This is a genomic window from Thauera sp. SDU_THAU2 (genome assembly GCF_038260575.1).
Lineage (GTDB): Bacteria > Pseudomonadota > Gammaproteobacteria > Burkholderiales > Rhodocyclaceae > Thauera.
In genome coordinates this window covers 573,022-1,479,480 of the sequence record NZ_JBBWUN010000003.1, presented here as the reverse complement: position 1 = coordinate 1,479,480, position 906,459 = coordinate 573,022, and the positions used below count along the sequence as shown (strand labels likewise).

Genomic DNA, 906,459 nt, shown 5'->3' with positions numbered 1-906,459 from the left:
TCGGCGGCATCGGCCAGGTCTTCGAACTCCTGGCGGACCGACTCCGGATCGTCACGCAGCATCGCGATGCGATGGCTGGTCTCCGACCAGGCCTGCAGCAGCTCGACGCGGCTGGCGGCGAACACCAGCTTGGCGCTGCGGCGCAGGCGATCTCGTCCATCGCGTTCGGCTCGCCGATGAAGTGGTAGGCGAGCCCTGCCGAGCGCAGCACTTCGGTGATACGCGAGCGGTCGTCGCGGCGGATCTGCACCACCGCGCCGAGCTCCTCGGCGAACAGGCCGGCGAACAGGCGATCGTCGAAACGGCCCTTGAGCGTGTCGGGCTTCTTCTCCAGCCCATCGACGTCGTTCATGTAGGGGTCGTAGCAGACGGTGTCGAGCACCAGCGACAGGCCGCACCTGGCCGCGAAAGCCATTTCGCAGACGGCAGCGAACAGCCCGCCATCGGAGCGGTCGTGGTAGGCCAGCAGCAGATCGTCCGCGCGCAGGCGCTGGATGGCATCGAAGAAGGCCTTGAGCTGCACCGGATCGACGTCCGGCGCATGCTCGCCGACCGAACCGTAGGCCTGGGCGAAAGCCGAGCCGCCGAGGCGGTTCAGGCCGTTGCCGAGGTCGATCAGCAGCAGTTCGGTATCGACGCCTTCGGGCAGTTGCAGCTGCGGCGTGAGCGTGCTGCGGATGTCGCGCACCGGCGCGAAGGCGGTGGCGATCAGCGACAGCGGTGCGACCACCTGCTTGTCCCGACCTTCGTCCTGCCAGGCGGTGCGCATCGACAGCGAATCCTTGCCGACCGGAATCGACAGCCCTGCCGTGATGCAGAAATCGGACACGGCCTTAACCGTGTCGTAGAGCCTGGCATCCTCGCCGCGATGACCGGCCGCCGCCATCCAGTTGGCCGACAGCTTGACGTCGCCGAGCTTGCCGATGTCGGCGGCGGCGATGTTGGTGATGGCCTCGCCGATCGCCATGCGGCCCGAGGCCGGCGCATCGACGCAGGCCAGCGGCGTGCGCTCGCCCATCGCGAAGGCTTCGCCGCGATAGCCCTGGAAGCTCATCGCGGTGACTGCCACGTCGGCCACCGGCACCTGCCAGGGGCCGACGAACTGGTCGCGCGCGGTCAGACCGCCGACCGAGCGGTCGCCGATGGTGATCAGGAAGCTCTTGCTGGCGACCGCCGGCATCCGCAGCACGCGCAGGCCGGCTTCCTTCAGGTCGAAGCCGGTGGTGTCGAAAGGCGGCAGATGGACGGCGCGGCGCGACACCTTGCGCGTCATCTTCGGCGGCTTGCCGAGCAGCACCTTCATGTCCATATCGACCGGCTTGTTGCCGAAATGGCGATCGGAGACGGTGAGATGGCCATCGGCTGTCGCCGTGCCGAGCACCGCGAAGGGGCAGCGCTCGCGTTCGCAGAAGGCCTGGAACATCGGCAGGCTTTCGGGCGCGATCGCCAGCACGTAGCGTTCCTGGGATTCGTTCGACCAGATCTCGCGCGGGCTCATGCCCGGCTCCTCGATATGCACTTCGCGCAGCTCGAAGTGCGCGCCGAGGCCGGCATGGTCGGCCAGTTCCGGCATCGCGTTCGACAGGCCGCCGGCGCCGACGTCATGGATGGCGATGATCGGGTTGTTGTCGCCCTGCTGCCAGCAGGCGTCGATCACTTCCTGGCAGCGGCGCTGGATCTCCGGGTTGCCGCGCTGCACCGAGGCGAAATCGAGATCGGCGGTGTTGGTGCCGGTCGCCATCGACGATGCGGCACCGCCGCCGAGGCCGATCAGCATGCCTGGGCCGCCGAGCTGGATCAGCAGGGTGCCGGGCGGGAAAGTCGGCTTTTCCGACTGCCGGGCCTGGATGCTGCCGAGGCCGCCCGCGATCATGATCGGCTTGTGGTAGCCGCGCACCTCGCCTTCGACTTCCTGCTCGAAGGTGCGGAAATAGCCCGCCAGGTTCGGGCGGCCGAATTCGTTGTTGAAGGCGGCGGCGCCGATCGGCCCTTCGATCATGATGTCGAGCGCCGATGCGATGCGGTCGGGCTTGCCGTAGGCCTTTTCCCAGGGCTGGCCGAAATCCGGGATGTTCAGGTTGGACACGGTGAAGCCCGCCAGCCCGGCTTTGGGCCGCGAGCCGCGCCCGGTCGCACCTTCGTCACGGATCTCGCCCCCGGCACCGGTCGCCGCTCCGGGAAAGGGCGAAATCGCCGTCGGGTGGTTGTGCGTCTCGACCTTGGCAAGGATGTGGGTTTCTTCCTCGTGGTAGCGGAAGGCCTTGTCCGCATCCGGATACAGTCGCGCGATGCGGGCGCCCTCGATGATCGAGGCATTGTCCGAATAGGCGACCACCGTGCCTTCGGGATGGGCCTTGTGCGTATCCTTGATCATGCCGAACAGGGACTTGTCCATCGGCCGCGCGTCGATCACCCAGTCGGCGTTGAAGATCTTGTGCCGGCAGTGCTCCGAGTTGGCCTGCGCGAACATCATCAGCTCGACGTCGGTCGGGTTGCGTCCCATGCGGCCGAAGTTGTCGACGAGGTAGTCGATCTCGTCCTCGGACAGCGCGAGCCCGAGCTCCCCGTTCGCCTTCTCCAGCGCCTCGCGCCCGCCGGCAAGAATATCGACCGAGGTCAGCGGCTGCGGCTCGTAATGGTGGAACAGGGCTTCAGCCTCATCGACGGCGTTCAGCACCGACTCGGTCATGCGGTCGTGCAGCAGCGGCAGCAGTGCGGCATTGTCTTCCGCGCCGCGGGCATCGATCGTGTAGGCGATGCCGCGCTCGATCCGCACGATCTGGCTGAAGCCGCACTGGTGGGCGATGTCGGTCGCTTTCGAGGACCAGGGCGAAATCGTGCCCAGCCGCGGCACGACCAGCTTCAGGGCCCCCGCCGGCAACACCGCTGTCGCGGGACGCGCATCGAGCAGATCGGCCAGGCGTTCCTGTTCCTCAATCGACAGCGGCGCCGATATCTCGACGAAATACCAGTGCTCCGCAGCAAGGGCCTTGAGCCTGGGCTGAAGCTCGGCGACAGCCCTAGAAAGACGTTCCAGACGGGAAGAGGACAGCGCCAGGGCACCGCGTAGCTTGAGAATCGAAGTCATGTTCTTCATGGAGAGGAAGCGTGGACGAACGGCAGGCAGCCGCTCGATATCGAGCCCCGGATTATACCCGAGGCACCGAAGCTCTCCGGACTGCAAGTGCCCTTCGCGCGCAAGCCCCGCGGCAGGATGCTTCATTCATGCCCTGGGCAATCAGATCGGCTATATTGACGCCTCCCGGCGTCACCCACCTGGACGCCGCGATCATTTCAACAGGAACCGAAACATGAGCGACAACACCCGGAATTTCGACGAACTGTACGGCTACCGCTTCGAGGATCTCACGCTCGGCCAGTCCGCCTCGATGTCCCGTACCGTATCGGAAGCGGACATTCTGCTGTTTGCCGGCGTGTCGGGCGACACGAACCCCGTCCATCTGGACGAGGAATTCGCTTCGAGCACGATGTTCGGCGGCCGCATCGCGCACGGCATGCTTTCCGCCGGCCTGATCTCCGCCGTCTTCGGCACCCGTCTGCCCGGCCCCGGCTGCATCTACCTGTCGCAGAACCTCAAGTTCAAGGCACCGGTGAAGATCGGCCAGACCGTCGTTGCCCGTGTGACGGTGAAGGAGCTCAAGGCGGAAAAGCGCCGGGCCGTGTTTTCGACGGTCTGCACCTGCGGCGACACCGTCGTCATCGACGGCGAAGCGGAATTGCTGATTCCCGCCCGCAGCTGACACAGCAGCATTGAAAACAATGCCCAAGCGCGCAGTTTGCGCGCTTTTTTGCATCGAACGGCTGTTGAACGTGAGGCTATAGACGTAAAAAAGCCCGACCACAGGTGTGTTGGTCGGGCATTTTTACGGAGTAGTTAGTCTGACGATGACCTACTTTCACGAGGGCGGACCTCACTATCATCGGCGCGTTTGTGTTTCACGGTCCTGTTCGGGATGGGAAGGGGTGGTTCCACAAAGCTGTGGTCGTCAGACTGTGACTTGTTCCCTGGGAGGCGTTGTGGCCTTTCAGGGCAAAGTAGGAAGAAGTGTGCGTGTTGTGTGATTGGTGCGCGTGTTGCGCACTTTTTTCGAGTTCTAGTGTGTGTATCCAAGGTTATAGGATCAAGCCACACGGGCAATTAGTATCGGTTAGCTCAACGTGTTGCCACGCTTCCACACCCGACCTATCAACGTTGTGGTCTTCAACGACCCTTCAGGGGGCTCGAGGCCCCGGGGAAGTCTCATCTTGAGGCGAGTTTCCCGCTTAGATGCTTTCAGCGGTTATCTCTTCCGCACATAGCTACCCGGCGATGCGACTGGCGTCACAACCGGTACACCAGGGGTGCGTCCACTCCGGTCCTCTCGTACTAGGAGCAGGCCCTCTCAAACTTCCAGCGCCCACGGCAGATAGGGACCAAACTGTCTCACGACGTTTTAAACCCAGCTCACGTACCACTTTAAATGGCGAACAGCCATACCCTTGGGACCGACTACAGCCCCAGGATGTGATGAGCCGACATCGAGGTGCCAAACTCCGCCGTCGATGTGAACTCTTGGGCGGAATCAGCCTGTTATCCCCAGAGTACCTTTTATCCGTTGAGCGATGGCCCTTCCATACAGAACCACCGGATCACTATGACCTGCTTTCGCACCTGCTCGACGTGTGGGTCTCGCAGTCAAGCCACCTTTTGCCATTGCACTATCAGTACGATGTCCGACCGTACCTAGGTGACCTTCGTACTCCTCCGTTACCTTTTGGGAGGAGACCGCCCCAGTCAAACTGCCCACCATGCACGGTCCCCGACCTGGATTCACAGGCCTGGGTTAGAACCTCGACGACACCAGGGTGGTATTTCAAGGTTGGCTCCACCGGAACTGGCGTCCCGGTTTCATAGCCTCCCACCTATCCTACACAAGTCCCGTCAAAGTCCAATGCAAAGCTACAGTAAAGGTTCATGGGGTCTTTCCGTCTAGCCGCGGGGAGATTGCATCTTCACAAACATTTCAACTTCGCTGAGTCTCAGGAGGAGACAGTGTGGCCATCGTTACGCCATTCGTGCAGGTCGGAACTTACCCGACAAGGAATTTCGCTACCTTAGGACCGTTATAGTTACGGCCGCCGTTTACCGGGGCTTCGATCAAGAGCTTGCACCCCATCACTTAACCTTCCGGCACCGGGCAGGCGTCACACCGTATACGTCCACTTTCGTGTTTGCACAGTGCTGTGTTTTTAATAAACAGTCGCAGCCACCGATTCTCTGCGGCCCCTTCGCCCTTCGGATGTACTCCTACAAGCTAACGGGGCATACCTTCTCCCGAAGTTACGGTATCAATTTGCCGAGTTCCTTCTCCTGAGTTCTCTCAAGCGCCTGGGTATTCTCTACCAGCCCACCTGTGTCGGTTTGCGGTACGGTCAGTTCTAGACTGAAGCTTAGAGGCTTTTCCTGGAAGCAGGGTATCAGTTGCTTCGGACCCGAGGGTCCTCGTTATCACGCCTCAGCTCAGCCCGGCGGATTTGCCTACCGGGCACGCCTACACGCTTGAACCACCTATTCCAACAGATGGCCAACCTAACCTTCTCCGTCCCCCCATCGCATCTAGAACCGGTACAGGAATATTGACCTGTTTCCCATCGACTACGCATTTCTGCCTCGCCTTAGGGGCCGACTCACCCTGCGCCGATGAACGTTGCGCAGGAAACCTTGGGCTTACGGCGAGGGTGCTTTTCACACCCTTTATCGCTACTCATGTCAGCATTCGCACTTCCGATACCTCCAGCATCCCTTACGAGACACCTTCGCAGGCCTACGGAACGCTCCCCTACCACGTGTCAAAGACACATCCGCAGCTTCGGTTCATGGCTTGAGCCCCGTTACATCTTCCGCGCAGGACGACTCGACTAGTGAGCTATTACGCTTTCTTTAAAGGATGGCTGCTTCTAAGCCAACCTCCTAGCTGTCTGTGCCTTCCCACCTCGTTTGCCACTTAGCCATGCATTTGGGACCTTAGCTGGCGGTCTGGGTTGTTTCCCTCTTGACACCGGACGTTAGCACCCGATGTCTGTCTGCCGTATATCACTTTGCGGTATTCGGAGTTTGCTATCGCGGGGTAGATCGCAGTGACCCCCCCAACGATTACAGTGCTCTACCCCCGCAAGTGTCCGTACGACGCACTACCTAAATAGTTTTCGGGGAGAACCAGCTATTTCCGGATTTGTTTAGCCTTTCACCCCTATCCACAGCTCATCCCCTAACTTTTCAACGTTAGTGGGTTCGGACCTCCAGTGCGTGTTACCGCACCTTCATCCTGGCCATGGATAGATCATCCGGTTTCGGGTCTACGCCCAGCAACTACGACGCCCTTATCAGACTCGCTTTCGCTACGCCTCCCCTATTCGGTTAAGCTCGCTACTGAACGTAAGTCGCTGACCCATTATACAAAAGGTACGCAGTCACCCCTCAACAACCCTCCGGGTTTTTTTTCCTCCCCAACTTTTTCCCCTTTGTTCTTTTGACTCGGCTCACGCCTCGTCCAAAGAACCCCAAAAGGCTTTTTGCAGGGGCTCCCACTGTTTGTATGCATGCGGTTTCAGGATCTATTTCACTCCCCTCCCGGGGTTCTTTTCGCCTTTCCCTCACGGTACTGGTTCACTATCGGTCGATCACGAGTATTTAGCCTTGGAGGATGGTCCCCCCATCTTCAGACAGGATTACACGTGTCCCGCCCTACTTGTCGCACGCCCAGACCCGCCACCGGCTTTTCGCATACGGGACTATCACCCTGTATCGTCGGACTTTCCAGACCGTTTTGCTAAGCTGATGGTTTAGTCGTGCAGGCTCTTCCGTGTTCGCTCGCCACTACTTACGGAATCTCGGTTGATTTCTGTTCCTGCGGCTACTTAGATGTTTCAGTTCGCCGCGTTCGCCTCCTCTGGCCTATGTATTGAGCCAGGGATGACCCTTGCGGGCCGGGTTTCCCCATTCGGACATCGTGGGATCAAAGCTCTATTGCCAGCTCCCCCACGCTTTTCGCAGGCTTACACGTCCTTCATCGCCTGTGATCGCCAAGGCATCCACCACATGCACTTAGTCGCTTGATCCTATAACCTTGGTGCCTCCACAGAAGCACCCCTGTCACAGGTCGAACTCGTTTGTGCGGCCCAAACTGTGCTGACAACGCAGTTTGAGCCAATGCAATCACACAACTGCAGTACGCACCGGCTCGATGCGTACTACACTTCTTCCACTTTGTTAAAGAGCAAACCTCAAACCGGTATCGCTACCGATCAAGAAGTCAGAGATGGTGTCTATCTAAAACACCATCTCTGACTTCCCGAAACGCGCATGACCTGGTGGAGCTGGTCGGGATCGAACCGACGACCTACGGCTTGCAAAGCCGCCGCTCTCCCAGCTGAGCTACAGCCCCCTTGTCTTCAGCAACCAAGGCTTCAAGCAACCCTAAATCCTGGTGGGTCTGGTTGGGTTCGAACCAACGACCCCCGCCTTATCAAGACGGTGCTCTAACCAGCTGAGCTACAGACCCTCTTCTCATGCACCTTCGAGGCTCTTCGCCTGAACAACCGATAAGTTGTGGATACTTGGCAACCATGACCTCTTTTCTCTTGAAAGGAGGTGATCCAGCCGCACCTTCCGATACGGCTACCTTGTTACGACTTCACCCCAGTCATGAATCTCACCGTGGTAAGCGCCCTCCCGAAGGTTAAGCTACCTACTTCTGGTGAAACCCACTCCCATGGTGTGACGGGCGGTGTGTACAAGACCCGGGAACGTATTCACCGCAGCATGCTGATCTGCGATTACTAGCGATTCCGACTTCACGTAGTCGAGTTGCAGACTACGATCCGGACTACGATCGGCTTTAAGGGATTGGCTCCACCTCGCGGCTTGGCAACCCTCTGTACCGACCATTGTATGACGTGTGAAGCCCTACCCATAAGGGCCATGAGGACTTGACGTCATCCCCACCTTCCTCCGGTTTGTCACCGGCAGTCTCACTAGAGTGCCCAACCTAATGATGGCAACTAGTGACAAGGGTTGCGCTCGTTGCGGGACTTAACCCAACATCTCACGACACGAGCTGACGACAGCCATGCAGCACCTGTGTTCTGGCTCCCGAAGGCACTCTCGGCTCTCACCAAGATTCCAGACATGTCAAGGGTAGGTAAGGTTTTTCGCGTTGCATCGAATTAATCCACATCATCCACCGCTTGTGCGGGTCCCCGTCAATTCCTTTGAGTTTTAACCTTGCGGCCGTACTCCCCAGGCGGTCGACTTCACGCGTTAGCTGCGTCACTCAGTGCATTGCTGCTCCGAACGACTAGTCGACATCGTTTAGGGCGTGGACTACCAGGGTATCTAATCCTGTTTGCTCCCCACGCTTTCGTGCATGAGCGTCAGTACAGGCCCAGGGGGCTGCCTTCGCCATCGGTGTTCCTCCACATCTCTACGCATTTCACTGCTACACGTGGAATTCCACCCCCCTCTGCCGTACTCTAGCCTGCCAGTCACAAGCGCAGTTCCCAGGTTAAGCCCGGGGATTTCACGCCTGTCTTGGCAAACCGCCTGCGCACGCTTTACGCCCAGTAATTCCGATTAACGCTCGCACCCTACGTATTACCGCGGCTGCTGGCACGTAGTTAGCCGGTGCTTCTTAGTCCGGTACCGTCATCCACACCCTCTATTAAAGAGCGCGATTTCTTCCCGGCCGAAAGAGCTTTACAACCCGAAGGCCTTCTTCACTCACGCGGCATGGCTGGATCAGGGTTGCCCCCATTGTCCAAAATTCCCCACTGCTGCCTCCCGTAGGAGTCTGGGCCGTGTCTCAGTCCCAGTGTGGCGGATCATCCTCTCAGACCCGCTACAGATCGTCGCCTAGGTGGGCCTTTACCCCACCTACTAGCTAATCTGACATCGGCCGCTCCAATCGCGCGAGGCCCGAAGGTCCCCCCGCTTTCTCCCTCAGGACGTATGCGGTATTAGCACATCTTTCGATGTGTTATCCCCCACGACTGGGTACGTTCCGATGCATTACTCACCCGTTCGCCACTCGCCGCCAGGCCGAAGCCCGCGCTGCCGTTCGACTTGCATGTGTAAAGCATGCCGCCAGCGTTCAATCTGAGCCAGGATCAAACTCTTAAGTTCAATCCTACAAAGTACTCAAAATACTGACTTGCAGTATGAGCACCTAATCATTGTGAAACCGCAGCCGAAGCTGCCGAGACCACAACCACCAAGCACCCACACTTATCGGTTGTTCAAGTTGTTAAAGATCCGTGCCGGTCAGCACAGAAGCGAGATTATGACCAACAGACAACTCCCTGTCAACCACCCCGAACCGCCTTCCTGAAAAACAAAAACCAGAAAAACAACCCGGAAAACCCCGCCTCCAAACCCACCCGGAAGCCCCGCATCACCCCGAAATCAAACCTGGGCGCCGCGAGAAAGATCGGCATTATAGACACCAAAAATAAAAGCGCAAGCACAAAGTGAAACGCATCCAAATTTTCCCTGCACACCGCCAATGCAGCGCACTCCTCCGGCCCGGGACTGTACTGCCAAGCACCGAGAAAAGGCATTCACGATCGCGCCATCAACGCGAGTCATGCTGTTCACGATATGCCGCGATGTGCTATCTTGCGCGCGACACGCGGGAGAGAACTCCCGACACGGAGTCGCCGAAGGCGCAACCCCCCGGAACCGCTCAGGCAAAAGGACCGCGTGCGAAGTGCAAGTCTGGAGAGCGGTGCGAACGCCCGACGGCGTGACGCACCCACCGAAGGGGCACCGTCCGGGTCTTTGCCGCGCTCAGCGTTCAGGAACATCTATCTATATATAGATACGCTTGACGCAGCGGCTCAGGGCGAAATCTCTCAGGTACAAGGGACAGATGGGGCGAATCCGGCAAACTGGCCGCGTTCGCCCTTTTTCGTTCACGACTACCGGAGCCGCAACGATGAGCACCTCTTCCAGGCACACCCCGCTCCACGCAACCCATGTCGCCGCTGGCGCACGCATGGTCGACTTCGCCGGCTGGGACATGCCGGTCAACTACGGCTCACAGATCGAGGAGCACCACGCGGTGCGCCGCGATGCGGGCATGTTCGACGTATCGCACATGCTGGCGCTCGATCTGACGGGCCCGGATGCAACGCCCTTCCTGCGCGGCTTGCTTGCCAACGACGTCGCCAAGCTGAGCGACTCGGGCAAAGCGCTCTATTCCTGCATGCTCAATGAACAGGGCGGCGTCATCGACGACCTGATCGTTTATCGCTTCGGTGCCGACGACTATCGCATCGTCGTCAACGCCGGCACGGCCGACAAGGACGTCGCCTGGATGCGCACACGCATCGCCGGCACGGGCGCCAACGTGACGCTAGCCAGCAGGCGCGACCTGGCGATGATCGCAATCCAGGGCCCGCAGGCGATCGAACGCGCCCGCACTGCGATTCCCGAATTGTCCACACAGGACCTCCCCTCACCGTTCAGTGCCGTTCGCGCCGGCGAACTGCTGATTGCGCGCACCGGTTACACCGGCGAAGACGGTCTCGAGATCACCCTGCCGGCGAACCGCGCGGAAAGCATGTGGCAGGCGCTTGATGCCGCCGGCGTGGAGCCCTGCGGCCTGGGCGCGCGGGACACGCTGCGCCTGGAAGCCGGCATGAATCTCTATGGGCAGGACATGGACGAGAGCGTTTCGCCGCTGGATTCCGGCCTGTCCTGGACCGTCGATCTGAAGGACGAAAACCGCGACTTCGTCGGCCGCGCCGCGCTGGAAGCCACACCTGCCAGCCGCCGTCTGCTCGGCCTGATCCTCGAGGACAAGGGCGTGTTGCGCGCCCACATGAAGGTCTTCACGGCTGCCGGCGAAGGCGAAACCACCAGCGGCAGCTTCTCGCCGACGCTCGAACGTTCCATCGGCTTCGTCCGCGTCCCGCTTGCGACGCAGGCAGGCGAAGACGTCGAAGTCGAGATCCGCGGCAAGCGGCTGAAGGCCCGTACGGTCAAGCTTCCCTTCGTTCGCAACGGCAAGCCGCTCGTCTGAGCGTACACGCACCATTCCACGGGATCGGTCGCCAGACAGCCGGTCCCTTCATTCGATCCAGTCCGGAGAACCTCTCATGAGCAACATCCCCAACGAACTGAAGTACCTCAAGTCCCACGAATGGATCCGCGTCGAAGACGACGGCAGCCTGACCATCGGCGTCACCGACCACGCCCAGGAGGCGCTGGGTGACGTCGTCTTCCTCGAACTGCCCGAAGCCGGCCGCAGCGTCAGCGCCGGTGAAGCATGTGCCGTGATCGAATCCGTCAAGGCCGCATCCGACATCTACGCGCCCGTCGCCGGCGAAATCATTGCCGCCAACCAGGACGTGGCCGACGCCCCCGAAAGCGTCAATGCCGACGCCTACGCCAACTGGCTGTTCAAGCTCGAGCCGGCCAATGCCGCCGATGTCGATGCCCTGATGGACGCCGCCGGCTACGCCGCCGAAATCGCCCAGGCCTGAACACCCACGCCCGAGTTTTCCGACCGACCATGACCGACTCCCTGCTTTCTGCTCCGCTCGCCCGGCTGGAGCAGCGCGATGCCTTCATCCATCGCCACCTCGGACCGAACGCCGACGAGGTCGCACGCATGTGCGCGACACTCGGCGTCGGCAATCTCGACACCCTGATCGAGCAGACCGTACCCGCGGGCATCCGCCTCGAAGCGCCGCTGCCGCTCGCCGCGGCGACGCCGGAACACGAGGCGCTCGCCAGGCTGAAGGCCATCGCCGGCCGCAACGTCGTCAACAAGTCCATGATCGGCATGGGCTATTACGGCACGCACACACCGGCGGTGATCCTGCGCAACGTCATGGAAAACCCGGGCTGGTACACCGCCTACACCCCCTACCAGGCCGAAATCTCGCAAGGCCGCCTCGAAGCGCTGCTGACCTACCAGCAGATGGTGATCGACCTCACCGGCCTGGAACTCGCCAATGCTTCGCTGCTGGACGAAGCCACCGCTGCCGCCGAGGCGATGACGATGGCGCGCCGGGTGTCGAAGTCCAAATCGAACGCCTTCTTCATCGACGAAGCCTGCTTCCCGCAGACGATCGACGTGGTCCGCACCCGCGCCCACTACTTCGGCTATGAGCTGGTGTTCGGCAAGGCGGAGGATGCCGCCCTGCACGAGGTGTTCGGCGCGCTGCTGCAATACCCGAACGCCCGCGGCGAAGTCACGGACCTGAGCGAAACCATCGCTGCGGCCAAGGCCAAGGGCACCGTCGTCGCCGTCGCCTCGGACCTGATGGCGCTGGTGCTGCTCAAGAGCCCGGGCGCCATGGGCGCGGACATCGCGCTCGGCTCGGCGCAGCGCTTCGGCGTGCCGATGGGCTTCGGCGGCCCGCACGCCGCCTTCTTCGCCACCCGCGAAGCCCATGTGCGCTCGATGCCGGGCCGCATCATCGGCGTCTCGAAGGACGCCCGCGGCAAGACCGCGCTGCGCATGGCGCTGCAGACGCGCGAACAGCACATCCGCCGCGAGAAGGCGAACTCCAACATCTGCACCTCCCAGGTGCTGCTCGCCAACATGGCCGGCTTCTACGCCGTCTATCACGGCCCGCAGGGGCTGCGCACCATTGCCGCGCGCATCCACCGCTTCGCCGCGATGCTCGCCGCCGGGCTGCGCGACGCCGGCTTCGACGCCGGCAGCGATGCCTTCTTCGACACTATCGAAGTCGACACCGGCCCGCGCACCACTGCCATTGCCGACGCAGCCCTCGCCGCCGGCTACAACCTGCGCCGGGTGTCGGACAGCCGCCTCGGCCTGTCGGTCGATGAAACCACCACCCGCGAGGACATCGCTGTCGTGCTGGGCTGCTTCGGCGCCACTACCGATGTCGATGCGCTCGATACGCGCGTGGCCCAGGCCGGCGGCCGACTCCCGCCGGCGCTGCTGCGCGGCGACGCGATCCTGTCGCACCCGGTGTTCAACACCCACCACACCGAGCACGAGATGCTGCGCTATCTGAAGAAGCTGCAGAACCGCGACCTCGCGCTCGACCATTCGATGATCTCGCTCGGCTCTGTGCACGATGAAGCTCAACGCCACCAGCGAGATGATCCCGGTGACCTGGCCCGAGTTCGCCAACCTGCACCCCTTGCGCCGCGCGAGCAGGCTGCGGGCTATCTCGAGATGATCGAAGGCCTGGCCGACCATCTGCGCGCAATCACCGGCCTCCTGGCGGTCTGCATGCAGCCCAACTCCGGCGCCCAGGGCGAATACGCCGGTCTGGTGGCGATTGCGCGCTACCACGCCAGCCGCGGCGATACCCAGCGCACGGTCTGCCTGATCCCGCGCTCGGCCCACGGCACCAACCCCGCCACCGCGCAGATGTGCGGCATGCAGGTCGTCGTCGTCGATTGCGACGACAACGGCAACGTCGATGTCGCCGACCTGAAGGCGAAGGCGGAGCAGCACGCCGACAGGCTCGCCGCGCTGATGATCACCTACCCCTCGACCCACGGCGTGTTCGAGGAGTCGATCCGCGAAATCTGCGCGATCGTCCATGCCCACGGCGGCCAGGTCTACATGGACGGCGCCAACCTCAACGCCCAGGTCGGGCTGACCTCGCCCGCCACGATCGGCGCCGACGTCACCCACATGAACCTGCACAAGACCTTCTGCATCCCGCACGGCGGCGGCGGACCGGGCATGGGGCCGATCGCGCTGGCGGCGCACCTCGCGCCCTTCATGGCCGACCACGTCGTGCAGCCGACCGGCGACGCCGGACGGGCCAACCTCGGCCAGGGCGCCGTTTCCGCCGCGCCCTTCGGCTCGGCCAGCATCCTGCCGATCTCGTGGATGTACATCACGATGATGGGCGGCGAAGGGCTGAAGCGTGCCACCGAGGTAGCGATCCTCAACGCCAACTATCTCGCCGCGCGGCTGCAGCAGCACTACCCGGTGCTCTACACCGGCAGCCAGGGCCGCGTCGCCCACGAGTGCATCCTCGACATCCGCCCGATCAAGGCGGCGACCGGCATCAGCGAGGTCGACATCGCCAAGCGCCTGATGGACTACGGCTTCCACGCGCCGACGATGTCCTTCCCGGTGGCCGGCACCATCATGGTCGAGCCGACCGAGTCGGAAGACCTGCACGAACTGGAGCGCTTCGCCGACGCGATGATCGCGATCCGCGAGGAAATCCGCCAGATCGAGAATGGCGCCTGGCCGGCGGACGACAATCCGCTGAAGAACGCGCCGCACACCCAGGCCGATTTCATCGGCGAATGGTCGCGCCCGTACTCGCGCGAGCAGGCAGTGTTCCCGCTGCCCTGGGTGGCGGGAAACAAGTTCTGGCCCAGCGTCAATCGCATCGACGACGTCTATGGCGACCGCAACCTGTTCTGCGCCTGCGTGCCGATGAGCGACTACGAAAGCTGAGTCCGGTAGAATCCGCACCTGTCACACCGAAGCCACGCCTCGCCTGGGGCGTGGCTTCTTTTTCCCCTACGGCCTCATCTCCACCGCCCGCCTCTGCAGACCGATCCACCATGCCGAAGCTCCACGATGACCGCAAGCCCCTCTGGCTCGCCCTGCTGCTTTGCCACCTGGCCCTGCTCGCCGGCCTGCTCGCATGGGTCGGCTGGCAGACCCGCCCGGTGCCCATGCACGATCTTCGCCTGGCCGACGGCGAAAAGCTGAAGTGCGTCTCCTACGCTCCCTACCACCGCCCCGGGCAGACCCCCTTCGATCCGGACCTGCGCATTTCCCGCGAGCAGATCCACGCCGACCTCAGCGCCCTGGCCGGGATCACCGATTGCGTACGCCTGTATTCGGTCAATCAGGGACTGGAGCAGGTGCCCGAAATCGCGCGCGAAGTCGGCGTCCAGGTGCTGCTCGGCGCCTGGATCGGCTACGACCGGGAAATGAACGCCGCCGAGCTCGAGCGTGCGATCGGACTCGCCAACGACAATGCCGACGTCGTCCGCGCCCTGATCGTCGGCAATGAAGTGCTGCTGCGGCGCGAGCGCAGCGAAGACGAAATGCGCGCGCTGATCCGCGAAGCCAAGGCGCGCGCCAAGGTGCCGGTCACCTACGCCGACGTCTGGGAATTCTGGACACGGCATGACAGCCTGGCGCAGGAAGTCGATTTCGTCACCGTCCACATCCTGCCCTTCTGGGAGGACGAACCGGTCGACATCGCCGATGCGCTCGAACACGTCGCCGCAACCCGCAGGCACGTCGGCGAACACTTCGCCGGCAAGCACGTCCTGATCGGCGAAACCGGCTGGCCGAGCCAGGGGCGCCAGCGCGAGGAGTCGCGTCCGTCGCAGGTCAACCAGGCGCGATATGTAAGGGAATTCGTCCACCAGGCCCATGCGCAGGGCTGGGACTACAACCTGATCGAAGCCATCGACCAGCCCTGGAAACGCCGGCTCGAAGGCACGGTGGGCGGCTTCTGGGGCATGCTCGACGCCTCGACGCTGGAGCCGAAGTTTCCGTTCGCCGGCCCGGTGGCCGAGCGTTCGGGGCTGGGCAGCGTCATCGCCGGCCTCGCCGCCGGCGCGGCGGCAGGTTTGCTGCTCGGCCTCGGTAGCAGCTGGGGCGGCGTCCTGCGACGGGCGGCGCTGACCGTCCTCGGCGCCACCACCGGCCTGATCGCCGTGCTCCATGCCGAACATGCGCGCCTCGCCTACCGGGATGTGCTCGAATGGACGGTGCTCGGCGCTGTCGCGCTGCTCGGCATCCTGCTCGCCGCAGGCTTCGCCGCATGGCGCGGCGCCACCATTCCCAGCGCCGAACAGGCATGGCGGACACTGCGCCGGACCTCCGCCGGCTGCTGGCCGGATGGCGCGCTCGGCCTGCTGCGCGGCCTGCTGCTGTTCGCCGCCGCCATCGCCGCGCTGCTGCTGTTCGTCGATCCCCGCTATCGCGACTTCCCGACCCTGCTCTATCTCGCTCCCGCAGCCTTGCTCGGCGCGCTCGGCTGGACACAGGCTGCGCACGGCCGCGCCGAGCGCATCTGCGCGGCAATCATCGCAATCTCGGTGATCGGGCGCTGGTCAAGCGAGCCGGCCAACCCCCAGGCCATCGCCTGGCTGGCCACCGGCCTCGTCCTTGCCATCCCCCTTCTCGCCCGCTCGCTGCCCGGGACGGGCAAGCACCAGCAGGACAGCAGGCTGCCAACGGCGGCCGGCTCATAGCTGTACAGCACCAGCCCGGCCAGTCCGCTCAGCCAGCCGACCCAGGCCAGCCAGCGCCGGCCCAGCACGAAGGCCAGGCCGCCGCAGGCGAGGCTGAACCAGCCCATGCGCTGATGCAGGAAACTCTCCACCAGAGCCGTCTTGAACAGGCACAGGCCGCCGTGCGCATCGGGCAGGGTGCAATCGCGCGGCAGCACCCCGTTTTCCAACAGGCCATGACGCACGCCCCAGGCCGAGGCCAGCACCAGCAGCGCCGAAAGCAGGATTGCTGCAACACCATATTTGCCCGAATTATTCCACCTCATCCCGCCTTTTCCTTGTAAATCAGACCTTCGGCAACGATATCGCACGATGTTGCAAATTGGCACTGGATGTGGCTCGTAAGCAGCTGAAAGCGTGCATAGAATGCCGGCACCGTGCATCTGCGACAGAATCGTCGATTGTCTGCCAAAAACGTTTGTGCAACGCAGCAACGTCCGCACAATCGCACAGGCTTTTCCGTTTTGTCAGCGTTTTACCCGTTTTTCGGCGTCATCTCCACGCCGCTCAGGATTCGAACATGAAACAGGCCGCCTCGCTCCTCTATCGCATCGCGATCGCACTCGCCATCGCCGCGGGCGTCGCCTTCCTCCAGCACTGGATCTGGCAGCAGTTCAACCGCGGCGCCGAGTTCATCAGCACCAATCAGAGCATCAAGGGCTTCGCCTACAACGGCTTCCAGCGCGATCAAAGCCCGCTGAAGGGCACTTATCCGACAACGGAAGAACTCACCGCCGACCTCGACCTGCTCGCCCGCACATCCGACGGCCTGCGCACCTACGGCGTCACCGACATGCCGGTCCTGCTGACGCTCGCCGGCGAGCGCGACATGAACGTCACCGCCGGCGCCTGGCTGGACCCCGACCTGGAAAAGAACGAACGCGAGATCACGGCGCTGATCGACGCTTCACGCAAGATGCGCCACGTCGAGCGCCTGATGGTCGGCAACGAATCCATCCTTCGCGGCGACCTCAAGCCCGACGACGTCATCGGCTACCTCGACCGCGTCCGCAAGGCCGTGCGCAAGCCGGTGTCGACCGCCGAACCCTGGCACGTCTGGCTACGCTATCCGGAACTGGTCGAGCACGTCGATTACATCACCGTCCACCTGCTGCCCTACCACGAAGGCGTGCCGGTGGAGGCCGCCGTCGACTACGCTTTCGAACGCTACGACGAACTGGCCAGGACCTTCCCGCGCAAGAAGATCGTGGTCGGTGAAATCGGCTGGCCGAGCAAGGGGCCGACGCTGGGCGCCGCCATTCCCTCGCTCGACAACCAGGCGCGCTTCATCCGCGAATTCCTCGCCCACCCCCGCACCGCGCGCATCGACTACTTCCTGATGGAAGCGATCGATCAGCCCTGGAAAGTCGACGTCGAAGGCTGGGCCGGCCCCTACTGGGGCATGTACAACGCCGACCGCGAGCAGAAATTCGCCCTCGAAGGCATCGTCGAACGCGATCCGCACTGGTCGAAGAAGGCCATGAACGCTGCGGCGCTCGCCTTCCTGCCGATGTTCCTGGTCGCCTTCTTCCTGTCCGACTGGAACGTCTTCGGCCGCGTCTTCCTCGCCGGCCTGATCCAGGCCTGCGTATCGACGCTGATCGTCGGCCTCAACGTGCCGGTCGACTACTACCTCACGCAGCGCGACCTCGTCGGCCTCGGCCTGCTGATCGGCGCCACCATCCTGACCGCCGCGGTGCTGCTGTCGCACGGCTTCGAGTTCGGCGAGATGCTGTTCAAGAAGCAGTGGCAGCGCCGCTTCATGCCGCTGCCGCCGCACGCCCCGGACCAGCAGCCCTTCGTCTCGGTGCACCTGGCCTGTTACAACGAACCGCCCGAGATGGTGATCGCCACCCTCGACAGCCTGGCCAAGCTGAACTACCAGAACTTCGAAGTGCTGGTGCTGGACAACAACACCCGCGACGAAGCGCTGTGGAAGCCGCTGGAAAAGCGTTGCGCCGAGCTCGGTCCGCGCTTCCGCTTCTTCCATCTCGCCAACTGGCCCGGCTTCAAGGCCGGGGCGCTGAACTACGGCCTCAAGGTCACCGACCCGCGCGCCGAAGTGGTCGGCGTCGTCGATGCCGACTACGTCGTCGATCCGGACTGGCTGGCCAGCCTGATCCCGCACTTCGACAAGCCCGACGTCGCCGTCGTGCAGGCGCCCCAGGCCCACCGCGACTGGGAAGGCCAGCCGTTCAAGCGCATGTGCAACTGGGAATTCGACGGCTTCTTCCGCATCGGCATGCACCACCGCAACGAGCGCAACGCGCTGATCCAGCACGGCACCATGACCCTGGTGCGCCGCCTTGCGCTCGAGGAAGTCGGCGGCTGGTCGGAATGGTGCATCTGCGAGGACACCGAGCTCGGCCTGCGCCTGATCGAAAAGGGCTACGACACCCGCTACGTGGACCACGTCCTCGGCCGCGGCCTGACGCCCTCGGGTTTTGCCGCGATCAAGAGCCAGCGCTTCCGCTGGGCCTTCGGCGCGATGCAGATCCTCAAGGCCCACCTGCCGCACATGATCGGCCGCAGCAACCTCAACCTGGCCCAGCGCTACCACTTCCTGACCGGCTGGTTCGCCTGGCTGGGCGATGCGCTGCAACTGGTGTTCGCCTTCGGCAGCCTGGCGTGGACGCTCGGCATCCTGCTGTTCCCGAAGTCCTTCGGCCTGCCGGTGACGGCGCTGGCGCTGCCCATCCTCGGCTTCATGGCCTTCAAGGCCGCACTCGGCCCGATCCTGTACCGCCGCACCATGGACTGCCCCTGGAAGGACATCCTCGGCGCCTCGATCCTGTCGGTGGGCCTCGCCCATGCCATCGCCCGCGGCGTGTTCGCCGGCCTGGTCAAGAAGAAGGGCGTGTTCGTCGTCACCCCCAAGGGCTGGCGCGGCGGCGGCGCGCTCGCCTTCTTCAATCCGATCCGCGAAGAGATCGGCATGCTGGTGGCGCTGCTGCTCGGCGCCGCCACGCTGGTCGCCCAGCGCGGTGCCGACAACCTCGAGACCCAGCTGTGGGTCGGCATCCTGTGCCTGCAGTGCATCCCCTACGTCGCTGCGATCCTGTGCCAGATCGCGGCCTACATGCCGGAGCGCCCGGTGGCGGACGCCAAGCCCGACGCACTGCCCGCCGGCGCCTGAACGCCCGCCTCCGGATTGCCCAGCGGGCGCCGGAAACAGGCGCGGACCGGCGTGGCGACTACGCCTGCCAGGGCGGCAGCCGCCGCGCGACGGGCGGCAAGGCGAGCGTGCCGTAATCGGGCAGGCCACCTGCGGTGGGCTGCGGCACCTCGCCCTCGATCAGCGGCCGGATGTAGTCGCAGGCCGCCGCGGTGACGTGCAGGCCGTCGGCGCGCACGAAGGCCGCCGGCAACGTGCGCTCCAGGTTGGCGATGGCGGCGGCATCCTCGGTGCCGACGTCCCAGCGGTACGGCGCTTCGCCGAGCCGCCGGATCGCCGGAAGGCAGCCATTGCGCCCGTCGAGCGCCAGCTCGACCGCTGCCCGCCCGACCGCCAGCGCCTGCTCGCGATCCACCGCCGACAGCCAGTGTCCGCCGGCGCGCTGCAGATAGTCGGGAATCGCCCAGTGGAACTTGTAGCCCAGGCGCTCATGGATCATGCGCGCAACGGCCGAGCCCGCGCCGCCGAGCTGGACGTAGCCGCGCGAGTCGCGCGATTTCTCCATGATCAGGCTGCCGTCGGCGTTGCGGATGCCTTCGGCGACCGTGATCGCGCAATAGCCCAGGCGCTCGGTGATACGCCGGACTTCGACCAGGAACGCCGCCTCGTCGAAGCCCGCTTCCGGCACCAGCACGATATGCGGCGGCGCATCGGCGTCGCCGCCGGCGGCCAGCGCGGTCGCCGCCGCGAGCCAGCCGGTATTGCGCCCCATCACTTCCATCACGAACACGCTGCCCCGGCTGCCGACCATGGAGCGGATGTCCAGCCCGGCCTCCAGCATCGAGGTCGCCAGATACTTCGCCGCCGAGCCGAAGCCCGGGCAGCAGTCGGTACCGACGATGTCGTTATCCACCGTCTTCGGCGCACCGATGCAGACCAGCGGATAGCCGCGCTCCCGCGCCGCGTCACGCAGGCGCCCGACCACGTCCATCGAGCCGTTGCCGCCGTTGTAGATGAAATGGCCGATATCGTGCGCGGCGAAGACTTCGAACAACCTGTCCATCACCCGCCTGCCGTCCGCCGTATCGGTCTGCGGCAGATCGAAACGGCAGGAGCCGAATACCCCGCCCGGACGCAGCGACAAGCGCTGCAGCGCCGCGTCGTCGAGCGCAGCGGTATCGATCAGGTCTTCCGCCAGCACGCCGAGAATGCCGCGATGGGCGGCCAGGACCTTGCCGATGCGTCCTGGATGGGCACGTGCAGCACCGATCACCGCACTGGCCGTGGCGTTGATGACGGCGGTGACGCCGCCGGAGTGAGCGTAGAGAAGATTCGATCGCGCCATGATGGAAGCCGCCAGGCCTGAATCAGCAAACGAAACGGCCGGTCCCACTACGGGAGCCGGCCGTCAGGAACGTGGATTGCGCGCTTACTTCAGCGCTTCGAACGCGCGCGCGGTGATGTCCTCGACCGCGCCCAGGCCTTCGATCTTGCGCACCTTGGGCGCCTTGGCGTCGCCGGAAGCGGCCCACTTGCCGTAGTACTCGACCAGCGGCTTGGTCTGGGCGTGGTAGACATCGAGACGCTTCTTGACCGTCTCTTCCTTGTCGTCGTCGCGCTGCACCAGGTCTTCGCCGGTGACGTCGTCCTTGCCTTCGACCTTGGGCGGGTTGTACTTGACGTGGTAGGTACGGCCCGAGGCCAGGTGGGCGCGGCGCCCGCTCATACGCTCGACGATCTCGCTGTCCGGAACGTCGATCTCGAGCACGAAATCGATCGGCACGCCGGCGTCCTTCATCGCATCGGCCTGCGGAATGGTGCGCGGGAAGCCGTCGAACATGTAGCCGGCCTGACAGTCGGGCTGCTGCAGGCGATCCTTGACCAGGCCGATGATGATGTCGTCCGACACCAGGCCGCCCGCATCCATCACCTTCTTGGCCTCGATGCCGAGCGGCGTGCCGGCCTTGACCGCGGCGCGCAGCATGTCACCGGTCGAAATCTGCGGAATGCCGAACTTCTCCTTGATGAAGTTGGCCTGCGTACCCTTGCCCGCTCCCGGCGGCCCCAACAGAATCAGTCGCATACACCCTCCCGATGAAAAGAATATCGGCCGTGCGGCACGGCCGCTTGTTTGTACTTTTATGCGAAACCCTGCGAAATTAACCGACACATGGCCGTCGGTCAAACCCCTTCGATGCGAAACGACTGCCTGACGCGCGCCAGATCCTCCGCCGTATCGACGCCGGCGGCCGGTGCCGCCGCCAGCTCGAGCACGCGGATGCGGTAGCCGTGCCACAGCGCGCGCAGTTGTTCCAGCGCCTCCCAATGCTCGATCGGCGAAGGCGCCAGATCGGCATAGCGGCGCAGGAAACCCACCCGGTAGGCATACAGGCCGACGTGGCGCAGCATCGGCAGGCCCTCAGGCAAGTCCCGAGGGAAGGCATCGCGCCCTGCGGCAAAGGCGTCACGCGCCCAGGGAATCGGCGCGCGGGAAAAATACAGCGCACGGCCGGCGGCGTCGCACACCACCTTGACCACGTTGGGGTTGAAAGCCTCGTCCACCCCGGCCAGCGCATGCGCCGCGGTGGCGATCGCGGCGTCGGCGTCGTCGGCCAGCGCGACGGCCACCGCCGACACGATGGCCGGGTCGATCAGCGGCTCGTCGCCCTGCACATTGACGACGATGTCCTCGTCGCCCCAGCCGCGCTGCATCGCCACTTCGGCCAGGCGGTCGGTGCCGCTGGGATGATCGGCGCGCGTCATCACCACCTCGCCGCCGGCGGCCAGCACGGCGTCGCGGACACCCTCATGATCGGTCGCCACCAGGACTTCCTGCGCACCCGCCGCGCGCACGCGTTCGAGCACGCGCACGATCATCGGCTTGCCGCAGATGTCCGCCAGCGGCTTGCCCGGCAAGCGGGTCGACGCATGGCGCGCCGGAATGACGATACGGAAAGGCGTGCTCACCGCGGGCGCCCCCGTCACGCGCGCAGGGCGTCGACTTCCTCGGCGCTCATCGCGCGCGCTTCCTCGTCGAGCATCACCGGGATGCCGTCGCGGATCGGAAAGGCGAGCCGGTCGCCCTTGCACACCAGTTCCTGCCTGTCCTTCAGGTAGTCCAGCGGGCCCTTGCACAGCGGGCAGACGAGGATTTCAAGCAGACGTGCGTCCATGCTCCAGTTTCTCCAGAATGCGTTCGGCGGCGCCCGAACCGATCTGCGCCTCGACCGGGAACTCCCAGCAGTCGTCGGGCGCGAAAGCCCGGCATTTTACCGCATCCTTGGCCGTCATCAGGATCGGCAAGGTTTCGGCGAAAGCCAGATCCGGCGGGGTGAAAGCATGGTGATCGGGGAAGGGATGCCTCAGCACCACCAGGCCGGCAGCTTCGAGCTGCTCGAAGAAGCGCTGCGGCCGGCCGATGCCCGCCACCGCATGCACGCGGCGGCCGCGCAGCGCTTCCAGTTCGAGGGTTCGCTGCGGCGCCCCGAGTGCACGCAGGGCGCCGCCCCGCAACTGCATCGGGAAGATCGGCACGCCGCCGAGGGCCGCGACCAGCACCGGCGGCAGCGCGCCGTGGGCGATCACGGCGTCGACTTCCGCCAGGCGCCCGAGCGGCTCGCGCAGCGGCCCGGCCGGCAGCAGCAGGCCATTGCCCAGGGTGGCAGGGTCGACCACGGCGATCTCGACGTCGCGCCCGAGACGATAGTGCTGCATGCCGTCGTCGGCCACGATCACGTCGCACTCGGGATGCAGGCGCAGCAGTTCGCGCGCCGCCGCCGGCCGGTCGCGGCCGACGACCAGCGGGCAGGCGCAGCTGGCGGCGAGCAGCACCGGTTCGTCGCCATAGACGGCGGGATCGCCATCGGCCGGCACGGCGGCGACGCCTTCGATCCGGCCGCCGTGTCCGCGGCTGACGATGCCGGGCCGACGGCCCGCCGCGCTCAGTTGCGCCACCAGCCACTGCACCACCGGCGTCTTGCCGCTGCCGCCGACGGCGATGTTGCCGACGACGATCACCGGTACCGGCAGCCTCTCCGGCCGTGTCGTCCGGCGACGGCGCTGCGCCAGCGCGCCGAACAGCCAGGACAGCGGCTGCAGCAGCCGGGCCGGCAGGCCGCGCCTGCGCCAGAAGGCCGGAGCCTGGGCCGCCATCGTCCGCGCCCCTCAGCGGCTCACTGCGCCGGCGCCTGGGTGGCGAAGGTCACGTGGCTAAAGCCGGCGCGCTGGGCCGCCTGCATCACGTCGATGACGCTCTGGTGCGCCGCCTTGGCATCGGCATTGATCACGATCACCGGCTCGCCACCGTCTCCCGGCGCGGCCTTGCCCAGCGCCGCGGCCAGCGACTCCACGCTCGGCTCGGCGACCGGCTGGCGGTTGACCAGCACTTCGCCGGCCGCAGTCACGGCGACGAGGATCTCGTTGGGCACCGTATCCACGCCCTCCGCTTCGGCCGACGGCAGGTTGATCTCGAGCCCCGACACCTTGGAGAAGGTCGTCGTCAGCATCAGGAAGATGATGATGACGAGCACCACGTCGATCAGCGGGATCAGGTTGATCTCGGGCTCTTCGTTGCGGCTGCCGCGGCGGAAGTTCATGCCGGCCCCTCAGTCGCGCCGCTCGCCATGCGCCACTTCGACCAGCTTCACCGCCTGCTGCTCCATGTCGATGACGAAGCTGTCGACGAGGGCGCGGAAGTGGCGCCAGAAGATCATCGCCGGAATGGCGATGATCAGGCCGAGTCCGGTGGTGTACAGCGCGATCGAGATGCCCTGGGCGAGCTGGGCAGGATTGGCGCCGCTGACGCCCTGCGAGGCGAAGATGTCGATCATGCCGATGATGGTGCCGAACAGCCCCAGCAGCGGGCTGATCGCGGCGATGGTGCCGAGCGTGGTCAGGTAGCGTTCGAGTTCGTGCGCGACCGCACGGCCGGTTTCCTCGATCGATTCCTTCATGATCTCGCGCGAACTGCTGACGTTGCGCAGGCCCGCCGCCAGCACGCGGCCGAGCGGAGAGTGCGCGTTGACGCGCTCGATCATCGCATCGGACACGCCCTGCTTGCGCAGATCGTCGAGCACGTTCTGCAGCAGGCCCGGCGGCACCACGCGCGAGCGCCGCAGGCTGAGCGAACGCTCGATGATCAGCGCCAGCGCCACGACCGAAGCCAGAATCAACGGCCAGATCGGCCAGCCCACTTCCTGGATGATCGCGAACACGCTGGCTGCTCCCCTATTGCGCAAAGGCGGAACTTTAGCGCCCGCAAGCCGGCGGCGACAAGCAAGATGCGTATCGAGACGTGGAATATGCCCAACCCGGACCCCGCCCGGGCTTCCACGCGGGATATGCCAAACCGGCGACGCCCGCGTTACCCCCAGGACCCGGACCAAGCCGGCGAGCAATCCACAGAAGCTGTGGATAAGTTTGTGGGTTTTTTCTGGATGTGAGCCTCAAAGCCCGTCACTGCAAGCATTCGGACACTCCGATGAAAATTTGTGCAATATATTATTTTCAATGAAAACAAATACTTATTTTCTCACCCCTTGTAGATCAAGGACTTGCCGCAAGACCCTTGACAGCCTGGCGGAGCTGTGGATTCCGCTACAATCCGCGCTTCTCCCGACTTCTCGCGCGCCCCTGGCGATGCCCCTCGCATGACTGGAATGCTGTCCGCCCCGATACTTACGGTATCCGCGCTCAACCGCCTCGCCCGCCAAGCGCTGGAGGCCGCCCTGCCGCTGATGTGGGTGGGCGGCGAAATCTCCAATCTCACCCGGGCAGCTTCCGGCCATCTCTACTTCACCCTCAAGGACAGCGATGCGCAGGTGCGCTGCGCGATGTGGCGCAACCGCGCCCAACTCCTGCCCTTCCGCCCCGAGAACGGCATGCGGGTCGAAGTGCGCGCGCTGGCGACGCTGTACGAAGCGCGCGGCGACTACCAGCTCAATATAGAAAGCGTCCGCCAGGCCGGCATCGGCAACCTGTTCGAGGCTTTCAACCAGCTCAAGGACAGGCTTGCCGCCGAAGGCCTGTTCGATGCCGGCAACAAGCGTGTCCTGCCGCGCTTTCCGCGCGGCATCGGCCTCGTCACCTCGCCTGCCGCCGCCGCGCTGCGCGATGTGCTGGTGACGCTGGCCCGGCGCGCGCCGCATCTGCCGCTGGTGCTTTATCCGGCGCCCGTGCAGGGCGCCGACGCGGCGCCGCGCCTTGCACAGGCCATCGCCACAGCAGGCAGACGCGCCGACCGGGACGGCATCGACGTGCTGCTGCTGGTGCGCGGCGGCGGCAGTCTGGAAGATCTGTGGCCCTTCAACGACGAAGCGCTTGCCCGCGCGCTGCGCGCCTGTCCGCTGCCCGTCGTCAGCGGCGTCGGCCACGAGACCGATTTCACCATCGCCGACTTTGCCGCCGACCTTCGGGCACCGACGCCGACCGGCGCAGCCGAACTGGCCAGCGCGGGCTGGCATGCAGCGCACCAGGAGATCGCCACACTCGGCCCGCGGCTCGAGCGCGGCATCGAACGCCAGCTCGAAACCCTGGCCCAGCGGCTGGACAGGGCTTCGCTGCGCCTGGTCCATCCAAGCGAGCGCCTGCGCCAGACCAGGGCCGACATCGATGCCCGTGCCGGCAGGCTGGCACGGGCCATGAAGCACCGGCTCGAACAGGCGCGCTTCCGTCAGGCCGCGCTCGGCCTGCGCCTGGCCCGGCTGCAGCCGGAACTGTCCGGCACCCGGCGGCTCGTCGCGCAGCTCGGCCACGAGCTGCAGCGCGCCGCACAGGCAAGCCTGCGGCAGCGCCGGGAACGGCTCGAAACCCTGGCCTCCCATCTGCAGCACCTCTGCCCGGAATCCGTGCTCGCGCGCGGCTACGCCATCGCCCGCGACAGCCGGGGCCGCGTGCTGCGCTCGGTCGGCGAGGCCGGTGCCGGCATGGCAGTCGACGTACAGCTGGCCGACGGCACGCTGCATACGCGCGTGACCGGGGCCGGGCCGGACGAAGCCGGACAAAAGGACTGAACCAGGCCTTTGCAGCGTCGATCCCGACGGGAAGGGTGGGCCGCTTGGGAGCCCTGCCAGGAGGCCCCCCAGGGAACCCGTCCAGCGCTGCCCGCCGGGAGCTTCACTCTCGACAACACCACCGCTGGAAGCTGACAGGCGCCCGCTCGTGCGCCTATGATGTCGGCCGCGAGCGTTTTCGCCGGACGCGAATCCCGACCGGACTCGTCGGGCTTCGCAAGAGTTTTCAGAACACCTTAACAAGGAGAGATACGCATGGAACACACCCTGCCCGCCCTGCCCTACGCAAAGGACGCCCTGGCCCCGCACATTTCGGCCGAGACCCTGGAATTCCACTACGGCAAGCACCACCAGGCCTATGTCACCAACCTGAACAACCTGATCAAGGGCACCGAGTACGAGAACCTCGAACTCGAAGCCATCATCAAGAAGGCGCCGGCCGGCGGCATCTACAACAACTCCGCCCAGGTCTGGAACCACACCTTCTTCTGGAACAGCATGAAGCCCAACGGCGGCGGCGAGCCGACCGGCGCGCTGGCCGATGCGATCAAGGCCAAGTGGGGCTCCTTCGACGACTTCAAGAAGGCCTTCCAGGCTTCCGCGGTCGGCAACTTCGGTTCGGGCTGGACCTGGCTGGTCAAGAAGGCCGACGGTTCGGTCGACATCGTCAACATGGGCGCCGCCGGCACTCCGCTGACCACCGCCGACAAGGCCATCCTCTGTATCGACGTGTGGGAACACGCCTACTACATCGACTACCGCAACCGCCGTCCGGACTTCGTCGCCACCTTCCTCGACAAGCTGGCCAACTGGGACTTCGCGGCGCAGAACTTCGCCTGATGCACCCCGGCCCGGCCTCGGCCGGGCAAGGCAGACATACGAAAGCGGCCCTTCGCGGCCGCTTTCTTTCGCAGCGCCCCGCCTGCGGGGCGCTGCGAGTCCGACAGCCCATGCTCGACATCCTGTATCGCGACGAATGGCTCGTCGCCATCGACAAACCCTCCGGCCTGCTCGTACACCGCAGCCCGATCGCCGCGCACGAGGAACGCTTCGCCGTGCAACTGCTGCGCGACCAGATCGGCCAGCGTGTCCATCCCGCCCACCGGCTCGACCGCGGCACCTCGGGTGTGCTGCTGTTCGCGCTCGACCGCGAAGTCGCCGCCGCGCTCGGCAGGCAGTTCGAGGCCCATGCGGTCGACAAGCGCTACGTCGCCATCGTGCGCGGCCATCCGCCCGAAGAAGGCATCATCGACCATCCGCTGGTACGCCGCCTGGACCCGATCGAACGCAGGCAGGGCTACGGCGCCGGCCGGCGGGACGGCCTGCCGGAAGACGAGGAAACGGACCCGGACGGCCCCGCCGGATCGGCAGGCGGCGAAATCGCCCTGCCCGCGCTGACGCGCTTTCGCCGCCTGGCGACGGCCGAACTGCCACATGCGGTCGACCGCTATCCGAGCAGCCGCTACGCCCTGGTCGAGCTGCTGCCGGAAACCGGCCGGCGGCATCAGTTGCGCCGCCACCTGAAGCACATCTCGCATCCGATCATCGGCGACGCCAGCTACGGCAAGGGCCGGCACAACCGCCTGTTCCAGACCCTGTTCGGCAGCCGTCGCCTGCTGCTGGCCTGCACCTGGCTGGGCCTGCGACATCCCGTCAGCGATGCAAGGCTGAACCTGCAGTGCCGCCCCGGTGATGACTTCAAGGCCGTCAGCCGGGCGCTGGGCTGGGACGACACGCTGCTGGGCTGAGCCCTCAGCCTCCCCCGCGCGGCGATTTCAGGGCACAATCGGTTTCTTCCCGGCAATGCTCTGCTGCACAGGATGCAGGCATCTCCGATCACCATGCACACTCCAGGTACATCGATGAACCCGCTGCTCCAGGTACGCCAGCACGGCCAGCAGATCTGGCTCGACAACCTTTCCCGCACCCTGCTCAACGACGGCCATCTCGCGCGCTTCATCGCCGACGACGGCATCGCCGGAGTCACCACCAACCCGGCGATCTTCCACAAGGCGATCGCGGATGGACGCTATTACGAAGACGACCTGGCCGCCCTGAAAGCACAGCCGCTGAGTGCCGAAGCGCGCTACGAAGCGCTGGTGATTCCCGACGTGCAGCGGGCCTGCGACCTGCTGGCGGCGCTGCACCGCGACAGCGGCGGCGATGCCGGCTACGTCAGCCTGGAAGTCTCGCCCGCGCTGGCCCACGACGCCGCCGGCACGCTCGCCGCCGGCCTGCGCCTGAAAGCCGCGGTGGACCGCCCCAACCTGCTGATCAAGGTGCCGGCGACGCCGGCCGGCATCGACGCCATCGAGCAGTTGATCGGTGCCGGCGTCAGCGTCAACGTCACGCTGATGTTCTCGCTCGCCCACGTCGAAGCCGTCGCCCAGGCCTATCTGCGCGGCCTCGAACGCCTGCTGGCGGCTGGCGGCGACGTGACGCCCGTCATGTCAGTGGCGAGCCTGTTCCTGTCGCGGGTCGACACCCTGATCGACAAGCAGCTCGAGGAACTGGGCGGCGCGGCGCTGGCCCTGCGCGGCAAGAGCGCGGTGGCCACTGCCAGGCTCGCCTACCTGCGCTACCGCGAACGCTTCAACGGACCCGATTTCGCCGCGCTGCGCGCAGCCGGCGCACGGCCGCAGCGGATGCTGTGGGCGAGCACCGGCACCAAGAACCCGGCCTACAGCGATCTGCTCTACGTCGAACCGCTGATCGGCGCCGAAACCATCAACACCCTGCCCGACGCCACGCTGGACGCACTGCGCGACCACGGCAAGGTGACGGCCGACACCGTGGGCCAGGACATCGAGGATGCAGCGGCACAGTACGCTGCGCTGGAGCGGCACGGCATCGACCTGAACCAGGCCGGCGAGCGCCTGCAGCAGGAAGGCCTGCGGCAGTTCGAACAGGCGTTTGCCGCGCTGCTCGAACTCACCGCCTGAACACACTGCCCACAAAATGAAGCCGGGCCTTTCGCGTGCTGAACGCGAAAGGCCCGGCTCCGGTTTTACGGCCGCTCAGGAAGCCAGTGCCAGCGCTTCCCGGCTGCGCATCAGCGCCGCGCGCGGCACGCCGCGATGGTCGCCGGCAGTACCGAGCAGCTCCTTCATGTCGAGGATCAGCACGATCTGGCCGTTCGACAAGGTGGTCACGCCGGCGACCCCCTTCGGCCGGAAATCGTCGAGCGACTTGATCACCGCGTCTTCACGGCCGGCAAAGCTGTCGATCGCCAGGATGAAGGACAGTTCGGCGGCCTGCATCAGCACGCCGTACTGCGGCGCCCGCTCCTGCGGCCAGCCGAGCAGCGAGGACAGCGGCAGGATCTGCAGCACTTCGCCGCGCACCACCATCGTCGCCTTGCCGCCGACGTCCTGGACCATGGCCGGGTCGATCGGCAGGATCTCGCGCACCATCGCCAGCGGCACGGCGAAAGGCTGCTCGCCGAGGCGCACCAGCAGCACCGGGAGGATCGCGAGCGTCAGCGGCAGGCTGATGATCAGGGTCGTGCCCTTGCCCTGCTGCGAACGGATCTCGATGCTGCCGTTGAGCTTCTGGATGTTGGTGCGCACCACGTCCATGCCCACGCCGCGGCCCGACACGTCCGACACCTGCTCCGCCATCGAGAAGCCGGGCAGGAAGATCAGGTTGTAGCTCTGGCGCTCGTCCATGGTGCTGGCCTCCTCATCGGTGATGAGGCCCTTGGCCAGCGCCTTGCTGCGCAGGCGCTCGGCATCCATGCCGCGGCCGTCGTCGGCGACCAGAATGACGATGTGGTCGCCTTCCTGGCGCGCCTCGAGGCGGACGATCGATTTCTCCGGCTTGCCGGCGGCGATGCGGCCGGCGCGGTCTTCGACGCCATGATCCACCGCATTGCGGACCAGGTGGATGATGGGATCGGACAGATCCTCGATCATCGTCTTGTCGATCTCGGTCTCCTCGCCGACCAGCACCAGTTCCACATCCTTGCCGAGGTTGCGGGCCAAGTCACGGGCGATGCGCGGATACTTCTGGAACAGCCGGCCGATCGGCTGCATGCGGGTCTTCATCACCGCGTTCTGCAGGTCGGAGACCAGCAGGTCGAGCTGGCTGACGGCGAGATCGAGCGCATGCAACGTTTCGGAATCATTGCGGCCGCTGAGGATGTCGCTGCGCAGCGCGTTGAGCCGGTTCTTGGTCAGGCCGATCTCGCCGGACAGGTTCAGCACCTGATCGAGGCGCGCGGTATCGACACGGATCGAGTTGTCGCGCTGGCGCTCGCTGTCGCGCCGGCCGACCGGCCCGGAAACGCCCGGCTTGTCGGTGGCGCGCCGCCCGATCGCCGCCTTGATGATCTCTTCGGCAGGAGCTGGCACAGCGGCCGGCACGACGGACGACGGCGCCGCGGCCTCTGCCGCAGGCCTGCCGGCCACGGCCGCGTACAGCAGATCCCATGCCGGCTCGCCCGGCAGCGGCAGGCCGACACCTTCCGCCGCAGGCTGTGCGGCCGCGACCGACTCGCCCGCCAGCGTGGCTTTCAGACGCGCCATCAGATCGGGGTCTGCCGGCGGCGGCTGGGTCCCGCTTTCGAGGAAACCGAACATTTCGCGCACCGCGGAGGTGGCGGCCAGGATCACGTCCATCGCTTCGGGCGTGATCGACAGCTCGCCGTTGCGCAGCTTGTCGAACAGGTTCTCGGTCAGGTGGCACAGGCTCACGAGCTCGGCCGCATTCAGGAAGCCGGCGCCGCCCTTGATCGTGTGAAAGCCGCGGAAGATGTCGTTGAGCAGGCCACGATCCTCGGGCGAGCGCTCCAGATCGACCAGCTTGTTGTCGACCCCGGACAGCAGGTCCCCGGCCTCGATGAGGAAGTCCTGCAACAGGTCTTCCATTCCGGCAAAATCACTCATGTTCTTCTCGCTCCACTCTTTCCACTGCGGACATGCGGTCTTCCCGGTCCGTCCTCATGCAAGGCCCACTCATCGACCGGCATGCCCGGCTCAGAAGCCCAGGCTTTCGAGCAGGTCGTCGACCTGCTCCTGGTTCGTCACGATGCCATCGGCCGCCTTGCCGTCGATGACCGGCCCGTTCATCAGGCTGCCCGCGCACTCGACCTTCACCGCCGCCGGCGCGGTCTCGAGCAGCACCTCCAGCAACTGCGACTCGAGCGCCCGGGCGGTCTGCAGCACGCGCTTGATGACCTGGCCGGTCAGGTCCTGGAAGTCCTGCGCCATCATGATGTCCAGCAACTGCGCACCGGTCGCCGTGCTGTCGGCTTCGGCCTCGCCGAGAAAATCGCGCGTCTCGATGCTCAGCAAACGAAAGTCCTCGGGCGACACCTTGCCGGCGAACACCTCGTCCCAGCGCGCACGCAGGACCGCCGACTTCTGCTGGATCCTGTCCTGCAGGGGACGGGCGATGTCCGTGGCGTTGAGCACGCGGCTCGCCGCCTGCTCGGTCATCTGGGCGATGTAGTCCAGCCGCTGGCGGGCATCGGGAATCGCCTGCGCCGCCTCCTGCAGGCTGGCATCCAGGCCGAGCTCGCGCAGCGCATCGTGGAGCTGGCGAGTCATGTGCCCGAGGCGGTTGAAAACCGCATGATCGCCGTCGGCGTCCTGCTGTTCCCCGCCCGCATGCTCGACCGGCGGCGCTTCGGCGATGCCGGTCTCCGCCGACACTGCGTCGAACAAGGCCTGCAATTCATCGCTGTCTCCGGCTCCGTCAGCAGCGGCCGCCATCGGCGCGGTCTGCGGCGCCGCAGCGGCCGGGACAAGCTCGGCAGGTTGCGCGGCGATGCTGTCGAACAGTGCCTGAAGGTCGTCCGAGTCGCCCGACTCGTCGAATTTAGGCCGTTTTACTCATGTCCAGACTCCATGCTCGGGATACGCAAGCGTTCAGGTGGTGTGCCCTCGGTCGGGTGCCCCTACGCCGGGCGCCCCTATGCCGGGCCTCCCTATGCCGGGCGCCCCATCTTTTCGAAGATCTTCTGCAGTTTTTCCGCCAGCGTCGCCGCGGTGAACGGCTTCACGACGTAGCCGCTGGCACCGGCCTGGGCCGCGGCGATGATGTTTTCCTTCTTCGCCTCGGCGGTGATCATCAGCACCGGAAGGTGCTTGAGCTGCGGCGTGCGGCGGATCGTCTGCAGCAGCGTCAGCCCGTCCATGTTCGGCATGTTCCAGTCGGTGACGACGAAGTCGAACTGCCCCGAAGTCAGCTTCTGCAGCGCGATCGCACCATCCTCGGCTTCATCGACGTTGGTGTAGCCCAGCTCCTTGAGCAGGTTGCGGACGATCCGCCGCATGGTCGAGAAATCATCGACGACGAGAAATTTGAGTTTGGGGTCGGACATTCCAGGTTCTCCATTCATTCCGGCTCGGCTCAGGCTGCCCGGCGCGCACGCGCGAGCAGCGGCCTCAGGGTTTCGGCAAGTACGTCAGCGTCGAATTTTGCCACGTACGCATCCACCCCTACCCGCTTGCCCATCGCCCGGTTGGCCTCGGACGACAGCGAGGAATGCATCACCACCGGAATTCCGCCGAAGCGCGAGTCGGCCTTGATGTTGCGCGTCAGCACGTAGCCGTCCATCTCGGGCATTTCGGCATCGACCATGATGAGGTCGATCTCCTCGGCCACCGGGCGGCCCGCATGCTCGGCGTGATCGGCGATGCTGACCAGGCGCGTCCATGCCTCGAGGCCGTTCTGCGCGTGCTTGTGGCGCACGCCGAGCTTGTCGAGCACTTCGGTGATCTTGCGCCGCGCCACGCTCGAGTCATCGACGAAGAAGACGTTGACCTCGTGGCCGTTGCCGATCGGCTCGATGTTGCCGACCACCGCATCGCCGAAGGTGTTGGCCAGGATGCTCTCGACGTCGAGGATCGACACCAGGCGCCCGTCCGGCAGCTCGGTGATCGCGGTGATGTAGGCATGGCTGCCGCCCGACACGTTCTCCGGCGTACGCACCTTCTCCCAATCGACGCGGATGATGCGATCGACTTCCTCGACCAGGAAACCGAGCGTGCGTTTGCTGTACTCGGTGACCATCATCGCGCCTTCGTTCAGCGTTCCGGGCTGGGCGACGCCGAGGATGCCGGCCAGCGACAGCACCGGAATGACGTTGCCGCGCAGGGAAATCAAGCCTTCCACGCCGGTCGGCATGTTGGGCGTGCGGGTGATGAAAGGCGTCTTCGAGACTTCGCGCACCTTGAACACGTTGATGCCGAAATGCTCGGTGGTGCCGAGCGAGAACAACAGGATCTCCATGCAGTTGGAGCCTGCGAGCTGGGTGCGGCTGACGACCGAGTCGAGCAGCGCGGATTCTTCCTGGGCAAGGTTCAGCATGGCGGCTCCTCAATCCTGCGCCTGCGGCGCGACGCCTTCGACCAGCAGGCGGCTCAGGGTCTGCGCCAGGCGCTGCGGCTCGAACTTGGGCACGTATTCATCCACTCCCACCGACATCCCCAGTTGCTGGTTGGAGTTGCCCGACAGCGACGAATGCATGATCACCGGAATGCCCGCGAAGCGGCGGTCGGACTTGATCTGCTTGGTCAGGATGTAGCCGTCCATCTCGGGCATCTCGACGTCGGTCAGCACCAGGCTGACGAGATCGCCGATCTTGCGCCCGCTGGTTTCCGCATGGGCTGCGGCACGATTCAGCTCCTCCCACAGCTGCCGGCCATTGACCGCCGAGACGTGGCGCACGCCCATGGCGTCGAGCGTCTGCTGGATCTGGCGCCGCGCCACCGAGGAATCGTCGGCGAAATACACCACACGGCCATCGCCATCGGGCAACTGGACGATGTCCTTGAAGATGTATTCGTTGTCGTAGCGGGTCGTCTCGGACAGCACTTTCTCGACGTCGAGCATCATCACCAGCTTGTTGCCCGGCAGTTCGGTGACGGCGGTGACGAGACCGCCCATGTTGGCCGTCAGCATCTCGGGCGGCACCCGCATCTGCGACCAGTCGAGACGCAGGATGGTATCGACGGCCTCGACCAGGAAACCCTGGGTGTGGCCGTTGTATTCGGTGACGATCATGATCTCGCGCGGCGTCTCGACGCTCATGCCGATGTAGCGCGCCAGATCGACCACCGGCACCAGCGTGCCGCGCAGGCTCACCATGCCTTCGACCGAAGCTGGCATCTCGGGCGCGGCGGTAATGCTCGGCGTGCGCATCACTTCGCGCACCTTGAACACGTTGATGCCGAAGGTCTCGCGCCGTCCGGTGCGGCCATCGGTGCCGAGGGTAAACAACAGGATTTCGAGCTTGTTCGTCCCGGCCAGCCGGGTACGCGCGTCGATGTTCTTCAGAAGGTCGGACATGTTCCCCCCGTCTGGGGCAAGAATCGGTTATCGCATTTGCGACGGTATGGATTCGATATCGGCCGGATTCGCCAGGACTTGAGCCCGCCGGCTCAACTCGGCGGCGGTGGAAGCCCCTGGATCAGGCTGCCTCGCGGCCCGCCCGGCGGCGGCACCGGGACGCTGCTGTCGATCTGCCCGCCGATCGATTCGCGGTCGTCGCCGGCGCCGACATCGACGCCGGCCGTGCTGGTCTGGCTGCGAATCGCATCTTCGGTCGATTTGTTCAGCACGATGATGCTGATGCGCCGGTTGATCGGGTCGTGAGGATCGGCGCGGTTGAGCGGAATAGTGTCGGCCAGGCCGACGACGCGGACCATCTTGCCGGCTTCGAGCCCGCCCGCGACCAGTTCGCGGCGCGATGCGGTTGGCACGATTCGACGACAGCTCCCAGTTCGAGAAACCCCGCTCGCCGCCGGCGTACTGGGACGCATCGGTGTGCCCCGACAGGCTGATGCGATGATCGACGTCGTTCAGCGCACCGGCGATCGTGCGCAGCAGGTCGCGCGTATAAGGCCTCAGTTCGGCACTCGAGGAGGTGAACATCGGCCGGTTCTGCTCATCGACCAACTGGATTCGCAGGCCTTCGGTGGTGATGTCCATCAGGATCTGGTTCTTGAACTGGCGCAGCGAGGCATTGGCCTCGATGATCGCGTCGAGGCGGCCCTTGAGGTCGATCAGGCGTGCGCGCTCCCGCCGCTCGGCCAGCTTCTCGGCGCTGATCTCGGCCTCGCTCTTGCGCTTGCCGCCCGCCGCATCCATGTTGATCGAGCGGGTGCTCTCGACGTCGCCGCGCCTGACCTGGCCCACCGAGCGCGTCAGGTCCTCGCCACCGCCCGGAATCACGCTCGAGCTGTCGCCCGTGCCGTCGCCCCCTCCATCGACATCCTGATCGGATTCTGGAAATAATCGGCGATGCCTTCGAGGTCGCCCTGGGCGGTGGAGCCCAGCAGCCACATCAGCAGGAAGAAGGCCATCATCGCCGTCACGAAGTCGGCATAGGCGATCTTCCACGCGCCGCCGTGCGCCGCGCCGCCGCCCTTCCTGATCCGTTTGACGACGATGGGCTGCTGGGTATCGTCGCTCACGCCGCGCTCCCTTCACGTCCCTGGCCGATCTGCGCGCGCATCGCTCAACCCTTGCGGCTCTTGAGTTCCTGCTCGAGCTCGACGAAGCCGGGCCGGTCGGTGGAATACAGCACCTTGCGGCCGAATTCGACCGCGATCTGCGGCGCATAACCATTCATGCTGGCAAGCAGCACGACCTTGATGACCTGGTAGATCTTGCCGCCTTCCTCGACCTTCTGTTCGAGCTGGCTGGCGATCGGCGCGACGAAACCGTAGGACAGCAGAATGCCGAGGAAGGTACCGACCAGCGCGCCGCCGATCATCTTGCCCAGCACCGCCGGCGGCTGGCCCACCGAACCCATCACGTTCACCACCCCCATCACCGCGACGACGATGCCGAAGGCCGGCAGCGCGTCGGCCACCTTGGCCATGATGTGGGGCGCCTGGTGTGCTTCGGTGTGGTGCGTTTCGATCTCCATGTCCATCAGGTTCTCGATCTCGAACGCATTGAGGTTGCCGCCCACCATCATGCGCAGGTAGTCGGTCAGGAATTCGATCGCATGATGATCGGCGGTGACGCTCGGATACTTGGAAAAGATCGGGCTGGACTCCGGATTCTCGATGTCCCCTTCGATCGACATCAGGCCTTCCTTGCGGACCTTGGCGAGCAGTTCGTAGAGCAGTGCCAGCAGGTCCACATACATGGCCTTGTTGTACCCCGAGCCCTTGAACACCGAGGGCAGCGCACCGATCGTGGCCTTGATCGCCTTGACACCGTTGCTCGCGACGAAGCCGCCGATCATCAGGCCGACGATGGCGAGATACTCCATCGGCACCCACAGCGCGGCAAGGCTTCCATGCACCGCATAGGTGCCGAGCGATGCGGCCAGGACGATGACGTAGCCGATGATCAGGAACACAACTCACTCCAAGATGAAGACGCCGCGGCACAGCCTAACCGCAACGGAATCCAGAACCCGTGACTTTTATCGTCAGGCACCGGAAAAACTTGAATCCGGCTGCATGGAGCTCGCCGAACGGCCCGAAAAACAGCCCACACGCTCCCATACTGCATGTGGTCGCGGCGCGCGGCGCGGCGATGAAAAAGGGCTGCCCCGGCCTGCGGGCAGCCCCTTTCTCCGTGCCGCCCGGACGGGCGGCGAACTCTGCTTCAGGCCGTCTCGGCAACCGCCCGATTCACGGGCTTGCGCTTGGCCACCGCCTTCGGCTTGGCCGTGCGCGTCCTGGTCGAACCGGACTTGCCTGCGCGCGACGGCATGTTGCACAAGCCGCATACGTAATCGTGCACCGGGTCGTGGGCATGGGCGACGAAGCTGCCGCCGCACGATTTGCACGAGGCCATCTGCAGCAGATCGGCATCGAAGAACCGGACCAGGGTCCAGGCACGCGTCAGGCTCAGCGCCGGCTCCAGCGTGCTGGCTTCGAGATGGTCGAGATAAAGATGGTAGGCCTTGATGATCGCATCGAGGCCGCCCAGCGCGGCGCGCTCGACATAGAAGCGGTACAGCCCCATGAACAGCGACGAATGCACGTTCGGCTGCCAGGTCATGAACCAGTCGGTCGAGAACGGCAGCATCCCTTTCGGCGGCGAGACGCCGCGCACTTCCTTGTAGATGCGCAACAGCTTCTCGCGGCTCAGCCTGGTCTCGACTTCGAGCATCTGCATGCGCGCGCCGAGCTGCACCATTTCCACCGCACGGCGGATGTCGTCCGCCTCGTCGAGCACGCTCTTGTTCTTCATGTCTGCTCCTCAGGCCGCACCTTCGGCCGCCTTGCCTGCGGCGATGATCGCGGCATGCAGGCCGGCGCTCACCGCATCACGTCCCTCGCCCGCCATCAGTCGGGCAAGCTGGGCATCATCGAAGCGGAAGCACGGCACCAGCATCTGGCTTCCCGCCATTCTCACCAGCTTGGCCGCGCTCATCGTCGCGATCAGCTCGGCCAGTTCGTCGCCGATGCCGAGCCGGAACATCGCCGTCGCCCGATCGCTGCGCAGCATCTGCTGCGCAAGCATCAGGTAAGCGAGGTTCAGTTCACGAATTTCGGCCTGGAAGTCGGGTCGGTCCATAAATTTCCAATCCCTTTCGGGGACGAGCGGCGTCAAAGCTAGAGCAAATCATTCGTATCAGCAAGTTACAAAGTCACGCTGGCGCGTAATCGGATAGCATCGGCGTTGTCCCGAAACAACAAAAACGCATACAACCCGCAACTCAGGGAAGCAGACCAGCCGACTGCGGCGCCACGACGCAGTTGCGCCCGCGCGCCTTGGCGAGGAAAGCCCCCCGGTCGGCAAGCTTGATCAGCGCCTTCATCGCCGGCATCGATTCGTCGCGCGTCGCCACGCCGATGCTGACCGAAAGACGCAACTGCGGACCGCCCGTTTCGATCTCCAGATTGGCCGCCGCCGCCCGCAGGCGCTCCGCGCAGGCAAGCGCCGCATTCAGATCGGCATCCGGGCAGATGACGAGAAACTCGTCTCCGCCCATGCGGCAGAGGACATCCTGCGCACGCAGCTCGCCGCGCAGCACCTCCGATACCTGGCGCAAGGCGATGTCGCCGACGTCGTGCCCGTGCGCGTCATTGATTTCCTTGAAACCGTCCAGGTCCGCGACCATCACCGTCAGGGGACGATGGTGGCGGGCGCATGCAGCCCATTCCATGTACAGGCGATCGATGGCATACCGCCGGTTCGGCACGCCGGTCAGCACATCGGTCATCGCCGCCTCCTGCAGGCGCCGGTTCGAGATTGCCAGCTCGGCGGCGAAATGCCGAAGCTCCTCGCGCTCCTGTTCGAGCCGAAGCTGCAGCAGGATCATACGGCGCCCTGCCTGCATCCGCAGCGCCAACGCGCTCGGGCAGACCGGCCGCACGAGAAAATCGTCAGCCCCCGCGTCGGCGGCCTTCTTGAGGGTTTCCTCGTCCAACTCGTCGAGCAGCACCAGCAGGTACAGCGAAGCGCCGAAACGGGTGTCGCGCAAGGCCCGGATCCAGTCGGCCCAACGGCCTGCATGCCCCCAATCGACGACCATCAGTTGCGGCTGGATGTCGATCGCCCGCTCGATTCCCTGGTCGTAATCGTCCTCTTCGGTGATCAGGAAGGACTCCGAATCCAGCGTCGAACGCATGCATGCGCGTTCGTCCTCGTTGGCGCCGATCACGAGCACGCGAACCGCTTCGTCATCCATGAGTTCATCGCCCGCCGCGCCCGGGCGCTGAGCCGAATCGCCCCGGGAACGCCGGGCGGCTTCGGCAGTGGACGGTTCCTGCGTGGACGACAGCAGGGAAAACTCGGGCGCCTGCCTGGTCTCGAGCAGCAGCAACTTGCCCCACTCTCCCCATTCACGCCCGACGTTCTCGCACAATGCGATGAAATCGCTGTGCGATATCCCGAGCCGGCTCGCCAGCCGCAGCATCGGCGGCATCAGGTTCGCATGCTCGGACTCGGGCGAGAGGCACAGCCGGGCGATTGCCCGCGAGAGCACCAGGCATTGCAGCAGGCCGGCTTCCCGGCTGGCCTCGGCGAAGCAGACCTGCTCCGGCGTTTCGTAACACCGCATCGGCGCGACCATGACTTCGGGCAGCCCCCAGTCCGTCAGCATCGCGGCACCGAGTTCGCTATGCGTCATGGCGAAGGCCTTTTCTTCCAGCTCGAGCTGGTGCAGAGTCGGCGTCGCCGCGATTTCGCGCAGCACGCGGCCGAACTCGGCCGGATACAGTGTCGCCAGGGCCAGTTCACCGACGCGTGCAAGCAGGCCGAGACTGAAGGCCTCGTCCGCGGCAAGCACGCGCACGCGCAGCGCCAGCGCCTGCATCGACAGCGCCATCACCAGCGAAGAGGACCAGAATTGCTCATAGTCGAAAGCCTCGCAGGCACCCTTGCGATAGTTCGACAACAGGGAAAAGCCCAGCGCCATCGTGCGCACGGAGGGCAGGCCGAGCACCATCAGTGCATCCTGCACCGATACCACCGCGCGCTTGCCCGCGCTCAGCGAGGAGTTGGCCGCCTTGATCAGGCGTCCGACGAAAGCCGGGTCGCCCTTGATCGCCCGCGCCAGCTCGGCCGCCGACACGTTCGGAGACTGGGTGAGCCGAATGATCGCGATCGCCACGCCACGCGGCGACGGAAGGTCGCCTGCCGCCTTGATCTGTTCGAAACGCTTCATGTCAATCGGCTGCAGCATGGAATCCTCGAATCATGTCCGGCTTCCGGTCCGGTTACGTAAAAAAATTCGACCAAGTTTGTAATTCTATGCCAAATGTTATTCCCGAGCCGTGCGAAAAAGCACGCTAGAATCGACAACGAAAAGAACGCCCCCTGCCTCCGCTCCTGACTCCACCTTCCCCATGAACTTCTGCTCGAACTGCGGCGCCCCGGTCGAAATCCGCATCCCCGCCGGCGACAGCCATCTGCGCCACGTCTGTCCGCAGTGCGGCACGATCCACTACCAGAACCCCAAGCTGGTAGTCGGCGCGCTGGCCGAATGGGAAGACCGGATCCTGCTCTGCCGCCGCGCGATCGAACCGCGCCACGGCTACTGGACGCTGCCCGCCGGCTTCATGGAAAACGAGGAGACGACCGCCGAGGCGGCCGCGCGCGAAACCGCCGAAGAGGCCTGTGCGCGCATCGCGGTGGGCGAACTGTATACGCTGATCGACGTGCCGCACATCAGCCAGGTCCATCTGATCTACCGCGCCCGCCTGCTCGACCTGGACTTCCGCGCCGGCGAGGAATCGCTCGAGGTGGCGCTGTTCCGCGAAGAAGACATCCCCTGGGACCGGATCGCCTTTCGCAGCATCGGCCTGACGCTGCGCCACTTCTTCGACGACCGCCGCCGCGGCCACTGGTCCTTCCACAGCGCCAGCCTGGCACCCCCGCCGTCCGTCTGAGCGCCCGGCCGGCGCCCCGAGGCTTGAAGCACCTTCGCCCCACGGGCGATAATCGGCCGTTTATTTTCCCCGGCGGATCATGGCCAGCTACATCTTCATCGTCATCGGCGCCGTGCTGGTCAACAACGTCGTCCTCGTCCGCATCCTCGGCCTGTGCCCCTTCATGGGCGTGTCGAGGAAGCTCGACACCGCGATCGGCATGGGTGCGGCGACCACTTTCGTGCTCACGCTCGGCTCGGGCTCGAGCTACCTGATCGACCATTACCTGCTGCAGCCCTTCGATCTCGGCTACCTGCGCACGCTCTCCTTCATCGTCGTCATCGCCGCGATCGTCCAGCTCACCGAACTGGTGGTCCAGAAGACCAGCCCGCTGCTGCACCAGGTGCTCGGCATCTACCTGCCGCTGATCACCACCAACTGCGCGGTGCTCGGCGTGCCGCTGCTCAACGTCGGCCTGAACCACGACCTGCTCGAATCGCTGCTGTTCGGCTTCGGCTCCTCGGTCGGCTTCACGCTGGCGCTGGTGCTGTTCGCCGGCATCCGCGAACGCCTCGACGGCGCCGACGTGCCGGTGCCGTTCAAGGGCACGGCGATCGCGATGATCACCGCCGGCCTGATGAGCCTGGCCTTCATGGGCTTCGCCGGCCTGGATCGCTTCCAGTGACGGAAAGGCACGACCGATGCTGACCGCCATTCTCGCCATGACAGCCCTCGCCCTCGTGCTCGGCGCCGCACTCGGCTACGCCGCGGTGCGCTTCAAGGTCGAAGGCGACCCGCTGGTCGACAAGATCGATGCCGTGCTGCCGCAGACGCAATGCGGCCAGTGCGGCTACCCCGGCTGCAAGCCCTACGCCCAGGCCATCGCCGGCGGCGAGGCCGACATCAACCAGTGCCCACCGGGCGGCGAGGAAGGCATCCGCAAGCTGGCCGACCTGCTCGGCCGCGAATTCAAGCCGCTGTCCGAAGAGCACGGCGTCGAAAAACCCAAGGCCGTCGCCCTCATCGACGAGCAGACCTGCATCGGCTGTACGCTGTGCATCCAGGCCTGCCCGGTCGACGCCATCGTCGGCGCGGCCAAGCAGATGCACACCGTGGTCGCGCCGCTATGCACCGGCTGCGAGCTGTGCCTGCCACCCTGCCCGGTCGACTGCATCAGCATGGAACCGGTCGCCGAGACCGTCCAGAACTGGAAATGGAAGTACCCGGTGATCGACATCAGGAAAGCCGCATGATCACCCGCCTGTTCAAGTTCCACGGCGGCGTCGCCCCCGAAGGCCACAAGGACGAATCCGCCGGCACGCCGATCCGCCGCGCGCCGCTGCCGTCGCGCCTGATCGTGCCGCTGCGCCAGAGCACGCGCACGACCGCGCGCTGCTGCGTCGAAGTCGGCCAGAAAGTGCTCAAGGGCCAGCGCATCGGCGAGCCGGAAGGCAGCTTCGGCACCGCGGTGCATGCGCCGACCTCCGGCACCGTGGTCGATTTCGGCCCCTACCCGATGGCCCACCCGTCCGGCCTGCCGACACGCTGCGTCGTCATCGAACCCGACGGCGAGGAGCGCTGGGTCGAGCGTACGCCCTTCGACATCGACGCCGCCGGCCGCGATGCGGCGCTGGCCTGGCTGCGCGACTGCGGCGTCGTCGGCCTCGGCGGCGCGGCCTTTCCCAGCCACATCAAGCTCGGCAGCGGCGGCGGCGTCGATACGCTGATCCTCAACGGCGGCGAATGCGAGCCCTGGATCACCTGCGACGACCGCCTGATGCGCGAGCGCGCCGCCGAAGTGCTGGCCGGCGCCCGCATCCTGTTCCGCCTGATCGGCGCGCGCCAGTTGCTGATCGGCATCGAGGACAACAAGCCCGAAGCCATCGAAGCGATGCGCGCCGCCGCCCGCGATGCCGGCGACGAAGTGCGCATCCTGCCGGTGCCCGCGCTCTACCCGATGGGCGGCGAAAAGCAGCTCATCCGCACCCTGACCGGCATCGAGATTCCCTTCGGCCGCTTCGGCGCCGAATTCGGCGTGCAATGCTTCAACGTCGGCACCGCCTACGCCGCGTACCGCGCCATCGTGCACGGCGAGCCGCTGGTGGATCGCATCGTCACCCTCACCGGCAACGTCGCCCATGCCGGCAACTGGGAAGTCCTGATCGGCACCCCGATCGACGAACTGCTGGCGCTCGCCGCCCCGGCAGCCGACACCGACCGCTGGCTGATGGGCGGGCCGATGATGGGCTTCGCCCTGCCGCGGCTCGACGTGCCGGTGATCAAGGCCTGCAACTGCATCATCGCCGCCTCGCCGACGCTGATGCCGCCGCCGCCGCCCGAACAGCCCTGCATCCGCTGCGGTGAATGCGCCCGCGCCTGCCCGGCCGAACTCCAGCCTTTCGAACTGTACTGGTTCAGCCGCGCACGCAACTTCGACAAGGCGAAGGCCTATCACCTGTTCGATTGCATCGAATGCGGCTGCTGTGCCTACGTGTGCCCGTCACATATTCCGCTGGTCGATTACTACCGCTTCGCCAAGGGCGAGATCGCCGCGAGCGAGCGCGAAAAGAACGCCGCCGACCAGGCCCGCGAACGCTTCGAGTTCCGCAATTTCCGCCAGGAACGGGAGAAGGACGAGAAGGCCGCCCGCTTCGCCGCCAAGGCAGCCGAAACCCGCGCTCGTGCCACCAGTGAAACTGCCGCAGAAACATCCACGCCCGCAGCGCCGGCAACAGCGGAATCGACCGGAGAGAGCCCGGCCGCCGGAGCGCCGGCCGCCAAAACTTCCGATGTTGCCAAGCTGGCCGACAACGCAACGACCAGCGCCCCGACTGACGATATTACGGCAGGCGATCCTGCGGCAGGCGCTCCCGCGGCGGGCGACCCCTCAGCCAAGAAGAAAGCCCTGATCGCCGCTGCGCTCGCCCGCGCCCAGGCCCGGAAAGCCGAGGCAGCGCCCCGCAACACCGAAGACCTCAGCCCCGCTGTCCAGGCCGAGATCGCCGCCATCGACGCCCGCCGTCAACACGCCGGAACCGAGACCGGAGCCGATACAGCGCCGGCAGCGCTGAAAGCCGATGACGCCGCTGCCGAAGACGAGGCCCGCTGACCCCGCCATGATCCACGCCCCCTACATCCGCAAACCGGCCAGCGTCCAGCGCGTCATGGGCCTGGTGCTGCTGGCGCTGCTGCCCGGCATCGCCGCCTACGTCTACACCGTGGGTGCCGGCATCCTGGTCAATCTCGCCATCGCCACCTGCACCGCGCTCACCGCCGAGGCGCTGGTGCTGGCCTTGCGCAAGCGGCCGGTGGCGATCGCGCTGAGCGACCTGTCGGCGGTGCTGACCGCCTGGCTGGTGGTGCTGTGCTTTCCGCCGATCGCCCCCTGGTGGCTGACGATGATCGGCGTGGCGGTCGCGATCGTGATCGCCAAGCAGTTGTACGGCGGCCTCGGCCAGAACCCCTTCAACCCGGCGATGGTGGCCTACTGCACGGCGATCGTCGCCTATCCGGCGCTGATGTCGCAGTGGCCGCCGGCCGGCGGCATGGACTTCGCCACCCAGCTCGGCCTGATCCTCGGCGGCGCGCGCGACATCGACGGCCTCACCGGCGCCACCGCGCTCGACGCCCTGCGCACCGGCCTGCATGCCGGCGCCGGCCCGGTGGACGTGCTCAGGCAGGGGCCGGCCTTCGGCTTTCTCGGCGGCAGCGGCTGGGAATGGATCGCGCTCGGCTACCTCGCCGGCGGCCTCTTCCTGCTCGCCGCGCGGGTCATCACCTGGCACATGCCGGTCGCCTTCATCGCCACCCTGAGCCTGGTGTCCGGCTTGTTCTGGCTGGCCGATCCGGCAAGCTTCGCCTCGCCGCTGTTCCATCTCGCCAGCGGCGGCGCGATGCTCGCCGCCTTCTTCATCGTCACCGACCCGGTGTCCGGCGCCACCACGCCGCGCGGCAAGTTGATCTTCGCCGCCGGCGTCGCCCTGATCGCCTGGCTGATCCGCAACTTCGGCGCCTATCCCGAAGGCATCGCCTTCGGCGTGCTGCTGATGAACCTGTGCGTGCCGCTGATCGACATGAAGACCCAGCCGCGCGTCTTCGGCCATCGCGGAGAGCGGCGATGAGCACGGCCAATAACGCCCTGCGCACCTCGCTGCGCACCGCCGGCATCATGCTGGCCTTCTCCGTGGCCTTCACCGCGCTGATGGCCTTCACCTACGACCGCACCCGACCGGCGATCGAAGCTTCGGCGCAGGAAGCGCAGATGCGCCTGATCGACGAGGTGCTGCCGCCGGACAGTTACGACAACGCCCTGCTCGACGATTACGTGCACCTCGGCCCCACGCCCGCGCTCGGCCTCGACAAGGACGGCAGGGCCTGGCGCGCGCGCAAGGCCGGCGAGCCGGTCGCGCTGATCGTCGAGGCCACCGCTCCGGACGGCTACGCCGGCCGCATCTCCTTGATCGTCGCGATCAACACCAACGGCCTGCTGTCGGGCGTGCGTGTCACCACGCACAAGGAAACCCCCGGCCTGGGCGACTACATCGACCCGAAGAAGGATCGTCGCAAGGACATGCCCTGGATCGGCCAGTTCGCCGTGACCTCCTGGCAGGACGCCGACCCGGCGAACTGGGCGGTGCGCAAGGACGGCGGAACCTTCGGCTACCGCACCGGCGCCACGATCAGCGCCCGCGCGGTGGTCGGCGCCGTCGGCCGCGCCACCGCCTGGGCCACGGCCCGCCAGCACGATCTCTTCACCGCCCCCGCCGGCAGCACTTTCGGAGCGCAGCCATGAACATCCAGCAATTCCGCGAGCTCGCCCACAACGGCCTGTGGAAGCAGAATGCAGGTCTCGCCCAATTGCTCGGCCTGTGCCCCATCCTCGCCGTCAGCACCAGCATGGTGAACGCGGTCAGCCTCGGCCTCGCCACCATCCTGGTGATGACGCTGGCCAACCTCGCCGTCTCGGCGCTGCGCAGCCACATTCCCTACGAAATCCGCATTCCGGTCTTCATCCTGATCATCGCCGCGCTGACGACGGTGGTCGATCTGAGCTTCAATGCGTATTTCCACGATCTCTACCTGGTGCTCGGCATCTTCATCCCGCTGATCGTCACCAACTGCATCGTGCTGGCGCGCGTCGAAGCCTACGCGGCCAAGAACGACCCGCTGACCTCCACCGTCGACGGCCTCCTGATGGGTCTCGGCCTGGTGTGGGTGCTCGGCCTGCTCGGCGGCATCCGCGAACTGCTCGGCGCCGGCACGCTGTTCTCCGGCATCGAGATGATCGTTCCCTCGCTGTCGGCCTGGAACGTGTTCGGCGACGACTACCCCGGCTTCCTGGTCGCGATGCTGCCGCCCGGCGCCTTCATCACGCTCGGCTGCCTGATCGCCGCCTTCAATGCGATCAACGCCAGGCTGGCCGAACGCGCACGCAGGCGCCCACCGGCAGCGCCTGTTGTGCAGAACGCCGCGCAAGACGCTGCGGATGCCGAGCCGGCGGCGGCGAACTGAAATCATGGCCCTGATGAAACGCGAGGCGATCCGCGAATTCTTCCGCCGCCTGCACGATGCCAACCCGAGCCCGCAGACCGAGCTGGAATACGCTTCGCCCTACCAGTTGCTGGTGGCGGTGGTGCTGTCGGCCCAGGCCACCGACCGCAGCGTCAACATCGCCACCCGCAAGCTGTTCGCCGACGCGCCGACGCCCGAGGCGATGGTGTCGCTCGGCGAAGCCGGCATTGCCGAGCACATCAAGACCATCGGCCTGTTCCGCAACAAGGCCAAGAACACCCTGGCGCTGTCGCGCCTGCTGCTCGAACGCCACGGCGGCGAAGTGCCGGCCGACCGCGACGCGCTCGAAGCCCTGCCCGGCGTCGGCCGCAAGACCGCCAACGTCGTGCTCAACACCGTGTTCCGACAGCCGGTGATGGCCGTGAACACCCACATCTTCCGCCTCTCCAACCGCAGCGGCCTGGCCCCCGGCAAGGACGTCGTGGAAGTGGAAAAGGCTCTGATGCGCCGCGTGCCCAAGGACTACCTGCTCGACGCCCACCACTGGCTGATCCTGCACGGCCGCTACGTCTGTACCGCGCGCAGCCCGAAATGCGGCCAGTGCATCGTGCGCGACCTGTGCCTGTTCCGCGACAAGACCGGCTGACGGCATCGCCAGTCCAAACGAACCGAAGCCGGCAAGCAGGATCGAAGCCTGTTGCCCCCTCCCCCAGAGCACCTCCCGGAGCCCCCATGTTCAACCCCAGCCGCGACCAGGTCCGCAACTTCTTCATCGAAAGCTGGCGCAAGCACCAGGCGCGCGAGGTGCTGACGCCGATGGAAACCATCGCCGCCGACATCATCGGCCATCACCCCGAATACCATGCCATCGTCGAAGACCCGGACGCCATCGACCGCGACTTCACCCCCGAGGACGGCGGCATCAACCCCTTCCTGCATCTGTCGCTGCACCTGGCGATCGAGGAACAACTCTCCATCGACCAGCCGCCCGGCATCCGTGCCGCCTTCGAAGCCGCCTGTGTCCGCCACGGCAACCGCCACGATGCGATGCACGACGCGCTCGAAAGCCTCGGCGAAATGCTGTTCAACGCCCAGCGCAACGGCACCCCGCCCGACGCCGCGGCCTACCTCGCCAGCCTGCGGAAGAAGGCCGGCCTCATCTGAACGCCGCCCGCCTGCCCGGCTGGGTCGCCACGCGCCGGCATTTCATGCGTTAGCATGAAAAAACAAACCAGCATTTCATCGTTCCGCCCCATGGGCCGGCAACGGACAATCGGGGCACATACAGTGCCCTCATTTGCCAGGAGAACCCACCCATGCCGCAGCACGCCTCCGTTTCCCGTCGTCCTTCCCTGCTGACCCGCCTGCTGCTCGGCGCCGCCATGGCCGGCGCGCTGCTGCCCGCCTGGGCCGCCGACCTGCGCATCGGCCTGTCGTCCGACGTCACCTCGCTTGACCCGCATTTCGTCAACATCGCGCCGAACATCGCCTTTTCCGACCACATCTTCGACACCCTGGTGAAATCCGACGCCAGCGGCAAGCTGGTCCCGGGGCTGGCGGAAAGCTGGCGCGCGGTATCGCCGACCACCTGGGAGTTCAAGCTGCGCCAGGACGTCGTCTTCTCCGACGGCACGCCGCTCACCGCCGAGGACGTGGTGTTCTCGCTCGACCGCCCCGGCACGATCAAGAACAGCCCCGGCCCCTTCACCAGCTACACCAACCAGATCGTCCGCAAGGAAATCATCGATGCCCACACCGTGCACCTGCACACCGCGTCGGCCTACGGCCCGCTGCCGCTCGACCTGATCTCGATCTACGTGGTGTCGAAGAAGGCCGCTGAAAACGCCGGTACCGAGGACTTCAACACCGGCAAGGCGCTGATCGGCACCGGCCCGTTCAAGTTCGCCGCCTTCCGCAAGGGCGAAAGCATCGAGGTCACGCGCAACGAGCGCTACTGGGGCAGCAAGCCCGAATGGGACAAGGTGGTGTTCCGCATCCTCGCCTCCGACGCGCCGCGCCTGTCGGCGCTGCTGGCCGGCGACGTCGATGTGATCGAGAACGTGCCCGCCGCCGACCTCGCCCGGCTCAAGACCAACCCGCAGGTCACGCTCGCCCAGCACACCACCTGGCGCACGCTGTTCTGGCAGCTCGACCAGTTCCGCGACCAGAGCCCCTTCGTCGCCGACAAGGACGGCAAGCCGCTCGCCAGGAACCCGCTCAAGGATCTGCGCGTGCGCCAAGCGATTTCCAAGGCGATCAACCGCCAGGCGCTGGTCGAACGCACGCTCGAAGGCCTGGCCGAGCCGGCTTCCAACATCAACGCCCCGGGCATCTTCGGCTACAGCGAGCAGATCCCGCTCGAAACCTACGACCCCGAGGGCGCCAAGAAGCTGCTCGCCGAAGCCGGTTATCCCGACGGCTTCTCGCTGACCATCCACGGCACCAACAACCGCTACATCAACGACGAGCAGGTGGTGCAGACGGTCGCCCAGTTCCTCAACCGCATCGGCATCAAGACACGGGTCAAGACCCAGCCGGTCGCCACCTACTTCGGCAAGGCACGCGCGCACGAATACAGCTTCGCGCTGCTGGGCTGGGGCTCGCTCGCCACCGACTTCACGCTGCGCTCCATCGTCGGCACCATCGATCCCGACACCGGCTGGGGAAGCTGGAACTGGGGCAAGTACAGCAACCCGAAGGTCGATGAACTGGTGGCCGGCGCGCTGGCCGCGGTCGAGCCGGCCGAGCGCGAACGCCTCGCCCGCGAAGCCGCCGGCGTCGCGCTGGGCGACCTGGCGGTGATCCCCTCGCACCACCAGCTCGCCACCTGGGGGCTGCGCAAGGGCTTCGCCTACGACGGCCGCATCGACGAGTTCACGTTTGCGCATGAAATTCGCAGAGTCCGTTAGGAAAGGCCTGAACGTAGGATGGGTAGAGCCGAAGGCGAAACCCATCAACGCTCGGGCGCGCCATGGCCGATGGGTTTCGCTTCGCTCTACCCATCCTACGATTGGTCGTGACGTTTACGCAGGACGGGGCGGACCGTGCGCGGCAGCCATGGTTCGCCTCGGATTTGATGGGTTTCAGCTGCGCGGCGCGACCCCATCCTGCAGCTCCACACTGCCGCCGGCCTGCCATGACGGAGCCGGCCCATGATCCTGTTCCTGCTGCGCCGCCTGCTGCAGACCGCCCAGGTGCTGTTCATCATGTCGCTGCTGGTGTTCGTCGGCGTCTACGCCGTCGGCAACCCGCTCGACATGCTGGTCGATCCGCAGGCCACCGCGGCCGACACCGCCCGCGTGGCCGCGGCGCTGGGGCTGGACCAGCCGCTGTGGGTGCAGTACTGGCGTTTCCTTGGCAACGCGCTGCAGGGCGACCTCGGCAACTCCTTCCTGCACGGCACGCCGGCGCTGCAACTGATCGTGCAGCGCCTGCCGGCGACGCTGGAGCTGGCCGTCAGCGCGCTGCTGATCGCGGTGCTGCTCGGCATTCCGCTCGGCCTGTGGGCCGGGCTGCGGCCGGACGGATTCGGCGGACGCACGATCATGGCCGGCTCGATCCTGGGCTTTTCGCTGCCGACCTTCTGGGTCGGGCTGATGCTGATCATGGTGTTCTCGGTACATCTCGGCTGGCTGCCGTCCGGCGGGCGCGGGCCGACGCGCGAATTCCTCGGCCTTGAATGGTCGCTGCTGGCACCCGATGGCTGGCGCTACCTGCTGCTGCCGGCGCTCAACCTGGCGCTGTTCAAACTCGCGCTGGTGATCCGCCTGACCCAGAGCGGCACCCGCGAGGCGCTGCTGCAGGACTACGTGCGCTTCGCCCGCGCCAAGGGCCTGCCGCCGCGCCGCGTGGTCGGCGTGCATGTGCTGAAGAACATCATGATCCCGGTCGTCACCGTGATCGGGCTGGAATTCGGCACCCTGATCGCCTTCTCGGTCGTCACCGAATCCATCTTCGCCTGGCCCGGCATCGGCAAGCTGCTGCTGGACTCCATCAACCAGCTCGACCGGCCGGTGGTGGTCGCCTACCTGCTGCTGATCGTGTTCATCTACACGCTGATCAGCCTGGTGGTCGACCTGCTCTACGCCGCGCTCGACCCGCGGGTACGCCTGACCGGCGGACAGACGGCGTGAGATTCAGCCGATGACGGCCTCTGCTTCTTCCGCCATCTCAGCCTCCCACCCGGGCGCAGGCGGTTGGCGCACGCTGGTCCGCGCCTACGCGACCAGCCCGCTGGCGCTCGCCGGGCTGGTCCTGCTGCTGGTGATCGCCGCCGCGGCGCTGGCCGCGCCCTGGATCGCGCCGCAGGACCCTCACGACCTGTCGCAGCTCGACATCATGGATTCGCGCCTGCCGCCGGGCAGCACCAGCGCCGACGGCAGCCTGCACTACCTGCTCGGCACCGACGGCCAGGGCCGCGACATGCTGTCGGCGATCCTCTACGGCCTGCGCATCAGCGTCGCCGTCGGTTTCAGCGCTACGCTGCTGGCGCTGGCACTGGGCATGTCGCTCGGGCTGGTGGCGGGTTATGCCGGCGGGCGCATCGATGCCTTCGTGATGCGCGCGGTGGACATCCAGATGTCCTTCCCGGCGATCCTCACCGCGATGATCCTGCTGGCGCTGTTCGGCCAGGGCACGGACAAGATCATCATCGCCCTGGTCGCCTCGCAGTGGGCCTACTACGTCCGCACCACGCGCAGCGCGGCGCTGGTCGAAGGCCGGCGCGAATACATCGAAGCCGCCCGCCTGCTCGGGCTGTCCACGCCGCGCATCCTGTTCCGCCACCTGCTGCCCAACTGCCTGCCGCCGCTGATCGTCGTCGCCGCGCTGCAGGTGGCGGCGGCGATCGCACTCGAAGCCACGCTGTCCTTCCTCGGCCTCGGCCTGCCGGTCACCGAACCTTCGCTCGGCCTGCTGATCTCCAACGGCTTCCAGTACCTGTATTCCGGCCGCTACTGGATGAGCGTGTTTCCCGGCGTGGCGCTGCTGCTGACCATCGTCGCCCTCAACCTGGTCGCCGACCGCCTGCGCGAGATCCTCAACCCGCGCCTGCAAACGCAATGATGTCGATCCCGCCCTCCACCACCCACGGCACCGAGCCGCTGCTGTGCGTCCGACACCTCAGCACCCGCTTCCGCAGCCGCGATAGCGATAGCAATAGCGAAGTGACGGCGGTCGACGACATCAGCTTCGAACTGGCGGCTGGGGAAGTGCTGGGCCTGGTCGGCGAATCCGGCTGCGGCAAGTCGATGACCGGCTACTCGCTGATCGACCTCGTCGATCCGCCCGGCTATGTCGCCGGCGGCTCGGTGCGGCTGAACGGCCGCGAGCTGCGCGGCCTGCCGGCCAAAGCCTGGCGCGCACTGCGCGGCGACCGCATCGCGATGATCTTCCAGGACCCGATGCTGACGCTGAACCCGGTGCTGCGCATCGACACCCAGATGGTCGAGACCGTGCTCGCCCACCGCCGTATATCCCGCGCCGAAGCGCTGGCCCGTGCGCTCGACGCCCTCGAACGGGTCGGCATCCCGGCCGCCGCCGAGCGCCTGCGCAGCTACCCGCACCAGCTCTCCGGCGGCATGCGCCAGCGTGTGGCGATCGCCATCGCCCTGCTCAACCAGCCCGACCTGATCATCGCCGACGAACCCACCACCGCGCTCGACGTCACCATCCAGGCGCAGATCCTGTACGAGATGCAGACCCTGTGCCGCGAGGCCGGCACCGGCCTGATCTGGATCACCCACGACCTCTCCGTGGTCGCCGGCCTGGCCGACCGCGTCTGCGTGATGTACGCCGGCCGCATCGTCGAGCAGGGCAGCACCGCCCAGGTGCTGGAACGCCCCGCCCACCCCTACACCCGCGGCCTGCTCGACGCCACCCCCGCCGCCGCACTGGCGCGCGGCCACCACCGCGGCGAGCCGCTGCGCCAGATTCCCGGCAGCGCGCCGCCGTTGTCGGCATTGCCGGCCGGCTGCGCCTTCCGCCCGCGCTGCCCGCGCGCGGACGAAGCCTGTCTGCAAGTGCCGCCCAGAGTCGAAGTGGCAGGCGGCCAGGAAGTGCTGTGCTGGCACCCGCTGTCTCCGGGCGAAGCCCTGCCCGAGGCGAGCACCGACGTCGGAGCGCAATCATGAACGCCCCGCCGCTGCTCGCCCTCCACGGCATCCACAAGCACTTCGGCCCCCGGCCGGACTGGCTGGAAAGCCTCGGCATCCGCCTCGGCTGGCTGCCGCCGCCGGCCCGCGTGCACGCACTGGACGGCATCGACGTCGACCTCGCCGCCGGCGAAGTGCTCGGCCTGGTCGGCGAATCCGGCAGCGGCAAATCCACCCTCGGCCGCGTCGCCGCCGGCCTGCTGTCGCCCGACCGGGGCACGCGCCTGTGGCACGGCAAGGAAATCGAAGCCACGCCGATCGCGGCCAACGGCATCCAGATGGTCTTCCAGGATCCGTCCGCTTCGCTGAACCCGCGCATGCGGGTGGCCGAACTGATCGCCGAAGCACCGCGCACCCATGGCCTGGTCACCCGCAGCGAACAGGCGGACTACGTCGCCGAGCTGCTGCGCCAGGTCGGCCTCGACCCCGGCGCGGCGAGCCGCTTCCCGCACCAGTTCTCCGGCGGCCAGCGCGCCCGCATCGGCATCGCCCGCGCGCTGGCGGTGAAACCCGAACTGCTGATCTGCGACGAGCCGGTCGCGGCGCTCGACGTCTCGGTGCAGGCCCAGGTGCTGAACCTGTTCGGTGAACTGCGCAGCCGCCTCGGCCTGACCTACCTGTTCATCAGCCACGACCTCGGCGTCGTGCGCCACCTGTGCGAACGCGTCGCCATCCTCTACCTGGGCCGCATCGTCGAAAGCGCGCCGGCGGACGTACTGTTCACCGCGCCGGCCCACCCCTACACCCAGGCCCTGATCGCCGACGCGCCGACACTTAAGGCCGAGAAGAAACGCTTCGTCGCCATCCGTGGCGAGTTGCCCTCGCCGCTATCGCCGCCATCAGGCTGCCACTTCCACCCGCGCTGCCCGCATGCCTTCGGCCGCTGCCGCGAGGAACGGCCGGTGTTGCGCGAGATTGCGCCTGGCCATCGGGCTGCCTGTCATTTGCACGACGGTCCCTTTGCCCCGTCCCTGCTGCCACCCTGACCCCAGGCTCCAGGCAGCCTGCATCGAGCAAGAAAGTAAAAACGACACCCTCAAACAGGTGCCGTTTCTTCCAGCTCAGCCCCTCAGGTTTCACTTCTCACTGAATACATCCTCCAAGGTTCGCGCATCCAGGATGTTCTCAGCCCATTGTTCCAGCTCTACCGATTTTGCCTTGCGCAAGCGCTCATCCGTCACCGGATCAAGCGGACCGAAACGGCGTGTAAGCTGCCGGATCAACACGGCGAGTTCACCTTGTTGCACACCCTCGCTGCGGACGCGTTCGCTCCAGGTCATCATGGTCTGCTTCTCCTGCGGGTACTGTTCGGCAAAAAGCTCACGCTCATTATCGTTAAGCCGGCTGTAGATGTCGATGAAGTCCATGTATTTGAGGCGCTTTTCCATATCCGGTTCCAGTTCCAGCAGACCTCGGAAAGCCCAGGCGAAGACATCGACCGCAGCCTGTCTCACATAAGCCATGTTGGGCAGATTGAGCCGGGCGACGATGTTGTCACTGTCGCGGAACTGCTCGGCTGACATCTCGTTCAGAATGCAGAACAGGTAGCGGAACGACAGGAAAGCATGATTCTCACTCCCCAGTTCCAGCCGCTTGCGGATACGCGCGTCTCCGCGCAAGAAAACCACCACGGGCACCACGCGATCGGTCTTGCACAGTTCGGCCAGATCGAGGCAGTAATGGCCGAGCCGGTGGATGGAGAAGCGTGCCGGATCACTTTCCTCTTCCAGCACGAACAGCAACGCCTCCCTGCGACCGTCGGGCCACTCCACCAGCAAAGGCACGTCCAGCTCGTGAAAGCGGTCGCCGAGGCGGTTCTTCAGTTGCTCCTGCCGGATCGGCGTAATCCGCACCGATTCGTCGATATGCACCGCTTCGCCCGGAGCAAAGAACTCCAGCGCCTGACGCGGATAGTCGAGGATCAGATTCTTGAAGTTCTGGTCGTGACTGTTGGGAGCAGACATGGCGGCACTCCGGCTAGCGATGCCAGGATCATCATCACGCACCCGTTCAATGTCAATATCATTATTGGACGTATACCCCACAGTGCCTTCGTCTCACCTTCGGCTACAATCGACCGTTTCCGGCAGGCTCCCACCTGCCGCCCGCCCGATGGAAACATCCGGCCCCCGCAAACAAAACTGGAGATCACCCATGCCCGGACTGCTGCCCAACGTCGACCCCGATGGCCTGCTCGAATACTCGGTGGTGTTCACCGACCGTTCGCTGAACCACATGTCCAAGGCCTTCCAGGGCGTGATGCGCGACATCTCGGCGACGCTGAAGAAGGTCTACAACGCCAGCGCGGTCGCGCTCGTGCCCGGCGGCGGCTCGTTCGGCATGGAAGCGGTAGCGCGCCAGTTCGCCACCGGCAAGAAGACCCTGGTGATCCGCAACGGCTGGTTCAGCTTCCGCTGGACGCAGATTTTCGAGATGGGCGGCATCCCGTCCGAATCGATCGTCCTCAAGGCCCGCCCGACTGGCAGCGGCCCGCAGGCGCCTTTCGCGCCGGCGCCGATCGACGAAGTCGTCGCCGCCATCCGCCAGCACCGCCCCGACCTGGTCTTTGCGCCGCACGTCGAAACCGCCGCCGGCATGATCCTGCCCGACGACTACCTGCGCGCAGTGGCCGACGCGGTACATGAACACGGCGGCCTGTTCGTGCTCGACAGCATCGCCTCCGGCGCCGTATGGGTGGACATGCAGGCCTGCGGCGTCGACATCCTGATCAGCGCACCGCAAAAGGGCTGGAGCAGCTCGCCCTGCGCCGCAATGGTGATGCTCAATACCACCGCGCGCGAACGCATCGACGCCACCACCAGCACCAGCTTCGCCGCCGACCTGAAGAAGTGGCTGCAGATCATGGAAGCCTACGAGGCCGGCGGCCACGCCTACCACGCCACGCTGCCGACCGACGCGCTCGCCGCCATGCGCGACATGATGAAGGAAACCGAAGCCTTCGGTTTCGACAAGGCCAGGGACGCGCAATGGGAGCTCGGCCGCCGCGTGCGCGCACTGCTGCAATCGCGCGGCATCCGCAGCGTTGCCGCCGAAGGCTTCCGGGCCCCGGGCGTGGTCGTCAGCTACACCGAGGACGACGGCATCAAGAGCGGTGCCAAGTTCATCGCCGCCGGCCTGCAGACCGCAGCAGGCGTGCCGCTGCAATGCGACGAGCCGGCGGACTTCAAGACTTTCCGCATCGGCCTGTTCGGCCTCGACAAGCTGGGCAACATCGACCGCGCCGTGGGTAATCTGGAGCGGGCGCTCGACGCGCTGGGTTGAATCCGGGCATATCGCGGCCAAGGGCAAGCCAAGGCCGTGCTCACGAGAGGCCTGCCGTTCAGGCAGATCTCTTTACGGCGTGTGTATCTTGGCACCCGGCCACTGCTTGCCGGCACGCTTGATGAAGCGCGCATCGAAGGTGGCAAAACCTTCTTCGCAGGTGGCGTTGACAGCACATTGCAGGTGCAGGGCATCGGCGAAATCCATGCCCTGCGCGAGTGCCTCAATGGCACGCGTCACCGCCGGGGCCGCATCGCAAACAACATTGGGCAGGCGGGTCAGGCCATCGAATGCCTGAGCAATCTCGCTGGCCTGGAAACCGAAAGCGCTACGCAAGACCCACTCGCTTTCCAGCAGTACGGTGCGGGAGAGCCAGATGCTGTGCCCTCGAAACAGGGCTACGGCACGCCTGTGCTGCGCGGCATCGTCAGCCACCAGAAAGCGGACGAGGACATTAGTATCGACCGCGAGCATGGCGCTTGGCAGCTTCTTCGGCGACGGCGGCATTCATTTCGTCGAGACTGACACGCGCCCGACGAGGCTTGAGGCAACCCGCCACATCCTCGATGCGACTGGCCGCACCTTGCGGAGCAAGTGGCTTGAGCAGTACCCCTTCCGGCGTTTCCTCCACTACGAATTCAGTGCCGGGCAGCCACTGACGGGCATTGCGGATGCTACCAGGCAGGACGACCTGCCCTTTGCTGGAAAGCCGCGTGGTTTCGGTTCTAGTCGGCATCACAGGGTTCCAAGTAAGACACCAGTAAGACAGATTCTAGTCTTGCCCTCACGTGCAATCAATCAACAAGTTCCAACGCTCCGCACCTTCCGCAGCTCCCGCTGCTTCGCCAACACAAACAACACCGGAATCACCGCCAGCGTCAGCACCGTCGATGACACCATGCCGCCCACCATCGGCGCGGCGATCCGACGCATGACCTCGCTGCCCACCCCGGTGCCCCACATCACCGGCAGCAGGCCGACGACGATGGTCAGTACCGTCATCATCTTCGGCCGCACGCGGCCTGCCGCGCCTTCCATCACCGCGGCGTGCAGTTCGGCGGCGGTGGGTTGGCGGCCTTCGGAGGCGCAGGTGGCGCACACGCGCTGCCATGCGTGGTCGAGATAGATCAGCATGATCACGCCGGTTTCAGCAGCGACGCCGGCCAGGGCGATGAAGCCGACCGCCACCGCGACGCTCATCTGATAGTCCAGCCACCACATCAGCCAGACACCGCCGATCAGCGCGAAGGGCACCGACAGCATCACGATCAGGGTTTCGGTCAGGCGGCGGAAGTTGAGGTACAGCAGCACGAAGATCAACGCCAGCGTCACCGGGCCGACGATGGCGAGCCGTTCGCCGGCGCGCTCCATGTTCTCGAACTGGCCGCTCCAGGTGGCGTAGTAGCCCGGCGGGAACTGGACCTGCTCGGCCACCGCCTGGCGGGCGCGGGCGACGAAGGCGCCGAGGTCGCTCTCGCGGGTGTCCACATAGACGTAGGCGGCCAGCATCGCGTTTTCGGTGCGCACCGACGCGGCGCCGCGGACGATGCGTACGTCGGCAAGCTGGCCGAGCGGCACCGCGCCGTTGGCCGTCGGCACCAGCACGCTGGCGGCGACGCGCTGAGGGTCCTCGCGCAGCGCGCGCGGGTAGCGCACGCTGACGTCGTAGCGCTCCAGCCCTTCCACCGTCGTCGTCACCCGCTCGCCGCCGAGCGCGGTGGCGAGCGCCTCCTGCAGGCGGTCGATGGTCAGGCCGTGGCGCGCCAGTTGGTCGCGGCGCGGTTCGATGTCGACGTAGTAGCCGCCGGCGACGCGTTCGGCGTAGGCGCTGCTGGTGCCGGGCAATGCGCGCACCACGGCTTCGACATCCTTCGCCACCCGTTCCAGGGTTTCCAGATCCTTGCCGAACACCTTGACGCCCACCGGCGTGCGGATGCCGGTCGACAGCATGTCGATGCGGGCCTTGATCGGCATCGTCCATGAATTGGCCAGGCCGGGGAATTTCAGCGCCGCATCCATCTCGGCGATCAGCACATCCACCGTCATGCCCGGGCGCCATTCGGATTCGGGCTTGAGGTTGATGACGGTCTCGAACATCTCCAGCGGCGCCGGGTCGGTCGCGGTGTTGGCGCGGCCGGCCTTGCCGTACACCGATTCGACTTCGGGGAAGGTCTTGATGATGCGGTTGGTGGTGGCGAGCAGCCGCCCGGCTTCGGTCACCGACATGCCGGGTAGCGCCGCCGGCATGTAGAAGATCGCGCCTTCGTTCAGCGTCGGCATGAACTCGCTGCCGATCTGGCGCGCGGGGATCAGCGTCACGCCCATCGCCACCAGCGCCAGCACCAGGGTCGTCAGCCTGAAGCGCATCACCAGCGCGATCAGCGGCCGGTAGGCCGCCACCAGCACGCGGTTGATCGGGTTGCGGTCCTCCGGCACGATGCGCCCGCGCACGAAAAACAGCATCAGCACCGGCACCAGCGTCACCGACAGCAGCGCCGCGCCGGCCATCGCCAGCGTCTTGGTCCACGCCAGCGGCGCGAACAGCCGGCCCTCCTGGCCTTCGAGCGTGAACACCGGCAGGAAGGACACGGTGATGATCAGCAGCGAGAAGAACAGCGCCGGGCCCACTTCGCGGCAGGCGCCGATCAGCGTCGCCCGGCGTTGTGCTTCGCTGGCGTCCGCGCCCAGCATTTCCAGCCGCTTGTGGGCATTCTCGATCATGACGATGGAGGCATCGACCATTGCGCCGATGGCGATCGCGATGCCGCCCAGGCTCATGATGTTGGAGCCGATGCCGAGCGCCTTCATGCCGATGAAGGCCACCAGGATGCCCAGCGGCAGGGTCACGATCGCCACCAGCGCGCTGCGCACATGCAGCAGGAAGACGATGCAGACTGCGGCGACGATCAGGCTTTCTTCGAACAGCGTCCAGCTCAGGGTGTCGATCGCGCGCCCGATCAGGGTCGAGCGGTCGTAGACCGGCACGATTTCCGCGCCTTCCGGCAGGCCGGCCTGGATTTCGGTGATCTTGGCCTTGACCGCGTCGATCACGTCCAGCGCATTCTCGCCGAAGCGCGCCATGACGATGCCGGATGCCACTTCGCCTTCGCCGTTCAGCTCCGCCAGGCCGCGCCGTTCGGCCGGCACCTGCTCGACGCGGCCGACGTCGGCGATGCGCACCGGCGTGCCGTTCCCGGTCTTCAGCACGATGCCGCCGATGTCCTCGATGCCGCGCAGGTAGCCGCGGCCGCGCACCATGTATTCCTTCTCGGCCAGTTCGATGATACGGCCGCCGACGTCGCGGTTCGATTCGCGGATCGCGCGCGTGACGTCGTCGAGGGCGATGCCGTAGCCCGCCAGCCGGAAAGGATCGACCGTGACCTGGTATTCGCGCACGAAGCCGCCGACGCTCGCCACCTCGGCCACGCCCTCGGCCTGGGTCAATTGGTAGCGCAGATACCAGTCCTGCAGGCTGCGCGTGTCGGCCAGCGACATGTCCTTGCCGGTGACGGCGTACTGATAGACCCAGCCCACGCCGGTCGCATCCGGCCCGATCTGCGGCGCCACGCCCTGCGGCAGCCGCGCCGCCGCGGTGCTCAGGTATTCCAGCACCCGCGAGCGCGCCCAGTAGATGTCGGTGCCGTCCTCGAAGATCACATAGACGTAGGACGCGCCGAACATCGAGAAGCCGCGCACCACCCGCGCGCGCGGCACTGCCAGCAGCGAAGTCGTCAGCGGATAGGTGACCTGGTCTTCCACCACCTGCGGCGCCTGGCCGGGGAAGTCGGTATAAACGATGACCTGCACGTCGGACAGGTCGGGCAAGGCATCGAGCGGCGTGTGCTTGATCGCGTACAATCCGCCGCCGATCAGGAACAGCGTCGCCAACAGCACCAGGAAGACGTTGCGCGCCGAGGCCTCGATCAGGCGGCCCAGCAGACCGCCTTCCGCCCGGTGGAGTTCTTCCTCCGCTCGGCGGCCTCCTTCCGTACCGCCACCGACTTCCAGACGGCTACCGGCGGAATCCCGTGCCGAATCAGTCATGGCGATGCTCCGCCGCACCCTGCGCCGGCGAGGCGCCGACCGGCTCGATGCGGGTGACGACATACTCGCCCGGCCCGCGCTCCTCGAAACGGAAGCGGATCGGCGTGCCCGATACCAGGCCATGCACGAGATCGGGTGATTCGAGGCCGAACTCCATCGTCATCGACGGCCATTTCAGCGCCGGAATCGCTTCGTGGCTCAGCATGACGCTGCCGGTCTCGGCGTCGAAATCCTCGAAGCTGCCTTCGGTGTCGTAGGCAGGCGGTGAGCCGGCCTCGCCTTCCTCAGCATCGGCGAGATTCGACAGCGCCGCGCGCAACTGGCTCTCGGAATCGATCAGGAAACTGGCGGAGACCACGACCCGTTCGCCGTCTTCCACGCCGTCGAGCACTTCGGCGAAATCGCTGCCGCGCATACCCAGGCGCACCGGCCGCGGCGCGAAGCGCCCTTCGCCGAGCGCGACCAGCACCACCTGGCGGTCGCCGTCGTCGATGATCGCCGATGCCGGCACCGCGACACGCGGCGCATCGCTGCCGGTCGAGACTTCGACGCGGGCGAACATGCCGGGCCGCAGCGCGCCGTCGGGGTTGTCCAGCTCCAGCCGCACCTGCGTGCTGCGCGTGGCCGCATCCAGCGTCGGGTACAGATAGGCGACCCGCGCCTCGAAGCTGCGGTCGGGAAAGGCGTCGAGCACGAGCTGCGCCGGCTGGCCGACCCGCAGTTGCGCAAGATCGCGCTCGAACACGTCGGCGATCACCCACACCTTGGACAGATCCGCGATGCGGAACAGCGCCTCGCCGGCGGCGAAGCGCGCGCCTTCGACTGCAGTCTTCTCGAGCACGATGCCGTTGATCGGCGCATGCAGGGTCTGGCGCACCCCTGCCTGACCGGCCACCTGCAGGTTGCGCAGGCGTGAGCGCGTCGCTTCGGCCAGGCGCGCGGCAGCTTCGGCCGCCTGCGGATCGGCGGCGCTTTCACGCTGCAGGCGCTCGGCGATGCGCAGTTCCTCGCCCGCCGACTGCAATTCTGGGCTGTAGGTGGAAAACAGCGGCTGGCCGCGGCGCACCACGTCGCCGGTCGCCCTGACGTGCAGGCGCTCGATCCAGCCGTCGAAGCGTGGCGCGACGACCGCCTGGGCGCGCTCATCGACTTCGATACGGCCGCTCGCACGCACCGGCTGCGACAGCGGCCGCCGCTCGACCATCGCGGTCTTCACCCCCAGCGTCTGCACCCGCGCCGGGCTGACTTTCACCACGCCTTCGTCGCCCGGCTCCTCGCCCGCATAGACCGGGATGTAGTCCATGCCCATCGAATCCTTCTTGGGCACCGGCGAGGTGTCAGGCAGGCCCATCGGGTTGCGGTAGTACAGGATCTGGCGCCCCTGGCCGTCCACCTGCGTTCCTGCCGCCCCACTATCGTGGTTCGTATGCCCGGCACCCTCATGCACGACCTGCCGGCTCCCCGCCCAGTAGCCGCCGCCCGCCGCCAGCGCGCCGAGCACCACCAGCGCGGCAAGCCATCCCGTCCTGTTCACTTGATCTCTCCCGACAATCTCTCGATTTCGCTCAGCGCCAGGCGGGCTTCGACTTCGGCCTGCAGCACCTGCTCGCGCACGGCGATCAACTGCCGCTCGGCCTCGAGCACGCTGTCGAAGTCCACCTGCCCGCCGGCCAGCGCGCTGCGCGCCGCGTCGCGGGTGGCGGCAGCCTGCGGCACCAAGCTGTCACGCAGCAGGCGCAAACCGTCCCGTCCGCCGGTATAGGACGCCCAGGCCGCGCCCAGCCGGCCGGCGGCTTCGTCGGCTGCCGCGTCACGCCGCGCCTCGGCGGCGGCGAGCAAACGTTCGGCTTCGTATTCGCGGGCACGCCGGCTGCCCTGCTGCAAGGGAATCGTCACCTCGAACATCAGATCCCAGGACGAACGCCCTTCGTCCGGCCGGTTGTGGGTCAGGCCGATGCCGAAGTCCGGCAGGCGGTCGCGACGGGTACGATCCCGCTCGGCATGGGCGAGGCCGACGCCTTCCGCTGCGGCCATCACAGCCGGATTGAGGCTGCGCGCACGCTCGAAGCGGTCGGCAGCGTCGCGCAGATCGGGCAAGGGGCCAGGTTCGACCGGCGCGACCAGCGGCGCGTCGGGCCGGCGCGACAGCAGGCCGTTCAGCGCCGCTACCGCGCCACTGCGGGCACGTTCGCGCGCCAGCAGCAGCAAGCGCTGCTCGGTGATCTCGCGCTGCGCGCGCAGCACCGCCTGCTGCGGCAGCAGGCCGAGGCGGTAGCGCGCCAACGCCAGGGTTTCCAGTTCCTGCATCAGCGCCAGGGCATGACGCGCCAGCCCGAGTTCGCGGTCGGCTGCGTAATAACGCAGCCAGGCCGCCTCGATCGCGGCCACGCGCTCGCTCCAGCCGGCATCGCGCGCCGCACCGGCCTGCCGTGCTCTCGCCTCGGCCGCCTTCACGTCCAGCTCGCGCTTGCCCCAGGCCGGCAGCGGCTGCACCACGCGGTAACGCGTCTCACCGACGCGCTCCGGCAGCAGCGAAGCCGAACGGCCGTTCATGGTGTTGGTGAAGTCCATCAGTTCGAGTTCGAAGCGCGGATCGGGCAAGGCCGCGGCCGCCCCGATGCGCGCCTGCGCTGCCTCGACTTCGGCGCGGTCGGCCGCATAGGCCGGGCTGTGCTCACGCGCATAGTCGATGAGCCCGCGCGGCTCCGCACCCAGGCCAGCTTCGTTTCCCGCGCCAGTGTCTGCACTCAGCGCCGCCCCCGGCAGCACAAGCACCGTCACGGCCAGGCAGGCTGTGGCGCCGGCACGCAGGCCGGCCAGGACACGGGTAAACGCAGGCTTGCGAGGCCGGTTCATTGCAGGCTCCGAACATGTTGAGCGCGGGCAGCCGGGCCGCGAGAGTCCAGGCCGCAAGGGAGCGGACAGTGCTGCAGCTCGAGCATCTGGATGAAGTCGAACCCGGACATGGCGAAACCTCAGCGCAAGGGCTCCAGCTCGATCACGACGAGCTTGCCGTCGACCTTGTCGGCGATGAAGCGCACGCGATCGCCCGCCTTCAGGCCTTCGAGCATTGCGGCATCGGTGACACCGAACACCATCGTCATCGACTGCATGTCCAGCCGCGGCAGAGGGCCGTGGGCAATCGTGATCCTGCCGCCGGAGGCATCCACCTTGCGCACCGTGCCTTCGGAATGGTCGTCTGCCTGCTCGGCGGCTGCCGCGCCGTGGCTGCCGTGGTGGTCGTGCCCGCTCTGGGCCAGCGCGACGGCGGGCGCGGCCAGGATCAGCGCCGAGGCCAGCAGGGAAATTCGAAGCGAAGGGATGCGAAGCGCCTTGTCCATGTCTCTCTCCGTTGGATTGGGGATGAGCCGATGGTGCCCCGCCGCCCCCGTCGACAAACTGACGCCAGGATTACATCTCTGTAATCTGCGGCCCGCGCGGCGCCGCACAGGGCACAATGCGCTTCAGTTCCAGCAACACGGCAAGCCCGGCTCCACCCTGACCCGATGAAGATCCTGATCGTCGAAGACGAACCCAAGACCGGCGACTACCTGCGCCAAGGTTTGGCCGAAGCAGGCTTCGTCGTCGACCTCGCACGCAACGGGCCGGATGGCCTGCACCTGGCGCTCAGCGGCGACTACGACCTGATCGTGCTCGACGTCATGCTGCCGGGGCTGGACGGCTGGGGCGTGCTGCAGACGCTGCGCAGCGGTGGGCGCGAGATGCCGGTGCTGTTCCTGACCGCGCGCGACAGCGTCGAAGACCGCGTGCGCGGCCTCGAGCTCGGCGCCGACGACTACCTGGTCAAGCCCTTCGCCTTTTCCGAACTGCTCGCCCGCGTGCGCACCCTGCTGCGCCGCAGCCGCGGCAAGGAGCCCGAAGTGCTGCGCGCCGCCGATCTCGAACTCGACCTGCTGCGCCGCCGCGCCCAGCGCGCCGGCCAGCGCATCGAGCTGACCGCCAAGGAATTCGCCCTGCTCGAACTGCTGCTGCGCCGCCGCGGCGAGGTGCTGCCGCGCTCGCTGATCGCCTCGCAGGTGTGGGACATGAACTTCGACAGCGACACCAACGTCGTCGAAGTCGCGGTACGCCGCCTGCGCGCCAAAGTGGACGACGCCTTCGAACCGAAGCTGATCCGCACCGTGCGCGGCATGGGCTACTTCTGTGACGCGGGCGACGCGGGCGAGGCCGGCGATGCGGGCACCCCGGCGGAGCGCTGAACGATGCCGCTGTCGCTGACCGCCCGCCTCGCCCTGCTGTTCGCGCTGCTCACCGCCGGCCTGCTGATCGTGGTCGGCATCCTGCTCGGGCGCGCGGTCGAACACCATTTCGACGAACTCGACGCCCACGAACTGGCGGCCAAGCTGACTCTCGTCGGCAACCTGATCCGCGAAGCCGGCACCGAGCCGGAACAACACCTCGATGCCGCCTTCGCCGGCCAGGACACCGTCGGCCTGCTGCTGCGGGCGGCCGACGGCAGCGTGCTGCACGCGATCCAGCCTCGGGCCTTCACCGACGCACAACGCGCAGGCGCCTCGCTGAACGCGCGCGGCGAAACCTGGCACGAAGCCGGACGGGAATTCATCGGCCGCGAGATCGAGCTGGCACCGGCCGACACCGGCGGCGAACCGCTGCGCGTCGCGGTGGCGCTGGACATCTCCCACCATGCGCACTTCCTCGACGACGTACGACGCGGATTGTGGCTCGGCATCTCGGCCGCGGCACTGGTCGCCGCGCTGCTCGGCTGGCTGGCCGCCCACCGCGGCCTGGCGCCGCTGCGGCGGGTGACGGGCACCGCCCGCCGGCTGTCGGCCGACGGCCTGTCGCTGCGGCTGGACGAAGCCGGCGCGCCGGCCGAAGTGCGCGACTTCGTCGACGCCTTCAACGGCATGCTGGCACGGCTCGAAGCCTCCTTCACCCGGCTGTCGGACTTCTCCGCCGACATCGCCCACGAACTGCGCACGCCGATCTCCAACCTGATGACGCAGACCGAAGTGGCGCTGTCGCGCACGCGCAGCAGCGAGGCCTACCGCGAAGTGCTGGCCTCGAACCTGGAAGAGTTCGAGCGCATCGCCCGCATGGTCGGCGACATGCTGTTCCTCGCCCAGGCCGAGAACGGCCGCCTGCCGCGCCCGGTCGAGACCGTGCAGCTCGACGACGAGGCGCGCGCACTGATCGAGTTCTACGAAGCGCTGGCCGAAGACCGCGGCGTGAACATCACGCTGGCCGGCCAGGCGCGTGTCACCGGCGACAGGCTGATGCTGCGGCGCGCACTGTCCAACCTGCTGTCGAATGCGCTGCGTCACACGCCGGCCGGCAGCAGCATCGCCATCGACATCGCTACCGACATCGGCGACACGAACGAAGCCCCCGATGGCATGGTCACGCTGTCCGTCTCCAACCCCGGCGAAACCATCCCGCCCGACCAGTTGGAGCGCATTTTCGACCGCTTCCACCGCGCCAATAGCGAACATACCCGCAAGGGCGAAGGCGCCGGCCTCGGGCTGGCGATCACCCGCTCCATCGTGCTCGCCCACGGCGGTGACATCCGCGCCGCCTCGGCCGACGGCCGGACCCGTTTCACCCTCACGCTGCCGCGCGCCACCGCGGCGGGCGGCGTCTCCCCCTCTCACACAGGAGTTGCAACATGAACCCCGTCCGTTCCTCCCTGATCGCCCTGATCGGCGCCGCCGTACTCGGCCTGGGCGCCACCGGCATCGCTGCCGCAGCCGACGACGAAGTCACGATGTTCAAGGACCCGTACTGCGGCTGTTGCGGCAAGTGGGCCGAGCACATGCGCGAACACGGCTTCAAGGTGAAGGAAGTCATCTCGCAGGAGATGGACCAGATCAAGCACCAGGCTGGCGTGCCGCGCGCGCTGGGCTCCTGCCACACCGCCAAGGTCGGCAACTACGTCGTCGAAGGCCACGTGCCGGCCGCCGACGTCAAGCGCATGCTGAGCGAAAAACCCGCCATCACCGGCATCTCGGCACCGGGCATGCCGCTGGGCTCGCCCGGCATGGAAGGCCCCTACCCGGCCGACCGTTATGATGTGGTGAGCTTCGATGCCGAGGGCAAGACGGCTGTGTTTGCCAGCCACTGAGTTCGATCACCTGCGCAGCGCGGCGGGCAATCAGGACACCAGGCCTTCCTCATCCAGGGCCTTTTCCGCCGCCGCACCCGCATGGATCGCCGTGGTGTCGAACAGCGGAACCGTCGCGTCCTGTGCTCCCACCAGCAGCGAGATCTCGGTACATCCCAGGATGATGCCTTGTGCACCGCGTTCGACGAGGCGTTCCATCACGCCCTGGTACGCCTTCCGCGAAGCGTCTTCGATACGGCCAAGGCAAAGCTCCTCGTAGATCACGCGATGCACGACGTCGACGTCATCCTGCGCGGGAATGAGCACTTCGATGCCATGGCGCTCCTCCAGGCGGCCGCGATAAAAGGCCTGCTCCATCGTGAAGCGAGTGCCGAGCAGGCCGATGCGGGACAGGCCGGCCTTGCGGATCGCCGCTGCCGTCGGGTCGGCAATGTGCAGCAGCGGAATCCTCACCGCGGCCTCGATGGCGGGGGCGACCTTGTGCATGGTGTTGGTACATAACACGATGAAATCCGCGCCGGCGCGCTCCAGTGCCTGTGCGGCATCGGCAAGCACGGCAGCGGCCGAGTCCCAGTCGCCGCCGTGCTGCAGGCGCTCGACCTCGGCGAAGTCGACGCTATACAGCACGATCTTCGCCGAGTGCAGCCCGCCCAGTCGGGCCTTCACGGCCTCGTTGATCTGGCGGTAGTAGGGAACGGTGGATTCCCAGCTCATGCCACCGAGCAGGCCGATGGTTTTCATCGGGATGGGACGGCACATGATTTCATGGCGATCGTGGCCGTGCGTATATGAACTCGATGCAGAGCTAGGCTGCTTTGCGCTGTTCGGTTGCCAGCCGGACAGCCAGTCCCGCAAGCACCGTCCCCATGACGTATCGTTGAGCAGCCAGCCAGCGAGGGCTGCGGGCGAACCATAAGGCCAGCCTGGCAGCGGACAGCGCGATGCACAGATTGACGGTGAAGCTGATGACGATCTGGGTGAGCCCCAGTTGGACACTCTGCGCCAATACCGAGCCGTGCTCCGGCGAAACGAACTGAGGGAAGATCGAAAGATAGAAGACGGCGATCTTCGGATTCAGGAGATTGGTGATGAATCCCATCAGAAACAGCTTTCTCGGCGGATCCAGCGGAAGATCACGAGCCTCGAACGGCGAGCGTGCGCCCGGCCTGACAGCTTGCCAGGCGAGATAAAGAAGATATGCCGCCCCTGCCCATTTGAGCGCTTCGTATGCGAACGGAACAGCCACGAAGAGGGCCGTCACGCCGATGGCGGCAGCAAACATGTGCACCAGGAAACCGGCAATGACGCCGAACAGTGACAACACCCCGGCCCGCTTGCCCTGACAGATGGAGCGAGAGACAAGGTAGATCATATTGGGTCCCGGCGTCAGAACCATCAGCAAGGCTGCACCGCCGAACAACAGCAGGTCGTTCAATGGAACCATGATCGTCTTTCCGTGGGTTGCGTCGCAACGATCTTACAGGGAGCGGCTGCCGCAGGCACTCCCGTTCGCCGCCGATACGTGGGGATCAAGACCGAGACCGGTTCAGCCCCCCGCCGCCGCCGTCCACAGATGCGCCGCAACCAGCGCACGCCACGGTGAGAATGCCTCCAGCCATTGCCGCGTTTCCGCCTCGCCGACCGCATCCTCCCGGCCGAGCAGCCGCCGCAGGCCACGGCGGACCGCGACGTCGCCGTGCAGCGAAGCGTCGAGCCAGCCGAAGCCGCGCAGCAAGGCGTAGTTGATCGTCCAGGGGCCGATGCCGCGGATCGTGAGCAGGCCGGCGCGGATGTCCTCGACCGGCAGGGTCCGCAGCCATTCGTCAAGCGGCAGCCGCTGTTCCAGCTCTGCGCGGGCGAGGCCGAGCAGCGCATCGGCCTTGGTCTGCGAGCAGCCTGCGGCGCGCAGCGTGGCGGCATCGAGCTGCAGCAGGCTAGCCGCGTCCGGGTAGCAGATCAGCCCCGAGGAATGGCGTCGGTCCGCTGCCTGGATCAGTCTGCGGCGCAGCGCGACCGCGGCGACCAGGCTGATCTGCTGGCCGAGGATGGCCCAACTGAGCGCTTCGAAGGGCGTCGCCACCTGTGGAATGCGCAGGCCGGCATTGCGCCGGATCAGCGGCCCCAGTTCCGGATGGCCGGCGTGGGCATGCTCGAAAGCCTCGATCGGCTGGTCGAGGCCGAGCATGTGGCGCACCAGGTCTTCGAATGCTGCCTGATCCGGATCGCCCTCCCCCATGGCTCCGCCCGTCGTGCCGGATGCGTCGTCGATGAGGCACTCGACCCGCACATGGCCGCTCCGGAGCGCCCCGCCTTCCGTGACCTCGCCCTCGAAGCGGAAGGCCATGCAGGCCGGACGCCCGGCCCAGACGAAGGCCTTGTCGAGCCCGAGTTCCGGCCCTTCGTCCAGGATGCGCTCGGCGATCTGCTGCGGGTCGCGGCGGTGAAACGCGAGCACATCCACCGTGCGGAAGCCCGCGGGCAGCGGCAGGTGGACGTTCAGCCGGGTCATGCTTCGACCCTCAGCTTGCTTATCCGCTGCTCGCGTGCAGCGAAGCCGATCCTGATCTCGCGCGCCCGCAGTTGTCCGCAGCCGGCATCCACGTCCTGCCCGGCGGAGCGCCGCAGCTTGGTCAGGATGCGGTGCTGGTGCAGCCAGCGGGCGATCCCGGCGGCCTTTTCCCAGCTCGGCCGCCGGAAATTCAGGCCTTCCACGGCATTGAACGGGATCATGTTCATCACCGCGTACTTGCCTTGCAGCAGGCGGACGATGCCTTCGAGTTCCTCGGCGCCGTCATTGATGCCGTCGATCAGCGTCCATTGGTACTGGATCGGGTAACCGGTGGCGCGTGCATAGGCTTCGCCACGCTCGACCAGTTCTTCCGGCGTCATGCGCGGCGCGCGCGGCAGCAGGCTGGTCCGCAGCTCGGCGCGGGTGGTGTGCAGCGACAGTGCCAGCGCGGGCTTGACCCGCATCTGCGGCAGGCGCTCGAACATGCGCGGATCGCCGACGGTGGAGAACACCAGGTTCTTGTGCGGGATCGCGCCGTCGGTGCCCAGGGCCTCGATCGCCTCGACGACGTTGTCGAGGTTGTGGGCCGGCTCGCCCATGCCCATGAACACCACTTTGTGCACCCGGCGCAGGCTGCGTGCCAGCGCCACCTGGGCGACGATCTCGGCGCTGCCGAGCTGGCGCAGCAGGCCGTCCTTGCCGGTCATGCAGAACACACAGCCCACCGCACAGCCGACCTGGGTGGACACGCACAGCCCGTCGCGCGGCAGCAGCACGCTTTCCACGGTCTGGCCGTCGGCCAGTTCGACCAGCAGGCGCGAGGAGCCGTCCTCGCCCGGATGCTGTGGACGCAGGTGCGCCAGGCTTGCGAGCCTGGCGGCGATGTCCGGCAAGGCCTGGCGCACGGCCAGCGGCAGGAAGTGTTCGGGCGGACACGGGCCGCCGTCGAGCGGCTGGCCTTGCAGCCAGGCCCGCATCAGGCGGTCTTCGTGGCAGGGTTTGGCGCCCAGCTCCCGCAGGCTGGCGCGAAGGTCTTCGATACGCATGGAGCCGGCATGCTAGCACCGGCAGGCAGCGCCGTCAGCGCTTCGTATATAGCCCCTGCTGGGCGCCGAACCAGGCGGCGAGATCGGCCATGTCCTGCTTCGACAGGGCTTCGACCTGCACGGCCATGATCGGGTCCTTGCGCCGGCCCGCCTTGTAGTCGAGCAGCGCCTGCAGCAGATACTCGGGATGCTGCCCGCCGATGCGCGGGAAGGTCGGCAACGGGCTGTTGCCGTCGGGGCCGTGACAGGCGGCGCAGACCTCCGCCTTTTCCTTGCCGCGTTGCGGGCTGCCGCTCACCTGCGCCGGCGCGGCGGCGGATTCGGCAGGCATCGCGCCGTAGTAGGCGGCGAGGTCGGCCATGTCCTGCTCGGACAGGCCGCCGGCAATGCTCTGCATCGTGGGGTGGCTGCGATCACCCGACTTGTACACCTGCAATGCGGCCATGATGTATTCCGGATGCTGGCCGCCCAGTTTGGGGACCGGATATACCGTGGGGAAAGCGGTGCGGTAGCCGTCGATGCCATGACAGCCGATGCACATGGAGATCTTGCCCTTGGCCGCCTCTGCATCGCCTTCGACCGCCGCTGCAGGCACGGCACCGAGCGCGAACGCCAGGCCGCAAACCAGATATCGTCTCCGCATGTCGAGCCCTCCGTCGGGGTGCTGCACAAGCCGTTTCCGGTCGTCCCCATCCAATCCTGCATGGTGCCTGCAGGACTGGAATGCGGCCCGGGGGAGAAACACACCCCGGGGCTGCGGACGCGCCGCCGGTTTTTCGTAACGCTAGTCTTATAATCGCCAGGGAATAATCAGAGGAATCCCGCATGTCCACGTTGCGCTTCGAAGGTACCCGCGATTACGTCGCCACGCCCGACCTGATGCTGGCGGTCAACGCCGCCATCCGCCTGCAACGGCCGCTGCTGATCAAGGGCGAGCCCGGCACCGGCAAGACCATGCTGGCAGAGGAAGTCGCCGCCGCGCTCGGGCTGCCGCTGCTGCAGTGGCACATCAAATCCACCACCAAGGCCCAGCAGGGCTTGTACGAATACGATGCGGTGTCGCGCCTGCGCGACTCGCAGTTGGGCGACGACCGCGTCAAGGACATCGCCAACTACATCGTCAAGGGCGTGCTGTGGCAGGCCTTCGAGGCCGAGCAGCAGACCGTGGTGCTGATCGACGAGATCGACAAGGCCGACATCGAATTCCCCAACGATCTGCTGCGCGAGCTCGATCGCATGGAGTTTCATGTGTACGAAACGCGGCAGACGGTGCGTGCGCGCAACCGCCCCATCGTCTTCATCACCTCGAACAACGAGAAGGAACTGCCCGACGCCTTCCTGCGCCGCTGCTTCTTCCACTACATCCGCTTCCCCGACCGCGACACGATGCAGCGCATCGTCGATGTGCATTTCCCCGCCCTCCGCAAGCAGTTGCTGAGCGAGGCGCTGGAAGTCTTCTTCGGCCTGCGCGACATTCCCGGGCTGAAGAAGAAGCCCTCGACCTCCGAGCTGATCGACTGGCTCAAGCTGCTCGTTGCCGAGGACATCCCGCCCGAAGCCCTGCGCAGCCAGGACGGCAAGACCGTGGTGCCGCCGCTGCATGGCGCGCTGCTGAAGAACGAGCAGGACATGCACCTGTTCGAGCGCCTGGTGATGATGGCGCGCAACAACCGCTGACATCGCATGTTCAAGGCCCTCCTCGACTGGCTGTTCGGACGCCGTCCCACCGCCGCCCGGAGCACCGCGCCGGCGGCCGCGCGGCAGGACTTCGAGCAGCTCAACCGCAACGCGCCGCTGCGCGAAGCGGCCGGCGGCGACGCCCACGGCGAGGACGGCACCGCCACCGTGACCTACCTGTGCCGCGAAGCGGTACTGGGGCGCGACCAGCGCATCGCCGGCTACCAGTTCATGCTGCACGAAGGCACGCGCAACCGCATCCGCCACAGCAGCCGGCGGATACACCACCTCTACGCCGAGGTGCTGGTACGCAACCTCGTCACTGCCGACATCGGCCGGCTGCTGGGCCACCGCCTGGCCTTCATCGAGCTACCCGACTCCTTCCTGTCCCACCCCTGCCTGGCCGAGCTGCCGGCACGGAACATCGTCCTCATCCCGATGCCCCACGCCGAAGCCGGCGGTCCCGCAGTCGACACGCTGGGCAGCGCGATGGCGCAACTGCACCAGGCGGGTTTCCGCTTCGGCCTGCCCGACCCGATGATCTTCAGCGAGTTCGTGCCGCTGCTGCCGCAGGCGGACGTGATCGTGCTGCGCGCGCCCACCCTGGACGCACGCCGCGGCCTGCAGCTCGGCCAGATGCTCGCCGACGCCGCGCCACAGGCACGCCTGCTGGTCCGCGACCTGCCTTCGCTGGAGGATTTCCGCTTTGCCTTCAAGCTGGGCGCGAACCTGTTCCAGGGGCCGTTCATCACCAGCCGCGAAGACTGGAGCGAGCACGAACTCGGGCCGAACACCGCACGCATCGCCGCGCTGATCGGCCGCCTGCGCCTGGACGGCGACACCCGCGAGATCGCCGCGATGCTCAAGCAGGACGGCGCCCTGTCGCTGCGCCTGCTGCGCTACGTCAATTCGGTGGCCGGCCCCCACGTCGAACCCATCTCCTCGATCGAGCACACCCTGGTGATGCTCGGCCACGACCGCCTGTATCGCTGGCTGGTGCTGCTCGCCTGCAGCACCGACGGCAGCCAGGGCCGCGCCGCCGCCGCGCTCGAAACCGCGCTGGTGCGCGCGCGCATGATGGAGCTGCTGGCCGAGAACCAGCCGGTGGCACAGCGCGAATCGCTCTTCCTGGTCGGCCTGCTGTCGCTCGCCGACGTGATCATGCAGGTGCCGCTGGAGAAAGCCTTGGCGCCGCTGGCGCTGGCGCCCGAAGTGGAGGCGGCGCTGCGCGACGGTCAAGGGCCGCTGCACCCGCTGCTCGAGCTCGCGATCGCCTGCGAGCACGGCAACGCCGACAACGAAGGGCTCCAGGCCGTCGCCGAACGCTGCGGCATCACGCCCAGGCAGGCCTCCCGCTGCCACATCCAGGCCTTGCTGTGGGCGATGGACATCCAGCAGTGAACAGGACGCGACGATGCTGATCGACTTCTTCCTGCACCTGAAGGCACACAAGCTGCCCGTCTCCACGCGCGAGTTCCTGACCCTGCTCGAAGGCCTGCGCGACCACGTCTGCGGCCCCTCGATCGACGATTTCTACGTCTTCTCGCGCGCCTGCCTGATCAAGGACGAATCGCTCTACGACCGCTTCGACCAGGCTTTCGGCGCCTACTTCAAGGGCGTCAGCGAAATTCCCGGCCTGGAAGCCGAGCTGCCCGAGGAATGGCTGCGCGCGATGGCGAAGAAGCACCTGACGCCCGCAGAGCGCGCCCGGCTCGAAAAGCTCGGCTGGGACAAGCTGATGGACGAGTTCCGCAAGCGCCTGGCCGAACAGAAAGGCCGCCACCAGGGCGGCAGCAAGTGGGTCGGCACCGGCGGCAGCTCGCCCTTCGGCAACAGCGGCACCCACCCCGAAGGCATCCGCGTCGGCGGCGAATCCGCCGGCAACCGCACCGCGGTCAAGGTGTGGGACAAGCGTGAATTCCGCAACCTCGACGACTCGGTCGAACTGGGCACGCGCAACATCAAGGTCGCGCTGCGCCGGCTGCGCCGCTTCGCCCGCGAAGGCGCGGCCGAAGAGCTCGACCTCGGCGGCACCATCGCCGCCACCGCGCGCAACGCCGGCTGGCTCGACCTGCTGATGCGCCCCGAGCGCCACAACGCGGTCAAGGTGCTGCTCTTCCTCGACGTCGGCGGCTCGATGGACGACCACGTCAAGGTCTGCGAGGAACTCTTCTCCGCCTGCCGGCTGGAATTCAAGCACCTCGAGTACTTCTACTTCCACAACTGCGTGTATGAAGGCGTGTGGCGCGACAACCGCCGCCGCTTCAGCGAGCGCACCCAGCTGCTCGACCTCATCCACAAGTACGGCCCGGACTACAAGCTGATCTTCGTCGGCGACGCCACCATGAGCCCCTACGAGATCCTGCACCCGCACGGCTCGATCGAGCACATGAACAGCGAAGCCGGCGCCACCTGGCTGCGCCGCCTGCTCGACGCCTACCCCGCCGCCGCCTGGCTCAACCCGGAGCCGGAGCGCCTGTGGGAATACCGCCAGTCGATCGGCATCGTGCGCCAGATCATGGGCGAGCGCATGTACCCGTTGACGCTGGATGGCCTGGCGCGCGCGATGCAGGGGCTGTCGCGCAAGACCTAGGCCGGCTGGGGATCAGCGCAATGGCGCTCACCACCGACGACATCGAATCGCCCGCACTGCAAGTGCCTCCTCGCCTGCGGCCCCCAAGCGGGCTGGCTTTGAATTCGTTATATACAAGCGTATATTTCAATTCTTGACAGAATGTTGCGAAAGCCGGCAGCCAGCCGCTTTCATGCAGCCGGTATCGGCCGTGGATCGTTAACCTGCCCGCGGCCCGGTACGAAGCGCCGCCATGAGCGCCATTTTTTTGCCAATCGTTATATACGGTTGAATATTTCGATTCATCAGGGGAGAGTCCGGGTCATGAGAAAAAAGCTGTTGTGCTGTTCGATCGCGATGTGTTTCCCACTGGCCGTTCCCAGCGCCGTGCAGGCCGCGCAGGACGAGAGCGTGTTCACGCTGGGCCAGATCACCGTCACCGGGCGCGCCGATGACGCCAGCCAGGCGGTCGGTACCAGCACCATCGGCCGCGAGCAGATGGACGAGTTCGGCCGCGAGGACCTGCTCGGCGCCCTCGACCTGCTGCCGGGCGTCAGCACCTCGCCGGGCAGCGGCTCGCGCAACGAAGGCAACTTCCGCATCCGCGGCTACGACGCCTGGCGCGTGCCGCTGATGATGGACGGCATCCGGCTCTACCTGCCCTACGACAACCGCATCGACATCAGCCGCTTCCTGACGCCGGATCTGTCCGAGATCCAGGTCTCGAAAGGCTATGTCTCGGTGCTGAACGGGCCGGGCGGCATGGGCGGTGCGATCAACCTGGTGACGCGCAAGCCGGTGAAGTCCTTCGAAGCCGAAGGCCGGGTGTCGATGCTGATGGGCGAAGGCGGCCAGCGCGGCGGCATGACCTACTACGCCAACGTCGGCGGCAAACAGCAGGACTGGTACTGGCAGGCCAGCTTCGAGCAGCGCGACATCGACCATTGGCGCATGTCGCGCGACTACAAGTCGACCAGCATGGAAAACGGCGGCAACCGCAACCGTTCCGACTCGGACGACAAGCGCTTGAACCTGAAGCTGGGCTACACCCCCAATGCCACCGACGAATACTCGATCAACTTCGTCAAGCAGGAAGGCGAGAAGACCGCGATCCTGAGCACCCGCCCGGGCAACCGCGACCGCGACTGGGACTGGCCGAAGTGGGACGTCTGGAGCCTGTACTGGTTGTCGCACACCCAGCTGTCCGACACCACCTACCTGAAGACCAAGGCGTATTACAACCAGTTCGACAACGAACTGATGATGCACAACTTCGATACGCTCAGCACCTACGATGACACCTCGTACGGCATCTCGCTGGAAGCCGGCACGACCTACTTCGCCCGCAACACGCTGAAGGCCGCGGTGCATTACCGCAACGACAAGCACACCGGCTGGAACAAGGAATACTCGCCCTTCTTCGTCGAGCCCAAGCAGGACGCCGAGGAGGAAACCTGGTCCTTCGGTCTGGAAAACACCTTCCACGCCACCTCCCGGCTCGACCTGATCGCCGGTATCAGCTACGACACCCGCGATACCAAGAAGGTGGAGCAATTCAGCAAGGGCCAGAACCCGGAGTTCTTCGAGTACGACACCAAGGACAAGTCGGCCTGGAACTACCAGGGCGCGGTGGTCTACCGCTACAGCGACACCGGCAAGCTGAATTTCTCGGCCTCGCGCCGAGTCAGCATGCCGACGATGTTCCACCGCTTCAGCTCTCGCTTCGGCGGCGCCACCTCGAACCCCGGCCTGAAGCCGGAGAAGGCGATGAACTTCGAACTGGCACTGTCCGACAAGATCGGCGACAACTGGTTTGGCGAGATCGCCTTCTTCCACAACAAGATCGACGACCTGATGCAAGGCGTGGACGTCGAATTTCCGGCAGGCTCGGGCCGCTTCTACTCGCAGAACCAGAACGTCGGCAAGGGCACCTTCAAGGGCGTCGAACTGTCGCTCAACGGCTTCATCAACCCGACCCTGGAAGTCGGTGGCAACTACACCTACACCCACAGCGACATCGACCTGGCGCAGACGGCAAGCAGCAGCACGCTGACCCGCAACGAGATTCCGCGCCATGCCGGCATGGTGTATGCCAAGTGGACGCCGACGGCCAAGCTCAGCGTGATGCCCTACATCGAGTCGGCAAGCAGCCGCTGGTCGCCCAACATCATGAGCGGCAACCCGGACGTGAGGACGGGCTCCTATACGCTGGCGAACCTCAGGGTCGGCTACCAGGTGACGTCCGATCTCGACGTGTCGCTGACCGCACGCAATCTGTTCGACAAGAACTACGAGCTGAAGCACAGCTACCCGGAAGAAGGCCGCAACTTCATGCTGACCGCGCGCATCCGCTACTGATGGCTTCCGGGCGGCCCGGCTTCGATGCCTGGCTGCCCGGCTGCCTGCGAGGACATCCCATGACAGCCTCCACGACTCCCACTTCAGGCGCACGCCGGCCCGCTCCGCTGGCGGCGGCGATCGTCCACAAGCGCGGCGACCGGGCCGACGAGTTGCTGGCGCGTTTTGCGCTCGATCTGCGCGACTCGGGCTGGCGGGTACATGGCATCGTCCAGCGCAGTTGCGGGTCGCGCAAGGCACATGCCGCGCTGGTCGAGCTCGACACCGGCCTGCACATTCCGCTTTACCACCACACCGGCCGCTGGCCGCTGCCGTGCAGCCCCGAACCGGACGGCATCACCGCCGCCAGCCTCGCGCTCCGCACTGCACGCGAAGCTGAAAGCGACCTCGCGGTGGCCAACCGCTTCGGCACGCTGGAAGCGCTCGGCGGCGGGCTTGCACCCGAGATGCTGGCGCTGATGAACTCGAGGCAGCCCTTGCTGACGGTGGTCAGCAAGACCTACCTGACCGACTGGCGGGAGTTCACCGGCGGACAGGCAGCCGAACTGCCCCCACCCGCGCTGCGCTGGACGAATGGTTCGTCGGCATCGCCTATGCGAGGCGCGCAGCCTGAGCTTGCGGATGGCCGGTCGATGAAACGCAGATCCTTCCTGGCGCTCGCCGCCAGCGCCCCTTTCCTGCCGCTCGGCGCACTGCTGCCGGGCACCGCCGCGGCACGCCCGGCTGCGGTCGACGGCATCTACGTTTTCGGCGAGCCGCCCGCGCCCGAGCGCATCCGCAAAGTGTTCGTTGCCGGACGCCCGGCCTCGGTGCTCGTCCATACCCTGGTGCCGGACAAGCAGATGGGCTGGCCCGGGACGATGTCCGAGCAGGCACTCGCCCTGCTCGCCCCGCAATACCGCACACTGCCGGCGCTGGGCCAATTGACCGGACGCGGCAGCACGGTGCCGATCGAGCGGCTGGTGGCACTGGCGCCGGACGTCATCGTCGATGCCGGCATGGTGAACGAGCACATCCTTTCGCTCGCCGAACGCGTCCATCAGCAGACCGGCATCCCCTACATGCTGGTCGACGGACGGCTGCGCGACAGCGCCCGCCAACTGCGCCACACGGGCCGGCTGCTCGGCGCCGGCGAACGCGCAGAAACGCTCGCCCGCCATGCCGAAGCGGTGCTGACCGCCTGCCCGCCGGCCGGCATGCAGGACAGCCCCAAGGTCTATATGGCGCGCGGCAACGACGGCCTGGAGACGCCGCTGCCCGGCTCGGTCAACGGCGAGATCATCGAAGCAGCCTGCGCGGTGAATGCCGCCAACGACGGCAACACCCGCAGCGGCAACCTCGCACGGGTGTCGCTGGAACAACTGCTGGCCTGGAAGCCCGACTTCATCGTCACCCAGTTCACCGAATTCGCCGCCCTGGCCCGCCGCGACCCCACCTGGAACACCCTGCCGGCCGTGCGCGAGGGCCGCCTGTTCCTCGCCCCCGGCCAGCCCTTCGGCTGGCTGGACGTCCCACCCAGCGTCAACCGCCTGCTCGGCGTGCGCTGGCTGCGCGAAGTGCTGCGCAACGGCGGGCCGACGACGGACTGGATCGATGAAGCCGAGGAATTCCACCGCCTGTTCTACGGCCACGTGCCTCCGCGCGAACTGCTCGAGCGCGCCATCGCCCCCGCATGAGCGCTCGCGACCTGCACCCGCTGGTACTGATCCTGCCAGTGCTGCTGGTGACGATGGTCGCGCTGGTGTCCGGCGCCTATCCGCTTGCCCTGGCCGATGCACTCGCGGCACTGCTGGCCGGTCCGGCGGGCGGCGATGAAGCCGGCATCGTAGTCTGGAATCTGCGCATGCCGCGCATCCTCGCCGGGCTGCTGGTCGGCATGGCGCTGTCGGTGGCGGGCGCCGCCTATCAGGGCATGTTCCGCAATCCGCTGGTGTCGCCGGACATTCTCGGCGTGTCGGCCGGCGCCGGCGCCGGCGCATCCATCGGCATCCTGCTCGGCCTGCCGATCATCGCGGTGCAGGCAGCGGCCTTCGGTGGTGGTCTGCTGGCGGTCGGCAGCGTCTATGCCGTGGCCAGCCGCATCCGCTACCGCGACCCGGTGCTCGTGCTGGTACTGGCGGGCGTCGCCGTGGGCACGCTGTTCGGCGCCGCGATCTCGCTCACCAAGGTACTGGCCGACCCGAGCACCGAACTGGCTTCGATCACCTTCTGGCTGCTGGGCGGGCTGAACGCGGTGAGCACCGACGACCTCGCCGTCGTCGCACCGCTGATCCTGTGCGGCCTGGTGCCGATGTGGCTGCTGCGCTGGCGCATCAACCTGCTGACACTGAGCGACGACGAATCGGCCAGCATGGGCATCAACGTCGTCCGCCTGCGCCTCGCGCTGATCGCCTGCGCCACGCTGATGACCGCGGCGGCGGTGTCCATCGCCGGCATCATCGGCTGGATCGGCCTCGTCGTGCCGCACGCCGCACGGCTGCTGGTCGGCCCCGAATTCTCCCGCCTGCTGCCCGCCACCGCGCTGCTCGGCGGCGCCTTCCTGGTCGCGGCGGACACGCTCGCACGCTCGGCCGCCAGCATCGAGCTGCCGCTCGGCATCCTCACCGCGCTGGTCGGCGCGCCGGTGTTCCTGTGGCTGCTGGCACGAAGCGGCAGGCAGGCATGAGCGGCACGGCATTCGGCGCCATGACGGCGGATCGGCACCCGCAAGACAATGGACCGGTGCTGGAGGCTCGCGGCCTCGCCATCGGCCATCACCGCAAGCGCATCGGCGAGGACATCGAGCTGCAGCTTCACCGCGGCGAAGTGCTGTGCCTGCTCGGCCCCAACGGCAGCGGCAAGACCACGCTGTTCCGCACCCTGCTCGGCCTGCTGCCGGCACTGGACGGCAGCGTCCTCATCGGCGGCAAACCGCTGCCCGACTGGCCGCGCAAGGCACTGGCGCGCTTGATCGCCTACGTGCCGCAGAGCCAGGCCGTGCCCTTCCCCTTCACCGTGGCGCAGATGGTGCTGATGGGACGCACGGTGCATATCAGCCCCTTCGCCCAGCCCTCGGCGCACGATCGCCACGTCGCCGCCGACGCACTCGAGGCGCTCGGCATCGCCCATCTGTCGGCACGCTCCTGCATGGAGGTGTCCGGCGGCGAACGCCAGCTCGCGCTGGTGGCGCGTGCGCTGGCGCAGGAAGCCCGGGTGCTGATCCTCGACGAACCGACTTCCAGCCTCGATTTCGGCAACCAGTTGCGCGTGCTGGAGCGCATCGCAGCGCTCGGCGAGCGCGGCATCGCGGTGCTGATGTCGACCCACCAGCCCGAACATGCGCTGCGCGTCGCCGACCGCGTCGCCTTCCTGAAAGCCGGCCGCATCGTGCGCAGCGGCGGGCGCGAGATCATCGATGCCGGCTCGCTGGCGGAGCTTTACGGCGTCGATGAGCGCCTGATCGCCGCGGGCTCCGCCTAGCCTGTCCGCACTGCAGCCGGTATGCTTCGCCCGTTTCGAACACGAAGAGGCGATGCCGGCGCATGAAAACCGACAACAAGGGCATCGAGCTGCAGGGCGCGATCTGGATGACGGTCGACGGCGCCAATCTCGGCGGCCCTGGCCGCATCGAGCTGCTATCGAAGATCGCCGAGTGCGGCTCCATCACCGGCGCGGCCAAGGCCATCGGCATGAGCTACAAGGCCGCCTGGGACGCCATCGACGCGATGAACAACCTCGCCGGCGAGCCGCTGGTCGAGCGCCAGACCGGTGGCAAGGGCGGCGGCGGCACCAGATTGACCCGCCGCGCCGAACAACTGGTGGCGAACTTCCGCCTCATCGCCCAGGAGCATCGCCGCTTCGTCGAACAACTCAGCCGGCAGGCCGAAGGCATTGCCGACGATTACCTATTGATCAGGAGAATGAACATGAAGACCAGCGCACGCAACGAATTCCTCGGCACCGTCCGCGAACTGAAGCGCGGCGCGGTGAATGACGAGATCGAACTCGAAGTGACCGGGGGCCACCGCCTCGTCGCCATCGTCACCCACGAGAGCAGCGAAAACCTGGGCCTCAAGCCGGGCGCGGAAGCCTTCGCGCTGATCAAGGCCTCGTCGATCATCGTCGTCACCGATGAAGCCGGCGCCCGCTTCTCGGCCCGCAACCGCCTCGCCGGCACGGTGTCGCGCGTGCAGCCGGGCGCGGTCAACACCGAAGTCGTCATCGATTTGCCCGGCGGCGGCAGTGTCGCCGCCATCGTCACCAACGAGAGCGCCACCAATCTCGGCCTCGCCACCGGCAAGCCGGCCACGGCGATCTTCAAGGCATCGAGCGTGATCGTCGGCGTGCCTGCGTAGGCGACTCAGCGCAGTCTGGCCTTGATCCGCGCCATCAGATCCATCCGTTCATGCAGGATGGCGAGGATCAAGGCCGGATGATCTCCACGCCATATACCGAAGATGTAATGGCTTCCCACCGCCTTGACGCGCAAGCCGTCCAGCACCTCACCCCAATCCTTGAACGGGCCTTGACCTGCGGCAAGAGCAGCTACCGCATCGTCGATCTGCCGGGCATAGGCCCGGGCCTGAGCCGCACCCCATTGCCGGGTGGTGTAGTTCAGGATTTGTCGCAGGTCAGTTGCTGCTTCCTGCGAGTAAATATAAGGGCGCGTCACACCTCACCGATTTCGCGAATGACTTCTTCGGCAATTTCAACGGCATTCAAGGTCGTGACTTCGCCTTTCTCGGCCGCGGCCAAGCGTTTTCGCAACATGGCCTGGAGTTCCTGCATGGCCAGTTCCTCATCCGAGGGAAAAAGTCTTTCAAGCGCATATTGCTTGATGGTTTTGCCTTCCAGCGCAGCCATGGCCTTGAGCGCCTGGTGCTGCTGTTCGGTGACGTCGATGGTAAGGCGGCTCATGGTCCCAGCTCCACGTAGATGGATTCAGGTCTGAAGTTTTGCACAAATGTGGGTTTGTGGGGAGCAGATCGATGAATGGGTGCGCTTGCTTCGCCCTCAAGCCGTGCTGCCGCGCCCGCGCAGCAGCAAGGCCCACATCGCCAGGCTGAACAGCATGCCGCCCGCCACCGTCAGCGCCAGCGGCGTTGCGCTGGCCTGCACGCTGTGGCCGACGATCATGCCGGCGCCGGCGCCCAGCCCCATCTGCGCGAAACCCATCATCGACGCCGCCGCACCCGCCATCTTCGGGTAGCCCGCCAGGGCCAGCGCGGTGGCGTTCGGCAGCAGCAGGCCGACCGCCATCGTCACGCCCCACATCGGCCCCATCACCGCCGCCGGATGATGCACGCCGGCCAGCGCCAGCCCGGCCAGCAGCAGGCCGCTGGCCGCACCCAGGTAGACGCCGCTGCGGATCAGCCAGTCCGCACCCAACCGCCGCGTCAGGCGCGCCGACAGCACGCTGCCGACGATGAAGCCGGTGACGTTGGCGCCGAAGGCCAGGCCCATCTGCTGCGGCGACATGCCGTACAGATCGATATAAACGAAAGGCGAACCGGAGATGAAGGCGAACAGCGCCGCGAAGGCGCCGCAGCCGGTCAGCAGCGCGCCGCGATAGGTACGGTCGGCCAGCAGCACGCCGTAGTTCGACAACATGCGCGAGGGGCGGATCGCGTGCGGGTCGGGATGGCGGTTGGTCTCCTTCAGCACCGACCACACCATGAAGCCGAGCGCCAGCCCGTACAGCGTCAGCACGACGAAAGTCGAGCGCCAGCCGAGATGGGCACTGAGCCAGCCGCCGAAGATCGGCGCCACCAGCGGCGCCAGCGCCGTCGCCGTCGACACGTGCGACAGCACCCGCGCCGCCTCGTGCGGACCATAGACGTCACGCACCACCGCGCGCCCCAGCACCGGGCCGACGCAGGCGCCGAAAGCCTGTGCCAGCCGCGCCAGGATCAGGGTCTCGATCGTCGGCGCCAGCGCGCAGGCCGCCGACGACAACACGAACGCCGCCGAGCCCCACAGCATCACCGGCCGCCGGCCGAAGCGGTCCGACAACGGGCCGATCAGCAACTGCCCCAGACCGAAACCGAGCAGATAGACCGACAGCGTCAATTGCGCGCCGGCGGTGTCCGTGCCCAGCGCACGCGCGATCGCGGGCAGGGCCGGCAGGTAGAAATCGGTCGACAAGGGGCCGACCGAGGTCAGCGCGACGATCAGGACGGCAAGCAGGACGCTATGTTGTACGGGCATCGAGACACCAAAAATGAAACGCCGGCCCGAGGGCCGGCGCTTCCGGATTATACGGACGGCAATGCCGCCCGCCACTCCGTTCAGGCTGTGGCTTTCGCCTTGAACACCTGGCGGTAGTGATGCAGCAGCGGCTCGGTGTAGCCGCTGGGCTGGGCGCGGCCGTCGAAGATCAGCGCACGGGCAGCCTGGTAGGCGATCGAGTCGTCGACGTTCGGCGCCATCGGACGGTAGGCCGGATCGCCCGCGTTCTGGCCGTCCACCACCGCGGCCATGCGGCGCAGCGTGGCATCGACCTGCTCGGCGCTGACGATGCCGTGGCGCAGCCAGTTGGCGATGTGCTGGCTGGAGATGCGCAGCGTGGCGCGGTCTTCCATCAGGCCGACGTTGTTGATGTCCGGCACCTTCGAGCAGCCGACGCCCTGCTCCACCCAGCGCACCACGTAGCCGAGGATGCCCTGGCAGTTGTTGTCCAGTTCCTGCTGGCGCTCCTCGGCGCTCCAGTCGGCCTTGGCGGCAACCGGCACGGTCAGCAGGCCGGTCAGCAGCGCATCGCGTTCGGCGGCGAGGTCGATCTTCTCCATGTCCTGCTGGATCGCGGCGACGTCGACCTGGTGGTAGTGCAACGCGTGCAGCGTCGCGCCGGTCGGCGACGGCACCCAGGCGGTGTTGGCACCGGCCTTCGGATGGGCGATCTTCTGTTCCAGCATCGCCGCCATCAGGTCGGGCATGGCCCACATGCCCTTGCCGATCTGGGCCTTGCCGCGCAGGCCGGCGGTCAGGCCGACCAGCACGTTGTTGCGCTCGTAGGCCTGGATCCAGGTGCTGGTCTTCATGTCGCCCTTGCGGATCATCGGGCCGGCTTCCATCGCGGTGTGCATCTCGTCGCCGGTGCGGTCGAGGAAGCCGGTGTTGATGAAGGCGACGCGGCTCTTGGCGGCGGCGATGCAGGCCATCAGGTTGACCGAGGTACGACGCTCCTCGTCCATGATGCCCATCTTCATGGTGTGGCGCGGCAGGCCGAGCAAGTTTTCGATGCGGCTGAACAGTTCGTCGGCGAAGGCGACTTCGGCCGGGCCGTGCATCTTCGGCTTGACGATGTACATGCTGCCGGTGCGCGAGTTGCCCTTGCGCGCGAGGTCGTGCATCGAGATCAGCGTGGTGACGACACCGTCCAGGATGCCTTCGGGAATCTCGTGGCCTTCGCCGTCGATGATCGCCGGGTTGGTCATCAGGTGGCCGACGTTGCGGATGAACAGCAGCGAGCGGCCGTGCAGGCGCAGGCTGCCGCCGGCCACGGCAGTGTATTCGCGGTCGGCGTTGAGGCGGCGGGTGATGGTCTTGTCGCCCTTCTGCACTTCCTCGGTCAGCGTGCCCTGCATCAGGCCCAGCCAGTTGCGATAGACGACGACCTTGTCGTCGGCATCGACCGCGGCGATGGAATCTTCACAGTCCATGATGGTGGACACCGCGGCTTCCACGACCAGGTCGTTGATGCCGGCGGCATCGGTCTTGCCGATGGCGCCCTTGCGGTCGATCTGGACGTCGATGTGCAGGCCGTGGTTCTTCAGCAGCACCGCGCTCGGCGCGGCGGCGTCGCCCTGGAAGCCGACGAACTTCTCCGGCTGCTGCAGGCCGACGGTGGAACCATTGGCGAGCGTGACGGCGAGCTTGCCATCGACCACGGCGTAGGCGGTCGAATCGGCGTGCGAGCCGCCAGCCAGCGGTGCGGCTTGGTCGAGCACCTTGCGGGCGAAGGCGATCACCCTGGCGCCGCGAACGGGGTTGTAGCCCTTGGTGATTTCGGCGCCGTCGGTCTGCGGGATGGCATCGGTGCCGTACAGCGCGTCGTACAGCGAGCCCCAGCGGGCATTGGCGGCATTCAGCGCATAGCGGGCATTCATGACCGGCACCACCAACTGCGGGCCGGCCTGCGAGGACAGTTCGCTATCGACGTTGGGGGTATCCACCTTGACGCCGGTCGGCTGCGGCAGCAGGTAGCCGATCGATTCGAGGAAGGCACGGAAAGCGGCCATGTCGGTGATCGGGCCGGGATTGGCGCGATGCCAGTTGTCCAGCTCGGTCTGCAGGCGGTCGCGCTCGGCGAGCAGTGCGCGGTTCTTCGGAGCGAGATCGTGCTACCAGCGCATCGAAGCCTTTCCAGAAGGCGGCGGCATCCACGCCCGTGCCCGGCAGGGCTTCTTCTTCGATGAAACGCTTCAGATTCGCAGCCACCTGAAGGCGATGGCAGTTCACTCTCTCGGTCATGTTGTACGCACTCTCTGGCATGATTCATGGGAACCCGGGCGCAGCACTCATGCAACGCGGGCGACCGCGAGGATGCGACCGATTTACGCTCTGGTCAAGGCCAACGCGCAAAAGTCCTCTATAAGACCTGAGATATACCTGCCCGGTCGACCCCATCGCCAGGAGGCGCCGAAGCTCATCGACACGCATGCGCTTCACCTGGCGGACACCGGGAGACGAATCGATTGGAGAAACAGGGAATGCCCAGTCCGACACTCACCAGGCACCAGACGCTGGTGTTGAATGCGCTGCAGCGTGCCAAGGAGCCGACCAGCGCGTATGCGCTGCTCGAGCAACTCCGCGACGAGGGAATCAAGGCTCCACCGCAGGTCTATCGGGCACTGGACAAACTGGTCGGTTGCGGACTCGCCCACAAGCTGGACAGCCTCAACGCCTTCGTCGCCTGTGCGCATCCGCACGAACACGCACATGGCTTGATCGCCTTTGCCATCTGCGGCCGCTGCGGCTCGGTGCAGGAATTTTCCGATCAGACCATCGAGCAGCACCTGAAGGACTTGTCGCAGGCCCACGCATTCAGGATGGAAAGCACCATCGTCGAAATCCGCGGTACCTGCGGAAACTGCCTGACGGCCTGAGGGCCGACTTCCACACCCTGCTGCTGGCGAAGCCTCCGCCTGGAGGCATGCACGCTCGTTGAAGCGTCTTTTGTTATGTTATAACATAACGAATCGTGCTTTTACTGTTTACTGAATCGACGAGCAATGAACGCAGACCTTTCCCAGCCGCAGCAGAAGAAACTGCCGGTGACCGTGCTCTCGGGCTTCCTCGGCGCCGGCAAGACCACCTTGCTGAACCACATCCTGCACAACCGCGAAGGCCGCAGGGTCGCGGTCATCGTCAACGACATGTCCGAGGTCAATATCGACGCTGCGCTGGTTCGCAACGGTGGCGCCGAGCTGTCCCGCACCGACGAGAAGCTGGTCGAGATGAGCAACGGCTGCATCTGCTGCACCCTGCGCGAAGACCTGCTGGTCGAAGTCGAACGCCTCGCCCGCGACGGGCGCTTCGACCAGTTGGTGATCGAATCCACCGGCATCTCCGAACCCTTGCCGGTCGCCGAGACCTTCACCTTCGAAGGCGAGGACGGACGCTGCCTCAACGACCTGGCGCAGCTGGACACGATGGTCACGGTGGTCGACGCCTGCAACTTCCTGCGCGACTACGGCTCGCGCGACAGCCTGCAGACGCGCGGCGAGTCGCTCGGCGAGGAGGACCGCCGCACCGTGGTCGATCTGCTGATCGAACAGGTCGAGTTCTGCGACGTCATCGTGCTCAACAAGATCGATCTGGTCGGCACCGAGGAGCGCGAGCGCCTGATGGCGATCCTGCGCGGCCTGAACCCGCGCGCCCGCATCGAAGTCGCCGAGTTCGGCAAGGTGGCGTTGGATCGTGTGCTGGACACCGGCCTGTTCGACTTCACCGCCGCCGCCCAGGCGCCAGGCTGGCTGCAGGAAATGCGCGGCACGCACGTACCCGAGACCGAGGAATACGGCATCGGCAGCTTCGTCCCCGCGCCCGCCGCCCCTTCCACCCCGAACGCTTCTTCGCCTGGATCGAGGACGAGTGGCCCGGCGTGGTGCGCTCCAAAGGCTTCTTCTGGCTCGCCAGCCACCCGACGATGGTTGGCTCCTGGTCGCAGGCAGGCGCAGTGGCCCGCCATGGCGTGGCCGGCTACTGGTGGGCCTCGGCACCGCCGGAGCACTGGCCGCAAGACCCCGAAGCCGTGGCCGCGATCAAGCAGTACTGGGACGAGGAAGTCGGCGATGCCCGCCAGGAAATCGTGCTGATCGGCATGGACATGGACGAGGCAGCACTGCGCACGCGCTTCGACTCCTGTTTGCTGACCGACGAAGAGATGGCACTGGGGCCGCAGGCGTGGACAGGCTGGCACAACCCCTTTCCAGACTGGCCCTGAACGTACCTCCGTAGCGCCCAAAGCAGGCCATGCGCGTGCACGGCGCGGGCCTCCCTTCGCCGGCAACAAGACTCCGATCCGTTCCATTCAATCCATCCAGCAGGAAGGAGGTTGTCCCATGCAAGTGCTGTCATCCCTCAAGGAAGCCAAGAACCGTCACCGCGACTGCCAGATCGTCCGCCGCCGCGGCCGCATCTATGTGATCTGCAAGAGCAACCCGCGCTTCAAGGCGCGCCAGGGCTGCGCGAAGAACAAGCACAAGGGCTGAACCCCGGACAAGCGCCGGCAGCCGTCGGATCAAGTCGAAACAAGGAAAGGATGTCGAAGATGGATGTGAATCGTGAAGTCGCCAGGGCCTGCCTGCTCGCGCTGGCGGCATGGGGCAGCAATGCCTGGGCCCAGGCACCGGATGCCGCGCACAACAGCGCCGACAGGCGTGAAACAGTCGCGGCTCTGCCATCCATCGTCGTCACCGCCACCACCTCGGCACGGGAGGTGGCCGATGCGCCCGCCAGCGTTGCCGTAATCGACGGTGAATCGCTTCGCCAGCGTCCCGTCAATGACCTCGCCGATGCCGTGCGCAACTCGCCCGGCATCGGCCTGGACGACCTCGGCATGGGACGGCGCGGCATTTCGATCCGCGGCATGAGCTCCGAACACACCCTGATGCTGATCGACGGCCAACGCATCAACTCGTCCGGATCGGCCATCGCCCATTCGGACTTCGAACTCGGCTGGGTGCCGACGGAAGCCATCGAGCGCGTGGAAGTGGTACGCGGGCCGATCTCCTCGCTGTACGGCTCCGAGGCGCTCGGCGGCGTGGTCAACATCATCACCCGCTCCGCCACCGACCGCTGGCGCGGTTCGGTCAGCACCCAGGCACTGATCAACGACCACAGCCTGGACGGCAATCAGTACAAGGGCGGTTTCTACGTCAGCGGACCGCTGCTGCCGGGCACCCTGGGGTTCTCGGCCTGGGGCGAATACCGTCACCGCGACGCCTTGCGCGACGAGGCCAATACCACGCTGACCGCACTCGACGACCAGCGCGCGAAGACGGGACATGTCGGGCTGAGCTGGACGCCGGACGATCGCCAGCGCATCGACCTCGCGGTCGATGCCGGCAACGAGGAACTGGACGGCGTGCGCGGCGCTTCGGGAAGAGCGATCTACCGCAGCAAAAACGAAGTCCAGCGCCGCCGCTACGCCCTCACCCATGCCGGTAACTGGAGCTGGGGCGACAGCCAGCTCCGGCTGTACCGCAGCACGCTCGAGCGCAAGGCCTGGCGCAGCGACGGTGCCGACGCCACCGGTCCGAACCGCTTCGTCGATACCGTGCTCGACGGCCGGGTCGGTTTCATCGCGGGCGAAGTCCACAAGCTCACCTTCGGACTCGAAACCCGGCGCGAGAGCCTGGAAGACCCGAGCGTCAACCGCTCCGGCAAGAAGGCGCTGAACCATCATGCGCTCTTCGCCCAGGACGAGATCCTGCTGGGCGAGCGTTGGGAGCTGGTGCTGGGCAGCCGCTTCGACCACCACGAGGACTTCGGCTGGGAAACCAGCCCGCGCGCCTATCTGCTGTTCCGCCCCGACGACGCGCTGACCTTGAAGGCTGGCGTCGGCCGCGGCTTCAAGGCGCCCACGCTGAAGCAGCTCTCGCCCGAATTCGAGTCCCGCGCCGCCATGGGCGGGCGCGGCATCATCCGCGGCAACCCTGAGCTGGAGCCGGAAACCAACCGCTCGTTCGAACTCGGCGCGACCTACGAGCTCGGCCGCTGGTCGGCCAGCGCGACGGTGTTCCGCAACGACGTCCGCAACCTGATCGAAACCGTGCGGCAGCCCACCTGCTCCGAACGCGGGCGCGTCTGCCTGAACTACGAGAACGTCTCCCGCGTGCGGCTGCAAGGCCTGGAGCTGACGGCAGCGGCGGATCTGACTGCCCAATGGCGGCTGGACGCCAACTACACCTGGCTGGACGCGCGCGACCGCAGCAGTGACGAGCGCCTCGCCGACCGTTCCCGCCACCGTGCCAACCTCACGCTGGCCTGGGCACCGCAGGATCGGCTCGCCACCCGCGTGCGGGCGGAATACGTCGGCTCGCAGTACCGTTCGGCCACCCTCGGTGAACGCCCGGGCTACACCCTGGTGCACTGGTATGTGGACTATGAACTGAAGTCCGGCCTCAGCCTGCACGCCGGCATCGAGAACCTGAGCGACAAGCGCCTGGCCAACGACGATGCCGATCTCTACGGCCGGGCGGACGAAGGGCGGCGTTACTTCGCCGGCCTGAGCGCGAGCTTCTGATGCCGGCACTGCGTCTGTTTCGGGCGCTGTGCTGCTGCCTGGTACTGGGTCTGTCCGGCCCTGCGGCCGCAGCACAGCCGGAGGTGCTGGTATTGCACAACGGCTTCGTCTCGGCCGAGAAATTCCAGCGCCTGCAGCCGTTTGCCGCGCAGGAAGGTGTCGAGCTGCGCCATCTGAACGTCGACGACAGCCCGGCGGCGAGCCTGCGGGAAGCCGCGGCGGCGGCTGCACTCGTCGTGCTGGACGTGCCGAGGCCCAATGATCGCGCAACGGTCACGCAGCGGCTCGAACAATCGTCTGAGAGTGAGCGGCCGGTTGGAAACCTGCGGAGCCTGACCGTCGGCGGCGGCCGGCCCGCATGGGCAAACCTGCCGCCGCAATACGGCGGCGCCCTGGCCGCGCTGTATGCCGCGGGCGGCGAGGACGGCTTCCGCCGCTTCTTCGCGCTGGTCAAGGCCATCCACGAGGAACGCCAGCCGGACGCGAGCCTGCTCGCACCACCAGCGCTGCTGCCTGCCACCGGCTTCTACCATCCCGAGGCACCGCAGGTCTTCACCAGTCTCGACGCCTATCTGGACTGGCATGCAGCCCGCCCGCAAGCCGCGCCAGCCAAGGGCCGTGTTGCCTTCCTCGCCCACTCCGGCGCGGTCTCGGACATGCTGACCCGCGAGCTCGACGAACTGATCGCACGCAGCGAGGCAGCCGGCATCGTGCCGGTGGTGTTCTGGTTCGATGCCTCGGCGCCGGACGGGCTGGCCGGTCTGCTCGCCGGCGGCAGCATCGACGTGCTGGTCAACCTCACCCACATGCAGAACGGCGCCGCCCGCAGCCGCGACTTCCTCGCCCTCGACATCCCCGTCATCCAGACCCTGCGTTTCCGCGAAGGCGAAGCCGCCGACTGGCCGACTGCGCCCAGCGGCGTGGCGGCCAGGACAACGGCCGTGTTCCTCGCCGGCCCCGAGGGCTGGGGCCTCAGCGACCCGATCGTGCTGTCCGCCAGCACCGCCGGTATCGAAGCGCTGCTGCCCGAACAGGCCGATGCACTGATCGGCAAGCTGGGCAAACTCATCGCCTTGCGCCACACGCCGCCCGCCGACAAGAAGCTGGCGCTGATGTTCTGGAACTACCCGGCCGGCGAGAAGAACCTCGGCGCCTCGAACCTGAACATCCCGCGCAGCATCGTCTCGATCCAGGCCGCGCTGGCGGAACAGGGCTACGCGGTCGGCGAGCCGGTCAGCGAAGACCAGGTCATCGCAGCCGGCCAGCGCCTGCTCGGCGCGCTGTACGGCAGCGTGCCGCTGGACGATCTGCTGGCCGAAAACATGGCCGGCCTCTACCCGCTGGCCGCCTACGAACGCTGGCTGGCCACCCTGCCCCCGCAACGGCAGCAGGAACTGCGCCAGGCCGGCGATCCGGCCAAGCATCACGCAGTGCGCCAGATCGACGGTCAGCGCTACTTCGTGATCCCGCGCTGGCGGCTCGGCAAGCTGCTGGTGATGCCGCAGATGCCGCGCCATGCCGACGCCCATCGCCACTACCACGACACGGCCAGCGCCCCCGATCCGCTCTACATGGCGGCCTATCTGTACCTGCAACAGCAGGAAGCCGCCCATGCGCTGATCCATCTCGGCACCCACGGCACCCAGGAATGGCTGCCCGGCAAGGACAGAGGCCTCGCCGCCAGCGACTACCCCTGGCTGGCCGTGGGCGATCTGCCGGTGCTCTACCCCTACATCCAGGACAACGTCGGCGAAGCCATCCAGGCCAAGCGCCGCGGCCGCGCGCTGATCATCAGCCACCAGACCCCGCCTTTCGCCCCGGCCGGGCTGTACGACCAGTTGCGCGACCTGCACCACCTGATCCACGAATACGAACAGCTCGACGAAGGCATGGTGCGCGAGCGCGTCGCCGGGCAGATCCGCGAAGCCGCCATCGCCGCCAGCCTGCATGCCGACATCGGCTGGACAGCCGAGGCAGCCGAGCGGAATTTCCCCGCCTTCCTGCAGGCGGTGCACGATCAGCTGCACGAACTCGCCCGCAGCGCGATGCCGCTGGGTCTGCACACCTTCGGCCAGCCGGCGGATCAGGCGCACCGCATCAGCACCATCATGCAGCAGCTCGGCAAGCCCTTCTACGCTGCGCTCGGCATCGACCAGGCCGAACTGTTCGTCGCCGATCATTCGGCGCTGCAGAACAGCCCGGCCTGGCGCGCGGTCGAGCAACTGCTCGATCCACAAGCCACCGATACCCTGCCCGCGGCTGTAGCCACCTTCGCCGAACGGGCACGCGAACTCGAGCAACGCCTGCACGACACGCAGGAGAACGAAGCGCTGCTGGCCGGGCTGGCCGGCCGCTTCGTTCAACCCGGCGCCGGCGGCGATCCGGTACGCAATCCCGAGGTGAGCAGCGGCCGCAACCTGTACGCTTTCGAGGCCGACAAGATTCCCGCCCGCGCCGCCTACGAATCCGCCGCCACGGCCTACGCGCAACTGGTGGACGCCTTCCGCGCCGAGAACAAGGGCGAATGGCCGCAAAAGATCGCCTTCAGCCTGTGGTCGTCCGAAGCCATCCGCCACCTCGGCATCACCGAGGCGCAGATCCTGCATGCACTCGGCCTGCGCCCGGTGTGGGATGCCGGCGGCCGCGTCATCGCACTGGAGATCATTCCCGCCGCGGAACTGGGCCGGCCGCGCAGCGACGTGGTGGTGCAGGTTACCGGCGTCTATCGCGACCAGTTCGACGGCTTCATGCGCCTGCTCGACGACGCCTTGACCCGCCTGGCCGAACTGGACGAAGTGGACAATCCGATCGCCGCCAACAACCGCCGCATCGCAGCAGCCCTGCACCAACAGGGCATGAGCGCCGACGGGGCCATCGCGGCTGCCCGCTACCGCATCTTCGGCAACGCCCCGGGTGAGTACGGCACCGGCGTGCCGCACCTGGCGCTGGCATCGACCGAATGGGACGACGATGCCGCACTGGCCGAACAATTCCTCTCCAGCAGCCGCCACGCCTACGGCAGCCAGGGCTGGGGTACGGCGGCGGCACAAGGCAATCTGCTCGCCGAACAATTGCGCGGCACCCAGCTCGCGGTGATGTCGCGCTCGTCGAACCTGCACGGCGTGCTCTCCACCGACCATCCCTTCGAGTTCCTCGGTGGACTGTCGGCGGCCGTCCGGCACCTGGACGGCCGCCCGCCCCAGTTGCTGATTTCCGATCTGCGCAGCAGCGAGGTGCGCACCGCCGGGCTGTCCCGCTTCCTCGCCGACGAGCTGCGGACACGCTATCTCAATCCGCAGTGGATCGCAGCGATGCAACACGAAGGTTATGCCGGCACGCTGCAGGTGCTGAACGCCACCAACAACCTGTTCGGCTGGCAGGCGATGGATGCCTCCACCGTGCGCGACGACCAGTGGCAGGCGATGTTCGACACCTATGTGACGGACAGCCGCGGACTCGGCACGCGTCAATGGTTCGAGCAGCACAACCCGACCGCCCAGGCGCAGATGCTGGAACGCATGGCCGAGGCGATCCGCAAGGGCTACTGGAACGCATCCGAAGACACCCGGCGGGCGCTGGCCCAGCGCTGGCAGGAACTCGAACAGCAGTTCGACGTGGACACCGGTGCCGCAAAGACCCGGCGCTTCATCGCCGAGATGGCCCAGCCGGATATGGCCCAGGCCGACATGGCCCAAGGCTTCGGCCTGAGCGCCACGCCCGCCCCGGATACAGCCTCAGCCACTGCTGCCGAACAGCCCGTCCCGGAGAGCGCCGAAGCAGCACCCGAAAGCGTGCAAGGCCAGGTGCTGGAGCCGGTCGAACCATCCCCACAGCACGACTCGCGCCAGCACTGGGTGCTGGCCCTGATGCTGCTGCTGATCGGCGCCGGCGCGCTGCGGCAGCTCATCGACACCCGCAAGAACGAAACCCTTCCCTGAGGAAACATGACCGCATTCGCCGCAATCGAAACCCTGCTCTACGACGTCTCGCGCCTCTTCCTCGCGCCGGTGATGCTGCTGATCGGCATCGCCCTGGCCTACGCGCTGGTGATGCTCGGCGCCTTTGCCGTCGAAGCCTGGCAGCGCAACAGCAACACCCATCCGAAGGCGCTGTTCATCCACGCCCGGCAAGGCACGACCGGACAGACGCCGATGGCGAGTGACGACCTGGAACTGTGGATCATGAAGCGGCTGGAATGGCTGCGCATCGTCTCGCGCACCGCGCCGATGCTCGGCCTGATCGCCACCATGATCCCGATGGGCCCGGCGCTGCTGGCGCTGGGCAGCGGCAATGCGGCGGAGGTGGGCCGCAACATGGTGGCGGCCTTTTCCGCAGTGATCCTGGCGCTGCTGGCCGCCAGCATCTGCTTCTTCATCCTCGGCATCCGCCGGCGCTGGCTGCTGCAGGACCTGCGCGAACTGGAACGGCAACGGGAGGTACTAGGCTGATGCGCTTCCTCGACGAAGACGACAACGACCCGATGCTGTCGGTCGTCAACCTGATCGACCTGTTCCTCGTCATCATCGGCACGTTGATGGTGGTCATTGCCCAGAACCCGCTCAACCCCTTCACCCAGAACCGGGTGGTGGTGGTCGAGAACCCGGGCGAAGCCGACATGCGCATCACCATCAAGGACGGCCAGGAACTGACGCGCTACGAATCCAGCGGCGAAATGGGCAAGGGACAAGGCTCGCGCGCCGGCATTACCTACCGCCTCGATGACGGGCGGATGATCTACGTGCCGGAGGATTGAACTAGCCCGGAACACCTGCTGCCGCACGCCTGGACGACTCCAGCGGGGAAACTGACGGCAGCCGCTAGCCCGGCAGCAGCTCGAAAGACGTTCGCCCGAGCACCTGGCCGTTGACCAGAATCTCCATTGCATGATGGCCCGGATAATGAACCCGGGTCGTGAAGTTTGCGATGGTCTGCCGCTTGCGGACCCGCTCGACGGCATTCCCGGCCAATTCCAGGACCTTCAGTTTGAAGACCTTGGGCGCGACGCTCCCCGATTTCTTCACGTAATGGATTGCGTAATCGACCACCAGGCGCTGCGTCTCGTTCGTCGTCGAGGACAGCACGAACTCGAGCTCGATCGATTGCCCCAGCCTGATAACCGGCGGTGAGAGGCCCAAGTCCGTGAGCTTTACCTGTGGCTCACCACCTGCGCCGATCACTGCCAGGGCACGGGGCTCCCCTTTCTTGATCAGACTCCGCAGCGCGTGCTTTGCGATCCATGCGGTGCCGGCATCGCCAAGCGGCCAGCGCTCGATGCGATCGAGCGCCCAGGCAGGGTTGTCCTTTGCGATGTCGTTCAGATTGTTGGCAACCGACCGCCGAACATAGAGGCTTGGGTCGTCCTTGAGAGCATCGAGTATCGGCACGAGCGGTGACGGGTCGAGCATCAGCGGCTTGATTCGGAACGACCACGGCAAGCGCGGCCGGCTGCCTTCGCTGGCCAGGCGGCGCACATGCTCGTTGTCATCGCGAGCCCACGCCTCCATGACCTTGAGCGTGCGCGGGAGATCGCGCCGCAGAAAGTGGCGCACCGCAAACTCCGAGCTTCCGAAATTCGTGAAAAACTTGAGCGCGTCCATCGACGTCTCGAAATCGTCCGTTCCATAAAACGCGACGTATTCGGGCAGAACCAGGGTGATGAACCTGTTGTTCAGACGCGGTGCCAGCTCGCGTAGCGTTGCGACATTCGAACGGAAATCTCCGGGCAGTGCTACATGCAGGCCTTCTGCCACGCGCTTCACACGGGCCATCAGGGAGAGTCGATCGAGGTCGCCGAAGCAGGCGAGGAAAGATTGCCGGTCGAATGCCGAAGAAACCTGCCCGGCCTCGTCCGCGAAGTGCTGAATGCACTGTTCGTCGAATATTTCCTTCAACGCCGGCGCTGCGTCTGCTGCCTGTCCGACCATCTGCATCCCTCATCGAATAACGAAACATATGGGACACCTTCACACCGTCAGGATTCATGATCTGTTCCCGCGGCATCAGGAAGGCAAAGCATGTGGAAGCAATCGATCAATCTTCCGCACGGGACAGGGACCGAATCACCGCGTTGACGCGAGCAGGCTCGGTGATCTCCATCCATTGCAGATGAGAAAACCCGGGATCGTCACGCAGCGCCGAGAATTTGATTCTGTTCCTGGAGAAGGTCGTGAATGACCAAAGCAGTACCGACTCCCTGGACAGGAAAGCCATGCGCAGTGACTCACGATTGCCGTTGAACAGCTCCGTGCGCCTGATGCCACGGCTTAGCGTGCGCCAGAACACCCGTGAGAACACTGTAGCGCGGCCGAAGTTGAGCCAGACGACGTGCGTGGCACGCGACCACAACAGTTCGCGTACTGCGCTGTAGTTTCCGTCGGCCACCCAACGCTCACCCGCGGTGGCCTCACACACGGCGCGCCTGAACTCTTCAGGCGGCACGGCAACCCAGTCCGGCCCCCAATAGAGCCGATCGAGCTCGATGCATGGGCAGCTCATGGCCTTCGACAAGGCATTGGCGAAGGTGGTCTTCCCCGATCCGCTTGTGCCGACAACGATGAAGCGCATGTTTCCTGGAACTCGGTGATCAAACCATGAGGCGTGCTTTTGAGGGTTCTTCGCATAGAGCGGTCAGGACAAGCAGCGTCCGGAACGCCTGCACAGCCCCAACGAAAAACGGCGGCACGAAACGTACCGCCGTCCGGGATACCGATGGGCCTGGCTTTCGCCGCAAGCTGCCGGCCCACCGGCAGATTCTGGAGCCCCCTCAAACAGGCATGTTCATGATGTCCTGGTACGCGGTGACCAGCCGGTTGCGCACCTGCACCATCTGCTGGAAGGACAGATTGGCCTTCTGAAGGTTGACCATCACGTCCTGAAGATTGACGTTGGGGTCGCCGGCGGAAAATTCCTGCGCCATCTGGCGCGCTTCGGACTGGGCCGCGCTGACGTCCTTGAGGGCGTTGTCGAGCACGTCGGCGAAGTTGGCGCCGCCCGCCACGGGCCCAGCCGGCTCCACAGGCTTGTTCTGTGCAGCCTGGGATACCGAGCGCAGTTCGCTCAACATCTGGTCGATTCCACGGGTGTCCATGCTTGCTCTCCGGTCCAGGTCTTCGGCCTTGTGATCTGTCTGCCGATCTTCGGTTCCCCGGCCTGTGTCGCTCTTTGTGTCGCTGTTGACGTCAGTCTAGCAGAGCAAAGCCCGTGCCACCGCTGTCGAGTCCGCCCGCCGGCTAGACGTCGTAGCCTTCGTCGCGGTACTGCTGCAGCTTGTAACGCAAGGTTCGTTCCGAAATCCCCAGCTTTTCGACGGTTTTCTTGCGCGATCCGCCCAGTTCGCGCAGCGTGCCGAGGATGTGCTCGCGTTCGAGATCCTTCATGTTCGCCGGGCGGGTGGCCTGGGCTGCTGCGGCGACGGCCTCGGTCTGCGGTGGCAACGACTGGCTGGCGGCAAACATTGCCGCCGGCGCGGCAGGCGCCTTGCTTGGCGCTGCGGCAAAATCTGCCGCCGGAGCGATCTGCACCGCCGGCGCCGCTGCGGCGCCGTCCCAGTGCGGCAGGCACAAGCGCAGCGTCTCGGCGCCGACGGTGTCACCGGGCGTCAGGATCAGCGCGCGCTGCAAGGTGTTCTCCAGTTCCCGCACGTTGCCCGGCCAGCCGTAGCTGGGCAGCAGGCTCTCGGCCTCGGCCGCCAGACGGGCCTGGCGCTTGAGCCGCGCAGCGTGCTGGCCGAGGAAATGGCGTGCCAGCGGCACGATGTCGCCCGGCCGCTCGCGCAGCGCGGGAATCGCGATCGGAAACACGTTGAGCCGGTAGTACAAATCCTCGCGGAAACGGCCCGCGGCGATTTCCTTCTGCATGTCGCGGTTGCTGGTGGCCAGCACCCGGATGTCGAGCGCCACCGGCTTCTTGCCGCCGACACGCTCGACTTCGCGCTCCTGCAGCACCCGCAGCAGCTTGGCCTGCAGGCCGAGCGGCATTTCGGAGATCTCGTCGAGCAGGATGGTGCCGCCCTGGGCCTGCTCGAACTTGCCCGGCTGCGCAGCCTGCGCGCCGGTGAAAGCGCCCTTCTCGTAGCCGAACAGCGTGGCTTCGAGCAGGTTCTCGGGAATCGCCGCACAGTTGATCGCGATGAAAGGGCCGCTGCTACGCGGCGAATGGCTGTGGATGTAGCGCGCGAAGACTTCCTTGCCGGTGCCGGACTCGCCCGACAGCAGCACCGTGGCGTCGGTCTCGGCCACGCGCGCGGCCAGTGCCAGCAGGTTGCAGGTATGGGGGTCTTCGGCGACGGTGTCCTCGGCGGCGGGCGACAGCGCCGCGTAGCGCCGCACGTTCTCCAGCAGCACTTCGGGTTCGAAGGGTTTCATCAGGAAATCGCAGGCGCCGCCGCGCATCGCCGCCACCGCCTTGTCGACGTCGCCGTAGGCGGTCATCAGCAGCACCGGCAACTGCGGCTGGCGCAGGCGGATCTCGTGCAGCAGTTCGAGGCCGTCCATCGGCTGCATGCGCAGGTCGGTGACGACGAGGTTGAAGCGCTGGCGTTCGAGTTCGGCCAGCGCCGCCGGTCCGCCATCGACGCCGGTGACGCCGTGGCGGGCCATCTCCAGCGTGAAGCACACGGCGTCGCGCAGCGCGGCATCGTCCTCGACGACGAGAATGTTCAGGTGTTCGATCATGGCGGTGACGGCGAAGAAGTCGTGTCTGCCGGCAGCTCGAGCGACATCGGCAGACTGAGGATGAAGGTGGAACCCTGGCCGGGCGCCGAACGCAGCAGAATGTCGCCGCCGTGGCCGCGCGCCACGCCGCGCGCGATGGCGAGGCCGAGGCCGGTGCCTTCGGCGCGCGTGGTGAAGAAGGGCTCGAACAGGCGCTCCTGCAGCTCGGCCGGAATGCCCCGGCCTTCGTCGCTGACGGCGAAGCGCACCGCGGCCACGCCCAGGCCGCTGTCGGCGGCCGGCACGCTTGCGACTTCGAAGCGCACGCAGCCGCCCGCCTCGCTGGCCTGGATGGCGTTTTCGAGCAGATTCGTCAACGCGCCGCCCAGTGCCTTGCGGTCACCAAGGAGTTCGGTGTCGCCGCAGCCGCAGTGTGCGTCGAACTCGATCTGCTTCGCCTTCGCCAGCGGCTCCAGCGTATGGGCGAGTTCCGCTGCGAGCTCGCAGACGTGGAAGCGCTGCCGCCCCAGGCTGTCGCCGCGGGCGAACAGCAGCATGTCGCGGATCAGGCGTTCCAGGTAGCGCAGGCGCTCCAGCGCGCGGTCGGCGACGTGGCTGCGCTGCGCGGCGTCGAGCTCGGGCTGGCGCAGGTTGCCGGTGTAGAGCAGCGCGGCGGCCAGCGGCGTGCGCAGCTGGTGCGCCAGGCCCGCGACCATCTCGCCCATCGCCGCGAGCCGTTCGTTGCGCTCGGAAGCGAGGCGCATGCGGTGGGTTTCGGTGATGTCGTGCAGCAGCACGATGCGCTCGTCGCCCGATTCGAGCGCGGATTCGGACAGCGACAGCCGCCGCGGCTCGTCCGCGCTGCCGCCCTCGCCCGGCGCTGCGAAGCTGAACTCGCCCGGCGTCTCGGTGGCCTGCAGGCGCGCCCACGCGGCGCGCCAGGCGGTGCCGACCAGTGCGCCGCCGAACAAGGCCTCGGCCGCACGATTGACCTGGACGACGAGGCCCGCGCGATCGACGACGACCACCGCTGCCGGCAGCGCGCCCATCAGCACCGACAGCCGCTCGGTCAGTTGCCCGACCTGCGCCTGCAGCGCGTTGTAGGCGGTCGACAGTTCCTCGGAAGCGCGGTTGAACAGCGCAAACGCCTCGGCCAGCTGCGCCGCGTCGAGAGGGGCGGCCGGCGTTCCGGCGGCCGGCGACCCGGCAACCGGCGCTCCGGTGCCCTGCAGTCCGGCAGCCGCCGCTCCGGCAGAAGAATGGCTGGGTTCCGTATTCACGCCCTGCACTCTAATCATGGTGGGCACTATCTTAGCCGGCAAACAGGCGGCAAAAAATGCCGCTATTCGCATGACCACCCTTGCCAGGGCCGCGTGACAATGCGTCCATCCGAAAAAGTGGACCGCCATCATGGCCGCTGCCGAGAACACTGCCGAGATGCCCATTGGAGGCATACCCGCCGGGGGCATACCCGCTGGCGGCGAACCCGCCGCCGAGCCTACTCGCCTGCAGCAGGCGCTGCAGAACGTCAAGGCGCTGACGCAGCAGCAGAAGATCGCCGCTGCCGCCGCGCTCGCGCTGACGATCGCGCTGATCGCAGCCCTGCTGATGTGGAACCGCCCGCCCGACTACGCGGTGCTGTACTCCAACCTCGACGAGCGCGACGGCGGCCAGGTCATCGCCACGCTGCAGCAGCAGAACGTGCCCTACCGGATGTCGGCCACCGGCAATGCGATCCTGGTGCCCAGCGCGCAGGTGCACGAAACCCGCCTGCGCCTGGCCGCGGCCGGCCTGCCCAAGGGCGGGCTGGCCGGCTTCGAGCTGATGGACGGCCAGAAGCTGGGCATCTCGCAATTCAACGAACAGGTCAATTACCAGCGCGCGCTCGAAGGCGAGCTGTCGCGCACCGTGCAGTCGATCTCGGCGGTCGACAGCGCCCGCGTGCACCTGGCGATGCCCAAGCAGACCGCCTTCCTGCGCGACGACCAGAAGCCGACCGCGTCGGTGATGGTGAACCTGCGCCCGGGACGCATCCTGGACGAGAACCAGGTCGCCGGCATCGTGCACCTGGTGTCGTCCAGCGTGCCGCGCATGACCGCCGAAGGCGTCAAGATCATCGACCAGAGCGGCAAGCTGCTGACCGAACGGGCCGACCCGCTGATGCGCGCCGGCCTCAACGCCAACCAGCTGCAGTACGTGCGCATGGTCGAGGAAGGCCTGATCGAGCGCATCGACAACATCCTGGTGCCGCTGTTCGGCAAGGACAACTTCCGCGCCCAGGTCACCGCCGCCGTCGATTTCAACCAGGTCGAGCAGACCGCCGAGACCTACAAACCCAACCCTTCGCCCGACCAGGCGATCCGCAGCCAGCAGACCACCGAGACCATCAACCCGCTGCAGGGGCCGCAAGGCATTCCCGGCGCGCTCACCAACCAGCCGCCGGTGCCGGCCACCGCGCCACTCAGCGTGCCGCCGGTCGGCGAAGGCCAGCAGGGCTCGCAGGGCGTGATCAGCAGCAACCGCAGCGCGGTGCTCAACTACGAAGTCGACCGCAGCATCCAGCACATCAAGCAGGCGGTCGGCCAGATCAAGCGCCTGTCGGTGGCGGTGGTGGTCAACAATCGCACCGTTCCCGGCCCGGAAGGCAAGCCGACCCGGGTGCCGCTGACCGACGAGGAAATCGCCCGCATCACCAACGTCGTGCGCGAAGCCGTCGGCTACAACGCCGACCGGGGGATTCGATCAACGTCGCCAACAACGCCTTCGCCCGCGACCCGGACGACGCCGCGCCGCCGCTGTGGAAGGATCCGGAAATGGTCGAGCTCGGCCGCGAAGGGCTGAACTGGCTGCTGATCCTGATCGCGATCCTGCTCGCCTACTTCGGCGTGCTGCGCCCGCTGCTGCGCACGGTGATCCCGCCGAAGGAAAAGCCGGCCAGGGACGCTCAGGGCGAGCCGGGCCTGGGCGGCGAAGCCGGCGACGAGGACGAGGACGGCGTGGTCGTGTCGCTGTCGGGCGGAGACGAAGCCGACAGCTACGAAAGCCGCCTCGCCCGCGCCCGCGAGCTGGCCCGCGACGATCCCAAGACCGTCGCCAACCTGATCAAGGAATGGCTGGGCGTGGCCGAGGAGGGCCGCAAGTGACGACACCCGAAGAAGGCCTGGAAAAGTCCGCGCTGCTGCTGATGACGCTCGGCGCCGACGAAGCGGCCGAAGTGCTGAAGCACCTCGGCCCGCGCGAAGTGCAGCGCCTCGGCATGAAGATGGCGAGCATGCCGCCGCAGTCGCGCAGCAAGGTCGGGCCGCTGCTGGACGAGATGATCGAGCATTTCGCCAAGGGCGCGCTGATCGAATCCGACGAGGAACAACTGCGCCTGATGCTGACCAAGGCGCTGGGCGACGAGCGCGCCAGCCACCTGCTCGCGCGCATGATCCAGGGTTCGGACACCGCCGGCATCGAAAGCCTGAAGTGGATGGATGCCGGTACCGCCGCCGACCTGATCAAGAACGAGCATCCGCAGATCATCGCCACCATCCTGGTCCACCTCGAATTCGACCAGGCCGGCGAGATCCTCACCCATTTCAGCGAGCGCCTGCGCAACGACGTGGTGCTGCGCATCGCCACGCTCGACGGCGTGCAGCCTGCCGCGCTGCGCGAACTGAACGACTCGCTGACGCGCATGCTGGCCGGCGCATCGACGGTCAAGAAGGCCTCGATGGGCGGCGTGCACCATGCCGCGGAGATCCTCAACTTCGTCGGCTCGACGTACGAGACCAGCATCATCGACAACGTACGCGAATACGATCCCGAACTGGCGCAGAAGATTCTCGACGAGATGTTCGTGTTCGAGAACCTGCTCGACATCGACGACCGCGGCATCCAGACCGTACTGCGCGAAGTCCAGTCCGACTCGCTGATCGTCGCCCTCAAGGGCGCGCAGCCGGAGCTGCGCGAGAAGATCTTCAAGAACATGTCGAGCCGCGCGGCCGAGATGCTGCGCGAGGATCTCGAATCCCGCGGCCCGGTCCGGCTGTCCGAAGTCGAGGCCGAACAGAAGGAAATCCTCAAGATCGTCCGCCGCCTGGCGGAGGAAGGCCAGGTCATGATGGCGGGCAAGGGAGGCGACGATGGCTTCGTCTAAGCTGCCGGGATCCAGGAGCGCTTCGTGAGCATTTCCCGCCACCAGGCCGTGGGCGCCTATCGGCGCTGGACACCGGAGGATTTCGACGCGCGGGACGAACCCCCTCCCCCGGCAGGCGCCGACGCCCTTGCCCCGGCCGAACCCGAAGCCGTTCCCGACGCGCCCGAGCCCGTCTACAGCCTGCCGCCCGATCTGAAGCTGCCCACGGCGGAGGAAATCGAGCGCATGCACGAGGAAGTCCGCAATGCCGCGCGCGAGGAAGGCTGGCGCGAAGGCCACGAAGCCGGGCTGGCGGAAGGCATGGCCGAAGGCGAACGCAAGGCCTACGAGGAAGGCAAGGCGAGGACCGAAGCCGAAGCCGCGCGCGTGCTGGCGCTGGCCGATCGGCTCGAGCAGTCGCTGGCCGAAATCGATCGCGAAGTCGCCGAGGAGTTGATGGCGCTCGCCATCGAACTGGCCCGGCAGATGGTCCACCACACCCTGCACCTCCACCCCGAGACCGTGCTCGACACCATCCGCAACGCCCTGCAGCAGTTGCCACAGGGCAATGCGCAGATCCGGCTGCATCCGGACGACCTGGCGCTGGTGCGCGAGAACCTGGGCGAACAGCTCGCGCAAGCCGGCCACCGCCTGCAGGAGGATTTCGACCTGCAGCGCGGCGAATGCCGCATCGACACCCAGGGCGCCCAGCTCGACGCCACGCTGGAGACCCGCTGGCGGCGCGTGCTCGAATCGCTCGGGCGCGACCACATGCGCTTCTCCGCCGCCGATCCGGAGCAGCCGGCAACAGGCACTGCAACATGAAACACGGCAGCGAGCTGTGGCGCGACTTCCTCGCCGACGGCCGCCGGCTGGTCAGGGACGCCAGCGCCTTCGAGATTTCGGGCCGGCTGACCCGCATCAACGGCCTCGTCATGGAAGCGGCCGGGCTCAAGCTGCCGCTGGGTTCCGGCTGCCGGATCCTGATCCCGGGCGGTGGCTCGGTCGAGGCCGAAGTCGTCGGCTTCAGCGGCGAAAAGCTGTTCATGATGCCGACCGACGACATCTTCGGCCTGGCCCCCGGCGCCCGCGTGCTGCCGATGGAAATGGGCGTGCCGCGGCTGGTGCCGGGCAAGCGCATCGGTCCGCGCCGCCGCGCCGCCGACCGCGCCAAGCACCTGCCGGTGGGCGACGCCCTGCTCGGCCGCGTCATCGATGGCGCCGGCCGGCCGCTCGACGGCGCCGGCCCGCTGACCACGCAGGAAACGCGCTCGCTGCAAGGGCGCGCGATCAACCCGCTGTCGCGCGCACCGATCCAGCAGCCGCTGGACGTCGGCATCCGTGCGATCAACGCCCTGCTGACCGTCGGCCGCGGCCAGCGCCTGGGCCTGTTCGCCGGCTCCGGCGTCGGCAAGTCGGTGCTGATCGGCATGATGGCGCGCTACACCTCGGCGGACATCATCGTCGTCGGCCTGATCGGCGAACGGGGCCGCGAAGTCAAGGAGTTCATCGACCAGAGCCTCGGCCCGGAAGGCCTGGCGCGCTCGGTGGTGGTGGCCGCACCGGCCGACACCAGCCCGCTGATGCGGATGCAGGGCGCGGCCTACGCAACCACGGTGGCGGAATATTTCCGCGACCAGGGCAAGCAGGTGCTGCTGATCATGGACTCGCTGACGCGCTACGCGATGGCGCAGCGCGAGATCGCGCTGGCGATCGGCGAACCGCCGGTCACCCGCGGCTACCCGCCGAGCGTGTTCGCCCGCCTGCCGGCGCTGGTCGAGCGCGCCGGCAACGGCCCCGAAGGCGGCGGCTCGATCACCGCCTTCTACACCGTGCTGGCCGAAGGCGACGACCAGCAGGATCCCATCGCCGATTCCGCCCGCGCCATCCTCGACGGCCACTTCGTGCTGTCGCGCAGCCTCGCCGACCAGGGCCACTACCCCGCGATCGACATCGAACAGTCGATCTCGCGCGCAATGCACGGCCTGGTCGGCGACGATCACTTCGCCGTCGTACGCCAGTTCAAGCAGTTCTTCTCGCGCTATCAGCGTTCGCGCGACCTGATCGCGGTCGGCGCCTACCAGCCGGGCGGCGACCCGGTGCTGGACACGGCAGTGCAGCTCTACCCCAGGCTGGAAGCTTTCCTGCAGCAAGGCATCCACGAGCGCGAAGCCTACGACGGCGCCCTGCAGAAGCTGGCACAGGTATTTTCCGCCTGAGTGTGACATTTTGCACGGGCGACCGCAGAATGTACGGCACGCCTGCGGCATATGACGATTAGAATTTGGCGCCCATCTCTCCGTCGCCGGGGCACCCGAACGACGCGCCGCCACCTCCATGAGTCCTCGCTTCCACCTCCAGCCCCTGCTCGACCTCGCCCAGACCCGCACCGACGATGCCGCCCGCCAGTTGGGCGAGCTGGTGGCGGCCGAACGCGACGTGGCGCAGAAGCTGCAGATGCTCGAGGACTACCGGCGCGAATACAACGACCGCTTCGTCGAAGCCGCGCGCGAAGGCCTCAGCCCGGACGCCTGGCGCAATTACGGCGCTTTCATCGCCCGCCTGGATGAAGCCATCCTCGCCCAGCGCAAGCTGGCGGAGCAGTCGCAGCAGTTGACCGCGCAGGGGCAGCAGCACTGGCTCGCCCAGCGCAACAAGCTCAAGGCTTTCGACACCCTGTCGCAGCGCCACCAGGCGGGCCTGGCCCGCGTCGAGGCCCGCCAGGAGCAGAAGATGGCCGACGAGCACGCCGCACGCCTCGGCCGCGCCCACCGCGACGGCGGCAGCGACACTCCGGATTGAGCGGTCGATGGCTTGCCGATCCATCTGCCGCCACATCTCGCCGGCATGGCATACCTCTTGCATCGAGAGCCCTGCTCATCCTGTTCCAGAGGCGCCAGACCATGCCCGCAACCGTTCCATCTTCCAGCCTGGCTCAAAGCCTGCAAGGCAAGACGACCCACAAGTGGTCCAATCAGACGACGCTCGCCGGGCTGATCGGCCCCGGCAACCAGTCCTCGCCCTCCTTCTCCCGCACGCTGCAGAACCAGTTGCGCGAATCGCCTGCCCAGTCGGCCCAGCCTCCGCGGGCGAACGCTGCTCCGGCGCACATGCGCGACGCCGAACGCAGCCAGCAGCGCAGTACCGCCCGCGAACCGGAACCCTCGCGGGCGCAGCCTGCCGACCCGGCGGCCGAATCCCGCGGCAGCGAAAGCGCCGCGCGGCCGGACGAAGCCGCCCGGGGCAGCGAAACCCGACGCGAGCATGGCAAGGCTTCACCGCATGAAGAGCAGGCGGCAACGGCCGAGGCACCGGCAGAGACGCCCGTCGATGCGGCCGCGATTGCCGGCCTGCCGGCAGCGATTGCCGCCATGCAGGCCGACGACGCTGAAGCTGCCGCGGATGACAGCGTCGGCAAGGGACTTCCAGAATGCCGAGCTGCTGTCGAAAGGCGGCTCGAAGTCGGCAGACGCCGGTACGCATGCCAGCCAGGGGGCGCAAGGACGATTGCCGGTCGCGGCATTCATCGCCGACAAGGCGGCGGCTGCGGCGCAGCCCCTGAAGGCCGGGGGCGAGGACACCGCGGTCCAGCAAACTGCTCAGCCCGGCGGGCACCACGGCACCAACCTGCTCGGCGTGCTGCGCCATGCGCCAGGGCCGGCGCCGACGCCGCAGTTGCCCGTCCAGACGCCGACCAACCGGCAGACCTGGGCCGAAGACGTCGGCAACCAGGTGCGCTGGATGATCGGACGTGCCGAAAGCAAGGCCGAACTGGTGCTGACGCCACCCAACATCGGCAAGCTCGAAGTGTCGATCTCGCTCAGCGGCGACCAGACCACGGCGCAGTTCGTCGCCTCGAGTCAGGCCGCGCGTGACGCACTCGAGCAGGCATTGCCCCGCTTGCGGGAGATACTCCAGCAATCCGGCATCAACCTGGGACAAGCCGATGTCAGCACCTCCGAGGATCGCGGCACGGGCAGCGAGGGAAGCGGCAAGGGCAGCGGCGGACAGGGCCGGCACTCCGGCGGCGAGGCGATCGCAGGCCCGGCCGGCAGCAGCCAGCCCGCGGCATGGCTGCGACAACACGACGGATTGGTCGACACTTTCGTCTGAAGCGCATGAATTGGGGCCGCTCTGCCCCACTTTTCGGCGCTTCGCGGCGTGCGATCTTCCGCAATAATTCAGGCAAGGCATCAGGAGATTTGCATGGCCAAGGCGCCAACCAGACCGGAAGCAGCTGCAGAAGCCGCTCCCAAGGGCAAGAGCAAGCTGCTCATGATCATCGTCATCGTGCTGCTGCTCGTGCTGATCATCGTCGCCGGCGGCGTCGGCGCGCTGCTGTTGCTGAAGAACAAGGGCGGCAGCGACGACGGCGGCGCCACGCCTGCCGCCACCGCACCGTCCGCCTCGCCGCCGGCGCCGGTGGTCGATCTGTCCAAGCCGCCCACTTTCGTGCCGCTGGACCCCTTCACCGTCAACCTGCGCCGCGAAGAAGGCGACCACTACCTGCAGACCGTGATCGTGCTGCGCGTCGCCGACGCCAAGACCGGCGAAGGGCTCAAGGCCTTCATGCCGGAGATCCGCCACCGCATCAACCTGCTGCTGTCGAGCCGGCTGCCTTCCGAGCTGTTCACCACCGAAGGCCGCGAACTGCTGGCGACCAGCATCGTCGATGAGGCCAATGCCGCGCTCGGCTTCCCGGTCCAGACCGACGCCCGCGGCCGCACGACCTCCACCGGTCCGATCCAGGCCGTGCTGTTCAACTCCTTCATCATCCAGTAGCGGACGCGCACGCCATGTCCTCGGATTTTCTCTCCCAGGAAGAAGTCGACGCCCTGCTGCGGGGCGTGACCGGAGAATCCGACGAACCCGAAGTTGAGGAGCAGTCGACCGAGGGCGTGCGCCCCTACAACCTGGGCACGCAGGAACGCATCGTGCGTGGGCGCATGCCCACGATGGAGCTGATCAACGAACGCTTCGCGCGCTACCTGCGGATCGGCTTCTTCAACTACCTGCATCGCAACACCGAGGTTTCCGTCGGCCCGATCAAGGTGCAGAAATACGCCGAGTTCGTGCGCAACCTGGTGGTGCCGACCAACCTCAACCTGGTCACGGCCAAGCCGATGCGCGGCACCGGGCTGGTGGTGTTCGACCCCAACCTGGTCTTCCTCGTCGTCGACAACATGTTCGGCGGCGACGGCCGCTTCCACACCCGCGTCGAAGGCCGCGACTTCACGCCGACCGAGCAGCGCATCATCCACGGCATGCTCGAAGTGGTGTTCACCGAATACGCCAAGGCCTGGGCGCCGGTGTTCAAGCTCGAGTTCGAGTACGTGCGCTCGGAGATGAACTCGCAGTTCGCCAACATCGCCACCCCTTCCGAGATCGTCATTTCGACGACCTTCTCGCTGGAGATCGGCGGCGCCCAGGCCGAGATGCACGTCTGCTTCCCGTACTCGATGCTGGAGCCGATCCGCGACCTGCTGTATTCGACGATGCAGAGCGACCACATCACCTCGGACCGGCGCTGGATCAAGCTGCTGTCGCACCAGCTGCGCTCGGCCGACGTCGAGCTGTACTGCAATCTCGGCAGCGCGCGCGTCACGCTGCGCGACATCGTCGACATGCGGGTCGGCGACGTGATTCCGCTGAACGTGCCCGAGCTGCTGCAGGCCGAGATCGACGGCGTGCCGGTGCTCGAATGCAGGCAGGGCACCAAGAACGGGCAATACGCCATCCGGGTGGAGCGCTTCCTCGCGCAGGAAGAAGAGCCTTCACCCTTGTTAGCTGGAGGCCAGAATGGCTGACGACAACCAGATTACCGACGACGATTGGGCCGCCGCGATGCAGGAACAGGCCGCAACCGAAGCCAGCCAGTCCGGCGACAGCGAGGCCGACCGCGTCGCCGCCGAACTCGCCGCTGCGGCGATGGCGGACTCGCCCTACCAGGCCCGTCCGGCCAGCCAGATCTTCGAGGATTTCGGCGCCGGCAGCCCCGGCAAGAGCTCACTCAACGACTTCGACATGATCCTCGACATCCCGGTGCAGATCACCGTGGAGCTGGGGCGCACCAAGCTGACGATCCGCAACCTGCTGCAGCTCGCCCACGGCTCGGTGGTCGAACTCGACGGTCTCGCCGGTGAGCCGATGGACGTGCTGGTCAACGGCACGCTGATCGCGCAAGGCGAAGTCGTCGTCGTCAATGACAAGTTCGGCATCCGCCTGACGGACATCATCAGTCCGGCCGAGCGCATGCGCAAGATCCGCCACTGAACGTCGCAGCACCGTGCATCGATTCACCGTCCTACGTCTTCTGCCGCTCCCGCTGACCGCCCTTGCAGCCGATGCACTGGCGCAGGCGCCGGTCGCAGGCAGCGACCCCACCGAGCTGGCCGGCAGCCTGTTCCAGATGCTGGGCGGCCTGGCCGTGGTCATCGCCCTGCTGCTCGCCAGCCTGTGGCTGGTCCGTCGCCTCGCCGCGCCGCGCGGCAGCGCCGCCGCCGCGATCGAGGTGCTGGGCGCCGCCGCGGTCGGGCCGCGCGAGCGGGTGGTGCTGGTGCGCCTGGGCGAACAGCTGCTGGTGCTCGGCGTGGCGCCGGGCAGCGTCACCCGGCTGCACGAAATGAAGGCCGAGGAACTGCCGCTCGCAGCACGGCAGAACGCGCATCCATCGTCATCCGGCTCGGCGCGGAATTTCTCGGCCTGGCTGGGACAGGCCATGAAGCGGCAGACGGCAGAGCGGCAAGCGGCGGAGCGCAGCGATGCACGCTGAGCGCTCTTCGCTGCTGCGCACACGCCTGGCGCCGGCGCTGTCGCTGGCTGCAGTGCTGACGCTGCTGCTGGTGCTTGCCGGCCTGCCGCTGCCCGCACAGGCCCAGGCCCTGCCCGCCGTCACCAGTTCGACCGCGGCGGACGGCGGCACCACCTACAGCCTGACCATCCAGACGCTGTTGCTGATGACGCTGCTGAGCTTCATCCCGGCAATGGTGCTGATGATGACCAGCTTCACCCGCATCATCATCGTGCTCTCGCTGCTGCGCCAGGCGATGGGCACGCAGACCGCGCCGCCCAACCAGGTCTTGCTGGGCCTGGCGCTGTTCCTGAGCTTCTTCGTCATGGCGCCGGTCGCCGAGCGGGTCTACACCGAAGCCTACCTGCCGATGTCGGAAGGCCAGATCCAGTTCGACGAAGCCCTGCAGCGCGCCTCGGTGCCGATGCGTACATTCATGCTGGCACAGGTGCGCGAGCCCGACCTCGACCTGTTCGCCGGCCTGGCCAAGGTGCCGCCGGTGGAAAAAGCCGAAGACCTGCCGATGCGCGTGATCATCCCGGCCTTCGTCACCTCGGAGATCAAGACCGCCTTCCAGATCGGCTTCATCGTCTTCATCCCCTTCATCATCATCGACATGGTGGTCGCCTCGGTGCTGATGTCGATGGGCATGATGATGATGTCGCCGGTGATCGTGTCGCTGCCGTTCAAGATCATGCTGTTCGTGCTGGTCGACGGCTGGACGCTGCTGATCGGCTCGCTGGTGCAGAGCTTCGCGGTCTGATGCAAACAAGCGGGAGAAAGCGGCCATGACCCCCACCACCGTCATCGAACTCGGCCGCCAGGCCGTCGAAGTCACCCTGATGGTGTCGGCGCCGCTGTTCCTCGCCGCGCTCGTCACCGGCCTGATCATCAGCATCTTCCAGGCCGCGACCCAGATCAACGAGATGACGCTGACCTTCGTGCCCAAGCTCGTCGCCATCTTCGTCACCCTGGTGCTGGCCGGGCCGTGGATGATCACGCTGCTGACCGATTTCATGCGCCGGCTGTTCGAATCCATCCCGGCGATGATCGGCTGAAGCCGCAAGCCGGCCCCGCCCGATGCTCAGCGTAACGGCCGCCCAGCTCGATGCCTGGCTCGCCGCCGCGGCCTTCCCGCTGGCACGGCTGCTCGGCCTGTTCGCCACCGCACCGATCTTCTCCAACCGCGGCATGCCGGCCCGCGTCCGCCTCGCCGCCGGCTTGGCCATCGGCATCGCGCTGCTGCCGGCGATGCCGCCGATGCCCGAGGTGGCGCCGAACTCGGGCATCGGGCTGGCGATCTTCGGCCAGCAGATCTTCATCGGCGTCGCCGTGGGTTTCATGATGCGGCTGGTGTTCGCCGCGGTGGATACCGCGGGTGCGCTGATCGGCATGCAGATGGGCCTGTCCTTCGCCATCTTCTTCGACCCCGACGCCGGCGGCCAGACCGCAGTGCTGTCCGACTTCCTCAGCCTGGTCGCCACGCTGCTGTTCCTCGCCGTCAATGGCCACCTGCTGATGGTCGAGGTACTGGTGCGCAGCTTCGAATGGCTGCCGGTCGGCGCCGAAGTCGTGCGGGCCCAGGGCTGGGGCTACATCGCCCGCGCCGGTGCCGCCGTCTTCGCCACCGGCCTGCTGCTGTCGCTGCCGGTGCTCGGCATCCTGCTGGTGGCCAACATCTCGCTCGGCGTGCTGACGCGCGCGGCGCCGCAGCTCAACCTGTTCGCGGTGGGCTTCCCGGTCACGCTCACCGCCGGTTTCGTCGGCGTGCTGCTGTTCATGACCAACTTCGCGCCGGTGCTGCAAAGCCTGTTCGAACGCGGCTTCGACGAAATCGGCCTCATGCTGGAACTGCTCGCTCCGCTGCCGCCGCCCTGAGCCGGCACCGACGGGCGGATGGCGCCATCGCGCTCCGTGCCGTGCTCACAAGGCCGGGAAGATGTTCGACCTCAGCAGCCGGATCTCGGCATTGGCATAGCGGTGCGCGAACGGCCGCGTCGATTCGACGCCTTCCTCGTAATGCACGATCTCGTAGCCGGCGAAGCCGCCCGCCTCGACCATCTCGCGCGCATTGCGCAGGAACACCTGGCGCGCTTCGCCGTCGCCGCCGGTGATCAGCGATTTCATGCGCAGCGCCATCCGCACGCGGCCGGCGCCGGATTCGCGCACGTCGATCCGCCAGGTCGGCGCCAACGGATCGTAGATCGCGAAAGCCACCAGGGCACCGGCCAGGTACTCGACCTTCAGCATCTTCAAGTCGTGCAGCATCAGCAGCCCGCCGGCGATCGCCGCCACCGGGGCACCCTGATCTCCCGCCCATTGCCCGGCCTGCTCCAGCGTGCGCGACAGCTCGCTCGGGGCATCGGATTCGGACTGCAGCCGTTCCTGCTGCACCTGCTCCGGCGAAGAGGCGCAGCCCGCGAGGACGAGGACGGCCGCGACGGCGGCAAGCACGGGAGCGGCGGCAGCGGAAAAGGCAGGCATGGCAGGCTCAGTTGAGGAAGTTGAACAGCGACAGGCCCGATACCCGCATGAAGGACTGCTGCGCCGCTTCCAGGTAGGTGCGCTGCTGCGTCAACCGCGACAAGGCCTCGACCCAGTCCTCGCTCGTCAGGCCGGTCAGGCCGGTGATCACTTCGGTGTACTGGAGGTTCAGGTCGGTGCCGAGCGACTGGAGGCTGTCCGCCTCGATGAGCTGGGAGCCGATCTGGGCGCGGACCTTGAGGATGTTCTCGTTGGCGTGGTCGATGTTCTCCAGTCCGAACGCCACCGCGCCGGCGGCCATGCCCGCCGGCCCCGGACGCTCCATCGCATCGATCACGATGCCGAGGTTGTCGAACATGTTGGTCGAGGCGGAAAACACCTCGAAGCGGTCGCCGTCGGCCGGCGGCCCGTCGCTGACGTCGAAGTCGAGGCCGATGAAGTCGGGCGAAGCCGGATCGCCGAGGCTGCTCAGATCGGCCAGGCCGGTCGCCACGGTGATCTTCTGCGCCACCCCCGGCCGGTACTCATAGACGTCGTAGGCGCCGCCGTTGTAGGCAATCTCGAAGCGGCGCCCCTGCCCTTCGGTATGGGCAACGCCGGTGGCCGGGTCGACGCTCACGCTGCCGCTGATCGCAGCCGTACCGGTATTCTGGCTGCCATTGCCGACATGGACGGAGTCGGCCAGCGTGCGGGTGCGGGCGAACACGTCCGAGCCGGGCAGGCTGACCGGCATGAAGCGCGAGGCCGACACCTGCACCGTCTGCGTGCCTTCGTCGCCGTGGTAATCGACGCCGGCCAGGTCGCCGCTGAACGGCTGCTGGTTGGAGCGATAGCCGGAAAAGATGTAGTCGCCCATGCCGTCCTGGGTGTTGCCCAGCGCCAGCAAGGCGTCGAACTGGGCGCGCAGGTCGGTGGCGAGGTAGCGCAGGTCTTCTTCCTTGAAACCCGCATTGCCGGCCTCCACCGTCTTCTGCCGCATGTACTGCAGGATGCCCCCCACGCTGTCGAGCTGGCTGTCGAGCAGCTTGAGCTTGTCCTCGGCATAGCCGGTGTTGGTCATGAACTGGCTGTTGACGCCTCGCGACTGCCCGATTTCGAGCGCACGGGCCGAGGCGATCGGATCGTCGGCCGGCGTCAGCACGCGGCGGCCGGTGGACAGTTGCTGCTGGGTGTGCAGCAGGCTGCCCCATTGCTGCTGGATCGATCCGACGCCCTTGTCGTAGATCATGTTGGTCGAGATGCGCATGACGTTCTCCTGAATCTCAGCGCGCGATCGAAAGAACCGCGTCGAACAGCGTCTGGGCCACGGACATCACCCTGGCCGAGGCCTGGTAGGCCTGCTGGTAGCGGATCAGGTTGGCGGCTTCCTCGTCGAGGTTGACGCCCGAGATCGAATCCCGCGCATCGGTGGCTTGGTCCAGCAGCGCCTTCTGCGCCTTCTCGCCGACCTGCACCTCGCGGGTCTTGTTGCCCACCGCGGTCACCAGCTTCGCATACGTCGCCTGGAAGGTCGCGGTCGGCTCGCCGCTGCCATCGGCGAGCATCACCTTGGAAGTCTGCAAGGCGCCGAGCGCAACCGCGTTGCGGTTGTCGGCGACGCCGGCTTCGGTCGGGCTGAAGCCCACCCTCGTCGCTGCCGTCCATTCGCCCTTGGCGGTGAACTCGAAGGCGAAGTGTTCGAGCGCGTCATTGCCGCGCGTCGCATCGGCCGGGTTCGACAGCGCCCGGTAGCGCGCGCCGGCATTGTCCTGCGCCACCTCGTAGGTGGCCGGCGACACCCAGCTGTCGGTGGCCGGGTCGTAGCGCTGAACCAGGTAGCCGCCCATCTCCAGCTCGCCCGCGGCGTTCAGCACCAGTTCGCCGGCGGCGAAGTTCGGTACGCCGGCGGCATCGGTGCTGCTGCCGTCGATGTGCAGCGTCCTGACGCCGGTGACGAAGTCCGACACGCCGCGATCGCCCAGGCCGACCGTCAGCGCGGCGCTGACCGGATCACCGGCGGCGACCTTGCGCGGATCGGAAATGCTCACCGAAATGTCGCGCGCAGCGTAGCGCGTCGGCTGGATCAACAGCCCCTGGCCCGGGATGTCGGCGAGCGAGGGCACGGTGATCTGCACGCCATCCACGGTGAACATCGGTTCGCCGCTGAGCGGATGCGTGCCCTGGGTCCACGACACCGGATTGCCGCTCTGCGTCCTGATCTGCGGCGCGCCGGTTGTGTCGAGATACAGCACGTAGTCTTCGGCGCTCATCTTCGACTGGTCGACGATCTCGGCCGTGGCGCCGGGAATGGCCGGCATCATCGCCGGCGTCGGCAGCTTGAAGAAGCCCTGCCCCAGCGCGCCGTTCAGGTCGATGCCGAGCGCGTGCTGGTCGTTGAAGGCCTTGGCGATCCCGGCGGCGATCAGGCCCAGGTTGTTCTGCGCCATGTCCAGCGATTCGCGGCGGAAGGACAGCAGGCCGCCGAGCACGCCGCCTGTCAGAACACGCTCAGGCAGGATGTTGGGCACGCCGGCCGCGGACATCAGCGCCACCGCCTTGCGCTGCGGGTCGTTCGGGTCCTGCACCGCGCCGAGTTCGGTCACCGTGCCGCCGACCACGATGCCCTGCCCGGAGCCGACGAAGACGCTGATCGAGCCGTTGTCTTCCTCGACCGTCGACACTTTCACCAGCGTGTTCAGCTCGGCGATGAGCTGGTCGCGCTGGTCGTGCAGGTCGTTCGCCGCCACCGATGGGCCGCCGACCTGGGCCAGCATGATGCGCTGGTTCATGTCGGCGATCGCGCTGGAATACATGTTGATCTGCGCGACGGTCGATTCGATTTCACCCTCGACGCCCTGGCGGACTTCGGTCAGCCGCGCATCCAGAGCCTGGAAGCGCGACACCATCGCTTCGGCCGACGAAATCAGCGATTGCCGCGCGGCGACGCTGGTCGGATTCGAGGCGACTTCCTGCACGCCGGCAAAAAAGCCCTCGATCACCGGCGACAGCCCGGCGGTCGAATCGGCGAGCAGGTTGTTGATCTGGTTGATCTGCGCGTTGTAGGCGGCGTATTCGGCCACCCGCGTGCTGCTGGCGAGAATGCGGCCTTCGAGGAAGCGGTCGTAGGAACGGGTGACGTCGGCGATGCGCGTGCCCTGGCCGAAGAAGCCGGCGCCGGTATATTGCGGCGTGGCGTTGCTCTGGATCACCGTCTGGCGGTGATAGCCCGCAACCCCGGCATTGGTGACGTTATGGCCGGTCGTGAGCAACTGGGCCTGCGCGGCATTGAGGCCCGTCATTCCGATGTTCAGTAAGCCCGCCATGATGCCCTTCCTGATCTGCGATTGTCCTGTACCGGATCAGCAAGAAGGGTGCCAGCCCGAAACCGGCAATCCTGCGGCAGAATCAGCCGATGCCGGCCAACACGGTGCGCAGCGTCGTGCCGCCGATGATGCGGGTCAGCTTGTCGGCGTACTGCGGATCGGTGGCATAGCCGGCATCCTGCAGGCCGCGCGCGAAGCTGCCGGCGTCGGTCTGGCCGAGCACGCCGGCATAGCGCGGGCTGCGCGTCATCAGTTCGGCGTAGTCGCGGAAGGACTCCGCATAGGACGAATACGAGCGAAAGCGCGCTGCCTCGGTATAGGCGCGGCCATCGGCATATTCGGTGACGGCGCGATCGACGGTCCGGCCGCTCCAGCCCGAGCCGGCCTTGATGTTGAACAGGTTGCGGCTGGGACTGCCGTCGGCATGGCGCAGCTGTTTCTCGCCCCAGCCCGTTTCCAGCGCCGCCTGCGCCACCATGAAGGCCGGCGGGATGCCGGTGCGCTTGCTGGCTTCGACCGCATGCGGCCAGACCTCGGCGACGAAGCCCCGTACCTTGTCCGATACCGCGCCGCCGGCCTCGCGCACACGCTCGAGCGCTTCCTTGAAGCGGGCTTCGAGCACGACACTGCCGGCTGCGGGCGCGTCGTCGGCGGTGGCCGGAGCAGCGGCCCGGTCCGGCGCCGCGCGCCGCGCGGCGGCAGATCTTGCCGCTCCGCGGATGACACCGGCAAGGGACTCGCCATCCTTGCCGCCCTGCCCCGTTCGCGCGAGTGCCGCCAGCGCGTCCACGCCGCCGGCCGCAGCCGCGCCTTCATCCTTGCCGCCCAGTTGGCGGAACAGCGTGTCCGCCAGGCCGGTGCCGCGCCCCTGCGACAGGTTCAGCGCAAGCTGCTGGTCGAGCATGCTCTGGTACATGCGGGTCTGGTCGCTGTCGAGCAGGCTGTTCGACGGCGTGGCGTCGCGCATCGACTTCAGCAGCATCTGCATGAACAGCGCCTCGAACTGCTTCGAGGCCGCGCGCAGCGCCTCGTTCGACTGGCCCTCGCTGCGGGCGAGGCGCTTCAGTTCGCCCAGTGCATTCGGGTCGAGCGCGTTGAGCTGGACGCCGGCGTTCATCTCAGATCACTCGAGTTCGGCGCGCAGCGCGCCGGCGGCCTTCATCGCCTGCAGGATGCTGACCAGATCCATCGGCTTGGCGCCCAGCGCATTGAGCGCCTTGACCACGTCGGCGAGGTTGCCGCTGGCGCGCACGTTGTGGATGCTGCCGCCGTCCTGGCGAATGTCGACCTGACCCTGGTTCTGCGCCGCCACCGTCTCGCCGCGCGAGAACGGCGCCGGCTGGCTGACTTCGACTTCGCTATTGACGGTGACGGTGAGGTTGCCGTGCGACACCGCGACGTTCTGCAGCGTCACGCGCTGGTTCATGACCACCGAGCCGGTGCGCGAATTGACGATGACCTTGGCGATCTGCTCGCCCGGCGCCACCCGCAGGTTCTCGATCCGGCCGAGAAAGGCCACCCGGCGCGACACGTCCTGCGGCGCCGCGACCTGGATGCTGCGGCCGTCCAGCGCATAGGCCGAGCCCGGCGCGATCGCGTTGATCGCATCGACCACCTTGCCGGCGGTGTGGAAGTCGGCCTCGTTGAGCTCGACCATGACAAACTCGCCCTGGCCGACCGAGGCGGCCACGCTGCGCTCCACCGTGGCGCCGCCGGGAATCCGCCCCGCCGCCAGATGGTTGATGGTCTGGGCCGCACCGCCCGCCGCGCCGCCCGCGCCGCCGACGGCGAGATTGCCCTGGGCCACGGCATACACCTGGCCGTCCGCGCCCTTCAGCGGCGTCATCACCAGCGTGCCGCCGCGCAGGCTCTTGGCATTGCCGATCGACGACACGGTGACGTCGATCGCCTGGCCGGGCCGGGCGAAGGGCGGCAGGCTGGCCGTCACCATCACCGCGGCGACGTTCTTCAACTGCATGTTGGTGCCCTGCGGCACGGTGACGCCCATGTTGCCCAACATGTTGACGATGCTCTGCTTGGTGAAGGGCGTCTGCGTGGTCTGGTCGCCGCTGCCGTCGAGGCCGACCACCAGGCCGTAGCCGACGAGCTGGTTCTCGCGCACGCCGGCGATGGTGGCCAGGTCCTTGATGCGCTCGGGCGCGGCCTCGGCCGCCGATGCGAAGAAGATGCCGGCGGCCACGGCCACCACCAGTGCGCGCGTCAGCAGGGATTCGAAGGCGTTCATGTCTGGCCCCGGTCAGAAAGGCAGGATGGCGAGGAAGAAGCGCTGCAGCCAGCCCATGGTGTTGGACTGGTCGATGACGCCGGTGCCGCGATACTCGATGCGCGCATCGGCGACCTGGATCGACTGCACGGTATTGGTCGAAGTCACGGTGTTGGGGTCGATCACGCCGGAAAAGCGGATGAATTCGTTGCCCTGGTTGATGGCGAGCATCTTCTCGCCCGACACCAGCAGGTTGCCGTTCGGATAGACGTCGATGACCGTCACCGTGATCGTGCCGTTGAAGGCGTTGTTGGCACGGGCGGAGCCGGCGCCGTTGAAGCCGGAGTCGACGCCGGCCTCGACGTTCAGGCCATTGAGCCCGCCCAGCGGCAGGCGCGACGAGGCAGTGATGCCGCCCGTCATTTCGGAACTGCGCGTCGCGCTGGTGTTGGCGCTCTTGGTCGCGGTGTTGCGCTCGACCAGGTTGATCGTGATGATGTCGCCGACATGGCGCGCGCGCCTGTCCTCGAACAGCGGCCGCGCCAGCGCCGCCTGGTAGATGGCGCCGTTGGCGGGCGGCATGCCGGCATGGCCGTCCGGGCGCACGCTCATCGGCTGATGCACGGCGGTCGGCGGCACGGTTTCGATGGCGGCGCAGCCCGACAGCAGCGCCAGCACGGCAGCGAGCCAGAATGCGGACAGCGATCTCATGGCCGCGCGCTCACAGCTGGGTGAGCCGGCCCAGCATCTGGTCGGACGTGGAGATGGCGCGCGAATTCAGCTCGTAGGCGCGCTGGGTGATGATCATGCTGACCAGTTCCTCGGCGACGTTGACGTTCGAGGCTTCGACGTAGCGCTGGTTGATGACGCCGGCGCCGTTGGTGCCCGGCTCGGTCGGTGTCGCCTCGCCGCTGGAGCCGGTCTCGTAGAACAGGTTTTCGCCGGCGCTCTGCAAGCCGCCCGGGTTGATGAAGGTGGCGAGCTGGATCTGGCCGACCGGCTGCATCTCGACCTGGTTGGGCAGCCTGACGGTGACGGTGCCGTCCTTGCCGATCGAGATGTCCAGCGCATCGGCCGGAATCTGGATCGCGTCCAGCAGCGGATAGCCGCTGGGGGTGATGACGTTGCCCTGGTTGTCGAGCTGCAGCGCGCCGTCGCGGGTGTAGGCGGTGCTGCCGTCGGGCATCTCGATCTGCAGGAAGCCGTTGCCCTGGATCGCCAGGTCGAGCGAGCCGCCGGTCTGCTGCAGGCTGCCCTGGGTGAAGATGCGTTCGGTCGCCACCGGCCGCACGCCGGTGCCGATCTGCAGGCCGCTGGAGACCTGGGTCTGCTGCGTGGTCTGCGCACCCGGCTGGCGCATCGTCTGGTACAGCAGATCCTCGAACACCGCGCGCTGGCGCTTGAAGCCGTTGGTCGAGACGTTGGCCAGGTTGTTGGAGATCACGTCCAGCGAAGTCTGCTGGGCGTCGAGCCCGGTGCGGGCGGTCCACAGTGAGCGGATCATGATGAAGTCCTCGGTTCTGCGTTGCCGTGTCGGCAGTCCTTGCCGGCACGCGGCGGCGATTGCCGCTTTTGCCTGGGATCAGTCTAGGTCTTTGCCGGCCGTGGCCGTCCCGGGATAAACAACGCAAAAACCGTGCTAATCCGGTACCGGGCGCGGCGGCCCGATGACGGCGACCCCGGCCTCAGCGCGCCGCCAGCACCTGGGCGGCGGCGCGGTCGTTGGTTTCGGCCGTCTGCAGCATGCGCACCTGCATCTCGAACTGGCGGGCGAGCGAGATCATCTGCACCATCTGGTCGGCGACATTGACGTTGCTGCCTTCGAGGTAGCCGCCGGCCACCTGCACATTGCCGTCGGCCGGCGCGGGCACGCCGCTGGCCAGCCGGAACAGGCCGTCGTCGCCGCGCACCAGTTCGGCCTCGGGCGGATTCACCAGCTTGAGCTGGGCGACGATATTGACGATGTTGCCGTTGGGATCGATCGACGACACCGAGCCGTCGCGGCCGATGACGATCTCGGTATCGGGCGGCAGCGCGATCGGCCCGCCGCCGTCGCCGACCACCGGCAGCCCGTCGCGGGTCTGCAGGATGCCGGCCGGGCTCAGCGCCAGGCTGCCGTTGCGGGTATAGCCCTCGCTGCCGTCGGGCAAGCGCACGGACAGCCAGCCCTTGCCCTCCACCGCGACGTCGTAGGGCCGGCCGGTGTATTGGATCGGCCCCGGCGTGAAGTCGTTGGCGATGCTGGCGTCGACCGCGAACGAACGGCTGCGGAAGGCTTCGGTCTGGATTTCCACGCCGCGCAGCTTGTGCATCTGGGCGCGGAAGCCGGTGGACGAGGCGTTGGCGATGTTGTTCGACACCGCCGCCTGCTGGTTCATCGTGCCGGTGGCGCCGGTCATCGCGGTGTAGATCAGGCGATCCATGCTTTATTCTCCCCCGCCCTCGTCAGCGCAGGTTGACCAGCGTCTGCAGGATCTGGTCCTGCGTGCGGATCGACTGGGCGTTGGCCTGGTAGTTGCGCTGCTGGATGATCATCTGCACCAGCTCCTGGGTGAGATCGACGTTCGATTCCTCGATCTGGCTCGAGGTCACCATGCCGAGTGCGCCGGTGCCGGGCGCGCCGACCGCCGGCTGGCCCGAATCCCAGGACTCGGCCCACAGGTTGTTGCCCAGCGAAGTCAGCCCCTGCGGCGAGGCGAACTCGGCCAGCGCGAGCTTGCCGATGGCCCTGGACAGGCCGTTGGAGTAGGTGCCCAGCAGCACCCCTTCGGCACTGACCGACACCCCGCTCAGGCGTCCGGTGGTATAGCCGTCCTGGCGCGGCTGGGTGGTGACGCCGAAGGCGCTGTTCCATTGCGTGGACCGGGTCAGGTCGAGGTCGAAGCTCATGGCGTCGGCTCCGGTGCCGAGCTGGGCGCCGGTACGCTGCATGATGTTGGTGAACACGCCGTTCGCCGGGTTCGAGGTGTCGAGCACGCCCATCGTCGTGGAACCGGATCGTGCCCAGGTTGGTCAGCGGCGTTCCCAGCGACAGCGCCGGGTTCGCCGGGTCCGGTACGACGTCGCCGTCCAGCCGCGCATAGACTTCCCAGTCGTTGGTCGGCGAGCCGCCGGCGGACTGGCGCACGAAGAACAGGCTCATCATGTGCTCGTTGCCCAGGCTGTCGAACACCTTCATCGAAGTCGTGTTGTTGTAGCTGTCGACCGGGATATTGACCGCGTTCAGGAAGTTGCCGATGTCGACCGGCGGCATCGCGTCGCGCGGGTTCAGCGAATTCGAATCCAGGTTGACACCCAGCGACGCCTGGTTCGTCTCCCGCGGGCTGATGTAGCTCGTGTCGATGTACAGCGGCGACGGCTCTCCGGCGAAAACCGGCGGGGATACGGTGGCATCGAGCACGCCGAAGCCGGTCAGCTTGTCGCGGCCGGCATTGATCACGTAGCCGTCCTTGTCGACGTCGAACTGCCCGTTGCGCGTATAGGCGATGCTGCCGTCGCTGAGCTGCATGCGGAAGAAGCCGTTGCCGTTGATCGCCATGTCGAGCGAATTGCTGGTCGGCGTCAGGTTGCCCTGGTTGAAGGACTGGGCAACCGCCGCCACCCGGCTGCCGATGCCGATCTGCAGACCGGACGAGCCGCCGACCATCGCCGAAGCGTACATGTCGGCGAAGATCGTGTTGCCCGCCTTGAAGCCCACGGTGCTGGCGTTAGCGACGTTGTTGGAAACGACGTCGAGTGCCTTCGAGGAAGAGTTCAGGCCGCTGAGGCCTTGCTGGAATGCCATGATCGCTGCTCCGGATCAGAGAATCTGCTTGATGTCGTCGAACTTGAACAGGCCGAGGTCGCCCACCTGCAGGTCGGACCCCGTGGGGCCGCGCACGACGCTGGTGACCGGCCCGAACTGCAGGGTACGGCCCTGGACTTTGTCGCCGCCGCGGGTGGCGGACACGGACAAGGTGTAGATGCCGTCGGCCACGCGCGAACCGTCTTCCGCGGTGCCGTCCCAGACGAAGTTGTGGCTGCCGGCCTCGATGCCGTCGAAGACCATCTCCTTGACCGGCAGGCCCGAACCGTCGGTGACCGTCAGCGTCACCCGGTCGGCAGGCCCGTCGATCTCGAAGCCGCCGATGGCGCCCGCCTCGGTCAGCGCGATCTGCTTGCCTTCGACCAGCACGCCGCGCCCGATCAGGGCCGCGGCGTTGAGGCCGTCGGTCGAGGCCTGGGCATCGAAGAAGGACTGGACCAGCTTGTTGAGGCGCTCGATGCCATCGACCGTGCTCATCTGCGCGAGCTGGGAGGTCATCTCCGCGTTTTCCATCGGGTTCATCGGGTCCTGGTTGCGAAGCTGGGTGGTCAGCAGCTTGAGGAAACGCCCCTGCATGTCCTCTTCCGCTTTCTGCACAGGTTCGCTGCGCCCCAGCCTGGACAGGATGTCTTCCGCTGTGGTGTTGTTGGAGACGGTGGTGCTCATGGTTCTCTCCTGCTCACGGCATCATTTGCCGGACAGTGCCTACTGTCCGATCTGCAAGGTACGCTGTAGCAACGTCCGTGCCGTGTTCATGATTTCGGCGTTGTTCTGGTACGAGCGCGACGCCGAGATCATGTTCACCATCTCTTCGGCCACGTTCACATTGGGCATTTCGACGTAGCCTTCGGCATTGGCCGCCGGGTTGTTCGGCTCATACACCATCCGCATCGGCGCGGCGCTGTCGACGATCTGCGTCACCTGCACGCCGACCGCCGCCGGCCCGGCCATCTGGCGGGCGGCAAAAACGACCTGCTTGGCGCGGTAAGGCTCGCCGGTCTCGGTGGTGACGCTGTCGGCGTTGGCGAGGTTGGAAGCGGTGGTGTTGAGCCGCAGCGACTGGGCGTTGAGCGCCGAGCCGGCGATCTGGAAGACGTTGAGCATGCTCATGGTGGGATTCCTTACTGGCCGGTGAGCGCGGTGTTCATCGAGCGCAGCATGCCGTTGATGAAAGTCAGGCTCGCTTCGTAACGCAGCGCGTTCTCGGCAAAGGCCGCGCGCTCGACGTCCATGTTGACGGTGTTGCCATCGACCGCGGACTGCAGTTCGGTGCGATATTTGGCGAAGGCGTCGGCGCCGAGCGTCGCGCCGCCGACGATATGGGCCTGATGCGTGACGTCGAGCGCGACGCCCTGCAGGCTGCCACCCGGCGCCTTGCCCAGCGCGTTGTCGAGCGCCGCGCGGAAATCGATGTCGCGCGCCTTGTAGTGCGGCGTGTCGGCGTTGGCGATGTTCGACGCCAGCAGCTCCTGCCGGTGGGCCTGGAGATTGAGCGCCACCTGATGGAAGCGCATCTGGTTGTCCAGCAGGGTCTTCATCGTCTTACCTCTCGAATTCGGCCGGCACGCCCCTCGCTGGAGAGGCGACATCCTTGGCCACGATCATTGGCCAGCAAATACGCAGCTTTCATGCCAGCGATGCTAAGCCCCGCCTCGCAGCCTCCCTCGCCCGATAAGGCGGCGGAAAACCGTCCAAATCTGCCGCTTGCCGGCCCCGCCGGCAAAACCTGCCGTGGGCGCTTGCCGGCCGCCATCCTTGCCGTCGGCTTGCCTCCACACCGGAGGCATGCTGCAATCCGCCCATGAACCGTCCGCTCCACGGCCCGACCGCTCCCCACAGCATCAACCCGTCTCCTCAGCTTCGCGCAGGTCTGCTGTCGCTGGCGCTGCTCGTATCCTTCGGCCCTTCCGCTGCCGCCGCCCAGCAGCCGCCCGAGGCCGTCGAGGCAGCGGTACGCAATCTGCTGGAACGGGAAACCCTGGGGCAGCCCGGCGAAGTCCGGATCGGCGTGCGCGCCTTCGACCCGGCCAACCAGCTGCCGCCCTGCGCGGCGCTCGAAGCTTTCCTGCAGCCCGGCACGCGGCCCTGGGGGCAGATCACCGTCGGCGTCCGCTGCGGCGCCCCCACCGCGTGGACGGCGTGGGCGCAGGCCACGGTGCAGGTCTTCGGCCCCTATCTCGTCACCACCCGTGCGCTGCGCTCGGCCGAAGTGATCCGCGAAGCCGACGTCGAAGTCCGTGAAGGCGAACTCAGCGCCCTGCCCGACAACGTGCTGTCCGCGCCCGAACAGGCCGTCGGCCACGTCACGCGCTTCGCGCAGGCGGCAGGTGCGCCGCTGCGCGCGGGCAGCCTGCGCCAGGCCGACGCCGTGCGCCGTGGGCAGACGGTGCTGGTGACGACGCGCGGCCCCGGCTTCGCGGTGTCGGGCGAAGGCCAGGCCCTGAACGCCGCCGCCGCCGGCGAGCGCGTCCGCATCCGGCTCGGCAACGGCCAGATCGTGCAAGGCCTGGTACGGCCGGACGGCACGGTCGATGTCGACTTCTAGATCACAAGCCCTTGTGGCAAGGCGTGAAATAAATCACTAAAGTTTCACGAAACGCTGCCGATTACCCATTCGTGTCGATGCGTTTCCGGAGAACATCATGAAAATCGAGAGCACGGGCAAGGCCTATATCCCGTCGCAGGTGCAGGATGCCCGCACGCCTGCGCAGCGCAGCAATACCCCGGTCCAGTCCGGCGGCGACAGCGTGCAGCTTTCCCCGCTGGCCACGCTGATGAAGAAGGCGGAAAGCGCGATTTCCGAATCGCCCGAGATCGATCAGAAGCGCGTGGATGAAATCCGCCAGGCCATTTCCGAAGGCCGCTTCAAGGTCGACGCCAGCCGCATCGCCGACGGCCTGATCGCCAGCGTCAGGGACATGCTGGGCTCGCGCGGCTGATCCACCGCGCGGCAACGGGGGTTAAGATTCGGCTCCACACGCACCGAAGCCAGGCGACACCATGAACCAGCCCGTCCCGCCCGCCCCCAGCGCCGATCAGCAGCGCCTCGCCCTGCTGATCGAGGCCGAATCGATGCAGCTCGGCGAATTCCTCGCCATCCTCGAACGCGAGGAAAACCTGCTCGTGGCAGGCGACATCGACGCGCTGGTCAGCATCGCCAACGACAAGAACGAACGCTACCGCCAGCTCCAGCGCCTGCACGACGAACGCACGCGGCTGCTGGCGCGCATGGGCTACGGCATCTCCGACGCCGCCATCCGCACGGTCTGCGCCAATCTCCCACGCGTGCTCGCGCGCTGGGACGAAGTCATCGCCCGCGCACGCCAGGCGCGCGACCGCAACGCGCTGAACGGCCAGCTCATCCTCGAACGCATGTCCGGCAACCAGGCCGCGCTGACGGTGCTGCTGTCGGCCGCCAACCATCCCCAGCTCTACGACGCCGACGGCCTCGCCAAGCCCACCGGCGGCGGCCGCATCCTCGGCAGCGCCTGAACATTCATCCAGTATCGGGCTCTGCTATCCTTGCGCCCTTCGTGAAACCCGACGGGTCCGCAGCATGGCTGGCAAGCAAGACACTCCCAAGAAGCAATACGACGAATCCTCCTTCCGCGTCCTGAAAGGGCTGGAGCCGGTGCGCGAGCGCCCCGGCATGTACACCCGCACCGACAGCCCGGCGCACATCATCCAGGAAGTCATCGACAACGCCGCCGACGAGGCGCTGGCCGGCTTCGCGAAGAAGATCCACGTCAGCCTGCACCTGGACGGCTCGGTCACCGTCGCCGACGACGGCCGCGGCATCCCGGTCGGCCTGCACCCGGAGGAAGGCGTGCCGGTGGTGGTGCTGGCCTATACCCGGCTGCACGCTGGCGGCAAGTTCGACAAGCGCGAAGGCAACTCGGCCTACGCCTTCTCGGGCGGCCTGCACGGCGTCGGCGTCTCGGTCACCAACGCGCTGTCGACACGCATCGAAGTCGAGATCAAGCGCGACGGCAAGCTCCACCGCATCGACTTCGCCAACGGCGGCGAGGACATCGGCGCCGTCCGCATCGAGGGCGACTGCGGCCGCCAGACCGGCACCCGCGTGCGCGTGTGGCCGGACGCGAAATACTTCGAATCGCCGCGCGTGCCGATGCACGAACTCGAACGCCTGCTGCGTTCCAAGGCCGTGCTGCTGTCCGGCGTATCGGTACGGCTCGACGTCGAGCAGGCCGGCGGCGGCGTGCAGACCAAGACCTGGAGCTATCCCGACGGCCTGGCCGGCTACCTGAAGGAGCTCGCCGGCGACGTCGAGGCCGTGGCGCCGATCTTCACCGCGGAAAAATACGCCGGCAAGGACGACAGCAGCTTCGCCCCCGGCGAAGGCGCGGCCTGGGCGCTGGCCTGGTTCGAATCCACCGTGCCGAGCGAGTCCTACGTCAACCTGATCCCGACGGTCAATGGCGGCACCCATGAATCCGGCCTGCGCGCCGGCGTGTTCGAGGCGATGAAATCCTTCATCGACCATCACACGCTGCTGCCGCGCGGCGTCAAGCTCCAGCAGGAAGACGTCTGCGGGCGCATGAGCTTCGTGCTGTCGGCCCGCCTGCTCGACCCGCAGTTCCAGGGCCAGGTGAAGGAAAAGCTCAACTCGCGCGAAGCGGTCAAGCTCGTCTCCAGCCAGTTGCGCGATCCTTTCGAAATCTGGCTCAACAACCACGTCGACGCCGGCAAGGCCATCGCCGAACTGTCGATCAAGCAGGCCCTGGCGCGGCAGAAGAGCGCACAGAAGGTCGAGAAGAAGAAGACCTCGGGCGTCGCCGTGCTGCCGGGCAAGCTGTCGGACTGCGAATCCGAGGACATCGCCGACAACGAGCTCTTCCTGGTCGAAGGCGACTCCGCCGGCGGTTCGGCCAAGATGGCGCGCAACAAGGAGACCCAGGCCATCCTGCCGCTGCGCGGCAAGGTGCAGAACTCGTGGGAAATCGATCCCGACCGCCTGTTCGCCAATGCCGAGATCCACGACATCGCCGTCGCGCTGGGCGTGGACGCACACAAGGCCGACAGCGTGGTCGACCTTTCCGGCCTGCGCTACGGCAAGGTCGTCATCATGTCCGACGCCGACGTCGACGGCGCCCACATCCAGACCCTGCTGCTGACCCTGTTCTTCCGCCACTTCCCCAAACTGATCGAAAGCGGCCACGTCCGCTCGTGGCGCAGCCGCCGCTGTACCGCGTCGACGTCCCCGCCCAGGGCAAGAAGCGCCCGCCGCGCCGGCTGTACGCGCTGGACGAAGGCGAGCTCACCGCCATCCGCGACCGCCTGGAGCAGGAAGGCTTCCGCCCCGACGCGATCGAGATCGGCCGCTTCAAGGGCCTGGGCGAAATGAACCCCGATCAACTGCGCGAAACCACCATGGACCCCGCCACCCGCCGCGTGCTGCCGGTCAAGGTTCGCGGCGGCGCACTGCAGGACACGCTGAAGATGTTCACGCTGCTGATGGGCAAGGGCGAAGCCTCGGGCCGGCGGGCGTGGATGGAGGAAAAGGGCGACAGCGTCGAAGCGGACATCTGAATCCCGCCTCCGCCCGGAGGCGAATCTTGCCTGCCCGGATCGATGGTATATACTCATGATATCCATCAGACTCCGGCAGGAAAAAGACCATGGACACCGCCAAGCTCTTCATCAACGGCCGCAGCCAGGCCGTTCGCCTGCCCAAGGAATACCGTTTCGACGGCGATGAAGTGATGATCAAGCGCGTCGGCGACGCCGTCGTGCTGCTGCCGCGCCACGGCTGGCGCACCCTGTTCGACGCGCTCGACCAATTCGAGCCCGGTTTCGAACTGGTGCGCGAGCAGCCTCAGCAACAGCAACGCGAGACGATCGCGCCATGAAGTACATGCTCGATACCAACATCTGCATCTACCTCATCAACCACCGCCCTGCCCACGTCCGCCACTGCTTCGAAGCCCACGCGGTCGGCGACATCGGCATCTCCGTCGTCACCGCCTGCGAACTTGCCTATGGCGTCGCCCAAAGCGGTTCCGCGCGCAACCGCACCGCCCTGGAAAGCTTCCTGCTGCCGCTCGACATCGCCCCTTTCGACGAAGCAGCGGTCTGGAAATACGCCGCGCTGCGCGCCGAACTCGAACGCAGCGGCGCACCCATCGGCCCGCTCGACACCCAGATCGCCGCCCACGCCCTCGCGCTGGACTGCATCCTGATCACCGACAACACCCGCGAATTCGCCCGCGTCGGCGGACTCGCGACCGAGAACTGGGCCGAACCGCTACTGCACGAGCCAGCAGCACCGTGGCCTGCCTCATCATCCTGACTGCCTGACGGCCAGCAAAGCCCGATGCTTTTCGGCCGGCGAAATCACACAGCCGGCAGGCGCTCCGTTTCGAGCGTCACGTGGGACAACTCATGGATATGGGCAAGCATCGCCTTGTAGGCCTGCACGTCCTTCGGCGCCACCGAGGCAAGCGAGACGATCGCCGCGAAATGCCCTGGCCCGACCTGCCAGACGTGGATGTCGGTGATCCTGTCGCCGGTGGGAGCGAGCGCTTCCCGGATCTCCTCGCGCACCTCCTCCCCTTCGGGCACCGCGTCCAGCAGCACGCTGCCCGCGTCGCGGATCAGACCCCATGACCAGCGGCCGATGACCAACGCACCGACCACGCCCATCAGCGGATCGGCCCAGAGCCAGCCATAGCTGCGGCCGAGCAGCAGCGCGACGATGGCCAGCACCGAGGTCAGCGCATCGGCCAGCACGTGCATGTAGGCCGCACGCAGATTGTTGTCGGGCGTATGGCCGTGGTGGTGATGGCCATGCCCGTCGTCATGGTGGTGCGCATGCCCATGATGGTGATGATGCGCGTGATCGTCCTTGAGCAGCCAGGCCGACGCCAGATTGACGGCCAAGCCAAGCACCGCGACCAGGATCGCCTGGTTGAAGCTGATGGGAACCGGATCAGCCAGCCGTAACAGGCTCTCCCAGCCAACCAGCAGCGCGACCAGGGCCAGCACCACCGCGCTGGCGAAGCCGGCAAGGTCGCCCAGCTTGCCGGTGCCGAAAGTGAAGCGGGCATTGCGCGCATGGCGCCTGGCGTAGGAATAAGCCAGCGCGGTGATCAGCAAGGCGCCAGCATGGGTGGACATGTGCCAGCCATCGGCAACCAGGGCCATCGAGCCATAAATGGTCCCGGCCACGATCTCCGCCACCATCATGACGGCCGTCAGTGCAATCACCAGCCACACCCGGCGTTCATTGCGATGATGGTCATGGCCAAGGAAGACGTGCTCATGGGACGGCTGGAAATTCCCCGCCGCCGCTGCATTCGGATGCGCGCTCATTTCAGGTAGGTCCGGATGACGTCGATCATTTCCTGTCCGCCCACGCGGCGTTCATCCTCGCTCGACGGCTCGATGACGTGCTCCTGCAGGTGGCCTTCCATCAGCTCCGCAGTCAGCCCGGTCAGCGCACCGCGCGCCGATGCGAGTTGCCGCAGGACTTCACCGCACGAGGCCTCCGCCTCCAGCGCCCGCTCGACGCCATCGAGTTGCCCCTTGATCCGCCGGATGCGGGCGATCAGTTTTTCCTTCTGGCGGATGGTGTGCGACATGGCCGGCTCCGGCTGAAATATAGTGTAGGGGGCTATACTACAGAACACGGCCGTCTGCCGCCAGACGGGCGAACGGCTCATGTGTCCAGACCACCACTCCTTGCCCGTTCGGCCTCGTCGATGTCCTGTGCACCGAAATCCAAACTCCCGCCAAACCTGCCCGGCGATTCGCATCCAGTCACGCGCTCGGGGTAAGATCACCCCCTTTTCGCAGCATCAGCGCCCCGGCATCCGGGGCCGCCTGGATCGATGAGCAACGACACTTCCGACCTGTTCGGCACCCCTGAACCGTCTGCCGACGCCAATGCAGCAACAGCCAAGCCCGATACTCCCGCAGCTTTGCCGCCGGTTGACGTACCAGCCGGTGCCGGCCTGACGCCCCCCTGCCCCGCCCGCCGCGCCTGAACCGGCAGAAGAGGACGACGGCACGCTGGCGCTCGACCGCTATGCCGAGCGCGCCTACCTCGCCTACGCCATGAGCGTGGTGAAGTCGCGCGCGCTGCCGCAGGTGGAGGACGGCCTGAAACCGGTGCAGCGCCGCATCCTGTACGCGATGAACGAGATGCGGCTGTCGCCCGGCTCCAAGCACGTGAAGTCGGCGCGCGTGGTCGGCGACGTGATCGGCAAATACCACCCGCACGGCGACAGCAGCGTCCCTACGACGCGATGGTGCGGGTGGCGCAGGATTTCTCGCTGCGTTATCCGCTGGTCGACGGCCAGGGCAACTTCGGCTCGCGCGACGGCGACTCCGCCGCGGCGATGCGCTACACCGAATGCCGCCTGACGCCGATCGCCGAGCTGCTGCTGTCCGAGATCGACCGCGGCACGGTGGATTTCGTCCCCAACTACGACGGTGCCTTCGAGGAGCCGAAGCTGCTGCCGGCCCGCCTGCCCTTCGTGCTACTCAACGGCGCCTCCGGCATCGCCGTCGGCATGGCGACCGAGATCCCGCCGCACAACCTGCGCGAAGTGGCCGACGCCGCCTGCCACCTGATCCGCAACCCGGAAGCGACGCTCGACGAGGTGCTCGGCATCATCCCCGGCCCGGACTTCCCCGGCGGCGGCCAGCTCATTTCCTCGCCCGAGGCGATCCGCGACGCCTACGCTTCCGGTCGCGGCAGCCTGCGGCTGCGCGCGCGCTGGAAGATCGAGGAGCTGGCCCGCAACCAGTGGCGGGTGATCGTCGAGGAGCTGCCGCACGGCGTGTCGGCCGCGCAGGTGCTGTCCGAGATCGAGACCCTGACCAACCCGCAGCCGCGCGCCGGCAAGAAGGACGTCACCCAGGAACAGAAGAACCTCAAGCAGCTCGTGCTCGGCGTGCTCGACACCGTGCGCGACGAATCCAGCGACAAGGCGCCGGTGCGCATCGTGCTGGAGCCCAAGTCCAGCCGCCAGAACCGCGACGAGTTCATGGCGGTGCTGCTGGCCCATACCAGCCTGGAGACTTCGGCCTCGGTCAACATGACGATGATCGGCCGCGATGGCCGGCCGCAGCAGAAGAACCTGGTGCAGGTCCTGCAGGAATGGATCGACTTCCGCTACGTCACCGTCGAACGCCGCACCCGCCACCGCCTGGACGAGGTCGACCGCCGCATCCACATCCTCGAAGGCCGCATGATCGCCTTCCTGCACATCGAGGAAGTGATCCGCGTGATCCGCGAGTCGGACGAACCCAAGCCGGCGTTGATCGCCGCCTTCGGCCTGTCCGAGATCCAGGCCGAGGACATCCTGGAAATCCGCCTGCGCCAGCTCGCGCGGCTGGAAGGTTTCAAGATCGAGAAGGAACTGGCCGAACTGCGCGACGAGCGCGACGGCCTGCAGCACATCCTCGACAGCCGCGCGGCGATGACCCGCCTGATCCTGAAGGAAATCCAGGCCGACGCGAAGAAATACGGCGACGACCGCCGCACCCTCGTCGAAGCCGTCGCCGCCGTGGCGCCGGCCGAGATCTCGGTGCCCGACGAGCCCGTCACCGTCATCGTGTCGAAGAACGGCTGGGTGCGCTCGCGCCAGGGCCACGGCATCGAACCCGCCGGCATCAGCTACAAGGCCGGCGACTTCGGCTTCGTCGTGATCGAGACGCGCACCACCTGGCCGCTGATCGTCATCGACAGCAACGGCCGCGCCTACACCGTCAAGGTGTCCGATCTGCCCGGCGGGCGCGGCGACGGCGTGCCGATCACCACCCTGGTCGAGTTCCAGGACGGCGGCAAGCTGGCCCAGGTCGTCAGCGACGCGCCGGACACGATCTGGCTGTTCGCCAACAGCGGCGGCTACGGCTTCCTGTGCAGCGTCGGCGACGCCACCAGCCGCCAACGCGCCGGCAAGGCCTTCATGAGCCTGGAAAAGGGCGAGAAGGTGCTGACGCCGGCCAAGGCATACGGCGACTGGATTGCTGCGGCGTCGGAAAACGGTCGCCTGCTGGTCTTCCCCCGCCCGGAGATGAAGACCCAGAGCGGCGGCCGCGGTGTGATCGTGATGGCACTGGACGAGGGCGAGGCGCTGGCCGCCGTCGCCGTGCCGGCCGACGACGCGGTGCTGACCGTCGAAGGCATCGGCCGCGGCGGCAAGGCCGTCACCATCGAACTGAAGCCCGCCCAGCGCGAACCGCTGCGCCACCGCCGCGCACGCAAGGGCGCGCCGCTGACGCCGAAGGTGAAGCCGGAACGGATGCGCTGAGCCTCATTCCTGGGCATGCGGAACAGACGACACAAGAAGCAGCCGACATGTTCAATGTCGCCCGTCCGCAGCTGGTCAAGCTACTCGACAGCGGAAGCATTCCCTTCCGCAAGGCAGGCGCGCATCGCCGGGCTATTACCAGGATCGGATGAACTACAAGAACTGGGTCGATGTGGGTCGAATCAAGGCACTGGATGTGCTGGAATCGCAATGGCATAATCAGCCGACTCAATGACGTTGTACTTCCATGTCCGCCCTCTCACACGACAGCGTGTACAAGGACCTGTTCTCCCATCCGGCGATGGTCGAAGCGCTGCTGCGCGGCTTCGTGCATGAGGACTGGGTCGAACACCTGGACTTCAGCACGCTGAAAAAACAGAACAGCCACTACGTCAGCAACACGCAGAAACAGCGCAGCGCCGACATCGTCTGGCGCGTGCAGTTGAAGCTGCCCGACGGCAGCCAGGAATGGCTCTACCTGTTCGTGCTGATCGAGTTCCAGAGCAAGACCGACCCCTGGATGGCACTGCGCATACTCACCTACGTCTGCCTGCTCTATCAGGACTTGATCAAGCGCGAAAAAGTGAAACCGGGAAAACTGCCACCCGTCTTCCCGATCGTGATCTACAACGGCAAGGACACTTGGCAGGCGTCGCTGGAAGTCGCCAAGCTGATCGGCGCATCGGACAGCCTCCGACGCTGGACGCCGAGCTTCCGTTACCACATGCTCGATGAAGGGCGCGTACCGACGGAAGAACTGAAGCACCTGGCCGACAACCTGATGGCGCTGCTGATCAAACTCGAAACCCACCTGCCCAACGATCCGGCCATCCTCGAAACGACGCGGGCATTGATCGGACTCCTCAAAGGCCCCGGTTTCGACTCCCTGCGCCGCATCTTTACGACCTTTTACCACCACACTATCCTGTCGAAACTGAATCCGGGGCAAACGATCCAACTGCCCGAGACATTGCAGGAGATCGACACCATGCTTGCCGAGCGTATCGACGAATGGATTGAGGGCCTTCGCCAGGAAGGGGAACAGAAAGGCTTGCTCAAAGGCCGCAAGGAAGGCAAGCAGAGCACCTTGCAGACGACCTTGAGCCGCCAACTCCGCCTGCGCTTCGGCCCCTTGCCCGCATGGGCCGAGACCCGCCTCGCCGAAGCCCCGGTCGAACAGCTCGAAAGCTGGGTTGATGCGGTGCTGACGGCGGAAAACCTGGAAGGCGTGATCGGGCCGGAGCGCTAAAACGCCGCTAGAGCGGAGACATGCGGGCAACCGCATGATTGGTCAAATCCGGCACGATTGTGCAGTTTCCATCCCCCTGCCGACACCCCGGCACCTGCTTCACCATTTCGTGGCACCACAACTGCAATCCAGCATGTTTGGCAAGGTGGACCGAACATGTCGGCGGCTTCATACCAAGAGGGCATCGGCGCGGCAAGGGTGGAAACACGCTGGACGTCGCGCAGCTGACTCTACGCCGATGAAACGGCGAACATGTTGCCGGCGCGGACGAGAAGCAAAGTGCAGCACTTCACTGCGCAATGCCGTTTCGCTTCATTCATCCTTCTTCTCCTGTTCGGCCAGCTTCCGCTCCAATTCTTCCAGACGGAATTCAAGTTCGCCGGCAGTGCCATACTCGTGCAGTAGCTCCGGAAAACGCTCGTACTCGCTTAGAGCTTTCCTATATTCGGCCAATGCCTCCGCAGTACGCCCTTGCTTGTCCAGCAACCAACTGATCGTCCTGTGCAGACTGGCACTGTGCTCCGGGTAAGCGGCCAGGTCCGCACGCGCTTCCGCCAGCGCCTCATCGTGGCGGTCATTCGCCATCAGCCATTGGCGCTTGAGCGCACTGGCGGCGATATCGGGCTCGACGGTGTAGCCGTAGATACGCGAAAGCCGGTCGTAGTGAGCGGTGACGCGCCGCTCGAATTCGGCGTATGGCACCTTCTTGAAATTGTCGTAGCGCTTCCGGTCGTACGAATCCAGATCGAAATCCATGTCTCCCAACGAACGCCAGCCCTTGTACAGCCACTGCAAACCCTCGTACAGCGTCCGCAGGGGCGTGGTGAGATGTTCGTCGCCTGCGTAGTAGCGCGAAGTCCATTTCAGCCTGCCGAACTCCTGCCGCTCCATCCAGCCCACCAGTTTCTGCGCGGAATCGCGGATATCGTTTTCACCATCGCCCCAAGAGAAGTAGAGCCAGTGCCTGCCGGGCAGGTTGCCGATCCGCTCCTTCGCCTGCTGCACCCAGTATTCCTTGTCCCACCATAGCGACGGACTGGGTACGATATGTGCTTGGAAGGCATCCGGCCGTTCCAGCAATGCATAGAAGTTGAACAAGCCACCCAGCGAGTGGCCGCTGAGGATGCGGAAGGGCTCGGTGCGGTAATGCCCGTCCACCCAGGGGGCCAGTTCGTCGGCCAGGAAACGGAGAAAATCGGCACTTCCTCCAAGCTTGACATAGGGCTCCCGATCCCTGTGTTCTTCATCCCGCTTCAACGGCATGGTCAGATCGCGGCCGCGTTGTTGCATCGACGGCACCGCAACCACGATCAATTGCGGTGCCCGACCTGCGCGCGCAAGGAAATCGACCAAGGCTGAGGCATAGTCGAAATGCTCGTTGCCATCCAGGATGAACAGCACCGGATAACGCTGGCGCGAGCGCCCGTAATCCTTCGGCAGATGGATCAGCAGCTTGCGATCCTCGCCAAGCACTTCGGATCTCATGCTGAAGCGCTGGCCGATGGTGACGGCGGATTCGGCCGCCACCCTGGCAGCCTGTGCCGGAAGGCACAGCAGCATCCCCACCGCCATCAGGAAAGAAAGAATCAGATCGCGCATCGAAATGGTGATGGAGTTCATGGTTTCTCCAGCACAAGCCGGGCGCGAACGATCTGGCCCTGCTCATTGAATACCGGGGACATCCGCAACGTACCGTTGGCGCATCGATTGAGGTAGGTGCGTGAAAGCTGGTCGCCATTGGGCTTTTCCGACACCAGTTCCATCGGCGCTGGGCAAGTGCCGGCTTCTTTCAGCGTGCTGCTCATCACCTCGAGCATGCGCTCGCGCCACTCTGGCGGCAGCGCGCCCAGCATCGGATGATCGGCAGTCTTGCCGTCGGACACGGCTTGCAGTGCATCGGCCAGACTGCGAGTCAGTGCCGGACGCTTGTCCTCGATCAGCACTTCGGGGGCCGGCTTGTAGCGGCTGTCGAAGCGCTCGGCAATGCCTTCCAGCATCGCCCCCACGCTGGCCCGGTCGGTGTTGGCCAGTACCACGAAGCTCACGCCATCCTCGTCATAACGGCGGTAATCCGATCGAAAGCCCTGCCAAGCACCGCTGTGGCCGATGTAGCGCGGCGCTGTCGCATCCGACAGGAACCAGCCGAAACCATAGTCGTAGGTGCTGCCGTTGTTCAGCGGCGCGGGTTTGAGCATCTGCTGCCAGCTTTCGCCCTTCAGTACCCCACGGCTGGCCACCGCGCCATCCCAGCGGGCGAAGTCCAGCACGGACATTTGCAGCGAGCCGTCGGCAGTGCTGTTCAGCGTCACCGACACCCAATCCTGGTTCTTCAGCACGAGGGGCGCATCCTTGCCCTCGCCTTCGCGCACCAGTTCGTAACCCGCAGCACGGTCGGACACGAGGTCGATGTGGCTGAGCCGTCTGGCGCTGTTCATGCCGCTGGGCTTGAACACGCGCTCTTGCAGCAGCTCGCTGTAATGCTGGCCGCTGACCTTGCCGACGATGATGCCGGCTGTCATGTAGCCGGGGTTGCTGTACGACCAGCGCTGGCCGGGAGCGAAATCGGGCTTGGCCGCGTAGATGAGCTTGAGCAATTCGTCATCGCTGTAGTCCTTCTTGTAGTCCAGCGCCGGGTAGCCGATGCCCGAGGTGTGGTTGAGCAGATGCCGCAAGCTGATCGCCCGCCAGCTTTCCGGAGCATCCGGCAGGTAGCTGGTCAGCGGTGCGTCCAGTTCGAGCTTGCCGTCTTCCACCAGCAGCATCACTGCCGTGGCAGTGAACATTTTTCCGATCGAGGCAGTTTGGAACATCGTTTCGGGCTTGACCGGCACCCGATGCTCGACATTCGCAAGGCCGTAGCCTTGGGCGCGAAGTACCTCGCCATTTTTGAAGATGCCGATCGCAACACCGGGGATGTTCTGGCGCGCCATTTCTGCCTGAACATAGTCGTCGATGGTATCGGCGTGAGCCGAACCCAGCCCGATGCATGCAAGCGCAATGGCTGCAAGGCTGCGGCTGCATCGCGGACGAGCCGCACGCAGGGAAATAAAACGAAGTTTCTTCATGGAATAGCGGTTCTTTGTTGAGACGAATGGGCGCAACTTGCACACGCCGGAATGACGTAGGCCATTCCGGCCAAGAAGAACTCAGAACCGGTACTTCAACGTCGCGTGAATATTCCGCTCCGGGCCATAGGTATGCCCGCCCGTGTCCACCCGGTAGTTCTTGTTGAATGCGTTGTTCAGGTTGACCGTGAGACTCAAGTGGTCGTTGAAGGCATAGCGTCCCATCAGATTGACGAGGGTATATCCCTTGACAGTGAACACATCACGTAGACCGTATGCGTCGTAGTTCGTAGAGTAATTTTTGCTTTGCCAGTACAGGCCGCCGCCCACGGTCAATTTGGGAAGCGAGGCAGGCGTATAGCTGCTGAACAGTTTGAACTGGTGAATGGGCGTATGGGTGTTCAGCCTGCCGCCCTTGCTATCCCGTATCGTCGCTCTCGAATAACCCGCCTGCATCGACCAGCCGCGGCTCAGTTCGCCCGCCACTTCCAGTTCCCAGCCCCGGGTTTTGGTGTGGTCTTCTGCACGGTAGGCGTAACCGCCGGAAGGGTTCAGATTGCCGTCATCCAGCACGGGAAGATTGTCCTGGCGGAGTTCGAACACCGCCGCGCTGGCATTGAGTCGGCCGTCGAACCACTCTCCTTTCAGCCCTATTTCGTAGTTCTTTCCTGCTAATGGATCCAACTGGTTGCCATTGACATCATCCCGATATTGGGGTTTGAAGATTTCCGTGTAGCTGGTGTATGCGGAAAGGTTGGGCGTCAGGTCATACACTACGCCTCCATAGGGCACGAAGGAATTTTCCTTGCGGTCGATATAAGGAATTCCGTCGTCATAATAGGGAGATCCCGGAAGGTCAACCGATTTTATTTTCCAACTGCTCCAGCGCCCACCAACGATCAGGGACAGGCGGTCTGTGGCTTTAAATTGGGTGGCCAGGTACGTACCCCACTGCGTGACGGTCGTCTTGGATGGACCCTGATTGGTCACTGCGGCCCAGTCGGGCTCCATCGTCCACCGGACACTGCTATCGCCCATCCAGGCTGCTGCGTCTGCCACACTGACGCGGCGTTGCTCAAAAAGCTCGGACTTGAGACGAGACCCATTGAAGCCTGCCACCAATTGATGCTGCCTGCCCCACAATGAGTAGCGTCCATTCAAACGGATATCCAATCCGTCCACATTCTCTTCGCGGTCAGTGATCTGGCCTGTGCCACCGATAGGGGCGGACATGTCGGAACTGAAATTGTAGATATAGCTGCGTTTCGCATAGCTGTCGCGTTTGGTATGGCCGTATCTGAGCTTGACGTTCCAATCGTCGTTGAACGCATGTTCAAGCGCTGCGGAAAACGCGGTATCCTGCTTTTTCCAACGAGCCCAGTCCGCGGCATTGTTGTCATGCCGGTCAAAAGGCGTCAGCGTGCCGTCCGTGAATATCAGCGGCATGCCCGACTGGGCCCACGGAGTCGCCTTGGATTTTTCTTGCGAGCGTTCAAGCGACAGCGACAGTACCGTCCTGTCCCCGAGGTCGGCATCGAGTACGCCGTAGAACACATGGTTATCGCCCTTGTAGCGATCCACCCAGGACTTAGCCTCGTCGTAACCGGCCACAACGCGCCCTCGCAGGGTGCCCGCCGTATTCAAGGGACCGCCCACATCAGCAACCAAGCGGCGCTTATCCCAACGGCCCAGCCCGGCCTCGACGGACCCCTGGAATTCGCTGGTCGGCCTTTTGCGCACCACATTAACGCTCGCCCCCGGATCGCCGGCCCCGATCAGCAGGCCGGTGGCGCCACGCACCACCGCCACGGAGTCATAGATGGCGCTGTTGAGAATGGCGCCGGAATTGTCATCAAGCGTTGAAGTGAGACGGCAAGAGCAGGCCATCCACCTGAAGCCTTTCGATGACGAAGCCGCGCGAATACCAGGCGGACCGACCGCCAATGCCCGCTCCGTTATTTTCGACAAACACCCCGGTGGTCTGGTTGATGACGTCGCGCAGCGAGTGGAGCTCTTGCTGATCCATGCGCTCGCGCGTGACGATCGACACCGACTGCGGTGTTTCGCGCAAGGTCAGATTCAGACCGTAGCGTAGTTGGATGGGGCGCTGGTCGTGAAGGAGTCTGTGCCTTCGGTGAAGGCGCCGTCTTCGATTGCTGCCGTTACCGCCACCGGGGCCAGCATCGTCGCACCTCCCTGCAGTTGCGGCGCCTGGATCAGCCGATAGCTGCCGTTGGCCGTGCGCTGCGCCTGCAGGCCGTGCTCGCGAAGCAGTTCGTCGAAGCCGTCTTCGACCGAGTAGCGGCCGGCAAGGCCTCGGCTGTTGCGGCCTTCGAGCAGATCGCTGTCGACGGTCAGCTCGATGCCGGCGGCGGCGGCAAAAGCGTTGAGCGTCTGGCCGAGGGGAGCCGCCGGTACGTTGAAGCTGTGGCGGGTATCCGCGGCCTGCGCGGCAGCCTGGGCGAAAGCCGCGGGTGCGGCGATGCCGGCGCCGCCCAGCGCCATGCCGAGCAGCAGCACGGTGCGCACGGCGGCGGTGCTGCGCTTTAGGGGGAGTACCGGCCGGGTAGCCTCGGCTGGCCGGGCGGCGGCTTGCGGGTTGCTGGCGAAGCTGACGGCGCGGGCTGGACTGGCGGAGCTGGCTTGATTGACGGAGTTCGGGCGACGCTTGGGCATCTCGGTTTCCTTTCGGCTCGGAAGATGAGGTGGGGTTTCATCCTGTATTCCGAACGAGAAGGAAAATCCCTCAATCGAAAGGCGAAGAAAATTGTAACAACAGCATCGGCGGCAAACGGCACAGCCTTGGCGGCGGGCGCGGGTTCAGCCGGCGGCCTTCACCGTGCCCCACCAGCGGGTGCGCCAGACGACTTCCAGCGGCAGGCCGAGGGTGAGGTTTTCGAGCGCGCGGTCAGTGTCGCGCAGCGAGAACACACCGGTGACCTTGAGGTGGGCGACGGCGGGGTCGCAGCGCAATACGCCGGGCCGGTAGCGGGCGAGTTCGGCGACGAGTTCGTCCAGGCGCATGCCGTCCGCCACCAGCATGCCGCGCGTCCAGGCGTCGGCTGTTTGCGGGACGGCGACGGCCGGTTGGATATGCTCGGCACTGAAACTGGCGCTGTGGCCGCTGTCGATGCGGGCAAGCGTTGCGGGAGCATGGGCGGGGCGGATTTCGACCGCGCCTTCGAACACGGCGACGTGCGCGCCGTCGTTATCCTGCCTGACGGTGAAGCGGGTGCCGAGCGCCTGCACGCTGCCGTGACGGCTGTGGACGCGGAAAGGCCGGTGCACGGGCGAGGGGTCGGGCGCGGTGGCGACAAGGATTTCGCCGGCGCGCAGGATGAGCAGGCGTTGGTCGGCGTCGAAGTGCAGGTCGATGGCGGACGCGGATGCGAGCACGACGTGGCTGCCGTCGGGCAAGGTGAGCTCGCGAATCTCGCCGGTGCCGGTGCTGTGGCCAGCGGCGGCGATCTGCCAGCTTTCGCTGCGGCGGACGAGGTAGCCGGCGCCGCCGATGCTGACGAACAGCCCAAGCAGGCCGAGTGCGCGCCTGCGCCCCTGCCAGGCGGCCGGGGCGGGTTCACGCAGGGCGTGGCGGGCAACTTCGCGCGGCACGCTGTGGAGCAGCTTGTGCTCGAAGGCTTGCAGGCGGTTCCAGGCGAGTTCGTGCTGCGGGTGTTCGGCACGCCAGCGGGCAAAGGCGGCGCGATCCGCGTCGCTGGCATCGTCGGCCCACAGGCGGGCCATCCATTCGGCAGCGCGCTGGACGATGGCGGGGTCGATCGCTGCGCCACTGGCTGAAGAAGCCTCTTGTGTACTGCCCTTGCCGTGCCCGGGCGAGGTGGCGGAAGCGTCGAGCATGACAGCTTCAGCACACCGGGCCGTGCACGGCCTGATAGCAGGCGAGCAGGCCGGCGGCGATATATTTCTCGACGGACGACACCGAGACTTGCAGCTCGGCGGCGATATCGCGGTAGCTCATGCCGTCCAGCTTGCACAGCAGCAGCGCCCTGCGGGCCTTGGCCGGCAGGCCGTGCAGCGCCGCGTCGATCTCGACCAGGGTTTCGATGGCAAGGGCGCGGTCTTCTTCGGACGGGGCCAGCGGCTCGGGCAACAGGGCCAGGGCTTCGAGGTAGGCGGCCTCGATCTGGCGGCGGCGGTAGAGGTCGATGACCAGGCCGTTGGCAATCCGGGTGAGGTGGCGGCGGGATTGGTCGGACGGCGGCACCCTGCCCGTCCTCAGCAACTGAAGGTGGACATCGTGCGCGAGGTCTGCAGCGTCGAAGGCATTGCCGAGCTTGCGGCGCAGCAGGCCGCGCAGCCAACCGTGGTGATCGGTGTAGAGGTTTTCGACCTGACGCTGAAACGTGAATTCGGTGCTGCTCACAGTACCCTTCCGGCGCCCGATGAGCCGGCTTGTCGGCAGAGAACGGGCAAATGAGAACTGTTTACAGTCTATGAGAAACTCGGGCGGAACGCGATAAGCCAGGCCAGGGGCGAGACGACGAAGACCGAGTCCTATGACGGATCGGTATCAGCCGAAGCGGCCGTGGCATCGGCCGGAGCGGTGCTGGCCTCGTCCCCCGGCAGGATCGAGCGGATCGGGTCGTCGGGCGACATGCGCGTCGGCCCGACCGGCGTCGGTTCGACGTCGCGCGCTTCCAGCAGGATCGTGACGCGGCGGTTGCGGCCCCTGCCCTCTTCGCTGGCGTTGTCCGCCACCGGGCGCTGGTCGGCATAGCCAGCGACGCTCAGGCGGCCGGGCAGCACGCCGCTGTCGACGAACAGGCGCGCGACGCTCGAAGCCCGCACTGCCGACAGCTCCCAGTTCGACGGGAAGCGCGCGGAGGCGATCGGCGCGCTGTCGGTGTGGCCTTCGATGGTGATCGGGAAGATCGAGGCCGTCAGCACTTGTGCCACCGCACGCAGCGCCTCGACTGCAGGCGCGCTCAGGGCCGCATCGCCCGACGCGAACAGCAGCGCGGCATTGATGTCGATGCTGATGCCGAAAGCGCCGTCGGACACATTGACTTCGCCGGTCTTCGACAGCCCGCCCAGCGCGCGGCGGATCTCGTCGGCCATGCCGCGCATCTGCGCGGTGGTCTGCCTGCGGCGGGCTTCGCTGGCTTCCTGCAGTTCCGAACTTGCCGGCGGCGCGGGGCGCACGACCGGCGCCATCGCCACCGGCGGCACGATGAACTGCTCGCCCCGCTCGGTGATGCTGAGATTGCGGAAAGCCTGGACGATCGAGTCCGACACGACGCGGTACTTGCCCTCGTTGATCGAGGACAGCGAATACATCACGACGAAGAAGGCGAACAGCAGCGTGATGAAGTCGGCGTAGGACACGAGCCAGCGCTCGTGGTTGTCGTGCTCTTCCGCCCGCCTGCGTCTGCGCGCCATGGCCTGCGGCTAGACCACGTAGCCCTGCATGCGGCTGGCGATGATGCGCGGGTTCTCGCCGTTGGCGATGCCGACGATGCCATCGACGAACATCTCGCGCTGCGTCACCAGCACGCCGATCTGCGCCGACAGCTTCTTGGCGATCGGCAGGAACACCAGGTTGGCGAAGCCCACGCCGTAGATGGTGGCGACGAAGGCGACGGCGATGCCCGCGCCCAGCCGCGACGGATCGGACAGGTTCTCCATGACGTGGATCAGCCCCATCACCGCACCGAGGATGCCGATGGTGGGCGCATAACCGCCGGCCGCTTCCCAGATCCTGGTCGATTGCCGCATCCGGGCTTCCCAGGCGTCGATCTCGACTTCGAGCACTTCGCGCAGGCGCACCGGATCGACGCCATCGACCAGCAGTTGCAGGCCCTTGCGCATGAACGGGTCCGGCAGGCTGCCGATATGGTTCTCGAGCACCAGCAGGCCGTCCTTGCGTGCAATCTGGCTCCAGCCGGCAACCTGGTCGATCATGCGCGACGGGTTGGTCACCGGCGGCACGAACACCCAGCGTGCCATGCGCACGCCGTCGACGAAGGTGCGCAGCGGGCTCTGCAGCATCACCGCGCCCAGCGTGCCGCCGATGACGATGAAGAAGGCCGTCGGCTGCAGCAGCGAGGACACATGCCCGCCTTCGAGCACCTGCCCGCCGACGATCGCGGCAAACCCCAGCACGAGGCCGAAGACGCTGATCCTATCCATGACGCAGTCCGGGCGCTGTCATCAGCTCTGCTGCTTCTTGGGCGGCCGGCCGCGCCGCGCGGTCGCCGGCGCGTCGCCGCCGAACACCGACGAGCGCAGCCGCGCCACCGCCTGGCTGTGGAGCTGGCAGACCCGCGACTCGGTGACGCCGAGCACGGCGCCGATCTCGCGCAGGTTCAGTTCCTCGTCGTAATAAAGCGCCATCACCAGTTGCTCGCGCTCGGGCAGCACCTCGATCGCCGACACCAGCCGCCGACGCATGTCGGCGTCCTCCAGCAGATCCAGCGGATTGGCATCCTGCTGCACCAGATGGCGTTCGAGGAAATCGTCGTCCTGGTCGTGGCCGAAGTCCTCGAAATACACCAGTTGGTGCCCGCGCGCTTCCTGCAGCATGTGCTGGTACTCGGCCAGCGGCACACCGAGCGATTCCGCCAGTTCGCTTTCGCTCGGCGCCCGCCCGTATTCCTGCTCCAGCCTGTGGATGGCGGATTCGATGCGCCGCATGTCGCGCCGCAGGCTGCGCGGCAGCCAGTCGGCTTCGCGCAGGCCATCGAGCATGGCACCGCGGATGCGCTGCACGGCATAGGTCTCGAACTGCGCGCCGAGCCCATCCTCGTAGCGGCCGATGGCATCGAGCAGGCCCATCATGCCGTTCTGGATCAGGTCGTCGACTTCGACGCTGGCCGGCAACCTGGCCATGAGCTGGTAGGCGATGCGCTTGACCAGCGGCGCATAAGTTTCGACCAGATGGGCCTTGTCGAGATTACCTTGGGCGTCGTACATCCATTGGGCCTGTATTTTCCTGCGGCGCGATCCGGCCGGCATACCTGGACTGGGAGGGGACTGCCTGCATTCTCCCGCACTGTCACAGGCATTACCAGCGGGATACATCACACCGCCTCCCATGATCAGGCATTCCGCACGGACTTCGCCCGGCCCGCCGCCTCGATGCCGCGCATGAAGGCGGCACTGGCCGCACGCGTCGCCGCGGCGGCATCGAAACGCGACAGCGTGGCAGTCAGGTCGTCATGCTCGACCTCGCCCAGCCATTCCAGCGGCAGGCCGACGTGGCGCCGGACCAGGGTGCTCAGACCGGCGAAGAAGCGCGCGGCATCGTCGCGGTCGCGTGCACGGCAGACCGCGACATGGGCGGAGCCCGCGCCGGCGGCGGCCAATGCCTTGATCGTGCGATAGGCCTCGGTGGCCCCGCTCGCGCTCGCCTCGACCACCAGCAGGCGGCGCGGCGCGGCAGCGACGAAGGGAGAGGGCTCGGCCGCCGTTTCACCATCGGCATGCACCAGCACGAAGCTGGCATGGCGGTGCAGGATGCGCAGCGCCTCCACCAGGCAGGCGCGGCGTGCGTCGTCCAGCAAGGGCAGCGCCAGCGCGGCGGCCACCGCCGGCACCCGGCCGAGCAGGCCCGGCGAGGGCTGCAGCACGTCGGCCAGCGTGCTGCGGCCGTCGAGCAGTTGCAGCAGGTCCGGTCCGGGCGCCTGGCGCAGCACTTCGCCCAGCCCGGCTTGGCCCTCGGCCTCGTCCAGGATCAGCACCTGCTCGGCATGGCCGGCGATGCGATGCGCCGCCAGCACCGCGTTGTGCGCGCGGCGGCGGCCGCAGGCATAAAGCGCCAGCACCTGGGGCGGCACGCGGCGGAACAGGCGCCTCAGCCCTGCCGCCTGGTCTTCGCGTCGGTCCATCATCTCAGCTACCTCCGGCTGCGGCCAGCATCATTCCCGTCTCGTCGCCGTTCAGATGCCAGGGCGATTCGGCGCCCTGCCCGCGCAGCGCGCGATGCAGCAGATAGGCCCGGTTGGGCAGGTGCAGGTCTTCCGGCACCCGCTGGCCGTTGGTCAGGTAGCGGATCCCGAGCCGGTGGCGCACGGCGACGTCGAGTGCCGGTGCCAGGGAGGCGGCCTCGTCCACCTTGGTGAAGATGCAGCCTGCCAGATCGTCCCCGGCATAGGCGCGCACCACGTCGTCCAGCGTGTCGCCGCGCGCGGTGGCGTTCAGCAGGAGCAGGCGGCGGACGTCGCCGGCGCCGCTCAGCATCGCCGCCTGTTCGGCCACCATGCGGTCGCGCTGGCTCATGCCCATGGTGTCGATCAGCACCATGTGCTTGTTGCGCAGGCCGGCCAGCGTCTGGCGCAGGTCCGCGGCATCGCGCACCGAGAACACCGGCACCCCCAGGATGCGGCCATAGATGCGCAACTGCTCCTGCGCGCCGATGCGGTAGCCGTCGGTGGTGATCATCGCCAGCCGGCTGGCGCCGTGGCGCACCACGCAGCGCGCGGCGAGCTTGGCCGTCGTGGTGGTCTTGCCGACACCGGTCGGCCCGACCAGCGCGAACACGCCGCCCTGGTCGATCACGTCCTCGTCCGAGGCGTGGGCGCGCATCATGCGGTCGAGCATCGCGCTCGCCGCCTCGCGCGCCTCGCCCCGGCTCGCCGCCTCGGGCACGGCTTCGGCCAGCTTGCGCGCCGTGGCGGCGGAAAAACCGGCCTCGAGCAGTTCGCCCACCAGCGCCGCACGGGCCGGTGCCTGGCGCCGGGTTTCGCCCCAGGCGAAGCCGGCGAGCTGGCGCTCGATCATGCCGCGGATGCCGGACAGCTCTGCCATCAGCCGGGCATTGGTTTCCTGCAGCTCGCGCACGCGGGCACTGCCGGAATCGTCGGCCGGCGCGGGCGCGGATGCCGGCGCGGGCCGGCTACGCATGGCGAAGTCGGCCGTTTCGATGCGCGGCGGCGAGAACGGCCGGATGACGGGCTGCGGAGGAGCTGCCGGGGCCGGACGCGCCGCATTGCGCGCTGCATTCGCCGCCAGTGCGGACAGGCTGACGTGGAAATCGTCCTCGGCCGCTTCGGGCGCAAGCGCGCCGGGCTGGGCGAAAGGCTCGGGCGCTACCGCCCGTGCAGCCGGCTTTGCCGCAACCGCCGTCTTCTCCGCAGCGGCGGTGCGCCGGGCCGCCTGCAGCGCGCCGACGGCCTCGCCCGGCAGCGCCAGGATCTCCACGCCACCATCGACGGCACGGTTCGACAGCACGATCGCATCGGGGCCGAGCTCTTCCTTCAGCTCGCGGAGCGCTTCACGGGCAGTGGGAGCAAAGTAGCGTTTGACGTTCATGGCGTTTCTCCAGGCAGCCGGACTTTGGCCGCAGCTTGAGGAGGATTATCCCGAGTGGAACGCGCATTCCTTGGGCCGAATAAACCGCGTTTCACCCGCTTATTCGATGCTCTGGGTAGAACTTGATGGGTGGGTTTCGCCTTCGGCCCGACCTACGCGGCCCGACCTACGCGGCCCGACCCACGCGGCCCGACCCATCCCACGTCGATGCCATGGGCAGGATGAACCCATCAATCATGCCGATCATCCGTTCTGCCCGATCATCGCCGTGACACGGATGGTGCGGGACTCGGGCACTTCGCTGTTGGAGATCACCTTCAGCGAAGGTACGGCGCGGCGCAGGAAGCGCGACAGCAGCATGCGCAGTTGCGAAGGCACCAGCAGCACCGGCGGCAGGCCGATTTCTTCCTGGCGCTGGGCGATCTGCGCGGTCTGGCGCAGCAGCGTATCGGCCAGGCCCGGCTCGATCGCACCGCCCTCGCCGCCGGCGCTCATGGCCTGCATCAGGATGCGTTCCAGGCCGGGTTCCAGCGCCATGACATTGACTTCGGCGTTGCCGGGGAACAGGCCCTGGATGATCGCGCGGCCCAGCGCCTCGCGCACCTTGAGCGTGAGCTGCACCGGATCCTGCGTGCGCGGCGCCTGCTCGGCCAGCACCTCGATGATGCTGCGCATGTCGCGGATGTTGACGCCTTCTTCCAGCAGGTTCTGCAGCACGCGCTGCACGGTGCCGACCGGCAGCAGCTTGGGCACCAGGTCCTCGATGAGCTTGGGCGAATCCTTGCCGACGTGGTCGAGCAGCGCCTGCGTTTCCTGGCGGCCGAGCAGTTCGGCGGCGTGATTGAGGATGACGTGGTTGAGGTGGGTGGCGACCACGGTGCTGGCATCGACCACGGTGTAGCCCAGCGCATGCGCCTGCTCGCGCGTGCCCGAGTCGATCCAGAACGCCGGCAGGCCGAAGGCCGGGTCGGTCGTTTCGCGCCCCTGGACCGGACCGGATACGTGGCCGGGGTTGATCGCCAGCAACTGCCCCGGATAGGCCTCGCCCGCACCGACTTCGACGCCCTTCAGCGCGATGCGGTAGGCATTGGGCTTGAGCTCCAGGTTGTCGCGGATATGCACCGGCGAGGACAGGAAACCGACTTCCTGGGCGAACTTCTTGCGCAGGCCGCGGATGCGCTTCAGCAGTTCGCCGTCCTGGCCCTTGTCGACCATCGGGATCAGCCGGTAGCCGACCTCCAGGCCGAGCACATCGACCTGCGACACGTCGTTCCAGCTCGCTTCCAGGGATTCGGGCTGCGGCATCGCCGCCTGCGCCGCCGCTGCCTCGGGTGCGGCCGCCACGGCCGCGTCCTCGGCGATGCGCTTGCGCCGCATCCAGGCCAGAGCACCGAGCGTGCCGGCCAGCAGCAGGAAAACGAGGTTGGGCATGCCGGGGATCAGGCCCAGCACGCCGATGATGCCCGCCGCCAGCGTCATCACCTGCGGATTGGAGAACAACTGGCCGATCACCAGGCCGCCGATGTCGCCGTCGTCGCCGACCCGCGACACCACCAGGCCCGCGGCCACGGAGATGATCAGCGCCGGAATCTGCGCCACCAGACCGTCGCCGATGGTCAGCAGGATATAGCTCTGGGCCGCCTCGCCTATCGCCATGTCGTGCTGCATGACGCCGACGAACAGGCCGCCGATGATGTTGATGACGAGAATGATGATGCCGGCGATGGCATCGCCGCGCACGAACTTGGAGGCGCCATCCATCGCGCCGTAGAAATCCGACTCCTGCGCGATCTCCTTGCGCCTGGCCTTGGCCGTCTTCTCGTCGATCAGGCCGGCGTTGAGGTCGGCGTCGATCGCCATCTGCTTGCCGGGCATCGCGTCCAGGGTGAAGCGCGCCGACACTTCGGCGATGCGGCCGGCGCCCTTGGTGATGACGACGAAGTTGATGATCGTGAGGATCACGAAGACGACGATGCCGACCGCGGTGTTGCCGCCGACCAGGAAGCTGCTGAAGGCCTCGATGACCTTGCCTGCGGCATCCGGCCCGCCATGGCCCTCCAGCAGCACGACCCGCGTCGACGCCACGTTCAGCGACAGCCGCAGCAGCGTCGTCACCAGCAGCACGGTGGGGAAGACCGAGAAATCCAGCGGCTTTCTCGAATACATCGCCACCAGCATCACCATGATCGAAATCGCGATGTTGAAGGTGAAGAAGACGTCGAGCAGGAAGACCGGCAGCGGCAGCACCATCATGGCCAGCACCATGATGATCAGGATCGGCGCCGCCAGCGGCCGCAGGTTGGCCGGGGTCAGTAGCGCGCGCAGGTTCAGGGTGGTGTTCAGGGCCATCGCTCAGTGACTTATTCCGATGTTCATTCTTCGGCAGCGCCGGGGTCCATGCCCTCGGGCACCTGCAGGTCGGCGGGCGCCTCGGGCTGCAGGCCGCCCTGCTTCATCCAGGCGTCGAGCTGGTAGGACATAGGCCATGACCTCGGCCACGGCGGTGTACAGCGCGGCGGGAATCGCCTGCTCCAGCTCGCAGTGCCTGTACAGCGCACGCGCCAGCGGCGGCGCCTCCAGCAGCGGCACCTCGTTGTCGCGGGCGATCTCGCGGATCTTCAGCGCCAGCTCGCCTCGGCCCTTGGCCACCACCACCGGCGCGCCCATGCGCTCGGCGTCGTATTTCAGCGCCACCGAGAAATGCGTCGGGTTGGTCACCACGACGTCGGCATTGGGCACTTCGGACATCATGCGGCGGCGCGCCATCTCGCGCTGCATGGCGCGGATGCGGCCCTTGATCTGCGGGTCGCCCTCCTGCTCCTTGCTCTCGCGCTTGACCTCTTCCTTGCTCATGCGCAATTTCTTGTGGTACTGCCAGAGCTGGAACGGCACGTCCATCAGCGCCAGCAGCCCGAGACTGGCGGCGATCAGCACCGCGGCGAAGATCACCGTACCGGCAAAATCGGCCATGCCGGCCTCGACCGGCGTCACCATCAGGTCGAGCAGATGGTCCTTGTTCGACCACAACACCATCGACGCCACGCCGCCGATGATCAGCGACTTCAGGATCGCCTTGACCATCTCCATCAGGCCGTGCGCCGAGAACATTCGTCCCAGGCCCTTGATCGGGTTCATGCGGCCGAAGTTCGGCCCCAGCGCCTTGGGCGCGAAGTTCAAGCCGCCCAGCACGACCGGCGCCACGACCGCAGCAATCAGCAGCGTCAGGAACAGCGGCATCAGCATCAGCAGCGCGCCGCTCAACTGGCCGCGCAGCACGTCGAGCATCAGCGCGACATCGAACACCGTCTCGCGCTCGAAGGCGAAGCCGGTGCGCACCACCGCGAGCATGCGCTCGGCCATCCAGCCGCCGAGCAGCCACAGCGCCAGCACGCCGGTGATGGTGACGAGGAAAGTCGACAGCTCCCGCGATTGCGGGACCTGGCCTTCCTCGCGCGCCTGTTCCAGCCGTCGCGGTGAGGGGGCTTCTGTTTTCTCGAGATCGCTTTCTTCGGCCACGGCCGGCTCCATGTCCGCCCCGCCGCGCGGCAAAGGGCGCGGGCGCGAGGCGACGTGTGCGGATTATCGGCCGCGGCCGGCAAGATCCGCCGGCCGAAAAAAGGCGGTAAAGGGCCGCTATTCGGCCCTTTCCGTTCGGGGGATCAACTTCCCGAGGGCAGGCGGTCGAAGCCGCGCAGGGTGTCGCCGGGCTTGATGCCGCGTTCGCGGAACCAGCCCTGGTTCATCTCCAGCGCAAAGCGCGCGGGGGCGGCGGCGCAATGGTTGTCCTCGGAGTGCGGCTGCATGTCCTCGATGTTGATGATCCTGCCCTGCGCATCGACGAAAGCCACCGACAGCGGCAGGAAGGTATTCTTCATCCACATGCAGTGCGTCGCATCCTGGGTGAACACGAACACCATGCCGTGCTGCACCGGCATGGCCTTGCGGTTCATCAGCCCGAGCTGGCGCGTCTGCGGCGTGTGGGCGACCTCGGCCTGGATCCGGTACATGCCGGCACCCAGCTCCGCCAGCGGCATCGCCACGTCCGCCAGCACGGCGCCCGACGACAAAGCCATACCGGCTGCCAGCGCAACCTTCCCGAAAACCGCCATCCGCATCATCCCTTCGCTCCTTTGCCTGGACCCTTCTCAGCGCGACGCATCTTACCCGCGCCAGCACCGGGCTGGGAACGCGCATCCGCCGTGCGCATCGTTCCACCACCCCGTCCGGCCGGCCTCGCACGCCCGCTGACAACGGGCTTCCCAGCAGTTCGGCCCGCCCTGCCCGCTTTATCCGCAGCGGGCAGACCCGGCACCTCCACCTCCCGCCATTCCCCCGGCTGCAGGCCGTCCAGCCGCCACGGCCCGATCGCCACGCGGATCAGCCGCAAGGTCGGAAAGCCAACCTTCGCCGTCATCCGCCGCACCTGCCGATTCTTGCCTTCACGCAGCACGATCTCCAGCCAGGACGTCGGCACCGTCTTGCGAAAGCGCACCGGCGGGTTGCGCGGCCACAGCCACTCCGGTTCGGCCACCCGGCGCACATCGCAGGGCCGGGTATGGAAATCGCCCAGATCCAGCCCGGTACGCAAGCGTGCCAGTGCCGCCTCGTCCGGCTCGCCCTCGACCTGCACCAGATAGGTCTTGGGCTGCTTGTGGCGCGGATCGGCGATGCGGTGCTGCAAGGCGCCGTCGTCGGTCAACAGCAGCAAGCCCTCGCTGTCGGCGTCGAGCCGGCCGGCGGCATAGACGCCCGGCACCGGTACGTGGTCTTTCAGCGTGGCCTGCCCGGCCTCGCCGGAGAACTGGCACAGCACGCCATAGGGTTTGTTGAGGAGGATCAGGCGGGGCATGGGCGGGATGATACCTGCCGAATCGGCCCGAACTCGACCACGACAGACCGCTGCGTCGCCGGGCCTCTCATCGCCTGGCATTGGCACAGTCCATGTTCAAAGTGATCCACCTTACTCCAGGCTGCTTCTCAACCACGATCTGCCCGCCCTCCAGCCGATAGGTCAACAGGCAATTGTGCCTGGGATTGGAAAGCACGTCTGGATTGAAGATGGCCACGTTCTCTCCGGCAGGCCGGCGAACCGATCGGGTGAGAAGGCCGGGGTGTCCCTCCCGGTGAATCCTCGCGCCCACCGACTGGCAAAACGCATAGTCCGACGGATGCAAGAGGTCCGGGTATTCGTCGGCTGCCTTGCGGAAGTCCAGCAAGGCTGCGCCGCATGCCACCGAATACACCTTGCGCTCGGCAACGACCGTCATCCGCTCAAACCCTGCATCACCGAGCAAACCCCGGTACCAGTGGTAAGAGGACTCATGGACCGTGGTCTCGACCGACTCCGATCCGTACCAGACGCCGTGGCTGCCATCGGAAAACCGGCTGGACTGCCAATGCTTGAACGGCCAGATGATGGCGTTGAACCATTCGGCATCCTCGAACGGGCGATCGACGACCGGCGTGCCGGACCGGTATGGCGGCGGCTTGACTTCGTCTTCCACCTTCTGCGCCAGCTGCCACTCGGCGGGATCGTCCGTCAGGTCATCGAACAGATCCTGCGACTGGCGCAGAGACACGATGTTTCGGACTACGTCCCGGTGAACGTCGGCCAGCGTGAGCCGATCAAACACCACGGGCCCGGTCCAGGTAGCCGCGCACCATCAGCAGGCCCGCAAAACCCCACTCCTTGATCACCTCCACGGGGGTCAGGTTGTCAAAGGCCTTGTTGCGGGTGCTCATCCAGCGGTAGGCCAATTCCCGGTTCTGCGGGAACAGCAGGCGCAGGTTCTTGTGGATACCCAGCAAGTGGCCCACGCGCTCATACTGGTCGCGGCTGGTGCCGATCGGTTTGCCGCTGCGATAGTTCGACAGGGCAGCGCGGTTGCTGGCGGCGATACCCAGCAGTGCAGCCTGATCCTCGGTGCTCAGCTTCCAGTGGTCGAACAAGGCCATGACCATCTTGGCCAGAGCGCCACGGTCTTGTGACGCGGTCACTTCGCGCTGGGCTAGGGCACCCATGCCTGACTCCTTGTGCGTGATTGCTCAGTGGCTCGAGTATAGGATGGTGTTTTAAATAACACAAATACTGTTTTGAATGAAACAATCACCGCACCCACAGCCAGTATGTCGGCAGCGTGCGAGCAGCATCCCCAGCACCGCGCAGCCGACAGCAGATCAGTACCCCCTCATGACGAGCACGCCTTCGTCGTCGAACCATTGCCACCCCGCCACAACCACAGCGCGGAAGCCGCCAGCAATACGGTCGCCGCTGCGCTGGCCCAACTCAGGGCATCCAACCCGGCGATCTGCGAATCACCGATGAGTCGTACCAGCAGCGGACCGGCGATCTGACCAGCCGCGAAACCGGCGGTCATGCGTGCCAGAAGAGCCGTCGGGTTCTCCGGCATCCGCTCGCGAGCCAATTGAAGGCCTGCCATGGTGGTGATCATGAACGTGCCACCCACCAGCACCGCCGAGCCCGCCAACACCCACAGCGACTGTTGCAGCAGCGGTAGAAAAGTCCCTACGGCCATCACGCCCTGCCCAATCGCCCAGACCCTCCGACGCGACCAAGCATGCAGCCAGCGCGAGGCGAAAGCGACCGACAACGCTGCTGCCGTGCCGAAAATCGGCCAGGTAAGCCCGAAGACGAGTGGATCAGACACCAGTTGCCGCGCCATCGTCGGCAGGAAAGTCGCGGGGATGATGTAACCGAATCCGAACGCGCTGTAGCAGAGCACCACGCCCAGGTTTCCTCGCCCGACTTTCGGCTGCGCCGGCTTGGGCGGAGCGGCGGTGCCGGCTGGAGATACGGTAGCGGGGGTACTCGGTAATTGCCATAGAACATACGCTGCACCGACGACCGCGAGCAAACCGAGCTCCACCCAGAGCAGAATGGCACTTTGCCCTCCGCCCAGCCAGGTCAACACACCCGTTGATGCGATACCGAGGCCCACCCCGGTGTGAGACCCATCCCCCAAGCGAAGTCGCATGTCGCCGAGCCAGCTCGGGCAGGCACCAGCCGCTGGCGCAGATCATCACCCAGGCACTGAAAACGCCAGCACTGAACCGAAGCGCCATACCGAGCCATTGCACCGCGGCATCGCCCCAGACCATTCCCAGCGTCGTGACGGCAACTCCAAGCAATCCGATCCGGAGCCCTCGCCGCGGATTGCCCGCGAACCACGACGCACTCAGCGCCCCCAGCAGATAGCCGAAATAATTGGCCGTTGCCCACTCGGTGCCAGTCACGGCATCGAGGCTTCCGTCACGGAGCATCAACGGCATCATCGGCGTGAACGCAAATCGACCAACGCCCATCGCAATGGCCAGCGCAACCAAGCCGATGAGGATGATCACCTGCGGCGACGGTGCAAGCGCATCCCCCGAGGCTTCCTTGCATGCAGCCTTCATTGCTGATACCGAATCGCCAGCATTTCTCCCGTAGCGCAGACCTCGTCACCTGCCGACAAGCTCAGGTCCACCCACACCTTTCGAGCTTCGATGCTGCGAAGCCTGCCCTTGATGACGAGTTCGATGCCCATCGGCGTGGGCCGGCGGAAATCGACCTTCAGCGATGCAGTCACATACCGGATGGGCTCGCCTTCCGATCCCATTTCACGGTTCTCGGCCCGGTAAGTGAATGCGGCTGCAGATGCAGCGCCGTGACAATCGAAAAGGGATGCAATCAGACCGCCATAGACGTGATGTGGAACACCACCGCTGTATTCCTCGCTCGGAGAAAACCTGGCGACAGTGTCATCGCCTTCCCAATAACTCTTGAGGTGGTGCCCTGCCGGGTTGTTCTTGCCACACCCGTAGCAATGACTGTATTTCTCGGCATAGAAATCCTGGAACGCAACACTCATTTCATTTCCTCTGGCATAAGGCGAGCGGGTCAGCACTTCGATCAATCCCACGGATGGCTCAGGTTTGAATGTTGATGCCACATCCATCGGATCATGGTTCAGGCCCACCCGGACACAATAGACCGATCGTCTCAAAAAATCAAGAAAATAAGCAGGCCTACCAACAAGGCTCTCTCCCGCCCAGAGCAAGCACTCAAGACTGAATTCGATTTCATTTGTGAATTTGAGCCACAAGTGCTGTGAGATGTTTTCCCAACGGAGAACCCCTGCTCGTCACTACACTTTCCCAAGGCAGTCGGGAAGGCGCCATCGCCAGCCGACTGCTGCCTCACACAAAGAGCCATGCCGCTTCGGCGGGGTTCGATCGTACTTAGCCTAAGGAGTTGAAATGGCGTCCAGCAAATCGGACAACGAAGTAATGCAGGTCATCGCCACCAATCAGGCGCCCGGGGCAATCGGCCCGTATTCACAGGCCATGGCCATGGATCGGCTGGTTTTCACATCGGGCCAGATCCCCCTTCGTGCCGACGGTACGGTCGTCGAAGGTGACATCAAGGATCAGACTCGGCAGGTAATCGCCAACCTCCAGGCAGTGCTCGAAGCCGCAGGCGCAGGCCTGGAAACGGTCCTCAAAACTACCGTGTTCGTGCAGGACATGGATGAGTTCGCACAACTCAACGAGGTGTACGCAAGCTGCTTCGGCAAGCACAAGCCAGCACGCTCGACAGTGGAAGTGGCACGCCTTCCCCGCGATGTGCGCGTGGAAATCGAAGCAATTGCATTGCGCAAGAACACCTGAGCCAACGACCGGAGAAAAACAACAACAGTCCGGCGACAACACCAGCCAGAGCAGGACGAGGCAAGGAGACAACAATGAACTCATCCGGAAGCGCCGTTTCAAAGGCGCCGAGCACGAATACATCCGAAGGCGCAATCGGAAAAGTACCTTTCACCCGCTACGACGCAGGCTGGGTCGTACTATGCATCGGCATGGCAATCGGCGCGGGCATCGTCTTTCTTCCAGTACAGGTAGGCATCACTGGCCTGTGGGTATTCGCGGCTTCCGTAGTGCTTGCGTATCCCGCACTCTACATGATGCAAACGCTGTACCTGCAATCACTTTCCGAAAGCCCCGAGGCCGACAGCTACGCCAACATCATCTCGCATTACCTTGGCAAGAACTGGGGAATCTTCCTCGGTGTGGTGTATTTCCTCATGCTGCTCAAGGGCATGCTCACCTACTCGCTGGCAGTAACTTTCGACACCGCCAAGTATCTTCAGACTTTCGGTGTCACCACCGGGCTTCTCTCGGACAACCCGTTGTTCTCGCTGGCCATTCTGTGCATTCTCGTGGCGATCGCAGCGCAAGGCGAGAAGTTGCTCTTCAAGGTTTCCGGTCCGCTGGTGATCTTCAAGCTTGCCGTCGTGGTGGTGCTGGGCCTGGTCATGATCCCGTTCTGGGACATTCGCGCCAACCTCCCGCCGATGCCTACGTCCTCCGATTTCAAGAAATTCGTCATCGACACCATCCTCACCGTGCCGTTCACGCTTTTCTCGATTCTGTTCGTGCAGATTCTGAGCCCCATGAACATTGCGTTCCGGAAGGTGGAAGCAGACGCCCGTATTGCGACCTACCGGGCCATTCGCGCCAATCGGATCGCCTACGTGATCCTGGCCGTCTCGGTGCTGTTCTTTGCAACATCGTTCTCGTTTGCACTCTCCCACGAGCAGGCACTCATGGCCAAGGCGCAGAACATCTCTGCACTTGCCCTCGCAGGTTCAGTCATTCCCGGCAACGTCGTACTCTTCATGACCACGGCACTGAACGTGTTCGCGATTCTCACGGCGTTCCTGGGCATCTACCTGGGTATCGAGGAAGCCGTCTCTGGAATGGTCATGAACGTTCTCACGCGTTTCGTACCGGAAGAAAGGATCAACAGACGCTTCGTATCCCTGTTCGTATGCGTGTTCATCGTGATAGGCCTATGGCTCTGGGTCCAGACGCAGTTCTCCATCCTGCTTCTGCAACAGCTTGCATCGCCAATCTACGGCATTGCGTCCTTCATCATTCCATGCCTGCTGATCTACAAGGTTCCGGTGCTCAGAAAATACATATCGCCCAAGGTCTGGTACGTCTTCGTATTCGGCGTCATCGTCTGCCTCTCGCCCATCCTCAAGGGCATGGGTTACTGATGGCCAATGGCGAACAAAGTGAAAAGAACCCGATACAAAGGATCGCAACATGACAACCGAAACATCATTCGACTTCGACACCGTCGTGGATCGCGCCGGCAGCAACTCCATGAAATGGGCTCCGGAAGTGTCGCTCACGCCACGGCAGGCTGCTGCTTATCCGCTACCGATGTGGGTTGCGGACATGGACTTCAAATCACCACCCGCCGTGATCGACGCACTGCACGAAGCCGTGTCGCATGGCGTCTATGGATACCCCATCGGGCCCACGAAAGATTATCGGGACGCCGTTGCCGGATGGCAGCGCGATCGCTTCGGCTGGGATGCCTCCAGCGACTGGATCGTCCCGATCGCCAGCGTCATTGCCGCACTCAAGACCATCATTCAGGCCTTTTCGCGCCCCGGCGACTCGGTGCTGATCCAACCCCCGGTGTATGTACACTTCCATCAGGACGTGCTGATCAACGGGCGCCACGTCGCAGCCGCGCCGCTGCAATACGACGGCAAGCGGTACCGCTTCGATGCCAAGGTTTTCGAAGACGCAATCCGCGATGACACCAAGATCTTCATCCTCTGCAACCCGCACAACCCCACAGGGAACGTATGGAGCAAGGAAGATCTTCAGGCCATGGGTGAAATATGCCTGCGCCACGGCATCCTGGTGATTGCCGACGAAATCCACTGCGATTTCGTGTTCGCCGAAGGCCAGCGGCACACTCCGTTTGCATCACTCGATCCGCGCTTTGCGCTCAACAGCATCACCTGCACATCTGCAAGCAAAACCTTCAACCTCGCAGGCATGCAGTGCGGCAACATGTTCATACCCGACAAGGCGAAGTGTGCCGAAATCGTGCGCACCCTGGATCGCAACTACAATACGCGCGTGAACCTGCTGGGCATGGTAGCAACCGAGGCAGCATTCACCCACGGCGGACCATGGGCCGATGCGATGCTGGCCTACGTGGCGGAGAACCAACGCCATTTTGCCGAGCGGATCAACGCACTCGACCTGGGCGTCAGGGTAGTCGAAATGGACTCGCTCTATCTCGCCTGGATGGATTGTCGTGCACTCGACATGTCGCCTGATGAGCTCGAAGATTTCATGCTCATGCAGGCGCGGGTATGGCTGGACAAGGGCCCCAAGTTCGGCGTGGAAGGCCACGGCTTCATGCGCGCCAACCTGGGCTGCCCGCGGAGAACGGTGGATCGGGCCATTGACAGAATCACCGTTGCGCTTACCCAGCGTTGAGCATTGATGTGAAGTCAGGCGGCGTGCCTTGTTTCCCAGGGCACGCCGCTCTCGAATTTCTCACCAAGAAAATCGACGAAGGCCCGCACCGTGGGATTGCTGTAGCGAGTCTTGAAGTACAAGACATAGAGTGAATGGCGCGGTGATGGAGAATACTGCGGCAACACATGCTGCAGGCTTCCATCATCCAGATAACGCCGTGCCACATAGGTAGGCAAGCAGACGACACCACAGTGATCTATCGCCATTTCCGCAAGCGCCAGGCTGGAATTGGAAACGGCGACGCATCTCACCTTCAACGACTCTTCTTCACCATTGCACGCAAAGCTCCACTGACCATGCTCCGTCATCGCAGGATAAAGCAGGCAGGCATGGTGCTCGAGATCCATCGGTGTGCGGATGGGAGAGTGCCTATTCAGATACTTCGGCGATGCCGCATACACCCAGTGGATCTGTGCAAGCTTTCGCCCCGGGTACTCCCAGTCATCCCGCGAGGAAATGCGTAGCGCCACATCGTGACCTTCCGCTGCAAGGTCCTCCATCCGGTCGTCAAGATTGAGCGCAACCTCGATTTCGGGGTATTTCTCCGTGAATTCGCGTACCAGCCTCGATACCTGGGTACAGCCAAATGCCACGGAAGACGAAACCTGCAAAACGCCTGAAGGCTTGCGGAACCGGAGCGCCGCAGAAAGTGCAAGATCGGCATCGCGCAGAATGGCCGTTGCGCGCTCATACATCATCGCGCCGCATTCGGTGAGGGCGATATGCCGCGTAGTGCGCTTGATAAGGGTGGTTCCGAGCTGGTCCTCCAGTTGAGCGAGCGCTTTGCTCACCGCCGACGGAGTCAAGCAAAGTGCGCGTGCGGCCTTGGACAGGCTGCCGCATTCAACAACCTTGACGAAAAGCTCCAGCTTGGAAAGAGAATTCGACAGGCGCATTTTCTAGGCACCGTAGCACGCACGCAGTCTTTCGACTGCCACTGGAGGCAGCAAGCCACAATCCAGAGGTGAATACGCCAATGAAGTCAGAAGAGCCATGAGCTCACCACATGCCATTCATCGAGTCCTGCTGAAATGGCTTGTATAAAGACCGCCAGCCGGATCAGGCGAGGATCCACTCCGCGCCGATCCGGCTGGCCTTCAGCAACTGAACCAGCTTGCCTCGCTGATCAGCGCCCCATCGAGTAGAACTCTGCATTGGGCCGCATGCTGGTGACGTTGGCGATGCGGTTGGACATGCCGAAGAAAGCCGCGATACCCGCGATGTCCCAGATATCGTCGTCGGTGAAGCCGTGCGCCTTCAAGGCCTCGAAGTCGGCCTCGCCCACCTGCTGGGCCGCCTGCGACACCTTCATGCCGAAGTCGAGCATCGCCTTCTGCCGCTCGCTGATGTCGGCCTTGCGGTAGTTGGTGGCAACCTGGTCGGCGATCAGCGGGTTCTTCGCACGGACACGCAGGATGGCGCCGTGCGCGATCACGCAGTACTGGCACTGGTTCACCGCGCTGGTCGCCACCACGATCATTTCCCGCTCGGCCTTGCTCAGGTTGCCGGGCTTTTCCATCAAGGCATCGTGGTAGGCGAAGAAAGCGCGGAACTCGTCCGGGCGGTGGGCCAGCGTCAGGAACACGTTGGGAACGAAACCGGCTTTTTCCTGGACGGCAACGATCCGCTCGCGGATGTCCTCGGGCATGTCCTCCAGTGCGGGGACCGGGAAACGGCTCACGGCGGCCTGTTGTGCTTGAGTCATGTTCTTCTCCTTCGAGTGATGAGGCAGCTTTCGGGCGCTGCAGGTTTTTATCGATTGACGTCCACGACGACGCGGCCGCGCACTTCGCCCTTCAGGATGCTGGCGGCCAGCGGGATCGCTTCGGCCAGGCCGACTTCACGGCTGATCCGGCCGAGCTTGCTCACGTCCAGGTCGCTGCCCAGGCGCTGCCATGCCACCAGGCGGTCGGCACGCGGGCACATCACGCTGTCGACGCCCGCCAGGGTCACGCCGCGCAGGATGAAGGGCGCGACGCTCGCCGGCAGGTCCATGCCCGCCGCCAGGCCGCAGGCCGCCACCACACCGCGGTACTTCGTCGTCGCGCAGACGTTGGCCAGCACATGGCTGCCGGCAACGTCGACCGCGCCGGCCCAGCGCTCGCGGCCCAGCGGCTTGCCGGGCGCGGCATAGTCGGCCCGATCGATCACCTCGCTTGCACCGAGCGCCTTCAGGTAGTCGGCATCGTTCGGCCGGCCGGTCATCGCCACCACCGTGTAGCCCAGCTTCGCCAGCACCGCGACGGCGACGCTGCCGACGCCGCCCGCCGCGCCGGTGACGAGGATCTCGCCGTCCGCCGGCTTCACGCCGTGCCGCTCCAGCGCCAGCACGCACAGCATCGCGGTATAACCCGCAGTGCCGATCGCCATCGCCTGCTGCGGCGTGAAGGCCGCGGGCAGCGGCACCAGCCAGTCGCCGTTCAGCCGCGCCTTCTGCGCCAGCCCGCCCCAGTGCGTTTCACCGACCCCCCAGCCATTGAGCACCACCGCATCGCCGGCCTGGTAGTCCGGGTGGCGGCTGTCCTCGACCACGCCGGCCAGGTCGATGCCCGGCACCATCGGGAACTTGCGCACCACCGGCCCCTTGCCGGTGATCGCCAGGCCGTCCTTGTAGTTGATCGTCGAATGGCTGACCCGCACCGTGACGTTGCCTTCGGGCAGCTGCGCTTCGTCGATGTCCTTCACGCCGGCGCGGTAACCGGCTTCGTCCCGCTCGATCAAGATGCCTTTGAACATGTCATCCTCCTCCATTTAGACCGACTGTCTAGTGATGGTCAAAAAAATCAGCCTGCTGCCAGGCGTGTGCTGCTCGACATCCATGCAGCCATATTAAACCGATCGTCTCGTAAAATCAAGCCTGAAGCATCATCGCGCCCGCAAGCTGCGCCTTCTCCATTGGTTTACATGGATGAAATGGATCAACACCTTGCGCAAGCTCCAGGCTGCCTGGATTTTCCTTCAAGAAGCCGCTTCGGAATGCATCTTGCTCCGCATCCTTTCAATGAGCCACTCAGATATCGGGGAAAGCGTCCTTCCTGAAAGAGAAACGATGCCGAGCTCCGAAAAAAGCTCTTGATCGGCATGATATTCTCCAATGGAACAATCTCTCCCGCTGAAATCCTCTCCTGAAAACTGGAGAAAGCACAATACATCACGGCGTCTGAATCCAGGCATATGGCTTCAAGCAGCCTTGGACTATCGCTCACAACAGCACATTTGACGTGATCGACTCCAGAAAGCTCGAAAAACTCGCACATCCAATCGCGAGTTACACCGCGCATGCGAATGGCTATCAGTGGGTACTCGAGAATCTCGGCCGCCCGCTCTATTGAAGTTCTCTGGGCAAGCGGATGGCCCGCCCTCACCATGAATCCAGCAGGCTGGCACCCCAACGAGCTGATCGTGATTCGCTCATCTGGCTGTATCGCCCTTATATCCGCGACAAAGAATTCGATTCTATCTTCCAGCAAACGCTCCAGAAGATACTGCCAGTTATTGATCTCGACATCCACCCGAACATGCGGCCTCTCGCTGATCAATTGGGCAAGTATTTCCGGCAAATGAGAAGTAGCCATGAACGGCCCCGTCCCGAATGCCAAATCACCGGCCTCGCCCCGCGCGAACAAGCGAACATCCTGGTTCAGGCTATTGAGATCAACGAGCAGCTTCCTCGCACGCCCAAGTATCACCTTGCCGATGTTCGTCAGCTCGACGCCGTCCTTGCCGCGCTCGAACAGACGCACACCAAGGTCGTTCTCCAACGACTGGATGCTCCTGCTCAGAGCGGGCTGCGTCAAATGCACGAGCCTGGCTGCCTGAGAGAAATTCTTCTCATCGGCGAGAACAGCCATATGACGGAGTTTACGTAGATCCATATGTCTCCTGATGGATATTGCCCGGAGTTCCCGAACGTACCTTACCAGAAACATCCATCACGGCTTCGGCTATCCGTTGCTACATTGGATAACAGCCCCTTTGATGGAGTTCAAGGTCACTGCCGCAAGCTGTGCCAGCCCCTGATAGAACGGATGCTCCGTTGCCGCGGCCAAACGAGCCAAATAGATATCGGCCCAGGTCAGGAAGTACTCTTCCAGGAGAAACGCCAAAGCATCAATACGGGACTCCTCTGCCAGGAGCGCCAAGGCCCAGAACATCAAGCCGATATGGTCCCCCGGTTCTTCCTGCCCGGTGTTGAGCGCAATGCCTTCCTTGGCAAGAAAATCATGGAGAGATCGGGTTGAATCGCCGAACAGCAACCCCTCCTCCTCCAGATAAACCGATCCCCAAGGCGGAGCATCCAGCGGATCCGGGCCAATGAACAGGCGTTGGAACTCCATCCCGACACTCTCCCTGCCCGAGTCCGAGCGCAGGCCTTGCGCCATCCTGGCGATCGCCTCCTCTCCTCGCGCATTCGCGGGAAGGCGCCAGACTGATGTCAGCCCCTCCGCTTCGATCACATCGAGAACTGGTTTCACACTGGGATGGGCTGGCGGATGATAAAACAGCGCTCCCAGTATCCTGCAGCTCTCGGAAATCTCCACCAGCGCTCCGGCGATTTCGCAGTCAGGCATCGAGTCGCCTCCATCGAGGCGCTGAACTTCGTTCTCAGCCATCAGCGGAGCCCCACCGTCATGTGAAGATTATAGAAAACGCCACGTCCGACAATCTCGCCAATGATCAGCAAGGCCACACAGAGAACTCCACCCTGAAGGGACAAAGTGCTTCCATTACGTGTCTGCCGGAACCAGAGTGCCAGTGTCGAGAACAGGATCACGAAACGCAGCGCCATGAGTGCGGCGTAGTTCGGCGTCAGTTCAGCGGCCTGCTTTATCGACGAATTGATGGAAGCCAGCCCGTTGCTCTGGGCTATGGTCACCAGCAATGCTGCAACCACTGCAACGACCGCCAGCCGCACGGGACCGTCGCGGAAGAATCCATGGCTGACCCCCGCCCGCGAGAACAGCGTCGCTGCAACAGCACTTCCTCCAATGATGGCCGTCAGGATATAAGCCATTGGCGTCAGCGGCGTGTTCCATGTAGGCACCGTCGGCATCAGATAAAATGAGGACATGCCGAACAGGAAACCAGCGGAAAACAGCAATGTGAGCCAGTACATGAGCTTACGGTTCGCAACCGTCCCGATCCCGCGCCATGCCATATACCAGGTTGCAAGCCCCGCAGCCGCAAACGCACTCCCAAACACCACCTCGTTGGAGAATGCCGCAACGCCGAAGCGGAAGCTGGCATTGATGAACCGGAAAGGCTCTCCCAGGTGGAAGGCGGCAAATGCGAAACCAAGGCCGACCAGGCACCAGACCGCAATCATGGATTTCTCCAGGCGCAGCCTGCTCTCACCATCGAGGCCTCCAAACATGAGAGCGCCGAAGCACCACCAGAACGCCCCCATCGCCGATTGGGCAATGACGGTAAACAGAATCAACGGCCATTCATGCCATCCCATGATTACACCTCTTTCGGATTGCCAAGGGAGCCAGTGCGGTCACCCGCAGGGCGCGAATTTGGATTGGGTTTGATGACGATGTTCGGGTGGGTATACTTCCCATCCGGCAATGGTGCTACGGATGACAGTTCGCCGTATTTTTCCCGCAGCTCATCGATCGGACCGAAATCGAGAGCCCTGAGCGGGCACGACTCGACGCAGATCGGCTTTTTCCCGACAGCCAAGCGTTCCGCACAGCCATTGCACTTGGTCATGTGACCTTTACGCTCATCGTACTGCGGCGCATCGTAAGGGCAGGCCATCCGGCAGGACTTGCATCCGATGCACACGTTCTCATTCACTGCCACCAGCCCATCGACCTCACGCTTGTGCATCGCGCCGGTCGGACATACGCGGACACAGGCGGGATCAGCGCAGTGATTGCATGAAATCGACAGATAGTAGGCAAATACGTTGTTGCGCCAGGTGTTGTCGATGTCCGTCTGCCAGTTTCCGCCGGTGTACTCATAGACGCGCCGGAAGTTCACATCGGCAGAAAGGTCCTTGTAATCCTTGCAGGCGAGCTGGCAGGTCTTGCATCCGGTACATTTTTCCGAATCGATATAGAAACCGTATTGCATGACGATATCTCCTCAGACCTTTTCAATTTGCACGAGGTTGGTGTGCTGCGGATTTCCCTTGGCCAGTGGCGACGGGCGCATGGAAGTCAGCACATTCACACTGCCTTCGGTTTCCCGGCCCTGCGCATCCATCTTGAACCATATGCCCTGCTCCATCGATGCCACCCCCGGCATGATGCGCGGCGTCACCTTGGCCTGAATTTTGGTTTCGCCCCGCAAGCTGCTTACCCGAACCATGTCTCCATTGCGTATCCCACGCATTTCGGCATCGATGGGGTTCATCCAGACCGCATCGGTAATAGCCGCCCTCAGCACGTCGAGGTTGTGGTAGGTCGAGTGGACACGCCCCTTCGGATGCCGGCCATAAAGCTGCAGAGGAAACTTTTTCTTGAGTTCGAAATCTTCATACCCTTCCCAGGTGGCTACATATTGGGGCAGCGGGGTAATCACATCGCCTTCGGGAAGCTTCCATGTGCTGGCGATTTCCGCCAGGCGCTCGGAATAGATTTCAATCTTGCCCGACGGGGTTTTCAGCGGATTCGCAGCGGGGTCTTCCCTGAACTTCGCCAGCCCGATGCCGCCAGAGGCAGGAGCCCGGCGTTTTATCATGCCCATCTTCCGGGCAGTCTCCAGGCTGTCAGGAAGATCAGGGTCTTTCTCTTTCATCGTGACATACGCCTCTTGCAACCGCTGCTCGAACGATTTGCCCTCGGTATAGTCCTGCTCCATGCCCAGGTGACGAGCCAGCAAGGTACAGATCTCATAGGCCGATTTGCACTCGAACAACGGTTTGATTGCCGGAGAAAGGAAGATCGGGCCACCCAACTCGCCGACAGCATAACCATTGGAGATGATGTCGCTTCCTTCAAAATTGGTAATGTCCGGCAGCAGAACATCGGCATAGCGCGCACTGGGCGTCATGTGGTTTTCAATGACCAGTATGAATTCGCACAGCGACTCATCCTGCAAAATCTCATGCGTCCTTTTGATGTCCGAGTGCTGGTTGATCAGCGTATTGCTCGAGTAATTCCACATGAACTTGAGCGGCTGCTCCAGGCGATCTGCGCCTTGAACACCGTCCGTCAATGCAGTCATCTCCTTGCCGCGGGTGATGGCATCGGTCCAGAGGAAGCACGGTATCTTGGCCTTGACCTGATTGGGCGGTATGGGCAGCTTGGGGACCGGGTAGCTGTAATTACCAGGCTCTTCCCCGATGTTGGTGCCCGGCAAGCCGATGTTGCCCGTCAAGATGGGCAGCATGCAAATCGCCCTTGCAGCCTGTTCGCCGTTCGCGTGCCGTTGCAGGCTCCAGCCCTGAGCGACGAACGCAGGCTTGGCCGTTCCAATTTCGCGGGCCAGCTTGACAATGCGCTCCTCGGGAATGCCCGTGATGCGTGCGGCCCATTGTGGCGTTTTCACCGTCCCGTCAGGCCCCTTGCCCAGGATATAGGACTTGTACGAAGCATTTTCAGGTGCCGACGCAGGCAGCGTGTTTTCGTCATAACCTACACAGTAGGTATCAAGGAATTCCTGGTCTCACGAGATTTTCCTGAATCAATACGTAAGCGATCGCATTGACCAAGGCCGCATCGGTGCCGGGGCGAATCGGAATCCATTCGTCTTCCTTGCCCAGCATGCTGTCGGTATAGCGGGGATCGACAATGATGGTGCGCACGTTGTTGCGCCTGCGCCACTCGCTGAACTGATAGGTTTCCGAGCCGCCGCTCATACGCAGTTCGGACGGGTTGTAGCCGAAAAAGACGCACAGGCGGGCGTTTCCGATTTCCCGGCTCAGGCTTCGATGGGTGCCGGCATAGCCTGTACCATAGGTGTACGGCAGAGCAAAGCGAATCTGGGCAGTACTGTAAGTGTTGTAAAAATCCAGATAGCCGCCGATCACACTGAGAAAGCGATGGCATGAACTGCGTCCGGCCATGTTGTATCCGGTGCTTCCGGAACCATAGTTATAGTAGATGGCCTGGTTGCCATAGGTATCGATCGTATATTTGAGCTGGTCGCCGACGATGCGAATGGCCTCGTCCCAGGAGATGCGTTCGAACTTTCCTTCACCGCGCTTGCCGACACGCTTCATCGGGTATTTCAGCCGGTCGGGGCTGTAGGGACGCGGCGCCGCGCAGAGCGGCCACGCAAACAGGCCCTAACCTGATGGTGGCCAAATTCGTCATCGTTCGTGCCATTGTTGTCTTCCTGGGAAATCCAGCGAATGACTCCATCCACCACATGGCATTTCAAAGGGCAGCGGCTGCCGCAGTTGACCAGACAGGCATTCCAGACGATATCCCCTTCCGGAGGCCCGATCTGCTCCAGACCCTTGGCTATCGTCGTTTTCATGAAGGGAAGCCCAATGCCTGCGCCAAGCGCCCCCAAGCCGGCGACTGCCATGCCTTTCAAAAGGGCTCTGCGCGTCATCCTCACGCCAGACTGGGTTTCCACAGCCACCTTGCCTTCTTGATGCTCGTCCATTTCCATCTCCTTGCCTGATTCACCGCAGAAGTGCGCGAAGCTCAGCACCTCTGGCTATGAAGCCGATTACATACCCGGCAAGGTGGCTGAAACTAGACCTAGATCAAATTCAGGGCACGAATAACCATGAGACTTTGTGGCACTGCCCATGACTTTTTGTCATAGGCTCGCACAGAGTTATTGATTGAACGAGGGAAGAACGTCTGCAGCCGCGTAGGCAGCGCGGTAGCGCCTGCCTCGAAACGTCCTAGGCTCTCACGATTGAAAAAATTAAAAGGCCTGCGGCAAAGCGCAGACCCCCTGCGTGCAGCTGAAGCATCGATATGAATCGACGCGGACGCGCCTCGACACTGTTAAAAGCTCTAATCATGAAGCGACCGTGACCCGTTCATTATCAGCCGGGCTCACCAGACTCTCCCCGAGGCTGTCGCCAGCATCTCGGAACTCAAACGCGACCCGATGGGGACGGTCGCCTCAGGTGGAGGTTTTCCCGCCGCCATCCTGAACAAGAACGAACCCGCCTTCTACTGCGTTCCTGCACCTGCCTTCGAGGCCATGATGGAACGCCAGGAAGATCTGGAGTTGAACGCCATTGCCGACGCACACGCCGGTCAGCGGAAGATCAAGATCGGGCTCGATGAACTATGAGCTGGAATTCCCCGAGGAGGCCCTGGCCGGACAGCTCACCTCACCCGCAGCCAGCGCGTCGGCAGCGTGGCGAACAGCATCCCCAGCACGGCGACGCCGAGTGCAAGCAACTGCGTAGCGTTGAGCGTTTCACCCAGCGCCAGCACGCCGACCAGGGCGGCGGAAATCGGCAGCATCACGGTGAAGACACCGCTCTGCGCGGCGGGAATGGTCTTCAGCCCGGTCATCCACAGCCATACCGTCCACATGCAGGCGGCCAGCGCGTAGAACAGCAGCAGCACCCAGACATCGGCCGTAACGGCACCGAAGTCGAAGCCCAGCGCAAAATAAAGGCCGAACGGCGTCGTCAGCACGAAACCCCACAGGTTGATCAGCGAAGTGATGCGCTTGGCGCTGAGCTTGCCGGTGAGCTTCTTGCCGATCACCGCGTAGGAGGCTTCGCAGACCACGGCCGCCAGCAGCAATACCTTGCCCAGCAGGGCCCGGCTGCTGCCCTCATCGCTCACTGCTGCGTTCGCCTCGCCGCTGTGCCCTGCCACCGCCAGCAAGGCGATCCCCAGCACCGCGCAGCCGATTGCCAGCCAGGTGCGCAGGCCGATGCGCTCCTTCAGGAAACCCCAGCTCATCAGCGCGATGACGGCGGGGATCGAGGCCATCACCACGCCGGCAGTCAGGGCATCGGTCAGGCTGACGCCGGTGATCATGCAGAGGGTGAACAGGAAGTTGCCGAGGAAGGACTCCAGGAACAGCAGGCGGCGGGTCTGTCCGCTCATCGGTTCCTCGTCCGCCGGGCGCTTCAGCCAGCCCAGCATCGCGACCCCGCCGATGCCGAAGCGCAGCCAGGCCAGCAGCAGGACCGGGAAAGTGGCCGCCAGCGGCTTGCTCAGCGCGACGTAGCTGCCGACGAGCGCCATGCTCGATGCCAGGCAGAGCATGGCGACGGGACGGGATGAGGTGATCGATGACATGAAGAAAAAGGGAAAGTGCCGGAATGGAGCATGCCCGGCGGGCGAAGCCAGCATTCTGCCATCACGGCCCTACCCGCGGCAGCGCCGGCGCTGCCGGCCCTGCCCTGCCGCCCTCTGCGCGCGCCGCCGCCGACACCAGGTTCGCGGAGCCGCCGCGGTGATGCATCATGTCGGACAGGATTCTTGAAGGGAGCGGCCTCTTCGATGGCAGGCAGACAGGATGTGGCGCGATTCATCGCCAACTACCGCGACGAAACCGACAGCGCGGCCCTGTACCGGGCGATGGCGGATGCCGAACCCCAGCCGGAGATCGCCGAAGTCTATCGGCGGCTGGCGCGGGTCGAGGAAACCCACGCGGAATTCTGGCGGCGGCGGATCGAGCAGGCCGGCGGCCAGTTGCCCGAGGGCCTCGGCTGGCGCACCCGGGTGCTGATCTGGGCCAGCCGCCGTTTCGGCGCCCAGAGCGTGCTGCCGCTGGTGGCCGACGACGAGGCGCGCAACCGCACGATGTACGACAGGCAGCAGGAAGCCGCGGGCACTTCGCTGCCGGCGCAGGAGCGCTCGCACGCGCGCATGCTGTCGCTGCTGGCGAGCCGTTCCAGCCGCGGCTGGAACGGTGCGGTCTATTCCCGCCTGGAGGGCCGCCACGGCGCGGGCGCCGCCAACAACCTGAGGGCGATGGTGCTCGGTGCCAACGACGGGCTGGTGTCGACCTTCTGCCTGCTGATGGGCGTGGCCGGCTCGGCCGCCAGCGTGCAGACCCTGCTCGCCACCGCGCTGGCCGGCATGCTGGCCGGTGCCTGTTCGATGGCGATGGGGGAATGGATCTCGGTGCAGAGCGCACGCGAACTGCAGGAAAGGCAGATCGCCAGCGAGGCCGAGGAACTCGCCGAAGTCCCCGCCGAGGAGCAGGAAGAGCTGACCCTGATCTACCAGGCCAAGGGCTTCAGCGCCGAGGAAGCGCGCCAGATCGCCGAGCGGGTGATCAAGGACAAGGACTCGGCGCTGGAAACCCTGGTGCGCGAGGAGCTGGGCATCAACCCGGACGACCTCGGCGGCTCGCCGACGGCCGCCGCGATGTCGTCCTTCCTGGTGTTCATCGTCGGCGCGCTGATCCCGGCGCTGCCGATGTTCCTGGTCGGCGACGACTATCTCGTGCTCGCCAGCCTGATCGCCTCGGCCACCGGCCTGTTTGCGCTGGGCGCGGCGATCGCGGTCTTCACCGGCAAGCACCCGCTGTTCTCCGGCCTGCGCCAACTGGCCATCGGCCTGGGTGCAGCCGGCGTCACCTACGGCATCGGCCACCTGTTCGGCGTTGCGGTGGGCGGCTGAGCGCGGTCCTCGCGCTACAGCGAACGCAGGAAGGCCAGCAGGGCTTCCCGCTCGCTCGTCGCCAGGGCGCGCACCGCCTCCCGCGCGGCGGCGGCCTCGCCGCCGTGCCACAGGATCGCCTCCAGCAGGCTGCGGGCACGGCCGTCGTGCAGATACACCGCGCCGTCGCCGACGATCTCGGCGAGCCCGATCCCCCACAGCGGCGCGGTGCGCCAGTGCCTCGGCCCCGCTTCGAAATCCGGCCGGCCGTCGGCCAGTTCGTCGCCCATGTCGTGCAGCAGCAGATCGGTGTACGGGTGGATGGTTTGCTCCGCAAGCACGGGGAAGGCGGGAGCCGAACCGGCCGGCAATGGCCCGGTCCGCAGCTCCGGCACGTGGCAGCTCGCACAGCCGGCCGCGGCGAACACTGCTTCGCCCCGCCGCACCTCAGGGTCGTCGATGTCGCGGCGCGCCGGCACGCCCAGCGCGAAGTGGTAGGCGGTCATTGCATCCAGCGAGGCCGTCGACACTTCCGGATGCTCGCCGGCCACCGCCGCGCACGCGGTCTGTGCCGGCGGACAATCGTGCTCGGGAAACACGTCGGTGGTGATGCCCATGTCGCCGATCAGGGCCGCGGCGATCTGCTGGCGCACCGTCGGCTGGTTGGCCTTCCAGCCGAAACGACCCAGCACGGTCCGACCGGCCCGGTGATCGAACACCCGGTTCGGCACCCCGGCCACGCCGGCACCGGCCACACGCTGTGCCTCGGCGAGCGCAAGGATGTCGCCTTCCGGCACCGCCTCCAGCAGGCCCAGCCCGATCAGCGGGGAAGCGATCCGCAGCGAATGCATGGTTTCCAAATGCAGCGGCCCGAACGCGAGGTCGCGGAAATGCAGCACGGGCCGGCGCAGTTCCACCTGTTCGCCGTCGGCCAGCGTTTCGACGTGCGTTTCCCAGCTCAGTCCTGCCACGCCTTCGCCCGGCACCCCCGGCACGCCGAACTCGTTGAATTGTTCGCCATACGAGGGTTCGGGCTTCGGCCCGCCATGCACGTCACGGCCGGGGATCGACAGCCGCACGAGCATCGAGCGCATCGGTTCCAGCGCCGACGACGGTGGCTCGCCGCGGCCATTGCGCGGATGACAGGACAGGCACGACGGCCGGTTGTAGGTCGGCCCCAGGCCGATCGCCAGCACGTCGTCCGACGGAGCGATCACCCAGGTCTGGCGCACCAGCCGCCGGCCGGACGACACTTCGGGCCAGTCGGCTTCCGGCAGCTGCGACCACTGGATGTGCTCAAAGGCATCCCGCCCGCGCTCCTTGCTCGTCATCGAACCACCTGACGACGGCGACGCGAGCACGGACGGAACGAAAAGCAGTGCAACCGCCGCGGTCACGACCGGCAGGCTTCGCCTCACGGCTGCACCTGGGCCAACAGCTCCCGCGCCTGGGCGATGCGCTTGCGCGCATCATCCGCCCAGACTGCGATCAGGGCGGCACGCTCCGCAGCGCCGTCGGACGCCGCGAACAGCGCGCGCAGTTGCGCATCGGCCTGCCCCGCGGCATCCACCGGCACACGCTCCAGCAGCCGGCGAGCCTCGCCGATCCGGGCATCGCCGGAAGCTTGCCGCTCGGCCGCGTGCAGCGCCTGCCATGCCTCGCTCAGCGCAGCATGCGGCACCGTCAGCACGGCGTCGAACAATTCGGCCACCAGCCCCCTGCGCGCTTCGGTCAGCACGCTGTCGTAGGCCAGCGCATCGGCCGCGAACGGTTTTGCCGTGGTCTCGGGATGCGCCTCGTAGGACGAAGCGCGTACCGGAAGACGGCGCACGTCGGTATGCCACAGCAAGGCCTGCCCGGCCGGCGACAGCACGAAATCGACGAAGCGGCGCGCCGCCTCCGGACGCGGCGCCTCGGCCATGACGGCGACGTGCGCCGGACTGTAGGCGGTCTTCGGCGGATAGACGAAGCTCACCGCCTCACCCGAGTTGCGGGCAAAGAAATCGATCGACATGCGGGCGGCGATGCGTCCCATCGACAAGGGGTCCGGCCCGTCGGCCACCACGCTGTCCAACTGCGCATTGCCCGCGATGGCACTCAACAAGGCCCAGCCGCGCTCCCAGCCACGGGCCTGCAGCACGGCCTCGATCAGCGAGGATGCGAAGCCGGTGCGCGCCGGCGTCGGCAGGTGCACACGTCCCGCATACGCCGGCGCAGCCAGGTCCGCCCAGTCCCTGGGCGGCTCCAGCCCGAGTTCGCGCACGGCCTCGCGATGGTAGGCAATGCCGAAACCGGCCAGTTCGAAAGCGGCGAAATACCCTTCCGGATCGCCCAGCGGCACACCGCCGACCTTGCCCGGCAGGTCGGGGGCGTTCGACTCCAGCTTCGCCAGGCGGCCCTCATCGCGCAAGCGGGTGAAGTTGCCGGGCGACGGCGTCCAATACACGTCCACCTCGCGGTAGCCGCCTTCGCGCAGGTAGGCCAGCCCGTCGCGCGACTGCCGCCACAGCAGCTCCACGCGCATGCCGGGATGGGCGGCCTCGAAGGCGCGCTCGAACTTGACCGTGAGGGCTTCGGGATAACTCGTCAGCACGACGACGCGGTCGTCGGCCTGGGCGTTGGTGAACAGACCGGTGGCAGCCAGCGCCAGCGCGGTCGCCCGGAGCAAGCGCTGCGGCATGTGCTTCAACTTCGTCGGCATCATTTTCCTCGTGGATCGAGCGGCGCCGACCGGTGGCGCCGTCCTCATGTTTCTCGATGAAAAATGGTGCGCACTGAAGCAGAAGCAGTCAACTTCCGGGCCTAGAAGTAGTAGCCGATATTGGCGTAGAAGACCTTCTTCCAGCGATCGTCGCCGCCGGCCGCGGCGCCGTTGGTGTAGTCGCCGGTATAGGGATCGTTCCTGCCCCAGCGCATCTCCGTATAGATGTACAACGGACCGGCGCTGAAATGCGCGCCGGCGATCACGCGCTGCGAATCCTTGAAGCCGGACCTGTCCTTGGTGAAGACGCTGTAGTTCAGGTAGGGCGTGATGCCGCTGACCGGGCCGTAGCTGCCGGGCAAGGTGTAGCTGAGCTCGCCCGAGTAGAAGTTGCCTTTCGCCGCGACATTGAACGAGCCGTCGTAGGCACCGAAGGTAATGGTGTCGTTGCCGGTCGCCGACGGGTTGCGCGGCGTCATCTTCTGCCGGCCTGCTTCGGCCAGCACGCGCAAGGCACCGTAGCTGCCGCCGTAGTGCAGTGCGTAGGCCTTGCGGCGGCCGTCGCGGCCGGTGTCGTAGTTGTGCAGCGTCGAGTGCAGCGCCGAGATGCCCAGCTCCGACTTCGCCTCCTCGCCATGCTGCAGCGTGTAGGCCAGCCGGCCGACCACCATGTTGCGCTCGTCGTTGCTGCTGCCGCCTGTCACCGAGTCGTCGGCGCGCACCACGTTGACCGAGTAGCGGTTGGCGTCCCGCGAGGTGCCGCTCCAGTTGCCGCCATCGGTGGGGTAGAAACCCAGCTGCACGTCCAGCGGGCCGGCGGTGTGCTGCAGCTTGATACCGAGGTTGTGCACGTCCTCCAGGCCGATGGCGTTGATCATGGTCTGGTAGAAGGTGCTGCTGACGTAGGGCAGCACGCCGAAGGGAATCTGGTTGATGCCGGCGACGACGCGGGTGTCGTCGCCGAGCTTGTAGCCGACCCAGGCCCACTCGGGGAAGTTGATGCGCCCGATCCTGCTGGTGTAGTCGTAGGGATAGGCGCTGCCGTAGAAGCGGTACTGGGCCGAGCCGTAGAAGGTGGGCGAGTCGTAGTTGAGGGTGATGCGGAAGGTGTCGAAGCTGAGCTTGCTGATGTCGTCCTCGTAGTCGAAGCTGTAGTCGTAGCGGGCGCGCAGCGCGCCGCCGATGGTGAACTTGCCTTCGGCCGCCGCCGTCTCTTCGGCGGCCCGTGCCGGCGCGCCGGCTGCGACGAGTACGCTGCCCGCGAGCATTGCTGCGCCGATGGCCGACAGGCGGTACGGCATGCGGGCCGTCTTGGCTGTGTATTTCTCGTTCATGGTTTCTCCTCCTTGTTTCAGGTTGATGCAGTAATTATCCGGGCGTGCGAAAGCCCCCGCCCGGCCCCGCTGTCAGGGGCGGGCGTTGCGGAACAGGCGGCCGGAATGCTTATGGAATGGGTGTGCCAGTCGGGCCGGCGCACGCCCCTGGCGCCGTGAAGCTGCGAATCGAAGGGCTGGGCGCTAGGCGCTCTCTCCCGCCTTCTCTGCAACCGGCGCCGAAGCCTTGCTGCGCGTTGCCAGCCAGCACAGGATCGAGCCGATGCAGACCATCGCCGCGCCTTGCCAGAAGGCGAACGAAAGCGGCGCGCTGAGCAGCGCGGCGGCGAGCGCGGCGGACAGCACCGGGATGAAATAGGACGTGCCGGCCAGGATCGTGACGTTGCCGTGCAGGATGCCGACGTTCCAGGCCGCGTAGCCGAAGCCCATCGCACACGCGGCCAGCACCAGATAGATGATCGAGCGCAGGTTGAAATCCATCTCGCCGCCGCCCATCAGCAGGTATTTGACCCACAGCACCACCGCGACGAGGATGAAGAACAGCGTCACGCAGTTGTGCCCTTGTGCGATGCGCGCGGTCACGGTGCAGTAGGCGGCCCAGATCAGCGCGCCCGAAAAGGCCAGCCCGTAGCTCAGCGGGTTGTCCTGGACGTTGGCGATCATGCTGGCGATGTCCAGCCCCTGGTCGCCGCCCAGCACCCAGCAGATGCCCGCCATCGACAGCAGGAAACCCGGCACCACCAGGAAGTTCGCCTTCTGCTTGTTGAACAGGATCGCCGACATCAGCGTGAAGGTCGGCCAGAGGTAATTGACCATGCCGACTTCGATCGCCTGCCGGCCGGTGTTGGCATAGCCGATCGACAGCGCGAGGCACAGCTCGTAGGACACGAACAGCAGGCTGCCCCACAGCAGGTATTTCGGCGGCACCTTGCTCAGCTTGGTGAAACCGACGCTGAAGACCAGGAACACCGCCGCGACGGTATAGATCAGCGCCGCGCCGCCGGTGGCGCCGAAGCTCTCGCTGACGCCGCGGATCAGGCCCACGATCGACGCCCACAACAGGATCGCGATGAAACCGATGAGCGTTGCCTTGTTCTTGCTGTTCATGCTGCCTTGTCCATGGTCAGGAATGTCACGAATTCTGCCCGGTAAAAGAGCCGCGGCCTCGGGGCCGGGAGGCCGCCTGAGCGCCGGACCGCGAAAAAACCGGGGATTATGGAGCCGACTGCCCCGCCCCAGCACGACCGGCAGAACACCGGCCATGCCCGGGCGGAGCGTGTCATGCATCAGCCGGCACTGGGCACGTCGATCCAGATCGTCTTGAGCTCGGTGTATTGGTCGTGAGCCCAGATCGACTTGTCGCGGCCACCGAAACCCGACTCCTTGTAACCGCCGAACGGCGTGGTGATGTCACCTTCGCCGAAGCAGTTCACGGTCACCACGCCCGCGCGGATCGCGCGCGAGACACGGATCGCGTTGTTCAGGCTGCTGGTGTAGACCGAGGCCGCCAGACCGTAGACCGAGTCGTTGGCCAGCGCGATCGCTTCATCGACATCCTTGAAAGTCGTGACCGACAGGATCGGGCCGAAGATTTCCTCGATGAACAGCTGGCTGTCCGGGCCGACGCCGTCCACCACCGTCGGCTCGACGAAGTTGCCTTCGCGGGTGCCGCCGCCGAAGACCACGCGCAGCTTTTCCGCCGCGGCCTGGTCGAGGTAGGAACGGACCTTGTCGAAGTGGGACTTGCTGACGAGCGAACCCAGCCGGTGCTCGGGATCGAGCGGGTCACCCATCTTCCACTCCTTGACCGCCACGGCCATGCGTTCGAGCAGCGCGTCCTTGATGTCGGCATGGACGATCAGGCGCGACGAGGCCGAGCAGTTCTCGCCCATGTTCCAGAACGCGCCGGCAACCACCTGTTGCGCGACCACATCGAGGTCTTCGACGTCCTTCAACACCACGGCGGGGTTCTTGCCGCCGCACTCCAGCACCACGCGCTTCAGGTTCGACTCGGCCGCGTACTGCAGGAACAGCCGGCCGGTGTCGGTCGAGCCGGTGAAGCTGACCATGGTGACGTCGTTGTGCTTGCCCAGCGGCTCACCGACTTCGCGGCCGCCGCCCGGCAGCACGTTGAACACGCCGGCGGGCACGCCGGCCTGGTGGGCGAGTTCGGCCACGCGCAGCGCGGTCAGCGTCGTTTCCTTGGCCGGCTTGACCACGATCGAGCAGCCTGCAGCCAGCGAGGGGCCGATCTTCCATGCCAGCATCAGCAGCGGGAAGTTCCACGGCAGCACCAGGCCGACCACGCCGATCGGTTCGCGCACCACCAGCGCCAGGGTGTTCGAACCCACGGGCGCGGTGTTGTCGTAGATCTTGTCGATCAGTTCGGCGTGCCAGCGGATGGTGTGGATCGCTTCCGGCACGTCGGCAGTCTGGCACTCGCGCACCGGCTTGCCGCTGTCCAGGCTTTCCATCACCGCCAGTTCGTGCGCATGCGCTTCCAGCAGCTCGGCGAAGCGCACCAGCACGGTCTTGCGCTGCGACGGCGGCAGGCGCTGCCAGCGGCCGTCGTCGAACGCGGCCTTGGCGTTGGCCACCGCCAGATCGACGTCCTGCGCGTTGCAGGCGGTGATCTCGGCCAGTACCTCGCCGGTGGCCGGATTGGTGGTGATGAAGGTCTTGCCCGACAGCGAGTCGCGGAAAGCGCCGTCGATGAAGGCTTTCGTCGGGAAGCTGATGTTCTTGGCGATCGCGGCGTATTCCGCGGCAGTCAGCAGTTCGGCCATCAGGCTTGCCCTCCGACGACTTCGGCAACCTCGCGCTTCAATTCGGCGACGATCGCCTTCAGCGCCTGCTTCTCGTTGTCGTCGAGGCCTTGCAGCGGCGCGCGCACGCCGCCCGGGCGCAGGCCCGCCAGTTCGCAACCGTACTTGATCGACTGCACGAACTTGCCGCACTCGAGGAAATCCATCAGCGGCATCATCGCCGACATGATGCGGCGGCCCTTGCCGAAGTCCTTCTCGACCACGCACGCCTGGTAGAGGGCGACGTGCTCGCGCGGCACGAAGTTCGAACCGGCGCACACCCAGCTGCGCGCGCCCCAGGCGAAGAATTCCAGCGCCTGGTCGTCCCAGCCGCAAGAAACGTCGATGCCGGGGAACTCGCGCGCCAGCATGTGCAGCTGGCCGGTCTGGCCCGAGCTCTCCTTGATCGCGACGAAGTTCTTCGACGCCGCGGTGACGGTGCGGAAATATTCCCGGCCCATCGACACGCCCATGCGGCCCGGGTAGTTGTAGAGCATGATCGGCAGGCCCGCGGCCTTGTCGATCGCCAGCGCGTGGGCGGCATTCTCCGCCTCGGTGGGCAGCGCATAGGGGGCGAGCCGACCAGGATCGCATCGGCGCCGATTTCCTTCGCCGACGCGGCGTAGCCGACCGACTCCTCGGTGCGCACCGCGCCGGTGCCGACGATCAGCGGCACGCGCGTGCCGATCACCTGCTTGGCGTAGGTGGCGAGGTCGATGCGCTCCTGCACGGAGTGCGCATAGTACTCACCGGTCGAGCCGCCGATGATGATGCCGTGCACGCCGCCTTCGATCAGCGATTCCAGCACCTCGGCGAACGCGGTCTTGTCGATCTGGCCGTCTGCCGACAGAGGGGTGATGGCCGGGGTGTAGATACCTTCGAATTTCATGATGGTTCTCCATTGGTGTGGGAAGGGTGTTCCCGGTGAAAGCGTGCCGCCGCTCCGGCAGCGACACGCGAATGAGGTTGAACGGGTTCAGGGAAAATCCGGGATTCAGCGCTTCAGCGAAGCGGCGTCTTCCAGCGTCATGCCGCGGGTTTCCGGCGCCAGCCACACCGACACGGCGAGGCCGACGAAGGACACCGCGGCGGCGGCGTACATGGTGTTGCCGATGCCGATGCTCACCAGCGAGATCGGGACCAGCCAGGTGCCGATGGCCGCGCCGATGCGCGAGATCGAGGCGCCGATGCCCACGCCTGCAGCCCGGATGTCGGTCGGGAAGATCTCGTTCGGATACACCAGTTGCAGCACCTGCGCGCCGCCGATGAACAAGGCGTAGAGGCCGAAGAAGGTCAGCACCACCCATTCCGCGCTGTTCGAGAAACTGCCCAGCCCCAGCAGTGCCAGCGCCGACAGCAGGAAGCTCCAGATCACCAGCGGACGGCGGCCGATGATGTTCACCAGCGGCGTGGCGACGATGCAGCCCACCACGAACAGCAGCGTGATCGCGATCGAGCCATAGGCTGCCCAGTCGCCGGTCAGGTTCAGCGCTGCCAGCACCTTGGGCACGAAGGCATACACGGCAAACACCGGAATCACCGAGCAGGCCCAGAACACGCCGACGAACAGCAGGCGCTTGCCGTAGCCGGACTGGATCAGCGTACCGAGCGAGACCTTCTTGTCGGCAGGCGCTTCCGGCATGTTGGCCAGCGAGAACGTCGGGCCGTAGACCTTCTTGATGACACGATCGGCCTCGGCGCTGCGCCCCTTGCTGAGCAGCCAGCGTGCCGACTCCGGCGTCCCCAGGCGCACCAGGAACAGCATCACGCCGAGCACCGCCGGGCTGGCCAGCACCCAGTGCCAGGCTTCCGGACCTGCCGCACTCAGGATGGCGTTGCCGACGATGTAGGCCAGCGCCGCACCGGCGAACCAGAGAATCGTCAGCGCCGCCAACCGGGGGCCGCGGTTCTTGCTGGGCAGGAACTCCACCAGCAGCGAGCTGGCCACCGGATATTCGATGCCCACGCCGACGCCGATCAGGAAGCGCAGCATGAAGATGGCGACGGCGGAATCCACCCACAGATGCGCCAGCGAGCACAGCGTGAACAGGATGGGCGGGACGAAATACAGTTTCTGCCGTCCCAGCTTGTCGGTGAGCCAGCCGCCGAAGAAGCCCGCGAAGAAAATGCCGATCAGTGCCGAGGCCGCGATCATGCCTTCCCAGAAACTGTCCAGGCTCAATTCGGCCGACAACTGCATCAGGGCGACACCGATGATGCTGAGGATGTAGCCGTCCATCACCCAGCCGCCGCCCGAACGCACGGTCAGCAATTGGTGGAAACCATTGATGGGAACATCCTCGATGGAAACGGCGCGGCCTGTTCCCTTTGAGTAAGTTTGATTCATTTTGCCTCCTGCATCCTTGTTTGGGTATCAATTAAATCCGGCGGTTCATTTCCTTTTCCGGACGATCGCCTGACGTCCCATTCGGGGAAATTGCCCTGCGGATGGACGAACGCCACCCGGCGCCATCTGCAGGCCGCCAATCGAGCGCTGCGCCATCAGCAATGGCGCGCGCGGATCACTTCAGGCGATTACATTTCCTTGCCGGCTTTCATCTGCCCCCACCAGAGGGTGGCATTCACGCCGATCGACAGGAATGGTTCGGGAGGTACCTTGTTCGGCCCGGAAGTGGCCAGCAGGAAATCGATCTGCTCATTGCGCTGGCCGGCGATCCAGTCCGCCAGCAGCGTTCCGGTCACGGTGCCGCGGGTCACGCCCAGGCCGTTGCAGCACAATGCGCCATAGACATTGGGCGCAAGCTGGCCGAAAAAGCCCTTGTGGTTCTGCGACAGCGCCAGCGAGCCGCTCCAGGTGTATTCGAAATCGACGTCCGGCAGCATCGGAAAACGCCGCTCGAAGGACTGGCGATGATTGCGGACGAAACGCTCCAGGCAATGCGGCTTCGGCTGCTGATTCGGGTTGAAGCTGAAGCTGTTGCGAATCAGGACGCGGTTGTCGGGCGTGCGGCGCACCGTGCTGCCGAACGGATCGGCGGGAATCACGCCCCAGAACGGCTTGCCGCCCAATTGCGCCTGCTCGGCCGCGGTCAGCGGCCGGGTCAGGCTGGCGTACAGGAACATCGGCAGCATCGTCCGCTGCAGGAAGCCGAAGCGCATGCCGAAGGCGTTGTTGGCCAGTACCAGCTTGTCCGCCGTGATGCGGCCGTTGCGATGCCCCAGCACTACCTTGTCGCCGTATTCGAAATCGGTGATCGGGGTGTTCTCGTACAGCGTGACATTGGACGGCAGGCTGTCAGCCAGCCCTTTCACCAGGGCCGAAGGCTGGATCAGGATGGTGCCGGGCGTGAATAGCGCCTTGCGGTAGAACGAGGTACCGATGTGATCCGGCAGATCCTTGCCTTCGATCACTTCGTAGGGCTGGCCGAGCTTGTCCAGGCCGCTGCGATAGGCATCGAGCACGGCCACGCCGCGGTCCTCGATGGCGCCCTGATATTTCCCGCAGGCGTGCATCTGGCAATCGATACCGTGCTGCTCCACCAGCGAGCGCAGAATGGACTGCCCCAGCAGATTGAGCTTGAGCGTGCTCTGCGCGATATTGATGTCGCCGATGTAATCCTTGGCGCCGATGTCGTGCGGCAGATCGATCGCGAATCCGGCATTTCTGCCCGAAGTGCCGAAACCCACTTCCTGGGCCTCGATCAGCACGACTTCCTCGTCCGGGAAATTCAAGGCCAATTGCCGCGCCGCCGCCAGGCCGGTGAATCCGGCACCGATCACTGCCCAGCGGGTTTTCTTTTCGCCGGAATGACTTTCTTTTGCCCGGCGAGGCGCACTGGTGTGATACCAGCCGCATGCCGCATCATCCGCAGGCAGTGAAGCAACTCTTGTCATTTCATGGTCTCCGTCTTATCGTCTGATCAATTTATTTTTTGCAGAGTCTAGAGACGCAGCCATTTCTGGACAAACAACCTTTTTTCCGGACTATCGATAACCTCATGTTATGAACAAACGCACAGCGCCCGGCCAATTGCTGCTCAAGATGCCCTCCCTGCGGGCAGTGAGATGTTTCGTCGTCGCAGCCCGCCACCGCAGCTTCACCCGCGCTGCCGAAACGCTGTGCGTCACCCAGGCTGCGATCAGCCGCCAGATCAAGGAACTCGAAGAGCATCTGGGTACGGCGCTGTTCACGCGCACCGGGCGTTCGGTCGAACTGACCGCGGCCGGCTCCACCTTCTTCGATGCCGCGCAGTTGTCCTTCATCAACATCGCCCAGGCGGCGATACGCATCCGGCAGGGCCACGGCAGCAGCAGCAGGCGCACCCTGAGCCTGTGCTGCTCGCCGGCCTTCTCGGCACTGTGGATGGCACACCGGCTGCCCAGCTTCTTCAGCGCGAATCCGGACATCGACGTCGACCTGGTGTCGACCCAGAACTTCCTGTCCATGGCTCCCGACATCCAGCCGGACGTTTTCATCACCAAGCTTTCATCGATACGGGACGGCTACATCAGCGAACCGCTGTTCCACGACCGGATCTATCCGGTCTGCTCGCCTGCCTATCTGGAGGCGCACCCGGAAATACGGAACATCGAGGGACTGATGCAGGGCGTCTTGCTCGACCTGAGCCCCTATGAGCGCTCGGGGATCGCCGAGCACGTCGACTGGGGCGTATGGCTGGCCATTCACCACCTGGACATCGAAGACCGCCTCCGCAGGGATCGGCACTACTTCAACGCCAACGACTACAACCTGCTGATCCAGATGGCGCTCAACGGCCAGGGCCTATCCCTGGGCTGGGACCACCTGGTGGCCCCCCTGATCCAGCAGGGCCGCCTGGTCAGGCCGGTCGAACATGAAGTGGAACTGGAAGAGACGCGCCATTACCTCGCCTACCGCGAGGACAAGGCCGACGACGAGGCATTGGGCCGCTTCCGCGACTGGTTCCTGGCCGAGTGCGGCCTGGCGGCAGGATGATCCCGGGCGGCTGAACTCGCCCCGGCCGGCTACGCTCCGGGGAGCTGTCCGGCGGCCAGACGCCCGACCTGGCTCAGCAGACCTTGAAATATGGGCTCGCTCACACCCGCCGGGAAGCTTGCGGGCAGGATGCGTGACACGGCTTCGACGACTTCCGGCGCTCGCCGAATGAAATCCTCGATGACCGGCTCGAAATCGGGACCAAGCGCGTTCGCGCGCGCTACGGTGCTCCAGTGCCGGCGTTGAAGATCGTGCATCCGGTAATGGATGTTTTTCGAGCGTACGGCCATGGCGAGCTTCACCTTCTGCCACGGGAACTGGCACGCGCCCGAGCCGATGATGGGCCAGGCGGACATGATGTCGTAGAGCGGAGTGAGTCGGAACCGGCTGCCCGGCAGCAGGAAGATGCTGAAGTTCTTGGCATGCCCGTCGGGTGCCGCGAGAAGCCAGAACAACAGTTGTGCCGCGAGGAATCGGGCCGGTCCTCCTTCGGCCCGTCGCTGCCGCGCAGGACACGCAGGATGTCCGCCATGCCTGGTCCCCCATGCTCTTCGTATTTCCTTTCAGCCGGCACCCCGAGGGCCTGGCAGAAGTCCTCCTGCGGGCGCCGGGCCCACCAGCCTTCGAGCAGCACGCGATCAAAGCGCGCCACCGAGAGTACCTTGTGGTGTCCGAATCGGAGAATTTCGCACTCCGCCACCGCAAAGCCGAACTCGCGCGCAATCTGGGCGCACAGCCACTCGTTCTCTACCGAGGTGGAAAAATCGGCCCGCACATGGCCGACTTCACCCATGGGGAGCTTGAGGATATGCGTCGTGGGCGTGGCACCCAGCGGCCGGCACCAACGCCCCTCATGCTGCAGCAACGCCGTTTTCTCCTGCGCGCCGGCGATGGAAATCCTCAGCCCTTCCTCGTCACCGAGGCCGAGCGGAGCATTCGAGATGGTGGCGTCGAGCAATGCTTCCACCTGGCCGTCCGTCAACGGCTCGGCATCGATGCGGCGCACGCCGGTGGGCTCCACGTCCAGTGGGAGCAACTGCACGGCTCCCACGCAATCCCGGCCGATATGGGCCAGGAGATCGAAGGTCGAGGCGGATGTCCCGAACTTCTGCGCGATACGCTTTCGAATCGCGATGCTCTCAGGCAAAAGGTTCTCGAAGTAGGTCTCGACCCGGTCACCGGCGAAGGGTCTGGTGCCCTGCTCCAACGGCATGGACAGCGAAATCGCGCGCGCCGACGGTGAGCCGAGCCAGGCCTCCAGGTACGAACCGGTGACCGTCGGGAGCGAGGGTCCAGTGCCCCACCGCCTCGCCATTCATCCATACGGCGAGTGTCCTGCGTTTCGACGGCCGCCCCGCCATTACCAGGCGTCCTCGCGCGGACCTGCAGCCGCCGCACCGCCTTGCGGCCTGGGTCGGATGGCGAGCTCGGCGTCGAACAGCATCAGCAGGGTGAGGAGCTGATCGACAGTCACGTTCGCTGGATTGTCCAGGAGCCTCGAGATGCGCGCCTGGGATAACCCCATGGCCTCGCCCAACTGGGCCTGCGTGAGCTTGCGGGAAGCCCTCATGCCTTGAAGCACGGAAGCAAGCTGCTCGACGGTCCGTATCGTGTGCATGGTCAATATGCGCTAGAGGAATATCTCCAATTTATGCGTTAATGCGCATAAATACAAGATATGCACCCCAAGAATAAAAATTGGGGGAGCGTGACGCTTTCCATTGACGCAGCAGGATGACCCCGACAAGGGGTCTGCGAGGCTAGGTTTTGGCTTGTTCCATGTCGTTGCTCCTGTGCGGGTTGAAATGCGCACATTGCAAGACAGGTCTCCGAGAAGCGGCAACGACTTCTTGGACGCAATCGCGCGCGTCAATTGCAGCCGCTACAGGCGATTCAAAGCGCGAGTCCGTAGGGTAGTGGCGGGATGATGACCACAGCGGCCTGTGTCAGCGGCTACGCGGCCCAGCGTCCGAGAGACGCAAAGGCGACGTTCGGCGCGGTACCTTCGTGCTTGTATTGAGTCTGATGAAACCAGCCTGTAGGCGTGATTAGGCCGATTTGCGGGCGTGCCGAAACTATCAAGCTCTGCTGCCAACTGCTCTAGCCGTAGATTCGCTTGTAGGCTCCGCTGGCGAATTCGATTATGGCGACGTTGTTTTTCTTGAGGCTTTCGCGGATGTCGTTCGGGTCGATGCCCATCACGCCCTTCAGAGTGCCGAGCATTTCAGGACGCTCCCAGTTCCACGTTGGTGATCCAATGACGGCTGTGAATGCTTCTATCCGGTCAAAATGCCACGTCAGTTCCGTAACAGCGTTCTGGCATTTCGCATAGTTGTCAAACTTGAATACCTGCCCCTTCGTTGCCAGCGACCTGAGCTTGATCGTTGTCGGCTGGACAGCTTCCAGTACGTCCAGCAGTCGCTTTGCGTCTTGCTCGCCGCTCTTCTGGATGTAGGCAATCGCACCCTTGACCGTCTTGTCTGCATCGTCACCGCTTTCCCACGTTGGCGCGTGGCTTTCCATGCCGACCTTTGCCATCTCCAAGAGCGTGATGGGCTTAGGCATCTCGGCGATGTAGGTGTGGGTAGCTTCAATCAGGGAATCGAGAAATTCCGCTTCTCGCTTGGCTTTGTCCTGTCGCTGCCAGTTCCTCAAGGCAACGAATGCAATGATGGCTGTAGCTACAGGAGCGAGCGCCTTGATGACCTCAAGCCAACTGACGCTTGTTATCGCATCAAAGGACCACACAAGGGCGTCGCACATCTGCTTTCTCGTTATTGTGATGGCGGTGGGTCAGGGATTCGAACCCTGGAAGGACTTACATCCTTGCTAGTTTTCAAGACTAGTGCATTCAACCGCTCTGCCAACCCACCTAATCCTGTGACGTGCTAAGAATCTGCTAAACGGCACCAACACTGCCGCCGGGAGAATCCTTGTAACGCATTGTTTTTACAATATTTTCTTTTGTTATCTTGCGGTCTGAACGTAAGTTTTCAAGACCGTTGCATTCAACCGCTCTGCCACGCCTCCGCAAGAGGGCGCGATTATAGCACCGGGCAGACGGCACGCCGACTCAAGTCGACGAGACCATCGCGGGCGCCGGCCGATACCCTTCCTGCATATCGAATTCAGCCACTTCACCCCCCGCTGCTGTATCGGCGCAGCGCACCGGCAGGCGCAGCAGGCCGCGCAGCGCGGCATTGCCGTTCCACGGCGGCTCGGCATCGGCCAAGCGCAGATCGGGCCAACGGCGCATCAGCGCGCGCAGCGTGATGTCGGCTTCGAGCATCGACAGGCCTGCACCGATGCAGACGTGCGGGCCGCTGCCGAAGGCGAGATGGCTGCCTTCGCCGCGGGTAATGTCGAAGCGCTCGGGGTCGGTATAGCGGGCAGGATCACGGTTGGCCGAGCCGATCAGGGCGATGAGCAGTTCGCCTCTGCGCAGGGTGCGGCCGTGCAACTCGATTTCCCGGCTGACGCGGCGGCCGGTGTATTGCACCGGGCTGTCGTAGCGCAGGATTTCGCGCACGGCGGCACCGATGCCGTCCGGCTGCGCGCACAGCGCGGCCCACTGGCCGGGGTGCGACAGCAGCGTGAACAGGCCGTTGCCGAGCAGGTTGCGCGTCGTCTCGTGGCCGGCGAACAGCAGCATCGCGCATTGCGCGAGCAGTTCGCCGTCGGCGCGCACCAGGCCTTGCTGCTCGGCCTGCACCAGGCGGCTGACCAGGTCGGTACCGGGCACGCGGCGGCGGGCTTCGATCAGAGCATCGAAATAGCGCACCAGTTGCAGCAGGCTGCGCTGGGCGCGCTGCAGTTGCTCGACCTCGGGTCGAACGGCGCCGATGAAGACCGCGAGTTCTTCCGACCAGGCGATGAATTGCGCCTCGTCGGCGCGGTCGATGCCGAGCATCAGGCCGATGACGCGCGAAGGCAGCGGCCGGGCGACGGCTTCGATGAAGTCGAAGCCCTGCCCGCCATCGAGCCCGTCGAGGATCCCGTCGGCCAGGCGCTCGATCTCGGGCGCGAGGGCGCGGATCGTCGCCGGATGGAAGCCGCCCAGCATCGCCCGGCGCAGCCGGGTGTGGTCGGGCGCATCGAGGAACACCATCGCCCGCGAGAACAGGCGCTGGAAGCGGTCCAGGCCGCCCTGCGCGCGCGCCGCCGCATAGGCCCCGCCGTGCGCCGCGTCCAGCCCCTCGGCGCGTTTCACCCAGCCGCCGGTGCGCTGCGACGAGAAGCGCGGGTCGCGCAGCACGCGTTCGACGTCCGCGTGCCGCGTCACCAGCCACGCGCCCTGGAAGAAATCCTCGCACCAGTGCAGCGGCCCCGCTTCACGCAGGGCACGGTAGGCCGGATAGGGGTCGCGCAGGAAGCCGGCGTCGAAGGCCGGCAGGCCGGCGCTGGCCGCCCGGGTCACCGCGCGCCGCTCTCGTCGCTGCGCGACGTAGGGCCGGCTTTGCACAGCCGGCCCGCTCCGCAGGCGCGCAGCATTGCCGCGCGAAACCCCTGCTTCGCCCTCCCCGCGGGAGGCTGAGCGCCCGCTTCGGACGGCCCGGCGGAGGCGTTCATGCGGCGTCCTGCCCCTCGATGCGCATGTCGAGCCGCTCGAGCAGGCTGCGGTCGCGGCCGGTGCCGGGATTGGGGGTGGTCAGCAGGTGGTCGCCGTAGAAGATGGAGTTGGCGCCCGCCATCAAACACAGCGCCTGCAGGGCTTCGTCCATTTCCTGGCGCCCGGCCGACAGGCGGACGTAGCTGGTCGGCATCGTGATGCGCGCCACCGCGATGGTGCGTACGAACTCGAAGGGGTCGATCGGATCGACGTCGGCCAGCGGCGTGCCGGGGATCGGCACGAGGTTGTTGATCGGCACCGATTCGGGCGGCGGTTCGAGGTTTGCGAGCTGGGCGATCAGGCCGGCGCGGTGGGCGCGCGTCTCGCCCATGCCGACGATGCCGCCGCTGCAGACGTTGATGCCGGCCGCGCGCACGTTGCCGAGGGTGTCGAGGCGGTCCTGGTAGGTGCGGGTGCCGATGACCTTGCCGTAGTACTCCGGCGCGGTGTCGAGGTTGTGGTTGTAGTAGTCGAGGCCGGCGTCCTTCAGCGACTGGGCCTGGCCTTCGTCCAGCATGCCCAGCGTCATGCAGGTTTCCAGCCCGAGCGCCTTCACTTCGCGCACCATCGTCGTCACCCGCTCCATGTCGCGCGGCTTGGGCGAGCGCCACGCGGCACCCATGCAGAAGCGGCTGGCGCCCTGGGCCTTGGCGGCGCGGGCGGCTTCCAGCACCTCGTCGACCGGCATCAGCTTCTCGGCTTTCAGGCCGGTGTCGAAATGGGCGGACTGCGAGCAGTAGCCGCAGTCCTCGGCGCAGCCGCCGGTCTTGATCGACAGCAGCGTCGAGAGCTGGATCTCGCTCGGATCGAAATGCTGGCGATGGACCTGCTGGGCGCGGAACACCAGTTCCATGAAAGGCAGCGCGAACAGGGCTTCGATCTCTTCGACGCGCCAGGCGCCGGTGGCCGCCGGGACGGGCTGGGGCGCGGTGCGGCGCAGGGCGTCGGGCGACACGGTAGCGACAGTGGTCATGGGTTCTCCTTGAGGACGGAATCGGAATCGAACAATCGGTGCAACGCAGGCACGTTCAGGTATGGGGCGATGGCTTCGGGCGACGGTGCCGGCAGCCGCGGCACCAGGCCCAGGCAGGGCGCGTTGCCCAGGCCGGCGGCCAGCGCGTCGAGCGTCGCCGAAGCCTGGGCCATCGCCGGGTCGATGGTGTTGGCCACCCAGCCGCACAAGCGCAGCCCGCGCGCACGGACGGCTTCGGCGGTGAGCAGCGCATGGTTGATCGCGCCCAGGCGCAGGCCGACCACCATCAGCACCGGCAGATCCAGGTCACGCGCCAGGTCGGCGCTATCCCAGCCGCCGGCGGTATCCAAGGGCACGCGGAAACCGCCGACGCCTTCGATCACCACCCTGTCGCAGCGCGCCGCCGCGGCCCGGATGGACGCCAGTATAGGGCCACGCTCGATGCTGCGGCCTTCGAGCGCGGCGGCGACGTGCGGCGCGCAGGCGGCCTCGAACTGGAAAGGCGCGATCTCGTCGGCGCTCAGCGCCACGTTGCTGGCTGCACGCAGTGCATGGACGTCTTCGTTGATGCGTTCGCCGTCGATCACGCCGATGCCGGCAGCGACCGGCTTCAGCCCGGCGACGCGCAGCCCGGTCTTGGCCAGCAGGCCGACGATGGCGGCGGCGACGGTGGTCTTGCCGATCTCGGTGTCGGTGCCGGTGACGAAACAGGCGTGGGCCATTACGGCTCCTCCGGTAATTCGGTGAAAGCGCCGAAGCCTGGACGATCGCGCCGGGATGGGTTCATGGCTTCTTCATCCGGGCTTTCATCGACTCTTGTACAGAACGGCATGGACCACCTGGTAGGTGGCCGGCAGGCCCTCGGCCGTGCGCAAGCCCTCGTAGGCGGCGGCCAGGGCGCGGATCCGCGCCGGGCCGGTGAGCCCGCCCGGCCGGCCGGGGTTGAGATTGTGCGCGCCCAGCTCCTTGAGCGAGCGGGCCAGCGCGCGCAGATCGGGAAAATGCAGCGTCCGCGCCTGGCGTTCGAGCACCAGCACCAGCAGGCCGCTGTCCGCGCACAAGGCCTCGTAGTCACCGAAGGCGCGGAAGCGATTGACGTGGGTGAAGCCGTCCACCGCCTGCCAGCTGTCGCGCAATTCTCCCAGGGTGCCGGCACACAGGCTGCTGAAGGCCAGCACCCCGCCCGGCCTCAGCACCCGCTGCGCCTCGCCCAGCACGGCGGCGAAATCGCCGCACCATTGCACCGCCAGGTTGGAATAGATCAGGTCGAGACTGCCGTCGCGCAGCGGCAGGGCTTCGGCATCGCCGGCGATGAAGTGCCGCGCGCCGCCCTGCGGCCGGGCATGGCGCAGCATGCCTTCGGCCAGGTCCAGGGCGACGCCGGCATCGGCACCGAAGCGCTCAGCCAGCGATCGGGTGAAGTGTCCGGTGCCGCATCCCAGATCGAGCCAGCGGCCGAACGCCAGGGACGGCAGGCGCGCCAGCAGCCGCGCACCCACTTCGCGCTGCAGCGATGCGGCAGCATCGTAGCTGCCCGCAGCACGGGAGAAGGAAGCAGCCACCTGGCGCTTGTCCGGCACGATAAGCAGGTGTTCAGGCATTGCCGGCCTCGCCGATGAAAGCCAGCATCGCCGCCGCCACCTCGTGGGGCCGCTCCAGCGGGAAGGCGTGGCTTGCGTCCTCGATCAGCCCGACCGCGATGTCCGGCTGCAATGCCAGCAGCTCGCCGGCCACCTCGGCCGGCACCAGGGCGTCGGCGCCGGCAAGCAGATGCAGTTGCGGCCCGCCGAAGTCTCGCAGTGCGCCGCGCCCGTCGCAACTGCCGAGCACTTCCAGCCCGGCCAGCCGCACCTGCGCCGCGGTGCGGGGCGCCGCAGCCTGCAACTGGCGCGCCAGGCTGCGGGCTGCGGCCGCGCCCTGCGCGCAGAGCAGGCTGAAACGCCTGAGGGTGGCGTCGGGATCGGCACGGCAGCCATCGACGAAGGCGTCGAAGCTCGCCTCGTCCATGCCGTGCGGCCAGTCGCTGCCGGCCACGAAGCGGGGATTGCTGGCCAGCGTCAGCAGGCCGCGGCAGCCTTCGCCGCGCAGCGCCGCCAGTCCGCTGGCGAGCAGGCCGCCGAGCGACCAGCCGCCCAGCCAGGTATCCGGCGGCAGGCGCGCGTCCAGCTCCAGCAGCCAGTCGCGCGCTTCGCCGCTGGCCAGTTCGGGCAGCGGCTCGATGTCCACCCGCAGCATCGGCTCGAGCCCGCGCAGGGTTTCGGCCAGGCCCTCCAGCGGCAGGCTGCCCAGGCCCCAGCCCGGCAGCAGGATCAGATGTTCACGCATGGCGGTTCACCCCGGATCCGCAGTCGGCCAGTGCGTCGCACAAGCGCTCGACGTCGTCCAGCGTATGTGCCGCGCTCAGCGTGATGCGCAGCCGCGCGGTATTGGCCGGCACCGTGGGCGGGCGGATGGCCGGCACCCACAGCCCTGCGGCGTCGAGCGCCGAAGCCAGTGCCAGCGCGGCGGCGTTGTCGCCGACGATCAGCGGCTGGATCGGCGTGGCGGAATCGGCCAGTTGCCAGCCGCGACCGGGATGGCGGGCGATCAGGGCGGACAGGCGCTCGCGCAGCGCGGTCGTCAGCGTGGCGAGCCTTTGCCGCCGCGCCGCGCCCTCCTCGCCCGTGATCAGCTTCAGGCTGGCGCTCAGGGCGTTGGCCAGCGCAGGCGGCATCGCGGTGGTGTAGATGTAGCTGCGGCCGCCCTGCACCAGCGCATCGACGACCGCCGGATGGGCGGCGACGAAAGCGCCCGCCACGCCGGCGGCCTTGCCGAGCGTGCCCATGTAGATCAGGCGCTCGCTGCGCAGGCCGAAATGCGCCAGCGCGCCCTCGCCGTTCGGACCGAGCACGCCGAAACCGTGGGCGTCGTCGATGATCAGCCAGGCGTCGTGGCGTTCGGCCAATGCCAGCAGTTCGGGCAGCGACGCGACGTCGCCGTCCATGCTGAACACCGCGTCGGTGACGATCAGCCGGATCGGCTGCTCGCAGTCGCGCAGCATGGCGTCGAGCAGATCGAGGCGGCCATGCGGATAGCGCCGCATCCTTGCCGCCGCGAGCAGGCCGCCATCGACCAGCGATGCGTGGTTGAGCTTGTCGGCGAAGATCGCCGCCTGCTCGGCGCCGAGCGTGGTCAGCAGCGCCAGGTTGGCCATGAAGCCGCTGCAGAACAGCAGCGCCGCCGCATCCGGCACCCAGGGCGACAGCAGTTGCGCCAGTTCGCCTTCGAGCCGGGCATGGGCCTGGCTGTGGCCGGTGACCAGGTGCGAGGCGCCGCTGCCCGCCCCCCAGCGCTGCGCGCCTTCGGCCAGCGCGGCGGCGACGTCCGGATGGCTGGCGAGGCCGAGGTAGTCGTTGCTGCCGAAGTTCAGCAACTGGCGCGTGCCGCTCTCGCCACTTTCGACGGTCTGCAGGGGCGCACAGGGCGAAGCGGCGATTCGGCGGCGGCGCAGCAGCGCCGCGGCCTCGCGCTCAAGCCGTCGCCGGGTCAGATGCGCCAGCAGCATCGCTACTCCGGGTGGGGGTGCCATCTGCCAGCACGTCGTCGAGCGTCGCCCGCACCCGTGCCGCCAGCCAGGCGGACAGCTCGTCGTCGAGCACGTAGGGCGGCATCAGGTACACCGTGCGGCCGATCGGGCGGATCAGCAGTTCGTGGCGGCGCCCGGCGAGATGGAAACGTTCGGCGAAGCGCTCGCCGGCCCATTCTTCACGCACGTCGAAAGCCCAGATCATGCCGCGCCGGCGCAGGTGCTCGATGCGCGGATCCTCGGCCAGCGGCGCCAGCGCAGCCGTCAGCGCCTCGGCGCTGGCCCGGTTGCGGACCAGCACGTCTTCCTGTTCGAAGCGATCGAGCACCGCCAGCGCCGCGCGGCAGGCGAGCGCGTTGCCGGTGTAGGAATGCGAGTGCAGGAAACCGCGCGCGACCTCGTCGTCGAGGAAGGCTTCGTAGATCTCGTTCCGGCTCAGCACCAGCGACAGCGGCAGGTAGCCGCCGCTGATGCCTTTCGACAGGCAGACGAAGTCCGGCCACAACGGCGCTTCGCCCTCGCCCGCCGCCTGCTCGAACGCAAAGAAGCTGCCGCTGCGGCCGCAGCCGACGGCGATCTCGTCGGCGATCAGATGGACGTCGTAGCGCTCGCACAGCGCGCGCAGGCCGCGCAGGTAGGCCGGGTCGTACATCGCCATGCCGGCGGCGCACTGCACCAACGGCTCGACGATGAAGGCGGCGATGTGTTCGTGGCGGGTTTCGAACAAGGCCCGCACCTCTTCCAGCGCGCGCTCGGCGACGTCGGCCGCGGTCTCGCCGGGGCCGGCCTGGCGGGCGTCGGGCGAGGCGACGAGGTGGGCCTGCAGCAGCAGCGGCGCGTAGGCGTCGCGGAACACCGTGACGTCGGTCATCGCCAGCGCGCCCAGGGTTTCGCCGTGGTAGCCATGGCGCACGCAGACGAATTCGCGCTTGCTGTCGCGGCCCCGGTTGCGCCAGCAGTGAAAGCTCATCTTCAGCGCGATCTCGACCGCCGAGGCGCCGTCGCTGGCGAAGAAAGCATGGCCGAGCACGCCATCGGTCAGCGCCGACAGGCGCTCGGCCAGTTCCACCGCCGGCGCATGGGTGCAGCCGGCCAGCATCACGTGCGGCAAGGTGCCGAGCTGTTCGCGCAGCGCGGCGTTGATGCGCACATCGGCGTGGCCGAAGAGATTCACCCACCACGAACTGTTGGCGTCGAAATAGCGCCCGCCGGCGTAGTCGTACAGCCACGGCCCCTGACCGCGCGCGATCGGCAGCGGCGGCACCGCCTGCAGGCGCTGCATCTGGGTGCAGGGATGCCACACCTGGGCGATGCTGCGCCGCTGCCAGGCGGCCTGCTCGTCACGCACGGGGCCGCTACCGGAAGCGGTGCTGCCACGGGCCGGGAAATCGGGGTCAGGGGAACGGGACGCCATGCCCTCTTCGTCCATAATTATGAATCACAGAACCGTGATTGTTTCAGTTGCAGGCCAAAATGAAAAGCCTTCAGCCCTGTTCGCCCAGCTCGAAAAGCGCAATCGACTCGACGTGCGAGGTCTGCGGGAACATGTTGGCGATGCCGGCGCCGCGCAGCACATAGCCTTTTTCATGCACCAGCACCGCTGCGTCGCGTGCCAACGTCGCCGGGTTGCATGATACGTAAACGATGCGCGGCGGGCGCTGCAACGAGTTGATCGCCTTGACCACCGCGATCGCGCCCTCGCGCGGCGGGTCGATCAGCAGCTTGTCGAGCGGCCCGAGCGCAGCCAGGCTGTCCTCGGTGGCTTCGAACAGGTTGGCTGCATGGAATTCGCAGCGTTCCGCCAGGCCGTTGGCCGCGGCATTGGCCAGGGCGCGCTCGACCAGCGCCTCGCTGCCCTCCACGCCGACCATCGTCGCGCCGCGCCGCGCGATCGGCAGGCTGAAGTTGCCCAGGCCGCAGAACAGGTCGGCGATGCGCTCGCCCGGCTGCGGATCGAGCAGTTGTATTGCGCGCCGGATCAGCAGGCGGTTGATGTGGACATTGACCTGGGTGAAATCGGTGGGGCGGAAGTCCATCCGCACGTCGAACTCGGGCAAGGTGTAGGCCAAGCCGGGGCCGCCCTGCGGATGCAGCGGCGCGGCGGTGTCCGGGCCGCCGGGCTGCGCCCAGGCCTGGATGCCGTGGGCGTCGGCGAAAGCGGCCAGCGCACGCCGGTCACCTTCGCTGAAGGGCAGCAGGTGGCGGAACACGAAGGCGGTCGCGGTATCGCTGACGGCGATCTCGATCTGCGGCACGCGGTCGGCGATCGACAGCCTGGCGATCAGGCGGTGCAGCTCCGGCACCAGCGCGGAAATCGCCGGCGGCAGCACCGGACAGGACTGCATGTCGGCGATGTGGCTCGAGCGCTTCTGGTGGAAGCCGACCAGCACCCCGCCCTTGCTCGGCACCACGCGTACGGTCAGCCGCGCACGGTAGCGGTAGCCCCAGGCCGGGCCGTGGATCGCCGGGTAGATCACCTGCGGCTCGACCTTGCCGATGTGCCACAGCGCGTCTTCCAGGATGCGCTGCTTGGCCGCGGCCTGCGCCAGCGGGTCGAGATGCTGCATCGAACAGCCGCCGCAGGTGCCGAAATGCGCGCAGCGCGGCTCGACCCGCTGCGCACTCGCCTTCAGCACCCGCGCCGTTTCGGCCTGGGCATAACGCGGCCGCTCGCGCAGCACGGTGTATTCCACCCGCTCGCCGGGCAGCGCGCCTTCGATGAAGACGGCCTTGCCGTCGACATGGGCGATGCCGCGGCCTTCGTGGTCCAGCGATTCGATGACTGCTGCCGACATGGGGATTCCGCCGAGAAAAGTGGCGCGATTCTACCGCGTCCGTCCCCCTGCTTCTTGCGTCACTTCCACCATCCGCCGCGGCCACCCCCGCACCGGCACCAGCGTCCGGCCCCCGCCCGGGCCTATAATCCGCGCCATGAATCTGCCTACTCATTTGCCAACTCATTTGCCGACATTCGAAACCCTGCTCGGCGGCCTGTCGGCGCGCGAGTTCCTTGCCGAATACTGGCAAAAGAAACCCCTGCTGATCCGCCAGGCCGTGCCCGGCTTCACGGGCGTGCTGGAGCACGACGAACTGTTCGAGCTCGCCTGCGACGCCGACGTCGAATCGCGCTACATCCGCCTGCCTGCCGACGGCCTCGAGGGCGAATGGACGCTCGAGCACGGCCCGCAGAGCCGCGGCCGCCTGCGCGGCAGGAAGCAGCCCTGGACCGTGCTGGTGCAGGGCCTGAACCTGTGGGTGCCCGACGGCGACCGCCTGCTGCACTGCTTCGACTTCATCCCGCAGGCGCGGCTGGACGACCTGATGGTGAGCTACGCCGTCGATGGCGGCGGCGTCGGCCCGCACTTCGACAACTACGACGTGTTCCTGCTGCAAGGCACGGGCAAGCGCCGCTGGCAGATTTCCGATCAGGCCGACCGCACGCTGATCGAAGGCGCACCGCTGCGCATCCTGAAGAACTTCCAGCCCACCGAGGACTGGGTGCTGGAGCCCGGCGACATGCTCTACCTGCCGCCGCACTGGGCGCACAACGGCATCGCCATCGGCGAATGCACCACCTACTCCATCGGTTTCCGCTCGCCCACCGCGCAGGAGCTCGGCAGCGAATTCCTCGGCTGGCTGCAGGAGCGCATCCGACTCGACGGCATCTATACCGACCCGGATCTGGAGCTGCAGCAGAACTCGGCCGAGATCGGCAGCCGCATGGTCGACCAGATCGCAGGCATGCTGTCGGGCATCCGCTGGAGCCGCGCGGACATCGAGGAGTTCGTCGGCGCCTATCTCACGGAGCCGAAAGCCCACGTCTTCTTCGAGCCGCCCGAACAGACACTGAGCCGCAAGGCCTTCGAGCGCGCCGTGCGCGCGCACGGCTTCGCGCTGGATGCCCGCAGCCTGCTGCTGTTCTCGGCCGCGGGTTTCCATCTGAACGGCGAGCTGCTGGAATTCGAACCCGCCCTGCACGGCGTCGTGGCGAGGCTCGCCCACCAGCGCAGCTTGCCGGCCGCGGATTTCGCGGCTTGCCCGACCGAGTTGCTGGACATGCTGCACGACTGGTACGAAAGCGGTTTCGGGCGCCCCTGCAACTGATCGAAGGGCAACAGCAGGAATCATGTCTTCGGCTGCCGACGAAATCATCGGGCTGTACGAGCGGCACGCAGAGGCCTGGGATCGCGCTCGATCCGGGGACCTGATCCTCGAGCAGGCCTGGATCGAGCGCTTCATCAGGCTGCTTCCTCCCGGCGGCTCGGTGCTGGACCTGGGCTGCGGCTCGGGACGGCCGATTGCCCGCCATCTGATCGTGCGCGGCTTCTCCGTCCTCGGCGCGGATTCATCGCCGGCACTCATCTCGAAATGCCGGAGCCGCTTTCCGCAGGCGGAATGGATCGTGGCCGACATGCGCAGGCTGTCGCTCGGCCGCCGGTTCAACGGCTTGATCGCCTGGGACAGCTTCTTCCATCTCGGACACGACGAGCAGCGCAGGATGTTTTCCGTCTTCCGCGAGCATGCGGCCCCGGGCGCCGCGCTGCTGTTCACCACAGGCCCCGGGCACGGCGAGGCTATCGGTTCCTTCGAGGGCGAAGCGCTGTATCACGCCAGTTTGTCTCCGGCTGAATACGAGGCGCTGCTCGACGCCCATGGCTTCACGGTGTCGAAGCATGTCGCCGAAGATCCTGAATGCGGGCGCCACACGATATGGCTCGCGCAGTACCAGGCGCAGAAACCCTGACCGGACGGCCATCGGCGCAGACGGAATGAGCCCGCATGCGCTGCTCGGCCAGGGAATTTCGGTGCCATGCAGCAAGGCATCCAGGACGGGTAACGGCCGGTTTTGACGGAAAAATACGCTCACATTTTGCAGTGCAGCATCCACGCCGGTTTTTCCTCGCCTGCATGCTAGACTTGCCGCGTTTCAAGCCGTGATTGCATTACCCATGCCACTGGCTGCCCGGCAGCCGGCGGCATTCAACTCGAAAAAGGAAAACAGCAATGAAACAATCCCTTCTCGTCGCCGCCCTCGTTGCCATCGCCGTGTCCGCTTGCAGCAAGCAGGAAGAAGCGCCGCCGCCGGTGTCGACGCCCGCCCCCACCGTTCAGGAACAGGCTCAGGAAGCTGCCGAACAGGCCGTGGAAGCGGCGAAGGAAAGCGCCGAGGCTGCGAAGGAGAGCGCCTCCGAAGCTGTCGACGCCGCCAAGGAAGGCGCCGCCGATGCAGTCGAAGCAGCCAAGGAGCATACTGACGCCGCTGTCGAAGCCGCCAAGGAAGGCGCGGAAGCGACCAAGGAAGCCGCTGGCGAAGCCGTCGATGCTGCCAAGGAAGCCGCCGAAGCCGCCGTCGAAAAGGCCAAGGAAGCCGCCAACTGATTTCCGCTGTGGCATGACGCAAAAAAGCCGGCTGATGCCGGCTTTTTTCATTTAACCATGACTCCAGCACTGAACTTTGCTGGACTACGCCAAAGCCCAGTACAACATTTTTATCAATAACTTAAGTACGAAATTACCCCATCCGACCGCAAGGTGTTCGTGCTCCAATATCGGACGAACGCCAGCGAGCGCCGCAAGCCTGCCTTGGGCTTGTATGGGGAATCGATCGTAGAACAGGCCCACTCGCTGGCGCAGGTGATGCGCTGCAACGCCCCACAGCCGGGGAAGTCCCACATGACAGCATGCCCACCGATGAAGTAGATCGCGTCGAACTCCACCGGATCGATCTCATCCGGTCGCGCGGTGGATGACAGCAGCGCCACCCGCGCAGGGTCGGCCAGCCAGTCCTTCACGGACGCATCGGCGAGTGGCCATTTCAGCAAGCGAGGCTCCAGCGGCGAGATGAACTCTAACGTTGAATACAACTTCAATGTCAAGCGGCACATGCACCTTGGTGCGATGCCCCTCTAATGGCGGCGACGGGCCTTCCTGGTGGTCGGGGCACCGTCCGCCTCTACCAACCGCATCTCCGACAGAACGCGCCGGGCGTTGGCGGCGCAATCCATGTCCTGCGGCTTGGCTTCGATCTGCGCCATCAGTTCAACCAGATGGGCCTTGCTTTGCGCGAGCTGTGCTTGCAGGGCCTCGATGTCCTGCACCTTGCGGCGCAGCGTGTCGATCAGAGTGCCGTGATCCCAGCTAGCGAGATCGCTGGGGAGCAATGTGCGCAACTCATCCAGGCTGAAGCCCGCACGCTGCCCGGTCGCGATGAGCTTGAGCGCCAATACCGCGTCGTCGGGGTAGCTGCGGTAGCCGTTTTCCTGGCGCTCGACCGCCTTGAGCAGGCCGATGCGTTCGTAGAAGCGGATGCGCGAAGGCGCCAGGCCCGTGCGCTGCGCGAGTTCTCCAATTTTCATGATCGAGGTGCTCCGAGTGACCACAGGGTTTGACATTAAACATTACTTCAAAGTTAACCTTGAGGCCATCGCACGACCAGGTGCAAATCATGAAGGCGGACTGAATGCAGACGATATTGGGGGCGAACGGCCAGATCGCCGTGGAACTGGCGCGGGAGCTACAGCGCAAATACACGAACGACGTGCGGCTCGTAAGCCGCAATCCACGCAAGGTCAACGACACCGACAGTCTGGTGTCCGCCAACCTGCTCGATGCGAAGCAGACCCTGGATGCGGTCAAGGGAAGCAGCATCGTCTACTTCACGGCCGGCCTTCCGCCAGACACGGCGCTATGGGAAGCGCAGTTCCCCGCGATGCTGAAGAATGCCCTGAATGCCTGCCGCGTGACTGGCGCGAGCTTCGCCTATTTCGACAACACCTACATGTATCCGCAGGATGCGCGGTTGCAGACCGAGCAAACGCCCTTCGCGCCGGTGGGCCGCAAGGGCAAAGTGCGCGCCGCGATGGCTTCGATGGTGCTCGAGGAAATGGCGCGCGGTGAAATCCCCGTGTTCATTGGCCGCGCCCCGGAATTCTATGGGCCGGGCAAGACGCAGAGTTTCACCAATGCGCTGGTCATCGAAAAACTCCAGGCCGGCAACAAGCCGCGCGTGCCGGTGCGCGACGACACGCGGCGCACGCTCATCTGGACGCCCGACGCGAGCCGCGCCCTCGCGGCCCTGGGCAATGCACCCGATGCGTTCGGCCAGACCTGGCATCTGCCGTGCTGCGACGACCGGCCGACGTACAAGGAGTTCGTCGCGATGGCCAGCCAGGTCTTCGGGCGCAAGCCTTCCTATTCGGTCATCGGCAAGTGGGCGCTGACCGCAGCCGGGCTGTTCTCGAAGCAGGTACGCGAGATCGGGGAACTGCTGCCTCGCTACGAGCAGGACAACCTCTTCGATTCCACGAAGTTCAAGCGCCGGTTCTCCGAGTTCGAGGTGACGACCTATCGGGAGGGCCTGGAGCTGATCCGGCGGGAGTGGTCAGGCAAATAGGTGCTATCGCAAAGTGTCCGGCTGTTCTCCTTCTCCCCTGGCAGGAGAGGGCCGGGGAGAGGGGAGCCACTTTGTAAACACTTGACAGAAGTTCTCCCGGCGCTTTCCTGATAGTCACTTCAGGTCGATTCGACCATCCACCTGGACGATCCGTAGAGGCCCTGACCCGGGCAGGCGCGTCACCAGATCGGCACCCACCAGCCTGGCCGGCGTGTAGGCGCCACCAGCAGGTTGGGCTGTCATCAGGTATTCGACCACGGCCAGCGAGCCGGTGATGGTCAGACTGTAGCCGTTGGCGGCGCGGATGCGTGCGGTCTTTTTCTCTCCGTGCGCATTGGTGGCCTCGCCCCAGACGAAGGTGGGCATCTGCGCACGCTTTTCCTCGCTGGGGCCCTTCACCGTCCTGGCGATGCGCGCCTTGATCAGCTTCTGCACCCACAGCAGCCCCAGCAGCGGCCGGACATGGTTGGCGCGCCTGGCGCTGGCGATCATGCGGGGCGAGCCCGGAATGAACACCTGAATGTTCGGAATACCGGTGGTGTACTAGGCGGTGGATACGTCGCCCCAGGGAATCGTCATCGCCTCCTTCTCGCCGTCGCCGAAGTCGATGCGGCGCACCTCCCAGGCCAGCGGCACGGTGACGATCTTCCCGTCGCGGCGCACCTTGCCGCCCTGGGCCAGCCCCTCTACCGAGGTCTTGGCGGTGCCGGGCGAGAAGCCCGAGCGCGAGTCGAAGCCCAGCGCGAGATGCGTCGCATCCGGCAGCGCCTCTTTCAGCGCGGCGGCCACGCAGTCGGTGGGGATGACGTCGAAGCCCACGCCAGGACACAGCACCACACCGGCGTCCCGCGCGCGGGCATCGAGCGACTGCGCGTGCTCGAACACGGCAATCTCGCCGGTGATGTCCAGGTAATGCGCGCGAGCGCGCAGGCAGGCTTCCATCATCGGCGCGGCGGTGGCCGAGAACGGGCCGGCGCAGTTCAGCACCAGCCCCAGCGCCTGATCCTCGCCCTGGATCTGCCCGGTCAGCGCCAACACGTCATCGAGGCCGAAAGCACGCGCCTCCAGCCCCAGCGTGCGCGCCAGCGCCTCGACGCTTTCGCGCCTGCGGCCCGCCAGCACGGGCTTGAGCCCGCGCCGCACCGCTTCGCGGGCGATCAGTTCCCCGGTGTAACCATTCGCGCCATAGATCATCCAGCGCATGCGCCCGGGACTACCGCTTTGCTTGCTCATTGCATCGCTCCTGTCTGGGAGATGGATCTCTGATCTCCCTGGCGACGATTCCTTGGTTTTCCCAGCATGAGCGAGATGGCCATGTCGGCGAGCTTGCCGAAGGGCGCATGCAGCAGGCCGGGGAAGTTCCAGCGGCCCTGCACGAAGACGCCCTTGGCATGGCTCATCGCACGGAAGCCCTCGATGCCGTGGTAGGTCCCCATGCCGCTCGGGCCGACGCCGCCAAAGGGCAGATCGTCCTGCGCCACGTGCATCAAGGTGTTGTTGATGCCCACGTTGCCGGAGGTGGTGCGCGCCAGCAGCCGGGCGCAGTCGCCGCCCTCGGCACCGAAGTAGTAGAGCGCAAGCGGGCGGGGCCGCGCGTTCACATAGGCGATGGCCTCGTCGATGCTGCGGTAGGTGCGCACAGGCAGGATGGGGCCGAAGATTTCCTCCTGCATGAGGAGCGCTTCGTCGCCCGCGTTGACGACGAGCGTCGGCACCAAGGTGCGCTCGCACCCAGGCATGTGTGCAGGGTGTTCTCCCACCTCGATCACACGGGCGCCATTGCGGCGCGCGTCATCGACGAGCCCGCGCAGCCGGTCGTAGTGGCGATCGCTGACGATGCTCGTGTAGTCGCGGCTGGCCGGGCCGTCCGGGTAGAAGCGATGTACCGTGGCGACGTATTGGGCGATGAATGCCTCCAGGTCGTCCTCGTGCACCAAGGCGTAGTCCGGCGCCACGCAGGTCTGGCCGGCGTTGGACAGCTTGCCGTACACCAGGCTTTGCACGGTGCTGACGCTGGCGTGGCCGCGCGCCACGATGGCCGGACTCTTGCCGCCCAGCTCCAGGGTCACGGGCACCAGGTTGTCGCTGGCGGCGCGCATCACCTTGCGGCCGACCTGCGTGCTGCCCGTGAACAGCAGGTGGTCGAATGGCAGTGCGCTGAACGCGGCACCGACCTCGGGGCCGCCCAGCACCACGGCCACCTCATCCTCCGCGAAAGCCTCGACCAGCACATGCCGCAGCGCCTCGCTGGTGCGCGGGGTCAGTTCCGAAGGCTTGAGCATCGCACGGTTGCCCGCAGCCAGCGCGGTGGCGAGCGGCACCAGCGTGAGGGAGATGGGGTAGTTCCACGGCGCCATCACGCCCACGACGCCCAGCGGCTGGTATTCGATGTAGGCGCGCGCCGCGCGGTAGAAGAAATGCACGTGACGACGCTCGCGCTTCATGAAGCGGCGCAAGTGGCTGGAGAGGTAGTCGATGGCCTGGATGACGCAGGCCAGTTCCATGATGTCGGTCTCGTGGCGCGAACGGTTGCCGAAATCGGCGCTGACCGCATCCTTGAGCGCTTCGCGATGCGCGAGCACGGCGGCGCGCAGCCGGGCGAGCCGGGCCTTGCGCAGTGACAGGCCCGGCGGGCCGTCGTGGAGGAATGCGTTGCGCTGCCGGCTCAGCAGGTCGGCCATGCGGGTGCTGTCTTCAGTCATGCGGTCTCTCCCGGTTTCCGGACGGCTGCTGTCAATGCTTGGCGTCGGACTCGAGCGGCTTGGGTGCGTACAGCGCCGCCTGGAAGTCGGGGACATACTCGTACTTGAACATCTTTCCCAGCTTCAGCGACTCGATGAAGCGCGAGAGGCTGCCGTCCGTCAGCGTCAGCTTCACCGCGTCCACGCTGGACGTGCTGGCGTGGCGCAACTGGCGGGAGGTGGTGTAGCCGGTGGTCAGTTGCCCTTGCTGGTCGATGTTCGTGAAGCTGTTCGTCACCAGGCTTTCCTTGCTGGAAGAAACGTCGAGCTTTTGCGTCTCCAGCGTCACGTCCAGCTTCTGGGTTTCGCTGTCGAAGATTTCGACGACGACGTTGTTCTCGCCCTCGCGGTAGTCGATGCGCGTCAGCCACTTGGGCAGGTTGTAGCCGACCACGCCGCGCACCTTGGCCAATTCGGTATCGACAGGCAGCTTCAGCACGTAGCCCCAGAAGTCATCGGAAAATGACTGGCCCATCAAGGAGAACGGCCCCCAGTTCGACGAACCTGGTTTGTTGGTGACGACGGACAGGCCGATCTCGTTGTAACTGTCGTTGTCGCAGTAGTGGTAAGCGTAGGCGGTCAGCGCGACAACGCCCCTGCCCGGCCACACTTGCAGCGGCTGCACCTGCTCCAGCACCTCGGGCGGCATCAGTTCCCGCAGCCGCGCCAGGTCGGCGGTGAAGATGGCCGTCACCCGGCTGTTCTTGTAATAGAAGTTCGGCGAATGGCTTTCGAAGCCAATATCGACCTTTTCCTTGGTGATCCCCTTGAACCAGCTCAGGTCGGTGCCCGGCGACTCGGCGGCGATGACGGAAAGCGGCGGGTTGGAGCGGAAGCGGTCGTACAGGCCGCCTTTCACCACGGGTACATCGTGGTCACCGATCTTGATGACGGTGGTTTCGGTCGCTTGCGCGAATGCAGCCGCAGCCGGCAGGCATGCACCAAAGAGGGCGGCCAGGGAAGTGGTTTTCACGGTGTTGCCTCGGAGATGAAATGACATCACCGCAAAGCATAAGTATTAAGTTGACTTCAAGGTCAACCCCATCGTGTCAGCTCACGCCCAATGGAACATTCCGCCTCGACGAGCCGCTGCCTCTGCGACCTGATGATGGCGCGGGCATCAGCCGGCTTCGCGCTTGGGATTGGCAGGCGGTGCGCACATTGCGGCCAGCCGTGAGTTCGGCGTCGTAGCCCGACCGCTGGCTCCGCGCGTGCCGCCGCTCACGACCTATCTGCTGCAGCTCGACGGAGATCCGTTCGACTAGCTGGCGCGGGTTCATTGAGCGCGTACAGGCCATCGAGTTGCCGGAAACCCCCAGGCCCATACGGGGCCGCAATCCCGGTCACCCGGAGGAGCTGACGCCATGAAGAAGATCGTCCCGTTCTTGCTGATGGCCGCATTGACTACCTGCGGCCAGTCCGAGGCACCACGGAAGGCCACGGATTCCGCAGCCAGCACCCCAACAGTAGCAGAACTGGCGGCCAACCCGGAACGGCCCAAAGAACTGCGCCAGCAGTGCAAGACCGAGCGGCCCGGGCTGGGTGAAGTGCTGTGCAACCGCGTTGCCGAAGCTACGAGCAAGAGGCAATCCGCTGCGAATGATATCGGCTGCCCGCCGGGTGGCCGATATCGAGTCAGTTCTCGATCTGATCGCGCATATCCCCTTCAAGGCGCTGATTGCCGACAAGGGTTACGGTGCCAACGCGTTGGTCAAGGCTGTAGGAAAATAGCTCCCATGCGGTCATTCCGCCTCGATCGAACCGGCGATCTTTGCGTACATACGACCGAAAACTGTACCGCCATCGGAATCTGATCGAACTTTTTCTCATGCTCGGTGCGTACCGCGGCAGCCTGCCGCGATACGCACGACCGATCAACGCAGTTCGTTGTGCAGCAGGCCGAGGATGCGCCTGGCGGTGTCGGAGGTGTCGGCGCCGCCCTCGCGGGTCAGCACCCTGACCTGCGAATCGCTGCCCTGCCCCTGCACGTGCAGGCGGTATTCGCTGCCGCCCTGCGCCGGCTTGTCGTTGCTGCGCCAGAAGGCCAGCTTGGACAGGAAGCCCTTGTCCTCGGTCTTGTTGTCGGCGTCGGGGTCGACATAGCGCACGAAGTACAGGCCCTGGGCGCGGTCGCGGTCTTCGACGGTGAAGCCGATACGATCCAGCGCCAGGCCGACGCGGCGCCAGGCGCGGTCGAAGGACTCTTCCATGATCAGGCTGGCCTGGCCGTCGCTGCCGGAGGCGATGCGCGCACGCTCCTCGGTCGGCGCACTGGTCAGCGCGGCTTCGGCACGCACTTCTTCGGCGCCGAGGTGCACCATCAGCCGGCGCAGCATTTCGGCTTCCAGCTCGGGGTCGGCCGGGCGCGGCTGCCAGATCGTCGAGTCCTTGGCTTCGTTCGGATAGATTTCCATCATGCCGCGGTGGCTGACGTAGATCTCGACCGTGCCCCCATCCTTGCCCTGCTCCAGGCGGGTGCGGAACTTGTCGCGCTCGGGCGTGGAGAACAGGCCGTCGAACACCTTGCCGATCGTCGAGCGCAGGAAATCCTGTGGGATCTTGGCGCGGTCTTCGGCCCAGTCGGTTTCCATGACGCCGATGTCCGGGCTGTCGATGTTCAGGATGAAGCCGAGTTCGAGCCAGAAATCCTTGATCTGCGGCCACAGTTCGTCCGGCGTGCCGGCAACCACCAGCCAGCGCTGGCTGCCGGCGCGCTCGATGCGCATCGTCTCCGGCGCGGCGAGCACTTCCGGGCCGGTGGACGCAGCCGGCTGGTCGGCACGGTCCGCGCTGTAGGCGGAATAGGTCGCCACGCCGCGCGGCGTGACGTCGGGTACGGCGAAGCGGTCGTCGCGCGTGGGCGCGGTGAGATCCGGCGGGATCTCGAGCGGGCGCTCCATTCGCTTCGCACCCTTGTAGTCGATGCGTTTGGATTCGAGCAGGGAGGTCGAGCAACCGGCAAGCGCCACGGACAGCGCGATCAGGGAAACGGGGGTGCGCATGGAGCGATTCATGGAGTTCCTGCGGAAGAGAAATTCGGATCAGACCTGGATGCCGGCCTTGCGCATCGCCTTCAGCACGCGCTCGTGGCAGGGCTCGGTCAGTTGCGTCAGCGGCAGGCGGATGCCGTCACCGATCAGCCCCATGCGGGCGACCGCCCACTTGACCGGAATCGGATTGGCTTCGCAGAACAGGTCACGGTGCAGACCCGTCAGCGCGGCATTGGTTTCGCGCAGCGTGCGCAGATCGCCCGCGGCGGCAGCGGCGCACAGTTCGTGCATCGCCCGCGGCGCGACGTTGGCCGTCACCGAAATGACGCCGTGGCCGCCGAGCATCAGGAAGGCGGCCGAGGACATGTCGTCGCCGCTGTACAGGGCGAAGCCTTCGGGAGCGCGCTCGATCAGATCGCAGGCGCCGCCGAGGTTGCCGGTAGCATCCTTGATGCCGACGATGTTCGGCACTTCGGCCAGGCGCAGCGTGGTGTCGTTGGCGAGGTCGGCGACGGTGCGGCCCGGCACGTTGTAGAGGATCAGCGGCAGATCGACCGATTCGGCGATGGTGCGGAAATGGCGGTAGAGGCCTTCCTGGGTCGGGCGGTTGTAGTACGGCACGACCGACAGGTGGGCCACGGCGCCCGCCTGCTTGGCGAACTGCGCCAGTTCGACCGCCTCGACGGTGGAATTGGCGCCGGTGCCGGCGACGACGGGGATGCGGCCGGCGGCATGCTCGACCGTGACACGAATGAGTTCGCAGTGTTCTTCGACATCGACGGTGGGCGACTCACCGGTGGTGCCGACGATGACGATGCCGTCGGTGCCCTCGTTGATGTGCCAATCGATGAGGTTGCGCAGACGGGGATAATCGAGGCTCCCATCGTCGAGCATGGGCGTGACGATTGCGACAAGCGATCCGGTAATCATGGCGTTGGCCAGAGCGTTAAAAAGTTGATTCTAACCGATCGTCGCGCCACGGCCAGCGCGGCACGCATTTTTGCGTGCACGCGCCGGGAACGGGAATGTTTGCGGATATTACCGGCTCACAGATCGGCCAGCGCCTTGACGTGCGCGACGACCGAACGCGCCAGCGAGGACAGCGAATAGCCGCCTTCCAGCAGGGACACGATGCGCGTGTGGCCGCAGGCCTTGGCGACGTCCTTGATCTGCTCGGTGGCCCAGATGTAATCCGCCTCGAGCAGCCCCATCGAGCCCATGTCGTCCTCGTAGTGGGCGTCGAAGCCGGCGGAGATGAAGATCATCTGCGGCTCGTGGGCGCGCAGCGCGGGCACGACCTTCTCGCCGAAAGCCTCGCGGAAGACATCGCCGCGGGTGCCGGCCGGCAGCGGTACGTTGCACATGTGGGCGGGCGGATTGTCAGCGCCCGAGTAAGGATAGAAGGGATGCTGGAAGATGCCGCCCATCATCACGCGCGGATCGTCGCGGAAGATGTCCTCGGTGCCGTTGCCGTGATGCACGTCGAAGTCCACGATGGCGACCCGCTCCAGGCCGTGCGCCTCGAGCGCATGGCGGGCGGCGATGGCGACGTTGTTCATGAAGCAGAAACCCATCGCCTTGGCGCGTTCGGCATGGTGGCCGGGCGGACGCACGGCACAGAAGGCATTCTCGATCTCGCCGGCGATCACCATGTCGGTCGCCATCACCCCGGCGCCGGCCGAGCGCAATGCGGCCTTCATGGTGCCGGGGCTCATCGCGGTGTCGGGGTCGAGGTGGCGGATGCCGTGCTCGGGGACGCTGCCGAGCAGTTCGTCCAGATAATTCTCGGGATGGACCCGGATGATCTGCTCACGCGTGGCGATGGGCGCATCGTAGAAGGAGACGTACATGTCCAGCCCCGACGCGATCAGGCGGTCGTTGATCGCACCGAGTCGATCGGGGCATTCGGGGTGCATCGCCCCCATGTCGTGCAGCCAGCAGTCGCGATGCGTGATGAACGCCGTTGTCGTCATACTCTCCCCTTCTCCAGCATTGAACGTCGTGTCCGCCCCTCGGTCGGAGGCGGCTCTGCTTGTCAGCCGTTTTTTCTGCTCGGCCCGACTCGGCGCGAACCGTGAAATGGCTCCGCCGGTCGATGTGCTTTTGTCACCTATTATCACCGCTTCGCAGTCAATTTCACAGTGCCTCCGAGATGCCCAATTTCCATGTCGAACGCTTGCTGGAGGCCGCCAGCCAGATCATTCTCGGCAAGGGGCACGAGCTTCGCCTCGCCGTCGCCTGCCTGATCGCACGCGGCCACCTGCTGATCGAGGACGTTCCGGGCGTGGGCAAGACCACGCTGGCCCATACCCTCGCCCAACTGACGGGCCTGCAGCTCCAGCGCATCCAGTTCACCAGCGATCTGCTGCCGGCCGACATCCTCGGCGCCTCGATCTTCGACCGCGACACCGGTGCTTTCCGCTTCCACCCCGGCCCGGTGTTCGCGCAGGTGGTGCTGGCCGACGAGATCAACCGCGCCACGCCGAAGACCCAGAGCGCCCTGCTCGAAGCGATGGAAGAGCGCCAGATCACCGCGGACGGCCACAGCTTCGAGCTACCGGAGCCCTTCTTCGTCATCGCCACGCAGAACCCGACACACCAGATCGGCACCTTTGTGCTGCCCGAAAGCCAGCTCGACCGCTTCCTGCTTCGCATCCGGCTCGGTTATCCCGACCCGATGGCCGAACGCGCCCTGCTGATGGGAGAGGACCGGCGCAGCGTGCTCGAACGGCGCACGCCGGTGATCGGGCCGGCGGAACTGGTGGAGCTGCAGCGCGCCGCCCAGGCCCTGCACGTCGCCGACCGCCTGATCGACTACGTGCAGGCACTGCTCAGCGCCACCCGGCACGATGCGGAGCTGGCCGCCGGGCTCAGCCCGCGCGCCGGACTCGGCCTGCTGTCGGCGGCCCGCGCCTGGGCCTTGATCGACGGCCGCGACCATGTGCTGCCGGAAGACGTGCAGACGCTGTTCCCGCACGTCGCCGCCCATCGGCTGCATCTGGCCGGCGACGCCCGCCCCGTCCCCGCGGCCACGCTCGCACGCCTGATCCAGTCGGTGGCGCTGCCCTGAGCGACATGCCTGCAGCCGGCACGCCCTCTCCACCCACTTTGTTCCGCCGCTGGCTGCTGCGCCGGCCGGACAGGCCCGAAACGGCGCCGATCGAACTGCGCAGCCGCCGCATCTACGTGCTGCCGACCGCCGGCGGCCTGAGCTTTGCCATCGCCATGCTGGCGATGCTGCTGGCGTCGATCAACTACGGCCTGAGCCTCGGCTACGGCCTGGTCTTCGCGCTGGCCGGAGCGGCGCTGGCCAGCATCGTGCACGCCTGGCGCAACCTCGCCGGACTGCGCATCCGGCCAGGACGCAGCGAAGCGGTGTTCGCCGGCGAAACGGCTACGCTCCATTTCATCATCGACAACCCGCGCAAAGCCCGACGTCCTGCCCTGCGGCTGAAACTGCGCGGCGCTGAAACCGCCTTCGAGCTCGGCCCGCTGCAGACGTGCGCGATCGGGATCGCCTGCGCCGCCGAACACCGCGGCCGGCTGCAGGCCGGGCGCACGGTCATCGAAACCCGCTGGCCGCTGGGGCTGATCCGGGCCTGGAGCGTTTTCGTCGCCGACGTCGGCTGCGTCGTCCACCCGGCGCCGGAGAAGAACGCGCCTCCCCTGCCCGAAAGCCCGGCGGAACAGGGTGGCGGCGCGCCTTCGCCGCAGGCCGGCGACGACGACTTCGCCGGCCTGCGCCCGCACCAGCGGGCCGACTCTCCACGCCACATCGCCTGGAAAGTACTCGCGCGCGGCGGCCCGCTGATGACCAAGCAGTTCGCCGGGCAGCAGGGGCAGGAACTGTCGCTGGCCTGGGCCGATCTGCCGCCCGGGCTCGACGCCGAGCGGCGCCTGTCGCGCCTGAGCGCCTGGCTGCTGGAAGCCGAACGCAGCGGCCGCCCCTGGTCGCTGGCGCTGCCCGGTACGAGCGTGCCGCGCGGCAGCGGCCGCAGCCATCTGCTCCGCTGCCTGGACGAGCTGGCGTATCACGGGGAGCCCGACAGGGCGGACGGCACATGATCGGCGGCTGGCTGAAGCAGCGCGCAACAAGACGCCGGTCGGCAAGCGCCGGCAGCGCGCTCGACCGCCGCCAGGGCACCTGGCTGCTCGGCGCCGCAGCGCTGACGATGGCACCGCACGCGAGCTGGCTGCCGCCCTGGATCAGCGGGCTGTGCGCCGCGCTGCTGGCCTGGCGGGGCCTGTTGCTGTGGCATGGGCGCCGGGCGCCGTCGCCGTGGCTGCTGCTGGCGCTGACCGCGGCCGCAGCAGCCGGCGTGCGCGCCGAGTTCGGCCACTTCTTCGGCAAGGACCCGGGCGTGGCGCTGCTGGCCCTGCTGCTCGGCCTCAAGCTGCTCGAAATCCGCGCCGCCTGCGACGTCCGGGCGGCGGTGATGCTGTGCTTCTTCCTGCAACTGGCGATCTTCTTCGAAGACCAGAGCTTTCCGGTCGCCGCGCTCGCGCTGTGCGCCAGCCTGCTCGGCCTCGCAGCGCTGGTCGCCCAGGCCGACCCTAACGGCCGCAGCGGCGAACAGCTGCGCGTGGCCGGCACCCTGATGGCGCAGGGCCTGCCGTTCATGCTGATCCTGTTCGTTCTGTTCCCGCGTATCGACGGCCCTTTGTGGGGCCTGCCGGCCGATGCCTTCAGCGCCCGTACCGGCTTGTCGGAGTCGATGAGCCCCGGCTCGATCAGCGCGCTGAGCCAGTCGGGCGAAATCGCCTTCAGGGCCAGTTTCGCCGGCGAAGTCCCCGCCCGCCGGCAGCGCTACTGGCGCGGCCCGGTGCTGACCCGCTTCGATGGCCGCAACTGGCAGGCCGAGCATGCGCAGGAAGCGGCGGTACCCTTCCATGCAGCCGACGGCAAGCGCATCGACTACACGCTGACCCTGGAAGCCCACGGCAAGCGCTGGCTGCTGGCACTCGACTTTCCCGGCGCCACGGACGCAGCGCTGCGGCACACCAGCGATTTCCAGCTGCTCGCGCCCCGGCCGATCCGGTCGCGGGTGCGGCACGAACTGAGCGCCCATCCGGAAGCCGCCGTCGGGCTGGCGGAGACGGCGGCGACGCTGGCCGCGGCGCGCCGGCTCCCGCCCGGCTTCAATCCGCGCACGCAGGCGCTGGCGGCACGGCTCGCCGCCGGCGCGGAGTCGCACGCGCAGATCCTGCAAAGCGCCGTTTCGCATCTCCGGGACGCCGGGCTGCTCTACACGCTCCGGCCGCCGCTGCTCGGCCGCGACAGCGTCGACGAATTCCTTTTCGACAGCCGGCGCGGCTTCTGCGAGCACTTCGCCTCCGCCTTCACCGTGCTGATGCGGGCCGCGGGCGTGCCGGCGCGCGTCGTTACCGGCTACCAGGGCGGCGAGATCAACCCGGTGGACGGCAATCTCGTCGTCCGCCAGCTCGACGCCCATGCCTGGAGCGAAGTCTGGCTCGCCGGCCGGGGCTGGGTGCGCGTCGATCCGACCTATCTCGCCGCGCCCCGCCGCATCGACGACGGCCTTGCTGCCGCCCTGCCCGCCGGCGAAGCCCTGCCTTTCACCCTGCGCGCCCAGCACGACTGGCTGCGAAACATGCGCTTGCGCTGGGAAGCGCTGTCGAATACGTGGAACCAGCGCGTTCTTGGCTACAATCCGGAACGCCAGCGCGAACTGCTGTCCCGCCTGGGCCTGGCCCCCGGCGATGCGTGGCGCCTCGCCGGCATGCTGGCCGCCGCCATCGGCGTGCCGTTCCTGTGCCTGCTCCTGTGGGCCGGCCGCAGGCGACGCCGCAGCGACCCGCTCGACCGGGCCTGGCAGGCGCTGAGCACGAAGCTGGCTGCCCGCGGGCTGGCGCGCCAGCCCTGGGAAGGGCCGCATGACTACACGCAGCGGGTTGCGTCGGCCATTCCCGAACTCGCAGCCGCAGTACGGGCAATCGGCGTGGATTACACCAGCCTGCGCTACGGCCCCCATTCCGACAGCGCGCGCCTTGCCGCGCTCAGAAAGAAGATCGACGCTCTCCGATTGCCATGAAACTGCCCCGATTCCGCCTGCCCCCGTCCATCCGCCGCAAACCCGCCGCCAGCAAGACGAGGCACAGGATTCTGCCCGCCCTGGTCGGCGCCGGCCTGTCGCTGCTGGCAGCGCTGCCGGCCACCCCGGCACTGGCTTCCTATGCCGAGCGCGACGATGTCCGCGCCTTCGCCGACGAGCTTGCGGCACGCCATGGCTTCGACCGGGACACCGTGGCGGCGACGCTGGCACTGGCCCGGCACGAAGCCGGCGTGATCCGCCTGATCACGCCGCCGGCGCGCAAGGGCGCGCGCTCGTGGCAGAACTATCGTGCCCGCTTCCTGGACCGCAGCCGCATCGAGGGCGGCGTCGCGTTCTGGAAAGCGCATGAAGTGGATCTCGAACGCGCCTCGAAGCAGTTCGGCGTGCCGCCGGAAATCATCGTCGCGATCATCGGCGTCGAGACCCTGTACGGGCGCCATACCGGCAATTTCGAGACCCTGTCCGCGCTCACCACGCTCGCCTTCGACTACCCGCCGCGCGCGGACCTGTTCCGCCGCGAACTCGAGGCCCTGTTCCTGCTCGCCCGCGAACAAGGCCGCATACCGACGGATTACTACGGCTCCTTCGCCGGTGCCATCGGCTATCCCCAGTTCCTGCCCAGCAGCGTGCGCGCCTATGCGGTCGACTTCGACGGCAACGGCCGGATCGACTTCGATTCCGACCCGCTCGATGCGATCGGCAGCGTCGCCAACTACCTGCACATGCACGGCTGGCAGCCTGGCGCCCCGATCGCCGAACCCGCGCTGCTGGCAGCCGACACCGACGCCGCGGCGCTGGTCGCGGCAGGCATCGAGCCGGCGCTGGAACCCGAGGCCCTGACCCGGGCCGGCGTGAAGCCGCTGCACGGCGATGCCGCCGCCGGCCCCGCCACCCTGGTCGACCTCGAAACCCCCGGCACAGCGACGGAATACTGGCTCGGCTACCGCAACTTCTACGTGATCACGCGCTACAACCGCAGCAGCTTCTATGCGATGTCGGTGTTCGAACTGGCCGAGGCGCTGAGCCAGCGCCGCCTCGTCGAACGCATCAGGGCCGAAAACCGAAACTGATCCAGATCAAGGCATGACACGGCGATTCCTCGTGAACTAGGCGGCCCACAGTATCCCGCCCGCAGACACGTGACCTCGACGCCACTGAAGCCCGCCGCAGTCCGCCTTTCCGACATCTCCGCGGCAATGTCCACCGGCTGGCGGCAGTTCTGCGCCATGCCCGCCCTCAGCACCGGCTATGCGGCGGTTTTCGTCGTCCTCGGCGCAATCCTGTTCTGGGCGCTGGAATCGATGTCGATCGCGCCGATCAGCCTGTCCTTCGCCGGCGGCTTCATGCTGATCGGCCCGGCGCTGCTGGCGGGCTTCTTCGCGCTGTCGGACAGCCTGCGCGCCGGCCGGCGGCCCGTCGCCGCCGACATCGGCCGGGGATTCGCCCGCATGCCGCGCGGCGGCTGGGTGGTCTCCTTCGTCTGCGCGCTGCTGTTCCTGATCTGGATCACCGACGCCGGCACGCTCTACGGCTTCATGGTCGGCCGCGAACCCGCCCAGCTGGCCCACCTGCTGCAGGGCGACGCGGCCATACACCGTTTCGTGTTCTTCAGCTCGATCATGGGGGCGGTGCTGGCCTTCATCCTGTTCGCAGTCTCGGCCTTCTCGATCCCGCTGATCTACGATCACCGCGCCAACCTCGTCTCCGGCGTCGTCGCCAGCGTCAGGGCGGTGTTCGGGCGCTTCGGCGTCGTCATGGCCTGGGCCTGCCTGCTGGCCGCGGTGATCATCGTCAGCGCGGTGCTGCTGCCGCTGCTGCTGGTCACGCTGCCGGTGATGGCCTACGCCAGCCGCGAACTGTATTTCAGGGTCTATCCGGTGGACGGCGCGCCGGCCTGATCACCGCCGCAGCCGGCGCCTGCACTCACAGCAGCGCATCGCGCGAAATACCGTAGCGCTTGAGGATGCGGCGCAGCTGGCTGAGCGCTTCGAGCTGGATCTGGCGTACGCGCTCGCGGGTCAGGTCCAGGCGCAGCGCCAGCTCTTCCAGCGTCAGCAGCTCGCATTCGTCGATGCCGTAGCGGTGGCGGATGACGAGCCGCTGCTTGTCCGACAGCATCTTGATCCATTCGCGCACCAGACGCTCGAGCTCGGCGAAATGGATCTGCAGGTCCGGTGCCAGCACCTGCTCATCGGCCAGCGACTCGCCGATCGACAGGTTCGGATCGATGTCGAGCGGCGCATCCAGCGAAGCCGTGTGTTCGCTGAGCTGCAGGATTTCCCGCACCTCATCGACGGTCTTGCCGAGCCTGCGTGCAACCGCGTCCAGCGAAGGCTCGCCGATGGTGCCGTCGTTGCAGCGCTGGGCGCGCAGCACCTGGTTCAGTTCCTTCACCACATGCACCGGCAAGCGGATCGTGCGCGACTGGTTCATGATCGCGCGCTCGATGTTCTGGCGTATCCACCAGGTCGCATAGGTGGAAAAACGGAAACCCCGCTCGGGGTCGAACTTCTCGAGCGCGTGCATCAGCCCGAGATTCCCCTCCTCGACCAGATCGAGCAGGGGAATGCCACGGTTGAGATAGTGCTTGGCGATATTGACGACGAGCCTGAGATTGCGCTCGATCATCGTCTGCCGGGCGTCGAAGTTGCCCGTACGCACCAGGCGTGCCAGCCTGAGCTCTTCTTCGGCGGTCAGCAGCGGGTTGGCGCCGATCTCGTTGAGGTAAAGCTGGGTGACGTCGCTGAAGAAGTCGCTCTCCTTCGCCTGCACGACGGCAGTGGCGAAGACCTCGACCTCGGGGGGAAGATCCGGTTCATGGCTTTCGAGATCATCGAGGCTTACCGGTTCTTCCATGCTTCCCCCTGTCGTCAGCGTGCGGGCAGGTACTTCGTCGGGTCGATTGCCTTGCCCTGCTTGCGGATCTCGAAATGCAGCTTGGGGCGATCGGTTTCGGAGCTGCCCAGTTCGGCGATCTTCTGCCCGCGGGCAACCTGGTCGTCTTCCTTCACGAGCAGCTTGTCATTGTGCGCATAGACCGAGTTGTACTCCTGGTTATGCTTGATGACAACAAGCTTGCCGTAGCCGCGTAGCCCGCTCCCGGCATAGACGACCTTGCCCGCCGCAGCCGCATAGACCGGATCGCCGACGTTGCCGCCGATGTCGACCCCCTTGTTCGACGCTTCGTTGTAGGCCGCGATCACCCTGCCGGCCGCGGGCCACTGCCAGTCGCCGGCCACGGCCGCTGCCGGCGTCTCGGGCGCGGGCGCCGGCTGCTCGGGTGCCGGCACCGCCGGCGGCGGCGCAGCACCCGCTCCGGGATCCTGGGAATACGGCACCGGCCCGCCCAGCGGCCCCTGCTTCAGCGGCAGCGCAGCGGGCTCGGTGCCACCGGGCATCGGCACCGGCATCGCCACCGCGCCGTCGCCGATCGGGATGGCGGTGGCGCCGCCGTCCTGCGCCATGTCGGGCGGCCCGACGCGCAGGCTCTGGCCGACCTGGATCTGGTCGGGATTGGTCAGATCGTTCCAGCGCACCAGATCCGGCAGCGTCACGTTGTACTGGCGCGCGATGCCGAGCAGGGTGTCCCCCTGCCTGACCACATGCATGCCAGCCGGTGCCGCCGGCACCGAACCCGTGACAGGCGGCGCACCGTTGCCGTCGCGCACCGGCGCCTCACCCGACGAGGCGCACCCCGCCAATATCACGCTTGCCAGCAAGGCCGGCATCAAACCAAAACGAGTCTGCATGTGAATAGCGAATTTCATTCCGTACCTGCGAGCAGCGGCACGAAGCGTACGGCCTCATGCCAGCTTTCCCGAAAAACATTACCTTGCCGCTCGACCAGCAGCAATCGCTGGTCGGCCCCTCCCACCGGCACGATCAGGCGCCCGCCCGGCGCGAGCTGTGCCTTGAGCGCCGGCGGTAAAACCGATGGCCGCGGCCGCGACGATGATGCTGTCGAACGGAGCCGCCTCGGGAAGACCCAAACTACCGTCCGCAAGTTTCAATCTGACATTGGGCAGGCGCAGCGGACGCAGGTTCGCCCGCGCCCGATCGAGCAGCGGACGGATGCGCTCGACCGCATAGACCTCGGTCGCCAACTGGCTCAGTACCGCTGCCTGGTAGCCACAGCCTGCCCCGACTTCGAGCGTCCGCCCCAGCTCGCGGCCGGCACGCAGCAGCTCGATCATGCGCGCGACGACGAAGGGCTGCGAGATCGTCTGCTGGAAGCCGATCGGCAGCGGCGTGTCGTCGTAGGCACTGTAGCCCAGCCCTTCCTCGACGAACATGTGGCGCGGCACGCTCTGCATCGCCGCCAGCACCCGCTCGTCGCGAATGCCCTGGGTACGGAGGCGCTCGACCATGCGCACGCGTGCGCGCATCGCCTGCCCTGCATCGGCGCTGCGCACGTTCACCGCTTCAGCCAGTCGAAGACCGGCGCGATCTGGCCGGTGTGGGTGAGATCGATCTGCAGCGGCGTGACCGACACGTAGCCGTTGGCCACGGCGTGGAAATCCGTGCCTTCGCCCGCATCGGCCGCGCCGCCCGCCGCGCCGACCCAATACACCGTCTCGTTGCGCGGCGTCACGCTGCGCACCACCGGCTCGGCCTTGTGGCGCCGGCCCAGGCGCGTCACCTTGACGCCCTGCAGGCGCTCGTAGGCGACGTCGGGGACGTTGACGTTGAGCAGCACCGGCTGCGGGAAAGGGGCGCGCATGAAGCGTTCGGCCAGGTCTCGGGCGACGCGCGCGGCAGCGCTGAAATCGGCCGCCGACTTGCTGACCAGCGACACCGCGATCGACGGTACGCCGAGCAGGAAGCCTTCGGTCGCTGCCGCGACGGTACCGGAATACACCGTGTCGTCGCCCATGTTGGCGCCGTGGTTGACACCGGACACCACCATGTCGGGCAGATGGTCGAGCATGCCGGTCACCGCGAGGTGCACGCAGTCGGTCGGTGTGCCATTGACATGATAGAAGCCGTTCGCGGTGCGGCGCAGCGACAGCGGACGATCCAGCGTCAGCGAGTTGCTGGCGCCGCTGCGGTCGCGCTCGGGTGCGACCACCGTGACTTCGCCGATGGTGCCGAGCGCCTCGGCGAGCGCCGCGATTCCGGGAGCGAAGTAGCCGTCGTCGTTACTGACCAGAATGCGCATCTGAAACCCATGGAAAGCGCCGCGGGCGCGGCCTGAAGACGCGGAATTCTAGCACAGCGCCAAGTCGCGGGCGGTCCGCCCGCCACCGGCGCCGGACGATGAAAGGCCGTGCGCGGCGGAGGAGCGCCACGCACGGCCTTTCGCTGCAGCCGGAGGCTGCGTTGCTTTTACTTCAGGGTCTTGGGCGTATCGCTGCCCAGCTTGTAAGCCTGCTGCGACGGCACGAAGACGCCCTTGTTGTCGTCACGCCCCTGCAGCAGGTAGCGTGCATCCGGCTTGCCGTAGCTTTCGGCCGCGAGCTTGGACATCTTGCCGATGTCGTTGCCGCGCAGGCGGTTGATGATGAGGCCGACCTTCATGTCGTCGAAGTCCTGCATCATGTTCTGGTCGCCTTCGCTGTCGCCGGCGATGAACACCGGGCCGTAGCCGTACTTGGGCACCAGGAACTGCTTGATCGTCTCGGTCTTGCCCGGCCCCTGCGTCTGCGCGTAGCCCTGGCGGAACTGCGTCCGGATCGCGCCATTGGCATCGCGTTCGAGTTCCATCGCGTAGACGTTGTCCACCGCGTTGGCGTAGCCGAACTCGGGGTTCGACGACACTTCGCGGATCACGTCGCGGAACGAGGCCGAGCACACATAGACGTCGAAACCGCTGGCGCGCAGCTTCTTGTACAGATCCTGCATTTCCGGCACCGGGCGCAGGCCGTTCTTCCAGGTGATGCTGACCACCCCCGCCTTGCCCGGCAGCGCCGCCGGACTCGTCCATTTGACCGCCTCGACCGGCTGGGTCTGCTGCCAGCGGAAGGTTTCGGCAGCCAGCGCACGCACGTCCTTCTCGGTCATGCCGGTGAAGTGGTAGGTGATCCACGGGTAGGAGACGGCATGGTCGAAGGTGTTGCCGATGGCTTCGTACAGGAAGCGCATCTTGACGATGAAGTCCTGATACTGCGGCGCCTGCTTGACCTGGGCCAGGGTCTGCTTGCCCCTGAGGCCCTGGTAGTTGTCGTACAGCCAGGCATAGCTGGAGACGATGTCCTGCGCGATCTTGTCGATGTTGATCGCCTGGCCGGCTGCGTTGCGGCTGTCGTCGTCGAAGTTCGTGGTCGGAATGTCCTTGCGGATCGCGTTGTCGAGCTGCGCCGGCGTCATCGCGAAACGCAGGTTCTCCAACTGGTAGACCAGCAGCGCTTCCTGGATGTCGAGGAAGATCGAAGTGTTGTCCCAGTCGAACACCACGTAGGGCGGCTTGGCCGGATCGTAGTTCGGGCTGGACTTGCCGTAGGTGGCGAGCATCTTGTCCAGTTGCACGCGGTTGAAGTCGTCCCAGTTGCCCTTTTCCAGCTTCTGCGCCTGCAGAGCCTGCGCTACCTGCGAGGCCGTCTGCGACACCACCTCGGACGTGGTCTGGCACCCCGTCAGCAGCACCGCCGACAGCAGTGCCGCGGCAACAGCAGACATCCTGAACTTCATCTCCATGACTTTCCCCTTGAGTGTGAACACAAAATTGCCATGCTGCCGCTGGCGCACTACAGCAGGGCATCGACCAGTTGCGGATGCGGCCGCGGCAGGATGGTGTATTGCACCAGCAGCCCTTTCGCGCCCGCCAGGTCGGCGCCTGTCCTGACCGCTGCCGTGATGTCGGCGACATCGCCGTTCAGCACGTAGTAGCACTTGCCGCCGATGCCGAAGGCCAGGTGGGTGCGGATCGGCACCACGCTGGCGGCCTTGACCGCGGCGTCGGCCGATTCGATACAGGCGCCCACGCTGTAGGTCTCGACCACGCCGATCGCCTGCACCTGGTCGATCGGCGTCACACCGCTGATCGACGGCAGGATGGAGGCGTGGATGTTGGGGATGGTGAATTGGTCCACCAGCGTGTGCGCGGCGACCTCGGTGCCGACGTCCACCGCCCGTGCCGTCGCCGCGACGTCGCCGCCGACCATGACGATGTACTTGCCGGGGCAGATGGTCTTGGCCACCAGCAGCGACACTTCGGCGGCCTTCAGCATCGCATCGCCGGCTTCGATGCCCTTGGCGATGCTGTTCAATTCGATCAAACCGATGGCGTGCAGCACCTTACGCCCTCCTGATGACAATGGCGTCGTCGCCGATCGTTTCCACCACGCCGTCGATGCTGGCGTGGATCGGTGCGCCCATCGCCTTGGCCGGGATGTCGGCGATGCGCTGTCCGCAGCGGACGGCATCGCCGACGCGGATACAGGGCTCGGCGGCGACGCCGATGTGCTGGCGCAGGCGAATCCACACCCGTTCCGGCGCATGCACGACGTCCGACCACGGCGCCTTGCGGTTGTAGCGCGTCAAGCCGATGCGGGCCACCAGCCGGCTCGTCGGCAGCAGGCGCCCTTCGATCATCGGATCGGCCTTGCGCAGCTCGCCTTCGTAGCGCGCGCCTTCCTGGCGGAACTGCGCCTTCAGCGCCTGGTTCAGGCGCATCGGCGAGATCTCCACCGGACAGGCATAGGCTTCGCAGATCGCGCACTCCGAGCAGGTCAGCGCCGACAGCAGCACCGACGGCTTGGCTACGTGGTTGTAGTTCACCGAACGCACGATCAGGTGCGGCGGCAGTTCGTGGCCGATCAGATGGCGCGGGCAGAGTTCGGTACACAGCAGGCATTGCTCGCACACCGTGCGCGCCATGCTGATGACGCTGCGCATGTCGGCGCGCCGGCGCTGGATCAGCAGGTGGTCGGCAGGCAGCGCGATCAGGCCGCCGGTGGTCCGGGTGACCGGGACGTCGAGCGATTCGAGCAGGCCACCCATCATCGGCCCGCCATCGATGAAGGCCGCGTCGGTCGCGGGAATGCTGAGCCCGCCGGCCAGCGCCAGCGTCTCGCGCAGCGGCGTGCCGATCGGCACCGTCACGGTCACCGGTTCATTGACCGCGCCGGTGACCGTCAGGCAGCGGTGGGTCACGGGCAGTCCTTCATCCACCGCGCGGGCGACGTTGATCAGCGTGTTCACATTGTTGACCACCACACCGATGCTCAGCGGAATGTCGCCCGGCGGCACGCGCCGGCCGGTCGCCATCCAGATCGTGATCACCTCGTCGCCGGCCGGATACACGTCCTGCAGGATGTGGATGCGCATGTTCTCATGCAGCAGCGGCGTGATCGCGTCGATCGCCTCGGCGTACTTGGCCTTCAGCGCGACGATGCCTTCGCGTGCGCCCACCGCCTGCATCGCCAGCGCCAGGCCGCGCACCATTTCCTTCGCCTGGCGCACCGCCAGTTGCTGGTCGACCTTCAGCAGCGGCTCGCATTCGGCGCCATTGACCAGCACGATCTCGGCCTTCGCGCCCAGCTTGACGTGGGTCGGAAAGCCCGCGCCGCCGGCGCCGACGACGCCGGCCTCGTATACCTTGCGGACGATGTCCTGGGTTTCCATGTGCCTCTATCTCCCGCTCGCAATCCGCACCGTCATGGCGCCCTCACTGCACCACTACGCGGTAGCGGGCCCCGGCTTTGCGCAGCCGGCCCGCAGCCACCAGCGCATCCAGCCGCACACGGTCCACCGCCGGGCCGAAGTGCGCCGCCAGCTCGGCCAGCGAGCGGCCGCGCGCAGAGGCGGCGATGAAGGCCAGCAGCGCCGCATCGTCCGGCGCAGCGACGGCCGGCGTATCGACGCCCGATGCGACGGTGCCCGAGGTATCGACGCCCTCATCTGCTGCCGGCGCCGCAGGAGTTGGCGTCGCGGGAGTCGGGGCATCACCAGCCGGCGCGACCCCGGCGGCGGCCGGCAAGGCCGCAGCAGCGTTTTCTCCCGCGGCCGGCCTGGCCTTCGGCGCTTCACCCTTCGAGCGATCCACCAGCTCCAGCACCATGGCTTCGGTATCGTTGTCTGGCCGGCCGATCTCCAGCCGGCTGACGACTTCGCCCAGCCGCGACGCCGCCGCCTTGCCGGCATCGACGGCGGCGCGGCAGGCGGCCAGGTCACCCTCGACCACCAGCGTGAAGAAGCGCGGATCGACCTGGTGCGAGCGGATCAGCTTGACGTCCGCCGCCTTCAGCATGGCGTCGGCCGCCTCGATCGCCGCGACCAGGCCGCGGACTTCCAGAAAACCCAGCGCGTCGATCTTCATGCGGAAACCTCGAAGGAAAGGGCCTGAGCGTTCATCTGCCGGTCATCCGCTCAGAAGCGGATGTTGTTGCGCCCGACTTCGAGCACCGCTTCGGTGAAGGCGCCGCAGGCCGCCTTGCACGCCGCCTGGCTGCCGCTCAGGAAGGCGCCGCCGTAGTTGGTCTCGGACGGCGGCCCGATGTAGGTCGCCAGCCTGACGTCGGCGGCCTTGATCGCCGCATCGATGCCGTACATCGCTTCCAGCGGCGGCGCGATCAGGTAGGCCATCGCATCGCCGAGCGGAATCTTCGCCAGCCCCGACAGATAGCTGCCGGTGCGCGACACCAGGTGGGCGAGGAAGGCGGCGGTATGCGCATCGTCGGCCCACTGGAAGGCCGGCCCGCTCTCGATCGTCGCCACCATCGCGTCCAGCCCGGCCTTGACCTCGGCCGGCGTCGGACCGCCGAGCATGATGATCACTTCGCCCGCGGTGGGCGACGAACTGTGCGCCGCGCCGGCATACAGCGAGCGGCCATAGACGACTTCGACCTGGGCCTGCTTCGTCGCCTCGTCGGCGGCGATGTAGGTGACGTCGTCCGAATCCGCCGTCAGCAGGCCGATGCTGTTCATGTGCGCCGGCAGGCCGAGTTCTTCCTTGTAGTCCTTCGCCACCGAGGCGATCAGGCGGACGGCCTTGACGCTGGGCTTGATGGGTTCGAGTGCGGACATGACTTATCTCTCCACGGAATCCGGATGGCTCACTTGTTCAGCGCGATGCCCGAAGCCTTCTGCTCCAGCATGCGCTTGGCCAGATCGACGATGACGGCTGCCGCCTCGACCGGCGGCGTGCCGGCGCGGTGGATGTTGGAAATGCAGGTGCGGTCGGCCTCGACCGTCTGCGAAGTGGGGCTGTAGGGACCATGTAGCAGGACAGGCTCTCGGACTGCCCCAGGCCGGGCCGCTCGCCGACCAGCAAGATCACCACCTTGGCGCCGAGCAGTTCACCGATCTGGTCCTCGACCTTGACGCGGCCGTAACGCACGAAGAACGGCGTGCCGACGTCCAGCCCGGCGCTCTCCAGCCCTTTCAGCAGCGGCGGCAGGATCTCGTCGTAGTTGGAGGTGATCGCGTCGGTAGGACAGGCCGTCGGACACCACCACCTGTACCTGCGGCGACTGCTTGCACTTCGACTTCAGGATCTGCACCGCTTCGGCCGACAGCCGCCGGCCGAGGTCCGGCCGGGTCAGGTACTGGTCCTTGTCCTTGATCTCGCTATGCACTTCGAGCAGACCGGTCTTTTCCAGCCAGGCAGCCGGCACGTCCTGCAGCACCGTGTCCTTGGAGCGCGAATGGTCGGCGAGGAAGCGCAGCAGCGAGGTGGTGCGCGGGCGGGTGCCGACGCGGCCCGAGCACACCCGCGAGCCGCTGTTGCGCTTGAGCTCCTGCAGCACTTCGAGGCTCTTCGGATTGCGCACGCCGATCCAGTTCTTGACGCTGGCGTCGCCGAGGTCCGGCAGGCAACCGCCATCGGCCCCGGCCGGCGTCGCGGCAGCGGACGAAGTGCTCGCAGGCGCGGGTGCCGCTGCGCCGCCGATCTGCCCCAGCACCGCGCGGACGATGCTCTCGATCTCTTTCTGGTCCATGATCAACACGCCCCCAAAGTCAGAAGAACCACGACGCGTCGCCCGCATTGCGGGTCAGGCGGCCGTTTTCCATCAGCCCCATCTTTTCCAGCCACTGCTCGAACTCGGGCGCTGGCCTGCGGTTCAGCACCTTGCGCAGCGTGGCGGTGTCGTGGAAGGCGCTGGTCTGGTAATTGAGCATGATGTCGTCGCCCAGCGGCATGCCCATGATGAAGTTCCACCCCGGCCGAGCCCAGCAGCACCATCAGGTTCTCGTTGGAGTTCTGGTCCGCTTCGGCGTGGTTGGTGTAGCAGGTGTCGCAGCCCATCGACACGCCGGACAGCTTGCCCATGAAGTGGTCCTCGAGGCCGGCGCGGATGATCTGGCGGTCGTTGTAGAGGTATTCCGGGCCGATGAAGCCGACCACGGTATTGACCAGCATCGGGTCATAGTGCCGCGCCAGGCCGTAGTTGCGCGCCTCCATCGTCACCTGGTCGGCGCCGTAGTGCGCGCCGGCCGACAGCGCCGAACCCCTGGCCGGTCTCGAAATACAGGCAGTTCGGCCCGGCCAGGCGGTTGTGGGTGCGGCCGACCTCGGCCGCCTCGTCGAGCATCGCGATCTCGACGCCGAACTCCTTCAGCCCCTTCTCGCTGCCGCAGATGCTCTGGAAGATCAGGCCGCCGGGCGCGCCGCGGCGGATCGCCGCGATCTGGGTGGTGATGTGCGCCAGCACGCAGCCCTGGGTGGGAATCTGGTACTTGTCGACGATCTCGTAGATGGTGTCGAGGATGCGGTGGATGTTCTCGACGTTGTCGGTCACCGGATTGACCCCGATCACCGCGTCGCCCGCGCCGTAGGACAGGCCTTCGAAGATCTGCGCGCGGATGCTTTCCAGGTTGTCGCGGGTGTCGTTGGGCTGCAGCCGCGCCGAGATCCGGCCCGGCAGGCCGATCGTGGTATTGGCCTTCTTCACCACCGGCATCTTCGCCGCGCCGTAGATCAGGTCCGAGTTGGAGCAGATCTTGGCCACGCCGGCGATCATCTCGACGTCAGTCCCTTGCGGACGAAAGCGATGTCGTCATTGCTGGTATCGTCGTCGAGGATCCATTCGCGCAGTTCGCCGACGGTCCAGTTCTTCACCTTCTCGTAGGCCGCGGAATTGATGTCGTCCTGGATGATGCGGGTGACGCAGTCCTCTTCGTAGGGCACCACCGGGTTGTTGCGCAGATCCGCCAGCGTCAGCTCGGACAGCACGTATTTCGCCGCCACCCGCTCGCGTGTGCTCTGCGCCGCCACGCCCGCCAGAACGTCGCCCGAGCGGAGATCGTTCGCCTTGGCCAGCACGTCCTTGACGTCCTTGAACTGGTAGGTCTGGCCGAACAACTGAGCCTTGAGTTTCATGTGCGCTCCATCCACAAAGCCAAAGAGGAAACGATCCGCCACGCTCCACGCACCCGCACCTGCATCCCGAACGGCCGAAGCCGACGGCCGGCGGCCCAAGGTCGGGCCACGTCATTCCACGCAGCGATGCTACGCCCGGCGTTTTTTGGGCCGCTAACAAAAATCGGCAAGTTTCGCGCGACGCAATTGACGCCCCGAACCGGCACGGGCTAAGGTCCGCTCATCCCCTTCCGCTGTATGGTCATTCGGCGGCAGGCGGTGCGGGATCGAAGCGGAGCGCCGGGGCCCCTCCTCCGGAATTCAGTTTTTCCATGCAGCGGAGAGCCATGAAAGCCGAGATCATGACGACCACGGAGCAGGGAATCATCCTGCCGCTGGGCGACACCAAGGGGTGCATCCGGGTATCGGACGTACACGATGCCGACGAACAGGCGGCCAACATCACCGCCTGGTATCAGGAATACGATCAGATCGGCGCCGGCCGATTCTTCGGCTCGATCACCGAGGTCTGGCTCGGCCAGATGCAGTTCTTCCTCGAAACCACCAGCCACGCGCTGCGCCAGACCTGCATCGTCTGGCCCGGCGCCTTCTGGTTCGGCCTGCCGCGCTGCGACAGCGCCGACGGCCTGATCAACGCTTCGCCGCTCGGCCGCAACACCATCGCCGTGCGCCCCGGCGGCAAGGATTTCGAACTGCTCACGCCGGATGCCTACCAGATCCTCGGCATCGTCATCGACGAAGCGCTGCTCGAACGCCACGCCCGTGCCGCCGAGCGCCCCCAGCTGGTCGAACTGCTGCGCAGGGGTGAATCGTTTCCGCTGCCGGCGCGGCAGAAGGCGATCTTCTGGGAACGCGTGTCGCGCACGCTGCTGCAGGCCGCCGGCCTGGGCCTGAAGCGCCTGCCCCGCACGGTGTGCGACACCCTGACCGAGGAACTGATGACCGGCCTGTTCGAGCTGTTCGGCGAACACATCGCGCCGGTCAAGCTGCGCCACAGCAATCTCAGCTACCGCCGGCTGGTCTCCGGCGCGCGCGAATACGTGCTGTCCCAGCCCGACCGCGTCATCTCGGTGACCGACCTGTGCGAAGCGCTCTACGTCAGCCGCCGTACGCTGCAGAACGCTTTCCGCGCGGTACTCGGCATCTGCCCGGTGAATTACCTCAAGGCCCTGCGCCTGAACGCGGTGCGCCGCACGCTGCGCGACCGCGACTCCGGCTTCAGGACGGTGCAGGACGTCGCCGCCCGCTGGGGCTTCTGGCACATGAGCCAGTTCGCCGCCGACTATTTCGCGATGTTCGCCGAACACCCGTCCGACACCCTGAAAGCCGGCGGCGGCGAGCACGTCTGCTTCCGCTACCCTTCCAGCATCCGTTCCAGAGCGGAAAAAGTCCCGCTCGTCATGCTTGCCTGAAGCCGGGCACGCCCGCCTCGGGCAGCTTCCGCGCCATGCCCCCGACCTCCCGTTCTGCGGCAACTGCCCGAGCGCGCGCAGCCGTGCCCCGCGCACGGGCGCAGCACCGTCAAACTTGCCGATTTTTGTTAGCGGCCGCAAAAACGCCGGGGCTACCATCAGACCGAACTCCTCGCCATCACGGCCGCGGCCGGCAGGCCCGGGCCGCAGCAGCCATGTAGTGCGAAGTGTTCAGCCGACGTTCCTGGAGCGGCCCCCTTCGCCGGGGCGCCGCCCGCTGCGATAACGGAGCAGGCCGACGGAAGCCATGAAATTCGACGACAAAGAACGCATCATCCAGGAGTTCGTGCCCGGCAAGCAGGTCACGCTGGCACACCTGATCGCGCATCCCACCGAAGAACTGGCGCACAAGATCGGCGTCTCCGGCGCCGAGGCGATCGGCATCCTGACCCTGACCCCGGGCGAGACCGCGATCATCGCCGGCGACATCGCCACCAAGGCGGCGGCGGTCCATATCGGCTTTCTCGACCGCTTCAGCGGCGCCTTGGTGATCTGCGGCTCGGTTGGCGCCGTCGGCGAGGCGCTGCAGGAAACCCTCGGCGTGCTGCAGCGCGTGCTCGACTACGCCGTCTGCAGCATCACCCGGACCTGAGGCGCATGATGACCCGTCCGCCTTCACCACCCCCTTCCCCCTACGATCCCAGCCGCTTCGTGCTGGTCGGCCCGGTCGCGGCAGGCAAGACCACGCTGTTCAATGCGCTGATCGGCCGCGGAGGCGCGGCGATGAAGACGCAGGCGCTCGACTACGAGAACGGCATCGTCGATACGCCGGGCGAGTTCTTCAGCCACCCGCGCCTGCACCACGCGCTGATCAACACCGTCTCCGACGCCCGCAGCGTCGTCTATGTGCATGGCGCAACCGATTTCGACTACCGGCTGCCGCCCGGCCTGCTCGAAGTCAATGCCGACAAGCGCCTGATGGCGGCGATCACCAAGATCGACCTGCCCGACGCCGATCCGCAGCGCGTCGAGGCCCTGCTGCGCGCCGGCGGCTTCAGCGCACCGATCTTCCGGGTCTCGGTGTTCAGGCCCGAAACCCTCGTGCCCTTCAAACGCCATCTGTTCGAACAGGAAAGGCAGGACGATCATGAAGCAACTCATTAGTGCCGAAGTGGTGCGCAGTGAGCACGCCGCCGGGAAGCGCGAGATCACCGTGACGCGCAATGGACATATCGTCACGCCCGAAGCACGGACGGTCGCCGAGGCGCTGGGCGTTCTGATCCGCGAGGGCGAAGCGAAAGCCGACGCCGCACCGCACTGCGGCGCCCCGCCGACGCCAGCCATGCCTGCGGCGGCCGCAGCCAAGCCGGCTGCAGCCGCCGCCCTGCCGGCGGAAGCGCTCGCCGAGATCCGCAAGGCGGTGCAGGCCCGTCTGCCGGCAGGCCTGGTGCCCGACGGCGTGGTCGACCAGCTGGTCAGCAAGGTCGCGCAGGAGCAGCAGGCGCGCCAGGCCGCCACGCTCGCGGTCAATGCGCCGCCCAAGCCCGCCCCCTCTGCGCAGGACGCAGCGCTGCCCTACGAGTCCCGCACCATTGCCGGGGGCATCAAGGCGGTGAAGGGCGATTCGGTGCGCATGGGCCTGTTCGATGGCGCCGGCGAGGACAGCCATGTCGGCATCGCCGACGTCGTCACCAGCGCCGACGGCAGCTCGATGGCCGCCGGCTTCATGAGCTGGAACCGCTGCTTCTTCCCATGGACGCTGAACTACGACGAGGTCGATCTGGTGCTCGAAGGCGAGCTTCACATCCGCTGCAACGGCCAGACCGTGGTCGGCAAGCCCGGCGACGTGATCTTCATTCCCAAGGGTTCGGCGATCGAGTTCGGCACGCCCACCGAAGTGCGCTTCCTGTACGTCGCCCATCCGGCCAACTGGTCGGAGCTCTGAAGCGGAGCACGGCGGGTCGTCATCATGGCAACCTACATCACCGAAACCTGGCTGCGCGAGCGCAACACCCTGGCCGACGGCACCGAGCTGCATCTGCCGGCGGGCGCCTGCCTGACGCCGGCGGCGCAATCGCTGATCAGCGAGCGCCATCTGCGGGTGAAGTACGTCGATGCCTCCGGCCAGGTCTTCGTCAATGATCCCACGGCGGCCCGCGGCAAAGGCAGCGCCGACGAACGCAGGCGGGTGCACCCGCTGACCGGCAGCGACCATGCCCACGCCATGCACTGCGTGCTGTGCCGGCAGGCGGTCGACAAGAAACCGGATACGCTGACCCACCTGAACGCCGACACCCTGGTGTCGAAGAACGACCCGCGCATCCACCTGCGCGGCCAGATCGACGATGCGATCGCCTGCGCGGTGTGGATCCAGGCCGAGCTGGCCGGCAGCGACAAGCCCTCGCGCCGCATCACGCCCTGGCTGGCCGACGTCCGCTCCGGCCTCGGCAACGTGCTGCGCGCCGAAGCCACCGGCGACGCCCTGCACCCGGTGCACATGGGCGACTTCGACGCCGAAGCCATCCACCGCATGTCGCACGCGCCGCTCAAGCACCTCGGCTACGACCACATCGTGCCCGACGTCGAGCACGGCCTCACCGCCGCACGCCTGAACATGCTGCGCACCGCGATCCGCAAGGTCGAACTGGTCGCCGCGCGCCTGTACATCGGCGGCGACTTCAGCATCGCCCGCCCGGACATCCTCGAAGGGCTGAACCGCCTCAGCAGCGCGGTGTATGTGCTGATGATCGTCGCCCTGATGCTCGATCGCGGCCTCGCGGTGAAGGAGGCGGCATGGAGCTGATGCGCCGCTGTGCGGAAGCCGCCCGGCAACGGCCGCCGCGCGTCGTCTTCCCCGATGCGCTGGATGCGCGCGCCATCGAAGCCGCCCGCCACCTGCAGGCGCGCGGCTGGGCCAGGCCGACGCTGCTCGCCAACCCCTTCGAGCTGCGCGCACTGTGCCTGGAGAAAGGCCTCGGCCAGGGTTCGCTGTCGCTGCTCGACCCGGCGCGCGCCGGCGTGCGCCACGCCTATGCCGAACTGCTGCAGGCGCGCATGCCCAAGGCTTCGCAGGAAGAAATCGCCGCCCGCCTGTCCGAGCCGCTGTGGTTCGCCGCCGCGATGCTGGCGAGCGGCGACGCCGAGCTGTGCATCGGCGGCAACCTGTCCTCCACCGCCAGCGTGCTGCGCGCTGCGATCCGCGTGCTCGGCCTGGCGCCGGGCAATACCACGGTGTCGTCGATCTTCTTCATGATCCCGCCGGCCGAAGCCTGCGGCAGCGACAGCCGCATCCTCGGCTTTGCCGACTGCGGCGTGGTGCCGCAACCCGAGCCGACACAACTGGCCGACATCGCCATCGCCTCGGCGGCGAGCTACGAGAACGTCACCGGCGAACGCGCCGCGGTCGCCATGCTGTCCTTCTCCAGCCACGGCAGCGCCCGCCATCCGGCGGTCGACGCGGTGCGCGAAGCCACCGCGCTGGTACGCCAGCGCCAGCCCGAATTGCTGATCGACGGCGACCTGCAGTTCGACGCCGCCATCGTGCCCGCCGTCGCGGCGCTGAAGGTACCGGACAGCCCGCTGCAGGGCCGCGCCAACGTACTGGTGTTCCCGTCGCTGGAGGCCGGCAACATCGGCTACAAGATCGCCCAGCGCCTGGGCGGCTACAGCGCGCTCGGGCCGATGCTGCAAGGCCTCGCCCAGCCCATGCACGACCTGTCGCGCGGCTGCAGCAGCGAGGACATCGTCGAAACCTGCCTGCTGGCCGCGATGATGGCCGGCGGCAATGCCGTACCGGCCGCTACGCCATCGGCGCCGCGCGCCGTCACCGTCTCACCATGATTCCCCAGGAGGGGACTTTTTAAGGAGTAGTCAAAATGGAAGCCCTGGGACTGATCGAAACGAAAGGCCTGGTTGCCCTGATCGAAGCCTCCGACGCGATGGTCAAGGCCGCGCGCGTCAAGCTGGTCGGCGTCAAGCAGATCGGCGGCGGTTTCGTCACCGCGATGGTGCGCGGCGACGTCGCCGCCTGCAAGGCAGCGACCGACGCCGGCGCGGCCGCTGCGCAACGCATCGGCGAGCTCGTCTCGGTGCACGTCATTCCGCGCCCGCACGGCGATCTGGAAGAAGTCTTCCCGATCAAGATGGAAAGCGGGCTGGACTGAGCGGCCGGACGGTTCGGCTCGACTCGACCGGACGGCCCGGCCGCCCTGCCCCGCGTGGGCTGGCGGCCGGTGACCGATCCCTGCAGGACATGCGACGGCTGCGGCGCCACGGCACCGGCACGCCCGCGCAATGAAGAAAATGGCCCCGACGCTGAACAGACACGGCGGTGAACACATGGAACTGGCAATCGTACTCGGACAAGTGGTTTCGACGGTGAAGCACGCCGGCTTCGAACAGCAGCGCCTGCTGCTGGTGGACTTCATCGGCCCCGAAGGCGAGCGCAAGGGCAGCCCCTGTGTCGCCACCGACAGCATCGGCGCCGGCGACGGCGAATGGGTGCTGGTGGTCCAGGGCAGTTCGGCGCGCAAGACGATTTCCAACGACGCGCCGACCGACCTGAGCGTGGTCGGCATCGTCGATGAAGTGGTGCTGAGCGGCAAGCTCACCTTCCACAAATAGGCAGGCCGGAACACGAACGAAGCCGCGCAGCCGGCATGGCGGCGCGACATGGATGAAAACGGGAGCGCACGGTGGATATCAACCTGAAAGACGTGGAACAGATCGTTCGCACGGTACTGGCATCCATGCAGACACAGACCCAGGCGGCGCCGGCCGCCGCGCGCCGCGTCGCGCCGGGCGTGTTCGCCGAACTGGACGACGCGGTGGCCGAAGCCAGCCTGGCGCAGAAAGGCATCCGCACGCTGGCGGTGCGCACCCGGGTCATCGAGGCGATCCGCAAGGTCTGCGAGGAGCATGCGCGCGAACTGGCCGAACTGGCGGTGGCCGAGACCGGCATGGGCCGGGTCGAGGACAAGATCGCCAAGAACATCTCCCAGGCACGACACACGCCGGGCGTCGAATGCCTGTCGCCGATGGTGCTGACCGGCGACCGCGGCCTGACCCTGATCGAGAATGCCGCCTGGGGCGTGATCGCCTCGGTGACGCCTTCGACCAACCCCGCGGCGACCGTCATCAACAACGCTATCAGCATGATCGCCGCCGGCAACGCGGTGGTCTTCGCCCCCCACCCGGCGGCGAAGAAAGTCTCGCAGCGCGCGGTGTCGCTGATCAACGAAGCCTCGGTCGCCGCCGGCGGCCCGGACAACATCGTCACCACCGTGCTCGAGCCCGACATCGCCACCGCGCAGCGGCTGTTCAGCTACCCGGGCATCAACCTGCTGACCGTGACCGGCGGCGAGGCGGTGGTCGAGGCCGCGCGCAAGCACACCGACAAGCGCCTGATCGCCGCCGGCGCCGGCAATCCGCCGGTGGTGGTGGACGAAACCGCCGACATCGCCCGCGCCGCGCGCGACATCGTCTGGGGGCGTCCTTCGACAACAACATCATCTGCGCCGACGAGAAGGAGATCATCGTCGTCGATCGCGTCTGCGACGCGCTGAAGACCGAGATGGCGCGCCACAAGGCGGTGGAGCTGACGCCCGACCAGGCCGGGCGCCTGGTCGACATCCTGCTCACCAAGGTCGGCCCGGACGGACGCGGCAGCGTCAGCCGCGACTGGGTGGGCCGCGACGCGGCCAAGATCGCCGCCGCCATCGGCCTCGACGTGCCGGCCGACACCCGCCTGCTGTTCGTCGAAACCGATGCCGACCACCCCTTCGCCGTCACCGAGCTGATGATGCCGGTGATTCCGGTCATCCGCGCGCCGGACGTCGATGCCGCGATCGACCTCGCAGGAAGCTCGAAGGCAATTGCCGCCACACCGCGGCGATGCACTCGCGCAACATCGACGCGCTCGACCGCATGGCCAACGCCATCAACACCAGCATCTTCGTCAAGAACGGCCCCTGCCTGGCCGGCCTCGGCTTCGGCGGTGAAGGCTGGACGACGATGACGATCTCCACCCCGACCGGCGAAGGCGTGACCAGCGCACGCACCTTCGTGCGCCTGCGCCGCTGCGTGATGGTGGATCACTTCCGCATCATCTGAGGCCCATCATGCGCAGCATCGCCGACTGGCTCGAACCCCGCCTCGCCCAGGCCGCCGCACTGGCGGCCAGCGGTGCCGCGGCCGCCGGCCTGGCGCCGGATGCGCCGCTGCACCTCGGCATCGACCTCGGCACCAGTTGCGTGGTGACGATGGTGCTCGACGGCGAGGGCCGGCCCGTGGCCGCGCGGCTGGACTGGGCCGACGTGGTGCGCGACGGCGTGGTGTGGGATTTCTTCGGCGCGGTGCAGATCGTGCGCCGGCAGCTCGAATCGCTCGGCACGCTGTTCGGCGAGCGGCTGCCGAAGCAGGCCACCACCTCCTACCCGCCCGGCACCGACCCGCGCATTTCGGTGAACGTCATCGAAGCCGCGGGGCTGGAAGTCTCCGGCGTCATCGACGAACCGTCGGCGGTCGCCGCGCTGCTGCGGCTCGACAAGGCCGCGGTGGTCGACATCGGCGGCGGCACCACCGGCGTGGCGGTGGTGCGCGACGGGCGCATCGTCTATTCCGGCGACGAGCCGACCGGCGGCCATCACGTCAGCCTGACCCTGGCCGGTTCGCGCAATCTGCCGCTGGCCGAAGCCGAGATGCTCAAGCGCGGCAAAGACAACGCCACGCTGTGGCCCATCGTGCGGCCGGTGTTCGACAAGATGGCCCACATCGTCGACACCCACCTGCAAGGCTGGCAAGTCGATACCCTCTACCTGTCCGGCGGCTCATGCGCCATGCCCGGCGTGCGCGAATTGTTCGCCCAGCGCTTTCCGCAGCTGGAGGTGATCCTGCCGCAGCCGCCGCTGTTCCTCACTCCGCTCGCCATCGCCGCCCACGGCCTGGCCGGCGCGTACGCCGAGGTCCAGGCATGAACCACGAAGACGTCAGCACCGTCGTCTATCAGGCCATCGACCTGATCAACGCCCGCTCGGTACGCGAATTCTCGGTACCGCCGAGCACCTTCATCGGCCCCGGCAGCATCGCCCGCATCGGCCAGGCCATTGCCGCGCGCGGCATGAGCCGGGTCTTCATCGCCATCGACGAGAGCCTGGAAAAGCTCGGCCTCGCCGACGGCATGTACCGCTCGCTGCAAGCTTGCGGACTGGAGCACATCGTCTATCGCCAGGCACCGCGCGAGCCGGACACCACGCTGGTCGAAGCCATGGCCGAGGCGATGCGCGAGACCCGCTTCGACGGCGTCATCGCCTTCGGCGGCGGCTCCATCCTCGACGCCGCCAAGGCCGCGGTGGTGCTGGCCGCCAACCCCGGCCTCAGCGTGCGCGCGATGGCCGACGAGCCGGCGCGCATCGCCGTCCGCCGCGCGCCGCTGATCGCGGTACCGACCACCGCCGGCACCGGCTCCGAGGCGACCAATGCCACCGTCGTCACCGATACGGACGGCGGCGAACACGTCAAGCACCTCATCATCCACCCGGACATGATTCCGGACCTGGCGGTGATCGACGCCTGCCTGACGCTGGGCACACCGCCGCACTTCACCGCCGCCGTCGGCGTCGACGCCCTCACCCACGCCATCGAGGCCTATGTCGCCATCCACGCCACGCCGCTGACCAAGGCGCTCGCCTACCGCGCGATGACGCTGATCGGCGAGGCGCTGCCGATCGCGGTGGGCCAGGGCCAGAACATCGAGGCACGCGAATCGATGATGCTGGCGTCCTACATGGCCGGCGTCTCCTTCTCCAATGCCGGCCTGGGGCTGTGCCATGCGATGGCGCACCAGATCGGCCCCGCCTACGGCATCCCGCACGGCATCGCCAACGCCATCCTGCTGCCGTCGGTGATGGGCTTCAACCAGTTGGTGTGCAAGCGCGACCTCGCCGAGATCGGCCACGCCCTCAGCGGCCGCCTGCTGGATGCGGCGCAGACCATCGAGCACGTGCAGCAGTTGATCGCGGAACTGGGGCTGCCGCTCAACCTGCGCGAGGCCGGCGGCCGGGACGGGGACTACGAGCGTTTCGCCGACGCCGCGCTGCTCGACCCCAGCCTGGTCACCAATCCGCGCAGCGTGTCGCGCGCGCAGGTGGTGGAGGTCTATCGCCATGCCCACGCCCGCCAGTGCGCCACCGACTGGCGCACGAGCCAGCCGGCCGGCTGACGGAAAACGATAAACAGCGGAGCACCGGGCACGCGCTGGCGCGGTGATTCGACGAGCATCTGGCGCAAGAGGAAACGAGCATCATGGACAAGATCAACGTCATCATCATGTGGATCATGATGAGCTTCATGGCGATCGCCGCACTGGACCGGATGATGGATCAGTTCGACGGCGCCGAGAAAGTGCTGGGCAAGATCGGCCTCGGCGGCCTGGGCCGTTCCATCAGCGGCTCGGGCAAGCAGTTCGAGGAAGGCTTCATGGCGATGGGCGCGCTCGGCCTGGCGATGGTCGGGGTGATGGCACTGGCGCCGGTGCTGGCACGGATGCTCGGCCCCATCGTGATTCCGCTGTACGAGGCGCTCGGCGCCAACCCGGCGATGTTCGCCACCACGCTGCTGGCGCTGGACATGGGCGGCTTTCCGCTGGCGCGCGAGCTGTCCGGCGGCGACACCGCGGCCTGGATGTACGCCGGTGTGATCCTCGGCTCGATGATGGGGCCGACCATCGTGTTCTCGATCCCGGTCGGACTGGGCATCATCGACAAGGAAGACCGCCGCTTCCTCGCCATGGGCGTGCTCGCCGGCATCGTCGCGATCCCGCTCGGCTGCATCGCCGGCGGCTTGGTGGCGATGGCCTCCAACGTGATCATCGACGGACAGCAGGTGGATTTCACCTTCGGCATGATCCTGTCCAACCTGACGCCGGTGACCCTGTTCGCGGTGGCGGTGGCGCTGGGCCTGAAGTTCATTCCCGAGAAGATGATCGCCGGCTTCCAGGTCTTCGCCAAGATCCTGGTCGCGGTCATCACGCTGGGGCTGGCCGCCGCGGTACTGCAGGACCAGATCGGCCTGACCCTGATTCCCGGCATGGACCCGATCTTCATGGTGCCGGGCGACGTGCCGGGCGAGGACCTGCGCGGCATCGAGACCATCGGCAAGATCGCCGCGGTGCTGCTCGGCGCCTACCCGATGGTGTTCCTGCTGACGCGCTGGTTCGGCAGCTCGCTGGCCAAGGTGGGCAGCCTGCTGAAGATGAACGACACCGCCGCCGCCGGCATGGTGGCGACGCTGGCCAACAACATCCCGATGTTCGTGATGCTCAACAAGATGGACGACCGCGGCAAGGTGCTCAACATCGCCTTCGCGGTATCCGCTGCCTTCGCCCTCGGCGACCACCTCGGCTTCGTCGCCGCCGTGGCCTCGCCGATGATCTTCCCGATGATCGTCGGCAAGCTGGTCGGCGGCGTCGCCGCGGTGTTCGTCGCGATGATGATCGCGCCCAAGCCGAGCGTCGCCCCCGCCGTCGCCGCCAAGGCGACTGCATGAAGCTTCCGTCTGCTGCTGTGCCCGCGAAGCGCCCCCGCTCCCCGGCCCTCGGCCGGCCCTCCCTCCCGGGGAGCGGGGGCACAAGCACAGGGGATCCGCGTCATGGCTGAATCCTGGCAGATCCACAGCGTCGGCATCGACATCGGCACGACGACGTCGCAGGTGATCTTCTCGCGCCTCGAAGTGGTCAACCGCGCCGCCGCCTCGCAGGTGCCGAACTACGAGTTCTCGCGCCGCGACATCCTCTACGTCAGCCCGGCGATCCCCACGCCGATCGACTTCGAAGGCCATGTGCATGAGGACACGCTGCGCCGCTTCATCATGTCGCAGTACGCCGCCGCCGGGCTCGACACCGAGCAGGTCAAGTCCGGCGCCATCATCATCACCGGCGAAACCTCCAAGGCGCGCAACGCCCGCCAGGCGGTGATGGGGCTGGCCGAACAGCTCGGCGACTTCATCGTCGCCACCGCCGGCCCGCATCTGGAATCGGTGATCGCCGGCCAGGGCTCGGGCGCCGCCGAACATTCGCGCACCAACACCTGCCGCGTGCTCAACATCGACATCGGCGGCGGCACCTCCAACTACGCGGTGTTCGAAGCCGGCCGCGTCGTCGACACCGCCTGCCTCAACGTCGGCGGCCACTTGCTCGAACTCGAAAGCGACGGCCGCCTGCGCCACCTGCACGCGCCGGCCCGGCCGATCTGCACCGAACTGGGACTGTCGCCGCTGCCGGAAGCCGGCCAGCCGGTCAGCGACGGCACCGTCACCCGCATCGCCGACCGCATGGCCGGCCTGATCCATGAAATCTGCGTCGGCCAGCCCTCGCCGCTGGCGCAGCAGCTGCTGATGACCGACTGCCTGCGCCCCGGCCATCGCTACGACGCGGTCTATCTGTCCGGCGGCGTCGGCGCCTGCTACTACGACCCGCAGAGCATCGCCTCCGCCCGCGCCTTCGGCGACATCGGCCCCGCCCTCGCCGAAGCCCTGCACCGCCACGCCGGCATGCAGGCGCTGCCGCTGCGCGAACCGCGCCACACCCTGCGCGCCACCGTGATCGGCGCCGGCGCCTACAGCCTGTCGCTGTCGGGCAGCACCATCTGGGTGGACGAGCAGCACCTGCCGGTGCGCAACCTGCCGGTGGTCCACGCCGCCCGGCCGTGGCCCGGCTGCACCGCCGTGCAACTGGCCGAGGACTGGGATAGCGCGATGAAGCGCATGGACATCGACCCCGCCAAGGACGGCTATGCGCTGGGCCTGCCCGACGACCTGCCGGTGGCCTACGCCGACGTCGAGCGCGTCGTCGACGCCCTGGTGCATTTCGCCGACGCCCATCCCGACCCCGCACGGGCACTGTTCGTCGTCGCCCGCCAGGACCTCGGCAAAGTGCTCGGCATGCTGCTGCAGCCCCGCCTGCACGGCCGCAAGCTCGCCGTCATCGACGAGATCCAGACCCGCCCCGGCGACTACATCGACGTCGGCAAGCCCTTCATGGGCGGCGACATCGTGCCGATCACGGTGAAATCGCTGGCGTTCCCGGGCTGAATCAGGGGGCAATTCGAGGCGCCCCGCCAACTTCCCCCTTAGCGGCAGCTCAAGGGCAGGAAATCGAGCCTGCAGTTCGCGCCGACATCGAGTCGTGGTCGAACGGACAACGAACCGCTTTTCCCTTCATGTTCCGCCCTGGTCCAACTCAGCGTCACCAGCTCCGGGGCCTGCTCGGGCCGCGTGGCGTGCGTTCGAAGACCGAGAGGGGTGCGATACGAGTACTGCAGCGAAGCACTGGTGAGATCCTTCAAAAGGATGAGCCGTGGCGGCGGGCTCGAAGTGACGGCTCCCAGCCCCCGTTGCTCGAATGCCACCACGAACCCACCTGCACTTGCCGGCTCGATCAGAATTCTTGCCCTCACCGTCCCCGCGTGGACCTGGCTGTCGACCGGAATCGCGGCAAACTCGAAGACTGACCCGGTCGCGACGATCCGATGTCGCTCATCGGTATCAGAGGCAGGTGGAACAAGGTTCGATATTGCCGCTTTCATCACCGCGATCGCGCGCTGCTCCGCCATCACCTGCCCCGCCGCCTCCCCGGATTGCTCCACACCTCGCTGGACCAGCAACAACACCTCGGTAGCCATGTAAACAAGCCCGCTGCCGATGACCATGGCGATGAGCAGTTCCAGAAGCGTGAAGCCTCCAACTGCGCTGCGCATGCGTCGCGCGCTCAACGAACCACTCCGACACGGTAAGTTTCAAGCGACACCAAGGGCACACGCCCTTGAGCGAAGACGTCGACCTGCACCCGACGAAGCGCATAGGGCTTCACGGTATCGACCGCACTGGCTGCCGTTCCAGCCTGTTCGACCGTCGCCCTCCATGACAAGGCGCCTTCGCTGCCCTCGAAGCGTCCCTCCGTATCGGCGGCGATGACGACATGGGCCTCGAGCTGATTGGCTGCGACCAACAAGGCCTCAGCCCTCAGGGCGTCCGCTTCGATGCGTTCCAGGTTCGTCACGATCGGCGGCAGCAGCACGCCAAAGAAGAGCGCCACCACGGCAAGGGCGATCAGGGTTTCGAGAGGACTGAATCCGTCTTGTCGACGCATGGTGCTACTCGAACGCCAGGCTGCCAGTCAGCGCGTCGACACGGATCCGGGTACGCGTCCTTCCGGACATGAATTCGATCGCCTCCCCGCTGGAAGATCCATCGGGAAAGAAGGTGATGCCCCGCTCCCGTCCCGCCCCGCTCATGCAGGACACCGTGAAGCCGGTATCACGGTCAGCCTTGGCGGCCTCCCCTCGCCTCGAACTTGCCATGGACTCACACGGAACGAACACAGCGACACCGCTTCTCATCGCACTCAACCTGGCCTTCCTGAGACGGTGCTCGACACGTTCCGAGACACCTTGCAGGCGCCGGTCATCGCCCGGGACCGCCTGGGCGCCGATGGCGGCAAGCAAACCGAGCAGCACGATCACCACCAGCAACTCGAGCAGCGTCATGCCACGCTCATTGCCTGTCCCAATTGCCGATGTCGGTGTCTTCGCCACTGCCGCCTTCCTTGTCGTCCGCACCCAGCGAGAAGACATCCGCCGGTCCATGCTTGCCCGGCATCCGGTAGCGGTACGGACGCCCCCACGGATCGGTCAGGTGCTGCTGCTTTCGCACATAGGGCCCACGCCACTTGGCCGCGCCCGGCGGGGCTTCCCAAAGGGCGCGCAGCCCATGTTCCATCTCCGGATAAGTCCCCATGTCGACCCGGTAGTAATTGAGCGCGGTGGTCAGCGTTTCCACCTGGAGCGCCGCCGTATCCGACTTTGCGCCGGAGAACATGTTCATCACCTGCGGCGTGACCACGGCGGTCAGCAAACCCATGATGACGAGCACGACCAGAAGTTCGAGCAGTGTGAAGCCCCTACTTGTCCCCATGTGCCGGCGTGCCGAAAGATGAAGGTGTTCGGTCATGATCTCAATGCAAGTTGGTTGATGCTGAGTATTCCCAGCATGACGCCGCCGACCACGAGGCCGACGACGATACCCAGGAACGCGATCGCGAGCGGATTGACCAGCGCGAGCGTCCGTTCGAGTTGTTCGGACGCATCCCGCTCCAGCAACTGGGCGGCGCGCAGCGTTGCAGTACCAAGTGCGCCGGTGTGTTCTCCCACCTCGATCAAGGCGCAGGTCTCGTCGGGAATCGACCCGATGGATTCGAGGGCCGCACCGATCGTGCTGCCCTCGCGAAGCTGTCGCGACGCACCTTCCAGTGCGACACGAAGACGCCGCGAGCCGGCAGCCTGTGCCGTCAGCAGCACGGCTTCCGAAGCTTCCACGCCGCTCTGAAAGAGCATTCCGAGCACGCCGAGCATACGCGAAACATTCAGTCTTTCCATGAGACGAACAGGCGGAAGCCGTCGTGCTGCTGCGCCGAGCCAGGTGTCGAACCATGGAGAACGGCGATACAGCACGAACCCTGCCGCGACGAACCCGAGGCTCCACAGCAGCGCTGCCAGGGCGTGGTTCAGTACCATGTCCGACAGCCACAGCACGAAACGCGTCATACCCGGCAAGCGATGCTCTTCGCCGGCGAAGATCGGTTCGAACCCCGGGATCACCACGGTCAGCACCACCACCAGCGCAAGCAGAACGGTCGCGAGCACGATGGCAGGATAGGTGAGCGCATTGCCGATCTCCGCCCGTGTGCCGGCCTGGCGCTGCAGGTGGCGCCCTGCTGCCTCCAGCCCATCGGCCAGGTCCCCGCCACTCTCCGCTGCCCGGATCATCGGCGGCAGGTATTGCGGCATGCCGGGTTCGGCGCCCAAGGCAGCCGACAGGGGTGCTCCGGCCTGGATGCGAGGCAGCAGGCTGCGCGCCAGGCGCGCCGACGGACGCTTGCCCGCCTGGCGCGAGACCACGCGCAGCGCCTGTTCGACGGTCAGACCGGAGGCGAGCATCGCACCGATCTGTTCGCAAAACAGCGCGACGTCACGAAGCGGCATGCGCTGGTTCAGCATCACCGGTCGACTGAGCAGATCGGTGATGCTGCCGTCCTGCTCCGTGATCCGGAGCGGCGTCAGGTTTTCGCCGATCAGCTCCAGGGCAAGGCCCTCCGCATCCTTCGCCTCACGTATCAGGATGCGGTTTTCGCCATCGACAGTCAGCGCACGCACGGTGAACCGTCTCACAGCCGCCCGTCCTCGATGACGCCCAGCACTTCATCGAGCGTCGTCTCTCCCGCCAGCACCCTGCGCAATCCGATGGACAGCAAGGCCGGGATGTCCTTTTCCCGAGCCAATCGCTGCAGCACCTCTTCCGCATGCGCCTGCCGGATCGCCCCTCGCTCTTCCGTTCCGATGGCCAGCGCCTCGAAGAGCGGAATACGCCCGCTGTAGCCGCGCCCCCGGCAGGTCGGGCAGCCTGTCGCCATGGACAGCCGGTAGGATCCGGCATCGTCTCCCGCAACCACAGCCATCGCCGCGTGCTCCTCCGGCGTCGGTAAACGCGTTGTGACGCACGCCGGACATAGTCGGCGAACCAGGCGCTGTGCGCCGGCAAACACCAGCGTCGATGCCAGCAGATAGTCCGCCACCCCCAGGTCCAACAGGCGCGTCACGGCACCTGCGGCGGTATTGGTATGCAGCGTCGCAAGCACCAAGTGCCCGGTCAGTGCCGAGCGAATGGCGATATCGGCAGTCTCGCTGTCCCGGATCTCACCGATCATGATCACGTCCGGATCGTTGCGGAGCACCGAACGCAGCGCAGCGCCGTAAGTCAGTCCGATCTCGGGTTTCACCTGCAGCTGCGCCACGCCGGGCAGGGTGTACTCGATGGGATCCTCCACCGTGACGATCTTGAGCTCGGGGCTGCGGATCGCATTCAGCGCGGCATAGAGGGTCGTCGTCTTGCCGCTACCGGTCGGGCCGGTGATCAGCACGATGCCATGGGGCCGCTCGAGCGCTGTCCGAAGTGCACTCAGGCTGAAGGGGTCGAGTTCGAGCCGCTCCAGTTCAGGCGAAACCGAGTGCTGCCCGAGCAAACGCAGCACCATCGACTCGCCATGCAACGTGGGAAAAGTCGCGACGCGCAGATCGAGGCTCACGCCCCGTGTCGTGAAGCGGATGCGCCCATCCTGCGGCAGGCGTTTTTCGGCAATGTCGAGCCGCGCCATCAGCTTGAGCCGCGAGATCAGGGCTTGCGACCAGCGGCCGGACAAGGTCTCGGCTTCCTGCAGAATGCCATCGATCCGGTAGCGCACCACCAACGCATCGGCCGAGGGTTCGAGATGGATATCCGATGCATGCATGTCCATCGCCTGCGTCAACAGACGTTGCGCCAGTCGTATGGCAGGCGCGTCCGAATCATGATCGGACAGCCGGTCGATATCGTCCCCACTGCCCGCTGCTTCGCCCTGCCCTGCATGAGCATCCGAATGCAGACTGTCCTCGCGGGCGTTGGCCTGCAACTGTTCCTCGATGTCCGACTCCAGCGCCGCCAGCCGCTCCACCGGCTTGCCCAGCGCAAAGCGCACTCCATCGACCGCCACCTCGTCCATCGGATTGGCCATGGCCAGCCGGGCCCGTCCTTCGGACTCGCCGATCGGGCACACGCCGTGCCGACGCAGGAAGACAGGGTTCAGCGCGGCCGGGATCGCCAGCGGACGCGGATAGTCGGATCGAGCAAGGACATCGATGCCGAGGAGTTCGCCGAACAGCCCCGCCATGTCCCGCTCGGACACGACACCCAGACGCGTGGCAGCTCGGGAAAACGCCAGGCCACGAGCGAGCGCCGCCGCACGCACCCGCTCGACGCCCTCGACCGTAATGAGCTGATGATGCTGAAGCGCCTCAACGAGTCGGGTCTCGTCCGATATGCCCTCGGATTGACTGGACAAGCCCAGGATGGATGGCCTGCTCATCTTGGTCCACATCGCTCTGCCTGCATCTGAAGCGCGTATTGCCATGTCGTTGCTCGAACCGTGAGCATAGCTGTTTACGGCTCAGCATGCATGCCATTCGTCTATGACGAAAGAAACCACAGAACGGGGGAAAACTCCGCCAAGCATGAACAAAGGTATACCACCGACCTTCTCCCCACACCCGCCCCCACGCTGTCATGTCTCACTGCAGTCACAGGGAAACCGCGGAACTTCAAATCCGATTGCACACCCAATGTATCATGCGCATATTATGCGCACTGGAGGTAACCATGAAATCCACAGGAGCCGCTGCACAAGCGACGAAACGCCCGGTCAACTTGACCTTGAGCGAAAGCACCGTCGAGCAAGCCCGCCGCTACACGAACAACCTGTCGGCCACGGTCGATGGCTTGCTGGCTGAATTCATTGCCAGGGAAGCTCAGGCTCGCGAAGAAAAGCGCCAACTCTATGCAAAGGTCTCTGAAGCCTGGAACCGGTTCGATGAACGCTATGGCACGTTCGGTTCGGAGCACTCCCCTTTATGAGCCAGTTCGACGTTCATCGGAACCCCGGCAAGAATGCCGCTGCAATCCCGTTCGTCGTCGTGGTGCAGTCCGCGGCGTTCGATGAGCGGAAAAGCCGAATCGTCATTCCCCTGGCCAGAACCGAGAAAGCCTCTGCCAACGTGGGCATGGTGGCATCGCGGGTGAACCCAATTTTCGAAATCGATGGCATCCAGGTGACATTACATACACTGCAAGTGGTGTCGGTACCAATCGATTCGCTGGGTAAGAAGGTGGGGTCGTTGGCACACGAAGCAGACGCCATCATCGATGCCATGGACGAAGTTTTCTCCAGGGCCTATGGCTGACGTTCACTTTTTATACATCGTCGAGTAGAACCGCGCCTTGTAGCAGTACAGATTCAGCCCGCCCAGGAACTGCTGCCCCGTGTAGCGGAAGCACACCCCGGTGGTCGTGCTCGGCTCGCCGTACGGTCCGTAGCTGTAGACCGCCGTGCCTGTGCCCGCGCTGTTGGCCGCCGCCATGACGCTGCCCAGGTGATCGGCATACAGCCACGTCTTGTTGGTCGTCGTCGTGCCCTCGTACACCACCAGCGGCTCATCGACCCCCGGACCATGCACGTAGCGGCGCTGCAACGTACCCGCGCTGTCGTACTCGGCCGCCAGGTCCACACCGTCGTACATCAGGTCGGTGATCGTGCCCGCCAGCGTCGTGCGGCGCAGCCGACCTTCCGCATCGTAGGCCAGCGTCGCCGCGTAGCCGCTCTTGTTCGCCGTCTTGAGCTTGTTGTCCACATCGTAGATGTAGGTCCACACCCCGTCACCCGTCAGGTTGCCCCGGTTGTCATGGGTGATCGTCGCACCCGCGGCCACGGTGTACTGGTTCAGCCCGTTGCTGGTGTAGCTCTTGGTGCCGTTGACGTAGCCCATCCATTGATACAGGTCGTGCGTCCAGCTCTGGCCCACGATCTCCTGCACCTGGTTGCGGGTGTAGGTGTAAGTCTGATCCTGCGCCGTACCCGCCAGGTTGTGCGCCAGGCTCGACAGATCTCCCCGAGTAAGGGACACATACCTCCATCACACAGCCGCCGCATCTACGCTGCCTTGGTCACGAGAGCTTCGCGGTTCCTGGCCCGCTCGCCCTGCTTGGCACCGCCTTGTATGCAGTTCTTGTTCATCGGCTCATGATTTACGTTCCACGCTTCCTCCCCACACTCGGTCGCCCTCATGCAGTTGCGCTTCACTTCGTTCGTCGTGACCAACTTACGGCGGGACTTGCACCCGCAGGTATGCGCCCATGTCGGGCACACCAGGAGTGCGCCCATGCTGGGCGCAATCGAGTAGGGGACGGGGTCACCCCCGTCGCCCTCTCACACCACCGTACGTGCGGTTCCGCATACGGCGGTTCATGAAAGACACTGGAGTCGTCGCGTCGTATCGAGCAGTGACACCAGTCCCAAGCGATCAAAGAAGACTTTCGGAAAGGCCGCGTTCATGTGGCTGGCGCCACTGTTCCACCACGGCCCGCGCTGGTTGAACGCGGAGCGAAACGCCCGCTCCTCCTTCAGCCCCGCCTTCATCAGGTTCCTGGCGCGAGTAGGCCGGGCGCTTCCACTGCCGCCACAGGATGCAGCGCAGCTTGCGCCTGAGCCAACCGTCGATCTCTTCCAGTGCCCGCTTGGCCTCGGTCAGCCTGAAGTACGCTGCCCAACCCCGTAGCACCGGGTTCAGTTCTTCGATCGTGGCGCCTACACTGCGCCCCCTCGCACCTTTGAGCACTTCACGAATCTTGTCCTCCAGCCGTTGCAGGCTGGCTGGCGCAATCCGCAGTTTCGGCGCTTTGTGCCAACTCAGGCTGTAGCCCAGAAACTTCCGCTCCCACGGTCGTGCGACTACGCTCTTGGCCTCATTGACCGTGAGCCTGAGTCGCTCGGATAGGAACTGGCTGATACCGGCCAGGACACGCTCGCCTGCCGCCTGGCTTCGGACGTAGATGTTGCAGTCGTCCGCGTAGCGACAGAACGCATGGCCACGGCGCTCCAGTTCCCGATCCAATTCCGTCAGCAGGATGTTCGACAGCAGCGGACTGAGCGGGCCACCTTGCGGTGTACCCTGCGTCCTCGGGCTCACGACACCCTCCGCCATCATCCCCGCTTCCAGATACCGTCGGATCAGCTTCAGTACCCGCCCATCCCCAATCTTCTTCGCCAACTTCGCCATCACAATGTCGTGATTGACCCGGTCGAAGAATTTCTCCAGATCCATGTCCACCACGACACGCCGGCCTTGGGCAACATACTGCTTCGCCGCCTTGACCGCCTGATGGGCAGACCGCCCCGCTCGGAAGCCGTAGCTCGACTCGGAGAAATCCACCTCGAAGATCGGTGAGAGCACCTGATGCAACGCTTGCTGGATCAGTCGATCCGTCAGCGTCGGAATGCCGAGCGTCCTCACCCCGCCTTGCGGCTTCGGAATGTCCACCCGACGCACTGCTTGCGGGATGTACGTCCCCGCCAGCAGTTTGGCCTTGATCGCCGGCCAGTGTTGCTGCAAGTGACCCTTGAACTCCGACACCCCGATGTCATCGACACCGGGCGCACCCTTGTTGCGGGTCACCCGCTCGTACGCAAGCCACAGGTTGCCGCGCTCACACACGACTTCCATCAGCCCGCTCGTCCGCTCCAACTCCGCTTTCGTCCGCTCAACGTCCGCCGACTCCACCTCGACACGCAGCCCAGCCCCTTCCGGATACCGTCCAGAGTCCTCTGCCTGCGCCCCCTCTGACCGACGGGCTTCTGTCTTCATCGGCTTCATCGAGAAACGTTCGCCTACTCACGTTCTTCCCTGTTCGGCCCTTCGCCCCATCCCGGCAGCTACTATGGCCTCGGCTGACTTCCTCACGTGCATCCCAACGCCTCGCGACCTCAGTAGCACCATGGCACCCGTGAGGATCTCCCCGGGTATGACGCACCCACCTTCACGCTTATACCTGTCGGATCTACGCCACAGCCTTCCGTGCAAGTTTCGGGCTTGGGCGATATTGGCCGCCTCACCCCACTGCAACGCCTCATATCCGCTTCCTGTTCGTCAGGCCAGCGCTTTGCCTTCAGCTTCCTCCAGATTCGCAGTTACCCGCGACACCCTTGCCGTTCGGCTAACTCTTCCCCTTGCCGGGCGAGTAGAGGACTTACACCTCCAAGTGGGTGCGCCCTGCCGGGCGCACCAAAAAAAGACACCGGCTCGGGGCCGGTGTCAGGTGAATACTTGATCTGTACATCCTGTCTGCGAACGCGCCACCCTTGCTGAACATAGGACCGAAGGTCTTCTATCAGCCAAAGTCGTACTCGCACCCTCTGATAACCGTTATTTAGCTTTGATCTTCATCTCCGCAGAACACTAAGAGACACACCCCTCTGTTTTTCTTCACCAAACTGATCGGTCTTCGAGTTTCCCCATCGTCGATTGAAATTTTGACCTCGAGACTCTGATCCTCAAATGACTTCAACTCCTCGATTAGCTGACTAATTGATTTTCCGCGAGTCACCCAGTCTGGTTGCAACTTTCCACTAGCACTCATATCAATCACCAATACGATTTAAATTAACATCAAATGTTCCATCACGGCCGGTTTTGGATTTCAGCTTATCCACAGATTCAGCCATCTTCCACGCCCCACCGTTGTGACCAGTGGCATCTCTCGTAATGTAGGAGTTACCTTTTTTATACACTGCCTCCCCATGTACTGTTTCTGAAATCTTCTTGTACCCAAGAGCCTTCGCGGCAGCCGTCGCCTCCTTCGTTGTTTTACAGATCGGCCCCGGCATTAGACGAGCCGCATTTTTTGTAGCCAGTACACTGAAAAGTGCTCCAGCCCCTTTAGCCGTGGCACCCCCACCGGGCCAACCTTGGAGGATTTTATCAACTGAGTCTTCAAGCGTCGCGCTCTGGAACCCTGCAACCGAACTATCCCACCACCTATCGATACTGCCGCCGACCTTTCCGGCAAAGAGTTCCAGCTCCTTCGCCGCCAACCCGGTCGGATCATTGAAGTTGATCGGATTGTTGCCCACGTAGGCATACAGGTTCAGATCATCCGCCGTACCGATCGGATCGGTCTGCAGGAAGCGGCCGATCGCCGGCGAGTAGAACCGCGCCTTGTAGTAGTACAGGTTCAGCCCATCCAGGAGCTGCTGCCCCGTGTACCTGAGTCGACCACCACCGTCTGCGGAACGTACTTGTTGGCCGCGTTGTAGGCGGTCGTCGTCACCACCGTGCTGCTGCCCGTGATCTTGCTCGTCTGCGAGATCTGCAGGTAGAAGCTCGGGTAGCTGGCACACCACGGTCAAATGATTCCTCCAGACCGTGGTGCGCCCCCTATTTACTCCCTTGGTCCTCCTAGGGTCCCCTCAGCTTGGTCGCGCTGGTTGCCGGCCAGGGTCTCGGCAATGACAGCATCTGCCTTGGTTAGGCCCTTTGCGGCAAGGGACTACCGATCTTTGACGGCGAGGGCTTTGCCCTCCTCCAAAAGAGCCAAGAATTGATCCCAGTCGATTACCTTGCCCCCAATTTCCGGATTGAAAGCAACTTCGAAAACGCCCTCATCAGTGAAGCCGACATCTAATACGGGTGCTTCACCATCAAGCAACTCAAATAGCGCATGTTCGCGATTGATGTCTGTTGTCTTCCGCCACCGATAGCTCTTTAAAGTTGTCATAGTCAAACCTTTACGGATTAATAAAGCCGACGAAGCTGCCGTCAGATGCCCAACGAGCACCAAATCCTCCCGGGATTTGAGTTTGGGTCACAGCTCCATATCGACCGAGCGTCGGCGTCGTCATAACCCCATTACGCATGATGTTGTGAAGCGCAGCGTGTGCCGCATCGTTGATCGCGCCATCACTGCGCAACGATTGGCGTAACGTATCTTTTGTTTGCCCAATCACTTCAGGGTGCTTAGTCAAAGCCCTACCTGCGTTTGACAAGTCAGTAGCCTTGAATTGCTGGACTGCAGCCTTATAGAGCGAGTTTTGGTTCCCTAACAGGCTGATGCAGAACCTAGTGAACGATCCTGCGAGTCGATAGTCCTAGACTCGTTCCTCAACCCCTTGTTCTGACAGCGATGCGCGGCCAACTCGATCCCCAGTCCTCGATGTTTCATTATTTCTCGCCGGACTCGCGTGTACCGGCCGATCATCCCCTGCGAAGGGTGAAGCAATTGGCCGATCGGGCGCTGAGTGCCATTTCGGCGGATCTGGATGCGTTGTACTCGAGTACCGGCCGCCCGTCGATTCCGCCTGAGCGCCTGCTCAAGGGGCAATTGCTGATCGCGCTGTACTCGATCCGGTCTGACCGGCAGTTCTGCGAACAACTGGACTACAACATCCTCTTTCGCTGGTTCCTCGACATGGACCTGGAGAGCGCGGGCCTGGACCAGTCGAATTTCAGCCGCCTGCGCGAACGCCTGGTGGCGACTGATATCGCCCGCCGCTTCTTTGACGAGGTGGTGAGCCTGGCGCGCCGGCAACATTTGCTGTCCTCGGATCACTTCACTGTCGACGGCACGCTCATCGAAGCCTGGGCCTCGTTCAAGAGTTTCAAGCGCAAGGACGGCGAGCCGCCGAAAGACGGTGGGGATGGCACGGGGATGGTCGATTTCAAAGGTGAGAAGCGTTCGAACGCCACACACCAGAGCAGCACTGATCCTGACGCACGGCTCATGCGAAAGGGTAACGGCCAGCCTGCCAGGCTCAGCTACGGCGGGCATGTGCTCATGGAGAACCGTCATGGCCTGTGTGTCGACATCCTGATCACGGAATCGACGCAGGCCGAGCACCGTGCTGCACGCACGATGCTCACCCGCGCCCGCCGGCGGCGTATCCACCCCAAGAGTCTGGCGGCCGACAAGGGTTACCACATCAAGGATTTCGTAGCGCACCTGCGCGCGCATCGTATCCGGCCGCACATTGCTCGAATCGACCATCGCTGCACGCCTGGACTCGATGGGCGCACGACGCGAACCGAGGGCTATCGGATCAGCCAACGCAAGCGAAAGCGGGTGGAGGAAATCTTCGGCTGGCTCAAGACGGTCGGTGGGTTGCGCAAGACGCGATTCATCGGGCAGGCGAAGACGCAGATGGCGGCCTTCATTTCTGGCGCAGCCTACAACTTGTTGAGAATCGCGAAATTGGGAAGCGCGGGAGGAACGGCGTGAGCCGGGCAAACGGAAGAGGGGCTGATCAGTCTCGGAGCGGGCACGCCGGCAATGTGGGCCGAATTGAAAAAACCATTCTCTCGACGAAGTCGCTGTGAAGATCAATTTAAACCCCTTGGCCGACGTAGTGTTCAGCTCTTTTGCATCAGCCTGCTAACCCCTTTGCCGCCAGCCCCGAGAGCTTGGTAACACCCAGACCAATCCCAGTGATCCCGGCGCCCATCGCCGGGTTGAGCCCCTGAATGGACTTTTCGATCGTATCGCCTAACGTCCCCAAGGGACTTCCCGTCAACCTCTTTTTGCAGACCGGCCGCAGGCCGATCGGTCCGTTGATCATGCACTCATCTTCTTCTCCTGCTGACCACGGTCGAGCGTGATCACTTTGTGACTGGCGCCATCGCAATGGACAAGGACAGAACAGACTGCCTTTCCCCAATCGGCCTTGTTCGGCACGGTCGTGCCGGGGCCATGCGACTCACCGCTCCGGCTGGCCTCAATCACTCGTCGGCGCGACCGAGGCGCGGGGATCAGCCGCGACACCCTCATTGGTCGGCCACCAGGTTAGCCAGGCTCTTGTATCTTTAAACCAGACCCGCGCGGTAGAGTTTGACTGCCGTATAGGCAGTCAGACCGGCCGGTGCAGCTTGATTGGCTCTGGGGTGATTGAGCCCGTGACTGAGTAGAGAGCGCACGGTCGCCGCGCGGGTCTTCGTGAAGCCCGAACGGTTACGTGCGCCTTCAATCAGCGCGCATGCACAAGAAAGGGATCTGAAGATCATGTCTGCTTCCTCAGTGACGGTAGGCATCGACGTGGCCAAGGCGCACGTGGATGTCTGTGTGCTGGGCGCCCAAAGCGACGCCCAGCGATTGGACAACAATGCCGAAGGCCATTCGGTGTTGGCAGCAGCCTTGCAGCCTTTTGGTGTCGGCCTGGTGGTGATGGAGGCGACTGGTGGCTACGAGGCGGCGCTGGCCTGTGCGCTGCAGGCAGCGGGCCTGCCCGTGGCGGTGGTCAATCCACGCCAGGCGCGCGACTTTGCCAAGTCGATGGGCCGCCTGGCCAAGACGGACGCGGTCGATGCACGCATGCTCGCTGAACTGGCGGCTGTGCTGGTGCGCCGTGAGGACCTCGATCGCTTCCTGCGTCCGCTGGCCGACGAGCGCCAGCAGTGGCTGGCAGCGCTGGTCACGCGCCGGCGTCAGTTGCTGACCATGCTGCATTCGGAGCGCCAGCGGCTGCAAATCACGCCCAAGAAACTGCACGCCAGCATCGAGGCCATCGTGGCCGCGATCAAGGCTCAGCTCGACGAGATCGAGGCGCAGATGGTCAGCCATGTGCATGAGCACTTCGGCGAGTTGGATCAGCTGTTGCAATCGGCTGCAGGAATTGGCCCGGTTGCCAGCGCCACACTGATTGCCGAACTGCCTGAGCTGGGCCGGCTGAACCGCCGCGAGATCGCTGCGCTGGTGGGCGTGGCCCCTATGGCCCATGACTCGGGCAGCAGCAAGGGCAGACGACGCGTGCAGGGCGGACGCTTCGAGCTCCGGCGCGTGCTCTACATGGCGACCTTGACCGCAACCCGCTACAACCCGGCCATCAAGGCTTTCTACGAACGACTCAAGGCCGCTGGCAAGCTCCCCAAGGTCGCCTTGGTGGCGTGCATGCGCAAGCTGCTGACCACGCTCAACGCCATGGTCCGCACAGGCAAACATTGGGACAAATCGCTTCACGATGCTTGACTTCTAAGACGGTTACTCAGCCGGTCGGTCTGACCTGTTTTGCCTATCGCTTGCGCGCAGTCATGGTGGCTTCACTCTGGAATGCGGTGCTTCAGCTTGCTGCTTGCCCGGACGTCAGGCCCCATTGGCGCCAGGCATCCGGATCGTAGTGTTCTCCCTTGGCCAGCACGGCCCACAACTGGCGCGCGTGTTTGTTGGCAATGGCGACCAGGGTCTTGTGATATCCGACCCGTGCATTCAAGCCCACGATCCACTGTTGCAACCGGGTGAGCGTCTCCGGACTGCTGCGTGCCTTGCGCAAGGTGGCCGCGAACACGCTGCGCGCGCCTTGTACGAGCAGACTTCGCAGGTAAGCATCGCCGCGGCGGGTGATGCGTCCCAGCTTCGGTTTGCCGCCGCTGGAATACTGGCTCGGCGTCAGCCCCAGCCAAGCGGCAAACTGCCGGCCGTTCTTGAACATCCGCGCGTCGCCCACACTGGCAGTGACCGCATCGGCCGTCAGATTGCCAACGCCGGGCAATTCGCCCACCCGCCGGACAGCCGCATCCTCGGCCTGCTGTGCGGCAATCTGCCGGTCACACTCGGCCAGGCGTTGATCGAGCGCATCGAGCTGATCGCGCACGCTCTGGATCAGATGACGCAGGATCATCGGCTGGGCGGTGTCGAACTCATGTTCGGCCAACCAGCGGCGCAGCCGCGTAGCCCCCGCTTCGATCACCAGACCGAACTCGGCGAACACGCCACGAATACGGTTGAGCAGCGCCGTTCTCTCCTCGATCCAGCCCAGGCGCAGGCTGTGCCATGCCAATCGTTGTTGTTGGGCTTCGGTCTTGACCGGGATGAAGCGCATGCCCGGCGCGTGCAGCGCGGCCAGGATCGCCGCGGCATCGGCCCGGTCGTTCTTGACCGACTGGCGCTTGCGGTAAGCGCGCACGAAATCGGCTGCCATCAGCCGTGGCTCCAGGCCCAGGGCCGCCGCCGTGCGGCCCCAGCAGTGCGCGCCGCTGCACGCTTCCATCGCGACGACCGTACCCGGCGCCAGCGTCGCAAGCCACGCCAGAAAGCCCGCACGGTTGAACTCGCGCGTCTCGATCATCCGCCCCGTGCCGTCGCCTACGCAGGCCACGAACACATTCTTTGCCAGATCCACCCCGATCGTCGTAGCATTCATTTGGACTTCCCCTTTCGCGTCTTCAGATTGAATGTCAGCAATTCAATCTTGGCACTTCGATGCCGGGCCGAACAGGCCAGCGGCGGAAGTGGGAAGTCCCTTTGTAGTCGCTCTGGAAGCCTGCGACCGAACTATCCCACCACCTATCGATACTGCCGCCGACCTTTCCGGCAAAGAGTTCCAGCTCCTTCGCCGCCAATACGGTCGGATCATTGAAGTTGATCGGATTGTTGCCCACGTAGGCATACAGGTTCAGATCGTCCGCCGTGCCGATCGGATCGGTCTGCAGGAAGCGGCCAATCGCCAGCGAGTAGAACCGTGCCTTGTAGTAGAGCTATAGGTGACGTCCTGGGCCGTGCCCGCCAGGTTGTGCGCCAGGCTCGACAGCGTGCCCTGCGCTCCGTAGCCGTAGGTGCTCGTGGTGCCATTGCCCAGTGTCACCGTGGTGCGCCGGCTCAGGTCGTCGTGGGCGTAAATGGCCAGGTTGACCGTGCCGGTTTCCTTGACCGCCGTCGGGCGGTTCAGCGCGTCGTAGGTGGTGGTGACGTAGAACGCCGTCTCCGGCCACGTGGTGCGCGTGCGGTTGCCCGCAGGGTCGTACATGCTAGCGTTGATCTCGTTGGTCTGCGAGGTCTGCAGGTAGAAGCTCGGGTAGCCGCTGGCGACAGCATAGCGGGCGCTCCACGGTTGAGCTATGCCTGCAAACCGTGGTGCGTCCCCCAATTTCGTTATCCGGCTCTCAATAGATCAGAGCGTCCCTAACAGGCTGATGCAAAAGAGCTGAACACTACGTCGGCCAAGGGGTTTAAATTGATCTTCACAGCGACTTCGTCGAGAGAATGGTTTTTTCAATTCGGCCCACATTGCCGGCGTGCCCGCTCCGAGACTGATCAGCCCCTCTTCCGTTTGCCCGGCTCACGCCGTTCCTCCCGCGCTTCCCAATTTCGCGATTCTCAACAAGTTGTAGGCTGCGCCAGAAATGAAGGCCGCCATCTGCGTCTTCGCCTGCCCGATGAATCGCGTCTTGCGCAACCCACCGACCGTCTTGAGCCAGCCGAAGATTTCCTCCACCCGCTTTCGCTTGCGTTGGCTGATCCGATAGCCCTCGGTTCGCGTCGTGCGCCCATCGAGTCCAGGCGTGCAGCGATGGTCGATTCGAGCAATGTGCGGCCGGATACGATGCGCGCGCAGGTGCGCTACGAAATCCTTGATGTGGTAACCCTTGTCGGCCGCCAGACTCTTGGGGTGGATACGCCGCCGGCGGGCGCGGGTGAGCATCGTGCGTGCAGCACGGTGCTCGGCCTGCGTCGATTCCGTGATCAGGATGTCGACACACAGGCCATGACGGTTCTCCATGAGCACATGCCCGCCGTAGCTGAGCCTGGCAGGCTGGCCGTTACCCTTTCGCATGAGCCGTGCGTCAGGATCAGTGCTGCTCTGGTGTGTGGCGTTCGAACGCTTCTCACCTTTGAAATCGACCATCCCCGTGCCATCCCCACCGTCTTTCGGCGGCTCGCCGTCCTTGCGCTTGAAACTCTTGAACGAGGCCCAGGCTTCGATGAGCGTGCCGTCGACAGTGAAGTGATCCGAGGACAGCAAATGTTGCCGGCGCGCCAGGCTCACCACCTCGTCAAAGAAGCGGCGGGCGATATCAGTCGCCACCAGGCGTTCGCGCAGGCGGCTGAAATTCGACTGGTCCAGGCCCGCGCTCTCCAGGTCCATGTCGAGGAACCAGCGAAAGAGGATGTTGTAGTCCAGTTGTTCGCAGAACTGCCGGTCAGACCGGATCGAGTACAGCGCGATCAGCAATTGCCCCTTGAGCAGGCGCTCAGGCGGAATCGACGGGCGGCCGGTACTCGAGTACAACGCATCCAGATCCGCCGAAATGGCACTCAGCGCCCGATCGGCCAATTGCTTCACCCTTCGCAGGGGATGATCGGCCGGTACACGCGAGTCCGGCGAGAAATAATGAAACATCGAGGACTGGGGATCGAGTTGGCCGCGCATCGCTGTCAGAACAAGGGGTTGAGGAACGAGTCTAGGACTATCGACTCGCAGGATCGTTCACTAGGTTCTGCATCAGCCTGCTAACTATCGGCCATCACTTGTTCCTTCGCCTCCCGATATTCATCGAGAGCCACGGGATCCCGATCAAAACACTTCTCCCAGAATCCAGCTTGACCGAACACCTCTGGCCCCAGATCAACTGCGTTTTGTCGGACCGCAAGCACCTTCCAGCACGCAGGAAGACTGCAGTCGATCAGATCGAACAATGCCGCTCTAAACACGACAGGTTGCCCGCCATCCTCACTGGCAACGCGGAACCCGATTTCGCCAGAGCTGTATTGCTCCACGGATAGCACAATGTAAGTTCTCCCGTGCTGAAGCCAGCCGTGCAACCTCTCGGCTTGAAGGTCGACTCCGCTGCGTAGAACAGATTTTCATGGCCAAACCCCGTTGTGATTGAATACGGCTTTGAAGTCGTCCGCAAAATGCGTCGCACCAGTCTTCACGTTTTGATAGAAGTGGACTTGGAATGGCCCCGACGGGCTCTTGAACGTCTGTGTGGTCATCTTGGCCCAGTCGGCGATCTTGCTTCCATCGGCCGTCAGGGTTTTGACAAGCGCAGAGTTGTTCAGTTGGCTCCCTGGGATAGCAACCTTCGATCCAGCAATGACTTCAGCCCGCAAGCCACCATTCACAAAGATCGACGCAGCCTCGCTATGCGCTAGCTGTTGCGCCAGTCGAGGTCCGTTGGCGATGTTCTGTGCTCCCCTTGCGGCCAGCCCTGAGAGCTTGGTTACGCCCAGACCAATTCCAGCGACCCCGGCGCCCATCGCCGGGTTGAGCCCCTGAATGGACTTTTCGATCGTATCGCCTAACGTCGCGCTCTGGAAGCCTGCGACCGAGCGGTCCCACCAGTTATCGATGCTCCCGCCGACCTTTCCGGCAAAGAGTTCCAGCTCCTTCGCCGCCAACCCGGTCGGATCATTGAAGTTGATCGGATTGTTGCCCACGTAGGCATACAGGTTCAGATCATCTCGGGTACCGATCGGATCGGTCTGCAGGAACCGGCCCAGGCTCGGCGAGTAGAACCGCGCCTTGTAGTAGTACAGGTTCAGCCCACCCAGGAACTGCTGCCCCGTGTAGCGGAAGCGCACCCCGATGGTCGTGCTCGGCTCGCCGTACGGTCCGTAGCTGTAGACCGCCGTGCCTGTGCCCGCGCTGTTGGCCGCCGCCATGACGCTGCCCAGGTGATCGGCATACAGCCACGTCTTGTTGGTCGTCGTCGTGCCCTCGTACACCACCAGCGGCTCATCGACCCCCGGACCATGCACGTAGCGGCGCTGCAACGTACCCGCGCTGTCGTACTCGGCCACCAGGTCGACACCGTCGTAGAGCAGGTCGGTCACCGTACCCGCCATCGTCGTGCGGCGCAGCCGGCCTTGTGCATCGTAGGCCAGCGTCGCCGCGTAGCCGGTCTTGTTGGCCGTCTTCAGCTTGTTGTCCGCATCGTAGGTGTAGGTCCACACCCCATCGCCGGCCAGGTTGCCCTTGTTGTCGTAGCTCAGCGTCGAGCCTGCCGCCGCGGTGTATTGGTTCAGCCCGTTGCTGGTGTAGCTCTTCGTGCCGTTGGCATCGCCACCCCATTGGTAGAGGTCGTTCGTCCAGCTCTGCCCGACGATCTCCTGCACCTGGTTGCGGGTGTAGCTGTAGCTCTGATCCTGCGCCGTGCCGGTCAGGTTGTGGGCGAGCGTGGAAAGCGTTCCTTGCGCGCCGTAGCCGTAGGTAGTCGTCGTGCCATTGCCCAGCGTCACCGTGCTGCGGCGCGACAGGTCGTCGTATGCGTAGCTGGCCAGGTCGATGCTACCCAGCTCCTTGATTGCCGTCGGACGGTTCAGCGCATCGAAGGTCGCGGTGACGTAGAACCCGGTGTCCGGCCACGTCGTGCGGGTGCTGTTGCCTGCCGGGTCGTACTGGTAGGCCAGGGTCTTGCCCCCGGCCGTGGTGCTGGTCAGCCGCCCGACCGCGTCCCACACGTAATCGACGGTGTGGCTGTTGTTGGCGAACTTCGCCTGCGTGCGCCGGCCCAGCAGGTCGTAGCTGAAGACGAGGTCATCCACCACGTTCGGATAGCTGCGGCTGATCACCCGGTACAGGTTGTCGTGGCCGAACACGATGTTCTGGCCGCTGCGCTTGCGGTGCTTGGTGAGGTTGCCCACCGCATCGTAGCTGAAGTGCTCGTAGTCGCTGTTCGACGAGGTGTTCGGCGTCGTCGGGTGCGGGTAGCGTAGCTTCACCCTCCGGTCGTGACCGTCGTACTCGTAGGTCGTCCGGTTGTTCTTCGCATCGGTCAGCGTCAGCGGCAGGCCGTTGGCGCTGTAGGTGTAGGCGGCATAGGTCTGCGCCAGTGCCGAACCCACCGCGCGCTTGACGCTTTGCACGCTGTCGTCGGCATTGTACACCGTCTCGGTCACCCGGTTGCCGCCCTGGGCAGCGGTCAGGTTCTCGGTGACGCGGATCAGCCTGTCGAGGTTGTCATAGGCGTAGTCGGTGACCGCGACCGGCGCAGCCGCAGTCGGGCACGTGGTCGCCGCGGCGGTGAGCGCCGGACCCCAGGCCTTGAGCAGCTTGCCGGTCGTGGTGTAGCTGTTGCAGCTCACCAGCCACTGGCTGCCCAGCTGTGCGGCGGTGCGGATCACCCTTCCGTCGTTGTCGAAGGCGTACTGTGTTTTCTTACCCAGTGCGTCGGTCGTCTGCGTGACGCGGCGCTGCCCATCGTAGGCATACGTGGTGGTGTCGGTGACGTCCGTGCGCGGGCCGTTGACTTGCGTCAGGTTGCCCACCGCATCGTAGGTGAAGCTGGTCGTCAGGTTCAGCTTGCCCGTACCCGAGTCGACCACCACCGTCTGCGGAACGTACTTGTTGGCCGCGTTGTAGGCGGTCGTCGTCACCACCGTGCTGCTGCCCGTGATCTTGCTCGTCTGCGAGGTCTGCAGGTAGAAGCTCGGGTAGCCACTGGCGGTGTAGGCGGTGTAGCCGTAGGTGGTCTGCGGCTGCACGCCAGCCGCATCGGCCGGCGCCGTGACCGCGAGCGGGTTGCCCTGCGCGGTGTAGGTGTAGGTCGTGACCTTGCCCAGCGCATCGGTGGCAGTGGCGACCTTGTTGAAGACGCTCTCGTAGGTGAAGCTGCTGGTCAGCGTCGCCAGGCCTGAACCGGGCTTGGGCAACTGCTTGACCTGACTGACGTTGTGCGTGCAGCGCTTCTCGGCCGCGGCGCACGGGGCGTCATGGTAGACATACTCGAGTGCATTGCCTTCCGGGAACGCCTTGCGCGTCAGCCGGCCCTGGCCGTCGTAGGTGTTGGTGGTGACGCGCCCCAGTTGGTTGATCGACTTAAGTTCCTTGCCTTGTGCATTGAAATACGCCACATGGCCGACACCGTTGGGGTCCACTTCTTCCGAGCGCGAACCTGCAAAGTAGTAGGTGTAGAGCTTGCCCGCGGCATTGGTCTGCGTCTTGACACGACCCAGGGTGTCATAGACGTTGGTGGCGAAGGCTACCGACGGGTTGCTCGGCTTGAAGAACTTTGTCATCCGACCCGGCAGGTCGTACTGGAAAGTGGTGGCCTTGCCGGTGGCATCGGTGGAACTGACGAGGTTGCCAGCGCTGTCATAGCTGAAGCCGATGCTGCGAGCACCGTCGCCGACCCCACTGATGCGCGCACCGCTGTAGCTGAAGTTGAGCACCCGACCCAGGCTGTTGGCGACCTGGGTGAGGTTGGCGCCACTGTAGGTGAACTTGGCCTGCATGCCGCTCGGGTGAGTGTAGGTCGCCAGCTTGCCGGCGCTGTTGAAGGCAAGCTTGGCACGATTGACCGTTTCGTACTGATAGGTGCCGTCGGCCAGCTTCGTCAGCCTCGCCGAGTTGCCCGGCGGCGGGTTGTAGCTACCGTCGGGCAGCTTGACGAACACTTCTCCGTTCATGCCCTGCTGCACCACAACGGTGTTGTCGATCAATTGGTCGCCGAACCAGCGCTGCCCCACCGTGGCGATGACCATCTTGTCGAGCGGCTTGGCTGCGTCGTTGAGCAGGTCGAGCGACACCAGCTTCTCGACCAGCGCCGGCACGGCGTCGAGCGCGGAATCTTCGCCCATGCCCTGGAAGCCGTCCGACCCCACGCGAATGCTGGCCGCCAGGCTGTGCGTCCAGCCTTTGCCCAACGGGCCATCCTGCGTGCGCATGCCTGAGCTGTAGAGCTTGTTCAACCCCAGGCTGTGCGGAAACTCGCCGACACCGGTCTGGATGTCCTCACTGGCAAAGAGGAACTTGCCAGATGCGAAGTCAATGGGGTCATTGACAAGATTCAAGCCGGCCTCAACCAATGTCTGGGCACTCTTGGCCCAACTGCCGGAATTGGTCACCGTACCCGCCGGCACATTGGTTGAACCGAAGCCACCCAAGAGCCCCCCGCCGATGATGGCGCCAATGCGCGTACCCGTGCTGTCGATGACGAAATAGCCCCGCCCCGACCAACTGTTCTCAGTGAGGTTGCAACGCGCCGGCAGGATCAGGCGCCTGCCGGCGCCGACCTCGCTTTGGAAGGACGCCAACCAGGATGCGCATGACACCAGATTCGGCTGCACCGCGGAAGCGTAGTTCGCCGCCGTGGCGTTGTAGATGCGCTCGTTACCCGCCACAGCCATGTCGATGAGCTTGACCGTAGACACCGCGCTGACACCTGCTGCCTGCTGCACGGCGGCTGACTCGAAGATGCTCGAATGCATCGAAGAGTTGTAGAAGACAGCCCGCTCCTTAGCCGCATCCGCGCTCTGGCTGACCATGCCAAGCATGTTGCCCGGTAGATCGACGTAAGGTGATCCGCTATAGCCGGCGATACCGATCTGATGATGGAAAAATGTGTTGGTGCCCGCGAGCCGATCGGTGATGTAGCTCGACTGATTCACCTGAGCAATCCAGGTCGCCGACAACACCCCCAGTGATGAACCCAGCACAGCCTCGGAGCCATCAGCGCCGCCAGCCGCCTTGGCCGAGTCAAGTTGGCTGCGGTAGCGCTCCGCCAACCCACGCCCGGCTGGTCCCCAGCCGTTGCTGATCAGGTAAGTGCCACCCGCCCTGATCGATTGCTTGAAGTTCTGGTTGACCGCGGTGCTACTGTAGGCGCCATGAGTGACGTCAAATACGACATCGCCCACGGTACCGGGCGTAACTGCAGTGCCGGTGGCCTGCGCCACGCCGTCGAGCATCAGCACCGGCTGGTTCGAGCCGTTGTAGGTAATCGTGAGCCGTTTGCCATAGATCGCGTCCGACGTGTAGGTCTTGTCGATGCCCTGGTAGCGCACGCGCAGCGTCGGACTGTAGTTGGCGGGGATATTCACCCATTCGGTCAGCGCAACTGACGTGTCCTGATACGGCAGCGAGGTCTGACGCAGCGCGCCACCGGTGTGCGGGGCCACCGTCTTGCCGCCGATCACGTCATCGAGCGTGCTCGCCGGCAGATTGGTGCGCAGATACGCGGCCAGCGTGTTCGAATAGCTGGCAAGGTTGTTGCGAATGTTGGTGCGGTTGATGCCCTGCACGTAGTTGGCATTCACCGTGGCACCACTCTTGGCTGAGGTCAGATAGCTGCTGGCGTTGTAGCCGCTGACTGTGGCGACGTTGATGCCGGTCTTGTGATTGTGGGACTTGAAGGCCGGATCGAAGAAGTAGTTGGTGCCGCCGATGTTGACCTTCACCCATACGTGGTCGACCTTGATACCGGTCAGCGCAGCTGTCGAGCCCGGGCAACTTCCCCCGGCAGTCGCAGAGATCGACGCTACGGGAATCTGTGCCTGGCTAAAGAGATTGAACACGGCGCATACGTTGCCGGTGCTGACACCCAGCCAGTCCTGCACTTGGGCTGCAGTCAGGCTGATCCGCCCCTTGACATGGTTGGCGGTAAAACCCGCCTGACGCAGCAATTGCACCATCAGTGTGGCTTGGTCGAAGGCCGTGCCCTGATTGTCCAGCAAGGCTCCGACTGCCCCTTTCTGGATGCCCCAGGTGGGATAGTAGGCGATGTTGTTACGGACGTACTCGTAGATCAGATCGGGATCGTTTTTGAGCGCACGCGCAAGCTCAGCGATCGAAGCCGGCCCGGTCGGTGCGGTATCGCCAGCGACCCGCATCGCCGACATCGTTGGCGTGCCCTCGAGCGCGGCGCCCTCGTTCAGTTCTGCGGGCAGCGCACGCGCGTGGATGGCCTGCTCGGACTCCTCCGGCGTAACCGGGGCCAGGATGGCGCGGCTGATACCAGGACCGTACTCGACGCGCTCGCGCTGTATGCCCTTGGCCGTACGGGCAGCGGTGATCTGCGCCTCGGACGCATCCACGACTGCCGGCACCCCCCGGACGAACTCGATGTTGCCGGCGGCCAGTGCCTCACCCGAGACCAAGCCAGCCAACAGCAGCGTCAACACGCCCGCGCGCAGCGGACCTTTGTTGCGTTCAGACATGATCAAACTCCCGAACAAATACGACATACGCAGCGCGGGCTGCGCAGGACGTGCCTCCATCATCAAGACGGCATTCCTGCAAAGCGCACGACACCCCACGGCCCGCTACACGGGTCGCTGGAAACAGAAGGGAAAAAGAATGGAGAAGCCTGCGGTCGACGAACGCCCGGAGGATCAGGGCACGCCGGTGGTGACTTGGCTGACGCGGTTGCCCGCCGCATCGTAGGTGTAGGTGATGACCACGCCGTTGCTGTAGGTGGCCGTCTTGACGCGGCCCAGTTGGTCGTAGGTGTAGCTGACCGAACCGGCCAGCACGGGCATCGACAGGCCCAGCAAGGTCGCCAATGCCAGGGTGCGCATACTCGCGCCCAACATCGGCTTCAGGGTCCGATTCTCACTCATCACCACTCTCCCCTATTGAAATGGTTTACAGCCCTTAGCGATCATCAACAGTTTCGACTACACTCTGCCGACATATCCGTACCGCATGATCTAGCTGACTGCCATTGTTCGAAACAAGCATTCCATTGTCAATAGTCAACCCAAAATAAATATCCAAAACGAATGACTCGTCGAAATGTTTGGCGCAATGGAAGCCGCGCTACCCTCCCCTTGCCTTCCGGACTGACCGATGCGATCCGGCATGCATGGCATTGGTGGCGCGATGAAATGCACGGGCTCGTCGTGCCGATCACGCAGCATTTCACGGGCACCGGCACAACCATCACCCTCGTCACGGATGTACATGGCACACCGCAGCTGCACGAGCAGCACCGAGCACCGGCCGGACTATCCGACGACTGGCAGGCCGCATGCCGGGACAAACCTGTCGTCATATTGCTGAACCCCGGGCAGGTGATGCGGCTGCCACTGACACTACCCCGCGCCGCTCGCAGCAGCCTCAGGGACGCCGTCCGCTACCGTCTTGCAGCAGAAGCGCCGATCGACCCTGCAGCGCTGTATTTCGACATCGGCGAGGTATCGGTCGGGAGTAATCGAAACGAGATCGGAGTGGAAGTCGCCCTGTGCACTCGAGAACAGGCTGCGAAGCTGGAGGTAGCTGCCGAACGGGCTGGCACGACGGGATGCGTGGTCGGTTTCTCGCCGGACGGTCAGCCATCCCCTGCGTTCACCTTTTCAGTGTCGCGAGGTGCGCAGCATGCGCTCGCGACGACACGCCTGAACCGGTGGCTGCTCGCGTCCGCTTGCGGCATCGCGCTTGCAATCGGGCCAGCGCTCCATGCAAGCGCATCGTGGCTCACCTTGCGCACCCAGACCGCCATCGACGAAAGCAGGAGAGCCCAGGGCAGCGTCATTCGCCAGGCCGAGGAACAGGCGCAGTTGCGTGCTGTACGGGATGCAATATCAGGCGTGCGCGCCTTGCCGGGTCTGTTACCCGTACTCGAGGATGTTGCCACCCATCTGCCCAAACAAGCATGGGTCAGCCAGCTTCATTACGAACAGGGCGGCATCCGGATAACCGGCCATGCTGCCGATCCGACATCGGCCGCCCGCGCACTGGAGCAGGCCGACAGCTTGAGTACCGTCCGGCTGGAATCGGTGTCGCGGCTGGATCCTGGCACAGGCATGGCGGACGTACCGCAGTTCGTGATACAGGCAGCGCTCGCCCGGACAGGTGCCCAATGACACATCTTCCGATGGCCGTACGGCGGACACTCGCCATCGTGCTGGGCTGCGTCCCGCTGATCATGGTGTGGTCATTGGTGATCCGTCCCCTTCACACCCTGACCACGGCTGCCATCGAGCGCCTGGATGACTCCCGTTTCGAACTGCAGCGCCTACAGCTACTTGCAGCCGGAAACGATGTACTGACACCCGATGAACTCGCACGGCAATCACACGAAGTTGCTGCATGGGTTTTTCAGTCGCGCACGGACAGTGCGGCAGTCCTCAGTGCCGTGGATGAGCTGGTCCGAGACGCCAGCGTCGAGCTGAATGAACTCAGAGCCGCAGAGCCGCACGAGCAAGGCCCGCTGACCCGGTTCTCAGTGGATTTGAAGGTGACTGCACCGGAAACCGAGCTGGTTCACCTGCTTACAGCCTTTGCCCATCACCGTCCGCTATTGACCGTCGATCGCGCGGTGATCCTGTCCTCTGTTTCAGGGCCGGATTCGTCACTACCGCCACTCTCCGTCGAGTTGCGTGTTTCGGGCTTCGGCGCGGAAGTGCTGCCGCCTTCACCCGCGGAAGAAGTCGATGTCCAGTAAGCAGACCGTCGTGCTCATCGTCTGCAACATCTGCGCGCTGGTCGCCTTCGTGTTGCTGCATTGGGTCACCCTCAGCACGCCCCATCTGCCAACCCCGGCTACCCAGAATGCGGCGACGGATGCCGTCGAAGACTCTGGCCACTGGCCTGAGGCGGTACCGGACATGTTGGTGCAGGCACCGCTGTTTTCGCCTTCCCGCAGCCGCCCGAAGGTCTCGGTCTCGGCCGATGCCCTAGCCAGCCCTCCCCCACAGCCGCCGCGCCTCGCCGGCATCGTCGGCGCGGGCGGACAGGCTCGCCTGGCACTGCTGGAAAGCGAGGCAGCCGATCGCAAGCTGGTGCCACGCGGCGGGGTCTTCGGCGAGTGGCGCGTGATCTCGATTGCGCCGAACGCCGTGCGGCTCCGCCAGGAAACGAACTCCAGCGCCGAGGCCTCGCCTCCAGCAGACATCACCATCCAACTCCGGCCGCCCATCGCCGGTTCGGGGCTTCCACCCAATGAATAAGCTCATCCCGTCCATCATCGGCATCACGCTGCTGGCAGGACTCAACGCCTGCTCGACCACGGCTGCCCCCGAACCTGTCCACATTTCGCCGTGGAAGCGGATTCCGGCTGCGGCCATGAAGACGAGCGACGATGCGGCGCAGTCCGCTGCGAACGAACCGGCACCACCCCGGGGGCTCGTCACCGAATATTTCGAATCCGGCCGCGGCGAACCGGCCCCCGCCCGAGCAGGCAGCACCGTGCGCGCCGGCAGCAGCGGCGAGCGCTTCGAGCTCAACTTCAACGAAGCCGACATTCGCGGTGTGATCGATGCCGTACTCGGCGACATGCTCAAGCTCGATTACGTCGTGTCTCCCGAAGTTCAGGGTCGCATCACGCTGCGGACCAGCCGCCCCGCCTCCCAGGCATCGCTGCTGTCAGCCCTGGAAGCAGCCCTGGGAACGGTCTCCGCCGTGCTGCTGAAGGACGGCAACAGCGTCAACGTGGTGCCGTGGAGCGAGGCGCCGCAACGCGTTCACCCGGCCCAGCGCCTGGCAGCATCCATGCCGCCCGTTCCGGGCTACGCGGTGGAGATCATTCCGCTGCGCTACGTCAGTGCGAAGGACATGCAGGCTGTCCTGGACACCTTCGTACCGAAAGGCACGGTACTGCAGGCCGATACCCAGCACGGCCATCTCGTGATCGCCGGCAGCAGCCAGGATCGCGGCGCCGTGTTGCGCACCATCGAGAATTTCGACGTCGATTGGTTGAAGGGCATGACCTTCGCCATGTACAAGCTTGCCCAGAGCCGGCCCGAGACCATCGTTGACGAGTTGCAGAAGATCTTCCAGGGCAAGCTGGACCTCTTCACGACGCGCGTGCGGCTCGTGCCGCTCGAGCGCATGCAGGCCGTTCTTGGCGTGGCACGTAACAGGTCCGATCTCGATTTGCTGAGAGAATGGATCGGGCGACTCGACATCTCGAAGACGGGGAGCCAAAGGATCTTCGTCCACAACGTGCAGAACGGCAGTGCAAAGGACCTGGTCACGTCCCTGCGGCAGGTACTGACCGGCGAAATGGCGGCCGGGTCCGTCACAAACGTCGCCAGCACGGAAGGTGAGCGCTTCCCGCCCCCGACCGTGCCCGCCGATCTACAGGCGAATGGCACCACCAGTGCCCAGTCGAACATCGGCCGGCTCGTTGCGTTGGAAGAAAACAATTCGCTGATGTACTACGGCACCGAAGACGAATACCGTGTCATCCAGGAAGCACTGTCCCAGATCGACGTACTGCCCAGGCAGGTGATGATCGAGGCCTTTCTCGCCGAAGTCACGTTGAACAACAACCTGCGCTATGGCGTGCAATGGTTCTTCGACTCGAGCGAGAACTCGGTGACCTTGAGCGCCACCGAATCCGGCGCCGTGGCCTCGCAGTTCCCGGGCTTTTCCTACGTCTATACCGGCAGGGCGAACGCTCGCATCGTGCTGAACGCGCTGCAGTCGAAGACCGAGGTCAAGATTCTCTCCGCGCCGAAGATTTCCGTCCTGAACAACCAGAAAGCGAGCCTGCAGGTCGGCGACCAGGTGCCGATCGTCACCCAGACCTCGCAGGGCACGGATGTTTCAGGGGCACCGATCATCAGCACGATCCAGATGCGAGACACGGGCGTCATCCTGGAGGTGACGCCGCGCGTCAATGACAATGGAAACGTGATCCTGGATGTCATGCAGGAGGTGAGCGAAGTGGCGCAGACGACATCGTCCGGCATCGACTCGCCCACCATCCAGCGGCGGAGAATCCACAGCGTCATCGCCACCCGGGACGGCTTCACCGTGGCGCTGGGCGGCCTGATCCGCGAAAGCGGCGGGATGGGCAACAGCGGCGTGCCGCTGCTGAAGGACATCCCGGTCGTCGGTAACTTCTTCCGGAACAACACGTCCGACACCCGTCGTACAGAACTCGTCGTCCTTCTGGTGCCGCATGTGATGCGCAATCAGATGGAAACCCAGTCAGTCGTCGATGCACTGGTCGATGGACTCGAAGCCGCTTCCAGGCTGGCCGAACATGCACTTCCCCTCGCCCCGTCGCGCCCGCAGTGAGGGCTTCGTCCTGCTGCATGCGCTGTGGCTGCTGCTTGTCGCCACCACGCTCGCTGTTGGCGCAATGACTGCCGTCTTCCATTCTGCAGAGGAGCTTTCCATCTCGGAACAGCGACTCCGGACCCGGCTCGTGCATGAGTCGGCCGTCGAGGTGGTCATCCATGATCTCCTGATCAATGGAGACAGAAGTGCCTGGATAGGTGCCGGCATCATCTTCCGAAGCATGCAGATCGATCAGCAGATCCTCAATGTGTCGGTTCAGCAGGTGAATGGACTCATCAACCCCGTGACGTCCGACCCAGCGATATTCGGCCGACTGCTGGCAGGACTCGCCATACCGCAGGGACAGCAGAAACCGGGCTTCGCGGCGCCCCACCCCTCAGGCGTCTTTCGTCCCGCGACCTACGCGGATCTGCAGGCAATGCTCGGCCTCGACGACGGTTCATTCGCCTGCCTGTACCCCTACGTCACGCTCTACTCCGGCCGGACGGAGCCCGACCTGCGGTATGCGCCGAACCGTCTTGCCAAACTTGCCGGGTTAAGTTCCAGCGCATCGTCTGGAGCACGATCCGTCATGAGCGAGGACTCTGCCCATGGCGTGCTCGGCTCCACGTTCAGGGTAAACGTGTTTTCCGAGAGCGCCCCCGACGATACGAGCGGCTTTTCCGTCGAAGTGACAATCACCGGTCAGATCGAACCCAGCCATCTCGTGAGAAGCCGACAACGCATCATTGGGGCCTCCAACAAGCTCTGTCCATTCTGAGCGGCGCTCCTTCACGCAATCCCAGACCAGTCCGAGCCAGGAACATCGCCCCGGGTTTCACGGAAGGCTCCAAGATGGGGCTCGGTCTTGCGCTGATGCTCGAGCCGGCGGCTTTCAAAAGCGAAAGGCCAGTCCGAAGACTGGCCTTTCGCTCGATGATTCATTGGTCGGGGCGGCGGGATTCGAACTCGCGACCCCTTGCACCCCATGCAAGTGCGCTACCAGGCTGCGCTACGCCCCGACACAAGCCGCCATTATAGCAGCGACTTCAGAATTTGCCAGTTTTTTGATCCGGCAGCCTCAGGCGCGCAACTCCGCGAGTAAGGCCCGCACATCGGCGCGAACCTCGGCCACCAGCGCACGATACTGGTCCGCCTCGATCCTGCTTTCCTGCTCCTGGATCGCGCTTTCGCCCAGGCGGTTGCGCGCGCCGGAAATGGTGAAGCCTTCCTGGTACAGCAGTTCGCGGATGCGCCGGACCAGCAGCACTTCGTGGTGCTGGTAGTAGCGCCGGTTGCCGCGGCGCTTGACCGGCTTGAGCTGGGTGAATTCCTGCTCCCAGTAGCGCAGCACGTGCGGCTTGACGCCGCACAGTTCGCTCACTTCGCCGATGGTGAAATAACGCTTGGCCGGAATCGGCGGCAGCGGTTCCGCGCCGATTTCAGGGTTGCTTGCTTGCATCGCTGAGTTGCTCCACGGCTGCCTTGAGTTTCTGGCTGGCATGGAAAGTGACCACCCGCCGCGCGGTGATCGGAATTTCTTCGCCAGTCTTGGGATTGCGTCCGGGGCGCTGCGGCTTGTCGCGCAACTGGAAGTTGCCGAAGCCCGACAGCTTGACGCTGTCGCCGCGCTCCAGCGCCATCCGGATTTCTTCGAAGAAGCCCTCCACCATGTCCTTGGCTTCGCGCTTGTTGAGACCGACCTGCTCGAACAGCAGCTCGGCCAGTTCCGCCTTGGTCAGCGTTGTCATGTCAGCCTCCTGCACCACGCAGGCGGGCACCGAGCACGGTTTCGGCCTGCTTCACCAAACCTGCCATGACGGCATCCACTTCAGCGTCTTCGAGCGTGCGCTGAGTATCTTGCATCGACACCCTGAAGGCAAGGCTCTTCCGCTCGGGCTCGATGCCCTTGCCCTGATAGACGTCGAACAGGGTGATTTCCCGCACCACCGCCGGCGCCGCCTGGCGCAGCGTGTCGACGACGCGTTCGGCAGTGACGTCGGTGCCCAGCACCAGCGCCAGGTCGCGCACCACCGCCGGCATGCGCGAGATCTCGCTGTAGGCCGGCATGCGCGCGCCCAGCACGGCGTCGAGCTCGAGTTCGAACACCACCGGCGCGATGCCGAGATCGTAACGCTGTACCCACACCGGATGCAGTTCGCCGATGATGCCGATCACGCGGCCGTCCAGCGACACGCTGGCGGCACGGCCGGGGTGCAGGGCCGGGTGGGACAGGCGCACGAAGTTGAGGTTACGCGGTGCGATCAGGGCTTCGACGTCGGCCTTGACGTCGTAGAAATCGACCGTCCGGCTGCGCTCGCCCCACTGCTCGGGCAGCACCGAGCCCGCGGCGAGGCCGGCGATGCGCATCGGCTGGTGGAAGCCGGTCACCGGCTCGCCGTCGGCCTTGCGCTCGAACACGCGCGCGACTTCGAACACGCGCACGCGCTCGGTCTGGCGCTTGCGGTTGGTGGCCATGGTATCGACCAGGCCCGCGATCAGGCTGGAGCGCATCACGCTGAGCTGGCTGGCGATCGGGTTGGCGAGACGGATCGGGTCTTCGTTGGCGCAGAAATCGCGCTCCCAGGCTTCCTCGACGAAAGCGAAGTTGACCACTTCCTGGTAGCCGCGCGCGGCCAGCAGATGGCGCGCGGCCCATACCGGGCGGGCGTGCTCGGTACTCGGCAGCATCATCAGGCCGCCTTGCGGCGCCACGGCGGGAATGTTGTCGTAGCCGTGCAGGCGGGCGAGCTCCTCGACCAGGTCGACTTCGATCTCGATGTCGAAGCGCCACGACGGCGGCGTGACGACGAAGTCCTCGCCGTCGCGCCGGACGTCCAGATGCACGCGTTCGAGCAGCGACTGGATCGCGGCATCGTCGAGGTCGATGCCGAGCACGCGGCGCGCACGCGCGGTACGCAGGCGTACCGGCTGGCGTGCCGGCAGCTTGTCGGCGGCGAGCGCTTCCTCGACCGGGCCGGCTTCGCCGCCGCAGATGTCGATGATGAGCCGGGTGGCACGCTCCAGCGCACGGCGCGGCAGTTCGAAATCGACGCCGCGCTCGAAGCGGTGCGAGGCGTCCGAGCCGAAGCCGTGGGTGCGCGCGCGGCCGGCGATCGCATCCGGCGCGAAGAAGGCGCTTTCGAGGAAGACTTCGCTGGTTTCGAGGGTGATGCCGCTGTCTTCGCCGCCCATGATGCCGGCCAGCGCCAGCGCGCGGGCTTCGTCGGCGATCAGCAGCGTGTCGGCGGCCGGCGTCACCGTCTGCTCGTTGAGCAGCAGCACCTGTTCGCCTTCGCGCGGGTAGCGCACGTGGATCGCGCCCTGCAGCTTGGTGTTGTCGAAAGCGTGCAAGGGCTGGCCCAGTTCCAGCATGACGTAGTTGGTGACGTCCACCAGCGCGCTGATCGAGCGGATGCCGCTGCGCGCCAGGCGCGTGACCATCCAGTCCGGCGTCGGCGCCTTGGCATCGACGCCGCGCAGGATGCGGCCGCAGTAGCGCGGGCAGACCTCGGGCGCGTCGAGCACGATGGCGCGGCGGGCGTCGTGGCTGGGGACGACCGGCGCGATTTCCGTCTTGCGCAGCGCGCTGCCGGTGATCGCCGCGACTTCGCGCGCCACGCCTTCGAGGCTGAGGCAGTCGGCGCGGTTCGGCGTCAGCTTGATCATGAACAAGGTGTCGTCGAGGCCGAGGTAGTCGCGGATGTCGCGGCCGACCGGCGCATCCTCGGGCAGCGCGTACAGGCCGCCGTGGTCTTCCGACAGGCCCAGCTCGCGTGCCGAGCACAGCATGCCGAAGGATTCGACGCCGCGCAGCTTGGCCGCCTTGATGGCGAAGTCGCCCGGCAGCACGGCGCCGACCCCGGCGCACGGCACTTTCATGCCGGCGGCGGCGTTCGGCGCACCGCAGACGATCTGCAGCAGTTCGCCGGTGCCGGTATCGACCTTGCACAGCTTGAGCTTGTCGGCGTTCGGATGCTTTTCCGCCTCGACGATCCGGGCCACAACCACGCCCGAGAAGGCAGGCGCGGCCGGCTCGGCCTCTTCCACTTCGAGGCCGGCCATCGTCAGTAGGTGGCCGAGTGCATCACTGTCGAGTTGCGGATCGACGAAGGTCCGCAGCCACTGTTCGGAGAATTGCATGATTCGATTACCCGGAAGAATTCGATGAGGCAGGCGCCGCCGATGGGCGCGCTGCCGGCACTGGTCAGCGGAACTGGCTCAGGAAGCGCAGATCGCCTTCGAAGAACAGGCGCAGGTCGTTGACGCCGTAGCGCAGCATCGTCAGGCGATCCGGCCCCATGCCGAAGGCGAAGCCGGTGTAGCGCTCGGGGTCGATGCCGCCGAAGCGCAGCACGTTCGGGTGGACCATGCCGCAGCCGGCGATCTCGAGCCAGCGGCCTTCGAGCGCGCCGCTCATGAAGGCGACGTCGATCTCGGCGCTGGGTTCGGTGAAGGGGAAGAAGGACGGCCGGAAGCGGACCTGCAGGTCGTCGGTCTCGAAGAACTTGCGCAGGAAGTCGGCGATCACGCCCTTGAGGTCGGCGAAGCTGACGTTCTCGCCCACCCACAGGCCTTCGGCCTGGTGGAACATCGGCGAGTGGGTCGCATCGGAGTCGACACGGAACACCCGGCCCGGCGCGATCACGCGCAGCTCGGGCATGGTGTCGTGGTCCTTGTAGCGCTCGACGTGGGCCTGCATGGCGCGGATCTGCACCGGACTGGTGTGGGTGCGCAGCAGCACCTCGTCCTGGCCTTCGAGATAGAAAGTGTCGTGCATCGAACGCGCGGGGTGGTTCTCCGGCGTGTTCAGCGCGGTGAAGTTGTGCCAGTCGGTCTCGATTTCAGGGCCGTCGGCGACGATGAAGCCGATCGAGCCGAACAGCTGCTCGATGCGTTCGAGCGTGCGGCTCACCGGGTGCAGGCCGCCCGGCGCCGCGCCGCGGCCGGGCAGCGTCACGTCCAGCGCCTCGGCAGCCAGCTGGGCCAGCAGCGCGGCTTCACGCAAGGCGTTGCGGCGCGCTTCGAGTGCGGCCTCAATCGCGGTCTTGGCGGCATTGATGGCCGCGCCGGCTTCACGCCGCGCATCGGGGTCCAGCTTGCCGAGCGACTTCAGCCGTTCGGTCAGCGAACCGCTCTTGCCGAGATAGCGTGCCTTGGCCTGTTCGAGTTGGGCGCTGTCGGCCGCCGCGGCGAAATCGGCGGCTGCCTGTTGAACCAGTTGATCCAGGTGTTCCATATCCGTGCCCTGCCGGGTTGCGATGTGCTGCAAGTGCTGTGGATGGCCGTGCAAGCCAGATTCAGAAGAAAAAAAGGAGGCCAGGCCTCCTTTTTTCGGACTGCGTGAAATTACGCAGCGAGTTTGGCCCGGGCCTGTTCGGCGATCGCCGCAAAAGCGGGCTTGTCGAACACGGCCAGGTCGGCCAGCACCTTGCGGTCCACTTCGATCGCAGCCTTCTTCAGGCCGTTCATGAAAGTGCTGTAGGTCAGGCCCAGCTCACGCGCGGCGGCGTTGATACGGGCGATCCACAGGGTACGGAACTGGCGCTTGCGCTGACGGCGGTCGCGATAGGCGTACTGGCCGGCCTTCATCACCGCCTGCTTGGCGATGCGATAGACGTTCTTGCGACGGCCGCGATAACCCTTGGCCTGGGAAAGGACTTTCTTGTGACGAGCGCGGGCGGTTACACCACGTTTAACGCGAGGCATTGCGGTCTCCTATCAAGCGTACGGAAGCATGGCGCGAATCAGCTTTTCATCGGCAGCATGAACTTCGGTCATGCCGCGCAGCTGACGCTTCGCCTTGGTCGTTTTCTTGGTCAGGATGTGGCGCTTGAACGCCTGGGACCGCTTGATCCCACCACTCGAGCGGACCTTGAAGCGCTTCTTGGCGCCGCTCTTCGTCTTCATCTTGGGCATTGCTGAGACTCCATGTTTTTGGATGACACCAGGTAGCGCCGATGAGCCCCGACGCATTTCCATACCCGGCACCACTTGTTTTCCGGCAGGCGGCCTTCGCTGCCCGCCGGTCTTGCCCCTTGCGGGGCAAATTCCGTGCTGCTTAGTGTTTCTTCTTCGGCGCGATGACCATGATCATCTGGCGCCCTTCCATCTTCGGCATCTGCTCGACCTGACCCAGATCCTCCAGGTCGGCCTTGACGCGTTCGAGCTGACGCAGACCAAACTCCTGGTGAGCCATCTCGCGGCCGCGGAAGCGCAAGGTCACCTTGCACTTGTCGCCTTCTTCCAGGAAGCGCTTCAGGTTGCGAAGCTTGATCTGGTAATCGTTCTCGTCGGTGCCGGGGCGGAGCTTGACCTCCTTGACCTGCACCTGCTTTTGCTTGAGCCGGGCTTCGTGGGCCTTCTTCTGTTCCTGATACTTGAACTTGCCGAAATCCATCAGCTTGCAGACCGGCGGTGCGGCCATCGGTGCGATTTCGACCAGATCCAGCCCGGCCTCTTCGGCCATGTTCAGGGCTGCGTTCAGGGACACGATTCCGAGCTGTTCGCCTTCTTCACCAACCAGCCGGACTTCGGGCGCGTTGATCTCCCTATTAACGCGCTGCTTCTTCTCTTGAGCGATGGTTCAACTCTCCACGAAAACCAAAAATCAGACCGTGCCGGCCTTCGCTTCTACTTCGCGAAGCCAGCGTTCGATCAGCGAATCGAGGGACATTTGGCCAAGATCCTGGCCACCCCCGTGCACGCACGGCCACCAGGCCCGCCGCCTTTTCCTTGTCGCCGATGACGATCTGATAGGGCAGCTTCTGCACGCTATGTTCGCGGATTTTATAGTTAATCTTTTCGTTGCGCAAATCGGCTTCGACGCGGAAGCCCGCTTTCCTGAGCTTTGCCGCGACTTCGGCGGCATAGTCCGCCTGCCCTTCCGAGATGTTCATGACCACCGCCTGCACCGGCGCCAGCCACAAGGGCATCGCGCCGGCGTGGTTCTCGATCAGGATGCCGATGAAGCGCTCCAGCGAACCGAGCACCGCGCGGTGCAGCATCACCGGCACCTTCTTGGTGTTGTCCTCGTCGACGTATTCCGCGCCGAGGCGCACCGGCAGGTTGAAGTCGAGCTGCAGCGTGCCGCATTGCCATACCCGGCCCAGGCTGTCCTTCAGCGAGAACTCGATCTTCGGCCCGTAGAAGGCGCCCTCGCCCGGCTGCAGCTCGTAGGGCAGACCCTGCGCGTCGAGCGCCGCCGCCAGCGCCGCTTCGGCCGCATCCCACTGCTCGTCGGTGCCGACGCGCTTGTCCGGCCGCGTCGACAGCTTGACCAGCACGTCGTTGAAGCCGAAATCGGCATAGACCTTCTGCAGCAGGCGAATGAACTCGGCCGACTCGGCCTGGACCTGGCTCTCGGCGCAGAAGATGTGCGCATCGTCCTGCACGAAGTTGCGCACGCGCATGATGCCGTGCAACGAACCGGACGGCTCGTTGCGGTGGCAGGAGCCGAATTCGGCCATGCGCAGCGGCAGATCGCGGTAGCTCTTCAGGCCCTGGTTGAAGATCTGAATGTGGCACGGACAGTTCATCGGCTTGACCGCGTAGTCGTGCTTCTCGGACTGCGTGGTGAACATCAGGTCGGCGTACATGCCCCAGTGGCCGGACTTCTCCCACAGCGAGCGATCGACGATCTGCGGCGTCTTCACTTCCTGGTAGCCGTGCTCGCCGAGCGTGCGGCGCATGTACTGCTCGATCTGCTGCCACAGCGTCCAGCCCTTGGCGTGCCAGAACACCATGCCCGGCGCCTCGTCCTGCAAGTGGAAGAGATCGAGCTGGCGGCCGAGCTTGCGATGATCGCGCTTTTCGGCCTCCTCGATCATGTGCAGGTAGGCGTCGAGGTCGTCCTTCTTGGTCCACGCCGTGCCGTAGATGCGCTGCAGCATCTCGTTCTTCGAATCGCCGCGCCAGTAGGCGCCGGCCAGCTTCATCAGCTTGAAGACCTTGAGCTTGCCGGTCGAGGGCACGTGCGGGCCGCGGCACAGGTCGATGAAGTCGCCCTGGCGGTACAGCGAGACGTCCTCGCCTTGCGGAATCGAGGCGATGATCTCGGCCTTGTAGTGCTCGCCGATGCTCTTGAAGAACTCCACCGCCTTGTCGCGCGGCCACACTTCGCGCTCGACCGGGATGCTGCGTTTGGCGATCTCGGCCATGCGGACTTCGATCGCGGCGAGGTCTTCCGGCGTGAAGGGGCGCTTGTACGAGAAGTCGTAGTAGAAGCCGTTGTCGATCACCGGCCCGATCGTCACCTGGGCATCGGGAAACAGCTCCTTCACCGCGTGCGCCAGCAGGTGGGCGGACGAGTGGCGGATGATGTCCAGGCCGTCCTCGTTCTTGTCGGTGATGATCGCCAGCTCGGCGTCCGCATCGAGGCGGTGCGACAGATCCACCAGCCGTCCGCCGACGCGCCCGGCCAGCGCGGCCTTGGCGAGCCCGGCACCGATGGACGCCGCGACCTCGGCAACGGTCACCGGATGGTCGAAGCTGCGGACGGAACCATCGGGAAGCGTGATGTTGGGCATGGCAGTGGTCTCTGGCAGTGTCTGCCCGGCGAAATCGCGGGGCGGGATGGCAACGGAACGAGAATTGTGGACGAAAAAAAGCGCGGTCTAGGCGCGCTTTTTTCTCTAGCAGACTAACAAGCGGAGCCGACCTGTTCAGTTTCCGGCCTGAGTGGTAGTTCGGAACATGTCATCGACTCCAGAATCTTGGTAGGCGCGATTGGATTCGAACCAACGACCCCCACCATGTCAAGGTGGTGCTCTAACCAACTGAGCTACGCGCCTGCTGAAGACCCGCATTATAGGCACTCAAAAAAACTTGTCAAAGTTTTTTTGCAGCGCACACGAAAAACTACTTCTTGAGCCGGCTGACCACGAACAGGATCACGATCGCGCCGACCACCGCGCCGATGAAGCCTGCGCCCTGGCCGGCCTGATAGATGCCGAGCGCCTGCCCGCCGTAGGTCGCCACCAGCGAGCCCGCGATGCCGAGCAAGGCGGTCATGATCAGGCCGAGGCCGTCCTTGCCGGGATGCAGCAGGCGGGCGACGAGGCCGACGATCAGGCCGATGAAGATGGTAGCGATGATGCCCATGTGACTCTCCTGTTGTGGGGTGAATACGCAGCGTGATCAGGCCGGACCGCGTTAGGCCGCGCGGCGTCAGGCCGGGTTCTGGTCAGGCTTGCGGCCAGGCTTCGAGAAACTGCTTCCAGTGCGGCGCATCGAGCCGGCCGAGCGATTCTCGCACGACTTCGACTTCGTCCGCCCACGCCTTGGCATCGAGATGCCCGCGCATGCGCTCGAAGCGCAGATAGACGAGGTAGGTGTTCACCACGTCGGTCTCGCAATAGTCGCGGATCTCGGCGGCGCGCCCTTCCTGCCAGGCCTGCCACACCGCCGAGCCGTCCATGCCGAGCTTGCCCGGGTAGCCCATCAGCTTGGCCAGGTCGTCCAGCGGTGCGCTGGCGCGCGGCTGGTACATCGCCAGCAGGTCCATCAGGTCGAGATGGCGGTTGTGGTAGCGGCCGATGTAGTTGTTCCACTTGAAGTCGCGCGAGTCGTGGTAGTCGCCCTCGCCCTGGTCCCAGTAGCGCGGCGCCGTGACGCCGTGCAGCATGCCGCGGTAATGCAGCACCGGCAGGTCGAAGCCGCCGCCGTTCCACGAAATGATCTGCGGCGTGTAGCGCTCGACGCCGTCGAAGAAGCGCTGGATGATCTCGCCTTCGCCCGCGTCCGGTTCGGACAGCGAAAACACGCGGAAATGCTGGGCGTCGCGCAGCACGCACGAGATCGTCACCACCCGCTGCAGGTGGTGCGGCAGGAAATCGTTGCCGTGGCTGGCACGCCGCTGCTGGAAAGCCCATTCCGCCGCTTCGGTGTCGGACAACTCGGGCGGCAGTTCGTACAGGTTCCGGATGCCGGCGACGTCCGGAATGGTTTCGATGTCGAAGACGAGAACGGGCATTACTTCTTCACCCAGCTCCCGCCTCGCTGCACCCACCAGCCTGCCGGCGCGCGGTCGATCCAGCGCTGGGCGAAGGTGCTGCGCACGTCCGCCTCCCATTCCGGATGCTGGTTGGCGCGGGCGACTTCGCGGTACAGCGCGCTGCGATCGGCATTCTCCGCCGCGACCAGCGCATTGACGCTGCCGCGCTGCGCCAGCGGCACTGCCGACGCATCCCTCAGGGCGATGCTGCCATCGGCGGCAAGGCCGATCGCACCCGAGGCATACAGCGGCGCGAGTTGCCCATGGCGCTTCTGCATGGACGATTTCAGCGCGGAGATCGCCGGCGTGTCGATTTCCAGATTTCCCTGAGCCTGCACGGCAAAAGCCATCATGCAGCCCAGCAGGCCCGCCATCAGCCAGCGCATCCACCCCGGAACCCCGTGACGTGCGTTCATTGCCCTGCCCCCTGCTCTGCCGGTGCCGCCTGCGGCGGCTGGTTTTCACGTGTCTGCCAGACCTCGTCGATGATGCGGTCGGCGGCTTTTTCCGCGGCGGCGGCCGGGAAATAGATGTTGATCGTCACGCAGGCCGAGGCGGCGAGCGCCAGGCTGCCCGCAAGCAGCAAGGATCGGATTCGAAAGAATGGCATTCAGTTCTCCTGCAGGACCCGGCGCCTGCCGGCCTGAATCAGTGCAACTCTGGCGCGACATTGTTCTCGATCACGCGCTGGAGCCGGTCGACCAGCTCCTGCCAATCGACGCGGCGATTGTAGCCGATGACATCCAGCGCCGGGATGCCGCCGCCGCGCACGATGGGAAAGCCGCCGTCCGGCCGCTCGCGGCCGGCGATGCCGCTCATTTCGCAGATGCCGTTGCCCAGCACGCAATGGAAACCGAGTTCGCGATAGCCGAAAGTGTCGAACACGCTCAGCACGCCACGCTGCAGAGCCGCGATCGCACCGCCTCCGCCCAGCGCGCCGATGTTCTGCACCGCCCGCTGGCTGATGCGCCGGCGATAGCTGCCCGGACTGCTGGCAAGCCGCAGATCGAACGCGACCGGCCGCCAGCCGGCCAGCTCCAACCCTTTCACGTCGGCATCCACATAGCCGCTGATGCTGCCGAAGCTGAAGGTGTCGGTGAGCTGGGCCAGGTCCAGGTGGCGCGCCTTGATGTCGGCGCGCAGATTGGAGGCAACGCCGAAAGGCTCGCTGACGCGCAGGCCGGTCGCCTGCAGATAACCATCGAACACCGAAACCACCAGCGCGCCATCCAGCGAGATCTCACCGGTGCTGACGCGCATGCCCGGCATGGACGCCGACAGAATGCCGGACATCGACGGCCAGCCGAGCGCCTCGGTCAGCAAGGCCATCGACAGCGGCTCGACGACCACGCCGCCCTGCCCGCGCCAGCCCTCCGCGCCGTGTTCGAGCGCAAGACCGTCCAGCACCAGGGCACCATCCAGCAAGGGAATGCGGATCTGCCCTAGATTGATCTGCCCACCGTCGAGCAGCGCATCCACGTCGAAGGCGCCGAGCGACAGGGCTTCCCAATGCCCGCCCTGAACCTGCAAGCTGGCGCGTGTCGGCGCAGTCGCCGACCAGGGCAGATGGCCGGACAGCGGCCCGAAGGCCAGCCCGCGTCCGCGCACCTCGCCGCCTTCATCCACGCCGGCGAGGCTGACGCCGGCGCCGTCGAAGACCAGGTCCAGGGAGAAGAGCTGCCCGTCCCTGATCTCGGCGCCGGCGCCGACATGGCCGGCAAAACGCAGGCGATCCGCCAGCGCCGGAACCAGCGCCGGCGTGATCCAGTGCGGACCGAGAATCGCCAGATCGCCGCCGGCCAGCGACAGCGTGAGATCCTGCAGGCTCGGCGGTTCGCGCGCGATGCGGGCGGTCAGGGCGAACTGATCGACGCCTTCGAGTTCCAGCGTCGCCATGCGCAGCACGAGCTCGTCGTCGTTCAGCCGGCCTTCGGCCTGCAGCACCGGCCCCGACCGCAGGTAGAGCGGATGCAGGTAGGCTTCGCCGCCCTCCCATGCCAGCCGGCCCTGCCAGTCCCAGCCTGCAGCCAGCGCCCGGGCCGTGAGATCGAGCGACAGCGCCAAGCCTTCGGCCGCCTGCAGGCCATCCGGGCTGGAGAAACTGCCGCCGCTCAGTCGCGCCTGAAGTTGCAGCTTTTCATGCCGACCGGCATCGCCGGCCTGCTGCCATGCCAGTCTGGCATCGACCGTCCCTTTGGCTGCGTGCTGCGCCAACTCCGCCGCAAGCGCCGGCGAAACCTGCGCAGCGAAGCCGGCCAGGTCTCCGCTCAGTTCTCCTATCTCGAAGCGCGTCAGCGCAGCCTCGACGAAGCTGCCGCCGTCATAACGGATATCCACGGTCGAGCCCGACGATAGCCGCAGTGCGGCGTCGAAAGCGGATGTCAGCGGGTCGAAGCGGAAATCGATGCGCAGCGGCAGGCGCTTGGCACCGACGCGGATCTCGCCCCCTCTGCAGCGAATCTCCGGAAATGCGGCATCGGCCTCGGGACAGGAGAGATGCAGTCCGCGCCACGCCCGCTTACCCAGCGCCAGATGGGCGATACGCAGCTCGGGCCCCTTGCTGCCGGCAGCGAACTGCAGCTCCACCCCCTGCACGGACAGGCCGGGGGCGCGAATGTCGCCGATCGACAGTTGGATGCGTTCGATGCCCTGTACCGGCAGTACCCAGGCCAGCGCCAGCAGAACCAGGCAGCAGCAACGGGCGGCGGTCCTGGCCGCCATGCCCGGCGGTGCGCCCTCAGGCCGGGAACACACCCGTCGACAGATAGCGATCGCCACGGTCGCAGACGATGGAGACGATCACCGCATTCTCGAGCTCGGCGGCCAGCCGCAGCGCGACGTGCATCGAGCCGCCCGACGAGATGCCGGCGAAGATGCCTTCCTCGCGTGCCAGCCGGCGGGTCATTTCCTCCGCCTCGGCCTGGCTGACACGTTCGATCCGATCGACCCGCGGGCGCTCGAAGATCGTGGGCAGGTAGGCTTCCGGCCACTTGCGGATGCCCGGAATCTGCGAACCTTCTTCCGGCTCGCAGCCGACGATCTGGACTGCGGGGCTCTTCTCCTTGAGGAAGCGCGAGGTGCCCATGATGGTGCCGGTGGTGCCCATCGAGCTGACGAAGTGGGTCACCCGGCCCGCCGTCTGCTCCCAGATCTCGGGGCCGGTGCCTTCGTAGTGGGCGAGCGGATTGTCCGGATTGGCGAACTGGTCGAGGATGATGCCCTTGCCTTCGTCGCGCATCTTGTCGGCGATGTCGCGCGCCATCTCCATGCCGCCGGACGTCGGCGTCAGCACCAGTTCGGCACCGAAGGCGCGCATCGTCTGGCGCCGCTCCACGCTCTGGTTCTCCGGCATCACCAGGATCATGCGGTAGCCGCGCATCGCCGCAGCCATCGCCAGGGCGATGCCGGTGTTGCCGCTGGTCGCTTCGATCAGGGTGTCGCCGGGCTTGATCTCGCCGCGCGCCTCGGCATGCATCACCATCGACAATGCCGGCCGGTCCTTGACCGAGCCGGCCGGGTTGTTGCCTTCGAGCTTGGCCAGGATGACGTTGTTGCGGCCGGCGTTGATGCGTTTCAGCCTCACCAGCGGGGTGTGGCCGACATAATCTTCCAGCGTCTTGAATTCCATGTATCGGGGTCTCGGAATGAGGCAGGTGGCTGCTTCAGGTCGCTCAGGGCGTCAAGTCAAATTCTTCGGTTCGCCGCGGCGGGTAGGTTTCCCAGCCGCCGCAGGCCGGACAACGCCAATGGAACTGGCGGGCCTTGAAGCCGCAGGCGTCGCAGCGATAGCGCGCGACCTTGCGCGTATGGCCGTGGATCAGTTGCTTGATCAGCTCGACGTCGCCGCGCTGCTCGCTCGGCACCGTCAGCAACGCGGCTTCGAGCAGCTTGTCCAGGCCCAGCAGCGTGGGGTTGCGGCGCAGTTCCTCGCGCACCAGGTCGTAGGCCGCCTGCGGGCCCTGCTTGTCCATTTCCCAATGGAAGAGCTCGTCGAGCAGGTCGAGCGAAGCGTGGCTGTCGAGCCAGGCGCGCAGGAGCTGGTGGCCTTCTTCCAGCCGCCCGAGGCGGCCATAGGCGTCCATGATGCGTTCGGCGGCCAGGGCAAGATAGACCGGATCCTGGTTCTCGATCCGTTTCCACGCGGTGAGCGCGTCCTCGTCCCTGCCCTGCGCGGCACAGATGTCGCCGCGGATCAGGCTCGCGCGCACGCAGCGCGGATTGACCGCCAGCGCCGCCTCGACGTGGCGCTCGGCCTCGTCCGGCTTCGAGTTCGCCAACGCAGCCGACGCCAGCTCGCAGTGGAAGTTCGCCACTTCGGCCCGCCACATCAGGCTTTCGTGGCCCGGCAGCGCATCGGCCACTTCGATCGCCTTCGCCCAGTCCTTCTCCTGCTGATAGATCTCCAGCAGGTAGCGCAGCGCCAGCGCGTCGGCGCGCGTGCCGCGCAGGCGGACGAACACCTCTTCGGCACGGTCGAGCAGGCCGGCCTTGAGGAAGTCCTGGCCGAGTTCGCCGAGCGCCTGCAGGCGCTGCTCTTCGGTGATGTCCTCGCGATCGACCAGCAATTGATGGATGCGGATCGCCCGGTCGGTCTCGCCGCGGCGCCGGAACAGGCTGCCGAGGGCGAAATGCAGTTCGATCGTCTGCGGATCGATGCGCACGGCTTCGACGAAGGAGTCAATCGCCTTGTCGGGCTGCTCGTTGAGCAGAAAATTCAGGCCGGACAGATAAGAGCGCGGCAATGCCCGCGACTCCTGCACCACCTGGCGAATGTCGATGCGGGCGGCAAGCCAGCCCAGCGCGAAGAACAGCGGAAGGGCCAGCAGCCACCAGAGTTCGATTTCCATGGGACGGCGGAACGCTCAGGAAAGGCTGGGCATCTGGATCTCGGCCGCCGGCTCGGTGGCATTGGCCGTCCGTTCACGCTCGGCGCGCTCCCGCTCCAGCTGGCGGCGCAATTGAGAGATCTCGCGGCGCTGGCGCAGCAGCGAAGCGAAAGTCGCCGTGACCCCGAGCAAGGCACCGGCGGCGAAGCTGACGAGGATGACGAACACCAGGGGAAGCTGCCATTGCCCGCCAAAGAAGAAGTTCAGGGTCGCCAGATGATCGTTCTTGATCGCGAACCCGAACAGCAGGATGAACAGCAGGAGACGGATGAACCACATGATTGCGCGCATGGCGCCATTATCACCGAGCACGCAGCAAAAAAGAAGAAAGGCGGCCATCGGGCCGCCTTCCAGTACTGCATCTGTTGCCACTCGCAAGCCCGGCTTGCATCCGATCGCCGCGCGGTCGATCGCCCGTTGGTGGCTGAGCTCGCCAGCCGAACCCGGCCCGGCTGCTCAGCCTGCGAGGTCCACGCGTTCGCGCAATTCCTTGCCGGCCTTGAAATGCGGCACGTACTTTTCCGGCACGTGCACCTTCTCGCCCGACTTGGGGTTGCGTCCGACGCGAGGCGGACGATAGTTCAGCGCGAAACTGCCAAACCCGCGGATCTCGATGCGATCGCCGCGCGCAAGCGCGTCGGTCATCGCATCGAGGATCATCTTGACCGCGTAATCGGCATCCTTTGCGACCAGTTGCGGAAAACGCTCCGCAAGCTGGGCGATCAGCTCCGATTTGGTCATGATCGGCTTGCTTACTGCTTCTGCTCGTTCAGCTTGGCCTTCAGCAGCGCACCCAGGTTGGTCGTACCGGACGCGGCGGAGCTGTCGGAAGCCAGCTTGTTCATGGCTTCGTTCTGCTCGGCCTGATCCTTGGCGCGGATCGACAGGTTGATCGAACGGGTCTTGCGATCGACGTTGATCACCATCGCCTCGACTTCGTCGCCTTCCTTCAGCATCGTCGTCAGGTCGTCGACGCGGTGGGCAGCGGCTTCCGAAGCACGCAGATAGGCTTCGACGTCGTCACCCAGCGAGATCACGGCGCCACGCGCATCGACCGACTTCACGGTGCCGCGCACGAGGGTGTTCTTCTCGTGGGTGGCGATGAAGTTGGTGTAGGGATCGCCTTCGAGCTGCTTGATGCCCAGCGAGATGCGCTCGCGCTCGACGTCGATCGCCAGCACCACGGCTTCGACTTCGTCGCCCTTCTTGAAGCGGCGCACGGCTTCGTCGCCCTGCTCGCTCCACGACAGGTCGGACAGGTGCACCAGGCCGTCGATGCCGCCTTCCAGGCCGATGAAGACGCCGAAGTCGGTGATCGACTTGATCTGGCCGCGGACCTTGTCGCCCTTCTTGTGGTTGATGGCGAAATCGTCCCACGGGTTGGACATGCACTGCTTCATGCCCAGCGAGATGCGGCGGCGGTCTTCGTCGATCTCGAGGATCATCACTTCGACTTCGTCGCCCAGCTGGACGACCTTGGTCGGGTGGATGTTCTTGTTGGTCCAGTCCATTTCGGACACGTGCACCAGGCCTTCGATGCCCTGCTCGACTTCGACGAAGGCGCCGTAGTCGGTGATGTTGGTGACCTTGCCGAACAGGCGGGTGCCTTGCGGGTAGCGGCGCGAGATGCCGACCCACGGATCTTCGCCCAGCTGCTTCAGGCCCAGCGAGACGCGGTTCTTCTCCTGGTCGAACTTGAGCACCTTGGCTTCGATCTCGTCACCGACGTTGAGCACTTCGCTCGGGTGACGGACGCGGCGCCAAGCCAGGTCGGTGATGTGCAGCAGGCCATCGATGCCGCCCAGGTCGACGAACGCACCGTAGTCGGTGATGTTCTTGACGATACCCTTGATGACGGTGCCTTCCTTGAGGTTGGCGAGCAGCTTTTCGCGCTCTTCGCCCATCGACTCTTCCAGCACGGCACGGCGCGAGACGACGACGTTGTTGCGCTTGCGGTCGAGCTTGATGACCTTGAATTCGTATTCCTTGCCTTCGTACGGCGTGGTGTCCTTGACCGGACGCATGTCGACCAGCGAGCCCGGCAGGAAGGCGCGGATGCTGTTGGTCATGACGGTCAGGCCACCCTTGACGCGGCCGGTGATGACGCCCTTGACCAGCGAGCCTTCGTTGAGGGCCTTTTCGAGGTCGTTCCAGGCGGCGATGCGCTTGGCCTTCTCGCGCGACAGGCGGGTTTCGCCGAAGCCGTCTTCCAGCGCGTCGATGGCAACGTGGATGAAATCGCCGACGTTGACTTCGAGTTCGCCGCGGTCGTTGCGGAACTCGTCGACGGGAACATAGCTTTCGGACTTCAGGCCGGCGTTGACGACGACGAAGTTCTGATCGATGCGCACGACTTCGGCGGTGATGACCTCACCGGTGCGCATTTCCTGCAGGGCAAGGCTTTCCTCGAAAAGAGCGGCAAAGCTTTCTTCAAAGGCGGGGGTGGCGTTGGACATGAGGGATAAATCCGGGACCGCCGTGCGACGGCAAAAAGTGAGATTAAGAAAAAAAGCGCCTGGGCTCACGCCCCTGCGCGCGGCACATCAACCGGCGCCCAGCCCCCGATCCCGCACGAGATCGAGCACGAAAGCCACGGCACCCTCGACGTCCAGTTCGGTCGTATCGAGCAGCACCGCATCCGGCAACTTCACGAGCGGCGCAACGGGCCGTGCCGCATCGCGCGCGTCACGTTCCCGAAGGTCGTCCAGAAGACTTTGCATGTTAGCAGGCAAACCCTTTTCGATCAACTGCTTATAACGGCGCCCGGCACGCGCCTCGGCCGTCGCGGTCAGGAAGACCTTGAGCTGCGCATCCGGGAATATCACCGAGCCCATGTCGCGGCCGTCGCCGACCAGCCCGGGCGCCACGCGATAATCGCGCTGACGGCCGAGCAAGGCTTCGCGCACCGCCGGCAGCACCGCGACCTTCGAGGCGCCCACCGAGCAGGCTTCGCTGCGGATGTCGGTGCTGATGTCGTCGCCGCCGAGCAGCACCCTGCCATCCTCGAAGCGCGCCGGCAGGCGGGCGGCGATCGCCGCGACGCCCGCTTCGTCGTCGAGCGCGACGCCGGCGCGCATCGCCGCCAGCGCGACGATGCGGTACAGCGAACCGCTGTCGAGCACCTTCCAGCCGAGCGCGGCGGCGACGCGCTCGGCCACCGTGCCCTTGCCCGATGCCGACGGACCGTCGATCGCGATCACCGGCACCGGCCGCGCCACCCCGCCGAAAGCACCGAAATAGCCGGGGAAAGTCTTGTTGACGCACTTCGGATCGTTGATCCGCACGCGGCAGCCGCCCAGGCTGACGAGCGAGAAGCACATCGCCATGCGGTGGTCGTCGTAAGTGTCGATCGCCGCCGGCAGCAGGCGCGCGGGCGGCGTCACACACAGGTAGTCCGCGCCCTCCTCGACTTCGGCGCCGACCTTGCGCAGTTCGATCGCCATCGCCGCAATGCGGTCGGTTTCCTTGACCCGCCAGCTGGCGATGTTGCGCAGCCGGCACGGACCGTCGGCGAACAGCGCGGCGACCGCCAGCGTCATCGCCGCATCCGGGATGTGGTTCAGATCGAGATCGAAAGCCTTCAGCACGCCGGACTCGGGCGCCGAAGCCTCGATCCAGTTGTCGCCCATCGTGATCCGCGCGCCGAGCTGCGCCAGCGCCTCGCTGAAGCGGACGTCGCCCTGGATGCTGCTGCGGCCGACGCCTTCGACCCTGACCGGCCCGCCGCCGATCGCGCCGGCGGCGAGGAAGTACGAAGCCGACGAGGCATCGCCTTCGACGAACACCGCGCCCGGGCTGCGATAGCGGGCCCCGCCCGGCACGATGAAGCGCTCCCAGCCCTGCTGCTCGACCTCGACGCCGAAGCGCGCCATCAGATCGAGCGTGATCGCGATGTAGGGCTTGGAGATCAACTCGCCGACGACTTCGACCGTGGTCTGCACCCCGGTCAGCGGCAAGGCCATCAGCAGCGCGGTGAGGAACTGACTGGAGACGTCGCCCCGCACGCTGACCACGCCGCCCGGACTGATCGACGCCGGCTTGATTTGCAGCGGCGGATAGCCTTCGTTCGCCGTGCAGCTGATGTCGGCACCGAGCTGGCGCAGCGCCTCGACCAGGTCGCCGATCGGACGCTCGTGCATCCGTGGCACGCCCGACAGCCGGTATTCGCCGCCGGACAGCGCCAGCGCCGCAGTCAGCGGCCGGAAGGCGGTACCGGCATTGCCGAGGAAAAGCTCCGCGGCCTTGACCGGAAACGGCCCACCGATACCATCGACGACGTAGTCGAGCGTGTCGCCCTTGCGCTGCCAGCGCACGCCGAGCGCCTGCAGCGCCTCCAGCATGCGTTCGACGTCGTCGGACGACAGCAGGTCGCGGATCTCGGTACGGCCTTCGGCCAGCGCGGCGAGCAGCAGCACGCGGTTGGAGATGCTCTTGGAGCCGGGCAGGCGCACGCTGCCGCTCGCGCCCAGCATCGGGGACAGGTCGAGGAATTCCATGTTTCGTCTCTTATTGACGCAGCCCTTGAACAGGCTGCTTTCGAAAAGCCGGGTAGGATGGGTAGAGCCACCGGCGAAACCCATCGCCTCGATGACGACTCCGTTTTAGCCATTGATGGGTTTCGCTGCGCTCTACCCATCCAGGCCGGAAGTGGGGACACAGCCGCCCGATCATTCCGCCGTCTGCACCGGCAGGCCTTCGGCCCAGGCGTTGCGGGCACGCCGGGCGCGCTCGAAGACGGCTTCGAGCGCATCGCCATCGCCCGCCGCGAGCATCTGCCGCAGGCTGGCCAGTTCGCCGAGATAGGCATCCAGTTCAGTCAGTAGCGCCACTCTGTTGGCGACGCAGATGTCGCGCCACATTTCCGGGTGGCTGCCGGCGATGCGGGTGAAATCGCGGAAACCGCTGGCCGCATGCGAAAACAGCAGTTGCGCGTTGTCGCGCCGCGCCAGGTCGTCCACCAGGCCGAAGGCGAGCAGATGCGGCAGGTGGCTGACGGCGGCGAACACGCTGTCGTGGTCCTGCGGCGTCATGTCGACCACGCTGGCACCGCAGGCCTGCCAGGCCGCCCGCACGAGCTCGACCGCATCGGCCCGGCTGTCGGGCAACGGTGTCAGCACGACCTTGCGCTTGACGTAGAGATCGGCGAAGGCAGCATCGACGCCGCTCTTTTCCGCGCCCGCGATCGGGTGTGCCGGCACGATCTGCAGCAGCTGCGCACCGAGGTGGCGCTGGATGGCTTCGATCACGTCGCGCTTGGTGCTGCCGGCATCGGTGACCACCGTCCCGGCGTCCAGGTGCGGCGCCATCGCCGCCATGATGGTATCCATCTGCCCCACCGGCGCAGCCAGCAGCACCATGTCGGCACCGGCGAGCGCCGTGGCCCAGTCATCGGCGATCTCGTCGATGACGCCCAGCGCCAGCGCACGCTCCAGCGGCTCGCGCCGCCGGCCGATGCCGACGATGCGGCCGACCGCCCCCGCACGCCGCAGGCCGAGCGCGAACGAGCCGCCGATCAGGCCGACGCCGCAGATGACGAGCTTGCCGATCAGCGGCGAGGTCTCGCGGCCTTCCATCAGGCCAGCGCCCGCTTCAGCGCGGCGATGAAGCGGGCGTTCTCTTCCGGCAGCCCGATCGACACCCGCAGCCAGTGCGGCATGCCGTAGCCGGCGATCGGGCGCACGATCACGCCCTGCTGCAGCAGTGCATGATTGACCCCGGCGGCGTCGCCGACCTTGAAGGTGACGAAGTTGCCGGCCGACGGAATCCACTCCAGCCCCAGCGCGACGAAGGCATCGGTGAGTTGCTGCATGCCGCGCCGGTTCAGCTCGGCCGACTGCTCGATGAACTCCTCGTCGTCCAGCGCCGCTCCGGCTGCCGCCAGCGCGACGCTGGAAACGTTGAAGGGCTGGCGCACCCGGTTCATCAGGTCCGCCACTTCGGCATGCGCGACGCCGTAGCCCACCCGCAGACCGGCCAGGCCGTAGGCCTTGGAGAAGGTGCGCGACACCAGCAGGTTGGGAAAGCGCTCGATCCAGGCGATGGCATCGTAGCGCTGCGCCGGCGCCAGGTATTCGGTATAGGCCTCGTCGAGCACCACCAGCACGTCCTGCGGCACTTTGTGCAGGAAAGCCTCGATGTCCCTGCCCGACAGGAAAGTGCCGGTCGGATTGTTCGGGTTGGCGATGAAGACGATGCGGGTATCGGGCGAGATCGCCGCCGCCATCGCATCCAGGTCGTGGCCGAAGTTCCTCGCCGGTACTTCGACGCCGCGCGCACCGCGTGCCTGCGTCGCCAGCGGATAGACGGCAAAGGCATGCTGGGCATACACCGCCGAACAGCCGGGGCGAAGGAAAGCCTGGGTGGCGATCTCGAGGACGTCGTTGGAACCGTTGCCGATCACCAGTTGCTCGGGCTGCACGCCGAGCTTGCGGCACAGCGCCGCCTTCAAGGCAAAAGCGCCGCCGTCCGGATAGCGCGCCAGATCGGTCAACGCCATGCGCGCGGCATCGCGGGCACGCGTGCTCATCCCCAGCGGATTCTCGTTCGATGCGAGCTTGACGATGCTCGATTCGGCAAGACCCATCTCCCGCGCCAGCTCGGAGATCGGCTTGCCCGGCTGGTAGGGCATGATGGCGCGGATATGGTCCGGGGCACGGCTTGCTACGCTCATGGCTGTCTCCTTGATGGCACGTGGCCTCGTTCGTCGAATGCTCGGGGCGGATTCAGGGTGTCAGATCGCGGCGATCGGGTAGGAGCCGAGCACCTTCAGGAAAGCGGCGCGATCGGCCAGCTCGGCGAGCGCGGCGGCGACCTCGGCATCTTCGCGGTGGCCGTTGATGTCGGCGTAGAACACGTATTCCCACAAGCCTGACTGTGCCGGGCGCGACTGCAGCTTGGTCATGTCCACACCGTGGCGCGCGAGCGGTTCCAGCAAGGCATGGATCGCCCCCGGACGGTTCGGCGCCGAGAACACCAGCGAGGTGCGGTCGCTGCCCGAAGGCCCCGCGTCGTGATTGGCAATGACGAGGAAGCGCGTGGTGTTGTTGGGATCGTCCTCGATGTTGGGCGCGAGGATGTTCAGGCCGTACAGCTTGGCCGCCGCCTCGCCCGCAATCGCGCAGGACTCGGCATCCTCCGCCGCCAGCCGCGCCGCCTCGGCGTTGCTCGCCACCGGGATGCGCGGCAGGTGAGGCAGGTTGCGGTTGAGCCACTCGTGGCACTGCGCCAGCGACTGCGCATGCGAATACAGGCGCTTGGCGGCGCCGATGCCGTCGGCGCGCGACATCAGTTGCTGATGGATGCGCAGCCTGACTTCGCCGCAGACCTTGACCGGGCTCGCCAGCAGCAGGTCGAGCGTGATATTGACCGCGCCCTCGGTCGAATTCTCGACCGGCACGACGCCGTAATCGACGTTGCCGGCTTCGACCGCGCGGAACACGTCCTCGATCGTCGCCATCGGCATGAAACCCGGCGCGGAACCGAACTGCTTGCGGCTGGCGCTCTCGGAAAAAGTGCCGGCCGGGCCGAGATAGGCGACGCGCTGCGGATGCTCCAGCCCCAGGCAGGCCGACATAATCTCGCGGAAGATCGTCTTCACCGCGTCCGCCGGCAGCGGTCCGGGGTTCAGTTCGGCCAGGCGGCGCAACACCTGGGCTTCGCGCTCGGGGCGATAGAACGGGGCATTGCCCTGCTTCACTTCGCCCACGCGCTGCGCGCAGCGCGCACGCTCGGACAGGCGGGCGAGGATTTCCTCGTCGAGGCGGTCGATTTCGTTGCGCAGCTTCAGCAGTTCGTCGCTCATGCTCGGTCCTTCGGTTCAAGCCTTGCGCGCGGCAAAGTCGCGCATGAAGTCCACCAGCGCCTGCACCCCGGCCAGCGGCATCGCGTTGTAGATCGACGCGCGCATGCCGCCGACCGACTTGTGGCCCTTCAACTGCATCAGGCCCGCGGCCTTCGACTCGGCCAGGAAAGCGTCGTTGAGCGATTCGTCCTTCAGGAAGAAAGGCACGTTCATGCGCGAACGGCAGGCCGGATCGACGCGATTCTCATAAAAATCGCTGCCGTCGAGGAAGTCGTACAACAGCTTCGCCTTGGCGACGTTCTGCGCCTCCAGCGCAGCCACGCCGCCCTGGCGCTTGATCCACTGGAACACCAGGCCGGCGATGTAGATGCCGTAGGTCGGCGGCGTGTTGTACATCGAGGCGTTCTCGGCCACGGTCCTGAAATCGAAAGCGGCCGGGCAGTGCGGCATCGCGCGGCCGAGCAGGTCCTCGCGCACGATGACGATGGTCAGGCCGGCCGGGCCGATGTTCTTCTGCGCACCGCCGAAGATCAGGCCGTATTTCGACACGTCGATGGCGCGCGACAGGATGTGCGAAGACATGTCGGCCACCACCGGCACTTCGCCGCGGCCGATCCGGGCCAGGTCCGGCTCGAAGGGATATTCGACGCCGCCGATGGTTTCGTTGGTGCAGGTGAAGAGGTAGGCCGGATCGACCGACAGCTTCCAATCCGCCATCGGCGGCACGGTGGTGAAGCCGCTCGCTTCGGAAGTGGCGGCGATGTTCCACCTCGGCGTACTTGCGCGCCTCCTTCTGCGATTTCTGCGACCAGGAGCCGGTGACGACGTAGTCGGCGACCCGCTTGTCGCCGATCAGGTTCATCGGGATGATCGCATTCGCCGCGATCGCCCCGCCCTGCATGAACAGGATGCGATAGTTGGCCGGCACGGCCAGCAGTTCACGCAGATCGGCCTCGGCCTGCACGGCGATCGAGGTGAACTCCTTGCCGCGATGGCTCATCTCCATCACGCCCATGCCCGAACCCTGCCAGTCGAGCATCTCGTCGGCGGCCTGGCGCAGCACTTCCTCGGGCAGCGCGGCCGGGCCGGCGCTGAAGTTCCACACCCGGCTCATCAGGCGTCTCCCTGTTCGTCGGCCGCCGGCGCTTCGCCCTGGCCGTCGTTGCCGTCCCCGTCGGCAGGCTCCCCGGTTGCGGCTGCCTCGCCTTCGTCTTCCACGCGCATGCTTTCGTCGGACTCCGACTCCGCCACTTTCTCGATGCTGGCGAGGAAAGTGCCGTCGTCGAGGTTGATCAGGGTCACGCCCTGGGTGGAGCGGCCCATCTCGCGGATGCTCTCGACGCTGGTGCGGATCAGCACGCCGCCGGTCGAGATCAGCATCACCTCGTCGCCCGGCTCGACCAGCACCGCGCCCACCAGCCTGCCATTACGGTCGGAGGTCTGGATCGCGATCATGCCCTTGGTGCCGCGGCCGTGGCGGGTGTATTCGGCCACCGGCGTGCGCTTGCCGTAGCCGTTCTCGGTCGCGGTCAGCACCGACTGCGATTCGTCCTTGGCCACCAGCATCGCGATCACCGCCTGGCCGTCCTCCAGCATCATGCCGCGCACGCCGCGCGCTTCGCGGCCCATCGGCCGCACGTCGGTCTCGGCGAAACGCACCGCCTTGCCGGCGTCGGAGAACAGCATCACGTCGCATTGACCGTCGGTGATGGCGACGCCGATCAGGTGGTCGCCGTCGTCCAGGTTGACGGCGATGATGCCGGCCTTGCGCGGGTTGGAGAAGGCGGTCAGCGCGGTCTTCTTGACCGTGCCTTCCGAAGTCGCCATGAACACGAAGTGCTCCTCGTCGAACTCCTTGATCGGCAGCACGGCGGTGATCTTCTCGCCTTCGACCAGCGGGAACAGATTGACGATCGGCTTGCCGCGCGAGTTGCGCGTGCCTTCGGGTACTTCATACACCTTCAGCCAGTAGCAGCGGCCGCGGCTGGAGAAGCACAGCACGGTGTCGTGGGTGTTGGCGACGAACAGATGGTCGATGAAGTCCTCGTCCTTCATCGAGGTCGCCTGCTTGCCGCGGCCGCCGCGGCGCTGGGCGCGGTAGTCGGCCAGCGGCTGGCGCTTGAAGTAGCCGGTGTGCGACAGGGTGACGACCATGTCCTCCGGCGTGATCAGGTCCTCGATGTTGATCTCGGCGGTGTTCATCACCAGTTCCGAGCGGCGCGGATCGCCGAACTGGTTGCGGATCGCGCTCAGCTCCTCGACGATGATCGCGGTGATGCGCTCGGGGCGGGCGAGGATGTCGAGCAGGTCGGTGATGATGTCCATCACTTCGCGGTACTCGCCGACGATCTTGTCCTGCTCCAGTCCGGTCAGGCGCTGCAGGCGCAGTTCCAGGATGGCCTGGGCCTGGGCTTCGGACAGCCGATAGCCCTGCGCCGACAGGCCGAACTGCGGGTCCAGCCCTTCCGGCCGGTAGCTGTCGGCCATCGCCCGCGACAGCATCTCCTCGACCAGCGGCGAACGCCAGGTGCGTTCCATCAGGCTGCGCTTGGCATCGGCCGGCGTCGGCGCGGCCTTGATCAGGGCGATGATCTCGTCGACGTTGGACAGCGCCACCGCCAGGCCTTCGAGGATGTGGCCGCGGTCGCGCGCCTTGCGCAGTTCGAAGATGGTGCGGCGGGTGACGACCTCGCGCCGGTGCTCGAGGAAGCACACCAGCATCTGCTTCAGGTTCAGCAGGCGCGGCTTGCCGTCGACCAGCGCCACCATGTTCATGCCGAAGCTGTCCTGCAGCTGGGTGTGCTTGAACAGCTTGTTCAGCACCACCTCGGGCATCTCGCCGCGCTTGAGCTCGACCACCAGGCGCATGCCGGACTTGTCGGACTCGTCGCGGATCTCGCTGATGCCTTCGATCTTCTTTTCGTTGACCAGCTCGGCCATGCGCTCCTGCAGGGTGCGCTTGTTGACCTGGTAGGGCAGCTCGTCGACGACGATGGCCTGGCGGTCGGTCTTGCCGATCGGCTCGAAGTGGGTGCGCGCGCGCATCACCACCCGGCCGCGGCCGGTGCGGTAGCCCTCATGCACGCCGTGCAGGCCGTAGATCAGGCCGGCGGTCGGGAAGTCGGGCGCCTTGACGATGTCGATCAGCGCCTCGATGTCGGTGTCCGGCTCTTCCAGCAGCTTCAGGCAGGCATCGACGATCTCGCCGAGGTTGTGCGGCGGGATGTTGGTCGCCATGCCGACCGCGATGCCGCTCGAACCGTTGATCAGCAGATTGGGGATGCGCGCCGGCATGACCAGCGGCTCCTTCTCCGAGCCGTCGTAGTTCGGGCCGAAGTCGACCGTTTCCTTGTCGATGTCGGCCAGCAGTTCGTGGCCGATGCGCGCCATGCGGATTTCGGTGTAGCGCATCGCCGCGGCATTGTCGCCGTCGACCGAACCGAAGTTGCCCTGGCCGTCGACCAGCATGTAGCGCAGCGAGAAATCCTGCGCCATGCGCACGATGGTGTCATACACCGCGGTGTCGCCGTGCGGATGGTATTTACCGATGACGTCGCCGACGATGCGCGCGGACTTCTTGTAGGCACGGTTCCAGTCGTTGGACAGCTCGTGCATCGCGAACAGCACTCGGCGGTGCACCGGCTTGAGGCCGTCGCGCGCATCGGGGAGTGCGCGGCCCACGATCACGCTCATCGCGTAGTCGAGGTAGGAGTGCCGCATCTCCTCTTCGAGGCTGATCGGCAGGGTTTCCTTGGCGAACTGGGTCATGCTCGAAGGCGGCGAAAGCCGCGTGAATCAAAACGGTCAATGCTACCACGAGCCCCTGCCCTACAGCCGCAGACGAGCCCAAAGGAAGCACATTTCCGCCAGGTGGACAACGAGCAAAGGCGCGAGGAAGGTGCGCCTGAAGATCATGCAGCGGAGATCATCCGCGCAGCTGGACGCATGACAGGACGATGCCCGCCATATGCATTTCATCAACAACAACGAGGAGGTGCGTCACACCCTCCCCCATCCTGCGATGCCACCGGAACCCGGTCAGGCTCCAGTGGCCAATGGCGATAGAGCTTCAGTTGAGCTTCAGCTCGCCCTTCATCACTGCCCAGTGGCCCGGGAAAGAGCAGAAATAGGTGTACTTCTCGCCGGCCGTGAGCTTGGACACGTCGAAGGTGACCGAGTCGGTTTCGCCGCCACCGATCAGCTTGGTGTGGGCGACGATGCGGGCATCGCCATCGACGAGGTAGTCCTTGGCCGGACCGGCCTTGGCGCTGTCGGCAGCCAGATCCTTGACGTCGGCGTCCTTGGCCAGCACCCAGTTATGGCCCATGGCAGCCTTGGCCAGCTTGCCGGTGTGCTTCAGCGTCAGGGTGAACTCCTTGCAGCTCTTGTCGACCACGATCTCCTTGGTGTTGAACTGCATCATGTCGTTGCCTTCGATGGTGGCCTCGCAGGCGGCCCAGGCCGGCGCGACGGCAGCGGACAGCAGAACGCAGGCGGCAACTTTCTTCAGTTTCATCGATATCTCCTATGGTTTCCTGGCGAGCAGGAAGGGACTCAACTGTAACAATGACACAGGCAAACGCCGGGTATCACGTGGAATTCCGGAATGGTGAAGGCCCGTCGAACCGACCGCCTCCAACTTGGAACGAGAACCAGTCCGGACGGGCTATTGTGCGCCAGCGCGCAGCCTGCCGCAATGGCTGCTTGTTCACCAAAGGTTTCCTCTTGAAATCGAATCGCCCGCCCCAACATGCCGGCCAGGAACAGCCATCAACAGGGAGCAAGAACCCATGCAGGACCCGAGCCAGAATCCGAATGCCATACCGGAAACCGAACAGCCGAGCGCTCCCGCAGCGGCCGCGCCGGACACCGCAGAAAGCAAGCCGGACACCATGCCCAGCCTGGAGGAAAGCCTGCGCCAGGCCGAACTGAAGGCCGCCGAGCACCACGACGCCTGGCTGCGCGCCAAGGCCGAGACCGAGAACGTCCGCCGCCGCGCGCAGGAGGACATCGCCAAGGCCGGCAAGTTCGCCGCCGAGAAGTTCGCCGGCGCGATGCTGCCGGTCAAGGACAGCCTCGAAGCCGCGCTCGCGGTGGAAAACCAGACCCTCGAGAACCTGCGCGAAGGCGTCGAACTGACGCTGAAGCAACTCGTTGCCGCCTTCGAAAGCGCTAACCTGGCGGAAGAGAATCCGCTCGGCCAGAAGTTCGATCCGAACAAGCATCAGGCGATCAGCACCGTCGAAGCGGATGCCGAACCCAACACCGTCGTCACCGTGCTGCAGAAGGGCTACCTGCTCAACGAACGCGTCATCCGCCCGGCGCTGGTGATGGTCGCCAAGGCGAAAGGACAGTAAGGGCAGCCGCCCCCGCGGGCAATCTGCACGCGGCGGCTTGAAACTCCGCCGCGCCACCCCATATTCGAACCAGACCGGACGGCGACGCCGCTCCCTCACCTCATTCAGACACAAAGGAACTTTCATGGGCAAGATCATCGGCATCGACCTCGGCACCACCAACAGCTGCGTTTCCGTGATGGAAGGCGGCAAGCCGAAGGTCATCGAGAACTCCGAAGGCGCGCGCACCACTCCGTCGGTGGTCGCCTACGCCGAAGACGGCGAAATCCTGTGCGGTGCGCCGGCCAAGCGCCAGGCGGTCACCAACGCCAGGAACACCCTGTTCGCGATCAAGCGCCTGATCGGCCGCCGCTTCGAAGAGAAGGAAGTGCAGAAGGACATCGACCTGATGCCCTTCGCCATCACCAAGGCCGACAACGGCGACGCCTGGGTCGAAGTGCGCGGCAAGAAGATCGCGCCGCCGCAGGTGTCGGCCGAAGTGCTGCGCAAGATGAAGAAGACCGCCGAGGACTATCTCGGCGAGGAAGTGACCGAAGCCGTCATCACGGTGCCGGCCTACTTCAACGACAGCCAGCGCCAGGCCACCAAGGACGCCGGCCGCATCGCCGGGCTGGAAGTCAAGCGCATCATCAACGAGCCGACCGCGGCCGCGCTCGCCTTCGGCATGGACAAGAAACCGGGCGATTCCAAGATCGCGGTGTATGACCTCGGCGGCGGCACCTTCGACATCTCGATCATCGAGATCGCCGACCTCGACGGCGAGCACCAGTTCGAAGTGCTGGCGACCAACGGCGACACCTTCCTCGGCGGCGAGGACTTCGACCAGCGCCTGATCGACTACATCGTCACCGAGTTCAAGAAGGAACAGGGCGTCGACCTCAAGAACGACGTGCTCGCGCTGCAGCGCCTGAAGGAAGCGGCCGAAAAGGCCAAGATCGAGCTGTCCTCCGGCCAGCAGACCGAAGTCAACCTGCCCTACATCACCGCCGACGCCACGGGTCCGAAGCACCTGGCGGTCAAGATCACCCGCGCCAAGTTCGAGGCGCTGGTCGAGGATCTGGTCGAGCGCTCGATCGAGCCCTGCCGCGTCGCGCTGAAGGATGCCGGCCTGAAGGTGTCCGACATCGACGACGTGATCCTGGTCGGCGGCCAGACCCGCATGCCGATGGTGCAGGAGAAGGTCAAGGAGTTCTTCGGCAAGGAACCGCGCAAGGACGTGAACCCCGACGAAGCCGTGGCCGTCGGCGCCTCGATCCAAGGCGGCGTGCTGCAGGGCGAAGTCAAGGACGTGCTGCTGCTCGACGTCACCCCGCTGTCGCTCGGCATCGAGACCCTGGGCGGCGTGATGACCAAGCTGATCCAGAAGAACACCACGATCCCGACCAAGGCCTCGCAGGTGTTCTCCACCGCCGACGACAACCAGAGCGCGGTGACCATCCACGTGCTGCAGGGCGAGCGCGAGATGGCTTCCGGCAACAAGAGCCTGGGCCAGTTCAACCTGTCCGACATCCCGCCGGCGCCGCGCGGCATGCCGCAGATCGAGGTCACCTTCGACATCGACGCCAACGGCATCCTGCACGTATCGGCCAAGGACAAGGCCACCGGCAAGGAGAACAAGATCAAGATCCAGGCCAACTCCGGCCTGTCGGACGACGAAGTCGAGCGCATGGTGCGCGACGCCGAGGCGCACGCCGAGGAAGACAAGAAGGCGCACGAACTGGTCGATGCCCGCAACCAGTGCGACGCGCTGGTGCATTCGACGCGCAAGGCGCTGGGCGAGTACGGCGACAAGCTGAGCGACGACGACAAGGCCAAGATCGAAGCCGCGATCAAGGATGCCGAAGAGGCGATCAAGGGCTCCGACAAGGACAGCATCGAAGCCAAGAGCCAGGCCCTGGCGATGGCCGCGCAGAAGCTCGGTGAACAGATGTATGCCCAGGCCCAGGCCGAGGGCGGTGATCAGGCCGGCGCCGGCGCCCAGTCGTCCGGCGGCAAGGCCGACGACGCCGACGTGGTGGATGCCGAATTCACCGAAGTGAAGGACAAGAAGTAATCGTCATTCTGGCGAATCCTTCGCGGCCGAGCCCCGCCGGAGCCCTGCTCCGGCGCCGGCTCGGCCTTTGCTTGAGACCAGACTGAGCGAAGCACCATGTCCAAAAGGGATTACTACGACGTTCTCGGCGTCAACCGCGATGCCGGCGACGACGAGATCAAGAAGGCCTACCGCAAGCTGGCCATGAAGTACCACCCGGACCGCAATCCGGACAACAAGGACGCCGAGGAGAAGTTCAAGGAGGCCAAGGAGGCCTACGAGATGCTCTCCGACCCGCAGAAGAAGGCTGCCTACGACCGCTACGGCCATGCCGGCGTCGACCAGTCGATGGGTGGCGGCCAGGGCTTCGAAGGCGGCTTCGCCGATGCCTTCGGCGACATCTTCGGCGACCTGTTCGGCGGCGGCCGCGGCGGGCGCTCGAACGTCTATCGCGGCGCCGACCTGCGCTACAACCTCGAGATCACGCTCGAGGAGGCTGCGCGCGGCGCCGAGAAGACGATCCGCATCCCCACCGTCGAGGAATGCGGCACCTGTCACGGCAGCGGCGCCAAGCCCGGCACCCAGCCCAAGACCTGCCCCACCTGCAACGGCCACGGCCAGGTGCGGGTGCAGCAGGGCTTCTTCTCGATCCAGCAGACCTGCCCGAAGTGCCACGGCAGCGGCAAGATCATCCCCGACCCCTGCCGCGACTGCGGCGGCGCCGGCCGGGTCAAGAAGCACAAGACGCTGGAAGTGAAGATCCCCGCCGGCATCGACGAAGGCATGCGCCTGCGCCACGGCGGCCACGGCGAACCGGGCGTCAATGGCGGCCCGCCGGGCGATCTCTACGTCGAGATCCACATTCGCAAGCATGCGGTGTTCGAGCGCGACCACGACGATCTGCACTGCGAGATGCCGCTGAGCTTCACCACCGCGGCGCTCGGCGGCGAAATCGAGATCCCGACGCTGGAAGGCATGGCCCGGCTGAAGATCCCGGCCGAGACGCAGAGCGGCAAGGTCTTCCGCCTGCGCGGCAAGGGCATCAAGAACGTGCGCAGCCACGTGCATGGCGACCTGCTCTGCCACGTCGTGGTCGAGACGCCGGTCAAGCTCACCGAGCGCCAGAAGGAGCTGCTGCGCGAATTCGAGGAGATCTCCAGCGGCAACGCCGACCGCCACAACCCGAAAGCCAAGTCCTGGATGGACAAGGTGAAGGACTTCTTCGGCACCTGAGCGACAGCCGCGACGATGAGCCTTGCCGGCCCATCCGCCGCACGACTCTCCCGGCGCCGCCGCCCGTCCAGGCATGAAAATGGCCTGCCATCTCCCGGATGGCAGGCCATTCTTTCGTCATCGGGGCTGCTCCGCCCCGACAGGACACCGCTCAGGCGCGACGCCAGGTCGTGCCGCCGGCACCGTCCTCCAGCACGATACCGGCTTCGGCCAGTTCGGCGCGGATGCGGTCGGCTTCGGCGTAGTCCTTGTTCTTCTTGGCCGCCGCACGCGCGGCAATGCGCGCTTCGATCGCCGCCGCATCCAGCCCGCCGGCATCCGGTGCTCCCGCCTGCAGGAAAGCCACCGGATCGCGCTGCAGCAGGCCGAGCACCGCACCCAGCGCCTTCAGCTGCCGCGCCAGCCCAGGCGATACGCTGCGATTGACCTCGTTGGCCAGTTCGAACAGCACCGCCATCGCTTCGGCCGTGTTGAAGTCGTCGTCCATCGCCGCGCGGAAGCGCCTCGCATGAGCTTCGTTCCAATCGACTTCGCCCTCGCCTTCGGCCGGCACGTTCTTCAAGGCCGTGTAGAGCCGCGTCAGCGCGCTGCGCGCATCCTCGAGGTGCGCATCCGAGTAGTTCAGCGCGCTGCGGTAGTGGGCGCGCAGGATGAAGAAGCGCACCACTTCGGCGTCGTATTTCTGCAGCACCTCGCGGATGGTGAAGAAGTTGCCGAGCGACTTCGACATCTTCTCGTCGTCGACACGCACGAAGCCGTTGTGCATCCAGTAATTGACGAAGGCGTGGCCGTGCGCGCCTTCGGACTGGGCGATCTCGTTCTCGTGGTGCGGGAACTGCAGGTCCATGCCACCACCGTGGATGTCGAAATGGTCGCCCAGCAGTTCGGAACTCATCGCCGAACATTCGATGTGCCAGCCCGGACGGCCGGCACCCCAGGGCGAATCCCACTTCACCTCGCCCGGCTCCTCGGCCTTGGCATGCTTCCACAGCACGAAATCGAGCGGATCGTTCTTGTCCTGGGCGACATCCACCCGCTCGCCGGCCCGCAGCTCGTCGAGCGACTTGCCCGACAGCTTGCCATAGCCGTCGAACTTGCGCACCGCGTAGCAGACGTCGCGGTTGGCGGCAACGTAGGCCAGGCCTTTCTGCTCGAGGCGCGAGATCAGGCTCTGCATCTGGACGACGTAGTCGGTGGCGCGCGGCTCGTGGTCCGGGCGCAGCACACCGAGGGCGTCGGCGTCCTCGTGCATCGCGGCGATGAAGCGGTCGGTCAACTGGCGGATCGACTCGCCGTTCTCCTGCGCGCGGCGGATGATCTTGTCGTCGATGTCGGTGATGTTGCGCACGTAGTTCACATCCAGCCCGCTGGCCCGCAGCCAGCGCGCCACCATGTCGAACACCACCATCACGCGCGCATGGCCGAGGTGACAGAAGTCATACACCGTCATGCCGCACACGTACATGCGGACCTTGCCGGGCTCGATCGGGGTGAAGACTTCCTTGCTGCGCGTCAGGGTGTTGTAGATGGAAAGCATCGGCGAATGGAAAAACGGTGGGGAGGATCGGTTGAGAACCGGTTCGCCGGCGGCGCAATTGTGAGGGGGGTGCTTGTTGCTAAAATCCCGCGTCACCCAGGCGCCGGGCCGGCAGTCGAAGGCCGCAAATATACCACGGCCGCAATGCCTGCCATTTTCCCGGCCGCCACGACGTCCGCCGCCCATCCGGCCCCACGGCCGCGCACCGGAGATTCCATGAAAAAGCACCTGATCGCCTTTGCCGCGCTGGCATCGACCGCCCTGACCAGCCTCGGCGCCCTCGCCGCCAACCCGATGGTCGAACTCAAGACCAGCCAGGGCGCGATCGTCGTCGAAGTCTTCGCCGACAAGGCGCCCAAGTCCGCCGAGAACTTCGTCCAGTACGTCAAGGACGGCTTCTACGACGGCACCGTGTTCCACCGCGTCATCGACGGCTTCATGGTCCAGGGCGGCGGCTTCGATGCCGACATGAAGCAGAAGAGCACCCGCGCGCCGATCGAGAACGAAGCCAGGAACGGCCTCAAGAACGAACGCGGCACGCTGGCGATGGCCCGCACCGCCGATCCGCATTCGGCCAGCGCGCAGTTCTTCATCAATCTGGTGCCCAACACCTTCCTCGACTATCCCTCGCGCGACGGCTGGGGCTACGCGGTGTTCGGCAAGGTCGTCAAGGGCATGGACGTGGTCGACAAGATCGCCAAGGTGCAGACCGCCAACCGCGGCTTCCACCAGAACGTGCCGGTCGAGGCGGTCGTCATCGAGAACGCCAGCGTGCTCGAGAACGCAGCGCCGAAGAAGGCGGGCAAGTAAGAAGCACGCCCGCACCCCCAACAGCTTTCCCCAGGAGAACAGCACATGGCAGTCAAGCTGCACACCAACCACGGCGTCATCACCCTCGAACTCGACGCCGACAAGGCGCCGCAGACCGTGGCCAACTTCATCGCCTACGTCGAGGCTGGCCACTACGACAACACCGTCTTCCACCGCGTCATCGACGGCTTCATGATCCAGGGCGGCGGCTTCACCCCGGGCATGAACCAGAAGCCGACCGGCGAACAGATCAAGAACGAAGCCGACAACGGCCTCAAGAACGAGCGCGGCACCATCGCCATGGCCCGCACCCAGGCGCCGCACTCGGCCACCGCGCAGTTCTTCATCAACGTCGCCGACAACGACTTCCTGAACTTCCGCTCGCCCGACCTGCAGGGCTGGGGCTACTGCGTGTTCGGCAAGGTCAGCGACGGCATGGACGTGGTCGACGCGATCCGCAAGGTCAAGACCGGCTCCAGCGGCTTCCACCAGGACGTGCCGAAGGAAGACGTGATCATCGAGCGCGCCGAAGTTGTCTGACAGCCAGGCCGATCAGCGGGTCCCCGAGGACTCGCTGACCCGCATGCCGGCAGCCTTACATGCGGGGCTGCCGGCATTGTTCATTTCGGACCTGCACCTGGCCGAGGACGCGCCCGACACCGCCGCAGCCTTCATCGAGTTCCTGCAGGGGCCGGCACTCGAGGCCGCCAGCCTGTTCATCCTCGGCGACCTGTTCGAATACTGGGCGGGTGACGACGATCTCGACGACGGTTTCAATCAACGGATGTGCGCCGCCCTCCGGGCCGTGTCGGACGCGGGTGTCGCGGTATTCTTCATCCGCGGCAATCGCGACCTGCTGGCCGGCGAAGGTTTCGCCCGGGCCGCCGGCCTCACGCTGCTGCCCGATCCCTGCCTGCTCCGCTTCGGCCAGACTGCGGATACGCCCGCCCTGCTGCTGAGCCACGGCGACGTGCTATGCACCGATGATCTCGCCTATCAGGCCTATCGCCGCCAGGTCCACGACCCCGCGTGGCAGCGTGGCTTCCTCGCCCAGCCGCTGGCTGCGCGCAAGGCCTTCATCGAAAGCCTGCGCCGGAAGAGCGAGGCCGCCAAACAAACGAAAGCCGTGGAGATCATGGACGTCAACGCCGACGCGGTCGCCGCCCTGTTCCGCACGGCTGCGGACGCAGTGCTGGTGCACGGCCACACCCATCGCCCCGCACGCCATGTCCATGTCGTCGATGGCCGGCAGCGCATCCGCTGGGTGCTTGCCGACTGGCACGGCGAAGCACGCTGGCTCGCCTTCGACGGCCGGCGGTTCACCACTGAAGCCGGCACGCCCGACTGAGCAGATGCTGCTGCGCTGGTTCCGCTGCGTCGGCCCGGATTCCGGGGCCGAAAACGGCGAACGGGGCATTCGCCCCGTTCCTGTCGGTTGCCCGTCACGCCCCGGCCGCCAGGCGCCCGCTGCTCGGCGCCGCCGCATGGGGCGCCACCCGGCTCAGGCTTGCAGCCCGCGGGCGAGATCCGCCTTCAGGTCCTCGACCGCCTCCAGCCCCACCGCAATACGCAACAGGCCGTCGCCGATGCCGGCCGCGGCGCGCGCTTCCGCCGTGATGCGGCCGTGCGTGGTCGTCGCCGGATGGGTGATCGTCGTCTTGGTATCGCCGAGGTTGGCGGTGATCGACATCAGGCGCGTCGAATCGACCACTCTCCATGCCGCCTCGCGCCCGCCCCTGACGTCGAAGCTGACGATGGCGCCGCCCGATTTCTGCTGGCGCATCGCCAGTTCGTGCTGCGGGTGCGACGGCAGGCCGGGGTAATACACGCGGGCGACGCCGGGCTGGGTCTCGAGCCAGCGGGCCAGTTCCAGCGCCGCGGCCGACTGCGCTTCCATGCGGATGCGCAGGGTCTCCATGCCCTTGAAGATCACCCAGGCATTGAACGGCGACAGCGTCGGCCCGGCCGTGCGCAGGAAGCGGAACACCTCTTCAGTGATCGCCTTCCTGCCCGCCACTGCGCCGCCCAGCACGCGGCCCTGGCCGTCCAGGTACTTGGTCGCCGAATGCACGACCACGTCCGCGCCGAGTTCCAGCGGACGCTGCAGCGCCGGCGTGCAGAAGCAATTGTCCACCGCCAGCAGTGCGCCGGCGTGGTGGGCGATCTCCGCCACCGCGGCGATGTCGACCACTTCGGTCAGCGGATTGGACGGCGTCTCGATGAAGAACAGCCGGGTGCGCGGCGTCACTTGCCTTGCGGTAGGCATCGAGGTCGGTCGCCGGTACGAAAGTGGTTTCGATGCCGAACTTCGACAGGATGCCGCCGAACAACTGCTGGGTGGCGCCGAACAGGCCGTTGGAGGCAACGATGTGATCGCCGGCCTGCAAGGTCGCCATGACCAGCGACAGGATCGCCGACATGCCGGACGCCGTCGCCACGCAGGCTTCGGCGCCTTCGAGCGCGGCAAGCCGCGTCTGCATCGCGGTGACGCTCGGGTTCGAGAAGCGGGCATAGACGTTGCCTTCCTCCTCGCCGGAGAAACGCGCCGCCGCCTGCGCCGCATTCTCGAACACGAAGCTCGAGGTCAGGTACATCGCTTCGCCGTGTTCGCCGAACTGGCTGCGTTCGATGCCGGAGCGGATTGCCAGCGTATCCGGATGGAGAGGGAAATCTTCAGGGAGCGTCATTGCGGTTCGCTGGAAAAGTCGGTTCAGTTGTCGGAGCCGGAAGCGAGATTGAGATCGAGCTGGCCGCCGTCGTCGTCGTGGAGGTCGCCCTTGGAAGGCTTGCCCTCGCCGCGCTGGTTCTCGACGCCGTTCAGGTATTCGGCAGTGATGTCGCCGGTCACGTAGCAGCCGTCGAAGCAGGACGTCTCGAAGAAACTGAGCGCGGGATTCAACGCCCGCACCGACGCCTTCAGATCGTCCAGATCCTGGTAGATCAGGCCGTCGGCGCCGATCTCGCGGCAGATTTCTTCCTCGGTGCGATCCGATGCGATCAGTTCACCGCGCGTCGGCATGTCGATGCCGTAGACGTTGGCATGGCGTACCGGCGGCGCCGCCGAGGCGAGATAAACCTTCCGCGCGCCGGCTTCCCGCGCCATGTTGACGATCTCCTTGCTGGTCGTGCCGCGCACGATGGAGTCGTCGACCAGCAGCACGCTCTTGCCCCTGAACTCCTGGTGAATGGTGTTGAGCTTCTGGCGCACCGACTTCTTGCGCGTCGCCTGCCCCGGCATGATGAAGGTCCGGCCGATGTAGCGGTTCTTGACGAAGCCTTCACGGAACGGCAGCCTCAGGCGCTCGGCCATCTGCAGCGCCGACGGCCGGCTGGAGTCCGGGATCGGGATCACGACGTCGATCTCGACGTGCGGCATCGTACGCTTCATCTTGTCGGCGAGGTATTCGCCCATCTTCATGCGCGACTCGTACACCGACACGCCGTCGATGATCGAATCGGGCCGCGCCAGATAGACGAATTCGAACATGCACGGCGCCTGCACGGTCTGCTCGGCGCACTGGCGGCTGTGGAAGTTGCCGTCGGTGTCGATCAGTACCGCCTCGCCCGGCGCGACGTCGCGCAACAGCTTGAAGCCGAGCACGTCGAGCGCCACCGACTCGGACGCCACCAGCCATTCGGTGCCGGCCTCGGCCTCGTTGCGGCCGATGACCAGCGGACGGATGCCGTAGGGGTCGCGGAAGGCGAGCAGGCCGTAGCCGGCGATCATCACCACCACGCCATAGGCGCCGCGGCAGCGGCGATGGACGCCGGCGACGGCACGGAACACCGCCTCCTCGTCGAGCTTCAGGCCGTTACAGGCCGCCTGCAGCTCGTGCGCCAGCACGTTCAGCAGCACTTCGGAATCGCTGCTGGTGTTGATGTGGCGCAGGTCGGACAGGAAGATCTCGCGCTTGAGCGCGTCGGAATTCGTCAGGTTGCCGTTGTGCGCCAGCAGCAGGCCGAAGGGCGAATTGACGTAGAAAGGCTGCGCCTCCGAGGCGTTGTAGGCCGAGCCCGCGGTCGGATAGCGGACGTGGCCGATGCCCCAGTTGCCTTCGAGGTTGCGCATGTTGCGCGTACGGAACACGTCGCGCACCAGGCCCGAGCCCTTGTGCATGTGGAAGCGCCCGCCTTCGGCGGTGGCGATGCCTGCCGCATCCTGCCCGCGGTGCTGCAGCACCTGGAGGCCATCGTACAGAAGCTGGTTGACCGGAGAGGTCGCGACGACCCCGAGAATTCCGCACATGAGGATTTCGCCTATCTGAATCGAATCTTGTCGGCCACCACGTCGGGCAGCCAGGGTTTGGCGGCAAGAACCGCCGTTTCCAACGGTGGCGAGAACAAGGCCTGCGTCCACCAGGGTTCGCGGGACAGGCCGGCGAGGCCGCCGATCAGCACGACCACCAGCGCCACCAGCAGGCCGCGCGCGATGCCGAACAGCGCGCCGAAGAAGCGATCGGTCGCGCCCAGGCCCGCAGCACGCAGCAGTTCGCGCAGCAGGTAGCGAACGAGCGCGGTCAGGATCAGCACCCCGACGACGACCAGCGCGCCGCCGGCCACCTGCCGCCACAAGGGTTCGGCGATGAGTCCGGCGAAGACCTGGGCCGCCTGTTCGTTATAGCGCCAGGCGGCGAAAAGCGCGAGCACCCAGGCCAGCACGGCCATGACCTCGCTGACCAGGCCGCGCCACGTGCCCACTGCCGCGGACAAGGCCAGGATGCCGAGGAACACGTAGTCGAATACCGTCATGCGGAAACCGTCAGCGCGGCGTGATCACGGTACTGAAACCCAGCGCCCGCAGTTGCTCGGCCGCCTTGTCGGCGGCGTTCCTGCCGGTGATGGGGCCGACGCGCACGCGGGTGACGTTGCCGGCCTTCTCGGTATAGGCGGCGAAACCCTGCTTCTTGAGATCGGCAGCAATGCGCGAGGCCCTGGCGGCATCGCCGAAGGCACCGATCTGCAGGATGAAGGTTTCGCCCTTCGGCGCCTGGGCCTTCGGCACTTCGCGGCCTTCGATCGCGGCGCGCGCACGCGCGGCTTCGGCCGCTTCATCGGCAGCGGGCCGTGCCGGTGCAGGCTTGGGCGTTTCGGGCTTCGGCGCCGCGGGCTTCGTGGCAGGGGCGGCCGGCGATCCGGTGGCCGGCATTCCGGCGGCCGCCTCTGCCCGGCTTTCGGGTTTCGCCGGCGCAGGCGACGGCGCTTCGACGACCGGCGGCGGGGACGGCGGCGTCTGTTCCTCCGGCGCGGGCGTGGCTGCAGCCGCGGGCGACGGATCTTCCGCAGCCGCATTCGGGCGGACCTGGCCGGCAGGTGCGTCGCGGTCCGGAATCGTGATCTGGATGTCGCCGCTGACCGGATGCGGCTCCTGCTCCATCATCATCGGCAGGATGATCGCCGCCAGCAGCGCAAGTGCGATCGCGCCCACCAGCCGGCGCCGGGCGCGTTTCTTGATGTCGAGGTTTTCTGCGTCGCTCACGAAACGATCTCGTCAGTGTCTGCCCGCTTTCACCGCGTCGAGCACTTCGGCAACGGTCAGGAAGGAGCCGAAGGCCACGATTCTATCACCCTCCCCGCCTCCTGCTGCGCCGCAGCATAGGCATCTTTCGGCGAAGGAAAGCAGCGGATGCCGGCTTCGATACCCGCCATGTGCAGGCGCAACGCCAGTTCCTCGGCCTTGAGGCCGCGCGGGCCGGGCAGATCGGCAAGCAGCCAGTGGTCGATCCGGTCCTTGAGCCGCGCCACGACGCCTTCGACGTCCTTGTCGCCGAGCATGCCGAGCACCGCCCAGGTTTCCGCATGGAAACCCATGCTCCCCAGGTTCTCGGCCAGCACGCCGGCCGCCTGCGGGTTGTGGGCGACGTCCAGCACCACCGCCGGACGGCCGGGCAGGACCTGGAAGCGGCCCGGCACCTCGACCAGCATCAGGCCCTGGCGAATGGCCTGCATCGATACCGGGATGCGGTCGCGCACGGCGTCGAGCACCGTCATCACCGCAGCGGCGTTGAGCAGCTGGTTGGCACCCCGCAGCGCCGGATAGGCAAGGCCGCCGCGCTTGACCAGCGCGCCCTGCGCAGGCGGCGCCTGGTAGCGCCAGTAGCCCCACTGCTGGCGGTCGCCGCCGAAGCCGAAATCGCGGCCGCTGATCCACAACTGCGCGCCGATCGCCTCGGCATGCTCGAGCAGGCTGGCCGGCGGCTGCGGGTCGCCGCACACGGCGGGCCGGCCGGCGCGGAAGATGCCGGCCTTCTCGAAGCCGATCGCTTCCCGCGTGTCGCCGAGGTAATCCATGTGGTCGAGCGCGATGCCGGTCACCAGCGCGCAGTCGGCGTCGAACACATTCACCGCGTCCAGCCGGCCGCCGAGGCCGACTTCGAGGATGACGACGTCCGGCGCCTGCCTGCGGAACACTTCCCAGGCGGCCAGCGTGCCATGCTCGAAATAAGTCAGCGGCGTATCGCCGCGGGCGGCTTCGACCGCGTCGAAAGCCTCGACCAGGGCCTCGTCGGCGACGTCCTTGCCATCGACGCGGACACGTTCGTTGTAGCGCAGCAGATGCGGCGAGGTATAGCAGCCGACGCGATAGCCTTCCGCCAGCAGGATGGCCTCCAGCATCGCGCAGCACGATCCCTTGCCGTTGGTGCCGCCCACCGTGATCACCAGCGCATCGGGATCGGCTCCGAGCGCGGCACGCACCTGCGCGACACGCTCCAGGCCGAGCTGGATGGCCTGCGCATGGCGCTGCTCGAGCAGTTGCAGCCAGCCGGCCAGCGTGCGCGGCGAAACGGCAGTGGACGAAGAAACCATCAGGCAGCCGAGGCGGCGGGCTGGCGCAGCAGCAGGCAGAGCAGACGGGCCAGCTCCTGCCGCATCTCGCGGCGATCGACGATCAGGTCGATGGCGCCCTTCTCCAGCAGGAACTCGGCGCGCTGGAAGCCTTCCGGCAGCTTCTCGCGCACCGTCTGCTCGATCACGCGCGGGCCGGCAAAGCCGATCAGCGCGCCCGGCTCGGCGATGACGACGTCGCCCATGAAGGCGAAGCTCGCCGACACGCCGCCCATGGTCGGATCGGTCAGCACGGTGACGAAAGGCAGCCGGCGCTCGGCCAGGCGCGTGATCGCCGCCGTGGTCTTGGACATCTGCATCAGCGAGAACAGGCCTTCCTGCATGCGCGCGCCGCCCGAGGCGGTGATGCAGATGAAAGGCAGGCGCTGCTCATAAGCGGCCTTGGCGCCGCGCACGAAGCGTTCGCCGACCACCGAACCCATCGAGCCGCCGAGGAACTCGAACTCGAAACAGGCCACCACCACCGGCACGCCGCCGATCAGCCCCTGCATCACGACCATCGCATCGGCCTCGCCGGTCTCCGATCCCGCTGCCGACAGGCGCTCGGGATACTTGCGCGAGTCCTTGAACTTCAGCGCATCGACCGGCCGCACTTCGGCGCCGATCTCGACGCGGCCTTCGATGTCGAGCAGCATGTCGAGACGCTGGCGCGCGCGCAGCCGGTTGTGGTGCCCGCACTTCGGGCATACGCCCTGGTTGCTGTCGAGGTCGGAGCGATAGAGCACGGCTTCGCACGCGCTGCACTTGCTCCACAGTCCTTCCGGAATCGTCGACTTGCCGCGCCCTGCGCTGTCGCTGCGCTTGATCTTCGGCGGCAGCAGCTTTTCCAACCAACTCATGATTTCACTCCTGTTGCCGGCTCGATGACATCGAGCGCTTCGCGGATGCCGCGCATGAAGGCGGTGACGCGTGTGACGGCTTCGCCTGCCGGCGCCTGCTCGATTTCCTCGATGATCCGGCTGCCGATGACGACCGCGTCGGCAACGGCGCCGATGCGCCGGGCACTCTCGGCATCGCGGATGCCGAAGCCGACGCCGACCGGCATGCCGACCGCGGCGCGGATCTGCGGAATGCGGCGCGCGACCTCGTCGATGTCGAGCTTGCCGCTGCCGGTCACGCCCTTCAGCGAGACGTAGTAGATGTAGCCGCTGCCCGCCGCGGCGACGTCGGCAAAGCGCTGCTCGGTCGACGTCGGTGCCAGCAGGAAGATCGGATCCAGGCCGGCGGCCTTGGCCGCGCGGGTGAAGCCGGTGCATTCCTCGGGCGGGTAATCGACCACCAGCACGCCATCCACGCCCGCTTCGCTGGCCGCGGCGACGAAGTTTTCGACGCCCATGGCTTCGATCGGGTTGGCGTAGCCCATCAGCACCACCGGCGTCTCGGCGTTCCCGGCGCGGAAGGCGCGGACGGTGTCGAGCACCTTGCGCAGGCTCATGCCCTGCTCCAGCGCGCGTTCCGAAGCACGCTGGATGGTGGGGCCGTCGGCCATCGGGTCGGAGAACGGCACGCCCAGCTCGATGATGTCGGCGCCGCCTTCGACCAGCGCACGCATCAGGGGCAGGGTCAGCGCGGGCTCGGGAAAGCCGGCGGTGACGAAGGGAATCAGCGCCTTGCGGCCTTCGGCCTGCAAATGCTGGAAAACGGTCTGGATTCTTGACATGTCACGTCTCGATCACGCAGCGGGCCGCAACGCGGCCCGGGGGAGGTTCAGAACTGGATGCCGGAACGTTCGGCGACGGTGTGCATGTCCTTGTCGCCGCGGCCCGACAGATTGACCAGCAGGATCTTGTCGCGCGGCAGCGTCGGCGCCAGTTTGGCCGCATGGGCCAGCGCGTGCGAGGATTCCAGCGCCGGGATGATGCCTTCGTAGCGGCACAGGTCGTGGAAGGCCTGCAGCGCTTCGGCATCGGTCGCGGCGACGTACTCGGCGCGCTTCGAATCCTTCAGCCAGGCGTGCTCGGGGCCGACGCCGGGATAGTCCAGGCCGGCGGAAATCGAATGCGTCTCGATGATCTGGCCGTCCTCGTCCTGCATCAGGTAGGTACGGTTGCCGTGCAGCACGCCGACGGGCGCATCGGTGGTCAGCGGCGCCGCGTGGCGGCCGGTTTCCAGGCCGTCGCCCGCCGCCTCGACGCCGACCAGGCGGACGCCTTCGGCGCCGATGTAGGGGTGGAAGATGCCGATCGCGTTGGAGCCGCCGCCGACGCAGGCGATCACGTAGTCGGGCTGGCGCCCGGCCATCTCCGGCATCTGCACCAGGCATTCCTTGCCGATCACGGTCTGGAAGTCGCGCACCAGCAGCGGATAGGGATGCGGCCCGGCCACGGTGCCGATGATGTAGAAGGTGTCGGCGACATTGGTGACCCAGTCGCGCATCGCTTCGTTCAGCGCATCCTTCAGCGTCTTCGAGCCGGACTCGACCGGCACCACGGTGGCGCCGAGCAGCTTCATGCGATAGACGTTGGCGGCCTGGCGCTTGACGTCTTCCGAGCCCATGTAGACCACGCATTCCATGCCGTAGCGCGCGGCGATGGTCGCGGTGGCGACACCATGCTGCCCCGCGCCGGTCTCGGCGATCACCCGCTGCTTGCCCATGCGGCGGGCCAGCAGCGCCTGGCCGATGCAGTTATTGACCTTGTGTGCGCCGGTGTGGTTGAGGTCTTCGCGCTTCAGGTAGATCTGCGCGCCGCCGAGCGTCTCCGACCAGCGCTTGGCGTGGTAGATCGGGCTGGGACGGCCGACGTAATGCTTGAGCTCGTATTCGAACTCGGCCATGAAGGTGGGGTCGGCCTGGCACGCGGCATAGGCCTCGCGCAGCTCGGCCAATGCCGGCATCAGGGTCTCGGCGACGAAGATGCCGCCGTGAGGGCCGAAATGCCCGCTTGCGTCGGGAAACTGGTAAGGCATGTCAGCCATCTGCTTGTCGAACTCCATCGATGAATGCGGCGATCCGGGCCGCATCCTTGATTCCCTTGCCGCTTTCGACTCCGCTCGAGACGTCGACCGCCCACGGCCGGAGGCGCCGCACCGCTTCGGCGACGTTGTCCGCGTCGAGCCCGCCGGAAAGCACGAGCGGCCGCCCGAAGCCCTCGGGAATCAGCGACCAGTCGAAAGTTTTCCCCCCGCCGCCATAACCCTCGACGAATGTGTCGACGAGGATTCCGCTGGCGCGCGGATACGAAGCCGAGAATTCTACCAGATCGACCCCTGGCCGCATCCTCGCGGCCTTGATCCATGGCCTGCCATGGCCGGCGCAAGCGGCCTCGCTCTCGTCACCGTGGAACTGCAGCAGCTGCAGCGGCACACGCTCGAGTACGGCCTGGACCTCCTCCCGCGAAGGATTCACGAACAGGCCGACGGCGGTGACGAAAGGCGGCAGCAAGGCCGCGAGCTCGGCCGCCTGATCGATGCTCACCGCACGCGGGCTGGGCGGATAGAAGACGAAGCCGATCGCATCGGCGCCGAGTTCGACGGCGGCACGCACGTCCTGCGGGCGTGTCAGGCCGCAGATCTTGATTCGGGTACGGGGCATTCAGATGAGGGGGAGCTGAGGCAGCGCGATGATACGCCCATCGCCGGGCAGCGGCCAGCGCGGCGGGTAGGCCACGCCGCACAGGTACAGGCCGTCCGGCGCGAAAGTGGGCGCAGCGCGGCTGCGGTCGCGCGCTTCGAGCAGCGTCCGCATCCAGCCCGCCGGATGGCGCCCCTTGCCGACATAGACCAGCGCGCCGACCAGGTTGCGGATCATGTGGTGCAGGAAGCCGTTGGCACGAAAATCGAACAGCAGGTATTCGCCCTGGCGCACGACACGCGCCTCGTGCATCACGCGCACCGGCGTCTTCGACTGGCAACCGGCGGCCCGGAAGGACGAAAAATCATGCGTGCCGATCAGGCATTCGACGGCCTCGGCCATCCGCAGTTCGTCCAGCGGCACGTGGAACCAGCCGACGCGCCCGGCCAGCATTGCCGGCCGGGTCGGGCTGTTGTGCAGGATGTAGCGATACTGGCGCTCGCAAGCGAGAAAGCGGGCGTGAAAGTCCTCATCCACCGCCACCGCCCAGCGCACGACGATAGCCGGCGGCAGCAGGGCATTGACGCCGCGCACCCAGGCCGTCATCGGCCGTACGGCCGCGGTGTCGAAATGGACGACCTGGGCGCTGGCATGGACACCGGTATCGGTGCGCCCGGCGCAATGCAGGCGTACCGGCGCGGCGGCGATTTCCGCCAAGGCCCGCTCCAGTACATCCTGCACCGTGCGGCCATGCGCCTGGCTCTGCCAGCCGCAGAAGGCATCGCCGGCATATTCGATGCCGAGCGCTATGCGGCCCATGGCAATCCCCACGACAACGCCGCCAGCCCCAGCAGTCCCAGTGCTGCGGCAACAGCGACATCCAGCGGCCCCAGGCGTTCGCGGACGAGCCTGACCGGCTGCAGCTCGCCATCGTCACCAGCGTCGCGCAGCCAGTCCTTCCAGTGCGTCGCGCTGCCGCGCGGCGAAGCCTCGACGAAGCGCAGCACCAGCATCAGCCGCAGGGCCAGATCGCCGGCACGCAGGCCGATCACGGAAAAAGGACGGCTCAGGCAATAGAGCCCGCCGACCAGGCGCTCGACCGGCAGGCGTTCGAGCAGCAGCGCCACGGCGCACACCACCGCGATCAGGCGCCCGCCATGGACCAGGGCCAGCATCATCCCCTCGCGGCTGGGCGAAAGCCGCGGCCAGGAGGCGAACATCGCTTCGCCCGGCGTGAACCAGGCGAACAGCAGCACGATGGCGAACATCAGCACCCGTACCCGGCGCAGCAGGCGCAGCGCCCTGTCACGGGCGAAGCCGAGCGCGAGCGCCAGGCTGGCGGCGACCACCCAGGCCAGCACCCCGGGGGCGAGAAACTGCACCGACGCCACGCCGGCGAACCACAACGACAGCAGAAGTCCTGAATGCATGCCTGCAATGAAGAAGCCCCCGGCGGGGGCGAAGAGTAAGCAATGTGCCTGGGGCGCATCAGCCTGGGGCGCATTTTGCCTGCTGGCGCTTCCTGCGGCAATTAGAAGCGAGCACCGGCCCGAACGGCTCCGCTCGCCTCAGGCCTCCAGTTTCCTGCCGCGCCGTTCGCATTTCATCACCCAAGACTTCAGGCTTGGCCCCACCTCTCCCTTCCGTTTCGCGCTCCGCCTGAGCGGACTTCTTAATGCATTGCACATCCGAGCGACACATGGCCCTTCCTCGCAGGTCTTCGTCGGCCCTGCCTTCAAGCTCCCCGGGCAGCGTGGATTTCGTCTGAGCTGCCCTAATTTCTGCGGCGGGTGCAAAAGAATTTCGGCCGAAAACCGAAATACCGCTCAAACGCCGTGCTGAAATTGGCCGGGTGGGCATACCCCACGGCATAGGCAGCCTGGGCGACTTGCGAACCTGCTTCCAATAGCTGCCTCGCACGTTGCATTCGCATGTCCAGTAGCGCCTGGTACGGCGTCGTGCCATAGATTTCGCGGAATCCCCGCTTGAGCTTGAATTCGTTGACTCCCACCGAGATGCACAGATAGGGAATGGTCAGCGCACGATCCATTTGGCTGTACATCAGGTCGTGCGCCTGCCTGAGCTTCTCCATATCGGCTGGAGTCCATCGCGCCGAAGACGAAGGGCTTCCGGCCAGCGGCCCCAGGACGCGGAGGTGTTCGCCAACCAGACTGAGCGCGGCAATATGCGCATCCAGGTGCGAAACGGCCCCCGGGTCGGCCAAGGAGCGTACGAGCGGCAGGCACCACGGGGATGTGGCGCGCTCACCCAGTGCGCACACCCCCTTACGTTGAGGCAATAGTGCGTCGGGTGTACCCAGGTAGCGCCGCAGCGCGGTTTCACCGACGGCCAGCCGTAATTGGCGTACCGGGGTGTTGGCGGCAAATTGGCGCTCGCCTTGGCAGCAGGCAAAGATCGAAAGCGTCGTACGGCCTTGACGGAAACGCAGACGCGTACCCCCACGCTCCACGTAAACGGACTCTCCGGCAAGCCCGAAGGTGATGACCAGCGTCGGGCGAGCATCGGCCTGATCGGTTTTCTCGCTCAGATCCTTGGCAGGACAACAAAACGAGCGCACCAGGGTCAGCCCGTCATCCAGTGGCAGGCGTTCGATGCGGCATTCCTCGGTGAATCGAGGCATCGATCGGCCTTTCGTACCCCCAGCGCCCAAGCCCTGGTCAGTGGCCTCTGGTCGAGCTGCCATCACGAACGCTCCTCTTCCCTCCGTCCTGCATACGTATTGCTCCCGAATCCAGAAAATTCTACATGAGAATCATTTTCAATTGAAGGTAGGATTTTCCAAGTGCAGGCTTTGGGAGGGAAACAATGGAAGCACTCGCATTGCATCGAGTGACGGCCACGGTATTGGTGATGTGGCTCGGCAGTTCATCGACTTACGCCCAGGATATGGTCGAACTGCCCACCGTCACGGTGACCGTCGACAAGCGAGCCCAGTCGCTTGAAAGCGTCCCTGCCAGCGTTTCGGCGTTCGAGGGCGAGGATCTGGAGGCGGCCGGCATCGACAGTCTCGAAGGCGTGGCGCGGATGACGCCCGGCTTCACCTTCCAGGCATCGGGGCAGTCCGGCCTGCAGCCACCCGTGATGCGTGGCTTGACGGCCAACATCATGGGGTTTTCGTCCTCGGTGGCGCTGGTGGTCGATGGCGTCCCGACCTTGCGAGGCCAGGGGTTCGACGACAATCTGCTGGGCATCGAGCGCGTGGAGGTGCTGCGCGGGCCGCAGTCCACGCTGTACGGGCGCAATGCCGAGGCCGGCGTGATCAGCATCGTCACGCGCAAGCCGGGCAACGATCCTCATGCCGTCGTTTCCGCCGAGATCGGGAGTCGGGAAAAACGCGCGCTGCGCTTCGATGCGAGTCGCGCGCTGGTGAAGGACACCCTCTACATCGGCGTCGCCGGCGAGTTCTTCGCGCAGGACGGCTTCATCGACAACACCTTCGATGGGGGCAAGGAGGACGATCGCGAGCGCCGCAATGGCCGCCTGGCGTTGCGCTGGACGCCCAGCGAGCGAACCGATGCCACCCTCCGCTATGCCCGGCGGGAATACCGCGACGCAGGCTCGCTATGGGGATCGGTCACTGCGCCGCGCGCCACGGTTCGATCCGGAACAGACAGTTGGAATGAATCGACGGCACGCACCGTGTCGCTCGACGTATCGCACGAATTGGCGCCCGACCTGCGTCTGCGCTCAATCTCGGCCAACAATGAATTCACCGACCGCATCCTGCAGGACATCGACTATATGCCGGTGGACATGCTGCAGGTGGGGCGCAACCACCATTTCCGAACCTTGTCGCAGGAGTTTCGTCTCGAAGGCCGGCTTGGCCAGGCGCAATGGCTGGCCGGATTCTACGCAGACCGCGATGACCATGATCTGAGCTTCGGGCAGAAGATTCCGCTGGGTTCGACCACGACCTCCGCCACGCAGAAAGGCAACTCGGCTGCGCTGTTCACCCACTGGACCGTCCCGTTGAAGGAGCGGTGGACGGTCACGGCGGGCGGCCGTTTCGAGCGCGACGAGGTGCGCTTCTCCCTGGAGGGCGGCCGCGAACAATCACGTGCATGGCGCCGTTTCTCTCCCAAGCTCGCCCTGCAGTACCAATGGCATGAAGATGGACAGATCTATGCCAGCATCGCCGAAGGCTTTCGCGCAGGCGGCTTCAATGCCTTTGCGCCCGAGGCCTACCGGCGTTATCAGCCAGAACGAGTGCGCTCTTTCGAACTCGGCGCCAAGGGGCGGCTGCTGAACCGGCGGCTTCGCTACAGTGTTTCAGCCTACCTCATGAACGTGAGCGACATGCAGGTCCAGCAGATCGGACTGCCTGGCCAGATGTTTCTTACCAATGCCGCGTCGGCACGCCCTGCAGGCATCGATGCGGAGCTTCAGTACCTGCTTGGCTCCGGCTGGCAGCTCCAGGCCGCCCTCGGGCTGAACCGTACCCGCTTCCGTGAGTACCGGGACGGCGCCAACGACTACAAGGGCAAGCACAACCCGCTCGCACCGGATGTCACCGGACATCTCGGGGTGCGCTACGACGCCACACGAGGCTGGTACGTCCAGGCCCACATCAACGGCGCCAGCAGAATCTATCTCGATGCCGCGAACATGTATGGCCGCGCCGGATACGGCGTCATCGACCTGATGGCAGGCTACACCTACGGGCGCACCGAACTGTCCGCCTATGTTCGCAACGCCGGGGACAGGAAATACGACACCATCGGATTTCTCAACGGCACCACCACCATCTACAGCCCTCCCCGCGAGCTTGGCCTGCGGGTGACCTGGCGCATGTAGGCATCTTTTTTTCAGCGGCGTTCACGCCAGCACGGCAGATGCCGAAACAAGGAGTTGGAAGTGGAATCACTGCAGGACACTGCGGCGCAATTGCGCTGCCCCAGCGGCGGGCAGGCCCTTGAGATGGCACTGAAGATGAACGAGATCCATGGCACGCTCAATCGAAAGTGCATCGAGCTCATGCACATCAGGCCTGGAGATCGCGTCCTGGAAACCGGACCCGGTAATGGAGCATTCGCCGGCGAAATCGTCGGGGATCTGGAAAACGTCTTCTATACCGGCATCGACTGGTCGAGCGACATGGTGATGCAGGCGCGAGCACTCCATGCAGATCTCATCGAACGTGGGCGTGTCGAGTTCCTTCTGGGCGACTCCAGCGCCATCCCGTTCGAAGCGCAATGCTTCGACAAGGCACTGACGGTGCACACGATTTACTTCTGGGACGACCCGGCCGGACACCTGGTCGAACTCGAACGCGTTCTCAAACCGGGAGGACTGCTCTGCATTGCCTTTGCCGACCGCACATTCACCGAAAAGATGCCCTTCGCCCGGCTGGGGTTCAAGCTTTACCACGCGCAGGACGTAAGGGCGCTGCTGGAAGATTCAGGTTTTCTCGTCCAGGACGTCCGGCAAATCGCTGAAACCAGCGCAGCAGAGACGGGAGAAATCGTCGACAAGCTCTTCAACGTCATCTTGGCGACAACCCGGCCAATGGAGCCGGCAACGCACGATTCGTCCTACCGGCGCCTCCCGATGCGAGGCGAACTGACCGTGTCTCGCCCCGTCATGCGCCATGCGCTGTTCGGCCTGATCAATTTCGCGCTGACGGCACCCGGCATCTATTTGTGGATCGGCCTGCCACTGGTCATGCGCCAGCATGGCTGGTCAGGCGCGGAAATCGGCGTCTTCCAATTGGCCGGCCTGCCGGCCGTGTTCAAGCTTTTTCTGGCCTTGCCGGTGCAGAACTGGCGTCCCAAACGGCGCCCGCACGTCCGCTGGGCATGGCTGACGGGTGGAGGCTACCTCATATCGCTCTTGGCGCTGGCGGCGATGAATGTCGATTCCAGCAAGATTGCCCTGTTCGCGTTGACGCTGAGCGCATCCCTGTTTTCCACTTGGGCCGACATACCGGTCAATGCACTGGCAATCCAGTTGTTTCCGCCCGCCGAGCGGCCGCTTGCCGGCAGCATACGTTCGGCGGTCACCTTTGCTGGCGCGATCGTCGGCGGTGGCGTGATGCTGCTGATGGAGCAGGCACTCGGCTGGTCCGCCCCTTTTTTCCTGTTGGCGGGCTGCCTCGTCTTCGCGCTCGCGTTGCTCGGGTTCGTCGATGAAGACCATCGCGCCCCAGCTTTTGAACGAATGAGCCCATTCGCTGGCTGGCGCGGTTTTTTCAGGCAGGCGGACGCCAAGATGTGGGCCATCCTGTTGATCGCCTACTATCCCCCCGTGGCTGCGGCCTGGATTTATCTGAAGCCTCTTTTGCTCGACCATGGCTTTCCGGCGGCCGACGTGGCGTGGATCGCCGGCATCGGCGGCAGCGCTCTCGGGGCGCTGACCAGTCTGGCAGCCGGATTTCTGCCACGCAAATGGCTGGCAGCTGCCCTGCCCTGGTCTGCAGCGGTCAATGCCCTGGCAGTTGCGCTACTGGCCTTCGCGGCTTCACAGACGTCGGGAGCCTTCTTGCTTGCCGCTGCCGCGCTGCTCGCCATTGCAATGGGAGTGGCCTCGTCGCTGGCCTTTGCCTTGATGATGGAGTTCGCCCGCAGCGGACGGCACGCGGCCGACTATGGCCTGCAGTCCAGCATTTTCACGCTCGGCCGCGTCGCCGCCGCCGCATTGGCGGGCTTGTTGCTCGATCACCATGGATACCCGGGGATGCTCGGAATGTTTGCTGCTCTGGCACTGCTGGTCTGCCTGCTGATCCGCTCGCAGCCCAGATTCGCTTTTGTACTTCTGGCAGATCGCAAATACGCATTCAATTCGATCTCCTGAGCGAAATATGAAGTAGCCAAGCATATTGCGGCATGTCGGCCAGAAGCCGGGCACACAAAAAGACATGCCGCCGCAGGGCCTCGGCTCTGCGGCGGCATGTGCGGGTCCAGGCTCAGGAAAGACGTGCAATCATCTCGCGCGCTGCCGCCTGCTGCGCTTCGGAGCCTTCGCGCAGCACTTCGTCCAGCAGTTCGAGCGCACCTTCCTTGTCACCCATGTCGTCATAGGCGCGCGCCAGTTCGAGCTTGGTGTCCACTTCGTCGCCGGATGCAGCGAGATCGGCGTCGAGCATGTCGGCCGCAGCGAAATCCACCTGGGACTGGCCGAGCTGGGTCGCTTCGATCGAGATCGGAACGGTCGTCCCATCCTCGGCCGGCGAGGTGTCGAAGTTGTCCAGATCGAGATCGATCGAGGTCAGGTCGAGGCTCGCGGCGCCGGCTGCCGGAGGCGGGACCGGTGTATCGATGTCGAAATCGAAATCCAGCAAGCTGCTGTCGAAGCTGGTCTGTTCGATGTCGACGACCGGCGTCGGTACATCGTTGGCCCCGGGCTGAGGCTCGGCGGACGTCAGATCGAGGTCGGGCAGCTCGAAATCGAGCGCGGACGCCAGGCCCACATCCGCAGCTGCCGCGGGCTGCGGGCTCTCTTCGGCTGCACTCGCTTCGGGCTCTGCCGCCCCATCGGCGCTGTCCGGCTCGTCGATCTCGAGATCGAAAGCAAGGCCCGCATCCTCGGCCGCTTGCGCTGCGACCGCCGCTGCCGGCGTCTCGTCGCCCAGGTCGAGTTCGAAATCGATCACCCCGGCGTCGAGCGTTCCGTCGATTCCGGCTTCCGGAGCAGCCGCTTCCGCAGCGGCATCGATTGCAGCCGGGGGCTGTACGGCATCGGCCCCTTCTCCGTCACTATCCTTGTCACCGCCGAGCTGGCTCAGCTCGCCCGGCACCATCCAGGTGTCGCGCATCTGCGACTGGCTCGGCCCCATGGGCAGGGAGCTGGTGAAATCGAGATCGGCCAGCGAGGCCGGCTCGGACGCCGGTACGGAAGCCCGCGCCGGCGCCGCTGCGGGCGCGGCTTCGACGCTGGAGCTGTCCGCCGGCGCCGGCGCCTCGGCTGCAGCCGGCGCGGCTGCGCTCGCTACCGCAGCAGTTGCCGCCGCGCCTGCCGCGACGCCCAGCGGCATCTCGGTCGGGACTTCGTTCTCGCTCGGCTTTTCGGCATAAAGGGGATTGTCGGCATCCAGCTTGCGGCCCATCGCCGCTGCCTTCTCCCAGTCGCTGCCCTGGCCGCCGGACTGTGCGAACAGTTCGGAGGCGACGGTCTCGAACTGGCGCGGATCCTTGCGCTGGGCATAGATTTCCAGCAGTTTGAGGTGGATCGCGGTACGCGCCGGATCGGCCTTCAGCGCATCCTGCAGAATCTCCTCCGCCTGTGCGTCGCGGCCATACGCCATGTAGGACATCGGCTTCCGCAACCGGGTCGACCCCTTCGTCGGCGTCGATCGCCGACAGCCCGGTCTGGCTGAAATCGGTCTGCATGATGCTGCTGGCAGCGGTATCGACACTCTGCCCGCCCGTCGCGGCGAACACGCTCTGTCCGCCCGGCGCCAGCTCGCTCAGGGCTTCCGGCGCAGGAGCGGCGGCGGTGGCCTTGCGCCGATTCCGCAGCTTGAGACCGGCATAGCCGAGCAGCAAGGCCAGGATGCCGCCGCCCCCCGCAATGACGGAAGGATCTTCCATCATCGACTCCATGAAACTCGGCTCGGGTGGAGGCGGTGGCGGCGGAGCCCTGCGCACCGGCCGCTTCGGCGGCGGCGCGGCGGCTTCCTCGGCAGCCGCAGGCGGCGCGTCCTTCACCGCAGCGGCCTCGGCCGCTTCGGTGGGTTCCGGCGCGGAAGCCTCCGCACCGGCGGCTTCGGTCGGCGTCTCCGCACGCTGGGCTGGTTCGGTCCGGCCGGCCTCGTCTGCGGGGGCAAGCGCATCCGATGCAGCCGCTGGCGCCTCGGCCGCCGCAGGCGTGTCCACCGCGGCTGCCGACAGCAGCGGCTCGGCCGCGGCTTCAGCGGCAACGGGCGACAACGGCGGTTCGGCTGCCGGCGGCACGCCTTCCGCTTCCTGCTGCAATTGGGCGAGCGGCGCGCTGCGCAGCTCGAGCAGCTTCTTCATGTCGTTGATGCTCGCTTCGAGCTGCGCCAGCCTGGCATTGGCCTCCTCCAGCGCCCGCTCGCGTGCGGCCAGTTCTTCCTCAAGCGCCTGCAGGCGGCTGTTCGCATCGGCGGAGCCTTCCGCCGGCTGGCTGCGGGAAACCCTCAACTGGTCGCCGCTGTCTGCGGGCGCCTGCGGCTCCTCGACACGCGGCACGATCCTGCCCGCGCTTTCCTGCCCGGCCTCGGCCTGCTGTGCCGGTGCGCGGCGGGCCGCAGCGGCTGCCAGGCCGCGGCGGTAGGCATCGAAATCGGCGGAATGGACCCGGATCTCGCGCCGAGCCTCGGCAGGTGCGATGCTGCGGGCTGCATCGGCATCGGGAATGGCGAGCACTTCACCGGCACGCAGGCGATTGATGTTGCCGCCATCGAAGGCATTGCGGTTGGCGCGGTACAAGGCGACCAGCATCTGGTCGAGCGTCACGCCCGGCTGTGCATTGGCGCTTGCGATCCGGTTCAGGGTATCGCCGCGGCGGACCGTGTAGGCGTCGACGGGAACTCGCGCAGCAGGCGGTGGTGCCGACCGTGCCGACACCTGGCTGCTTGCGGCGGGCGCGGCCGGCCTATCGACGGCCGCCGCCAGCGGCTGGGGCGCAGTGAGATCGACCGGATCGAGCAGGAAAGTGTATTCCCGCGCGACACGGCCGTTGGCCCAATCGAGCTCGACCAGCAGGTCGACGAAGGGATCGTTGATCGGCCGGTCGCTGGACAGGCGGACAACGGGACGGGATGCACGCGTATCGACGCTGACCCGAATCGCCGCGGCGGCAGCCGAATACGCGATGCTCGCCCGCTGGAAAGCTTCGGGCGATGCGATTCTCGCCGTCAGCGACTGCAGTTCCTGCGCAGTGGCATTGACCTGGATCTCCGCGCGCAGCGGCTGGCCAAGGCCGCTGAAGACGTTGATCTGCCCGAGGCCCGCGGCCTGGGAGCCGAGCGGAATCGAAGCGATGGCCAGCGCAATCAGGGATGCCTTGAACGAGGTTTTCATCATGGTCTTCAAACTGCGTTTCCCCCGAAAGCCGAGCTTTTTCGTCGAAAAGCGTCGTGGTTTGGGCTAGAAATCTAGCATCTTCCCCAATGAGCCGCAGCAATCCATATCAATTCACGGATGCTCGGTGTGAATTAGTACCGCGAACGCAGCACCCGGAAAAAGCAAAGGGGGCCGCAGCCCCCTCTGATTACGGCACGGAATGCCGATTCTTGACGCTCGATCAGCGCTCGACCAGGATGCGCAGCATGCGGCGCAGCGGCTCGGCGGCCCCCACAGCAGCTGATCGCCGACCGTGAAGGCACCGAGATAGTCCGGCCCCATCGCCATCTTGTGCAGGCGGCCGACCGGCACCGACAGCGTGCCGGTGACGGCGGTCGGCGTCAGTTCGCGCTCGGTGATCTCACGCTCGTTGGGCACGACCTTCACCCACTGGTTGGCGCCGGCGATGATGTCGCTGATCTCGTCGAGCGGCACGTCCTTCTTCAGCTTGATGGTCAGCGCCTGCGAATGGCAGCGCATCGCGCCGATGCGCACGCACAGGCCGTCGATCGGGATCGAGCCCGGGGTACGGAACGCCGGATTGCCGAGGATCTTGTTGCACTCGGCGCCGCCCTTCCACTCTTCCTTGCTCTGGCCGTGCTCGACCGGCACGTCGATCCACGGGATCAGGCTGCCGGCCAGCGGCGTGTTGCGGAAGTTCTTCTTCGGGAAACCGTCCGAACGCATGGTCTCGGCGACCTTACGGTCGATGTCGAGAATGGCCGAGGCCGGATCGGCGAGCAGATCCTTGACCGAATCGTGGATCGTGCCCATCTGGCTGATCAGTTCGCGCATGTTCTGCGCGCCGGCGCCCGAGGCCGCCTGGTAGGTCATCGCCGAGATCCACTCGACCAGCCCATGGCGGAACAGGCCGCCGAGGCCCATCAGCATCAGCGACACGGTGCAGTTGCCGCCGATCCAGTTGCGCCCGCCCTTGTCCAGCGCGGCGTCGATGACGTCGCGGTTGACCGGGTCGAGGATGATCACGGCGTCGTCGTTCATGCGCAGCGCGGACGCGGCGTCGATCCAGTGGCCGTTCCAGCCGGTGGCGCGCAGCTTGGGGAAGACTTCCTTGGTGTAGTCGCCGCCCTGGCAGGTCACGACGATGTCGCAGCTCTTCAGCGCGTCGATGTCCGTCGCGTCCTGCAAGGGCGCGGAGGCTTCCTTGCCGCCGAAGGAAGGCGCCTTGCCGCCGGCGTTGGAAGTGGAGAAATACACCGGCTCGATGAAGGCGAAGTCGCCTTCTTCGACCATGCGCTGCATCAGCACGGAACCGACCATGCCACGCCAGCCAACCAGACCGACTCGATTCATGTTCATCACTCTCAGCAAAAACGTTTTTCGAAGAATCCGTTCGGACCCGACAGCTTACAGGGCTGCGAGCACCGCGTCGCCCATCTCGCGGGTACCGACCTTGCGCGTGCCCGGCTCGTAGATGTCACCGGTACGCAGGCCTTGCGCGAGCACCGTCTTGACCGCGTTCTCGATGCGCTGCGCGGCCTCTTCCTGATTGAAGGTGTAGCGCAGCATCATCGCCGCCGACAGGATGGTGGCGAGCGGGTTGGCGACGCCCTTGCCGGCGATGTCCGGTGCCGAGCCGTGCGAAGGCTCGTACAGGCCCTTGTTGTTGGCGTCGAGCGAAGCCGACGGCAGCATGCCGATGGAGCCGGTCAGCATCGAGGCCTCATCTGACAGGATGTCGCCGAACATGTTGCCGGTGACCATGACGTCGAACTGCTTGGGCGCGCGCACCAGCTGCATCGCGGCGTTGTCGACCAGCATGTGGCTCAGTTCGACGTCCGGGTAGTCCTTGGCCACTTCCTCGGCGATGTCGCGCCACAGCTGGGTGCATTCGAGCACGTTCATCTTGTCGACCGAGCACAGTTTCTTGCCGCGCTTCTGCGCCGCCTCGAAGGCCACCTTGAGGATGCGGCGGATTTCGTATTCGGCGTAGATCATCGTGTTCCAGCCCACGCGCTGCTGCGTGCCTTCCACTTCGCGGGTCTCGATGCCGCGCGGCTGGCCGAAGTAGATGTCGCCGGTCAGCTCACGCACGATCAGGATGTCGAGGCCGGCGACGACCTCGGGCTTCAGCGAGGAGGCGTTGGCCAGTTCGGGATACAGGATCGCCGGGCGCAGGTTGGCAAACAGGTTCAGATCCTTGCGGATGCCGAGCAGGCCACGTTCCGGGCGCTGTTCGCGCGGCAGATTGTCCCACTGCGGGCCGCCGACGGCGCCGAGCAGCACCGCATCGGCTTCACGCGCGAGCTTCTGCGTGGCTTCCGGATAGGGCGTGCCGGTCGCATCCACGGCGCAGCCGCCGAGCAATGCCTCTTCCATTTCCAGCCCGAGATCGAGCGCGTTCAGCACGCGCACGGCCTCCGCCATGATTTCCGGACCGATGCCGTCGCCCGGCAGCACGCAAATCTTCATTCCGTCTTTTCTCCTGTTGGCCCGCGCCGCAGCGGCTCAGGCAAAGTAATAGGGGTGCTCGGCGCGCCGACGCTCTTCGTACGCCTTGATCTTGTCGGCATGGCGCAGGGTCAGGCCGATGTCGTCCCAGCCGTTGAGCAGGCATTCCTTGCGGAAGGGATCGATGTCGAAGCCGATCGTCCTGCCGTCCGGGCGAGTGATGGTCTGCGCCGCCAGGTCGACGACCAGGCGGTAGCCTTCGTTCGCCTCGCACTGGCGGAAGAGTTCGTCGACGTCGGCCGCATCCAGCTTGATCGGCAGCAGGCCGTTCTTGAAGCTGTTGTTGAAGAAGATGTCGGCGAAGCTCGGCCCGATCAGCACGCGGAAGCCGTAGTCTTCCAGCGCCCAGGGCGCGTGCTCGCGCGAGCTGCCGCAGCCGAAGTTGTCGCGCGTCAGCAGGATCTGCGCGCCCTGGTAGCGCGACTGGTTGAGCACGAAGTCCGGGTTCAGCGGACGCTTGCTGCTGTCCTGGCCCGGCTGGCCGACGTCGAGATAGCGCCATTCGTCGAAGGCGTTGGGGCCGAAGCCGCTGCGCTTGATCGATTTCAGGAACTGCTTGGGGATGATGGCGTCGGTGTCGACGTTGGCGCGGTCGAGCGGCGCGACCAGGCCGTCGAGCTTGGTAAACGGATTCATTATTTCCTTGCCCTCTGGATGGCTTCGCCACCCTTTTCGATATCCTTGCCAATGCCATGCACGGTGTTGCAGGCGCCGAGCGCCAGCCCGGCGAGCACGGCGGCGAGGACCATTGCTGCTCCTCTCATCGGGACACTCCTGGCGAACGCGCGGCTCAGCCGAGCTGGCGCACGTCGGTGAAGTGGCCGGTCACCGCGGCGGCCGCGGCCATCGCCGGGCTGACGAGATGCGTGCGGCCGCCGGCGCCCTGCCTGCCTTCGAAGTTGCGGTTCGAAGTCGAGGCGCAGCGTTCGCCCGGCTCCAGCCGGTCGGCGTTCATCGCCAGGCACATCGAACAGCCCGGCTCTCGCCATTCGAAGCCGGCGGCGACGAAGATCTCGTGCAGGCCTTCCTCTTCGGCCTGGCGCTTGACCAGCCCGGAGCCCGGCACCACCAGCACGCGCTTGACGCTGTCCGCCTTGCGCCGGCCCCTGGCCACCGCAGCCGCTTCGCGCAGATCCTCGATGCGCGAGTTGGTGCATGAGCCGATGAAGACCTGGTCGACGGCGATCTCGGTGATCGGCGTGTTCGGCTCCAGCCCCATGTACTTCAGCGCCCGCTCGATGCCCTCGCGGCGTACCGGATCGGCCACCACGGCCGGATCGGGCACGCGGCCATCGACCGTGGTGACCATTTCCGGTGAGGTGCCCCAGGTGACCTGCGGCAGGATATCCTCGGCCTTCAGCTCGACGAGCTTGTCGAACTGCGCGCCTTCGTCGCTCTTCAGCGTGCGCCAGTAGGCCACCGCCTGCTCCCAGGCCTCGCCCTTGGGCGAGAACGGGCGATCCTTGAGGTATTCGATGGTGGTTTCATCGACGCCGACCATGCCGGCTCGCGCGCCCGCTTCGATCGCCATGTTGCAGATCGTCATGCGGCCTTCCATCGACAGCGAACGGATCGCGCTGCCGCCGAACTCCATCGCGTAGCCGGTACCGCCGGCCGTGCCGATCTTGCCGATGATCGCGAGCACGACGTCCTTGGCGGTGACGCCCTGGCCGAGCTGCCCATCGACCCTGATCAGCAGGGTCTTGGACTTCTTCTGCAGCAGGCACTGCGTCGCCATCACGTGCTCGACTTCGGAGGTGCCGATGCCGTGCGCCAGACAGGCGAAGGCGCCGTGCGTCGAGGTGTGGGAGTCGCCGCAGACGACGGTCATGCCCGGCAGCGTGGCGCCGTTCTCCGGGCCGATGACGTGCACGATGCCCTGGCGCTCGTCCTTGAACGGGAAATAGGCCAGCGAGCCCACTTCGCGGATGTTGGCGTCCAGGGTCTCGACCTGCTGGCGCGACACCGGGTCGAGGATGCCCCGCTCCCAGTGGTCGGTCGGCGTGTTGTGGTCGGCGGTGGCGACGATCGAGCTGATCCGCCACGGCTTGCGCCCGGCCAGCTTCAGTCCTTCGAAAGCCTGCGGACTGGTGACTTCGTGCACCAGGTGGCGATCGATGTAGATCAGGGCCGTGCCGTCGGCCTCTTCATGGACGACGTGGCTGGACCAGAGCTTTTCGTACAGGGTTTGCGCTGCCATCCCGTGTATTCCGTACAAAAGGGATTGATTATTTCACAAAGCGGCCGGCGCAGGCCATAGCCGCCCTCGCCCACGAACACTCAGCGCCGCGCCGCCTGGTACAAGGGCATGACCCGCGCCGCGTATTCGCTCAGGTCGCGCTGGCGCGTGCTGTGCGACGGGTGGGTGGACAGCCACTGCGGCGGCGAACCGGCCGACTGCGAAGCCATCTTGTCCCACAGCGTGACCGCGGCGCGCGGATCGTAGCCTGCACGCGCAGCCAGCTCCACGCCCATGCGATCGGCCTCGGTTTCGTGCTCGCGCGAATTCGGCAGCTCGAAGGTGACCTGCGCCACCTTGCCCATCAGGTCCTGGCCCACCTGCCCCACGCCGAGCACCGCGCCCGCCACCGACAGGCCGATGCCGGTCGCCATCGACTTCGAGATGCGCTCGCGGGCATGTTCACGCAGGGCATGGGCGATTTCGTGGCCCATCACCGCGGCGATCTCGTCGTCGCTGAGCTTCAGCCGATCGATCAATCCAGTGTAGATCGCCATCTTGCCGCCCGCCATGCACCAGGCGTTGAGCTCGTCGGAGGACAGCACATTGACCTCCCAGTTCCAGGCCGGCGCATCCTTGCGGAACACGCCGGTATGCGGCGTCAGCCGGCCGACGATGCGCCGTACGCGCTGCACCGTGGCGGCATCGCGGTTCAGCGCGTTCTTGCTGCGCGCCTCGTTCATCATCTCCTGGTACTGCTTGCTCGAGGCCTGCTCGACCTCCTGCGCCGACACCATCATCATCTGTAGAACGCTGCACTCCGACCGCGCCGCCCTGCGTGGTCTGCACCGTCTGGCAGGCGACCGTGATCGTCGCTGCCAGCACGGCCGGCAGCAGGCTTCCGTAAATGAGCTTCATCTCTTTCCCCCCGATTCAAGGATTCCGCACCTCGTCCTGCGCGGATGCGGGCCAGCCGCGCACCAGCCAGACGAGTCCCAGCAGCGCGAACACGGAGCCGAAGGTAAAAGTCCATTCCGGCCCCGGAGCGTCCCAAGTGTAACCACTGAGCAAGGCGCCCAGCATGCCGCCGGCGCCGAAGGAAATGCTGCCGTACAGCGCCTGCCCACGTGATTGGAGTCGGCCGGTGAACCATCGGTTCACCACTGCGATCGCGGCCGCATGATAAGCGCCGAAAGTCACGCCGTGCAGCACCTGGGCGAACAGCAGCACCGGCAGGCTGGCTGCGCCCCAGCCGATCAGCACGAAGCGGAGCACCGCGCAGGCGAAGGAGAACACCAGGATGCTGCGCAGGCCGAAGCGCCGCGTGATGCGCGGCATCAGCATGAAGACGATGATCTCAGCCACCACGCCCAGTGTCCACATCCAGCCGACCAGCGCCTTGTCGTAGCCCGCACCGACCAGGTAGATCGAATAGAAGACGTAGAACGCGCCATGGGCGGCCGACATCAGGAAGCAGGCGCCCAGCAGCGCCCTCACCTCGCGCCGCCGCAGCACCTCGCCCAGGTTCGCCGCCGCACGCCCCGCCTGCGCCGGCGCCGCGTCTGGGACGAAGAAGGAACACAGCAGCACGCCGGCGAGGATCGCGGCGGTGACCCACAGCACCGATTCGATGGCGACGTGGTCCAGCGCCTGACCGAGCACCAGCACTGCGACGATGAAACTGACCGAACCCCATACCCGCACGCTGCCGTAGCGGTGCCCCTCCGCCCCCAGATGGGAGAAGGTCAGCCCTTCGATCAGCGGCAGCGCCGCACTCCAGAAGAAGGCCATCAGCGCCATCGCCGCGAGCAGGCCGCCGAACTCGGTGGTCATGAAGAAACCTGTGAAACCGGCCAGGCTCATCAGCGCGGACAGCCGCAGGATCGCCACCCGCTTGCCGAAGTGCTCGGCAAGCCAGCTCCACATGTAGGGCGCGACGATGCGCATCAACTGCATCATCGACATCAGCAAGCCGATCTGCGCCGCACTCAGGGAGATCGACTGCAGGTAGAGCGCGAAATACGGCGAGAAAGCGCCGACGAAACCGAAATAGAAGAAGTAGTAGGCCGACAGGCGCCAGTAGGGAAACATGGAAGCGATAGCTGGATGGATCGAGCTGCGGAGGCCTGGCCTCGAGGTGAAACCCGATCGTTCATGGCATGGAGATCATCCAAGTGCTGATGGGTTTCGCCTTTGGCTCTAGCCACCCTACTCATCCATCTCTGTGGCTCGCCCCGTGCTGTCCGACTACGAACGCTGGGCTGCTCGGCTACCCCGACAGTCGGGCAGGATGAGTCGGGCCGTGCAGCTAGAGCGTAAGCGAAACCCATCGATCGCCGCCAGCTTGCCCCGGCAGGCAAACCTCCCGTTCGCCCGGCCTGCCTTCAACGCGGCGACGGCAGGCGCTGCTGCCCTCCGGGTGCCAGCGCGGCGATCTTCGGCGTCGCCGTCGTCACGTCCGCGCACTGGGCGCGATGGCGCAGTGCGTGGTCGATCAGCACCAGCGCCAGCATGGCCTCGGCGATCGGCGTCGCGCGGATGCCGACGCAGGGGTCGTGCCGGCCATGGGTATTGACGGTCACCGGCTCGCCGCGGCGGTCGATCGAGCAGCGGTCGAGACGGATGCTGGAAGTCGGCTTGATCGCGATGCTGGCGATGATGTCCTGCCCGCTGGAAATGCCACCCAGCACGCCGCCGGCGTTGTTCGACAGGAAGCCCTGCGGCGTCATCTCGTCGCCGTGCTCGGTGCCGCGCTGGGCGACGGAAGCGAAACCGGCGCCGATCTCGACGCCCTTGACCGCGTTGATGCTCATCATCGCGTAGGCGATATCGGCATCCAGCCGATCATAGACCGGTTCGCCCCAACCCACCGGCACGCCGCTGGCAAGCACGTCGATGCGCGCGCCGATCGAGTCGCCCGACTTGCGCAACTCGTCCATGTAGGCTTCGAGCTGCGGCACGATGGTGGCATTGGGCACGAAGAAGGGGTTCCGCTCGACTTCGTCCCAGCTCACGAACGGAATCTCGATCGGGCCGAGCGCGGTCATGCAGGCGCGGATGACGATGCCGTGGCGTTCCTTGAGCCATTTCTTCGCGATCGCGCCGGCAGCGACGCGCACCGCGGTTTCGCGCGCCGACGAGCGGCCGCCGCCGCGGTGGTCGCGGATGCCGTATTTCTGCCAGTAGGGGTAGTCGGCATGGCCGGGGCGGAAGGTGTCGGCGATGTTGCCGTAGTCGCGCGAGCGCTGATCCTGGTTGCGGATCAGCAGGCCGATCGGCGTGCCGGTGGTGAGGCCTTCGAACACGCCCGACAGGATCTCGACTTCGTCCGGTTCCTGACGCTGGGTCACGTGCCGCGAGGTCCCGGGTTTGCGGCGATCGAGCTCGGCCTGGATGTCGGCCGCGCTCAGTGCCAATCCCGGCGGGCAGCCATCGACGACACAGCCGATCGCCGGGCCGTGGGATTCGCCGAAGGAGGTGACGGTGAAGAGGGTACCGAGCGTGTTTCCGGACATGAACTTCCTGCCTGATCAGCACAAAAAGGAAAAGGGGATGGGACGCGAGTCTAGCACGCACCCCATCCCCGCCGGCCGCCGTGCCCCTGCGGGCACGCGGAAATCAGTGGAAGAAGCCTTCCAGCCGCTCGAACACCTCGTGCTCGGCGCCATGGCGGCGGACGTTGAGCACGTCCTCCAGCTTCTCGACCTGGCGCACCATCTGCTCCAGCCGGTGATCGTCGAACACCAGCAGCCAGATGCGCGAGCGCTTGCCGTCGGACACCGGCATGCACAGGATGCCTTCGACGTTGAAGGCGCGGCGCGCGAAGAGATTGCAAATGTGGCTCATCACGCCTGGATGGTTGTTCACATCCAGCTCGAGGACGACCTTGGCAAAGGTGTTGGCTTGCGGCAGCGGGTCGGCAACCTGTTCGATCATCATCAGCCTCCGATCATTTCGGTGTTGGCGGCACCCGGCGGCACCATGGGATAGACGAATTGTTCGCGATCGATCGTCGCGTGGATCAGGCAGGGCCCGGGTTCGCCGAGCGCCTTGGCCAGCGCCGCACGCGGATCGTCCGCCTGGTCGAGATCGAGCGCCGGCACGCCGAAGCCTTCGGCGATCTTGACGAAATCCGGCTCGACCCGGTAACGGGAGGCGAACTGGCGCTTGCCGTAGAACAGCGCCTGCTGCTGGTACACCAGGCCGAGCGCGTTGTTGTTCATCAGCACGATCTTGAGGTTGAGCCCCTCCTCGGCCAGCGTGGCGAGTTCCTGGATGTTCATCTTGAAGCTGCCGTCGCCGGTGAAGCAGACCACCGTGCGCTCGGGTTCGGCCAGCGCCGCGCCCATCGCCGTCGGCAGGCCGAAGCCCATCGTCCCCAGCCCGCCCGAGGTCAGCCACTGGCGCGGGCGGCGGAAGGGGTAGGCCTGGGCGACCCACATCTGGTGCTGGCCGACGTCGGTGGCGATCACCGCCTCGTCGTCGAGGGCATCGGCCACCGCCTTGATCAGGCCGTAGTGGCTGCGCGGATCGTCGATGTCGGGGAACTGCATCGGGAAGCGCTGCTTCAAGTCCGCGACCTGGGCCAGCCAGTCCGTGCGCAGCGCTGCCTTGACGCGCGGCAGCAGGGCTTCGAGCGCTTCGGTGACGTCGGCATGGATGGCGACGTGGGCGTTCTTGATCTTGTGCAGCTCCGAACGGTCGACGTCGATATGCACGATCTTCGCGTTCGGGCAGAACTGCGCCGCACGGCCGATCGCGCGGTCGTCGAAGCGGGCGCCGACACAGATCAGCAGGTCCGCCTCCTCGAGCACGAAGTTGGTGTAGCGGGCGCCGTGCATGCCGAGCATGCCGACCGACAGCGGGTGATCGACCGGCATCGCACCGAGCGCCATCAGCGTCATCGTCGTCGGCAGCCCGCCCTGCTCCGCCAATTGCACGGCCAGCGGCGACGCGCCGGAATGGATCACGCCGCCCCCCAGATAAAGTACCGGACGCACGGCCTCGTTGATCATCCGCGCGGCGTCCTCGACCGCCGTCATGTCGAGTTGCGGCGGCAGGTCGGCGACGGCCGGCGGCGGCGGCTCCTGCACGTCGACGAGTTGGTTCTGCACGTCCTTCGGCACGTCGATCAGCACCGGGCCGGGCCGGCCGGACATGGCGATGCGGAAGGCGTCGGGCACGACTTCGAGCAGTTCCTCGGCGGAGCGGACGAGGAAGTTGTGCTTGGTGATCGGCACCGTGATGCCGTAGATGTCGACTTCCTGGAAGGCATCCGTGCCGATCATCGATTGCGGCACCTGGCCGGTGATGACCACCATCGGGATCGAGTCCAGGCAGGCATCGGCGATCGCGGTGACGAGGTTGGTCGCGCCGGGGCCGCTGGAGGCGATGCACACCTGCGGCACGCCGGACACGCGCGACATGCCCTGGGCCATGAAGCCCGCACCCTGTTCGTGGCGTGCCAGCACATGGTGGATGCTGCTGGCCGACAAGGCGTCATAGACCGGCAGGATGGCGCCGCCGGGCAGGCCGGCGATGGTCTGCACGCCCTGGCGTTCGAGCAGGCGCACGATCAGTTGCGCGCCGGTGAGTTGAGTCATGATGTTCTCCTTCTTGGTTTCAGCGACATCACCGGCGAGGTTCCAGAATGCAAAAACCCCCGCCGGGCTTGCGCGCCGACGGGGGTTTGGAATCCTGCAGTTCGAGTGTTCTGTCCCGTTACGACGCGCGCATGCCTACGCTTACTACGCGTACGGCTACGACCACGACGGAGAAGAAACGGGAAATGGAACGCATGATGGCTCGAAATGAATTGCGCTTCGAATGAAACCACGAATGCGCCGCCAATACAAGCGCTTTATGAGCAAAAAAACGCCGTCGGTCTCGATCTGCCGAACTGGCCGTGCCGAACTGGCCGTACCGAACCGCAGGGCTTGCACCTCACGCGTTCCCGTCGCGCAGCTCCCGGCGCAGGATCTTGCCGACGTTGCTCTTGGGCAGTTCGTCGCGGAACTCGATCCGGTGAGGCACTTTGTAGCCGGTCAGGTTCTGCTGGCAGTAGGCGATCAACTCCTTCTCGGTCAGGTTCGGATCCTTGCGCACGACGAAGACCTTCACCGTCTCGCCGCTGCGCTCGTCAGGAACCCCGACCGCGGCCACTTCCATCACTCCCGGATGGCTGGCGACGACATCCTCGACTTCATTAGGATAGACGTTGAAACCCGATACCAGGATCATGTCCTTCTTGCGATCGACGATCGAGATGAAGCCCTTGTCGTCGATCACCGCGATGTCGCCGGTGCGCAGGAAGCCATCCGGCGTGAAAGCGCGCGTGGTCTCCTCGGGAAGCTGCCAGTAACCTCGCATCACCTGCGGCCCGCGCACGCACAGCTCGCCGCGCTGACCGACCGGCTGCTCGATGTCGGCATCGTCGCGGATGCTGATTTCGGTCGAAGGCACGGGCAGGCCGATGGCATGGTTGAACGCGGGCAGGTCGAGCGGATTGATCGTGACCGCAGGCGAGGTTTCGGTCAGGCCATAGGCCTCGACCAGCGGAATCCCGGTCACCTTGCGCCACTTCTCGGCAACGACCTGTTGCACGGCCATGCCGCCCCCGAGGGCAACACGCAGGTTCGAGAAGTCGAGCCTGGCAAAGTCGGGGTTGTTCAACAAGGCGTTGAACAAGGTATTGACCCCGGTGATGACGGTGAACCTGTGCTTGCCCAGTTCCTTGACGAAGCCGGGGATGTCGCGCGGATTGGTGATCAGTACGTTGACTGCGCCGATCTTGAAGAAAGTCAGGCAATTCGCCGTCAGCGAGAAGATGTGATACAGCGGCAGCGCAGTGATGATCAGCTTCCTCGCCCTCCTTCACGAAGGGGCCGATCCAGGCGTGGGCCTGCTGAAGGTTGGCGACGATGTTGCCGTGGGTCAGGATCGCGCCCTTGGCCTTGCCGGTCGTCCCCCCGGTGTATTGGAGGAAGGCGATGTCTTCATGTCCCAGTTCCACCGTCTGCAGGCGATGGCGCCCGCCTCTCGCCAGGGCATCGCTGAAGCGCACCGCGCCGTCGAGGCGCCAGGGCGGGACCATCTTCTTCACCCGGCGGACGACGAAATCGACCAGCATCGACTTCGGGAAACCCAGCATCTCCCCGAGGCTGGTGACCACCACGTGCTTCACCGCTACCTTCGCGCGCACCTGCTCGAGCGTATGGGCGAAATTCTCGACGATGACGATGGCGTCTGCGCCCGCATCCTGCAGCTGGTGTTCGAGTTCCCGCGCGGTGTATACAGAGGATTGACGTTGACGACGGTATAACCCGCGCGCAGGGTGCCGAACAGGGCGACGGGATACTGCAGCAGATTAGGCATCATCAGTGCCACGCGGGCACCGGCAGGCAGCTTCAGTTCCCCCTGCAGGTAGCCGGCAAACTGCGCCGACAGGCGATCGAGCTCGGCGTAGGTGATGCCCTTGCCCATGCAGATGTAGGCCGTGCACGACGCGAAGCGGCGCACACCCTGCTCGAAGAGATCGACCAGCGAGCGGAACTCGTTGATGTCGATTTCGGCAGGCACGCCGGCGGGGTAGCTTTTCAGCCAGATCTTGTCCACGGTATCTCCTCCTTTTGTTGGAAAAAAGCCGGTCGAACCAGGTTCGACCTGCCGCCCTCCCAAGGCGTCGGGCGGGAGCCCGTGGCCCCGCCTTCCATTCCAACTGCCATCCCGCTCCTGTTATGTGTCGCGGAGCGTGGATGCTGCGTGCCTCGCACGGCACGCACAGGAGGGGCGACGACACGAGGCCGCCGCCGCTCTGGGCCTTTCAGCCCCTCGCCTGTTTCAGCCCTCCTCTTCCTGTGAAGGCCAATTGCGGATGTAGTTCTTCAACATCCGGTTCTCGAAGCTCTGTTCCTCGAGCACCGCCTTGGCGACGTCGTGGAAGCTGACGACGCCGAGCAGGGTATGCCCATCCATCACCGGCAGATAACGCTGGTGATGCTCGACCATCATGCGCCGCAGTTCGTCCATCTCCATGTTCGGCGACGCCGTCTGCGGATCGGCGATCATGACGTCCTCGACGGCAAGCGACTGCCAGTCCGCCGCGCCGCGCCGGACCCCCTGCAGGACTTCGCGGAAGGTCAGCATGCCGACCATCTGGCCACGCGAGAAGACCACGAGCGAGCCGACGTCCTGCTCGTCCATGATGTCCACCGCTTCAGCGACACTCTTGTTCGGCGCAATGGTGAACAGCACCTTGCCCTTGATCGCGAGAATTTCGCTAACCAGCATCTCGTCTCCCTGAGGATCATTCGCGTCATCGATGCGCCATCTTAGAGCATCGGCCGATGACCGGGAAGGCACCCGGCCGCCTGCCACTGCAAGGCTCAGCGCTTCAGTTCGCCCAGCTTGCCCTTGACCTGCGCCCACTCCTCAGCATCCGGCAAGGAATCCTTGCGTTCGACGATCGGCTTCCACTGCTTCGAGAGTTCGGCGTTCAGCGCGATGAACTGCTGCTGGTCCGCCGGCACGTCGTCCTCGGCGTAGATCGCCTCCACCGGGCATTCGGCCACGCACAGCGTGCAGTCGATGCACTCCTCGGGATCGATGACGAGGAAGTTGGGGCCTTCACGGAAGCAGTCCACCGGGCAGACATCGACGCAGTCGGTGTATTTGCAACGGATACAGGATTCGGTCACTACGTAAGCCATCGTTCTCTCCAGCCAGATCGGGGCCCGGGCCCCTGCAGACGACAATATAGTGCAGCCGTTTGCGTTTTCACCACGCTTCGCGCGCGAAACATCGTTTTCGGCGCATCGATTCTCTTGACGCGCGCCGCGTCATGGCATAAGTTTCGCCGAAATTCTTCGAGAGAAGGCTCTCCGCTTCTCTCCAGGCCGGGCGACTCTGCCTGCCCTGACCCCTCCATACCTGCAGTACCCCCACGAGGCGCCTCTGCCTCGTCCATACCCGCCACCCTGATGTGAGGAATCATGAGCGAGCATATCCACTATGTGACCGACGGCAACTTCGACTCCGAAGTGCTTCAGTCCCAGACCCCCGTTCTGGTCGATTACTGGGCCGAATGGTGCGGTCCGTGCAAGATGATCGCGCCGATCCTCGATGACGTCGCCAAGGACTATGCCGGCAAGCTCAAGGTCGCCAAGCTCAACATCGACGAAAACCAGGATACTCCCGCCAAGTACGGCATCCGCGGCATTCCGACGCTGATGCTGTTCAAGAACGGCAACATCGAGGCGACCAAAGTGGGCGCCCTTTCCAAATCTCAACTGACCGCCTTCATTGACAGCAACATCTAAGCCGGACCAGTCTCCGGCCCGTTCTCGCGGGGCTTCGCGCGCTCGTCGCCGCGGCGCGCGCAACCGCGACGGTAATTCCCCCAGAATCCGCAGATCGAAGACGACCTGTTCGACGTCGAGAACGCCGGCGAGGAAAACTCCACGCCGCGCGACGCCAGCGTCCCCGCGCTTCACCTGTCCGAGCTCAAGGCCCTGCACGTCAGCGAACTGCTGCAGATGGCCATGGAGAGCGGCGTCGAAGGCGCGAACAGGCTGCGCAAGCAGGAACTCGTCTTCGCGCTGCTGAAGAACCGTGCACGCAAGGGCGAACCGATCTGTGGCGATGGCGCACTCGAAGTGCTGCCTGACGGCTTCGGCTTCCTGCGCTCCCCCGACACCTCGTATCTCGCCGGCACCGACGACATCTACGTCTCGCCATCGCAGATCCGGCGCTTCAACCTGCGCACCGGCGACACGATCGAAGGCGAGATCCGCACGCCGAAGGACGGCGAGCGCTACTTCGCGCTGACCAAGCTCGACCGCATCAACGGCCGCCCGCCGGAAGAGTGCAAGAGCAAGATCCTGTTCGAGAACCTCACGCCCCTGCACCCGCAGGAATGCCTGAAGCTCGAACGCGACATCCGCGGCGAAGAGAACATCACCAGCCGCGTGATCGACATGATCGCGCCGATCGGCAAGGGCCAGCGCGGCCTGCTCGTCGCCCCGCCCAAGAGCGGCAAGACGGTGATGCTGCAGCACATCGCCCATGCGATCACGTCCAACCATCCCGACGTCAAGCTGATCGTGCTGCTGATCGACGAGCGCCCGGAAGAAGTGACGGAGATGCAGCGTTCGGTGAAGGGCGAGGTCGTGGCCTCGACTTTCGACGAACCCGCCACCCGCCACGTCCAGGTCGCCGAGATGGTGATCGAGAAGGCCAAGCGCCTGACCGAGCACAAGTACGACGTGGTGATCCTGCTCGACTCGCTGACCCGCCTCGCGCGCGCCTACAACACCGTGGTGCCGGCATCGGGCAAGGTGCTGACCGGCGGCGTCGATGCCAACGCGCTGCAAAAGCCCAAGCGCTTCTTCGGCGCCGCGCGCAACATCGAGGAAGGCGGCTCGCTGACCATCATCGCCAGCGCGCTGATCGACACCGGCAGCCGCATGGACGACGTGATCTACGAGGAGTTCAAGGGCACCGGCAACATGGAGCTCCACCTCGACCGGCGCATGGCGGAAAAGCGCGTCTATCCGGCGATCAACGTCAACCGCTCGGGCACCCGCCGCGAAGAGCTGCTGCTCAAGCCGGACGTGCTGCAGAAGGTCTGGATCCTGCGCAAGCTGCTGTACGGCATGGACGACATCGATGCGATGGAATTCCTGCTCGACAAGATCAAGGCCACCAAGGGCAACGCCGAATTCTTCGACGCCATGCGCTCTGGCCGCGGCTGATCGGCACTCTCCCGCCCCACCAGACACGAACGCCACCCCTCGGGTGGCGTTCGCTTTTTCGGGCGAGGCAATCGCGGCGCTCTTGTGACGCCGGCGCCACACCGGCCCGATCAGGAATAGTCGAAGAAACCCTTGCCGCTCTTGCGGCCGAGATAGCCGGCCTCCACCATTTCCACCAGCAGCGGCGCCGGGCGATACTTCGGGTCCTTGAAACCTTCGAACAGCACCTGCATCACCGCCAGCTCCACGTCGAGGCCGATCAGGTCGCACAGCGCCAACGGGCCGATCGGGTGGTTGCAGCCCAGCTTCATCGCCTCGTCGATCTCGGCCGCCGTCGCCAGGCCTTCGCCGAGCGCGAAGATCGCCTCGTTGATCATCGGGCACAGCATGCGATTGACGACGAAGCCCGGGCTGTTGCGCACCTTGACCGGCGTCTTGCCCAGAACGCCGGCAAAGGCCTCGACCTTGTCATGGGTTTCAGCACTGGTCTGCAGGCCGCTGATCAGTTCGACCAGCGCCATCATCGGCACCGGATTGAAGAAATGCATGCCGATCACCTGGCTCGGCCGCTGGGTCGCCGCCGCCAGCTTGGTGATCGAAATCGACGAGGTGTTGCTCGCCAGAATGGCATCGGGCCGCATGGCGGCATCGAGCCTGGCGAAGAGGTCGAGTTTCAGTTGCAGGTTCTCGGTCGCCGCCTCGATGACCAGATCGCAGTCTCCGAGCGCATCCACCGAAGTCGCCGTGGCGATGCGCGCCATCGCCGCATCCTTCTGCTCGACGCTCAGCTTGTCCTTCTTGATCAGCCGGTCGAGGCTCGAAACGACCGTCGCCAGGCCGCGCCGCACCTGCGCTTCGCCGATATCCATCATCACCACGTCCAGGCCCGAGACTGCGCAGGCCTGGGCGATGCCGTTGCCCATCGTCCCGGCGCCCACCACACCGATCTTGCCGATACTCATCGTCTTCATTCTCCAGTCATCACTTCGATTCATGCAGCCGCCGCCAAGGGACGAATCCATACCACGGCGTATGGATCACGACTCTAGCGGATAAATCGCACCGGCACCAGCCTGCCCCGCCGCAACGCGCTCATGCACACCGTATTGCCGCTGCGTCCGTTACACTGCACATGCAGCCTGGATCTCACCCGTACCGCAGATCTTCATTCCATTGGGCACAAGCGCGACCCAGCCTCGTGATGGCCAGACAAAACCGATCCTTCGCAAGAGCACTGCTGCTCAACATTGTCGGCCTAGTCCTGGCGCTCGGCTTCGCCCTGCTGGCCATGCTGGTCTGGCAAGGCGCCACCAGCACCGAAGAAGCGGCGCAGCAAAAGATCGACGAATCGCTCGACCGGGCGATCGAGCGCCTGCGGCTTCTTGTCATCGCGGCGGAAATGACGGTGGATTCGGCAGCGCGCGCCTTGTACATGTCCGGAACGACCGGCGCCGGCTTGCGCCCGGCCCTGGAAAGCTCCTTGTCCGCATTCGAGCAGCGGCCCGAATTGAGCTACCTCGGCATCGTCCTGCCCACGAACGGCGAATACGGCACCCTGGAGCGCACCAGCACCGACGAAATCCTGCTCTGGCTCTTTCCGGGTACACGCCCCGACGACAGGTTCACGCGCAACCTCATGCTGACCGAGAACGGCTTCTCCCTGCACGAGGAGCGTCCCAGCGACGATTACGACGCCCGAACCCGCCCGTTCTATCTCGCAGGCCTGACGGTTCCGACCGGCGGCGGCTGGATTGCGTCGTACCGATGGATCATCCATTTCCAGGAAGCAGACACCACCCCCTCTGGGGCTTCAGCTATGTGAAAGCTCTTCGGGACCACGACGGCAGGCTGCTCGGCGTGCTGGACGCGGATTTCGACATCCCGGCGCTGAATCGCTTCCTGGCGGGTATCGCCGAGGAATACGACGTCCGTCTCCAGATCGTCGAGCTGGGAGATGCGCCGCGTCTGGTGGGCGGCCCGCAGGTCGGCCGGATACCGCTGCCGGTGCCGGAAGAACTGGCTTCCCTGGCCGCATCCTCCGCCCATTCCTTTGCGGGAAGGATTCAGTCGGGCGAGGAGCGCCGCTGGGCCGCCGCGCACCGCTTCGAGCTGAAGGGCGGCTCATCCTGGATGGTGATCGCATCGCGCGAAGCATCGCTGATCGAAGCCCCGCTGCGGCGCCAGTTGTATCAAGTGGGCGGCATGGGGCTGGCGATGGTGCTGGCCCTCGTGCTGATCTCGGTGCGCCTGGCACGCCGCTTCGGCAAGCCCTTGACCGCACTGGAACGCAGCGTGGCTGCCATCGGCCGCAGCGAGGCCGAGAGCACGCCGACGATCACCCCGGCCTCCGGGGGTTCCGGGAAACGCAGTTGCTGGAGAAAGCGCTCAGCCGCATGGCCTCGGCCATCCGGGACCGGGAAGGCAAGCTCGCAGCGAACACCGCCAAGCTGCTGCAGGCCCAGGAGCAGCAGATGGCCTCGCTGGCTCTGAAAGGCGCGATATTCGACTCCACGAATACGACGATCTTCAGTCTCGATGACGGCCTCGCCATCATCGAATGGAACACTGCAGCCGAGAACCTTTTCGGCCTGGAACGGAGGCAGGTGCTCGGGCGCGCCATCCAAGAAGTGCTGTCTTCTCCCGATGGCCCCGCCGACTGGGCGGCGATCCTGGCCACCACGGGCACCGGCCTGTTCCGCTTTCTCGGCGCCCGCGGTGCATTCGATGCAGAGTTGCGCATCATTGCCCTGAATCAGGATGGCCAGGCGATACGCACGCTGATCATCAACGACGTCTCGGCACGCAAGATGGCCGAGCGGCGGCTGCAGCAGGAGCGCGATTATGCCGATGCCGTGCTCAACAGCCTGCCGGGCGTCTTCTATCACTGCGACGAGAACGCACGGCTGCAGCGCTGGAATCGCAACCTCGAACTGATCACCGGCGCCACGGCCGACGACCTGACCGGTATCGATCCGCTGGATTTCTTTCCCGAAGACGAGAGGGCGCTGGTCAAGGACAGGATCGCCGAGATCTTCGACAAGGGAGAAGCCCATTTCGAAGCAAGCTACCGGCTGCCGAACGGGCAGCGGGTCCCCTGCCTGTTCACCGGCCTGCGCTTCGAGCACGACGGTGCCCGGGGTTTCGTCGGCGTCGGTACCGACATTTCGGAGCGCAAGCGGGCCGAGCGGGCGGTGCGGGACAGCCTCGCACGATTCCACGCGGTCGCGCGCGCCACCGGAGACGTGGTGTGGAACTGGGATCTCGAAAGCGACACGATCTGGTGGAACGAGAACTTCCAGCGCCAGTTCGGCTACGACGCGGAGGAGATCGAACCCACGATCATGTCGTGGACGTCCCGGATTCATCCCGACGACCACGATCGAGTGAGCACCCGCGTCCGCTCCGTCATCACCGGCAGCGGCGATACATGGACCGATGAATTCCGCTTCCGCCGCAAGGACGGCAGCTACGCGGACGTGTTCGACCGCGGCTACGTGCTGCGCAATGCTGCTGGCCGTGGCGTGTGCATGGTGGGCGCGATCCAGGACATCACCGAGCGCAAGAAGGCCGAGCAGCGCCTGCGCTACCTGGCCACGCACGACGAGCTCACCGACCTGCCGAACCGCAACCTGCTCCAGGACCGCCTGGAGCAGGCCATCGCGCACGCCGGCCGCACGGGCCGGCCGCTCGCGCTGCTGTTCCTGGATCTCGACCGCTTCAAGGTCGTCAACGACGCCTACGGCCATCCTTTCGGCGATGCCGTGCTCAAGGCGGCCGGGCACCAGCTCGCGACGCTGGTGCGCAAGGCGATACCGTCGCCCGTCACGGCGGCGACGAATTCCTGATCCTGCTGACCGATCTGCATACGCCTGCCGACGCCGACGCCGTGGCACGAGCCATCACCGAGAAGCTACGGCAGCCGCTCGTCGTGCAGGGCCGTGAAATCCACCTTTCCGGCAGCGTCGGCCTGAGCATGTTTCCGCACGACGGCACAACGGTCGAGGCGCTGATCAGCAGTTCCGACATCGCCATGTACCGCGCGAAGAGCCTGGGGCGCAACATGTACCAGGGATTCACGCACGAAATGAGGGAAGAGACGCAGCAGCGCGTCAAGCTCGAGACTTCGCTGCGCGGCGCCGCGGCCGCCGGTCAGTTGCAACTGGTCTATCAGCCGAAGCTGAACCTGGCGAACGGCACGATCATCGGCTGCGAGGCACTGCTGCGCTGGCAGCATCCCGAGCTCGGCATGGTGCCGCCCAGCCGCTTCATTCCGGTCGCCGAGGATTCGGGCCTGATCATGCCGATCAGCGACTGGGTGCTGCGAACGGCCTGCCTGCAGGCCAAGGCGTGGTCCGCCGCAGGCCTGCCGGCCACCACGGTGGCGGTGAACATCTCCGCGCGCCAGATCCTGCAACATGACGTGGCCGAATGGACGCTCGGCATTCTCGGCGAGACCGGGCTCGCACCGCACTTGCTCGAACTGGAGCTGACCGAGAGCCTGATCGCCCAGGACGTCGACAAGGTGACCGCAACCTTCGGCCGCTTGAAGGATGCCGGCGTGAAACTGTCCATCGACGACTTCGGCACCGGTTACTCCAGCCTCAGCTACCTGAAGCACTTCCCGGTGGATACGCTGAAGATCGATCAGTCCTTCGTACGCAATATGCTCACCGAACCCGACGACGCCGCCATCGTGCGCGCCGTGATAATGCTGGCCCACAACCTCAGGTTCAAGGTGATCGCGGAAGGCGTCGAGACTGCGGAGCACTGCCGGCTGCTGCGTGAGCACCGGTGCGACGAGATCCAGGGTTATTACATCAGCAAGCCGGTGCCGGCGGGCGAATTCGAAGCCATGCTGCGCAATGGGGTGCAGCTTCCCGTCTGCCGGGCATGACGGCCAGGCGCGCGAGGCAAAGACGCCACCAGGACACCGGGTCCTGGCCGATCGCGCAAGCACTGCGGAGCTGCGCTTTCTTCGTTGCGCCGGAACGGCGTGCAATGGGCACAAAAAAGGGCTGCACAGCGTGTGCAGCCCTTTTTGAGACATGATATGGCGGAGTGGACGGGACTCGAACCCGCGACCCCCGGCGTGACAGGCCGGTATTCTAACCGACTGAACTACCACTCCGCACTGACCTGCAACCGGCGTTCCTGCCGGTTCTGCCTTCCAGCCACTCGGGCTGAAACGCCTTGTATGGCGTCCCCACGGGGATTCGAACCCCGGTTATCGCCGTGAAAGGGCGGTGTCCTAGGCCTCTAGACGATGGGGACTGCGGTACTGCAAAACTTCACCTCGTTTGGTGGAGGTAAGCGGGATCGAACCGCTGACCTCTTGCATGCCATGCAAGCGCTCTCCCAGCTGAGCTATACCCCCACAACGAGCCGGCGATTATAGCAACCACTGGCGCTCTTCGCAAGATTTTCGGCCTTTGAAAACCTTGCTCGAGCATGGCCCGAATGAAACTGGCGGAGTGGACGGGACTCGAACCCGCGACCCCCGGCGTGACAGGCCGGTATTCTAACCGACTGAACTACCACTCCGCACTGACCTGCAACCGGCATTCCTGCCGGTTCTGCCTTCCAGCCACTCGGGCTGAAACGCCTTGTATGGCGTCCCCACGGGGATTCGAACCCCGGTTATCGCCGTGAAAGGGCGGTGTCCTAGGCCTCTAGACGATGGGGACTGCGGTACTGCAAAACTTCACTTCGTTTGGTGGAGGTAAGCGGGATCGAACCGCTGACCTCTTGCATGCCATGCAAGCGCTCTCCCAGCTGAGCTATACCCCCGTCACCGAAGAGCGCGAATTATAGGATGCAGATTTCGGTCTGTAAACACCAATTTCAGCTTCAAGCCTTCTTTTCTTCAGGTGGCAGCACCTTTCCCGGATTCATCAAGCCGCCCGGGTCGAAAGCCCGCTTGACCGCCCTCATCATGTCGATTTCCACCGGCGACTTGTAGCGCGGCAGCAACTCGCGCTTGAGTTGCCCCAGCCCGTGTTCCGCCGAAATGGAGCCGCCGAGTTCGGCGACGAGATCGTGCACGATCCGGTTCGCTTCGGACGTCCGGGACATGAACTCCTGGTTGTCGGCCGCCTGGGGCTTCGACAGATTGTAGTGCAGGTTGCCGTCGCCGATATGGCCGAAAGCGACGATGCGCACATCGGGCCAGACGGCCTGGAGGGCGATGCGGGCGCGTTCGAGGAACAGCGGGATGCGGCTCACCGGCACGGAAACATCGTGCTTGATGCTGAAGCCCTCGATCCGCTGGGCCTCCGAGATGTTCTCGCGCAAAGCCCACAAGGCATGTGCCTGAGCAAGACTGGCCGCGATCACGCCGTCGATCGCCAGCCCCCGTTCGACGGCCAGCGCAAGTGCCCGGGCGAGCAGCTCATCGAGGGACACATCGGCACTGTCCGACAGTTCGAGCAGCACGCTCCACTCCGCCTCGAACGGCAGCGGCGCCCGCATGCCCGGGATATGCGCCAGCACCAGCTCGAGCGCGCTGCGGTCGACCAGCTCGAAAGCCGTCACCCGGTCGCCGCAGGCATCACGCATCGAGCCGAGCAGGCCGACCGCCGCCTGCGGGTCCGGCACCGCGATCCAGGCCGTCGAGCGGCTGCGTATCGCCGGAAACAGCTTCAGCACCGCGGCAGTGATCAGGCCCAGCGTCCCTTCCGCACCGACGAAAAGCTGCTTCAGATCGTAGCCGGTGTTGTCCTTGCGCAAGCCGCGCAGGCCATCCCAGATGCGGCCATCGGGCAGCACGACTTCGAGCCCGAGCACGAGTTCACGCATGTTGCCGTAGCGCAGGACCTGCACGCCGCCGGCGTTTGTCGACAGATTGCCCCCGATCGTGCAGCTTCCCTCGGACGCGAGCGACAGCGGGAACAGCCGATCCGCTGCGGCGGCGGCCTGCTGCACACTCATCAGGGTGCAGCCCGCCTCCACCGTGACGGTATTGTTGTCGGCATCGATGGCGCGGATGCGATCGAGTCGCCTCAGGCTCAGCACCACCGCACGTCCGTCGTTCAATGGCGTCGCGCCGCCGCACAAGCCGGTATTGCCGCCCTGCGGCACCATCGGCACGTGCGCCGCGGCACACAGGCGCACCACCGCGGCAAGCTCCTGCGTCGTCGCCGGCAGCACCACGGCACATGCCGCACCCTTGTAGCGGCCACGCCAATCGACGAGGTAGGGAGCGGTGTCTTCGGCATCGGTGAGCACATGGCAGTCGCCGACGATCCGCTGCAGTTCCTGAATGAACTCATCCATGCCCAAACTCCTGCTCAGCGTTTCGCGCGGACGAGGCTGCCAGCCATCCGGCGATGTTCAATCGGCGTCGTGGCCCAGTACATAGCGCAGCAGGGGCCGCATGCGCATCACTGCCGCTTCGCCTTCGGCCAGCGCTTCCGCAGCGCGGTGGTAATCCATCAGGCCGAGCTGGCCGACGCGCGGCGAGATCATGACGTCCGCCGGCTCCCCCGCCAGGCGGCTGCGCGCGATGCGCACCTGCATGATGTTGATGCTCGAGCTGATGACCGATATCAGCGACGGCGCCGCTTCCTCGCCGCTGCCATTACCGTTGCCGTTGCCGAAGCCGAATCGCGACAGCAGACGTTCGCTCCAGCCGGCTTCGGTTTCTTCCGACGGCGTCGGCTCGATCGCGGCCCGCTGGAAAGCACGGCCGACCATGTCCGAGCCGAGATCGACGGCGATCACGATGTCGGCCCCCATCGCCCGGCACAGCGACACCGGCACGGGATTGACCAGGCCGCCATCGACCAGCAGGCGCCCTTCGTGCATCACCGGCGTCATCAATCCCGGCAAGGCGATCGAGGCGCGTACTGCCGCGGAGACACTGCCTTCCTGCAGCCAGATTTCGCGGCCGCTCGTCAGTTCGGTGGCGACGCAGGCGAAGCGGGTTTCCAGTTCGGAAAAATCACGGTCGACGAAGTTGCGCTCGAAGAAACCGATGAGCTTGTCGCCCTTGATCAGCCCGCCGCGCAGCGACACGTCGAGCAGGGAGACCACATCCTGCCACTTGAGCGTTTCCGCCCACTGGGTGAGCTTGTCGAGATCGCCCGACGCTGCGGCGGCGCCGACGAAGGCGCCGATCGAGCAGCCGCAGATGATGCGGGGCTGGACGCCCTCCTCCGCCAGCGCCCGCAGCACGCCGAGATGCGCCCATCCGCGCGCCGCACCGCTGCCCAGCGCAAGACCGATGACCGGCTCGTGCCGGTGGAGCGGCTTGACGCGCGGCTTGGCCGGCGCCTGCGGATCAGGCTCATCCATGGCGGATCATCCTGACGCCGGCCGCAACATCAGTCGAGCCGTTCGGCGTAGAGATCGTGGACATCGCAATCGGTGATCCGCACGCGGACGAAGTCGCCTGTCGCGAGGCCTTCGGCATCCGGGATGATCACCAGGCCGTCGATCTCCGGCGCATCCCCGGGCGACCTCGCCAGCGCGCCTTCCTCGTCGATGTCGTCGACCAGCACCGTCATCTCGCGGCCGATCCGCGCTTCGAGGCGCTGGGTGGAGATGTCCTCCTGGAAATCCATCAGGCGCGCGCGGCGCTCCTCGCGCACCTCGTCCGGCACCGCGCCTTCCAGCTCATTGGCTGCCGCCCCTTCCACCGGGGAATAGGCGAAGGCGCCGACGCGATCGAGCTGAGCCTCTTCGAGGAAGTTCAGCAACATCTCGAAGTCTTCCTCGGTCTCGCCCGGGAAGCCGGTGATGAAGGTCGAGCGGATCGTCAGTTCCGGACAGATGCTGCGCCATTTGCGCACACGCTCGAGCACGTTCTCGGCATTGGCCGGGCGCTTCATCGCCTTCAGGATGCGCGGGCTGGCGTGCTGGAAGGGCACGTCGAGGTAAGGCAGGATCTTGCCTTCGGCCATCAGCGGAATCAGTTCGTCGACGCTCGGATACGGATACACGTAGTGCATGCGGATCCAGATGCCGAGTTCGCCCAGCGCCTTGGCGAGATCGTAGAGCTTGGTCTTGAGCGGCTTGCCGCCCCAGAAGCCGGTGCGGTACTTGACGTCGACGCCGTAGGCCGAGGTGTCCTGCGAGATGACCAGGATCTCCTTGACGCCCGAGGCAGCCAGCGCCTCGGCCTCGCGCATCACTTCGTGGATCGGGCGGCTGACGAGATCGCCGCGCATCGACGGGATGATGCAGAAGGTGCAGCGGTGGTTGCAGCCTTCGGAAATCTTCAGATAGGCGTAGTGCTGCGGCGTCAGGCGGATGCCTTGCGGCGGAACCAGGTCGGTGAAGGGGTCGTGCGGCTTGGGCAGGTGCTTGTGCACCGCGTGCATCACCTCTTCGGTGGCATGCGGGCCGGTCACCGCCAACACCTGCGGATGGGCCGCCATCACCACGTCGTCCTTCGCCCCCAGACAGCCGGTGACGATGACCTTGCCGTTCTCGTTCAGGGCTTCGCCGATGGCGTCGAGCGATTCCTCGACCGCAGCGTCGATGAAGCCGCAGGTGTTGACGACGACGAGATCGGCGTCGTCATAAGTGCCGGTGATGGCGTAACCCTCGGCACGCAGCCGGGTCAGGATGTGTTCGGAGTCGACCGTCGCCTTCGGACAGCCGAGTGATACGAAGCCGACGCGCGGCAGGTCCGGGGTCTTGAAAGTGGTCATGCTTGATTGGCCTGTCGGGGTCGGCGCGGGGCGAGCCTGCGCAAGCGTGTCTTATCTCTGCGAGCCGCTCTTGTCCGAAGCCGAGCGGCCGGTAGGCGGCGTTTCCTCGCTCTGCCCACCGTAATTCGGGAACTTGAAGCCGGTGAACATGTTGCGCGTCTGGCTCTCGAGCTGCTCCTGCATCTGCTCGAACATCTTCTTGGACTGGTCGACGTAGGCGCCCATCATGCTCTGCAGCGCCGGCCCCTGGAAGTTGAGGAACTGGGCCCAGAGATCCTGGCCGACGGGGCTGTTCTCGCCGTAGATCGAGCGTGCCTGCTCCTGCAGCTTGCCCTGCATGTCGGTGAAGGCCTTGATGTTGTTCTCGAGGTACTTGCCCATCATGCCCTGCATGGCGTTGCCATAGAAGCGGATCATGTGTGCCAGCAGGTCGCTGGTGAACATCGGCGCTCCGCCCGCCTCCTCTTCCAGAATGATCTGCAGCAGGATGCTGCGTGTCAGGTCCTCGTTGGTCTTGGCATCGACGACCAGGAACTCCTCGTGATTGAGGACGAGTTCCTTGACGTCGGCAAGCGTGATGTACGAACTGGTGCGGGTATCGTACAGACGGCGGTTCGGATACTTCTTGATCAGGCGCGACTGCTCGGGCATTTCCCCATCTCCTCGGCGGTGACCACTCCGCTCTTTGCTCTTGAATGTCAAATCTGATTATATCGCGCTGCGAAAACGGAACCCCGCCTTCCGACGGGGTTCCGTGATTTCGCGCATGGCACGGTGCAGCATCAGCACATGTGCAGGCCGCCGTTGATGTTGATGGTGGCGCCGGTGATGTAGCCGGCCTTGTCGGACGCCAGGTAGGCGCACAGGTCGCCGATTTCGTCCGGACGGCCCAGGCGCTTCATCGGCACGGTGTCGATGATGCCCTGGCGGATGTCCTCGCGGATGGCCATGACCATGTCGGTACCGATGTAGCCCGGCGCGATCGCATTGACCGTCACGCCCTTGGTGGCCAGTTCGGCTGCCAGCGCCTTGGTGAAGCCCAGCACGCCGGCCTTGGCGGTGGAATAGTTGGTCTGGCCGGCCTGGCCCTTGACGCCATTGACCGACGAGATGTTGACGATGCGGCCCCAGCCGCGCTCGGCCATCTTGGCGGACACGTGGTGAGTGACGTTGAACAGGCTGTTGAGGTTGGTGTTGATCACCGCATCCCACTGGCTCTTCTCCATCTTCGGGAAGAACTTGTCGCGGGTGATACCGGCGTTGTTGACCAGCACGTCGATCGGGCCGACTTCGGCTTCGATCTTGGCGACCATCGCGGCGCAGGATTCATAGTTGGAAACGTCGCCTTCCGCAGCGACGAAATCGAAGCCCAGGTCGCGCTGGGCGCTGAGCCAGGCTTCCTTCTGGTCGAAATTGGGCAGGCAGTTCGCCACGACCTTCATGCCGTCCTTGGCCAGCGATTGACAAATCGCGGTGCCGAGACCACCCATGGCGCCGGTGACGAGAGCGATTTTCTGCGACATCTTGAAATCCTTCTGGATCTGATTGCGTGACCGAGAAACCATCACGAAACACGATCCGGACGGCCACCTCGGCGTTCTTGCGGCAGCGCATCAGCTGCTTTGCTCTTGCATTATATCCACTGCCGATCATTTTTGCTGCAACGCAATACGCACAGAAATGGGATATGTCACAAAAAAAGCGGCACACCCCTTGCCGGGGCATGCCGCCTGTACGTACGGAACCGCGGAGCGGATCAGAACATGTGCTGGCCGCCGTTGATGGAGATGTTGGCGCCGGTCACGAACGCGGCCTCTTCCGAGGACAGGTAGGCGACCAGGCCGGCGATCTCTTCCGGCTTGCCCAGACGGGACACGGGAATCTGCGGCAGGATCTTCGAGTCGAGGATCTCCTGCGGAATCGCCATCACCATCTTGGTGCCGATGTAGCCCGGCGAGATCGTGTTGACCGTCACGCCGTTGCGTGCCACTTCGAGTGCCAGCGCCTTGGTGAAGCCGTGCATGCCGGCCTTGGCAGCCGCATAGTTGGTCTGGCCGAAAGCGCCCTTCTGGCCGTTGACCGACGACACGTTGATGACGCGGCCCCACTTGCGCTCGACCATGCCGTCCATGACCTGCTTGGTCATGTTGAACACCGAATCGAGGTTGGTGCTGATGACCGCATCCCAGTCGGCCTTGCTCATCTTCTTGAAGGTCATGTCGCGGGTGATGCCGGCGTTGTTCACCAGCACATCCACCGGACCGACCTCTGCCGTCACCTGCTCGATGCAGGCCTTGGCGGAATCGAAGTCGGCGACATCACAAGGATAGGCCTTGAAGCCATAACCCATGTTGTTCATCGTCTGCAGCCAGTCGGCCGCCTTGCTGTTACCCGGCGAGTGGGTGGTGACGACCTTGTAGCCCAAAGCTGCGAGCTTGATGCAGATCGCCTCGCCCAGACCGCCCATACCGCCAGTGACCAATGCAACTCTCGACATGAATTTCTCCTCTCCCTAATTGGGGTTCTTATGGGGGCGGGTGGAACATGGACCGGGCAGCGCCCTCCCCACTCACTGCGGTCCCGTTGATCAACGCTCAGGCACGCTCCTTCACGTAGCGTCCCGGCGCGGGTTCGATCGGCTCGTACTTGGTACTGCCCAGACGGCCGCGCGCGGCGACCTGCTTGCCGCCATGCTGCCTCAGCCATTCGCTCCAGTGCAACCACCAGCTGCCCTTCTGCTCGCCGGCCTGCTCCAGCCACTCGTCCGGATCGGTCGGGCGGGCATCGGAAGTCCAGTAGCTGCGGCGGTTCTTCGAAGCCGGATTGATCGCCCCGGCGATGTGGCCGCTGGCCCCGAGCACGAAAGTCGTGTCGCCGCCCAGCAGGTTACGCGCCAGATAGGCACTCTTCCACGGCACAATGTGGTCCTCGCGCGCGGCCATCAGGTAGGCCGGCATGTCCACCTTCGCCAGGTCGACCTTTTCGCCCAGCATCTTGAGCTTGCCCGGCACGCGCAGGTTGTTCTCGAGATACATGTTGCGCAGGTACCAGGCCAGGAAGGGGCCGGGCAGGTTAGTCGAATCGGAGTTCCAGTACAACAGGTCGAAAGCCTGCGGTTTGTTGCCCTTCAGGTAGTTGCCGACGACATACTGCCAGATCAGGTCGTTCGCGCGCAGCGACGAGAACACGTTGGCCAGTTCCTGGCCGCGCAGCACCCCGCCCTTGCCGATCGTGGCCTCGCGGGTCGCGACGCTCGCCTCGTCGACCAGGCAGCCGATCTCGCCGGCGTCGGCGAAGTCGAGCAGGGTCGTCATCAAGGTCAGGCTGGCGACCGGCTCCTCGCCCCTGGCACGCGCCACCGCCAGTGCGGACGTGAGCAAGGTGCCGCCGACGCAGAAGCCGAGCACGTTCGGCTTCTTGACCCGCGTCACCGAACGCACGATCTCGAGCGCCGTCAACGGCCCCTTTTCGAGGTAGTTGTCCCAGGTATGGTGACCACCGGTCTCGGGACGCGGGTTCTTCCACGACACCAGGAACACCGTGAAACCCTGCTCGACGATGAAGCGCACCAGGGAGTTCTCCGGCTGGAGATCCATGATGTAAAACTTGTTGATGCATGGCGGAACGATCAGCAGCGGCACCTGCGCGACCTTCTCGGTCAGCGGCGAGTACTGGATCAGCTGCATCAGCTCGTTTTCGAAGATCACCGACCCGGGCGTCAGCGCGAGATTGCGCCCGACCTCGAAGGCTTCGTCGTCGGTCATCGAGATGCGCCCCTTCTCGAGGTCGCCGAGCATGTTGCGCACGCCGCGCGCGATGCTCTCGCCCTTGGTCTCGATCGCGGTCTTGATGAACTCGGGGTTGGTCGCGGCGAAATTGGTCGGCGCCAGCGCCTCGATGTACTGGCGGGTCAGGAACTGGATGCGCGACTTCGCGCGCCCGTCCGCCATCGGCAGCGCGTCGGCCATCTCCTTGAGGAAACCGGCGTTCAGCAGATAGGCCTGGCGGACGTAATCGAATACGGGGCTCTCGGACCATTCCGGCGCGTTGAAGCGGCGATCGCCCGGCTCCGGCTGCACCACCGGCGCGGCTTCGCCGCCAGGCTTGCGCGCAAGCATCGACGACCACAGCGCCGCATGCTTCTCGGCGAACGCCTGCTGCATGCGCGCCATTTCAGCGGACTCCGGCATCGGCAGCTTGGGCACTGCGACGCCTGAAGAATCCTGCATCGCAACCTGATGGCGCGCCAGCGCATCGAAGAAGTTCTGCGCCATGGCCTGGCCAGCAGCCAGCATCGCCTGCATGCCTGCCGTCGTCTGACTGCCTGCGGAATCCGACATTCCTATCTCCTCTATCCACGGGCAACAGAGTGCCTGCACCCGGGTTTGCCTTATTGTCAGCGCCCGACTACCCCGGCGGTGCCGGGCGGTAGAATGGCGCCATGTACCTTATCGCAATCGCCTGGCTTTATGTCGCGCTGCTGGCAAGCATTACCGAAAACACGGTCGTGGGGGGCGTGTTGACCTTCATTTTTTTCGGTCTTGCTCCAATGGCGTTGTTCTTCTGGCTGTTCGGAACACCGACGCGGCGGCGTCGCCAGCGCGAGCGGGAATCGAGAGGGCTCAACGATAGAGCCGAATCGGACGCCGATCAATAGCCCGCACGCTTTTCGCGCTCGCCCAGCGCTTCCTTTCCGCGCAAAACGGCCTGCGCCGCCGGTTCCAGCCAGACCATGGAGGCGAAGCGTCCGGTGCGCCGGTCCCGGCGGTACGAGTAGAAGCGCTCGGCGTCCTTCACCGTGCACACGCCGCCGCCTTCGATGCGCCCGACGCCCGCCGCCTGCAGGCGCCTGCGCGCCAGCATGAACAGGTCCGCCAGCCACTTCCCCGGTGCCGGCGTCGGAACGAAGGCCTGCGCAGCGCCCGGATCCACGGCGACGAAGGCATCCCGCACTTCGTCGCCGACCTCGAAGCTGCCGGGGCCAATCGCCGGCCCCAGCCAGGCCCGCAAGCGGGCGGGCGAAACCGCCATTTTCGCGATCGTGGCCTCGAGCACGCCGCCCGCCAGGCCTCGCCAGCCCGCATGGGCTGCCGCCACCACCGAACCGTCGTCGTCGCAGAACAGCACCGGCAGGCAGTCGGCCGTCATGACGACGCAGACCCGCCCCGGCTCGCGCGCCACCGCCGCATCCGCTACCGGCACACCCGAAGCCGGTATGCCCGAAGCCGGTATGCCCGCCTCGGCCACCGCGCAGCCATGCACCTGCGACAGCCATGAGGGTTCGGCCGGCAGCAATTCCCGCAGCATCGCCCGATTGCGCGCAACCGCCTGCGGATCATCGCCGACGTGCTCGCCGAGGTTGAAGCCGTCATAAGGCGGCAGGCTGCAGCCGCCGAGGCGCGTGGTCAGCAAGGCCCGCACGTTCGCCGGCGTGCTCCAGTCGGGCCGGATCACACCGGGGAAAGCCCCGTTCGTCACGCTGCTCATGCTCCTGCCCTCACGCGCTGCAGCAGCGCGGCAAAATCGGCTGCCATCGGCACTTCCCACTGCATGAACTCTCCGCTGGCAGGATGCAGCAGGCCGAGCCGGAAAGCATGCAGGGCCTGGCGCACGAAGCCTTCGCAGGCAGGATCGGGCAAGCGCCGGCCGCCATAGACCGGATCGCCCACCAGCGCATGGCCGATATGCGCCATATGCACCCGGATCTGGTGCGTGCGCCCCGTTTCGAGCCGGCATTCCACCAGCGTCGTTTTCGCGAAATGCTCGACCACGGTGTAATGGGTCAGCGCCGGCCGCCCGTTGCCGACCACCGCCATGCGCGTGCGCTGCGTCGGATGCCGTCCGATCGGCGCATCGACGCTCCCGTCCGAACGCAGCACCCCCTGCACCAGGGCCCAGTAATGCCGCTTCACCGTACGCGCCTGCAACTGGCGGACCAGATCGGTCTGGGCCTGCAGCGTCTTCGCCACCACCAGCAGCCCGCTGGTGTCCTTGTCCAGCCGATGCACGATGCCGGCGCGCGGCACCTCCGCCACCGCCGGAGCATGATGCAGCAAGGCATTGAGCAGGGTTCCGCTCCAGTTGCCGCTGCCCGGATGCACCACCAGCCCGGCAGGCTTGTCGATCACCAGCAGATGCGCGTCTTCGAACACCACCTGCAGCGGGATGTCTTCGGCCTGTTCGGCCCCCTGTGTCGGGACCGGCGCGGGGTCGAGTTCGACGCACTCGCCGCCATGCACCTTGCTGCGCGCATCGGGCGACGCGCCATCGACGCGGATGCGCCCCTCCTTCAGCCAGGCCTGCAAGCGGCTGCGGGAATGCTCGGGGAAAAGCCGGGCGAGCGCCTGGTCCAGCCGCAACCCCGCCAGGTCGACAGGAATCGTCTGCACCGTGGCGGGGTTCGGCCCGTCCGCTGCTATATAATCGACGCGTTCATTCACGCGAGTTTTTTCGATGGCCAGGTTCACCCTTGGAAGTGTAGCGGGAAAAGCGGCGCTGATCGGCGCGCTGATGCTCGGCGGCTGCGGTCTGCTGCCCGAGCAGATCGACGAGACGACCGGCTGGAACGCCCAGCGGCTCTATTCCGAAGCCAAGACCTCGATGTCCGAAGGCGCCTACGATCGCGCCATCCAGATGTTCGAAAAACTCGAAGCGCGCTACCCCTATGGTCGTTACGCACAGCAGGCCCAGATCGAAGTCGCCTACGCGTATTACAAGCAGGGCGAGCAGGCGCTGGCACTGGCCGCGGCGGACCGCTTCATCAAGCTTCACCCCAACCACCCGAACGTGGACTACGTCTACTATCTGAAGGGCCTGGTGAATTTCAACGAAGACCTCGGCCTGCTCGCCGGCCTGTCGCGCCAGGACCTGTCCGAGCGCGACCCCAAGGGCGCGCACGAAGCCTTCGAAAGCTTCCGCGACCTCGTCACGCGCTTCCCGGAAAGCCGCTATGCGGACGACTCCCGGGCGCGCATGCAGTACCTGGTCAATTCGCTCGCGGCGCATGAGGTCCACGTTGCGCGCTACTACTACAACCGCGGCGCCTACGTCGCGGCGATCAACCGCGCCCAGACGGCGGTGGCCAACTTCCCCCAGGCGCCCGCCAACGAAGAAGCACTGTTCCTGCTGGTCAAGAGCTACGATGCGCTCGGCATGCCCCAGCTGCGCGACGACGCCGACCGCGTGATGCGCGCCAACTTCCCCGACAGCGTCTATTTCTCCGGCGGCCCCGAGAGCGACAAGCCGTGGTGGCAGCTCTGGTGAGCCTTCGGAGGGGATGAAGGCGGGCCCGACGCAGGGCCCCCGCCTTCCGCCGATCGGAACGACCCATGACATGGATGTATCTGGCGATCGCCATCGTCGCCGAGGTGATCGCGACTTCATCGCTGAAGGCCAGCGATGGCTTCACCAGGCTGTGGCCCTCCGCCTTGTCGGTGGCCGGCTACGGCCTGTCGTTCTTCTTCCTGTCGCTGACGCTCAGGTCGATTCCCGTGGGCGTCGCCTACGCGATCTGGTCCGGCGTCGGCGTGGCGCTGATCTCGCTCATCGCCTGGCTGATGTTCGGCCAGCGGCTCGATGCCGCCGGCCTGATCGGCATCGGCCTCATCGTCGCCGGCGTCGTCGTGCTCAACGTGTTCTCGAAAACCAGCGTCCATTGAGCTGCCCGCAAAGGCGCCCATCGAGGCGCTGCGAAGCACCAATATCCACAGCACAGGACCGCTCCCTTCGCGTATGAGCGGACCGCCCCGGGCGCATTCGTCTGCCTTGCCGAGGCCTCTTCAGCTCAACGCAGCAACTCCGGCGGAATCGCACACACCGGAATCGGATTGATCTTGTGCTGCATGGCGCGGTGCAGACGGTGGTAAATCTCGAACACTTCCCGTTCGCGGCCGTCGAAATCCTCGGCGCGGTGGCTGTCGTATACCGACATCGCCCATTCCAGCTCGGGGTAGCTGGCGCCCATCTGCTCTTCGTCGGTTCTGTCGGTATCCCACAGACCATCGGTCGGCACCGCATCCTGGATGCTTTGCGGCACGTCCAGCACCCTGGCCAGTTCATAGACCTGGGTCTTGAGCAAGTCGGCGATCGGGCTGATATCCACGCCGCCATCACCGTACTTGGTGAAGAAGCCGACGCCGAAGTCCTCGACCTTGTTGCCGGTTCCCGCCACCAGCAGGCCGCGCTGCTGGGCGTGATAGTACAGCGCGATCATGCGCAGGCGGCTGCGGGCGTTGGCCAGCGCCAGATGCGTGTGCGGCTGGCTCTCATCGTCGATGCCGACGGCACGGATGAAGGCATCGAACGTGCCGCTCAGGTCGACCCACTGCTCGTCCACATTGCTGAAACGCTTTCTCAACTGCCCGATGTGTTCCTGGGCGCGGCTGACCTGGTCCTGCTTCTGCCGAATCGGCATTTCCAGCACCAGCGTCTGCAGGCCCGTCCTGGCGGCCAGCGTGGAAACCACCGCGGAATCGATGCCGCCCGATACGCCCACCACGAAGCCATTCACGCCGGCTTTCACAGCGTAGTCCCTCAGCCACCGGACGATATGGTCGATGACAGCCGTCGTCTGCATGATTCAGCCCCGTCGATAGGATTGTGCACGGCAGCAATATACTGCCACTCCCGGCTGGCTGGAAAGCACGAATCCGCTTCCGGCACCCGCCAGGCAGGATGAAGCCGGATCGACGGCCAAAAAAGAGCGGCCCGAAGGCCGCTCAAGCTGCTGTCTGCATCCGCGGCGCCAGGCGCCTCGACACAGTGAAACTCATTCGGTAAACGGCAGGGGCTGCATGCCGAAACCTTCGTCCAGGTCGCGAATCTGCAACAGAAGCCCGTCCAGCTCGTTCTGCAGGCGCTGCAGTTCTTCCACGTCGAGCAGGCGAAGCCCTTCGACCAGCACGCCCCTCGCCGGCGACGGCGCCCGCCCGAGCATGGCCTGCCCTTCGTCGGTCAGGTACAGCCTCACTACGCGCTGATCGGCGCTGGTACGCTCCTTGCGGATCAGACCGCTGGTTTCGAGGCGGTCCACCATGTTGGACGCCGTCGACTGATGCAGCGCCATCCGCTTGGCCAGTTCCCCGACGCGCAAACCCGGCGATTCGATCAATTCCTGCAAGACCCACAATTGCGCCCCGGTCACTCCGCTCTGGCGCTCGATCCACTGAGAGTGCCGCTGGGCCGTGCGGATCAGAACCCTGAAACGCTGGAGGACGGACAGCGGTGTCGCCGGGGGTGCGGGTTTCTTTGTCTTCTGTTGCGTTTCCGCCATTTGATTTATCGCTCCAACTATATTTGCCTGAATCAGTATTGTCAAAATTACCGCAAAACCGCATGTTCGCGCCCGCATGGTAGCGGTATCGTCCACCTTCCGCATGGTGGGGATGTCGCATCGCCGCATCATGTAGCCGACATGCCACGCCCACTGCCCGAACATGGACAAACCGCCGTCCCCTCCGCCCACCGACCCCCATCGCCCATCCTCCTCGAACCGGCTCCGCAGCCTCGCCCGCGGCGGCCGCCGCTACGCCCTGCCCTGGCTCTCGATGCGGCGCTGGCACAAGCGCCTGCTGCTGGTCGGCGCGGCCCTGTTCGCCGGCCTGATCGCGATCGGCTTCGCACTCGGCGCCGACATGGCGATCGAAGCGCATGCCCACTTCATGCAGGAGCGCCCCTGGCTGACGCTGCTGGTGGCACCGGCCGGCTTTGCCGCAGTGGCGTGGGTTTCGCGCAGGCTGTTTCCGGGCACCGAGGGCAGCGGCATTCCCCAGGCCATTGCCGCGTCGCTGTCGGACGATCGCAGGGTGCGGCGGCAGTTCCTGTCGCTGCGGATCGCGCTGGCCAAGGTGGTGCTGACGCTGGGCGGCCTGCTGTCGGGCGCCTCGATCGGCCGCGAAGGGCCGTCGGTGCAGGTCGGCGCCTCGGTGATGCACCTGCTGGCGAAACGCCGGCACCGGCGCATCGCCTCCAGCCGGGATCTGATCGTCGCCGGCAGCGGCGCGGGCATCGCGGCGGCGTTCAACACCCCGCTGGGCGGCATCATGTTCGCGATCGAGGAAATGTGCCGCCACCGGGTGTTCAACGCCAACAGCACCACGCTGACCGCGGTGATCTTCGCCGGCCTGATGTCGCTGGCGGTACTGGGCAACTACACCTATTTCGGCCGCACCCCGGCGGCGCTGAGCTGGCCCGACGGCATCTGGCCGGTGCTGGCCTGCGGCATCGCCGGCGGTTTGCTGGGCGGCGGTTTCTCGCGCCTGCTGATCGCCTCGGTGCGCGGCCTGCCGGGCCGGCTCGGCGTGTTCGCACAGTCGCGCCCGGTGGCCTTCGCCGCAGCCTGCGGCCTGGCGACGGGCATCATCGGCCTGGCCAGCGGCGGCATCACCTATGGTACGGGCTACGCCGAATCGAAGGCTGCGCTGGAAGGTTCGGCGGCGCTGCCGATGCTGTTCTTCCTGGTCAAGCTGGCCGTGATCTGGCTGGCTTTCGTGTCACGCATTCCGGGCGGCATCTTCGCCCCCGCGCTCGCGGTCGGCGCCGGCCTGGGTTCTGACATCGCGGTGCTGCTGCCGGGCGGAACCGAGATCGACGCCGCCATCATGGTGCTCGGCATGGTGGCCTTCCTCGCGGCAATGACGCAGACCCCGATCACGTCCTTCGTCATCGTCATGGAAATGACCGCCAACCACGAGATGCTGCTGCCGCTGATGGCGACCGCCGTGGTCGCCCACGGCGTCTCGCGCTCGGTGGCGCCGATACCGCTCTACCACGCCCTCGCCTACCCGATGCTGCGGCGTGCCGAGGGGCGGGCGTCTCCCGCCGCCCCGGCCAAAAACGCTTAGCGGATACCCGCGCGCTGGATCAGCGCCTGCAGTTCGCCGACGATGCCGCGGCGGAACAGCAGCACGCAGACGACGAAGATCACGCCCATGATGACGGTGACCCACGAGCCCACCGAATCGGCCAGTTCGGTCTGCAGCGACACGATAGTGGCTGCGCCGACCAGCGGGCCGAGAATGGTGCCCAGGCCGCCGAGCAGGGTCATCAGCACCACTTCGCCCGACATGTGCCAATGCACGTCGGTCAGCGACGCGAGCTGGAACACCAGGGTCTTGGTCGCGCCGGCCAGGCCGGCGAGCGAGGCCGACAGCACGAAGGCCAGCAGCTTGAACTTGGCCACGTCGTAGCCGAGCGACACCGCGCGCGGCTCGTTCTCGCGGATCGCCTTCAGGATCTGGCCGAAGGGCGAATGGATGGCGCGGTAGATGATCGCGAAGCCGATGCAGAACACCGCGAAGACGAAGTAGTACATGGCGATGTTGTTCGACAGGTCGATGATGCCGAACAGGTGGCCGCGCGGCACACCCTGCAGGCCGTCCTCGCCGCCGGTCGCCTTCCACTGCAGCACGATGAAATACACCATCTGTGACAGCGCCAGCGTGATCATGGCGAAGTAGATGCCGGTACGCCGGATCGCCAGCACGCCGAACACCCAGCCCAGCGCCCCCGCCGCCAGCGTGCCGCCGATGACGCCGACTTCGGGCGTCACGCCGAGATCGCGCACCAGCATGCCGCAGATATAGCCCGCGCTGCCGAGAAAGGCCGCATGGCCGAAGGACAGCAGCCCGACGAAGCCCAGCAGCAGGTTGAACGCGCAGGCGAACAAGCCGAAGCACAGGATCTTCATCAGAAAGGTCGGATATACCGCGAACGGCGCCACCAGCCCGATCACGAACAGCACGCCGAACAGCAGCGGCATGGCCCGGGCGAACATCGAATTCGTATTGTTCATCTGTCTCTTTTCCCCGGTTCGCTCAAGCCGCCTTGCCGAACAGCCCGGCCGGCCGCACCAGCAGCACGATCACCATGATCACGAACACCACCACCGCCGAAGCCTCGGGGTAGAACACCCGTGTCAGGCCCTCGATCAGGCCGAGGCCGAGGCCGGTCAGGATGGAGCCCATGATCGAACCCATGCCGCCGATCACCACCACGGCGAACACAACGATGATCAGGTTGGCCCCCATCAGCGGATTCACCTGGTAGACCGGCGCCGCCAGCACCCCGGCGAAGGCCGCCAGCGCGACGCCGAAGCCGTAGGTGAAGGTGATCAGCAGCGGCACGTTGATGCCGAGCGCCTGCACGATCTGCGGGTTCTCGGTTCCGGCGCGCAGATAGGCGCCGAGCTTGGTCTTCTCGATGACGAACCAGGTGCCGAAGCACACCGTCAATGCCGCCACCACGACCCAGCCGCGATAGATCGGCAGGAACATGAAGCCGAGGTTGATGCCCCCTTGCAGCAGTTCAGGCACCGGATAGGACTGACCGGAGATGCCGTACTGGTCGCGGAACAGGCCTTCGAAGATCAGCGCCAGGCCGAAGGTCAGCAGCAGGCCGTAGAGATGGTCCAGCTTGTACAGCTTGCGCAGCATCGTGCGCTCGATCACCACGCCCAGGGCGCCGATGATGATCGGCGACAGCAGCAGCGCCACCCAGTAATTGACGCCGAACTTGGTCAGCGCGATCCAGGCGACGAACGCCCCCATCATGTACTGCGCGCCGTGAGCGAAGTTGATGATGTTGAGCAGGCCGAAGATGATCGCCAGGCCGAGGCTGAGGATGGCGTAGAACGAGCCGTTGATCAGCCCGACGAGCAACTGGCTGCCGAGCAGCGCGCTGGGGACACCGAATATTTCCATACGAGACTCCCGCACCGGAACGGCCAAGCCGTCCCGGTGCGCAGCGAAGTGCGGTTCTTTCCGCGATCAGATCACTTCTTCACCAGCGGGCAGACCGATTCGGACAAGGGCAGGAAGGCTTCCTCGGCCGGAATCGTCGCGCGGATGTGGTAGTAGTCCCACGGCCCCTTCGACTCGGCCGGCGTCTTGACCTGCGCCAGATACATGTCGTGCACCATGCGGCCATCCTCGCGGATGCGGCCGTTCTTGGCGAAGAAGTCGTTGATCGGCGTCTTCTTCATCTGCTCCATGACCTTGCCCGCGTCGTCCGAGCCGACGGCATTGACCGCGCGCAGGTAGTGCAGCACCGACGAGTACTGGCCCGCCTGCACCATCGTCGGCATCTTCTTGTGCTTGTCGAAGAAGCGCTTCGACCAGGCCCGGGTGTCATCGTCGAAATCCCAGTAGAAGCCGGTGGTCAGGTACATGGTCTGGGCGTTCTGCAAGCCCAGCGAATGCACGTCGGAGATGAACATCAGCAGGCCGGCCAGTTGCTGCTTGGGCGTGATGCCGAACTCGGCGGCCTGCTTGATCGCATTGGTGGTGTCGGCACCGGCGTTGGCGAGGCCGATGATCTGCGCGCCCGAAGCCTGCGCCTGCAGCAGGAAGGACGAGAAATCGGAGGCCGGGAAGGGATGGCGCACCGAACCCAGCACCTTGCCGCCGTTGGCGACGACGACCGCCGACGAATCCTTTTCCAGCGACTGGCCGAAGGCGTAGTCGGCGGTCAGGAAGAACCAGTTCTTGCCGCCCTGCTGCGTCACCGCCTTGGCCGTACCGTTGGCCAGCGAATAGGTGTCGTAGGTGTAATGCACGGTGCGGTCGTTGCACTGCTCGTTGGTGATCGGCGTGGACGCCGGGCCGCTCATCAGCGCGACGCGGTCCATTTCCTTGGCGATCTTCATCACCGCCAGCGCAGTGGAAGTCGTCACCAGTTCGGTCACGGTGTCGACGCCGTCGCGCTCGAACCACTGGCGCGCCCTGTTCGATGCGATGTCGGCCTTGTTCTGGTGGTCGGCGGACACCATCTCGACCTTGAACGCCGGCTTGGCCTCGGCGATGAAGTCGTCGATCGCCATCTGGGTGGCGAGCACCGCGCCCGGCCCGGCCACGTCGGAGTAAGTGCCCGACATGTCGGTCAGCACGGCGATCTTCACCGTGTTGCCGGAAATCTGCGCACTCGCGGCACCGGACAGCGTTGCAAAGGCGGCCGCGCAGGCCAGGGTCGTCAGCTTCTTCATCTGCATCATGATCTCCCGTCTCTTCCTTCTCGGTTGTGATACGCAGGGCTGCGCGGCATCCCGCTCAGACCCCAAGCGTCTGGTGCAGCCAGTCCATGCGGCCGGGCAGTTCCTCGGCACTGATGGTGGCAATGATTTCCCCGTGCTCGAGCACGTAATGGCGGTCGGCCAGCGGCGCGGCGAAGCGGAAATTCTGCTCGACCAGCACGATCGTGAAGCCGCGCGACTTCAGCTCGACGATGACTTCGCCCAGCTTCTTGACGATGACCGGCGCCAGCCCTTCGGTGATCTCGTCGAGCAGCAGCAGCTTGGCCCCGGTGCGCAGCACCCGCGCCATCGCCAGCATCTGCTGCTCGCCGCCCGACAGCTTGGTGCCGGGGCTGTTGCGGCGCTCGAGCAGGTTGGGGAACATGTCGTAGATCTCGTCCACCGACATGCCGCCGCTGGCCACCTGCGGCGGCAACATCAGGTTTTCCTCGCACGACAGCGAAGAAAAGATCGCCCGCTCCTCGGGCACGTAGCCGACGCCGTAGCGCGCCATGCGGTGCGTCGGCTCGGCAATGACTTCCTTGCCATTGACCATGATCGAGCCGCTGCGGCGTCCGACCAGGCCGAGGATGGACTTCAGCGTCGTCGACCGGCCCGAGCCGTTGCGCCCGAGCAGGGTCACGCATTCGCCGCGCGCCACCTGCAGGTCGATGCCGTGCAGGATGTGCGATTCGCCGTAGAAGGCATGCAGATCCTGGATCCGCAGCATTTCGGGGTGGGGATGGAAAGCGCTGGTCATGTCTGCGTTCGCAACGGATCAGTGGTGGGCGTCGTTGATGTCGTCGGAGCCGACGTAGGCTTCGAGCACCTTCGGGTTCTTCGACACCTCGGCATAAGGCCCTTCGGCCAGGATGCTGCCTCGGGTGAGCACGGTGATGCGGTCGCACAGGTTGGCGACCACCGACAGGTTGTGCTCCACCATCAGGATGGTCCGGTTGGCCGACACCTTGCGGATCAGTTCCACCACGCGCGCGATGTCCTCGCTGCCCATGCCCTGGGTGGGTTCGTCGAGCAGCATCATCTTGGGCTCGAGCGCCAGCGTGGTGGCGATCTCCAGCGCACGCTTGCGGCCGTAGGGCATCTCGGCCGTGACCGTATCGGCGAAACCGGCCAGGTCGACCGACTCGAGCAGCTCCATCGCCCGGTCGTCGAGCACGCTGAGCGACTTCTTCGAACGCCAGAAGTGGAACTCGGTGCCCAGCGAGCGCTGCAGGCCGATGCGCACGTTCTCGAGCACCGTCAGGTTGGGAAAGGTCGCCGAGATCTGGAACGAGCGCACCATGCCGCGCCGGGCGGTGGCGACCGGCGCCTCGCGGGTGATGTCCTGGCCCTCGAAGCGGATGGTGCCCGAAGTCGGCGGCAGGAACTTGGTCAGCAGATTGAAGACCGTGGTCTTGCCCGCGCCATTGGGGCCGATCAGGGCGTGGATATGCCCCTTCTGCACTTTCAGGTCGACATTCGACACGGCGACGAAGCCCTTGAACTCCTTCGTCAGGCCGCTCGTTTCGAGGATGAACTCGCTCATGTTCCGTTCCGGGAGGTCGCCGCCGCGACTGTCGCGAGGGCGTGATGGTTCTTGCTCATCAGCTTATATCTTTTTTTATAGTTCGGCAATTTTCCGTCCGCCGCCGGCCCGTACAAGCATCGTTTACCCCGATTGCGACCCCGGTGTTCCGGAAGGCAAGCATGCATCGCACGGCACACGAGTTATGGTCTAATCCAGGCGCCCGCGATCGCGGGCCGTCCAGAACACTGCACTTTCCGGAGACCGCTGCATGGCAGCCCAGATCAAAGTCATCTCGTCCATGGCCACCCGTCAGATCCTCTCCGACCTGATGGACGCCTTTCACCAGCTTTCTCCCCATCGCGTCGTCGTCGAGTCGGTGGGCGGTGTCGACGCCGCCAAGCGTGTCGACGCCGGCGAAGCCTTCGACCTCGTCGTGCTGGCCTCCAACGCCATCGACAAGCTGATCGCGTCCGGCCGCATCCGGGGCAGCCGCAGCGACCTGGCGAAATCCGGCGTAGCCGTCGCCGTACGCGCAGGCGCGCCCCACCCCGACATCGGCAACGAGGATGCCTTGCGCCGCGCCGTACTGGCTGCGCGCACGGTCAGCTACTCGACCGGGCCGAGCGGCGTGGCGCTGGCCAAGCTGTTCGAACGCTGGGGTATCGCCACGGAGATCGCCGACCGCATCGTGCAGGCGCCGCCGGGCGTGCCGGTCGGCTCGCTGGTCGCCAAGGGCGAAGTCGAACTCGGCTTCCAGCAATTGAGTGAACTGATGCACCTCGAAGGCATCGACGTGCTCGGCCCGCTGCCGGCCGACATCCAGATCGTCACCCTCTTCTCTGCCGGCGTTCCGCAAACCTGTGCCGAACCCGAGGCCGTGGGCGAATTGCTCGCCTTCCTCCAGTCGCCGGCAGCCGACGACACCAAGCGCCGCAACGGCATGGAACCCGTCTGACGGCCGACAGCAACCTCGTCCAGGTGGCTCCTCCCGCCAAGGAGGCGGCCGCTGGACGCCTACCCCTCAGTAGCGTTCCGGCACGTACATGTCGTCGGGCACGGGATTGCGGATGTAGTCGGGGTTGTAGACACGCGGCGGCAGCTTGACTTCGGGATACGGAATGGCCTCGTAGGGAATCTGCCCCAGCAGATGGTTGATGCAGTTCAGCCGCGCCTTCTTCTTGTCCACCGCCTGCACCACCCACCACGGCGCCTCGGGGATATGCGTCCGCTCGATCATGGTTTCCTTGGCCTTGGTGTAGGCCTCCCAGCGGCGGCGCGACTCCACGTCCATCGGGCTCAGTTTCCACTGCTTGAGCGGGTCGTGGATGCGGGCCAGGAAGCGCGCCTCCTGCTCGTCGTCGGTGATCGAGAACCAGTACTTGATCAGGCGGATGCCCGAGCGCACCAGCATGCGCTCGAACTCCGGCACCGAGCGGAAGAACTCTTCGTACTGCTCCTCGTCGCAGAAGCCCATCACGCGCTCGACGCCGGCACGGTTGTACCAGCTGCGGTCGAACAGCACGATCTCGCCGCCGGCGGGCAGATGCGACACGTAGCGCTGGAAATACCACTGCGTGCGTTCGCGGTCGTTGGGCGCAGGCAGTGCGGCCACGCGGCACACGCGGGGGTTCAGGCGCTGGGTGATGCGCTTGATGACGCCGCCCTTGCCCGCCGAATCGCGGCCTTCGAAGATCACGACCACCTTTTCTCCACTGCGCTGCACCCAGTCCTGCAGCTTGACCAGTTCGCCCTGCAGCCGCAGCAGTTCGCGGAAATAGGTACGCCGGCCCAGCTCGCCCGCGGGCGCATCGTCGTCGATGCCCAGGGCTTCGAGCACGCTGGCGTCGCCCAGGCGCATGTCGTCGATTTCCTGTTCGAGCTCCTCGTCGTAGCTGTCGATGACGTCGAGCCCGATGCTGCGCAGGACTTGTTCGTTGCGGTTGAAATCGGCGCGGTCTTCCATGATTGGCTGAAGTATTCGTTTGCAGGAAGACGGCAGGCTACAAGCCGATTGTGTCGATTGCGTGACACCAGCCCGGCATCGTCGCTCGGAGCATCGTCTGCTGCACTGCAATAAAGCTGTCATCTGCCGTCAATAGACTGCGCGCTTTCGCGATACGGAAGCGGTGCGACATGACGACACAGGCAATCAACCTACCCGGCAGTCGACAGACGGAGTCCGGCGGCAACTGGCTTTCATGGATGATCGTCGCCGGGCTGATCTACCTGCTGCTGGGCGCGGTCGGCGCAATCGGCGACGGCTTCAAGCTGGCCACCGGCGACAACGCCAGGGAGTTGTTCGGCTTTGCCAGCAACCCCTTCGTCGGCCTGATGATCGGCCTGGTGGCAACGGCCCTGATCCAGAGCTCGAGCACGGTCACCTCGATCGTGGTCGGCATGGTCGCCGGCGGCCTGCCCGTCAGCATTGCCATTCCTTTGGTGATGGGCGCCAACATCGGCACCTCGCTGACCAGCACCCTGGTCGCCCTGGGTCACGTGCGCAACGGCGAGGAATTCCGCCGCGCCTTCTCGGCCGCGACCGTGCATGACGCCTTCAACATCGTCGCCGTCGCCATCCTGCTGCCGCTCGAAATCCTCTTCCACCCGCTCGAACGCATGTCGGGCGTGCTGGCACAGTTCGTCTCCGGCGGCAGCAGCGTCGACATGAAGAGCGTCAATTTCATGAAAACCCTGCTGGCACCGATAAGCGAAGTGCTCGACACTTCCGTCAGTTGGCTGCCGGGCGGCCAAGTGGTCGCCGGCATCGCGCTGATCCTGATCGGCGTCGGCCTGATCCTGTTCGTCGTCACCGCCATCGGCAAGGTGTTGCGCAAGGTCATGGTCGGCCGCGCCAAGGACATCATGCACGCCAGCGTCGGCCGCGGCCCGATCAGCGGCATGGCCTCGGGCTGCGCGATCACCGTGCTGGTGCAGTCCTCCTCGACGACGACGGCGCTGATCGTGCCGCTGGCCGGCACCGGCGTGTTCTCGCTGAAGCAGGTCTATCCCTTCACCCTGGGCACCAACATCGGCACCTGCGTCACCGCAGTGCTGGCAGCCACCGCGGTCAGCGGGCCGAATTCGGTGCTGGCGATGCAGATCGCGCTGGTGCATCTGCTGTTCAACATGATCGGCGTCCTGATCATCTACGGCCTGCCCTTCCTGCGCGGCGTCCCGCCGGCAATGGCCGTGGGCCTGGCCGAGCTGGCCCAGAAGAGCAAGCTCTACGTCGTCGCCTACATCGGCGGTCTGTTCTTCGTGCTGCCGCTGCTGCTCATCGGCGTCACCCAACTCTGAGCTCGGGAATCGACATGGAAACCACCCAACGGCAACAGACCGAATCGCGGATCCGCGAACTGCGCCAGGCCATCGAAGCGCTGGAACAGGAGTTGAACAAGGACGACGACGCAGTCAAGGAACACGCAATGATCGACCATCTCGATCAATACATCGACGCGGTCGACACCAAGGTGAGCAGCCTCAAAGCCTTCTGGCAGAGCCTGAAACAGGAATGGAAGACGCGATGAAAGCCAAGCCCATGCCGTTCGGCCGTGCAAGCCTGTTCATGGCGCTGGCCCTGGTGCTGCCGGCACAAGCGCAGACCAGCCAGACCGACACCAACACCGTCCTCATCGACGGCTCCAGCACGGTCTACCCGATCTCGCGCGAAGCCGCCCGCCGCTTTCAACGCCAGCAGCGCGATGCCCGGATCGAAGTCCGCTTCTCCGGCACCACCGCCGGCTTCCGCAAGTTCTGCGCGGGCGAAATCGACATCGCCGACGCCTCCCGCCCGATCGACGAAACCGAAGCCGCAGCCTGCGCCGACGCGCAGATCAAGTACCAGCGCATGCCGGTCGCGACCGACGCCATCGTCATCGTCGCCCATCCCCAGAACCGCTGGGCCAGCGACATCACCGTCACCGAGCTGCGCAAGCTCTGGTCTCCCGAAGCCGAAGGCAAGGTGATGCGCTGGAGCGACATCCGCGCCGGCTGGCCCGAGCAGCCGGTCAAGCTGTTCGGCCGCGGCCAGGACTCCGGCACCTACGACATCTTCACCAGCGAGATCACCGGCACTTCGCGCGCCAGCCGCAAGGACTACACCGCCAGCGAGAACGAGGAAGAACTGGCCGCCGCGATCGCCGCCGAACCGAATGCGCTCGCCTTCTTCGGCATCGGCGCCTACCACCGCCATTGGGACGAGTTGAAGCTGCTGGCGGTCGATGCCGGCGAAGGGCCGGTCTACCCCAGCCTCGAGACCGTGCGCGACGGCAAGTACCGGCCGTTGTCCCGCCCGCTCTATCTCTACATCAACAGCGAGCGCCTGGCGGCCAAGCCGACGATGCAGGCTTTCATCGAGCACTACCAGGCCAACATCGGCAACTGGCTGCACTTCACCGGCTTCATGCCCACGCAGGCGCAGGGTCAGCAGGTACATTGAACGGCGAAGCGTGAGGTGGACAAGCTCACACAGGCTGGCCTGTTGCTGCGCACCAACCAGGGAATACAGGTTTATATGCATTATGGCTGGCCGTATGCCGAGGATAGTCTCTCCTACGAAGCGCTGCGCGCGCGATCAGGCACGGACGACCGCAATCATCCAAGAGCGACCAAGCGCGCACAAAAAAGCGGCGGAGCCTAAACCCCGCCGCTTCTGCATCAGCCAGGCCACTATGGCCTATAGGTCAGATCAATTCCCGCTCATCGCCATCATCAACTGGTTGATGCGCTTGACGAAGGTCGCCGGGTCGTCGAGCGTGCCGCCTTCGGCCAGCAGGGCCTGGTCGAACAGCACCGCGGCCCAGTCGTCGAAGTTCCTGTCTTCGTACTTCAGGCGCAGCACCGCCGGATGGCTGGGGTTGATCTCGAGGATAGGCTTCGACACCGGCGCGTCCTGGCCGGCCGCCTTCAGGATGCGGGCCAGGTTCATGCCCAGGTCGTGCTCGTCGGCCACCAGGCAGGCGGGCGAATCGGTCAGGCGCAGCGTGACCTTGACGTCCTTAACGCGCTCGCCCAGGCTGGCCTTCATCTTGTCGAGCAGTTCCTTGTACTCATCGGCGGCCTTTTCGGCTTCCTTCTTCTCGGCCTCGTCTTCCAGCGCGCCCAGATCCAGGCCGCCCTTGGCCACCGACACCAGCGGCTTGCCGTCGAACTCGCTGAGGTTGCCGGTCACCCATTCATCGACGCGGTCGGACAGCAGCAGCACTTCGATGCCCTTCTTGCGGAAGACCTCCAGGTGCGGGCTGTTCTTGGCGGCGTTGAAGGTTTCGGCGGTGACGTAGTAGATCTTGTCCTGGCCTTCCTTCATGCGGCCGATGTAGTCGGCGAGCGACACCACCTCGTCGGCGGTATCGAGCTGGGTCGAGGCGAAGCGCAGCAGGCCGGCGACTTTTTCCTTGTTGGCGAAGTCCTCGCCCACGCCTTCCTTCAGCACCTTGCCGAAGGCCTTCCAGAACGTGGCGTACTTCTCCTTGTCGGCCTCGTCCTCGCTGTTGGCCAGGCTTTCGAGCATGGTCAGCACCTTCTTGGTGCAGCCGGCGCGAATGGTGTCGATGTCCTTGGATTCCTGCAGGATCTCGCGCGACACGTTGAGCGGCAGGTCGGCCGAGTCGACCACGCCGCGGATGAAGCGCAGGTAGGTCGGCATCAGCTTTTCGGCATCGTCCATGATGAACACGCGCTTCACGTACAGCTTGATGCCGTGGCGGGCGTTGCGGTCCCACAGGTCGAAGGGGGCGTTCTTCGGCACGTAGAGCAGATTGGTGTATTCGTGGCGGCCTTCGACGCGCGAATGGGTCCATGCCAGCGGCTCGTCGAAGTCGTGCGCGACGTGCTTGTAGAAAGCCTTGTACTCGTCGTCGCTGATGTCGTTCTTCGACCGGCTCCACAGCGCGCTGGCCTGGTTGACGGTCTCGTCCTCGTCGGTCGGCACCTGCTTGCCCTGCTCCTCGTTCCATTCCTCCTTTTGCATCACGATCGGCTGCACGATGTGATCGGAGTACTTGCGAATCAGGCTCTTCAGCTTCCACGACGACAGCAGGTCGTCCTGGCCTTCGCGCAGGTGCAGGGTGATCTCGGTGCCGCGGCCGGGCCTGTCGATCTGCTCGACGGTGTAGGCGCCGGCTTCGTCGCCGGCCATCGAGCATTCCCATTTGACGCCTTCGCCCGCCGGCAGGCCGGCGCGGCGGGTCAGCACGGTGACGCGGTCGGCGACGAGGAAGGCGGAATAGAAGCCGACACCGAACTGGCCGATCAGGTTGGCGTCCTTCTGCTGGTCGCCGGTGAGCTTGCCGAAGAATTCGCGCGTGCCCGACTTGGCGATGGTGCCGAGGTGAGCGATGGCTTCGTCGCGGCTCATGCCGATGCCGTTGTCGGCGATGGTGATGGTCTTCGCTTCGGCATCGAAGCCGATGCGGATCTTCAGTTCGGCGTCGTCCTCGTACAGCGCGCCGTTGTCGAGCGCCTCGAAGCGCAGCTTGTCGCAGGCGTCCGATGCGTTCGAGACCAGCTCGCGCAGGAAGATCTCGCGGTTGGAATACAGCGAATGGATCATCAGGTGAAGCAGCTGCTTCACCTCGGCCTGGAAGTTGAGGGTCTGGGAGTTGAACGTCTGGGAGGAGGCGGTTTGCGCTTCGGACATGTTGCTGAGGCTCCGTCTGGGTTATTCGAACGGAGCCTCAGGTGGGGACGGGCAGACCGGATTTCAAGTCTGCCCGGGCCTCGCGCGGCGAATCACACTTTGAAGCGCCCCACCAGTTCGCTCAGGCCGGCAGACAGCTGCTCCAGTTGCTCGACCGCCGTCACCGCCGAACGCATCGACACGTTGGTACCCTCGACCATCTGCGCGATCTGTTCGACCTCCTGCGCGATCGCCGTCGCTGCCGCGCGCTGCTCGGCCGTGGCCCCGGCCACGCCGCGGATCTGGCCCAGGGCTTCGACCGCCCCGGCGGCGATCTCGCGCAAGGAGCCCGTCACATCGAGCACCAGCGCCATGCCGCTCCCCACCTGCGTCGAGACGCGCGACATCGCGTCCACCGTGCCATGCGTCTCGGTCTGGATGCCGGCGATGTCCTGCTCGATCTGCACCGTCGCGGTGCTGGTGCGCTCGGCCAGCTTGCGCACCTCGTCGGCCACCACGGCAAAGCCGCGGCCCTGCTCGCCGGCACGCGCGGCCTCGATCGCCGCGTTCAGTGCCAGCAGGTTGGTCTGCGCCGCAATCTCCTTGATCACGCCGGCGATGGCCCCCACTTCGTCGGCGCGCTTGACCAGATGCTGGATTCTTCCCGTGGCTTCTTCCACGGTGCCGGCAATCACCTCCATCTCGCCCGCGGCACGCTCCGCCTTCACCGCCCCCTGGTTCGCCAGCTCGGCGGAATGCGCCGAATTGCGCTCGGCGCCCATTGCATTCTCGGTGATCTGGCCGATGCTGACGGTCATCTCCTCGATCGCCGCGGCAATCGACGCCGTCGCATCGGTCTGGCTTTCGGACGCCTTCGATACCGCGCGCGACACCTCCGATATCTCGTGCGAACGCTCTGCCACCTGCCGCGAACTCTGGGTGATCTCGCCCACCATGCGGCGCAGCCTGTCCAGCATCGAGGACAGCGAGCCCAGCAGGCTGTCCGCCCCGCCCTTCACCGCGACATCCACGCGCAGATCGCCGTCGGACGCCTTGTGCATGATCTCGTTCGCATACGCCGGCTCGCCGCCGAGCTGGCCCGTCACGCTGCGGACGACGCGCCACGAAACGACGATCAGCAACGCCAGCACGACCGCCGCGATGCTGCCGAAGCGCAGCATCGCGGCATTGAACTCGTGCTCGATGTCATCGACGTAGACGCCCGTCCCCACGATCCAGTCCCAGGGCTTGAACATCTTCACGTAGGAGGCCTTGGGCTGGGGCGCATCCGAGCCCGGGCGCGGCCATAGATAATCGACGGCGCCTTCGCCGGACTCGGTCGCCACGCGCGCGAACTCACGGAACATGTACTTGCCCGCGGCATCGCGCTGATCGCTCATGCTCTTCCCTTCCAGATCGGGACGAACCGGGTGCATGACGACCACCGTCGCGCTGTCATTGACCCAGAAATACTCGTTGCCCTCGTAGCGCAGTTCCTTGAGCGCCGCCTTCGCCGCACTCTGCGCCTGGTCGCGGCTCATGGCCTGCGACTGCTCCAGCCCATGGAAGTGGGCCACGATGCCATGCGCCAGCTCGACTGCCCCCTTGACCGAGCGCTGATAACCCGCCTCCACCGCGGCATGCTCCTCGTACAAGGCATCCAGCACCAACACGATCAGACCCGCGAGTGCAATCGCCAGCACCAGCATCAGCCGGCGTGCAACCGGTATCGATTTGAGCGACATTTTCCTTTCCCCCTGAAGATCCGGCACCAACGGAACACCGTGGTACCACCATGACCTCGGCCAGATTGAGGGCTTTCGCCCGCCTCCGTAAGCGGAAAAATCAAACTTCCACCGAAAACGCATCGTCGAGGCGCAGTATCCGTGACAGGCTGCACGGTACGCATCGGGCACGGAAACCGGACGCAGCGCAGCAGGCCAACAACCGCATTTTCGGCACCGCGCTGGAATCCTTGAGCCGGACGCAGGAAAACGCCGCATCGCCGCGGCGAACGCTCATTCAGACATAGCGAATCTCCACCACTTCGATCTCGCGCATGCCGGCCGGGCTCTGGAAACGCACCACGTCTCCCACCCGGGCCTTCAGCACCGCGCGCGCCAGCGGCGCGATCCAACTGATGCGGCCCTGGGCGGCATCCGCCTCATCCACGCCGACGATCTGCCAGGTCTGCTCCTCGTCGGTATCGAGATCGCAGAAGGTCACCGTCGCACCGAAGAACACCTGCTCCAGGTCCTGCTGCCGCTCCGGATCGACCACCTCGGCGTTCTCGATGCGCTTGATCAGGAAGCGGATGCGGCGATCGATCTCGCGCAGCCGCTTCTTGCCGTAGATGTAGTCGCCGTTCTCCGAGCGGTCGCCGTTGCCCGCCGCCCAGGCCACGGTCTCGACCAGCTTGGGCCGCTCGATGCGCACGAGCTGGTCGAGTTCGGCACGCAGCGCGTCGTAGCCGCGCCGCGTCATGTAGTTCTTGCTGCCCGCCGGCAGGCGCAGCGCGGGCGCGAGTTGCTCCTCGTCATCGTCGCCGCCGTCGTTTTCCTTCACGAACGCCTTGTTCACCTCGTCCTTCTCCCATGAAGCCGGCAAGCGGGGAATGATAAAGAATTGTGCCGGCAGAGGCAGTCCGGCCGGGCGCACGGTTGTCAGCGCACGGCCCTGCGCATACCATCGGCACAGCCTCTGCCCGGCCCTTCCCATCCTCCACCAGTCCGCGGATCGATCATGAGCGACGAAACCTTCGAAGATGCCACCAGCCTGCACCGCCGGCTCGACGAGCTGCGCATCGAGCACCAGGATCTGGACGATGCGATCACCCGCCTGGCGCAGTTGCCGCTGGGCGACGAACTGATGCTGCGCCGGCTGAAGAAGCGCAAGCTGATCCTCAAGGACCGCATGAGCGCCATCGAACGCCTGCTGGAACCGGACGAGCGCGCCTGAACCGCCGCCGCGCCCCGACTTCCCCCTCCTGCCACACGGATCGCCGATGAAAGAATTCGAACTCCAGGGCCAGCCCGTCGCCCTCCATGAAAACGCACCCGCCGGCGCTTCGGCTGCACCGCCCTGGCTGCTCATCCATGGCGCGGGCCACGACCACACCGTGTGGAACGAGGTCGCCGCCGGACTCGCCGCGCACGGCGAGCGCGCGCTCGTCCCCGATCTGCCCGGCCACGGCGGCTCCGGCGGCAGCCCGCTGCCCGACATCGACGCCATGGCCCGCTGGGTGCTCGCCCTCGCCGCTGCGCTCGGGCACGAGCGCATCCGGCTGTGCGGCCACAGCATGGGCTCGCTGGTCGCACTCGCCGCCGCCGGCCAGGCGCCGGCACGCGTCGACCGGCTCGCGCTGGTCGGCTGCAGTGCGCCGATGCCGGTTTCCTCCTTCCTGCTCGATGCCGCGCAGAACGAACCCGAGCGCGCCTTCGCGCTGATCAACAAGTTCTCCTTCGCGCCGGCCGAAGTCATGGGCGAAGCCCGCCGCGCCGAGTTCGAAGCAAGCAATCTGCAGTGCTTGCGCCGGCAGGGCGCGCATGTCCTCGCCAGCGACCTGAACGCCTGCAACACCTGGCAGGACGGGCTGGCCGCCGCCGCCCGGGTGGAACTGCCCCACTTTGCTGGTCAGCGGCGAACTCGACCGCATGACGCCCGCCGATGCGGTAAAACCCTTATCCGATTCGCTTGAAAAGACGGGCTGCAGCACGCGTATGATTGTGCTTGCCGGTGCCGGCCATTCCATGATGAACGAAGCACCCGGCGGCCTGGTCGATGCTTTACGGGGGTCGTAGCCCACGACACGACAAGAATATATCGCGCCCCCGTCTCATCGCTGACGCCCCCGACAGGAGAGAGACATGGCAGGACAGAACGATCCCCAGCCCGCAGGTACGCAGGACAACCCCGCCCTTCCCTTCCCGACCATACGCGAGGTTTCGCTCGGCGCGCCGCTGCGCTGGATCGCCCGGGGCATCGACGACCTGAAGACATGCGCGATTCCGAGCCTGTTCTACGGCTTCTGCTTCGCCGCCATGGGCCTGCTGCTCACCATCACCCTTCGCCATGCCTACGAGTACGTCGCGGCGCTGACTTCGGGCTTCCTGATCCTCGGCCCCTTCCTCGCCATGGGCCTGTACGAGATCAGCCGCCGCCGGGAACGCGGCGAAGCCTGCAGACTGCTGCCGACACTCACCGTCTGGCGACGCAACGCCGGCAACATCGGCTTGTTCGCAGTGGTGCTGGGCGTCCTCTTCCTGCTCTGGGCACGGGCCTCGATGGTCGTGTTCGCGCTGTTCTACACCAGCGAGATGCCCGACCTGTCGAGCTTCGTCACCCAGCTGCTCCGCCTGGAGAACCTGGAATTCCTCGCCGCCTACTTCGGCGTCGGCATGCTCTTCGCCTTCCTTTCCTTTGCCGCCAGCGTCGTCGCCGTCCCGCTGATGCTCGACCGCAACCAGGACGCCATCAGCTCGATGCTGGCCAGCTTCTCGGCGCTGCTGCGCAATCCCGGCACGATGCTGGTCTGGGCCTTCCTGATCGTGCTGCTGACGCTGTTCGGTTTCCTGATCTTCCACGTCGGCCTGATCGTCATGATGCCCATCGTCGGCCACGCCACCTGGCACGCCTACCGCGACCTGATCGAACCCCAGCAGACATCGGGCTGAGCCTACGCCCGGCCGGCACGGCCAGCCGGGACTCAGTCCGCCAGCTCCAGCACCACCGGCTGGTGGTCCGAGGCCGCGGTTCCCGCCAGCACCTCGACCGCACGCACGCGCGGCGCCAGATCGGCGCTGACGAAGAAGAAGTCGCAGCAGAAGGCATGATCGGGCCAGTCCGCGCCGTGCAGGCCCACGCTCGGCGGATGCGGCAGCCCGGGCCGGCAGAGCGGCCAGGCGTCGCGCCATGCGGGCACGCCCGCGGCGATCGCCGCCTGCATCGAGGCATGCTCGTCCGAGCCCGGCTCGCAGTTGAAGTCGCCGCACAGGATCGCCGAAGCCGGCCGCGGCCAGGCGGCAAAGCAGGCGCTGCCGCCGTTCTTGGCCGGCGCCGGTGCGGCCGCATGCCCGGCAGCCTCGGCCTCCAGCGCACGCAGCGCGGCGATCTGCGCCCGGCGCTGCCGCTGCGAGTAATACTCCAGATGCGTCGTCATGACGCGCAGCGGTCCGCGTGCGGTACCCACCACCGCTTCCACGCAGACCCGCTGCATCGACGGCACGCTGTCATCCGCCGGCGCCGGCAGCATGTGGCGGAACACCTGCCCCACCGGCAGCCGCGACAGCAGCAGATTGCCGAACAGCGCCCGCCCGCCCCTCGTGCCGGGAACGTCCAGCGCCGCGCCGAACACCGGCGTGTAGCCCTCGAACGCAGCGGCGAAGAACGCCACTTCGTCCTCCCCCGCACCACCCGGCAGGCCATCGAAATTGCACGCGACCTCCTGCAGGCAGATCACGTCGAGAGGGCCCGCATCACGGATCGCCGCCGCGGTCCGCTCGAGATCGACCACGCCATCGGCGCCGCGGCCCCACTGTATGTTCCAGCTCAATGCTCTCATGCTCGGATTCCCGCTCCGCCATCCCGGCGCCGCGCCTTGACGATCGCGGCGCAAAAGGCGATTTTGCACACATGTTCCCCATGCGCAAACCATCCGGCACCGCAACACGCACCCCGCACCGGGGCGCTGCGGCCGGCGCGCACGGCGGGAATCCCCGTTCTGCAGTCCACGCGCAAAAGGAAAAGCAAACTCGTTCGTGCTCCGCAACCGCGCTGGCCTTCGCGCGCGCGGTGATGGTCGCCAGCGCGCTGTGGCTCTGCCTGACGGCCGGAGCCCGGGCCGCGGACGAAATCCGCATCGGCGTGCTCGACTTCCTCGGCTCGGAAGCAACCGTCGGCGAATGGTCGCCGATGCTGCGCCACCTCGAAGCCCGCCTGCCCGGACGCAGCGTGCGCCTGCTTCGCATGGACCATGCGGGCATGCGCGCCGCCGTGACGGCGGACGAGGTCGATTTCATCGTCACCAATCCCGGCCACTACATCGAACTCGAGGCCGAGCTGGGCATCAGCCGCATCCTCACGCTGGACGCCGGCAAGGGACACCCGCCGGAACGCGCACTGGGCTCGGCCGTCGTCGTCCGCGCCGACCGCAGCGACCTGCAGTCCCTGGCGGACCTGCGCGGCAAGCGCCTGGCGATCGTGGGACGCGAAGGTTTCGGCGGCTTCCAGCTCGTGTGGGGCGAGCTCGACGCCATCGGCCTGTCGCCCGACGAGGATCTCGCCGAACTCCAGAGCCTGGGCCTGCCGATGAGCCGGGTGCTCGATGCCGTTGCCGGCGGCCGCGCCGACGCGGGCGTCGTCCGCACCTGCCTGCTGGAAACACTGAACGGCGAGGCGCGAGGCATCCGCGTGCTCGCGCCACGCGCCGAACCCGGCTTCCCGTGCGCCACCAGCACCTCGCTCTATCCCGACTGGCCGCTCGCCCGCCTGCGCCACACCGCGCCCGAGCTGGCGAAGTCGGTCGCCATCGCCCTGCTGTCGATGGATGCCGAGCGCGACGGCCTGGCCTGGGCAGTGCCGGCCGACTACCAGTCGGTCCATGAGCTGTTCCGCCGGCTGCAGATCGGCCCCTACGCCTACCTGCGCGAGCCCACGCTGATGGTGCTGGCGCAGCGCTACTGGCCATGGGTTGCGGGTTTCTCGCTCGCACTGCTGGGCTGGATCCTGTACACCGTGCGCGTCGAATACCTGGTGCAGCAGCGCACCGCGGCGCTGAGCAATGCGCTGGCCGAGCGCGAGCGCCTCGAATCGGCCGCGCGCAGTGCGCAGGAGCGGGCCGATCACCTCGCCCGCCTGTCGGTCCTGGGCGAACTGTCGGGCACGCTAGCCCACGAACTGAACCAGCCGCTGGCAAGCATCGCCAACTACGCCAACAGCATCAACCTGCGCGCCGACAACGGCCGCCTGACGCCCGCCTCCCTGCGCGAGGCCACCGGCGAGATCGCCGCTCAGGCCGAACGCGCCTCCGGCATCCTGTCGCGCATCCGAAGCTTTGCACGCAAGCGCACGGCCGCCCGCGAGGCCGTTGCGCCGGCCGAGCTGGCCGGCGACGCCATCGCCCTGTTTCGCGGCATGATGGCGCAGGCGCCGGACATCCGGCTGGACGACAGCCTGCCACCCGATGCCGCCGTCGAAGTGGATCGGCTGCAGATCCAGCAGGTGCTGCTGAACCTGCTCAAGAACGGCTACGATGCCGGCCGCGGCCTGCCGCCAGAGCGCCAGCCGCTCGAGATCCGGCTCGCGGAAAGCGGCAGCGGCCTCGACATCACGGTGCGCGATCATGGCTGCGGGCTCGACGACTCCACCCGCGTCCGCCTGTTCGAACCCTTCTTCACCACCAAAACGGACGGCCTCGGGCTGGGGCTGTCGATCTGCCGCAGCATCGCCGAAAGCCACGGCGGACGGCTGACCGCAAGCACGCCCACCGACGGTCCGGGCGCCTGCTTCACCCTCACCTTGCCCGGGCTCGCCCGCGGCCACGCACATGACTGAACTCGAAGATCTCGCCATCCACGTCGTCGATGACGACGCCGCCTTCCGCCGCTCGCTCGCCTTCCTGTTCGAATCGGTCGGCTGGCATGTCGAGACCCATGCCTCGGCCGAAGACTTTCTCGCCGTGCTGCCCGCCGCCGACACCGCAGGCTGTCTGGTGCTCGACATCCGCATGCCGATGATGAGCGGCCTCGAACTGCAGCAGGTGCTGCGCAGCCGGGGCTGGAGCGTGCCGATCGTGTTCATCACCGGGCACGGCGACGTCGATCTGGCGGTGCAGGCAATGAAGCACGGCGCCTGCGACTTCCTGGAGAAGCCCTTCAAGGACCAGACCATGCTCGACGCCGTGGGCCACGCGATCAAACGTGGCTGCGAAGCCCGCGACGAGGCCGCGCGCCGTGACGAAGCCCGCGCCCTGCTCGACCGCCTGTCGCCACGCGAACGCGAAGTCGCCCGCCTGGTGGCCCGCGGCATGCCGAACAAGCTGGTCGGCCGACAGCTCGAGATCAGCGAAAAGACGGTGCATGTGCACCGCCATCACGTCATGGAAAAGACCGGCGTCGGCAGTGCCGCCGAACTGGCGCGCCTGATGCTGCGCGCCGACCCGGCGTCGCTGGACTGAAGGCCCGCCTTCCGCTCAGGCCCGCAGCAGGCGGGCCGGAATGCCCTGGCGAACCGAGGTGCCGGAGATCGCATCCACCCATACGCCTTCGTTGCGCCGGGTAGGATCGCTCAGGCCGAGGTCGTTGAGATTGATGCCGGCGCGCAGGTCCGGGCGGTCCGGCTGCGCATGGCCGCCGATGCGGTGTGCCCGCGCACCGAGTTCGCGATGGCCGTAGCCGTGCTCGACCGCCAGCACCCCGCGCATCACGCCTTCATGCACAATCACGGTACACGCGGCGATGCCGGCCGGCGTCTGGATGCGCGCGCCGTCGCCGGTCGCCAGCCCCGCTTTCGCCGCGTCGTCCGGATGCACGATCACCGGATTGTCGGGATGCAGGCCGGTGATGCGGGTGGCGATGCTGTACGAGTTCTGCAGCGGCGACTTGAAGCTGATCATCTGCAGCGGCCAGTCGGCCTCGGGGTATACCGCGCGCATCGGCGTGCCGTCGAAGAAGGCCGGCGGCTGCCAGGTCGCGCAACCCGTGAAGTACTTGCCGGTCAGCGTGTTGCGGCTGCCGCCGACGTTGTCGTTCCACAGCCACAAGGGCTTGGCGAAGCGGTGCGTCTGCCAGTCGGGATGCGCGGCATCCTGGGCCTCGCCCGCCGGCTGGTAGCGGCCGCCGCGGGTGAACAGGAAAGCCACCTTGCGCCACTCCTCCGGCTTCAGCACCGCCTCCAGCGCCGGCCGGATGCGATCGACGCCGGACAGTGCCAGATCCTCGTCGGTGGCGTCGCCGACCGGCGCCTTGCCGGCGAAGGCGACGTTGGCGCCGCCGCGCAGGTACCAGTCCTCGGGACGCTCCAGCGGCAGGCGATTGCCGTCCATGTCGGCCAGCCCCTCCGGGCCGAAGCCCGGCAGCTTCATTGCCTTGGCCAGCGCGATGTAGAAGGTCTCCATGCCCACCGGCTGGCCGTCGGCCGCCTTCGCCGCCTTCGGCTCCACCACCGGCCAGCGCGCGGTGCTCGCCTTGGTGGGAATGCCGTTCCACGGCGCCGCCCAGCCCCAGCTTTCGTACATGATCGAATCCGGCACGATGTAGTCGGCGAAGGCGTTGCTTTCGTTGATCAGCGGGTCGACCGAGATGATCAGCGGCAGCTTCCGCGGATCGGCCAGATCCTTCTCGATCAGCGGCCGGATGCCGGTGATGCCGTACATCGGATTGGAACTCCACAGGATCAGCGCCTTCAGGCCGTAGGGATAGCCGCGCAGCATGGCGGTAAACCATTCGGTACCGAGCCCCGGCGCATTGGGGAACCAGGCGTCGCGCGCGGGATAGGCCTTGCCCTCGGCCTTGCGGCGGGCGAACTCGGCCGAGCGCTCGTAGGCGACGTTGCGCCCCAGCGGCGTGCCCGAGGGCTTGATCTGCCCCGGGAAGGAATCGAGGTCGTAGCGCGGGCCGGCGCCGGCATCCTTGAAGCCGCCGCCGTTGATGACGAAGCCGCCCTTGTAGTTCAGGTTGCCGATCAGGGCGTTGAGCGTCACCACCGAATAGGCGTTGTAGAAGCCGTTGCCCGCCATCATGCCGCCGTGGGCGACGGCGCTCGCCTTGCGTCCGTGGCGGGTCAGTTCCTCGGCCAGGCCAGCGATGATTTCTTCCGGCACGCCGCAGATCGCCGCATATTCGGCGACGTCGTGCTTGCGCGCCGACTCCCGCAACAGTTCGAACGCAGTCTGCAGCCGCAGCTGCGTGCCGCCCAGCGCCACCGTCATGCCGCCCGCCTCGAGCGCCGCCGGCCCGTCCGCCGACTCCGCCGGCAGCAGCCGTCCGTCGGCGCCCAGCACCAGGTAGGGGTCGGTCTCCTTGTAGCGGTCGGCGCCGGCGATCTCCATGCCGACGTCCGAGCCGCGCAGGAAGCGCCCCTGGCGCGGATGGCCATCCTCGGCAACGACCAGCCAGCTTGCGTTGGTGAAGGACGGCTCTCCGCCCGCCTCCGCCGCCTTCAGGTTCGGATGGGCCAGATAGGCGGTATTGACGCGGCCGTTGTCGAACATCCAGCGCATCATGCCCATCACCAGCGCGCCGTCGGTACCGGGCCGGATCGGCACCCAGCGGCCGCGGTCGGCGGCAGCGAGGTTGTGCGAATTGTTCAGCACCGGGTCGACCACCACGTAATCCAGCTTGCCCTCGCTCCTTCCCTTGGCCAGCTTGGCGCCGGTGATCTTGAACGGATTGCCGGCATTGCCCGGCGCGGTGCCGATGAACAGCACGAACTCGGCATTTTCCAGATCGGGCTTGGCGTGCGGCATGGCCTTGAGGTCGCCGAACAGCGCGCCCGAACCCGAGCGGTAGGCGCCGCCGCAGTACGAGCCGTGGCCGACGTGGTTCAAGGTGCCGTAGGCCTTGTTCCAGAAGCGGCGGCTGAAGGCCTCGCGGCCGTCATTGACGCTCGACAGCACGCCGACCTGGTTCACCCGCGGGCCGAACTCGGGCGCGTCGGGATCGATCGGCGTCTGCAGGTCGCGCAGCGCCGCAAGGCCGTCGACATGGCCTTCGCCGAACAGGTCGCCGCCCTCGACCACTTCCTTCACCAACTGCTCGAACGAGATCGGCTCCCACTGCCCCGAATTGCGCGGGCCGACGCGCTTGAGCGGCGTCAGCACGCGGAACGGCGAATTCATCTGGTCCATCGCCGCATTGCCGCGGCCGCAGGCGGTGGAGCGCCCCGCCAGCCCCTTGTCCTGGAAGCGCGACATCGCCACCAGGCTTTCCTTGACCGACGCCTTCATCGGCAGGTGCGGATCGGTCGACAGCGGGCTGTAGGGATTGCCGCCGACACGGATGATGTCGCCGCTGGCCTTGTCCACCCGCACCCGCACGCCGCACAGCGTGGTGCAGCCCAGACAGGCGGTGTAGCTGACGCGCTGGTTGGGGTTCGGGGTGAATTCGCCGGTCTGCGGATCCACCGTGCTACTCCGGTTCGGCCGAGCGGCCGTGGATGTGGCGCCCCGGCGCGATGCGGGCTTCCTCGGTGCCGGTGAAGTTCGACACCATGCGCCCCAGGGTCTGGGAGAAACCGGCGGCGAAGGCGGCCAGGCCGCCGGCGGCGACGATTTCACGACGTTCGATTTTCATGACGATGCTCCTCGGGCGGAGTTTTGCGATGGCTTGCGCTGCGGCGCCGTTCAGGCGGCTTCGTTCGCGGAGCCGGCCGCGAGCCGGTCGAGCGGCAGCAAGGTGGTGATGAGGACGAAGAGGAAGACCCACAGCCCGGCGGTGCCGACGATGCCGAGCAGCCCTTCGGGCCCGAGCGGCAGCGAATAGCTGTAGTAGCCGGCACCGGTCTTGGGTACTTCCTGGCCGCCGATGAAGATGCTCCAGCGCATCATCCAGGCCGAATGCAGCGCCAGCACGCCGACCAGCAGGCCCGAACCCGGGCGCTTCCAGGCCAGCAGCAAGGTCAGCACGGTGGCGGCCACTGCCCACGCCGCCGCCAGTTGCCAGTTTGCCGACGGGCCGATCTCGGCCAGGGCCCGCGCATGCACCGCCGACAGGCCGCTCAGCCCCAATCCGAGCCAGAGCGCGCCGATGGCCAGGGCGCAAAGCTGGCTCGCCGCCAGCACGCCGGCCAGCGTCCGGGTGGCCGCAGCGTCGCGGGCGCTGAAGCGGTTGAACAGCAGCGCCAAGCCGGCGGCGCCGGCCAGCGCGGTGACGAAGAACTGCAGCGGCAGCAGCGGCGTGTTCCACAAGGGCCGCGCCCGCAGCACCGCCACTTCGGCGCCGGTGTACAAGGCCACCAGCGCGGCACCGACGAAGGCGAGCAGCGCAGCGGCCTTCAGGGCACGGCGGCTGTCGTGCCCGCCGCAGGCCAGCATGCCGGCCACGCCCGCGAGCTTGCCGCCGCCGGCCGCATGCCGCTCCAGGTCCGGACGGAAGGCCAGCCAGGCATAGGTCAGTAGCCCGCTCAGATACACGGGGATGAAGAACGCCCCCCACGACATCCACGATGTCGGCGTGAGATAGGCATAGAAATGCCAGAACCGCCCCGGCTGGTGCAGGTCGGCCAGCAGCGCCACCGGCGCGGACAGGCCGCACACCAGTGCGCCGAGCAGCGCCAGGCGCGACACGCCGTGCCAGCCGCGGCGGCGGAAGACGATGCCCGGCAGCGACAGCAGGAAGGCGCCATAGGACAGGCCGACGAGGAAGAAGTACTGCACCGCCCACGGCAGCCAGGCCACCTCGCGGGCGACGTTGATCGTTTCGACGATGTCCGGATTCATGATCGCGTCTCCTTGCGCATTCAGGCGTGCGCGGCGGAATCGAGCTTGCGGGGCCGCCACAGCGTGCCCTGGCCCTCGACCTTGCCGGCGAAGCGCTCGTCGAGGCCGATGTAGAACACCCGCGGCGCGGTATCGAGTTCGGGTTTGAGCACCTTCAGCTGCGGCTGCGCCTCCTTCAGGCGGCGCGCCAGCTCCCCTTCCGCGTCGTTGATGTCGCCGAAGATGCGCGCGCCGCCGACGCAGGTCTCGACGCAGGCAGGCAGCAGCCCGGCATCGACGCGGTGGGCACAGAAGGTGCACTTGTCGGCCTTGTTGGTGTCGTGGTTGATGAAGCGCGCGTCGTAGGGACAGGCCTGCACGCAATAGGCGCAGCCGACGCAGCGGTCGCCATCCACCGCGACGATGCCGTCCTCGCGCTTGTAGGTGGCGCCGACCGGGCACACCGGAATGCAGGGCGGGTTGTCGCAGTGGTTGCACAGCCGCGGCAGCACGTAGGTACCGGCCGGCTGCGCGCTGTCGGTGAGCTTGACGCTATAGGTCGATACCACGGTGCGGAAGCTGCCCTCGGGCACCGCGTTCTCCTGGATGCAGGACACGGTACAGGCCTGGCAGCCGATGCACTTGCGCACGTCGATCAGCATCGCCCACTGCTGCCCGGCGCTGCCGGCAATGGCCGGCGCCGGCGCAGCGGCGGCAGCCGCAGGAGCACCGGCACGCCGCGCAGGAAGGCTCGGCGGGACGTGGATACGGGAAAGTCGGGACTGGGTTTCATGGCGGGGCTCCGGGTGCCAGCGGCGTGGATCCCACTCTAGGCTTGCCGGGCCGAGGCCGAAATTGGCGAAACGAAGCAGCCGCCTAGACGGTTCTACCTAGTGCCGCCCGCCGCCGGCGTCCGGCGCCCCGGCATTCGCCGGGCGGCATCGCACAAGGTAAATCGCCGATAATGGCTGCCTGCCCAACGGAGCACTACATGCATTCAGCACAGGAACTGGCCAGCCAGGTCGAAGCGCTCACCTCGCTGCCGACCGTCTACGAGCGTGTCCGCGAGCAACTGGAGTCGCCCACCGGGTCGGTATTCGAAGTCTCGCGCCTGGTGTCGGCCGACCCGGCGCTCACCGCGCGCCTGCTGCGGCTGGTCAACAGCGCGATGTACGGCTGCCGCGGCGAGATCGACAGCGTCACGCATGCCGTGCAGATCCTCGGCCTGCAGCAGGTGCACGACCTGGTGCTGGGCATGTCGATGCATGCGGTCTTCGCCGGCATCCGCCCGGCCCGGCTGGACATGAAGCGCTTCTGGCGCGACAGCGTGCTGTGCGCGCTGGCCTCGCGCACGATCACGCAACGCACCGGACGCCCCGGCCTGGAGAGGATGTTCGTCACCGGCCTGCTGGCCGACATCGGCCATCTGGTGATGTTCCAGACCGCCCCGCTGCTCGCCGACGCCGCCCGGCAAAGCGCCGTACAGACGGGCGAGGCGCTGCACCTCGCGGAGCGCCGCATCGTCGGCTGCGACTTCGCCGAAGTGGGCGCGGCGCTGATGGACCAATGGCGGGTTCCGGGCGCCTTCGCCGGCGCCATCGGCACCCAGACCCTGCCGAAGCTGGGCGGCGAACACGCCGGCGACGCAGCCACGCTCAACCTGGCGCGCGCCATCGTCGAAGCCGACACGCTGGACGAATCGAGCGAGCAGACCGCGAAGCGCGTCGATCCTTCGGTCTGGAAACTGCTCGACATCGAAGCGGGCGTGATCGCCCCGATCCGCGAGGAAGCCGAACTCAACCTCGCCGCCTGGCTGGCGCTGTTCTTCCCGCCCCGGCCCTACTGAAAACCCCCTGCCCGCGCCCCGGCCAGGCGGCACGGGCAGGCCCCGACTACATCACAAAGCCATCAGCACCGACTTGAGTTCGGTGTATTGGTCGAACACCGCGCGCCCCATCTCGCGGCCGATGCCCGACTGCTTGAAGCCGCCGAACGGCATCGAGTTGTCCAGCACCGTATGGCAGTTCACCCACACCGTGCCGGCCTTGATCCGCGGAATCAGCCGATGCACCCGCGTCAGGTCGTTCGACCAGATGCTCGCCGCCAGCCCGTAGGGCGTGTCGTTGGCGCGGCGGGCGACTTCGTCCAGGTCGTCGTACGGCATCGCTACCACCACCGGGCCGAAGATCTCCTCGCGCACCACCCGCATGTCGTCGCGCGCATCGACCAGCACCGTCGGCTTGACGAAGTAGCCGCCGCCCGCACCCGCTTCGCCGCCCACCGCGGCACGCGCCCCTTCATCGAAGCCGCTGCGGATGTAGCCCATCACCCGTTCCTGCTGCACCGCCGAGACCAGCGGGCCGAGCTGGGTGTCCGGATCGAGCCCGGCGCCGACCTTCATGCCGGCGGCGATGTTCGACAGCCCTTCGACCACCTGGTCGAACTTCTTCTTGTGCACGAACAGGCGCGAGCCGGCGGTGCAGACCTGGCCGGAGTTGAAGAAGATGCCGTGCGCCGCGCCGGTCGCCACCGCGTCGACGTCGGCGTCCTCGAGCACGATCATCGGGCTCTTGCCGCCCAGCTCGAGCGAGATGCGCGTCATGTTGTCGAGCGCGGCCTTGCCCACCAGCTTGCCGATCTCGGTCGAGCCGGTGAAGGCGAGCTTGTCGATGTGCGGGTGCGAAGACAGCGCCGCGCCGGCGGTGTGGCCCAGGCCGGTGACGACGTTGAACACGCCGGCCGGGTAGCCCGCTTCCTGCACCAGCTCGGCCAGGCGCAGCGCGCTCAGCGGGGTTTCTTCGGCCGGCTTCAGCACCATCGTGCAGCCGCTGGCCAGCGCCGGGCCCATCTTCCACGCCGCCATCAGCAGCGGGAAGTTCCACGGGATGATGGCGCCGACCACGCCGACCGGCTCGCGCCGGGTGAAGCCCCAGAACTCGCGCTCGCGGATGATCGGCACCGAGGGCTGCATGGTCTCGCCGCCGATCTTGGTCGCCCAGCCGGCCATGTAGCGCAGCGAATCGACCACCAGCGCGACGTCGGCGAAGCGCGCCACCGTCACCGGCTTGCCGTTGTCCAGCGCTTCGAGCTCGGCCAGTTCCTGGGCGTTGGCCTCCACCAGGTCGGCCAGCTTCATCAGCAGGCGCTCGCGGTCGACCGCGCGCATGAGCGCCCAGTCGCCGCCGTCGAAGGCCTTGCGTGCGGCGGCCACGGCGCGGTCGATGTCGGCCTTGCCGCCGGCCGGCACCTTGGCGAAGGCCTGGCCGGTGGCCGGGTCGAACACGTCCAGCGTGCCACCGTCGCTCGCCTCCTCCCAAGCGCCGCCGATCAGCATCCGGTGCGGCTTGCTCACGAAGCGGCGGGTGGCGTCGGTGACCGGCGCTTTCATCGTATTTACGTAATCCTGCATTTTGCTCTCCTGTCCACCAGACTCGTTGCTACTCAGTTCTTCGGCCGGACCGCGTCGGCGGTGCCGAGGATGAAGGCCTTGATCTTCTCCACCTGCTCGGGCGTCAGCTTGCCGGTGAAGTCCGGCATGCCGCGCGGCATGAACGGTCCCTTGAACACGAACTGATCGAGGTGGGAGATGGTTTCCGCGGTCGAGTAGCCGAGGTTGGGAATGCCGCCGCCCTTGTCCACGCCCGGCACGCCGTGGCAGAAGACGCAGTTCGTCACGTACAGCCCGGTACCCTCCGCCACGTCGTCGGGCTTGTACTCGACACCCGACACCAGGTTGTTGAGCTGATATTCGACGAAGGGCGGCATCTCCGCCTTGCCGCCCAGCGCGAAGGTGCCACCGTGCCCGGCGTGCGCCGCTCCGAGGCCCGCGCGAAGTTGCCATACACTCCGCCCCAGCCGACCGCGATGGACACGTACTGCTTGCCATCCACCTCGTAGGTCACCGGCGCGGCGATCACCCCGGTGCCCATCGGCGCCGACCACAGCTCCTTGCCGTCACGCGCGTCGTAGGCCAGCAGGCGCGCATCCGCCGTGCCCTGGAACACCACGTTGCCGGCCGTCACCAGGGTACCGCCGTTCCACGGCGACACGTGCTCCTTGCGCCACACTTCCTTCTGCTGCACCGGGTCCCAGGCAATCAGGCGGCCGAAAGGCTCGCTGGTGGGCGGCCGGGTATTGACCAGCAGGCCCAGGTTCCAGCCGATGCCGGCCATCGCCTGGCCGGGCTGGGCCTGGTTGTAGGACCAGTCCTTGTCCTCCTGCAGCACCAGCGGGATGTTCTGCGCCGGGAAGTAGGCCAGCCCCGTCTGCGGGCTGTAGGACATCGAATGCCAGTTGTGCGCACCGAAGGGGCCCGGAACCGCATCGAAGGGCTTGTCCGGATCGCGCGCCGCCGGGTTCTCGATCGGGCGGCCGTTCTCGTCGTAGCCGCTCGCCCAGTTCACCGGCACGAAGTTCTGCGCCGAGATGAACTTGCCGTCGGTACGGTCGACGACGAAGAAGAAGCCGTTCTTGGGCGCATGCAGGATGACCTTGCGCGGCTTGCCCTCCAGCTCGATGTCGGCCAGGATCAGATCCTGCGTCGAGGTGTAGTCCCAGTTGTCCCCCGGCGTCTGCTGGTAGTGCCAGACGTACTCACCGGTGTCCGGGCGCAGCGCGACGATGGAAGCGGTGTAGAGGTTGTCGCCGCCGGCCGGGCTGCGCTTGCGGTGCGACCACGGCGAGGGGTTGCCGGTACCGATGTACATCAGGTCCAGCTCGGCGTCGTACACCATCGAGTTCCACACCGTGCCGCCGCCGCCCGCTTCCCAGTACTTGCCGGCCGGATCCCAGGTCTTGGCCGCCGCCTCCATCGAGGCATCCTCGAACGGCAGCGACGGATCGCCCGGCACCGCGAACCAGCGCCAGGCCTGCTCGCCGGTGTTGACGTCGTAGGCGGTGATGTAGCCGCGCACGCCAAGCTCGGCGCCGCCGTTGCCGATGATGACCTTGCCCTTGATGACGCGCGGCGCCCCGGTGATGGTGTAGGGCTTGCTGTCGTCGATCAGGGTGTTCCTCTCCCACAGCTGCTTGCCGGTCTTGGCATAGAGGGCGATCAGCCGGCCGTCGAGCGAACCGACGAAGACCTTGCCCCCATGCACCGCCACGCCGCGGTTCACCACGTCGCAACATGCGTCCTTGCCCTTCGCGCGCGGTACTTCGGGGTCGTAGGTCCACAGCCGCTCGCCGCTGCGCACGTCCACCGCATGCACGACGCTCCACGGCGCCGTCACGTACATCACACCATCGACGACAATCGGCGTGGCTTCGACGCCGCGCGACGACTTCAGGTCGTAGGACCAGACCAGGCCGAGTTCCTTGGCATTGTCCGGGGTGATCTGGGTCAGGGGGCTGAAGCGCGTGCCGGCGTCGTCATAACCATGCGTGCGCCATTCGCCGCCGGCAGCGAAGGACGTGGTACTCAGAACCAGGCAGCTCAGGCCGAGCAGCGCCCCTTGAATGCCCTTGCGCAGCGGGATGCTGTCCTCCCGTTGGCGCGCAAATGTCGTCGTCAACATGTTGTCTCTCCTTCCTTTTTTATTTCCCTGGTGCAGCGCCCTGGACGAGCGCCGCCCTTGTCTGCTTGTAATGGCTCAGAAAACCTTCAGCACGCGCAGGTTCAGGCGGTCGTCCTCGCGCAGGCCGCTGCGTACCGACACGTCGCGGCCGTAGCTGGCCAGCAGTTGCACGTCCGGCCTGATGAACCAGCCGGTGCCGACGCTGACCTTGGTCGTGCGCAGGCGGTCGCCCTGGTCCACGCCGGCGACCTCGGTCTCGCCGCCGATCGTGTGCGACACGCCGAGGCGCAGGTCCCAGGCATCCGACATGTGGTAGCGCAGATAACCCTGGAACTGCATCGACGCCTTCTGCTTCATCGTCTCCCGGGCCGGGCCGAACTTGTCGTTCTTGCCGTACACCATGACGTCGCCCGCCAGGTCGAGCGTCACCTTGTCGGTCAGCTTGGTGATGAAGCCGGCCTGCAGCGCGAACTTCCACCGGTTCTCGCCGATGTTCAGCGCATCGTCGTTGTCGTACTTGCCGGTCGGAACGTACAGGAAGGGCGTGATGCCGAAATAGGTGCCGGTCTCCGGCCGGTTCACCAGCCACACCGTCGCCGCCAGGATCAGGTCGCCCACGCCGCTGGCGCTGCCAGCCGCCGACAGGTCGTCCTTGCCCTTGAGCTGGCCGAACGGCAGCAGGAACTGCGGGTCGACGATGAAGCCGCCGATCTCGGTGAAATGCACGCCGCGCAGGATGCCGATGTGCGAATCCAGCCGCGGATCACCGGCCTGCTTGTGTCCCCGCACATAGGCCGCATCACGGGTCGCGTACTGGTAGTACCCCATCAGCAGATTGGTACCGGCCGGCAGCGCCGTGTAGTCGCCCGCATCCACATCGACCGCATGTGCCTGCGGCGCCGCCAGCACGGCACACAGTGCAACTGCAGTGCCAAGCCCACACCAGCCGTTTCGGCGCATCTGCGCCGCCCCCTCGAGTGGCTTCATTCTCTTGTCTCCGATAGTAGTAATATTCGGCGGCCGCCTTCCAGCATCGCGGAGCCAGCCTACCCACCGCTCCGGGCAGACGGACCGAATGATGCAGAAGCCGTGCCAATAAAATAAAAACCATCAAGAACAACAGGTTGAAGGAACTTCCGCCAACCTGGACAACAATGGAGCGCGCGCACTGTATCGTTTCAATCCAGCTTGCTTCCGGCCACTGGATCGAAACGCAGCAGCCCCGGCACAGGAGGAGACATGGAGCTTGTCCGTACGGACTTCGACAGCAAGGTGCTGCATGCACGCCGGTTGCTGCGCGAAGGTCGCGATATTCCCACCGGTCTGGTCGCGGACGAGGTGCAGCGCTCCTGGTCACGCTCGCTCGAGTACGGCCTCAGGGAGCACGACCGGATACTGTTCGACCCGGTTTCGGCGGCGCAGCAGCGCCGCCTGGACGACGCTCATCGCGTGCTGCTCGACCATGCCACCCCCGAACTGCAGCGCCTGTTCGCCGCGCTGGACGACGCCCATTGGGTGATCGCCTGCCTGGAGGCCAGCGGCACCATCATCAAGAGCCTGGGCGGACAGAACCCGGCCCTGCGCGACATCGCCAACGTGCTGCGCCCCGGGCTCAATCTCAGCGAAAACCTGATCGGCACCAATGCCCCCGGCTGCGCGCTCGAAGAGCGGCGGCCCGTGATCGTGCGCGGCAGCGAACACTTTCTCGAAGAAGTACATATGTGCGCCTGCGTCGCGGTACCGATCTTCGACCCCTCCGGCGATATGGCCGGCGTACTGAACGCCTCGCGCCACCATCACGCCCCTTCCATCGGCATCCTCGAACCACTCGCCCTCACCGCACGCGCGATCGAGAACCGCATGGTCAATGCCTTGCCGGGTGCGCTTCGCCTGCGCCTCCACTACAGCGCGGAACTCGTCGACACGCCGATGTGCGGCCTGCTCGCCCTCTCCCATGACGGCCGCCTGCTCGGCGCCAACCCACTGGCGCGCCAGTTGCTGGAGCTGGACATGCTGCCGGGAGCCGAACAATGCGCACAAACGGTGTTCCAATGCGGCCTGGGCCCGCTGCTCGACATGCTGCGCAAGCATGGCCGTACGCCGGCCCCGCTGCACTGCCATAACGGAGTGCTGCTCCACGTGAGCCTGGCCGAGGCCCCCCGCCCAGGCACCATCGCCGTGCCATCGCCGCGGCCGGCCGCGGCAGGCAGGGCGACCAGCACGCCGCATACGGCCCGCGCCTCCATGCCATCGATGCTGGCCGACCCGAAACTGAGCCTGCGCATCCACCAGGCCGAACGCGCCTTCGCCCGCGGCATCCCGGTGCTGATCAACGGTGAAACCGGTACCGGCAAGGAAGTCCTGGCGCGCCACCTGCACGACGGCGGTCCGCGCGCCTCCGGTCCCTTCGTCGCCATCAACTGCTCGGCGATCCCATCCGGCCTGATCGAATCCGAACTCTTCGGCTACGACGACGGTGCCTTCACCGGCGCACGGCGCGGCGGCATGGCCGGACGCTTCGAGCACGCCAATGGCGGCACCCTGTTCCTCGACGAAATCGGCGACATGCCGCTCGAACTTCAGGCCCGCCTGCTGCGCGTGCTGCAGGAGCGCACGCTGACGCGGCTGGGCAGCCCCCGCAGCATCGCGCTGGACTGTTCGGTGATCTGCGCCACCCACCGCGACCTCGCCCAACGCGTCGCCAGCGGCGAGTTCCGCGAAGACCTGTATTACCGCATCAACGGCCTGCGCATCACCCTGCCCGCACTGCGGGAGCGCAGCGACCTGGACGCGCTCATCGACCACTTCCTGGCACGCGAAGCCGCACCCGCGACACTGGCGCTGACCCCCGCCGCACGCGACTGCCTGCACCGCCACGACTGGCCGGGCAACATCCGCGAGTTGCAGCAGGTGCTGCGCCTGGGCGCCGCCCTGGCCGAAAGCAGCATCGACCTCGTCCACCTGCCGGCAGAGCTGACCGAAACCCCGGCCACACCCCGGCCCGCCCACGAGCCGGACCCACTCCTCGACGGCAAGGCGACATTGCAGCAGACCGAAGCCGAAGCCGTGCGCGCCGCCTTCCTGCGCCACGACGGCAACATCTCGGCCACCGCGCGGACCCTCGGCATCGCGCGTGCCACGCTGTACCGCAAGCTGCGCGGTCATGGCCTGCTCTCCGATGCGGAGGAGGCTTGCTGACCAGGCCCAGGGGACCGCGCAGACGCTTGGCGGACCCTGCCTGCATCGCGGTCCGGCGATGCAGGCAGGGTCAATCACCTGTTCAGAAAACCTTCAGCACGCGCAGGTTCAGGCGGTCGTCCTCGCGCAGGCCGCTGCGTACCGACACGTCGCGGCCGTAGCTGGCCAGCAGCTGCACGTCCGGCCTGATGAACCAGCCGGTGCCGACGCTGACCTTGGTCGTGCGCAGGCGGTCGCCCTGATCCACGCCGGCGACCTCGGTCTCGCCGCCGATCGTGTGCGACACGCCGAGGCGCAGGTCCCAGGCATCCGACATGTGGTAGCGCAGATAACCCTGGAACTGCATCGACGCCTTCTGCTTCATCGTCTCCCGGGCCGGGCCGAACTTGTCGTTCTTGCCGTACACCATGACGTCGCCCGCCAGGTCGAGCGTCACCTTGTCGGTCAGCTTGGTGATGAAGCCGGCCTGCAGCGCGAACTTCCACCGGTTCTCGCCGATGTTCAGCGCATCGTCGTTGTCGTACTTGCCGGTCGGAACGTACAGGAAGGGCGTGATGCCGAAATAGGTACCGGTCTCCGGCCGGTTCACCAGCCACACCGTCGCCGCCAGGATCAGGTCACCGACGCCGCTGGCGCTGCCGGCCGCCGACAGATCGTCCTTGCCCTTGAGCTGGCCGAACGGCAGCAGGAACTGCGGATCGACGATGAAGCCGCCGATCTCGGTGAAATGCACGCCGCGCAGGATGCCGATGTGCGAATCCAGCCGTGGATCACCGGCCTGCTTGTGTCCCCGCACGTAGGCCGCATCACGGGTCGCGTACTGGTAGTACCCCATCAGCAGATTGGTACCGGCCGGCAGCGCCGTGTAGTCGCCCGCATCCACGTCGACCGCCTGTGCCTGCGGTGCCGCCAGCACGGCACACAACGCCGCCGCACTGCCAAGACCACGCCAGCCCTTGCGACGCACCTGCTCCGCTCCCTTGAATTGCTCCATTTCCTTGTCTCCGGTAGTCGTATTGTTCGGCGGCCGCTTCCCGGCACCGGGCAGCCAGCCTCCGCCCCTTCCCCATCACAAACCGTGCCAAGAAAATAAGAATCGAAAAAACATATGGTTACAGGAATCCCGGCATTCCGGAGAGCCGGAGACCACATGGACTGTGTCGTTTCGGAGCAAACCGGCTTCGGCAGTTGAGCCGATACGTACCATCTGCGCAGCACCGGATCACACGCCGGATGCCCGCTCGATCCGCCCGAAACCCACTGTTTTCGCGGCTTTCAGGGCAAAAACCAGCCCAAAAATCACTACTATATGTAGTGTTTCATTTTTCCATCCAACACAAACAAAACATTCAACTAATTGATTTTATTGAATAAAATTTTTTTGATCTTATCCCGTTTCCGCGCTATTCTTCAGTCCGAATCGATATCCACCGTCAGACCCACCCACGGATGAAGAAAAACACCATGAGCGAGACCACCAGCGCAGCCATCCACAGCGCCGCCAAGCCCAGTGCCGCCAATCTGCCGATGCAGGAAATCTCCGGCGAAGTGCTCGTCGAGAAATACGCCAAGGGCGACGAGCAATCCATCGCCGAAGTGCGCCAGCGCGTCGCCCGCGCGCTGGCCGCGGTCGAAACCGAGGACAAGCGCGCCCATTGGGAAGCCAAGTTCCTCGAAGCGCAGGAGAAAGGCTTCGTCCCCGCCGGCCGCATCAACAGCGCCGCCGGCACCACGCTGGCCGCCACGCTGATCAACTGCTTCGTCCAGCCGGTGGGCGACTCGGTCACCGAAGCGGTCGACGGCCGCCCCGGCATCTACACCGCGCTGGCCCAGGCCGCCGAAACCATGCGCCGCGGCGGCGGCGTCGGCTACGACTTCTCGTCGATCCGGCCGAAGGGCGCGCTGGTCAAGGGCACGGCCTCCAACGCCTCCGGCCCGGTGTCCTACATGCGGGTGTTCGACCGCTCGTGCGAAACCGTCGAATCGGCCGGCGCGCGCCGCGGTGCGCAGATGGGCGTGCTGCGCTGCGACCATCCGGACATCGAGGAATTCATCCACGCCAAGGACCAGGGCGACCTCACCAACTTCAACATCTCGGTCGGCGTCACCGATCCCTTCATGCAGGCGGTCGAAGCCGACGGCGACGTCGAACTGGCGCACAAGGCCGAACCCACCGCCGACCTCAAGGAAGCCGGCGCCTACCAGCGCGACGACGGCCTGTGGGTCTATCGCAAGGTGCGCGCCCGCGCGCTGTGGGACCAGATCATGCGGTCCACCTACGACCACGCCGAGCCGGGCATCCTGTTCCTGGACCGCATGAACCAGGACAACAACCTGTACTACTGCGAGACCATCGAGGCCACCAACCCCTGCGCCGAACAGCCGCTGCCGCCCTACGGCTGCTGCTGCCTGGGCTCGATCAACCTGACGCCCTTCGTCAGGAACCCGTTCGGCGACAAGGCCGAGTTCGACTACGCCGGCTTCGGCAAGGTGGTCGACGTCTCCATCCGCATGCTCGACAACGTGCTCGACAGCACCCACTGGCCGCTGGAGCAGCAGCGCGCCGAAGCCGCTTCCAAGCGCCGCGTCGGCCTCGGCTTCACCGGCCTGGGCGACGCCCTGATCATGCTCGGCAAGCGCTACGACACCTCCGAGGCACGCGAGGAAGCGCGCAAAATCTCCGAATTCATGCGCAACCGCGCTTACTTGGCCTCGGCCGAGCTGGCCCGCGAGCGCGGCGCCTTCCCGCTGTTCAACGCCGACCTCTACCTGTCGGGCGGCAACTTCGCCTCGCGCCTGCCGGCCGAGGTCAAGGACAAGATCCGCAAGCACGGCATCCGCAACTCGCACCTGCTGTCGATCGCCCCCACCGGCACGATCAGCCTGGCTTTCGCCGACAACGCCTCCAACGGCATCGAACCGCCCTTCTCCTACACCTACACCCGGCGCAAGCGCATGGCCGACGGCACCTTCAAGGAGTACGCGGTCGAGGACTACGCCTGGCGCCTGTACCGCCACCTCGGCGGCAACGTCGAGGCCCTGCCGCCGTCCTTCGTCACCGCGCTGGAAATCTCCGCGCAGGCGCACAAGGACATGGTCGCGGTGGTCGCCCCCTACATCGACACGTCCATCTCCAAGACGGTGAACGTGCCCGAGGACTACCCCTACACCGAGTTCGAGGATCTCTACCTCACCGCCTGGAAAGCCGGCCTGAAGGGGCTCGCCACCTACCGCCCCAACAGCGTGCTGGGTTCGGTGCTGTCGGTCACGCCGACCAGCGAGCAGAAGCAGCCGCACGACGTCGAACTGTCCGACGCCAACCGCCGGCTGTCGATCAAGAGCCTGCCGGCGCCGGTGCTGTCCAGCCTGCGCTGGCCCGGCCGCCCCGACATGCCGGACGGCAACATGGCCTGGACCTACATGCTGAACACCCCGACCGGCGACTTCGCGCTGTTCGTCGGCCAGGTCGGCAACAACGGCGGCAGTTTCCCGTTCGAAGTGTGGGTCAACGGCGCCGACCAGCCGCGCGGCCTGGGCGCGGTGGCCAAGACCCTGTCGATGGACATGCGCGCCAACGACCGCGGCTGGCTCAAGCTCAAGCTCGAAACCCTGGCCCGCACCGTCGGCGAAAAATCCTTCGAGATGCCCTTCCCGCCGCACGGCGAGAAGAAGCTCTTCCCCGGCACGGTGTCGGCCTTCGCCCAGGTCGTGCGCTACCGCTGCGAAGCGCTGCACGTCTTCGACAAGGAAGACGAAGCCAACCCGGTGCTCGACACCCTGTTCAGCCTCGAAGAGCCCAAGACCGGCACCGACGGCACGCTGTCGTGGACGGTGGATCTCTACAACCCGGCCACCGGCGAAGACTTCGTGCTCGGCCTGAAGGAAATCACCCTGCCGGACGGCGTCACCCGCCCCTACTCGGTGTGGCTGTCGGGCAACTACCCGCGTGCGCTGGACGGCCTGACCCGCATCCTGTCGCTCGACATGCGCGTCATGGACCCGGCCTGGATCGGCATGAAGCTGCGCAAGCTGCTCGACTACCCCGAGCCGCTGGGCGACTTCATGGCCTTCATCCCGGGCACCAAGCGCCAGACCAACTACCCCAGCACGGTGGCCTACCTCGCCCAGCTCATCATCCACCGCTACGCCATGCTCGGCGTGCTCGACGAGCGCGGTTACCCGACGCGCGAGATGGGCATCCTGGAGTCGCCGCGTGACGACAGCGAACCGAAGCTGATGCAGGGCGCGCTATGCACCGAGTGCGGCAACCACACGGTGATTCGCAAGGATGGCTGCGATTTCTGCACGGCTTGCGGGGCGGTCGGGACCTGCGGTTGAGGTGAGGCTTCGCCCGATGCAGCCTATGTGAATTTACGTGTAAGCTGCGACCAGGCAGCACAGAAGCTCGAAGGCCCAACTCGTATTCGAAGTTGGGCCTTTTCTTTTACAAATGCTCTTGTCGAAAGTTCAAACCGGCTATCAACGTAAATTTACGCATGAGCTCCAAGTTGGATCCAACGTGCCCGCGCTCGTGATAGGGCTACGTTTAAATCCGGGAGCAAACACTTGCCTATCTGCAGCCTTGAACCCGGAGATGCGTTGCTCTGTGTCTTATTCAGCGCTGTCTCGCCGTAGGGCTGCCCTTTGCGCCGCTCCCGAACATCCTGCAGATTGATCTTCAGCATTTCCACCATCCCCTGCCTGCCGTTATCGACCCAAGCCTAGACCTCCGCAGAAGATCGCAAGGCAGCAGGCAGCAAAAAGGAATAGCTGCTATGAACTGAGATTCATGGCCCTCGCTGATTCTGCTCAATAAAATTTGAAGCAGCCTCCAGAAATTCGATCTGAAATAGCATACGATCAGGATTTATAACGTGACTGCCCGGCTTCAATCTTTACAAAGCTCTCGTGAGGAGACAGAGGAAGGCTATTAAGGCACCTCTGGCAACAACATCATTCTGTGGTCAGATCGCAAGAAGATACATGAGGTGAAACAGCCCGGCGCCGCTGGGCTGCCGAAAGCCAGTCTTAAAAAAGATCCGCAGACTTTTAAAGGCAGGACTTCCCGATCCATTGACAATCGATAACTCAAATTGTTATCCAATCATTCTGGAAGCATGGCATTACTTACGGAGGCAAGCATGGAATCTCTGGATCGCCAGCTAAGATACTTTATTTGCATAGCAAACTCAGGAACGCTATCGAGAGCTGCGGACGTGCTGGAACACACACAATCCGGCCTCAGCAAGCAATTGGCGATGTTGGAAGCAAGCATCGGGCAATCGCTCTTCGTCCGTACAGGGCGCGGCATGGAGCTAACAGAAGCGGGGTCACTGCTCTACACCGCAGTGCAACCAGCCTATCAAGCAATCGACTTCGCAATTGAGAGCATTCGACAGCAAGGCGTGACTCAGGGCACCGTACGCGTAGCTGCTGTGCATACACTGAGCCACTACTTCATTTCAGATTTGGTCGCCCGTTTCGTCAGCGCGCGTCCGAACGCGAATCTTTCCATCATGGGGCGCAGTTCACCCGAAGTTGTTGCCCTGGTGGAGAGCGGCAAGGCAGACATCGGACTAGTCTATGACTCTGCCGTGGATTCTGAACTAGTTGTTTCCTGTCCTCTGTTTGATGACCACATGGCGTTAGTCGTTCCACTCGATAACCCGCTCTCCGGCCCGCAAGACTTAAGCCGCACACCTTTGCGTCTGATTGGCTTCCCTCCGCACTACGCGCTACGCCGCATGCTCCAAAGCGCCGGCGTGCACGCCGAGTTTGTTGCTGAAGCCGAAACCATAGACATGATGCTCAGACTGGTTTCATCCGGCATGGGAGCCTGCATCCTCCCATCGCGTATTCCAGACAGATTCTTGGCAACTTTCGGATTACATAAACTTCCAATATCGCAGCCATTACTCAAGCGCCGCGTTGTGGTCTTGACGCAGGCAGGACGGCTTCAGCCTCCATTGATGAAAGAATTCGTGCAATGCGCCGCCACACTGGCCGATGAGCTGCGGAGCCGTCCGTTGGAATAGCTGCTATGAACTGAGGTTCATGGATTTCTTTGATGTAGGTCAAGAATATATGGTCCTGTTGCTCATGTAGAGGCAACAACAAACCATCGGAGACACATCAAATGAATGCCCAGCTCAGAGAGAAATCCTACTTCGATCAGCGCGCCACGCAGGAGATGAAGAAGCATCTGCAATCGGTTCAGCGTAGCCCCCAGGAAACGATGGCCTACGCTTGTCGCATCCTGGCAATGACGGAACAGGAAGCAGGACTTGCGGGACAGATCAGCGTTCGCTCCGAGCGCCCGGGAGCCTACTGGACTCTGCGCTTCGGCCTCGGCTTCGATGAGGCAAGCCCGGCAGATTTCATCGAGGTCGACCGCGATCTGAATACCCTCACGGGCGAAGGCATGCCCAACCCGGCAACGCGCTTCCATCTGTGGGTGTACGACGCTCGCCCGGATGTGAACTCCATCATCCATACGCATTCGCCTTGGGCAACCACGCTTGCCACCGCACGCCAGCCCTTGGTCATTGCCCAGATGGACATGACCCCCCTTCACAACGATTGTGCATTCCTGGCCGACTGGCCGGGCGTGCCGATCGCGGACCAGGAAGGCGTCATCATCTCCGGTGCGCTGGGCAAGAAGCGAGCCATTATCCTCGCACATCATGGCTACCTCACCGCAGGCGCCACCTGCGAAGAAGCCACATACCTGTCCGTCTATCTGGAACGTGCAGCGCGTCTGCAGGTGCGGGCGCAATCCGCCTTCGGCCCATTGACGCCGGTGGATGACGCGCTCGCAGCCGAGGCACACGACTACCTGCTCAAGCCTTCGATCGTCAACGCAACTTTCGACTACTGGGCACGGCAGACGCACCGCATCCCCGAGCTGGCGATCAGGTGATCCGCTGACTTCCATCTCCCACGCTCTTCAAAGGAAGTCACGATGAAAACGCCTGCACCGCAGGCGGCGCGCTCGCGCCGCCAATACATCACCGCCGGCCTTGCCAGCATGATGGGTACCACCATCGAGTGGTATGACTATTTCCTGTATGGCACGGCTGCGGCCCTGATCTTCAACAAGATTTTCTTCCCGGCATTCGATCCCATTACCGGCACCTTGGCTGCTTTTGCCACCTACTCCGTCGGCTTCTTCGCGCGGCCATTCGGTGGCCTTGTCTTTGGGCATTTCGGAGATCGGGTCGGGCGAAAATCGATGCTGCTCATCACACTCTTCTTGATGGGCATCCCCACGATTCTGATCGGCCTCATTCCATCGTACGAGTCCATCGGCTACTGGGCAGCGGTTCTCCTGGTAATCATGCGCTTTCTGCAAGGCATCGCAGTTGGTGGAGAATGGGGCGGTGCTGTCCTGATGGCCGTTGAACATGCGCCTGAGGGGAAAAAGGGATTCTTCGGCAGCCTGCCCCAGACCGGCGTTGCACCTGGTCTGATCCTGTCATCGCTCGCGATGGGCGCTGTGGCGACGCTTCCCGAGGAAGACATGCTTTCCTGGGGTTGGCGGATACCGTTCCTGGCCAGCGTCGTTCTTCTGCTCGTGGGATGGTTCATCCGCGTCAAGGTAGCCGAGTCGCCCGATTTCGAGCAGATGCAGACCAAGGGCGACAAGGTGGAAATGCCTGCCCTCGTCGTGCTGCGGCGCTATCCCAAGGAGGTGTTGACCGTGATTGGCGGGAGGCTGGCCGAGGTGACCTGGTTCTACACCGTCGTCACTTTCTCGCTGGCATATGCCACCGGCACCCTGGGTATCCCTCGTACGGTGATGCTGGATGCGACGGTATGGGGCGCTGCAGCAGCCATGTTCACCATGCCTCTCTTCGGTGTGCTGGGTGACAGGATAGGGTTCAAGTGGATCTTCATGGCGGGCGCTCTAGGCATCATGCTTTTTGCACCCGTGTTCTTCACGATGCTGCAAAGCAAGGATGTAGGCACCATCACGGCTGCGGTCGTCATAGCCGTCGGCGGGGTCTATGCCGCTCTGTATGGCCCGCAAGGGGGATTGTTCTCGGCGCAGTTTCCGCCTGAAGTGCGATACAGCGGAATCTCGATGGCTGTCCAGGTATCCGGAGCCATTGGCGGAGGCCTCGCTCCCTTGGTTGCGACAGCACTGCTCGCCTACGGTGACGGCGATGCGCGTTACATCGTGTGGTACTTGACTGCTCTCGGCGTCGTCGCAATCTTCAGCTCGCTGTTCATGCACCACCCATCGCGCTTCGCTCTTCCTGCGGCAGATGCCCTGAGAGGCCCAGCATGACACAGGCACACATTGACTATTATTTCTGGATGAACTCGGACTGGGCCTACCTCGGTGCCGACCGGCTGGAAGCACTGGCAGCGCGCCAAGGAGCGACTATCCACTACAAACCCGTGGATCTACCTGACGTGTATTCGCGTACCGGTGGCGTCCTATTGGGACAACGCGCCCCGGAACGGCAAGCCTACCGTGTGACCGAACTGCATCGTTGGTGCCGCAAGCTGGGCATACATGTGAACCCGCATCCAAAATACATGTGCCCCAACGCCGACCTTGCCTCGTGCATCGTCATCGCAGCGGATATGCGAGGCTTGAAGGTTTTGCCCTTATACAAGGCCATACTGCGGGCTGAGTGGGAAGAGGAGCGAGACATCTCATCCGAGGCAATACTGCGCGATATTCTGAACGAACAAGGTCTGGATAGCGCAATACTGCTACACGAAGCCGCCAGTCCCGAGATTGCGCAACGATATCGGTGCTACACCGACGAAGCCGTAAGCGCAGGCGTCTTCGGCTCGCCTACGTACGTTTATCGCAACGAACTGTTCTGGGGCCAAGACCGGCTGGAGATGCTGGAAGAAGCCATTGCCGGCATTTGATGACAGCCCGGCAAGCGAGATAGCCCTCGCTTGCCGGGCTTCTTCATCTACGACCGCCATCCATCCGAAGCTTCGGATCAACTAAACGGAATGGCTGCCATGAGCGGCCGTTCATGGCTATTCGTGGCCTGAATCCACAGAATCGGGGCAACTGCCGGCGTGCAGATCGGCAGCAGGTGCAGGCCGACGGCATGAGTTGCCTGCACATCCACTACCTCTTTTGTGGGAGCAGTGACATGAATGACAGCAACTTCATCAAATACTACGGTTGGTCAGCGATCGAGTTGCACGTAAACGGCAAATCGATCTTCTTCGACCCGTTTTTCCGGCCCTACTGTGGCGTGCAGTGGTATCGCCTGCAGGATTTTTCCCATGCCGATCTGGTCTGCGTCACACATGGCCACGAAGAACATTTCCTGGACGTACCCGCAGTGCTCCAGGCGACCCAAGCCCGCGTGGTGGCATCTCCCGCCGTATGTCGCTTCCTCGCACGGCGCAACGGCATCTCTCCGTCGCGTCTGGCACCCACCAACTGGGGTGAGTCGGTAAAAGCTGAAGGCTTCACCATCAGCCTCTTCCCATGGAAGCATCGCGACCTCAATCTCTTCAAGGCCATGACCAGGGCCGTGTTCCGCGGTAATACGACGCAGCTGTCCTGGGCCTGGAGTAGTTCGACGAAAGCACCGTTCTACGCGGGCTATACGGGCTTTCACGTCGAGCTGCCTGATGGAACGACAGTGCTCAATTACAACGAAGGGTTCAACACCAAGATGACGACCCAGGATTTGGCTGACCTCAAGCGCCAATTCCCGAGGATCGACATCCTTCTCGCCGGCATGCAGCTTTTCTTTATCGACGATGTGGTGCGGGGCGTCAAGGCACTGCAGCCGAAGGTAGTGTTCCTGTATCCGCCGCACGAATACTTCCACAAGATGATGGAGGCCGAATCGGCCCCCTGGACCGCATTCGCCGACGCCATCCGTCGCCAATGTCCCGGTATCCAGGTGATCATTGCTGAGCCCGGTACCGTGATGAGTCTGCGTGACAATCATGCCGAACAGCAATCCGTGACAGTAACCAAGGCACTGGAAGTCGCGATCTAAGTGCCATTTCCGTGGAACGATTCAAACCCACGCTGCTCCTCTCGGGCCCCGGAGTTCAGCCTCCGGGTCCGAGTTGGAACTGCCCGCCTTCGAAACTATCAAGGCCGTCAATGGCCTCTGCTCTTGCCTACCTGGAATCCAACGAAATCACCAAGGAAATGTCTTTCCTGCGCACCAACTATAGAGCCATCCACTGAATAGCATCACATCATGGACACAATCATATAATCTGAGCGAGGCAGGCAATGCCTGTCAGTAGATACGCCGATCAGCCATAGCAGGCGTGCAGGAAACCTTGAGAAATACTATCTCCCCCCGGCGTACGCACGCATGAGTTCATCCAGAAAACCAAAGAGCTTCTGATTCATGTCGCCATAGTCATTGGCGCGCAGCGCTTCGGGTTGTTGTACGAATCGGTGCGCGGTGAGCGTCGCAAGCTCCGGCTCCGAGGCCGCGATCAGCAACTCGATCACCTCGGGCGTGAACTCCATATGGCACTGGAACCCATATACGAGATCGCCGTATTCGATGATCTGGCGCGGGCAGCCTTCGCTGTAGGCAATGATCGTCGCGCGTTCGGTCAACCCCGGCATGTCGCTGTGCCAATGCCCCACTTCCAGCGTATCGCCAAAGTGGGCGAACTTGTCGTTGGCCTTCCCCTTCGCCGTCAGCGTGATCGGAAACTTGCCGATCTCCTTTTCCGGGCTGTGCTCGCACCGGGCCCCCAGGGCTTCGCCCATCAACTGCGCTCCCAGGCAAACGCCGATGACGGCCTTGCCGGCAGCAGCACATCGTGCGATCAGGGCTTGTTCGGCCTTGGAGTCGAAATGCGGGCACTCCTCCCGCGTGGTCGAGGGCGACTGCGGGCCGCCCATCACCACCAGCAGGTCGATGTCGTCGATGGACTGCGGCAGCGGCTCATGCTCATGGACGCGGGAGTAACTTGCCTGGTGGCCGCGCGCCTTGACCCAGATTTCGTAGGCGCCCGGAGCTTCGAACGATTCGTGTACGACGAAATGGATCTTCATGATTTTCCTTCCCATGGCTTGGGTTCGTTGAAAACGGAAACCTATCGCGCCCTGCGTCGGCACCAGCAGGGCTTGCCGTATGCCGGGCGCTAGCTTTGATTGGTCGCATGGCTGACGGCCTGTTCGCCTTGCGCGATCGCCACCATCTTGCCGACAACTCCCATGACGATCTAGGACATGATAAAGTTTGACATAGGACAATAATACATGAACAGTTTCGACAGCGGGTCGTGCGCTGCTGCGTGCGGAACTGCCCCACCGATTTTCCGCTGCTCGAGACGGCGGCTCACATTGGACTGAACCATGCACACCTATCGACTCGTCATCCACCGCCACGACAGGCTGCTGGGCCACTTTGAATCGGGCACGCCTTGGTCGCACGACGCGATCAAGGACATTGCCGCACGCCTGAGCGAAGCCGATGGCTATCGGCTCGAGTTCCTCGTTGCCAGCGGCGAGCGCCGCCTCCTCGAAAGCCGCCCGGACGGCGTACGCGTGCTGAGCAGCGAATTGCTGTTCTCCCCACTCCCCTGAGAAGCCGAATCCACATGCAGCACACCACCACTCATTTGATGCACACCTATGCGCGCCAGCCGGTGTCCTTCGTTCGCGGCCAGGGCGCGCTGCTGTGGGACACACGGGGCATCGAGTACCTCGATGCCATTGCCGGCGTGGCCGTCACCAACCTCGGACATGCCCATCCCGAGATCGCGGCCGCCATCGCCGAGCAGGCGGGCCTGCTGCTGCACACGTCCAACATGTTCTCCATTACCTGGCAGGAACGCCTGGGGGAACGGCTATGTGCGCTCGCCGGCATGGAGCGCGCCTTCTTCTGCAACTCCGGGGCGGAAGCCAACGAGGCGGCGCTGAAGCTGGCCCGCCTGCATGCCCACCGTCTGGGCGTCGTGCAGCCGCAGGTCCTGGTGATGGAGAACAGCTTTCATGGCCGCACCTTCGCGACGCTCGCTGCGACAGGCAACCCCGCCGTACACCGCGGTTTCGAACCGCTGATGCCGGGCTTCCTGCGCGTGCCTTACGACGACATCGACGCCGTACTCGCCGCGGCAGCCACCACGCCCGGCATCGTCGCAGTGCTCGTCGAGCCGGTGCAGGGTGAAGGCGGCGTGCGAGTCGCCTCGTGCGAGTATCTGCAGCGGCTGCGCGAGCTGTGCGACGAGCACGGCTGGCTGCTCATGATCGACGAGGTGCAGACTGGCATGGGCCGCACGGGGGCGTGGTTCGGCTTCGAGCATGCGGGCGTGCTACCCGACGTCGTCACGCTGGCCAAGGGGCTCGGCAACGGCTTCCCGATCGGCGCATGCCTGGCGCGTGGAGCCGCTGCCGGACTGTTCTCCCCCGGCCACCACGGCTCGACATTCGGCGGTAGCCCGCTGGCCTGCCGCATCGGCTGCACCGTGCTCGACATCATGGAGCGCGAGCACATTCCCCGGCATGCGGCGGCAATGGGAGAACGGCTGCTGTCGGGCTTGCGCGACAGACTCGAGAAGCTGCCGGACGTCGTTGCGATTCGGGGCCATGGCCTGATGGTGGGCATCGAGATGGATGCGCCCTGCACTGAGCTGGTCGGGCTGGCATTGGCGCAGGAGAACTTGCTCATCAGCGTGACGCGCGGCAATACCATCCGCCTTCTGCCGCCCCTGGTGATCGATGCGGTACAGATCGACGACATCGTCGACCGGCTCGGCCGTTTGCTGGAACTCGCTGCAGAAGAAGACTCCTGCCTTGTCCCAGCCGATTAGGGGCCGAGCGAATACTCGCGAAGCTGCATCTCTCCAATTCTTGTCGTTCCCCCTACTCAGGCACGCTCCGCACTCGGCATCGGATGGCTGCAGCGCGGCTTTAGCTCGACACAGGACTGCCAATGCAATTCCATTTTCCCATCGTCATCATCGACGAGGACTTTCGCTCCGAGAACACGTCCGGCCTGAGCATCCGCGCCCTGGCTGAAGCGATCAAATCAGAGGGTTTCGACGTCCTGGGCGCGACCAGCTACCATGACCTCAGCCAGTTCGCCCAGCAGCAGAGCCGTGCCAGTGCCTTCATCCTGTCGATCGACGATGAAGAGTTCATCTCCGACGCCGAGACTGCACCGGCATTGCAGAGCATCCGGCTCTTCATCAGCGAGGTCCGGCGCCGCAATGTCGACGTGCCGATCTACCTCTACGGCGAGACGAAGACCGCTCACCATGTGCCCAACGACATCCTGCGCGAGCTGCATGGCGTCATCCACATGTTCGAGGACACGCCGGAATTCGTCGCACGCCACCTCATCCGCGAGGCGAAGAACTACCTCGCCGGCATCAAGCCGCCCTTCCTGAAGGCATTGCTCGATTACGCGGAAGACGGCTCCTATTCGTGGCACTGCCCCGGGCACTCCGGCGGTGTTGCCTTCCTGAAGAGCCCCGTCGGCCAAGTCTTCCATCAGTTCTTCGGCGAGAACATGCTGCGCGCCGACGTCTGCAATGCGGTCGAAGAACTGGGACAACTGCTGGATCATAACGGCGCCATTGGTGCCAGCGAACGCAACGCGGCACGCATCTTCAATGCCGACCACTGCTTCTTCGTGACGAACGGCACCAGCACCAGCAACAAGATCGTCTGGCAGCACGCGGTGGCGCCGGGCGACGTGGTGGTCGTGGACCGCAATTGCCACAAATCCATTCTCCACAGCATCATCCTGACGGGGGCGATCCCCGTCTTCCTGCGCCCCACCCGCAACCATTTGGGCATCATCGGGCCGATTCCACGCCAGGAGTTCTCGCGCGAGGCCATCAAGGCGAAGATACGCAGCCATCCCTTGCTGGCCGGCGTCGACGCCGAGACAGTCCGGCCACGGGTGCTGGTGCTGACGCAATCGACCTACGACGGCATTCTCTACGACACCGAAACCATCAAGGCCGCACTCGACGGCTACGTCGAGGCGCTGCACTTCGATGAAGCATGGCTTCCGCATGCGGCCTTCCACCCCTTCTACGGCAGCTATCACGCCATGGGCAAGAAGCGTGCGCGGCCTCGCGAGTCGCTGGTGTATTCGACGCAATCGACCCACAAGCTGCTGGCAGGCATCAGCCAGGCCAGCCATATCCTGGTGCAGGACTCGGCCACACGCCGGCTCGATCGCCATCTGTTCAACGAGGCCTACCTGATGCACACCTCGACCTCGCCGCAATACGCCATCATCGCAAGCTGCGACGTGGCAGCGGCGATGATGGAGCCGCCGGGAGGCCGGACACTGGTCGAAGAAAGCATCGTCGAAGCCCTGAACTTCCGGCGTGCGATGCGCAAGGTGGGCGAGCAGTTCACCGCAGACGACTGGTGGTTCGAGGTCTGGGGGCCGACAACGCCGGAACAGGAAGGGATCGGAAGCGCGCAGGACTGGATCATTTCCGCCAGCGAACCCGACGGGCAATGGCATGGCTTCGGCCCGCTTGCCGATGGATTCAACATGCTCGACCCGATCAAGGCCACCATCGTGACGCCCGGACTGGACATGGACGGCCATTTTGGTGCCACCGGCATCCCCGCGTCGATCGTCACCAAGTTCCTGGCCGAGCATGGGGTGATCATCGAAAAGACCGGCCTCTACAGCTTCTTCATCATGTTCACCATCGGTATCACCAAGGGCCGCTGGAACTCGCTGGTGACCGCGCTGCAGCAGTTCAAGGACGACTACGAACGCAACGTGCCGATGTATCGCGTGCTGCCGGAATTCTGCCGGAAGTACCCGCGCTACGAAGAAATGGGACTGCGTGATCTGTGCCAACACGTGCATGCGCTGTATGCCAGGCATGACATCGCCCGCCTGACGACCGAGATGTACCTCACCGAAGCCGTTCCGGCAATGAAACCCAGCGAGGCCTACGCGCACATCGCGAACCACAGGACCGAGCGCGTCGACATCGAGCGCCTGGAAGGCCGCGTCACCACCAGCCTGATCACCCCGTACCCGCCGGGCATTCCGCTCCTCATCCCCGGCGAGATGTTCAACCGGACCATCGTCGACTATCTCAAGTTCTCGGGCGAACTCAATCAGTTGGCCCCCGGCTTCGGCACGGACATCCACGGATTCGTCGAGCTGCCGGGAGAGCACGGCCAGCCCCGGTACTACGTGGATTGTGTTGCGGCGTAAGCGGGACACCCTGGCCAGCTTCCCGCCTCCCTGACTCCGGAAAAAAATGAGGGCCGAAGCCATCGTGCGCTTCGGCCCTCGCCAGCAAGAATGTTTCCTATGCGTCAAGTCCCATCAGGACGCCCGGCGCTGTCAATGGACCGAGGCCTCCCCGCCGAAATATGCCTCGCTGACTTCGGCACTCTGCCGCAAATCCTCAGCAGACCCTTCCACGGCCACCTTGCCTTGAGAGATCACATAGCCGTGGTGAGAGACTTCCAGCGTCTGCCTGACGTTCTGCTCCACCAGCAGGATGGTGCATTCGTCATCGCCCAACTGGCGGATGAGCTTGAAGTTCTCCTTCACGAACAGCGGCGACAGCCCCAATGAAGGCTCGTCTATGACCAGCAGGCGCGGATTACTCATCAGGCCACGCCCAATGGAAAGCATCGACCGCTCCCCGCCGGACAAAGTACCCGCGAATTGCTCCCGCCGCTCGGCCAGGCGCGGAAACAGCGTCATGACCCGCTCCAGGCGCGAGGCGATCTTCGCTCGTGAATTCTCCAAGTAGGCCCCGGCCATCAGGTTGTCCAGCACCGACATGCGCGGGAACACCCTGTTACCCTCGGGAATGCACGCCAGCCCCTCTGCAACCACGCGGTGCGTCTCCCAGCCGGTGATGTCCTTTCCCAGAAAACGCACCGTACCCTGGCGGACCGACGCCAGCCCGAAAATCGCCTTGATGAGCGTGCTCTTACCCACCCCGTTGGCGCCCAGCAGGCAAGTGATCTCCCCGTCTCGCGCCTGCACTGAAATCCCATTGAGCACATTGGCGTTTCCGTAGCCTGCCACGAGATTATCCACGGTCAGGATTGCTTCGCTCATGCGTCTTCTCCCAGGTAGGCCATGCGCACCTGTGCATCGGTAGTGACCTCGCGATAGCTGCCCTCGCAGATCTTCTTGCCGAAGTTCAGCACCACACAACGCTGGCTGACTCGTTCGATGACCTGCATCTCATGCTCGATCAGGACAATGGACAACTCAGGACGCTGGGACTGGAAGGCCGTCACATCGTCCATCAGGCTGAACGTCTCCTCATGCGTCATGCCCGCCGACGGCTCGTCGAGCAGCAGCAGCTTCGGCTCACCCAGCAAGGCGCGGCATAGTTCGATTCGGCGACGATCGATCATGTTGAACGAACCCGCGGGCTCGAAAAGCCGGTCGGCGATATACGGGTTGAAGCGCGCGCACAGATCCCGGGCCGTGCCGATGAACGAGGCAATGGAACGATGCGTGGCCCTGCGGGCGAACAGGTTGCGCAGCAGTCCGTTGTGCAGCCGGTTGTGCGCGCCCAGCAGCAGGTTGTCGAACACGGACAGCTCCAGCAACAGCCTGCAGCGCTGGAAGCTGCGTGCGATTCCGGCACGATTGATCTCGGCGGGCGCCTTGCCGAAGAGGTCTGCATCGCCGAACCGGATGCTGCCTGCAGAGGGCTTATAAAGGCCGGTCACCACATTGAAGAATGTCGTCTTGCCGGAACCGTTCGGCCCCAGCAGGCCCACCACCTCGCCAGGGTGTACCTCCAGGCTGAAGGAGTCGAGCGCCACCAGGCCGCCAAAGCGCATGGTCACGTCGCGGCAGGAAAGAATGGTCGAACTCATTGTGCACCTCCCGTGACCGAGAAGTCCCGCATCCGGCGCGGCACCAAGCCCTTGGGCCGGAACAGCAGGATGGCCACCACCGACACCGAGAAGATCAGAATCCGGTATTCCTGCAGCGACTGCAGCTTCTCCGGCACCAAGACCACCAGAGCAGCCGCCAGCAGCGCCCCCCAGGTATTGCCGATGCCGCCGAGGATGACGATGGAAATCAGCAGCAGTGATTGCTCGAAGGTCGCTCCCGCCGGACTGACGAAACTGGTCAGTCCGGCATATACGGCGCCGGCGATGCCGATGAGAACGTTCCCGAGCAGGAAGGCGGTGATCTTCCAGCGCTGCAAATCGATGCCGAAAGTCGAGCTGACCAGTTCGTCGTTGCGCAAGGCATCGAAATTAAGGCCGATGGCCGACCATTCCACGGCATGGGCCAGCAGCGAAGCGAGCAGAAACACGGCAAGAGCCAGCAGCGCGTAACCGAAGTAGAACGACACTTCGCGGCCTGCGATCTCCAGGCCCTGGCCCATGTCCCATCCCAGGATGCTCAACGGTCCCAGTTGCAGCCCCTGTGCGCCACCCAGGTGCTCGTTCACCTGCAGGAACGAACTGCACAGGATGCCGAAGGCAATGGTCACCAGCGCGGAATAATAGCCGCGCGTACGCAAGACCGGAAGCAGCAGGATGGCGCCGATGGCCGCCGTCACGATGCCACCCACCAGAATTGCCAGCCCGTGTGGCAGCGCCGTATTCTGCACGAGCACCGCCACGGTATAGCCGCCGCAGGCAAAGAAGGCCGCACCCGCGAAATTCGCTATGCCCGCAAAGCCCGTCTGGATATTGATCCCGGCGCAGGCCGCTGCATACAGCAGCACCGTGGCTACCATCAGCAGCGCATAGTGTTCCGCATGGAAGAGCAGCAGCAGCATGCCCGCAGCAGCAGCAAAAATTGCCCGTGCCACGCCGGGCCTGCGGTCGGCAAAGGCTCCCGCCTTACCCAGCACGCCACTGCGCTGGCCACCCCACCACAAAGCTGCCGCAGCGGCCAGCGTGACCACCAGTGCGAGCTCGGACTCGAAGGCAAGGAGCAGAGCCAGGATGGTGGTGGCAGCCCCGACCGTGAGGATGAAGGGCAGCGATCGTGCATCGCGCGAAATGGGAGCGGTGACGGATTTCAGCGGCTCCGCGGTGGGTATTGCCGTTGTCGTGGTTCTCGGATTCATCAGACACGCTCCTGGAAACGCTCGCGCAACAGACCGGTGGGCCGGAAGGCGATGATGAGGATCATCATCGTGAAAGCGAAGACGTCCTTGTATGCGCTGGGAATGGGCAGTGCGACCGTGGCAAATGTCTGCAGCCCGGCGAACAGGAATCCGCCCATCACCGCACCCAGCAGACTGCCCAGGCCGCCCACCACCGCGGAGCAAAAGCCGATGACGCCCAGCATCACACCCATGTTGAAGATCACTTGCCGGTAGTAGAGCCCGGACATGATTCCCGCCAGTGCGCCCAGGCTGGAGCCGAGCACGAAGGTCAGGATGACCACCCGCGTGAAGTTGATGCCCATGAAACGGGCGGTCTCCTCGTCCTGGGCAACGCCTCGCACGGCCAAGCCAAAACGCGTATGGTTGAGCAGGAAATGGGTGCCGAAGATGGCCGCAGCACCGGCCAGCAGGATGATGATGCTGCTCGCTCTCATGCTGGCCCCGCCGAATTCGATGAGCGTGTCGGGCAGCACCATCGGAAACGGGTTGGGGTTGGAGCCCCCGGGCACGAACAGGCGCAGGGCCTCGCGAATGGCAGTACCGGTCATCAAGGTGATGAGCAGTACGTTGATTGGCGGCGCTTGCCGCAGCGGCAGCACGAGGTATCGCCCGATCAGCACGCCCGCCGTGCCGGTGACGATGACGGCCAGCACGATCATGCCGAAAACCGAACCCGGTCCGCCGGCGCCTGCTGCAGTGGCCAGCAGAATGCCGGCCAGTCCGGCATAGCCCCCCAGTGTCAGCACATCTCCATGTGCAAACTGCACGACGTCAACGACGCCGAAATACAGCGAGAAGCCCACGGCAACGATCGAGTAGATCAGTCCCAGCATCAGGAAGTTGACCAGATACTGGAAGGCAAATGACAGTTCCATGTCGTATTGCTCCCTTTGTTGATGGCAGTGCGTTCTCGTCCGGGGGCTTTACTTCTCCTCCTTGGCGTATCTGCTGTCGGCCCAATAGACCCACTTGCCGTCCTGAACGACATACTGGTGGGCGCTGGTGATGTTCTGGCGGTGGTCGTCGAAGCTGATGGGGCCCACCAGGCTTTCATAGTCGCGCGTGGCATTGAGTTCCTCGCGGACCTTGGCGCGATCGGGGCCGACCCTCTCGATCACATCCATCAGCAGATTCGCAGCGCTGTAGGCAAAGGGACCGTATGCATCCGGCTCCTCCTTGAAACCTGCCGCTTTGTAGGCCGCCAGGAAATCGGTCCCCTTCGCGTACTTCTCGATCGGGGCGCCGTTGTGGAAGGACACGACCCCCTCGGCCACCGCTGCGCCAAGGCCGGCAACGAATCCTTCGTTGAGGATGCCGGAGACGCCGATGAACGGCGTGGCAATGCCGATGCGCTGCAGCTGCGCCTTGATGGCCACGCCCTGCGGGGTCAGCCCGCCGAACCAAATGACGTCGGGTTTTCCGCGCTGCGCCGCGGTGAGTTCGGCGGAAAAATCCTGCTGGGTCACATCCACCCCGTAGGAGCCGGTAACCGTAATGTCCGGATACTGTTTGAGGGCCTCGGCGAAATGCACGCTCTGACCCTTGCCGTAGTCGGTGGTGTCGTAGATCATCGCCACCCGCTTGAAACCCGCCTTGTGCACGTACTCAGCGGCCAGGTTGCCCTCGTTGATCATCGTGCCGTTGACGCGATGGATCTCCTTGTAGTCGTTGCCGTAGGTGATTTCGGGCAGCACCGCGCCCCAGATGACGAGCGGCAGGCCGAAGCGATGGAAGGTATCCACGGTCACGATGGCCACGGCCGAACAATAGTGGCCAACTGCGCCGATGATCTTGCGGTCGGTCGCCGCCCGCGTGACGACCTGCACCCCGACCGCGGGCTTGCACTCGTCGTCGAGCTTGACCAGCTCGAACCGGTACTTCTTGCTCGGGTCGGCATTGTGCTGATCGACGGCCAGTTGCGCCGAATTGCGCCCGCCGAGCCCGGTGGACGAAACGCCTCCCGTCAGCGGGCCGATGAACGCGATTTTCACGAGATCCTTGGCCGTCGCCGATACGGCGCCGAGCGTCAGTAGCGTTGCCATCGCGCAATGCACTGCAGTACTGGCAATCCGATGGAATGTCCTGTTCATGTGTGTCTCCTATTTTTTATGCTGGCACTTTGGCCTTTTCTGCTTCACGGCTGCGCCGGCTCAAACGTCGGTGCGAGCCATCTGAAGGTCTTTCGCTTGCAACCCGGACGAGTGAATGTCCGGGAGTTCAGCGCAGTGAATAATCTGAACGGCTACCCGGGCCCTTCCATGGGTCGGCGGATGCCCGCATCCGCCGACCCTCCGCCGTGGCGTGGTCCGTACTCTTATTTCGAAACCGGCATCGAGAATTCAGCACCCTTGGCAATGCTGTCGGGCCAGCGCTGCATGATGGATTTCTGGCGGGTGTAGAAGCGCACCCCCTCCTCGCCATAAGCATGCATGTCGCCGAACAGGGAACGTTTCCAGCCGCCGAAGCCATGCCAGGCCATCGGCACCGGGATCGGCACGTTGACGCCGACCATGCCGACCTCGATACGGCGGCCGAATTCGCGTGCAGCATTTCCATCACGCGTGTAGATGCTCACGCCGTTGCCGAACTCATGGCCATTGATGAGGTCGATCGCTTCGCCGAAATTCTTCACGCGCACGCTGGCGAGTACCGGGCCAAAGATTTCTTCCTTGTAGATGCGATGGTCCGGGGTGACGTAGTCGAACAGCGTGCCACCCAGCCAGAAGCCGTTGGAGGTGTCGGTGCCGCTCCCCGCACCGGCCAACTTGCCATCGAATTGGCGGCCATCGACCAGCAGCCTGGCGCCTTCCTGAACACCCAGCTCGATGTAGTTGCTGATTCGCTCATGTGCGGCCTTGGTGACGATCGGGCCCATTTCGGCGTCGAGGTTGGTGCCATCGAGCACCTTGAGCGCCTTGGTACGCTCGACAAGCATGGGAATGACCTTGTCGGCCGTCTCGTCGCCCACGAACACCGCCACGCTGATCGCCATGCAGCGCTCACCCGCCGATCCGTAGGCGGCACCAATCAGTGCATCGACCACCTGGTCGAGATCCGCATCGGGCAGCACCACCAGATGGTTCTTTGCCCCACCCAGTGCCTGCACGCGCTTGCCGCGGCGGGCACCGGTCTCGTAGATGTAATTGGCGATGGGCGTGGAACCGACAAACGACACTGCCCGCACATCCTCATGATCCAGCAACGCATCGACCGCCTCCTTGTCGCCCTGCACCACGTTGAACACCCCGTCGGGCAGGCCAGCCTGCTTCAGCAGTTCGGCAATCAGCAGGCTGGGGCTGGGGTCGATCGGGCTGGGCTTGAGCACGAAAGTGTTGCCCGCAGCGATGGCCACCGGAAACATCCAGGCCGGCACCATCACGGGGAAATTGAACGGTGTGATCCCGGCCACCACGCCCAAGGGCTGGCGCAGCGTCCAGTTGTCGATGCTGGTGGAGACCTGGTCCGTGAAATCGGACTTGAGCAGTTGAGGAATGCCGGTAGCGAACTCGACGATTTCGATGCCACGCGTGACTTCGCCCTGGGCATCGGTGAACACCTTGCCGTGCTCGGCCGTGATTAGCCGCGCCAGATCATCCCGATGGGCATTGAGCAATTCCAGGAATCTGAACAGGATGCGTGCGCGGCGCAGCGGCGGAAGATTGCTCCAGGCGGGGAAGGCTGCCTTGGCCGATGCGACGGCCGCATCCACTTCCACGCTGCTCGCCAACTGCACCTGGCCAGTGATCTGGCCTGTGGCGGGATTATGGACATCCGACAGCCTATTATCGGCACCATCGTATTTCCGCCCCCCGATCCAGTGGGTAATCTTGGCGCCCGTCAAATTCTTGTCTGAATTCATGTTGTCTCCTTCGATACGGCGAAATTCGGAATGACGTGGAATGGCTGGCCTACCGGCCAATCACCACGCAATCCATGGGATTGTTCGACCTCCTGCCAAGCGTGGTTGACGATATGCCCGTATCGCGCAATCGCATATCCGGAAAAATGCAAGACCGCTTGCACTTTTGTAGGCTGACTCGGCACAGGGCTGTCGATAGAGTCCAAAGAGCAATTGGAACTCACCAATCGCAATCTTTCGACCATCAAAAGAATCAGTGGAGATAGACATGGAAAACCCATCCATCCCAAGCATTCGTCAGATCTACGTCATCGAGCGGGAGACCCTCAGCGAAGGCGGAAAGAATGCATCGACACCTGTTCGCCATGTCGTGGCTGGCGCCGTTTTCAAGAATCCCTACGCAGGCAAGGGGGCCGCTTCGACCGAAGAGCTGGACCACCTGGCGGCCATCTCCTTCGAAGTGGGCACTATCCTGACCAAGCGCGCGCTGGCCGGTTTCACTGCCGAAAACTGGCCCCGCGCCTACGGCAAGGCAGTGATCATCGGTACCGCCGGCGAGACCGAGCATGGCGCGGCGCTGATTCACCCTCGCCTGGGTCTAGCGCTACGTACCGGCCTCGGGGCCGGCCCCGCGCTGATTCCAGGCAACGCCAAGATCGCTGCAGCGGGAAGTACCGTCGATCTGGTGTTTGGCGGCGCCAACGATGCCTGGGACTACGATGCCATGGACGGCATCGAGGTATCGATTCCCGGCGCCCCGGCACCGGATGAAATCGTTCTGTTCGTCGGCTTCGGCACAGCGCGCGTCAACGCGCGCGTGCTGGGCGCCAGCGCCGACAAGGTTGCGGAAGCAGTTGCCAGAATCATCGCCGGCAAGAACAAATAGATCGCAGCGTCAAAAAAATAGGCAGTCACGCATGGCTGCCTATTTCTCGCCGACTCACGGCCATTTCCAGAACATCGAATCGGCACGCCGCCGTCGCCAAGGCAGGCACGCAGCACACCCGTCAACTCCGGACGTCCTGCGGGACCACCCGACTCGCCTTGCCGGCAATTACGCCGGCCATCACATCAGGGGCGGTTCGCCAGCATCGACATTGTACAATTCGACGCTGCTACCACTGCAGGCTGGACCTTGGGCCTATTCATCAATGGGAACCAAATTTCTTTCCCTGGACCAGCTCGGCTGGGACCAGTTGCGCGCCTTGCTGGAAACCGTCAGAAGCGGCTCGCTTGCTGCCGCAGCCAAGAGACTTGGCGTTGACCAGTCCACGGTCAGCAGGCGCCTTGCCCAGGTGGAATTCAGCACTGGAAGCACCCTCTTCAAGCGCGATCACAAGGGGCTGGTGCTTACACCGCTGGGCCGGGAGGTCTTCATCCGGATCGAGCGCATGGAGACGGCACTCCACGAGATTCAAGGGCTTAGCGCACAAGGCCAGATGGTGAGCGGCTGCGTCACCATCGCATCGATGGAGGGTGTCGGCTCCCTGCTGATTGCCCGCGTGGCGAAGGATGTGGCGGATCGGTATCCCGAAGTGGAAATCCATCTCGTGACCACATCCAATTATGTGGATGTCGCCAAGCGCGAAGCCGACATATTCGTAAGCTTCTTCGAGCCCAGGGCTACTTCACTGGTGACATGCAAGGTCGCCGACGTACCCTTCCATCTTTACGCCAGCCGGCATTATCTCCAAGGCCGCATCATCTCCAGTCCCGACGATCTGACCGTCAACGACAGGTTCATCAGCTACATCGACGACCCGATTTACCTGCCCTCTGCACGCTGGCTGGAGCGCATAATCAGGAACCCCAGAATTTGCTTCCGCGCCACCAGCATGTTCTCGCAGATGTCCGCGGCCCAGGAGGGCGTCGGCATCGTCATACTTCCGTCATACGCGAATGCAGGTGAGGTAGGTCTGACCAAAATCATGGAAGAGCGGCAATTGACGGTACCCTTGTATGTCAGCGTACAGCACGACCTCCAATACCTCCCGCACATTCGCGCTTGTCTGGATTTCGTCAAATCCTATCTGGAGTCGAAAATTCCGGAATGAGGGGGCTTGGAGAAATTCGGTTGGTCCACGACATCCCCACGACTGCCCCCACGAGCACCACCGCCGGGCTGCGCAGCCCGCTTTCCAGCGCCGCAACCAGGTTGCCCACCATCCCCCGCCAGCACCGCTCGTCGCCGCAGCCGGCGTTCATCACGACGGCAGCCGGCGTGTCTGCGCGCATGCCTGCGCGGCACAAGGCATCCCGGATTTCCGCCAGGCGGCTCATGCCCATGTAGATCACCAGCGTCGTACCGCCGGCGCACAGCGCCTGCCAGTCCGGACTGTCGCCGGCGGCGGTACGGGCAGTCACGAAAGTCACACCATGTGCAAGCTCGCGATGTGTCAGGCCGATACCCAGTGCCTGGGCAGCGGCGATGCCTGCGCTCAGGCCGCTGACGATCTCGACCTCGACACCGTGTTCGCGAAGGAAGGCCGCTTCTTCACCGCCACGGCCGAAGAAGCCTGGATCCCCCCTTCATCCGTGCCACGGCCCGCCCCGCCAGCGCGTGCGCAAGCATCCGTGTGTTGATGTCGTCCTGCCGAGCCGAGCGTGGATTGCCGCCACGTTTGCCGCAGAATTCCAGCAGCGTGCCGGACCGCGCATAACGAAGCAGATCTTTTCCCACCAGATCATCGATCAGCCACACATCGGCCCGCTGCAGTACGCGTAGCGCACGCAAGGTAATGAGGTCTGCGCTACCGGGCCCCGCCCCTACCAGCCAGACCTTGCCTACGGTTCTTGCCCTGTCCATCACCGCCTCCCGCATCCACAAAAAATGGCCGGCGATGATCTGCCGGCCAGGGTGAAACGACCGTTTATGGCCGTGCAGGCCTGGAGGCGTAGTAGTCGGCCAGGGCTCTGATGAGCGCGGCATCCAGCGGCTCGGCCATGGAGTTCATGACCGGGTCGGTGCGTTGCCGCTGCTTGAAGTCGTCCAGCTGCTTGACCAGGTATTCGACTTTCTGCCCCGCCAGATTGGGATACAGGCCCTCGCTGCTGATGCCGTCGATGCCGTGGCAACTCGCACACAAAGGCAGAATCGCCGCAACTTCCGGCGCAGGCGCCGAGGATTCGGCCGCTCGAACATGCGCGGACAGAGGTGCGAGCGAAAGGGCGAAAAGAATGAAGGCTATCGGTTTCATCATGGACTCCTGGTCAGAACGGGCGGGTTTCCGGCAAGCCGACGCTCACCCACCGCGTGCGGGCGCGCGAAAATATCCCGGCCGGGCTTTCCATGCGGTGCTCGGCAAGCAGCTCCAGGGTGGTGCTGTCGTAGATGCGCACACGATCTCCCCAGTAACCGGCGCTGACGTACATGGCGTCGCCGGCGCGGTTGTATTCGGGGAAGAATGCGTGCCCGCCGACGTCCAGTGTCCTGGCGACCTCCAGGGTATTCTTGTCGATGAGCTGGATCAGCGACGCACGCTTGTCCTTGTCGACGATGTCGACCGCCACATAGGGCGCATTGGGGTGTGCCGCAGGCGATTCGGTCGCACCGGCCACTTTCACCTGCTTGACCACCGAGAAGTCCTTGGTGTCCCACACGGTGACCACCGAACCCAAGTCGCAGGTGCCGATATTGGTGCCGAAGGCGAGGAAACGGCCATTGACTTCCGTCACCGCCCCGGATCCGACATGCGGCTGGCAACCGGCCGGGATGTCGGCCACCACCTTGTTCTCCTTGAAGTCGATGGCGACGAGCTTGTTGTCGCCATAGGAAGCCACCATCGAGTAACGGCCATCCGGCGTCAGGAAGGTGTCGTGCAGCATTCGCCCGACGCCTGTGAGCTTCGTTACCGGCATGTCCGGCTTGTCCAGATCGATGATCCAGATCTGTCCGGCCTGGCGCAGCGTGAGGGCGAACTTGTTGTTGATGCGGCTGCCGATCACCGGCCCACCGGCAGACTGCACGAACTTCCCGTCCGGGTCCTTGCCTTCGAGCTTCAGATACTTGACCGGCTCCAGCGTGTCGGCATCGAGGATGGCGACGATGTTGGGCACGAAGGAGCTTACCGCGAGCCATTTGCCGTCGTTCGACAAGGCAATGCCCGGCCCGGTCAGCCCTGCCTTGGCGCGGCGCACCACTTGCAGGGTGTAGAGATCGACCTTGTGCACCACGCCGTCGTCGCTCTTGAGCCAGGCCCAGCGCTCGGCCACCGGGCTGAAGTCCATGATGTGCGGGCCATCCGTGCTCAGTTCGCCGACCACACGATGGCTCTTGCCGTCGATGAACACGGCCTTGGCATTGCCGTTCTCGCCGCCCCTGCCGTAGCGTCCGCGCGCCATCACCACCATCAGGTCGTAGACCGAATCGATGTCGTAGGTCGGTTTGTCCGGCAGCGTCTTCTCGTCCACCAGTACTTCGACACTGGCACGGATATCCTCCAGCCCCCATTCCGGAGTGCTGGCCGGCCGGGTCTTGATGAGCTTGGCGAGCAGGCGGATGTCTTCGTCCGCCAGACGGCCGACGAAGGGCGGCATCAAGGTATCGGCGATGCCGGTCATGATGGTGCCGCGCAGGGCGGCCTCGCTCTGCACCAGGCGGTCGCTGGTCAGCGCCGGCGCAATGTAGCCGCCCCGGTTGGCGGCATGACAGACTGCGCAGTTGTCCTGGAACAGTGCGTCGGCCCTGGACTGCTCTTCCGGCTGGAGGCTCCAGGCTGCACTACAGGCTATCGACAACAGGGCGCCCGACAACAATTGTGCGTATCGTGGTGTATGCATGATGTCCTCCCTGGACATGGCTGTGATGGTCGTACCATGACCACTATGCAGACATGGGTTTATCCTGTAAGGACACAGCCGTGCCCAATCGGTGGATACAGCGAGGAACGGCAGATGCTGCATACTCGGAACAGGCGTGCCACCGTTTCCGGCTCAAGCAGCCTCTCACGCACGAACCGACACCATGCGCAACAAACTGCTTTCCTTGCCCATTCAGCTCGCGCACGACAGCGGCGAGCCTTACAAACAACAGATCGCTCGCGCCATCGAAGAATTGATCGTCACCGGGCGGCTGCAGGCTGACGATCAGCTACCCTCCATCAGCGAGTTGATGGCGATGCTGAAGGTGTCCAAGAACACGGTGCTGGCGGCATACCAATTACTGCACGACGCAGGATTGATCCGTAGCGAACTGCGCAGAGGCTTTTTCGTCGAGGCGATCGGCGGCTGTGCAGCCAAGCCCGCCGAACTGGCGTTGAAGCCCCCATCGCCTCCGCTGGTATGCGCAGATACCGTACGCCCCGTACACGCACCGGGCGTACATATTCCCCCGCCACCCGTGCCGGTGCGTTTCGATTTCAAGGTCGGGCGCCCTTCCCCCCATGCTTTCCCATGGCGTCGCTGGGCCGCGCTGTCCAGTCAATTGCTGCGCCATGCCGGACGTGCAATCGGCGAATATTCGCCGGCGGAAGGCTTGTGGGGCCTGCGCATGCAACTGGCCGACTACCTGGCCTCGGCCAAGGCGCTTGCAGTCGAGCCGGAGCAGATCATCATCGTTGCCGGCTGCCAGGAGGCGCTGAGCCTGATCGTGGCGAATTGCCTGGACGACGGTGCCGAGGTGGTCATGGAGAGCCCTGGCTATACCGGCTTCAGTCACCTGCTGGCCCAGCATCGCGCCCATGGCATCCAGATTCCGGTGGACGCCGAAGGGCTGCGCACCGATTTGCTGCCGGAACGGGCGCTGCCACTTGCCTATGTGACGCCATCCCACCAGTACCCCCTCGGCTACACCTTGTCACCGCCGCGCCGCCGGCAATTGCTGGAATGGGCGGCACGCAACGGCACGCTGATCATCGAGGACGACTACGACGGCGACTTCCGCTACGAGTCCGCACCATTGCTGCCCCTGGTGGCGATGGACCCGGCCCGGGTGATCTACCTCGGCACCTTCTCCAAGGTACTCGGCCCCGGCCTGAGGCTCGGCTACATGGTCTGCCCGCCCGCGCTGGTCGACAGCATCACCCGGCGCAAGGCACTGCTCAACAACGGCTGCCCCTGGCTGGAGCAAGCGATCATGGCGCGCTACCTGGAAAGCGGGGAATACTCCCGTCATGTGCACTCCCTGCGCCACCGCTATCGCAGGCAGCGTGACAGCCTGCTCGACGGCCTGCAGCGCACCTGGGGACAGGCTGGCGAAGTCAGCGGTCAACATGGTGGAATGCACGTCGCCTTCCGCCTGCCCGCGGGGAGTGCAAGCGCCGCCGAGGTGGCGCGCAGGGCATTGGTCCGCGGCGTACGGTTATACACACTGCCGGAGGCCGCCAGCGGAGGTGGGATCGAGGAGCGGATTCTGCTGTTCGGCTATGCAGCGCTCGACGACAACGCCATTACACAAGCGATGGCCCGCCTAGCCTCGGTACCGGAACCGGCGCCGTCATCGCTGATGCCTGAACAAGCCATTCAATGATTTCGATACAGGCGCCGAACCCCAGCGCCTGGTTTTCTGCCCCCATGCCATTAGGGGCCAGTGCCCTGAGAAGAACGCCATGCGTTGTGCTCGCGCATGGATTGGAAATCGTTGATTCCCAGCATCAGGACAAGCAGTTCGAGCGGCGAGTGGAGCCCCGGCAGATCCGATGATGCTGGACCACCTCTCTGCTTCGGAGATTACCGGGACATGTGCAGTTGCCCGGCTTCAATGCTCGTTCTCGATGTTGAGTATCTTCCCCAATCCCAAAAAGTAATTCGCGAAGGCCAGCACGGCAGCCGTCACCGCGATGTAGACCACCGACAACGCGGCCAGGGTGGGATCGGCGAACTCGCGCACGTAGTTGTACATGGACACCGGCAGCGTCTGCGTCTGCTGTGTGGTGATGAACAGCGAGGCGGTGAATTCGCTGAAGGACATGATCGCCGCGAACAGCCAGCCGCCGAACAGCCCCGGCGCCAGCAGCGGAATGGTCACCGTCAGCAGCACCTTCAGCGGCGGCGCGCCGAGGCTGGCGGCGGCCTGCTCCAGGCGCTCGTCGAGGTTTTCCATCGACACATACACGCTGCGCAGCACGAAGGGCAGCACCAGCATCACGTGGCAGAGGATGACGGTGCCGTAGCTGCGGTTCAACTGCACCTGCGACACCAGGATCAGCAGGCCCAGCCCCAGCGTGAAGTGCGGTACCACCAGCGGCGAATGCAGGATGGTCAGCAGCAGGCGCTTGCTCGGGAATTCGGTGCGCTTGACCGCGATGGCCAGGCCGGTGCCGATGGCCAGCGCCAGGAAGGACGCCCAGCCCGTCACCACCAGGCTGGCATGGAAGCCCTCGCGGAAGTCCGGATAGGTGAATACCCGCGCGAACCAGGCCAGCGAATACGATTCGGGCGGGAAGCTGATGATGGCTTTCTCGTTGAAGGCCGCCACCGTCACCACGACCACCGGCAGCAGCACGAAGGCCAGCAGCAGGACGATGAGCACGGGGCCGGCGATGCGCAGCGGCAAGGGCAAGGCGCTTTGGATGTGACGGCTCATGTCAGTGGCCTCCCATGGCCTTGAGGGGACGAGTGAGGAAGCCCAGGGCGAGAAGCGCGGCTGCGGTCAGGACGAGGCCCATGATGCTCAGGCTGGCGGCAAGCGGGAAGTTCATCGACGAGAAGCCGAGCTGATAGACCAGCGTGGACACGGTCGGCACGCGGCCGCCGCCGATCATCTGCGGCGTGGCGAAGGCGCTGAACGTCCAGGCGAAGGACGTCGTGATGCTGGCCAGGATGCCCGGCATGGACAGCGGCAGCGTCACCGTCAGGAAGGTGCGCACCGGGCCGGCGCCCAGGCTGTGGGCGGCTTTTTCGTAGTCGCGGTCGATGTGGGAGATGGCCGTGGCCAGCATCAGCACCACCACCGGAATGGTGACGTGCACCAGCGCCACCAGCACGCCCAGGTGGGTGAACATGAGTTCCAGCGGCCACTCGATGATGCCGAGCGAGCGCAGCATGCTGTTGATGAAGCCGTTGCTGCCCAGCACCGCGATCCACGAGTAGGTGCGCACGATCTCGCCCAGGAACAGCGGCGCGATGGAAACGACCAGGATGAAGGACTTGAGCGCGCGGTTCTTCACCCGCACCAGGGCATAGGCCAGCGGGTAGCCGGCCAGCAGTGAGAAGATCGTGGTTTCCACGCTCAGCAACAGCGTATTGGTGAAGGCGTCGACATAGATCGACTTGCCCATGCCCTGGAAGTTGGCCAGGGTGAAGCCGCCGACATCGAGCGAGCCCGGCACGAAGGCCCGGAAGCTGAACTGGAATACTGCCGCCAGCGACACGGCGATGCTCACCGCGATGAACACGGCCGGCCATACCAGCCAGGTGCGTAGTTGGGAACGCATGGGGGAAGAAGCCTATTGTTGTCGTGGATTTTCCGGCGCCTGCGCCCGCAAGGACGGGGCGCAGGAGCCGTTCAGTACGCGGAAAACCTCAGTTCATGATGTTTTCGGTGAACCACTTGCGCCAGTCGGCGGTCTTTTCCGCGCGCAGCTTGTGGTCGATCACGATGGCCTGGGTGTCCCATTGCTCCTTGGTGGTGAACACGCCGGGCAGGCTGGCGTCCTCCGGCGACACCGTGGCGTTATCGACTACCGGGCTGGCCTTCTTGTAGGCGACGATCTTGGACTGCACCTCGGGCGACAGCGCGATGTCCATGAACTTGTAGGCCAGCTCGGTCCTGGTGCTGCCCTTCATGATGCCCATCGTGTCCACGCCGAGCACGGCGCCTTCCCTGGGCATCGCCACCTTGATGTTCACGCCCTGGCCGGCCATGTGATAGGCATTCATGGACAGCAGCACCTGCACCGGCGTCTCGCCGGTGGCGATGAGCTGCTGGCCGTTGGCGTCATTGGTATAGAAGGCCTTGAAGTTGGGCTTCAGCGCCTTCAGCTTGTCCTGGCCCTTTTCCCAGGTGGCGGCATCGCCGCCGGACAGCAGGGCGGCAACGGCGATCAGGTGGCTCGGATCGAAGTCCGGCGCCGCGATCCGGCCCTTGAGCGCCGGGTTCCACAGATCGTTCCAGCTTTCGAACTTCACGCTGGGCGGCACGATGTCGGGCCGGTAGCCGATGGAATAGACATAGGCCCAGCTGCCGATGTGGTAGTCGCTGATTCGGGCGGCGTCCACCAGATGGCTGTAATTGGGGATCCTGCTCGTGTCCAGCTTCTCGAACAGGCCGCCGTCGATATACAGCCAGCCGATGTGCGAGGTCGTGAAGGTGATGTCGCTTTCGGGCCTGGACGCGAGCTTGGCCTTGTTCAGGCGGTCGATGGTGCCGCCGGTGATGTATTTGACCGGCACGCCGGTCTGGCGGGTGAATTCCTTGCCGATGTTTTCCTCGATCAGGTCGCGGAAGCTGCCGCCCCAGGTGCTGATCACCAGTTCTTCCTGCGCCCAGGCTGCGCTTGCGCCGATCGCGGAAGAGAGCACACACATTGTCAAAAGCTTGCGAATCATTTCAGTACCCTCTGTCGGATTGAAAATCAGGCGCCACGAAAAGTCGCCATCCATGGCAGCTTGCGGATCTGTCCGGCCATTCCTGCCGGATCACGAGGCCCGATGATGTAAAACCCGGGCCACCCAGCCAAGTAGCCTTTTCTGTAGGGGGGCCTCACATTTTTCTAGGCCTGCCCGAAAGCTCGGCCACCAATGCGCCGGCAAACGGAACGGGAATTTCCTGAATGGCCCCGCCGGAAAAAACAAATGGCTCCTGCGCCGCTTTCAATCGACGATGCGAATTCCTTCAATCCGTCCATCGCCGACCATGAAACACACCCGCATTCGCCCGTTCAATACCAGGCAGACCTATCCGGAACAGAAGCTCGACAATGACCTGTGCCAGGCCGTCGTGGCGCGCGGGCGCATGGTTTTCCTGCGCGGCCAGATCGGCCAGAACCTCGACACCTCGGAGAGCGTGGGCATCGGCGACGTGACGGCCCAGACCGAACAGGCAATGTCCAACATCGCGATGCTGATGAAGGAAGCCGGCGGCGAATTGCAGGACATCTGCAAGATCACGATCTACATCGTCGATCCGCGCTACCGCGAGGCGGTCTATCTGGTGGTGGGCCGCTGGCTCAAGGGCGTGTTCCCGGTCTCCACCGGCATCGTGGTATCGGCGCTGGCGCGGCCCGAATGGCTGGTGGAAATCGACGCCACCGCCGTCATCCCGGACTGAGCCTTCCACGCCCCCCTGCTCCCGCCCACCAACCCGGATCGGACGCCCATGACCTTCTCCATCATCGCCCGCTGCCCCGAGAGCGGCCAGTTCGGCGCCGCCGTGGCTTCGTCGTCGCCGGCCGTCGCCTCGCGCTGCATCCGCGGCCGCAAGGGCGTCGGCGCAGCCGCCAGCCAGAACATCACCGACCCCGATCTCGGGCCGCTGGCGCTGGATCTGATGGCCGCCGGCCACACGCCCGAGGAGGCCGTGCAGCAACTGCGCCAGCGCCCCCATATCGACTACCGGCAACTGATGGCCATCGACGCCTGCAACCCGCCGGTCGTGTTTACCGGCGCCAAAGCGCTGGGCACGCTGGCCAGCGCGACCGGCACGCACGCGGCCTGCGCCGGCAACATGCTGGCATCGCCGGACGTGCCGCAGGCCATGCTGGCCGCGTTCGAGGCCGCCGAAGGATCGCTGGCCGAGCGGCTGATGCAGGCCATGCTGGCCGGCCAGGCGGCCGGCGGCGAGGAAGGCCCGGTGCATTCCGCCGGCCTGCTGGTTTATGGCGAGGAGAACTGGCCGATCGTGGATCTGCGGCTGGACTGGGTGGAAGCCGATCCGGTCGGCGCGCTGTACGGCGTATGGAAGGTGTACGAGCCGCAATGCGCGGCCTACGTCATCCGCGCCCGCGACCCGCGCGCGGCGCCCAGCTTCGGCGTGCCGGGCGACCTGTAGCCATGCTACCGTGGGCTCCCGCGCCGAATCATCGAGCGCCCGCATTCCCGGACCCATTCCATGCTCAACCGCATCTCCCTGCGCCAGATGGAGTATTTCGTGGCGACGGTCAAGTACGGCAGCATTGCCGCGGCCTCGACGCAGATCCACATCTCCTCGCCTTCCATTTCCGCGGCCATCGCACACATCGAGGCCGAACTCGGCGTGCAGCTCTTCGTCCGCCATTCGTCCAAGGGCCTGGGCCTGACGGCCATCGGCGGCCTGATCCTGAACCATTGCGAGGATCTGCTCGAACGCTCTTCGCGCCTGTACGAGATTGCCTCCGATTCCAGCGACGCCATCCAGGGCACGCTGCGGGTGGGCTGCTTCCAGCCGCTCACGGCAATGATCGCGCCCGAAGTCCTGTTCGGCTTCTCACGCGCCTTTCCCATGGTGGACATGCACATGGAAGAAGGCGACCAGGAAACGCTGATCAGCAAGCTGCATGCGCTGGAGATCGACCTCGCCATCACCTACGACCTCCAGCTCAACGACGACATCCGGTTCGAGCACCTGGCCACGCTGCCGCCCTACGTGCTGGTCAGCGAACTGCATCCGCTGGCGCAGCAGTCGGCGGTGACGCTGGAAGAACTCGCCCCCCTGCCCATGGTGCTGCTGAACCTGCCGATGAGTCGGGACTATTTCACCTCCCTCTTCACCAAGGCCGGGGTCACGCCCAACATCGTCGCGCGTTCGCGCTCGGAAGAAGTGGTGCGCTCGATGGTGGCCAACGGCATCGGCTATTCGCTGTTCAACGTGCGGCCCAGATCCAACGTATCGCTGGACGGCAAGCGCATGCTGCGGGTGCGCCTGGCCGGCGACAACCGCCCGATGCTGCTGGGCCTGGCGACCTACAAGCCGATGAAGCAGTCGCGGCTGTGCAACGTGTTCATGGAACGCTGCCGCGCCTACATCTCCGACCACTACATCCCCGGCATGAGCGCAGCAAGCTTCTACGATCCGCACTTCGTGCCGCCCGAGCAATGAGCCTCTGACTTGCCCCCCATGGAACACCTCCCCGCCTCCCCCAGCATCGCGCTGCTGCGCGAACTGGTCGCTTTCCCCCTCGGTTTCGCTGACGCCGAACGACAAGCTGATCGAACGGGTACAGCAGATCCTGAAGGACGCCGGCATCGACTCGACCCGCGCCCCGGATCCCGACGATCCGACGCGCACCAACCTGTTTGCCAGCGTCGGCCCGCAGGGCGTGCCGGGGCTGCTGCTGTCCGGCCACACCGACGTGGTGCCGGTGGCGGGCCAGCCGTGGACGACGCCGCCTTTCGAGGCGACCGAAAAGGATGGCCGCATCCATGGCCGGGGCACGGCGGACATGAAGGGTTTCGTCGCCTGTGCCGTCATCGCCATGGTGCAGGCCGCCGGCCGGCCGCTGAAGCGGCCGCTGCATCTGGCGCTGTCCTTCGACGAGGAGCTGGGCTGCGTCGGCGTGCGCCACCTGCTGCGCTGGCTGGAAGGCAGACTGCCCGCGCCTTTCCTCTGTGTCGTCGGCGAACCCACGCTGATGAAGATCGGCACCGGCCACAAGGGCAAGGCCGCCTGGCGCGCCGTCTGCCACGGCCAGGCCGGCCACTCCGGCCTCGCGCCGCGCTTCATGAACGCGGTGCACATGGCGGCCGACCTGGTCGCCGCGCTGCGCGACGTGCAGCGCGAACTGGCCGCCAGCGGCCCGCGCGAGGAAGGCTACGGCGTGCCCTACAGCACGGTGCACGTCGGCACCATCCAGGGCGGCCGGGCGCTGAACATCGTGCCCGCCGAATGCGAACTGAGCTTCGAAGTGCGCAACGTGTCGGCCGACGACCCCGAAAGATCCTGGCACGGGTGATGCAGCGCCTGGCCGAGCGCACGGCCGCCGAGGCAGCCCATCCGGATGCGGCGCTGCCCGAAGTCCGGCTGTCCAACAGCTACCCCAGCCTGAACACGCCCGAGGACTCCGCCGGCGTTGCCCTGCTGGCTTCCCTGCTGCCGCCGGGCACGCCCTGCACCAAGGTGGACTATGGCACCGAGGGCGGCCTGTTCCGCCGCAGTTGGCACGACACCCAGGTGCTGGTCTGCGGCCCCGGCAGCATCGAGGTGGCGCACAAGGCCGACGAGTACGTGGAAGTCGCCCAGCTGGAAGCCTGCGACCAGTTGCTGGCCGGGCTGGTGGAGCACCTCTGCGCCTGAGCGGAAGGCAAAAAAACGCGGCGCCTCAGCGCCGCAGCAGGATGCCGTCGTCGACCTGCCCGATGTCCGTCCGGCCGCAGAAGGCCATCGACAGATCCAGTTCGTTGCGGATCAGCTCCAGCGCCGCCGCCACGCCCTGCTGGCCGCCCGCGCCCAGGCCGTACATCATCGCCCGACCGATGTAGGTACCGCGCGCGCCCAGGGCGACGGCCTTGAGCACGTCCTGGCCGGAGCGGATGCCGCCGTCCAGATGCACTTCCACGCGGTCCCCCACGGCGTCGAGCACCGCCGGCAGCGCGCACAGCGAAGCCGGCGCGCCGTCGAGCTGCCGGCCGCCGTGGTTGGAGACGACGACGGCATCGGCCCCCGCCGCCACCGCCAGCCGCGCATCCTCGGGATCGAGGATGCCCTTGACGATCAGCGTGCCGCCCCAGCGATACTTGATCCACTCCACGTCCCGCCAGGACAGCGCGGGGTCGAACTGCTCGCTGGTCCATTTCACCAGATCGCCGATGTCGTCCACACCCTCGGCATGGCCGACGATGTTGCCGAACTGCCGGTGGCGGGTGCCCAGCATGCCCAGGCACCAGCGGGGCTTGCAGGCCAGATCCAGCAGGTTGCGCAGCGTGGGCCGCGGCGGCGTCGAGAGGCCGTTGCGCTTGTCCTTGTGGCGCTGGCCGAAAACCTGCAGATCCATCGTCACCACCAGCGCGGAACAGTTGGCCGCGCGGGCGCGCTCGATCAGTGCCTCGACGAAACCACGGTCGCGCAGCACGTAGAGCTGGAACCAGAACGGATGGCGCCCCGTCGCTTCCGCCACCGCTTCGATCGGGCAGATGCTCATCGTCGACAGCGTGAAGGGAATGCCGAAATCCCGCGCGGCGCGCGCCGCCAGGATCTCGCCGTCGGCATGCTGCATGCCGGTCAGGCCGGTGGGGGCGATGGCGACCGGCATGCGCACGGCCTGCCCGGCCATGCTGGTGGCCGTGCTGCGGCGGCTGATGTCCACCGCCACCCTTTGGCGAAACTCGAGGCGGCGGAAGGCTTCCTCATTGGCGCGGTAGGTGCTTTCCGTCCACGAACCGCCGTCCACATAGTCGTAGAACATGCGCGGCACGCGCTTCTTCGCCAGGCGGCGCAGGTCTTCGATGCAGCAGATTTCGCCCGCCGGTAAAGCGGGCATCCGCAGGCGCTCGAGCACCCTCATGGCTTGGCGTAGCTCATGTAGCCTTCCTGCAGCACGATGTGATCGGCGATGTACTTGGCGTCGTGCCAGACCCCGTAGATGAAGGACGAAGCCCGGTTCACCAGGTTGGGCAGGCCGAGGAAGTAGATGCCGCTTTCGGCCGAGATGCCGCGCTTGTGGAAGGGATCGCCCTTCTCGTCGAAGGCATTGACCTTGAGCCAGCCGAAGTCGAACTTGAAGCCGGTCGCCCAGATGATGGTGGTGATGCCGGCCGCCGCCAGATCGAGGCTCAGGATGGGATTCGTCAGGCAGTCCGGATCGGGCAGCAGCTCCCAGGCGCCCGGCTCGGGCGGGAACGGCAGGCCGTTCTCCTCGATGTAGGCATCGGCCTCGCGCAGCACGTCGAAATAGGCCTGGTCGCCGTCGGCGACGTTCTTCGCCAGGCCTTCCTCGAAGCTCAGCACGCCGTCCCGGTAAGACCTGGTGATGCCGACGAGCCGGATGCCGGTGTGCGCCAGCCGGCGGAAGTCCACCGTCTTGCCGCCTTCGTAGCCGCTCACGGCAAAGGCCACGTGCTGCTTCTTGGGGCGGATCCTGACCTCGTCCCACAGCCCCAGCGCACCGAGCCACCAGCAATAGTCCCGCCCCCGGTAGGCGCGCGGCGGGCGGTAGTGTTCGCCCACCGAGAGGTAGGGACGGTGCGGCCGGTCTGGCGCAGCTCTTCGGCGATCTGCGAACCCGAGGCGCCCGCCCCCACCACCAGCACCGCGCCCTCGGGCAACTGGCCGGGATTTCTGTAGGCGGAAGAATGCAACTGATGCACCGGGCCGTCCGCCGGCACGATGTCGGGATACGACGGCTTCTGGAACGGGCCGGTGGCCGCAACCACGTTGCGCGCCTCGATCACGCCGGCGCTGGTGCTGACCTTGAAGCCGGGACGGCCGGCATGGCGCTCGACGCTGGTCACCTCGACGCCGGTGCGCACCGGCGCCTCGACCATGCGGGCATAGTCCTCGAAATACTGCGCCACCCGTTCCTTGGCCGGAAAATCTTCGGGCGAGATGCCGTCGAATTTCATGTTGGGGAAGCGGTCGTGCCATGCCGGACCGTTGGCGACCAGGGAATCCCAGCGTTCCGAACGCCAGCGTTCCGCGATCCGGCTGCGCTCCAGCACGACGTGCGGCACGCCCATGAGGGAGAGATGTTCGCTCATGGCAATGCCGGCCTGGCCGGCGCCCACGACAACGGTATTGATTTCTTCCACTGACATTTGAGCCTCTGAATAAAACGGAAAAAGTCATGCATCGACGAATGCCGAGTGTGGGGATGCAGTGCTACTTTGGAAATCACGTTTTTTTGAAGGCGGGGCTCAGGAAAAAACGAAGCAGGCAGGCTTCGTGTTCATCACGCACATTGCAGCAAGGAATTCACCGGGAAAAGCCTTCCGCGCCAGATGCTTGTCCCGGCAAGAATGCGGGCTTTCGTTTTTTCCGATGCCTGCGTTCAATTTCGACAAAGCGCCTGCACGAATCAATTGCCTTATCGTCGATGCCGACAGTCGGAATTGAATCCAGCCCCTTCGCGATACCAAAACCATGAACACAAATACCCTGCACGCCGCAGAGCGGCCTCACGGCTTGCACCCGGACCCCGAGACGACCGTCAGCCTGGAAAGGGTGATGAAGAAGTACCACGACCACACGGTGCTGCATGAGCTCACGCTCAAGATCCGGCGCGGCGAATTCCTCACCCTGCTCGGCCCCTCGGGCTGCGGCAAGACCACGCTGCTGAACCTCATCGCCGGTTTCGCCGAGGCCGACAACGGCGAGATCTTCATCGACGGCCGGCTGGTCACCGCGGAGCCGCCGCACAAGCGGCAGATCGGCATCGTGTTCCAGAACTACGCCCTCTTTCCGCACATGACGGTGGAGCGCAACATCGGCTACGGCCTGCGCATGCGCGGTGTGCCGCCGGACGAAATCAGACAGCGCGTGCAAGAGGCCATGGACATGGTCAAGCTCGGCGGCCTGGGCCATCGCAAGCCGCGCGAACTGTCCGGCGGCCAGCAACAGCGGGTGGCGCTGGCGCGCGCGCTGGTGATCCAGCCCAAGGTGCTGCTGCTGGACGAACCCTTCTCCGCCCTGGACAAGAGCCTGCGCGGTTCCATGCAGGTGGAAGTCCGCGAAATCCAGCGCCGCCTGGGCGTGACCACCGTGTTCGTCACCCACGACCAGGGCGAGGCACTGGCGATGTCTGATCGCATCGCGGTGATGTCGGCCGGCGTGATCCGGCAGATCGCACCACCCGCCGAGCTGTACCAGAACCCGCAGGATCCTTTCGTCGCCTCCTTCCTCGGCGACGTGAACATCCTGCCGGCCTACTACCATGGCCACCGCAGCGGCGACATCCTGCTGCGACTTGGCGCCGGCCTGTTGAGCCTGCCGTTCGAGCGCCTGGTGGGCGACTCGCACGAAGGCGAGCGGCTCGACCTCTACGTACGCCCGGAGCACATCACGCTCGAAAGCCTGCACCCCGATTCGGTGCTCAACGGCACGGTCGTCAATCACGTGTTCCAGGGCGACCACATCGACACCTTCGTGGATGTGGAGATCCCCAGCGCCGGCCGCCGCATCGTGACCGTACGCAGCGGCGGCCTGAGCGCCGTGCAGCAATGGCCCATCGGCGCCGTGGTCGGCCTGCACATCCCGCAGGACGGTGTCAGCGTCTTCAATCCCTGATTGCAATTCTCCGAGGCTTCACCCAAAGCAAGCTGCGCCCATTGGCGACAGATCGTTTCCACCTCTTGAGCCGGAGCCGCTGAAACCGTGACTTCCATCCCCAAGACCATGCAGGCCGTGATCGCACGCGAGCCGGGCGACGCCGGCGTACTGGTACTGGCCGAACGGCCGGTGCCCGAACCCACGGCAGGCGAAGTGCTGCTGCGCGTGCTCGCCGCCGGCATCAACCGGCCGGACATCATGCAGCGCCAGGGCATCGCCAAACCGCCGCCTGGCGTGACCGACGTGCTGGGCCTGGAAGTCTGCGGCGAGGTCGTGGCCTGCGGCCCCGGCGTGGATCGCGCCCTGCTGGGCCAGCGCCTGATGGCCCTGGTGCCCGGCGGCGGCTACGCACCCTGGTGCGTCGCGCCGGTGGATCACGCCTTCGTCGTGCCGGCCGGGCTGTCGGACGTGGACGCCGCGGCCCTGCCCGAAGGCCTGTTCACCGTGTGGCACAACCTGTTCGAGCTGGGACGTCTTGCAATGGGCGAGACGCTGCTGCTGCATGGCGCAGCGGGCGGCATCGGCACGCTGGCGATCCAGCTGGCGCACGCTGCCGGCGCCACCGTGCTAGCCACCGCCAGCGACGAGACGCGTTTTGCCGAGCTGCGGAAAATGGGCGCGGAAAAAACCATCTGCTGGCGCAGCACCGACTTCGTCCAGGCCGTGCTGGATCACACCGGCGGCCGGGGCGCGGACGTGGTGCTCGACGTCGTCGGCGGCGACTACGTGCGCCGCAACCTGCAGGCGCTGGCCTTCGGCGGGCGGCATGTAAGCCTGAGCTTCATGCAGGGCTCGGCCATGAACGTGGAACTGCTGACCTTGATGCAGAAACAGTTGAGCCTGCACTCGTCCACGATGCGGCCGCAGAGCCATGCGGAGAAGACGCGCATGGCGCGCTGCATCGCCGGGCAGGTGCTGTCCCTGCTGCGCAGCGGCCGCGTGCGCCCGCGCATCCATGCCACTTTCGCCCTGGACGAAGCGGCCGCCGCGCACAGCGCGTTGGAAAGCGGCAAGGTGTTCGGCAAACTGGTGCTGGTGCCGCAATGAGCCACCCCATGAAACTGCTGTTCGCCCCCACCTCCGCCTTCGTCCGCAAGGTCATGGTCTGTGCCGAACTGACAGGGCAGACGGCCGACATCGAGCTGCTGGACAGCGCGGCCCACCCGGTGAAGCGCGACGCCCGCATCGCCGCCCACAATCCGCTGGCCAAGGTGCCGACCCTGCTGCTGGACGACGGCCAGGCGCTGTACGACAGCCAGGTCATCTGCGAATACCTGGCGCACCGGGCGGGCGACGCCACCCTGTTCCCCACCGCCGGCCTGGCTCGCTGGCAGGCGCTGACCCGCCATGCACTGGGTGACGGCATGCTCGACGCGGCCCTGCTCGCGCGCTACGAGCTGACCGCCCGGCCGCCCGACAAGCAGTGGCCGACCTGGCGTGAGGCGCTGCTGGAGAAGATATGGGCCGGCCTGGCCTCGATCGAGCGCATGGCCGACGAGCTGAAAGTGGAAGAACCGAGCATCGGCGAAATCGCCCTCGGCTGCGCACTGGGCTATCTGGACTTCCGCTACCCCGAGCTGGACTGGCGCACGCGCAGCCCCCGCGCCGCCCGCTGGAACGAGGCTTTCCAGGCACTGCCGGCGATGCAGGCCACCCGCCCCTACGACACCTGAACCCGAAGGCATCCCATGCGCACGACCACCGCCCCTGACCTGACGATCTGGTTCCTCAACGGCCCCAATGCCAACCTGTACGGTCTGGACGCCAACAAGACCTACGGCAGCGACAGCTTCCCCGTCTTGCAGGCGCGCTGCGAAAAGAAGGCCGCCGATGTCGGCGCCTCGCTGCGCTTCCTGCAGTCCAACCATGAAGGCGTGCTGGTGGACTGGATCCAGGAGGCACGCGGCGTGGCCGACGGCATCGTCATCAACGCCGCCGGCCTGACCTACAGTTCGGTGCCGATCCTGGATGCCCTGATGGCTTTCCCCGGCAGGATCGTCGAAGCGCACATGAGCAACATCTGGAAGCGCGAAGCCTTTCGCCACCACTCCTACATCTCCAGGGTGGCCGACGGCGTGATTGCAGGGCTGGGCGGCGACGGCTACGAATTCGCCATCGAGGCCGTGGCAAAGCTGGTACGCAGGGAGCGGACATGAGCGGCAAACACTCCACGGCCTCGGGCGCGCTGGCCTTCTACAGCCAGCTCGACGACTTCGAAACCTGGAAACACGCCCTGCTGGCGCAACTGCCCGGGCTGGACATCCGCCATTCAAGCGCGCTCGGCGACCCGGCCGACATCCACTACGCGCTGGTGTGGAAACCGCCGGCGGGCTTCTTCGACGGCATGCTCAAGCTGCGGCTGATCGTCAACCTGGGGGCCGGGGTCGACTCCCTCGTCAATCGCGCAGACCTGCCGCCGGGTATTCCCATCACCCGCCTGACCGACCCGCAGATGGCCCGCATGATGGCCGGCTACGTGCTGTTCGCCGCGCTGCGGCACGCGCGCGACATTCCCCACTTCGAACAGGCGCAGCGCCAGGGCAAGTGGTCGTACCGGCACCCGCGCTCGCCGGACGAAATACGCATCGCCGTGCTGGGCCTCGGCCAGCTCGGCGCCGTCGCCGCCACCGAGCTCAGCCGCCTGGGCCATGCCGTGAGCGGCTGGTCGCGCAGCCCGAAGAAGATCGACGGCGTGCACTGCCATGCCGGCCTGGCGACGCTGGACACGGTGATCGCCAATGCCGACATCCTCATCGTGATGCTGCCGCTGACGCCGGAGACGCGCGGCATCCTGAACCGGGAGCGCCTACTGCGCCTGCCGCGCGGCGCGGCCTTCATCAACGTCGCCCGCGGCGCGCTGGTGGATCAGGCAGCGCTGACCGAACTGCTCGCCAGCGGCCACATCGGCACCGCCACGCTGGACGTGTTCGAGCAGGAACCGCTGCCCGCGACCGACCCGCTGTGGCGCATGCCCAACGTGCTCATCACTCCTCACCTGGCCTCGGTGGCGATTCCGTCTTCGGCGGCCCGGCAGATCGCATCCAACATCCTGCGGGTGTCGGCGGGACAGGCACCCGAAAACCTCATCGACCCCGGCAAAGCTTACTGAAGCCCCGGAACAGGAAAAGGCGGCCCATGCCCACGCGGGCCGTCCATGCCGTTGCCGGCCTCAGCCGCGCTCCATCACGTCCAGCATCGCCGGACAGTAGCCGGCATCGTCGATCACCCGCGGCCTGCCCCTTGGGCTGTCACCACATTGCGGGCACAGGCTCGTACCGCCGTCCTTTCAGCCGGGGATTGCAATACCCCTATGCACTTCAAGCCGCCTTTGCAGGGCAGGCGCGGCTTATTTCGCATACTTTTTCGCCCCCGCGACGCAGGCCACGGCAGCCAGCGTCACCACCAGCATCGTCCAGCTCACCTTCTCGTGGAGCAGCAGCGCGGCCAAGCCCAGCCCCATGAAAGGCTGAAGCAGTTGCAGTTGTCCAACCGCTGCGATACCGCCTTGCGCCAGGCCGCGATACCAGAACACGAAACCGAGCAACATGCTGAACAGGGACACGTAGCCGAGACCGATCCAGGCCGGCACGCTCACATGCTCGAATGAATCGGGCATGGTCCACAACGCGATCGGCAGCATGACGGGCAAGGACAGCACCAGCGACCAACTGATGACCTGCCAGCCGCCCAGCGTACGCGACAGCCGCGCGCCCTCGGCGTAGCCCAGGCCGCAGACGGCGACGGCAACCAGCATGTACAGGTTGCCTTGCAGCGAAGACTCGACACCTTCCCAGGCCGCGTAACCGGCAACGAAGGCGGCCCCGACGGCCGCGAACACCCAGAACAGCGGCTTGGGCCGCTCGCCTCCCCGTATCACGGCGAAGATGGCCGTACAGATCGGCAGCAGGCCGATGAACACGATGGAATGGGCAGCGCTGACGTGCTGGAGCGCGAGTGCCGTCAACAGCGGAAAGCCGACCACCCCGCCCAGCGCGGCCAGGGCGAGGGAAGGCAGATCCGCCGCCTTCGGCCGCGGCTGCCGCAGCAGCAGCAAAAGTGCCAGTCCCGGCACGGTGGCGATGGTCGCCCGTGCGCAAGTCAGGAAGGTGGGATCGAAATCAGCGACCGCCACCCGGGTGGCGGGCAGCGATCCCGCAAAAATCGCCACGCCGATGAAGCCGTTGATCCAGCCGCCTGCTGCTTTCTCCATCGAGAACTCCTCGTTTCATCAACGGTAGTAAAGCATTGCCTGAGCTGGTCAGGCCAGAGACAGTCCAATACAATTTAAAAGAACTGTTATGGCCCTTCATCCAGTACGGTTGGAAAAAATGATGCGTAGCGGCACACGAATCGAAGCGGTGATGGTGGAAATCCGGACGCGGATCGTCTCGCGCACCTATCTGCCGGGAACACGCCTGCCGTCCGTGCGGATGCAGGCGCGTGCCATGCAGGTGTCGGTCTCCACCGTGGTGGAAGCCTATGAGCGGCTGGCGGCCGAAGGCGCCATCGCTGCCCGCCCCGGCTCGGGCTTCTATGTGGCCGGGCCGGTGGCTCCGCTCACCCTGGCCCAGATCGGCCCCAGGCTGGACCGGGAGGTCGATCCGCTGTGGGTGTCGCGCCAGGCGCTGGAAGCGGACGCCGCCGTGCTCAAGCCCGGCTGCGGCTGGCTTCCGCCGTCGTGGCTGTACGAAACCGGGGTGCGCCGCGCCCTGCGTGCCCTGGCGCAGGCCGATGCGCCGGACCTGTCCGAGTACGCCACGCCGCTGGGCCACCCGGCACTGCGCCAATTCCTTTCACGGCGGCTGGCGGGCACGGGCATCGAGGCCGCGCCGGAACAGATCATGCTCACCGAGTCGGGTACGCAGGCGATCGATCTGATCTGCCGCTTCCTGCTGGAGCCCGGCGATACCGTGCTGGTGGACGACCCTTGCTACTTCAATTTCCACGCCTTGCTCAAGGCCCACCGGGTGCAGGTCGTCGGCGTACCCCTTACGCCGAACGGGCCGGACGTGGAAATGTTCGCAAGCGCCTTGCGCGAGCACTCGCCACGGCTCTACATCACCAATTCGGGCATTCACAACCCGACGGGCGCGACGCTTTCGGCAGTGACCGCACACCGGCTCCTGAAGCTCGCCGACAGTTCCGATCTGGTGGTCGTCGAGGACGACATCCTTGCCGACTTCGAATTCAGCCCCGCGCCCAGGCTGGCGGCTTTCGACGGCCTCTCGCGCGTCATCCACATCGGCAGCTTTTCCAAGACCGTCTCGGCCGCGCTGCGCTGCGGCTACATCGCGGCACGCCCCGGCTGGATCGACAGCCTCGTCGATCTGAAGATCGCCACCACCTTCGGCGGCGGACGCCTGGCCGCGGAAGTGGTGCTGAGGGCGCTGACCGACAGTGGCTATCGCAAGCACATGGAAGCGCTGCGGCTGAGACTCAGAACCGAAATGACGCAAACCGTGCCCCGCCTGGAAGCTCTGGGCATCCAGCCCTGGCTGGTTCCGCAGGCCGGCATGTTCCTGTGGTGCCGGCTGCCGCAAGGCATGGATGCCGCTGCCATGGCGCGCACATGCCTGAAAGACGGTGTGGTGCTGGCACCGGGCAACGCCTTCAGCCGCTCCCGGAGCGCGGGTGACTTCCTGCGCTTCAACGTCGCGCAATGCATCGACGGCCGGGTTTTCGATGTTCTGGCACGAACCCTGTCTGCCTGAACAAGACCAGCCGTCCAGGGGTAGGCACAGTCGGAACGGACTCTGTGCCAAACTGGATCGCTCGAATATCTCTTGTCCGGATGCAGATGCCAAGCCTCTACAGCTCGACCTTCACCTTCGCCAAGCGCGAGTTCGACGACGAGTTCCACACCCTGGACCAGGCCATCGCCGCGGTCGCCAAATCCATTCCCGGCTACATCGGCGAGGAAGCCTGGGAGAATCCGGCCACCGGCCTGATCTCCAATGTACTACTGGGAAAGCATGGAAGCGCTGCGCGCCCTGATCGACCATCCGGTTCACCAGGAAGCGAAGCGGCAGCAGGCGCGCTGGCTCGACGGCTATCAGGTGGTCATTGCCCAGGTGATGCATACCTACGGCGACGGCGGTATCCAGCACCCGCTCGCTACTCGCCAGGCATCACGGCCCTGAGGCCCCCGCTCCTTGCCATCCGCGGTCCCTGTGCTCACTGTCCGGCGTTTTCCCGGACACGCCGTGCAGGGCAGTCGCTGCGACCCTGCGCAGTACCGTGCCGATGTTCTGCAAGGTGTCGGAACGGACCGCGGCATGCTGCCAGTACAGGTGCACATCGAGCCAGCGGTCTGCGGCGATGAGGCTCACCCGGCCTTCCTCCAACGCCGGCCGTACCAGGGACTCGGGTGCCAGGCACCATCCCAGGCCGAGCGCAGCGGCATCGACGAAACCCGTGGGGGTCGGCAGGTAGTGTATCGGCGGCGACAAGCGGGCGCGGGTGATCCGGCGCACGAAACGCCACTGCAGTTCGTCCTTGCGGTCGAAGACGATCATCGGCGCCTGTGCCAGTGACGCGGCACTCACGCCATCCCGGAAATGGCGCGCCGCGAACTCCGGCGCTGCGATGGCGTGATAGCGCATCGCGCCGAGCGCCAGCACCTCGCAGCCCTGCACCGCCGCCGCTTCACCCGTCACGGCGCCCAGCACCGAGCCATCGCGCAACAGCTTCAGGGTGTGATCCTGATCATCCACCCGCACGTCGAACAGATAACCATGCTGCCGGTTCAGCAGGGACAAGGCTTCCAGGAACCAGGTCGCGAGCGAGTCGCTGTTGACCGCGATGGCGATGGAGCGCGCTGCCGTGCCCTGCTCCGCTTCCGGCAGAAAGTCCGCCAGGGCCTCCGCTTCCAGCATCTGCATCGGCCGCACGCGGCGCAGCAGCAAGGCTCCCGCCGGCGTCGGCCGGCACGGCGGCTGGCGCACGACCAGCACCTGCCCCAGCCTGTCTTCCAGCGCCTTGATGCGCTGGGACACGGCGGACGAGGTGACGCAAAGCCGGCGCGCAGCCGCCTCGAAACTGCCCTCTTCCAGCACTGCGGCAAACGCGGCCAATTGAGGGTGGAGCAAATCCATGGAGGCCCCCTGAGATTAGAAATTCTTTATCTCAAGAAGAATAAATCATTTTACTAAACCAATCGATCGCAGCAACATGGCCGTCTCCCTCTACTGCACTGCTGGATCGTCGAATGCTTCTTGCCGCATCCCTTGCCGGATTCCTGACCGGCGCGGGCCTCCTGATCGTCATCGGCGCACAGAACGCCTTCGTTCTGCGTCAAGGGCTGCAGCGCAGGCATGTTGGCCTGGTGGTCGCCGTCTGTGCGCTCAGCGACATCGTCCTGATCCTGTGCGGCGTCGCCGGCGTTGGCGCCCTGGTGCACACATGGCCGGAACTCCTGCAGGCACTGCGCTTCGCTGCCGCGGCCTTCATCGGCTGGTATGGCCTGATGGCAGCGCGGCGGGCATGGCTCGGCACCAGTTCCCTCGTGCCGGATTCGGAAGACGGCAACAGCAGGCGTCGTGTCTTGCTGGCCGCGCTGGCGTTCACCTTCCTCAATCCGCACGTATATCTCGACACGATGGTGCTGGTCGGCAGCGTATCCACAGGCTATCCGGGCATTGCGCAGTGGGCCTTCGGCCTGGGTGCCTGTGCCGCCAGCGTGGCATGGTTTGCAACCCTGGGTTTCGGTGCCCGCCTGCTGCAGCCCGTCTTTCGCAATCCCCGAGCTTGGCGCGCACTCGACGGCGGTATTGCCGTCGTCATGCTGGCGCTGTGCGTATTGCTGCTGTCCGGTGTGAAGTGAATCCCATCGAGGACGAGCAGCAAGGACACGCACCTGTCCGTCAGAGCTCGATGTGCGAGCACACCCACAGCACCTTGGCGTCATCCGGGCCGCCGGACACGCAGACATGGCCCATGGTGCTGTCGAAATAGCAGGAATCTCCCGCCGACAACTGCAGCGGCGCATAACAGTCCGTGTGCACCACGACCGTGCCGCTCAGCACGTAGATGAACTCCTCGCCGTCATGGCGCAGAAGCTCCGAGAAATCGGACGTTTCGTGCGCCTTGATCGTGGTCACCAGCGGGATGAAGCGCTTGTCCACGAGATCGCTGTGCAGGACCTCGTAAATGTATTGCCGGGTTCGGTGAAACACCCCCTGGTCACGATAGGTGACGCTGCGCCGCGCATGCACGGCGGGCCGTTCCGGCCCCCGGAACAGCTCGCCGACTTCCACCTCCAGGCCCGAGGCCAGCGCGGCAATCTTCTCGTAGGTGGGCGACAGCTGCCCGTTTTCGATCTTCGACAGGGTCGATACCGAAATCCCGGTGCGCTTGCTGAGCTGCTGCAGCGTCAGCCTCGCTGTTCCGCGCAGGGCACGCAGTTTGTTGCCCAGCACGCTGACTTCGGTGGCGGGAGGAATCGCCCTTGTGTTCACGTTCATTGATCTGCCTGCACGGTTTTCTGATTCGACCTAGGGTTATCCCTAATGGGAGGCTTGCAGAAACACCAATAAATTCTCGTATAAGAAAATTCTTTCAAGAAACGAATTATTTTACCGATGCGCCAAAGCGCCCCTGAAGGGTACATGGATATCCTGAATCAAGCCCAGACCTGCGAGCACCTTCCCTTCGATCGGCTCATTCCCGCCCTGGAGCAGATGTTCGTGGAAGGCTGCAAGGTTCCGCTGCGTCACAACCACGCGATCGAGAACGCCGCGGGAGAGCAGGCCGGCACGCTGCTGCTGATGCCAGCCTGGCAGCCGGGCAAGCGGCTGGGCGTCAAGACGGTGTCGATTTTCCCCGGCAACCAGGAACTGGGCCTGCCCGGCCTGCATTCGGTCTTCATCCTGTACGACGCCGCCACCGGCAAGCCGCTGGCCCTGCTGGACGGCGACGTCATCACCTCGCGCCGCACCGCCGCGGCATCGGCGCTGGCCGCGCGCTGGCTCAGCCGGCCGGAGTCCAGCACCCTGCTGATCGTCGGCGCCGGCCGCGTTGCCAGTCTGCTGGCACAGGCCTATCGCACCGTCCGGCCGATCGAGACGGTGCATGTCTGGGACATCCACCCCGCAAACTGCACGAAACTGGTGCAGTCCCTGCGGGAAGCAGGCTTCGACGCCCATCGCGCCGACGATCTGGAACAGGTCGCGCGCCAGGCCGACATCATCAGTTGTGCGACGCTGGCCACCGCGCCGCTGATCCGGGGACGGTGGCTGCGGCCCGGTACGCACCTCGACCTGATCGGCAGCTTCACGCCGGCGATGCGCGAGAGCGACGCCGAGTGCTTCCGCATCGGCACGGTCTTCGTCGATACCGAGGAAGCGCCGATGAAGTCCGGCGACATCCTCGAAGCCGTGAAGGAAGGCGGCTTCGCCGCCGAGCGCATCGCGGCCACGCTGCAGGATCTGTGCCGCAGCCGGCATCCCGGCAGGACCAGCGCCACCGAGATCACGGTCTATAAGGCGGTCGGCACGGCGCTGGAAGACGTCGCTGCGGCCTCGCTGGCTTTCGATGCTTACCGCAGCGTCGCGTCTGCATGATTCCACCGGCCTCGGGGAGCCTCTCGGCGATAGCTTTACGACTCCCTGACGGAAGAGCAGACTTGCATCGACCAGGCATATGCAGACAGAAAACGTCCTTATGGCTCATCACTCTGCGCAAACGTCATGGCATGCCCCTTGCTAGCATTCCCCTTCCGTTTGAACCGCTCCGCTTGCGCCGCAAGCGCTTCAGCCCCGTTCAGGCAGACGAGGCTCCCGTCGGCAGGCCCTTCACCCAGGCCGGCGCGCGGTGCTTCCCAGGCTTCCATTCCAGTCCCGTCATTCCAGGAGGACGACAACGATGTCCGGCTATCTCTATATGTACATTGCATTGGCGGTGTACTTCGGCGCACTGCTGCTGATCGGCTATCTGGCCTATCTGAAGACCAACGACCACGAAAGCTACATGCTGGCCGGGCGCGGCCTGCCACCCTGGGTGGCGGCGCTCAGTGCGGGCGCTTCGGACATGTCGGGCTGGCTCATCATGGGCCTGCCCGGCGCGATCTACACCACCGGCCTGATCGAAGGCTGGATCGCGGTGGGCCTGTTCATCGGCGCCTACCTTAACTGGCGCCTGGTCGCCCCCCGGCTGCGCGCCTATACCGAGATCTCGCGCAACTCGATCACGCTGCCGAGCTTCTTCGAGAACCGCCTGCGCGACAACACGCGCCTGCTGCGCAGCATCGCCAGCATCGTCATCCTGGTGTTCTTCACGCTGTATGCCTCGTCGGGCATGGTCGCCGGCGGCAAGTTCTTCGAGAGCGCCTTTGGCGGCGACTACCTGACCGGCATGCTGCTGGTGACGGCGGTGACGCTGGCCTACACCCTGTTCGGCGGCTTCCTCGGCGCCTCGCTCACCGATGTGGTGCAGGGCCTGATGATGGTGGTGGCGCTGATCGTGGTGCCGGTCGTGGCCATCATGTCGATCGGCAGCATGGGCGAAACCGCCGGCTTGGTGACGACCGTCGGCGCCGGCAATCTGTCGCTGATCGGTGCCGGCCAACTGTCTGCCAGTGCCGCCACGCTGGTGATCATCTCGGGCCTGGCCTGGGGTCTCGGCTACTTCGGCCAGCCGCACATCGTCGTGCGCTTCATGGCCTTGCGCACGCCGCAGGAGGCCAAGAGCGCGCGCTTGATCGGTACCAGCTGGCAGTTCGTATCACTGCTGGGCGCGGTCGGCAGCGGCCTGATCGGCATCGCCTACTTCGCCAAGTTCGGCAACGCGCCGGCCGATGCCGAAACCGTCGTGCTGCTGATGTCCCAGATGCTGCTGCATCCGCTGGTCGCGGGCTTCGTGCTGGCCGCGGTGCTGGCGGCGATCATGAGCACCTTGTCGAGCCAGCTCATCGTCTGCTCTTCGGCGCTTGTCGAAGACATGTACCGCGCGATCAAGAAACCCGCGCCCAGCCAGCAGACGCTGATCATGTTCGGCCGTGCCGGCGTGCTGGTCGTGGCAATCATCGCCGCATTGCTGGCGGCCAATCCCAGCGACACCATCCTGGGGCTGGTGGCTTTCGCCTGGGCCGGCTTCGGCGCGGCCTTCGGCCCGCTGGTGCTGCTGAGCCTGTACTGGCGCAAGCTCACCAACATCGGCGCCATCGCCGGCATGGTGTCCGGCTCGGCGATGGTGTTCATATGGAAGTCGTTGGGCACCGGCATCTATGAACTGCTGCCGGCCTTCATCACCAGCATGGCGGTGACGGCGCTCGTCAGCCTCGCCACCTACAAGCGCAACGAGGAAATCGAGCGGGAATTCACCCAGAGCTGCCAGGCGGTGGGTGCAAGCGCCGGCCATCGAGCCTGACAGTACAACGGCGCTGCCGGCCTGCCGGGAGCGCCACATCACGGCGGCGGAAGCATCGGGGCCAGCTCTCCCCGCTGCCGAAACCCGCCGATAGCCACATTGAACATCACTTCGCCTTGAATCGAGGTTTCGCCATGCAAGCCAACCCATCAATCGCCAGCGCCGCCCCCTTTACCGACATCACCCCGCATCTCGACCCTTCCCCGCTGCGCGCTGCCATCACCGCAGCCTGGCGAACCCCTGAAACGACCGCCGTGCCGTGGCTGCTGGAGCAGGCCCGCCTGCCGCCGGCACTGGCCAAGCGCAGCCACGATCTGGCGCTGCGCATCGCCGGCGCGCTGCGCAGCCGCAAGGCCAGCGGCGGCAAGTCCGGCCTGGTGCAGGGGCTGCTGCAGGAATTCTCGCTGTCCTCGCAGGAAGGCATCGCACTGATGTGCCTGGCCGAGGCGCTGCTGCGCATCCCCGACGTCGGCACCCGCGACGCGCTGATCCGCGACAAGATCAGCCACGGCAACTGGAAGGGCCATGTCGGCCAGAGCCCGTCGATGTTCGTCAATGCCGCCGCCTGGGGGCTGATGCTGACCGGCAAGCTGGTCGCCACGCACAGCGAGAGCGGCATGTCCAACGCGCTCGGCCGACTGATCGCGCGCGGCGGCGAGCCGCTGATCCGCAAGGGCGTGGACATGGCGATGCGGATGATGGGCGAACAGTTCGTCACCGGCGAGACCATGGCCGAAGCACTGGCCCATGCCCAGGCGCTCGAAGCCAAGGGCTTCCGCTATTCCTACGACATGCTGGGCGAAGCCGCACTGACGGCAGAAGACGCCAAGCGCTACCTGAACGACTACGAGCAGGCCATCCACGCCATCGGCAAGGCCTCGAACGGCCGCGGCGTCTACGACGGCCCGGGCATCTCGATCAAGCTGTCGGCGCTGCATCCCCGCTACGCCCGCGCGCAGGTGGAGCGCGTGATGGCCGAGCTGTATCCGGTGGTGCTGAAGCTGGCGCTGCTGGCGCGGCAGTACGACATCGGCCTGAACATCGACGCCGAGGAAACCGACCGCCTGGAGCTGTCCCTCGATCTGCTCGAAAAGCTCTGCCACGAACCCGGCCTGCAAGGCTGGAAAGGCATCGGCTTCGTCATCCAGGCCTACCAGAAGCGCTGCCCCTACGTCATCGACTGGCTGATCGAGCTCGCCCGCCGCAGCGGCCACCGGCTGATGATCCGCCTGGTCAAGGGCGCCTACTGGGACAGCGAGATCAAGCGCGCCCAGGAAGCGGGCATGGAGGACTACCCGGTCTATACCCGCAAGCCCTACACCGACGTGTCCTACATCGCCTGCGCGCGCAAGCTGCTGGCTGCGCCCGATGCAATCTATCCCCAGTTCGCCACCCACAACGCACAGACGCTGGCTGCCGTTTATGAACTGGCCGAGCCGACGACGTACCAGCCGGGACAGTACGAATTCCAGTGCCTGCACGGCATGGGCGAACCGCTCTACGAGCAGGTCGTCGGCCCGGTGGCCGAAGGCAAGCTCGGCCGGCCGTGCCGCATCTATGCGCCGGTCGGCACGCACGAGACGCTGCTCGCCTACCTGGTGCGCCGCCTGCTGGAGAACGGCGCCAACACCTCCTTCGTCAACCAGATTTCCGACGACGGCATCCCGCTGGAAAACCTGGTGAAGAACCCGATCGAGCAGGTCGAGGCGATGGCCACGCAGGAAGGCACGCCGGGCCTGCCGCACCCGGGCATCGCGGCACCGCGCAAGCTCTACGGCGCCGCACGCGCCAACTCCGCCGGCCTGGACCTCGCCAACGACCAGGTGCTGCTGAAACTGGCCCGGACCCTGCAGGCCACGGCTGCCGGCAGCCTGCGCGCCGAACCACTGATTGCCGCCGATACGGCCTCCGGGGACGCTCCGGTCGAGCCCGTGATCAACCCCTCCTGCCATGCCGATCAGGTCGGCACGGTGCGTGAAGCCGGTGCCGCGGAAGTCGAAGCCGCCTTGCAGAGCGCACTCGAAGAGGCACCGCGCTGGGCCCAGGTGCCCGCAGTCGAACGCGCCGCCGCGCTGCAGCGCGCCGCCGACCTGATGGAAGCGCAGTTGCAGCCGCTGATGGGCGTGCTGGTGCGCGAAGCGGGCAAGACCTACGCCAACGCGATTGCCGAAGTCCGCGAGGCGGTGGACTTCCTGCGCTACTACTCGGCCCAGGTGCAGGCCCGGTTCGACAACGCGACGCACCGGCCGCTCGGCCCGGTGGTGTGCATCAGCCCGTGGAACTTCCCGCTGGCGATCTTCACCGGCCAGGTCGCCGCCGCACTCGCCGCAGGCAACACCGTGCTGGCCAAGCCGGCCGAGCAGACGCCGCTGGTGGCGGCGCGCGCGGTGCAGTTGCTGCACGAGGCCGGCATTCCGCGCGCCGCGCTGCAACTGCTGCCCGGCCGCGGCGAGACCGTGGGCGCCCAGTTGACCGGCGATACCCGCGTGCAGGGCGTGATGTTCACCGGCTCGACCGAAGTCGCGCGGCTGCTGCAGCGCACGCTGTCCCAGCGCCTGTCGCCCGACGGCCAGCCGATTCCGCTGATCGCCGAGACCGGCGGCCAGAACGCGATGATCGTGGACTCCTCGGCGCTGACCGAGCAGGTCGTCGTCGACGTGCTCTCCTCCGCCTTCGACAGCGCCGGCCAGCGCTGCTCGGCCTTGCGCGTGCTGTGCGTGCAGGAAGAAGCCGCCGAGCGGCTGCTGACCATGCTCAAGGGCGCGATGGCCGAACTGCGCCTGGGCAACCCCGAACAGCTGTTCAACGACATCGGCCCGGTCATCGATGCCGAAGCGCAGCAAGGCATCCAGCGCCACATCGAGGGTTTGCGGGCCAAGGGACGTGCAGTGCACCAGCTGTGCCAGCGCGATGCCAGCGCCGACGAAGGCACCTTCATCCCGCCGACGCTGATCGAACTGCCCGACCTGGCCGATCTCACCCGCGAAGTGTTCGGGCCGGTGCTGCACGTGGTGCGCTACCGCCGCGAAGACCTGCCGAAGCTGCTGAACCGGCTCAACGGCCTGGGCTACGGTCTGACCATGGGCCTGCACACCCGCATCGACGAAACCATCGCCCAGGTCACGGCGACGGCCCACGTCGGCAACCTCTACGTCAATCGCAACATCGTCGGCGCCGTGGTCGGCGTCCAGCCTTTCGGCGGCGAAGGCCTGTCGGGCACCGGCCCCAAGGCGGGCGGCCCGCTCTACCTCTACCGGCTGCTGTCGGCGCGGCCCGATTCGGCCCTGGCCGCGCCCTTCGGCACGGTCTCGACGATCCAGCCCACCGCGGACACGCCGGCACTGAAGGAACTGGCGGCATGGTGCCGCAGCCAGAACCTGCCCGTCGCAACCCCCATGCCCTTCTTCAGCAGCGCGCAGTACGAACTGCCCGGCCCCACCGGCGAGCGCAACGTCTACCGCGTGCTGCCGCGCGAGGCCGTGCTGTGCCTGGCCGGCGACGAGGCCGGGCTGCTGGCGCAGCTGGCCGCGGTGCTGGCTGTCGGCAGCCGCGCAGTCTGGCTCGGGGACAATGCCGCGGCCGCGGCCCTGCATCGCCGCCTGCCGCCCAGCGTGCAGCAGCACGTCGTGCTGGCGGCTACGTTCGCCGCGGCCGAGTTCGATGCGGTGCTGCACCACGGCGGCGAGGCGGAGCTGCGCCGTGTGCTGGCCGACCTGGCCGCGCGCCCCGGGCAGATCGTCGGCGTCACCACCTGCCTGCCCGGCGACAGTACGATAGCGCTGGAGCGGCTCGTCATCGAACGCGTGACCAGCATCAACACCGCTGCAGCCGGTGGTAACGCATCGTTGATGACGATGCAGTGATTTTGCTGCACCCGACCTGCTCGAGGTCTCCCAATCAAAGGAGGAGGATCAAGACATGACCCAGTCAGCAACGCCCGACCATTCGCCCCACGCCGGCAAGCGCATCGCGCCGAAGCACGCCACGCATGCCCTGCCGTCGTATCTCGACCCCGAGCATCTCGGCCCATGGGGGATCTACCTGCAGCAGGTCGATCGCGTCACGCCCTATCTCGGCCATCTGGCCAAGTGGGTGGAGACGCTGAAGCGGCCCAAGCGCTCGCTGATCGTCGACATCCCGATCGAGCTGGACAACGGCACCATCGCCCATTTCGAAGGCTACCGTGTCCAGCACAACCTCTCGCGCGGTCCCGGCAAGGGCGGCGTGCGCTTCCACCAGGACGTGACCCTGTCCGAAGTGATGGCGCTGTCGGCATGGATGTCGATCAAGAATGCGGCGGTCAACGTCCCCTACGGCGGCGCCAAGGGCGGCATCCGCATCGATCCGCGCCAGTACTCGCAGAACGAGCTGGAGAAGGTGGCGCGCCGCTACACCAGCGAGATCGGCCTGATCATCGGGCCGACCAAGGACATCCCGGCGCCGGACGTGAACACCAACGAGAAGGTCATGGCCTGGATGATGGACACCTACTCGATGAATACCGGCGCCACCGCCACCGGCGTGGTCACCGGCAAGCCGATCGACCTGGGCGGCTCGCTGGGCCGGCGCGAGGCGACCGGGCGCGGCGTGTTCACGGTGGGCGTGGAAGCGGCCAAGCTGACCGGCCTCTCCATCGAAGGCGCGCGCGTGGCGGTGCAGGGCTTCGGCAATGTCGGCGGCATCGCCGGCAAGCTGTTCGCCGAGGCGGGCGCCAAGGTCGTCGCGGTGCAGGATCACACCGGCACGGTTTACCGCGATACCGGCCTGGACGTGGATGCGCTGCTGGCGCACGTGCAGCAGACCGGCGGCGTGAAGGACTTCGGCGAGGCCGACGCGATGGCCGACGACGAGTTCTGGGCGGTCGATTGCGACATCCTGATTCCGGCCGCGCTCGAAGGCCAGATCAACAAGGACACCGCGCCCCGCATCCGCGCCAAGATGGTGATCGAAGGCGCCAACGGTCCGACCACGCCGACCGCCGACGACATCCTGCGCGACCGCGGCGTGCTGGTGCTGCCCGACGTGATCGCCAACGCCGGCGGCGTGACGGTGAGCTACTTCGAATGGGTGCAGGATTTCTCCAGCTTCTTCTGGACCGAGGAAGAGATCAACCAGCGCCTGGTCAAGATCATGCAGGACGCCTTCCACGGCGTCTGGGAAGTCGCCCAGCATCACAAGGTCACGCTGCGCACCGCCACCTTCATCGTCGCCTGCTCGCGCATCCTGCAGGCGCGCGAACTGCGCGGGCTGTATCCGTGATCGCTTCCCCGCGCGTGTAGGCGCAGAGGCCGCACGCCGCAGGTTCTCCGCCGTCTCGTGCAATCGAGGCGGCGGGACGAAACCCGGGCATGATGCCGTCTTCGGCATCATGCCCGGCACGCAATCGATCGGCGCCGGAACCGGACGGCGATCGCGTCGCGTGATCCAGGCCCCGGAGAAGGCTTCCCTGGCTCCATGCGGCAGGGCCACCGCCAGCAGCCGCCATCCCCGGTTCGACTGCCCATGAGCACCCGGCCGCCGCCTTTCGCCCCCACAAAGACAGCATATCCGCGGCGCAGCAGACCGATGGGGCCTTTCCGTCCGCCCCGCCGGCCAATGCATCTGGCAAACATATCCCCGTGATCTTGTTGTCATTCATGGTTTTAGCGGTGTTGAAATCTGCCCGCCATTGCCCGAGAATCGCCGCCGCAGTTCGCGTTTCATGCGTCCGGTTCGTGCGTGTGCCCATGTTGTACTGCGTTCCTGTGCCCGGGCGCCTTGTCCGAGCGCACTGCACAACCTGTCATCCCGAAAGGCCTCTTCATGGACGTAAGCGCCAGCATCTCCTGCCCCAAATGTGCATCGACACGCTGCCGCGTGTCGCGCTGGCGTTCGCATACGGAGAAAGTCGAGAACCCGGACAAGCGCCCCTATCGCTGCGAAGCCTGCTCGCACCGCTTCATCGCCGCGGCGGGTGCCGCGACGAAAAGAAGCCGGACGGGCAAACCCTTGCTGACCATCGGCGCCGCAGCCGTCGTTGCCGGCGCGGTGGGCAGCATCGTCCTGTTGTGGCCCGATGCGGAATACGACGAAGCCGCCATCAGCTCCCCGCAGGCGGCAATCGCCGTCAACTCCACGATCGAAGAAGCCGCGCGCAACGGTGACGTCGAGGCACAGTTCCGCCTGGGCCGCGCGGCCCTGCTCGATACTTCGCGCGGCAAGGAAGGCGCCGCCGAAGCGGTCACCTGGCTGCGGCAGGCGGCCACCGGCGGCCACGCCGGCGCTATGCTGCAGCTGGGCAAGCTCTACCGCAGCGGCGTGGGCATGCCGCAGAACTACGAATACGCCGAGAAGTGGATCCGCAGCGCCGCCGAGGCGGGCGACAGCGACGCCATGGTCGAACTCGGCCGCCTCTACCGCAGCGGACTCGGCGTCAGCGTGGACCAGGTTCAGGCCTACGTCTGGTTCAACCGCGCCGCCGCCGCGATGAACATGGACGGCGTCTATGAACGCGACAACATCGCGCTGAAACTGAGCCCGGACGAAATGAAATCCGCCCAGGCCCTGTCGCTGGCCGACGAGGAAGACCACGCCCCCCCGACCCCGGGCAAGCTTGCCAGCGACGACTGAGCGGCCCCGGCGAATTCGACCCACCACCCCTGCAGCCATCCCCGGCACACCGGGATGCGCCTCCGGGGGCCATCGGCAATCGTCGCCGCACTCGGTATCATGCGTCCCGAACCGTGACGACGAGACCGAACGAGCATGAGCGACATCCAGACCCTGCGCCGGGTTCTCCACGAATCCCGCACCATCGCCGTCGTCGGCCTGTCGGCCGACTGGTTCCGGCCGTCGTACTTCGCCGCCAAGTACATGCAGGCGCACGGCTACCGGATCATTCCGGTCAATCCGAAATACCCCGAAATCCTCGGCGAGAAGAGCTACCCCGACCTCGCCTCGATCCCGGACAAGGTCGACATCGTCGATGTGTTCCGCAAGCCCGCCGATGCGGTGGCCGTGGCCGAACAGGCGATCGCCATCGGCGCCCGCACGCTGTGGCTGCAGATCGGCGTCATCAACGAGGAAGCCAGGCGCAAGGCCGAGGCAGCCGGCCTCACGGTGATCATGGACCGCTGCGTCAAGATCGAATACGCCCGCCTCTTCGGCGGCCTCAACTGGTTCGGCGTCAACACCAAGGTGATTTCCGCCCGCCGCCCCCGCTGGCTTCCCTGAGCAGGATTGCGAACATGGCAGACCATCAATACGGCTTCGACACCCTGTGCCTGCACGCCGGCCAGATTCCCGACGCGGCCACCGGCAGCCGCGCCGTCCCCATCTACCAGACCACTTCCTACGTCTTCGACAGCCCCGAGGAGGCCGCCAGCCTCTTCAACCTGCAGACCTTCGGCAACGTCTATTCGCGCATCTCCAACCCCACCGTGGCGGTGTTCGAGGAGCGCATCGCCGCGCTGGAAGCAGGCCGCGCCGCGGTCGCCACCGGCAGCGGCATGGCCGCGCAGATGATCGCGCTGCTGAACATCTGCGAAGCCGGCGACCAGATCGTCGCCGCGCGCACGCTGTACGGCGGCACCCACACCCAGCTCGATGTCAATTTCCGCAAGCTCGGCATCGACACCGTGTTCGTCGATCCCGACGAGCCGGAGAACTTCGCCCGCGCGATCACGCCGAAGACCAAGGCCATTTATGCCGAAACCCTGGGCAACCCCTCGCTCAACGTGCTCGACATCGAGGCGGTGGCGAAGATCGCCAACGACGCCGGCCTGCCGCTGTTCATCGACAACACCTTCGCCAGCCCCTACTTGTGCCGGCCCTTCGAATGGGGCGCGGCGATCAGCGTGCATTCGGCGACCAAGTTCCTCGGCGGCCACGGCACGACGATGGGCGGCGTGATCGTCGAATCGGGCAGGTTCCCGTGGGACAACGGCAAGTTCCCGGGCATGACCGAGCCCTCGCCGGGCTACCACGGCGTGCGCTTCTTCGAGACCTTCGGCGACTTCGGCTTCACGATGAAGTGCCGCATGGAAGGCATGCGCACCTTCGGCCCGGTGCTCTCGCCCTTTGCCGCCTTCCAGCTTCTGCAGGGCGTCGAAACCCTGCCGCTGCGCATGGACCGCCACTGCGCCAACGCGCTGGCGGTGGCCCGCCACCTGGAGTCCCACCCCAAGGTCGCCTGGGTCAATTACCCCGGCCTGGAAAGCAGCCGCTATCACGCGCTGGCGCAGAAATACCTGCCGCGCGGCGCCGGCGCGGTGCTGAGCTTCGGCATCGAGGGCGGCGCCGCGGCCGGGCAGAAGTTCATCGACTCGGTCGAATTCCTGTCCCATCTCGCCAACATCGGCGACGCCAAGACCCTGGTCATCCACCCCGCCTCCACCACCCACCGCCAGCTTTCAGAGGCACAGCAGGTCGCCGCCGGCGTGCCGCCCGACCTGATCCGGCTGTCGGTCGGGCTAGAAACCCTGGACGACATCCTGTGGGACATCGACCAGGCCCTGAGCAAGACCTAGACGGAACTTCAAGCAGCACCGGGCGCAGCATGATGGATGTGCGCTCGGGTTTTCCCGCCTGTCGGGCATTGCGCAGCTTATGTAGTCTTGGGCCGGGTGTCCGCGCCGCGGCGTATTCGCGGTCGGGCAGGGTTTCGTGATGGTCGGGCCGCCTCACGGCGTGCATCCGTGGATTTTCCATGAACCGACGCCCCACACACCTGGCCCAGTCGCTGGCGCTGCCGCAAGCCGCCCGCACCGTCATCGCCCGGCCCTCCCCCGCCGTGGCCCGCCGCGCCTGTCGCCCGCCGGATGGGTTTCCCCCGGCATTGGCCCGCCGCTCCATCGCACAGCGCCTGCGCACCCGCTTCGCCGAAACTGACGTGGGACATCGTCGAGCACGACGCACGTTCCTTCCTGCCTGCCCGTTCGCCAAGAGAGGTCATTCATGACATTGACCATCGTCCTGTCGGCTGCCTGGTGCGGAACGCTTGTCGGATGGCGCCTTGCATTGCTGCCGGGGCAACTCGGCCGATATCTGCCCGCAGCCTTGCCGCTGGGGCTTTTCGCCGCATTCGCACAGTACGCCCCGGCCCTTGCCGCGGGGCATGTCGTGCAGCATGCATGGCCATGGGTGCCTTCGCTCGACGTCGAGCTGGCCTTGCGTCTCGACGGCTTTGCCCTGTTGTTTGCGCTGCTGATCACCGGCATCGGCACGCTCGTGACGCTGTACGCCACGGCCTATCTGTCCGGCGCGGCCCGCCACGATCGCGCCCGCTTCGTCTTCCTGATCCTGGCCTTCATGTCGTCCATGCTGGGTACGGTGCTGTCCGACAACCTCATCGTCATGTTCGTGTTCTGGGAGGCCACCAGCCTGCTGTCCTTCCTGCTCATCGGCTTCGACGCCACGAAAGCGGATGCGCGCAAGGCGGCATTGCAGTCCTTGCTGGTGACCGGGGCCGGCGGACTGGCGCTGTTCGGCGGCATCCTGTTGATCGGCATGGAGCTGGGGAGCTTCTCTCTCGCAGAGATCACCGCACGGCCGGAAGCGCTGCTCGCCAGCACCTGGCTCGTCCCCGCCGTCATCCTGATCATGCTGGGCGCTTTCACGAAATCCGCCCAGTTCCCGTTCCACTTCTGGCTGCCGCAGGCGATGGCCGCGCCGACACCGGCCTCGGCCTATCTGCACTCGGCAACGATGGTCAAGCTGGGCGTCTATCTGCTGGCGCGTTTCGACAGCGCGCTGGAGGAGCTCTGGTGGTACGGCGACACGCTGGTCGTCGTCGGCCTGGCAACCATGCTGGCAGCGGCGATCCATGCCGTTCGCGCCACCGGCTACAAGGCGGTGCTGGCTCAATCCACGGTCGCATCGCTGGGCATCCTGGTCATGCTGATCGGCCTGGACGGCCCCGTTTCCGCCATGGCCGTCTGCGCCTTCATCCTTGCCCATGCGCTCTACAAGGCGGCGCTGTTCTTCTGCGCCGGTACGGTCATCCACGCCACCCACGTCAGCGAACTGCGCAAACTGGGCGGACTGGCCCGCTTCCTGCCCTTCACTGCCCTGGCCGCTGCGCTGGCCAGCCTCTCCATGGCCGGGCTGCCGCCGTTCATCGGCTTCATTTCCAAGGAATACCTGTTCGAAGCGCAGTTGAACAGCAATTGGAATGCCGTCCCCGTCGTGATCGCGGTCGCGGTCAATGGCGTCATGGTCGCGGTGGCGGTAGCGGTGTCGCTCAGGCCCTTCTTCCTGTCCGGGAACAGACCGGAATCCATTGCCCACGGCGAGACGCCGGGACTGTTGATCGGCCCCTTGGTGCTGGGCGTGATGGGCCTCGCGGCCGGGCTGGCACCCGGCTTTTTCTCCCGCTACCTCATCACGCCCGCCGCTGCGGCCGTCCTTGGCGCGCCTGTCCAGCTACCCTTCTCGCTGTGGCATGGCTTCACCCCCATGCTGGCGCTCAGCATCGGGGTCGTCGCCACGGGAGCGCTGCTGGCGTGGAAATGGGATGCGCTGCATCACGCCCTGGAACGAATCCGAGCGCTGTCCCGGATCGATGCGAATCATGTTTACCAGTCGGTGGTGAACGGCATACTCGGCACGGCGCGCGCCTGTACGGCGCAGCTGCAGAACGGCGATAGCCGACGGTACATGCTGCTTACCTGCCTCGCGCTGCTGGGCACGACGATCTGGTCGGTCTTCAGGCCTGGCCAGCTCCATCAGCTAGCGCTTGGCGGCAGCATCCTGATCCTGCCCACCACCTTGCTGTTCTTCGGCTTCGTCGGCGCAGCCGTTGCCGCCCGCGCACAGGCATTGCTGCCCGGCCTGGTGGGCGTCGGCGTGATCGGCTACGGCTCCGCACTGATCTTCCTGCTGCACGGCGCGCCCGATCTTGCACTCACCCAGTTCGCCGTCGAAACGCTCGTGCTGGTCGTCCTGATGGCCATCATGGTGAAGCTCCCCGACAGCGCCGGGGCCACTCGCAGCGGCAGGGAAAAACGGGTGGACGCAGCAGTGGCCGCCACTTTCGGCCTGCTGGTCTTCATCGCGCTGGCCAGCATGCTGTCGCTGCCTTTCGACAGCCGTCTGTCGGATTACTTCGGTGCCACGAGCTACCACGAGGCACACGGCAGAAACGTGGTCAACGTCATCATCGTCGACTACCGCGCACTCGACACCATGGGTGAAATCGCCGTCGTCGGCTTTGCCACGCTGGGCGTGTGGTCTTTGCTGCGCCGCCGCAGATCCCGCCTGCAACACCCCGAGGTGAACGTGCCGTCCGCAGCCAAGGGAGAGCCCCGATGAAATCGCTGATCTTCTCCACCACCGCAAGGCTGCTGTTCTGGGGGATGCTGGTGACGTCGCTGCTCATCCTGTGGCGGGGCCACAACGAACCGGGCGGCGGCTTCGTCGGCGGCCTGGTTGCCGCGATGGCGATCGGGCTGATCGCGCTGTCCGAAGGCGTCGCCAAAGCACGCAGCATCCTGCGCATCCATCCCGTGGTGCTGGCCGGACTCGGCATCTTCTTCGCGGTACTCAGCGGGGTTCCAGGAATGCTCGCGGGTCATGGCTTCCTGACCCATCAATGGATCGTCTTCGGCAACGGCTTCGAGCTGGGCACCACGCTGCTTTTCGACATCGGCGTGTACTGCACCGTCATGGGCGGCATGCTCTGCATGGTGCTGCGCCTGTATGAAGAAGAGGGAGATGCGTGATGAATCTGATCTACGCCGCCGGTATTGCTTCCATCATGGCCGTGGGGCTGTATCTGCTGCTTTCCAGGCATGTCGTCCGCATGATCTACGGCATCATGCTGATCTCGGCCACCGTGAATCTGGTGATTTTCCTCGCCGGGCGGATCGGCACCGATCTGCCTCCGGTGATGATGGGCCATGAAACGACACTCGCTGCCGATGCCGCCAACCCGCTGCCGCAGGCATTGGTACTGACCGCCATCGTCATCGGCTTCTCGCTGGTTTCCTTCGTCGCCGTCCTGGCGCTCAGGATCCACCGCGATGCAGGCACGCTGGACAGCCGCCGGTTGAACGATGCCGACAGGCTCGGCAGCGCCTCAGACCCGGCCGGATCCCGCGAAGCACCCGGCGCGCGACAGGTGAAACCATGATCCGGATGCTCGAGACCCACATCGTGCTCTGGCCGGTATTGCTGCCTCTGGCCGGCTCGGCACTGTGCATGGCGCTCTGGCGCTGCGCGAAGGCACAGCGCCTGGTGCATCTGACGGCGCTGGTGCTGATGCTGCTCGCTTCGCTGCTTCTGCTTCGCAGAGTTGCGGCAGAAGGCGCGCTGGCCTTGACCTTCGGCGGCTGGGAAGCACCGTTCGGCATCAGTTTCGTCGCCGATCGGCTGGGTGCCGCGATGGTCATGGTCACGGGCACTCTGGCCCTTGCCGTGGCCGTATTCAGCCTTGCCGCCACGCACCGGCGCCATGTCCACAACGGCGTCTACCCGCTGATGCTGGGCCTGCTGGCCTCGGTCAACGGCGCTTTCCTGACCGGCGACATCTTCAACCTCTACGTCTGGTTCGAAATCATGCTGATCACCGCGATGGGCTTGCTGGTGATCGACAAGACCCGCGCGCAGCTCGACGGCGCGATGAAATATGCCGCGCTCAACCTGCTGAGCACGCTGCTGTTCCTGCTTGCCATCGCCATTCTCTACGGCGTCACCGGGACACTGAACATGGCGGACCTGGCCCAGGTCCTGCCCGCAGCGGAAAACAGCACCGCGCTGGCAGTATCCGCCGCGTTCTTCCTGATCGGCTTCGGCATCAAGGCCGGCTACTTTCCGATGTTCTTCTGGCTGCCGGCCTCGTATCACACGATATCCATCGCCATCCTGGCGATCTTTGCCGGCCTGCTGACGAAGGTCGGCGTTTACGCCTGCCTGCGGGTTTTCTCCCTGTTGTTCACCAACGGCGACGATCTGCGCGAGATCATTGCCGTGATGGCGGCCGGCACGATGCTGTTCGGCGTATTCGGCGCGGCAGTGCAATGGGACGTGCGCCGGATCCTGTCGTTTCACATCATCAGCCAGATCGGCTACATCATGCTGGGCCTGGCGCTGGGAACCGCTGCGGCAATGGCGGGCGCCATCTTCTATATCGTCCATCACATCATCGTCAAGGCCAACCTGTTCCTGATCGCGGGCGCCATGCACCGGACCACCGGCACCTACGACCTGCGGCGGTCCGGCGGCCTGATGCGCAGCCAGCCGTGGCTGGCCTTCCTGTTTGCCGTGCCCGCGCTGTCGCTTGCCGGCATTCCGCCGCTCTCGGGCTTCTGGGCGAAGTTCATGGTCATCGACGCCTCTTTCAAGGCCGGAGCGGCCTGGCTGGCAGCGGTGGGCCTGTTCGTCGGCCTGCTGACGGTCTTTTCGATGAGCAAGATCTGGATCGAGGCATTCTGGAAGAACCCGCCCATTTCGCGGAAGCGTGAATACCGCATGCCGCTGCCGATGTCGCTCGGCATCGCTGCGCTGAGCTCGATCACGATCTGGCTGGGCCTGCAGCCGGAAGCATTGATCGAGTTTTCGCGGGCCGCGGCCGACTCTCTGCTGAACCCCGAGCAGTACATCTCGGCCACGTTCAGCATCGCCCGATTCGCCGGCCCGGGAGCCCTGCCATGAAAACCTCGTTCGCTCGGCGCGCCATGGCGTGCGTCAGATTGTGCGTGTTCTTCCTGCGGGGGCTGGTGCTGTCTTCGTGCGCGGTGGCCCGTGCCGCTTTTGCCTCCAGGCAGGCGTATTGCCCTGCCGTCATTGCCGTTCCTCTGCGCGTCCGAACCAACATGGGGATTGCCACGCTTGCCAACCTGATCTCGCTGACACCCGGTACCACCTCGCTGCATGTCAGCGACGACCGGTCCACCCTGTACGTGCATTGCCTGGACGCGGCCAGCGATGAAGAGGTGATCGACGACATTCGCACCGCTTTCGAGGACGCCATCGTGGAGATCGAAGGATGATGGAGACCCTGCTGCAACTCGATCAGTTTTTCACCGCCGCTGCCCGGGCCTTGCTCGCCCTGCTCGTCATCCCCCTGGGCATGACCCTGGTCCGCATGATCCACGGCCCCACTCAAGCCGACCGCTTCGTTGCGCTGGACATGCTGACCGGCCTGGCGGTCAGCGCCGCAGCACTCACCATGGCCGCAACGGCCAGGCGGGAGTTCCTGGACGTCGGCATGGGTCTGGCGGTCTTCGGCTTCATGGGGACCTGCGCGCTTGCGGCTTTTCTCGAACGCAGGGGCCGGCGATGAGCATGGAAATGATCCTTGCCGTCATGGCGCTGCTGCTGAAGCTCATCGGCTTTGCCTTTCTTTTTGCCGCAGCCCTTGGGCTCCTGCGCTTCAAGGATCCTTTGCAGCGGATGCATGCTGCCACCAAGGCAGGAACGATCGGGGCCGGGCTGACGGTTGCAGGGGCGGCGTTGGCGAGCGGAGATGGACTGAGCTTGACGATCGCCGCACTGACCATTCTCTTCCTGATTCTGAGCATTCCGGTGGCAGGGCATCTGCTGGGCCGTGCCATTTACTTCTCCGGCACCCCGCTGCTCGGTCTGAAAGAGCGGGATGCCTTACGAGAAGGAAGCACCGGCCCGGCTGCGGCGAACGAGCATTCGGCCGGGCGGCATCGACTCGATGCCTGACCGATGCACGCGACCGCCGGCACGCTGCCCGCCTCCGCGCCAAGGGCGCGCGTCGCCCAGGATCGAAGGTGGAAAACTGCATGGCCAACGAAGCACTGGACAGGACCCGCACGGCGCCGGGCGCATCGCGTAGGCCCGGGCTTTCCCGCATGTCGATCGCCGCAATGCTTGTGTAAGCTCGGGGCCGGGTGTCCGGACGCATAGTCGCAGCCGGGCAGGTTTTCGTGATGGTCGGGCCGCCTCACGGCGTGCATCCGTGGACTTTCCATGAACCGACGCCCCATCCTCCAGGCCCAGCCGCTGGTGCAGCCACGAGCTGCCCGCGCCACCGTCATCGCCGTGTCTCCCCTCTCCGTGGTTCGCACTACCCCATGCAGCCGCGCCCATCGTCCGTCGCACGCGTCTCTGCCGCCACTGACCATCCGCGCCATCCCGGCCCCTGGTCGTGACGCCTCCTCTTCATCCCTTTCCCGTGAAGCCGCATGACACCAACGACAATCCAGTTGATCGGCGCGATCCTGTTCGCCGTCGCCATCATTCACACCTTCTCCACCAAGTACTTCGAACACCTCGCCCATACCCGGCCCGCTCATGCGGGGCTGTGGCACCTGCTGGGCGAAGTCGAAGCCGTGTTCGGCTTCTGGGCCATCGTGCTGGTCGTGTTCATGGGCTTCGCGGTCGGCCTGGACGACGCGGTCGAGTACCTGGACACGCGCAACTACACCGAACCGATGTTCGTGTTCGCGATCATGGTGGTGGCCGCGAGCAAACCGGTGATGCAATTTGCCTCGGCCACCGTGCGCGCGATCGCCCGCATCGTGCCGCTGCCGGAATCGGTCGCCACCTATTTCACCCTGCTCGCCGCCGTACCGCTGCTCGGCTCCCTCATCACCGAGCCGGCGGCGATGACGCTGGCAGCGCTGATGCTGCGCGAGCGCTATTACAGCCAGGGCATTTCCCGCCATCTGATGTACGTGACCATCGGCACGCTGTTCGTCAACATCTCGATCGGCGGCACGCTGACCAATTTCGCCGCGCCGCCGGTGCTGATGGTGGCGTCCACCTGGGGCTGGGACTCGCTCTACATGGTGTCCCACTTCGGCTGGAAGGCGGCAGTCGCGGTACTCGTCAACGCCACAGCGGCGACGCTGATCTTCCGTCGCGAACTGGCAACCCTGCCGCCAGCCAAGGAGCGGAAGCACCATGAGGTACCGTCGGCGATGGTCGGCATCCATCTTTTCATGCTTTTCCTGATCGTGGCCTTCGCCCACCACCCGCCGATCTTCCTCGGCGTATTCCTGCTGTTCATGGGCCTGGCAACCGCTTATCCACGCTTCCAGCAGCGCCTGATCCTGCGCGAGGGCTTGATGGTGTCCTTCTTCCTCGCCGGCCTGGTGGTCCTCGGCGGCCAGCAGGCCTGGTGGCTGCAGCCCCTGCTGACGAAGATGGATGCGACCACGGTTTATTTCGGCTCGACCGCGTTGACCGCGATCACCGACAACGCCGCGCTGACCTATCTGGCCTCGCTGGTCGAGGGCCTGAGCGACGAATTCAAGCACGCCGTGGTGGCGGGCGCCGTCACCGGCGGCGGCCTCACCGTGATCGCCAACGCGCCCAACCCGGCCGGCATGGCGATCCTGCGCCGGGACTTCGACGAAGGCGCGGTGAATCCGCTCGGTCTGCTGATTTCCGCCCTGCCGCCAACCCTGGTCGCGATTCTGGCTTTCCGCGTGCTGTAAGCACCGGCCCGTGGCACGCTGCCGGAATCGGGCAGCGCGCCACGGGCCGGCCGAGGCTCAGAAAATCGTCATCAGCCTCAGATTGACGCGCAGGTTTTCACGGACGCCATTGTCCACCGACAGATCCCGCCCGATGTGGCCCATCAGTTGCCAGTTCGGCGCCAGGAAGTGGGATGCGCCGATCATCATCCGCGTGCGGCGCTGGCGATCGTCCTGATCCACGCGATCGATCTCCGTTTCGCCGCCTTCGACCCGGAACAGGCTGGCACTGAGCGTGGTGGCCGGCGACAGGTGGTAGCGCAGATGGGTCTGCAGTTCCCAAACCTGCTTCTGGCTCATGGTCTGCCTGTTCTCGCCGAAGCGCTTGTTGTCGCCGTGGAACTGCACGTCGCCGACCACATCCAGCGTGAACTTGTCGCTCAGCGGCAGCACCCCTGCCGCCTGCAGCGTGAACTTCCAGCGGTTTTCGCCGAAGGGGTTCAGCGTGCGGTGGCGGTCGTACTGCCCGGTGGGTAGCGTCAGGTAGGGCATGATGCCGAACACGCGGCGCTGCTCGTCCCTGTACAGGAAGATGCCGCTGCCCAGGATCACGTCGCCCACACCGTTGCGCACGGTCGCACCGCCGAGGTCGCCGCCGGTATTGACCGAGCCGAACGGCAGGATGATCTGCGGCGTCATCGTGATGCCGCCGAGCTCGACGAACCTGACCAGCCTCAGCATGCCCACCTGGGCGCGCAGGCTGGCGTCGCTCGAGACCTTGTCGCCGCCGGCATACAGCTTGTCCCCCTTGCTGTACTGGTAGTACATCAGCCCCAGGGTGGTGCCCGGTGGCGCGTGGTCGTAATCGCCCGGATCGACGCTTATCGCCGCAGCCTGTTGCGCAGTCGCCGCGAGCAGCGTGGCGCCGAGCCAGGCCGTGATGCGGCCGCCGCGCCGGCGCTTCGCCGGCACGGCGGAAGCCTGCCCGACACGTTTCTCGGTCTCGGTGGAAATACCGGGCATGGACCCGGATGCGTCTCTTTCGATCATCTGTTTGTCTCCTTCGGTGGGGCCGCGCATTCGATTCGATGCGCTGTCGCGCCCGATGGCGAATCCTCCGGAAATGGCCGCAGCCAGGTGAGCCATTTCCACGAGGCGTCTTTCTCGAAGCGGATTTCTTTTTGCTTTCGACAGCCACGGAACGTGGCCGGAAAAAACTTTAACTTGGATCAAAGACATTTCGCCTCAGGCTCATTGCGGTTTCACCGGTTTGTTCAAAACATTGCCAAGAACCGACAAGATGCCCGGCGCGATACGCCTATAGATTCTCTTCCGGCATGAAACGAAACGCGTCCATCGAGGCGCGGCAGCGTGCTACCGCGTGATCTCCGATCATCGGGAAAACCCTTAGCAACGGAAGTGAAGGAGACAAAAATGAGTACTGCACAGGTACAGGGCAACAGCACCGGAAACCAGGCGGCAACCAGGCATTTCGACGCCATCGTCATCGGCGCGGGCGTGGCCGGGCTCTATCAATTGCATCGCCTGCGGGAAATGGGCATGAATGTGCGTGCCTATGAAACTGCCAGCAACGTCGGCGGAACCTGGTATTGGAACCGTTATCCGGGCGCCCGCTTCGATTCCCAGGCGGAGATTTACCAATACTGGTTCTCCGAGGAATTGTACAAATCGTGGCAGCCTTCCGAACGCTTCCCCGCCCAGGAAGAAACGGAGCGTTGGCTCAATTACGTCGCCGACAAGCTCGATCTGAGAAAGGACATCCAGTTCAATACCCGGATCGCCTCGGCCCATTACGACGAAGCGCAGGACATCTGGCGCATCACCACCGCGGACGGCGAACAGGTGACGACCCAGTACCTGGTCGCCTGCTGCGGCATGCTGTCGGCGCCGATCACCGAACGCTTCCCCGGCCAGTCCAGCTTCAAGGGCGAGCTCTACATCACCGGCCTGTGGCCCAAGGAGCCGGTGGACCTGAAAGGCAAGCGCGTTGCCGTGGTCGGCACCGGCGCCACCGGCATCCAGGTGATCCAGACGATCGCCCCCATCGTCGGTTCGATGAAGATCTTCGCCCGCACGCCGCAATACGTCGTGCCGATGAAGAACCCCAAGTACACCGCGGCGGACTGGGAAAAATGGGGCTCCCGCTTCCACGAGCTCAAGCAGCGCGTGCGCAGCACCTTCGCCGGCTTCGACTACGACTTCGACAAGGGTTCGTGGGCCGAGAACACACCGGAGCAGCGCACCGCCGTCATGGAGGCGCTGTGGGAGGATGGCTCGCTGGCACCGTGGCTGGCCGGTTTCCCGGAAATGTTCTTCGACGAGGAAATCAGCGAAGTGGTGTCCGAATTCGTCCGCGGCAAGATGCGCGAGCGCCTGAAGAGCCGCCCCGACCTGTGGGACCTGCTGATTCCGCAGGACTACGGCTTCGGCACCCATCGCGTGCCGCTGGAAACCAAGTACCTCGAGGTCTATCTCCAGCCCAACGTCGAAGCGGTGGATTGCCGCAAGACGCCGATCGAGCGGGTCGTGCCGGAAGGTTTCCAGACCTCCGACGGCAAGGTGCACGAAGTCGATGTGATCATCCTGGCGGTCGGCTTCGACGCCGGTTCGGGCGCGCTGAGCCGCATCGACATCCGCGGCCGCGGCAAGCGTTCGCTGAAGGAGCAGTGGAGCAAGGAAATCCGCACCGCGATGGGCCTGCAGGTCCACGGCTACCCCAACCTGTTCACCACCGGCGCGCCGCTGGCGCCGTCCGCCGCGCTGTGCAACATGCCCACTTGCCTGCAGCAGCAGGTCAATTGGATCACCGACTGCATCGCCTATGCCCGCCAGAACGGCAAGAAGGTGGTGGAAGCCACGCAGGAATTCGAGGACGAATGGGTCAGGCACCACGACGAAGTGGCCAACGCCACGCTGCTGACCAAGACCGACTCGTGGTACATGGGCTCCAACGTCGAAGGCAAGCCGCGCCGGCTGCTCTCCTACGTCGGCGGCGCGGGCACTTACCACAACAAGTGCGACGAGCTGGCTCGCCAGGGCTACCCCGGTTTCGCGATGAACTGACCGGACCGGAGAAGCCAACATGAATCGACTTGCTGGAAAGGTGGCGGTCGTCACCGGCGGCAGCAGCGGCCTCGGCCTGGCCATCGTCCGGCGCATGGCCGGGGAAGGCGCGGCCGTCGCCATCCTCGATCGCGATGCGCGCGGCGAGGCGGAGGCGGAAGCGATCCGCGGCACGGGCGGCAAGGCGCTGTTCGTGCAGGTGGACGTGACCGACGAAGAGCGCGTCAGTGCAGCCATGCAGGCCGCCGCCACGCAGTTCGGCCCCGGGTTCAACCGTATCGACGTGCTGGTGAACAACGCCGGCATCGAGGGCGAGAACACGCCGACCGACAAGCTGGCGCTGGCCGAGTGGAACCGGGTGATGGCGGTGAACGTGACGGCGGTGTTCCTGTGCACCAAGCACGCCGTGCCGTATCTGCGCCAGGCCGGGGGCGGCTCGGTCATCAACATTTCGTCGATCTACGGCATCGTCGGCGGCGGTGACATCCCGCCCTACCACGCGGCCAAGGGCGCAGTGCGGACGATGAGCAAGAACGACGCCCTGCTCTACGCCCCCGAGCGCATCCGGGTCAATTCCATCCATCCGGGCTTCGTGTTCACGCCGATGGTGGACCGCTACGTCCAGGACAACGGCCTGGCGCACGACGCGGCCAAGGCCCATCTGGACGCCCTGCATCCGCTGGGCGGCACCGGCACGCCGGACGACATCGCCTGGGGCGCGGTTTACCTGGCCTCGGACGAGGCGCGCTGGGTCACCGGCGCCGAACTCGTCATCGACGGCGGCTACACCGCGCGCTGACCCTACCCCCGACCCCAACCCTTCAACCCCGGGGGCCGGCCGCCAGCCTGCGGCCGGCCATCCACGGAGGAGACAATCATGAAAAGACTGAGCAACAAAGTCGCCCTGATCACGGGCGGCGCAGGCGGCATCGGCCTGGCAACGGCCAAGCTGTTCGTTGCCGAAGGCGCCCGGGTGGTGCTGGCCGACCTTAACGAGCAGGCGCTGCAGGCAGCCGTGAAGGAAATCGGCAGCGATGCCGTCAGCCATGTGGCGGGCGACGTCACCCGGGAAGACCAGGTACGCAACATGATCGACACCGTGGTGCAGCGCCACGGCCGGGTGGACGTCGTGTTCGCCAACGCCGGCACCGAAGGCAGCATCTCGCCGCTGGTCGATTACACCGTCGAGGCCTTCGACCGCGTCATGGCGGTGAATGTGCGCGGCGTGTTCCTGCCGCTCAAGCACGCCATTCCGGTGATGCAGAAACAGGGCGGCGGCAGCATCGTCATCACCTCGTCGATCGCCGGCCTGAAGGGTTTCGCCGGGCTGTCGGCCTATGTGGCGAGCAAGCACGCGGTGGTCGGGCTGATGCGTTCGGCGGTGCTGGAAGTGGGCAACAGCGGGGTGCGCATCAACACCATTCACCCCTCCCCGATCGACAATCGCATGATGCGTTCCATCGAGGAAGGCGCAGCGCCCGGCGCGGCTGCAACGGTGAAAGCCCAGTTCGAGACCATGATCCCGGCCGGGCGCTACGGCCTGTCCGAAGAGGTCGCCCGGACCGCCCTGTTCCTGGCCAGCGACGAAAGCACCTTCTGCACCGGCGGACGCTACTGCGTCGATGGCGGCATGTCGGCAGGCTGAGTCCGCCGACATCCCCTTCCCGCCACGACGGCCGGAACACCGGCCTCATCCACATGCCCTGCGGCGCCGGGGCCGTCCGCGGCCCTGCCCCCAGCCCCACGAGGACACCCAAATGACCTACTACACCCAGGAAAACCACGGCCCCTACAAGCTCGTCAGCATCGGCCGGCTCGAACTCGAGGAAGGCGGCGTGCTCGAAGACTGCACGCTGGCCGTCGCCACCCACGGCCAGCTCAATACCGCGCGCGACAACGCGATCCTCGTCCCGACCTGGTATTCGGGCACGAGCAAGATCATGGAACAGGTCTATATCGGCCCCGGCCGCGCGCTGGACCCGGACCGCTACTTCATCATCGTCGTCAACCAGATCGGCAGCGGCCTGTCGCTGTCGCCCAGCAACGCGCCGGCGGAAATCGCCGGGCCGAAGTTCCCCCGCGTGCGCATCGGCGACGACGTCCGGGCCCAGCACCGCCTGCTCACCCAGCACTTCGGCATCGAACGCCTGGCCCTGGTGGTGGGCGGCTCGATGGGCGCGCAGCAGACCTACGAATGGGCGGTGCGCCATCCGGACATGGTCGAACGCGCCGCCCCCATCGCCGGCACGGCCCGCAACACCGAGCACGACTTCATGTTCGGCGAAACCCTGATCGACACCATCGTCACCGATCCGGCCTTCCGCGACGGCAACTACGCCGACTCCGCCGAGGTGGCGGCCGGTCTGCGCCGCCATGCCAAGTTGTGGACGGTGATGGGCTGGAGCACCGACTTCTTCCGCGGCGGCCGCCACAAGGCGCTGGGCTTCGACAGCATGGAGAGCTTCGTCGATCAGTTCATGACCGGCTACTTCGCGCCGATGGACCCGAACAACCTGCTGTGCATGATCTGGAAATGGCAGCGCGGCGACGTCAGCCGCCATACCGGCGGCGACCTGGCCGCGGCACTCGGCCGCATCAAGGCGAAGACCTTCGTGATGCCGATCAGCCACGACATGTTCTTCCCGCCCAACGACTGCCTGGCCGAGCAGAAGCAGATCGCCGACAGCGAGTTCCGCCCGCTGAACAGCATCGACGGCCACCTGGCGCTGTTCGGCACCGACGCCAACTGCATCGCCGAACTGGACACCAATCTCCGGCAGTTGCTGGACGCTCAGCCCAGCGTCTGACGTGTCCAGCATGCCCCCTGCCGCATCCGCGGCAGGGCTTGCAGGCCGCAGCCTCTTTGACGAGGCCGCGGCTTTTTTCATCGCCGGGCCGCACCCCCTTGAGGGGCAGCGACCGCACGCAGCGGGGGAGCGTGGGGCTTGTTTTTCATTCCTGTTCCGACCTGAGGCCGCCGGTCTTTCTGAGACAGGCCGGCGTGGTGCCCATCCTGCTGCGCATCACCCGCGTCAGATGGGCCTGGTCGGCGAATCCGCACATCGCCGCGACCTGCTTGATCGCCAGGCCATCGCTGGTCAGCAGGCGGGCGGCCCGCTCCAGGCGGCGGCGGACGACGTACTCGTGGGGAGACATGCCCGTGCTCGCGCGGAAGTGCTTGGAGAAGGTCCATACGCCGAGCCCGATCGCCTCGGCCATCTGCTCGATGGTGATCCCCTTGTGCAGATGGGCTTCGACGTATTCGTCGAGGCGGCGTATCTGCCGGGGCGCCAGCGGCCCCACCGGCGTGTCGTCGCGAATGTCGATACAGGCGTACTTGCGGAACAGATGGACGGCCAACTGCAGCGCGAGCCCTTCGACGTAGATGTTGCCGCCCGGCGCGCACTGCTCCGCTTCCGCGGTGATGGCATCGACGATGCCGGTGACGATCGGGTCCTGCGCCTGCAACACGTCCTGCAGGCGCACGTCCACCATGCTGCGCCCGGTGATGTCCACGGCCACCCGCTGCATCAGCGCGCCCGAAAGATAGGTGTGGGACACGCTGATGCATTCGGTCCAGTGCCAGTGGGACATCTCCGCATGCGTCAGCAGCGAGAAATCCCCCGGCACGCACTTCTTGCGGCTCCAGCGCCCCTCCACCTGCCGGTCCATCGGCGTCTGGCCGCTGCGGTAGCGGACGATCATGCAATGGTCCATCGGCGGCACCAGCACATCCAGGCCGGTATAGAGATAGGCACGGTGAGCCACATCCTTCCAGCCCAATCCGTCACTGGCGGACAGGACCCGCCCTGGCACCCAGGTAGGCAGGTCCCTTGGAGTAATCAAGGTGCTCATATGACGACCAAGCGGAAACTGAACGCGTTTGAAGGATCGTGTCGGGCACGCGGAAGTCGTCAGGATACAAGAAATATTGAATTACTTGATCAAATCATCTGATATGCCAGCCGGTCCGTGTCCGCTCTCCCCCTGCCCCGGTCCCGCCGCCCGCCGCAGGAACAGCGCAACGATGAGCGCCGTCGCCAGCATGATGGCGGCGCCGATCACCGCGTTGACATGCAGCGCCGCGGCGAAGGCTTCGCGCGCGGCATGCAGCAGGGCCGCGCCGGCCTCGCCCGGCAGCCGCTCCGCCGCGCCGAGCGCGCCACCCAGGGTATCGATGGCCGAGGCGGCGAGTTCGGGCGGCAGTCCCACGCCGTTTGCCACGGCCAGCATGTGGCTGCGATAGACCGCCGCGCCGACGCTGCCGATGATCGCGATGCCGAGCGCCATGCCGAGCTCGGTGGCGGTCTCCGAGGTGGCCGCGGCGGCGCCGGTCTTGGTCGGCGGTGCCGAACCGACCACCAGGTCGGTGCCGAGGATCATCATCGGCATGACGCCCACCCCCAGCACCGAGGTGCCGGCCACCAGCAGCCACAGCGAGACCGCATCGCCAACATACGGGCTGCCGGCAGGCGGGCCCCCGACCAGCATCATCGCAAGGAAACCCGGCAGTGCCAGCAGCAGGCCGGCACTGACCAGCCGATGCGGCGGATGGCGGCGCGCCAGCCGCGGCACCAGCACCGACGCCAGCACCTGCAGCAGTGCCGGCGGCAGCATGACGATGCCGGCGTCGAGCGGCGACAGCCCGAGCACGCCCTGCAGGTACTGGAACACCATCAGCCAGGTGCCGGACAGCGCCAGGATGGTCAGCAGCATCGCCGCCACCGACACCGAGAAGCCGCGGTTGGCGAACAGGCCGAGATCGAACATCGGCTGCGCCAGGCGGCGCTGGCGGCGCACGAACAGCATGCCGACCGCCAGCCCGAGCAGCACCGCCGCCAGCGCGGCGAGCGTCACGCCGTCGCGCGCCGCCGACTTGATGCCGAAGATCACCGCCAGCACCATGCCGACGCACAGCAGCGCGCTCGGCAGGTCGAGCGGCCCGGCGGCATCGTCGCGGAATTCCGGCAGCAGCAGCGGGCCGGCGACCAGCAGCACCAGCATCACCGGTACGCCGAGCAGGAACACCGATCCCCAGGGGAAATATTCGAGCAGCACGCCGCCGACCAGCGGGCCGATCGCGCTGCCGACGATGAAGCCGGTCATCCACACCGTGATCGCCACCGTGCGCTCGCGCTCGACGTGGAACATGTTGCGGATCAGGGACAGAGTGGACGGCATCAGCGTGGCGCCGGCGATGCCGAGCAGCGCGCGGGTGGCGATCAGCATCGCCGCAGTGGTCGACAGGGCCGCCAGCACCGAGGCCACGCCGAAGGCGAAGGCGCCGGCCAGCAGCAGGCGGCGCCGGCCGATGCGGTCGCCCAGCGTACCCATCGTGATCAGGAAGCCGGCGATCATGAAGCCGTAGATGTCCAGGATCCACAGCAGCTCGCTGCTGCTCGGCCGCAGGTCGGCACTCAGGTGCGGCGCGGCCAGGTGCAGCACCGTCATGTCCAGCGCCAGCAGCAGCGTGGGCAGCACCAGTACGGCGAGCCCCCACCATTCGCGGCGGGTGGCGGGACGGGGGTGGGCTGCGGAAACGAGCGACGAAGACATGGAGACAGGAACCGAAAAGCGAACTGCGGATTATCGCGCCCGCACGCCTGCAGTGCCATCAACCTGCCACTGCAAAACAGGCACGATGCCCATCCTTCCACGGCCGCGGCGGTATCCGAGTCCACCGGTGGACCGGCGAATCACGCCTTCCACGTCGTTCCACGGCATCATGCGCAGCATCATCGTTCCATCCAGGCATCCATGTCCTCCGACCTCGGCACTCCGCTGGACCTCTACTGCGAACGCGCCTCGGCGGCCTTCTGGGCCGAGCCGGTCAATGCGCTGACCAACCTGTCCTTCATCGCCGCCGCCTTCGGCCTGCTGCATCTGATCCGGCGCGAAAGGCTGCGGCTCGATCCGGCGGGCAGCTTTCTGGTGGCCAACGTGGCCCTGATCGGCATCGGCAGCTTCCTGTTCCATACCCTGGCCAATCGCTGGACGCTGGTCGCCGACGTGTTGCCGATCTTCATCTACCAGATTGCCTTCGTCGGCCTCTATGCCCGCAGGGTGAGCCGCCAGCCGGTGGCCGTGGTGGCCGGGCTGGTGCTGCTCTACCTCGCCCTGTCCTTCGCCTTCGCCAGCCTGCCACGGGCCTGGCTGAACGGTTCGCTGGCCTATGGCAGCGCGCTGGTGTTCATCGCCGGCATCGGCCTCCACCATCTGCGCGCCGGCCGCCGCGACGCCTGGGGCGTGCTGGCGGCATTCGCCGTGCTCCTGCTGTCGCTCTTTTTCCGTTCGATCGACCAGCAGGTCTGCCCGCACGCTGCGCTCGGCACCCATTTCCTGTGGCATCTGCTGAACGGGCTGGTGCTCTACCTCACCACCCGGGCCTATCTGCTGAACGCGCTGCCGGCCGCCCCCTCTCAGCCGCGCTGAGCACCACGCGGGCCTGCGGCTCCGTCAGCGAGCATATCGACGTACAAGGCTTCGACCTGCGCGCGGGCCCACGGTGTGCGGCGCAGGAACTTGAGACTGGAAGCGATGCTGGGCTCGTGGGTGAAGCAGCGGATCGCCACCCGGCGGCCGAGCCCGGCCCAGCCATAGTGCTCGACCAGCGCATGGAGCAGATTTTCGAGGGTGATGCCGTGCAGCGGGTTATTGGGCTGAGTGCTCATGCGGATATCCATCAATGATCGAGTTGCAGCGCGGCGAGCCGGGCGTAGAGGCCACCCTGGCGACGCAGGTCGGCCGGCGTGCCGACTTCGACGATGCGTCCGCCGTCGAGCACGACGATGCGGTCTACCCGCTGCACCGTCGCCAGGCGGTGGGCGATGACCAGCGTAGTGCGGCCGTGCATCGCCGCATCCAGGCCCTGCTGCACGAGGATCTCGGATTCGGCGTCGAGCGCGCTGGTGGCCTCGTCGAGCAGCAGCAGCCGGGCATCCTTGAGAATGGCGCGGGCGATCGCGATGCGCTGGCGCTGGCCGCCCGACAGGCGGGTGCCGCGTTCGCCGAGGAAGGTGCCGTAGCCTTCGGGCAGGCGGGCGATGAAATCGTCGGCGCCGGCCGCACGCGCCGCGGCACGCACCGCCTCGTCGTCGGCGCCGGGACGGCCGTAGCGGATGTTGTCCATCGCGCTGGCGGAGAAGATCACCGGGTCCTGCGGCACGATCGCGATGTCCTGCCGCAGCGCGCGCAGCGCCAGCGTGCGGATGTCCTGGCCGTCGATCAGGATGGCGCCGGCCGAAATCTCGTAGTAGCGCAGCAGTAGCTGGAACAGCGTGGTCTTGCCGGCACCGGACGGACCGACCAGAGCGACCCGCTCGCCGGGCGCGATGTCGAGGCAGACGTCGTCGAGCGCACGCACTTGCGGCCGCGCCGGATAAGCGAAACCGACGTGGTCGAAGCGGATCGCCATCTGCGGCAGGCGCCGCGGCACGGCCGGCACCGCAGCGTCGCGGATCGCCGGTTCAGCCTGCAGCAGTTCGAGCAGGCGGCCGGTGGCGCCGGCCGCGCGCATGACGTCGCCCCAGACTTCGGCCAGCGTGCCCGCGCCGCCGGCGACCAGCGCCGCATACAGCACGAAGGCGGCGAGCTCGCCGGTGCTCAGTTCACCGGCATGCACCTGCTGCGCGCCGACCCACAGGACGAAGATGATGCTGCCCATCACCGCAGCGATGATCAGCGCGGTCAGCCCCGCCCTCGTCCGGGTGCGGCGGATCGCGGCGAGGAAGCCGGTTTCGCTGCGTCCGGCGAAGCGGCGGGCCTCTGCCGCTTCCTGGGTGAAGGCCTGCACCGTGGGCATCGCATTGAGGATCTCGCCGGCCAGCGCCGAAGCATCGGCGATGCGGTCCTGCGATTCGCGCGACAGCTTCCTGAGCCGGCGCCCGATCAGCACGATCGGCACCGCGAGCACCACCATCAGGCCGAGATTGAGCGCGAACAGGCCGAAGCTGGTCACCGCCAGCATCACCATGCCGCCGGCGAACTGGAACAGGCTGCGCAGCCCCATCGACACCGAACTGCCGACCACGGTCTGGATCAGCGTGGTGTCGCCGGTCAGCCGCGACAGCACTTCGCCGGTCTGCAGGGTCTCGAAGAACTGCGGCGACTGCCCGAGCACGCGCGCATACACCGCGTTGCGCAGGTCGGCCGTGACCCGCTCGCCGACCCAGGACACGGTGTAGTAGCGCGCCGCCACCACCACGCCCCAGAACGCCGCGAGCGCGAACAGCTGCAGGAAATGGCCGTCGAGCGCCGCGGCCGTCCCCGCTCCGCCGGCACTGCCGAAGCCGAAATCCACCAGGTCGCGGAAGGCCAGCGGCACCAGCAGCAGCGTGGCCGAGCCGAGGCACAGCAGCACGAAGGCCAGCGCGATGCGCGCGCGATACGGCCGCAGGAAAGGCAGCAGGCCGCGCAGCGCCGACAGGCGGCGCGGCGGCGCGTCTGCGGGAAGGGAAGCGGCACCGGGCGGCGAGGAGGATGGGGATGGCGCGGTCGATTCGGGCATGCCCGATTATCGTCGATCGCGCAGTGGAAGTGCCCAGCCGGGTCAGGTCCGGCCGGGTCAGACACGCCAAGCTCGGCCGGACCTGGCCCGCTCAGGCTGGATCCGGTCAGGCCGGCCAGGCACTTGGCGAGGCTCAGCGCAGGCCGGCCGCGTTGTACGCCTGGCGGAGCTGGGCGACGTTGCCCAGCAGCGCCGACGGGCCGGCGCCGCCCATCAGATACCAGCCCTTGGGATCGAGGAACACGACCTGCCCTTTCTGCCCGGCCGCCGTGCCCTTGACCTGGGCGTTGTCGAACACCTTCTGCGACGGAATGATGTCGCCGCCGCCTGCGGCCTGGCCGGTCGCGGTGTTGCGGTCGATGACGTAGATCCACTGCGGGTTCAGCTTCGCCACGTCGTCGAAGGTGTAGGCGGTGCCGCTCGGCGGCAGGTCCGCGGTGCCGACGGCCGACTTCGCCCCCAGCACGTCGAACAGGAAGCCGAAGCGCGAGCCCGGCGCCTGCGGAATGATCTTCTCGTTGATCGCCATCAGCAGCAGGCCCGGCTCGGCCTGGCCGGCGAGCCGGCGCAGATCGGCCACTTCCCGGTCGATGCGCTCGACCAGCGCGCGGCCCTGCGCCTGCTTGCCGAACAGCCCGGCCAGCGTGTTCACGTTGCGTTCGATGTCCTGCAGCATCCGTTTGCCGTCGATGGACAGATCCAGCGTGGGCGCGATCCGGCTCAGGATGTCGAGCTTGGCGCTGGAACGGCCGCCGACGATGATCAGGTCGGGCCTGATGTTGCTCAGCACCTCGTAGTCCGGCTCGAACAGGCTGCCGGCCGCGACGTACCGGCTGGCGTAGTCCGCCAGATAGCCCGGCATCTGCGCCCTGGGACCACCCGCCACCGGCACGCCCAGCGCCTGCAGCGCATCCAGGGCACCGAGGTCATACACCACCACGCGCTTGGGCGCGGCAGGCACGTCGGTGGTGCCCTTGGCATGCGTCAGCGCCACCGTGGCGACCTGGGCCGCCAGCGCGGGCATCGCGATGCCGCTGGCCGCGGCGAGGACGGCGCCAGCCAGGACGCGGCGGCGGGAAAGGGAAAAGCGGGCGCTCATGCAATCGCTCCTTGCGCAATATGCAGTCAATCAAGAAAAACATGGCGCCAGCCGGTACAAAAGCTGGCGTCGCATAGGCACGGCGGTCAGCCGCTCATCAGAACGCAGTCCGCACGGAGAAGGAGAAGGTCCGCGGATCGCCCAGCGCCAGGCTGTTCGACCAATACACTTCGTCCGTGATGTTCTGGATGCTGAAATTGAAGGTGGTCGGGTACTGCCCGATCCTGGTCGTCTACCTGAGGCCGGCGTCGAACAGGGTGTAGGACGGCACGACGTCGGTGTTCATGTCGTCCTGGTATTTCTTGCCGGTGTAGTAGGCGCCGCCCGATACCGACAGGCCTCTGACGGTCGGGACGCTGTATTCGGCATAGATCTTCGCCATGACCCTGGCTGCGCCGGTCGGCTTCTTGCCTTCCAGTGCGCTGTTGGTGGCCTTGTCGATGCTCAGGTCCATCAAGGTGCCGCCGGCGATGATGGTCAGGTCGTCCGTCACCTTGCCGGTGATGCCGAGCTCGATGCCCTGGTGGACCTGCTCGCCGTCCTGCGTCCGCGTCGGCTTCGGCGTGGTCTGGATGTCGTAGGCATTGGCCTTCTCGATCCTGAACAGCGCCGAATTGATCGACACCCGGTCGTTCAGCGTGTACTTCGCGCCGATTTCGTATTGCTTGCTGATGTAGGGGTCCAGCACCTCGTTCTCGTTCAGGTAGGTGCTGCCGACGACCGCCCCGGCTTCCAGGCTTTCGATGTAGGTCGCATAGGTGGTCAGCTCGTTGAACGGCTTGTACATCAGCGACAGCGTCGGCGTCAGCGCGGATTCGTCGTACTTGACCCCCGAGCGGTAGTTCTCGCTCATCGTCGTTGCGTAGTTGAAGCCGACCAGCGCGGACCAGCGCTCGTTGAAGACGATGTCGTCCCCGATCAGGATGTTGTCATACTTCACTTTCGAGTTCGGCGTTCTCGGCGTCTGCCCCACGCTGCCCCAGGTACCGGGCTTGGGATAGTTCCTGAATTCGTCGAGCGTCATGTCGGTGGGTATCTGGTAGCTCCGCGAATTGTCCGTACTGCTCCTCGTCTTGTCGGACGCCGAGGAGTAGCCCACCGTCAGCGTATGCGATATGCCGAAGGTCTCGAACTTCGAATCGAGGTAGGCGCTGATGCCCTTCTTCTCGTTCTCCTGCAGGGCGTAATTGCCGAACCAGGAGGTCGCCAGCACCTTCCTGTCCAGATACCGCATGCGGGCGTCGCCGCCGGTCTTTTCCACTTCTTCGTAGAGCAGGTTGGTCCGCAGCGTGAAGACCTCGTTGATGTCCCACCTGATGCCGCTCTCGATCCTGTTCGAGGTGAATTCCTGCACCAGCCAGTCGGGCGTATGGCTGCGGTTCCGGCTGATGCCGCTGCGGTCGATCTGGCCCCCGGTCGCCCAGAAGATCGTCGGCCCCGGGGCTTCGGTATCCTTGTAGCTGTAGCGCAGGTCGGCATAGAAGTTGTCTGTCGGCTTCCAGTCGAATACCAGGCTGACCGCTTTCTGCTTCTTTTCCTCCTTCCTGCTGGTTTCACCGCCCTGGTTGAATACGCTGAACCGGTAGCCGAAGACATTGTTGTCGTCGAACTGCCCGCTCAGTTCGGCATGGCCGAAATACGAACTGCCGCCGTAGCTGCCGGCGGATACGCTTCTCCGGGTGTCGATCGTCGGTTTCTTGGTGACGTAGTTCACCGCGCCGCCGACACGCCCGCCGCCATACAGGAAGCCAGTCGCGCCGTTGATGATCTCGACGCGCTCGATGTCCTGCATCATCGGCGTGCCGGCAATCCGGCTTGCGTAGGGAATGCCGTTGATGATCGGGAAATTGACCTGGAACCCGCGCATCGTCACCCACAGGTTGTCGGTGGCATCGCTGGCAATGCTCGCCGTTTCCTGCGTCGTCGGATTCATCTTGAAGATCTGGTTCATGTCCTTGGCGATCACGTTCTCGATCAGATCGCCCGATATGATGCTCATCGAATAAGGCGTGTCCTGCAGGCTTCTTTCGCCCCAGATCCCCACGCCGGTAATGCTCTTGACGAGGTAGCCATCCTCGGCGCTGCCGCTCTGTTCGGCCTTGACCGTGACGGCCGGCAGCTGGGCAACGCCCGATTCGGTTCCTGCCGCGGTCTGCGCCTGGGTCGCACCACTCGCCAGAAGAGCGAGAGCGACGAGGTTCAGGCGCAGGGAAGAGCCCGGGGTGATCGGGTATGGGCGCGATTGCGGCGCCGGCGCGTATTTCTGGCTCTCTGAGTAGGCCATTGGAATGCTCCGTTCGTTGGGGACAGGAAGTACGGAGGGGCGGGCTTCCTGGCCGGGAGAATTCCGGTTGGGTGGCTGGCTGGTCAGTACATTACGAAATAATAATCATTGTCATTTTTGATATCAAGCCACGGAATGTCAGATACATCCTTGCAATCACGCTCCGACCGTGCTCGGCAGCCGGTCGCTGCCGCCGCCCGGCCGAGCGGGCCAGCGTCCGCCCGAAGCGTGAGCGAAGGCGTCGATGCGGCAGTGGAAGCAGGCCGGGCGCAGGAGGCGCTGGGCTCAGCGGCCGAGCAGATCGGCGAGCAGTTGCGGCCTGTGGTGCAGGAAACCCTGGCCGATGGCGATGCAGGTCTGCTCCAGCAGATAGCGGTTTTCTTCGTCGGTCTCGATCCCTTCGGCGACGATCGACATGTTCAGCGCCGCGCCGAGCGACTCGACCGCGCGCAGAACGATCTGGTTGCGCGGCCGCCGATGGATCGACGACACCAGCGAACGGTCGAGCTTCAGTTCGTCGACGGTCAGCTCCGCCAGCTTTGCCAGGGACGAATAGCCGGTGCCGAAATCGTCGATCGAAATGGCCACGCCGGCATTGCGCAGCGCGGGCAGCACGTGGGTCTGGAAGGGGCCGGTCGCAGCGAAGGATTCTTCCGTCAGCTCCAGGATGAAACGCCCTGCCCGGCCCGATTCCGACAGGCGCCGGAGCAGCTTCTGCATGAACGGAACACTCGTCGTCTGCGCTGGCGAGACGTTGATGCTGTACCTGATCGCCGGCCCGAATCCGGCGTCGAGCGCCGGCAGGTTCTGCAGCAGGTCCTCCATCACCAGCGCCGAGATTTCGTCCAGCAGGCCGAGCCGGGAAGCGGTCGGCAGGAAATGGCCTGGACTGTACACGACACCCGCGGCATCGACCCAGCGCGCCAGCGCTTCGAAGCCCACGACGCACCCGGTCCGGATGTTGATCTTCTGCTGCAGCGCGCAGCGGAATTCGCCGGCGGCGACGGCTTCCTTGACACGCTGCTCGAGAACGAGCCGATCGTCGACCTCGCGCCCCAGGTCGCGGGTGAAGAAGGACACGCGGCCCTTGGTCGAGGTCTTGGCCTGGTACATGGCCAGGTCGGCATGGCGCCGCAGCGTCTCGTAGTCCCGGCCGTGTTCCGGATAGAACGCGATCCCGATCGATGCCGACGGCTTGATCTGCGCCCCCTCGACCGACAGGGGCTGCCTGATGCGTTCAAGGATCCGCTCGACGATCCGGGCAACGCCGCTCTGCTCGCCTGCCGGGTCGAGCACGATGACGAACTCGTCGCCGCTGATACGGCCGAAGACGTCGCCGCGCCTGATCTCGGCCTGCACGCGGCGGGCGATCTCCTGCAGCAGCACGTCTCCCGCGACGTGGCCGTGCATGTCGTTGACCCGCTTGAACTCGTCGAGATCGATGAAGGCCAGCGCCAACTGGTTCGCGCCGCTGCCCGGGTCCGCTTCGCAGCCGGCCCCGCTCCATTGCTTGCGTCCGATCATCTGATCGACGAGTTCGCGGACGTAGGCGCGGTTCGGCAATCCCGTGAGCTGGTCGTGGTTGGCGCGGAAACGCAGCGCTTCCTGGCTTGCCTCCAGCTCCTCGGTCAAATCCTTCAGGCGACGGCTCTCCGCCTTGCTCAGACTGGCCTGACGGGCGGCGAAGGCATGCGAGGCCAGCAGCGAGAACTTGCGCGCGAGCGCGACGTGCGAGCGGTCGAAGCCGGCCTGGTCGAGCCTGCGCAACAGGATCATCAGGCCGCGGCTGCCGCGCACCGCCAGGGGAAAATACAGCGCCGGCTGGCCGCACGAGATTTCCGGCGCCAGCTCTGCCGGCCAGGCATCGGCGCCGACGCCCGGCACGGTGGAAATGATGCGTCCGGAGAGCGCCTTCCGGAACAGCTTGCCGGCAGGCCAGAGCGAACCGATCGCCATTTGATGGCTCGATGCGATGCACTCCAGCTGTTCGCCCCCATCGCCCGGCTCGACGAGGACGATCGCATGGGCGTATTCGAAGACCTGCATCAGCGCGGTGAAGACGCCATTGAACGGGTCGTCGTCGCCGTTCGCGCCGAGCATCGCCTCCAGCGCGCTCAGCAGCAGCTTGGCATGCGTGGTCTCGATGCGCAGCATGTCCAGCTCCCTGCGCATGTCGACCAGCGTTTCCCGCAAACCCTCCGAATCTTCAGTCACCGTCGCTCTCATTTTCCGAAGGCAATGGCCGAGATCATCAGATTGCCATGGGCATTCCTGCCGAGGATGCTGCCCTGCTCGCCGAAAGTGAAACAACCCAGGAAAGGCGCGCCGTCGAGGCTCGCCGAAACCGCGCGCGACACCTTCGGCATCTCGTTGCCCACGGCGAGCATGCAGCCCGCGCAATAGATGACCAGGCCGCCGGCGAGGCTGGCCGGCCCGCCCGGCAGCATCGATGCCGCCGCGGCGGCGACCTTGCCCGCCCGCTCGACGAGGTTCGGCCTGTTGCCCCGCATGCCGAAGAGCCGCGCTCCCTCCTCGATCGTGGCAAAGGTCGCCAGGCTCCCATCGGCCAGAATCCGGTTCGGATGGATCAGGAGATAGTGGGGAATGCCGCCGATCTTCCCGACTTCGACGCCGACCGGAGACATCGCCGTGTCGATCATGATGTTGCCGCCGCTGGCGATCTTCCGGGCCAGCGCGCCGCCGAGCCAGCGATTGTAGACCTCGGCGGCCGGCTCCCCGTCGATGCCGACGATCCGGCGCCCCCGGGCGCTGGCGCCGGTAACGCACTCATCGGCGCCGCCATCCACCTGCGTCACGATCCCGCTCTCGCCGCTGGGCTCGTAGCCGCTCTGAAAGGCGAAGCCGATGCCGCCGGACGAGAACAGCACACCGACCACCAGGCCGTCGCTCATCAGGCCCGTGGGACCGAGCTGGCGCCACTTGCCGGCGACATCCTCATCCGCCGCACTGCCGCCGACGATCGGGCAGCGATCGCCGACCACGCGGCGAAGGCCGTCGAGCACGGCCTCTTCCTGCCCCGGCGCCTGGTAGACCCATATCAGCTCCGGCAGCTCTCCGGCGCAGCCTGCCGCGGCGAGCGCATCGTGGAGCGCCTGCTCGGCGCAGTCGGCGGCATTGCCCTGCAGCCGGACGGCAGCCGTCCCGTAATCGCCATCCGGGTCCTCGACCAGCAGCAGCCCGATGGATCGCTCGCCCCCCAGGCCGTCCTCGCTCATGACTCCGCCGCACGAGGTACCGCCGAGGATGGCGGCATCGGGAAAGCGGTCGCGCACGAAGGCCAGGATCGCCTCGTCGTCATGCATGCAGCCATAGAAGACACAGAGAAAGTCAGGCTCTATCGGCGCACTTTCCATTGCCGCCGAAAGCTCCGACAGCACGTCTGCGGTTGTCTCGCCCGCAGAGACATAGGACCTCACTTGCACCATAAAGAAACGACTCCGTCTCCTAGCTTTTCATAATATTTCATTTGGTTTTTTCAATGTATCACGCACCAGCGAGCCTGCATGCGTGCATTTCTCACGGCCGCGGCGAGCGGGCGCCAGTTGTTCCATCAGCCGCAGCGAAGCCGGCCATCCCGTCCAGCGGGGTCGGAAAGCGGTGCGGCCCGGGTCGACGCAGCAGTTCATCCCGGCGGGCAAACCGGCCGTGACCGGTTTCGAGCGACGGAGTTGGCCGAATGGGCTGGCATGAGGGTTGCTTCGGAGCAATCCTTATGAAGATTCATCGAGAACTTCATACATGAACCCGCTCCCCCTTCAGTGAACGAAGCTCGATGCCCCATTCCCTTCCAGCCTGCGCGCCATGCATGAAACCGCGCGCCGCCCTGCCCGCCGCCGGCCTCGCCCTCGACCCCGCCATCGCGCGCGAAATTACCGGTGGACGCAATCGTGCCGCTCGAACTTCGCACCATGATGGTGCGCAAGAGCCCCATCTCGGTGCTTTACGGCAATTTCAAGCGCATCGGCGTGCAACTCGATTTCCAAGGACACACACCATGAGCACGAAAACCCACGCATTCCCCGCCCGCAGTCTTCTCGCCACCCTGCTGATCGCAGCCTGCGCCAGCGCCTCGGCCCACACCGTCTGGCTCGAAGCTGAAACCGCCGCCGGGCAGTACCGTGTCGTCTTCGGCGGCCATGAAGGCAGGACCGAAGCCTATGCCGCGAGCAAGGTCGGTCCGCTGGATGCGTTCGCTGCCGACGGCGGCACGCTGCCGGTCGTGCGCAGCGAAACCGGCGACGGCGTGCGGGTGCGCGTCGAGGGCGATGCCGCGGTGCTGCTGCTGAGCTTCGACAACGGCATCTGGAGCCGGGCGGAAGCTGGGCGCAGCATCAAGAAGCCGATGAACGAAGTGCCCGGCGCCGTCAGCGGCGTGCGCGCGCTGAAGTACCACAAGACCATTTCGAGCTGGGACCGGGGAAGCAGGGCTGCAACCCGCGCCTGGGGTCAGCCCTTCGAGCTGGTGCCGGCCGATGCCGCCGCGCCGCGCGCCGGCGTGCCGCTGAAGCTGCGCGTGCTGATCGACGGCAAACCGGCAGCCGGCATCAGCGTCGCCGCCGGCGAGGAAGGCGGCCCCGGCGCCGTCAGCGATGCCGACGGCTTCGCCACGATCGTGCCGCAGGCCGGGTTCAACCGCATCTGGGCGGGACAGCGCAGCGAGGTCGAAGGCGACCCGCGCTACACCACGCTGTCGATCGAGTATCTGCTCGGCTTCGACGCGGAGCCGCAGCGATGAGGGGCGTATCTGCCGCTCTTCGCGCCTTCCTGCTTGGCACTAGCCTGCTTGCTGCCAACGGTCCGGCGCTCGCCCACGGCCTGTGGGTCAGCGCCCATGCCGAAAACGACGCGGTGGTCGGCCAGGCCCGCTACTCGGACCAGAGCGCCGCCGCCGGCCTGTTCGTCGACGTCCTCGACCCCGCCACCGGCGCCACGCTGACCCAGGGCAGCAGCGGCGCCGACGGGCGCTTCCGCATCGCCGTGCCGCCGCTGCCGCGCTACCGGGTCGTCGTCGAAGGCGACGAAGGCCACCGCAGCGAAGCCGAAGCCGTGCGCGTGGCCGCCGGCGGGACGGCCGACGCCGACGCATTACGCCTGCTGCGCGAGGACATCGTCCGCCTGGAGCAGCGCATCCGCCTGCAGGACATCCTCGGCGGCATCGGCTACATCCTCGGCCTGGCCGGGCTGAGCGCCTGGTTCATGGCGCGGCGGAGGGCCTGATGCACCTGGCAGATGGCGTCCTGAACGCACCACTGCTGATCACCGGCGCCGCCCTGTCGGCGGCCGGCGTGGCGCTGGGCCTGCGCAGCCTGCGCGAGGACAAGCTGCCGCTGGCGGCGCTGCTCGGCGCGGCCTTCTTCGTCGCCAGCACGATCCACGTGCCGGTCGGTCCCGGCAGCGTGCATCTGGTGCTCAACGGCCTGGCCGGCCTGCTGCTGGGCTGGGCGGTGTTCCCGGTGCTGTGCGTGGCATTGCTGCTGCAGGCGGCACTGTTCTCCTTCGGCGGCTTCGCCGTGCTCGGCGCCAACCTGCTGGCGGTCGCCCTGCCCGGTGTCCTTGCCCACTACCTGCTGCGCAGCCGCCTCGGCGCCGAAACGACGCACGCTCGAGCGATGCTGGCCGGCGCGGCCTGCGGCGTGATCGGCATCGGCGGCGCGGTGCTGATGATCGGCGGCATGCTGGCGCTGTCCGGCGGCCGAGCCTTCGGCGAACTGATCGTGCTGTTCAGCCTCGCCCACCTGCCGGTGATGGCGGTGGACGCGGTCATCGGTGCCTTCACCGTCGCCGCGCTGCTGCGCATGATGCCGCAGTCGCTGGCACCGGTGCGGCCATGAACGGCCTGCCGATGGCCGCAGCACCCCGCTGGCCGCGCCTGCGGCTGGCCGCCGCGATCGGCGCCAGCCTGGTCGTTTCCCTGCTGTCCAGCCACGCCTGGCTGATGGCTGCGGTCGCATTCGGCGCGATGGTGATGGCGGCGGCGCTGTGGCGTAGCAGCGGGCGCGGGCGCCTGTTGCGCCGGCTGCTGGCGGTCAATGGCTTCGTCGCGATGCTGTGGCTGAGCCTGCCCTGGCAGTTCGGCGCCGAGGGCGTCACCGCCTCCGCCGCCGGACAGGAGCTTGCGCTGCAGATCTCGCTGCGCACCAACGCGATCGCGCTGTGCTGCCTGGGGCTGCTCGACGGCCTCGATGCCTTCGCCATCGGCCGCGCCGCCGCCGGGCTCGGCCTGCCGGCCCGCATGGCGCGACTGCTGACGCTGATGGTGCGCTACTTCGGCCTGCTCGCCGACAGCCGGCGGCGGATCGAGCGCGCGATGCGCGCGCGCGGCTTCCGTCCGGGCATGAACCGCCGCACGCTGCAGGTCTGCGCCCAACTGGTGGCGCTGCTGCTGGTGCAGGCCATGCTGCGCGCCGAGCGCGTCGAAGTCGCGATGCGCGCGCGTGGCTTCCGTACATGAACGCGCGCGCCACCGGCACCGGCCCGGCATCGGCTGCCACAGCCCTGATCGAAGTGCGCGGCCTGACGGTGGCGCGCCGCGGCCGCAGTGTGCTCGACCACCTGGACCTCGATCTGCACGAGGACGAGCGCCTGTTCGTGCTCGGCCCTTGCGGTGCGGGCAAATCCACGCTGCTGCAGGCCCTGCTCGGCTTCGTGCCGGCCGCTGCCGGCAGCATCCGCCTGCTCGGCCGCGACTGCCGCCGCGAGCGCGACTTCGCGCCGCTGCGCGGGCCGCTGGGCATGCTGTTCCAGGACAGCAACGACCAGTTGTTCGGCCCGACGGTGATCGAGGACGCCGAATTCGGCCCGCTGAACCAGGGCCTGGACGCCGCCGCGGCCCGTGCCCGGGCTCGGCAAGCGCTGCTGCGCGTCGGCATCGCCGGGCTGGCGCAGCGGCCGGTACACGAGTTGTCCGGCGGCCAGCAGCGCCTGGCCGCACTGGCCGGCGTGCTGGCGATGCAGCCGCGCGTGCTGCTGCTGGACGAACCCACGGCCGCACTCGATACTGTCAGCGCGGCCCGCATCACCGCTGTCCTGGCCGACAGCGGGCTGCCGATGATCGTCGCTTCGCATGACGAAACCCTGGTCGCGGCGCTCGCGACCCGGCGCATCGCCCTCGCTGCGCCTGCGCTCGACAGCTGAAGGCGGCACCGAGCGTACGGCCGCACATCGACGACCGGGAGAAACCGATGGAACGGATCACCATTTCGCTGGACAAGGAACTGGCCAGCGCCTTCGACGCGCTGATCGCCGAGCGCGGCTACAGCAGCCGCTCGGAGGCGATGCGCGACCTGCTGCGCCGCGAGCTGGAATCGACCCGCCTGCGCGACGAAACCGGCGGCGAATGCGTGGCGACGCTGAGCTACCTGTACCGGCACCACGAGCGCGCACTCGCCGAACGGCTGACCCGGCTGCAGCACGCGCACCACGACCTCACGGTGTCCACGCTGCACGCCCATCTCGACCACGACGACTGCATCGAATGCGCCATCCTGCGCGGGCCGAGCGCCGCGGTGCGCCGCTTCGCCGAGTCGATCATGGCCGAAAGCGGCGTGCGCCACGGCAGCCTGAACCTGATCGGTGTCGAGGTCAGCGCCTCGGATCACGGCCACACGCACCCGCACGGGCATCCGCACAGCACCCGCCACGTGCATTACCGGCCCCGCAGCTGAACATCAGCTTTCGCGTATAAGCGCTATCAAACGCGGCATGGCGGAGCGGGCCCCGGCACCACTACACTTCGATCCAGCACACCAATCGGCCATCCGCTGCCATGGCTGCCTGCCTCGGCAGCGGCGCGCAAGGGCCGGACAACATCAAATCGGGAGACTCGCATGAGCTACGAAATCCGTTCGATCCTTTACGCCTCCGACCTCACCCCGCGCTCGCCCGCGGTTTTCCGCCATGCCGTCGGCCTGGCGATGAAATTCAACGCCAAGCTGCATGCCGTCACCGTGACGCTGCCCTCGTCCAGCCTGCCCTACGAGGAATTCCTCAGCGAAGAGAAGATGGACGAAATCAAGCTGGCCGGCCACAAGAAGGCCGAGGCGCTGCTGCGCCACCGCATCGACGTGTTCGCCGAAGCCAACCCTGATCTCGACGTCAAGAGCGTGCTGGCCAGCGTGCGTGCGCTCGAAGGCGACGCCTCGCGCCGCATCCTCGACGTCTCCAAGCACGTGCTGGCGGACATGATCATCATGGGCTCGCGCGGCCACAGCACGATCGGCGAGCTGCTGCTGGGCTCGGTCGCCCACAAGGTGACGATGAAGGCGGACGTGCCGGTGATCCTGGTGCCGATCGACCGCTGAGCGCATCCATCCTCGCCATCTCCACGGGGAGCGCGCCGCACGGCCCGCTCCCCGTGTGCCGTCCTACGCCGACGGCAGCACGATGCGCCGGCCGCAGTCGGACAACAGCCGGCGCAGCCAGCGGTGGCCGGTCGAATGGTGGTTGCGCTCGTGCCACAACTGGTAGAAGCGCATCGGCGGAAAGGAAATCGGCGACGGCACGATCGCAAGCTTCAGCAGGTCGGCGTAGAACTGGGCGAAGTGCCGGGTGGTGGTGAATACCAGGTCGGTGTTCTGCAGCAGATAGGGCGCGGCGGTGAAGGACTGCACCACCACGCGCTCGTCGCGGTTGATGCGCATCGACGCCAGCACGCTGTCGATCACGCCGCGCTGGCTGATCGAGTACGGCATCGGCACTACGTGGGCGGCGCGCATGTAGTCCTCGGTCGTCATGCCCTTGCGCACCAGCGGATGGCTGGCCGCCACCAGGCAGACGATCTCGTCCTCGAGCAGCATCGACAGGTGCATGCGGTGCGGCGGCTCGGGCCAGTTGCCGATCACGACGTCCAGGTCGCCCTCGGCCAGCGAACGCTCGAAATCGAAGTTCGGCCCCAGCGCATGCAGCGTCAGCCGCGCCTGCGGCGCCTCGCGGCGAAAGCGCTCGGCCACGCTGGCGACGAACACCGGCGCCAGATAGTCGGGCGAACCGATGCGGAACTCGTGGCGCGTGCTGTGCGGCTCGAAGGATTCCGGCGCATCGACCATGCGGTCGATCTCCGCCAGCGCCCCCTTGGCATGCGACATCAGCGCCAGCGCGCGCTCGGTCGGCACCATGCCGCCTTTCTCGCGCACCAGCAGCGGGTCGCCCAGGATGTCGCGCAGGCGCTTCAGCGCCGCGCTGACGGCGGGCTGCGACTGGTTCATGCGCAAGGCGGTGCGCGACACGCTGCGCTCGGTGATCAGCAGCACGAAGATGCGCAACAGGTAGGTATCGAGCGGGTCGTCGCCACGTCTCAGGCTCATGGTGGGTCTCCTCGTCCATTTATAAGCGAGAGGGTATATCACTTATAAAGGCATATGTGTTTTGTTAAGAAAGGCCGGGCTTACACTGCGCCTCACACGATCCCCCGAAACCGGTAGCCGAACATACCGATTTCATCCTTCTCCACCGGACACTACCAGGAGCAACAGCATGGGACGCCTCACCACTCACGTACTCGACACCGCCAACGGCAAACCCGGCCAGGGCATTTCCGTCATCGTCTATCGCCTCGACGGCGAACGCCGCGAAGTGGCGCGCACGGTCACCAACCACGACGGCCGCTGTGACCAGCCGCTACTCGAAGGCACGGCCCTCGAAGCCGGCAAATACGAAATCGTCTTCGGCGCCGGCGACTATTTCCGCGCCCAGGGCCAGAACCTGCCCGAACCGCTGTTCGTCGACGAAGTCGCGCTGCGCTTCGGCATCGCCGACACCGGCGCGCACTACCACGTGCCGCTGCTGGTGTCGCCGTGGAGCTACTCCACCTATCGCGGCAGCTGAGCCTTCCCTGATCGATCGCCGCCCCAATAACCACTACATAGAGACACGAGATCATGGAAGCCTACCTGCTCGACTGGGCCAACCTGCTGGTCCGCTGGGTACACCTGATCGCAGGCATCGCCTGGATCGGCGCATCCTTCTACTTCGTCATGCTGGACAACGCGCTGAAGCCGCCGAAGGACCCGGAAGCCACCAAGCGCGGCGTGTTCGGCGAACTCTGGGCGGTGCACGGCGGTGGTTTCTACCACAGCCAGAAGTACCTCACCGGCCCCAAGCACGAACCGCTCAGCAACGACCTGCACTGGTCGAAGTGGGAGGCCTACAGCACCTGGCTGTCCGGCATGGGCATGCTGGCCATCGTGTACTGGATCGGTGCCTCCAGCTACCTGATCGACAGCAACGTGATGGCGCTTTCCCCCGCTGCCGCCATCGGCATCTCGATCGCCTTCCTCGTCGTCGGCTGGGTCTTCTACGACGTCCTGTGCCGCAACATGGTCGGCAAGGACGGCCTGCTGGTGGCGATCGTGTTCGTCTTCGTGATGGTCGCCAACTACGTGCTGCACCAGGTGTTCTCGGCCCGCGGCGCCTACATCCACGTCGGTGCGATGATCGGCACGATGATGGCGGCCAACGTCTTCTTCCACATCATTCCGGGGCAGAAGAAGATGGTCGAGCAGATCCGCAACGGCGAGCCGGTCGACCCCAAGCCCGGCATCGTCGGCAAGCAGCGCTCGGTGCATAACACCTACTTCACCCTGCCGGTGCTGTTCATCATGATCAGCAACCACTACCCGATGACCTATGCCAACCCCAACGGCTGGCTGATCCTCGGCGTGCTGATGGTTGCCGGCGTGCTGATCCGCCAGTTCTTCGTGCTGCGCCACCGCGGCCAGGTCAAATGGTGGCTGCCCGCTGCCGGCGCCGCGCTGATCCTGCTGCTGATCGTGCTGATGGCACCGAAGCCGGTCGATGCCAGCGGCGACAAGGTGAGCTTCTCCACCATCCGCGACGTGATGACCCAGCGCTGCGTGACCTGTCACGCCGAGAAGCCCAGCTACGACGGTTTCGTGCAGGCGCCCAAGGGGATTGCGCTGGAGACACCGGAGCAGATCCGCCAGCACGCGGCCAAGATCGCCGAAACCATCGCCAGCGGCTACATGCCGCTCGGCAATCTGACCGGCATCACCGACCAGGAACGCGAAGCCGTCGCCATCTGGCACGCCCAGGGCGCATCCACCTCCGACTGAGAACGCCCGGCGCCGCGGGCCGCCGCCCGCGCGCGAACCGGCATTCCATACCGAATCCCACGAGGGAAGAGACAAATGACTACCCACACCTCCTCGCCGGCGACCGACACGACCGCCGCACTGGCCGAACTGTCCCGCCTGCCGCAGGACGCCTTCGTCGCCCGCCTCGACGGCATCTTCGAACACTCGCCCTGGATCGCCGAGCGCGCCTGGAGCGCCGGCCCCTTCACCAGCGTCGATGCGCTGCACGCCGCGATGTGCCTGGTGGTGGATAACGCCGCCCAGTCCGAACAGCTCGCACTGATCTGCGCCCACCCGGAACTGGCGGGCAAGGAAGCCGAGGAAGGCACGCTGACCACCGCCTCGACCGGCGAACAGCGCGGTGCCGGCCTGGACCAGTGCAGCAAGGAAGAACTGCAGCGCCTGCGCGACCTGAACAAGGCCTACCGCGAACGCTTCGGCTTTCCCTTCGTGATCGCGGTCAAGGGCCTGAGCCGCTACCAGATCATGGACGGCGTCGAAGCCCGCCTGGCCAACGACCGCGACACCGAATTCCGCACCTGCCTGAAGGAAATCGGCAAAATTGCCCGTTTCCGCCTGGACGCACTGTTCGCAGCCCAGGGCTGACCACCGGCTGAAGGAGGTTTTCCGATGACTTCGCAAATCATTACACCCTACCCGCGCGACCTGATCGGCTACGGCAAGAATCCGCCGCATGCCGACTGGCCCGGCCGCGCCCGCATCGCCGTCCAGTTCGTCCTCAACTACGAGGAAGGCGGCGAGAACTGCGTCCTGCACGGCGACCCCGGCAGCGAGCAGTTCCTCTCCGAACTCTTCAACGCCGCCAGCTACCCCGAACGCCACCTCTCCATGGAAGGCATCTACGAGTACGGCTCGCGCGTCGGCGTCTGGCGCTTCCTGCGCGAGTTCGAGCGCCGCGGACTGCCCATGACCATCTTCGGCGTGTCCATGGCGCTCGAGCGCCACCCCGAACTCACCGCCGCCTTCAAGGAACTCGGCCACGAGATCGCCTGCCACGGCTGGCGCTGGATCCACTACCAGAACACCCCCGAAGAGATCGAGCGCGAGCACATGCGCATCGGCATGGAGATCATCGAGCGCCTGACCGGCGAGCGCGCACTGGGCTGGTACACCGGACGCGACTCGCCCAACACCCGACGACTGGTCGCCGACTACGGCGGCTTCCTGTACGACTCGGACTACTACGGCGACGACCTGCCGTTCTGGACCGAAGTACAGAAGACCGACGGCGACACCGTGCCCCACCTCGTCGTGCCCTACACCCTCGACACCAACGACATGCGCTTCGCCCTGCCCCAGGGCTTCTCGCACGGCGACGAGTTCTTCGAGTACCTGCGCGACGCCTTCGACGTGATGTATGCCGAAGGCGAGGAGCGACCGGCCATGATGAGCATCGGCATGCACTGCCGCCTGCTCGGACGGCCGGGGCGCTTCAAGGCCCTGCAGCGTTTCCTCGACCACATCGAGAAGCACGACCGCGTCTGGGTCTGCCGGCGCGTCGATGTCGCCCGGCACTGGATCGAGAAACACCCCTACCAGCCCAAATAATACCCACGCGGAAGCCGCCCCTGCCTCGACGCAGCCGGGCGGAACCCGCACAACCCGCTGAATCCAAAGGAGTCTCACATGGCCAGCCATACCCCCGGCGCCCCCGTCTTCGCCGCCCCCGCCGAACTGCCCGACTGGGCCCTGCGCTCGGTCGATCTCGCCAACCCGCGCCTCGGCGCCAAGGCGATCGCCACCTCCGACGACTTCTTCGCCGAAGTCTCACGCATGCTCAACCCCGAACCCGCACAGTTCGTCCCCGGCAAGTTCGACACCAACGGCAAGTGGATGGACGGCTGGGAGTCCCGCCGCAAGCGCGTCGCCGGCCACGACTGGGCCATCGTCCGGCTCGGCGTCAAGGGCCTCATCCGCGGCTTCGACATCGACACCTCCCACTTCACCGGCAATTACCCGCCCGCCGTCTCCATCGAGGCCTGCGTCTCCGATTCCGACGACGCCGAAACCCTCGAGGCCGCCAACTGGACCGAGATCCTGCCCGCCACCCCTTGCGGCCCCAACAGCCACCACATCCTCGAGTGCGCCAGCGCCGAGGCCTGGACCCACCTGCGGGTGAACATGTATCCGGACGGCGGCATCGCCCGCCTGCGCGTCTATGGCCGGCCGGTCGGCTCGCTCTCCGCCGCCGCCGGCGAACTGGTCGATCTGGTGGCGATGGAGAACGGCGGCCGTGCCGTGTCCTGGAACGATGCCAGCTTCGGTTCGTCCGCCGCCGCCCTGCTGCTGCCCGGCCGCGGCATGAACATGGGCGACGGCTGGGAGACCCGCCGCCGCCGCGAGCCCGGCAACGACTGGTGCGTGCTCGAGCTGGGCGCGCCCGGCACCGTCGAGAAGATCGAGGTCGATACCGCCTTCTTCAAGGGCAACTACCCCGACCGCTGCTCGGTCCAGGCCGCTTATGTCACCGGCGGTACCGACCGCTCCATCACCACCCAGTCCATGTTCTGGCAGACCCTGCTGCCCGAGCAGAAGCTCGAGATGGATGCGATCCATACCTTCACCGAGCAGGTCGCCAGGCTCGGGACCATCACCCACGTCCGCTTCAACATCTTCCCCGACGGCGGCGTCTCACGACTGCGACTGTGGGGAAAACCCGAAGCCAAGTAAGATCCTCCTTCCCGCCCCCGCCCGGGGGCGGTTTTTTCCCCTTCCCCTTCACCGCGAGCACGCCCCATGTCCGAACCTACAGCTTTCCCGCTCCAGGTCCAGCCCCTCACCCGCGAGGCTTTCGCCCCTTTCGGCGACGTCATCGAGGCCTGTGACGCGGTCCAGCATTTCACCATCAACGCCGGCAACACCGAGCGCTACCACGACCTCGCCAACGTCGAGCCCGGAGCCGACGGCCGCGTCATCGTCTCCATCTTCCGCGGTCAACCCCGCAGCCTGCCCTTCACCGTCCAGATGATGGAGCGTCATCCGCTCGCCTCCCAGGCCTTCATCCCGATGTCCGGCAAGCCCTACCTCGTCGTCGTCGCCCCGGCCGGTCAAGCGCCTGCCGTCGAGGACCTCAAGATCTTCCTCGCCCGCCACGACCAGGGCGTCAACTACGCCACCGGCGTATGGCACCACCCGCTGCTCGCACTCGACGGCGTCTGCGACTTCATCGTCATCGACCGCAAGGGACAAGGACACAACTGCGACGAGATCCAGCTCGAATGCCACGGCGTCATCGCCGACCGGAACCCCTGATATTCAGCGCCTGCAGACCCAGGCAGGCAAACGGAGCCGACGCCATGGATGATCTCGACGCCTATGCCGCATGCCCATATGACGGGAGCCCATATGACGGGAGCCCGTATGCCGAATGCCCCGAGGGCTTCAGCACCGAAGAGTGGCGCGCCCGCGTCGATCTTGCCGCCTGCTACCGGCTCGCCGCCGCAAGAGGCTGGTCCGACCTCATCTACACTCACATCTCGCTGCGCCTGCCGGGGCGCGGCGATGTTTTCCTGATCAACGCCTTCGGCCAGACCTTCGACGAGATCACCGCTTCCAGCCTGCTGACGATCGACCTCGAAGGCCGCGTCACCGACGGCAGCGGCCGCAGCGCCAACCCGAGCGGCTTCGCCATCCACGGCGCGGTGCATCGCGCCCGCGCCGACGCCCACTGCGTGATCCACCTGCACACCGACGCCGGCATCGCCGTCTCTGCGCTGCGCGACGGGCTGCTGCCGCTGTCCCAGCACGCGATGCGCTTCTGGGGCGACATCGGCTATCACGACTACCAGGGCCTGACCTTCGGCGCCGAAGAGCAGGCACAGTTCATCGCCGAACTCGGCACGCACCGCGCGATGATGCTGCGCAACCACGGCACCCTGACCTGCGGCCGCACGGTGGCCGAAGCCTTCGTGCTGATGGACACGCTGGACAAGGCCTGCCGCATCCAGCTCGCGGCAATGGCCGCCGGCGCGGTGGCGATGCCGCCCGACGAGGTGCTGGCGCGCACCCACGCCCAGCTCACCGCCGCCGACCCCGAGCCCGAAGGCGAACTGGAATGGCCGGCACTGCTGCGCGGCCTGATGCGTGCGGACCCCGGCTTCGCACGCTGAACACCAAGCCATCATTCCTGTTCGAGGCATTCCCCGTACGGAGCGTCCCGAACAAGGTGCATTTCCCCAGTCCAAACCCACCGCAGGAGCACATCATGCCCACCATGCACATCGAACTGTTCGAAGGCCGCAGCGCGGAAAAGAAGCGCGAACTCGTCGAGGCGCTGACCAAGGAAACCTGCCGCGTGCTCGGATGCGAGCCCGGCGCGGTCGACATCATCCTGACCGACGTCAAGCGCGAGAACTGGGCGACCGGCGGCGTGATGTGGTCGGAACGCGACTGAACGAGAGATTCAGCTGCCGATCGAGCTTCCTTACAGGAAGACAAACTTGGCGACGAAGAGCGCGAACAGCACGTACAGCGCGGGCGAGATGCGATCGAACTGCCCGGTGAAGAACTTCAGCACGACGTAGCAGACGAAGCCGAGCGCGATGCCGTTGGCGATCGAGAAGGTCAGCGGCATCATCACCGCGGTGACGATCGCCGGGATGGTGTCGGTATAGTCTTCCCAGTCGATGTGGGCCAGCCCGGTGCTCATCAGCATCGCCACGTAGATCAGCGCCCCGGCAGTGGCATAGCCCGGGATCATGCCGGCCAGCGGCGCGAAGAACATCGCCGCCAGGAACAGCAGGCCGACGACGATCGCGGTCAGGCCGGTGCGGCCGCCCGCCTCCACGCCCGCGCAGCTCTCGACGTAGCTCGTCACCGGCGGGCAGCCGAAAAAGGCCCCCAGCACGCTCGCGGTACTGTCGGCCTTCACCGCCTGGGGCAGGTTCTCGATGCCGCCGTCGGGCTTCTCCAGCTTGGCGCGGTGTGCCACCCCCATCAGCGTGCCGGCGGTGTCGAACATGTTCACGAACAAGAAGGCGAGAATGACGCTGATCATCGCCACGTCGAAGGCGCCCGCCACGTCCATCGCCAGCAGGGTCGGCGCCAGGCTGGGCGGCATCGACACCAGGCCGCCATATTCGACGATGCCAGCGGCCCAGCCAATGAAGGTGACCGCCAGGATGCTGATCAGGATGGCGCCGAACAGGCGGAAATGGCTCAGCACACCGATCATCAGGAAGCACAGCCCGGCAAGCGCCGCGGGCAGTTCCAGCATCGAGCCCATCGCCACCAGCGTGGCCTCGTTGGGCACGACGATGCCGGCGAGCTTGAGTCCGATCAGGCCGAGGAACAGCCCGACGCCCGCCCCCATCGCGAAGCGCAGGCTGCGCGGAATGCTGTCGAGCAGCCACTGGCGCAGGCCGGTGAAGCTGATCACCATGAACAGCACGCCGGACAGGAATACCGCCCCCAGCGCCACTTCCCAGCTGTAGCCCATCTCGCCGACCACGGTATAGGTGAAGAAGGCATTGAGCCCCATGCCCGGCGCCAAGCCGACCGGCCAGTTGGCGTAGAAGCCCATCAGCAGGCAGCTCAGCGCGGCACCGACACAGGTGGCGACGAAGGCCGCGCCCTGGTCCATGCCGGCGGAAGCCATGATCATCGGATTGACGAAGATGATGTAGGCCATCGTGATGAAGGTCGTCAGCCCGGCGAACAGCTCGGTGCGCACGTTGGTGCCGTGCTCGGCCAGCCGGAAACGGCGTTCCAGCCAGCTGTCGGGGGGATTTGCGCAGAGCCCGCCTCAGCAGCCGTGGTCGAAGTCTGGGATTGCATGAATGTCTCCTCGGGGCCGGCGGCAACCGCGCATCGGCTCTCGTTCGTGTTTTCTGGACGCCCGCTACGGCTGCACTGGCCTGCTGGACATGCTTTGGCCGCCGCCACCGGTTTGTTGACAATTTTGGCAACGACAGCGTGCGCAGTCTAGGCAGCGCTCACCCACCCCTTCCATACCGGAATCATGATAGTACTTATCAGGTTTTACATATGAACCACTGAACATAGGGGCTGCAGCCCATTTCATGAACTGCAGCCTTCCTCCAGTCCCAGCAGGCGAGCGATCCCCGAATCGCCCTGCTGCATGGCGCGGTCGAGCGACACCCTGCCCTCCAGATGGCCGACGTGCTCGATCATCAGCGCACGGGCGCGGCCGGCGTCGCCGGCCGCGATGGCATCGAGGATCCGTTCGTGGTCGTCGAGCATGCAGGTGGGCGGCGATTCCCGGCGATGGGCGAGCACGACCAGCGGCATGCGGGTGACGATCTCGTCGAGGAAGGACGCCAGCACGGTATTGCCGACGGCATCGGCGAGTTGCAGATGGAAATCGACCGACAGACGCAGCGCCTTGCGCACATCCTGGGCCTCGTAGGCCTGCCGCTCCTGCCGCACCAGCGCACGCAGGCGCGCGATGTCGGCCTCCTTCAGGCGCTCGACCGCCAGTTCGGCGATGGCCGCCTCGATGTAGCGGCGGGCAGTGAACAGGTCGCGCCCCTCGGCCGCGGACGGATGGGCGACGAACACGCCGCGATTGGGCGCATGCGTGACCAGGCGATAGATCTCCAGCCGGGCGAGCGCCTGGCGGACCACCGCGCGATTCACGCCGAAGGCATCGGCGAGCGCCTGCTCCTTGAGCTGCAGGCCCGGCGGCAGGCGCTGGTCCAGCACCGCATTGCGCAGGGATTCGAACACCCGCTGGCTCTCCTCGGTCGACGGCGCCTTGCCGGCCCGGCGTGCCGCCCCTTCCCGCGTACTGCCCGCTCGTTCGACCTCGCTCACCGCGTCTCCTCCTGCGCGTCCGTTGCACGCACCTGCTGCGCGCGCCAGCCTTCCCGCTGTCCTTGCCGGCACAAGGGAAAGGATTATAACGAGATCGTGATTCCGCACATTTCGCTTTCGCCGGCGCAAGCCTGCATCGCTTCCGTGCAAGCGGCGCGCAAGCCGCGGCCCGGCGTGCTTTCCACCCCGGAATGCACGCCGGGATGCGTCCATGGGTGTCCGGCAGACGCCTCCTCAAGATTGTTGACAATCATGTAATCAATCACCAAGATCGCCTCGCTGCCGCGCTATGTCCCGCCGGCGCCGACAACGAACACAGGCATGGCACAGTGCAACCGCTTCCGCCCCTGGCGGGTCGACCTGCATGACACATGCTCCACACTGGAGAAGACAATGGGCGCAGACGCAATCCGCTTTCTGCTCAATGGCGAGCCGGTCGCGGCCGCCGGCATCGCCACCACCACCAGCCTGCTGAGCTGGCTGCGCATCCACGGCGGCCTGACCGGCACCAAGGAGGGCTGCGGCGAAGGCGACTGCGGCGCCTGTACCGTGGTCATCGGCGAACTGGCCGGCGAGAGCGATGAACTGCGGCTGCACAGCCTCAATGCCTGCATCCAGTTCGTGCCGGCACTCGATGGCAAGGCCGTGTTCACCGTCGAGTACCTGCGCCGCCAGACCGGCGGCAGCCTGCATCCGGTGCAGCAGGCCATGGTCGACTGCCACGGTTCGCAATGCGGCTTCTGCACGCCCGGTTTCGTGATGTCGCTGTGGGATCTCTACAACGACTGCGTACCGGCCGGCGAACGTCCCGATGCCGCGCGCATCCGCAGCCAGCTGACCGGCAACCTGTGCCGCTGCACCGGCTACCGGCCGATCATCGAAGCCGGCGAGCGCATGTTCGACCTACCTGAGCAAAGCCTGGATCGCGAGGCCCTGCGTAGCGCCCTGCTCGCGCTGCGCCGCAGCGCCGGCTTCGACTATGCCGACGGCGAGCATCGGTTCCACGCCCCCCGCACGCTGGACGAACTCGTCGCGCTGCGCAGCGGCAAGCCCGAGGCCACCCTGCTCGCCGGCTGTACCGACATCGGCCTGTGGGTGAACAAGCAGTTCCGCGACGTCGGCGACCTGATCCATATCGGCCGGGTCGGGGAACTGCAGCATGTCGCGGAACAGGACAGCATGCTGCGCATCGGCGCGGCAGTGTCGCTGAACGACGCCTACGCCGCGCTGTGCCGGCACTATCCGGAACTCGGGGAGCTGTGGGAGCGCTTCGCCTCGCTGCCGGTGCGCAACGCCGGCACGCTCGGCGGCAACATCGCCAACGGCTCGCCGATCGGCGATTCGGCGCCGGCGCTGATCGCCCTCGGCGCCCGCGTCGTGCTGCACGGCACGCAAGGCCGCCGCACGCTGCCGCTCGAAGCCTTCTACCTCGACTACATGAAGAAGGACCTCGCCGCCGACGAGATCGTCGAGGCAGTGGAAGTGCCCTTGCGCGCACCGGCGCTGCGCTTCCGCAGCTGGAAGCTGTCGAAGCGCTTCGATTCCGACATCTCGGCCGTGTGCGCGGCCTTCGCCCTGAACCTCGAGGACGGCATCGTGCGCAACCCGCGCATCGCCTTCGGCGGCATGGCGGCGACCTCCCGGCGCGCGACGCGCACCGAGGCGGCGCTCGAAGGCCGGTGCTGGGACGAAGCCGCGCTGGCCGACGCGCTGCAGGCGCTGGACCAGGACTACGCACCGCTCGGCGACCTGCGCGCCAGCGCCGGCTACCGCCGCCGCGCGGCCGCCAACCTGCTGCGCCGCTTCCACCTCGAGACCCGCGCCGAAGCACCGCTCGACACGCAGCAGACGCGCGTGTTCGCCGCCTTCGACACATTCGCCGCCCAGCCCTGAGGCCGTCCGATGAAAGCCGAAACTCTCCCCCAGGAAGCGCACGCCGTCCCGGCCGCGCACCACGGCCACCCGCACGAATCCGCCCACCTTCACGTCAGCGGCGAAGCCACCTACGTGGACGACATCCGCGAACTCGCCGGCACCGCCCATGCCGCGCTCGGCCTGTCGACCCAGGCTCATGCGCGCATCGTCTCGCTCGGCCTCGACGCCGTGCGGGTCATGCCGGGCGTGATCGCGGTGCTCACCGCCGCCGACATTCCCGGCAGCAACGACTGCGGGCCGATCATCCACGACGATCCCATCCTTGCCGACGGCGTCGTGCACTACGTCGGCCAGCCGATCTTCGCCGTGATCGCACAGACTCACGAACTCGCGCGCCGCGCCGCCCGCCGCGCCGAAGTGGTCTACGAGCCCCTGCCTGCCGTGCTCGATCCGCTGCAGGCAACGCAGCAGAACAGTCTCGTGCTGCCGCCGATGCAGCTGGTGCGCGGCGAACCCGCCGCCCGCCTCGCGACCGCGCCGCACCGGCTCGCCGGCAAGTGGCAGGTCGGCGGCCAGGAGCAGTTCTACCTCGAAGGCCAGATCTCGTATGCTGCGCCACGCGAGGACGGCTGCATCCACCTGTGGTGCTCGACCCAGCACCCGACCGAGATGCAGCACGTCGTCAGCCATGCGCTGGGCCTGGCGGCGAACCAGGTCGTCGTCGAGATGCGCCGCATGGGCGGCGGCTTCGGCGGCAAGGAATCGCAGTCGGCCTTGTTCGCCTGCGTCGCCGCGCTCGCCGCCTGGCGCCTGCGCCGCCCGGTCAAGCTGCGCCCCGACCGCGACGACGACATGATGATCACCGGCAAGCGCCACGACTTCCACTACGACTATGAAGTCGGCTTCGACGACGACGGCCGCATCCTCGCCGCCCGCATCGAGATGACCGCGCGGGCCGGCTTCTCGGCCGACCTGTCGGGGCCGGTGGCGACGCGCGCGATCTGCCACTTCGACAATACCTACTACCTGTCCGACGTCGATATCCGCGCGCTCTGCGCCCGCACCAACACCCAGTCGAACACCGCCTTCCGCGGCTTCGGCGGGCCGCAGGGAGCGATCGCGATCGAGTACATCATCGACAGCATCGCCCGCGAACTCGGCCGCGACCCGCTCGACGTGCGCAAGCTGAATTTCTACGGCAAGGAAGGCGGCGGCCGCGACCTCACGCCCTACGGCCAGCGCGTCGAAGACAACGTGATCCACGAACTGGTGGCCGAACTCGAAGCCGGCAGCAGCTACCGCGAACGCCGGTGCGAGATCGCCGCCTTCAACGCGGCCAGCCCGGTGCTGAAGAAGGGCCTGGCGCTGACGCCGCTGAAGTTCGGCATCTCCTTCAACGTCGCCCACTTCAACCAGGCCGGCGCGCTGGTGCACATCTACACCGACGGCTCGGTGCTGGTGAACCACGGCGGCACAGAAATGGGCCAGGGCCTCAACACCAAGGTCTGCCAGGTCGTCGCCAACGAGCTCGGCATCCCGCTGGCGCAGGTGCGCGCCACCGCCGCCGACACCAGCAAGGTCGCCAACACCTCGGCCACCGCCGCCTCCACCGGCGCCGACCTCAACGGCAAGGCGGCCGAGGATGCCGCCCGCCGCATCCGCCTGCGCCTGGCCGAGTTCGCCGCGAACACATACGGTAGCGGGAATACCGATGCCGGCGCGGTGCGTTTCACCAACGGCCGGGTCGAAATCGGCGACACCACGCTGCCCTTCGCCGAACTGGTGATGCTCGCCTACCAGGCCCGCGTGCAACTGTGGTCGGAAGGCTTCTACGCCACACCCGGGCTGAGCTGGGACCGCAACACCCTGACCGGCCGCCCCTTCTACTACTTCGCCTACGGCGCCGCGGTGTCCGAAGTGCTGGTCGACACCCTGACCGGCGAATGGCGACTGCTGCGCGCCGACCTGCTGCACGACGCCGGCAACTCGATCAACCCGGCGATCGACATCGGCCAGGTCGAAGGCGCTTTCATCCAGGGCATGGGCTGGCTGACGACCGAGGAACTGTGGTGGAACAAGGACGGCCGGTTGATGACGCACGCGCCCTCGACCTACAAGATCCCGGCCACCCACGACTGCCCGGCCGAGTTCCATACCCGGCTGTTCCACAACCGCAACCACGAAGACACCATCCTGCGCTCGAAGGCCGTCGGCGAGCCGCCGTTGCTGCTGCCCTTCTCGGTGCTGCTGGCGATCCGCGACGCCGTCGCCGCAGCCGGCGACGGCCGCACGAACCCGCCGCTGCGCGCACCGGCAACGCCCGAGGCGATTCTCGACGCGGTCGAGGCGGTGCAGGCAGCCTGCAGCAAGGAGCGCCAGCCATGAGACCCTGGATCGAACGGCTCGCACAGTGGGTGGCCGACGGCGTCCCGGCCGTGCTGGTGACGGTGGCCGCCACCCGTGGCTCGACCCCGCGCGCACCCGGCACCCGCATGCTCGTTTGCGCCGATGCCTGCCACGGCACCATCGGCGGCGGCCAGCTCGAACTGCGTGCGATCGCCCTCGCCCGCCAGCTCCTGACCGACGGCGCCGAGTTGCCCAGCCTGGTGCGCTTTCCGCTCGGCGCCAGCGTCGGCCAGTGCTGCGGCGGCGTGATGCAGCTAACCTTCGAACCGGTCGGCGCAGCCCAGCGCGATTGGGTCGAAGCAGCGCGGACACGCGCTGCCGCAGGGCGCCCCTGGGGCCGCCTCGTCTCCCTGACCGATGGCAGCATCCGTGTGTTCGGCGAAGAATCAGCCGAGCTGCTCGGCGATGCACGGCTCACCGAGCGCGCCCGCAGCCTGCTCGCCGGCACTGCCGACAGCGCCGCGCTGCTGGCGGGCGAAACCGTTGGCCGCGCCGAAACGCTGCTCGACGTCAGCCTGCCGCCGGAGCTTCAGGTCGTGCTGTTCGGCGCCGGCCACGTCGGCCGCGCCCTGGCCGAAGTCTTCGGCCGCCTGCCGATGCGGGTGCGCTGGGTCGATCCCCGCGAAGAGGAGTTCCCCGCCACGGTCGCGGACAATATCGAAGTGTGCTGCACCGACGCCCCCGAAACCGAAGTCCGCACAGCGCCGGCCGATGCGATCTTCCTGGTGCTGACCCACAGCCACGCGCTGGATTTCGACCTGGTGCGCGCCATTCTCGACCGCAACGACTTCCGCTTCTGCGGCCTGATCGGCTCGCAGAGCAAGCGGACCAGCTTCGAGCAGCGCCTGCGCGCACGCGGCTACGGCGAACAAGCGATCGCCCGCCTGCACTGCCCGATCGGCGCCCCCGGCCTCGCCGGCAAGGAGCCCGAAGTCATCGCCATCGCCATCGCCGCCGAGGTGCTGCAACTGCGCGGCGCCTCGCTCGCCGCACGCCCCGCACAACGCCACCGCGCGGCATGACGACGACACCCGTCTCTCCTGTCGCCTAGTTCCAAACGCCTTTCCGAGCCTGCCCGACATGAACTCTGCTGCCCTGCACGCCGTCCGCGGCGAGATCCTGCACTTCCTCGCCGACCCCGCCAGCCACGGCGAGGCCGCCATCGAACACTTCGCCGACGGCCTGCTGCTGATCCGCGACGGCCACGTCGCCGAAGTCGGCCCCGCCGCCGAGCTGCTGGCCCGCCTGCCGGCCGACGTCCCGGTGACCGACTACCGCGGCAAGCTGATCATGCCCGGCTTCGTCGACACCCACATCCACTACGCCCAGACCGACATCATCGCCAGCCATGGCGAGCAACTGCTGGCCTGGCTGGAGAAATACACCTTTCCTGCCGAAGCCCGCTTCGCCGATCCGGAACACGCGCAGGCCGTCGCCGAATTCTTCTGCGACGAGTTGCTGCGCAACGGCACCACCACCGCCCTTGCCTTCGCCACCGTGCATGCAAGCTCGGTCGACGCGCTGTTCGAAGCCGCGCTGAAGCGGCGCATGCGGATGATCTCGGGCAAGGTGATGATGGATCGCCACTGCCCGGACTTCCTGCGCGACACCGCCGAAAGCGGCTACGCCGAATCGAAAGCCCTGATCGAACGCTGGCACGGCCGCGACCGCCTGCAGTACGCCGTCACGCCGCGCTTCGCCGCGACCTCGACCCCCGAGCAGATGACACTCGCCGGCCGCCTGTACGCCGAGCATCCCGGGCTCTACCTGCAGTCCCACGTCGCCGAGAACCAGGGTGAAGTCGCCTGGGTCGCCGAACTCTACCCCGAGGCGCGCAGCTATCTCGACGTCTACGACCGCTTCGGCCAGCTCGGCGAGCGCTCGGTCTACGCCCACTGCATCTGGCTGGATGACACCGACCGCCAGCGCATGGCCGACACCGGCACCGCGATCAGCTTCTGTCCGACCTCCAACCTCTTCCTCGGCTCCGGCCTGTTCGACCTCGACCGCGCGCGCGAAATGGGCCTGCGCGTCGGCATCGGCACCGACGTCGGCGCCGGCACCAGCTTCTCGATGCTGCAGACGCTGAACGAGGCCTACAAGGTGCTGCAGCTCAAGAGCCAGAAACTGTCGGCCGCCAGCGCCTTCCACCTCGCCACGCTGGGCGGCGCGCACAGCCTTTATCTGGATGACAGGATCGGCAACTTCCTGCCCGGCAAGGAAGCCGATTTCGTCGTCCTCGCCCCGGCTGCCACGCCGCTGCTGGCACGCCGCATGCAGGCCGCGCAGACGCTGGACGAGCGCCTGTTCGTGCTGATGATGCTGGGGGACGATCGAACCGTGGCAGCGACTCACGTGCTTGGCAAGCCTGCCTGGCAGCGCCCCGGTTGAGCAGGAAGGAGCCGACGGAAAAGCTGAACTGAGTTTGCGCCCCGCAATCCTGTCACCGCAGGGTTAAACGCCGTCTGTCGCGCGCCCCGCCGAGAGCCGATCATGGCCCTGCACCCACCCGCTCCCCGCTTCGAACGCCAGGACTTCCTTGTCTGGGAATCGGAGCAGACCGTCAAGCACGAATACGTTGCCGGGGTGGTTTTACGTTGCCGGAGAGCCATTTCCTGAAATCCGAATCCACCAGGCCCATGTCATCGTTGCCGGCAACTGCTACGCCGCACTTCACCAACGTCTGCGTGGCAGCCCATGCCGCCCCTACATTGCAGACATGCCCCTCGAAGTCGAACGTGCCGATGCAGTGTATTACCCCGACGTGATGGTCAGCTGCCACCCGGAAGACCTCAGCGCCGAACGCGTGCTGCACCACCCGCGGGTGATCATCGAAGTGCTCAGCGACGGCACCGCCGCCTACGACCGCGGGCAGAAATTCGCCGCATACCGTCTGCTCGACAGCCTGCAGGAATACGTGCTGGTCGATGCCGATCGCCGCAGCCTGGAAATTTTCCGCCGCCTGCCGTCCGACGACTGGCTGCTCGCTACCCACTACTGCGCACGGGCACTGGTGCTGGCTTCGCTGGAACTGGAAATCGGACTGGACGAAGTGTTCGAGGGACTCGACCGCGAACCTGTCACGGCTTCAACCGGCAGCCCGTCCTGAACATCCACATCACGATGGCGATGAACACCAGCAACGCCATGCCGGATAATGTGTTAGCAACCTCGATTCTGCAGTACGCCCGATCAGATGATGGCCTGCAAGCCCTTGTCGGCGATGATGTTCAGCAGCTTTAGAGCCGGCCCAGTGGGGTGGGTTTCGCCTTGTTCCCACTTGCGCACAGTCGATGCCGACGTATGCAGATGAAGTGCAAACACCGGCTGGCTGAACTTCAATCCTTCGCGCAGGCGCTTGATGTCAGCCGGGCCAAACTCCCGCACCGGCGGCGGGCAGATCGCGTCGAACTCGCGCATCGTCACCTTGCTGATCGCTCCGGCTTCATGGAGCGCAGCCAGGTCGCCACGCAGCGATTCAATGATCTTGCTCACAATGCACCTCCACTAAAACACCTGACTTCAATGCCTGCGACAAGGCTTTACCAGATAGTTCCAGAAACACCTTGCCGGCAAATTGGAGCGCCCTCTTCTCGTCCTGCGTGATGTTCGCCTTGTCGCTCTTGGGGAAACCATGCAGGAACACATAGCGGTCCCCCATCCTGGCCGACAGCAACGTGCGATAGCCACCGCTCTTGCCGCCACCTGGGCGGGCCACCCGCTTCTTGTAGAGGAAGCCACCCAAGTCGGCGTCGATCAGACCGTTCTCCATTTCCTTGACCGCCTTGCACAAGGCAGCATCAGGCAACTTCTCTCCCGCCTGCCACCGTGCGAAGTCCTTCCGTTTGAGGATTTGCGTCATCTCGACCTCCAGACTATACCCGAAACGGGCACACTTTTACGCCTCGTCGTGGTACCGCCTCGGAAGAAGCTGCTCGCCACCCACGACAGCGCACGGGCGCTGGTGCTGGCCTCGCTGGAACTGGAGATCGGGCTGGACGAAGTGTTCGAAGGCGTCGACGTCGCCGCGTCCGTCACGGCTTCAGCCGGTAGCCCGTCCTGAACATCCACATCACGATCACGATGAACACCGCCAGGAACAGCAGCGCCATGCCGATGCTGACGCCGACCGCGACGTCGGCGCTGCCGTAGAAGCTCCAGCGGAAGCCGCTGACCAGGTACACCACCGGGTTGAACAGGCTCACCGTCCGCCACAGCGGCGGCAGCATGTCGATGGAGTAGAAGCTGCCGCCGAGGAAGGTCAGCGGCGTGATGACGAGCAGCGGCACCAGTTGCAGCTTCTCGAAGTTGTCCGCCCAGATGCCGAGGATGAAGCCCAGCAGGCTGAAGGTCAGCGCGGTCAGCACGAGGAAGAACAGCATCCACAGCGGATGCTCGATGCGCAGCGGCACGAACAGCGTGGCGGTGGCGAGGATGATCAGGCTCAGCATGATCGCCTTGGTGGCGGCTGCGCCGACGTAGCTGGCGACGATCTCGAAATGCGATATCGGCGCCGACAGCACCTCGTAGATGGTGCGCGAGAACTTCGGGAAGAAGATCGCGAAAGTGGCGTTCGACACGCTCTGCGTCAGCAGGTTGAGCATGATCAGGCCGGGCACGATGAAGGCGCCGTAGCTGACGCCCTCGACTTCCGGAATGTAGCCGCCGATCGCCGAGCCGAAGACGACGAAGTACAACGAGGTGGAAATCACCGGCGCCAGCACGCTCTGCAGCAGCGTGCGGCGGGTGCGGGCCATCTCGAAGTGGTAAATGGCGCGAACGGCCTGCCAGTTCATCGGTACCCTCCCGTCTGGTTCTGCCCGCGCTCGCTGACCAGGCCGACGAAGATGTCTTCCAGCGAACGCTGCTCGGTATGCAGGTCGGCAAAGCCGATGCCCGCGCTGCCCAGGTCGCGCAGCAGCTCGGCGATGGCGGTGTCCTGCCCGCCGCCTTCGCCTTCGTAGTGATACACCAGCTCAGTGCCGCCCTTGCCCAGCACCAGGCCGTAGCGCGCCAGCGCGGGCGGAATCGCCGCCAGCGGCGCAGCCAGCTGCAGCGTCAGGCGCTTGCCGCCGAACTTGCGCATCAGCGCTTCCTTGTCCTCGACCAGGATCAGCTCGCCCTTGCTGATCACGCCCACGCGGTCGGCCATTTCCTCGGCTTCCTCGATGTAGTGGGTGGTCAGGATCACGGTGACGCCGGCGTCGCGCAGGCGGCGGACCAGTTGCCACATGTCGTGGCGCAGTTCGACGTCCACGCCGGCGGTCGGCTCGTCGAGGAACAGGATCTGCGGTTCGTGCGACAACGCCTTGGCGATCAACACCCGCCGCTTCATGCCGCCGGACAGCGACACCAGGCGGGCGTCCTTCTTGCTCCACAGCGACAGCGCCTTCAGCACTTCCTCGATGTAGGCCGGGTTCGCCGGCTTGCCGAACAGGCCACGGCTGAAGCTGACGGTGTTCCACACCGACTCGAAGGCATCGGTGGTCAACTCCTGCGGTACCAGGCCGATCATCGCCCGCGCCGCGCGGTAGTCGCGGATGATGTCGTGGCCGCCCACCGTGACCCGCCCGGCAGTCGGGTTGACCAGGCCGCAGACGATGCTGATCAGCGTGGTCTTGCCGGCGCCGTTCGGCCCCAGCAGGGCGAATATCTCGCCGCGCCGGATGTCCAGGTCCACCTCTTTCAGCGCGGCGAAGCCGCCGGCATAGGTCTTGGAAAGTCCGGCAATGGAAATGATGTGCTGCATGCCCGGCCCGCCGCTCACATCGCCGGCACGATGATGGCCACGCGGCGGTTCTGCGCACGCCCGTCCGCGGTGGCATTGTCGGCGATCGGGCGCATGCTGCCGAAACTGCGGCGGACGATGTTGTCGTGGGGCAGGCCGTGGCGCGCAAGCTCGCGTGCGACGGCGCCGGCCCGCCGCTCCGCCAGCGCCATGTTGTAGTCGGGCGTGCCGGTGTTGTCGGTATGGCCTTCGACGCGCACGGCATCGATGCCGATGATCTTCAGCGTATCGACGACACGCGTGATGATCTCCGAAGCCTCGCCGGAAACCTGGTCGGTATCGGTGTCGAACAGGATCCTGCCGTCCAGGTTCAGGCCCCAGCCATCCTCGGTTTCGACGAACCCCATGCGCTCGAGCGCGGCGATCTGTTCAGCGCTGAGGCCGTGCGTATCGGGCGTCGTCTGGCAGGCCGCGAGCAGCACTGCTGCCGCCAGTGCCAGGAAGCATCGGACCAGGAAACAGCCTGGGCCGGAGCGGACAACGGGGTGATTCATTCGCTTGACTCTCCGTGGTTGAGGCAATGACGGGCATCGGGACCGAAGATCCGGTACTGCCCGCGCCCGTTCTGTTTCGCGGCGTACATCGCCTGGTCCGCCGCGGTGAGGAGCTGATCCGCAGTCCGCGCATGCTCCGGGTACAGGGCGATGCCGATGCTGACGGCAGGCGCCACCCGCGCTTCACCGATTTCGAGCGGCGCCGCCATCGCCGCCAGGATCTTGTCGGCCACCAGGACGGCATCATCGACGTCGCGCACCGAATCCAGCAGCACCGTAAATTCGTCGCCGCCCAGGCGGGCGACGAGGTCGGTGTCGCGGATGCAGTTGCGGATGCGATCTGCGACTTCCACCAGCAGCGCATCGCCGGCGGCATGGCCGTACTGGTCATTGACCTGCTTGAAGCGGTCGTTGTCCAGGTACAGCACGCCGACCTTGCCGCCCGAGTCACAGGCCTCGTCCAGCGCCTTCTCCAGCCGTTCGATGAAGCCGCGCCGGTTGGCCAGGCCGGTCAGGCCATCGCGCAGCGCAAGCTGGGACAAGGTCTGGTTCGCCACTTCCAGGCTGGACTGGCGCGCGATCAGTTCGACGTTGCGGGCATGCAGTTCGGCGAACAAGGCGTTGAAGTCCTTGCCGAGCTGGTCGAATTCGACAATGTCCAGCGGCGGCACGCGGCGGTTGAAGTCCTGCTGCAGCCGGGCACCGTGGGTGGCCGAGGCGAGCGCCTCGAGCTGAGCGATGATGCGCTGCGACATCCGCCCCGCCAGGCGGCTCGCGGCATAAAAGAACAGCGCGATGCTGCCCAGGCCGATGCCGACGGCCTGCAGCGTGTAGATGATGAACCGCGCACCGTTGCCATGCACCACCACGTTGCCGATGTGCTTGCTGCCGGAGCGGATCTCGGCAGCGATGGGTTCGGGGAACAGCAGGCGCCCGGCGGCTTCGTCGAAATGGCCGAGCATGCCGCTGCCGCGGTATCGGTGCCTGGCCAGCGTGCGCCCGTCCACCGTGCTGACGCTGGCCTCCCTGAGCTGTTCGCGCTCGGCGATCTGCAGCAGGATCTCGGCAGCGGTCCGCTGGTCCTCGAAGAGGACGGCAGCCTCGGCGGAGTAGGCGATGGTGCGCGCGACGAGTTGCAGATGCTGTTCGAGCTGCCCCCTCAGCGTGATCAGGGTCAGGATGAACAGCGCCATGCCGGCCAGCGTGATGGCCAGCACGGTCGAGTCCGTGTACATCCGGCGCAAGGCCTGGAAAAGAGTGGTCCGTTTGATGCTCGTCATGGATGGTTCGGCAACTGCTCGGTCAGCCGCAGGACTTGGGGATTGACGCGCAGCCCGCTGCGGGAGATGGCATCGAGGTTGGCCGCGAAGTTCTTCCTGTCGGGACGGTCGTCCAGGCAGAACATGCCGCCGAAGGAACAGAAATCGTGCTCTTCGCCGATCGTGAGCACTGGCCTGCCGGTGAGCAGCTTGATCAGTGAGGTCAGGTGTTCCGGCGACAGCTTGCCGACGTACAGCACGTCGCAGTGCTCCGCGGCGTCCTCGGCGGTGACCGCCTCATGCACGTCGACGCCGTACTCCGGCCTGTGTCCATCGCCTGCACCATGCAGCGTGCCACCATGCTCGCTGTCGCCGATGAGGCAGAGCCGCAAGGCCTGGGGCGGCTCGGGCCAGCGCGTGTAGCCGATGATCCCCCACACGATGGCGGCAGTACTCAGTTGCCGGCCTGCCGACGCATCCGGCTCGTCCTGGGCATGGACGCACCAGCCACTGCTCGCGAGCGGCACGGCCACCAGGCAGTAGATGATCAGCTTGCGTAACATGTTGGTGTTTCCATCGGGAGTCGACCGCCAGGTGGCCACGTCGGGCATCAGCGGCGGTTCCGGACCTCGGTGCAAACCAGCATGTGCCGGCCGTGATTCTAGCCCGAAGCGCCCCTGCGGTCGCGGCAAACGCGATTCCACGGGCATCGATGGTCGAAGCGAATGCACTTTTCCCTGAAGCTGCAGGCGCGATGCAGCGGGCCCGTACGCGGGCCCGTCAACCCAGCGTCGCCGTCGCCAGCTTGGCGCCGAAGCCGATGAACACGCCGCCCACGCCTGCGGTGGCACCGGCCGCCGCGCGGCGATGGCGGCGGAAGTGGGCCGCGAGCCTGGCGCCCGAGAAGATCAGCACCGACAGATAGAGCACGCTGCAGATCTGCACGATGACGCCGAGGATCACGAAGGACAGCCCCGGGTGGGCATAGGCCGGATCGACGAACTGGATGAAGAAGGAAACGAAGAACAGGATGGCCTTCGGATTCATCAGGCTGATGATGAGCGCGGTGCGGAAAGGATGCGGCGTGCCGCTCACCTGGGGATGGCCGGTCACGGCCTCGGCTTCGTCGCCGCGCCGCCAGGCGGCCAGGCTGGCGCGCAGCAGGCCGATTCCCACCCAGGCCAGGTAGGCCGCACCGGCATACTTGATCGCCATGAACAGCTCGGGCGTGGCGCGCAGCAGCGAAGCCATGCCCAGCACGGCGAGCAGCATCAGGATGGTGTCGCCGACGAAGATGCCGAGGGCGCCGCGATAGCCCGCCGCCACACCCCAGCGCGAAGCCGTCGCCATGACGTAGAGCGAGTTCGGGCCGGGCAGCAGCACGATGAAGATGGTGCCGAGGATGAAGGTGCTCAGGTCGGTGATGCCGTAAAACATGGCCGCATTCGCAGGCAGATGGGAAGCCCGTCACTTTGCCACGCAACTCACCGTCGAGCCAGCGGGACGCGCTTGCCCTTCAGCGGCGCACGGCGACGAATTCGAGCGGCGCATCCACGCTGCTGCCGCGCTGGATCTGCAGCCGCACGTGCAGGGCATCGCCATCGACCCAGGCCTCGTAGTGCTGCACCATGCCCTGCACCGCGTCGCCGCCGGCAATGGACTCGGCGCGGGTGGCGAAGCGCAGCCGGCCGTCACGCCAGTTCGCCTCTTCGATCAGGCGCGGAACACCGAGGAAGCTTGCGCTGCCCTCGACCGTGTCGCCGTCCGCGACGAGATCGAAGCGCTCCCGCAGCTCGACGTTCCACGGGTAGCTCACGTCGGCCTCCCACACCCCCTGCATCGATTGCGGGCCCGGGCCGGAAGATCCGCTCCACAGCCAGGCCGCGGCAAGCGTGCCGGCCAGCGCGGCAGCAGCAGCCGTCGCCGGCCAGCGCCGCCGGCGCGGCGCCGGGACGGCCAGCCACTGCTCGAGGGCGGCATGCAGCCGCTGCAGGTCGGCCGCCCACGACGCATCGCCGAGCGACAGCGCATGGCGGTTCGCCAGCCCGCGCAGCGACGGCGGCAATGCCTCCACCGCCGGCATCGTCGCGCCTCCCACCAGCACCGGCACCACCGGCTTGCCGGAAGCCAGCGCGCACTCGATTTCGCGCCGCACGTAATCGTCGGCGCGGTCGAGCCTGCGCTCGCCGTCCCGGCTGGCAGCGAGCCAGCCCGGGCCGATGACCACCAGCACGGCCTCGACCTGCCGCAGGCTGTGCTCGATGGCGAGCTCGAAATCGGCGCCGGGCCGGATGTCGTCGACGTCGCGGAACACGCTGCCGACCCCCAGCCGCTGCTCGAGCGCATCGGTCAGCCGGCCGGCGAAGCCGGCGCTGTCGTCACGGCGATAGGAAACGAACAGGCTGGGCACGGGCGTTCAGCGGAAGTGGGCCACGCTTGCATTCAAGCACGCGGATGGAAGGCCGGCCACCTCCGGCTGCATCTCAGCCCGCCGGCCGGCGCGACTGCCACAGCGACCACAGGCTGGTCAGCGCCAACGCGCCGCCGATCAGCAGCATGCCGGCGAACTCGGCCGTCGACGGCCGCTCGCCCAATTCGATCCAGCCCGCCAGCACGCCGATCATCGGAATGCCGAGCGCCGACAGGCCGGCCATGCCCGCCGACAGATGCTGCAGGATGTAGAGCCACAGCAGCCAGGCCAGGCCGGTGGCGAACACCGCATTGAAGGCCAGCGCGCCGTAGAAGTAGGGCGTGGGGTCGATCGGCCGCGACGGCAGCAGCAGCGCGACGATGCACAGCGCCAGCGCGCCGAACAGCATCTGCCAGGCGGTCAGTGCCAGCAGGTCGAAATCGTGGTCGCGCCGCAGGCGTTTGGCGAGGATGGCCGACAGCGCCCAGGTCAGGCCGCCGCCGACCGCGAGCAGGTTGCTGAACAGGCTGCTGTGCATCGCCCAGGGCTCGAGGATCATCACCAGGCCGCCGGCGGCAATGGCCAGGGCCAGCCACTGTATGCCGCGGATGCGCTCGCCCAGCGCCCACCAGGCCATCGGGATCACCCAGAAGGGCATGGTGTAGACCAGCACCGCCGTCTTGCCCGCGCCGCCGGCCACCAGCGCCCACTGGATCAGCGCGGTGAATGCGCCCGTCTGCACGATACCGAGCATCGCCACCCGCGGCATCGCGGCCAGCTTCAGCGGCTTGCGCAGCCCCGCCAGCACCAGGAACAGCGTCGCCGCACCCAGCAAGGTGCGGATGGCGGAAAAATCGAAAGGATCGACGTACTGGATGACCTGCTTCATCACCACCCAGTTGTAGCCCCAGATGCCCGACAGCAGGAACAGGGCAAGGATCGCCAGACGTGAGGATTGCATTGCATTCGACCTGAAAAAGGAAGACGCGGGCACCCGCAGAGCGCCCGCGCCGGCAGGAGGCGATGGCCGGCACGCTGCTGTGCCGGCCATCGTGTTCAGTTTTCGAGGAAGCGCTTGCAAGCGCTCCAGTTGTTCATCAGCAGCCAGTAGCACAGGCCGGCCGGGATCAGGCTGGCGTACCACGACACCGACGAGAAGCTCAGCGCCACGGCCGCGCCCACCAGCGAGGCGATGATGCCCGCGTAATTGACGCCGCGATAGGGGCCGTTTTCGTCGTAGAGCTTGGCCAGGTTCAGGTTGCGGCGGCGGATGAAGTAGTAGTCGACCACCAGCACCGCGAAGATCGGGCCGAGGAAGGCCGAATAGGTCTGCACGAAGATCTGCAGGCCGGCGGCCGACTCGTCCTTGACCAGTTCCCACGGGAAGGTGCCGAAGGCGAGCAGGCCGACGATGACCGCCGAGCTGCGGAAGGACAGCTTGAACACGTCCATCAGCACGTAGGTGGGCGGCACGACGTTGTTGAGCACGTTGGTCGTGACCTGGGCGAAGGTGATGAACAGCAGCGTCGCGATCAGCAGCGGCTTGTTGTCGACCGCGCTGGAGAACACCTGGATCGGATCGGCCACGCCGGTGGCACCCGACACCATCAGCCCGATCAGGCCCATGAACAGCGTGCAAGGCAGGATGGACATGGCGTAGATCGTCGTCAGCGGACCGCGCCGGACGCCGCGCTCGAGCTCGCGCGAGTAGTCGCTGACGTTGAGCATCATCGTGCTGTAGATGCCCAGGAACAGCATCGTCGCGCCCCAGAACGGCAGCCCCCAGGTGCCCTCGATGTTCACCAGGCGCTCGGTGATGACGTCGCCGTACTTGTCGATGACGCTGAAGAACATGTAGGTCAGCGACACCAGGATGAAGCCGCTGCCGATGTTCTCCAGCCACTTGATGCCCTGGAAGCCGAGCACCGACAGCGCGATCTGCAGCAGTTGGAAGACGACGAACCAGAACACCAGATTGTCGAAGCCCAGCAGCGACACCGACACCGCGTTCAGCGCGCCCGCGCCCACCCAGCTCTGGAAGCCGTACCAGACGATGGCCGGCACCGCGCGCACCAGCCCCGGAAACTTGGTGCCGGAGAAACCGAAGGCGCTGCGCGCCTGCACCACGAAGGGAATGCCGTACTTGTAGCCGGCCGCGCCGTTGATCGCCAATGCGATGCCGATCACGAAGCAGCCGATCGCGATCGCCAGCGTCGCCTGCAGCAGGTTCAGGGTGCCGACGATGCTCGAGCCCATGGCGAAGGTGCCGATCGATACGCAGCCGCCGAACCAGGCCAGCAGGTACGACCATTTGCCCATGATGCGGGTCTGCTGGGGGGCGAGCGACTCCTCGCCGACCGCTTTCGTCTGCGGCGCGGCCTCGCCGGCGCCGGCCTGCCGGCCGGGCGCATGCAGGTGTTCCGTCTTGCTTGTCATTTTTTGCTCCTCCTTCGGTGGGGCGGGCGGCTGCAAGGCCGCATTCGGACGGGGTGCTGCTGCAATGCTCCGTCGGGGACGGATGTTCAGGAACCGAGGTAATCGAAGCGGCCGGTGAAAGGCTTCGGCCGCGGGAAATCGAGATCGCCGAACTTGCTCGTGCCCAGGCCGAGGCCGACCAGCGACTCGGCCAGCTTGACCGCGGCGGTGACCCCCTCGACGATCGGCAGGCCGACCGCCTCGCGGATCTCGTCGGTCAGGTCGGCCATGCCGCCGCAGCCGAGCACGATCGCGCCGATGCCGTCCTCGGCCTTGGCGCGGCGGCATTCGTCGATGATGCGGCCGAGCGCGCAGGCGCCGTCGTCCTCGAGGTCGAGCACCGGAATCTCCGCGGCGCGGACCTTGCGGCAGTGGTGGGCGAAGCCGTAGCTCTGCAGCAGGTGCTCGGCAATGATGCCGGTGCGTCCGAGCGTGGTGACGATCGAGAAGCGGGTGCTGATCAGCGTCGCCAGGTGGAAGGCGGCCTCGGCGATGCCGATCACCGGCGCGCGCGTCAGCTCCCGCGCGGCCATCAGGCCGGGATCGCCGAAGCAGGCGATGATGTAGGCATCAACGCCTTCCTGCTCGCCGCGGCGGATCTCCTCGAGCACGCCGACGGCGCTGATCGCCTCGTCGAAATGGCTCTCGATCGAGACCGGGCCGGCCTCCGGGTTGGTCGCCGAGACATGCGTCGTCGCCGCGGCGACGCGCCTGCCCGCAGCGCCGATCTTGTCGGTCATGCCGGCCGTGGTGTTGGGGTTGATCAATCTGAGGTGCACCGCTCTTCTCCTTGGTGTCGCGGCCGCTGGCGTCCGCAGGGGTTCTCAATCAACACTCGTGACGGTGCCGCCTGGCCACCGCATCCAGAACCGCCCTGAGATCCAGCGCGGCGGGATCTTCCTCGACCAGCACGACGCTGCGCTCGACGCCGAGCAAGTGGCGCTCGACCCAGCTACGCACGCTCTCGGCGTCGCCGGCGGCGATCAGGTCGAGCACTTCGTCGTGCTCGGAATGGCGGCAACTGCCGGCCATCGGCATGCCATGAGTGGCGATCACGAGCGAGGACCGCGACACCAGGCTGGTGAGGATCTCGGTGATGGCCTCGTTCTCGGACATGCGGCTCAGCGCAATGTGGAATTCGCCCGACAGATAAAGCGCCTCGCGCCGATCGCCACGCGCCTCGGCCTCATGCTCGCGGCGCACGATGTCGCGCAAGGCATCGAGCTTGGCCGGCGTCGCCCTGGCAACGACCTGGGCCATCACGCCGCATTCGACGATGCGGCGCGCCGCGAAGACGTCGCGCGCCTCCTTCACCGTCGGCTGGGCGACGGTGGCGCCGCGGTTCATGCGGATGTCGACCAGGTGTTCGTAGGCCAGGCGCTGCAGCACTTTGCGGATGCTGGTGCGGCTGGTGCCGAAAGCCTCGGCGAGCATGTCCTCGGGCAGCTTGGTGCCGGGCTCGAGATGGTTCTCGACGATCGCCGCATAGAGGTTGCGGTAGATCGCCTCGTCCCGGCCGCCGGCAGTCGTGCCTTCCTCGCCCCGCAGCGAACCGAGATCGATCGACGAACGCTTCTTGCCCATGCCCTGTTCTCCGGCGCCGACGCTTCGTGATTGAAGTGAGTCGCGCATTGGATGCAAATCTAGCCGACTTTGTACACAAAACAAGATTATTTTGCATCCATCAAAATATTCTATGAAGCACGACCCGGTGCGCGATGGCGTCGTCCATCTGCGCGGAAACGCCATGGGAATGAAGCGCCACCGGCTCCAGCCGATCGCTGGCGGTTCAGGCGCGGCAGTCGGTCCCGCCCCCGCCGGCATGGCATTCACGCAGGCGGGTGACGAAATGGCGGGCGATGCGCCCGGGCGCGGGGCTGCGTGCAATCGACACCACCCAGTCGCAGCGGTACTGCAGCGTGGCCGACTCGATGCGGCGCAGGACCCCGTCGCGCTCGAACGCAGCCGCGTAATGCTCCGGCAGGAAGCCCAGGTAGCGTCCCGAGCGGATCAGCAGCACGCTGGCCTCCTGGTCGTGCGCACGCGCGGCGGGTTTCAGCCCCAGGCGCCAGAAATGCTCCATGTTGGGCGAGTGGTAGCCGAGGCCGACGAAGTCGGCGGCACGCAGCGCGTCGTCGTCGGGAACCGTGCCGCTGCGCAGCAGCGCATGGTCCGGTGCGCCGTACAAGAGCATGCGCTCCGGGAACAGCGGCCAGCTCAACAGGCTTTCGCTGGCGCGATGGTAGGGGTGGATGCCCGCCTGGAAGCGCCCTTCCAGCAAGCCGGTCTCGATCGCGCTGGCGCCCGCCACATGCACGTCGAACACCACCGCCGGCGCCTCGGCGCCGAAGGCGGCGATGGTCTCGGCCAGCCGGCAGGCCGGATTGGTGACGAACTTGTCGAACACCGCCAGGTTCAGTTCGCCGCGCATGCTGCCGTGCAGCCCGGCCATTTCGCGGCGGAAGCCTTCGACCTGGGCCAGCAGCCGGCGTGCGGCGTCGAGCACGGCGCTGCCTGCCTCGGTAAGCGCGAAACCGGCGCGGCCGCGTTCGCACAGGCGCACGCCCAGCCTCGTTTCCAGGTCCTTCAGGTGGCGGCTGATCACCGAACGGCTGATGTTGAGCCGCAACTCGGCTGCCGCCAGCCCGCCGGACTCGACGATGGCGATGAAGATGCGCAGCAGCCGCAGGTCGGCTTCGGCGAGATTGGTGAGCAGGGCGCGCGGTTTCATGGCGCTTGCCATTGTTCCATGGAATGGCTGGCGCGATTCCGGCACCCACCTCTTCTGCACATGATCGCCCGCCAGACGGCCACCGGACGCCTCGAGCGCGAGACCCCTGCTGCACCGCAATAGCGCAGAAATCTCACCAGATTGGGGCGCGGATGAAATACCGCGGCCGCCATCGCCCATCCGGAACGCATGGCCAGGCAGGCGAACACGTCCGGTTTTCCCCGCATTTGCCGATTTTTCCGCGATGCGGCAAAAACGGGCACGCGGCTTGCGAAAGGAAGCACGACATCAACCACCTCCCGCAAGGAAACCGCCATGTCCGTCCGCCCGCTCCGCCTGCTGCCCACCCTGCTCGGCTGTGGCCTGATCGCGCTCTCCAGCGCCTCCGGCACCGTGCTGGCCCAAGAGAAGGTCCTGCGCATCGGCATGACCGCCGCCGACATCCCGCGCACCCTCGGCCAGCCCGACCAGGGTTTCGAGGGCAACCGCTTCACCGGCATCCCGATGTACGACGCCCTCACCCAGTGGGACCTGTCCAAGGCGGACGAACCCAGCGTGCTGATTCCCGGCCTCGCCACCGAATGGGCGGTCGATGCCAAGGACAAGACCAAGTGGGTGTTCAAGCTGCGCCCCGGCGTCACCTTCCACGACGGCTCGCCGTTCAACGCCGACGCCATCGTCTGGAACGTGCAGAAGGTGCTCGACCAGAGTGCCAGACACTTCGACGCCAGCCAGGTAGGCGTGACCGCCTCGCGCATGCCGACGCTGCGCAGCGCGCGCAAGATCGACGACATGACCGTCGAACTCACCACCTCCGAGCCCGATTCCTTCCTGCCGCTCAACCTGCTGAACCTGTTCATCGCCTCGCCGGCGCACTGGGAAGCCAAGTACGCCGCGGTGCCGGCCAGCGTCACCGACCCGGCCGAGCGCGCCAAGCAGGCCTGGGTGGCCTTCGCCGCCGACGCCTCGGGCACCGGCCCGTTCAAGATGAGCCGCTTCGTGCCGCGCGAACGCCTGGAGATGGTCAAGAACACCGCCTACTGGGACCCGAAGCGCACGCCGACCATCGACCGCGTAGTGCTGATGCCGCTGCCCGAGGCCAACGCCCGTACCGCCGCGCTGCTGTCGGGCCAGGTCGACTGGATCGAAGCGCCGTCGCCGGACGCGATGGAGCAGATCAAGAGCCGCGGCTTCGTCATTCACAGCAACCCGCAGCCGCACGTCTGGCCCTGGCAGCTCTCTTTCGCCGAAGGCTCGCCATGGCTGGACAAGCGCGTGCGCCACGCCGCCAACCTGTGCGTCAATCGCGAGGAACTGCGCGAACTGCTCGGCGGCATGATGGGCATCCCCAAGGGCACGGTCGACCCCGGCCATCCGTGGTGGGGCAACCCGGGCTTCGACATCCGCTACGCGCCGGACGAAGCCCGCAAGCTGATGAGCGAAGCCGGCTACTCGAAGTCCAAGCCGGTCAAGGTCAAGGTGCAGATATCGGCCTCCGGCTCCGGCCAGATGCAGCCGCTGCCGATGAACGAGTACGTGCAGCAGAACCTCAAGGACTGCTTCTTCGACGTCGAATTCGACGTGCTGGAGTGGAACACGCTGTTCACCAACTGGCGGCGCGGCGCCAAGGATGCATCGGCCAACGGCGCCGATGCGATCAACGTCAGCTACGCGTCGATGGACCCCTTCTTCGCCATGGTGCGCTTCGTCAGCACCCAGACCTTCCCGCCGGTCTCCAACAACTGGGGCTTCTTCGGCAACGCGGAGATCGATGCGCTGATCGCCGACGCCCGCACCAGCTTCGACGAGAAGGAGCGTGACGCGGCGCTGGCCAAGCTGCACGCCCGCGTGGTGGAAGAAGCGCCCTTCGTCTGGATCGCCCGCGACGTCGGTCCGCGCGCGATGTCGGCCAAGGTGAAGGGCGTGGTCCAGCCGCAGAGCTGGTTCATCGACATCGCGCCGATGCGCATCGAGTGAGCGCCACGGCCCGCGGCGGCGGCTCCGCGCCGCTGCGGGAATCGACCTGGCGGGCGGCGCGCCTCGCCGCCCTTTCGCCCCCTGTGCGGAGTCCGCGATGATCTTCTACCTGCTCAGACGCATCGTCCACACCGTGCCGATCATGCTCGGCGTGGCCTTCTTCTGTTTCCTGCTGGTGCACATCTCGCCCGGCGACCCGCTGGTCTCCATCCTGCCGCCCGACGCCTCGGTCGAGCTGCAGCGCCAGATGATGACGCTGTACGGCTTCGATCGCTCCTGGATCGAGCAATTCACCAGTTGGCTGTGGCGCGCGCTGCAGGGCGACCTGGGCACCTCGATCGCCACTGGCCGGCCGGTCGCCGAGGAAGTGTTCAAGGCGGTCGGCAACACCCTGATGCTGGCCTGCCTGGCAACCCTGATCGGCTTCCTGCTCGGCAGCCTGTTCGGTTTCGTCGCCGGCTACTTCCGCGATTCGTGGGTCGATCGCGCCGCCTCGATGCTGTCGGTGCTGGGCGTCAGCGTGCCGCACTACTGGCTGGGCATGGTGATGGTGATCGTGTTCTCGGCCTGGCTCGGCTGGCTGCCGCCGACCGGCGCCGGCCCCGGCGGCTCGGACGCCTGGGCCTGGGACTGGGCGCACGTGCAGTACATGATCCTGCCGGCGCTGACGATGTCGGTGATCCCGATGGGCATCATCGCCCGCACCGTGCGCGCGCTGGTGGCCGACATCCTGGCGCAGGAATTCGTCGTCGGCCTCAAGGCCAAGGGCCTCACCGACCTCGGCATCTTCCTGCACGTGGTCAAGAACGCCGCACCGACCGCGCTGGCGGTGATGGGCCTGCAGCTCGGCTACCTGCTGGGCGGCTCGATCCTGATCGAGACGGTGTTCTCCTGGCCCGGCACCGGCTTCCTGCTCAACTCCGCCATCTTCCAGCGCGACCTGCCGCTGCTGCAGGGCACGATCCTGGTGCTGGCGATGTTCTTCGTGCTGCTCAACCTGCTGGTGGATACGCTGCAGACCGCCATCGACCCGAGGATCCAGCGATGACGACGACCACCCTCTCCCCCGCCGCCGCCGCGGTGCCGGCCTACGAACGCTCCGCCGGCTTCTGGAGCGGCGTGCTGAAGAAGCTGGCCCGCGACCCGGTCGCGGTCGGCGCCGCGCTGGTGCTGTTGTTGCTGGTGCTGGTGGCGATCTTCGCGCCGCTGATCACGCCGCACGATCCCTACCAGACCTCGATGCTGAAGCGGCTACGGCCGATCGGCTTCGAGAACTTCCTGCTCGGCACCGACGAGCTGGGCCGCGACATGCTGTCGCGGCTGATGGTGGGCGCGCGGCTGTCACTGTTCATGGGCATCACGCCGGTACTGATCGCCTTCGTGCTCGGCAGCGCGATCGGCATCCTGGCCGGCTACGCCGGCGGCTTCATCAACACCGCGATCATGCGCACCATCGACGTGCTCTACGCCTTTCCGTCGGTGCTGCTGGCGATCGCGCTGTCCGGCGCGCTGGGCGCGGGCATCGGCAACGCGCTGCTGTCGCTCACCATCGTCTTCATCCCGCCGATCGCGCGGGTGGCCGAAAGCGTCACCACCCAGGTGCGCAGCCGCGACTACGTCGAAGCGGCGCGTGCCTCCGGCGCCGGGGCCTTCACCATCGTCCGCGTGCATGTGCTGGGCAACGTGCTGGGGCCGATCTTCGTTTATGCGACCAGCCTGATCGCGGTGTCGATGATCCTCGCCTCCGGCCTGTCCTTCCTCGGCCTCGGCGTGCGTCCTCCCGAGCCCGAATGGGGGCTGATGCTCAACACCCTGCGCACCGCGATCTACACCCAGCCCTGGATTGCGGCGCTGCCGGGCCTGATGATCTTCATCACCTCGATCTCCTTCAACCTCCTGTCCGACAGCCTGCGCTCGGCGATGGACGTCAAGAACTGAGCACGGAGAAACGCCATGAGCATCGGAATGAGCGTCGAACACATTGGCGCAGAAATCGACGGCGACCGCGGCGGCCCGGCCCAGCCGCTGCTGACGGTGAATGGACTGATGAAGCACTTCGAGCTGAAGAAGAGCTTCCTGGAAACGCTGAACGGCGGCGGCAAGGTCGTGCGCGCGGTCGATGGCGTCGATTTCAAGGTGCTGAAAGGCGAAACCCTGGGCGTGGTCGGCGAATCCGGCTGCGGCAAATCGACCACCGCCCGCCTGCTGATGCACCTGATCGCGCCCTCGGCCGGCGATATCGTGTTCGACGGCGAAACCGTGGGCTCCTCCGCGCTGCCGCTGCGCGAATACCACCGCCAGGTGCAGATGGTGTTCCAGGACAGCTATTCCTCGCTGAACCCGCGCCTGACCATCCAGGATTCGATCGCCTTCGGCCCCCAGGTGCACGGCGTGCCGCGGCGCGAAGCCGTCACCCGCGCCCGCGACCTGCTCGCCCGCGTCGGCCTGGAGCCGCGCCGCTTCGCCGAACGCTGGCCGCACGAACTCTCGGGCGGCCAGCGCCAGCGGGTGAACATCGCCCGCGCGCTGGCGAGCGAACCGCGCCTGGTGATCCTCGACGAAGCGGTGTCGGCGCTCGACAAGTCCGTCGAGGCCCAGGTGCTGAACCTGCTGATGGACCTGAAGGACGAATTCGGCCTCACCTACATCTTCATCAGCCACGACCTGCACGTGGTGCGCTACATCTCCGACCGGGTGATGGTGATGTACCTCGGCAAGGTCGCCGAAACCGGCCCGGCCGAAGCGCTGTTCGACGATCCCCGCCACCCCTACACCCGCGCGCTGCTGTCGTCGATGCCGTCGATGGACCCCGACCGCCGCACCGAGGAAGCCCCGCTGGCGGGCGATCCGCCCAACCCGATCGATCCGCCGCCGGGCTGTCGCTTCCACACCCGCTGCCCGCTGGCCGAGACGGTCTGCGCCGAGCGAGTGCCGGTGCTGGCCGAGGCCGGCGGGCGCGAAACCGCCTGTCTGATCCACGAGCCCGGCAGCGGCCATCGCCAGGCCAGGCCGGCCACGGCCCGGCCTGATGCGGCCCAGTCGAACGCGGCCACAGCCCTCGTCGAAGCCGCCTGAAAGGAGCGCCGTCCATGAACCCGTCCTCCAGCACCACACCACCTACCAAGACCAGTCCGCTCGTCGCCGTGCGCGACCTGCGCGTGGTCTTCACCGGCGGCAAGAAGCCGGTTGAAGCCGTCAATGGCGTCGATCTCCAGGTTGCACGCGGCGAATCGGTCGCCCTGATCGGCGAATCCGGCTCCGGCAAGAGCGTCACGCTGCGCAGCCTGCTGCGCCTGCACCCGGAGCGCCGCACGCAGATCAGCGGCCGCATCGACATCGCCGGCCACGACGTGCTTGCGCTCGGCCCCAAGGCCCTGGCCGGCTATCGCGGCAAGGTGGCGTCGATGATCTTCCAGGAGCCGCTGCTGGCGCTCGATCCGGTGTATACCGTCGGCGCGCAGATCGTCGAATCCATCCGCCGCCACGAAGCCGTCAGCAAGGAAGAAGCACGCAAGCGCGCGCTCGAACTGTTCGAACGCGTGCGCATCCCCAGCCCGGCGCGCCGTCTCGACGCCTATCCGCACGAGATGTCCGGCGGCATGCGCCAGCAGGCCATGATCGCGCTGGCGCTGGCCTGCCGGCCGCAGGTGCTGCTGGCCGACGAGCCCACCACCGCGCTCGACGCCACGGTGCAGATCCAGATCCTGCTGCTGCTGCGCGAACTGCAGCGCGAGCTGGGGCTGGCGATCATTTTCGTCACCCACGACATGGGCGCAGCAGTGGAAGTCGCCGACCGCTTCGCGGTGATGTACGGCGGCCGCATCGTCGAGGAAGGCGACACCCGCGACATCATGCGCAACCCGCGCCATCCCTATACCCTGGCGCTGATGCAGGCGCGCGCCGACGGCGCGATGGCCAAAGGCGCGCGGCTGGCCAGCATCCCCGGCTCGCCGCCCGACCTCGCCAACCTGCCGGCAGGCTGCGCCTTCGCCGAACGCTGCGCCTATGCCGAAGCGCCCTGTCACCAGACCCGCCCCGACGCGGTCGAGCTCGGCGACGGCCATCTCGCCCGCTGCCTGCGCACCGACGCCACCGCCGGCGCCATCGTCCGCCTTGCCCATGCGACGCACGATGCTGTGCCGGCCTGAGACCTTCACCCCCTTTTTCGCCACCACGCCATGCTGCTCGAACACGACCCCGCCCACGCCTTCGTCCCCTACCCCGGCGTCGAACTGCCCCACGCCGCCGACGGCCCGCTGGCCGGCCTGACTTTCGCCGTCAAGGATCTGTTCGACGTCGCCAGCTACCCGACCGGCGGCGGCAATCCGCACGTGCTGGCGCTATCCGGCATCAAGACGCAAAACGCGCCCGTGGTGCAGCAATTGCTCGACGCCGGCGCGCGCTGCCTGGGCAAGACCATCACCGACGAACTGGCCTTCTCGATGTCCGGCATCAACGCCCACTTCGGCGCGCCGCTCAACGGCGGCGCGCCCGAGCAGATCACCGGCGGGTCCTCGTCGGGCTCGGCAGCGGCGGTGTCGAACGGCCTGGTCGATTTCGCCCTCGGCTCCGACACCGGCGGCTCGGTGCGCTGCCCCGCCAGCCACTGCGGCCTGTTCGGCCTGCGCCCGACGCACGGCCGCATCAGCCTGGAAGCCTGCCTCGACCTCGCGCCCAGCTTCGACACCTGCGGCTTCTTCACCCGCGACGCCGCCACCTTCGCCCGCGTCGGCAGCGTGCTGCTCGGCGAGGACAGCGCCCCACTGCCCACTTCGCCGCGGCTGCTGAGACCAACCGACGGCTGGGGGCTGCTGGACCCGCAGGTCGTCGACGTCCTGTGCCCGGCCATGGAGCGGGTGGAAACCCTGTTCGGCCGCTCGCTGCCGGTGGAGATGGCCCCCCAAGGCTTCGAGCGCAACTACTGGGCTTTCCGCTACATCCAGGGCCACGAAGCCTGGCAGAGCGACGGCGAGCTGATCGAGAAGCATGGCCTCGTGCTCGGCCCCGGCGTGCGAGAACGCTTCCAGTGGTCGAAGGCGGTCACCGACGCGCAGTGCGAGGAAGCCTGGGCCGTCCGCCGCCAGGTCACGACCGCACTCGCCGAGTTGCTCGGCAGCGACGGCGTGATGGTGCTGCCGACGATGCCCGACGTCGCACCGCTGCGCAGCGCCGACGAAAGCACCCTGGAGGACTACCGCAATAAATCCATCATGCTGCTGAGCCTCGCCGGCCTGTCGGGCTTCCCGCAGCTTTCGATGCCGCTCGCGCGCCGCAACGGCGCTCCGCTCGGCCTGTCGCTGCTCGGGCCAGCAGGCAGCGACCGCAGCCTGATCGCGATGGCGGAGAGAATCGCAGGGCAGAACTGAAACCAGTCAGCACGGCAGCGCTCACCTGTCGCAACGAGCGTTCAGGCCATGTCGCGACGATATTCGATGAGCCGAATGTTTACGACAGGCGGTTGAAAAATCGTAGCCTGCCACGATCAATGCAGCGAATCACAACAATCCGATCAGCATTACCCCTTGGACGACATGGAAAGCGCAATCGCCTTCTCCAGGAGAGCCTGCAGCATCTCCTCCGATGACTGTCCCTTCTTGAAGATGCTCTCGGACAACATCTCGGAATCTTCCTCGGTCGGTTGCTTCAGGAGGGCAAGCGACCCCCATAGGTCCAGCTGTTCTTGGTAGAGGCGGTCGTAGAAGTCCCTGTGTCCGTCTGGATAGGCTGCCTTCTCCACCGGAGACAGCTCATCGAGATAGTCCAGGATACCCTTGTAAAATTCGCGGTTGTCGCCACCGTTCGTTATTTTTGTGGCCAACTTGGTAAAATATACGGAATCCTGATGGGTGAGTTCCCCATAAGCGGCATAGCGCTCCGCATCCGTATAGATTCCCGAGTCATCATAGACAATGGCGCTCAGGTCGTTCCGCGCCATGCCCGAGAATGGATTCGAAAGATGTTTGGGTGGAAGTTGAGAGAGGCCGACAGCATAATCCAATGACTTCTGGCCCAATGCCAAGCGATGGGGATCATCCGTCTTTGGAAGCAAATCTTCCTTCTTATAGTTTCCGCCTGAAATAAGGCTTCCAAATCTAGAAATATCATTCTGTCCTTTTTCATACAGCCCTTTTAATCCGCCCTTGGACATGGACACTTGTCGTTCAGCAGCGCTGCTTTGAACATAAAACGCCTGTGCCGAACTGGATATCGAGACGGTTTCTGCTGTACTCGAACTGGCGTTCTGTGAGGAAGAAATGCCGGTTTTATCCAGGCGCAAACCTCCTTGCGCGGGAGCTTTTTCGGGCATGTTTGCCTGATACGATTTAATCGAGATCTTCATGGCAATCATCCATAAACTAAAGATAAAAGCATAACCATCTCCAACGAAGATGCTTAGGGCTTGATCTCATTTGTGACTTCATACCCACACAAACTTTCAGCTGAAGGAACAATGCCTGCATAAAACCGCTAACACCGCCACTGTGCCGCGAGCAAAAGCGTCTCGCTTTTTCGAGTCAGAACCAGCGGCTTTTTATGCCTGACTCCGACTGGACCATTCATCCCAGTAACCCTGGGAAAGTTCGCTCAGCTCTTCGATCGAATAGCCTTTTCCACCTTCGTCCGTGACTTCGAAGCGGAGACAGTGGAAGCGCAGCTCCCCGCCACAATACGGGAGGCTAGAGGAGTGCTGATTGCAAACAACTTCAATCTCCTCCCCGCTCAGATTGCCCTCGAGTATCTCAAGATCGGCATCAAAGATATCCGGAACATCTGTGAGTACGGCCGAATCCGACTTCATATCACTTGGCCAAGTGGAGAAGCGGACGTTGCTTACCCCAAATAGCCGGACCTTGAACTTCCGAAATCCTGGATTTACTCGCTCTGCCAAGTATTGAATCTCGACTTCCAGCGTCAGATCGTCTCCATCAAGAGCGCAGGCGCTGATCGAGCCATCATGAAAGATGGAGAAGATGTCTCGCACATTCTCCAGACCGTCAATATTCATGGGCATAACGCCTGAATAAGCCGCGTTGCGAAGCAAGATCGGCTGGGGACGCGCTAAAACGTGATTTCATTTACCCAGCCCGCATCGGGACTGATACCAGTTATGCAGCGCTCTTGAGTGGCGAATGATCCCGGATGCGCTGCACTTATCCGGGCTACTTGCTGAAAACGCAGCAGACCCTGGAGGCTGCCTCACGGTTTGCGCCGGCCGTTGAACAGCCTGCGGATGCCGCCGTAGGCAATCATCGCAAAAGACACGATCAGCATCACCGTCGAGGCGAAGATGGCCAGCAGGCTCAGGATGCCGGGCAGGCTGCTTGCCAGGATAATCAGCGGCACCTGCAGCACCAGCAGGAACAGGCCTCGACCGACCGGCCCCTTGTCCCACAGCCGTAGCAGCCACCCTAGGTTGCCCGCCTGCAGCGACCCGCCGCCTTGCTGCTTCAACACCTGGGCCGCTTCGGCATCGGCCATGGCCTCCGACACGTTCTTCGCCGGGCCCACCGGCGGTATTCCGTGAAGATGGCTCTTGAGCCGATCCTGGTGATCTTCAAAACCGCTCATGGCTACCTCCCGACGATTGTTGAGGGACACTCGGTAGTATTGGTTGCCATTGAAATTTCTCCGTTTCGATACCGGATGGTCTGACTTTCGCCTAATGCCCAAGCTCAGGGGCGGGACGCGAGCGTAGTGAGTGGCCCATCCGCTGGAGCGCCCTGTTCGGCATGATACCAGCCACCATAGAGATTCGGTACGCTCTCATGCTGCGTAAAGATGCTTAATGATGGCTTTGGTTGGCGTGCATGCATCAAACAACACCTCGACGTTAGCGCCGCAGGTAAGTGAAAGTACAGCCTTGTTTTTGTGAATTGGCATCCAAGCTGAGACGACCTTGCCTTGATACTCGAAAACGAACTCAAGACGCCCACGATCTTTGACAATGCTCAGACCCGTGATTTGACCTACAGTGAGCTGACCATGAGAAAAGAGTTGAGCGATGCGGGCGAAACGCCAAGCAAGACACACGAATAGGGTCACAGAGATACAGACAGGAAGCAAAATGGGCAGAGGAACTTTAATTTGACGAATTAAGGGAAATATGAAGTGGACTGCCCAAATTATTGGAATACCGACGCAGGCTGCTAGAGCTGGCCAGTCAGTTGCCACAACTTTGCTGATGCTGATTTTCGTCATGCCCAACGCCTGAATTAAGCCACGCCGAGAAGTGGCGTCGGCTTGAATGAATTAATCGTTAGCCGTCACCCTTGGGGCGTGCACCGAACATGCGCTCAGCAATGCTGCGGCCGCGCTCAAGTCCTTCTGGGGTGAGCCAGATTGACTTGGCCTTGCCCCTTGGATCATCAATGAGTCCTTGCGCATGCAGTCGATTCATTACATCGAAGTCAAATCCTTTCCAGGCTCGGCCATCATCGAAGCTAAAAGCAGCGAGGAGCGCAAGAACCGCGTCATCAATACGAGAATCATCGTATTTCATGCTCTATACCTCAAAAATATTGCATTGTTTCAGCGACGGCTAACAGCGAAGCTAACCGGATTGCCGTAGGCAAGTCCGGTTGAGCGAAAGGTTATACCCTTGCTTCGTAAAACATTTCAGCTCCTCTTATTGCCTTCTTCTTGAGCAAAAATTCTTGTTAGCGTTCGACGCTTGATAGCATGATTTTTCATGTATTCGACAGAATCAAGCAGCCCACGCAGATCATATGCCTCAAATAGCATTTTTAGAAGCTTACCCAAAACTAAGCGCGGCACCTCTTGGTCAAGATCAAGTAGCCATTGATAGGGATCTTTCGCCCTTTTTGCGGCGTTGCACGAGCGGCATGCTTTTACCAAATTGTCGATGGTGTCAGGACCACCAATGGAAAGTGGAATGATGTGCTCCCATTCAAGTATGCCTCCAGCACCACAGTAGGCACATGAAACACTTTCTTGCACAAGGAGCTTGTTTTCTCTGAGGATGGCCGATGGTGTCAGCTCTCCTGCGCGAAGCCGCTTATAGGTGTAAGTAACAAAACCATATGCAGCTCGATCACCTCTGGCTGATCCGGCGATCAGCTTGGCATACTCCCAATACAAAAGCTCTCGAACTGTCGCAAATTTCTGGGCCATGCTCATCTGCCGTTGATTATGTGCGCAGCTTAACGCCAGAATTAAGCCGTGCCGCGAAGCGGCATCGGCTTGAATGAATTAGGCGGCATTGTGTGCCAGTGCGTGAGAGCGGAACACAAGAAACGCCAAACGGTGTTTGCAGCTTGCACAGTACAGATCTTGGCTAATACTCGGATTGTCGATCTTGTGTAGAAGCTCAAGCGGGTAGTCCGAGGGAGGCCCTTCTGGCAGGCCCCAGTAATCTGGGAAGTATGAGCCAAAGTCTGCATCACAGAAGTCGCATAGGACAATCTCTTTCCCCCACAATTTGAAGGCGTGGTACTCGTGTTCACCTCGAAGACATTCCCCGAGCTCGCGGGGAGCATGCCCGCAGTCGAAGCAAGGCGCGACGTCAATTGCTTCTAGTGGTGATAAGCAAATGGGACAGTTGGTCATGCCGCCTAACGCCTGAATTAAGCCGCGCCGCGAAGCGGCGTCGGCTTGAATGAATTGTTAGGCCCGACCGGGAAGGTCAGAACCCCAGCGTGGATCAATAACCAAATGAGGATTGCTGCCGCTCCCATTACACCAAAAGAGATACTAGGCTCAAGTTTGAAGAAGCATGCCTTTACACGTGCCCAGCGAGATTGCTCCGCCCTATGAAAATGGTTTGTTAGATCGTAAACGGAGACAGCACTCAGCTTGAACTCCGGGCTGTTGAGCTGGCTCCTAAGAAAGCGATAACGATCTACGTACTTGAACCAGTACTGGTGTCTCATCATCCCCTCAAGAAACCAGTAAAGAATTGATAGTAAAGCGGCTAGTAGCGGCACGGCTGGCGATTTGATGGTGAAAGCAAGGCCTAACGAAGCAATCCAGAGCGTTACAAACAGGTTGCGTCCACGAAATATCAGGTCATCGTATTTGTCGAGCGTCGCTTGAATCAGCGACAGCTCAGTCTTGAGGATCTCGAATTTTTGATCAGCGTCCATGATCTCTTTTCGGGGCCTAACGCCTGAATTAAGCCGCGCCGCGAAGCGGCGTCGGCTTGAATGAATTGTTAGCAGATTGATGCAGAACTCAGTGAACGAACCAAGATAGCATTTGTCATAAAGACGTTCCCGAAACTTCCATCCTGACAGCGATGCGCGGCCAACTTGACCCCCAGTCCTCGATGTTCCATTACTTCTCGCCCGAGTCGCGCGTCCCCCCGGAGCACCCGCTGCGGCGGGTGAAGAAGCTGGCCGACCGAGCGCTCGCCGCCATCTCGGCGGAGCTGGATGTGCTGTATTCGAGCGTGGGACGCCCGTCGATTCCCCCCGAGCGCCTCCTCAAGGGCCAATTGCTGATCGCGCTGTACTCGATTCGCTCGGATCGGCAGTTTTGCGAGCAACTCGACTACAACATCCTCTTTCGTTGGTTTCTCGACATGGATCTGGAGAGCGCCAGCCTCGATCAATCGAACTTCAGCCGCCTTCGCGAACGCCTTGTCGCAACCGACGTGGCACGGCGCTTTTTCGATGAAGTGGTGTGCCTCGCGCGCCGGGAGCACCTGTTGTCGTCGGATCATTTCACTGTCGACGGCACGTTGATTGACGCCTGGGCCTCGTTCAAGAGCTTCAAGCGCAAGGACGGTGAGCCCCCGAAGGACGGCGGCGACGGCACCGGGATGGTCGACTTCAAGGGTGAGAAGCGCTCGAACGCAACGCATCAAAGCACAACCGATCCGGACTCTCGCCTCATGAGAAAGGGCAACGGCCAGCCGGCGAAGCTCAGCTACGGCGGGCATGTGCTCATGGAGAACCGCCACGGGCTGTGCGTCGACATTCTGATCACCGAATCGACGCAGGCCGAACACCGTGCTGCACGATCCCTGCTCACGCGCGCCCGTCGCCGTCGCATTCATCCCAAGACGTTGGCGGCGGACAAGGGTTACAACGTCAAGGATTTCGTCGCGCACCTGCGCGAGCATCAGATTCGTCCGCATATCGCGAGAATTGCTGATCGCAAAACGCCGGGACTTGATGGTCGCACGACCTGCACCGAAGGGTATCGAATCAGCCAGCGAAAGCAAAAACGCGTCGAAGAAATCTTCGGCTGGCTGAAAACCGTCGGCGGATTGCGCAAGACGCGTTTCATTGGACAGGCCAAAACCCAGATGGCGGCCTTCATCTCGGGAGCAGCTTACAACCTTCTGCGAATCGCGAAATTGAGCGGCGCGGGGCTGAAGAATACATGAACGAGGCCGGCGACCGAACCTTTTCGGCATCTCCGAACGACCGCTCCGATAAAACGCATCGCTTCCAAAATTCAGTTTCCGGAACGAAGTCGTCGCGACAATCAAGCCGGCCTCCAACATGGCTGCAGCATTCCGCGTTTTTGCATCACCCTGTTAGGCGCACACGTCATCTCTGAGGTGCTAGCAATGCGTCAAACAACTCGTTTGACCATGAACGCCTATCTTCTATTAGCTTGCGGTATGGCTCGTACCCCCAGCCTCGAAGATCATAGATGATCTCAGCCATAGTCAAGATCTCAGAGAACCCATATGCATCAATGACAGCACGCTTCCCTTCCGGCGTGGCCGCTCCCCATATGAGAATTGCACCGTCTATGGCGAGCTCCTTGCCGCCAACAAATGCCTGTTGCTCCGGACTCTTTGCTGCTGCATCAAGTAAAGCAAAGAAAGCTGCTTTATTGTGATGTGCGAGTTGCTTGATGTCCGATAAAACAAGGTATTTGTAGTTTTGATATTCGATCTCGCACTTCAGTTCGGCGATATAGGACTTCCCTGTCTCTTTATGGCGTAACGTGAAGTCAAGCGTGGCCCCTGCTTTTTCACCTTGTTTCCGAAGCGTGGGACGCCCCAAGTCTTCGTAGGGGCAACGGGGATCGCTGGCCCACATGCGAACAATTTCCTCGGAAAAGATGCCGAAGATACGTGATAAGTACTTGCCACGAGCAACAGGAGCATCAGCCTGCCGAAATATTGAGAGGAAGTGTGAGTCCATGCTTTTTGTGCGCCTAACGCCTGAATTAAGCCGCGCCGCGAAGCGGCGTCGGCTTGAATGAATTGTTAGCCAGCACCTGCGAGTACGCCGACTGTATATCTGTAGACCACGGCTCATAGCTAAAGCTGGAAGACGAGGGGTGCTCTGTAAAGCAAACCTCAACGCCTTGCGGAGGCACAAACCACTCGCGCAAATTCTTACCCATGACGACAATGAGTTGCGGTTGAAGCCGCTCTATAGCAGAGGGAAAAATTTCTTGCGCTTCTTTCCACATTGCATCGGTTGGGCGAATTCTTGGAGCCGGAAGCATTTGCTGTATGTAGTTGTAAAAGGCGATGCGATCCCATGTATCTCTTAAAGCATCATCTGGCATGTAAACGCCAGCACCGATGCCCCGAAGGAGCTTTGCAACCTTTGTGAAATATGCAACACGCCCCTCATATACGCACTCACGGACGACTTCCGTTGTAAAGGTGGCGCTAGCGAACTCGGGCTCCGCATAGTGCGACTCGCCAAGTGCGAGAACGCGGACACCGGACAGCCCTTCGGTCAAGTATTTCTCGCCAATCCATGGTTCAAACCGCATAGATCCCCCAGTGCTGGCTAACGCCTGAGTTAAGCCGCGCCACGAAGTGGCGTCGGCTTGAATGAATTGTTAGGTGTCACCCTGAGTTGCCGGGCATTCCGACAGCAATCTCTCCTTAAGAGAGAACCCAGGATTTCCCCTTTGATCCTGAGTGACTACCACGTAACCGGATTGCGGCTTCTCGATAGTTGGATAGATCTCACGCAGATCAATACCCTCAAGTAGTCTTAGCGCATTTGCATCGAATGATGCGCTGCCAGAGCTGAGATGAATCCTTCTTTTTGTAAATAGTCCGCGACTAGTTATTGTCGTCTCAACGCATGTAGAAACTACCCTCTCTTCCGAAGATTGCGGTACCGCGAGAGTAGCCAGTGCTAAAATCATCGTGATCGTCATATGACACCTAACGCCTGAGTTAAGCCGACCCAGCCCGCATAGCGGGTTGGGTTCGGCTTGAACGAATTGTTAGGCCCGCACCCGCTGAAAATGCAGCAGCGGACAAAAGCCCATAGATGCCGCCAGGTAAGAGGGCCTTGAGCGCGGCTTGTCGGGCGATCCAATGGGCAAGCTCTTGGTCATTCATCTGCGGCCAGTAGTTGGAATGCAGCGAATAAAGGCCGAGCACAAGAGCGCCAACTAGTGCGCCAGCCATGCATAGATTGATTGCGCTCAATCGACCGCGCGAGCGTAACCACAGGGCTAGCGGCAGCTCTATGAGCAAAGCAACTGAGGTGGAAATGAAGAGCCCCATGAGCAGGACAAGAATCGGCGGAACCATTACCCGCTCCGAGGAGAAGACCATGAGCAGGGCCATCAACGCCGGGACAAACACAATCGAGGCGACAAGTCCGATCCAAAGAGGGCGAGAGTGCTGAGGTCTGTCCATGCGGGCCTAACAGTGTAGTAGACGGAACGGGCTGGTGGATGAGTGAGACGGAATCCACATATTGTTCGCCCCAAATTATTTGTTTAGCATTTACGCCTACAACTTCCAACTGCATCGACGATGACGTTAGTCCAGGCCCATGACCTTGTCAAACCACTCCGACACGGTAGCCCGCTTCTGGCGTAAGTACCGGTTTTCACTCGCTGAATCCGGTGTGAAACCGGCGGCGCTGCAGTGGTACGCCCGCCACGCCGCGGCCTATGTCAAGGCCGCTGACGGCCAGCGCCTCGCCACTCACTCGGCAGCCATCGTGGAATCCTGGCTGGGTGAGCTGGGCAGGGTGGACGGAATGCCTGCGTGGCAGTTTACGCAGGCGGTTGATGCGGTGCGCCACTTGTTGACAATGGTGGGGGCGCCTGCAGCGACCGAGGTGGATTGGGCATTCTGGCGCAAAGGGGGTCGTACCCTGGGGGCAAGCCATCCAACGATTGCGCGCGCAATGGCCAATCCGCCCTCCCTGCCTGAGGGAAATGGCGATGGCGGTTCACGGCTTACGCCGGGTGACCGCCTGGTAGCGGTGATCCGACAGCGCAATTATTCGATTCGCACTGAGCAAGCCTATCTTGGATGGCTTGAGCGCTATCTGCGCTTTATCGGCGGCCGCGACCCGGCGCAGGTGGGGACGGCACAGGTGAAGGCTTTTCTGCAAGCACTCGCAGTGCAGGGGCAAGTGGCAGCCAATACGCAGAATCAGGCGCTCAATGCGCTGGTGTTCTTTTACGCTCAGGTGCTGGAACAGCCCTTGAGCGAGTTGGGCGCTTTTGCGCGCGCGAAGCGTCCGCAGCGCTTGCCGGTGGTGTTGACCACGGACGAGGTGAGGCGACTGCTGGCGGCTTTGCAGGGCATGCCGGCGACGATGGCTGCGCTGCTGTACGGAACCGGAATGCGCCTGATGGAATGCTTGCGCTTGAGGATCAAGGATGTCGACTTTGCCTATGGCCAGATCGTGGTGCGCGACGGCAAGGGCCAGAAGGATCGCGTGGTTCCGCTACCGCAGCGTCTGATTGAGCCGCTGCGGCGCCATCTGGACAAGGTCCGGTCCTTGCATCATGACGACCTCGCGTTGGGGGCCGGGGCCGTGTATCTGCCCGATGCGCTGGCGCGCAAGTATCCGGGTGCGGCGCGTGAATGGGGTTGGCAGTATGTTTTTCCCGCCAGTCGGCTGGCGGCCGACCCGCGCGACGGCACCGTGAGGCGTCATCACCTGCATGAGAGCAGCTTGCAGAAGGCGGTTCATGCTGCGGCGAAGGCGGCGGGCATCGACAAGCCGGTGAGCTGCCATGCCTTGCGCCACAGTTTTGCCACCCACATGCTGGAAGGTGGCTACGACATTCGTACCGTGCAGGAATTGCTTGGTCACGCCGATGTGAAGACGACGATGATCTACACCCATGTGCTCAACCGCGGCGGGATGGGGGTAGTGAGTCCGCTGGACAGAGTCTGAATTCTGGACCTGCAGGATTCCGGTCGCGCGGTACTGTGGCCTCGAACTGTGGAATGGGCTCTATGCCCCATATCATCGCCCTCGTTGACGGCTGTGGGTTGAGGCAACAAGTGGCTGCAAGTCCACTGGGCGAAACCCATCTCGGTGAATCTGTTTCGTTTTTCTGAAACTTTACTGTCGTTTTCCATCGTCTTCCACACCTGTCCATACCGCTAGGATGGCAGGGAATTTCTGCTTATCGCTCGAACCTTTCCTGTACGGATGCCCGCCATGTCCCAAGATCACGCCTACTGGCTGCCCTTCACCGCCAACCGTGCTTTCTGGAAAACGCCCCGCGTGATCACCGGCGCGCGCGGCCACTACTACACCACCGATGACGGCCGTCAGTTGCTCGACGGCTTTTCCGGGCTGTGGACCTCGGGGCTGGGCCATTGCCATCCGCGCATCGTCGAGGCGGTGCGCGAGCAGGTCGGCACGCTGGACTACGGCATGAGCTTCCAGGTCAGCAACGACCGCGCGATCGCGCTGGCGCGCGAAGTGGCTGCGCTGGCACCCAAGGGGCTGGAACGGGTGTTCTTCACCAACTCCGGTTCGGAATCCGCCGACACCGCGCTGAAGATCGCACTGGCCTGGCACCGCGCGCGCGGCGAAGGCCAGCGCACCCGCCTGATCGGCCGCGAGCGCGGTTACCACGGGGTGAACTTCGGCGGCATGTCGGTGGGCGGCATCCCCGGCAACCGCAAGGTCTTCAGCGCCGCGCTGCTGCCCGGCACCGACCACATCCGCCACACCTACAGCCGCGCCGACATGGCTTTCAGCCGCGGCCAGCCGGGCTGGGGCGCGGAGCTGGCGGACGACCTCGAACGCCTGGTGGCGCTGCACGATGCGTCCAACATCGCGGCGCTGATCGTCGAACCGGTGTCCGGCTCCACCGGCATCCTGGTGCCACCGCTCGGCTACCTGCAGCGCCTGCGCGAGATCTGCGACCGGTACGGCATCCTGCTGATCTTCGACGAGGTCATCACCGCCTTCGGCCGAGTCGGCGCGCCCTTCGCCGCCGAACGCTTCGGCGTCGTGCCGGACATCATCACCACCGCCAAGGGCCTGACCAACGGCGTGATTCCGATGGGTGCGGTGATCGTGCGCGAGGAAATCTACCAGGCCCTGATGCAGGGCCCGGACAACGCGGTCGAACTGTTCCACGGCTACACCTATTCCGGCCATCCGGTCGCCGCCGCCGCCGGGCTGGCGACGCTGCAGGTGTATCGCGAGGAAGACACTTTCGCCCGTGCCCGCGCCATCGAGCCGGTGTTCGAGGAGGCCATCCATGCGCTGAAGGGCGCGCCGCACGTGATCGACGTGCGCAATTTCGGCCTGATGGGCGGCATCGAACTCGAACCGCGCCCCGGCGAACCCGGCGCACGGGGCTTCGAAGTGTTCCTGAAATGCTTCGAAGCCGGCGTGGTGATCCGCAACGGCGGCGACATCCTGCAATTCGCGCCTTTCCTCGATTCCACCCCGGACGAGCTCGCACGCATCTTCGACACCGTGCGCGCGGCCCTCGGCGCGGTGGCCTGAACCGGAGTCAATCAATGAACGATCGTCTGCTCCCCACCGCCACGCTGGCCGTCGATGGTGCCCGCCTGTGGCAGTCGCTGATGGATCTGGCCCGCATCGGCGCCACCGAAAAGGGGGCGTCGCCCGCCTGGCGCTGACCGAACTCGACCGCCAGGCGCGCGACCTGTTCGTGCAATGGTGCCGCGCCGAAGGCTGCAGCGTCCGCATCGATGCGATCGGCAACATCTTCGCTCGCCGCCCGGGCCTGCGCGACGATCTGCCGGCGATCGCCACCGGCAGCCACATCGACACCCAGCCCACCGGCGGCAAGTTCGACGGCAACTACGGCGTGATGGCCGGACTGGAAGTCATTCGCACCCTGAACCATCACGGCGTGCGCACCGAGGCGCCGATCGAAGTCTGCGTATGGACCAACGAGGAAGGTTCGCGCTTCGTGCCGGTGATGATGGGCTCGGGCGTGTATTGCGGCGATTTCACCCTGGAGCACGCGCTGTCGCGCGCCGACCATGATGGCGTCACTGTCGCCGAGGCGCTTGCGACAATCGGCTACGCCGGCCCCGCGCCGGCCTCGGTCGGCAGCGGCGCACCGCGCTTCGGCGCCTATTTCGAGGCCCACATCGAGCAAGGCCCGGTGCTCGAGGACGCCGGCATCGTCATCGGCGCGGTCACCGGCGCGCTCGGCCAGCGCTGGTACGACGTCAGCGTCAGCGGCATGGAGTCCCATGCCGGTCCCACGCCGATGAAGCTGCGCAAGGATGCGCTGTATGCCGCCACCCATCTGATGCAGCAGGTCGTGGACATCGCGCTGGCGCGCCAGCCCCACGGCCGCGGCACCGTGGGCTGCGTGCATGTGCACCCGAACTCGCGCAACGTCATCCCCGGCCGGGTGGATTTCACCGTCGATTTCCGCCATGCCGACGATGCCGGCCTGCTCGACATGGACGCGGCGCTGCGCCAGGCCGCAGCCGAGCTGCAACGCAATTTCCCGGTCGGCGTGACGCTCGAGCAGGTGGTGTATTACCCGCCGGCGGCCTTCGATCCGGTACTGGTGGATGCGATCCGCCACGGCGCCGAACGCGCCGGCTGCGATTGCCTGGACATCGTCAGCGGCGCCGGCCACGACGCGGTCTACGTGGCGCGCACCGCCCCCACCGCGATGATCTTCGTGCCGTGCAAGGACGGCATCTCGCACAACGAAGTCGAGGATGCCGACCCTGCCCACCTGGAGGCTGGGGCCAAGGTGCTGCTGCACGCGATGCTGGAGCGGGCCGGGACGGCATCCTGCGAGAGCGGGCACCCCGCCCCGAGGTAATGTTTCACGCCCCGGCGCCGGGCTGCCCGGCGCCGCGCCCCTTCAGATGATGCCCCACCAGCGCAGGGTCTGGCGGAAGTGGTCGCGCACCGCTGCCGCCGCACGCTCTTCGTCGCCCTCGATGATCCTGTCGATGATCTCCAGGTGCTCCTCCATCGCCGGCACGATACGGTCGGGCAGCAGCGGCCGCGAATGCTGGATGATCGAGATGCGGTCGCGGTTGCGCGAATAGATCTCGCGCGCACTGTCGTTGTCCAGCGCATCGGCGAGCGTCGAATGCAGCGCCCAGTCCACCGCCTTGGCCTCGCGCTGCAGCGAGGGCGTGATGCCGCGGCGGGCGGCATCGAGCACGCGCTGATGCATTTCGCGTAGCGTGTCGAGCTTGCCCGCCGAGCCTTCGCGCACCAGTTGGCGCGCGCCCTCCTGATCGAAGATCGTGCGCAGATGGAAGCACTCGCGCGCCTGTTCCGGCGTGGCTTCCATGACGACGACGCCGCGCTTGGGCAGCACGCGCACCAGCGCAGCGGATTCGGCGCGCTTGACGGCCTCCCTGATGGGTGCGATCGGCAGCCCGATCGATTTCACCAGATCGGGCATCGACACGAACTGGCCCGCGCGCAAACCGCCCCCAATCAACAATTCCCGCAGTGCGAGGAAGGCTTTGTCGGCCAGCAGCAAGCCGTCGGCGTCCGGCATGTTCATCTCGATACTCCCGTGTGATGGGTCACATTGCCACATACGGCGGTGTCAAGGCAAATGCCTGCCGACATTCTAGTCTTATACCATTCAAAATTTCTATTACCATATCACTGAAGTTATAACTAACATTTCAGAAACGATATGAGCACACCGCCACTGGGCATCCCATCCGATGCCCACACTGCGGTGGCCGAAACAGGTCCGCCGAACCCCGGCCCGCCTGGATGCGGCACCAAACCACAGCGGTTGCCGGCGTGCCTGCACGCAGCAGCCCCCTCCACACGGTTCGCGAGGTGAGCCATGAAGAAACCTTTCTACAAAACTTTGTTCGGGCAAGTCGTCATCGCCCTGATCCTCGGGGTGATCGTCGGCGTCGCATGGCCCGATTTCGCCGCCCAGCTCAAGCCGCTCGGCGACGGCTTCATCAAGCTGATCAAGATGATCATCGCGCCGCTGGTGTTCTGCGTCGTCGTGCATGGCATCTGCAGCACGGGTGACCTGAAGAAGGTCGGCCGCGTCGGCGTCAAGGCGCTGGTGTACTTCGAGATCGTCACCACCTTCGCCCTGGCGCTCGGCATTCTGCTGGCCTATACGCTGCAGCCCGGCGTCGGCATGAACGTCGACCCGAGTTCGCTCGACGCCTCGGCGATGTCCGCCTACACCGACCGCGTCGCCCAGGCCACGAGCACGGTCGACTTCATCATGAAGATCATCCCGACCACCTTCATCGATGCCTTTGCCAAGGGCGACATCCTGCAGGTGCTGCTGATCGCGATCCTGTTCGGTACCGCGGTGGCGGCGATGGGCGAGAAGGGGCGCCCGGTGACGGCTGCCATCGACAGCCTGTCGCACGTGTTCTTCAAGCTGATCGGCTTCATCGTCAAGCTCGCGCCGCTCGGCGTGCTCGGCGCGATCGCCTTCACCGTGGGCAAATACGGCGTCGGCTCGCTGAAGCAGCTCGGCATGCTGGTGGCGCTGTTCTACGTCACCTGCGTGATCTTCGTCGTCGCCGTGCTCGGCATCATCCTGCGCCTGGCGGGCTTCAACATCTTCAAGTTCCTGAAGTACATGCGCGAGGAACTGCTGGTCGTGCTCGGCACCGCGTCGTCCGATTCCGTGCTGCCGCAGGTCATGCGCAAGCTCGAGCTGATGGGCGTGAAGGATTCCACCGTGGGCCTGGTGATCCCCACCGGCTACTCCTTCAACCTCGACGGCTTCTCGATCTACCTGACGCTGGCGGCGGTCTTCATCGCCCAGGCCACCAACACGCCGCTATCCACCGCCGACCTGCTGACCATTCTCGCCATCTCGCTCGTCACCTCCAAGGGTGCGCACGGCGTGCCCGGCTCGGCGATCGTGATCCTGGCGGCGACGCTGTCCGCGGTGCCGGCGATTCCCGCCATCGGCCTGGTGCTGGTGCTGTCGGTGGATTGGTTCATGGGCATGGCCCGTGCGCTGACCAACATGATCGGCAACTGCGTGGCCACCGTCGTCATCGGCGTGTGGGAAAAGGACATCGACCGCGAGCGCGCCCACAAGGTGCTCGATGGCGAGATCGTCGTCGACCTGCATGCGCCGATCCAGCCCGAAGCCCTCGCCGCCGCCCGTGCCGAAGCGGAAGCCGCCACGGTGGCCGACATCGAGGACGCTGCAGCGCCGGACGTCCGGCCCTCTCGCGCCTGAGCTCCACGCTCCCTCCCCAGCCGGCGGGCGCCCGACGCCCGCCGTCATACGTATCCATATAGATACAGGAAGCTTTCCCATGGCCAGCCACACATCGACGGCTCCATCGACCGCCGTGCCTACCGCCGTGCCTGCCGCCTTCACGCTGCAGGCCCAGCCCCTCACCCGCGAGGCTTTCGCCCCTTTCGGCGACGTCATCGAGGCCTGTGACGCGGTCCAGCATTTCACCATCAACGCCGGCAACACCGAGCGCTACCACGACCTCGCCAACGTCGAGCCCGGGCCCGACGGCCGCGTCATCGTCTCCATCTTCCGCGGTCAACCCCGCAGCCTGCCCTTCACCGTGCAGATGATGGAGCGTCATCCGCTCGCCTCCCAGGCCTTCATCCCGATGTCCGGCAAGCCCTACCTCGTCGTCGTCGCCCCGGCCGGTCAAGCGCCTGCCGTCGAGGACCTCAAGGTCTTCCTCGCCCGCCACGACCAGGGCGTCAACTACGCCACCGGCGTATGGCACCACCCGCTGCTCGCACTCGACGGCGTCTGCGACTTCATCGTCATCGACCGCAAGGGACAAGGACACAACTGCGACGAGATCCAGCTCGAACGCCACGGCGTCATCGACGGCAGGAATCCCTGATACACGGCAGCTGCGCACCGGACAGCATCCCACAGGAGATCGACCATGACTCAGCAGACCTACCCGCGCGACCTGATCGGCTACGGCAAGAATCCGCCCCACGCCGACTGGCCCGGCCGCGCCCGCATCGCCGTCCAGTTCGTCCTCAACTACGAGGAAGGCGGCGAGAACTGCGTGCTGCACGGCGACCCCGGCAGCGAACAGTTCCTCTCCGAACTCTTCAACGCCGCCAGCTACCCCGAACGCCACCTCTCCATGGAAGGCATCTACGAGTACGGCTCGCGCGTCGGCGTCTGGCGCTTCCTGCGCGAGTTCGAGCGCCGCGGCCTGCCCATGACCATCTTCGGCGTGTCCATGGCGCTCGAGCGCCACCCCGAACTCACCGCCGCCTTCAAGGAACTCGGCCACGAGATCGCCTGCCACGGCTGGCGCTGGATCCACTACCAGAACACCCCCGAAGAGATCGAGCGCGAGCACATGCGCATCGGCATGGAGATCATCGAGCGCCTGACCGGCGAGCGCGCACTGGGCTGGTACACCGGCCGCGACTCGCCCAACACCCGTCGCCTGGTCGCCGACTACGGCGGCTTCCTGTACGACTCGGACTACTACGGCGACGACCTGCCGTTCTGGACCGAAGTACAGAAGACCGACGGCGACACCGTGCCCCACCTCGTCGTGCCCTACACCCTCGACACCAACGACATGCGCTTCGCCCTGCCCCAGGGTTTCTCGCACGGCGACGAGTTCTTCGAGTACCTGCGCGACGCCTTCGACGTGATGTATGCCGAAGGCGAGGAGCGACCGGCCATGATGAGCATCGGCATGCACTGCCGCCTGCTCGGACGGCCGGGGCGCTTCAAGGCCCTGCAGCGTTTCCTCGACCACATCGAGAAGCACGACCGCGTCTGGGTCTGCCGACGCGTCGATGTCGCCCGGCACTGGATCGAGAAACACCCCTACCAGCCCGGATGAGCGCACTGAGGAAGGGCCGCTCGCGCAGTGCCGGCGACCGGCCTCGACCCGCCGCACCCGGAGGAGGCCGCTTCATGGCCAGCCATGAAGCCAGGGCGAAAGCACGGATTTCCGAATGCACGCGATCTCCAGCAGGAACTGGAGCCATGAGCCGGGAAAAATCCCGGCTTCAAACAATAAGGAGGAGAACCATGAATTCACATATCGGCCAGGATGGCCACAAGGGGACACGTCCCGCAACGCCGTTCGAACCTGCGCTCCCCCGCACGCAACATTGCGGCGGATGCGGGGAAGGGGTGCGGCATGAGCCACAGCGCATCCCTTGCCAATGACGGCAATCACGAACTCGAACTGCCGGCCGGGACTTCACCCCGTCTCTACAACCAGGACCTTGCACCCAGCAAGAAGGAGGGCCGCACCTGGAGTGCCTACAACATCTTCGCGCTGTGGGCCAATGACGTGCATAGCCTGGGCAACTATTCCTTTGCCATCGGGCTGTTCGCACTGGGGCTGGGGGCGTGGCAGATCCTTGCCGCACTGATGTTCGGCGCGCTTTTCCTGTTCGTGCTGCTGAACTTCTCGGGCTTCATGGGCCAGAAGACCGGCGTGCCCTTCCCGGTGATGAGCCGGATCAGTTTTGGCACCCGCGGCGCGCAGATCCCGGCGCTGATCCGGGGCGGCGTCGCCATCGTCTGGTTTGGCATCCAGACCTATCTGGCCTCGATGGTGCTGGACGTGCTGCTGATCGTCATGATGCCCAGCCTTGCGCCGCTGTCGCAGCAGATCGTGCTGGGCCTGTCGGTGCTGGGCTGGATCAGCTTCTCGATCCTGTGGGTCGTGCAGGTGATCATCGCCTGCTACGGGATGGAATCCATCCGCAAGTACGAAGCCTTCGCCGGCCCCGTCATCCTGGTCACCTTCCTGTCGCTGGCGGGCTGGATGCTGTATGCCTCGGGCGGCAAGCTGGTCTGGTCGCGGCCGGACTCGCTGACGGGCGGCGCGATGTGGGCGCAGATTCTGGGCGGCGCCTCGCTGTGGGTGGCGATCTACGGCACCTTCGTGCTGAACTTCTGCGACTTCACCCGCGGCGCGGTCTCGAAGAAGGCGATCGTGAGGGGCAATTTCTGGGGCATTCCGATCAACATGCTGATCTTCGGCCTGGTCGTGGTGATCCTGACCGGCGGCCAGCTGTCCATCGACGGTACGCTGATCCAGAGCCCGACCGACGTGGTCCAGAAGATCCCGAACACCTTCCTGCTGGCGCTGGCAAGCCTGGCCCTGCTGATCCTGACCATCGCGGTGAACCTGATGGCGAACTTCGTCGCGCCGTCCTTCGCGCTGGCGAACCTGCTGCCCCGGCACCTGGACTTCCGCCGCGCCGCCGTGGTCAGCGCGGTCATCGGCTTCGTCATCCTGCCGTGGAATCTCTACAACTCGCCGGTCGTGATCGTCTATTTCCTCGGCGGGCTGGGCGCCTTCCTCGGCCCGCTGTTCGGGATCGTGATGGCCGACTACTGGCTGATCCGCAAGCAGCGCGTCGATGTGCCCGCGCTCTACACCGAGGATCCCCGGGGGCCCTACCACTACGTCAACGGCATCAACCCGGCCGCAATCAAGGCGCTGATCCCCTCGGCCCTGATCTCGCTGATGTTCGCCTTCCTGCCGGCGCTGCAAGTGCTGTCGCAGTTCTCGTGGTTCATCGCGGCGGGGCTCGGCGGGCTGTTCTATTACCTGATCGCACCCAAGGGCAGGGTCTATGCCGACCGTGATGGCGAAACGATCGCCGTGGCCACCAATCATTGACCGGAGAGAAAAATGCGCATTCTGATCGTCAACGTGAACACCACCGCCTCAATGACCGAGGGCATTGCCGCGCAGGCCCGCAAGTTCGCGGCCCCCGGCACCGAGATCGTCGGCCTGACGCCGCGCTTCGGCGCCGAGTCGGTCGAGGGCAACTTCGAAAGCTATCTCTGCGCCGTCGGCGTCATGGACGCGGTGATGCGCCATGACCAGCCCTTCGACGCGGTGATCCAGGCCGGTTACGGCGAACATGGCCGTGAGGGCTTGCAGGAACTGCTCGAGGTGCCGGTGGTGGACATCACCGAGGCCGCCGCTTCGACCGCGATGTTCCTCGGCCACAAATATTCGGTCGTGACCACGCTGGACCGCGCCGTGCCGCTGATCGAGGACCGGCTGAAGCTGGCCGGGCTGGATGCGCGCTGCGCCTCGGTCCGGGCCAGCGGCATGGCGGTGCTGGAACTGGAGACCCAGCCCCAGCGCGCGGTGGAAACCATCGTGGCCCAGGCCGAGGCCGCGGTGCGCGACGACCATGCCGAGGTGATCTGCCTGGGCTGCGGCGGCATGGCCGAGCTCGAGGCCAAGGTGCGCGAGCGTACCGGTGTGCCGGTGGTCGATGGCGTGGCCGCCGCCGTGAGCATCGCCGAATCGCTGGTCCGGTTGGGGCTGCGGACGTCCAAGGTCCGCACTTATGCGCCGCCGCGCCCCAAGAGTGTCATCGGCTTCCCGCTGCCGCTGTAAAGAACGGACGGCCGCTGCACACGCCTGACATACCGTAATCCCGACATCCGCGTTTTCACCAACCCGGCGGGCATCCGACGCCCGCCGTCATGCACATCCATATCGATAGAGGAGATTTTCCCATGGCCAGCCATACCCCCGGCGCCCCCGTCTTCGCCGCCCCCGCCGAACTGCCCGACTGGGCCCTGCGCTCGGTCGATCTCGCCAACCCGCGCCTCGGCGCCAAGGCGATCGCCACCTCCGACGACTTCTTCGCCGAAGTCTCACGCATGCTCAACCCCGAACCCGCACAGTTCGTCCCCGGCAAGTTCGACACCAACGGCAAGTGGATGGACGGCTGGGAGTCCCGCCGCAAGCGCGTCGCCGGACATGACTGGGCCATCGTCCGGCTCGGCGTCAAGGGCCTCATCCGCGGCTTCGACGTCGATACTTCCCACTTCACCGGCAACTACCCGCCCGCCGTCTCCATCGAGGCCTGCGTCTCCGATTCCGACGACGCCGAAACCCTCGAGGCCGCCAACTGGACCGAGATCCTGCCCGCCACCCCCTGCGGCCCCAACAGCCACCACATCCTCGAGTGCGCCAGCGCCGAGGCCTGGACCCACCTGCGGGTGAACATGTACCCGGACGGCGGCATCGCCCGGCTGCGCGTCTATGGCCGGCCGGTCGGCTCGCTTTCCGCCGCCGCCGGCGAACTGGTCGATCTGGTGGCGATGGAGAACGGCGGCCGCGCCGTGTCCTGGAACGACGCCAGCTTCGGCTCCTCCGCCGCCGCCCTGCTGCTGCCCGGCCGCGGCATGAACATGGGCGACGGCTGGGAGACCCGCCGCCGCCGCGAGCCCGGCAACGACTGGTGCGTGCTCGAGCTGGGCGCGCCCGGCACCGTCGAGAAGATCGAGGTCGATACCGCCTTCTTCAAGGGCAACTACCCCGACCGCTGCTCGGTCCAGGCCGCCTATGTCACCGGCGGTACCGACCGCTCCATCACCACCCAGTCCATGTTCTGGCAGACCCTGCTGCCCGAGCAGAAGCTCGAGATGGATGCGATCCACACCTTCACCGAGCAGGTCGCCAAGCTCGGGACCATCACCCACGTCCGCTTCAACATCTTCCCCGACGGCGGCGTCTCACGACTGCGGCTGTGGGGAAAACCGAGCCGCTGAACCCGGCACGGCGGCGGCGCCCATCCTCACCTGCAGCGATGGGCGCACGCCCCTCCCCCCGACTCTGCCTGCCGGATACGGCCGGCCCCTCAGCGCTGCAGCCCGCGCTCACCGAACCAGGACGATGACATGAACGAAATCCTCCGCATCGAAGGCCTCGAGATCCTCGACTCCCGCGGCAACCCCACCCTGCAGGCCACCGTCACGCTGAAATCCGGCCATCACGGCCGCGCAGCCGTGCCCTCGGGCGCATCCACCGGCACGCGCGAAGCGCTGGAACTGCGCGACGGCGACCCGGCCCGCTTCGGCGGCAAGGGCGTGCTGAAGGCGCTCGCCAACCTCGAAGGCCCCATCGCCGGCGAACTCGCCGGCATGGATGCAAGCCGGCAGGCGGACATCGACCGCCGCCTGTGCGAACTCGACGGCACGGCGGACAAGTCGCACCTGGGTGCCAACGCCATCCTCGCCGCCTCGCTCGCCTGCGCCCACGCCGCGGCAAACGCGCGCGGCCTGCCGCTGTACCGCCACCTTGCGGTGGACGGCCTGGCGCCCACGCTGCCGGTACCGCTGATGAACGTCGTCAATGGCGGCGCGCACGCCAACAACAGCCTCGACATCCAGGAATGCATGATCGTGCCGCTGGGCTTCGAGCGCTTCAGCGACGCGCTGCGCGCCGGCGTCGGCGTGTTCCATGCGCTGCGCAGCCTGCTCGACAGGCACGGCTTCCCCACTTCGGTCGGCGACGAAGGCGGCTTCGCGCCCAACGTGAACAACACCCGCCATGCGCTCGACCTGATCGTCGACGCCATCGCACGGGCCGGCTACGAGCCGGGCGCGGAAGTGGCGCTGGCACTCGACTGCGCCTCGTCCGAATTCCATCACGATGGCCGCTACCGGCTCGAAGGCGAAGGGCTGGATCGACGTGTGCCGAATTCGGCAGCTATCTCGCCGAACTGGCGGGTGATTACCCGATCATCAGCATCGAGGACGGCATGGCCGAGGACGACTGGGCCGGCTGGGGCCAGCTCACCGACCGCCTGGGGCGCCGCCTGCAGCTCGTCGGCGACGACCTGTTCGTGACCGACAGCGACACGCTCGCCCGCGGCATCGACAAGGGCATCGCCAACGCCATCCTGATCAAGCCCAACCAGATCGGCACGCTGAGCGAGACGCTGGACGCCATGGCACTGGCGCGCCGCCACGGCTACGCCGCGATCGCCTCGCACCGCTCGGGCGAGACCGGCGACACCACCATCGCCGACCTCGCCGTGGCCACCGCCTGCGGCCAGATCAAGACCGGCTCGGCGAGCCGTTCGGACCGCGTGGAGAAATACAACCGCCTGCTCGCCATCGAGCGCGAACTCGGCGCCGCAGCAAGCTTCGCCGGCGCAGCCGCGTTCCGGCGCGCCTGAGCGCGGCCCGCCCCCTCTCCCTGCAGCGCACGCATATCGCTTTCCTGATGCACGTTATCGGGGTCCACCACACACCTGGCGCGAACACGCCTCTAAACTCCGCGCGCCCCCAAATGCACCAAAGGAGTGCGTAATGTTGCTCGGCTTGTCGTTGTTCTACGTCGGCGCGGTGCTGATCCTGAACGGACTGTGGATGCTCGGACGGATCAGCGACCGCGAGATCTCGATCATCAACCTGTTCACCGGCGGGCTGACCCTGCTGGTGTCGCTGAAGCTCGCCTTCGGCGAAGGCGCCGATCACACCTCGATCAGGGCCGCTGCGCTGTCGCTGCTGTTCTCCTTCACCTATCTGTGGGTCGCCTTCAACCGCCTGACCGGCGCCGACGGCCGCGGCCTGGGGTGGTTCAGCCTGTTCGTGGCGATCACCGCGGTGCCGGTCGCCATCGATACCCTGAGTACGGCGTCCAGTGCGCTGGACTGGTGGCAGGGCCTGTCGTGGGCCGCGTGGTCGCTGTTGTGGCTGCTGTTCTTCCTGATGCTGGCGCTGCACAAGCCGATCGTCCGGTTCACCGCCGGCATGGCGATCGGCCAGGGCATCATCACCGGCTGGCTGCCGGGCTACCTGTTGCTGACCGGCGTGCTCCGCTAGATCCGGCTTCGCCTGCTGCCGCCTTGCCACGAAGGCCGTGCCGCCCCCCTGGGCGCACGGCCTTCGTGCATTCGGGCTTGCGCGGCATATCTGGATGCACTCGAATTGTGCACTGCAAAAATATAAATTTTTTTATTACAGTTATTAGGGCGGTGCGCACCACACGCCTCGACGAATCCCTAGACTGCGCCTCATCAATGCAGCACATGGTACGGCCATCGGCCAGCAAGGCATGCCACGACAGGCGATCACGGACACGAGCCGGCGCCCGGAACGGCGGAGAACGGCACGGTCGGGCAGCCACAGCAGCCGATCGGCACCGATGACGGCCCAGATGACAACGGAACGGCACGGACATTGCATTGATGCTCCACCGGCCAAGGTCCGCTCCGGCGGCGATGAGACAAACAAAAGCGAAGGAAGGGTACGACATGTCAGAGCAAGCATCGAAAAGCGACGCCCAGCTGGTCCATCCAGTGGATGAGAAGCTGCCCAGCGCACGCCTCGCCACCCTGGGCATGCAGCACGTACTGGTTATGTATGCGGGCGCGGTAGCGGTACCGCTGATCGTCGGCCGCGCGCTGGGCCTCAGCCCCGAGCAGGTCGCCATGCTGATCTCGGCAGACCTGTTCTGTTGCGGTCTGGTGACGCTCATCCAGTCGCTCGGCTTCACCAAGTATTTCGGCATCAAGCTGCCGGTCATGATGGGCGTCACCTTTGCCGCCGTCGGGCCGATGGTGGCGATGGCCAACGTCCAGGGGGGCCGGAAGGCGCCCGGGCGATCTTCGGCGCGATCATCGGCGCCGGTCTCGTCGCGATCATCATCGCGCCCTTCATGAGCCGGCTGCTGCGCTTCTTCCCGCCGGTCGTCACCGGCACCATCATCGCCATCATCGGCATCAGCCTGATGCGGGTGGGCGTGGGCTGGGCGCTGGGCGGTCCTGCCCACCTGGCGCAAACCGTCGATGTTCCGCAACTGGTGCAGATGGTCGATGGCGCCAAGGAGACGGCCGCGGCTGCCGGCACCGAGCTGACCCGGCTGCCGGGCCCCATCCCGATGGTCGACAGCCCCAACTACGGCGCGCTCGACACCATGGCGGTCGCGGGCTTCGTGCTGGTGGTGATCCTGCTGATGGTGCGCTACGGCCGCGGCTTCATCGCCAACATCGCGGTGCTGCTGGGCATCGTCATCGGCTGCATCGTCGCGGTGGTCATGGGCAAGATGCACTTCGACATGGTCGCCAAGGCCGACTGGTTCGCCATCGTCACCCCGTTCGCCTTCGGCATGCCCACCTTCGATCCGGTGATGGTACTGACCATGACGCTGGTGATGATCGTGGTGATGATCGAATCGGTGGGCATGTTCCTGGCGCTGAGCGACATCACCGACAAGCCCATCTCCCGCACCGAACTGGCGGCAGGCCTGCGCACCGACGGCCTGGGCACCGTGATCGGCGGCGTCTTCAACACCTTCCCCTACACCAGCTTCTCGCAGAACGTGGGCCTGGTGGGTGTGACCGGCGTCAAGAGCCGCTGGGTCTGCGTGGCGGCCGGCGTGATCATGATCGTGCTCGGCATGCTGCCCAAGATGGCCGCGCTGGTGGAGTCGGTGCCGACCTTCGTGCTCGGCGGTGCAGGCCTGGTGATGTTCGGCATGGTCGCCGCGACCGGCATCCGCATCCTGACCAACGTCGATTTCAAGACCAACCGCAACAACCTGTACATCGTCGCGCTGTCGATCGGCTTCGGCCTGGTGCCGCTGGTGGCCCCGCGCTGGACCCAGCACATGGCCCACAGCCTGCACCCGCTGCTGGAGTCGGGCATCCTGCTGACCGCGATCTCGGCGGTGGTGCTGAACATGTTCTTCAACGGCGGCCGTGACGATACCGCCGGTGCGATCGAAGCGGCGAAGGCGGCGGAAGCGCACTGATCCACGCAGACCTGCAATGAAACACCACAGGCCACCGCGCAGTATGCGGTGGCCTGTTTCATTTCCGGCCCGGCTGCCGGCAAGCTCGCAGCCCTCCGGCCACCGGATGCAGGGCCCGCCCGCCGTGCTGCCTCCGCCTTCCTTACGCGTCCCCTTCCCAGTACCCCGGCCGGTTGTAGACCACCTTCAGATAGTCGATGAAGCGCCTCACCTTGGCCGGCAGGTAGCGCTGCTGCGGATACACCGCCTGGATGTCGTAGCTCGGCGCGGCGAAGTCGTCGAGCACCGTCACCAGTTCGCCGCGCCGCAGCTCCGCCTGGATCTCCCAGGTCGAGCGCCAGCCCACGCCCAGGCCCTGCTTCACCCACTGGAACAGCAGTTCGCCGTCGTTGCAGGCCAGGTCGCCTTCGACCCGGACGGCGAACAGCTTGCCGTCGCGCACGAAGCTCCAGCCGCGCTGCTGGCCGCCGGCGAGGTTGAAGGCGAGGCAGTTATGGCGCACGAGATCTTCCGGCTGGCGCGGCACGCCGTGGCGCTCGAAGTACTCCGGCGTGCCGCACACCACACGCCGGTTCGGGAACAACCGTACCGCCACATAGTTGGGATCGGTGACCTCGCCGATGCGGATCGCCATGTCGTAGCCCTCGCGCACCAGGTCGACCACGCTGTCGGTGAAGTTGAAGGACATCTTCAACTCCGGATGCAGGGCACGGAAACCCAGCGCATGCGGCGCCACGTGCCTCCGCCCGAAGGCGGCGGGCGCCGACACCACGAGGTGCCCGCGCACCATGTTGCGGCCCGCGCTGATGCCGCTCTCGATGACGTCGAACTCGCGCAGCAGGTGCCGGCACTGGTCGAGGAACTGCTCGCCCAGATCGGTCAGCGTGAGCCCGCGCGTGGACCGGTGCATCAGCTTCACGCCCAGCCGCTTTTCCAGTGCGTCCAGCCGACGCCCCATCACCACCGGCGTGACCCCTTCGACCAGGGCTGCGGCGGCGAAGCTGCCCTTTTCGGCGACGAGGGCGAAACTGCGCATTTCAGTGTAGCGATCCATTCGATACTCCAGCGGGGCCACGGGCCTTGCATGCGGGCAGGGGGCGGGAAGCGGCCATGGCAACGAAGGCCGCCACCGGCGCTGCACCTGAACGAAAAATCCCCTGCACCGGGCATCACTGCCCGGCACAGGGGATTCTATGTCGCTTCGTGCCGCCATGAAGCCGTCCGGCAGCCGCTGCAGACGGGCATCAGGAATTTCAACCTTCCGTCGGCAGCATCGCCGCCTTCCCGGCGGCCCCTCGCTCAGGCCGGCCTGCGCCTGGGAATGAAGGCGAGGATGATCAGCAGCGTGAGCGCCTCGATCACCGCGACCGCCAGCAGGCCGCTGGTGAACGTACCGGTATTGGTCTTCACCACGCCCAGCATCCATGGCGCACCGAATCCGGCCAGGTTGGCGATCGAATTGATCAGCGCGATGCCGGCGGCGGCGGCCGTGCCCGACAGGAAGTAGTTCGGCAGTTGCCAGAACACCGGAATGGCGCTCATGGTGCCGACCACCGCGACCGCCAGCGCGGGCAGCGCGACCGCCGGGCTGGCGTCGAACACCGCGACCACCGCCAGGCCGGCGGCCCCCAGCAGCGCGGCAAGTCCGCAGTGCAGGCGCGCCTCCTTGCTGCGGTCGGAGTGGCGGCCGTTGAGGATCATGCCGGCGGCACCGAGCAGGTAGATCCCCGACATGATCCAGCCGATCTGCATCGTGCTGGTGAAGCCCAGCCCCTTGACCAGCGTGGGGGCGAAGAAGGTCAGTGAGGAATTCGCCGCGATCACGCAGAAGAAGATCAGCACCATCAGCCAGATCTTCGGGTTGCGCAGCGCGGCCATGAAGCTGTGCTCGCGCTCGCCGAGCGTGCCATGGTCGCGCTCGAGGTCGGCCAGTACCAGGCGCTTTTCCTCGTCGCTGAGCCACTTCGCCTCCTGCGGCTTGTTGGTCAGGTAGAACATCGTCACCACGCCTGCCAGCACCGATGGAATGCCTTCGAGCAGGAACAGCCATTGCCAGCCGGCCCAGCCGTTCACTTCGTGCATGCCGGTCATGATCCAGCCCGCGAGCGGGCCGCCGATGACACCGGCGAGCGCCGACGCGGACATGAACAGGCCGAAGGCACGCGCGCGCCGGACGGTGGGGTACCAGTAGGTCAGGTAAAGAATGATGCCCGGGTAGAAGCCGGCCTCGAACACGCCCAGCATGAAGCGCAGGAAGTAGAACATTCCCGGCGTGGTCACGAACATCTGTGCGATGCACACCAGGCCCCAGCCGATGGTGATGCGCATGATGGTCTTCTTGGCGCCGATCTTCTCCAGCAGCAGATTGCTGGGCACTTCGAAGAAGAAATAGCCGAGGAAGAAGATTCCCGCGCCGAGCCCGTAGATCGCCTCGCTGAAGGCGAGGTCGTCGAGCATCTGCAGCTTGGCGTAGCCGATGTTGACGCGGTCGATCCAGGCCAGGATCCACAGCGCCGCCAGGAACGGGATCAGGCGCCAGGTGATCTTCGAATAGGCGCGCTCGAGGATGGAGGTTTCGGTGGCGGTGGGCGGCAGGGGCAGGCTTGCGGCGTGGTTCATCGCGGCGCCCTCCGGTGGGCGATGCACAGGTACGAGTGGTTCATCTCGGCCTCCGGTCGTTGTTTTGTATCGATGGCCCTGCGTCTTTGCGCAGGGCGGCGGGACGCTGCGGCAGCGCGCTCAACTGCCGCGGTAGGTGGCGCAGCTCCACGGCGTCGCGAGCATCGGCACGTGGTAGTGCTGGGCCGGATCGAACACCGCGAAGCGCATCGGCACCTCGCCGATGAAGGACGGCTGCGGCAGCCGCATGCCCAGCCGGCGGTAGTAGTCGTCACGTGGAAGACCAGCTCGTAGTGGCCGACGACGGTCTCCTCGGGCTTGAGCAGCATTTCGTCGGTGCGGCCGTCGGCGTTGGTGACGACGGTCTTGAGCAGTCGATAGGTGCCATCGGCCAGTACCGAAAAATCGATCCGCATGCCGGCGCCGGGCATGCCGCTGGTGGTGTCGAGCACGTGGGTGGTGATGCCTGCCATGGTCGTTCTCCTGTGGTGTGGCTGGGGCTGCGCCTTCAACTGCCGCGGTAGTAGGAATAGCTCCACGGGCTGAACAGCACGGCGAGGTGGTAGCGCTGCGCAGCGTCATGCACGCCGAAACGCAGCGGCACCTTGGACAGGAAGGCCGGCGAAGGCAGCGGCGTACCGAGCGCGGCGAAGTAGTCGTCGATATGCAGCAGCGCTTCGTACAGGCCCGGCTTCAAATCCTCTCCTTCGATCACGGCGCCGTCCGAGCGGCCGTTCTTCACGGTGTCGAAGCGCTTCACCAGTTCGTAGCGGCCGCCTTCCAGCCGCCGCAATTCCACGCGCAGCGTGCCGACCGTGGAACCGTGGTGCGTGTCGATGGCGTGGAAGGTGAGCCGGCCGCCTCCCGCGGCCGGCTGCGGTGCGTCGGCGGCGCGGGCGGGCAATACCGCGGCCGTGCCCAGCGCCAGGCCACCGGCGATGAAGCGGCGCCGCAGGCGATCATGGTCGTCCATGTCTGTCTCCTCTTTTTTGCTGGTTGATGGCGGGTGTCCGCCGGTCCGGCGGCTACTCCCCGGCGATGGCGGCGATGCGCAGCCGGGTGATGGCGAAGATCTGCGCCAGGCATTCGTCGAGTTCGGCCTCGCTGTCGTTGCCGAGCCGCCGTTCGAACTCGCGGAAGATTCCATCCTTGGTGTAGCGGCGGGCGGCGATGATGAAGGGGAAGCCGTGCCGCGCCCGGTAGCGCACGTTGAGTTCGTGGATACGGGCCATTTCCGTCCTGCTGAGGGCATCCAGCCCGGCGCTCGCCTGCTCGGAAACCGAGTGTTCGGTCATCGTCCCTTCCTGCGCCTCCGTGCCGGCGAGATCGGGGTGGACGCGAAGCAGCGCGATCTTCTGCGCCGTGGGCACCGCGCCCACGGCCGCCGCCATTGCGCCGTGCAATGCGTCGAAATCGCTGAAGGGGCGCGCCTCCCAGGCGCGTTCGGCAACCCACGGCGAATGCTCAAAGATGCCGCCGAACAGCGCCATGAACGCCTCCCGATCCATGGCGTTGACCCGGTCGATGGACAGTTGCATGAGTGATTCCTCCCTGCCGGCGCGGCCGGCCTTGCCCATGGATGCGCAGGAAACGTCCTTGCGTGATGAGCAGTATATTTTTCGGAAACGGGAGAAATCGGCGTCGAGGCTATACTGAAAATAAGCTGCCTTGATAGCGCAGCCGGCCTCGATGGACGGACACGCCAATGCCAAAAGCATCATATTCACTGGACACCCACCTGCTGCGCGTACTGTGCACGCTGGTCGCCGAACGCAGCGTCTCGCGCACCGCGATCAGGCTCAACCAGTCGCAGCCGGCGATCAGCAACGCGCTCAAGCGCCTGCGCGACATGTTCAAGGATCCGCTGTTCGCACTGGAGAAGGGCCGCCTGATACCGACCGAAAGAGCGCTCGAACTGCACGGCACGGCGCGCAGCATCCTCGGCGACATCGACAAGCTGTTTGCCGAACACAAGCATTTCGAACCGGCCAGGAGCGCGCAGAGCTTCCGGGTCGGTTCGCCGGATTTCCTCTCCGTGGTCTTCCTTTCAGGCGTCGTCGAGCGCATGCGCCGCGAAGCGCCGCATGCGCACCTGATCGTCCATCCGCTGGGGCCGGGTTTCGACTACCAGCGCGCACTCGCCGAAGGCGAGCTCGACATCGTCATCGGCAACTGGCCGACACCACCGGACAACCTGCACATGACCACGCTGATCGAGGACGACATCGTCTGCGTGGTGGGGAACACGCATCCGCTGGCGCACACGGGCATCAGCGCCGAACAATACCTGCGCGCGGCGCACATCGTGCCCATGCCGTATTCGGTGGTCCACCGCGGCGTGGTGGAAACGCATCTGGCGAGTCTGAACCTGTCGCGCAACGCGGCGGTGGTGCTGCCCTACTTCAGCATGGCACCCTACCTGCTGCCGGGCACCGACCTGGTGTTCACCACCAGCCGCCATTTCGCCCGCCACTTCGCCAGGTTCCTGCCCCTGGCGGTCCTGCCGCCGCCGCTCGATTTTCCGCGCATGCGCTTCTACCAGCTGTGGCACGAACGCACCCACCTCACCGACAGCCACCGCTGGCTGCGCGGCCTGCTGGGCGAAGTGGGCCGACAGGTGCCGAACGAGGAATACTGACAGCGGCCCGCCGGCGCTACTGCCTGAACACCTGTTCCGCCTCGTCCTCGAGCGCCGGACCTGCGACTTCGACCCCGCGCCCGCCGCGATTGAGGATCTCGCGGCAGCCGATGCGCAGCTCGTCGCCCGAAGGCGGCAGCAGCGCATAGTTGCGCTCGCTGCCGAGCGCATACACCACGCGCTTCACGCCGCTCCAGAAGATGGCGCCGGCGCACATCGCACAGGGCTCGGCGCTGGCATAGAGGGTCGCATCCGCCAGGGTCTCCCGGTCGAATACACTGCCGGCCTTGCGGACCAGGTTCATCTCGGCATGCCCGGTACCGTCGCACTCGGTCACCTGGGTGTTCTCCGCCTCCGCCAGCACCTCGCCCCCTGCGCCCACGAGCACCGCACCGTAGGCGCCGTTGCCTTTCGCCTTCGCTTGCCGGGACAATTCGATCGCCATGCGCAGATGGCGAAGATCGGTTTCGTCGACTGTATTCATGCCTGTCTTCTCCTGTAAATCGGCGGACGCCCTCGCCCGCCATGCGCGTACCAAAAGCGGACGCATGCCCGTCGGGAGTCTATGCCTTCCTCCGGGCACGGCCATTACCATCCGCTATGTTCCGGATAACGACCCCCTTTTCCTGTGTGGTGTAGGCGCGAAGGCGACAGATACTAAAAGTATCGACAGAAAAGATTTATGCACTCATTCATTCCGTCGCCGCCTGTCTTTATTCTTCAGCCACCCGCTTCATCCACACACCCCAAAGGAGATGACAATGGCCCGTATGAGAGCAGTCGATGCCGCAGCGGCGGTGATGCGCAAGGAAGGCGTGAGCACCGTGTTCGGCGTGCCCGGCGCCGCGATCAACCCGTTGTACTCGGCGATGAAGAAGAACGGTGGTTTCAACCACGTTCTCGGCCGTCACGTCGAAGGCGCTTCGCACATGGCCGAAGGCTACACCCGCGCCAATGCCGGCAACATCGGCGTCTGCATCGGCACCTCCGGCCCCGCCGGTACCGACATGATCACCGGCATGTACTCGGCCTCGGCCGATTCGATTCCCATCCTCTGCATCACCGGCCAGGCGCCGCGCGCCCGGCTGTACAAGGAAGACTTCCAGGCGGTGGACATTGAGTCGATCGCCAAGCCGGTGACCAAGTGGGCGGTGACGGTGCGCGAGCCGGCGCTGGTGCCGCGCGTGTTCCAGCAGGCGTTCCACGTCATGCGCTCCGGCCGCCCCGGCCCGGTGCTGATCGACCTGCCCTTCGACGTGCAGATGGCCGAGATCGAATTCGACATCGACACCTACGAACCACTACCGGCGTACAAGCCCGCCGCCACCCGCGCCCAGGCCGAGAAGGCGATGGAGATGCTCAACGCCGCCGAGCGCCCGCTGATCGTCGCCGGCGGTGGCGTGCATAACGCCGATGCCGCCGCCCGCCTGCAGGAGTTCGCCGAACTCACCGGCGTGCCGGTGATCCCGACGCTGATGGGCTGGGGCAGCGTGCCCGACGACCATCCGCTGATGGCGGGCATGGTCGGCCTGCAGACCGCCCACCGCTACGGCAACGCGACCATGCTGGCGTCCGACTTCGTCATCGGCATCGGCAACCGCTGGGCCAACCGCCACACCGGCTCGGTCGAGGTCTATACCGAAGGCCGCAAGTTCGTCCATATCGACATCGAGCCGACCCAGATCGGCCGCGTCTTCGGCCCCGACTACGGCATCGTCTCCGACGCCGGCGCGGCGCTCGACCGCCTGCTGGAAGTGGCGCGCGAGATGAAGGCCGCCGGTACGCTGCGCGACCGCAGCGCCTGGGTCGCCGACTGCCAGGAACGCAAGCGCACGCTGCTGCGCAAGACGCACTTCGACAACGTGCCGATGAAGCCGCAGCGCGTGTACGAGGAAATGAACCAGGCCTTCGGCAAGGACACCTGCTACGTCAGCACGATCGGCCTGTCGCAGATCGCCGCCGCGCAGTTCCTGCATGTCTACAAGCCGCGCCACTGGATCAACTGCGGCCAGGCGGGCCCGCTGGGATGGACCATCCCTGCCGCGCTGGGCGTCTGCGCCGCCGATCCGCAGCGCAAGGTGGTGGCGATCTCGGGCGACTACGACTTCCAGTTCATGATCGAGGAACTGGCGGTGGGCGCACAGTTCAACCTCCCTTACATCCACGTCCTGGTCAACAATGCCTACCTCGGCCTGATCCGCCAGTCGCAGCGCGGCTTCGACATGGACTACTGCGTGCAGCTCGCCTTCGAGAACATCAACGCGCCGGAGACCGAAGGCTATGGCGTCGATCACGTCGCCGTGGTCGAAGGCCTGGGCTGCAAGGCGATCCGCGTGCGCAAGCCGGAGGACGTCGGCCCCGCCTTCGCCCAGGCCCAGCAGTTGATGCAGGAGTTCCGCGTGCCGGTGGTGGTCGAGATCATCCTCGAGCGGGTGACCAACATCTCGATGGGTACCGAGATCAACGCCATCAACGAGTTCGAGGAACTGGCCGAGCGCGGCGAAGACGCCCCGACCGCCATTTCGATGCTCGACTGAGCAAGCCCGCCGGGCCGTCCCGGCACGGCCATGCGCCCCCTTCGGGGGGCGCTCGCGCAGAGGGAAGGGGCATGACGAGCCCCACGACCGACAATAGGAGAACACGACGATGCCAAGATTCGCCGCCAACCTGACCATGCTGTTCAACGAGGTCCCGTTCCTCGAGCGCTTCGAGGCCGCCGCCCAGGCCGGCTTCAAGGGCGTGGAATACCTCTTCCCCTACGCTTTCGACAAGGAGGCGCTGGCCGAGCAGTTGCAGAAGCACGGCCTCACGCAGGTGCTGCACAACCTGCCGGCCGGAAACTGGGAAGGCGGCGAGCGCGGCATCGCCTGCCATCCGGACCGCGTCGGCGAGTTCCAGGACGGCGTCGGCCGTGCGATCGAGTACGCCACCACGCTCGGCTGCAAGCAGATCAACTGCCTGGCCGGCATCACGCCGGCCGGTGCCGATGCCGGCAAAGTGCACGAGACCCTGGTGAGCAACCTGCGCTTCGCCGCCGGCAAGCTCGGCGAAGCCGGCATCCGCCTGCTGGTCGAGCCGATCAACACTTTCGACATCCCCGGCTTCCATGTGAATGGCACCGCGCAGGCGATCGCGCTGATCGACGAAGTGGGCTCGGACAACCTCTTCCTGCAGCACGACATCTACCACATGCAGCGCATGGAGGGCGAACTGGCCAACACCATCGCCCGCCACCTGCCGCGCATCGCCCACATGCAGATCGCCGACAACCCCGGCCGCAACGAGCCGGGCACGGGCGAGATCAACTACGCCTGGCTGTTCCGCTTCATCGACGGCCTCGGCTACGACGGCTGGATCGGCTGCGAGTACAAGCCGGCCGCCGGCACCCGCGAAGGGCTGGGCTGGATCCAGGTCCTGGCAGGCTGACACGCACACCACGAACACCGCACTCAAGGAGACGACATCATGGCAAACATCGGTTTCATCGGACTCGGCATCATGGGCGCGCCCATGGCGGGCCACCTCATCAACGGCGGCTACACCGTGTACACCTTCACCCACGGCGAGACGCCCAAGGCGCTGGTCGACGCGGGCGCGAAGCAGTGCGCCAGCGGCGCCGAAGTCGCACGCAACGCCGACATCATCATCACGATGGTGCCCGACACGCCGCACGTGGAAGACGCCCTGTTCAACCCCGAAGGCGTCGCCGCCGGGCTGTCGAAGGGCAAGATCGTGGTCGACATGAGCTCGATCTCGCCGGTCGCGACCAAGGAGTTCGCCAAGCGCATCAACGCGCTGGGCTGCGAATACCTCGACGCGCCGGTGTCGGGCGGCGAAGTCGGCGCCAAGGCCGCCAGCCTGACCATCATGGTCGGCGGCAGCGAAACGGCCTTCAACAACGTGAAGCCGATCTTCGAGCTGATGGGCAAGAACATCACCCTGGTCGGCGGCAACGGCGACGGCCAGATCACCAAGGTCGCCAACCAGATCATCGTCGCGCTGAACATCGAAGCCGTCGGCGAAGCGCTGCTGCTGGCCGCCAAGGCCGGCGCCGACCCCGCCAAGGTGCGCCAGGCGCTGATGGGCGGTTTCGCCAACTCGCGCATCCTCGAAGTGCATGGCGAGCGCATGGTCAAGCGCACCTTCGATCCGGGCTTCCGCATCGAACTGCACCAGAAGGACCTGAACCTGGCACTGACCACGGCCCGCCAGCTCGGCGTGTCGCTGCCCAACACCGCCACGGCGCAGGAACTGTTCAACGCCTGCGCCGCGCACGGCGGCAAGGCCTGGGACCACTCGGCGATGGTGCGTGCGCTGGAAAAGATGGCCAATTACGAGATCGGGCAATAAGCGAAGCATCGGCCTGAACGCATGCCGGTTTGCATTCGAAGCGAGGACCAGGCGCAAAGCCGCAGACCGTGCCGCAGCACGGCAAGGCCGAGCAACGCGGTCATCGCTTCGACGGCAGCCCGGCATCGAGCCCGACAATCACGAAGTATCGGCATAGACCGGCACCCGGGCGACGGACGGTTTCTCTCCCTCCTCCCCTCGACCGTCCGTCGCCCACCTACCAAAGGAGATCACGATGCGCCATCTCGCCATCGAAGTCGGATCATTCCGCTTCGTCGCCCGCATGGAAGAAGCCGCTGCGCCCAAGACCTGCGCCGCGTTCCTCGAACTGCTGCCTTTCTCGAACCAGGTCATCCACTCGCGCTGGAGCGGCGAAGCCGTATGGGTGCCGCTGGGTGAGTTCGATACCGGCCTCGGCTTCGAGAACCACACCAGCCATCCCTCGCGCGGCGACATCCTGCTGTATCCGGGCGGCTTCTCCGAGACGGAAATCCTGTTCACCTATGGCAGCAGCTGCTTCGCCAGCAAGATGGGACAACTCGCCGGCAACCACTTCCTGACCGTGGTCGAAGGCGGCGATCAACTTTACGAAATGGGCCGCACCGTACTGTGGAAGGGCGCGCAGTGGATCCGTTTCACCGACCTCGGAGAGCGCTGATCATGAAACCCACACACATGCTGAGCCTGGAAGACGCCAGGCGCATCGCCGCCGCTGCGGAAACCGAGGCACGTGACAAAGGCTGGTCGGTCAGCATCGCGATCTGCGACGCCGGCGGCCACGCGTTGTGGCTGCAGCGCATGGACGGCGCACCGCTGATGAGCGCCGCCGTCGCCCCCGAGAAGGCGCGCACCTGCGTGCTCAGCGGCAAGCCGAGCAAGGTCTACGAAGACATGGTCAACAATGGCCGCTTCGCCGCGCTGGCGATGCCGGTGGTGCCGCTCGAAGGCGGCGAACCGATCGTCGTCGACGGCAACGTCGTCGGCGCCGTGGGCGTATCCGGCGTCAAGGCCGGCGAAGATGCGCAGGTCGCCCGTGCGGGCGTGGCTGCGCTCATCACTCAGGAGAATCCGGCATGAAACGCGAACGCAGCGCCCGCATCCTCGCCACCCTCGGCCCCGCCAGCTCCAGCCGCGAGCAGATCCGCGCGCTGGCCGACGCCGGCGCCGACGTCTTCCGCCTGAACTTCAGCCACGGCAGCCATGAGGACCACGCCGAACGCCTGCGGACGATCCGCGAAGTCGAGCAGGAAATCGGCCGCCCGATCGGCGTGCTGATGGACCTGCAAGGCCCCAAGCTGCGCGTCGGCCGCTTTGCCGAAGGCAAGGTGACGCTCGCCGCCGGGGCGGCCTTCCGCCTCGACCTCGACCCCGCCGCCGGCGACGCCAGCCGTGCCAACCTGCCCCATCCCGAGATCTTCGCCGCGCTCGAAGCCGGCACCGAACTGCTGCTCGACGACGGCAAGCTGCGCCTGCGCGTCGACGCCTTCGGTGCCGATTTCGCCGAGACCACGGTGCTGGTCGGCGGCGTGCTGTCGGACCGCAAGGGCGTCAACGTGCCGGGGGTGGTGCTGCCGATCTCGCCGCTGACGACCAAGGACCGCGCCGACCTCGACTTCGGCCTGACCCTGGGCGTCGACTGGGTGGCACTGTCCTTCGTGCAGCGCGCGGAAGACCTGCGCGAAGCGCGCGAGATCATCGGCGACCGTGCCTGGATCATGGCCAAGCTGGAAAAGCCCGCAGCCATCGACCAGCTCGAACCCATCGTCGCGCTGGCCGACGGCATCATGGTGGCGCGCGGCGACCTCGGCGTCGAACTGCCGCCGCAGCAAGTGCCGGTGCTACAGCGGCGCATCGTGCGCGCCTCGCGCGCCGCCGGCAAGCCGGTGGTGGTCGCGACGCAGATGCTCGAATCGATGATCACCTCGCCGGTGCCGACGCGCGCCGAAGCCTCGGACGTCGCCACCGCGATCTACGACGGCGCCGACGCGGTGATGCTGTCGGCCGAATCGGCCTCCGGCCAGTATCCGCTCGAAGCAGTCGGCATCATGCATCGCATCATCTGTGAAGTGGAGCACGACCCCGCCTGGCGCGCCGGCCTGGAAGCCAGCCACACACCGGCGGAAGCGAACACGCCGGATGCGATCTGCTGCGCGCTACGCCGCGTCACCGGCCTGCTCGGCGCGGCCGCCACCGTGGCCTACACCACCTCCGGCTTCAGCGCCCTGCGTGCCAGCCGCGAACGCCCGGTGGCGCCCATCCTTGCGCTGACGCCGCAACTGGCGACCGCACGCCGGCTGGCGCTGGTGTGGGGCGTGCATGCGGTACCGTTCGAGGAAGTGCATGACGTCACCGAAATGGTCGAGCACGCCGCCAACGCCTCGGTCAGCAACGGCTTCGCCAAACCGGGCGACGACGTCGTCATCATCGCCGGCATCCCCTTCGGCCGCAGCGGCACCACCAACCTGCTGCACGTGGCGTGCATCCCGCGCTGACGAAGCACCCGCCCCACCCGCCGCTGCCATGCGAGCAAGCGGCGGGTGGGGTTCAGCCGATCAGGCTCTGCTGCCGCGTCGGGCCGCCCTGCTGCCAGCACTGCAGCCCCGGGCATCCACGTGCCTGCCGAACCCCCTGTCAGCGCGACAAAACGCTGCATGCCGCGCGCCATTCGCGCGCGAGCCCTTCGATCAATTCCGCCGCCGGCAGCGCCCGCGCCGCGGCCACGCCCTGGCCGGCCCACAGCGAGAGATGATCCGCCCGCCCCTGTGCCGCAGCCGCACGGCGCAAGGCGCCGGTGAGGGCATTCTGGATGGGGTATGGCGGCACGCCGTTTTCGTCGCCGGCGAGCCGCTCCATCATCGCGTTGACGATGCCGCGCGCCGGACGGCCGGAGAAGATTCGCGTCACGCGCGTATCCGTGGCTCCGCCGCGGGCCATGGCCTCACGCTGCGCCGGGGAGATGCCCGACTCGGGGCAAGCCAGGAAGGCCGTACCCATCTGCACCGCCTGTGCGCCCAGCGCCTGCGCCGCGGCGATGCCGCGCCCGTCCATGATGCCGCCGGCGGCGATCACCGGAATGGACAGCGCATCCACGCACTGCGGCACCAGTGCCATGGTGCCGATCATGCCGGCGGCGAAATCCTCCGCCGACGGCTGCCCGCTGCCTTCCGCCATCCCGCTCCGCGACAGGAAAGTGCCTCGATGGCCGCCCGCCTCCATGCCGGAAGCACAGACCGCGTCCGCGCCCACCGCCTGCCATGCCAGCGCCTCGGCCGGCGTGGTCGCGGTGCCGATCACGAAGCTGCCGGCCTCGTCCTTCAGGCGCCGTACCTGCGCCGCATCGAGGATGCCGAAAGTGAAGCTCGCCACCGCCGGCCGGGCGGCGACCAGCGCCTCGAACTGCGCACCGAAATCCTCGCACCAGCGCGCCGGTACCTCGGGCGCCAGGCCGAACTCGGCATACAGCGGCGCGAGCCGCGCCATCGCCGCCTGCACGACGGCAGGATCGGGCGAAGGCATGGCCTGCACGAACAGGTTCATGCCGAAGGGCTTGCCGGTGGCCGCGCGCACCGCGGCGGCAGCTTCGGCCATCGCCTCGGGCGAACGCATGCCGCAGCCCAGCATGCCGAGCCCGCCCGCCTGCGAGACGGCTGCGGCCAGTCCAGGCGTGTCGGCGCCCGCCATCGGGCCCTGGATGATGGGCAGGTCGATGCCGAGGTGTTGCAGCAGCGGGTTCATGGATCGGACTCCGGGGTAGATGGATCGGACAGGGCTTTGCGCAGCCCCGTCGATGCAAGTGTGGCATGCCCCCGGTGGCCGATGCACACGATTTCCGACGCATCCCGCAGCGCTCACGACAATGCAATACGAACGCTTCACGCCAGGAGCCGCGCTGGTCAGAGAGTGGAACACTACGGATCGTGCGCCGGATTCAGAAACCCACGGAGCAGGCGGACCAGCCGGGGCATGACCAGCCAGGTCATCGTCGCCACGATCAACGCCGTCAGCAGCGCCGTGCGCAGCAGGAAGGGCAAAACCTGCAGCAGAGGGGCGACCAGCCAGAGCACCAGGGACACGGTCGGAAAGATGCCCAGCCAGGTCACCAGCGCCATACGCGCGCGGGGCGGGTGCATGCTGGCAGGCACCACTGCCGGCTCGAACCAGGCTTCCAGGCCGCTCAACTTCCGCAACGCCGGCTCGCCATCGGCGACTTCGCGCAAGCGCTCGAGGCACTGCAGCCGCGCTTCGCTGCGGTCCCAGGCGTCCAACTCGGCCTCGGAAGCAAAACGCGTCACGATCTGATAATCGCCCCCCGGCTGCTCGGGCGGAATGACGTCGCCGCCGAGGAAACCCTTGCAGCCGCGCATCCGTGCCAGCATCTCGCGCACCCGCAATTCGTATTCCGCCTCGCAGCCCGCTTGCGCCCGGCGGCGGGCAATGCGTGTGACACGTGCTGAACTGGAGTCCGTAGTCTGGTCCATCGAGAAAAAATACTCCCGGCAGCATGGATGGGAATCAGCCCGCCTGCCCCATTGTTACGGAGCTGGCGAGCAGCGGAACTTCAGCGCCCCAGATCCCTGGCCGAGACGCCGCCGATTCCCCAGTTGCCCTTCGGCACTTCGTTGATCATGACCCGCACGCTCTGCTGGGGTGCATCCAGCGCCTCGACCAGTGCCTGGGTGACTTTCTCGATGACGGCACGCTTCTGCTCCTCGCTGCGGCCTTCGAGGATGTTGATCTGCGCAAATGGCATGGCTGACTCCCGATGATGAAACGGGGGCGATCGCCCCCCGGATGGTTCGGATCACTTGAAGCGTACGGATACCGAGCCGAGCCCCTGCACCCGCAATGTAACGTCGTCGCCCGGCTGCACGGCCACGGCCTCGGTGATGCCGCCGGACAGGATCAGCGACCCGGCCGGGATCTCCTCGCCGCGCTCGCCCAGCATGTTCGCCAGCATCGCCACCGCGGCAGCGGGGTGGCCGAGCACCGCCGCCCCCGCACCGAAGGCCACCGGCTCGCCGTTCTTCTCCAGCACGATGCCGGTGGTGCGCAGGTCGACATCGGCGACGCCGGCCATGCTGCCGCCGACGACGAAACGGCTCGACGAGCAGTTGTCGGCGACGACGCTCTTCAGGTCGAACTTGAAGTCGCGGTAGCGGCTGTCGATGACCTCGATGGCCGGGATGACGAAATCGGTGGCGGCGAGCACGGCGCCGATGTGGCAGCCCGGCCCGCGCAGCGGCGCCTTGGTGACGAAGGCGATCTCGGGCTCGACCTTGGGATGGATCAGCTTCGAGGTGTCGATCTCGCTGCCTTCCGGCACGCTGAAGTAATCCACCAGGAAACCGAACACCGGCGTCTCGACGCCCATCTGCTTCATCTTGGCATGCGAGGTCAACCCGGCCTTCAAGCCGATGACGCGGTTGCCGCGGGCGATCTTGCGGCGCTTGATCTCGTCCTGGATGGCGTAGGCGTCGTCCCAGTCCATGTCGGGATGGTCGTCGGTGATCTTGGGCGTATCCCTGGCCTCGAGCTCGCAGGTCTCGAGGTGATCGGCCAGGCGCTCGATGGTTTCGCGCGACAGTTTCATGCTGCAACTCCTTTCGCCCGCGCCAGGTTGAGCGCGGTATCCTCGATCATGTCCTCCTGTCCGCCGACCATGCCGCGCCGTCCCATCTCGACCAGGATCTCGCGCGCCGGCACGCCGTACTTCTTCTCCGCACGCTTGGCGAACAGCAGGAAGGAGCCATAGACGCCGGCATAACCCAGCGTCAGCGCATCGCGGTCGATGCGGATCGGGAAGTCCATGATCGGCACCACCAGGTCTTCGGCGACGTCCTGGATCCTGAACACATCCACCCCGGTCTCGATCCCCATCAGCGCGCACACCGCGATGAACACTTCCATCGGCGTATTGCCCGCGCCCGCGCCCAGCCCGGCCGCGGCCGCATCGATGCGGGTGGCGCCCACTTCGAGCGCCGCCAGGCTGTTGGCCACGCCCATCGCCAGGTTGTGGTGGCCATGGAAACCGAGTTCGGTCTCGGGCTTCAGCGCCTCGCGCACCGCGCTCAGGCGGGCTTTCACCGTCTCGGGCAGCAGGTGGCCGGCCGAGTCGGTGACGTAGATGCAGTTGGCGCCGTAGCTTTCCATCAGCTTCGCCTGCTTGACCAGCCCTTCGGGGCTGTTCATGTGCGCCATCATCAGGAAGCCGACGGTGTCCAGGCCGAGCTTTCTCGCCATGCCGATATGCTGTTCCGAGACGTCCGCCTCGGTGCAGTGGGTGGCGACGCGGATCGTGGCGACACCCAGTTCGTGCGCCATCTTCAGGTGATCGACGGTGCCGATGCCCGGCAGCAGCAGCGCCGAGACCTTGGCCTGCTTCATCAGCGGGATCACCGCGCCGAGGTATTCCTCGTCGCTGTGCGCCGGGAAGCCGTAGTTGACCGAGCTGCCGCCCAGGCCGTCGCCGTGGGTGACTTCGATCAGCGGCACGCCCGCTGCGTCCAGCCCGGTGGCGATGGCCTTCATCTGTTCGAGCGTCATCAGGTGGCGCTTGGGGTGCATGCCGTCGCGCAGCGTCATGTCGTGCACGGTGACTTTCTTGCCGCGAAGTTCCATGTTGATCTCCTTCATCGGGCGGCCGTTCAGGCCACCATCGTTGCGCGGTTCGATTCGAGTTTCAGGCGCCCGGCGAGGATCTCCTCGGCGAACATCTCGGCGGTGCGGGCACCGGCCGCGGTCATGATGTCCAGGTTGCCGGCGTACCGGGGCAGGTAGTCGCCCAGGCCTTCGACCTCGAGGAAGACCGACACGCGGTTGCCGCTGGGTGTTGTCTCAAACACCGGGCCATTGACCAGGCGGTAGCCGGGCACGTACTTCTGCACTTCGGCGATCATGGCGTGGATCGAGGCGGTGATCGCGGCCTGGTCGGGTTCGGTCTCGGTCAGGCGGTGCACGGTGTCGCGCATGATCAGCGGCGGTTCGGCCGGGTTCAGGATGATGATGGCCTTGCCCTGCTTCGCCCCGCCCACCTTCTCGACCGCGCCGGCGGTGGTGCGGGTGAATTCGTCGATGTTCTTGCGCGTGCCCGGACCGGCGGATTTCGACGACACGGTGGCGACGATCTCGCCGTAGGCCACCGGCTGCACGCGCGAGACCGCGGCGACCATCGGGATCGTCGCCTGGCCGCCGCAGGTGACCATGTTGACGTTCATTTCGCCTTTGCCGACGTGCTCGGCCAGGTTGACCGGCGGCACGCAGAAGGGGCCGATCGCCGCCGGGGTGAGGTCGATCATCAGCACGCCCAGCTCGTTGAGCTTGCGGCTGTTCTCGGCATGGACGTAGGCCGAGGTGGCGTCGAAGGCGATCTGCACGCCGTCGGCCAGCACATGCGGCAGCAGGCCGTCGACGCCGTCCGACGTGGTCTTCAAGCCCAGCTCGCGGGCGCGTGCCAGGCCTTCGGAGCTGGCGTCGATGCCCACCATCCACACCGGCTCCAGCACCGGGCTGCGCTTGAGTTTGTACAGCAGATCGGTGCCGATGTTGCCCGGGCCGATCAGCGCGCATTTGATCTTGTTCATGAGTCGGTTCCTTGTCGGAAAGTTGGATACGGTCAGCCGATGCTGCGGCAGCCGATGCTGCGGTCAGCCGATGCTGCGGCAGCCGATGCTGCGGTCAGCCGATGCTGCGCACGACGCCGCCGTCGGCGCGCAACGCGGCACCGTTGGTGGCCGCCGACAGCGGGCTGCAGACATAGGCCACCAGATTGGCCACTTCGGCCGGTTCGATGAAACGCCGCAGCAGCGAACTGGGGCGGTCGCGGTTGAAGAATTCGCGCTCGACCGTTTCCACCGCCACGCCCTTCTCCGCCGCCAATTTGCCGAAGAACTCGATGACGCCTTCGGTGCGGGTCGGCCCGGGCAGCACGGCATTCACCGTCACGCCGGTGCCGCAGCAGGTCTCGGCCATGCCGCGCGACACCGAAAGCTGGGCGGACTTGCTCATGCCGTAATGCACCATGTCGCCCGGCGGATTCAGGCCGGATTCGCTGGAAATGAACACGATCCGGCCCCAGCCGCGAACCTTCATGCGCGGCAGGCAATGGCGCGCGAGGCGCACGCCGCTCATCACGTTGGCTTCGAAGAAGCGCAGCCAGTCGGCATCACCGATGTCCTCGAAGGCACGGGGCTCGAAGATGCCGAAGTTGTTCACCAGCACGTCCACTTCGCCGCAGCGCTCGAGCAGGCCGGCCACGCCTGCCGCGGTACTCACATCGGCCGCAACCCCACGCGCCCAGGCCTGCGGCACTTCGGCGCGCAAACGCGCGCAGGCGGCCTCGACACGGCCCGCGTCACGGCCATTCACGACGACTTCGGCGCCTTCGGCAGCGAGCCGGCGGGCGATGGCATAGCCGATGCCGGCGGTCGAGCCGGTCACCAGCGCACGCTTGCCGGATAGTTCGAGATCCATCGGATGTTCTCCAGGAGACGGGGAAAAGAGGCGCGGCGGACGAAGAGGGAGACAGGTTGGGAGCTATCCGCCGCGCGCAAGCAATCAGACGAAACGCACCGAGCAGCCGCCGATGCCGCCGATGCTGACGCGAAGGTTGTCGCCCGCCACCACCGGCACCATGATCGCCAGCGAACCCGACAGCACGACTTCGCCCGCCTTCAGCGGGATGTCGAGCGCGCCGAGCGTGTTCGCCAGCCAGGCCACGGCATTGGCCGGTGCGCCGAGCGCCGCGGCGCCCGAGCCGGTGGCGACGATCTCGCCGTTCTTCTCCAGCACCATGCCGCAGGTGTTCAGATCGACCCGGCGGGGGTCGACCAGGCTGTCGCCGAGCACGAACACGCCGCAGGAGGCGTTGTCGGCCACGGTGTCCTGGATGCGGATCTTCCAGTCGCGGATACGCGAATCGACGATCTCGAAGCAGGTCATCACGCCTTCGGTGGCGGCCAGCACTTCAGCGGCGGTGACGCCCGGCCCCTTCAGGTCCTTCTTCAGCACGAAGGCGATCTCGCCCTCGGCCTTGGGCTGGATCAGGCTGTCGGCCGGAATCGCCTCGCCTTCGTTGTAGAGCATGCGGTCGGTCAGCATTCCGAAGTCGGGCTGGAACACGCCGAGCATGTTCATCACCGCCTTGCTGGTGACGCCGATCTTCTTGCCGACGATGCGCTCGCCGGCTTCCAGGCGGCGCGCGATCATGCGCTGCTGCACGCGGTAGGCGTCGACGATGGTCATCTCCGGATGGCGCTCGGTGAGCGGCGCCAGCACTTCGCGCTTGACCAGCGCCTGATAGAGCTCGTCGCCGAGCTGTTCAATGAGTTTGCTGTCCATGTCGATTACCTCAATTCAGGGGTTTCGGTTCGTCGTCACCGGCTTCGGCGAGAAAATCGCCCACCAGGCGGGCAAAACGTGCGGCATGTTCGATCTGCGTCCAGTGGCCGCAGCGGCCGAAGACGTGGAGCTGCGCGCGGGAAATCCAGTCGGCCAGGGTCAGCGAGGTGAGCAGCGGGATGACCCGATCGTCGCGGCCGTGGATCACCAGGGTTTCGTGCGGCAGCGCGCGGATGTCGGCCTCGCGGCTGGCCATCGCATCCACCCAGCGCTGGCGCGGCGCGGGGAACATCGCCGCGAAGGACTCCTGGAAGCCGGGACGGATGCTGGCTTCGTAGCGCAGTTGCGCCAGTTCGTCGTTCACCAGCGAACGGTCCCAGGCAAAGTAGTCCATTATCGCGCGCATGTTCTCGAACGAGGGGGTATAGCCCCACACCGCGTCCAGCCCCGGGGTGATCTCGAACGGCACGCCGACGCTGCCCATCAGCACCAGCCGGCGCACCCGCCGCGGATGGCGGATGGCGAGGGCCAGCGCCAACGCGCCGCCAAAGGAGTTGCCGACGAGATCGGTACGCTCGATGCCCAGCGCGTCGAGCAGACCCACCGCCTGCGCCACCCAGGCATCCATGTCGTAGCGCTGGCCCGCCGGCCGCTCGGTGAAGCCGAAGCCGACCATGTCGGGCGCGATCACCCTCGCCTGCCTGGCCAGCCCGGGCATCACCAGCCGCCAGTTGGCCCAGGCCGACACGCCCGGACCGGAACCGTGGATCAGCAGCAGCGGATGGCCGCTGCCGAGGTCGTGGTAGTTGGTCCGGATGCCGGCAGCGACGATGCTGCTGGCGATCTCGGGGCTGACGTTGTCCATCGCGGCCGGCATCACAGCTTGATGCAGATGTTCTTCTGCTCGGTGTAGAACTCGAGCGAATGCACGCCGCCTTCGCGGCCGATGCCGGACTGCTTGGAACCGCCGAACGGCGTGCGCAGGTCGCGCAGGAACCAGGAATTCACCCACACCAGGCCGGCTTCGATGCGGCCGGCGACGCGGTGGGCGCGCGCCAGGTCGCGGGTCCACACCGAGCAGGCCAGGCCGTAGTCGGTGTCATTGGCGCGGCGGACCACTTCGTCCTCGCTATCGAAGGGCTGGATCAGCGTGCAGGGGCCGAATATTTCCTCGCGCGCGATCGGCGAGCTGTCGTCCAGCCCGGTCCAGATCGTCGGCTGCACCCAGGCGCCGTTCGCCAGCTCGCCCGGCATCTCGGGCGCGCCGCCGCCGGTGACGACGGTGGCGCCCAGCGCCTTGGCCTTCTCGTAATAGGACAGCACCTTCCGCTTGTGCTCCTGCGAGATCAGCGGACCGAGACCGGTGGCAGCATCCTCGGGGCGGCCGAGCCTGAGTCCTTCGGCGCCCTTCTTCAGCGCTTCGACGAAACGCTCGAAGATCGGCCGCTCGACATAGACGCGCTCGGTACCCAGACAGACCTGGCCGCAGTTGGCGAAGACCGAGCGCATCGTGCCTTCGATGGCGGCATCGAAATCGCAATCGGCGAACACGATCGCCGGATTCTTGCCGCCCATCTCGAGCGACACCGGACGCGCACCTTCCGCTGCCGCTTTCATGATCGCCGCGCCGGTGCGGGTCTCACCGGTGAAGGTGATGGCATCGACGTTCGGATGCGTGGTGACGAATTCGCCCGCCGAGCCCGGACCAAAGCCGTGCACCACGTTGTAGACGCCCTTGGGCATGCCGACCTCGTTCATCACCTCGCCAAGCAGGGTGGCGGTCTGCGGGGTTTCCTCCGAAGGCTTCACCACCACGGTATTGCCGCAGGCCAGCGCGGGGCCGACCTTCCAGGTCATCAACAGCAGGGGCAGGTTCCACGGACAGATCACGCCGACCACGCCCACCGGGCGGCGCACGGCATAGTTCAACGCACCGCGGCCGTCCGGCGTCGCCATCTCGAAGAATTCGGTCGGCACACTCTTGATGACGTCGGCAAATATCTTGAAGTTGGCCGCACCGCGCGGAATGTCGATGTGGCTGGCGAGGCTGCGCGGCTTGCCGGTATCGGCGCATTCGGCGGCGAGGAAATCATCGAAACGCTTGTTGATGCCGTCGGCCACCGCGTTGAGCAGGTCGACGCGGTCGGCCACCGTCATGCGGCCCCACGGCCCCGACAAGGCTGCACGCGCGGCGGCGACGGCGGCATCGACTTCGGCCTTGCCTGCCTCATGCACCTTGGCGATCAGGGCGTTGTCCAGCGGCGAGAGCTTGTCGAAGGACTTGGCGGTGGCGACGAATTCGCCATTGATGAAATTGTGGATCTGTTTCATGGATTGCGTTCCTCACGCTTCGATGTCGTCGGCACCGATCGCGCGCAGACCGGCGCGCGCGCAGATGCCGTCCTGTTCTTCGGTGGCACCGGACACGCCGATGCCGCCAAGCAATACCCCTCCGCTGCGGATCGGCAGCCCGCCGCCGAACACGACCAGCCGGGGCCGGGCACTGAAGCCGAGCTTCATGCCTTCGTTGTCGCCGACCGCCTTCATCCAGTCACCGGTCGGAAAGCCGAAGCCGCCGGCGGTGTAGGCCTTGTCGATGGCAATCGCGATCGATTGCGGGAATGCCCCCGGCATGCGCAGGAAGGCGACCAGATTCCCCGCGGCATCGGCCACGCCGACGCTGATGCGCAGGCCGCGCTTCTCCGCCTGCTGCACCACGGCCTCCACTGCCGTATGGGCAGCTTCCCAACTGATCGCGCTCTGCGTGACGGCCAATTCCATCGTTCCGACTCCCCTTGCGCCCCACGGGGCTGGTTGTACGAGAAATTAGATCATCATTTTCTCGATGTCAATATGTTTTCTCGAGATTTTAACGATCTACCGCAATGCCTGCCGTCAGCTAGAATGCGAAAGAGCTATCCCTTCGGATCCCGCGCCACCATGAGCGAAACCGTCCTGTCCCAAGCTGCCCTGAGCCAAGCCACGGATTCCCACGAAGAACCCAAGACCCTGGTCGAAGGTGCCTACCAGCGCCTGCGCCGCGACATCATCGAGGGCGTCCACGCACCGGGCGAAAAGCTGCGCGTCGAGCACCTCAAGGAGCACTACGACGTCGGCGCCGGCACCCTGCGAGAAGCGCTGCTGCTGCTGGTGACCGACGCCCTCGTCGTTGCCCAGGGACAGCGCGGCTTCCGTGTCGCGCCGATCTCCATCGCCGACTTCGAGGACATCACCCGCACCCGCGTGCTGCTGGAAACCGAGGCCCTGCGGCAGTCGATCGCCTCCGGCGGCGAGGACTGGGAGGCCGCCGTCGTCGCCGCCTTCCACCGCCTCTCGCGCGCCGAACAGCGCCTCGCCGACCACGACGTCGGCACCACGGAGGAATGGGAGAGCCGCAATCGCGCCTTCCATGAAGCCCTCATCTCGGCATCCAGCTCACGCTGGATCCGTCATTTCCAGCACATCCTCTACCAGCAGTCCGAGCGCTACCGCCGCATCAGCCTGTTCCGCCAGCCGATCGCCCGCGACATCCACGCCGAGCACCAGGCCTTGTTCGAAGCGACGATGGCACGCGACGCGACCCGCGCCACCTCGATCCTGACCGAGCACATCCTGCGCACGCTGGATGCCGTCAAGCGCATGCCGGCGGACTTCTTCACCAGCAAGAGCAAACGCTGACCCTCCAAACCTGCGGCAGCCATGGCTGCCGCAGGCTCTTCCGTTCAGGACACGACCGTCAGGAAACGCTCGTTGAGTTTGCGGTCGTGGTAGAAGATGCCGGTGCCCACCTCGTCCCAGGTCCATTTCACCGCCTGGTAGTCGGGATAGGTGTCGTAGCCGCCGCAGAAGGTCTCGAAGCGGTTGCCCGACGGATCGAAGGCGTAGATCGTCGTACCGCGGGTGACGCCGTGGCGGGTGGGGCCGATGTCGATCGATACCTTGTTCATCGACATGATGTCGGCGGCGCGCAGCACCCGCTCCCAGCTGTCGAGCTTGAACGAGACGTGGTGTAGCCTGCCCGGCTCCGCATGCCGGACGAAAGCGATGTCGTGCGCCTTCGTCGAGCACGACAGCCAGATGCCGAGATCGGTCTGGCCATCCTCCATCACCACGTGCTCGACGAGGTAGAAGCCGAGCACCTTCTCGAAGATTTCCTGCACTTTCTCGATATCCGGGCCGTATAGCAGGCAGTGGTCCAGGCGCGTGGGCGCGATGCCGCGCTCGGCGTCCGGCACCCAGGGATCCGGATTGACGTAGGACTGGCCATTGCCGACGTCGCGCTTCTCGGCATACAGCTCGATCAGATGGCCGGAGGGGACTTCGAAGCGGACGCGTTCGCCGGTCGCCAGCATCTCGCCGGCCGGAATGCGCTCGGTGCGGACGCCGAACGCCTTCAGGTCGCCATCGAGCTTGTCGAGCGTGGCCTTGTCCGCCACCTTGAAAGCGAAGAAATCGATGCCCGCGGAATCGGCCTCGCGGATCAGCACGCTGTTGTGTTCGCGCTCGTCCCAGGTCTTGAAATAGACCCGCCCCTGCTCGTCCCGGCCGGTTTCGACCAGGCCCAGCACGTCGCGGTAGAAATGGATGCCTTCCTCGAGATCGAGTACGCGAAGCGAGATGTGTCCCGGCCTCAATACGCCTGTCATAGCCATTTGTTGAACTCCTCTGAATGTGTATGTATGCCCGGCCGGGGAAACGAACCGCCGGGCCTGCCCTGCGAATCCGGATGCTCAGTCGCCGCCGCGCATGTACTGCGCCTGGAACATCCTGGGCGGGTTCTGCTTCGGATCGACCTGGCCCTTGAAGTGGCCGGTGGTGCAGTGCCTGGCCTGCACGTCGATCATCGAGAAGGCGTCGTCGATGCCGATGCCCGAGCCCTTGTTGATCGGCAGGTGGTGGTCGGCGTGCGACTTGCCGACCATGAACACCTTCCACAACTCGCCCTTGCGGTCGTAGATCTCGTTGGCACCATTCAGATTGCCGAGCTGCGCATCCATGTAGAACACGCGCTTGCTGACCGGATGGGCGGCATTGACCGGCTCGGCTTCGAGCACATAGACCTTGCGCAACTGCCACGTGCCCTGGTGGAAGCACTCACCCTGGCCGCCGAAGCCGACGTACTTGAAGCCGTCCGGATCCTTGAACTCGTCGCTGAGCGCGAGCTCGTTGTGGTTCCACATCGGCAGGATCACGTTCTTCGTGCCCTTGTAGGTCCACTTCATGTCGGAGATGCGGCCGTTGTAGCCTTCGAAGTCCTCGATCATCAGATCGGAGCCGAGGAAGGAGTCGGTCGTCTGCCCCGTCGCGAGCCGGCGCACGCGGCGCTGGAAGCCCAGGTACAGATAGGCGTCGTCGATCTTCTGGTCGTCGTCGTAGCGCTGGATCAGCAGCTGAGTGTTCTTCAGATCCTGCGGCGCATCGACCTTGACGTAGATGCCGCGGAACAGGTTCGAAGGATTGGGCGTCACCTCGGGCACCGGCTCGTCCTTGACCCGGTGCTTGAAGTTGAGGAAGTGGAAGCTGAACTGGATCGTGCGCTCGAGCTGCCCGGTCGCCATGTTGCGGTACTTCCAGTAGAAGGGTGTGATGTTGGCGCCATCGCCCCAGTTGACGCCGTACTTGTAGTTCCAGGCCAGCTTCTCGCCGGCGCGCGGATCCTCGATGTCCGGCTCCTCGACGAAGGGACGGCCACCTTCGAAGCCCTCCAGGTCGCCGCTGTTGGGGCCGAGCCTGGCCTTGCCCAGATTGCGCCGGGTGGCCTCGACGTAGGCGCTGGAAAGTTCGAACTGGGTGGTCGGGCCGACTTTTATTTCGAACAGGCCATCCTTGAGCAGCTTGTAGACGCCGTCCGGCACGACGTCCTTGAACTGGTCGACGTTGCCCTGGTTGATCACGGTGCCCACGCTCAGCCCGGGGTGGTTCGGGAAGCCGTTCTGGTAGGGATTGAAGCTGGCCTGAAGCTCGGCGTCCGTCGCCGCCCGGGCGGTCAGGCTGAGGCCGAGCAGTGCCGCGGCGATGATGGTTTTGTTCATGGGGGATGTCTCCTCGGGTCAGAACTGATAGCGCAGCTTGAAATACACTTCGTCTTCGTACATCGCCGAACCGATCGGCCCGGCGCGGAAGCGGCCGAGCGGCTCGAAGCCGGCGAGGCCGCGTGAATACGGCGTCATCGGATCGGGATCGCCATCCGGCGCGGTGAAGGGCATCCAGGGGTTGCAGGCGCGGCAGTCGTCGAAGCGGCGGGCGCCGGTGCCGACCTTGAAGTTGCCGCCGAAGCTGAGCTTCAGGTTGTCGGTGAGGCTCCATTCCACCGCCGGCGCGATGGCGGTCGCCCTGGCCTTGAAGTCGCGCGCGATGATCAGCTCGGGGCTGAGGCGGTCGTTCATCATGAAGGACTTGATCAGCAGCGTGCCGATGTAGCTGTCCTTCCAGTCCGGCATCCCCACCGCGCCGAGATAGTTCTGGCCGTTCTTCGTACCGGTCGAGTAGTACTCGTGGTCGAAGATGTGCTGCCAGAACAGTTGCGCCGAGATCAGCGTCGTGCGGTGCGGATTCAGGAAGGGAATGAAGGTCGGCCGGTCGATGCCGATCACGCTGCGCCACACGCGGTTCTTCGAATACAGCCCGGGCCGGGCGGTGTTCGAGAACTCCTCGCCCCAGCTCATCGCACCTTCGAAGCGGAAGGCCGCGCCCAGCGTCTCGGACTGGAAGTCGAGCGAGCCGCCCAGCAGCTTGACGCGCGGGAAATGCATGTCGAAGGAGATCAGGTAGGGATTGTGCTCGCTGTATTCGCCGGTGAAGCCGTTGGTGGTGCGCTTGCCGCCGCGCAGCGAAGGCAGTTGCGAGCGGTAGTACAGCGCGTTCAGCGAAAACGCCAGGCCGCTCTGGGTGATGCCCTCGAACTTGGCGCCGATCTGCGTGTTGGCCAGGCTCCAGGACGGCAGGTCGACGTCCCGCAGGCCGATCTGGCCGGGGCCGAAGTTGGTCGCGAGCAGCGTGCCCGGCGCGACGTTGGCGAAGTTGGCGACCGTGCCGCCGTTGTCCCACAGGTTCGCCATGCCGCGGAAGAAGCAGCCCGCATCCAGGATCGCGTTGGGCGAGCCGCACTGGCCGAGGTTGTTGGGGCGGAACTTGTCGAAGTTCCACACGATCTGGAAGTTGCGGTCCTGCATCGACTCCGACGGCCCCATGCGCCATTCGGCCTGCACCATCCACATCGGGATGCGGATGTCCTGGAGTTCGTCGTAGATGTTGTTGCGCGAGTAATCGACCGGGTTGATGACGTCGAGCACGCGGAACAGGTCGGTACGGCCCCACACGACCTGCTGCTTGCCGATCTTGAGGAACAGGTCGGTGCCATCGTCCAGGGCGAAGTTCTTGCGCACGTAGGCTTCGCGGATGAAGTCCAGGCGGTCGTTGAACTCAGGCGCCTCGAGTTCGGACAGCGTCCGGTCGCCGTAGCCGCCGAAGTCGCGGCAGCCGCGCTTGTCCTTGTCGCAGGGCCGCACCGGCACGCCGAAGGCGACGCCGCCGTCGGTGTCGTGGAGACGGTCGCCGAGCACCCTGAGGCCCTCGTTCGGGCTGTTGCGGTAGCCGGCGCCCGAGACGAAGGCATTGTTGGTCAGGCCGAGGCCGTCGACCAGTTCCTTGTTGACCGGGCCGGCACCGTGCGGCGTCTCGATGTAGCCGCCCGGCGTGGTCGATTGCAGCATCACCGCGCCGCCCGCCGAATTGCCGTACTGGCCCTTGTTCATGCGATAGACGCCGTCCCAGGTGCCGCGCAGGATGCCGCGGAAAGCCCAGTCGTCGCCGAGATCCTTGTCGGCCTCGAGCTGCAGCGTGTTGCGGAACTTGGACAGCCCGACCCGCTCGCCGGTATGGTCCTTGCCGCGGAAGGCCGTGTGGTTGTCGTAATAGACATCCACCTTCCAGGGCGCAGTCGAGCTGCCGAGGTCCGGCAACTGCTGCGCCGCGGCGGCAAAGGCCAGCGCGCCGCCCGCCGTACAAGCGGCGAGCCTGAACACCGGCGGCCGCAGGATCCGTTTTTTCCTCATCTCATGTCTCCTAGCTTCTTGTCGTTTTCCGGGCACTCCCCCCGGCGCCTTGCCAGGCGCGGCCGATGCGTCGGCCGCACCTTGAACTCCTGCGACCCTCACACCTCGAGCACACCGTCCTCGTCGTAATGCGCGGCGGTGACGAACTTCGGCTTGAACACCACGCACCAGCTCGGCACGATCAGCACCGCGGCGATGGCGTTGACGACGAGCATGTACACCAGCAGCAGCGCCGCATCGGACTGGAACTTCAGGTCGGACATGAAGATCCACAGCACCACCCCGGCGATCAGGGTCGCGGCGGTGAAGGACACGGCCGAGCCGGTGGTGGCGACCGCCTTGATCACCGCCCGCTTCATGTCGCCCAACTCCGCGTACTCCTCGCGGATGCGGTCCATGAAATACACCGCGTAGTCGATGCCGACGCCGACGCCGACGGCGATCACCGGCACGGTATTGACGCTGATGCCGATGCCGATCGCGCCCATGTAGGCGTAGGTCATCAAGGTGGCGAACAGCATCGGCAGCACCATCAACCAGCCGGCATGGAGCGAGCTGTAATAGAGCGACACGATCAGGAAGGCGAAGACCATCACCGCCGGAATGATGATCAGGTGGTCGGTGTGCAGGGCCTGGTTGGCCGCGGCGGTGACGCCGATGATGCCGCCGCCGAGCTCGATGCGCAGCCCGGGCACCTCGGCCTCGATCAGGCGGGCGCCCTCCTCGGCCAGGGCGACGACACGGTCGATGGTGTCGGCCTGGTGGTCCTTGTAGTAGAAGACGATGTTGGCTTCGTCCTCCTGCGCATTGACGAACTCCTTCAGCGCGCCGGGGATCGGACTGGAGGCCATGTAGGCGAACATCAGGCCGCCGACTTCCTCGGCGCTGTCGGGCAGTTGCATCCAGCGCGGGTCGTCGTTGTGGGTCAGCTTGTTGACCACGCGCACGACGCCCGGCAAGGCCTTGGTCCCACCCAGCGCGGGGTCGGACATCATGTGCGCCTGGAAGCGCTCGATGGCCGCCATGACTTCCGGCCGCTTGATGCCGCCCGGCTCGTCGGTGCGGGCGAGCACGTGCAGCTCTTCCGAACCCGGGAAGCGCTCGTTGATCGCCGTGGTCGATACGTTGTAGTCGTGGTCGCGGTGCAGCAGCGGCGAACCCGGCTCGGTGTCGCCCATCTTGACCTGGCCGAGCAGGTACAGCCCGCCGAGCGCACCGATCAGCGTCAGCACCAGGATGGAACGCGCGCCGCCGTCGGTGCCGCCGGTCTTCGCCATCGCGCCGCCGAGGATCGCGGGCATGAAATCGTTGCTGTTGTCGGTCTTGCGCGGTGCGGGCAGCACCGACAGCGCCAGCGGCACCATGAAATGCACGGTGAAGATCACCGAGATGCCCCAGAAACCGGCGGCGATCCCGAGCTTGTGGTTGAACGGCGCGGCGCCGAGCACCAGCACCGCCAGCCCGACCGCGTCGACGATGATCGCCAGCGAACCGGGACGGAACAGGGCGTCGAGCGCATTGCGCGCCGCCTTCTGCCCGTCCTTCACGATCGCCAGTTCCTCGTAGTAGCGCGCCACCAGTTGCACGCCGTGCGAGGTCGCGCGCGCCGCGATCAGGAAGGGGATCGGCAGCGACAAGGGCTCGAGGTTGATGCCCATCAGCGCCATGAAGCCGAGGCCCCAGATCGTCGACAGCGCAATGCCCAGCATCGGCAGCGCGATGCCGTAGAGCCGGCGGAAATACACGATCAGCAGCAGCGCCAGCAGCATCAGCGTGAACACCATGATCCGGATGATCTGGTCCAGGTAGGTGCACCCAGCCGGTCAGCACCGGATTGCCGGTGACGTGGATGCGGTGCCCCGGCGTGGCGAGCTCCTCACGCACTTTCTGCAGCGCCGCGAAGGTCGCCGGATAGTCGATGTCGCCTTCGTTGAGCTGGGCCTTGATCAGCGCCGCCTTCAGGTCGGGCGACACGAGCAGGCCGTACATCGTCGGGTTGGCGATGACGTCCTTCTTCAACTGCTCGAGCTCGGCCACGCTGCGATCCGGTTTCTGCGGGTCGTAGTAGGACTCGGAGGCGAAGCCGCCCTGCTCGTCGAGGAAGATCTTGCGTGCCGTCCGGTGCGTCAGGCTCGACACCAGGTTGTGGTTGACGCCCGGCAGGCTGTCGACGCCCTGGGTCGCCGCGTGGATCAGGCGCAGGGTCCGGTCGTTGAAGATCGTGCCCTGCTCCACTTCCACCGCCATCACCACCATGTTGGCGCCGCCGAAGTTCTCCTTCAGGCGGTTGTAGGTCTGGATGTAGGAATGGTTCTGCGGCAGCAGATCGGAAAAATCGGTGAACACCCGCAGCCGGGGCAATGCCAGGCTGAACAGGACGGTACCCAGCAGGATCAGTGCGAGGACGATCTTCGGATTGGCGAAGATCCATGCCTCGGCGAGGTGCAGCCTGTGGGTGATGGAGTGACGCAGCTTGCCGACCAAGTTCCTGCCCTCCTCAGTTGGCCCGGATGCCGATCACGCGCACCAGCCCGCCGGGACTGCCGGCGACGAGCGCCGACTGCCCGGGCAGCGAAACGCCGGCACCGAAGAAAACGGGCAAGGGATCGGGGTAAGGCACGGCTTGCCAGGCACCTTGCGCCAGCCGCGCGACCGTGCCGCCGGCGCCGATGCCGTGCGGCACGCCTTCGTGCATGAACAGGCGGTAGAGCGGCGCATGGGTGTTGTTGGCCTGCCGCTCCCAGCTCCGTCCGCCATCGGTGGTGTGCAGGATCTGTCCGGCGATGCCGCTCACCCAGCCTTCGTCGCGTGAAGCGAACAGCGCGGCGTACGGGTAGAACTCGTTCGGAATCGGCTCGAGGCGATCCCAGCGCTTGCCGCCGTCGGCGCTGACGGCAATCAGGCCGAACTCGCCGACCGCAATTGCGTGGTCCTCATCGACGAACTGCAAGGCAGTGATCTGCGCGTCCTCGTCGAGATCGAGGTGAGACCAGGTACGGCCCCGATCGGGCGAGTGCGCAATGCCGGCATGTGTGCCGGCCACCCACCAGCCGCCCCGAGGATCGCAGGCGATCGCCAGCGGCACGCTCGGCTCTTCGAACGCCGAGGACGCAGCTACGGCGCCATCCACAGAGATCGACACGACGCGGCGGTAGAAGTCCAGCGCGACGAAGCTTCCGTCCGGGCATTGCGCCGAGTCGATCAGCGATGCGCCATCGACGCTCGTGCGCTGCCAGCTGTGGCCGGCATCGGTCGATACCAGCATGGACCCGGCCTGCGTGCCGGCAATGACGACCTGCTGGTTGGCATTCAGGGTCTGGATGACGTGGTAGCGCTGCAGCGGGCGTTCCGCCTGGGCGCGGACCGCCGACAAATCCGGCTGGGCCTGGCAGGCCGCCAGCGACAACGTGCAGGCAGCCGCCAGCAGCCCCGGGCGCAAAAGCCCGTCGGCAAGGTGATGCATTGTCTCCTCCTCTCCGGAGCCTCGTTGCGGCCCCGGCGCCGGCAATCGGCGCCGGCTGGTCTCGTTCTTTCGGTGAATCGGGAAAGCGCAGCTCAGACCGGCCTGCTTATTTCCATGATTTCACATAATTCTCGATATTTCACTAAAATTTATTTTATAACACCCGATCAGATCTTCTTGAACAGCGGGCTGCGGACCTGCTGGACGTCCGCCGCGGAGAAGAACTTCTCCATGTAGATGTCGCGCTCGAACAGACGGCCCTGCATCAGCGCCGTGATGCAGGCGTCGATCATCAGCGGCGGGCCGCACAGGTAGGCCTTGTGGCCGCGGAAATCGCCGTTGAAATGGGCGGCAGCCGCTTCATGGACGAAGCCGCGAAAACCCGTCCAGCCGGAATCGGCCGGCTCGTCCGACAGCGCCGGCACGTAGCTGAAGCTGGGATGGCGCTCGGCGAGGGCAAGGAATTCGTCGTGGTAATAAAGTTCGCCGCGATGGCGCTGGCCATACACCAGCGTCATCGGCCGCGTGTCGCCGGCATCGAGCAGGTCGAGGATCATCGAGCGCGGGCTGGACAGGCCCGAACCGCCGGCCATGAACAGCAGCGCCTCGGGCGCCGACCTGCGTACGAAGAAGCGGCCATAGGGGCCGGACAGGCGTACGCGCTCGCCGACCTCGAGTCGCTCGTGGAACCCAGGTCGTGCCGCGGCCGCCCGGCACGATGCGGATGTTGAGTTCGACTTCGCGCCCGCTCGAAGGCGGATTCGCCAGCGAGAAGGCCCGGCTGTATTCGCCGCCTTCGAGGAAGAAATTGACGTACTGCCCGGCCTGGAAGTGCATCGGCTCGTCGGTCTCGATGAACACCGCCTTGATCGTCGGCGTCAGCGCTTCGATCCGCGTCACGGTGCCGGGAAAGTCCCGCACCGGAATGGCTTCGGCATCCGCTTCCTCCTCGATCTCGGCCTCGATCGTCACGTCCGACTCCAGCCGCGCACAGCAGGCCAGCGTCTTGCCTTCGTCGCGCTCGAAGTCCATCAGCGCGAAGCTCGAGGCTTCGCCGTGATCGATTTCGCCGTCGACCACCTGCACCTTGCAGGTTGCGCACAGCCCATGGCAGCAGGCGTGGGGCAGCCAGATCCCGGCCCGCAGGGCGGCGTCGAGAATGGTCTGGCCCTCTTCGACCTCGATCGTCTGGCCGATCGGCTCGATCGTCAGTTCATGACTCATGATTCGTTTCCGTCGTATCCGTTCTTCGGCGGGCGGAGACGGCGGGTAGCGCCGCCCCGCGCCTTGCGTTCAACTGCAGGAACCCTCGATACCGGTGAGGCCCGGCGTGCGGAAGCGGATCACGTCCTTGTGTCCGAGTCCGTTGTCCGCCAGCGACTTGCCGAAGTCGGGGGCGAAGGGCTTGCCGGACTTGAACCACTCGGCCTTCGCCCAGTCGATGCGGGCGAAGTCGGGGTGGTAGCCGAACGAGCCCGGCAGCACGCCGTCGACGACGTCGCCGAAACGCATCGTCGGCGGGAAGGCAAAGGCGAAAGGCGCGCAGAACATCAGGTGATCCTCCCAGCCGATGTAGAGCAGTCGGGCGCCGTGGAACTTGTCCATCGAGTCGGCAGGCGGGAAGTCGTAGGCTTTGATGGCAGCAACAGCCATGTCGTGTCTCCTGGGTGTTTTTTGCCGGCTGCAGGCAGGATGTCGCCCGCAGCCGTGGGGGTCAGATGTTCCTGGTCGCCTGGCCGCGCCATTCGGCGAAGTTCTTCCTGTCTTCCGAGATCTCGAAATCCAGGTTGTCGCGGCCGTGCTCCAGGTTGTAGAACTTCAGCACCTCGGCCAGCGGGTCGAAGCCTTCCGCCGTCGGATCGCTGCCTTCGGGGAAGCAGTTGCCCTGGTAGATCTGGTGCACCGGCAGCCAGGCCTGGGTGTACTTCTCCGGTTCGTCCTCGAAGATCTTTTTGCAGTGATCCGAGCAGAAGTGATACTTGTCGTCCCTGTAGTCGAGCTCGCGGTAGCAGGTCTTGGTCGGCTCGCCCGGTTCGGTGAAGACCATCGGGATCTGGCAGACCTGGCACAGCATCGGCAGCGTCTTGCTGTAGAAGCGGTTGCCCTTGGCCGCCTGCTCGCGCCAGAAGCGGTAGCGCGGGCGGTAAAGCTTGTCGAAGCTGTCGGGATACTTGCTCGCCAGCCACTTCATCTCGTCGTCGTCCGGCATCCAGGTGTGGAAGTTGGCGGCAGCGGCGTAGTTGTAGAAAGTGCTCCAGGCCTGGTGCGACAGATGATCCTTTTCGAGCGCGATCTGCCCGGCGCACTTGGGCATGGTGATGCCGTAGCGGGCGAGGTCCTTGAACAGCGCACCGCCGTTCTCCTCGAAATAGATTTCCCAGGCCTCCTTCCAGCTCATCGTGCGCTTGGGCAGCATGTAGTCCATCATCATCGCCACCAGCGTCAGCACGCGGTAGCCGCGCCAGGTCCACTTGTCGATCCAGCGCTGCACGATCGGCACGTTGGCGGGGTCCTGCTCGAGGATGAACTTGATCACCTCCAGGCCCAGCGTCATGTGGCGGGCCTCGTCGGACTGCGCCGAGAAGCCGAAGGTCATCGTGCCCATGTCGCCGTTGTAGGCCGCGCCCGAGACGAAGGGGACGAACAGCAGGTTGGTCAGCACGTACTCGAACGAGAAGCCGATCGCCACCATGAACTCGAACGGGCCCGCGGTCAGCGCATCGTCGAAGAAGCTCTTGGGCACCGACAGGAACCACACGCGGTCATGGGCGTGATGGAAATCGTGCATGCCGTTGTAGTACTTGTTGTAGTTCGAGATCGAATGCACCTGGGTCTGGGCATGGCGGATCTCGTCGATCGACTGCATCAGGCAGGCGACGCGCGGCCCCGGCCCGGGAAAGGCGCGGCCGGCATGGGCAAAGCCGCGGTGGGCGACGTATTCGAGCGGGCTGATGCCGCTGATGAACAGCTTGACGGCGTTGATGTAGCGCGCGTCGGTGACGTTGAGGTGGCCGTTGTTCTGGTTGAAGGCGTCGATGATCGCGTAGAGCTTGCGCTCCTTCTCGGCCTGGTACTTCCAGTAGGCATCCATCGTCAGACGGAACGGGTCCTCCCATTTGTCCCAGTCGTGGATCTTGATCCCCTCGTAGGCGACGTAGGGGTAGATGTCCTCCATCTTCTGGTAGGAGGGCGCCCAGTCGAGGCCGCGGGTCATCACCGCGTAGCGCTCCTTGAGGCCGAGTTTCTTCTTGGCGGCTTGCATATCCATGGTTCGTGTCTCCTTGGCGTGCCGGTTCAGGCGTTCCAGTAAAGGACCATCTCGTCGTCGGTCTGGTCGAGGTTGCCGGTCATGGTGATCAGATTGACCTGCAGCTCCTGCAGGTCGAACGGGCGGCCGATCAGCTCCTCGATCGTCTCGCGGCGGATGACCAGCCTGTCCTGAGCATCGATCTTCACCATCGCGGGCTGCTCATTGACGACGGCATCGGGGTTGTCCTGCACGATGGCCTCGATGACCTGGCGGGTCTCTTCGTTGGTCTGCAGCGCGATGAATACGGTGGACATCGGGAAATTCCTCAGAGGGGCACGCCGGCCTTGGCCATGCGTGCGTTGAACTGCTGGACGATTTCGGTGGTCAGTTCGTCGGCACGCTCGCCGAGGGCGATGCGCGACACCGGCAGCAGCGCCGCCGCCGCACGGTCGCGCCATTGCACGATCCAGTCGGCGAGGACGGTCTTGTTCCCGGCCGATTCGGCGGCGGCGGTCTTGACCGTGGCGTCGATCCATTTGCGGGTCTCGGCATGCCAGTCGGTCATGAACTGGGTCAGCATCGCCACCGGCGTGCCGCCCTTGGCCGAGAGCACGTCGTCGACGATCGTTTCGTACACCAGCGGATACAGCAGGCCGTCGAGCGCCACGTTCTGCGCCACGAACAGCTCGAACGGGTCGCGCAGCACCAGGGTGTCCTCGACGTAGCGGCGCAGCCCCTGCCAGGTGTCGTCTTCCATCCATGCCTGCTTGGCAGCATCGAGCGAATCCACGTCGCCCAGCAGCAGACCGACGCGGGTCAGGTACTGGGCGATGCCGAGCTGGTCCATCGCGTGGTAGATGCAGGGCTGGGTGAAGGCCGTGCCGTAGCCGTAGGCACAGACGGCGGCGTTGTTCATGTTGGCGCCCCAGGCCACGTGCCGCAGCGGAATCAGCAGCGCCAGCACGGTGTCGCGGATTTCGTCCGGCAGCGTCGCGGCCAGGCCACGGTTCTCGACGAAATCGAAATTGGCCTCGGCGGTGTCCTGCTGCTTGGCCCGAGCCATGGTGTAGGCACCGTAGTAGTACTGGCGCGGGTCCTTGAAGCTGTACCAGTCGGCCATCCTGATCGCGGTCCGGTCACGGTCGTAGATCAGGTGATCGAGATCCCCAGGTCGGGCGATAGTGGTAGTTCGCCTCCTGCTGCATGTCCAGCGTACCTTCCTGGTAGCGGGATGCCGGCTTGTCCGCGCCGATGCGGCGGGCGATGTTGTCGAAGGTGTGCCGCAAGGGCTTGATGGACACGGTGCGCAGATCGATCTGCATGGACGCTCCTCCTTTTGCTTGTATGGCTGCAGTCAGCGGAAGCGCTGCTGCGTGGCTTGATGCAGGTTCCAGTTCCAGTCTTCGGCCTCTTCCGCGCATTCCCCTTCCCGGGGTTCGAGGAACGTGACGCCGTTGGCCCGGCAAAACGAGTCGTAGGCCTCAGCCGGAAGCAGCAGCTCGGCGTAGAGCTCGGGGTCGCCGATGGCGAACTCGAACTCGACGAATCCATCCGGCCTGCGCTCGATGAGGCGCACGAACTTCCGGCCGATGTCGATCGCAGGCTCGGCATCCTTCATATCCTTCCCCTCCTCCGGTTTGATCAATGTGGGATCGCGACAGGACATGCATTAACAACTTCCGTGCCAATCTCACAAAACCGTGGATTTCCATGGCAATCAGCATTTATCTCGATATTTCATCGTGCTTCGCCCATCCCCTGGCGCTTCACCAAATGGTCAATTCATCGATTTGATCGATCATTTGATTCATTCGATTTATTGCAATGCAGCACCCCGACCGGAAAACAAAGCGGGCCGGAGACTTCCGTCTTCCGGCCCGCTGCACCACCTGCCCGCTCAGGTGCTCATCCAGTCATTTCGCCACCCCGGCGCACACTGCCCTGGCCATCTTGCCGACCACCTCGATCCTCAGGTCGCTGTCGGGAAAAAGCTTGCAGGCCAGTACCACACCTGCGGCCTCTTCCGCTTCGGATACGCAGCTACGGCTCATGCGGTGCGTGTGGTAGCTCCCCTGCATCACCCTGACCTTGCACACGCCGCAGCCGCCACCCCGGCAGCCCACCGGGATGCCCTTGCGGCCAAGGGCTTCCATGGCACACAACACGTTGTCGCTGTCCGCGCAGCTGAGTCTTTCGCCGCAACCTTCGATCGCCACCACAAATCTCTGCCTCATCCGGGCTGTCTCCTCTTTCGATGTGCTTGCCGTCGATCGGCAATTCGTCCACACGACCGGCGGCTCACGGCGACAGATACAAGAATCATGCCGCCCACTTGTTTTCTCGAGATTTTATTTATAATCATGCTTTCCCTGTCCCCCAAGCACAAGCACTCGTTTAAGCTTCGTCCGGTGTCCGGACGGTACCGAGGGTCCGGGAGAGCCAGCCGCCGGCAGAGCGGAGGCGACGCCAATCTGGAGGAGATCCGTGACCACCATCCAATACCCGGAGAGCGCAGACCTGCGCAGCCTGCTCCGGTTCGCACCCGAAGACGGGCATATCTGGCTGAGCGAGCACCGCATGCTGCTGCTGCATGTGGGCGCCATGTCCGAACTGCGCAAGGAACTGATCGCCTCCGTAGGCCAGCAGCAGGCGCGCCGCATCCTCACGCGCATAGGCTTCGCCTCCGGCATGCGCGACGCGGAGCTTGCGCGCAAGACCCGCCAGGCATGCGAACCTGCCGATGCATTCGTCGTCGGGCCGCAATTGCACATGCTCGAGGGGTGTGCGCGCGTCGAACCGGTACGTCTGGAATTCGACATGCAGGCCAGCACTTTCTATGGCGAATTCCTCTGGCACGGTGCCTGGGAAGCCGAGGCCCACGTCCAGGCCTTCGGGGAAGTGGATCAGCCCGTGTGCTGGATGATGATCGGCTACGCCTCGGGCTATACCAGCGCCTTCATGGGGCGCTTCATCCTGTTCAAGGAAACCGAATGTGCAGCGACGGGCTGCGAAAGCTGCAGGATCGTCGGCAAGCCCGCCGAGGAATGGCCCGACGCCGACGAGCTCAGGCCTTATTTCGAAGCCGATTCGATCGTCGGACGCCTGCTCGAACTGCGCGAGGAAATCGAGGCGATGCGCCACACGATCGCCTGTCCGCGCAAGACGCCCGATCTCATCGGCAGCAGCTCATCCTTTCTCCATGCCTACGATCTGATCAGCCGGGCCGCCTCGACCAGCGTCTCGGTCCTGCTGCTCGGTGAAACAGGCGTCGGCAAGGAACGCTTCGCGAGAACGCTGCACGAGATGAGCGCACGCAAGGACGCCCCCTTCGTCGCGGTCAATTGCGCAGCCCTGCCCGATGAACTGATCGAATCGGAGCTGTTCGGCGTGGAGCGCGGCGCCTTCACGGGCGCCCACGCCTCGCGCGCGGGCAAGTTCGAACGGGCTCACGGCGGCACGCTCTTTCTCGACGAAGTGGGTGAATTGCCCCTGCCCGCGCAGGCGAAGCTGCTGCGTGTGCTGCAGGAAGGCGAAATCGAGCGGCTCGGCGACGAGCGCACGCGCAAGATCAACGTCCGGCTGGTGGCCGCCACCAATGTCGATCTGCAGAAGGCCGTCAGTGCCGGCACGTTCCGGCGCGACCTGTACTATCGCCTCAACGTCTATCCGGTGACGATTCCACCGCTGCGCGAGCGCCCCGGCGACATCCCGGCCCTCGTCGATGCCCTGGTCCGCCGCTTCGAGACGCTGCACGGCAAGCGCATCGCCGGGATCAGCGACAAGGCCATGCACGCGCTGAAGCTGCACCCCTGGCCCGGCAACGTCCGCGAACTGGAGAATGTCCTCGAACGCGGAGCCATTCTGGCCCCGCAGAATGGCCTGATCGAAATCGAACACCTGTTCATCGGCGCCCTGCCCGATGACAGCCAGGAGCATGCACTCAGCGCCCGGGGCGAACTCGAGGCGGCGCACCGGCCGCCCCAGGATCTGGTCGCAGCCGTACTGGCATCCGGCGTTTCGCTGGAAGCATTCGAGCAAAACCTGCTGAATCGCGCAGTGGACCAGGCCAATGGCAATCTGGCCGCCGCCGCCCGCCTTCTCGGCATGACGCGGCCACAGCTCAACTATCGGATCAAGAAGCAGGCCGGCTAAGGCACGGCGCGCTGGAATCCCGGGCCCTTGCCCGGAGGCCGGATGTCGATCACGGGTCGGCCGGCTGCTCGCGTGCCATGCCACCGAGCCGGCCTGCTGAACGGAAAAACGCCCCTGCGCTTGCTGCCATGCGATGGCAAGCGCAGGGGCGTTTTCGGTACCCCGAAAACTACAGGGCGGCTTACTTCTTGGCGGCAGCCAGGCCGTCGACGATTTCCTTCTTGGCTTCTTCGACGGAACCCCAACCCACGACCTTGACCCACTTGCCGGGCTCCAGATCCTTGTAGTGCTCGAAGAAATGCACGGTCTGCTTCATCAGCAGCTCGGGCAGGTCGTCGGTGGTCTGGACCTTGTCGTACAGCGGGGTCAGCTTGGACACCGGCACGGCCACGACCTTGGCATCGACGCCGCTTTCGTCTTCCATCTTCAGCACGCCGACCGGGCGGCAGCGGATGACGACACCGGGAGCCAGCGGGAAGGGGGTCACGACCAGCACATCCACCGGATCGCCGTCGCCGGCGATGGTGTGCGGCACGTAGCCGTAGTTCAGCGGATAACGCATCGACGTGCCCATGAAGCGGTCGACGAAGACGGCACCGCTGTCCTTGTCCACTTCGAACTTGATCGGATCGCCCTGCGCGGAGATCTCGATGATGACGTTGATGTCGTTCGGCACGTCCTTGCCGGCGCTGACCAGATCGAAACCCATGATTCCCTCCCGTGGAAAATTGTGCGCGGATTATAGGGGGAAATCCGCGTGCCCTGCACTGCATCATCGCCCCGGATTCGCGCCTGCGGCCCCCGGCCGGCGCCTCAGGTCAGGCAGACCACGCCCTCCCACAGCGCGCCGCCCAGCGTGGGCGCGTGGATCAGGCCGAACACGCCGAAGCCCAGCACCAGCAGGCCGGAGGCGAAACGCACCTTGGCGTTGCGGGTGAAGTCGCGGAAGCGCTTGAACAGCATGCCGGCCAGCAGCAGGTTGGGCAGCGTGCCGAAGCCGAAGGCGAGCATCAGCCCCGCACCGCGGGCGCCGGAGCCGGTGACGAGCGCGGTCGCCAGGATGGAATAGGTCAGGCCACAGGGGATGAAACCCCACAGCAGGCCCAGCGGCAGCGCCTGCTTGACCGAGCGCGCCGGCAGGAAATGGCGGGTGGCGGGCTGGATGCGGCGCCACAGCACGTGGCCGGCGCGCTCGACCGGCGCCAGCAGGCGGGTGAAGCCGGTCAGATAGAGGCCGAGCGCAACCAGCATCAGGTTGGCGAGCACGTACAGGCCCATCTGCACCGGCAGCATGCCGTCGTACAGCATGCCGACCGAACCCAGCGCCCCCACCAGGCCGCCCAGCGCGGTGTAGGTGCTGATGCGGCCGACGCTGTAGGCCAGGTGCAGCGGCCATTGCGGCCTGCTGCCGGGCACCTGCACCTGGGCGGTCAGCGCGCCGACGATGCCGCCGCACATCGACACGCAGTGTGTGCCGCCGAGCAGGCCGATCAGGAAGACGGCGAAATAGCCGGTTTCAGGCATGGTCGAAACGGGACCGGGAGAGGGCCAGAGGGGAAAGACCGCCCATTCTACGCCGCTGGCACGCATACTGCTGCGGCATGCGGCCGCAGGCGGACACCCCCGTCCAGGCAGCTCCCTGGCGGCACGTGATACCCGCCCGCCCCTCAGATCACGCGCGAGTAGCGCGCGCGCTCGCGGTCTGCGCGCAGATAGCGGTCGAACACCATGGCGATGCCGCGTACCAGCAGGCGGCCGGCCGGCTCCACGCTGATCCAGTCGCCGTCGATCCTGACCAGCCCGGCCTTCTGCATTTCCTGCAGGTCGGCGAGTTCGCTGGCGAAATACTCGCGGAAATCGATCAGGTGGGCGATCTCGATCGACTGCATCGACAGCTCGAAGTGGCACATCAGCGCCTGGATGATCGAGCGCCGCAGCAGGTCGTCCGCGTTCAGCTCGATGCCGCGCAGCACCGGCAGCTCGTCGCGGTCGAGGGCGTCGTAGTAGTCGTCGAGCGTCTTGACGTTCTGCGCATACACCGGGCCGATCTTGCCGATCGCCGACACGCCGAAGGCCAGCAGGTCGCATTCGGCCTGGGTCGAATAGCCCTGGAAGTTGCGGTGCAGCCGGCCCTGGCGCTGGGCGACGGTCAGTTCGTCGTCCGGCTTGGCGAAGTGGTCCATGCCGATATAGACGTAGCCCGCTTCGGTCAGGCGGCGGATGCCGAGCTGCAGCAGTTGCAGCTTGGTGTCGGCGGTGGGCATGTCGTCCTGCGAGATGCGGCGCTGCGGCTTGAACAGGCCCGGCAGGTGCGCATAGCTGTAGAGCGAGACGCGGTCGGGCGAGATCTCCAGCACCTGTTCGAGCGTGCGGTTGAAGCTGATCACGTTCTGCCTGGGCAGGCCGTAGATCAGGTCCATGCTCACCGACTTGAAGCCGTTGCCACGTGCGGCATCGATGACGAGCTTGGTTTCCTCGAAGCTCTGGATGCGGTTGACCGCCCGCTGGACGTCCTCGGCGAAGTCCTGCACGCCGACGCTCATGCGGTTGAAGCCGAGTTCAGCCAGCAGCGCGACGGTGTCGTAATCCACCTTGCGCGGGTCGACCTCGATGGAATATTCGCCGTTCGGCACCAGCGTGAAATGCTCGCGCACCGATGCCATCAGCTGCCGCATTTCGTCGTGCGACAGGAAGGTGGGCGTTCCGCCGCCCAGGTGCAGCTGCGTCACCTGGTGGCCGCCCTCCAGACAGGCGGCCTGCATCTCGATCTCCTTGGCCAGGTATTTCAGGTACTTGGCCGAGCGCCCGTGATCCTTGGTGATGATCTTGTTGCAGGCGCAGTAGTAGCAGATCGTGTTACAGAACGGGATGTGGAAGTATAATGAGAGAGGTTTGCTGACGCCGCCGATGGCGCGTTTGGCAAGCCAATCCTTGAGGGCATCAGCGTTGAATGCCTCGACGAAGCGATCCGCAGTGGGGTAGGAGGTGTACCGCGGACCGTTGATGTCGAATCGGCGGATGAGCTGCGGGTCGAAGATGAGTTCGTTCTGGTCGGTCATGATCTGAAACTTGAGTGTCTGCCGAACAATGGCAGAACACCGCAATATTTTGGTTGACGTGGATCAACGGGCAGGAACAGACCGGAACCGATGGACTGATGAGGGCGCCCGAGACAGTGTCTGAAGGAAACGGAATTATCGTGCAGATGAGGGCAAGCGTGCCAGTCACCATGAACGGGTTGAAGACCGCCTGTTCGCAATGCAATCTCGTGGAGCTGTGTCTGCCCTTCGGCATGTCCGACAGCGAGCTGCACCAGCTCGACGAACTGGTCGGCGGCCGCCGCAAGGTCAAGCGCCAGCAGAGCCTGTATCGTGCGGGTGATCCTTTCGAGGCGATCTACGCCATTCGTGCCGGCTCGTTCAAGACCGACGTGCTGCTCGAGGACGGCCGCGACCAGGTGACCGGCTTCCAGATGACGGGCGAGATCCTCGGCCTGGACGGCATCAGCACCGAAAACCACAGCTGCAACGCGGTGGCGCTGGAAGACAGCGAAGTGTGCGTGATTCCCTACGCCAAGCTCGAGCAACTGTCGCACGAGGTCGAAGGCCTGCAGCACCAGTTCCACAAGGTCATGAGCCGCGAGATCGTGCGCGACCACGGCGTGATGATGCTGCTCGGCTCGATGCGCGCCGAGGAGCGGCTCGCGGCCTTCCTGCTCAACATGTCGCAGCGCTTCACCGCGCGCGGCTTTTCCGCGGCCGAATTCCACCTGCGCATGACGCGCGAGGAAATCGGCTCCTACCTCGGCCTCAAGCTCGAAACAGTGTCGCGCGCTTTCTCCCGCTTCCAGGAAGAAGGCCTGATCGCCGTGCAGCAGAAGCACATCCGCCTGCTCGACACGACCAGGCTGCGCAAGCTGGTCCAGCATCAGACGGCCGGCTGCGGGCGCTGAGAGCGCCTGCCTCCGGCCTGTTTTTGCCCCCTTCCCGCCTCGCTGCCTCGACCGCCCCGTCAGGCGACGGCGGCCAGATAGCCCGCAGCGTTCTTGCTCAGCGCCACCGACACGATCCACGCATACACCGCGAGCGCGGCAGCAAACGCGAACAACCGCTGCGAGCGCGTCTTGCCGCGCTTGAGCGCAATGGTGCCGAGCACGACGTAGGCGACCAGCCCGATGACCTTGGCCGTCACCCAATCCGCCTGGAACGGATACTGCTGGATCATCACCGCCAGCACGATCGCCGTGATCAGCAGGACGCTATCGACGACGTGGGGCAGCACCCGCGCCGGCAGGCTCTTCAGCAAGGGGCTGCCGCTGATCATCCAGTAGCCTCGCAGCAGGAAGCCCAGGATGCTGAGCGCCACACAGGTGACGTGAAGATGCTTGATGGCGAAATACATGTTCTTCCTTTTTTCCAGGGGCGGCACGGCCGCCTTGGCCCCTGCCCTCAATTAGAATGGAGGCCGACAAACGAGACGGCTTCCCATCAGGAGCGCCCGCACATGGCCAGCACCCCACCCATAGACATCCCCGCGCTGCTCAAGCGCATTCCGCTTTTCGGCGAACTGTCCGCAGCCGACATCGAGCGCATCGCCCGCTACACCCGCGACCGCCACATCGCCCGCGGCGAAGTCCTGTTCCAGCGCGGCGACCAGCCGCATGGCTTTTACTTCGTCGTCTCGGGTCAGGTCAAGCTCGCCTTCTCCTCGCCGCAGGGCACGGAAAAGGTCGTCGAGATCATCGGCCCGATGCAGAGCTTCGGCGAAGCGGTGATGTTCATGAACAAGCCCTACCCGGTGTTCGCCGAGGCGCTGACCGAAACGGCGCTGATCCACGTCGGCCAGGCCGTGGTCAGCGAACTGATCGACCAGGACCCCTCCTTCGCCCACAAGCTGCTCGCCGGCATGTCGATCCGCCTGCACGGCCTGATCCAGGACGTCGAGACCTACTCGCTGCGCTCGAGCATCCAGCGCGTGATCGGCTATCTGCTGCAGGTCGCCGACAGCGACTCGCCCTGCGAGATCGACCTGCCCACCAGCAAGCAGGTGATCGCCTCGCGCCTGAACCTGACGCCCGAGACCCTGTCGCGCATCTTCCACGACCTCAGCGAGTCCGGCCTGATCAGCGTGCACGGCAAGCACATCACGCTGCACGACCCTGCCCGCCTGGCACGCCACCAGGTCTGAGCACGCGGCTCAGGGCTCCAGCACGTAGCTTCCCGGTGCCGGGCACAAGGCCGGGAAAGCGTCGTTCGCGACCGGCCGCGCCTCGACCTCCGGGCCGACGCGCGGCTTGAGCCAGCGCATCCAGTCTTCCCACCAGCTGCCCTGGTGCTGCTCGGCGCGCTGGCGCCAGCTGTCGGTGGTGTCGGAACGGCGCGCATCGGCGACCCAGTAGCGCCGCTTCGGCGGATGCACGATCGGATTCAGGATGCCGAGGATGTGCCCCGAGCTCGACAGCACGTAGCGCCGGCTGCCGACCACATGGTTGTTGATGGCGAAAGTCTGGCGCCAGGGTGCGATGTGGTCGTCCTCGGCCGCGACCGCGTACAGGGGCTGGCGGATCAGCGACAGGTCGAGCTTTTCGCCGGCGACTTCGAGGGTGTTGGGCTGGATCAGCCGGTTGTGCAGGTACAGCTCGCGCAGGTACCAGGCATGCATCTCATACGGCATGCGCGTGGAGTCCATGTTCCAGTACAGCACGTCGAAGGGCGGCGGCGTCTCGCCGTACAGCCAGCCATTGACCACGTACTGCCAGATCAGGCTGTTCGAGCGCAGCAGGCGGAAGGAAGCCGCCATCTCGGCCCCATCCAGATAGCCCTTCTGCGCCATCTTGCTGCACAGGTAGTCGATGCTGCTCTTGTCGATGAAGACTTCGATGTCGCCGGGCCTGTGGAAGTCCACCAGCGTGGTGAACAGCGTCCAGTCGGCGACCGGCGCCGTATCCTCGTCGTGGCGGCGGCTGGCCCAGGCCATGTACATCGCCAGCGCCGTGCCGCCGATGCAGTAACCCACCGCATGGACTTGCCGGGCACCGGTGAACTCGCGCGCGACGCGCACGATGGTATCAACGCCTTCGAGCAGGTAGTCGTCGAACGTGAGTTCGCCCATCGACGCATCCGGGTTCTTCCAGCTCGTGATGAAGACGTCCAGCCCCTGATCGAGCAGGAAGCGGATCATGCTCCGCTTCGGTGTCAGGTCGAGCACGTAGAACTTGTTGATCCAGGGCGTGACGATGACCACCGGCTCGGCGTGGACGCGCGGCTGGCTGGGGGCGTAGTGGATGACTTCGAGCAGGCGGTTGCGGAAGATCACCGCGCCCGCCGTGGTGGCGAGGTTCTCGCCGACCTTGAAATCGTCGGGATCGGTCATCCTGATGTCGCCCGCCTTCAGGTCGGCGACGAAGTTCTCGAGGCCGCGCACGAGGCTGACGCCGCCGCTTTCCACCGCCTTGCGCAGGGCCACCGGGTTGGTCGGCAGGAAATTGGTCGGCGCCACCGCATTGAGCCAGTTGCGCCACCAGAACGCCGCCCGCCGCCGCTCCTTGCTCGACAGCGCCGGCGTCTCGTAGAGCATGTCCTGGGTGTGATGGGTGAAGGCCAGATACCACTCCTTGATCAGATCCCAGGTCGGCGACTCGGTCCACACTGGATCGGCAAACCGCGTGTCGTCCTGATGCGGTTCGATCGGATCGGTGCTGGGCAGGCCGACGGCGCGGTTCCAGGTATGCCACTGCAGGCGCCACAAGTCGGACGACAGCCGCATGGCGCGCTCGGCCAGCTCCTGGGGATGGGCCAGCCAGGCGAGTTGCGCATGGACGATGGGCGCAGCCAGCCCCAGCGGATCGGCCGCCTCGGCGAGACCCTCGTTGATGCGGTGCAGGGTCTTGTAGAACTCCGGCGGCCGGGGCGCGGCGGACCGGGCCTGCCCGGCCGCGTCGCCTTCTCCCCGATTCCGCTTCTTCGCCGATCCCCTGGTTTTCCGGTTCATGGCCGATCTCCCATGCGATTCATTGGATGGCGTAGGTCCGCCCGGGCTCGGGCATCAGCACATGCCGCCATCCCAGCCGGTCGTGGATGGCATCGACCAGCGCCAGTGCGCCGAGCGGCTCTCCATGCACGACGAAGGTATGCTGCGGTGCCTGTTTGAAGTGCCCGAGCCAGTCGAGCAGTGCCGGCTGGTCGGCATGCGCCGACAGCCCGCCGATGGTGTGGATGCGCGCGCGCACCGGCACCCGCTCGCCGAACAGCGTGACCTGCTGTGCCCCATCCACCAGCCGCCGGCCCAGCGTGCCCGCGGCCTGGAAGCCGGCGATGACGACCGCGCATTCGCTGCGGCCGAGGTTGTGCCGCAGATGATGCCGGATCCGCCCTGCATCGCACATGCCACTGGCAGAGATGATCACCAGGCCGCCGCGGACTTCGTTCAGCGCCATCGACTCTTCGACGTCCTGCACGAAGCGGACGTCGAAGCGCCCCTGGCTGGACTGCCACCAGGCGTAGAGCGCCTGCGCCTCCTCGTCCCAGAGCTCGCGGTGGTCCAGGGTCAGCGCCGTGACCGCCGAGGCCATCGGCGAGTCGACGACGACCTTCAGCGGCCCGAGGCGGCCTGCGCGCACCAGATCGGCCAGCACGAACAGGATCTCCTGCGTCCGTCCGACTGCGAATGCCGGAATCACGACGTTGCCGCCCCGCCCATGCACCGTCTGCCGTATCGCATCGACCAGTTCGTCGTACGTGGCCTCGAGCGGCCGATGGGCGCGGTTGCCGTAGGTCGATTCCATGCACAGCACATCCGCGCGTTCGACAGGCACCGGATCGCGCACCACCGGGCGCATCGGCTGGCCGAGATCGCCCGACGCCACCAGGCGCTTCGCTGCCGCGCCCACACCGACATCGATCTCGATGATCGCCGACCCCAGGATGTGACCCGCTTCGCGAAAACGGCAACGCACGCCCGGCCCGGCTTCGAAATCCGTCTCGTAGGCGACGGGCCGCAGGCGCGCCAGGCTGGCGCGGGCCTGCTCGACGGTATAGAGCGGCGTCATCTCCGCACGGCGGCGGGCACGGCGATTGTGCGCATTGCGCAAGGCCCATTCGGCTTCCTTTTCCTGGATGTGCGCGGAATCCATCAGCATGATGCCGAGCAGGTCCACCGTCGCGGGCGTGGCCAGGATCGGTCCCTTGTAGCCGAGTGCGACGAGGCGCGGCACGAGGCCGCTGTGATCGAGATGGGCATGCGTCAACAGAACGAAGTCGATCTGCCGGAGGTCGAAATCGAGCGCACGGCGGTTTCGCGCCTCCGCCGTCCGCCCGCCCTGGAACAGGCCGCAATCCACGAGAAAGCTCCCGCGCTCGTGATCGACCCGCAGACACGATCCGGTCACTTCGCCGGCAGCACCCATGAAAGTCAGTTTCATCGCTTATCTCCCTGCCATGCACGATGCGCCCCTCGAACGGAAGACCGTTTGACCCTCGTCAAACCCGATGCCGCTGCTCAGCCAGCTATAATCGAAGTGCACACAACCGACAGGAGGCATACACCATGTTCAAGCACATCCTCGTTCCCACTGATGGTTCCACGCTGTCGGAAGGCACGGTTTCCCGTGCGGTGACTTTCGCCCGCGAAGCCGGGGCGCGCATCACCTTCTTCTACGCCCAGCCCGACTTCCCGATGCCGATCTACGGCGAAGGTGCCTTGATCGACCCCACCACGCCGGAACAGTTCGCAAAATCCGCGGCAGCGGAAGCACAAGCCATCCTCGACAAGGCGAAAGCCGTTGCCGACAGCGAAGGCGTCGTGGCGGCGACCGATACGGTCGTCAATGAAATACCTTACGAGGCAGTGATCGACGCTGCCGATCGCCATGGCTGCGATCTCATCTTCATGGCTTCGCACGGCCGCCGCGGCATCGCCGGCCTGCTGCTCGGCAGCGAAACCCAGAAAGTGCTGACGCACAGCAAGATCCCGGTTCTGGTCTATCGCTGAGCGGCCAGTCCCCGAGATTCAAGCCCTGGAAATGCAGAACGGCCCTCACGGGCCGTTCTGCATTTCCAGGGCCGGCAACGGGGCATCAATTCCGTCGATTCAGCTCGCTGGCACTGCGCTGCAAGAAGATCGTGCACAGACTGGACGCTGCACACACCAGCCAGAAGCCGAGGAAGCCGATCGAATAGGTTGCCAGTTCACCATAGTCGACCGGCTGTCCGAACAGATAGAGCTGCTGCGGGTCGACGACGGTAAAGAAGACTGCCTCGGCCACTGCGGCAACCAGGAACGAGGGCCAGAGCACTTGTATCCATTTCAGCATCGCCTGCCTCCTTCACCATGAGTGAGATTAAGACACTGTTCATGGACGGGTTAAGAACCTGAAGGATCAATCCAGATCTCCGTCTCCGTCGGGATGTAGGTGGCCCCGTTCATTCTCCAACTGCGGGACTCGTCCTCCAGCAGGAACAGCCAGCGCCCGGTGCTGAGGGGCGCCAGTGCCGTCTGGTACCTACACCGCCCGCGCCTTCGACCACCAACTCCTGGTCCATTCCCCCGCGGGTAGGATGAGAGACGGTGAGGAGAAGGCGTTCGGGCAGATTCGACGTATCGAGCGCATCGAGTTCGATGCGGATCGAATCGCTGCGCACGACGAGGTGCGCTTTCAGACCCAGCTCCTTGGCATGCTCGGCACGCTCCATCGTCTGGACGATGGCCCGCCCTTCCTTGTAGTAATCATCGACCACCATGCCGTCGAAGGTATTGATGGCGATCACCAGGGTCGCGATCCCGGCGACGACTGCAATCGCCGGAAAGCTGATCAGGAACCAGGGCCAGCCCTGCTTGTACCACGGTGGCGGCGTCTTCTCTGTCAAGGTCGTATTCATCTTGGAATGAGGAAAGTCGTTTCTTCTGTGATGCTCAGGCCGGAATCATCTTCCGCGGTGATCTGGAAGGCAATCGTGTTCGCCCCCGGCTGGCCCTGGTCGTAAGGCACGAGAACCTGGGTCGTCAGCGAATGCGTTGCCGCCGGACCGACCTCGACACTCTGCGCGCTGCCGATCCTGGCCCCGGGAATGCCCACGACATCGATGCGGAAGGTGCGCGACGCTTCGGACATGTTGATCACATGCAGGTTGTACACGTTCTCGATCATGCCGCCTTCGATCTCGCGCCCGAGCGAGGAGCGGTCGCGAATCACATCGACCCGCAGCGGCTCGCGGTTCGCCAGCAGCAGCACGAAGCCGACGCACATCGCCGCAAGAATGAAGCCGTAGATCAATGTACGAGGACGGAAGACGTGTCCGAGTATCTCCTTGCGCCCCCAGCCCTTCTTCACCGCGTTATCGGTCGAATAGCGGATGAGGCCGCGCGGGTACTGCATCTTGTCCATCACCTGGTCACAGGCGTCGATACAGGCCCCACAGCCGATGCACTCGTACTGCAGGCCCTGCCGGATGTCGATTCCGGTCGGACAGACCTGGACACAGATGCTGCAATCGATACAGTCCCCCCCTGCCCACCGTGCTGGGATCGACCCCCTTCCGGCGCGAGCCGCGCGGTTCACCGCGCCCTTCGTCATAGGTGACGACCAGGGTGTCGGGGTCGAACATCACCGCCTGGAAGCGGGCGTAGGGGCACATATACTTGCACACCTGTTCGCGCATCACACCTGCGAACAGATAGGTGAAGCCCGCGTAGAACAGGATCCAGAACGCCTCCCATGGCCCGAAGGTGAAGCCTGACACGGCTCCCAGCAATTCATCCAGCGGCGAGAAATAGGCCACGAAAGTGAACCCGGTCCATAGCGAGAACAGCCCCCAGACGAAGTACTTGCTCGTCCGCTTGAGCAGCTTCTCGCCGTTCATCGGCATCTTGTCGAGCTTCTGCTGCTTGCCGTGGTCGCCTTCGATCTTCTGCTCGAACCACATGAAGATCTCGGTATACACCGTCTGCGGACAGGCGTAGCCACACCACAGGCGGCCGGCGATGGCGGTGAAGAAGAACAGCGCATAGGCGGAGATGATCAGCAGCAGGGCGAGGAAGAGCACGTCCTGCGGCCAGAACACCCAGCCGAAGATGTAGAACTTGCGTTCGGTGAGATGGAACAGGACTGCCTGCCGATCGTTCCACGTCAGCCATGGCAATCCGTAGAAGACGATCTGCGTGATCCACACCAGGGCCCAGCGCCAGTTGGCGAACAGGCCGGTGACGGCACGCACGTAAAGCTTGCGGCGTGATTCGTAGAGCGATTCGCTCGATTCGGAAGAACTCTGCTTGGCCGATTTCTTCGGCTGTGGGGATGGGCTGCTCATGGTGCCTCTGACCGATGAATTCTTGTTCTTGTTCTATGGGTAGCCCCGGGAGGACCCCCTCCTCCCGGGGATGGAACTGCTTTTACTGCAACTGCATCGATTGTTACTGCTTGCTCAGGCTCAGCACATAGGCCGTCAGCAGGTGAACCTTGTCCTCGCCGAGGAACTCGCCGAAGGCCGGCATCTGGTTGGTACGGCCGTGGGAGATGGTCTCGATGATGGTTGCTTCGGACGAGCCATACAGCCAGGCCTTGTTGGCCAGGTTGGGCGCGCCGAGCATCGGGTTGCCGGTGCCATCGGCGCCGTGGCAGGCCACGCAGTTGGTGTCGAAGGCATCCTTGCCGCGCTGGGCGCGCAGCGAGTCGTGCGCCAGGCCCGACAGCGAACGCACGTAGTTGGCGACGTCCTTGACACCTTCCGCCCCCAGGATCGGGCCGAAGGGCGTCATGATCCCCATGCGCCCACCGGTGATGGTGGCCTTGATCGTCTCGGGATCACCGCCCCACTGCCATTCGTCGTCGGTCAGGTTGGGGAAGCCCTTGTTGCCCTGTGCAGCCGAACCATGGCACTGCGCACAGTAGGTCAGGAACAGGCGCTTGCCCATCGCGTTCGCTTCCGGATCGGCAGCCACGGCCATCACGTCCATCTCGCGGTATTTGGCGAAGATCGGGCCGTAGCGCTCTTCGGCCTTGGCCATTTCGGCGTCGTACTGCGCCCACTGGCCACGGTGCTGGTTCACGTTGCCGAAGCCCGGATAGATCGCCAGATACGTGACGGCAAAGATGATCGTGAGCCAGAACAGATACATCCACCAGCGCGGCAGCGGATTGTTGTATTCGGCGATCGTCTCGTCCCACACGTGGCCGTGCAGTTCGACCGGTCCCTTTTCGCGCTTGGTCATGTTCGACACCAGCACGAACACGCAGAACAGGATGGAGAGGGCCACCAGGACCATCACATACATGTTCCAGAAACCGCTGATAAAGTCAGCCATTTGCTTTTCCCTCTTGGTCTTGCCGGCGATCGGAGGCCGGCAGGTCATCATCGCTCAGGGGCAGGCGCGCCGCCTCGTCGAATCCCTTCTTGGCGTGCTTGCTGTATGCCCAGACGACGATGCCCAGGAAGCACAGCAAGCCCAGAACAGTGAACAGGCTTCTGAGGTCATTGATATCCACGACGCGCCCAGTCCTTACTTAAAGTCCGAAATCGCAGTGCCCAGACCCTGCAGGTACGCAATGATGGCGTCCAGTTCGGTCTTGCCCTCGAGGGCGGCGGGCGCGGCGGCGATCTCTTCCTCGCTGTACTTGTGCAGGCCCACCTTGTTGAGCGCACGCATCTTCAGCTGGATGTCGTCGGCCTTGACCGGACGATCGAGCCAGGGGAACGCAGGCATGTTCGACTCGGGCACCACGTCGCGCGGATTGAGCAGGTGCGCCCGCTGCCATTCGTCGGAATAGCGGCCGCCGACACGCGCCAGATCGGGGCCGGTACGCTTGGAGCCCCACTGGAACGGGTGGTCGTAGATGAACTCGCCCGCCACCGAGTAATGGCCATAGCGCTCGGTTTCGGCGCGGAACGGACGGATCATCTGCGAATGACAGTTGTAGCAGCCTTCGCGGACGTAGATGTCGCGACCGACCAGCCGGACCGGGTCATAGGGCTTGACGTCGAGCGCATTGCCCTTGTGGTCGATTGCCGTCGTCGTCGAGTGCTGGAAGAACAGCGGCACGATTTCCACCAGACCGCCCACGCTGACGGTCATCAGCGACAGGACGATCATCAGGAATACGTTGCGCTCGATTTTTTCGTGTTTCGATTGAGCCATGTTTATCGTTCTCCGATCAGGCGTGAGCGGCCGCGGGTGCGAGCACCGGCGCTTCATAGGCCTTCTGGCCGGCGATGGTCTTCACCATGTTGTAGAACATGATCAACATGCCGGCGAGGAACAGCACTCCGCCGATGAAGCGGATGGTCCAGAACGGATAGCTGGCCTTGACGCTCTCGACGAAGGAGTAGGTCAGCGTGCCGTCGGCGTTGGTCGCACGCCACATCAGGCCCTGCATCACGCCCGAGATCCACATCGAGGCGATGTAGAGCACGATGCCGATGGTGGCGATCCAGAAGTGCGCGTTGATCAGCTTGACGCTGTACATCTCGGTCTTGCCGTACATGCGCGGCAGCAGGAAGTAGATCGAGCCGATCGAGATCATCGCCACCCAGCCCAGTGCGCCGGAGTGCACGTGGCCGACCGTCCAGTCGGTGTAATGCGACAGCGCATTCACGGTCTTGATCGACATCATCGGACCTTCGAAGGTCGACATGCCGTAGAACGACAGCGCGGTGATCAGGAACTTCAGGATCGGGTCGGTACGCAGCTTGTGCCAGGCACCCGACAGGGTCATGACGCCGTTGATCATGCCGCCCCAGGACGGTGCCAGCAGGATCAGCGAGAACACCATGCCGACGGACTGGGTCCAGTCGGGCAGTGCGGTGTAGTGCAGGTGGTGCGGGCCGGCCCACATGTAGGTGAAGATCAGCGCCCAGAAGTGAACCACGGACAGGCGATAGGAATACACCGGACGATCGGCCTGCTTCGGCACGAAGTAGTACATCATGCCCAGGAAGCCCGCGGTCAGGAAGAAGCCCACCGCGTTGTGGCCGTACCACCACTGGACCATCGCGTCCTGCACGCCGGCATAGGCGGAGTAGGACTTCATGCTGGTCATCGAGATGGGGATCGCGGCGCTGTTGACGATGTGCAGCAGCGCGACGGTGAGGATGAAGCCGCCGAAGAACCAGTTCGCGACGTAGATGTGCGAAACCGTGCGCTTGGCGATGGTGCCGAAGAACACGATTGCGTAGGACACCCAGACGATCGCGATCAGGATGTCGATCGGCCATTCGAGTTCGGCGTATTCCTTCGAGCTGGTGTAACCCAGCGGCAGCGTGATCACCGCCAGCAGGATGACCAGTTGCCAGCCCCAGAAGGTGAAGGCGGCCAGACCCGGCGCAAACAGCCGGGTATGACAGGTTCGCTGGACCACGTAGTAGGAGGTGGCGAACAACGCGCAACCGCCAAACGCAAAGATCACGCCATTGGTATGAAGCGGACGGAGCCTGCCGAAATGCAGGAATTCGTGAACGTTCAGTTCGGGCCACACGAGCTGTGCCGCGGCGATGACGCCGACCAGCATGCCCACGATGCCCCACACCACCGTCATGATGGCGAACTGGCGCACGACTTTATAGTTATAAGTCGCTTGCGATTGCATGTAAGTCACCTCTTAGTTGAAAACCCCTTTTGAGCCGCCACCCAACCCTGCCACAGACGCCCCGGCAAGGCCGGCACGAAGGATACGTGGAGATCGGAACCACAATTTGACACAGATCAATATTGTATTGCAGTGGGCGGGCCGTAGGAAGCCGAGTACGAGCCTGTCCCCCTCGAGCCTCCGTTGCGGGGGCGGCCAGGCCGGCCCCGGCAGCAGAATTCCGGCGTTCGCCTTCATGCGGGCGCGCCGCGCGTCCGGCAGTAAAAAACGACCAATGACCGGCCGATTCGAATCGGCCGGACCCCGCCATCGGCTACCATTTCAGGCAAACCTCCTGCAGTTCTCTCTCGCCGCGCAAAAATATCTCGATGACATGATCAGCAGCGCGCTCGGGCAGTGCAATTGCCGCCAGGGCAACGTATTATTGTCCTATGTCAAACTCTATCACGCTCTAGACCATTATGGAAATTGTCGGAAAAACGGCAGCGGAGATCTTCGACAACATCCGTACCTTGACGCAGACAGGCGTACTGGAGCCGGGCCAGGCCTTGCCCCCGGTGCGTGATCTCGCCGTCACGCTGGGCGTCAACCGCAATACGGTGGCGATGGCATACAAGCGTCTGGTCGCAGCCGGCGTCGCGATCACACAGGGACGCCTGGGCACGGTGATCCGCGAGCGTCCAGGCCCGGGCGAGCAGGAGGGTTCGGTTCCCGATTCGCCCTTGGCCGACCTGGGCGGCGGCAACCCCAATCCGCACTGGCTGCCCGACATGCCTGCGATCCTGGCAAGCACGCCCTACCGCCCCCGTCTCTATGGCGAAGCCACGGTCGATCCGGCGCTGGAGGCCGCTGCCCGCCAATGGATGACGGGCCAATGCCCCGAGCGCTTCGAGATCAATCTGACGCATGGCGCAGTGGATGCGGTCGAGCGCCTGCTGGCGGCCTATCTGGTCACGGGCGACAAGGTGGCGGTGGAGGATCCGTGCTTCCTCAGCCACATCAACGTATTGCGCATCAACGGGTTTCAGCCCCTGGGGGTCGCCGTCGATGCCGAAGGGATGCGGATCGAAGCGCTGGAGCAGGCGCTGGCGCAAGGCGTGCAGGCCGTCATCCTGACGCCTCGGGCACACAATCCGACCGGCTGCAGCCTGAGCGCGGCACGCGCCCGCCGGCTATGCGCGGTGCTGGCGCGCCATCCGCAGGTGCTGGTCATCATCGACGACCATTTCGCGCGCCTGGCCTTCACCGACTACCACGACGCGGTTCCGCCGGCGGCCCGGCGCTGGGCGCTGATCCGCTCGGTGTCCAAGATGCTCGGCCCCGACCTGCGCCTGGCCTTCGTCGCCAGCGACGAACAGACCGCCCAGCGGCTGCGGCTGCGCCTGGCACCCGGCACGAACTGGGTCAGCCATCTTCTGCAGGATGCCGTCGGAGCCTGCCTGGCTTCGGTGGAAGTGTCCGCAAGGATCGAGCAGGCCCGCGTGGACTATGCCCGCCGCCGTCAGATCATGGCGACTGCGCTGGCCGAGCACGGCATTGCGGTGGCAGCACCTGCCGATGGCCTGAACCTGTGGCTGCCGCTGCCGGGAAACAGCCGGCAGGCCGTGCTCGCCCTGGCACAGCGTGGCTGGCTGGTGCGTGGCGGCGAACCCTTTGGCGTGCAGTCGCCCGCACACGGTTTGCGCATCACGATTTCGACCATCGACGAAGCGAGCGCGCAGGCGGTCGCACAAGCGGTCAGTCAGGCGATCGATCGAGGATAGCGCTCGGCTTACGGTTCACCCTGCTGGTGATGGTGGCCGCGGCCTCGGGTGCCCGATACGGGCACGGCCCGGAACAGGAGATCGGCAAGCTCGCCCACTTTGGCGACACGATGGAAGCGGGTCGATGGCACAACGAGTTGCCAGGGCCGAACCCGTGCCGACGGGCCCGGGCAAAAAAAAGGGTGCGAATCAACGCACCCCCAACCCCAACAGAGAGACAAAAAAGCCTGTTTCGGACCGCTGCCGCGCAGTCGTCTGAAACCGTTGAAACGAAGTGTGCCGCAACGGAAAAAAATCAAGTTGACCTAGGTCAACCCGCGCGCACTTCCTTCAGCGCTCCCGCTCCTTCGCCGCCTCCTCGTCCTTGGACTCCGGCGCTTCGGCGTCCCGGGGCAGTTCGTCGCGATCGTCGAGCAGCAGGCGATAGGCCGGGCCCTCCAGGTCATCGTACTGGCCGTTGCGCAGCGACCACCAGAACAGCCCGCCGATGACGAACACCAGTACCACGGAGAGCGGGATGAGGAGATACAGGCTTGCTTCCATGTCGGGACTCGTCCATTCCCTTATTCGTCGGTGCGCGGCACGCGCTGCAGGCGCATCGCGTTCAGCACCACCAGCAGCGAGCTGCCGGCCATGCCGACACCGGCCATCCAGGGCGTGACCAGGCCCAGCATCGCCAGCGGCACCGAGCTGAAGTTGTAGGCAAAGGACCACCACAGATTCTGGCGGATGATCCGCAGCGTCTTGCGCGCAAGCAGCACCGCCTTCCCGAGGCTGCCGAGGTTCTCGTTGAGCAGCACGATGTCGGCCTGGTTGCGGGCCAGTTCCGTGCCGCCGCCCATCGCCACCGAAACGTGGGCCTGGGCCAGCACCGGCGCATCATTGACGCCGTCGCCGACCATCGCCACCACCGCCGTCGGCGTCTTTTGCAAGCCGGCGATCCAGGCTTGCTTGCCTTGCGGGCTCATGCCGCCATGCGCTTCGGCGATGCCCAGTTCATCTGCGACCGCGGCAACTGCGCGCGATGCGTCGCCGGACAGCACGCCGAGCTCGATGTCGTCCTCGGCAAGCTGCCGCACCAGAGGTCCGGCCCCCGCACGCAGCGTATCGGCCAACCTGAACAATCCCTGCCAGCCTGCGGCGGAAGCCAGCGCCACCACCGTTCCGCCGCGCTCGGCAAAGGTTTCGAGCACGGTCGGCGGCGTCAGGCCGGCAGCCTCGGCGACGTACTGGGGGCGGCCGATCCAGAACGCCTCGCCATTCATGACGCCCTGCATGCCTTGCCCCGTCTCGGCGCGCAGCGCATGCACCGCCGGCAACGCCATGTCCTGCGCCGCCTCGCGCAGGCCGGCAGCCACCGGATGCTCCGATCCCTGCTCGATCGCCGCGGCCAACGCGGTCAGTTCGGCTGCATTCCGCCCGCCGAGCGGCAGAATCTCGTCCAGCCGCATGCGTCCGTGGGTCAGCGTGCCGGTCTTGTCGAACACGAAATGCGTGGCATTGGCCAGCGTCTCGATGGCGTGGCCGCGCGTGACCAGCACGCCCATGCGCGCCATCGCGTCGGTGCCCACGGTGAGCGCGGTCGGCGTGGCCAGCGACAGGGCGCACGGGCAGGCAACCACCAGTACCGACACGAACACCCACAAGGCCCGTTCGCTATCGATGAAATACCAGGCGATGCCGGTCAGGCTGGCCAGCGCCAGCAGCGTCACGATGAACCACTCCGCCACCTTGTCGGACTGCGTCGCGACGCGCGGCTTCTCCGTCGCCGCGCGCTCCATCAGCCGGCGGATGGCCGCCAGCCGCGTCTCGTCGCCGACGTGCTCGACACGGAACAGCAGCGGTGACGAGACGTTGATGCTGCCGCCGGTCAGCAGATCGCCGGCCCGCTTGGCGACGGGCAGGCTCTCGCCGGTCAGCAGCGCCTCGTTGACTTCGCCCACGCCCTCGACGACGACGCCGTCGGCCGGAATCACTTCACCCGGGCGGACCCGCAGCACGTCGCCCACCGCCAGTTGCGAGGCCGGCACGCGCTCGGCGGCGACCTGTTCGGGCCAGCCCGCCAGCCGCTCGGCGAAGGACGGCAGCACCTTGCCCAGTTCCTCGACGCCGCGCACCGCCTTCTGGCGCGCCACCATCTCCAGGTAGCGCCCGCCGAGCAGGAAGAACACGAACATCGTCACCGAGTCGAAATACACTTCCGGCCCGTCGGTCAGCGTCGCCCACAGGCTGGCGAGGAAGGCGCTGCCCACCCCCACCGCGACCGGCACGTCCATGCCCAGCCGGCGCAGGCGGATGTCGCGCACCGCGCGCTGAAAGAACGGAGCCGCCGAATACAGCACTACCGGCAGGGTCAGCAGCAGGCTGGCCCAGCGCATCAGCAGCTCCATATTCCAGCTCATGTCGCCTTCGCCCGCAACGTGGACGGGGAAGGCGTACATCATGACCTGCATCATGCCGAAGCCGGCGACGAACACCCGCCACAGCATCGAGCGGCGCTCGCGGTCGGCGATCTGCTCGGAGCGCTCGGCATCATAGGGATAGGCACGGTAGCCGATCGCCTGGATGGCGCCGAGAATGTCGGAAAGCTTGATCCTGCGCTCGTCCCAGCGCACCCGCGCCCGCCGCGTCGCATAGTTGATCTCGACCGCGGACACGCCTTCCTGGCGGGCGACATGTTTCTCGTTCAGCCACACGCAGGCGGCACAGGTGATGCCTTCCAGGATCAGCGAGGCTTCGCGCTCGTGCTCGCCCACCGGGCGGACGAAACTCTTCTGAAAATCCGGATGGTCGAACAGGCCGAGTTCCTGCAGCTCGACCGGTATCGCCTCGCGCCGCGTCTCGGGCATCGCATCGCGGTGGCGGTAGTAGTCCACCAGGCCGTTGTCGACGATGGATTGGGCAACGGCCTCGCAGCCGACACAGCACATCCGCCGGTCGCTGCCATCGATGCGAACATGGTGCTGCGTTTCGGGCGGAATGGGCAGGCCGCAGTGATAGCAGTCGGCCTCCCGGCTCTGGGTTGCGGCGACAGACGGCGAATCGACAGAGGGAGAAGCAGCGGAAGGGTCGGCAGCAGTCATCGGCAACAACAATATGAAGCCGCCCCTGAAGGACATATCCTTCAGGGGCGGTTGAAACGGGACAACCCGTTGGGACGGCCCGTTTTTAGCACATTTCCCCTTGCCCGGCCATTGCGCGGCCGCCTGCGCTGCGGCGATGTGCCGCAGCGCAGGCGGGGGAACTCACCCGGCGCTCACTTCGCCGCCATGCGGATGGCGCCGTCGAGGCGGATCACCTCGCCGTTCAGGTGACGTTCTCGATGATGTGGCGGACCAGTCCGGCGAACTCGGCCGGCCTGCCGAGGCGCGGCGGGAAGGGAACCATCCTGCCCAGCGAATCCTGCACTTCCTGCGGCATCCCCATCAGCATCGGCGTTTCCATGATGCCCGGCGCGATCGCCATGACCCGGATACCGAAGCGCGACAGCTCGCGCGCCACCGGCAGCGTCAGCCCGACCACGCCGGCCTTGGACGAAGCATAGCCTGCCTGCCCGATCTGGCCGTCGAACGCCGCGACCGACGCCGTGTTGACGATTACACCCCGCTCGCCGCCGGCGTCCGCCGCGGCCTTGCTCATGACCTCGGCCGCCAGCCGGATCATGTTGAAGGTGCCGATCAGGTTGATCGACACCGTGCGGGCGAAGGAATCCAGCCGGTGCGGCCCCTCGCGGCCGACGACTTTCTCGGCCGGCGCCACGCCGGCGCAGTTGATGAGGCCGTTCAGGCCGCCAAAGCCCGACACCGCACGATCGATCGCCGCCTTGCCGCTCGCCTCGTCGGTGACGTCGGTGGCGACGAAGGCCGCGACCGCGCCCAGTTCGGCGGCCAGTGCCTCACCCGCCTCGCGATTGACATCGGCCAGCACCACCCTGCCCCCCGCTTCCACCAGCATGCGCGCCGTCGCAGCCCCCAGGCCCGAGCCGCCGCCCGTCACAACGAATACGCCGTTTTCGATCTGCATCGCCAAGTTCCCCGTCTGTGGACCGATATATGAACATCAGCCTGCAAACATATTTCACGTTGACGTTAACGTCAACAACAGCATGGCCAATCACCCTGAGCCGGTCTTCCCCGCCGGCTGCTCATGTCATGTTCCGTCAGACCCGGCTCACCACGTCATCACGCAAGCGGCTCCGGGTGCCGAGCGCCCAGACGACAAAGGTCGCCAGTACCAGCCCCTCGATCAGCATCGCCCGCTGCACGCCGACCTGAGCCGCCAGCAGGCCGGCAAGCAGACCGCCGATGGCGTCGAAGCCGAAACGCGTCGAACTGAAGAAGGACACGACCCGCCCCCGCAGATGGTCGGGCGCCAGGGTCTGCAACAGCATGTTGGTGGCGACGTTGCCGATCGAGATGCCCAGACCCAGCATGCCCATGGCCAGCAGCGCAACGGGCAGGAAACGGTTGTACGAGAAGATCAGCAAGCCCAGTGTACCGATCGCCGCGCCACAGAGGATCACCGCCACTAGGCCGGGCAGATGCTTGCGCGTGGCAAGGAACACCGTGCCCAGGAAGGCACCCGCGCCGGCCGCCCCCCACAGCATGCCGAGCATGCGCGCATCGCCGGCAAAAATATCCTTCGCGAACACCGGCAGCAATACCGCATAGCTCGATGCCGTCAGATTCGTCATCGCCAGCGTGAGGATCAGCGTCCGGATCGCATAAGTGTTCCACACATACGCCAGGCCTTCGCGGAACACCGATGCCGTGCTGCCGCTCGCGCGCGGCGAGGGCGCCACGCGAATCCGCCACACGCCGAAGGCCAGCGCGGCGAACGACAGCGCGTTGAGCATGAAGCAGAAGGCCTCCGACGTCAGCCCGAGCAGCAGACCAGCCAGTGGCGGGCCGAGAAAACGCCCCGAATTGAACGCCATCGCGTTCAGCGCCAGCGCATTCGGCAGATCGGCCCGGTTGCCGACGAAGCTGTTGATCTGCGACTGCCGCAGCGGCGTATCGAAGGCATTCAACACCCCCAGCAGCACCGACATCGCGACCAGCAGGTCCGGTCCGACCAGTTCGAACCGGGTCAGCACTGCCAGCGACAAGGCCTGCAGCGCCAGCAGGCCCTGCACCAGGATCAGCAGCCGGCGTTTGTCGTGGCGATCGATCCAGGCTCCCGCCAGGGGGCCCACCACCAGCATCGGCACCAAAGCGGCAAACGTGGTGATGCCGAGCAGCGCCACCGACCCGGTCAGCCGATAGACCAGCCATGACATCGCCACCTGCTGTATCCAGGTGCCGAGGATCGATACCACCTGCCCCAGGAAGTAATAGCGGAAATTGCGGTGCCCCAGCGCGCGGATCGGACCGGGCAAAGCGCTGCGCACCTCGGGGGGATCAGCCTGCACGCCCGGCACCATCGCTGTGAGCCACCCCAGCCTGAAGGCCGGGGCTTCCTCGCCGCGAACTTGTCGAGCTTCCGGCGTCAGGAACGCTCGTCAGGCTGGCCCCGCCATGAATGGCAGGGCTTGCGCTCGACCCGTGGCCAAGCCCGACGACGACCATCACCATGCCTTTCCCCTTCTGCACGCAGGCCCACGGCCGGAGCCGGAAAAGAAAAAGGCCAGCCCCGAAGGAATGGCCTTTTTGCTTGAAGCTGGTGCCGGCAAGAGGAGTCGAACCCCCGACCTTCGCATTACGAATGCGCTGCTCTACCAACTGAGCTATGCCGGCTGAGGGCGCGGACTATAGCCCATTGCCACGGCAGTTTCAAGCAAAGCTCGATTTTTGATTCCGGGCTCGCAAAATCGATGAAAAAAACTTTTTCGCCCATGTTCATTTTTTTGGTCGCCTGCACTACACTTCGCCCCCATTCGGGGCAGGAGGAGACACGCTCCAATCAGAACGCGACGCCGGGGGCATGCCCCCGGCAGCCGCGCCCACGCTGCCGCATGCCGGCGCCCGCACCTGAACCTCCCGTCTTTCCGCTCATCCCGCCATGGCCGGCCTCGACCTCTTCGAAATCGCCCTCATCGGCCTTGCCGCATTTGCTGCCGGTGCGGTGAACTCGGTCGCCGGCGGCGGCACCTTCTTCTCGTTCCCGGCGCTGCTCGCGGTCGGCGTGCCGCCGGTCATCGCCAATGCAAGCAACGCGGTCGCGCTGTGGCCGGGCAGCCTTGCCGGCGCCTGGGCCTTCCGCCGCGAACTCAAGCGCTTCTCGAAGAGCCTGCCGATGCTGTCGGTCGTCGCCTTCATCGGCGGCATCGCCGGCGGCCTGCTGCTGCTGGCGACGTCGAACGAATCCTTCTCCCGGCTGATTCCGTGGCTGCTTCTCGCCGCCACCGTGCTGTTCGCCTTCAGCAACCAGATCTCGGCACTGGTCAAGCGCTGGAAACCCGCGCCTGCCGGAACGGACGAACACCATATCGGTCCGGGCGGCTTCGCCTTCCAGCTGCTGGTGTCGATCTACGGCGGCTTCTTCGGCGCCGGCATGGGCATCCTGATGATCGCCGCGCTCGCCATCCAGGGCTTCAAGGACGTGCTCGAGATCAACGCGCTGAAGAACTGGCTGTCGGCCATCATCTACAGCGTGGCGGTGGTCACCTTCGTCGTCGCCGGCGCGGTGTCGTGGCCGCACACCATCATCATGATCGTGACCGGCACCTTCGGCGGCTACTGGGGCGCGGCCGTTGCCCGCAAGCTTCCGGCGATCTGGCTGCGGCGCTTCATCATCGGCGTCGGCAGCGTGCTGACGGTCTACTACTTCGGCAAGACGCTCTGAAGCATGCTTGCCGGCCTGCTCGCCGCGCTCGGCGCCGGCCTGCTATGGGGCTGGTGTTCCTCGCCCCGCTGGTACTGGGCGAGTATCCGGGCTTCATGCTCGCCGTCGGCCGCTACCTAGCCTTCGGCGTCCTTGCACTCGGCCTGGCCTGGTTCGATCGCCACGCCCTCGGCCGCCTGAGCCGCGCCGACTGGATCGAGGCCGCCAAGCTGGCACTGATCGGCAACCTGCTTTATTACGCCACCCTGGCCACCGCCATCCAGCTTGCCGGGGCGCCGCTGCCCACGCTGATCATCGGCACGCTGCCGGTGGTGATCGCCGTCTGTGCCAACCTGGCCGAGCTCGGCGGCGGGGACGCCGTACGCTGGTCACGGCTGCTGCTGCCGCTGGTGCTGATCCTGGCCGGGCTGCTGATCGTGCATGGCAGTGGTGGCGGAACCGATACCGGCCCGCACACGGACACCCTGCCGGGCCTCGCCTTTGCCGTCCTGGCGCTTGCCTGCTGGACCTGGTATCCGATCCGCAACAGCCGCTGGCTGCGCGCACGCGGCCCCGGCCTGGCACGCCCCTGGGCCACTGCCCAGGGGCTCGCGACCTTGCCGATCGCGCTGCTGGCCGGTCTCGGCTACGCGGCATGGAACGGGTTGATGCCCGGCAGCAGCTTCGACTGGCCACTCGGTCCGCGGCCAGCGGTCTTCGTCGGCATCTGCCTTCTGCTCGGCCTCGCCGCTTCCTGGCTCGGCACATTGCTGTGGAACAAGGCCAGCCACCTGCTGCCCGCCGCCCTGGTCGGCCAGATGATCGTGTTTGAAACGCTCGCCGCCCTGCTCTACGCTTTCATCTGGTACCAGCGCTGGCCGACGCTGGCCGAGGCCGCCGGCATCGTGCTGCTGGTGGCGGGCGTCAGCAGCGGCGTGCGCGTGTTCCGCCGCAGCGTGGCCTAGCTGCGGAAACCGGGCCGCACGATTCGCGCAGGCATCGACTGGCGATCGAACAGGCCGTATCATCGGCCCCTTTTATATTGCACCGCAGCATTTCCCTGCCGCCCAGCATCGCCAGACATGAACTTTCTTACTCAGATCATCCTCGAAGCAGGCCGCTCCGCGGTGGAACTGGCGCTGTTCGTGCTGCTGCCCATCATGGTGGTGATGCTGTCGCTGATGCGCATCCTGGAAGCGCGCGGCGTGCTCGACTGGATCGTCGCCCGGCTCGCCCCGATGCTGCGTCCGGCCGGCCTGACCGGGCTGGGGGTGTTCGCTGCGCTGCAGATCAACTTCGTCAGCTTCGCCGCGCCGATCGCGACGCTGACGATGATGGAGAGCCGCGGCGCCTCGGACCGTCACCTGGCAGCCACGCTGGCGATGGTGATGGCGATGGCGCAGGCCAACGTCACCTTCCCGATGGCGGCGATGGGCCTGTCCTTCGGGCCGACGCTGCTGCTGTCGCTGCTGGGCGGCATCGCCGCCGCCGCAGTGACCTACCATGGCTTCGGCCGCCGCCTGTCGGCAGCCGAGGCGAGGCTCGACGAAACCCTGCATCACCGGGTCGCCGACGATGCCAAGGGGGTGCTCGACGTCATCAACCGCGCCGGCGCCGAAGCCTTCAAGATCTCGGTGGGCTCGATTCCGATGCTGGTGCTGGCACTGGTCGCGGTGATGGCCCTTCGCACCAGCGGCGCCATCGATGCGCTGACCACCGCGCTGATGCCGCTGCTGGAGGCGCTCGGCATCGATCCGGCGCTGATCCTGCTGACCCTGATGAAGTACATCGCCGGCGGCACGGCGATGATGGGCGTGATGGACGAAATGCTGAAATCCGGCGCTGCCGACGTGGCGCTGCTCAATTCCAGCGCCGGCTTTCTGATCAGTGCGTTCGACGTCGCCGGCATCGCCATCCTGATCTCGGCCGGGCCGCGCGTCGCCAAGGTCTGGAAACCCGCAGCACTCGGCGCCATCGTCGGCATCGCGCTGCGCACCGTCGGCCACGCGCTGCTGCCGGCGTGAGCCTTTCTTCTTCCCCACCGTACATCCCATGATCGCTGCCCTCACCCTGCTGCTCGTCTTCCAGTTGATCGGCGAAATCATCGCGCGCGGCCTGGGCCTGCCGATACCCGGCCCGGTGATCGGCATGATGCTGCTGTTCCTCGGCCTGGTGCTGCGCGGCGGCCCCGGCGAGACCTTGCGCCAGACCGCGGGCAACCTGCTGCAGCACCTGTCGCTGCTGTTCATCCCTGCCGGCGCCGGCATCATGCTCTACCGCGACCTGATCGCGGCCGAATGGCTGCCGCTGGCCGCCGCGCTGATCGGCAGCACGGTGCTCGCCATCGTCGTCACCGCGCTGGTGCTCGATGCCCTGGTCAGACGGCGCAAGCCTGCCGAGCCGGACGGAGGCACCAAGCCATGACGCCGCGCCTGACCGACCTCTGGGTCTATCTGTCGGCATCGCCGCTGCTGGGCCTGACATTGACGCTGGTCGCCTACCAGGCCGCGCACTGGCTGTACAAGCGCGCCGGCTTCCATCCGCTCGCCAACCCGGTGATGATCGCGATCACGATCGTGATCACGGTGCTGCTGCTGAGCGGCATGGACTATCGCGCCTATTTCGACGGCGCCCAGTTCGTGCATTTCCTGCTCGGACCGGCCACCGTGGCGCTGGCGATCCCGCTCTACGCCCAATGGCCGCGGCTGAAGGCGATGGCCGGGCCACTGCTGATCGCCCTGGTGGTCGGCTCGCTGACCGCCGCGCTGTCGGCCTACGCCATCGGCGCCGTGCTCGGCGCCGGCCGGCCGACGCTGATGTCGCTCGCGCCCAAGAGCGTGACCACGCCGATCGCGATGGCGGTGGCCGAACCGCTCGGCGGCCTGCCCGCGCTCGCCGCCGCGATGGTGATCCTCACCGGCGTGCTCGGCGCCATCCTCGGCCCCTACCTCTACCGCTGGCTGCGCATCGGCGACCACGCCATCCGCGGCTTCGCCATCGGCCTCGCCTCGCACGGCATCGGCACCGCGCGGGCCTTCCAGGTCAGCGAGCAGGCCGGCGCCTTCGCCGCGCTGGCGATGGGACTGAACGGACTGCTGACCGCGCTGTCCCTGCCCTGGATCATGCCCTGGCTGGAGCGCCTGTTCGGCCACTGACCCCCAGCCTGCGTCGTCGGCGTTCGACACCGTGCCAGGGAGAAGACAAGACCCATACATCGACGCAGAGGAAACCCGCTTGCTGACCGCCCTCCACCGCTGGATCGACCGCAACATCCTCGAGCTCGGCCGTGAAATGCGGCTTTCCTACCTGCCGCCGCTGATGGTGTATTGCGCAGCGGGCGTATCGACGCTCACCAGCATCGTCGGCACCTTCTTCGTCAAGGACCACCTCGGCCTGTCGGCCGCCTTCCTCGCCGCACTCGCCTTCTGGGCCTACATCCCATGGGCGCTGAAGATGCCGATCGGCCACCTCGTCGACCTGCTCTGGCGCCACAAGGCCGGGCTTGTCTATCTGGGGGCAGCACTGATCGCTGCGAGTCTTTTCATCATGATCGGCCTGATCGGCAATCCGGACGCGATGCGCGCGGTGATGCCGGCCGAAGCCTGGTTCGTGCTGTCGACGCTGCTGTCGCCGGTCGGCTACGTGCTGCAGGACGCCGTCGCCGACGCGATGACGGTCGAAGCCGTGCCGCGCGTCGACGAACACGGCCGGCCGATCGACGCCGGCACCGTGCGGCTGATGCACACCACGATGCAGATGCTCGGCCGGGTCGCCATCATCGGCGGCACGGTACTGGTATCGCTGGTCAACGTGGCGATGTTCCAGGGCTCGGAGCACCTGCCCGAAGCCGACAAGGTCGCCATCTACCTGCGCATCTACGAACTGGCACTCGTCATCCCGCTGCTGTCGGTCAGCGGCGTCGTGCTGGCCGGTTTTCTGAAGCGCCGCGAAGCGCGCCGGCTGGCCGGACTCGGCCACAGCCGTACCGACATCGACCGCCTGGTTCACGCCCCTGAAGAAACGACCCGGCCCAACTGGTGGATCCTGGGCGGCAGCGCGGCCTTCGTCGCGCTGACCATCGGCGTCGGCCTGTCCGGCTTCGAATACGCCCAGGAGCTCATCTTCGCCGCCTCCTTCGCCATCATCGGCTTCATGATCCACCGCCTGCTGCGCGAACTGTCACCCGAAGCCGCGCGCACGCTGCTCGGCACCGTGATCGTCATCTTCGCCTTCCGCGCCCTGCCGCTGCCCGGCGCCGGCATGACTTGGTGGATGATCGACGAACTCGGTTTCGACCAGAGCTTCCTGTCCCGCCTCGACCTGCTCGTCAGCACCCTGACGCTGGCCGGGCTGTTCCTGTTCCGCCGCTTCATGGCGGAAAAGACCATCGTCGACATCGTCATCTTCCTGACCCTCGCCTCGGCCCTGCTGATGCTGCCCGCCATCGGCATGTTCCACGGCCTGCACGAATGGACCGCCGCCCATACCGGCGGCGTGGTCGATGCCCGCTTCATCGCGCTCGCCAACACCGCGCTTGAATCCCCGCTCGGCCAGGTGTCGATGGTGCCGATGCTGGCGTGGATCGCCAATTCCGCACCGCCCCACCTGAAGGCGACCTTCTTCGCCGTGATGGCTTCCTTCACCAATCTGGCGCTGTCGGCCTCGCAGCTCGGCACCAAGTACCTGAACCAGATCTTCACCATCACCCGCGAAGTGAAGGACGCCGCCGCCGGCATCGTCGCCACGCCCGCCGACTACAGCCAGCTGGGCGCCCTGCTCGTCACCGTGACCGTGGTCGGCCTGCTGCTGCCGCTCGGCGCCATCCTGCTGACGCGGCTGCTGGGGCTGCGCAGCGCCTGAGCCCGGCGGGCGCCGCTACGGCCGCCTGCGCGCCGACAAGGCGCAGAAACGCCTCAAGGTATCGAAGGCGAATTCGCGTTCGTCCTCGTCCAGGGCGCTCAACTGCATGGCAAGCCTGGCCGCATCACCGTCCACGCTTGGCGCGGGAAGGCTTTCGTCGAAGAACTCGGCCATCGACACACCAAACACGTCAGCCAGCCGCCTGACCGTCAGCAGGGACGGCAGGGTGACGCCTCGCTCGAAGCGGGAAATCGTCATCGGATCGACATCGATGGCGACCGACAACTGTTCCTGCGTGATCTCCAGTTCCATGCGCCGGCGTGCGATGAGCCGGCCAATCGTTCGGGCAAATTCCTGGCGCAAGACTGGATCCAATTTGTTTGGTGAACTACTCGTCAACAGCGGTTCAGAAATGATTGAGCGTCCAGTGCTTTTCTGTTAGGTTCAAAAATGTCTATTTAATAAACAGACCTAATATGTTTAGTTCATGCAATCCGACTGCATGGACTGAGCGTGCAGAAACCGTCGTAACCACCCTCCGCTCTGGATGTCCATGAAAATGAAAAGAACGAATATTCCGCTGACCGGACTGCTCGTCCTGGCCGCGCTGGCAAGCGTGCCTGCAGCACGCCTTATTCCGAGGCACCGCTGGCAACGAATTTTGAAACCACGAAGCAGCACAAGCTCCAGACCGCCGCGCACTGGACGACGATCGCGCAGGACGTGGTCGACCAACTGGCGGGCAGCGTGCCGCAGGGCAGCCCCCTGTTCGTTTCATCTCCCGCCCAGCGCACCCAGTTCGAACGGGCCTTCGCCAGCCAGTTGATGACCTCGTTGGCCCAGGCTGGCTACACCGTCATGAAACGGCCCGAAGGCGCACTGCTGGTCGAAGTTGACACCCAGGCCGTCCGCTTCACGCCAGAGCGCCCTCGCCATCGCTACGTCGGCGCCAGCGCGCTCGCAGGCGGAGTCTGGGCGCTGCACGAAGTGGACGTCCTCAGCGCAGGAGGTTGGGGATTGCTGGCACTTGGTGCAAACGACGCGCTGACCTGGTTCCGCTCGGAATTCGCCACCGGCGCCACGCCACGCACCGAGATCCTCGTCAACACCAGCGTATCGGACGCCAATCGCTATCTGGCCCGCAACACCAGCGTGTACTACGTGGCCGAGGATGACCACGCCAGCGCGTTCAACTCGCTATATGCCCCACCGCCGGTCATTCCGGTAAAGACACTCCAGTGAAGGGGGGCGAACAATGATCCGACGGTCTGCCACCTTCATCGCCTGCACTGCTGTGCTTGCCCTGCTCGCCACCGGTTGCGAGACTACCTCCCCCACACCCCGCTCCGAAAAAAGGAACCGACTTACGCAGAAGCCGCAGGCCATCCCTTGATTCCGGCCAATCGCGCGGCAGCCGAAACCCTGATCGCGCAATTGCACGATCGAATCTCCCCTGCACAGCCGGTGATCGTCGCCACCATCGTGAACATCGACGCCCTCGACCGCTCGTCCACGCTGGGGCGGCTGGTGTCGGAGCAGATCGCCGCACGCTTCTCGCAGGCGGGCTACCGGGTCATCGAGATGAAATTCCGTAACGACGTCTACATGCTGCGCGACCAGGGCGAACTGATGCTGAGCCGCGAAATCCGCGATATCGCCACCTCCCATGATGCACAAACCGTCATCGTCGGCACCTACGGCGCCAGTGGCGACTTCGTCTTCCTCAATCTGAAGGCGATCCAGCCGTCGAGCAACATCGCACAGGCAACCCACGACTACGCGCTGCCGCTGGACCAGGACAACCGGGCGCTGCTGCGCGGCACGCGCTGACAGGCCCGGCATACGCCTCGTGCCGGCGTAATGGCCGCCGGCGTTGACCTTTCGCATTGTCTTCCACGCCGGGCTGGCGGACACTTGAGCGCATCGCACAAGACGAGAGGCCCAAGATGACCCCCAGCTCGGTTCCACGACATTCGCAACCTGGCCCTGTTCGGCCATGCCGGCTGCGGCAAGACCACGCTCATCGAGACCCTGCTCGCCGCCACCGGCGAGATCGGCACGGCCGGCAGCGTCGAGCGCGGCGACACCGTGTCGGACTTCGACCCGCAGGAAAAGGCCATGGGCCACTCGCTGCATGCGGCGCTGGTGCATCTGGAATGGGCCGGACACTGGATCAACCTGCTCGACACCCCGGGCCTGCCCGATCTCGCCGGCCGCGCGCTGGTCGCCCTGCCGGCGGTCGACACCGCGGCGGTGGTCGTCGATGCCGCAGCCGGCGTCGAAAGCGTCACCCGCCGCATGATGGCGGCGGCGCAGGGCAAGTGCCGCATGATCGTGGTGAACAAGATCGATGCCAGCGGCGTCGACTTCGGCGCGCTGATGGAGGCGATCGTCGCCGAATTCGGCCGCGAATGCCTGCCGATCAACCTGCCCTCGACCGGCGGCGGCCGCGTCATCGACTGCTTCTTCGCGCCGCAGAACGAGGCCGCCACCGCCTTCTCCAGCGTCGGCGCGGCCCATGACGCGATCGTCGACCAGATCGTCGAGCTCGACGAAGCGCTGATGGCGAAATACCTGGAACAGGGCGAATCGCTCGACCCCGAGCAGTTGCACGCGCCTTTCGAGCAGGCCTTGCGCGAAGGCCATCTGGTGCCGGTGTGCTTCGTCTCCGCCCGCAGCGGCGCCGGCGTGCGCGAACTGCTCGACATCCTCGGCAAGCTCGCGCCCGACCCCACCGAGGGCAATCCGCCGGCCTTCCTGAAAGGCGAAGACGCCAATGCCGAGCCGGTCGCGGTAGTGCCCGAGGCCGAGCGCCACGTGGTCGCGCACGTGTTCCAGATCGCCAACGACCCCTATCGCGGCAAGCTGGGGCTGTTCCGCGTCCATCAGGGCAGCGTCACGCCCAGTTCGCAGCTTTTCGTCGGCGATGGCCGCAAACCCTTCAAGGTCGCCCACCTGCTGCGCATGCAGGGCAGGACCGCGGTCGAGACCGCGCTCGCGGTGCCCGGCGACCTGTGCGCAGTGGCGCGCGTCGACGAGCTGGTGCGCGATGCGGTGCTGCACGATTCGCACGACGAGGATTTCTTCCATCTCGCCCCCACCGCCTATCCGCAGCCGGTGTTCGGTCTCGCGCTGATGACGCGCAAGCCGGCCGACGAGCAGAAGCTGTCCGAGGCGCTGGCCCGGCTCACCGAGGAAGACCCCTGCCTCGAGGTGAGCTTCGACCACCGCAACCGCCGCACCGTGGTGCGCGGCCTGGGCGAACAGCACCTGAAGATCGTGCTCGACGAACTGGCGGCGCGCTGGAACCTGCAGCTCGATACCGCGCCGCCCAGCATTCCCTATCGCGAGACCATCAGCGTGGTCGCCGAGGCGCGCTACCGCCACAAGAAGCAGAGCGGCGGCTCCGGCCAGTTCGGCGAAGTCGCATTGCGCGTCGAGCCGCTGGAGCGCGGCGCCGGCATCGAACTGGCGGACGAGGTCAAGGGCGGCGCGATTCCGACCCACTTCATGCCGGCGGTGGAAAAAGGCGTGCGCCAGGCACTGGCCGAAGGCGCTTATGCCGGCTTCCCGGTCCATGACCTGCGCGTGGTGGTCACCGACGGCAAGCATCACGCGGTGGATTCGAACGAAATCTCTTTCGTCACCGCGGCCCGCCATGCACTGATCGAAGCAGTGCTGGCGGCCAGGCCGCAGGTGCTGGAGCCGCTGCTCGACGTGCAGGTGAAAGTGGCCGATGCCCGCTTCGGCGACGTCAGCGCCGAACTGGCCGGCCGCCGCGGCCGCCTGACCAGCACCGACAGTCCGTCGGCCGGATGGACGCTGATCTCGGCCCGCGTGCCGATGGCAAGCCTGGACGGCTTCGAAAGCCGGCTGAAATCCATCTGCGCCGGCGAAAGCGAGTTCATGCTCAGCGCCGGTGGCTACGAAGCGGCACCTGCCGAGGTCCAGAGCCAGCTGGCGCAGGCCCACGCCGGGAATGGCAATGGCGGCAACAGCGCCCACTGAAACGGAATGAAGTACGCCCCCTCGCCGCCGGCCGGTCCGTCGGCGAGGCCGTGACCGGACATGAGGACGGAACTGAGCATTGCGCAACGCGCCTATTGGCGCCGCAACCTGCTGCTGACCTTCGGGCTGCTGGCGGTGTGGTTCGGCGTGAGCTTCGTCGCCGGCTACTTTGCCGACGAGCTCAACACCATCCACTTCCTCGGCTTTCCACTCGGCTTCTACATCCTCGCCCAGGGGTCGCTGGTGGTCTATCTGCTGATCATCATGGCGTATGTGATCGCGATGGGCCGCCTCGACCGGCGCTACGGCATGGGCGAGCGGCAGTGAGCGGCGCTGCGGGTCAGCTGCACGGAAGACTTCCGGCTCAGTTTCCCGTGCCGCCGGCCGGCTTCCCGTGGCCGCTGCGTTTTTTCAGCACCAGAGGGTGAGCCTGGCGGCTCAGGATGAAATCGAGGATGAACTTCATCCAGATCGTCGACCCCGCAAGTGCGCTCCAAGTCTCGAAGTCGAGACGCGCGGTCAGGATGCCGAAGATCGTGAAGAGGATGACAGCGCCGCCGATCAGGTTGATCGCCGCGGCATAAGGCGCGTAGCGGGCCGGATTCGCCGGAGCTTCGCCACGCTTCAGCGCGACTTCGGAAAAATCGCGCTTCGCCAGGATGCGCCAGGCCCGTCTCAGCCAGAAGAAGGCGATCGGGAACAGCGCCAGAAACAGAATCCAGTTGAGGGCCACGCTGATATCGAAAACCATGAACGACTCCATCGAGGCGTGGCACAGCGGCCGAATGGCCGGGTGCGCTTTGCTTCAGGATGAAAGCCCCGCCGCCTGAGCGAGCGGGGCTTCCCTTCGGCGGGACATCCTCACGGATGTCCCGCCTCATCTACTGCATGCCCGGATCAGTGGGCGCCATCCACGGCCGACGAACCACGCGGAATACGCACGGCTTCGACCATGTGCTGGATGTGCTCCGGCGGCTCCTTGGTGCACTTATCGACCAGGAAGGCGACCAGGAAGTTCACCCCTGCACCGACCGCGCCGAAGGCTTCGGGCGTGATGCCGAAGAAGCTGTTCGGACCGCCGATCAGGCCAACGTACTCGGTACCCTTGATGAAGAACAGACCCTTGTGGGCGAACACGTAGAACAGCGTGACGAACAGGCCGGCCAGCATGCCCGCGATCGCGCCTTCCTTGTTCATCTTCTTGGAGAAGATGCCCATCATGATCGCCGGGAACAGCGAGGAAGCCGCGATACCGAAGGCCAGCGCCACCGTACCCGCCGCGAAGCCCGGGGGGTTCAGACCCAGCCAGCCGGCGACGACGATTGCAACCGCCATCGAGACCTTGCCGGCCAGCAGCTCGTTCTTCTCGCTGATGTTCGGGTTGAACACGCCTTTCACCAGGTCATGCGACACCGCCGACGAGATCGCCATCAGCAGACCCGCGGCGGTCGACAGCGCGGCAGCCAGACCACCAGCGGCAACCAGCGCGATCACCCAGTTCGGCAGCAAGGCGATTTCCGGGTTCGCCATCACCATGATGTCGGGGTTCACCGTCAGCTCGTTGCCCTTCCAGCCCGCCGCTTCGGCCTTGGCCTTGGCTTCGGAATTCTTGGTGGCGTCGTTGTAGTACTGGATGCGGCCGTCGCCGTTCTTGTCCTCGAACTTCAGCAGGCCGGTCTTCTCCCAGCGCTTCATCCAGTCAGGACGATCCTCGTACCGCAGGCTGGCTTCGGTCGCGTACAGATCGGCATTTGCCGCCACGACGTCCGGATTGACGCCCAACTGGCCGTCGGCCTGGGTCTCGAGGCCCACCGCCGAGTTGACCGTGCCGTGCAGGTTCAGCTTCGCCATCGCGCCGACTGCCGGAGCAGTGGTGTACAGCAGGGCGATGAAGACCAGCGCCCAGCCCGCCGAACTGCGCGCATCCTTCACCGAAGGCACGGTGAAGAAGCGCATGATGACGTGCGGCAGACCCGCGGTACCGATCATCAGCGACAGGGTGTACATGAACATGTTCAGCATGCTGCCCGGCATCGAGGTGGTGTACTGGTCGAAGCCCAGATCCTTGACCACCAGGTCCAGCTTGGCCAGCAGCGAGGTCTCCGTACCGACGATGTCGGAGCCGAGGCCGAGTTGCGGAATCGGGTTACCGGTCAGTTGCAGCGAGATGAAGAAGGCCGGCACCAGATAGGCGGCGATCAGCACGATGTACTGCGCAACCTGGGTGTAGGTGATGCCCTTCATGCCGCCGAACACCGCGTACATGAACACGATCGCCATGCCGATGTAGATGCCCGCCTCGCTCGACACGCCCAGGAAGCGGGAGAAGGCCACGCCCACGCCCGTCATCTGGCCGATGATGTAGGTCAGCGAGGCAACCAGCAGGCAAGCCACTGCCACCGTGGAGGCCGTCTTCGAGTAGAAGCGGTCGCCGATGAACTGCGGCACGGTGAACTTGCCGAACTTGCGCAGGTAGGGCGCCAACAGCATCGCCAGCAGGACGTAGCCGCCGGTCCAGCCCATCAGGAACAGGCCGCCGCCGTAACCCATGTTGGCGATCAGGCCGGCCATCGAGATGAAGGACGCGGCCGACATCCAGTCGGCTGCGGTTGCCATGCCGTTGGTGACCGGATGGACACCGCCGCCGGCAACGTAGAACTCGCTGGTGCTGCCGGCACGCGCCCAGATGGCGATGCCGATGTACAGCGCGAAGGACGCGCCGACCACCAGATAGGTGATTGTCTGAAGATCCATCTGCCTCTCCCCTTATTCTTCGTGGACGTCGAACTGGCGGTCGATGTCGCCCATCTTTTTCGCGTAGTAGAAGATCAACGCGATGAAGATGTAGATCGACCCCTGGTGAGCGAACCAGAACCCCAGTGGATAGCCGCCCAGCGAGATGCTGTTCAGCGCTGGCGCAAACAGGATGCCTGCGCCGAACGAGACCAGGAACCAGATGATCAGGATCTTGGTCAGCAGGCCCAGTACCGTTCCCCAGTACGTCTTGCCGTTGTTTTCCATGATGTCTCCTCTTCGGAAATTTCCGTTTCTCCGCGGCAACGAAAGCCGACCGGAAACAGTCGACTCCCAATACAGCGCCTTCATTATGAGCAAATCAAACTTACTTATTTCTTACAGCCGGTAACATCGGCAAAACCTACTTTGTGCAAGAGGTCCTCATTCATGAACATGGCCTGACGAGCCGGCAGGACGATGGAAATCTGCGGAACTCGTCAGAACCACATGAACTCGCCGCCTGAATACTCATGGATTGCCCATGAGACGGACACGGAACTGCCAGTGCATGCCTCTTGGGCAGCTTAGGCGATATGCAATTTTCTAATGCGCGGCGGCGGCCGCCGCGCGATGGGCTGCTCAGAACACCACGCCCGGATTGCCGCTCACGTTCTTCAGTTCCGGCAGGTTCAGCGCGTGCTGGGCCACCACCTTCCGGGTACGCAGGTAGCTGGCCACCACGTCCCACACTGCGGGGCCGGAATTCCTGGCCTCTTCCGACACCGGCGCCCAGCCTGCAACCTTGTAGATCTTGCCCGGCTCGATGCGCCTGCCCTTCAGCATCATGTCGTCGATGCGCCTGCCCATCGGCGCAGCGGGGTCGCAGGTGTATTGCAGGCCGCCCACCCGCACCATGTCGCCGCCCTGCTGGTAGTAGGGATCGGGATTGAACAGGTTGTCGGCGACGTCCTCCAGGATGGTCTTGATCATCTCGCCGCTCATCTCGGTGAGCGTGGTCCACGGATAGGTGATCGCGGTCTGGTCGAGCAGGTGCTCCATCGTGATGGTGTCACCCGGCAGCAGCGAAGTGCCCCAGCGGAAGCCGGGCGAGAACGCCAGTTCGGCATCCTTTTCGGCGATCAGCGCATCGACGATGAGTTGGTCCCACGAGCCGTTGAAGTTGCCGCGGCGATACAGCAGGCCTTCGGTGACGGCGAGCGGCTCGCCGAGTTTTTCGAGGAAGGGCGCGCGGACCTTGTCGATGAAGGCTGCCATCTCCGGGTCGGCCGGCAGCAGGTTGGCGAACACCGGCAGCAGCCGGTAGCGGAAATCCGCCACCTTGCCGTCCCTGACGTCGAAGTCCATCACGCCGAGGAACTTGCCGTTGGAGCCGGCATTGGTGACCAGGGTCTTGCCGCCCGCGTTGTCCACCACGGTCGGCGCCGGCATGCCGTCGTGAGTATGGCCGCCGAAGATGGCGTCGATGCCGGTGACGCGGCTGGCCAGCTTGAGGTCGACGTCCATGCCGTTGTGCGACAGCACGACCACCACCTGGGCGCCTTCCGCCCGTGCGGCATCGACCGCCTCCTGCATGCCCTGCTCCTGGATGCCGAAACTCCAGTCCGGCGTCATCCAGCGCGGATTGGCGATCGGCGTGTAGGGGAAGGCCTGGCCGACGATCGCCACCGGCACGCCGTTGATGTTGCGGATGACGTAGGGCTTGAAGACCGGATCCTCGAAATCGGTGGTCTTCACGTTCTGGGCGACGATGTCGATGCGGCCGGCGAAATCCTTCTCCTCGATTTCCTTGACGCGCTCGGCGCCGTAGGTCGATTCCCAGTGCAGCGTCATCACATCCACGCCCAGCAGCTTGCAGGCGTCGACCATGTCCTGCGCCTTCGTCCACAGCGCGGTGGCCGAACCCTGCCAGGTATCGCCGCCGTCGAGCAGCAGCGCGCCGGGGCGGCTGGCCTTCAACTGCTTGACCAGCGTCGCCAGGTGGGCGAAGCCGCCGACCTTGCCGTAGGTCCTTGCCGCTTCGACGAAATCCAGGTAGGTGAAGGCATGCGCCTCGACGCTGCCGGGCCGGATGCCGAAGTGCTTCAGCAAGTGTTCGCCGACGAGGTGCGGCACCTTGCCCGACATGTTGCCGATGCCGAGATTGACGCTGGGCTCGCGGAAGTGGATCGGCAGCAGCTGCGCGTGGCAGTCGGTCATGTGCAGCAGGCTGACATTGCCGAACGCAGGCATGTCGTACAGGGCGGCGGCCGCTTGCTGCGCGCGTGCGAAACCCGAATGCAGGCTCATGCCGCCGGCCGCTGCCACCGCCAGCATCTGCATGAATTCACGACGATTCATCGACATGGATCATTCCTTTGACGAAAAAATGCCCCCACGCTCATCCGCTTCGCGGGCTCGCTGCCCCCCAGGGGGCGCTTTTTGCCTTGGGGCGGCCCGGCGGCAAAAAAAACGGCCCGGGGCCGGAGCCTCGGGCCCTGCGCGATGGCATCAGCGGACGGGGCTTACTGGTTGACCGGCGAAGCGGGGTCGAACAGGAAGGCCATCACGTGGCGAATCTGGGCTTCGGTCAGGATGCCGCCGTAGCCGTTGCGCGGCATGTCGCTGCAGGCGTGGTAGGCCTTGGAGTTCCACAGCTTGCCCCAGGTGTATTTGACGATCTCCTCGCCGTTGCCGCGCAGCTTGGCATAGCCTTCGAGGCTGGGGCCGATGGTGCCTTCGGACACCTCGTTCGGATCCATCGCGTGGCAGTTGTAGCAGCCGCCGCCGTTGTTGTTCGGCGTCTTGTCGGTCCAGGTCAAGCCGCGGCCGCTGGCGGCGATCTTCTGCCCTTCCTTCCAGTCGCCGCCGGTGTAGTTGCCGTCGGCCGGCCACTGGATCTTGGCCATCTCTGCGGCCTGCAGGCGCTGCATGGTCGCCGCGTCCGGGGGCGTCGGGCTGGAGCACGCTTGCTGGATCTCGTCCTGCTTCTGGCGGTCGAGGCTGGCGATGCCGTTCGCCTTGAAGGAGTTCAGCATCATCTCTTCGACCTTGGCCTGCAGTTCGTCGGCCACGGCGACGGAGGCGCACAGCGCCAGCGGCACGGCAATGAACAGTTTTTTCATGTCGTTCGCTCCCTCAGCGCTTGACGCCGGGCCACTTGGCCTCGATGCCGTTGCCCTTGCCCGCCATGAAGGTGGACAGCGCGATGATCACGTCCGAACCGAAGATCGGCTCGGCCGCACGCTGCTGGCGGAAGCAGTCCCACAGGCGGTGCTGCATGGTCCAGAACTGCGAGCTGGACACCCGGTAGGCCGGCCACGAACCCCAGCCTTCGGCCGCGCCTTCACGGGTGGTGATGTTGGGCAATTGGGTGGCGCGGATGCGCTTGCCGTCCTGGCTGTGGCAGGACGCACAGGAGAAGTCCATGACCCCGAGCCGGTAGTAGAAAGTCCGCTCGCCGAGCTCGTACATTTCCTTCACTTTCGGGTGCGACAGATCGACGGCGATCTTCTCGCCCTTGGAGTGGGTGACGACATAGGCCACCAGCGCCGCCAGCTTGGCGCGCTCGCCCTGCAGGAATTTCCCGTCGATGATCTCCTTGGACGGAATGCCTTGCAGCGTATCCATGCAGTACATCAGGCGCGTTTCGAGATCCTGCACCCTGCCCGCGTCCTCGAAGTAGCGCGGCAACTGCGCTGCGGCCCCCGCGACCACGCCCGCTCCCAGGCCCAGGTCGCACTGTTCGAGCGTGGCGTTGTTCGGCCCGCGCGCGGTGCGCCACAGTTCCTCGCCTTCCATCTCGTAGAGTTCGGCCGGATTTCCATCCGCCAGCATCTCGCGGTAAGCGTCGAAATTGAGTTCTTCCTGCGCCGACGCGGGCGCCGTCAGGGCAATGCCGACGCACACGGCGACGGCCTTGATTCGTTTTCTCATTTTTTCTCCTCCATGGCTTCCGTGCCGCCATGCTCTCCGTTACTCGCCTGCGCTCGTCCTCGCCGCACCCGCCTGGCTGCGGCCACGGCCGCCATCAGGCGATCTGGGCCTCGTCGGTACGGGAATCGCCCTTGTTGTCCACCCAGCTGACCGTGATCTTGTCGCCTTTCTCGCCCCCCTTGAACTTGAAGGCGAGATAGGGATTGGTGGATACCGAGGGGCCGAACTCGGCGCTCAGCACGAGCTTGTCGTTGTGCTTGGCGGTCAGTTCGGTGATGAAGTGGGCCGGAATCACTTCGCCGGCGGAATCCTTGCGCTGGCCGGTTTCCATGACGTGCGACATCAGCACACGGACTTCGGTGACGCCATCCTTGGCGGCGGCGCGAATACGCATCGGGCTTGCCATTTCGATATTTCTCCTGAATCTCTTCGTCGATCAGCCGCCGCAGCCGCCGAGCGTGACCTTGACTTCTTTCTTCGCCATGTAGAACTTGCCGTCGGCCTTGACCAGCGCGTACACGTCCGAGGTCTGCCCCATCTTGACGCGCGTCTGCACCTCGGCCTGGGTGCCTTCGGGAATCGTGAAGCTGGCGGCGAGCATGTACGGATTCTTCTCGATCATGATCGCGACGTATTCGGTTCCCGGAATGTTGCTGACCACGCCGACCGGCACCACGGCACCGTTTTCGGCGATGTCCGGTGTGTTGAGGACCACATCACCACTCACGGCCGGTTTGCCGGCACCGAGCACTTCGAACGCCGCATCCAGGCTCTTGGCGCCGAAAGCCTGCTCGTTCCAGGCCGCATGGGCCATTTCCGGCCTGATCAAGCCCACCGTGGCCAGCAGTCCGAGCACACCCAGACCGCTGCCCGCTTTCAGGGCGTCCCTGCGTTGATGATTCATCCCGTCTCTCCTTGTAGAGCTGTTACTGCGCTTTCGCGCCCTGCAAAATCCATTCGACCAGCCGTTCGATGTCGCCGTCGGCGACATGCCCCTGCGGTGGCATCGGCACCGCCCCCCAGACGCCCTGGCCACCGGCCTTCACCTTGGCGGCCAGCTTGGCCGCGGCATCGGCCTGCCCCCGGTATTTTTGGGCAATTTCATTGTAACCGGGACCGACGATCCCTTTCTCGATGCCATGGCAGGCCATGCAGCCCTTTTCGTTGGCAAGCGCCAGCACGGCGGAGGCTGCGGCGACGGCATCGCTGCCTTCCGCAGGCTCCGGCGCGCCGGTAGGCTTGCCGCGCGTCTGGCCCACCGGGCGGTTCTGCTCCGCCAGGTTGCCGTGGGCATCCTGCGCATAGTCGGGCAGCGCCGAGGCGATCTCCACCTTCTCCTTGCAGTCCTCCATGCAGATCACGTTGACGACGTCGGGCTTGCCGCCGTTGCCGATGCCGCCGCTGGATGCCGGTGCGCCCGGCCACATGCCGTGCTCGGTCGTCATGCCGTTGCGGTTGGGCATTCGCGCCTGCACTTCGTGGATGTTCTCGTCGCTCAGCACGTAGTCGGCCGGCACGATTTCGCCCAGGTTCAGCAGGTAGGCGAGGATCGCATAGACGTCGTCGGGCGCAAGCGACTTCGGCGCAGTCCAGGGCATCGCGCGCTGGATGTAGTCGAACAGCGTCGACACCGTCGGCACCTTCATCAAGGTGGTGCGCTGCGGGAAGGAGCCATCGATCAGCGCCGCGACGCGGCCGGCCTCGATGTCCTGCAGCGTGGTGCCGCCGGCGATCGGCGTGAACACCTCGTTGGACTCGCCGAAGCTGCCGTGGCAGCTCGCGCAATGAGTTTCCCACAACTCCATGCCGCGATCGACGTCGCCGGAACCTTTCGGCAGACCGGTGAAATCCGGCCGCACGTCGATGTCCCAGGCGCGCACTTCGGCCTCGGTCGCCGCGCGGCCGATGCCCGGATAGCGATCGAAAGCCGCCGCCGGCGCCGCGGCGGCAAGGATCCCGAGAACGATCAGCGTCTTACAGAACCTGGACATTGCTGACCTCGCCGGACTCGACCACCTTCCAGGATTGGATGGCATTGTTGTGGTAGATGGAGCGGGTGCCGCGCACCTTGCGCAACTGGCCGTAGCTCGGCTGGACGTGGCCGGTTTCATCCACCGCGCGCGACTGCAGGATGGCGGGCTTGCCGTCCCATACCCAGCCGATGTTGAAGCGCGTGACCGCCTTCGACAGCACCGGCGTTTCCAGCCGCGCCTCGCGCCAGTTGATGCCGCCGTCGGTGGAAACATCGACGCGAGTGATCCTGCCGCGCCCCGACCAGGCCATGCCGGAGATGTTGTAGAAGCCCTTGTCGAGCAGCAACTGGCCGCCCGACGGCGTGGTGATGACCGACTTGCATTCCTGCACCGAGGTGTATTGGCGGTGCAGGCCGTCCGGCATCAGGTCGATGTAATGCACCGCTTCGTCCTTGGTCGCCCAGGGCTTGTCGCCGACTTCGATGCGGCGCAGCCACTTCACCCAGCTCACGCCCTGCACGCCCGGCACCACGAGGCGCAGCGGATAGCCGTTCTCGGGACGCAGCATCTCGCCGTTCATGCCGTAGGCGACGAAGACTTCGCCGGACTCGATCAGCTCCATCGGGATGGTACGGGTCATCGACGAACCATCGGCGCCTTCGGCCAGCACATAGCGGCCTTTCCCGTAATCGGCGCCGCACATGTCGAGGATTTCCTTCAGCGGCACGCCGGTGAACTCCGAACAGGAGAGCATGCCGTGCGAGTACTGGACGGTGGGCACCGCGACGTTGCCCCACTCCATGCCGGTATTGGCGCCGCACTCGATGAAGTGGATGCGCGACACCGACGGCAGGCGCATCAGATCGTCCATCGTGAACACCGCATTGGTCCTGACCAGGCCGTTGATCATCAAGCGGTGCTTCGACGGATCGACGTCGTGCCAGCCCTGGTGATGGCGCTCGAAATGCAGGCCGGACGGCGTGATGATGCCGAACAGCCCCTGCAAGGGCGAGGAACGCCACCGACGAGCCGCCGACCCGTGTCAGGCCCGGGCTCTCGCGCCGCCGCAGGCCGCGCTCGTACCTCGAGGGCATGCCGTAGGGATTGGCCGCCACCGGCAGGCCGAGCGAAGTGCTCCACGGCGGCAGGTTCAGGATGGCCGGATCACCCTCGCTCGCAGCACGCACCGCGGCGGGCGCCGCCATCGCCGCCGCAGCGGCCAGAAAGGCCTTGCGCAGGAAATCCCGCCGCCCGTCCTTCACCGCCGCGATCTGCTCGGCGGTGAGGAAATTCTCCGGTGCCGGCCTCACCCGGCCGGGCCGGGCATCGATGTCTGCCATGCGTGCAATCCCCCCTCCGGATACACTATCAGTGATGCTTATGAATGCATTTGCCTATTTAGACTCAATCTAAAAGCACATAAAAATATAGTCAAGAACTAATATTTATGCGGCGCAGCATTGATCGTGATTGCTGCAAAGCAATGCGGAAAGCCTGCGCATGCCGCGGCATCGATGTCGCTATACTCTGCGTCGCCGGCCCTCGCCTGCACACAGAATGCGCGCCGGACGGCCCTTTCAGGGCTTGGCGCATCCAGTATCGGCACAAGAATCGGAGGGACATCCTTGTGAATCTCAAGCACGCCCTGGCCATGCTCGGCCTCGTCGGGCTCAGCGCTGCGGCGCAGGCCCAGGACCCCAATCTGGCCCGCAACCTCGCCGCCACCTGCGCGAACTGTCACGGCACCAATGGACACAGCGTCGGCGGCATGGACTCTCTCGCCGGCGAAGCCCAGGACAAGCTGATGCAGAAGCTGATGGACTTCAAGTCGGGCGACAAGCCGGCGACGATCATGCACCAGATCGTCAAGGGCTATACCGACGAACAGCTCACGCTCATCACTGCCTGGTTCGCGGCGCAGAAATAAGGGAGAGACAGGACGATGTTCACCAGACGCGATTTTCTCAAGACCGCCGGCATCGCCGCAGCAGGCAGCACCACGCTCGCCGGACTGTCCGCCTGTGCCACGGCGGGCGGCAAGAGCCGGGGCCACGTCGTCATCGTCGGCGGCGGCTACGGCGGCGCGACCGCGGCCAAGTACCTGCGCATGTGGAGCAATGGCACGGTCGACGTGACGCTGATCGAGCGCAACCCCGTTTTCATCTCGTGCCCAATCTCGAACCTCGTGATCGGCGGCGTCAAGCAGATGGAAGACATCACCGTCGGCTACGACAACCTGAAGTCGAAATGGGGCGTTCGTATCGTCACCGACGAAGTCACCGCCATCGACACCGACAAGCGCACGGTCGCCACGGCGCGGAACGGCTCGCTGGGCTACGACCGCCTGGTGCTGTCGCCCGGCATCGATTTCATCCCCGGTGCCGTCGGCGGCCTGGACGGCAACCAGGAGCGCATCCCGCACGCCTGGAAGGCCGGCCCCCAGACCGTGCTGCTGCGCAAGCAGTTGCAGGACATGGCCGATGGCGGCGTGTTCGCGCTGCACATCCCCAAGGCGCCCTATCGCTGCCCGCCAGGCCCCTACGAGCGCGCCTGCGTCGTCGCCAACTACCTGCGCACGGCCAAGCCGAAATCCAAGGTGCTGGTGCTCGATGCCAACGAAGAGATCCAGTCGAAGAAGGCACTGTTCACCAAGGCTTTCGAAAGCTACGGGGGCCTGATCGAATACGTGCCCAACAGCTCGCTGCAGAGCGTCGATGCAGCGAGCCTCACCGCCGAACTGGAATTCGACAGCGTCAAGGCCGACGTGCTGAACGTGATCCCGCCGATGCGGGCCGGCGACATCGCGCTGAAGGCCGGCCTGCCGCTGATCAACGAGCGCTGGGTCGACATCGACTGGCTGACGATGGAAGCCAAGGGCGTGCCGGGCATACATGTGCTGGGCGACGCGCTGTTCCCGGCGCCGACGATGCCGAAGTCCGGCCACATGGCCAACCAGCACGCCAAGGTCGCGGCAGCGGCGATCCTGAACCTGTTCGAAGGCATCGCCCCCAACCCGACGCCGGTGGTGATGAACACCTGCTACAGCTTCGTCGACGACCGCAACGTCATCCACGTCGCCTCGGTGCACCAGTACGACGCCGAGAAGAAGCAGCCGATGCCGGTGCAGGGCGCAGGCGGCGTATCGGCAGCCGCCAACGAGATCGAAGGCAAGGCGGCACTGGCCTGGGCAAGGAACATCTGGGCCGACATGCTGGCCTGAGGCATCATCTCCGCTTCGAGCACGAGAACGGGAGCGCGGCCATCGGCCCGCTCCCGTTTTTTCGTCCCTGCTTGCTCCTGCCGGTTTGCATTCGAGGCCGGAGCGCGGCACCGAGACGGCAGACGGTGCTGCGGCACGGCAAGGCCGAGCAACTCGGGAATCAGTCCAGCGTGCTGACGTAGAGCGATACGGCCTTGATCTCCAGCTCGGTCAGCTTCGACGCGATCGAATGCATGACTGCGTTGTCGTTGGTGCGCTCGCGCTGGCCGAAGGATTTCAACTGGCTCTCGATGTACTTGGGCACCTGTCCGGCGAGCCTGGGCAACTGGTCGGTGCCGAGCCCCCGCTCGCCATGACAGGAAGCGCAGGCGGGCACGCCCGATTCCTCGTTGCCACGATGAAACACGAAGCGCCCCACGCCGGCGAGTTCGGCGTCGCGTGCCTGGCGTGGCTTGGTCGGCTTGCTTTCGAAGAACACGCCCAGCGCCAGCATTTCTTCGGGCGTGAGGCCCTCCGCCATGCTGGCCATGGTGTCGCTCTTGCGCCGGCCGGACTGGAAGTCCGCCAGTTGCCTGGCGATGTACTGGTGATGCTGGCCCGCCAGCCGCGGATACAGGGCCGACGCGCTCTCCCCGTCCGCCCCATGGCACAGCGAACAGCGCCCGGCGCTGATCTGCGCGGCCCGCTCCAGATCGACTTCGGGCAAATCCGCGGCAGTTGCAGCAAAAGATAGACAGCAGGCAAAGCCTGCCGTCGACACGGTCTTCTTCCACATTCTCATCGTTCCCCCATGGCGCTCCGCGGCAAGAGAATCAAACCCGGCACGAGGGAAAATATCAGAATCCGCCGCAGCGCTGAATGCGCCCTGTCCCGCATCAGGACCAGCCGAGTTCCAGCATCCACGGCGCATGTGTCTGCTGCAGCGCCGCCTCGACATAAGCAACCATCGGCTGCGGCAACTGTTCGCGCGCGCACCACGCCATGTCGTCGCACTTGGCGGGCTCGAGGTTCTCCGGCTCGCCGCTCCAGCGGGCCGCACGCACGAAGAAGTCGATGCGATTGGTGTCCGACAGGCGATGCACCACCCCCAGCCATTCCAGATCGCGCTCGAGCACCGACAGACCGGTTTCCTCGCGCAGTTCGCGCATTGCCGCGGCAAGGACCGATTCGCCCGCCTCGACGTGTCCGCCGGGCAGGCTGTAGCGCCCGTCGAAGAAGCCCCTGCCGGCACGGCGCAGCAACAGCACCCGGCCTTCGCGCTCGCAGACGACGTGCACGCCGGTCGGAATGCCCGGATGCTGCATCAGTGCTTGCCGGTGCTGCCGAAACCGCCGGCGCCGCGCTCGCTGGCGTCGAAGTCGTCGACGACATTGAAGCCGGCCTGCAGCACCGGCACCACCACCAGCTGCGCGATGCGCTCCATCGGCTGGATGGTGAAGCTGGCGCGCCCGCGGTTCCACACCGAGACGAAGATCTGGCCCTGGTAGTCCGAATCGATCAGGCCGACCAGGTTGCCCAGCACGATGCCGTGCTTGTGGCCCAGCCCGGAACGCGGCAGCACCATCGCCGCCAGGCCCGGATCGGCCAGATGGATCGCCAGCCCGCTGGGCACCAGCGTGGTTTCCCCCGGATGCAGGGTGATCGGCGCCGGCAGGCAGGCCCGCAGGTCGAGGCCGGCAGCCCCGCTGGTGGCGTAGGCCGGCGGATGCGCCTTGAGCCGTTCGTCGAGCAGTTTCACGTCGATGCGATGCATTTTTTTCTCCTTGGCCGGCGCCGCAGCGCACGTCCGGTGTTCAGCAGGCCTCAGCGCCCCGCCGCTTCCAGCAGGCCGGCCAGGTGCTCGACGATGCCGCGGGCGAGCTCGGCTTTCGGCGCCCGCGGCAGCGGATGGCGGCCGGCATCGTCGTACAGCACGACCACGTTGTCGTCCGAACCCATGCCGTCCTGCACCAGGTTGCCCACCAGCATCGGCAGGCGCTTCTTCTGCCGCTTGCCTTCGGCGTAGGCGTCGAGATCCCGGCTCTCGGCAGCGAAACCGACGCAGAAAGGCGCATCCGGCAAGGCCGCGACTTCGGCCAGGATGTCCGGGTTCTGGGTCAGTTCCAGCGTCAGGATGCCATCCTTTTTTTCATCTTGTGCTCGGCGACTTCCAGCGGCCGGTAGTCGGCCACCGCGGCGACGCCGATGAACACGTCCGCCCCCGGCAGCGCGGCAAGCACAGCCTCGCGCATGTCGCGCGCGCCCGCCACGCCGATCCGCCGGACGCCGGCCGGCACCGGCAGCGCGACCGGCCCGCTCACCAGCACGACCTCGGCGCCCGCCTGGGCGCAGGCGCGCGCCAGCGCGTAGCCCATCTTGCCCGAGCTGATGTTGGTGATGCCGCGCACCGGATCGATCGCCTCGAAAGTGGGCCCGGCGGTCAGCACGACCTTGCGGCCGGCCAAGCGCTTGGTGACGAAATACGCTTCCAGGTGTTCGAGCAGTTCCTCGGCTTCGAGCATCCGCCCCATGCCGACCTCGCCGCAGGCCTGCTCGCCCGCCGCCGGACCGAACAGCGTGACGCCGTCGCCACGCACCAGCGCCACGTTGCGCTGGGTGGCCGGCGCTTCCACATCTGCCGGTTCATCGCCGGCGCGACGATCAGCGGCACGTCCCGCGCCAGGCACAGCGTGGTCAGCAGATCGTTCGCTCGTCCCTGGGCGAGCCGGGCGATGAAGTCGGCCGTCGCCGGCGCCACCAGGATCGCATCGACGTCGCGGCCCAGATCGATGTGCGCCATGTTGTTCGGCATGCGCGCATCCCACAGGTCGCTCCAGACCGGGTTGCCCGACAGCGCCTGGAAAGTGACCGCGGTCACGAAGCGCGCACCCGCCTCGGTCAGCACGACGTACGTCCGCTCCTGCCTTGCCCAGCAGCCGCACCAGTTCGGCCGCCTTGTAGGCCGCCACGCCGCCCGTCACACCGACGACGATCTTCCTGCCCTGTAGTGTATTCATGACATCAGCTTATAATTCCGCAGCACCGCGCTGCACTCGACGACAACCCCGGGCGGAAGCAGCCTGCCGGAGAGCCCGCATCTTCGGCAATCAGCCTTCCCCGCCAGCCTGAAGGAACCCGCGTCCATGGCAATCACCGACTGGCCCGCCGACGAACGCCCCCGCGAAAAGCTCCTCGCCCGCGGCGCGGGCGCCCTGTCCGACGCCGAACTGCTCGCCCTGTTCCTGCGCGTCGGCATCCGGGGCCATACCGCGGTCGATCTCGCACGGCAGTTGATCGGCCATTTCGGCTCCCTGACCCGGCTGTGTTCGGCCAGCGCAAGCGACTTCGCCGCGCTGCCCGGTATGGGGCTGGCGAAGTATGCCCAACTGCAGGCCGTCATGGAACTGGCGCGGCGCGCGCTGGGCGAAACGCTGTCCGAGCGCGCGCTGTTCGATTCGCCCCAGGCCGTGCGCGACTGGCTGGGCCTGCGGCTCGGCCATCTGCCGCACGAAACCTTCTGCATCATGCTGCTCGACGCCCGCCACCGCCTGATCGAGGCGGTGGACCTGTTCCGCGGCACCTTGACGCAGACCAGCGTCTACCCGCGCGAAGTCGTCAAGCTCGTGCTGTCGCGCAACGCCGCCTCGGTGATCCTCGCCCACAACCATCCGTCCGGCGCCGCCGAACCGAGCACGGCCGACGAAGTGCTGACCCGCACGCTCAAGGATGCGCTTGCCCTGATCGACGTCCGCGTTCTCGACCACTTCGTCGTCCCCGCGCACGGCAAGCCGGTCTCGTTTGCCGAACGCGGCTTGCTTTGAGATGGAAAATCGGTTCCAATGCCGGCCCCACGAAAGCAATTCCCCGCACCCGGCACTTGCCTTCCTGATCCAGGATGCAGTATCCTCGTGCGTTTTCCGCAATCAGAATTCCCTGGAGCATCGTATGGCTCGCGTCTGCCAAGTGACCGGTAAAGCACCGATGGTGGGAAATAACGTTTCCCACGCCAACAACAAAACCAAGCGCCGCTTCCTGCCCAACCTGCAAAACCGCCGGTTCTGGAGCGAGAGCGAAAACCGCTGGATCCGCCTGCGCGTTTCCAATGCCGGCCTGCGCACCATCGACAAGAAGGGCATCGACGTCGTCGTTGCCGAGCTTCGCGCCCGCGGCGAGAAGCTGTAAGCAACAACACTAAACGGAGAACGCCATGGCCAAGGGCATCCGCGAAAAGATCAAGCTCGAATCCACCGCCGGTACGGGGCACTTCTACACCACGTCGAAGAACAAGCGCACCACCCCGGAAAAGCTCGAATTCAACAAGTACGATCCCGTTGCTCGCAAGCACGTGCCGTACAAGGAAATCAAGCTGAAGTAAGCTCGCCGAAGCCGGCACGGCAGGCGCCCCGGAAGCACCAAGGGCACAGGCTGGCGGAGCAAGCGAATCAAGGCAGAAGGGCCATCGATCACTCGATGGCCCTTCTGCTTTTTGCATCCGGCGCTGCTTCAGATCGAACGAACGACGAAGCGGAAATGATGTCTGCCGGATACGACTCCGGAGTCTCCGGCTTCAGGCGCGCTGGATGTTGGACGCCTGCTTGCCCTTGGGTCCCTGCGTAACCTCGAAGGAAACCTTTTCGCCTTCCTTCAGGCTCTTGAAACCGCTCATGTTGATGGCGGAGAAGTGCGCGAACAGATCCTCGCTGCCATCATCGGGCGTGATGAAACCGAAACCCTTGGAATCGTTGAACCACTTCACGGTACCAGTTGCCATATTGCTTCGTTCCTTCAAGGTTGCTTGATACGGCCGTCCCCGGCCGGGTATTGCGGCGCCGCCAGCAACTTGAAGAAGCCTCGACGGAAAGCACCCCAAAGCGACTCCGGGGAAGGCGTCGTATCAAGCCAAGACTGCGCACGGCCTCGTTTTTACGCAGTTGCCCGAAGAGCGTCAACGGTCTGGTCACGGCATTTTTTTGCGGCAGCGCAACAGCCAAACCCCTTGAAATTCACGGAAAACGACCCAGCTATCTTGAGCGGCAAGGGCTCCAGGGCTTTTTCGCAGCGCACGATCGACACTTCATCCCTGCGCGAAGCACCGGCAAAGGCACGGCAGGATTCGCGCCGGCCACGAGAGGTGTCAGAAAGTTCGCTCATCGTGTTTCTCCTGTGTTGCACTCCGCAATGACTTCATTAGAATGGTTTTCATGGGTACCCGGAAACAAGATGAATTCGTCCTCGAGGCGAAGCGGACGCGCACCCGTCCCCCACCGATGTACAAGGTGCTTCTGCTCAACGACGACTACACGCCAATGGATTTTGTGATCGTCGTTCTGCAGAAATATTTCGGCATGGATCGCGAACGTGCCACGCGAGTCATGCTCCAAGTTCACAGAGAGGGCATGGGGGTGTGCGGCGTCTTTCCCCGGGACATCGCATCGACCAAGGTCGAGCAGGTCGCCTCGTTTGCTCGTCAGCATCAACATCCGCTGGCATGCGTGATGGAGGAAAATTGAATGATCGCGCAAGAGCTTGAAGTGAGCCTGCACATGGCCTTCGTGGAGGCACGTCAGAAGCGTCACGAATTCATCACCGTCGAGCACCTGCTGCTCGCCCTGCTGGACAACCCGTCGGCGGCCGAAGTGCTGCGCGCGTGTTCGGCCAACATCGACGAGTTGCGCCAGGAGCTGGGCAATTTCGTCAATGAGCACACGCCGCGCATCGAAGGCAGCGACGAGATCGACACCCAGCCGACACTCGGCTTCCAGCGTGTCATCCAGCGCGCCATCCTGCACGTGCAGTCGTCGGGCAAGAAGGAAGTCACCGGCGCGAACGTGCTGGTGGCGATCTTCGGCGAGAAGGACTCGCACGCCGTCTATTACCTGCAGCGCCAGAACATCTCGCGCCTGGACGTCGTCAACTTCATCTCGCACGGCATCGCCAAGAGCCCGCCGCAGGGCAACGGCGCGCAGAATCGCAGCGAATCGGACCAGAATGCCGACCAGGAACAGGACGAGAAATCGGCAGGCGGCGCGCTCGAAAGCTACACCCAGAACCTGAACCAGCAGGCACTAGTGGGCAAGATCGACCCGCTGATCGGACGCGAGAAGGAAGTCGAGCGCGTCATCCAAACCCTGTGCCGGCGGCGCAAGAACAACCCGCTGCTGGTCGGCGAGGCCGGCGTCGGCAAGACGGCGATCGCCGAAGGCCTGGCACGCCGCATCATCGAAGGCCGCGTGCCGGAAATCCTCGAGAATGCCCAGGTGTTCGCCCTCGACATGGGCGCCCTGCTCGCCGGCACCAAGTACCGCGGCGACTTCGAGCAGCGCCTGAAGGCCGTGCTGAAGCAGCTCACCGAAAACCCGAACGCCATCCTGTTCATCGACGAGATCCATACCCTGATCGGTGCGGGCGCGGCCTCGGGCGGCACGCTGGACGCTTCCAACCTGCTGAAGCCGGCGCTGTCCTCGGGCCAGCTGAAGTGTATCGGCGCGACCACCTACAACGAATTCCGCCAGATCTTCGAGAAGGATCACGCCCTGTCGCGGCGCTTCCAGAAGATCGACGTCGTCGAGCCCTCGGTGGCCGAAACGGTCGAGATCCTGAAGGGGCTCAAGAGCCGCTTCGAGGAACATCACGGCATCAAGTACAGCAATTCGGCGCTGTCGAGCGCCGCCGAACTGTCGGCCAAGTACATCAATGACCGCCATCTGCCGGACAAGGCGATCGACGTCATCGACGAGGCCGGCGCCGCACAGCGCATCCTGCCGAAGTCGAAGCAGAAGAAGACCATCGGCAAGAACGAGATCGAGGAGATCGTCGCCAAGATCGCCCGCATCCCGCCGCGCACCGTGTCCAACGACGACAAGGCCGCACTGAAGACGCTCGACCGCGACCTGAAGAACGTGGTGTTCGGCCAGAACGCCGCGATCGAAGCGCTGGCGAAGGCGATCAAGATGTCGCGCTCGGGCCTCGGCAACCCGCAGAAGCCGATCGGCTCCTTCCTGTTCTCCGGCCCCACCGGCGTCGGCAAGACCGAAGTCGCACGCCAGCTCGCCTACACGCTGGGCATCGAACTGGTGCGCTTCGACATGTCCGAGTACATGGAGCGCCATGCGGTCAGCCGCCTGATCGGCGCACCGCCGGGCTATGTCGGCTTCGACCAGGGCGGCCTGCTGACCGAGCAGATCACCAAGAAGCCGCATTGCGTGCTGCTGCTCGACGAGATCGAGAAAGCCCATCCGGACATCTACAACATCCTGCTGCAGGTCATGGACCACGGCACGCTGACCGACAACAACGGCCGGCAGGCGGATTTCCGCAACGTCATCATCATCATGACGACCAATGCGGGCGCCGAGTCGATGCAGAAGGCGGTGATCGGCTTCTCGGCCAAGCGCGAAGCGGGCGACGAGATGGCCGACATCAAGCGCCTGTTCACGCCGGAGTTCCGCAACCGGCTGGATGCGATGATCTCCTTCAAGGCGCTGGACAACGAAGTCATCCTGCGCGTGGTCGACAAGTTCCTGATGCAGCTCGAAGCGCAGTTGCACGAGAAGAAGGTCGAAGCGCACTTCAGCGACGAACTGAAGGCCTGGCTGGCCGAAAAGGGTTTCGATCCGCTGATGGGCGCCCGCCCGATGGCTCGCCTGATCCAGGACACGATCCGCTCCGCGCTGGCCGACGAACTGCTGTTCGGCCGCCTGGTCAATGGCGGCAAGGTCAGCATCGAGCTCGACGAGGACGAGAAGGTCAAGCTGGTCTTCGAGGAAGCGGAAACCGCCGCGACCGCCTGACACCCGCTCACCGCCGGACGGCGCCTCCCTTTGCGGGAGGCGCCGTTTTTTTTGTTTCACGATGACTCCAGCATCGCATTTCGCTGGACTACGCCAAGGCTCGATACAGCATGTTTATCAATCACTTAGGCGAGTTCAACATATGCCGGTGCTTTCCGAAACTTGACCCGGCTTCCCCTCGCGTGGCTCCCATGCGGCTCTTGGAAACCGGGCTTTCCGAGGAGTCATCATGGCGAAGATCAAGCTCACCAAGTCAGCAGTCGATGCGGCACAACCCCAAGCCAAGGCCATCGAACTACGGGATACCGTGGTGCCTGGCTTCCTGTGCAAGATCACCCCAGCGGGCCGCAAGGTGTTCATGCTCCAGTACCGCACGAACGCTGGCGAGCGCCGCAAGCCCGCCCTGGGCCAGTACGGGGAACTGACCGTCGATCAGGCGCGCACGATGGCGCAGGAGTGGCTGGCCGAGGTGCGCAAAGGCGGCGACCCCAGCGCGGCCAAGAACGCCGCTCGCAAGGCTCCGACCATGAAGGAGTTCTGCGACACTTTCATGGAGGACTACTCCAAGCAACGCAACAAGCCCAGCACGCAGCGCGGCTATCAGGGCGTGATTGACCGCTGCATCATCCCGATCATGGGCCGGATGAAGGTGCAGGACGTGAAGCGCCCGGACGTGGCTGCGCTGATGAAGAAGCTGGCCTACAAGCAGGCCGAGGCGAATCGCACCTTTGGCGTGCTGCGCAAGATGTTCAACCTGGCCGAAGTGTGGGGGCTACGCCCTGACGGCACGAATCCGTGCCGCCACGTCCCGATGTATCCGCCCGGCAAGGAAACCCGGCTCATCGTGGACGATGAACTGGTGCGGATCTTCCGCCACCTGGAGCATCTGGAGGCGGATGGACTGGAGAACTACGTCATCCCGCTGGCGATCCGTCTGCAATTCGAGTTTGCCGCACGCCGCTCCGAAATCTGCCCGTTGGAGTGGGATTGGATTGATCTGGAAAACCGCCGCGTCGTCTGGCCCGACAGCAAGACCGGCGGTATCTCCAAGCCTATGAGCGAGGAAGCCTATCGGCTGCTGTCCACCGCACCGCGCCGGGAAGGCTGCCCCTACGTTCTGCCGTCACCCAACGATCCGACTCGGCACATGACCCACGGTGAACACTACGGCGGCTGGACGCGCGCGCTCAAGGCCGCTGGTGTGCCGCACGTCGGCACGCATGGCATCCGCCACCGGGCGACCACCGATATCGCCAACTCGGGCGTGCCAACCAAGGTGGGCATGAAGCTCACAGGTCACAAGACCGTGGCGATGTTCATGCACTATGTTCATACCGAGGACAAGCCAGTGCGGGATGCGGCCGAACTGGTGGCGAATCGGCGGTTGGCGATCACCGGGGCATCTCGTTCTATGGAGGTGACAGCATGACAAGGAAGACGTCGGCAGTAGCGGGGAAACGTGCCGCCTTACCGGCTGGCTATGCTGACATCCACGGCGGCATCGTGGAGCTGCTGGATGAGGCGCGCCAGGCAGCGGCGCGCAGTGTCAATGCGCTGATGACGGCCAGCTATTGGGAGATTGGCCGCCGGATCGTCGAAGCCGAGCAGAAAGGCAGGCGGCGGGCTGGTTACGGCGAGCAGTTGATGGCGCGGTTGTCCGCCGACCTGACTGCACGATTCGGGCGCGGGTTCAGCCCGGACAACCTGGAGAACATGCGGCGCTTCTTCGCCGCTTACCCCCTTGAAGCAATTTCCGAGACACTGTCTCGGAAATTTGGAGACGGACTGCCCATCGAGAATTCCGAGACGTTGTCTCGGAAATTCGACCTCTCCGAACTGGCCCAGGCCTTCACCTTGCCGTGGTCAGCCTATGTCCGGCTGCTGTCGGTCAAGGATGACCATGCCCGCCAGTTCTACGAGGCCGAGGCGCTGCGCGGTGGCTGGAGCGTGCGCCAGCTCGACCGACAGATCGGCAGCCAGTTCTACGAGCGCACGGCCCTGTCCAAGGACAAGGCGGCGATGCTGGTCAAGGGTTCGGTGGCCAAACCCGAGGATGCCGTCACGCCCAACGACGCGATCAAAGACCCGTATGTGCTGGAGTTCCTCGACCTCAAGGACGAGTATTCGGAATCCGACCTGGAAGCGGCATTGATCCAGCGGCTGGAAGACTTCCTGCTGGAACTTGGGGAAGGCTTCACCTTCGTTGGGCGGCAACGACGGTTGCGCATCGACCAGACCTGGTATCGGGTCGATCTGCTGTTCTTCCATCGCAAGCTGCGCTGCCTGGTCATCATCGACCTGAAGCTGGGCAGCCTGACGCATGCCGATGTGGGGCAGATGCATATGTACTGCAACTATGCCAAGGAGCATTGGGCTTACCCGGACGAGAACCCGCCGGTGGGACTGATCCTGTGCGCTGACAAGGGCCATGCCCTGGCGCGGTATGCGTTGGATGGTTTGCCGACCAAGGTGATGGCGGCCAATTACCGGACGGTGTTGCCGGATGCCGAGTTGCTGCAAAAAGAGCTAGAGAACACGCGGCGTCTGCTCGAATCTCGCGGAACGTTGTCCCTCAAGGACAACAAGCCATAGTCGTTCGTCCCGGCGTACCTCCGTCGAGCTCGTGGGCTGCGCCCCGTGCTTCGTGCCGAATCACAGCCATTCGGCGCTGATCCCTGACGCCTCCGGCGCGGATCGTTGATCCGGGCCTGCGCGTGCTGCGCACTTGCCAAGAGCGGGTGTGGCTGAGTGGGGTGTAGGCGGTCTTGCTGTTCCCTTCACCGTATCACGGCGTTCTCGCCGTCAATGACTACGCGTGCTCGCACGCTTGCGGTCTGTCGGCCGTCTTCGATCCCTGACTGCTTGCGCTGCGCCGTGCTGGCCACGGTTCCGGGCAATTCCGCCCGAGCAACCGGAGCACGATCATGTCGCAACTGTCTTTTTCCTCGTTCGATGACGCTTTGCTGGTGCGTGACGCCCAGGGGCGCTACTTGCCGGCATCGGTAGATCAAATCCTTGAAGCGGCACGCCAGGCCATCGAGCTGAAGATGCAGCGTGGAGCTGAGTTCACTTCCCCGGCGCTGGTCAAGGAGTACCTGCGCAATAAGCTGGCAGGCTTCGAGCATGAGGTCTTTGCGGTGCTGTTTCTGGATACGCGCCATCGGCTGATCGAGTACCGAGAGATGTTCCACGGCACCATCGACAGTGCATCGGTGTATCCGCGTGAAGTGGTCAAGGAGGCGTTGCGGCTCAATGCGGCGGCGGTGATTCTCTCGCACAACCATCCAAGCGGGAATCCTGAGCCGTCACAGGCAGACAAAGTGTTGACGCAGCGACTCAAGGAAGCACTGGGGCTGGTGGAGGTGCGCACGCTGGATCATGTCATTGTCGCCGGTAGCGACACTGCGTCCTTCGCTGAACGCGGCCTGATCTGAGCCGGGCGCTTCGGCCCTTTTGGTTTGCCCAATTCGGAGCGTGCCAAGGCCAGCAGCCATGAAAGCAAACACCCCGTGTGCAATCGGGGCAGGCCATGGCTCGATTCATTTTTGCTCTCCTGAGATTTTCGCGACCACTCTTGAAGTCGTAGTACCCTCATAAATAGAATTACCACATGGGATAGGAGATCCAAATGCCTGAAATCAAGAAAAGCGACCTGAATTACGACGACTACAGCTGGACTGCTGTGCCGGGTGACGATCCGAAGAAGACGAAGGAAGATGCCGATCGCTTCAGCCGTAAGGAAGGCTATGAAGTGCTCACCCTGCTGAACTCCCTCAAGGGCAAGAACCAGACTGATCTCTCGGTTCGCTTCCGCCAAGTCTGCGAGTGGCTGATTCATGAAAAATTGCCCTCCGACATTCAGGGCCGCTCCAAAGTGATCAATTGGATTGCGCAAAACTATTCGGTGCTCTCTCCCGAGTATCCTCACTGACACCGTCGTGCCCTGCGAAGCGGGGCATGGGAGAGCGGTGCAAGGAATAGTTCAAGTCCGTTCAGGCTGAGGCCTGAGGCGCCCGATGCAGAGATTGCTTGCCCCGATGTTTGGAAACGAAGATCGGTTTTTTTCGCCCTGATGCCATGCGCTGAACTGCAGACCAATTGCACCAGCGTGCGATCCCAACGACCCACGCAAGGATGCACTAGCGCCGATGACAGCCGCCGCTTCCATTGACACCACAGGCCTGCTCACCATATTGGGCGTCATCGCCGCCGTGTGGGCACTCATCTCTCCCACCAACCGGCTCCGACTTCGTTTCTGCACGACCTGGGTGGACTGGGTGGTGGGCGGATCGGTATTTCTGCTGGTCCACTATCTGGTGTTCGCCCCGGCCTTGGAGCAACTTGGGCTGTACTACAGCCTGGGGCCTTGGAAATGGGGGCTCGACAGTTCCAGCGCGGTGTATCTGCTGCTGCTTTCGGTGGCACTCTACTTCTTTTGGCGAACACGCTTTCCGACATTGGCTCGAGGCCGAGTGCACGTCTTTCGCGAGTTGATCGAAAACCTGCACCTCACCAGACGCTACGACGAGTTGGTGCTGCTGGTCGAGCCCCAGCTGCCGACACTCATTTCCCTGACCCGGCGACAGTCCTGGCTGGTGCGCTGGATCGAAAGCCAGGGCAATTCCCAGGACGAACTGGCCGCGCTGCTGCGCGGGGAAGTGCCGAAGCCCCCTTCAATCTGGCGCAAGCAATGGCGCAGCTTGTTGCATGGATTGAAATCCAGGTGTGCAAAGTGTGACAAGGTCAGCCTGGAAGCCCGGGAGATCCTGTTGAACCTTGTCACCTCACCTGAGTTGACCGTCCACTTGGCGCAGGCGCACCCACATTTCTGCCTCAAGCTGCTGGAAGCGGACGAAGCGATACGCTCGGACTTCATTGCGCATTACATCGACGCGCTGCTGGACGCCACGGGAAGCCGGCTCTACGTCGAGCTGAAAAACAATCAGAACCTCAATGGCGGAAGCCGTCTTTACCTGCCGCCAAGCAATCGGCTGCTTCGCTTCTTCTTTGCCGATGCAGCCACTGCGGTGAAGAACGACGTGGAGGTTGCCGTCGGCGAGTCGGTACGACGCCGATTGGACGAAGACAAGCACTTGGCCGCCAAGCTCAACGAGCCGTTGGGCTCCTACCAGGAGGTGGGGCGGTTTCGGTGCCCGATCAATTCAGGCATCACACTCTTTGAGATCATGGTGCACGAAGGCATTCATCAGGGGCTGCAAGACCATATGTGGCTGCACTACTTCGGGCACTTCGCCGAAAAGATCCTCAAGCAGATGTCTGGCGCACCCGACGAAGAGGCCTGCCAGGAGTGGCCAACGCCATTTCACTACCTTCTCGGCCGCCTGGTCGGCGTCGCTACGGATTGGGCTGAGGAGTGCGCGCGCGTGGATGATTCCGAAATCCCGAAGGCAACCCTTTGTGCCGATCATTTCGATCGCCACTACATCTCCAAGGAAGCCACCAAGGTACTGGGGGCGATGCTGCAAGACATCATTCCGAGTGAGAAGCTGTCGGCAGCATTCAAATCGGATCTGCTGGAGACCGCCATTCGCAGCCATGTAAAGCTCCAGAGCGATCCGAAGACGGCAGATGTTGCCGCGTCATTTCTGAACGCGGTGATCGTCGGTGCGGATTTGAAGACGGAGGCCGCCTACCGACAGGAGCTTCGGAATGTGTTCCGAAGCTTGGACCACGTTCTAAGGGACAAGGCATCCGCCTTCGAAACAGCGCTGGACGCCTCACTGCCTTGATGCTCCGCTGCGTTCAGGGGGAGGCGTAATGGCAGACAACGCCACAGCTGTAGCACTCATTCCTCATGTCGGACGTTAGCCGTGGCGACGACTTGATTGAGGCCATAGCCCCTTCGCTCATCGCCCTCGCCGATGAGTCGCATGATGGCCTCGCGCAGTTCATTCGACACGGGCGTGCCGGCGTCCGTGTCTCGAAAGTAGCGCATCACGCTGCCGGCAACGATGTCGGCCAGTTGCACTCCGATGGCCTCGTGCGACTGCGCGAACTCGATGCTGGCCTCTTCCTCGAACCGGTAGTCGGACTGTGGGGTGTAAGGCAGATCTACGGAGTTGCTCAGATTTTCGGCGGTCATTTTTCCTTGGCGCAGAATGTTCTCCACTTCCAATTGCTGGTCGTGCACCAAGCGGATGCCGGCCAGGCGTCTGCCGTAATAGCGATTCATCCGGGCGTAGATACTCGTGAATGACGTCAGGTTTGGCAGCATCCAGACCTGCTTTGCATGTTTGTTGAGGTCGGGTGGCGGAAGAAATCGCGACCAGGCCTCGCTACCTTTTTCGCGCTGCTCGGCGTATTCGGCCTCAACCTCCTGCACCATGTGGGCAACGCCTTGCGCGATTTGTGCGGCCGATCCCGTAAAGCCCCGATCTGTGGCCATGTCACGCAGCATGGCGAATGAGGCACGCAGAGTCGCATCCCCCGGTGCCAGGCACGACGCGACGAATGTATCGAGGACGCGCTCGGAGGCGTGAAAGAACAGGAAGTCCGCCACCGTGTTCTTGATGAAGTGAAACTGCATTGACTCGGGGTAGCCAAGACACGGCGGCAAGAGTTGGAACGAGGTGATGCTGGTACAGATAAAGAAGCGCTTGTCGACCACCTCGATGAAAAGCGGAGCGCGCTGGTCGAGTAAGGCATGGATGACTTCGGCCGAGAACCTGGGCTTAGCGGTCAGCGACTTGGACTTGAGTTCACCGGCAGGAATACGGTGGCGGTTTCGCAGCTCATTGATGCGGTCTTCCCAGTCATGACCGTCCTCAAGACCAATGCCGGCCAGGGCAAAGTAGGGCTGGCCCTTGAAGTCGTAAGCGTTGCCGCTGTTGATCATGTCCCCACTGTGGCCACTTTCATCAATATAGACGGTGGTCATGTCTCGATGTTGTCCCTGAAATTATTCATCTTCAGATGTGTAGCGCATTTACCTGCAAGAACGTCCGCTTTCGACCCAAAGCGGAACTTCACAGGCTGATTCACAATGTCCGGTGAAGGCTGGTTGCTGCCCTTCAACTCAACAAGGCCAATGACTACTGTCACTCAAAGCAGTCATTGCATTGAACCTTCTTTGCAAGTTCGTTTTGCACCGTGGTATAGCCAAAACTAGGGTTTTGGGTAGTTCGCCTCAAACTTAATTTGTGCAACGATGTCCCCATCATCCTCGCCAGTTATCGGCACGCTTTTTGAAATCGATCTCCTTCCACTCCGCTTTCCAGAGTGTGAGATATTTCACGTCACTAGACGAGGGCTCGGGGTCGCATTTTTCCACATACACGACGCACGGCATGATGACGGCGTCCCCGATCAGAAGCGCCTCCCCTTGTTCCAGCGCGGGCATGCCTTCGGTCAAATTGCCAAGCGTATCCGGCAGTAGTCGGCGGACATAGCTTTGATCATCGGGGTTGGTAAGACGCATTGCCAAGAAGTTGGAGCATTGCGAAAAGATAGTCTCTGATATTTCAGATGGTCGCTGACTCGAAATCAGAAGGCTGATCCCGTACTTTCGTCCTTCTTTGGCAATGCGTTCGATTGCAGCCAAGGAGGCCTTGTAGCGGGCAAGACCGCTCTTTGGCGCGTATTTGTGCGCTTCCTCATACACCATCAGGAACGGCTGCTCTGTTTTACTCTCCACGCGACGAGCGTAGTAGCAAAAATCGAACATAAGGCGGGAGATCAGCGAAACGGTAATGCTGAGCAGTTCAAAGGGAATGCCGCTGAGGTCGATGATTGTGACATTCGACTCGCCTCCCGCCTTGTAGCCGGTAAACTGTTCAAGTACCTGTTCTAGGGTCGCAGCTTTGGCCTTCGCACCGAATATGAAGTCAAGCCGAGAGTTCGAGATTTTTGATCTAATCCGCCGCTCAAATTTGTCGATGCTGCCGTCAGCATAGGGGCCCTTGTTGATTTTACTCCGTTCCGGAGCAGCGAACTCGCGCAAAGCCTTGCAATAGTGCTCCAGCTGACCCTCGACATCATCGAACGTTTCGGTCGTACCATCCTTAAACTTGATATGCAGCGAGTTTTCAGCGTCTTTTGTTTCCCGCGTCAGGTTGCGGAAAGCGTTCGCTACGTGCTGAATGTCATATCGAAGCGGACTATCGAAGTTGACCTTTTCGACAGCAGGATTGCTGATCTTCTTGGCAATGGTCACCACAGATCGTAGCAGCGACTCCTGATTGTAGTTGTTATTGTCGCCGGACTCCAGGAACATGTCCTCCATCTCGTCTTCGTTGAGAAGCCAATATGGTAGGACGAGGTCATCGACAGTGATGATATTCGCCTTTGGAAAAGCCGTAGCATATTCGGAATGAAGATCGAATATTAGGATATGAGAGTTGTTGAGACCTTGGTATTCGCCGCTTTTAGCAGATACTGCTTTCTGCAGAACTGACGTCACACTCGACGATTTTCCCGATCCCGAAGCGCCGACGACGGCAATATGTTTATTGAAGAACCTGTCGCCATGAACAGGTACGACGATATCACGTTGCCTAGTCAGTGACGAAAAGCAAAAGCGGTCTTCAGCGGCATAGCAGTCTGCATAGATAGCTGCGATCTCCGCTTTCGTTGCCGGGACGACCTTCTTTGGCGGAATGGCGAGTTCGTCACCACCGCGATTGAACTTTCCATCTTTAAGGGTCCCGAGGGGATAGGAATCAATCATATAAACGCGTTTGTGGTCACTGATACTGTCGCCCTTTACCTCTTTCATCTCGATTGAAAAGCTTTCGATGATGCAGATAAGAGAAACGTTGTCATTGTCCGAGACTTTGAGAAAAGACCCAACGCGAAGAGACTCCCCCGCTGCTTGAAAGTTCAAAAGATCATCGACGGCCACACGAACCTTGTTGGGGTAAACGGCGACAACTTCGGCATTGGCGACTTCCTCAGTCATAGTTCGTCCTCAGATAATTTTATTGATTGTGGAGATGCTGCTAACGGGGATCGAATACATCCGACTCTTTGGACTCGGCATAGCCATGGCTGCTGGGCGTTCCAGGAAGAAGTCATAGATGTGGCACAACTTCCGTCCCACTCCGTTGAGAGCTTCCAGCAGCTGGTCAACGTCTTCGACAAAACGAATTTCGATTTGGTGTAATTCGGTCTGCGGGCTCTGAACGTGATCGTTGCGAAAGGGCGATCCGCGATATGGGTAACCGTCTACGAAAACGGTTCCAGTATCGAAAAGCTCATTTTTTACTTGCAAGATGAGTTTTTCATCCGCGCCGCGTAGCAGGATGAATGGCGCGTAGCGCTCGGAATTCTGGATACGGCGCTTTTTAGCAGAACTCCAATTATTACCAATTGCTCTGAGTTGGTCGCAGATGACCGAGCCGTCAGTCGCCCCATCACATTCGATGATGAAAACACGGGCGATTCCTGCGCCGTTCGTGAGCGAGAAGTACAGGCGTTTAATATGCTTCGCGTACTCGCTTGCATCCTTCTCCCGGAGAAGCCAACGATTATGGATAGCTTGAGCACCTTTGAGCAGCTCCTGCAGATCACGACGGGTGACCTTACGGTCGTTGTGATCTTTTTTCGTGGCAAGTGTTGCGATGTAGTCGAAGGCCATTGGATAGTGAAAACCTTCGGCCTCAACCCCTGAGACGCTTTGGTTTTTCCGTATTGCCTCAATGACGAGCCTGCGATGTTCAGAAAATTCCTTCGAGATTTGTATGCTGAAGCTCTTGCAGAACGCCTCAATTAGCCTATCTGGCGCGGCCATGCCGTCGAGCAAAGACTTCTTTTCGTAGGATTTTGTACCGTCAGCGGCCTTCACTTCCTTTCGGTATTCCATCACCGACTTGAAGCGCTCGACGGAAAGCTCACCAATATCGATCTTTACTTCTGAAAAGTGCCCGTACAGCAGGTATTTCCGGCCTGCCCGCTGTGCTTCTTCGAGCCCGTGGAAATGAACAAAGAGCTTATGCAGGGGATCACGCAGTACCGAGTCTGTCAGATTCTGCTCCGCGTAGTACTTTACCTGGCCGTAAATGACGCTTTCCTCGGTGTAGCGGTCGAAGTCTTCAATTCCCTCGATAACGACTTCATCGCTCAGGTCCGCATTTAGGATTTCGAGCAAGGCAGCGTCAAGTTGGTAAAAATACCCTCTGATCGAAGCTGTCGCTTCGCGTTTCTTGTCTACCTCCAGCATCCTCGCCTCCAAATTAATCCCTTTTGGCATGATAGGAAAACAAGAGAAAGCTGATCGTCAGCAGTCGCTGCAAAACAGACCTTCAATTGCATTTTTTGAACTTTTGCACCTGGCCGATGCAGTCATAAATACAAATAGATAATAAGCGAAATACTTCCTTGCGTCTCCGCTTCGCGAACCGCGCTGCTCCAGGTTCGCTGTTCGCTCATCCCTGACAGGACTGGCATTCGCCGGCCTTCCACATCCCTGACGCCTACGGCCCGGCTTCCAGCTTCGGGCCTGCGCGCTTGCGCTTGCGTGCGGTCTGCACATCGCTGCGGCCGTTGCCATGTCCAGCCGTCTCTCCTGACTCCATCACCTTGCTCGCGACTGTAGCCCGTGGCCGCGTGCCATCAAGGCGCGCCAGGCCGTGTCCTCGGCTGCGCCTGCGGGCCGCACCTACCTGCCGCTTTTCTCCTTGACGGCCCACGTCCGTGGGCTCCTGACCGTCGCGGGCGATGAACTCAGGAAAGACGGTGGCAACAGGGCCAACCGGGTTCCTCGTGCCAACCGCACCGAACAGCCGAAAGGCTGGGCTCCGAATCTAGGAATCCGGTGTGCGGTTTGAACAGCAAACCCTTTTCGTCAGGAGAAAGACCATGCTTGCATCCCGTTTCGCTTCCCGTTCCCCGGTACTGCGCAGCGACTCCCCGCTGTCTGATGACCAGATTCACCGCGTGGCCCCGTCCATCTTTGCGGAAGCGCCCCACGAAAGCCGTTCCCAGCGTTACGCCTATATCCCCACCGCCACGGTACTGACCGAACTGCGCAAGGAAGGGTTTCAGCCTTTCATGGTGACGCAGACCCGCACCCGCCACGAAGACCGGCGCGACTACACCAAGCACATGATCCGGCTGCGCCATGCCAGCCAGATCAACGCCCGAGGCGAAGCCAACGAAATCATCCTGTTGAACTCGCACGATGGCACCAGCAGCTACCAGATGCTGGCCGGGATGTTCCGTTTCGTGTGCAGCAATGGGCTGGTGTGCGGCGACACCGTGGCCGATGTGCGCGTGCCGCATAAAGGCGACGTGGCCGGGCAAGTGATCGAAGGTGCCTATCAGGTGCTGCACGGCTTCGACCGTGCGCTGGAATCCCGCGAATCCATGCAGGCCATCACGCTGGACGAAGGCGAAGCCGAAGTGTTCGCCCGCGCCGCGCTGTCGCTCAAGTACGACGACCCGGACAAGCCCGCCCCCATCACCGAATCGCAAATCCTGATGCCACGCCGTTTCGACGACCACCGCCCGGACTTGTGGAGCGTGTTCAACCGTACCCAAGAGAACCTGACCAAAGGCGGTTTGCATGGGCGCAGCGCCAACGGACGACGCCAGCAGACCCGTCCCGTGCAGGGCATTGATTCCGATATTCGCCTCAATCGCGCCCTGTGGCTGTTGGCAGATGGCCTGCGCCAATTGAAAGCCTGATTCCCCTGCGCGGCAGGGGCAGGCAGCAACCCTTGCCGCGTCATTCGCTGCTGCATTCCATCATCGCAAGGAGTTTTCACCATGAACGCCATCAACCACACCGAAGCCCACGCCATCCACGCCGCAGCCAGCGCCGCGCCTGCCGTGCTGCTGGAAGCCGCCGACCCGAGCAATAACCTGATTCTGGTGCCGCTGTCGCGGCTGGTGTCGCGCGCCACGGGTCGCAACGTGCGCAAGACCCCGCGCATGTCGATTCCCGAACTCGCCGCCAGCATCCAGCGTGTCGGCCTGCTGCAAAACCTGATTGTGACCGCGACCGCTGACGGCGAGCGTTACGAAGTCGTGGCCGGAGGCCGTCGCCTTGCCGCCCTCAAGCTACTGGCGAAGAAGCGCCGCATCAGCAAGGAATGGGAGGTGCCTTGCCTGCTGGTGGCCGATGGCACCGCCCGCACCGCCAGCCTGACCGAGAACGTGCAGCGCGAAGCCATGCACCCCGCCGACCAGTTCGAGGCATTCGCCGCACTGGTGACCGAAGGCCGACCCATCGAGGACATTGCCGCAGATTTCAGCGTCACGCCGCTGGTGGTGCAGCGCCGCCTGAAACTCGCCAACGTGTCGCAGCGCCTGCTGGCCGACTACCGGGCCGAGGCCGTGAGCCTTGACCAGTTGATGGCCCTTGCCATCACCGACGACCACGCCGCGCAGGAAGCCGCGTTCTACGATGCGCCGACATGGCAGCGCAGCCCGCATAACCTGCGCGACCGCCTGACCGAGCGCGAGATTGACGCCCACCGGCATCCGCTGGTGCGCTTCGTTGGGCTGGATGCTTACGAGACCGCAGGCGGTGGCACCCGCCGCGATCTGTTCGCGGAAGCCGATAGCGGCGTGTATCTGACCGATGCCGCGCTGCTGGAACGGCTGGCGCAGGACAAGCTGGCCAGCCTTGCCGCCGAGGTGAAGGCCGAAGGCTGGGCATGGGTGGATGCTACACCCGGCACGACCCATGCCGACCTGCAAGTCTTCCAACGCGCCCCGAGGAGCGCCGCAGCCCCAACAAGCGCGAAGCCGCCCGCATCGAGAAGCTGCAAACCAAGATTCAGTCGCTGGCCGAGGCCGTAGATGCTGCCCTGGACGCCGAGGACGAAGACAAGGCCGACGCTTTGCAGGAGGAAGGCGAACACCTGGGCGAACAGTTGCAGGCGCTGGAAGATGGCTTGCAGGACTACGGGGAAGCCGTCAAAGCTGCCGCCGGTGCCATCGTCACCATCGACCGCAACGGCGAGGCCGTGATTCATCGTGGCCTGCTGCGCGAAGCCGAGGCCAAGGCACTGCGCACGCTTGAACGGCTGCGGCAAGGTTTCGGCAGCGAGGGCGAAGCCGGGAACGACGACACCGGCGAGGAAACCGACGACGCCCCCAAGCCCGCCGCCATGTCTGACCGGCTGGCGCAACGCTTGAGCGCCCACCGTACCGCCGCGCTGCAAATCGAAGTGGCCCGGCATCCGCAGGTGGCGCTAGCCGCACTGGTGCATGGCATGGTGCAGACTGTCTTGCAAGGCAGCCACTACGGCCACGATCTGCCGCTGGGCGTGAAGCTGACCCAGCAAGATCGGCTGGAAGGCATGGCCCCGGACTGGCCGGAATCGCCCGCCGCCGTGGCACTGCGCGAACTGCAACAGGTAGCGGGTGAGGCCTTGCCGGAGGACAGCGCCGAACTGTTCGCCGCACTGCTGGCGAAGCCACAGGATGAACTGGTGAGCCTGCTGGCTGTATGCGTGGCATCCACGGTCGATGTGGTGACGCCCCGCGCTACGCAGCACCAGCCGGGTGCCGAACTGGCGCAGGCGGTGGGGCTGGACATGGCGGCATGGTGGCAACCCACCGCAGACGGCTATTTCCAGCATGTGCCGAAGGCCGCGATTCTGGAAGCCGTGGGCGAATTCGCACCAGAGCACGTCACCCGGCTGGCGAAGTTGAAAAAAGGCGACATTGCCAGCGAAGCCGAACGGCTGGCCGACGGTACCGGCTGGATGCCTGCCATCTTACATGCCGACCCCTCGCAGCAGGATGCGCAGGACATGGCGACGGATGAGGAAGCCGCCGCAGCTGATGAACAGTCGCAGGTTGGGGCGCTGGCCACGTAATCTTCCCAGCTATGTAAACAGCGCCTTGGTTTCGACCAAGGCGATTCCTGATTAGCCCCGACCCTCAGCCGCGAGTCGCAGGATTTGCGCCGCCTGCGGCACAGCATGGTGCCATCTGAAGCCAACGAGGTGGCGCCATGGGCATCAACCGCGTGCAGTTCCAACCCGGCCTTTCGATGAGCGAGTTCATCCACCGCTACGGCACCGAAGCAAAGTGTTACCGGGCCTTGTACAAGTGGCGCTGGCCTGAAGGCTACCGCTGCCCGGCCTGTGCCGGACGCGCGCGTTCGCGATTCAGGCGCGGCGATGCGATCTACTACCAGTGCCGCGCTTGCCGGCATCAGACGACCTTGACGGCGGGCACCCTGTTCGAAGGCACCAAACTGCCGCTGCGCACCTGGATGCTGGCGATGCACCTGCTTACCTCGACCAAGACCAATTTGGCTGCGCTGGAACTGATGCGCCACCTGGGCGTGAACTACAAGACCGCCTGGCGCCTGAAGCACAAGGTCATGCAGGCCATGACCGAGCGGGAGGATTCCAGAAAACTCCAGGGTTTCGTGCAGCTTGACGACGCCTATTTGGGCGGCGAGCGCAACGGCGGCAAGCCCGGGCGCGGATCGGAGAACAAGCAGGCGTTCGTGATCGCAGTGCAGACGGACGAACACCTCGAACGCCCGACCTTCGCAGTGATCGAGCCGGTCCGCAGCTTCGACAACGCCTCGCTCAACGACTGGATCACGCGCCGCCTGGCACCTGAGTGCGAGGTCCTACGTGACGGCTTGGCTTGCTTCCGCCGGCTCGAAGACGCCGGCCACGCCCACACAACGCTCGACACCGGCGGCGGCCGCGCCGCCACCGAAGTGCCTGGAGCGCGATGGGTTAACGTCGTGCTGGGCAACCTCAAGCGGGCGATCAGTGGCACCTACCATGCCGTCAAACAAGCCAAGTACGCGCGGCGCTACCTGGCCGAAGCGGCGTACCGTTTCAACCGCCGGTTCCGCCTGCGCGAGACGCTTTCGCGACTTGCGACCGCGATGATGCGGTGCAAACCATGTCCGGAGCCGCGTCTGCGGATTGCGAGCAACTTTCTTGGCTGAGAGTCGGGGCTAATCAGGAGGCGATTTGCTGTCCGGTCAGCACCACCCCAAGCCATGCCTATGGCTAAGGGAAAAATGATCCAATACTGTCTTTGTAACGAACCACCGCGGCAAAAATGCCCGCAAGAAAAACAAACCCAGAAACAATAGGGTTGTTCTTGGCCACCTCAATTAGCGCTATAGGGTGAACGCCATACTTGTCTGTAAAAGATGCGTTTGTTTTCAGACTCTTATCGTGAGTTCTGTCAAATATATTTGACAAGACATCAACCTTTCGCAGCGTTGATTGCTGAAGCTTTATGAACTCGCCGTTCACGAATGCTGCTGCTTCTTCGGCGCCCTGAAGAGCATCGGTGTCCGCGATCCTGTTCAATTCAATTATGCTCATCAGTCGCCCTCTCCGGCCCTTTGGGGACGTATGGGGAGCATATCTTTTGCCGAATAGCGTTATTAATTCCCTGGCCAGATCAAATTTCTTATTATCTTGAAGTATGACGGGATTTCCGCCTAAGACGCGAAAGCGATGTTCCAGCGCAGAGAAGCCATAATTATCATCCCGCATGTTCCAGTGTACATATGTGCTATCGGAATGATTTGAAAGAAATGAAAAATACCCATTGAGCATGTCGAACTCAAGAGGATTGAGGATTTCGCTGATATGTGCGGTTGCCTCTGTTCTCAAAGCTCCAGCATCCTGCTCTTGATTGGTAAGAGGAGCATTTGCCTTGATCAATTCGCTCAATTTTTCTAGCTGCTTGCCAAGCTCGGCAGACTTGTGAATCGACCAGGTTTTTGTCTGGCCAGATTTTAAATTTCTCACAGCTATAGAGGTGACCCGAGTTGAATTGGCTAGCGGGGACTGTCCATCTGGTGCATAGAACGACTCACAAGAGTAATGAATGACGTACGCATTAATGGCTTCATCGTAGATTTCATTCAGCCGCTTGCGGCACTTGGATCGTTCGCGTACACGTGATATTTCCGAGGAAGCCATGCTATTCCCTGCGATATTATTTTTTGCCCAAATTAAGCTAGAAATAGCTTGAGAGTGAGATTATAAATTCTTAGGCACGGCATCGCTACCTTGGCGGTGGCCAAGCCAGTAACGTTCATCAATCAAACCTTGTGCAAAACGTCACCGGGATGAAGTTGTTGCTCCGCCTCCGTCATTAGAGTCGCTGTGCTGCACTCCAGCGCACCGGCGATCTTGAAGATGATCGCCAGGGTTGGCGCATGCTCGCCACGCTCGATTTTGCCCATGTGAGAGCGCTCAATGCCGGCCAGGTTGGCCAGCGTCTCCTGGGCGATGCCGCGCTCCGTGCGCAGCGCACGCACCCCCGCACCGAAAGCCTGGGCCAGCTCGGCGTCGAAGGTGGTGGAGCCGGCCGGTCGGCCGCGCTGGACGGTTCGCTTCTGCATAGACAGAAGCGTCGATTCGCAGCACAATTAAAACCACGTTATATTTAACTCATTCATCCAATCTCACCTGTTTTTGTGCCTTTGCTGAAATTCGCGTTTGCGGTTTTCTTCAAAAGCGGAGAGCCTGATCCGTGTCTTTCCTGACTTCCGTGCATGTGCCTTCGTGCTTCTACGCTTCTGCGGATGCGTGGGCTTGCGCATCCGTGCTTTCGAGGGAAAGCGGCAAAGCGTCTCTGCTGCTCCGTACATCCGTGGAAGTACAGCCATGACTCCGCTCATCACCGCCGACGAGCGCACGCGCTTGCTATCCAACGGACAGGCCCGAGCTGCCGGGCAGGACACCGACCCGCTGCCCGTGGTGCGCCTGTTCACCCCGGATGCTCATGCCACTTGGCTGCTGGCTTCGCTCGACCCAGCCGATGGCGATACTGCCCACGGCCTGATCGACTTGGGGATTGGCATGCCTGCACTGGGAACGGTGAAGCTGTCCGACCTGGCTGCCATCGTCGGGCCGCGCCAGCAGCCCGTGATGCGGGATCGCTACTTCCAGCCGGTGCGGCGGCTGTCGGAATACCTTCGGTTGGCCGAAGACAACGGTTCGATCACCGATTGAGGGCCACCGCGAAGCGGTGGCGCACTGTGTCTATTTCGGTCTGGTCTGTGACCCGTTCGGTCTGAATCGACAGTGTTGCACCGAAGCGGTGCGTGCCAGATCGAAACGGTCATGATGCTTGGCGCGGGCTGCGGCAAGCTGACCGACGCGGCATGCCATTGGAGTGCGTTGCCGCCGTCGCACTCGGACGATTTCAGCAACGCATCGGAGTTCATCGGTCTTGACACTGCCAGTTTACGCTTCACCCATGACGTTTTGACGATGGCCTCGTAGCACGCCGTTTCGCCGTGGCGACGCACCCCCAGCACAGGGAGGTTGCCTCATGGCTGATCGCAGTGCCGAGCCGTGGTATGCCACGGCGGCCTATCTCTACGTTCTGCATCTGGATGGCCCGGCGCTGGCCTGGGAGTACCTGCGCCGTCATCCAGACTATCGGCACGACTGGCTCCGCCGTCGTCGCCAACCGGATGCTGCCGGGCATTGGGGGCTGCGCCTGCTGGAAGATCCCGCTCTGGATGCGCGGGACGCGCACCCGGCCTGGTTCCCCGATCACGATGCCGTGGTGCAGCTCTACCCGGATGCCGATCCACCGCCCGATGCCCTGTGCTTTGAGTTCTGGAAGCTGCCGGGTCACAAACACCTGATCCATGACGGCAAGCGCCTGGTGCTGGTGGCGCGCTGGCCTGGGTGCTGCCTGCGTTTCGTGCTCGCGCCAGGCTTGGCCGATGGCATGGCTTACGCCTATGCCATTCGAGCCTGCGCCGCGCCTTGCGAACGCTATGCGGCCCTGGCGAGCGAATTGAACAAGATCGCAGTAGCCGCCGGTGCCGCACCTGCGGCGACCGTCCGGCCACGCCCGCCGCTGTCCGCATTGCTGGAAATGCACACGCTGCAGGCGCTGGACGCGACCCTGGCGGGTGCGTCCTTGCGGGAGGTGGCCGAAGGGCTGTTTGGTGCGGATGCCGTTGCCGCCGACTGGCACGCCGACAGCGCTCTGCGCGCCCGCGTGCGGCGGCTGGTGCGCCGGGGCGATTGGCTGATGCGCGGCGGTTATCGCCGTCTGGCGCAACTTCCCCCCGTTCCGCCGCATGAGGGGGGACGTTTCGCATCCCCTGCAGAACGTCCCTGAGCAAGAACCCCAAGTTTCTTGAGACTGCCTCTATCCGGTCGCGCTGTGTGGCCGGGCTTGATGGAGGTACATCCCATGCGACCCGCTCCCTTGCGGCCTGCCGCCGCTCCCGTTGCCACACCCGCACAACCCCAGCGCTATCTCACCAACGACGAAGCCGCCGACTACCTGCGCCTGTCACCGCGCACGCTGGAGAAACAGCGCGTCATCGGTGGTGGCCCGAAGTTTCGCAAGTTCGGCCGCCGCGTCATGTACGCCGTGGCCGACCTCGATGCCTGGGCGGAAACGCGCAGCTTCGAGACCACGTCCGATCCCGAATATGCCGAGCACCACTCGGCTGACAGCCGTGCGCGCTGATCGGCGCATCGCAGGTGGCCATCGCCATGTCCCGCCCACCAGGGCACGCCTTGCAGCAGCGCGAACAGCTCGACCTGTTCCGCGCACTGCCGGGCGAGGACATGGCACCGCGCGATGCCCAGGACTTGATGGCCTATCCGTTTTCTCACTGGCGAAGTCGCGGCGCACCGCGCCGATCGACTTCCGCAGCGGCAACATCACCATTCGCGTGGAAGGTACGCAGGAGCACGGCATCGCTACGATCTGGGATGCCGACATCCTGATCTGGGCGGCCAGCCAGATAGTCGAAGCCAAGGATGCGGGCATCCAACCGTCCCGGCGGATGCAGGCCACGCCTTACGAGATCCTGCGCTTCATCGGGCGCGGAAAGTCGCTGCGCGACTACCAGCGTCTCAAGGCCGCGCTCGACCGGCTGCAATCGACCACAGTGGCCACGTCCATCCGCGAAACCACGGGAAGACGCTTGCACCGCTTTTCGTGGATCAACGAGTGGAAGGAACTGGCCGATGCCAACGGCACACCGCTGGGCATCGAGCTGATCCTGCCAGACTGGTTCTATGCGAGCGTGCTGGACGCCGCCCTGGTGCTGACCATCGACCCGACGTATTTCCGGCTCACGGGCGGCATCGAGCGCTGGCTGTACCGACTGGTGCGCAAGCATGGCGGCAGGCAGGAATACGGCTGGCAGTTCGACTTCCGGCATCTGCACCGCAAGTCGGGCAGCAGTACGCGGTTTTCGGATTTCGCCTACGACCTGCGGGCGCTGGTCGCCCGGCAGTCGCTGCCGGGGTACGAGCTGGGCATCGTGCGGATTCCCGAGGACGACATGGAATTGCTGACCTTCCGGCCCGTGCCGCAGACGGCACGGGGATAACAGCGGGACAGGCTGTGGATGGGGTCGTGCTATCAGGGGTAAGAGGTGTCGTGCTATCAGGAGTACGCCTATCGTGCTATCAGGAGTACGAAAACGCCGGAAAGCCAGTAACGGCGCGGGTTTGCGATCCCTCTAACATTACTAACTTAAATTCTCTAACTATTGGTAGAGAAGCAGCATTTCGGTGGACAACTGCCGCAGGCCGAAAAGCCAGCCAGGAAAAGCCGCAAAAATCACACCGTTCGGCGCGGCAAAAACAGTCCGGCCTTCCAAGCTGGAGGGCCGCGCCATGATCGTCGCCTTGCTCAACCAGAAAGGCGGCGTCGGCAAGACCACGCTCGCCACGCACATCGCGGGTGAACTGGCCTTGCGCGGCCAGCACGTCGTCCTGCTGGATGCCGACCCGCAGGGTTCCTCACTGGACTGGACACAGCGCAGAAGCCAGCAGGGCTTGCCCCGGCTGTTCAGCGCCGTGGGCCTGGCGTGCGAAACACTGCACCAGGAAGCCCCAGAATTCGCCAGGCGGGTCGATCACGTCATCATCGACGGGCCACCAAGGATCGCCGCCTTGGCGCGCTCTGCGCTGCTGGCGGCCGAGCGAGTGCTGATCCCGGTACAACCCAGCCCCTATGACCTGTGGGCCAGCGCCGAGATGGTGGCGCTGATCCGTGAGGCCCAAGTGTTCCGGCCGCAGCTAGCAGCGGCTTTTGTCATCAACCGGCGCGTCAGCACCACGGTGATCGGGCGCGAAGCACGGCAAGCCTTGGCCGAACAGCCGTTGCCAGCGCTGCGCAGCGAGGTGCGCCAGCGCATCGTCTTCGCCGACAGCGTGGCTGCCGGTCGATTGGCGCGGGAGACAGCCCCCGATAGTGCGGCGGCGCAGGAAATCACCGCGCTGGTCGATGAGCTGCTGCGGTGGCCGTCATGAGCGACAACAGCAACCCACCCAACAGCAAACGCCCGGCCAAGCGGGTCGGCATCGGCGCGCGTCCGCCCGCCAATCCGCACGCCGAGGCTTGGATTCGCCAGGGCGACGCGGATGCGCTCAACAAGGGCGACCTCTACACCGCTCGCCTGACCCTCGACATCACGCCTGCCATGCGGGCACGCATCAAGGTGTCGGCCTTCACGCAAGGCGTGACCGTGGCCGACTTGCTGCGCGGTTTGCTGGAGCGCGAGTTTCCAGAACACCGCAGGGAGAACACGCCATGACCACATCCGTATTGTCTGCTGCCGCACCTGCCGCCATCGCGGTCACGGCTGCGCACGCTGCACCTTGCAGCCAGCCGAGTAGCGCGCCGCTGACGCGCGTCGCGCTGGCTTACATCGAACCGCGCTTCAAGCTCTACCGGCGCTTCGGCGAACCGGCGCGCACGCTTCAGCTCGACCGCTGGCTGCGCTGCGCCATGTTCATGCCGGGTGCAATGCTCTGCCGCGTTCGTTGGCAGGCCAACGACTACGGCACGATTCATTGGCAGCTCATGGTAATGCAGGCTGCTACACCGCTTGATGCCGTACAGCGCATCCCAGGCGTGCAGCCGGGCGCGTGCCTTCTGCTGCATGCCGAAGGTGATGCCAATGTGCGTGCTGTGCTGGAACGCATCGACGGTATCGAGGCGCTGGGGATCGCTGCCATCGACGTGTCGCCCGCGTACTGGCGCACGCTCGCTAACCGGCTCGCCGCGCATTTGCCGCTGCCCGAATACACCGCCGAGCGGCACGCCGCCTGGCTGGCCGGGAGGGCGCTGCCATGACGGCCCATCCCACTGCCGCACGCACACAAGCCGCGCCGCTTCCTCGCTCGCGCCTTCGCGCTCGCTTCGTGCTGGCGGGCTTCGCCGCTGTCGGCCTCGCTGCGCTGGTCTGGGCGGCTTTCGTGCAGCCGCTGCCGCGCCTGACCTACAACCCGTCCGATAGCGTGGCGGTCGGCTGGTATCGCATCGAACCGTTCGACCTGCGCGCCGCCTCGCTGCCACGTCCGTTGCCCGTGGACAGCATCGTGCTGGTGCCGCTGCCCGACAGGGCCGCCACGCTGGCTGCGCAGCGCGGCTACCTGCCGACGCGCGTGCCGCTGCTCAAACGTGTGGGCGCCGTCGCGCCACAACACGTTTGCATCGTCGCCGGGCAGGTACGCATCGACGGCGTGCCTTCGGCCGCCGTGCTGCCTGCCGACCGGCTGGGCCGCCCGCTGCCATCCTTGCAGCTTTGCCGCCGCCTCGAACCGGGCGAGCTGTTCCTGTTGAGCGTGACCAACCCAGCGTCGTTCGACAGCCGCTATTTCGGCCCGGTCAGCGCATCCGCAGTGATCGGCGTTGCGCATCCGGTCTGGCTGGAGACACGTCCATGATAGCCGCCAATTCGCTGCGCTCCGGCGTGCCATCGGGCATGTCGTTCTACTGTTCGTCGCCGTGTCGTCGCGCGTGCAGTGCGGGTGCCAATCCTACGCATTGGGCACCGCACTTCGCGCTGCCTTCGGCGCAGCCGTCCAACGTGCAGGCGTCTTGCCTCGAACGCGCCCGGCCTGCGGCCTTCATGGCGTCAGTTCGCGCGTTCGCCGGCGGGCTGGCTGCAAGCAGCGCAGCGCCGCCGGGCCGCCGAGGCCCGGAGCGACAGCGAAGGGCAAAGGCGGAAGGCAAGACAAAAGGACGCGGCACCGGGCCGCGTCGAAAGCCAGTCTGCACATGGGGGTGGCGCGGCACGCAGCGGCTTCGCTGCCGTGCCGCGTGGGGCGCGAGACCCGCGCCAATGAAGGCATATCCGCGTGCTTTGTACGACCGGACACGCCAGAGCTTGCAGAGGGCACAACCATGAACGACCGCCGCGACGACGATTTCCGCGTGCGCCCCAGCGCCCCCAAGAACCGGGGCAAGGGCCAGGGGCAGAGCTTCGTTTCCAAGGTGCTCAAGCAAGCGGGCAAAGCCAGCAGCGGCAAGCCGGCCGTGCGCCGTCCTGCCACTGGCGGCAACGGCCAGCGCGCCGGCCAGCGGCCCGGTTCACGCCTGGGGCGCGGCAACACGGCGGCGCGCTTCGCCGGGGCGAAACTGACGCCCATGTCGCGGCGCGTGACTACCAAGACCTTGCTGGTCAATCAGCGCAACGCCAGCCCGCAGTCGCTCGCCAAGCACCTGCGCTACATCGAGCGCGACGGCGCGGGCCGCGATGGCGAACCGGGCCGGGCCTACGGGCCGCAGGCCGACGAAGCCGACCTCGACGCCTTCAAGGAACGCTGCCAGGACGACCGGCACCATTTCCGTTTCATCGTCTCGCCGGAGGACGGGGCCGAACTGGACGACCTGCACACCTACACCCGGCACCTGATGAACCGCATGGAAGCCGACCTGGGGACGCGGCTGGATTGGGTGGCGGTGGATCACTGGAACACCGACAACCCGCACACCCACCTGATCGTGCGCGGACGCGACGACACCGGCAAAGACCTCATCATCGCCGGCGACTACATCGCCCACGGCTTCCGCCATCGCGCCGCCGAGCTGGAGACGGAATGGCTGGGGCCGCGCACCGAACTGGAGATCCAGCAGACCTTGCAGCGCGAGGTGGAGCAAGAGCGGTGGACGAGCCTCGACCGCACGTTGCAGCGCGAGGCCGGCGAGGATGGCTGGGTGCAGATCGAACGCTTCAACGAACCCGGGCTACAACGCCAGCGCCTGCTGCTGATCGGCCGCCTGCAACGCTTGCAGCGCCTGGGCCTAGCCGACGAGACGCAGCCCGGCACCTGGGCCGTCCATGCGGACGCCGAGAAGACCTTGCGCGCCCTGGGCGAGCGTGGCGACATCATCCGCACCATGCAGCACGCCATGAGCGGTCAGCCCCGCGAGCTGGCGGTGTTTGAGCCGGTCGACGATGGCCGTACCGTCATCGGTCGCGTGGCCGCGAAGGGGCTGGCCGACGAACTGCACGACCGTGGCTATCTGGTCATCGACGGCGTGGACGGCAAGGCCCACTATGTCGCCTTGAACACCCGCGACGAGCTGGTGAACTATCCCACCGGAGCCGTGGTGGAGGTACGCGGTGCCGCCGAGGTGCGGTCAGCCGACAAGAACATCGTCGCGCTGGCGAGCGATGGCCTGTACCGCACCGATCATCACCTGGCGATCGAGCAAGGCCGAGCCAAGCCCGGCCGCGACCCGCAGGAGGTCGTCGCGGCCCACGTTCGCCGGCTGGAAGCCTTGCGCCGGGCCGGCATTGTGGAACGTGTGGCGGACGGACTATGGAAGGTGCCGGACGACCTGGCCGAGCGTGGCCGCCAGTACGACGCGCAACGGCTGGGCGGCGTGGCGGTGGAACTGAAATCGCACCTGCCAATCGAGCGGCAGGCCCGCGTGATTGGGGCCACCTGGCTGGATCAGCAGTTGATCGGTGGCGGTAAGGGGCTGGGCGACCTGGGCTTTGGCGGCGATACCAAGCAAGCCTTGCAGCAGCGCGCCGACTTCCTGGCCGAACAGGGGTTGGCCGAGCGGCGGGGACAGCGTGTGATCCTCGCCCGGAACCTGCTGGGCACGCTGCGCAATCGGGAACTGGCGCAGGTCGCCAAGGACATTGCCGCCGACACCGGACTACAGCATCGGCCCGTCACCGACGGGCAGCGCGTGACCGGCATCTACCGGCGCTCGGTCATGCTCGCCAGCGGGCGTTACGCCATGCTCGACAACGGCAAGGGGTTCAGCCTCGTGCCGTGGAAGCCGGTGATCGAACAGCGGCTGGGGCAGCAGCTCGCTGCGACAGTGCGCGGCGGCGGGGTGTCGTGGGAGATTGGACGGCAGCGTGGGCCAACGATTGGATAACGCTATCGAGTCATCATTCACCGTCAGCGGTTTTGAGCTGCTGCGCATACACCGCCAACCGTAGGTGCCGGTCTTCGTCAACCGTCAATGATGTGTGCTCAAACGGTTCGGCCTGACCGTTGATGACCATTTTGCGCACGCCGTTGCAGGACGCATGCACATCATGCGTCCGCCACCACGCCTTGAACTCCGGCGACACCCGTTCCAGCTCATTCACCAGTTCATGAATGTCCGCTTCCTGCGTGGCGCGGGCGAAGTCACGGCGGAAGCTGGAGAGCATCAGCGGGGCTTGTGCTTCCCATTCGTGGAAACGGGCATGCAGGGCCGGATCGGTGAACAGCAGCCAGAGCAGATTGCGCCGCTCGGGCGTGTGCTTGCCGAAACCGAAAAGTGCATCAGCCGGTGCATTGAAGCCCAATACATCCCATCGCAGATTGAGCACGAAGGCCGGGTGCGGTAAATCGTGCATCAGGCGGCGCACCATCGGCGGCAGCACGCACCAGGTCTTGCCCGGTTCGGCGGGCGGCCGTTCGTGGGCCAGCAGGAACAGGTGGCGGCGTTCGGCAGCATCCAGTTTCAGCACCCGCGCCAGGTTATCCAAAAAGGTGGCCGACACGCCAATGTCGCGCCCCTGTTCCAGCCATGTATACCAGGTCAGACCAACACCGGCGAGCGCGGCAACTTCCTCGCGCCGCAGTCCTGGCGTACGGCGGCGGCCACCGCTGGGCAAGCCCACGTCGGCAGGCGAAAGGCGTTCGCGGTGCGCCCGCAGGAAAGCCGCCAGATCGGAGCGGGTTCGTTCCAGAGTTCGCATCATTTATCTCGTTGTTTTAAGTAATAGCATAAATAGTTAAATTGTAATGGTTTAAAAAGAATTTGAGAATGATCGCGTCTTTACCCTGGATACGCAAGATGAACTCGAATTCCTGCCTCTCGACGCCGCCTGCGCGCGCCGTCAGCGGCCCGCCGTGGCTCGGTTTATCCGTGCTGCTGCTGGCCGGTTTCGTCACGATCTTTGACCTGTTCGTGGTCAATGTCGCCATTCCCAGCATGCAGGCCGATCTGGACGCGAACTTCGCGCAGATCGGCTTCATCGTGGCTGGCTATGAACTGGCCTTCGGCGTGCTGCTGATTACCGGCGGGCGGCTGGGTGACCTGTTCGGGCGTCGGCGTCTGTTCGTCATCGGCATGGCCGGCTTCACGCTGGCCTCGGCCTTGTGCGGGCTGGCGCCCAGCGCGGAATTCCTGATCGGTGCGCGGGTGTTGCAAGGACTGGCTGCCGCTTTGCTGTTCCCACAGGTTTATGCATCCATCCGCGTCAACTTCGACGGTGACGACAGCCGCCGCGCCTTTGGCCTGCTGGGAATGACGCTTGGCCTGGCGGCCATCGCCGGGCAGGTGCTGGGCGGCTGGCTGGTGCATGCCGATCTATTCGGCCTGGGCTGGCGCAGCATCTTTCTCATCAACGTGCCCATCGGGCTGTTCGCCATCGCGGCGGCACGCACCATCCCCGAGTCCCGCGCACCGCAGCGCCCGGCGTTGGACTGGATGGGCGTGGCGTTGGTCAGCGCCGGGCTGACGTTGCTGCTGGTGCCGCTGATCGAGGGGCCTGGGCAGGGCTGGCCGGCATGGAGCCTGTTGTCGCTAGGTGTGGCGGTGCTGCTGCTGGCCCTGTTCCATCGGCAGCAAGAGCAACGGCGTATGGCGGGCGGCTTGCCACTGGTGGATATGCGCCTGCTGGCCCAGCGCCGCTTCGCGCTGGGCGCGGTGCTGGTGCTGCTGGTCTATTCCACGTCCAGTTCCTTCTTCCTATGCTTCGCCTTGCTGGTGCAGACCGGACTGGGACTTGACCCTTTCATGGCGGGCAGCATCTTCGCGCCGTGCAGCGTGGGCTTCGTGCTGGCATCCTTGGCCGCGCCACGTTTGGTCGCGCGCTGGGGGGCGCAGGCCATCGTGGCGGGTGCGATGGCCTATGCGGTGTCCATCGGGCTGCTGATCGCACAGGTGTGGATGGCTGGCGCGGAGCTGGTGCCCGCGCGGCTGATCCCCGTGCTGGTCGTGGTTGGCGCTGGCCAAGGGTTCATCATGACGCCGCTGCTGAATCTGGTGCTGGGCTTTGTCGATGAAGCGCAGGCCGGCATGGCGTCGGGCGTGATCTCGACCGTGCAGCAGGTCGGTGCGGCGCTGGGTGTGGCCGTGGTCGGCATCCTGTTCGCAGCGGCGCTGACTGCCGATGAAGGTATGGCCGCACAGGCCGGGGAGTACGCCTCGGCCTTCGTGACCGGCATGCTCTACAACCTCGGTGCAGCCCTGCTGGTCTGCGTGTTGTTGCCGATGCTGGCGAGAACGCAGCGGTTAGCGGGCTGACGGGAGGGCGCACGATGGAGCTTCGGCATCTGCGCTGTTTCCTGGCTGTGGCCGAAGAACTCCACTTCGCCCGTGCCGCCGAGCGGCTGCACATCGAGCAATCGCCGCTGTCTCGCACCATCAAGGAACTGGAAGAAGACCTGGGCGAACAGTTGTTTAACCGCACAAGTCGCAGCACACGGCTGACGCGGGCGGGCAAGCTGTTCTTGGAGCATGTACCGCGTATCTTCACTGCCTTGCAGCAGGCCCGTGACAGCGTACAGGCGGCGGTCAATGGCTTTCATTGGCAATTGCGCATTGCCCTATCCGACGGCATCACGCCGTCGCGCCTGCCGACCTTGTTGGCGTTGTGCCGGCAGGAGGAACCCGAAGTAGATATCCGTCTGTTCGAGGTGCCGCTGTCACAGCAGATCAAGGGACTGCGTGATGACCTCTATGACGTGGGTTTCGCGCAGTCCGATGAAGTGGGCGATGGAATCACTGCTGAGGCAGTCTGGAGTGATCCCCTGATGGTGGCAGTGCCTGCGCGGCATCCGCTGCTCAGGCACAAACGCATCCCGCTGGAAGAGGTGTTGCGCCATCCTCTGGTGCTGTGCGATGCACAAGTATGCGAAGGCCATGCTCGCCAGGTCGAGCGTGTGCTACGCCGCTCAGATATGGAACCGCTGATTGCCGAGCGGGTCGCGTCCTGCGATTTGATGATGGCATTGGTGTCGGCGGGCTTTGCGCTGGGGATCACTGGAGCACCGCACATTGCGGCCAGCCGCGAATCCGGCGTTGTCGCCCGTCCACTCGCGGGGCGTGCGCCCATGCTGACGACTTATGTGCTGCATCGGGAAGGCGAATCCTCGGGCGTGCTGGCGCGCTTCATCGAGCGCGTGCAGGCCATCGAATCTCCAGAAGGCCGCAGATCCCCACCACCTGTTGAGCCTGATCTTCAAGAGGAAATCGAGCCATGACCATGAAGTTGCTTTTTCCGTTCCTGTTGGTTGCTTTGCTCGCGGCCTGCGGCCCGTCGGAGACGCCTAAGAAGGAAGTCAATGTGCCAACCGTGGAAGAGCTGGCAGCCAATCCCGAGCGACTGAAGGAACTGCGCCGCCAGTGCAAGACCGAGCGCCCGACGATGGGCGAGCTGCTGTGCAACCGGGTGGCAGAGGCGACGAACAAGCGCTTCTTTGGCGACGGCAAGGTGCCTTACACACCACCGGAAACGCTGCCGAAGTTCTGACCGTTGGCGGCTTGCCGCGTATCTTAGTTTTCTTTCTCGACACGCCGCAGCGCGCCCACGCTTGCGGCGTTTTTACGGGTTTCGTCCCTGCATGAAACCATGCTTTTTGCATCACCTTGCTGCCGATAACAGTCTTTGACCGGCACTGAACCGGCACCGATCCTGACCTCTGCGGCACGCCTTTGTGCCGCGTTTTCCACGGGGAATCAGCGCAGGAGAGATCGGAGGTCAGGGTATGCAGGCTCAGGGGGTGTTGTCCGGGCAGATCGCCGCCGTGTTCGGCATCGTGATCGCCAGTGTGTGGGGCGCCACGCAATGGACAGCCGCCGCCTTGGGCTACCAGCTACGCCTGGGCTCGCCCTGGTTCGACTTCCACGGTACACCGGTCTATTACCCGTGGAAGCTGTTCGAGTGGTGGTTCCTCTTCGACGCCTACGCGCCGCAGGTGTTCGACACCGGCGGCATGATCGCGGCAAGCGGCGGCCTGCTGGCCGTGGCGGTCGCCATCGCCATGTCGGTGTGGCGCTCGCGTCAGGCGCGCAAGGTGACGACCTATGGCTCGGCCCGTTGGGCCGATGCCGCCGACATTCGCAAGGCCGGGCTGACGCAGCCTGCTGGTGTCTTTCTCGGTCAGCATGACGGCCACTATCTGCGGCACGAAGGGCCGGAACACGTCCTGACCTTTGCGCCGACGCGCTCCGGCAAGGGCGTGGGCCTGGTGGTGCCGACATTGTTGAGTTGGCCCGCGTCCGCCGTCATCCACGATATCAAAGGTGAGAACTGGCAGATCACAGCCGGCTGGCGCTCGCGCTTCTCGCACTGCCTGCTGTTCAACCCGACCGATGCCAGTTCGGCGGCCTACAACCCGCTGCTGGAAGTGCGGCGCGGCGCGCATGAGGTGCGCGACGTGCAGAACATCGCGGACATTCTAGTTGACCCCGAAGGCGCACTGGAGAAACGCAACCACTGGGAGAAGACCAGTCACGCGCTGCTGGTCGGTGCCATCCTGCATGTGCTCTACGCCGGCGAGGACAAGACGCTGCGCGGCGTCGCCAACTTCCTCAGTGATCCGGCCAGTCCGTTCGAACTGACCTTGCACCGGATGATGACGACCAAGCACCTGGGCGATGCCCAGCACCCCGTCGTTGCATCCGCTGCTCGCGAAGTGCTCAACAAAAGCGACAACGAGCGCTCGGGCGTGCTCTCCACCGCCATGTCTTTCCTCGGTCTGTACCGTGATCCGACCGTGGCCGAAGTCACTTCGCGCTGCGACTGGCGCATTGCCGATCTGATTGCTGCCGAGCATCCGGTATCACTGTACCTGGTGGTGCCTCCTTCGGACATCAGCCGCACCAAGCCGCTGATCCGGCTGATCCTCAACCAGATCGGGCGGCGGCTCACCGAATCGCTTGACGGCTCCGACGGCATCGCCCGCCGCCACAAGCTGCTGCTGATGCTCGATGAGTTTCCGGCGCTGGGTCGCCTGGACTTCTTCGAGACAGCGCTGGCCTTCATGGCGGGCTATGGCATCCGCAGCTTCCTGATCGCGCAGTCGCTCAACCAGATCGACAAGGCGTATGGGCAGAACCATTCGATTCTGGACAACTGCCATGTGCGTGTGACGTTCGCCACGAACGACGAACGCACGGCCAAACGCATTTCTGAAACCTTGGGTACGGCCACTGAGTTGCGCGCGCAGCGTAACTACGCAGGCCACCGGCTTGCACCGTGGCTGGGGCATCTGATGGTGTCGCGCCAGGAAACCGCACGGCCACTGCTGACGCCGGGCGAAGTGATGCAGCTCCCACCTGATGAGTCCGTGGTGATGGTGTCCAGCGTCGCGCCGATCAAGGCGAAGAAGCTGCGCTATTTCGCCGACACCAATTTCATGCACAGGGTATTGCCGCCGCCTGCGGTGACAGCAGGCCGCTATGCCGATGTGCCGCCAGCACGACCTGACGACTGGAGCGGCCTCGCAATACCGGTGATTCCTGCGGCACCGGCCACGGCATCCAGCGATGACCAGGAGACCTTGGGCTCGACCGACGACGGCGGCCCACGCCGCCAGCCCGAACTGTCCGAAGCCATCGTCTATGCCCCCGAGATGGATGCCCCGAGCAGCGACTTGTGGCTGCTCGATGACGACGACATGCCCTCGGTGCTTCCTGGCCAGCTCGACCCCGCCTTGCAACGCACGGCGCGGCTGGCATCGCTGAACCCCAACGACGGAATCGACCTATGAGCCAATACCGATTGAACTTGTTCATCCAGCACGAGCACGCCAAGCGCCTGGACGAGTTGGCCGCCAAGAAAGGCGTCTCGAAGTCCAGCATCGTCGCCGCTGCCTTGGCATCCTGGCTGTCGCCCGATGCCGGCGACCAGCGCGAGGCCGCCATTGCCAAGCGGCTGGATCGCCTGTCGCGGCAAGCCGAGCGGCTGGAGCGCGACCAGAACATCCAGATCGAAACGCTGGCGCTGTTCGTCCGCTACTACCTGACCGTCAGCACGCCGGTGCCGGAGGCCCATCAGGATGCGGCTCGCGCTCAGGGCAAGGCGCGTTTCGAGCAGTTCGTCGAACAGTTGGGCCGCCACCTGCTGCGCGGCCGCAGCCTGGTGCGGGACGTGGTGGAGGAACTGCATCCCGACCCGATGCGGATGGATGACGCGGCGGCGATGGCAGCCGCCCATGAACGCACTGCGGAGCGTGCGTCATGAGTGCCGTTCCACAGATCCCGCCCGATCCACGCTCATCCGCTGCGGCGTCCCAGGATCGCCGCATCCAGATGCTGCGCACGGCGATGGGGCCGGTGATCGCTGCTGCGCTGGAAGACCCGGACGTGGTGGAAGTGATGCTCAACCCCGACCGGACATTGTGGGTGGATCGGCTGTCCTCTGGCCGTGCGCCGCTTGGAGTCGAACTGCCCGAAGCCGATGGCGAACGCATCATCCGACTGGTCGCCGCCCATGTTGGAGCGGAGGTGCATCGCGGCCTCGATTGGGCTGCCGACCTGTTGCCGTCCTCACCGGCAGCAGCGTCCTTCCTCGCTTCTCAACGACCGGAGGTTTCACCATGAAGACCCAACCCCGTTTGCTGTCCGCCTCGCTTGCCGCCGTGCTGTCGGTGTCGCTGCTGGCCGTCCAGCCCGCGTCCGCGCTGACGGTGTTCGACCCGTCGAACTTCGTGCAGAACACGCTGACCGCCATCCGCACGCTGGAGCAGATCAACAACCAGATCAACCAACTCCAGAACGAAGCCCAGATGCTGATGAACCAGGCGCGTAATCTGGCGAATCTGGACTTCAACGTCGTCAATCGCTTGCGTTCGACACTGGCGACCACCGAGCGGCTGATCGCCGAGGCACGCGGCCTGGCCTACGACGTGCAGAGCATGGATGCCACCTTCGCCCGGCTGTACCCGGAGCAGTACGCCGCGACGGTCAGCGGCGACCAGATGCTGCGCGACGCGCAGGAACGCTGGAAAAACACCTTGAAAGGTCTGCATACCGCGATGCGGATGCAGGCGCAGGTGTCGCAGAACCTGGCGCAAGACGAAAGCGCGCTGTCCGATCTGGTCAGCCGGAGTCAGTCCGCAACCGGCGCGCTGCAAGCCATGCAGGCGACCAACCAGCTTCTGGCCCTGCAGGCCAAGCAATCCATCCAGGCGCAACAGCTCCAGATCACACAGGAACGCGCCGCCGCGCTGGAACTGGCACGCCAGGCGGCGGCTGTCGAACGTGGCCGTGAAGTGACGCGCCGCTTCCTCGGTGATGGCACGCCCTACACGCCGCAGCGCGTGGATTTCTACGGCAACTGACGGGAGACGACCATGCGATGCGTTTCCTTGCTGCTGCTCGTGCTGCTGGTCGCTTGCAGCCAGCAGCCGACCGAAGACCTGGCCGCTGCCTTGGCCGCCGATCCCGTGCGGCTCAAGGCTTTGCGTGAGCAGTGTGCCGCCGATAGGACGGCCGCAGGCGAAGACGCCTGCCAGGCCGCGGCCGACGCTTTCCGGCGGCGCTTTTTCGCCGGTGAAACCGGGCCTGACGAGTTCCGCACGCTGGCCGATCTGCCGCCGATCCCGCCGAGCTTCGACACACCCATCAGTGACCAGGACGCCATGCCCTTCGAGGGGGACGTGCCATGAATGACGTGACAGTGATCGACCGCTTTCTTGCCACCTTCTCGCGCTACGTCGACTCGGGCTTTGGGCTGCTGCAGGGCGAAGTCGCGTTCCTCACCGCCACGCTGATCGTCATCGACATGACCATCGCTGGGCTGTACTGGGCGATGAGCCACGCCACCGGCCAGGGCGACGACGTGATCGCCAAGCTGCTGCGCAAGGTGCTCTACGTCGGCGCCTTCGCCTACATCATCAACAACTTCAACTGGCTGGCCAGCATCGTCTTCCGTTCGTTCGCGGGCCTGGGCCTGACGGCCAGCGGCTCGACGATGAGCATGGGCGAATTCCTGCAACCGGGACGCTTGGCCAAGACCGGCATCGACGCGGCAGCGCCGATCCTTGAGCAGATCAGTGACATGGCGGGCTTCCCCGAAGTGTTCGTGAACATGACGCCCATCGTGGTCATGTTCCTGGCTTGGGCGGTGGTGATCCTGTGCTTCTTCGTGTTGGCGATCCAGCTTTTCATCACGCTGATCGAGTTCAAGCTGACCACGCTCGCGGGCTTCGTGCTGGTGCCGTTTGCGCTGTGGAACAAGACCAGCTTCCTCGCCGAGAAAGTGCTGGGCAACGTGGTGTCTTCGGGCATCAAGGTGCTGGTGCTGGCCGTCATCGTCGGCATCGGCTCGGGCCTATTTGCAGAGTTCCAGGTGCATCCAGCCGAGCCGTCCATCGACCATGCGGTGGTCATCATGCTGGCCTCGCTCACGCTGCTGGCGCTGGGGATCTTCGGCCCAGGCATCGCCACCGGGCTGGTCTCCGGCGCACCGCAGTTGGGTGCCGGGGCAATGGCTGGTGCTGCGATTGGTGCCGCAGGCGCGGCGGTGGCCGTAGGTGCTGCGGCCACCGGCGTGGGCGGTGCCGTGATGGCTGGAGCGCGCATGGCACCGGCTGCCGCCAAGCTCGCCGGGTCTGGTGCGCGGGCTGCGACATCGGCGGCGGGCAGCGCGAAGTCGGCATTCCAGGCCGGTTCTGCCGCTGCGGGCGGCGGAGCCAAGGGCGCGATGGCAGGGCTGGGCAATGTCGCCAAGGGCGGCGCACAGGCGGCAGGTCAACGCGCCGGTGCAGGCATCAAAGCGGCGGCGGCCAAGGCGGCCGCGCCATTCAAAGCAGGCTGGCAAGGCGCTGGCGCAGATGGCGGCTCAGGCGGTGGCACGGCTGGGCCAGCCACCACAGGCGATGCCGCTGGCGACACGGCCAACGCGCAGAAGCAGGAACAACCCGGCTGGGCCAAGCGCCTGCAACGCCGCCAACGACTCACCCAGGCCACCACCACTGCCGCGCACACGCTGCGCGGTGGCGACGGCGGCGGCTCGGGCCAAGGCCCGAGCCTGCGGGATTCCGATAGCTGACTTTCAAGGAGAACTCCATGCGATTCAAACGACCGCAGGTGCGCTATGCCGATACGCCACAGCCTGCCACTCCGTATCAAGCCGCTGCCCAAGTGTGGGACGAGCGCATCGGCTCGGCCCGCGTGCAGGCGAAAAACTGGCGGCTGATGGCCTTTGGCTGCCTGGTGCTCGCGCTGCTGATGGCCGGTGGCCTGGTGTGGCGCTCAGCACAGTCCATCGTCACGCCCTACGTCATCGAGGTCGATCAGTCCGGCCAGGTGCGCACCGTGGGCGAAGCGGCCACGCCGTACCGGCCCACTGATGCCCAGACGGCACACCACATCGCGCGCTTCGTGACGCTGGTGCGCTCGCTGTCCATCGACCCCATCGTTGTGCGCCAGAACTGGCTCGACGCCTACGACTACACCACCGACCGGGGCGCGGCGGTGCTCAACGACTACGCGCGGGTGAATGACCCGTTCGCCCGCATCGGCAAGGAGTCGGTGACGGTGCAGATCACCAGTGTGGTTCGCGCCAGCGATGCGTCGTTCAACGTGCGCTGGACAGAACGCCGCTACGTCAATGGCGCGGCGGCCGGGCTGGAGCGATGGACGGCGGTGGTGTCCATCGTGCAGCAGACCCCGCGCACCGAAGAACGCCTGCGCCGTAACCCGCTGGGCATCTACGTCAATGGCTTGTCGTGGAGCCGTGAACTGGATTCTTCTGAAGGAGCCAAACCATGAATGCACATTTCCGTAAAACCGCATTGCCGGTGATCCTGCTGGCATCGACTGTTCTGTTTGCGGGCTGCGCCACGCAGGGCAAACCGCCGCCGGTCATTTCGCTCGATGAGCCGGTGCAGGCGCAGCCATTGCCCGAGCCGCCCAAACCCATCGAAGTCGTGGCTGTGCCCGAGCCGTTGGCATTGCCCGCACAGTTGAAGCCGCTGCCGGACGTTGTTGCGGCCCCGACCACGCCGGAGCCTGCCGACGAGAAGGTGCGCGTCTCCCGCGCCAATGCCGAAGCACGCATCGCACCAACCCGCGAAGGCTACGTCAATGCGATCCAGGTCTGGCCCTTCACGGATGGCGCGCTCTACCAGGTCTATGCGGCCGTGGGCCGCGTGACGGTGATCGCGCTCCAGCCCGGCGAGGAACTGGTGACGGTCGCTGCCGGCGACACGGTGCGCTGGATCGTGGGCGACACCTCCAGCGGCAGCGGGGCCGATCTGCGCGTCAATGTGCTGGTCAAACCAATCCGTTCCGGGTTGAAGACCAATCTGGTCATCACCACCAGCCGCAGGACGTACCTGCTGGAACTGACTTCGACCGACAAGACATGGATGGCGTCGGTGTCCTGGGACTACCCCAAGGATCGAATGCTGGCCTTGCAGCGCCAGGCACAGGCTGCCAACGCTGTCGCTCCGGTCGATGCGGGTCTGTCGTTGGAGAACATCCGCTTTCGCTATGCAATCAGCGGCAGCAATCCGCCGTGGAAGCCGCTGCGGGCGTTCGATGATGGCGAGAAGGTTTATATCCAGTTCCCGGCAGGCATCGCCCAGGGCGAGTTGCCGCCGCTGTTTGTCATCGGCACGCAGGGCGACGGGCAACTGGTGAACTATCGCTTCCGCTCGCCGTACTACATCGTGGATCGGCTGTTCGGCGCGGCCGAACTGCGCCTGGGGGCCGACAAGGGCGACGCGGTGCGCATCGAGCGCACGGATGGCATCGCCGGGAGGAACTGAACATGAGCCAGGACGATACTCCCGACCTTGCCACGCCGCAGGCGGACAAGGAGGCACCCGAGGCGGTGGCGCTGCGCGCCCAACCGCGCCCGGTCACGCGCCTGAACCGGCGCACGCTGGCCATCCTCGCCGGAGGCTTGTCGGTCGGCGTGATGGGCGCACTGATCTGGTCGCTGCAACCGCAGCAACGCGGCGCGGGCGAATCCACCGAGTTGTACAACGTGGATCGTGTCTCGAAGTCGGAAGGGCTGGATGCGCTGCCGACGGACTATTCCAAGCTGCCAGCGCTGCCACCTGACGTGCCGGAGCTGGGGCCGCCGTTGCCGGGTGATCTGGGGCCAGTCATCGTGAACTCGCAGCAGCCGGTCGCCGCCACCTATGCCACGCCGGGTTACGACCCCAACGATGCGCTGCGCAAGGAGGCAGAAGCGGCGGCAGCTTCATCGGTGTTCTTCCGCACCGGCTCCCCGCAGGCGGCGCCCGTGGCGCAGTCGCAGGTCGCCGCCGCGCTGGGCTTTGCCGCCAATGCAGCCTTCGACCCGCTGGCCGCTGGCCCGGCCTCGACGGCGGCCCAACCCACTGATCCGACTGCCGTGCAAAACCGGCAAGACCAGAAAGAGGCGTTCCTGACAGGCGGCTCTACGGAAACCCGTAACTCCGGCAACCTGCAAATGCCCACCTCGCCGTATCAGGTGATGGCCGGAACGGTCATTGCCGGGGCACTGGTCACGGGCATCAAGTCGGACTTGCCGGGCGACGTGATCGCCGCGGTGACGGAGCCGATCTATGACACGGCCACAGGCAAGTTCCTACTGATCCCGCAGGGTTCGCGCATCCTGGGCAAGTACAACAGCCAGGTCAGCTACGGCCAGAGCCGCGTGCAGGTGGTGTGGAACCGCATCATCCTGCCGGATACGTCTTCGCTCACGCTCGACAATCTGGTCGGCACCGATCCGGCAGGCTACGCCGGTCTGGAGGATGACGTGGACTGGCATTGGGATCAGATCTTTGCCGGTGCCGTGCTGACCACGCTGCTGGGCGTGGGAGCCGAGTTGGCCGCCCCCGAGAACCGCCAGGACGGTGATCGCGTCATCATCGCCGGACGCGACAGCTTGCAGGACACCGTGAACCAGGTCGGCCAGGAAGTGACCCGGCGCAACCTCAACATCCAGCCCACGCTGACCAGTCGCCCGGGCTTGCCGGTGCGCATCATCGTCAACCGCGATCTGGTGCTGCGGCCTTATCAGCCGCTTTTCTTCAACAAGGGGACTTCACGATGAGCACGACCAGGAAACTGCGGCTGGGTCCGCTGCCCAAGACCGAGAGCATCAAGCTGACCTTCGCTTGCCCGGCCAGCCTGAAAGCCGACCTCGACCGCTACGCCTCGCTGCACGCGCAGGCGTATGGCGAGGCGGTCGATGCGGCGACACTGATCCCGTACATACTGGGGGCGTTCATGGCGGGGGATCGGGGATTCAGAAAAAGATAAACTAAACAGGAGGTAACAAAATACAAACTAAATTTTATAATGCCTGGAGTGGACCAACTCAACGCATCGTCATGACAGCATCTGTTGCGCCCTAGAAGCACTGCGGCGCACCACATTTTGCGTTGAATTTGCCTAATGCGCAGCGCAGGTACTGCAATCCATGCTGCAGATTGATCCTAACCTGATGGGCTTTAGTTTGACTTCGTATGCTGTCAGGTGTTCGGGGCGCGTGCGCAACAAGAACAAGGGGAATGAGTGTCTATTATCAAAGAAGAGTATCGAGATCTTCCGCCAAAAGGCGATAAGCTCTGTGATGTGGTTGTCCTCGCACAAGCATGGAAGAAGTCGCATACCTACATCCGCCGCCATAACTGGTATGCGGATGTTTTGGAGTTAGATGCTTCAACCATCGACCTGGAAAATCAGCTAAAGCATTGGGCAGCTCAAGTTTGCCAAGCCGATTTCCGACCGAAGGATTTGCAGCTCGTTCCCGCGCCCAAGAACGCTCATTGGTGGTTTCGCCCGATACCCACGATTACTTCCGAACAATTGTTGGAGCTTAACGTCGATGACCTAGGCAGTGAGCCGACGTTTGACGATTGGACGCCCAGCGAGCCAAGTCTGGGAGAAAATCCTGGTGTGCAGACAGAACAAGAACAGCCACGCCTGAAGCTGCGACCACTGGCCCACTTGTCTATTCGTGACCAAACCTTGGCGACGGCGGTAATGATGTGCTTGGCGGAGGCTGTTGAGTCTGCGCAGGGCGATACGACGGGCGCAGATATAGGGGCAATGCGCGCCAGTGGGGTGGTGAGCTATGGCAATCGGCTGCACTGCACATGGGTAGTCAATGCTGGCGTCCGGCCCCGCGCCAAATTTTCCTGGGGAAACAGCAGAACATATCGCCAGTACTTCCAAGATTACCGGGCGTTCCTCGCACGCCCTCGACGGGTCTGTGCGGATTTGGCGCATCAACTGCGGCCACGACGAGAGCTGTTCGTGGTGTCTTTGGATATCAAGTCGTTCTTTGATCATGTCGATCGCGACGCCTTGCTCGCAGAGTTGAAGGTCTTCGAGGAGGAGCATCAGGCGGAACACGGGTTGCCTGACTGGGCGGCGGCAGACGCACAATTCTGGGAGCGAGTTGCGCGAATCTTCTCTTGGCAGTGGCGCGCTGATGATCAGCAAGAGGCCGCACTGATTCGCGGCGAAGAGCATCAAGAGCTTGAGCTCGGGCTGCCCCAAGGGCTCGTCGCCTCGGGCTTTCTGGCAAACGCCTATTTGATTCGTTTCGACCGCGACATGCAAAAGTCTGTAGCCGATGGGACCATGGTCGGCGACGACGTCAAGCTGCTGGACTACTGCAGATATGTCGATGACATGCGTCTCGTTGTCGAGGCCAAGAGTGGGGCTGGCGGGCTTGGTCAGGCTGCGTTGTTGGAACATGTCAAAAATTATGTGACCTCAGTTCTGAAGGCACATTGCGAGCGCATGGGTGCGCGGAGATCACTTGAACTGTCGTTAGATAAGTGTGTGGCCACCTCATACCGAGCGATCTCGGCGCAGAGTCACGTGTCCGCTTTGATGGAGATGCTTAACGCAGAGTTGAGTGGGACCTTTGACCTAGAGTCTCTGGCACAGGCGGCGGGCGGCCTTGATGGGCTATTGTGGGTATCTGAGCAGATTGAAAGCGTCGCCGATCCCGCGCCATCTCGATTGGGCTTGGCTACGGTTGCTGTGCCCAACACTGACGTGAGAGACGACACCGTGAAGCGGTTCGTCGCGACGCGAATTGCCCAGTTGATGCGGCATCGGTTGGCGATGACGGATCTCGAAAGTCCGGCTGGCTCATCCGAGACTATTAGTGACCACGTGACACAGGGAGTGGTGCTGTCTCATGAGTTCGAATCGACGGCACGCAAGCTCATCAAATGCTGGGCCGAGAATCCTGCGCTGGTCTTGCTGCTGCGGTGTGGCTTGGACCTGTTCCCTCACCCCCGCCTATTGAGTCCCGTGACCGAGGCACTCAGCATCAAGCTTTTCGACGTGGCGGCGGGTCTGGACGCAGCAAAGCGCAGGCAAGTGCGCGTAGCAGAGTATGTTCTGGCGGACCTTTTGCGAGCGGGTGCGGTGGAGACTGGCTTCCGTGAGCCGGAGGATTACCCGGAGGGCGTTGATATTCAAGGTTACCGCGAGGATCTCGGCGGAATAGCGCGTCGCATTTTGACTGAACGGACTTCATCGCCTTGGTATCTCCGCCAGCAGGCCCGCCTGTATCTGGCTTCTATCGGTGATGCGTCACTCGCTATGGTGGTCGAAGTTGCCCCCGAGGTACAGGCGTACGCCGCATTGCAACGCGCGGCCCTGTTTGAGCCCGTGCGAGGTGAAGCGCTGAGAGATGTCATACCCTTAGCGATCGTGGCGCAGCAGTTGCAGCCGAATGTACGGCGCTTCGGTGTGTGGTTGTCGGAAGGGTTGCGGCGCACAGATGAAGAAGGGATTCGGGAGGCTGTTGTGCAATCCGTGGCGCTGAGTCGTCCGGATTTGTTGATGGCAGCGCTGAATGGGCGACGGGCCGCAAACTGGCGCCAATTTGTGCCAGCCGCGTTGGTCCAAGCCACCAAGCGGCAAAGCAACTCTCGGAGGCATTCGGCTAAGTTGAAGGGTGTTCAGTCCCTCCTGCAAATCATCAGCGAGCCTAACAACCTTTTCGACCAAGAAAATTCTCTGCTCATGCTCGCTGATGCGTTACTTCGATACCAGGGCGTGGAAGAGCAGTTGTCTGCGGGGAAGAGCGCCGTTGACATCATGCTTCGGTGCGAGGATTGGCAAAAGCTATCGGAAATGCCTGAGCAGCCGGGCTTCTTGCATGTGGAGTCAATTGAAGGAGGAGATGCGACAAACCCACTGTACGACAGTCCTCCTTGGGTGGCACCCGAAAAGGCTTGGCTCTACGGACTGGGGCGTATCCTGCGCTCGGCCCTTACCGGAGAGTTTGACTTCACGAGCCGTCGCTACCTTGTCACCGAGGAGGTGGGCCGATACAGTGGCCTGCGCAGCACTTGGTTCAAACGTCGTTTCGGCCTTTTGAACTCCGGACGTGGGTTGCTGGACGAGCCTGGGCCAGTGTCGCCGTGGCTCTCCAGCCTGCTTTCGACGCTCCTGCAATGGCCAGGAGTTGAGTTTCGCGCAAACGCAGCGTCGGCAGCGGGCGATGTCCGGACCGCAGCCGAGCTGCTTGCGCTTGTTCAAGAGCGCATCGTGGCGCAGCGCACACTGTTTGGCCACCGAAGCAATACACCGATGTACGTGGTGCCTGTGGATGATCATGAGCCCTTGCAGGATCGGCCATTGCGCGTGGCCATCGTTCAGCCGATGCGCCCGCGGCGAGAAGAGTTTGATGACAAAGACCCGACGCATTGGACGCCGGGAACTTTGGCAGAACATCGTCGCCATCTGGCTGAGGTTTGCAGGCTGACTCATCAGAAGCTCAAGACCTGGTCATCGGCAAGCTATGCACCTACATCCAACAAGAGCGATGAGCCGGTAGTCGATGTCATTCTGTTCCCGGAGTTGGCCGTGCATCCGGAGCACGTCTTTTTGCTGAGGCGACTTTCAGACAAGATCCGAGCCAACATTTTTACCGGCTTGACATTCCTTCATTCGCGCAAGGCTGGCGGCATCGTCAATCAAGGCCTGTGGCTGATTCGAACTGAGTCTGCAGGCCACGGGCGGGCATTCCAGTACGCTTGGCAAGGCAAGCAGCATCCGATGAAGGACGAGGTGAGGATGGGTGTGAAGGGCCACCGGCCACATGTGACGCTGGTCGAGTTGCCGATTGGCGCCAAGACCCGCACACGCATTGCAGCGGCCATTTGCTACGACGCGACGGACTTGGACCTTGTGGCCGACCTTCGTGACAGATCGGACATGTTCTTGGTCGCAGCGCTGAATCAAGATGTGCAGACGTTCGACAATATGGTGGCTGCGTTGCATTTCCACATGTACCAACCGGTTGTCCTCGCCAACTCAGGCGAGTTTGGCGGATCGACGGCACAGGTGCCGCTGCCCAAGCACGAGCGTCTCATCGCACATGTGCATGGAAATCAGCAGGTCGCTGTCAGCGTGTTTGAAGTTGACCCTTCTATCTTCAAATCCACGGCAGCAGCCAAGGCTCCGAAAGCTCTAAAGGCGCCGCCGGCTGGATACAAGGGGCGGCCCCGATGACGGGACGAAATCAAGAAAGTGAAGTCCAGAAGCAGTAAGGACCCTATGAGCGATAAGCCCGATCAGCTTGCGAAACGATAGGCGAGATTGAGAAACCAGTCCGTTGCCACTTTGATATTCGGCTCGCCACAGCGCGCTTCGGCTTGCTTTCCCCAGGCCCTCATGTGGCTCCCAGCCCACAACGCCGCATCCCCTGCAAGCAGTACGAAACAGAGCTAACCTATTGCCCCATATATGGTTGCAAGCCCTCCCTGTTTTCCACGAAAGGCTTGACACCGGCCCTTTTTTGTCCGTCGGGCCGCCCCAAGGCAAAAAGCGCCCCCTGGGGGGCAGCGAGCCCGCGAAGCGGATGAGCGTGGGGGCATTTTTTGTGCGGCCCGTATCGCAGCATCGGCACGACCCGGGCACATATCCCCCGCCTCCCGCATGCCACGACACAGGACACTGAACTATCATGCGCGCTGCCAGCGACAAGCACCCCATCGACAAGGAGCAGACATGAACATCCAGACAGCCGATCTGTGCGACGCCCACGACGACAAGCTCGCCGTCGTCAGCCCCATGTTCCGCAGCTACGGCGGACGCAGCGCCTTCGGCGGCCCGATCAGCACGCTGAAGCTCTTCGAGGACAACTCCTTCGTCCGCAAGGCGGTCGAATCCGCCGGCAACGGCCGGGTGCTGGTCATCGACGGCGGCGCCTCGATGCGCTGCGCGCTGGTGGGCGACCAGCTCGCCGAACTGGCCGTCAGGAACGGCTGGGCCGGAATCATCGTCTACGGCTGCATCCGCGACTCGAAGGCCATCGGCGGCATGGATCTCGGCGTCTTCGCCCTCGGCACCCATCCGCGCAAGACGGTCAAGCGCAATGTCGGCGAAGTCGACGTGCCCGTGAGCTTCGGCGGCGTGAGCTTCGTGCCGGGCCACCATGTCTATGCCGACGAGGACGGCGTCGTCGTGTCCGAAACCGCCCTGCTCTGACGCCTCCCCCTGCGGGATGCGGGCTCCGTGCAGCCACAGGCACCGCAGTGCAGCACCGGGACGTGAAAATCCATTTCACAAGATTCACTTTCGTTTCACATCCCGGGAATTAAACAGCAAACCCATGTTTTAATTGCGAAATATTATTTCTTATGTCTTATATAAGACATATTGCTGCTAAGCAGAAACCCTCCTATACTTCTTTCCCATCGACAAGGCGTTTTTCCCTCGAACGCCCTTGCGACGGATACACCGCGACCGGCGCCTGAACCGAGCGCGATGGTTGACACCCTTCTGCACTGAAAAGGAAGCATCATGACTCTGACCCGCGAACAGCAAATCGCCGCTCTGGAAAAGGACTGGGCCGAGAACCCCCGTTGGAAAGGCATCAAGCGCGGCTACTCCGCCACCGACGTCGTCCGCCTGCGCGGCAGCCTGCAGCCCGAATACACGCTGGCCCAGCGTGGTGCCAAGCTGCTGTGGGAACGTGTCAACGGCGGCGCCAAGAAGGGCTACGTGAATGCCTTCGGCGCCATTACCGCGGGCCAGGCCATGCAGCAGGCCAAGGCCGGCCTCGAAGCCGTGTATCTGTCCGGCTGGCAGGTCGCCGCCGACGGCAACACCTCCGAAACCATGTACCCCGACCAGTCGCTGTACGCCTACGACTCGGTGCCGACCATGGTTCGCCGCATCAACAACACCTTCAAGCGCGCCGACGAGATCCAGTGGTCGCGCGGCATCAACCCGGGCGACAAGGAGTTCATCGACTACTTCCTGCCGATCGTGGCTGACGCCGAAGCCGGTTTCGGCGGCGTGCTGAACGCCTTCGAGCTGATGAAGAACATGATTGCCGCCGGTGCCGCCGGCGTGCACTTCGAAGACCAGCTGGCTGCGGTGAAGAAGTGCGGCCACATGGGCGGCAAGGTGCTGGTGCCGACCCAGGAAGCGATCGAGAAGCTGATCTCCGCCCGCTTCGCCGCCGACGTCATGGGCGTGCCGACCATCATCCTGGCCCGTACCGATGCCGAAGCTGCCAACCTGATCACCTCGGATCACGACGCCAACGACAAGCCCTTCCTCACCGGCGAACGCACCCCGGAAGGCTTCTACCGCGTCAAGAACGGCCTTGAGCAGGCCATCAGCCGCGGCGTCGCCTACGCGCCCTATGCCGACCTGGTCTGGTGCGAAACCGGCACTCCGGACCTGGGCTTCGCCCGCGAATTCGCGCAGGCCGTGCATGCCGCCTGCCCGGGCAAGCTGCTGTCCTACAACTGCTCGCCGTCCTTCAACTGGAAGAAGAACCTCGACGACGCCACCATCGCCAAGTTCCAGGACGAACTGTCGGCGCTGGGCTACAAGTACCAGTTCATCACCCTGGCCGGCATCCACGTCAACTGGTTCAACACCTTCAAGTTCGCCCACGCCTACGCCCGCGGCCAAGGCATGAAGCACTACGTCGAAATGGTGCAGGAACCCGAGTTCGCCGCCCGCGAACAAGGCTACACCTTCGTCTCGCACCAGCAGGAAGTCGGTGCCGGCTACTTCGACGACGTCACCACCGTGATCCAGGGCGGCTCGTCCAGCGTCAAGGCGCTGACCGGCTCGACCGAGGAAGAGCAGTTCCACTAAGCAGCACGGCTGCCCCCAAGACGAAAGGCCATCCCGCGGGATGGCCTTTTTCCATTCAGGCAGCGCGACGATCAGCCGCGCGGCTCACGCATGCCGCGTTCGCCCTTGCCGGGACCCCTGTCACCCTTCTTGCCGAAATCATGGCGCCCCGCCTTCTGGAACTCGGCATCGAACACCGTCTTCTGCGCGCTGCCGAGCGTGCCATAGAAGGTTTCGACCGCCTTGCGGGTCTCGGCCATCTCGGCCAGGCGCAGCTTGCCGGCTTCCTCCATGCGCTGCATGCGCTCGATCGCGGTCGCCGGCCTGGCTTCCGCGCGACCTGCGGCCATGGTCTCCGCCATGCGCTCGGCACGTGCCTTCATGGTGTTCTTGAAGGTCTCGAAAGCGGGCTTCTGCTCCGCACTCAAGGCAAGCGCCAACTCCAGCCGGGCCATCTGCAGTTCGACGCGCTGGGCCATGCGCTGCTTCACCTGCGCCGGCTCCATCTGCGACCAGCCGGCCTTGCCGCCGTGCGGGCCGTGGCCATGTCCGCCCCAGGCAAGCGCAGCCGTGGTGCCCAGGCCGGCGGTGGCGATGACGGCGGCGGCGATCGAGGTCTTCATCCAGGTCTTCATGGTGCTTCTCCTTTCGGTTCGGTTCGTCGCGCCCGTTCGTTCGGGCGACGGAGCCATTTCAACACCACGATGTAAGCCGCGTTTGTCCGCATCCCCCCGGTTTGCAGCCTCGTGTCTCTCGCCCCTGGATTGATACGCTGGGATACAAAAGCAGGTGGGCGGAGGCTTAAGATTCGCCCCATTGAAAACACCGGCACCGATGCGATGAGCCAGCAAGACCACATCCTGATCGTCGATGACGACCGCGACATCCGCAACCTGCTTGCCGACTACCTCGAAAAGCAGGGTCTGCGCTGCACCACCGCAGCCGACGGGCGCGAGATGAAGGCCGCGCTGGAGCAGCATCGCATCGACCTGATCGTGCTCGACGTGATGATGCCGGGCGAGGACGGCCTGACCCTGTGCCGCAACCTGCGCGCGGCCGGCGGCCCGCCGTCGAACATCCCGATTCTGATGCTCACCGCCCGCGGCGACGACATGGACCGCATCCTCGGCCTGGAGATGGGCGCGGACGACTACCTGACCAAGCCCTTCGTACCGCGCGAACTGTACGCACGCATCCGCGCCGTGCTGCGCCGCACGCGCGCACTGCCGCCCAACCTCGACGCCGCGCCGCCGGCCAATGCGCGCGAACTGCGCTTCGCCCAATGGCGGCTGGACACCGTCAACCGCCACCTGATCGACACGGCCGGCACCGTCGTCGCCCTGTCCGGCGCGGAGTACCGCATGCTGTCGATCTTCCTGTCGCATCCGCAGAAAGTCCTGTCGCGCGACCAGTTGATGGAGCTGACCCAGGGACGCGAAGCGGACGTCTTCGACCGTTCGATCGACCTGCAGGTCAGCCGCCTACGCCAGCGCCTCGGCGACAACGCACGCGAACCGGCGATCATCAAGACAGTGCGCAACGAAGGCTACGTGCTGGCCACCGAGGTCGGCGTCGTCACTCCGGACACCCCATGAAACTGCCCTGGCCCCGCAGCCTGTTCGCCCGCCTGATGCTGATCCTGCTGGTCGGCATCCTGGTCGTAATCGCGGTCAGCGTGACCCTCTTCGTCAGCGAACGCGAGCGCATCGGACGCAGTGCGCTGTTCGAGAGCGTGGCCCAGGAGATCGCCGCCGCCGCGGACGTGCTCGATCGCCTCGGCCCTGCCGAGCGCGCGCGCTGGATCGACGAACTCGGCCGCCGCCGGCTGCGGCTGGCACTGCGTGAGCCGTCCGAACGCCTGCAACCGCTGCCCGACGACCACCCGCTGCCCACCGCGCTGCGTGCCGCGATGCCGGAGCGGACCACCACGGCCTACGCCCAGGACCGTCCCGGCATGCCGCATGCCGTGGTGGTCGCCGTGGTCGATCTCGCCGACGGCGCCCCACTGCAGGTCCGCCTGCCCGGCATCCCCCTCGCCCCCGATCCGCCCGCCCGAGCCGGACCAGTTGATCGCCGCCCTGGCCGCGCTGGTCGGCGGCGTCGGCCTGCTGACCTGGTTCGCGGTACGACTGGCGACCCGCCCGCTGTCGCGCATGACCGAAGCCGCCCGAGCGCTCGGCGAGGATCCGGAGCGCGCACCGCTCGACACCCGCGGCCCGACCGAAGTCAGCCAGGCCGCCCAAGCCTTCAACCAGATGCAGCAGCGCATCCGCGACTACGTCAGCGAGCGCACCCGCATCCTGGCCGCCATCTCGCACGATCTGCAGACGCCGATCACGCGGTTGCGGCTGCGCGCGGAACTGGTCGACGACGATGAACTTCGCAGCCGCATCCAGGCCGATCTCGACAGTATGCAGGCGCTGGTCAAGGAAGGGCTCGCCTATGCCCGCAGCCTGGACGACGCCACCCCTGCGCAGCCGATCGACCTCGACCGGCTGCTCGAAGCTCTGCGCGACGACGCCACCGACATGGGCTGGAAAGTCCGGCTCGACGGCCGCGCCGATGCACCGCTGTCAGCCCAGCCGACGGCCATGCGGCGCGCGCTGTGGAACCTGATCGAGAACGGCGTCAAGTTCGGCGGCGAAGTCGACATCTCCGTCGCCACCGGGCCGGATGCCTTCGAGATCCGCATTCGCGACCGCGGCCCCGGCCTGCCGGACGATCAGCTGGAGAAGGTCTTCGAACCTTTCTATCGGCTCGAAACCTCGCGCAACCGGGAAACCGGCGGCACCGGCCTGGGCCTCGCCATCACCCGCAACCTGCTGCGCCGCCAGCGTGGCGAAGTCCACCTGCGCAATTCGGCCGCAGGCGGACTGGAAGCCACGGTGCTGCTGCCGCGCTCAGGCGATACTGCAGCGCAGCAGTGATTTCCGCACGGGCCTGATCCGGATTTCGCGCACGCGGCGCCCCGATGTGGTTCAATGTCGGGTTCTGTCGCTGCACTGCAACATTTCATGCCTGCTTTCTGGATGCTCGTTTCCTGTCTGCTGTTCGCCTGCATGGGCGTCTGCGTCAAGCTCGGCTCGAGCACGTTTTCGACCGGCGAAGTCGTGTTCTACCGCGGCATCGTCAGCGTCGCGATGATGGTCGTGATCGCCAGGCTCAAGGGCATCCGGCTGCGCACCCCCCACTGGCGCATGCACGTGTCGCGCAGCGTGTCCGGGTCGACTGCGCTGAGCTGCTACTTCTTCGCCATCGGCAGCCTCCCGCTCGCGACTGCGGTGACGCTCAACTACACTTCGCCGATCTTCGTCGCCCTGCTGCTGGCGCTGGTTTTCCACGAGAAGCTGCGCTGGACCGGCATGCTCTCGCTGGCGGTCGGCTTTGCCGGCGTCGTGCTGCTGCTGCGCCCGACGCTGGCCGCCGAGCAGTGGCTGGGGGCGGTCGTCGGCCTCGGCTCCGGCGCGATCGCCAGCATCGCCTACATCAGCGTGCGCGAACTGGGGAAGGCCGGCGAGCCGGAAGTGCGCACGGTGTTCTGGTTCTCGCTGGTCACGATGCTGTTCGGTCTTGCCGGCGCACTGTATGCCGGCCCGCACCTGCCCGATCTGCAGGAGCTCTTCATCCTGCTCGGCATCGGCGTCTTCGGCGGCCTTGCCCAGCTCGCCATGACCCGCTCCTACAGCTACGGCCACACCATGCTGTCGGCCAACCTCAGCTACGCCACCGTCGTCTTCGCCAGTCTGTTCGGCGCCCTGCTGTGGGACGAAATCATGCCGTGGCTGAGCTGGATCGGCATCGCCTGCATCGTCACCAGTGCGATCATGATCTCGCTGCGCCCGCGCCGCAGCAGCTCGAACGACGGCTGAGGCGCCCGCCGCGAAATGCGGACCGCCAGCCGGCCCGGCAGCCCCTGTCTGATGGGCTCGGCCAGGCGCCCCGGCTAGGCGCCCCCCACTGATTGAGCCGGATCGATGCGGAGGCTATAGTAGTAGGCAACCAGTCCAAGACGACGGAGGCCGCAATGATCAGCATCGAGCACCGCGACAACCTGGTCGCAATCACTGTTTTCGGTGAATTCGCGCTGGCCGACTACAAGGAATTCGAGGAACTGGTCAATTACAAGATCCAGTTCTCCGGACCGATCGACCTGCTTTTCGACCTGCGCGAAATGGCGGGCTTCACGCTCGACGTGGCGTGGGAGGAAATCAAGTTCTCGCGCCAGCATGCCCATGATTTCCGCCGCATCGCCGTGCTGACCGACGACCAGTGGCTGACCTGGAGCGCCTGGGTGTCGCAGCTGTTCGTCGATGCCGAAGTCCAGGTATTCGACGACGAAGCCGAAGCCCGCAGCTGGCTGGACATCACGGCCGAGGCCGCCGAGTGAACGCATCCTATGCGACGCTGATCGGCCCGGCCGAGCTCGCACAACGGCTCCATTCGCCGGACTGGGTCGTGTTCGACTGCCGCTTCGATCTGTGCAATACGGATTTCGGCCTGCATGCCTATCTCGGGCAGCACATCCCGGGCGCCTTCTTCCTGGGATCTGGAAACCGATCTCTCGGCACCCCGGACGGGCACCAACGGCCGCCACCCCCTGCCCGACCCGGCGAAGCTCGCCGCCCGGCTGGAAGCATGCGGTGTCAGCCACCATACCCAGGTGGTCGCCTACGACGACGCCTGCGGCATGTTCGCCGCGCGGCTATGGTGGCTGCTGCGCTGGCTCGGGCACAACCGCGTCGCCGTGCTGGACGGCGGCCTGCAGGCTTGGTGCAGCGCCGGCCTGCCGCTCGACTCGGCCCAGCCCGAAGCCCGGCCCGCCACCTATGCGCTGGCGCTGCGGGCGAATCGGGTCGATGCGGATTTCGTCCTCGGCCATCTGGGCCAGCCGCAGATGCTGCTGATCGACGCCCGCAGCCCGGACCGCTTCCGTGGCGAGAACGAAATGCTGGATCCGGTGGGCGGCCACATCCCCGGCGCCATCAACCGCTTCTTCCGCGACAACCTGCAGCCCGACGGCCGCTTCAAGCAGGCATCGGTACTGCGCGAGGAGTTCGGCGCACTGCTGGGAAACCACCCGCCGCAACAAGTCGTGCACCACTGCGGCTCCGGCGTGACGGCCTGCGTCAACGTGCTGGCGATGGAATCGGCCGGCCTGTCCGGCTCGCTGCTTTACGCCGGCTCGTGGAGCGAGTGGTGTGCCGACCCGCGGCGGCCGGTTGCGACCGGCCCCGCCTGAGGCTCGCCCCAGCCTGAACGCGGCCCGACCTGAACGCGGCCCGACCTGCGCGGCCCGACCTCACTCCCGCGCTGCAGACCAGGCGTCAGCCGCTCACCAATCGACTTTTTCCACCTGCCCCAGCGAACGGCCGAGGAAACGCTCGCCGATCGTCTGGAAGCGCAGCGGCACGTCGCTGACGACGAAGCGGTAGCGCGCCGCAGCGCCGGCGCCGCGCGCCAGCCCCGCCTGCTGCAGGCGCCGTGCGGCGAATTCCGCCGTCGTCACCGCCGAATCGATCAGCCGCACGTCCGGCCCCGCAACGTCGCGCAGCAGGGGCTTGAGCAGCGGATAGTGGGTGCAGCCCAGCACCAGGCTGTCGACCTCCTCGGCCAGCACCGGCCGCAGGTATTCCTGCGCGGTGAGGCGCGTCACCGGGTGGTCGAGCCAGCCTTCCTCGACCAGCGGCACGAACAGCGGGCAGGCCTGGGAATACACCCGCACCGACGGATCGAGTTCATGCATGCGCCTGGCATAGGCATTGCTGTTGATCGTGGTCGGCGTGCCGATCACGCCGATGCGCTGCCCGCCCTCCGGCGCCACCGCGGCCCGTGCGCCCGCCTCGATCACGTCGAGCACCGGAACGTCGCGCGCCAGGCGATGGACGACGTCGGCCGCGACGGCCGCCATCGTGTTGCAGGCGATGATCAGCATCTTGACGTCGCAGCGCAGCAGATAGTCGGTGATCTGCGCAGTGAACTGCTCGATCGTCGCCACCGACTTGACGCCATAGGGCACGCGCGCGGTATCGCCGAAATAGACGATGTTCTCCAGCGGCAGGCGCTCCATCAGCGCCCGTACGACGGTGAGGCCACCGACGCCGGAATCGAACACGCCGATCGGGCGTGCGGCATCGGCAGCCGTCATGCTTCGCCGCTCCTCGGGTACAGGCTGCGGTTCAAGCCAGCACCACCGACGCGAACTTGCGCTTGCCGACCTGCAGCACCACCTTCTCGCCCGTGCGCAGCAGCAGACCCTTGTCTTCGGCACGCTCGCCGTTGATGCGGACCGCGCCCTGATCGATCATGCGCATCGCCTCGGACGTGCTGCCGGTCAGCCCGGCCTGCTTCAGCACCTGGAACAGCACGATGCCTTCGGCGCCAGCGGGCACCGTCACCTCCGGGATGTCGTCCGGAATCGCGTTGCGCTGGAAACGTGCCTCGAAATCGGCCAGCGCATCCTCGGCGGCCTTCGTGCCATGGAAGCGGGCAACCAGTTCCTGCGCCAGCATCACCTTGACGTCGCGCGGGTTACGGCCGCCCTCCACTTCGCGCTTCAGGCCTTCGATCTCGGTCGTGGAACGGAAGGACAGCAGATCGTAATAGCGCCACATCAGGGTGTCGGACACCGACATCGTCTTGCCGAAGATCTCCTTCGGCGCCTCCGAAATGCCGATGTAGTTGCCGAGCGACTTCGACATCTTGTTGACGCCGTCCAGGCCTTCGAGCAGCGGCATCATCAGCACGCACTGCGGCGGCTGGCCGTAGTGCTTCTGCAGCTCGCGCCCCATCAGCAGATTGAAGCGCTGGTCGGTTCCGCCCAGTTCCACATCGGTGCGCATCGCCACCGAGTCGTAGCCCTGGCAGAGCGGGTAGAGGAACTCGTGGATCGCGATCGGCTGGTTGTTGCTGTAGCGCTTGGCGAAATCGTCGCGCTCCAGCATGCGTGCCACGGTCTGCTGCGCCGCCAGGCGGATCATGCCGGCCGTGCCGAGGCCTTCCATCCAGCTGGAGTTGAAGCAGATCTCGGTCTTCTCCGGATCGAGGATCTTGAACACCTGCTCTTCGTACGTTCTGGCGTTCTCCATGATCTGCTCGCGCGACAGCGGCGGCCGCGTCGTGTTCTTGCCGCTCGGATCGCCGATCATGCCGGTGAAGTCGCCGATCAGGAACATGACGTGATGTCCGAGTTCCTGGAAATGGCGCATCTTGTTGATCACCACCGTGTGGCCGAGATGCAGGTCGGGCGCGGTCGGGTCGAAGCCCACCTTGACGCGCAGTGGGCGCCCGCTCTCGAGCCGCTCGGCAAGCTCGGTTTCGATCAGCAATGCATCGCAGCCGCGCTTGATCAGCTCCATGGCGGCCTGAACATCAGTCATTCGATTTCTCCAAAAATATTCTCCCGAATGCAAGGGCACATTTGCTAGAATTCCGGAAATTTTCTGCCGATCCTGGCCCAGGTAAGCTCATGCAGGCGAGAAAGACCAGAATTCTAGCCGAACTGCCGACACAACTCCTCACCCGTCCCCGCCCCTGGCTGCTTGCAGGCATCGTGGGTGTCTCCATGATGGGCGTCGTGGCAGCAACCGCAGTCGCACCCGGCAATGATACCGCCGGCATCGTCGTGCGCCCGGTGATCGAAACCCTGCCCGCCCCCCGCGTGGCGATCGACACCGAAACCGACCTGCCTTTCGTGCACAGCGAGCGCATCCAGCCCGGTGACTCCTTGCCGTCGCTGTTCCGCCGCCTGAATATCGAGGACAGTGAAGCACTGTCCTTCCTGACCACCTCGGACGAGGGCAAACAGGCCGTCCGCCAGTTGCGCGCCGGCCGCTCGGTCACGGCGATGGTGCATGCCGACGGCCGTCTGGCTTCGTTCAGCCTGCCGGTCGGCAATGGCGAACAGCGCCTGGTGGTCGAACGCAAGGACGATGGCACGCTCCAGCTGCGCGAGTCCGAAGTCGCCGCGCAGAGCACGCTCGTCGAGATGCGCTCGGGCACGATCCGCAGTTCGCTGTACGGCGCAACCGATGCCGCAGGCGTACCCGACAACGTTGCGACCCAGCTTGCCGATATCTTCGGCACCGAGATCGACTTCCATACCGACCTGCGCAAGGGCGACCGCTTCAACGTCGTCTATGAAATGATTTACCAGGACGGCAACGCCGTCCGCGCCGGCCGCATCCTGGCAGCCGAATTCATCAACCAGGACAAGCGCTACGCCGTGGTGATGTACCGCGGTCCGAGCGGCAAGGAAAAGTACTACTCCGATGACGGCCGCAGCCTGCAGCAAGGCTTTCTGCGCTCGCCACTGGAGTTCTCGCGCATCAGCTCGGGCTTCGGCCGCCGCATCCACCCGCTCAACCGCAATTGGCGCGACCACAAAGGCACCGATTTCGCCGCGCCGACGGGCACCCCGGTCAAGGCCACCTCGGACGGCGTCGTCGAGTTTGCCGCCACGCAGCGCGGCTACGGCAACATCGTCATCCTGAAGCATCGCGGCAGCATCTCCACCGCCTATGCCCACCTTCACGGCTTTGCCAAGGGCATGCACAAGGGCAAGGAAGTCAGCCAGGGTGACATCATCGGCTACGTCGGCTCCACCGGCTGGTCGACCGGCCCCCACCTGCATTACGAAGTCCGCATCAACAACATCGCCCAGGACCCGATGACGGTCGCACTGCCGATGGCTGACTCGCTGGGCCCCAAGGAACTGGCTGCGTTCCGGCGCGACACGGCCCACTTGCGTAACCGCTTCGCCCTGCTCAACTACGAACTGGCCAGAGCAGACTGAAGCACGGCGGGCAGTAGCGCTGCTGCCCGCCATTCGAATCGGCTGCAGACGAAACGGCTGTGATCATCGGGTTCCGTGCGACCGAACCAGTAAATAATTATCAACATCACCTCCATTAAAAATGCGCTCCTGTTAATGACTGCATCTGTTTGTCATCCACATAACGAGAGCCGCAATGACCTCAACCCGAGCTTCGCGCCCGACACGCCGATCGCGCCCGGCACTTCTGACCCTGGCCTGCCTGGGCACATTTGGTGCTGGCCCCCTGCAAGCGCAGGATGATTCTGCAAACACCCCGACAGCAGCAACCCTGAAGACGGTGACCGTCGACGCCCAGGCCTACGACCCGGACGACGTGCGCCCCGCGACCGTCTCCACCGCGACCAAGACGGCGACGCCGCTGCGCGACATCCCCGCCACCGTCGACACCATCGAAGTCGGCAAATACAAGAGCTACGGCATCAACGACCTCAGCGTCATGCTGGACGGCATTCCCGGCATCGACGCCAGCTACGACATGCGCGGCGAGGGCATCGTGATCCGCGGCTTCGATGCCAGCAGCAGCGACATGTATCGCGACGGCATTCGCGAAAGCGGCCAGGTACGGCGCAGCACCGCCAACATCGAACGCATCGAGATCCTGAAAGGCCCCGCCTCCGTGCTGTATGGGCGCGGCAGCGGCGGCGGCGTGGTCAACATGGTCAGCAAGCAGGCACGCTTCGACGCCATCAGCAGCATCAATCTGCGTGCCGGATCATGGGACAACCGCGGCGGCACCATCGACATCAACCGCATCATCCATCCCAACGTGGTGGTGCGCCTCACCGCCGACCACGAGGAGGCGGACAGCTTTCGCAAGGGCATCGAGAGCCGCAACATCATGTACTCGCCCAGCATCCTCGTCGACACGCACAACGGTTTCAGTTGGCTGGCCCAGTACACGCACGATGACGTGTGGCGCCGCCCCGACCGCGCACCGTCCTACGACAACCTGCCCGACGGCCTTTCCCGTCGCCAGGCATTTGCCCACCCGGACGACTACGTGAAGGACAGCCTGCGCATGTTCCGTTCGGTGCTGACCTACGATTTCGCCGATGACTGGTCGGTCAAATGGACCGCGGCACAGCGCAAGGCCAACCAGGATTTCGACCACCTGTATGCAGGCAGCTACTGCAATCTGGAGGGCAGGCTGAGCAATGGCCGCGCATGCAGCAATCCGGGCAAGATGACGTTCACGCGTAGCTGGCAGATCACCTCGAACGAAACCAGGACCCACACGCTGGATCTCACCGGGAAGTTCGACACCGGCCCGATCAAGCACGACATCCTGGTCGGCGTCGAATACACCGACGAACTGCGCCATCCGCGCCTGGCCACCTCCGGAGCCACTTCCGACCCCTCGATCGCCTACCCGCTCGCGATCGACCCGTTCAACCCGGTATGGTCGCTGCCCAAGGTTCCGCGCGGAGCCGTGCCGACGAACAGCGAGCACGAGGCCCATGCAGTGGCGCTGTACGCGCAGAATCTGATCACCTTGACGCCGCAGTGGAAGCTCCTGCTCGGCATCCGCCAGGACGACTACGAGTTCAAGTCGACCAATCTCAACACCGGCGCCTCGCGCAAGTACGACGGCCGCAACGTGAGTCCGCGCGCCGGCCTGATCTGGCAGCCGATCGACGAACACAGCCTGTACATGTCGTACAGTCGCAATTTCGCGCCTTACGGCGGCAACGGCTTCCTGAATATCAGCACCAACGAGGACGCCGTATTCAACGAAGAACCCGAGCGCAGCGAACAATACGAGATCGGCATCAAGAGCGACTGGCTGGACGGACAGCTCAGCAGCCAACTGGCGGTGTACGACCTCACGCTGCTCAACATCCGCTATCGTCCCGACCCCGAGAACGATCCCTACACCTGGGCGGTGGGCCGCAAGGAACGCACCCAAGGCGTGGAGTTCAGCCTCACCGGGCGTATCAGCCGGCACTGGTACGTGCGCGGCGGCCTCGGCTACCAGGAGCCCAAGGTCGTCAAGGACGTCACCACCCCGGCCAACGAAGGGAAATACAAAGCCAGCCGCTCACGCAAGAACGGCAACTTCTTCCTGCGCTACAGTCCCAACGACAGCTGGTACGGCGAAGTCGGCCTGACCTACAAAGGGCCCTACTACACTGCGATCGACAACCTCTATGAGCGCTCCGGCTATACCCGCTGGGATGCGCTGATCGGCTATCGCGGCCTGCCGTGGAACATCACGCTGGCCGTCACCAACCTCACCGACAAGGACTATTGGCGCTCCAGCAGCATGCCCGGCACGCCGCGCACCGTGCTGCTGAACGCCAGCTATCTGTTCTGACCCCGGCCCCGGCCAAGCGAAACGGGGGCGCCAAGGCGCCCCCGCTTTGTTCCTGCGACCGGAGAATGCTCAGGCCGAGAACGACGAACCGCAGCCACACGTGCTGGTGGCATTCGGGTTGCGGATCACGAACTGCGAGCCCTCGAGGCCTTCGGTGTAATCGATCTCGGCGCCGACCAGGTACTGGTAGCTCATCGAGTCGATCAGCAGCATCACGCCATTCTTCTCGTAGGTCGTATCGTCCTCATTCACCTCTTCGTCGAAGGTGAAGCCGTACTGGAAGCCCGAGCAGCCGCCGCCGCTGACGAACACGCGCAGCTTCAGCTCGGGATTGCCTTCTTCCTCGATCAGCTCGCGCACCTTGTTGGCCGCGCTGTCGGTGAAGACCAGGATGTCGGGGGTTGCGACTTCTGCGCTCATGGTTTCTCCTCTGTAGGGGATGCGGCGGATGATGGGCCCATCCGCTCTGCGCTTGAAAGGTTCGGATCGTGCTCCGTGCCCGAGGTTCCCGTCAAGGACTGACCGGGACGATGTCCAGCCCGGCTTCCTCATCGAAACCGAACATGATGTTGAGGTTCTGCACCGCCTGACCGGCCGCCCCCTTGACGAGGTTGTCGATGACCGACAGCACGACGATGGTGTCGCCGCCCTGCGGACGATGGACCGCGATGCGGCACAGATTCGACGCCCGCACCGAGCGCGTCTCGGGATGGCTCCCCGCCGGCATCACGTCGACGAAAGCCTCGCCCGCATAGCGCTGCTCGAACAAGGCCTGCAGGTCGGGCAGTTCGATACCCTGCTTGATCCGGCCATACAAGGTGGCATGGATGCCGCGGATCATCGGCGTCAGGTGAGGCACGAAAGTCAGGCCCACCGCCTGCTTCGCCGCGAGCGACAGGCCCTGGCGGATTTCCGGCAGATGGCGGTGCCCCGGCACGCCGTAGGCCTTGAAGCTGTCGGCAGCCTCGGGCAGCAGCGTATGCACTTCCGCCTTCCGCCCCGCACCGGACACGCCGGACTTGGCATCCGCGATCAGGTGATCGGTATCGATCAGGCCGGCTTCGACCAGCGGCAGGAAGCCGAGCTGGACGGCAGTCGGGTAGCAGCCCGGGTTCGCCAGCACGCGCGCCTTGCGGATCTGCTCCCGGTTCACTTCGGGCAGGCCATACACCGCCTCGGCGACCAGTTCGGGCGCGGCATGCTCCATGCCGTACCACTTCTGCCATTCGGCCACGTCGCGGATGCGGAAATCGGCGGCCAGGTCGATCACGCGGGCACCGGCGGCGACGAGTTCCGCCGCCTGCTTCATCGCAATGCCGTTGGGCGTGGCGAAGAACACCGCGTCGCATTTGTCGAGCGCGGCATCCTGCGGTGCGACGAATTTCAGATCGACACGGCGGCGCAGGCTCGGAAACATCTCGGCGACCGGCATGCCGGCTTCGCCGCGCGACGTGATCGCGGTCAGCTCCACCTGCGGATGACGCGAAAGCAGGCGCAGCAACTCCACGCCCGTGTAACCGGTACCGCCGACAACACCTACCTTGATCATCTCGTTTCCTTTTTGCGAGTCAGGACCTAGCATCGATTATCTCACCCCGGCGGCCAAGGACAATGAAGAAGCGATGACGCCGAAGTGCCGTGTCCGGCACACGAACACCCGGGATATCCTCGACTGCGGCAGGGGAATGCAAAAAGCAAAAAGCCGCCCCTCGGGACGGCTTTCCGCATGCAGCCAGAAGCGATCAGCGCTTCGAGAACTGCTTGGCACGGCGCGCCTTGCGCAGACCGACCTTCTTACGCTCGACTTCACGGGCATCGCGGGTCACAAAGCCGGCGACGCGCAGTTCGCCCTTCAGCTCGGCGTTGTAGTCGACCAGCGCACGGGTGATGCCGTGACGCACGGCACCGGCCTGGCCGGATTCGCCACCACCGGTGACATTCACCATGATGTCGAACTTGCCTTCGTTGCCGGTCAGCACCAGCGGCTGGCGCACGATCATGCGGCCGGTTTCACGCGAGAAGAACTCGTCGACCGGCTTGCCGTTGACGACGATGTTGCCGGTGCCCGGCTTGATGAACACACGGGCAACCGCGGTCTTGCGGCGGCCGGTTCCGTAGTTGTAAGTCACAGCCATTTATCGGCTCCTGTCAGATCTCGAGAATTTGCGGCTGCTGAGCGGTGTGCGGATGCGACGGACCCGCATAGCACTTCAGCTTCTTCAGCATGGCGTAGCCCAGCGGGCCCTTCGGCAGCATGCCCTTCACCGCCTTCTCGAGCACGCGCTCGGGGAAGCGCTGCTGGAGCTTGGTGAAGTTGGTTTCGTAGATACCGCCCGGGTAGCCCGAGTGACGGTAGTACTTCTTGTCCTGCGCCTTGTTGCCGGTCACGCGCAGCTTTTCGACGTTGACGACGACGATGAAGTCGCCCGTATCAACGTGCGGAGTGTAAATGGCCTTGTGCTTGCCACGCAGACGGCGGGCGACTTCGGCGGCAAGACGGCCAAGCACCTTGTCCGTGCCGTCGACAACGAACCAGTCGCGCTTGACCTCGTGCGGCTTGGCAGAAAACGTCTTCATGTAAAACCTCGATTTTTGTCAGGCCGGACACATTCAGGCCGTCAAACGGAAAGCTCGCAAGCTTAATGGGAGCACTACTCCCCTGTCAATCACTAAACGAAGCACCGATAGCATTCGAGCAGTGCGGGCGAAAAAAAACGCAGTCCGCGAGGACTGCGTTAAATCCACACCAAAGGAGGAGGGTGGAGGAGACACCATTTGGATCGGCGCGTCGTTGTTGCCGCGTCAGCGATCCGACTGAGGTGCATTATCCAGACTCCACCCCGCCCCTGCAAGCGGAATTTTGTGCATTGCACTATAAATGTTTTGATTTTTTGATAAGACGGGCTTATCAAGCTACATTTGATTGATTTTAATCGTTTTTTTACTGCCATAAGGCAGCATCGGCTTCCGACGGCAGGGTGCTCGCTCCCTCTTCAGGAGCTTTATTTGTGCACTGCAAGAATACGGCTCCGTATTGTCCCATACGATGGCCGCGCTGACAGACCCGCACGGCCTGGAAAGCTTCACCCGCCTGCTCTCCGGTAGAATCCGCGCCAACAGCGCCCGGCCCTCCCCGGCGGTTCACAGCTCTCGAACAGGAAAGAAAGACATGGAATGCACGATCAGATGGTCCGATGGCATGAGCTTCATCGCCGAAACCGGCTCAGGCCACCTCGTCGCGATGGATGGCGCGCCGGAAGCAGGCGGCCGTAATCTCGCACCGCGGCCGATGGAACTGATGCTGGCCGGCGCGGGAGGCTGCACGGCCTTCGACGTGGTGCTGATCCTCAAGCGCGGCCGCCACGACATACGCGGCTGCAGCGTCCGCCTGGAAGCCGAGCGGGCGGATACCGATCCGAAAGTCTTCACCCGCATCCGCTTCATCTACACGGTGAGCGGCCGCCAGTTGAAGCGCGAAGCCGTCGAACGCGCCATCCACCTGTCCGCGGAAAAATACTGCTCTGCTTCGATCATGCTCGGCAAGACCGCGGAAATCACCCACGAGTGCGAGATCGTCGAGGCGGACTGAGCTTCGTAGAGCCGTCACTCCGGGCGGCGAAGCGGGATGGGTCCGACCCATCCCGCTTCGCCGCCCGCTGGCGCTCGGTTACCCGGGTTCAGATGCGGTAGGTCAGCGTCGTCATCACCTTGGAGGCGAGCTTCATCGCCCCCTTCACCGGCGCGGGCAGTTCATGCCCGCCCAGCCGGATCGCCATTTCGGCATGTTCGGCCTCATCGAGCTTCATCTGCTCGACGACCGCACGCGATTTCTGGTCGTTTGCCGGCAAGGTTTCGAGATGTCCCTTCAGATGGTTCTCGACCTGGCGTTCGGTTTCGGCCAGGAAGCCCAGATTCCAGCGGTCGCCGAAACGGCCCGCCAGCAGGCCGAGGCCCAGCGCGCCGCCGTACCACAAGGGATTGAGCAGGCTCTTGCGGCCGCCGAGCTCGGCGATGCGGCGCTCGGTCCATGCAAGATGCTCGGTTTCCTCCTGGGATGCCTGCCTCAGCGCATCGCGCAGCGACGGATCCTCGACATCAGCGCCTGGCCCTGATACAGCGCCTGGGCGCAGATCTCGCCCACATGGTTGATCCGCATCAGCGCCGCGGCATGGCGACGCTCCGCCTCGTCAAGCTCCGCCTCGGGCAGGCCTTCGCCCGGGACTGCGCGAATGCTGCGCGCCGGCGCGAAGACCGTGCGCAGCGCCTTGTCGAATTCGATGATGGCGGTATCGATCATTATCGGACTCCGTAAGTGCTGGAGCGGTGCAGCGGATTGCGCAACAGGCGCAGAGCATGCTCGAGATCGCGCGGCGCGGCCGGCCCGTCGCAGAAATGCTCGTACGCCAGCGCCGCCTGCGGACGGTTGTAGTTATTGTCACTGATCGGCTGCCAGTCGCTCTTCTTCATCGGCGTCCATTCGCCGTTCCGGCGCCCGCTGGCGTAGATCCGGCGCTCGCCGGTCGCGCAGCGCAAGCCTTCGTAGGTGATGTTCTCCGCACCGCTGGGCGTGCGTACCACCAGGGTGTAGCGGACCACGCGGTCCTCGCCGACGCTGATGCTGCCTTCATCGACGAAGAAGCTGTTCGGCGACGCACTGCTGACGAAGAAAGCCCGCAAGCGGGCATCGTCCACCGGCGGCGGCATCGTCACCTCGGCCTCCTTCCAGTCGGGATCCTCGTCGAACAGCAAGCCCCCCAGGGCGCTGCCGGAAACCAGGGTCAGCGCGGCAAGCCCCGCGCCGACGGCACTACGTACACGTGAATTCAATCCCAGCAGCCTCCAGGGAGATGAGATAGCCTCAGTCAGGGCTCAGCGCTGCGACGCACCGAGGACCACCGGCACCGGCCGCTCGGGTTCGGGCAGGCGGTAGCTTTCCGGCAGATCGAAGTTGCGCGACCGGAACAGCACGCGCGCCAGTTCGACGAGTGCCATCTGATACACCTGCCGCTTGAACTCGATCACCGCCTCCAGCGGCACCCAGTAATTGCTCCATCGCCAGGCATCGAATTCCGGGTGCGAACTCGCACGCAGGCAGACATCGGAATCACGCCCCACCAAGCGCAACAGAAACCAGATCTGCTTCTGTCCACGATAGGTGTTGCGCCATTCGCGCCGTATCCAGTGCCGCGGCACTTCGTAGCGCAGCCAGCCCCGCGTGCGGCCGAGGATCTTGACGTGCTCCGGACGCAATCCGACTTCCTCGAACAGTTCCCGGTACATCGCCTGCTCCGGCGATTCGCCGTGCTTGATGCCACCTTGCGGAAACTGCCAGGAATGTTCGCGGATGCGCTTGCCCCAGAAAACCTCGTTGCGCGCATTTACCAGAATGATGCCGACGTTCGGGCGAAAGCCTTCACGATCAAGCATGACTAACCTTCAAATTCGGTTGATTGACGTCGATTTTTTCACACTTGGGTGCGCTTTGAAAGCGCACCATCGGCGTGCATCGATCCACCATACCCGATACAAGCCTTTACAGGCGGTGCCTTGCGCTAGAATCGCGCGTTCGACAACGCCTTTCCAGACTGAAGACTCTCATGCGCGCCAGCCAGTTCCATCTGTTCACCCTCAAGGAAGCCCCCTCCGACGCCGAAGTCGTCAGCCAGAAGCTGATGCTGCGCGCCGGCATGATCCGCAAGGCCGCGGCCGGCATCTACAGCTACATGCCGATGGCCTTGCGCTCGATCCGCAAGGTCGAGACGATCATCCGCGAGGAAATGAACCGCGCCGGCGCGATGGAGCTGACCATGCCGCTGGTGCAGCCCGCCGAGCTGTGGCAGGAAACGGGCCGCTGGGACAAGATGGGCCCGGAACTGCTGCGCCTGAAGGACCGCCACGAGCGCGACTTCGCGATGCAGCCGACCTCCGAGGAAGTCGTCACCGACATCGCCCGCCAGGAACTGAAGAGCTACCGCCAGCTGCCGCGCAACTTCTACCAGATCCAGACCAAGTTCCGCGACGAGCGCCGGCCGCGCTTCGGCATCATGCGCGGCCGTGAGTTCACGATGAAGGACGCCTACTCCTTCGACCGCAGCGAAGAAGCCGCCGGCCGCAGCTACGACAGCATGTTCGCCGCCTACACGCGCATCTTCGACCGCCTCGGCCTCCGGTACCGCGCCGTCGCCGCCGACACCGGCGCCATCGGCGGCGACCGCTCGCACGAATTCCAGGTCATCGCCGACACCGGCGAAGACGCCATCGTCTACTGCCCGGACTCCAGCTACGCCGCCAACATCGAGCTGGCCGAAGCCGTGTCGCTGCTGCCGGGCCGCGGCGAAGCCAAACAGGCGCTGGAGAAGACCCCGACCCCCGGCAAGGCCACCTGCGAGGACGTCGCCGAGCTGCTCGGCGCGCCGCTCGCCACCACGGTCAAGTCGCTGGTGCTGGCCACCGACGACGTCGACGACAAGGGCGAGCCGGCCGGCGTCACCGTCTGGCTGCTGCTGGTGCGCGGCGACCACGCCCTGAACGAAGTCAAGGCCGGCAAGCTGGAAGGGCTCAAGGCCGGCTTCCGCTTCGCCACCGAGGCGGAAATCCTCGCGCACTTCGGCTGCAAGCCGGGCTACCTCGGCCCGATCGGGCTGAAGAAACCGGTCAGGATCGTCGCCGACCGCACGGTCGCCGACATGGCCGACTTCATCTGCGGCGCCAACGACGCCGACTACCACTTCACCGGCGTCAACTGGGGCCGCGACCTGCCCGAACCGGACCTCGTCGCCGACATCCGCAACGTCGTCGAAGGCGACCCCTCGCCCGACGGCAAGGGTATGCTGGCGATCCAGCGCGGCATCGAGGTCGGCCACGTGTTCTACCTGGGCACCAAGTACTCCAAGGCGATGAACGCCACCTTCCTCGACGAGGACGGCAAACCCAAGCATTTCGAGATGGGCTGCTACGGCATCGGCGTGACCCGCATCCTGGGTGCCGCGATCGAGCAGAACCACGACGCCCGCGGCATCATCTGGCCGCTGGCGATCGCACCTTTCGAAGTCGTGATCTGCCCGGTCGGCTGGGGCAAGTCCGAAGCCGTGCGCGACGAAGCACAGAAGCTCTACGACACCCTGCTGGCACAGGGCGTGGATGTCATTCTCGACGACCGCGACGAACGCCCCGGCGTGATGTTCGCCGACTGGGAGCTGATCGGCGTGCCGCACCGCGTCACCATCGGCGACCGCGGGCTGAAGGAAGGCCTGGTGGAATACCAAGGCCGGCGCGACGCCGAGGCCGCCAAATTCGCCGCTGGCGACATCGCGGCCCGCATCCTGGCCCTGCTCGGCAAGGCCTGAGCATGCACCACCCGTCGGCCCTGCTCCGCACCGCCGCCGCGCTGCTGTTCGCGCTGGCCGGCAACGCGGTGCAGGCCGGCGCGCAACAGTACGAACCGCTGGCCGCCAGCGTGCGCGCGGCACTGCACGAAGCGGTCAGCGACGCAGTGGCACCGATGTTGCCGATTCCCGACGCTGGCGAGCGCGCGCAGTGGCTGGCGGAAATGTCACGCCGGCTGCAGAAGCGGATTCCGGACCTCAACTACCGCAACGAGCTGCTGACCAGCATCCACTACGAAGCCACCCGTGCCGGCCTCGACCCGCAACTGGTGCTCGCCCTGATCCAGGTCGAAAGCAACTTCCGCAAATACGCGATCTCGTCGGCCGGCGCGCGCGGCTACATGCAGGTGATGCCGTTCTGGCTCAAGGTCATGGAGCGGCCGGACGACAACCTGTTCCACCTGCGCACCAACCTGCGCTACGGCTGCACGATCCTGCGCCACTATCTCGACATCGAGAAAGGCGATCTCTTCCGCGCGCTCGGCCGCTACAACGGCAGCCTGGGCAAGCCGGGCTACCCGAACCTGGTGCGCACGGCGTGGGAAAAACAATGGAGCTGGCAGGCCCAACGGCTCGCTGCCAGCTCCAGCACGCTCACTCCCACGGAGTGGAAATCGAATCCGCGGAGGTGGCACGCACCCCCGCTGCGACATCAACCGGCCACCGCCGCAATCGGCTTGCTGTCGTTGCCGCGGCTCTCGACCGCGCGAAGCCCTTCCTTCGCTCCCGCCTTGGCGAGCGACTGCACATCGCCGGACACTTCGCCGCCTTCCTCGATCAGGATCTTGCCGTAGCGAATCTTGCCGCTGACCCGGCCGGTGGCATGGATGATCAACTGCTCGCGGGCCGTCAGCTCGCCTTCGAAGCGGCCGTGGATCTCGGCGACATCGATGCCGACCGTGCCTTCGTAGGAACCGTTCTCGGCAATTCGGATGACGCGGCTGTCCATCGTCGCCTCGACCCGGCCTTCGACGACCAGGGTATCGCAATCGAGGATCTCGGCGCCCTTCAGCTTGACGTCGGGCCCGACGATCAGGCGGCTACCACCCGTCGCGGCCTCCACCGGCGCAGCGGGCTCGGATTTCGCCGAATCCACCCTGGTCACCTCCTGCGCCGAGTCGGAAGACGAGGCCACGCTGGACGGGGAAACGCTGCTCCCCATCGTTGCGGGTCGCGTCGGCGTGGAGCGCTGGCCAACGGATTCGGTCTGCTTCGGAAAAAGATTCGGCTTGTTGAACATGGCATCTCCTTGGACTGGCTTCAACCGTCCGACACGGTTGCTGAACCTCCAGCCCATTCGCAAGCCTCATGCCACGGATTTCTTTCCCGAGTGATTTCAAACGCTTGAAAGCCAGGGCATGGCAATGCGCCGTCTTCGTGCCGCCATCGCAGCACCGATTCTGTCGCCTCAGCCCGACATTGATTCGACCCAATCGTCGCAAACGGCTGTTATCAAAAAATTTTCCAGTGTCACATTGAAGCGACAGGCTACGGAAATTGCCCGTACCCGGCCGATTTGCCTGCGCCAGCGATCTCATGGCTCGCTAGAATCATGAAGTCCGTACTTTTCCGCAGAGCACCAAGAAAAATGCTGCGTCCGTCATTCAGTTCGACTCTGCTCGCGAGCTTCCTGTCGATCGTCGCCATCCTCAGCGCCGCAGCCATCAGCGGCTGGCTCGACCTCGAAAGCTTCGCCCGCGACAGCCGTCGCAGTGCAGCCGCCTTGCTCGAGCTCAACAGCGACATGCAGCAACTCGCCGAACGGACCGTCGATTTCGAGCGCGGCGCCCGCCAGTATCTGGTGCATGAGGAAATCTCCTTCCTCGAACGCTTCAACGGCGCCCGCGCCGAAGCCCTCGCCGCCCTGGCCCGTATCGAGGCGCAGCTGGCCGATGCCGCCCCGCTCGCCTCCCAATGGCGCGAACAGGCCGCAGCAGCCGAGGCCGCGGTGGCGGGTGATGCCACCGCCGTCCCCCTCGAGCTGCGCAGCCAGGCTGCAGCCACCGCCCTCGCGGAGCTGGCCCGGCTCAACGACGACCTGGCCCAGGCCGTTCGCACGCACATCATCGACAGCAACGGCAAGCTGCTCGACACCCTCGACCAGCGCCGCGAACAGCTGACCCGGCAGATTCTCGGCGCACTGGCACTGTCCGTCGTCCTTGCCGCACTGACCGGCTGGTGGCTGCTGCGCCCGCTGCGCCACATCGAACGGGGCATCTCTGACCTCGGCGAGAACCGCCTCAACCAGGCCATCCGCATCGACGGCCCGGCGGATCTGCGCCGGGTCGGCAAGCAGCTCGACTGGCTGCGCGTGCGCCTGAGCGAACTGGAAGCGAACCGGAATCGCGTGCTGCGCCACGTCTCCCATGAACTCAAGACACCGCTCGCCTCGCTGCGCGAGGGCGTCTCGCTGCTCGCGGACGGCGTACTCGGCCGGCTCACGCCCGAGCAGCAGGAAGTCACGGCCATCCTCGAGCACAATACGCGCGCCCTGCAGGAACGCATCGAACAGCTGCTGCACTACAACGCCATCCAGTTCGACTCCCGCCGCCTCGACCTGCAGCCGAGCGCCTTGCTGCCGATGGTGCGCGAAGTCGCCAGCGAGTTGCAGTTGCAGGCGCAGGCGCGCGGCGTGGCGATCGACATCGTCGGCGACGCCCCGCTCGTGCGCGCCGACCCCGGCAAATTGCGCATCGCGCTGTCGAACCTGATCGCCAACGCCGTCGGCTTCAGCCCGACTGGCAGCAAGGTGCGGGTCGAGCTGTCTGCGCAGGACGAGAAAGTGCTCATCGACTGCATCGACGACGGCCCCGGCATCCGGCCGGAAGAGTCCGAACGCATCTTCGAGCCCTTCTTCCAGGGCAGCCATCCGGACGAGCGCACGTCCAAGGGCACCGGTCTCGGCCTCGCGATCGTGCGGGAATTCATTGCCGCGCATCACGGCAAGGTTTCCGCGCTTCCGGTCGAACGCGGCGCCCATTTCCGAGTCGAACTCCCCCATGCGACCTGACCTCCATCCGAGCCCGATGCCACGCGCCATCGCACCCGCCACTTCGTCCGGCACCTCGCCTGCCGCCCTGCTCCTGCTGCTGGGCGCACTGCTGCTGTCGAGCTGCACCGCGCTGCCCCACCTCGACAAGGCCGAAGACGGCGCTTCGCACCACGGCGAAACACAGGCCACCACTGCCGAGCAGACCATGCAGGCGGCAATCCGCGCCGCCAGGCCGCGCCAATCCAACCTGCCGCGCGCCCGAAGCCTGCTGCAGGGGCTGCTGGCCGCCGAAGACGCCGAATCGCGTGCGCTGCATCCATACGCACGTGCGCTGCTCGAGCAGGTTCAGGAGCGCCAGCGCCTCGCCGGGCTCAACGAGCGCCTCGGCCAGCAGCTCGAACAAAGCGCCGAAGCACTCAAGGACAGCGAACAGCGCAACGAAGCACTGCAACGCAAGCTCGATGCCCTGGCCGAAATCGAGCGCAGCCTGACGCCGCCGGTGCCGGCCGCGCCGCGCCCGCGTTCCCAGTGAGCCGGCGCCACCCTCCCGTCGAGGCGCCAGGCGCGCAGCGCGTGCTGCTGGTCGACGACGACACCGACCTGCTGCGGCTGCTGTCGATGCGCCTGAAGGCCAGCGGCTATCGTGTCGCCACCGCCGCATCCGCCGTCGAAGCGCGCAGCCGGCTCGGCACCGAGCGCTTCGACCTGGTGCTCAGCGACGTGCGCCTGCCCGACGGCGACGGCCTCGCCCTGTTCGATGAAATCCGCCAGCAACACCCGGCCCTGCCCGTCATCCTGATCACCGCCCACGGCACGATTCCGGATGCGGTCGAAGCCACCTCGCGCGGCGTCGCCGGCTACCTGACCAAGCCTTTCGACAGCCAGGCGCTGCTGACGCGCATCGCCCAGACCCTGCAGCTCGGCGTTCCCGCGCCTGCTGCCGGCCATGCCGCGGACGACGGCTGGCGGGCCGACATCATCAGCCACAGCACGCGCATGCACGCGCTGCTGGACGAGGCCAGGCTGGTTGCCGCATCGGACGCCAGCGTGCTGATCCGCGGCGACAGCGGCACCGGCAAGGAGCTCCTCGCCCACGCCATCCACCGCGCCAGCCCGCGTGCCGCCGCGCCTTTCGTCGCCATCAACTGCGGCGCGATCCCGGAGCCCCTGCTCGAATCCGAACTGTTCGGCCATGTCCGCGGCGCCTTCACCGGCGCCACCAGCCACCACACCGGCCTGGTGCAGGCCGCGCATGGCGGCACGCTGTTCCTCGACGAGATCGGCGACATGCCGCCGTCGCTGCAGGTCAAGCTGCTGCGCGTGCTGCAGGAGCGCGCGGTACGCCCGGTAGGCGCCACCCGCGCCGAACCGGTCGATCTGCGCATCCTGTCCGCCACCCATCGCGACCTCGATGCCGCGCTGGCCACCGGCCAGTTCCGCGAAGACCTCTACTACCGCATCAACGTCGTCAGCCTGGAACTGCCCACGCTCGGCGAACGCCGCGAAGACATCCCGCTGCTGGCCGAGCACTTCCTGCGCCAGGTGGCACGGAAGTACGGCAAGGAGCTGAGCGGCTTCGCCGCCGACGCGCTCGAAGCGCTGGCCATGGCCAGATGGCCCGGCAACGTGCGCCAGCTGCAGAACGTCATCGAGCAGGTCTGCGCCTTGGCGACGACGCCGCTGATCCCGCGCAGCCTGGTCGAACGCGCGCTGCGCGTGCAGCCGATCGAAGCACTCGGTTATGCCGAAGCCAAGCGCCGCTTCGAGCGAAACTACCTGATACAGCTGCTGAAACTGACTGCGGGTAACGTGTCAGACGCTGCACGGCTGGCCGAACGCAACCGCACCGAGTTCTACCGCCTGCTGCAGCGCCACGGCCTGACGCCCGACCTGTTCCGCGGCGGCAGTCCGGATGTCGAACGCTGAACAGCCCAAAGGAGTTACACCATGATCAAGCGCCAGACGATCGCCACCCTCATCACCACCACCGCGCTGGCCTACGCCATCTGCACCCCGGCCCAGGCCACCAGCCTGCTGCCGAGCGTGGAGATCGACGTGCCGAGCAACTGCAGCGGCGAGAAGCACGACGCCGGCGGCACCAAGGACAAGATCAGCAAGCCGGTCCAGAGCTGAACCAGGCTCATCGGGTGCATGGGGAAACGGCAAGCCGCGGGGGAGCGGAGACAAGCGCCCCGCTCCCCCGCCTGACGATCCGAATCAGGCCGTACCGCCCACCGTCAGCCCGTCGATGCGCAGCGTCGGCTGGCCGACGCCCACCGGCACGCTCTGGCCATCCTTGCCGCAGGTGCCGACGCCGGGATCGAGCCGCATGTCGTTGCCGATCAGCTTCACCTTGGTCAGCGCATCGGGGCCGTTGCCGATCAAGGTCGCGCCCTTGACCGGGCGGGTGACCTTGCCATCCTCGATCAGGTAGGCCTCGGCGGTCGAGAACACGAACTTGCCCGAAGTGATGTCGACCTGGCCGCCGCCGAAGTTCACCGCGTACAAGCCCTTCTTCACCGACTTGATGATCTCTTCCGGGTCCTTGTCGCCGTTCAGCATGTAGGTGTTGGTCATGCGCGGCAGCGGCAGATGGGCAAAGGATTCGCGCCGGCCGTTGCCGGTCGGCGTCATGCCCATCAGACGGGCATTCATCATGTCCTGCATGTAGCCGGTGAGGATGCCGTCCTCGATCAGCACCGTGCGCCGGGTCGGATTGCCTTCGTCGTCGATCGACAGCGAGCCGCGGCGGTCCGGCAGCGTGCCGTCATCGACCACGGTGACGCCCTTGGCCGCGACCTGCTGGCCGATGCGGCCCGAGAAGGCCGAGCTGCCCTTGCGGTTGAAATCACCTTCCAGGCCGTGGCCGATCGCCTCGTGCAGCAGGATGCCCGGCCAGCCCGGCCCCAGTACCACCGGCATGCTGCCGGCCGGTGCCGGATCGGCACCGAGGTTGACGCGCGCCTGGTGCACTGCGGCGTGCGCATACTCGTGCAGCCGCTCGTCGCTGAAATAGCCATAGTCGTAGCGCCCGCCGCCACCGCCGCTGCCCTGCTCGCGGCGGCCGTCCTCCTCCATGATCACGGTGATCGACACCCGCACCAGCGGCCGCACGTCGGCCGCCAGGTGGCCGTCGCTGCGCGCCACCATCACCACTTCCCAACTGCCGGCGATGTGCGCCATGACCTGGGTGACGCGTGGATCCTCGGCGCGGGCGAAACCCTCGAGCCGCTCCAGCAGCCTGACCTTGGCGGTATCGTCGAGCGAATCGAGCGGATCGTCGCCACGGTACAGCCGCGACTTGAGCTTGTGCGGCACGATGTTCACGCTGCGGCGCTCGCCGGCGGCGGCGATCGCGCGGGTGGCGGTGGCCGCGTCCAGCAGCGCGTCGAGCGAGATGTCGTCCGAATAGGCGAAAGCCGTCTTCTCGCCGCTGATCGCACGCACGCCCACGCCCTGCTCGATGTCGAAGCTGCCCGACTTGACGATGCCTTCCTCAAGGCTCCAGGCCTCGGAGCGCTGGTACTGGAAATACAGGTCGGCGAAGTCGATGTCGTGGCGCATCAGCTTGCGGAAGGTCTTCTCCAACTCCGCCTCGCCCAGGCCATGGGGCGACAACAGGTAGCGGTCGGCGGTTTTCAGCGGATTCTGGCTCTTGCTCATGCTGGGTCCTTGGATTCCTTGCCGGGTTGGACCGGCCGGGCGCACAAACGATCGCGCCCGATTCAGGTTCGATGTACTCGGCCGGGGATTCAACCCAGGCAACGGTGGTGCAGCGCCGGCAGGCTTTCGCGCACGGCCGCGATGCGCCCGGCATCGACTTCCGCCAGCACCACGCCGGGGCCCTCGTCGCGGCAGGCGAGCACCTCGCCCCAGGGGTCGACGATCATGCTGTGGCCCCAGGTCACGCGTCCGCTCGGATGGCGCCCGCCCTGGGCCGGCGCCATCACGTAGCACTGGTTCTCGATCGCGCGGGCACGCAGCAGCACTTCCCAGTGCGCCCGGCCGGTGGTGTGGGTGAAGGCGGCCGGCAGCACGATCAGGTCGAGCTCGCCCATGGCGCGGAAGAGTTCGGGAAAACGCAGGTCGTAGCACACCGACAGCCCCACGCGCCCGACGGGCGAATCGAAGCTGCACACGGTGGCGCCCGGCTCGATCGTCGCCGCCTCGTCGTAGCGCTCGCCGCCGCGCTGGAAGCCGAACAGGTGGATCTTGTCGTAGCGCGCCACGCGCCGGCCGGCATCGTCATACACCAGCGTGCTGTTGCGCACCTTGTCGTCGGCCTCGGCCACCAGCGGCACCGTGCCGCCCACCAGCCAGACGCCGTGCCGGCTCGCCAGTCCGGCGAGGAAGTCCTGCAGCGGCCCGCTGCCATCGGTCTCGCGGATGCCGACCTTGGCCTGGTCGTCGGCGCTGATCAGCGGGAAGTACTCAGGCAGCGCCACCAGGCGTGCACCGGCAGCGGCGGCCTCGGCCACCAGGCCGGCGGCGGTTTCGAGGTTGCCGGCCACGTCGGGACCGGACACCATCTGGATGGCAGCGACACGCGCGCTGCCGGAAGCGGATACGGATACGGAAGAAGACGGTTCGTTCATGCAGGGCCTGGCAATCTCGGGTGGGGTCAAAGCTGAAAAGCGCGGCAGATCACGGACCGGCCGTCCGGCATCTCATTCGGCCGGCGCCGGCTGCGCAGCACCGAGGCGCCGGACGGCGGGATCGGCCCAGGTGCCGGTGATTTCATATTCATAGGCAAAGAGTTTTTCGATCGGGTCGCTGAGCGCCTTCTGCGCCAGATAGGTCACCACGCCCGCCACCGGGTTCAGCAGGCCCGCGGCGGCGCCGATCGCGACCGACTCCGACAGCGTGGGCTGCACCGCGACACGCAGGTCCTGGGTCTCGGCCTCGACATCGGCCGAGCCGCGCATGCGCACGCGTGCCGCCGGTCCGCGAATCTCGAGATCGTCGGTACGCATCACGCCATCGGCCACGTCGATGCTACCGGAAATGCCGTCGAAGGCGAATCCTGCCGAGAACACGTCGCGGAAATCGAGCGTGATCCGGCGCGGCAAGGCCTGCAGGCTGAGGATGCCCAGCAGGCGGCCGACACCGGGTTCGAGCTTGTTGAACTGGCCCGCTTCCGCCGAAAGTTCCATGCGGCCGGCCAGCGTCGGATAGTGGATGCGGGTCGGCGCGCCCTGCCAGCGCAGCTGGCCGCCCAGCGTGGCCTTGCCGCCCCGCACCACGTCGTCGTAGCCGAGGCGCTGCGAGAAGCGGCCGATGTCCTCCACCTGCAGGTCGAAATCGAGCCGGGTCGACTGCCGGCCCGTGGTGCGCCATTCACCGCTGCCGTTCAACTGCCCGTCCGCATTGCGAAGCCCGAACTGCTCGAGCTGCCATGCCCCGGCGCGGTTGCGCGCGGACACTTCGAGCCGGCCGAGTTCCCTGCCGCCCAGCACGAACTGCTCGGCGACCACGTCGAGCGCCGGCAGCCGGCGCGGCGGCGCCTCGGTGTCCGCCACCGCCGCAGTTGCCTCGTTCGTGCCGCCTTCCTCGGTGTCCCGCGCCTGGCCGATACTCAGGCGTTCGAAACGTGCGTGGAGGGCGCCGGCGCCACTGTCGCGCCAGTCGAGTTCCCCCGTGGCGCGGTCGCTGTCGATGCGCGCCTTCCAGCCACCCGCATCGCTGACGCCGTGCAGGGCAAAACCATTCAGCGTCTGGCCGAAAATCTGCAGGCGGCCGATCTGCAGCGACAGCTCGGCCACCTGCAGGGACAGCGCCCCCGTTCCATCACCGCCGCCGGCTTCGGCGTCGAAAGTCCTGCGCCAGGCGTCGGCATCGAGTGCATCGAAATGCCCTTCCACCCGCAAGCCACGCTCGGCCAGCCGCAGCGCGGCGGTCGGTGCGGCATTCAGCGCCAGACCGCCGCGCATCGGCCCGTCGGCCGGCCAGCGCAGTTCGGCCCGCAGCGGCATGCCGCTCTCCTCCGCCAGATCCAGCTTCAAGCTTCGGGCTGCGGCCCCGCCCGGCGCATCGAAGCGGACGTTCAGCGGCCAGCTTTCACCCACGTTCTTGTTCAGCGGCGCGGGCAGGCTCGACGCCAGTCCGGCCAGATCCGACTCCACGCCCACATGCACGCTGCCCGCGCTGACACCGACCTGGGCCTTCCACGCCGTGCTGCCCGACAGATGCGCCAGCAAGGGCAGTTCCCAGGCGGCCGACAGCGCCGCGGCACTCGCCACGCCGCCGGCATCGAAGCGGACGGTGCCGTCGTCCAGCGTGCGCGCCGTGATGCGGGCCGGCGCGCCGAGGAACTGCGCCCGCCCTTCGGGCATCGACAGGCTGTCCTCGGTGAAGCGCAGCCGGCCCGCCGCGCCTTCGAGCACCGGCAGCCCTTCGACCAGCCACAGCCGGTTGGCGCCGAAGCGGTACTCGCCGGCGACCCTGCTCTCATCGACGTTCTCCAGCGGCATCTCCAGGCGCAGGTCGAGCGTCCCCCTGCCCTCGGCGCGCATGCCGTCGGTGAAGCCGCCGATGCGGGCCGATACCGGGCTCTGCGAGACGAAACGCAGGAAGTCGGCAGTCGATCCGGCGGCCTTGCCGGTGATGGTCATCAGATCCGAGAGCGCCGTGTCCAGCTCGGGCATGTCGACGACGACATCGCTCAGCGCCACGCCGAAGATGCGGCCGCGCGGCGCCTCGATGCGCATTCCCGGGCCGATGAAGCGCACTTCGCCGAAGATGCCTTCGATCGGCGGCCAGCCTTCGGCATAGTCGAGCACGCCATCGACCACCCGGATGGCGACGCGAAACTCGCCATTGCCATCGCGGAACGGGAAATCGTCGAGCGCGCCGCGCAGCCGCAAGCTGGCTTCCGGCACCTCGGCGCGGCGGATCGCATCGCGCACCCAGTCATGCGTTTCCTGCCCCACCACGCGCGGCAGATAGCGCCACACCGCACGGCCCTCGGCGCGCGTCAGCCGGGCCTGCAGGTCGATCTCCCCCGCGCTGCCGGCCAGCGGCCGGTAGGACGCCGGAAGCACTGCCGGCCGCATCCGCATTGTCGAACTGGGCGCTGTCGAGGGTGATCTCGAGCCGCCCGCTGCGCCGCTGCCAGCCGCCCTCGGCACGCAGCAGAGCGAACTGCAGGCGCCCGGACTCGAACACCTCCGGCAGATCGAGGTGGGCGTCGCGGCTGTCGAGCCGATAGCGGCCACCCTGCTCGTCGCCGTCGAACATGCCGCTCAGGCCGCCGAGGCCCGGCATGCCGTCTCCCGCCAGCAGCCCCAGCCCGGCAAAGCGTGCCGACGCCGCCCAGGCCCGAGGCTCGGCCGGCGCCCCGTCCCAGCGCCAGCTCAAGGCCTCCAGCCGGCCCTGCGGCGCGAGCGCGGCAAGCCGGCCGCGCACGGCCTCGTCGAGCGGCAGGAAAGCGGCCAGACGGGCCAGGGTGTCGAGATCGAGCCGGTTGGCCGCCAGCCGCCCGCCCTGCTCGCCGGACTCCTCGCCCCTGAACTGCAGTTCGAGATCGGTCGGCGGCAGCGCCGGCCCATCGGCGGTACGCAGCGCCAGGCCCTGCGTGCTCAGGCGATACTCGTCGGCCGCGCGCTCGACGCTCAGGCGCCCGTCCAGGCGCTCCAGCAGCAGCTCGGGCAAGCCGTTGCCGAGTTGCGTGCGCACTCCGTCCAGCGCCAGATCCGCCGTCACGGCCCAGCCGCGCCCGGCCGCCTGACCGAACCCCAGGCCGCTCGGCAGCGCGAAGCGCCCCTCCTGCCGCGACTCCAGCCACGCGCGCACGCCGCCGTTGCCCTGCAGCGGCAACGGATAATCCAGCCACGGCTGCCAGCCCCCCAGGTCGGCGCGGTCGAGCGAAACGTAGAGCCGCCCGGCCGAGGCCAGCGACAGCGGCGCATCGGCATCGAGGCGCTGCAGTTCGCCGCGCACGTCCAGCGTCGACGCCAGCGCCTGCGGCGGCTGGGCACGCAGGGCGAAACGGCGCTGGCCGAAGCGCTGGTCGAGGCGCAGCTCGACGTTTTCCAGCACCAGCTCCGGCGCCGCCCGCAGGCGATCGTCCCAGCGCAGCACGGCATCGTGGATCACGATCTGGCGCTGTGCCAGCAGCCAGTCCAGCCCGCCGCCATCGCCCTCGCCGTCCGCCACCGGCAGGCCGGCGACGAACACCCGCCCATCCGCATCGCGCCGCAGCCTCAGCTCCGGCGCCGTGATCTCCAACCGGTGGAAATGCGCCTGTCCGCGCAGCAGGGACGTCCACGCGAGCGTGGCGTCGACCCGGGGCAGATGCAGCGCAGGCCGGCCCTCGGCATCGGACAAGGTGACGCGCTGCAACACCAGGCGCGGACGCCAGCCGGCCCAGTCGCCGTCGATCGCCTCGATCGCCACCGGCAGGCCGAGCGAACGCCCGGCAATGCCGGCGATCTCGTCGTGGAACTCGCCGACCGCGGGCAACACCACGTGCCTCAGCAACAGCATCGCGCCGGCGACGACGATCCAGCCCAATACCAGCGCCTTGCCGATCCGGCCCAGCACCGCGCGCGAACGCCGGGCGCGCCGAGCCGCAGGCGACTCCGGCGCGGGCGATTCGGGAAGGGGTTCGGAAAGCGGATTCATGCAGCATCGCAGCGGCTTGCCGAGCCGAAATTCGGGAAGAACGGACGGCCGCAGCACGCAGGATCACGCGCAGCCCCGCTCCCGGGCACCCGTCGGCACGCACGGAGACGGCGGCGCCCGGATACACTACGCATGCTCGCGCAGCCGGCGCCCGCCAGCGCCATTCGCCGCGGGGCCGACATTCTATCAACGATCAGACCAAGGCACCGGAACCGCCATGCCCGCCTCCCCCGACGCCCTGCCGGCACTGCCACAGGCGGTGCACGACGCCCGCCGCTTCTCCCGCTACCTCGGCCGCATGCTGGACAGCCAGCCCTGGCTGGGCGAGGCGCTGGCAGCCAGCATCGGCGGCCCGATCGACGCACGCCGCATGGAGGCCTTCATCGCCGCCCGCGAAGCGGTCTTCGGCGATCCGGACAGCGCGCTGCGCCCCGCCCTGCGCCAGCTCCGCATCTGGGTGCTGTGCCACCTGATCGTGCGCGACCTGTGCTGCGGTGCGCCGCTGGCCGAAGTCACCGAAACCATGACGGCACTGGCCGAAGTCGCCGTGCGCCATGCCCACGACGTGCTGCGCGCCGCACTGGTCGAACGCTACGGCCAGCCGCTGTCGCCCACCGGCTGGGAGCAGGAACTGCTGGTGATCGGCATGGGCAAGCTCGGCGGCCGCGAACTGAACGTGTCCTCGGACATCGACCTGATCTTCATCTATCCCGAAGACGGCGACACCGGCGGCACCAAGATCATCAGCAACTACGAGTTCTTCGAGCGCCTGGGCAAGCAGTTGATCAAGGCGCTGGCCGAGATCACCGAGCACGGCCAGGTGTTCCGCGTCGACATGCGGCTGCGCCCCAACGGCGACTCGGGCCCGCTGGTCTGCAGTTTCGACATGCTGGAGAACTACTTCGTCACCCAGGGGCGCGAATGGGAACGCTACGCCTGGATCAAGGCGCGGGTGATGCTGGGCGAGCGCTGGACCGAGCTGGGCAACATCGCCCGCCCCTTCGTGTTCCGCAAATACCTCGACTTCGGCGCCATCAACGCCATGCGCGAGCTGCACGCGCAGATCCGGCGCGAAGTCGCCCGCCGCGACCGCGCCAACAACGTCAAGCTCGGCCCCGGCGGCATCCGCGAGATCGAGTTCATCGCCCAGGTGTTCCAGCTCATCCGCGGCGGCCGCGACACCGCGCTGCAGATCCGCCCGACCCTGGGCGTGCTGGCGCAACTGGCCGAACGCGGCATCCTGGCGGCCGAGGCGGTGGCCGAGCTGACGGCCGCCTACGTCTTCCTGCGCCGGCTGGAGCATCGCCTGCAATACCTCGACGACGCCCAGACCCACGACCTGCCCGCCGGCGAGGACGACCAGGCGCTGATCGCGCAGGCGATGGGCTTCGCCGACCATGGAGCCCTGCTGGCGGCGCTCGACGCCCACCGTGCGGCGGTCAGCCGGCATTTCGACAGCGTGTTCGGCGATCCTTCCGACGAGGATCACAGCCTGGACGCCACCTGGGCCGGCGCCGAGGATGTGGACAGCGTCGTCCCGGAACTGGGCGAGCTGGGCTACCGCCGGCCGCGCGAAGCTGCCGAACGCCTGGCCTCGATCCACGCCAGCCCGCGCTACCGCCAGTTGCCGAACAACATCAAGAGCCGCTTCGACGCGCTGATGCCGCGCATCCTCGAAGCGGCCGCGGCCACCCCCGAGCCGGACGACACGCTCGCCCGCTGCCTCGACCTGATGGAAGCCATCGGCCGCCGCGGCGCCTACCTCGCGCTGCTGCAGCAATACCCGCAGGCGCTGCGCCGCGTCGCCGACCTGATGAGCGCGTCGCGCTGGGCCGCGCAGTACCTGACGCGCCACCCCATCCTGCTCGACGAAATGCTCGACACCCGCAGCCTGGAAGCCACACCGGACTGGCAGGCCTTCCGTGCCGGCCTGGATGCCGAACTCGAAGCGCTGGAACCCGACATGGAGCGGCAGATGGACGTGATGCGCGAACAGCACCACGCCCAGATCTTCCGCCTGCTGACGCAGGATATCGCCGGCCTGCTGACGGTGGAGAAGCTCGCCGACCACCTCTCCGAACTGGCCGACATCATGCTCGACCTGACGCTGCCGCGCTGCTGGAGCCGGATCAAGATCCGCCACCGCGAGCAGCCGGCCTTCGCCGTCATCAGCTACGGCAAGCTCGGCGGCAAGGAACTGGGCTACGCCTCCGACCTCGACATCGTCTTCCTCTACGACGACGACGCGCCCGAAGCCGCCGAGGTCTACACCCGGCTCGCCCAGCGCACCAACACCTGGCTGTCGAGCCGGACCGCCGCGGGCCTGCTGTTCGAAACCGACCTGCGCCTGCGCCCCAACGGCGAATCCGGCATGATCGCGGTGTCGCTCGAAGCCTTCCGCAAATACCAGCTCGAATCGGCCTGGGTGTGGGAACACCAGGCGCTGACCCGTGCCCGCTTCTCCGCCGGCGACCGCCGCATCGGCGACGCCTTCGAGCGCATCCGCGACGAGGTGCTGCGCCTGCCGCGCGAACTCGACACGCTGCGCGCCGAAGTGCTGGCGATGCGCCACAAGATGCGCGACGCCCACGCTGGCAAGGACCCCGAACGCTTCGATCTCAAGCACGACCGCGGCGGCCTGATCGACGTCGAATTCCTGATCCAGTACCTGGTGCTGGGCCATTCCCATGCCCACCCCCGACTCACCGGCAACCTCGGCAACATCGCGCTGCTGCGCATCGCCGGCGAACTCGGCCTGATCCCGGCCGAACTCGCCGCCGCCTGCGCCGACAGCTATCGCGAACTGCGCCGCCTGCAGCACCGCCAGCGGCTCAACGAACTGCCCTCGCGCGTCCCGCCCGGCGAAGCCGAAGCCGCACGCGCGCCGGTCGTCGCGCTGTGGCAGCAGGTCTTCGGCGAATGACGGACGACTTGCAATATAAACGTCATCGAAGCATGCATGACGCCCTTCGGGCGGATGACTAGAATCCGGACCTCTTCATCCGAACAAAGCACCATGAGCCAGGAAATCGAGCTGAAACTTGCCCTGCCGAAGCGCGCCCTCGCCGCGCTGCGCCGCCATCCGCTGGTCGCCGGCGCGGAGAAGCTCGGCAACACCGTGACCCTGGACAACACCTACTACGACACCCCGCGGCTGCAGCTCAAGGCGCACAAGGTCGCCGTGCGCACCCGCCGCCAGGGCCGCAACTGGCTGCAGACGGTGAAATGCGCCGCGGTGTCGAGCGGCGGCCTGTCGCAGCGCCCCGAATGGGAACAGCCCTACTCGGGCAGCTTCGACTTCTCGCAGGTCGATGCCCCGAACGCCGCGAAGCTGCTGAACCGCCATGCCGGCGCGCTGGTACCGGTATTCACCACCCGCTTCCGCCGCGAGACGCGCCGCCTGAGCCTGCGTGACGATACGAGCATCCTGCTGATGATCGACACCGGCGAAGTCCGGGTGACGACGCCCGAAGGCGTCGAACGCCAGGCGCCGATCTGCGAACTGGAGCTGGAACTCGAGCACGGCCAGGCCGAGGACCTGTTCGCGCTGGCCTGTGAGCTGGCGCAGACCCTGCCGCTGATGCCGGCCGACGTTTCCAAGGCCGAGCGCGGCTACCGCCTGTTTCTCGGCACGCCGCTCAGCGCTGCACGGGCCGAGGCCTCAGACATCCAGCCAGGCGACAACGTGGTCGACGCCTTCCGCCGCCTGGCTTTCGGCTGCGTGCGCCAATGGCAGGCCAATGCCGCGGCCCTGCTGCCGGACACCGGGGCAGCCGACGGTACGGACGCGGTCCACGCCGACTTCATCCACCAGCTCCGCGTCGCCCAGCGCCGCCTGCGTGCGCTGCTGAAGCTGTTCGCCCCCGCGCTGCCGGCCGAATTCACCGGCCGGTGGAACGCCCGCCTGCGCGAAAATGCCAAGCGCTTCGGCGATGCGCGCGACCTCGACGTCCTCCATCACGAACTGCTCGTACCGGTCACGCCGGAAGGCCTGGCCGACGAGGCATCGATGGCCAGCCTGCTGCAAACCGCCGCGCAGGCCCGCGACACGGCATACCAGAGCGCGGAAAGGGCGCTCGACATGGCCACGCAGGGCCGCCTGCTGCTCGAGCTCAGCGCCGGACTGCTGCACCTACAGGGCAACAACCTGGTCGATGCCGCCGATCTCCGCACTTTCGCCCGCCTGCGCCTGGCGCGCCTGCGCAAGCGGGCGCGGCGCCAGTTCGAAACGGCCTCGGCGCTCGAGCCGGTACAACTGCACATGCTGCGCATCGGCTTCAAGCAACTGCGCTACGGCATCGAGTTCTTCGCCCCGCTGTTCCCCGCCAAGGCGGTTGCGCGCTACCGCGGAACCCTGGTCGACGCGCTGGGCACGCTGGGTTTCCTGCAGGACGTCGACATCGCACGCACGCGCCTGCTCGGCTGGGCCGCGGCCGACGCCTCGCTGCAGGCCGCCACCGCCTTCGTGCTGGGCTGGCATGCGCCGCGCTACGCCGGCTTGCGGCGCGGCGTGCTGCAGGCCGCCGAGCCGGTGCTGTGGGGCAAGACGCCGTGGTAGGCGGCGCAGACGGCCTGCCGGATCGCGAAGCCGGCGGGGCCGCCGGGCCGCCGGACCGTGTCATCGGCCTGCAACAGAATGAGGACATCATGCAGGCCCCCGATCCGATGGAGAAGCAAATGGACCTCCTGCTCTGGCGCCACGCCGAAGCGGCCGACGGCACGCCCGACCACACGCGAGAGCTGACCCAGCGCGGCCACAAGCAGGCCCGCCGCATGGCGGCGTGGCTGGCGGAAAACCACCCCAAGCGCATGCGCGTGCTGGTGAGCCCGACCGTGCGCACCCGCCAGACCGCCAGCGCCTTCGCCGACGACTTCGAGATCGTCAACGGCCTCGGGCCGGACGGCAACGTCGCCGACATCCTCGCCGCCACCGGCTGGCCGGACGCCAGCGGCGCCGCCCTGGTCGTCGGCCACCAGCCCTCGCTCGGCCGCCTCGCCGCCTTGCTGCTGTCGGGCCAGGAAGCCGACTGGACGATCAAGAAAGGCGCGCTGTGGTGGTTCACCAACCGCGTGCGCGAGAACGAGACCCAGACCGTGCTGCGCGCGGTCATCCCGGCCGACCTCATCTGACGCCTGTCCGGACCGGTCCACCGCCCCGTTCGAGCACGTCGCGCGACGGCAAGGCTTGTGCTTTGCAGCACATTGCGCAAGACTGCGCATCCTGCCCGGACGGCACCCCGTCCAGGCAGGCCGTGTTTTTTCCATCCGCAAGCCAAAAGGTCGGGCTGGTCATGAGCGCTCCTACCGAAAACGGCACCGTCGCCCTCGTCGATGGCGTCCGCCGCATCTTCTGTGACGGCTACTGGATCAAGGTCTACGATCCGCCGGCCAATTCGCTGAAGGCCAAGAAACAGCTCATCCAGGCGCTGACGCGCAGGCTGTTCAACCACGTCGAGCACGGCATCAACATCCCCGGCAAGCGCCTGAACGATGCCCGCAAGACCTATGAAGCCGAGCAGGACCCGGCGCGCAAGCGGGTCAAGGGCGCGATGCTCGCCGGCGCGCTGTTCAACCGCGCCACCGACATCTTCACCAAGCTGGTCGAGCTGCAGGAACTCGGCATCGAGATTGAGACCGACAATGCGCTGATGCGCGAATGCGGCTTCTGCCTGCAGGAGGCGCTGAGCCTGGGCAAGCTGGTACTGCATCGCAGCGGCGAGGAAGGCATCGACGAACTGTGGGGCGAGCCCTTCCGCGCCTTCTCGATTCCGGTCGAGGCCTTCTACGACAGCCGCGTCATCAAGATCGCGCAGACGCTGCGCGACATCGACCTCCTGTCCGAGACGATGTCGGCCACCCTTTCCGCCACCCCGCTGTACGAAGGCATCCAGCCCGCCATCGCCCGCTTCGCCGACGCCGCCAAGATCAAGTGCGAGACGCTTCGCACCGACCCGGACATCTTCGACGTGTGGGCGGACTTCGTCGTCGCCTCCGAAGAGCTCGCCGCCTTCTCGCCGCGGCTGTCGCACGGTATCAGCGCGGCCGAGCGGCAACTGGCCACCGACGGACACGGCCTGCTGCTGCAGGGCCGCGACCTCGTCACCTACATCACCCGCGCACGCGTGCCGATGCCCAAGAGCACGCGCGAGTTCATCGAACGCTGCGAAGCCTTCGCCGCCAGGGCGCACCAGCGGGGCCGGCCGCGGCTGGCCGGGCCGATGTCCTGTTGAGCGCGACCGGCGTCAGACGATGATGCCGCCGCCGAGACAGACCTTGGATTCGTAGACCACCACGCTCTGCCCCGGCGTCAGCGCCCACTGCGGCTGGGCGAAGGCGATCTCGGCGCGCCCGTCGGCGATACGGTCGATCTCGCACGGCATGTCGGGCGTGCGATAGCGCGGCTTGGCGGTATACACCCAGTTGGTGTGCGGATCGCGGCCGGCGATCCAGTTGAGATCGGTCGCCACCAGGCGGTCGCGCAGCAGCGCCGGGTGCTCATGCCCCTGCACCACGTACAGCACGTTGGCCTTCACGTCCTTCTTCGCCACGTACCAGGCCTCGTGCTCGCCGGCCTCGTCCTGGTTGCCCTTGATGCCGCCGATGTGCAGCCCCTTGCGCTGGCCGATGGTGTGGTACATCAGGCCCTGGTGCTCGCCCAGCACGCGCTCGTCGTCGAGCGAGCGGATCTCGCCCGGCTGCGTCGGCAGATAGCGCATCAGAAATTCGCGGAAGGGCCGCTCGCCGATGAAGCAGATGCCGGTCGAGTCCTTCTTGGCGGCGACGTGCAGGCCCGCCTGCTCGGCGATGCGGCGCACTTCGCGCTTGTACAGGGTGCCGAGCGGGAACAGGGTTCTCGCCAGTTGCTGCTGGTTCAGGCGATAGAGGAAATAGCTCTGGTCCTTGGTGCCGTCCTCGGCCTTCAGCAACTGGTATTCCCTGCGGCCGTCGTTGTTCCATTCACGCACCTGGGCATAGTGGCCGGTGGCGATGCGCTCGGCGCCCAGCTGCATGGCGTGGTCGAGGAAGCAGCGGAACTTGATCTCGGAGTTGCACAGCACGTCCGGATTCGGCGTGCGCCCGGCCTCGTATTCGCGCAGGAAGTCGGCGAACACCCGGTCCTTGTATTCGGTGCTGAAGTTGACGACTTCCAGATCGATGCCGATCACGTCGCAGACCGAAGCCACATCGACGAGGTCCTGCCGCGTCGAACAGTAGTCGGAATCGTCGTCGTCCTCCCAGTTCTTCATGAACAGGCCGGTCACATCAAAACCCTGCTGCTTCAGCAGCAGCGCCGTCACCGACGAATCCACGCCGCCGGACATGCCGACGACCACCTTCATGCCGTTTCCATCCTGCTTACTGGACATTCGGTCCACCTCCATTGAGCCATTCGGCAAGCGGCAGCACCACCGCCGGCTCGCCATTGTCGACGAACCAGCTGTCGACCGCATAACGTTCGCCCGGACTGGGCGCTTCGGCACCGTCCGGGCCTTCGACGATCATCCCGTCTTCCGTGCAGTTGCAGCGCGCCAGCGCCGAACCCGGCGGCAGCCGCTCGATGCGCTCCGCCGGCGTCAGTTCCTCGATCACCGCACTGAAATGCTGGAAGATCAGCCAGGAGCGCCGCTCGGGCTCGAGCACCCGGTGAAAGCGCAGCGCAGCGCGCGACTCCAGCAGCTTCAGCAGGCGGGTCGTCGAAGTCGAATGGTCGATGCAGTCCATGCGGCCTTCGACGCCGCCATCGAGATAATTGCCGCCGCGATCCGCGCCCACCGGCAGTTGCCGGCCGGCCACGCGATACAGCCGGCCCACCGCCTCGCCGAGCAGGGCGCGCTCCGCCGCCGCGCTCCGTGCCCTGTCCAGCCGCGCGGCCAGATTCGCCAGCTCGGCCGCGCCGTAGCGCGCCACCCCCTCGTGCGCACAGCCGTAGCCGTAGCAGATGCCGACTTCCGCGTCCGCTGCCTGCGCGCCCGTCGCGGCCTGCGCCAGGCCCGCGACAGCCAGCAGGATCGCCAGGCAGATGCCGTGCATGCTCCGCCGGATCAGTAGTGCCGCAGCAAGGACAGCGGGTGGCGCTGCCCCGCCAGCCAGTCCTCGATGCACTGCAGGAGCAGCGGGCTGCGATGGCGGCCGGCGGTGGCGCGCACCTCGTCGATCGTCATCCACACCGCGCGCACGATGCCGTCGTCGAGGCTGCGCCCGGCCTCCTCGCCCTCCAGCCGGCCGCCGTAGGCGAAGCGCAGATAGGTGACATCGCCCTGCGGCCGCGTCCATTGGTAGATGCCGACCAGGTACTCGGGCACGAAACGGTGCGCGGTCTCTTCCAGCGCCTCGCGCGCCACCGCCTCCAGCAGCGATTCGCCGCGCTCCAGATGGCCCGCGGGCTGGTTGAAGCGCAGTCCGTCGGGCGTATGTTCCTCGACCAGCAGAAAGCGGCCGTCCCGCTCGATGACGGCAGCGACGGTGACATTGGGTTTCCACTCGCGATCGATCAAGGCCTGCTCCTTCGACGACAGGCCGGCATTCTAGCGCGCGCCGGCAGCTTTCCCCACCGCCGCAAGGCTTTCACCCGCATAAAGTGGCGTTCGCAGCCCCTGCCTTTGCGCTAGAATCCACGGGTTCCGCCCGCCGGACGCGGGCTGCCGAATCAACTTTCCTGAGGTGGAGAACCCAATCATGTCCATGGCTGATCGCGACGGTTTCATCTGGCAAGACGGCAAGCTCGTTCCGTGGCGCGAAGCGACCACGCACGTGCTGACCCATTCCCTGCACTACGGTCTGGCCGTCTTCGAAGGTGTCCGCGCATACAACACCGCCAAGGGCACGGCCATCTTCCGCCTCGCCGAACACACCCAGCGCCTGATCAATTCCGCCAAGATCTACATGATGGACATCCCCTACTCCAAGGATGAACTCATGGAAGCGCAGAAGGAGGTCGTGCGCGCCAACAAGCTCGAATCCTGCTACCTGCGCCCGCTGGCCTTCTACGGCTCGGAAAAGATGGGCATCTCCACCCGCGGCTCGACCGTGCACGTCGCCATCGCCGCCTGGCCGTGGGGCGCCTACCTCGGCGAGGACGGCCTGGAGAAGGGCATCCGCGTCAAGACCTCGTCCTACACCCGCCACCACGTCAACTCGACGATGCCGCGCGCCAAGCTCGCCGGCACCTACCCCAACTCCATCCTCGCCAACCTCGAAGTCACCAAGATGGGCTACGACGAGGCGCTGCTGCTGGACAACCAGGGCTTCGTCGCCGAAGGCGCGGGCGAGAACCTGTTCATCGTCAAGGACGGCAGGATCTACGAACCCGAGATCGCCTCGGCGCTGACCGGCATCACCCGCGACTCGATCATCACCGTGGCGCGCGAATTCGGCTACGAGTTCAGCTCCAAGCGCCTGACCCGCGACGACGTCTACCTCGCCGACGAAGCCTTCTTCACCGGCACCGCGGCCGAAGTCACGCCGATCCGCGAACTCGACGACCGCATCATCGGCGAAGGCAAGCGCGGCCCGGTCACGACCAGGCTGCAGGCCCGCTTCTTCGACATCGTCAATGGCCGTGCGCCGGAATACGAGCACTGGCTCGCCTACGTCTGATCTCCACGCAAGAGGACCCATCCATGGTCGAGAACACCGACAAGACCCAGGCCGTCGCCATCACCGCCAAGGACCTGCCGCTGCACTGCCCGCCGCCGGGCGCGCCGCTGTGGGCGCGCCACCCGCGCGTCTTCCTCGACGTGCTGAAGACCGGCGAAGCCGTATGCCCCTACTGTAGCGCACACTACATCTTCACCGGCGAGCATCCCAAGGGCCATCACTGAGCCCACTCGCCGCACGGTTCCGGCCGCGCGGCGCCGAGGACGACGAGGGGGCCGATACCGCCGGGTATCCGCCCCCTGTTCTTTTTCGGCCACGCCGCGGATTCGCACGCACCCTGAAACATCCTGCCTCGACGGCGCCGCCTGACCGGCAAGCCCACACGGCATACAATGCCGGCTTCGTCCAATCCACGCAGCCTCATCCATGACCTCGAACCGCCACGCCCTGCCCGCCCCCGAAATCTTCAAGGCCTACGACATCCGCGGCATCGTCGACACCGTGCTGACGCCGGACGCGGTACGCGCCATCGGCCACGCGCTCGGTTCCGAAGCCGTCGCCCGCGGCCAGCAGGCCATCGCCGTCGGCCGCGACGGCCGCCTGTCCGGCCCGGCGCTGGCCGGCGCGCTGGCCGACGGCATCCGCGCCGCCGGCGTGGACGTCATCGACATCGGCTGCGTGCCGACGCCGCTGACCTACTTCGCCGCCCACCACCTCGGCTGCGGCTCCTGCGTCTCGGTCACCGGCAGCCACAACCCGCCCGACTACAACGGCCTGAAGATGGTGCTCGGCGGCCAGACCCTGTACGGCGACATGATCCAGGCCCTGCGCACCCGCATCGCCGACGACGACCTCGTCCGCGCCGCCGCGCCCGGCGCACTGCGCACCGCGGACGTGACCGAAGCCTATGTCGAACGCATCGTCGGCGACGTGAAGCTGGCGCGGCCGATGAAGATCGTCATCGACTGCGGCAACGGCGTCGCCGGCAACATCGCACCGGCGCTGTTCCGCCGCCTCGGCTGCGAACTGGTCGAACTGTTCTGCGAAGTCGACGGCAGCTTCCCCAACCACCACCCCGACCCGTCCAAGCCGGAGAACCTGCAGGACGTGATCCGCGCGCTGCGCGACACCGACGCCGAACTCGGCTTCGCCTTCGACGGCGACGGCGACCGCCTCGGCGTGGTGACCAAGGACGGCGAAATCATCTACCCCGACCGCCAGTTGATGCTGTTCGCCGAGGACGTGCTGAGCCGCGTGCCCGGCGGCGAGATCATCTTCGATGTCAAATGCACCCGCAAGCTCGCCCCCTGGATCCGCGAGCGCGGCGGCAAGCCGACGATGTGGAACACCGGCCACGCCCTGGTGAAAGCCAAGCTCAAGGAAACCGGCGCGCCGCTGGCCGGCGAGATGAGCGGCCACATGTTCTTCAAGGAGCGCTGGTTCGGCTTCGACGACGGCCTCTATTCCGGCGCCCGCCTGCTCGAGATCCTGTCCGCCCGCGCCGACGCCAACGCCGCGCTGAAGGCGCTGCCGGACTCGATCAGCACCCCCGAACTGAACCTGAAGATGAACGAGGGCGAACCCTTCGAGCTGGTGAAGCGGCTGAAGGAAGCCGCCCGCTTCGACGACGCCCAGGAAGTCATCACCCTCGACGGCGTGCGCGTCGAATACGCCGACGGCTTCGGCCTGGCGCGGCCGTCCAACACCACGCCGGTGGTCGTGCTGCGCTTCGAGGCCGACAGCGCCGAAGCGCTGGCGCGCATCCAGGCCGACTTCCGCCGCGCCATCGAAGGCGTGTGGCCGGGGCTGGCGCTGCCGTTCTGAGGCACTGCCCTTTCCCGCTGCAACACCCCTCCTGTCGCCCCCGCACTGGCTCCAACCAGTGCGGGGCTTTTTCATGCTCAGGTGACTCTGTGGTCAGCATCGTAATCCCTGCCACGTTCAGCCACAGGTTGGCACCGCAACGATCGGGTAATAATTCCATAAACTCGGACCCCAAATAGCTACGCTACGCCCCGCCTTTCGGGCCCAGTTATGGCTGGCGTTGGCACCCGAAATTTATACGTCGGATAAAAGCTCACGATAAAACAAAACGGCCGGAAGGACACTCTCCCTTCCGGCCGTTTCTCACTAATCCATCACCCCGTCAGAGCTTCCCGCTCACCCACTCCCTGACTCCCGCCAGCGCCGCCGGCAGGCTCTCCGGCTGGGTACCACCCGCCTGGGCCATGTCCGGCCGGCCGCCGCCCTTGCCGCCGATCTGCTGGGCGACGAAGTTGACCAGTTCGCCGGCCTTGATCCTCGACGTGCTGTCGGCGGTGACGCCCGCGATCAGCGAGACCTTGCCGTCGGTGACCGAGGCCAGCACGATGGCGGCGGTCTTGAGCTTGTCCTTGAGCTTGTCCATGGTGTCGCGCAGCGTCGGCACGTCGGCGCCGTCGAGCATGGCGGCCAGCACCTTGATGCCGCCGACTTCGACCGCCTGGTTCGCCAAGTCGTCGCCCTGGCTGGCGGCGAGCTTGCCCTTGAGGCGGGCGAGTTCCTTTTCCAGCGCGCGGACGTTGTCGAGGATGCCGGCGACGCGTTCGGCGACTTCGTCGGGCTGCACTTTCAGCAGCGCCGACATGCCGTGTACGCGGCGTTCCTGTTCCTGGGCGTAGCGCAGCGCGTTTTCGCCGGTGATCGCTTCGACGCGGCGGATGCCGGCGGCGACGCCGCCTTCGGCGACGATCTTGAACAGGCCGATGTCGCCGGTACGCGCGACGTGGGTGCCGCCGCACAGTTCCTTGGAGGTGCCGATCGACAGCACGCGCACTTCGTCGGCGTACTTTTCGCCGAACAGCATCATCGCGCCGGACTGCTGCGCGGCTTCGAGCGCCATCACTTCGGCCTGGGTCGGCGAGTTGGCGAGGATTTCGCGGTTGACGATTTCCTCGACCTCGCGGATTTCCTCGGCCGTCATCGGCGCGGTGTGGGCGAAGTCGAAGCGGGTCTTGTCCGGATCGACCAGCGAGCCTTTCTGCTGCACGTGGGCGCCGAGCACCTGGCGCAGTGCCTTGTGCATGATGTGGGTGACCGAGTGGTTGCGCGCGGTGGCGGCACGGGCGGCGACATCGACGCGGGCGACGACGCCCTGCCCGACCGACAGCTTGCCGGTACGCACCACGCCATGGTGGCCGAACACCGCGGCCTGGATCTTCTGTGTGTCCTCGACGCCGAAGATGCCGCCGGTGGCGCGCAGTTCGCCGCGGTCGCCGACCTGGCCGCCGGATTCGGCGTAGAACGGGGTGTTGTCGAGCACGACCACGCCCATTTCGCCTTCGAGCAGTTCATTGACCGCGGCGCCGTCCTTGTACAGCGCGAGGATGTTGCCCTTTTCCTCCAGGCGCTCGTAGCCGTGGAAGGTGGTCGCCGGGCCGTCGTATTCGAGGTTGGTCGCCATCTTGAACTTGCCGGCGGCGCGCGCCTGTTCCTTCTGGCGCGCCATCGCGGCGTCGAAGGCGGCGGCATCCACCGTCACTTCACGTTCGCGGCAGATGTCGGCGGTGAGGTCGAGCGGGAAGCCGTAGGTGTCGTGCAGCTTGAAGGCGGTGCCGCCGTCGAAGATCTTGTTGCCGGCCTTTTCCATCGCGGCGAGTTCGCCTTCGACGATGGCCATGCCGTTTTCGATGGTGGCGAAGAAGCGGTCTTCTTCCTGGCGCAGCACCTCGGTGATGCGGCGCTCGCCGTCCTTCAGTTCGGGATAGGCGGCGCCCATCTCGGCGACCAGATCGGGCACCAGGCGGTGGAAGAAGGCGGCGCGCGCGCCGAGCTTGTAGCCGTGGCGGATGGCGCGGCGGATGATGCGGCGCAGCACGTAGCCGCGGCCTTCGTTGCCCGGAATGACGCCGTCGGCGATCAGGAAGGCACAGGCACGGATGTGGTCGGCCAGCACCTTCAGCGACGGCGAATCCATGTCGGCACCCGAAGTTTCACGCGCGGCAGCCTTGATCAGCGCCTGGAACAGATCGATCTCGTAGTTGGCATGCACGCCCTGCAGCACCGCCGAGACCCGCTCCAGGCCCATGCCGGTGTCCACCGAGGGCTTGGGCAGCGGATGCATCACGCCGGCCTCGTCGCGGTTGAACTGCATGAACACGTTGTTCCAGATCTCGATGTAGCGGTCGCCGTCCTCGTCGGGCGATCCCGGCGGACCGCCCCAGATGTGCGGGCCGTGGTCGTAGAAGATCTCGGTGCAGGGGCCGCAGGGGCCGGTGTCGCCCATCATCCAGAAGTTGTCCGAGGCGTAGCGCGCGCCCTTGTTGTCGCCGATGCGGATCACGCGCTCGGCGGGCACGCCGACTTCCTTGGTCCAGATGTCGTAGGCTTCGTCGTCCTCGGCATACACCGTGACCCACAGCTTGTCCTTCGGCAGCTTGAAGACTTCGGTCAGCAGTTCCCAGGCGTAGGCGATCGCGTCGCGCTTGAAGTAGTCGCCGAAGCTGAAGTTGCCCAGCATCTCGAAGAAGGTGTGGTGGCGCGCAGTGTAGCCGACGTTTTCGAGGTCGTTGTGCTTGCCGCCGGCGCGCACGCATTTCTGCGAGGTGGTGGCGCGGCTGTAGGGGCGCTTGTCGAAGCCGAGGAAGACGTCCTTGAACTGGTTCATGCCGGCGTTGGTGAACAGCAGCGTCGGGTCGTCGTGCGGCACCAGCGAGGACGAGGCCACGATCTGGTGGCCTTTCGACTCGAAGAACTTGAGGAATTTTTCGCGGATTTCGGCGGCTTTCATTTCAGATCAGGTGGATATCAATACATTGTTGAAACGGGAACGATCCGGAAACCGGTAAACATCGAAATCCCGATCGAAGGTGAGAATGTCGCGCACGCCCGACTCGATGGCGAGCACGATAAGCGATCCATCGGCAATGTCCATCGGCAGATCGCGATATTTTTCGCTCATCTGCCTGATCAATGCGACTGCCCCTGCGCCGGGGAGAATCACATCCACCCCGCCGCGTTCGACCCATTGCAGGAAGGCGAGCTGCCGTTCGACACTGTGGCCCAGCAGGTGCCCGACCTCGGTCAATACCGGCCATGTCGTCAGCAGCACACCCCGATAGGCCTCGACGAAAGCCCGCATCACACCATGGCGCTTGTCCGCCGGCTCGAAAAGCGCGATCAGCGGGCCGGAATCAGCGATCGTTCTCTGCACGCAGACGTTCCACGATGGTACGGCGGATGGCTTCCTTGCTGGAAAGGTCGGCACTGCCTGCCAGGTATTCCTTGCGTTGCGCCGCAAGATCGACCGCGTCCTCCGCCGGCCCGTCGAACAGATCCTTGCCGAGTTCGTAAGGCGTCTTTCTCGGCACCACGCGGGCGAGGTATTCCCGCAGCCCGGCCTTGACCAACTCGCTCTTGCTGCGACCGGTCTGGGCGGCAGCCCGCGCCAGTTCGGCTTCGAGCTCGGGGTCGAGGCGGATCGACAGGGTCATGGGTGCGGCATCCGGGGGTGTATTACAAAGCGTATCGCATCGTATGCCTCAACATCAGGCAAGTCAATCGCGCCTCCTCGCGGCACTCCCATCCCGCACCGGCAGCACTGCCAGCAGGGCCGGATTATCGAACCAGCGCGGATCGGCCTCGCCATGCAGGCTGGCCCACGACGCGCCATCCGAACGCCACAGGCTCAACACGCGCGCGGGCAGCAATTCTTCCCTGGCCCATTGAGCGAACAGACCGAACAGTTCCGCCTCCCAGAAGGAAGACAGGTCGGCATGCCATACCGCCTGGTCCGGCTCGCACAGCGCACAGCGATAACCACCAGCATGAGGCTCCGGTTTCGCATCCAGGCTGACCAGCAAATCGATGCACTCTCCCTGCCAGTCCACGGCGAGGCTGAGGTCACCATAGTCCAGGCCATCGTCCATGGACTGGACATACAGCCACAGCACCGGATTGAAGCCCGGCAGACGGGCGGAAATTCCACCCTCGGCGTCCTGCTGGACCAGAAGCCGGAGCGGACCATCCGGCGCGCACAGGCTGCTGGCACGCAGGCAAGCCCACAAGGGATGGACGGATCGCGGCCTCGGACGTCTGCGCTTCATGCCTCGCCCCCTCGCGCGCCGAGCCGAAAGGACAGGCGCCACGCCTCGCCCAGGGCTTGCGCAATAGCCTGCAACGCTGCCAACGCCCCTATCTGCAGGCCCACGCCCATGCGCAGATCGATTTCAGGCGCAACGGGGTTGATGCGAATGGCTTGAGCGCCCGTGGTATTGCACACGCGGGCGGTGATGTGCCGAATGGAGGGTATCGCCAGGCCAGCGCCCAATTCGATGACGACCGGGCGCTGAACCCCCTTCAACCAGTCGTTCCATCGCCGACGCTGCGCGTCCGTTCGCTCGGAAATCCAGTTCCAGTCATCGAACATCAGCACATTGGGCCTCGCCAGCTCGCCGCAACGCCCGCAGCGCGGCGGCTCGTTCAGCAGGCGGCAATTCACCTCATCCACCTGCGGCGAAAATTCGTCTGCGCTCCAGATGAGCCCGGTGCAGTTCCTGTCGCATTGCAGATGGTGCAGTGAACCGTGGATTTCGCACACTCGCTCCGGCGCGTAGCCCGCTTTCTGAAATTGCCCGTCCACATTACTCGTCACGACGAAAGCACCCCGCTTCATCCTGCGAGCCCACGCCTGCAAGAGCGCAAAACCCGCGTGCGGCTGTGTTTCGCGGTAGAGCTTGAGCCGATGGCCGTAAAAACCCCAGCCCAGCGCCGGGTCACGCCTCAACAGATAGGGCGAAGCCACATCCCGGAAATCCAGCCCGGCATTTCCAAGCGCGGGATAAGCGTTCCAGAAGCCGTCCTTGCCGCGAAAGTCAGGCAGGCCCGAATCCACGCCCATGCCTGCACCTGCAGTAATGAGCAGCGCGTCGGCATCCCGAATCATTTGCGCAGCGCGGGTGATCTGTTCTTGCATGGGCATGGATTTACTAACGTTCCCGTAAGTAGTGTCATGTGAGCGATAATATGCCCCATGAAATGCAAACGACCTTCCGACGGCCGTGCCCTCGATCATCACACCTTGCAGGTGATGCGGCAGCAGGCTGTCAAAGCAGTGCGTGAGGGGCAGACAGTGCAAAGCGTCGCGGCGGCGTATGGCGTGAATGAGCGCAGCGTTTTCCGGTGGCTCGCCGACTTTGCCAATGGCGGGCAGAACGCATTGCTGGCCAAGCCGATTCCGGGGCGCCCCAGCAAACTCAGCGCCGAGGAGTTGTCGTGGATCGCCAATGCCGTTCGTGACCATAACCCGCAGCAGTTCAAGTTCGAGTTCGGCTTGTGGACGCTGTCGCTGATCCGTCACCTGATCAAGCGCCAGTTCAAGAAGGAGTTGTCGGTCTCCTCGGTCCACCGTCTCATGAAGATCCTGGGCTTCAGCGCCCAGAAGCCGCTCTACCAGGCGTGGCAGCAAGACCCGGTGCTGGTGCGCACGTGGGAGACGGAGACCTACCCCACGATCCGCGCCGAAGCCAAGCGGGTCGGCGCAACGATCTACTTTGGCGACGAGTCGGGTATCCGCTCGGATTACCACACCGGCACGACCTGGGCGCCGCAGGGCCAGACGCCGGTGGTGCAGGCGACGGGCCGGCGCTTCTCGCTGAACATGATCTCGGCGGTTAGCACGCAGGGCGAGTTTCGATTCATGTTGCATGAAGGCTCGGTTGGCGCGAAGGTGTTCGTCGAGTTCCTCAAGCGCTTGATGGTCAATGCCGAGAAGCCGGTGTTTCTGATCGTCGATGGTCATCCGATCCACAAGGCAAAGATGGTCAAGAGCTACGTCGAGGGCTTGGACGGCAAGCTCAAACTCTTCTACCTGCCGCCGTACTCGCCGCATCTGAACCCCGATGAAACGGTCTGGGCTCATGTGAAGCGCAAGGTTTCGCGCCAGTTGGTCGAGAGTGCCGAGGAGATGAAGCGACTCGCACTCGGTGCATTGCGCAGCATCCAGAAGCTCCCTGAACTCGTGAAGTCATTTTTCAGGCAGCCAGAGTGCCGCTATATCCTGGAATGACTCTACTTATTGAAAAGTTAGTACATTCTCCCTGAATGGTTTCCTCATCATATGGGCCACCTGCGACAGGATGTGTCGTACCGGTACGAATTCGTCGACGGCGCATTGACCTGCACTGACTAATCCGGGCATGAACGACCTGGAAAGAATGAATCGGCGTGTCGACGAATGGCTTGCCGCAACGAGTCACTCTGGTTCCACCGCTGAAAAAACATCCCAGATGCCGCTGTCTTTAGCCAGGCGCTCATACAGATCCAGGGTACGAGAATCGATCAGAAACTGAAATTTGGCCACCCTTTGTGCGGTCCACTTCCAATTTTTTTCATCTTCTTTTCTGGGGATGATTGAATTCCACTCCCCAGCGATTTTCTCGCACGACGGCCCGTCTTTTGCGACAAGGTCCGCATTGTATTCAAGCTCAAGCGGTTCATACTGACCGCTTTTTCTTCTTCTGTTTTCCCGCGCATCCAACCACCGGAAATTACCCAACGACTCTCCGACCGTTTCTCGCCGCCAGCGAAAACTATCCCGTTCAGGCAGGCCTTCCACACGATTCTCATCCCAGCGAAATTTGAAATAATCACGTGGCACGATGTGATCCAAATCCACGGGCAGGTCGTCATCCCGCATGGAGGTCGGATCATACGCCCCGTACTTCTCTGTCAAATAGCGCCGTTGCAACCACATCAACGACCGCTTGATGAGTTCCCCATCGGTCGACAGAACCCGCAGACTTTCGCCAGCGCCAGAGTCGTTGTCAATCTCGGAGAAGCGTTTATTCCATTCCCGCAAGCGGCTGCAATCCTGTGCTTTCGAGATACCGCCCCTCAAGATGCCGACATGCTGTTGACGTGGCACATAGCGGGCAATGTGTTCTTCTTCAAAACGCTTGATCAACGCAACTATCGAATCACGACTCCATGGCCCGCCGTGCTCGGTGAAATACATGAATGCCCGATCGGCAGCCTTCGAGTCATTGGCAACAAAGAAAAGCCAATAGAGAGCGAAGGTCGTCAGTATCCTGCGGTCCTCCTCCGCCCAGTCAGAGGCACCATGCCACTCATCCATCAGAATCAGGACATCAAGCAGTTCCTTTGGCAAGCGGGCAAGCAGGATTTTCGGGAGGCCTGGATGGTCCTCTTGGCCGTACTCCAACGCCTTACGTAGTCTCCCCAAGGTACCAGTCAATGCGAGCGGCGAATCCACCAACATCCTGTGGAATTTTTTGCGCGTTGCTTCAAATCTGGATTCATCCCTGAGCTGGGAAGCAAAGGATGGATTCGGGCGGCCGATCACAGTCCAATCCACGGGCTTCTTGCCCCGCTCCGGATGATGCATCGCCCTTGCCACGCGCAATGCCGCCAGCACCAGATCGACCTCGCCAGCGATCCTGCCAGAGTCCTTCATGATTTTTTCCATCGTTTTTCGTATCGCGGGGAACTGGTGCTTCAGAATCGAGTAGGTCAACTCGTCATCCGAAAGGCGCGTACCGCCCTGCCCCATGCGCTGGAAAAAGCGGACGTACTCATCAGGACTCCGAATGATCTCCTCCGGCACACACTGCACAATGATCTTTCTGTCCATTGCTTTTTCGATGGCATCGCTGAACTCCTTCAGCCTGTCCCTCCATTCTGAACTTACTTTCTCATGAACCCCCCTCAATTCTGCCCACTCTCCGTCCAGGACATGGCGCATCACACTGGACAGACGGATGGCACATTCCTGCTTTATCAGATCGGAACCTTCCACTTGCTCGAAAGCACTGGTGCGGCATTTTTGTTCCTCCCCCCACTGTTCCCATTTATCCTGGCGCTCCCCCATGCTGAATTTCCGGTTCGGCTTATGGACCTGGTAGCCAAAAGGCTGGCCTGTGCTGCTTATGCGCAAATTGAATTTCATTTCCGCATTCGTCTCGCCCCCCTGCCCCAGGTCGACCCACAGGCGTAAATGATTCTTCAACGGCCCTTCATCCATACCCAACAGGATGGCCGCCATGCGTTGCTGCCCGTCGAACAGTTGATAAGAATCAGGTGCAGCTTCTCTGAGGTTTCCGTCCACGTCGTAACCCTGAGCTTGCACCTTGTCGACCTTGTGGACCATCATCAATCCGGCCGGATAGCCCCGTAGCAGACTGTCCCAATAACGGACGATCTGCTCGTTCGTCCACACCAGCGATCGCTGGATCGGTGGCAGCCAAAGCCGGGGATGGCTTCCTTTGTCCCTGCGACGCCAGCGGGCCAGCTCCCCGATGCTCAAGGCAATAGGGCCGCCCTCGGTCAACCCGTCGAGCTTCTTATTCAACTCCCGATCTTGTGAATCGTCCATGCGTACTCCATAGGGTCGGACGCGGCAAGCACGCCGCATCGTTTGCTTGCTTTCCATCACACCTGATCGGCGTCATAGGCCAACGACATGCTACCTATGTTTTCCCGGTAGGTACTGTCACGACGAGCGCTCCTGCGTCCTTTTCCACCTCCCCTCCATCGCCAGCCTGCGCACGAAATCCTCCACCGACCATTCCACCCCCAGCAATTCCCGCTGGCGGACCACGTTGGCGAAATCGCCTGGCGTCAGCCCTTCCAATCCATCCAGGGCGCGCAGGATGGCGGGTGGCAATTCGCCGGCCCGCCCTTCGTCGCCCAGCGTCTCGCGCGCGAACAGCGCATGGCGCTGCGCCGGGGCGAGCGGGCGGAAGTGCAGCTTGAAGTCGAAGCGGCGCAGCGCGGCGGCGTCGAGTTGGGCGGCGAGGTTGGTGGCGGCGATGAAGATGCCGGGAAAGCATTCCATCTGCTGCAGCAGTTCATTCACCTGCGTGGTCTCCCAGCCGTGGCGGGCCAGGCGGCGGTCGCGCAGCAGGCTGTCCACTTCGTCGAGGAACAGCACCGTGTGCTCGGGGTCGATCTCGCCGAACAGCCGGGCGATGTTCTGTTCGGTCTGACCGACATAGGGCGACAGCAGGTCGGCGGTGCTGCGCGCGACCAGTTCGCGGCCGAGAGCGTCGGCCAGGACGTGGGCGAATTCGGTCTTGCCGCTGCCAGGCGGGCCGTAGAAGCACAGGCTGGCGCGCCCGCTTCGCATCAGCGCGCCGGCAATGCGCGCCGGAGCGATACCGCCGGCGAGGTTGAGGTAGGCGGCATCGAACGGCAGCGTGGATTCTCGCCTGCGCGGCAACGCGCTGCCATGCAGCAGCCGGCGGACCGCGCCCAGCCCTTCGCGCACCACCGCGGCCGGGTCCGCCTCGGGCTGCAGGTCCAGGAGCCGCCGCGCGGTATCGAAATGGGCAGGCAGCAGCGCAGCGTCGACGGCCAGTTCGTCGAGCAGCGCGGCAGGTAGTGCGCGCCCGCCGAGATGATGCTCGGCGATGCGTCGGCGCACCGGGCGCGGCGGCGTAATGAAATGCACCGGCAGCAAAAAGCGGCGCAGGAAGGCGCTGTCCATGCCGGTGGCGTCGTTGGTGATCCAGATTGCCGGCAGCGGGTTTTCTTCCAGGCAGCGGTTCATCCAGCCCTTTGCGTTGCCGGCACCCGCTTCGTCGTTGAGCAGCGCGAGGAAGGCGCTCCCCGCGCTGCGGAATACGTCTTCCACTTCGTCGAAGACAATGACGCAATCGCGCCGGCCATGCAGCAGGCGCTGGGCAAGCCGATAGGCACCCAGGCGACCGTCGCGGGCGAGGCCGTCGCCATCTTCGTCGGCGGTCTTGACCATGACCGGCTTCAGCCCCGCGGCAGCAGCGATCGCAAGCGCGAACTGGGTCTTGCCGGTGCCGGGCGCGCCGTACAGCAGGGCGTTGACGCCGCGCTCGCCGCGCAGCAGAGCACCGCTCAGGGCCGTGCGCAGGCGCAGCGCGTCCTTTTCCAGATGAGGGAAATCGTCGGGCCGGCATTGGGCGGCCGGCGGCGTTTCGACGATGCAGGCGAGCAATTCTTCCGCCGTGGCCGGCTCCGCATCCAGGATGTCGTCGAGCAGATCGCCGCCGCACAGAAAATCTTCCAGGTCAGCTTCGCTGGCCACCCGCAGCAGATCGAAGGCACGCAGATCGGCCGCACGACGCAGGCGCGGCTTGAGTTCGCGCACCGGAATGCCGAGTGCGGCCGACAGGCAGGCGTACTTGTCGGCGGGCTGGCGCACATCGACCATCCGCAGCATGGTGCGGAAGACCCGGTTGTGTTGTCTCATGGCGGTGAAATCGAGCACTGCGACTTCCACATCGTCGAGGAGCACGGCGCGCGCCAGCAAATCGACGGCCGGGTTCTCCGGCGCGGCGTCATCCGCTGCCGTCAACCGCGCCAACAGCTCATCGGGCAGTGCGAGGAAGCATTCGCGCAAGTCCGCTCGCATGCGCTTGCCCGCCTCCCCCTTGGGCAGCGGTCTTTGGCACAGACCATAGCGCTTCCATCGGCGGGAAAACTCTTCCCATGCCTGCAGCTCACCGTCGTCGGGCACGTCCGTATCCGCCCACCACAGCTTTTGCCGCCGCACCAGCGCCTGGGGTTCCACCAGCGGCATGGCCAGCAGCCACATGGCGCCAAGAAAGTCGTCATCGTCCAACGACGCACGCAGCGCGGGGCATTGGGCCATCATGTGCAGGGCGTAACGCGCGGCACGGCGCGCTTCGGCCGGCACGGCGGAGAAATCGGCAAGCCAGAAGGCCTCGTCCGAGGCTGCATGACGGCAGGAACGATGGATCACCCGGGTACTCATGCGCGCACCTCCCCTTGCCAAGGTTTCAAGCGGCGGCTGTCCAGGTACAGAGTGATGAAATCGCCGCGATGCTCGCCCTCCTCGATCAGCAGCCCCAGCACGATGTCCAGCGGCTCACGGAAATACGGCCTGCCCGCCTCCTGCGTGGGATCGAATACCGGCTCCGCCAGCACCTCGATCACCAGCGCGGGACGGCCGGGGCCGGGCGCGGTACGGTTGGCCATGCCAGGTTTCCAGGTGACGAGATCGCCGGGGGCGAAGGCGTGGCGCTCCTGCAGGCAGGCCAGGCGCATGCGCAGGGTCTGAGCCAGATCCGTGTTCGGCGAGACGGGCGGATCGTCGTCCAGCAGCAGATCCGGCATATCGTCGCTGGTAAAGCCGATGCGTCGCAGGATGTCGCTGGACGTGGTCGGATAGGTTTTCTTGCGGTCGGTCATCGTCGTGCTCCAAGTGGCGATGGCCGCATTGAAACAGGCCTGTGCGTCACGACATGTCGCACAACGGCGAGTATGCTGCACACATCGCAATGGAGAAACGCATGGCCGCGTACAAGAACCGCATCGAACGGCTGGAAGCGCTGCTGCGCCTGATCCCTTCCCAAAACCGCAAGGAGGATTGCCCCACCCCCGCCACCCTGCTCGCACGGCTGGCCGGTCTCTATGCCGGCCACGCCAACGACACCGCCCGCCACCGCGCAATCCAGCGCGACCTGGAGGAACTGCTGGGCGACGGCCGCATCGAGGCGGTCAACCCCGGCGGCAAGCCCTTGCGCTATCGCCGCACGCGCTACGAGATCGACCCCTACACGCAAGAATATGCACGCCGGACGATGCGCGAGCTGGTCGACAACGCCTTGTCACCGCAATTGCTGGAAACCTTGTGGCCGCAACTCTGCGATCCTGAGGGCGGACTTGGGCTGGGCGAAGACAGACTGCGTATCCTCGGCGACAACCAGCGCCTGCTGCCGGCCGCGATCCGCGATGGCGTGCTGGCCGACGCTCTGGAAGCGCTGGCAAACATGCGCACGCTAAAAATCGGCTACCGTAACAGACAGGACCAGCATACACAGCCGACCCTGCACCCGCAGGCTCTGCTGCAGCGCGGCCCGCGCCTGTATCTGTTCGCGCTGAAGGACGATGAGGACGAGCCGGTACGGATGTACGCGCTGCACCGCATCACCCGCTCCGAGGTCGGTGAAGGGCATGCGCGCACAGCCCCCGATTTCGATCTGCAGACCGCCATTGCTTCCGGTGAAGCGGATTTCGGCAGCGGCGAACGGCTGGAACTGCGCCTGCGGGTACGTGGCTATGTGGCCGATCTGCTGCGTGAATGCCCTCTGGAAGCCGAGCAGATCATGGAGGATGAACCCGAGGACAGTGATTTCGATGCCCAGGTACGTGCGACGGTACCAGGCACCGGGCAATTGCTGCGTTGGCTGCTGGGGTGCGGGGACAAGGTCGAGGTGCTGGAGCCGGCGGAATACCGGCATGTGATCAGGGTGCAAGTGGCGAAGATGGCGGAGATTTATGCCTGAACACTGGAAATCAGCCAGATAAGGCAATCAAGGAAATCGACCACACATCGCCTCATCAACCTTCTGCAATAACTCCAGCGCTGCTCCCGAAATCCCCAGATTGTTGCCCCCCGAACGCACACCAGCCTCCCGCATGTTGATGCGTATCAACCGATGCGCATATCTTTCGCCATAGATGCGAACAGTAGGTATCGCCTTCCCAGCCCCCAGTTCGATCACCAACAAGCGACGACGGTGCGCATAGGCCCACGCAGTGAAATCGCCGAATTGCGCCTCATCAGGATCTGCAATCCAATCTGCATCGTTGAACATCAGTACGCGGGGCCGCGCCAATTCTCCGCAGCGGGGACAATGTGGCAAGGACTTCAACTGAAGCTCTGCTTCATCCACGAATTCCGGCTTGAACACATCCGCGCTCCAGATTTCCTCGCAGCACGGCGCCAGGCACTGGAATTCATGGATGGAGCCGTGGCACTCCACGATGCGGGAAGGGTCGAAACCCGCTTTCTGGAAATGGCCGTCCACATTCGAGGTGAACACCCGGTAACCTTCAGGTGCCTGTCGTGCCCATCGCAGCAGAATGTCGAAACCCGCATGCGGCTGGACGCAGCGGTACATGGCGAGACGATGAGCATAGAAACCCCAAGCAAGCTCGGGCCTAGACCAGAACGCTGCAGGCGACGCTGCTTCACTGAAACTCCAACCGGCTTTCGCCAATGGCGGATAGGCATTCCACAAGCCGTCGTTGCCCCGGAAATCCGGCAGGCCGGAATCCACACCCATGCCCGCACCTGCGGTTATCAGCAACACGGGGGCCTCTTGAACCCAGCGCGCGGCCGTCCGGATTTTCTGATCGATTTCCATTGCACCTCCTCGATGCCCATACCCTCCGCAGCTCAATCGATGATTCGATTGCTGCTGCTCATACCGGTAGGCAAACGATCCATGCGTGGCTGGACGGTGGCCACGCCCTGACAGCCGAGGGCGATGAGCGCCGGCATTCCCGTGCGAGGATCATCTCGCAACGGAGAAACAGCAATGGCTACCGGGCTGATGGAAAGCACCGTCAAGGCTTTCAGCAAGTCTCTACGTTCCATGGGAGGCTCCTCATCCGGAAATCCGGCGTCGGCCAGCGACGGCACGACTGGCACATTTGTCGGAGCAGCCATTGAAACCGAACTGTGCGTCACATCGCGTCGCATCGCCCCCTCTTGCCCTGCGCTATAGTCCGATACTTGTCACACAGCCATGGATGCAAGAGGAAGACATGGGCAACCGCCTTTCCAAGATCTACACCCGCACCGGCGACGCCGGCACCACCGGCCTGGGCGACGGCAGGCGCGTTTCCAAGGACAGCCTGCGCATCCACGCGCTGGGCGAGATCGACGAGACCAACTCGGTCGTCGGCCTGCTGCTGTGCGAGGAACTGCCGGAAGACGTGCGCGCACTGCTGACCGACGTGCAGCACGACTTGTTCGACCTCGGCGGCGAAGTGTGCATCCCGGGCATGAGCATGATCACCGACAGGCAGGTGACCCACCTCGAAAACGAGCTGGACCGCTTCAACGAGCCACTCGAACCGCTGAAGGACTTCATCCTGCCGGGCGGCACCCGCGCGGCGGCGCTGGCCCACCATGCGCGCACCGTGTGCCGCCGCGCCGAACGCGCGCTGGTGGCGGTGGCGCTGGAGGAAACGATCAACGACGGCCCGCGCCAGTACCTCAACCGCCTGTCCGACCTGTTGTTCGTGCTCGGCCGCGTGCTGAACCGCGCCGGCGGGCGCGGCGACGTGCTGTGGCAGAAGCGCAAGAACGCCTGACGGCGCCCGCCCCTGCCCCGGAGTTTCAGCGCGCCTGCGGCTGAGGCCTCCGCCCCCTGCGCGGCGAGCAGTTCGCGGAACAGTGCCGACGACTGCGCCAGTTCCCAGGCACTGCCCGTCGCCTCGATCCGCCCGCCGCGCATCAGGATGACGCCGTCGAAGCGGTCGAGCAGGTGCAGCCGATGCACCGAGGACACGATGGCCGCGTCGGCGAAGTGTTCGAACAGGCGGCCGTAGACCCGGCCTTCGGTTTCGGGGTCGAGGCTGCTGCTCGGTTCGTCGAGCAGCACCAGCGAACTGCCTTCGGCCGCCAGCACGCCGCGCGCCAGCGCCAGGCGTTGGCGCTGGCCGCCCGACCAGTTCGCGCCGCCTTCGCTGACGCGCGACTCCAGCCCTCCCGCCAGTCCATCGACGATGGCGTCGGCGCAGCTCGCATGCAGCGCGGCGGCGATCCGCTCGGCCGGCGCCTCGCCGCCGAGCAGCAGGTTCTCGGCCAGCGTGCCGTCGAACATCTCGGCCTGCTGCGGAATCAGCGTCGCCATGTGGCGCAGCGTGTCCGCCGCGGCGGGCACTTCCCGGCCATCGATCCGCAGACTGCAGTCCGGCGCCTCGTCCAGCCCGGCCAGCAGGCGCAGCAAGGTGCTCTTGCCGCCGCCGCTCGGCCCGACCAACGCATAGCGCCTGCCGCGCGTCAGTTCGAGCCGTTCGACCTGCAGTGACGCGCCGCCGCGGGCTGCGGCATGGGCGAAGCGCACGTCCCGCAGCTCAAGCTCGTGCCAACCCCCTGTCTCGGCATCCAGCAAGGGCACGGCCGGCGAAGCCTGCCCTGCTTCCAGCACCGGCTGCGCGGTAGCGTAGTCGGCGCGCTGGCGTGCCAGCGACTGGAAATGCGCCGCGATCGCGGTGATCACGCCGCCGGCCTGCTGCGCGTATTCGTACACCATGAAGACCTTGCCCAGCGCAATGCCGCCGGCTGCACCGGCCAGCACTGCCGCGCCGCCGCCGAAGTCGATCAGCCCGGCCGCCTCGGCCGCATACACGACGACCAGCACGCACCACAACGCATTCGCCAGCAGATCGACCGAGCACCACTTCAGCTCGTTGAGCACGATGCCGCGCCGCAGCGGGCCGAACACCGCCGCCAGGCGCGTCGCGATCAGGCGCGCCACGCCTTCGCCCCGGCGCAGTGCCAGCACCGAGAACACGTTGCCCAGCACGTCCACCAGCGTGGCCGAATAGGCGCGCTCGGCACGGTTCTCGTCCAGCGCGATGCGCATCATGACGCGGTCGAAGCGGGTGATCAGCAGGCCGATCAGACCGTAGCCCAGCATCGCGACGACGCCGACCAGCGGCGAGATCAGCCACAGCGCGACGATCGGCCCGACCAGCTTCACCGTGTTCTGCAGGTAGATGAACTGGCTCTGGGCGAAGTCGTACAGCGCGCGCGTGCTCTGCTGCACGCGGTGGGTGGTTTCGCCCGAATGGTGGCCTTCGTGCCAGGCCAGCGGCGCGCCCACCAGGCGCTTGACGAGCAGTGCCGACATGCGCTCGCGCACCTTGAGCGCGACGTTGCGCTCCAGGATGCGGCCCGGCCCGTGCAGCAGCCAACTGGCGACGATGGCCGCGAACACCAGCGCGAGCCAGCGCGCTGCGCCCGGCAGCCCTTCGACGCCGCCGGACTGGATGGCGTCGATGGCATTGCCCGCCAGCCAGGGCACGCCAAGCTTGAAAAGCTGCGAAGCCAGCAGCAGTGCGAAGGCGAGCAGGATCAGGTGGCGCGCGCCGGCGGCATGCTGCCACAGCGTGCGGTAGAGCGTTGCCAGGCTGGCAGGCTGCTCGCGCACGGGCTGTGCGGCGGGAGGATCTTCGTCGGCATGGGCTGCGGCATCGGCACGTTCGGCCATCGGGATGTGTCCTGCAGGGAAGATCGAGAAAGGTCGGCAGACTGCCGGATCAGGGGGCGGAAAGATAGTGAGCAAACAAGGCTCAGCCGGCGAAATCCAGCGCGATCTGCCCGGCGCCGGCAGCCGCGCCCTCATCCTCGGCGAAACGCACGCCGACCCCCAGCAGCCGCACCGGCCGCGCCTTGCGCGCATGCGCCTCGTCGAGCAGCGCCAGCCACACCTGCTCGTCCGGCGCCTCGCAGACGCATTCGGCGGTGGTGCGGGAAAAATCGTCGAATCGGATCTTGACCACCGCCTTATGCACCGGCCGCGTCTCGCGCGCGCGGTCGAAGCGCTCGCGGAACTCGCCGATCAGCACCTTCAGTTCGGTCCGGCAGGCCTCGAGATCGGGCAGGTCGGTGACGTAGGTGGTCTCGATCGACAAGGACTTGCGGATACGGTCGGGGCACACCGGCCGTTCGTCGATGCCCCGGCACAGGCGGTACAGGCTGGCACCGAAGCTGCCGAATTCCTGCGCCAGCTCGGCCAGGCTCCAGGCGCGCAGGTCGCCGCAGATGTTCACGCCCAGCGCCTGCAGCCGCGCCGCCGTGACCTTGCCGACGCCGAAGATCTTCTTCACCGGCAGCGCGGCGACGAAGGCATCGACCTCGTCGGGCCGCACCACGAACTGCCCGTCCGGCTTGTTCCAGTCGCTCGCCACCTTGGCGACGAACTTGCTGGGCGCGATGCCGGCCGACGCGGTGATGCCGACTTCGGCGCGGATGCGGGCGCGGATCTCCTCGGCCATCAATGTCGCCGAGCCCTTGCAGCGATCGACGCCGCTGACGTCGAGATAGGCTTCGTCCAGCGACAGCGGTTCGACCAGCGGCGTGTAGTCGCGGTAGATGGCGAGGATCTGCTTCGACGCCGCACGGTAGCGCTCGAAATCGGGCGGCAGCAGCAGGAGCTGCGGACATAGTTGCAGCGCCCGCGCGGTCGGCATCGCCGAATGCACGCCGAAGGCGCGCGCCTCGTAGTTGCAGGTGGCGATCACGCCGCGCGTTTCCGGCCGCCCGCCGACCGCGAGCGGCCGGCCGCGCAGCGCCGGGTCGTCGCGCATCTCGACCGAGGCGTAGAAGCAGTCGCAATCGCAGTGGATGATCTTGCGCATCTCGGCCGAAACCCGCAGCTCGGGAAAATGGAATCTGCCCGCAAGTATCGGGCACTTCCGCCTTCACCCATTCAACGCAATCGGACAGCCCTTCCAGCAGACGGCTTCGGCGGCGGGCAAGATGTGCTGGCGAGTCGCTGCCCGCCGGACCTGCCCGGTTCTGGCGCCCGGGTGCGCGATGCGAGACAATGACAGGCACGTTCCGGATGCCGCACGGGCGGGACGGCCGCCTGACCGGGCCGCCCCCGATCATCCAGCATGCCTCGCCCACTCACGTCGGATCCTCGTCCATGCATACGCGCGACACCGCCCTCTCCACCGATCAGAAGGCCCTGCAGCTCAACCTCGACAAGTACAAATACGGCTCCATCGTCGAGATCGGCGCCGGACAGGAAGTCGCACGCCGGTTTTTCCAGGCCGGCGCGGCAGCAGGCACCATCGCCAAGACCATGTCGGCCTACGACATGGCGGTGAGCGACGACATTTACGGCCATGTGGACCGCTACGTCAGCCGTGCCCGGCTGCTGCAGATGCTGGAAAAGGAGTTCGACCAGGTAGTGGCGCGGCTCGCCCATCTGCGGCCGAAGAACACCACGTTCTTCGCCTATGCCGCCACCGTCACCGCGCGCAGCTTCAAGCAGAAGAACGAATGCCACGGCTGGGTCGGCATCCGCCTGCAACTGCACCCGGGCGCGGCGCCCAGCGACGTGATCCTGCACGTGCGCATGCTCGACAATGACAATGCGCAGCAGGCCGAGGCGCTCGGCATCCTCGGCGTCAACCTGATCCACGGCGCCTTCTTCCAGCACCACCATCCCGAATGGGTGGTCGAGGGCCTGGCCGACTCACTGGGCTCGGAGCGCATCGAGGTCGATCTGATCCATTTCTCCGGCCCCTATTTCGAGGAAGTCGACAACCGGCTGATGAATCTGCACCTGATCCGCAGCTGGCTGACGCGGGCGGTGGTATTCAACCCGGCGGGCGAGATGGTGGTGCCGGGCGAACTGTTCCATCGCAAGCCGGTGATGGTGATCCGCGGCAGCTTCAAGCCGGTGACCTGCGTCAATGTGGACATGACGACCGCCGGCCTCAAGCAGTTCAGCCAGCTCGCCGCGGTGAACGAGGACGAGATCGTGTCGCTGGCCGAGATCACGATGAATTCGCTGATCAGCGGCGACAGGATCGACGGCACCGACTTCCTCGCCCGCATCGAGCTGCTCGCCTCGCAGGGCTACACGGTAATGATTTCCGACTACGTGCGTTTCTTCCGCCTGCGCGCCTACCTGCGGCGCTACACGCAGAAGCCGATCGGCATCGTGCTGTCGGTGCGCGACTTCGATTCCCTGTTCGACGAAAAATATTACGAAGGCCTCGAGGGCGGCATCCTCGAAGCCTTCGGCAAACTGTTCCCGGACAACACCCACGTCTATGTGTATCCCTCGCGCCCCAGGGGCGGCGGCGCGGAACTGGTGACGCTGGACAACGTGCAGGTGCCGGCCAAGCTCCGCCACCTGCTCGCCCACCTGATGGACAACGACAAGCTGCTCGCCGTGCAGCCGCTCGACGACAGCCATCTGCACATCGACGCCACCGAAGTGCTGACGGGCCTGCGCCGCGGCCGCGGCGCCTGGGAGCAGGACGTGCCCGAACCGGTGGCGCAACGCATCATCGACGGGCGTCTGCTGGGTTACGACACCGCATAGGCCAGGCTCCATCGACGAGAGGCGCAGACGGCCAGCCGGGGGCTGCAATGCTCGAATCGGAAGCGCGCAGCCGGCTATGGGGCTCCGCCGTCACATCCCCTGGTAGATCGGCCCCTCACCGCCCTGGGGCACGACCCACTCGATGTTCTGCGTCGGATCCTTGATGTCGCAGGTCTTGCAGTGCACACAGTTCTGCGCGTTGATCTGCAGCCGCGGCCCGGCTTCCTCCTGCACGATCTCATACACCCCGGCCGGGCAGTAGCGCTGCTCGGGCGCGTCGTAACGGGCCAGGTTGATCGCGATCGGCACCGTGGCGTCCTTCAGCCGCAGGTGGCAGGGCTGCTCTTCCTCGTGGTTGGTGTTCGACAGGAACACCGAGGAGAGCCGATCGAAGCTCAGCACGCCGTCCGGCTTCGGGTAGTCGATCTTCACGCACTCGGCCGCCGGCTTGAGCGCGGTGTGGTCCGCCGTGTTGTGCAGCGTCCACGGCACCTTGCCCTTGAACAGCACCTGGTCGATGCCGAACAGTAGCGAGCCCAGGTACAGGCCCTTCTTCATGTAGGGCTTGAAGTTGCGCGTCTTGTGCAGCTCGGCGTGCAGCCAGGAGTCCTGGAAGGCCGCCGGGTAGGCGGTCAGCGCATCGCGCTGGCGTTCCTGTGCCAGCGCTTCGAAGGCCGCTTCGGCCGCGAGCATGCCCGACTTGATCGCCGCATGGCTGCCCTTGATGCGCGCCGCGTTCAGGAAGCCGGCGTCGTCGCCGATCAGCGCACCGCCCGGGAAGATCAGCCGCGGCAGGCTCTGCAGCCCGCCCGCGGCGATGGCGCGGGCGCCGTACTGCAGCCGCTTGCCGCCTTCGAGATATTTGCGGATCTCCGGGTGGGTCTTGTAGCGCTGCATCTCCTCGAAGGGCGACAGGTGCGGGTTGCTGTAGTTCAGGCCGACGACGTAGCCGACCGCGACCAGGTTGTCCTCGAGGTGGTAGACGAAGCCGCCGCCATAGGTGGCGCTGTCCATCGGCCAGCCGGCGGTGTGCACGACCAGGCCGGGGCGGTGGTGCTCGGGTTTGACTTCCCACAGCTCCTTGATGCCGATGCCGTAGGTCTGCGGGTCGGCGCCGTCGCGCAAGTCGTACTTCGCTTCGAGCTGCTTGCCCAGGTGGCCGCGACAGCCTTCGGCGAACAAGGTGTATCTGGCGTGCAGTTCCATGCCCGGCTGATGGTGCGGGCCCGGTGTGCCGTCGCGGTTCAGGCCCATGTCGCCGGTGGCGACGCCCTTCACCGCACCGGCCTCGTCGTACAGGATCTCGGCAGCGGCGAAGCCCGGATAGACTTCCACCCCCAGCGCCTCGGCCTGCTCGCCCAGCCACTTGACCACGTTGCCCAGGCGCACGATGTAGTTGCCGTGGTTGACGAAACAGTCCGGCAGCAGCCCGTTGGGCGTCTGCCGGGCACCGGTCTCGGAAAGGAACAGGACCTTGTCCTCGGTGACGGCCGTCCTGAGCGGGGCGCCCCGTTCCTTCCAGTCCGGAATCAGTTCGGTGAGTGCGCGCGGGTCCATCACCGCGCCCGACAGGATGTGGGCGCCGAGCTCGGCCGCCTTCTCGATCAGGCACACCGACAGCTCCCGGCCCTGCGCCGACGCCAGCTGCTTGAGCCGGATCGCCGACGACAGCCCCGCCGGGCCGCCGCCCACGATCAGTACGTCGAATTCCATCGATTCGCGTTCGATGCTCATGAAAAACGATACTCCTCTGTCAAGACGGCAGCCGGCTCAGGCGAGCCCGGCAGCCGGTTCGCGCCAGTCGGGCACGATGCCGTGCTCGAGGGCAAAGGGCTGGGCCTGGATGCTGCGGCGCTGGAAGCCGGCCGCCTCCGGCGCGGTGGCCAGCCAGCACAGCACGGCGGCCGGCACCTCGGGCGGCGCCACGCCGCTGCGCAGGGCGACGACGCCCTTGTCGCCGATGGTCGCATGCAGCGCCTCGGTCGCCACCACGCCCGGATTCAGCGTGTAGGCGCGGATGCTCTGTTCGCCGAATTCAGCCGCCAGCACCCCCGACAGGCGCGACACCGCCGCCTTGCCGGCGCCGTAGGCATACCCCCAGCCGCCCTTGCCGGCGGCCACCGGCGGATCGCTCTCGCCGGCCCCTGAGGTGACGTTGATGATCGTGCCGCCGCCCTGCGCCAGCATCGCCGGCAGCAGGCATTGCGTCAGCACCACCGGTGCCACGACGTAACCCTGGAACACGCGCTGCAAGCCATCGACGTCCAGCGCCATGAAGGGCGCGTTGAGATCCGCGCCCTGGTAGATCGCGTTATTGACCAGCACGTCGATGCGGCCGAAACGCGCCAGCACCGCACTGGCCGCGCCGCGTACCGAATCCTCGTCGAGCAGGTCCATGCGCACCACAAACGCCTCGCACCCCAGTGCGCGCACCGCTGCGGCCGTGGCGGCAAGGCTGCCGGCAAGCGGGCGGCCGTCGGCGTGGGTCAGCGCATGGGCATGCATCTCGCCCTCTTCCAGCGTGCGTGCGCTGATCGCCACGTCGAAGCCGGCACGGGCGAAAGCCAGGGCCGTCTCGCGGCCGATGCCGCGGCTGGCGCCGGTAATGAAAGCCACCTTGTTCATCGCCTCACTCCATCGAACCATCCGCGCCAGTCTAGCGGCCGGGCACAGCCCGTCATCGTCGGTTCGGACCATGCGGTCACGGCAGCGTAAACGCCGAACCGGCCACGAGGGCCGGTTCGGCTGGAAACAACGGCTGCAACGCGGCGATCAGAAGCGGTCGCTGCGCGTCATCGCATCCATGCCGCCATCGACGAAGACGACGGTGCCATGCACGAAGCTGGCCCGTTCCGACTGCAGGAACTCGACGACGCCGGCGATTTCGTCCGGTCTGCCGGGGCGTCCCACCGGCGCCACGAACTTGCGCGTCGCCTCGCCATAGCGCGCATCGGCCAGCGAGGCGGCGAACAGCGGCGTCTCGACCGCGCCCGGCGCGACCACGTTGATGCGGATGCCTTTCGGCCCCAGCTCGACCGCCTTCTTGCGGGCGAACACCGTGACCGCGTACTTGGAGCCGGAATAAGCCGCCTGCGGCACGGCCATCCCGTCGGCCTGGGCGATGGCGCCCGCCTCGTCGCCGGCCAGCATGGCCGCCACCATCGGCAGCTTGTCGACGCCATGGACGGAGGCCACCGAGCCGATCAGCAGGATCGCCGGCTTGCTGCCGCGCGACAGTGCGCCTTCCAGGCCTTCGACCAGTTCGGTCATGCCGAAGTAGTTCACACCCACGATCACGCCGCTGGACGGCGCGGTCGGCCCCAGCCCGGCGCAGCACACGAGGCCGTCGAGCACGCCGCCGCAGGCCGCCAGCGCGGCGTCGACCGCGGCCTTGCGCCCCGCTGCGGTCGACAGGTCGGCGACGATGTCGGCGTTCTGGCGGTCGATGCCGATGACGCGGTGCCCCGCGCGCTCGAGCTGCTTGCTGACGGCTGCGCCAATGCCAGAGGCCGAGCCGGTGACGACGGTAATGGTCACGAATCACTCCCGAAAATGCCCGCGAGGGGCGCAAAAGACGGGAGCAGTATCGGTGCCGCCCGTCCGCGCCGGCATCGTCCAGGCGGACTAAGACCGCGCCGATGCCTTGAACCTACAATCGCAGGACGCCAAGTCCATACCGAGGATTCGTCCCATGACACCGTTCAAGACCCTCGCCGCCGCCGTGAGCCTGGGCTGCGCCCTGCTGGCGGGCCCGCTGCACGCCGCGGACACCACCGCCCCGGCCGCCAGGGCGGCCAGCAGCGACGCGGCCAGGGCGCAGGCCCTGCTCGACCAGGCCGAAGCCCATCTGCGCGCGCACGGCGACCAGGCCATGGCCGGCTTCAGCCGCGCGGGCGAGTTCGTCGATGGCGAGCTGTACGTCTATGTGCTCGACATCCAGGGCAACTTCCTCGCCAGCGGCGGCAGCTCGACCACGCTGATCGGCCGCAACGTGGCCGGCGTCGCCGACTCGGACGGCCGCCTCTTCTTCCGCGACATGATCGACGGCGCCAAGGCCCGGCCCGCCGGCCAGATCGAGTACCGCTGGAGCAATCCCGTCCGCGGCGTCAATGAAACCAAGATCGCTTCCTGGCGCCGCGTCGGCGACCACGTCCTGGTGATCGGCTACTACGCGCCGCACCCCAGCTTCGAACTGGCGAAATCGCTGGCCTGGCGCGCGGTGCATACCCTCAAGCTCAGCGGCGAGGACGCCTTCGCCCGCTTCAACAGCCTGAACGGCGGCTTCGTCCAGGACGACCTCTACGTCTTCGTGATCGGCCTCGACGACGAGATCATGCATGCCCACGGCGGCCAGCCGCGGCTGATCGGGCGCAAGGCCACCGAACTGGTCGATCCGGTGACCGGCCGCCGCTTCGTCAAGGACATGATCGACATCGTCCGCAACAAGGGCGAAGGCGAAATCCGCTACACCTTCCGCAACCCGCTGACGCTCAAGAACGAAGGCAAGCGCAGCTACATCGTGCGCGTCGGCCGGTATCTGCTCGGCGTCGGCACCTACGCCGAACCGGCGCAGCAGGACCGCGAGTAGGCACTGCCGAGACAGCGGGCGCCGCCGAGACGGCGCAAAAAAGCCACCGGCACGCGGTGGCTTTTTCGTTGCCTCGCACCCCGCTACTGCTTGCGGCTGAGCGCGGCGACGCTGTTGAGCATGATGCGGACCAGCTCGGTCTGGCGCCGCACGCCGGTCTTGGAGAAGATCGAACGCAGATGCGCGCGCGCGGTGTTGCGGCGGATGTTCAGCGCCTCGGCCGCTTCTTCCAGCGACAGGCCGTTGGCCAGCTCCATCGCCAGCGCGGTTTCGGCCGGCGTCAGGTTGAAGAGCTGCTTCGCCGCCGCCGTGCTCGCCAGCGACTTGCCGGTGGCGTCGCGGATATAGACCAGCACCGACGGCTGGCCCTTGCCTTCGGCCCATTCCTGGGACGGCACCGGCTCGACCACGACGCCCAGGCTGACCTGCCCCGAAGGCCGCGACACCGACATCGCCGACGCCGCCATCAGCGCATCGCCGCCGCCGGGGCGCTGACGCACGAAGGCGTTGCGGATCAGCGACTGGAGTTCGCGGTTGTCGCTCGGGTAGGAGGCTTCGAGCCTGCCGCCGACCAGCTTCAGGCCGTCGCTGGCTTCCAGCAGCTCGCGCGCGATCAGGTTCTGCTCCAGCACCCGGCCGCTGTCGTCGAGCACGATGGTGCCCACCGACAGGCGCCCGATGGCCTGCGAATAGAGCGAGCCGAGCGATTCGCTGCGGTCGAGCAGGTTGTGGATGTGCAGCGCCCGCCGCAGGTGCGGCAGCAGCGCCTCGCAGCGCGAGCGGTCCAGGTCGCTGAAGCGCGGCGCCGACTCGGCGCGCGTGAGGCGGAAGCGCAGCTTGCCCGAATCCGGCGTCGAGATATCGGCGCCCATGACGTGGAACACGTCGACCGGCTCGCACCAGTGCTGGTAGTAGGCCGTCCGCCGCCATTCGGCCTCGGTCATCAGGTCCTGCACCAGGAAGACCTTGTCGGCGGGCTGGTTGGCGAAAGGCGTCATCGAATGGCCGTAGGGCAGGTAGGTCACCTTGTCGCCCCCTTCCACGCCCACGGCGATCATCATCCCGAGGTTGCCCTCTTCCGGGCTGCGCAGGATCAGGGTCGAGTAGTTGGCCTGGAACAGCACGCGGAACTGCTCCAGTGCCTCGCCCCAGCGCCGGCTGTCGAGCGACGCATCGTAAAGCGCCGAGACGATCGCGTCGTATTCCGGCAGTCCCAGTTCAATGTCGCTCAAAGCCCTTCCCCTTCAGTTTCACACCGGCAGCCGGAAGGCTTGCCGTCTCAGTCCACCGTCAGGCTCGACGCCAGCGCGGGCACGGCCTCGAACAGATCGGCAACCAGGCCGTAGTCGGCCACCTGGAAGATCGGCGCATCCGGATCCTTGTTGATCGCCACGATCACCCTGGAGTCCTTCATCCCTGCCAGGTGCTGGATCGCACCCGAGATGCCCACCGCGACGTACAGGCCCGGGGCGACGATCTTGCCGGTCTGGCCGACCTGGTAGTCGTTGGGCACGAAGCCGGCATCGACCGCCGCGCGCGACGCCCCCAGCGCGGCACCGAGCACGTCCGCCAGCGGATCGAGGATGCGGTGGTAGTTCTCGCCGCTGCCCAGTCCGCGGCCCCCGGATACGACGACCGCCGCCGCACCGAGTTCCGGCCGCTCGGATTTGCTCAGCTCGCGGCCGAGGACGCGCGACAGTCCCAGCTCGGGACCGGCGGCGATCTCTTCCACGACCGCACCGCCTCCGCCGCCGGCGGCATCGAAGGCGGTCGTGCGCACCGTCAGCACGTCGAGCGCCTGGTCCGATTCAACCGCCACCAGCACGTTGCCGGCGTAGATCGGCCGTTCGTAGCGTCCCGCCGCGGCGATCGCCACCACGTCCGAAACGGCCGCCGCGTCGAGCAGGGCCGCCACGCGAGGGGCGAGATTCTTGCCGAAAGCGGACGCCCCGGCAAGCACGGCGCGGTAGCCGTTTTCGCCCGCCACGCGCTGAATCAGGACAGCCAGATTTTCCGCCAGCGCATCGGCATAGTGGGCCGCATCCACCTTCAATACGCGGGCCACGCCGGCCACCGCGCATGCCTGCGCGACGACGCCGTCGCAGTCCGCGCCGGCCACCAGCAGGTCGATCTCGCCGCCGAAACGCGCTGCCGCGGTGACGGCATTGAGCGTTGCCGCCGCCAGTTGCCTGTTGTCGTGTTCCGCAATGACCAGTGTCTTCATCATCCGCCTCAGATCGCCTTCGCTTCGTTGCGAAGCTTGTTCACCAGTTCGGCCACGTCGGCCACCTTGACCCCGCCCTTGCGCGCCGCCGGCTCGGCATGGCGCACTTGGCGCAGGCGCGGCGCGACATCCACGCCCAGTCCGGCCGCCGGCAGCACGTCGAGCGGCTTCTTCTTCGCCTTCATGATGTTGGGCAGCGTCGCATAGCGCGGCTCGTTCAGGCGCAGGTCGGCGGTGACGACCGCCGGCAGGCTGAGCTCGATCGTTTCCAGGCCGCCGTCGATCTCGCGCGTGACGCGCGCCTTGCCGCCATCCGGCACCAGCTTCGAGGCGAAGGTCGCCTGCGCCCAGCCCAGCAGGCCGGCCAGCATCTGCCCGGTCTGGTTGGCGTCGTCGTCGATCGCCTGCTTGCCGCAGATCACCAGCGTCGGCTGCTCCCGCTCGGCCACCGCCTTCAGCAGCCTGGCCACCGCCAGCGGCTGCAGCTCGGCATCGGTTTCGACGAGGATGGCGCGGTCCGCCCCCATCGCCAGCGCGCCGCGCAGGGTTTCCTGCGCCGCGGCGGTGCCGCAGCTCACCACCACCACCTCGGCCGCCGTGCCCGCTTCGCGCAGGCGCACGGCTTCCTCGACGGCGATCTCGTCGAAGGGGTTGATCGACATCTTCACGCCGGCCAGCTCGACCCCGCTGTTGTCGGACTTGACCCGCACCTTCACGTTGTAGTCGACGACCCGCTTCACCGGGACAAGAATCTTCAAGATGTTCTCCTTGCTTGGTTTTTGTCAGGCCGCGAGCGGCTCGCGGCGCAGCATCACGACTTGGGCGTCGAAACTGACGACCATCTCGTCGCGCTGGTTCAACAGCTCGAAGCGCGAGGTCACCACGCCGCGGTCCGGCTTCGATCCCGGGCCGCGCTCGACGTGGGTCACCCGCGCCCGCAACTCGTCGCCGGCCACGCCGGGACGATGGAAGCGCAGCCTGTCCCAGCCGCGGCCGGCGATCGACGCGGTCTCGCCGCTGGGGATGCCGTGGCTCAGCCGGATCGTGATCGACAGCAGATGCACGCCGGCGGCGAACAACTGCCCGATCGGCGATTTCGCCGCCGCGGCTTCGTCGATGTGCGGCGGGAACGGGTCCCACTCGGTGGCGAAAGCCTTGATGTTCTCGGCGCTCAGCACGTAGCGTTCGGGCGATTCGCGCGCTTCGTCCAGCACCATGTCTTCCCAATAGATCATGCTTCTGCCTCCTCGGCCGCCGGGTAATCGGTATAGCCTTCGGCGCCCGGCGGCCTACTAGCGTCCTGCGGTCGAAATGCGCCAGCGGCAGGCCGTCGCGCAGGCGCCGGACCAGATCCGGGTTGCCGATGAAGTGCCGCGCAAAGGACACCGCGGCGGCGCTGCCGTCCGCCACTGCGGCCTCGGCCGTGGCGCCGTCGAAGCCGTCGTTGAGGATCAGCGCGGTACCGAAACCTTCGCGCGCGAGGCCGAAGGCATCGATGTCCGGCACCGGCGCGCGCATCACATGCGCGTAGGCCAGGCCCAGCCGTCCTGCCTGGCTCGCCAGCGCCGCGTGGGTCGCCGCCGGGTCGGCATCGGCGGTGTCGTTGTAGGTGTTGCCCGGGTTGAAGCGCAGGCCTACCCGGCCCGGCCCGATCGCATCGGCCATCGCCTGCAGGCACTCCAGCGCGAAACGCACCCGGTTGTCGATGCTGCCGCCGTATTCGTCGCCACGCTGGTTGGTGCCGGAACACATGAACTGCATCGGCAGGTAGCCGCTGGTGCAATGCAGTTCGACACCGTCGAAGCCGGCCCTGCGCGCATTCAGCGCGGCCTGACGGTGTTCGGCCACCACCGCGCGGACTTCGTCCGTGGCCAGTTCGCGCGGCATGTCGTAAGATTGCATGCCGGCGTTGTCGGTGAAGACTTCGCCGGCGGCGCGGATCGCCGACGGCGCCACCGTCTCGACGCCCTCGCCCTTGACGTGGCGGCTGCCGATCCTACCCGCGTGCATGATCTGCAGCACGATGCGTCCGCCGCGCGCATGCACGGCCTCGGTGACCTTGCGCCAGCCGTCGATCTGCGCCGGCGTGGCGATGCCCGGCTGGCGGCAATAGGCCTGCCCGGCGGCACTCGGCCAGGCGCCTTCGGCGACGATCAGGCCGGCGGCGGCGCGCTGGGCGTAGTACGCCACCATCAGCTCGCCGGGCACGCCCCGGGCGTCGGCGCGGTTGCGCGTCATCGGCGCCATCACGATGCGGTTGGCCAGCTCGAGCTCGCCCAGCCGCAGCGGGCTGAAAAGATGCGGGAAGGCGGCCATGCCGGTACTCACAGCGCGGTCACCAGCACCGACGAACGGCCGCCGTCGACCGGCAGGCTGGCGCCGGTGATGTAGGAGGCTTCGTCGCTGGCGAGGAAGAGGATGGCATTGGCCAGTTCGTCCGGCTGGCCGACGCGCCCCATCGGGATCAGCTTCTCGGTGTTGCGGCGCGAGGCCTCGTCGGCCAGCATGCCGGCGGTGGCGGGCGTCTCGACCACGGCGGGGATCACCACATTGACGCGGATGCCGTGCGGCGCGCCTTCGGCCGCCGCCGCGCGCGAGAAGTTGTCGACCGCCGCCTTGGCCGCCGAGTAACCGGCCATCCACGGCGTGCCGAGCTGGCCGCAGATCGACGACAGATTGACCACCGCCCCGCCCTTGCCCTTCATCAGCCGCAGCGCGGCGCGCGTGCCCCAGAAGGTGCCGTCGACCGAGGTGGCGAAGTTGGCGTGCCAGTCGGCGGTGCTCATGTCCTCGATGCCGCCCCAGGTGTAGGCCATCGCGTTGTTGACCAGCACGTCGAGGCCGCCGTGGCGTGCCGCCGCGGCTTCCAGCGCGGCGGTGAAGGCGGCTTCGTCGCTGACGTCGGCCACCACCGCCTCGGCCTTGCCGCCGGCCGCGGCGATGCGCGCCACGGTTTCGTCCAGCGGCTCGCGGCGGCGGCCGCACACCACCACCGTCGCGCCTTCCTGCGCGAAGCGATGCGCGGTCGCGGCACCGATGCCGCTGCCGCCGCCCGTCACGAACGCCACCTTGCCCTGTAAACGACCTGCCATGTTCCGTCTCCTCGTCGCGGCCGCCGCGCACCCGGCGCGGCCTCTGCTGCCGATGATGATCCCGACTCCGCCGGGGCTCCCCGGCATCGAATCGGCCCTTTGCCCCGAGAGTAGGGAAAGGCCCCGGCCGCGCCATCGTCCGATGGGACTAACGGCAATGGACGAGCCTGCCGCCGGCCGAAGCCAGGCGGAAAAAGCAAAAGCGGCGGGCGCATCGCACCCGCCGCCTTGCCGGCCCGGAATCGCCGTCCTGCCGGCGCGCTCAGCCCGGGAAGCGCACCTTGACGCGTTCGCTGAGCGGCAGCGCCTGGCAGCTCAGCGTCCAGCGCTTGGCCAGGTCCTTGGCGTCGAGCACTTCGTTGTGGCGCAGATGCACGTCGCCTTCGACGATCTGGCACATGCAGGATGCGCACATGCCGGCCTGGCAGGAATACGGCGCGTTGATGCCGGCTTTCAGCGCGGCATCGAGCAGGGTTTCGGTGCCGGCGACCTCCAGCACATGCAGCTCGCCGTCGAGTTCGATCTCCACCGTGGCGCGCTCGACGCCCGCCGCCGGCGCAGGTGCGGCAGCATTGATCGCGGCCACATCCTCCTCGTCGGGCAGGGAGGCGAAACGTTCGACGTGCACCTGCTCGCCATCCATGCCGGCCTGCGCCAGCGCCGACACCATCGCATCCATGAACAGGCCTGGGCCGCAGATGAAGGCCTGGGCGTGGCGCCAGTCGCGCGCCAGTTCGGCAAGCTGGGCGACCGAAGGCACGCCCTGCACCGAGTCGAGCCAGTGGATCACCCGCAGGCGGGCGGAATGCTGCGCGGCGAGCGCGTTGAGCTCGTCGCGGAAGATCACCGAACGCTCGTCGCGGTTGGCGTACAGCAGCAGGATGCGGCCCTGGCCGTGGGCCAGCGCCGAACGCAGGATCGAGAACACCGGCGTGATGCCGCTGCCGCCGGCGCACAGCACGAAGTCGTCCTGCAGCGAAGCCGGTGTGGAACACCCCGGCGGGCGCCATCACGTCCAGCGCGTCGCCGGGGCGGATCTGGTCGCACAGCCAGTTCGAACCCCGCCCGCCCTGCACCCGCTTGACCGTCACCCGCAGGCTGGCATCCAGCGTCGGCGCGCTCGACATCGAGTAGCAGCGCGGCAGATGCCGCCCGAGCACCGGCAGGCGCAGGGTCAGGAACTGGCCCGGCCGGTATTTGAAGACATCGGCCAGTTCCGGCGGCACGTCGAAGACGAGCGACTTGGCGTCGTGCGTCTCGTCGACGACCGCCCGGACCGTGAGGCGGTGATGGCGCGGGGCTGTCATGGCGCGATGCTCAGATGTAGGGATCGGCGTTCGGCAGGCCGAGCATCACCGCACCGTGGGCGCGCGAATAGGCGTCCGCGTTGTTGGCGATGTGGGCGCGGGACTGGTGGATGTCGCGGAACACGCGCTCGATCGGATTCGTCCGGTAGGTGCCCGATGCCGCGCAGGCGCGCATCAGCTCGGCGACCATGGCGGCGCACAGCTTGGGCACCTGCGACGCCTGGGCGCGCTGCAGCAGGCGCTCTTCGACCGGCATCGCCTCGCCGGTCTTGGCACATTCGACGATGCGGGCGTAGTTGCGCAGCAGCACCAGCTTGAGCTGGTCGGTGGCCATCATCGCCTCGGACACCGCCTGCTGGGCGTTGACGTCTTCCGCCGTCTTGGCGCCATGCTTGCCGACGTGGGCCGCGGCGCGCTCGCGGAAATGGGCGATCGCGCCATCGAGCGCGCCGATGCAGGCCGAGGACACCGCACGCTGGAACACCTGGGTGAAGGGGATGCGATACACCCAGCCCGGATTGGTCTGGCGCCCCGGGCAGCCGGCGTCGCTGTGATCGTTGGTGCGCTGGGTGCGGTGCTCGGGCACGAAGGCGCCATCGACGACGATGTCGTGGCTGCCGGTGGCGCGCAGGCCGAGCACGTCCCAGTTGTGCTCGATGCGGAAGTCGGCCTTGGGCAGCAGGAAGGTCACGTGCTCCAGCGCGCCGGAACCGTCCTTCTTCGGCAGCAGGCCGCCGAGGAAGATCCAGTCGCAATGCTCGGAGCCGCTGGAAAAGCCCCAGCGCCCGGAGAAGCGGTAGCCGCCCTCGACCGGCTCGGCCTTGCCGGTCGGCATGTAGGTCGAGGCGATGCGCACCGAAGTGTCCTTGCCCCACACGTCCTGCTGGGCCTGCTCGGGGAACAGCGGCAGCTGCCAGTTGTGCACGCCGATCACGCCGTAGATCCAGGCGGTGGACATGCAGCCTTCGGCCAGCGTCATCTGGATGCGGTAGAACACCCGCGGATCGAGCTCGTAGCCGCCGAAGCGCTTGGGCTGCAGCACGCGGAACAGGCCCGCGTCGCTGATCTCCGCCACCGTCTCGGGCGACACCCTGCCGGCCTGCTCGGCGTCGAAGGCGCGCTCGGCGAGCCTGGGCACCATCGCCCGTGCCCGCGCCAGCAGTTCCACCGCCTCGGGCGTCATGTAGTCCTCGGCCAGAACGCCGGGAATCAGATCCTTGTCAATCGAGCCCATCTACCTGTCCTCCATGATCGCCGACGCGGGCGTGTCGCAAAGTGTTTTGCGGCAGACGCCGCCGCAGTGAGCGAAATGTTTCACACGCCCGCAGCGCCCTCATCGTCTGAACGGACTAACGCGGATGGCCGGCGGAAAGCCGGTTTTTCCTTTCAATACAATGCACAAGCAGCCATTCGCGCCGGCTGCGCGACGGAAACGAAAAGCCCGATCCACGTCTTTTCGGCGCCGGACCGAGGCCGGTTGGCGCGGACGGAGCGTGGTCGACGAGCGGGCCCTTCGGCTTCGTCGAACCCTCGCCGGCCCCTCGACAACCCTTCATTACTCCCTCAGTAACCCCTCAGTAACCCTTTTGGACGATGCCTCCTGAGCTGTCGGATCAATAATTCACCCACCCCGCCACCGTCTCCGGACGGCATCCGGATACAAAGTGAGGAGACCCCCATGCTCGCCCCCGTAGGCATGTCGATGGCACTGATCGTCACCGCCGCCAGCATCTATGCGTTCTCGCCCAGGCCCGTGCCTCCGCTCGCGGAAACGCGCATCCCGATCGACAACATGCAGCTCACCACCATCGAGCGCACCGACGCCGGCATCGTCGTCGCCGGCGAACTGGGCTCGATCCTGGTGTCGGCCGACGACGGGCAGACCTGGACCAAGGCGGCGCTGTCGCAGGACCGCCAGGCGCTCATCACCCGTGTCGTCTTCGCCGACGGCAAGCGCGGCCTGGCGCTCGGCCACGAAGGCTGGATCCTGCGCAGCGAGGACGGCGGCCTGCACTGGCAGGAAGCCAACTTCAGCGAACGGAACGGCGAGCCACTGATGTCGGCGCGTCAACTGCCTTCGGGCGACTGGCTGGCCATCGGCGCCTTCGGCCAGGTGCTGCGCTCGACCGACGACGGCCGCAGCTGGTCGCCGGACGCGCTGCCGGACCTGAGCGACTGGCACCTGAACGACATCGCCTCGTCGGCCGACGGCCGCCACTGGCTGATCGTCGGCGAGGCCGGCACCGTGTTGCGCTCGGACAACGGCGGCAGCAACTGGGCAATCGTTCCGCCCTTCTACAACGGCTCGCTGTATGGCGCGGCCCACCTCGGCGGCGAACGCTGGGTGGCATACGGCATGCGCGGCAACGTCTTCACCAGCGCCGACGGCGGCGATTCCTGGCAGGCGGCGAGGATTCCCGCGCCGGTCTCGATCTACGGCCATGCCCTGCTGCCCGGCGGCGAACTGCTGCTCGTCGGCCAGGGCGGCATGGTGCTGTCGAGCAAGGACGGCGGCCGGCATTTCGACATCGCCAACCGCGAAGGCCGCGCCAGCCTGACCGACATCGCCCTTGCCGGCGACGGCCGCTGGCTGCTGTCGAGCGACGGCGGCCTGCAGGTTCGCTCGCCCTCTCCCGCCCCACGGAACACGCAAGACGGAGCCACCGAATGAGCCACGCCCACACCCCCTCCCGGACGGACGCCTTCGTCGCCGTCATGGCCCGCATGCTGATCCGGTGGCGCAAGCCGCTGGGCCTGTTCTTCATGCTGCTGACGCTGGGCCTCGGCTACTCGGCGCTGAACACCCGCCTCGACCCCGGCTTCAACAAGCTGATCCCGCTCAAGCACGAGTACATGGCGGCCTTCCTGGAGCATTCGGGCACTTTCTCGGGCGCCAACCGCATCCTGATCAGCGTGCAATGGAAAGGCGAAGGCGACATCTACAACGCCGACTTCCTGCCGGTGCTGCGCAAGGTCAATGACGAAGTCTTCTTCACCCCCGGCGTCAATCGCGGCAGCGTGCGTTCGATCTTCACCCCCAACGTGCGCTACATCGAAGTCACCGAGGAAGGCTTCAACGGCGACGTCGTCATCCCCGCCCGCTTCGAGGCCACCGCGGAAGGCCTGAACCAGGTGCGCACCAACGTCGCCAAGTCGGGCGTGGTCGGCCGCCTGGTCGCCAACGACCTGAAGTCGGCGCTGGTGCAGGCCGACCTGCTCGAAGTCAATCCGGAAACCGGCGAAAAGCTCGACTACGCCGGCGTCGCGCGCAAGCTCGAGGCGATCCGCGCCGAATTCGCCCAGGGCGACATCGACATCCAGATCGTCGGCTTCGCCAAGGTGATGGGCGACGTCATGAACGGCCTGTTCACCGTGGTGATGTTCTTCCTCGTCGCCTTCGTCACCACCTCGCTGCTGCTGTGGCTGTATTCGCGCTCGCTCAAGCTCACCGTGCTGGCGATCGCGGTGGCGCTGCTGCCGGTGATCTGGCTGCTCGGCATCCTGCCGCTGATCGACTACGGCATCGACCCGATGTCGGTGCTGGTGCCCTTCCTGATCTTCTCGATCGGCGTGTCGCACGCGGTACAGATGACCAACGCCTGGAAGCAGGACGTGCTGGCGGGCGAAACCGCGATGGAAGCCGCCGAAGGTGCGTTCCGCAAGCTCGCCATTCCCGGCATCATGGCCCTGCTCGCCAACGCGCTGGGCTTCCTCGTCATCATGGTCATCGACATCCCGATCGTGCACGAGCTGGGCCTGACCGCCTGCCTCGGCGTCGCGCTGATGATCATGACCAACAAGATGTTCATGCCCATCATCCTGTCGCACCTGCACCTCGAACGCATGGCGCTCGACCAGCCGGTGGACAACAAGGAAAAGCACCCGATGTGGTGGAAGGTCTCGGCGCTGTCCGAACCGCGCCCGGCGCTGGTCACCTTCGCCGTGATGCTGGTGCTGCTGGCCGCCGCCACCTGGTACTCGCGCCAGCTGCAGACCGGCGACATCGGCAGCGGCGTGCCCGAGCTGCACGCCGACTCGCGCTACAACCTCGACAACGACACGATCATCAGCAACTACTCGATCGGCATGGACGTGCTGTCGGTCTATGCGGAAACCGAGAACCTCCAGGAAGCCTGCCTGAACTGGGAGGTGATGAACGCCGTCGAGCGCTTCGACCTCCACATGCGCGGCGTCGACGGCGTGCAGTCGGTCAGCACCGTGGCGAGCATGGCCAAGCTGTACGCCGCCGGCAACAACGAAGCCAATCCGCGCTGGGCCGCGCTGCAGCGCACCGAAGCGGCGCTGCGCACCGGCGGCCGCGCCGCCAACCCGGAGAACGGCCTCAACTCGCACGGCTGCAAGACCATCCACCTCGCCGTCTACCTGAACGACCACCAGGGCTCGACGCTCAAGCACGTGGTCGACGAGGCCCGCGCCTTCATCGACCAGGACCACACGCCCAACGTCCGCTTCCGCCTGGCCGGCGGCAACGCCGGCGTGGCGATCGCCACCAACGAGGCTGTCGAGACGGCCGAAGTGCAGATGCTGGCCTCGATCTTCGCCTCGATCTCGCTGCTGTGCTGGCTGACCTTCCGCTCCTGGCGCGCCGTGCTGTGCGTGATCGTGCCGCTGATGCTGGTGACCATCATGTGCAACGCGCTGATGGCGCTGCTGGGCATCGGCCTCAAGGTCGCCACGCTGCCGGTGATCGCGCTCGGCGTCGGCGTCGGCGTGGATTACGGCATCTACATCTACGAGCGCCTGCAGCACGAAATGGCCGAACGCGGCTACGGCCTGCGCGAAGCCTTCTACGAAGCGATGCGCCAGCGCGGCACCGCGGCGGTGTTCACCGCGGTGACGATGTCGATCGGCGTCGGCACCTGGGCCTTCTCGGCGCTGAAGTTCCAGGCCGACATGGGCATCCTGCTGGCCTTCATGTTCCTGGTGAACGTGCTCGGCGCGATCTTCCTGCTGCCGGCGCTGGCCTGCTGGCTGGGCGTGGGCCGCGGCGCGGATGCGAACCACGCCACCGGTGTCGGCACGCACGCGTTGCTTCGCTCCTGAATCCAGGCCCGATGGGCCGGCATCGCGCGGCCATCGCCGTCACCCGGCCGTCTGCATGCGCGCCAGGCTCTTCACCGCCTCCGCCTCACTCTCGAAGATGTAGGGCGCCAGCTTGCGCCGCGACAGCGCTTCACCCAGCTTGGCGCGCATGAAGGCGCTGGTGGTGAAGCGCGTCACGCTTGAGTAATAGCGCTGCACGCAGTCGCGCACCATTTCCGCATAGCGGTCCTCGAGGTCGCGGTCGAGCACGAAGCCTTCGTAGTTGACGACGGCCTGCACGCGCTGACCCTGCCGGATCAATGGCTCACAGACCTGTGCAACCCGGGCGCCAATCGCATCCACGTCTTGCGGCGTCTTGATCTCCAGGTGCTCGAAGTTCAGGTACAGCACGTTCCTGGCCGCGTCGTAGGCAAAGCGAGTCGCGAACGGCAGGCCCACGAGGCTGCGGCGCAGGTCCATCGGCTCGTCGCGGAAAATGCGCGCATCCATCAGCCTCGGCCCCTCGATGCGCGGACGAAAGGCCATGTGCGCCAGCACGTCGCGCTCCAGATCGATGCCGGGTGCGATCTCGGTCAGCACCGGGCCGTCCGCACGCAGCTCCAGCACGCAGCGCTCGGTGACGTAGAGCACCTCCTTGCCCTGCGCGGCCGCATGAGGACCGGAGAAGGTGCGGTGCTCCACCTCGGCCACGAACTTGGGAGTGCTCGCATCGCGGCGAATGTCCAGGCCCTGGGGCGTCACGGCGATATCGCACGCGCCGGTCAGGAAGGTGCCGGTATAGACCACCTTCTTGGCGCTCTGGCTGATGTTGATGAAGCCGCCCGCCCCCGCCAGACGCGGGCCGAACTTGGAGACGTTGACGTTGCCTTCGGCATCGGCCTGCGCGAGGCCGAGAACCGCCACGTCCAGCCCGCCACCGTCGTAGAAGTCGAACTGGTAGGGCTGGTCGATGATGGCCTGCGCGTTCAGCGCCGCACCGAAGTCCAGGCCGCCGGCCGGGATGCCGCCGATCACGCCGGGCTCGGCGGTGAGCGTGAACAGGTCGGAGATCTTCTCCTCGGCGGCCACCGCCGCCACACCTTCGGGCATGCCGATGCCCAGGTTGACCACGCTGCCGGCACGCAGCTCCATCGCCGCGCGGCGCGCGATGACCTTGCGCAGATCCAGCGCCATCGGCCTGGCGCTGCCGTCGGGCACGCGCAGTTCGCCCGCGTAGGCGGGGCTGTAGCCAGTGGCAAAGGTCTGCTGGTGCTGCTCGGGCGGGGCCAGCACCACGCAGTCGACGAGGATGCCGGGAATCTTGACTTGTCGCGGGTTGAGCGAGCCGCTCGCGGCCAGGCGCTCCACCTGCACGATGACCAACCCGCCGCTGTTGCGCGCGGCCATGGCGATGGACAGCATCTCCAGCGTCAGCGCCTCGCGCTCCATGGTGATGTTGCCGTCGGGGTCGGCCGTGGAGCCGCGCACGATGGCCACGTCGATCGGCATGGTCGGATAGAACAGATATTCCTCGCCACGCACCTGCATCAGGCTCACCAGGTCTTCGGTGGTGCGTGCGTTGAGCTTGCCGCCGCCATGGCGCGGATCGACGAAGGTGCCCAGGCCGATGCGGCTCAGGTGCCCCGGCTTGCCCGCGGCAATGTCGCGGAACAGATGGGCGATCACCCCCTGGGGTAGGTTGTAGGCTTCGATCTGGTTGTCGATCGCGAGCTTCTGCAGCTTCGGCACCAGGCCCCAGTGCCCGCCGATGGCGCGCCTGACCAGGCCGGCATGCCCCAGGTGGTTCAACCCCTGCTGCTTGCCGTCGCCCTGGCCAGCGGCGTACAGCAGCGTGAGGCCGCCGGGCTTCTCATCGGCTGACACTGCGGGATCGAGGTACAGATCTTCGAGCGCGACGGCCACGGCCTCGGGAAAGCCGATGCCGACGAAGCCACCTGTGGCCACCGTGTTGCCGGGCCGGATCAGACGTACGGCATCTGCGGCGGAAACGACTTTGCTCGAGTCGCCCTTGGAGAGCCCGGCGACCGTTTCTCTTTGCGTGCCTGCCATGGCGGTATCCTTTCAGCGTGCGGTCCAGCCGCCTTCCACCGGCAATGCGACGCCGGTAATGGAGTCGGCAGCAGGGGAACACAGGAACAGCACGATGTCGCCGATCGCCTGCGATTCGACGAAGCGCTTGTTGGGCTGGGAAGCAAGGATCAGCTCGCGCACCACACGGTCCTCGCTCATGCCGTGGGCCTTGGCCTGGTCACGGATCTGGCCTTCGACCAGCGGCGTCTTCACGTAGCCGGGGCAGATGGCGTTGCAGGTGATCACGGTTTCGGCTGCTTCCAGCGCCACGGTCTTGGTCAGCCCCAGCACGCCGTGCTTGGCCGCCACGTAAGCCGACTTGAACGGCGAGGCCACCAGGCCGTGCGCCGACGCGATGTTGACGATGCGGCCCCAGCCACGCGCCTTCATGCCCGGCAGCGCGGCGCGGGTGGTGTAGAAATTGGAGGAAAGATTGATCGCGACGATCTGTTCCCATTTGGCCATCGGGAATTCATCCACCGGCGAGACGAACTGGATGCCGGCGTTATTGACCAGAATGTCCACCGCGCCGAGTTCGCGCTCGGTTTCTTCGACCATCGCGACGATCTCCTCGGGCTTGCTCATGTCGGCGCCGCTGTAGCGCACCGGCACGCCGAATTCCTGCGCCAGCCCCGCGCGCAGCTTTTCGATCTCGGCGGCATCGCCGAAGCCGTTGAGCATCACCGCCGCACCCGAACCGGCGAGCTGGCGGGCCACCGCCAGACCGATGCCGCTGGTCGAGCCGGTGACGAGGGCAACTTTGCCTTGCACCATGGAAGGAACTCCTTATTGAATTCTTCGTTTCTGTCGCACTGAAAGCTGCGCTCTGCATCCTGCAGCCGCAGCGCTTCACACCCAAGGGCTTCTGTGCCGAGTCCGCGGGCACGCCTGCCATGATTCCGGCCCTGGCCGGTCACAGCGACCGGGGCCGGAATCACGAGCGTGGCGGGCATGCGCTCTACTACGAGAGCCCGCCTTGTCAGAACTTCACGTTCTGCTGCCCCTTGAGCTGCAGGATTTCACGCGCTTCATCGGGCGTGGCGATCTCCGCACCCAGTTCCTGGATGATGCGGCGAATCTTGGCCACTTGCTGGGCGTTGGATTCAGCCAGCTTGCCGCGCGAGATCAGCAGCGAATCCTCCAGTCCCACGCGGACGTTGCCGCCCATCTGGCTGGCGGTGGTGGCAAACGGCATCTGCGCCCCGCCCGCCCCCAGCACCGACCAGCGGTAGTCGTCGCCGAACAGGCGGTCCGCCGTACGCTTCATGTAGATCAGGTTGTCGATGTCGGGACCGATACCGCCGAGGATGCCGAAGATGAACTGGATGAAGACCGGCGCCTTGTAGAGCCCGATGTCCATGCAGAAGCGCAGGTTGTAGAGGTGGCCGACGTCGTAGCATTCATGCTCGAACTTCACGTTGTGAGGCGCGAGCTGATTGGCTGCATTCTCGAGGTCCGCGAAGGTATTGCGGAAGATGTAGGTGTCGGAGTTGGCGACATAGTCGCGCTCCCAGTCGAACTTCCAGTCCTTGTAGCGCTTCGCCAACGGATGGAAGCTGAAGTTCATCGAGCCCATGTTCATCGAGCACATCTCGGGCGAGAAACGCAGCGTGGGAGCGATGCGCTCATCGATGGTGTTCTTCAGGCTGCCGCCGGTCGAAATGTTGATCACCGCATCGGTCGCTGCCTTGATGCGGGGCAGGAAGGTGGCGAAGGCGTCGGGGTCGATGGTGACGCCGCCGTCCTCGGGACGGCGCGCATGCAGGTGCAGAATCGCCGCGCCGGCTTCGGACGCCGCGATCGCCTGGTTGGCGATGTCGTCGGCCGTATAGGGCAGCGCATCCGACATGGTCGGGGTGTGGATCGCGCCGGTAATGGCGCAAGAGATGATGACGGGTTGTTTCTTTGCCATGATGTCCTCACACGGTCGGGTTGAGAAGTGCCTGATGCGGGCGCAGCAAATCGTCGAAACGTTCGATGTTCGAGAAGTCGGGGACACTGCGCGCGGCCTGAGCCTCACTGACCAGTTCGACCACTCGATCATTGAAGGGCGTCGCCACGCCGTGCTCGCGCCCGGTCCGGCAGACGATGCCGTTGATGAAGTTGATTTCGGTGTCGCGGCCCTTTTCCAGGTCCTGCAGCATCGAGGCGCGCAACTGGCGGTGCCGGGTCCAGATCGTGTGGATCAGCGGAATCACCTCGGGCACGGATGCGGGCGAAGCCAGCAGGAAACGCTCGAAATCCTCACCCTGCATATGGGCCATGCGGTAGCCCGCAGCATGGGCGGCGCGTACCGTCTCATCGGCGATGAAGGCCACGCACAGCAGCGAACGCGGGTCATCCATGACGTCGCCGAAGGTGCAGCCGAGCGCGGCGGACATGCCGCTGAAGGTCGCGTTCATCAACACCTTGGACCAGCGGATGCCCATCAGGTCGTCCAGCAGCTCGGTGCGGCCGACGCAGGCCAGATATTCCTGCACCTGGGTCAGGCGCGGGCGCATCACGCCGTCCAGCTCGCCGATCTCGAAGGCGAACTTGCTCACCGCCTCGGCGGTGGTGGTCAGCTTCGATACCCCCGGGCCGATCCAGGTCGCGCCGAAGCCCACCGCACCGCCGATGGTGCGCGACGCGCCGATGACCGCGGCGACGGATTGCTCGGGAATGCCGTTCTGCAGCGTGCAGACAATGCTTTGCTCATGCAGGTACGGCAGCAGATTCGACAGCACGGCCTGGTTGGCAGTCTGCTTGCTGAGCAGAAAGACCAGATCGTATTTGCCGTTCATCTCATCGGGCGTCAGCGCATTGACCGGCACCAGCAGATCCATCTCGCCGATGACGCGGGCGCCCTCGCGGTTCAGCGCATCCACATGTTCGCGGTTGGTGTCGATCAGATCGACCGGCTTCCCCCCTTTCGCCATCAATGCACCGATGATCGTTCCAAGAGAACCTGCTCCTACTATGGCTGCCCTCATTTTCTACTCCTGTAAAAAATTGCCGAACATCATTTGAGCCATGATTACCGGCATGCTCGCCATGCCGGCCAGTCATCGGCTCTCGTTACATTCCATGCGGAAACAAAAGGAATGCGACACTGCCGACTATCAAGGCATACACGAATATCATGAAGGTGTATGGCAGGATGTCCTGGAACCGGGTTTTGTATGCCGCCATGAACGGCAAGGCCCAGAAAGGTTGAATCAGGTTGGCCAATTGACCGCCCGTGCTGTAGGCGTTGATCACATGCGACGCGGAGATACCCATCTCGCGGCCGGCCGGAATGATGAACGGCGCCTCGATCGCGAACTTCGACCCGCCCGACGGCACGAAGAAATCCATGAAGGCCGTATAGACGAGCACGATCCACGAATAAGTCCTCTCCGTCGAGATGGACATGAACCAATCCGTGATGACATGCGACAGTCCCGAATAAACGATGAGACCGAAGATCCCCGCATAGAGAGGGAACTGCATGATCACGCCGGTCGTCGTTCCCACGCCTTGCCGCACGGAGGCATTGAAACTGCGCGGCGTTCCGTGCAGAACCATTGCCAGGCCGAACAATGCGAAATTGATGATGTTCAGGTCGATCTTTCCCAGACCATTCATGTACAGGAAACGCAAAATCCAGATCAGAATTCCTGTACCGAGGATCGTCAGCAGAACCCGCGACCGCTCCCACCGCTCGGCGGGCCGAAGCTTGCTGATATCCTCATTGTGCGCGGCAGCAGCAGCGCTCGAAGCGGCGGTGAATTCCTGATATGCCTCCTCGCTGATTTCGACCACCCGATCACGGGCAGGCATCAGGTACGCCAGGATGAGTGGAATCGTCACCAGCTCGAACGCCACCAGACAAAGCAGGAATGGAGACAGCGCCGTCTCGGTCAGCGGAATCAGGCTGCCAAGGGTATCCTCCAGAAAATTCCCCGGAGTGGCAGCGAGCAATGGTGCCGATTGCGACGGACCATTGGCCATGATCATCACCATGGCGTAGGCGCCGGCGACTAGCAGAGGATAATGCAGCCCGATGCCGCGCTTGCGTATCGCGAGTTCCTTGCCCAGCACGATGCCGACCATCAGCCCCGCAGCCCAATGCAGCCAACTGACGATTCCGACGATGAAGCAAAACATGATCAAGGTCGATTTCGCCGTGGAGGTCAGGTTGGCGAGCCGGATGAGCCCGGCCTTCACCAGCTTTGAATCCGCGACGACAAAGCCCGTGATCATCATCACGGTCAATTGCATCGCAAATGTCAGCAATACCCAGAAGCCCTTCGCATAGTCGTCCAGCAACTCCAGGGGACCGTGGTCCGTCAACGCCAGTGCCGCCAGAAAAACGACTATCGTCAGAAAGATGACAAAGACCAGCGAATCAGGAACCCAGTTCAGGCTCCATTCGGTAAATTTGTCCGAGAAAGTTCGTTTTCCAGGCGGAAGAGGCGATGCACTCCCCCTGCCCTCATCAGATGAGATTGAGGCCATTTCGTATTCTTTCCAGAAAATGAAATACAAAGACAACCGTACGATTGACGGTTGACCAATCATGGGGAGAATGGATGCTCAGTCGTCGCGGACTTGGCTCATGGGTCGTCTCCTATAGTTTTCATTGGTGCGCTCGTATCGGCGCTCCTCTTGTGTTGTTGATGCTACTATGGAGATTCTTTATTCCGAAAGATCAATTCCGGCCATCAAAGAGTCATAAACGGTCATCTTGCAGAGCAGCCATGAAGCCACCACTTCCGCTACCCGATGAGCGCATTTATCCTCCTTACAAGATCGGCGTGATCGTCGACATTCTGAAGGAACAGGGCGTTTCTCCCGAGGACTGCCTCCGGGGAAGTGCCGTTGCAGTCGAAGACCTCTCCAATGCATTTGCGTTAACGTCGGTTAGCCAATATCTGATCGTTTGCGAGAATGCGGTTTCCTTGTCCCGTGACCCTGCCATTGCTTTCGAGGCGGGCACTCGCCTGCATCTTTCGGCGTATGGGATATATGGCTATGCGCTGATGTCGTGCATGTCGCTGCGCGATTATTTCAGGCTCGCCGTCAAGTACCGGCGCCTGACCACGCCCCCCACCATGATCGAGTTCATGGAGCATGCCGACACCGTCGTCTGGACATTTCCGGAGGTCTTTGTCTCGAATCCATCGCGTAAATTGCGCGAGTTCCTGATCGAGCTGCAATTCAGCGTCAACATCACACATTTGCAGGAAGTTGCAGGCCGCAAGCACTCCCCTCTGCAGGCCTGCTTCTCCTATCCGCCCCCGCAGCATGCCCATATCTATCCAAAATACCTGGGCTGCCCATGCCTCTTCGACCAGCCGCGATGCGAGCTGATCTACGACAATTCGATTCTGGATCAGAAGCCGCAGATGGCGCATCAGCTCACGGCCGCACTGGTACAGGAAATGTGCGACCAGTTGATCGGGCAGACCATGGAGCCCGAGAACCTGTCGACCAAGGTCTACCAGATACTGGTGGGCAAGCCCGGCGAACTACCGTCCATGGATACCATCGCACACATGCTGAACATGTCCAGCCGGACACTGCGACGCCACCTGGAGATGGAAGGGACTTCATTCCAGGCCATCATCGATGACGTGCGCTGTTCGCTCGCGTTGAAATACCTGAAGACCACCCGGATGAGCACCAGCGACATTGCGATGCTGCTGGGATTCAGCGATGCGGCGAACTTCCGCAGGGCCTTAAAGCGCTGGACGGGCAAAGGAGCGGAAGAGCTTCGACGGTAAGCCGTGCTGATTCGAACGCCAGATCAGGCATTGGACACAGTGCCCACCGTTGAGCATCGGGTGACCCGGACCATCGACGCACTCGCGTGCGATACCAGGCCCTCACGGGCACCGGCCTACCCTTCCCGGGCGTCGATCATCGCCCGCGCAATGCGCACCAGCATCGGTTCCAGCGAAGGAGAGTCGAGCAGTTCGGGCCGCTCCTCGACGACGGTGGCGAGCAGGATGCGCATGCCGCGCACGAGCATGAAGGCGGCCAGCGCGGTGTCGGGCTCGCCGATTTCTTCCGCGTGCTGCTGCAGCAGACGCTCCGAGTTGGCCACCAGTTGCTCCGAGCTGCAATCGCCGCGCCCCAGGCCTTGCGCGCGGCCGAACTGCATGTTGCGGGCGTACTGGCGGTAGAAGTCCTTGCCCAGCGACAGCAGCCGCTTTTCGGTCTGCACTGTGTTGCGGAACAAGGCCTGCAGCAGTTCGTCCAGCGACTGGCGGTTGAGGCGGAAAAGCTCGGGCGAGGCGGCGACGGAGGCCTCGTCCATGATGCGTTTGCTGATCTCGACCAGGATCGCTTCCTTGTTCGGAAAATACTGGTAGAGCGCGCCGATCGAGACGCCCGCGCGTTGCGCCACGTTGCGGGTGGTGACGGCATCCACGCCCTGCGTGCGCAGCAATTCGTCGGCCGCGCCGATGATCGCCTCGACGGTGAAACGCGCGCGCGCCTGCGACGGCTGGGCGCGCCGTGCGCCAGGCTCGGCCCCGGCGCGCGCGGCCGGGGCCTGCGCACGCGGAGTCCTGCCCTGCCTGGCCGCGGGAGCCGCCTTCGGTGTCTGCCTGCCCATGATCCGTCTCCCTGCCCTGCCTCCGGCCGCGCTTCGAGGCCCGCCTGGCACGGCATTTTTGTTCGGTTTTTTGCAGCGCAAAAAATATCATTTCTTTCAACATCATACGGATCGTATATCGATCCCGTTCGGTTTCAAACTCGGATTTCCAGGAATCCCCGGCGCCTGCCCTAGCATGGCCTTCATCGACACGCCTGCCGCCATGGAGCGTCGTCCTCCCGACCATCACCTTCGACAAAGGACAGTCATGACCGAGGTCTTCATCTACGACCACGTACGCACGCCGCGCGGCAAGGGCAAGGCCGACGGCGCGCTCGCCGAAATCACGCCCGTGCAGCTCGCCGCGCAGATGCTGCAGGCCTTGCGCAACCGCAACCGCCTGGACAGCACCCTGGTCGAGGACGTGCTGCTCGGCTGCGTGGTGCCGGTCGGCGAACAGGGCGGCAACATCGCCCGCGTCGCCGCGCTGGTGGCGGGCTACGACCACGGCGTGCCGGGCATGCAGCTCAACCGCTATTGCGGCTCGGGGCTGGAAGCGGTGAACTTCGCCGCGGCCAAGGTCGCCGCCGGCCAGAACGACATGGCGATCGGCGGCGGCGTCGAAAGCATGTCGCGGGTGCCGATGGGCAGCGACGGCGGCGCCATGGCGCTCGATCCGCAGGTCGCGTTCAAGATGTACTTCACCATGCAGGGCGTCAGCGCCGACCTGCTGTCCACGCTGCACGGCTTCAGCCGCGAGCAGTGCGATGCCTATGCGCTGGAAAGCCAGCGCCGCGCCGCGCGGGCATGGGCGAACGGCTGGTTCGAGCGCTCGGTGGTGCCGGTCAGGGACGTGCTCGGCCTGCCGGTGCTGGCCAGGGACGAGGCGCTGCGGCCCGACACCACGCTCGCATCGCTCGCCGCGCTCAAGCCCGCCTTCCTCGAGATGGGCACGCAGTACGGCTTCGACGGCGTGGCGCTGCAGAAGTACCCGCAGCTCGAGGTCATCGAGCACATGCACCACGCCGGCAACAGCTCGGGCATCGTCGATGGCGCCGCCGCGGTGCTGGTCGGCAATGCCGAAGCCGGCGCGCGTGCCGGCCTCGAGCCGCGCGCCCGCATCCGCTCGGTGGCCACCGTCGGCTCCGAGCCCACGCTGATGCTCGACGCCCCCAGCCATGCCGCGCGGAAGGCGCTGAAGAAGGCCGGCATGACGGCCTCGGACATCGGCCTGTGGGAACTGAACGAAGCCTTCTCCTCGGTCGTGCTGTGCCTGATGGAACGCCTCGCGGTGCCGCACGAACGCATCAACGTCAATGGCGGCGCCATCGCCATGGGCCATCCGCTCGGTGCGACCGGCGCCATGATCCTCGGCACCCTGCTCGACGAGATGGAACGCCGCCAGGTCGGCACCGGCCTGGTGTCGCTGTGCGAAGCCGCCGGCATGGGCAGCGCCACCATCATCGAGCTCGTCTGAGCCCCACCCGACATCCTGAAGGAATCGACACTCATGACTGAAGTCATCCACGTCTCGGTGGACGCCGACGGCATCGCCACCCTGCTCTTCGACCGCCGCGACAGCAACATGAACGTCATGGACATGAAGTTCATGGACGAGATCGAGGCCGCCATCGAACGCCTCGCCGGCGACGATGCGATCAAGGGCGCGATCTTCACCTCGGGCAAGCCGGTGTTCGCCGCCGGCGCCGATCTCAAGCAGATCGAGGCTTCATTGAATCCCGACCAGGGCACGCCGGTGGCCGAGCGGCTGGCGCGGAACGCCTCGCTGTCGCGGCTGCTGCGGCGCATGGAAACCTGCGGCAAGCCGGTCGCCTGCGCCATCAACGGCACCGCGCTGGGCGGCGGCACCGAGATCGCGCTGGCCTGCCATTACCGCGTCGCCGCGGACGCCAAGGGCATCCAGCTCGGCCTGCCCGAAGTGCAGGTCGGCCTGCTGCCGGGCGGCGGCGGCACCCAGCGCGTGCCGCGCCTGATCGGCATCCAGGCGGCGATGCCGGTGCTGATGGAGGGCCAGGCGCTGTCAGCCGGGAAGGCGCTGAAGATGGGCCTGATCCACCGCATCGTGCCGGCCGCCGAGTTGCTCGCCGAAGCGAAACACTGGCTGGTCGAGGAAGGCGACCCGGTGCAGCCCTGGGACAAGAAAGGCTACAAGCTGCCGGGCGGCGCCGGCCCGTCCTCGCCCGCGGTGGCGCAGATGCTGGTGGTCAGCAACGCGATGCTGCAGGCGAAGACCTTCCACAACCTGCCCGCGCCCAAGGCGATCCTGTCCTGCCTGTACGAAGGCCCGCAACTGCCGATGGACAAGGCGCTGGAAGTCGAGGCCAAGTACTTCACGCTGCTGCAGCTCGACCCGGTGTCGCGCAACATGATCCGCACGCTGTTCATCAACAAGGGCAAGGCAGACAAGTTGATGCACCGCCCCGAAGGCATTGCGCGGACGACATTCCGCAGGATCGGCGTGATCGGCGCCGGCCTGATGGGCGCCGGCATCGCCTTCCACTGCGCCAGGCTGGGCATCGACACCGTGCTGATCGACCGCGACCGGCAGGCTGCTGACAAGGGCAAGGCCTACGCCGCCAAACGGCTGGAGCGGGACATCGCCAAGGGCCGCATGAGCCGGGACGAGGCCGACGTCATCCTCGCCCGCATCCACCCCACGACCGATTACGCCGGGCTGGCCGAAGTCGAGCTGGTGGTGGAGGCGGTGTTCGAGGATCGCGCGCTCAAGGCTGACATCACGCGCAAGCTGGAAGCGGTGCTGCCGGCGCATGCGGTGATCGCCTCCAACACTTCGGCGCTGCCGATCAGCGATCTGGCCGAAGCCGGCGCGCGGCCGCAGAACTTCATCGGCATGCACTTCTTCTCGCCGGTCGAACGCATGCCGCTGGTCGAGATCATCCTCGGCCGCAGGACTTCGCCCGAAACCCTGGCGCGCGCGCTCGACCTCGCGCAGGCGATGAAGAAGACGCCGATCGTGGTCAATGACGGCCCCGGCTTCTTCACCAGCCGCTTCATCGGCGCCTACATCAACGAAAGCCTGGCGATGGTCACCGAAGGCGTGAATCCGGCGCTGATCGAGAACGCGGCAAAGATGGCCGGCATTCCGGTCGGCCCGCTCACCGTGTCCGACGAGATCGGCCTGGACACCGCCTGGCATGCCAGCCAGCAGCGCAAGCGCGACGAAGGCGACGCCTTCGTGCCGACGCCCACCTTCCGCCTGGTGGAAAAGCTCGCCGGTGAGCTCGGCCGCCACGGCCGCAAGAACGGCAAGGGTTTCTTCGTTTATGCCGAGGACGGCAGCAAGAAGCTGTGGCCGGGCCTGGCCGAGCTGTTTCCGCCGCTGGCCGAACAGCCCACGGTCGACGAGGTCAGGACGCGCATGCTGTACGCCCAGCTCGTCGATGCCGCCAGGGCGATGGCCGACGGCGTGCTGCTCGATCCGGCCGACGGCGACGTCGGCTCCATCCTCGGCGTCGGCTTCCCGGCCTATCTGGGCGGCCCGTTCTCGATGATGGACACCATCGGCATCGCCGAGGTGGTGGCCGAATGCGACCGCCTCGCCGCCCGCCACGGCGCGCAGTTCGCCGCGCCGCAGTTGCTGCGCGACATGGCCGCCGAAGGGCTGAGCTTCCACGGCGCGCGGCGCGTCACGCCGCCGGCGGCGGTGCGCTGAACGGCCCGCCCCGCTCCATCACGCCCTCTCCCCCCACCCAGGCCGCTGCCGCCGCCGACATCCGGCGGTCGGCAGCGCCGCACCAGGAATCCGGCATGAATTTCGACTTTTCCGACGACCAGCGCCTGCTGCAGGAGGCAGTGCGCACCATGCTGGCCGAAACCAGCACTTCGCAGGCGGTACGCGAAGTGCTGGAAGGCCGCGCCAGCCATTGCGACACCGTATGGCGCAACCTGATCGGGATGGGCGCGGCCACCGCGGCGATCCCCGAGCAATACGGCGGCGCCGGGCTCGGTTATCTGGAACTCTGCCTGGTGGCCGAGGAAGCCGGCCGCCATCTGGCCGCGGTGCCGCTGTGCTCCAGCATCTACCTGGCCGCCGAAACCCTCCTGCGCGCCGGCAGCGAAGCGCAGAAGCAGCACTGGCTGCCGCGCATCGCCAGCGGCGAACTGATCGCCACCGCCGCCCTCGGCAGCCGCGAACGCTACCGCGCCGGCACGCCGCTCGGCTTCGACGGCGAGACGCTCAGCGGCAGCAGCCCGGCCCTGGTCGACGGCGGCAGCGCCGGGCTGGCCGTGCTGCGAGCCGGCAACGAACTCGTGCTGGTCGAGCTCGACGGCAAAGGCGTCAGCCGCCGGCCGCTGCCCACGCTCGACCCCACCCGCCCGCTCGCCGAACTGCACTTCGACCGCACGCCGGCCGAGCGCCTGCCCGCCTCCGGCGCTGCCGCCGTCGCCAGCCGCGTGCACGACGGCGCCGCGGTGCTGCTGGCCTTCGAACAGGTCGGCGGTGCGGCCCGCATCCTGCAGCAGACACGCGACTACTCGCTCGAACGCCAGGCCTTCGGCCGCCGGATCGGCAGCTTCCAGGCCCTGAAGCACAAGATGGCCGACATTTACACCGCGATCGAACTCGCCCGCGTGCATGCCTACTACGGCGCCTGGGCCTTGTCCTCCGACGCCCCCGAACTGCCCAGGGCCGCCGCCGCGGCCCGCGTCGCCGCCACCCGCGCCTACGTGTTCGCCGCCGAGGAAGGCATCGAGCTGCACGGCGGCATCGGCTTCACCTGGGAGATGGACTGCCACCTCCACTACCGCCGCGCCCGCCATCTGGGGCAACTGATCGGCAGCGAACATGCCTGGCGCGCGCGCCTGGCCGACACACTCATCGAGGAGGCCGCGTAAGCATCATGGATTTCACGGACACCCCGGAAGAAGCCGCCTTCCGCGCCGAAGTGCGCGCCTGGCTGGCGACCAACGGCCAGCGCCGCAGCCGGCCCGACGAAGTCTTCGGCGAAGGCCTGGACGACGGCGCGCGGCTGGCCGCGGCCAAGGCCTGGCAGGCGAAGAAGGCCGCCGCCGGCTATGCCGCCATCGCCTGGCCCAGGGAGGCCGGCGGCCGCGGCGGCACCGCGATGCAGCAAGTCATCTACCAGCAGGAGGAAGCCGCCTACCTGGTGCCGGACATGATCTTCGAGATCAGCATCGGCATGGGCCTGCCCACCGTGATGATGTGGGCCGCGCCTGCACTCAAGGCCCGCTTCCTGCGCCCCGGCCTGGCCGGCGAGGAAATCTGGTGCCAGCTCTTTTCCGAACCAGGCGCCGGTTCCGACACCGGCGCGGTACGCACCCGCGCGATGCGCGACGGCGACGACTGGATCATCAACGGCCAGAAGGTCTGGACCTCGGGCGCCCACTTCTGCGACTACGGCATCCTGCTCGCCCGCAGCGACTGGGACAAGCCGAAGCAGGAAGGGCTGACGATGTTCATCGTCGACATGAAGGCGCCCGGCGTCGAAGTGCGGCCGATCCACCAGATGTCGGGCGAAGCGGAATTCAACGAAGTCTTCCTCACCGACGTGCGCATTCCCGACCGCTACCGCCTCGGCCCCGAGTGCGGCGGCTGGAAGGTGATGCTGAGCACGCTGATGCAGGAACGCCTGTCGGTCGGCGGCAACCTGCCCACCGACCTGCACGAGCACCTGATCGCGCTGGCGAGGAAGTGCGAGTGGGAACGCGGCGCCTGGGACAGCGGCGACAGCACCCCTCGTCCGGCGATCGAGGACGAGCGCGTGCGCGCCCGCATCGCCGACGCCTATCTCCAGCAGCACGGCGTCGAGCTGCTGATCGCGCGCGGCCTGACCGCGGTGTCCAAGGGCCGCCCGCCCGGCCCCGAGCTGTCGATCACCAAGCTGGTCGCGGGCAAGGCGCTGCAGGACATCGCCGCCTTCGCCGTCGAACTGGCCGGCGCCGAAGGTTTGATCAGCCACCAGGCGCTGGGCGGCGACTGGCGCTACATGCAGCGGCTGTGGCTCAGCTCGCCCGGCGCCCGCATCGGCGGCGGCACCGACGAGATCCTGAAGAACGTCGTCGCCGAGCGCGTGCTCGGCCTGCCCGGCGAAATCCGTACCGACCGGAAGCTCCCCTTCCGCGAACTCGAACGCGGCCCGCAGGCCGCTCCCGCACAAGGACACTGACACGATGGCAGCCAAACCGCTCGACGGCATCCGCATCCTCGACTTCACCCAGTTGCTGCCCGGGCCGATGTGCACGTTGCACCTGGCCGACATGGGCGCCGACGTCATCAAGATCGAGCCGCCCGGTGGCGAGGCCGGGCGTGGCCCGGCGGGCACGCCGGTCTCGCATTTCTTCCACACGGTCAATCGCAACAAGCGTTCGATCGCGCTCGACCTGCGCGCGCCCGGCGCACGGGAAGTCGTGCACCGCCTGGCCGCCAGCGCCGACGTGGTCGTCGAAGGCTTCCGCCCCGGCGTCATGGCCCGGCTCGGCATCGGCTACGAGGACCTGAAGGCGATCAACCCGCGCCTGGTCTATTGCGCGATCAGCGGCTACGGCCAGGACGGCCCGCTCGCCCAGCTCGGCGGCCACGACATCAACTACCAGAGCTATGCCGGCATCCTGGAACAGAGCGCGGCGCCGGGCGGGCCGCCCCATCCGGGCAACTTCCCGATCGCCGATCTGGCCGGCGGCGCATTGTCGGCCGCGATGGCAATCCTCGCCGCGCTGTTCGACGCCCGGCGCAGCGGCCAGGGGCGCTTCATCGACGTGTCGATGACCGACTGCGCGCTGGCGCTCAACACCCAACCGCTGGCCAGCCTGCACACCTGGAAGCAGCCCGTGCCCGCCGGCCACGACACGCTGTCGGGCGGGCTGCCCTGCTACGGCACCTACCAAACCGCCGACGGCCGCCATCTCGCCGTCGGCGCGCTGGAGCCCAAGTTCTGGCAGGCCTTCTGCGCCGCCGCCGGCTGCCCCGAACTGGGCAAGAGCGGCTGGGCCGCCGGCAAGTCGGGCGCCGCGGTGCGCGCGCAAGTCGCCGCCATCGTCAAGGCGCGCACGCTGGCCGAATGGATCGAGGTCTTCGACGGCATGGACGCCTGCGTCAGCCCGGTGCTGCGCATCGACGAAGTGCTCGCCCACCCGCTGACCAAAGCGCGCGGCATGACGGTGGACACACCGGTGCCGGACGGCAGCAGCGTGCCCTGCTTCGCCTTCCCGGTGAAGATGAGCGACTTCGCTTTCACCCTCGACCGCGTGCCGCCGGCCGCGGGGCAGCACGACGAGGAAGTGCTGCGCGAGAGCGGCCACGGCGACGGCGACATCGCCCGCCTGCGCGAAGCCGGCGCGGTCCGGCCGCCCGCGGCGAACTGAACACGAAAACACGAGCACGGAGACACCCTATGAGCACACGCAGCTACAGCCTGGCCGACCTCTTCGCCATCGCCGCCGAAACCGTTCCCGAGCGCGAGGCCCTGATCGTCGGCGACACCCGCCGCAGCTACGGCCAGATGGCCGCGCGCGTCGAACGCCTCGCCGCCTGGCTGCACGCCCAGGGCATCGGCCAGGGCGACGTCGTCGGCCTGCAGATGTACAACTCGGCGGAATACCTCGAAGCCTTCCTCGCCGCCTGCCGCGTCCGCGCGGTGCCCGCCAACATCAACTACCGCTACGTCGCCGACGAACTGCGCTACCTCTACGCCAACGCCGGCATCAAGGCGCTGTTCTACAGCTCCGGACTCGAAGCCGCGGTGGGCGAGGCACTGGACGCCGCGCCCGAACTGCGCGTCAAGGTCCGCACCGGCGCCGGCCTTCCCGCGCTGGCCGGCGCGGTCGCCTTCGACGACGCGCTCGCACACGACGTCCCGGCGCTGCGCGAGCTGCGCTGCAGCGACGACGACATCTCCCTGCTCTACACCGGCGGCACCACCGGCAAGCCCAAGGGCGTGATGTGGCCGCACAAGGCGCTGTTCTTCGGCTGCCTAGGCGGCGGCTCGGCCTACACCCCGGCCGAAGGCCCGATCACCACCCCCGAAGAACTCGCCGACCGCATCCGCAAGGCGCATCCGCTGCGCTTCATGCCGGTCGCGCCGCTGATGCACGGCGCCGCCCACTGGGCGACGATGGTGTCGCTCTACACCGGCCACACCGTGGTGCTCAACGACCAGCAGCACTTCGACCCCCGGCACGTGCTCGACATCGTCGCCACGCACAAGGTCAACGGCCTCGCCCTCGTCGGCGACGCGATGGCGGTTCCGCTGCTCGATGCCCTGAAGGCCGAGCCCGCACGCTGGGATCTGTCCTCACTGTTCATCTTCGGCAACGGCGGCGCGGTGATGTCGGCGCACGTCAAGGAAGCGCTGCGCCCCTTCCTGCCGCCGAACGTGTATTTCAGCGACGGCATCGGCTCGTCCGAAGGCGGCCAGTTCGGCATCGGCGCCAAGCCCGCCGACGGCGGCATGATCCGCATCGCGCCCCATCCCCAGCTGCGCGTGGTGGTGGACGGCCAGCGCCTCGCCGCCCCCGGCGAAACCGGCATCCTCGCCCGCAGCGGCTACCTCCCGCTCGGCTACCACGGTGACCCGGTCAAGACCGCCGAAACCTTCGTCAGCATCGACGGCACCCGCTACGTCATCACCGGCGACGCCGCCACCATCGCCGAAGATGGCAGCATCGTGATCTTCGGCCGCGGCAACAACTGCATCAACACCGGCGGGGAAAAGGTCTTCCCCGAAGAAGTGGAAGAAGTGCTGCGCATGAGCCCGCAGCTTCTCGACGCCGTCGTCGTCGGTTTGCCGGACCCGCGCTGGGGGCAGAAGGTCACGGCGGTGGTTTCGGTGCGCCCCGAAGCGACACTGGACGCCGACGCGCTAAAAGCCCTGTGCCACAGCCATCTCGCCGGCTACAAGGTGCCGAAGGACATCGTCGCGGTACCGGAAGTGCTCCGATCGGCGGCGGGCAAGGCCAACTATGTGTGGGCGAAGGAGACGGCGCAGAAGGCTTTGGAGGCTAGCGCGGCGAGCGTCTGATTACCGTCCCGCGTCGGCGGTGAAATGCTCCGGCGTGGGACGAACATTCAGCGAACGCCACCGTACCATCGGTTTATTGGACCTTGCTGCTTGGCCAAGCAGTCTGAACTTTCCGATGCTGCATGACGCAGTCGCGCAGGTACAAATTGATCAGGCTCTGGTACGGGACGCCTGCTTCATTGGCCATCTCCTTGAAGTAGTCGATGACGTCCTCAGACAGGCGCATGGAAACAGGCTTCTTAAGCTTGGCCGCATAGGGGTTCTTGCGGGACTTCAGTTTGGCGAGGTCGTATTCGGCTTTCATGGTGGTCACTGCCCGTAGTAGGAGCTCTCTTTCTTGGTCGCTTTGCGCGCTGAGATGATGCGAATGACGCCACCACCAGCGCGCTCACAGTGGCAGACAAGCGGAAGGTGCGCGCTGCTACCCATACTCGATGCTTTTGCAGGACATGGCATAGAGCTGAGCTGCGTGCGGAGGCAGACAGCCCTGGCCGCGCGGGGCAACATAGACCACCAGCGTAGCGCGGACGGGGGATGGCTGCCGTAGCACGTCAGCTCAAGCCCCGTTGGGCGTCATTCGTGCTGAACGATATGCCTTGCTGTTCCAGAAAGAGAACTGAGCTCACCGATTAAGAACGAAGGATATAAGTCCACGCTCGCCAGGGAGGAAAGGGGAAACCACTTGAACTCAAGTTTGCTCTTGCCTTCTACGCCGTGGTGGCTTGAGCTTTTTGAAAGCAACGCTGACCCGGAAGGGAGATGCGCCAAGAAGTACAGTCCAATTTCGTGCTCTTGACGACTGCCGTTGTTGTAGAAATTCTCGGCAACGTATAGCAGTGCGCCGCAGTTCACTACGACATTGAGCTCCTCTTGCATCTCGCGCCGGACGGTAGACGCACCATCTTCACCCATCTCTACGCGACCGCCGGGCAACGTCCAAAATGTGCAGTGCTCCAGACGGTGTAGCAGAACATGGTTGTCGTGTACGAATACAGCAGCGGCTCGTAGTGTTCTGTTTCAGAAGTTCTTGAAATAATCATGGCTGCCCTCATTTGTCGATTATCGTGTTGCGAGACCGGCGGAGCGTGAGATGCGAGGCAGACCGAAGGCGGAACTGGTATTGACCGATAGCGAACGAGGTGCGCTGGAGGCGGCCTTCGCGCGCCGACCAAAGGCGGCACAGGCGCTGGCGCTTCGCGCGCGCATCGCTCTGGCGTGCGCCTCGGGGCAGGACAACCAGACCGTAGCCAGGCAGTTGCGCACGACCAACGCGACGGTATCGAAGTGGCGAGGCCGGTTCGTGCGTGATCGCCTGGACGGATTGTATGACGCGCCACGCAGCGGTGCGCCCCGCTCGATCGATGACGCCGAGGTCGATACGATGATCGCCCGCACGCTGGAATCGGTCCCCAAAGGGGCCTCGCACTGGAGCACACGCACCATGGCGCGCCAGGCCAATCTGTCGGCCAGCAGCGTTTCGCGCATCTGGCGTGCCTTCGAGCTGCAGCCGCATCGCCAGGAGACCTTCAAGCTGTCGACCGATCCGCTGTTCGTGGATAAGGTGCACGACATCATCGGCCTGTACATGGACCCGCCGCTCAAGGCGATGGTGTTGTGCGTGGACTAGAAGAGCCAGATTCAGGCACTGGACCGCACCCAGCCGATCCTGCCGCTGGCGCCGGGCGTGCCCGAGCGGCGCACCCATGACTACATGCGCCATGGCACGACCACCTTGTTCGCGGCGCTGGACATCGCCACCGGCGCGGTGATCGGCCAACTGCACCGGCGCCACCGCAGCAGGGAGTTTCTCAAGTTTCTGCGCACCATCGACGCCAACGTCCCGGCCGAACTGGACGTCCACCTGGTGATGGACAACTACGGCACGCACAAGACGCCCCGGGTCAAGGGCTGGTTTGCTCGACATCCGCGTTTTCATGTGCACTTCACCCCAACCTCGGCGTCCTGGCTCAATCAGGTCGAACGATGGTTCTCGACCTTGACCACTCGCTACATCCGTCGCGGCACCCATCGCTCCACCGTCGAGCTGGAGAAGGCCATCCGCGAGTACCTCGTCGTCAACAACGAAGACCCCACCCCTTTCCAATGGGCCAAATCCGCTGACGACACCCTCGACAGCATCAAACGATTTTGCCTACGAATTTCTGACACAGGACAATATGGATGGTTTGCGCAACGCACTTTTAGATGTATTGATGCCGCCCAGTCGATCCGACTTGCGGGCTCGTCCCGCTTTGCCGCGGGATTCAGCCCGTTGCGGGCCTGTTTTCCGGTACGTTGGCCAAGTGCGAATGACAGCAGCAGCAGCAACCCAAGCAAGACTCACGTTTTCGATCGCCCAGCGCAAAACTGGGTTTCGCTATCGTGTTCAGCCTCAACCAGGCGCGGATCTCGACCGAGGCTGCGGCCGGCCGTCGGGCGCGGCGGGGCCGCCGCCCTCAGCGCAGCGCCAAGATCGCCATCGGGATGCGCCACACGCACGCAGGTCAGGACTGCCGTAGCAGCCGACGGATGGAGAACGTCAGCAAGATGGGCCAGCAGATCCAGTTCACGAGCTGCAGAAAGTTGAACAGATCTTCCGGGGCCCATCCCAGGCACAGCGTCAAGACGGTGGTCGGCACAGTGCCGGTGCAGCTGCCGTTGTTCAGCGACCAGGTGGTCGTGCCTTGGTCGCGCGGTTGCCAGTCATCGCGCACTTGTAGCGGCACGATGGGAACGTGGTTCTTTAGTGCAACCTGCAGCCCATCAGGCCAATTCCATTCTTTTGGCGCAGCGTTGTACACAGGCGGCATCTCACCGGGGCTGAAGTGGTCGCTGGGCACGGCCAAGTAGGCCAACGAGGCCTCGAAATTCTCGGCCGTGCGGTAGGCCGGCAGGCTTACCAGCCACAGCCCCACGACGAATACCAGCAGGCTCACGGGGCTGGTGCCGTACTGCAGGAAAACGCGGAAGGAGAAGTCCTTGATGGAATGGAACAGCCACCACAGGCCACGCCGCGTGATGGCGATCGGCCCGGCGGAGCCGCCTTCAATCTGGTGCCGCGCACGGTCGCGGGCCTCCGCCCATTCGCGGCGCCGCATGGCCCGGTAAAGCGCATCGGCGTGTTCGTCGGCACCGCTCTTGCGCAGGCTGTCTTCCAGCGCGCGGTAGACCGAGCGGGGCAGTGGTGTGTCATTGGCCAACAGATGGATGTACCGGTCTTCCTCAGCGTTGCCCTGATCGACCGTTCCCTCGACCTCCCACACTTCGACCTTCATGTCGGTCAGCTTGATCGGCAACGGGTATGCCTGTGATTCCTGCGGCACGAAGGTCTTGCCGTTGGCATCCTGCAGCCTGCGCGCTTGCCGCACATCCAGTTTGCCGATGCTGGCGCGCTCCAGCACCAGCCCGCACCGCAAGCCGCGCTCGGCGGGGTTGAAGACGCAGGCCGACACGACCAGGTGCGCGATCCGTGCATAAGACAGGTCGAGCTGGCCCTGCACGCGGGCGTAGGTCGGCACGTCCTTCTCGTCGAAGCACAGCAGGTCACCGTCCACCTGTGCGTAGCAGCCGTCGATGCTGCCCGTCGTCATCTCGCGGCCGCTGGCCCGTACCACCACCAACCCGGTCAGGTCCACGTCGTTCGTGCACTTGACCATGCGCAGGTTGAGCACTTCGCAGACCGCGAAATTCCACCCATGGATCCAGGCATCGTCGTCGGGCGCAGGGGTCAGAGGCTGGGCCTGCGCGTCGTGGCGGCGCACCGCTCCGAAGCGCAGGTCACCCCCGAAGCTGCAGTCCTCCAGGTCGATGCTACCCTCGACCTTCACGCCGCTCATGTCCACGCTGGCCCCGATGCGGGAGCGCTTGAGGCTGACGCCACCCATCACGGTGGCGCTGAAGTTGCGGTAGTCGACAGGGCAGCGTTTGCGGGCGTCCGCGTACGATTCATCGGGGTGCTTGAACTTGCCGATGATGGCCCACTCGTGGAACATCAGCAGGCTGCCGCCGATCTGCGAATCTTCGATCACCAGCCCGCGGTGACCATCGACCTCGCGGCCGGTCAGTTGGAGGTAGCCCAGCCGCAGGTCGCCGGCGATCTTGCCGTTGCGCATCAGCAATTGCCCGACCTCGGTCAGCACGATTGCGTCGTCGGTGGTCCAGTGCGCCAAGGGTGCAGCCGGGTCGAAAGGCTTGGCGCGCACGGCGGGCACGCGCAGCACACCGGCCTCTGCCACGAACGCGAGGAATTCGCAGCCGTTCAGGCGGACGCGGCCCTGCACGTTGGCGCCATACAACTCCAGCTGCTGCAACCGCGCGCTGTGCGCGTCGATGTCGCCGCCGATGAAGCAGCGCCAATTCAGGAATGTGTCCAGCCGGACGTAAGCCTGCGTCTGCGCACTCCACAGGTTCAGCGCACCCGCGATCTGCACACCTTCGAATTGCACAGCGCTTGCCAGCTGCGCAAGGTAGAGATCCAGGTTTCCCTCGATCCGAGTCGGCACCACCACGTTGTGACCCGGGTCGTCCACGGTCAGCACTTGATAGCCATGCAGAACAGCGAAACTACCGAGCACGGCGCTAGACATGTCCAGATTGCCTTCGACCTGCACGCCGCGCAGTTCGAGGTCGCCGCCGATCCGGGCGGCCTTCAGATTGATGGCCGCCACCGCTGCGTTCCAGGTGCGGACGACAGTCTGACGGCACCAGAAGTCGCCCTGGCCTGCGCTGCCCTCCACGCCGATCTGGCCTGGCAGGAGACACAGGCGGCCATCGATGCACGCGCCGCCCGCATTCACGCACCCGCGCACCAGGGCGCCGCACAGCAGCACGTCGCCCGCCACCGATGTATTGGAGAGGTCGAGCTGGTTCAGCATCGGCCACACGATCGTCGTCTGCTCCGGAACCGACGGCAGGTAGCGAGAGCGCGAGAAGTCGTCTTGCACCGCCTGCCCGTGGAAGGGCAGGATCTGCAGGCTGCCGCCGATCGTGGCTGCCGCCAGGACCAGGTTCAGATCGAAGAGCGGGTCTGATTCCATGGCGGGCCAGCGGAAGTCGTCCTCGCACTGCGCCGCCGTCAGTTGCCGGCGCACGCTGGCCGCCGGCCTCTGTTGGCCCTGGCCGCAGCCCAGCACGATCACGCGCCCCTCGATTCGTGCATTGCTGGCGTCCACCACCTTCAGTTGGCTCGGGCTCGTGCCGAACTCGGGCGCGCAGCCGATGCGCAGGTCGCTGCGCACGTGCGCGCCCTTCATGCGCACCTCCTTGCTGTCCACGTTGCGCAGGTCCACGAAGCCGTCGACGCTGGCGTCGAACATGGTGATGGGCCGTTTGGCGTAGCAGCCGGTGAGGTCGAGACGGCCGCGCACCACGATGCCGTTCATCGACAGGTGTTCGGCCGAGACGCGCGACAAGCGCAAGGAGCCTTCGATGTCCGAGTCGTCCAGCCGCAGCTCCTCGTCGAAGACGCAGGCCGTCAGGTCCACGCTACCGTGCACGGTGATATCCCGCAGGTCGACGCGCCCGCGAAAGCGCACACCATAAACGAAGATCGGCCGGCCCAGTTTGCGGCCCCGCAGATCCACGCTGTCGGCGACCACCAGTTCCAGGTCTCTGGGGTTGTCCAGGTCCACTGTGTCCCAGGGGCCGGTCGGGATGCGCAGCCGGCGATCTGGCCCGGCCTCGTCGTGGCCGTCCGAGCCGGCCTGCCCGCCGTTGTCGGCCAGCGTCCGGTCCAGCAATGCAATGAACTCTGCGGCAGTGACAGTGGCCATGTTCAGGAGGTCTCGGGTGGTCGATGCACCTTGCGCTCGTCGGTGCGCAGCGTAAACTGGAACTCGACGTTGAAGCTCAGGGGCTGGATCGGCAGGGCCGACTCGTGCAGTGGTTCGTCCTCGAACATATCGACCGAGCCGTTGCGGTGCACCGCCATGCCGGCGGCGAAAAGATGGCGCCCATGGCCGATCCAGGCACGGCAGTACAGTGTGGTCGGCACCTGTGCCGACGGCTGCTTGGCACCAGGCGCCGCAGGCTGCTGCTCTGGCGCTGGCTCCGGCTGGGGCTCAGCGGCCGCAGGGCCGTAGGCGGCCTCGTACAGCGATACGGGGGCCAGCGCCCCGAGCAGCGCACTCTTGAGCTGCCGGTTCGAGCGCGCGGTGTCGGCGGCCTTGCGCGTCGTGCTCTCGCCTTCCTGCCGGTGCGTGAGCCAGCGAATCTCATGCGGGTGCTCGACCACGGAAAAGGCGCCCGCCTCGGCATGAATGAACTCGCAGAAGAAGCGCAGGTAAGCGCCCGCGCTCGCGTCGTCGATCAGCAACTCCCCGCGCGCGTGCCGCCGCTGGTTGAAGGCATGGATGGGCGCCGACATCGTGCTCAGCGCAGCCAGGTCAGCCGTGGGGCGGTGCAGTACGAAGCTGGCGAAGCGGCTGCGTGGCCCGCGCATGTCGATGACCCGGTAGAGGCAGCAGTCCTTGTAGAACGGCACGGCGCGTTCGAGCAGCACCATGCGCTCGGTCGATTTGGCTTCCAGATGGAAATTGCACACCTGGGCCTCCTTTAGCAGGATCGCGACGCGCGCGCGCTCTGTCAGGTCGGGTTGCAGCCGCCAGTCGGTGGCGGCCGGCGGCGTCTCGATGCGGCTGAGCGAGAAGTCGACCAGCGGCAACGACGTGTCCTTGGCCACCTGCTTGCGAAACGCTGTGTCGATCGCTTTGTGTGCTTCCTCGATCCGCTGGACGTGCCTCTTTTCGGCGGCTTCTCCCGCTGTTGCCCGCGCAGCTGGCGCTGGCTCCGGCCCGGGTGTCGCCGCAGACGCGGGCGCGGGGGCAGGCGGGCTTGCCGCCGGCGGGCTCGTGGACGGTCGCGGTGGGGCGGCATCCTCCACCCGGTCGGATCGCCAGAACTCGGCGGTGAACAGGATCGGCTCGGCATCCGCGAAGCAGGCCGGCAGTGGGTCGTGGTCCGCCGGCGCGAGGACGATGACCGGCCGGTCCGGCGCCTTGCGCAGGAAGCCCACGGCTCGCTGGCTGGGGCTGGCAGCGTCAGCTGATTCGTGGCGCACATGCCAGACCAGAGCCCATTCGTCGCCGCGCCGCCAGATCTCGGCCGGCGTAGCGCTGGGGTCCTTGCGCCCGCCCGTGACGACCCTGCGCGACAGGCGCGTCGGCAAGGTCGTGCGCGCATATTCGATCAGCGCCGCCTGCTGCAGGCGGAATCGGCGATCAGCCTGGGCGTCCAGACGTGTCCAATCGGTGCAGTCCTGCATCGCCTAGCCCTCAGCGCGGCGCCAGGATCGCCACCGGGATGCGCGACACGCAAGCCAACTGGCCCGCATCGTTGCGCAGGTCGATCTGCCACCAATGCATGCTGCGCCCCGTGTGCCCGGGCCGCGGCACGCCGGTGAACCAGCCGCTGGTGGCTCCATACAGGTGGTTGGACTTAATGTCCAGCCACGGCACGCCAGCCCTCGGACACGCCACGCGCGGCACCGCAGGAGCCCAGTATCTCGGCCAGCGCCACACTGACGCCGCCGTGCAGCAGCCCGTACGGCTGGCGGGTGGCGGAGTCGACTGGCACGCGATGAAATGTTGCCAACTCCTGGAACTCGATGCCCAAGTGCCCGACGGCGGTGCCCACGTGGATCGAGGACAGCTCCTTGACAGAAATCGGCTTTTCCAGATCATCATGTGCTCTTTTCGCTGTGCGTAGAAGCCGCCGACTATACGGAGACCGCGCCAGAAAAGGGGGCGCTGACGCTACCCTGCGCGGAACTTCTAGCTGTATTTCTGTCTCGAGCTGCTCCAGCCGTTGGGCCGGCTCCAGCCGTTTGATGAGGCCGATGCGCACCGCACTTTTCGCATCGAGCGGCTCCCCCATCAAAGCAATTTCCAGCGCGCGATGCAGACCGGCCCCAACGTGGCAGCATCCAGGATGCACCGACATCGCAACTGGTTCTGTCCGCAGGCCACTTCAGTGCGGTCGTTCGGGCTACGCGAGCTACAAAGGCTTCAGCGATCGCAGACCGTTCGCTCGCCGTTTAGGTAGTAACGGCGGCGACCGCTGCAAAGTTGCCATCCAGAAAAGCGATGTTCGCTCAAGGCGGGTTGCCGTCATCAGGATTACCTCCGGTCAGTGACTGCTCTTGTCGAAAGCAAACCATAGGGGTGGTTGGCCTAGATTTCCGCTTCACACTATAGATCAGCTCTTGGGCTTGTGCCATATCCTGCAGCACCTAGGGTGTGTCATCAATTGACCAACTAAGCGATACTTGAGCCCCCTTTGCTGCTTCCAACATGCCATGGCCCGCCGTTACGCTCTACGAGATGATCAATGGGATCGCATCCGCGATCTGCTCCCCGGGCGCGCCGGCCATGTAGGTGTGACCGCCAAGGACAATCGGCTATTCGTCGAGGCCGTACTCTATCGCTACCGCGCGGGCATCCCTTGGCGAGACCTGCCCGAGCGCTTCGGCGACTTTCGGGTGATTCACCTGCGCCATAGCCGCTGGAGCCGCTCCGGCGTGTGGCAAAAGGTGTTCGAGGCCTTGTCCCAAGATGCCGACAACGAATACGCGATGATCGACAGCACCATCGTCCGGGCGCATCAGCACAGCGCCGGGGCAAAAGGGGGCGCCGCAGGCCATCGGACGCAGCCGCGGCGGACTGAGCAGCAAAATCCATGCGGTGGTCGATGCCCTGGGCAATCCCGTGGCCTTCCATCTCACCGCTGGCCAAGCCTCAGACCTGGAAGGAGCCGATGCGTTGCTGCCGGCGCTATCCGTGGGAGCCTTGCTCGCCGACCGCGCCTACGACGCCACGGCACGGGTCATTGAGCCCTTGCAGGCGCACGGCGCACAGATCGTCATCCCTTCCCATCCAACGCGCAAAGTAAAGCGGGACTACGACCGTGCGCTGTACAAGGATCGACACCTGATCGAGAACTTCTTTGCCAAGCTCAAGCAGTACCGCGCTATTGCCACCCGCTACGACAAGACCGCACGTAACTTCCTGGGCGCGATACACTGGATTGCCTCTGTCATCCTCATCAATTGATAACACGCCCTAGCCATACTTACCGTAGACCCATATCAACGCAAGCCCAGCGAGCGCAGCGATACCGATCTGCACGCTGACGGAAAGCCAACCAAAGGCCGCGAGGAGCGCACCCGTCTGCATTGGAGCGATGACCTGTCCCAAGTAGTTGCCCTGCATGACCAGTCCCAGGCTCATGGGCGTTAGCAGATTGATGCAGAACTCAGTGAACGAACCAAGATGGCGTTTGTCATAAAGACGTTCCCGAAACTTCCATCCTGACAGCGATGCGCGGCCAACTTGCCCCCCAGTCCTCGATGTTCCATTACTTCTCGCCCGAGTCGCGCGTCCCCCCGGAGCACCCGCTGCGGCGGGTGAAGAAGCTGGCCGACCGAGCGCTCGCCGCCATCTCGGCGGAGCTGGATGTGCTGTATTCGAGCGTGGGACGCCCGTCGATTCCCCCCGAGCGCCTCCTCAAGGGCCAATTGCTGATCGCGCTGTACTCGATTCGCTCGGATCGGCAGTTTTGCGAGCAACTCGACTACAACATCCTCTTTCGTTGGTTTCTCGACATGGATCTGGAGAGCGCCAGCCTCGATCAATCGAACTTCAGCCGCCTTCGCGAACGCCTTGTCGCAACCGACGTGGCACGGCGCTTTTTCGATGAAGTGGTGTGCCTCGCGCGCCGGGAGCACCTGTTGTCGTCGGATCATTTCACTGTCGACGGCACGTTGATTGACGCCTGGGCCTCGTTCAAGAGCTTCAAGCGCAAGGACGGTGAGCCCCCGAAGGACGGCGGCGACGGCACCGGGATGGTCGACTTCAAGGGTGAGAAGCGCTCGAACGCAACGCATCAAAGCACAACCGATCCGGACTCTCGCCTCATGAGAAAGGGCAACGGCCAGCCGGCGAAGCTCAGCTACGGCGGGCATGTGCTCATGGAGAACCGCCACGGGCTGTGCGTCGACATTCTGATCACCGAATCGACGCAGGCCGAACACCGTGCTGCACGATCCCTGCTCACGCGCGCCCGTCGCCGTCGCATTCATCCCAAGACGTTGGCGGCGGACAAGGGTTACAACGTCAAGGATTTCGTCGCGCACCTGCGCGAGCATCAGATTCGTCCGCATATCGCGAGAATTGCTGATCGCAAAACGCCGGGACTTGATGGTCGCACGACCTGCACCGAAGGGTATCGAATCAGCCAGCGAAAGCGAAAACGCGTTGAAGAAATCTTCGGCTGGCTGAAAACCGTCGGCGGATTGCGCAAGACGCGTTTCATTGGACAGGCCAAAACCCAGATGGCGGCCTTCATCTCGGGAGCAGCTTACAACCTTCTGCGAATCGCGAAATTGAGCGGCGCGGGGCTGAAGAATACATGAACGAGGCCGGCGACCGAACCTTTTCGGCATCTCCGAACGACCGCTCCGATAAAACGCATCGCTTCCAAAATTCAGTTTCCGGAACGAAGTCGTCGCGACAATCAAGCCGGCCTCCAACATGGCTGCAGCATTCCGCGTTTTTGCATCACCCTGTTAGATGCGGCGCGGGCGCCGAGTGCGGCACGCAGGCCAGGAAGACGACGGGCAGCACACCCGATGCAGCCGAAAAGGCCACGCACAGCACCAACACTGCGAGCGCCGGCACATAGGGTAAGTACGCCAGCACCCCCAGAAGGCCCGCGATCAGGAAACCCAGCGCCATCAGCCGCGCAGGCTTCATGCCGCGTTGCAGGCAGAGTCCTCCGAACACATTGCCCGCCGCATTCACGAGCACGATTGCGGCGCCCGCAGTGCCTGCCTGCGCCATCAACAGACCCACCTGCTCCATCAGGAAGCTGGGCAGGAAGGACATCATGGCGAAATACAGGATGTTGTAGACCGCGAAGGCCAGCGCCAGCAGCACCGTAGGATGTGAGAGGAGCACACTTCGCACATCCTGCGCCGCGCCCTTGTTACGTGTGTCGGCCGCCGCGGGCACGCGCATACCCAAGGGAATTCAAATCGAGAAACCGTCATCGGAAAGTCTTGAACCGCACCTCGTCCGCGATGAAGGTCTTTTCCGGGAACGACTGGAGATTCGAGCCGAACGGCATCTGCGCGCGCATCTTCCACGAAGCGGGAAGATTCCATTGCTTGGCGACCTCCGCGTCGATCAACGGGCTGTAGTGCTGCAAGCTCGCACCGATACCGACCTCAGCCAGCGCAGTCCAGACCGCAAACTGCGCCATGCCAGCCGAATGCTCGGAAAACATGGGAAAGGCATCGGCATACAGCGGGAATTGCTTCTGCAATTCCTCGATGACGTCGTGATCCTCGAAAAACATCACGGTTCCTGCGCCCGCAGCGAAAGCATTCATCTTGGCGTCCGTCGGCGCGAACGCGTCCGCCGTCACGATCGCGCGCAGCGTTTTCCGCGTGATGTTCCACAGTTTTTCATGCATCGCACCGAACAGGATCACGGCGCGCGAGCTTTGCGAATTGAACGCCGAAGGCGCGATGCGGATCGCCTGGCGGATGAGCGCCTCGGCGTCAGCCTCGGAGATGGGCAGTTCCCTGCCCAGGGCGTATTGGGTGCGGCGCTTGGTGTACAGCGAAATGGCGTTGCTGGTCATGTTGACATCCTTATGGTTAGGAGATGGAGATCGAAAATTTGGCTGGGTTTGAAGGAAATGCAATCAAGGATGGTCGCCGTTCAATCCGGCAGCGGGATGAACTCTTGGTCGTCCCCCGGAGGCAGTTGAAATCGGCCGTGGGCCCAATCGCCTTGCGCCCAGGCCTGCTTGGCGGCATCGATCTTCTCCTGCGAGGATGCGACGAAATTCCACCAGATGTAGCGCGGGCCGCTCAGCGTCTCGCCGCCGAGCAACATCAGGCGTGCGCCGCGTTCGCCGGCGCGCACGGTGATGGCGTCGCCGGGCCGGAACACCAGCATCCGCCCGCTCTCGAAGCGCTCGCCCGCGATCTCGACCGATCCGACCGTGACGTAGAGCCCGCGATCCTCGTGATCGTCAGGCAGTGGCAGAGCCGCACCGGGTTCGAGCACCGCGTCGGCGTAGAACATCTCATTGAAAGTCTTCGCCGGCGCCCTTTCGCCCCATGCCGATCCCAGGATCAGGCGGACCTGTTTGCCTTCACCCTCAAGAAACGGAAGTTCCTCCTTGCCGTGATGCTCGAAGCTCGCGTTGGTTTCCTCAGCATCCTCGGGGAGCGCCACCCATGTCTGAATCCCGAACAGGCTGCTCTTGCCCGCGCGCGTGGCCGCGGTGGCGCGCTCGGAATGGGTCACGCCACGGCCGGCGATCATCCAGTTCACTGCGCCCGGGGTGATCATCTGGTTCGAACCCAACGAATCCCGGTGCTGGAATTCGCCGTGGTAGAGATAGGTCACTGTTGCCAGCCCGATATGCGGATGAGGCCGCACATTGATGCCGCCGCCGGTGAGAAATTCGGCCGGCCCCACCTGGTCGAAGAAAATGAACGGCCCCACCATCTGCCGGGCGGGGGCAGGCAGGGCGCGCTTGACCTCGAAGCCGCCGAGATCGCGCGCACGCGGAATGATCTGCGTTTCAATCGAGTCGAGTTTTCCTGCTTTCGGGAAAAGCGCTTCAATGCTTGGGTTCCAACTCATGGCAATACTCCTTTCCGTATCTCTGCTCCGGCTGATTTCCAAGAACCTTTTTCATTTCAATTTCGAAGTTGGCTGAACTGCGAGCGTGTGTATTGATGGTAGGGGCGGCCTCCATCGGGAAAAAAGCTGCCAAAATGCCTCTCAGCGTCCTACACATGGAACAATGGCTGCATGGAAGACCTCAACGACCTCGCGTACTTTGTCCAGGTGGCCGAACATGGCGGCTTCGCCGCAGCCGAGCGCGCCACGGGCATTCCCAAATCCAAGCTCAGCCGCCGCGTCGCCGAGTTGGAGGCCAAATTGGGCGTGCGGCTGATCCAGCGCAGCACGCGGCGATTTGCCGTGACCGACATCGGCCAACGCACCCTGCTGCATGCGCGCGCCATGCTGGCCGAAGCCGAGGCCGCGCTGGCCCTTTCCGCCGAAGAAACAGCCACGCCGCGCGGCACGGTCCGCCTCTCGTGCCCGCCAGCGCTGCTGCAATACGCGGTGGCCGGGATGCTGGCGAAGTTCCTGTGCACCTGGCCTCAAGTGGTGGTTCGTGTCGAATCGACCAACCGCAATGTCGATCTCTGGCATGACGGCGTCGACCTGGCGCTGCGCGTCCGCTTTGCCACGCCCGATGGCTCCATGCCCTCCGCGCACTCCGACGAGATCGTCAAGTCGCTTGCGCGCAGTTCGCATGTGCTGGTGGCCGCACCCGAGATACTGACCAGCACAACTCCGCCCACCACCCCCGCCGGCCTCGCGCACCTACCCACACTCGGCTTGGGCAACTCGACAGACGAAACCTACTGGACACTGATCGGCCCAGCCGGTGAGCGTGCCGAAGTGCGGCACCAGCCCCGCCTGGTGGTAGAACGACGTAGGCTCTCTAATGTGCGCGGTGTTGGCTGGCGTAGGCTGCGCGCCGCTGCCGCGCATGCTGGTGCATTCAGCCCTGAACGAGCGCCAACTGCTCGAACTGCTGCCCGGCTGGGCACCTCCCGCAGGCACCGTGCAAGCCGCTTTCGCTTCGCACCGAGGCATGCGGCCGGCAGTGCGCCAGCTTCTGGATTTCCTGGCGAAAGAATTCGCGCAGTTGGCAAGAGAAGGGTGCTACCTGCCGGTGGTGTGATCCATGCTGACGTGAGCCGGATGCTCATGTATTGCAACTACGCCACCCTCGCGCAGTTGCGCTTCACTTCGTTCGCTGCGATCGATTTACGGCGGGACTTGCACCCGCAGGAGCGCGCCCATGCTGGGCGCACATGCAAAAAAGCCCGCCGCGCTTGACGCGCGAGCGGGCTGGACGCCGGAACAGCAGTGGATCAGAAGGTGTACTTCACCACCAACGACAACTGATCGCGATCGGTCAATTGACGGTTCTTGACCGGGTCGAGGCTGGCATCGCCGAAATAGCCCAGGTAGGTCAGGCCGATCTGCAGGTTACGGCGATAGGTCATCGTCGCACCGACGCTCAGGCGGTGGTCGCCCTCGCCCATGCCGAGGTTGCCTTGCATCGTGCGGCCCTTGAGCTGGCGCGAGTAACTGATCGGCACGCCCAATTCCCAGTTCTCGATGATGCCCGGATAGGTCAGGCTCAGGGTCGAAGAAAAGGCGATGCCGTAGCTGCCGAAGGTCAGATTGTCCGAGGCGGGTGTGGGGATCACGCCGAAGCTCACGTCGCCGGTCGCGCCCGGCACGCGGCGCGCCTCGGGGTTGCGCACGTCGGTGTAGGCAAGCTCGGCGAGGAAGTTGCCCTGTGGCGCCAGGAAAGTGCGGCCGAGGTTGATGAAGGTGTTGAGGTTGGTCTGGAGCACGTCGGCCCTGGTCGCAGTAGGAATCGCGCTACCGGCCATGCGTGCATTGACCAGCGCCGGTGCGTCCTTGCGGTACGAAATCTCACCGCCCAGCGTCGCCACGCCGAAGCTGGTGCTGAAAGTTGCCCCCAGCATCTTGATGTCTTCGAAGTAGCGGTGACTGAAGCTCGGGCTGGCCCCCAGGTAGTTGACGTCGACCATCGGAGCACGGTCGTGATAGTTCAGATAGATCAGGCCGATCTCTGTCTCGTCAGTGACGCGGTACTTAGCGCCCACCCCCACTGACCGCCGTTCGGCGCCGATTCCCTGCCTTTCAGCACGGTACATCCAGCCGCGCCGATCATGCACACGGCACCCGGCCCGACGATGTCGGAAGTACTCATGAACGAGCCCGGCGCGTTGACGATGGTCTTGTGCCATCCGTACTGGTAGTGGCCCATCAGCGACAGTCGGTCGTTGACTTCATACAGGACCGAGACCTGGTCTTCCGGCAGCAGTTGGTCCTTGACCTCGGTGCCGGGGATGCCGGCCTTGGTACCGTCGGCAGGGCCTTGCGCACCGGAAATACCGGGGATGAACAGCGTTTCGCCCCATGACACCACATGCTTGCCCGCACGGACGGTGGCACGGCCTTCACTGCCGATTCTGAAGTCGGTGTAGGCATAGGCGTCCAGCAGGCGGCTGTAGCCGCCGTGGTAGCGCTTGGTATCGGAAGAGAAGCGGTCTGCCGCTCCGCTGCGTTTGTTCGGGAAAGTCGCATTCGAGTTGTCGTTGCCCGAATGATAGACATCGTCATAGAAGGTACTGGCCGACAGCACCAAGCCGGAGTTGCCCTTCCGCAGCTTGGCGTCGAGCAGCAGGCTGGCGCGGTTCGAGGTCAGCGCGCCCTTGTCGAAGTTGTTGTTGCCGTCGTTGCCGTTGGCATTGGTGGCATTGGACGACAGCAGGCGGTCGGGCGACGACAGCCGGGTCGACAAGGTGTAGGTGGCCGTCACGCGCGATTCGAGCACCATGCCGTTGTCGAACTCGATGTCCTCGAAGGCCAGCGCCGGCGCGGCCATCCCCATGCCGATCAGCGCCAGTGCGATCGGCTTCATTTTTTCGTGCAGTTTCATGCTGCGTGCTCCCTGAAAGTCGATGCGGTCACTGGCCCAGGGCGCGCAGGGCGGCCGGGGTGTACATGTCGGGGGTGAGGTCGCCCTTGTTGAGGATGAAGGCCTTGTCGCGTTCCTGGATCAGGTTGAAGCCGATGTAGGCGCCCGAATTCAGGTCGTGGTAGAACGAGGTGCCGGCCTGCCAGGCGTTGAGGTCGAAGGCGTAGTAGTGGCCGATGAAGGCGTGCTGCCACAGTTGGCCGCGGGTGTCGTAGTAATCACCCACCGAGGCCTGCCAGTTGTCCTCGTCGATGTACATCACGCGCTTGCCGAAGGCGTGGCGGTAGCCGTCCTTCAGCGTGCCTTCCAGCACCCAGACGCGGCGCAGCTCGTAGCGGATCAGGTCGGGGTTGGCATGCCCTTTCTGCAGCAGGTCGGCGTACTTCACGTCCTTGCCGTGCAGGCGGTAGGTGTTGGCGGGGATGTAGAGTTCCTTCTTGCCGTGCAGCTTCCATTCATAGCGGCTGGGGTCGCCGTTCATCAGGCGATCCTGGTCGATGGTCATCTTGCCCGACGAGCCGGCCATCGGCGAATCGAAGCCGTAGGTCGGCAGCTGGCGCACGCGGCGGGTACCCGGGTCGTACTGCCAGGCCAGGCGCTTGGCCCTGGCGAAGTTTACCGGCTCCTGCGACGCAGTGAAGCTGCCGCGGTCGCGCTCGGGCAGCAAGGCACCGGTCAAGGAATAGGCCATCAGCCCTTCCATCGGCTTGCCGATCTGGTCCGGGCTGGTGACGACGTTGAGGTTCTTGTTCACCTGGCGGCCCCAGGTGATGCTGCCGTTGGAAGACACGTCGGCCACGTCCCGGACGACCTCTTCGGTGTAGGCGCGGTAGGGCATGTTCATGTTGGCCAGCACTTCCATCGGCTCGGTCGGGATCGGGAAGCCGATCGCGCCCTTCCAGCCGGAGAAGCCCAGGCCGCCGTCGATCAGTTCCGCTTCGAGGGCATTCTTCTTCGCCACTTCGCAGATCACGTCCGGGTAGCGGAAGTCGCGCCGCGACTCATAGACCTGGATGCGGAAGGTGTCCGGGAAGCGCTTGAACATCGCCTTCTGGCCTTCGCTCAGCTTGTCGGCGTACTGGTCGACGTTGGCCGCGGTGATCGCGAACAAGGGCTTGTCGTCGGGGTACACGTCGACCGGGTGCTTGCCGGAATGGAGTTCGTAATCGACGTGCGGCGGCTTGCCCAGCCATTTGCCCGAGAAGGCAGGGATGCTGCCGTCCGCATTCGGGCCGGCCTCGGCACCGACGCACGTGAGCTCCTTGCCGAGCTTGGCGACTTCAGCCTCGCTCGCCTTGGCCACTGCATTCGCGGAGGCCATCGACAACGCGATCATTGTCATGACCGGCACCCAGACACGGGTTTTATTCATTTGAGTCTCCTTCCTGTTGGGCATTTGGTGTGGCCCCGATTGATCCTGCGAACCGGATGCGGAAGGCTTTGCGCCATCTCGTGCCGCTCCTGCATCCGGTTGCATTGTTTTGTTTTCGTGTCACCCGCTACATCGTCCGATGAGACTAAATCGGACGAATATCTCAGCCCTTCGGCGCAGCAATGAAGGCGCTGCGCAGTTGCGCCTTGAGCAGTTTCCCGGCCGGATTGCGCGGCAAGGCTTCGGTCACTACATGGACGACGGCCGGCACCTTGTAGGCCGCCAGATGGGCGCCGACGTGCGCCTGCAGTGCCTGCCCGTCCAGCCTGCTGCCCTCGCGCACCGACACCACGGCCGTCACCGCTTCGCCGGTGTCCTCGTCGGGCACGGCGAACACCGCCGCTTCGAGCACTTCGGGCAACTGCAGCAGGCAGGACTCGACTTCGGCCGCGGCGATCTTCTCGCCGCAGCGGTTGATGACGTCCTTGATACGGTCGACGATGAACAGGAAGCCTTCGTCGTCCAGATAGCCGACGTCGCCGGTGCGAAACCAGCCTTCCTCGGCGTCGATCGCGGCGGCGGTGGCCTCCGGGTTGCGCCAGTAGCCTTCCATCAGGGTTGCGCCGCGCAGCCAGATCTCGCCCTGCTCGCCCGGCGGCAAGGCCTGCCCGGCGGCGTCGACTACCCTCACGTCGATGACCGGCGACACCATGCCCGAGCTGCGCGGCTTGTAGGCGAACAGCCTGCCCGAGGCCGCCGCACCCGAGCCATTGGTCTCGGTCAGGCCGAAACCGATGCCCGACAGCGAATCGGGCCTGCGCCGCATCACCTCGTCGATCAGCCGCTGCGGCATCCCTGCACCTCCGAGGCCGAGGCCGGCGAGCGTGCCGGTCTGGGCCGGGTCGTCGAAACCGGGCTGGGCCAGCAGTTGCATGACCATCGATGGCGCGCCGTTGAACTGGGTGATGCGCTCGGCGCGGATGACGTCGATGGCCTGCGCCGGATCCCAACGATTCAGGAACACCAGGCGGCGGCCGTTGCGCAGCGCAGTCAGCATCTGGGCGTGCAGGCCGCTGACGTGGAACAGAGGCACCGCAGTCAGCGTCGCCGGCGGCAAGCCGCTCTTCATCAGCGCGGCCACCGCATCGGGCGATGTCATCGCCGAGATGGCGCCGATGAAATCGATGTTGAACAGCGCCTGGCACACCGCGCGCTGCGAGGACAACACGCCTTTGGCGCGGCTGGTCGCGCCCGAGGTGAACAGGATCAGGCCCGGATCGTCAGGACCGACTTGCGGCAGCGGCGTGGGCCCGGCCAGCTGCGCGATCAGCGCGCGGAAATCGTCCACGCCTGCGGCAAGGTCGGTATCGCCCACACACAGGATGCGGCAGTTGGCCACGCCGCCGATGCGGGCCAGGCGTTCGCTGTCGCAGGCCAGCACGCTCGGCTCGACGCAGGCCAGCGCGTCGTGCAGTTCCTCGCCCAGGCCGAAGCTGTTGAGCGGCGCCGGCACCGCGCCGATCATCGCGGCCGCGACGAACACCACCGCCCATTCGGGCCGGTTGCGCATCGCGATCGCCACCCGCTCGCCCGGCCTCACGCCCCAGTCGTGCAGCCGGGCGGCGACGGCGTCGGCTTCGGCGAAGAAGCGGTCGAACGACCACGTCTCCCCCTGCCAGGTGATGAAGGGCTTGTCGCCGTGCGCCCGCGCGCTGGCGATCAGCTGCGGCAGCGTGCCGAAAGCGTTGCGGTACATCCTGATCGGACGGCCGCCGGCGCTGGCCTCGATCACTTCGAATGGCGCGCCGGGCGCCGTCAGTTGGGCACGAACCTGGGCGGCAAGCTCGGAAAGCTGGAACATCGATCACTCCTTGGAATCAATTTGCAAGGCTGAAGCGGTACAGGCCGTCGTCGTCGAGCACGCGCCGGACCTGGCCCGCGTAACGCAGGCAGGACAGATGGGCGATGGTTTCGCCCAGCGCCATCATGTCCTCGACCGCACTCAACTGGCGGGGAAACAGCCTTTGCTTGGTTTCGAAAGCGGTGGCAGCGCCGGTTTCGCGCAGGTGCGAGCGCACGATACCGAACTGCTCCTCGTGGTGGGCGTGCAACTCCGCCACGCGCGGCCGCAGGCCGCGGAACACGCGTTCATGCGAAGGCAGCACCAGGGTGTCGGGCGCCAGCAGGTCGAGACGGTCGAGCGAGTCCAGCCACAGTTTGAGCGGGTTGGCCTCGGGTTCGATGTCGGACACCAGCACGTTCGAGGTGATGCGCGGCAGCAACTGGTCGCCGGCGATCAGCAGGCGGTTGGCTTCGCAGTACAGGCAGGCATGCTCGGGCGAGTGGCCCTCGCCGATCACCACCCGCCAGTCGCGTCCGCCGATGTTCAGCACCTGGCCTTCGCGCAGGCGGCTGAAGGACGCAGGCTGCGGCGGCATGAAGGGATCGCGGCGCAGCTTGGCGAACATCTCCTCGATGCGCTCGCGTCCCATGCCCGCGCGCAGGTAGAAGCGCAGCATGGGTTCGGGCAGCGGCTCCGGCGGCGGGCCGGCGAGCGTGCGCATGGTGAAGTATTCGCCATGGGTCATGTACAGCGGCACATCGAAGCGCTCGGTCAGCCAGGCCGACAGCCCGGCATGGTCGTAGTGGAAATGCGTGCAGATCAGGCCTTTCAGCGGCAGGCCGCCGAAGTGCCGCTCGGCCACTTCTTCCCACAGCTCGCGCGTCCGTGCGATGTTCAGCCCGGTATCGACGGCGAACCAGCCGTCGCTGTCGCGCAGCAGATAGACGTTGATGTGGTCGAGCTGCATCGGCATCGGCATCCGCGCCCAGAACACGCCGGGGGCCACGGCGACCAGCTCGCCGTCGGGACGGGGCGGTGCGAACGGGTATTCGATCCGGCCGCCTGCCTCTGGCCCGGCCTCTGCGGTCGCTGTCGTCATGTCGTCTCCATCCTTGTTCGGGCTTTTTTACGCGTCCCACCTTAGGCGCGCGCCCCGCGGGCGGACACGTCCAAAAGGACGATGCCCGCAAGGACCGCGCTCACCGCCGGCACCATCGTCCAAACAGGGGATGCGGGGCCCGATCCGGCCCGACAGAATCGGCCACGCTGACTGCCGGCCCGTGCGGCTGCAGGATCACCACGGCACGACAACGAGGATAAGAGGAGCAAGGACTCGCATGGCCACAACCAAAGACTATCGCATCGGCGAATTCACCTTCCCGCGCGGCTGGTTCATGATCGCCGACGCGGAAGAGCTGAACACCCACAAGCCGCTCGCCGTCCGTTTCTTCGGCAAGGACTTCGCGCTCTACCGCGGCCGCGCCACCGGCAAGGTCGTGCTGCTGGACGCCTACTGTCCACACATGAAGACCCACCTCGCCGCACCCAACAACACCTCCTACGTGGTCATCGACGGCGGCGGCTCGAACGTCGAGGGCGACGGCATCCGCTGCCCCTACCACGCCTGGCGCTTCGGCCCCGACGGCAAGTGCGACGACATCCCCTATCACCAGGGGCCGGTGCCGGCCAACGCCTGCGTCAAGTCGTGGACGGTGGTCGAGAGCCTGGGCGCGATCTGGGTCTGGCACGACCCCGAAGGCGGCGAGCCGGAATGGGACCCGCCCAGCCTGAAGGAATGGGACGACCCCTCGTGGGTGCGCTGGAAATTCGACCACCTGGGCATGCTGGAGCAGCATCCGCAGGAAGTGATCGACAACATCTGCGACTACGGCCACCTGAGCCCGATCCACGGCTCGACCGTGCAGAAGTACGAGAACGAATTCAAGGCCCACCACGCCATCCAGCGCCAGTGTGGTCCGCACCGCACCCTGGTCGGCGCCGACGGTGTCAGCCCGATCCTGCACACCGTCACCGTCTACCACGGCCCCGGCGTGCTGATCTCGCACCTGACCGGCCTGTACGACGCCGTGCTGATGATCACCCACACCCCGGTCGAGGACGGTTCGCTGAAGGTCTGGCACGCGCTGCTGGTGAAGTCGCCGAACGGCAACGACGTCGTCACCCAGCCGGATGCCATCGCCGCGCGCCAGTTCCAGGAAGCCAGCCGCCTGGCCTTCGCGCAGGACTTCGAGGTGTGGACGAACAAGGGCCCCTGCCTGAACGGCCTGTTCATCCCCAGCGACGGCCCCTTCATGAAGGCGCGCATCTGGTACAAGCAGTTCTACAACCCCCGCGCCAGGAAGCAGGAATTCCTGGAGCAGTGCGAAGGCCTCTACGTGCCCAAGGGCGCGGTGCCTTATACGGAAGAACAGCCTGCCTGAGGGCGGGCACGGCGTTTCGGTTTCCCTCTCCCCCTCTCCCGCTCATTGGCGGATCGGGCCTGCCGCGCTGCGCAGGCCCGTTTTTTTTGATGACTCCCGACCCGGTACTTCGAAGGGCTGCACTCAAGCCCTGTACGCCAAACCAGGGCCTGGATCGGCAGGACTATTTCCCGGTTGGAATTGCCGCCTCGGAAAACTCCTCGAGTGCCCGAAGCACTTCACGGATCGCCACATCGTGCGGCTCCAGGTGCCGGTGGACGATGCCCATGTGCCGGACCAGCGAAGGGCTAAGGGCGCGCAGCTGCATTTTTGCGTGCAACGCGGCATCGTCCGAGCGCTCCAACGGCAATATCGCCGCGCCATAGCCGGCGGCCACCAGCCCTTTGATCGCCACGGGGAAACCCAATTCCACGCGCACACGCGGCTGGAATCCGGCCTTGCCGAACCATGCAGCCGTCAAGCGATGCATCTGGGTACCGTTCTTGATGGAAATCAGCGCTCGCTGCGCCAGCCACTCCGGTGTGACCAACTCTGGCGCGTCCCAGTCCAACGGTAGAAAAGCGACCATCGGATCGCTGCGCCAGGTGCTCACCTCCACCTGCCGTTCCGTTTTCTGCGGAAGCGCGACGATGCCAATGTCCAGAATACCTGCATCCAATGCATGCATCGTCTCGCGCGAGCCAAGAACGTCCAGCTCCAGCTCTATCCCGGGCTTGCGTCGCGCCAGAGTTTCGAGGACATCGGGAAGAAAATTGGCGATCACGCCAGCCGATGCACCCAGCCGTACCTTGCCTTCGGCGCCGGCGGCGAATCTGCGTACCTTGTCGACATCATCCTCCACTTGTTTGAGCAAGCGTCGGCCGCTCGACACCAATTGCGAACCCGCCGGGGTCAGACGTGTTTGATGCCGTCCCCGATGCACGAGCGTCACGCCGAGACGGGACTCCAATTCGCTGACATGCAGGCTGACCGTGGGCGCCGACAGATGGAGTGCCTGCGCTGCGGCTGCCAGGGTACCCAGATCTGCAATGGCTATCAGCGTCTGCAACTGATCCAAGTTGAGATTTCGCATCAGAATTTCTGAAGTTGAAGTGCAGAGAATGCAACTTTACAGATATCTAGGCATGACACACCATTGAATCGCCCCCAGCTACCTGCAGGGGCAGCCTCCTGGCATATGGAAGGGTCATGCATGAAATCGACTGCCGGCGGTGGAGCCCCTATTGCGCAGCAGAGTGATCGCCGAACCCGCATCATCGGCATTGCCTGCGGCATCACGATCATCTTTCTGTTCTCCGGGTTCACTCTCGTTTCGCGATTGGGTTTTGCGACGTCGCTGCAATTGATCGACATTGCTGCGCTGCGCTTCCTGATCGGAGGACTCCTGCTGCTGCCCGTGCTGCTGCGCCATGGTTTTTCGGGAATCCGGGCGCGCGATGCAGCAGCCCTGGCATTCTTTGGCGGACTGGGCTTCGCCCTATGCGCCTACACCGGGTTCATGCTCGCACCCGCTTCGCACGGGGCCGTGCTCCTGCACGGCACGATTCCGCTCTTTACCTTCTTGCTCGCCTGGTCAATGTCGTCGGCGAAGGCCAGCGGCCGTCGCATGATTGGTTTGTTCGCAATTCTCCTGGGCATTGCGGCCATGGCGTGGGACAGCGTTTCGGCGAGCACGCAGCGGCAGTTGCTCGGCGATGGAGCCCTTCTGCTGGCTTCGGTTTGCTGGTCTGCCTATGGAGTGCTCGCGCGCAGACAAGGCCTGGCGCCCGCGCATACAGCATCCATCGTCGCCGTGCTTTCGATGTGCTGCTTCCTTCCAATCTATTTGATGTTGCCGGGCAAATCGATTTTCCTGGCAAGCTGGCAGGAGGTGCTGCTGCAGGCAGTCTTCCAGGGCGTGCTGATCGGTGCAGTGTCGATCTTCGTCTATTCGCGTGCCGTCGCGTCTCTGGGGGCTGTCGATACCGCGCTTTTCACCGCGGCCGTACCTTGCGTCACCACGATCGCCGCATTCTTCATGCTTGGGGAGGTTCCGAGCCCCCTGGCGCTTTGCGGAGTATTGATCGTCACGGCCGGCATGGCCATTTCAATGAAGTCCCAATGAATCCTGGCCTTGGCAGGCTTCCTGGCAATGCGGCGATAAGCACACGGCTTTTTTCGGGAGAACTGGCCAACTCGTATCGACAGCCTCATGCCTTCGCGTCTGCCGACCTCGCCAGCGCTTCATCGGCAGGCGCTGGCAGTCCCCCACACCCCCTTCAGGGACGGCGGTGGGTGACGCGGGTGAGCATGCACACCGAGCGCACCGGATCGACCTTTTCCGCCAACGCCGCAGGCAACCGCGCCCACACCAGGACTTCGCCGAAAGCGCCTGCCACCGCCTCGACCGAGGTGAACCAGGCTTCGACGATCACGTCGTATTCATAGCCGGGCGGGCGCACACCTGCCACCGTGTTCCACACCACACGCGCGGCAGCGGCCCACGGCGAACCGGGCAGGATCTCGAATGCGCTCGCGGACATCGCCTCGCCGCGCAGGAGCAACACCATGCACACTTCGGTTTCATCGCCATCGACCAACACGGTTTCGCACGCGGTCAGGGCGAAGTCGCGCACGTAGGTCGAAAACACCCGCGGCTCGTCGGGCCGCATGATGCGCAGCGTTTCCTCGTCGCTCCAGATGTCGTCGGCAGCCTGGCGGTCGCGCAGCGTCAGCAGGTTGACGCCGTCGTAGGCCGTGCTGGCGCCACACGGCACGTCGGCGCGTTCGAGCACGCGCGAACACTGGCGCACGCCCAGCACCTTGTCCCGGACGTTGCGGCACTGGCGGCCGAGCGCGGAATGCTCGCGCCAGGCCTGCGGAAAATCCTCGGGCGCAAGCGCGGGGTTGCGCTTCGCCAGATAGATCATCTTCCAATGCGCAGACCCATCACTTGCTCATCCGCCAGCCCCGGCAAAGGCTGCGGGGTGGGCAGCGGCCTCGGCGTATTCGCGCTCCATGCGCGCCACCAGTTCGGCCACGCTCGGCACGTCGCGGATGCTGCCGATGCCCTGCCCGGCCGACCAGACGTCCTTCCAGGCCTTGGGCTTGCCGTCGAGGCCGGCGAACAGATCGTCCTTGCCGCCGTTCTGCCGCCCTTCGAGCGTGTCGGGATCGACTCCCGCGGCACGCACGCTGTTCTTCAGGTAGTTGGCCCAGATGCCGCTGAACACCGGCGTATAGACGATGTCGGCCGCACTGTCGGCGACGATCATGTCCTTGTGGCCGGCATCGGCAGCAGCCTCGCGGGCGGCGAGGAAGCGTGTGCCCATGTAGCCGAGGTCGGCACCCATGACTTCGGCCGCGCGCAGGGCACGGCCGCTGGACAGCGCACCGGCGAGCGCCACCGGGCCATCCCAGAACTCGCGCACTTCGGCCAGCAGCGCAAACGGCGACAGGGTGCCGCCATGCCCGCCGGCGCCGGCGCACACCAGGATCAAGCCGTCGACACCGCTCAACACCGCCTTGCGCGCATGCTCGGCGCTAATCACGTCGTGCAGCACGATGCCACCGTAGCCGTGCACCCTCTCGACCACTTCGTCGGGACGGCCGACCGACGTGATGACGAAGGGCACGCGATGCGCCACCACATGCTCGAGATCGGCATCCCGCCGGGGGTTGGACTTGTGCAGGATCAGGTTGGCGCCGAAAGGCGCGGCGAGACGCTCCGGATGAGCCGTATTCCACTCGTCCAACTCACGGCGGATATGCAGCAGCCATTCTTCCAGCAGTTCGGGCGTGCGCGCGTTGAGCGTCGGGAAGCTGCCGGCGATGCCGGCCTTGCACTGCGCCAGCACCAGCTCCACGCCGCTGGCGAGGAACATCGGCGAACCGATCAGCGGCAGGGCGAGTCGGCCGTCGAATATCCGGGGGATGGGCATGGGATGTCTCCGGGGTCAGCCGCGCGGCATGCCGAGGCCGCGCTCGGCGATGATGTTGAGCTGGATCTCGTTGGTGCCGGCGTAGATGGTGTCGGCGCGCGAGAAGAAGAACACCTGCTGCAGCCGGCGCAACGCATCGCTGCCGGCATCGTCTGCCGCACGCACGTCGCCGGCAGCGCCGATCACGTCCATCGCCAGTTGGCCGAGTTCGCGGTGCCAGTTCGACCAGGCGTATTTGTAGATCAGCGCCTCGGCGCGCACCGCGGTCGCACCGCCGTCCTCTTCGAGCATGCGCAGGCCGTTGTCGCGCAGGCCCTGCAGGCCGATCCAGGCAGCGGCGATGCGCTGGCGCAGCGCCGGATCGCGCGCCGCACCATTGGCACGGGCGACCTCGATCAGCAGTTGCAGCTCGTGGCTGAAGTGCATCTGCTGGCCCAGCGTGGACACGCCGCGCTCGAAGCCGAGCAGCGCCATCGCCACTTTCCAGCCTTCGCCCGGCTGGCCGACGATGCAGTCGGCCGCGGTCACCGCGCCATCGAAGAACACCGAATTGAACTCGGCCTCGCCGGTCATCTGCCGGATCGGATGGATCTCGATGCCCGGCTGCCGCAGCGGCACGAGCAGGAAGCTCAGGCCCTCGCGCCCGACCGAGCCGGGCGTGCTGCGCGCGACGACGAAGATCCAGTCGGACTCGTGCGCCAGCGAGGTCCATACCTTCTGCCCCTGCAAGCGCCAGTTGCCGTCCTCGTCCTGCCAGCAGCGGGTGGTGATCGCGGCCAGATCCGAGCCGGCGCCCGGCTCCGAATAACCTTGCGCCCAGTATTCACGGCCTTCGCGGATGCCGGGCAGGAAGCGGCGCTGCAGTTCCGGCGTACCGAGCGCGATCAGCGTCGGCGCCAGCAAGGTCTCGCCGATGTGGCCGATGCGGCCCGGCCCGCCGGCGCGCACGTACTCCTCGTGGAAAACCATCTGCAGCGACAGCGGCAGTTCGCGGCCGCCATGCTCCTGCGGCCAGCCGAGGCCGACCCAGCCGCCGCCGGCCAGCTCCTGTTCCCATTCCTTGCGCAGCGCCGGCCAGGCTTCCTCGTCGCCCGGCCCGCCGCGATGCTTCAGGCAGGCGAAACGGCCGCTCAGGTGTGCGGCCAGCCAGTCGGCGACTTCCTTGCGAAACCTCGATTCGTCCATGTCGATCTTCCTTCCCGTCCGGCTCAGGCGGCATCGAGCAGTTGCACCGCCAGGGCTTCGCGCCACTGCTCGACCGGGCCGAGCCACTGGCTCGCCCACTGCGCACGCTTGAAGTGCATCTGCGGGTCGTATTCCCAGGTGAAGCCGACGCCGCCGTGAAGCTGGATCGCCTCCTGTGCGCAGAAGCGGTAGGCCTCGGTCGCCAGCACCCGCGCGGCGGCGGCTTCGGCCTGCAACGCGGCATCGCTGCCCTCTCCCGCGGCCAGCCGCGCCGCCGTGGCGCGCACCACCGAGCGCGCCGTCTCGATGCGCACCATCATCTCCGCGCAGCGGTGCTTGATCGCCTGGAAACTCGCCACCGCGCGGCCGAACTGGACCCGCTCGGCGGTGTAGGCCGTGGTCAGCGCCAGGCATCGCGCCGCGCCGCCCACCTGCTCCGCCGCCAGCTGCAGCATCGCGGCCACCTGCGCGCGCGCCAGCCCGGCGGCGGCCCTGCCCGGCACGTCGAGGCGCGCAGCCGCTTCAAGGCGCACTCCGGCGAACTGCCAGCGTGCCTGCGGCCGGGTCGAGATCCCACACTTCCAGCGGCGTGCGCCGCAGACCGGCGGCATCGGCAGCCACTTCGAACAAAGCCACGCCATCGCCGCCATCCTCATCTTCGATGCGTGCAGCCACATAGGCGACGTCGACGCTGCCGTCGTCCAGCACCTGGGCGGCTTCTCCATCCAGCCGCCAACCATTGCCGCCGTCGCGCTGCGCCCGCAGCGTCAGCGTCGCGGCGCGCGCATCCAGCCCCGGGCCGAGAATCAGCGTGGCGCTGCGCGCACCTTCGGCCAGGGCCGGCAGGCAACGCCGGCGGCTATCCTCGCCGGCGGCATGCAGCAGCGCGGTCTGCGCCAGCACCACGGTGGCAAAGAAGGGCGAGCGCGCCAGGCTGCGGCCCATTTCTTCCATCAACAGGCTCAGCTCCACCGCGCCCAGGCCCAGGCCACCGAGCTCTTCGGGCACCTGCACCGCCGTCCAGCCCAGCTCGACGATGCGCTGCCACAAGCCGGCATCGCCGTCCCGCGCCTTGCGCGCATTGCCATGCTCGGCGAGGAAATCCGCTGCCATCTGCTGCAGCGCGCGCTGTTCCTCGTTCAGCGCCAGGCTGTTCACCGGCAGACCTCGAACAGGCCTGCCGCGCCCATGCCGCCGCCGATGCACATCGACACCACGACGTAGCGCTCGCCGCGCCGGCGGGCTTCGAGCAGGGCATGGCCGACCATGCGCGCGCCCGACATGCCGAAGGGGTGGCCGATGGCGATCGCACCGCCATTGACGTTCAGCCTGTCGTTGGGAATGCCGAGCGTGTCGCGGCTGTACAGCACCTGGCAGGCGAAGGCTTCGTTGATCTCCCACAGGCCGATGTCGCCCACTGTCAGGCCGAAGCGTTCGAGCAGGCGGGGAATCGCGAACACCGGGCCGATGCCCATCTCGTCCGGCGCGCAGCCGGCCAGCGCAATGCCGCGATACACGCCGAGCGGCGCGATGCCGCGGCGTTCGGCCTCGTCGCGGCTCATCAGCAGCGCCGCCGCAGCGCCGTCGGACAGCTGCGAGGCATTGCCCGCAGTGACGAATTCGCCCTGCTGCACCCACTGCCCGCCCTTGACCACCGGCTTCAACCCGGCGAGGTCTTCCAGCGTGGTCGAAGCGCGGTTGCACTCGTCGCGATTGGCGACCACGTCCTCGTGGCCGGCGGGATTGCCTTCCTTGTCGAACAGCAGCTTTCTCGCCGCCAGCGGCACGATCTCGTCGTCGAACAGCCCGGCGGCCTGCGCGGCGGCGGTGCGCTGCTGGCTTTGCAGCGAGAACGCATCCTGCGCCTCGCGCGAGATGCCGTAGCGGCGCGAGACGATCTCGGCCGTCTCCAGCATCGGGATGTAGGCCGCCGGCACCACCGCCTTCACCGCTTCGGACTGGGCGCGATAGGTGTTCTTGTGCTTGGTCTGGGTCAGCGACAGCGACTCGACGCCGCCGGCCACCGCGATCTTCATCTCGCCGGCGAGGATGCTCTTGGCGGCGACGCCGATGCTCATCAGCCCGGATGCGCACATGCGGTCGAGCGCCATGCCGGGCACGGTGTCCGGCAGTCCGCCGGTGTAGGCGCACAGCCGGCCGATGTTGTAGGCCTGGGTGCCCTGCTGCACCGCGGCGCCCATGATCACGTCCTCGACCGCCGCCGGCTCGATGCCGGCGCGCTCGACGACGGCGCGTACCACGTGGCCGCCCAGCACCGGCGCCTCGGTGTCGTTGAAGGAACCGCGGAAGGATTTGGTCAGCGCGGTGCGCGCGGTGGAAACGATGACGGCTTCGGTCATGGCCTTGTTTTCTCCGGGAAAATCAGTCGATGAAGGTGTAGCGGCTGATGGTGTCGACCACGCAGCCCGGGCGTTCGCCGCCCTCGATCTCGATGGTGACGCGCACGGTCGATTGCACCGCGTCCTTGATGCGCTCGACCTTCAGGATCTCGCCGCGGCCGCGGATGCGGCTGCCGACCCGCACCGGCGCCGGAAAGCGCACGCGGTCGCAGCCGACGTTGACGCCCATCTTCAGCCTGTCGGCACGGATCAGTTGCGGCAGGAACAGGTTGGCGAGCGCCAGCGTCAGGTAGCCGTGGGCGACGCAGGCGCCGAAAGGGCCGTCCTTGGCGCGCTCGGCATCGACGTGGATCCACTGGTGGTCATCGGTGGCGTCGGCGAAGCGGTCGATCCGCTCCTGCTCGATCTGGACCCAATCGGTGACTCCCAGATCCCTGCCCTCGGCGGCGATCAGTTCCTCGGCGCTGGAAAAAACCATGGTTATCCCCGCATCTCTCAAGCGTGCTGCGAGCTGACCGACAGCACTTCGCCGGTCATGTAGGAGGCGTAGTCGCTGGCGAGGAAGACCATCACGTTGGCCACTTCCCACACTTCCGCAGCGCGACCGAAAGCCTCGCGGCTGGCAAGCCGGGCCAGCAGTTCCTCGCTCGACGCCTTCTTGAGGAATTCATGCAGCGCGATCGACGGCGACACCGCGTTGATGCGTACGCCATGTTCGGCGGCCTCGACCGCCGCACAGCGGGTCAGCGCCATCACGCCGGCCTTGGCCGCGGCGTAGTGAGCCTGGCCCTTCTGCGCACGCCAGCCGAGCACCGAGGCGTTGTTGACGATGGCGCCGCGGCCGCGCCTTTCCATGTGCGGCAGCATCGCCCGCGTCATGCGGAAAGTGCCGGTCAGGGTGATGTCCAGCACCCGGCTCCACTCCTCGTCCGTCATCTCGGTGACGCGCTTCTCGCCGCCCAGGCCGGCGTTGTTGATCAGCACGTCGACCCCGCCCAGCTTGTCCTCTGCGGCCGCGATCAAGGCCTGCACCTCGTCCTCGCTGGCGACGTTGCAGAGCTGGCCCCAGACGTCCTGCAGGCCGGTCTCGGCCTTCAGCTTCGCCACCGCTTCTTCCAGGCGGCGCGGGTGGATGTCGGAAATCATCAGCGCGCGGCAGCCCTCTTCGGCGCACTTGCGCGCCGCCGCAAAGCCGATGCCGGCCCCGGCGGCGGCGGTGATCAGGACGGACTTGCCGGCAAGCAACTGGTGGCCGGGTACGTAGGCAGGCGCTTCTTTCACGGCGTGAACCTCGATCAGTGGATACGCCGTCATTTATAGGGAGGCCGCGAGGGGGCGGCATCGTCAAAACGGACGGTGGCCCGCCATAGGCACATACAATTCGGTCTTTGAGCGCAGCTTCCTGAGAGTCAAACCCTGCTGGAGATACTCTTGGCCAGGTGCGAACGGGTGCGTATTTGTCCGCCCGAAGTATTTCTAGAGGAGCTCGATTCATGACAGCCATGACCATACGCCTGCCCGACGACAAATATCGGCGGCTCAAGGCGCTCGCCCAGGCAAGAGGCATGAGCATCAACCGTCTGGTGGATGAAATGGCCACTCTCATGCTGGCTGAATTCGACGCCGAGACGCGCTTCGCCACGCGTGCGGCACGTGGCCGAGGGCGCGAAGCCGAAGGCCTGGCCTTGCTGGCCAAGGCAGCCAAGCAGTAAGGCTGCGCGCATAGATGTCGGAAATCATCGGCGTAGGCAGCCTTCCTCGGCGCACTTGCGCCCTGCGGAAAAGCCGATATCGGCCCCGGCGGCTGCGGTGATCAGAACGGACTTGCCCCCAAGCAACTGGTGGCCGGATACACAGGCAAACTCCTCCTTCACGACGTGAATGTCGATCTGTGGATACGCTGTCGCTTATAAGCTTGCTGTGAGACGGCATCATCAAAACGGACGGCACTCAGCAGGGTGCGGCCACCGCCCGGCTTTGCTCCTCCAATTAGAGCCGCACTTCAGAAATCAACCATGCAGTGCTTGCCACCTTCCGTGTGCTCCTTTTACATCGGTCGCGCACTTGACTTGTGATACAACTCAACATTTACTGGATAATTTTCGCATATCCCATACCCTAAGACGCTCGCCTCATCACCAAACTTCACAGCCTTGGCGGCCATCTGGGCAAATCAGTCAAGCACAGTCGTGTATGGGGGTGGAAGAGCATATGGAACTGCCCGCGACGCCGAAGAAGGCATGGAGGCGGGAGGAAAGTACAACACAGGAACCTTGATGCTGGACTATGCAGATGCTGCGTGGCGTCACTGGGACGACGGGCTGTTCTTGCTGGCGGATAGCCGATTGGCCAATGCGGACCATCTCTTTGGCCTGGCGGCCGAGTGCGCCCTCAAGGCAGTGATGCTGCCTTTGGGCATGAAACTCAAACCCAGTGGAGTGCCAGAGGACAAGCGTCACGGCCACATTGACCGGCTGTGGGACGAGTTTGGTGCCTTCGTCTCCAGTCGTGGCGGTGCTCGGTATGGTGCGCTGTTACTAACGTTCCCGTAAGTAGTGTCATGTGAGCGATAATATGCCCCATGAAATGCAAACGACCTTCCGACGGCCGTGCCCTCGATCATCACACCTTGCAGGTGATGCGGCAGCAGGCTGTCAAAGCAGTGCGTGAGGGGCAGACAGTGCAAAGCGTCGCGGCGGCGTATGGCGTGAATGAGCGCAGCGTTTTCCGGTGGCTCGCCGACTTTGCCAATGGCGGGCAGAACGCATTGCTGGCCAAGCCGATTCCGGGGCGCCCCAGCAAACTCAGCGCCGAGGAGTTGTCGTGGATCGCCAATGCCGTTCGTGACCATAACCCGCAGCAGTTCAAGTTCGAGTTCGGCTTGTGGACGCTGTCGCTGATCCGTCACCTGATCAAGCGCCAGTTCAAGAAGGAGTTGTCGGTCTCCTCGGTCCACCGTCTCATGAAGATCCTGGGCTTCAGCGCCCAGAAGCCGCTCTACCAGGCGTGGCAGCAAGACCCGGTGCTGGTGCGCACGTGGGAGACGGAGACCTACCCCACGATCCGCGCCGAAGCCAAGCGGGTCGGCGCAACGATCTACTTTGGCGACGAGTCGGGTATCCGCTCGGATTACCACACCGGCACGACCTGGGCGCCGCAGGGCCAGACGCCGGTGGTGCAGGCGACGGGCCGGCGCTTCTCGCTGAACATGATCTCGGCGGTTAGCACGCAGGGCGAGTTTCGATTCATGTTGCATGAAGGCTCGGTTGGCGCGAAGGTGTTCGTCGAGTTCCTCAAGCGCTTGATGGTCAATGCCGAGAAGCCGGTGTTTCTGATCGTCGATGGTCATCCGATCCACAAGGCAAAGATGGTCAAGAGCTACGTCGAGGGCTTGGACGGCAAGCTCAAACTCTTCTACCTGCCGCCGTACTCGCCGCATCTGAACCCCGATGAAACGGTCTGGGCTCATGTGAAGCGCAAGGTTTCGCGCCAGTTGGTCGAGAGTGCCGAGGAGATGAAGCGACTCGCACTCGGTGCATTGCGCAGCATCCAGAAGCTCCCTGAACTCGTGAAGTCATTTTTCAGGCAGCCAGAGTGCCGCTATATCCTGGAATGACTCTACTTATTGAAAAGTTAGTAAACGCACACCAGAATCCGTTCGCCGGTAGCTGGAAAGTGGACCAACGCTACGATTCACGATCAGGTTTCACCCTTACAGCAGTGGCCTCGCATCAGCAAGGCGCTCAAACAGCTAAGCGCTGCCTGGATGCTGCGGTACTGGATGGAGTCATTGCATGACAAACACTGGGAACATTTTATTTCAGCAAGCCCTCGAGACAGCGCTGGGAATCACTGAAGCACTCGGCACATCTCTCGGCGACGAAATCGTCTTAGTGCGTGACCTGCGAGGACGCATACGCCCAGTTTTGCCGACGAAACAGATGGGGTCGGTACTAGAGAAGTACCGCTCCGATCTAGCGACACAATTGGGTGCCTACGCATTTGATAAGGGACGCTCAGTTCTTTTCAAGGACGAACTGACCGAGCCCGATGTCGTCCTTAGCGAGCGCCGGCTACTGAAGGAAACCAATGGCCTGAGCATCTATCTGCTGGATCGACAGATCATCGGTCAGGACTGGATGCGTGATACCTTGCAGCGTACAACGACAAACCCTCGGGTTACCTTTTTCGGTCTCAAGGGTGGCGTTGGCCGCTCCACCGCATTGGTCAACTGGGCATGGCACCTAGCGGAGCAAGGCAAGAAGGTCTTGGTATTCGACTTGGATCTGGAATCGCCCGGTGTCAGTAGTTCGCTCCTGCCGTCCACGTATCTGCCGGACTACGGTGTCGTCGACTGGTTTGTCGAGGATGGCGTAGGGCAGGCACAAATAGTGGAATACGAGTTGCTGGCCCGCAGCCCACTCGCACAAGGGCTGGACGGCGAAATTTCGGTGATCCCCGCCTACGGCACCAAGACGGGGGACTATCTCCCAAAGCTGGCCCGCTGCTATGCTGAATTCAGCGGCGACCAGCCGGAGTCATGGGCTGAGCGCCTGCAGAAGTTCGTGGAACGCATGGAACAGCAGTACACACCGGACGTAGTAATTCTGGACAGCCGTGCAGGATTACATGACATTGCCGCAGTACTGGCCACCCGAATGGAGGCCACTACCATGCTGTTTGCCATTGACACACCACAGACGTGGAAAGGGTATGAACTACTCTTCAAGCACTGGCGCAGCCACCCACAGCTGACTACATTCCGAACCAACTTACAGATCATTGCCGGCATGGTTCCAGACACCGGAAGAGACAACTATTTGCAGGGGTTCAAGGAGCACGCATGGGATGTGTTTCGCGACAATCTTTACGATATGACGGGACCGGACGATCTGGATACTTTCTCCTTCGATCTGGATGATGAATCCGCCCCCCATGCACCAGTGCCGATCTTCTGGCATCGCGCGCTAATGGAGTTCGACCCGGCGCAAGGCGGTATCGACCGCAAGACGGCTGAGGAGGCACTCTCCCTCTTCTTCGAGCAGGTTGATCGCCTGCTGGATACAACGAACCAAGACTAAGCGGCTATGAGCGATTTTATTTTTCCCCATGATCTCCGTGAAGGTTTGATCGCGGCCCTGCCTGAAGATACGGCACAACACGACGAAGCACCGGCTGCCCGTCATCTCTATCTACCTGCATCCCACGCCAAAGCCTTGCATCCCAACACGACCCTGATCCAGGGAATGCGTGGATCGGGAAAGAGCTTCTGGTTTGCAGCATTACAATCACGCGAACTACGAGGACTCCTCGGCGCAGATACGGGCCTAAGCCCGGATACAGAGGTCACAGTTGGTTTTGGGCAACGGTCGCTTGGGGGCTTGTTTCCCAGCAAGAACGTACTCACGTCCTTACTCAAGGAAGGTTTTGAAGCCCAGCACATCTGGTTAGCTGTAGTGTTCAAGCAGGTCATGGGCAATCAGGCGCCCGCAGCATTTGCCGCATTAGAGAGCTGGAAGCCTCGGATCCAATGGATGATCGACAACCCGGAAACCGTGGATGAATGCTGGTATCAAGCTGATACCAAACTTGACGGAGCTAAGCAGTATCACATCGTATTGTTCGATGCGCTAGACCGAACTGCGGACGACTGGCCAACGATGAACCGACTTGTGCGCGGACTGCTACAGGTAGTGCTGGATACACGCGCATTCCGGCGTATTCGTCTGAAGGTTTTCGCTCGGCCGGACCAGCTTGAGGACCCCGTCGTAGCCAATTTTCCTGATGCCTCCAAGGTACTCAATCAGAAGATCATCCTCGAATGGCCACGTCGCGAACTTTACGGGCTCCTTTGGCAGTATCTAGCCAATGAACAAAGGTACGGTGAGCAGTTTCGAATTGCCGTCCAAAAAATTCTCCCTGCGATCCATTGGAAGCAAGAGGATGGGATATGGCTGGTGCCTGAAGGACTCCGGCGTAATGAAGACTCACAGAAGGCGGTCTTCCATGCAATTACAGGTCCATGGATGGGTAAGGATAAACGAAGAGGATTCCCCTACTCATGGCTCCCCAGCCATCTCGGCGACGCGCGTGGTGAAGTTAGTCCTCGCAGTTTTCTTGCAGCCCTGCGGCATGCAGCACAAGACGAGCCGCGAACAAACCAAGAATTCGCCCTTCATTACGAAAGCATCAAACGGGGCGTCCAAGAAGCCTCCAAGATTCGGGTGAGAGAGCTGGAGGAGGATTACCCCTGGATTAGAGCATTATTCGAGCCCTTGGCCGGTATCACTGTACCGTGTCATTTCGATGAGATTTCTCGCACGTGGCGGGAGCATAGGGTGGTAGCAGATCTCGAACGGAAGATTGAGGATCAAGCTGTCCGCCTTCCTCCCAACCACATTGCGGAAGGTAACGACGGTGTCCTTCAGGACCTGCTTGAGCTTGGCTTGGTAGAACGCTTGAAAGACGAGCGACTCAATATGCCTGATGTGTACCGTGTGGGCTACGGTATGGGGCGCAGAGGCGGAGTACGCCCTGTCGTATCTTGATCAACGGCATGGAATGCCCTCGCTATTTTCAGCACTGGATGTGGCTACCGGCAAGGCGATTGCGTAACGGTTGTCAGCTCACCCGCGCCGGGTGGAAGGCACACGGCGCACCGAGGATGCCGCGCCAGCTCGGCGGCTCGCGTCCGCCCTCGTCGGTGATGCCGTAGCGCTGCGCGAGCTCGGCCACGATCTGCGTGCGCCCGGATAGTGCTGCGAGCTCCGGATCGCGCCACAGCGCATGGATCACACGGCCGACGAAAGCCGGGCTTTCGCTGCGTGCCATGAAGTCGCCGTAGGCATCGCCGCGCAGGCGGGCGGCGATCTCGGTGCGTTCGGTGCGTTGCACCCCCAGCCACAGCGAGACTGCCGCCACGCCAGTGGCTTCGAAATCCACCGCCATGTCGGCCGCCATCTTGTCGCAGCCGGCCTTCTGCGCACCGTAGGCCGGGCCGTGCATGTAGCAGCCGGCGCCGTACGAGGACGTGAACGCAAGCAGCCCCCGCCCCGCCTTCAGCAGCAGCGGTGCCGCATGCCAGGCGGCGACGTAGTTCGAGCGCAAGCCGACCCCGAACATGTCGGCCTGGGCGAGCGGCTTGGTCCAGAACGGGCCGGGTTCGATCAGGCTGTCGTCGATGCTGAGCGCGTTGTTGACCAGGATGTCGAGCCGGCCGTGCGCGTGCGCGATGCGCTCGAACAGCGCCTTGACCTGAGCGTCGTCGGCATGGTCGCACTGCACCGCAATGCCCCGTCCCCCTGCAGCGGTGACCGCAGCGGCGGCGGCGTGGATGGTGCCGTGCAAGGGCGTGTCACCGATGTGGGATGCGCCCTCGGTGATGCTGCGCCCGGTCACGTAGACCGTCATGCCGGCCGCGCCGAGCGCTTCGGCCACGCCCCGGCCCACGCCGCGGCTGGCGCCGGTGACGACCGCGACGCCCTGTGAAACGGATGTACTCATCGGTTCTCCATCGGCGTCGGGTGCGGGCATGCAGGCGCCGGTGCGCACCCGTCAGCGCCCGGCGACCTGCCCGCCATCCACGCTGTAGAGCTGGCCGCTGATCCACTCACCCTGCGTGCTGCAGAGATAGACCACCATGCTGCCGATTTCCGCAGGGGCGCCCGCGCGTTTCAAGGGCACATAGGCGTTGATGATCGCGTCCCACTGCTCGGGCGAGATATCGTCCAGGCGGGACGTGGAGACGATGCCGGGACAGATCGCATTGACGCGAATGCCGTATCGCCCCACCTCGCCCGCCATCGCCGCGGTCAGGGCATGCAGCCCCGCCTTGCTGGCGGCGTACGCGGCCGTGTTGGGGGCCATCAGCTTGCCGCCCACGGACGAGATGTTGATGATGGCGCCGCCCTCGCCCTGCTCGATCAGCTTGCGGCCGAACACCTGGCTCATGTAGAAGCTGCCGTTCAGGTTGACGTCGATGACATTGCGCCAGGCCGCGGGATCGACCTCGACCACCGGGACCCGGTCCCCCGCCCGCGCGGCCCCTGCGTTATTGATGACGAAATCCACCCGGCCGAACGCGCCTGCCACCGTGTCGGCCAGCGCCTTGACGGCATCCGGATCGGCGACGTTGCAGACCACCGGCAGCGCGCGTCGGCCCAGGGCGCGGATTTCCTCCGCGACGGAGTCGATGTCGCGCCAGCCAGCCTGTTTCTCGTCCGTCGGGAAGGAGTCCGGCGAGCGGCCGCTGCCGGTGATGACGACGTCGCAGCCCGCCTTGGCGAGCTCGACGGCAATCGAACGGCCGATGCTGCGCATCCGCCCCGCGCCGGTGACGACGGCGACCTTGCCTTCCAGGCCTGTGAGTGCGTAAATCATGTGTGATGTCCTCGTCGATCAGCCCAGCCGCGGCGGCCGGCGGTCTGCCCACGGTGCGGCCTGCTCCAGTTGCGCGGCGAGCGCGATCAGCCGCGCCTCGCCGCCGTAGGGCGCGGCGAACTGCACGCCGATCGGTAAACCGTCGGCACTCCAGTGCAAGGGCACCGACATCGCCGGCAGGCCGCTGATGTTGAACATCGAGGTGAAGGGCGAAGCCAGGATCGCATGCTGCACGAAGCTCTCGAACGGCTGGTCGAGCGACAGGTCGCCAAGCTTGGGCGGCAGCGCCGCGGTGGTCGGCGACAGGATCAGGTCGTAGCGCGAGAACACTTCGTCGAGCACGCGGCCGGCCTGGTCGAAGGCCGCGCGCGCGCCGAGCACCTGTTCGGCGGTGTAGGTCCTGGCCTTTTCCATGCTGCGCCAGTCGAGCGGTTCGAACTCGTCCTCGCGTGCCGCGCGGCCCAGCGCCTTCTCGCGCGCACGCACGCTGTGCAGCATGCCGCTGGCGGTGACGATGCCCATGCCGCCGGCCATTTCCAGGAAAGGCAGCGCGGCCAGCGACAGCGGCTCGACATGGTGGCCGAGGCCGGCGCACAGCGTCGCCGCCCTGTTGGCCGCTTCCAGGCATTCGGCATGCACGCCGGCGCCGAACAGGTTGTCCACGAACAGGCCGATGCGCAAGCCGCGCGGCGTCTGCGCCAGCGCCGCCAGCAGGTCCGAGGTCGGCGGCGCGGTGCGCGTGCCGGCTTCCGGCCCCTGGCTGAGCTGCATCAGCAGCGCGGTGTCGCGCACGCTGCGGCTGATGACGTTGTGCGCCGACAGCCCCAGCCAGCCTTCCAGCGCGCGCGGCCCCATCGGGATCAGGCCGCGGCTGGGCTTGAGGCCGAACAGGCCGCAGTGCGAAGCCGGGATGCGGATCGAGCCGCCGCCGTCGCTGGCATGGGCCGCAGGCAGCACGCCGGCGGCGATCGCCGCCGCCGAACCGCCCGAGGAGCCGCCGGTGCTGTGTTCCAGATTCCAGGGATTGCGCGTCTTGCCGAACAGGCGGGATTCGGTGGTCGCGGTCTGGCCGAACTCCGGGCTGGTGAGCTTGGCGAAGATGTTCAGCCCGGCCGCCCGGTAGCGCTGCACCAGGGTGGAATCGTGATCGGCCACCGCGTCCTTGAAGAAGGCGCAGCCGCTGGTGGTGACCGTGCCTTCGAGCGCGACGCCGAGATCCTTCAGCGCGAAGGGCACGCCGGACAGCGCCGGGCGCGCCTCGCGCTCGGCCTTGCCGGCACCGTCCAGCGCCTGCGCCTGGGCGCGGGCGAGTTCGAAATGCGGCACGGCAACGGCATTGATGACCGAACGCGCCTCGACGCGGGCAAGCGCGGCTTCCAGCACTTCGCCCGGCCGCAGGTCGCCGCGCCGGATCAGGCGCGCGATCTCGGTGGCGTCCCAGCTTTCGTATTCCGGCAGCGGCAAGGCCGCCGCATTCGTGGCATTCGCAGCCGCCGCCGAACCGGCGAGGCCCAGGCCGCCTGCGGCAACGCCGCCCAGCACCGCGCCGGCTTTCAGAAAGTCACGGCGCCCCTGCGCCACCGCCTGTTCCGTCATCTTCAAGTCCCCCAGACCTTTTGCGCAGGCACGGCCTGCTTCATCAGTTCATCGACCATCGCGCCCGCCTCGGCCGGCGTCAGGCGCGCGCCCTTGTCCTGCTGCGGGCCGGTGCGCCAGCCGTCGCAGACCGAGATGCGGCCGCCCTGGCTCTCGAACACCTGGCCGCTGACGTGCGACGACGCTTCGCTGCCCAGCCACACCAGCAGCGGCGCGACGTTCTCCGCCGCCCAGGCGTCAAAGCCGCTTTCAGGCGCCTTGACCACGTCCGGCATCGCGCTCTCGGTCATCGCCGTGCGCGCCGCCGGCGCCAGCGCGTTGGCGGTGACGCCGTAGCGGCCGAGTTCGGCGGCCTGCACCAGGGTCAGCGCGGCGATGCCGCCTTTCGCCGCGGCGTAGTTCGACTGCCCGACCGAACCCTGCAGGCCGGCGCCGGAGCTGGTGTTGATGATACGCGCGGCGATTCGCTTGCCGGCCTTGGCCTGGTCGCGCCAGCGCTTGCCGAGGATGCTGGCGAGGCAGAAATGGCCTTTCAGATGCACCCGCATCACCTGGTCCCAGTCGTCCTCGGACAGGCTGATGAACATGCGGTCGCGCAGGATGCCGGCGTTGTTCACCACCACATGCACTTCGCCGAACGCGGCCAGCGCGGCATCGACGATGCGCTGCGCGCCATCCATGCGGGTGATGTCGTCGGCGTTGGCCAGCGCCTTGCCGCCGGCCGCGGCGATTTCCGCCACCACGGCGTCGGCGGCTTCCTGGCGGATGTCGTTGACCACCACGCCGGCGCCTTCGGCGGCGAAGGCCAGCGCGTAGGCGCGGCCCAGGCCGCCGCCGGCGCCGGTGATGATGACGGTGCGTCCTTCACACATTCCCATTGAATCGTTCTCCGCTCACAGTTTCTCGATGATCGTGACGTTGGCCTGGCCGCCGCCTTCGCACATGGTCTGCAGGCCGTAGCGTCCGCCGCTGCGCTCGAGCTCGTGCAGCAACGCGGTTGCCAGCCGCGCGCCGGTGGCGCCGAGCGGATGGCCGAGGGCGATGGCGCCGCCGTTGGGGTTCATGCGCGCCGGGTCGCAATCCAACTCCTTCTGCCAGGCCATGACGACCGAGGCGAAGGCTTCGTTGATCTCGACCACGTCGATGTCGCCGATGCCCATGCCGGCCTTCTTCAGCGCGGCGCGGGTGGCGGGAATCGGCGCCGTGAGGTGCCAGATCGGATCGTCGCCCATCACCGACAGGTGGTGGATGCGGGCGCGCGGCGTGAGCTTGTAGCGCTTCAGCGCCGCTTCCGACACCACCAGCAGCGCCGCCGAGGCGTCGCAGGTCTGGCTCGACACCGCGGCGGTGATCGACGGGTAGTCAGGGCCGACCGGCTCCAGTTCGGCCATCTTCTCGAGCGTGGACACGCGCGGCGTCTCGTCCTTCGACACCCCCTCGAGACCGACGATCTCGCGCTCGAAGCGGCCTTCGGCGATCGCCGCCAGCGCGCGGCGGTGGCTTTCGAGCGCGTATTCCTCCATGTCGCGGCGGCTGAGCTGCCAGTGGTCGGCGATGCGCTGGGCCGAGTAGAACTGGTTGACCGGCTGGCCGCCGAAACGCGCCTGCCAGCCCTTGCTGCCGGAGAACGGGTCGGGAAAGCCGAGCGGCTGGCCGGCGAGCATCGCCGACGAGATCGGGATCTGGGTCATGGTCTGCACGCCGCCGACCGCGACCACGTCCTGCGTGCCGCTCATCACCGCCTGCGCGGCGAAGTGCAGCGCCTGCTGCGAGGAGCCGCACTGGCGGTCGACGGTGGTGCCGGGCACGTTCAGCGGCAGGCCGGCGGCCAGCCAGGCCGTGCGCGCGATGTCGCCCGCCTGCGAACCGATGGTGTCGACGCAGCCGAAGATCACGTCGTCGTATTCCTCGGCCGGAACCGCATTGCGCTCGACCAGCGCCTTCAGCACATGCGCGCCGAGATCGATCGCATGCACGTGGGACAGGCCGCCCTTGCGCCTGCCGGTAGGGCTGCGCAGGGCATCGACGATATAGGCTTGCGCCATCTTCATTCCCCGAAAGTGTGGCCGGGGCCGAGCGCGGCGCCTTCGGCCAGGATCGCGCCAGCAACGCGCGACTTGTGGAAACCGCGGTCGCCCCAGGCGGCGTCCAGCGCCCAGGCCCGCTTCATGAACATCTGCAGATCGACTTCCCAGGTGTAGCCCATCGCGCCGTGCACCTGGATGCCGTTGCGCGCCGCCAGCCAGGCGGCATCGCCGCAGGCGAGCTTGGCGTGCGACACGCGCGCGTCGGCGCCCGCCTCGCCCTGCGCCAGCGCATAGGCGGCGCGGTACAGCACCGGCTTGGCGAACTCGATGCGGGTGGCGACGTCGGCCAGGTGGTGCTTGACCGCCTGGAAGCTGCCGATCGGCTTGCCGAACTGCTTGCGCTGCGCGGCGTAATCCACCGACAGGTCGAGCATGCGCTGGGCCAGGCCGAGCAACTGGCCGGCGACCGACAGCGTGCCGCGGTTCAGCGTCTGCGCCCACAGCGCGCGGCCCGCTTCGCCGTCGGCGAGCAGGGTGGTGGCGGCCGGCGTCCAGTCGACACGGGCGAGCCGGCGCGACAGGTCGATGCTGGGGTTGGCCTCGACCTCGACCTGGGCGCGCGGCACGGCATGCACGGCGTCGCCGTCGGCGAGCAGCAGCAGGTCGGCGGGGTTGGCGTCGGCCACCAGCGGATTCACCGCATGGCCGACGGCGATGCGGATGCTGCCTTCGGCGATGCGGCCGAGCCATTCTTCGCGCGATGCGGTGCCGGCCGGCAGCGCCGTGATCAGCCCGGCGGCGACATAGGCGGTGTCGGCCAGCGAATCGGGGATGGCGTAGTAGCCCAGCTCCTGCGTCATCAGCGCCCAGGCGACGTCGTCCATGCCCAGGCCGCCGCAGTGCTCGGGCACCGACAGTGCGGTGAGGCCCTGTTCGGCGATGTTCTTGCGCATCTCGGGCGAACGCCCGGTATCGGTCTCCCAGATCTCGCGCAGCATCTCGGGCGCGGCTTCGGTCATCAGGAAGCGGCTCACCGCCTCGCGGAAAGTGAGTTGGTCGTCGGTGAAAGTGAAGTCCATGGCCGGCCTCTTACTTGGGCAGGCCGAGCATGCGCTCGGCGATGATGTTGCGCTGGATCTCGTTGGTGCCGGCGTAGATCGGGCCGGCCTGGGCGAACAGGAAGCCGTCGAGCCAGCGCGCGGCATCGACGGACGCGGGCGCATCCGCGGTCAGCTCGCCGCGCGCGCCGAGGATGCGCATCGCGGTTTCGTGCATCTTCAGGTCCAGTTCCGACCAGTAGATCTTGTTCGTGCTGGCCTCGGCGCCGATGCGCGCGCCTTTCGCCAGGCGGCCGACGGTGTGGTAGGCCGACAGCGCGTAGGCCTCGGTGCCGGTCCAGGCCTCGATCACGGCGTCGCGGATCGCGGGGTCGCGGTCGGCCGCTTCGCGGTTGGCCTTGTACAGCTCAATCAACCTGCGCGCGGTGTATTGGAAGCGGGCCGGCGAGCGCAGCAGCAGGCCGCGCTCGAAGCCGGCAGTGGCCATCGCCACGTGCCAGCCCTGGCCTTCGTCGCCGATGCGGTTGTCGACCGGCACCTTGACGTCGTCGAAGAAGATCTCGGCGAAGGCCTGCTTGCCGTTGAGCGCCTGGATCGGCCGGATCGTCACGCCCGGCGCGTCGAGCCGCAGCGCCAGGTAGGACAGGCCGTGGTGGCGGCTGGAAGCCGGATCGCTGCGGAACAGGCCGAACAGCCAGTCGGCGAAGATCGCCCGCGTCGACCAGGTCTTCTGGCCATTGACCACGTAGTGGCTGCCGTCGGCCGACAGCACCGCCTTGCTCGTGATCGCCGCCATGTCCGAGCCGGCGTTGGGCTCGGACCAGCCCTGCGCCCACATGTCCTCGCTGGAGGCCATGCGCGGCAGGAAGCGCGCCTTCTGCTCTTCGGTGCCGAACTCGATCAGGGTCGGGCCGAGCAGCAGTTGGCCGTTCTGGTTCACCCGCATCGGCGCGCCGGCGCCGTAGTATTCCTCTTCGAAGATCAGCCACTCGATCAGGTCGCAGCCGCGGCCGCCGAGCGCTTCGGGCCAGATCACCATCGACAGGCGCGCGTCGAACAGCTTGCGCTCCCATTCGCGGTGCTGCTCGAAGCCCTCGCGGGTGTCGTAGCTGAGCAGCGGCTCGGACGGCAGGTTGGCCGCGAGCCAGGCGCGCACTTCCTCGCGGAAGGCTTTTTGCCGGGGGGTATAGGCGAGATCCATGGTGTCCTCAGAACTTGGCTTCGCGTTTCTCGACGAAGGCGCGGCGGGTTTCCGCCGAATCCGGGCTGGTGTAGGCCTGCAGCGTGAAGCCCTGCTCCCAGCGGTACTTGTCTTCCAGGTTGCCGTCCTCGATGCCGTTCAAGGCCTCCTTGGCGATGCGGATCATGGCCGGGCTCTTGGCGGCGATCCTGCGGGCGATGTCGAGCGCCGCCGCGCGCAGCTCCGCCTTCGGCACCACGCGCTCGATGAAGCCGTAACGTTCGGCCTCGGTCGCGCCGATCTTCTCGCCGGTGAAGAACAGGTAGCGCACCTTCTGCACCGGGAACAGGCGCTGCAGGTGGGCGCCGCCGCCCATCGCGCCGCGATCGACTTCCGGCAGCGCAAAAGTGGCGCAGTCGGCGGCGACGACGATGTCGGCCGCGCCGGTGATGCCGATGCCGCCGCCGAGCACGAAGCCATGCACGGCGACGATGACCGGCACCGGGCAGCGATGCACGGCCTTGAAGGTGGCATAGTTGCCGCCATTGACGGCGACGATGCGTTCGGGATGGGCGTCGAGCTCCTTGATGTCGACGCCGGCGCAGAAGCCGCGGCCCTCGGCGCGGATCACGATCACCCGCACGTCGGGGTCGGCGCCGAGTTCGTCGATGCGCCGCGCCAGCGCGAACCATTCGCTGCTGTCGAGCGCGTTGACCGGCGGCTTGTCGATGACGAGTTCGGCGATGCCGCCCTCGATGCTTGTCTGGAATGCGTGGCTCACGTTGTCGGGCTCCCTGGGGTTCTGGTCTGCGCTGGTTTCCGCGCCGTCAGGCGACGGCCTGGATGTCCTCGTTGCTGCGGGCGGCGGCGCCGGCGTCCAGCCGCGCGTACAGCGCGGCGAGGCAGGCTTCGGCTTCGGCGGCGATGCCGTGGATGACGTCCTCGCAGCTTTCGAGCTTGCCGATCGCCGCCGCCACCTGACCGCTGGGCAGGATGCCTTCGTCCGGAAAGCCTTCGACCATCGAGCGCTGCAGCAGCACCGGCTGGTTGGCGGACATCACCGTCTGCGACACCGCGCCGGGGTCTTCCTTCAGCGCCTGGCGGAACACGCCGAGCATGTGGCCGAGGCTCATGCCGGTCTGCCGCTTCCACTGCCAGGCGCTCCGCACCGCGATCAGCAGCCGGCCCAGCGGGCTGGCCGCTTCGAGGCGGTCGATGAAGGGGTTCTCGATCATGCGGTGGCGCATGCCGTCGACCGCCAGCGTCACCCTCACCTTCTGCGGGTCGTCCACCTTCAGGTAGCGCGCCAGCGTCGGCGGCGGCGTCGGCGAATCGGTCGTCATCAGGAAGCGGGTGCCCATCGCGATGCCGGCGGCGCCTGCCGCCAGCGCGCCGGCCAGGCCGCGGCCGGTGGAATAGCCGCCGGCGGCGATCACCGGCACCGGCACCGCCGCCAGCACCTGCGGCAGCAGGATGGTGCTGGGCACGCCGCCGGTATGGCCGCCGCCCTCGCCGCCCTGGATGGTGATCATGTCGGCGCCCAGCTCGACGGCCTTGATCGCGTGCTTGAGCGCGCCCACGGTCGGGATGCACAGCACGCCGGCTTCCTTGAAGCGGGCGATGGTCTTGCGGTCCGGGCCGCGGCCGTAGCTGACCGCGCGCAGGCGGTACTGAATCGCCAGGTCGACGCACTGCGCGGCGTTCTCCTGGAACATGTGGAAATTCAAGCCGAAGTTGCTGCCGCCGGTGGCGGCGGCGACCTTGCGGATCTCGTCTTCCAGCTTGCCGGCGTCGATGGTGGCGCCGGCGAGGAAGCCGAAGCCGCCGGCCTTGGTGGTGGCGATCACCAGGTCGGCATCGGCCACCCAGCCCATCGCGGTCTGCACGATCGGGTAACGGCAGCCGAGGCGCTCGGTGAGCGGCGTGCGCAGCAGCGCGGAGAAGTCGGTGGGCACGGCGGCGCGCGTCATGCTTCGCCCTCCGTGGCAGCGCGCTTGTTGGCGCTGGCCATCGCCCTGGCGTCGTAGCCGCCGAGCTTGTCGCCCGACAGCAGTTCGTTGTGGGTATGGGCGAAATGGTGCCAGGCGAAGACCGCATCCATCGCCGTGCGCTTGCCCTGCAGGTCCTCGACGTGGTTGATCGCCTGCTTGGTCAGCGCCAGGCCCATGCGCGGCTGCGCGGCGATGCGGGCGGCGAGCGCATAGGTCGCCGCTTCCAGTTCGGCGCGCGGCACCACCTTGTTGACCATGCCCATCTGCCAGGCCCGCTCGGCGCCCATGCGGTCGCCAGTCATCAGAAACTCCTTGGCGATGCGCGGGTTCAGCTCGTAGGGATGGGCGAAGTACTCGACGCCGGGAATGCCCATGCGCACCACCGGATCCTGGAAGAAGGCATCGTCGCTGGCGACGATCAGGTCGCACACCCAGGCCAGCATCAGCCCGCCGGCGACGCAGGCGCCCTGCACCATCGCGATCGTCGGCTTGGGCATGTCGCGCCAGCGCCGGCACATGTTCAGGTACACCTCCTGCTCACGCGCATAGAGGTATTCGCCGCCCGGCTTGTTGGTGTGGTCCCACCACATATGCACCCGCTCGAAAGGCTTGTTGATGTCGCGCCCCGGCGTGCCGATGTCGTGGCCGGCGGAGAAATGCCTGCCGTCGCCGCGCAGCACGATGACCTTGACCGCGTCGTCATCGACCGCACGGCGGAAGGCCGCGTCGAGCGCGTAGGTCATCTGCGAGTTCTGGGCGTTGTTGAATTCGACGCGGCTCATCGTCACCGTGGCGATGCCGTCGGCGACGGCGTACTTCACCGGCGCGTCGGTTTCGTACACCGCCTCGTCTGGGCGGCTGACGAAGTTCTGGTCTGGGGCGCTCATGTCTGTCCGCTCCTCTCAGGCAGCCGCCCGCACGCCCGGCGGGTTGCCCTTGAGCTGCGCGGCGCGCAGACCGTGCGGGTCGAGCCGGCGGATGATGGCGAGCTGCTCAGCGTTCGGCCGCGGCGTCTCGCCCAGCTCCGGCGCCTTCAGCAGCGGGAAGCCGGTCTTGTCCTGGACTTCGTCGAAGCCGACGCCCGGATGCAGCGAGCGCACCCGGACCGCGCGATCCGGCCCGTCGAAATCCAGCACGCACAGGTCGGTGACGATGCGGCGGATGTCCATCAGGTCCCGCCTCATGCCGGGCTCCCAGCGCGCCGGATTGAAACCGGCGCCGGACACCATGTCCACCTCGCCTTCGACGAACACGCGCTTGCTGTGATTGGGCACGAAGAAGGAGTTGATGTGGTTGATGCTGTTGCCCGGCAGGCCGCGCACGCCGAGGATGGCGGCCTTGGGCTTGTCGTAGTCGCCGACCACCGACAGGTTGGTCTGGCCCCAGCGGTCGATCTGGGTCGGGCCGATCATGGCGTGGCGGCGGCCGCCCCACACGCATTCGAAGACGCGCTCGAAGGACATGTAGCCGGAATACTTCGGCACGAAATCGCCGCGCGGCCCGAGCGGAATCGGCTCTTCGACCAGGAAGCATTCGCTGTCGGTCATCAGCAGCTCCGGCGCATAAGTGAGCTTGGCCAGGCTGGCGCCGAGGCGCGGGATCACGCCGATGCCGGAGGCCAGCACTTCGCCGTCGCCGCGCCAGGCTTCGGAAGCCGCGGCGATCATCAGTTCGGCCAAGGAAAATTCAAGCTTGTCGCTCATGCCGCTCATGCTCCTCAAAACACCGGCAGGGGCAGCGCGCCCATGCGTTCGACGCCGCCGTTGGCGGCCTGGTAGGCGGCCTCGCCCGGGCTGACGAATTCGTCCATGTAGGCCTGCCAGCCGCCTTCCTCGGCGGCGCTGGCGACGTAGCGCTTGAAATGGCTCATGTCCCAGCCGTAGTCCGGCGCGCAGGTGGTCGGATGGGCGCCGCCGGGCGCATGCACCACGCCTTTCACCAGATAGCGCTCGAAAGTGTTGAAGCGGGCCTGCTCGGGCGTCAGCGCCAGCCGTTCCTCGACCCGCTCGGCCGACACGTAGCAGGCATCCGCGGCGCGGGCGACGAGGTGGTCGAAATAGGGATCGCCGCCCAGGATCAGGGTGTTGCCGAGCCGGTCGGCGACATTGACGTGCACCAGCGCGACGTCGAGCTTCAGCGCCGGCATCGCCAGCAGCACTTCGCCGTCGTCGTAGGGCGAGCGGATGGTCTTTAGCTCCGGGTTCAGCTTCGTCACGTCGGTCGCCAGGCCGCAGCGCGTCGGCAGGAAGGGCACGCGCATGCCGGCGGCGCGCAGCCCCCACTGCCACATGCCCTCGTCGAGTTCCATCAGTTCCAGTCCGCCGGCTTCGCGCACCTTGCGGTACCAGGGTTCGAGCGGGATCGCGTCGAGCGTGGCGAAGCCGAAGATCAGCTTCCGCACCTTGCCGGCGGCGCACAGCATGCCGACGTCCGGCCCGCCGTAGGACACCACGGTGAGATCCTTCAGGTCCGAGCGCAGGATCTCGCGAACGATCGCCATCGGCTTGCGCCGCGGCCCCCAGCCGCCGAAGCCGATGGTCATGCCGTCCCGAAGCCGGGCGACAACATCGGCCGCCGTCATCTGTTTGTTCATGGATGCTTTCCTGTTGCCGGCCGCGCTCAGGCGGCCTGTTCCTGCCGCTGGCCGACGCCGAAGTCGTGGCCCCAGATGCTGACGCGGGTGAATTCGAAGGCGGTGTGGCGATCCCAGTCGAGCTGCAGGCCGCCGAAGCCGTATTCCAGGTCGAAATCCGACGGCGTCTTCATGTAGAAGGAGATCATGCGGTCGTTGAGGTGCTGGCCCAGCGTCGCCGACAGCGGCACCTTGTGGGCGATGCGGCGGTCGTGGGCGCGGCCGACCTCGGTCATCGAATCGACTTCCACCATCACATGCACGCAGCCGCTCGGCACCGGGTATTCGGCGATCGCCAGGCTGTGATGGCGGGCATTGCCGCAGTGCATGAAGTGGATGCGGACCGGCGGCGCGGCCGGATCGGGGCGGAAGTTGAAGATGTCGGACAGGCCGAAGCCGAGCACGTCGCGGAGGAAGGCCGCGGTGGCGTCGAAATCGGGCGCCGGCAGCACCGTGTGGCCCAGGCCCATGTCGCCGGTGACGAAACGGGGCACCGCCTGCGGCGAGACGAAGGGCTGGCAGTCCGACAGATGGCCCCAGCACAGTTCGTGGCGGTTGCCCGACGGATCGGTCAGCACCGCCACCGCCTGCATGCCGCGCTGGGCCACGGTGGCGGCGTCGGCCAGCGCGTAGCGCACGCCCTTCGTATCCAGTTCGGCCAGCGCCGCCTCGAATGCCTCCCTGCCCGGCAGTTCCCAGCCCGAGGCGAGGTAGCGGCGCTCCGCGCCCTGCACCACCAGGATGCGGAAGGGGCGTTCGTCCATCTTGATGTAGAGCCCGCCGCCGGGCGCCGGCGAACTCATCATGCCGAGCACGTTCTCTGCGTAGCCTGCCCATTCGGCGAGATCGTCGATCTGAGTGACGATGTAGGCCAAACCGCGAATGTCGATCATTGCTGCCCCCAGGATTGGTCGGATACCTGGGAGCATTGTGCGAACTGCCGGCCGCGCCATCATCGTCCGTTGAGACTACGACGCTGGACTTGCCGCGGCCCCGGCGGCGGGCTCAAAGATTGGCGTTGAAGCCGGCCATCATGCCGCCGTCGATGGCGATGGCGATCTCGCCGCCGGCGCAGCAGGCGGCCTCGACATCCACGACAACATCTGCGCCCGGCTGGCTGAACGCAGCGGCGCCCCACTCGCCGACGCAGCGGGGTGCGTGTTCAGCGCGGCATCACGCTTCCATCAGCGGACAATGCTGCACGCGCGAAATGATCTCGTCACGCGACGGCAGCGTCTTGAGGTCGTAATTTGCCTGCATCACCAGCCACGATGCGGCATCGCCACCGAAGTACCGGGCAAGGCGAAATGCAGTGTCGGCGGTGATCCCGCGCCGCTCCTTCACGATCTCATGGATGCGGGTGGCAGGCACACCCAGCGCCAGGGCCAGCGCATTGACGCTCAGCCCGATCGGAGCCAGGAAATCTTCGCGCAGCACCTCGCCAGGATGCACAGGGCGCATGCCGTCGATGGGTTTGCTCATGACGCCTCCTCAGTGGTAATCAACGATTTCGACATCGGCCGGGCCATTGTCGGTCCATGCAAAGCACACGCGCCACTGGTCACGCAACGTAATACGCCAAGAAGGATGTCACCCTTGCCGGCCGCACAAAAGCGGCCTGCGGCGGCAGGCCAAACCCCGGTTTATTTTTCCAGCCTCGATCAAGGCGAGGGCCAAAGGCCGCGGAGGAGAATGCACCGAACCGGAGAAAGCCCGCGATCACGGCATCGCGCCGGCCCCCGCCGCCGCAGGCTGCCGGGCCGGTTTAAGCAGGAAATAACCGAGCGCCGGCAGCAGAATTCCGGCCCCCAGCATATTCCAGACGAACATGAAGCCAAGCAGGATGCCCATGTCGGCCTGGAATTTGATGGGGGATGCCACCCAGGTCGCAACAGCCACACCCAGGGTAATGCCGGTCAGGGCGACGACTTTCCCGGTGAATAGGAGCGCCCTGTAATAGGCTTCGGACAGACTCATTCCTTCCCGCAGGCGTGCCAGCGTGACCGTCAGGATATACAGCGCGTAGTCGACGCCAATCCCCACGCCCAGGGCAATGACCGGCAGGGTCGCCACCTTGACGCCGATCCCCAGGAAGACCATCAGCGCCTCGCAGAGTATCGACGTAAGCAGCAGCGGCAGCACAGCGCAAACCACGGCCCGCCAAGAACGGAAAGTGACGAAGGCGAGCACGATCACCGCCGCATAGACGAGCAGGAGCATCTGGACGTTGGCCTTCCTGACGACGATATTGGTCGCAGCCTCAATGCCGGCGTTGCCCGCCGCATTGAGGAAGCGGACTTCCGTCGTGTCGTTCCGCTCGGCGAAGGACTCGACCGTGCGCACGACCGCGTCGAGCGTTTCTGCCTTGTGATCCTTCAGGAAGACATAAACGCTCAAAAGATCGCACTTCTGGTTGAACAACTCCCTCGGCGCCCGCGTTGCGATCGCGTTCAGCATGTCCTGCGTGCGCGGAAGCTCGTACCATTTGAGGCTGCCCTCGTTCATGCCCGCAGCAGCCCGCTTGCTCAAGGCCGCGAAGGAATTGGTGGACTCCACGCCGGGCAGTTGCTGCAGCTCCGACTCCAGGGCATCGACGTCGCTCAGCGTCTCGTATTTGACGCACGCGAACTCGGGCGTCCTCACCATCACCACGAAAACGTCGCTGCTTGCCGCATAGTTTTCCACCATGAACGCATTGTCGCGGTTGTAGCGGGAATCCGGCCGAAGTTCCGGCGCCCCCGGATCGAGGTCGCCGACTTTCAGCTGCAGGCTGGCCACGAAGCCGAAAACGCCAAGGGCCATTGAAACGACAATGGCGACGGTCGCCCACTTGCGCCGGGTGAACAGATCGAGGAAGGCCCAGAGCGGATGCTTGCGATGCGCCCGGTCCTCCCTGTCCGCGCGCTCTTCCTTCAGGCTGCGCTTCGCAGCCGCTGCGCTGACCCCGGTGTAGGAAAGGAAAACGGGCAGCAGCACCAGATTGGTGAAAATGAGCGTTCCGACCCCCATGCTGGCGGTGATCGCTAGATCCTTGATCACCGGGATGTCGATGATCATCAGCACCGCGAAGCCCACCGCATCGGCGAGCAGCGCGGTCAGGCCGGCAAGGAAAAGGCGGCGGAAGGTATAGCGCGCCGCCACCAGCCGGTGCGTGCCGCGCCCGATGTCCTGCATGATGCCGTTCATTTTCTGGGCGCCGTGGCTCATGCCGATGGCGAACACGAGGAATGGCACTAGGACGGAATACGGGTCGAGTTCGTAGCCCAGGGTCGGCAGCAGGCCGAGCAGCCAGATGACCGCCACGAGCGAGCACGCCATCACGAGCGCGGTGCTTCGCAGACAGCGCGTGTAGGCGTAGAGCACGACGCTGCAGATGGCAATGGCCAGTGCAAAGAAAAGAGCGACCTGCTGCAGGCCATCGATCAGATCGCCGACGATCTTCGAGAATCCGGTGATGTAGATCCGGACGCCGGCGGATTCGTGCTTCGCACGCAGCTCTTCGAGCTTCCTGGAAAACTCGTGGTAGTCAAGGCGGGTGCCATCGGCAGCGACGTCGTTCAGCGGCAGGAAAATGACGCTGGAAGCATAATTGGCGGCAACCAGTTGCCCGATCTCGCCCGAACGCTCGACGTTCTGTCGCAGTTGCTCGAGGCTTGCGCTGCTGCCGTCGTAGTCATCCGGAATGACCGGCCCGCCGTCGAGCCCCTCTTCCGTGACTCCGACCCAGCGCGTCGAGGGTGTCCACAGGGATTTCATATAGGGACGATCGACGCCGGGCAGCAGGAACAGCTCGTCGTTGAGTCGACGCAGCGTCTCCAGGTAGCCTGCGCTGAAAATGCTGCCGTCGACCGCCTCCACCGCAATGCGGACACTGTTTCCCAATCCGGCCAGATCCTGGCGATTCTCGAAGTAATTGAGGATGTAGGGATGGTGCGCCGGAATCATCTTTTCGAAGCTGGCATTCAGCTTCAGCCCCAGGGCCTGAAAACCCAGGATCAAGGTCAGCGCCAGGCAGACTACCATAACGACCAGGCGGTGGTTGAAGAAGGCCCGTTCGACGAAATTGCCGGAATTGGCATCGAAATCCTTGATATCGCGGATCACGGGATGTTCGGCAAGAGAGGTATCGTGGTTCATGGCTCGCTACCCACGGCAGGCTGTGAAAAGCCGGCCAGTCCGAGGCCGCGGGCCCCGGCCAGGACGAACCGGCCGGGGCTCACCTCGAGAATGGCGTTCAGCGGCGTCTGTTTCGGCAGCGGGCTCCGCTCGAATCGCCGGCCTTCGTCACGGCTGACGAAGACGTTTCCGCTGTCGTCGGTCAGCATCACGGCGCCGGATTTCGTGCGTAGCCCCGCCGTCAAGGCACCGTTGGTCTGGACAAGGCATTTTTCCCACGTGCTTCCCTGATCTCCGGACCAGTAGGCATTGCCGCGCATGCCGAAGACGACGACATTCCTGCCGGCGGAGACCATGCCGAAATACGTCCCTTGATAGGGCGTCGCAACGGATCGGAACGAAGCGCCGCGATCCCGGGACACGAACAGGGCACCCTGTTCGCCGGCCAGCCAGATCGCTTCATCGGTCGCCAGAATACTGTAGAGATGCAGCCCCTTCGGATTGTCGATCCGGTCCAATCGGGGCCGCCAGGTCCGGCCGCCGTCCGATGTCGCAAAAAGAAGCCCATAGGCTCCGACAAGAAAACCATGCGCCTTGTCGATGAAGTGGATGCCGAGAAAAGGCTTGTCCGGTCCGTCGGCCACCAGGCGCGCTGCCTCGGCAGCCAGTTGCGGGTCTGTCCCTGCTGCCTGCGCCGATTCCGCCACCAGGGCCGCAGCCTGCTTTCCGTCGAGCACCTTGGCCCAGGTCCGGCCGCCATCGTCGCTGCGCAGGACGACGCCGCTGTGACCTACCGCCCAACTGGTCTGCACATCCGAGAATGCGACGCTGGTCAAGGTGACGCTGACGGGCACGCTTGCCTGATGCCAGTGCGTCCCTTCGTCGTCCGAGTACAGCACTAGCCCGCGCTCGCCGACGGCATTAAGCCGCGTACCCGCCTTTTCGACCGCCAGAACGACCGACGTGAGCGCCCGCTCGTTCGTCCGCGACAATGCCGGTCGTTCCAGGACATCGAGCGCAGCGTGCGCCGTCGCGCCGACTATCGCGATGCCGACGATCATGACGTGCCCGAGCCTCGTCAGGCACCTCTTGTCATCAAGATTCATATCATTGCTCCTCCGCCCGGGATGCGGGGGGACTGCCCCCCGCTCCCGAATCCATTTTGTGGTTCTTAACGCTTGCTTTCGTACCGGCTCAACGCACCCCGGCGCCGGCCAGGGCGTCCGGAGAGAAATAGGCGTCCGGCCGGCGGGGGACGACCTTGTACTGGGTCGGCTGCTCGTTGTAGACGTTGTTCACCATCCATGTCCCGGCAAGCAGATTGAACGTGGCAAAGGTCTGGGTCACCACGGCAGGAATCTCCGGTGCGACGAAGGGGACGGACTGCTGGGTACGCCACAGCCTCCCTTCCGCGTCGTAACCGTCCGCCAGCAGCACCGCCCAGGTGTCCTCGTCGAGATAGAAGCGGCGTTTCGGCACCACATGGCGCTTCCCGGCCGCCAGGTTCGCCTCCACCACCCACACCCGATGCAGTTCCCAGCGCAGCTTGTCCGGGTTCAGGTGGTGAGGGGAGAACACTTCCGCTCTCTTGGCCAGCGGGAAGCGATTGCTGTTGTACGGGACGTAGATTTCCTTCTTGCCGACAAGCGTCCACTCGTAGCGCTCCAGCGACCCCAGGAACATGAACACCTCGTCGAAATAGCCCTGGCCGGAAGCGACGAAGTCAGGCGTGTCGAAGGCGATCGTCGGCGCACGTCTGACCCGACGCTGGCCGGCCAGGTACTGCCATGCCTTGCGCCCTTCTCCGATCTGGTCCACCGGGTCGTGCAACAGCATCGATTCACCGGCCTTGAACGGCGGATTGGTCTGCACCTGGCGGAACATCCAGTAGATACCGGAGAATTGTTCCGGCGAGCCGTCCTGCCGGTAGTATGGAAACTGATGATCGTCCTTTGCCTCGACCGCCATCGTCCGGCTGCCGTCGGCGTTGCCGATCCAGATACTGAGCATGCTTTCAGACGACTCTCCGCGCCAGCGCAGCAGATGGTTCCACATGGCCTCGGCGCCGGATTTCGGGATCGGGAACGGAATGCCGCCGAAGGCGTTCTCGATGTTGTTTCCACCCTGGGTCGTCTTCGCTCGCGTCGCGTTGGCGAAGGTGTTGTCGTAAACCCACTGGGGCGCCGCGGCGGTGCGGTGGGTCGGATACACATCCAGACGGTTGCTGTCCGGATATTTCTTCAGCATCTCCTGAACGCCGTCGGAAAGACGGTCCTTGTACTGATCCAGGTTCTTTGCGGAAATCTGCAGGATCGGCTTTTCGCCGGCGAACGGATCGGGGCGCGGCGCGCCAGGCTGATAGCCCGCGGGCGGCTTGGTCATGCCGCCATCCCACGCCGGGATCGTTCCGGCCTCGTTCCCGGCCCTTTCGGCACCCAAGGGAGTCAAGCTGGATTTGAGCGCAGCCGCTTCTTCGGCAGTCACTGCAGCATAGACCGGTGCCGCCATCGCCCATACGGTAGCGATCGCCGAGGCGATGAAAGTTCTTCTCAGCATTTCTGTCTCCTCGTCAGAAAGTGGTTTGCACCGTGAAGGAAATGAAATCGCGGTCGCGCAGCGACTGGGCGCCGGTGCGCATGAACGGGCCGTGGGCAGGGTCGACGGTGTTCGGCGTCAGGAACGCATCCTCCTTGCCGAAGTAATGGGTGTAGTTCAGCGCCATCCGCCATTTCTTCTGATAGTCCCCCTTAACCCCGATACTGACGTCGCCGCCGTGGCGGACGCCTCCGTTGAATTTCTCGACCGCCGACGAACGTCCGCTCGGATTCCAGCCGACACCGATCGGAACCGAGATGTCGAGACCGGGCAGCACCTGGAAATACTGGGGAGAAAAGATCATCCTCAGCGCGGTAGCATCCCGGGTGACGTTGGCATCCAGCGCCAGCGGGTTCTTGTCCACGGACAGGGTGCGATTCCAGGCGATTTCTCCGAGCAGTTCCGCGCCATCCCACAGCGCACTCTTGCCCAGCAGGTAGATCGCGGAGAGGTTCAGGTGGACCGTCTTGCCGACCGCATAGAGCTGCTTGTTCGTGCCGTTCCCGAGGAAGCCGATATCTAGTTGCGGTCCGGTCACCAGAGGCGCGTTCCAGCGGTACGACACTTCGCCGGAAACGTTCACGTCGGCGAAGACGGTGCTGAAACTTGCGCCGATGGTCTTGATCTTTTCCGGATAGACGAGCCGGTACTGGTTCACGAACGGCCGGGGATCGAACATCATCATCGGCCCTTTTTCGTTGTAGCGAGCCGCGTAAAAACCATATTCGGTGTCTCCGGAACGCGGCTTGAACCGGAGCTGAATACCGCCCTGCGCACTGTCCGGCTTATCTTCTCCGGCGTAGTTCCAGCCCAGGGCCGTCTCCCGGCCCGCTCCGAAAAAGTCGAGGTCACTCAGGAACGAACCGGAAGCAGGCAGACGGCTCTTCTCCCATTCGAACTGGTAGTAGACCCCCAGGGAAAAACTGGAAGAAAGCTGGATCCGGGTCGAAACCTGGCCGACCGGGCGGATGATCTCCTTGAACTGCGAGCCGGGGACCGAAAGGAGCTTGATCGTATCGATCGGCGCCTGGGTGCCGGCAATGCCGTTGGCGCCGAAAAACAGCGTCTCCCCGTAAAGCACGCTGTGCCTGCCCACCCGCACCGTGAACGGCGTTTCGGACATCTCATCGCTGTTGAAATAGACGAAAGCATCAAGCAGCTCGGCCTTGCGCCCCATCATATCGCGCGTACCCGAGGTGAAACGGCCAGCCGGCACGCTGGCCGAATTCACCGTCGCGGAACGGTTGTCGTTGCCGCGGTTATAGACGTCGTCGTACCAGGCCGCCCCGCTCAGGCGCAACCCCATGTTCTTGTAAGCGATGTCGAATTCCGAGAACAGGTCGACGCGGTTCGATACGAGGCCGCGCTTGAAATTTCGGTCACCGTCGTCGAGTTCGCTCCCGGGCACCAGCGCGCCGGATGCCCCCCCGGCCACGCGCTCGCTCGGATTGTGCAGGCGATAGGCCGCGCTGTATTTGACGGTATTATCCCATCGCACCTTGAGGTCGGAATTTGCCACGGGAATCACGAATGCCGTCGCCGTTTGCCCCCAACCGAGCGAGCAACACAACAATGACAGCAGACTTCTGCGGGCATACTTTCTACCGTTTCTTTCGCTCATCTGCCCCTCCTTTGGTTTTTTACATCAACAAACTAAATAGCGCCGACTTCAACGCCTCTTTCGCTCCACCGGCGGTGCTTGGCATTCGCTTGACGAACGATCCAGGCTGCAGCAGGTTGTCTCCACAGAGCCTCTGGGGGCTTCTTTATGTGTTTTCCACGCTTGAGTGGCCGGAAGAAATTCGGAGGATCGGTGGTCCAGCATTTCCCGGCTCGCTCGTGACACACCAGCCACCCCGCAAGCACTAACGGCACGTCCACTCACCAGCTCACCGAGATGTACTTCGATTCCAGGTATTCAAGCAGGCCGTCATGAGCGCCTTCCCGGCCGACGCCGCTTTGCTTCCAGCCACCGAATGGCGCGGCGGGGTCGGAAACCACACCCCGGTTGATGCCGACCATGCCGGATTCGATCCGGTCGGCGACACGCAGGGCTTTGGCCAGGTCTCGCGTATGGATGAAGGACACCAGGCCGAATTCCGTTGCGTTGGCCAGGGCGACGGCCTGCTCCTCGCCCTCGAAGGTCGCAATGGGTGCGACCGGACCGAAGATTTCTTCGCGCAGGATCGTTGCATCGGCGGCCACATCGGCAAGCACGGTCGGTTCGTAGAAATAGCCTGGACCGTCCGGGACCTTGCCACCGGCGATCAGCGTCGCCCCCTCGGCAATCGCCACCTTCACCAGAGAGGCAACCTTGTCCCGGGTCCCCGCATTGACCATCGGACCAAGCTGAACGCCGTCGTCGAGGCCGTGACCGATCTTCACGCCCGCCATGGCCGCCGCCAACCTGTCGGCGAACTCCCTCGCCACAGGACTTTCGACGTAAAAGCGGTTGGCCGCCGTACATGATTCGCCGCCATTGCGGAGCTTCGCGATCATGGCCGCAGACACCGCGGCATCGAGATCGGCATCGGCAAAGACGATGAACGGCGCGTTGCCGCCGAGCTCCATCGAGCACTTGACGACGTTCTCGGCGGCCTGGGCGAGAAGACGCCGGCCAGTCTCGGTCGAGCCGGTAAAAGAGAATTTCCGAACGCGCGCATCCTTGAGCATCGCCGCAACCACGCTCGAAGACCGGCGCGTCGGAATGGTATTGACCACACCCGGCGGCACGCCGGCCCGTTCGAAAATCGCCGCCATGGCCAGCGCCGTAAGCGGGGTTTCCTTGGCCGGCTTCAGCACCGTGGTGCAGCCCGCGGCAAGTGCAGGAGCGATTTTCCGCGTCGCCATCGCGGCGGGGAAATTCCAAGGCGTGACGAATACAGAAATCCCGATCGGCTGCCGCTGAACGACGATGCGGTTGTTACCGCTTGGGGCCACAGATATTTCTCCGATGACCCGCACCGCCTCCTCGGAAAACCAGCGTAAGAATTCGGCGGCATACAGCACCTCCCCCCTGGCTTCGGAGAGCGCCTTCCCACTTTCGAGGGTTATCAGCCAGGCCAGCGCGTCCTTTTCCTCGACCATCAACTCGAAGGCGCGGCGCAGCATCTCGCTACGTTCGCGCGGCGGCGTGGACGCCCAGCCCTTAGCGGCTCCGTATGCAGCATCGACTGCCGCAATCGCGTCTCCGACCGTCGCATCGGAAACACGGGCGATGGTTTCTTCCGTAGCTGGGTCCAGGACGTCAAAAACCGACCCGTCCTCAGCGGCACGCCACACGCCGCCGATATACAGCCCCTTGTTCATTTCTTCGAGATCGAATTGCATTTTGTCTTATGTCTCCAGCGTTTTTTTATCCGCGAGGCAGTGTCGGAACCGTCGGCGCGGGCTTGCATCTCCCGGTTCGCCTCTTCTCCACGCGCAGAAACGGAGCAGCGGGCAGATGTCGAGCCCCCTTCCGACTGCCGACCACACCGGCGATGGCTGCACACCCTCACCAATATTGCACAAGCTATCCAATACGGAATTTATTGTCAAGATGACATTTCTGTTCAATGAAAATTTTTCCCTGGCCAGAACGAAAGCCTCTCACCTTGCGGATACGTACCGCGCATGAACCGGGTGGCTTCATGCGTGCAAGAGGTATCCGCTCTTCGCACCCAGGCTTCCGGCCGTCAGCGTCAAAGGGGTCGATACCGTTCAGCGAATGACGATCGGCATCGCCTATCGAGATAGGAAGGGGAATTTGGAAGCGTCATGCACGGATGTGCCTCACGGCCTGATCCATCAGGCCTGGTGCACAGGCAACAATCATGACAATGAGATTATCCAGTTCATTAATATTGGGCATGTCGTCCAGTTTGGACTATAATCGCAACATCAAAAATCGATTAGCATATGCTGCCTCAAGAGTCGCAATGAATGCCAAAGAATCAGCCGTTGTTCCCGGGAAGAAAGCGGCGATCAACCACCGGACCGTCGTCGGAAGAAATCGGCGCAGCAGAACCAAGGCCCGCATCATCGAGGCCGCGTTGCAGGTCTTTGCCGAGAAGGGGCCGGACGCGCCCGTCATCGACGACTTCATCAAGATCACAGGTATCGCACGGGGGACTTTTTATAACTACTTCAGCAGTACCGCCGAACTGCTTTCGGCAACCGCCACCTGGTTGGCAGATGATCTGGCCGATGCGATCGAATCCTCGATCCAGATCATCGACGACCCTCTCCTTCGTCATGGAATGGGCATGCGGCTATGGATGGAAAAAGCGAAGGCGGACAAGGCCTGGTGCAGTTTCGTCGCCAGCGTCTGGTTTCAAGGGGGTTCGCGCTGGATGGCCCGCTCCGGGACATCCGGCTGGGAATCAAGTCGGGCGGGTTCGCCTGCCCGTCGGCGGAGTGCGGCTGGGACATGACGATGGGCACGATGCGCCAGGCGATGATCAGGCTGCTCAAGGAGCCGGGCCTTGCCAAGACCGATTACACGGATCGCATCGTGGAAACCATTCTGCAGGGCCTGGGAACGTCCGAGGAGAAGCGCGGGGAAATCTTTTCCTATCCGCTGGCGGAAATACGCCGCCCGACCAAGACGATAGCCTAGTCCCCCCGGCCTGCGGCCGTCCGGCGATCACACGCTGAACCTCGCCGCCGCCTCCTGGAGCCGACTCGCCATGTGGGACAGATCCCGGGCCGTGGCGGCAACCAGATGCGCGCTGCGGTTGGTCTGCGTGCTCATCGAGGAAATCCGGACCGTATTGTCGGAAACCTGCTGACCGGCCGTACGCTGACCGAGAAGCGCATCCGAAATCTCGCCCATCGCGCTGCCCGCGCACCGGGCCTGGCTGCGAATCTCCTCCATGGAGATGCCGACGGCCCGGGTCATGCCGACGCCTTGCCCGACATACTCGCTTGCCAGGTTCATGCTGTCGACGGCTTCCCGCACCCCTTCCTGGATCGTCGAGATCATGGCGCCGATTTCCTCGGTGGATCTGCCGGTGCGTTCGGCAAGTTTTCTCACCTCGTCGGCGACGACCGCGAAGCCCCGCCCGTGCTCCCCGGCCCGGGCGGCCTCGATCGCGGCATTGAGCGCGAGAAGATTGGTCTGGTCGGCGATCTCCTTGATGGTATTGACGATCACCGAAATCTTCTCCGAATGCTTTCCAAGCCTCTCGACGACGCTCTCCGATTGATGAACGGCAGCGGCGATCTTGTTCATCTCGGCAACCGCATCGGCGACGATCTGCCCGCCTTTGTCCGAGCTTTCGCCAGACCGCAGGGCGACGCCGTGCGCGTCGCCCGCGCTCTCCGAAATGCTGGCGATGCCGGCGCTGAGCTGCGCGACCGCCTGGGCCATCGACTCCGCGGCGCTGCACTGGGATTTGGCGTGATCATCCATTTCTTCCGACATCGCCGACAGCTTGCCGGCCGACTCGGAAATCCGACTTGCGTTGCCCAGGACCGAATGGACCGTTTCCTGAAAAGAGGCAATCATGTGATTGAATGCCTCGGCCGTCCGACCGATTTCGTCCTGGGAGGCGACCGCCACCCGTATCGTCAGGTCGTTGCTCTCCTTGACGCGATGCAGGGACCGTTCGAGTTCGCCCAGAGGCTTCAGCATGCCTCGCGCCATGAATATGGCCAGCGAGCCGAGCATTGCGACCAGCAGGACGACGGCGCCACCGACCTTCATCGCCTTGCCCACGAACAGCGCATCGACGTCGTCATTGTAGGTACCCGACCCGATGATCACATTCCACGGCCCGAACAGTTTGACGAACGATGTCTTGCCCACGGGCGTGTCGCTGCCCGGCTTGGGCCAGAGATATTCCACGTGCCCGCTTCCATGGGCCTTGGCGATATCCACGAATTCCCTGAACAGGAACTTCCCCGACGGGTCGCGCATATCGGCCACCGGCTTTCCTTCGAGCGCGGGCGAAGTCGGATGCACGAGAATTCGGGGCGCCAGATCGTTGATCCAGAAATATTCCGACTCGCCATAGCGCAGGCGCCGGATCTGCGAAAAAGCCGCCTCCTGGGCCGCTTCCCGGGAAAGGACGCCCGTTTTCTCCAGATGATGAAAGTGCTCCAGTACGCCATAGGCCGTCTCGACCACGTGCCGGGTCTTGAGCTTGCCATCTTTGATCAACACCGTCCGCTCCGACATCAATCCGAAGAAAGACAGGGCAACAAGGCTGGCGAGCAGCAGGATCACGAACAGCTTGAATTTTGCGTTTATCGAAATCACTTGTCCGTCTCTCCAAACGGTTCTTGAGCGCCGATATCCCGTTGTCGGCTGGACCGCCTGCGAGGAACAGGAGCGGAGTCCGTCGCCGCAACCTCACACGGACGGACGGAGCGGCCTCATCGCCTCATCAAAATCAGACAGCTTCGGAAAATCCACTGACTGTCTCGCAGCAATATCTCTCAACGCGATACGGTAATCGTCAAGAATGACTCCGCGCTCTTCATCAGAAATGTAGGGAACGTGATATGCGGCGAAGGGCTTCAGGACTTCAAATCCGCAGTAGCCCAGCGTCCCACGCACGAGATGCCTCAACATGACGTCCAGTTCACCGTGAATGGCGTCTTTGCCAAACATATGGTCGCGTCCGCCAAGCGTGAGAGTCACCATGGCGCGCTTTCCGGTCATGCCACCACGATCATAGAATCGCGTTCCCCCATAAAACAAACCGGAGACGAATACACGGTCGATCCAGCCCTTGAGGATCGCCGGAGCGGAACACCAGAACATGGGGAAATTGAAGATCAACAGGTCGCACCACTTGACCTTCTCGATCTCCCCGGCGATATCGCGAGCGATGGTTCCGGCTTGACAGGCCTTTCTCTGCTCAAGCGCGTATACGCAATATTCGGAATGCTCTCTTTCCCCGAAGTCACTTGCGCTTGCAACCGGGTTCCAATTCATTTTGTAAAGGTCCGACACCCGCACCTCATGACCGCCGGATTCGAACACATCCACCGCACAGTGCATCAGCGCAGAGGAGAAAGATTCCTGCTCATAATGAGCATGAACGATCAGCACATTCATGACATTTACTCCATTCGCATTCAAATACCGGCACACCCGAGTGGCGGTTCGGATTCGGGCCGGATCGGCTACCGCCCCAGGCCTTGAACAATGAGCAGCAGGCCGGTCAGCAGCAGACCCCCCTGGGCGATCCGGTAAAACCAGACCTGATCCACCTTCCGCTGGAGATGCAGGCCGAGCCATACGCCAAGCGGAACGGCCGGCGCCAGCAGCAGGCTGGTCGCCAGGTTGCCGGTGGAAAGCTGGCCGAGGCCGGCATAGGCGACGACCTTGAACGCATTGGTGAGCAGGAAGAAGGCGTTGACCGTGCCAACGAACACCACCTTGTCGAGCCGCTGCGGCATGAGGTACACCATGATCGGCGGCCCGCCGGAATGGGCGAGGAAGCTGGTGAATCCCGAGACGCCGGACCAGAAGGTTCCGCGCAGCCGCGAGCGACCGGCGCGCGCATCTTTGCGGGAGTCCTTCAGCAGATTGTCGAGAACGAAGGCGACGGTAATCACGCCGACCGCCATCCGGATGACGTTCTCGCTGAACGCCCCGAACGTCACGGTGCCCAGCACGATTCCGATCAGCGCGCCGGGCACGATGATCTTCAGATTGGCCACGTCCCACTTACCGAGGTAGGCACGCATGCCGAAGAAATCCATTGCGCAGAGGACGGGCAGCATGATGGCCGCCGCCTGCATCGGCGAGATGACCAGGGCCATCAGCGGAACGCCGACGACGCCCAGCGCGCCGCCGAAGCCTCCCTTGGATATTCCCGTCAACAGAACGGCCGGGAAAGCGATGAGGTAAAAATAGGGATCGCTGATCATTCCATGTCCGCCGCATCGGCCGACGCAAGCCGGTGGCCGTCGAAGGGAGTGGCGCAGCCAGAAGAATCCGGTCCTTGGCAAAACGCCAAGAACCGGACCCTGCAGGCTGCTCCGTACAGAGAATCGCCCGCCGGACGGAACAGCCATCCGGCGCGGCGGGACGGAAGGCGGATCAGTCGAAGCTGTTCTGCCGCCCTTCCCGGACATACGCGACCGTGGCGCCGATATGATTCCGGCTGTGGATCGACTTCTGCTTCGCCAGGTGGGCGAACATCTGGATGCCGAAGCCGCCGTCCAGGTTGTCGGTGATCCGCTGCTTCCACGGCCGCCGCACGATCTGGGTGGTCATCCGGCGCGTGATGCGAGGCTGCTTCATGATGTGGTCGGCGAGCACCCAGGCGCGCTCGATCAGCCTGTCCCGCGGCAGCACCTCGTTCACCATGCCGTACTCCAGGGCCTTCTTCGCGTCGATTGCCTGCCCGGTGAGCAGGGCATAGGCGGAACGCTTGACGCCGAGCAGTTCCTGGAAGCAGCTGTGAATGCCGTCGCCGGGCACGGACCCGAGATCGAAGTGCGGGTCGAAAACCACCGCATCCTCGCTGCAGAGGGTGATATCGCACATCAGGCAGATTTCGCTGTGGAACCCCGGCCCGTTGAAGACGCCGATCGTCGGAATCTCCAGGTCGTTGATCAGCGAACTGACGTTGATGCGGCCATCCTTGTAGGCATACTCGTACGCCCAGTAGGGAAGGTCCTTCTGCTCCAGGGCGAAACCCTCGGGGTCTGCCGCCATCATGAAATCGTCGCCGGTCCCCGTCAGGATCAGGATTTCGTTCTCGGGGTCGGCGCCGATGGTCTTGAGCAGTTGGCCGAGAGCCCGGTGGTTTTCCACGCTCAGCTGCACCGGGCCGCCCAGGGTATGCGCCCGGGCCAGGATGACGCCGTCTTCACGGCGCTCGAGATGGTAATGCTCCTTGAAGCGCTCCTTGTATTCTTCGAACTTCGGGGTCGGTACGAACTGCGTGAGAGACATGGTCGATCTCCTTGAAATGTCCGGTTGCGCCTGGTTCCCGGACGGCCCGTGGATACGGCACCGTCAGATGATTTTTGCCAATCCGGCAAGGGTGGCGACGATCCCCAACAACAGCAGGAGATCGCCAGCGCCCATCAGGGGCTTGCTGTGTCTGAGGCCGCCGACGCTCCAGAGCACGGGCGCGGCAATCAGCCCGTAGCCGAGCGCGTCGGTGGCCGCGTCGGAAAAATTCGTCTTGTGGATGACGAGCCCGATCAGAACGATCACGATGGAAAAAAGGAACGCGTGCGCATGCACGGTGACTCTCCATTTGTAAGCGTCCAGCCTCTGGTGATAGTCGAACAGCGTCCCGCCTTTCGCGATGTTTTCCAGCTTCTCGAGATGGGCCGCATGGGTGGCGCCCAGATACAACCCGAGCAGCGCGGCCGCCACCATCCATAGAAACCCGAAAATCACCAAGACGTCACCCATGGAATCTCTCCTTAACCGAGGCCGGCCTCGCGCCGGGTAATTTCATAGAACGCGCTCCAGTCGGTCTCCTCCATGCCGGCGCTAATTCCCGCATCGAGCTTCCTCTCAACGATCCTGCCGATCTCCAGATCGATGCCGACGCTGCCCGCGGTGGACAGCATCAGCCTCACGTCCTTCAGCCCGCCCTTCATGACGAAACCGCCGCGGCCAGCGAAATCGCGGGCCCGCAGCTTTTCCGCGTACATCTTGAACGCGGGGTGGGCAAACGCCGATTGCTGGTAAAAATCGCGCAGGTGCTCCAACGGGATGCCGCATTTCTCGGCCAGGACATAGCTCTCGCCCATCAGCTCGATGAGCGCAACGGCATTGAAGTTGATGCAGAGCTTCATGCAGTTTGCGATTCGCGGCGTGTCCGAGATGGCGATCACCTGCTTCGCATAGCTCTCGCAGACCGGGGTCGCCTTGGCGATCGCATCCGCGGCGCCGGCGAGATAGGTCATGAGCTGGCCGCTCGCCGCGGCATCCGGCCGGCCAACCACAGGGCCGGAAACGTAGTGGCTGCCGTGCTCCTCGTGAAGCCTGGCAAGCCGGTCGGCGCAGTCGGGCGAAATGGTCGTCACGCAGACATGGATGGCACCGGGCTTCATGCCGGCCAGGATGCCGTCCTCCGCCTGCAGGATGCCGAAGATGGACTGGTCGTCCATCAGGCTCGTAAACACCACGTCGGCGTCGGCAACGGCCTCCCTGGCCGAGGCGGCCGGCGTCGCTCCCCGCTCGACGAGGGGGGTCATCTTCGACTGGGTCCGATTCCAGACCGTCAGGTCGAACCCGCCGGCCGCGATGCGCTGCGCGATGCCGGACCCCATGTTGCCCAACCCAATGAACGCCACCTTCATGATTCACACCTCCTTTGCTTGATATCGGATCTCGTGCCCGTGGAATTCATCGGGCAAGAGCCTCCTCCGGATTGCGCACATGGGGAATCTCCGAATCCAGAAGGATGGTCCCCAGGTATACACGCTCTCTTTCAGAACGACGGCACGTGTCGCCGCGCCGCGACCGACAGAGAGAAAATGCAGGCAGTATTCGCCATCGTTCGGCTCCAGCCCGTCGAACTTGAAATCCCCGAACGCATCCGTGACGGCACGCGCCACTTGCCGGCCGTCCTTGAGAAGCGTGACGTCCACCCCGGATGCACATTCGGCCACGCCGTCGATCGAGGCAATGACGCTGCCGGCGATGAAGCACTTCGCATAGCGGGGCAGGTTCAGGTAATAGACCCGCGGCCTGGTGCCCCACTCCGGATGCAGCACCTCGAGCCCCTCATCCGACGCCATCTGCTTCATCGATGCATCGCTGACATTCACTGCGCGCATGCAGCCGGTAGCACAGGCCTGCGTGCAGCGCGGCTCAGTCCATCCCTGGTCGAGCAGGTGCGCATCGAATATCCACTTCTGCGGTAGCTGCAGCTCGTCGTTCCACCAGATCGCTCCGTAAGGGCACGACTTCACGAGGTCTTTTCGCCCCTTCGCCTTCACCGGATCAATGATGACGATCCCATCCGGCCGCTTGTGGATGGCGCCGTCGCCCGCCGCCTTGATGCACGGCGCGTCGTCGCAGTGATTGCACGTCGTCGGCAGGTATGCGACATCCACCATCGGCACGGTGCCCCGCACCTTGCGATGGATGCGGATCCGTGATGTCCGTGCAGCGGCTGCGGCGCCGCGTAGCCCGGAAAATCGTTGCCGACATGCTCATCCTTCGTGGCCAGTACGCAGTTGTTGCAGTTCTCGCACTTGGCCACGTCGATGATCAGATTCCACTTGTTCATCACGCTCCTCCTGTTTTTCCGGCCGTTATGGCTGCCTCGGCCTTATGCACGCATGCGCTCGATTTGCTCCGGATTCCATTTCTCGATCTCGACGAGGCAGGAATTCGACCCCATGCCGTCGGTTCCCTTGACCTGCGGCCGCTGCGGCGTCAGGACGTTGATGCAGCCGCCTCGGTCGGCGAAGCCGCCGCGATCGGGCACCGGATCGAACACCGCCGACGACTCGAATGTCTTGACGACCCCCGGCATCACCAGCTCCGACACGTCGGCCGCACATATCACGGCGCCGCGGTCGTTGAAAATCCGGATCACGTCGTGATGCCTAATCCCCCGCTGCCGGGCATCCGCGGGATTCACCCGCATCACCCAGTAGTAATAGCCGTCGATGAGAACCCGATGGTCCTCGATGTCGTTGATGATGCTGTCCTTCCCGTCCGAGAACGTATGGAAGCTGTATCGGGAATGGGTCGAAATCACCTGGAGAGGGTATTTCCCGACCAGGTCGGCGGTCTGCCTCCCCTCCCATGACGGCACGTAGCGGTTGAGGGCGGGCCTCTCGGGGTTGTCCGGATCTCCTCTCAGGATGGATGCCGGAACGAATTCGATCTTGCCCGACTGGGTCGGCAAGCCCTGGCCGAACTGTTCCGGATATTGAGACGGCAGCGGATGCGGCTCCGGAACGTCCTTGATCCTGTCCTCGACATACCAGCGCATGCTGACTGGCTCCCGGGTCTTCTCGGATTCCGGGTCGACGACGTAATAGCCCTTCTTCAGGAAATCGGACCATTTGACCTTCTGCGCGAGGTCGGACGAATCGAATACACGCTTGCACCAGTCAAGTTCGCTGCATCCTTCGGAGAAGACCGCCCCCAGGCCTAGACGACTGCTGATATCGAGGAAAATCTGGTAGTCCGACTTCGACTCTCCGAGAGGTTCGATGCACTTGTGCTGCATCACGACCGTCCGGTGATTCAGCTGCGTCGAGCCATGATGGACGTAGCCCTGACAGCCGGCCGTCTCGCCGATGTCCCATCGCTCCACCGCAGTGCACGCTGGCAGAATGATGTCCGCGAAGGGCACGTCGCCTTCCATGTATATCGCCTGGCTGACGATGCACTCCACGGACGGATGGCGATACGCCTCGATGTAGCGCGACGAGTTCGCCACGGTCCCGAAGAGCGCCCCGCCGTAGCGGTAAAGCATGTGTATTTTCGAGTATCCGGGCATGGGATATTCGTAGGGCGCGATCTGGGCCTCGATGGACGACCCGTCCCAGGCATATCCCTTCGCGTATCCATTGACGATTGCGTCGGGAAGCCGCTGGCGCGGAACCATCTGCTTGACCGGGTTCATGGTCAGCAGATGCGGCATGCGCGTGTAGTTGTTGACAGCGGCGGCGGTGAAGGCCAGCTCGCCGGAGATCCCTCCTTCCGCATACCCGGGAAAGTAGAAGAAGTGGTCGATGGGAGCCCCCATCTGCAGGTTGCCGAAGTTGATGCCGGGTTTGCCCCAGCCCTGCATCGCCATCATCAGGATCATGTTGCGCGTCCACTGCGAACCGGTCGCGGTGCGGCAGGCGCCGCCGAGGCCGGTCCCCACGCCGCCCGGCGCCAGGTAGGTTTTTTTCGCCGCCCATGTCCGGGCGAGCGCCCGGACGACGTGCGCGGGCACACCGGTTTCGGGCTCCTGCCATTCGGGCGTTTTCGGGACGCCATCCGAAACGCCCCGCAGATAGGCGTCCCACTCGGCGAAACCGGTGGTTCGCGCTGCGATGTACTCCTTGTCATACAGGCCTTCCGTTGCCCATACGTACATGATCGAAATGGCTAGGGCGGAATCCGTCCCCGGCCGCACCGGAATCCAGCGGCCGCCGTACAGCTGGGCGGTCGAATTGCAATGAGGGTCGATATGGACGAACTCGATCCCCAACTCCTTCGCCCAGAAGCGCCGCTGCGTGGCTTCGAATCCGCCATAGGCGCCGTTGGTCGACTCGGGATCGCTCGACCAGAAAACGATCATCTCGGCTTCCCTGAGGCAATCCTCCACCGTCCCGTAGGGGGACGGCAGGCCAACGCGCATCGTATTGCCGAAGTGATGCGCGGCGCCCCAATACCATCCCTCCCAGCTGTCGGGATTGTGATGAACCCGGGTGAAGCCGATCAGATTGCCGAAGCGGAATAGAGCGCTGAGGTAGTAGCCGACGTTTCCCCACTGGTGATGGGATGAGTGGGGGATCGCGATGGAGCCGGGGCCGTGGACCTTTTTCTGCCGCGTGATCTCGCTGGCGACGAGGTCGAGCGCCTCGTCCCAGCTGATCCGGACGTAGCCGGAAATCCCGCGGTTCTGCGGATTCCGCTCGCCGTTCGGGTCGAAGTCCACCCGCTTCATCGGATAAAGAATTCGCTTCTCGGAATAGACCATGGACTTCAGCGCCAGCGCGTGCGGATTGACCGTCGCGCGCCGCCACGGCCTGAAGCGCTTCCCTCGGGCGTCGAGCGAGTAGCTCGGCGCGTCGTCATCGGTAAAGTCGATCGGCGCGACCCGCAGGATCCGGCCGTCCTTGACGTAGACGAACAGCGGCCCGCCGTTCGTACTGGTGGTGTAGCGGATCGCACCGTCCAGCATTCGGGTGCCGGCCTTCAGGCCGGACGTTTCGATGCGGCCCATCAACTGCATGAACCAGACGACCAGTTGGTCCCGCCCCGTGACGACGACGCGGAATTGCTTCGCGGCATGGACGATTTCCGCGCGATCCATCGGCGGCTTCAGGAACAGCAACGCCGTCGGCAAATCGCGGAACGACAGCGTGACGTCCGGCCGCGGATGAATCCCTGATTCGGACGTCACCCGACCGCCGTTGAAAACGTAGTACCGGCCGATGCTCTCATCCTTGAGCTTGATCTGGACGGTGCAGCTGTGGCGGCGCATCTCATCCCGGAACGCCGGATGCTTCCTGGCGGTGCGCCGCAGAACCAGCGGCACGGAGAAAAGAATGGCCTTCAATAGAGCTTTCTTCATTTATTCCTCCTGACCCATGCGTGCAGCTTTTCGTCCGTAACAAGGGAGCGTTGAATGCAGCGGCCTAGATGTGGATCGGCTTGCCGTGGATGCCGCGGGCCGCTTCGGCGATGGCTTCCGACAGCGTGGGGTGGGCATGGATCATGTCGACCACGTCGTCCGGCAGCAGCTCGCTGCTTTTCGCCAGCAACAGTTCGTGAATCAGCTCCGTGGCGCCGTGACCGACGATGTGGCCGCCGAGCAACTCACCCGTCGCGGGGTCGGCGAGCAGTTTCACCAGGCCTTCCGTTCTGCCGATCGCCACGCTCTTGCCGGCGCCCCGGTATGGAAAGACCGATTTCCTGAAGGCAATGCCGTCCTTCATCGCGCGGTCTTCGCGCAGGCCGAAACCGGCAACCTGGGGTTCGCAATAGACCGCCGACGGCACCAGCTCCGGATCGATCGCCCTGCCATGCGGGCTCCGGCCTGCAATATGCTCGACGACGATCTCGGCCTCGCGGGAGGCGACGTGGGCCAGCGCCGGCGTCGTCGTGACGTCGCCGATGGCGAAAATTCCAGGCACGGACGTCCGGCCGTACTCGCCGGTCACGATGTGGCCGGAGACCGTCCTTTCCACGCCGACGGACTCCAGGCCGATACCGTCCGTGTTCGGCGTGCGGCCGAACGCCGCCAGCACCTTGTCGGCTTCCAGGCGCTCGACTTTTCCGGCGATCTCGACATCGACGACGACGCCGCCGTCCGCCCGCTCCCAGGACATGGCCCGGGCCTTGGTGTACACCGATTCCCGATTTCCGGAAGGAGGCATCGAGCACCTGCGCCACCTCGAAATCCTCGGCCGGCAGAATGTGCTCGCCAAGCTCCACGAGCGTGACGCTGACGCCGAATGCGTTCATCACATAGGCGAACTCGCAGCCGATGGCGCCGGCCCCCAGCACGATCAGCTTTTCCGGCAGGCGATCCAGGGACAGCATGCCCGACGACGACAGGATGAGCTTTTCGTCGAACGCGAAGCCCGGCAGCAACAGCGGCCGCGATCCGGTCGCGACGATGATGTTCCGGGCCGATACGCAATCCCGACCCCCTTCCGCCCCGGCCAGGGCAAGCTTGCCGATGCCGGCGATCGACCCCGTTCCCTTGATGACCTCGACTTCGTTCTTGCGCAGCAGCGCCGCTACGCCACCGGCCAGCGTCCGAGCCGCACTCCGCGAGCGGGCGTGCACCTCGCCGTAGCGAAACCCGCTGCGGTCGACGCGGATGCCGAAGGCTTCCATCTCCCGCAGCGCGCCGAATTCGGCAGCGTGGTGGATCAGGCTTTTCGACGGGATGCATCCCCAGTTCAGACAGACGCCGCCCGGCGTATCCTTTTCGATGACGCAGGCCGAAAGACCTAGCTGGGCCGCACGGATCCCCGCTACGTAACCACCCGGACCGGCGCCGATCACCGCCACGTCGTAGATCTTGCTCATCGCCGGCCTCACAGGAGCATCAGTTCTGGATTGCTGAGCAGGTCACGGATTTTTCTGACGAAACGACCAAGCGGCTCGCCATCCATCGCGCGATGGTCGAACGTCACGCCGCACGGCAGGAGCGTGCGGATTTCGATCCTTCCATCGACGACGACCGGCTTCTCCACGGGCGTGCCCGGCTGAAAGTTCATCACCTGCGGCAAATTGAGGAGCGGGGTCGACACCATCCAGCCCCCGGGCAGGAAGCCGTCGGTACTGGAAACCGTGATCGTCCCGTTGGCGGTTTCCGCGGGCGAGAGCCCGGACGCACGCGCCCGCCGGACGAGATCCTTGACTTCCCTGTCGATCTGCAGCAACCCCTTGTCCTGGACATCGCGAACGACCGGCACGATCAGCCCGGACTCATGCTCGCTGCCGCCGGGAAGGGCGACGGCGACACCCACATTGACGTTCTCCCAGGCGCTTATCTCGCCGTTGGCAAGCGTCGAATTGCAGATGGGGACATGCTGGCAAGCCAGCGCAACCGAACGCACGTAGAACGAGATCAGCGAAACCCGGGTCGCCAGTTCGTCCTCGTATCCGAGAATGGTGTTTCTGGCGGCAAGCAGTTTGGTGATGTCGATTTCAAAAAACGCGTACGTCTGCGCGGCAGTCGTCGTCGCGGCGAGCATCTTCTGGGCTATGGCCGCACGCATGCCGGCGACCGGGATTCGCATCCTTTCCCGCATGCCCTGCGCAGAAGGCGCCAGCCGGGTCTGGGGCGCCTGGGCCGCCGGTTTCGCACGCTCGATGGCTGCGACCACGTCGCGCCGGACGATGCGTCCGCCGGGCCCCGTGCCGGGCACCCAGGAAAGGTCCACACCGCTTTTTCTCGCGATGGCCCTGGCAAGGCCGGAGGCCCTAAGCTTCCGCGCCTCGCCGACCGGCGAAGCAGGCATATTCAGGTCTCGAACAGCGCCGCTCGCGTCCTCTTGCGCGCTCGATCCAGAGGCCAGGTTGACGAGGCCATCCCCGCAGTCGCCAGCGTCCACTCGGGAGCTTTGTTCCCCGACGGCCCCCACCAGGGAACGGTACTCATCCTCCGAATCGGCGATCCTGGCGATCACCGTCTCGGTCGGATGCGTATCGCCCTTTTTCGCCAGCAGATGCAGATATCCCGCATAAGGCGACGGCAGATCGGTAATCACCTTCTCGGTCTCGATCAAGACAATGGTCTGGTCGCGCTCGACGCGCGCACCTTCGGCCACGAGCCACTCGACAATGCTGCCTTCCGACATCCCCATGGCGAGCTGGGGCAGAATCACGTCGCGAATCATCGCCCTCTCCCTATCGACAGACTTCGCGGACCGCTTCCTCGATCCGCTCGGAAGTTGGCATGGTGTAGACGTCGATGTAGCCGCCGGGAACGGGAATGTTCGGGTGGCATACGCGCCGGACCGGCGCGTCGAGCAGGTCGTAGCCGTGCTCCATGACCTGGGCCGACACCTCAGCGGCGAAGCCGCCGCGCTCGAAATCCTCGTCGACGATGACCAGGCGGGTCGTCTTTTCGATCGACCGCAGCAGGGATTCACGATCGAACGGCTCGAAGCTTCTGGCATCGACGACCTCGACGCTGATTTCGTCCTTCAGCTTCTCCGCCACCCTGAGCGCGTTGTGCACCTGCAGCCCGCTGGCCAGCACCGTGACGTCGCTCCCCTCGCGCTTGATGTCCGCCACCCCCAGGGGGATGATGTAGTCCTCCTCGGGAACGTGCCCCTTGTGCATCATCAGATTCGTGTGCCACAGGAAGAGGACAGGGTTATCGTCGCGAATCGCCGCCTTCATCAGGCCTTTCGCGTCGTACGGCGTAGCCGGCATGCACGTCTTGATCCCCGGATGATGGATCGCCATCCCGTAGGGCAGCGTCGCGTGCTCGTTGCCGACGCGGCGCCCTACGCCGCATGTGCCGACCATGACGATCGGTAGGGGATGCTGGCTGCCGTGCAGAAAATGGTATTGCCCCATCTGCAGAAACACCTCCGAGCCTGCGAAATACGAGAAGCCGGCATACATGAAATCCAGGATCGGACGCAGCCCTTCCTGAGCCGCCCCCATGGCGCAACCCGCCATCCCGGTTTCCGCCAGCGGGGTATCCACGACCCGGTGGGTACCGAACTCCTCGCATAGATTCTTGGTGTGCGGAAAGGTCCCCGCCTGGATGCTGATGCCGAGCATGAAGACGCGCTCGTCCCGGCGCATTTCCTCCACGTAGGCTTCGCGTATTGCCTCACACAGGGTGAGTTCGCGCTGACTGCTCATATTTGTCCCCTTGGTTCCTAGGCCGTATATACGGCGGCCTGCATCTCGGCGACCGACGGAAGCGCCTTCGGGCTTGCCTCACAGAAGGCTTCCACCTCATCGGCCTCCCGCTCGGCGTCCGCCTTGATCTGGTCGATGTCTTCCTGCGTCAGCGCTTTCTCCGCCAACAGCCTGGCGGCCGCCAGCGCCAGCGGATTCAGCGTTTCCTTCCACTTCGCCATCAATTCGGGATCGCGCTGATTGGGGCCTTCGTAGTTCACGCCCCCGACGCTGTGCTCCTGCACGCGGTACGTCTTGCACTCAACAAAAATCGGACCGCTGCCTTGACGCACGTGCGCTAGCGCCTGCAGCGCGGCTTCGGCACAGGCGAAGAGATCCTGTCCGTCGACGATCATCGATGGAATTCCAAAACCGGCGGCCAGGCTCGACACATTCGGACCGGGGAACAGGTCCTTGACGTTGCTGTGCTGCGCCATGCCATTGGCCTCGCACCAGAAAACCACCGGCAGCTTCCAGTTGGCCGACATCAACAGCGCCTCGTGGCAACGCCCCTCGCCATAGGAGCCGTCCCCCGAGCAGTTCATGACGATCTGGCCGGATTGCTTGTACTTCGCTGCGAACCCGTAGCCGACGCTGAGCGGAAAATTTGCGCCGATGTTGCCGGAAAACCCGAACACATGATCCTCGGGGAATGACATGTGAAAGCTAGATCGCCCTTTGCAGCACCCGGCTTCACGCCCCATATGCTCGGCAACGTAATACTTGATGTCGATGCCTTTGCCGAGCATGTGGGCGAGCCCATGCGCCCTGTAGTGCGGCCACATTGCATCTTCCTTCTTCAGGAAAGCGCCGGCGGCAATGCCGGGGGCAAGGGCGATGCCGCCTTCATGGTAGAAGCCGACCATTTTCCCGGCGCGGATGACGCGCATCATCATCCTGTCCAACGCCATGGCGCGAGCCAGGTTGCGAAACAGCACGACCTTTTGATCGCTCGTCAGAGACATAGGACTCTCCTCCATTGTTGATGCCGCACGGGCACCGGTTGTTTTGGTCATACTGTCTTATTTGTACTTATGTGTCAACATGTACTTAAAGTATATTATTAGAACAACGCCAGCGCCGGATCCGGGTGAGCGGACTGACGATTCGATCGACGCGACATGGCGCTGGCCGGGAGGCAAGTGGCACCACCATCCCCACCGGGCAATGCTGCAGCCCCCACGGGGAAGCATCCGAGGAAAGTCATTGAAGATCGAAGAGGGGAGCCCCCATCTGGGAGCACCGGTTCATGATGTCCGGCTTGTGGTGACCAACGATCTGCGGCTAAAACAGGAGCACTGTTTCGGCGACGGCCGAAGAACGCCGGCAATGGATGCGCGCTCAAATTTCGTGGCACAGCTGCGCCGGCGGCGACAGTGCCGTTATGCAGTTCAGGCGGATGGCCCGGGCTCAACCTGTACTAGAATGCCTCGTTGCCCTTCCTTCCCTAAAAACGTCTCTTCATTAGATAGTCAATCCATGCCGTCCAAGGTCACTGGAAAAAACGCCAACATCGAATCTCTGGCCGTCAATCATCGAACCATCGTTGGCCAAAATAGACGAAAAAAAACCGAGTCTCGAATCATCAAGGCGGCAATTCAGGTGTTTGCCGAGAAAGGACCGGAGGCGCCGGTCATTGACGATTTCATAAAGACTGCAGGAATCGCACGAGGGACTTTTTACAACTACTTCAACAGCACCAGCGAACTACTAACCGCGGCATCGACGTGGCTTGCGGATGACCTGATCGAATCGATCGAAGGAGAGGTCAAAGATATCGCGGATCCGGTCATTCGGCATGGAGTCGGCATACGCCTGTGGATGCGAAAGGCGAAGACCGACCCGGCTTGGTGCGGATTCGTAACATCCGTATGGTTTCAGAAAGGCTATGCTCTGGACGCACCCATTCGCGATATACAGCAGGGAATGAAGTCGGGGGAATTCTCGTGCCCATCAGCGCAATGCGGCTGGGACATGGCACTGGGTACCATTCGCCAAGCCATGATCCGTCTCATGCAGGAACCCAAACTGATCAAGACGAATTATTCCGACCAGATAGTCAGAATCATCCTTCAGGGCTTAGGTGCCTCTCCGGACAAACAAGACGAGGTCCTTGCGTACCCGCTCCCTGCAATGCGCCGTCCAACGCAAACCATCGTTTAGCTCCGAGGGTACGGGATTCGCAAGCATGACTCGTATCGGGATAGGGGCGGTCAGCTTAGCTGACCGATCCCCTCCCACACCACCCGGCATGCGGGTCCGCACCGGGCGGTTCGAGCAGTTGAGGTCATGAGAGCCGCGGCACACCGAGACGGTCGAAGTAGGCGATAGGCATCGCGCGATTCAGTCGCATACGGCTGTTTCGCCACCAGCATCGACTGTTCGCCGCCACCTTGCGGGCATCCTCTTCCGATGCGTCCATCGCTTTCAACGCCCGATACATCGTCGTGCCCCGACGCCAATGCTTGAGTTGCACCGCACGCAGCCGGTGTCGAATCCACTCGTCGAGTTCGCGGAACACCTTGGGTGTCTGCGCGAGTTGGAAGTACGCCTTCCAGCCCGGCATGTAGGCCCGCAGTCGTTCGGCGATCTCTGGAAGGCTGCGCCCGCCCGAGCGACGTGTGACTTGCCGGATGCGTTGCTTGAAGGTCTTGAGCGCCTTGTCGGCCACCCTGCACCTGACCTGCCCGCCTGGGCCGTACCAGAAGGCATAGCCCAGAAACTTGCGGCGCGAGGCCGGCGCGACGGCCGTCTTGGCCTCGTTGACCTTCAGGCGGAGTCGATCATAGAGCTTCGTCAGGCCCACCAACACCCGTTCGCCCGCCCGGCGACTGCGCACATAGACGTTGCAGTCATCGGCGTAGCGCACGAAGCGGTGCCCCCTTCGCTCCAGTTCCCGATCCACCTCGTCGAGCAGCACATTGGCCAACAGCGGCGATAGTGGGCCGCCTTGCGGCGTCCCCTCGTATCGCGCCATGACCACCCCGCCATCCATGATCCCGGCCACGAGGTAACGACGGATCAGCCGCAGCACGGCCTTGTCCTCGATTCGCCTCGCCAACCGTTCCATCAGGATGTCGTGATTGACCCGGTCGAAGAACTTCTCCAGATCCACATCGACCACCACCCGGTAACCGTCCTGCACGTAGCGCTGGGCATCGAGCACCGCGTCGTGCGCACGGCGTCCCGGACGAAAGCCGTAGCTGTGTTCGGACAACGTCGGGTCAATCCTGCGCTGCAAGACTTGCAGCAGGGCTTGCTGGATCAGCCGATCCGTCACCGTCGGAATCCCCAGTTCGCGCACTCCACCATCGGGCTTCGGGATCTGAACGCGGCGCACCGGCATGGGCCGGTAGCTGCCATCCAGAATTGAGGCCCGAATCCGAGGCCAGTGTGCTCTCAGGGACTCCGCCGTCTCAGCAATCGACAACCCATCCACCCCAGCACTGCCGCGATTGGATTTGACGCGTTTCCACGCCGCCTCCATGTTCGCTTTCGCGAGCGCCTGAGCAAGCAGATCATCTCGCCCTGGGCTTTCGGTTTCATGCCGCGCCGTCCGTGCTTCATCACGCACCGCTTCAGGCCCGGTTTCACCTCGCCCTCCCGCGTTGCGCCCCGGCTTCCCGAGCTTCTGATGCACTGCACCTCCGAGCGACACCGCCTTCGGCCCTCCTACTCGTTCGGCCCTTCGCCCCAAACAGGCAGCTACTACGGCCTCTGCTGACTTCTCGCTCCGGCTCAGCGCCGTCGCCCTTTCAGGCACGAGGCGAGACCTCCCCAGGTAAGAACGCACTCCTTCGCTGCACAACCGCCGGATTTACGCCACTTCGCCTTGATCACGAGAGCTTCGCGGTTTCTGGCCCGCTCGCCCTGCTCGGCAGCGCCTTCTATCCGATTCTTGTCCATCGGCTCGCAGCTTATGCTCCGCGCTTCCTCCCCACGCTCAGTCGCCCTCACGCAGTTGCGCTTCACTTCGTTCGCTGTGATCAACTTACGACGGGACTTACACCCGCAGGAGTGCGCCCATGCTGGGCGCACCAAAAAAAACCGCCTTCCCTGGCGGGAGAGGCGGCGACAAAGAGGAGACACGGGAAGAAATCAGCGCGACGGCGAAATCACATGTACAGGATCACCAGATCGTTGATCACCGACGGCCGCTCGCTGCCGACGACGTGGGTGACGATCTCCATGGTCATCTGCGTGCCCTTGGGCAGCTTCTGCACCGCCTTGACCCGCGAGCGCGCATGGATGCGCGAGCCGGCGGGCACCGGCGCCGGGAAGCGCAGGCGGTCGGAGCCGTAGTTGAGCATGTTGTTGAAGCCGGTGACCTCGAAATCGAGCGCTATGCGCAGCCGCGATTGCAGCACCTGGACCAGCGCGCCATGGGCGATGGTGCCGCCGAAAGGGCTGTGCTTGCGCGCGCGCTCGGGGTCCGTGTGGATCCAGTAGTCGTCGCCGGAAAGCCGGGCAAATTCGTCGATCAGCGCCTGATCGACCACGACCTGGTTGCTCCACGGCGAGTAGTCCTCGCCGACCAGGGCCTGCATCGCCGCCTCGTCGTCGAAGCGCACCTGGCGCCTTGGCTCCGTCGCCGTGGCTGCAGCCGCTTGCTCCGCTGCGGCGGCGAGCGCGGCCGGCGTGCTGTCGATGCGCGCCGGAAAATCCTTGTCCGCGGCGGTGAAGCGCAGCAGCGCGGTGCCGTCCGTGGCGACGGTGTCGATCACCGGCTTGAGCCGCATGCCGACGGCGATCTCGGCTTCGTCGAGGCCGATCAGCGTGGTGTTGATGCGCACGCCTTCGTCGAGCTCGACCACCGCCATCTTCTGCGGCATCTCGTCGGCGAAATCGGGCATCGTCGGCACACGTGTCAGGGTGTAGGTGTAGAGCGTGCCGGTGCCCTTCACTTCCTTCCATTCCAGATCCTGCGACCAGCACTTGTCGCAGTGGCGGCGCGGGAAGAAGACCCAGTGGCCGCAGGACTGGCACTGCGGAATGGTCACGCGGCCTTCCTTGAGGCCGTTCCAGAACGGCGCCGAAATCCCGGTCGGCGTCGGCATCGGTTTGTTGCTCGACATGCTCGTCATGCTCCCTGGAGAATCAGTGCGCCCTGCTCGCTCATCACGCCGCCGGTGCCGGATACGAACACCGTGTCGCAGCGTTTGAGCTGGCGCTCGCCCGCGCGGCCGGCAATCTGGTGGAAAGCCTCGATGACCTGCGACATGCCGCCCGCGGTGCCGCTCTGGCCGAAGCTCAACTGGCCGCCGTGGGTGTTCATCGGGAAGTCGCCCTTGTAGCTCAGGTCGTGCTCGCGCACCCAGCGCATGCCCTCGCCCTTGGGCGCGAAACCGGCGTCTTCCAGCGTCAGCAGCACGGTGATGGTGTAGCAGTCGTAGATCTGCGCGGCGTGGATGTCGCTGCGCTTGATGCCGGCCATGGCGAAGGCGCGCTCAGCCGCCGGGCCGATCGGCGTGTCCGTCATCTCGGCGGCGTAGGTCGGCGACTTGAACGACAGGTGCTCGCCGAAGCCGGTGACGCAAGCGCCGCGATTCCTCGCCCGCGCCGCCACTTCCTTCGAGGCGACGATCACCGCCGCGCCGCCGGCCACCGGCATCACGATCTCCAGCACGCGCAGCGGCTCGGCCACCATCTTGCTGGCCAGCACGTCCTCGATCGTCAGCGGCTTGCCGAAGAAGCTGGCGTCCGGGTTGGCGAGCGCATTGGTGCGCTGGTCGACCGCGATCTTGGCCATCGCCACCGGGTCGTAGCCGTACTTGGCGGCGTAGCGCTGGGCGATCATCGCGTAGCCGGTGTTCTGGCCCATGTGGCCGTAGGGTAGGTCGAATTCGGCCTCGGGCGCGCCGAAAGCGGTGCTGTGGCCGCCGAAGCGCATCGCCCGCGCCATCCAGCTCGGGTCTTCGTCGGGGCTGAACGGCGCCATGCGCGACGGAATCACACACAGCACGGCCTGGCACAAGCCCAGCTCGATCGCCGCCGCCGCGCGCCACACCGCCGCCACCGACGAGCAGCCGCCCAGGTCAACGACTTCGGCGAAGTTGAGCGACAGCCCCAGGTATTCGGCGGCCATCGCCGGCACGAACACCTGGGCTTCGTGGAACTGCGGGCCATGCACCACCAGGCCGTCGATGTCGGACGCCTTCAGCCCGGCATCGGCCAGCGCGCGGCCGGCCAAGTCGGCCACCTGCTCCAGGTGGAACATGCGCGGCGCAGTCGCGTACTTTTCGGGCTTGTACTGCGCGGCGCCGACGATTGCTGCGTTTCCTTTCAGACCCATGCTTCCTCACCTCGCTGATCGGGGCCGCTTTCGGCCCTGCATTGGCGCCACGATGCCACAGCGGCCGGCGGCGACAATCGTTCATATCGACTAGGCGGAGCGAACGAGTCGGGGCAGGTCGCTGGAATGAAGGATGGTGACGACGAACAACGCGAAATGCCAAAGAGTATCCGCGGAAGCTCTGGAGCTACCCCCGCCCGACCCGGCCGGAAGCCGACGACACCAGTGCTACCCCTTCTAGCCGGGACACGGCGGCTCCGCTGCAGCACTGCGTCCCGCGACGATCATGCCGCGCGAAAAACCAGGGACGCAGCATGCCGCCACGACACAAAAGTAGTGCATTGACAAAACACAAAAGTAGTGTGATTGTATGACGCGAAATTAGTTAAATCGTCTGATCGTGGCCACTCCCAACGAAAAGCTCGCCGCCTCCCTCGAACTGCTCAGGACCCTCCAGGACAGCGGCCACCGCGTCATCCGGAGTTCGGCCTTGTCGCGGACCCACCGCGAACGCCTGAGCCGGGCGGGATACCTGCAGGAAGTCATCAAAGGCTGGTATCTGCCGGCGCGGCCGGACATCACCTCACACAGCCTGGAAGGCAGTACGGCCGCCTGGTTCGCCGGTATGCGCGACTTCGTCGCCGGCTACTGCGACGACCGCTTCGGGGATGGCTGGCACCTGAGCCCCGACCAATCCCTGCTGCTGCGCTCCGGTGAGCGCACCCTGCCCCGGCAACTGCAAGTGTGGGCCACCGCGGGCAACAACCAGTTGGTGCAGTTGCCCCACGGCTGTTCGCTGTTCATCTACCGCCCTCCAACGCTCCTGCCCGCTGAGCCGCACGCAGAAAACCAGGGTATTCGGCTGGTGATCCTGACCGATGCGCTCGTGGCCGTTTCGTCATCGTTCTTCGCGCAGCAGCCCCTGGCCGCGCGCGTCGCCCTGGGGATGGTCGCCGACACCGCCCCGCTGCTTGGACGGCTGCTCGACGGCTCCCATTCCGTCATCGCAGGACGGTTGGCCGGTGCATTCCGGGCCGTCGGCCAGGCGGACTTCGCGAACAGCATCGTCGACAGCATGCGCAGCGCCGGCTACATCGTCCAGGAGGCGTCGCCCTTCGAAACGCCGCCCGCGCCCCTGCTCGACGATAGGCCCGCCTCCCCCCATGTGCAGCGTCTGCGCCTGAACTGGGCAGCCATGCGTGAAGCGGTCATCGCGGCGTTTCCGCCGCCTGGGCCGCTACCCACCGACCAGGCGCAGATCATCCATGACCTCGAGGAACGCTACGTCGCGGATGCCTACCACTCGCTGTCCATCGAGGGCTACCACGTCACGGTCGACCTGATCGAAAAAATCCGCAACGGCACCTGGGATCCGGAAGGCGCCGACCGCCAGCAGCGGGACGCCATGGCCGCCAAGGGCTATTTCGAGGCCTACAAACGCGTGAGGGACTACGTCGCCAAGACGCTGCGGCAATCCGCGGAGCAGGCGCAGCCCCAGGGTTTGCGCGAAGCGCTGGGCGCCTGGTACCTGGCCCTTTTCAGCCCCAGCGTGCAGGCCGGCCTGCTCAAGCCCTCGGACTTGGCAGGATGGCGCGACAGCCAGGTATTCATCCGCGGCGCTTTGCATGTCCCGCTTGCCAAGGAAGCCGTGCGCGAGTGCATGCCCGTCCTATTCGAACTCATCGAAAGCGAACCGCATCCTGCCGTCCGGGCCGTCCTCGGGCACTTTCTCTTCGTTTTCATCCATCCTTACATGGACGGCAACGGCCGCCTGGCCCGCTTCCTGATGAACGCGATGCTCGCCACAGGCGGCTACGTCTGGACCGTCATCCCGGTGCAGCAGCGGCAGGCGTACATGGAAGCGCTCGAGCGGGCCAGTTCTCATGGCGAAATCGGACCGTTTGCGAGCTTCGTCGCGCGGCTGACCGCCGAGCAGGCATCCAGTCCCTTGCCGCGGCCAGCTGCACAGTAGGAGCGATAGCCCTGCTCATGCTCCGCCGTGCCAGGCGGCACCGCGGAGCGCGGCGGAATTCAGTGCGACGACAGCATCGCGAAGAACTGGCCGGCCGAGGCCTTGGCGGGCGAACCGGCATGCTGGCAATGCGTTTTCACTTCACCGGCCTGACAGCCCGCCGGCATCTGCACTAGCGAATCGACCACGCGCCCATGCCCTTCGTCGAGCATGGTTGCAAAACCGGCGATGCCGCCCAGAGCTGCGCTCAAAACGATGACTTTGGTGATGACCATGTGCCTCTCCTCGATTCCTGCGGTGCGCGATCCGCGCTGGGGTCTCGCAGGGTTCCGGTACGACGCCGCTTTGTCGCGACTGCCATCCGACTGCCTCCTCCTGCGTGAAACGGAGAATGCGCGCAGCGCGCAAGACGCTCATCGTCCAAAAGGACTAGATTGCGAAGAGCACGAAAAAGGAGCCCGCAGGCCCCTTTTCGCGCAGCGAAAGCTGTCCCGCCAGCTGTCAGGCGAAGGGCGGCAGGCCCGCATTCCTCAGCGCGTCCTCGGAATACGGCTGGTAGGTGCCGGCCTTCTCGTCGCGGACGTAGAGCGGATCGTCGAAGGCTGCCGGGTCGTAGCCCTGGCGCTGCAGGTCGACCTTGCGCAGCTTGAAGGTGGTCGTCAGGTCGGCCACGCTCGACACCCTCACGAACTGCGGCGCCGCGTAGCGCGGCAGGCGCTGCTCGGTCAGTTCGTAGAAGCGCCTGGGATCGAACACGTGGCCGGGCTGCATCACGATCGCCGCCATGCCGGCGCGGCCTTCGTGCTGCGGCACCTGCACGCCGTAGATGTTGATCAGCTCCATGCCCGGATAATCCGCCAGCGCATCGGCCACCTCGGCAGTGGACACGTTCTCGCTCTTCCAGCGGAAGGTGTCGCCGATGCGGTCGACGAAGTAGAAATAGCCTTCTTCGTCGTAGCGCAGCAGGTCGCCGGAGCTCCAGTAGGCATCGCCATCGACGAAGACGTTGCGCAGGATCTTCTTCTCGGTGGCCTCGGCCGAGGTATAGCCCTCGAAGCGGCCGGCGCCGATCTCCGGATGATCGACGATGAAGCCGATGCCTTCGCCGACTTCGCCCGGCTGGCACAGGATGCAGCGGCCGTCGGCGTCGAGCAGGTGGCTGTCGGTTTCGACGTCGTAGCGTATCAGGCGGAAATTGGATTTTTCCCAGTAGGGGATGCGGCCGACCGAGCCGGGATGATTGTCGATGTTGATCACCGAGGTGTTGGCCTCGGTCGAGCCCCAGCCCTCGAAGATCTGCACGTCGCCGAAGCGTTCGATCCAGCGCCCCCAGCTCTCGGGCGTCAGGCCCGCGCCCAACATGCAGCGCAGGCTGTGGTCCCTGTCCTCGGGCTGCGGCGGGGCGTTGAGCAGGTAGCGGCAGATCTCGCCGATGTACTGCACCACGGTGATGCGGTTGCGGCGCACGTCCTGCCAGAACTCGCGCGTGCTGAACTTGCGCCGCAGCACGATGCTGGCGCCGGCCTTCAATGCGGTCGAAGTCACCGAGGTGGCGGCCGCGCCGTGGTACAGCGGCAGGCAGCAATAGAAGACGTCGTGCTCGCCGGCGTCCAGCGTCACTTCCATGACGTCGCCCGACGACATCCAGCGCATGTGGCTGTAGCGCGCCGCCTTGGGCAGGCCGGTGGTGCCGGAGGTGAAGATCAGCAGCATCGTCGTCTCGGCGCGCACGCCGGCGCGGCCCTCGCGCGGGAAGGCCGTGTGCGGCGCCGCCGCCACTTCGGTGCTGATGTCAGCCGCGACGATGCTGCGGTGTTCGGTCTCGGCCGGCTTTTCGGCATCGGCGACGAGGTAGAGCGGCTGTTCCGGCCGCCCCTCGGTCAGGGCGAAATTGGCCAGGCATTCCTCGCCGACGATCACCGCGCTGGCCTTGACCACCTCCAGCGCATGCACCAGCGGGCGTCCACTGACCTGGGTGTTGATGACGGCGACGACGGCGCCGAGCTTGGCCAGGCCGAACCAGTAGAAGAAGAACTCCGGCCGGTTCTCCATCGCCAGCGCGCAGACGTCGCCGCAGCGCAGGCCGTAGCCGTGCAGCGCGTGCGCGACCTGGTTGGCGCGCGCATCCAGTTCGGCATAGCTGAAACGCTGCCCGCCGTAGATGAGGAAGTCCTTGCCGCCGAGTCTGGCGGCCTGTTCCTCGACGCGGTCCGCCACGGTATACAGATCGCCCGGCTTGATCTGCATCGCCGCGCGCGAGCGCAGGTCCAGCTTGGCCTGGGTTTCGTCGCGCGGCACGACGCCGCCGGCCGGGCTCTTGAAGGGCTTGGATTCGGGCATCTGCCTCTCCAGCTTGTTCGTCGAATGGACGCGCGCCGCTTCAGCGCACGCGGATCCGGGGATCGGGGTGCCGCGGCGCATCGTCGCCAGGAACTTCTCCATCGGCGCGGGCGCGGCCACTTCGGGCAGGCTGTCCTTGTCCGGGCGCCGGGCCCAGAATTCCTGCCAGGACGGGAACAGCGCATGGAACGTGCCCTGGTAGGGCTCGCGCCCCGGCCAGCGCATCTTGCGGTCGCCGATCGGCGGCTTGTTGAGGTCGGAGGCGTACCAGTAGCAGGGCAGGCGGCGGCGGAAATACCAGCAGCCGTCGATGCGCTCGTAGTCGTCCCAGTACAGCATCTGCATGACGACCCACTCCGGGCCGGTCTCGTGCTCGTTCTTCGAATACACCACGCCGGTGGCGTGATCCGGATCGGAGAACTCGATGATGTGCTGCCCCAGGTGGTGCGAGGTGCCCGAGAACTGGTTGCGCCAGGTGTCGTCCGTCCAGGTTTTCAGGTGGGCGCGCCCGGTTTTTTCGCGGCCGACGCGGATGTCGGGCGCGAACAGGTTCTATGGGCGTCGAGGTCGCGCATGTCGAGCGACAGCGAATACTTGCCGGCCAGTTGGCGGATGGCATCGAGCGATTCGAGGCGGTCGATGCGCGCGAGCAGGTCGGCCGGGGCCGAAGCCGCGGAAGCCGGAGGCGTGAGCGTCGTCATGTCGGCACCGCTCAGATGAAGGCCATGCCGCCGTTGACGGCGATGTTCTGCCCGGTGATGAAGCCGGCGTCTTCGCTGGCGAGGAAAGCCGCGACGCGCGCGATCTCCTCCGGCTCGCACATGCGGCCGAGCGGAATCGCCTTGATCATCGACTGCATCCATTCGTCGGGAATGCCGGCCATCATCGGCGTGTTGGTCGGCCCCGGCACGATGGTGTTGACGCGGATGCCGCTGGCGGCAAGCTCGCGCGCGATGCTGCGTGTCAGCCCCATGACCCCGGCCTTGGACGCGCAGTAGTGGCTGGGCCCCTCGCCCGACATCGCCGCGGTGCTCGACACGTTGATGATCGCGCCCTTGACCCCGCTCTGCTGCATCAGACGTGCGCCCTCGCGGCAGCACAGGAAGGTGCCGGTGAGATTGACGCCGACGACGCGCAGCCAGTTGTCGTCCGGCGTGTCGAGGAAGGCATCGACCGAACCGACGCCCGCGCTATTGACGACGACATCGACACGGCCGAAACGCTCGGCGACGGCGGCGAAGGCGGCCTTGACCGAAGCCGGCTCGGCCACATTGCAGGCCAGCGCCAGCCCCCTGTCGCCGAATCCGGCCACGGCCGCGGCGGCAGCATCGGCATTGATGTCGGCCGCGACGACCTTCGCCCCGGCAGCGCCGAAATGATGCACGATCGCCTGCCCCATGCCCTGCCCGGCCCCGGTCACGAAAACCACCTTGTCCGCAAAACTCATCTTTCGCCTCCTTGCGTATGTCCGTTCCGGGTCCGCCCTCGCGGCGGACGACCGGCCATGTGGAACGCAGTTTTCTCGGCTTGAGGAGGCAGGACATCGTCCACTAAGACTAATGCCGGCGGACTCGGCCCATGCCGGCGGCTTCGCAGCCGCTTGGCGGCATGGCGCGCCGTCGTCTGAATGGACGATGCCGCGCACCGGGCGGACACCGACGATACGCAGCACTTCGAGGCGGCGCCGCTCCGCCTTCATTCCGGAACCTTGCCGAGGAGGCAGTTCGTGAACGCAAGCCAAGGCCACCCACCCCGCACCACCTGGCGCACCCATTACGCCTTGTCGGTACTGGCGGTCATCTACGTCTTCAACTACATCGACCGCCTGGTGATCTCGATCCTGATCGAACCGATCAAGCTCGAATTCGGCATCTCGGACACCCAGATCGGCCTGCTGTCGGGGGTGGCGTTCGCGATCTTCTACACGGTGTTCGGCTTTCCCTTCGGCCGCCTGTCCGACCGCATCGGCCGCAAGCCGGTGATCGCGCTGGCCTGCATCGCCTGGAGCGGCATGACCATGCTGTGCGGCGTGGCCACCAGCTTCATGATGCTGCTGCTGTTCCGCATCGGCGTCGCGGTCGGCGAGGCCGGCGGCACCGCGCCGTCGGTGGCGATGGTGTCGGACATGTATCCGCCGCAGCAGCGCTCGCGGGCGATGTCGGTATTCCTGATGGGGCCGAGCCTGGGCGCGGTGCTCGGCCTCGGCCTCGGCGGCTGGATCGCCCAGACCTACGGCTGGCGCAGCGCCTTCCTGATCATCGGCGCGCCCGGCGTGCTGCTCGGCCTGCTGCTGTGGCTGACGGTGCGCAGCCCGGCCGCGCCGGCGCCCGCCGCTTCAGCCAGCGGCGCGAAAGAAAACTGGCGCGACACCTTGCGCGAGCTGCTCGCCACCCCGGCCTTCCTGCTGATCGTGCTGGCCGGCACGCTGGCGGCCGTCATGGGTTACGCCGTCGGCACCTGGAATCCGAGCTTCCTGATCCGCTCGCACGGCCTCAACATGCAGCACGCCGGCCTGCTGATAGGCCTGGGCGGCGGCATCTGTGCCACCGTCGGCACCCTGATGTGCGGCAGCGTCACCGACCGCCTGGTCGCGCGCAATCCGGGCTGGCAGCTCGGCGTGCCGCTGATCGCCTGCCTCGTCAGCGTGCCGCTGGCCACGGCCTTCTACCTGTGGCCGGCGGGCACGGCCTTCCATCTCGGTTCGATCGCAGTGCCCGAGGCCTACCTGTTCTACCTCGGCTTCAGCTTCGCCGGCACCTGGTGGGCCGCGCCCTGCTTCAGCGCCATCAGCCACCTGTTCCCGGCCAACCGCCTGGCGCAGGCGACCTCGATCTTCGTCATGGGCATGACCCTGCTCGGCGTCGGCCTCGGCCCGATCGTCGTCGGCGGCCTCAGCGACTTCTTCACCGCCAGGGCAGGCGCGGAGGCACTGCGTTACGCCTTGGTCAGCACGGTCGGGCTGTATGCGCTGACCTCGCTGTGCCTGGCGATCGCCATTCCCGCCTACCGCCGCCAGGTGAAGCTGCGCGCTTCGCTGCAGGCCGCCGAAACCCGCGCCTGAACACCCGGCGCCCCCGAATCGACAGGAGACATCCGCATGAACCCACCCGACCTGCCCATCCCGCTCGGCCAATTCGCCGAACTCGGCAATGGCCTGCGCCTGCACTATCTCGACGTCGGCCAGGGGCCGGTCGTGGTCTGGCTGCACGGCAGCGGCCCCGGCGCCAGCGGCTACAGCAACTTCAAGGGCAACTACCCGGCTTTCGCCGCCGCCGGTTTCCGCAACATCGTGCTCGACCTGCCCGGCTTCGGCCGTTCGGACAAGCCGGCGGACGTGCATTACGACCTCGACTTCTTCGTCGCCAGCCTGGACGCCTTCCTGAATTGCATCGGCGTCGAGCGCTGCACCCTGCTCGGCAATTCGCTGGGTGGCGCGATCGCGCTCGGCCAGGCGCTGGCGCATCCGCACACGGTCGAGCGGCTGATCCTGATGGCGCCCGGCGGCGTCGAGGAACGCGAGACCTATTTCCGCATGGAAGGCATCGTGCGCATGGTCGAGACTTTCGCCAAGGGGCCGATGGGGCCGGCCGAGATGCGCCACGTCATGAGCCTGCAAGTGTTCGATCCCGCACTGCTCGACGACACCATCATCACCGAGCGCGCCGCCATCGCACCGTCGCAGCCGGCCAACCTGTTCTCGACCATGATGGTGCCGAACATGACCGGACGCCTGTATGAGATCCAAGCGCCGATCTTCGGTTTCTGGGGCTGCAACGACAAGTTCAACCCGCACACCGGCGCGCTGAAGCTGATCGAGAACGCGCCCGACGCGCGCATGATCCTGCTCAACCGCTGCGGGCACTGGGTGCAGGTCGAGCACCGCGAGCTGTTCAACCGCAGTTGCATCGATTTCCTGACCGAGGGGTAAGCAGACCATGGGCGCTTTCGACAATCTGCTGCAGCCCGGCCGCATCGGCAGCATGGAGGTGCGCAACCGCATCGTCATGGCGCCGATGGGGTCGAACTTCGCCGAAGCCGACGGCACCTGCGGCGAACGCATCCAGGCCTATTACGAAGCGCGCGCCGCCGGCGGCGCCGGGCTGATCGTCATGGGCGTGGGCGCCATCGCCTATCCGCTGGGCACCGCCGAGCCCTACCAGGTCGGGCTGTCCGACGACCGCTTCATCCCCGGCCTGCAGGGCATCACCGACCGTGTGCACAAGCACGGCGCCAAGATCGCGATCCAGCTCCAGCATGCCGGCAAGAGCTCGATTCGCGACCTCGCCGCAGGCCGCGAACTGTGGGTGCCGTCGATGCCGCCGGCGACGAAGACCGACATGTTCGCCGCGCTGACGCAGGAGGAGCTGGGCGCCTTCATCAGTTCGTCCAAGAGCCGCGAGAAGTCCGGCGTGAAGATCCGCGTCATGGACAAGGCCGACATCGCGCAGATGGTGGAATGGTTCGCCGCCGCCGCCGAGCGCGCTCGCCGCGCCGGCTTCGACGGCGTCGAGCTCCACGCTGCCCACACCTACATCATCGCCGGCTTCCTGTCCGGCCACTTCAACAAACGCGACGACGAATACGGCGGCTCGCTGCAGAACCGCGCCCGCTTCATGCTCGAAGTCATCGCCGCGGTGCGCGCCCGCGTCGGCGCCGGCTACCCGCTGTGGCTGCGCCTGGACGCCTGCGAGCTGCACATGGAAGGCGGCATCACGCTGGACGAGGCCAAGGCCTTCGCCCGCATGGCCGAAGCCGCCGGCTGCGACGCGGTCAGCGTGTCGGCCTACGCCAACACCAGCAGCGGCGTCGCCTTCACCGAAGCGCCGCTGGTGCAGCAGAAGGCGGGCTTCCTGCAGTGGGCGGCCGAGATCAAGGACAAGCTGGCGATCCCGGTCATCGCCGTCGGCCGCCTGGAGCCCGAAGTCGCCGACAACGCCGTCGCCGCCGGCCAGTGCGACTTCGTCGCCATGGCGCGCAAGCTGCTGGCCGATCCCGAACTGCCGCGCAAGCTGATCGAGGGCCGGCCCGAGGACATCCGCCCCTGTATCTACTGCTACGCCTGTGTCAGCCAGATCTTCGTCAACGAGCGGGTCAAATGCGCGGTCAACCCGATGACCGGCCATGAGTCCGAAATCCGCCTGCTGCCGGCCGAAAAACCCGGCCACGTGCTGGTCGTCGGCGGCGGCCCGGCCGGCATGGAAGCCGCCCGCAGCGCCGCCTTGCGCGGCCACAAGGTGACCCTGGTCGAGCGTAGCGCCCGCCTGGGCGGCACGCTGTTCTTCGCCGCGCTGGCCTATGCCGAGAACGGCGCGCTGCTCGACTACCTGGCGACGCAGATGAAGAAGCTGGACATCGACGTGCGCCTGAACACCACCGCCACGCCCGAGCTGGTGCGCAGCATCGGCGCCACCGCGGTCGTCGTCGCCACCGGCGCCGAACGCAGCGCGCCGCCGATTCCCGGCGCCGAGCTCGGCCACGTCTGGTCGGGCGACGAACTGCGGCGGCTGATGACCGACGACCGCGCCGACGAGATCGCCCGCCAGAAGCTGTCGCTCACCCAGCGCGCGCTGATGAAGGCCGGCAGCCTGGTCGGCGTCACCGACAGCACCGACGCCATCCAGAACCTGTCGCGGGTGTGGATGCCGCTGGGCAGGAAGGTGGCGATCGTCGGCGGCGGCCTGGTCGGGCTGGAACTGGCGGAATTCCTCGTCGATCGCGGCCGCGAAGTCGTGGTGCTGGAAGAAGGCCCCAGCCTGGGCCGCGAACTGTCGATCGTGCGCCGCTGGCGCGTGCTCGACACCCTGCGCCGGCACGACGTGATCCTGCACACCCGGGTGAAGATCGAGTCGATCGGCAAGAAGACGCTGCACTACACCGACGCCGACGGCAACCGCCACGAACTGGCCGCCGAATCGGTGGTGCTCGCGGTCGGCGCCCGCCCCGACGACAGCCTCGCCCGCAGCCTCGAAGCCGCCGGCGTGCCGGTCAGCGCGGTGGGCGACGGCGCCCGCATCGGCTACATCGAAGGCGCGGTCCGGTCGGGCATGCTCGCCGGCCTGTCGGCCTGAACCCCTCACCCCGGAGCCTCCGATGAGCCAATCATCCGCCACCGAAATCTGCAACCTGCTGTACCGCTACGCCGAAGCCATCGACGGCGGCCGCCTGGAAGACGCCGCCGCGCTGTTCCGCCACGCCCGCATCGAAGCGGGTGCCGGCGAGCCGCTCGACGCCGACGGGCTGCTGGCGCTGTGGCGCCGCATCCTGGTCATCTACCCCTGCGGCACACCGCGCACGCGGCACCTGATCACCAACCCGATCCTCGACATCGACGAGGAAGCCGGCACCGCCGAGGCACGCTCGTGCTACACGGTGCTGCAGGCCACCGACGCGCTGCCGCTGCAGATCATCGCCAGCGGCCGCTACCTGGATCGCTTCGCCCGCGTCGACGGCAACTGGCGGTTCGTCGCCCGCGACTACCGCCACCTGGATTTCCGCGGCGACATGAGCCAGCACCTGCAGGCGGGCAGCCTGCGCAAGCCGACGACTGCACACTAGACACCGAGCCCGGCCAAAGCGGCAGCCCAATCTTCCTCGTCACCGCCGATCAGCAGCGTATCGTGATCGCGGCGCACACCGTCAGTCTGGGCTCGGCCAACTGCTCGGTTTCGGCGACATCGCTTTCGCATCCGCCAGCACGAACTACCCGGAAGTGGTGTTCGCCCGGGTAAGCGCGCCCGTGGCGCTGAAAAAGCAGATCACGGTTACCATCTATCGGAGCAGGTCGGACGGTGAGTAACGAAGGGCACGAGGTGGCCCAAGGACAGGGTGACGGGCTTACTCTGCTGCAGGGGGCCACTGGCGGGCGGTATGAACCAGCGTCAGCACCCACACGGTATCGCCCTCGATCTCATACACCAGGCGGTAGCTGCCATGCGGATACAACTCGCGGGTGCCCGGAATCTGCCCTGTGCGGCCGAGCTTGGGGAAGGTTTTGAGCCTGCCGGCCGCCTCGCTGAAGAGTTCATCCATCTTGAGCGCTGCTAGCGGATTCTCGATGGCGATGTACTCGACGATCTCATCACGATCCTGCCGCGCGGCGGCAGTCCATCGGATTTTCACAGGCCAGCCTTACCGGCCTGAGTCAGCAGCTTCTCCCTACGCACGGCCGCGGCGGCTTCCACCTCTTCATTGGAAAAGTGCTGATCGGCATCCTTCTGCCGGCGGGCGATGTCGACCTTGTACCGCAAGAATTCGTCGTATCCGCGCGCCTGGCGCCGCTCCTCGATGTAGCGACGCATCAGCTCGCGCACGACCTGGGAGGCCGGTCGGTCCTCACCTGCAGCCTCGGCCATGAACTCGTCGCGGAGCTCTGGTTCCAGCTTCATTGTGAAAACGGCTTGCTTGGGCATGATCCACCTCGCTACGTACAACGGTACTGACGAAGTATATACCCTATGCGCGACTGGTCGGCCTGAAGTCATTGGGAGATAGAAAACCGCCCTTGGTAGGGCCACTCATGGTTGTAGCGATGCAGGGGTCTTCCTGCATCTGATCGGCCGACAAGGTGCCTTTTCTACGAGAAGGGACGGATGTTCCACCCAATGCTCTCTCGTCCGATCGGACGATGCTCCGCCCCTGCCCGCTCTCGTAGCGTAGGAAGCATCGCGCGGCCCGGCATTCCCGCCGCCGCGCCCACTTCCACGGAGACGGACAGATGCTCATCGACAACACCCGGACAATCGGCGTCATCGGCGGCACCGGCAAGCTGGGCGCCGCGCTTGCCCGGCGCTGGGCCAAGGCCGGCCTGCGCGTGGCGATCGGCTCGCGCGATGCCGCCAGGGCCGCCGAGGCCGCCGCCGCGCTGACGGCGGAAACCGGCGCCGAAGTCGGTTCGGGCAGCAATGCCGAAGTCGCCGCCCGCGCCGGACTGATCGTCGTCAGCGTGCCCTTCGCCTCGCAGCTCGCCACCCTCGCCGAAATCCGCGACGCCGCTGCCGGCAAGATCCTCATCGACACCACGGTGCCGCTGCTGCCGCCAAAAGTGATGCGGGTGCAACTGCCGCCCGAAGGCAGCGCCGCGGTGCGCGCCCAGCAGGCGCTGGGCGACGCCGTGCGCGTGGTGTCGGCCTTCCACAACGTCGCCGCGCACAAGCTCGCCACCGACGAGCACATCGCCTGCGACGTGCTGGTGTTCGGCGACGACAGGGACGATCGCGCCGAAGTCGTCGCCCTCGCCGATGCGGCCGGCCTGCGCGGCCTGCACGGCGGTGCGCTGGCCAATTCGGCGGCGGCCGAGGCAATGACCTCGGTGCTGATCTTCCTGAACAAGACCTACCGCGTCGACGGCGCCGGCCTGTGCATCACCGGCGAACTCGACCTGAACGCCGGCGCCTGAGCATACCGCCATGGGACGCCGCCTGAGTTTCGACGCCCTTGCCGGCCTGCCCGAGATCCGGCCCGGCGACGCGCTGGCGCCGCTGATCGCCGCCGCGCTGCCGCACAACGGCATCACGCTGGCGGCGGACAGCATCGTCGTCGTGGCGCAGAAGATCGTCTCCAAGTCCGAAGACCGCTTCGCCTGGCTGGACGAAGTCTCGCCTTCGGCCAGGGCGCGCGAGCTGGCAGCGGTCACCGGCAAGGACGCGCGCATCGTCGAGCTGGTGCTGTCCGAATCCAGCGACGTGCTGCGCGCGGTGCCCGGCGTGCTGATCGTGCGCCACCGCCTCGGCTACGTGATGGCCAACGCCGGCATCGACCTGTCGAACGTGCCCGCCGAAGCAGGCCGCGAACGCGCGCTGCTGCTGCCGCTCGACCCGCACGCGTCGGCGGCCGCGCTGCGCGACGCGCTGCAGGCGCTGACCGGCCGGGCCGCCGGCGTCATCGTCAGCGACAGCTTCGGCCGCCCCTGGCGCAACGGCGTGGTCAACGTCGCGCTCGGCGCGGCCGGCATCCCGGCATTGATCGACCGCCGCGGCGACCACGACCGCCACGGCCGCACGCTGCAGGTCACCCAGACCGCCTTCGCCGACGCGATCGCAGCCGGCGCGGCGATCGTCATGGGCGAAGGCGGCGAAGGCCTGCCGGTCGCGGTGGCGCAAGGCTTCATGCCCGACGCGCCGCTGGCCGACGCCAGGGCGCTGCTGCGCCCGCTGGAAGCGGACCTGTTCCGATGAGGGGTACCCACATCCTCGCCCTGAGCGGCGGCGTCGGCGGCGCCAAGCTCGCCGACGGACTGATGCAGGCCGTCGGCGACGGCCAGCTGAGCGTGGCCGTCAACACCGGCGACGACTTCAGCCATCTCGGGCTGCACATCTCGCCGGACATCGACACCGCGCTGTACACCCTGGCCGGCCTGGCCAACCCCGCAACCGGCTGGGGCCGCCGCGACGAAACCTGGACCTTCATGGCGGCGCTGGAGCAGCTCGGCGGCGAGACCTGGTTCCGCCTCGGCGACGGCGACCTGGCCACCCACGTCGAGCGCACCCGGCGCCTGGCCGCGGGCGAGCCGCTGTCGGCGATCGTCGACGACTTCGTCCGCCGCCTCGGCATCGCCGCCGCCATCGTGCCGATGTCCGACCAGCCGCTGCGCACCCGGGTGCATAGCGACGAGGGCGTGTTCGACTTCCAGGACTACTTCGTGCGCCTGCAATGCCGGCCAGTCACACGCTCGATCGAATTCGTCGGTGCCGACAAGGCCAGCCCCTGCCCCGCGCTGCTGCAGGCGCTGGCCGACCCCGCGCTCGGCGCGATCGTGATCTGCCCCTCCAACCCCTATCTCAGCATCGCTCCGATCCTCGCCGTCCCCGGCCTGCGCGAAGCGCTGCGCGCGGCCGGCGTGCCGGTCGTCGCCGTCTCGCCCCTGGTCGGCGGCGCCGCGGTGAAAGGGCCGACGGCCAAGATCATGGCCGAGCTCGGCATCCCGGTGAGCGCCGACGAGATCGCCCGCCACTACGGCGAGCTGCTCGACGGCTTCGTGCTCGACGTGCGCGATGCCGCACTGCGCGCCCGCATCGCCCAGCCGGTTCATGTCACCGACACGCTGATGCTGACGCCGGCCGACCGCGTCCGCGTCGCCGGCGAAACCCTGGACTTCGCCCGCCGCCTGCGCGCCCTGCGCTGAGCCTCGACGGACACGCCGCATCCCGCCGGCGTCCGCCGCAAAAACCGAGCTTTTTCAGTTTCATTCAAAAAGCATCGGCGCTTGCTCCGCAGACATCTGATTCATAAAGATTTTCACCGCTACACCAGTGACGGAACAAGGCGCCAAAGCGAGTAGCGGCGGCCATACCTGAGGTGATTCAATTTTCCCCAGGAACTCACCAAGACCATGCGGACACGAGCCATGCCTTTCTCTTTCGACACCTGTTTCGGCCACCCCGGCAGCGACGGCGCAAGCCGCCTGCCGGGCATCGCCGCAGGAGCGCGCCCATGAGCCGCTGGGCCCTGGTGCCGCTGAAGGCACGCCAGCTCGGCAAGAGCCGGCTGGCCGGCCTGCTGGACGCTGCGAGCCGCGCCGAGCTGGTCGATGCGATGCTCGGCCAGGTGCTGTCCGCGCTCGCCGCCGCGCGCGAAATCGACCATGTCGCCGTCGTGACCGGCGAACCGGCGCGCCTGCCTGCCGGCGTGCTGACGCTGCCGGATGCCGGCCGCGGGCTCAATGCCGCGCTCGGCGACGGTGCTGCGATGCTGTGGGCGCTCGGCGCAAGCGAGCTGCTGATCGTCCATGCCGACCTGCCCGGCGTGCAGGCCGGCGACATCGACCGCTTTGTCCGCGCCGGCCGCCCGGCCGGCATGGCGCTGGCCGCGGATCGCCACGGCAGCGGCACCAATGCCCTGCTGATCGGCGGGGCCGCCGGCTTTCCCGTCAGCGGATTCCCGTTCGCCTTCGGCCCGCACAGCCTGGCCCGCCACCTGGCGGCTGCCCGCGCCCGCGGCCTGTCGCCGGCGCTGCCGCGGATCGGCGGACTCGCGCTCGACATCGACACCCCGGACGACCTGGCCTGCCTCACGGCCCCCGCCACCGGCACCGCGGCCTTCGCCTCGCCTTCGTCCCCGCTTCTTGCCCAACCCACCGCCAGCCGGAGAACCGTGCCATGCCTGACCGCATCCTGAGCCTGCTCGACCATGCCCGCAGCGGCGGCATGCTGGCGAACGACGACATCCATCTGCTCGCCGAACAGGCACCGCAGGCCGCCCTGCTCGGCACCGCCGAAGCCATGACGCTGGCGGGCCACGGCCGCAACGTCGGCTATTCGCGCAAGGTCTTCATCCCCCTCACCAGGCTGTGCCGCAACACCTGCGGCTACTGCACCTTCGCCACCACGCCGGGCCGCGTGCCGAGCGCCTACCTGAGCGCCGACGAAGTCCTCGCCATCGCCCGCGCCGGCGTCGCCGCCGGCTGCCACGAAGCCCTGTTCACGCTGGGCGAGCGCCCCGAGTCGCGCTACCGGGTCGCCCGCGATGCCCTCGCCGCGCTCGGCCACGATTCGACCATCGGCTACCTGGCCGAAATGGCCGCGCTGGTCCAGCGCGAAACCGGACTGCTGCCGCACGTGAATCCGGGAACGATGGACACGGACGAAATCGCCCTGCTGCGTCCGATGTCGGCCTCGATGGGCATCATGCTCGAATCCTCCTCCACCCGCCTGTGCGAGCGCGGCGGCCCGCACTGGAAATGCGAGGACAAGCTGCCCGGCGTGCGCCTCGACACCCTGCGCCGCGCCGGCGAGCTCGGCGTGCCGATGACCACCGGCATCCTGATCGGCATCGGCGAGACCCGCCGCGAGCGCATCGATTCGCTGCTCGCGCTGCGCGAGCTGCACCGCCGATACGGCCACCTGCAGGAAATCATCGTGCAGAACTTCCGCGCCAAGCCCGGCACGGTGATGGCCGGCGCAGAAGAACCGGCGCTGGACGATCACGCATGGACGATCGCGATGGCGCGCCTGGTGTTCGGCGCAGCGATGTCGATCCAGGCGCCGCCCAACCTGCGCCCCGGCGAACTGGAAGCGCTGCTGCGCGCCGGCATCAACGACTGGGGCGGCATCTCGCCGGTCACACTGGACCACGTCAATCCGGAAGCCGCCTGGCCGCAGATCGACGCCCTCACCGCCGAAACCGCGCTGCATGGCCGCCAGTTGCGGCTGCGCCTGCCGCTGGTGCCGTCCTACGTGCGCGAAGCGGCGCGCTGGGTGCCGGCGCCGATCGCCACGGCATTGCTGCGCCGCGCCGACGCCAGCGGCTTCGCCCGGCCCGACGACTGGCTGGCGGGCACCGGCACGCCGCCTTCGGCCGCGGCGCTGCAGCCTTTCGCGCGGCGAGCGGCGGCGATGTCATCCGCTGCCTCCGCCTCTGTATCCGCCCCCTCCGCGCGGCGATCGAACGCGCCGAGCAGGGCCGCACACTGGGCGAAGACGACATCGTCCGCCTGTTCGACGCCCACGGCGACGAGCTGCACGCGGTCATCGACGCCGCCGACCGCCTGCGCCGGCAGACCGCCGGCGAGGCCGTGAGCCATGTGCGCAACTGCAACATCAACTACACCAACATCTGCCAGCACCGCTGCGGCTTCTGCGCCTTCGCCAAGAGCCACGCCGCGTCGACGCTGCGCGGCCCCGCCTACCGGCTCGACGCCGCCCAGGTCGCCGCCCGCGCCGAGGAAGCCTGGCTGCGCGGCGCCACCGAAGTCTGCATGCAGGGCGGCATCCACCCGCACTACACAGGCGACAGCTATCTCGAACTGCTGGCGGCGGTGAAGCAGGCGACGCCGGCGATGCACATCCACGCCTTCTCGCCGCTCGAGATCCGCCACGGCGCCGCCACGCTCGGCCTGCCGCTGCGCGACTACCTGCTCCGCCTGCGCGACGCCGGCCTGCGCACGCTGCCGGGCACCGCCGCCGAAATCCTCGACGACGAAGTGCGCGCCCGCATCTGCGCCGACAAGCTCGACACCGCGCAATGGCTGGAAGTGATGGAGATTGCGCACGAGGTCGGCATCCGCAGCACGGCGACGATCATGTTCGGCCACGTCGAGGAGCCGCGGCACTGGGCGCGCCACCTGCTGGCGATCCGCGCGCTGCAGGCCAGGACCGGCGGCTTCACCGAGTTCGTGCCGCTGCCCTTCGTGCATATGGAATCGCCGCTGTGGCACAAGGGCGGCGCCCGCTCCGGCCCGACGCTGCGCGAAGCGGTGCTGATGCACGCCGTCGCCCGGCTGGTGCTGCACCCGCTGGTCCCGAACATCCAGACCTCGTGGGTGAAGATGGGCGCCGCCGGCGCCGCGCTGTGCCTGCAAGCCGGCGCCAACGACCTCGGCGGCACGCTGATGTACGAATCGATCACCCGCGCCGCCGGCGGCGCCAACGGCCAGTCGATGGAAACCGGCGACCTGCGCGCCATCGCCGCAAGCTGCGGCCGCCCGCTGCAGCAGCGCAACACCTTGTACGAAGTCCTGGCGCCGGATGCGGCAGCAGCCGGCACTCCCCGCACCGACTGCGCCATACCGCCACCCGAGTCTGCGGCCAGGCGCGTGATCGCGCTCCACAGCAGCGCCTGAGTTTTTCCCTTCCCTTCGCTTCACGCACTTCACCGCGCGGCAATACCGCGCGGCGGGTGCCCCTACGTCCCCGAAACCTGCATGCAGGCTGGAGAACCCATGACACTGACCCATCTACAACGTCTCGAAGCCGAGAGCATCCACATCCTGCGCGAAGTGGTGGCCGAGGCCGACAAGCCGGTGATGCTGTACTCCATCGGCAAGGACAGCGCGGTGATGCTGCACCTGGCGATGAAGGCCTTCTACCCGGCGGTACCGCCTTTCCCGCTGCTGCACGTCGATACGCGCTGGAAGTTCCAGGACATGTACCGCTTCCGCGACCGCATGGTGCGCGAGACCGGCATGGAGCTGCTGGTGCACGTCAACCCCGATGGCATCGACAAGGACATCAACCCCTTCACCCACGGCTCGGCGATCCACACCGACGTCATGAAGACCGAGGGCCTGAAGCAGGCGCTGGACAAGTACGGCTTCGACGCGGCCTTCGGCGGCGCCCGCCGCGACGAGGAGAAGTCGCGCGCCAAGGAACGCGTGTTCTCCTTCCGCAGCGCGCAGCACCGCTGGGACCCGAAGAACCAGCGCCCCGAGCTGTGGAAGCTCTACAACGCCCGCAAGCACAAGGGCGAGTCGATCCGGGTGTTCCCGCTGTCGAACTGGACCGAGCTCGACATCTGGCAATACATCCACCTCGAGAACATCCCGATCGTGCCGCTGTACTACGCCGCCGAACGTCCGGTGGTGGAGCGCGACGGCACGCTGATCATGGTCGACGACGAGCGCATGCCGCTGAAGCCGGGCGAAGTGCCGATGCAGAAGAAGGTGCGCTTCCGCACCCTGGGCTGCTACCCGCTGACCGGCGCGATCGAATCCGAAGCCGACACCCTGCCGGCCATCATCCAGGAAATGCTGCTGGCCCGCAGCTCCGAACGCCAGGGCCGCATGATCGACCACGACTCCGCGGCATCGATGGAAAAGAAGAAACAAGAGGGGTACTTCTGACATGGCACACGTATCCGACCTGATCGCCACCGACATCGATCAGTACCTGAAAGCGCACGAGAACAAGAGCCTGCTGCGCTTCATCACCTGCGGCAGCGTGGACGACGGCAAGAGCACGCTGATCGGCCGCCTGCTGTACGACGCCAAGATGCTGTTCGAAGACCAGCTCGCCGCGGTCGAAAGCGATTCGAAGAAGTACGGCACCCAGGGCGAGGCGATCGACTTCGCGCTGCTGGTCGACGGCCTCGCCGCGGAGCGCGAGCAAGGCATCACCATCGACGTCGCCTACCGCTTCTTCTCCACCGACAAGCGCAAGTTCATCGTCGCCGACACGCCGGGGCACGAGCAATACACCCGCAACATGGTCACCGGCGCCTCCACCGCCGACGTCGCCATCCTGATGGTCGATGCGCGCAAGGGCATCCTGACCCAGACCCGCCGCCACAGCTACCTGGCCAAGCTGCTCGGCATCCGCCACGTCGTCGTCGCCGTCAACAAGATGGATCTGGTCGATTACTCGGAGCAGGTGTTCGCCCGCATCGTCGACGACTACCGCGAATTCGCCGCCCGTATCGGCATCGAGGACGTGAGCTTCATCCCGCTGTCCGCCTTCCGCGGCGACAACATCACCGCGCCGAGCGCAGCCATGCCCTGGTACCACGGCAGCACGCTGATGGGCTATCTGGAAACGGTGGAAGTCGACGACAGCCGCCTGCAGCACACGGCCTTCCGCCTGCCGGTGCAATGGGTCAACCGGCCCAACCTGGATTTCCGCGGCTTCGCCGGCACCATCGCCGGCGGCGCGATCTCGCCGGGCCAGCGCATCCGCGTCCAGCCTTCCGGGCGCGAAAGCTCGGTGGCCCGCATCGTCACCCACGGCGGCGACCTGGAACGGGCGGTCGCCGGCCAGTCGGTGACGCTGACGTTGGCCGACGAGATCGACATCTCGCGCGGCGACATGATCTCGACCGTGGAGGCGCCCGCCGAAGTGGCCGACCAGTTTGAGACCACCATCGTCTGGATGCACGACGAGCCGCTGCTGCCCGGCCGCCCCTACCTGCTCAAGATCGGCGCCAAGACGGTGACGGCGACGATCACCGACATCAAGTACCAGGTCAATGTGAACACGCTCGAGCACATCGCCGCCAAGAAGCTGGAGCTGAACGCGATCGGCGTGTGCAACCTCAGCCTCGACCGCCCGATCGCCTTCGACGCCTACCGCGACAACCGCGACACCGGCGGCTTCACGCTGATCGATCGCCTGTCCAACAACACCGTCGGCGCCGGCCTGCTGCACTTCGCGCTGCGCCGCGCGCACAACATCCACCTGCAGCATGTCGATGTCGACAAGGCGGCGCGCTCGGCGCTGAAGCACCAGCAGAGTTGCGTGCTCTGGTTCACCGGCCTGTCCGGCGCCGGCAAGTCCTCGATCGCCAATCTGGTGGAAAAGAAGCTGCATGCGCTCGGCCATCACACCTACCTGCTCGACGGCGACAACGTGCGCCACGGCCTGAACAAGGACCTGGGCTTCACCGATGCCGACCGCGTCGAGAACATCCGCCGCGTCGGCGAAGTCGCCAAGCTGATGGTCGACTGCGGCCTGATCGTGCTGACCGCCTTCATCTCGCCGTTCAAGTCGGAACGGCGCATGGCGCGCGCGCTGGTCGCCGAGGACGAGTTCATCGAAGTCTTCGTCGACACGCCGCTGGAAGTGGCCGAGTCACGCGACCCGAAAGGCCTGTACAAGAAGGCCCGCCGCGGCGAACTGAAGAACTTCACCGGCATCGACTCGCCTTACGAGGCGCCCGAGACGCCGGAACTGAAGCTCGACGCCGCGCAGTTGTCGCTCGAAGCCGCCGCCGACGCGGTCATCACCACACTGCGCCAGCGCGGCATCATCGCAGACTGAAGCCGCTGCCGCCCCGCCCGCCGCGGGGCGGCCTGCACACATCCGAGGAATACCCATGACCCGACCGCCCGACCATTCCGCCCTGCTCGACGCCCTGCTGCCGCTCGCCCGCGCCGCCGGTGACGCCATCATGCGGATCTACGCCACCGACTTCGCCGTGCGCGGCAAGGACGACGCCTCGCCCGTCACCGAGGCCGACGAACGCGCCGAGGCCCTGATCCTGCCCGAACTCGCCCGCCTGGCGCCGGACGTGCCGGCCGTGTCGGAGGAAGAGGCCGCCGCCGGCCGCATTCCCGCGGTCGGCGAACGCTTCTGGCTGGTCGATCCGCTCGACGGCACCAAGGAGTTCATCGGCCGCAACGGCGAGTTCACCGTCAACATCGCGCTGATCGAACACGGCCGGCCGGTGCTCGGCGTCGTCTTCGCGCCCGCGCTCGACCGCCTGTTCGCCGGCGGCGCCGGACTGGGCGCCTTCGTCGAGGACAAGGGCGTGCGCCGCCCGATCGCCGCCCGCCAGCCGCCCGCCGAAGGCCTGACCGTCGTCGCCAGCCGCTCGCACGGCGATGCCGAGGCGCTGGCCGCCTTCCTTGCCGGCCGCAAGGTCGCCGAGCAGACCAATGCCGGCTCCTCGCTCAAGCTGTGCCTGGTGGCCGCCGGCGAAGCCGACGTCTATCCGCGCCTGGGCCGCACCATGGAATGGGACATCGCCGCCGGCGATGCCGTGCTGCGCGCCGCCGGCGGCTGCGTGCACACCCTGGACGGCAGCCCGCTGCGCTACGGCAAGGCGGACTTCGCCAACCCGCATTTCGCCGCCTGGGGCGCGCCGGACGCCGCCTGAGGGCAGCGCAGGACGGCGCTCCCCGGCCCCGTCCTGCGCCCGAAAAACCGAGCTTTGCTCAGTTTATGCGAACAGCAATCCTACGTCTTTCGCAAGCCGCTGTTTTCACACGATTTATTGCACAAAAAGCGCAGCGCCCCCTAGTCCGAATGCGAGTAGCCAGGCCAATGGCCGTTTGCTCAAATGGACCGCACCCGCCAGCAGGAAAACCCCATGACCTCCAACCCTTCTCCCCTTCGCCGCAGTCCGACCCAATCGCGCGCAGCCGCCACGCTGACGGCGATCCGGGAGGCAGCCCTGCGCATCCTGAAGAACGAGGGACATGCGCGGCTGACGACCAACCGCATCGCCGAGGTCGCCGGCATCAGCATCGGCAGCCTGTACCAGTACTACGCCGACAAGCATGCGATCGCCGCCGACATCTGCAACGAGCTGCTGACCTCCGAGCTCGACGAGATCAGGCGCCTCGACCGCCAGGCGATCGCGCTGGCCAAGGCTTCGCTCGACGCCACGCTCGGCTTCTTCGTCGACGAGCAGGTCGCCCGCCACCGCCGGCTCTACCTGCAGCTGCAGGATTTCTATCTCGAAATCCACTGGAAATACGACTTCGAGGCCTATTCGCGGCGGAAGTACCCCAACAAGCCCACCACCGCCGAATGGCTGCCGTCGGCGCTCGAAGCCCATCGCGACGCGCTGCGCGTGCAGGACTTCGGGCTGGCGGCACAGATGGTGGCCAGCACGCTCGAAGGCACGATCCACGCCACGCTGGACCGCAACCCCGAGCTGATCCTGAGCCAGGCTTTCGTCGACGAGCTGCACGCGATGCTCGTCCGCTACCTCAAGAAGATGCCCGGCGAAGCCGGCCCGGACACCGGAAAATAAGGAGACTGGCTTGTCGTACTACTTCGATTTCACCGTCTGGTTCAAGCTGCTGCGGCTGGTTCGCCAGGAAAGCAACCCGCGCCAGCGCCGCGGCCTGTACAAACTCCTGCTGCTGCACATTCCGCTGCGCGCGGGCGTCACCGCCGTCTGCTTCTTCCTCGACGGCATCCTGTTCCCCGGCCTGTGGCGCACCCGCGTCGAGCGCCCGGTGTTCATCATCGGCCACGCCCGCAGCGGCACCACGCTGGCCCACCGCCTGATGGGCGCCGACGAGCGCTTTTCCACCTTCAAGTACTACGAGCTGCTGCTGCCTTCGCTGCTGCAGAAGAAGCTGGTGCGCCTGGTCGCCCGGCTCGACGCCGGGCTGTTCGGCCGCCGCATCGAGCGCCGGCTGCAGGCCTGGGAAAAGCGCAAGTTCGGCCCCACCCAGCACATCCACAAGATGGGGCTGACGATCCCGGAAGAAGACGACCTGATGTACTTCAACTCCTGCGCCTCGGGCTTCTGGCTGACCAAGCTGCCCTACATGAGCGAGCTGGACTTCTTCCACATCGACCGGCGCCCCGCCGCCAGCCGCCGCCGCATGATGAAGTTCTACAAGGAATGCGTGCGCCGCCAGCTCTACCTGAACGGCGGCCGGCGCATCCACCTCAGCAAGAACCCGACCTACTGCGGCCGCGTCGAGTCGCTGCTCGAAGCCTTTCCGGATGCGCGCTTCGTCGTGCTCTACCGCAATCCCTACGAAACCATCCCCAGCCTGCTGAAGCTGCTCAACGTCGGCTGGAAGCTGCAGGGCAACCTGTCGCAGGAGCGCATCCGCAGGTCCAACGAGGTGATGACCGGGCTGTCGTACGAGACCTACCTGTATCCGCTCGAAGTACTGCAGCGCCACCCGGAAACGCCTTACGCGGTCATCGACTACCGGCGCCTCACCAGCGAGCCGAAGGCGGCCATCGAGGACGTCTATCGCGAGCTCGGCCTCGAGCTCACGCCGGCCTTCTCTGCCTTCCTCGATGCCGAAGCGGCCCGCAGCCGCAAGCACGAGACCGAGCACCGCTACAGCCTCGCCGAGTTCGGCCTGGACGACGGCGAGATCCGCCGGCGGCTGGCGCCGCTGTTCGAACGATTCCGCTGGGACGAGAACGCCCCGGCGGCCAGCCAGGAAGCCAAGGAGACGGCCCATGTATGAACCCAATCCCCTGCACGACGCCGTGTTCGAGACCGTCGAGGCCCACGCCGAAGCCCGCGACCCCGCCACCCGGGATGCCGCCGCGCTGCTGCGCCAGGCCTGGGACGGCATGATCGGGCAACTGCAGGAAGCCCGCGACGCGATCGACGACCCCAGGCTGTGGCCGCCGCCGGCAACACCGCGCAACCTCGCCGAAGGCTACCGCTACGTGCTCGGCTTCCTGTACGGCTCGCTCTCGCGCTGTCTCGGCCCGACACCCGAGTTTCCCTACTTCGTGCGCGCGATCCAGCCGCTCAACCGCTCGACCATCGACAACTGCGACGCCATCTACCTGATGGCGCCGATCGACGGCAATCACAGCTACACCATCCGCGGCCGCGCCGGCGACACCAGCGCCTGGCGCGGCGGACAGGCGGCACCCGGCGTGCGCAAGGCGCCGCACTACGTGATCTTCGAAGCGCCGAGCGGCTACTCGGGCGAAAGCGGCAGCCTCAAGGAACTGAAGCCGGGCTCGCGCATCAACTGCGCCGAGCTCGACTGCACCGAGTTGAAAGTCGAGGCCGACGGCAGCTTCGAGATCCTGCTAGCGCCGGAAAAACCGCCCGGCTACGAAGGCAACTTCATGCTCACCCGCGCCAGCCGCACGCGCAGGAACAAGGACGGCGTCAGCGAGACGCGCGAATACGTCAGCCAGTTGGTGATGCTGCGCGAACTGTTCTGCGACTGGGAAAACGAGGACCTGCTCGAACTCTTCATCTACCGCAACGACCTGCTCGGCCAGCCGATGCCGGCCTACACGCCCGAAGCCGCAGCCAGGCAGATCGCCGACATCGGCCGCTTCACCCGCAACCAGGTGCATTTCTGGAACGAGTTCTATGCCGTGGTGTGCGAGTGCTACGGCGACATGAACGGCGACGGCAAGTGCTTCATGCCGCGCAACGACGTCAACAAGCCCAATGCCGCCTCGCTCGCCACCGCCGGCGGCATGGCCACCAACGTCTATTGCGGCGGCATGTTCGAGCTGGCGGACGACGAAGCCCTGGTGGTCGAGCTGCACCAGCCGGTCGAGCCGGTCTACATCGGCTTCAGCCTGGGCAACATCTGGGGCGAGTCGCTCGATTTCGCCAACTACCAGAGCAGCCTCAGCGGCCTGCAGGCCCACCGCGATGCCGACAACGTCTACCGCTTCGTGATCTCGCACCGCGACCCGGGCATCGCCAACTGGCTCGACACCACCGGCCAGCCCGAAGGCTACATGGCGATCCGCTGGGCCTACCCGGAAAAGCCGATGGACAAGCTGCCCTGGGCGACGGCGAAGAAAGTGCCGCTGGCCGACGTGGCCCAACACCTGCCGGCGGAGACGCGCACGATCACGCCGCAGGAGCGCCGCCGCCAGATCGCGATCCGCCAGGAACACGTGCAGCGCCGCTACCGCCAGCACTGACCGCTTCATGCCCGCCGCCGGGGAGCGCTCCTGTCTCCCTCGCGGCCCCTGCTATTCCCCGACTCCGCCCTCTGACTCCGCCCTCTCCTGGAGCCTTCATGTTCGAGATCTTCGCCTCCACCCCGGAAAACCTGAATCTGGCCGACATGGGCGCGTTCGCCCGCCGCGTCGAAGCCATGGGCTACGACGGCCTGTTCGTTTCCGACGCGGTCCACGACGGCCTGCTGCTGGCCTGCCAGGCGCTGTCGGCCACCAGCCGGCTCAAGGTCGGCACCTCGGTACTGATCGTCTTCCCGCGCAGCCCGATGAACGTCGCCCTCGCCGCCTGGGATCTGCAGAAGATGTCAGGCGGCCGCTTCGAGCTCGGCATGGGCACGCAGATCAAGCAGAACATCGAGGACCGCTATTCCGCGCGCTGGCTGCCGCCGGCCGCCGGCATGCGCGAATACCTCGGCTCGCTGCGCGCCATCTTCCACGCCTTCCGCACCGGCGAGCCGCTCGACTACGTCGGCGAGCACTACAAGTTCACCCGCCTGCAGCCCTTCTTCAACCCCGGCCCGATCGACGCCCCCGACGTGCCGCTGATGCTCGGCGCCGTCGGCCCCAAGATGCTGGAGCTGGTCGGCCGGAGCGCGGACGGCATCCACACCCACCCGACCAACACCTCGGTGCGCTACCTGAAGGAAATCATCCTGCCGCAGATCGCCGTCGGCGTGGAACAGCGCGACCCGGCCCGCGCCCGCCCGCTCGTCAGCGCCAGCCAGTTCGTCGCCACCGGCCCGGACGATGCCACCGTCGCCGCCGAGCGCGAACGCTTCCGCGACATGCTCGCCTTCCTGTTCTCCACCCCGGCCTACTGGGCCAGCCTGGAGCTGTTCGGCTGGCAGGACGTCGGCGAACGCCTGCTCGCGCTGACCCGCGAGAAGCGCTGGAAGGACATGCCCTCGATCTTCACCGACGAAGTGCTCGACACCTTCCTGGTTTCCAGCCGCTACGACCAGTTGCCCGAGCGCCTGGCGTCGCGCTTCGGCGGCCTGGTCGACCGCATCACGCTGACGGTGCCGAACGACCCGGCCCACGACGCGGCGGCAGCAAAAGCGATCGCGGCGATCCGGGCCTGGCGCTGAACATCGGGTGCCGCGCCCGCGGGGCGGGCGTCCCTCTTCCTTTCTGAGGAAGCTCTGAAAAATCGGCTCTTGTTCGTCGCTCCCGCGAAGGCGGGAGTCCAGCGCCTTCGACTGCAAGGCCTTGGGATTCACTGGATGCCCGCCTTCGCGGGCATGACGAACCTGTCCAGAGATTCGATAGCGAGCGATCGGCAAAGAAACGCCCGGCCGGGGCGGAGAACCGCGAGCTAGCCGCTCACGGCGTGATGCCCGCGACCCGCCTCGGCCCGCAGGCTTCGGCAAAACGCCCCTCGCCGAGTTCCAGGCCACGCAGCAGCGCATTGCGCAGCTCGCGCGGGTCGATCACGTCGTCATAGACCATGCGATCCGCCAACTGGTAGGAGCCGCCGGCCTGCTCGGCTTCGATCCTGGCCCGGGTGGCCTCGTCCAGCTTGGCCGAATCCGCGCCGCTGGCCGCCGGCGACGAACCCAGCGTCACCGCGGGGAAGGCCAGGCTGAGGGTCTGGCCGTCGAAAGGGTTCATCGCCATGATCGACGAGCCGAAGCCGAAGGCCTTGCGCAAGGTGACGTGCAGCTTGGGCACCTGCAGCCGGCGCTGGGCGACGAACATGCGCGCGGCGTGGCGCAGCGCGCCCGACTGCTCGGCCCGCGTCCCGCTCATGACGCCGGGGTTGTCGGCGAGGAAGATCATCGGCAGGTGGAAGGCGCCGGCCACGTCCATGAAATGGGTGGCCTTGTCGGCGCCGTCGGCATCGATGGTGCCCGCCATCACGCTGGGGTCGTTGGCGACGATGCCGACGCTGCGCCCGCCCAGGCGGGCGAGCGCCACCACCACCGAGGCGCCGAACTTCGGCTGTATCTCCAGCAGGCTGCCTTCGTCGGCCAACAGTTGCAGCACCTTGCGCATCCGGTAGGGCTTGCGCGAATTGGGGCTGACCAGATCGAGAATGCCGTCCAGGCTGCGCTCGCCGACGTCGCCTTCGGTTTTGCGGGCCGGCCGCTCCCAGGCATTCGACGGGAAGTAGGACAGGTAGCGGCGAGCCAGTCCGATCGCGGCCTCGTCGTCGGCGGCGAGGTTGTGGGCGACGCCGGACGCCGCCACATGCACCTGCGGGCCGCCGAGCTGTTCCTTGCTCACCGCCTCGCCGGTGGCGGCCTTCACCAGCGGCGGGCCGGCGGCGAACATCGAGGCGGCCTCGGTCATGACGACGAAGTCCGACATCGGCGCCGTCAACGCGCCGTGTCCGGCCGCGGCCCCCATCACCAGGCAGACCATCGGCACCTGGCCGGAGAGGTCGGCGAGACCCTGCAGGTCGTTGGGACGCCGGCCCGCGTGGCTGTTGGTCAGGCGGTGGCCGGCGCCTTCGAGCATGAACACCAGCGGCACGCGCTCCTGCGCAGCGAGCTGGGTCAGCCGGTAGCGCTTGTCCGCGGCGCCGTCGCCGATCGAGCCGCCGAGCACGGTAAAGTCCTCGGCGCCGGCCAGCACCGGCCGGCCATCCACCTTGCCGAAGCCGGCGACCAGGGCATCGGCCGGAATGGCCGCGCCATCTTCACCCGCCATGCCGCCGACGAAGGCGCCCAGCTCGACGAACGTGCCGGCATCGAACAGGCGCTCGAGGCGCTGGCGGGCATCCAGCTTGCCGCCGGCGCGATGGCGCTGCACCTTGTCCTCGCCGCCCATGGCCTCGGCGGCCGCGCGGCGCTGCTGCAGGCCCTGCAGGATCGGGCCCCACTCCGGGTGTTCCATTCCTTCCGTATGTTCCGTCGTCACCTGAATGTCTCCGTGTGTTTTTCTTCATTTGCCCGGCATTTCAGCGCAGCCGCGGCTCCATGCGCATCGCCACCGCCAGCGCGAGGCCGAACACCAGCGCCAGCAGCAGGAAAGCCTCGACGTAGGCGAGCTGCAGGCCGCCTTCGAGCGCGCCGAAACCGCCGAACGCCACTCGACGAACACCGCCACCACCGCCACGCCGAGCACGCCGCCGAGCTGGCGGTTGTAGTTGCTGACCATCGAGGCCTGGCCCAGCCACGGCGGCGGCACGCGCGCCATGGTCGCGACCATCAGCGCCGGAATCGTCAGGCCGAGGCCGAAGCGGCCGATCAGGCTGAAGGCGATCACTTCGGCGTAGCCGGCGCCGGCGCCGCGCCAGGCGAACAGCAGGAAGGACAGGCCGAACAGCAGCAAACCCCAGGCCATCACGACGCGCGGCGAATGGCGGTCGGTCAGCACGCCGGCGAACGGGATCACCACCGCCAGCAGCAGGCCCGAAGGCAGCAGCGCCAGCCCGGCCAGCGTGGCGTCGTAGCCGAGCGCGCTCTGCAGGAAGACCGGAATCAGGTAGGTCGAGCCGTAGAGGCCGAAGCCATAGACCAGCGTCACTACGCCGGTCATGGCGAAATTGCGTTCGGTGAGCAGGCCCAGCGACACGATCGGCGCGGCGGCGCGGCGCGCATGGACGACGAAAGCGATGATGCACAGCGCCGTCAGCGCGAGCAGCGACAGCACCCAGGGATCGAGCAGGCCATGCTTGCGCAGGCTGACGATGAAATCGATCGCCAGCAGCGAGCCGGCGCACAGGATGCCGACGCCGAACCAGTCGAAAGGCTGTGGCGCCGCCGGCTCGGGGCTGGGCAGCAGGTAGAGCCCGGCGACGCCGGCGATGACGCAGAACGGCAGGCTCATCAGGAAGATCGCCGGCCAGCCGAAACTGTCCAGCAGCAGGCCCGCCAGCGCCGGCGCCACCGCCGGCGCCAGCACGATGCCGAAGGCGAGGATGCCGTGCGCCCGTCCCTGGCTGCCGGCCGGGAACAGCCGCATCACCGCCAGCATCGGCAGCGGCTGCAGCAGCCCGGCGGCCACGCCCTGCAGCACGCGCATGCCGACGACGAAGCCGAAGCTGTCGCCCAGCGCGCCGGCGGCGCTGGCCAGGCCGAGCAGCAGGTTGGCGCCGAGAAAGAGCCGGCGGAAGCCGATGCGGTCGAGCAGCCACGGCGTCGGCAGCATGGCGACGGTGAGCGCGGCGAGGAAGCCGGTGATCGCCCACTGCACCTGGTGCTGGCCGAGGCCGAAGTCCATGCTCAGCGCCGGCACGGCGACGTTGAAGCTGGTCGTCGCCAGTACCGCCGCGATCGTGCCGACGCCGACCACGGCCAGCACCAGCCACTTGAAGGACTCGCCATGGCGGGCCAGCAGTTCGTCGCGCGGCCGGGCCTGCGGAAGCCAGCTCATCGGCGCGTCTCGCCTCAGTCCTCCGCGGTCGCGAGTTCGCCGTAGCGCTGGACGTGGAAATCGCCGTCGCCCAGGCTGGCCTGCGCGACGCGGATGCGCTTCAGGAACAGGCCGACGTCGAGTTCGTCGGTGACGCCCATGCCGCCGTGCATCTGCACCGCCTCGCGGCTGATGCGGTGGGCGGCATCGCCGGCCTTCCATTTCGCCAGGCTCGCAAGGCGCGCACGCGCGGCCGCATCGAGCCCCGGATCGTCCATCGCCGCCAGGCCGGCCATCACCGCGCTGCGCGCCAGTTCCTGATGGACGTGGCACCACGCGGCGCGGTGCTGCAAGGCCTGGAAGCTGCCGATCGGCACGTCGAACTGCACGCGCGTCTTCAGGTACTCGACGGTCATGTCCAGCAGCGCCTGCGAGGCGCCGAGCAGTTCGGCCGCGAGGCAGACACGGCCGCGGTCCAGCGCCGCGTCGAGCACCTCGAAACCCGCGCCTGCGGTACCGATCAAGGCCCCGGCGCCGAGCTGCACACCGTCCAGGACCAGCACCGCGTGGTTGCGCGAATCCAGCGTCCGCATCGGCGACACCCGCAGGCCAGGCGCATCGGCCGGCACCAGGAACAGGCTGATGCCGGTCCGCTCGCCCGCCCGGCCGGCGCTGCGCGCGGCGACGACATAGGCGTCGGCGCCGACGCCATCGGCGACGAAGGCCTTGCTGCCGTTCAGCAGGTAGCCGTCCGCATTGGCTTCAGCCCGCAGCACGATGGCGGCGGGGTCGTGCCGGGGCGACTCGTCGACCGCCAGCGCGATGCGCCTGTCGCCGCCGATCAGCGCCGCCATCCACTCGGCCTGCTGCGCTTCGCTGCCGGCCAGCTCGAGGACCGCGCCGCCGAGCACCACGCTCGACAGCAGCGGCGAGGCCGACAGGTTGCGGCCGATCTGCTCGAACACCGCGCCCAGGCCCTTGCAGCCGAAGGCCAGGCCGCCGAGCGCTTCGGGAAAGGGAATCGCGCTCCAGCCCATGTCGGCCATCTCGCGCCACAGCGCGGTATCGAAACCTTCGGCCGCCCCGGCGTCGCGCAAGGCGCGCTGGGCGGCGACCGGGCTCTTCGCCAGCAGGAATTCGGCGGCGGTGTCGGCCAGCAGCTGCTGCTCTTCGGAATAAACCAGACTCATGGCGGCTGCCTCCTCACTTGCCTTGCCTGCCGGCATTGCCTTCGGGCAGTTCCAGCACCCGCTTGGCGATCACGTTCAATTGCACTTCGGACGAACCGCCGGCGATGGTCTGCGCGAAGCTGCCGAGCCAGGCCCTGGCCAGCGCCAGCTCCTGCGCCTCGAAGGCTTCGCAAGCCTCATCCTCCCAGCCCAGCGCGCGATGGCCGAGCACGTCGAGCAGCAGTTCGAACTTGTCCTTCTCCTGCTCGGAATGCACCAGCTTCATGATCGCCATCAGGCCGGACACGTTGCGCCGCGCTCGCGCCTCCTCGCCCATGCGCTGGGCGCTGAGGCTGTAGGCCATCTCGTCCATCGCCATCGCATGGACGCGATGGCGCAGCGCGAGGTCGGCCGGCGAGGGCGAAGCCGCCGGCGGCAGGTAGCGGCCGGCGATCGACAGCAGGTCGAAATGCGTCGGCAGGCTGAACTCGCCGAACTTCGACATCGCCCGGCGCTCGTGCTGCAGCAGCGCCTTGGCCAGCGTCCAGCCGCCGTCCAGCGGGCCGACGAGCTGGCGCTTGGGCACCCTGACGTTGTCGAAGAAGACCTGGCAGAACGAGGACTTGCCGCTGATCAGGTCGATCGGCCGCGCCTCGATGCCGGGCGACTTCATGTCCACCACCAGCAGGCTGATGCCCTGCTGCTTGGGCACCTCGGGGTTGGTGCGCACCAGCATGTACATCCAGTCGGACTTGTCGCCGTAGGAGGTCCAGATCTTGGTGCCATTGACGAGGAAATGATCCCCGGCATCGACCGCCGAGGTCTTGAGGCTGGCCAGGTCGGAGCCGGCGTTGGGTTCGGAGAAGCCCTGGCACCAGCGCACCTGGCCGCGCGCCATCGGCGGCAGCAGCTCGCGCTTCTGCTCCTCGCTGCCGAATTCCAGCACCACCGGGCCGAGCATCCAGATGCCGAGGTTGATCTGCGGCGGCCGGCAGCGCAGGCGGCGCAGCTCGCTTTCGAGCACCGCGCTCTGTTCGGGCGTCAGCCCGCCGCCGCCGTACTCCGCCGGCCAGTCGGGGCAGAACCAGCCCTTGTCGCGCATGCGCTCGAACCACAGGCGCTGGTCTGCCGAGCTGAACTCGACCGTGCTGCCGCCCCACACCAGTTCGCCGTCGGGCATGGGCGTGCGCATCGACGGCGGGCAGTTGGCTTCGAGCCAGGCCCGGGTTTCGCGGCGGAAATCTTCGAGGGTGCTCATGTCGTCTTCCTGTGCGTGGTTCAGCGCGAACGCGGCATGCCAAGGCCGAACTGTGCCACCAGTTCGCGCTGGATCTCATTGGTGCCGCCGCCGAAGGTCAGCGTGACCGAGGCGCGCACTTCGTATTCCAGCTCGCCGAGCAGCGCGGCGGCGGCGGAGCCGTCGCGCACCAGGCCGCTGGCGCCGACGATTTCCGACAGCTTGCGCAGGATCTCGACCGCCGACTCGGAGCCATAGACCTTGGTCGACGAGGCCAGCGCCACGTCCACCTGGCCGCTTTCCAGGCCGGCGGCGATGCGGAAGTTGATCAGCCGCATCGCTTCGAGCCGGGCGTAGCATTCGGCAAGCAGGCTGCGCACCCAGGGCCGGTCGACCGCCCGGCGGCCGTTCTCGTCCGCCGTCCTGGCCCACAGCAGCACGCGCCGGTACAGCCCGGCGACCTTGTCCGACCATGAGCCCAGGCCCAGGCGTTCGTGGTTGAGCTGCGCGGTGATCAGCTTCCAGCCGCCGTTGAGCTCGCCCACCAGCATGTCGCGCGGCACCTTGACGTTGTCGTAGTAGGTCGCCGCGGTCGGGTTGCTGCAGGTCGGGATGACGGTGTGCGAGAAGCCTTCGGCGCGGGTGTCGAGGATCAGGATCGACACGCCCTTGTGGCGCGGCAGCGCCGGGTCGGTGCGCGCCGCCAGCCAGACGTAGTCGGCGGCTTCGGCGCCCGAGGTCCACAGCTTGTTGCCGTTGACGACGAAGTGGTCGCCGTCGAGCCGGGCGCTGGTCTTCAGCGTGGCGAGGTCGGAGCCGGCCTCGGGTTCGGAATAGCCGATGGCGAACATGATCTCGCCGGCGGCGATGCCGGGCAGGAAAGTCTTCTTCTGCAGCTCGGTGCCGTGCTCCATCAGCGCCGGGCCGACGGTGCTGATGGTGACGAAGGGCAGCGGCGCGCCGGCGATGTTGGCTTCCTCGAAGAAGATCAGCTGCTCGGTGGCGGCGTAGCCCTGGCCGCCGTGCGCCTTCGGCCAGCCCACCGCCAGCCAGCCGTCCGCGCCCATGCGGCGGATGGTGTCGCGGTACAGCGCGCCGCCTTCCTTGCCGCGCAGTTCGCGGCGCAGCTCGGGCGTCATCAGGTTCTGGAAGTAGTCGCGCACCTTCAGGCGCAGCGCGCGTTGTTCCGGGGTCAGATCGACGAACATCGTCCGCTCTCCTTGTCAGGCGCCCAGGATCAGGCCGCTGGTGGGCACGCCGGTGCCGGCGGTGACCAGCACGTTGTCGACGCCGGCGACCTGGTTGGCCGCCGTACCGCGCACCTGGCGCACCGCTTCGGCGACGCCGTTCATGCCGTGGATGTAGGCCTCGCCGAGCTGGCCGCCGTGGGTGTTGATCGGCAGCGCGCCGCCGCGGGCATGCTGGCCGGCGCGGATGAAGTCCTTGGCCTCGCCGCGCTTGACGAAGCCGAACTCCTCGAGCTGGGGCAGCACGAAGGGGCTGAAGTGGTCGTAGATCACCGCGGTCTGGAAGGCGTCGGGGCCGAGGCCGGACTGGGCGTACAGCTCCTTCGCCACCACGCCCATTTCCGGCAGGCCGGTGATGTCGTCGCGGTAGTAGGAGGTCATGCTCTGCTGGCCGCTGGTGATGCCCTGCGAGCCGGCCTTGATGATGACCGGCTTCTGCTTCAGGTCGCGGGCGCGCTCGGCCGAGGTGATGACCATCGCCACCGCGCCGTCGGATTCCTGGCAGCAGTCGAGCAGGCGCAGCGGCTCGGCGATCCACTTCGACGCCTGGTGCTCTTCCAGCGTGATCGGCTTGCCGTAAAAGAAGGCCGCCGGGTTGGTGGCGGCGAAGTCGCGCACCGCGACCGAGACGCGGCCGAAGTCCTCGCTGGTGGCGCCGTAGGCGTGCATGTAGCGGCGGGCGAACATGCCCACCCAGGCCGCCGGGGTGTGGAAGCCGTAGGGCATGTACCAGCCGTAGTTGACGTTCTCGAAGATCGGCGTCGAGCCGAAGCCGTAGGTGCCGGTGCCGAAGCGGTACCAGGAACGCTCGTTCATCGCCCGATACACCACCACGGCCTTGGCCACGCCGGTCGCCACCGCCATCGCCGCGTGCAGGATCGGTGCGCAGGCGGCGCCGCCGCCGTGCGGCACGGTGGAGAAGAACTTGACGTTCCTGCAGCCGAGCAGGCGGGCGATTTCGTATTCCGGCACCTTGTCCATGGTGTAGGACGAAAAGCCTTCGACCTCGGACGGGTCGATGCCGGCGTCGGCCAGCGCGGCCAGCGTCGCTTCCATCGCCAGGCGCAGTTCGGTGCGGCCGGAGTTCTTGGAAAATTCGGTCGCGCCCAGGCCGGCGATGGCGGCGCGGCCGGAAATGGAGATGTCCGTCATGTGTGCTGTTCTCCGCATGTCAGGGCAGCACCAGCGTGGCCGTGCCGGTCACGTGGCTGCCCATCGAGTTCTTGCCCTTGAGCGCGACGTCCACCTCGCGGCTGGCCGCGTCGGCGCGGACGACTTCGCCGCTGAAAGTCATGGTGTCGCCCGGGTAGTTGGGCGCACCGAGCTTGATCCGCAGATCCTTGAAGCGCGCCGCCGGGCCGGCCCAGGCTTCGACGAAGCGCTGGGCCAGGCCGCTGGTGGTCAGGATGTTCATGAACACGTGCGGCGAACCGAGCTGCTGCGCGGCTTCCATGTCGTGGTGGCCGGGGAAGTAGTCGCGCGTGGCGATCGCGCACGAGGCGATCAGCGTCGTCGTGATCGGGATCGCCAGCTCGGGCAGCGCCTCGCCGGGGCGCACGTCGTCAAAGCGCTTGCTGTTCTTCGAGGTCATATTTCCATCCCAGCTTGTCGTTGTTGGCGAGCCAGTCGCCGAGTCGTTCGAGCGTGGCGGCGCTGCCGCCCAGGGTGATGCCGATCGCGCGGCTCCAGTACAGGTAGCGGTGGATCGGGTAGGTGAGATCGACGCCGATGCCACCATGCACGTGCTGCGCCTTGTGGCCGACGAGGTGGCCGCATTCGGCGGCGAGGTACTTGACCGCCAGCGCCTCGGACGGCGACGGCAGCCCGGCGTCGAGCCGGTACACCAGTTGCCACAGCACCGAGCGCAGCGCCTCGATGGCGATGCGGGCGTCGGCCATGCTCATCTGCACCGCCTGGAAGGTGGCGATGGCACGGTCGAACTGGCGGCGTTCGTTGATGTAGGCGACGGTACGGCTCAACTGCTCGCTGCTGACGCCGAGCTGCAGCGCGGCCAGCGCGGCGATGGCGCGCTGCTCGAGCCAGGGCAGCGCGGCTTGCGGCAGCACCGCCGCGGCAGTCAGCCGCAGGCCGTCGAAGCGCAGGTCGGCCACCGCCTCGCCGTGGGTGAGCACGCCGGCGAGCTTGCCGATGCCGTCAGCGCGCAGATCCACCGGCACCAGCCGCGGGCCCTCGCCGGTCTCGGCCAGCAGCAGCGCACGGCAGGCCTCGGTGCCCAGCGGCACGGCGCGGACGAGACCATCGAGCAGCCAGCCCTCGCCGTCGCGCCGCGCCCGCAGCGCAATGCCTTCGGCACGCGCGGCGCCGTCGAGCGACAGCGTGATCAAAAGCTTGCTTTCCGCCGCAGCGGCGGCGATTTCCGCGCCTTCGGCGCCGCCGAAGCGGGCCAGCGTCGCGGCGCCGAGCTGGTGGCGCCACAGCGGCACCTGGCCCAGGCTCCGGCCCTGGGCTTCGAGCACCAGCATCAGTTCGGTCATGCCGAGGCCGCTGCCGCCGGCCTCTTCCGGAATGGCCAGCGAATGCAGGCCGGTTTCGACGCACTTGGCCCACAAATCGGCCATGTAGGGCTCGCCGGCGGCATCGAAGGCGCGCAGGCGCTCGTCGGTGCACAGGTCGGCGAACAGGCTGCCGGCCATGTCGGCGATCGCGCGCTGATCCTCGCTCAACTGGAAGTCCATGTCCGCCTCCTCAGCCCGCGACCGGACGGAACATCGGCAAGGTCAGCTCGCCGTCGTCGAAGGACTGGAACTCGACCTGCACGCGCTGGCCGATCTCGATCTCGTCGCGCTTAACGCCGACCAAGCCGGCGACCAGGCGCACGCCTTCGTCGAGGTCGATCAGCCCGATCGGATTGGGATGCTCGAACGGCGGCACCTCCGGGTAGTGCATGACGACGAAGGAATGGACCTCGCCCTTGCCCGAGGCCTCGACCGTGTCCCAGTCGAAGGAATGGCAGTCGATGCACACCGGCGCCGGCGGATGGCGCAGCGTGCCGCAGCAGGTGCAGCGCTGGATCAGCAGCTTGCCGGCCTGCACGCCTTCCCAGAAGAAGCGGGTGTCGTCGCTGACGCCGGGCTGGGGCCGCTTGTACTTGGGCTGCGCCGGCGCCGCGCCCTTCTCCGCCGGCTTGGGCACATTGGCCGGGCGGAACTTGAACACGCGGAACAGCAACTGGCCGACCTTCTCGTCGCCTTCGGCCTTCTGCGAGAAGAAAGTCATGATCAGCGTGACGAAGAAGCCGGTGCCGAGCGCGGTAGTCTTTTCCTCGCCGATCGAATCGAGCCGGGTGGTGTAGTACAGCTTTTCGCCCAGCTTCAGGTAGCGCTCGAAGCTGAGATCGGAGTTCACCGCCACCACCGAAGGGTAGCCGTGGGCCTCCATCGTCTTCAGCACTTCGTAGGGGTTCTCGTCGGTCGATCCCGGCGCGTAATTGTTCATGTGCAGGCCTTCGAGGCACCAGGCCTGCAGCATCGCCGGCGGCGCGACGATGCCGCCGAATTCGCTGGCGGCGGCATGGGCCGCATCGGTGTAGAGCGGGTTGTCGATGCCCATCACCTCGCACCACTGCCGGATCATCGGCGCATTGACCTCGTCCCAGGCGTAGACGCGACCGTACTCGCGACCCACCTTGGCACGCACTTCGGACATCCATTCCTGTTCAGCCAAGTTCGTCTCCTGCTGTTGTGCCAGGCACTGCCGCGCCTGCAGATTTCCGCTGCCGAAAGAGACTGCCGCAACAGCGCAGTACCTCTTTCACAGCACCTGCGGCGAGTCTAAGAGCAGCAGGGAGGACAGCACTTCGTCTGAACGGACGATGGACAAGCGCGGCGGGGCTCGACATTCGCCGCTGCTCACTTGCCACTCACTTGTCACTTTCCGAGCCCGGCTTAGTCCCATCAGACGATGTGCCCCCACCCCACGGCACCGACCATCCGCCCGGCACAAAGGCGGCGCGCACCCGCATGCGCCGCCCCCGGAGACTCCCGCATGGAATCGCGCATCGACACGCGAAAGGCATGGGCCGTGTATGCCGCCCTGCTGTTCGGCACCTTCATCACGATCGAGGCCGCCGCCTTCCAGGCCCCGGCGCTGCCGAGCGTGACCCGCCACTTCGGCATCCAGGTCAACATGGCAGCGCTGGTGCTGATCCTGTATTCGCTGGCGCTGACGGTGTTCGCGCCGATCATGGGCCGGCTCGGCGACGAGTACGGACGCAAGCGGATCCTCAGCATCGGCATGCTGGTCTTCGCGGTTTCCGAGTTCGCCGCGGCCTGGGCGCCGGACTTCGGCCTCTTCCTCGCCGCGCGCTTCGTCCAGGGCCTGGGCGCGGCCTGCATCCTGCCCGGCGTGTTTGCCTATGCCGCCCACCTGTTCCCGGACAACAAGCGCGGCCTGGCGCTGGGCGTCCTCGCCTTCACGATGACCTTCGGCGCGGCCTCGGGCGGCCTGCTCGGCGGCCTGCTGATCGACCGCCTCGGCTGGCCCAGCGTGTATTGGATCAGCGGCGCACTGACCCTGGCCGGACTGCTGCCGGTGCGCCTGCTGGTACCGGAAATCGCCCCCGCCAAGGCCCGTTCCGCTTTCGACCATACCGGCGCGATGCTGCTGTTCGCGGTCATCGCCGCGCTGCTGTCGCTGCCCACCTGGGCGACCAACTTCGGCAAGGAATCCATCGTCACCTGGGCGATCGTCATCGTCGGCACCGGCAGCCTGGCCCTGCTGTGGCGGCACAGCCGCAAGACCGAGAACCCGGTCATCGACGTCGGCCTGCTGTCGCGCCGCGCCTTCGCCACGCCCTCGGCGATCTACTGGCTGCACATGATCTTCGCCAGCGGCATCGTCTATTCGCTGGCCTTCTTCATCAACAGCCGTCCGGACGGCACCGCGGCGCAGTTCGGCTTCGTCACGCTGTTCCTGTACGGCAGCGGCCTGCTCAGCTCGCCGATCGCCGGCAGGCTGGTGGACCGCATCGAGCCGCGCCTGCTGTCCATCGCCGCGATGCTCGCCAGCCTGATCGGCACCCTGCTGTTCCTGAACATCGAGGTCGACACGCCGCTGTGGATGATCATCGTCATCGCCTGCATCCTGGGCCTGTCGATCGGCTGCAACACGCCGGCGATCATGAAGCTGGCGCTGGGCGCCGTGCCGGCCAAGGACATGGGCGCCGGCAGCGGCCTGTTCAGCATGTTCCGCGACCTCGGCAGCCCCACCGGCTCATCGTTGTCGCTGGCCGTCTTCGGCGCCAGCCTGGCCCACGCCACCCACAGCGCCATCGCCCGCCAGACCGCTTCGCTCGGCTTCGATGCGACCACGGTTGACGGCCTCGCCCGCGCAGCCGGCAGCCGTGCGCGCGAAGTGCCGGCCGAGCTGGCAAACGAATTGGCCGATGCCGGGCTCGCGGCCGATGTGCTGATGAATCAGGCGATGCTGGAAGGGCTGAATGCGGCGCTGAGCAACGTGGGGTATATGTTGCTCGGGCTGATTACCGTGGCACTGGGATTGAGTTTGCAATTGATGCGAACACATGGACCGGCAGCCGCGGGCGAGGCACAGTTGCATACTGACTGAGCAGGCGATAACGGCAATGGTTTTGGCGTGCTTGAGTAGTGGTGTGGTAATTAGAGCCGGGCTTGCTCGTATGCCAGTAATTCCACTGAGGACTTCATGCTCTCTTGCGCAAGAGCTCGGCAGTCCTACATCGCCTTTACTGCCTCACACTGCGCCCAGATGACTCTGATGAACCTGGATCAGGGCGAGCTTCTGGTGACATGAATAATTCACGTTGCATGAGTGCAAACGCAGCACATTCGTTGTGTAGCCAACGAGCAAAGATCTCCGTGCGCCTTTCCCCCGGGTTGCGCCTCAGCAAGACATAGCGTGCTGGCGCGGTCACTGGCTTCCGGAAGATATCTACAAGCCGGCCACTACGGATTTCATCTGCGATCAATGCGGTACGGCCTAGCGCAACCCCCTGCCCGTTGAGAGCGGCAGCTATAGCCAGTACGGACAAGTTGAACTGTGGTCCTTCCAAATCATATGGAAAATCTGGTTGCGCCTTGGCGAACCAAGTACGCCATTCAATGAATTCCGGTGCGCCTATCCAGGGCGCTACATCATGCAGCAGGGTGACGTTCTCCATCGAGACAGCAGAGGAAAACTCGGCATGCGCTGCCAGCCAGTCCGGGCTTGCTACTGGCAACAGGTATTCATCAAACAGCGGCTCTGAATGAAATTCAGGGGCATAGTCCACAGGATCGTAACGGATTGCCAAATCAATGTCGCCGGACATGAGTGCCGGGCGATCCACTGTTTGGAACTCTGCTTTCAGACGAACCGTGATCTCCGGATACCTACGCTGAAAGTCTACAAGCCTCGGCAGAAGCCATTGCATTGCAAACGATGGCAGGCAACTGATCTGCAGCGGCGTGGCGGGCGGATTCAGATTGGTAAGAGTTTGTTCTAAGTCAGCAAGAAAGCGTGTAGCGCAGCCATAGAGGACAAGCCCCTGCTCGGTCAAAACCAAACTGCGATGGTGCCGAATGAACAGAGGGTAGCCAAGCCGCCCTTCAAGCTGTCGCATCTGCTGGCTGACCGCACTTTGCGTCAAATTCAGCTCAATGGCAGCACGGGTGAAGCTCAGGTGGCGAGCTGCTGCTTCGAAGCAGCGCATACCGGCGAGGATACTTGAATCGACGTTCATTCAGATTAGTCGTACTAATGCTAGACGTAGAAATTATCGCTGTTGGAACGATCGCTTGCCGACTACGATTTGTTTCATCGTAACAGATCGAGAGCAAGGTATGAACACACTGGATTATGGACTCTCTCCTGAACTCGTCGCATCTCTTCAAAACCATAAACCCCTTTGCTGGTTCAATCCCGCCTATCCCGGTAATTTGCCCGATGATGCACCGACGTCAGATGACGTAAAAGCAGCCGAGATTCGGCTGCACTCCAGTTCAGGCCTGCTTTCAGCACTATTCCCCGAGCTGGGAGAAAACGGTTGCATTACATCTCCTTTGAAGCCTGTGCCTCAACTTCAGAAGCGCCTCGCAGGGAGCGGTACTTGGCTGCTGAAGGCCGATCACGCGCTGCCAGTCGCTGGCTCAATCAAGGCACGCGGTGGATTCCATGAGGTTCTTGCTTATGCTCAGTCGCTTGCCAGCGATGCCGGAATATGTCGTGAGAATGACTTGAGCGTCCTGAAAAGCGCCGAGGCGCGAGCGCTATTCTCACAGCACGCGATTGCCGTAGGCAGTACCGGCAACCTTGGGCTGGCTATTGGAGTCATCGCAGCGGCATTGGGCTTCCGTACCGTCGTCCATATGTCCACCGACGCCAAGGAATGGAAGAAAGAGCGCCTGCGCCGACGGGGTGTCGAAGTCATCGAGCATGCTGGCGACTACGGTGCTGCGGTCGATGCCGGGCGTGCAACGGCCGATGCAGACCCCCATTGCCATTTCGTCGATGATGAGAACTCTCGTCTCCTTTTCCTTGGATATGCCGCCGCCGCCCGCGAGCTAGCTGCCCAGTTGGCAGAATTGAATCGCCCCGTGGACGCCGATCACCCGCTTTTTGTCTATCTGCCTTGCGGTGTGGGCGGAGCTCCTGGCGGTATCACATTCGGGCTGAAAGCTATTTTCGGCGCCCATGTGCACTGCTTCTTCGCCGAGCCGACCGCTTCGCCCTGCATGTTGCTCAGGCTGGCAGCTGGTCGTCGATTGCCAGTCTATGAAATTGGTCTCGATAACCGGACCGAAGCTGATGGCCTGGCAGTTGGTGATGCATCGCCTTTAGTTGCACCTCTGATGGCAGCACAACTATCCGGCGTGTTTACCGTAACGGACGACGATCTGTTCCGCGGCGTTGCGGCTCTCGCTGATACCGAATCGATTGCGGTGGAGCCATCCGCAGCCGCAGCTCTACCTGGTCCAGAGTGGATATGCAACAGCTCTGCCGGTCGAGAGTATTTGGTGCGCCATGGCTTGATGAACCGGCTCGACGATGCGACGCACGTCCTATGGAGCACAGGCGGGTCGCTTGTTCCTGCCAATGAGTACGACCGCTTCCTGGCACGAGGCCATAGTTTGCTCAGTTCGGCAAAGCAATAACGAGCGCACTCCAGCGTCTCGAAACAAACGATAAATTAGAGGAGATAAGATATGCAATCAAGTGATCAAGCGCTGCCTGCAAGCGATGCAGAGCAGCGGTTCGCCGATACCACCTATCGAAAGGTAGCGCTACGCTTCATTCCCTTCCTGATGCTGTGCTATGTGGTCGCTTATCTCGACCGCGTGAATATCGGGGTTGCCAAGCTCAATATGATGGCAGACCTGGGTTTCAGCGAAGCGGCCTACGGCTTGGGGGCGGGATTGTTCTTCATTGGATACATGGTATTCGAGGTCCCGAGCAACCTGATCATGCATCGTGTCGGCGCACGTTTCTGGATTGCTCGAATCATGATCTCCTGGGGAATTCTGTCCGGCATGATGGCCTACGTGACGGAGCCCTGGCAGTTTTATACCTTGAGATTTCTGCTGGGTATCGCGGAGGCTGGATTTTACCCGGGGGTGATTCTTTATCTCACCTACTGGTTCCCGAACCATCGACGCGGCAAGATGACGGCAATTTTCCAGGCTGGCATTCCAGTCGCCGGCATCATCGGCAATCCCTTGTCAGGATGGATCATGGCTAGCTTCGATGGCTTTTATGGACATCACGGCTGGCAATGGATGTTTTTGCTTGAAGCGCTGCCGACGCTGCCGCTTTTCATTGCCGTACTGCTTATCCTCGATAACAAGGTTGAGGATGCGCGTTGGCTGACACAGGAGGAACGCAATCTGATCAGAAGCGATCTCGATCGTGATAACGCCAAGCGTGACTCTGTGCCATTGGCAGCCGTCTTCCGCGATTGGCGAGTCTGGAGGATCATCATGATTACTTTTGCAGCGATGATGGGCCTGTACTCGCTGGGTTTTTACCTGCCCACACTGGTCAGGGAAGCGGGAGTCGCGGATACCGCAGCGGTCGGCTACTACAGCGCAATACCTTATCTGGTTGCCATTGTTGCGATGGTCGGCGTCGGCTGGAGCTCCGATAGGTTGCGTGAAAGGCGCTTGCACTTGGCCGGTGTCCTTGTCGTCGGAGCGACTGGCTTGATTGCCAGCACCTTTGCCGGAAACAATTTGGCATTTGCCCTCATCTCCCTATCTGTTGCTGCGGCAGGGATCATCAGTTTTTCTCCCATCATGTGGACCTTGCCTACCGCCTTCCTCGGAGGAGCCACGGCCGCTGCAGCCATCGGCCTGATTAACTCCCTGGCCAATTTGGGAGGATTCGTCAGCCCCTATCTCATCGGCTGGATACGCGAAACCACGCATAGCACTTCCCCGGCTCTTTATGTGATTGCAGCATGCATGCTAGGCGCAGCGGCACTGACGCTCAGCTTCAACCCCCGCCAAGTCAATCGCTAAGGAGAGGGAAAATGAGACTGCGCTTTGCTATTGCGGGCATTATTCACGAAACCAACACCTATGCTGTAGATAGCTTCGGGGAGACACAGCTAGCAGCTTTCGAGCGCTATGCCGGCGAGGATGTCATCTCGGCCTTCTCCGACACGAATCACCAGGTAGGTGGTTTTATCGCCGGCGCCGCTCGTCTTGGAATAGAGTTGGTGCCCGTCTTTCTAGGCCAGGCGACGCCCTCGGGAACCATTGCAGAGTCCGCCTACCTGACGATGAAACAGGCCATTATTGACGGGTTGCGCAGCGCCTTGCCGGTGGATGGTGTCCTGCTTGCTTTGCATGGGGCCGGAGTGGCGGCCGGTGTTGAGGACATCGAGGGGGACTTGGCCGCTGCTGTGCGTGCCGTGATGGGCTCGGACGTTCCGATCGCTGCGGCCTACGACCTTCATGGCAATTTGACACAGGAGATGGTGGCGAACTGCCAACTTACCTTGCCATGCCGCCTGTACCCACATACAGATTTCGGCGTCAGAGGTGAAGAGACTGTAGAGCTACTGGCTCGCATTGCCCACGGGGCATTGAAGCCGGTTACGGTAATGCGGCAATTGCCAATGCTGCCCTATATCGTGCCAACCGATCCCGGTTTTGTACCCGCAGCCGTCAACGATTTATGCTCACGTTTTGCCGCCTTGCCTGGCGTGATAGATTGTTCCTGGTTCCATGGTTTCCCATACGCGGATATTGCACGGCCTTTTCCATCGGTGGTTTGCACGACTGATGGCGACAGGGATCTGGCAGCACGTTGTGCCGACGAGGTTGCTGCATGGATTTGGAACCATCGCGACGAATTCCGTCCCAAAATGCTGACACCTGAAGAAGGCGTGGCTCGTGCGTTGGCCGCGCCTTCTGGCCCGGTGGTGATCAATGAATATGCCGACAATCCAGGTGGCGGCACCCCAGGGGACGGCACATTCTTGCTTCGGGCTTTGCTTGCCGCTGCGCCGCCTCCCGGCACGTGCTGCTTTGCTTCAATCAATGACGCTGAAACTGTTGGGCAGGCCGTATCAGCCGGTGTCGGCTCAAGGATAAAGGTTCGTCTCGGAGGCAAGCTCGGACCGTTGCAAGGGCAGCCTATAGAAGCAGAGGCTGACGTTCGCGCGATTACGGATGGCCGTTTCTACAATAGACCCGGTTCGATGTTTTCCGGAGTGCACTTTGATCTAGGCACCATGTGCCGGTTAACGATTGGTGGCGTGGATGTGGTGCTTGCCTCCCGTGCTGAACAGATTTATGACATCGAGCCATTCCAGATGCACGGCATCGACGCGCTCGCCCGCAAGGTGATCGCACTTAAAGGAGCCAACCATTTCCGCGCGGCGTTCAATCCGCTGGCAGCTCAGATCATTACTGTAGATAGCCTCGGGCTGAGCTCAGCCGACATTCTTTCCTTTCCGCGTCGACAATTGGCCGAAGCCGCGTGGCCAATCGAGGAAAATATCGAATATTAGCCGCCCTTGCCAACAATCTGTGCTTCCATGATGTACGCACGTAGGCTGCACCTTCTGAGAACAACACTGGTTGTTTCGATGAAATTGCAGCCTTCTTGCCATACCGTGGGGCATCACCAGCTCTGCCGACATCGGTCCTGACGAACTCAAAACGGGGCACAGGCTGATCCCAGGAGCGAAGGTCAGCCTGTAAAGCCGGCTGCAACGCTTTCTCGCCAGTTCAGCCAAAGAAAGCAGGACACCGGCGCGGTAGAAGCCTTGTGCCCAACCAAGCCAGACGATTCACAAACGATAGATCACGTGTCTACGACGCTGAATTTCCCCTGTCGATACCCTCCCCCACGTAGCCGGCGGCGGGGCCTGCGAAGTGCCGGCCGAGCTGGCAAATTTGTTGGCCGATGCCGGGCTCGCGGCCGATGTGCTGATGAAGACACGAACGGTGGGGAGCGACACGACCTCATTGTCGTTGGATGTCATGCTGCGCGACAAGGACGCGGAAGGCCGCGACATCGACCAGCAGCTCACGCACGCGATCGCGAAGAAATGACGAGCATCCACACCCGGTCATCAAGGTCACGTAGCTCAAGATTGTTGCGGTCCGAATGGCATAACTGGGGCAATATTTGCGACAAATGGCACACCCGTGCGACAATGTTCCACCGAAGCCAAGCGATGAGATTCCCATGTCTGAACGCATCAATGCCCGCCTGTCCCGGCCATTGGCCGAGTTCGTGAGTCGCATGGTCGGCGACACCGGCCTGTACGAAACCCCCAGCGAATACGTCCGCGACCTGATCCGCCGCGACATGGAGCGGCGCGAAGGCCAGTTTGTGCAAGACGCCATCCTCGCCGGCTACCGCGATCTGGCTGCTGGCCGCGTGTTCGAGTCGAGCGGCGATTTCAAGACCGACATGGCCTTGCTCGACCAGAAGGAAGCCAGCGGCTGGTGACGAAGCCTGCTGCCCGCTTCTTCCTGACGCGTCGGGCTGCCCTCGACCTGCGTTCGATCCATGCCCGCTCGCGCCGCGAATGGGGCAACGATGTGGCTGACCGCTACGTCTCTGACCTGTATGCGGCGATGAAAGACACGGCGGCAAACCCGGAGACGGGTCGCTTGCGCCAGTATCGTTCAGCACCTTTCCTGATGACTCCGGCGCAGCGCCATTTCCTCATCTACGACGTCATCCCGCAAGGCATTGCAGTGCTGACCCTGCAACACCAAGCGCGCGATATCGAAGCCCTGATCACTGAGCTGACGCCCGCATTCCTCGCTGAAATCGAAAGCTTGAAGCGCAAGTCGTAACGGGCTGCCGCGGATTGCGCTGTTTCGACCTTGCACACCCGCTGCGTGACTATTCGATCGAGAAAGACGGAATCGCATCGGCATCCGTCCGCCACCGTTCATTCAGAGCCCAACCCTTGTCGGTCGGGCTTTTTTCTGCCCGCGGCGCCAGTGTTGGCTACATTGGAAGACGAAATTCGTGGGGCAGCGCTCTCACGTTCCCGTGTTGGCAACCGCAAGAAAAGCCGGCCGCTCGCCGCCGCCGTGCAGCAGCAGGTTGGTGCCGGCGAAATACGCGGCCATCGGCGAGGCGGCGTACAGGCAGGCGTCGGCGATGTCCTGCGGCGTGGCCATGCGGCCGGCCGGGATGGTGGCGCCAACAGCGGCGATGCCGGCTTCGTCGCCGTAGTGCAGGTGGGATTGCTCGGTCTGCACCAGGCCGGGGCTGATGGCGAGCACGCGCACCCGGGGCGCCCACTCCACCGCCAGCGAGGACGCGAGCGACAGCACACCGGCCTTAGCTGCGCCGTAGGCGGCGGTGCCGGGCGACGGGCGCGAGGCGGCGACGCTGCCGATGAAGACGATGACGCCGCCTTCGGCCTGCTGCTGCATCAGTGCGTTGGCCTGCTGGGCGACGTTGAGCGGCGCGATCAGGTTGAGGCGGATGATGCCCTCGTGGAAGCGCGGCGAGGCTTTGTCGGCCAGCGCGAAAGGCGCACCGCCGGCATTGTTGATCACCACGTCCAGCCGGCCGAAACGCTCGCGAATCGCAGCGAACAGGTTTTGCAGGGATTCGACGTCGCGCACGTCGGCGGCGAAGAATTCGGCCGCCCTGCCCTCGGCTTCGGGCAGCGCCTCGGGCGCATTACGGCCGCACACCGCCACCACCGCGCCCGCCGCCAGGAAAACCCGGGCGATGCCGGCGCCGATGCCCTTGGTGCCGCCGGTGACCAGCACGACCTTGCCACGGTAGTCCAGAGCCTGTGTGTTCATGCGCGTTTCTCCGCCTTGGTTTGGATGCCTGCGAGTCTAGGTTCGCCCCTTTTACCCATCGTCGTCTGAACGGACGATGAGCGGCTTGCGCGGCGGGCGGAATAATCGCCCTGTCCCCGATCCCGCCCGGAGCGGTGCTGCCGCCGAGCGGCCACCGCCCCGCAGACCCGCATGGAGCCCCGATGAGCACCGATGCCACACCGCCGTCACCGTCCCCTTCGCTGCTGCTCGAACGCCTGGACGGCGGCGTCGCGCTGCTGCGCCTGAATCGCCCCGAAGCCACCAACGCGCTGTCGCTCGAATTGCAGGCGCTGCTGTCGCAGCGTTTCACCGAGCTGGCGGCGGACGACGGCGTGCGCTGCATCGTGCTGACCGGCGGCGACAAGGTCTTCGCTGCCGGCGGCGACATCACCAGCATGGCCGGCGCCGGCCCGATCGAGATCACCCGGCGCCACACCGAGCGCGTGTGGGGTCCGATCCAGCACTGCCCCAAGCCGGTCGTCGCCGCGGTGTGCGGCTATGCCTACGGCGGCGGCTGCGAGCTGGCGATGCTGGCCGACATCATCGTCGCCGGCGAAGGCGCGCGCTTCTGCCAGCCCGAAATCCGCATCGGCATCATGCCCGGCATCGGCGGCACCCAGCGCCTGGTGCGCGCCGTCGGCAAGGCCAAGGCGATGCGCATGGCGCTGACCGGCAAGCCGATCAGCGCGCACGAAGCCTGGACGGCCGGCCTGGTCAGCGACCTGGTGCCCGATGAACAGGTGATCCCGACCGCGATCGAGCTGGCGCGCACCATCGCCGCGATGCCGCCGCTGGCCGCCGAGCAGATCAAGGAATGCATCCTGCTGGGCATGGACGCGCCGCTCGAAGCCGCACTGGCGATGGAACGCCGCGCCAACGCCCTGCTGTTCGCCTCGCGCGACCAGAAGGAAGGCATGGCGGCGTTCATCGAGAAGCGGCCACCGAAGTTCGAAGGACGCTGAGCTTCTTCCCGCAGTTTTCCACCCGGTTCCCCAATCTCGAAGGAAGATGAACGCGATGTCCGACTCTCCCCTCTTCAGACTGGATGGCTGCGTCGCCATCGTCACCGGCGCCGGCCGCGGCATGGGTCGCGGCGTGGCCGAAACGCTGGCCCGCCAGGGCGCCACCGTGGCGATCAACGACTACTTCGCCGAACGCGCCGAAGCGGCCGCTGCCGAACTGCGCGCAGCCGGGCTGAAGGTACTGGCCGCGCCGGCCGACGTCACCGACTATGACGCCGTGCAGAAAATGGTCGCGGCGGTGCGCGAGCAGGCCGGCATCGTGGACATCTACGTCTCCAATGCCGGCGTGCCGACCAGCGGCATGGGCTACGGCAAGTTCCTGGAGTCGCGGCCCGAGGACTGGCAGCGCTTCGTCGAGCTGAACATGTACGGCCTGATGAACGGCTGCCACGCCGTGCTGCCGGGCATGATCGAGAAGAAATGGGGCCGCGTGGTGGCGATCACTTCCGAGTCCTGGCGCGCGGCGGTGCCGATGGGTATTGCCGCCTATGCGGCATCGAAGGCCGGCGTGGTCGGCTTCGTGCGCCAACTCGCCGCCGAGGTGGGGCGCAAGGGCGTGAATGTGAATGCCTTGTCGCTGGGCACGATGAACAACTGGGAAGGCTCGGAGGAGCTGGCACGCAAGAACTGCATCGTGCCGCGCGCCGGTTCGCCGGCGGACGTCGGCGCCGGCGTGGCCTGGCTGGCCTCGCGCGAGGCCGAGTGGGTGACCGGACAGGTGGTGCCGCTGAACGGCGGCGGCATCACCGCCTGATCCGGCCCCCTCTGGTTCAGCACGCACACGGTGCTCGCCGGGTAGTAAATGTAGGGAATGCAGCACTTGCAGCTCGACGCCGCGGTTTCGCCGCGGCAGACCTGACAACCCTGCTCGGTTGGGGTTCAGCAGTCAAAACCTGTGGCAGATGTGGGTTTTCTACCTTGCTTGACCCAATTCGCAGATTCTCCAGGCAGTGTCTGGAGAATCTGCTAGGCGTGGGAATCTCCAGACGGCGTCTGGACCGTTACCCGCTGGCTCGCACCTTCCATGAAGCGAAAGAGTTCCGCTACGGCTGGTCGGTGCGGCAACTCGATCATCAGATCAACAGCCAGTTCTACGAGCGCATCGCCCTGTCCCGAAACAAGGCAGCCGTGTTGCAGAAAACTGAGGTAGCAGAACCCGGCGACACCATCACGCCCGAGCAGGCTATCAAGGCCCCCTTCGTCCTGGAGTTTCTCAATCCCAAGGACAAATACTCCAAGCTCCCAGCCCCCAAGGCAGGATGACGATCTTCGTGCCTCACCAAGCGCCAGGAAGCTGCATGAAAGCAGCCACCCGCTCTATTGGGCCTTCCGCCCGCTTATGCCGACTCAGCTTTTGACAGCCGATCCTGTTCCCTTCCAAACTGGTCACATGACTAGGCTGATTGAGGAGATCAATCATGCGTACATGGCAGGAGCAAGATGCGAAAGTGCGATTCAGCGAGTTCTTGGACGCTTGCCTGTCCAAGGGGCCGCAAATGGTGACCAGGCGCGGTACGGAAACCGCCGTACTGGTCCCCGTGCAGGAATGGTTGAGGCTGCAGGCCGCTGCGCGCCCGACGCTGAAGCAGTTGCTGCTGTCCGACCAGGCCCGCGCCGAAATGCTTGTCCCGCCTCGCGGACGAGCCAGGCGGCGCCCGGTCGAAGCCTTGCGGTGACGAGCATGTACCTGCTGGACACCAATGTCGTCTCTGAGCTGCGCAAACCCAAGCCCCATGGAGGCGTGGTGGCGTCGCTGCGGTCCGTAGCTGATACGCACCTGTTTCTGTGCTGCGGACTTCAAGACGCTGGGCATTGAGGTTTTCGATCCGTTTGCGAAGACGAATACTCCCGGCAGTCCCTGAAACTCGATCCGGCCGCTCAGCCCGCCGCCCTCACCCGGTTCAGCGCCGGATCGTTCGGCGGGTTCAGCACGCACATGGTGCCGGCCGGGTGGTAGATGTAGGGAATGCAGCGGTTGCAGTTGGTACAGCCCGACACCGCGGTTTCGCCGCGGCGGAACTTGTCGATCAGCTTCGGATCGTGGATCAGCGGCCGCGCCATCACCAACGCGTCGAAGCCTTCGGCCACCGCCTGCTCGGCGTTGGCCAGTGAACGCGCACCGCCGAGGTAGCCCAGCGGCACATCCACCGCGGCGCGGATGCGGCGCGAATATTCGAGGAAGTACATCTCGCGGAAGCTGACCTTGGGCGTGCCGAACTGCGCGGCCTTCATCATCAAGCCGGTCAGCCAGCTGCCCTTGAGCACCTTCTTCATTTCGTCCATGTCGAAGTTGCTGCCGAACATGAACCAGCCCGATTCGATGTTGCGCCCGCCGGACAGCACCAGCAGGTCGGCGCCGGCCTGTTGCAGCAGGCGTGCGGTGACGATGGCGTCGTCCACCGTGGCGCCGCCGGGCACGCCGTCGGCGACGTTGATCTTGGCCAGCACCGCCATGCGCTGGCCGACCTTCTCCTTGACCCGCCGCAGCACTTCGGCCGGAAAGCGCGCGCGGTTCTCCGCGCTGCCGCCGTATTCGTCGCGGCGCTTGTTGGAGAGCGGCGAGATGAACTGGTTGAGCAGGTAGCCGTGGCCCATGTGGATCTCGACCGCGTCGAAACCCGCCTGGGCACAGAGCTCGGCGGCGGCGACGAACTGGCCGATGACGAGGTCCATGTCGGCGCGCGTCATCGCCCGCTGGCGCAGGTTGCCGCGCATGAAGCCGGCCTTGTTGAAGCCGCCGCTGGCGCTCATGGTCGGGCCTTCGACCTTCACCGAGGTGACGAAAGAGCCGCCGTGGGTGAGCTGGTAGGAAATGGCGCCGCCTTCGGCATGCACGGCGTCGGCCAGCGCCTTCAGGTCGGGCAGGATTTCCGCGCGCATCCACACCTGGTTGGGCAAGGTACGGCCGACCTTGGCGACCGCGCCATAGGCCACGGTGGTCAGGCCGACGCCGCCGGCAGCCATGCTGCGGTGGTGTTCGAGCAGCGCCCTGGTCGGCGCGCTGTCGAGCACCATGCCCTCGTTGGCGCCGGCGCGGATGAAGCGGTTGCGCAGCGTGATCGGCCCCAGCCTGAACGGGCTGAACAGCGTGTCGCGATCCGGGTTCCGGTTCATGTGCACCTCGCTGGCGTGGGCGGGACTGGCAGGGGGCGCGACGGCTTCACGCAGGAACACGCAGTTGCGCCCGCAACTCGTTCTTGTCGACCTTGTTCGACGCATTGACCGGCAGCGCGTCGAAGAAGCGCACCAGGCGCGGCACCTTGTAGTTGGCCATGCGCTCGCGCGACCAGGCGATCAGGCCGGCTTCGTCCAGCGTCTGGCCGGGGCGCGGCACCACGCAGGCGCAGCCCACTTCGCCCATGCGCTCGTCGGGCACGCCGATCACCGCCACCTGGGCGATCGCGGGGTGCTCGGTCAGGGCGGCTTCGATCTCGGCCGGATAGCAGTTGAAGCCGCCGACGATGAACATGTCCTTGAGGCGGCCGGTGATTCGCAGGTAGCCGCGCGCGTCCAGCGTGCCGACGTCGCCGGTGTGCAGCCAGCCCTCGGCATCGATGGTTTCGGCGGTGGCCTTGTCGTCCTGGAAATAACCCTGCATGACGTGGAAGCCGCGCAGGCAGATCTCGCCCGTCTCGCCGGCGGCCAGCGGCCGGTTGTCGGCATCGACGATGCGCAGCTCGGTGCCGGGAATGGCATGGCCGCTGGTCAGGGCGACGGTTTCGGCGTCGTCGTCGGCCTCGCAGCAGCTCGCCAGCCCGCCGCATTCGGTCAGGCCGTAGGCGGTGAGCACGACGTCGAAGCCCAGTTCGCGGCGCATGCGCTCGATCAGCACCGGCGGGATCGTCGAGGCGCCGGTGACGGCCACGCGCAGGCTGGACAGATCGGTCTGCGCCAGCCCGGGATGAGCCAGCATCGACAGGTAGAGCGTCGGCGGCCCCGGCAGCACGCTGATGCGGTCGGCCTCGATGCGGCGGAACACCGCCTCGGCGTCGAACACCGGATGCGGCAGCACGGTGGCGCCGGCGATCAGGCAGGTGACCCAGCCGGCCTTGTAGCCGAAGGTGTGGAAGAAGGGATTGACGATCAGGTAGCGGTCGCCGGCGCGGATGCCGGCGATCTGCACGTAGGCGATGAAGGCCTGGATGACCTGGTGGTGGGCGCTCATCACGCCCTTGGGGCGACCGGTGGTGCCGGAGGTGAACATCAGGTCCGAGATGTCGCCGGGCCGAACGGCCTCGGCACGCGCGCGGGCCCGGGCTTCGTCGATGCCTGCGCCGCTGGCCAGGAAAGTCGCCCAGTCGGTATCCGCGTGCGGCCCGGCCTCGCCGATGGCGACGATTTTCTCCAGCGTCGGCGGCCGGCAGCCGGCCAGCATCGCCGGGTAGTCGGTGTCGAGGAAGCGGTCGACGACGAACAGGACACGGCTGCCGCTGCGGCCGATGATGTCGGCGGCCTCGGCGCCTTTCATGCGGGTATTGATCGGCACCATCGCCGCGCCGGCGCAGTGGATGCCGAGTGCGGCGATGATCCATTCGGCGCGGTTGGGCGCCCAGATCGCGACCCGGTCGCCGGCTTCGATGCCGTGAGCGATCAAGGCGCGGCTGACGGCGAACACGCGGGCCGGCAGGCCGGCATAGTCGATGCGGGTGTCGCCGTCCTCGATGAAGATGCGTTCGCCGTGGCGGGCCGCGGCTTCGAGGACGAGCGCGGGCAGGCTGCGGGCGAGCGGCGGAACGAAGGCTTCGGTCATGGGACGCCGCGCCTCAGATGCTCATGACGAACTGGCCGCTGTCGACGCGCAGCTCGATGCCATTGACCGCGCGCGAGCCGTCCTCGGCGAGGAACAGGATCGCGGCGGCGACGTCGGCCGGCAGGCAGGCGCGGTTCATCGGGTCGGCATCGATGGTGAAGCGCGCCGGGTCCACGCCTTGCGGATAGCTGCCGGCGGTCATCGGCGTCATGATGCCGTCGGGATGGATGGAGTTGCAGCGGATGCGATACTTGGCCCGGCGGCAATGCGCGGCGACCGCGCGCGTGAGGCCGGAGATCGCGGCCTTGGAGGCGCCGTAGGCGGCATAGTCGTCGCGGCCGGCGATGCCGGCAATCGACGAGATGTTGATGATCGAACCGCCGCCGTCCTTCATCAGCGCCACGCCGGCCTTGCAGCCGAGGAAGACGCTGTCGGCGTTGATCCGCATCAGGCGCTGCCAGTCGTCCAGCGTGGCATCCTCGATCGAGCCCTTGAGCAGGATGCCGGCGTTGTTCACCAGGATGTCGAGGCGGCCGAAGCGCTCGCGCACGGTCGCGGCCACCATGTCCCAGTCGGCGGCCGAGGCCGCGTCCTGGCGGATGAAACACGCCTTGCCGCCCAGTTCCGCCGCCAGCGCCTCGCCGGCCTCGACGTTGAGGTCGGTCAGCACCACCTGCGCGCCTTCGCGCACGAAAGCCTCCACCGTGGCGCGGCCCACGCCGCTTGCGCCGCCGGTGACCAGCGCGATCCTGCCTTCGATTCGTCCTGCCATGCCTGTCTCCTGATGAAGCGTCACGCCTGCGCGGCGATGTGATTGGCGGCGATGTAGCCGAAAGTCATTGCCGGGCCGAGCGTGGCGCCGGCGCCCGGATAGGCCGTGCCCATCACCGAGGCCGAGGTGTTGCCGATCGCGTAGAGCCCGTCGATCGGCGAGCCGTCGGCGCGCACGACGCGGGCCTGGGCGTCGGTCAGCAGCCCGCCCTTGGTGCCGATGTCGCCCGCATCCATGCGCATGGCGTAGAACGGGCCTTTCTCGATCGGCGCCAGGCAGGGGTTGGGCTTGACGTTGACGTCGCCGTAGTAGCGGTCGAAGACGCTGTCGCCGCGGCCGAACTCGGCATCCTTGCCCCTGCGGGCGTACTCGTTCATCTTCGCCACGGTGTCGGCCAGGCCGGCGGGATCGACGCCGATCTGGCGGGCCAGCGCGTCGAGGGTGTCGGCCTTCCAGTACACCGTGCCCAGCCACTCCTTGCGCAGCCGGCCGTCGGGCATGATCTGCGCCGGCATCAGCGGCCCCATCGCGTAGTTGAAGCGGAAGCCGGCATCGAAGATGCACCATGCCGGCACGTTCCTGCCGCCGGTGGCGGCGTTGTCGCGGTACATGGCATCGCCGAATTCGAGATAGCCCTGGGCCTCGTTGCAGAAGCGCCGGCCCAGGCCATTGACCACGATCGCGCCCGGAAAGGCGCGCTCGGCGAATACGCCGCGCGGCTTCTCCTCGCCGGTCACGGCGATGGTCGGCGCCCACCATGCCCAGTCGAGCAGGTCGGTGGCGGCGCCCGCCGCCAGGCCGGCTTCGAGCGCGGCGCCGGTGTTGTTGCCGGGCGGCGTCGCGCTCCAGCGCGCCTGGGTCGGCTGCGGCAGGTATTTTTCGCGCAGCGCCTGGTTCTGCTCGAAGCCGCCGGCGCCGAGGATCACGCCCCGGCGCGCGATGAGCGTCATCGGCAAACCGTCGCGCTCGACCCGCACGCCGGTGACGCGGCCGTCCTCGATCACCAGCTCGCGGAAATCGGTCTTCAGCCACAGCGGCACCTTGCGATCCATCAGCGAGGCGCGCAGCGAGCACACCAGTGCGCTGCCGAGCGCAGCGCGGCGGTCGTACTTGGTCTTCTTGCGCCATTTGAAGTCGAGCTTGTAGCGCAGCATCAGGCCGAGCACTTTCAGCCGCCAGCCGCGCTCGCGCGCCATCGCGACGTGGGCGTCGCGCGCCGTCCACGAGATGCGCCCCATCAGCAGCGTGGCCGGCGAAGGGCGGCGCAGATGCTGGAGTTCGTCGCCGAGCACGCTGGTGTCGAACAGCTCGGGGTCGAGCGAGCGCCCGCCCGGCAGCGCGCCCGGCAGGTGCTGGTAGTAGTCGGGATATTTTTCCGCCACCGCGTAGCGCACGCGGGATTTGATCTCGAGGTAGCGGATCATCTCCGGCGCCTGGGCGAGATAGGCGCGCACCTTGGTTTCGTCGGCCTTGCCGCCGCCGGCGGCGAGGATGTAGCGCAGCGCCTCGTCCTGGCTGTCGTGGCCGCCCTTGGCGGCGAAATGGTGGTTGTTCGGGATCCAGATGCCGCCGCCGGAGATCGCCGAGGTGCCGCCGAACTTGTCGCTCTTCTCGATCACCAGCACCGACAAGCCCTTGTCGGCGGCGACGACCGCCGAGGTCATCGCGCCCGCACCCGAGCCGACGACGATGACATCCCAATCCGTCCGAGACCGATCCTGCTCGCTCACGCTCCACCCCAGTTGCTGTTGCAATGTCGCCGATGTTGGCGGCAGTCCCGGCCGCGCTCATCGTCAATGCGGACTATGGTGCAACCATCGTTCAATCGGAGGATGCGGCGACATGCCGGGGTCTCGATGATCGGGCGGACAGCGCGTGCCGCAGGAACGACGCACGCCGGACACAGACAAAGGAGACTCGGCATGACCCAGGACACGACACCGGCCCACGGCCCCGCCCGCCCCTGCCGCATCGAGGACGTGCCGCGCTGGGACATCGATACCGACGTCGCCGTGATCGGCATGGGCGCGGCCGGCAGTTGCGCGGCGATCGAGGCACGGCTTGCCGGTGCCCGCGTGCGGGTGTTCGAAGTCGCCTCCGCGCCGGGCGGCAGCGCGGCGCTGTCGGGCGGCGAGATCTACGCCGGCGGCAGCGGCGGCACCAGCGTGCAGCGCGCGCACGGCTTCGAGGACAGCACCGAGGATCTCTACACCTACCTGATGATGGCCGGCGGCCCGGGCGCCGATACCGGGCGCGTACGCCTGTACGCCGAAGGCGCGGCGGCGCATTTCGACTGGCTGGAAGCGCAGGGCGTGCCGTTCAAGGGCAGCTACCTGCCGGGCAAATGGATCGAGCCGACGACCGACGACACCTTGCTGTGGTCGGGCAGCGAAGCCGCCTGGCCGTTCAGCGCCAGGGCCAGGCCGGCGCCGCGCGGCCATACCGCGCAGTTCGAGGGCTGGGGCGGCGGCAAGGTGCTGATGGAAAAGCTGTGTGCGCGCGCCGAGGCGCTCGGCGCCACGCTCCACTGCAACAGCCGGGCGCTGAGCCTGATCGTCGACCGCAACGGCAGTGTGGCCGGCGTGGTGGTGCGCATCGACGGCGAGGAAAAATACGTACGTGCGCACAAGGGCGTGATCCTGTGCGCCGGCGGCTTCATCGTGAACCGCGACATGGTGGCGCGCTACGCGCCGGGCGCGCTGGCCTGCACCCAGCCCGTCTCCGGCGGCAACGACGACGGCTCGGGCATCCGCATGGGCATCAGTGTTGGCGGCGCGACCATCCACATGGACCAGTTCTTCGCCACCATCCCCTTCTTCCCGCCCGAATCGCTGGTGAAAGGCATCTTCGTCAACGCGCGCGGCGAGCGCTTCATCAACGAGGATGCCTACCACGGCCGCGTCGGCCATTACGTGCTGCGCCAGCCGGAAGGCAAGGCCTGGCTGCTGGTGGACAACGAGACTTTCGGCCGCCCGGTGATCGAGCCGGACATCCCGATCGCCGCCGTGGGCGAAAGCTGGGAGGAGATCGAACAGGAGCTCGGCCTGCCGGCGGGCGCGCTGATGCATACCGTGGAGACCTTCAACCGCAACGCCGCCGAAGGACGGGATCCGCTGTTCCACAAGGCGACCGACTGGCTGCGCCCGCTCACCGCCGCGCCCTTCGCCGCGCTCAGCTACTGCGCCGGCGAACTGAACGCGCATGCTTTCACGATGGGCGGGCTGCACACCCGTCCGAGCGGCGAAGTGCTGGACGCCGACGGCAGGCCGATCGCCGGCCTCTACGCCGCCGGCCGCTGCGCCTGCGGCCTGCCGCGCTGGGGCGAAGGCTACAGCTCGGGCATGTCGCTTGGCGACTCGACCTTCTTCGGCCGCCAGGCCGGCATGACCGCCGCCCGGCGCTGACCGGACGCCCATACGGAAATACCGCGTCCGCCCTCTCCGGGCGGCGCGGCATTGTCGCCTTCGACAGCGCAGCGCTCAGGGCGTGACCTGCGCCTCCATCATCGCCAGGAACTGGTCGGAATACGGCGGCAGCAGCCCCCATTCGCGGCGCGGATCGTAGGCCGGCGCCTTGAACACCGTGCGCGCGTGGCTGAATTCGAGGAAGCCTTCGCGGCCGTGGTAATGGCCCATGCCGGAATCGCCGATGCCGCCGAAAGGCGCGTCCTCCATCGCCGCGTGGAACATCGCTTCGTTGATCGTCACGCCGCCCGACAGCGTGTGCTCCAGCACCTTCTGCTGCTCGGCCTCGGCCTCGCCGAAGTAGTACAGCGCCAGCGGCCGCGGCCGGGTATTGATGTCGGCGATCACGTCGTCGATGGCGTCGTAGGCTTTGACGACGACGGCCGGGCCGAAGATTTCCTCGTGCATGATCGCGCTGTCCGCCGGCGGGTCGATGACGATGCTCAATGGCCGGCGGCGGTCTGCCCCGCCGGCTGCCGCCGGTGCCGGCGCGCATTCGACGCGGGCGCCTGCACGGGCGGCGTCGCCGACACAGGTTTCGACGCGCGCCAGATGGCGGGCGTTGACCACCGCCACCATGTCCGCGTTGCCCGCCACGCTCGGAAACAGTTCGCCGAAGTTGCGCTTGAGCGCGGCGATGAAATCCTCGAGCTGCTCGCGGGCGACGTAGACCACGTCCGGTTGACGCAGAGCTGTCCGGCATTGGTGGCCTTGGCGACGGCGATGCGGAAGGCCGCGGTGGCGAGGTCGGCGCTGCGGGCGACGATGGTCGGCGACTTGCCGCCGAGTTCCAGCGTCACCGGCACCAGGTTCTGCGCGGCGTTGCGCATCACCGCCCTGCCCACCTGGGTGCTGCCGGTGAACACGATGTGGTCGAAAGGCTGGGCGGTGAAGGCTTCGCCCATCTCCGGCCCGCCGGTGACGATGCCGACCTCGAGCGGATCGAACAGCTCGGCCACGGCCTCGGCCACCACCTGGGCGGTGCGCGGCACGACTTCGGAAGGCTTCAGGATCGCCCGGTTGCCCGCGGCCAGCGCGCTCGCCAGCGGGCTGAACAGCGTGAACAGCGGCGCGTTCCAGGTGCCGATGATGCCCACCGTGCCCTTGGGCTGGTACATCACCCAGGCCTGGGCGCCGAGCTGGTCGTAGGGCGGAAAGGCCGTGCGCGGTTCGCTCGCCATCCACGGCTCGAAATGGTCGCGGGCGTACTTCAGCGAGGTCAGCGAACCGAGCACATCGTTCATCAGCGAATAGCCCTTGGGGCGGCCGCCGAAGTCGGCATCCATCGCTTCGGCCAGCGGCTTGTGGTGCTTCACCAGCAGGTCGATCGCGGTCTGGATGCGGCGCCTGCGCTCGGCGGCGCTCACGGCGCCGGCGGCGGCAAAGGCCTGGCGCTGTTGCTGGAGCAGGCCGGCGAGGCCCGCGGCGGTGGTGATGATTTCTTTCGTCACGGTTATCGCTCCGGTTGGGAAAGCGTACGCATACGCCAGGCCGCGACCTTAACCCGCGGCCCCGCCGTTCGCGTAGTCCGATCGGACGAGCGGGACCGGCGGACGGCATGCGAAACGGTAGTCCGTTGGGACGATGACCCTGCCCAGGGCGGATTCCATACTCGGCTCCACCTCCCCTTCCGCCCCTTCGAGACACGACATGACGACGCACAAGGGCTTCGACCCGCAGGCATTCCGCGCCGCGCTCGGCACCTTCACCACCGGGGTCACCATCATCACCACCCGGGCCCAGGATGGCGAACTGGTCGGCATCACCGCCAACAGCTTCAACTCGGTATCGCTGAACCCGCCGCTGGTGCTGTGGAGCCTGGCGAAGAACGCGCGCAGTCTGCAGGCCTTCTCCACCACCACGCACTGGAACGTGCATGTGCTGGCCGCCGACCAGGAAGCCTTGTCCGGCCGTTTCGCCCGCCAGGGCGAGGACAAGTTCGCCGGGCTCGAACTGGACGAGGGCATCGGCAAGGCGCCACTGCTGCAGGACTGCACGGCGCGCTTCCAGTGCCGCACCGCCTTCAGCTACGACGGTGGCGACCACATCATCTTCGTCGGCGAAGTGCTGGCCTACGACCATGGCGACCGTCCCCCGCTGGTGTTCCAGAGCGGCCAGTACGCGCTGGCCGCCCGCCGGCCGCGCGAGGAAGTGCGCCTGGGCGCGACGCCGCCGCCCGAATGCAGCTACACCGAAGACCTGCTCGGCTACCTGCTGGGCCGCGCGCATTACCAGATGCTGCATGCGCTGCGGCAGTTGCTCGACACCCAGGCGCTGGACGAGCGTTCCTTCTTCATCCTGTCGGTGCTGTCGATCCGCGACCGTTTGACGCTGGACGAACTGAACGCCTTCATCGCCTATACCGGCATGCTGGCGACCGCCGATTCGATGGCCGCGCTGGAAGGACAGCGCCTGGTCGCGCTCGAGGACGACGGCGAAGAGGCCCGCTACGTGCTCACCGCCGACGGCCGCGAAGCCTCGCTGCGCCAGATCGCGCTGGCGAAGGCGGTCGAGGAAGACATCGCCGCCAGGCTCGGCACCGGCGACACCATGGCGCTGAAGCTGCTGCTGAAGCGCCTGATCGCCAGCAGCGATCCGGGCATGCCCGATCTCTGGTCGCCGCGCTGATCTCCGCCATTCCTTCCCAACGGCAGCACGACACAGGAAAGCCCATGTCCCTCATCGAACGTTTTCGCCTGGACAATCAGGTCGCCATCGTCACCGGCGGCGGCCGCGGCATCGGCCGCGCGATCGCCCTGGCCTATGCCGAAGCCGGCGCCGACGTAGTCTGTGCCGCGCGCACGCTGGCCGACGTCGAGGCCGTCGCGGCAGAAATCCGCGCCCTCGGCCGCCGCGCGCTGGCGGTGCAGTGCGACGTCACCGACCTGGCGCAACTGGCGAAGCTGGTCGACGCCGCGGTGGCGGCCTTCGGCCGCATCACCCACCTGGTGAACAACGCCGGCGGCTCCGGGCCCAACGACCCGCTGAAGATGTCCGCCGACAAGTTCGAGCATGTGTTCCGCTTCAACGTCACCTCGGCCTACGAACTCACCCGCCTGTGCGTACCGCACATGCGCGCGGCCGGCGGCGGCAACGTGCTCAACATCACCTCGGGCGCCGCCCGCTACGCCCAGCCGCACTTCAGCGCCTACGGCACCGCCAAGGCCGCGCTGAGCCAGCTCACCCGCCTGCTGGCGCAGGATTTCGCCCCCGAGGTGCGTATCAATGCGATCGCGCCGGGGCCGATCATGACCGCCGCGCTGGATCGCGCGCTGCCGGCCAACATGCGCGAGGGCATGATCCGCAACACGCCGCTGCAACGCCTCGGCGAAGTCGAGGACATCGCCGCCGCCGCGCTCTATCTCGCCTCGCCGGCCGCCGCCTGGGTCACCGGCAAGATCATCGAAGTCGATGGCGGCGCCGAATCCAGCGTATGGCCGGGCTGACGGAGGCGGACATGGACGACACCCTGATCCGCCGCCTCGGTGACGAACTCTACGACGCACTGCGCCAGCGCCGCACGCTGGTACCGCTGACCGAGCGTCATCCGGACATCGGCATCGACGACGCCTACCGGATCTCGCTGCACATGCTGGTCCGCCGCGAAGCCGACGGCGAGAAAGTCGTCGGCAAGAAGATCGGCGTCACCAGCAAGCCGGTGCAGGACATGCTGAACGTGCATCAGCCCGACTTCGGCTTCCTGACCGACGCGATGCAGCACGCCGACGGCGCGACGATTCCGCTCGCCGCCACCGGGCTGATCCAGCCGCGCGCCGAAGGCGAGATCGCCTTCATGCTGAAGTCCGACCTGCAAGGCCCCGGCGTGAGCCGCGACGACGTGCTGGCCGCGACCGCCTGGGTCGCGCCCTGCTTCGAGATCGTCGATTCGCGCATCCACGACTGGAAGATCCGCATCCAGGACACCGTGGCCGACAACGCTTCCTGCGGCGTGTTCGTGATCGGCGAGCAGCACACCGACCCCGCCGGGCTGGACCTGGCGGCGGTGCGCATGCGCATGACGCGCAACGGCGAGCCGGCCGGCGAAGGCCTGGGTTCGGCGGTGCAGGGCCATCCGGCCGAGGCCGTGGCCTGGCTGGCCAACACCCTGGGCCGCTTCGGCATTCCGTTCCGCGCCGGCGAGCTGATCCTGTCCGGCTCGCTGGCACCGCTGGTGCCCGCCCGCGCGGGCGACCGTTTCGACATGGAAATCGAAGGGCTCGGCCGCTGCTCGGTCGCGTTCAGCTGATTTCGACCGCTTGCAGGCGCGCGGCGGCAGCTTCCCCTCCCTCCTCCGCCGCTGCGTGCCCTGCAATCCTGTGCTTCCGGAGAACGAATTTCATGAGCAACAAGATCAAATGCGCGCTGATCGGCCCGGGCAACATCGGCACCGATCTGCTGTACAAACTCAAGCGCAGCCCGGTGCTGGAACCGGTGTGGATGGTGGGCATCGACGCCAGCTCCGAAGGCCTGGCGCGGGCCCGCGAACTGGGCCTCAAGACCACGTCGGACGGCGTCGACGGCCTGCTGCCGCATGTGCTGGCCGACGGCGTGCAGATCGCCTTCGATGCCACCTCGGCCTACGTCCATGCCGAGAACAGCCGCAAGCTCAACGAGCTGGGCGTGCTGATGATCGACCTCACCCCGGCGGCGATCGGCCCCTTCTGCGTGCCGCCGGTCAACCTGGCCGAGCACGTCGGCAAAGGCGAAATGAACGTCAACATGGTCACCTGCGGCGGCCAGGCGACGATCCCGATGGTCGCCGCAGTGTCGCGCGTGCAGCCCGTGGCCTACGGCGAGATCGTCGCCACCGTGTCATCGAAATCCGCCGGCCCCGGCACGAGGAAGAACATCGACGAATTCACCCGCACCACCGCCGGCGCAGTCGAGAAGGTGGGCGGCGCGAAGCAGGGCAAGGCCATCATCATCCTGAACCCGGCCGAACCACCGCTGATCATGCGCGACACCGTGCACTGCCTGACCGAGACCGAACCCGACCAGGCCGCGATCACCGCCTCGATCCACGCCATGATCGCCGAAGTGCAGCAATACGTGCCCGGCTACCGCCTGGTCAATGGCCCGGTGTTTGAGACAACACCCAGCGGCAACCGCGTGTCGGTCTTCCTCGAAGTCGAAGGCCTGGGCGACTACCTGCCCCGGTACGCCGGCAACCTGGACATCATGACCGCGGCCGGTGCCCGCACCGCCGAGATGTTCGCCGAGGAGATCCTCGCCGGGCGCCTGAAACTCGAATCGAACCGCGCAACGATGGTGGCCTGAACGGCCGCCCGATGAAGGAGATCAACATGGAACTTCGCGGCAAGAAAGTCACCGTGCACGACATGACGCTGCGCGACGGCATGCACCCCAAGCGCCACCTGATGACGCTCGAACAGATGAAGGCCATCGCCACCGGGCTGGACGCAGCGGGCGTGCCGCTGATCGAAGTCACCCACGGCGACGGCCTGGGCGGCAGCTCGGTCAACTACGGCTTCCCGGCGCACAGCGACGAGGAATACCTCGGCGCGGTGATCCCGCTGATGAAGCAGGCCCGGGTCTCGGCGCTGCTGCTGCCGGGCATCGGTACCGTCGATCACCTGAAGATGGCCCACGAGCTGGGTGTCGCCACGATCCGCGTCGCCACCCACTGCACCGAGGCGGACGTCTCGGAACAGCATATCGGCATGGCGAGAAAGCTCGGCCTGGACACCGTCGGCTTCCTGATGATGGCGCACATGAACAGCCCCGAAGGGCTGGTGAAGCAAGCCAAGCTGATGGAAAGCTACGGCGCCAACTGCATCTACGTCACCGACTCGGCCGGGCACCTGCTGCCCGAGACGGTCAAGGCACGACTGAGCGCGGTGCGCGAGGCGCTGAAGCCCGAGACCGAACTCGGTTTCCACGGCCACCACAACCTGGCGATGGGCGTGGCCAACAGCCTGGCGGCGCTCGAAGTGGGCGCCACCCGCATCGATGCGGCCGCGGCCGGGCTGGGTGCGGGGGCGGGCAACACGCCGATGGAAGTGTTCATCGCGGTATGCGACCTGATGGGGATCGAGACCGGCGTGGACGTGTTCAGGATCCAGGACGTGGCCGAAGACCTGGTGGTGCCGATCATGGACTTCCCGATCCGCATCGACCGCGATGCGCTGACGCTGGGTTATGCCGGCGTCTATGGCTCCTTCCTGCTGTTCGCCAAGCGTGCCGAGAAGAAGTACGGCGTGCCGGCGCGCGAGATCCTGGTCGAGATGGGACGGCGCGGCATGGTCGGCGGGCAGGAGGACATGATCGAGGATACCGCCCTCAACCTGGCGCGGGCACGCCAACTGGCATCCGCCTGAACGCCGCCCGAGACTCCATCACGGCATCCCGCCAGCCCACGGTTGGCGGGATGCCGCGTCCGCTCATTCCGCCGCGCCATCGGCCGCCGGCCGCATCGGTGCGTCGGCGCCCTGCCCGGCCTGCTTGCGGCGCGAGAAGCGCGACAGCACCCAGACGAAGAAGATCGGCACCAGGATGACGCCGAGCGAGGTCGCGGTCAGCATGCCGCCGATCACGCCGATGCCGATCGCGCGCTGGCTGGCGGCGCCGGCGCCGGTGGCGATGGCCAGCGGCACCACGCCGAGGATGAAGGCCAGCGAGGTCATCACGATCGGGCGGAAGCGCAGCCGCGCCGCCTCGATCGCGGCCTCGACCAGCGGACGCCCCTGTTCACGCAGGCTCTTGGCGAATTCGACGATCAGGATCGCGTTCTTCGCCGACAGGCCGATGATGGTGATCAGGCCGACCTTGAAATAGACGTCGTTGGGCATGCCCAGCAGGGTCACGGCCAGCACCGCGCCGAGCGCGCCGACCGGCACGATCAGCATCACCGAGGCCGGAATCGACCAGCTTTCGTACAGCGCCACCAGCAGCAGGAACACCACCAGGAAGGACAGCGCGAACAGCATCGGTGCCTGCGCGCCGGCGAACTTTTCCTGGTAGGACAGCCCGGTCCATTCGTAGCCGATGCCTTCGGGCAGTTCGCCGATGATCCGTTCGATCTCGGCCATCGCCTCGCCGGTGCTGTGGCCGGGCGCGGCGTTGCCGCCGATCTTGAAGGCCGGATAGCCGTTGTAGCGCGAGATCTGCACCGCGCCACTTTCCCAGGCCGTGGTGGTGAAGGCCGACAGCGGCACCTGCTCGCCGCGCGCATTGGGCACGTGCAGCGCCAGGATCTGCTCCGGCGTCATGCGCTCGTCGACGTCGGCCTGCACCACCACCCGCTGCTGCCGGCCGGCGTTGGCGAAGTCGCTGACCAGGGCCGAACCGTAGGCGCTGGCGATGGCGGTGTTGATGTCGGCGAAGCTGACGCCCAGGGCCTCGGCCTTGGCACGGTCGATGTCCAGCCGAAGCTGGGGCGCGTCTTCCAGGCCTTCCATCATCGCGTAGGCGAAGAGCGGCGAGGTGTTGGCCTTGTACAGCAGCTCGTTGCGCGCGGCGATCAGCGCCTCGCGGCCGAGGCCGCCGCGGTCCTGCAGGCGCAGGGCGAAGCCGCCGGCATTGCCCAGGCCTTCGATCGGCGGCGGATCGACCGCCATCACCGCGGCATCGCCGAGGCCGGCGAAGCGGGCGTTGAATGCCGCGACCTCGTCCGAAGCCGACTGCCCGCGGCCGCGCTCGGACCAGTCGGTCAGCGTCGGGAAGCCCAGGCCGGCGTTCTGGCCGGTGCCGGAGAAGCTGAAGCCGAGCAGCATCGTGGTCGAATCCATGCTGTTCCGGCCATGCAGATACTCCTCCAGTTCCTTGACCACCGCTTCTGCGCGCGGATAGGTGGCGCCCGGCGGCAGTTGCACGTCGACGATGAAATAGCCCTGGTCCTCGACCGGCACGAAGGATTCGGGCAGGCGCAGGTAGAAGAAGCCCAGCACTGCGACGATGGCCGCATAAACCAGCATGTAGCGCCCGCTGCGCCGCAACAGGCGCGCGTTGAGCCATTCGTAGCGCTCGGTCAGCTCGGCGAAACGGCGGTTGAACCAGCCGAAGAAGCCGCTCTTCTCGTCGTGATGGCCTTGCGGAATCGGCTTCAGCAGCGTCGCGCACAGCGCCGGCGTCAGGCTCAGCGCGAGGAAGCCGGAGAACAGGATGGACACTGCCAGCGACAGCGAGAACTGCTGGTAGATCACGCCGACCGAGCCGCTCATGAAGGCCAGCGGCATGAACACCGCCGCCAGCACCAGGGTGATGCCGACGATGGCGCCGGCGACCTGCTGCATCGCCTTGATCGTCGCCTCGCGCGGCGCCAGCCCCTCCTCGGCCATGATGCGCTCGACGTTCTCGACCACGACGATGGCGTCGTCCACCAGGATGCCGATGGCCAGCACCATGCCGAACATGGTCATCATGTTGACCGAGAAGCCCAGCGCATACATCACCGCCAGCGTGCCCAACAGGCACACCGGCACCACGATGGTCGGGATCAGCGTGTAGCGGAAGTTCTGCAGGAACAGGAACATCACCAGGAAGACCAGTACCATGGCTTCGACCAGGGTCTGGATCACCTTGTCGATGGCGACGTCCACGAAGCGCGAGGTGTCGTAGGGCACGGCGTATTCGATGTCGTCCGGGAAGGACACCGACAGTTCCGCCAGCCGCGCCTTGACCGCCGCCGCGGTCTGCACCGCGTTGGCGCCCGGCGACAGTTGCACCGCGCCGGCCACCGACAGCTTGCCGTTCATGCGCGAGTCGAAGTTGTAGTCCTGGCGGCCGAGTTCCAGCCGGGCGACGTCGGCGAGCGTCACTTTCGAGCCGTCGGGATTGGCGCGCAGCACGATGCGGCCGAATTCCTCCGGCGTCGCGAGCATGCCCTTGACCACGATCGTGGCGCTCAGCTCCTGCTCGGCGCTGCCGGGGCGGCTGCCGAAGCTGCCGGCCGGTACCTGCGCGTTCTGCGCCGCGATCGCGGCATTGACGTCGGCCACCGACAGCCCGTAGCCGACCAGCTTCTGCGGATCGACCCACACCCGCATCGCCGCCTCGGCGCCGAAGTACTGCACCTTGCCGACGCCGGGCACGCGGCGGATCTCGTTGTTGATGTTGCGCACGGCAAACTCGGACAGGCCGACGACGTCCTTGCCTCCATGGTTCCCCTCGTCGCCCTTGTAGGTGAGCGCATAGATCAGCAGGAAGCCGGCGCTGGCCTGGTCCACCTGCAGGCCGAGCTGGGTGACGACGCCGGGCAGGCGCGCCTCGGCCTTCTTCAGGCGGTTCTGCACGTCCACCTGCGCCAGGTCCGGGTCGGTGCCCGGCGCGAAGGTGACGACGATCTCGGCGGTGCCGGCGGAACTGCTGGACGACTCGTAGTACAGCAGCCCCTTGGCGCCGTTGAGCTCTTCCTCGATGACGCTGGTCACCGAATCGACCACGGTGCCGGCCGAGGCGCCGGGATAGGTCGCCCAGATCGAGATCTGCGGCGGTGCCACCACCGGGTACTGGGCGACCGGCAGCAAGGGAATCGCCAGCAGGCCGGCGAGCGAGATGAAGATCGCGACCACCCAGGCGAAGTTGGGGCGGTCGATGAAAAACTTCGGCATGTTCCTGTCCCTGTCGTCCGGTCTCAGCCGCCCGCAGCGGCGGGGGCAGCCGCGGCGGGCGACGCCGCCGGCGCGACGGCGACCTTGTCGCCGGCCTTGGCGCGGCCGCCGACGACGACCCGGTCGCCGGCCTGCAGGCCGTCGGTGATGTGCCAGGCGGCGCCGTGCATCGCACCGGTGCGCACTTGCCGTGCCTGCACGGTGTCTTGCTCATCGACCACCAGCACCTGCGGGCTGCCGTCGGTGCCGCGCACCACCGCGCGCTGCGGCACCAGCACCGCCTGCGGGTCGACGCCCTGCGGCGCATGCACGCGCACGTACATGCCGGGCAGCAGCAGCCCGTCGGCATTGTCGAAGCGGCCGCGCAGGGAAATCTGGCCGGTGCCGCGGTCCACGGTGATGTCGGAGAACAGCAGGTGCCCGTCGCGCTGCTCGCCCGTGCCCTCGACGCTGACCGAAATCCGCGCGCCCTTGCCCTCGTCCTGCGCCAGCCGTCCCGCGGCCAGTTCGGCGCGCAAGGCCTGCACTTCGGCCACCGGCTGCTTGAAATCGACATAGACCGGATCGATCTGCTGGATCATCGCCAGCGGCGTGGCTTCGCCCTGGCCGACGAGTGCGCCTTCGGTCACCAGCGCGCGGCCGATGCGGCCCGAGATCGGCGCCTTCACCGTCGCATAGCCGAGGTCGAGCTTCGCCGTCTCGAGCTCGGCCAGCGCCGCCTGGCGCTCGGCCTGCGCGCTCTTCAGCCGCGCCTGGGCCGCGTCGTAGTCCTGGCGGCTGACCGCTTCGATCCTGACCAGTTCTTCATGGCGCTTCAGCACCGCCCGGGCATCGAACAGGTTCGCTTCGGCCTTGGCCAGTGCGCCCTGCGCGCGCGACAGCGCCGCCTTGAACGGCGCCGGGTCGATCTGGAACAGCACCTGGCCGGCCTCGACGTCGGCACCTTCGGTAAACTCGCGGCTCAGCACGATGCCGGCGACCCGCGCCCGCACTTCGGCGACGCGGACCGGCTCGACACGCCCCGGCAGTTCGCTCGACAAGGCCAGCGGCCCGCGTTCGACCGTGATCGTCTCGACCGTCGGCAAGGCTTCGGCCTGCGGTCCGGGCGCGCCCTGGCCGCCGTCGCAGCCGGCGATCAGCGCCGCCGCGGCAAGCACGAACAGGGATGGCGGCCACATTTTCGGGCTCTTCGTCATCGGTCTCTCTGCAGGATCGGAATGCACAAGCGCTGCATGATTCCACAAAACACCCGATGAATCAATTTTGATTCAAAAGATATTTCCATGATCAATTTTACGTTTGAATCCAGCTCATGCGACAATGAGGCCGATGATTGGCGAAGGTGAGTCGGATGTGATTCACCTTCGCATCCGAACCCCTGACATGGAAGCCCAGAACCTGGCATGACAACTCCTGCCGCCGATGCCGAAGACCGGAAACTGCTGGCCGCGCTGGCCCTCGCCCTCGTCGACCAGCCCAGGGCCTCGCTGCAGGAACTCGCCCGCGCCATCGGCATCAGCAAGGCCACGCTGTACCGCTTCTGCCGCACCCGCGAGCAGCTCATCGAGCGCCTGATGCAGCACTGCACCCAGGTCTTCAGCGACGCCATCAGAGACGCGAACCTGGACACGGCGGCGGTGCCGGACGCCCTCAGGCAATTGACCGCCAGCCACCTGGAGCACCGGGAGCTGACCGCCTTCCTGATGTATTACTGGAAGGACGCGCTGAGAGACCCCTGTATCGAGGAAGGCTGGGATGCCTCCCTCGATGCCTTCTTCCTGCGCGGCCAGCAGGAAGGCCTGTTCCGCATCGACATCCCCGCGCCCGCGCTGACCGAGATCTGGGTGTCGATGGTGATCGGGCTGGTGGACGCGGAACGCCGCGGCCGCGTCGCCCGCGCGGGCCTGCCCGGCCTGCTCGAACGCGCGTTCCTGCAGGGCACGGCAACGCGGTAGCAGCGCACCCACCATCCTGCAAGCATAATATCCGCCTGGATCGCTCACTCGGGCATCGCCCCAGGGCCAGCCCGACACCGTTCACACCATGGCCGTCCGCGATATTCATGCACGTCCCCACTCTCAT

816 protein-coding genes, 12 tRNA genes, 3 rRNA genes, 49 pseudogenes and 1 riboswitch (2 of these 881 cut by a window edge) are annotated in these 906,459 nt (G+C 65.6%); of the genes and pseudogenes, 374 read left to right on the top strand and 506 right to left on the bottom strand.

Going from position 1 to position 906,459, the window contains the following annotated elements; genetic code table 11:
- Nucleotides 1–3,088 (bottom strand): annotated as a pseudogene (purL, locus tag AAFL97_RS08160) (phosphoribosylformylglycinamidine synthase); it reaches 847 nt to the left of the window's first position.
- Nucleotides 3,089–3,311: 223 nt separating this feature from the next.
- On the opposite strand from purL, the gene AAFL97_RS08155 reads away from it, so the two are divergent.
- Nucleotides 3,312–3,761 carry a MaoC family dehydratase gene (locus tag AAFL97_RS08155; RefSeq protein WP_341644481.1) on the top strand — a complete coding sequence of 150 codons (450 nt, stop codon included), beginning with the start codon at nt 3,312–3,314 and terminating at the stop codon, nt 3,759–3,761.
- Between the two features lie 137 nt (nt 3,762–3,898).
- Here the strand turns inward: AAFL97_RS08155 and rrf are convergent.
- From rrf to AAFL97_RS08130, 5 genes are all read right to left on the bottom strand, one after another.
- Nucleotides 3,899–4,012 (bottom strand): 5S ribosomal RNA (rrf, locus tag AAFL97_RS08150).
- 126 nt (nt 4,013–4,138) lie between these two features.
- Nucleotides 4,139–7,119 (bottom strand): 23S ribosomal RNA (locus tag AAFL97_RS08145).
- Between the two features lie 250 nt (nt 7,120–7,369).
- Nucleotides 7,370–7,445: transfer RNA gene (locus AAFL97_RS08140), tRNA-Ala, on the bottom strand.
- A 40-nt stretch (nt 7,446–7,485) separates the two neighbouring features.
- Nucleotides 7,486–7,562 (bottom strand) — tRNA-Ile (locus AAFL97_RS08135).
- A gap of 82 nt (nt 7,563–7,644) precedes the next feature.
- A 16S ribosomal RNA gene (locus tag AAFL97_RS08130) occupies nt 7,645–9,181 on the bottom strand.
- Together the 16S, 23S and 5S rRNA genes with 2 tRNA genes alongside form the textbook arrangement of a ribosomal RNA operon.
- 496 nt (nt 9,182–9,677) lie before the next feature.
- Nucleotides 9,678–9,766: riboswitch (glycine riboswitch) on the top strand.
- Nucleotides 9,767–9,992: 226 nt separating this feature from the next.
- Between AAFL97_RS08130 and gcvT the strand changes: the two genes are divergently transcribed.
- The 5 genes from gcvT (at nt 9,993) to AAFL97_RS08105 (ending at nt 19,406) form a co-directional block, all read left to right on the top strand.
- Complete coding sequence (gene gcvT, locus AAFL97_RS08125; protein WP_341644480.1) at nt 9,993–11,081, top strand: glycine cleavage system aminomethyltransferase GcvT; 1,089 nt, start codon at nt 9,993–9,995, stop codon at nt 11,079–11,081.
- Between the two features lie 76 nt (nt 11,082–11,157).
- Nucleotides 11,158–11,544 (top strand): glycine cleavage system protein GcvH, encoded by a 387-nt coding sequence (gene gcvH, locus AAFL97_RS08120; RefSeq protein ID WP_341644479.1) that lies wholly within the window; start codon nt 11,158–11,160, stop codon nt 11,542–11,544.
- Nucleotides 11,545–11,573: 29 nt separating this feature from the next.
- Nucleotides 11,574–14,468: an aminomethyl-transferring glycine dehydrogenase gene (gcvP, locus tag AAFL97_RS08115; protein WP_341644478.1), complete on the top strand. Its 2,895-nt coding sequence runs from the start codon at nt 11,574–11,576 to the stop codon at nt 14,466–14,468.
- Nucleotides 14,469–14,578: 110 nt separating this feature from the next.
- Nucleotides 14,579–16,231, top strand: a complete 1,653-nt coding sequence (locus tag AAFL97_RS08110; protein WP_341644477.1) for a glycoside hydrolase family 17 protein — start codon at nt 14,579–14,581, stop codon at nt 16,229–16,231.
- A 559-nt stretch (nt 16,232–16,790) separates the two neighbouring features.
- Nucleotides 16,791–19,406: a glycosyltransferase gene (locus AAFL97_RS08105; protein WP_341644476.1), complete on the top strand. Its 2,616-nt coding sequence runs from the start codon at nt 16,791–16,793 to the stop codon at nt 19,404–19,406.
- A 58-nt stretch (nt 19,407–19,464) separates the two neighbouring features.
- Here AAFL97_RS08105 and AAFL97_RS08100 read toward each other — a convergent pair whose 3' ends face one another.
- The 7 genes from AAFL97_RS08100 to AAFL97_RS08070 form a co-directional block, all read right to left on the bottom strand.
- Nucleotides 19,465–20,730, bottom strand: coding sequence for a 6-phosphofructokinase (locus AAFL97_RS08100; RefSeq protein ID WP_341644475.1), 1,266 nt, complete (start codon nt 20,728–20,730; stop codon nt 19,465–19,467).
- An 84-nt stretch (nt 20,731–20,814) separates the two neighbouring features.
- On the bottom strand, nt 20,815–21,468 hold the full coding sequence (gene adk, locus AAFL97_RS08095; RefSeq protein ID WP_068639265.1) for an adenylate kinase: 654 nt from the start codon (nt 21,466–21,468) through the stop codon (nt 20,815–20,817).
- 98 nt (nt 21,469–21,566) lie between these two features.
- Nucleotides 21,567–22,352: a 3-deoxy-manno-octulosonate cytidylyltransferase gene (gene kdsB / locus AAFL97_RS08090; RefSeq protein ID WP_445954477.1), complete on the bottom strand. Its 786-nt coding sequence runs from the start codon at nt 22,350–22,352 to the stop codon at nt 21,567–21,569.
- A gap of 14 nt (nt 22,353–22,366) precedes the next feature.
- Nucleotides 22,367–22,558 (bottom strand): Trm112 family protein, encoded by a 192-nt coding sequence (locus AAFL97_RS08085; RefSeq protein ID WP_263462379.1) that lies wholly within the window; start codon nt 22,556–22,558, stop codon nt 22,367–22,369.
- Nucleotides 22,539–23,537: a tetraacyldisaccharide 4'-kinase gene (gene lpxK, locus AAFL97_RS08080; RefSeq protein ID WP_341644473.1), complete on the bottom strand. Its 999-nt coding sequence runs from the start codon at nt 23,535–23,537 to the stop codon at nt 22,539–22,541. The genes AAFL97_RS08085 and lpxK overlap by 20 nt, the downstream gene beginning before the upstream one ends.
- Nucleotides 23,538–23,557: 20 nt before the next feature.
- Nucleotides 23,558–23,980 carry an ExbD/TolR family protein gene (locus tag AAFL97_RS08075; protein ID WP_341644472.1) on the bottom strand — a complete coding sequence of 141 codons (423 nt, stop codon included), beginning with the start codon at nt 23,978–23,980 and terminating at the stop codon, nt 23,558–23,560.
- A gap of 9 nt (nt 23,981–23,989) precedes the next feature.
- A complete protein-coding gene (locus AAFL97_RS08070) occupies nt 23,990–24,598 on the bottom strand; it encodes a MotA/TolQ/ExbB proton channel family protein (RefSeq protein ID WP_341644471.1) in 609 nt (202 codons plus the stop codon).
- 444 nt (nt 24,599–25,042) lie between these two features.
- Between AAFL97_RS08070 and xseA the strand changes: the two genes are divergently transcribed.
- The 4 genes from xseA (at nt 25,043) to tal (ending at nt 29,337) form a co-directional block, all read left to right on the top strand.
- Nucleotides 25,043–26,395: an exodeoxyribonuclease VII large subunit gene (gene xseA, locus AAFL97_RS08065; RefSeq protein WP_341647119.1), complete on the top strand. Its 1,353-nt coding sequence runs from the start codon at nt 25,043–25,045 to the stop codon at nt 26,393–26,395.
- 255 nt (nt 26,396–26,650) lie between these two features.
- The gene (locus tag AAFL97_RS08060; RefSeq protein WP_263462383.1) at nt 26,651–27,235 is read left to right on the top strand and encodes a superoxide dismutase; all 585 of its coding nucleotides are present in this window, start codon (nt 26,651–26,653) and stop codon (nt 27,233–27,235) included.
- 110 nt (nt 27,236–27,345) lie between these two features.
- Nucleotides 27,346–28,143: a pseudouridine synthase gene (locus tag AAFL97_RS08055; protein WP_341644470.1), complete on the top strand. Its 798-nt coding sequence runs from the start codon at nt 27,346–27,348 to the stop codon at nt 28,141–28,143.
- Nucleotides 28,144–28,257: 114 nt separating this feature from the next.
- A complete protein-coding gene (tal, locus tag AAFL97_RS08050) occupies nt 28,258–29,337 on the top strand; it encodes a transaldolase (protein ID WP_341644469.1) in 1,080 nt (359 codons plus the stop codon).
- 75 nt (nt 29,338–29,412) lie between these two features.
- On the opposite strand, the gene AAFL97_RS08045 is transcribed toward tal, so the two are convergent.
- The 10 genes and pseudogenes from AAFL97_RS08045 to AAFL97_RS08000 form a co-directional block, all read right to left on the bottom strand.
- Complete coding sequence (locus tag AAFL97_RS08045) at nt 29,413–31,281, bottom strand: chemotaxis protein CheA (protein WP_341644468.1); 1,869 nt, start codon at nt 31,279–31,281, stop codon at nt 29,413–29,415.
- Between the two features lie 90 nt (nt 31,282–31,371).
- On the bottom strand, nt 31,372–32,109 hold the full coding sequence (gene cheZ / locus AAFL97_RS08040) for a protein phosphatase CheZ (protein ID WP_341644467.1): 738 nt from the start codon (nt 32,107–32,109) through the stop codon (nt 31,372–31,374).
- 215 nt (nt 32,110–32,324) lie between these two features.
- The gene (cheY, locus tag AAFL97_RS08035; RefSeq protein WP_341644466.1) at nt 32,325–32,720 is read right to left on the bottom strand and encodes a chemotaxis response regulator CheY; all 396 of its coding nucleotides are present in this window, start codon (nt 32,718–32,720) and stop codon (nt 32,325–32,327) included.
- Between the two features lie 29 nt (nt 32,721–32,749).
- Nucleotides 32,750–33,709 (bottom strand): chemotaxis protein, encoded by a 960-nt coding sequence (locus AAFL97_RS08030; protein ID WP_341644465.1) that lies wholly within the window; start codon nt 33,707–33,709, stop codon nt 32,750–32,752.
- Nucleotides 33,710–33,718: 9 nt separating this feature from the next.
- A complete protein-coding gene (locus tag AAFL97_RS08025; protein ID WP_341644464.1) occupies nt 33,719–34,690 on the bottom strand; it encodes a chemotaxis protein in 972 nt (323 codons plus the stop codon).
- Between the two features lie 92 nt (nt 34,691–34,782).
- Nucleotides 34,783–35,817: pseudogene (gene motB / locus AAFL97_RS08020) on the bottom strand (flagellar motor protein MotB).
- Between the two features lie 44 nt (nt 35,818–35,861).
- A complete protein-coding gene (gene motA / locus AAFL97_RS08015) occupies nt 35,862–36,716 on the bottom strand; it encodes a flagellar motor stator protein MotA (protein WP_341644463.1) in 855 nt (284 codons plus the stop codon).
- A 251-nt stretch (nt 36,717–36,967) separates the two neighbouring features.
- Entirely contained in the window at nt 36,968–37,558 is a 591-nt protein-coding gene (gene flhC / locus AAFL97_RS08010) for a flagellar transcriptional regulator FlhC (RefSeq protein WP_341644462.1), read from the bottom strand.
- Between the two features lie 9 nt (nt 37,559–37,567).
- On the bottom strand, nt 37,568–37,885 hold the full coding sequence (gene flhD, locus AAFL97_RS08005; protein ID WP_341647118.1) for a flagellar transcriptional regulator FlhD: 318 nt from the start codon (nt 37,883–37,885) through the stop codon (nt 37,568–37,570).
- A gap of 142 nt (nt 37,886–38,027) precedes the next feature.
- Nucleotides 38,028–39,998: a sensor domain-containing diguanylate cyclase gene (locus AAFL97_RS08000; RefSeq protein ID WP_341644461.1), complete on the bottom strand. Its 1,971-nt coding sequence runs from the start codon at nt 39,996–39,998 to the stop codon at nt 38,028–38,030.
- 163 nt (nt 39,999–40,161) lie between these two features.
- On the opposite strand from AAFL97_RS08000, the gene AAFL97_RS07995 reads away from it, so the two are divergent.
- The 14 genes from AAFL97_RS07995 to AAFL97_RS07930 all read left to right on the top strand — a co-directional run bounded on the left by AAFL97_RS07995 (nt 40,162) and on the right by AAFL97_RS07930 (nt 53,332).
- The gene (locus tag AAFL97_RS07995; protein WP_341644460.1) at nt 40,162–40,704 is read left to right on the top strand and encodes an NUDIX hydrolase; all 543 of its coding nucleotides are present in this window, start codon (nt 40,162–40,164) and stop codon (nt 40,702–40,704) included.
- A 79-nt stretch (nt 40,705–40,783) separates the two neighbouring features.
- Nucleotides 40,784–41,368 (top strand): electron transport complex subunit RsxA, encoded by a 585-nt coding sequence (gene rsxA, locus AAFL97_RS07990; RefSeq protein WP_341644459.1) that lies wholly within the window; start codon nt 40,784–40,786, stop codon nt 41,366–41,368.
- 16 nt (nt 41,369–41,384) lie between these two features.
- Entirely contained in the window at nt 41,385–41,936 is a 552-nt protein-coding gene (gene rsxB, locus AAFL97_RS07985) for an electron transport complex subunit RsxB (protein WP_341644458.1), read from the top strand.
- On the top strand, nt 41,933–43,792 hold the full coding sequence (gene rsxC / locus AAFL97_RS07980) for an electron transport complex subunit RsxC (RefSeq protein ID WP_341644457.1): 1,860 nt from the start codon (nt 41,933–41,935) through the stop codon (nt 43,790–43,792). Before rsxB ends, rsxC begins: the two co-directional genes overlap by 4 nt.
- A gap of 7 nt (nt 43,793–43,799) precedes the next feature.
- Complete coding sequence (locus AAFL97_RS07975; protein ID WP_341644456.1) at nt 43,800–44,804, top strand: RnfABCDGE type electron transport complex subunit D; 1,005 nt, start codon at nt 43,800–43,802, stop codon at nt 44,802–44,804.
- Nucleotides 44,801–45,475 (top strand): electron transport complex subunit RsxG, encoded by a 675-nt coding sequence (rsxG, locus tag AAFL97_RS07970; protein ID WP_341644455.1) that lies wholly within the window; start codon nt 44,801–44,803, stop codon nt 45,473–45,475. The genes AAFL97_RS07975 and rsxG overlap by 4 nt, the downstream gene beginning before the upstream one ends.
- Complete coding sequence (locus AAFL97_RS07965) at nt 45,472–46,194, top strand: electron transport complex subunit E (protein ID WP_341644454.1); 723 nt, start codon at nt 45,472–45,474, stop codon at nt 46,192–46,194. The genes rsxG and AAFL97_RS07965 overlap by 4 nt, the downstream gene beginning before the upstream one ends.
- A gap of 13 nt (nt 46,195–46,207) precedes the next feature.
- Nucleotides 46,208–46,840, top strand: coding sequence for an endonuclease III (nth, locus tag AAFL97_RS07960; RefSeq protein ID WP_341647117.1), 633 nt, complete (start codon nt 46,208–46,210; stop codon nt 46,838–46,840).
- An 86-nt stretch (nt 46,841–46,926) separates the two neighbouring features.
- Nucleotides 46,927–47,358, top strand: coding sequence for a DUF1841 family protein (locus AAFL97_RS07955; protein ID WP_341644453.1), 432 nt, complete (start codon nt 46,927–46,929; stop codon nt 47,356–47,358).
- A 152-nt stretch (nt 47,359–47,510) separates the two neighbouring features.
- Nucleotides 47,511–49,103, top strand: coding sequence for an ABC transporter substrate-binding protein (locus AAFL97_RS07950; RefSeq protein WP_341644452.1), 1,593 nt, complete (start codon nt 47,511–47,513; stop codon nt 49,101–49,103).
- Nucleotides 49,104–49,346: 243 nt separating this feature from the next.
- Nucleotides 49,347–50,327 carry an ABC transporter permease gene (locus AAFL97_RS07945; protein WP_341644451.1) on the top strand — a complete coding sequence of 327 codons (981 nt, stop codon included), beginning with the start codon at nt 49,347–49,349 and terminating at the stop codon, nt 50,325–50,327.
- A 10-nt stretch (nt 50,328–50,337) separates the two neighbouring features.
- Complete coding sequence (locus tag AAFL97_RS07940) at nt 50,338–51,258, top strand: ABC transporter permease (protein ID WP_341644450.1); 921 nt, start codon at nt 50,338–50,340, stop codon at nt 51,256–51,258.
- A complete protein-coding gene (locus AAFL97_RS07935) occupies nt 51,255–52,325 on the top strand; it encodes an ABC transporter ATP-binding protein (protein WP_341644449.1) in 1,071 nt (356 codons plus the stop codon). The genes AAFL97_RS07940 and AAFL97_RS07935 overlap by 4 nt, the downstream gene beginning before the upstream one ends.
- Complete coding sequence (locus AAFL97_RS07930) at nt 52,322–53,332, top strand: ABC transporter ATP-binding protein (protein WP_341644448.1); 1,011 nt, start codon at nt 52,322–52,324, stop codon at nt 53,330–53,332. The genes AAFL97_RS07935 and AAFL97_RS07930 overlap by 4 nt, the downstream gene beginning before the upstream one ends.
- 90 nt (nt 53,333–53,422) lie before the next feature.
- Here the strand turns inward: AAFL97_RS07930 and AAFL97_RS07925 are convergent, their stop codons facing one another.
- Nucleotides 53,423–54,310 carry a DUF4351 domain-containing protein gene (locus AAFL97_RS07925; RefSeq protein WP_341644447.1) on the bottom strand — a complete coding sequence of 296 codons (888 nt, stop codon included), beginning with the start codon at nt 54,308–54,310 and terminating at the stop codon, nt 53,423–53,425.
- A 190-nt stretch (nt 54,311–54,500) separates the two neighbouring features.
- Between AAFL97_RS07925 and AAFL97_RS07920 the strand changes: the two genes are divergently transcribed.
- Complete coding sequence (locus AAFL97_RS07920) at nt 54,501–55,628, top strand: aminotransferase class V-fold PLP-dependent enzyme (RefSeq protein WP_341644446.1); 1,128 nt, start codon at nt 54,501–54,503, stop codon at nt 55,626–55,628.
- Between the two features lie 72 nt (nt 55,629–55,700).
- On the opposite strand, the gene AAFL97_RS07915 is transcribed toward AAFL97_RS07920, so the two are convergent.
- The 6 genes from AAFL97_RS07915 to AAFL97_RS07890 all read right to left on the bottom strand — a co-directional run bounded on the left by AAFL97_RS07915 (nt 55,701) and on the right by AAFL97_RS07890 (nt 63,013).
- A complete protein-coding gene (locus AAFL97_RS07915) occupies nt 55,701–56,102 on the bottom strand; it encodes a type II toxin-antitoxin system VapC family toxin (RefSeq protein WP_341644445.1) in 402 nt (133 codons plus the stop codon).
- Nucleotides 56,083–56,364: an AbrB/MazE/SpoVT family DNA-binding domain-containing protein gene (locus tag AAFL97_RS07910; RefSeq protein WP_341644444.1), complete on the bottom strand. Its 282-nt coding sequence runs from the start codon at nt 56,362–56,364 to the stop codon at nt 56,083–56,085. The genes AAFL97_RS07915 and AAFL97_RS07910 overlap by 20 nt, the downstream gene beginning before the upstream one ends.
- Nucleotides 56,365–56,426: 62 nt before the next feature.
- A complete protein-coding gene (locus tag AAFL97_RS07905) occupies nt 56,427–59,672 on the bottom strand; it encodes an efflux RND transporter permease subunit (protein ID WP_341644443.1) in 3,246 nt (1,081 codons plus the stop codon).
- Complete coding sequence (locus AAFL97_RS07900) at nt 59,665–61,206, bottom strand: efflux RND transporter periplasmic adaptor subunit (protein ID WP_341644442.1); 1,542 nt, start codon at nt 61,204–61,206, stop codon at nt 59,665–59,667. The genes AAFL97_RS07905 and AAFL97_RS07900 overlap by 8 nt, the downstream gene beginning before the upstream one ends.
- Entirely contained in the window at nt 61,203–62,528 is a 1,326-nt protein-coding gene (locus tag AAFL97_RS07895) for a TolC family protein (RefSeq protein WP_341644441.1), read from the bottom strand. The genes AAFL97_RS07900 and AAFL97_RS07895 overlap by 4 nt, the downstream gene beginning before the upstream one ends.
- 119 nt (nt 62,529–62,647) lie before the next feature.
- Nucleotides 62,648–63,013, bottom strand: a complete 366-nt coding sequence (locus AAFL97_RS07890) for a copper-binding protein (protein WP_341644440.1) — start codon at nt 63,011–63,013, stop codon at nt 62,648–62,650.
- Between the two features lie 165 nt (nt 63,014–63,178).
- Between AAFL97_RS07890 and AAFL97_RS07885 the strand changes: the two genes are divergently transcribed.
- Genes AAFL97_RS07885 through AAFL97_RS07875 form a run of 3 tightly spaced genes read left to right on the top strand, consistent with a single transcriptional unit; the run spans nt 63,179 to nt 65,775 of the window.
- Nucleotides 63,179–63,892, top strand: a complete 714-nt coding sequence (locus AAFL97_RS07885; protein WP_341644439.1) for a heavy metal response regulator transcription factor — start codon at nt 63,179–63,181, stop codon at nt 63,890–63,892.
- A gap of 3 nt (nt 63,893–63,895) precedes the next feature.
- Nucleotides 63,896–65,323, top strand: coding sequence for a heavy metal sensor histidine kinase (locus AAFL97_RS07880; protein ID WP_341644438.1), 1,428 nt, complete (start codon nt 63,896–63,898; stop codon nt 65,321–65,323).
- Nucleotides 65,320–65,775 carry a DUF411 domain-containing protein gene (locus tag AAFL97_RS07875; RefSeq protein WP_341644437.1) on the top strand — a complete coding sequence of 152 codons (456 nt, stop codon included), beginning with the start codon at nt 65,320–65,322 and terminating at the stop codon, nt 65,773–65,775. The genes AAFL97_RS07880 and AAFL97_RS07875 overlap by 4 nt, the downstream gene beginning before the upstream one ends.
- A 30-nt stretch (nt 65,776–65,805) precedes the next feature.
- On the opposite strand, the gene AAFL97_RS07870 is transcribed toward AAFL97_RS07875, so the two are convergent.
- From AAFL97_RS07870 to AAFL97_RS07850, 5 genes are all read right to left on the bottom strand, one after another.
- The gene (locus tag AAFL97_RS07870) at nt 65,806–66,516 is read right to left on the bottom strand and encodes an aspartate/glutamate racemase family protein (RefSeq protein ID WP_341644436.1); all 711 of its coding nucleotides are present in this window, start codon (nt 66,514–66,516) and stop codon (nt 65,806–65,808) included.
- Nucleotides 66,517–66,580: 64 nt separating this feature from the next.
- Nucleotides 66,581–67,219 (bottom strand): LysE family translocator, encoded by a 639-nt coding sequence (locus tag AAFL97_RS07865; RefSeq protein ID WP_341644435.1) that lies wholly within the window; start codon nt 67,217–67,219, stop codon nt 66,581–66,583.
- 102 nt (nt 67,220–67,321) lie between these two features.
- Nucleotides 67,322–68,284, bottom strand: a complete 963-nt coding sequence (locus AAFL97_RS07860) for a DNA-3-methyladenine glycosylase 2 (protein WP_341644434.1) — start codon at nt 68,282–68,284, stop codon at nt 67,322–67,324.
- Nucleotides 68,281–69,330 carry an RNA methyltransferase gene (locus AAFL97_RS07855; protein ID WP_341644433.1) on the bottom strand — a complete coding sequence of 350 codons (1,050 nt, stop codon included), beginning with the start codon at nt 69,328–69,330 and terminating at the stop codon, nt 68,281–68,283. The genes AAFL97_RS07860 and AAFL97_RS07855 overlap by 4 nt, the downstream gene beginning before the upstream one ends.
- Before the next feature lie 34 nt (nt 69,331–69,364).
- Entirely contained in the window at nt 69,365–69,973 is a 609-nt protein-coding gene (locus tag AAFL97_RS07850; RefSeq protein WP_341644432.1) for a c-type cytochrome, read from the bottom strand.
- A 182-nt stretch (nt 69,974–70,155) separates the two neighbouring features.
- Here AAFL97_RS07850 and AAFL97_RS07845 point away from each other — a divergent pair, with 182 nt between their 5' ends.
- The 8 genes from AAFL97_RS07845 to AAFL97_RS07810 all read left to right on the top strand — a co-directional run bounded on the left by AAFL97_RS07845 (nt 70,156) and on the right by AAFL97_RS07810 (nt 80,271).
- A complete protein-coding gene (locus AAFL97_RS07845; RefSeq protein WP_263460957.1) occupies nt 70,156–71,007 on the top strand; it encodes an AAA family ATPase in 852 nt (283 codons plus the stop codon).
- A 6-nt stretch (nt 71,008–71,013) separates the two neighbouring features.
- A complete protein-coding gene (locus AAFL97_RS07840; protein ID WP_341644431.1) occupies nt 71,014–72,408 on the top strand; it encodes an EAL and HDOD domain-containing protein in 1,395 nt (464 codons plus the stop codon).
- 13 nt (nt 72,409–72,421) lie between these two features.
- Nucleotides 72,422–73,600, top strand: a complete 1,179-nt coding sequence (locus AAFL97_RS07835; RefSeq protein ID WP_341644430.1) for a vWA domain-containing protein — start codon at nt 72,422–72,424, stop codon at nt 73,598–73,600.
- A gap of 303 nt (nt 73,601–73,903) precedes the next feature.
- A complete protein-coding gene (locus AAFL97_RS07830; RefSeq protein WP_341644429.1) occupies nt 73,904–75,937 on the top strand; it encodes a TonB-dependent receptor plug domain-containing protein in 2,034 nt (677 codons plus the stop codon).
- 59 nt (nt 75,938–75,996) lie between these two features.
- Nucleotides 75,997–77,613, top strand: a complete 1,617-nt coding sequence (locus tag AAFL97_RS07825; RefSeq protein ID WP_341644428.1) for a DUF2478 domain-containing protein — start codon at nt 75,997–75,999, stop codon at nt 77,611–77,613.
- A complete protein-coding gene (locus tag AAFL97_RS07820) occupies nt 77,610–78,602 on the top strand; it encodes a FecCD family ABC transporter permease (protein ID WP_341644427.1) in 993 nt (330 codons plus the stop codon). Before AAFL97_RS07825 ends, AAFL97_RS07820 begins: the two co-directional genes overlap by 4 nt.
- Complete coding sequence (locus AAFL97_RS07815) at nt 78,599–79,396, top strand: ABC transporter ATP-binding protein (RefSeq protein WP_341644426.1); 798 nt, start codon at nt 78,599–78,601, stop codon at nt 79,394–79,396. Before AAFL97_RS07820 ends, AAFL97_RS07815 begins: the two co-directional genes overlap by 4 nt.
- Before the next feature lie 62 nt (nt 79,397–79,458).
- The gene (locus AAFL97_RS07810) at nt 79,459–80,271 is read left to right on the top strand and encodes a TOBE domain-containing protein (RefSeq protein WP_341644425.1); all 813 of its coding nucleotides are present in this window, start codon (nt 79,459–79,461) and stop codon (nt 80,269–80,271) included.
- Nucleotides 80,272–80,276: 5 nt separating this feature from the next.
- Here AAFL97_RS07810 and AAFL97_RS07805 read toward each other — a convergent pair whose 3' ends face one another.
- From AAFL97_RS07805 to AAFL97_RS07790, 4 genes and pseudogenes are all read right to left on the bottom strand, one after another.
- Nucleotides 80,277–80,588 (bottom strand): type II toxin-antitoxin system RelE/ParE family toxin, encoded by a 312-nt coding sequence (locus AAFL97_RS07805; RefSeq protein WP_341644424.1) that lies wholly within the window; start codon nt 80,586–80,588, stop codon nt 80,277–80,279.
- A complete protein-coding gene (locus AAFL97_RS07800; RefSeq protein ID WP_341644423.1) occupies nt 80,585–80,833 on the bottom strand; it encodes an antitoxin in 249 nt (82 codons plus the stop codon). The genes AAFL97_RS07805 and AAFL97_RS07800 overlap by 4 nt, the downstream gene beginning before the upstream one ends.
- 96 nt (nt 80,834–80,929) lie before the next feature.
- Nucleotides 80,930–82,123 (bottom strand): multidrug effflux MFS transporter, encoded by a 1,194-nt coding sequence (locus AAFL97_RS07795; protein WP_341644422.1) that lies wholly within the window; start codon nt 82,121–82,123, stop codon nt 80,930–80,932.
- 80 nt (nt 82,124–82,203) lie between these two features.
- Nucleotides 82,204–84,388: pseudogene (locus AAFL97_RS07790) on the bottom strand (malate synthase G).
- Between the two features lie 239 nt (nt 84,389–84,627).
- Between AAFL97_RS07790 and AAFL97_RS07785 the strand changes: the two are divergent.
- From AAFL97_RS07785 to AAFL97_RS07750, 8 genes and pseudogenes are all read left to right on the top strand, one after another.
- Nucleotides 84,628–85,023 (top strand): Fur family transcriptional regulator, encoded by a 396-nt coding sequence (locus AAFL97_RS07785; protein WP_341644421.1) that lies wholly within the window; start codon nt 84,628–84,630, stop codon nt 85,021–85,023.
- Between the two features lie 126 nt (nt 85,024–85,149).
- A pseudogene (locus AAFL97_RS07780) lies at nt 85,150–85,791 on the top strand (GTP-binding protein); the annotation flags it as partial.
- On the top strand, nt 85,704–86,363 hold the full coding sequence (locus AAFL97_RS07775; protein ID WP_341647116.1) for a GTP-binding protein: 660 nt from the start codon (nt 85,704–85,706) through the stop codon (nt 86,361–86,363). The pseudogene AAFL97_RS07780 and the gene AAFL97_RS07775, both read left to right, overlap by 88 nt.
- Nucleotides 86,364–86,481: 118 nt before the next feature.
- Nucleotides 86,482–86,631 carry a type B 50S ribosomal protein L36 gene (ykgO, locus tag AAFL97_RS07770; RefSeq protein WP_263460172.1) on the top strand — a complete coding sequence of 50 codons (150 nt, stop codon included), beginning with the start codon at nt 86,482–86,484 and terminating at the stop codon, nt 86,629–86,631.
- 59 nt (nt 86,632–86,690) lie between these two features.
- Nucleotides 86,691–88,667 carry a TonB-dependent receptor domain-containing protein gene (locus tag AAFL97_RS07765; protein ID WP_341644420.1) on the top strand — a complete coding sequence of 659 codons (1,977 nt, stop codon included), beginning with the start codon at nt 86,691–86,693 and terminating at the stop codon, nt 88,665–88,667.
- Complete coding sequence (gene cobN / locus AAFL97_RS07760; protein ID WP_341644419.1) at nt 88,667–92,605, top strand: cobaltochelatase subunit CobN; 3,939 nt, start codon at nt 88,667–88,669, stop codon at nt 92,603–92,605. Before AAFL97_RS07765 ends, cobN begins: the two co-directional genes overlap by 1 nt.
- Nucleotides 92,606–92,611: 6 nt before the next feature.
- Nucleotides 92,612–93,115, top strand: a complete 504-nt coding sequence (locus AAFL97_RS07755; RefSeq protein WP_341644418.1) for a MotA/TolQ/ExbB proton channel family protein — start codon at nt 92,612–92,614, stop codon at nt 93,113–93,115.
- Complete coding sequence (locus AAFL97_RS07750; protein WP_341644417.1) at nt 93,115–93,420, top strand: DUF2149 domain-containing protein; 306 nt, start codon at nt 93,115–93,117, stop codon at nt 93,418–93,420. Before AAFL97_RS07755 ends, AAFL97_RS07750 begins: the two co-directional genes overlap by 1 nt.
- Before the next feature lie 64 nt (nt 93,421–93,484).
- Here the strand turns inward: AAFL97_RS07750 and AAFL97_RS07745 are convergent, their stop codons facing one another.
- From AAFL97_RS07745 to AAFL97_RS07725, 5 genes are all read right to left on the bottom strand, one after another.
- A complete protein-coding gene (locus tag AAFL97_RS07745; protein WP_341644416.1) occupies nt 93,485–94,591 on the bottom strand; it encodes a DNA alkylation repair protein in 1,107 nt (368 codons plus the stop codon).
- A gap of 106 nt (nt 94,592–94,697) precedes the next feature.
- Nucleotides 94,698–95,231: a hypothetical protein gene (locus AAFL97_RS07740; protein ID WP_341644415.1), complete on the bottom strand. Its 534-nt coding sequence runs from the start codon at nt 95,229–95,231 to the stop codon at nt 94,698–94,700.
- A gap of 199 nt (nt 95,232–95,430) precedes the next feature.
- A complete protein-coding gene (fliE, locus tag AAFL97_RS07735; protein ID WP_263460165.1) occupies nt 95,431–95,754 on the bottom strand; it encodes a flagellar hook-basal body complex protein FliE in 324 nt (107 codons plus the stop codon).
- A 142-nt stretch (nt 95,755–95,896) separates the two neighbouring features.
- On the bottom strand, nt 95,897–97,339 hold the full coding sequence (locus AAFL97_RS07730) for a sigma-54-dependent transcriptional regulator (RefSeq protein WP_341644414.1): 1,443 nt from the start codon (nt 97,337–97,339) through the stop codon (nt 95,897–95,899).
- Nucleotides 97,336–98,607: a sensor histidine kinase gene (locus AAFL97_RS07725; protein WP_445954530.1), complete on the bottom strand. Its 1,272-nt coding sequence runs from the start codon at nt 98,605–98,607 to the stop codon at nt 97,336–97,338. The genes AAFL97_RS07730 and AAFL97_RS07725 overlap by 4 nt, the downstream gene beginning before the upstream one ends.
- A 121-nt stretch (nt 98,608–98,728) precedes the next feature.
- Between AAFL97_RS07725 and fliF the strand changes: the two are divergent.
- The 5 genes and pseudogenes from fliF to fliJ all read left to right on the top strand — a co-directional run bounded on the left by fliF (nt 98,729) and on the right by fliJ (nt 104,240).
- A pseudogene (gene fliF, locus AAFL97_RS07720) lies at nt 98,729–100,461 on the top strand (flagellar basal-body MS-ring/collar protein FliF).
- On the top strand, nt 100,458–101,459 hold the full coding sequence (gene fliG / locus AAFL97_RS07715; RefSeq protein WP_341644413.1) for a flagellar motor switch protein FliG: 1,002 nt from the start codon (nt 100,458–100,460) through the stop codon (nt 101,457–101,459). The pseudogene fliF and the gene fliG overlap by 4 nt, the downstream one beginning before the upstream one ends.
- Before the next feature lie 24 nt (nt 101,460–101,483).
- Nucleotides 101,484–102,263, top strand: coding sequence for a flagellar assembly protein FliH (locus tag AAFL97_RS07710; RefSeq protein WP_341644412.1), 780 nt, complete (start codon nt 101,484–101,486; stop codon nt 102,261–102,263).
- Nucleotides 102,260–103,657 (top strand): flagellar protein export ATPase FliI, encoded by a 1,398-nt coding sequence (fliI, locus tag AAFL97_RS07705; RefSeq protein ID WP_341644411.1) that lies wholly within the window; start codon nt 102,260–102,262, stop codon nt 103,655–103,657. Before AAFL97_RS07710 ends, fliI begins: the two co-directional genes overlap by 4 nt.
- Before the next feature lie 118 nt (nt 103,658–103,775).
- Nucleotides 103,776–104,240 (top strand): flagellar export protein FliJ, encoded by a 465-nt coding sequence (gene fliJ / locus AAFL97_RS07700; protein WP_341644410.1) that lies wholly within the window; start codon nt 103,776–103,778, stop codon nt 104,238–104,240.
- A gap of 172 nt (nt 104,241–104,412) precedes the next feature.
- Here fliJ and AAFL97_RS07695 read toward each other — a convergent pair whose 3' ends face one another.
- Complete coding sequence (locus AAFL97_RS07695; RefSeq protein WP_341644409.1) at nt 104,413–104,550, bottom strand: hypothetical protein; 138 nt, start codon at nt 104,548–104,550, stop codon at nt 104,413–104,415.
- 290 nt (nt 104,551–104,840) lie between these two features.
- On the opposite strand from AAFL97_RS07695, the gene AAFL97_RS07690 reads away from it, so the two are divergent.
- The 8 genes from AAFL97_RS07690 (at nt 104,841) to fliR (ending at nt 110,106) form a co-directional block, all read left to right on the top strand.
- Complete coding sequence (locus AAFL97_RS07690; protein ID WP_341644408.1) at nt 104,841–105,551, top strand: flagellar hook-length control protein FliK; 711 nt, start codon at nt 104,841–104,843, stop codon at nt 105,549–105,551.
- A gap of 93 nt (nt 105,552–105,644) precedes the next feature.
- Nucleotides 105,645–106,220, top strand: coding sequence for a flagellar basal body-associated FliL family protein (locus AAFL97_RS07685; RefSeq protein WP_341644407.1), 576 nt, complete (start codon nt 105,645–105,647; stop codon nt 106,218–106,220).
- A 14-nt stretch (nt 106,221–106,234) separates the two neighbouring features.
- A complete protein-coding gene (gene fliM, locus AAFL97_RS07680; RefSeq protein ID WP_341644406.1) occupies nt 106,235–107,245 on the top strand; it encodes a flagellar motor switch protein FliM in 1,011 nt (336 codons plus the stop codon).
- Nucleotides 107,238–107,711: a flagellar motor switch protein FliN gene (gene fliN, locus AAFL97_RS07675; RefSeq protein ID WP_341644405.1), complete on the top strand. Its 474-nt coding sequence runs from the start codon at nt 107,238–107,240 to the stop codon at nt 107,709–107,711. The genes fliM and fliN overlap by 8 nt, the downstream gene beginning before the upstream one ends.
- A 13-nt stretch (nt 107,712–107,724) precedes the next feature.
- Nucleotides 107,725–108,210, top strand: a complete 486-nt coding sequence (gene fliO / locus AAFL97_RS07670) for a flagellar biosynthetic protein FliO (protein WP_341644404.1) — start codon at nt 107,725–107,727, stop codon at nt 108,208–108,210.
- Nucleotides 108,200–108,991, top strand: coding sequence for a flagellar type III secretion system pore protein FliP (gene fliP / locus AAFL97_RS07665; protein ID WP_341644403.1), 792 nt, complete (start codon nt 108,200–108,202; stop codon nt 108,989–108,991). Before fliO ends, fliP begins: the two co-directional genes overlap by 11 nt.
- A 25-nt stretch (nt 108,992–109,016) precedes the next feature.
- The gene (gene fliQ, locus AAFL97_RS07660) at nt 109,017–109,286 is read left to right on the top strand and encodes a flagellar biosynthesis protein FliQ (RefSeq protein ID WP_341644402.1); all 270 of its coding nucleotides are present in this window, start codon (nt 109,017–109,019) and stop codon (nt 109,284–109,286) included.
- A 22-nt stretch (nt 109,287–109,308) separates the two neighbouring features.
- Entirely contained in the window at nt 109,309–110,106 is a 798-nt protein-coding gene (fliR, locus tag AAFL97_RS07655) for a flagellar biosynthetic protein FliR (protein WP_341644401.1), read from the top strand.
- Nucleotides 110,107–110,151: 45 nt separating this feature from the next.
- On the opposite strand, the gene AAFL97_RS07650 is transcribed toward fliR, so the two are convergent.
- The 13 genes and pseudogenes from AAFL97_RS07650 to flgB form a co-directional block, all read right to left on the bottom strand.
- A complete protein-coding gene (locus tag AAFL97_RS07650) occupies nt 110,152–110,712 on the bottom strand; it encodes a hypothetical protein (protein ID WP_341644400.1) in 561 nt (186 codons plus the stop codon).
- A 7-nt stretch (nt 110,713–110,719) separates the two neighbouring features.
- Nucleotides 110,720–111,958, bottom strand: a complete 1,239-nt coding sequence (gene flgL, locus AAFL97_RS07645) for a flagellar hook-associated protein FlgL (protein WP_341644399.1) — start codon at nt 111,956–111,958, stop codon at nt 110,720–110,722.
- A gap of 16 nt (nt 111,959–111,974) precedes the next feature.
- On the bottom strand, nt 111,975–114,014 hold the full coding sequence (flgK, locus tag AAFL97_RS07640; RefSeq protein WP_341644398.1) for a flagellar hook-associated protein FlgK: 2,040 nt from the start codon (nt 114,012–114,014) through the stop codon (nt 111,975–111,977).
- 82 nt (nt 114,015–114,096) lie between these two features.
- Complete coding sequence (flgJ, locus tag AAFL97_RS07635) at nt 114,097–115,131, bottom strand: flagellar assembly peptidoglycan hydrolase FlgJ (RefSeq protein WP_341644397.1); 1,035 nt, start codon at nt 115,129–115,131, stop codon at nt 114,097–114,099.
- A gap of 6 nt (nt 115,132–115,137) precedes the next feature.
- Nucleotides 115,138–116,259, bottom strand: coding sequence for a flagellar basal body P-ring protein FlgI (locus tag AAFL97_RS07630; protein ID WP_341644396.1), 1,122 nt, complete (start codon nt 116,257–116,259; stop codon nt 115,138–115,140).
- Between the two features lie 12 nt (nt 116,260–116,271).
- The gene (locus tag AAFL97_RS07625) at nt 116,272–116,949 is read right to left on the bottom strand and encodes a flagellar basal body L-ring protein FlgH (RefSeq protein WP_341644395.1); all 678 of its coding nucleotides are present in this window, start codon (nt 116,947–116,949) and stop codon (nt 116,272–116,274) included.
- Nucleotides 116,950–116,959: 10 nt separating this feature from the next.
- Complete coding sequence (flgG, locus tag AAFL97_RS07620) at nt 116,960–117,742, bottom strand: flagellar basal-body rod protein FlgG (RefSeq protein WP_341644394.1); 783 nt, start codon at nt 117,740–117,742, stop codon at nt 116,960–116,962.
- A 181-nt stretch (nt 117,743–117,923) separates the two neighbouring features.
- On the bottom strand, nt 117,924–118,661 hold the full coding sequence (gene flgF, locus AAFL97_RS07615; protein WP_341644393.1) for a flagellar basal-body rod protein FlgF: 738 nt from the start codon (nt 118,659–118,661) through the stop codon (nt 117,924–117,926).
- Nucleotides 118,662–118,683: 22 nt separating this feature from the next.
- Nucleotides 118,684–119,214 carry a flagellar hook-basal body complex protein gene (locus AAFL97_RS07610; protein WP_341644392.1) on the bottom strand — a complete coding sequence of 177 codons (531 nt, stop codon included), beginning with the start codon at nt 119,212–119,214 and terminating at the stop codon, nt 118,684–118,686.
- A gap of 34 nt (nt 119,215–119,248) precedes the next feature.
- A pseudogene (locus AAFL97_RS24600) lies at nt 119,249–120,022 on the bottom strand (flagellar hook-basal body complex protein); the annotation flags it as partial.
- Between the two features lie 15 nt (nt 120,023–120,037).
- Nucleotides 120,038–120,709 carry a flagellar hook assembly protein FlgD gene (locus tag AAFL97_RS07605; protein WP_341644391.1) on the bottom strand — a complete coding sequence of 224 codons (672 nt, stop codon included), beginning with the start codon at nt 120,707–120,709 and terminating at the stop codon, nt 120,038–120,040.
- 39 nt (nt 120,710–120,748) lie between these two features.
- On the bottom strand, nt 120,749–121,153 hold the full coding sequence (gene flgC, locus AAFL97_RS07600) for a flagellar basal body rod protein FlgC (protein WP_341644390.1): 405 nt from the start codon (nt 121,151–121,153) through the stop codon (nt 120,749–120,751).
- 11 nt (nt 121,154–121,164) lie between these two features.
- Nucleotides 121,165–121,581 (bottom strand): flagellar basal body rod protein FlgB, encoded by a 417-nt coding sequence (gene flgB / locus AAFL97_RS07595; protein ID WP_341644389.1) that lies wholly within the window; start codon nt 121,579–121,581, stop codon nt 121,165–121,167.
- 263 nt (nt 121,582–121,844) lie between these two features.
- Here flgB and flgA point away from each other — a divergent pair, with 263 nt between their 5' ends.
- From flgA to vapC, 6 genes and pseudogenes are all read left to right on the top strand, one after another.
- Nucleotides 121,845–122,588: a flagellar basal body P-ring formation chaperone FlgA gene (gene flgA, locus AAFL97_RS07590; protein ID WP_341644388.1), complete on the top strand. Its 744-nt coding sequence runs from the start codon at nt 121,845–121,847 to the stop codon at nt 122,586–122,588.
- Between the two features lie 97 nt (nt 122,589–122,685).
- A complete protein-coding gene (gene flgM, locus AAFL97_RS07585; protein ID WP_341644387.1) occupies nt 122,686–122,982 on the top strand; it encodes a flagellar biosynthesis anti-sigma factor FlgM in 297 nt (98 codons plus the stop codon).
- Nucleotides 122,983–123,043: 61 nt separating this feature from the next.
- Nucleotides 123,044–123,535: a flagella synthesis protein FlgN gene (locus AAFL97_RS07580; RefSeq protein ID WP_341644386.1), complete on the top strand. Its 492-nt coding sequence runs from the start codon at nt 123,044–123,046 to the stop codon at nt 123,533–123,535.
- 64 nt (nt 123,536–123,599) lie between these two features.
- Nucleotides 123,600–125,593, top strand: a pseudogene (locus tag AAFL97_RS07575) (DNA topoisomerase IV subunit B).
- 89 nt (nt 125,594–125,682) lie between these two features.
- Nucleotides 125,683–125,913 (top strand): antitoxin, encoded by a 231-nt coding sequence (locus AAFL97_RS07570; protein ID WP_341644385.1) that lies wholly within the window; start codon nt 125,683–125,685, stop codon nt 125,911–125,913.
- Nucleotides 125,910–126,353 (top strand): type II toxin-antitoxin system tRNA(fMet)-specific endonuclease VapC, encoded by a 444-nt coding sequence (gene vapC / locus AAFL97_RS07565; protein ID WP_341644384.1) that lies wholly within the window; start codon nt 125,910–125,912, stop codon nt 126,351–126,353. Before AAFL97_RS07570 ends, vapC begins: the two co-directional genes overlap by 4 nt.
- A 44-nt stretch (nt 126,354–126,397) precedes the next feature.
- Here the strand turns inward: vapC and dmeF are convergent, their stop codons facing one another.
- Together dmeF and AAFL97_RS07555 are read right to left on the bottom strand one after the other, a co-directional pair.
- Nucleotides 126,398–127,375, bottom strand: a complete 978-nt coding sequence (gene dmeF, locus AAFL97_RS07560; protein WP_341644383.1) for a CDF family Co(II)/Ni(II) efflux transporter DmeF — start codon at nt 127,373–127,375, stop codon at nt 126,398–126,400.
- Entirely contained in the window at nt 127,372–127,644 is a 273-nt protein-coding gene (locus AAFL97_RS07555) for a metal/formaldehyde-sensitive transcriptional repressor (protein ID WP_341644382.1), read from the bottom strand. Before AAFL97_RS07555 ends, dmeF begins: the two co-directional genes overlap by 4 nt.
- A 249-nt stretch (nt 127,645–127,893) precedes the next feature.
- On the opposite strand from AAFL97_RS07555, the pseudogene parC reads away from it, so the two are divergent.
- Nucleotides 127,894–130,323: pseudogene (gene parC / locus AAFL97_RS07550) on the top strand (DNA topoisomerase IV subunit A).
- A gap of 247 nt (nt 130,324–130,570) precedes the next feature.
- Entirely contained in the window at nt 130,571–131,572 is a 1,002-nt protein-coding gene (locus AAFL97_RS07545; protein WP_341644381.1) for an Rpn family recombination-promoting nuclease/putative transposase, read from the top strand.
- A 312-nt stretch (nt 131,573–131,884) separates the two neighbouring features.
- Here AAFL97_RS07545 and AAFL97_RS07540 read toward each other — a convergent pair whose 3' ends face one another.
- Nucleotides 131,885–133,192, bottom strand: coding sequence for an alpha/beta hydrolase (locus AAFL97_RS07540; RefSeq protein ID WP_341644380.1), 1,308 nt, complete (start codon nt 133,190–133,192; stop codon nt 131,885–131,887).
- Nucleotides 133,189–134,502 (bottom strand): serine hydrolase domain-containing protein, encoded by a 1,314-nt coding sequence (locus tag AAFL97_RS07535; protein ID WP_341647114.1) that lies wholly within the window; start codon nt 134,500–134,502, stop codon nt 133,189–133,191. Before AAFL97_RS07535 ends, AAFL97_RS07540 begins: the two co-directional genes overlap by 4 nt.
- Between AAFL97_RS07535 and AAFL97_RS07530 the strand changes: the two genes are divergently transcribed.
- The gene (locus AAFL97_RS07530; RefSeq protein WP_341647234.1) at nt 134,407–134,658 is read left to right on the top strand and encodes a hypothetical protein; all 252 of its coding nucleotides are present in this window, start codon (nt 134,407–134,409) and stop codon (nt 134,656–134,658) included. The two genes, AAFL97_RS07535 and AAFL97_RS07530, sit on opposite strands and share 96 nt — an antisense overlap.
- Nucleotides 134,659–134,718: 60 nt before the next feature.
- On the opposite strand, the gene AAFL97_RS07525 is transcribed toward AAFL97_RS07530, so the two are convergent.
- The 19 genes and pseudogenes from AAFL97_RS07525 to AAFL97_RS07435 all read right to left on the bottom strand — a co-directional run bounded on the left by AAFL97_RS07525 (nt 134,719) and on the right by AAFL97_RS07435 (nt 152,012).
- A complete protein-coding gene (locus AAFL97_RS07525; RefSeq protein WP_341644379.1) occupies nt 134,719–136,524 on the bottom strand; it encodes a TonB-dependent siderophore receptor in 1,806 nt (601 codons plus the stop codon).
- Nucleotides 136,490–136,708, bottom strand: coding sequence for a TonB-dependent receptor plug domain-containing protein (locus AAFL97_RS07520; protein ID WP_341644378.1), 219 nt, complete (start codon nt 136,706–136,708; stop codon nt 136,490–136,492). The genes AAFL97_RS07525 and AAFL97_RS07520 overlap by 35 nt, the downstream gene beginning before the upstream one ends.
- 8 nt (nt 136,709–136,716) lie before the next feature.
- Nucleotides 136,717–137,313 (bottom strand): STN domain-containing protein, encoded by a 597-nt coding sequence (locus AAFL97_RS07515; protein WP_341644377.1) that lies wholly within the window; start codon nt 137,311–137,313, stop codon nt 136,717–136,719.
- A gap of 144 nt (nt 137,314–137,457) precedes the next feature.
- Complete coding sequence (locus AAFL97_RS07510) at nt 137,458–138,495, bottom strand: FecR domain-containing protein (RefSeq protein ID WP_341644376.1); 1,038 nt, start codon at nt 138,493–138,495, stop codon at nt 137,458–137,460.
- 7 nt (nt 138,496–138,502) lie between these two features.
- Entirely contained in the window at nt 138,503–139,021 is a 519-nt protein-coding gene (locus AAFL97_RS07505; protein ID WP_341644375.1) for a sigma-70 family RNA polymerase sigma factor, read from the bottom strand.
- A 131-nt stretch (nt 139,022–139,152) separates the two neighbouring features.
- Nucleotides 139,153–140,037, bottom strand: a complete 885-nt coding sequence (gene motD, locus AAFL97_RS07500; RefSeq protein ID WP_341644374.1) for a flagellar motor protein MotD — start codon at nt 140,035–140,037, stop codon at nt 139,153–139,155.
- Between the two features lie 9 nt (nt 140,038–140,046).
- On the bottom strand, nt 140,047–140,787 hold the full coding sequence (locus tag AAFL97_RS07495) for a flagellar motor protein (RefSeq protein ID WP_263460129.1): 741 nt from the start codon (nt 140,785–140,787) through the stop codon (nt 140,047–140,049).
- Nucleotides 140,788–140,808: 21 nt separating this feature from the next.
- Complete coding sequence (locus AAFL97_RS07490) at nt 140,809–141,570, bottom strand: RNA polymerase sigma factor FliA (protein WP_341644373.1); 762 nt, start codon at nt 141,568–141,570, stop codon at nt 140,809–140,811.
- A gap of 125 nt (nt 141,571–141,695) precedes the next feature.
- The gene (locus tag AAFL97_RS07485; protein ID WP_341644372.1) at nt 141,696–142,487 is read right to left on the bottom strand and encodes a MinD/ParA family ATP-binding protein; all 792 of its coding nucleotides are present in this window, start codon (nt 142,485–142,487) and stop codon (nt 141,696–141,698) included.
- Nucleotide 142,488: 1 nt separating this feature from the next.
- Nucleotides 142,489–143,907, bottom strand: coding sequence for a flagellar biosynthesis protein FlhF (gene flhF / locus AAFL97_RS07480; protein ID WP_341644371.1), 1,419 nt, complete (start codon nt 143,905–143,907; stop codon nt 142,489–142,491).
- A gap of 243 nt (nt 143,908–144,150) precedes the next feature.
- Nucleotides 144,151–146,256 (bottom strand): flagellar biosynthesis protein FlhA, encoded by a 2,106-nt coding sequence (gene flhA / locus AAFL97_RS07475; protein ID WP_341644370.1) that lies wholly within the window; start codon nt 146,254–146,256, stop codon nt 144,151–144,153.
- A gap of 23 nt (nt 146,257–146,279) precedes the next feature.
- Nucleotides 146,280–147,423, bottom strand: a pseudogene (flhB, locus tag AAFL97_RS07470) (flagellar biosynthesis protein FlhB).
- Nucleotides 147,424–147,566: 143 nt separating this feature from the next.
- Nucleotides 147,567–148,022, bottom strand: coding sequence for a DUF192 domain-containing protein (locus AAFL97_RS07465; RefSeq protein ID WP_445954529.1), 456 nt, complete (start codon nt 148,020–148,022; stop codon nt 147,567–147,569).
- Nucleotides 148,022–148,756 (bottom strand): rRNA large subunit pseudouridine synthase E, encoded by a 735-nt coding sequence (locus tag AAFL97_RS07460; protein ID WP_341644368.1) that lies wholly within the window; start codon nt 148,754–148,756, stop codon nt 148,022–148,024. The genes AAFL97_RS07465 and AAFL97_RS07460 overlap by 1 nt, the downstream gene beginning before the upstream one ends.
- A 67-nt stretch (nt 148,757–148,823) precedes the next feature.
- Nucleotides 148,824–149,486: an RES family NAD+ phosphorylase gene (locus AAFL97_RS07455; RefSeq protein WP_341644367.1), complete on the bottom strand. Its 663-nt coding sequence runs from the start codon at nt 149,484–149,486 to the stop codon at nt 148,824–148,826.
- Nucleotides 149,487–149,532: 46 nt separating this feature from the next.
- Nucleotides 149,533–149,928, bottom strand: a complete 396-nt coding sequence (locus AAFL97_RS07450) for an MbcA/ParS/Xre antitoxin family protein (protein ID WP_341644366.1) — start codon at nt 149,926–149,928, stop codon at nt 149,533–149,535.
- Nucleotides 149,929–150,095: 167 nt separating this feature from the next.
- Complete coding sequence (locus AAFL97_RS07445) at nt 150,096–150,902, bottom strand: YbfB/YjiJ family MFS transporter (RefSeq protein WP_341644365.1); 807 nt, start codon at nt 150,900–150,902, stop codon at nt 150,096–150,098.
- Nucleotides 150,903–150,954: 52 nt separating this feature from the next.
- Nucleotides 150,955–151,188: pseudogene (locus AAFL97_RS07440) on the bottom strand (YbfB/YjiJ family MFS transporter); the annotation flags it as partial.
- Between the two features lie 131 nt (nt 151,189–151,319).
- Nucleotides 151,320–152,012 (bottom strand): PaaI family thioesterase, encoded by a 693-nt coding sequence (locus AAFL97_RS07435; protein ID WP_341644364.1) that lies wholly within the window; start codon nt 152,010–152,012, stop codon nt 151,320–151,322.
- A 154-nt stretch (nt 152,013–152,166) separates the two neighbouring features.
- Between AAFL97_RS07435 and AAFL97_RS07430 the strand changes: the two genes are divergently transcribed.
- From AAFL97_RS07430 to AAFL97_RS07420, 3 genes are all read left to right on the top strand, one after another.
- A complete protein-coding gene (locus AAFL97_RS07430; RefSeq protein ID WP_341644363.1) occupies nt 152,167–152,577 on the top strand; it encodes a RidA family protein in 411 nt (136 codons plus the stop codon).
- 74 nt (nt 152,578–152,651) lie between these two features.
- Complete coding sequence (locus AAFL97_RS07425) at nt 152,652–153,971, top strand: hypothetical protein (protein ID WP_341644362.1); 1,320 nt, start codon at nt 152,652–152,654, stop codon at nt 153,969–153,971.
- Between the two features lie 49 nt (nt 153,972–154,020).
- Nucleotides 154,021–155,220 carry a MalY/PatB family protein gene (locus tag AAFL97_RS07420; RefSeq protein WP_341644361.1) on the top strand — a complete coding sequence of 400 codons (1,200 nt, stop codon included), beginning with the start codon at nt 154,021–154,023 and terminating at the stop codon, nt 155,218–155,220.
- Between the two features lie 14 nt (nt 155,221–155,234).
- Here AAFL97_RS07420 and AAFL97_RS07415 read toward each other — a convergent pair whose 3' ends face one another.
- The 10 genes from AAFL97_RS07415 to AAFL97_RS07370 form a co-directional block, all read right to left on the bottom strand.
- A complete protein-coding gene (locus AAFL97_RS07415; protein WP_341644360.1) occupies nt 155,235–156,158 on the bottom strand; it encodes a LysR family transcriptional regulator in 924 nt (307 codons plus the stop codon).
- Nucleotides 156,159–156,388: 230 nt separating this feature from the next.
- Nucleotides 156,389–156,967 (bottom strand): peroxidase-related enzyme, encoded by a 579-nt coding sequence (locus AAFL97_RS07410; RefSeq protein ID WP_341644359.1) that lies wholly within the window; start codon nt 156,965–156,967, stop codon nt 156,389–156,391.
- 47 nt (nt 156,968–157,014) lie between these two features.
- Nucleotides 157,015–157,998 carry an acrylyl-CoA reductase (NADPH) gene (acuI, locus tag AAFL97_RS07405; protein WP_341644358.1) on the bottom strand — a complete coding sequence of 328 codons (984 nt, stop codon included), beginning with the start codon at nt 157,996–157,998 and terminating at the stop codon, nt 157,015–157,017.
- A gap of 182 nt (nt 157,999–158,180) precedes the next feature.
- Complete coding sequence (locus tag AAFL97_RS07400; protein ID WP_341644357.1) at nt 158,181–159,137, bottom strand: LysR family transcriptional regulator; 957 nt, start codon at nt 159,135–159,137, stop codon at nt 158,181–158,183.
- A gap of 69 nt (nt 159,138–159,206) precedes the next feature.
- The gene (dmsD, locus tag AAFL97_RS07395; RefSeq protein WP_341644356.1) at nt 159,207–159,875 is read right to left on the bottom strand and encodes a Tat proofreading chaperone DmsD; all 669 of its coding nucleotides are present in this window, start codon (nt 159,873–159,875) and stop codon (nt 159,207–159,209) included.
- Nucleotides 159,875–160,723: a dimethyl sulfoxide reductase anchor subunit family protein gene (locus AAFL97_RS07390; protein WP_341644355.1), complete on the bottom strand. Its 849-nt coding sequence runs from the start codon at nt 160,721–160,723 to the stop codon at nt 159,875–159,877. The genes dmsD and AAFL97_RS07390 overlap by 1 nt, the downstream gene beginning before the upstream one ends.
- A 2-nt stretch (nt 160,724–160,725) precedes the next feature.
- The gene (locus AAFL97_RS07385) at nt 160,726–161,343 is read right to left on the bottom strand and encodes a DMSO/selenate family reductase complex B subunit (RefSeq protein WP_341644354.1); all 618 of its coding nucleotides are present in this window, start codon (nt 161,341–161,343) and stop codon (nt 160,726–160,728) included.
- A gap of 12 nt (nt 161,344–161,355) precedes the next feature.
- Nucleotides 161,356–162,762: a molybdopterin dinucleotide binding domain-containing protein gene (locus tag AAFL97_RS07380; protein ID WP_341644353.1), complete on the bottom strand. Its 1,407-nt coding sequence runs from the start codon at nt 162,760–162,762 to the stop codon at nt 161,356–161,358.
- Between the two features lie 100 nt (nt 162,763–162,862).
- Nucleotides 162,863–163,435 (bottom strand): molybdopterin-dependent oxidoreductase, encoded by a 573-nt coding sequence (locus AAFL97_RS07375; RefSeq protein ID WP_341644352.1) that lies wholly within the window; start codon nt 163,433–163,435, stop codon nt 162,863–162,865.
- Between the two features lie 8 nt (nt 163,436–163,443).
- Nucleotides 163,444–163,827, bottom strand: a complete 384-nt coding sequence (locus tag AAFL97_RS07370) for a hypothetical protein (RefSeq protein WP_341644351.1) — start codon at nt 163,825–163,827, stop codon at nt 163,444–163,446.
- Nucleotides 163,828–164,286: 459 nt separating this feature from the next.
- Here AAFL97_RS07370 and AAFL97_RS07365 point away from each other — a divergent pair, with 459 nt between their 5' ends.
- The gene (locus AAFL97_RS07365; protein ID WP_341644350.1) at nt 164,287–164,475 is read left to right on the top strand and encodes a plasmid stabilization protein; all 189 of its coding nucleotides are present in this window, start codon (nt 164,287–164,289) and stop codon (nt 164,473–164,475) included.
- Nucleotides 164,476–164,510: 35 nt separating this feature from the next.
- On the opposite strand, the gene AAFL97_RS07360 is transcribed toward AAFL97_RS07365, so the two are convergent.
- Entirely contained in the window at nt 164,511–165,389 is an 879-nt protein-coding gene (locus AAFL97_RS07360; RefSeq protein WP_341644349.1) for a DMT family transporter, read from the bottom strand.
- Nucleotides 165,390–165,647: 258 nt separating this feature from the next.
- Between AAFL97_RS07360 and AAFL97_RS07355 the strand changes: the two genes are divergently transcribed.
- Nucleotides 165,648–166,775, top strand: a complete 1,128-nt coding sequence (locus AAFL97_RS07355) for a VIT1/CCC1 transporter family protein (protein WP_341644348.1) — start codon at nt 165,648–165,650, stop codon at nt 166,773–166,775.
- 14 nt (nt 166,776–166,789) lie between these two features.
- On the opposite strand, the gene AAFL97_RS07350 is transcribed toward AAFL97_RS07355, so the two are convergent.
- The 9 genes and pseudogenes from AAFL97_RS07350 to AAFL97_RS07315 form a co-directional block, all read right to left on the bottom strand.
- Entirely contained in the window at nt 166,790–168,085 is a 1,296-nt protein-coding gene (locus AAFL97_RS07350; protein ID WP_341644347.1) for a di-heme oxidoreductase family protein, read from the bottom strand.
- A gap of 83 nt (nt 168,086–168,168) precedes the next feature.
- Nucleotides 168,169–169,458, bottom strand: a complete 1,290-nt coding sequence (locus AAFL97_RS07345) for an ABC transporter substrate-binding protein (RefSeq protein WP_341644346.1) — start codon at nt 169,456–169,458, stop codon at nt 168,169–168,171.
- Between the two features lie 98 nt (nt 169,459–169,556).
- A complete protein-coding gene (locus AAFL97_RS07340) occupies nt 169,557–170,789 on the bottom strand; it encodes a hypothetical protein (protein ID WP_341644345.1) in 1,233 nt (410 codons plus the stop codon).
- 183 nt (nt 170,790–170,972) lie between these two features.
- Nucleotides 170,973–171,896, bottom strand: coding sequence for an aromatic amino acid DMT transporter YddG (gene yddG / locus AAFL97_RS07335; RefSeq protein ID WP_341644344.1), 924 nt, complete (start codon nt 171,894–171,896; stop codon nt 170,973–170,975).
- A gap of 179 nt (nt 171,897–172,075) precedes the next feature.
- The gene (locus tag AAFL97_RS07330) at nt 172,076–173,575 is read right to left on the bottom strand and encodes an aldehyde dehydrogenase (protein WP_341644343.1); all 1,500 of its coding nucleotides are present in this window, start codon (nt 173,573–173,575) and stop codon (nt 172,076–172,078) included.
- Nucleotides 173,575–174,117 carry a dihydrodipicolinate synthase family protein gene (locus AAFL97_RS07325; protein ID WP_341647113.1) on the bottom strand — a complete coding sequence of 181 codons (543 nt, stop codon included), beginning with the start codon at nt 174,115–174,117 and terminating at the stop codon, nt 173,575–173,577. The genes AAFL97_RS07330 and AAFL97_RS07325 overlap by 1 nt, the downstream gene beginning before the upstream one ends.
- Nucleotides 174,118–174,230: 113 nt before the next feature.
- Nucleotides 174,231–174,482: pseudogene (locus AAFL97_RS24595) on the bottom strand (dihydrodipicolinate synthase family protein); the annotation flags it as partial.
- A 105-nt stretch (nt 174,483–174,587) separates the two neighbouring features.
- The gene (locus tag AAFL97_RS07320; protein WP_341644342.1) at nt 174,588–175,940 is read right to left on the bottom strand and encodes an MFS transporter; all 1,353 of its coding nucleotides are present in this window, start codon (nt 175,938–175,940) and stop codon (nt 174,588–174,590) included.
- 188 nt (nt 175,941–176,128) lie between these two features.
- The gene (locus tag AAFL97_RS07315) at nt 176,129–177,334 is read right to left on the bottom strand and encodes an NAD(P)/FAD-dependent oxidoreductase (protein ID WP_341644341.1); all 1,206 of its coding nucleotides are present in this window, start codon (nt 177,332–177,334) and stop codon (nt 176,129–176,131) included.
- Nucleotides 177,335–177,557: 223 nt separating this feature from the next.
- Here AAFL97_RS07315 and AAFL97_RS07310 point away from each other — a divergent pair, with 223 nt between their 5' ends.
- Complete coding sequence (locus AAFL97_RS07310) at nt 177,558–178,529, top strand: LysR substrate-binding domain-containing protein (protein ID WP_341644340.1); 972 nt, start codon at nt 177,558–177,560, stop codon at nt 178,527–178,529.
- 29 nt (nt 178,530–178,558) lie between these two features.
- Here the strand turns inward: AAFL97_RS07310 and AAFL97_RS24590 are convergent, their stop codons facing one another.
- The 13 genes and pseudogenes from AAFL97_RS24590 to rlmD all read right to left on the bottom strand — a co-directional run bounded on the left by AAFL97_RS24590 (nt 178,559) and on the right by rlmD (nt 190,471).
- Entirely contained in the window at nt 178,559–179,086 is a 528-nt protein-coding gene (locus AAFL97_RS24590) for a HipA domain-containing protein (RefSeq protein WP_445954528.1), read from the bottom strand.
- Nucleotides 179,071–179,742, bottom strand: a pseudogene (locus AAFL97_RS24585) (HipA domain-containing protein); the annotation flags it as partial. The gene AAFL97_RS24590 and the pseudogene AAFL97_RS24585, both read right to left, overlap by 16 nt.
- A gap of 147 nt (nt 179,743–179,889) precedes the next feature.
- A complete protein-coding gene (locus AAFL97_RS07300; protein WP_263460101.1) occupies nt 179,890–180,147 on the bottom strand; it encodes a helix-turn-helix domain-containing protein in 258 nt (85 codons plus the stop codon).
- 482 nt (nt 180,148–180,629) lie between these two features.
- Entirely contained in the window at nt 180,630–181,292 is a 663-nt protein-coding gene (locus AAFL97_RS07295) for a hypothetical protein (RefSeq protein WP_341644339.1), read from the bottom strand.
- A 20-nt stretch (nt 181,293–181,312) separates the two neighbouring features.
- Nucleotides 181,313–181,402 (bottom strand) — tRNA-Ser (locus AAFL97_RS07290).
- A gap of 200 nt (nt 181,403–181,602) precedes the next feature.
- The gene (locus tag AAFL97_RS07285) at nt 181,603–182,991 is read right to left on the bottom strand and encodes a cytochrome P450 (RefSeq protein ID WP_341644338.1); all 1,389 of its coding nucleotides are present in this window, start codon (nt 182,989–182,991) and stop codon (nt 181,603–181,605) included.
- Between the two features lie 103 nt (nt 182,992–183,094).
- On the bottom strand, nt 183,095–184,111 hold the full coding sequence (gene bioB, locus AAFL97_RS07280) for a biotin synthase BioB (RefSeq protein WP_263460099.1): 1,017 nt from the start codon (nt 184,109–184,111) through the stop codon (nt 183,095–183,097).
- A complete protein-coding gene (gene bioD / locus AAFL97_RS07275) occupies nt 184,108–184,833 on the bottom strand; it encodes a dethiobiotin synthase (protein WP_341644337.1) in 726 nt (241 codons plus the stop codon). The genes bioB and bioD overlap by 4 nt, the downstream gene beginning before the upstream one ends.
- 84 nt (nt 184,834–184,917) lie before the next feature.
- Nucleotides 184,918–185,712: a malonyl-ACP O-methyltransferase BioC gene (gene bioC, locus AAFL97_RS07270; protein ID WP_341644336.1), complete on the bottom strand. Its 795-nt coding sequence runs from the start codon at nt 185,710–185,712 to the stop codon at nt 184,918–184,920.
- A complete protein-coding gene (locus tag AAFL97_RS07265; protein WP_341644335.1) occupies nt 185,705–186,436 on the bottom strand; it encodes an alpha/beta fold hydrolase in 732 nt (243 codons plus the stop codon). Before AAFL97_RS07265 ends, bioC begins: the two co-directional genes overlap by 8 nt.
- Nucleotides 186,429–187,655: an 8-amino-7-oxononanoate synthase gene (bioF, locus tag AAFL97_RS07260; RefSeq protein WP_341644334.1), complete on the bottom strand. Its 1,227-nt coding sequence runs from the start codon at nt 187,653–187,655 to the stop codon at nt 186,429–186,431. The genes AAFL97_RS07265 and bioF overlap by 8 nt, the downstream gene beginning before the upstream one ends.
- The gene (gene bioA / locus AAFL97_RS07255) at nt 187,621–189,090 is read right to left on the bottom strand and encodes an adenosylmethionine--8-amino-7-oxononanoate transaminase (protein WP_341644333.1); all 1,470 of its coding nucleotides are present in this window, start codon (nt 189,088–189,090) and stop codon (nt 187,621–187,623) included. The genes bioF and bioA overlap by 35 nt, the downstream gene beginning before the upstream one ends.
- Before the next feature lie 70 nt (nt 189,091–189,160).
- Nucleotides 189,161–190,471 (bottom strand): 23S rRNA (uracil(1939)-C(5))-methyltransferase RlmD, encoded by a 1,311-nt coding sequence (gene rlmD / locus AAFL97_RS07250; RefSeq protein ID WP_341644332.1) that lies wholly within the window; start codon nt 190,469–190,471, stop codon nt 189,161–189,163.
- A gap of 166 nt (nt 190,472–190,637) precedes the next feature.
- On the opposite strand from rlmD, the gene AAFL97_RS07245 reads away from it, so the two are divergent.
- From AAFL97_RS07245 to AAFL97_RS07235, 3 genes are all read left to right on the top strand, one after another.
- Complete coding sequence (locus tag AAFL97_RS07245; protein WP_341644331.1) at nt 190,638–191,780, top strand: cupin domain-containing protein; 1,143 nt, start codon at nt 190,638–190,640, stop codon at nt 191,778–191,780.
- Nucleotides 191,781–191,802: 22 nt separating this feature from the next.
- On the top strand, nt 191,803–192,420 hold the full coding sequence (locus AAFL97_RS07240) for a class I SAM-dependent DNA methyltransferase (RefSeq protein WP_341644330.1): 618 nt from the start codon (nt 191,803–191,805) through the stop codon (nt 192,418–192,420).
- A 260-nt stretch (nt 192,421–192,680) separates the two neighbouring features.
- Nucleotides 192,681–193,055, top strand: a complete 375-nt coding sequence (locus AAFL97_RS07235) for a hypothetical protein (RefSeq protein WP_341644329.1) — start codon at nt 192,681–192,683, stop codon at nt 193,053–193,055.
- Between the two features lie 113 nt (nt 193,056–193,168).
- Here AAFL97_RS07235 and AAFL97_RS24580 read toward each other — a convergent pair whose 3' ends face one another.
- Nucleotides 193,169–193,498, bottom strand: coding sequence for a hypothetical protein (locus tag AAFL97_RS24580; protein ID WP_445954476.1), 330 nt, complete (start codon nt 193,496–193,498; stop codon nt 193,169–193,171).
- Between the two features lie 84 nt (nt 193,499–193,582).
- Nucleotides 193,583–194,032: a MerR family transcriptional regulator gene (locus tag AAFL97_RS07225; RefSeq protein ID WP_341644328.1), complete on the bottom strand. Its 450-nt coding sequence runs from the start codon at nt 194,030–194,032 to the stop codon at nt 193,583–193,585.
- Nucleotides 194,033–194,136: 104 nt separating this feature from the next.
- Between AAFL97_RS07225 and AAFL97_RS07220 the strand changes: the two genes are divergently transcribed.
- Complete coding sequence (locus AAFL97_RS07220; protein WP_341644327.1) at nt 194,137–195,069, top strand: SDR family oxidoreductase; 933 nt, start codon at nt 194,137–194,139, stop codon at nt 195,067–195,069.
- A gap of 114 nt (nt 195,070–195,183) precedes the next feature.
- On the opposite strand, the gene AAFL97_RS07215 is transcribed toward AAFL97_RS07220, so the two are convergent.
- From AAFL97_RS07215 to AAFL97_RS07200, 4 genes are read right to left on the bottom strand one after another with little or no spacing between them, the layout of a single operon-like run.
- Nucleotides 195,184–195,585: a hypothetical protein gene (locus tag AAFL97_RS07215; protein ID WP_341644326.1), complete on the bottom strand. Its 402-nt coding sequence runs from the start codon at nt 195,583–195,585 to the stop codon at nt 195,184–195,186.
- A gap of 27 nt (nt 195,586–195,612) precedes the next feature.
- The gene (locus AAFL97_RS07210) at nt 195,613–196,302 is read right to left on the bottom strand and encodes a saccharopine dehydrogenase family protein (RefSeq protein WP_341644325.1); all 690 of its coding nucleotides are present in this window, start codon (nt 196,300–196,302) and stop codon (nt 195,613–195,615) included.
- On the bottom strand, nt 196,299–197,771 hold the full coding sequence (locus tag AAFL97_RS07205) for a coniferyl aldehyde dehydrogenase (protein ID WP_341644324.1): 1,473 nt from the start codon (nt 197,769–197,771) through the stop codon (nt 196,299–196,301). The genes AAFL97_RS07210 and AAFL97_RS07205 overlap by 4 nt, the downstream gene beginning before the upstream one ends.
- A 31-nt stretch (nt 197,772–197,802) precedes the next feature.
- Nucleotides 197,803–198,783: a hypothetical protein gene (locus AAFL97_RS07200; RefSeq protein WP_341644323.1), complete on the bottom strand. Its 981-nt coding sequence runs from the start codon at nt 198,781–198,783 to the stop codon at nt 197,803–197,805.
- A gap of 626 nt (nt 198,784–199,409) precedes the next feature.
- On the opposite strand from AAFL97_RS07200, the gene AAFL97_RS07185 reads away from it, so the two are divergent.
- Nucleotides 199,410–199,541, top strand: coding sequence for a hypothetical protein (locus tag AAFL97_RS07185; protein WP_341647233.1), 132 nt, complete (start codon nt 199,410–199,412; stop codon nt 199,539–199,541).
- Nucleotides 199,542–199,684: 143 nt separating this feature from the next.
- On the opposite strand, the gene bamC is transcribed toward AAFL97_RS07185, so the two are convergent.
- The 3 genes from bamC to AAFL97_RS07170 form a co-directional block, all read right to left on the bottom strand.
- Nucleotides 199,685–200,824 (bottom strand): outer membrane protein assembly factor BamC, encoded by a 1,140-nt coding sequence (gene bamC, locus AAFL97_RS07180; RefSeq protein WP_341644322.1) that lies wholly within the window; start codon nt 200,822–200,824, stop codon nt 199,685–199,687.
- 27 nt (nt 200,825–200,851) lie between these two features.
- On the bottom strand, nt 200,852–201,730 hold the full coding sequence (gene dapA, locus AAFL97_RS07175) for a 4-hydroxy-tetrahydrodipicolinate synthase (RefSeq protein ID WP_341644321.1): 879 nt from the start codon (nt 201,728–201,730) through the stop codon (nt 200,852–200,854).
- A 116-nt stretch (nt 201,731–201,846) separates the two neighbouring features.
- Nucleotides 201,847–202,773 (bottom strand): histone deacetylase family protein, encoded by a 927-nt coding sequence (locus AAFL97_RS07170; RefSeq protein ID WP_263460082.1) that lies wholly within the window; start codon nt 202,771–202,773, stop codon nt 201,847–201,849.
- A 179-nt stretch (nt 202,774–202,952) separates the two neighbouring features.
- On the opposite strand from AAFL97_RS07170, the gene AAFL97_RS07165 reads away from it, so the two are divergent.
- The 5 genes from AAFL97_RS07165 to AAFL97_RS07145 all read left to right on the top strand — a co-directional run bounded on the left by AAFL97_RS07165 (nt 202,953) and on the right by AAFL97_RS07145 (nt 208,772).
- Nucleotides 202,953–203,870: an AAA family ATPase gene (locus AAFL97_RS07165; RefSeq protein ID WP_341644320.1), complete on the top strand. Its 918-nt coding sequence runs from the start codon at nt 202,953–202,955 to the stop codon at nt 203,868–203,870.
- A gap of 5 nt (nt 203,871–203,875) precedes the next feature.
- Nucleotides 203,876–204,865, top strand: coding sequence for a DUF58 domain-containing protein (locus tag AAFL97_RS07160; protein ID WP_341644319.1), 990 nt, complete (start codon nt 203,876–203,878; stop codon nt 204,863–204,865).
- Nucleotides 204,862–206,853, top strand: coding sequence for a transglutaminase TgpA family protein (locus AAFL97_RS07155; RefSeq protein ID WP_341644318.1), 1,992 nt, complete (start codon nt 204,862–204,864; stop codon nt 206,851–206,853). Before AAFL97_RS07160 ends, AAFL97_RS07155 begins: the two co-directional genes overlap by 4 nt.
- Nucleotides 206,850–207,944, top strand: a complete 1,095-nt coding sequence (gene mltB / locus AAFL97_RS07150) for a lytic murein transglycosylase B (RefSeq protein WP_341644317.1) — start codon at nt 206,850–206,852, stop codon at nt 207,942–207,944. The genes AAFL97_RS07155 and mltB overlap by 4 nt, the downstream gene beginning before the upstream one ends.
- Nucleotides 207,945–208,013: 69 nt before the next feature.
- Nucleotides 208,014–208,772 (top strand): DUF2189 domain-containing protein, encoded by a 759-nt coding sequence (locus tag AAFL97_RS07145; protein ID WP_341644316.1) that lies wholly within the window; start codon nt 208,014–208,016, stop codon nt 208,770–208,772.
- Nucleotides 208,773–208,797: 25 nt separating this feature from the next.
- Here AAFL97_RS07145 and rpoS read toward each other — a convergent pair whose 3' ends face one another.
- From rpoS to eutB (AAFL97_RS07080), 15 genes and pseudogenes are all read right to left on the bottom strand, one after another.
- The gene (gene rpoS, locus AAFL97_RS07140; RefSeq protein WP_341644315.1) at nt 208,798–209,730 is read right to left on the bottom strand and encodes an RNA polymerase sigma factor RpoS; all 933 of its coding nucleotides are present in this window, start codon (nt 209,728–209,730) and stop codon (nt 208,798–208,800) included.
- A gap of 14 nt (nt 209,731–209,744) precedes the next feature.
- Nucleotides 209,745–210,623, bottom strand: coding sequence for a peptidoglycan DD-metalloendopeptidase family protein (locus AAFL97_RS07135; protein WP_341644314.1), 879 nt, complete (start codon nt 210,621–210,623; stop codon nt 209,745–209,747).
- Between the two features lie 14 nt (nt 210,624–210,637).
- Nucleotides 210,638–211,241, bottom strand: a pseudogene (locus AAFL97_RS07130) (protein-L-isoaspartate(D-aspartate) O-methyltransferase).
- Nucleotides 211,242–211,288: 47 nt separating this feature from the next.
- Entirely contained in the window at nt 211,289–212,032 is a 744-nt protein-coding gene (surE, locus tag AAFL97_RS07125) for a 5'/3'-nucleotidase SurE (RefSeq protein ID WP_341644313.1), read from the bottom strand.
- A gap of 167 nt (nt 212,033–212,199) precedes the next feature.
- Entirely contained in the window at nt 212,200–213,489 is a 1,290-nt protein-coding gene (locus AAFL97_RS07120; protein ID WP_341644312.1) for a haloacid dehalogenase-like hydrolase, read from the bottom strand.
- Between the two features lie 68 nt (nt 213,490–213,557).
- Nucleotides 213,558–214,106, bottom strand: coding sequence for a BMC domain-containing protein (locus AAFL97_RS07115; RefSeq protein ID WP_263460071.1), 549 nt, complete (start codon nt 214,104–214,106; stop codon nt 213,558–213,560).
- 1 nt (nt 214,107) lies between these two features.
- Nucleotides 214,108–215,436 carry a 4Fe-4S dicluster domain-containing protein gene (locus tag AAFL97_RS07110; protein WP_341644311.1) on the bottom strand — a complete coding sequence of 443 codons (1,329 nt, stop codon included), beginning with the start codon at nt 215,434–215,436 and terminating at the stop codon, nt 214,108–214,110.
- 43 nt (nt 215,437–215,479) lie between these two features.
- Nucleotides 215,480–216,130, bottom strand: a complete 651-nt coding sequence (locus AAFL97_RS07105; protein ID WP_341644310.1) for a BMC domain-containing protein — start codon at nt 216,128–216,130, stop codon at nt 215,480–215,482.
- 50 nt (nt 216,131–216,180) lie between these two features.
- Nucleotides 216,181–216,837, bottom strand: coding sequence for an ethanolamine utilization microcompartment protein EutL (gene eutL / locus AAFL97_RS07100; protein WP_341644309.1), 657 nt, complete (start codon nt 216,835–216,837; stop codon nt 216,181–216,183).
- Nucleotides 216,838–216,866: 29 nt separating this feature from the next.
- A complete protein-coding gene (locus AAFL97_RS24575) occupies nt 216,867–216,980 on the bottom strand; it encodes an ethanolamine ammonia-lyase light chain EutC (protein ID WP_445954527.1) in 114 nt (37 codons plus the stop codon).
- A gap of 116 nt (nt 216,981–217,096) precedes the next feature.
- A pseudogene (locus AAFL97_RS24570) lies at nt 217,097–217,189 on the bottom strand (ethanolamine ammonia-lyase light chain EutC); the annotation flags it as partial.
- A 64-nt stretch (nt 217,190–217,253) separates the two neighbouring features.
- Nucleotides 217,254–217,751 (bottom strand): annotated as a pseudogene (locus AAFL97_RS07090) (ethanolamine ammonia-lyase light chain EutC); the annotation flags it as partial.
- Nucleotides 217,752–217,770: 19 nt separating this feature from the next.
- Entirely contained in the window at nt 217,771–217,959 is a 189-nt protein-coding gene (gene eutB, locus AAFL97_RS07085) for an ethanolamine ammonia-lyase subunit EutB (protein ID WP_341644306.1), read from the bottom strand.
- A gap of 79 nt (nt 217,960–218,038) precedes the next feature.
- Nucleotides 218,039–218,215 (bottom strand): annotated as a pseudogene (eutB, locus tag AAFL97_RS24565) (ethanolamine ammonia-lyase subunit EutB); the annotation flags it as partial.
- Nucleotides 218,178–219,133 (bottom strand): annotated as a pseudogene (eutB, locus tag AAFL97_RS07080) (ethanolamine ammonia-lyase subunit EutB). The pseudogenes eutB (AAFL97_RS07080) and eutB (AAFL97_RS24565), both read right to left, overlap by 38 nt.
- A gap of 326 nt (nt 219,134–219,459) precedes the next feature.
- Between eutB (AAFL97_RS07080) and AAFL97_RS07075 the strand changes: the two are divergent.
- The 14 genes from AAFL97_RS07075 to AAFL97_RS07010 all read left to right on the top strand — a co-directional run bounded on the left by AAFL97_RS07075 (nt 219,460) and on the right by AAFL97_RS07010 (nt 231,630).
- Nucleotides 219,460–220,545, top strand: coding sequence for a helix-turn-helix domain-containing protein (locus AAFL97_RS07075; RefSeq protein WP_263460066.1), 1,086 nt, complete (start codon nt 219,460–219,462; stop codon nt 220,543–220,545).
- 307 nt (nt 220,546–220,852) lie between these two features.
- Nucleotides 220,853–221,197: an ethanolamine utilization microcompartment protein EutS gene (eutS, locus tag AAFL97_RS07070; protein WP_263460065.1), complete on the top strand. Its 345-nt coding sequence runs from the start codon at nt 220,853–220,855 to the stop codon at nt 221,195–221,197.
- Between the two features lie 5 nt (nt 221,198–221,202).
- Nucleotides 221,203–221,709: a EutP/PduV family microcompartment system protein gene (locus tag AAFL97_RS07065; protein ID WP_341644305.1), complete on the top strand. Its 507-nt coding sequence runs from the start codon at nt 221,203–221,205 to the stop codon at nt 221,707–221,709.
- Nucleotides 221,693–222,490, top strand: coding sequence for an ethanolamine utilization acetate kinase EutQ (eutQ, locus tag AAFL97_RS07060; RefSeq protein ID WP_341644304.1), 798 nt, complete (start codon nt 221,693–221,695; stop codon nt 222,488–222,490). Before AAFL97_RS07065 ends, eutQ begins: the two co-directional genes overlap by 17 nt.
- A gap of 24 nt (nt 222,491–222,514) precedes the next feature.
- Entirely contained in the window at nt 222,515–223,348 is an 834-nt protein-coding gene (eutT, locus tag AAFL97_RS07055) for an ethanolamine utilization cob(I)yrinic acid a,c-diamide adenosyltransferase EutT (RefSeq protein ID WP_341644303.1), read from the top strand.
- Nucleotides 223,339–224,385, top strand: a complete 1,047-nt coding sequence (locus AAFL97_RS07050) for a phosphotransacetylase (RefSeq protein ID WP_341644302.1) — start codon at nt 223,339–223,341, stop codon at nt 224,383–224,385. Before eutT ends, AAFL97_RS07050 begins: the two co-directional genes overlap by 10 nt.
- A gap of 35 nt (nt 224,386–224,420) precedes the next feature.
- A complete protein-coding gene (eutM, locus tag AAFL97_RS07045; RefSeq protein WP_004333389.1) occupies nt 224,421–224,708 on the top strand; it encodes an ethanolamine utilization microcompartment protein EutM in 288 nt (95 codons plus the stop codon).
- 175 nt (nt 224,709–224,883) lie between these two features.
- The gene (locus AAFL97_RS07040; RefSeq protein ID WP_341644301.1) at nt 224,884–225,168 is read left to right on the top strand and encodes a EutN/CcmL family microcompartment protein; all 285 of its coding nucleotides are present in this window, start codon (nt 224,884–224,886) and stop codon (nt 225,166–225,168) included.
- Between the two features lie 92 nt (nt 225,169–225,260).
- Nucleotides 225,261–226,109, top strand: coding sequence for an aldehyde dehydrogenase family protein (locus AAFL97_RS07035; RefSeq protein WP_341644300.1), 849 nt, complete (start codon nt 225,261–225,263; stop codon nt 226,107–226,109).
- 8 nt (nt 226,110–226,117) lie between these two features.
- The gene (locus AAFL97_RS07030; protein ID WP_341644299.1) at nt 226,118–226,561 is read left to right on the top strand and encodes a hypothetical protein; all 444 of its coding nucleotides are present in this window, start codon (nt 226,118–226,120) and stop codon (nt 226,559–226,561) included.
- A 103-nt stretch (nt 226,562–226,664) separates the two neighbouring features.
- Nucleotides 226,665–227,519, top strand: coding sequence for an ethanolamine utilization protein EutJ (eutJ, locus tag AAFL97_RS07025; protein WP_341644298.1), 855 nt, complete (start codon nt 226,665–226,667; stop codon nt 227,517–227,519).
- Nucleotides 227,516–228,763, top strand: coding sequence for an iron-containing alcohol dehydrogenase family protein (locus AAFL97_RS07020; RefSeq protein WP_341644297.1), 1,248 nt, complete (start codon nt 227,516–227,518; stop codon nt 228,761–228,763). The genes eutJ and AAFL97_RS07020 overlap by 4 nt, the downstream gene beginning before the upstream one ends.
- 83 nt (nt 228,764–228,846) lie before the next feature.
- On the top strand, nt 228,847–230,088 hold the full coding sequence (eutH, locus tag AAFL97_RS07015; RefSeq protein WP_341644296.1) for an ethanolamine utilization protein EutH: 1,242 nt from the start codon (nt 228,847–228,849) through the stop codon (nt 230,086–230,088).
- Nucleotides 230,089–230,190: 102 nt separating this feature from the next.
- Nucleotides 230,191–231,630: an ethanolamine ammonia-lyase reactivating factor EutA gene (locus AAFL97_RS07010; protein ID WP_341644295.1), complete on the top strand. Its 1,440-nt coding sequence runs from the start codon at nt 230,191–230,193 to the stop codon at nt 231,628–231,630.
- Nucleotides 231,631–231,668: 38 nt separating this feature from the next.
- On the opposite strand, the gene AAFL97_RS07005 is transcribed toward AAFL97_RS07010, so the two are convergent.
- From AAFL97_RS07005 to AAFL97_RS06980, 6 genes are read right to left on the bottom strand one after another with little or no spacing between them, the layout of a single operon-like run.
- Nucleotides 231,669–232,310: a PulJ/GspJ family protein gene (locus tag AAFL97_RS07005; RefSeq protein ID WP_341644294.1), complete on the bottom strand. Its 642-nt coding sequence runs from the start codon at nt 232,308–232,310 to the stop codon at nt 231,669–231,671.
- A complete protein-coding gene (locus AAFL97_RS07000) occupies nt 232,307–232,687 on the bottom strand; it encodes a type II secretion system protein (protein WP_341644293.1) in 381 nt (126 codons plus the stop codon). The genes AAFL97_RS07005 and AAFL97_RS07000 overlap by 4 nt, the downstream gene beginning before the upstream one ends.
- Before the next feature lie 4 nt (nt 232,688–232,691).
- Entirely contained in the window at nt 232,692–233,084 is a 393-nt protein-coding gene (locus AAFL97_RS06995) for a prepilin-type N-terminal cleavage/methylation domain-containing protein (protein WP_263460052.1), read from the bottom strand.
- Between the two features lie 7 nt (nt 233,085–233,091).
- The gene (gene gspG, locus AAFL97_RS06990; protein WP_263460051.1) at nt 233,092–233,547 is read right to left on the bottom strand and encodes a type II secretion system major pseudopilin GspG; all 456 of its coding nucleotides are present in this window, start codon (nt 233,545–233,547) and stop codon (nt 233,092–233,094) included.
- Nucleotides 233,544–234,764 (bottom strand): type II secretion system F family protein, encoded by a 1,221-nt coding sequence (locus tag AAFL97_RS06985; protein WP_341644292.1) that lies wholly within the window; start codon nt 234,762–234,764, stop codon nt 233,544–233,546. Before AAFL97_RS06985 ends, gspG begins: the two co-directional genes overlap by 4 nt.
- On the bottom strand, nt 234,761–236,506 hold the full coding sequence (locus tag AAFL97_RS06980; protein WP_341644291.1) for a GspE/PulE family protein: 1,746 nt from the start codon (nt 236,504–236,506) through the stop codon (nt 234,761–234,763). Before AAFL97_RS06980 ends, AAFL97_RS06985 begins: the two co-directional genes overlap by 4 nt.
- Before the next feature lie 278 nt (nt 236,507–236,784).
- Between AAFL97_RS06980 and AAFL97_RS06975 the strand changes: the two genes are divergently transcribed.
- Both AAFL97_RS06975 and AAFL97_RS06970 read left to right on the top strand, forming a co-directional pair.
- Nucleotides 236,785–237,039, top strand: coding sequence for a type II toxin-antitoxin system CcdA family antitoxin (locus AAFL97_RS06975; RefSeq protein ID WP_341644290.1), 255 nt, complete (start codon nt 236,785–236,787; stop codon nt 237,037–237,039).
- Entirely contained in the window at nt 237,036–237,365 is a 330-nt protein-coding gene (locus tag AAFL97_RS06970; RefSeq protein WP_341644289.1) for a CcdB family protein, read from the top strand. The genes AAFL97_RS06975 and AAFL97_RS06970 overlap by 4 nt, the downstream gene beginning before the upstream one ends.
- A gap of 3 nt (nt 237,366–237,368) precedes the next feature.
- On the opposite strand, the gene AAFL97_RS06965 is transcribed toward AAFL97_RS06970, so the two are convergent.
- The 4 genes from AAFL97_RS06965 to AAFL97_RS06950 form a co-directional block, all read right to left on the bottom strand.
- Nucleotides 237,369–238,085 carry a hypothetical protein gene (locus AAFL97_RS06965; RefSeq protein WP_341644288.1) on the bottom strand — a complete coding sequence of 239 codons (717 nt, stop codon included), beginning with the start codon at nt 238,083–238,085 and terminating at the stop codon, nt 237,369–237,371.
- 396 nt (nt 238,086–238,481) lie between these two features.
- Complete coding sequence (ltrA, locus tag AAFL97_RS06960; protein WP_341644287.1) at nt 238,482–239,831, bottom strand: group II intron reverse transcriptase/maturase; 1,350 nt, start codon at nt 239,829–239,831, stop codon at nt 238,482–238,484.
- A gap of 764 nt (nt 239,832–240,595) precedes the next feature.
- A complete protein-coding gene (locus AAFL97_RS06955; protein ID WP_341647112.1) occupies nt 240,596–241,357 on the bottom strand; it encodes a toxin C-terminal domain-containing protein in 762 nt (253 codons plus the stop codon).
- A 146-nt stretch (nt 241,358–241,503) separates the two neighbouring features.
- A complete protein-coding gene (locus AAFL97_RS06950; RefSeq protein WP_341644286.1) occupies nt 241,504–241,791 on the bottom strand; it encodes a hypothetical protein in 288 nt (95 codons plus the stop codon).
- 345 nt (nt 241,792–242,136) lie between these two features.
- Between AAFL97_RS06950 and AAFL97_RS06945 the strand changes: the two genes are divergently transcribed.
- Nucleotides 242,137–243,228 (top strand): IS5 family transposase, encoded by a 1,092-nt coding sequence (locus tag AAFL97_RS06945; RefSeq protein WP_341644281.1) that lies wholly within the window; start codon nt 242,137–242,139, stop codon nt 243,226–243,228.
- A 145-nt stretch (nt 243,229–243,373) separates the two neighbouring features.
- Here AAFL97_RS06945 and AAFL97_RS06940 read toward each other — a convergent pair whose 3' ends face one another.
- Complete coding sequence (locus AAFL97_RS06940; RefSeq protein WP_341644285.1) at nt 243,374–243,565, bottom strand: hypothetical protein; 192 nt, start codon at nt 243,563–243,565, stop codon at nt 243,374–243,376.
- Between the two features lie 440 nt (nt 243,566–244,005).
- On the opposite strand from AAFL97_RS06940, the gene AAFL97_RS06935 reads away from it, so the two are divergent.
- A complete protein-coding gene (locus tag AAFL97_RS06935) occupies nt 244,006–244,968 on the top strand; it encodes an IS110 family transposase (RefSeq protein WP_263463201.1) in 963 nt (320 codons plus the stop codon).
- A gap of 91 nt (nt 244,969–245,059) precedes the next feature.
- Here AAFL97_RS06935 and AAFL97_RS06930 read toward each other — a convergent pair whose 3' ends face one another.
- The 7 genes from AAFL97_RS06930 to AAFL97_RS06900 form a co-directional block, all read right to left on the bottom strand.
- On the bottom strand, nt 245,060–246,139 hold the full coding sequence (locus AAFL97_RS06930) for an IS110 family transposase (RefSeq protein ID WP_341644284.1): 1,080 nt from the start codon (nt 246,137–246,139) through the stop codon (nt 245,060–245,062).
- Between the two features lie 34 nt (nt 246,140–246,173).
- On the bottom strand, nt 246,174–246,413 hold the full coding sequence (locus AAFL97_RS06925; RefSeq protein WP_445954526.1) for a hypothetical protein: 240 nt from the start codon (nt 246,411–246,413) through the stop codon (nt 246,174–246,176).
- Complete coding sequence (locus tag AAFL97_RS06920; protein WP_341644282.1) at nt 246,392–246,862, bottom strand: hypothetical protein; 471 nt, start codon at nt 246,860–246,862, stop codon at nt 246,392–246,394. The genes AAFL97_RS06925 and AAFL97_RS06920 overlap by 22 nt, the downstream gene beginning before the upstream one ends.
- Nucleotides 246,863–247,054: 192 nt before the next feature.
- Nucleotides 247,055–248,146 (bottom strand): IS5 family transposase, encoded by a 1,092-nt coding sequence (locus tag AAFL97_RS06915; RefSeq protein WP_341644281.1) that lies wholly within the window; start codon nt 248,144–248,146, stop codon nt 247,055–247,057.
- Nucleotides 248,147–248,226: 80 nt separating this feature from the next.
- Nucleotides 248,227–248,493, bottom strand: coding sequence for a hypothetical protein (locus AAFL97_RS06910; RefSeq protein ID WP_341644280.1), 267 nt, complete (start codon nt 248,491–248,493; stop codon nt 248,227–248,229).
- Nucleotides 248,494–248,580: 87 nt separating this feature from the next.
- On the bottom strand, nt 248,581–254,655 hold the full coding sequence (locus AAFL97_RS06905; RefSeq protein ID WP_341644279.1) for an RHS repeat-associated core domain-containing protein: 6,075 nt from the start codon (nt 254,653–254,655) through the stop codon (nt 248,581–248,583).
- Between the two features lie 174 nt (nt 254,656–254,829).
- Nucleotides 254,830–255,057 carry an RHS repeat domain-containing protein gene (locus tag AAFL97_RS06900; protein WP_341644278.1) on the bottom strand — a complete coding sequence of 76 codons (228 nt, stop codon included), beginning with the start codon at nt 255,055–255,057 and terminating at the stop codon, nt 254,830–254,832.
- Nucleotides 255,058–255,324: 267 nt separating this feature from the next.
- Here AAFL97_RS06900 and AAFL97_RS06895 point away from each other — a divergent pair, with 267 nt between their 5' ends.
- From AAFL97_RS06895 to AAFL97_RS06875, 5 genes are all read left to right on the top strand, one after another.
- Nucleotides 255,325–256,302 (top strand): PilN domain-containing protein, encoded by a 978-nt coding sequence (locus AAFL97_RS06895; RefSeq protein WP_341644277.1) that lies wholly within the window; start codon nt 255,325–255,327, stop codon nt 256,300–256,302.
- Nucleotides 256,299–256,883, top strand: a complete 585-nt coding sequence (gene gspM, locus AAFL97_RS06890) for a type II secretion system protein GspM (RefSeq protein ID WP_341644276.1) — start codon at nt 256,299–256,301, stop codon at nt 256,881–256,883. The genes AAFL97_RS06895 and gspM overlap by 4 nt, the downstream gene beginning before the upstream one ends.
- Nucleotides 256,873–257,388, top strand: coding sequence for a hypothetical protein (locus AAFL97_RS06885; RefSeq protein WP_341644275.1), 516 nt, complete (start codon nt 256,873–256,875; stop codon nt 257,386–257,388). The genes gspM and AAFL97_RS06885 overlap by 11 nt, the downstream gene beginning before the upstream one ends.
- Nucleotides 257,389–257,503: 115 nt before the next feature.
- Nucleotides 257,504–259,465, top strand: a complete 1,962-nt coding sequence (gene gspD / locus AAFL97_RS06880) for a type II secretion system secretin GspD (protein WP_341644274.1) — start codon at nt 257,504–257,506, stop codon at nt 259,463–259,465.
- Nucleotides 259,431–260,228, top strand: coding sequence for a hypothetical protein (locus tag AAFL97_RS06875; RefSeq protein ID WP_341644273.1), 798 nt, complete (start codon nt 259,431–259,433; stop codon nt 260,226–260,228). Before gspD ends, AAFL97_RS06875 begins: the two co-directional genes overlap by 35 nt.
- Before the next feature lie 164 nt (nt 260,229–260,392).
- On the opposite strand, the gene AAFL97_RS06870 is transcribed toward AAFL97_RS06875, so the two are convergent.
- From AAFL97_RS06870 to azu, 27 genes and pseudogenes are all read right to left on the bottom strand, one after another.
- Nucleotides 260,393–260,469 (bottom strand) — tRNA-Pro (locus AAFL97_RS06870).
- A 59-nt stretch (nt 260,470–260,528) separates the two neighbouring features.
- Nucleotides 260,529–260,909: a MerR family transcriptional regulator gene (locus AAFL97_RS06865; protein ID WP_341644272.1), complete on the bottom strand. Its 381-nt coding sequence runs from the start codon at nt 260,907–260,909 to the stop codon at nt 260,529–260,531.
- Nucleotides 260,890–261,198, bottom strand: a complete 309-nt coding sequence (locus AAFL97_RS06860) for an integration host factor subunit alpha (protein WP_068637068.1) — start codon at nt 261,196–261,198, stop codon at nt 260,890–260,892. The genes AAFL97_RS06865 and AAFL97_RS06860 overlap by 20 nt, the downstream gene beginning before the upstream one ends.
- A gap of 1 nt (nt 261,199) precedes the next feature.
- Nucleotides 261,200–263,590: a phenylalanine--tRNA ligase subunit beta gene (gene pheT, locus AAFL97_RS06855; RefSeq protein WP_341644271.1), complete on the bottom strand. Its 2,391-nt coding sequence runs from the start codon at nt 263,588–263,590 to the stop codon at nt 261,200–261,202.
- A 64-nt stretch (nt 263,591–263,654) separates the two neighbouring features.
- On the bottom strand, nt 263,655–264,686 hold the full coding sequence (locus AAFL97_RS06850) for a phenylalanine--tRNA ligase subunit alpha (RefSeq protein ID WP_263461421.1): 1,032 nt from the start codon (nt 264,684–264,686) through the stop codon (nt 263,655–263,657).
- 110 nt (nt 264,687–264,796) lie between these two features.
- Complete coding sequence (gene rplT, locus AAFL97_RS06845; protein WP_004333413.1) at nt 264,797–265,156, bottom strand: 50S ribosomal protein L20; 360 nt, start codon at nt 265,154–265,156, stop codon at nt 264,797–264,799.
- 12 nt (nt 265,157–265,168) lie between these two features.
- Complete coding sequence (rpmI, locus tag AAFL97_RS06840; RefSeq protein WP_002923845.1) at nt 265,169–265,366, bottom strand: 50S ribosomal protein L35; 198 nt, start codon at nt 265,364–265,366, stop codon at nt 265,169–265,171.
- 142 nt (nt 265,367–265,508) lie between these two features.
- Entirely contained in the window at nt 265,509–265,973 is a 465-nt protein-coding gene (gene infC, locus AAFL97_RS06835; protein WP_341647111.1) for a translation initiation factor IF-3, read from the bottom strand.
- Nucleotides 265,974–266,057: 84 nt separating this feature from the next.
- Nucleotides 266,058–267,975 (bottom strand): annotated as a pseudogene (gene thrS / locus AAFL97_RS06830) (threonine--tRNA ligase).
- 187 nt (nt 267,976–268,162) lie between these two features.
- Nucleotides 268,163–268,239, bottom strand: a tRNA-Val gene (locus tag AAFL97_RS06825).
- 67 nt (nt 268,240–268,306) lie between these two features.
- Nucleotides 268,307–268,549: a GlsB/YeaQ/YmgE family stress response membrane protein gene (locus AAFL97_RS06820; RefSeq protein ID WP_004333419.1), complete on the bottom strand. Its 243-nt coding sequence runs from the start codon at nt 268,547–268,549 to the stop codon at nt 268,307–268,309.
- An 82-nt stretch (nt 268,550–268,631) separates the two neighbouring features.
- A complete protein-coding gene (locus AAFL97_RS06815) occupies nt 268,632–269,420 on the bottom strand; it encodes a 3'-5' exonuclease (RefSeq protein ID WP_341644270.1) in 789 nt (262 codons plus the stop codon).
- Nucleotides 269,420–269,857, bottom strand: a complete 438-nt coding sequence (locus tag AAFL97_RS06810; protein ID WP_263461418.1) for a YdbL family protein — start codon at nt 269,855–269,857, stop codon at nt 269,420–269,422. Before AAFL97_RS06810 ends, AAFL97_RS06815 begins: the two co-directional genes overlap by 1 nt.
- Nucleotides 269,854–270,051: a hypothetical protein gene (locus AAFL97_RS06805; RefSeq protein WP_341644269.1), complete on the bottom strand. Its 198-nt coding sequence runs from the start codon at nt 270,049–270,051 to the stop codon at nt 269,854–269,856. Before AAFL97_RS06805 ends, AAFL97_RS06810 begins: the two co-directional genes overlap by 4 nt.
- Before the next feature lie 38 nt (nt 270,052–270,089).
- Nucleotides 270,090–272,162 carry a hypothetical protein gene (locus AAFL97_RS06800; RefSeq protein WP_341644268.1) on the bottom strand — a complete coding sequence of 691 codons (2,073 nt, stop codon included), beginning with the start codon at nt 272,160–272,162 and terminating at the stop codon, nt 270,090–270,092.
- A gap of 16 nt (nt 272,163–272,178) precedes the next feature.
- Entirely contained in the window at nt 272,179–273,069 is an 891-nt protein-coding gene (gene cysM / locus AAFL97_RS06795; RefSeq protein ID WP_341644267.1) for a cysteine synthase CysM, read from the bottom strand.
- Between the two features lie 43 nt (nt 273,070–273,112).
- On the bottom strand, nt 273,113–274,288 hold the full coding sequence (gene lapB, locus AAFL97_RS06790) for a lipopolysaccharide assembly protein LapB (protein ID WP_341644266.1): 1,176 nt from the start codon (nt 274,286–274,288) through the stop codon (nt 273,113–273,115).
- Between the two features lie 15 nt (nt 274,289–274,303).
- The gene (locus tag AAFL97_RS06785) at nt 274,304–274,618 is read right to left on the bottom strand and encodes a LapA family protein (RefSeq protein WP_068637081.1); all 315 of its coding nucleotides are present in this window, start codon (nt 274,616–274,618) and stop codon (nt 274,304–274,306) included.
- Nucleotides 274,619–274,783: 165 nt separating this feature from the next.
- Nucleotides 274,784–275,068 carry an integration host factor subunit beta gene (locus AAFL97_RS06780; RefSeq protein ID WP_068637056.1) on the bottom strand — a complete coding sequence of 95 codons (285 nt, stop codon included), beginning with the start codon at nt 275,066–275,068 and terminating at the stop codon, nt 274,784–274,786.
- Nucleotides 275,069–275,079: 11 nt separating this feature from the next.
- Nucleotides 275,080–276,783, bottom strand: a complete 1,704-nt coding sequence (gene rpsA / locus AAFL97_RS06775) for a 30S ribosomal protein S1 (protein WP_263461414.1) — start codon at nt 276,781–276,783, stop codon at nt 275,080–275,082.
- Between the two features lie 87 nt (nt 276,784–276,870).
- Nucleotides 276,871–278,823, bottom strand: a complete 1,953-nt coding sequence (locus AAFL97_RS06770) for a bifunctional 3-phosphoshikimate 1-carboxyvinyltransferase/cytidylate kinase (RefSeq protein ID WP_341644265.1) — start codon at nt 278,821–278,823, stop codon at nt 276,871–276,873.
- A 171-nt stretch (nt 278,824–278,994) separates the two neighbouring features.
- Nucleotides 278,995–279,900 (bottom strand): prephenate dehydrogenase, encoded by a 906-nt coding sequence (locus AAFL97_RS06765; RefSeq protein WP_341644264.1) that lies wholly within the window; start codon nt 279,898–279,900, stop codon nt 278,995–278,997.
- On the bottom strand, nt 279,900–280,997 hold the full coding sequence (hisC, locus tag AAFL97_RS06760; RefSeq protein ID WP_263461411.1) for a histidinol-phosphate transaminase: 1,098 nt from the start codon (nt 280,995–280,997) through the stop codon (nt 279,900–279,902). Before hisC ends, AAFL97_RS06765 begins: the two co-directional genes overlap by 1 nt.
- A gap of 60 nt (nt 280,998–281,057) precedes the next feature.
- Complete coding sequence (pheA, locus tag AAFL97_RS06755) at nt 281,058–282,128, bottom strand: prephenate dehydratase (RefSeq protein WP_263461410.1); 1,071 nt, start codon at nt 282,126–282,128, stop codon at nt 281,058–281,060.
- A 15-nt stretch (nt 282,129–282,143) separates the two neighbouring features.
- A pseudogene (gene serC / locus AAFL97_RS06750) lies at nt 282,144–283,242 on the bottom strand (3-phosphoserine/phosphohydroxythreonine transaminase).
- On the bottom strand, nt 283,242–285,896 hold the full coding sequence (gene gyrA, locus AAFL97_RS06745; protein ID WP_341644263.1) for a DNA gyrase subunit A: 2,655 nt from the start codon (nt 285,894–285,896) through the stop codon (nt 283,242–283,244). The pseudogene serC and the gene gyrA overlap by 1 nt, the downstream one beginning before the upstream one ends.
- Before the next feature lie 301 nt (nt 285,897–286,197).
- Complete coding sequence (azu, locus tag AAFL97_RS06740) at nt 286,198–286,644, bottom strand: azurin (protein ID WP_341644262.1); 447 nt, start codon at nt 286,642–286,644, stop codon at nt 286,198–286,200.
- 274 nt (nt 286,645–286,918) lie between these two features.
- Between azu and grpE the strand changes: the two genes are divergently transcribed.
- The 3 genes from grpE to dnaJ all read left to right on the top strand — a co-directional run bounded on the left by grpE (nt 286,919) and on the right by dnaJ (nt 290,750).
- Complete coding sequence (gene grpE / locus AAFL97_RS06735; protein WP_341644261.1) at nt 286,919–287,485, top strand: nucleotide exchange factor GrpE; 567 nt, start codon at nt 286,919–286,921, stop codon at nt 287,483–287,485.
- A 124-nt stretch (nt 287,486–287,609) separates the two neighbouring features.
- Complete coding sequence (gene dnaK / locus AAFL97_RS06730; RefSeq protein ID WP_341644260.1) at nt 287,610–289,538, top strand: molecular chaperone DnaK; 1,929 nt, start codon at nt 287,610–287,612, stop codon at nt 289,536–289,538.
- Between the two features lie 96 nt (nt 289,539–289,634).
- Nucleotides 289,635–290,750, top strand: coding sequence for a molecular chaperone DnaJ (dnaJ, locus tag AAFL97_RS06725; protein ID WP_263461404.1), 1,116 nt, complete (start codon nt 289,635–289,637; stop codon nt 290,748–290,750).
- 151 nt (nt 290,751–290,901) lie between these two features.
- Here dnaJ and cysS read toward each other — a convergent pair whose 3' ends face one another.
- Nucleotides 290,902–292,287 (bottom strand): cysteine--tRNA ligase, encoded by a 1,386-nt coding sequence (gene cysS, locus AAFL97_RS06720; protein WP_341644259.1) that lies wholly within the window; start codon nt 292,285–292,287, stop codon nt 290,902–290,904.
- Between the two features lie 216 nt (nt 292,288–292,503).
- Here cysS and AAFL97_RS06715 point away from each other — a divergent pair, with 216 nt between their 5' ends.
- Genes AAFL97_RS06715 through AAFL97_RS06705 form a run of 3 tightly spaced genes read left to right on the top strand, consistent with a single transcriptional unit; the run spans nt 292,504 to nt 294,445 of the window.
- Complete coding sequence (locus AAFL97_RS06715) at nt 292,504–293,097, top strand: peptidylprolyl isomerase (RefSeq protein WP_445954475.1); 594 nt, start codon at nt 292,504–292,506, stop codon at nt 293,095–293,097.
- 45 nt (nt 293,098–293,142) lie between these two features.
- Nucleotides 293,143–293,637: a peptidylprolyl isomerase gene (locus AAFL97_RS06710; RefSeq protein WP_341644258.1), complete on the top strand. Its 495-nt coding sequence runs from the start codon at nt 293,143–293,145 to the stop codon at nt 293,635–293,637.
- 43 nt (nt 293,638–293,680) lie between these two features.
- Nucleotides 293,681–294,445: a UDP-2,3-diacylglucosamine diphosphatase gene (locus tag AAFL97_RS06705; protein WP_341647109.1), complete on the top strand. Its 765-nt coding sequence runs from the start codon at nt 293,681–293,683 to the stop codon at nt 294,443–294,445.
- 153 nt (nt 294,446–294,598) lie between these two features.
- Here AAFL97_RS06705 and AAFL97_RS06700 read toward each other — a convergent pair.
- The 12 genes and pseudogenes from AAFL97_RS06700 to AAFL97_RS06645 form a co-directional block, all read right to left on the bottom strand.
- A pseudogene (locus tag AAFL97_RS06700) lies at nt 294,599–295,784 on the bottom strand (O-succinylhomoserine sulfhydrylase).
- A 23-nt stretch (nt 295,785–295,807) separates the two neighbouring features.
- Nucleotides 295,808–297,343, bottom strand: a complete 1,536-nt coding sequence (gene purF / locus AAFL97_RS06695; protein WP_341644257.1) for an amidophosphoribosyltransferase — start codon at nt 297,341–297,343, stop codon at nt 295,808–295,810.
- An 11-nt stretch (nt 297,344–297,354) separates the two neighbouring features.
- On the bottom strand, nt 297,355–297,846 hold the full coding sequence (locus AAFL97_RS06690) for a CvpA family protein (protein WP_341644256.1): 492 nt from the start codon (nt 297,844–297,846) through the stop codon (nt 297,355–297,357).
- A 10-nt stretch (nt 297,847–297,856) separates the two neighbouring features.
- On the bottom strand, nt 297,857–298,573 hold the full coding sequence (locus tag AAFL97_RS06685) for an SPOR domain-containing protein (protein ID WP_341644255.1): 717 nt from the start codon (nt 298,571–298,573) through the stop codon (nt 297,857–297,859).
- A gap of 12 nt (nt 298,574–298,585) precedes the next feature.
- A pseudogene (gene folC / locus AAFL97_RS06680) lies at nt 298,586–299,901 on the bottom strand (bifunctional tetrahydrofolate synthase/dihydrofolate synthase).
- On the bottom strand, nt 299,901–300,779 hold the full coding sequence (gene accD, locus AAFL97_RS06675; protein WP_263461395.1) for an acetyl-CoA carboxylase, carboxyltransferase subunit beta: 879 nt from the start codon (nt 300,777–300,779) through the stop codon (nt 299,901–299,903). The pseudogene folC and the gene accD overlap by 1 nt, the downstream one beginning before the upstream one ends.
- A complete protein-coding gene (gene trpA, locus AAFL97_RS06670; RefSeq protein WP_341644254.1) occupies nt 300,776–301,600 on the bottom strand; it encodes a tryptophan synthase subunit alpha in 825 nt (274 codons plus the stop codon). Before trpA ends, accD begins: the two co-directional genes overlap by 4 nt.
- 47 nt (nt 301,601–301,647) lie before the next feature.
- Nucleotides 301,648–302,856 carry a tryptophan synthase subunit beta gene (trpB, locus tag AAFL97_RS06665; RefSeq protein WP_341644253.1) on the bottom strand — a complete coding sequence of 403 codons (1,209 nt, stop codon included), beginning with the start codon at nt 302,854–302,856 and terminating at the stop codon, nt 301,648–301,650.
- On the bottom strand, nt 302,849–303,472 hold the full coding sequence (locus tag AAFL97_RS06660; protein ID WP_341644252.1) for a phosphoribosylanthranilate isomerase: 624 nt from the start codon (nt 303,470–303,472) through the stop codon (nt 302,849–302,851). The genes trpB and AAFL97_RS06660 overlap by 8 nt, the downstream gene beginning before the upstream one ends.
- Nucleotides 303,473–304,270, bottom strand: a complete 798-nt coding sequence (truA, locus tag AAFL97_RS06655) for a tRNA pseudouridine(38-40) synthase TruA (RefSeq protein WP_341644251.1) — start codon at nt 304,268–304,270, stop codon at nt 303,473–303,475.
- Nucleotides 304,258–304,881, bottom strand: coding sequence for a CbiQ family ECF transporter T component (locus tag AAFL97_RS06650; RefSeq protein ID WP_341644250.1), 624 nt, complete (start codon nt 304,879–304,881; stop codon nt 304,258–304,260). The genes truA and AAFL97_RS06650 overlap by 13 nt, the downstream gene beginning before the upstream one ends.
- 344 nt (nt 304,882–305,225) lie before the next feature.
- Nucleotides 305,226–306,092 (bottom strand): helix-turn-helix transcriptional regulator, encoded by an 867-nt coding sequence (locus tag AAFL97_RS06645; RefSeq protein WP_341644249.1) that lies wholly within the window; start codon nt 306,090–306,092, stop codon nt 305,226–305,228.
- A 185-nt stretch (nt 306,093–306,277) separates the two neighbouring features.
- On the opposite strand from AAFL97_RS06645, the gene AAFL97_RS06640 reads away from it, so the two are divergent.
- Together AAFL97_RS06640 and AAFL97_RS06635 are read left to right on the top strand one after the other, a co-directional pair.
- Nucleotides 306,278–308,266, top strand: a complete 1,989-nt coding sequence (locus AAFL97_RS06640) for a TonB-dependent receptor (RefSeq protein ID WP_341644248.1) — start codon at nt 306,278–306,280, stop codon at nt 308,264–308,266.
- 60 nt (nt 308,267–308,326) lie between these two features.
- Complete coding sequence (locus tag AAFL97_RS06635; protein ID WP_341644247.1) at nt 308,327–310,261, top strand: MFS transporter; 1,935 nt, start codon at nt 308,327–308,329, stop codon at nt 310,259–310,261.
- 112 nt (nt 310,262–310,373) lie between these two features.
- Here AAFL97_RS06635 and AAFL97_RS06630 read toward each other — a convergent pair whose 3' ends face one another.
- From AAFL97_RS06630 to fdxA, 15 genes and pseudogenes are all read right to left on the bottom strand, one after another.
- The gene (locus tag AAFL97_RS06630) at nt 310,374–311,222 is read right to left on the bottom strand and encodes a FimV/HubP family polar landmark protein (protein ID WP_341644246.1); all 849 of its coding nucleotides are present in this window, start codon (nt 311,220–311,222) and stop codon (nt 310,374–310,376) included.
- Nucleotides 311,173–313,455, bottom strand: a complete 2,283-nt coding sequence (locus AAFL97_RS06625; RefSeq protein WP_341644245.1) for a type IV pilus assembly protein FimV — start codon at nt 313,453–313,455, stop codon at nt 311,173–311,175. Before AAFL97_RS06625 ends, AAFL97_RS06630 begins: the two co-directional genes overlap by 50 nt.
- Nucleotides 313,456–313,675: 220 nt before the next feature.
- Nucleotides 313,676–314,808, bottom strand: a pseudogene (gene asd / locus AAFL97_RS06620) (aspartate-semialdehyde dehydrogenase).
- 54 nt (nt 314,809–314,862) lie between these two features.
- Complete coding sequence (leuB, locus tag AAFL97_RS06615; RefSeq protein WP_341644244.1) at nt 314,863–315,927, bottom strand: 3-isopropylmalate dehydrogenase; 1,065 nt, start codon at nt 315,925–315,927, stop codon at nt 314,863–314,865.
- A gap of 36 nt (nt 315,928–315,963) precedes the next feature.
- Nucleotides 315,964–316,602: a 3-isopropylmalate dehydratase small subunit gene (gene leuD / locus AAFL97_RS06610; RefSeq protein WP_341644243.1), complete on the bottom strand. Its 639-nt coding sequence runs from the start codon at nt 316,600–316,602 to the stop codon at nt 315,964–315,966.
- Entirely contained in the window at nt 316,602–316,715 is a 114-nt protein-coding gene (locus AAFL97_RS06605; protein WP_341644242.1) for an entericidin A/B family lipoprotein, read from the bottom strand. The genes leuD and AAFL97_RS06605 overlap by 1 nt, the downstream gene beginning before the upstream one ends.
- Before the next feature lie 41 nt (nt 316,716–316,756).
- Complete coding sequence (gene leuC / locus AAFL97_RS06600) at nt 316,757–318,166, bottom strand: 3-isopropylmalate dehydratase large subunit (RefSeq protein WP_341644241.1); 1,410 nt, start codon at nt 318,164–318,166, stop codon at nt 316,757–316,759.
- Between the two features lie 80 nt (nt 318,167–318,246).
- Nucleotides 318,247–319,063 (bottom strand): annotated as a pseudogene (locus AAFL97_RS06595) (M48 family metallopeptidase).
- Between the two features lie 15 nt (nt 319,064–319,078).
- Nucleotides 319,079–320,236, bottom strand: a complete 1,158-nt coding sequence (locus AAFL97_RS06590) for an MFS transporter (RefSeq protein WP_341644240.1) — start codon at nt 320,234–320,236, stop codon at nt 319,079–319,081.
- 293 nt (nt 320,237–320,529) lie between these two features.
- Nucleotides 320,530–321,660 carry a chorismate synthase gene (gene aroC / locus AAFL97_RS06585; RefSeq protein WP_341644239.1) on the bottom strand — a complete coding sequence of 377 codons (1,131 nt, stop codon included), beginning with the start codon at nt 321,658–321,660 and terminating at the stop codon, nt 320,530–320,532.
- A gap of 103 nt (nt 321,661–321,763) precedes the next feature.
- Nucleotides 321,764–322,084, bottom strand: coding sequence for an acetolactate synthase small subunit (ilvN, locus tag AAFL97_RS06580; RefSeq protein WP_263461376.1), 321 nt, complete (start codon nt 322,082–322,084; stop codon nt 321,764–321,766).
- Nucleotides 322,084–323,748, bottom strand: a complete 1,665-nt coding sequence (ilvB, locus tag AAFL97_RS06575; RefSeq protein ID WP_341644238.1) for an acetolactate synthase large subunit — start codon at nt 323,746–323,748, stop codon at nt 322,084–322,086. Before ilvB ends, ilvN begins: the two co-directional genes overlap by 1 nt.
- A 340-nt stretch (nt 323,749–324,088) precedes the next feature.
- Nucleotides 324,089–325,759: pseudogene (locus tag AAFL97_RS06570) on the bottom strand (long-chain-fatty-acid--CoA ligase).
- A 225-nt stretch (nt 325,760–325,984) separates the two neighbouring features.
- The gene (locus tag AAFL97_RS06565; RefSeq protein WP_263461373.1) at nt 325,985–326,434 is read right to left on the bottom strand and encodes a CBS domain-containing protein; all 450 of its coding nucleotides are present in this window, start codon (nt 326,432–326,434) and stop codon (nt 325,985–325,987) included.
- 95 nt (nt 326,435–326,529) lie between these two features.
- The gene (gene fdxA, locus AAFL97_RS06560) at nt 326,530–326,853 is read right to left on the bottom strand and encodes a ferredoxin FdxA (RefSeq protein WP_263461372.1); all 324 of its coding nucleotides are present in this window, start codon (nt 326,851–326,853) and stop codon (nt 326,530–326,532) included.
- Nucleotides 326,854–327,135: 282 nt separating this feature from the next.
- Between fdxA and trxA the strand changes: the two genes are divergently transcribed.
- Nucleotides 327,136–327,462: a thioredoxin TrxA gene (gene trxA / locus AAFL97_RS06555; RefSeq protein ID WP_068637016.1), complete on the top strand. Its 327-nt coding sequence runs from the start codon at nt 327,136–327,138 to the stop codon at nt 327,460–327,462.
- A gap of 216 nt (nt 327,463–327,678) precedes the next feature.
- A complete protein-coding gene (gene rho, locus AAFL97_RS06550) occupies nt 327,679–328,896 on the top strand; it encodes a transcription termination factor Rho (RefSeq protein WP_341644237.1) in 1,218 nt (405 codons plus the stop codon).
- 110 nt (nt 328,897–329,006) lie between these two features.
- On the opposite strand, the gene AAFL97_RS06545 is transcribed toward rho, so the two are convergent.
- Nucleotides 329,007–329,858 carry a 3-hydroxybutyryl-CoA dehydrogenase gene (locus AAFL97_RS06545; RefSeq protein ID WP_341644236.1) on the bottom strand — a complete coding sequence of 284 codons (852 nt, stop codon included), beginning with the start codon at nt 329,856–329,858 and terminating at the stop codon, nt 329,007–329,009.
- 239 nt (nt 329,859–330,097) lie between these two features.
- On the opposite strand from AAFL97_RS06545, the gene AAFL97_RS06540 reads away from it, so the two are divergent.
- The 4 genes and pseudogenes from AAFL97_RS06540 (at nt 330,098) to AAFL97_RS06525 (ending at nt 333,790) form a co-directional block, all read left to right on the top strand.
- Nucleotides 330,098–330,718 (top strand): hypothetical protein, encoded by a 621-nt coding sequence (locus AAFL97_RS06540; protein WP_341644235.1) that lies wholly within the window; start codon nt 330,098–330,100, stop codon nt 330,716–330,718.
- The gene (locus AAFL97_RS06535; protein ID WP_341644234.1) at nt 330,715–331,386 is read left to right on the top strand and encodes a HAMP domain-containing protein; all 672 of its coding nucleotides are present in this window, start codon (nt 330,715–330,717) and stop codon (nt 331,384–331,386) included. The genes AAFL97_RS06540 and AAFL97_RS06535 overlap by 4 nt, the downstream gene beginning before the upstream one ends.
- Nucleotides 331,290–332,905 (top strand): annotated as a pseudogene (locus AAFL97_RS06530) (PAS domain S-box protein); the annotation flags it as partial. The gene AAFL97_RS06535 and the pseudogene AAFL97_RS06530, both read left to right, overlap by 97 nt.
- Nucleotides 332,906–332,926: 21 nt before the next feature.
- A complete protein-coding gene (locus tag AAFL97_RS06525; protein ID WP_341647108.1) occupies nt 332,927–333,790 on the top strand; it encodes a putative bifunctional diguanylate cyclase/phosphodiesterase in 864 nt (287 codons plus the stop codon).
- Between the two features lie 157 nt (nt 333,791–333,947).
- Here the strand turns inward: AAFL97_RS06525 and AAFL97_RS06520 are convergent.
- The 13 genes from AAFL97_RS06520 to AAFL97_RS06460 all read right to left on the bottom strand — a co-directional run bounded on the left by AAFL97_RS06520 (nt 333,948) and on the right by AAFL97_RS06460 (nt 342,889).
- Nucleotides 333,948–334,024: transfer RNA gene (locus AAFL97_RS06520), tRNA-Asp, on the bottom strand.
- A 67-nt stretch (nt 334,025–334,091) separates the two neighbouring features.
- Nucleotides 334,092–334,167: transfer RNA gene (locus tag AAFL97_RS06515), tRNA-Glu, on the bottom strand.
- 27 nt (nt 334,168–334,194) lie between these two features.
- Nucleotides 334,195–334,270 (bottom strand) — tRNA-Ala (locus tag AAFL97_RS06510).
- Nucleotides 334,271–334,360: 90 nt separating this feature from the next.
- A tRNA-Asp gene (locus AAFL97_RS06505) sits at nt 334,361–334,437 on the bottom strand.
- A gap of 67 nt (nt 334,438–334,504) precedes the next feature.
- Nucleotides 334,505–334,580 (bottom strand) — tRNA-Glu (locus AAFL97_RS06500).
- Between the two features lie 27 nt (nt 334,581–334,607).
- Nucleotides 334,608–334,683 (bottom strand) — tRNA-Ala (locus tag AAFL97_RS06495).
- Between the two features lie 60 nt (nt 334,684–334,743).
- Complete coding sequence (locus tag AAFL97_RS06490; protein WP_341644233.1) at nt 334,744–336,168, bottom strand: FAD-binding oxidoreductase; 1,425 nt, start codon at nt 336,166–336,168, stop codon at nt 334,744–334,746.
- 57 nt (nt 336,169–336,225) lie between these two features.
- Entirely contained in the window at nt 336,226–337,188 is a 963-nt protein-coding gene (gene rssA, locus AAFL97_RS06485; protein ID WP_341644232.1) for a patatin-like phospholipase RssA, read from the bottom strand.
- A gap of 29 nt (nt 337,189–337,217) precedes the next feature.
- Nucleotides 337,218–338,549 (bottom strand): 30S ribosomal protein S12 methylthiotransferase RimO, encoded by a 1,332-nt coding sequence (gene rimO / locus AAFL97_RS06480; RefSeq protein WP_341644231.1) that lies wholly within the window; start codon nt 338,547–338,549, stop codon nt 337,218–337,220.
- Between the two features lie 51 nt (nt 338,550–338,600).
- Nucleotides 338,601–339,200, bottom strand: a complete 600-nt coding sequence (gene phaR, locus AAFL97_RS06475) for a polyhydroxyalkanoate synthesis repressor PhaR (RefSeq protein ID WP_341644230.1) — start codon at nt 339,198–339,200, stop codon at nt 338,601–338,603.
- 131 nt (nt 339,201–339,331) lie between these two features.
- Nucleotides 339,332–340,072, bottom strand: coding sequence for a beta-ketoacyl-ACP reductase (locus AAFL97_RS06470; protein WP_341644229.1), 741 nt, complete (start codon nt 340,070–340,072; stop codon nt 339,332–339,334).
- Between the two features lie 233 nt (nt 340,073–340,305).
- The gene (gene phbB / locus AAFL97_RS06465; RefSeq protein ID WP_341644228.1) at nt 340,306–341,046 is read right to left on the bottom strand and encodes an acetoacetyl-CoA reductase; all 741 of its coding nucleotides are present in this window, start codon (nt 341,044–341,046) and stop codon (nt 340,306–340,308) included.
- Nucleotides 341,047–341,143: 97 nt separating this feature from the next.
- Entirely contained in the window at nt 341,144–342,889 is a 1,746-nt protein-coding gene (locus AAFL97_RS06460) for a PHA/PHB synthase family protein (RefSeq protein WP_341644227.1), read from the bottom strand.
- 101 nt (nt 342,890–342,990) lie between these two features.
- Here AAFL97_RS06460 and AAFL97_RS06455 point away from each other — a divergent pair, with 101 nt between their 5' ends.
- Nucleotides 342,991–343,206, top strand: a complete 216-nt coding sequence (locus tag AAFL97_RS06455; protein ID WP_068637007.1) for a hypothetical protein — start codon at nt 342,991–342,993, stop codon at nt 343,204–343,206.
- Here the strand turns inward: AAFL97_RS06455 and pgeF are convergent.
- Nucleotides 343,200–344,036: a peptidoglycan editing factor PgeF gene (gene pgeF / locus AAFL97_RS06450; RefSeq protein WP_341644226.1), complete on the bottom strand. Its 837-nt coding sequence runs from the start codon at nt 344,034–344,036 to the stop codon at nt 343,200–343,202. The two genes, AAFL97_RS06455 and pgeF, sit on opposite strands and share 7 nt — an antisense overlap.
- Nucleotides 344,033–344,989: a 23S rRNA pseudouridine(1911/1915/1917) synthase RluD gene (gene rluD / locus AAFL97_RS06445; RefSeq protein ID WP_341644225.1), complete on the bottom strand. Its 957-nt coding sequence runs from the start codon at nt 344,987–344,989 to the stop codon at nt 344,033–344,035. The genes pgeF and rluD overlap by 4 nt, the downstream gene beginning before the upstream one ends.
- 13 nt (nt 344,990–345,002) lie before the next feature.
- On the opposite strand from rluD, the gene AAFL97_RS06440 reads away from it, so the two are divergent.
- Nucleotides 345,003–345,812, top strand: a complete 810-nt coding sequence (locus AAFL97_RS06440; RefSeq protein ID WP_341644224.1) for an outer membrane protein assembly factor BamD — start codon at nt 345,003–345,005, stop codon at nt 345,810–345,812.
- 65 nt (nt 345,813–345,877) lie between these two features.
- Complete coding sequence (locus AAFL97_RS06435; protein WP_263461359.1) at nt 345,878–346,207, top strand: DMT family transporter; 330 nt, start codon at nt 345,878–345,880, stop codon at nt 346,205–346,207.
- A gap of 125 nt (nt 346,208–346,332) precedes the next feature.
- Here AAFL97_RS06435 and nadE read toward each other — a convergent pair whose 3' ends face one another.
- Nucleotides 346,333–347,124: an NAD(+) synthase gene (gene nadE, locus AAFL97_RS06430; protein WP_341644223.1), complete on the bottom strand. Its 792-nt coding sequence runs from the start codon at nt 347,122–347,124 to the stop codon at nt 346,333–346,335.
- A 192-nt stretch (nt 347,125–347,316) separates the two neighbouring features.
- Nucleotides 347,317–347,820 carry a MarR family winged helix-turn-helix transcriptional regulator gene (locus AAFL97_RS06425; RefSeq protein WP_341644222.1) on the bottom strand — a complete coding sequence of 168 codons (504 nt, stop codon included), beginning with the start codon at nt 347,818–347,820 and terminating at the stop codon, nt 347,317–347,319.
- Between the two features lie 163 nt (nt 347,821–347,983).
- Between AAFL97_RS06425 and AAFL97_RS06420 the strand changes: the two genes are divergently transcribed.
- Nucleotides 347,984–349,390 (top strand): chloride channel protein, encoded by a 1,407-nt coding sequence (locus AAFL97_RS06420; protein WP_445954474.1) that lies wholly within the window; start codon nt 347,984–347,986, stop codon nt 349,388–349,390.
- On the opposite strand, the gene AAFL97_RS06415 is transcribed toward AAFL97_RS06420, so the two are convergent.
- The 5 genes from AAFL97_RS06415 to AAFL97_RS06395 form a co-directional block, all read right to left on the bottom strand.
- The gene (locus AAFL97_RS06415; RefSeq protein WP_263461355.1) at nt 349,387–350,340 is read right to left on the bottom strand and encodes a branched-chain amino acid ABC transporter permease; all 954 of its coding nucleotides are present in this window, start codon (nt 350,338–350,340) and stop codon (nt 349,387–349,389) included. The genes AAFL97_RS06420 and AAFL97_RS06415 overlap by 4 nt on opposite strands.
- Nucleotides 350,341–350,362: 22 nt before the next feature.
- The gene (locus AAFL97_RS06410) at nt 350,363–351,247 is read right to left on the bottom strand and encodes a branched-chain amino acid ABC transporter permease (protein WP_341644221.1); all 885 of its coding nucleotides are present in this window, start codon (nt 351,245–351,247) and stop codon (nt 350,363–350,365) included.
- Between the two features lie 71 nt (nt 351,248–351,318).
- Nucleotides 351,319–352,533, bottom strand: coding sequence for an ABC transporter substrate-binding protein (locus AAFL97_RS06405; RefSeq protein WP_341647106.1), 1,215 nt, complete (start codon nt 352,531–352,533; stop codon nt 351,319–351,321).
- A gap of 58 nt (nt 352,534–352,591) precedes the next feature.
- Entirely contained in the window at nt 352,592–353,314 is a 723-nt protein-coding gene (locus AAFL97_RS06400; RefSeq protein WP_341644220.1) for an ABC transporter ATP-binding protein, read from the bottom strand.
- A gap of 18 nt (nt 353,315–353,332) precedes the next feature.
- The gene (locus AAFL97_RS06395; RefSeq protein WP_068639598.1) at nt 353,333–354,100 is read right to left on the bottom strand and encodes an ABC transporter ATP-binding protein; all 768 of its coding nucleotides are present in this window, start codon (nt 354,098–354,100) and stop codon (nt 353,333–353,335) included.
- Nucleotides 354,101–354,350: 250 nt separating this feature from the next.
- Between AAFL97_RS06395 and AAFL97_RS06390 the strand changes: the two genes are divergently transcribed.
- Entirely contained in the window at nt 354,351–355,037 is a 687-nt protein-coding gene (locus AAFL97_RS06390; RefSeq protein WP_341644219.1) for a substrate-binding domain-containing protein, read from the top strand.
- Nucleotides 355,038–355,103: 66 nt separating this feature from the next.
- On the opposite strand, the gene ppk2 is transcribed toward AAFL97_RS06390, so the two are convergent.
- Nucleotides 355,104–356,045: a polyphosphate kinase 2 gene (gene ppk2, locus AAFL97_RS06385; RefSeq protein WP_341644218.1), complete on the bottom strand. Its 942-nt coding sequence runs from the start codon at nt 356,043–356,045 to the stop codon at nt 355,104–355,106.
- A 170-nt stretch (nt 356,046–356,215) separates the two neighbouring features.
- Here ppk2 and AAFL97_RS06380 point away from each other — a divergent pair, with 170 nt between their 5' ends.
- The 4 genes from AAFL97_RS06380 to AAFL97_RS06365 are packed head-to-tail and all read left to right on the top strand — an operon-like array spanning nt 356,216 to nt 358,721.
- Nucleotides 356,216–357,379 carry a Na/Pi symporter gene (locus tag AAFL97_RS06380; protein WP_341644217.1) on the top strand — a complete coding sequence of 388 codons (1,164 nt, stop codon included), beginning with the start codon at nt 356,216–356,218 and terminating at the stop codon, nt 357,377–357,379.
- 14 nt (nt 357,380–357,393) lie between these two features.
- Nucleotides 357,394–357,609: a hypothetical protein gene (locus AAFL97_RS06375; RefSeq protein WP_341644216.1), complete on the top strand. Its 216-nt coding sequence runs from the start codon at nt 357,394–357,396 to the stop codon at nt 357,607–357,609.
- Nucleotides 357,606–358,520 carry a PstS family phosphate ABC transporter substrate-binding protein gene (locus AAFL97_RS06370; protein WP_341644215.1) on the top strand — a complete coding sequence of 305 codons (915 nt, stop codon included), beginning with the start codon at nt 357,606–357,608 and terminating at the stop codon, nt 358,518–358,520. The genes AAFL97_RS06375 and AAFL97_RS06370 overlap by 4 nt, the downstream gene beginning before the upstream one ends.
- A 15-nt stretch (nt 358,521–358,535) precedes the next feature.
- Nucleotides 358,536–358,721 (top strand): hypothetical protein, encoded by a 186-nt coding sequence (locus AAFL97_RS06365; RefSeq protein ID WP_341644214.1) that lies wholly within the window; start codon nt 358,536–358,538, stop codon nt 358,719–358,721.
- A 48-nt stretch (nt 358,722–358,769) separates the two neighbouring features.
- Here the strand turns inward: AAFL97_RS06365 and htpG are convergent, their stop codons facing one another.
- The 3 genes from htpG to greB all read right to left on the bottom strand — a co-directional run bounded on the left by htpG (nt 358,770) and on the right by greB (nt 363,278).
- Complete coding sequence (gene htpG / locus AAFL97_RS06360; RefSeq protein WP_341644213.1) at nt 358,770–360,719, bottom strand: molecular chaperone HtpG; 1,950 nt, start codon at nt 360,717–360,719, stop codon at nt 358,770–358,772.
- A 92-nt stretch (nt 360,720–360,811) separates the two neighbouring features.
- Nucleotides 360,812–362,443: a methyl-accepting chemotaxis protein gene (locus tag AAFL97_RS06355; RefSeq protein WP_341644212.1), complete on the bottom strand. Its 1,632-nt coding sequence runs from the start codon at nt 362,441–362,443 to the stop codon at nt 360,812–360,814.
- A gap of 277 nt (nt 362,444–362,720) precedes the next feature.
- Nucleotides 362,721–363,278 carry a transcription elongation factor GreB gene (gene greB, locus AAFL97_RS06350; RefSeq protein ID WP_341644211.1) on the bottom strand — a complete coding sequence of 186 codons (558 nt, stop codon included), beginning with the start codon at nt 363,276–363,278 and terminating at the stop codon, nt 362,721–362,723.
- A gap of 162 nt (nt 363,279–363,440) precedes the next feature.
- Here greB and AAFL97_RS06345 point away from each other — a divergent pair, with 162 nt between their 5' ends.
- The 3 genes from AAFL97_RS06345 (at nt 363,441) to AAFL97_RS06335 (ending at nt 365,371) form a co-directional block, all read left to right on the top strand.
- Nucleotides 363,441–363,656 carry a YdcH family protein gene (locus AAFL97_RS06345; protein ID WP_263461346.1) on the top strand — a complete coding sequence of 72 codons (216 nt, stop codon included), beginning with the start codon at nt 363,441–363,443 and terminating at the stop codon, nt 363,654–363,656.
- 46 nt (nt 363,657–363,702) lie between these two features.
- Nucleotides 363,703–364,395 carry an alpha/beta fold hydrolase gene (locus AAFL97_RS06340; RefSeq protein WP_341644210.1) on the top strand — a complete coding sequence of 231 codons (693 nt, stop codon included), beginning with the start codon at nt 363,703–363,705 and terminating at the stop codon, nt 364,393–364,395.
- Between the two features lie 169 nt (nt 364,396–364,564).
- Nucleotides 364,565–365,371 carry a DUF2189 domain-containing protein gene (locus AAFL97_RS06335; protein WP_341644209.1) on the top strand — a complete coding sequence of 269 codons (807 nt, stop codon included), beginning with the start codon at nt 364,565–364,567 and terminating at the stop codon, nt 365,369–365,371.
- Nucleotides 365,372–365,403: 32 nt separating this feature from the next.
- On the opposite strand, the gene AAFL97_RS06330 is transcribed toward AAFL97_RS06335, so the two are convergent.
- The gene (locus AAFL97_RS06330; RefSeq protein ID WP_341644208.1) at nt 365,404–366,258 is read right to left on the bottom strand and encodes an endonuclease/exonuclease/phosphatase family protein; all 855 of its coding nucleotides are present in this window, start codon (nt 366,256–366,258) and stop codon (nt 365,404–365,406) included.
- Between the two features lie 233 nt (nt 366,259–366,491).
- Between AAFL97_RS06330 and AAFL97_RS06325 the strand changes: the two genes are divergently transcribed.
- Both AAFL97_RS06325 and AAFL97_RS06320 read left to right on the top strand, forming a co-directional pair.
- A complete protein-coding gene (locus AAFL97_RS06325; RefSeq protein ID WP_341647105.1) occupies nt 366,492–368,249 on the top strand; it encodes a sensor histidine kinase in 1,758 nt (585 codons plus the stop codon).
- Nucleotides 368,242–368,871: a response regulator transcription factor gene (locus AAFL97_RS06320; protein ID WP_341644207.1), complete on the top strand. Its 630-nt coding sequence runs from the start codon at nt 368,242–368,244 to the stop codon at nt 368,869–368,871. The genes AAFL97_RS06325 and AAFL97_RS06320 overlap by 8 nt, the downstream gene beginning before the upstream one ends.
- A 15-nt stretch (nt 368,872–368,886) precedes the next feature.
- Here the strand turns inward: AAFL97_RS06320 and AAFL97_RS06315 are convergent, their stop codons facing one another.
- Genes AAFL97_RS06315 through dsrO form a run of 4 tightly spaced genes read right to left on the bottom strand, consistent with a single transcriptional unit; the run spans nt 368,887 to nt 373,772 of the window.
- Nucleotides 368,887–371,817, bottom strand: coding sequence for a molybdopterin dinucleotide binding domain-containing protein (locus tag AAFL97_RS06315; RefSeq protein WP_341644206.1), 2,931 nt, complete (start codon nt 371,815–371,817; stop codon nt 368,887–368,889).
- A 4-nt stretch (nt 371,818–371,821) separates the two neighbouring features.
- Nucleotides 371,822–371,986 carry a hypothetical protein gene (locus AAFL97_RS06310; RefSeq protein ID WP_341644205.1) on the bottom strand — a complete coding sequence of 55 codons (165 nt, stop codon included), beginning with the start codon at nt 371,984–371,986 and terminating at the stop codon, nt 371,822–371,824.
- Between the two features lie 50 nt (nt 371,987–372,036).
- Entirely contained in the window at nt 372,037–373,131 is a 1,095-nt protein-coding gene (nrfD, locus tag AAFL97_RS06305; RefSeq protein ID WP_341644204.1) for an NrfD/PsrC family molybdoenzyme membrane anchor subunit, read from the bottom strand.
- Between the two features lie 20 nt (nt 373,132–373,151).
- Complete coding sequence (gene dsrO, locus AAFL97_RS06300) at nt 373,152–373,772, bottom strand: sulfate reduction electron transfer complex DsrMKJOP subunit DsrO (RefSeq protein ID WP_341644203.1); 621 nt, start codon at nt 373,770–373,772, stop codon at nt 373,152–373,154.
- Between the two features lie 329 nt (nt 373,773–374,101).
- Here dsrO and AAFL97_RS06295 point away from each other — a divergent pair, with 329 nt between their 5' ends.
- Nucleotides 374,102–374,956, top strand: a complete 855-nt coding sequence (locus AAFL97_RS06295) for an HDOD domain-containing protein (protein ID WP_341644202.1) — start codon at nt 374,102–374,104, stop codon at nt 374,954–374,956.
- A gap of 51 nt (nt 374,957–375,007) precedes the next feature.
- Here the strand turns inward: AAFL97_RS06295 and AAFL97_RS06290 are convergent, their stop codons facing one another.
- From AAFL97_RS06290 to AAFL97_RS06275, 4 genes are all read right to left on the bottom strand, one after another.
- Nucleotides 375,008–376,519: an aldehyde dehydrogenase family protein gene (locus AAFL97_RS06290; protein WP_341644201.1), complete on the bottom strand. Its 1,512-nt coding sequence runs from the start codon at nt 376,517–376,519 to the stop codon at nt 375,008–375,010.
- Nucleotides 376,520–376,551: 32 nt separating this feature from the next.
- Entirely contained in the window at nt 376,552–376,875 is a 324-nt protein-coding gene (locus tag AAFL97_RS06285; protein ID WP_341644200.1) for a c-type cytochrome, read from the bottom strand.
- Nucleotides 376,782–378,626, bottom strand: a complete 1,845-nt coding sequence (locus AAFL97_RS06280; protein WP_341644199.1) for a PQQ-dependent dehydrogenase, methanol/ethanol family — start codon at nt 378,624–378,626, stop codon at nt 376,782–376,784. Before AAFL97_RS06280 ends, AAFL97_RS06285 begins: the two co-directional genes overlap by 94 nt.
- A 75-nt stretch (nt 378,627–378,701) precedes the next feature.
- Entirely contained in the window at nt 378,702–379,613 is a 912-nt protein-coding gene (locus AAFL97_RS06275) for a transporter (protein ID WP_341644198.1), read from the bottom strand.
- 252 nt (nt 379,614–379,865) lie between these two features.
- On the opposite strand from AAFL97_RS06275, the gene AAFL97_RS06270 reads away from it, so the two are divergent.
- Nucleotides 379,866–381,824, top strand: a complete 1,959-nt coding sequence (locus AAFL97_RS06270; RefSeq protein WP_341644197.1) for a sigma-54-dependent Fis family transcriptional regulator — start codon at nt 379,866–379,868, stop codon at nt 381,822–381,824.
- An 82-nt stretch (nt 381,825–381,906) separates the two neighbouring features.
- On the opposite strand, the gene AAFL97_RS06265 is transcribed toward AAFL97_RS06270, so the two are convergent.
- Nucleotides 381,907–382,818 (bottom strand): transporter, encoded by a 912-nt coding sequence (locus AAFL97_RS06265; protein WP_341644196.1) that lies wholly within the window; start codon nt 382,816–382,818, stop codon nt 381,907–381,909.
- A 470-nt stretch (nt 382,819–383,288) separates the two neighbouring features.
- Here AAFL97_RS06265 and AAFL97_RS06260 point away from each other — a divergent pair, with 470 nt between their 5' ends.
- The 6 genes from AAFL97_RS06260 (at nt 383,289) to AAFL97_RS06235 (ending at nt 391,816) form a co-directional block, all read left to right on the top strand.
- Nucleotides 383,289–386,162 (top strand): adenosylcobalamin-dependent ribonucleoside-diphosphate reductase, encoded by a 2,874-nt coding sequence (locus AAFL97_RS06260; protein ID WP_341644195.1) that lies wholly within the window; start codon nt 383,289–383,291, stop codon nt 386,160–386,162.
- A gap of 803 nt (nt 386,163–386,965) precedes the next feature.
- The gene (locus AAFL97_RS06255; RefSeq protein ID WP_341644194.1) at nt 386,966–387,859 is read left to right on the top strand and encodes a LysR family transcriptional regulator; all 894 of its coding nucleotides are present in this window, start codon (nt 386,966–386,968) and stop codon (nt 387,857–387,859) included.
- Between the two features lie 101 nt (nt 387,860–387,960).
- Nucleotides 387,961–388,743 carry an aldolase gene (locus AAFL97_RS06250; RefSeq protein ID WP_341644193.1) on the top strand — a complete coding sequence of 261 codons (783 nt, stop codon included), beginning with the start codon at nt 387,961–387,963 and terminating at the stop codon, nt 388,741–388,743.
- A 42-nt stretch (nt 388,744–388,785) separates the two neighbouring features.
- Nucleotides 388,786–390,114 (top strand): MFS transporter, encoded by a 1,329-nt coding sequence (locus AAFL97_RS06245; RefSeq protein WP_341644192.1) that lies wholly within the window; start codon nt 388,786–388,788, stop codon nt 390,112–390,114.
- Complete coding sequence (locus tag AAFL97_RS06240; RefSeq protein WP_341644191.1) at nt 390,111–390,713, top strand: 2-hydroxychromene-2-carboxylate isomerase; 603 nt, start codon at nt 390,111–390,113, stop codon at nt 390,711–390,713. The genes AAFL97_RS06245 and AAFL97_RS06240 overlap by 4 nt, the downstream gene beginning before the upstream one ends.
- A 236-nt stretch (nt 390,714–390,949) precedes the next feature.
- Nucleotides 390,950–391,816 carry an MBL fold metallo-hydrolase gene (locus tag AAFL97_RS06235; RefSeq protein WP_341644190.1) on the top strand — a complete coding sequence of 289 codons (867 nt, stop codon included), beginning with the start codon at nt 390,950–390,952 and terminating at the stop codon, nt 391,814–391,816.
- 305 nt (nt 391,817–392,121) lie between these two features.
- Here the strand turns inward: AAFL97_RS06235 and AAFL97_RS06230 are convergent, their stop codons facing one another.
- Nucleotides 392,122–392,844, bottom strand: coding sequence for a type 1 glutamine amidotransferase (locus AAFL97_RS06230; protein ID WP_341644189.1), 723 nt, complete (start codon nt 392,842–392,844; stop codon nt 392,122–392,124).
- Nucleotides 392,845–393,147: 303 nt separating this feature from the next.
- Between AAFL97_RS06230 and AAFL97_RS06225 the strand changes: the two genes are divergently transcribed.
- The 3 genes from AAFL97_RS06225 to AAFL97_RS06215 all read left to right on the top strand — a co-directional run bounded on the left by AAFL97_RS06225 (nt 393,148) and on the right by AAFL97_RS06215 (nt 396,994).
- Entirely contained in the window at nt 393,148–393,378 is a 231-nt protein-coding gene (locus AAFL97_RS06225; protein WP_341644188.1) for a cytoplasmic protein, read from the top strand.
- A 14-nt stretch (nt 393,379–393,392) separates the two neighbouring features.
- Nucleotides 393,393–394,604 (top strand): aspartate aminotransferase family protein, encoded by a 1,212-nt coding sequence (locus tag AAFL97_RS06220; RefSeq protein ID WP_341644187.1) that lies wholly within the window; start codon nt 393,393–393,395, stop codon nt 394,602–394,604.
- Nucleotides 394,605–394,726: 122 nt separating this feature from the next.
- The gene (locus tag AAFL97_RS06215) at nt 394,727–396,994 is read left to right on the top strand and encodes an arginine/lysine/ornithine decarboxylase (RefSeq protein WP_341644186.1); all 2,268 of its coding nucleotides are present in this window, start codon (nt 394,727–394,729) and stop codon (nt 396,992–396,994) included.
- A gap of 132 nt (nt 396,995–397,126) precedes the next feature.
- On the opposite strand, the gene AAFL97_RS06210 is transcribed toward AAFL97_RS06215, so the two are convergent.
- The 6 genes from AAFL97_RS06210 to AAFL97_RS06185 all read right to left on the bottom strand — a co-directional run bounded on the left by AAFL97_RS06210 (nt 397,127) and on the right by AAFL97_RS06185 (nt 403,749).
- Nucleotides 397,127–397,858 carry an ABC transporter ATP-binding protein gene (locus AAFL97_RS06210; RefSeq protein WP_341644185.1) on the bottom strand — a complete coding sequence of 244 codons (732 nt, stop codon included), beginning with the start codon at nt 397,856–397,858 and terminating at the stop codon, nt 397,127–397,129.
- Nucleotides 397,855–398,634, bottom strand: coding sequence for an ABC transporter ATP-binding protein (locus AAFL97_RS06205; protein WP_341644184.1), 780 nt, complete (start codon nt 398,632–398,634; stop codon nt 397,855–397,857). Before AAFL97_RS06205 ends, AAFL97_RS06210 begins: the two co-directional genes overlap by 4 nt.
- Nucleotides 398,631–399,848 carry a branched-chain amino acid ABC transporter permease gene (locus tag AAFL97_RS06200; RefSeq protein WP_341644183.1) on the bottom strand — a complete coding sequence of 406 codons (1,218 nt, stop codon included), beginning with the start codon at nt 399,846–399,848 and terminating at the stop codon, nt 398,631–398,633. Before AAFL97_RS06200 ends, AAFL97_RS06205 begins: the two co-directional genes overlap by 4 nt.
- Nucleotides 399,848–400,765 (bottom strand): branched-chain amino acid ABC transporter permease, encoded by a 918-nt coding sequence (locus AAFL97_RS06195; RefSeq protein ID WP_341644182.1) that lies wholly within the window; start codon nt 400,763–400,765, stop codon nt 399,848–399,850. Before AAFL97_RS06195 ends, AAFL97_RS06200 begins: the two co-directional genes overlap by 1 nt.
- A 48-nt stretch (nt 400,766–400,813) precedes the next feature.
- Nucleotides 400,814–401,980, bottom strand: coding sequence for a branched-chain amino acid ABC transporter substrate-binding protein (locus AAFL97_RS06190; protein ID WP_341644181.1), 1,167 nt, complete (start codon nt 401,978–401,980; stop codon nt 400,814–400,816).
- A gap of 224 nt (nt 401,981–402,204) precedes the next feature.
- A complete protein-coding gene (locus AAFL97_RS06185; protein WP_341644180.1) occupies nt 402,205–403,749 on the bottom strand; it encodes a CoA-acylating methylmalonate-semialdehyde dehydrogenase in 1,545 nt (514 codons plus the stop codon).
- Between the two features lie 268 nt (nt 403,750–404,017).
- On the opposite strand from AAFL97_RS06185, the gene AAFL97_RS06180 reads away from it, so the two are divergent.
- Both AAFL97_RS06180 and AAFL97_RS06175 read left to right on the top strand, forming a co-directional pair.
- The gene (locus AAFL97_RS06180) at nt 404,018–404,635 is read left to right on the top strand and encodes an amino acid synthesis family protein (protein ID WP_341644179.1); all 618 of its coding nucleotides are present in this window, start codon (nt 404,018–404,020) and stop codon (nt 404,633–404,635) included.
- Between the two features lie 31 nt (nt 404,636–404,666).
- Nucleotides 404,667–405,803, top strand: a complete 1,137-nt coding sequence (locus tag AAFL97_RS06175; RefSeq protein ID WP_341644178.1) for a LysR family transcriptional regulator — start codon at nt 404,667–404,669, stop codon at nt 405,801–405,803.
- Here AAFL97_RS06175 and cobA read toward each other — a convergent pair.
- The 3 genes and pseudogenes from cobA to AAFL97_RS06160 all read right to left on the bottom strand — a co-directional run bounded on the left by cobA (nt 405,769) and on the right by AAFL97_RS06160 (nt 408,528).
- A pseudogene (cobA, locus tag AAFL97_RS06170) lies at nt 405,769–406,555 on the bottom strand (uroporphyrinogen-III C-methyltransferase). The gene AAFL97_RS06175 and the pseudogene cobA overlap by 35 nt on opposite strands.
- 64 nt (nt 406,556–406,619) lie before the next feature.
- Nucleotides 406,620–406,949: a c-type cytochrome gene (locus tag AAFL97_RS06165; RefSeq protein ID WP_341644177.1), complete on the bottom strand. Its 330-nt coding sequence runs from the start codon at nt 406,947–406,949 to the stop codon at nt 406,620–406,622.
- A 10-nt stretch (nt 406,950–406,959) separates the two neighbouring features.
- The gene (locus AAFL97_RS06160) at nt 406,960–408,528 is read right to left on the bottom strand and encodes a cytochrome D1 domain-containing protein (RefSeq protein WP_341644176.1); all 1,569 of its coding nucleotides are present in this window, start codon (nt 408,526–408,528) and stop codon (nt 406,960–406,962) included.
- Nucleotides 408,529–408,712: 184 nt separating this feature from the next.
- Between AAFL97_RS06160 and pdxR the strand changes: the two genes are divergently transcribed.
- Entirely contained in the window at nt 408,713–410,215 is a 1,503-nt protein-coding gene (gene pdxR / locus AAFL97_RS06155; RefSeq protein ID WP_341644175.1) for a MocR-like pyridoxine biosynthesis transcription factor PdxR, read from the top strand.
- A 228-nt stretch (nt 410,216–410,443) separates the two neighbouring features.
- Here the strand turns inward: pdxR and AAFL97_RS06150 are convergent, their stop codons facing one another.
- The 3 genes from AAFL97_RS06150 to AAFL97_RS06140 all read right to left on the bottom strand — a co-directional run bounded on the left by AAFL97_RS06150 (nt 410,444) and on the right by AAFL97_RS06140 (nt 413,208).
- Nucleotides 410,444–411,271: an ABC transporter permease gene (locus AAFL97_RS06150; RefSeq protein ID WP_341644174.1), complete on the bottom strand. Its 828-nt coding sequence runs from the start codon at nt 411,269–411,271 to the stop codon at nt 410,444–410,446.
- A 1-nt stretch (nt 411,272) separates the two neighbouring features.
- On the bottom strand, nt 411,273–412,121 hold the full coding sequence (locus tag AAFL97_RS06145) for an ABC transporter permease (protein ID WP_341644173.1): 849 nt from the start codon (nt 412,119–412,121) through the stop codon (nt 411,273–411,275).
- An 88-nt stretch (nt 412,122–412,209) separates the two neighbouring features.
- On the bottom strand, nt 412,210–413,208 hold the full coding sequence (locus tag AAFL97_RS06140; protein WP_341644172.1) for an ABC transporter substrate-binding protein: 999 nt from the start codon (nt 413,206–413,208) through the stop codon (nt 412,210–412,212).
- Between the two features lie 334 nt (nt 413,209–413,542).
- Between AAFL97_RS06140 and AAFL97_RS06135 the strand changes: the two genes are divergently transcribed.
- The 5 genes from AAFL97_RS06135 to AAFL97_RS06115 all read left to right on the top strand — a co-directional run bounded on the left by AAFL97_RS06135 (nt 413,543) and on the right by AAFL97_RS06115 (nt 416,896).
- A complete protein-coding gene (locus tag AAFL97_RS06135) occupies nt 413,543–413,956 on the top strand; it encodes a RidA family protein (RefSeq protein WP_341644171.1) in 414 nt (137 codons plus the stop codon).
- A gap of 48 nt (nt 413,957–414,004) precedes the next feature.
- On the top strand, nt 414,005–414,676 hold the full coding sequence (locus AAFL97_RS06130; protein ID WP_341644170.1) for a DUF1028 domain-containing protein: 672 nt from the start codon (nt 414,005–414,007) through the stop codon (nt 414,674–414,676).
- Between the two features lie 60 nt (nt 414,677–414,736).
- Nucleotides 414,737–415,702: a LysR substrate-binding domain-containing protein gene (locus tag AAFL97_RS06125; RefSeq protein ID WP_341644169.1), complete on the top strand. Its 966-nt coding sequence runs from the start codon at nt 414,737–414,739 to the stop codon at nt 415,700–415,702.
- Nucleotides 415,703–415,922: 220 nt separating this feature from the next.
- Nucleotides 415,923–416,555 (top strand): M20/M25/M40 family metallo-hydrolase, encoded by a 633-nt coding sequence (locus tag AAFL97_RS06120; protein ID WP_341644168.1) that lies wholly within the window; start codon nt 415,923–415,925, stop codon nt 416,553–416,555.
- Entirely contained in the window at nt 416,555–416,896 is a 342-nt protein-coding gene (locus AAFL97_RS06115) for a hypothetical protein (protein WP_341644167.1), read from the top strand. Before AAFL97_RS06120 ends, AAFL97_RS06115 begins: the two co-directional genes overlap by 1 nt.
- A 25-nt stretch (nt 416,897–416,921) precedes the next feature.
- On the opposite strand, the gene AAFL97_RS06110 is transcribed toward AAFL97_RS06115, so the two are convergent.
- Genes AAFL97_RS06110 through AAFL97_RS06100 form a run of 3 tightly spaced genes read right to left on the bottom strand, consistent with a single transcriptional unit; the run spans nt 416,922 to nt 419,352 of the window.
- Nucleotides 416,922–418,079 carry an alpha-hydroxy acid oxidase gene (locus AAFL97_RS06110; protein ID WP_341644166.1) on the bottom strand — a complete coding sequence of 386 codons (1,158 nt, stop codon included), beginning with the start codon at nt 418,077–418,079 and terminating at the stop codon, nt 416,922–416,924.
- 20 nt (nt 418,080–418,099) lie between these two features.
- Nucleotides 418,100–418,654: a hypothetical protein gene (locus AAFL97_RS06105; RefSeq protein WP_341644165.1), complete on the bottom strand. Its 555-nt coding sequence runs from the start codon at nt 418,652–418,654 to the stop codon at nt 418,100–418,102.
- A complete protein-coding gene (locus AAFL97_RS06100; RefSeq protein WP_341644164.1) occupies nt 418,639–419,352 on the bottom strand; it encodes a flavin-containing monooxygenase in 714 nt (237 codons plus the stop codon). Before AAFL97_RS06100 ends, AAFL97_RS06105 begins: the two co-directional genes overlap by 16 nt.
- Nucleotides 419,353–419,677: 325 nt before the next feature.
- On the opposite strand from AAFL97_RS06100, the gene AAFL97_RS06095 reads away from it, so the two are divergent.
- The 5 genes from AAFL97_RS06095 (at nt 419,678) to AAFL97_RS06075 (ending at nt 423,971) form a co-directional block, all read left to right on the top strand.
- Nucleotides 419,678–420,820, top strand: a complete 1,143-nt coding sequence (locus tag AAFL97_RS06095; RefSeq protein ID WP_341644163.1) for an ABC transporter ATP-binding protein — start codon at nt 419,678–419,680, stop codon at nt 420,818–420,820.
- A gap of 87 nt (nt 420,821–420,907) precedes the next feature.
- On the top strand, nt 420,908–421,909 hold the full coding sequence (locus AAFL97_RS06090; protein WP_341644162.1) for an NAD(P)H-quinone oxidoreductase: 1,002 nt from the start codon (nt 420,908–420,910) through the stop codon (nt 421,907–421,909).
- Nucleotides 421,910–421,917: 8 nt separating this feature from the next.
- Nucleotides 421,918–422,535: a glutathione S-transferase gene (locus AAFL97_RS06085; RefSeq protein WP_341644161.1), complete on the top strand. Its 618-nt coding sequence runs from the start codon at nt 421,918–421,920 to the stop codon at nt 422,533–422,535.
- A 15-nt stretch (nt 422,536–422,550) separates the two neighbouring features.
- Complete coding sequence (locus tag AAFL97_RS06080; protein WP_341644160.1) at nt 422,551–423,018, top strand: type II 3-dehydroquinate dehydratase; 468 nt, start codon at nt 422,551–422,553, stop codon at nt 423,016–423,018.
- On the top strand, nt 423,015–423,971 hold the full coding sequence (locus tag AAFL97_RS06075) for a 2-hydroxyacid dehydrogenase (protein WP_341644159.1): 957 nt from the start codon (nt 423,015–423,017) through the stop codon (nt 423,969–423,971). The genes AAFL97_RS06080 and AAFL97_RS06075 overlap by 4 nt, the downstream gene beginning before the upstream one ends.
- A 237-nt stretch (nt 423,972–424,208) precedes the next feature.
- Here the strand turns inward: AAFL97_RS06075 and AAFL97_RS06070 are convergent, their stop codons facing one another.
- On the bottom strand, nt 424,209–425,072 hold the full coding sequence (locus AAFL97_RS06070) for a DMT family transporter (protein ID WP_341644158.1): 864 nt from the start codon (nt 425,070–425,072) through the stop codon (nt 424,209–424,211).
- Nucleotides 425,073–425,193: 121 nt separating this feature from the next.
- Between AAFL97_RS06070 and AAFL97_RS06065 the strand changes: the two genes are divergently transcribed.
- Nucleotides 425,194–426,573, top strand: coding sequence for an aminotransferase-like domain-containing protein (locus tag AAFL97_RS06065; protein WP_341644157.1), 1,380 nt, complete (start codon nt 425,194–425,196; stop codon nt 426,571–426,573).
- A gap of 243 nt (nt 426,574–426,816) precedes the next feature.
- Nucleotides 426,817–427,002 carry a hypothetical protein gene (locus AAFL97_RS06060; RefSeq protein ID WP_341644156.1) on the top strand — a complete coding sequence of 62 codons (186 nt, stop codon included), beginning with the start codon at nt 426,817–426,819 and terminating at the stop codon, nt 427,000–427,002.
- Here AAFL97_RS06060 and AAFL97_RS06055 read toward each other — a convergent pair.
- Entirely contained in the window at nt 426,991–427,956 is a 966-nt protein-coding gene (locus AAFL97_RS06055; RefSeq protein WP_341644155.1) for a LysR family transcriptional regulator ArgP, read from the bottom strand. The genes AAFL97_RS06060 and AAFL97_RS06055 overlap by 12 nt on opposite strands.
- 113 nt (nt 427,957–428,069) lie before the next feature.
- Here AAFL97_RS06055 and AAFL97_RS06050 point away from each other — a divergent pair, with 113 nt between their 5' ends.
- Complete coding sequence (locus tag AAFL97_RS06050) at nt 428,070–428,684, top strand: LysE/ArgO family amino acid transporter (protein ID WP_341644154.1); 615 nt, start codon at nt 428,070–428,072, stop codon at nt 428,682–428,684.
- A 40-nt stretch (nt 428,685–428,724) separates the two neighbouring features.
- Here AAFL97_RS06050 and AAFL97_RS06045 read toward each other — a convergent pair whose 3' ends face one another.
- Nucleotides 428,725–429,324 (bottom strand): helix-turn-helix domain-containing protein, encoded by a 600-nt coding sequence (locus AAFL97_RS06045; protein ID WP_341644153.1) that lies wholly within the window; start codon nt 429,322–429,324, stop codon nt 428,725–428,727.
- A 144-nt stretch (nt 429,325–429,468) separates the two neighbouring features.
- Here AAFL97_RS06045 and AAFL97_RS06040 point away from each other — a divergent pair, with 144 nt between their 5' ends.
- The 15 genes from AAFL97_RS06040 (at nt 429,469) to AAFL97_RS05970 (ending at nt 448,614) form a co-directional block, all read left to right on the top strand.
- Entirely contained in the window at nt 429,469–430,422 is a 954-nt protein-coding gene (locus AAFL97_RS06040; RefSeq protein ID WP_341644152.1) for an ornithine cyclodeaminase family protein, read from the top strand.
- 301 nt (nt 430,423–430,723) lie between these two features.
- A complete protein-coding gene (putP, locus tag AAFL97_RS06035) occupies nt 430,724–432,226 on the top strand; it encodes a sodium/proline symporter PutP (RefSeq protein WP_341644151.1) in 1,503 nt (500 codons plus the stop codon).
- Between the two features lie 134 nt (nt 432,227–432,360).
- A complete protein-coding gene (gene putA, locus AAFL97_RS06030) occupies nt 432,361–436,089 on the top strand; it encodes a trifunctional transcriptional regulator/proline dehydrogenase/L-glutamate gamma-semialdehyde dehydrogenase (RefSeq protein WP_341644150.1) in 3,729 nt (1,242 codons plus the stop codon).
- A 55-nt stretch (nt 436,090–436,144) separates the two neighbouring features.
- On the top strand, nt 436,145–437,485 hold the full coding sequence (locus tag AAFL97_RS06025; protein ID WP_341644149.1) for a Glu/Leu/Phe/Val family dehydrogenase: 1,341 nt from the start codon (nt 436,145–436,147) through the stop codon (nt 437,483–437,485).
- A 543-nt stretch (nt 437,486–438,028) separates the two neighbouring features.
- Complete coding sequence (locus tag AAFL97_RS06020; RefSeq protein ID WP_341644148.1) at nt 438,029–438,835, top strand: sel1 repeat family protein; 807 nt, start codon at nt 438,029–438,031, stop codon at nt 438,833–438,835.
- 135 nt (nt 438,836–438,970) lie between these two features.
- The gene (locus AAFL97_RS06015; protein ID WP_341644147.1) at nt 438,971–439,438 is read left to right on the top strand and encodes a CoA-binding protein; all 468 of its coding nucleotides are present in this window, start codon (nt 438,971–438,973) and stop codon (nt 439,436–439,438) included.
- A gap of 14 nt (nt 439,439–439,452) precedes the next feature.
- The gene (locus AAFL97_RS06010; RefSeq protein ID WP_341644146.1) at nt 439,453–440,733 is read left to right on the top strand and encodes an O-acetylhomoserine aminocarboxypropyltransferase/cysteine synthase family protein; all 1,281 of its coding nucleotides are present in this window, start codon (nt 439,453–439,455) and stop codon (nt 440,731–440,733) included.
- 427 nt (nt 440,734–441,160) lie between these two features.
- A complete protein-coding gene (gene mbhE / locus AAFL97_RS06005) occupies nt 441,161–443,515 on the top strand; it encodes a hydrogen gas-evolving membrane-bound hydrogenase subunit E (RefSeq protein ID WP_341644145.1) in 2,355 nt (784 codons plus the stop codon).
- Complete coding sequence (locus AAFL97_RS06000; RefSeq protein WP_341644144.1) at nt 443,512–443,925, top strand: MnhB domain-containing protein; 414 nt, start codon at nt 443,512–443,514, stop codon at nt 443,923–443,925. The genes mbhE and AAFL97_RS06000 overlap by 4 nt, the downstream gene beginning before the upstream one ends.
- A complete protein-coding gene (locus AAFL97_RS05995; RefSeq protein ID WP_341644143.1) occupies nt 443,925–444,335 on the top strand; it encodes a sodium:proton antiporter in 411 nt (136 codons plus the stop codon). Before AAFL97_RS06000 ends, AAFL97_RS05995 begins: the two co-directional genes overlap by 1 nt.
- Nucleotides 444,332–445,855 (top strand): proton-conducting transporter transmembrane domain-containing protein, encoded by a 1,524-nt coding sequence (locus tag AAFL97_RS05990; protein WP_341644142.1) that lies wholly within the window; start codon nt 444,332–444,334, stop codon nt 445,853–445,855. Before AAFL97_RS05995 ends, AAFL97_RS05990 begins: the two co-directional genes overlap by 4 nt.
- A complete protein-coding gene (locus tag AAFL97_RS05985; RefSeq protein ID WP_341644141.1) occupies nt 445,852–446,193 on the top strand; it encodes a Na+/H+ antiporter subunit E in 342 nt (113 codons plus the stop codon). The genes AAFL97_RS05990 and AAFL97_RS05985 overlap by 4 nt, the downstream gene beginning before the upstream one ends.
- A complete protein-coding gene (locus tag AAFL97_RS05980) occupies nt 446,190–446,486 on the top strand; it encodes a monovalent cation/H+ antiporter complex subunit F (protein ID WP_341644140.1) in 297 nt (98 codons plus the stop codon). Before AAFL97_RS05985 ends, AAFL97_RS05980 begins: the two co-directional genes overlap by 4 nt.
- A gap of 2 nt (nt 446,487–446,488) precedes the next feature.
- Nucleotides 446,489–446,875, top strand: coding sequence for a monovalent cation/H(+) antiporter subunit G (mnhG, locus tag AAFL97_RS05975; RefSeq protein ID WP_341644139.1), 387 nt, complete (start codon nt 446,489–446,491; stop codon nt 446,873–446,875).
- Between the two features lie 482 nt (nt 446,876–447,357).
- Nucleotides 447,358–448,614, top strand: a complete 1,257-nt coding sequence (locus AAFL97_RS05970; RefSeq protein ID WP_341644138.1) for a putative Na+/H+ antiporter — start codon at nt 447,358–447,360, stop codon at nt 448,612–448,614.
- 57 nt (nt 448,615–448,671) lie between these two features.
- Here the strand turns inward: AAFL97_RS05970 and AAFL97_RS05965 are convergent, their stop codons facing one another.
- A complete protein-coding gene (locus AAFL97_RS05965; RefSeq protein ID WP_341644137.1) occupies nt 448,672–449,643 on the bottom strand; it encodes a transporter in 972 nt (323 codons plus the stop codon).
- Between the two features lie 384 nt (nt 449,644–450,027).
- On the opposite strand from AAFL97_RS05965, the gene AAFL97_RS05960 reads away from it, so the two are divergent.
- From AAFL97_RS05960 to AAFL97_RS05945, 4 genes are all read left to right on the top strand, one after another.
- A complete protein-coding gene (locus AAFL97_RS05960) occupies nt 450,028–451,677 on the top strand; it encodes a flavin-containing monooxygenase (RefSeq protein WP_341644136.1) in 1,650 nt (549 codons plus the stop codon).
- Nucleotides 451,678–451,696: 19 nt separating this feature from the next.
- Nucleotides 451,697–452,476, top strand: coding sequence for an SDR family NAD(P)-dependent oxidoreductase (locus AAFL97_RS05955; protein ID WP_341644135.1), 780 nt, complete (start codon nt 451,697–451,699; stop codon nt 452,474–452,476).
- A 78-nt stretch (nt 452,477–452,554) separates the two neighbouring features.
- The gene (locus AAFL97_RS05950) at nt 452,555–453,322 is read left to right on the top strand and encodes an SDR family NAD(P)-dependent oxidoreductase (protein ID WP_341644134.1); all 768 of its coding nucleotides are present in this window, start codon (nt 452,555–452,557) and stop codon (nt 453,320–453,322) included.
- Between the two features lie 112 nt (nt 453,323–453,434).
- Nucleotides 453,435–454,484: an alpha/beta fold hydrolase gene (locus AAFL97_RS05945; RefSeq protein ID WP_300160288.1), complete on the top strand. Its 1,050-nt coding sequence runs from the start codon at nt 453,435–453,437 to the stop codon at nt 454,482–454,484.
- Between the two features lie 145 nt (nt 454,485–454,629).
- Here AAFL97_RS05945 and AAFL97_RS05940 read toward each other — a convergent pair whose 3' ends face one another.
- From AAFL97_RS05940 to AAFL97_RS05930, 3 genes are all read right to left on the bottom strand, one after another.
- On the bottom strand, nt 454,630–455,445 hold the full coding sequence (locus AAFL97_RS05940) for an AraC family transcriptional regulator (RefSeq protein ID WP_341644133.1): 816 nt from the start codon (nt 455,443–455,445) through the stop codon (nt 454,630–454,632).
- Between the two features lie 168 nt (nt 455,446–455,613).
- On the bottom strand, nt 455,614–457,233 hold the full coding sequence (locus AAFL97_RS05935) for an MFS transporter (protein WP_341644132.1): 1,620 nt from the start codon (nt 457,231–457,233) through the stop codon (nt 455,614–455,616).
- 30 nt (nt 457,234–457,263) lie between these two features.
- A complete protein-coding gene (locus AAFL97_RS05930; protein WP_263462755.1) occupies nt 457,264–457,416 on the bottom strand; it encodes a hypothetical protein in 153 nt (50 codons plus the stop codon).
- Between the two features lie 18 nt (nt 457,417–457,434).
- On the opposite strand from AAFL97_RS05930, the gene AAFL97_RS05925 reads away from it, so the two are divergent.
- Nucleotides 457,435–458,109, top strand: coding sequence for a ceramidase domain-containing protein (locus tag AAFL97_RS05925; protein WP_341644131.1), 675 nt, complete (start codon nt 457,435–457,437; stop codon nt 458,107–458,109).
- On the opposite strand, the gene AAFL97_RS05920 is transcribed toward AAFL97_RS05925, so the two are convergent.
- The 6 genes from AAFL97_RS05920 to AAFL97_RS05895 all read right to left on the bottom strand — a co-directional run bounded on the left by AAFL97_RS05920 (nt 458,097) and on the right by AAFL97_RS05895 (nt 466,964).
- On the bottom strand, nt 458,097–458,348 hold the full coding sequence (locus tag AAFL97_RS05920; protein WP_263462753.1) for a VF530 family protein: 252 nt from the start codon (nt 458,346–458,348) through the stop codon (nt 458,097–458,099). The genes AAFL97_RS05925 and AAFL97_RS05920 overlap by 13 nt on opposite strands.
- Nucleotides 458,349–458,359: 11 nt before the next feature.
- Nucleotides 458,360–460,183 carry an ABC transporter transmembrane domain-containing protein gene (locus AAFL97_RS05915; RefSeq protein WP_341644130.1) on the bottom strand — a complete coding sequence of 608 codons (1,824 nt, stop codon included), beginning with the start codon at nt 460,181–460,183 and terminating at the stop codon, nt 458,360–458,362.
- Nucleotides 460,184–460,316: 133 nt separating this feature from the next.
- Entirely contained in the window at nt 460,317–461,282 is a 966-nt protein-coding gene (locus tag AAFL97_RS05910; RefSeq protein WP_341644129.1) for a siderophore ABC transporter substrate-binding protein, read from the bottom strand.
- 232 nt (nt 461,283–461,514) lie between these two features.
- A complete protein-coding gene (locus AAFL97_RS05905; RefSeq protein ID WP_341644128.1) occupies nt 461,515–463,566 on the bottom strand; it encodes a TonB-dependent siderophore receptor in 2,052 nt (683 codons plus the stop codon).
- A gap of 285 nt (nt 463,567–463,851) precedes the next feature.
- Nucleotides 463,852–465,780 (bottom strand): putative bifunctional diguanylate cyclase/phosphodiesterase, encoded by a 1,929-nt coding sequence (locus tag AAFL97_RS05900; RefSeq protein WP_341644127.1) that lies wholly within the window; start codon nt 465,778–465,780, stop codon nt 463,852–463,854.
- An 8-nt stretch (nt 465,781–465,788) separates the two neighbouring features.
- On the bottom strand, nt 465,789–466,964 hold the full coding sequence (locus AAFL97_RS05895; RefSeq protein ID WP_341644126.1) for an FIST signal transduction protein: 1,176 nt from the start codon (nt 466,962–466,964) through the stop codon (nt 465,789–465,791).
- Nucleotides 466,965–467,462: 498 nt separating this feature from the next.
- On the opposite strand from AAFL97_RS05895, the gene AAFL97_RS05890 reads away from it, so the two are divergent.
- From AAFL97_RS05890 to AAFL97_RS05855, 8 genes are all read left to right on the top strand, one after another.
- The gene (locus AAFL97_RS05890; protein WP_341644125.1) at nt 467,463–467,585 is read left to right on the top strand and encodes a hypothetical protein; all 123 of its coding nucleotides are present in this window, start codon (nt 467,463–467,465) and stop codon (nt 467,583–467,585) included.
- Nucleotides 467,582–468,322 (top strand): DUF4198 domain-containing protein, encoded by a 741-nt coding sequence (locus AAFL97_RS05885; RefSeq protein ID WP_341644124.1) that lies wholly within the window; start codon nt 467,582–467,584, stop codon nt 468,320–468,322. Before AAFL97_RS05890 ends, AAFL97_RS05885 begins: the two co-directional genes overlap by 4 nt.
- Nucleotides 468,319–468,804 carry a hypothetical protein gene (locus AAFL97_RS05880; protein ID WP_341644123.1) on the top strand — a complete coding sequence of 162 codons (486 nt, stop codon included), beginning with the start codon at nt 468,319–468,321 and terminating at the stop codon, nt 468,802–468,804. The genes AAFL97_RS05885 and AAFL97_RS05880 overlap by 4 nt, the downstream gene beginning before the upstream one ends.
- Nucleotides 468,804–469,418 (top strand): cobalt transporter CbiM, encoded by a 615-nt coding sequence (gene cbiM, locus AAFL97_RS05875; protein WP_341644122.1) that lies wholly within the window; start codon nt 468,804–468,806, stop codon nt 469,416–469,418. Before AAFL97_RS05880 ends, cbiM begins: the two co-directional genes overlap by 1 nt.
- The gene (locus tag AAFL97_RS05870) at nt 469,415–470,038 is read left to right on the top strand and encodes an energy-coupling factor transporter transmembrane component T family protein (RefSeq protein WP_341644121.1); all 624 of its coding nucleotides are present in this window, start codon (nt 469,415–469,417) and stop codon (nt 470,036–470,038) included. The genes cbiM and AAFL97_RS05870 overlap by 4 nt, the downstream gene beginning before the upstream one ends.
- Nucleotides 470,035–470,721: an energy-coupling factor ABC transporter ATP-binding protein gene (locus AAFL97_RS05865; RefSeq protein WP_341644120.1), complete on the top strand. Its 687-nt coding sequence runs from the start codon at nt 470,035–470,037 to the stop codon at nt 470,719–470,721. The genes AAFL97_RS05870 and AAFL97_RS05865 overlap by 4 nt, the downstream gene beginning before the upstream one ends.
- Before the next feature lie 47 nt (nt 470,722–470,768).
- On the top strand, nt 470,769–471,251 hold the full coding sequence (gene nikR, locus AAFL97_RS05860; RefSeq protein ID WP_341644119.1) for a nickel-responsive transcriptional regulator NikR: 483 nt from the start codon (nt 470,769–470,771) through the stop codon (nt 471,249–471,251).
- A gap of 162 nt (nt 471,252–471,413) precedes the next feature.
- On the top strand, nt 471,414–471,887 hold the full coding sequence (locus tag AAFL97_RS05855) for a universal stress protein (protein ID WP_263462740.1): 474 nt from the start codon (nt 471,414–471,416) through the stop codon (nt 471,885–471,887).
- A gap of 63 nt (nt 471,888–471,950) precedes the next feature.
- Here AAFL97_RS05855 and AAFL97_RS05850 read toward each other — a convergent pair whose 3' ends face one another.
- Nucleotides 471,951–472,889, bottom strand: coding sequence for a LysR family transcriptional regulator (locus AAFL97_RS05850; protein WP_068638672.1), 939 nt, complete (start codon nt 472,887–472,889; stop codon nt 471,951–471,953).
- A gap of 169 nt (nt 472,890–473,058) precedes the next feature.
- Here AAFL97_RS05850 and uraH point away from each other — a divergent pair, with 169 nt between their 5' ends.
- The 8 genes from uraH (at nt 473,059) to AAFL97_RS05810 (ending at nt 479,091) form a co-directional block, all read left to right on the top strand.
- Nucleotides 473,059–473,409 carry a hydroxyisourate hydrolase gene (gene uraH, locus AAFL97_RS05845; RefSeq protein ID WP_341644118.1) on the top strand — a complete coding sequence of 117 codons (351 nt, stop codon included), beginning with the start codon at nt 473,059–473,061 and terminating at the stop codon, nt 473,407–473,409.
- Nucleotides 473,410–473,462: 53 nt separating this feature from the next.
- The gene (locus AAFL97_RS05840) at nt 473,463–474,656 is read left to right on the top strand and encodes a urate hydroxylase PuuD (RefSeq protein WP_341644117.1); all 1,194 of its coding nucleotides are present in this window, start codon (nt 473,463–473,465) and stop codon (nt 474,654–474,656) included.
- Between the two features lie 75 nt (nt 474,657–474,731).
- A complete protein-coding gene (uraD, locus tag AAFL97_RS05835) occupies nt 474,732–475,283 on the top strand; it encodes a 2-oxo-4-hydroxy-4-carboxy-5-ureidoimidazoline decarboxylase (RefSeq protein ID WP_341644116.1) in 552 nt (183 codons plus the stop codon).
- Between the two features lie 24 nt (nt 475,284–475,307).
- Entirely contained in the window at nt 475,308–476,246 is a 939-nt protein-coding gene (gene puuE / locus AAFL97_RS05830) for an allantoinase PuuE (RefSeq protein ID WP_341644115.1), read from the top strand.
- A gap of 78 nt (nt 476,247–476,324) precedes the next feature.
- Nucleotides 476,325–477,368: an allantoicase gene (gene alc / locus AAFL97_RS05825; RefSeq protein WP_341644114.1), complete on the top strand. Its 1,044-nt coding sequence runs from the start codon at nt 476,325–476,327 to the stop codon at nt 477,366–477,368.
- A 66-nt stretch (nt 477,369–477,434) separates the two neighbouring features.
- The gene (locus AAFL97_RS05820) at nt 477,435–477,950 is read left to right on the top strand and encodes an ureidoglycolate lyase (protein ID WP_341644113.1); all 516 of its coding nucleotides are present in this window, start codon (nt 477,435–477,437) and stop codon (nt 477,948–477,950) included.
- A 44-nt stretch (nt 477,951–477,994) separates the two neighbouring features.
- Complete coding sequence (locus tag AAFL97_RS05815; protein ID WP_341644112.1) at nt 477,995–478,807, top strand: class II aldolase/adducin family protein; 813 nt, start codon at nt 477,995–477,997, stop codon at nt 478,805–478,807.
- Nucleotides 478,808–478,902: 95 nt separating this feature from the next.
- Nucleotides 478,903–479,091 carry a 4-oxalocrotonate tautomerase gene (locus tag AAFL97_RS05810; RefSeq protein ID WP_341644111.1) on the top strand — a complete coding sequence of 63 codons (189 nt, stop codon included), beginning with the start codon at nt 478,903–478,905 and terminating at the stop codon, nt 479,089–479,091.
- 30 nt (nt 479,092–479,121) lie between these two features.
- Here AAFL97_RS05810 and AAFL97_RS05805 read toward each other — a convergent pair whose 3' ends face one another.
- The 3 genes from AAFL97_RS05805 to AAFL97_RS05795 form a co-directional block, all read right to left on the bottom strand.
- Nucleotides 479,122–480,369: an NCS2 family permease gene (locus tag AAFL97_RS05805; RefSeq protein ID WP_341644110.1), complete on the bottom strand. Its 1,248-nt coding sequence runs from the start codon at nt 480,367–480,369 to the stop codon at nt 479,122–479,124.
- Between the two features lie 347 nt (nt 480,370–480,716).
- Nucleotides 480,717–481,472: a GntR family transcriptional regulator gene (locus AAFL97_RS05800; RefSeq protein ID WP_341644109.1), complete on the bottom strand. Its 756-nt coding sequence runs from the start codon at nt 481,470–481,472 to the stop codon at nt 480,717–480,719.
- 83 nt (nt 481,473–481,555) lie between these two features.
- Nucleotides 481,556–481,738, bottom strand: coding sequence for a hypothetical protein (locus AAFL97_RS05795; protein ID WP_341644108.1), 183 nt, complete (start codon nt 481,736–481,738; stop codon nt 481,556–481,558).
- A 127-nt stretch (nt 481,739–481,865) separates the two neighbouring features.
- On the opposite strand from AAFL97_RS05795, the gene xdhA reads away from it, so the two are divergent.
- From xdhA to AAFL97_RS05770, 5 genes are all read left to right on the top strand, one after another.
- Nucleotides 481,866–483,365: a xanthine dehydrogenase small subunit gene (gene xdhA, locus AAFL97_RS05790; RefSeq protein ID WP_341644107.1), complete on the top strand. Its 1,500-nt coding sequence runs from the start codon at nt 481,866–481,868 to the stop codon at nt 483,363–483,365.
- Nucleotides 483,366–483,374: 9 nt separating this feature from the next.
- Nucleotides 483,375–485,732 carry a xanthine dehydrogenase molybdopterin binding subunit gene (gene xdhB, locus AAFL97_RS05785; RefSeq protein ID WP_341644106.1) on the top strand — a complete coding sequence of 786 codons (2,358 nt, stop codon included), beginning with the start codon at nt 483,375–483,377 and terminating at the stop codon, nt 485,730–485,732.
- Nucleotides 485,729–486,775 (top strand): xanthine dehydrogenase accessory protein XdhC, encoded by a 1,047-nt coding sequence (gene xdhC / locus AAFL97_RS05780; protein ID WP_341644105.1) that lies wholly within the window; start codon nt 485,729–485,731, stop codon nt 486,773–486,775. Before xdhB ends, xdhC begins: the two co-directional genes overlap by 4 nt.
- Nucleotides 486,776–486,833: 58 nt before the next feature.
- Nucleotides 486,834–488,144, top strand: coding sequence for a guanine deaminase (gene guaD, locus AAFL97_RS05775; protein ID WP_341644104.1), 1,311 nt, complete (start codon nt 486,834–486,836; stop codon nt 488,142–488,144).
- 148 nt (nt 488,145–488,292) lie between these two features.
- The gene (locus tag AAFL97_RS05770) at nt 488,293–488,862 is read left to right on the top strand and encodes a Uma2 family endonuclease (protein ID WP_341644103.1); all 570 of its coding nucleotides are present in this window, start codon (nt 488,293–488,295) and stop codon (nt 488,860–488,862) included.
- Between the two features lie 83 nt (nt 488,863–488,945).
- On the opposite strand, the gene AAFL97_RS05765 is transcribed toward AAFL97_RS05770, so the two are convergent.
- Both AAFL97_RS05765 and AAFL97_RS05760 read right to left on the bottom strand, forming a co-directional pair.
- Nucleotides 488,946–489,248 carry a helix-turn-helix domain-containing protein gene (locus AAFL97_RS05765; RefSeq protein ID WP_341644102.1) on the bottom strand — a complete coding sequence of 101 codons (303 nt, stop codon included), beginning with the start codon at nt 489,246–489,248 and terminating at the stop codon, nt 488,946–488,948.
- Complete coding sequence (locus tag AAFL97_RS05760) at nt 489,232–489,615, bottom strand: type II toxin-antitoxin system RelE/ParE family toxin (protein ID WP_341644101.1); 384 nt, start codon at nt 489,613–489,615, stop codon at nt 489,232–489,234. Before AAFL97_RS05760 ends, AAFL97_RS05765 begins: the two co-directional genes overlap by 17 nt.
- Nucleotides 489,616–489,663: 48 nt before the next feature.
- Between AAFL97_RS05760 and AAFL97_RS05755 the strand changes: the two genes are divergently transcribed.
- Nucleotides 489,664–489,816 carry a hypothetical protein gene (locus AAFL97_RS05755; protein WP_341644100.1) on the top strand — a complete coding sequence of 51 codons (153 nt, stop codon included), beginning with the start codon at nt 489,664–489,666 and terminating at the stop codon, nt 489,814–489,816.
- Here AAFL97_RS05755 and AAFL97_RS05750 read toward each other — a convergent pair.
- The 12 genes from AAFL97_RS05750 to AAFL97_RS05695 all read right to left on the bottom strand — a co-directional run bounded on the left by AAFL97_RS05750 (nt 489,788) and on the right by AAFL97_RS05695 (nt 500,910).
- Nucleotides 489,788–490,549, bottom strand: a complete 762-nt coding sequence (locus tag AAFL97_RS05750; protein WP_341644099.1) for an ABC transporter permease — start codon at nt 490,547–490,549, stop codon at nt 489,788–489,790. The two genes, AAFL97_RS05755 and AAFL97_RS05750, sit on opposite strands and share 29 nt — an antisense overlap.
- Nucleotides 490,546–491,502, bottom strand: coding sequence for an ABC transporter ATP-binding protein (locus AAFL97_RS05745; protein ID WP_341644098.1), 957 nt, complete (start codon nt 491,500–491,502; stop codon nt 490,546–490,548). Before AAFL97_RS05745 ends, AAFL97_RS05750 begins: the two co-directional genes overlap by 4 nt.
- 14 nt (nt 491,503–491,516) lie before the next feature.
- Complete coding sequence (locus AAFL97_RS05740; RefSeq protein WP_341644097.1) at nt 491,517–492,035, bottom strand: OmpA family protein; 519 nt, start codon at nt 492,033–492,035, stop codon at nt 491,517–491,519.
- The gene (locus AAFL97_RS05735; RefSeq protein WP_341644096.1) at nt 492,032–493,315 is read right to left on the bottom strand and encodes a diguanylate cyclase domain-containing protein; all 1,284 of its coding nucleotides are present in this window, start codon (nt 493,313–493,315) and stop codon (nt 492,032–492,034) included. Before AAFL97_RS05735 ends, AAFL97_RS05740 begins: the two co-directional genes overlap by 4 nt.
- Nucleotides 493,312–493,857 carry a YfiR family protein gene (locus AAFL97_RS05730; RefSeq protein ID WP_341644095.1) on the bottom strand — a complete coding sequence of 182 codons (546 nt, stop codon included), beginning with the start codon at nt 493,855–493,857 and terminating at the stop codon, nt 493,312–493,314. The genes AAFL97_RS05735 and AAFL97_RS05730 overlap by 4 nt, the downstream gene beginning before the upstream one ends.
- A 217-nt stretch (nt 493,858–494,074) precedes the next feature.
- Complete coding sequence (gene leuE, locus AAFL97_RS05725) at nt 494,075–494,731, bottom strand: leucine efflux protein LeuE (RefSeq protein ID WP_341644094.1); 657 nt, start codon at nt 494,729–494,731, stop codon at nt 494,075–494,077.
- 79 nt (nt 494,732–494,810) lie between these two features.
- Nucleotides 494,811–495,704, bottom strand: a complete 894-nt coding sequence (locus AAFL97_RS05720; protein ID WP_341644093.1) for a toll/interleukin-1 receptor domain-containing protein — start codon at nt 495,702–495,704, stop codon at nt 494,811–494,813.
- Nucleotides 495,705–495,777: 73 nt separating this feature from the next.
- Nucleotides 495,778–496,665, bottom strand: coding sequence for a DMT family transporter (locus AAFL97_RS05715; protein ID WP_341644092.1), 888 nt, complete (start codon nt 496,663–496,665; stop codon nt 495,778–495,780).
- A gap of 95 nt (nt 496,666–496,760) precedes the next feature.
- Complete coding sequence (locus tag AAFL97_RS05710) at nt 496,761–498,140, bottom strand: NCS1 family transporter (protein ID WP_341644091.1); 1,380 nt, start codon at nt 498,138–498,140, stop codon at nt 496,761–496,763.
- Nucleotides 498,141–498,226: 86 nt separating this feature from the next.
- Nucleotides 498,227–498,958 (bottom strand): aspartate/glutamate racemase family protein, encoded by a 732-nt coding sequence (locus AAFL97_RS05705; protein WP_341644090.1) that lies wholly within the window; start codon nt 498,956–498,958, stop codon nt 498,227–498,229.
- A 49-nt stretch (nt 498,959–499,007) separates the two neighbouring features.
- Nucleotides 499,008–499,763, bottom strand: coding sequence for a GntR family transcriptional regulator (locus AAFL97_RS05700; protein ID WP_341644089.1), 756 nt, complete (start codon nt 499,761–499,763; stop codon nt 499,008–499,010).
- Between the two features lie 205 nt (nt 499,764–499,968).
- A complete protein-coding gene (locus AAFL97_RS05695; protein WP_341644088.1) occupies nt 499,969–500,910 on the bottom strand; it encodes a LysR family transcriptional regulator in 942 nt (313 codons plus the stop codon).
- 315 nt (nt 500,911–501,225) lie between these two features.
- On the opposite strand from AAFL97_RS05695, the gene AAFL97_RS05690 reads away from it, so the two are divergent.
- The 6 genes from AAFL97_RS05690 to AAFL97_RS05665 all read left to right on the top strand — a co-directional run bounded on the left by AAFL97_RS05690 (nt 501,226) and on the right by AAFL97_RS05665 (nt 508,253).
- Nucleotides 501,226–502,887, top strand: a complete 1,662-nt coding sequence (locus AAFL97_RS05690) for an ABC transporter substrate-binding protein (RefSeq protein ID WP_341644087.1) — start codon at nt 501,226–501,228, stop codon at nt 502,885–502,887.
- 97 nt (nt 502,888–502,984) lie between these two features.
- Nucleotides 502,985–503,935 carry an ABC transporter permease gene (locus AAFL97_RS05685; RefSeq protein WP_341644086.1) on the top strand — a complete coding sequence of 317 codons (951 nt, stop codon included), beginning with the start codon at nt 502,985–502,987 and terminating at the stop codon, nt 503,933–503,935.
- On the top strand, nt 503,932–504,825 hold the full coding sequence (locus AAFL97_RS05680) for an ABC transporter permease (protein WP_341644085.1): 894 nt from the start codon (nt 503,932–503,934) through the stop codon (nt 504,823–504,825). The genes AAFL97_RS05685 and AAFL97_RS05680 overlap by 4 nt, the downstream gene beginning before the upstream one ends.
- A 15-nt stretch (nt 504,826–504,840) precedes the next feature.
- Complete coding sequence (locus AAFL97_RS05675) at nt 504,841–505,962, top strand: ABC transporter ATP-binding protein (RefSeq protein ID WP_341644084.1); 1,122 nt, start codon at nt 504,841–504,843, stop codon at nt 505,960–505,962.
- A gap of 14 nt (nt 505,963–505,976) precedes the next feature.
- On the top strand, nt 505,977–507,035 hold the full coding sequence (locus AAFL97_RS05670) for an ABC transporter ATP-binding protein (RefSeq protein WP_341644083.1): 1,059 nt from the start codon (nt 505,977–505,979) through the stop codon (nt 507,033–507,035).
- 30 nt (nt 507,036–507,065) lie between these two features.
- Nucleotides 507,066–508,253 carry an amidase gene (locus AAFL97_RS05665; protein ID WP_341644082.1) on the top strand — a complete coding sequence of 396 codons (1,188 nt, stop codon included), beginning with the start codon at nt 507,066–507,068 and terminating at the stop codon, nt 508,251–508,253.
- Nucleotides 508,254–508,402: 149 nt separating this feature from the next.
- Here AAFL97_RS05665 and AAFL97_RS05660 read toward each other — a convergent pair whose 3' ends face one another.
- From AAFL97_RS05660 to AAFL97_RS05630, 7 genes are all read right to left on the bottom strand, one after another.
- The gene (locus AAFL97_RS05660) at nt 508,403–509,227 is read right to left on the bottom strand and encodes a hypothetical protein (RefSeq protein WP_341644081.1); all 825 of its coding nucleotides are present in this window, start codon (nt 509,225–509,227) and stop codon (nt 508,403–508,405) included.
- Nucleotides 509,228–509,419: 192 nt separating this feature from the next.
- The gene (locus tag AAFL97_RS05655; protein ID WP_341644080.1) at nt 509,420–509,893 is read right to left on the bottom strand and encodes a hypothetical protein; all 474 of its coding nucleotides are present in this window, start codon (nt 509,891–509,893) and stop codon (nt 509,420–509,422) included.
- 191 nt (nt 509,894–510,084) lie between these two features.
- Entirely contained in the window at nt 510,085–510,486 is a 402-nt protein-coding gene (locus tag AAFL97_RS05650; protein ID WP_341644079.1) for a hypothetical protein, read from the bottom strand.
- Between the two features lie 165 nt (nt 510,487–510,651).
- Nucleotides 510,652–511,086, bottom strand: a complete 435-nt coding sequence (locus AAFL97_RS05645) for a hypothetical protein (RefSeq protein WP_341644078.1) — start codon at nt 511,084–511,086, stop codon at nt 510,652–510,654.
- A 58-nt stretch (nt 511,087–511,144) separates the two neighbouring features.
- Entirely contained in the window at nt 511,145–511,387 is a 243-nt protein-coding gene (locus tag AAFL97_RS05640; RefSeq protein ID WP_341644077.1) for a DUF6429 family protein, read from the bottom strand.
- Between the two features lie 116 nt (nt 511,388–511,503).
- Entirely contained in the window at nt 511,504–512,019 is a 516-nt protein-coding gene (locus tag AAFL97_RS05635; protein ID WP_341644076.1) for an HNH endonuclease, read from the bottom strand.
- Nucleotides 512,020–512,471: 452 nt separating this feature from the next.
- Nucleotides 512,472–512,990 (bottom strand): hypothetical protein, encoded by a 519-nt coding sequence (locus tag AAFL97_RS05630; RefSeq protein ID WP_341644075.1) that lies wholly within the window; start codon nt 512,988–512,990, stop codon nt 512,472–512,474.
- A gap of 152 nt (nt 512,991–513,142) precedes the next feature.
- Here AAFL97_RS05630 and AAFL97_RS05625 point away from each other — a divergent pair, with 152 nt between their 5' ends.
- Nucleotides 513,143–514,237, top strand: a complete 1,095-nt coding sequence (locus AAFL97_RS05625) for an IS5 family transposase (protein WP_341644074.1) — start codon at nt 513,143–513,145, stop codon at nt 514,235–514,237.
- Between the two features lie 166 nt (nt 514,238–514,403).
- Here the strand turns inward: AAFL97_RS05625 and AAFL97_RS05620 are convergent, their stop codons facing one another.
- Entirely contained in the window at nt 514,404–515,009 is a 606-nt protein-coding gene (locus tag AAFL97_RS05620; protein WP_341644073.1) for a hypothetical protein, read from the bottom strand.
- A 25-nt stretch (nt 515,010–515,034) separates the two neighbouring features.
- Nucleotides 515,035–515,562 (bottom strand): hypothetical protein, encoded by a 528-nt coding sequence (locus AAFL97_RS05615; protein ID WP_341644072.1) that lies wholly within the window; start codon nt 515,560–515,562, stop codon nt 515,035–515,037.
- Nucleotides 515,563–516,620: 1,058 nt separating this feature from the next.
- On the opposite strand from AAFL97_RS05615, the gene AAFL97_RS05610 reads away from it, so the two are divergent.
- From AAFL97_RS05610 to AAFL97_RS05595, 4 genes are all read left to right on the top strand, one after another.
- Nucleotides 516,621–517,985: an integron integrase gene (locus AAFL97_RS05610; RefSeq protein WP_445954473.1), complete on the top strand. Its 1,365-nt coding sequence runs from the start codon at nt 516,621–516,623 to the stop codon at nt 517,983–517,985.
- Between the two features lie 270 nt (nt 517,986–518,255).
- A complete protein-coding gene (locus AAFL97_RS05605; protein ID WP_341644071.1) occupies nt 518,256–519,563 on the top strand; it encodes an aspartate aminotransferase family protein in 1,308 nt (435 codons plus the stop codon).
- A gap of 14 nt (nt 519,564–519,577) precedes the next feature.
- Nucleotides 519,578–519,700, top strand: coding sequence for a hypothetical protein (locus AAFL97_RS05600; protein WP_341644070.1), 123 nt, complete (start codon nt 519,578–519,580; stop codon nt 519,698–519,700).
- On the top strand, nt 519,691–520,875 hold the full coding sequence (locus AAFL97_RS05595) for a Zn-dependent hydrolase (RefSeq protein WP_341647103.1): 1,185 nt from the start codon (nt 519,691–519,693) through the stop codon (nt 520,873–520,875). Before AAFL97_RS05600 ends, AAFL97_RS05595 begins: the two co-directional genes overlap by 10 nt.
- Nucleotides 520,876–520,917: 42 nt before the next feature.
- On the opposite strand, the gene AAFL97_RS05590 is transcribed toward AAFL97_RS05595, so the two are convergent.
- Nucleotides 520,918–521,577: a GntR family transcriptional regulator gene (locus AAFL97_RS05590; protein ID WP_341644069.1), complete on the bottom strand. Its 660-nt coding sequence runs from the start codon at nt 521,575–521,577 to the stop codon at nt 520,918–520,920.
- A gap of 297 nt (nt 521,578–521,874) precedes the next feature.
- On the opposite strand from AAFL97_RS05590, the gene AAFL97_RS05585 reads away from it, so the two are divergent.
- From AAFL97_RS05585 to AAFL97_RS05540, 10 genes and pseudogenes are all read left to right on the top strand, one after another.
- Nucleotides 521,875–523,257, top strand: coding sequence for a C4-dicarboxylate transporter DctA (locus AAFL97_RS05585; protein WP_341644068.1), 1,383 nt, complete (start codon nt 521,875–521,877; stop codon nt 523,255–523,257).
- Between the two features lie 79 nt (nt 523,258–523,336).
- Complete coding sequence (locus AAFL97_RS05580; protein WP_341644067.1) at nt 523,337–523,894, top strand: ureidoglycolate lyase; 558 nt, start codon at nt 523,337–523,339, stop codon at nt 523,892–523,894.
- A 45-nt stretch (nt 523,895–523,939) separates the two neighbouring features.
- A complete protein-coding gene (gene puuE / locus AAFL97_RS05575) occupies nt 523,940–524,869 on the top strand; it encodes an allantoinase PuuE (RefSeq protein WP_341644066.1) in 930 nt (309 codons plus the stop codon).
- Between the two features lie 303 nt (nt 524,870–525,172).
- Nucleotides 525,173–526,672 (top strand): NCS1 family nucleobase:cation symporter-1, encoded by a 1,500-nt coding sequence (locus tag AAFL97_RS05570; RefSeq protein ID WP_341644065.1) that lies wholly within the window; start codon nt 525,173–525,175, stop codon nt 526,670–526,672.
- Nucleotides 526,673–526,684: 12 nt separating this feature from the next.
- Complete coding sequence (locus tag AAFL97_RS05565) at nt 526,685–527,407, top strand: aspartate/glutamate racemase family protein (protein WP_341644064.1); 723 nt, start codon at nt 526,685–526,687, stop codon at nt 527,405–527,407.
- Nucleotides 527,408–527,529: 122 nt separating this feature from the next.
- Nucleotides 527,530–528,570 (top strand): allantoicase, encoded by a 1,041-nt coding sequence (gene alc, locus AAFL97_RS05560; protein ID WP_341644063.1) that lies wholly within the window; start codon nt 527,530–527,532, stop codon nt 528,568–528,570.
- Nucleotides 528,571–528,699: 129 nt separating this feature from the next.
- Nucleotides 528,700–529,982: pseudogene (eno, locus tag AAFL97_RS05555) on the top strand (phosphopyruvate hydratase).
- Nucleotides 529,983–530,115: 133 nt separating this feature from the next.
- Entirely contained in the window at nt 530,116–530,631 is a 516-nt protein-coding gene (locus AAFL97_RS05550) for an AmiS/UreI family transporter (RefSeq protein WP_341644062.1), read from the top strand.
- Nucleotides 530,632–531,062: 431 nt separating this feature from the next.
- The gene (locus tag AAFL97_RS05545; protein WP_341644061.1) at nt 531,063–531,470 is read left to right on the top strand and encodes a solute carrier family 23 protein; all 408 of its coding nucleotides are present in this window, start codon (nt 531,063–531,065) and stop codon (nt 531,468–531,470) included.
- Nucleotides 531,413–532,561, top strand: a complete 1,149-nt coding sequence (locus AAFL97_RS05540) for a nucleobase:cation symporter-2 family protein (RefSeq protein WP_341647102.1) — start codon at nt 531,413–531,415, stop codon at nt 532,559–532,561. The genes AAFL97_RS05545 and AAFL97_RS05540 overlap by 58 nt, the downstream gene beginning before the upstream one ends.
- Before the next feature lie 142 nt (nt 532,562–532,703).
- On the opposite strand, the gene AAFL97_RS05535 is transcribed toward AAFL97_RS05540, so the two are convergent.
- The 5 genes and pseudogenes from AAFL97_RS05535 to uraD (AAFL97_RS05515) all read right to left on the bottom strand — a co-directional run bounded on the left by AAFL97_RS05535 (nt 532,704) and on the right by uraD (AAFL97_RS05515) (nt 536,718).
- Nucleotides 532,704–533,615 carry a LysR family transcriptional regulator gene (locus tag AAFL97_RS05535; RefSeq protein ID WP_341644060.1) on the bottom strand — a complete coding sequence of 304 codons (912 nt, stop codon included), beginning with the start codon at nt 533,613–533,615 and terminating at the stop codon, nt 532,704–532,706.
- A 245-nt stretch (nt 533,616–533,860) separates the two neighbouring features.
- Complete coding sequence (locus AAFL97_RS05530) at nt 533,861–535,180, bottom strand: MFS transporter (RefSeq protein ID WP_341644059.1); 1,320 nt, start codon at nt 535,178–535,180, stop codon at nt 533,861–533,863.
- A gap of 120 nt (nt 535,181–535,300) precedes the next feature.
- Nucleotides 535,301–535,596: pseudogene (locus tag AAFL97_RS05525) on the bottom strand (hydroxyisourate hydrolase).
- Between the two features lie 92 nt (nt 535,597–535,688).
- Nucleotides 535,689–536,153, bottom strand: a complete 465-nt coding sequence (locus AAFL97_RS05520) for a hydroxyisourate hydrolase (RefSeq protein ID WP_341644058.1) — start codon at nt 536,151–536,153, stop codon at nt 535,689–535,691.
- Nucleotides 536,154–536,205: 52 nt separating this feature from the next.
- Nucleotides 536,206–536,718 carry a 2-oxo-4-hydroxy-4-carboxy-5-ureidoimidazoline decarboxylase gene (gene uraD, locus AAFL97_RS05515; RefSeq protein ID WP_341644057.1) on the bottom strand — a complete coding sequence of 171 codons (513 nt, stop codon included), beginning with the start codon at nt 536,716–536,718 and terminating at the stop codon, nt 536,206–536,208.
- A gap of 167 nt (nt 536,719–536,885) precedes the next feature.
- Between uraD (AAFL97_RS05515) and AAFL97_RS05510 the strand changes: the two genes are divergently transcribed.
- Entirely contained in the window at nt 536,886–537,818 is a 933-nt protein-coding gene (locus AAFL97_RS05510) for a LysR family transcriptional regulator (protein WP_341644056.1), read from the top strand.
- 16 nt (nt 537,819–537,834) lie between these two features.
- Here the strand turns inward: AAFL97_RS05510 and AAFL97_RS05505 are convergent, their stop codons facing one another.
- Entirely contained in the window at nt 537,835–538,302 is a 468-nt protein-coding gene (locus AAFL97_RS05505; protein WP_341644055.1) for a nucleoside deaminase, read from the bottom strand.
- Nucleotides 538,303–538,579: 277 nt separating this feature from the next.
- On the opposite strand from AAFL97_RS05505, the gene gcl reads away from it, so the two are divergent.
- From gcl to pyk, 6 genes are all read left to right on the top strand, one after another.
- Complete coding sequence (gcl, locus tag AAFL97_RS05500; protein ID WP_341644054.1) at nt 538,580–540,355, top strand: glyoxylate carboligase; 1,776 nt, start codon at nt 538,580–538,582, stop codon at nt 540,353–540,355.
- Nucleotides 540,356–540,464: 109 nt separating this feature from the next.
- Entirely contained in the window at nt 540,465–541,244 is a 780-nt protein-coding gene (gene hyi, locus AAFL97_RS05495) for a hydroxypyruvate isomerase (protein ID WP_341644053.1), read from the top strand.
- Between the two features lie 39 nt (nt 541,245–541,283).
- Complete coding sequence (locus AAFL97_RS05490) at nt 541,284–542,168, top strand: 2-hydroxy-3-oxopropionate reductase (protein ID WP_341644052.1); 885 nt, start codon at nt 541,284–541,286, stop codon at nt 542,166–542,168.
- Between the two features lie 235 nt (nt 542,169–542,403).
- On the top strand, nt 542,404–542,826 hold the full coding sequence (locus AAFL97_RS05485; RefSeq protein ID WP_341644051.1) for a DUF3830 family protein: 423 nt from the start codon (nt 542,404–542,406) through the stop codon (nt 542,824–542,826).
- A 2-nt stretch (nt 542,827–542,828) separates the two neighbouring features.
- On the top strand, nt 542,829–543,245 hold the full coding sequence (locus tag AAFL97_RS05480; protein ID WP_341644050.1) for a GlcG/HbpS family heme-binding protein: 417 nt from the start codon (nt 542,829–542,831) through the stop codon (nt 543,243–543,245).
- Nucleotides 543,242–544,660 carry a pyruvate kinase gene (pyk, locus tag AAFL97_RS05475; RefSeq protein ID WP_341644049.1) on the top strand — a complete coding sequence of 473 codons (1,419 nt, stop codon included), beginning with the start codon at nt 543,242–543,244 and terminating at the stop codon, nt 544,658–544,660. The genes AAFL97_RS05480 and pyk overlap by 4 nt, the downstream gene beginning before the upstream one ends.
- 139 nt (nt 544,661–544,799) lie before the next feature.
- Here pyk and AAFL97_RS05470 read toward each other — a convergent pair whose 3' ends face one another.
- The 11 genes and pseudogenes from AAFL97_RS05470 to AAFL97_RS05420 all read right to left on the bottom strand — a co-directional run bounded on the left by AAFL97_RS05470 (nt 544,800) and on the right by AAFL97_RS05420 (nt 554,285).
- Entirely contained in the window at nt 544,800–545,903 is a 1,104-nt protein-coding gene (locus AAFL97_RS05470) for an NAD(P)H-dependent flavin oxidoreductase (RefSeq protein ID WP_341644048.1), read from the bottom strand.
- A gap of 173 nt (nt 545,904–546,076) precedes the next feature.
- The gene (locus AAFL97_RS05465; protein ID WP_341644047.1) at nt 546,077–546,646 is read right to left on the bottom strand and encodes an antibiotic biosynthesis monooxygenase; all 570 of its coding nucleotides are present in this window, start codon (nt 546,644–546,646) and stop codon (nt 546,077–546,079) included.
- 80 nt (nt 546,647–546,726) lie between these two features.
- Nucleotides 546,727–546,921 (bottom strand): annotated as a pseudogene (locus AAFL97_RS05460) (2-hydroxymuconate tautomerase); the annotation flags it as partial.
- A gap of 48 nt (nt 546,922–546,969) precedes the next feature.
- Nucleotides 546,970–547,758: a 2-oxo-3-hexenedioate decarboxylase gene (gene dmpH, locus AAFL97_RS05455; protein ID WP_341644046.1), complete on the bottom strand. Its 789-nt coding sequence runs from the start codon at nt 547,756–547,758 to the stop codon at nt 546,970–546,972.
- The gene (dmpG, locus tag AAFL97_RS05450) at nt 547,755–548,786 is read right to left on the bottom strand and encodes a 4-hydroxy-2-oxovalerate aldolase (RefSeq protein ID WP_341644045.1); all 1,032 of its coding nucleotides are present in this window, start codon (nt 548,784–548,786) and stop codon (nt 547,755–547,757) included. Before dmpG (AAFL97_RS05450) ends, dmpH begins: the two co-directional genes overlap by 4 nt.
- A 26-nt stretch (nt 548,787–548,812) precedes the next feature.
- Entirely contained in the window at nt 548,813–549,748 is a 936-nt protein-coding gene (locus tag AAFL97_RS05445) for an acetaldehyde dehydrogenase (acetylating) (RefSeq protein ID WP_341644044.1), read from the bottom strand.
- A 94-nt stretch (nt 549,749–549,842) separates the two neighbouring features.
- The gene (locus AAFL97_RS05440; protein WP_341644043.1) at nt 549,843–550,637 is read right to left on the bottom strand and encodes an SDR family NAD(P)-dependent oxidoreductase; all 795 of its coding nucleotides are present in this window, start codon (nt 550,635–550,637) and stop codon (nt 549,843–549,845) included.
- A gap of 84 nt (nt 550,638–550,721) precedes the next feature.
- Nucleotides 550,722–551,504: a 2-oxopent-4-enoate hydratase gene (dmpE, locus tag AAFL97_RS05435; RefSeq protein ID WP_341644042.1), complete on the bottom strand. Its 783-nt coding sequence runs from the start codon at nt 551,502–551,504 to the stop codon at nt 550,722–550,724.
- Nucleotides 551,505–551,514: 10 nt separating this feature from the next.
- Complete coding sequence (locus AAFL97_RS05430; protein WP_341647101.1) at nt 551,515–552,369, bottom strand: alpha/beta fold hydrolase; 855 nt, start codon at nt 552,367–552,369, stop codon at nt 551,515–551,517.
- An 11-nt stretch (nt 552,370–552,380) separates the two neighbouring features.
- On the bottom strand, nt 552,381–553,835 hold the full coding sequence (locus AAFL97_RS05425) for a 2-hydroxymuconic semialdehyde dehydrogenase (RefSeq protein ID WP_341644041.1): 1,455 nt from the start codon (nt 553,833–553,835) through the stop codon (nt 552,381–552,383).
- 12 nt (nt 553,836–553,847) lie between these two features.
- Nucleotides 553,848–554,285 carry a GlcG/HbpS family heme-binding protein gene (locus AAFL97_RS05420; RefSeq protein ID WP_341644040.1) on the bottom strand — a complete coding sequence of 146 codons (438 nt, stop codon included), beginning with the start codon at nt 554,283–554,285 and terminating at the stop codon, nt 553,848–553,850.
- 159 nt (nt 554,286–554,444) lie between these two features.
- Here AAFL97_RS05420 and AAFL97_RS05415 point away from each other — a divergent pair, with 159 nt between their 5' ends.
- Nucleotides 554,445–555,182, top strand: coding sequence for an FCD domain-containing protein (locus tag AAFL97_RS05415; protein ID WP_263461957.1), 738 nt, complete (start codon nt 554,445–554,447; stop codon nt 555,180–555,182).
- 44 nt (nt 555,183–555,226) lie between these two features.
- On the opposite strand, the gene AAFL97_RS05410 is transcribed toward AAFL97_RS05415, so the two are convergent.
- The 12 genes and pseudogenes from AAFL97_RS05410 to AAFL97_RS05355 form a co-directional block, all read right to left on the bottom strand.
- The gene (locus AAFL97_RS05410) at nt 555,227–556,156 is read right to left on the bottom strand and encodes a catechol 2,3-dioxygenase (protein ID WP_263461956.1); all 930 of its coding nucleotides are present in this window, start codon (nt 556,154–556,156) and stop codon (nt 555,227–555,229) included.
- A gap of 78 nt (nt 556,157–556,234) precedes the next feature.
- Nucleotides 556,235–557,536, bottom strand: coding sequence for a DUF1329 domain-containing protein (locus tag AAFL97_RS05405; protein WP_341644039.1), 1,302 nt, complete (start codon nt 557,534–557,536; stop codon nt 556,235–556,237).
- A gap of 18 nt (nt 557,537–557,554) precedes the next feature.
- Complete coding sequence (locus AAFL97_RS05400) at nt 557,555–559,558, bottom strand: DUF1302 family protein (protein ID WP_341644038.1); 2,004 nt, start codon at nt 559,556–559,558, stop codon at nt 557,555–557,557.
- 98 nt (nt 559,559–559,656) lie between these two features.
- Complete coding sequence (locus AAFL97_RS05395) at nt 559,657–561,342, bottom strand: efflux RND transporter permease subunit (protein ID WP_341644037.1); 1,686 nt, start codon at nt 561,340–561,342, stop codon at nt 559,657–559,659.
- Between the two features lie 713 nt (nt 561,343–562,055).
- Complete coding sequence (locus AAFL97_RS05390) at nt 562,056–563,021, bottom strand: sialidase family protein (protein WP_341644036.1); 966 nt, start codon at nt 563,019–563,021, stop codon at nt 562,056–562,058.
- A 167-nt stretch (nt 563,022–563,188) separates the two neighbouring features.
- A pseudogene (locus AAFL97_RS05385) lies at nt 563,189–564,245 on the bottom strand (NADH:ubiquinone reductase (Na(+)-transporting) subunit F).
- A gap of 69 nt (nt 564,246–564,314) precedes the next feature.
- Nucleotides 564,315–564,674: a phenol hydroxylase subunit P4 gene (locus AAFL97_RS05380; RefSeq protein WP_341644035.1), complete on the bottom strand. Its 360-nt coding sequence runs from the start codon at nt 564,672–564,674 to the stop codon at nt 564,315–564,317.
- Between the two features lie 61 nt (nt 564,675–564,735).
- The gene (locus AAFL97_RS05375; RefSeq protein WP_341644034.1) at nt 564,736–566,289 is read right to left on the bottom strand and encodes an aromatic/alkene/methane monooxygenase hydroxylase/oxygenase subunit alpha; all 1,554 of its coding nucleotides are present in this window, start codon (nt 566,287–566,289) and stop codon (nt 564,736–564,738) included.
- Nucleotides 566,290–566,315: 26 nt separating this feature from the next.
- Complete coding sequence (locus AAFL97_RS05370; RefSeq protein WP_068636194.1) at nt 566,316–566,585, bottom strand: MmoB/DmpM family protein; 270 nt, start codon at nt 566,583–566,585, stop codon at nt 566,316–566,318.
- An 11-nt stretch (nt 566,586–566,596) separates the two neighbouring features.
- Nucleotides 566,597–567,593: pseudogene (locus AAFL97_RS05365) on the bottom strand (aromatic/alkene monooxygenase hydroxylase subunit beta).
- 32 nt (nt 567,594–567,625) lie between these two features.
- Nucleotides 567,626–567,889 carry a phenol hydroxylase subunit gene (locus tag AAFL97_RS05360; RefSeq protein WP_341644033.1) on the bottom strand — a complete coding sequence of 88 codons (264 nt, stop codon included), beginning with the start codon at nt 567,887–567,889 and terminating at the stop codon, nt 567,626–567,628.
- A 295-nt stretch (nt 567,890–568,184) separates the two neighbouring features.
- Nucleotides 568,185–568,505 carry a 2Fe-2S iron-sulfur cluster-binding protein gene (locus tag AAFL97_RS05355; RefSeq protein ID WP_341644032.1) on the bottom strand — a complete coding sequence of 107 codons (321 nt, stop codon included), beginning with the start codon at nt 568,503–568,505 and terminating at the stop codon, nt 568,185–568,187.
- A gap of 250 nt (nt 568,506–568,755) precedes the next feature.
- On the opposite strand from AAFL97_RS05355, the gene AAFL97_RS05350 reads away from it, so the two are divergent.
- Nucleotides 568,756–570,423 (top strand): sigma 54-interacting transcriptional regulator, encoded by a 1,668-nt coding sequence (locus tag AAFL97_RS05350; RefSeq protein ID WP_341644031.1) that lies wholly within the window; start codon nt 568,756–568,758, stop codon nt 570,421–570,423.
- A 181-nt stretch (nt 570,424–570,604) separates the two neighbouring features.
- Here the strand turns inward: AAFL97_RS05350 and ppa are convergent, their stop codons facing one another.
- The 3 genes from ppa to hemN form a co-directional block, all read right to left on the bottom strand.
- Nucleotides 570,605–571,132: an inorganic diphosphatase gene (ppa, locus tag AAFL97_RS05345; RefSeq protein ID WP_068636189.1), complete on the bottom strand. Its 528-nt coding sequence runs from the start codon at nt 571,130–571,132 to the stop codon at nt 570,605–570,607.
- A 104-nt stretch (nt 571,133–571,236) separates the two neighbouring features.
- A complete protein-coding gene (locus AAFL97_RS05340) occupies nt 571,237–571,947 on the bottom strand; it encodes a sulfite exporter TauE/SafE family protein (RefSeq protein ID WP_341644030.1) in 711 nt (236 codons plus the stop codon).
- Between the two features lie 143 nt (nt 571,948–572,090).
- A complete protein-coding gene (hemN, locus tag AAFL97_RS05335) occupies nt 572,091–573,482 on the bottom strand; it encodes an oxygen-independent coproporphyrinogen III oxidase (RefSeq protein ID WP_263461943.1) in 1,392 nt (463 codons plus the stop codon).
- Nucleotides 573,483–573,628: 146 nt separating this feature from the next.
- Between hemN and fnr the strand changes: the two genes are divergently transcribed.
- Entirely contained in the window at nt 573,629–574,375 is a 747-nt protein-coding gene (gene fnr, locus AAFL97_RS05330; RefSeq protein ID WP_341647100.1) for a fumarate/nitrate reduction transcriptional regulator Fnr, read from the top strand.
- Between the two features lie 59 nt (nt 574,376–574,434).
- Here the strand turns inward: fnr and AAFL97_RS05325 are convergent, their stop codons facing one another.
- On the bottom strand, nt 574,435–574,824 hold the full coding sequence (locus AAFL97_RS05325; RefSeq protein ID WP_341644029.1) for a SirB2 family protein: 390 nt from the start codon (nt 574,822–574,824) through the stop codon (nt 574,435–574,437).
- Nucleotides 574,825–574,926: 102 nt separating this feature from the next.
- Here AAFL97_RS05325 and AAFL97_RS05320 point away from each other — a divergent pair, with 102 nt between their 5' ends.
- Nucleotides 574,927–575,610, top strand: coding sequence for a Crp/Fnr family transcriptional regulator (locus AAFL97_RS05320; RefSeq protein ID WP_341644028.1), 684 nt, complete (start codon nt 574,927–574,929; stop codon nt 575,608–575,610).
- A 9-nt stretch (nt 575,611–575,619) separates the two neighbouring features.
- On the opposite strand, the gene AAFL97_RS05315 is transcribed toward AAFL97_RS05320, so the two are convergent.
- Both AAFL97_RS05315 and AAFL97_RS05310 read right to left on the bottom strand, forming a co-directional pair.
- Nucleotides 575,620–577,413, bottom strand: a complete 1,794-nt coding sequence (locus AAFL97_RS05315) for a PHA/PHB synthase family protein (protein ID WP_341644027.1) — start codon at nt 577,411–577,413, stop codon at nt 575,620–575,622.
- A 19-nt stretch (nt 577,414–577,432) separates the two neighbouring features.
- Nucleotides 577,433–578,842: an MBL fold metallo-hydrolase gene (locus AAFL97_RS05310; protein WP_341644026.1), complete on the bottom strand. Its 1,410-nt coding sequence runs from the start codon at nt 578,840–578,842 to the stop codon at nt 577,433–577,435.
- 125 nt (nt 578,843–578,967) lie between these two features.
- Between AAFL97_RS05310 and AAFL97_RS05305 the strand changes: the two genes are divergently transcribed.
- Nucleotides 578,968–579,411 carry a universal stress protein gene (locus AAFL97_RS05305; protein WP_341644025.1) on the top strand — a complete coding sequence of 148 codons (444 nt, stop codon included), beginning with the start codon at nt 578,968–578,970 and terminating at the stop codon, nt 579,409–579,411.
- Nucleotides 579,412–579,496: 85 nt separating this feature from the next.
- Here the strand turns inward: AAFL97_RS05305 and AAFL97_RS05300 are convergent, their stop codons facing one another.
- From AAFL97_RS05300 to ccoN, 7 genes and pseudogenes are all read right to left on the bottom strand, one after another.
- Nucleotides 579,497–579,733 (bottom strand): hypothetical protein, encoded by a 237-nt coding sequence (locus AAFL97_RS05300; protein ID WP_341644024.1) that lies wholly within the window; start codon nt 579,731–579,733, stop codon nt 579,497–579,499.
- A gap of 109 nt (nt 579,734–579,842) precedes the next feature.
- On the bottom strand, nt 579,843–580,298 hold the full coding sequence (locus AAFL97_RS05295; RefSeq protein ID WP_341644023.1) for a FixH family protein: 456 nt from the start codon (nt 580,296–580,298) through the stop codon (nt 579,843–579,845).
- Nucleotides 580,295–581,726 (bottom strand): annotated as a pseudogene (gene ccoG / locus AAFL97_RS05290) (cytochrome c oxidase accessory protein CcoG). Before ccoG ends, AAFL97_RS05295 begins: the two are co-directional and overlap by 4 nt.
- Nucleotides 581,727–581,829: 103 nt before the next feature.
- The gene (gene ccoP, locus AAFL97_RS05285; protein ID WP_341644022.1) at nt 581,830–582,720 is read right to left on the bottom strand and encodes a cytochrome-c oxidase, cbb3-type subunit III; all 891 of its coding nucleotides are present in this window, start codon (nt 582,718–582,720) and stop codon (nt 581,830–581,832) included.
- Complete coding sequence (locus AAFL97_RS05280; protein WP_068636176.1) at nt 582,713–582,901, bottom strand: CcoQ/FixQ family Cbb3-type cytochrome c oxidase assembly chaperone; 189 nt, start codon at nt 582,899–582,901, stop codon at nt 582,713–582,715. Before AAFL97_RS05280 ends, ccoP begins: the two co-directional genes overlap by 8 nt.
- Before the next feature lie 14 nt (nt 582,902–582,915).
- Nucleotides 582,916–583,551, bottom strand: a complete 636-nt coding sequence (gene ccoO / locus AAFL97_RS05275) for a cytochrome-c oxidase, cbb3-type subunit II (protein ID WP_341644021.1) — start codon at nt 583,549–583,551, stop codon at nt 582,916–582,918.
- A 16-nt stretch (nt 583,552–583,567) separates the two neighbouring features.
- Nucleotides 583,568–584,998 carry a cytochrome-c oxidase, cbb3-type subunit I gene (gene ccoN / locus AAFL97_RS05270; RefSeq protein WP_341644020.1) on the bottom strand — a complete coding sequence of 477 codons (1,431 nt, stop codon included), beginning with the start codon at nt 584,996–584,998 and terminating at the stop codon, nt 583,568–583,570.
- A 461-nt stretch (nt 584,999–585,459) separates the two neighbouring features.
- Between ccoN and ptsJ the strand changes: the two genes are divergently transcribed.
- On the top strand, nt 585,460–586,761 hold the full coding sequence (gene ptsJ / locus AAFL97_RS05265) for a MocR-like B6 salvage transcription factor PtsJ (protein ID WP_341644019.1): 1,302 nt from the start codon (nt 585,460–585,462) through the stop codon (nt 586,759–586,761).
- A 330-nt stretch (nt 586,762–587,091) separates the two neighbouring features.
- Here ptsJ and ccoS read toward each other — a convergent pair whose 3' ends face one another.
- From ccoS to AAFL97_RS05240, 5 genes and pseudogenes are all read right to left on the bottom strand, one after another.
- Nucleotides 587,092–587,304, bottom strand: coding sequence for a cbb3-type cytochrome oxidase assembly protein CcoS (gene ccoS, locus AAFL97_RS05260; protein ID WP_341644018.1), 213 nt, complete (start codon nt 587,302–587,304; stop codon nt 587,092–587,094).
- 20 nt (nt 587,305–587,324) lie between these two features.
- On the bottom strand, nt 587,325–589,844 hold the full coding sequence (locus AAFL97_RS05255; protein WP_341644017.1) for a heavy metal translocating P-type ATPase: 2,520 nt from the start codon (nt 589,842–589,844) through the stop codon (nt 587,325–587,327).
- Between the two features lie 173 nt (nt 589,845–590,017).
- Nucleotides 590,018–590,784 (bottom strand): annotated as a pseudogene (locus AAFL97_RS05250) (3-hydroxyacyl-CoA dehydrogenase).
- A gap of 136 nt (nt 590,785–590,920) precedes the next feature.
- Nucleotides 590,921–592,171: an MFS transporter gene (locus AAFL97_RS05245; protein WP_341644016.1), complete on the bottom strand. Its 1,251-nt coding sequence runs from the start codon at nt 592,169–592,171 to the stop codon at nt 590,921–590,923.
- Between the two features lie 249 nt (nt 592,172–592,420).
- A tRNA-Thr gene (locus tag AAFL97_RS05240) sits at nt 592,421–592,496 on the bottom strand.
- A 265-nt stretch (nt 592,497–592,761) separates the two neighbouring features.
- Between AAFL97_RS05240 and AAFL97_RS05235 the strand changes: the two genes are divergently transcribed.
- The 6 genes and pseudogenes from AAFL97_RS05235 to AAFL97_RS05210 all read left to right on the top strand — a co-directional run bounded on the left by AAFL97_RS05235 (nt 592,762) and on the right by AAFL97_RS05210 (nt 598,383).
- A complete protein-coding gene (locus tag AAFL97_RS05235) occupies nt 592,762–593,544 on the top strand; it encodes a sulfite exporter TauE/SafE family protein (RefSeq protein ID WP_341644015.1) in 783 nt (260 codons plus the stop codon).
- Between the two features lie 3 nt (nt 593,545–593,547).
- Nucleotides 593,548–594,488, top strand: a pseudogene (locus AAFL97_RS05230) (DMT family transporter).
- Between the two features lie 117 nt (nt 594,489–594,605).
- Nucleotides 594,606–595,547: a nucleoside recognition family protein gene (locus AAFL97_RS05225; RefSeq protein WP_341644013.1), complete on the top strand. Its 942-nt coding sequence runs from the start codon at nt 594,606–594,608 to the stop codon at nt 595,545–595,547.
- 28 nt (nt 595,548–595,575) lie between these two features.
- Nucleotides 595,576–595,947 (top strand): CidA/LrgA family protein, encoded by a 372-nt coding sequence (locus tag AAFL97_RS05220; protein ID WP_341644012.1) that lies wholly within the window; start codon nt 595,576–595,578, stop codon nt 595,945–595,947.
- Nucleotides 595,944–596,678, top strand: a complete 735-nt coding sequence (locus tag AAFL97_RS05215) for an LrgB family protein (RefSeq protein ID WP_341644011.1) — start codon at nt 595,944–595,946, stop codon at nt 596,676–596,678. Before AAFL97_RS05220 ends, AAFL97_RS05215 begins: the two co-directional genes overlap by 4 nt.
- Nucleotides 596,679–596,757: 79 nt before the next feature.
- Entirely contained in the window at nt 596,758–598,383 is a 1,626-nt protein-coding gene (locus tag AAFL97_RS05210) for a hypothetical protein (protein WP_341644010.1), read from the top strand.
- A gap of 15 nt (nt 598,384–598,398) precedes the next feature.
- Here AAFL97_RS05210 and AAFL97_RS05205 read toward each other — a convergent pair whose 3' ends face one another.
- Nucleotides 598,399–598,746, bottom strand: a complete 348-nt coding sequence (locus tag AAFL97_RS05205; protein ID WP_341644009.1) for a helix-turn-helix transcriptional regulator — start codon at nt 598,744–598,746, stop codon at nt 598,399–598,401.
- A gap of 360 nt (nt 598,747–599,106) precedes the next feature.
- On the opposite strand from AAFL97_RS05205, the gene AAFL97_RS05200 reads away from it, so the two are divergent.
- From AAFL97_RS05200 to AAFL97_RS05185, 4 genes and pseudogenes are all read left to right on the top strand, one after another.
- Nucleotides 599,107–599,625, top strand: coding sequence for a hypothetical protein (locus AAFL97_RS05200; protein ID WP_341644008.1), 519 nt, complete (start codon nt 599,107–599,109; stop codon nt 599,623–599,625).
- A gap of 147 nt (nt 599,626–599,772) precedes the next feature.
- A complete protein-coding gene (locus tag AAFL97_RS05195; protein WP_341644007.1) occupies nt 599,773–600,213 on the top strand; it encodes a FlgO family outer membrane protein in 441 nt (146 codons plus the stop codon).
- A 116-nt stretch (nt 600,214–600,329) separates the two neighbouring features.
- Nucleotides 600,330–602,391 (top strand): annotated as a pseudogene (fusA, locus tag AAFL97_RS05190) (elongation factor G).
- 60 nt (nt 602,392–602,451) lie between these two features.
- Nucleotides 602,452–602,718 (top strand): DUF4212 domain-containing protein, encoded by a 267-nt coding sequence (locus tag AAFL97_RS05185; protein ID WP_341644006.1) that lies wholly within the window; start codon nt 602,452–602,454, stop codon nt 602,716–602,718.
- A 37-nt stretch (nt 602,719–602,755) separates the two neighbouring features.
- Here the strand turns inward: AAFL97_RS05185 and AAFL97_RS05180 are convergent, their stop codons facing one another.
- From AAFL97_RS05180 to soxC, 10 genes are all read right to left on the bottom strand, one after another.
- The gene (locus AAFL97_RS05180; protein WP_341644005.1) at nt 602,756–603,142 is read right to left on the bottom strand and encodes a hypothetical protein; all 387 of its coding nucleotides are present in this window, start codon (nt 603,140–603,142) and stop codon (nt 602,756–602,758) included.
- A 146-nt stretch (nt 603,143–603,288) separates the two neighbouring features.
- Complete coding sequence (locus AAFL97_RS05175; RefSeq protein WP_341644004.1) at nt 603,289–605,145, bottom strand: sodium:solute symporter family protein; 1,857 nt, start codon at nt 605,143–605,145, stop codon at nt 603,289–603,291.
- Between the two features lie 12 nt (nt 605,146–605,157).
- Entirely contained in the window at nt 605,158–605,412 is a 255-nt protein-coding gene (locus AAFL97_RS05170; protein WP_341644003.1) for a DUF4212 domain-containing protein, read from the bottom strand.
- Between the two features lie 354 nt (nt 605,413–605,766).
- Nucleotides 605,767–607,491 (bottom strand): thiosulfohydrolase SoxB, encoded by a 1,725-nt coding sequence (gene soxB / locus AAFL97_RS05165; protein WP_341644002.1) that lies wholly within the window; start codon nt 607,489–607,491, stop codon nt 605,767–605,769.
- A gap of 158 nt (nt 607,492–607,649) precedes the next feature.
- Nucleotides 607,650–608,249: a sulfur oxidation c-type cytochrome SoxX gene (soxX, locus tag AAFL97_RS05160; RefSeq protein ID WP_341644001.1), complete on the bottom strand. Its 600-nt coding sequence runs from the start codon at nt 608,247–608,249 to the stop codon at nt 607,650–607,652.
- 13 nt (nt 608,250–608,262) lie between these two features.
- A complete protein-coding gene (gene soxA, locus AAFL97_RS05155; protein ID WP_341644000.1) occupies nt 608,263–609,060 on the bottom strand; it encodes a sulfur oxidation c-type cytochrome SoxA in 798 nt (265 codons plus the stop codon).
- A gap of 94 nt (nt 609,061–609,154) precedes the next feature.
- The gene (soxZ, locus tag AAFL97_RS05150; protein WP_263461916.1) at nt 609,155–609,466 is read right to left on the bottom strand and encodes a thiosulfate oxidation carrier complex protein SoxZ; all 312 of its coding nucleotides are present in this window, start codon (nt 609,464–609,466) and stop codon (nt 609,155–609,157) included.
- A 30-nt stretch (nt 609,467–609,496) separates the two neighbouring features.
- The gene (gene soxY / locus AAFL97_RS05145) at nt 609,497–609,964 is read right to left on the bottom strand and encodes a thiosulfate oxidation carrier protein SoxY (protein ID WP_263461915.1); all 468 of its coding nucleotides are present in this window, start codon (nt 609,962–609,964) and stop codon (nt 609,497–609,499) included.
- 22 nt (nt 609,965–609,986) lie between these two features.
- The gene (locus AAFL97_RS05140; protein ID WP_341643999.1) at nt 609,987–611,051 is read right to left on the bottom strand and encodes a c-type cytochrome; all 1,065 of its coding nucleotides are present in this window, start codon (nt 611,049–611,051) and stop codon (nt 609,987–609,989) included.
- Nucleotides 611,035–612,039, bottom strand: a complete 1,005-nt coding sequence (gene soxC, locus AAFL97_RS05135) for a sulfite dehydrogenase (protein WP_341643998.1) — start codon at nt 612,037–612,039, stop codon at nt 611,035–611,037. Before soxC ends, AAFL97_RS05140 begins: the two co-directional genes overlap by 17 nt.
- A 621-nt stretch (nt 612,040–612,660) precedes the next feature.
- Between soxC and AAFL97_RS05130 the strand changes: the two genes are divergently transcribed.
- The gene (locus tag AAFL97_RS05130) at nt 612,661–612,960 is read left to right on the top strand and encodes a c-type cytochrome (RefSeq protein WP_068636151.1); all 300 of its coding nucleotides are present in this window, start codon (nt 612,661–612,663) and stop codon (nt 612,958–612,960) included.
- Between the two features lie 15 nt (nt 612,961–612,975).
- Nucleotides 612,976–614,253 carry an FCSD flavin-binding domain-containing protein gene (locus AAFL97_RS05125; protein ID WP_341643997.1) on the top strand — a complete coding sequence of 426 codons (1,278 nt, stop codon included), beginning with the start codon at nt 612,976–612,978 and terminating at the stop codon, nt 614,251–614,253.
- A gap of 160 nt (nt 614,254–614,413) precedes the next feature.
- On the opposite strand, the gene AAFL97_RS05120 is transcribed toward AAFL97_RS05125, so the two are convergent.
- The 4 genes and pseudogenes from AAFL97_RS05120 to coaBC all read right to left on the bottom strand — a co-directional run bounded on the left by AAFL97_RS05120 (nt 614,414) and on the right by coaBC (nt 617,249).
- A complete protein-coding gene (locus AAFL97_RS05120) occupies nt 614,414–615,028 on the bottom strand; it encodes a c-type cytochrome (protein WP_341643996.1) in 615 nt (204 codons plus the stop codon).
- A gap of 100 nt (nt 615,029–615,128) precedes the next feature.
- Complete coding sequence (locus AAFL97_RS05115) at nt 615,129–615,557, bottom strand: NUDIX domain-containing protein (protein ID WP_341643995.1); 429 nt, start codon at nt 615,555–615,557, stop codon at nt 615,129–615,131.
- Nucleotides 615,557–616,006 (bottom strand): dUTP diphosphatase, encoded by a 450-nt coding sequence (gene dut / locus AAFL97_RS05110; RefSeq protein ID WP_341643994.1) that lies wholly within the window; start codon nt 616,004–616,006, stop codon nt 615,557–615,559. Before dut ends, AAFL97_RS05115 begins: the two co-directional genes overlap by 1 nt.
- A 50-nt stretch (nt 616,007–616,056) precedes the next feature.
- A pseudogene (gene coaBC, locus AAFL97_RS05105) lies at nt 616,057–617,249 on the bottom strand (bifunctional phosphopantothenoylcysteine decarboxylase/phosphopantothenate--cysteine ligase CoaBC).
- Nucleotides 617,250–617,375: 126 nt separating this feature from the next.
- Between coaBC and radC (AAFL97_RS05100) the strand changes: the two are divergent.
- The 3 genes from radC (AAFL97_RS05100) (at nt 617,376) to rpmG (ending at nt 618,607) form a co-directional block, all read left to right on the top strand.
- A complete protein-coding gene (gene radC / locus AAFL97_RS05100) occupies nt 617,376–618,053 on the top strand; it encodes a RadC family protein (RefSeq protein WP_341643993.1) in 678 nt (225 codons plus the stop codon).
- Between the two features lie 124 nt (nt 618,054–618,177).
- Nucleotides 618,178–618,414 (top strand): 50S ribosomal protein L28, encoded by a 237-nt coding sequence (gene rpmB, locus AAFL97_RS05095; protein ID WP_153166427.1) that lies wholly within the window; start codon nt 618,178–618,180, stop codon nt 618,412–618,414.
- A gap of 25 nt (nt 618,415–618,439) precedes the next feature.
- Complete coding sequence (gene rpmG, locus AAFL97_RS05090; RefSeq protein WP_068636144.1) at nt 618,440–618,607, top strand: 50S ribosomal protein L33; 168 nt, start codon at nt 618,440–618,442, stop codon at nt 618,605–618,607.
- A gap of 192 nt (nt 618,608–618,799) precedes the next feature.
- Here the strand turns inward: rpmG and AAFL97_RS05085 are convergent, their stop codons facing one another.
- Both AAFL97_RS05085 and AAFL97_RS05080 read right to left on the bottom strand, forming a co-directional pair.
- On the bottom strand, nt 618,800–619,003 hold the full coding sequence (locus tag AAFL97_RS05085; RefSeq protein ID WP_002924494.1) for a cold-shock protein: 204 nt from the start codon (nt 619,001–619,003) through the stop codon (nt 618,800–618,802).
- 152 nt (nt 619,004–619,155) lie between these two features.
- Nucleotides 619,156–619,383, bottom strand: coding sequence for a hypothetical protein (locus tag AAFL97_RS05080; RefSeq protein WP_341643992.1), 228 nt, complete (start codon nt 619,381–619,383; stop codon nt 619,156–619,158).
- A 50-nt stretch (nt 619,384–619,433) separates the two neighbouring features.
- On the opposite strand from AAFL97_RS05080, the gene clpS reads away from it, so the two are divergent.
- The 7 genes from clpS to AAFL97_RS05045 all read left to right on the top strand — a co-directional run bounded on the left by clpS (nt 619,434) and on the right by AAFL97_RS05045 (nt 627,772).
- Nucleotides 619,434–619,742 carry an ATP-dependent Clp protease adapter ClpS gene (clpS, locus tag AAFL97_RS05075; RefSeq protein ID WP_068636212.1) on the top strand — a complete coding sequence of 103 codons (309 nt, stop codon included), beginning with the start codon at nt 619,434–619,436 and terminating at the stop codon, nt 619,740–619,742.
- Nucleotides 619,743–622,022 (top strand): ATP-dependent Clp protease ATP-binding subunit ClpA, encoded by a 2,280-nt coding sequence (gene clpA / locus AAFL97_RS05070; RefSeq protein WP_341643991.1) that lies wholly within the window; start codon nt 619,743–619,745, stop codon nt 622,020–622,022.
- A gap of 229 nt (nt 622,023–622,251) precedes the next feature.
- A complete protein-coding gene (locus AAFL97_RS05065; RefSeq protein WP_341643990.1) occupies nt 622,252–623,451 on the top strand; it encodes a tyrosine-type recombinase/integrase in 1,200 nt (399 codons plus the stop codon).
- On the top strand, nt 623,448–624,614 hold the full coding sequence (locus AAFL97_RS05060; RefSeq protein WP_341643989.1) for a PDDEXK nuclease domain-containing protein: 1,167 nt from the start codon (nt 623,448–623,450) through the stop codon (nt 624,612–624,614). Before AAFL97_RS05065 ends, AAFL97_RS05060 begins: the two co-directional genes overlap by 4 nt.
- A gap of 332 nt (nt 624,615–624,946) precedes the next feature.
- On the top strand, nt 624,947–625,456 hold the full coding sequence (radC, locus tag AAFL97_RS05055; protein ID WP_341643988.1) for a RadC family protein: 510 nt from the start codon (nt 624,947–624,949) through the stop codon (nt 625,454–625,456).
- 194 nt (nt 625,457–625,650) lie between these two features.
- On the top strand, nt 625,651–625,953 hold the full coding sequence (locus AAFL97_RS05050) for a hypothetical protein (RefSeq protein WP_341643987.1): 303 nt from the start codon (nt 625,651–625,653) through the stop codon (nt 625,951–625,953).
- A gap of 217 nt (nt 625,954–626,170) precedes the next feature.
- Nucleotides 626,171–627,772: a hypothetical protein gene (locus AAFL97_RS05045; RefSeq protein WP_341643986.1), complete on the top strand. Its 1,602-nt coding sequence runs from the start codon at nt 626,171–626,173 to the stop codon at nt 627,770–627,772.
- A gap of 56 nt (nt 627,773–627,828) precedes the next feature.
- Here the strand turns inward: AAFL97_RS05045 and AAFL97_RS05040 are convergent, their stop codons facing one another.
- From AAFL97_RS05040 to AAFL97_RS05030, 3 genes are all read right to left on the bottom strand, one after another.
- Nucleotides 627,829–628,920, bottom strand: coding sequence for a DUF3800 domain-containing protein (locus AAFL97_RS05040; protein WP_341643985.1), 1,092 nt, complete (start codon nt 628,918–628,920; stop codon nt 627,829–627,831).
- 279 nt (nt 628,921–629,199) lie between these two features.
- Nucleotides 629,200–630,939, bottom strand: coding sequence for an anti-phage-associated helicase HerA (herA, locus tag AAFL97_RS05035; RefSeq protein ID WP_341643984.1), 1,740 nt, complete (start codon nt 630,937–630,939; stop codon nt 629,200–629,202).
- 9 nt (nt 630,940–630,948) lie between these two features.
- A complete protein-coding gene (locus AAFL97_RS05030) occupies nt 630,949–632,199 on the bottom strand; it encodes a DUF4297 family anti-phage-associated protein (RefSeq protein ID WP_341643983.1) in 1,251 nt (416 codons plus the stop codon).
- Between the two features lie 638 nt (nt 632,200–632,837).
- On the opposite strand from AAFL97_RS05030, the gene AAFL97_RS05025 reads away from it, so the two are divergent.
- The 4 genes from AAFL97_RS05025 to AAFL97_RS05015 all read left to right on the top strand — a co-directional run bounded on the left by AAFL97_RS05025 (nt 632,838) and on the right by AAFL97_RS05015 (nt 636,909).
- Nucleotides 632,838–633,665 carry a DUF932 domain-containing protein gene (locus tag AAFL97_RS05025; protein ID WP_029043638.1) on the top strand — a complete coding sequence of 276 codons (828 nt, stop codon included), beginning with the start codon at nt 632,838–632,840 and terminating at the stop codon, nt 633,663–633,665.
- Nucleotides 633,666–633,746: 81 nt separating this feature from the next.
- Nucleotides 633,747–634,784 (top strand): ParB/RepB/Spo0J family partition protein, encoded by a 1,038-nt coding sequence (locus AAFL97_RS24560; RefSeq protein WP_445954472.1) that lies wholly within the window; start codon nt 633,747–633,749, stop codon nt 634,782–634,784.
- Between the two features lie 74 nt (nt 634,785–634,858).
- Entirely contained in the window at nt 634,859–635,809 is a 951-nt protein-coding gene (locus AAFL97_RS24555; RefSeq protein WP_445954471.1) for a hypothetical protein, read from the top strand.
- A 137-nt stretch (nt 635,810–635,946) separates the two neighbouring features.
- Complete coding sequence (locus tag AAFL97_RS05015; RefSeq protein ID WP_341643982.1) at nt 635,947–636,909, top strand: IS1595 family transposase; 963 nt, start codon at nt 635,947–635,949, stop codon at nt 636,907–636,909.
- 64 nt (nt 636,910–636,973) lie between these two features.
- Here the strand turns inward: AAFL97_RS05015 and AAFL97_RS05010 are convergent, their stop codons facing one another.
- Entirely contained in the window at nt 636,974–637,903 is a 930-nt protein-coding gene (locus AAFL97_RS05010; protein ID WP_341643981.1) for a hypothetical protein, read from the bottom strand.
- Nucleotides 637,904–638,025: 122 nt separating this feature from the next.
- Nucleotides 638,026–638,328 (bottom strand): helix-turn-helix domain-containing protein, encoded by a 303-nt coding sequence (locus AAFL97_RS05005; protein WP_341643980.1) that lies wholly within the window; start codon nt 638,326–638,328, stop codon nt 638,026–638,028.
- A gap of 265 nt (nt 638,329–638,593) precedes the next feature.
- On the opposite strand from AAFL97_RS05005, the gene AAFL97_RS05000 reads away from it, so the two are divergent.
- The 10 genes from AAFL97_RS05000 (at nt 638,594) to AAFL97_RS04955 (ending at nt 646,103) form a co-directional block, all read left to right on the top strand.
- Nucleotides 638,594–638,941, top strand: coding sequence for a DUF2958 domain-containing protein (locus AAFL97_RS05000; protein WP_046602336.1), 348 nt, complete (start codon nt 638,594–638,596; stop codon nt 638,939–638,941).
- Nucleotides 638,942–639,052: 111 nt separating this feature from the next.
- Complete coding sequence (locus tag AAFL97_RS04995) at nt 639,053–639,214, top strand: hypothetical protein (protein WP_329751303.1); 162 nt, start codon at nt 639,053–639,055, stop codon at nt 639,212–639,214.
- A 49-nt stretch (nt 639,215–639,263) separates the two neighbouring features.
- On the top strand, nt 639,264–640,070 hold the full coding sequence (locus AAFL97_RS04990; RefSeq protein WP_341643979.1) for a DUF2285 domain-containing protein: 807 nt from the start codon (nt 639,264–639,266) through the stop codon (nt 640,068–640,070).
- A gap of 75 nt (nt 640,071–640,145) precedes the next feature.
- Complete coding sequence (locus tag AAFL97_RS04985; protein ID WP_014995090.1) at nt 640,146–640,427, top strand: helix-turn-helix domain-containing protein; 282 nt, start codon at nt 640,146–640,148, stop codon at nt 640,425–640,427.
- Nucleotides 640,342–641,301 (top strand): replication initiator protein A, encoded by a 960-nt coding sequence (locus AAFL97_RS04980; RefSeq protein WP_445954470.1) that lies wholly within the window; start codon nt 640,342–640,344, stop codon nt 641,299–641,301. The genes AAFL97_RS04985 and AAFL97_RS04980 overlap by 86 nt, the downstream gene beginning before the upstream one ends.
- Nucleotides 641,302–641,590: 289 nt before the next feature.
- Nucleotides 641,591–642,229 (top strand): ParA family partition ATPase, encoded by a 639-nt coding sequence (gene parA / locus AAFL97_RS04975; protein WP_341647098.1) that lies wholly within the window; start codon nt 641,591–641,593, stop codon nt 642,227–642,229.
- Nucleotides 642,226–642,513, top strand: a complete 288-nt coding sequence (locus AAFL97_RS04970; RefSeq protein ID WP_028968586.1) for a hypothetical protein — start codon at nt 642,226–642,228, stop codon at nt 642,511–642,513. The genes parA and AAFL97_RS04970 overlap by 4 nt, the downstream gene beginning before the upstream one ends.
- Nucleotides 642,510–643,055 carry a DUF2840 domain-containing protein gene (locus tag AAFL97_RS04965; protein WP_341643978.1) on the top strand — a complete coding sequence of 182 codons (546 nt, stop codon included), beginning with the start codon at nt 642,510–642,512 and terminating at the stop codon, nt 643,053–643,055. Before AAFL97_RS04970 ends, AAFL97_RS04965 begins: the two co-directional genes overlap by 4 nt.
- Nucleotides 643,052–643,648, top strand: a complete 597-nt coding sequence (locus AAFL97_RS04960; protein WP_341643977.1) for a S26 family signal peptidase — start codon at nt 643,052–643,054, stop codon at nt 643,646–643,648. Before AAFL97_RS04965 ends, AAFL97_RS04960 begins: the two co-directional genes overlap by 4 nt.
- A gap of 460 nt (nt 643,649–644,108) precedes the next feature.
- A complete protein-coding gene (locus tag AAFL97_RS04955) occupies nt 644,109–646,103 on the top strand; it encodes a relaxase/mobilization nuclease and DUF3363 domain-containing protein (RefSeq protein WP_341643976.1) in 1,995 nt (664 codons plus the stop codon).
- Nucleotides 646,104–646,116: 13 nt separating this feature from the next.
- On the opposite strand, the gene AAFL97_RS04950 is transcribed toward AAFL97_RS04955, so the two are convergent.
- Nucleotides 646,117–646,920 carry a helix-turn-helix transcriptional regulator gene (locus tag AAFL97_RS04950; protein WP_341643975.1) on the bottom strand — a complete coding sequence of 268 codons (804 nt, stop codon included), beginning with the start codon at nt 646,918–646,920 and terminating at the stop codon, nt 646,117–646,119.
- A 167-nt stretch (nt 646,921–647,087) separates the two neighbouring features.
- Between AAFL97_RS04950 and AAFL97_RS04945 the strand changes: the two genes are divergently transcribed.
- The 16 genes from AAFL97_RS04945 to aceA all read left to right on the top strand — a co-directional run bounded on the left by AAFL97_RS04945 (nt 647,088) and on the right by aceA (nt 665,270).
- A complete protein-coding gene (locus AAFL97_RS04945; RefSeq protein ID WP_341643974.1) occupies nt 647,088–648,470 on the top strand; it encodes an MFS transporter in 1,383 nt (460 codons plus the stop codon).
- A gap of 14 nt (nt 648,471–648,484) precedes the next feature.
- The gene (locus AAFL97_RS04940) at nt 648,485–649,429 is read left to right on the top strand and encodes a LysR family transcriptional regulator (RefSeq protein WP_046602329.1); all 945 of its coding nucleotides are present in this window, start codon (nt 648,485–648,487) and stop codon (nt 649,427–649,429) included.
- Complete coding sequence (locus AAFL97_RS04935) at nt 649,426–649,698, top strand: EexN family lipoprotein (RefSeq protein WP_079452816.1); 273 nt, start codon at nt 649,426–649,428, stop codon at nt 649,696–649,698. Before AAFL97_RS04940 ends, AAFL97_RS04935 begins: the two co-directional genes overlap by 4 nt.
- Nucleotides 649,699–649,948: 250 nt before the next feature.
- Complete coding sequence (locus AAFL97_RS04930; RefSeq protein ID WP_445954525.1) at nt 649,949–651,940, top strand: conjugal transfer protein TraG; 1,992 nt, start codon at nt 649,949–649,951, stop codon at nt 651,938–651,940.
- On the top strand, nt 651,937–652,413 hold the full coding sequence (locus AAFL97_RS04925; RefSeq protein ID WP_341643973.1) for a CopG family transcriptional regulator: 477 nt from the start codon (nt 651,937–651,939) through the stop codon (nt 652,411–652,413). Before AAFL97_RS04930 ends, AAFL97_RS04925 begins: the two co-directional genes overlap by 4 nt.
- Nucleotides 652,410–652,772, top strand: a complete 363-nt coding sequence (locus tag AAFL97_RS04920) for a hypothetical protein (RefSeq protein WP_445954469.1) — start codon at nt 652,410–652,412, stop codon at nt 652,770–652,772. Before AAFL97_RS04925 ends, AAFL97_RS04920 begins: the two co-directional genes overlap by 4 nt.
- Nucleotides 652,769–653,512 carry a P-type conjugative transfer protein TrbJ gene (gene trbJ, locus AAFL97_RS04915; RefSeq protein WP_341643972.1) on the top strand — a complete coding sequence of 248 codons (744 nt, stop codon included), beginning with the start codon at nt 652,769–652,771 and terminating at the stop codon, nt 653,510–653,512. The genes AAFL97_RS04920 and trbJ overlap by 4 nt, the downstream gene beginning before the upstream one ends.
- A 27-nt stretch (nt 653,513–653,539) precedes the next feature.
- Nucleotides 653,540–653,839, top strand: coding sequence for a hypothetical protein (locus AAFL97_RS04910; RefSeq protein ID WP_445954468.1), 300 nt, complete (start codon nt 653,540–653,542; stop codon nt 653,837–653,839).
- Nucleotides 653,836–655,224 (top strand): P-type conjugative transfer protein TrbL, encoded by a 1,389-nt coding sequence (trbL, locus tag AAFL97_RS04905; protein ID WP_341643970.1) that lies wholly within the window; start codon nt 653,836–653,838, stop codon nt 655,222–655,224. Before AAFL97_RS04910 ends, trbL begins: the two co-directional genes overlap by 4 nt.
- Nucleotides 655,225–655,241: 17 nt before the next feature.
- Complete coding sequence (gene trbF / locus AAFL97_RS04900; protein WP_019439181.1) at nt 655,242–655,946, top strand: conjugal transfer protein TrbF; 705 nt, start codon at nt 655,242–655,244, stop codon at nt 655,944–655,946.
- Nucleotides 655,943–656,947 carry a P-type conjugative transfer protein TrbG gene (gene trbG / locus AAFL97_RS04895; protein ID WP_341643969.1) on the top strand — a complete coding sequence of 335 codons (1,005 nt, stop codon included), beginning with the start codon at nt 655,943–655,945 and terminating at the stop codon, nt 656,945–656,947. Before trbF ends, trbG begins: the two co-directional genes overlap by 4 nt.
- A gap of 2 nt (nt 656,948–656,949) precedes the next feature.
- Nucleotides 656,950–658,227 carry a TrbI/VirB10 family protein gene (locus AAFL97_RS04890; protein ID WP_341643968.1) on the top strand — a complete coding sequence of 426 codons (1,278 nt, stop codon included), beginning with the start codon at nt 656,950–656,952 and terminating at the stop codon, nt 658,225–658,227.
- Nucleotides 658,224–658,436 (top strand): DUF2274 domain-containing protein, encoded by a 213-nt coding sequence (locus tag AAFL97_RS04885; protein ID WP_341643967.1) that lies wholly within the window; start codon nt 658,224–658,226, stop codon nt 658,434–658,436. The genes AAFL97_RS04890 and AAFL97_RS04885 overlap by 4 nt, the downstream gene beginning before the upstream one ends.
- Before the next feature lie 255 nt (nt 658,437–658,691).
- Nucleotides 658,692–662,663: a reverse transcriptase domain-containing protein gene (locus AAFL97_RS04880; RefSeq protein ID WP_341643966.1), complete on the top strand. Its 3,972-nt coding sequence runs from the start codon at nt 658,692–658,694 to the stop codon at nt 662,661–662,663.
- 498 nt (nt 662,664–663,161) lie between these two features.
- A complete protein-coding gene (gene rraA / locus AAFL97_RS04875; RefSeq protein WP_068636142.1) occupies nt 663,162–663,641 on the top strand; it encodes a ribonuclease E activity regulator RraA in 480 nt (159 codons plus the stop codon).
- A 315-nt stretch (nt 663,642–663,956) separates the two neighbouring features.
- Nucleotides 663,957–665,270: an isocitrate lyase gene (aceA, locus tag AAFL97_RS04870; protein WP_341643965.1), complete on the top strand. Its 1,314-nt coding sequence runs from the start codon at nt 663,957–663,959 to the stop codon at nt 665,268–665,270.
- Between the two features lie 71 nt (nt 665,271–665,341).
- Here aceA and AAFL97_RS04865 read toward each other — a convergent pair whose 3' ends face one another.
- Entirely contained in the window at nt 665,342–665,884 is a 543-nt protein-coding gene (locus tag AAFL97_RS04865; RefSeq protein WP_341643964.1) for a Spy/CpxP family protein refolding chaperone, read from the bottom strand.
- A 204-nt stretch (nt 665,885–666,088) separates the two neighbouring features.
- Between AAFL97_RS04865 and AAFL97_RS04860 the strand changes: the two genes are divergently transcribed.
- From AAFL97_RS04860 to AAFL97_RS04835, 5 genes and pseudogenes are all read left to right on the top strand, one after another.
- Nucleotides 666,089–666,844: a response regulator gene (locus AAFL97_RS04860; protein WP_341643963.1), complete on the top strand. Its 756-nt coding sequence runs from the start codon at nt 666,089–666,091 to the stop codon at nt 666,842–666,844.
- Nucleotides 666,841–668,176 (top strand): annotated as a pseudogene (locus AAFL97_RS24550) (ATP-binding protein). Before AAFL97_RS04860 ends, AAFL97_RS24550 begins: the two are co-directional and overlap by 4 nt.
- Before the next feature lie 87 nt (nt 668,177–668,263).
- Nucleotides 668,264–669,118: a DMT family transporter gene (locus AAFL97_RS04845; RefSeq protein ID WP_341643960.1), complete on the top strand. Its 855-nt coding sequence runs from the start codon at nt 668,264–668,266 to the stop codon at nt 669,116–669,118.
- Between the two features lie 155 nt (nt 669,119–669,273).
- Nucleotides 669,274–669,636, top strand: coding sequence for an STAS/SEC14 domain-containing protein (locus tag AAFL97_RS04840; protein ID WP_263461900.1), 363 nt, complete (start codon nt 669,274–669,276; stop codon nt 669,634–669,636).
- Nucleotides 669,633–670,488: pseudogene (locus AAFL97_RS04835) on the top strand (sulfurtransferase). The gene AAFL97_RS04840 and the pseudogene AAFL97_RS04835 overlap by 4 nt, the downstream one beginning before the upstream one ends.
- Before the next feature lie 93 nt (nt 670,489–670,581).
- On the opposite strand, the gene murI reads toward AAFL97_RS04835, so the two are convergent.
- Both murI and tyrS read right to left on the bottom strand, forming a co-directional pair.
- On the bottom strand, nt 670,582–671,394 hold the full coding sequence (murI, locus tag AAFL97_RS04830; protein ID WP_341643959.1) for a glutamate racemase: 813 nt from the start codon (nt 671,392–671,394) through the stop codon (nt 670,582–670,584).
- Nucleotides 671,395–671,425: 31 nt separating this feature from the next.
- Entirely contained in the window at nt 671,426–672,625 is a 1,200-nt protein-coding gene (tyrS, locus tag AAFL97_RS04825; RefSeq protein WP_341643958.1) for a tyrosine--tRNA ligase, read from the bottom strand.
- 188 nt (nt 672,626–672,813) lie between these two features.
- Here tyrS and AAFL97_RS04820 point away from each other — a divergent pair, with 188 nt between their 5' ends.
- The gene (locus AAFL97_RS04820) at nt 672,814–674,040 is read left to right on the top strand and encodes a peptidoglycan DD-metalloendopeptidase family protein (protein WP_445954524.1); all 1,227 of its coding nucleotides are present in this window, start codon (nt 672,814–672,816) and stop codon (nt 674,038–674,040) included.
- Between the two features lie 319 nt (nt 674,041–674,359).
- Nucleotides 674,360–676,396 carry a TonB-dependent receptor gene (locus AAFL97_RS04815; protein ID WP_341643956.1) on the top strand — a complete coding sequence of 679 codons (2,037 nt, stop codon included), beginning with the start codon at nt 674,360–674,362 and terminating at the stop codon, nt 676,394–676,396.
- Nucleotides 676,397–676,465: 69 nt separating this feature from the next.
- Here AAFL97_RS04815 and erpA read toward each other — a convergent pair whose 3' ends face one another.
- The 4 genes from erpA to rplM form a co-directional block, all read right to left on the bottom strand.
- Nucleotides 676,466–676,816, bottom strand: a complete 351-nt coding sequence (gene erpA, locus AAFL97_RS04810) for an iron-sulfur cluster insertion protein ErpA (RefSeq protein WP_263461894.1) — start codon at nt 676,814–676,816, stop codon at nt 676,466–676,468.
- Nucleotides 676,817–676,907: 91 nt separating this feature from the next.
- Entirely contained in the window at nt 676,908–677,945 is a 1,038-nt protein-coding gene (gene argC / locus AAFL97_RS04805) for an N-acetyl-gamma-glutamyl-phosphate reductase (RefSeq protein WP_341643955.1), read from the bottom strand.
- Between the two features lie 193 nt (nt 677,946–678,138).
- Nucleotides 678,139–678,531, bottom strand: coding sequence for a 30S ribosomal protein S9 (rpsI, locus tag AAFL97_RS04800; protein ID WP_263461892.1), 393 nt, complete (start codon nt 678,529–678,531; stop codon nt 678,139–678,141).
- A 13-nt stretch (nt 678,532–678,544) separates the two neighbouring features.
- Nucleotides 678,545–678,973 (bottom strand): 50S ribosomal protein L13, encoded by a 429-nt coding sequence (rplM, locus tag AAFL97_RS04795; protein ID WP_068636128.1) that lies wholly within the window; start codon nt 678,971–678,973, stop codon nt 678,545–678,547.
- A 592-nt stretch (nt 678,974–679,565) separates the two neighbouring features.
- Between rplM and AAFL97_RS04790 the strand changes: the two genes are divergently transcribed.
- Nucleotides 679,566–679,985 carry an OsmC family protein gene (locus AAFL97_RS04790; RefSeq protein ID WP_341643954.1) on the top strand — a complete coding sequence of 140 codons (420 nt, stop codon included), beginning with the start codon at nt 679,566–679,568 and terminating at the stop codon, nt 679,983–679,985.
- Nucleotides 679,986–680,073: 88 nt separating this feature from the next.
- Here AAFL97_RS04790 and coq7 read toward each other — a convergent pair.
- From coq7 to AAFL97_RS04775, 3 genes and pseudogenes are all read right to left on the bottom strand, one after another.
- Nucleotides 680,074–680,693 (bottom strand): annotated as a pseudogene (coq7, locus tag AAFL97_RS04785) (2-polyprenyl-3-methyl-6-methoxy-1,4-benzoquinone monooxygenase).
- Nucleotides 680,693–681,223, bottom strand: coding sequence for a CNP1-like family protein (locus tag AAFL97_RS04780; protein ID WP_341643953.1), 531 nt, complete (start codon nt 681,221–681,223; stop codon nt 680,693–680,695). Before AAFL97_RS04780 ends, coq7 begins: the two are co-directional and overlap by 1 nt.
- Before the next feature lie 42 nt (nt 681,224–681,265).
- On the bottom strand, nt 681,266–681,823 hold the full coding sequence (locus tag AAFL97_RS04775; protein ID WP_263461887.1) for an RNA pyrophosphohydrolase: 558 nt from the start codon (nt 681,821–681,823) through the stop codon (nt 681,266–681,268).
- Nucleotides 681,824–681,993: 170 nt separating this feature from the next.
- Here AAFL97_RS04775 and AAFL97_RS04770 point away from each other — a divergent pair, with 170 nt between their 5' ends.
- Entirely contained in the window at nt 681,994–683,742 is a 1,749-nt protein-coding gene (locus AAFL97_RS04770; protein WP_341643952.1) for a proline--tRNA ligase, read from the top strand.
- 2 nt (nt 683,743–683,744) lie between these two features.
- Nucleotides 683,745–684,383 (top strand): annotated as a pseudogene (locus tag AAFL97_RS04765) (lytic transglycosylase domain-containing protein); the annotation flags it as partial.
- A gap of 50 nt (nt 684,384–684,433) precedes the next feature.
- Here the strand turns inward: AAFL97_RS04765 and AAFL97_RS04760 are convergent.
- Nucleotides 684,434–685,021, bottom strand: a complete 588-nt coding sequence (locus AAFL97_RS04760; RefSeq protein WP_341643951.1) for a bactofilin family protein — start codon at nt 685,019–685,021, stop codon at nt 684,434–684,436.
- Between the two features lie 348 nt (nt 685,022–685,369).
- Between AAFL97_RS04760 and AAFL97_RS04755 the strand changes: the two genes are divergently transcribed.
- From AAFL97_RS04755 to AAFL97_RS04740, 4 genes are read left to right on the top strand one after another with little or no spacing between them, the layout of a single operon-like run.
- Nucleotides 685,370–686,791 (top strand): sensor histidine kinase, encoded by a 1,422-nt coding sequence (locus AAFL97_RS04755; protein ID WP_341643950.1) that lies wholly within the window; start codon nt 685,370–685,372, stop codon nt 686,789–686,791.
- Nucleotides 686,781–687,305, top strand: coding sequence for a hypothetical protein (locus tag AAFL97_RS04750; RefSeq protein ID WP_341643949.1), 525 nt, complete (start codon nt 686,781–686,783; stop codon nt 687,303–687,305). Before AAFL97_RS04755 ends, AAFL97_RS04750 begins: the two co-directional genes overlap by 11 nt.
- Nucleotides 687,302–688,699 (top strand): sigma 54-interacting transcriptional regulator, encoded by a 1,398-nt coding sequence (locus AAFL97_RS04745; RefSeq protein WP_341643948.1) that lies wholly within the window; start codon nt 687,302–687,304, stop codon nt 688,697–688,699. Before AAFL97_RS04750 ends, AAFL97_RS04745 begins: the two co-directional genes overlap by 4 nt.
- 21 nt (nt 688,700–688,720) lie before the next feature.
- Nucleotides 688,721–688,906, top strand: coding sequence for a hypothetical protein (locus AAFL97_RS04740; protein ID WP_341643947.1), 186 nt, complete (start codon nt 688,721–688,723; stop codon nt 688,904–688,906).
- An 84-nt stretch (nt 688,907–688,990) separates the two neighbouring features.
- Here AAFL97_RS04740 and tldD read toward each other — a convergent pair whose 3' ends face one another.
- The 4 genes from tldD to AAFL97_RS04720 all read right to left on the bottom strand — a co-directional run bounded on the left by tldD (nt 688,991) and on the right by AAFL97_RS04720 (nt 695,395).
- Nucleotides 688,991–690,436 carry a metalloprotease TldD gene (tldD, locus tag AAFL97_RS04735; protein ID WP_341643946.1) on the bottom strand — a complete coding sequence of 482 codons (1,446 nt, stop codon included), beginning with the start codon at nt 690,434–690,436 and terminating at the stop codon, nt 688,991–688,993.
- Between the two features lie 89 nt (nt 690,437–690,525).
- A complete protein-coding gene (locus AAFL97_RS04730; RefSeq protein ID WP_341643945.1) occupies nt 690,526–691,368 on the bottom strand; it encodes a carbon-nitrogen hydrolase family protein in 843 nt (280 codons plus the stop codon).
- A gap of 72 nt (nt 691,369–691,440) precedes the next feature.
- Nucleotides 691,441–693,750 (bottom strand): YhdP family protein, encoded by a 2,310-nt coding sequence (locus tag AAFL97_RS04725; RefSeq protein WP_341647096.1) that lies wholly within the window; start codon nt 693,748–693,750, stop codon nt 691,441–691,443.
- Complete coding sequence (locus tag AAFL97_RS04720; protein ID WP_341643944.1) at nt 693,683–695,395, bottom strand: YhdP family phospholipid transporter; 1,713 nt, start codon at nt 695,393–695,395, stop codon at nt 693,683–693,685. The genes AAFL97_RS04725 and AAFL97_RS04720 overlap by 68 nt, the downstream gene beginning before the upstream one ends.
- A gap of 217 nt (nt 695,396–695,612) precedes the next feature.
- Here AAFL97_RS04720 and glnE point away from each other — a divergent pair, with 217 nt between their 5' ends.
- From glnE to AAFL97_RS04700, 4 genes are all read left to right on the top strand, one after another.
- Nucleotides 695,613–698,318 carry a bifunctional [glutamate--ammonia ligase]-adenylyl-L-tyrosine phosphorylase/[glutamate--ammonia-ligase] adenylyltransferase gene (gene glnE, locus AAFL97_RS04715; RefSeq protein ID WP_341643943.1) on the top strand — a complete coding sequence of 902 codons (2,706 nt, stop codon included), beginning with the start codon at nt 695,613–695,615 and terminating at the stop codon, nt 698,316–698,318.
- A 93-nt stretch (nt 698,319–698,411) separates the two neighbouring features.
- Complete coding sequence (locus tag AAFL97_RS04710; RefSeq protein ID WP_341643942.1) at nt 698,412–699,953, top strand: CYTH and CHAD domain-containing protein; 1,542 nt, start codon at nt 698,412–698,414, stop codon at nt 699,951–699,953.
- A 119-nt stretch (nt 699,954–700,072) separates the two neighbouring features.
- Nucleotides 700,073–700,525, top strand: a complete 453-nt coding sequence (gene sixA / locus AAFL97_RS04705; RefSeq protein ID WP_341643941.1) for a phosphohistidine phosphatase SixA — start codon at nt 700,073–700,075, stop codon at nt 700,523–700,525.
- A gap of 161 nt (nt 700,526–700,686) precedes the next feature.
- Nucleotides 700,687–701,625 (top strand): hypothetical protein, encoded by a 939-nt coding sequence (locus AAFL97_RS04700; protein ID WP_341643940.1) that lies wholly within the window; start codon nt 700,687–700,689, stop codon nt 701,623–701,625.
- A 12-nt stretch (nt 701,626–701,637) separates the two neighbouring features.
- Here AAFL97_RS04700 and mnmA read toward each other — a convergent pair whose 3' ends face one another.
- The 3 genes from mnmA to AAFL97_RS04685 are packed head-to-tail and all read right to left on the bottom strand — an operon-like array spanning nt 701,638 to nt 703,890.
- A complete protein-coding gene (gene mnmA / locus AAFL97_RS04695) occupies nt 701,638–702,735 on the bottom strand; it encodes a tRNA 2-thiouridine(34) synthase MnmA (protein WP_341647095.1) in 1,098 nt (365 codons plus the stop codon).
- A 16-nt stretch (nt 702,736–702,751) separates the two neighbouring features.
- On the bottom strand, nt 702,752–703,426 hold the full coding sequence (locus AAFL97_RS04690) for a hypothetical protein (protein WP_341643939.1): 675 nt from the start codon (nt 703,424–703,426) through the stop codon (nt 702,752–702,754).
- Between the two features lie 11 nt (nt 703,427–703,437).
- Nucleotides 703,438–703,890, bottom strand: a complete 453-nt coding sequence (locus AAFL97_RS04685) for an NUDIX hydrolase (RefSeq protein WP_263461872.1) — start codon at nt 703,888–703,890, stop codon at nt 703,438–703,440.
- 181 nt (nt 703,891–704,071) lie between these two features.
- Here AAFL97_RS04685 and AAFL97_RS04680 point away from each other — a divergent pair, with 181 nt between their 5' ends.
- From AAFL97_RS04680 to AAFL97_RS04670, 3 genes are all read left to right on the top strand, one after another.
- Nucleotides 704,072–704,992, top strand: coding sequence for a branched-chain amino acid transaminase (locus AAFL97_RS04680; protein ID WP_341643938.1), 921 nt, complete (start codon nt 704,072–704,074; stop codon nt 704,990–704,992).
- A 23-nt stretch (nt 704,993–705,015) separates the two neighbouring features.
- A complete protein-coding gene (locus tag AAFL97_RS04675; RefSeq protein WP_263461870.1) occupies nt 705,016–705,216 on the top strand; it encodes a zinc-finger domain-containing protein in 201 nt (66 codons plus the stop codon).
- Nucleotides 705,217–705,418: 202 nt separating this feature from the next.
- A complete protein-coding gene (locus tag AAFL97_RS04670; protein ID WP_341643937.1) occupies nt 705,419–706,816 on the top strand; it encodes a phosphomannomutase/phosphoglucomutase in 1,398 nt (465 codons plus the stop codon).
- Nucleotides 706,817–707,138: 322 nt separating this feature from the next.
- Here the strand turns inward: AAFL97_RS04670 and alaS are convergent, their stop codons facing one another.
- From alaS to AAFL97_RS04645, 5 genes are all read right to left on the bottom strand, one after another.
- Nucleotides 707,139–709,760, bottom strand: coding sequence for an alanine--tRNA ligase (gene alaS / locus AAFL97_RS04665; protein ID WP_341643936.1), 2,622 nt, complete (start codon nt 709,758–709,760; stop codon nt 707,139–707,141).
- Between the two features lie 6 nt (nt 709,761–709,766).
- Entirely contained in the window at nt 709,767–710,183 is a 417-nt protein-coding gene (locus AAFL97_RS04660) for a type II toxin-antitoxin system VapC family toxin (RefSeq protein ID WP_341643935.1), read from the bottom strand.
- A complete protein-coding gene (locus AAFL97_RS04655; RefSeq protein ID WP_341643934.1) occupies nt 710,164–710,463 on the bottom strand; it encodes a ribbon-helix-helix protein, CopG family in 300 nt (99 codons plus the stop codon). The genes AAFL97_RS04660 and AAFL97_RS04655 overlap by 20 nt, the downstream gene beginning before the upstream one ends.
- A gap of 63 nt (nt 710,464–710,526) precedes the next feature.
- A complete protein-coding gene (locus tag AAFL97_RS04650) occupies nt 710,527–711,075 on the bottom strand; it encodes a hypothetical protein (protein WP_341643933.1) in 549 nt (182 codons plus the stop codon).
- A complete protein-coding gene (locus tag AAFL97_RS04645) occupies nt 711,072–711,944 on the bottom strand; it encodes an SIR2 family NAD-dependent protein deacylase (RefSeq protein WP_341643932.1) in 873 nt (290 codons plus the stop codon). The genes AAFL97_RS04650 and AAFL97_RS04645 overlap by 4 nt, the downstream gene beginning before the upstream one ends.
- Nucleotides 711,945–712,001: 57 nt before the next feature.
- Here AAFL97_RS04645 and AAFL97_RS04640 point away from each other — a divergent pair, with 57 nt between their 5' ends.
- Nucleotides 712,002–713,036 carry an IS630 family transposase gene (locus AAFL97_RS04640; RefSeq protein WP_048705947.1) on the top strand — a complete coding sequence of 345 codons (1,035 nt, stop codon included), beginning with the start codon at nt 712,002–712,004 and terminating at the stop codon, nt 713,034–713,036.
- A gap of 186 nt (nt 713,037–713,222) precedes the next feature.
- Here AAFL97_RS04640 and AAFL97_RS04635 read toward each other — a convergent pair whose 3' ends face one another.
- The 3 genes from AAFL97_RS04635 to AAFL97_RS04625 form a co-directional block, all read right to left on the bottom strand.
- A complete protein-coding gene (locus tag AAFL97_RS04635) occupies nt 713,223–715,361 on the bottom strand; it encodes a DUF262 domain-containing protein (protein WP_341643931.1) in 2,139 nt (712 codons plus the stop codon).
- A gap of 117 nt (nt 715,362–715,478) precedes the next feature.
- Nucleotides 715,479–717,737 carry an AAA family ATPase gene (locus AAFL97_RS04630; protein WP_341643930.1) on the bottom strand — a complete coding sequence of 753 codons (2,259 nt, stop codon included), beginning with the start codon at nt 717,735–717,737 and terminating at the stop codon, nt 715,479–715,481.
- The gene (locus AAFL97_RS04625; protein WP_341643929.1) at nt 717,734–718,174 is read right to left on the bottom strand and encodes a hypothetical protein; all 441 of its coding nucleotides are present in this window, start codon (nt 718,172–718,174) and stop codon (nt 717,734–717,736) included. Before AAFL97_RS04625 ends, AAFL97_RS04630 begins: the two co-directional genes overlap by 4 nt.
- Before the next feature lie 101 nt (nt 718,175–718,275).
- Here AAFL97_RS04625 and AAFL97_RS04620 point away from each other — a divergent pair, with 101 nt between their 5' ends.
- Nucleotides 718,276–719,271 carry a WYL domain-containing protein gene (locus tag AAFL97_RS04620; RefSeq protein ID WP_341643928.1) on the top strand — a complete coding sequence of 332 codons (996 nt, stop codon included), beginning with the start codon at nt 718,276–718,278 and terminating at the stop codon, nt 719,269–719,271.
- Nucleotides 719,272–719,298: 27 nt separating this feature from the next.
- Here the strand turns inward: AAFL97_RS04620 and AAFL97_RS04615 are convergent, their stop codons facing one another.
- Together AAFL97_RS04615 and AAFL97_RS04610 are read right to left on the bottom strand one after the other, a co-directional pair.
- Complete coding sequence (locus tag AAFL97_RS04615; RefSeq protein WP_341643927.1) at nt 719,299–720,135, bottom strand: SIR2 family NAD-dependent protein deacylase; 837 nt, start codon at nt 720,133–720,135, stop codon at nt 719,299–719,301.
- 32 nt (nt 720,136–720,167) lie between these two features.
- Nucleotides 720,168–720,368 carry a hypothetical protein gene (locus AAFL97_RS04610; RefSeq protein WP_341643926.1) on the bottom strand — a complete coding sequence of 67 codons (201 nt, stop codon included), beginning with the start codon at nt 720,366–720,368 and terminating at the stop codon, nt 720,168–720,170.
- 170 nt (nt 720,369–720,538) lie between these two features.
- On the opposite strand from AAFL97_RS04610, the gene AAFL97_RS04605 reads away from it, so the two are divergent.
- Entirely contained in the window at nt 720,539–721,090 is a 552-nt protein-coding gene (locus tag AAFL97_RS04605; RefSeq protein ID WP_341647094.1) for a cob(I)yrinic acid a,c-diamide adenosyltransferase, read from the top strand.
- 281 nt (nt 721,091–721,371) lie between these two features.
- On the opposite strand, the pseudogene AAFL97_RS04600 reads toward AAFL97_RS04605, so the two are convergent.
- Both AAFL97_RS04600 and dinB read right to left on the bottom strand, forming a co-directional pair.
- Nucleotides 721,372–722,994 (bottom strand): annotated as a pseudogene (locus tag AAFL97_RS04600) (ATP-binding cassette domain-containing protein); the annotation flags it as partial.
- Between the two features lie 82 nt (nt 722,995–723,076).
- Complete coding sequence (gene dinB / locus AAFL97_RS04595) at nt 723,077–724,144, bottom strand: DNA polymerase IV (protein ID WP_341643925.1); 1,068 nt, start codon at nt 724,142–724,144, stop codon at nt 723,077–723,079.
- Nucleotides 724,145–724,434: 290 nt separating this feature from the next.
- On the opposite strand from dinB, the gene AAFL97_RS04590 reads away from it, so the two are divergent.
- The gene (locus AAFL97_RS04590; RefSeq protein ID WP_341643924.1) at nt 724,435–725,847 is read left to right on the top strand and encodes a TonB-dependent receptor; all 1,413 of its coding nucleotides are present in this window, start codon (nt 724,435–724,437) and stop codon (nt 725,845–725,847) included.
- Nucleotides 725,848–725,937: 90 nt separating this feature from the next.
- Here the strand turns inward: AAFL97_RS04590 and AAFL97_RS04585 are convergent, their stop codons facing one another.
- From AAFL97_RS04585 to AAFL97_RS04575, 3 genes are all read right to left on the bottom strand, one after another.
- The gene (locus tag AAFL97_RS04585; RefSeq protein WP_341647093.1) at nt 725,938–727,575 is read right to left on the bottom strand and encodes an electron transfer flavoprotein-ubiquinone oxidoreductase; all 1,638 of its coding nucleotides are present in this window, start codon (nt 727,573–727,575) and stop codon (nt 725,938–725,940) included.
- 42 nt (nt 727,576–727,617) lie between these two features.
- Nucleotides 727,618–728,472, bottom strand: coding sequence for an SDR family NAD(P)-dependent oxidoreductase (locus AAFL97_RS04580; RefSeq protein WP_341643923.1), 855 nt, complete (start codon nt 728,470–728,472; stop codon nt 727,618–727,620).
- A gap of 147 nt (nt 728,473–728,619) precedes the next feature.
- Complete coding sequence (locus tag AAFL97_RS04575; RefSeq protein ID WP_341643922.1) at nt 728,620–729,384, bottom strand: SDR family oxidoreductase; 765 nt, start codon at nt 729,382–729,384, stop codon at nt 728,620–728,622.
- 154 nt (nt 729,385–729,538) lie between these two features.
- On the opposite strand from AAFL97_RS04575, the gene AAFL97_RS04570 reads away from it, so the two are divergent.
- Nucleotides 729,539–730,435: a cache domain-containing protein gene (locus AAFL97_RS04570; protein ID WP_341643921.1), complete on the top strand. Its 897-nt coding sequence runs from the start codon at nt 729,539–729,541 to the stop codon at nt 730,433–730,435.
- 83 nt (nt 730,436–730,518) lie between these two features.
- Here AAFL97_RS04570 and AAFL97_RS04565 read toward each other — a convergent pair whose 3' ends face one another.
- The 9 genes and pseudogenes from AAFL97_RS04565 to AAFL97_RS04525 form a co-directional block, all read right to left on the bottom strand.
- Nucleotides 730,519–731,667, bottom strand: coding sequence for a helix-turn-helix transcriptional regulator (locus AAFL97_RS04565; RefSeq protein WP_341643920.1), 1,149 nt, complete (start codon nt 731,665–731,667; stop codon nt 730,519–730,521).
- 47 nt (nt 731,668–731,714) lie between these two features.
- Complete coding sequence (locus AAFL97_RS04560; protein ID WP_341647092.1) at nt 731,715–732,659, bottom strand: electron transfer flavoprotein subunit alpha/FixB family protein; 945 nt, start codon at nt 732,657–732,659, stop codon at nt 731,715–731,717.
- Nucleotides 732,660–732,667: 8 nt separating this feature from the next.
- On the bottom strand, nt 732,668–733,417 hold the full coding sequence (locus tag AAFL97_RS04555) for an electron transfer flavoprotein subunit beta/FixA family protein (protein ID WP_341643919.1): 750 nt from the start codon (nt 733,415–733,417) through the stop codon (nt 732,668–732,670).
- 24 nt (nt 733,418–733,441) lie between these two features.
- On the bottom strand, nt 733,442–733,894 hold the full coding sequence (locus AAFL97_RS04550) for a MaoC/PaaZ C-terminal domain-containing protein (RefSeq protein ID WP_341643918.1): 453 nt from the start codon (nt 733,892–733,894) through the stop codon (nt 733,442–733,444).
- Nucleotides 733,895–734,036: 142 nt separating this feature from the next.
- Nucleotides 734,037–734,897 (bottom strand): annotated as a pseudogene (locus AAFL97_RS04545) (alkene reductase); the annotation flags it as partial.
- 86 nt (nt 734,898–734,983) lie between these two features.
- Entirely contained in the window at nt 734,984–735,751 is a 768-nt protein-coding gene (locus tag AAFL97_RS04540; RefSeq protein ID WP_341643917.1) for an SDR family NAD(P)-dependent oxidoreductase, read from the bottom strand.
- Between the two features lie 262 nt (nt 735,752–736,013).
- Nucleotides 736,014–736,712, bottom strand: coding sequence for a flavin reductase family protein (locus tag AAFL97_RS04535; RefSeq protein ID WP_341643916.1), 699 nt, complete (start codon nt 736,710–736,712; stop codon nt 736,014–736,016).
- Between the two features lie 88 nt (nt 736,713–736,800).
- Nucleotides 736,801–737,058 (bottom strand): annotated as a pseudogene (locus AAFL97_RS04530) (FAD-binding oxidoreductase); the annotation flags it as partial.
- A 10-nt stretch (nt 737,059–737,068) separates the two neighbouring features.
- Nucleotides 737,069–738,292 carry an acyl-CoA dehydrogenase family protein gene (locus AAFL97_RS04525; RefSeq protein WP_341643915.1) on the bottom strand — a complete coding sequence of 408 codons (1,224 nt, stop codon included), beginning with the start codon at nt 738,290–738,292 and terminating at the stop codon, nt 737,069–737,071.
- Between the two features lie 444 nt (nt 738,293–738,736).
- On the opposite strand from AAFL97_RS04525, the gene AAFL97_RS04520 reads away from it, so the two are divergent.
- Nucleotides 738,737–739,729 (top strand): WD40/YVTN/BNR-like repeat-containing protein, encoded by a 993-nt coding sequence (locus tag AAFL97_RS04520; RefSeq protein ID WP_341643914.1) that lies wholly within the window; start codon nt 738,737–738,739, stop codon nt 739,727–739,729.
- The gene (locus AAFL97_RS04515) at nt 739,726–742,122 is read left to right on the top strand and encodes an efflux RND transporter permease subunit (protein WP_341643913.1); all 2,397 of its coding nucleotides are present in this window, start codon (nt 739,726–739,728) and stop codon (nt 742,120–742,122) included. Before AAFL97_RS04520 ends, AAFL97_RS04515 begins: the two co-directional genes overlap by 4 nt.
- Before the next feature lie 39 nt (nt 742,123–742,161).
- On the opposite strand, the gene AAFL97_RS04510 is transcribed toward AAFL97_RS04515, so the two are convergent.
- The 5 genes from AAFL97_RS04510 to AAFL97_RS04490 form a co-directional block, all read right to left on the bottom strand.
- Nucleotides 742,162–744,171 (bottom strand): acyl CoA:acetate/3-ketoacid CoA transferase, encoded by a 2,010-nt coding sequence (locus AAFL97_RS04510; protein WP_341643912.1) that lies wholly within the window; start codon nt 744,169–744,171, stop codon nt 742,162–742,164.
- 12 nt (nt 744,172–744,183) lie between these two features.
- Nucleotides 744,184–744,966: a 3-hydroxybutyrate dehydrogenase gene (locus AAFL97_RS04505; protein WP_341643911.1), complete on the bottom strand. Its 783-nt coding sequence runs from the start codon at nt 744,964–744,966 to the stop codon at nt 744,184–744,186.
- Nucleotides 744,967–745,171: 205 nt separating this feature from the next.
- A complete protein-coding gene (locus AAFL97_RS04500; protein WP_341643910.1) occupies nt 745,172–746,104 on the bottom strand; it encodes a 3-keto-5-aminohexanoate cleavage protein in 933 nt (310 codons plus the stop codon).
- A 7-nt stretch (nt 746,105–746,111) separates the two neighbouring features.
- On the bottom strand, nt 746,112–747,164 hold the full coding sequence (locus AAFL97_RS04495) for a ketopantoate reductase family protein (RefSeq protein WP_341643909.1): 1,053 nt from the start codon (nt 747,162–747,164) through the stop codon (nt 746,112–746,114).
- An 85-nt stretch (nt 747,165–747,249) separates the two neighbouring features.
- On the bottom strand, nt 747,250–748,734 hold the full coding sequence (locus AAFL97_RS04490) for a short-chain fatty acid transporter (protein ID WP_341643908.1): 1,485 nt from the start codon (nt 748,732–748,734) through the stop codon (nt 747,250–747,252).
- A gap of 179 nt (nt 748,735–748,913) precedes the next feature.
- Here AAFL97_RS04490 and AAFL97_RS04485 point away from each other — a divergent pair, with 179 nt between their 5' ends.
- A complete protein-coding gene (locus AAFL97_RS04485; RefSeq protein ID WP_341643907.1) occupies nt 748,914–749,939 on the top strand; it encodes an AraC family transcriptional regulator in 1,026 nt (341 codons plus the stop codon).
- A gap of 116 nt (nt 749,940–750,055) precedes the next feature.
- Here AAFL97_RS04485 and AAFL97_RS04480 read toward each other — a convergent pair whose 3' ends face one another.
- Nucleotides 750,056–750,775: a TetR/AcrR family transcriptional regulator gene (locus tag AAFL97_RS04480; RefSeq protein ID WP_341643906.1), complete on the bottom strand. Its 720-nt coding sequence runs from the start codon at nt 750,773–750,775 to the stop codon at nt 750,056–750,058.
- 247 nt (nt 750,776–751,022) lie between these two features.
- Here AAFL97_RS04480 and AAFL97_RS04475 point away from each other — a divergent pair, with 247 nt between their 5' ends.
- The 6 genes from AAFL97_RS04475 to AAFL97_RS04450 all read left to right on the top strand — a co-directional run bounded on the left by AAFL97_RS04475 (nt 751,023) and on the right by AAFL97_RS04450 (nt 759,774).
- Nucleotides 751,023–752,231, top strand: a complete 1,209-nt coding sequence (locus AAFL97_RS04475) for an acetyl-CoA C-acetyltransferase (RefSeq protein ID WP_341643905.1) — start codon at nt 751,023–751,025, stop codon at nt 752,229–752,231.
- A 33-nt stretch (nt 752,232–752,264) separates the two neighbouring features.
- Complete coding sequence (locus AAFL97_RS04470) at nt 752,265–754,448, top strand: 3-hydroxyacyl-CoA dehydrogenase NAD-binding domain-containing protein (protein ID WP_341643904.1); 2,184 nt, start codon at nt 752,265–752,267, stop codon at nt 754,446–754,448.
- A 95-nt stretch (nt 754,449–754,543) separates the two neighbouring features.
- Complete coding sequence (locus AAFL97_RS04465) at nt 754,544–755,632, top strand: acyl-CoA dehydrogenase family protein (RefSeq protein ID WP_341643903.1); 1,089 nt, start codon at nt 754,544–754,546, stop codon at nt 755,630–755,632.
- Between the two features lie 5 nt (nt 755,633–755,637).
- Nucleotides 755,638–756,924: an acyl-CoA dehydrogenase family protein gene (locus AAFL97_RS04460; RefSeq protein WP_341643902.1), complete on the top strand. Its 1,287-nt coding sequence runs from the start codon at nt 755,638–755,640 to the stop codon at nt 756,922–756,924.
- 4 nt (nt 756,925–756,928) lie between these two features.
- Complete coding sequence (locus AAFL97_RS04455) at nt 756,929–758,119, top strand: CaiB/BaiF CoA transferase family protein (RefSeq protein ID WP_341643901.1); 1,191 nt, start codon at nt 756,929–756,931, stop codon at nt 758,117–758,119.
- A gap of 29 nt (nt 758,120–758,148) precedes the next feature.
- Nucleotides 758,149–759,774, top strand: a complete 1,626-nt coding sequence (locus tag AAFL97_RS04450) for an AMP-binding protein (protein WP_341643900.1) — start codon at nt 758,149–758,151, stop codon at nt 759,772–759,774.
- Between the two features lie 73 nt (nt 759,775–759,847).
- Here the strand turns inward: AAFL97_RS04450 and AAFL97_RS04445 are convergent, their stop codons facing one another.
- Both AAFL97_RS04445 and AAFL97_RS04440 read right to left on the bottom strand, forming a co-directional pair.
- Nucleotides 759,848–760,078: a BrnA antitoxin family protein gene (locus AAFL97_RS04445; protein WP_341643899.1), complete on the bottom strand. Its 231-nt coding sequence runs from the start codon at nt 760,076–760,078 to the stop codon at nt 759,848–759,850.
- Between the two features lie 269 nt (nt 760,079–760,347).
- Nucleotides 760,348–760,770, bottom strand: a pseudogene (locus tag AAFL97_RS04440) (NUDIX hydrolase); the annotation flags it as partial.
- 94 nt (nt 760,771–760,864) lie between these two features.
- Here AAFL97_RS04440 and AAFL97_RS04435 point away from each other — a divergent pair.
- Nucleotides 760,865–761,944: pseudogene (locus AAFL97_RS04435) on the top strand (IS630 family transposase); the annotation flags it as partial.
- Between the two features lie 334 nt (nt 761,945–762,278).
- Here the strand turns inward: AAFL97_RS04435 and AAFL97_RS04430 are convergent.
- The 4 genes from AAFL97_RS04430 to AAFL97_RS04415 are packed head-to-tail and all read right to left on the bottom strand — an operon-like array spanning nt 762,279 to nt 767,712.
- A complete protein-coding gene (locus tag AAFL97_RS04430; RefSeq protein ID WP_341643898.1) occupies nt 762,279–765,545 on the bottom strand; it encodes a pentapeptide repeat-containing protein in 3,267 nt (1,088 codons plus the stop codon).
- Nucleotides 765,546–765,547: 2 nt separating this feature from the next.
- Nucleotides 765,548–767,035, bottom strand: coding sequence for a hypothetical protein (locus tag AAFL97_RS04425; protein ID WP_341643897.1), 1,488 nt, complete (start codon nt 767,033–767,035; stop codon nt 765,548–765,550).
- 10 nt (nt 767,036–767,045) lie between these two features.
- On the bottom strand, nt 767,046–767,228 hold the full coding sequence (locus tag AAFL97_RS04420) for a hypothetical protein (RefSeq protein WP_341643896.1): 183 nt from the start codon (nt 767,226–767,228) through the stop codon (nt 767,046–767,048).
- Entirely contained in the window at nt 767,209–767,712 is a 504-nt protein-coding gene (locus AAFL97_RS04415; protein ID WP_341643895.1) for a hypothetical protein, read from the bottom strand. Before AAFL97_RS04415 ends, AAFL97_RS04420 begins: the two co-directional genes overlap by 20 nt.
- A gap of 355 nt (nt 767,713–768,067) precedes the next feature.
- Between AAFL97_RS04415 and AAFL97_RS04410 the strand changes: the two are divergent.
- Nucleotides 768,068–768,821 (top strand): annotated as a pseudogene (locus AAFL97_RS04410) (IS5 family transposase).
- 9 nt (nt 768,822–768,830) lie between these two features.
- On the opposite strand, the gene AAFL97_RS04405 reads toward AAFL97_RS04410, so the two are convergent.
- Complete coding sequence (locus AAFL97_RS04405) at nt 768,831–768,998, bottom strand: hypothetical protein (protein WP_341643894.1); 168 nt, start codon at nt 768,996–768,998, stop codon at nt 768,831–768,833.
- Between the two features lie 89 nt (nt 768,999–769,087).
- Here AAFL97_RS04405 and AAFL97_RS04400 point away from each other — a divergent pair, with 89 nt between their 5' ends.
- Complete coding sequence (locus tag AAFL97_RS04400; protein WP_341643893.1) at nt 769,088–770,182, top strand: IS5 family transposase; 1,095 nt, start codon at nt 769,088–769,090, stop codon at nt 770,180–770,182.
- Between the two features lie 145 nt (nt 770,183–770,327).
- On the opposite strand, the gene AAFL97_RS04395 is transcribed toward AAFL97_RS04400, so the two are convergent.
- The 3 genes from AAFL97_RS04395 to AAFL97_RS04385 form a co-directional block, all read right to left on the bottom strand.
- On the bottom strand, nt 770,328–770,786 hold the full coding sequence (locus AAFL97_RS04395) for an MFS transporter (protein WP_341643892.1): 459 nt from the start codon (nt 770,784–770,786) through the stop codon (nt 770,328–770,330).
- Between the two features lie 28 nt (nt 770,787–770,814).
- Nucleotides 770,815–771,414: a nitroreductase family protein gene (locus AAFL97_RS04390; RefSeq protein WP_341643891.1), complete on the bottom strand. Its 600-nt coding sequence runs from the start codon at nt 771,412–771,414 to the stop codon at nt 770,815–770,817.
- Nucleotides 771,415–771,494: 80 nt separating this feature from the next.
- Nucleotides 771,495–772,430 (bottom strand): pirin family protein, encoded by a 936-nt coding sequence (locus AAFL97_RS04385; RefSeq protein WP_341643890.1) that lies wholly within the window; start codon nt 772,428–772,430, stop codon nt 771,495–771,497.
- A gap of 171 nt (nt 772,431–772,601) precedes the next feature.
- Between AAFL97_RS04385 and AAFL97_RS24545 the strand changes: the two genes are divergently transcribed.
- Complete coding sequence (locus AAFL97_RS24545) at nt 772,602–773,705, top strand: LysR family transcriptional regulator (protein WP_445954467.1); 1,104 nt, start codon at nt 772,602–772,604, stop codon at nt 773,703–773,705.
- A 35-nt stretch (nt 773,706–773,740) separates the two neighbouring features.
- Here the strand turns inward: AAFL97_RS24545 and AAFL97_RS04370 are convergent.
- The 4 genes and pseudogenes from AAFL97_RS04370 to AAFL97_RS04355 form a co-directional block, all read right to left on the bottom strand.
- Nucleotides 773,741–775,293: pseudogene (locus AAFL97_RS04370) on the bottom strand (DUF1302 domain-containing protein).
- Nucleotides 775,294–775,375: 82 nt separating this feature from the next.
- Nucleotides 775,376–776,758: a DUF1329 domain-containing protein gene (locus AAFL97_RS04365; protein ID WP_341643889.1), complete on the bottom strand. Its 1,383-nt coding sequence runs from the start codon at nt 776,756–776,758 to the stop codon at nt 775,376–775,378.
- 163 nt (nt 776,759–776,921) lie between these two features.
- Nucleotides 776,922–778,619 carry a class I adenylate-forming enzyme family protein gene (locus AAFL97_RS04360; RefSeq protein ID WP_341643888.1) on the bottom strand — a complete coding sequence of 566 codons (1,698 nt, stop codon included), beginning with the start codon at nt 778,617–778,619 and terminating at the stop codon, nt 776,922–776,924.
- A 16-nt stretch (nt 778,620–778,635) separates the two neighbouring features.
- Complete coding sequence (locus tag AAFL97_RS04355; protein ID WP_341643887.1) at nt 778,636–779,700, bottom strand: MBL fold metallo-hydrolase; 1,065 nt, start codon at nt 779,698–779,700, stop codon at nt 778,636–778,638.
- A gap of 238 nt (nt 779,701–779,938) precedes the next feature.
- Here AAFL97_RS04355 and AAFL97_RS04350 point away from each other — a divergent pair, with 238 nt between their 5' ends.
- Complete coding sequence (locus AAFL97_RS04350) at nt 779,939–781,042, top strand: Rieske 2Fe-2S domain-containing protein (protein ID WP_341643886.1); 1,104 nt, start codon at nt 779,939–779,941, stop codon at nt 781,040–781,042.
- A gap of 163 nt (nt 781,043–781,205) precedes the next feature.
- On the opposite strand, the gene AAFL97_RS04345 is transcribed toward AAFL97_RS04350, so the two are convergent.
- Nucleotides 781,206–782,114, bottom strand: coding sequence for a LysR family transcriptional regulator (locus tag AAFL97_RS04345; RefSeq protein WP_341643885.1), 909 nt, complete (start codon nt 782,112–782,114; stop codon nt 781,206–781,208).
- Nucleotides 782,115–782,234: 120 nt separating this feature from the next.
- On the opposite strand from AAFL97_RS04345, the gene AAFL97_RS04340 reads away from it, so the two are divergent.
- Nucleotides 782,235–783,146 (top strand): DMT family transporter, encoded by a 912-nt coding sequence (locus AAFL97_RS04340; RefSeq protein ID WP_341643884.1) that lies wholly within the window; start codon nt 782,235–782,237, stop codon nt 783,144–783,146.
- A gap of 154 nt (nt 783,147–783,300) precedes the next feature.
- Here AAFL97_RS04340 and AAFL97_RS04335 read toward each other — a convergent pair whose 3' ends face one another.
- The 8 genes from AAFL97_RS04335 to AAFL97_RS04300 are packed head-to-tail and all read right to left on the bottom strand — an operon-like array spanning nt 783,301 to nt 789,788.
- Nucleotides 783,301–783,951, bottom strand: a complete 651-nt coding sequence (locus AAFL97_RS04335; protein ID WP_341643883.1) for an EthD domain-containing protein — start codon at nt 783,949–783,951, stop codon at nt 783,301–783,303.
- A gap of 27 nt (nt 783,952–783,978) precedes the next feature.
- Complete coding sequence (locus AAFL97_RS04330; RefSeq protein WP_341643882.1) at nt 783,979–784,962, bottom strand: NAD(P)H-dependent flavin oxidoreductase; 984 nt, start codon at nt 784,960–784,962, stop codon at nt 783,979–783,981.
- 15 nt (nt 784,963–784,977) lie between these two features.
- A complete protein-coding gene (locus AAFL97_RS04325; RefSeq protein ID WP_341643881.1) occupies nt 784,978–786,147 on the bottom strand; it encodes an acyl-CoA dehydrogenase family protein in 1,170 nt (389 codons plus the stop codon).
- 23 nt (nt 786,148–786,170) lie between these two features.
- Entirely contained in the window at nt 786,171–786,680 is a 510-nt protein-coding gene (locus tag AAFL97_RS04320; protein ID WP_341643880.1) for an acyl-CoA dehydrogenase family protein, read from the bottom strand.
- Nucleotides 786,670–787,305 (bottom strand): acyl-CoA dehydrogenase family protein, encoded by a 636-nt coding sequence (locus AAFL97_RS04315; RefSeq protein ID WP_341643879.1) that lies wholly within the window; start codon nt 787,303–787,305, stop codon nt 786,670–786,672. Before AAFL97_RS04315 ends, AAFL97_RS04320 begins: the two co-directional genes overlap by 11 nt.
- Entirely contained in the window at nt 787,302–788,507 is a 1,206-nt protein-coding gene (locus tag AAFL97_RS04310; RefSeq protein ID WP_341643878.1) for an acetyl-CoA C-acyltransferase, read from the bottom strand. Before AAFL97_RS04310 ends, AAFL97_RS04315 begins: the two co-directional genes overlap by 4 nt.
- A gap of 22 nt (nt 788,508–788,529) precedes the next feature.
- Complete coding sequence (locus AAFL97_RS04305) at nt 788,530–788,985, bottom strand: MaoC family dehydratase (RefSeq protein WP_341643877.1); 456 nt, start codon at nt 788,983–788,985, stop codon at nt 788,530–788,532.
- 17 nt (nt 788,986–789,002) lie between these two features.
- Complete coding sequence (locus AAFL97_RS04300) at nt 789,003–789,788, bottom strand: SDR family oxidoreductase (protein ID WP_341643876.1); 786 nt, start codon at nt 789,786–789,788, stop codon at nt 789,003–789,005.
- A gap of 212 nt (nt 789,789–790,000) precedes the next feature.
- Between AAFL97_RS04300 and AAFL97_RS04295 the strand changes: the two genes are divergently transcribed.
- From AAFL97_RS04295 to AAFL97_RS04275, 5 genes are all read left to right on the top strand, one after another.
- On the top strand, nt 790,001–790,219 hold the full coding sequence (locus AAFL97_RS04295; RefSeq protein WP_341643875.1) for a toxin-antitoxin system HicB family antitoxin: 219 nt from the start codon (nt 790,001–790,003) through the stop codon (nt 790,217–790,219).
- 564 nt (nt 790,220–790,783) lie between these two features.
- A complete protein-coding gene (locus tag AAFL97_RS04290) occupies nt 790,784–791,059 on the top strand; it encodes a hypothetical protein (RefSeq protein WP_341643874.1) in 276 nt (91 codons plus the stop codon).
- A 29-nt stretch (nt 791,060–791,088) separates the two neighbouring features.
- Entirely contained in the window at nt 791,089–792,123 is a 1,035-nt protein-coding gene (locus AAFL97_RS04285) for an IS630 family transposase (protein WP_048705947.1), read from the top strand.
- A gap of 178 nt (nt 792,124–792,301) precedes the next feature.
- Entirely contained in the window at nt 792,302–793,588 is a 1,287-nt protein-coding gene (locus tag AAFL97_RS04280) for a ParA family protein (protein WP_341643873.1), read from the top strand.
- 6 nt (nt 793,589–793,594) lie between these two features.
- Entirely contained in the window at nt 793,595–795,055 is a 1,461-nt protein-coding gene (locus tag AAFL97_RS04275) for a hypothetical protein (RefSeq protein ID WP_341643872.1), read from the top strand.
- 73 nt (nt 795,056–795,128) lie between these two features.
- Here the strand turns inward: AAFL97_RS04275 and AAFL97_RS04270 are convergent, their stop codons facing one another.
- From AAFL97_RS04270 to AAFL97_RS04180, 19 genes are all read right to left on the bottom strand, one after another.
- A complete protein-coding gene (locus AAFL97_RS04270; RefSeq protein WP_341643871.1) occupies nt 795,129–796,010 on the bottom strand; it encodes an SDR family NAD(P)-dependent oxidoreductase in 882 nt (293 codons plus the stop codon).
- A gap of 51 nt (nt 796,011–796,061) precedes the next feature.
- Nucleotides 796,062–796,886 carry an SDR family NAD(P)-dependent oxidoreductase gene (locus AAFL97_RS04265; protein WP_341643870.1) on the bottom strand — a complete coding sequence of 275 codons (825 nt, stop codon included), beginning with the start codon at nt 796,884–796,886 and terminating at the stop codon, nt 796,062–796,064.
- A gap of 18 nt (nt 796,887–796,904) precedes the next feature.
- Entirely contained in the window at nt 796,905–798,482 is a 1,578-nt protein-coding gene (locus AAFL97_RS04260; protein WP_341643869.1) for an amidase, read from the bottom strand.
- Nucleotides 798,483–798,484: 2 nt separating this feature from the next.
- The gene (locus tag AAFL97_RS04255; RefSeq protein ID WP_341643868.1) at nt 798,485–799,354 is read right to left on the bottom strand and encodes an SDR family oxidoreductase; all 870 of its coding nucleotides are present in this window, start codon (nt 799,352–799,354) and stop codon (nt 798,485–798,487) included.
- A 21-nt stretch (nt 799,355–799,375) separates the two neighbouring features.
- The gene (locus AAFL97_RS04250) at nt 799,376–800,527 is read right to left on the bottom strand and encodes an acetyl-CoA C-acetyltransferase (RefSeq protein WP_341643867.1); all 1,152 of its coding nucleotides are present in this window, start codon (nt 800,525–800,527) and stop codon (nt 799,376–799,378) included.
- Between the two features lie 2 nt (nt 800,528–800,529).
- Nucleotides 800,530–801,588 carry an acyl-CoA dehydrogenase family protein gene (locus AAFL97_RS04245; protein WP_341643866.1) on the bottom strand — a complete coding sequence of 353 codons (1,059 nt, stop codon included), beginning with the start codon at nt 801,586–801,588 and terminating at the stop codon, nt 800,530–800,532.
- Nucleotides 801,589–801,598: 10 nt separating this feature from the next.
- Nucleotides 801,599–802,768: an acyl-CoA dehydrogenase family protein gene (locus AAFL97_RS04240; RefSeq protein WP_341643865.1), complete on the bottom strand. Its 1,170-nt coding sequence runs from the start codon at nt 802,766–802,768 to the stop codon at nt 801,599–801,601.
- Nucleotides 802,769–802,775: 7 nt separating this feature from the next.
- On the bottom strand, nt 802,776–803,528 hold the full coding sequence (locus AAFL97_RS04235; RefSeq protein WP_341643864.1) for an enoyl-CoA hydratase family protein: 753 nt from the start codon (nt 803,526–803,528) through the stop codon (nt 802,776–802,778).
- Nucleotides 803,529–803,574: 46 nt separating this feature from the next.
- Nucleotides 803,575–804,717, bottom strand: coding sequence for an NAD(P)H-dependent flavin oxidoreductase (locus tag AAFL97_RS04230; RefSeq protein ID WP_341643863.1), 1,143 nt, complete (start codon nt 804,715–804,717; stop codon nt 803,575–803,577).
- Nucleotides 804,714–805,625 (bottom strand): enoyl-CoA hydratase, encoded by a 912-nt coding sequence (locus tag AAFL97_RS04225; RefSeq protein ID WP_341643862.1) that lies wholly within the window; start codon nt 805,623–805,625, stop codon nt 804,714–804,716. The genes AAFL97_RS04230 and AAFL97_RS04225 overlap by 4 nt, the downstream gene beginning before the upstream one ends.
- Before the next feature lie 15 nt (nt 805,626–805,640).
- Nucleotides 805,641–806,441 (bottom strand): CoA-transferase subunit beta, encoded by an 801-nt coding sequence (locus AAFL97_RS04220; RefSeq protein ID WP_341643861.1) that lies wholly within the window; start codon nt 806,439–806,441, stop codon nt 805,641–805,643.
- A 14-nt stretch (nt 806,442–806,455) separates the two neighbouring features.
- Nucleotides 806,456–807,331 carry a CoA transferase subunit A gene (locus AAFL97_RS04215; RefSeq protein WP_341643860.1) on the bottom strand — a complete coding sequence of 292 codons (876 nt, stop codon included), beginning with the start codon at nt 807,329–807,331 and terminating at the stop codon, nt 806,456–806,458.
- A 26-nt stretch (nt 807,332–807,357) separates the two neighbouring features.
- Nucleotides 807,358–808,263, bottom strand: coding sequence for a VOC family protein (locus AAFL97_RS04210; protein ID WP_341643859.1), 906 nt, complete (start codon nt 808,261–808,263; stop codon nt 807,358–807,360).
- Between the two features lie 280 nt (nt 808,264–808,543).
- Nucleotides 808,544–808,852, bottom strand: a complete 309-nt coding sequence (locus AAFL97_RS04205; protein WP_341643858.1) for a HigA family addiction module antitoxin — start codon at nt 808,850–808,852, stop codon at nt 808,544–808,546.
- Nucleotides 808,853–809,089: 237 nt separating this feature from the next.
- Nucleotides 809,090–811,507 carry an efflux RND transporter permease subunit gene (locus tag AAFL97_RS04200; RefSeq protein ID WP_341643857.1) on the bottom strand — a complete coding sequence of 806 codons (2,418 nt, stop codon included), beginning with the start codon at nt 811,505–811,507 and terminating at the stop codon, nt 809,090–809,092.
- A complete protein-coding gene (locus tag AAFL97_RS04195; protein ID WP_341643856.1) occupies nt 811,504–812,592 on the bottom strand; it encodes a WD40/YVTN/BNR-like repeat-containing protein in 1,089 nt (362 codons plus the stop codon). Before AAFL97_RS04195 ends, AAFL97_RS04200 begins: the two co-directional genes overlap by 4 nt.
- Before the next feature lie 88 nt (nt 812,593–812,680).
- Nucleotides 812,681–814,042 (bottom strand): DUF1329 domain-containing protein, encoded by a 1,362-nt coding sequence (locus AAFL97_RS04190; protein WP_341643855.1) that lies wholly within the window; start codon nt 814,040–814,042, stop codon nt 812,681–812,683.
- A gap of 13 nt (nt 814,043–814,055) precedes the next feature.
- Nucleotides 814,056–815,702, bottom strand: coding sequence for a DUF1302 domain-containing protein (locus AAFL97_RS04185; protein WP_341643854.1), 1,647 nt, complete (start codon nt 815,700–815,702; stop codon nt 814,056–814,058).
- Nucleotides 815,703–815,962: 260 nt separating this feature from the next.
- Nucleotides 815,963–817,411 carry an NAD-dependent succinate-semialdehyde dehydrogenase gene (locus AAFL97_RS04180; protein ID WP_341643853.1) on the bottom strand — a complete coding sequence of 483 codons (1,449 nt, stop codon included), beginning with the start codon at nt 817,409–817,411 and terminating at the stop codon, nt 815,963–815,965.
- Nucleotides 817,412–818,001: 590 nt separating this feature from the next.
- Here AAFL97_RS04180 and AAFL97_RS04175 point away from each other — a divergent pair.
- Together AAFL97_RS04175 and AAFL97_RS04170 are read left to right on the top strand one after the other, a co-directional pair.
- Nucleotides 818,002–818,496, top strand: a complete 495-nt coding sequence (locus AAFL97_RS04175; protein ID WP_341643852.1) for a TetR/AcrR family transcriptional regulator — start codon at nt 818,002–818,004, stop codon at nt 818,494–818,496.
- Nucleotides 818,493–818,681, top strand: coding sequence for a hypothetical protein (locus AAFL97_RS04170; protein WP_341643851.1), 189 nt, complete (start codon nt 818,493–818,495; stop codon nt 818,679–818,681). Before AAFL97_RS04175 ends, AAFL97_RS04170 begins: the two co-directional genes overlap by 4 nt.
- A gap of 27 nt (nt 818,682–818,708) precedes the next feature.
- On the opposite strand, the gene AAFL97_RS04165 is transcribed toward AAFL97_RS04170, so the two are convergent.
- From AAFL97_RS04165 to AAFL97_RS04105, 13 genes and pseudogenes are all read right to left on the bottom strand, one after another.
- Nucleotides 818,709–820,325, bottom strand: coding sequence for a methyl-accepting chemotaxis protein (locus AAFL97_RS04165; RefSeq protein ID WP_341643850.1), 1,617 nt, complete (start codon nt 820,323–820,325; stop codon nt 818,709–818,711).
- 93 nt (nt 820,326–820,418) lie between these two features.
- Nucleotides 820,419–821,129, bottom strand: a complete 711-nt coding sequence (locus AAFL97_RS04160; RefSeq protein ID WP_341643849.1) for an NAD(P)H-dependent oxidoreductase — start codon at nt 821,127–821,129, stop codon at nt 820,419–820,421.
- A 68-nt stretch (nt 821,130–821,197) separates the two neighbouring features.
- The gene (locus tag AAFL97_RS04155) at nt 821,198–821,947 is read right to left on the bottom strand and encodes a sulfite exporter TauE/SafE family protein (RefSeq protein ID WP_341643848.1); all 750 of its coding nucleotides are present in this window, start codon (nt 821,945–821,947) and stop codon (nt 821,198–821,200) included.
- A 172-nt stretch (nt 821,948–822,119) separates the two neighbouring features.
- A complete protein-coding gene (locus tag AAFL97_RS04150) occupies nt 822,120–822,980 on the bottom strand; it encodes an enoyl-CoA hydratase/isomerase family protein (RefSeq protein ID WP_341643847.1) in 861 nt (286 codons plus the stop codon).
- Between the two features lie 63 nt (nt 822,981–823,043).
- Nucleotides 823,044–823,451 carry a hypothetical protein gene (locus AAFL97_RS04145; RefSeq protein WP_341643846.1) on the bottom strand — a complete coding sequence of 136 codons (408 nt, stop codon included), beginning with the start codon at nt 823,449–823,451 and terminating at the stop codon, nt 823,044–823,046.
- An 11-nt stretch (nt 823,452–823,462) separates the two neighbouring features.
- Complete coding sequence (locus AAFL97_RS04140; protein ID WP_341643845.1) at nt 823,463–824,347, bottom strand: NAD(P)-dependent oxidoreductase; 885 nt, start codon at nt 824,345–824,347, stop codon at nt 823,463–823,465.
- A 3-nt stretch (nt 824,348–824,350) separates the two neighbouring features.
- The gene (locus AAFL97_RS04135) at nt 824,351–825,109 is read right to left on the bottom strand and encodes a 4Fe-4S dicluster domain-containing protein (protein ID WP_341643844.1); all 759 of its coding nucleotides are present in this window, start codon (nt 825,107–825,109) and stop codon (nt 824,351–824,353) included.
- Nucleotides 825,110–825,324: 215 nt separating this feature from the next.
- A complete protein-coding gene (locus tag AAFL97_RS04130) occupies nt 825,325–828,300 on the bottom strand; it encodes a molybdopterin-dependent oxidoreductase (RefSeq protein WP_341643843.1) in 2,976 nt (991 codons plus the stop codon).
- Between the two features lie 64 nt (nt 828,301–828,364).
- Nucleotides 828,365–829,078, bottom strand: coding sequence for an FAD-dependent oxidoreductase (locus AAFL97_RS04125; protein WP_341643842.1), 714 nt, complete (start codon nt 829,076–829,078; stop codon nt 828,365–828,367).
- A gap of 49 nt (nt 829,079–829,127) precedes the next feature.
- Nucleotides 829,128–829,766 (bottom strand): annotated as a pseudogene (locus tag AAFL97_RS24540) (FAD-dependent oxidoreductase); the annotation flags it as partial.
- Between the two features lie 8 nt (nt 829,767–829,774).
- Nucleotides 829,775–831,082, bottom strand: a complete 1,308-nt coding sequence (locus AAFL97_RS04115) for a dihydrolipoamide acetyltransferase family protein (protein WP_341643840.1) — start codon at nt 831,080–831,082, stop codon at nt 829,775–829,777.
- Between the two features lie 10 nt (nt 831,083–831,092).
- Nucleotides 831,093–832,064, bottom strand: coding sequence for an alpha-ketoacid dehydrogenase subunit beta (locus AAFL97_RS04110; protein WP_341643839.1), 972 nt, complete (start codon nt 832,062–832,064; stop codon nt 831,093–831,095).
- A 17-nt stretch (nt 832,065–832,081) separates the two neighbouring features.
- Entirely contained in the window at nt 832,082–833,068 is a 987-nt protein-coding gene (locus AAFL97_RS04105; protein WP_341643838.1) for a thiamine pyrophosphate-dependent dehydrogenase E1 component subunit alpha, read from the bottom strand.
- Between the two features lie 241 nt (nt 833,069–833,309).
- Here AAFL97_RS04105 and AAFL97_RS04100 point away from each other — a divergent pair, with 241 nt between their 5' ends.
- On the top strand, nt 833,310–834,266 hold the full coding sequence (locus AAFL97_RS04100; protein WP_341643837.1) for a TetR/AcrR family transcriptional regulator: 957 nt from the start codon (nt 833,310–833,312) through the stop codon (nt 834,264–834,266).
- 124 nt (nt 834,267–834,390) lie between these two features.
- Here AAFL97_RS04100 and ltrA (AAFL97_RS04095) read toward each other — a convergent pair whose 3' ends face one another.
- From ltrA (AAFL97_RS04095) to AAFL97_RS04085, 3 genes are all read right to left on the bottom strand, one after another.
- Nucleotides 834,391–835,743 (bottom strand): group II intron reverse transcriptase/maturase, encoded by a 1,353-nt coding sequence (gene ltrA / locus AAFL97_RS04095; protein ID WP_341643836.1) that lies wholly within the window; start codon nt 835,741–835,743, stop codon nt 834,391–834,393.
- Between the two features lie 475 nt (nt 835,744–836,218).
- Nucleotides 836,219–837,178, bottom strand: coding sequence for a bifunctional OB-fold nucleic acid binding domain-containing protein/MaoC family dehydratase (locus AAFL97_RS04090; protein ID WP_341643835.1), 960 nt, complete (start codon nt 837,176–837,178; stop codon nt 836,219–836,221).
- Nucleotides 837,179–837,183: 5 nt separating this feature from the next.
- Entirely contained in the window at nt 837,184–838,395 is a 1,212-nt protein-coding gene (locus tag AAFL97_RS04085) for a thiolase family protein (protein ID WP_341643834.1), read from the bottom strand.
- A gap of 400 nt (nt 838,396–838,795) precedes the next feature.
- Here AAFL97_RS04085 and AAFL97_RS04080 point away from each other — a divergent pair, with 400 nt between their 5' ends.
- Nucleotides 838,796–840,367 (top strand): Fic family protein, encoded by a 1,572-nt coding sequence (locus AAFL97_RS04080; RefSeq protein ID WP_341643833.1) that lies wholly within the window; start codon nt 838,796–838,798, stop codon nt 840,365–840,367.
- Between the two features lie 59 nt (nt 840,368–840,426).
- On the opposite strand, the gene AAFL97_RS04075 is transcribed toward AAFL97_RS04080, so the two are convergent.
- From AAFL97_RS04075 to AAFL97_RS04060, 4 genes are all read right to left on the bottom strand, one after another.
- The gene (locus AAFL97_RS04075) at nt 840,427–840,642 is read right to left on the bottom strand and encodes a hypothetical protein (protein WP_341643832.1); all 216 of its coding nucleotides are present in this window, start codon (nt 840,640–840,642) and stop codon (nt 840,427–840,429) included.
- Between the two features lie 226 nt (nt 840,643–840,868).
- Nucleotides 840,869–843,205: a long-chain-acyl-CoA synthetase gene (locus AAFL97_RS04070; RefSeq protein ID WP_341647090.1), complete on the bottom strand. Its 2,337-nt coding sequence runs from the start codon at nt 843,203–843,205 to the stop codon at nt 840,869–840,871.
- Nucleotides 843,202–843,408, bottom strand: coding sequence for a hypothetical protein (locus AAFL97_RS04065; protein ID WP_341643831.1), 207 nt, complete (start codon nt 843,406–843,408; stop codon nt 843,202–843,204). The genes AAFL97_RS04070 and AAFL97_RS04065 overlap by 4 nt, the downstream gene beginning before the upstream one ends.
- Before the next feature lie 11 nt (nt 843,409–843,419).
- On the bottom strand, nt 843,420–844,154 hold the full coding sequence (locus AAFL97_RS04060) for an SDR family NAD(P)-dependent oxidoreductase (RefSeq protein WP_341643830.1): 735 nt from the start codon (nt 844,152–844,154) through the stop codon (nt 843,420–843,422).
- 279 nt (nt 844,155–844,433) lie between these two features.
- Between AAFL97_RS04060 and AAFL97_RS04055 the strand changes: the two genes are divergently transcribed.
- The 4 genes from AAFL97_RS04055 to AAFL97_RS04040 are packed head-to-tail and all read left to right on the top strand — an operon-like array spanning nt 844,434 to nt 849,262.
- Nucleotides 844,434–845,768 carry a spinster family MFS transporter gene (locus AAFL97_RS04055; RefSeq protein ID WP_341643829.1) on the top strand — a complete coding sequence of 445 codons (1,335 nt, stop codon included), beginning with the start codon at nt 844,434–844,436 and terminating at the stop codon, nt 845,766–845,768.
- A 36-nt stretch (nt 845,769–845,804) separates the two neighbouring features.
- Nucleotides 845,805–846,635, top strand: a complete 831-nt coding sequence (locus AAFL97_RS04050; RefSeq protein ID WP_341643828.1) for an alpha/beta fold hydrolase — start codon at nt 845,805–845,807, stop codon at nt 846,633–846,635.
- Nucleotides 846,636–846,642: 7 nt separating this feature from the next.
- On the top strand, nt 846,643–848,775 hold the full coding sequence (locus AAFL97_RS04045; RefSeq protein WP_341643827.1) for an oxidoreductase: 2,133 nt from the start codon (nt 846,643–846,645) through the stop codon (nt 848,773–848,775).
- 22 nt (nt 848,776–848,797) lie between these two features.
- Nucleotides 848,798–849,262 carry a nuclear transport factor 2 family protein gene (locus AAFL97_RS04040; protein ID WP_341643826.1) on the top strand — a complete coding sequence of 155 codons (465 nt, stop codon included), beginning with the start codon at nt 848,798–848,800 and terminating at the stop codon, nt 849,260–849,262.
- A gap of 279 nt (nt 849,263–849,541) precedes the next feature.
- Here the strand turns inward: AAFL97_RS04040 and AAFL97_RS04035 are convergent, their stop codons facing one another.
- Together AAFL97_RS04035 and AAFL97_RS04030 are read right to left on the bottom strand one after the other, a co-directional pair.
- Entirely contained in the window at nt 849,542–849,826 is a 285-nt protein-coding gene (locus AAFL97_RS04035) for a type II toxin-antitoxin system RelE/ParE family toxin (RefSeq protein WP_341643825.1), read from the bottom strand.
- The gene (locus AAFL97_RS04030) at nt 849,823–850,116 is read right to left on the bottom strand and encodes an antitoxin of toxin-antitoxin stability system (protein ID WP_341643824.1); all 294 of its coding nucleotides are present in this window, start codon (nt 850,114–850,116) and stop codon (nt 849,823–849,825) included. The genes AAFL97_RS04035 and AAFL97_RS04030 overlap by 4 nt, the downstream gene beginning before the upstream one ends.
- A 305-nt stretch (nt 850,117–850,421) precedes the next feature.
- Here AAFL97_RS04030 and npdG point away from each other — a divergent pair, with 305 nt between their 5' ends.
- From npdG to AAFL97_RS03965, 13 genes are all read left to right on the top strand, one after another.
- Complete coding sequence (gene npdG / locus AAFL97_RS04025; protein ID WP_341643823.1) at nt 850,422–851,102, top strand: NADPH-dependent F420 reductase; 681 nt, start codon at nt 850,422–850,424, stop codon at nt 851,100–851,102.
- 10 nt (nt 851,103–851,112) lie between these two features.
- Nucleotides 851,113–851,880, top strand: a complete 768-nt coding sequence (gene cofE / locus AAFL97_RS04020) for a coenzyme F420-0:L-glutamate ligase (RefSeq protein ID WP_341643822.1) — start codon at nt 851,113–851,115, stop codon at nt 851,878–851,880.
- Nucleotides 851,877–852,827, top strand: a complete 951-nt coding sequence (cofD, locus tag AAFL97_RS04015) for a 2-phospho-L-lactate transferase (RefSeq protein ID WP_341643821.1) — start codon at nt 851,877–851,879, stop codon at nt 852,825–852,827. Before cofE ends, cofD begins: the two co-directional genes overlap by 4 nt.
- Nucleotides 852,828–853,135: 308 nt before the next feature.
- Nucleotides 853,136–853,819, top strand: coding sequence for a 2-phospho-L-lactate guanylyltransferase (gene cofC, locus AAFL97_RS04010; RefSeq protein ID WP_341643820.1), 684 nt, complete (start codon nt 853,136–853,138; stop codon nt 853,817–853,819).
- On the top strand, nt 853,801–855,219 hold the full coding sequence (cofG, locus tag AAFL97_RS04005; RefSeq protein WP_341643819.1) for a 7,8-didemethyl-8-hydroxy-5-deazariboflavin synthase CofG: 1,419 nt from the start codon (nt 853,801–853,803) through the stop codon (nt 855,217–855,219). The genes cofC and cofG overlap by 19 nt, the downstream gene beginning before the upstream one ends.
- Complete coding sequence (gene cofH, locus AAFL97_RS04000; RefSeq protein WP_341647089.1) at nt 855,111–856,262, top strand: 5-amino-6-(D-ribitylamino)uracil--L-tyrosine 4-hydroxyphenyl transferase CofH; 1,152 nt, start codon at nt 855,111–855,113, stop codon at nt 856,260–856,262. Before cofG ends, cofH begins: the two co-directional genes overlap by 109 nt.
- Nucleotides 856,263–856,361: 99 nt before the next feature.
- A complete protein-coding gene (gene cysD / locus AAFL97_RS03995; protein ID WP_341643818.1) occupies nt 856,362–857,261 on the top strand; it encodes a sulfate adenylyltransferase subunit CysD in 900 nt (299 codons plus the stop codon).
- Nucleotide 857,262: 1 nt separating this feature from the next.
- Nucleotides 857,263–859,170: a sulfate adenylyltransferase subunit CysN gene (gene cysN / locus AAFL97_RS03990; protein ID WP_341643817.1), complete on the top strand. Its 1,908-nt coding sequence runs from the start codon at nt 857,263–857,265 to the stop codon at nt 859,168–859,170.
- Between the two features lie 55 nt (nt 859,171–859,225).
- Complete coding sequence (gene cysQ / locus AAFL97_RS03985; RefSeq protein WP_341643816.1) at nt 859,226–860,008, top strand: 3'(2'),5'-bisphosphate nucleotidase CysQ; 783 nt, start codon at nt 859,226–859,228, stop codon at nt 860,006–860,008.
- Nucleotides 860,009–860,221: 213 nt separating this feature from the next.
- Nucleotides 860,222–860,890 (top strand): TetR/AcrR family transcriptional regulator, encoded by a 669-nt coding sequence (locus AAFL97_RS03980; RefSeq protein WP_341643815.1) that lies wholly within the window; start codon nt 860,222–860,224, stop codon nt 860,888–860,890.
- A gap of 10 nt (nt 860,891–860,900) precedes the next feature.
- Nucleotides 860,901–862,079 carry a sulfotransferase family protein gene (locus AAFL97_RS03975; protein WP_341643814.1) on the top strand — a complete coding sequence of 393 codons (1,179 nt, stop codon included), beginning with the start codon at nt 860,901–860,903 and terminating at the stop codon, nt 862,077–862,079.
- Nucleotides 862,072–863,523: a hypothetical protein gene (locus AAFL97_RS03970; RefSeq protein WP_341643813.1), complete on the top strand. Its 1,452-nt coding sequence runs from the start codon at nt 862,072–862,074 to the stop codon at nt 863,521–863,523. Before AAFL97_RS03975 ends, AAFL97_RS03970 begins: the two co-directional genes overlap by 8 nt.
- A 98-nt stretch (nt 863,524–863,621) precedes the next feature.
- Nucleotides 863,622–864,650 (top strand): TIGR03617 family F420-dependent LLM class oxidoreductase, encoded by a 1,029-nt coding sequence (locus tag AAFL97_RS03965; RefSeq protein ID WP_341643812.1) that lies wholly within the window; start codon nt 863,622–863,624, stop codon nt 864,648–864,650.
- A 235-nt stretch (nt 864,651–864,885) separates the two neighbouring features.
- On the opposite strand, the gene AAFL97_RS03960 is transcribed toward AAFL97_RS03965, so the two are convergent.
- Genes AAFL97_RS03960 through AAFL97_RS03920 form a run of 9 tightly spaced genes read right to left on the bottom strand, consistent with a single transcriptional unit; the run spans nt 864,886 to nt 875,198 of the window.
- Nucleotides 864,886–866,424, bottom strand: coding sequence for an acyl-CoA carboxylase subunit beta (locus tag AAFL97_RS03960; protein WP_341643811.1), 1,539 nt, complete (start codon nt 866,422–866,424; stop codon nt 864,886–864,888).
- Between the two features lie 24 nt (nt 866,425–866,448).
- Nucleotides 866,449–867,882 (bottom strand): DHA2 family efflux MFS transporter permease subunit, encoded by a 1,434-nt coding sequence (locus tag AAFL97_RS03955; protein ID WP_341643810.1) that lies wholly within the window; start codon nt 867,880–867,882, stop codon nt 866,449–866,451.
- Nucleotides 867,883–867,896: 14 nt separating this feature from the next.
- Complete coding sequence (locus tag AAFL97_RS03950; RefSeq protein WP_341643809.1) at nt 867,897–869,051, bottom strand: acyl-CoA dehydrogenase family protein; 1,155 nt, start codon at nt 869,049–869,051, stop codon at nt 867,897–867,899.
- Nucleotides 869,052–869,064: 13 nt separating this feature from the next.
- Complete coding sequence (locus AAFL97_RS03945; RefSeq protein ID WP_341643808.1) at nt 869,065–870,288, bottom strand: acyl-CoA dehydrogenase family protein; 1,224 nt, start codon at nt 870,286–870,288, stop codon at nt 869,065–869,067.
- Between the two features lie 20 nt (nt 870,289–870,308).
- Complete coding sequence (locus AAFL97_RS03940; RefSeq protein ID WP_341643807.1) at nt 870,309–871,475, bottom strand: acyl-CoA dehydrogenase family protein; 1,167 nt, start codon at nt 871,473–871,475, stop codon at nt 870,309–870,311.
- Nucleotides 871,476–871,490: 15 nt separating this feature from the next.
- The gene (locus AAFL97_RS03935) at nt 871,491–872,666 is read right to left on the bottom strand and encodes a lipid-transfer protein (RefSeq protein ID WP_341643806.1); all 1,176 of its coding nucleotides are present in this window, start codon (nt 872,664–872,666) and stop codon (nt 871,491–871,493) included.
- A 19-nt stretch (nt 872,667–872,685) separates the two neighbouring features.
- Entirely contained in the window at nt 872,686–873,105 is a 420-nt protein-coding gene (locus AAFL97_RS03930) for a MaoC family dehydratase (protein WP_341643805.1), read from the bottom strand.
- A complete protein-coding gene (locus AAFL97_RS03925) occupies nt 873,077–874,210 on the bottom strand; it encodes an acyl-CoA dehydrogenase family protein (RefSeq protein WP_341643804.1) in 1,134 nt (377 codons plus the stop codon). Before AAFL97_RS03925 ends, AAFL97_RS03930 begins: the two co-directional genes overlap by 29 nt.
- Before the next feature lie 10 nt (nt 874,211–874,220).
- Nucleotides 874,221–875,198: a bifunctional MaoC family dehydratase N-terminal/OB-fold nucleic acid binding domain-containing protein gene (locus AAFL97_RS03920; RefSeq protein WP_341643803.1), complete on the bottom strand. Its 978-nt coding sequence runs from the start codon at nt 875,196–875,198 to the stop codon at nt 874,221–874,223.
- Nucleotides 875,199–875,519: 321 nt separating this feature from the next.
- On the opposite strand from AAFL97_RS03920, the gene AAFL97_RS03915 reads away from it, so the two are divergent.
- A complete protein-coding gene (locus AAFL97_RS03915) occupies nt 875,520–877,100 on the top strand; it encodes an MFS transporter (RefSeq protein ID WP_341643802.1) in 1,581 nt (526 codons plus the stop codon).
- A 136-nt stretch (nt 877,101–877,236) separates the two neighbouring features.
- Here AAFL97_RS03915 and AAFL97_RS03910 read toward each other — a convergent pair whose 3' ends face one another.
- Nucleotides 877,237–878,232 carry a LysR substrate-binding domain-containing protein gene (locus tag AAFL97_RS03910; RefSeq protein WP_341643801.1) on the bottom strand — a complete coding sequence of 332 codons (996 nt, stop codon included), beginning with the start codon at nt 878,230–878,232 and terminating at the stop codon, nt 877,237–877,239.
- Between the two features lie 100 nt (nt 878,233–878,332).
- Here AAFL97_RS03910 and AAFL97_RS03905 point away from each other — a divergent pair, with 100 nt between their 5' ends.
- From AAFL97_RS03905 to AAFL97_RS03880, 6 genes are all read left to right on the top strand, one after another.
- Nucleotides 878,333–879,643, top strand: coding sequence for a D-serine ammonia-lyase (locus AAFL97_RS03905; protein ID WP_341643800.1), 1,311 nt, complete (start codon nt 878,333–878,335; stop codon nt 879,641–879,643).
- 51 nt (nt 879,644–879,694) lie between these two features.
- Nucleotides 879,695–881,005 (top strand): MFS transporter, encoded by a 1,311-nt coding sequence (locus AAFL97_RS03900; protein ID WP_341643799.1) that lies wholly within the window; start codon nt 879,695–879,697, stop codon nt 881,003–881,005.
- Between the two features lie 11 nt (nt 881,006–881,016).
- Nucleotides 881,017–882,504, top strand: a complete 1,488-nt coding sequence (locus tag AAFL97_RS03895; protein ID WP_341643798.1) for a M81 family metallopeptidase — start codon at nt 881,017–881,019, stop codon at nt 882,502–882,504.
- Nucleotides 882,505–882,871: 367 nt separating this feature from the next.
- The gene (locus tag AAFL97_RS03890) at nt 882,872–883,051 is read left to right on the top strand and encodes a hypothetical protein (protein ID WP_341643797.1); all 180 of its coding nucleotides are present in this window, start codon (nt 882,872–882,874) and stop codon (nt 883,049–883,051) included.
- Between the two features lie 136 nt (nt 883,052–883,187).
- Complete coding sequence (locus AAFL97_RS03885) at nt 883,188–883,454, top strand: ribbon-helix-helix domain-containing protein (protein ID WP_341643796.1); 267 nt, start codon at nt 883,188–883,190, stop codon at nt 883,452–883,454.
- Nucleotides 883,451–883,807: a type II toxin-antitoxin system RelE/ParE family toxin gene (locus AAFL97_RS03880; protein WP_341643795.1), complete on the top strand. Its 357-nt coding sequence runs from the start codon at nt 883,451–883,453 to the stop codon at nt 883,805–883,807. The genes AAFL97_RS03885 and AAFL97_RS03880 overlap by 4 nt, the downstream gene beginning before the upstream one ends.
- A gap of 192 nt (nt 883,808–883,999) precedes the next feature.
- On the opposite strand, the gene AAFL97_RS03875 is transcribed toward AAFL97_RS03880, so the two are convergent.
- Nucleotides 884,000–884,779, bottom strand: a complete 780-nt coding sequence (locus tag AAFL97_RS03875; protein WP_341643794.1) for an SDR family oxidoreductase — start codon at nt 884,777–884,779, stop codon at nt 884,000–884,002.
- Nucleotides 884,780–884,961: 182 nt separating this feature from the next.
- On the opposite strand from AAFL97_RS03875, the gene AAFL97_RS03870 reads away from it, so the two are divergent.
- The 4 genes from AAFL97_RS03870 to AAFL97_RS03855 all read left to right on the top strand — a co-directional run bounded on the left by AAFL97_RS03870 (nt 884,962) and on the right by AAFL97_RS03855 (nt 887,498).
- Nucleotides 884,962–885,762 (top strand): enoyl-CoA hydratase, encoded by an 801-nt coding sequence (locus AAFL97_RS03870; protein WP_341643793.1) that lies wholly within the window; start codon nt 884,962–884,964, stop codon nt 885,760–885,762.
- Nucleotides 885,763–885,817: 55 nt separating this feature from the next.
- Complete coding sequence (locus tag AAFL97_RS03865) at nt 885,818–886,576, top strand: SDR family NAD(P)-dependent oxidoreductase (RefSeq protein WP_341643792.1); 759 nt, start codon at nt 885,818–885,820, stop codon at nt 886,574–886,576.
- Between the two features lie 218 nt (nt 886,577–886,794).
- Nucleotides 886,795–887,085: a hypothetical protein gene (locus tag AAFL97_RS03860; protein ID WP_341643791.1), complete on the top strand. Its 291-nt coding sequence runs from the start codon at nt 886,795–886,797 to the stop codon at nt 887,083–887,085.
- Between the two features lie 155 nt (nt 887,086–887,240).
- A complete protein-coding gene (locus AAFL97_RS03855; protein WP_341643790.1) occupies nt 887,241–887,498 on the top strand; it encodes a type II toxin-antitoxin system Phd/YefM family antitoxin in 258 nt (85 codons plus the stop codon).
- A gap of 202 nt (nt 887,499–887,700) precedes the next feature.
- Here the strand turns inward: AAFL97_RS03855 and AAFL97_RS03850 are convergent, their stop codons facing one another.
- From AAFL97_RS03850 to AAFL97_RS03835, 4 genes are read right to left on the bottom strand one after another with little or no spacing between them, the layout of a single operon-like run.
- The gene (locus AAFL97_RS03850; protein WP_341643789.1) at nt 887,701–888,936 is read right to left on the bottom strand and encodes an NADH:flavin oxidoreductase; all 1,236 of its coding nucleotides are present in this window, start codon (nt 888,934–888,936) and stop codon (nt 887,701–887,703) included.
- A gap of 46 nt (nt 888,937–888,982) precedes the next feature.
- Complete coding sequence (locus AAFL97_RS03845; protein WP_341643788.1) at nt 888,983–890,572, bottom strand: FadD3 family acyl-CoA ligase; 1,590 nt, start codon at nt 890,570–890,572, stop codon at nt 888,983–888,985.
- 13 nt (nt 890,573–890,585) lie between these two features.
- Nucleotides 890,586–891,344: an SDR family oxidoreductase gene (locus tag AAFL97_RS03840; protein ID WP_341643787.1), complete on the bottom strand. Its 759-nt coding sequence runs from the start codon at nt 891,342–891,344 to the stop codon at nt 890,586–890,588.
- A 20-nt stretch (nt 891,345–891,364) separates the two neighbouring features.
- Nucleotides 891,365–893,074: an FAD-binding protein gene (locus tag AAFL97_RS03835; protein WP_341643786.1), complete on the bottom strand. Its 1,710-nt coding sequence runs from the start codon at nt 893,072–893,074 to the stop codon at nt 891,365–891,367.
- A gap of 192 nt (nt 893,075–893,266) precedes the next feature.
- Between AAFL97_RS03835 and AAFL97_RS03830 the strand changes: the two genes are divergently transcribed.
- The gene (locus tag AAFL97_RS03830; RefSeq protein WP_341643785.1) at nt 893,267–894,748 is read left to right on the top strand and encodes an FAD-dependent oxidoreductase; all 1,482 of its coding nucleotides are present in this window, start codon (nt 893,267–893,269) and stop codon (nt 894,746–894,748) included.
- A gap of 75 nt (nt 894,749–894,823) precedes the next feature.
- On the opposite strand, the gene AAFL97_RS03825 is transcribed toward AAFL97_RS03830, so the two are convergent.
- Together AAFL97_RS03825 and AAFL97_RS03820 are read right to left on the bottom strand one after the other, a co-directional pair.
- Complete coding sequence (locus AAFL97_RS03825) at nt 894,824–895,483, bottom strand: aldehyde dehydrogenase family protein (protein WP_341643784.1); 660 nt, start codon at nt 895,481–895,483, stop codon at nt 894,824–894,826.
- 65 nt (nt 895,484–895,548) lie between these two features.
- Nucleotides 895,549–896,175 (bottom strand): annotated as a pseudogene (locus tag AAFL97_RS03820) (aldehyde dehydrogenase family protein); the annotation flags it as partial.
- Nucleotides 896,176–896,458: 283 nt separating this feature from the next.
- Here AAFL97_RS03820 and AAFL97_RS03815 point away from each other — a divergent pair.
- The 5 genes from AAFL97_RS03815 to dmpG (AAFL97_RS03795) all read left to right on the top strand — a co-directional run bounded on the left by AAFL97_RS03815 (nt 896,459) and on the right by dmpG (AAFL97_RS03795) (nt 901,146).
- The gene (locus AAFL97_RS03815; protein ID WP_341643783.1) at nt 896,459–897,436 is read left to right on the top strand and encodes a flavin reductase family protein; all 978 of its coding nucleotides are present in this window, start codon (nt 896,459–896,461) and stop codon (nt 897,434–897,436) included.
- Nucleotides 897,437–897,480: 44 nt separating this feature from the next.
- Nucleotides 897,481–898,254, top strand: a complete 774-nt coding sequence (locus AAFL97_RS03810; RefSeq protein ID WP_341643782.1) for a glucose 1-dehydrogenase — start codon at nt 897,481–897,483, stop codon at nt 898,252–898,254.
- An 11-nt stretch (nt 898,255–898,265) separates the two neighbouring features.
- Complete coding sequence (locus tag AAFL97_RS03805; protein ID WP_341643781.1) at nt 898,266–899,054, top strand: fumarylacetoacetate hydrolase family protein; 789 nt, start codon at nt 898,266–898,268, stop codon at nt 899,052–899,054.
- A 92-nt stretch (nt 899,055–899,146) separates the two neighbouring features.
- Nucleotides 899,147–900,085: an acetaldehyde dehydrogenase (acetylating) gene (locus AAFL97_RS03800; RefSeq protein ID WP_341643780.1), complete on the top strand. Its 939-nt coding sequence runs from the start codon at nt 899,147–899,149 to the stop codon at nt 900,083–900,085.
- 26 nt (nt 900,086–900,111) lie between these two features.
- On the top strand, nt 900,112–901,146 hold the full coding sequence (dmpG, locus tag AAFL97_RS03795; protein ID WP_341643779.1) for a 4-hydroxy-2-oxovalerate aldolase: 1,035 nt from the start codon (nt 900,112–900,114) through the stop codon (nt 901,144–901,146).
- A gap of 63 nt (nt 901,147–901,209) precedes the next feature.
- Here dmpG (AAFL97_RS03795) and AAFL97_RS03790 read toward each other — a convergent pair whose 3' ends face one another.
- Nucleotides 901,210–904,377, bottom strand: coding sequence for an efflux RND transporter permease subunit (locus tag AAFL97_RS03790; RefSeq protein ID WP_341643778.1), 3,168 nt, complete (start codon nt 904,375–904,377; stop codon nt 901,210–901,212).
- A 23-nt stretch (nt 904,378–904,400) separates the two neighbouring features.
- Nucleotides 904,401–905,555 (bottom strand): efflux RND transporter periplasmic adaptor subunit, encoded by a 1,155-nt coding sequence (locus AAFL97_RS03785; RefSeq protein WP_341643777.1) that lies wholly within the window; start codon nt 905,553–905,555, stop codon nt 904,401–904,403.
- Between the two features lie 225 nt (nt 905,556–905,780).
- Between AAFL97_RS03785 and AAFL97_RS03780 the strand changes: the two genes are divergently transcribed.
- Nucleotides 905,781–906,332 carry a TetR/AcrR family transcriptional regulator gene (locus tag AAFL97_RS03780; protein ID WP_341643776.1) on the top strand — a complete coding sequence of 184 codons (552 nt, stop codon included), beginning with the start codon at nt 905,781–905,783 and terminating at the stop codon, nt 906,330–906,332.
- 107 nt (nt 906,333–906,439) lie between these two features.
- Nucleotides 906,440–906,459 carry the 5' portion of a diguanylate cyclase domain-containing protein gene (locus tag AAFL97_RS03775; protein ID WP_341643775.1) on the top strand. Its footprint extends 1,582 nt past the window's final position, so 20 of the gene's 1,602 nt are visible here — the first part of the coding sequence; the start codon lies at nt 906,440–906,442; the stop codon falls past the right edge of the window.

What these genes read in the sequence shown, in the direction of transcription:
- AAFL97_RS08155 (WP_341644481.1), top strand. Translation starts at nt 3,312, where the DNA reads ATGAGCGACAACACCCGGAATTTCGACGAACTGTACGGCTACCGCTTC.
- gcvT (WP_341644480.1), top strand. Translation starts at nt 9,993, where the DNA reads ATGAGCACCTCTTCCAGGCACACCCCGCTCCACGCAACCCATGTCGCC.
- gcvH (WP_341644479.1), top strand. Translation starts at nt 11,158, where the DNA reads ATGAGCAACATCCCCAACGAACTGAAGTACCTCAAGTCCCACGAATGG.
- gcvP (WP_341644478.1), top strand. Translation starts at nt 11,574, where the DNA reads ATGACCGACTCCCTGCTTTCTGCTCCGCTCGCCCGGCTGGAGCAGCGC.
- AAFL97_RS08110 (WP_341644477.1), top strand. Translation starts at nt 14,579, where the DNA reads ATGCCGAAGCTCCACGATGACCGCAAGCCCCTCTGGCTCGCCCTGCTG.
- AAFL97_RS08105 (WP_341644476.1), top strand. Translation starts at nt 16,791, where the DNA reads ATGAAACAGGCCGCCTCGCTCCTCTATCGCATCGCGATCGCACTCGCC.
- AAFL97_RS08100 (WP_341644475.1), bottom strand. Translation starts at nt 20,730, where the DNA reads ATGGCGCGATCGAATCTTCTCTACGCTCACTCCGGCGGCGTCACCGCC.
- adk (WP_068639265.1), bottom strand. Translation starts at nt 21,468, where the DNA reads ATGCGACTGATTCTGTTGGGGCCGCCGGGAGCGGGCAAGGGTACGCAG.
- AAFL97_RS08085 (WP_263462379.1), bottom strand. Translation starts at nt 22,558, where the DNA reads ATGGACGCACGTCTGCTTGAAATCCTCGTCTGCCCGCTGTGCAAGGGC.
- lpxK (WP_341644473.1), bottom strand. Translation starts at nt 23,537, where the DNA reads ATGGCGGCCCAGGCTCCGGCCTTCTGGCGCAGGCGCGGCCTGCCGGCC.
- AAFL97_RS08075 (WP_341644472.1), bottom strand. Translation starts at nt 23,980, where the DNA reads ATGAACTTCCGCCGCGGCAGCCGCAACGAAGAGCCCGAGATCAACCTG.
- xseA (WP_341647119.1), top strand. Translation starts at nt 25,043, where the DNA reads ATGCTGTCCGCCCCGATACTTACGGTATCCGCGCTCAACCGCCTCGCC.
- AAFL97_RS08060 (WP_263462383.1), top strand. Translation starts at nt 26,651, where the DNA reads ATGGAACACACCCTGCCCGCCCTGCCCTACGCAAAGGACGCCCTGGCC.
- AAFL97_RS08055 (WP_341644470.1), top strand. Translation starts at nt 27,346, where the DNA reads ATGCTCGACATCCTGTATCGCGACGAATGGCTCGTCGCCATCGACAAA.
- tal (WP_341644469.1), top strand. Translation starts at nt 28,258, where the DNA reads ATGAACCCGCTGCTCCAGGTACGCCAGCACGGCCAGCAGATCTGGCTC.
- AAFL97_RS08045 (WP_341644468.1), bottom strand. Translation starts at nt 31,281, where the DNA reads ATGAGTGATTTTGCCGGAATGGAAGACCTGTTGCAGGACTTCCTCATC.
- cheZ (WP_341644467.1), bottom strand. Translation starts at nt 32,109, where the DNA reads ATGGCGGCCGCTGCTGACGGAGCCGGAGACAGCGATGAATTGCAGGCC.
- cheY (WP_341644466.1), bottom strand. Translation starts at nt 32,720, where the DNA reads ATGTCCGACCCCAAACTCAAATTTCTCGTCGTCGATGATTTCTCGACC.
- AAFL97_RS08030 (WP_341644465.1), bottom strand. Translation starts at nt 33,709, where the DNA reads ATGCTGAACCTTGCCCAGGAAGAATCCGCGCTGCTCGACTCGGTCGTC.
- AAFL97_RS08025 (WP_341644464.1), bottom strand. Translation starts at nt 34,690, where the DNA reads ATGTCCGACCTTCTGAAGAACATCGACGCGCGTACCCGGCTGGCCGGG.
- flhC (WP_341644462.1), bottom strand. Translation starts at nt 37,558, where the DNA reads ATGAAGAACAAGAGCGTGCTCGACGAGGCGGACGACATCCGCCGTGCG.
- flhD (WP_341647118.1), bottom strand. Translation starts at nt 37,885, where the DNA reads ATGGACCGACCCGACTTCCAGGCCGAAATTCGTGAACTGAACCTCGCT.
- AAFL97_RS08000 (WP_341644461.1), bottom strand. Translation starts at nt 39,998, where the DNA reads ATGCTGCAGCCGATTGACATGAAGCGTTTCGAACAGATCAAGGCGGCA.
- AAFL97_RS07995 (WP_341644460.1), top strand. Translation starts at nt 40,162, where the DNA reads ATGAACTTCTGCTCGAACTGCGGCGCCCCGGTCGAAATCCGCATCCCC.
- rsxA (WP_341644459.1), top strand. Translation starts at nt 40,784, where the DNA reads ATGGCCAGCTACATCTTCATCGTCATCGGCGCCGTGCTGGTCAACAAC.
- rsxB (WP_341644458.1), top strand. Translation starts at nt 41,385, where the DNA reads ATGCTGACCGCCATTCTCGCCATGACAGCCCTCGCCCTCGTGCTCGGC.
- rsxC (WP_341644457.1), top strand. Translation starts at nt 41,933, where the DNA reads ATGATCACCCGCCTGTTCAAGTTCCACGGCGGCGTCGCCCCCGAAGGC.
- AAFL97_RS07975 (WP_341644456.1), top strand. Translation starts at nt 43,800, where the DNA reads ATGATCCACGCCCCCTACATCCGCAAACCGGCCAGCGTCCAGCGCGTC.
- rsxG (WP_341644455.1), top strand. Translation starts at nt 44,801, where the DNA reads ATGAGCACGGCCAATAACGCCCTGCGCACCTCGCTGCGCACCGCCGGC.
- AAFL97_RS07965 (WP_341644454.1), top strand. Translation starts at nt 45,472, where the DNA reads ATGAACATCCAGCAATTCCGCGAGCTCGCCCACAACGGCCTGTGGAAG.
- nth (WP_341647117.1), top strand. Translation starts at nt 46,208, where the DNA reads ATGAAACGCGAGGCGATCCGCGAATTCTTCCGCCGCCTGCACGATGCC.
- AAFL97_RS07955 (WP_341644453.1), top strand. Translation starts at nt 46,927, where the DNA reads ATGTTCAACCCCAGCCGCGACCAGGTCCGCAACTTCTTCATCGAAAGC.
- AAFL97_RS07950 (WP_341644452.1), top strand. Translation starts at nt 47,511, where the DNA reads ATGCCGCAGCACGCCTCCGTTTCCCGTCGTCCTTCCCTGCTGACCCGC.
- AAFL97_RS07945 (WP_341644451.1), top strand. Translation starts at nt 49,347, where the DNA reads ATGATCCTGTTCCTGCTGCGCCGCCTGCTGCAGACCGCCCAGGTGCTG.
- AAFL97_RS07940 (WP_341644450.1), top strand. Translation starts at nt 50,338, where the DNA reads ATGACGGCCTCTGCTTCTTCCGCCATCTCAGCCTCCCACCCGGGCGCA.
- AAFL97_RS07935 (WP_341644449.1), top strand. Translation starts at nt 51,255, where the DNA reads ATGATGTCGATCCCGCCCTCCACCACCCACGGCACCGAGCCGCTGCTG.
- AAFL97_RS07930 (WP_341644448.1), top strand. Translation starts at nt 52,322, where the DNA reads ATGAACGCCCCGCCGCTGCTCGCCCTCCACGGCATCCACAAGCACTTC.
- AAFL97_RS07925 (WP_341644447.1), bottom strand. Translation starts at nt 54,310, where the DNA reads ATGTCTGCTCCCAACAGTCACGACCAGAACTTCAAGAATCTGATCCTC.
- AAFL97_RS07920 (WP_341644446.1), top strand. Translation starts at nt 54,501, where the DNA reads ATGCCCGGACTGCTGCCCAACGTCGACCCCGATGGCCTGCTCGAATAC.
- AAFL97_RS07915 (WP_341644445.1), bottom strand. Translation starts at nt 56,102, where the DNA reads ATGCTCGCGGTCGATACTAATGTCCTCGTCCGCTTTCTGGTGGCTGAC.
- AAFL97_RS07910 (WP_341644444.1), bottom strand. Translation starts at nt 56,364, where the DNA reads ATGCCGACTAGAACCGAAACCACGCGGCTTTCCAGCAAAGGGCAGGTC.
- AAFL97_RS07905 (WP_341644443.1), bottom strand. Translation starts at nt 59,672, where the DNA reads ATGACTGATTCGGCACGGGATTCCGCCGGTAGCCGTCTGGAAGTCGGT.
- AAFL97_RS07895 (WP_341644441.1), bottom strand. Translation starts at nt 62,528, where the DNA reads ATGAACCGGCCTCGCAAGCCTGCGTTTACCCGTGTCCTGGCCGGCCTG.
- AAFL97_RS07890 (WP_341644440.1), bottom strand. Translation starts at nt 63,013, where the DNA reads ATGGACAAGGCGCTTCGCATCCCTTCGCTTCGAATTTCCCTGCTGGCC.
- AAFL97_RS07885 (WP_341644439.1), top strand. Translation starts at nt 63,179, where the DNA reads ATGAAGATCCTGATCGTCGAAGACGAACCCAAGACCGGCGACTACCTG.
- AAFL97_RS07880 (WP_341644438.1), top strand. Translation starts at nt 63,896, where the DNA reads ATGCCGCTGTCGCTGACCGCCCGCCTCGCCCTGCTGTTCGCGCTGCTC.
- AAFL97_RS07875 (WP_341644437.1), top strand. Translation starts at nt 65,320, where the DNA reads ATGAACCCCGTCCGTTCCTCCCTGATCGCCCTGATCGGCGCCGCCGTA.
- AAFL97_RS07870 (WP_341644436.1), bottom strand. Translation starts at nt 66,516, where the DNA reads ATGAAAACCATCGGCCTGCTCGGTGGCATGAGCTGGGAATCCACCGTT.
- AAFL97_RS07865 (WP_341644435.1), bottom strand. Translation starts at nt 67,219, where the DNA reads ATGGTTCCATTGAACGACCTGCTGTTGTTCGGCGGTGCAGCCTTGCTG.
- AAFL97_RS07860 (WP_341644434.1), bottom strand. Translation starts at nt 68,284, where the DNA reads ATGACCCGGCTGAACGTCCACCTGCCGCTGCCCGCGGGCTTCCGCACG.
- AAFL97_RS07855 (WP_341644433.1), bottom strand. Translation starts at nt 69,330, where the DNA reads ATGCGTATCGAAGACCTTCGCGCCAGCCTGCGGGAGCTGGGCGCCAAA.
- AAFL97_RS07850 (WP_341644432.1), bottom strand. Translation starts at nt 69,973, where the DNA reads ATGCGGAGACGATATCTGGTTTGCGGCCTGGCGTTCGCGCTCGGTGCC.
- AAFL97_RS07845 (WP_263460957.1), top strand. Translation starts at nt 70,156, where the DNA reads ATGTCCACGTTGCGCTTCGAAGGTACCCGCGATTACGTCGCCACGCCC.
- AAFL97_RS07840 (WP_341644431.1), top strand. Translation starts at nt 71,014, where the DNA reads ATGTTCAAGGCCCTCCTCGACTGGCTGTTCGGACGCCGTCCCACCGCC.
- AAFL97_RS07835 (WP_341644430.1), top strand. Translation starts at nt 72,422, where the DNA reads ATGCTGATCGACTTCTTCCTGCACCTGAAGGCACACAAGCTGCCCGTC.
- AAFL97_RS07830 (WP_341644429.1), top strand. Translation starts at nt 73,904, where the DNA reads ATGAGAAAAAAGCTGTTGTGCTGTTCGATCGCGATGTGTTTCCCACTG.
- AAFL97_RS07825 (WP_341644428.1), top strand. Translation starts at nt 75,997, where the DNA reads ATGACAGCCTCCACGACTCCCACTTCAGGCGCACGCCGGCCCGCTCCG.
- AAFL97_RS07820 (WP_341644427.1), top strand. Translation starts at nt 77,610, where the DNA reads ATGAGCGCTCGCGACCTGCACCCGCTGGTACTGATCCTGCCAGTGCTG.
- AAFL97_RS07815 (WP_341644426.1), top strand. Translation starts at nt 78,599, where the DNA reads ATGAGCGGCACGGCATTCGGCGCCATGACGGCGGATCGGCACCCGCAA.
- AAFL97_RS07810 (WP_341644425.1), top strand. Translation starts at nt 79,459, where the DNA reads ATGAAAACCGACAACAAGGGCATCGAGCTGCAGGGCGCGATCTGGATG.
- AAFL97_RS07800 (WP_341644423.1), bottom strand. Translation starts at nt 80,833, where the DNA reads ATGAGCCGCCTTACCATCGACGTCACCGAACAGCAGCACCAGGCGCTC.
- AAFL97_RS07795 (WP_341644422.1), bottom strand. Translation starts at nt 82,123, where the DNA reads ATGCCCGTACAACATAGCGTCCTGCTTGCCGTCCTGATCGTCGCGCTG.
- AAFL97_RS07785 (WP_341644421.1), top strand. Translation starts at nt 84,628, where the DNA reads ATGCCCAGTCCGACACTCACCAGGCACCAGACGCTGGTGTTGAATGCG.
- ykgO (WP_263460172.1), top strand. Translation starts at nt 86,482, where the DNA reads ATGCAAGTGCTGTCATCCCTCAAGGAAGCCAAGAACCGTCACCGCGAC.
- AAFL97_RS07765 (WP_341644420.1), top strand. Translation starts at nt 86,691, where the DNA reads ATGGATGTGAATCGTGAAGTCGCCAGGGCCTGCCTGCTCGCGCTGGCG.
- cobN (WP_341644419.1), top strand. Translation starts at nt 88,667, where the DNA reads ATGCCGGCACTGCGTCTGTTTCGGGCGCTGTGCTGCTGCCTGGTACTG.
- AAFL97_RS07755 (WP_341644418.1), top strand. Translation starts at nt 92,612, where the DNA reads ATGACCGCATTCGCCGCAATCGAAACCCTGCTCTACGACGTCTCGCGC.
- AAFL97_RS07750 (WP_341644417.1), top strand. Translation starts at nt 93,115, where the DNA reads ATGCGCTTCCTCGACGAAGACGACAACGACCCGATGCTGTCGGTCGTC.
- AAFL97_RS07745 (WP_341644416.1), bottom strand. Translation starts at nt 94,591, where the DNA reads ATGGTCGGACAGGCAGCAGACGCAGCGCCGGCGTTGAAGGAAATATTC.
- AAFL97_RS07740 (WP_341644415.1), bottom strand. Translation starts at nt 95,231, where the DNA reads ATGCGCTTCATCGTTGTCGGCACAAGCGGATCGGGGAAGACCACCTTC.
- fliE (WP_263460165.1), bottom strand. Translation starts at nt 95,754, where the DNA reads ATGGACACCCGTGGAATCGACCAGATGTTGAGCGAACTGCGCTCGGTA.
- AAFL97_RS07730 (WP_341644414.1), bottom strand. Translation starts at nt 97,339, where the DNA reads ATGATCGAACACCTGAACATTCTCGTCGTCGAGGACGATGCCGCGCTG.
- fliI (WP_341644411.1), top strand. Translation starts at nt 102,260, where the DNA reads ATGAAACACGGCAGCGAGCTGTGGCGCGACTTCCTCGCCGACGGCCGC.
- fliJ (WP_341644410.1), top strand. Translation starts at nt 103,776, where the DNA reads ATGAGTCCTCGCTTCCACCTCCAGCCCCTGCTCGACCTCGCCCAGACC.
- AAFL97_RS07695 (WP_341644409.1), bottom strand. Translation starts at nt 104,550, where the DNA reads ATGTGCGCCGGAGCAGCGTTCGCCCGCGGAGGCTGGGCCGACTGGGCA.
- AAFL97_RS07690 (WP_341644408.1), top strand. Translation starts at nt 104,841, where the DNA reads ATGACAGCGTCGGCAAGGGACTTCCAGAATGCCGAGCTGCTGTCGAAA.
- AAFL97_RS07685 (WP_341644407.1), top strand. Translation starts at nt 105,645, where the DNA reads ATGGCCAAGGCGCCAACCAGACCGGAAGCAGCTGCAGAAGCCGCTCCC.
- fliM (WP_341644406.1), top strand. Translation starts at nt 106,235, where the DNA reads ATGTCCTCGGATTTTCTCTCCCAGGAAGAAGTCGACGCCCTGCTGCGG.
- fliN (WP_341644405.1), top strand. Translation starts at nt 107,238, where the DNA reads ATGGCTGACGACAACCAGATTACCGACGACGATTGGGCCGCCGCGATG.
- fliP (WP_341644403.1), top strand. Translation starts at nt 108,200, where the DNA reads ATGCACGCTGAGCGCTCTTCGCTGCTGCGCACACGCCTGGCGCCGGCG.
- fliQ (WP_341644402.1), top strand. Translation starts at nt 109,017, where the DNA reads ATGACCCCCACCACCGTCATCGAACTCGGCCGCCAGGCCGTCGAAGTC.
- fliR (WP_341644401.1), top strand. Translation starts at nt 109,309, where the DNA reads ATGCTCAGCGTAACGGCCGCCCAGCTCGATGCCTGGCTCGCCGCCGCG.
- AAFL97_RS07650 (WP_341644400.1), bottom strand. Translation starts at nt 110,712, where the DNA reads ATGCCTGCCTTTTCCGCTGCCGCCGCTCCCGTGCTTGCCGCCGTCGCG.
- flgL (WP_341644399.1), bottom strand. Translation starts at nt 111,958, where the DNA reads ATGCGCATCTCGACCAACATGATCTACGACAAGGGCGTCGGATCGATC.
- flgK (WP_341644398.1), bottom strand. Translation starts at nt 114,014, where the DNA reads ATGGCGGGCTTACTGAACATCGGAATGACGGGCCTCAATGCCGCGCAG.
- flgJ (WP_341644397.1), bottom strand. Translation starts at nt 115,131, where the DNA reads ATGAACGCCGGCGTCCAGCTCAACGCGCTCGACCCGAATGCACTGGGC.
- AAFL97_RS07630 (WP_341644396.1), bottom strand. Translation starts at nt 116,259, where the DNA reads ATGAACGCCTTCGAATCCCTGCTGACGCGCGCACTGGTGGTGGCCGTG.
- AAFL97_RS07625 (WP_341644395.1), bottom strand. Translation starts at nt 116,949, where the DNA reads ATGAGATCGCTGTCCGCATTCTGGCTCGCTGCCGTGCTGGCGCTGCTG.
- flgG (WP_341644394.1), bottom strand. Translation starts at nt 117,742, where the DNA reads ATGATCCGCTCACTGTGGACCGCCCGCACCGGGCTCGACGCCCAGCAG.
- flgF (WP_341644393.1), bottom strand. Translation starts at nt 118,661, where the DNA reads ATGGATCGCCTGATCTACACCGCGATGACCGGCGCCACCGGCACGATG.
- AAFL97_RS07605 (WP_341644391.1), bottom strand. Translation starts at nt 120,709, where the DNA reads ATGAGCACCACCGTCTCCAACAACACCACAGCGGAAGACATCCTGTCC.
- flgC (WP_341644390.1), bottom strand. Translation starts at nt 121,153, where the DNA reads ATGAGCATGCTCAACGTCTTCCAGATCGCCGGCTCGGCGCTCAACGCC.
- flgB (WP_341644389.1), bottom strand. Translation starts at nt 121,581, where the DNA reads ATGAAGACCCTGCTGGACAACCAGATGCGCTTCCATCAGGTGGCGCTC.
- flgA (WP_341644388.1), top strand. Translation starts at nt 121,845, where the DNA reads ATGAACCGTCCGCTCCACGGCCCGACCGCTCCCCACAGCATCAACCCG.
- flgM (WP_341644387.1), top strand. Translation starts at nt 122,686, where the DNA reads ATGAAAATCGAGAGCACGGGCAAGGCCTATATCCCGTCGCAGGTGCAG.
- AAFL97_RS07580 (WP_341644386.1), top strand. Translation starts at nt 123,044, where the DNA reads ATGAACCAGCCCGTCCCGCCCGCCCCCAGCGCCGATCAGCAGCGCCTC.
- AAFL97_RS07570 (WP_341644385.1), top strand. Translation starts at nt 125,683, where the DNA reads ATGGACACCGCCAAGCTCTTCATCAACGGCCGCAGCCAGGCCGTTCGC.
- vapC (WP_341644384.1), top strand. Translation starts at nt 125,910, where the DNA reads ATGAAGTACATGCTCGATACCAACATCTGCATCTACCTCATCAACCAC.
- dmeF (WP_341644383.1), bottom strand. Translation starts at nt 127,375, where the DNA reads ATGAGCGCGCATCCGAATGCAGCGGCGGCGGGGAATTTCCAGCCGTCC.
- AAFL97_RS07555 (WP_341644382.1), bottom strand. Translation starts at nt 127,644, where the DNA reads ATGTCGCACACCATCCGCCAGAAGGAAAAACTGATCGCCCGCATCCGG.
- AAFL97_RS07545 (WP_341644381.1), top strand. Translation starts at nt 130,571, where the DNA reads ATGTCCGCCCTCTCACACGACAGCGTGTACAAGGACCTGTTCTCCCAT.
- AAFL97_RS07540 (WP_341644380.1), bottom strand. Translation starts at nt 133,192, where the DNA reads ATGAACTCCATCACCATTTCGATGCGCGATCTGATTCTTTCTTTCCTG.
- AAFL97_RS07530 (WP_341647234.1), top strand. Translation starts at nt 134,407, where the DNA reads ATGCTCGACATTCGCAAGGCCGTAGCCTTGGGCGCGAAGTACCTCGCC.
- AAFL97_RS07535 (WP_341647114.1), bottom strand. Translation starts at nt 134,502, where the DNA reads ATGGCGCGCCAGAACATCCCCGGTGTTGCGATCGGCATCTTCAAAAAT.
- AAFL97_RS07525 (WP_341644379.1), bottom strand. Translation starts at nt 136,524, where the DNA reads ATGGCCTGCTCTTGCCGTCTCACTTCAACGCTTGATGACAATTCCGGC.
- AAFL97_RS07515 (WP_341644377.1), bottom strand. Translation starts at nt 137,313, where the DNA reads ATGCCCAAGCGTCGCCCGAACTCCGTCAATCAAGCCAGCTCCGCCAGT.
- AAFL97_RS07510 (WP_341644376.1), bottom strand. Translation starts at nt 138,495, where the DNA reads ATGCTCGACGCTTCCGCCACCTCGCCCGGGCACGGCAAGGGCAGTACA.
- motD (WP_341644374.1), bottom strand. Translation starts at nt 140,037, where the DNA reads ATGGCGCGCAGACGCAGGCGGGCGGAAGAGCACGACAACCACGAGCGC.
- AAFL97_RS07495 (WP_263460129.1), bottom strand. Translation starts at nt 140,787, where the DNA reads ATGGATAGGATCAGCGTCTTCGGCCTCGTGCTGGGGTTTGCCGCGATC.
- AAFL97_RS07490 (WP_341644373.1), bottom strand. Translation starts at nt 141,570, where the DNA reads ATGTACGACGCCCAAGGTAATCTCGACAAGGCCCATCTGGTCGAAACT.
- AAFL97_RS07485 (WP_341644372.1), bottom strand. Translation starts at nt 142,487, where the DNA reads ATGATGGACCGACGCGAAGACCAGGCGGCAGGGCTGAGGCGCCTGTTC.
- flhF (WP_341644371.1), bottom strand. Translation starts at nt 143,907, where the DNA reads ATGAACGTCAAACGCTACTTTGCTCCCACTGCCCGTGAAGCGCTCCGC.
- flhA (WP_341644370.1), bottom strand. Translation starts at nt 146,256, where the DNA reads ATGGCCCTGAACACCACCCTGAACCTGCGCGCGCTACTGACCCCGGCC.
- AAFL97_RS07465 (WP_445954529.1), bottom strand. Translation starts at nt 148,022, where the DNA reads ATGCGGATGGCGGTTTTCGGGAAGGTTGCGCTGGCAGCCGGTATGGCT.
- AAFL97_RS07460 (WP_341644368.1), bottom strand. Translation starts at nt 148,756, where the DNA reads ATGCCCCGCCTGATCCTCCTCAACAAACCCTATGGCGTGCTGTGCCAG.
- AAFL97_RS07450 (WP_341644366.1), bottom strand. Translation starts at nt 149,928, where the DNA reads ATGGGTGCCCTAGCCCAGCGCGAAGTGACCGCGTCACAAGACCGTGGC.
- AAFL97_RS07445 (WP_341644365.1), bottom strand. Translation starts at nt 150,902, where the DNA reads ATGCGACTTCGCTTGGGGGATGGGTCTCACACCGGGGTGGGCCTCGGT.
- AAFL97_RS07430 (WP_341644363.1), top strand. Translation starts at nt 152,167, where the DNA reads ATGGCGTCCAGCAAATCGGACAACGAAGTAATGCAGGTCATCGCCACC.
- AAFL97_RS07425 (WP_341644362.1), top strand. Translation starts at nt 152,652, where the DNA reads ATGAACTCATCCGGAAGCGCCGTTTCAAAGGCGCCGAGCACGAATACA.
- AAFL97_RS07420 (WP_341644361.1), top strand. Translation starts at nt 154,021, where the DNA reads ATGACAACCGAAACATCATTCGACTTCGACACCGTCGTGGATCGCGCC.
- AAFL97_RS07415 (WP_341644360.1), bottom strand. Translation starts at nt 156,158, where the DNA reads ATGCGCCTGTCGAATTCTCTTTCCAAGCTGGAGCTTTTCGTCAAGGTT.
- AAFL97_RS07410 (WP_341644359.1), bottom strand. Translation starts at nt 156,967, where the DNA reads ATGACTCAAGCACAACAGGCCGCCGTGAGCCGTTTCCCGGTCCCCGCA.
- acuI (WP_341644358.1), bottom strand. Translation starts at nt 157,998, where the DNA reads ATGTTCAAAGGCATCTTGATCGAGCGGGACGAAGCCGGTTACCGCGCC.
- AAFL97_RS07400 (WP_341644357.1), bottom strand. Translation starts at nt 159,137, where the DNA reads ATGGATCTACGTAAACTCCGTCATATGGCTGTTCTCGCCGATGAGAAG.
- dmsD (WP_341644356.1), bottom strand. Translation starts at nt 159,875, where the DNA reads ATGGCTGAGAACGAAGTTCAGCGCCTCGATGGAGGCGACTCGATGCCT.
- AAFL97_RS07390 (WP_341644355.1), bottom strand. Translation starts at nt 160,723, where the DNA reads ATGGGATGGCATGAATGGCCGTTGATTCTGTTTACCGTCATTGCCCAA.
- AAFL97_RS07385 (WP_341644354.1), bottom strand. Translation starts at nt 161,343, where the DNA reads ATGCAATACGGTTTCTATATCGATTCGGAAAAATGTACCGGATGCAAG.
- AAFL97_RS07375 (WP_341644352.1), bottom strand. Translation starts at nt 163,435, where the DNA reads ATGAAGCGTGTCGGCAAGCGCGGTGAAGGAAAGTTCGAACGCATCTCC.
- AAFL97_RS07370 (WP_341644351.1), bottom strand. Translation starts at nt 163,827, where the DNA reads ATGGACGAGCATCAAGAAGGCAAGGTGGCTGTGGAAACCCAGTCTGGC.
- AAFL97_RS07365 (WP_341644350.1), top strand. Translation starts at nt 164,287, where the DNA reads ATGGGGACGGTCGCCTCAGGTGGAGGTTTTCCCGCCGCCATCCTGAAC.
- AAFL97_RS07360 (WP_341644349.1), bottom strand. Translation starts at nt 165,389, where the DNA reads ATGGCGCTCGTCGGCAGCTACGTCGCGCTGAGCAAGCCGCTGGCGGCC.
- AAFL97_RS07355 (WP_341644348.1), top strand. Translation starts at nt 165,648, where the DNA reads ATGGCAGGCAGACAGGATGTGGCGCGATTCATCGCCAACTACCGCGAC.
- AAFL97_RS07350 (WP_341644347.1), bottom strand. Translation starts at nt 168,085, where the DNA reads ATGACGAGCAAGGAGCGCGGGCGGGATGCCTTTGAGCACATCCAGTGG.
- AAFL97_RS07345 (WP_341644346.1), bottom strand. Translation starts at nt 169,458, where the DNA reads ATGATGCCGACGAAGTTGAAGCACATGCCGCAGCGCTTGCTCCGGGCG.
- AAFL97_RS07340 (WP_341644345.1), bottom strand. Translation starts at nt 170,789, where the DNA reads ATGAACGAGAAATACACAGCCAAGACGGCCCGCATGCCGTACCGCCTG.
- yddG (WP_341644344.1), bottom strand. Translation starts at nt 171,896, where the DNA reads ATGAACAGCAAGAACAAGGCAACGCTCATCGGTTTCATCGCGATCCTG.
- AAFL97_RS07330 (WP_341644343.1), bottom strand. Translation starts at nt 173,575, where the DNA reads ATGGCCGAACTGCTGACTGCCGCGGAATACGCCGCGATCGCCAAGAAC.
- AAFL97_RS07320 (WP_341644342.1), bottom strand. Translation starts at nt 175,940, where the DNA reads ATGAATCAAACTTACTCAAAGGGAACAGGCCGCGCCGTTTCCATCGAG.
- AAFL97_RS07310 (WP_341644340.1), top strand. Translation starts at nt 177,558, where the DNA reads ATGAACAAACGCACAGCGCCCGGCCAATTGCTGCTCAAGATGCCCTCC.
- AAFL97_RS07300 (WP_263460101.1), bottom strand. Translation starts at nt 180,147, where the DNA reads ATGCACACGATACGGACCGTCGAGCAGCTTGCTTCCGTGCTTCAAGGC.
- AAFL97_RS07295 (WP_341644339.1), bottom strand. Translation starts at nt 181,292, where the DNA reads ATGTGCGACGCCCTTGTGTGGTCCTTTGATGCGATAACAAGCGTCAGT.
- bioB (WP_263460099.1), bottom strand. Translation starts at nt 184,111, where the DNA reads ATGACCACTGTCGCTACCGTGTCGCCCGACGCCCTGCGCCGCACCGCG.
- bioD (WP_341644337.1), bottom strand. Translation starts at nt 184,833, where the DNA reads ATGGCCCACGCCTGTTTCGTCACCGGCACCGACACCGAGATCGGCAAG.
- bioC (WP_341644336.1), bottom strand. Translation starts at nt 185,712, where the DNA reads ATGCCTGAACACCTGCTTATCGTGCCGGACAAGCGCCAGGTGGCTGCT.
- AAFL97_RS07265 (WP_341644335.1), bottom strand. Translation starts at nt 186,436, where the DNA reads ATGCGTGAACATCTGATCCTGCTGCCGGGCTGGGGCCTGGGCAGCCTG.
- bioF (WP_341644334.1), bottom strand. Translation starts at nt 187,655, where the DNA reads ATGCTGCTGGCGCATCTGACCCGGCGACGGCTTGAGCGCGAGGCCGCG.
- bioA (WP_341644333.1), bottom strand. Translation starts at nt 189,090, where the DNA reads ATGGCGTCCCGTTCCCCTGACCCCGATTTCCCGGCCCGTGGCAGCACC.
- rlmD (WP_341644332.1), bottom strand. Translation starts at nt 190,471, where the DNA reads ATGTCGGCAGCAGTCATCGAATCGCTGGACCACGAAGGCCGCGGCATC.
- AAFL97_RS07240 (WP_341644330.1), top strand. Translation starts at nt 191,803, where the DNA reads ATGTCTTCGGCTGCCGACGAAATCATCGGGCTGTACGAGCGGCACGCA.
- AAFL97_RS07235 (WP_341644329.1), top strand. Translation starts at nt 192,681, where the DNA reads ATGAAACAATCCCTTCTCGTCGCCGCCCTCGTTGCCATCGCCGTGTCC.
- AAFL97_RS07225 (WP_341644328.1), bottom strand. Translation starts at nt 194,032, where the DNA reads ATGAAAATTGGAGAACTCGCGCAGCGCACGGGCCTGGCGCCTTCGCGC.
- AAFL97_RS07220 (WP_341644327.1), top strand. Translation starts at nt 194,137, where the DNA reads ATGCAGACGATATTGGGGGCGAACGGCCAGATCGCCGTGGAACTGGCG.
- AAFL97_RS07210 (WP_341644325.1), bottom strand. Translation starts at nt 196,302, where the DNA reads ATGAGCAAGCAAAGCGGTAGTCCCGGGCGCATGCGCTGGATGATCTAT.
- AAFL97_RS07205 (WP_341644324.1), bottom strand. Translation starts at nt 197,771, where the DNA reads ATGACTGAAGACAGCACCCGCATGGCCGACCTGCTGAGCCGGCAGCGC.
- AAFL97_RS07185 (WP_341647233.1), top strand. Translation starts at nt 199,410, where the DNA reads ATGATATCGGCTGCCCGCCGGGTGGCCGATATCGAGTCAGTTCTCGAT.
- bamC (WP_341644322.1), bottom strand. Translation starts at nt 200,824, where the DNA reads ATGAATCGCTCCATGCGCACCCCCGTTTCCCTGATCGCGCTGTCCGTG.
- dapA (WP_341644321.1), bottom strand. Translation starts at nt 201,730, where the DNA reads ATGATTACCGGATCGCTTGTCGCAATCGTCACGCCCATGCTCGACGAT.
- AAFL97_RS07170 (WP_263460082.1), bottom strand. Translation starts at nt 202,773, where the DNA reads ATGACGACAACGGCGTTCATCACGCATCGCGACTGCTGGCTGCACGAC.
- AAFL97_RS07165 (WP_341644320.1), top strand. Translation starts at nt 202,953, where the DNA reads ATGCCCAATTTCCATGTCGAACGCTTGCTGGAGGCCGCCAGCCAGATC.
- AAFL97_RS07160 (WP_341644319.1), top strand. Translation starts at nt 203,876, where the DNA reads ATGCCTGCAGCCGGCACGCCCTCTCCACCCACTTTGTTCCGCCGCTGG.
- AAFL97_RS07155 (WP_341644318.1), top strand. Translation starts at nt 204,862, where the DNA reads ATGATCGGCGGCTGGCTGAAGCAGCGCGCAACAAGACGCCGGTCGGCA.
- mltB (WP_341644317.1), top strand. Translation starts at nt 206,850, where the DNA reads ATGAAACTGCCCCGATTCCGCCTGCCCCCGTCCATCCGCCGCAAACCC.
- rpoS (WP_341644315.1), bottom strand. Translation starts at nt 209,730, where the DNA reads ATGGAAGAACCGGTAAGCCTCGATGATCTCGAAAGCCATGAACCGGAT.
- AAFL97_RS07135 (WP_341644314.1), bottom strand. Translation starts at nt 210,623, where the DNA reads ATGCAGACTCGTTTTGGTTTGATGCCGGCCTTGCTGGCAAGCGTGATA.
- surE (WP_341644313.1), bottom strand. Translation starts at nt 212,032, where the DNA reads ATGCGCATTCTGGTCAGTAACGACGACGGCTACTTCGCTCCCGGAATC.
- AAFL97_RS07120 (WP_341644312.1), bottom strand. Translation starts at nt 213,489, where the DNA reads ATGTCTGCTGTTGCCGCGGCACTGCTGTCGGCGGTGCTGCTGACGGGG.
- AAFL97_RS07110 (WP_341644311.1), bottom strand. Translation starts at nt 215,436, where the DNA reads ATGGAAACCCAGGACATCGTCCGCAAGGTATACGAGGCCGGCGTCGTC.
- AAFL97_RS07105 (WP_341644310.1), bottom strand. Translation starts at nt 216,130, where the DNA reads ATGAAGATCGACGCGCTGGGTTTTCTGGAAGTCCGCGGCCTGGTCGCG.
- eutL (WP_341644309.1), bottom strand. Translation starts at nt 216,837, where the DNA reads ATGTCCGCACTCGAACCCATCAAGCCCAGCGTCAAGGCCGTCCGCCTG.
- eutB (WP_341644306.1), bottom strand. Translation starts at nt 217,959, where the DNA reads ATGGGCATGCCGCTGGGCGACGACATCATGCTCAATTACCAGACCAGC.
- AAFL97_RS07075 (WP_263460066.1), top strand. Translation starts at nt 219,460, where the DNA reads ATGAAAGCCGAGATCATGACGACCACGGAGCAGGGAATCATCCTGCCG.
- eutS (WP_263460065.1), top strand. Translation starts at nt 220,853, where the DNA reads ATGAAATTCGACGACAAAGAACGCATCATCCAGGAGTTCGTGCCCGGC.
- AAFL97_RS07065 (WP_341644305.1), top strand. Translation starts at nt 221,203, where the DNA reads ATGATGACCCGTCCGCCTTCACCACCCCCTTCCCCCTACGATCCCAGC.
- eutQ (WP_341644304.1), top strand. Translation starts at nt 221,693, where the DNA reads ATGAAGCAACTCATTAGTGCCGAAGTGGTGCGCAGTGAGCACGCCGCC.
- eutT (WP_341644303.1), top strand. Translation starts at nt 222,515, where the DNA reads ATGGCAACCTACATCACCGAAACCTGGCTGCGCGAGCGCAACACCCTG.
- AAFL97_RS07050 (WP_341644302.1), top strand. Translation starts at nt 223,339, where the DNA reads ATGGAGCTGATGCGCCGCTGTGCGGAAGCCGCCCGGCAACGGCCGCCG.
- eutM (WP_004333389.1), top strand. Translation starts at nt 224,421, where the DNA reads ATGGAAGCCCTGGGACTGATCGAAACGAAAGGCCTGGTTGCCCTGATC.
- AAFL97_RS07040 (WP_341644301.1), top strand. Translation starts at nt 224,884, where the DNA reads ATGGAACTGGCAATCGTACTCGGACAAGTGGTTTCGACGGTGAAGCAC.
- AAFL97_RS07030 (WP_341644299.1), top strand. Translation starts at nt 226,118, where the DNA reads ATGGCGCGCCACAAGGCGGTGGAGCTGACGCCCGACCAGGCCGGGCGC.
- eutJ (WP_341644298.1), top strand. Translation starts at nt 226,665, where the DNA reads ATGCGCAGCATCGCCGACTGGCTCGAACCCCGCCTCGCCCAGGCCGCC.
- AAFL97_RS07020 (WP_341644297.1), top strand. Translation starts at nt 227,516, where the DNA reads ATGAACCACGAAGACGTCAGCACCGTCGTCTATCAGGCCATCGACCTG.
- eutH (WP_341644296.1), top strand. Translation starts at nt 228,847, where the DNA reads ATGGACAAGATCAACGTCATCATCATGTGGATCATGATGAGCTTCATG.
- AAFL97_RS07010 (WP_341644295.1), top strand. Translation starts at nt 230,191, where the DNA reads ATGGCTGAATCCTGGCAGATCCACAGCGTCGGCATCGACATCGGCACG.
- AAFL97_RS07000 (WP_341644293.1), bottom strand. Translation starts at nt 232,687, where the DNA reads ATGCGTCGACAAGACGGATTCAGTCCTCTCGAAACCCTGATCGCCCTT.
- AAFL97_RS06995 (WP_263460052.1), bottom strand. Translation starts at nt 233,084, where the DNA reads ATGACGCTGCTCGAGTTGCTGGTGGTGATCGTGCTGCTCGGTTTGCTT.
- gspG (WP_263460051.1), bottom strand. Translation starts at nt 233,547, where the DNA reads ATGACCGAACACCTTCATCTTTCGGCACGCCGGCACATGGGGACAAGT.
- AAFL97_RS06980 (WP_341644291.1), bottom strand. Translation starts at nt 236,506, where the DNA reads ATGTGGACCAAGATGAGCAGGCCATCCATCCTGGGCTTGTCCAGTCAA.
- AAFL97_RS06975 (WP_341644290.1), top strand. Translation starts at nt 236,785, where the DNA reads ATGAAATCCACAGGAGCCGCTGCACAAGCGACGAAACGCCCGGTCAAC.
- AAFL97_RS06970 (WP_341644289.1), top strand. Translation starts at nt 237,036, where the DNA reads ATGAGCCAGTTCGACGTTCATCGGAACCCCGGCAAGAATGCCGCTGCA.
- ltrA (WP_341644287.1), bottom strand. Translation starts at nt 239,831, where the DNA reads ATGAAGCCGATGAAGACAGAAGCCCGTCGGTCAGAGGGGGCGCAGGCA.
- AAFL97_RS06945 (WP_341644281.1), top strand. Translation starts at nt 242,137, where the DNA reads ATGCGCGGCCAACTCGATCCCCAGTCCTCGATGTTTCATTATTTCTCG.
- AAFL97_RS06940 (WP_341644285.1), bottom strand. Translation starts at nt 243,565, where the DNA reads ATGATCAACGGACCGATCGGCCTGCGGCCGGTCTGCAAAAAGAGGTTG.
- AAFL97_RS06935 (WP_263463201.1), top strand. Translation starts at nt 244,006, where the DNA reads ATGTCTGCTTCCTCAGTGACGGTAGGCATCGACGTGGCCAAGGCGCAC.
- AAFL97_RS06930 (WP_341644284.1), bottom strand. Translation starts at nt 246,139, where the DNA reads ATGAATGCTACGACGATCGGGGTGGATCTGGCAAAGAATGTGTTCGTG.
- AAFL97_RS06915 (WP_341644281.1), bottom strand. Translation starts at nt 248,146, where the DNA reads ATGCGCGGCCAACTCGATCCCCAGTCCTCGATGTTTCATTATTTCTCG.
- AAFL97_RS06905 (WP_341644279.1), bottom strand. Translation starts at nt 254,655, where the DNA reads ATGTCTGAACGCAACAAAGGTCCGCTGCGCGCGGGCGTGTTGACGCTG.
- AAFL97_RS06900 (WP_341644278.1), bottom strand. Translation starts at nt 255,057, where the DNA reads ATGAGTGAGAATCGGACCCTGAAGCCGATGTTGGGCGCGAGTATGCGC.
- AAFL97_RS06895 (WP_341644277.1), top strand. Translation starts at nt 255,325, where the DNA reads ATGCACGGGCTCGTCGTGCCGATCACGCAGCATTTCACGGGCACCGGC.
- gspM (WP_341644276.1), top strand. Translation starts at nt 256,299, where the DNA reads ATGACACATCTTCCGATGGCCGTACGGCGGACACTCGCCATCGTGCTG.
- AAFL97_RS06885 (WP_341644275.1), top strand. Translation starts at nt 256,873, where the DNA reads ATGTCCAGTAAGCAGACCGTCGTGCTCATCGTCTGCAACATCTGCGCG.
- gspD (WP_341644274.1), top strand. Translation starts at nt 257,504, where the DNA reads ATGAAGACGAGCGACGATGCGGCGCAGTCCGCTGCGAACGAACCGGCA.
- AAFL97_RS06875 (WP_341644273.1), top strand. Translation starts at nt 259,431, where the DNA reads ATGCACTTCCCCTCGCCCCGTCGCGCCCGCAGTGAGGGCTTCGTCCTG.
- AAFL97_RS06865 (WP_341644272.1), bottom strand. Translation starts at nt 260,909, where the DNA reads ATGCAAGCAAGCAACCCTGAAATCGGCGCGGAACCGCTGCCGCCGATT.
- AAFL97_RS06860 (WP_068637068.1), bottom strand. Translation starts at nt 261,198, where the DNA reads ATGACAACGCTGACCAAGGCGGAACTGGCCGAGCTGCTGTTCGAGCAG.
- pheT (WP_341644271.1), bottom strand. Translation starts at nt 263,590, where the DNA reads ATGCAATTCTCCGAACAGTGGCTGCGGACCTTCGTCGATCCGCAACTC.
- AAFL97_RS06850 (WP_263461421.1), bottom strand. Translation starts at nt 264,686, where the DNA reads ATGGAACACCTGGATCAACTGGTTCAACAGGCAGCCGCCGATTTCGCC.
- rplT (WP_004333413.1), bottom strand. Translation starts at nt 265,156, where the DNA reads ATGCCTCGCGTTAAACGTGGTGTAACCGCCCGCGCTCGTCACAAGAAA.
- rpmI (WP_002923845.1), bottom strand. Translation starts at nt 265,366, where the DNA reads ATGCCCAAGATGAAGACGAAGAGCGGCGCCAAGAAGCGCTTCAAGGTC.
- AAFL97_RS06820 (WP_004333419.1), bottom strand. Translation starts at nt 268,549, where the DNA reads ATGGGCATCATCGCTACCATCTTCATCGGCCTGATCGTCGGCCTCGTC.
- AAFL97_RS06815 (WP_341644270.1), bottom strand. Translation starts at nt 269,420, where the DNA reads ATGCCCGTTCTCGTCTTCGACATCGAAACCATTCCGGACGTCGCCGGC.
- AAFL97_RS06810 (WP_263461418.1), bottom strand. Translation starts at nt 269,857, where the DNA reads ATGAACGCACGTCACGGGGTTCCGGGGTGGATGCGCTGGCTGATGGCG.
- AAFL97_RS06805 (WP_341644269.1), bottom strand. Translation starts at nt 270,051, where the DNA reads ATGCCATTCTTTCGAATCCGATCCTTGCTGCTTGCGGGCAGCCTGGCG.
- AAFL97_RS06800 (WP_341644268.1), bottom strand. Translation starts at nt 272,162, where the DNA reads ATGGCGGCCAGGACCGCCGCCCGTTGCTGCTGCCTGGTTCTGCTGGCG.
- cysM (WP_341644267.1), bottom strand. Translation starts at nt 273,069, where the DNA reads ATGGAATTCAAGACGCTGGAAGATTATGTCGGCCACACCCCGCTGGTG.
- lapB (WP_341644266.1), bottom strand. Translation starts at nt 274,288, where the DNA reads ATGGAAATCGAACTCTGGTGGCTGCTGGCCCTTCCGCTGTTCTTCGCG.
- AAFL97_RS06785 (WP_068637081.1), bottom strand. Translation starts at nt 274,618, where the DNA reads ATGCGCGCAATCATGTGGTTCATCCGTCTCCTGCTGTTCATCCTGCTG.
- AAFL97_RS06780 (WP_068637056.1), bottom strand. Translation starts at nt 275,068, where the DNA reads ATGACCAAATCGGAGCTGATCGCCCAGCTTGCGGAGCGTTTTCCGCAA.
- rpsA (WP_263461414.1), bottom strand. Translation starts at nt 276,783, where the DNA reads ATGTCCAACGCCACCCCCGCCTTTGAAGAAAGCTTTGCCGCTCTTTTC.
- AAFL97_RS06770 (WP_341644265.1), bottom strand. Translation starts at nt 278,823, where the DNA reads ATGGAATTCCTCGACCTGTCCCCGATGCTGGGCGCGAGCGGCAGCGTG.
- AAFL97_RS06765 (WP_341644264.1), bottom strand. Translation starts at nt 279,900, where the DNA reads ATGGAAGGCCGCGAGACCTCGCCGCTGATCGGCAAGCTCGTCATCTGC.
- hisC (WP_263461411.1), bottom strand. Translation starts at nt 280,997, where the DNA reads ATGAGCGTAGCAAGCCGTGCCCCGGACCATATCCGCGCCATCATGCCC.
- pheA (WP_263461410.1), bottom strand. Translation starts at nt 282,128, where the DNA reads ATGAGCGACGAACTGCTGAAGCTGCGCAACGAAATCGACCGCCTCGAC.
- gyrA (WP_341644263.1), bottom strand. Translation starts at nt 285,896, where the DNA reads ATGACCCAGTTCGCCAAGGAAACCCTGCCGATCAGCCTCGAAGAGGAG.
- azu (WP_341644262.1), bottom strand. Translation starts at nt 286,644, where the DNA reads ATGAAACTGAAGAAAGTTGCCGCCTGCGTTCTGCTGTCCGCTGCCGTC.
- grpE (WP_341644261.1), top strand. Translation starts at nt 286,919, where the DNA reads ATGCAGGACCCGAGCCAGAATCCGAATGCCATACCGGAAACCGAACAG.
- dnaK (WP_341644260.1), top strand. Translation starts at nt 287,610, where the DNA reads ATGGGCAAGATCATCGGCATCGACCTCGGCACCACCAACAGCTGCGTT.
- dnaJ (WP_263461404.1), top strand. Translation starts at nt 289,635, where the DNA reads ATGTCCAAAAGGGATTACTACGACGTTCTCGGCGTCAACCGCGATGCC.
- cysS (WP_341644259.1), bottom strand. Translation starts at nt 292,287, where the DNA reads ATGCTTTCCATCTACAACACCCTGACGCGCAGCAAGGAAGTCTTCACC.
- AAFL97_RS06715 (WP_445954475.1), top strand. Translation starts at nt 292,504, where the DNA reads ATGAAAAAGCACCTGATCGCCTTTGCCGCGCTGGCATCGACCGCCCTG.
- AAFL97_RS06710 (WP_341644258.1), top strand. Translation starts at nt 293,143, where the DNA reads ATGGCAGTCAAGCTGCACACCAACCACGGCGTCATCACCCTCGAACTC.
- AAFL97_RS06705 (WP_341647109.1), top strand. Translation starts at nt 293,681, where the DNA reads ATGCCGGCAGCCTTACATGCGGGGCTGCCGGCATTGTTCATTTCGGAC.
- purF (WP_341644257.1), bottom strand. Translation starts at nt 297,343, where the DNA reads ATGTGCGGAATTCTCGGGGTCGTCGCGACCTCTCCGGTCAACCAGCTT.
- AAFL97_RS06690 (WP_341644256.1), bottom strand. Translation starts at nt 297,846, where the DNA reads ATGACGGTATTCGACTACGTGTTCCTCGGCATCCTGGCCTTGTCCGCG.
- accD (WP_263461395.1), bottom strand. Translation starts at nt 300,779, where the DNA reads ATGAGTTGGTTGGAAAAGCTGCTGCCGCCGAAGATCAAGCGCAGCGAC.
- trpA (WP_341644254.1), bottom strand. Translation starts at nt 301,600, where the DNA reads ATGTCAAGAATCCAGACCGTTTTCCAGCATTTGCAGGCCGAAGGCCGC.
- trpB (WP_341644253.1), bottom strand. Translation starts at nt 302,856, where the DNA reads ATGGCTGACATGCCTTACCAGTTTCCCGACGCAAGCGGGCATTTCGGC.
- AAFL97_RS06660 (WP_341644252.1), bottom strand. Translation starts at nt 303,472, where the DNA reads ATGCCCCGTACCCGAATCAAGATCTGCGGCCTGACACGCCCGCAGGAC.
- truA (WP_341644251.1), bottom strand. Translation starts at nt 304,270, where the DNA reads ATGGGCCGCATAGCGCTCGGCATCGAATATGCCGGCGATGCCTTCTGC.
- AAFL97_RS06650 (WP_341644250.1), bottom strand. Translation starts at nt 304,881, where the DNA reads ATGCATTCAGGACTTCTGCTGTCGTTGTGGTTCGCCGGCGTGGCGTCG.
- AAFL97_RS06645 (WP_341644249.1), bottom strand. Translation starts at nt 306,092, where the DNA reads ATGCCTCGATTCACCGAGGAATGCCGCATCGAACGCCTGCCACTGGAT.
- AAFL97_RS06640 (WP_341644248.1), top strand. Translation starts at nt 306,278, where the DNA reads ATGGAAGCACTCGCATTGCATCGAGTGACGGCCACGGTATTGGTGATG.
- AAFL97_RS06630 (WP_341644246.1), bottom strand. Translation starts at nt 311,222, where the DNA reads ATGCGCGACACCTGGATGGTGCCGGGCGAGCTGAGCCAGCTCGGCGGT.
- AAFL97_RS06625 (WP_341644245.1), bottom strand. Translation starts at nt 313,455, where the DNA reads ATGATGAAAACCTCGTTCAAGGCATCCCTGATTGCGCTGGCCATCGCT.
- leuB (WP_341644244.1), bottom strand. Translation starts at nt 315,927, where the DNA reads ATGAAGATTTGCGTGCTGCCGGGCGACGGCATCGGTCCGGAAATCATG.
- leuD (WP_341644243.1), bottom strand. Translation starts at nt 316,602, where the DNA reads ATGAATCCGTTTACCAAGCTCGACGGCCTGGTCGCGCCGCTCGACCGC.
- AAFL97_RS06605 (WP_341644242.1), bottom strand. Translation starts at nt 316,715, where the DNA reads ATGGTCCTCGCCGCCGTGCTCGCCGGGCTGGCGCTCGGCGCCTGCAAC.
- leuC (WP_341644241.1), bottom strand. Translation starts at nt 318,166, where the DNA reads ATGGCAGCGCAAACCCTGTACGAAAAGCTCTGGTCCAGCCACGTCGTC.
- AAFL97_RS06590 (WP_341644240.1), bottom strand. Translation starts at nt 320,236, where the DNA reads ATGTTTCCCTACTGGCGCCTGTCGGCCTACTACTTCTTCTATTTCGGT.
- aroC (WP_341644239.1), bottom strand. Translation starts at nt 321,660, where the DNA reads ATGTCCGGAAACACGCTCGGTACCCTCTTCACCGTCACCTCCTTCGGC.
- ilvN (WP_263461376.1), bottom strand. Translation starts at nt 322,084, where the DNA reads ATGATGATCGAACAGGTTGCCGACCCGCTGCCGCAAGCCAACACCTTT.
- ilvB (WP_341644238.1), bottom strand. Translation starts at nt 323,748, where the DNA reads ATGACTCAACTCACCGGCGCGCAACTGATCGTGCGCCTGCTCGAACGC.
- AAFL97_RS06565 (WP_263461373.1), bottom strand. Translation starts at nt 326,434, where the DNA reads ATGCTGGTTAGCGAAATTCTCGCGATCAAGGGCAAGGTGCTGTTCACC.
- fdxA (WP_263461372.1), bottom strand. Translation starts at nt 326,853, where the DNA reads ATGGCTTACGTAGTGACCGAATCCTGTATCCGTTGCAAATACACCGAC.
- trxA (WP_068637016.1), top strand. Translation starts at nt 327,136, where the DNA reads ATGAGCGAGCATATCCACTATGTGACCGACGGCAACTTCGACTCCGAA.
- rho (WP_341644237.1), top strand. Translation starts at nt 327,679, where the DNA reads ATGGCCATGGAGAGCGGCGTCGAAGGCGCGAACAGGCTGCGCAAGCAG.
- AAFL97_RS06545 (WP_341644236.1), bottom strand. Translation starts at nt 329,858, where the DNA reads ATGAGTATCGGCAAGATCGGTGTGGTGGGCGCCGGGACGATGGGCAAC.
- AAFL97_RS06540 (WP_341644235.1), top strand. Translation starts at nt 330,098, where the DNA reads ATGGCCAGACAAAACCGATCCTTCGCAAGAGCACTGCTGCTCAACATT.
- AAFL97_RS06525 (WP_341647108.1), top strand. Translation starts at nt 332,927, where the DNA reads ATGTACCGCGCGAAGAGCCTGGGGCGCAACATGTACCAGGGATTCACG.
- AAFL97_RS06490 (WP_341644233.1), bottom strand. Translation starts at nt 336,168, where the DNA reads ATGGATGAGTTCATTCAGGAACTGCAGCGGATCGTCGGCGACTGCCAT.
- rssA (WP_341644232.1), bottom strand. Translation starts at nt 337,188, where the DNA reads ATGGATGAGCCTGATCCGCAGGCGCCGGCCAAGCCGCGCGTCAAGCCG.
- rimO (WP_341644231.1), bottom strand. Translation starts at nt 338,549, where the DNA reads ATGACCACTTTCAAGACCCCGGACCTGCCGCGCGTCGGCTTCGTATCA.
- phaR (WP_341644230.1), bottom strand. Translation starts at nt 339,200, where the DNA reads ATGCCCGAGCAGTCGCGCCTGATCAAGAAGTATCCGAACCGCCGTCTG.
- AAFL97_RS06470 (WP_341644229.1), bottom strand. Translation starts at nt 340,072, where the DNA reads ATGTCGCAGAAAATCGCTCTCGTCACCGGCGCCATGGGTGGTCTCGGC.
- phbB (WP_341644228.1), bottom strand. Translation starts at nt 341,046, where the DNA reads ATGTCGAGAGTTGCATTGGTCACTGGCGGTATGGGCGGTCTGGGCGAG.
- AAFL97_RS06460 (WP_341644227.1), bottom strand. Translation starts at nt 342,889, where the DNA reads ATGTCGGATTCCGCAGGCAGTCAGACGACGGCAGGCATGCAGGCGATG.
- AAFL97_RS06455 (WP_068637007.1), top strand. Translation starts at nt 342,991, where the DNA reads ATGTACCTTATCGCAATCGCCTGGCTTTATGTCGCGCTGCTGGCAAGC.
- pgeF (WP_341644226.1), bottom strand. Translation starts at nt 344,036, where the DNA reads ATGAGCAGCGTGACGAACGGGGCTTTCCCCGGTGTGATCCGGCCCGAC.
- AAFL97_RS06440 (WP_341644224.1), top strand. Translation starts at nt 345,003, where the DNA reads ATGGCCAGGTTCACCCTTGGAAGTGTAGCGGGAAAAGCGGCGCTGATC.
- AAFL97_RS06435 (WP_263461359.1), top strand. Translation starts at nt 345,878, where the DNA reads ATGACATGGATGTATCTGGCGATCGCCATCGTCGCCGAGGTGATCGCG.
- nadE (WP_341644223.1), bottom strand. Translation starts at nt 347,124, where the DNA reads ATGCAGACGACGGCTGTCATCGACCATATCGTCCGGTGGCTGAGGGAC.
- AAFL97_RS06425 (WP_341644222.1), bottom strand. Translation starts at nt 347,820, where the DNA reads ATGGCGGAAACGCAACAGAAGACAAAGAAACCCGCACCCCCGGCGACA.
- AAFL97_RS06420 (WP_445954474.1), top strand. Translation starts at nt 347,984, where the DNA reads ATGGACAAACCGCCGTCCCCTCCGCCCACCGACCCCCATCGCCCATCC.
- AAFL97_RS06415 (WP_263461355.1), bottom strand. Translation starts at nt 350,340, where the DNA reads ATGAACAATACGAATTCGATGTTCGCCCGGGCCATGCCGCTGCTGTTC.
- AAFL97_RS06410 (WP_341644221.1), bottom strand. Translation starts at nt 351,247, where the DNA reads ATGGAAATATTCGGTGTCCCCAGCGCGCTGCTCGGCAGCCAGTTGCTC.
- AAFL97_RS06405 (WP_341647106.1), bottom strand. Translation starts at nt 352,533, where the DNA reads ATGCAGATGAAGAAGCTGACGACCCTGGCCTGCGCGGCCGCCTTTGCA.
- AAFL97_RS06400 (WP_341644220.1), bottom strand. Translation starts at nt 353,314, where the DNA reads ATGACCAGCGCTTTCCATCCCCACCCCGAAATGCTGCGGATCCAGGAT.
- AAFL97_RS06395 (WP_068639598.1), bottom strand. Translation starts at nt 354,100, where the DNA reads ATGAGCGAGTTCATCCTCGAAACGAGCGGCCTGACGAAGGAGTTCAAG.
- AAFL97_RS06390 (WP_341644219.1), top strand. Translation starts at nt 354,351, where the DNA reads ATGGCAGCCCAGATCAAAGTCATCTCGTCCATGGCCACCCGTCAGATC.
- ppk2 (WP_341644218.1), bottom strand. Translation starts at nt 356,045, where the DNA reads ATGGAAGACCGCGCCGATTTCAACCGCAACGAACAAGTCCTGCGCAGC.
- AAFL97_RS06380 (WP_341644217.1), top strand. Translation starts at nt 356,216, where the DNA reads ATGACGACACAGGCAATCAACCTACCCGGCAGTCGACAGACGGAGTCC.
- AAFL97_RS06375 (WP_341644216.1), top strand. Translation starts at nt 357,394, where the DNA reads ATGGAAACCACCCAACGGCAACAGACCGAATCGCGGATCCGCGAACTG.
- AAFL97_RS06370 (WP_341644215.1), top strand. Translation starts at nt 357,606, where the DNA reads ATGAAAGCCAAGCCCATGCCGTTCGGCCGTGCAAGCCTGTTCATGGCG.
- htpG (WP_341644213.1), bottom strand. Translation starts at nt 360,719, where the DNA reads ATGTCCGAAGCGCAAACCGCCTCCTCCCAGACGTTCAACTCCCAGACC.
- AAFL97_RS06355 (WP_341644212.1), bottom strand. Translation starts at nt 362,443, where the DNA reads ATGTCGCTCAAATCGATACCGGTTGCACGCCGGCTGATGCTGGTGCTG.
- AAFL97_RS06345 (WP_263461346.1), top strand. Translation starts at nt 363,441, where the DNA reads ATGAGCGACGAAACCTTCGAAGATGCCACCAGCCTGCACCGCCGGCTC.
- AAFL97_RS06340 (WP_341644210.1), top strand. Translation starts at nt 363,703, where the DNA reads ATGAAAGAATTCGAACTCCAGGGCCAGCCCGTCGCCCTCCATGAAAAC.
- AAFL97_RS06335 (WP_341644209.1), top strand. Translation starts at nt 364,565, where the DNA reads ATGGCAGGACAGAACGATCCCCAGCCCGCAGGTACGCAGGACAACCCC.
- AAFL97_RS06330 (WP_341644208.1), bottom strand. Translation starts at nt 366,258, where the DNA reads ATGAGAGCATTGAGCTGGAACATACAGTGGGGCCGCGGCGCCGATGGC.
- AAFL97_RS06325 (WP_341647105.1), top strand. Translation starts at nt 366,492, where the DNA reads ATGGTCGCCAGCGCGCTGTGGCTCTGCCTGACGGCCGGAGCCCGGGCC.
- AAFL97_RS06320 (WP_341644207.1), top strand. Translation starts at nt 368,242, where the DNA reads ATGACTGAACTCGAAGATCTCGCCATCCACGTCGTCGATGACGACGCC.
- AAFL97_RS06310 (WP_341644205.1), bottom strand. Translation starts at nt 371,986, where the DNA reads ATGAAAATCGAACGTCGTGAAATCGTCGCCGCCGGCGGCCTGGCCGCC.
- nrfD (WP_341644204.1), bottom strand. Translation starts at nt 373,131, where the DNA reads ATGAATCCGGACATCGTCGAAACGATCAACGTCGCCCGCGAGGTGGCC.
- dsrO (WP_341644203.1), bottom strand. Translation starts at nt 373,772, where the DNA reads ATGCTGATCGACGTGCGCAAGTGCATCGGCTGCCAGGCCTGTACCGTG.
- AAFL97_RS06295 (WP_341644202.1), top strand. Translation starts at nt 374,102, where the DNA reads ATGCATTCAGCACAGGAACTGGCCAGCCAGGTCGAAGCGCTCACCTCG.
- AAFL97_RS06290 (WP_341644201.1), bottom strand. Translation starts at nt 376,519, where the DNA reads ATGCAGGATTACGTAAATACGATGAAAGCGCCGGTCACCGACGCCACC.
- AAFL97_RS06285 (WP_341644200.1), bottom strand. Translation starts at nt 376,875, where the DNA reads ATGCCGCCCTTCGTCGAATATCAGCTCAACAACCTGGTGTCGGGTGTC.
- AAFL97_RS06280 (WP_341644199.1), bottom strand. Translation starts at nt 378,626, where the DNA reads ATGTTGACGACGACATTTGCGCGCCAACGGGAGGACAGCATCCCGCTG.
- AAFL97_RS06275 (WP_341644198.1), bottom strand. Translation starts at nt 379,613, where the DNA reads ATGAAGCCACTCGAGGGGGCGGCGCAGATGCGCCGAAACGGCTGGTGT.
- AAFL97_RS06270 (WP_341644197.1), top strand. Translation starts at nt 379,866, where the DNA reads ATGGAGCTTGTCCGTACGGACTTCGACAGCAAGGTGCTGCATGCACGC.
- AAFL97_RS06265 (WP_341644196.1), bottom strand. Translation starts at nt 382,818, where the DNA reads ATGGAGCAATTCAAGGGAGCGGAGCAGGTGCGTCGCAAGGGCTGGCGT.
- AAFL97_RS06260 (WP_341644195.1), top strand. Translation starts at nt 383,289, where the DNA reads ATGAGCGAGACCACCAGCGCAGCCATCCACAGCGCCGCCAAGCCCAGT.
- AAFL97_RS06255 (WP_341644194.1), top strand. Translation starts at nt 386,966, where the DNA reads ATGGAATCTCTGGATCGCCAGCTAAGATACTTTATTTGCATAGCAAAC.
- AAFL97_RS06250 (WP_341644193.1), top strand. Translation starts at nt 387,961, where the DNA reads ATGAATGCCCAGCTCAGAGAGAAATCCTACTTCGATCAGCGCGCCACG.
- AAFL97_RS06245 (WP_341644192.1), top strand. Translation starts at nt 388,786, where the DNA reads ATGAAAACGCCTGCACCGCAGGCGGCGCGCTCGCGCCGCCAATACATC.
- AAFL97_RS06240 (WP_341644191.1), top strand. Translation starts at nt 390,111, where the DNA reads ATGACACAGGCACACATTGACTATTATTTCTGGATGAACTCGGACTGG.
- AAFL97_RS06235 (WP_341644190.1), top strand. Translation starts at nt 390,950, where the DNA reads ATGAATGACAGCAACTTCATCAAATACTACGGTTGGTCAGCGATCGAG.
- AAFL97_RS06230 (WP_341644189.1), bottom strand. Translation starts at nt 392,844, where the DNA reads ATGAAGATCCATTTCGTCGTACACGAATCGTTCGAAGCTCCGGGCGCC.
- AAFL97_RS06225 (WP_341644188.1), top strand. Translation starts at nt 393,148, where the DNA reads ATGCACACCTATCGACTCGTCATCCACCGCCACGACAGGCTGCTGGGC.
- AAFL97_RS06220 (WP_341644187.1), top strand. Translation starts at nt 393,393, where the DNA reads ATGCAGCACACCACCACTCATTTGATGCACACCTATGCGCGCCAGCCG.
- AAFL97_RS06215 (WP_341644186.1), top strand. Translation starts at nt 394,727, where the DNA reads ATGCAATTCCATTTTCCCATCGTCATCATCGACGAGGACTTTCGCTCC.
- AAFL97_RS06210 (WP_341644185.1), bottom strand. Translation starts at nt 397,858, where the DNA reads ATGAGCGAAGCAATCCTGACCGTGGATAATCTCGTGGCAGGCTACGGA.
- AAFL97_RS06205 (WP_341644184.1), bottom strand. Translation starts at nt 398,634, where the DNA reads ATGAGTTCGACCATTCTTTCCTGCCGCGACGTGACCATGCGCTTTGGC.
- AAFL97_RS06200 (WP_341644183.1), bottom strand. Translation starts at nt 399,848, where the DNA reads ATGAATCCGAGAACCACGACAACGGCAATACCCACCGCGGAGCCGCTG.
- AAFL97_RS06195 (WP_341644182.1), bottom strand. Translation starts at nt 400,765, where the DNA reads ATGGAACTGTCATTTGCCTTCCAGTATCTGGTCAACTTCCTGATGCTG.
- AAFL97_RS06190 (WP_341644181.1), bottom strand. Translation starts at nt 401,980, where the DNA reads ATGAACAGGACATTCCATCGGATTGCCAGTACTGCAGTGCATTGCGCG.
- AAFL97_RS06185 (WP_341644180.1), bottom strand. Translation starts at nt 403,749, where the DNA reads ATGAATTCAGACAAGAATTTGACGGGCGCCAAGATTACCCACTGGATC.
- AAFL97_RS06180 (WP_341644179.1), top strand. Translation starts at nt 404,018, where the DNA reads ATGGAAAACCCATCCATCCCAAGCATTCGTCAGATCTACGTCATCGAG.
- AAFL97_RS06175 (WP_341644178.1), top strand. Translation starts at nt 404,667, where the DNA reads ATGGCTGCCTATTTCTCGCCGACTCACGGCCATTTCCAGAACATCGAA.
- AAFL97_RS06165 (WP_341644177.1), bottom strand. Translation starts at nt 406,949, where the DNA reads ATGATGAAACCGATAGCCTTCATTCTTTTCGCCCTTTCGCTCGCACCT.
- AAFL97_RS06160 (WP_341644176.1), bottom strand. Translation starts at nt 408,528, where the DNA reads ATGCATACACCACGATACGCACAATTGTTGTCGGGCGCCCTGTTGTCG.
- pdxR (WP_341644175.1), top strand. Translation starts at nt 408,713, where the DNA reads ATGCGCAACAAACTGCTTTCCTTGCCCATTCAGCTCGCGCACGACAGC.
- AAFL97_RS06150 (WP_341644174.1), bottom strand. Translation starts at nt 411,271, where the DNA reads ATGAGCCGTCACATCCAAAGCGCCTTGCCCTTGCCGCTGCGCATCGCC.
- AAFL97_RS06145 (WP_341644173.1), bottom strand. Translation starts at nt 412,121, where the DNA reads ATGCGTTCCCAACTACGCACCTGGCTGGTATGGCCGGCCGTGTTCATC.
- AAFL97_RS06135 (WP_341644171.1), top strand. Translation starts at nt 413,543, where the DNA reads ATGAAACACACCCGCATTCGCCCGTTCAATACCAGGCAGACCTATCCG.
- AAFL97_RS06130 (WP_341644170.1), top strand. Translation starts at nt 414,005, where the DNA reads ATGACCTTCTCCATCATCGCCCGCTGCCCCGAGAGCGGCCAGTTCGGC.
- AAFL97_RS06125 (WP_341644169.1), top strand. Translation starts at nt 414,737, where the DNA reads ATGCTCAACCGCATCTCCCTGCGCCAGATGGAGTATTTCGTGGCGACG.
- AAFL97_RS06115 (WP_341644167.1), top strand. Translation starts at nt 416,555, where the DNA reads ATGCAGCGCCTGGCCGAGCGCACGGCCGCCGAGGCAGCCCATCCGGAT.
- AAFL97_RS06110 (WP_341644166.1), bottom strand. Translation starts at nt 418,079, where the DNA reads ATGCCCGCTTTACCGGCGGGCGAAATCTGCTGCATCGAAGACCTGCGC.
- AAFL97_RS06100 (WP_341644164.1), bottom strand. Translation starts at nt 419,352, where the DNA reads ATGTCAGTGGAAGAAATCAATACCGTTGTCGTGGGCGCCGGCCAGGCC.
- AAFL97_RS06095 (WP_341644163.1), top strand. Translation starts at nt 419,678, where the DNA reads ATGAACACAAATACCCTGCACGCCGCAGAGCGGCCTCACGGCTTGCAC.
- AAFL97_RS06085 (WP_341644161.1), top strand. Translation starts at nt 421,918, where the DNA reads ATGAAACTGCTGTTCGCCCCCACCTCCGCCTTCGTCCGCAAGGTCATG.
- AAFL97_RS06080 (WP_341644160.1), top strand. Translation starts at nt 422,551, where the DNA reads ATGCGCACGACCACCGCCCCTGACCTGACGATCTGGTTCCTCAACGGC.
- AAFL97_RS06075 (WP_341644159.1), top strand. Translation starts at nt 423,015, where the DNA reads ATGAGCGGCAAACACTCCACGGCCTCGGGCGCGCTGGCCTTCTACAGC.
- AAFL97_RS06070 (WP_341644158.1), bottom strand. Translation starts at nt 425,072, where the DNA reads ATGGAGAAAGCAGCAGGCGGCTGGATCAACGGCTTCATCGGCGTGGCG.
- AAFL97_RS06065 (WP_341644157.1), top strand. Translation starts at nt 425,194, where the DNA reads ATGCGTAGCGGCACACGAATCGAAGCGGTGATGGTGGAAATCCGGACG.
- AAFL97_RS06060 (WP_341644156.1), top strand. Translation starts at nt 426,817, where the DNA reads ATGTACTACTGGGAAAGCATGGAAGCGCTGCGCGCCCTGATCGACCAT.
- AAFL97_RS06055 (WP_341644155.1), bottom strand. Translation starts at nt 427,956, where the DNA reads ATGGATTTGCTCCACCCTCAATTGGCCGCGTTTGCCGCAGTGCTGGAA.
- AAFL97_RS06050 (WP_341644154.1), top strand. Translation starts at nt 428,070, where the DNA reads ATGCTTCTTGCCGCATCCCTTGCCGGATTCCTGACCGGCGCGGGCCTC.
- AAFL97_RS06045 (WP_341644153.1), bottom strand. Translation starts at nt 429,324, where the DNA reads ATGAACGTGAACACAAGGGCGATTCCTCCCGCCACCGAAGTCAGCGTG.
- AAFL97_RS06040 (WP_341644152.1), top strand. Translation starts at nt 429,469, where the DNA reads ATGGATATCCTGAATCAAGCCCAGACCTGCGAGCACCTTCCCTTCGAT.
- putP (WP_341644151.1), top strand. Translation starts at nt 430,724, where the DNA reads ATGTCCGGCTATCTCTATATGTACATTGCATTGGCGGTGTACTTCGGC.
- putA (WP_341644150.1), top strand. Translation starts at nt 432,361, where the DNA reads ATGCAAGCCAACCCATCAATCGCCAGCGCCGCCCCCTTTACCGACATC.
- AAFL97_RS06025 (WP_341644149.1), top strand. Translation starts at nt 436,145, where the DNA reads ATGACCCAGTCAGCAACGCCCGACCATTCGCCCCACGCCGGCAAGCGC.
- AAFL97_RS06020 (WP_341644148.1), top strand. Translation starts at nt 438,029, where the DNA reads ATGGACGTAAGCGCCAGCATCTCCTGCCCCAAATGTGCATCGACACGC.
- AAFL97_RS06015 (WP_341644147.1), top strand. Translation starts at nt 438,971, where the DNA reads ATGAGCGACATCCAGACCCTGCGCCGGGTTCTCCACGAATCCCGCACC.
- AAFL97_RS06010 (WP_341644146.1), top strand. Translation starts at nt 439,453, where the DNA reads ATGGCAGACCATCAATACGGCTTCGACACCCTGTGCCTGCACGCCGGC.
- mbhE (WP_341644145.1), top strand. Translation starts at nt 441,161, where the DNA reads ATGACATTGACCATCGTCCTGTCGGCTGCCTGGTGCGGAACGCTTGTC.
- AAFL97_RS06000 (WP_341644144.1), top strand. Translation starts at nt 443,512, where the DNA reads ATGAAATCGCTGATCTTCTCCACCACCGCAAGGCTGCTGTTCTGGGGG.
- AAFL97_RS05995 (WP_341644143.1), top strand. Translation starts at nt 443,925, where the DNA reads ATGAATCTGATCTACGCCGCCGGTATTGCTTCCATCATGGCCGTGGGG.
- AAFL97_RS05990 (WP_341644142.1), top strand. Translation starts at nt 444,332, where the DNA reads ATGATCCGGATGCTCGAGACCCACATCGTGCTCTGGCCGGTATTGCTG.
- AAFL97_RS05985 (WP_341644141.1), top strand. Translation starts at nt 445,852, where the DNA reads ATGAAAACCTCGTTCGCTCGGCGCGCCATGGCGTGCGTCAGATTGTGC.
- AAFL97_RS05980 (WP_341644140.1), top strand. Translation starts at nt 446,190, where the DNA reads ATGATGGAGACCCTGCTGCAACTCGATCAGTTTTTCACCGCCGCTGCC.
- mnhG (WP_341644139.1), top strand. Translation starts at nt 446,489, where the DNA reads ATGGAAATGATCCTTGCCGTCATGGCGCTGCTGCTGAAGCTCATCGGC.
- AAFL97_RS05970 (WP_341644138.1), top strand. Translation starts at nt 447,358, where the DNA reads ATGACACCAACGACAATCCAGTTGATCGGCGCGATCCTGTTCGCCGTC.
- AAFL97_RS05965 (WP_341644137.1), bottom strand. Translation starts at nt 449,643, where the DNA reads ATGATCGAAAGAGACGCATCCGGGTCCATGCCCGGTATTTCCACCGAG.
- AAFL97_RS05960 (WP_341644136.1), top strand. Translation starts at nt 450,028, where the DNA reads ATGAGTACTGCACAGGTACAGGGCAACAGCACCGGAAACCAGGCGGCA.
- AAFL97_RS05955 (WP_341644135.1), top strand. Translation starts at nt 451,697, where the DNA reads ATGAATCGACTTGCTGGAAAGGTGGCGGTCGTCACCGGCGGCAGCAGC.
- AAFL97_RS05950 (WP_341644134.1), top strand. Translation starts at nt 452,555, where the DNA reads ATGAAAAGACTGAGCAACAAAGTCGCCCTGATCACGGGCGGCGCAGGC.
- AAFL97_RS05945 (WP_300160288.1), top strand. Translation starts at nt 453,435, where the DNA reads ATGACCTACTACACCCAGGAAAACCACGGCCCCTACAAGCTCGTCAGC.
- AAFL97_RS05935 (WP_341644132.1), bottom strand. Translation starts at nt 457,233, where the DNA reads ATGTCTTCGTCGCTCGTTTCCGCAGCCCACCCCCGTCCCGCCACCCGC.
- AAFL97_RS05930 (WP_263462755.1), bottom strand. Translation starts at nt 457,416, where the DNA reads ATGATGCTGCGCATGATGCCGTGGAACGACGTGGAAGGCGTGATTCGC.
- AAFL97_RS05925 (WP_341644131.1), top strand. Translation starts at nt 457,435, where the DNA reads ATGTCCTCCGACCTCGGCACTCCGCTGGACCTCTACTGCGAACGCGCC.
- AAFL97_RS05920 (WP_263462753.1), bottom strand. Translation starts at nt 458,348, where the DNA reads ATGAGCACTCAGCCCAATAACCCGCTGCACGGCATCACCCTCGAAAAT.
- AAFL97_RS05915 (WP_341644130.1), bottom strand. Translation starts at nt 460,183, where the DNA reads ATGCCCGAATCGACCGCGCCATCCCCATCCTCCTCGCCGCCCGGTGCC.
- AAFL97_RS05910 (WP_341644129.1), bottom strand. Translation starts at nt 461,282, where the DNA reads ATGAGCGCCCGCTTTTCCCTTTCCCGCCGCCGCGTCCTGGCTGGCGCC.
- AAFL97_RS05905 (WP_341644128.1), bottom strand. Translation starts at nt 463,566, where the DNA reads ATGGCCTACTCAGAGAGCCAGAAATACGCGCCGGCGCCGCAATCGCGC.
- AAFL97_RS05885 (WP_341644124.1), top strand. Translation starts at nt 467,582, where the DNA reads ATGAGCACGAAAACCCACGCATTCCCCGCCCGCAGTCTTCTCGCCACC.
- AAFL97_RS05880 (WP_341644123.1), top strand. Translation starts at nt 468,319, where the DNA reads ATGAGGGGCGTATCTGCCGCTCTTCGCGCCTTCCTGCTTGGCACTAGC.
- cbiM (WP_341644122.1), top strand. Translation starts at nt 468,804, where the DNA reads ATGCACCTGGCAGATGGCGTCCTGAACGCACCACTGCTGATCACCGGC.
- AAFL97_RS05870 (WP_341644121.1), top strand. Translation starts at nt 469,415, where the DNA reads ATGAACGGCCTGCCGATGGCCGCAGCACCCCGCTGGCCGCGCCTGCGG.
- AAFL97_RS05865 (WP_341644120.1), top strand. Translation starts at nt 470,035, where the DNA reads ATGAACGCGCGCGCCACCGGCACCGGCCCGGCATCGGCTGCCACAGCC.
- nikR (WP_341644119.1), top strand. Translation starts at nt 470,769, where the DNA reads ATGGAACGGATCACCATTTCGCTGGACAAGGAACTGGCCAGCGCCTTC.
- AAFL97_RS05855 (WP_263462740.1), top strand. Translation starts at nt 471,414, where the DNA reads ATGAGCTACGAAATCCGTTCGATCCTTTACGCCTCCGACCTCACCCCG.
- AAFL97_RS05850 (WP_068638672.1), bottom strand. Translation starts at nt 472,889, where the DNA reads ATGAGCCTGAGACGTGGCGACGACCCGCTCGATACCTACCTGTTGCGC.
- uraH (WP_341644118.1), top strand. Translation starts at nt 473,059, where the DNA reads ATGGGACGCCTCACCACTCACGTACTCGACACCGCCAACGGCAAACCC.
- AAFL97_RS05840 (WP_341644117.1), top strand. Translation starts at nt 473,463, where the DNA reads ATGGAAGCCTACCTGCTCGACTGGGCCAACCTGCTGGTCCGCTGGGTA.
- uraD (WP_341644116.1), top strand. Translation starts at nt 474,732, where the DNA reads ATGACTACCCACACCTCCTCGCCGGCGACCGACACGACCGCCGCACTG.
- puuE (WP_341644115.1), top strand. Translation starts at nt 475,308, where the DNA reads ATGACTTCGCAAATCATTACACCCTACCCGCGCGACCTGATCGGCTAC.
- alc (WP_341644114.1), top strand. Translation starts at nt 476,325, where the DNA reads ATGGCCAGCCATACCCCCGGCGCCCCCGTCTTCGCCGCCCCCGCCGAA.
- AAFL97_RS05820 (WP_341644113.1), top strand. Translation starts at nt 477,435, where the DNA reads ATGTCCGAACCTACAGCTTTCCCGCTCCAGGTCCAGCCCCTCACCCGC.
- AAFL97_RS05815 (WP_341644112.1), top strand. Translation starts at nt 477,995, where the DNA reads ATGGATGATCTCGACGCCTATGCCGCATGCCCATATGACGGGAGCCCA.
- AAFL97_RS05810 (WP_341644111.1), top strand. Translation starts at nt 478,903, where the DNA reads ATGCCCACCATGCACATCGAACTGTTCGAAGGCCGCAGCGCGGAAAAG.
- xdhA (WP_341644107.1), top strand. Translation starts at nt 481,866, where the DNA reads ATGGGCGCAGACGCAATCCGCTTTCTGCTCAATGGCGAGCCGGTCGCG.
- xdhB (WP_341644106.1), top strand. Translation starts at nt 483,375, where the DNA reads ATGAAAGCCGAAACTCTCCCCCAGGAAGCGCACGCCGTCCCGGCCGCG.
- xdhC (WP_341644105.1), top strand. Translation starts at nt 485,729, where the DNA reads ATGAGACCCTGGATCGAACGGCTCGCACAGTGGGTGGCCGACGGCGTC.
- guaD (WP_341644104.1), top strand. Translation starts at nt 486,834, where the DNA reads ATGAACTCTGCTGCCCTGCACGCCGTCCGCGGCGAGATCCTGCACTTC.
- AAFL97_RS05760 (WP_341644101.1), bottom strand. Translation starts at nt 489,615, where the DNA reads ATGACGCAAATCCTCAAACGGAAGGACTTCGCACGGTGGCAGGCGGGA.
- AAFL97_RS05750 (WP_341644099.1), bottom strand. Translation starts at nt 490,549, where the DNA reads ATGAACTGGCAGGCCGTTCGCGCCATTTACCACTTCGAGATGGCCCGC.
- AAFL97_RS05745 (WP_341644098.1), bottom strand. Translation starts at nt 491,502, where the DNA reads ATGCAGCACATCATTTCCATTGCCGGACTTTCCAAGACCTATGCCGGC.
- AAFL97_RS05740 (WP_341644097.1), bottom strand. Translation starts at nt 492,035, where the DNA reads ATGAATCACCCCGTTGTCCGCTCCGGCCCAGGCTGTTTCCTGGTCCGA.
- AAFL97_RS05735 (WP_341644096.1), bottom strand. Translation starts at nt 493,315, where the DNA reads ATGACGAGCATCAAACGGACCACTCTTTTCCAGGCCTTGCGCCGGATG.
- AAFL97_RS05730 (WP_341644095.1), bottom strand. Translation starts at nt 493,857, where the DNA reads ATGTTACGCAAGCTGATCATCTACTGCCTGGTGGCCGTGCCGCTCGCG.
- leuE (WP_341644094.1), bottom strand. Translation starts at nt 494,731, where the DNA reads ATGTTTTACGGCATCACCGACCTGAGCACCTTCATCCTCGGCACCATC.
- AAFL97_RS05715 (WP_341644092.1), bottom strand. Translation starts at nt 496,665, where the DNA reads ATGCAATCCTCACGTCTGGCGATCCTTGCCCTGTTCCTGCTGTCGGGC.
- AAFL97_RS05710 (WP_341644091.1), bottom strand. Translation starts at nt 498,140, where the DNA reads ATGACAAGCAAGACGGAACACCTGCATGCGCCCGGCCGGCAGGCCGGC.
- AAFL97_RS05700 (WP_341644089.1), bottom strand. Translation starts at nt 499,763, where the DNA reads ATGGGCAAGAAGCGTTCGTCGATCGATCTCGGTTCGCTGCGGGGCGAG.
- AAFL97_RS05695 (WP_341644088.1), bottom strand. Translation starts at nt 500,910, where the DNA reads ATGAAACCGCGCGCCCTGCTCACCAATCTCGCCGAAGCCGACCTGCGG.
- AAFL97_RS05690 (WP_341644087.1), top strand. Translation starts at nt 501,226, where the DNA reads ATGTCCGTCCGCCCGCTCCGCCTGCTGCCCACCCTGCTCGGCTGTGGC.
- AAFL97_RS05685 (WP_341644086.1), top strand. Translation starts at nt 502,985, where the DNA reads ATGATCTTCTACCTGCTCAGACGCATCGTCCACACCGTGCCGATCATG.
- AAFL97_RS05680 (WP_341644085.1), top strand. Translation starts at nt 503,932, where the DNA reads ATGACGACGACCACCCTCTCCCCCGCCGCCGCCGCGGTGCCGGCCTAC.
- AAFL97_RS05675 (WP_341644084.1), top strand. Translation starts at nt 504,841, where the DNA reads ATGAGCATCGGAATGAGCGTCGAACACATTGGCGCAGAAATCGACGGC.
- AAFL97_RS05670 (WP_341644083.1), top strand. Translation starts at nt 505,977, where the DNA reads ATGAACCCGTCCTCCAGCACCACACCACCTACCAAGACCAGTCCGCTC.
- AAFL97_RS05665 (WP_341644082.1), top strand. Translation starts at nt 507,066, where the DNA reads ATGCTGCTCGAACACGACCCCGCCCACGCCTTCGTCCCCTACCCCGGC.
- AAFL97_RS05660 (WP_341644081.1), bottom strand. Translation starts at nt 509,227, where the DNA reads ATGAAGATCTCGATTAAATCGTATCAGGCAAACATGCCCGAAAAAGCT.
- AAFL97_RS05655 (WP_341644080.1), bottom strand. Translation starts at nt 509,893, where the DNA reads ATGAATATTGACGGTCTGGAGAATGTGCGAGACATCTTCTCCATCTTT.
- AAFL97_RS05645 (WP_341644078.1), bottom strand. Translation starts at nt 511,086, where the DNA reads ATGACGAAAATCAGCATCAGCAAAGTTGTGGCAACTGACTGGCCAGCT.
- AAFL97_RS05640 (WP_341644077.1), bottom strand. Translation starts at nt 511,387, where the DNA reads ATGAAATACGATGATTCTCGTATTGATGACGCGGTTCTTGCGCTCCTC.
- AAFL97_RS05635 (WP_341644076.1), bottom strand. Translation starts at nt 512,019, where the DNA reads ATGGCCCAGAAATTTGCGACAGTTCGAGAGCTTTTGTATTGGGAGTAT.
- AAFL97_RS05630 (WP_341644075.1), bottom strand. Translation starts at nt 512,990, where the DNA reads ATGGACGCTGATCAAAAATTCGAGATCCTCAAGACTGAGCTGTCGCTG.
- AAFL97_RS05625 (WP_341644074.1), top strand. Translation starts at nt 513,143, where the DNA reads ATGCGCGGCCAACTTGACCCCCAGTCCTCGATGTTCCATTACTTCTCG.
- AAFL97_RS05620 (WP_341644073.1), bottom strand. Translation starts at nt 515,009, where the DNA reads ATGGACTCACACTTCCTCTCAATATTTCGGCAGGCTGATGCTCCTGTT.
- AAFL97_RS05610 (WP_445954473.1), top strand. Translation starts at nt 516,621, where the DNA reads ATGACCTTGTCAAACCACTCCGACACGGTAGCCCGCTTCTGGCGTAAG.
- AAFL97_RS05605 (WP_341644071.1), top strand. Translation starts at nt 518,256, where the DNA reads ATGTCCCAAGATCACGCCTACTGGCTGCCCTTCACCGCCAACCGTGCT.
- AAFL97_RS05600 (WP_341644070.1), top strand. Translation starts at nt 519,578, where the DNA reads ATGAACGATCGTCTGCTCCCCACCGCCACGCTGGCCGTCGATGGTGCC.
- AAFL97_RS05590 (WP_341644069.1), bottom strand. Translation starts at nt 521,577, where the DNA reads ATGAACATGCCGGACGCCGACGGCTTGCTGCTGGCCGACAAAGCCTTC.
- AAFL97_RS05585 (WP_341644068.1), top strand. Translation starts at nt 521,875, where the DNA reads ATGAAGAAACCTTTCTACAAAACTTTGTTCGGGCAAGTCGTCATCGCC.
- AAFL97_RS05580 (WP_341644067.1), top strand. Translation starts at nt 523,337, where the DNA reads ATGGCCAGCCACACATCGACGGCTCCATCGACCGCCGTGCCTACCGCC.
- puuE (WP_341644066.1), top strand. Translation starts at nt 523,940, where the DNA reads ATGACTCAGCAGACCTACCCGCGCGACCTGATCGGCTACGGCAAGAAT.
- AAFL97_RS05570 (WP_341644065.1), top strand. Translation starts at nt 525,173, where the DNA reads ATGAGCCACAGCGCATCCCTTGCCAATGACGGCAATCACGAACTCGAA.
- AAFL97_RS05565 (WP_341644064.1), top strand. Translation starts at nt 526,685, where the DNA reads ATGCGCATTCTGATCGTCAACGTGAACACCACCGCCTCAATGACCGAG.
- alc (WP_341644063.1), top strand. Translation starts at nt 527,530, where the DNA reads ATGGCCAGCCATACCCCCGGCGCCCCCGTCTTCGCCGCCCCCGCCGAA.
- AAFL97_RS05550 (WP_341644062.1), top strand. Translation starts at nt 530,116, where the DNA reads ATGTTGCTCGGCTTGTCGTTGTTCTACGTCGGCGCGGTGCTGATCCTG.
- AAFL97_RS05545 (WP_341644061.1), top strand. Translation starts at nt 531,063, where the DNA reads ATGTCAGAGCAAGCATCGAAAAGCGACGCCCAGCTGGTCCATCCAGTG.
- AAFL97_RS05535 (WP_341644060.1), bottom strand. Translation starts at nt 533,615, where the DNA reads ATGGATCGCTACACTGAAATGCGCAGTTTCGCCCTCGTCGCCGAAAAG.
- AAFL97_RS05530 (WP_341644059.1), bottom strand. Translation starts at nt 535,180, where the DNA reads ATGAACCACGCCGCAAGCCTGCCCCTGCCGCCCACCGCCACCGAAACC.
- AAFL97_RS05520 (WP_341644058.1), bottom strand. Translation starts at nt 536,153, where the DNA reads ATGGACGACCATGATCGCCTGCGGCGCCGCTTCATCGCCGGTGGCCTG.
- uraD (WP_341644057.1), bottom strand. Translation starts at nt 536,718, where the DNA reads ATGCAACTGTCCATCGACCGGGTCAACGCCATGGATCGGGAGGCGTTC.
- AAFL97_RS05510 (WP_341644056.1), top strand. Translation starts at nt 536,886, where the DNA reads ATGCCAAAAGCATCATATTCACTGGACACCCACCTGCTGCGCGTACTG.
- AAFL97_RS05505 (WP_341644055.1), bottom strand. Translation starts at nt 538,302, where the DNA reads ATGAATACAGTCGACGAAACCGATCTTCGCCATCTGCGCATGGCGATC.
- gcl (WP_341644054.1), top strand. Translation starts at nt 538,580, where the DNA reads ATGGCCCGTATGAGAGCAGTCGATGCCGCAGCGGCGGTGATGCGCAAG.
- hyi (WP_341644053.1), top strand. Translation starts at nt 540,465, where the DNA reads ATGCCAAGATTCGCCGCCAACCTGACCATGCTGTTCAACGAGGTCCCG.
- AAFL97_RS05490 (WP_341644052.1), top strand. Translation starts at nt 541,284, where the DNA reads ATGGCAAACATCGGTTTCATCGGACTCGGCATCATGGGCGCGCCCATG.
- AAFL97_RS05485 (WP_341644051.1), top strand. Translation starts at nt 542,404, where the DNA reads ATGCGCCATCTCGCCATCGAAGTCGGATCATTCCGCTTCGTCGCCCGC.
- AAFL97_RS05480 (WP_341644050.1), top strand. Translation starts at nt 542,829, where the DNA reads ATGAAACCCACACACATGCTGAGCCTGGAAGACGCCAGGCGCATCGCC.
- pyk (WP_341644049.1), top strand. Translation starts at nt 543,242, where the DNA reads ATGAAACGCGAACGCAGCGCCCGCATCCTCGCCACCCTCGGCCCCGCC.
- AAFL97_RS05470 (WP_341644048.1), bottom strand. Translation starts at nt 545,903, where the DNA reads ATGAACCCGCTGCTGCAACACCTCGGCATCGACCTGCCCATCATCCAG.
- AAFL97_RS05465 (WP_341644047.1), bottom strand. Translation starts at nt 546,646, where the DNA reads ATGGACCAGACTACGGACTCCAGTTCAGCACGTGTCACACGCATTGCC.
- dmpH (WP_341644046.1), bottom strand. Translation starts at nt 547,758, where the DNA reads ATGAAACTGTCGCGCGAAACCATCGAGCGCCTGGCCGATCACCTCGAG.
- dmpG (WP_341644045.1), bottom strand. Translation starts at nt 548,786, where the DNA reads ATGGAACTTCGCGGCAAGAAAGTCACCGTGCACGACATGACGCTGCGC.
- AAFL97_RS05445 (WP_341644044.1), bottom strand. Translation starts at nt 549,748, where the DNA reads ATGAACAAGATCAAATGCGCGCTGATCGGCCCGGGCAACATCGGCACC.
- AAFL97_RS05440 (WP_341644043.1), bottom strand. Translation starts at nt 550,637, where the DNA reads ATGGATCTCGAACTATCCGGCAAGCGTGCGCTGGTGACCGGCTCGACC.
- dmpE (WP_341644042.1), bottom strand. Translation starts at nt 551,504, where the DNA reads ATGGACAGCAAACTCATTGAACAGCTCGGCGACGAGCTCTATCAGGCG.
- AAFL97_RS05430 (WP_341647101.1), bottom strand. Translation starts at nt 552,369, where the DNA reads ATGGACAACGTCAGCCCCGAGATCGCCAGCAGCATCGTCGCTGCCGGC.
- AAFL97_RS05425 (WP_341644041.1), bottom strand. Translation starts at nt 553,835, where the DNA reads ATGAAACAGATCCACAATTTCATCAATGGCGAATTCGTCGCCACCGCC.
- AAFL97_RS05420 (WP_341644040.1), bottom strand. Translation starts at nt 554,285, where the DNA reads ATGGAATTGGCCGTCACGCAGAGCGCGATCAGTTGGGAAGCTGCCCAT.
- AAFL97_RS05415 (WP_263461957.1), top strand. Translation starts at nt 554,445, where the DNA reads ATGAGCGAAACCGTCCTGTCCCAAGCTGCCCTGAGCCAAGCCACGGAT.
- AAFL97_RS05410 (WP_263461956.1), bottom strand. Translation starts at nt 556,156, where the DNA reads ATGGCTATGACAGGCGTATTGAGGCCGGGACACATCTCGCTTCGCGTA.
- AAFL97_RS05405 (WP_341644039.1), bottom strand. Translation starts at nt 557,536, where the DNA reads ATGAACAAAACCATCATCGCCGCGGCACTGCTCGGCCTCAGCCTGACC.
- AAFL97_RS05400 (WP_341644038.1), bottom strand. Translation starts at nt 559,558, where the DNA reads ATGAGGAAAAAACGGATCCTGCGGCCGCCGGTGTTCAGGCTCGCCGCT.
- AAFL97_RS05395 (WP_341644037.1), bottom strand. Translation starts at nt 561,342, where the DNA reads ATGGTGTTCACGCTGATGCTGCTGGCGCTGCTGCTGATCGTGTATTTC.
- AAFL97_RS05390 (WP_341644036.1), bottom strand. Translation starts at nt 563,021, where the DNA reads ATGCATCACCTTGCCGACGGGCTTTTGCGCCCGGGGCTGCTGGCGGCT.
- AAFL97_RS05380 (WP_341644035.1), bottom strand. Translation starts at nt 564,674, where the DNA reads ATGGCTGTTGCTGCCATCAAAGCCTACGACTTCCCGCCTGCCGACTCG.
- AAFL97_RS05375 (WP_341644034.1), bottom strand. Translation starts at nt 566,289, where the DNA reads ATGGATATGCAAGCCGCCAAGAAGAAACTCGGCCTCAAGGAGCGCTAC.
- AAFL97_RS05370 (WP_068636194.1), bottom strand. Translation starts at nt 566,585, where the DNA reads ATGTCCACCGTATTCATCGCGCTGCAGACCAACGAAGAGACCCGCCAG.
- AAFL97_RS05360 (WP_341644033.1), bottom strand. Translation starts at nt 567,889, where the DNA reads ATGAAGGATGCCGAGCCTGCGATCGACATCGGCCGGAAGTTCGTGCGC.
- AAFL97_RS05355 (WP_341644032.1), bottom strand. Translation starts at nt 568,505, where the DNA reads ATGAGGCAGAGATTTGTGGTGGCGATCGAAGGTTGCGGCGAAAGACTC.
- ppa (WP_068636189.1), bottom strand. Translation starts at nt 571,132, where the DNA reads ATGGGTTTCGATCTGGTCAGCGCCGGCAAGGACGTGCCGAACGACATC.
- AAFL97_RS05340 (WP_341644030.1), bottom strand. Translation starts at nt 571,947, where the DNA reads ATGCCTGAAACCGGCTATTTCGCCGTCTTCCTGATCGGCCTGCTCGGC.
- hemN (WP_263461943.1), bottom strand. Translation starts at nt 573,482, where the DNA reads ATGACCGACCAGAACGAACTCATCTTCGACCCGCAGCTCATCCGCCGA.
- fnr (WP_341647100.1), top strand. Translation starts at nt 573,629, where the DNA reads ATGAGGGCAAGCGTGCCAGTCACCATGAACGGGTTGAAGACCGCCTGT.
- AAFL97_RS05325 (WP_341644029.1), bottom strand. Translation starts at nt 574,824, where the DNA reads ATGTATTTCGCCATCAAGCATCTTCACGTCACCTGTGTGGCGCTCAGC.
- AAFL97_RS05320 (WP_341644028.1), top strand. Translation starts at nt 574,927, where the DNA reads ATGGCCAGCACCCCACCCATAGACATCCCCGCGCTGCTCAAGCGCATT.
- AAFL97_RS05315 (WP_341644027.1), bottom strand. Translation starts at nt 577,413, where the DNA reads ATGAACCGGAAAACCAGGGGATCGGCGAAGAAGCGGAATCGGGGAGAA.
- AAFL97_RS05310 (WP_341644026.1), bottom strand. Translation starts at nt 578,842, where the DNA reads ATGAAACTGACTTTCATGGGTGCTGCCGGCGAAGTGACCGGATCGTGT.
- AAFL97_RS05305 (WP_341644025.1), top strand. Translation starts at nt 578,968, where the DNA reads ATGTTCAAGCACATCCTCGTTCCCACTGATGGTTCCACGCTGTCGGAA.
- AAFL97_RS05300 (WP_341644024.1), bottom strand. Translation starts at nt 579,733, where the DNA reads ATGCTGAAATGGATACAAGTGCTCTGGCCCTCGTTCCTGGTTGCCGCA.
- AAFL97_RS05295 (WP_341644023.1), bottom strand. Translation starts at nt 580,298, where the DNA reads ATGAATACGACCTTGACAGAGAAGACGCCGCCACCGTGGTACAAGCAG.
- ccoP (WP_341644022.1), bottom strand. Translation starts at nt 582,720, where the DNA reads ATGGCTGACTTTATCAGCGGTTTCTGGAACATGTATGTGATGGTCCTG.
- ccoO (WP_341644021.1), bottom strand. Translation starts at nt 583,551, where the DNA reads ATGGCTCAATCGAAACACGAAAAAATCGAGCGCAACGTATTCCTGATG.
- ccoN (WP_341644020.1), bottom strand. Translation starts at nt 584,998, where the DNA reads ATGCAATCGCAAGCGACTTATAACTATAAAGTCGTGCGCCAGTTCGCC.
- ptsJ (WP_341644019.1), top strand. Translation starts at nt 585,460, where the DNA reads ATGGAAATTGTCGGAAAAACGGCAGCGGAGATCTTCGACAACATCCGT.
- ccoS (WP_341644018.1), bottom strand. Translation starts at nt 587,304, where the DNA reads ATGGAAGCAAGCCTGTATCTCCTCATCCCGCTCTCCGTGGTACTGGTG.
- AAFL97_RS05255 (WP_341644017.1), bottom strand. Translation starts at nt 589,844, where the DNA reads ATGACTGCTGCCGACCCTTCCGCTGCTTCTCCCTCTGTCGATTCGCCG.
- AAFL97_RS05235 (WP_341644015.1), top strand. Translation starts at nt 592,762, where the DNA reads ATGGCCGGCCTCGACCTCTTCGAAATCGCCCTCATCGGCCTTGCCGCA.
- AAFL97_RS05225 (WP_341644013.1), top strand. Translation starts at nt 594,606, where the DNA reads ATGAACTTTCTTACTCAGATCATCCTCGAAGCAGGCCGCTCCGCGGTG.
- AAFL97_RS05220 (WP_341644012.1), top strand. Translation starts at nt 595,576, where the DNA reads ATGATCGCTGCCCTCACCCTGCTGCTCGTCTTCCAGTTGATCGGCGAA.
- AAFL97_RS05215 (WP_341644011.1), top strand. Translation starts at nt 595,944, where the DNA reads ATGACGCCGCGCCTGACCGACCTCTGGGTCTATCTGTCGGCATCGCCG.
- AAFL97_RS05185 (WP_341644006.1), top strand. Translation starts at nt 602,452, where the DNA reads ATGAGGACGGAACTGAGCATTGCGCAACGCGCCTATTGGCGCCGCAAC.
- AAFL97_RS05180 (WP_341644005.1), bottom strand. Translation starts at nt 603,142, where the DNA reads ATGGTTTTCGATATCAGCGTGGCCCTCAACTGGATTCTGTTTCTGGCG.
- AAFL97_RS05175 (WP_341644004.1), bottom strand. Translation starts at nt 605,145, where the DNA reads ATGGATCTTCAGACAATCACCTATCTGGTGGTCGGCGCGTCCTTCGCG.
- AAFL97_RS05170 (WP_341644003.1), bottom strand. Translation starts at nt 605,412, where the DNA reads ATGGAAAACAACGGCAAGACGTACTGGGGAACGGTACTGGGCCTGCTG.
- soxB (WP_341644002.1), bottom strand. Translation starts at nt 607,491, where the DNA reads ATGTCGATGAATCGTCGTGAATTCATGCAGATGCTGGCGGTGGCAGCG.
- soxX (WP_341644001.1), bottom strand. Translation starts at nt 608,249, where the DNA reads ATGAAAAAACTGTTCATTGCCGTGCCGCTGGCGCTGTGCGCCTCCGTC.
- soxA (WP_341644000.1), bottom strand. Translation starts at nt 609,060, where the DNA reads ATGAGAAAACGAATCAAGGCCGTCGCCGTGTGCGTCGGCATTGCCCTG.
- soxZ (WP_263461916.1), bottom strand. Translation starts at nt 609,466, where the DNA reads ATGGCAAGCCCGATGCGTATTCGCGCCGCCGCCAAGGATGGCGTCACC.
- soxY (WP_263461915.1), bottom strand. Translation starts at nt 609,964, where the DNA reads ATGAATCATCAACGCAGGGACGCCCTGAAAGCGGGCAGCGGTCTGGGT.
- AAFL97_RS05140 (WP_341643999.1), bottom strand. Translation starts at nt 611,051, where the DNA reads ATGTCCAGGTTCTGTAAGACGCTGATCGTTCTCGGGATCCTTGCCGCC.
- AAFL97_RS05125 (WP_341643997.1), top strand. Translation starts at nt 612,976, where the DNA reads ATGTTCACCAGACGCGATTTTCTCAAGACCGCCGGCATCGCCGCAGCA.
- AAFL97_RS05120 (WP_341643996.1), bottom strand. Translation starts at nt 615,028, where the DNA reads ATGTGGAAGAAGACCGTGTCGACGGCAGGCTTTGCCTGCTGTCTATCT.
- AAFL97_RS05115 (WP_341643995.1), bottom strand. Translation starts at nt 615,557, where the DNA reads ATGCAGCATCCGGGCATTCCGACCGGCGTGCACGTCGTCTGCGAGCGC.
- dut (WP_341643994.1), bottom strand. Translation starts at nt 616,006, where the DNA reads ATGCATCGCATCGACGTGAAACTGCTCGACGAACGGCTCAAGGCGCAT.
- radC (WP_341643993.1), top strand. Translation starts at nt 617,376, where the DNA reads ATGGCAATCACCGACTGGCCCGCCGACGAACGCCCCCGCGAAAAGCTC.
- rpmB (WP_153166427.1), top strand. Translation starts at nt 618,178, where the DNA reads ATGGCTCGCGTCTGCCAAGTGACCGGTAAAGCACCGATGGTGGGAAAT.
- rpmG (WP_068636144.1), top strand. Translation starts at nt 618,440, where the DNA reads ATGGCCAAGGGCATCCGCGAAAAGATCAAGCTCGAATCCACCGCCGGT.
- AAFL97_RS05085 (WP_002924494.1), bottom strand. Translation starts at nt 619,003, where the DNA reads ATGGCAACTGGTACCGTGAAGTGGTTCAACGATTCCAAGGGTTTCGGT.
- AAFL97_RS05080 (WP_341643992.1), bottom strand. Translation starts at nt 619,383, where the DNA reads ATGAGCGAACTTTCTGACACCTCTCGTGGCCGGCGCGAATCCTGCCGT.
- clpS (WP_068636212.1), top strand. Translation starts at nt 619,434, where the DNA reads ATGGGTACCCGGAAACAAGATGAATTCGTCCTCGAGGCGAAGCGGACG.
- clpA (WP_341643991.1), top strand. Translation starts at nt 619,743, where the DNA reads ATGATCGCGCAAGAGCTTGAAGTGAGCCTGCACATGGCCTTCGTGGAG.
- AAFL97_RS05065 (WP_341643990.1), top strand. Translation starts at nt 622,252, where the DNA reads ATGGCGAAGATCAAGCTCACCAAGTCAGCAGTCGATGCGGCACAACCC.
- AAFL97_RS05060 (WP_341643989.1), top strand. Translation starts at nt 623,448, where the DNA reads ATGACAAGGAAGACGTCGGCAGTAGCGGGGAAACGTGCCGCCTTACCG.
- radC (WP_341643988.1), top strand. Translation starts at nt 624,947, where the DNA reads ATGTCGCAACTGTCTTTTTCCTCGTTCGATGACGCTTTGCTGGTGCGT.
- AAFL97_RS05050 (WP_341643987.1), top strand. Translation starts at nt 625,651, where the DNA reads ATGCCTGAAATCAAGAAAAGCGACCTGAATTACGACGACTACAGCTGG.
- AAFL97_RS05045 (WP_341643986.1), top strand. Translation starts at nt 626,171, where the DNA reads ATGACAGCCGCCGCTTCCATTGACACCACAGGCCTGCTCACCATATTG.
- AAFL97_RS05040 (WP_341643985.1), bottom strand. Translation starts at nt 628,920, where the DNA reads ATGACCACCGTCTATATTGATGAAAGTGGCCACAGTGGGGACATGATC.
- herA (WP_341643984.1), bottom strand. Translation starts at nt 630,939, where the DNA reads ATGACTGAGGAAGTCGCCAATGCCGAAGTTGTCGCCGTTTACCCCAAC.
- AAFL97_RS05030 (WP_341643983.1), bottom strand. Translation starts at nt 632,199, where the DNA reads ATGCTGGAGGTAGACAAGAAACGCGAAGCGACAGCTTCGATCAGAGGG.
- AAFL97_RS05025 (WP_029043638.1), top strand. Translation starts at nt 632,838, where the DNA reads ATGCTTGCATCCCGTTTCGCTTCCCGTTCCCCGGTACTGCGCAGCGAC.
- AAFL97_RS24560 (WP_445954472.1), top strand. Translation starts at nt 633,747, where the DNA reads ATGAACGCCATCAACCACACCGAAGCCCACGCCATCCACGCCGCAGCC.
- AAFL97_RS05015 (WP_341643982.1), top strand. Translation starts at nt 635,947, where the DNA reads ATGGGCATCAACCGCGTGCAGTTCCAACCCGGCCTTTCGATGAGCGAG.
- AAFL97_RS05010 (WP_341643981.1), bottom strand. Translation starts at nt 637,903, where the DNA reads ATGGCTTCCTCGGAAATATCACGTGTACGCGAACGATCCAAGTGCCGC.
- AAFL97_RS05005 (WP_341643980.1), bottom strand. Translation starts at nt 638,328, where the DNA reads ATGCAGAAGCGAACCGTCCAGCGCGGCCGACCGGCCGGCTCCACCACC.
- AAFL97_RS05000 (WP_046602336.1), top strand. Translation starts at nt 638,594, where the DNA reads ATGACTCCGCTCATCACCGCCGACGAGCGCACGCGCTTGCTATCCAAC.
- AAFL97_RS04995 (WP_329751303.1), top strand. Translation starts at nt 639,053, where the DNA reads ATGATGCTTGGCGCGGGCTGCGGCAAGCTGACCGACGCGGCATGCCAT.
- AAFL97_RS04990 (WP_341643979.1), top strand. Translation starts at nt 639,264, where the DNA reads ATGGCTGATCGCAGTGCCGAGCCGTGGTATGCCACGGCGGCCTATCTC.
- AAFL97_RS04985 (WP_014995090.1), top strand. Translation starts at nt 640,146, where the DNA reads ATGCGACCCGCTCCCTTGCGGCCTGCCGCCGCTCCCGTTGCCACACCC.
- AAFL97_RS04980 (WP_445954470.1), top strand. Translation starts at nt 640,342, where the DNA reads ATGCCTGGGCGGAAACGCGCAGCTTCGAGACCACGTCCGATCCCGAAT.
- parA (WP_341647098.1), top strand. Translation starts at nt 641,591, where the DNA reads ATGATCGTCGCCTTGCTCAACCAGAAAGGCGGCGTCGGCAAGACCACG.
- AAFL97_RS04970 (WP_028968586.1), top strand. Translation starts at nt 642,226, where the DNA reads ATGAGCGACAACAGCAACCCACCCAACAGCAAACGCCCGGCCAAGCGG.
- AAFL97_RS04965 (WP_341643978.1), top strand. Translation starts at nt 642,510, where the DNA reads ATGACCACATCCGTATTGTCTGCTGCCGCACCTGCCGCCATCGCGGTC.
- AAFL97_RS04960 (WP_341643977.1), top strand. Translation starts at nt 643,052, where the DNA reads ATGACGGCCCATCCCACTGCCGCACGCACACAAGCCGCGCCGCTTCCT.
- AAFL97_RS04955 (WP_341643976.1), top strand. Translation starts at nt 644,109, where the DNA reads ATGAACGACCGCCGCGACGACGATTTCCGCGTGCGCCCCAGCGCCCCC.
- AAFL97_RS04950 (WP_341643975.1), bottom strand. Translation starts at nt 646,920, where the DNA reads ATGATGCGAACTCTGGAACGAACCCGCTCCGATCTGGCGGCTTTCCTG.
- AAFL97_RS04940 (WP_046602329.1), top strand. Translation starts at nt 648,485, where the DNA reads ATGGAGCTTCGGCATCTGCGCTGTTTCCTGGCTGTGGCCGAAGAACTC.
- AAFL97_RS04935 (WP_079452816.1), top strand. Translation starts at nt 649,426, where the DNA reads ATGACCATGAAGTTGCTTTTTCCGTTCCTGTTGGTTGCTTTGCTCGCG.
- AAFL97_RS04925 (WP_341643973.1), top strand. Translation starts at nt 651,937, where the DNA reads ATGAGCCAATACCGATTGAACTTGTTCATCCAGCACGAGCACGCCAAG.
- AAFL97_RS04920 (WP_445954469.1), top strand. Translation starts at nt 652,410, where the DNA reads ATGAGTGCCGTTCCACAGATCCCGCCCGATCCACGCTCATCCGCTGCG.
- trbJ (WP_341643972.1), top strand. Translation starts at nt 652,769, where the DNA reads ATGAAGACCCAACCCCGTTTGCTGTCCGCCTCGCTTGCCGCCGTGCTG.
- trbL (WP_341643970.1), top strand. Translation starts at nt 653,836, where the DNA reads ATGAATGACGTGACAGTGATCGACCGCTTTCTTGCCACCTTCTCGCGC.
- trbF (WP_019439181.1), top strand. Translation starts at nt 655,242, where the DNA reads ATGCGATTCAAACGACCGCAGGTGCGCTATGCCGATACGCCACAGCCT.
- trbG (WP_341643969.1), top strand. Translation starts at nt 655,943, where the DNA reads ATGAATGCACATTTCCGTAAAACCGCATTGCCGGTGATCCTGCTGGCA.
- AAFL97_RS04890 (WP_341643968.1), top strand. Translation starts at nt 656,950, where the DNA reads ATGAGCCAGGACGATACTCCCGACCTTGCCACGCCGCAGGCGGACAAG.
- AAFL97_RS04885 (WP_341643967.1), top strand. Translation starts at nt 658,224, where the DNA reads ATGAGCACGACCAGGAAACTGCGGCTGGGTCCGCTGCCCAAGACCGAG.
- rraA (WP_068636142.1), top strand. Translation starts at nt 663,162, where the DNA reads ATGAACATCCAGACAGCCGATCTGTGCGACGCCCACGACGACAAGCTC.
- aceA (WP_341643965.1), top strand. Translation starts at nt 663,957, where the DNA reads ATGACTCTGACCCGCGAACAGCAAATCGCCGCTCTGGAAAAGGACTGG.
- AAFL97_RS04865 (WP_341643964.1), bottom strand. Translation starts at nt 665,884, where the DNA reads ATGAAGACCTGGATGAAGACCTCGATCGCCGCCGCCGTCATCGCCACC.
- AAFL97_RS04860 (WP_341643963.1), top strand. Translation starts at nt 666,089, where the DNA reads ATGAGCCAGCAAGACCACATCCTGATCGTCGATGACGACCGCGACATC.
- AAFL97_RS04845 (WP_341643960.1), top strand. Translation starts at nt 668,264, where the DNA reads ATGCCTGCTTTCTGGATGCTCGTTTCCTGTCTGCTGTTCGCCTGCATG.
- AAFL97_RS04840 (WP_263461900.1), top strand. Translation starts at nt 669,274, where the DNA reads ATGATCAGCATCGAGCACCGCGACAACCTGGTCGCAATCACTGTTTTC.
- murI (WP_341643959.1), bottom strand. Translation starts at nt 671,394, where the DNA reads ATGACGGCTGCCGATGCCGCACGCCCGATCGGCGTGTTCGATTCCGGC.
- tyrS (WP_341643958.1), bottom strand. Translation starts at nt 672,625, where the DNA reads ATGACTGATGTTCAGGCCGCCATGGAGCTGATCAAGCGCGGCTGCGAT.
- AAFL97_RS04820 (WP_445954524.1), top strand. Translation starts at nt 672,814, where the DNA reads ATGGGCGTCGTGGCAGCAACCGCAGTCGCACCCGGCAATGATACCGCC.
- erpA (WP_263461894.1), bottom strand. Translation starts at nt 676,816, where the DNA reads ATGAGCGCAGAAGTCGCAACCCCCGACATCCTGGTCTTCACCGACAGC.
- argC (WP_341643955.1), bottom strand. Translation starts at nt 677,945, where the DNA reads ATGATCAAGGTAGGTGTTGTCGGCGGTACCGGTTACACGGGCGTGGAG.
- rpsI (WP_263461892.1), bottom strand. Translation starts at nt 678,531, where the DNA reads ATGGCTGTGACTTACAACTACGGAACCGGCCGCCGCAAGACCGCGGTT.
- rplM (WP_068636128.1), bottom strand. Translation starts at nt 678,973, where the DNA reads ATGAAGACGTTTTCTGCCAAGCCGCACGAGGTCAAGCGCGACTGGTTC.
- AAFL97_RS04790 (WP_341643954.1), top strand. Translation starts at nt 679,566, where the DNA reads ATGGAATGCACGATCAGATGGTCCGATGGCATGAGCTTCATCGCCGAA.
- AAFL97_RS04775 (WP_263461887.1), bottom strand. Translation starts at nt 681,823, where the DNA reads ATGCTTGATCGTGAAGGCTTTCGCCCGAACGTCGGCATCATTCTGGTA.
- AAFL97_RS04770 (WP_341643952.1), top strand. Translation starts at nt 681,994, where the DNA reads ATGCGCGCCAGCCAGTTCCATCTGTTCACCCTCAAGGAAGCCCCCTCC.
- AAFL97_RS04760 (WP_341643951.1), bottom strand. Translation starts at nt 685,021, where the DNA reads ATGTTCAACAAGCCGAATCTTTTTCCGAAGCAGACCGAATCCGTTGGC.
- AAFL97_RS04755 (WP_341643950.1), top strand. Translation starts at nt 685,370, where the DNA reads ATGCTGCGTCCGTCATTCAGTTCGACTCTGCTCGCGAGCTTCCTGTCG.
- AAFL97_RS04750 (WP_341643949.1), top strand. Translation starts at nt 686,781, where the DNA reads ATGCGACCTGACCTCCATCCGAGCCCGATGCCACGCGCCATCGCACCC.
- AAFL97_RS04740 (WP_341643947.1), top strand. Translation starts at nt 688,721, where the DNA reads ATGATCAAGCGCCAGACGATCGCCACCCTCATCACCACCACCGCGCTG.
- tldD (WP_341643946.1), bottom strand. Translation starts at nt 690,436, where the DNA reads ATGAGCAAGAGCCAGAATCCGCTGAAAACCGCCGACCGCTACCTGTTG.
- AAFL97_RS04730 (WP_341643945.1), bottom strand. Translation starts at nt 691,368, where the DNA reads ATGAACGAACCGTCTTCTTCCGTATCCGTATCCGCTTCCGGCAGCGCG.
- AAFL97_RS04720 (WP_341643944.1), bottom strand. Translation starts at nt 695,395, where the DNA reads ATGAATCCGCTTTCCGAACCCCTTCCCGAATCGCCCGCGCCGGAGTCG.
- glnE (WP_341643943.1), top strand. Translation starts at nt 695,613, where the DNA reads ATGCCCGCCTCCCCCGACGCCCTGCCGGCACTGCCACAGGCGGTGCAC.
- AAFL97_RS04710 (WP_341643942.1), top strand. Translation starts at nt 698,412, where the DNA reads ATGAGCCAGGAAATCGAGCTGAAACTTGCCCTGCCGAAGCGCGCCCTC.
- sixA (WP_341643941.1), top strand. Translation starts at nt 700,073, where the DNA reads ATGGACCTCCTGCTCTGGCGCCACGCCGAAGCGGCCGACGGCACGCCC.
- AAFL97_RS04700 (WP_341643940.1), top strand. Translation starts at nt 700,687, where the DNA reads ATGAGCGCTCCTACCGAAAACGGCACCGTCGCCCTCGTCGATGGCGTC.
- mnmA (WP_341647095.1), bottom strand. Translation starts at nt 702,735, where the DNA reads ATGAAGGTGGTCGTCGGCATGTCCGGCGGCGTGGATTCGTCGGTGACG.
- AAFL97_RS04690 (WP_341643939.1), bottom strand. Translation starts at nt 703,426, where the DNA reads ATGCACGGCATCTGCCTGGCGATCCTGCTGGCTGTCGCGGGCCTGGCG.
- AAFL97_RS04680 (WP_341643938.1), top strand. Translation starts at nt 704,072, where the DNA reads ATGTCCATGGCTGATCGCGACGGTTTCATCTGGCAAGACGGCAAGCTC.
- AAFL97_RS04675 (WP_263461870.1), top strand. Translation starts at nt 705,016, where the DNA reads ATGGTCGAGAACACCGACAAGACCCAGGCCGTCGCCATCACCGCCAAG.
- AAFL97_RS04670 (WP_341643937.1), top strand. Translation starts at nt 705,419, where the DNA reads ATGACCTCGAACCGCCACGCCCTGCCCGCCCCCGAAATCTTCAAGGCC.
- alaS (WP_341643936.1), bottom strand. Translation starts at nt 709,760, where the DNA reads ATGAAAGCCGCCGAAATCCGCGAAAAATTCCTCAAGTTCTTCGAGTCG.
- AAFL97_RS04655 (WP_341643934.1), bottom strand. Translation starts at nt 710,463, where the DNA reads ATGACCCTGTCGATCCGCCTCGACCCCGAGCTCGAAGCCGAACTGGCG.
- AAFL97_RS04650 (WP_341643933.1), bottom strand. Translation starts at nt 711,075, where the DNA reads ATGAAGCGCAGACGTCCGAGGCCGCGATCCGTCCATCCCTTGTGGGCT.
- AAFL97_RS04645 (WP_341643932.1), bottom strand. Translation starts at nt 711,944, where the DNA reads ATGCAAGAACAGATCACCCGCGCTGCGCAAATGATTCGGGATGCCGAC.
- AAFL97_RS04640 (WP_048705947.1), top strand. Translation starts at nt 712,002, where the DNA reads ATGAAATGCAAACGACCTTCCGACGGCCGTGCCCTCGATCATCACACC.
- AAFL97_RS04635 (WP_341643931.1), bottom strand. Translation starts at nt 715,361, where the DNA reads ATGGACGATTCACAAGATCGGGAGTTGAATAAGAAGCTCGACGGGTTG.
- AAFL97_RS04630 (WP_341643930.1), bottom strand. Translation starts at nt 717,737, where the DNA reads ATGAGTACCCGGGTGATCCATCGTTCCTGCCGTCATGCAGCCTCGGAC.
- AAFL97_RS04625 (WP_341643929.1), bottom strand. Translation starts at nt 718,174, where the DNA reads ATGACCGACCGCAAGAAAACCTATCCGACCACGTCCAGCGACATCCTG.
- AAFL97_RS04620 (WP_341643928.1), top strand. Translation starts at nt 718,276, where the DNA reads ATGGCCGCGTACAAGAACCGCATCGAACGGCTGGAAGCGCTGCTGCGC.
- AAFL97_RS04615 (WP_341643927.1), bottom strand. Translation starts at nt 720,135, where the DNA reads ATGGAAATCGATCAGAAAATCCGGACGGCCGCGCGCTGGGTTCAAGAG.
- AAFL97_RS04610 (WP_341643926.1), bottom strand. Translation starts at nt 720,368, where the DNA reads ATGGAACGTAGAGACTTGCTGAAAGCCTTGACGGTGCTTTCCATCAGC.
- AAFL97_RS04605 (WP_341647094.1), top strand. Translation starts at nt 720,539, where the DNA reads ATGGGCAACCGCCTTTCCAAGATCTACACCCGCACCGGCGACGCCGGC.
- dinB (WP_341643925.1), bottom strand. Translation starts at nt 724,144, where the DNA reads ATGCGCAAGATCATCCACTGCGATTGCGACTGCTTCTACGCCTCGGTC.
- AAFL97_RS04590 (WP_341643924.1), top strand. Translation starts at nt 724,435, where the DNA reads ATGCATACGCGCGACACCGCCCTCTCCACCGATCAGAAGGCCCTGCAG.
- AAFL97_RS04580 (WP_341643923.1), bottom strand. Translation starts at nt 728,472, where the DNA reads ATGAACAAGGTGGCTTTCATTACCGGCGCCAGCCGCGGCATCGGCCGC.
- AAFL97_RS04570 (WP_341643921.1), top strand. Translation starts at nt 729,539, where the DNA reads ATGACACCGTTCAAGACCCTCGCCGCCGCCGTGAGCCTGGGCTGCGCC.
- AAFL97_RS04560 (WP_341647092.1), bottom strand. Translation starts at nt 732,659, where the DNA reads ATGAAGACACTGGTCATTGCGGAACACGACAACAGGCAACTGGCGGCG.
- AAFL97_RS04550 (WP_341643918.1), bottom strand. Translation starts at nt 733,894, where the DNA reads ATGATCTATTGGGAAGACATGGTGCTGGACGAAGCGCGCGAATCGCCC.
- AAFL97_RS04540 (WP_341643917.1), bottom strand. Translation starts at nt 735,751, where the DNA reads ATGGCAGGTCGTTTACAGGGCAAGGTGGCGTTCGTGACGGGCGGCGGC.
- AAFL97_RS04525 (WP_341643915.1), bottom strand. Translation starts at nt 738,292, where the DNA reads ATGGGCTCGATTGACAAGGATCTGATTCCCGGCGTTCTGGCCGAGGAC.
- AAFL97_RS04520 (WP_341643914.1), top strand. Translation starts at nt 738,737, where the DNA reads ATGCTCGCCCCCGTAGGCATGTCGATGGCACTGATCGTCACCGCCGCC.
- AAFL97_RS04515 (WP_341643913.1), top strand. Translation starts at nt 739,726, where the DNA reads ATGAGCCACGCCCACACCCCCTCCCGGACGGACGCCTTCGTCGCCGTC.
- AAFL97_RS04510 (WP_341643912.1), bottom strand. Translation starts at nt 744,171, where the DNA reads ATGGCAGGCACGCAAAGAGAAACGGTCGCCGGGCTCTCCAAGGGCGAC.
- AAFL97_RS04505 (WP_341643911.1), bottom strand. Translation starts at nt 744,966, where the DNA reads ATGGTGCAAGGCAAAGTTGCCCTCGTCACCGGCTCGACCAGCGGCATC.
- AAFL97_RS04500 (WP_341643910.1), bottom strand. Translation starts at nt 746,104, where the DNA reads ATGGCAAAGAAACAACCCGTCATCATCTCTTGCGCCATTACCGGCGCG.
- AAFL97_RS04495 (WP_341643909.1), bottom strand. Translation starts at nt 747,164, where the DNA reads ATGAGGGCAGCCATAGTAGGAGCAGGTTCTCTTGGAACGATCATCGGT.
- AAFL97_RS04490 (WP_341643908.1), bottom strand. Translation starts at nt 748,734, where the DNA reads ATGATTGGTCAACCGTCAATCGTACGGTTGTCTTTGTATTTCATTTTC.
- AAFL97_RS04485 (WP_341643907.1), top strand. Translation starts at nt 748,914, where the DNA reads ATGAAGCCACCACTTCCGCTACCCGATGAGCGCATTTATCCTCCTTAC.
- AAFL97_RS04480 (WP_341643906.1), bottom strand. Translation starts at nt 750,775, where the DNA reads ATGGGCAGGCAGACACCGAAGGCGGCTCCCGCGGCCAGGCAGGGCAGG.
- AAFL97_RS04475 (WP_341643905.1), top strand. Translation starts at nt 751,023, where the DNA reads ATGACCGAGGTCTTCATCTACGACCACGTACGCACGCCGCGCGGCAAG.
- AAFL97_RS04470 (WP_341643904.1), top strand. Translation starts at nt 752,265, where the DNA reads ATGACTGAAGTCATCCACGTCTCGGTGGACGCCGACGGCATCGCCACC.
- AAFL97_RS04465 (WP_341643903.1), top strand. Translation starts at nt 754,544, where the DNA reads ATGAATTTCGACTTTTCCGACGACCAGCGCCTGCTGCAGGAGGCAGTG.
- AAFL97_RS04460 (WP_341643902.1), top strand. Translation starts at nt 755,638, where the DNA reads ATGGATTTCACGGACACCCCGGAAGAAGCCGCCTTCCGCGCCGAAGTG.
- AAFL97_RS04455 (WP_341643901.1), top strand. Translation starts at nt 756,929, where the DNA reads ATGGCAGCCAAACCGCTCGACGGCATCCGCATCCTCGACTTCACCCAG.
- AAFL97_RS04450 (WP_341643900.1), top strand. Translation starts at nt 758,149, where the DNA reads ATGAGCACACGCAGCTACAGCCTGGCCGACCTCTTCGCCATCGCCGCC.
- AAFL97_RS04445 (WP_341643899.1), bottom strand. Translation starts at nt 760,078, where the DNA reads ATGAAAGCCGAATACGACCTCGCCAAACTGAAGTCCCGCAAGAACCCC.
- AAFL97_RS04430 (WP_341643898.1), bottom strand. Translation starts at nt 765,545, where the DNA reads ATGGCCACTGTCACTGCCGCAGAGTTCATTGCATTGCTGGACCGGACG.
- AAFL97_RS04425 (WP_341643897.1), bottom strand. Translation starts at nt 767,035, where the DNA reads ATGCAGGACTGCACCGATTGGACACGTCTGGACGCCCAGGCTGATCGC.
- AAFL97_RS04415 (WP_341643895.1), bottom strand. Translation starts at nt 767,712, where the DNA reads ATGTCGGTGCATCCTGGATGCTGCCACGTTGGGGCCGGTCTGCATCGC.
- AAFL97_RS04405 (WP_341643894.1), bottom strand. Translation starts at nt 768,998, where the DNA reads ATGAGCCTGGGACTGGTCATGCAGGGCAACTACTTGGGACAGGTCATC.
- AAFL97_RS04400 (WP_341643893.1), top strand. Translation starts at nt 769,088, where the DNA reads ATGCGCGGCCAACTTGCCCCCCAGTCCTCGATGTTCCATTACTTCTCG.
- AAFL97_RS04395 (WP_341643892.1), bottom strand. Translation starts at nt 770,786, where the DNA reads ATGCGCGTGCCCGCGGCGGCCGACACACGTAACAAGGGCGCGGCGCAG.
- AAFL97_RS04390 (WP_341643891.1), bottom strand. Translation starts at nt 771,414, where the DNA reads ATGACCAGCAACGCCATTTCGCTGTACACCAAGCGCCGCACCCAATAC.
- AAFL97_RS04385 (WP_341643890.1), bottom strand. Translation starts at nt 772,430, where the DNA reads ATGAGTTGGAACCCAAGCATTGAAGCGCTTTTCCCGAAAGCAGGAAAA.
- AAFL97_RS24545 (WP_445954467.1), top strand. Translation starts at nt 772,602, where the DNA reads ATGGAAGACCTCAACGACCTCGCGTACTTTGTCCAGGTGGCCGAACAT.
- AAFL97_RS04365 (WP_341643889.1), bottom strand. Translation starts at nt 776,758, where the DNA reads ATGAATAAAACCCGTGTCTGGGTGCCGGTCATGACAATGATCGCGTTG.
- AAFL97_RS04360 (WP_341643888.1), bottom strand. Translation starts at nt 778,619, where the DNA reads ATGTTCCAGCTTTCCGAGCTTGCCGCCCAGGTTCGTGCCCAACTGACG.
- AAFL97_RS04355 (WP_341643887.1), bottom strand. Translation starts at nt 779,700, where the DNA reads ATGACGACAGCGACCGCAGAGGCCGGGCCAGAGGCAGGCGGCCGGATC.
- AAFL97_RS04350 (WP_341643886.1), top strand. Translation starts at nt 779,939, where the DNA reads ATGGCCACAACCAAAGACTATCGCATCGGCGAATTCACCTTCCCGCGC.
- AAFL97_RS04345 (WP_341643885.1), bottom strand. Translation starts at nt 782,114, where the DNA reads ATGCGAAATCTCAACTTGGATCAGTTGCAGACGCTGATAGCCATTGCA.
- AAFL97_RS04340 (WP_341643884.1), top strand. Translation starts at nt 782,235, where the DNA reads ATGAAATCGACTGCCGGCGGTGGAGCCCCTATTGCGCAGCAGAGTGAT.
- AAFL97_RS04335 (WP_341643883.1), bottom strand. Translation starts at nt 783,951, where the DNA reads ATGATCTATCTGGCGAAGCGCAACCCCGCGCTTGCGCCCGAGGATTTT.
- AAFL97_RS04330 (WP_341643882.1), bottom strand. Translation starts at nt 784,962, where the DNA reads ATGCCCATCCCCCGGATATTCGACGGCCGACTCGCCCTGCCGCTGATC.
- AAFL97_RS04325 (WP_341643881.1), bottom strand. Translation starts at nt 786,147, where the DNA reads ATGGACGAATCGAGGTTTCGCAAGGAAGTCGCCGACTGGCTGGCCGCA.
- AAFL97_RS04310 (WP_341643878.1), bottom strand. Translation starts at nt 788,507, where the DNA reads ATGACCGAAGCCGTCATCGTTTCCACCGCGCGCACCGCGCTGACCAAA.
- AAFL97_RS04305 (WP_341643877.1), bottom strand. Translation starts at nt 788,985, where the DNA reads ATGGTTTTTTCCAGCGCCGAGGAACTGATCGCCGCCGAGGGCAGGGAT.
- AAFL97_RS04295 (WP_341643875.1), top strand. Translation starts at nt 790,001, where the DNA reads ATGACAGCCATGACCATACGCCTGCCCGACGACAAATATCGGCGGCTC.
- AAFL97_RS04290 (WP_341643874.1), top strand. Translation starts at nt 790,784, where the DNA reads ATGCTGGACTATGCAGATGCTGCGTGGCGTCACTGGGACGACGGGCTG.
- AAFL97_RS04285 (WP_048705947.1), top strand. Translation starts at nt 791,089, where the DNA reads ATGAAATGCAAACGACCTTCCGACGGCCGTGCCCTCGATCATCACACC.
- AAFL97_RS04280 (WP_341643873.1), top strand. Translation starts at nt 792,302, where the DNA reads ATGACAAACACTGGGAACATTTTATTTCAGCAAGCCCTCGAGACAGCG.
- AAFL97_RS04275 (WP_341643872.1), top strand. Translation starts at nt 793,595, where the DNA reads ATGAGCGATTTTATTTTTCCCCATGATCTCCGTGAAGGTTTGATCGCG.
- AAFL97_RS04270 (WP_341643871.1), bottom strand. Translation starts at nt 796,010, where the DNA reads ATGAGTACATCCGTTTCACAGGGCGTCGCGGTCGTCACCGGCGCCAGC.
- AAFL97_RS04265 (WP_341643870.1), bottom strand. Translation starts at nt 796,886, where the DNA reads ATGATTTACGCACTCACAGGCCTGGAAGGCAAGGTCGCCGTCGTCACC.
- AAFL97_RS04260 (WP_341643869.1), bottom strand. Translation starts at nt 798,482, where the DNA reads ATGACGGAACAGGCGGTGGCGCAGGGGCGCCGTGACTTTCTGAAAGCC.
- AAFL97_RS04255 (WP_341643868.1), bottom strand. Translation starts at nt 799,354, where the DNA reads ATGTGTGAAGGACGCACCGTCATCATCACCGGCGCCGGCGGCGGCCTG.
- AAFL97_RS04250 (WP_341643867.1), bottom strand. Translation starts at nt 800,527, where the DNA reads ATGGCGCAAGCCTATATCGTCGATGCCCTGCGCAGCCCTACCGGCAGG.
- AAFL97_RS04245 (WP_341643866.1), bottom strand. Translation starts at nt 801,588, where the DNA reads ATGGACTTCACTTTCACCGACGACCAACTCACTTTCCGCGAGGCGGTG.
- AAFL97_RS04240 (WP_341643865.1), bottom strand. Translation starts at nt 802,768, where the DNA reads ATGGATCTCGCCTATACCCCCCGGCAAAAAGCCTTCCGCGAGGAAGTG.
- AAFL97_RS04230 (WP_341643863.1), bottom strand. Translation starts at nt 804,717, where the DNA reads ATGACGCGCGCCGCCGTGCCCACCGACTTCTCCGCGCTGCTGCGCACG.
- AAFL97_RS04225 (WP_341643862.1), bottom strand. Translation starts at nt 805,625, where the DNA reads ATGAGCGCCCCAGACCAGAACTTCGTCAGCCGCCCAGACGAGGCGGTG.
- AAFL97_RS04220 (WP_341643861.1), bottom strand. Translation starts at nt 806,441, where the DNA reads ATGAGCGACAAGCTTGAATTTTCCTTGGCCGAACTGATGATCGCCGCG.
- AAFL97_RS04215 (WP_341643860.1), bottom strand. Translation starts at nt 807,331, where the DNA reads ATGAACAAACAGATGACGGCGGCCGATGTTGTCGCCCGGCTTCGGGAC.
- AAFL97_RS04210 (WP_341643859.1), bottom strand. Translation starts at nt 808,263, where the DNA reads ATGATCGACATTCGCGGTTTGGCCTACATCGTCACTCAGATCGACGAT.
- AAFL97_RS04205 (WP_341643858.1), bottom strand. Translation starts at nt 808,852, where the DNA reads ATGAGCAAACCCATCGACGGCATGCGCCCTGTGCATCCTGGCGAGGTG.
- AAFL97_RS04200 (WP_341643857.1), bottom strand. Translation starts at nt 811,507, where the DNA reads ATGAACCACGATACCTCTCTTGCCGAACATCCCGTGATCCGCGATATC.
- AAFL97_RS04195 (WP_341643856.1), bottom strand. Translation starts at nt 812,592, where the DNA reads ATGAATCTTGATGACAAGAGGTGCCTGACGAGGCTCGGGCACGTCATG.
- AAFL97_RS04190 (WP_341643855.1), bottom strand. Translation starts at nt 814,042, where the DNA reads ATGCTGAGAAGAACTTTCATCGCCTCGGCGATCGCTACCGTATGGGCG.
- AAFL97_RS04185 (WP_341643854.1), bottom strand. Translation starts at nt 815,702, where the DNA reads ATGAGCGAAAGAAACGGTAGAAAGTATGCCCGCAGAAGTCTGCTGTCA.
- AAFL97_RS04180 (WP_341643853.1), bottom strand. Translation starts at nt 817,411, where the DNA reads ATGCAATTCGATCTCGAAGAAATGAACAAGGGGCTGTATATCGGCGGC.
- AAFL97_RS04175 (WP_341643852.1), top strand. Translation starts at nt 818,002, where the DNA reads ATGAATGCCAAAGAATCAGCCGTTGTTCCCGGGAAGAAAGCGGCGATC.
- AAFL97_RS04170 (WP_341643851.1), top strand. Translation starts at nt 818,493, where the DNA reads ATGACGATGGGCACGATGCGCCAGGCGATGATCAGGCTGCTCAAGGAG.
- AAFL97_RS04160 (WP_341643849.1), bottom strand. Translation starts at nt 821,129, where the DNA reads ATGAATGTGCTGATCGTTCATGCTCATTATGAGCAGGAATCTTTCTCC.
- AAFL97_RS04155 (WP_341643848.1), bottom strand. Translation starts at nt 821,947, where the DNA reads ATGATCAGCGATCCCTATTTTTACCTCATCGCTTTCCCGGCCGTTCTG.
- AAFL97_RS04150 (WP_341643847.1), bottom strand. Translation starts at nt 822,980, where the DNA reads ATGTCTCTCACGCAGTTCGTACCGACCCCGAAGTTCGAAGAATACAAG.
- AAFL97_RS04145 (WP_341643846.1), bottom strand. Translation starts at nt 823,451, where the DNA reads ATGGGTGACGTCTTGGTGATTTTCGGGTTTCTATGGATGGTGGCGGCC.
- AAFL97_RS04140 (WP_341643845.1), bottom strand. Translation starts at nt 824,347, where the DNA reads ATGAAGGTGGCGTTCATTGGGTTGGGCAACATGGGGTCCGGCATCGCG.
- AAFL97_RS04135 (WP_341643844.1), bottom strand. Translation starts at nt 825,109, where the DNA reads ATGGTGGATGTCGCATACCTGCCGACGACGTGCAATCACTGCGACGAC.
- AAFL97_RS04130 (WP_341643843.1), bottom strand. Translation starts at nt 828,300, where the DNA reads ATGAAGAAAGCTCTATTGAAGGCCATTCTTTTCTCCGTGCCGCTGGTT.
- AAFL97_RS04115 (WP_341643840.1), bottom strand. Translation starts at nt 831,082, where the DNA reads ATGATTCGCGACGTGATTCTGCCCCAGCTCGCCATGGGGATGTCGGAA.
- AAFL97_RS04110 (WP_341643839.1), bottom strand. Translation starts at nt 832,064, where the DNA reads ATGAGCAGTCAGCGCGAACTCACCCTGTGTGAGGCAATACGCGAAGCC.
- AAFL97_RS04105 (WP_341643838.1), bottom strand. Translation starts at nt 833,068, where the DNA reads ATGTCTCTGACGAGCGATCAAAAGGTCGTGCTGTTTCGCAACCTGGCT.
- AAFL97_RS04090 (WP_341643835.1), bottom strand. Translation starts at nt 837,178, where the DNA reads ATGTCGAGCAACAAACCGATGCCGACGCCGACCGGGATTTCGGCGCCG.
- AAFL97_RS04085 (WP_341643834.1), bottom strand. Translation starts at nt 838,395, where the DNA reads ATGGGTCTGAAAGGAAACGCAGCAATCGTCGGCGCCGCGCAGTACAAG.
- AAFL97_RS04075 (WP_341643832.1), bottom strand. Translation starts at nt 840,642, where the DNA reads ATGGTCATCACCAAAGTCATCGTTTTGAGCGCAGCTCTGGGCGGCATC.
- AAFL97_RS04065 (WP_341643831.1), bottom strand. Translation starts at nt 843,408, where the DNA reads ATGACGACGCTCACGCCTCCGGCTTCCGCGGCTTCGGCCCCGGCCGAC.
- AAFL97_RS04060 (WP_341643830.1), bottom strand. Translation starts at nt 844,154, where the DNA reads ATGAGTTTTGCGGACAAGGTGGTTTTCGTGACCGGGGCCGGGCAGGGC.
- AAFL97_RS04050 (WP_341643828.1), top strand. Translation starts at nt 845,805, where the DNA reads ATGAACCCACCCGACCTGCCCATCCCGCTCGGCCAATTCGCCGAACTC.
- AAFL97_RS04045 (WP_341643827.1), top strand. Translation starts at nt 846,643, where the DNA reads ATGGGCGCTTTCGACAATCTGCTGCAGCCCGGCCGCATCGGCAGCATG.
- AAFL97_RS04040 (WP_341643826.1), top strand. Translation starts at nt 848,798, where the DNA reads ATGAGCCAATCATCCGCCACCGAAATCTGCAACCTGCTGTACCGCTAC.
- AAFL97_RS04030 (WP_341643824.1), bottom strand. Translation starts at nt 850,116, where the DNA reads ATGCCCAAGCAAGCCGTTTTCACAATGAAGCTGGAACCAGAGCTCCGC.
- npdG (WP_341643823.1), top strand. Translation starts at nt 850,422, where the DNA reads ATGCTCATCGACAACACCCGGACAATCGGCGTCATCGGCGGCACCGGC.
- cofE (WP_341643822.1), top strand. Translation starts at nt 851,113, where the DNA reads ATGGGACGCCGCCTGAGTTTCGACGCCCTTGCCGGCCTGCCCGAGATC.
- cofD (WP_341643821.1), top strand. Translation starts at nt 851,877, where the DNA reads ATGAGGGGTACCCACATCCTCGCCCTGAGCGGCGGCGTCGGCGGCGCC.
- cofC (WP_341643820.1), top strand. Translation starts at nt 853,136, where the DNA reads ATGAGCCGCTGGGCCCTGGTGCCGCTGAAGGCACGCCAGCTCGGCAAG.
- cofG (WP_341643819.1), top strand. Translation starts at nt 853,801, where the DNA reads ATGCCTGACCGCATCCTGAGCCTGCTCGACCATGCCCGCAGCGGCGGC.
- cysD (WP_341643818.1), top strand. Translation starts at nt 856,362, where the DNA reads ATGACACTGACCCATCTACAACGTCTCGAAGCCGAGAGCATCCACATC.
- cysN (WP_341643817.1), top strand. Translation starts at nt 857,263, where the DNA reads ATGGCACACGTATCCGACCTGATCGCCACCGACATCGATCAGTACCTG.
- cysQ (WP_341643816.1), top strand. Translation starts at nt 859,226, where the DNA reads ATGACCCGACCGCCCGACCATTCCGCCCTGCTCGACGCCCTGCTGCCG.
- AAFL97_RS03980 (WP_341643815.1), top strand. Translation starts at nt 860,222, where the DNA reads ATGACCTCCAACCCTTCTCCCCTTCGCCGCAGTCCGACCCAATCGCGC.
- AAFL97_RS03970 (WP_341643813.1), top strand. Translation starts at nt 862,072, where the DNA reads ATGTATGAACCCAATCCCCTGCACGACGCCGTGTTCGAGACCGTCGAG.
- AAFL97_RS03965 (WP_341643812.1), top strand. Translation starts at nt 863,622, where the DNA reads ATGTTCGAGATCTTCGCCTCCACCCCGGAAAACCTGAATCTGGCCGAC.
- AAFL97_RS03955 (WP_341643810.1), bottom strand. Translation starts at nt 867,882, where the DNA reads ATGAGCTGGCTTCCGCAGGCCCGGCCGCGCGACGAACTGCTGGCCCGC.
- AAFL97_RS03950 (WP_341643809.1), bottom strand. Translation starts at nt 869,051, where the DNA reads ATGAGTCTGGTTTATTCCGAAGAGCAGCAGCTGCTGGCCGACACCGCC.
- AAFL97_RS03945 (WP_341643808.1), bottom strand. Translation starts at nt 870,288, where the DNA reads ATGAGCACCCTCGAAGATTTCCGCCGCGAAACCCGGGCCTGGCTCGAA.
- AAFL97_RS03940 (WP_341643807.1), bottom strand. Translation starts at nt 871,475, where the DNA reads ATGTTCGTCGATCTGACCCCGGAACAACGCGCGCTGCGCCTGAAGGTG.
- AAFL97_RS03935 (WP_341643806.1), bottom strand. Translation starts at nt 872,666, where the DNA reads ATGACGGACATCTCCATTTCCGGCCGCGCCGCCATCGCCGGCCTGGGC.
- AAFL97_RS03930 (WP_341643805.1), bottom strand. Translation starts at nt 873,105, where the DNA reads ATGACCTCGAAGAACAGCAAGCGCTTTGACGACGTGCGCCCCGGCGAG.
- AAFL97_RS03925 (WP_341643804.1), bottom strand. Translation starts at nt 874,210, where the DNA reads ATGGACTTCCAGTTGAGCGAGGATCAGCGCGCGATCGCCGACATGGCC.
- AAFL97_RS03915 (WP_341643802.1), top strand. Translation starts at nt 875,520, where the DNA reads ATGGAATCGCGCATCGACACGCGAAAGGCATGGGCCGTGTATGCCGCC.
- AAFL97_RS03910 (WP_341643801.1), bottom strand. Translation starts at nt 878,232, where the DNA reads ATGAACGTCGATTCAAGTATCCTCGCCGGTATGCGCTGCTTCGAAGCA.
- AAFL97_RS03905 (WP_341643800.1), top strand. Translation starts at nt 878,333, where the DNA reads ATGAACACACTGGATTATGGACTCTCTCCTGAACTCGTCGCATCTCTT.
- AAFL97_RS03900 (WP_341643799.1), top strand. Translation starts at nt 879,695, where the DNA reads ATGCAATCAAGTGATCAAGCGCTGCCTGCAAGCGATGCAGAGCAGCGG.
- AAFL97_RS03895 (WP_341643798.1), top strand. Translation starts at nt 881,017, where the DNA reads ATGAGACTGCGCTTTGCTATTGCGGGCATTATTCACGAAACCAACACC.
- AAFL97_RS03885 (WP_341643796.1), top strand. Translation starts at nt 883,188, where the DNA reads ATGTCTGAACGCATCAATGCCCGCCTGTCCCGGCCATTGGCCGAGTTC.
- AAFL97_RS03875 (WP_341643794.1), bottom strand. Translation starts at nt 884,779, where the DNA reads ATGAACACACAGGCTCTGGACTACCGTGGCAAGGTCGTGCTGGTCACC.
- AAFL97_RS03870 (WP_341643793.1), top strand. Translation starts at nt 884,962, where the DNA reads ATGAGCACCGATGCCACACCGCCGTCACCGTCCCCTTCGCTGCTGCTC.
- AAFL97_RS03865 (WP_341643792.1), top strand. Translation starts at nt 885,818, where the DNA reads ATGTCCGACTCTCCCCTCTTCAGACTGGATGGCTGCGTCGCCATCGTC.
- AAFL97_RS03855 (WP_341643790.1), top strand. Translation starts at nt 887,241, where the DNA reads ATGCGTACATGGCAGGAGCAAGATGCGAAAGTGCGATTCAGCGAGTTC.
- AAFL97_RS03850 (WP_341643789.1), bottom strand. Translation starts at nt 888,936, where the DNA reads ATGAACCGGAACCCGGATCGCGACACGCTGTTCAGCCCGTTCAGGCTG.
- AAFL97_RS03845 (WP_341643788.1), bottom strand. Translation starts at nt 890,572, where the DNA reads ATGACCGAAGCCTTCGTTCCGCCGCTCGCCCGCAGCCTGCCCGCGCTC.
- AAFL97_RS03840 (WP_341643787.1), bottom strand. Translation starts at nt 891,344, where the DNA reads ATGGCAGGACGAATCGAAGGCAGGATCGCGCTGGTCACCGGCGGCGCA.
- AAFL97_RS03830 (WP_341643785.1), top strand. Translation starts at nt 893,267, where the DNA reads ATGACCCAGGACACGACACCGGCCCACGGCCCCGCCCGCCCCTGCCGC.
- AAFL97_RS03815 (WP_341643783.1), top strand. Translation starts at nt 896,459, where the DNA reads ATGACGACGCACAAGGGCTTCGACCCGCAGGCATTCCGCGCCGCGCTC.
- AAFL97_RS03810 (WP_341643782.1), top strand. Translation starts at nt 897,481, where the DNA reads ATGTCCCTCATCGAACGTTTTCGCCTGGACAATCAGGTCGCCATCGTC.
- AAFL97_RS03805 (WP_341643781.1), top strand. Translation starts at nt 898,266, where the DNA reads ATGGACGACACCCTGATCCGCCGCCTCGGTGACGAACTCTACGACGCA.
- AAFL97_RS03800 (WP_341643780.1), top strand. Translation starts at nt 899,147, where the DNA reads ATGAGCAACAAGATCAAATGCGCGCTGATCGGCCCGGGCAACATCGGC.
- dmpG (WP_341643779.1), top strand. Translation starts at nt 900,112, where the DNA reads ATGGAACTTCGCGGCAAGAAAGTCACCGTGCACGACATGACGCTGCGC.
- AAFL97_RS03790 (WP_341643778.1), bottom strand. Translation starts at nt 904,377, where the DNA reads ATGCCGAAGTTTTTCATCGACCGCCCCAACTTCGCCTGGGTGGTCGCG.
- AAFL97_RS03785 (WP_341643777.1), bottom strand. Translation starts at nt 905,555, where the DNA reads ATGTGGCCGCCATCCCTGTTCGTGCTTGCCGCGGCGGCGCTGATCGCC.
- AAFL97_RS03780 (WP_341643776.1), top strand. Translation starts at nt 905,781, where the DNA reads ATGACAACTCCTGCCGCCGATGCCGAAGACCGGAAACTGCTGGCCGCG.